The sequence below is a fragment of the Micromonospora sp. WMMD723 genome (genome assembly GCF_049863385.1).
Taxonomy (GTDB): Bacteria; Actinomycetota; Actinomycetes; order Mycobacteriales; family Micromonosporaceae; genus Micromonospora; species Micromonospora wenchangensis.
The window spans coordinates 6,307,540-7,230,285 of the sequence record NZ_JBMKNR010000001.1 but is presented as its reverse complement, the minus strand read 5'-3'; the positions used below and the strand labels follow the sequence as shown (position 1 = coordinate 7,230,285).

Genomic DNA, 922,746 nt, shown 5'->3' with positions numbered 1-922,746 from the left:
CTGGCGTGGCTGCACCGCGACCCGCACTACCGGGCCCTGGTCCGCGACGCCGGGCCGGGGGGCGGGGCCGGTGGCCGGGCCGGATTCAGCGACGCGGTGATCATCGCGGTGGTCGCCCAGGGGCTGCTGCCCGGTCTGTTCAACCTGGTGCAGAGCTGGGTGGACCAGCAGCGGACCGAGGTGAGCATCCGGCTGCAGGTCGGCGACTCCGAGGTGGAGATCCAGGTCAACGGCCGCACCGACCCGGCGAAGCTGTTCGACGAGGCCCAGCGGGCGCTGCGCCCGACCGACCCCGGTAACGAGATCACCCCCGGCGGCTGACCCGCCGCCACCCGCCCCCGGGCCCACCCGCCCCCCGGGCCCTGGCCCCGCGCCCGCCGTGCGGCGTTCGGTCCGTCGGGGTTCAACGACGGGGGCGATGTAGCGCTATCCGTAGCTTGGGATGCCGCTACATCGCTCCCGTCGTGGGTCGGGCGCTGCGCGGAGACCCTTATGCCTGTCCGTCATAGATATGACGGACAGGCATAAGGGGTGTTCGACCTGTTGCCGTCAGGCACGACACGCCGGGGCGGCCGGCGATGCCATGATCGCCGACGGGCCACCACGGCGACCCCCGTCCGGGTCAGGTCCTCGTCGACCGAGGCATGCTGGCCGGAGGCCGTGACCCCCCGACGGGCGGCCACGATGACGATGACCCGGTATGCGTGGTGGCGCGGGCGACGCCGTGATCTCCGGCGGGGGCGGGGCGGTCAGGCGGCCTTGGCCAGGGCGTCGTACTCCTCGTCGGTGAGCTGCACCTCGGCGGCGGCGACGTTCTCCTCCAGGTGACCGACCGAGGACGTGCCCGGGATGGGCAGCATGACCGGCGAGCGGCGCAGCAGCCAGGCGAGCGCCAGCTGGGCGGGGGTGGCGTCGTGCCCGGTGGAGATGGCGTCCAGCGGGCCGCCCGGCTTGGCCAGGTTGCCGGTGGCGATCGGGAACCACGGGATGAACGCCAGGTCGTTGCGCTCGCAGTGGTCCAGGACGTCCTCGGCGCTGCGGTCGGCCAGGTTGTAGAGGTTCTGCACCGACACGATCGGGGTGATCTTCTGGGCCGCCTCGATCTGCGCGACGGTCACCTCGGACAGCCCGATGTGCCGGATCTTGCCCTCCTGCTTGAGCAGGGCCAGCTCGCCGAGCTGATCTTCCAACGGCACCTTCGCGTCGATCCGGTGCAGCTGGTAGAGGCCGATCGACTCCAGGCCCAGGTGCCGCAGGCTCAGCTCGCACTGCTGGCGCAGGTATTCCGGCCGCCCCACCGGCCGCCAGTCACCAGGCCCGGAGCGGGTCAGGCCGGCCTTCGTCGCGATGACCAGGTCGTCGGCGTACGGGTGCAGCGCCTCCCTGATCAGCAGCTCCGAGACGAACGGCCCGTACGAGTCGGCGGTGTCGATGAACGTGACGCCCAGCTCGTACGCCCGGCGCAGCACCCGCACCGCCTCGGCCGGGTCCTTCGGGTCGCCCCACACCCCCGGCCCGGTGATCTGCATGGCCCCGTAACCGAGCCGGTCGACCTGCAGGTCGCCGCCGATCCGGTAGGTGCCTGACGCCTTCGCGGGCTGACTGCTGGACCCCATGTGCCGTACCCCGATCCTGTGGTTGTCGTCGGTGGCAAATCTAGCCACCCACCCCGACGGCTTTCCCGAAGATCGCGGTCGGCAACACCCCCGGACCGAATGTGGGCGTCGACACTCAGCCGGCGTGCCGGATGATCACCAGCGCCTGGTCGTCGTCGGAGCCGGAGAGCTTGGTCAGCAGGGTGTCCGCGATGACCTCCACGGGCTGGTCCCGCACCGGCACGAGCACCTCGTGCAGGGCCGTCACCCCGGCGTCGTACGCCTGGTCACGCCGCTCCACCAGCCCGTCGGTGTACGCCACCAGCAGGTCACCCCGGCCGAACGCCACGGTCGTCACCGGCACCGGGTCACGGACCAGCCCGAGCGGCAGCGAGTGCCCCGTCCAGACCGTCTCCGGCGGCCGGCCCGGCCGCAGCAGCACCGGATGCGGATGCCCCACCCGGGCGACCTGCGCCTGCCCGGCCACCGGGTCGACCACCATCGCCAGGCAGGTGCCGAGGAACCCGACCCCGAGCAGCCCGGTCAACCGGGGGAACACCTCGGCCAGCGGCACCCCGGAGCGGATCAGCGTGTTCACCACCGTCCGCAGCTGCGCCATGTCAGCCGCCGCCTCGACCTGGTGGCCCACCACGTCCCCGACGACCACCGCCAGCCGGCCGTCGTCCAGGTCGACCAGGTCGTACCAGTCGCCGCCCAGGTGCAGGCCGCTCATCGCCGGTTGGTAGCGGGTCGCCAGCTCCAGGCCGGGTGGCCCGATCGTCGCCGAGGTGCGCAGCCGGCCCGCCAGCCGGGTCACCAGGTTGTGTTCGGCGGCGGCCAGCCGGACCCGCTCCAGGGTCTGCTCGCACAGGTCGGCGACGGTGTCCAGCAGGGCCAGGTCGTCGTCGTGCAGCGCCCGTTCCCGGGGCCAGCCGAAACCCAGCGCCGCGATGGGCCGCCGGGAGGCGTCCAGCAGCGGGAGCACGACCGTGGTCACCATCCCGTACTCGCCGGCCGGGTCCGGCAGGCCGGGATGCCGGGCGGCGAACTCGGCCCGGTTGCGCAGGATGATCCGTTCCCCGGTGCGCAGCGCGTGGGCGATCGGCCGGGGGTCGTCGATGGTCAGGTCGTCGAAGGTGGCGACCAGCCCGCTGGGCAGCTCCGCGTGCCACAGCCGGACCCGCCGGCCCTCGTCGCGCATCGCCAGGCCGGGCAGCGCCGCGCCGAGCGCCATCGGGGCGGCGTCCAGGATCACGTCGATCGCCTCACCGGTGGACCGGGTGACGCTGAGCCGGGCGGCGAACTCCGCCATCGCCCGCGCCGACGCGGTCAGCTCGGCCCGCCGCAACGCCTGGCTGCACAGCCCCGCCACGGCGTCGAGCAGGATGCGGCGGGCCTGCTCGTCGGCGGCCGGCCCGGCCCAGTGCACCTCCAGCGCACCGAGCACCGCGCCGGCACCGTCGCGCAGCGGCAGGCAGAGCCCGTCCGGCAGCGGCACGGTGGTCTCCTCGCGTACCGCGCGGGCCAGCGGCTCGTCGTCGGTGACCCGCAGTACGCCGGTGCCGGCGTCGTCGGTCACCGTCAGCTCCCAGGTGCCCGCCGTGGCCGCCGCGACCCGGACCCGGTCCGCGCCGACCAGACCGGGGGTGACCGCGCCGACCACCTCCATCACCGCCGCCCGGCTGCCGGCGGCGCTGAGTGCCCCGGCGAGCCGGGCCAACCCCTCGGCCTGCCGCAACGCCCGCCGCCGGTCCCCGTCGGCGGCGGCGACCGGACCGCCGGGCGCGGCGAAGTCGGCGGTGCCGCCGGGCGCGGCGGTGACGGTGGTGAGGACGCCCTGCGGATGGCCGGCGGCGTCGACCACCGGGCCCGACGAGAAGACCGGCCCGGCTCCGTCGTCGCCGTGCCGGCTGGTGACCCGGGCGGCGGTGAGCACCCCGGTCAGCGCGGGCACCGCGTCGGGCCAGACCGCCGAGGCGGGCCGGCCCAGCGCCCGGGTGCCGGCCGGGACCAGCAGGGCCAGGTAGCCGTCGTTGGCGAGCAGCAGCAGCTCCGGCCCCCACCACAGCGCGGCCGGCGTCGGGCTGTGCAGGCAGACGACCAGGGCCGTACGCAGGCTGGGCGGCCAGTCCGCCAGCGGGCCGAGCGGGGTGCCGGCCCAGTCGTGGTCGACGATCCACCGGCCGGCCGGGCCGGTGTGGGAGAGCAGTTCGCGCCAGCGGGAGTCGTCCGGCGGCCGGGGGGCGTCGGACGAGCGAGCCATGTCGGGACCTCCGCTCCGCGGATCGAGCGCCTTCCCCATCAGTCGGACCGTACCAGCGTCGGCTGGCGGGCACGTCTGCCGATCTGTCGGCGTGGGCCGACCGAAAGGCGGGCCACGCCGTCCGCCGCACCCGGTGTCCGCCCCGGGGACGGCCCCGTCCGGCCCGGAGTTGTCCCGACCGGCGGTCAGGGGCGTCCCCACCGTGGGACGCTGGCCGGGTCCGGGGACACCACCGGCGCGGTGTGGCGCCGACGCGGGGAAGGGGCGCGATGACGGGTACGCCGCAGCTGGACTTCGCACTCGACACGTACGAGTGCATCGTGCTCTACCCGGGGCCGGCCGGCCGGGTGCTGCCGAAGGAGACCGTGCAGCGCCTCCAGGCCGAGCACACCGCGCACATGCGGGCCCTGCAACGGCGGGGTCTGGTGCTGGTGGCCGGCTCGATCGACGGCCCGGCCCGGGAGCCCGCCCCGCCGATCGGCATCGGCCTGGCCCGCACCGGTTCGGTCGAGGACGTACGCAGCGTGATGGAGGCGGACCCGGCGGTGCAGGCCGGCCTCTACATGGTCGACGTGCTGACGTTCCTCTGCCCGGCGGGCTCGCTGGAGTTTCCGCTGGTCAAGACCGACAGCTGAGCGCCGGGTCGACGGGCGTGGCGCGGCGGTGACCGACGGTGGCGGCGTCGGCGCACGGGAGCACGGGAGCGCGCGGACGGCGATTGCCCTCGGGCGGTACGATTCCCGGCGCGCGGTCGCCGATGCCCGCCGCTTTCCGACGTGCCTCCGGCGTGGCCCGCGTCCCGCCGGCCACGCGCCCACCCCGCGCGTCGTCGGACCCTGTTCCTCAGTCCGCAAGGGGTCGGCCCGTAGGCCGACCCGGAGGAGAGACTAGCCTGATGGGCGTGAACCGCCGCGCGAAGATCGTCTGCACTCTTGGCCCCGCCACCTCGTCCCCGGAGCGGCTCCGGGGCCTCATCGAGGCGGGCATGAACGTGGCCAGGCTGAACTTCAGCCACGGTAGTCACGCCGACCACGAGTCGGTGTACCGGATGGTCCGCGAAGCAGCCGAGGCGGTCGGCGTGCCGGTCGCCATCCTGGCCGACCTCCAGGGCCCGAAGATCCGGCTCGGCAAGTTCGCCGACGGGCCGCACGAGTGGCGCACCGGCGACTCGGTGGTGATCACCAGTGACGACATCCTCGGCACCCGGGACCGGGTCTCCTGCACCTACCGCAAGCTGCCCCAGGAGGTGAAGCCGGGCGACCGGCTGCTGATCGACGACGGCCGGGTCGCCGTCGAGGTCAGCGACGTCACCGGTAACGACATCCGGTGCCTGGTCACCGAGGGTGGCCCGGTCTCCAACAACAAGGGCGTCTCGCTGCCGAACGTGGCGGTCAGCGTCCCGGCGATGTCGGACAAGGACGCCGAGGACCTGCGCTTCGCCCTCGGCCTGGGTGTCGACCTGATCGCGCTCTCCTTCGTGCGTACGGCGGAGGACATCAAGCTCGTCCACGGCATCATGGACGAGGAGGGTGTGCGCCGTCCGGTGCTGGCCAAGGTCGAGAAGCCCGAGGCGGTCGACCACCTGGAGGCGATCGTGCTCGCCTTCGACGGCGTCATGGTGGCCCGGGGCGACCTCGGCGTCGAGATGCCGCTGGACCAGGTGCCGCTGGTGCAGAAGCGGGCCGTGCAGCTGTGCCGGGAGAACGCCAAGCCGGTCATCGTGGCCACCCAGATGCTCGACTCCATGATCGAGAATTCCCGCCCCACCCGCGCCGAGGCCTCCGACGTGGCCAACGCGGTGCTCGACGGCGCGGACGCGGTGATGCTCTCCGGTGAGACCAGCGTCGGCAAGTACCCGGTGCTCACCGTCAGCACCATGGCCAAGATCATCACCACCACCGAGGCCGGTTCGATCGGGGTGCCCCGGCTCCAGCACGACCCGCGCACCCACGGCGGCGCGCTGACCGTGGCCGCGTCCTCGATCGCCCGCGCCATCGGGGCGAAGGCGCTGGTCGCCTTCTCGCAGACCGGTGACACCGTCAAGCGGCTCAGCCGGCTGCACTGCGACCTGCCGCTGCTGGCGTTCACCCCGGTCCCCGAGGTGCGCAGCCAGCTCGCGCTGTGCTGGGGCGTGGAGACCTTCCTGATGCCGTTCGTGCAGCACACCGACGACATGTTCCGCCAGGTCGACCAGGCGTTGCTGGGTCTCAACCAGGCCACCCCCGGCGACTACGTGGTGATCGTCGCGGGCAGCCCGCCCGGCACCCCCGGCTCCACCAACACCCTGCGCGTGCACCAGCTCGGCTCCCTGGTCGACGCCGCCTCCGCCCGGGCGCTCCAGTGAGCCGGTCGGCACAGCGAACAGAGCAAGCTCGGTGAACGGGCGTCCGGCGGCGACCGGCCAGGCAGCGGTCGACCAGCTCCTCGAGGTCCTCGACCTCGACCACACCGGCGCGACGTCCTTCCGTGGGGTCAGCCCCTCGGTCGGCCCGCAGCGGGTGTTCGGGGGGCAGGTCGCCGGTCAGGCGCTGGTCGCCGCCGGGCGCACGGTCGACCCGGAGCGGTTCGTGCACTCGCTGCACGGCTACTTCGTCCGGCCCGGCGATCCGGCCGAACCGATCGACTACCAGGTGGAGAACGTCCGGGACGGACGCTCCTTCTCGGTCCGCCGCTCGGTGGCGTTGCAGCACGACAAGCCGATCTTCTTCATGTCGGCGTCCTTCCAGCGGCAGGAACAGGCCCTGGAACACCAGGCGCCGACCCCGCCGGACGTGCCCGGTCCGGACGACGTCCCGACGATGTCCGACCGGCTGGCCCGCTATCCGGAGCGGCTGGGCATCTGGGGGCAGATCCCCCGCCCGATCGACGTCCGCTACGTCGGCGAGCCCGGCTGGGTACGCCCCGGCGACCGGCCCGCCGACCCGCACCAACGGGTCTGGATGCGCATCGACGGCAAGCTGCCCGACGATCCGCTGCTGCACGCCTGCGCGCTGACGTACGCCTCGGACCTGACCCTGCTGGATTCGGTCCTGTCGGTGCACGGCGAGGTCTGGGGGCCGGGTGGTCTGGTCGGGGCGAGCCTGGACCACGCCCTGTGGTTCCACAGGGCGTTCCGGGCCGACGAGTGGTTCCTCTACGACTGCTGGAGCCCGTCGGCCTCCGGCGCGCGGGGCCTGGCCACCGGCCGGATGTTCACCCTCGACGGCCGGCACATCGCCAGCGCCGTCCAGGAGGGTCTGCTGCGCCGCGTCGGCGACTGAACGCACCCGCCACCGGGCCGTGGCGGCGGGTGCACACCAGCCGGGCCGGCTCAGAAGCTGCTGACCACCTTCACCAACGCCTCGTCGATGGTGGTCGGGTTCTTGGCGTCGAACGCCTTGCCGGCCGACGCCTTGGCGATCCGGTCCAGCGCGGCCAGGTCGGAGTCCTGGTCGAAGGCCACGCAGAAGACCTTCACCGGCTTGTTCGGGTCCAGCGCGATGTCCCGCAGCAGCCGGTCGAGGTCGCTGTCCTTCTGGTACTCGTTCTTGCCGTCGGTGAGCACCACCACCGCGTTGATCCGGTTCGGGTCGTACCTGTCGAGCAGGGTGCGGTGCGCCGCGCGGACGGTGGCGTACAGGGCGGTGTTGCCGCCGATGCGCAGCCCGGCGAGTTTCCGGTTGAACGCGTCCCGGTTCAGCGGGGCGAGCCGTACCTCCTCGCTGTACGGCCGCTTCGGCCGTTGCGGGGTCTCGCTGGAGAACGACCAGAGGGCCACCTGGTCGGCGGCGTTGAGCAGCCCGATCGCCTTACTGGCGGCGTCGGTGGCCACCTGGAACCGGGTCCGGTCGCCGACGCTTGCCTTCATCGAGCCGGAGGTGTCCACGGCGAGCAGGATGTTGGCCTTCTTGCGCAGGGTGTCCCAGCTGCCGAGGATCGCGCCGACCACCTCCGGGGTGGGCGGGTCGAAGTAGGTGAGCCGGTCGCCACCCGGCCCGGCGACCGTGGCCAGCAGCGTCTCGGCGGGGCGGCGTTCGTCGTCGCGGAAGCCGAGGGCGGCGAAGCTGCGCTGTTGCGGGCCGTCGCGGAGGAAGGTCAGGAAGTCCTCGGCGGCCTCGCGTTGCGCCGGGTCGGCCGACGGCAGCACCACGTACGGGTGGTCGAGGTTGAAGGTGCCCTCCTTGGGGTGCACCGCCACCAGCGGCACCCGGGGTTTGTCGCCGGTGGGGCTGAGCTGGCCCTGGTTGTAGAGGTAGACCAGCTCCTCCTGCAGGACGATCGCGCTCATGTCGGTCGCCGGGGCGTCCCCGGTGGCGACGGCGTCGGCCTCGGCGAGACCGCGCAGCAGGTCCACCGAGTCGTCGCTGTAGTGCGAGACGTTGGCCTCGATCCGCCTGACGAACTGGGTCACCGCCGGCTGGGCGAGGTCCTCGCTGGTCAGGTCGCTGGCCCGGTTGACCGCCGCGTAGTAGGTGGCGATGGTGGCGGCCAGACCGGAGGTGGACAGGTGCGGGTTGTCCTTGCCGAAGGTGAACCGGCCCCACTCGGGCTTGCCGAACGCCGCCCAGCCGGTGCCGCCGGAGAGGCCGAGCACGTCGGCCCAGCCGAGCGGGCCGCGCTGCTGCACCAGTTCGCCCCGGTCCTTGGGCATCGCGATGACCAGCGGGCTGTTGGCGATCGACGGGTACTGCCCGGGGGTCTGCGCGGGCCGGCCCGCAGCCTTGTCGAGCAGGCGGAGCTGCCCGGTCCACAGCGACGAGGTGGGCAGCCACACCTGCGGTTCGGCGACCTTCGGCTGGGTGAGCGCCCACCCGCCGGCCAGCGCCTCCATCGCCTCGCCCGAGTTGAGGCCGTGCACGGTCACCTGCGCGCACCGCCCGCCGAAGCGCCGGTCGGCGGCGTTGTACCGGTCGGCGAGCTGGGCGACCAGCGTGCTCTTCTCGGTGGAGGAGCTGACCTCCAGCGGTACGCAGTCGGCCCGGTCCGTGCCGGGCGTCGGCCGGACGTACAGGTACGCCCCGGCGATCACCGCGAGCCCCGCGACGACGGCCACCGCGTGCGGCAGCCACGGTCGGGCGGGACGCTGACCGGCGGCCATCGGCTCCTCCAGGGGTCGTTCGGTGGGTCAGGCGTCGGTGCGGGGTGCCGGCACGGGCCGGGTGCCGGGCCGCTCGACCGAGCCGTCCGGCGGGCCGGATCGGGTCAGCGCGGCGGCGACGAGCAGACGGACACCGTAGACCACGGCGAGGGCGAGCAGACCGACGGCGGCGGCGGTGCCCACGTCGGTGCTGGCGACGTACCCGGTGGCGAAGCCGGCCGCGCCGAGGAGGAACGCGAGGGACATCCCCCACGGGTCGGCCCACTGTCGACGCAGCCGCCGGCCGAAGCCGTCCGGGGTCGCTGTCGCGGTGGCCGGCCGGCCCGTGGCGGCGGGCGGGGTGGGGGCCGGGGCGGACCAGGCCGTCGCCGGTGGGGCGGTCGGCGGCGCGGGGTGGGCGGTCGACGTGGTGGGCAACGGCGTCGGCACCGGGTCGCCGGTCACCTGCGGGGCGGTCGGGGTGCCCGGCGGGGCCGGCGCCACCCCCGCGGTCGGCCAGGGGTCCACCGCCGCCGCCGTCGTCGGCCACGGGTCGGCCGCCGCGACGACCGGTGCGGCGGGCGGGGTGGCGGCCACGGTACGCGGGACGTGCCGGGTGGCCGCGGCGTCGGTGCCGGCCCGCAGCACGGTCTGCAACGGCACCTCGCCGCTCGGGTGGGCGTCGCGTCCGAGCAGCCGCAGCAGCACCTCCTGGGCGGTGGGCCGGACCCGGTGGTCCTTGTCCAGGCACTGCCCGATCAGGGTGGCCAGCGGACCGGTGAGCCCGGTCAGGTCCGGCGGCTCGTGCAGGACCCGGTGCATCACCGCGACGACCGGACCGGTGCCGAACGGCGGCTGACCACACGCCGCGAAGGCGATCGTCCCGGCCCAGGCGAACACGTCGCTGGCCGGGCCGACCTCGTCGTCGCGGAACCGTTCCGGGGCCATGTAGGTGGCGGTGCCCATGATCCGGCTGGTCATCGTCTCGGTGACGTCCAGCGCCCGGGCGATGCCGAAGTCGATCACCCGGGGGCCGTCCGCCGCGAGGATCACGTTGTCCGGCTTGAGGTCGCAGTGCACCACGTCGGACTGGTGGATCGCGGCGAGCGCGGTGGCGGTGCCGACGGCCAGCCGGTGCAGCGCGTTGCCGGTGACCGGCCCCTGCTCGCGGACGTGCCGTTGCAGGGTGACGCCCTCGATGAACTCGCTGACCACGTAGGGCAGGTCACCGTCCACGTCGGCGAAGAGGATCTGCGCGGTGCAGAACGGCGCGACCCGGCGGGCGGCGGCGATCTCTTTGACGAACTGGGCCTTCGCCCGGGGATGCTGGTGCAGGTCCACGTTGATGACTTTGACCGCGACCCACCTGCCCTGCTCGTCGCGGCCCAGGTAGACCACACCCTGACCGCCCGCGCCGAGCCGACCGATCAGCTCGTACGGCCCGGCCTGGCGCGGGTCCCGCGGGTTCAGCGGCGTCACGTCCGGCATCGCTGTCGCTGCCCCTATCGGCCTGTGCTCCGGTGCGCTGGTGTCCGCCACCGGCGACCCTGCCGGCGACACGGGTATGGTGCCATGCCCACGCCACCGGGACAGCCCACCCTGGCCGTTCGGTGGAGGGCGGCGCTCCGGCCGGCGGGGCCGGCGACTAACCTTGCGGCCATGCGCCTCTCCGCCCGGGTCGACTACGCACTGCGTGCGGCGGCCGAACTCGCGTCGGTCGCCGACGGCGCGGACTCCGGCCGGTCCCGTCCGGTCACCGCCGAGCAGATCGCCCGGTCGCAGGACATCCCGCCGAAGTTCCTGGAGAGCATCCTGCTGCAGTTGCGCCGGGGCGGCATCGTGCACGCCCAGCGGGGCCCGGAGGGCGGCTACTGGCTGGCCCGGCCCGCGGTGGAGATCTCCCTCGCCGAGGTGATCCGGGTGATCGACGGTCCGCTGGCCCACGTCCGGGGGCAGCGTCCCGAGCAGCTCGGCTACCACGGCGCGGCCCGCGCGTTGCAGGAGGTCTGGATCGCGCTGCGGGCCAGCGAACGGGAGATCCTGGAGCAGGTCACCATCGCCGACGTGGCGGCCGGGGTGCTGCCGGGCCGGATCACCGAGCTGGCCGCCGACCCGCGCGCCTGGAGCTGACGCCCCCGGGCCGTACCCGGCCCGCCGGACCTGCCTGCCGTACCGGGCCCGCCGGACCTGCCCACTGCACCCGGTCTGCCGGCGTCTGACCTGGTCTGCGGGGTTCAGGCCGGGGCGTCCCGCTGCGCCGGACCCGTCCCACCCACCGATCTGGGGGTTGACCGGGGAGCGTCCCGTGCCGCATTCTCGACCAAGTCGATAGGAGATGCCGAAAAGTTCGGAGGGCTCGTGCGCAAGCTTCTGATCCTCGCTCTGGTCGGGTTGGCCGCGCAGCTCGTCGACGGCGCGCTCGGCATGGCGTACGGGCTGACCTCGTCGACCCTGCTGCTCTTCGTCGGGGTCGCCCCGGCCGCCGCCTCGGCGTCGGTGCACCTCGCCGAGATCGGCACCACGCTCGCCGCGGGTGTCGCCCACTGGCGGTTCGGCAACGTCGACTGGCGGGTGGTGACCCGGATCGCCCTGCCCGGCGCGGTCGGCGCGTTCGTCGGGGCCACCTTCCTCAGCTCCATCTCCACCGAGAACGCCGCCCCGTGGATGGCCGGCATCCTGTTCACCCTCGGTGCGTACCTGCTGGTGCGCTTCTCCCGGCCGCTGCGCCAGCGTTCCGGTGCCGGGCGGCTGCGCGGCCGGTTCCTCGGCCCCCTGGGCCTGGTCGCCGGCTTCGTCGACGCCACCGGCGGCGGGGGATGGGGCCCGGTGGCCACCCCGGCACTGCTGGTCTCCGGTCGGATGGAGCCCCGCAAGGTGATCGGTTCGGTGGACACCGCCGAGTTCGTGGTGGCCGGAGCGGCCAGCATCGGCTTCCTGATCGGCCTGGGCAGCGAGGGCTTCCTGCTGCCGACCGTCGCGGCGCTGCTGATCGGCGGCCTGATCGCCGCGCCGGTGGCCGCCTGGCTGGTGCGGATCGTCCCCGCCCAACTGCTGGGCGCGACCATCGGCGGGGTGATCGTGCTGACCAACGCCCGCATCCTGCTCAAGGCCGGTGACGCCGGCTCGACCGTCCGCCCGGTTGTCTACGTGCTGCTCGCCGTGGGCTGGGTGGTCGCCCTGACGTTCGCCGTCCGGGCGCTGCGCCGCACCCGCCGGGCCCGCGCCATCGTCGACGCCGCCACCACCACCGCCACTGTCGCCGCCACCGCCGACACGCCCGCCGCCGGTGCGACGCCGTCGCCGGACACCGCGGCTGCCGTCGTCGGGGCCGGAGCCGTCGCCGGGTCCGCCCCGGTCGGGGCCGACGACCGGCTGGCCGTCGTCGAGCGCTGAACCCCGACAGGGGTACGCCGCCCGCCACACTGACCGTCGCACACCGCCGGTGACCCGGCACGGGGCGGCGACGGTCACCCGGTAAGCGCGCCGCCCGGGGCGGGTCCGGACGGGGCCGGGTGCCCGGCGAGCAGGTCGGTCGCCGCTGCCGACAGCAGCGCCCAGGCCCGGTCCACGTGCTCCGGCCCGGTCAGCGGCGAACCGACGGCCAGGCGCAGGGTGTACCGGCCGTTGACCCGGGTGTGGGTCAGGTAGACCTGTCCGCTGTCGTTGACCCGGGCCAGCAGCGCCGCGCCGGCCTCGTCACCGGCCCGCAGCCGGAACGTGACCAGGGAGAACGGGTGCGGGGCGGCGAGGGCGAACCGGTCGTCGGCGCGGACCAGGCCGGCGAACCGGTCGGCCAGGGCGATCCCTGCGCGCAGGTGCGCACGCAGTCCCTCGACGCCGTACCAGCGCAGGACGAACCAGAGTTTCAGCGCCCGGAACCGGCGGCCCAGTGGCACCTGCCAGTCCCGGTAGTCGATCACCGCACCGGACTCGCTCGCCGCGTTGCGCAGGAACTCCGGCATGACGGTCAGCGCCTCGATCAGCTCGCCCCGGTCGGCCACCCAGAAGGCGTCGCAGTCGAAGCCGGTGAGCAGCCACTTGTGCGGGTCGAAGCAGTACGAGTCGGCGTGCTCCACCCCGGCGTGCGTCCAGCGCAGCTCGGGGCAGACCGCCGCCGCCCCGGCGTACGCGGCGTCGACGTGCAGCCACACGCCGTACCGGGCGCAGATCGCGCCGATCTCCGGCAGCGGGTCGACGGCGGTGGTGGAGGTGGTCCCGATGGTCGCCACCACGATGGCGGGCACCACGCCTTCGGCCAGGTCCGCCTCGATCGCCGCGCGCAGCGCCGCTGGCCGCATCGCCTGGGTCGTCGGGTCCACCGCGACGGTCCGCACGCCCGCCTCGCCGAGCCCGGCGATGCGGGCCGCCTTCTCGATCGAGGAGTGCCCGTGCGCCGAGGTGTACGCCCGGTAGCGGCGGTCGACGCCGACCTCCCGCCAGCGTCCGCCGCTGGCCCGGTGCAGGGCGGCCAGGGTGGCGACCAGGGTCGCCGAGGAGGCCGAGTCCTGGATGACGCCGCCGCCGGTGCCGGTGGAGCGGAACCGCGCGGGCAGGTCCATCAGGTCGGCCAGCCAGTCCAGCACGACCGTCTCCAGTTCGGTGCCGGCCGGGTTGGTGGCCCAGAGCATGCCCTGGCTGCCGAGGCCCGAGCTGACCAGGTCGGCCAGCACGCTGGGGCCGCTGGTGTTGGCCGGGAAGTAGCCGAAGAAGCCGGGGTGCTGCCAGTGGGTGACCCGGGGCGCGATGATCGCGTCCAGGTCGGCCAGCATCGCCGCGACCGGCTCACCGTGCGTGGGTGGGCCGGCCGGCAGGGCGGCGGTGACCGTGCCGGGCGGGTCCTGCGGGGTGACCGGGCGTCGGTCCAGCGTCCGCCAGTAGTCGGCGACCCAGTCGACCACCGCGTACCCGGCGCGGCGGAACTCCTCGGGGTCCATGTGCTCAGCCATCCGCCGAGTCGATCAGGTGGGCCGGCCGGGAGCAAGAGCGGGTACGGCTTGTGCGGGCGGAAAGCGTTGTCCTACGATCCGACTGCGCGGAGTCGAACTATGGATGTCGATGCAAAGGCGTCCGTCACCACCGTCAGCGCGGCGTCATCCCGCCGGTCCGGGCAGGCCGGCTCCGCCACCGTGCGCTGACCTCCGCGAAAGGCGTTTCCGTGCACCTGAGCCCCACCCGTCGACGCGCCGCGCTGCTCGCCGCCGCCGCGGCCACCACCCTCGCCGCCGGCACCCTCACCACCGTGACGGCCTCGGCCGCCGCCGCCGGCTGCCGGGTCGACTACAAGATCAGTAGCCAGTGGGGCGGCGGCTTCGGCGCCGACGTCCTCGTCACCAACCTCGGTGACCCGATCAACGGCTGGACGTTGACCTGGTCCTACACCGCCGGCCAGCAGGTCACCCAGGCGTGGAACGCCACGGTCACCCAGTCCGGGGCGCAGGTCAGCGCCAAGGACGCCGGTTACAACGCCGCGCTGGGCACCAACGGCACCGCGAACTTCGGCTTCAACGCGTCGTGGAACAACGCCAGCAACCCGATGCCTGACAGCTTCGCCCTCAACGGCACGACCTGCACCGGCGGCACCGCGCCGACCACCGCGCCCCCGACGACCGCGCCGCCGACCACGCCCCCACCCACCACGCCACCCCCGACGACACCGCCACCGACGACACCGCCACCGACCACGCCCCCGCCGACCGACCCGCCGGCCGGGGCCAAGCAGTTGGAGGATCTCGACCGGGGGCTGATCAGCGTCCGCTCCGGCAACGGGAACCTGGTCTCCTGGCGGCTGCTGGGCACCGAGACCTCCGGGGTGTCGTTCAACCTCTACCGGGGCTCCACCAGGGTCAATGCCACACCGATCACCGGCGCCACCAACTACCTGGACAGCGGGGCGGCGGCCGGCTCGGCGTACACCGTGCGGGCCGTGGTGGGCGGTGCCGAGCAGGCGGCGTCCGCACCCGCCCTCCAGTTCGCCAACGGCTACCTGGACGTGCCGATCCAGCCGCCGGCCGGCGGCACCACCCCGGCCGGGGAGGCGTACAGCTACTCGGCCAACGACGCCAGCGTCGGTGACCTCGACGGCGACGGCGACTACGAGATCGTGCTCAAGTGGGACCCGTCCAACGCCAAGGACAACAGCCAGTCCGGCTACACCGGCAACGTCTACGTCGACGCGTACACCCTGACCGGCAGCCGGTTGTGGCGCATCGACCTGGGTCGCAACATCCGTGCCGGGGCCCACTACACACAGTTCCAGGTGTACGACTACGACGGCGACGGCAGGGCCGAGGTGGCGATGAAGACCGCCGACGGCACCCGCTCCGGCACCGGTCAGCTGATCGGCTCGTCGTCGGCGGACTACCGCAACTCCAGCGGCTACGTGCTGTCCGGCCCCGAGTACCTGACCATGTTCAACGGGCAGACCGGCGCGATCGCCTCCACCGTCAACTACGACCCGCCGCGCGGCACCGTCTCCTCCTGGGGCGACTCGTACGGCAACCGGGTCGACCGGTTCCTCGCCGGCACCGCCTACCTGGACGGTCAGCGGCCGTCGCTGATCATGGCACGCGGCTACTACACCCGCGCGGTGATCGCCGCCTGGGACTTCCGCAACGGCGCGCTGACCAAGCGGTGGACGTTCGACTCCAACGCCTCCGGCAACTCCGCCGCCGCCGGCCAGGGCAACCACCAGCTCTCGGTGGCCGACGTCGACGCCGACGGCCGGCAGGAGATCGTGTACGGCGCGGCCACCATCGACGACAACGGCCGGCTGCTCTACTCGACAGGCAACGGTCACGGCGACGCGCTGCACGTCGGTGACCTGGACCCGGGCCGCTCCGGCCTGGAGGTCTTCAAGGTCGACGAGGACGCCAGCAAGCCCAGCTCGTACTTCGCCGACGCGCGCACCGGCCAGATCATCTGGAAGACCGCGGCCAACGGCGACAACGGCCGGGGCGTCTCGGCGGACATCTGGGCCGGCAGCCCCGGCGCCGAGTCGTGGTCGTCGGCGGTCGACGGGCTGGCCAACACCCGGGGGCAGAACATCGGCCGCAAGCCGTCGTCGGCGAACTTCCTCGCCTGGTGGGACGGCGACCCGGTACGGGAACTCCTCGACGCCACCAAGATCGACAAGTACGGCACCGGCGGCGAGACCCGGCTGCTCACCGGCAGCGACGTCGCCTCCAACAACGGCACCAAGTCGACCCCGGCGCTGTCCGGCGACATCCTCGGCGACTGGCGCGAGGAGGTGATCTGGCGCACCAGCGACAGCCGGGCGCTGCGGATCTACAGCACGCCCACGCCGACCAGCACCCGGATCTACACGCTGATGCACGACGCCCAGTACCGCGCGGCGATCGCCTGGCAGAACACCGCCTACAACCAGCCGCCGCACCCGGGCTTCTTCATCGGTGACGGCATGCCGACCCCGCCCACGCCCAACATCTACCTGCGCTGACGGTGCGGGCCCGGCATCAGCCGGGCCCCCACAAAAGCAGGCACCGGGTCGCCAGCCGCGGAATCCGCTCAGCTGGCGACCCGGTGCACCACACCGCAGCACCCCCGACCCGTCCCGACCGGGAGTGCCGTACCACCACCGGTAATGAAGTTAGAGGTCGTCCGCAACGGTGGGGTGACGTGGCTATGAAGAGCGTGTTTCAGACGCCCCGGGAGAGCCCGCCGACCACCTTCTCGGCCACCAGCTCGAACGAGCGCACCCGGTCGGCCACGTCGTACACCATGGTGGTGAGCATCAGCTCGTTCGCGCCGGTGCGGTCCAGCAGCTCGGTGAGCTGCCGGCGGACCGTCTCCGGTGAACCCATCGCCTGACCGTCGCGGCGCTGCCGCACGAACTCCCGCTCCAGCTCCGTGTACGGGTACCGGGCGGCGTCCTCGGGGCTGGCCAGCGGCTCCGGCCGCCCCGAGCGCAGCTTGAGGAACGACAGCCCGGCCGGCCCGGACAGCCACTCGGCCCGCTCGTCGGTGTCGGCGCAGACCACGTTCACCGCCACCATCGCGTACGGCTCGGTCAGCCAGCGCGACGGGCGGAAACTCTGCCGGTAGAGCTGGAGCGCGGGCAGCGTGTGCTGGGAGCTGAAGTGGTGCGCGAACGAGAACGGCAACCCGAGCAGCCCGGCGAGCTGGGCGCTGAACCCGCTGGAGCCGAGCAGCCAGACGGCGGGGGACTGGCCCAGCCCCGGGCTGGCGGTGATCGCGCCCGGGTCGTCGCCGCTGAAGTAGTTCATCAGGTCGGCCAGCTCCCGGGGGAAGCCCTCCGCCGACAGCCCCTCCATGGTCCGCCGCAGCGCCAGCGCGGTCCGCTGGTCGGTGCCGGGGGCCCGGCCGATGCCCAGGTCGATCCGGCCCGGGTGCAGCGCCTCCAGGGTGCCGAACTGTTCGGCGACCACCAGCGGCGCGTGGTTGGGCAGCATCACCCCGCCCGAGCCCAGCCGGATCGTGGTGGTGTGCGCCGCCAGGTGGGCGAGCAGCACCGCCGGGGCGGAGCTGGCGATCGCCGGCATGTTGTGGTGCTCGGCCACCCAGAACCGGCGGTAGCCCAGTTCCTCGGTCCGGCGGGCCAGCTCGGTGGTGTGCCCGAGCGCCTCGGAGGCGGTGGCCCCGGCGGCGACCGGAGCAAGATCAAGAACAGACAACGGTACGTCGATCACACCTGTGCCCAACCCGTCCCGGCCCGGACTTGTTCCCTGGTCGAGCCCGGTCCGTGGTCCGGGACCGTGCCCGGCCCGGGCCCGGGGGAGGCGGACATCGCAACATCAGCGATGTCGCGGCATCAGGCGCTGCGGATACCGCTACATCGCTGCCGTCGAGTCGATCTCGGCGGGCGAGCGGGCGAGCGGGTGGGGCGAGCGGGCGGACCGTGGCCGGCCGGCGGGCGGGCGGTGGCCGGCGGGTGACGGGGTCAGCCCCGACCGCGGGCCTGCTCGAAGATCAGGCTGGTCTGGGTGTGCTGCACCGCCGGGTCCACCGCCAACTGGTCCAGGACGAAGTCGCGCAGCGCGTCACCCGACGCCGCCCGGACGTGCAGCACGTAGTCCTCCGCGCCCGCCACGTGGAACACCGACACCACCCCGGGCAGCCGTACCGAACGGGCCCGGAAGGCGTCCACCGCGGCCCGCTCGTGCGCGGTCAGCCGGACCGACACCAGCGCCTGCAACGGCAACCCCACCGCCGCCGGGTCCACCTCGGCGTGGAAGCCCCGGATCGCCCCGCAGTCCCGCAGCGCCCGGGTCCGGGTCAGGCAGGTCGACGGGGCCACCCCCACCCGTTCGGCGAGGGCGTTGTTCGGCAGCCGGCCGTCGGCGGCCAGCTCGGCCAGGATCGCGCGGTCGACGTCGTCCAGGGTGGCGAAGGGTCGTACATCGTTCGGTGCGGAGGGCATCCCCGCATCCTTCCGCGAATCCGAGCACAGGAATAGCTGCCCCGCCAGAATATCGTTCGAAAGTCTTGCCCGCCGTCATGCTGATGTTCGAGGCTTCCGGCATGACGGCGGCTACGGCATGAACCCCATCACCAGCGTCGGGGCGACCCTCGACGACACCTCCCCGGACACCCGGGCCGTGCACGCCGGCCGGGACGATCTCGCTGCCCTCGGGGTGCACGTACCGCCGATCGACCTGTCCACCACCAACCCGCTGCCGTCGGTCGAGGCCGGCGGCGCGGCCTACGAACTGCTCGCCACCGGTGGCACCCTCCCGCCCGGCGACAGCGCCGTCTACCAGCGCCTGTGGAATCCCACCGTGGCCCGCTTCGAGACCGCGCTGGCCACCCTCGAAGGCACCCCGGCGGCGGTCGCCTTCGCCAGCGGCATGGCCGCGCTCACCGCGGCCCTGCTCGCGGCCACCCGGGACGGCCGCCGGCACGTCGTCGCCGTCCGTCCCCTCTACGGGGGCACCGACCACGTGCTCGCCACCGGCCTGCTCGGCACCGAGGTCAGCTGGGCCCGTCCCGACGAGGTCGCCGCCGCCGTACGGGCCGACACCGGCCTGGTCGTCGTGGAGACCCCGGCCAACCCCACCCTCGACCTCGTCGACATCGCCGCCCTGGCCGCAGCCGTGGGCGACGTCCCGCTGCTGGTCGACAACACCGTCGCCACCCCCGTGCTCCAGCAGCCGGCCCGGCACGGCGCCACGCTCGTCCTGCACAGCGCCACCAAGAGCATCGGCGGGCACGGCGACGTGCTCGCCGGGGTGGTGGCCTGCGACGCCGACTGGGCCGCCCGGTTGCGCCAGGTGCGCGCGGTCACCGGCGCGGTGCTGCACCCGCTCGGCGCGTACCTGCTGCACCGGGGCCTGCAGACGTTGCCGCTGCGGGTCCGCGCACAGCAGGCCGGCGCGGAGAAGCTGGCCCTGCGGCTCGCCGGGCACCCGGCCGTCGCGCGGGTCCACCACCCCTCGGTGCACGACCCGGCCGGGCTGGTCGGCCGGCAGCTCGCCGGCACCGGGAGCCTGCTCGCCGTCGAGGTACGCGGTGGCGCACCGGCCGCCGCCCGGGTGGCCGGGGCCTGCCGGCTGATCACCCACGCGGTGTCGCTGGGCGGGGTGGACACCCTGATCCAGCATCCCGCCTCGCTGACCCACCGGCCGGTGGCCGGGGAGGCGAAGCCGGGCGACGGGCTGCTGCGGATCTCGGTCGGCCTGGAGGACCCCGAGGACCTGTGGACCGACCTGGCCCGCGCGCTCGCGGCGGGGTGAGCGTCCGGTGGGGCGGTCGGCCCTGCTGACGGGTCAGTGCTTGGGGCCGACGTGGCCGTCCAGGGTGGCGACCGCCGCCCGCCGCGCCACCGACAGGCAGTTGCGGCGGTTCATCGTCCAGGCGACACCGATCATGTCGAGTGCCCACTGGCAGAGACCCATGATGTGGGTGGACTCGTTGCTGAAGTGGTAGCGCGGGTAGACGTACGGTCGGCCCCCCGCACGGTCACCCGGTTGTCCACCCGGCAGCCGTCGGAGTGGAACAGACCCCGCAGGAAGTCGCCCGGCTGGCGCTGGACGATCTCGCGTTGCCAGTCGGCCAGGCCGATACGGCGTTCGTGCTTGCGGCCCGGCCCGTGCTGGGGAAACAGGCACGGCCAGTGCCGGCCGTAGCTCTGCACGCCGACGCAGCCCTGCTTGCGCACCCGCTGCACCGTCGTGGCGAGCACGGCCCGCATGGCCAGGTCGCACGCGTCGACCAGCCCCGGCCAGGCGGCGGCACAGTAGATCCGCAGCACCGGCACCCGGGCCGTCGTCACCAGGTGGCCGTCGCCGAGGTACAGGCCGAGGAGATAGGCGTACGCCGCCGGGTCGGCCGGACCGTCGAGCCCGTCCCGGCACCGGAAGCACCGCAGCTCGGTGCCCCGCTGCCGCGCCTCGGGACGGTCGTTGCACCAGTGCCAGACGGTGCGGTAGGGAAGGCCGACGGCACCTGCGGCGTCGGCGACCGAACCGCCGGCGCGGTGCACCTGCCGGGCGCGGGCCCGGATCTCTGGTGGATGCACCGGGGCATCATCGAACAGGTGTGTGACAAGGTGCCGGGAGCGGGACTCGAACCCGCACGCCTGTTAAGGCAAATGCTTTTGAGGCATTCATGTCTGCCGATTCCATCATCCCGGCGTCACCCCGAGGGGCGCGTGGCTCACTGTACCCGACTAGGCTCATGCGGGAGCATGGGTGGTAGCCGGTGTGGGATCGATGGTGGGGGTAGGGCTGGTGGCCGAGACGCAGACGGATGCCGAGCGCAGGCGGGTGCTGATCGCCGAGGACGAGGCGCTCATCCGACTGGACCTGGCCGAGATGCTGGTCGAGGAGGGTTACGAGGTCGTCGGCGAGGCCGGTGACGGCGAGACCGCCGTCCGGTTGGCCGAGGAGCTCAAGCCCGACCTCGTCATCCTCGACATCAAGATGCCGATCATGGACGGCCTGGCCGCCGCCGAGCGGATCGCCGGCGCCCGGATCGCCCCCGTGATCATCCTGACCGCGTTCAGCCAGCGTGACCTGGTGGAACGGGCGCGGGCCGCCGGTGCGATGGCCTACCTGGTCAAGCCGTTCCAGAAGAGCGACCTGGTGCCGGCGGTGGAGATCGCGCTGTCCCGCTACTCCGAGATCGCGGCCCTGGAGTCCGAGGTGGCCGGGCTCACCGACCGGCTGGAGATCCGCAAGACCGTCGAACGCGCCAAGGGCGCGCTGATGACGACGTACGGGATGACCGAGCCGCAGGCGTTCAAGTGGATCCAGCGCACCGCGATGGACCACCGGATGACCATGAAGGAGGTCGCCGAGCGGATCCTCGCCGAGACCGCCGGTGGCGAGATCGCCGAGCAGCCCACCTCCTGACCCGTCGGCGTACCGGTCGCCGATCGGTCCGTCTTTCCTCCCCGCCCGGCGGCCCACCCTGTCCGGTCGACGCGGCGGCCCGCTCCGAACCGGCGGACGAATCCGCCCCGACGGTCGTCCGGTTCCGTCCTGACGTCGACCGGTGAAGGCGCGGTCCGGCACACGCCGGTGACCACCGGGAGCAGCAGGGCGCACCACGGCGTACCGGTCGGCCGGTGGCCGCCGCCCCCGATCGCCCGGCTCCCGTCTCCGGACCGGTCGGGCCGGCCGCCGGTCGGGCGGCCCGACCGGCCCCCCACGGCGGGGCTCCGCTGCCTAGCATCGATGCATGCCTGTCCGGCGCGTGCTCGTGGTGTGCGCTCTGTTGGTCCTGGTGGTCGCCGGCTGCGACCGGCCCGGAACCGGAAACGACGAGGCCGGCCCGGGTGGCGGGCGGTCGGCGGCGGTCGAGCCGGCCTGGCGGGAGGCGACCCTGCCCGCACCGCCCGGTCCGGCCGGCCGGCTGGTGCTGCGCGACGCGGTCTCCTGCGCCGGGGTCTGGTTCCTGGTCGGCGGGGTCGTCGACGCCGCCGGTGGGAGCCGCCCGGCGGCCTGGTCCAGCGCGGACGGTGCCACCTGGGTGCCGATGCCGGTCGCGGCCAGCACGTTCTACGGCCGGCAGCACGTGCTCTACGCGGCGGCCTGCGCCGGAGACCGGGTGGCGGCGCTGGGTGCCAAGAACGGTGGGGTGCACGGCAACCCGCGTACCGGGACCTGGGTCCGCGACGGTGCCGGCCCGTTGCGGGAGGTGCCGGCGGCGTTCGAGCTGTTCGGCGGCCCCCGCGCGGTCAGCGTGGCCCGGCTGGCGGCCGGTGCCGGAGGCTGGTTGATCGCGGGTGCCCGGGCCGACGGCGCGGCGGTCTGGACGTCGCCGGACGCGGGCGGGTTCACCCTGGCCGAGGGGTTGCCGGAGCTGGCCGGGGATGCCCGGGGGCGGACGGCGGCGTACGACGCGGTGGCGCTGCCGGCGGGTTGGCTGGTGGTCGGGTCGCTGCTGCCGGCGGCCGGCTCGGCGCTGCGGCCGATGGCCTGGACCTCGGTCGACGGGCGCTCCTTTCGGCGGGCGGAGCTGCCGGTGCAGGGCGGCCGGGGGCGGGCGGAGCGGGTGGTGCTGCGCGACGGCGTGCCGGTGGTGGTGGGGGCGGTTTCCGACGGTTTCGCCGTGTGGCGGGCCGACGACGGGGTGCGGTGGCGGCGGGTCGGCGGGTTCGGGGCGACCGGGCCGGGCGTGCTGTCGGTGGTGGGGCTGACCGTGGTGGGTGGCGCGCTGGTGGCGGTCACCGGTGACGGTGCCGGTCGCGCTACGTGGGTGTCGACCGACGGTGGGGTGTCGTGGCGCTCCGTCCGGGTGCCGCTGACGGTGGTCGATGGCGGTGACACCGCCCTGACGGTGGCCGGCGGCGATGATCGACTGTTGCTGCTGGCCGACGACGGCAGGGCCTCTCATGCCTGGTGGGGGCGGGTTTGAGTGGCTATAGGCGGGGGCGGTGGGCGGTGCCCTCCCGCACCTTCGAATAGAAAGTGAAGATCCCTCAGATCTGACGGTTCTTACAGCGATCGTTTCGAATCCGCCACGGCGTGTAACGGTTCGATCAACCCCGCTTGCTGGGGCTTACGTCGCAGCTTCCCGGTGGGATAACGTCCCGGCCCAGACCGGCGACGACGGTCTGGTTCGTCCGCCCCCGCAAGGGCCAATAGGCAGCGGGTGGTTCGGACCATGCGACGGAGGAGGGTTCCGGCCTTGAGGCAGAAGCTCGCACGCGTGATCGGTGGAGTCGCCATGCTGGCGCTCGTCGCCGGCGGCACCGCTTGCTCCAGCGGCAGCGACGACGAGGCGTCCGGTGGGGACGGCTGCGGTAGCAAGATCGCGTTCTTCGGCGCGCTGACCGGCAGCTCGGCGGCGCTGGGCATCAACGAGAAGAACGGCGTCAAGCTCGCCGTCGAGAAGTACAACAAGGAAAACGCCGACTGCAAGGTCGAGCTGGCCGAGCTGGACTCGCAGGGCAGCCCGGACCAGGCCCCCGGTCTGGCCCAGAAGGCCATCGACGACAGCAAGCTCCTGGGCATCGTCGGCCCGGCCTACTCGGGCGAGTCCGAGGCCGCCGGCCCGCTGTTCAACGAGGCCGGCCTGGTCACCATCACCCCCTCCGCCACCCGCCCCAGCCTCGCCCAGCAGGGCTGGAAGACCTTCTTCCGGGCGGTCGGCAACGACCTGAGCCAGGGCCCGGCGGCCGGCACCTACATCAAGAACGTGATGAAGGCCGACAAGGTCTACGTCATCGACGACCAGTCCGCCTACGGCGCGGGCCTGGCCGACGAGGTCAAGAAGGTCCTCGGCAGCGCGGTCGTCGGCTCGGACAAGGTCCAGGGCGAGGGCAAGCAGACCGAGTTCTCCGGCGTGGTGACCAAGGTCAAGGCCGCCGGCGTCAAGGCCGTCTTCTTCGGTGGCTACTACCAGGAGGCCGGCCTGATCCGCAAGCAGCTCACCGCTGCCGGGGTCACCGCCCCGCTGGTCGTCGGTGACGGCTCCAACGACCCGGCGTACATCACCACCGCCGGTGCCGCCGCCGCCGAGGGCACCATCCTCACCTGCCCGTGCGCGCCGGCCGCCGAGGCCCGTGGCACGTTCGTCGAGGAGTTCAAGGCGCTCAACGGCGCCGACCCGGGCACCTACAGCGACACCGCCTACGACGCCGCGAACATCCTGCTCGCCGGCATCAAGGCCAAGAAGACCACCCGCGCCGACCTGCTGGAGTTCGTGAAGAGCTACAACGGCGAGGGTGTCGCGTCGAACTACAAGTTCGTCGAGGGCGGCGAGCTGGACCCGGCGCAGGTCAAGGTCTGGGCGTTCAAGGTCCAGGGCGGCAAGGTCGTCCCCGACCAGGAGATCCCGAAGGCCTGACCACGGTCGCTGCGAGCGATTGACGACAGATCGCGGGTGCGGCCGGGAGCTCGCTCCCGGCCGCACCACCTGTTTCTCCACACCTGACGGAGCGGCCCTCCCGTGAACTTCGACGGACTGTTCTCCAACTTCGGGGAACTCACCACGACCGGCCTGACACAGGGTGCGATCTACGCCCTGGTCGCGCTCGGCTACACGCTGGTCTACGGCGTACTCAGACTCATCAACTTCGCTCACTCCGAGGTCTTCATCGCCGGCGCGTTCGCCGCCATCTGGACCTGGAACGGCTTCGGCCTCGACCAGGACTCCCAGGTCAGCGGGGTCGGCTCGATCCTGTTCTACCTGCTCGTCGCGATGATCGTCGCGGCCATCGCGTCGGCCGGCACGGCGACCGTGATCGAGCGGGTGGCGTACCGGCCGCTGCGCAAGCGCAACGCGCCGCCCCTGGCCTTCCTGATCACTGCGATCGGCGCGTCGATCGCGATCTCGGAGGCGTTCGGCATCTGGACCCGTCGGCGGCCCGAGGGCGCACCGATCCTGATCAGCCAGAAGCCGCTGTTCCACCTCTTCGGGGTGCCGATCGACGGGGTGCAGTTGCTCACCCTCGGCGCCGCGCTGGTGATGATGGTCGCGCTTGACCAGTTCATCAACCGCAGCCGGGTCGGCCGGGGCATCCGGGCGGTCGCCCAGGACGCCAACACCGCCGCGCTGATGGGCGTGAACAAGGACCGGATCATCCTGATGGTCTTCATCGCCGGTGGCACCATGGCCGGCGTCGCCGGCCTGCTCTACGACGTACGGATCCAGAGCCTGACCTACAGCGTCGGCTTCCTGCTCGGCCTGAAGGCGTTCACCGCCGCGGTGCTCGGCGGTATCGGCAACCTGCGGGGCGCCCTGGTCGGCGGCCTGCTGCTGGGCGTGGTGGAGAACTACGCCTCGGGGCTGTTCGGCAGCGAGTGGAAGGACTTCGCCGCCTTCGCCGTGCTGGTGGTGCTGTTGATGTTCCGGCCGACCGGTCTGCTGGGCGAATCGCTGGGAAGGGCACGGGCATGACGACGACGGTTAATCCGCCGACCCCCGAGCAGCAGCAGGGGATCGGGACACGGCTGCGGCACGGCCGCGAGGCCATCGGGCAGCGGTGGCACGACGCGCCGCGCTGGGTGCGCTGGGCGGCGCTGGCGGCGCTGATCGCGTTCTTCTACGCGCTGCCCAACAAGGAGTTCTACCAGTACCTGGGGCCGATCCCGACCACGGGCTCCAACTTCACCCAGGTGCTCTTCACCGTCTCGATCTACGTGCTGCTCGCCGTCGGGTTGAACATCGTGGTCGGCTTCGCCGGCCTGCTCGACCTCGGCTACTTCGGCTTCTTCGCCGTCGGCGCGTACACCGTGGCGGTGTTGACCTCGCCGAGCAGCGACCTCAAGACGCTCTGGCCGTGGCTGCTGGTGGTGCCGATCGCGATCGCCCTCACCATGGTCTCCGGCATCATGCTCGGCACCCCCACCCTGCGGCTGCGCGGTGACTACCTGGCGCTGGTGACGCTCGGCTTCGCCGAGATGATCCGGATCGCGGCGGTCAGCTCCGAGTTCCTCAAGGGCCAGCGGGGCTTCAACCAGATCCCGCACCCGCCCGGCAAGTACGCCGACGGCAAGCCGTTCTTCGGGGTGCTCGACGCCCGCCCGTACTACTGGCTGGTGCTCACGCTGATCATCCTGGTGGTGATCGGGGTGCGGAACCTGACCCACAGCCGGGTCGGCCGGGCCTGGATCTCGATCCGTGAGGACGAGGACGCCGCCCAGCTGATGGGCGTGCCGACGTTCAAGTTCAAGCTCTGGGCGTTCGCCTCGGGCGCGGCGATCGCCGGCCTGGCCGGTGCGCTCTTCGCCGGCAAGCAGAACTTCGTCAACTCGCAGAACTTCGAGCTGCTTAACTCGATCATCATCCTGGCCGCGGTCATCCTGGGCGGCTCGGGCAACATCGTCGGCGCGATCGTCGGCGGTGGCCTGGTGGCGTACATGATCGAGCGGTTCCGCGGCATCGAGCTGTTCGGCGTGGAGCTGTACGAGTACCGGTTCCTCTTCTTCGGTCTGGTGCTCGTGGTGATGATGATCTTCCGGCCGCAGGGCCTCATCCCGAACCGACGACGGGCGGCGGAGTTCAAGGACCGTCGCAAGGAGGTGATCGTCGGTGAGTGACACCGAACAGACCCCGGCCGTTCCGGCCCAGGCGGGCGCGCCCGCCGTCGAGACCGTCCCCGGGCGGGAACCGCTGCTGGAGGTCGACCACGTCACGCTGCGCTTCGGCGGCGTGGTGGCGCTCAACGACGTCGACTTCACCCTCTACAAGGGGGAGATCCTCGGGCTGATCGGCCCGAACGGCGCCGGCAAGACCACCTGCTTCAACGCGATGACCGGCATCTACCAGCCCAGCGAGGGGCAGATCCGGTTCCGCGGCGAGAAGATCAGCGGCAAGAAGCGGCACCAGATCACCAAGATGGGCATGGCGCGGACGTTCCAGAACATCCGCCTCTTCCCGGAGATGACCGCGCTGGAGAACGTGCAGGTCGGTGCCGACGCGCACCACAAGACCAGTGTGGTCTCGGCGCTGTTCCGGCTGCCCCGGCACTGGCGCGAGGAGCGCGAGGGCCGGGAGAAGGCCGAGCGGCTGCTGGAGTTCGTCGGCATCCGGCCCCGGATGCACGAGTTCGCCCGCAACCTGTCCTACGGCGAGCAGCGTCGGCTGGAGATCGCCCGGGCCCTGGCCACCGACCCGGTGCTGCTCTGCCTGGACGAGCCGGCCGCCGGCTTCAACCCGGCGGAGAAGGAGGAGCTGCTCCAGCTCATCCGGCAGATCCGCGACACCGGCGTGACCGTGCTGCTGATCGAGCACGACATGCGCCTGGTCATGGGCGTCACCGACCGGATCGTGGTGCTGGAGTTCGGGAAGAAGATCGCCGAGGGGCTGCCCGCCGAGGTGCGGGACAACCCGAAGGTGGTCGCGGCGTACCTGGGGGTACCGGACGATGCTGCTTGAGATTGACGACGTCAGCCTGCTGTACGGGCGCATCCAGGCGCTGCACGGGATCAGCCTGACCGTGGGGGAGGGCGAGATCGTCGCCCTGATCGGCGCGAACGGCGCCGGCAAGTCCACCACCATGCGGGCGGTCTCCGGCATCCGGCCGATCGCCTCCGGGGCGATCCGCTTCGAGGGCGAGGACATCTCCAAGCTCCGGGCGGACCTGCGGGTCCGGCGGGGGCTGTGCCAGGCCCCGGAGGGGCGCGGCATCTTCCCCGGCATGACCGTGCTGGAGAACCTCGACATGGGCGCCTACACCCGGCGGGACCGGGCGGGCATCGCCCAGGACCTCAACCGGGTGCTGGAGCTGTTCCCCCGGCTGGCCGAGCGGCGCAAGCAGGCCGGCGGCACCCTCTCCGGCGGCGAGCAGCAGATGCTGGCCGTCGGCCGGGCGCTGATGAGCCGACCCAAGCTGCTGCTGCTCGACGAGCCGTCGATGGGTCTGGCCCCGATGCTGATCCAGCAGATCTTCTCCATCATCACCGAGATCAACGAGCAGGGCACCACGATCCTGCTGGTGGAGCAGAACGCGCAGCAGGCGCTCGCCCGGGCCCACCGGGCGTACGTGCTGGAGACCGGCCGCATCGTCAAGAGCGGCACCGGCGCGGAGCTGCTGCACGACCCGTCGGTCAAAGAGGCCTACCTCGGCGTGGCCTGACCGTCGCCCCCCTCGCAAAGGAGTACTGCCATGTTCCACCTCACCCCTGGTCGGCGGGCGGCGTTCGGCGTCGCCGGCGCGACCGCCCTGCTGCTCTCCCTCGCCGCCTGTGGCGAGGAGGAGAGCACCGAGCAGCCCGGCGGCGGCCCGTCGGTCAGCGCGTCGGCCGACACCTCGCTGGCCGACAAGGTCCCGGCCGCGATCAAGGCCGACGGCAAGATCGTCGTGGGCACCGACTCGACGTACGCCCCGGCGGAGTTCCTCGACGCCGACGGCAAGACGGTGATCGGCTTCGACGTCGAGCTGTTCACCGCCGTGGCGGCCAAGCTCGGCCTCAAGGCGGAGTTCGTCTCCGCGCCGTTCGGCGACATCATCTCCGGCGTGAGCACCGGCAAGTACGAGGTCGGCGTCTCGTCGTTCACCATCAACGACGAGCGCAAGCAGCAGGCCAACATGGTCAGCTACTTCCAGGTCGGCACCCAGTGGGTGACCAAGAAGGGCAACCCGGCCGGCGTCACGATCGACGACGCCTGCGGCAAGAAGATCGCCGTGCAGAAGGACACCGTCCAGGTCGAGGACATCCAGAAGCGCTCCAAGACCTGCACCGAGGCCGGCAAGCCGGCGATCACCGTCGAGCAGTTCCCCGGCCAGGACGCCGCCACCGCCGCGGTGGTCTCCGGCAAGGACGACGCGATGCTCGCCGACTACCCGGTCGGGGTGTTCGCGGTGACCCAGTCCAACGACGCCCTCGAACTGCTCGACAAGCAGTACGAGGCGGCCCCGTACGGCTACGTGGTCGGCAAGGACCAGGCGGCGTTCGCCGAGGCGGTGCGGGACGCGACCAAGGCGCTGATCGCCGACGGGTCGTACAAGTCGGTGCTGGACAAGTGGAAGGTGGCGGACGGCGCGATCACGGACCCCGCGATCAACCCGTAACAGGTCATGGAATCCCACGACACTTCCACCGTACGGGCGCGGCCGGAGCCTCTCCGCGCCGTGCCCGTACGGCACCCGGGGCGCTGGGTCGCGGTCGCCGTGCTGGCCGTGCTGGTCGCCATGTTCGTCCACCTGCTGGTCACCAACGACGCCTTCAACTGGTCGTTCATGGTGGACAAGATGTTCCGTCCGCCGATCATCGAGGGGCTGCTGCGCGGCACGGTGCTGATGACGGTGAGCGCGATGCTCATCGGCGTCACGCTGGGCGTGGTGGTGGCGGTGATGCGGCTGTCGGACAATCCGATCCTGCGCGGGGTCGCCTGGCTCTACACCTGGTTCTTCCGGGCGGTGCCCCGGCTGGTGCTGCTGGCGGTCTTCGGCAACATCGGCATCCTGTGGAGCCGGATCGAGTTCGGGGTGCCGTTCGACACCCAGCTCGGTCAGCTCTTCGGCATCGACAACCTGCAACTGCGGCTGTTCGGCTTCTCCTCCCGGGACATCCTCACCGGCTTCATGGCCGGCCTGCTGGGGTTGGCGCTGTCCGAGGCGGCCTACATGGCCGAGATCGTCCGGGCCGGCATCCAGTCGGTCGACGAGGGGCAGACCGAGGCGGCCCAGGCGTTGGGCATGAGCCGGGGTCAGCTGCTGCGCCGGGTGGTGCTGCCACAGGCGATGCGGGTGATCATCCCGCCGACCGGCAACGAGACCATCGCGATGCTCAAGGACACCTCGCTGCTGCTCTACGTGCCGGTGAGCGTGGAGCTGTTCTTCCAGCTCGACGCGGTCGGCAAGCGGACCTTCCAGATCTTCCCGATGTACGTGGCCGCCTGCCTGTGGTACCTCTTCCTGACCAGCATCCTGCTGGTCGGGCAGTACTTCCTGGAGCGGCACTTCGGCAGGGGCTACGGTCCGGCCGGCCGGGCCCGGCTGCGGTTGCGGGGGATGACGGCGGAGACCGGTGGCGGCGGCAATTCGGGGACGGTGGGTCCGGCATGAGTGAGCTGATTCCCGGCCAGCCGGGCGCGCCGGCCGCCGAGTCACCTGCCGGTGCCCCGGCCGACGGTGCCGGGCTGATGGTGCAGGCCGAGCAGGTGCACAAGTCGTTCGGGTCGCTGGAGGTGCTCAAGGGCATCGACCTTCAGGTGCGGTCGGGCGAGGTGTGCTGCCTGCTGGGGCCGTCGGGCTCCGGCAAGTCGACCTTCCTGCGCTGCATCAACCACCTGGAGAAGATCAACGCCGGGTCGATCCGGGTGGACGGCGAGCTGATCGGCTACCGGGAGCGAGGCGGCCGGCTGCACGAGATGCGGGAGAAGGAGGTGGCCGCGCAGCGTCGTTCGATAGGCATGGTGTTCCAGCGGTTCAACCTCTTCCCGCACATGACGGTGCTGGGCAACGTGACCGAGGCCCCGGTGCTGCTGGGCCGGGAGAAGAAGGCGGCGGCCCGGGAGCGGGCCGCGCAGCTGCTGGAGCGGGTGGGGTTGGGCGACAAGCTCGGCGCGTACCCCGGTCAGCTCTCCGGCGGGCAGCAGCAGCGGGTGGCGATCGCCCGCGCGTTGGCGATGCGGCCGAAGCTGATGCTCTTCGACGAGCCGACCAGCGCGCTCGACCCGGAACTGGTCGGCGAGGTCCTGGACGTGATGAAGGACCTGGCCCGGGACGGGATGACCATGATCGTGGTGACCCACGAGATCGGTTTCGCCCGGGAGGTCGGTGACACGCTGGTCTTCATGGACGGCGGGGTGGTCGTCGAGTCCGGCGACCCGCGCGAGGTGATCGCCAACCCGCGGCACGAGCGGACCAGGACGTTCCTCGCCAAGGTGCTCTGAGTTCCGGGCCACCCCCGGCGTCGGCCGTGCCGCCGCCGGGGGTTGTCGGGGGTACGGACTAGAGTCGCTGCCGTGACAGCTACGACGCCGCGCCTGCTCCTCGTCGACGGACATTCCCTGGCATACCGGGCTTTCTTCGCCCTGCCGGTGGAGAACTTCTCCACCACGACCGGGCAGCCGACCAACGCGGTCTACGGCTTCACCTCGATGCTGATCAACGTGCTCCGCGACGAGCAGCCCACCCACATCGTGGTCGCCTTCGACGTCTCCCGCCGCTCCTTCCGCACCGAGAAGTACGCGGAGTACAAGGCCGGCCGCAGCGAGACCCCGGCCGACTTCAAGGGCCAGGTCAGCCTGGTCAAGGAGGTCCTCGACGCGCTGCGCATCCCGGTCGTCGAGCGGGAGGGCTACGAGGCCGACGACGTCATCGCCACCCTCGCCTGCCAGGCCCGCGACCAGGGCATGCAGGTGCTGATCAGCACCGGCGACCGGGACGCCTTCCAGCTCGTCGGCGACGACGTCACCGTGCTCTACCCCCGCAAGGGCGTCTCCGACCTGGCCCGGATGGACCCGGCGGCGATCGAGGCGAAGTACGGCGTCGGCCCGCAGCGCTACCGCGACCTGGCCGCCCTGGTCGGCGAGACCAGCGACAACCTGCCCGGCATCCCCGGCGTCGGCCCGAAGACGGCCGCCAAGTGGATCAACACCTACGGCGGGGTCGAGGGCGTGATCGCCCACGCCGACGAGATCAAGGGCAAGGCCGGCGACAGCCTGCGCGAGCGGCTCGCCGACGTGATCCGCAACTACGAGATCAACTGCCTGGTCTCCGACCTGGAGCTGCCGGTCCGCCCCGAGGACGCCCGCTGGCAGGGCTGGGACCGCGAGGCCGTGCACCAGGTCTTCGACACCCTCCAGTTCCGCATCCTGCGCGACCGGCTGTATCAATACCTGGAGGCGGTGGAGCCGGAGGCCGAGGCCGGCTTCGACCTGGCCGGCGAACGGCTCACCACGGCCGGCGCGCTCGTCGACTGGCTGGCCGCGCACGTCTCCGCCGGCACCCAGGTCGGCGTCGCGGTGAAGACCCCGGCCAAGCCGAAGGACCCCCGCGAGCGCTACGAGCCGCAGCTTGAAGCGCTGGCCCTCGCGCTGGCCAGCGGCCCGGCCGCCTGGCTCGACCCGGCGACGCTGGCCGAGGCCGACGAACGCGCCCTGGCCGACTGGCTGGCCGACCCCGCGCAGCCCAAGGTGCTGCACGACAGCAAGCACGCCCGGCTGGCGTTCGCCGCGCGGGGCTGGTCCCTGGCCGGTGTCGCCCGGGACACCGAGCTGGCCGCCTACCTGGCCCGTCCCGACCAGCGCTCCTACGACCTGACCGACCTGGCGCTGCGCTACCTGCACCGCGAGCTGCGGGTCGACGCGCCGGAGACCGGTCAGCTCACCTTCGACGGGCTCGGTGACGACGGCGAGGCCGAGCAGAACCTGATGCTCCAGGCGCGGGCCACCCTGGACCTGGCCGACGCGATCGACGCCGAGCTGTCCCGCGACGGTGAGCAGTCCGCCCGGCTGATGGCCGAGGTGGAGCTGCCCCTGTCCGAGGTGCTGGCCGGGATGCAGCGCGTCGGCATCGGCGCCGACCTGGACTACCTCCACGAGTTGGAGGCGCACTTCGCGGGCGAGGTGAAGTCCGCCGCCCAGGGCGCGTACGCCGCCGTGGGGCGGGAGTTCAACCTCGGCTCGCCCAAGCAGCTCCAGGAGCTGCTCTTCGGGGAGCTGGGGTTGCCCAAGACCAAGAAGATCAAGACCGGCTACACCACCGACGCCGACGCGCTCCAGTGGCTCTACGCCCAGAACCCGCACCCGGTGCTGGAGCACCTGCTGCGCCACCGGGACGTGGCGAAGCTCAAGACCACCGTCGACGGCCTGCTCAAGTCGGTCGCCGACGACGGGCGCATCCACACCACGTTCAAGCAGACAGTGGCGGCCACCGGTCGGCTCTCCTCCACCGACCCCAACCTCCAGAACATCCCGATCCGCACCGAGGAGGGCCGGCGCATCCGCCGGGCGTTCGTGGTGGGCGACGGCTACCAGACCCTGCTCACCGCCGACTACAGCCAGATCGAGATGCGGATCATGGCGCACCTGTCGTTGGACGAGGCGCTGATCGAGGCGTTCAACTCCGGCCACGACTTCCACGCCGCGACCGCCTCGTCGGTCTTCACGGTCCCGGTCGGCGAGGTCACCGCCGACCAGCGTCGCAAGATCAAGGCGATGAACTACGGCCTCGCCTACGGCCTGAGCGCCTTCGGCCTGTCCCAGCAGCTCGGCATCACCGCCGACGAGGCCCGGGGGCTGATGGACAACTACTTCGCCGGCTTCGGCGGGGTGCGCGACTACCTGCACGAGGTGGTGGCCCGCGCCCGCCAGGACGGCTACACCTCCACCGTCCTGGGTCGCCGCCGCTACCTGCCCGACCTGGTCAGCGACAACCGGCAGCGCCGGGACATGGCCGAGCGGATGGCGCTCAACGCCCCCATCCAGGGCTCGGCCGCCGACATCATCAAGGTCGCCATGCTGCGCGTCGACACCGCGCTGCGCGACGCCGGGCTGCGGTCCCGAATGCTGCTCCAGGTGCACGACGAGCTGGTCTTCGAGGTCGCCCCCGACGAGCGGGAGGCGTTGGAGACGCTGGTCCGGCAGGAGATGGGGGCGGCCTACCCGCTGTCGGTGCCGCTGGAGGTCTCCGTCGGCGCGGGCCGGGACTGGAACAGCGCCGACCACTAGCCAGCCCTCGCACGCCACGCACCGGCCCGACCAGGGGGAGACATGAGCACACTCGCCGACCGCCCGCACACCGCACTGCTCGTCGTCGACGTGCAGAACGGGGTCGTCGCCGGGGCGTACCGGCGTGACGACGTGGTCGCCAACGTGGCCGCCCTGGTGCGGCGGGCCCGCCAGGAGGGGGTGCCCGTCGTCTGGGTGCAACACTCCGACGCCCGCCTCGTCCCCGGCGGGGACGACTGGCGGATCGTCCCCGAGCTGGTCCCGGCCGACGCCGAACCGCTTGTCGAGAAGCTCTACGGCGACTCCTTCGAGGACACCGCGCTGGAGTCGGTGCTGGCCGGGCTGCGCGTCGGGCGGCTCCTGGTGGTCGGTGCGCAGACCGACGCCTGCGTCCGGTCGACCCTGCACGGCGCGTTCGTGCGGGGGTACGACACCACGCTGGTCGCCGACGCCCACACCACCCAGGACCGCACGCGGTGGGGCGCGCCGCCGCCCGAGCAGGTCGTCACGCACACCAACCTCTACTGGACGCACCAGCAGGCCCCGGGGCGCACGGCGGGCACGGTCGCGACGAAGGACGTCGACTTCGCCACGACGGCCTGACCCCACCCTGTGCCGTCGCGGCGGGCCCGCCGGGCCCGGCCGCGGCATCTGGCCCGGCCGGTACCTGGCCCGGCCGGTACCTGGCCCGGAGGTAGGCCCGGCGCGCTCAGTGCCGGGCCTGCGGCGGTCAGCGCAGCGGGTCGTGGCCCCAGTTCATCAGCGACCACCGCCACTTCGTGTCCCGCACGTCGCCGGCCGGTCGCTGCGCCAGGTGCCGGTGCACGTAGCCGATCACCGTGCGCATGTGCCGGTAGTCGGCGGCGGACAGCTCGGCCCGCTTGCGACGCAGCAGGTCGACGATCCGCCGGCCCGACGAGTGTCCCACCGACTCGCCGCCGCCGGCCCGGCCGCCCTTGTGCCAGCCGACCTGTTTGGACTCCGGCGTCTGCAACCAGGACGCCAGCTCACCCGGTTTCATGTTCACCGCCTCGGTGAACTCCCGGTAGGTCTGCTGCGGGTCGTCAGCTCGGCTCACGACGCAACGCCTCCGGCCGGTGGGCGACGTCGCGTCCCGAGTCGTCGTTGCGGATGCGGTACCGCGGGTCGTCAGGCGCGGCGTTCACCGTGCGCCCCCGGACGTGCGTGCGTTCGGTCAGCTCCTCCTGCACCACACCGTGGGCGCGACCGCTGTGGCTGGCCCAGGAGACGTAGTCACCCTGCTGGAACCGGTGCTCGGCCATGGCCGGCGGGTACCCGACGGCACCGCCCCGAAACAACGCGCCCGGCCGGCCGGCGATGCCGGCGGGCCGCGTGCGGGGCCGGTCCGGTGCCGCCGGCCCAGCCGGCGGGTCCGGTGGTGGCCGGTCCGGTGCCGACGGAACGGTCGGCGGCGGGTGCCGGCCCGGTCCGTGCCCACCGGTCCGTGCCCACCGGTCCGGTGCCGGTCGGTCCGGTGCCGGACCGGTCAGGTGGTGGCCGGTTTCTCGGTGACGAAGATGGCGGTGCCGGGGAAGAGCCGCCCGCGCAGCGGGCTCCACTGCCCCCAGGTCTCCCGGTGGCCGGTCGGCCACTCCGGCTCCACCAGGTCGAGCAGGCGGAAGCCGGCACCGACCAGTTCGCGGATCCGGTCGCCGAGGGTCCGGTGCTGCTCCACGTAGCTGGCCACCCCCCGCTCGTCCTGCTCGACGTAGGGGGAGCGGTCGAAGTACGAGTGCACGGCGGTCAGCCCGCCCTCGCCGGGGTCGTCGAGGAAGACCCAGCGCATCGGGTGGGTCACCGAGAAGACCCAGCGCCCGCCGGGGCGCAGCACCCGGTGCACCTCGGCCATCAGCGCGGCCGAGTCGGCGACGAACGGGATCGCCCCGAACGCGGTGCAGGCGATGTCGAACGAGGCCCCGGCGAACGGCAGGGCCAGTGCGTCGGCCTGCACCAGCGGTACGCGTACCCCGCTGGTGCCGGCGGCACGGGCGGCGTGCCGCAGCATGCCGGCGGAGAGGTCGAAGGCGACCGGCTCCGCCCCCTGGGTGGCCAGCCACCTGGCGCAGGACGCCGCGCCGCAGCCGACCTCCAGCACCCGCCGCCCGGCCAGCTCGCCGAGCAGCCGCGCCTCGGATTCGCGCAACCCCTCCGGGCACCAGCGGAAATCCACCTCGCCCAGGAACGCGCCGTGCTCCGCCTGGTAGTCGTCGGCATCGGCGTCCCACCAGCCACGGTTGGCCCGTCGTGTCTCGGTGTCGCCCACCCGGCGTCGGAGCACCCGCTCGTCGTCGTCCACCCGTTCACGCTAGGCCCTGCGGTGGTGCCGTCCGCCGGACCCCGGCGTGCGCGGCGCGGCGGACGGCCGTACGCTGTCGGTCCCGTGGGGTGGATGTGACGGATGAGACAGCGGAGGTGCTTTCCCACCGAAATCTCCGCTTTCGCAGCAGACGAGGTCGTGAGGACCCGGGAGGGCTTGCACGCTGTGGTAATGCAGCGGGTAGGCTAGACGATGCGCTCGTGGATCGTGTACCTCGGCAGGGAGCAGGTGCGCGGTCACCGGAGCACCGATGATCCTCTTCTGGCGATCGTCAGGTGGGGACGGTGGCGGATCCGCTGGCGCGAACGGGTCACTGCGACACCACGCCTGCTGTGACAACCCATCCGACCGGAGCAACCGCCCACATGACGAGCAGCATCGAGGCCCCCTCGAGCGCCACCCGGGTCACCCACGACGATCTCGGTTCCGAGGAGGCTTTCCTCGCCGCGATCGACGAGACCATCAAGTACTTCAACGACGGCGACATTGTCGAAGGCACCGTCGTCAAGGTCGATCGGGACGAGGTCCTGCTCGACATCGGCTACAAGACCGAGGGTGTCATCCCCTCGCGGGAGTTGTCGATCAAGCACGACGTGGACCCCGCCGAGGTCGTCTCGGTCGGTGACCACATCGAGGCCCTGGTCCTCCAGAAGGAGGACAAGGAGGGTCGGCTGATCCTCTCCAAGAAGCGGGCGCAGTACGAGCGGGCCTGGGGCACGATCGAGAAGATCAAGGACGAGGACGGCGTCGTCCGCGGCTCGGTCATCGAGGTCGTCAAGGGTGGTCTCATCCTCGACATCGGCCTGCGCGGCTTCCTGCCCGCGTCGCTGGTCGAGATGCGGCGGGTGCGTGACCTGCAGCCGTACGTCGGCCGTGAGCTCGAAGCCAAGATCATCGAGCTGGACAAGAACCGCAACAACGTGGTCCTGTCCCGCCGGGCCTGGCTGGAGCAGACGCAGTCCGAGGTGCGCACCGAGTTCCTCAACAAGCTCCAGAAGGGGCAGGTCCGCAAGGGCGTCGTCTCCTCGATCGTCAACTTCGGCGCGTTCGTCGACCTGGGCGGCGTGGACGGCCTGGTGCACGTCTCCGAGCTGTCCTGGAAGCACATCGACCACCCGTCCGAGGTCGTCGAGGTGGGCCAGGAGGTCGAGGTCGAGGTCCTGGACGTCGACCTGGACCGCGAGCGGGTCTCGCTGTCGCTGAAGGCGACCCAGGAGGACCCGTGGCGGCAGTTCGCCCGCACCCACGCGATCCAGCAGATCGTGCCGGGTAAGGTCACCAAGCTGGTGCCGTTCGGCGCGTTCGTCCGGGTCGACGACGGCATCGAGGGCCTGGTCCACATCTCCGAGCTGGCCGAGCGCCACGTGGAGATCCCGGAGCAGGTCGTCCAGGTCGGCTCCGAGGTCATGGTCAAGGTCATCGACATCGACCTGGAGCGTCGCCGGATCTCGCTGTCGCTCAAGCAGGCCAACGAGGGCTTCGTCGAGGGCGAGGAGCACTTCGACCCGACCCTCTACGGTATGGCCGCGACGTACGACAACGAGGGCAACTACATCTACCCGGAGGGCTTCGACCCGGAGACGGGCGAGTGGCTCGAGGGGTACGACAAGCAGCGCGAGACCTGGGAGAACCAGTACGCCGAGGCGCGCCAGCGTTGGGAGGCCCACACCAAGCAGGTGCAGACCTCCCGCGCCGCCGACGCCGAGGCCGCTGCCAACCCGGCTCCGCCCGTGGCCGCCGGTGGTGGCACCACCACCTCGACCAGCTCGTCGGCCCCGAGCCGGCAGGCCGAGGAGCCGGCCGGCACCCTGGCCACCGACGAGGCGCTCGCCGCGCTGCGGGAGAAGCTCGCCGGCGGCAAGTGAGCCGGAGGCCGGCTCCCACCGGGTACGACGTCTGACGTCGTACCCGGGCCCGGGTAGCCGCTGACACACCGCAGCCCCGCCCCCGATCCGTCACACGGACCGGGGGCGGGGCTCTGTGCTGTCCGGGTGCGTCCGCTCCCGTCCCGCGACGGGGATGATCGACTCAGGGGTGGCGATGTTGCGGTCTCACCCGTGCCGGATACCGCTACCTCGCCGACCGTGCGAGACGACCCGTGCGAGACGACCCGGGCGAGACGACCCGGGCGGGGCGGCCCCGGGCGCGCCGGGCCGGATGAGGTGGGCCGGGCGCGCCGAGCCGGTTCGGCGTGGTGGTGTCGGGTGGGGCGGTGTGGTGGGGTGGGCGGCGATCCGGTTGACTGGGTCGGTGCTGAGGGTGGGGTTGACCGGTGGCATCGGGTCCGGCAAGAGCGCCGTGGCGGCCCGACTGGCCGAACGGGGCGCGGTGATCGTCGACTCCGACCGGATAGCCCGGGAGGTGGTGGCACCGGGCACCGAGGGGCTGGCCGCGATCGTCGCCGCCTTCTCCGAGCGGGTGCTGACCGCCGACGGGGCACTGGACCGGGCGGCGCTGGGTGCGCTGGTCTTCGCCGACGCGACCGCCCGTCGCCGGCTTGAGGAGATCACCCACCCCCGGGTACGCGCCCGGTCCGCCGAGCTGTTCGCCGCGGCACCCGCCGACGCGGTGGTGGTCAACGACGTACCGCTGCTGGTGGAGGTGGGGCTCGCGCCGACGTACCACCTGGTGGTGGTGGTGCGGACGGCCCCGGACATCCGGCTGGAGCGGTTGACGCGGACCCGGGGGATGAGCCGTGCGGAGGCCGAGCGGCGGATCGCCGCGCAGGCCGACGACGCCCGTCGTGGCGCGGCGGCCGACGTGGTGCTCGACAACGACGGCGGCCTCGACGAACTGCACGCCGCCGTGGACGCCCTCTGGTCGACACGCCTGGTGCCCTACGAGCGCAACGTGCGGGAACGGCGGGTGGCCCCGGGTGGGCCGGTGGTGCCGACCACGCCGGACCCGACCTGGTCGCAGCAGTACGCCCGGCTCGCCGCCCGGATCCGGCACGCGCTGGCCCCCGACGACCTGCGGATCGACCATGTCGGTCCCACCGCTGTCCCCGGGCTGGCCGGACCGGATGTCATCGACGTGCAGGTGACCGTGCCGTCGATGGCCGAGGCGGACGGTCCGGTGGCGCGTCGGCTCGCCGATGCCGGCTTCCCGAGGGTGCCCGGCGTACGGGGGGACCGCCCCCGTTGGCTGGGTCGCGACGCCGTGCCGGGCGGGGGCGGTGACGAGGGCTGGGAGCAGCGGTTGCACGGCGGTGCCGACCCGGGCCGGCCGGTCGCCGTGCACCTGCGGGTGGCGGGCTCGGCCGGCTGGCGGCACGCCCTGCTGACGCGTGACCACCTGCGTGCCGATCCCGATCGACGGGCGGCGTACCCGGCGGTGCGGTGGGAGCCGACGGCGGCACCGGACGGCGGAGGGCCCGGCACCGCCGACGACCCGTGGTTCGCCGAGGAGCACCTGCGGGCGCGGGACTGGGCGGCGCGGACCGGCTGGCGGCCCTGACCGTCCCGCCGGGTCAACCGTGCCGCGTGGGCGGGGACGGTTTCCGGTGCGCGGGGACGATCCCCGCCGGCAGCGGGCCGGGGGTCAGCTCCAGTTGCGCCCACAGCCCGCCGGTGGTGCGCAGCTCCAACCGGTGCAGGAAGCCGGAACCGTCCAGCCAGTACCGCAGTCGCTGGCCCTGGCGGCGTACCTCGAACACCTCCACCGGGCGACCGGCCCGTCGGTCGCTGCGGACGTGGACCGTGGTGGTGGCGTCGGGGGCGGGTCCGGCGGCCCGCACCGCCGCGTCGAGCAGCGCGTCCAACTCGTCCACCGGCTGCCCCGCGAGCCGCCAGCCGGCCCCCGTCGGCAGCGGCAGCGGTGGCGTCGCCGACGGGCCGGTGGCCGCGGTGTGCGGTTCGACCGGTACGTCCGCCCGGGCGAAGCCGGCCCGGTCCCGACGCCGCAGCGTCCGGCGGCCGAGGGTGTCCAGTTCGGCGACGGACAGGTAGGCGACGCCGGCCGACCAACTCAACCAGCCGCCGCCGCGCAGGTTGGCGGCGCTGCCGAGGGGTGCGGTCACGGTGACGGCCGCGCTCCCGGTCCCGGCGCGCAGCCGGGTGGCGAGCCGGCCCAGCCGGGCGGTCTCCTCGTCGGTGGCGGCGCGGGGCAGTCCGGGCCGGCCGCCGAGCGCGTCGACGGGCCAGGGTGTCGGCCGGTCGACCCGGTCCAGGTCCACCGTGATCGGGGTGCCGTCGGCGAGGCGACCCGCCCAGCGGCGCAGCCGCGCGTCGTGGTCCACCCACCAGCGCGGGGCGTCGTCGTCGGCCGGCCGCCCGTCCGGCGCGGCGGCGGATGTGGTGGTGACGGGTGTAGTGGTGGGTGCGGCGGCGACGGACGACGTGACAGCGGGTGCGGCGGTGGTGGGTGTCGGGGGCGGCCACGGCGCCCCCTGGAGGATGTCGACCGGGTCGCCGCCGAGGGTCTCCCGGCCGAGCCACCGGCCGCCACCGGCACGCAGCGGTGCGGCGGGTGCGGGCCGGTCCGCGGCGAGCGCGAAGAGTACGGTGAGCGCCCCGGCCAGCCCCCGCCCGGGTGGCGGGTTCCGCAGCCGCCAGCGGTCACCGGGCGGCACCAGGGGTGGCCGGGCGGGCGTCACGATCGCGGCGGGGTCGGGGCGCTGCACCACCGCCGACGGGGTGGCCTGCACCAGGCCCCGGTCCTGCCCGGCCCCCGGGCCGCCGACGTCGAGGTAGGCCAGCGGGCGGGACCAGTCGACCCAGCCGACCAGGTCGGTACGACCGGCCCCGGTGCCGACGGCCACCCGTACCCCGGCCCGGACGTCCCGGTAGGTGCCGACCCGGACGGCGGCGAGCCGCTCGGCCTCCTCGTCGGTGAGCGCCCGCGTCGTGGCGGTCGGGGCCTGTGTGCCGGCGAGCAGGCCGGCCACGAGGGTGGCGGCGGCGGTGACGGCGACCACGACCAGGGCGACCAGGGTGATCCGCCGCCGGCCCGACGGGCCCTGGGCCGCGGCGTGGCGGTGGTGGCCGGCGCGGCGGCGGCCCGGACCGGCTCCCGGTGGGCGTGGTGGCTGGTCGGGCGAGGTGTCCACGTGTGGTTGAACGGGCCGGCGGGGGCGGAGTGACGCCGCCGGGGGCGGGCGGGGTGCCGGTGAACGTCGGCGGTGGGAGACGGGTGCAGGGGCGCTCGCGGCGGCCGGTCTGCGCCAGGGGCGCGACCACGCGGGATGCGCACGCCGGTGATGTCCGGGTGCTGCGACCCCAGGTGCCGGGCGGTGGGAGCCTGTCGAGGGCCCGGCCACCGCCGCGGTCGGCCGCCGCGAGCGGCCTACGGTGTCCAGGCTAGCCGGCTGCGATGTGGGCCACAATGGCAATATCGAAGCTGATCACCGGGCTGTCCGGCGATCGCGGGGAAGTGTCGGACCCGCGGCGTACCGTGGGGACCATGGCGCTCGACATTCCCCGGCTCGATGGTCGCTTCCAGGTCGTCAGTGAGTTCCAGCCGGCCGGCGACCAACCGGCCGCCATCGATGATCTTGAGCGTCGGGTCCGGCGCGGGGATCGTAACACCGTGCTGCTCGGCGCCACCGGCACCGGCAAGAGCGCCACCACGGCGTGGCTGGTCGAGCGGCTGCAACGGCCGACCCTGGTGCTCGCCCCCAACAAGACCCTCGCCGCCCAGCTCGCCAAGGAGTTCAGCGAGCTGCTGCCACACAACTCGGTCGAATACTTCGTCTCCTACTACGACTACTACCAGCCCGAGGCGTACATCCCGCAGACCGACACCTACATCGAGAAGGACTCCTCGATCAACGAGGAGGTCGAGCGGCTGCGGCACAAGGCGACCATGTCGCTGCTCACCCGGCGGGACACGATCGTGGTGGCGACCGTCTCGGCCATCTACGGCCTGGGCACCCCGGAGGAGTACCTCGACCGGGCCGTGCGGGTCGTCGTCGGGCAGGAACTCGACCGCGACCAGTTGCTGCGCCGTCTGGTCGACATCCAGTACACCCGCAACGACATGGCCTTCCAGCGGGGCACGTTCCGGGTCCGGGGCGACACGCTGGAGATCATCCCGGCGTACGAGGAGTTGGCCGTCCGGATCGAGCTGTTCGGTGACGAGGTGGAGAAGCTCTACTACCTCAACCCGCTCACCGGCGACGTGGTCAGGGAGGTCGACAATCTGTTGATCTTCCCGGCCACCCACTACGCGGCCGGCCCGCAGCGGATGGAGCGGGCCACCCGGGACATCGAGGCCGAGCTGGGGGAGCGGCTGGCCGAGCTGGAACGGCAGGGCAAGCTGCTGGAGGCGCAGCGGCTGCGGATGCGCACCACCTACGACCTGGAGATGATGCGGCAGGTCGGCTTCTGCTCCGGCATCGAGAACTACTCGATGCACATCGACGGCCGGCTGCCCGGCAGCCCGCCGCACTGCCTGCTCGACTACTTCCCCGACGACTTCCTCACCGTGGTCGACGAGTCGCACGTCACCATCCCGCAGATCGGCGGCATGTTCGAGGGCGACGCCTCGCGCAAGCGGATGCTCATCGACCACGGGTTCCGGCTGCCCAGCGCCGCCGACAACCGGCCGCTGCGCTTCGACGAGTTCCTGGAGCGGGTCGGCCAGATGGTCTTCCTCTCCGCCACCCCCGGCCCGTGGGAGCTGGAGCAGGCCCAGGGCGAGTTCGTCGAGCAGGTCATCCGCCCCACCGGTCTGATCGACCCGGAGGTCGTGATCAAACCGACCAAGGGGCAGATCGACGACCTGATGCACGAGATCAAGCTGCGCACCGAGCGCGACGAGCGGGTGCTGGTCACCACGCTGACCAAGAAGATGGCCGAGGACCTGTCCGACTACCTGCTGGAGAACGGCATCCGGGTGCGTTACCTGCACTCCGAGGTCGACACCCTGCGCCGGGTGGAGCTGCTGCGCGAGCTGCGCAAGGGCGACTACGACGTGCTGGTCGGCATCAACCTGCTGCGGGAGGGTCTCGACCTGCCCGAGGTCTCCCTGGTGGCGATCCTCGACGCCGACAAGGAGGGCTTCCTGCGCAGCGGCCGGTCGCTGATCCAGACCATCGGCCGGGCCGCCCGTAACGTCTCGGGTCAGGTCCACATGTACGCCGACAAGATCACCCCCTCGATGGCGTCGGCGATCGACGAGACCAACCGTCGCCGGGCCAAGCAGATCGCGCACAACGAGGCGCACGGGATCAGCCCCGAGCCGCTGCGCAAGAAGATCCACGACATCCTCGACGACATCTACCGGGAGGCGGAGGACACCGAGAGCGCCCGGGTCGGCGGGGCCGCCCGGCAGCTGTCCCGGGGTAAGGCGCCGGTCAAGGAGACCCGCAGTCGCGGTCGGGCCACCGCCGGCACGCCCTCCCGGGAGGGGATGGCCCGCGCCGACCTGGCACAGCTCATCCAGGAGCTCAACGACCAGATGCTCGCCGCCGCCCGGGAGTTGCAGTTCGAGCTGGCCGCGCGGATCCGCGACGAGGTGGCCGACCTCAAGAAGGAACTGCGGGGGATGGACGCCGCCGGGGTGAAGTGACGGGCGGGCCGGTGCTGGACGAGGTGCGTGTCGGTCTGCCGGCGGCACGGCTGGGTCCCGTCGTGGGTCGGTACCTGGGCTACCGGGAGGGTGTTCCGGTCGGCGTGGCGTCCGGGCGGGGCGCGCCGCCGCCCCTGGTCCGGCACGAGGCGGCCGGCGCGTTCGTGGTCCTCATCCTCGGCTGGGGTGCTCCGCTCGACGTGCTCAACCCGCGCTCGGCGGCGCACAGCGCGTACCGGGTGGACTCGTTCGTGGCCGGGCCGTACGACGGTTACTGCACGACCTCGACGCTCGGGGCCGGTGCCGGGGTGCAGTTGATGCTCACCCCGCTGGCGGCCCGCCGGGTCCTCGGGGTGCCGTTGGGGGAGTTGGCCAACCGGGCGGTGGCGGTCGACGGGCTGCCCGACCCGTGGCTCGACCGGTTGCGGGGCCGGCTGGCCGGGGCACCGGACTGGCCCCACCGGTTCGCCCTGCTCGACGCGGCGCTCGACGCCCGGCTGGCGGACGCCGACCCGGTCGACCCGCACCTCGGCCGGGCCTGGGAGCTGCTCGCCGGCTCGGCCGGCCACATCGGCATCGGCGCGCTGGCCGGCGAACTCGGGTGGAGCCGCCGGCACCTGGCCGCGCGGTTCCGCCGGGAGCTGGGGCTGGGCCCGAAGACGACCGCCCGGCTGCTGCGTTTCCAGCGGGCGTACGCGACGCTGGGCCGGCAGGACGCGGTCTCCGCCCCGCCGGACCCCGCCGGGCCGGCGGACGACCGGACGGGGTCATCGGACGACCGGACGGGGCCGGCGGACGGCTGGGCCGAGCTGGCGGCGCGCTGGGGGTACTACGACCAGTCGCACCTGATCCGGGAGTTCCGGGAGTTCACCGGGACGACCCCGGCGGCACTGGGTCGGCCGGGTTCCCATTCGTCCAATCCGGGCTGAGCCCGGGCCGGCACACTCGACGCATGACGAACATCTACCCCACCTTCCGGTACCCCGACGCGCGGGCGGCGATCGACTGGCTCTGCGCCGCGTTCGGGTTCCGGGTCCACGCGGTGCACGACGGTCCGGACGGCACGGTGGCGCACGCCGAACTGGCGCTCGGCGACGGCATCGTCATGCTCGGCACCGGCCGGGGTCGACCGGACCGGCCGGCCGACGACGACTACGCCGTCTACGTGGCGGTCGACGACCTGGACGCCCACCACGACCGCGCGCGGGCGGCCGGGGCGGAGATCATCCGGGAGCCGTTCGACACCGACTACGGTTCCCGGGACTACGCGGCCCGGGACCTCGCCGGCAACGTCTGGTCGTTCGGCACCTACCGGCCCTGACCGGGGTGCCCCGAACGGCCGCCGTGGAGACGGGGGGCTGCCGTTCGGGGCCGCCCGGCGGCGGCGTCATCCGAGGGCGACTCAGATAAGCATTGCGGTGTGCAAGCAAACTGTTGCCCTGGGTGATGATCCTGCGTACCCTCCCTCGTGGGGAGGCCGGGATGCCATTGTCATCGAGTCCTGTCATTCGACGCGCGAGGCTCGGCGCCGAACTGCGCCAGTTGCGCAGGCGGGAGGCGCTGACCCTGGAACAGGTCTGTGCCCGGCTGGGCTGGGCCTCCACCTCCAAGCTGTCCCGCATCGAGCTGGGGCAGAGCCGGCCCGACCTCGCCGACGTGCTCGACCTGCTCGACATCTACGAGGTCCCGTCGCCGCAGCGGGAGGCGCTGATCGTCATCGCCCGCGACGCGGCGACCGGGCGGGGCTGGTGGAAGGCGCTCGGCGAGATGAGCGAGCGGCAGCGCACCTACGCCGAGCTGGAGGCGGGCGCGGCGACCATCGTGGAGTACCAGCCGGCGGTGCTGCCCGGCCTGCTCCAGGCGCCCGGCTACGCCCGGCTGCGGATCACGGCCGGCCGGCTGCTGCACCCGGACGTCGATGTCGAGGCCGACCTGCGGGCCCGGCTCACCCGGCAGGGGCTGCTGCGTCGCCCCGACCCGCCGCACTACACGGCCCTGCTCGACGAGCGGGTCTGCGACCCCGCCGGTCTGCCCGCCGACGTGTGGCACGAGCAGTTGGCGCACCTGCTGGCCCTGGCCGAGCTGCCGCACGTGACGATCCGGGTGGTGCCGGGGACGGCGGCCCCGCGCGGCGGGGCGTACCCGTTGACCGCCTTCTCGTGTTACTCGTTCCCCGACCCGGCCGACCCGCGCACGGTGATGCTGGAGGCGTTGACCACCGACGTGCGGCTGGCCTCCGAGGCCGACGTCGGGCGCTACGACCGGATGACCGGCTGGCTGTCCGCCGCCGCGCTCAGCGCGGTGGAGACGGCGGAGCTGCTGCGCCGCCGGGTCGCCGCCCTCGCCGCCGGCACGGCCGGTCCGGCGGCGGACGACGTGGCCGGCTGGGACGGTCGGGAGACCCCCGGTACGCCGTCCCCCGCCCCGGAGGGTGCCGGTCGGGCGGGTTCACCGGTAGCGGTTGAAGCCACCCTCGGAGTCGATGACCTGGCCGGTGATCCAGTCCGCCTCCCGTGAGCAGAGGAAACGCACCAGCCGGGCGGCCTCCTGCGGGGTGCCCCAGCGGCCGGACGGGAAGAGTGCCGCCACCGCGGCGTGTGCCTCGGGTGGGGCGTAGCCGGTGTCGGTCGGCCCGGGGTTGAGGCAGTTGACGGTGATCCCGCGGGGCATCAGCAGCGGGGCGAGCTGCGCGGCGAGATTTTCCACCCCGGCCTTGCTGGCCGCGTAGGCCAACTCGTCGGGCATCGGGCCGAGGCGCTGGCCGCTGGAGAAGAGCACCAGCCGGCCGCCCGACCCGGCGGTGAAGGCGGTGGCGAACGCGTCGGCCAGGAGCAGCGTCGCCCGGACGTTCACCAGCAGGTGCCTGTCGACCTCGGTGGCGTCCAACCCGCCCAGGCTGGTGCGGGTGGAGTAGGCGTGGGTCGCCACCACACCGTCGAGCCGGCCGTGCCGGCGTACCGCCTCGGCGACCAGCGCGGCCGGGGCGGCCGGGTCGAGCAGGTCGGCCGCGGTGTGATCGGCGACCCCGCCCAGCTCGGTCAGCAGCGCCGGTACGCCCTGCGGGTCGCCGCCGTAGGGCTGTGCCTCGTCGTAGCCGGGCAGCCCGGTCAGCAGCAGCCGGCACCCGTCGGCGGCGAGGGTGCGGGCGACCGCCGCGCCGATGCCGATCCGGCGGCTCACCCCGGTCACCAGGAACACCCGTGCGGTCATCCGGGCAGTCAACCGGACCGCCGTGGCGGACGCCATGGATTAACCCCGCACGACGGCCACCGCCGGTGCGCCGACGGGCTGCCGACGGTGCGTCGAGACCGCCCCGGTGGCGACGGTGGCGACGGTGGGCCGAGGCTGCGGCTGCGGGTGCGGGTGCGGGTGGCGACGGTGCGCCGGGGCCGCCGGTGGCGGCGGGGCCGGCCGGTCACCGGGATCGACCCGGCGGCCGGCGGCCACGACGGCTCACCGCGCGACCACCGGACCCGGCACCCCCGAACGTGTCGGGACCGGTCGCCGCGCATGCGCCGCACGGTAACCCGGGGGTACGACAGATTCTGATCGACCGGAGTGAATTTCTCAGGAAGTTGCCGGAGGCTGCCGGGAACCGCCGGCACGCCGGCCGGATCGCGACGCCGACCCGGCTCAGGCCGGCACGTCGACGAAGTGCTCGACCCGGGGTGGACCGGCGAAGTGCGGGCCGATCAGCGCCCGCCACTTGCCGAACGCCTCGGTGGCCCGGAAGTTCTCCTCGTGGGCCCGCACCGAGTCCCACTCGACCAGCAGCACGAACCGGGAGGGGGACTCGATGCCCCGGGTCATCCGGACTGAGCGGCATCCCTCGGCGGCGACGATGATGGCGTGCGCCTGCGCGTAGGCGGCGGCGAAATCGTCCTCGTGTCCGGGCAGTACGTCGATGAGCGCGACCTCAAGCACCATGCCGACAGCCTGCCACGCCGCGCCCCGCCCGTGGTGCGCCGGGGCGACTCCACCCCGCAACCCTGCAGAACACCATCAATCGCGCGAATATCGCTACGCCTAGCCTCCTAGGATGGGCAGGCGGTGTGGCCGGGAGCGGAGCGGACGACCAGGTCGGTCGAGGTCGGAACGTGATGCTGCCGGCAATGCGCGGCGCAGGAGATGCGCCCGCGGCCCTCGATGGTGAACAATGGCGGCCGAGGAGGGGAGTATTCCCCCGCGACGGAGTCGTCAGCACGGTCGAGCGTCACCCGACAGCTCGACCCGGCTCCGCCGGTCAGCGCCCCGCCCGCGGGTCGCTGGCGGAAGAGACCTCCGACAGTCACCAGTGTGTGCGTCGTCGCCCACCTCGCCGTCACGCGGCGTACGGTGTGCCCGACGCCGCGTGTCTGCCGGAGGAATGGATTGAACGTGTCCGGAATGGTGTGGGCGGGAACCCTCGTCGCACTGACGGCGGTGCTCCTCGCCGATCTCTTCATCATCGGCCGCCGGCCGCACGAGCCCAGCGTCCGTGAGTCGAGCCTCTGGGTCAGCTTCTACGTCGGCCTGGCGCTGCTGTTCGGGGCGGGGCTGTGGGTCACCGCCGGTGGCGACGTGGCCGGCCAGTTCTACACCGGGTGGCTCACCGAGTACAGCCTCTCGGTGGACAACCTCTTCGTCTTCGTGATCATCATGGCCCGGTTCCGGGTGCCCCGGAAATACCAGCAGAAGGTGCTGCTCATCGGCATCGTGCTGGCCCTGGTCATGCGGGGTGGTTTCATCGCCGCCGGTGCGGCGCTGATCTCCCAGTTCTCCTGGGTGTTCTACATCTTCGGCGCGTTCCTCATCTACACGGCCGTCAACCTGGCCCGGCAGGGCGAGCCGGAGGAGGACGAGTTCAAGGAGAACATCCTGATCCGGTGGAGCCGCAAGGCGCTGCCGCTGTCCCGGGACTACGACGGCGCGAAGCTCACCACGTACGAGGCGGGCCGGCGGCTGTTCACCCCGATGCTGGTGGTGATGATCGCGATCGGCACCACCGACCTGATCTTCGCGCTGGACTCGATCCCGGCGATCTTCGGGATCACCAAGGAGCCGTACCTGGTCTTCACCGCGAACGTCTTCGCGCTGATGGGCCTGCGACAGCTCTACTTCCTGGTCGGCGGGCTGCTCGACCGGTTGGTCTACCTCAGCTACGGCCTCGCGGTGGTGCTCGGCTTCATCGGCGTCAAGCTGGTGCTGGAGGCGCTGGCCGACAACAACCTGCCGTTCCTCAACGACGGTGAGCCGATCGGCTGGGCCCCGCACATCCCGATCTGGCTGTCGTTGTCGGTCATCATCGGCTGTCTCGCCGTGGCGACGGTGGCCAGCCTGGTCAAGTCGTCCCGGGACCGACGGCGCGAGCTGATCGAGGCGCGTCGCTGACCGTAGTGCCCCCGATGGGCGTCACCGCACTGCGGTGACGCCCATTTCCCGGTCAGACCCGGTGCGCGCCGACCAGGGTGGCGACCCGGTCCGGTGGCAGCGGCTCGGTCAGCACCCGCCGCTGCCGGTAGCAGGCGTGCAGCATCCGTGGCCCCCGGCCGGCGGTCACCAGGCCGACGTGGTGGATGCCCCGCCCGGGTCGGGCGAAGAAGTACAGGTCCCCGGGGCGTTCCTCACCGGCCGGCACGGGAGTGGTGGCCGCCGCCTGGTCGTCGGCGTCGCGGGGCAGCGTCACGCCGAGCCGTCGCCACACCAGGTGGACCAGGCCGGAACAGTCGATCCCGTGCCCGGAGAGCCCACCCCAGACGTACGCGACGTCGCGCAGCCGGGCGGCGACGGTGAGCACGTCGTCGGCCGTCGGCGGGGTGGCCGGTAGCTCGGTGACGTCGGCCTCGGGAACCCACAGCGGATCGGGCCGTCCGGGCACCCGGACCGGCCGCCACCCGTCGACGGCGGGACCGGCCGGGTGCAGCCGGGTGCCGAGGACGACCCCGGGCAGGGCCACCGGGCCGGCGGGGGTGACCCGCAGGTCGGTGCTGACGGCGTCGACGACGAGCGGGGCGGCCGGGCCACCGGTGGGGGTGGCCGGGGCGAGCTGGGCGGCGGGCAGCCAGCCGGGGTAGCCGCGCGCATCGAGCCGGGGTGCGGCCTGTTGCACCGCGACCACCCGGGCCCAGCCGTCGGGGTGCAGCGCGGTCACCAGCACCCGTTCGCCCAGCAGCAGCTGACTGAGCACACAGTCACCGACCCGTTGACTGGCGTCCATCCCGGTGATCCAGCCGCCGGTGTCCGAGGGCACCGCCAGGGCGGGCCGGTCGACCGGGCGGGTCGCGCCGGGGTCGGTCCAGAGGGTGGCGACGGCCACCCGGACGAGGGCCTCCCGGCCCGGCTCCAACTCCACGTCGACCTCCGGCTCACGTGTCGGTGCCCCATCCGGACCATAGGAAGAAAAGCTGCGATCATCAACCTCGGTGCTGAATCTTTGTTTCGGTCACGGCGGTGATGCCGAGCCCCGGCGCGTCCGGCAGCACCACGGTGGCGCCCTCGTACCGCAGCCCTCCGCGCACCGGCGACCAGGCCAGCCACCAGGCGGCGTCCAGGTCGGACACGGCGCTGGTCCGGTAGGCGGCGGCCAGGCTGGCCGCCGCGCCGACCCCGACCTGACTTTCCATCATGGACCCGACGAGGGTGCCCATGCCGTGTTCCCGGGCCAACTCCAGCAGGGTCCGGGCCGGGCGCAGACCACCGCACTTGGCGAGCTTGACGTTGACCAGGTCGGCCGCCCGCCGCCGGATCACCGCGACCAGGTCCCGCACCCCGAAGACCGCCTCGTCGGCGAGGATCGGCACGTCCACCCGGTCGGCGACCCAGGCCATGCCGTCCAGGTCCCACCGGGCCACCGGCTGTTCGACCAGCTCCACGTCGAGCCCGGCGTCCTCGACACCCCGGATCACCCGGACCGCCTCCCGGGGCGTCCACCCCTGGTTGGCGTCCAACCGCAGGCGCACCTGCGGGCCGACGGCCGCCCGGACGGCGCGGACCCGTTCCAGGTCGCCCGCCGGGTCGGTGCCGACCTTCAGCTTCAGCACGTCGAAGCCCTCGTCGCACCGCTGACGGGCGGCCACCGCCAGGTCCGCGCCGGCCCCGGCGGCCAGCGTGACGTCCGTCGGCACCCGCAGCGCCGTCCCGCCGAGCAACCGCACCAGGGGTACGCCGAGCCGCCGTGCCGCCAGGTCGTGCAGCGCCACGTCCAGCGCGGCCCGGGCCGCCTCGTTGCCGGCCACCGCCGCCGCGACCTCGGCGCAGCGGGCCAGCACGTCGTCGGCGTCCCGGCCGACCACCGCCGGGGCGAGCACGTCGGAGACGCAGGACTCCGTGCCGGCCACCGACGCCCCGGTGACCTGCCACACCTGCGGGGCCTCGCCGAAGCCGGACCGCCCGTCGGCGTCGGTCACCTCCACCACCAGGGTCTCCACGGTGGTGGTACGCCGCAGCGCGGTGACGAACGGGGTGTGCAGCGGCGCGGACAGCCGGTGGGTGCGTACCACGGCGATCGTCATGTGCGGCACCCTATACGCACGTCGTCACCGAAGGAGCGCGCCGATGACCGTGGGAAGCTGGACGCTGGCGGGTGCCCCGAACGCCCGTGACCTGGGCGGACTGCCCACCCGTGACGGCCGGCGGGTACGCCCCGGCCGGCTGATCCGCACCCCGGCGCTGGGCCGGTTGACCGAGGCCGACCTGACGGTGCTGGGCCGGCTCGCCCCGGCCTGCGTGGTGGACCTGCGCGACGACAGCGAGACGGCGCTCGCCCCGCCGAACCGGCTGGTCGGTGACCCCAACCTGGTGCGGCTGCCGGTGCTCGACCCGGCGCACCCCGGGTTCGGCTACCTGTCGGCGGTGCTGCTCGGTCACGACCTCACCGGCCACGACGAGGCGGCCCGGCGGGGTGCGGCGGCGGCGATGGCGGAGCTGTACCGGTGGTTCGTCAGCGGTGCGGTGGCCCGGGAGGGGTTCGCCCGCGCGGTGCGGCTGGCGGCCGACCCGGTCAACCTGCCGCTGCTGTTCCACTGTTCGGCGGGCAAGGACCGCACCGGGTGGCTGGCGGTGGTGCTGCTCACCGCCCTCGGCGTCGACGAGGAGACGGTCCGGGCCGACTACCTGCGGCACAACGCGTTGACGGTGGAGCTGCGTGGGGAGGCGGCGGCGGCGATGCTGCGGCGGCACCCGGAGCTGGACCCGGAGACGGCGCGGGCGGTGCTGGAGGTGCGCCCCGAGTACCTGGACGCCGGCTTCGACGAGGTGCGCCGCCGGCACGGGTCGTTCGACGCGTACCTGGCCGACGGGTTGGGGGTGACCCCGCAGCTCCGCGCCGCGCTGCGGACCCACCTGCTGGACTGACCGCTGGTCAGCCGGTGAGGTCGTGCCGGGCGGCCCAGGCCGTCGCCGAGACCTCCGCCAGCAGCCGGCAGGCGTCGAGGTCGTCGGGCGCGGTGGCGGGGTCGGTGGTGCTGCAGACGGCGATCACGTACGCCGGGGCGTCGTCGGGCAGGACCACACCGGCGCTGTGCCGTACGCCGCGTACCCAGCCGTTCTTGTGGGCGATCCGGGTGCCGTCGGGCAGCCCGGCGGCGAGATCGTCGCGGTGGCGCTGGTCCAGCAGCACGTCGACCATGGCGGTGCAGGCCGCCGGGGAGGCCAGCGGGCCGGGCCGACGTGCGCCGACGGCCAGCCCGCCGAGCAGGGCCGCCAGGTCGGCGGCGGTGACCAGGTTGGTGATGCCGGCCTCCCGGGCGGCGGCGTCCTCGATGCCCCGGCCGGTGACGCTGTGCCGGGCCCCGGCGAGCCGCCACGCCTCGGCGACGGCGGGCAGACCGACGCGTTCGATGATCAGGTTGGTGGCGAGGTTGCCGGACCGGGTGATCATCCGGTCGGCGAGCCAGCGCGGGGTGGCCCGCCCGCCGAGCCGCTGCCAGACGGCGTCGTCGTTGTCGTAGGGCCGGGCGCAGGTGAACCGGGGTGCGTCCGGCCGGGCCGAGGTGAAGTCGTTGACCACCGGCACCGGGGTGTCCAGGTCGAGGGTGCCGGCTTCGGCGGCCCGGTGCAGGGCCAGCAGCACCGCGACCTTCATGGTGCTGGCCGCGTAGTGGGTGGCGTCGGGGGTGCGGGTCCAGGTGGGTGGGGCGTCGAGCCGGCCCAGGTACGCCGAGACGGTGCCGGGCCGCCGGTCCAGCCGGGCGTCGAGGTCATCCCAGGTCATGCCCGTGACGCTAGCCGAATCCGGCCCACCGGGACGGCCCGGCGGCTCCCGGGAGGGTGCCGGGACGTGCCGGCGGTGTCGTCGCGCCGCCGTGACCCGCTGCCCCCTACTTTCCTGGTGTCACCAGACCGCACTCGTAGGCGCACACGACGAGTTGTGCCCGGTCGCGGGCCGACAGTTTGAACAGCAGCCGGCTCACGTGGGTCTTCACCGTGTTGAGGCTGACGGTGAGGTCGTCGGCGATCTCCGCGTTCGACTTTCCGGCCGCGACCTGGACGAGCACCTCACGTTCCCGCTCGGTCAGGTCGCTAAGCCCGTCCGGGCGGGTCACCGGGGTGCTCCGGACGGAGGTGTTGCGCACGAACTCGGCGACCAGCCGCGTGGTCACCCGTGGGGTCAGCAGCGCCTCGCCACCGGCGACGATGCGGATGGCGGCGAGCAGATCCTCCGGGGGTGTGTCCTTGAGGACGAACCCGCTCGCTCCGGCGCGCAACGCGGCGAAGACGTGTTCGTCCTCCCCGAACGTCGTGACGATCAGTACGCGGGCGTCGATGCGGTCGTCGTCGGCGATGTGGCGGGTGGCTTCCAGGCCGTCCATGACCGGCATGCGGATGTCCATGAGCAGGACGTCCGGCTTCAGCGCGCGGCACTGGCGGACCGCGGCGGCACCGTCGGCCGCCTCGCCGACCACCGTGAGCCCCGGTGAGGCCTCCAGGAGGACGCGGAACCCGGCGCGGACCAACGCCTCGTCGTCCACGACCAGCACCCGGACCGGTGCCGTCGAGCCGCCGGTGCCGGCGTCGAGGTCACCCACGGCTGTCCGCCCCGTCCCGGTCGACGTCTCCGGACCGGTCCACCGGCCCTGACGGGAAACGGACGAGCACCGCGAAACCACCGTCGCGACGCGGTCCCGCCGTGACCGTGCCGTCGTACAGGGCGACCCGGTCGCGCATCCCGGCCAGGCCGTGTCCGGAACCGTGGCCGGCCCCGGACGTGCCCGCGACCGGGGCGGAGTTGGACACCGCGATACTCAGCCCGTGCGGGTCCTGCCCGACCTCGACGGATGTCGCCACCCGGCCGGCGTGGCGTACCACGTTCGTCAGAGCCTCCTGCACGACGCGATAGGCCGACTCCTCGACCGGTGGCGATGCGGCGGCGTCCGTGGCCAACGTGAGGGTGATCGGATAGCCGTCGTCACGCAGGTTGCCGACGAGCGAACGGAGGTGGGCGAGCGTCGGCCGCTCGGCGGCCGGGCCGACGTCCAGTGCGCCGCCGGTGCGCCGTGGGTCGCCCGGAACGTCGCGCAACGAGTGCAGCACCGCGCGCAACTCGTCCAGCGCGCTGCGGCTGGCTGTCTCGATCGCCGACAGCGCGACCAGTGCCTCGTCCGGCCGCTGTTCGAGCACCATCCGCGCCACCCCCGACCGCACCGCGATCATGCTCAGCGTGTGCGACACGATGTCGTGGACGTCCGCCGACACCCGCACCCGTTCCTCCGCGCGGACCCGACGCTCAGCCTCCCGCGCCCGCTCCTGCTCCTCCGCGCGCAACCGTCGTTCCGCCTGCCGGCGGGCACCGAACGCGTACCCGAGCAACCACGCCGGGATCGCGAGCACCAGCTGGATCGCGTTCTGCCCGGTGCTCGGATGTATCTGCATGGCGGTCACCTCCGCCACGGTGACCAGCCCGACCGCGGCCACGCTCGCCCGCAGCGACCGGGCGGGCGGCAGCCGGTCGGCCACCGTCAGCACCGCGATGCCCAGCGCCGGGCCCGCGTTGCTGTGGAACACGGTGAACCCGACATCGGCCACCGCCGCCACGACGAGGACCAGCGACACCGTGACCAGCACCAGCACCGGGGCCGACCGGCGCACCACCAGCGGCACGGTCGCGGCGGCGCCCAACACGGCGATCGCCGCCGTCGGGGCGTGTCCGGAGCCACGGAGCAGCACGGGAAGGGTGAACAGCCCGAACGACCCGACCGCGAGGGCGACATCGAGCAGGTCGAACGGTGGGAGACCGGGGCGGCGCAGTCGCATGTGGATCACGTTAACCAGGGCTCACGGGTACGGGCGTCATGCTGCAGGATGACGGGGCGACCCCGGAGGGACGCTGCGGATCATGCTGGAGAGCGACGCGCGGATCGGGCGGTGTGGCCGAGCGTATGGGGCATGACAAACCACCGGCTGCACCTGTCCCGCCCCGCCGTCATCACCGCCACCGTTGCCACCGTCGCAGGACTGGCCAGCGGCGTGGTGACCTACCTCAACCGCTCGCCCCAGCTCGAACCGCAGATCCCGGGGACCGAGGCGTGGCTTCCCCACCTCGTCGTCCTCGCCGTGGTCACCGTCTGGTACGTGGTGGCAGCCCGCCGCAGCCCGCTCGGCTGGAAGGTGGTCTTCACGCCGCTCGGACGTCCGATCGCCGCCCGGATCGGGGCGACGTTCCGCTCCGGCCTCGGCGTGGTCGGTGTGCTGCGGGGCCTGGCCGTCGCCTTCCTCGTGCTGCTGGAGGTGTACATGGCCTGGCGCATCGGCAAGCAGGTCTTCGCCGGACTGGACCCGAACTTTCCCCGCAACGCGTGGGGCGGCCCGTCGTACCTCGGTGCCATGTTCTGCCACTATCTGGACGGGGCTCTGCTGTACCCGATCTGCCATGTCCTGCTGCGGAAGGTCACCGTCCCCGCGAGGCCGGCAGCCGCCGCACCCGACCGGATGACCGGACAGGGCCCGCGAATCCGTGAGCGCGCTCTTCTCGGCGGTTGAGCACGGCCGCCGGACCGGCGCAGCGACACCCGACCGCCATGACGAACGCCCCGGCGTGATCTCTGTGATCATGCCGGGGCGGGCGTCTGTTCCGGAAACCGCCGACCGGGTCCGGGTGACGGACCGGGGGCTGCGGGTGGGTCAGCCGGCGTGCTTGCGGCGGGCGGCCATCCGGCCGCGCTGGGTCTGGTCCAGCACCACCTTGCGGATGCGTACGGCGACCGGGGTCACCTCGACGCACTCGTCCTCGCGGCAGAACTCCAGCGCCTGCTCCAGGGAGAGCTTGCGCGGGGGGATCAGCTTCTCGGTCTCGTCGGAGGTCGAGGCCCGCATGTTGGTGAGCTTCTTCTCCTTGGTGATGTTGACGTCCATGTCGTCGGAGCGGGAGTTCTCCCCGACGATCATGCCCTCGTACACCTCGGTGGTGGGCTCGACGAAGAGCTGGCCGCGCTCCTGGAGGTTGATCATCGCGAACGGGGTGACCACGCCGGAGCGGTCGGCCACCAGCGACCCGTTGTTGCGGGTCCGCAGCTCACCGAACCACGGCTCGTAGGACTCGAAGACGTGGTGCAGGATGCCGGTGCCCCGGGTGTCGGTGAGGAACTCGGTACGGAAGCCGATCAGGCCCCGCGCCGGCACCAGCCACTCCATCCGGATCCAGCCGGTGCCGTGGTTGACCAGCTGCTCCATCCGGCCCTTGCGGGTGGCCAGGAGCTGGGTGATCGCGCCCAGGTACTCCTCCGGGGCGTCGATGGTCAGCCGCTCGACGGGCTCGCAGGTCTTGCCGTCGATCTCCTTGGTGACCACCTGCGGCTTGCCGACGGTCAGCTCGTAGGACTCGCGGCGCATCTGCTCGACCAGGATGGCCAGGGCCAGCTCACCACGGCCCTGCACCTCCCAGGCGTCCGGCCGCTCGGTGGGCAGGACCCGCAGCGACACGTTGCCGATCAGCTCCTTGTCGAGCCGGTCCTTGACCATCCGGGCGGTGACCTTGGCACCCTTGACCCGGCCGACCAGCGGCGAGGTGTTGGTGCCGATGGTCATCGAGATGGCCGGCTCGTCCACGGTGATCAGCGGCAGCGGGATCGGGTTCTCGGCGTCGGCGAGGGTCTCGCCGATCATGATCTCGGGGATGCCGGCGACGGCGATGATGTCGCCCGGCCCGGCCGAGTCGGCCGGCTTGCGCTCCAGGCCCTCGGTCATCAGCAGCTCGGAGATGCGGACCCGCTGGGTGCTGCCGTCGGTGCGGCACCAGGCCACCGTCTGGCCCTTGGCGATGGTCCCCTGGCGCACCCGGCACAGCGCCAACCGGCCCAGGAACGGCGAGGCGTCCAGGTTGGTGACGTGCGCCTGCAACGGCGCGCCCTCGTCGTAGGAGGGCGGCGGGATGGTGTCGAGCAGGGTCCGGAACAGCGGCTCCAGGCTGGTGCTGTCGTCGGGCACCGAGCCGTCGGCGGGCTGGGTCAGCGAGGCGATGCCGTCGCGGGCGCAGGCGTAGACGATCGGGAAGTCGATCTGCTCCTCGTCGGCGTCCAGGTCGAGGAAGAGTTCGTAGGTGTCGTCCACGACCTCCTTGATCCGGGCGTCGGGCCGGTCCACCTTGTTGATCACCAGGATGATCGGCATCCGCGCCTTGAGCGCCTTGCGGAGCACGAACCGGGTCTGCGGCAGCGGGCCCTCGCTGGCGTCGACCAGCAGCACCACCCCGTCGACCATGGTCAGGCCCCGCTCGACCTCGCCGCCGAAGTCGGCGTGGCCGGGGGTGTCGATGATGTTGATGGTGACCGGGTCGGAGCCGTCGGCCGGGAGGTAGCGCACGCCGGTGTTCTTGGCCAGGATGGTGATGCCCTTTTCCCGTTCGAGATCCATCGAGTCCATGACGCGCTCGGTGTTCTCACCACGGGCCCCGTAGGCGCCGGCCTGCCGCAACATGGCGTCGACCAGGGTCGTCTTGCCGTGGTCGACGTGGGCGATGATGGCGACATTGCGGAGGTCGGTGCGAAGCTGCATACCCTCCATACTCCTGTCTGCGGTTGCCGGGGCAGGTGTCGGGGTCGTCCCGTCACCGCCCGGATCTGTGCCGGAACTGCTGTTCCGGCCGTGCCAGCGGCGGGTCTGCCGAGCCCACCGGCGGGCCGACCGGCCCACCGGCCGGCCGGGCACCTGGTCGTCGCGACGGTCACCGCGGACGAGGCCGCAGTGATCTTCGGTCTGTCGGTGCCGGGGGAGTCGACCCTGCTGGTCGGTCTCCTAGCGTACGCGGGCCCGTCCGGGCCCGTCCGGGCACTGCTCCCGGTGACCGGAGCGGCCGTGACGGGCGACACATCCACCCGGGTACGCCGCCCGGCCGGGAACCCCCACCGGTGCAGGTGGGGACCCCCGGCCGGGCGGCGGGTCGGGTGGGCGGGTCAGTCCCGGGCGGCGACAGCCGGCGCGGGCGTGGGCCCCACGGCGTCGTCGTCGGCCTCCCGGGCGATCCGGCCGGGCCACCAGAACCGGTCGCCGAGCAGGAACGCCAGCGCCGGCACCAGCACGGTGCGCACCAGCAGCGTGTCGAGCAGCACGCCGAGGCACACGATGATGCCGATCTGGGTGAGCAGGATCAGCGGCAGCACGCCGAGGACGGCGAAGACCGCGGCGAGCAGGATGCCGGCGCTGGTGATCACCCCGCCGGTGACGCGCAGGGCGGAGAGCATGCCGTCGCGGGTGCCGGCCCGGCGGGCGTCCTCGCGGGCCCGGGTGACCAGAAAGATGTTGTAGTCCACGCCGAGCGCGACGAGGAACACGAAGGCCAGCAGGAGCACCCCGCTGTCGAGCGCGGGGAAGCCCAGCACGTGGTCGAAGAGCAGCCACGCCGCGCCGAGGCTGGCGAAGAAGGACGCGATCACGGTGAGCACCAGCAGCAGCGGGGCGAGCAGGCCGCGCAGCAGCGCCACCAGCACGGCGAAGACGAGCACCAGGATGATCGGCAGGATCAGCCACAGGTCCCGGGTGTTGGCCTCGTCGGAGTCGTAGGTGGCCGCGACGGTGCCGCCGACCAGCGCCCCCTCGGCCGGTCCGGCACCCGCGACGGTCGGCGGCGCGGAACCGGGCACGGCGGCCACCGCGGCACGCAGCGCCTCGACGGCGCGGTCGGAGGCCGGGCTGCCCGGTTCGTCGGTGAGCACCACGTCGACCTGGGCGACGGCGGTGCCGGCCACGCCGGGCCGGGCGGAGGCGACCCCGGGCACGGCGGCGGCGGTGCGGGTGACCTCGGCGGCGGCGGCCGGGTTGGTGAGCACCGCCACCGGCTGGGTGGTGCCGGCGGGGAAGGCGCGGGCCAGCGTCTCGGCTCCGGCGACCGCCTCGGGCTTGACCCGGAACTGTTCGGTCTCGGACAGCCCGGTGCGCAGGGTGAGCCCGCCGAGGGCGAGGCCGGCGAGCAGCAGGGTGGACAGCGCGGCGACCGGCAGCGGGCGGCGGACCACGGCGGCACCGAGCCGGCCCCACAGCCTGCCCTCCCGGGCCGGGCCGCCGACCTTCGGCACGAACGGCCAGAACAGTCCCCGGCCGAAGATGACCAGGACGGCGGGCAGCACGAACAGCGCGGAGAGCATGGCGAACACGACGCCGGTGGCGCAGGCCACGGCGAGCGCCCGGTTGGTCTCCTGCTCGGACAGCAGCAGGGTGAGCACGCCGAGCACGACGGTGCCGCCGCTGGCGAGGATGGGTTCGGCGGTCCGGCGTACGGCGGCGCGCATGGCGGCGAACCGGTCCTCGTCGCGGCGCAGTTCCTCCCGGTAGCGGGCGATGAGCAGCAGGGCGTAGTCGGTGGCGGCGCCGAAGACCAGCACGCTGGCGATGCCGGTGACCGCGCCCTCCTGGAGGTTGATGCCGACGGCGGGGACGATGGTGTCGACGGCCCGCAGGGTGAGCTGTTCGGTGGCGGCGACGACGATCAGCGGCACGATCCACAGGAACGGGCTGCGGTAGGTCACCAGCAGCAGCAGGGCGACCACGCCGGCGGTGACGGCGAGCAGGGTGAGGTCGGCACCCTCGAAGACCTTGGTCAGGTCGGCGGTGAACGCGGGTGCGCCGGTGACCGCGGCGGTGAGCCCGTCGGGCAGGCCGCCGACGGCGTCGCGGACCTTCGCCACCTCGTCGGCGACGGCCTGCTGGCCGCCGGCGGTGTCCAGCGGGACGGCGAGCAGGGCGACGGTGCCGTCGGGGGAGACCTGCGGCGGGCTGACCTGTCCGCCGACGGCGAGCCGGCCCAACGCGCCGGAACGGTCGGTGACGGCGGCCCGGTCGGTGTCGGTCAGCGGGCTGCCGTCGTTCCGGCTGACCACGACGATCGCGGGTTGGACGTCGTTGTCGGGTAGCTGGTCCTGGAGGCGTTCCACCTGGGTCGACTGCCACTGCACGGACAGGCCGGTGGCCGAGACGGGGGCGGGGTTGTCGGGCTTGGGGAGCCCGAAGACGACCGCGCCGACGACGATCGCGGCGGCCACGGTGAGCCAGGCGGCGAGCCGGCTGCGGGCGACGCGGGTGAACAGAGACATCGGAGGCCCTCGTGGTCTGTCGGTGGGAACGCGGACGGCAAGATAGCCCGCCCTTCGAGTATCTTGATAGCCGAGATTATCGGCCGTTGTTCTATGCTGCAACCGGACACAGCGACAGGGGGCAACGGCGGGCGTGGCAACGCACGGGATGTATCGGCGGCGGGACGACCCGCGCGGGCGGATGGTGGCCGACATCACCAACGACCTGCGGCGATACTCGGTCGACGCGCAGCACATCGGGCACGCGTTCGCCAACCTGCACGGGCTCAACCCGACCGACCTGCACGCCCTGATCGCCGTCATGGACGCCGAACTGCTCGGCGACCCGATCACCCCCGGCCGGCTCGGCGAACAGCTCAACCTCTCCTCCGGGTCGGTGACCGCGCTCGTCGACCGGCTGGAACGCGCCGGGCACATCCGCCGCGACCGCGACACCGCCGACCGGCGCAAGGTGTTCCTGCACTACGCCGACCAGGGGGCCGCCCTGGCGATGAGCTTCTTCGGCCCGCTCGGGCGGCGTACCGACGAGGTGATGGCCCGGTTCACCGACGACGAGCTGGCGGTCGTGCACCGGTTCCTGGCCACCATGGTCGCCTCGATGCGGGAGCACCGCGACGCGATGCGGGCCGCCCGCGCCGAGCCGTCCCGCCGGCCGGTGGACTGAGCGCCGTGCCGGACCTGTCGCTCGCCCGCCTCGCCGCCGCCGTGCTGCGCCTGCCGGCCGCCGCCACCCACCGGGTCGACGTCACCCGGGGCCTCACGGTCCGGGCCCGCGACGGGGCGCGGTTGCGCACCGACCACTACGCCCCCCGGTTGCCCGGCGCGCCGACCGTGCTGATCCGCACCCCGTACGGGCGGGGCGGGCCGATGCGGCTGCTCGGCCGGCTCGTCGCCGGTCGCGGCTTCCACCTGGTGATCCAGTCCTGCCGGGGCACCGACGGCTCCGACGGGCTGTTCGACCCGCTGGTGCACGAGCGCGACGACGGCCTGGACACCGTCGACTGGCTGCGCCGGCAACCCTGGTACACCGGCCGGTTCGGCATGTTCGGGGCCAGCTACCAGGGTTTCGTGCAGTGGGCGCTGGCCGCCGACGCGGGGGAGGAGCTGGCCGCGATGGTCGCGGTGGTCACCGCCTCGGCCACCCGCGACTCGACGTACGCGGGGGAGTCCTTCGCCCTGGACACGGTGCTCACCTGGGCCGAGCTGCTCCAGGCGCAGACCGTGCCGTGGCTGGCCCGGCAGTGGGAACTCAAGCGCGGACAGCCCCGGCTGGCCGCCGCCCTGGCCCACCTGCCGCTGACCGAGGCCGACCGGGTGGCGACCGGGGTGACCGTGCCGTTCTTCCAGGAGTGGCTGCGCCACCACACCCCGGACGCCGACTACTGGCGGACCCGGGTCTTCGGCGCGCGGATCGCCGAGGTGCGCGCCCCGGTGACGATGGTCAGCGGCTGGCAGGACATCTTCCTCCCCGCCCAGCTCGCCGACCACGCCGCGCTGCGGGCGGCGGGCGTGCCCACCCGGCTCACCGTCGGCCCGTGGACGCACGGCAGCCCCGGCCTGCTGGCCGAGGCGCTGCGGGAGGGGTTGGGCTGGCTCGACGCCCACCTGCACGGCCGGCCGCCGTCGCCGCGCGCCCCGGTGCGGGTGCACGTCGGCGGGGACGGCGGCGGCTGGCGGGACCTGCCCGAGTGGCCGCCGCCGGCCACCGCGACCCCCTGGCACCTGCACGCCGGGGGCCGGCTCGACCCGCAGCCGCCGGCCGAATCGGCCCCCGACACCATCCGGTACGACCCGGCCGACCCCACCCCGTCGCTGGGTGGCCCGCTGCTGGTGGCCCAGCGCGCCGGCCCGGTCGACAACCGCCCCGTCGAGGCCCGGCCCGACGTGCTGGTCTACACGGGCGCGGTGCTGACCGGGCCGGTCGAGGTGGTCGGCCCGGTGCACGCCGAGATCCACGTCCGCAGCGAACTGTCGTACCTGGACGTCTTCGTGCGGTTGTGCGACGTGGACCGGCGCGGCCGGTCCTGGAACGTCTGCGACGGCCTGGTCCGGGTGGCCCCCGGCCGGTTCCCGGTCGACCCGGACGGGGTGACCCGGGTGCCGGTGCCGCTGTGGCCGGTGGCGCACCGGTTCGCGGCCGGTCACCGGCTGCGGGTGCAGGTGTCCGGGGGTGCCCATCCCCGCTACGCGCGCAACCCCGGGACCGGGGAGCCGCTCGGCGCGGCGATCACACTCCGCGCTGGAACCCGGCAGATCCTGCATGATCCATCGCATCCGTCGCGGCTCGTGCTGCCGGTGGTCCCAGCCGGCTCCCAGCTTGGACCTATCTGTAGACAACCCGTCTGAGCTGGGACTTTTTTGGCAACCAGGGCTATCGTCTTTCGCAACGCTCGATGACGTGCACCAGCGGTCGGGCCCCGTTCTCCCCGCAGACACCGCCTACGTGGAGTGACGACGGTTCCCGACCCTGGCCTGATGCCGAAGCAGCCGGCACCGTTGGGCCGGCCGCGGAGAGGGGACGTCATGACGACGGCTCCGGCCAACCTGCTGGCAGTCCGCCGGCTCCTGCTCGACACCATCAAGAGCCTCGACCCCGCCGCGGTGGGGATCGTCGGTGACCCGGCCCACCGGGGTGGCTACCACTGCGGCTCCGACCGGGTGGTCACCAACGACTACTCGGTGGTGGAGTCGCCCCGGGATTCCGGCGGCCTCACCCTCTACGCCTCCGGGCTGGACGTGGGCACGTTCACCGTGCGCTCCGGGGGCGCCACGCACAACCTCCAGACGTTCTCCACCTGGTGCGTAGCCCAGTGCCGGGCGAACACGCCGGACAGCCGCGACCTGCGGGAGATCATCTACAGCCCGGACGGCAAGGTCGTCAGGCGGTGGGACCGGCTGGGCAAGCGCAGCTCCGGGGACGACTCGCACCTGTGGCACACCCACTTCAGCTTCTTCCGCGACTCGACCAAGGCCGGACGGGACCAGACCCCGCTGTTCCGGCGCTACCTGACCGGCATCGGACTACTGGAGGACACCGACATGACACCCGAAGAGCACGCCTGGCTGGAGACCGTCCACAAGAACCTGACCGTCCTCGACGGCCGCAATCCGGTGGGTCAGATCTACACCCGGATGGCGATGGGGGAGGACCACACCAACCCGGACTTCGTCGTCCCGCACCCGAGCCTGAAGTCGCTCGGCGCGCAGCTGGCCTCGTTGCAGACCGCGCTGACCGTACTGGCCAACAAGGACTTCACCGACGAGCAGGCGATCGTGGCCGGCGTCCTGGCCGGGCTCACCCCGGAGAAGATCGCCGCGGCCATCCCGCCCACCATCGCCAAGCAGGTCGCCGACGAGTTGGCCAAGCGGCTGGTGGCCTGACCCGGACCCCGTGTGCACCCCCTCCGCCCCGCCTCCTGCGGAAGGGGTGCACACGGCTGTCGGCGCTCATCCCCGGGCTCGGGCCCAGGTGAGGAAGCGGTCGGTCAGCTCCGGGCGTCGCCCGGGGTGGAGTTGGCCGAGCTGATGACCGGCCTCAGGCGACCGCGCTGTGCTCGTTCCAGCCCTTGGTGGTGCCCGGCCTGTTCCAGACCGAGGACTACGCTCGCGCGCTGCACGAGGGGGCGAGCCACTTCCTCGGCGACGAGGTGGAGCAGCAGGTCGCGGCGCGACTGGCCCGGCAGGAGATCCTGCACCGGGCGTCCCCGCCGCTGTTCGTGGCGGTGCTCGACCACACCGTGCTGGAACGCCCGGTCGGCGGGCCGAAGGTGATGCGGGAGCAGTTGCTGCACCTGCGGGAGATCGGCGACCGGCCGCGGGTGCACCTGCACCTGGTGCCGAGGGGCACCGGCGTCTACCCCGGGCTCAACGGCGCGTTCGTGATCGCCACCCCGCCGGAGGGCGACGACGTCGCCTACCTCGACAACCAGCTACACGGATCGATCATCGAACGGACGGCGGACGTACACTCCCTGCGACGGACCTGGGAGTCGGTGCGCGCGGAGGCGCTGCCCCACGGGGCCACCATCAAGCTGATCTCGGAGGCGGCAGATTCATGGACCTGACCGGCGCGATCTGGCACAAGAGCACCCGCAGCAGCGGCAACGGCGGCGACTGCGTGGAGGTGGCCGCCAACCTGCCCGGCGTCGTCGGCGTCCGCGACAGCAAGGACCGGTCGGGCCCGGTGCTCACCTTCGCACCGGCCGCCTGGCGGTCGTTCCTGCGCCACGCCAAGCGACCCTGACCGGGGCCTGACCCGGGCCCGCCGGCGACGCGGCACCGACCGCAGCGCGGTCGACGAGGCATAGCCCGGCCCGGGAACACCCGGCCGGGTTGCAGTGAAACCGGCAGCGGGGTCGACGGTTGCCGGGAGCGCTCGGTGGCGGCGGCCCCGGGCCGCCGCCACCGGCACGGAGACTTACAGCGGGCGGACGTTCTCCGCCTGCGGACCCTTCTGCCCCTGGGTCACATCGAACTCGACCTTCTGGGCCTCCTGCAGTTCCCGGTAGCCGCTGGTGGCGATCGCCGAGTAGTGAACGAAGACGTCGGGGCCCCCGCCGTCCTGCTCGATGAAGCCGAAGCCCTTTTCCGAGTTGAACCACTTGACCGTGCCGGTTGCCATGCATCTCTCCCTGTTTACAACGGGTGACCCCGCCGCTGCGGCGGATGATCGCCCTGTACTGCCCCGACAGTAGCCGGCCGAGGCGGTTTTTGCCGGCTGAAAAGCCGCAGGATGCGGACGGAAACTCGCAGGTCGCCGGAATGCCGCCCGACGGGAGGCCCGCTGCGGCACACTCGACCGGTGAACCGACCGCGCGTCGACGCGTTGACCGAGCTGGAACGCGAGATCGACGCGCCGGGCGACGGGCTGGACCGGCTGCGGCTGGTGCCCACCCCCTTCGTCCCCGAGGTGCGGCTGCACCTCGCCGAGGACGCGATCGTCTGGTGGGCCCGGATGGAGGCCAGCGCCGGGCACACCCTGCCCCCGCCGTTCTGGGCGTCGGCCTGGGCCGGCGGGCAGGCCCTCGCCCGCCACCTGCTCGACCATCCCGACCTCGCCGCCGGCCGCCGGGTGCTCGACCTGGCCGCCGGCTCCGGACTCGTCGCCATCGCCGCCGCCCTGGCCGGTGCCCGTCAGGTCGTCGCCAACGACGTCGACCCCTACGCGGTGGCGGCGGTCACCGTCAACGCGCGGGCCAACCGGGTCCACGTGCATGCCAGCCACCAGGACCTGCTCGACGACGACGGCACCCAGGCCGACCTGCTCGTCGCCGGGGACGTCCTCTACGACCGGGACCTCGCCGTACGGGTGCTGCCGTACCTGCGGCGGGCCGCCGACGGCGGGGCGCAGGTGCTGGTCGGCGACCCGGACCGGGGACACCTGCCGCCGGACGAGCTGGAGGTGGTGGCCAGCTACCCGGTGCCGACCACCGAACCCTCCGTCGACTCCCCGGTCCGCCGGGTCCAGGTGCTCCGCCCCCGCTGAACCACCCCCGTCGGGAGGCCCCGGGCCACGCCGTCGGGAGGCCCCGGGCCACGCCGTCGGGAGGCCCCGGGCCACGCCGTCGGGAGCCCCCGGGCCACGCCGTCGCGCGGCCCCGGGAAGCCCGTCGGAAAAGTCGGGGAGTGATCAGGGTCGCGACCCGATGCGCCGGGAGGCCCGGTGGCCGTAGCGTCATCTCGTGCTCGACGAATTGGCCCAGCTCGGAGACCTACCGACCGCCCTGTTGATGGCGGCGCTCGGGCTGGTGATGCTCGCCGACGCCGTACCGCTGCTCGGGGTGCTCGTCCCCGGCGACGTGGCGATCCTCGCGGCGGTGGGGGTGGGCCGGCCGGTCGCCGGGGTGGCGACCGTCGTCGCCGTGGTCGCCGGCTGCCTCACCGGCTGGTCGCTGAGCTTCCTCGCCGGGCGGATCTTCGGCGAGCGGCTGCGGCACAGCCGGGTCGGCGACTGGATCGGTGAGGGCCGCTGGTCGGCCGCCGAGCAACTGCTGCGCTCCGGCGGCGGGCGGATGGTGCTCGTCGCACCCTTCCTGCCGGTGTTCAACACGCTGCTGCCGCTGGCGGCCGGGAGTCTGCGGATGTCGTACCGCCGGTTCGTCGTCTGCGCCGCGTTCGGCGCGGCGGCGTGGGCCGGCCTCTACCTGGCCCTGGGCGCGGCGTCGCGGGCCCTGGCCGGGCTGCTGCCCGGCAACCCGCTGCTGGTCACCATGGCCGTCGGCCTGCTGCTGGCCGGCCTGGTGCTGCTGGGCACCAGGCGTCGGCTGCGCGCGGTGACAGGCGTCGGTCAGCCGGGCTGACCGACGCCTGACGGGTCACCGCCGGCCCGTCACCGGCTCACCAGCCGCGCGCCCGCCACTGCGGCAGCGACGCCCGTTCCGCGCCGAGCGTGCTGTCCGCGCCGTGCCCCGGGTAGAACCAGGTCTCGTCGGGCAGCCGGCCGAACAGCTTGTGCTCGACGTCGTCGATGAGCTGGCCGAACCGCTCCGGGTCCCGGTCGGTGTTGCCCACCCCACCGGGGAACAGCGAATCGCCGGTGAACAGGTGCGGGGTGCCGGCCGGGTCGCGGTAGAGCAGCGCGATCGACCCCGGGGTGTGCCCCTTGATGTGGATCACCTCCAGCGTCTGGTCACCCACCGCGACGGTGTCGCCCTCGGCCAGGGTCTGTGCCGCGATCGGCAGCCCCTCGGCGTCGTCGGCGTGCACCAGGGCGGACGCGCCGGTCGAGGCCACGACCTCCTCCAGGGCGACCCAGTGGTCCATGTGCCGGTGGGTGGTGACCACCGAGGTCAGCCCGGCGTCGCCGATCAGGTCGAGCAGCCGGGGCGCCTCGTTCGCGGCGTCGACGAGCACCTGCGCGCCGGTGTCGCGGCAGCGCAGCAGGTAGGCGTTGTTGTCCATCGGGCCGACCGACACCTTGGTGACGGTGAGCCGGTCCAGTTCCCGCACGGCGGGTGGGCCGCCGTGGGTGACGTCTCCGGTGTAGCTCATGTGCGGTCTATATCCATTCCGGTGGGGTCGGCAGGGCACCGTCCGGGGTGACGGTCAGCCCGTCGCCGCTGCTGCGGCCGATCAACCAGGCGGCCAGCGCGGCGCAACTGCCGGCGACCTGCGGGGCGTCCTGCGCGTCGCCCAGCACCAGCTCCGGCCGGTTGCCGTCGGTGGGCCGCAGCACCAGCGCGGGCGCGTCGGACCGCTCGGCGAGCCCGCCGGCCACCTCGTGCAGCAGGTGCGGGGCGAACGCCGTCGGCCAGTCCGCCGGACGGTAGCCGGTGGCCAGGTCGACGTGGTGCACCTCCAGCTCGCGCCACCGGGCCCAGGGCACCAGGGCGGCCGGCCACGGGCCGCGTCGGGCCTGCACGGTGGCGCTCCACGCCGACGCCGTCATCGCGGCCACCGCCTCGACGAACCGGTCGGTGCTGCGGCGCAGGTCGGCCAGCAGCTCGGCGGGCGGCCGGCCGGCACCGGCGGCGATGTCGGCGTCGCGGGCCGCGTCGCTTGCGTACATCGGGATGTCCTGCCCGGTGCGGGCGGCGGTGAGCAGGTTGACGAGCCCGTCGGCGTTGCGCGCCAGGTGGGTCAGCACGTGACCCCGGGTCCAGCCGGGCAGCAGGCTGGGGGCGGCGACGGCCGCCGCGTCCAGCCCGGCGGCGGTGTCCAGCAGGCGGGCGGCCGAATCGGCCACCTCACCGGTAAACATCAGTGGATCCGTCGTCACGCCACGACCCTAACGGTCCGGACAGCGTTGCGCCGCCGGGGAATTCGCTTTCGGCGCGTCGGTCGGCGGCCTACCGTCGGCCTGACACGGTACCGGGACGACGGACGGGGGTGGTGATCATGCCGGTCGCAGTACGCGTGTTGCGCCACGACCAGTTCCGACCCCGGTGAGGATGACATGACCATCGATCTGACCGCCCTCGGCCTCGACGCCGAACGGGCGGCGTACGCGCGGCGGCGGCCGGACCGCCGGCCCGGCCGGGTGGCCCGGGTCGACCGGGGGGTGTGCACCGTGCTCGGCGCGGACGGACCGGTCCGGGCCAGCCTGGGGCCGGCGGTGCTGGCCGCCGCCGCCCGTGATTTGACCGCCCTGCCGTGCGCCGGTGACTGGGTGCTGCTGGCCCGCTGGCCGGACGGCCCGGTGACCGTCGACGCGGTGCTGCCCCGGCGGACCGCGCTGATCCGTCGTACCGCCGGCAAGGACGCCAGTGGCCAGGTGCTCGCCGCCAACCTCGACACCGCCGCGGTGATCGAGCCGGTGCACCCGGAGCCGGACGCCGCCCGGATCGAACGGCTGCTCGCCCTGGCCCACGAGTCCGGGGCCACCCCGCTGGTGGTGCTCACCAAGGCCGACCTGGCCGCCGACCCGCAGGCGGTGGCCCGGCAGCTCGCCGCCCTCGCCCCCGGGGTGCCGGTGCTGCCGGTCAGCGCCGAGCGGGGGACCGGCCTGACGCCGCTGCGTCCGCTGGTCGCCCCGGGGCGCACGCTGGCCCTGCTCGGCCCCTCCGGGGCGGGCAAGTCGAGCCTGGTCAACGCCCTGGTGGGGGCGGAGGTCATGCCGACCCAGGCGATCCGGCGGGTCGACGGCAAGGGGCGGCACACCACCACCTGGCGGGCGCTGGTCCCGGTGCCCGGCGGCGGCGCGGTGCTGGACACCCCCGGGGTCCGGGCGGTGGGGCTGCTCGACGGGCACGCCGGGCTGGACCGGGCGTTCACCGACATCGCCGAGCTGGCCACCGGCTGCCGGTACGCCGACTGCGGCCACACCGCCGAGCCGGCCTGTGCGGTGCGCGAGGCGGTGGAGACCGGGGAGCTGCCGGGCCGGCGTTTCGAGAGCTGGCGTCGGCTCCAGCGGGAGCTGGCGTACGAGAGCGGTCGCCGGCAGAGCCGGCTGGCGGCCGAGCGGCGGGGCGGCTGGCGGGGTGGTCGACGGCGGCCGGCCCGGCCGACGACGCCGCCCCTGCCGGGCGGGTTCTGACCGCCCCGGTCCGGCCGGCTCCGACCAACCGGAGCGGGTACGGGGCGCACACAGCGGGTCGGCCGGCCTCGGGTAGGCGGGTCGGCCGACCGGTGTGAGCTGGGGGAATGTTGGCGTGCGGGAAGTTGTCGTACCCCGGGGCTAGAGTTGCGCAGGCGTTCCTTCTGCGCCGCGTAAAACCGTTCAGATCCCACTCGGAGCGGACAGATCCGCCTCATATTCTTCTTCCGGGAGCACCCGCACCGTGGCCGACCGTCTGATCATCCGTGGCGCGCGCGAGCACAACCTGCGTGACGTCAGTCTCGACCTGCCCCGGGACGCCCTCATCGTCTTCACCGGGCTCTCCGGCTCCGGCAAGTCGAGCCTGGCCTTCGACACCATCTTCGCCGAGGGGCAGCGCCGCTACGTCGAGTCGCTGTCGTCGTACGCGCGGCAGTTCCTCGGCCAGATGGACAAGCCCGACGTCGACTTCATCGAGGGCCTGAGCCCGGCCGTCTCCATCGACCAGAAATCCACCTCGCGCAACCCGCGGTCGACCGTCGGCACCATCACCGAGGTCTACGACTACCTGCGGCTGCTCTTCGCCCGCATCGGCGAGCCGCACTGCCCGGTCTGCGGCGAGCGGATCTCCCGGCAGAGCCCGCAGCAGATCGTCGACCGGGTCCTCGCGATGGCCGAGGGCACCCGGTTCATGGTGCTCGCCCCGGTGGTCCGGGGCCGTAAGGGCGAGTACGTCGACCTCTTCGCCGAACTCCAGGCCAAGGGCTACGCCCGCGCCCGGGTCGACGGGGTGGTGCACCCGCTGACCGAGCCCCCGAAGCTCAAGAAGCAGGAGAAGCACACCATCGAGGTGGTGATCGACCGGCTCAGCGTCAAGCCGGGCGCCAAGCAGCGGCTGACCGACTCGGTCGAGGCCGCGCTCGGCCTCTCCGACGGTCTGGTGCTGCTCGACTTCGTCGACCTGCCCGAGAACGACCCGGCCCGGGAACGCCGCTACTCCGAGCACCTGGCCTGCCCCAACGACCACCCGTTGGCGATCGAGGACCTGGAACCCCGGGTGTTCTCGTTCAACGCGCCCTACGGGGCCTGCCCGGAGTGCACCGGCCTGGGCACCAAGAAGGAGGTCGACCCGGAGCTGGTCGTCCCCGACCCGGAGCGCACCCTGCGCGAGGGCGCGCTGCAGCCCTGGGCCACCGGGCACAACCTGGAATACTTCCTGCGCCTGCTGGAGGCGCTGGGCGAGAGCCAGCACTTCGACGTCGACACCCCCTGGCGGGCGCTGCCGGCCCGGGCCCAGAAGATCATCCTGCACGGCTCCGACGACCAGGTGCACGTGCGATACCGCAACAAGTACGGCCGCGAGCGCTCCTACTACACCGGCTTCGAGGGCGTGGTGCAGTGGATCGAGCGTCGGCACACCGACACCGAGAGCGACTGGTCGCGCGACAAGTACGAGGGCTACATGCGCGACGTGCCCTGCGCGGCCTGCGGCGGCACCCGGCTCAAGCCCGAGGTGCTGGCGGTCACCATCGCCGGCAAGAGCATCGCCGAGGTGTGCAACCTGTCGGTGGGCGAGGCGGCCGAGCTGCTCGCCGGCATCGCGCTGACCGACCGGCAGAAGATGATCGCCGAGCGGGTGCTCAAGGAGATCAACGCCCGGCTGCGGTTCCTGCTCGACGTCGGCCTGGACTACCTCTCCCTGGACCGGCCGGCGGGCACCCTGTCCGGTGGCGAGGCGCAGCGCATCCGGCTGGCCACCCAGATCGGCTCCGGCCTGGTCGGCGTGCTCTACGTGCTCGACGAGCCGTCGATCGGCCTGCACCAGCGGGACAACCACCGGCTGATCGAGACCCTGCTGCGGCTGCGCGGCCTGGGCAACACGCTGATCGTCGTCGAGCACGACGAGGACACCATCCGGGTGGCCGACTGGATCGTCGACATCGGCCCCGGCGCGGGCGAGCACGGCGGCCGGATCGTGCACAGCGGTTCGGTGCCGGCGCTGCTGGACAATCCCGAGTCGGTGACCGGGGCGTACCTGTCGGGCCGGCGGGAGATCCCCACGCCGAAGCAGCGTCGGCCGCAGACGCCGGAGCGGGAGCTGGTGGTGCACGGGGCGCGCGAGCACAACCTGCGCAACCTGACCGTGCCGTTCCCGCTGGGCCAGCTCATCGCGGTCACCGGGGTCTCCGGCTCGGGCAAGTCGACGCTGGTCAACGACATCCTGTACGCGGTGCTGGCCAACCAGATCAACGGGGCGCGGCTGGTGCCGGGCCGGCACACCCGGGTCTCCGGGCTGGAGCACGTCGACAAGGTGGTCGGCGTCGACCAGTCGCCGATCGGCCGTACCCCGCGTTCCAACCCGGCCACCTACACCGGGGTCTGGGACCACGTCCGCAAGCTGTTCGCCGAGACCACCGAGGCCAAGGTCCGGGGGTACGGCCCCGGCCGGTTCTCGTTCAACGTCAAGGGCGGGCGCTGCGAGGCGTGCTCCGGCGACGGCACCATCAAGATCGAGATGAACTTCCTGCCGGACGTCTACGTCCCGTGCGAGGTGTGCAAGGGCGCCCGGTACAACCGGGAGACCCTGGAGGTGCACTACAAGGGCAAGACCGTCTCCGACGTGCTGGAGATGCCGATCGAGGAGGCGGCCGAGTTCTTCTCCGCCATCCCGGCCATCCACCGGCACCTGCGCACGCTCAACGACGTGGGCCTGGGTTACGTCCGGCTGGGCCAGCCCGCGCCGACGCTGTCCGGCGGTGAGGCGCAGCGGGTCAAGCTGGCCTCCGAGTTGCAGAAGCGCTCCACCGGCCGCACGGTCTACGTGCTCGACGAGCCCACCACCGGCCTGCACTTCGAGGACATCCGCAAGCTGCTGATGGTGCTGGAGGGGCTGGTCGACAAGGGCAACACGGTGATCACCATCGAGCACAACCTCGACGTGATCAAGTCGGCCGACTGGCTGATCGACATGGGCCCCGAGGGTGGTCACCGGGGCGGCACCGTGCTCGCCACCGGCACCCCGGAAGAGGTCGCCGAGGTCGCCGAGAGCCACACCGGGCAGTTCCTGCGTTCGGTGCTCAAGCTCGACGGCCAGGCCCGGGGCGCGAAGGCGGCGGTGACCCGGGCGGCCCGCGCCAACGGCTCGACGCCGAAGGCGCGTACCCGCAAGGTGCCGGCCGGGGCCCGCTGACCCGGCGGGTCGGCCCGCTGCGCAGGGTGTTCCCGGGCGGCCGGGGTGAACCGTCGGGCACAGTGGTGCGTGTGCTCCAGTGAGCCGCGCGGGTCGACGACCGGCGGCAGCAGTCGAGAGAAAGGCCGGAGATGACAGACGACCAGGTGCCGACCGGGCCCGGTACGCAGACCCGACGTGCCCTGCTGGCCGGGGCCGGCGCGGTGGGGGCGGCGGTCCTCCTGACCGCCTGCGGCGACGACTCCGGTGACGAGCCGGCCACCCCGGCCACCGGCGGACCGGCCGCGACCTCCGGCGGGTCCGGTGCCGCCGCGATCGCCAGGACCGGTGACATCCCGGTCGGCGGCGGCCAGGTCTACGCGGCGCAGGGCGTGGTGATCACCCAGCCGACGGCGGGGCAGTTCAAGGGGTTCGACCCGATCTGCACCCACCAGGGCTGCCCGGTGTCGAACGTCGACGGCGGGACGATCAACTGCACCTGCCACAACAGCAAGTTCGCCATCGCCGACGGCGCGGTCAAGGAGGGGCCGGCGACCAAACCGCTGGCCGCCAAGGAACTCAAGATCGACGGCGACCAGATCTCGCTGGCCTGACCGGTACCGGCCGGCCCGGAGGACGTCCTCCGGGCCGGCCGTTCGGGTTCACTGCGCGTAGACCGCCAGCTCCCAGATCGAGTAGCCGTACGTGGTGGCCCGGGTCACCCCGTGCATCCGGACGTACCGGGCGGTCGTGGTGGGGAAGGCCGCCACGTCGGTGCCGCCGTCGCCGGCCGTGGTCGACCACACCGACCGCCAGGTCGACCCGTCGGTCGACACCTCGATCCGGTACGACCGGGCGTACGCCGACTCCCAGGCCAGCGTCACCCGGCCCACCCGACGGGCCGACCCCAGGTCGACGCTGAGCCACTGGTCGTCGGCCCAGCTACTCGCCCAGCGGGTGCCCAGGTCCGAGTCGACGGCCTTGCCCGGCCCGAAGAACAGCTCACTGCCCGACGCGGTCGCCGTCCGGCCGGCGGCCAGGTTGGTCAGGTCGTCGCCCCGCCGGGCCGGGAACGACACCACCTGCTGGAAGGTGGGCCGGTTCTGCCAGGCGATGGTGGCGTGCTTGATCCCGCCCAGCGGCGACTGGATGATCGCGTCCGCGCACCACTGGTCACCGGCGGCGCAGCTCGCGTCGCCGGGGTACACCTGGGCCGCCGGCGTGGCCGCCGCCGTCCGCAACGTGTCCAGCAGCACCTGCCGGCAGCCGGCCAGGTTCCCGGCCCCGCAGTAGCCCCGGCCCAGCCCGCCGCGCACCGGGTCGCCGAGCACCGCGCGCAGGTCCTTGTCGACGTAGCCCCACCAGCCGTACTGGAAGGACGAGCCCTTGTGCGCCTGGGCCTCGTTGGCCGAGGTCGGCAGGTTGGACCTGTCGCCCTGCTGGTGCCCGGAGGGGGACTCGTTGATCTGGATCGCGTTGATCAGCGACTGGTAGAGGTCCGGGCCGAGCTGGTCGCGGAACATCCCCCGGACCAGCAGCGGCCACCAGGCGTCGAAGGTGCGGATCGCGTCGGCGTGCCGGTAGACCTTCGACCCCTTCGCCGTCTCCACCCGCAGCGCGCCGTCCTGCCGCCACGCCTTGAGCCGGCTGATCTCGGTGGCCAGCGCGGCGTCGGCGACGGGCTGGCTCTCCAGCACCCGGATCAGCTCGTCGAGCACCTCGGCCCCGCGCAGGTCGGTCACGCCGGCCTGCTCGACCAGCGCGGTCAACGAGCCCCGGTCGAACTTCCGGCCGGCCGCCAGGCCCGCCTTGAGCGGACGGTCCAGCAGGTCGGCCCGGTGCACCGCGCCGAAGCTGTAGTTGCCGTCCGCGCCGCCGAAGTCCTTGGCCTGCTTGTTGTTCCAGCTGACGTAGTAGTCCTGGTTGACCGAGCGGGGGTGGGCGGCCAGCGGGGCGTAGTCGGCGGTGTTCGTCGCCGGGTCGAAGCCCTGCCACTCGTAGGCCGGCTCGGCCTTCATCGGCAGGTTCGGGTTGGACCCGGCGGCCCGCACCGGGTTCAGCCCGGAGTTGAAGTACGCCGACTCGGTGGAGTTGACGTAGAACCAGTTGAACGCGTACTCGACGTTGTTGGCCGAGGCGACGAAGGCGTCCGCCGAGCCCATCTGGGCCGGGTCGTTGAACATCTGGAAGCCGATCGCCGAGTCGGCCTCGTGCCGGTAGGTGGAGCGGAGCTGGGTGAACGCGTGCGGCTTGCCGCCCACCGTGGCCCGCCAGGAGACCAGGCCGAGCTTCGTGCGCCAGGCGACCAGCTTGTACGACCCCTTGGCGGTGCCGTCGGCGAGGGTCGGCGTCCACTTGTTGACGTGCGCGAGCTGCTCCATCGCCACGCACTGCCCTCGGTAGAGGTAGTGGTCGGCGGCGAGGGTGGGGGCGCTGCCGTCGGTGGTGCACAGCGGCACCGCGTAGGTGTCGGTGATGTCGTGGATCGACGAGGTGGCGCTCCACGCGTAGTCCTGCCCCCGGCCGAGCAGCACGTAGAGGTTGAGGCCGGCGAACGCCGCGCCCCGGGCGCTGATCCCCGGGCCCTGCAACTCCTGCACCATCAGCAGTTGCGGGGAGAAGTAGCCGGTCTGCGGGCCGAAGACCGCGACCGGGTGCCCGGTGGCCGAGTTCGCGGCCGAGACCACCGCCGCGTTGGACATGCCCCGGTGCGCCGGGCTGATGGTCAGCCCGGACAGCGCGGCGGCCAGCTCACCGGACGCGCTGGTGCCGGCGGTACGGGCCGGGGCGGCGGTGCTGCCGGCGGAGCCGGTCGGGTCGGTGAAGATCGGCTCGACCCGGGCCGAGCCGGCGTCGGGCAACGCCACGCTCGCCGCGTCCGGGGAGGCGTCGCCGTACGGGAAGCTCTGCCCGTCGTGCAGGGTCAGCACGGTCTCCGGGTCGTTCTGGTTGCGGAACGCCGTCCACACCTTGTCGCCCTCGGTGGCGCCGTACTTGGCGCGGGCGGCGATGCGGACCAGCGCGGACTGCATCTCGGTGCCGCCTCCGCCGCCGAACAGGCCGCCCACCACGCCGGCGATGGCGATCAGGTCGGTGAGCTGGAACGGCTCCGGGCCGCCGGCGTTGGTGACCGCGTCCAGGTGGCCGGTGAGCACGTACTCGCCGGGGCAGTTGCGGGCGCCCATGCAGACGCCGATGTAGGCGTTGATACCGGCGATGTACTCCTGCACGTCGGCGTAGAGCTGCTGGCCGCGCGGACCCTTCGTGCGTAGCGCCTCGACCTGCGCCTGGAGGTCCGCCTCGGTGTACGGCGAGTTGCGCCAGACGCTCTGCTCCAGGGCCCGGTTGCCGGGGGCGCCCCCGGCGAACGAGGTGAGGGTGCCCCGGCCGACGTGGCGCAGCAGGTCCATGGTGAACAGCCGGTCCTCGGCCCCGGCGTAGCCCGCGCCGTACATGGTGCCGCCCCGGGTGGTGCCGGTGACGTGCGGGACGCCTGTCGCCTTGTCCCGCAGGATGCGGACGTCGGCGCGGGGCGAGTAGTCGCGTTCGACCTGCCCCTGCGGCACCCCGAAGGAGGCGTCGTTGAAGAACGAGCCGATCTGTTCCTCGCGTAGCCCGGCGTAGCCGTAGACCAGGTCGGCGTAGCGGTCGAGCTGGTCGGCGGAGTGCCGGGGCAGGGTGCCGAGCGTCTGGTTGGCCAGTACCTCGACGAGGGTGGCGTTGCCGTTCTGGCCGGGCGGCAGGATGTCGCCGCACTCGCCGAGGCAGTAGTCCTCGGGGGTGAACGCGGCACGCGGCGCGGCGGCCCCGGCCGGGGCGGCGGGGGTCGCGGTGAGCAGGGCGGCGACGCTGATGCCGGCGGTCAGGCCGGCGAGCAGGCGGCGGACGGTGGGGGGACGGGGCATGCGATCCTCCGATGAGGATGGGATCTTTTCGTGAATAACATTCGGTTACCGGATGGTAATCTCCGTTCGTCGATATCGGAAGACGTCCATCGAGCCGCCGCCGGATCTTTACTCCGGAGTGTCGAGCCGGTCGGAGCGCGTGGATATCTTTCGATCCGGTGCCGGGCTGACGCCCGCCCGTCGACCCGCCCCGACCGGTCCCCCCGCCGGTCCCGCCGCTCCAGATTGGATCGTCGATGAAGGTCGTCCGTCTGCTCGCGTCCGCGACGCTGCTCGCGGTCGCGCTCACCCCGCCCGGTGCGGCCGCCGCCTCGGCCCCCGCCCCCGCCGGGACCGCCCCCACCCCCGCCGGGACCGCCGCCGCCCCCACCTCGGGTGCGTTCTCCGTGCTCACCTACAACGTCGCGGGCCTGCCCGACATCCTGTCCAGCGGCGACCCGGCGACGAACACCAGGCCGATCGGCGAACGGCTCGGCGGGTACGACATCGTGCACGTCCAGGAGGACTTCAACTACCACGCCGACCTGTACGCCACCGACCAGCACCCGTACCGGACGCCGACCAGCGGGGGCGTGCCGTTCGGCAGCGGCCTCAACACGCTGTCGAACTACCCGTACAGCGACTTCGCCCGGGTGAAGTGGAACTCCTGCAACGGGACCGACTGCCTCACCCCGAAGGGCTTCACCGCCAGTCGCATCCGGCTGGCCGAGGGCGTCTACGTCGACTTCTACAACGCCCACCCCAACGCCGGCACCACCGACGCCGACCTGGCCGCCCGCCGGTCCAACCTCAGCCAGCTCTCCGCGTACGTCGCCGCCAACTCGGCAGGCAACGCGGTGGTCCTGATGGGTGACCTGAACGTCCGCTACACCCGTACCGGCGACAACATCCGCGACCTGGTCGCGGCCAACGGGCTCACCGACGTCTGGGTGCAGCAGGAACGGGCCGGCCAGCCGCCGGCCGCCGGTGACCCGGCGCTGGTCTGCGACGAGGCCAACGTGACCGACTCCTGCGAGGTGGTCGACAAGATCCTCTACCGGGGCAACAAGCTGGTCCGGCTCGCCCTGAACCGCTACCACAACGAGCACGCCCGGTTCCTCACCCCGACCGGCGGGCCGCTGTCCGACCACTACCCGCACGCCGCCTGGTTCGACTGGACCCTCGACCCGACGCTGCGGGCCAGCGACACCTGGGGCGGCCCGCACGGCACGCCGTTCACCGACGCCGACCGGGTCGGCCCGGCGGTCACCCGGGTCACCCTGCGCGGCGGCTCCCGGCTCGACGCCGTCGGCGTCGACCTCGCCGACGGCGGCCAACTGCGCCACGGCGGCACCGGCGGGACGGAGAGCAGCCTCACCCTCGCCCCCGGCGAGCGGATCACCCAGGTCACCCTCACCCAGGGGCAGAAGGACGGCCGGACCAGGATCTTCTCGGCCCGGCTCGACACCGACCAGGGCCGCGTCCTGACCGCCGGTACGCCCACCTCGGCGGCGGTCACCTTCACCGCACCGCCGGGCGGTCGGCTGGCCGGATTCTTCGGCCGCAGCGGCACCGAGGTCGACCAGCTCGGCGTGATCTGGAGTGTCGGGGGCAACGGATAGTCTCGGTGCCGTGGCTGATCCCTCGACCTACCGCCCCGCGACCGGCACGATCCCCGAGTCCCCCGGGGTCTACCGGTTCCGCGACGGCACCGGCCGGGTGATCTACGTCGGCAAGGCCAAGAACCTGCGCAGCAGGCTCAACTCCTACTTCGCCGACCCGTGGGGGCTGCACGAGCGCACCCGGCAGATGGTCACCACGGCCGAGTCGGTCGACTGGGTCACCGTCGGCACCGAGGTCGAGGCGCTCCAGCTCGAATACACCTGGATCAAGCAGTACGACCCCCGGTTCAACGTCAGGTACCGCGACGACAAGTCGTACCCGTACCTGGCGGTCACCCTCGACGAGGAATACCCGCGGCTGCAGGTCATGCGGGGCGCGAAGCGTAAGGGCGTGCGGTACTTCGGGCCGTACTCGCACGCCTGGGCGATCCGCGAGACGCTCGACCTGCTGCTGCGGGTCTTCCCCGCCCGCACCTGCTCCGCCGGGGTGTTCAAGCGGGCCGGGCAGGTGGGTCGCCCCTGCCTGCTCGGCTACATCGGCAAATGCTCCGCGCCCTGCGTCGGCACCGTCTCCGCCGAGGCGCACCGGGCGATCGTCGACAACTTCTGCGAGTTCATGGCCGGCCGCACGGACAGCATGGTGCGTCGCCTCGAACGCGAGATGACCGAGGCCAGCGAGCAGTTGGAGTTCGAGCGGGCGGCCCGGCTGCGCGACGACGTGGCCGCCCTGCGCCGGGCCATGGAGAAGCAGACCGTGGTGCTCGGCGACGGCACCGACGCCGACGTGGTCGCCTTCGCCGACGACCCCCTCGAAGCCGCCGTGCAGGTCTTCCACGTCCGCGACGGCCGGGTACGCGGCCAACGCGGCTGGGTGGTGGAAAAGACCGAGGAGCTGACCACCGGCGACCTGGTCCACCACTTCTGTACCCAGGTCTACGGCGGCGAGCAGGGCGAGGCGGACGTCCCCCGGGAACTGCTCGTCCCCGAGCTGCCCGTCGACGCCGACGCGCTCGCCGACTGGCTCAGCACCCGCCGGGGCAGCCGGGTGTCGCTGCGGGTGCCCCAGCGCGGCGACAAGAAGACCCTGCTGGAGACGGTCGGCCGCAACGCGAAGGACGCGCTGGCCCGGCACAAGCTCAAGCGGGCGGGCGACCTCACCACCCGGGGCAAGGCGCTCGACGAGATCAGCGAGGCGCTCGGCATGCGTACCTCGCCGCTGCGCATCGAGTGCTTCGACGTCTCCCAGATCCAGGGCACCGACGTGGTGGCCAGCATGGTCGTCTTCGAGGACGGGCTGCCCCGCAAGAGCGAGTACCGCCGGTTCATCGTCCGGGGCGCCACCGACGACCTGTCGGCGATGTCCGAGGTGCTGCGTCGCCGCTTCGCCCGCTACCTCGACGCCCGCGCCGAGACCGGCGAGCTGGGCGAGGAGACCGCCTCCGACCCCGACCGCCCCGGCATCGACCCGACCACCGGCCGGCCGCGCAAGTTCGCGTACCCGCCGCAACTCGTGATCGTCGACGGTGGCGCCCCGCAGGTGGCGGCGGCGGCCCAGGCGCTGGCCGAGCTGGGCATCGACGACGTGGCGCTGTGCGGGCTGGCCAAGCGGCTGGAGGAGGTCTGGCTGCCCGACGACGACTACCCGGTCATTCTGCCGCGCACCTCCGAGGGGCTCTACCTGCTCCAACGCGCCCGCGACGAGGCGCACCGGTTCGCCATCACCTTCCACCGGCAGCGGCGTTCCAAGCGGATGACCGAATCGGCCCTGGACACCGTCCCCGGGCTGGGCGAGGTACGCCGCAAGGCGTTGCTGCAACACTTCGGCTCGCTCAAACGGCTCTCCGCCGCCACCGTGGAGGAGATCGTCGAGGTGCCCGGGGTGGGCCGGCGCACCGCCGAGGCGATCCTCGCCGCCCTCGACGGCGACACCACCCCCACCCCGACCGACTGACCCCGTCGGCCCCCGGCCCTTGGCCCTTGGCCCTCGGTCCTGGTCCCGGCCCTCGGTCCTGGTCCCGGCCCTCGGTCCTGGTCCCGGCCCCCGGTCTTGGTCCCGGCCCTCGGTCCTTGGTCCCGGCCCTCGGTCCTGGTCCCCCGTCCGGCAGCGCCTGAGCGGGCCCGTTGAGTTTGGCGTGATCAACTCGACTGGGGCGAAGTTGCGGTATCCGGGGGTGGGGGTAGCGCAACTTCGGCCCACGGGAGTGGATCAACGGCGGTGGGGTGGCGGGCGGGCTGGTCGGGGGTGGGTTGGGGGGCGAAGTTGCGGTTTCCGGGGGTGGGGATAGCGCAACTTCGGCCCAGGTGAGTCGATCAACGGGGGTAGGGCGGCGAGCGGGCTGGTCAGGGGTCGGACGGGGGGCGAAGTTGCGGTATCCGACGGGCGGGATACCGCAACATCGGCCCAGGTGAGTGGATCAAGGAGAGCGGTCAGGGCTGGTCGGCGAGGACGGCGAGGATGGACTCGCCGTACTTGGCGAGCTTGTTCTCGCCGACGCCGCTGATCCTCGACAGCTCGGCCAGCGAGGTGGGGGCGTCGGTGGCGATCTGCCGCAGCGTCGCGTCGTGGAAGATCACGTACGCGGGTACGCCCTGTTCCTTGGCGGTGGCCCCCCGCCAGGCGCGCAGCCGCTCGAACAGCGACCCGGCCGCCGGGGACAACTCGGCGACCACGGTGGCCGCGCCGCGTGGCTTCGCCGACCGGGTCGAGGCCACCTTCTCCGGCTCCCGGCGCATGGTCACCGTGCGACGGCGACCCAGCACCTCCGCGCTGGCCTCGGTCAGCGCCAACGTGCCGTAGTCGCCCTCGACCGCCAACAGCCCCTCGGCGAGCAACTGCCGGACCACCCCACGCCACTCCGCCTCACGCAGCTCGGTGCCGATGCCGAAGGTGCTCAGCGCGTCGTGGCCGTACTGGCTGATCTTGTCGTTCTGCCTGCCGAGCAGGATGTCGACGCAGTGCCCGGCCCCGAAGCGCTGGTTGCGTTCCCGGTCGAGCCGGTAGACGGTGGACAGCAGCTTCTGCGCGGCCACCGTGCCGTCCCAGGTCTCCGGCGGGGTCAGGCAGGTGTCGCAGTTGCCGCAGTCGGCCGTGCCGGACTGGCCGAAGTATTCGAGCAGCTGCACCCGGCGGCAGCGGACCGTCTCGCAGAGCGCCAGCATCGCGTCCAGATGGGTGGCGAGGTTACGCCGGTGGGCCAGGTCGCCGTCCGACGTCTCGATCATCTTGCGTTGCTGCACCACGTCCTGCAGGCCGTAGGCGAGCCAGGCGGTCGACGGCAGCCCGTCCCGGCCGGCCCGGCCGGTCTCCTGGTAGTAGCCCTCCACCGACTTGGGCAGGTCGAGGTGGGCCACGAACCGGACGTCCGGCTTGTCGATGCCCATCCCGAAGGCGATCGTGGCGACCATGACCAGGCCGTCCTCGCGCAGGAACCGCTGCTGGTTGGCGGCGCGGGTGCCCGCGTCCAGGCCGGCGTGGTAGGGCAGCGCGGCGATCCCGTTGGCGACCAGGAACTCGGCGGTCTTGTCCACCGAGGCGCGGGACAGGCAGTAGACGATGCCGGCGTCGCCCGGGTGCTCGTCGCGCAGCAGGGCCAGCAACTGCTTGCGCGGCTCCTTCTTGGGCACGATCCGGTACTGGATGTTGGGCCGGTCGAAGCTCGCCACGAAGTGCTTCGCCTCGGTGAGCTGGAGCCGGGTGGCGATCTCGGCCCGGGTGGCGCTGGTGGCGGTCGCGGTCAACGCGATCCGGGGCACCGCCGGCCAGCGTTCGTGCAGCATCGACAGGGCCAGGTAGTCGGGGCGGAAGTCGTGCCCCCACTGGGACACGCAGTGCGCCTCGTCGATGGCGAACAGGCCGATCCGCCCCCGGTCGAGCAGTTGCTGCACGCCCCGGGTGCCCAACGCCTCCGGGGCGAGGTAGAGCAGGTCCAGCTCCCCGGCGACGAACGCCTGCTCGACCGCGCGCCGGGCCGCGTAGTCCTGCGTCGAGTTGAGGAAGCCGGCGCGGACGCCGACCGCCGTCAGTGCGTCGACCTGGTCCTGCATGAGGGCGATCAGCGGGGAGACGACCACCGCGACACCGTCACGGACCAGCGCCGGGACCTGGTAGCACAGCGACTTGCCGCCACCGGTGGGCATCAGCACCAGCGCGTCCCCGCCGGCCACCACGTGGTCGATGACCTCCTGCTGGAAGCCCCGGAAGGCGTCGTAGCCGAAGACCCGGCGGAGCACGTCGAGCGCGTCGGAGGCGCGCAGCTCGGTGGGGGAGACCATCCGGGGAGTCTACGAGCCGGCCCCGACACCGCCGTCCACGACGCCCCCGCGCCGCCCCTCCGCAGGGCACCGGGCACCGCCCTGACGTCACCGGCGTCGGTTCGTTGCGGTTGGATGGCCCGATGGCGGTACGCATCGACATCGACGCACTCCGGGACGCGGCCGGGGCCGACGTCTGCGCGGCGGCGGACGAACTGACGGTCGCCGGTCAGCCGGCGCAGATCGACCCGGCCGGCGGCGGGGTGACCGGGGTGATCCGCGAGGCGGGACAGCCGCCGTACGAGGTCTGGGTGGGGGTCACGCCGGACGGCTTCACCACGGAGTGCGACTGCGCCGCCGACACCGACCTGTGTGCGCACGCGGTGGCCCTCACCGCCGCCGCGCTGGCCGACGGCTTCGCGTGGTCCTCGGCGGCCACCCCCCGGTCGGACACGGCGGTCGACCCCCGGGTCGCGGAGCTGACCGCGCTCGCGCGCGGTCTGCCCGCGCGCCGGCTGGCGGCGCTGGTCGGCGAGTGGGCGGCCACGGACCCGGTGTGGGAGAGCGCGCTGCGGGCGCAGGCCGGCCACTGCGCCTCCCCCGCCACCACCGAACACGACGACAGCTAGGCGACCGGGCCGCCACCGCCGGGCCCTGCCGTGGCGGCCCGGCTGCCGTTCGGCGGTATGCCTGTCCGTCATCAATATGACGGACAGGCATACCGCCGTGTGCCAGGTGGTGCTCCCGACGCTGGTCAGATGCCGGGCCGGACCCGTCGGGCAACCCGCCGTCGGGCGTGCCGGGATCGACGCCGCCCGCCGGGATAGAGTCGTCGACTGACCCTGTGCGGTACGGGGCCCCCGGGGCCCGCCGCCACGAAGCGGGAGTGGTGGGATGGTCGAGGCGCGGACAACCGGCGGGTACGTCGAGGGCGGCACGGCGGAGTCGGACACCACGCTGGTGGTGGTCACCGGCCTGTCCGGCGGTGGCCGCAGCACCGTCGCCCGCGCCCTGGAGAACGTCGGCTACTACGTGGTGGACAACCTGCCGCAGGCGCTGATGCTGGACATGGCCGAGCTGGCGATGAAGGCCGGTGGGGCGGCCCGGCGTACCGCGATGGTGCTGGACGTCCGCTCGCGGGCCTTCTCCACCGACCTGGCCGGGGCGATCCGGGAGCTCAAGGAGCGCGGCTTCTCGCCCCGGGTGGTCTTCGTCGACGCCGACGACGAGGTGCTGATCCGACGGTTCGAGAGCGTCCGCCGCTCGCACCCGTTGCAGGGTGAGGGGCGGCTCGCCGACGGGATCGCCGTCGAGCGGGAACTGCTGGAGGAGGCCCGGGACCAGGCCGATGTGATCATCGACACCAGCCACCTCAACGTCAACCAGCTCCGTCGCCGGGTCGAGGAGCTGTTCGGCGGGGAGGACGCCCGTCGGCTGCGGCTCACCGTGCTCTCCTTCGGCTTCAAGTACGGCCTGCCGCCGGACGCCGATTTCGTGCTCGACGCCCGGTTCCTGCCGAATCCGTACTGGGTGCCCGAGCTGCGGGAGCACACCGGTCGGGAGGCGGCGGTCAGCGCGTACGTGCTCGGCCAGGAGGGCGCGGACACCTTCGTCGCCTCGTACGCCGAGCTGGTCAACGCCACCACCGCCGGGTTCGAACGGGAGGGCAAGCGGTACCTGACGGTCGCCGTCGGCTGCACCGGCGGCAAGCACCGCAGCGTGGCGATCGCCGAGGAGTTGGCCGAGCGGCTGCGCCAGTCGGGGCTGGCCGCCAACGCGCAGCACCGGGACCTGGGGCGGGAATGACGGCGACGTCGGTGGTCGCCTTCGGTGGGGGACACGGTCTGTCCGCCTCGCTGCGGGCGCTGCGACACTGCGCCGGGGAACTCGAACTGGACATCACCGCCGTGGTCACCGTCGGCGACGACGGCGGCTCCAGCGGCCGGCTGCGCGCCGAGCGCGGCGGGCTGCCCCCGGGCGACCTGCGGCAGGCCCTGGTGGCGCTGGCCGGGGACCATCCGGCCACCCGCCGCAGCGCCGGGCTGTTCCAGCACCGGTTCGCCGGCGACCAGCGCGACGGGCTGGCCGGTCACGCGGTGGGCAACCTGGTGCTCTGCGGCCTGATGGAGCAGCTCGGCGACCCGGTCGCCGCGCTCGCGCACGCCGGGGCGATGCTCGGCGCGGTCGGCCGGGTGCTGCCGATGTCCGCCGAGCCGGTGGACATCGAGGCCCGGGTCCGTGGGGTGGACCCGACCCGCCCCGACGAGGTACGCACGGTGCGCGGCCAGCGCCACGTGGCGGTGACCACCGGCACGGTGGAGGCGCTGCGGATCACCCCGGACGCGCCGGTGGCCTGTGCGGAGGCGGTGGCCGCGGTCGGCGGTGCGGACTGGCTGATCTTCGGGCCGGGGAGCTGGTACACCAGCGTCCTGCCGCACCTGCTGGTGCCGGGGCTGGCCGAGGCGATCGTGACCAGCCCGGCCCGCCGGCTGGTCACCCTCAACCTGGCCGCCGAGCAGGAGACCCTGGGGCTCTCGGTGGCCGACCACCTGGCCGCCCTGCGCTGGTACCTTCCGCAGCTCACGGTGGACTACGTGGTGGCCGACTCCAAGGCGGTGGGTGACCCCGAACCGGTCGGGCGTGCGGCAGAATCGCTTGGTGCCCGGTTGGTCCTCGCCCCGGTCGCCGTCGACGACGGCACACCCCGTCACGATCCGGCCGCCCTGGCTGCGGCACTGGTGCCTGTCCTGGGCGCCGATCGTTAAGCACGTACGTAATCACCGGCGACACGCCGGTACCGGTCCGTGAGGGGGCGCACAATGGCGATGACGGCTGCGGTCAAGGACGAGCTGAGCCGGGTCGACGTGCCCAAGCCCTGCTGCCGGCGGGCGGAGATGGCCGCGCTGCTGCGGTTCGCCGGTGGGCTGCACATCGTCTCCGGTCGGGTGGTGGTGGAGGCCGAGCTGGACACCGGGGCGGTGGCCCGTCGGCTGCGCCGGGAGATCGCCGAGGTCTACGGCTATCCCAGCGAGATCCACGTGCTCGCCTCCGGTGGGCTGCGCAAGGGCAGCCACTTCATCGTCCGGGTGGTCAAGGACGGCGAGGCGCTGGCCCGGCAGACCGGCCTGCTCGACGTCCGGGGCCGGCCGGTACGCGGGCTGCCGCCGCACGTGGTGGCGGCGAACGTCTGCTGCGCGGTGTCGGCCTGGCGGGGCGCGTTCATGGCGCACGGCTCGCTGACCGAGCCGGGCCGCTCCAGCGCGCTGGAGATCACCTGCCCGGGTCCGGAGTCGGCGCTGGCCCTGGTCGGCGCGGCCCGACGGATCGGCATCACCGCCAAGAACCGCGAGGTGCGCGGGGTGGACCGGGTGGTGGTCAAGGACGGTGACGCGATCGCCGCGCTGCTCACCCGGATCGGTGCCCACTCCAGCGTGCTGGCCTGGGAGGAGCGTCGGGTCCGCCGCGAGGTGCGGGCCACCGCCAACCGGCTGGCGAACTTCGACGACGCCAACCTGCGCCGCTCGGCGCGGGCCGCGGTGGCCGCCGCCGCCCGGGTCACCCGGGCGCTGGAGATCCTCGCCGACGACGCCCCGAACCACCTCACCTCGGCCGGTCAGCTCCGGCTGGAGCACCGGCAGGCGTCGCTGGAGGAGTTGGGCGCGCTGGCCGACCCGCCGTTGACCAAGGACGCGATCGCCGGGCGGATCCGCCGGCTGCTGGCGCTGGCCGACAAGCGGGCCCGTGACCTGGGCATCCCGGATACCGAAGCGGCAGTCACGCCGGACATGCTCGTGGTCTGATAGGACGGTGGGCCGCCACCCCGCGGGCGCGTGCGAGGCACGGGCCGGCGGGCGTGACGTGCCCCGGGTCGGGTGGGTGGGGCGTGCCGTGCCGTCGACCCGACGGGGTCACCACCCGCCGCAGGGCGGCGGGGCACGCTCGGATAGGGTCGATGGGTACGGCAAGGGGGCCGGCACAGGCACTCCTCGCCGTGCACGCCGCCTCGGGCGGTCAGGTCCTCCCAGACCGTGGCGGGGTGGCCGAGACGAATCGTCAACGGCCGGCTCACCGGCCGGCGCACACACCTCCGCCGGCCCGTTCTGACGTCGGCGGACCAGAACGCGAGGAGATGGGACCTGTGACCATCCGGGTTGGCATCAACGGCTTCGGCCGCATCGGCCGTAACTTCTTCCGGGCCGTGCTGGCGTCCGGCGCCGACATCGAGGTCGTCGCCGTGAACGACCTGACCGACAACGCGACGCTCGCCCACCTGCTCAAGTACGACAGCATCCTCGGTCGCCTGCCGCACGAGGTCAAGGCCACCGCCGACGAGATCACCGTCGGTGGCAAGACCATCAAGGCGTTCGCCGAGAAGGACCCGGCGAAGCTGGCGTGGGGCGACGCCGGCGCGGACGTCGTCATCGAGTCCACCGGTTTCTTCACCGACGGCACCAAGGCCAAGGCGCACATCGACGGCGGGGCCAAGAAGGTCATCATCTCCGCCCCGGCGAAGAACGAGGACGTCACGGTCGTCATGGGCGTGAACCACGACCAGTACGACCCGGCCAAGCACACCATCATCTCGAACGCGTCGTGCACCACGAACTGCCTGGCCCCGATGGCGAAGGTCCTGCAGGACACCTTCGGCATCGAGAAGGGCCTGATGACCACGATCCACGCGTACACCCAGGACCAGAACCTCCAGGACGCGCCGCACAAGGACCTGCGTCGCGCCCGCGCCGCCGCGCTGAACATCGTCCCCACCTCGACCGGTGCCGCCAAGGCGATCGGGCTGGTGCTGCCGGTGCTCAAGGGCAAGCTGGACGGTTACGCGCTGCGGGTGCCGATCCCGACCGGCTCGGCCACCGACCTGACCGTCGAGGTCGGCCGGGAGACCAGCGTGGACGAGGTCAACGCCGCGATCAAGGCCGCCGCGGACGGCCCGCTCAAGGGCATCCTGGTCTACAACGAGGACCCGATCGTCTCGGCCGACATCGTCACCGACCCGGCGTCGTGCATCTTCGACGCGCCGCTGACCAAGGTCATCGGCAACCAGGTCAAGGTCGTCGGCTGGTACGACAACGAGTGGGGCTACTCCAACCGGCTCGTCGACCTGGTCAAGCTGGTGGGTTCCTCGCTGTGAGTGCGAGCATCCGCAACCTCGACGACCTGCTCGCCGAGGGGGTGTCGGGTCGGCGCGTGCTGGTGCGCGCCGACCTGAACGTCCCGCTCGACAAGCAGACCGGGGAGATCACCGACGACGGCCGCATCCGGGCTGTCCTGCCCACCCTGGGCGCGCTCGTGCAGGCCGGGGCGAAGGTCGTGGTCTGCTCGCACCTGGGCCGCCCGAAGGGCGCCCCGGACCCGCAGTACAGCCTCCGCCCGGTCGCCGGGCGGCTCGGTGAGCTGCTCGACGCGCCTGTGCACTTCGCCACCGACACCGTCGGCGAGTCCGCCCGCGCCACCGTGGACGCGCTGGCCGACGGCCAGGTGGCCCTGCTGGAGAACCTCCGCTTCAACAAGGGGGAGACCAGCAAGGACGACACCGAGCGGGGGGCCTTCGCCGACCAGCTCGCCGCGTTCGGCGAGGCGTACGTGGACGACGCGTTCGGCGCGGTGCACCGCAAGCACGCCAGTGTCCACGACGTACCGGCCCGGCTGCCGCACGTGGCGGGCCGGCTGGTGCTGCGCGAGGTGGAGGTGCTGTCCCGGCTGACCGGCGAGCCGGAGCGCCCGTACGTGGTGGTGCTCGGCGGCTCCAAGGTCTCCGACAAGCTGGCGGTCATCGAGGCGCTGCTGCCGAAGGTCGACCGGCTGCTCATCGGCGGCGGGATGTGCTTCACCTTCCTCAAGGCCCAGGGCCACGAGGTGGGCACCTCGCTGCTGGAGGAGGAGATGGTCGAGACCTGCGGCAACCTCCTGTCCCGCGCCGAGGGCAAGATCCTGCTCCCGGTGGACGTGGTGGCGGCCGACGCCTTCGCCCCGGACGCCGCGCACGACACGGTGCCCGCCGACGGCATCCCCAGCCACCGGCTCGGCCTGGACATCGGCCCGGAGACGGTGGCCGGCTTCACCGCCGCGCTGTCGCAGGCGAAGACGGTCTTCTGGAACGGCCCGATGGGCGTGTTCGAGATGCCGGCCTTCGCGAACGGCACCCGGGGTGTCGCCGAGGCGATCACCAAGACCGACGCGTTCACCGTGGTCGGTGGCGGTGACTCGGCGGCGGCCGTACGGGCCCTCGGGCTGGACGAGTCGTCGTTCGGGCACATCTCGACAGGTGGCGGCGCCTCCCTGGAGTACCTGGAGGGCAAGACCCTCCCCGGCATCGCGGCCCTGGAGAACTGATGGCGAGCGTCACCCGCCGGCCGCTGATGGCCGGCAACTGGAAGATGAACCTCAACCACCTCGAGGCCAACCTGCTGGTGCAGAAGCTGGCCGCGAGCCTCACCGAGCAGCAGCTCACCGCCGTCGAGACGGTGGTCCTGCCGCCCTTCACCGACCTGCGCACCGTGCAGACCGCGGTGGACGGCGACAAGCTGCTCATCGGCTACGGCGGGCAGGACCTCTCGCCGTACCAGTCCGGCGCGTACACCGGGGACATCTCCGGGGCGATGCTGGCCAAGCTGGGCTGCACCTACGTGGCGGTCGGGCACTCGGAGCGGCGGCAGTACCACTACGAGGACGACGCGATCGTCAACGCGAAGGTGGCCGCCGCGCTGGCCAACGGGCTCACCCCGATCCTCTGCATCGGTGAGGGCCTGGAGATCCGCGAGCAGCTGCGGCACGTCCCGCACTGCTGCGACCAGCTCGACGGCGCCCTGAAGGGGCTCTCCGCCGAGCAGGTCACCAAGGTCGTGGTCGCCTACGAGCCGGTCTGGGCGATCGGCACCGGCAAGACGGCCACCCCCGAGGACGCCCAGGAGGTCTGCGGGGAGGTCCGCAAGCGGCTGGTCGAGACCTACGACCAGGGCACCGCCGACCAGGTCCGGATCCTCTACGGCGGCTCGGTGAAGTCGTCCAACGTCGCATCGATCATGTCCCAGCCGGACGTGGACGGGGCGCTGGTGGGCGGGGCCAGCCTCGACGCCGAGGAGTTCGCGAAGATCTGCCGCTTCCCGGAGCACACGGTCGCCTGATCGCTCGCTATTCTTGACTCCGCCCGTCCACCGGTCGGTGCCGCCGTGCCCGATCTGTCCGGGCGAGGATCGTAACGAGAGGACTGACCCCAGCCATGCCGATCTGGTTCGCATACACGTTGATCGTGTTGCTGGTCATCACGAGCGTTCTGCTCACCATGCTCATCCTGCTGCACCGCGGTAAGGGCGGCGGGCTGTCGAGCATGTTCGGCGGCGGGGTCAGCTCCAGCCTGGCCGGCTCGTCGGTGGCCGAGAAGAACCTGGACCGCTACACCGTCCTGGTGAGCATCGTCTGGTTCGCCTGCATCGTCGGGCTCGGTCTCTGGCTCCGGCTCCAGCTCAACAGCGGGTCCTGAGCGACACGATCAGGTCGTACAATCTGCGCGCGGTCCGTCACGGACCGCGCGCAGTTGTTTTCTCCGCCACGTCGTCCACCGCCAGCCTCAGGCGGTGGTCCCCTCTGACGACAGGAGCGAGTGTGCCCAGTGGCAACGTCATCCGTGGTTCCCGGATCGGTTCGGGGCCGGAGCGCCCCACCGAACGGTACGAGCCGGCCCCCCGCCGCGCGGTCACCTACTGGTGCCGCAACGACCACGTCACCGAGATCCGGTTGGCGTTGGACGCCGAGGAGCCGGCCGTCTGGGACTGTCCGCGCTGCGGCCTGCCCGCCGGTCAGGACGCCCAGAACCCGCCCGGACGTACCCGTCCCGAGCCCTACAAGACCCACCTGGCGTACGTGAAGGAACGACGTACCCCGGAGGAGGGGGAGGCACTGCTGGCCGAGGCGTTGGCCGCGCTGCGCCGCCGCCGCGGCCGGGAGTGACCACCGCGGCGGTGTGAGCGGTCCGGCGGGCGGACCGCCCCGCGCTCAGCGCAGGCTGCGCAGCCGGGCCGGCACGTCGGCCGCCGCCGCCCGGTCGAGCAGCCACAGGGTCCGCGAGACGCCCTGCACCCCGGCCGCCGGGAGCTGCTTCGGGCCGGCCCCGGCCAGCGCCATCCCCACCGCCCGCGCCTTGTCGGCCCCGCTGGCGACCAGCCAGACCTCCTCGGCGGTGTTGATCGCCGGCAGGGTGAGGGTGGTCCGCACCGGCGGCGGCTTCGGGCTGCCCCGCACCGCGCTGACCGGCCGGGTGTCGTGGTGCACCGGGTGCTCGGGGAAGACCGACGCCACGTGCCCGTCCTCACCGACACCCAGCATCAGCACGTCGAAGTGGGGCAGCGCGGCGTGGCCGGGCCGGGCCGCCCGGGCCAGCTCCTCGGCGTACGCGGCGGCGCCGGCCTCCGGGTCGTCGCCGGTCGGGCCGTCGGTGGCCGGCATCGGGTGCACCCGGGCCGGGTCCAGCGGCATCGCGTCCAGCAGCGCGGCGCGGGCCTGCGTCTCGTTGCGCTCCGGGTCGCCCGCCGGCAGGAAACGCTCGTCGCCCCACCAGACGTCCACCCGGGACCAGTCGACGGCGTCGTGGGCGGGCAACGCGCCCACCGCCCGGTAGACCGCCGCGGCGATCCGCCCCCCGGTCAGCACGATCGACGCCGCGCCCCGCTCCGCCTGCGCGTCGAGCAGCTTCACCACCAGCCGGGCCGCCACCGCCTGCGCCAGCAGGTCGGCGTCGGCGTGCACGGCGACACTCGCCTCACTCATGTTGGCCTTTCCTGACCGCGCGACGCGGTCCTGCTCGTCGTGGCGGGGACCGGTCGGCCCGCCGGGTGCCGGTGGGGAACTCGTCGTGCCGGGCCGCCCGTCGTGGGCGGCGGGCACCGTACGCCGGTGGGCGGCCCCGCAGGACCGCCCACCGGCGTACGTCAGGACGCGCTGGTGCCGGCGTGCGTGCTGACGCCCGCCTCCGCCCGGCGCGCGGTGGCCGGGTCCTTCCAGACGTGCACCCGCTGCGCCGGGCGCTGCTCCAGGCCGGACAGGCCGGCCGCCGCGCCCAACGCCTCGGCGTACACCTGATCGGTGTCGAGCCGGCGCAACTCCTCGGCCAGCTCGTCACCGAGCGGTCGCCGCACCAGCGGCAGCACCCGGTCGTCCTGGCCGGTACGCCGGAACGTCGCCAGGCTGTCGTCCCGGGTCAGCGTCAGCTCGTCGCCGTTGGCGCAGCGCAGCTGCACCTGACGCATCCTCGGGTGGTCGTCGGTGTGCTGCCACTGCGGGTCGATGCCGAGCCGGGCCGCCAGCCAACCCCGCATCAGCGCCGCCGTCGGGTCGGTCCGCGGGGCCACCACCGTCGCCTCGGTGACCCGCGCCTCGGTGGTGTCGAACGCCCCGGCGACCAGGGTGCGCCACGGGGTGATCCGGGTCCACGCCAGGTCGGTGTCCCCGGGGGCGTAGTCCCGGGCCCGCTCCCGCAGCGCCTCGATCGGGTCGACGGCCTGCGCGCAGTCGGTGATCCGCCGGTCGGCGACCACCCCGAGGAAGTCGGTGGCGATCTCCGCCGGTGGTTCGCCGTGCCACCAGGTGACCACCGGCACGTCCGGCACCAGCAACGGCATCACCACCGACTCGGCGTGCAGGGCGAGGCGGCCGTACATCCGGGTCACCACCGCCTCGCACGGGCCCAGCCGGCCGCCGACGACGATCTCCGCGTCCAACCGGTTGCGTTCCCGCTCCACGTCGGCGCGGACGACCACGAGCAGCCGGCACGGGTGCGCGGCGGCGGCGATGGTGGCCGCCGCCTCCGCGTCCCGGACCCGCTTCTCGTCGACCACGACGATCAGGGTGAGCGCCATCCCGCTGGCCACCCCGCCCGCGCTGCGCCGCTCGGCGGCGAGCGCCTTGACCACCTCGTTGCCGGTGGTGTCCCACAGCCCGATCACTGGTGCCTCCCGGTCCGCCCGCTGTGCCTGCTACCTACCTGCCCGTTCACGCCCGCCGCCAGGCGCGGCCCTCGCGGGCCAGCATCTCGTCGGCGGCCCGGGGACCCCACTCGCCGGAACGGTACGGCTCCGGCTTGGTGCCCTCCCAGGCGTGCTCCAGCGGGTCCACCACCGCCCAGCTCTGCTCCACCTCGGCGGCGTCCGGGAAGAGCGTCCGGTCGCCGATCAGCACGTCCAGCACCAGCCGCTCGTACGCCTCGGGGCTGGACTCGGTGAACGCCTCGCCGTACTGGAAGTCCATCGCGATGTCGCGGACCTCCATCGTGGTGCCGGGCACCTTCGACCCGAACTTCAGCACCACGCCCTCGTCCGGCTGCACCCGGATGACGAGCTGGTTGTTGCCCAGCGACTCCATGTCGGCCGTGTTGAACGGCAGGTGCGGCGCCTTCTTGAACATGATGGCGACCTCGGTGACCCGCCGGGGCAGCCGCTTGCCGGCCCGGATGTAGAACGGCACCCCGGCCCAGCGCCGGTTCTGGATGCCCAGCTCGACGGCCACGTACGTCTCGGTGGTCGAGTCGGCGGGGACACCCTCCTCGTCGAGGTAGCCGACGGCCCGCTGACCGCCCACCCAACCGGGCAGGTACTGGCCGCGTACGGTGTCCCGGGCGACGTCCTTCGGCAGGGTGATCGCCTTGAGCACCTTCAGCTTCTCGGCCCGGATCTCGTCGGCGTCGAAGCTGGTGGGCTCCTCCATGGCGACCAGGGCGAGCAGTTGGAGCAGGTGGTTCTGGAGCACGTCGCGGGCGGTGCCGACCGAGTCGTAGAAGCCGGCCCGGGTGCCGATGCCGACGTCCTCGGCCATGGTGATCTGCACCGAGTCGACGTACTTGGAGTTCCACAGCGGCTCGAACAGGTTGTTGGCGAACCGCAGGGCGAGGATGTTCTGGACCGTCTCCTTGCCCAGGTAGTGGTCGATCCGGAAGACGTCCTGCCTGGTGAACACGTCGTCGACCAGGTCGTTGAGTTCCTTCGCCGAGGGCAGGTCGTTGCCGAACGGCTTCTCCACCACCACCCGCCGCCAGCCGCCGCACTTCTCGTTGTCGGCCATTCCGGTGCGGGCCAGTTGCTTGAGCACCACCGGGAAGGCCGTCGGGGGGATGGAGAAGTAGAACGCGGCGTTGCCGTGGATGCCGTGGCTGTCGCGCAGCTGGTTCAGTGTCGCGGCGAGCTTGTCGAAGGCGGCGTCGTCGTCGAACGAGCCACCGACGAACTTGATGTTGCCGGCCAGCCGGCCCCACACCTCCTCGCGCCACGGTGTCCGGGCGTGCTGCTTGGCCGACTCGTGGGCCAACGCCTCGAAGTCGCCGTCGCCCCAGTCGCGGCGGGCGAAGCCCAGCACCACGAAACCGGGGGGCAGCAGGCCCCGGTTGGCCAGGTCGTAAACCGCCGGCAGCAGCTTCTTGCGCGCCAGGTCACCGGTCACCCCGAAGATCACCAGGGCGCACGGCTCCGGGATCCGGGGGAGTCGTCGGTCCTGCGCGTCGCGCAGCGGATTCACGCCGCCTCCTCGCTCCGTGTGGTCCATGTCGTCCATCGTCACGCCCGCCATCGTCCGATCGCATCCAGCAGCCGGGCCGGCCCGGCCGGCCTGTCGGTCAGGTACGGCGGTGGCACCGGCCCGGGTCGGTCGGCCGGTGCCACCGGGCCGCCCCGCGCACGCGGGGCGGCCCGTACGGCGGCGGGCGCGGTCGATGCGACCGCGTCCGCCCCGTGCACCGCGAGACCGGCGGCGGCATCGGCCGGGCCGGTCAACAGGTCACTCACCCTCGACACCCCGTCGGGGCGCCGGCGGCGTGGGGCGTCGCGGGGACCGGCCCCGCGACGCGTCCGACGCCGTTGGTCACGCGTTCCCGCCGGCCCGCTGGGCCGCCTCGGCGTTGCCCTTCGCGGCCTCGTTCGGGGCGCCGGCACCCTGCGCCGCGGCGGCCAGCGACGTGCGGACCCCGTCGAGCAGTTCGCTCCAGCTCGCCTCGAACTTCTCCACGCCCTCCCGTTCCAGGGTGGCGATCACGTCGTCCATGTCGACGCCGACGGCGGCCAGGTCGGCGAAGACCTGCCGGGCCGCGTCGTACGCGCCGGTGATGGTGTCGCCCCGGGTCTCCCCGTGCTCGGCGTACGCCGTCACGACCGACTCCGGCATGGTGTTGACGGTGCCCGGGGCGATCAGCTCCTCGACGTAGATCACGTCGCGGTAGTCCGGGTTCTTGGTCGAGGTCGACGCCCACAGCGGGCGCTGCGGGTGCGCGCCGGCGTCGGCCAGGGCCTGCCACCGGTCGGAGGAGAAGACCTCGGTGTAGCGCTCGTAGGCGAGCTGGGCGTTGGCCACGGCGGCCTTGCCGCGCAGCGCCTTGGCCTCCTCGGAGCCGATCTTGTCCAGCCTCTTGTCGATCTCGGAGTCGACCCGGGAGACGAAGAAGGAGGCCACCGAGCCGATGGTGGACAGGTCGTGGCCGTTGGCCTTCGCCTGCTCCAGGCCGGCGAGGAACGCCTCCATCACCGCCGAGTAACGGTCCAGCCCGAAGATCAGGGTCACGTTGACGCTGATCCCCTCGGCCAGGGTCGCGGTGATCGCCGCCAGCCCCGCCTCGGTCGCCGGGATCTTGATGTACAGGTTCGGCCGGTCCACCAGCCACCACAGCGCCTTGGCCTCGGCGACCGTCTTGTCGGTGTCGTGGGCGACCCGGGGGTCGACCTCGATGGAGACCCGACCGTCGACACCGGCGCTGCCGTCGTACGACGGGCGCATCACGTCGCACGCCCAGCGCACGTCGTAGGTGGTGAGCATCCGGACGGCCTCTTCGACCTCGATGCCCCGGGTGGCGAGGTCCTTGAGCTGCCAGTTGTACTCGTCGGCGTCACTGAGCGCCTTGGCGAAGATGGTCGGGTTGGTGGTCACCCCGGCCACGTGCTGCTCGCGGCGGAGCCGGTCCAGCCCGCCGGAGCTCAGTCGTACCCGGGAAAGGTCGTCGAGCCAGACCGCCACTCCGGCGGCGGTGAGGTCACCCAGTCTGTCCGTCATGTCGTCCACGCTCCCCTCAGTTGCCGGTCGTGAAACCGGTGATGTCGCCCACCCGGGTCAGCGCCGCGTGCGCGGCGGCGACGATCCGGTCGGGGGTGAAGCCGAACTGCTCGAACAGCACGGTGTGCGGGGCGCTGGCCCCGTAGTGCTCCAGGCTGACGCTCTCGCCCAGGTCACCGACGATGCCCCGCCAGGACATCCCGATCCCGGCCTCGACGCTCACCCGGGCCTGCACCCCGCGCGGCAGCACCGACTCGCGGTACGCCTCGTCCTGCTCGTAGAACCACTCCTGGCAGGGCATCGAGACGACCCGGGTGGGGGTGCCGTCGGCCTCCAGCCGCTCCCGGGCGGTGAGGCAGAGCTGCACCTCGGAACCGGTACCCACGATGATCACCTGCGGCTTGCCGTTCGACGCCTCGGCCAGCACGTAGCCGCCCTTGGCGGTGCCCTCCGCGCCCGCGTACGTCTCCCGGTCCAGGGTCGGCAACGCCTGCCGGCTCAGCGCCAGCGCGGTCGGCCGGTCGGTGTGCTCCAGGGCCTGCCGCCACGCCCAGGCGGTCTCGTTGGCGTCGGCGGGCCGGACCACGTCCAGGCCGGGGATGGCGCGCAGCGCGGTCAGGTGCTCCACCGGCTGGTGGGTCGGGCCGTCCTCGCCGAGACCGATCGAGTCGTGCGTCCAGACGTACGTCACCGGCAGCTTCATCAGGGCGGCGAGCCGCACCGAGGGACGCATGTAGTCGCTGAACACCAGGAACGTGCCGCCGTAGGGGCGGGTGCCGCCGTGCAGGGCGATGCCGTTGAGGATCGCGCCCATGGCGTGCTCACGGATGCCGAAGTGCAGCGTGCGGCCGTACTCGTGGCCGGGGAAGTCCTTGGTGGCGTGGGCGGCCGGGATGAACGACGGCTCGCCCTTCATGGTGGTGTTGTTGCTCTCGGCCAGGTCGGCCGAGCCGCCCCACAGCTCCGGCAGCACCGGGGCGAGCGCCTCCAGCACCTTGCCGGAGGCGGCCCGGGTGGCCACGCCCTTGGCGTCGGCGGGGAAGACCGGCAGCGCGTCCGTCCAGCCCTGCGGCAGCACCCGGCCGGCGATCCGGTCGTAGAGCGCCCTGCGCTCCGGGTTGGCCTGCGCCCAGGCGTCGAACTCGCCGGTCCACGCCTGCTCGGCCTCGCCGCCGCGGGTCAGCACCCCACGGGCGTGCGCGAGCACCTCCTCGTCGACCTGGAAGCTCTGCTGCGGGTCGAAGCCGAGGATCTCCTTGGTGGCCTTCACCTCGTCGGCGCCGAGCGCCGAACCGTGGATCTTGCCGGTGTTCTTCTTGTTGGGCGCGGGCCAGCCGATGATGGTGCGCAGCGCGATGAACGAGGGGCGGCCGGTCTCGGCCTTCGCCGCCAGCAGCGCCTGGTACAGCGCCTCGACGTCCTCGTGGTAGTCGCCCTGGTCGGCGTCGCCGGCCCGCCAGTCGACGGTCTGCACGTGCCAGCCGTACGCCGCGTAGCGGGCCGCCACGTCCTCGCTCTTGGCGATGCGGGTGTCGTCCTCGATGGAGATCTCGTTGTCGTCGTAGATCAGCGTGAGGTTGCCCAGCTGCTGGTGCCCGGCCAGCGCGCTCGCCTCGTGGCTGATGCCCTCCTCGATGTCGCCGTCGGAGGCGATGCACCAGATCTGGTGGTCGAAGACCGACGCGCCGGGCTCGCTCTCCGGGTCGAACAGGCCCCGCTCGCGGCGGGCGGCCATCGCCATGCCCACCGCGTTGCCCAGGCCCTGCCCGAGCGGGCCGGTGGTGGTCTCGACCCCGGGGGTGTGGCCGTGCTCCGGGTGGCCCGGGGTGAGCGAGCCCCACTGCCGCAGCGACTTCAGGTCGTCCAGGCTCAGCGGGTAGCCGGAGAGGAAGAGCTGGATGTAGAGCGTGAGGCTGGAGTGCCCGGCGGACAGCACGAACCGGTCCCGGCCGGGCCAGTTCGGGTCGGCCGGATTGTGCCGCATCACCCGGTTGAACAGCAGGTACGCCGCGGGCGCGAGGCTCATCGCGGTGCCGGGGTGGCCGTTGCCGGATTTCTCCACGGCATCCATGGCCAGGACGCGGACGGTGTCGACGGCCCGGCGGTCGAGGTCGGTCCAGTTGAGTGCGGGTCGGTTGGCAGCCACTATGGTTGTGCTCCTCGGCAGATGGGCGGAACCCTCACTGGTGACCCTATCGAGCGGGTCTAAACGTCCGCCCGGGGATCTCAGCAGGCAGTTACGTACGGGCCGGCCGGATCGTTCGGTCACCCGTCAGGTGTGACGGCCCGCACCGTTGTCGGGTCGCCCGGGCAGCGAAAACGACGACGCGTAGTGTGTGGTGCGGTGTGTGGGCCCCGACGGGGTCCCGCCGAACCGACTTCCCCTGCCGACGCCGGAAGGTGGCAATCCGTGAGCATGATCACCGAGCGCCCCGTCAGCAACTCTGCCGGGCAGCCGCCGGTGCGCACGGTGGGCGGGCGGCCGTCGGCCCGTCGGCGGGACGTCCGGGCGGTGGTGTCGGCGTACGTGACACTCACCAAGCCGCGCATCGTGGAGCTGCTGCTGGTGACCACGGTGCCGGCGATGATGCTCGCCGACGGCGGCCTGCCGTCGCTGTGGCTGATGGCGGTGGTGCTGGTCGGCGGCTCGCTGGCCGCCGGTGCGGCGAGCGTGATCAACTGCTACATCGACCGGGACATCGACCAGTTGATGCGGCGCACCAAGCGGCGTCCGCTGCCGACGCACACCGTGTCGCCCCGCAGCGCCCTGGTCTTCGGGCTGGTGCTGGCGGCGGCGTCGCTCGCGCTGATGGCGACGTTCACCAACCTGCTGGCCACCGCGCTGACGCTGGCCGCGATCGTCTACTACGACCTGGTCTACACGCTCTGGCTCAAGCGCACCACGACGGCGAACACCTTCTGGGGTGGGGCCTGCGGGGCGGCACCGGTGCTGATCGGCTGGGCGGCGGTGACCGGGTCGCTGGCCCCGGCGGCCTGGGTGCTGTTCGCGGTGGTCTTCTTCTGGCAGATGCCGCACTTCTACCCGTTGGCGATGAAATACAAGGACGACTATGCCCGCGCCGGCATCCCGATGCTGCCGGTGGTGGCCTCGTCCCGGCGGGTCAACGCCGAGATCCTGATCTTCGCCTGGCTGACGGTGGCGACCTCGCTGGCGCTGTGGCCGCTGGGCATGAGCGCGGTGTACGGGGTGCCGACCGCCTTGGTGGGCGCGGTCTTCCTGGTCGAGGCGCACCGGCTCTGCCGGCGGGTGACCCGGGGTGAGCCGGTCAAGCCGATGCGGCTGTTCCACTGGTCGACGACCTACCTGACCATCGTGTTCGTCGCGGTGGCCCTCGACGCCCTGCTCTGACCCCCCTTATCTCCCGGGTCCCGCCCGCCGCGTCGGCCCGCGCGGCCCGCCGGGCGTGGTCGTCGCGTGGGGGAGTGTCGCGGGCGGTCCGGACTGATCCGCCCCGCCGGACGGGTCCGAAATCCTGCCCGGATGGTGGGATTTTCTGCGGGCACCGCAAGCTGCCACAAGCTGGACACATCGGGGCGATATCGCTGAGGCGTTTTGCCCGCGCTTATCCGACACGGTCGGACAATCCGCCCGCGCTTTCCGATAAACCCTCGGGTAATTGGTATCACAAATAGTTCATGATTCTCGCGCGTCGGGGTGCAAGTCTGCTTAGGCTTCGCGTCATGGCAGAAGGTTCCGATACGACGCTGACGGCCGAGCAGACCGCCGGAGCGGCCCCCACCGGGCTGGTCACGGGCATCAGGTCCTTCGCCGCCGCCCACGGCGGCGCGAAGGCGGTCATCGAGTACGTCGGCAAGCGTGGTGCCCGGATCGTCCTGGTCGGCACCGACGGTGCGTGGGGCGACCAGTTCGCCGAGGACACCGTCACCGCCCGGGAGGCGTGCTCCCAGGCGGGAGTCGCCGTCGAGAACGCCTGGGAGCGCGAGCTGATGGACCAGATGCGGCCGAGCAACGACCTGTGGCGGTCGATGGCCCGGCGCACCATGTCCCGTTGACCCACGACCCGATCCACCACCAGTCGACCCGGGGGGAACCCCGGGTCGCTCTCGTCACCTGCTCCCGTTTCGCCGACCTCTACCCCGACGACCGGCTCGTGCTCGCCCCGCTTTCGGCCCGGGGCGTCACCGTCGAGGCGGCCGTCTGGGACGACCCCCGGGTCGACTGGGCCGGCTACGACCTGGTGGTGCTCCGCTCGCCCTGGGACTACGCCCCACGCCGCGACGAGTTCGTCGCCTGGGCCGGCACGGTGCCCACCCTGGTCAACCCCGCCGACGTGGTGCGGTGGAACACCGACAAGCGCTACCTCGGCGAGCTCGCCGCCGCCGGGGTGCCCACCGTGCCGACCTCCTGGGTCGCGCCGGGCGAGGACTGGGTTCCGCCGTCGACCCCCGGCTGGTACGTGGTGAAGCCGACGGTCAGCGCCGGCAGCCTCGACACCGGCCGGTACGACCCCGCCGACCCGACCCACCGGGACCTGGCCGTGGCGCACGTACGCCGGCTGACGGCCGCCGGCCGGACCGCCATGGTCCAGCCGTACCTGGACGCGGTGGACACCGCCGGGGAGACCGCGCTGCTCTTCGTGGCCGGCCCGGACGGCCTGACGTTCAGCCACGCCATCCGCAAGGGCGCCATGCTCGACGGCCCCGACCTGGGCGTCGAGGGCCTGTACCGGCCGGAGCGGATCGACCCGCGCACCCCCACCGGGGAGCAGTTGGCCGTCGCCGAGCGGGTGCTGGCCGAGGTCCCCGGCGGGTCGCAGCGGCTGCTCTACGCCCGGGTGGACCTGATCCCCGGGCCGGACGGCACGCCCGTGCTGATCGAGCTGGAGCTGACCGAGCCGTCGCTGTTCCTCGGCCACGCCGACGGCGCCGCCGAGCGGCTCGCCGACGCGGTGCTGGTCCACCTCGCCCGCCGCTGACCCGGCCGGGCCCCGCCCGGCCGGTCGTGCCGCCCCGGGGCCGGCGGGGTCCCAGAGCCTGCCGCGCCGCCCCACCCCACCGGGCAGCGGCCGGTCCCGGTCGGCCCGGTGACGCTCAGACGGTGGCCGGCACCCGCCGCTGCCCGGCCGGCGGCGACGCCGGGTCGCCGGCGACCGGCCGGCGCTGTCGGGTCGACCAGAGCATCGCCAGGGTGGCCAGCAGCACCAGGCAGGAACCGAGCATGTGCGCGGCGACCAGCACGCCCGGCAGGTGGGTGAAGTACTGCACGAAACCGATCAGGCCCTGCCCCAGCTCCACCGCCACCAGCACGAGCGCGGCGCGGGCCGGGCCGGTCGCGCCGACCGCCCGCAACGCCAGGACCAGCGCGACGGAGAGGCCGATCAGCAGGAACACCCCGTCGGCGTGCACCTGGGAGATCGTCTCCGGGTCCAGCCCGTTGCGGGCGGCACCGTGGTCGCCGGCGTGCGGGCCGCTGCCGGTCACCCAGGTGCCGACCACCAGCACCGCGACGCTGACGGCGGTGGTGAGCCGGGCGAGGGTGCGCAGCGGCCCGGGCACCACCGGCACCACCGGCCCGTCCGGGTCGACGATCCGCCGCCAGAGGGCGTACGCGGCGGCGATGACCGCCATCGAGGCGAGGAAGTGCAGCCCGACCACCCACGGGTTGAGGTTGGTCAGCACGGTGATCCCGCCGATCACGGCCTGCGCGGGGATGCCGAGGAACACCGCCACGGCCAGCCCGGTCAGCCCGGCGCGGCGGGGCCGGTGGGCCAGCACGGCCAGCAGGGTGGCCAGCGCGATCGCCCCGACGGCGAAGGTGAGCAGCCGGTTGCCGAACTCGATCACCCCGTGCACGCCCATCTCGGCGGTGGTGGTGTACGACGCGTCGGTGCACCGGGGCCAGGTCGGGCAGCCGAGCCCCGACGCGGTGAGCCGGACGGCCCCGCCGGTCACCACGATGGCCACGTTGGCGACGATCGAGGCGTACGCGAGGCGGCGCAGCAGGGTGGTCGAGACCGGGAACCGGACGGATCGCTTCACGGAGCGAATCCTACGCACCGTAGTTGATCCCGATCGGGTGACTCCGCGGCCCGGTGGGCCGGATCACCGGGGTCGGGTTTGCGGGCCCCCGGCGAATTACGTAACGTTGGCGTTGTGAAAAACGCGGCGGCGCTCTCCGGGCACCCGCCGACGGCCGTCCCGGCCGTCGGCGTCGGCGCGCGGTCCCGTCGTGCCGTGCGGCGCGGACCCGACGCACCGCACCGCAGCGCGCCGGCCCCGACGCCGGCCACCGACCTGTCCACCCGTGACCGGGTCACCCGGCTCCTGCTGGAGCAGGGGGCGGCCACCGCCGGCCAGCTCGGCTCGGCGCTCGGTCTCAGCCCGGCCGCGATCCGCCGGCACCTCGACGCGATGCTCGCCGACGGTGACGTGGTCGCCCGGGAGCAGACCGTGCGGGGCAGCCGGGGGCGGGGCCGACCGGCGAAGGTCTTCCTGCTCACCGACGCGGCCCGGGGCCGCTGCGGCACCCACCACTACGACAACATGGCCACCGCCGCGCTGCGCTGGATCGCCCGCAACGGCGGCCCCGACGCGGTCGAGGCGTTCGCCGCCGACCAGGTCGCCGCGCTGGAGGCCCGTTGCCGGGCCGCCATGGAGGACGCCGGCGACGATCCGCTGGCCCGGTCCGAGGCACTCGCCGGTGCGCTCACCGCCGAGGGCTACGCTGCCAACGCGTCCACGATCGCCTCGGGCGGGCAGCTCTGCCAGCACCACTGCCCGGTGGCGCACGTGGCCGCTGAGTTCCCCCAGCTGTGCGAGGCCGAGACGGCGGTCATCTCCCGTCTGGTCGGCACCCACGTGCAGCGTCTGGCCACCATCGCGCACGGCGACGGGGTGTGCACCACGCACATTCCGACCCAACCGCGCGCCCAGTCCGGTAACACCGTCACCACTGTGAGGACAGATAGATGACCGAGCAGATCGTCCAGCCCCTGACCCAGGAAGAGCAGCTCGCCGCGCTCGGTCGCTACGAGTACGGCTGGGCCGACCCCGACGTCGCCGGGGCGGCCGCCCAGCGCGGTCTCAACGAGGCGGTGGTGCGGGACATCTCGGCCAAGAAGAACGAGCCGGCCTGGATGCTCGACCTGCGCCTCAAGGGTCTGCGGCTGTTCGGCCGCAAGCCGATGCCGTCCTGGGGCGCCGACCTCACCGGGATCGACTTCGACAACATCAAGTACTTCGTGCGCTCCACCGAGAAGCAGGCCACCAGCTGGGAGGACCTGCCGGAGGACATCAAGAACACCTACGACCGGCTGGGCATCCCCGAGGCCGAGAAGCAGCGGCTGGTCGCCGGGGTCGCGGCGCAGTACGAGTCCGAGGTGGTCTACCACAAGATCCGCGAGGACCTGGAGGAACAGGGTGTCCTCTTCCTGGACACCGACACCGCCCTCAAGGAGCACGAGGACGTCTTCAAGGAGTACTTCGGCACGGTGATCCCGGTCGGCGACAACAAGTTCGCCGCGCTGAACACCTCCGTGTGGTCCGGCGGCTCGTTCATCTACGTGCCGAAGGGCGTGCACGTGGAGATCCCGCTCCAGGCGTACTTCCGGATCAACACCGAGAACATGGGCCAGTTCGAGCGGACGCTGATCATCGTCGACGAGGGCGCGTACGTGCACTACGTCGAGGGCTGCACCGCGCCGCTATACTCCTCCGACTCGCTGCACAGCGCGGTCGTCGAGATCATCGTCAAGAAGAACGCGCGCTGCCGCTACACGACCATCCAGAACTGGTCGAACAACGTCTACAACCTGGTCACCAAGCGGGCCGTCTGCCACGAGGGCGCCACCATGGAGTGGGTCGACGGCAACATCGGCTCCAAGGTGACCATGAAGTACCCGGCGGTCTACATGACCGGCGAGCACGCCAAGGGCGAGGTGCTCTCGGTGGCGATGGCCGGTGAGGGCCAGCACCAGGACGCCGGGGCCAAGATGGTGCACGCCGCGCCGCACACCAGCAGCACCATCGTGTCGAAGTCGATCGCCCGGGGTGGTGGCCGTACCTCGTACCGGGGGCTGGTGCAGGTGCTGGAGGGCTCGCACCACAGCCGCAGCACGGTCAAGTGCGACGCGCTGCTGGTCGACACGATCTCCCGCTCGGACACCTACCCCTACGTCGACATCCGCGAGGACGACGTGTCGATGGGGCACGAGGCGACCGTCTCCAAGATCAGCGACGACCAGCTCTTCTACCTGATGAGCCGGGGGCTGAGCGAGGACGAGGCGATGGCGATGATCGTGCGCGGCTTCATCGAGCCGATCGCCAAGGAACTCCCGATGGAGTACGCCCTGGAGCTCAACCGCCTGATCGAACTCCAGATGGAGGGCGCGGTCGGCTGACGCCGCCCCGCCGCCCCACGACACCGTCGTCCCGGACAGACAGACCAAGGAAGAGATGACTACCCAGGCTTCCGCGCCGCCCAGCACCAAGTCGCAGGCGCTCCGCTCGTACGACGTCGCCGACTTCCCGGCCCTGACCGGCCTGGAGGAGGAGTGGCGCTTCACCCCGCTCAAGCGGCTCCGTGGGCTGACCGACGGGGCGCGGGCCGCCACCGGCACGGTCCGCCACGAGTACGCCGACCTGCCGGCCGGCGTCACCGTTGGGCGGATCGGCCGGGACGACCCCCGGGTGGGCAGCGTGCTCACCCCGGTCGACCGGGTCAGCGCGCTGGCCTACGGCGGCGCCGGTGAGGCGCTGCTGGTCGAGGTCGCGGCCGACGCCGTGGTCGACGCGCCGGTGAGCCTGCGGGTGGTCGGCGACGACGCCACCGGGCTGGCCTTCGGGCACACGTTCGTCGACGTGGGCCGGTTCGCCGAGGTGGTGCTGGTGCTGGAGCACGTCGGCGCGGCGACGCTCGCCGACAACGTCGAGGTGGCGGTGGCAGACGGGGCGAAGCTGACCCTGGTCACGGTGGCCGACTGGGCCGCCGACGCGGTGCAGGCCCAGCACCTGAAGGTGCGCCTCGGCCGCGACGCCAAGGTCTCGCACGTCCAGGTCAGCCTGGGTGGTGACCTGGTCCGCCAGTACACCACTGTCGAGTACACCGGCCGGGGCGGCGAGGCCGAGCTGTACGGCGTCTACTTCGCCGACGGCGGCCAGCACCTGGAGCACCGCCAGCTCGTCGACCACAACGTGCCCGACTGCCGCAGCCACGTCGGCTACCGGGGCGCGTTGCAGGGCGAGCAGGCGCACACCGTCTGGGTGGGTGACGTGCTGATCCGGGCCGAGGCGACCGGCACCGACACGTACGAGATCAACCGGAACCTGCTGCTCTCCGACGGCGCGCGGGCGGACTCCGTACCCAATCTGGAGATCGAGACCGGCGAGATCGCCGGCGCCGGTCACGCCAGCGCGACCGGCCGGTTCGACGACGAGCAGCTGTTCTACCTGATGGCCCGGGGCATCCCGGCCGACGAGGCCCGTCGCCTGGTGGTGCGGGGCTTCTTCGCCGAGGTGATCAACAAGATCCCGGTCGAGTCGCTGCGTGAGCGGCTCGGCGACGCGATCGAGGCCCGGCTCGCGAAGGCCGGGGCCTGACATGATCCGGATCTGCGCGACGGAGGACGTGCCGAAGGGCACCGTGATCAGCGCCGACGTGGACGGCCTCCCGATCGCCGTGGTGCACGGCACCGACGGCGAGTTCTACGCCGTGCACGACGAGTGTTCGCACGCCTCGGTCGCCCTGTCCGAGGGTGAGGTCGAGGGCTGCACGCTGGAGTGCTGGCTGCACGGCTCCCGGTTCGACCTGCGCACCGGTGAGCCCACCGGGCTGCCCGCCACCGAACCCGTTCCCGTCTACGCCGTCGAGGTCCGCGACGGCGACATCTACCTTCCCGTGGGCGCCGACGGCCGCCCGACGCCGAGCAATGGAGTGACCCGATAATGAGCACCCTGGAGATCCGCGACCTGAAGGTGTCGGTCAAGCTGCCCGAGGGTGAGCTCAAGCCGATCCTGTCCGGCGTCGACCTGACCGTGCGGTCGGGGGAGACCCACGCGATCATGGGCCCGAACGGCTCCGGCAAGTCGACCCTGGCGTACTCGATCGCCGGTCACCCCAAGTACGAGATCACCGGCGGCTCGGTGACCCTCGACGGGGTCGACGTGCTGGAGATGACCGTCGACGAGCGGGCCCGCGCCGGCCTCTTCCTGGCCATGCAGTACCCGGTCGAGGTGCCCGGCGTCTCGGTGGCGAACTTCCTGCGTACCGCGAAGACCGCCATCGACGGCGCGGCCCCGAAGCTGCGTACCTGGGGCGGCGAGCTGCGCGGCGCGATGGAGAAGCTCCAGATGGACCCGGCGTTCGCCCAGCGCAACGTCAACGAGGGCTTCTCCGGCGGCGAGAAGAAGCGGCACGAGATCGTGCAGCTGGAGCTGCTCAAGCCCAAGATCGCCATCCTCGACGAGACCGACTCCGGCCTCGACGTGGACGCGCTGCGGGTGGTCAGCGAGGGGGTCAACCGGGTCCGCGACACCGGCGACACCGGCCTGCTGCTGATCACCCACTACACCCGCATCCTGCGCTACATCAAGCCCGACTTCGTGCACGTCTTCGTGGCCGGCCGGATCGTCGAGCAGGGCGGCCCGGAGCTGGCCGACAAGCTCGAGGACGAGGGCTACGAGCGGTACGTCGCCGGAGCCGGCGCGGCGCGGGCCTGAACACACACAGACGGGGACCGCTGAGATGACCACCATCGCCATCCCGGACGGGATGCCGCAGTACGACGACGTGCCGCGCTTCGACGTGGCCGCGGTGCGGGCCGACTTCCCGATCCTCGACCGGGAGGTCAACGGGCACCGGCTGGTCTACCTCGACAGCGCCAACACCTCGCACAAGCCACGCCAGGTGCTCGACGTGCTCGCCGGGCACTACGCGATGCACAACGCCAACGTGTCGCGCTCGGTGCACACCCTGGGCACCGAGGCGACCGAGGCGTACGAGGGGGCGCGGGCGAAGATCGCCGCGTTCGTCAACGCGCCGAGCGTCGACGAGGTGGTGTTCGCCAAGAACTCCACCGAGGCGATCAACGTGGTGGCGTACGCGTTCTCCAACGCCTCGCTGCGCGCCGACGCCGACGAGCGGTTCCGGCTCGGCCCCGGCGACGAGATCGTGATCTCCGAGATGGAGCACCACTCGAACATCGTCCCGTGGCAGTTGCTGGCCGAGCGGACCGGCGCGACGCTGCGCTGGTTCCCGGTCACCGACACCGGCCGGCTGGATGAGTCGGGGCTGACGGACCTGGTCACCGAGCGGACGAAGATCGTCGCGCTGGTGCACACCTCCAACATCCTCGGCACGGTCAACGCCACCGCCCGGATCACCGAACGGGTCCGCCAGGTGGGTGCGCTGCTGTTGCTCGACTGCTCGCAGTCGGTGCCGCACCAGCCGATCGACGTGGTCGACCTGGACGCCGACTTCATCGTGTTCACCGGGCACAAGATGTGCGGGCCGACCGGCATCGGCGTGCTGTGGGGGCGGGGCGAGCTGCTCGCCGCGATGCCCCCGGTCATGGGCGGCGGCTCGATGATCGAGACGGTGTCGATGGCCCGGTCCACGTTCGCCGCGCCGCCGGCCCGGTTCGAGGCGGGCACCCCGCCGATCGCCGAGGCCGTCGCGCTCGGCGCGGCGGTCGACTACCTCACCGGCGTCGGGATGCGGGCGATCCAGTGGCACGAGAAGGAGCTGACCGCGTACGCGCTGGATGCGCTCGCGACCGTGCCGGGCCTGCGGATCTTCGGCCCGACGGTGCCGGTGGGCCGGGGCGGCACCATCTCGTTCGCGCTCGGCGACGTGCACCCGCACGACGTCGGGCAGGTCCTCGACTCGCTCGGCGTGCAGGTGCGGGTGGGCCACCACTGCGCCAAGCCGGTCTGCACCCGGTTCGGGGTGCCGGCGATGACCCGGGCGTCGTTCTACCTGTACACCACCACGGAGGAGATCGACGCCCTGGTCGCCGGTCTCGAACAGGTGCGGAGGATCTTCGACTGATGCAGCTGGACCAGCTCTACCAGGAGATCATCCTGGACCACTACAAGCGCCCGCAGGGGCGTGGGCTGCGCGAAGCCGACCGCCCCGACGCCGAGGTGGGCGAGGCGCACCACGTCAACCCGACCTGCGGCGACGAGGTCACCGTACGGGTGGCCGCCGTCGGCGACATCGTGGTGGACATCTCGTACGACGGTGCGGGCTGTTCGATCAGTCAGGCGTCGGCGAGCGTGCTGTACGACCGGCTCTCCGGTCGGTGCGCGGGGGAGATCGCCGTCGTGCACGCGGGGTTCGTGGCGTTGATGTCCGGCCGTGGCCAGGTCACGCCGGACGAGGAACTACTCGGTGACGGGGTGGCCTTCGCGGGTGTCGCCCGCTACCCGGCCCGGGTCAAGTGCGCGCTGCTGCCGTGGATGGCGTTCAAGGACGCCGCGGCACGCGCGGGGGTGGGCGTGAGCCCGACGGAGGTGGAGGCATGAGCGAGAACACCGCTACCGCGGCGACGCCGGAGACCGGTGACGCCAGCACGACGACCGACGCGGTGACGCCGCCGGCCACCAACGGTGCCGCCGGCCCGGCGGACGCCGCCGCGACCCCGGCCGCCGGTACCCCGGCTGCCGACGGCGTCGCCGGGTCCCCGGTCGCCGACGGTGTCGCCGGGTCCCCGGCCGTCGACGGTCCGGCGGAGGCCGCGTCGAGCGGCAGCCGGGCGGCCCTCGCCGACATCGAGGAGGCGATGAAGGACGTCGTCGACCCCGAACTCGGCATCAACGTGGTCGACCTCGGCCTGGTGTACGGCGTGCACGTGGACGACCAGAACGTCGCCACCCTGGACATGACGCTGACCTCGGCGGCCTGCCCGCTCACCGACGTGATCGAGGACCAGGCCCGGCAGGCGTTGACCACCGGCCCCGGCGGGGGACTGGTCGACGACATCCGGATCAACTGGGTCTGGCTGCCGCCGTGGGGACCGGACAAGATCACTGACGAGGGACGGGACCAGCTCCGCTCCCTCGGCTTCAACGTCTGACCTCCGGTCCGACCGCGCGGGCGCGGCACCCACCCCGGGTGCCGCGCCCGCAGTCGTTCACCCGCCCCAACCCCCCTGCCGCGCCCCTGGCCCGGGCTCTGGTCCTGGTCCTGGTTCGGGTCTGAGCCTTGGTCCGGGTCCGGTCCTGGTTCGGGTGCGAGCCTTGGCCTGGGTCCGGGTCCGGGTCCGGGTCCGGTCCTGGTTCGGGTCCGAGCCCTGGCCTGGGTCCTGGTCCGGTTCGGGTCCGGGTTCGGCCCGGGTCCGGGTTCGGCCCGGGTCCGGGTTCGGCCCGGGTCCGGGTTCGGCCCGGGTCCGGGTCCGGGTTCGGCCGGGGGCCGGGCGGGGTGATCGACTCAACGGGGGCGACACAGGGGTATCCGGGCCCGCTGATACCGCTGCTTCGTCCCCGTTGAGTCGATCAGCGCGGTGGCCGGACAATCCGGTGGCGGGGTGTCGGGTGCGGAGCCGATGATGGGCCGGTGATCGAGACGTACCCGGTGCAGGGACCTGTCCGCGCGAGCACCACCGCGCGCCGACAGCAGGCCCGTCCGGGGCGCGGCTCGGCCCGTCACCGCTCGTCGTGACCGCCGCCTTCCTGGCCGGGCTGGTGGCCGGCTACGGGGTCGCCGTCCCGGTCGGTGCGATCGCGGTGCTCATCCTCGGGCTCAGCGCCCGTACCTCGTTGCGGGTGGGTGCGGCTGCCGCGTTCGGTGTCGCCACCGCCGACGGGCTCTACGCCGCCGTGGCGGTACTCGGGGGTGCGGCGGTGGCCGCCGTGGTCGCCCCGGTCGCCCCGGTCGCCGGGCCGTTGCGGGTGGTGGCGGCGGTGGTGCTGCTGGCGCTCGCCGTCCACGGCGGCTGGCGGACCTGGCGCTCCCGACCGCCGTCGGGCGGGTCGGGGTCGGCTGGACCGGAGCCGCACGGTCCGGGATCGGGTGGGTTCAAGCCGGGTGGGCTGGAGCTGGGTGGGTCGGAGCCGGGTGGGTTCAAGCCGGGTGGGCTGGAGCCGGGTGGGCAGGAGCCGGATGGGCTGGAGTCGGAGTCGGAGTCGGGTGGGTCGGAGTCGGGGCAGTCGGGTCGGGGCGGTCCCGGGCCGGGGTCGGGCAGGCCGCAGCCTGGTCGTCTGAGGTCGGGCGGGTCGGAACCGGCTCGGGGGATGGACACGCCGGGGCGCGCGTTCGTCGGGGTGTTGGCGTTGACCCTGCTCAACCCAGCCACGGTGGTCTACTTCGCGGCGCTGGTCCTCGGTCGTGCCGACGCTGCGCGGGCGGCACCGGCGGCCGCCGCGCTGTTCGTCCTCGGGGCCTTCGTCGCCTCGGCGAGCTGGCAGTTGCTGATCGCCGGGAGCGGCACCCTGGTCGGCCGGGTGCTGGCCGGCCCGCGTGGTCGACTGGTGACCGGCCTGCTGTCCAGCCTGATCATCGCCGCCCTCGCCGTCGCCATGCTGGTCGTGCGGTGAGCGGCCCTCACGCCGGCCGCATCGTCCCCACCTGCTCCGACGGTGTCCGTGTCGTCCCCACCTGCTCCGACGGTGTCCGTGTCGTCCCAGCCCGCTCTGACGGTGTCCATGTCGTTCCCGCCTGCTCCCATGATGTCCGTGTCGTTGCCGCCCGCTCTGACGGCGTCCGCCCGCCGGGCTGCCGTCGTGCGGTGGGTCGCCCGCCGGGCCGCCGTCCACGGTGCCGTACGGTCGGGTGATGAGCAGTCGACCCGCGGCCGGTGGCGGCCGGTGGATCGAGGTCGATCCGACCCGCGTCGCCCGCTGGGTGGAGGGTTTCGCCGACCGGCACGGCCCGCCCGTCGTCTCCCCGCAGGGGTACGGCCTGCTGCTCACCGCCGCCGACGGGGCGACCGCGGAACTGCACCTCCCGCCGGGCGGCGGCACCGGGGCGGCGACCGGGCAGGTCGACGACGTGCCCGGGTTCGTCGAGATCGCCGTCGCACCCCACCGGCTCGGGCTGCTGCTCGCCCGCAAGGGCGCGGTGGCGGTCGGGGTGGCACTCGGTACCGAGCTGCTGGTCTCCAAGGTGGACACCCGGTACGTGCAGGGCCGCACCGCCGCCGGCGGCTGGTCGCAGCAGCGGTTCGCCAGGCGGCGGGACAACCAGGCCAGGGCGGCCCTGGGCGACGCGGCGGTACTGGCCGTACGACTGCTGCTGCCGGAGGCGGCGACGCTGGCGGCGCTGGTCTGCGGCGGTGACCGGCGGGCCGTCGACACGGTCCTGGCCGACCGGCGGTTGGCCCCGCTCGCCGGGCTGCGGGCCGAGCGGCTGCTCGACGTGCCCGAACCCCGGCACGCGGTGCTGGTCGGCGCGATCGCCGCCGCCCGCGCGGTGCACGTCCTGGTCCGCGACCCGGCCTGACACCGGCCTACACCTCGGCCGCAGCGGCGAGACCCTGAACGGCGACGACCCTGAACGGCGACGGGCACCGAACGGCGACGGGCACCGAACGGCGACGGCACCGCCGGAAACGACGGCGGCGGCCGGGGGGCATGTGCGCCCGCCGACCGCCGCGGCCTGCGACCGGTGCCGGTCAGAGGCTGCCGCCGAAGGTGTCGCAGGACTTCGGGTCACCGGTGGTGTAGCCCTTGGTGAACCACTGCTTGCGCTGCTCGGAGGAGCCGTGGGTGAACTCCTCCGGGTTGACCGGGCGGTTGGCCCGCTTGGAGATGGCGTCGTCGCCGATCTTCTCGGCGGTGTCGATCGCCTGCGCGATGTCCTGCTCGGTGATGCTCTTGAAGATCTTCTGGCCCTGCTCGTCGGCGGTGCCGGTGGCGTTCTTGGCCCACGCGCCGGCGTAGCAGTCGGCCTGGAGTTCCAGCTTGACCGAGAGCGCGTTGGCGTTGCCCGGGTCCCGCTGCTGCTGGCGGCGCATCTGTGCCTCGGTGCCGAGCAGGTCCTGCACGTGGTGGCCGTACTCGTGGGCCAGCACGTACGGCTGGGCGAACTCACCCTCGGCACCGAGCTGGTCGGCGAGGGTCTGGTAGAAGGTCAGGTCGATGTAGACCAGGTCGTCGGCGGGGCAGTAGAACGGCCCGACGCCGGAGTCGGCCTGGCCGCAGCCGGTGTTGACGCCCTGGCTGAAGAAGACGGTCTTGGACGGCTGGTACTGCTGGCCGAACCGCTCGGGCAGGGCGGTGCGCCAGTACGCCTGGATCGAGTTGACGTAGAGGGTGTTGCGGCAGTCCAGTTGCTTGAGCGCGTCGTCGGCGGAGCACTTCTGGGTGAGTTCGGTGTTGTCGCCGGTCTCGGACCCGCCGCCGGTCATGGCGTTGAGCCCGAAACCGCCGCCCACCAGGGCCACCAGCACGGCGATGATCAGCCCGACGATGCCGCCGCGTCCGCCGCCGCCCGGGATCGGGATCGGGATGCCCCCGCCACCCCCGCCGGACCCTCGCCGGTCGTCCACCTGGCCGGTGTCGATCCGCGCGTTCTCGTTCAGCTCCATGTTGACCCCGATCACCGATTCGTCACGTCTGAGGGTTGCGGTACCGGACCGGGTCCGGACGGCGTTTTCGGTACCCGATGATCTTGTACGGTAATCCGGGCGGTGTGCGTCGGGCCGCCCGGTACACTTGTCGGGTGCTGCGCTGCGAAGGCTGAACCGCCCCGCGCCGACGGGAACCACTGACCCGCCGGCGCTTTCGCGTGCCCTGAGTCAGCCCTTCCAGACCCCCGAGAGCGAGTACCGGAAATGATCAGTGTCACCGGCCTGGAACTGCGCGCCGGCTCCCGGATCCTCCTGTCCGACACCACCCTGCGGGTGCAGCCCGGTGACCGGATCGGACTGGTCGGCCGCAACGGCGCCGGCAAGACCACGACCCTCAAGGTACTGGCCGGCGAGGGGCAGCCGTACGCCGGGCAGATCGACAGGCGCAGCGCCATCGGCTACCTGCCGCAGGACCCACGCACCGGCGACCTGGAGGTCACCGGCCGGGACCGGGTGCTCTCCGCCCGGGGGCTGGACGTGCTGATGGCCCAGATGAAGGAGATCGAGCAGCAACTCGCCGACGGCGTCGACGACAAGCTCGTCCGCCGCTACGGCGCGCTGGAGGACCAGTTCGCCTCGCTGGGCGGGTACGCCGCCGAGGCCGAGGCCGCCCGGATCTGCGCCAACCTGGGGCTGCCCGACCGGGCCCTCGCGCAGACCATCGGCACCCTCTCCGGCGGTCAGCGTCGCCGCATCGAACTGGCCCGCATCCTGTTCCGCGACGCGGGGGAGAACGGCGGCGGCATCCTGCTGCTCGACGAGCCCACCAACCACCTCGACGCCGACTCGATCACCTGGCTGCGCGGCTTCCTCGCCAACCACAAGGGCGGGCTGATCGTGATCTCCCACGACGGTTCGCTGCTGGAGTCGGTGGTCAACAAGGTCTGGTTCCTCGACGCCACCCGCTCCGTGGTCGACGTCTACAACCTGGGCTGGAAGGCGTACCTGGCGGCGCGGGAGACCGACGAGCGTCGTCGCCGCCGGGAACGGGCCAACGCCGAGAAGAAGGCCGGCGCCCTGATGGCGCAGGCGGACAAGATGCGGGCCAAGGCCACCAAGACCGTCGCCGCGCAGAACATGGCCCGCCGGGCCGAGAAGCTGATCTCCGGGCTGGAGGAGGTACGGGTCTCCGACAAGGTGGCGAAGGTCCGGTTCCCCAACCCCGCGCCGTGCGGTAAGACCCCACTGACCGCGACCGGCCTGTCCAAGTCGTACGGCTCGCTGGAGATCTTCACGGACGTGAACGTCGCGGTGGACCGCGGCTCCCGGGTGGCGATCCTCGGGCTCAACGGTGCCGGCAAGACCACGCTGCTGCGGATGCTCGGCGGCCTGCTCCCGCCGGACACCGGCGAGGTGCACGCCGGGCACGGCCTGCGGCTGGGCTACTACGCCCAGGAGCACGAGACGCTGGACGTGGAACGCACGGTGCTGGAGAACATGCGGGCGGCGGCGATCGAGCAGTCCGACACCGACCTCCGCAAGATCCTCGGTGCCTTCCTGTTCTCCGGCGAGGACGTGAACAAGCCCGCCGGGGTGCTCTCCGGTGGCGAGAAGACCCGGCTCGCCCTGTCGACCCTGGTCTGCTCCGGCGCGAACGTGCTGCTGCTGGACGAGCCGACGAACAACCTCGACCCGGTCAGCCGGGAGCAGGTGCTCGACGCCATCGCCAACTACCCCGGCGCGATCGTGCTGGTCACCCACGACCCGGGCGCGGTGCTCGCGCTCAAGCCCGACCGGGCCATCCTGCTCCCCGACGGCGACGAGGACGCCTGGAGCGACGACCTCCTGGAACTGGTCGAGCTGGCCTGACCCGACCCCGACCCCGCCCGCGACGGCCGGCGGGGTCGGCTGCCCGCGACGGCCGGCGGGGTCGGCTGCGGCCGGTGGTCCACGGTCCGGCCGGTGGTCAGCGGGCGAGGTCGGCCAGCCGACCGAGGACGCCCGAGCCGACCAGGATCACCAGGCCGATGGCGACGAAGACGACCGGGACCAGCCAGTGCCCGGCCCGGCCGACCAGGTGGACCACCCGGGGGTGCCCGCCGAGCAGTGCGGCGGCACCGCACCAGACGGCGACCAGGAGCGCGAAGACCAGCAGGTAGACCAGCCCGGTGGCCGGGTCGAGGGCGCGGAACACCGGGACGTAGACGGCGATGTTGTCGGCGCCGTTGGCGACCGTCACCCCGGCGACCCCGAGCAGTCCGCCGACCACGGGCGGTGGCGAGTCGTCGTCGGTGCGGGCCAGCAGCGCCCGGACCCCGAGCGCGACCGGCAGCAGCCCGAGCAGGCCGGTCCACGGATCCGGTACCACCAGCAGACCGGCGGCGACCACCAGGGCGGCCGTGACGAGGGTGGCGATGCCGAGGTACTGACCGGTGACGATCTGCCACGGGCGGGGTCGTCCCACACTGCGGGCGGCCACGAAGAGTACGGTCAGCACCACGATGTCGTCGAGGTTGGTGGCGGCGAAGACGGCCGCCGCGCCACTCACGTCGCCCAGCAGGTCGGTCACGACCGGCAGGCTACGGGCCGCCGACCAGGGCCGCCAGGGCGCGCTAGCAGCCGCCGGCCGAGTGCAGGGTCACTCTATCGGGTTGACGACACTGCATAGCGTGTCGGTTGGCGAAGAGTTGATATCTGGCGCATGATCGTTCGAGACGGTCTAATAGGTGGGACCGTATCGAACCGCACAGTCTGGGACGTGAGGAATCAGCATGGCAGCCACTGGCACAGCCACCAGCACTGAGAAGGGTCGCCGGATCGTCGGAGCCGAGCGTCAGACGCTCGCCAAGGACCTGGTAAAGCGGTACACCGGCGGGGAGAGCATCCGCGCGCTCGCCGCCTCGACCGGGCGATCCTACGGGTTCATCCACCGTGTGCTCACCGAGTCCGGTGTGCAGCTGCGGCAGCGCGGCGGCGCCCGGCGTCGCAAGAAGGCGTGACCCGCCCACCAGCGTCGTCCGTCAGCACGCCCCGGGCGGTCCGGTGACCGCCGAGACGACCGGGGTGCTACTGCACTGCGACGGGCCGGTCGCGACGGTCACGTTGTGCCGGCCCGACGTGCTCAACGCCCAGACCCCGGCGATGTGGCGCGCGATGAGCGACTTCTCCCGGGACCTGCCCGGCGACGTGCGCGTCGTGGTGGTACGCGGCGAGGGGCGGTCGTTCTCCGCCGGCCTCGACCTGTCGGTGGCCGGTGCCCAGGGGCCGGGTTCCTTCGCCGAGCTGTCCACCCTGCCCGAGCAGGAGTGCGCCGACCGGATCGCCGGTTACCAGCAGGGCTTCACCTGGCTGCACCGCCCTGACGTGATCTCGGTGGCTGCCGTGCAGGGTCACGCCATCGGCGCTGGCTTCCAGCTCGCGCTCGCCTGCGACCTGCGGGTCCTCGCCGAGGACGCGAAGCTGTCGATGGCCGAGGTCACCCTCGGTCTGGTCCCCGACCTGGCCGGCACGAAGCGGCTGGTCGAGCTGGTCGGCTACGCCCGCGCCCTGGAGTTGTGCGCCACCGGCCGGCGGATGGACGCCGCGGAGGCCGACCGGATCGGCCTGGCCAACCTGGTGGTGCCGAACGCCGAGTTGGATGCGGCGGTCGGTGACCTCACCGCCGGCCTGCTCGCCGGCAACCGGGACGCGGTGGTGGAGATCAAGGCGCTGCTCGCCGGTGCCGCCGGCCGCTCCCACACCGAGCAGCAGCGGGCCGAGCGTGAGGCGCAGACCCGCCGGCTGCGCGACCTGGCCGGCCGGGGCGAGTAGCCGGCCGGCGGTCGGTAAGGACTGCCCGGGAAGAGTCGGGTTACCGCCGAGGTTGTCGTAGGCGTGGGGAGAATCGACCCCGACGGTGCGTGCCGCCACGACACGGAGGTGACCGATGTCCAACCCGATGACGGGCGGCAACATGGCCGGCTGGAGCATGCTCCGGTCGATCCGCCACGGCGACGAGGTCTCCGCCCACCGGCTCAAGCGCGGCACCGCCAAGCGGATCATGGCGTTCGCCCAGCCCTACCGGCGGGACATCGTCATCTTCCTGGTGACCGTGGTGATCGCCGCCGTGATCGGGGTGGCCACCCCGGTGCTCGCCGGGCACGTGATCAACGCGATCAGCCGTGGCGGGCCGGAGGCCGGAGCCACGGTCGTGCGGTTCGCCCTGATCATCGGCGGTCTGGCCGTCGCCGACGCGGTCTTCTCCCTGGTCCAGCGTTGGTACTCGGCCCGCATCGGCGAGGGCATCATCCTCGACCTGCGTACCAGGGTCTACGACCACGTGCAGCGGATGCCGTTGCAGTTCTTCACCCGCACCCAGACCGGCGCCCTGGTCAGCCGGCTCAACAACGACGTGATGGGTGCCCAGCGGGCGTTCACCTCCACCCTGTCCGGGGTGGTCAGCAACGTCATCCAGCTGGTGCTCACCGCCGGGGTGATGTTCACCCTCTCCTGGCAGATCACCACTCTCTCGCTGATCCTGCTGCCGATCTTCGTGATCCCCGCCCGACGGGTGGGTCGGCGGCTGGCCGAGATCACCCGGGAGTCGTACAACCTCGACGCCAAGATGAACGCCACGATGACCGAGCGGTTCGGGGTGGCCGGGGCGCTGCTGGTCAAGCTGTTCGGCTCGCCCGGCGTGGAGGCGGGTCGGTTCGCCGCGCGGGCCGAGCGGGTCCGCGACATCGGCATCCAGTCGGCGATGTACTCCCGCACCTTCTTCGTGGCGATGCTGCTGGTCGCCTCGCTGGCCCAGGCGCTCACCTACGGGCTCGGCGGCTGGCTGGCGGTCAACGGCGCGGTCAGCGCCGGCACCGTGGTCACGCTCGCCCTGCTGCTCACCCGCCTCTACGGTCCGCTGACCGCGCTGTCCAACGTCCGGGTCGACGTGATGAGCGCCCTGGTCTCGTTCGACCGGGTCTTCGAGGTGCTCGACCTGCGCCCCGGCATCGAGGAGAAGCCCGACGCGGTGCCGGTGCCCGCCGGCGCCGGGCGGGTCGAGTTCCGCGACGTCCGGTTCCGCTACCCGGCCGCCGCCGACGTCTCGCTGGCGTCGCTGGAGGAGGTCGCCACCCTCGACCGGACGGCCGGCGAGCCGGTGCTCAAGGGGGTGTCCTTCCGGGTCGAGCCGGGGCAGATGGTGGCCCTGGTCGGGCCGTCGGGGGCGGGCAAGTCGACCCTGTCCATGCTGATCTCCCGGATCTACGACGTCACCGATGGCGAGGTGCGGGTCGGTGGGGTCGACGTCCGGGACGCCACCCTCGCCTCGCTGCGCGACGAGATCGGCGTGGTCACCCAGGACTCCCACCTGTTCCACGAGACGATCGCCGAGAACCTGCGGTACGCCAAGCCGGACGCCACCGACGACGAGATCTGGGCGGCGCTGGCCGGCGCCCAGGTGGCCGATCTGGTGCGCGCCCTGCCCGACGGGTTGGAGACGACCGTCGGTGAGCGCGGCTACCGCTTCTCCGGTGGGGAGAAGCAACGCATCGCCATCGCCCGACTGCTGCTCAAGGCCCCGTCGATCGTGATCCTCGACGAGGCCACCGCCCACCTCGACTCGGAGAGCGAAGCGGCGGTGCAACGGGCGCTGGCCGTGGCGCTGACCGGGCGGACGGCGCTGGTGATCGCGCACCGGCTCTCCACGGTCCGCGACGCCGACCAGATCCTCGTCCTCGACGACGGCCGGATCGTCGAGCGGGGGCGGCACGACGAGCTGGTCGCGGTGGGTGGGCTCTACGCCGAGCTGTACCGCACCCAGTTCGCGGTCGCCGACTCGCCCACGCCGTACCCGGATGCCGCCGAGCCGGCCGAGCCGATCGTCACCACCGTGCCCATGGGCACCTACGTCGCCCAGGAGGCGCGGCCCCCGGCCGTGGCCAACTGACCGTCCCCCGTCAGGGAGGCCGGTGGTGTCCGTGTGCACCGTCGGATGGTGGGGGCGCCGGTCGGCGGCGTGCCGTCGCCTGCGGTACGGGGCCGGGCCGGGGGAGCGGCCCCGACCTGGCCCCTATTCTGACGCAATTCCCACGTCGGTGCCGGGGGACGCGGGTCACCGGCTGGGTGGGCCGGTGCTCGGCAATTCGGTGCCCGTTCCGTCATGCCGCGCGCAACTCAGAAGTAGATCGTGCGGGCCTTCGTGTACGTCGTGTACTGGTTCCCCGGGTAGAACGTGGAACCGGACACCGTGACCTGGATGTTGGTGAATCCATAGGCGGAGACGAGATCGCCGGTGAAGGTCTCGCAGTTCTGGTAGTAGACGGTGTGCGCGGCGCTGGCGGTGCCGCCCTGGATGGTGACCCGGGCGCTCGGATAGGTGCTCTCCCCGCACAGCGTCACCGAGTAGCTCGCCTGGTTGCTGCCCGTCGTCCCGGTGATGGTTCCGGTGGCGGTGCCGAGGGACTGGCTGTTGTTGTAGCCACCCTTGACCGAGACGGTGAACGGTGCGGTGCCGGCCTGGGCGCTGACCGCGGGCAACATGGCCACTGCGGCGGCCCCGGCGGCGCCCGCGGCCAACAGGCGGACGAAGCGGGAAGAACGGACTTGTGACATAAGTGCTCCCGACGTGATGGGAAATGCGTTAACGGCGTGTGGCCGATTGCCTTCCAATGTTAGACCAACGTGAACTCGAAAGCACGCGCGAAATAAATACGCGTCAATTGCATCGGGACCCGTCGTGCGCAATTTATTGCCGTGATGTCGGCATTTACACGACACATCGTGAACGCGCGACGCGACGTACCGTGGGTGCGGGGACGGCGGCGGTCAGCCGGTGGGGGAGGGCGGGTGGCCGGTCACCGCGGCGCGCAGCTCGCCGAAGGCGTCCCCCAGGGTCTGCGGGGTGAAGTGGGCGTTCAGGCCGCTCGGGTTGGGCAGCACCCACAGCCGCGCGCCGGCCAGCGGCTCCGGCTGCGGGCCGAAGCCGGCCCGGGGCCGGGCGAACCCGATCCGGTACGCGGTCACCCCGACCACGGCCACCCAGGTCGGCCGGTAGCGGGTCACCTTGTCGGTCAGCGTCCGCGCGCCCGCCACCAGCTCCGCCGGGGTCAGCTCGTCCGCCCGGGCGCTGGCCCGCGCCACCATGTTGGTGATGCCCAGGCCGAACCCGGGCAGCGTGTCCTGCTCACTGGGGTGCAGTTGGCGTGGGGTGAAGCCGCCCCGGTGCAGGGCCGGCCAGAAGCGGTTGCCCGGCCGGGCGAAGTGCCAACCGGTGGCCGCCGACCACAGGCCCGGGTTGATCCCGACGAAGAGCACCGTCAGCCCGGGGCCGATCACGTCCGGGATGGTGCGGTCCGCCGCCGCGGCCAGCTCCGCCCGGTCCGGCCGCCGCACCGGTCCGGAGGTGGTGCGGACCGGTGCGGGGGTGGTCGCGGGTCCGGTCGAGCGGCGTCGCGGGGTCACAGGCTGCGCAGTGCGCCGCCGTCGACCGGCACGCTGACCCCGGTGACGTAGCCGGCGGCGGGGGAGAGCAGGAACGCGGCGACCCGCCCGAACTCCGCCGGATCGCCGATGCGGCGCAGCGGGATGCCGGCCTCCGCGGCGGCGCGGGCCGTCTCGTCGTCGCCGAGCAGCTCCCGGTTGCGGTCGGTCAGGAAGCGTCCGGGCAGCAGGCCCAGCACCCGTACGCCGCGCGGGCCGTGCTCGTCGGCCAGGTCCTTGGCCACCCCGGCGAGGCCGGGCCGCAGCCCGTTGGAGATGCCGAGGCCGGTGATCGGGGTACGGGCCGAGGTGGACAGCACCAGCCCGATCGCGCCGCCCTCGGTGAGCGCGGCGGCCACCGTCCGGGCCGTCCGCACGGTGCCCAGGAAGACCGTCTCGAAGGACTCCCGCCACTGCGCGTCGCTGACCTGGGCGGCGGTGCCGGCGGGCGGCCCACCCACCGAGACGAGCGCCCCGTCGAGCCGGCCGAAGTGCTCCCGGGCGGCGATCACCAGCCGCTCGGGCAGGCTCGGGTCGGCCAGGTCGGCGACGAGGCCGATGGCGTGCTCGGGCCCACCCAGCAGGTCGACCGCCCCGGCGACCCGCTCCGGCGTCCGGGCCGACAGGACCACCCGTGCCCCGTCGGCGACCAGGCACCGTGCGGTCGCGAAGCCGAGCCCCCGGGACGCGCCGGTCAACACGTACACCCGATCGGTGAGTCCGAGATCCATGCCACCGATCCTGCCGTATCCGGCGGTGGTCGGCGCGGCGGGCCGGCGGTCAGCGGCGGGTGGAGCGCAGCAGGCGTACCCGGCCGGCGAGCTGGAGGGCGACGGCGTCGCCGCTGCGGGCCAGGGCCGGCAACCGGCGGCGGCGGGGCGGACGCCTGCCGTCGTAGCGGTGGGCGGCCTCGCGGGCGGCCAGCTCCTGCGCGCCGAGCGCAGGGAGGGCGCCCCGGTCGCGCAGCGTGCGGGCGAGGTCCCACCCGTCGCGCAGCGACCCGGCGGTGGGCCGGCCGGCTGCCCAGCCGGCGAAGGTGGCCGGCCAGGCGTCGCCGAGCCCGGCGGCGAGCAGCGGCCAGTGGCGGGCGACCTCCCCGGCCCGCTTGCGCAGCAGCGCCCGCCGGGCGGCGTCGACCCGGTCGGTGGCGAAGCCGGCGGGCAGCGGAGCCCCCGCGACCAGGGCGGCGACCAGCGCGGCCTGGCGGGCGGCCAGCCCCGCCGGTCCGGAGGCACCGGGCGGCGGGGCCGACCCGACGGGGTGTGTCGGGCTCACGTGACCACCGGGTGGCCGGCGGCGGTGGCGAGGGCGTCCAGCTCGGCCCGCAGCACGTCGGCGGGCGGGTAGTGGCCGTCGCGTTCCAGCAGCAGGGGCGGCGGCCGGCGGCCGGCGGCCAGCGCGCCGACCAGCTCCAGCACCTCGGTGGGCACCGGATCGGTGTGCGTGTCGTGGTAGAGCCCGCCGTGCTCGGCCCCGCCGGCCACGTGCACGTAGGCGATCCGTTCCAGCGGCAGCCGGTCCAGCAGGGCCTGCGGGTCCTGGCCCCGGTTGCGGGCGTTGGCGTAGACGTTGGCCACGTCGAGCAGCAGCTCCGCGTCGGTGGCGTCGAGGATCTCGGTGAGGAAGTCCGCCTCGTCCAGCTCGTCGTCGGGCCAGTCGAACAGCGCCGCGATCGGTTCCAACGCCAGCGGCACCGGCAGCTCCGCCCGGGCCCGCGCGACGTTCGCCGTCACCGCCGCCACCGCCTCCCGGGTGCGGGGCAGCGGCAGCAGGTGCCCGGCCTCCAGCCCGCCGGCCCGGACGAATGCGATGTGCTCGCTGACCAGTGGCGCGCCGACCAGCTCGGCCACCCGGGCCAGGTGCGTCACCCGGGCCGGGTCGACCGGCTCCGCGCCGCCGAGGGAGAGTCGCACCCCGTGCGGCACGACGGTGACGTCGCGCTCCCGCAGCGCGGCCAGCCCCGGTGGGAGGGGGCCGTCGGGGGCGAGCGACTCCGCCACCACCTCGACGAAACGCAGGCCGGGCAGCTCGGCGACGAAACCGGCGATCTCCGGCCGCCAGCCGATGCCCACCCCCTTCGGGCGGGTCATCCGCCGCACCCGCCACCGCCGCCGCATCCTCCGCCACCACCGCAGGAGCTGCCGCCCCCGCACGACGAGCCGCTGTCGCCCGACGAGGTGCTGCCGCCGCACGTGACACCCGTGGAACCGGTGTAGCCGCTGCCGCTGCCGGCGTTCAACGCCTGCCGCTGGATCTCGGCCTGCGCGGCGAAGCCGGGGTCGAGCGCGTAGAGGGAGACGGTGCCGAACAGGGCCACCCCCATCGCCGCGCCGGCCGGACCGTAGGTCGCGTAGGCCGGGGAGGCGTCGGGGGCGAGGTGGTGGTTGCTGCTGCGCAGCCGACGCATCATCACGTTCGCCGTCCTGGTCCGCCGGGGGGTGCGGGCCACCAGGGCGAAGGCCACCCCGAGCCCGGCCAGGGCGAGCAGCAGCCAGCCGACCGGCCGGCCGTTGACCAGCCCGGAGACCAGTCGCACCACACCCAGGGCCAGCAGCACCAGCAGCAGGTTCCGGCCGCGCCGCAGGGCCCGTACCCCGTCGGCGTCGATCAGCAGACCGCGCTGCTCCAACCCCTGCCGCAGCTCCTGCAGGGCGCGGGTCACCCCGGCGTTGCGGCGCAGCTCGCGGGCGGCGACCGACCGGCGGGCGGCGTGCCGGATCGCGTGGTCGAGCGGAGTGAGCCCGTGGGGTGCCGACTCGGTGGCGACCAACCGGCCGTTCGACTTGACGTCGATCGCGCCGGCGCCGCGCAGCCCACCCAGCGCCGCCCAGATGGCGAGCTGGTCGCCGCCGTTGAGGTAGGCGACCTGCTGCGGACCGAGCTGTTCGGCACCGACCGCGTCAGGTCCGGCGGCCGTGCGCCGCCGGTGCACCAGCACGCCGATCACGGCGACGACGGCCACCAGGAGGTAGAGCTTCAGGAAGAGCGGGCCGGGGATGCCCCAGGTGTCGCCCGCTGCGGCAAGGGTGTTCATGGGCTGCTCCTGTCGCGCGAGGGGGATCGCGGCCCCATTGTGGGACAGCCCCGCCACGCCGGCACGGCGGCGGTGGGCGAGTTACCGAGCCGAGACCTGCCCGCTCTCCCACGGCTGCCGCCCCGCGGCGGGGTCAGCGGCGGCGGACGGCCTCCTCGACCAGGTCCAGCACCGGCCCGAGATCGCCGGCGGGCCGGCCCATCGCCAGGTGCAGCACCAGACCGTCGTACGCCAGCTCCAGGAACTGGGCCAGCACGTCGATGTCGATGTCCTCGCGGAGCACCCCGGCCTCGCGTTGCCGCACGAGCCGGTCCCGGGTCGCCTCGGCGATGGCGGCCGACCGTTGCGCCCACCGGCTGGCGAACGCCGGGTCGGTACGCAGCCGGCGGGACACCTCCAGCTGGCTGCCCAGCCAGCCGGTGGTGTCCGGGGAGACCGCACGGGCGAGCAGGTCCCGCATCACCTGGACGAGGCCGTTGCGGGCCACCGTGGAGACCATCACGGCGGCGTCGTCCTCGGCGACGGCGAGGAAGAGCGAATCCTTGTCGCGGAAGTGGTGGAAGATGGCGCCCCGGGACAGCCCGGTGGCCTCCTCCAGCCGGCGCACGGTGGCTCCCTCGTAGCCGTGCCTGGCGAAACAGGCCCGGGCCGCGCCGAGGATCTCCTGGCGACGCGCGTCGAGCTGGTCCTGACTTACTCTGGGCACGGGTCGATCGTCGCAGGTGACCCAGCGCAAGGCAAACCGTACGTACGGCTTGCTATTGGCCCGTCACCTCGGAATGCCGGACGCGCGTCCGGTTAGGATCAGCCGGTGGCGACAGCCCCGGTCACCTCCCCCCACCCGCGCCCCGCACCCGCCCGACCCCGGCCACCCGACGGTCGACGGCGGGTGGTTCGACCCTGTCGGCGGCGGTCCCCTCTCCCGTAAGGTGCCTCAGTGCCGTTGCTCCTGCTCGACCTGGACAACACCCTGCTCGACCGGGCCGGGCCGTTCCGCGCCTGGGCCGAGGGTTTCCTGGCCGAGATCGGCGCGCCGGCCACCGACATCGACTGGCTGCTGTCCATCGACGCCGACGGCCTGACCGACCGGTGGGACATCGCCGACGCCATCCGGGACCGGTACGCGCTGCGCATCCCCTCCATCGACCTGGTCGAGGAACTGCACGACGGGGTGGTCGGCTACACCCGGCTGGATCCGCTGGTGGCCTGCGCGCTGCGGATCGCCGACGACGCGGGGTGGCTACCGGTGGTGGTCACCAACGGTTCGGTCCGGCTGGAGGACGCCAAGATCCGGCAGACCGGCCTGGACCGCTACGTCGCCGACTGGGTGATCTCCGAGGAGGCCGGGGTCAGCAAGCCCAACCCCCGGATCTTCGCGCTGGCCGCCCAGCGGGCCCGGCTGCCGCTGCGCGGCGCGTGGGTGGTGGGGGACAGCCCCGAGGCGGACATCGGCGGGGCCGCCGCGGTCGGCCTGCCCAGCGTCTGGCTGCACCGGGGCCGGAGCTGGACCGACACCCGGTTCGCCCCCACCCGTACCGTCGACTCGTTGATCGCGGCCGTCTCGGTGGTGCTCGCCGGCGGGTAAATCGGTTGTGCCCCGTGCGGGGCGTCGGCCAGCATGGGCCGGCGCGCACGCGCAGCCGGGCGGGGCCCGGTCGAGGAAGGGGGGTCGGTCATGACCGTCTTCGCAGGGTCGTACCACCTGCCTCCATCAGCCTCGATCAAGGGATCACCAGCACCGTGCGCGAACACGACCTCCCGGCGCCGCAGCGCCGTGGCCGCGGCAAGAGCCGCTTCGACGACGACGAGACACCCCTTCTGACGTACGGCCGGCAGCCGGCCGGCACCGCACCCCAGGACGAACCCGACCCCGAGCCGGAGGACCACTGGTCCTCCTGGGACCAGGCCGTGCACGGGCCCGAACCGCACCCGCCGTGGCTGGTCACCGAGCTGGCCGCCCGGGACACCGACCTCGGCGTGCTCAAGACCGGCAAGGAGGCGGACGTCCACCTCGTCCGCCGGGCGGTGCCCGACACCGACCGGTCCTGCCTGCTGGCGGTCAAGCGCTACCGCGACGCCCAGCACCGGCTCTTCCACCGTGACGCCGGCTACCTGGAGGGACGCCGGGTCCGCCGGTCCCGGGAGAACCGGGCGATGGCCGGCCGGACGGCGTTCGGCCGGCAGATGATCGCCGGCCAGTGGGCGGCGGCCGAGTTCGCCGCGCTGTCCCGGCTCTGGGAGGTCGGGGCGGAGTCCGGGCGGATCGCCGTGCCGTACCCGGTGCAACTGCTCGGCACCGAGCTGATGCTGGAGTTCGTCGGCGACCCCGACGAGGGGACCGCCGCACCCCGGCTGGCCCAGGTACGCCCCGACCCGGCCGAGCTGCGTTCCCTCTGGGAGCAACTGGTGGACGCCCTGATGGTGCTGGCCCGGGCCGGCTACGCCCACGGCGACCTGTCGCCGTACAACCTGCTGGTGCACGCGGGGCGGCTCGTCATGATCGACCTGCCGCAGGTGGTCGACGTGGTGGCCAACCCGCAGGGGCCGGAGTTCCTCGCCCGCGACGTGCGGGTGGTGGCGACCTGGTTCACCGCCCGGGGCCTGCCCGCCGCCGACACCGACCCGGCCGCCCTCACCGGGCTGCTGCTGCGGGAGGCGGGGATGCGCTGACGCGGCGACGCCCCCGGACGACCGACCGTCGTCCGGGGGCGTCGGGGGCGTCACTGGAGGTAACGCTCGACCTCCGACACCGGCCGGGCCCCCTGTGCCTCCGGGTCGCCGTGGGCCTCCCGGGCCGCCCGGCGGCGGCGCAGCAGGTCCCAGCACTGGTCCAGGGACTCCTCCAGCGCGCGCAGTTGTTCCTTGGCCTCGTCGTCGGTGCCGGATTCGTGGGCCTGGGCCGCCGACCGGAGCCGGTGCTCCTCGTCGACCAGTTCCGAGATCCGGTGCAGGATGCTCTTGTCGTCCATGCCCCTGAGCCTGGCACAGCGGGGTCGGCCGCGCCCGCGATCGGGGTCGGTCGTCCCGGTGACGGTCCCGTCCCACCCGCCGCCGGCCCGGCACCGCCGTCGGACCGGTACCATCCATGGTGGTCACCATCGCCTCCGACCTGCGGCACCGGCCCCGCCTCCATGATCAGCATGGCTTGAGCGATGGTGCTGCCGACTGCTAGCGTGCGCCGGGTTCAGGTGTGTCGTGACGCGTCGGGCGTCCGGCGGCCATGGTCCGGCCCGGGGGCGGTGTGATGGGTTCCGGCAGCACACGTCTGCGTACCAAAATCGTCGCCCTGCTCACCTCGCTCGTCGCGCTCTGGTCCTTCGCGGCCTGGGTGACCGTCCAGGACGGCTTCACCCTGCTGTTCGTGCAGACGCTCAACAGCCGGGTGGCCGACCCGGGCCAGGCGCTGCTCACCGCCCTGCAGGACGAACGTCGGCTCGCCAACGCCTACCTGGGCGAACGCGGCCAGCCGCAACTCGACGCCCTGACCGCCCAGTGGCAGCGCACCGACCTGGTGTCGGACGACTTCGGCACGTCGGTGGGCAGTTGGCAGGCCGAGCTGGCCACCGGGGAGGACACCCGCCGCCGGGTGGACGAGGTGCTGACCGGGCTCAGTGGTCTCACCGGCGTCCGGGAGTCGGTGCGCGACGCGGGGGTGAACCGGGCCGAGGCGTCGGCCGCGTACACCGCCATCCTCGCCGCGGTGCTGCGGATGTACGGCTCGCTCGGCCAGCTCGACGACCCGCGGATCGCCGCCGAGAGCGAGACCCTGGTCGACCTCTACCAGGTGCGGGAACTGATCTCCCAGCAGGACGCCCTGATCACCGGGGTGCTCGCGGCGGGCCGGATGACCGGCGACGAGTACGCCCGCTTCGCCCAACTGGTCGGCGCCCAGCGCTACCAGACCGCGGAGGCGGCCGGCGAGCTGTCCCCGGCCGACCGGGTCCGCTACGACCAACTCGCCGGCTCCGACGCGGTGGCCCGGTTCCGGGTGCTGGAGGACCGGGTGATCCAGCAGTCCCGGTCGGGGGCCACCCTGCCGTTGACCGCCCAGGAGTGGCAGTCGACCGTCGGTCCGGCGATGCAGGCCCAGGTGGACTTCGGGGTGACCATCAACGACGCGCTGATCGACCGGGCCACACCGGTCGCGGTGGGCGTCATCGTCCGGCTGGTGCTCGCCGCCGGCCTCGGCCTGATCGCCGTCGTCGCCTCCATCGTGGTGTCGATCAGCACCGCCCGGCACCTGGTCCGCCAGCTGGCCCGGCTGCGGGACGCCGCGCTGCGGCTGGCCCACGAGCGGCTGCCCGGGGTGGTGGACCGGCTCGGTCGGGGCGAGGACGTCGACGTGGCCCGCGAGGCCCCGCCCCTGGACTTCGGCGACGACGAGATCGGCCAGCTCGGGCGGGCGTTCAACGCCGTGCAGGAGACCGCCGTGCGGACGGCGGTGGAGCAGGCCGAGCTGCGCCGCAACGTCCGGGGGGTGTTCCTCAGCCTGGCCCGGCGGACCCAGGCGCTGGTGCACCGCCAGCTCACCCTGCTCGACGCGATGGAACGGCGCGAACACGACGCCGAGGAGCTGGAGGACCTGTTCCGGGTGGACCACCTGGCCACCCGGATGCGGCGCAACGCGGAGAACCTGATCGTGCTCTCCGGCGCCACCCCGGGCCGGGCCTGGCGGCGCAATGTGCCCATGGTGGACGTGGTGCGCGGCGCGGTCGCCGAGGTCGAGGACTACACCCGGGTGGACGTGCTGCCGCTCGGGCCGGTCGCGCTCGCCGGCCGGGCGGTCGGTGACGTGATCCACCTGCTCGCCGAGCTGATCGAGAACGGGCTGTCCTTCTCGCCGCCGAACACCACGGTGGAGGTGCGGGGTCGACCGGTGACCGCCGGGTACGCCATCGAGATCGAGGACCGTGGCCTGGGGCTGACCGGGGAGGAACTGGTCGCGGCGAACCGCCGGATCGTCGACCGTTCCGAGTTGAACCTGGCCGACGCCGCCCGCCTCGGCCTGTACGTGGTGAGCCGGCTGACCGAGCGGCACGGGGTGAAGGTGCAGCTCAAGGAGTCCGCCTACGGGGGCACGACCGCCGTGGTGCTGATCCCGTCGGAGCTGGTGGTGCCCGGTGACCCGAGCCCGTCCGGCGCCCAGCCGGTCCTCGCCGCCGGCCCGGCCACCGCCGTGCCGTCGCCCCTTGCGGCCCCGCCGCCGGCCACCGCGTCGCCGATGCCGGCCACCGCGCCGCCGCCGGCAGCCACCGCGTCGCCGACCACCGCGACAGCGCCGCCGGGCACCGCGACAGCGCCGCCGGCCACCGCGTCGCCGGCGGGTACGACCACCTCGTCGGCGGCCCCGTGGGCCGTCCCGCCGTCGGGCGCGGTGACCCCGGCCGGGCTGCCCGCCCGATCCCGCAAGCGTCCCCCGCGCCAGCCGGCCCCGGCCGCCGCCCCGCCGTCGGTCAGTGACGCGCTGCACGGGCCGACCGTCCCGACCGGCCTGCCGGTCACCGGTGTCCGACCGTCCACCCCGGAGCCTGCGGCCGGCGACCCACCGCCACCCGGTGACCGGGGGACGGCCCCGTCGGCCGATCCCGGACCCGCCCCGGCGACCACCGGCCCGACGGTCGCGGGCCTGTTCGGCACGGGTCCGGTCGGCACGGGTCCGGTCGACGCCGGCCCGGTCGACGCCGGCCCGGTCGACACCGGCCCGGCCACGGGCCGGTCGGGCGGCCCCCACCCGGCCGACCGGGCGACCGGGGACGGGCGGACGGCGGACGACGGCGTCGACCCGCCGTCGCCTACTGTGGAAGGGCCGGTGACCGACGCGGGCCTGCCGGTGCGGGTGCGCCAGGCGAACCTGGCACCCGGGCTGCGGGCCTCCCCGGGCACCGGGGAGACTGCGGCCGCAGGCACCCCACGGCGTGCCCCCGAGCAGGTGCGCCAACTGATGAGCGCCTACCAGTCGGGCACCCGACGCGGTCGCAGCGACGCGGCCCGGCTGCTGGAGGGCACCCGCGCCGGCGAACGGCCGGACGACGCGGACAACCCGGCGGGCTGACGGCGTCGCGACGGATGCGACACCGCCGACGGGACGGCAACGAGCACGGCGTACGCGCCGGGGAAGAGGACGACGAGTGGGGCAGACGACGGCATCCGGTGCCGACCTGACGTGGTTGCTCGACGATCTGGTCAGCCGGGTCAAGCAGGCCGAGCACGCCGTCGCGCTCTCCACGGACGGCCTGCTGATGGCCGCGTCCGGGGGGATGGGCCGGGACGACGGCGAACACCTCGCCGCGATGGCCGCCGGCATCCAGAGCCTGGCCCGGGGCGCCGGGAAACGGTTCGGCGGCGGGCAGGTCCAGCAGACCATCATCGAGATGGAGTCCTCGTTCCTGTTCGTCACCGCGGCCGGGCCCAACGCCTGCCTGGCGGTGCTGGCCGGCACCGACGCCGACGTCGGCCTGATCGCGTACGAGATGGCGATGCTCGTCGCCCGGGTGGGCAAGTACGTGGCGTCCCCGGCCCGGGGCGTCGATCAGCCGTCCGGCGGGAACTGACCGCGATGGCCGGTGACGGCGACCCCGCGGACGAACAGTGGGTCGACGAGCACGCGGGCCCGGTGGTCCGTCCCTACGCGGTCACCCGGGGCCGGGCCCGCCCGGTCACCGGCTCGTTCGACCTGATCTCGCTGGTCACGGCGACCCGGACGAACGCGGTCGAGGAGGCCGGGCTGGGGCCGGAGCACGTGGCGATCGTGGCGCTGACCCAACGCATGCAGTCGGTGGCCGAGATCGCCGCCCGACTGGACCTGCCGGTGGGCACCGTACGGGTGCTCCTCGGTGACCTGGTGGCGCGGGACCTGGTCCGGGTACAGGAACCCCGGGAGCCGGCCGGTGTCAACGACGAGAGCATCTACGAGGCGGTGATCAATGGACTACGGGCACTCTGAACGTCCGGCGGGGGCGCGGGTGCTGCCCACCGCGCTCAAGGTTCTGGTGGCGGGTGGGTTCGGGGCCGGCAAGACGACCCTGGTCGGGGCGGTCAGCGAGAGCCGTCCACTGCGGACCGAGGAGGTGCTGACCGAGACCGGCATCGGCGTCGACGACCTGTCCGGTGTGGAACGCAAGAGCACCACCACGGTGGCGATGGACTTCGGCCGGATCACCATCAGCAACGACCTGGTGCTCTACGTCTTCGGCACCCCCGGGCAGGACCGGTTCTGGTTCCTGTGGGACGAGTTGGCGGTGGGGGCGCTCGGCGCGGTGGTGCTGGCCGACACCCGACGGTTGGCCGACTGCTTCCCCTCCATCGACTACTTCGAGGGGCGGGGCACCCCGTTCGTGGTGGCGGTGAACTGCTTCGAGGGCGCCCGCCGGTTCGGCGTCGACGAGATCCGCGCGGCGTTGGACCTGGACCCGGAGGTGCCGTTGCTGCTCTGCGACGCCCGGCAGCGGGAGTCCGGCCGCAACGTGCTGATCACCCTGCTGGAGCACGCCATGAAGACCCGCGAGGCCCGCCGCCGGGCGGCCGGCGGCTGAGCACGACCGCACCGCGCGCCGACGCGACGGGCCCCCTCCGAAAGCGGAGGGGGCCCGTTCCGTGCACGGGGTACGTCAGCTCGCGATCATGCGGCGCAGCACGTACTGGAGGATGCCGCCGTGGCGGTAGTAGTCCGCCTCGCCCGGGGTGTCGATCCGGACCACCGCGTCGAACTCCACGCCGGTGTCGGTGCTGACCCGCACCGTACGCGGGGTGTCACCGTCGTTGAGTGCGGTCACCCCGGTGATGGAGAAGGTCTCCGCACCGGTGAGGCCGAGCGACTCGGCGGTGGTGTCCACCGGGAACTGCAACGGCAGCACGCCCATCCCGATCAGGTTGGACCGGTGGATGCGCTCGTAGGACTCGGCGATGACCGCCCGGACGCCGAGCAGCATGGTCCCCTTGGCCGCCCAGTCCCGCGACGAGCCGGAGCCGTACTCCTTGCCGGCCAGGATGACCAGCGGCACGCCGGCTTCCTGGTAGGCGGTGGAGGCGTCGTAGATCGTGGTCTGCTCGCCGGTGAGGTGGTTGACGGTGAAGCCGCCCTCCACTCCGGGGACCAGCTGGTTACGCAGCCGGATGTTGGCGAAGGTGCCCCGGATCATCACCTCGTGGTTGCCCCGGCGGGAGCCGTACGAGTTGAACTCGTGGCGCGGCACGCCGTGCTCGGCGAGGTACCGGCCGGCGGGGGAGTCGGCCTTGATCGCGCCGGCCGGGGAGATGTGGTCGGTGGTGACCGAGTCGCCCAGCTTGGCCAGCACCCGGGCGTCGGCGATGTCGACGACCGGGCTCGGCTCCTGCTGCATGCCCTCGAAGTACGGGGGCTTGCGGACGTAGGTGGAGTCGTCGGCCCAGGCGAACGTGTCGCCGGTCGGGGTGGGCAGCGACTGCCAGCGCTCGTCACCGGCGAACACGTCGGCGTACGCGGCGCTGAACCCGGTCGCGCCGATCGCCTGGGCGATGACGTCCTGGATCTCGGCGGTGTTGGGCCAGATGTCGCGCAGGTAGACCGGCTCGCCCTTGGTGTCCTCGCCGAGCGGCTCGTTGGCCAGGTCGATGTCCATCGTGCCGGCCAGCGCGTACGCCACCACCAGCGGCGGGGACGCCAGGTAGTTCATCTTGACGTCCGGGTTGATCCGGCCCTCGAAGTTCCGGTTGCCGGACAGCACCGACACGACGGCCAGGTCGCCGGAGTTGACGGCGGCGGAGACCTCCTCCGGCAGCGGGCCGGAGTTGCCGATGCAGGTGGTGCAGCCGTAGCCGACCAGGTTGAAGCCGAGCTTGTCGAGGTACGGCGTGAGGCCGGCCCGCTCGTAGTAGTCCATGACGACCTTGGAGCCGGGCGCCAGGGTGGTCTTGACCCACGGCTTGCGGCTCAGGCCCTTGTCGACGGCGTTGCGGGCCAGCAGCGCGGCCCCGATCATCACCTGCGGGTTGGAGGTGTTGGTGCAGGAGGTGATCGCGGCGATCACGACCGCGCCGTGGTCCAGCTCGTACTCCACGCCGTCGCTGCCGGTGACCCGGACCGGGTTGCTGGCCCGGCCCCCGGCGCCGACGGCGGCGGTCTCCAGGTCGCGCGGCTCGTCGGCCGGGTCGCTGAAGTCGTTGGCGGGCGGGTCGCTGGCCGGGAACGACTCGGCGCTGGCCTCGTCGGCCGGGCCGTTCGCGCCCCGGGGCAGCTGCTCGCGGGCGACGCCGGGCTTGAGGTCGCGCTCACCGGCGGAGTCGTCGGCGACGTAGTCGGTCAGCGCCGAGCGGAACAGCGTCTTGGCGGCCCCGAGCGGCACCCGGTCCTGCGGGCGCTTCGGCCCGGCCAGGGACGGCTCGATGGTGCCCAGGTCCAGCTCCAGGCGCTCGGAGTACGCCGGCTCACGCTCCGGGTCGTGCCAGAGCCCCTGCTCCTTGGCGTACGCCTCGACGAGCGCCACCTGGGAGGCGTCGCGGCCGGTCAGCTCCAGGTAGCGGACGGTCTCGGCGTCGATCGGGAAGATCGCGACGGTGGAGCCGTACTCGGGGGACATGTTGCCGATGGTGGCCCGGTTGGCCAGTGGCACGGCGCCGACGCCGGGGCCGTAGAACTCGACGAACTTGCCGACCACGCCGTGCTTGCGCAGCATCTCGGTGATGGTGAGCACCAGGTCGGTGGCGGTGGTGCCGGCCGGCATCTCACCGGAGAGCTTGAAGCCGACGACCCGGGGGATGAGCATGCTGACCGGCTGGCCGAGCATCGCGGCCTCGGCCTCGATGCCGCCGACGCCCCAGCCCAGCACACCCAGGCCGTTGACCATGGTGGTGTGCGAGTCGGTGCCGACGACGGTGTCCGGGTACGCCTGCATGACTCCAGACGCCTCTGCGCGCGCCATGATCGTACGGGCCAGGTACTCGATGTTGACCTGGTGCACGATGCCGGTGCCGGGCGGGACGACCTTGAACTCGTTGAACGCGGTCTGGCCCCAGCGCAGGAACTGGTAGCGCTCCCTGTTGCGCTCGTACTCCAGCTCGACGTTGCGGGCGAAGGCGTCCTCGCGGCCGAACAGGTCGGCGATGACCGAGTGGTCGATGACCAGCTCGGCCGGTGCGAGGGGGTTGACCTTGGTGGCGTCGCCGCCGAGGTCGCGGACCGCCTCGCGCATGGTGGCCAGGTCGACCACGCAGGGTACGCCGGTGAAGTCCTGCATCAGCACCCGCGCCGGGGTGAACTGGATCTCCACGCTCGGGTCGGCGGTGGGGTCCCACGCGCCGAGCTGGGAGATGTGGTCGGCGGTGATGTTCGCGCCGTCCTCGGTCCGCAGCAGGTTCTCCAGCAGGATCTTCAAGCTGTAGGGCAGTCTGTCGTGCCCCGGCACCTGGCTGATCCTGAAAATCTCGTAGCTCGCGTCTCCGACGCGTAGCTGGGTCTTCGCACCGAAGGTGTCGAGGCTCGCCACGTCGTACTCCTTCACACCAGCGACCGTGAGTAGTCCTGAGCAGTCTGTCGCACCGGGCGGAACGTCGCCCAGGTTAGGTAACACTTACTGCCGATTCGTCGTCTTCCAACAAAACCGTACGTCCGTCTTGCTATCCACGCAACCTCGTGCCAGGGTTCGGGACGAGGAGGTGCCACCATGATCCATCATGTGCTGCTCGCCTGCCCGCCCGGTGCCGAGGACGCGTCCCGGGCCTTCTACGTGGGCATCCTCGGCCTGACCGAGAAACCCAAACCCCCGGCCCTCGCCGCCCGTGGCGGCTGCTGGTTCACCGGGTACGACGCCGAACTGCACCTCGGCGTCGAGGCCGACTTCCGGCCCGCCCGCAAGGCGCACCCCGCCCTGCTGCGCCCCGACCTCGACGCCCTCGCCGACCGGCTGGCCCGCGCCGGCCACCCGGTCACCTGGGGTGACGACGACGAGCTGCCCGGGATGCGCCGCTTCCACACCGCCGACCCGCACGGCAACCGGCTGGAGTTCGTCGCCCCGCTGCCCGCCCGGACGGAGCGGTCGGCCCCCGGTCGCTGACCGCCGTCGTGTCGGACCCCGCCGCTACGGTGTGCCGATGGCGTCGGTCAAGCAGGTCCAGGTCACCTTCGACTGCGCGGAGCCCGAACGGGTCGCCCGCTTCTGGTGCGCGGTGCTCGGTTACGTCGTGCCCCCACCCCCGCCGGGGTTCGCCGACTGGGGCGCGTTCGACAGCGCCCTGCCGCCCGAGCGGCAGGGCTCCGCGTTCGCCTGCGTCGACCCCACCGGCGTGGGCCCGCGACTGTTCTTCCAGCGCGTGCCCGAGGGCAAGGTGGTCAAGAACCGGCTGCACCTCGACGTGCGGATCGGCCCCGGCCTGGTCGGTGCGGAGCGGTTGGCCGCGCTGGAGGCGGAGTGCGCCCGGCTGGTCGCCCTCGGCGCGACCCGGGTACGCCTGCTGCCCGCCGACGGGCACGACGAGTCGTGCCTGGTGATGCAGGACGTCGAGGGCAACGAGTTCTGCCTCGACTGAGCCACCGCCGCCGCGCCGCACTATCGTTTCCGCGTGCACATCCGTTTCGACGTCCCCGCCGACCCCGCCTACCCGGGCCGGGTGGCCGCCGCGCTCAGCAGCGTCCGGTTGCGCCGGTTCACCCTCATCGGCGCGGCGCTGGCGGCGGCCGGGGCGGCCGGTCTGCTGGTCTCCTGGGGCGGCCGGCTCTCGTCGCTGTGGCTGGTGCTGCTCGTGGGCGGGCTGCTGTCGATGCTCTACGCGCCCTGGGTGCGCTGGCGGGCCCGACGCCGCTCCGACGACTACGCGGTCGAGGGCGGCTACGACATCACCGACGACAACATCATGATGCGCAGCGGCTCGGAGTCCGGGGGCATCGCCTGGGACGGGGTGGCCCGGGTGCGGGAGGCCGGCGACTTCTGGATCGTGTACGTCGGTCGGATGCCGGCGACGGTGATCCCCCGCTGGTTGATGTCCCCCGGGGACGCCGAGACGTTGCGTGCCTTCATGGCCGCGCGCGGTCTGCTCGCACCCCGCTGACCACACCCCGCTGCGGGGCCCGCCCGGCCCGTCCGGCGCGGGTAGGGTTCGAGGTCGGGTCGGAAGGGGTGCCGCAGTGGTCGACGTTCAGCACTGGCTCGTAGCACTTCCCCCGGGGGTGGTCTACCTGATCGTCGCCGGGGTGATCGGCGTCGAGAGCATGGGTGTCCCGTTGCCGGGCGAGATCGTGCTGGTCAGCTCCGCCCTGCTGGCCGCGACCGGGGTGGTCGAGCCGCACTGGGTCGCCACCGCCGCGGCGTTCGGCGCGATCGTCGGCGACTCCGTCGGCTACGCGGTGGGTCGCCGGGGCGGCCGTCCGCTGCTGGCCCGGCTGGGCCGGCGCTTCCCGAAACACCTGGGGCCCGCACAGCTCGCCCGCGCCGAGCAGAGCTTCGCCCGGCACGGCGTCTGGGCGGTGTTCTTCGGCCGGTTCGTCGCCCTGCTGCGCATCCTGGCCGGGCCGCTGGCCGGCGCGCTGCACGTGCCGTACCGGCGGTTCCTGGTGGCCAACGCGGCCGGCGGCCTGGTCTGGGCCTTCGGCACGACCTACCTGCTCTACACCCTGGGCCGGGCGGCCGAGCACTGGCTCAAGGACATCTCCTGGGCCGGCCTGGTCCTGGCCGTGCTCGGCGGGGTGGCCAGCACCTGGTGGCTGCGCCGCCGGGCCCGCCGGCTGGAGTCGACGACGACCGCCGACGAGGCCGAACCGGTGGCGGCCGGCACCGACCGCTGAGCCGCCACCGCTACGGCCCCCCCGGGCACGGGAGCGAGCTGGCGGTACCGACGACGATCGGGCCGCCCCCGGGTGGGGGCGGCCCGATCGGTGTCCGGGGTCAGGACGGGTAGCGGGTCAGGACGAGTAGCCGCGGGTGGCGATCCAGTCGGCGAGGTTGTCCACGCTCATCCGGTAGGACGCGGTGTCCGGGTTGGCCGAGTCACCGATGGTCACGGTCTTCCCACCGTCGCGGTAGCCGATGACGCTGATGTAGTGGCCACCCTCGAAGGAGTGGGCGTTGCCGTCGGTGTCCACCGCGGTGCCGGCGATGTTGGCCACCACGGCCCGACCGTCGTCGACGGTACGCACGATGTCGGCGCGCAGCTCGTCGGTCTGCTTGTCGTCGGCCTTGGCGCCGCGGATCTCGGTGCTCTCGTACGCCTTGCGGCCGGTCTCCTTGTTCAGCACGGGGGTGATGTCGTTGATGCTGTCGGTGCCGGCCTCGGTGGTGCGCATCTCCTTGGCCATGGCGTCGACGTCGATGTTCTTGCCCTGGACGGACAGGGCGTTGCGGGTCGCGGCGGGGCCGCAGTAGTAGAAGTTCGGCTGCGCCTGGTAGTCCATCGTCAGCTCACGCTCGCCGGCGGGCCGGCGCTCGGCCTGAACGGCGGCGGGTGCGCCGGTGCGGGCCTCGACGGCGTAGGCGGCGGTCAGCGGGCCGGCGATGGCGCCGGTGGTGAAGGCGAGGCCGGCAGCGGTCAGGGCGGTCTTGCGGATCAGATCGGTACGCATGGTCGCGTGCTCCTCTGCATCGGGGGTGTGGCGCACGCCCACAGGGGGGTGGGGCGTGGCCGGAAGTTCGGGGGATCGCCAGGCGATCGGGGGGACCTGCTCGGGCGTCCGGGGATTGTCAACCGACCCGGTGGCGACCGCATTCCGCGATCGGGGTTCCGGGGCCGTCCCCCTCGGGCGGGGGAGTGGCGGTGGTATGCCAGGTACAACGCCCCGCCCCCGGCGGCGATTCCGCCGTGGGAGTGGCCCCGGCCACGGGACGATCGGGCACGAACGCACCGGTCCGGTGCTCGACCCCCGCGACGAACCGGACATCCGGTCGGTCACCGGACCCGGTGCGGTGGGTGGTGGACCCCGCTCAGTCGGCGCGGATCAGGTCGACCACCGCGTCCCGGGCCGCCCGGACGGCCTCGCGGGACTGCGCGGTGTGGTCCAGGATGTCGAAGGCGTGCTGGCCGTCCGGCACCTCCACCAGGCGCACCTGTCGCCCGACCTGGGTGGCGGCGTCGAGGAACGCCGCGATGCCGGCCAGCAGCCCGGGGAGCTTGTCCTGCCCGGCCCGGGTCAGCACCACAGGCGTCGTCGAGCCCGTGCCGAGGGCGTCGAGGGGCAGGAACCGTGCCGGCACCTCCCAGCCGGGCAGCGGGACGAGCAGCGGATAGGTCAGCGCGATGCCCCGCACCCAGGCCGGCGCGACGCGCAGCCAGTCGGCCGAGAACAGGCTGCCGCCGGAGAAGAACCAGAGCACCACCCGCTGCGGGTCGACCCGGGGGTCGGCCCGGACGGCCTCGACCAGGCCGGCGATCTCGTCGGCGGTGGCGGGCAGCCCGGCCAGGTCGGTGACCCGGTAGCTGACGACGGCGGCGACCAGGCCCTGCTCGGCGAGGAGCGCCCCGTAGCCCCGGTAGAGCAGCCAGTCCCGGGGGTCCGGCGCGCCCGGCGGAAGGGGGGCGCCGTGCACGATCACCACCACGGGGTGCGGACCGTCACCGGCCGGCAGGTGCAGGTCGACCTGGCCGTGCCGCTCCACCGGCGCTGGGGGCGGTGCCAACACGAAGGGTTGCCGCTCGACCGCGTCGTCCATGCCGGGGAGCCTAGCCGCCGACGGCCCGTCGGACCGTCCCGTCGGGACCACCGTGGACCTCGGCCGTGGTGGATCGGCGTCGGGTCGCCGCGGAACCGGTCAGGCCGGGTCGTCGCCGGACGTCGCGGCCTGGGCGTGCCGCTCCCGCAGCCGGTCGCGGATCTCCTCCGGGGTGTACGCGCGACGCCGCCGCTCGGCGCGGGCGACGACCACCCCGGTCGCGGCGACCCCCGCGAGACCGGCCAACCCGAGGACCTTCCACCACTGCATCCGTTGCCGCATCGGCCTAGGGTAGACGCCCATGAGCATCAGCCTGGACGAGGCCGTCGACCTGACCCGTACCGGTGACGTCTGGGTGTTCCGGGGGCGCAGCGTGCCGGACCGGGCCATCCAGTTCACCACCAACAGTCCCGTCAACCACGTCGGCATGGCGGTGGTGCTGGACGACATGCCCCCGCTGATGTGGCACGCCGAGCTGGGCCGGTCGCTGCGGGACATGTGGACCGGCACCCACCAGCGGGGTGTGCAGCTGCACGACCTGCGCGACGCGGTCTGCGTCTGGGCCAACCGGTACGGCCAGCGGGCCTGGCTGCGTCAGCTCGAACCGTCGGCCGATCCGACGATGGAGCAGGCGGTGCTGCGGACGGTGGCCCGGCTCGACGGCACCCCGTTCCCGTCCACCGCCCAGTTGGCCTGGCGGTGGGCCCGGGGGCGGGTGCCGCAGCTGCGCCTGCCGCTGCCGGGCCGGCGGGACCGGGCCGACGAGCGGGCCGACCTGCCGGCGGGTGACAGTGCGCTGGAGACCGCGTACTGCGCCGAGGTGGTGGCGGTGACCTACGAGGCGATGGGGCTGCTGCCGCCCGGCCGGCGGCCGAACTGGTACGACCCGGGCCGGTTCTGGAGCGGCGACGACCTGGACCTGGCCGGCGACGCGCGGCTCGGCGCGGAGATCGAGGTGCGTATCCCGCCCCGGTGAGGTTTGCCGGCGGCCGGGGACGGCAATTGGTGACGCCGTGAGAGCTTCCACCGACCTCGACACGTTGAGCGACTTCTTCGACAGGTACGGGGTGGCGCTCACCACCGGCGACGTGCCCACCATCGCCGGCTGCTACGCCCTGCCGGGGCTGGTGGTCGCCGACACCTACAGCTTCTCGTTCAGCACGATGGCGGCGGTCGCGCTCTCCTTCGTCGGGGCCGCGCCCGACTACCGGGAACGGGAACTGGTCGCGGCGCACGCGCTGATCGAGGAGGTGGAGCCGGTCTCCGCCCTGCTGACGATGGTGTCGGTGCGCTGGGAGTTCCTGGACAGCCAGGGCCGGGCGGTGCCCGGGGAACGCTACCGTTACCTGCTGCGCGGCACCGAGGACGGCCCGGCGATCTGCACCGTCATCCGGACCGGCTGACCGCCGGGTCGCCCCTGCCACGCCCCCGGTGATCATCCCTACCGGACGGTCGCTAATCTCTGCGTACAGGGTCGACCGAGGAGGGCCATGCCGGGCACCCGTGGAAAGCGGTGGACGTCCCGACTGCCCCAGGCGGTCGCCGCGACCCCCTGGCTGCTCGCCTCGATCGGGGTGATCGTGCTGCTCCTGCTGCTGGTCAAGGCGCTGGTGGCGGTGCTGGGTCACGATCGGTACGCCGAGCACGGCGCCGGGTCACGCAGCGAGGCCGTGATGGTGCCCGGGGTGCCGGTGACGACCGGGCCGGCGTCGGCGACGCCGTCGCCGTCGCCCACCCGCACCCGGCGGGCCACCAGCGGCGACGGAACCGGCGTGGTCCCACCGGCACCGGGTCGGACGCCCGTCGCGTCCCGGTCGGCCAGCCCGTCGGCGTCGGTGTCGCCGCCGACCGTGGCCCTGACGCCGCCGCCGGCCACGCTGCTCAACGACGACGCCCCCGGCATCACCTACCGGGGACGGTGGGCGGTCTCCCGGAACCGGCCGTACGGCGACCACCGGAACGACGTGCACTACACCATCCACGACGGGGACTCGTTCAGCTTCACCTTCACCGGCACCGGCCTGGACTACATCACCTCGCGGGACCCCGAGTACGGTGACGCTGACGTGTGGGTCGTCGATGCCGCCGGGCGACCGGTGAAGCAGGAGCGGGTGAGCGCGCGGGCGCACCGTTACCAGCCGCAGCAGACCGTGTTCAGCGTGCAGGGGCTGCCGGCCGGGAAGTACACCATCTGGGCGGTCAAACGCGGCGGGGTCTACTTCCAGGTGGACGCCCTGCGGGTGCGCGGCTGACGGGACGAACGGACTGTCCGGTTAGGACAAAGTCCGGACGTTGGGTACTTTCCGACAATCGCCTGAATCGTTACTCTTCTCGGACGGGGCCGACCAGGGAGGGTCATGTCCGGCATGCGTCGCGCGCAACCGCGGGCACACGGAGCGGGTGCGCTGGCGTCGTCGCCATGGGTCGTGGTCGCCACCGGCGTGCTGGTGATGGTGGTGCTCCTGATCGTCGCGTTGGCGTCGTACCGCAGCCGGGGGCCGGCGTTCGAGGCCCGGCCGGCCGATCCGCTGCCGACGTACTCGCTGCCGGGCTCGGGGGCGACCAACCCGGCCCGGGTGGCGGCGAACCTGCCCGAACCGGTCGTCCCCGGGCTGACGCCCCGCCGCACCGACCCGCCTCCGGTCGAGGTGCCCGTGGTGGTCGTGCCGCCGTCGGCCGGGGACGACGTGCCCGCACCGCCGGCCGGTGGGGTCGGGTCACCGCCCGACGAGCCGGGCGTAGAGCAGCCCCGACCCACCACACCCGCACCGCCACCGCCCGCCGCGCCGCCGTCGTCGCCGGTCACCGGCCGGTTCAGCGTGCGGGACAGCTGGAACAACCAGGCGTTCATCGGTGAGGTGCTGCTCTACAACCGCGACCGGGTGTCCCGACCGTGGACGGTCCGGTTGGTGCCGCCACCGGGCAGTCGACTGGTCACCTCGTGGGTCGAGGGCGCCCCGCAGGGCACTCCCCGGATGTCCGGCGGGGTGTTCACGTACACCAGCGGGGTGAACGTCGGCCCCGGTGCCTCGGTGCCGTTGCGGTTCCACTTCGAGAACACCGGCGGCAGCATCCGGCCCTCGCGGTGCACGGTCGACGGGGTGCCCTGCTCCGGCCTCTGACCCGCCGGCTGCCGGTCCGCCGCGCCGCCCACAACCGCCGTCCGGGCCATGGGCCGTTCAACCGTGGCGCTGCCACCGTCCGGCCATGGGTGCTGCCGGCACCGTTCATTCCGCGTTCTGCAAGGTTACTGCCGTATTGCCGCAGTGTTTGCAAGGTATTGCAGATTTTTTCGGCAAGGGCTAGCGTGCGGGCGAATCAGCGACCATAGGAAGGCCGTCGATGACACCCCCGCTGCCGCGCAAGGCGCTGCTCGCTCTGGTCTCCACCCTCACCCTCGCTCTCGTCGGCGTCCCGGTCGCCGTCCGGCAACTCGGTGCCGACGCCACCGACCGGCCGTCCACCATCGACGCCCTCGCCGCGGCCGGTGCCGCCCAGTGGGGTGCCGAACCCTCCACCGACGCGCTGCTCGCCGCCGGCGCCGGTAAGGGACGTAACGAACAGTTCTACTTTGTCCTGCCGGACCGCTTCGCCAACGGCGACCGCCGCAACGACACCGGCGGCCTCACCGGGGACCGGCTGCGTACCGGCCTCGACCCGACCGACAAGGGCTTCTACCACGGCGGCGACCTCAAGGGCGTCATCGACAAGCTCGACTACATCCAAGGGCTCGGCACCACCGCCATCTGGCTCGCGCCGGTGTTCAAGAACCGGCCCGTGCAGGGCAGCGGCGCGGACGTCTCCGCCGGCTACCACGGCTACTGGATCACCGACTTCACCCAGGTCGACCCGCACTTCGGCACCAACGAGGAGATGAAGCGGCTGGTGAAGCTGGCCCACCAGCGGGGCATCCGGGTCTACCTCGACGTCATCGTCAACCACACCGCCGACGTCATCAGGTACGCCGAGGACAGGTACGCCTACGTCGACAAGAAGACGTCGCCGTACACCGACGCGCAGGGACGCGAGTTCGAGGACCGCAACTACGCCGACGGCACCCGGGCCTTCCCGACGGTGAACCGGGACTCCGGGGCGTACACGCCGACCTTCGCCACTCCCGCCGACGCGAAGGTCAAGGTCCCGGCGTGGCTGAACGACCCGACGATGTACCACAACCGGGGTGACTCCACCTTCACCGGCGAGAACAGCGAGTACGGCGACTTCTACGGTCTCGACGACCTGTGGACCGAGCGGCCCGAGGTGGTCAGGGGCCTGACCAAGGCGTACGGCGACTGGATCGCCAGCACCGACGTCGACGGGTTCCGGCTGGACACGGTCAAGCACGTCAACCTCGACTTCTGGCCGCAGTTCAGCCAGGGCATCAAGCGCGCCGCCGACAAGGCCGGGAAGAAGGACTTCTTCATGTTCGGCGAGGTCTACAGCGCCGACCAGGAGGTCACCTCCACCTACGTGCGGCGCGGCGGGCTGCCGGCCACCCTCGACTTCTCCTTCCAGGAGGCGGCGCGCGGCTACGTCACCGCCGACGGCTCGGCGAAGGCGCTGGCCGACGTCTACGCCAAGGACCCGCTGTACGCCGCCCGGGACACCGACGCCGGCCGGCTGACCACCTTCCTCGGCAACCACGACATGGGCCGGATCGGCTCGTTCATCGCCGCCGGCGGGGGCGACGACGCCCGCCAGCTCGGCCGGGACCGGCTCGCCCACCAGCTGATGTTCCTCACCCGGGGGCAGCCGGTGGTCTACTCCGGCGACGAGCAGGGCTTCACCGGGCCGGGCGGGGACAAGGACGCCCGGCAGGACATGTTCGCCACCCGCACGGCGGACTACCTCGACGACGACCTGATCGGCACCACCCGCACCCACGCCAGCGACCAGTACGACACCACCCACCCGCTCTACCGGACCATCGCCGAGCTGGGCCGGCTGCGGGCCGCGCACCCCGCCCTGCGCGACGGCGTGCAGGTCACCCGGTACGCCGCCGACGGGCCGGGCGTCTTCGCCTTCTCCCGGATCTCCCCGGCCGACCGCACCGAGTACCTCGCCGCGGTGAACAACGCCGGTACCCCGCAGACTGTCACCGTGCAGACCTGGTCCCCCGGCACCACCTTCACCGGCATCTACGGCGGCACGGCCACCCCGACCGCCGGCACCGACGGAAAGCTGAGCCTGACCGTGCCCGCCGGGTCGGCCGTGGTGCTCCGGGCCGGCCGGCCCGTGCCGCAGGCCGCCGCGAAGCCGGCCGTCACCCTCACCGAGCCGGGCACCGACCCGGTCGCCACCCGGGCCGCCGTCACCGCGCAGGTGACAGGTGACCCGCTGGCCACCGTCACCGTCGCCGCCCGGGTCGCGGGTGGAAAGTGGACGCTGCTGGGCAGCGCGCACACCGCGCCGTACACCGTGCACCACGACCTGACCGGGCTCGCCGGCGGCACCCGGATCGAATACAAGGCGGTGGTGCGCGACGGGAAGGGGCGGACGACCGCCACCCGGTCGACCGGCGTGGTCGGCACCCCGGCGCAGGGCGCGTCCCGGGACTGGCTGGTGGTGCACTACCAGCGCCCCGCCGGGGACTACGCCGACTGGGGCCTCTACGCCTGGGGTGACATCGATCCGGCGTACGTCACGCAGTGGCCCGCCGGGCAGCCGTTCGTCGGGGAGGATTCGTACGGCCGGTTCGCCTGGGTGAAGCTCAAGCCCGGCGCGACGTCCGTCGGGTTCCTCGTGGTCGACAAGGCGGGCACCAAGGACGTCGCCAACGACCGCACCGTCGACGTGACCACCACCGGTGAGGTCTGGGTCAAGCAGGGCGACCCGGCGCTCTATCCCACCCGGCAGGCCGCCACCGGCCAACCCGACCCACCCGTCGACCCGAACACCGCGATCATCCACTGGCGCAAGGCCGACAACGACTACGCCGGCTGGGGCCTGCACCTGTGGGACGGGGCGGCCACCCCGACCGACTGGGCCAGCCCCCTGCCGCCCGAGAAGGTGGACTCGTTCGGCGCGCTGTTCCGGGTGCCGCTGGCGGCCGGCGCGACCGGGTTGAACTACATCATCCACCGGGGCGACACCAAGGATCAGCCCGACGACCAGCGACTCGACCTGACCGGGGTGGGCCACGAGATCTGGCTGCTGGGCGGGGTGCCCGGCCGGCTGCTGCCCGCCACCGGCGCCGGGGCGACGAAGGACCTCGACATCACGAAACAACAGGCACAGTGGATCGACAGGTCCACGGTCACCTGGGCCGTCGGCCCGACCGACGGCAGGGCGTACGCCCTGGTGGCCGCCCCGGCCGGTGGGCTGGGGGTGGTCGACGGCGAGCTGTCCGGGACGTACACCTCGTTGCCGTTGCGGGCGCAGCGCAACGGGCTCACCGAGGCCCAGCGGGCGGCCTTCCCGCACCTGTGGGCCCACCAGGCGTTCCACCTCGACCGGGCCGACCTGGCGAAGGTGCCGGCGGCGCTGCGCGGGCAGCTCGTGGTGACCGAGCGGGACGCCCGGGGCGCGCTGCTGCGCGCGACCGGGGTGCAGGTCCCCGGGGTGCTCGACGACGTCTACCGCGCCGCCACCGACGCCACGCTGGGTGTCAGCTTCGCCGGTAAGGTGCCCACCCTCGCGGTCTGGGCGCCCACCGCCCGCACCGTCACCCTCGAACTGTCCGACACGCCGTCGGCGTCGCCGCGCACGGTGGCGATGCGCCGCGACGACCGCACCGGCGTCTGGTCGGTACGCGGCAGCCGCGACTGGGCCGGCCGCTACTACCGCTACCGGGTGGAAGCCTGGCAACCGGCCGCCCAGAAGATCGTCACCGCGTCGGTCACCGACCCCTACTCGGTGGCGCTCGCGGCGGACTCCACGCACAGCCAGATCGTCGACCTGACCGATCCGGCGCTCGCCCCGCCCGGCTGGTCCGGGCTGCGTAAGCCGGCCGCGCCGCCCGCGTCACAGGCGCAGGTCTCCGAGCTGTCGGTACGCGACTTCTCCATCGCCGACGACACCGTGCCGGCCGACCGGCGGGGCACCTACCTGGCCTTCACCGACCCGGGCACGGCCGGCATGAAACACCTGAAGGCGCTCGGCGACGCCGGGGTCAACTACCTGCACCTGCTGCCCGTGTTCGACTTCGCCACCATCCCGGAGAAGCGGGCCGACCAGCGGCAGCCCGACTGCGACCTGGCGGCGCTGCCGCCGGACTCCGACCGGCAGCAGGCGTGCGTCGCGGCGGTCGCCGACACCGACGGCTACAACTGGGGGTACGACCCGCTGCACTACACCGTCCCCGAGGGCGGCTACGCCGTCGACCCGGACGGGGCACGGCGGACCGCCGAGTTCCGGCGCATGGTCGCCGGGATCAACGGCGCCGGCCTGCGGGTGGTGCTGGACGTGGTCTACAACCACACCTCCGCCGCCGGCACCGACGAGAAGTCGGTGCTGGACCAGCTGGTGCCCGGCTACTACCACCGGCTGCTCGACGACGGCACCGTCGCCAACTCGACCTGCTGCGCCAACACCGCCCCCGAGCACGCCATGATGGGCAAGCTGGTGGTCGACTCGCTGGTGGTCTGGGCGAAGCAGTACAAGGTGGACGGCTTCCGGTTCGACCTGATGGGCCACCACCCGAAGGCGAACATCCTGGCCGTGCGGGCCGCGCTGGACCGGTTGACCCTGGCCCGCGACGGCGTCGACGGGAAGAAGATCCTGCTCTACGGCGAGGGCTGGAATTTCGGCGAGGTCGCCGACGACGCCCGGTTCGTGCAGGCCACCCAGGCCAACATGGCCGGCACCGGGATCGGCACCTTCAACGACCGGCTCCGCGACGCGGTCCGCGGCGGCGGCCCGTTCGACGGCAACCCGCGCGTGCAGGGCTTCGCCTCCGGCCTGTACACCGACCCCAACGGCGACCCGGTCAACGGCACCGCCGCCGAGCAGCAGGCCCGACTGCTGCGCCAGCAGGACCTGATCAAGGTGGGGTTGACCGGCAACCTGCGCGACTACCGGTTCACCGACTCCGCCGGCCGGCAGGTCACCGGGGCGCAGGTCGACTACAACGGCTCGCCGGCCGGCTACACCGCCGCCCCCGGCGAGGCGGTCACCTACGTCGACGCGCACGACAACGAGATCCTGTACGACGCGCTGGCGTACAAGCTGCCGACCGGGACCTCGGCGACGGACCGGGCCCGGATGCAGGTGCTGGCCCTGGCCACCACCGCCCTCGGGCAGGGCACCGGGTTCGTGGCGGCCGGGTCGGAGCGGCTGCGCTCGAAGTCGCTGGACCGCAACTCCTACAACTCCGGTGACTGGTTCAACCAGATCCGCTGGGACTGCGCCCGGGGCAACGGCTTCGGTGCCGGGCTCCCCCCGGCGGCCGACAACCAGGACAAGTGGCCGTACGCCAAGCCGCTGCTGGCCGACCCGGCCCTGGTGCCCGGCTGCGCCGCGATCGACCTGGCCGACGCCCGGTACGCGGAGCTGCTGCGGATCCGACGGTCCTCGCCGGTGTTCGGGCTGACCACCGCCGCGCAGGTGCAGCAGCGGGTCGCGTTCCCGCTGTCCGGGGCGAAGGAGACCCCGGGGGTGCTCACCATGACCCTCGACGCGCGGGGGCTCGGCGGCCGGTGGAAGACGGTGACCGTGGTCTTCAACGCCACCCCGGCGACGGCGAAGCAGACGGTGACCGGGCTGCGGGGCACCGACACCGCCCTGCACCCGGTGCTGGCCGGCTCGGCCGACCCGGCGCTACGGACCGCGTCGTTCGACCGGGCGGCGGGCACCTTCACCGTGCCGGCGCGCAGCGTGGCGGTCTTCGTGCAACGCTGACGCGGACGACGACCGGCCCCCCTGCGCGTGCTGCGCAGGGGGGCCGGTGCGTGTCCTGCCCGGTGTGCCGCCGTCACCGGCCGCACGTCACCCGAGGGTGCTCAGCCGAAGCAGTTCGGAATGGTGTCGCCCGGGATGGCCAGGCAGTTGGTCGGACGGTTCGCGACGATCGCGGACTTGTCGTCCACGTTCACCACGCCCTCGAAGGTGAACACACCGCCGGGGGCGAGGGTGGCGAAGTTGTTGGCGACCTTCGTCCGGCTGAGGTTGACCTCGCCGAAGATGTTGAAGATGCCGCCGCCGACGCCGATCGGACCGAGGGCCCGGTTGGCGACGACCTCGGACTCGCGCACCGTGGTGACGCTGTCCGCGTTGAACAGCCCGCCGCCGAAGAAGCCGGCGGTGTTCTCCTTCAGGTGGCTCTTCTCGATGGTGACCGCGCTGTCGAACGCGACGGCCACGCCACCGCCGACACCGGCGGTGCTGTTCTTGGCCACCGTCGAGTGGTCGACGTTGACCTGGGCGTCCGCCGCCGCGAGACCGCCACCGGCGAGCACCGCGGTGTTCGACAGCAGTTCGGTGTAGCGCACGGTGGTGTTGCCGCCGATGTCGAGCACGCCACCGCCGAAGCCGAGCGTCTCGTTGTCGGTGACCTTGGACTTCTCGATCAGGACGGTGCCGCCGTCGACGTCCTCGGTGAAGATCTCCGCGGCGCCGTTGGCGATACCGCCGCCACCGACGATGGCGGTGTTGTCGGTGATCGTGGACTCGTCGACCGTGAGCAGGCCGGCGTTGAAGATGCCCCCGCCGAAGAAGAAGGCGGTGTTGTGGGCGACCTCGGTGTGCCGCAGCGACGTGGTGCCGAAGTTGGCCAGCCCGCCGCCGTTGCCGCCTGACTGGTTGAGCACGACCGAGGTGTCGAACAGGTTGGCGGTGCCACCCGGCTGCACCAGGATCCCGGCGCCGTCGTTGACGCCCGGCTCCTCGACCAGCGTGGTGGCCTTCCCCGGCTTGGCCTTCGGCGCGGCCTTCACCGCGGCCTTGCGGGCGGCCTTCGGCGCGGCCTTCAGGCCGGCCTTCGGGTTCGCCTTGCGGGCGGCGAGCGCCTGGGCCAGCGGGGTGCCGGCCTTGACCTGGGCGGCGATCGCCTGGGAGTCCGAGTAGGCCCCCCACACCGCTGCCGGGGAGACCGGCTGCAACGCCTCGATGGTCTGCCCACCCTTGATGGTCAGGCCCTTGAGGCTCAGGTGACCGCCCGGACCCACGTTGAGGATCCGGAAGTAGTCGGCGGTGGCGTCCCGGGTGATCGTGGTGTGCTCACCCCGCAGGGTGATGTCCTGGGTGATCACCGGCAGGCCGTTGCCGTCCTGGTTGCGGGTCAGGTTGTAGGTGCAGCCCTTGGCCAGGTCCAGCACACCGCCGTCGCGGCTGTTGGCGAAGACGATCGCCTGGATGAGCCGGTCGGTGTCGCAGGGCACCTCCTTCCCCCGTTCGTGGTCCTTACCGTCGCGGTCGTCCTTGCCGCCACGGTCCGGACCCTCCTCGCCACGGCCCTCGTCGCCGCGACCCTGGTCGCCGTCCTTGGTGACCTGCTGAGTGGTGTTCCACGTCAGTCCGCTCACCCCGACCGCCCCGGCGCTGCCGGCGACGCCCACCGCGGCGAGACTGACCACACCTGTCAACCCGGCGACGCCACTGGCGAGCCAGAGCTTGCGACGGCTCCTGCTCCCCGTCGCCCGCGCGGAGGCTTCGTTGTTCGTTAGGTAGTTGGACATCGGAGCTCTCTGCCCTCTCCTCGTACCAGACAGGGTCGCCGCGCCTGAGCGGACGTCCCCTGCTACAAATCGGTTGTAGCTCCCGAAACCCACGGTATGAGAAGGTTCCTCGCTATGAGGTCAAACCCGAGGAAAGCCCGCCTTATTTACACGTTCCGGCGGTCGGTGACCCTGGGGACGAGCAGGCCCTCCGTGGTGTGATCCGCGCGGGAGCGCCGGTACGGTGGGCAGGAACGACGACGGCCCCGCCGCCGGAGGCGTCCGCCGAGGGGCGGGACGCGTCCGACGGCGGGGCCGTCGCGGTGGGTGCGGGGGGTCAGCCGGGCAGGCGGGGACCCGCCTCACGCTGCTCGGCCAGCCAGGTCTCCACCTCGTCCGAGCGGCGGGGCAGACCCGCCGACAGGTTCACCGAGCCGGTCGCGGTGACCAGGATGTCGTCCTCGATCCGGACGCCGATGCCGCGCAGCTCCTCGGGGACCAGCTCGTCCTCCGGCTGGAAGTACAGGCCCGGCTCGACGGTGAGCACGTAGCCCTCACCCAGCGCACCGTCGCGGTACTTCTCCTTGCGGGCGTTCGAGCAGTCGTGCACGTCGATGCCGAGCATGTGACTGGTGCCGTGCAGGGTCCACCGCCGGTAGACCGTGGAGGCCGGGTCCATCGCCTCGTCGACGCTCACCGGGAGCAGGCCGAGATCCTTCAACGCCTCGGCGAGCACCCGCATCGAGGTCAGGTGCACGTCCCGGAAGCCGACCCCCGGGCGGATCGCGTCGATACCGGCCTGCTGTGCGGCGTACACCGCGTCGTAGACCTGGCGTTGCAGCGGGGTGAACCGGCCGTCGACCGGCAGCACCCGGGTCACGTCGGCGGTGTAGAGGTTGCGGTTCTCCACGCCCATGTCCATCAGCAGCAGCTCACCCGGGCGGGTCGCGCCGTGGTTGTGCACCCAGTGCAGGATCGTCGCGTGCTCGCCCGCGCCGACGATCGAGCCGTAGCCGACGTCGTTGCCGTCGTGCCGGGCCCGCAGCGCGAAGATCCCCTCCAGCAGCCGCTCGGAGACACCCCGGTCGGCCGGCAGCGCGCGGGCCACGTCCTCGAAGCCGCGTACGGTGGCGTCGACCGCCTCCTGGAGCTGGGCGACCTCCCACTCGTCCTTGACCAGCTTCAGCTCGGCGATCGCGATCGCCAGCTCCCGGTCCCGGCCCGGCTGCCCCTCCTCGCGGGGGCCGTCCCACGGACGCACCGCGTCGTCGACCCGCTGGTCGAAGCCGCGCAGCACCCGGGTCCGCCCCGGCGCCATCCGGGCCAGCGCCCCGTCCAGCGCGGACAGGTCCTCGGTGGCCAGGCCCAGCTCGGTGGACTTCTCGGCCAGGGTGTGCCGGCGGCCCACCCACAGCTCGCCGTGCCGGCTGCGGAAGAACTCGTCGGTCTCCCGCGAGGACCGGGGGCGCATGAACAGCGTCGCGTCGTGCCCCGAGCCGTTGGGGCGCAGCACCAGGACGCTGTCCGGTTCGTGGTCGCCGGTCAGGTAGGCGAAGTCGCTGCCCGGCCGGAACGGGTGGTCGGTGTCGTTGGCGCGTACCTTCTCGGTGCCGGTGGGGATGACCAGCGTCTCGCCCGGGAAGGCCGCGGACAGGGCTTCCCGCCGCTTGGCGTGGTGCGGGACCTCCGGCCGGGGACCGACCGGCAGGCTGGTGTCCCGCCAGCCCTGCCGCATGAAGGACAGGAACGCCTCCGGAAAGTCCGGATCGTGCGATTCGGTGCCGTCCGCCGGCTTGCCGTCCGTCCGTTCCTCGGCCATGTCGGCTCCCTTCGCCTCGTCGCTCGTCCAGACGGTACTCCGGCTCCGCCCGGACGGGGTGCCTGCGGTCCCGCACCCGACGCCCCGCCCGCACCCGACGCCGTCCGGGTGGCCCGACACCGTCCGGGACGCCGGCCGGGGCCGGGCGGATCGTGCCGTGGGGAGGGGGACAGAGCCTGCGGTGCCGCGCGGGCGGATTGCGCCGCGTGGAAAGATGTCGGCCATGTGCGGACTCCTGGCCTTCTTCAGCGCGAACGGCAACGCCGCCGCCCACCGCGACAACATCGCGGGGGCGTTGGAATGCCTGCACCACCGCGGACCGGACGAGACAGGGGTCGAGGTGGTCGGCGACGCCACCGGCCACTACGCGGACGGGGTGTTCGCCCACAAGCGGCTGGCCATCATCGACGTGGCGTCCAGCCACGAGCCGCTGCCCTATGCCAACGGTCGCTACCTGCTGACCTTCAACGGCGAGATCTACAACTACATCGAGCTGCGTGAGGAGCTGGCCCGCAGCTTCGGCGCCCAGTTCGCCACCGCCGGGGACGGCGAGGTGATCGTCGCCGGCTACCACTACTGGGGCGAGCAGGTGCTCACCCGGCTGCGCGGCATGTTCGCGTTCGTCATCTGGGACCGGCAGGAGCGCCGGGCGTTCGGCGCGCGGGACTACTTCGGCATCAAGCCGCTGCACTACCTGGAGACCGCCGACGGGCTCTACCTCGCCTCCGAGAAGAAGGCGCTGCTGCCCTTCGCGCACTCCTACTACCAGGGTGACGCCGGCATCGACGCCGCCAACCTCAGCCACTACCTCACCCTCCAGTACGTCCCCGAGCCCGGCACCCTGCACCAGGGGATCAGCCGGATCGGCTCAGGGGAGTACCTCACCTGGTCGCCGGGGGGCCGGCTGGACGTGCGGCGCTGGTACCGGCCGGTGTTCCGGCCCGCCCCGGTCGCCGACGAGCAGCGGCTCTACCACGAGATCCGGGAGACGCTGCGGGAGAGCGTCCGGATGCACATGCGCTCCGACGTGCCGGTCGGCTCGTTCCTGTCCAGCGGCATCGACTCGACCGCCGTGGTGGCCCTGGCCCGCGAGTTCAACCCCAACATCCTCACCTTCACCGTCGGCTACGACGTGCCCGGTTACTCCGAGATCGACGTGGCCCAGGACTCGGCCCGGCACCTCGACGTGACCACCATCGCCACCAAGATCGGCCCGCAGGACATGATCGAGGCGCTGCCGAAGATCGTCTGGCACCTGGACGACCCGGTGGCCGACCCGGCGCTGGTCCCGCTCTACTTCGTGGCCAAGAAGGCCGCCGAGCACGTCACGGTGGTGCTCTCCGGTGAGGGGGCCGACGAGTTCTTCGGCGGCTACACCATCTACCGCGAGCCGCTCTCCCTGGGCACCGTCAACGGCCTGCCCGGCGGGGTGCAGAAGGGCCTGCGGGCGGTCTCCAAGGCGATCCCGCAGGGGGTCAAGGGCAAGAGCTTCCTGGAGCGCGGCACCACCCCGATCGAGCAGCGCTACTACGGCAACGCCCGGATGTTCACCGAGGAGGAGAAGCGGCACCTGCTGCGCCGCTACGACCCGTCGGTGCGCTACACCGACGTCACCGCCCCGATCTACGCCGAGTGCACCGAACTCGACGACGTCACCAAGATGCAGTACGTCGACCTGTACACCTGGCTACGCGGCGACATCCTGGTCAAGGCGGACCGGATCTCGATGTCGCACTCGCTGGAGGTCCGGGTGCCGTTCCTGGACCGGATGGTCTTCGACGTGGCGTCCACCATCCCGGTCGACCTGAAGCTGCCGCCCCGCTCCGACGCCACCAAGTACGCCATGCGCCAGGCGTTGCAGGGCGTCGTGCCGCCGGCCATCGTCAACCGCAGGAAGCTGGGCTTTCCCACCCCGACCCGGGTCTGGCTGCGGGGCGAGATGTACGAGTGGGCCCGGCACGTGCTGGCCACCTCCGCCGCCGGCGACCTGATCGACCTGCCGTACGCGATGCGGCTGCTGGAGGAGCACAAGCGCGAGGAGGCGGACAACTCCCGCAAGGTGTGGACGGTGCTGATCTTCTGCATCTGGCACGCCATCTTCGTGGCCAAGACCCTCGACCCGGGCATCCAGCGCAACCAGTCGGCGCTGCTCACCAAGCCGGTGGTCGGCAGCATGGTCCGCTGACCCCGCCCCCGGTCCCGTCGGCACCGCCGCGACGGACACCGGGCCCGGACGGACCGGAGGCCCCCACCCGACGGGTGGGGGCCTCCGGCGTCGCTTTCAGCGTCGGATCACCGGCCGGAGCAGGTGACCGTCGGCAGCCCGTTGGTGCCGGAGCTGCTCGCCGTGAAGCCGAACGTGGTCGTCTTCTCCGGCGCGAGCGAGCCGTTGTACGCGGCGTTGGTGACGGTCACCGTCGACCCGCTGGTGCTCAGCGAGCCGTTCCAGACCTGCGAGATCACCTGCCCGTTGGGCCAGGTCCAGCTCGCCGCCCAGCCCCCGTAGGTGCGGGTGCTGTGGTTCATGATGGTGACCTCACCCTGGAAACCGCCGTTCCAGGCGCTGACCACCTTGTAGACCGCCATGCAGTCGCTGTTGCCCGGCGGCGGGGTCGTGGTCGGCGGCGGGGTGGTGGGCGGCGGGGTGGTCGGCGGGGGCGTGGTCGGCGGGGGAGTGGTGGGCGGCGGGGTGGTGGGCGGCGGGGTGGTGGGCGGCGGGGTGGTGGGCGGCGGCGTGGTCGGGTTGTTGCCGCTGCCGACCCCGGTCACCTGGCCGTTGCCACCGTCGAAGGTGACGTCCGAGCAGCCGAAGAAGTTCTCCTGGCTGTCCGAGCGCACCCAGCGGGAGTAGATGATGTGCCGGCCGGACTTGCCCGACGGCAGGTTCCCGCTGAAGTAGTAGTGCCCCTCGTTGGTGCCCGACGCGCCCCGCTGGGGCGGGTTGGTCACCGTGAGGAAGGGCTCCTCCAGGTCACTCCAGGCCAGCGGCCGGGTCGGGCTCCAGCTGTCCTTCGTCACGTAGAAGTAGAAGGTGCCCGGGTGGTGGGCCCAGTTGCTGTACTTGAAGTCCAGCCGGGCGCCGGAGGTCAGGTGGGTCAGCGGCCAGTCGGTGCGGGCCAGGTCGTACCCGGCGAAACCGGTGTTGCCACCGCTGCACAGCTTGCCGTCGGGGATGTAGCCGACGGTGCGGCCACCGGCGTCCGAGCGGAGCACGCTGAACCAGTTGTAGAGGGAGTTGGTGCCGCTCTGGGCGACGGCGGCGGAGCAGGCCGGGTTGTTCGGCCTGATCTCACCGGTCGGGCTCAGGCCGTCCTGCCAACACAGGTAGGTCCGGCTGCCCGGCACGATCGGCGTGCCGTGGGCGGCAGCCGGTTCGGCCTGCACCGTCAGGGCCACGGCCCCGAAGGCGAGGGTGGCGGCCGCGGTGAACAACGCGGCCGTACGGGAACGGAGCACGAGCTTCTCCTGATCCGCGGGGTGGCGCGAGCGCCGCCCCGCACAAGGGTGGGGGATGCGTCGGTCGCGGCTCTGGCCGGCGGCCCGACAGGGGCCGACGGACGCGTGCCGTCGGCGGTCCGTGCCCACGGACCGGTGCCTCTCGCGTCAGACCCCAGCTGATCGCCGAGCGGGTGCGGCAGCCCTCCGCGCCGGCCCGGCACCCCAATACCATCACGCCCGGATGAACCACGCAATAGTCGTTGCTCGATGGGTGGGATCTGGTTGCCCGGTCGGCCCCGATCGGCATGGACCGTTGTGCCAGCCTGGTAGCCGGGAGACGACGCGCTGGGAGGCGACGTGGGGTACGCGGTGGTGCTCGGTGAGGCGCTGATCGACCTGTTGGACGCCGAGTCCGAGGGGCAGCCGGTGTTCCGGCAGGCGATCGGGGGCGGCCCGCTCAACGTCGCCGTCGGGGTGGCCCGGCTCGGCGGCACCGCCGAGTTCGTCGGCTCCCTCGGCGACGACGTGCTCGCCGGCCGCATCCGCGCCTTCCTGGCCGACGCCGGGGTCGGGCTGACCGGCGCGGTCACCGTGCCCGCACCCACCACGCTGGCGGTCACCACCCACACCGGGGCGGAACCGGACTTCCGGTTCTACGGCGAACCGCCGTCGTACGGCCTGCTCACCGCCGACGACCTGGACGTGGCGCTGGTCGAGGGCGCGGACGTGCTCTACTGCGGCTCGATCGTGCTGCTCAGCGCCCCGACGCTCGCCGCCGCCCGGCGGGCCTGGTCGCTCGCGCCCGGCCTGCGGGTCTTCGACCCCAACGTCCGGCCCCGCCTGCTGTCCGGCCCGGCGGAACTGGCCGGCCTGCGCCAGGTGGTGGTGGAGTTCGCCGCCGGGGCGCACCTGGTGAAGCTCAGCAGCGCCGACGCCGCCCTGCTCTGGCCCGACGAGCCGGTCGAGGGGGTCGCCGCCTACCTGCGGGAGGTGGGCGCGGGCACGGTGGTGGTGACCCTCGGCGCGGACGGCGCGCTGGTCGCCGCCGGCCCCGACCCGGTCCGGGTGCCCGCCCCGACGGTGCACGCGGTGGACGCCACCGGCGCGGGCGACTCGGTGATGGCCGCGCTCGTCGCCGAACTGCTGGCCGACGGGGAACCGACCGGGCCGGCCGACTGGCACCGGCGGGTGGCGTTCGCGCTGCGGGTCGCCGGCCTGGTCTGCGAGTCACCAGGCGGCGCGGTCGCCATGCCCACCCGGGACGCGGTCCACCGCCGCTTCGCCGGCTGAGCGTGGCCCACCCGGCACCGGGTCGACGGTCGGGCACGGCGCGCTGCAGTCCGTCCGGCCCCCCGCGACGGCCGGCGGCTCAGGGCGTGCCGTCGAGTTCCCGGTAACCCCGGCGGGCGGCGACGAGACCGGGACGCGCGCCGAACGGGGATCCGGCGGCCACCCGCTCCGGCGGGGCCCCGCCCGTGTGCGCGGCCCGGATCAGCCAGGCCAGCTCGACCAGCCGGGCGTGCTGGGCCCGGACGAACTCCACGTCCACAGGCGTGCCGTGGCCCGGCACCACCACCGTGTCGGGCGTGGTCATCCGCAGCAGGTCGGCCACCGCGTCCGGCCACTGCAACGGGTACGACTCCTCGAAGGCCGGCGGCCCGGACTGCTCCACCAGATCCCCGGCGACCAGCACGTCGGCGTCCGGCACGTGCACCACCAGATCCGCGTCGGTGTGCCCGTGCCCCGGGTGCCGCAGCACCACCCGCCGGCCACCGACGTCCAGCACCGTCTCGGTGTGCACGGTGTGCGTCGGGGCCAGCAGGGTGGTTTCGGCCAGTTCGGCGGCCAGCTCCGGCTGCGCCGACCGCATCTCCTCGTACGCCGCCCGGCGCAGCTGCTCCGGTCGGTCGCGCAGGGCGGCGGCGGCCACCTCGTGGGCGTACACCGGGCGGGGTGGGTCGGCGGCGAGGGTCGCGTTGCCGAAGCAGTGGTCGAAGTGGTGGTGGGTGTTGACCAACGTCCACGGGTACGGGGTGACCGCCCGCGCGGCGTCCGCCAGCGCGGCGGCCTGCCCGGCGGTGGACAGGGTGTCCACCAGCAGCGCCGCGCCGTCACCGACCACCAGCGTGACGTTGACGTCGAGCAGCGGCTCGCGCAGCACGTGGACCCCGTCGGCGACCGCCGTGAACCGGAACGTCACGACGCCCGCACCGCCCGTGCCACGAAGCGCTGCCGGTCGACGAGCGCCCGTTCCACCCGGCCCGAGGCCACGGTGGTGTCACCGTCGGTCACCGTCACCGCGAACAGCAACCGCCGGCCGTCGGCCTCGACCAGCCGGGCGTGCGCCACCACCGTCCGCCCGACGGGGGTGGCGGCCAGGTGCGCCAGCTCCACCCGGACCCCGACCGTGGTGCTCCCGGCGGGCATCCCGGCGGCCGTCGCGGCCACCGTGGCCGCCTCGGCGAGGGCCAGCACCCGGGGGGTGGCCAGCACCGGCACGTCACCGGAGCCGACGGCCGCCGCGGTGTCGGCCCCGGTGACGGTCAGCTCGACCCGGGCGGTCAACCCCGGCGGGAACGCGGCGTCCGGTTGTTCCTGCATCCGCTCAGCCTAGTGGGGGACCACCGGGGGCGGCCGGACGACGGGCCGGCCGGGACACCCACCCGTCGACGCACCGGTGGTCGGCGGTGGTCGATGCGTCGCCCACCGTTAACCTTGACCGCGATGGCCGTTGTGACTGAGCCCCCGCCCCCCGTCCCGACCGACACCCCCGACCCGTCCGTCGGTGGGCGACGGCGGGTGACAGCGATGTCCGTCTGGGCCGTCGCCTTCGTCGTGACCTGGCTGGCCATCGGCCTGCCGACCGACCCGGCGTACGCCTTCCTGTGGATCTGGGCGGGCACCGTCGCCTGGAACTGGGGCCGGCCGTGGCGCAGTCACCTGCGTTTCGCCCGGGACTGGATCCCGGTGGTGCTGCTGCTCGCCGTCTACAACCTGTCCCGGGGCTTCGCCGACAACGGCCGCACCCCGCACGCCTACGAGCTGATCGTCGCCGACCGGGTGATGTTCGGCTGGGCCACCGGGGGCGAGGTGCCGACGGTCTGGCTCCAGCAGCACCTCTACCAGCCCGACGTGCGCTGGTGGGACGTGCTGGTGAGCTGGGTCTACTTCTCCCACTTCGTGGTGACGCTGGCCGCCGCCGCCGTGCTCTGGCTGCGCAGCCGCGAGCGCTGGGCGGCGTACATGCGGCGCTGGGGTTTCCTGTGCGCGGCGGGCCTGGTCACCTACTTCGCCTACCCGGCCGCGCCGCCGTGGTGGGCGGCGCAGAACGGCCTGCTGAGCGAGGTCGCCCGGATCTCCACCCGGGGGTGGAAGGAGTTCGGCATGCACGGCGCGGGCAACCTGCTCAACGCCGGGCAGATCGCCTCCAACCCGGTCGCCGCGATGCCGTCGCTGCACACCGCGTGGGCGCTGTTCGTGGTGCTGTTCTTCCTGCGTTCGACCCGTCGCCGCTGGTGGCCGCTGCTGCTGGCCTATCCGCTGGCGATGACCTTCACGCTGGTCTACAGCGGCGAGCACTACGTCATCGACGTCCTGGTCGGCTGGGCGTACGTGGGGATGACGTTCCTGGTCGTCGGGCTGGCCGAGCGGGCCTGGCGGGCCCGCCGCGCCCGGCGCGGTGCCCCCGACGACGATCCGCCGGCCGACGCCCCCACCCCGGTCGCCGTCACCCCGGCGGGCGGCGCCGGACGCTGATCAGCGGGCCCGGCGGGCGGCGTGCGCCCGCGCGGTCAGCTCAGCGGCGAGCGCCCACGCCTGCGCCAGGTCACGGTCGTGCGCGGCGGCCCCCGACCCGCCGGCCGTGTCGACGTGCACGGTGGCCAGCCGCAACCGGCGCTGCGCCGGCCCCTGCACCACCCGTACGCTCTGCATCCGGGCGTACGGGACCAGGGTCAACTGCCGGGTCAGCAGGCCGGAGCGGACGGCGAAGACCCGTTCGTGCAGCCCCGCGCCGAGCACCCGGGCGCTGAGCGGGCGCAACCAGCGGGCCCGGCCCGGCGGGGGCGTCAGCGGCAGCGCGGTCAGCGCCACCCCGGGCAGCACCTCGTCGACGATCGCCGCCCCGACGGTCAGGTCACCGACGGGCAGCAGCCGGTCGGGCCGGTTGCGGTCGTCGGCCTCGCCGCCGGAGTAGCCGGCGACCTCCAGCCGTAGCCGCAGCCACCCCTTCATCCGCCAGAGCAGCGGCCAGGTCACCCCGACGGTCTGCACCCGCTCCAGCGGCACCGTCTGCACCCGGGTCTCCAGCAGGCCGTTGTGGATGCGTAGCCGGTCGGCCTCGCGGGCCAGCCGGAAGTTCCAGTCGTCGAGGACCCGGCGGACCGGTTGCAGCAGCACACCGGCCATCGCGGTCAGGGTGCTGGCCACCGCGATGAACGACCAGGAGCCCTCGGAGAGGAACTGCGCCACCACGAAGGCCACCCCGACCGGCAGCAGGAACGCCTGCGGGGTGAGTAGCTGGCTGACCAGCAGGTCGGCGTTCGTCACCGCGTGCAGCGGCCGGGCGGCCGGCTCCCGGTCGACCGGCGCGGCGGCGTCCCCGCCCGGCGGCACGACGTCTGTCGACTGCGGGTCGGGGCCGGTGGTCGCCCCGTCGGGCAGGCCGGCGGCCACGGCGAGCAGCCGTTGCCGTAGCCGGGCCGCGTCGGCGACCGACAGGTACGCCAGCGGCGCCTCGGTCTTGCCGCCGCCGACCACCTCCAGGCGCAGCTCGGCCAGGCCGGTGAGCTGCGCCAGCAGGGGGCGGACCACCTCCACCGCCTGCAACCGCTCCAGCGGGATCGCCCGGGTCCGCCGCCACAGCAGCCCCTCGTACACCCGCAGTTCCCGCCCGACGACGTGGTAGCCGGTGTTGTACCAGCTCACCACCGCCAGCACCGTCGCGCCCAGGGCGAGCACCGCCACCAGCACCGCGAACCAGCCGAAGCCGACCCGGGACAGCGTCGACCAGGAGAGCCCGGCGATGACCACGACCAGCGACTTCGCCCCCTGCAACACCGGGCTCAGCGGGTGCAGCCGCTGCCGGGGCTCGGCACCGGCCGGCCCGCCCGTCCCCACCGGCGGGGCAGCCGGGTCCGCCGGGAGGTCGGGAGCCACCGGGGCGTCCGGGGGCGTCGGGTGGGGTGCGCCGGTGCCGGGGGAACCGTCGGTCACAGCCCCTCCGCCCGGTCCTCACCGAGGGCGGTGAGGCGGTCGCGGAGCCGGGCCGCCTCCGCCGGTCGCAGGCCGGGCACCCGGGCGTCGGTGGCCGCCGCGGCGGTGTGCAGCTGCACGGTGGCGAGGTCGAAGGCGCGTTCCAGCGGGCCCGCGCTGACGTCGACGAACTGCATCCGCGAGTACGGCACGATGGACAACCGGCGGACCAGCAGCCCGTGCCGGACCAGCAGGTCGTCGGCGCGTTCGGCGTACCCCCAGGCGCGGACGGCGCGGACGATCGTCACCACCCGCCAGGCACCGCCGAGCAGCACCACGGCGCAGCCGGCACCGAACAGCCAGTGCCCGGTGAACGCCCAGCCCAGCGCCAGCCCGACCAGCAGCACCGCCAGGCCCATCGCCAGGCGGAGCAGTTCGACCCAGATCAGGTCGGTCGAGATGGGCTGCCAGTGGACCGTGTCCGGCCAGGGTTCCAGGGCGCTCACCGGGGACTGGGGTGGCTCGGCAGCGTTCACGCTTCGAGGGTATGCGATCCGGGGAGCGCGGTGACCTCACGGAGGAAGCCGCGGGCGTCGAGGAAGTCGCCGAGGCTGCCCCGGTGGGCCGGGCAGGCGAGCCAGGTCTTGCGCCGCTCGGGGTCGTGCAACCGGGGATTGTTCCAGCGCAGTGCCCAGGTGGCGGGCGCGCGGCAGCCCCGGGACGAACAGACGGGAGGCTCGCCTGCGGGGGTGGGATCGGTCACCAGGGGAGTGTAGGCGCGCACCGGAGCCGGAGAACGTGCGCCGGGGCCGGAGAAGCCGGGCTGGTGAAGAGGTGAGCGCCGGGCGGCCACGGGGGGAGCCGCCCGGCGACGGGGTGAATCGTACACGTGGCAGGCCCCTTCGTGTCCAGCCTCGTTCAGCGATTCGGTGATCCGGACGGCGTGCCCGAAATCGGGTTCTCCCCACCTCGGCTCTCAGCCGGGCATGCGAGTCTTGTTACCGCACCACGCCACGACGACCGAACATGCTGTGGAGGACCGGTGGCCCAGCCGACCACGCCCGACGCCCCGACCCCGAACGGGACGGCCCCCGAGACACCCGCGGCGGTGACCACCCCCGCCCAGGACGCCACCCTGCTGGAACGGGCCCTGTTCGAGATCAAACGGGTGATCGTCGGTCAGGACCGGATGGTGGAGCGGATGTTCGTGGCGCTCCTGGCCCGGGGGCACTGCCTGCTGGAGGGGGTGCCCGGGGTGGCCAAGACCCTGGCCGTGGAGACGATGGCCCGGGTGGTGGGCGGGCAGTTCGCCCGGGTGCAGTTCACCCCGGACCTGGTGCCGGCCGACATCATGGGCACCCGGATCTACCGGCAGTCGAGTGAGAAGTTCGACGTCGAGCTGGGCCCGGTCTTCGTGAACTTCCTGCTCGCCGACGAGATCAACCGGGCCCCGGCCAAGGTGCAGTCGGCGCTGCTGGAGGTGATGAGCGAGCGGCAGGTGTCGATCGGCGGTCAGAGCCACCGGGTGCCCGACCCGTTCCTGGTGATGGCGACCCAGAACCCGATCGAGCAGGAGGGCGTCTATCCGCTGCCGGAGGCGCAGCGGGACCGGTTCCTGATGAAGATCGTCGTCGGGTATCCGACCGACGCCGAGGAGCGGGAGATCGTCTACCGGATGGGGGTCGCCGCGCCCGAGCCGGCGCAGGTGTTCGACACCGACGACCTGCTCGCCCTGCAACGCAAGGCCGACCAGGTCTTCGTGCACAACGCCCTGGTCGACTACGCGGTACGGCTGGTGCTGGCCACCCGCAGCCCCGCCGAGCACGGGATGCCCGACGTGGCCCGGCTGATCCAGTACGGGGCCAGCCCGCGTGCCTCGCTCGGCCTGATCCGGGCCACCCGGGCGCTGGCCCTGCTGCGCGGCCGGGACTACGCGCTGCCCCAGGACGTCCAGGACATCGCGCCGGACATCCTGCGGCACCGGTTGGTGCTCAGCTATGACGCGCTCGCCGACGACGTGCCCGCCGACCACGTGGTGCACCGGGTGATGTCGACCATCCCGCCGCCCTCGGTCGCGCCCCGGCAGCAGGCGTCCGGGCCACCGCCGGTCAGTGGCCCGCCGGCCGCCGGCTGGCCCGGGCAGCACCCGTGACCGCACCGGTACGCCCGGCCGACGCCGGTGGGGAGCGGACCGAGGCGGTGCTGTCCCGCCTGCAACTGCTGGTGACCCGCAAACTCGACGGGCTGCTTCAGGGCGACTACGCGGGTCTGCTGCCCGGTCCGGGCAGCGAGGCGGGGGAGTCCCGCGAGTACCGTCCCGGCGACGACGTACGCCGGATGGACTGGCCGGTGACCGCCCGCACCACCACCCCGCACGTGCGGCGTACGGTGGCCGACCGGGAGTTGGAGACCTGGCTGGCGGTGGACCTGTCGGCGAGCCTGGACTTCGGCACCGGCCGGTGGCTCAAGCGGGACGTGGTGGTCGCCGCGACGGCCGCGTTGACCCACCTGACGGTGCGCGGCGGCAACCGGATCGGCGCGGTGATCGGCACCGGGGCCCCGCCGCCGCCCCCGCCCGCCCGCCGGTGGCGCTCCGCCCCGCCACCGGAGCCCTCCGGGCCCGGGGTGCTGACCCGGGTGCCGGCCCGCTCCGGGCGGCGGGAGGCGCAGGCGTTGCTGCGCGCGGTGGCGCACACCCCGCTGCGCCCCGGGCGCGGCGACCTCGGCGCGCTGGTGGACCTGCTCAACCGGCCGCCGCGCCGCCGGGGCCTGGCGGTGGTGATCTCGGACTTCCTCGCGCCGCCCGCGCAGTGGGGCCGGCCGCTGCGTAAGCTGCGGGTCCGGCACGACGTGCTGGCCATCGAGGTGGTCGACCCGCGCGAGCTGGAGTTGCCCGACGTGGGGGTGCTGCCGGTGGTGGACCCGGAGACCGGGGAACTGCACGAGGTGCAGACCGCCGATCCGCGGCTGCGTCGCCGCTACGCCGAGGCGGCCGCCGCCCAGCGCGGCGCGATCGCCACCGAGCTGCGGGCCGCCGGCGCCGGACACCTGATGCTGCGTACCGACCGAGATTGGCTGTTGGACATGGTGCGATTCGTGGCCGCCCAGCGGCACGCCCGCACCCGGGGGACGACGCGATGATCCGTTTCATGCAACCGTGGTGGCTGCTGGCCCTGGTGCCGGTGCTGGCCCTGGCCGCCGCCTACGTCTGGCGGCAGCGCCACCGCCGGGCGTACGCGATGCGGTTCACCAACGTGGACCTGCTGCGTACCCTCGCGCCGAAGGGGTTGGGGTGGCGACGGCACGCGGCGGCGACCGCGCTGCTGTTGGCGATGGTGGCGCTGGCCACCGGGATGGCCCGCCCGGCGATCGACACGCAGGAGCCGCTGGAGCGGGCCACGGTGATGCTCGCCATCGACGTGTCGTTGTCGATGCAGGCCGACGACGTGTCGCCGAACCGGTTGGAGGCGGCGCAGGAGGCGGCGAAGCAGTTCGTCGGTGAGCTGCCGGCCAGCTACAACCTGGGGCTGGTCTCCTTCGCCAAGGCGGCGAACGTGCTGGTCGCGCCCACCAAGGACCGGGCCGCGGTGACGGCGGCGATCGACGGGCTGACCCTGGCCGAGGCGACCGCCACCGGCGAGGCGGTCTTCACCTGCCTGGAGGCGATCCGGTCGGTGCCGGCCGACGGCGCGGCCGGTATCCCGCCGGCCCGGATCGTGCTGCTCTCCGACGGGTTCCGCACCTCGGGCCGGTCGGTGGAGGAGGCCGCGGCGGCGGCGCAGGCGGCGAACGTGCCGGTCTCGACCATCGCGTTCGGCACGGACTCGGGGCAGGTCGACATCGGTGGTCAGTTGCAGCGGGTGCCGGTGGACCGGCTGGCGCTGGCCCAGCTCGCCGAGACCACCGAGGGCTTCTTCTACGAGGCGGCCTCGGTGGCCGAGCTGAAGCAGGTCTACCAGGACATGGGTTCGTCGATCGGGTTCCGCACCGAGCCCCGCGAGATCACCCAGTGGTACGCGGGGGCGGCGCTGCTGCTGGCGCTCTGCGCGGGCGGGCTGAGCCTGCTCTGGACGTCCCGGATGCTCTGAGGTCGGCCCGGACGTCCCGGGTGCGGTGGCCCGTACCCCGGACGTCCCGGGCGTCGTGATCCGGGGCCGGGGCGGCCCGGCGGTGGACGCCGGTGCGGGGTGCGCAGGTCGGCGCGGCGGCCGGTGGCGGTCTCAGTGACCGCCGCCGGCCAGCACGAACACGACGGCCACCCAGACGGCGGCGAGGGTGAAGCCCAACGGGGCGACGTAGCGGCTCATGAACGGCTCCGGGTGGCGACTGGACGGTCCGCGGGGCGGGCGGGACCGCAGGGGTTGGTCAGGGCGCGCACACGAAGTCGTGACCGGGCTGCTCCACCGGGGCGTCCCGGCGCGGGACGGCACCACCGACCGGTCTGTCGGCCGGGGCCGCAGGCGGGCGGTGACGGGGAGCGGGAGCTGGGTCAGCTCGACCGACTGAGTCGTGGCTCAGCGGGGCTGACGGACGGCCCGGCCACGACTGGGAGGATCGCTATCTCGCACAGCGATCACCTCCTGCGGTCGGCGGGGCCAGAAACGCGAGCCGCATTCGGCTCGCGGACGCTGATCATCGTACAACGGGGACACCCGCGACGCGTATTCGGCCGGCCCGGCCCCGGACGGTGGTCGCCCGCTCCCGGAGGGTGGTCGCGCCGTGATTCCTCCCGGCCGCCGCGCCCGGTCCGGTGGCGCGCTGTTAGCGGTTACCTGCCGGTAACGCCTAGGCTCCGACCGGAATGATCAGCGGAACCGAAGGGGGACCCGTGGCCCGCACCGTGCTGGTGACCGGCGGCAACCGGGGAATCGGACTGGCCATCGCCCAGGCGTTCGCCAAGCAGGGCGACCGGGTCGCGGTCACGCACCGCAGCGGCGACGCGCCGGAGGGACTGTTCGGGGTCCGGTGCGACGTCACCGACAGCGCCTCGGTCGACGCCGCGTTCACCGCCGTCGAGGCCGAGCTGGGCCCGGTCGAGGTGCTGGTCGCCAACGCCGGCGTCACCGACGACACGCTGCTGATGCGGATGTCCGAGGAACAGTTCACCGGGGTGCTCGACACCAACCTCACCGGCGCGTTCCGCTGCGCCAAGCGGGCCTCGTCCAAGATGCTCCGGGCCAAGTTCGGCCGGATGATCTTCATCTCGTCGGTGATCGGGCTCTACGGCGGCGCCGGCCAGGTCAACTACGCGGCCAGCAAGGCCGGCCTGGTGGGGGTGGCCCGGTCGATCACCCGGGAGCTGGGCAGCCGCAACATCACCGCGAACGTGGTCGCCCCCGGCTTCATCGACACCGAGATGACCGCCGCGCTGCCCGAGGAGCGTCGCACCGAGTACCGCAAGGTCATCCCGGCCGGGCGGTTCGCCGCGCCGGACGAGGTCGCCGGGGTGGTCACCTGGCTCGCCTCGGACGCCGCCGGCTACGTCTCCGGTGCCGTCATCCCGGTCGACGGCGGCCTCGGCATGGGTCACTGAGAACGTACGGAGGAAGCCAACACATGTCAGGACTGCTCGCCGGTAAGCGGCTGCTCGTCACCGGCGTCATCACCGACGCCTCGATCGCCTTCTCGGTGGCGAAGCTCGCCCAGGACAACGGCGCCCAGGTCGTGCTCACCGGCTACGGCCGGCTCTCGCTGGTCGAGCGGATCGCCAGGCGGCTGCCCCAGCCGGCGCCGATCATCGAGCTGGACGTGACCAGCCCCGAGCAGCTCGCCGGCCTGGCCGACCAGGTACGCGAGCACGTCGACGGCCTCGACGGGGTGGTCCACTCGATCGGCTTCGCCCCGCAGAGCTGCCTCGGCGGCGGCTTCCTCGACGCCTCCTGGGAGGACGTGGCGACCGCGCTGCACGTCTCCACGTACTCCTACAAGTCGCTGGCCATGGCGGCGCTGCCGCTGATGTCGCCGGGCGGCTCGGTGGTCGGGCTGACCTTCGACGCCACCAAGGCGTGGCCGGTCTACGACTGGATGGGGGTGGCCAAGGCCGGGCTGGAGTCCGCCTCCCGCTACCTCGCGCTGCACCTGGGCAAGAAGGGCATCCGCAGCAACCTGGTCGCCGCCGGGCCGCTGCGCACGATGGCCGCGAAGTCCATCCCCGGCTTCGAGCAGTTCGAGCAGGCGTGGACCGAGCGGGCCCCGCTCGGCTGGAGCCTCACCGACCAGGAGCCGGCCGCCCGCGCCTGCCTGGCCCTGATGTCGGACTGGTTCCCGGCCACCACCGGCGAGATCGTCCACGTCGACGGCGGTTACCACGCCCTGGGCGCCTGAGCCGCACGCGGGGGCCCGTGCCGGGGCCCCCGCGTAACCTGCGGGACCAGGGGCCGTCGTCAGGCCGTCGCCGACCGCGGGGGAGAATGACCCCATGTCGTACGACGCATTGGTGCTGGTCTCCTTCGGTGGCCCGGAGCGGCCCGAGGACGTGCTGCCCTTCCTGGAGAACGTGACCCGGGGGCGGGGGGTGCCGCCCGAGCGGCTGGCCGAGGTCGCCGAGCACTACCTGCACTTCGGCGGGGTCTCCCCGATCAACCAGCAGTGCCGCGAGCTGCTCGCCGCGATCCGGGCGGACCTCGCCGCCCACGACGTCGACCTGCCCGTCTACTGGGGCAACCGGAACTGGGACCCGATGCTCGCCGACACCGTGGCGCAGATGCGCGACGACGGGGTCACCCGGGCGCTGGCGTTCGTCACCAGCGCGTACGGCGGCTACTCGTCGTGCCGGCAGTACCAGGAGGACATCGCCGCCGCGCGGGCCGCCGTCGGCCCGGACGCCCCGGTGATCGACAAGCTGCGCCAGTTCTGGGACCACCCGGGCTTCGTCGAGCCGCACGCCGACGCGGTGCGCTCGGCGCTGGCCCAGCTCGACCCGGCCCGGCGCGACACCACCCGGCTGGTCTTCACCGCGCACTCCATCCCCACCTCGGCGGCGGCCACCGCCGGCCCGCACGGCGGCCGGTACACCGCGCAGCTTGCCGAGACCGCCCGCCTGGTGCACGCCGCCGCCGCCCCCGACCTGGCCTACGACCTGGTCTGGCAGAGCCGCTCCGGCCCGCCGCAGGTGCCGTGGCTGGAGCCGGACGTCAACGACCACCTGACCGCCCTCGCCGGGCAGGGGGTGACCGGGGTGGTGGTCAGCCCGATCGGGTTCGTCTCGGACCACCTGGAGGTGGTCTGGGACCTCGACACCGAGGCGTCCGAGACGGCCAAGCAGCTCGGCCTGGACTTCGTCCGGGCGGGCACCCCCGGCACCGACCCGAGGTTCGTGGCGATGGTACGTGAACTGGTGGCCGAACGCACCACGCCCGACGGGCCGGCGACCCGCCGCCGCCTCGGTGAGCTGCCGATGTGGGACACCTGCCCGACCCCGTGCTGCGTGCCCGCCGCGCGCCGCCCCTGATGCCGACGACCCGCCCTCCCCGACACCCCCTTGGGACGACAGATGCTTGACCGCAAGCCGGTGCAGAGCTGGCTCACCGACATGGACGGCGTGCTGGTGCACGAGGGCCAGCCGGTGCCCGGCGCGCCGGAGTTCGTCAACCGGCTCCGGTCCTCCGGCAAGCCCTTCCTGGTGCTCACCAACAACTCCATCTACACCCCGCGCGACCTGCGGGCCCGGCTGACCCGGATGGGGTTCGAGGTGCCCGAGGAGGCGATCTGGACGGCGGCGCTGGCCACCGCCCAGTTCCTCGCCGACCAGCGGCCGGGCGGCACCGCGTACGTGATCGGGGAGGCGGGGCTGACCACGGCGCTGCACGCCGTCGGTTACGTGTTGACCGACTTCGCCCCGGACTACGTGGTGCTGGGGGAGACCCGCACCTACAGCTTCGAGGCGATCACCAAGGCGGTCCGGCTGATCAACGACGGGGCGCGGTTCATCTGCACCAACCCGGACGTCACCGGCCCGTCGGTGGAGGGCGCGCTGCCCGCCGCCGGGTCGGTCGCCGCGATGATCTCGAAGGCGACCGGGGTGGAGCCGTACTTCGTCGGCAAGCCGAACCCGATGATGATGCGCTCGGCGCTGAACACCATCAACGCCCACTCGGAGAGCACCGCGATGATCGGCGACCGGATGGACACCGACATCCTGTGCGGCCTGGAGGCGGGGCTGGAGACGATCCTGGTGCTCACCGGGATCAGCACCCGGGCCGAGACGGAACGCTACCCGTACCGGCCGTCGCGCATCGTGGACTCGGTGCTGGACCTGATCGACGAGATCTGACCCCGTACCGGCCCGGCCAACCGGGTGCGGGTGGGCTCGGTCAGGGGCGCAGCGGGGCGTTGCAGGCGGCGACCAGCGCCTGCCGGCAGGCGGTGGTGAGCGGACGCAGCGCCGCGTCGCGCTGCTGCGCCTCGTGGTTGTTGATCGCCCCGCCGGGCGCGCTCTCCCCGGCCAGCGCGAGCACCCGGTCGAGCACGGCGGCGCGGGCGAACAGCCGCCGGGAACGCGGGTCGAACCCGGGCGGCAGGTCGGTCGCGCCGTCCGGGCGACGCAGCGCGGCGAGCGCCCCGGCCAGCTCGGGTCGCCACTGGGCCACGTCGAGCCGGGTCAGCGCGGCGGTGGACTCGGCCAGCGCGGTGGCGAGTTCCGCCTCCGCCTCGGCGGCCCCCGGCGCGGTCAGCGACGCCCTAGCCGCGTCGGCCGGCAGCGGGTAGACCCGCCACAGCACCGTCTCCCAGGTCATCCCGGAGCCGGAGGTGTGGGTGCGCACCTCGGGGATCAGGCCGAGCGCACCGGCCACCACGGCCTCCCCGGCCAGCAGCGCCGCCCCGGCGAAGTCACCCGGGCCGGGCAGCCCCCGGGGGTCGCCCGGCGCGGGCAGCACCAGGCGGATCTCGTCGGGGGAGAGCTTGGCCAGCGCCGGCAGGGCCTCGCGCAGCGGCACGTCCCGCCAGGTGCCCGGGGCGTCGGCGACCAGGTGCTCCTCGTCGCCGGCGACCGACTCGGCGACCTCGTCGAAGGGCACGAGGCCGGCCCGCCAGGCGCGGACCCAGGCCACGAAACGGCTCGACCGGCGCGCGGCCAGGGTGGCCGCGCCCGTTGCGGGGGAGGACATGCCGAAAAGGGTACGTGCTCCCCGCCGCCCCTGTCTCGACTGCCGGATCGTCGGCTGTCCGGTCCGCCCACCGCCGCAGGTGGCGGACCATGCGGTCACGTGGTCGCGCCCCGGTGCGACGCGGTCACCCGCCCGCCGCGCCGCCGCGCCGGCCGGAAGCGGGCGGCCGGCGTGTCGGGTCGGACGGGCGCGTCGGGAGGTGCCGGGGCGCGACGGAGGCTAGCGTGATCGACATGGCGGGGCGATACGGCGAGGACGTGCTGGCGGGCGACTGGCGGCGACGGAAGGTCACCCCCGAGGTCGACGCCGAACCGGATCTCGTGGTGGAGGACGCCGACTCCGGGTTCTGCGGCGCGGTGGTCGGGTTCGAGGCGTCGGCGGTGGTGCTGGAGGACCGGCACGGCCAGCGGCGGGTCTTTCCGCTGCTGCCCGCCGCGTTCCTGCTCGACGGGGAACCGGTGACCCTGCGCCGGCCCGCCCGCGCCCCGGTGCCCGCCGCCCGTCGCCGGACCGCCTCCGGGTCGATCGCCGTGGCCGACGTGCGGGCACAGGTGGCCAAGGCGAGCCGGATCTGGGTGGAGGGCGTGCACGACGCCGCCCTGGTGGAGCGGATCTGGGGCGACGACCTGCGGATCGAGGGCGTGGTGGTGGAGCCGCTGGACGGCATCGACGCCCTCGACGCCGAGGTACGCGGGTTCGCTCCCGGCCCCGGCCGCCGGCTCGGGGTGCTCGTCGACCATCTGGTGCCCGGCTCCAAGGAGAGCCGGATCGTGGCCCGGGTGGACTCCCCGTACGTGCTGGTCACCGGCCACCCTTACGTGGACGTGTGGCAGGCGGTCAAGCCGGCCGCGGTGGGCATCCGGGCCTGGCCGGTGGTGCCGCCGGGCCGACCGTGGAAAGAGGGCGTCTGCGCGGCCCTCGGGGTGGCCGAGCCGGCCGAGATGTGGCGGCGCATCCTGTCCCGGGTGGACAGCTTCGCCGACGTGGAGACCCCGCTGATCAACGCGATGGAACGCCTGATCGACTTCGTCACCGAACCCGACTGACACCCACCGCCGGCCCGGCCCGGTCAGGGCTCCTGGTCGGGGGTACGGGTGAAGACGAAGGTGCCGATGTCCAGGCCCACCGCCCGCCCGTCCGGGTCGCGCAGCACGGCGAGGACCTCGCTGTCCTCCTCGCCGCAGCGCCCCCGCCAGCGGTCCGGTCCGGTCCGGGTGAACCGCAGCGTCGGCTCGCCGGGCCGGCCGGCCCACAGGTCGCCGGCCGGGTCGGCCCGGACCTCGTACTCGATGCCCATCCACCACCAGCGGCCGGTCAGCTCGGCCAGTTCCGCCGGGGGCGGGGCGGCGGCCGGCCGCCAGGGCACGACCGGGGTCGGCTCGGCGTCCAGGACCAGGGTGAGCAGTTGCCGGGACAGCCCGCCGATGTGCCCGGTGCGGAAACCGTACGAGTTGGCGAAGCCGACCACGGCGGTCCGGCTGGGCCGGTGCACGGTGAGGGCGGCCACGTAGCCGGGCATCGAGCCGCCGTGGCCCACGTACACCCGGTCGCCCTCGCGGTACAGCTCCAGCCCCAGCCCGTGCCCGCCGCGCCAGGAGTCCAGGTCGTTGATCATCAGCGGGGTGCACATCTCGGTGAGGGTGTCGGCGGCCAGCACCTCGTCGGTGGGGTCGGCCAGGAACGCCGCCCAGCGGGCGAGGTCGGTGACGGTCGACCAGAGCTGCCCGGCGGGGGCCATCGCCCCGGTGTCGGTACGCGGCTCCTCCCGCAGCGTGTCGTGCCACGGGTGCACCACGTAACCCCGGGCGTACGGCTCGGTGGCCCGGTAGGTGGTGCGGCGCAGCCCCAGCGGGTCGAGGACGCGCTCGGTGAGCAGCCGCGCCCAGGGCGTCCCGGTGACCCGTTCCAGCACCCCGCCGAGCAGCCCGTACGCCAGGTTGGAGTAGTGGTAGCCGCGCCAGGCGGGGTAGCCGACCTTGTCCGTGGTCACGCCGGCGACCAGGGTGGCCAGGTCGGTGCCCTCGGTGCGTTCCCACCACGGGCCGTCGGGCTCGCGCTGCAGGCCGCTGGCGTGGCTGAGGAGCTGGCGCAGGGTGAGCCCGCCGACGGCGGTGCCCGGCAGGTGCCGCTCCAGCGGGTCGTCCAGGGTGAGCCGGCCGGCGTCGCGTTCCCGCATGACCAGCGTGGCGGTCATGGTCTTGGTGATCGAGCCGAGCCGGTACTGGAGGTCGGCGTCGGGGCGCGGGTGGTCGCCGGCGGTGGACAGGTGGACCAGCGCGCCGTCCCGGACGATCCCGAGCGCCAGCGAGGGGGCGCGTCCGGCGGCCTGGGTCTGCGCCACGAGGGTGTTGATCCGGCGGGCGGTCTCGGCGAGCAGGGTCACCAGCAGCTCCTTCGCGGGGGTCGGTTCGGGCCTGAACCGAGCTTACTGATCATCAGAAGTGGGTGGATTCGCGTGGACGTGTCACGATCGAGGGGTGGACGCCGTGGTGTGGATCGTGCTGGGTGTGCTGTTGGCCGTCGCCGAGATCTTCACGACGACGCTGTTTCTGATCATGTTCGCGGTCGGTGCGTTCGCCGCCGCCGGGGCCGCCGCGCTGGGTGCGCCCGTCGCCGTGCAGGCGGTGGTCTTCGCCGTGGTGTCGGCGCTGACGGTGGCGCTCGCCCGGCCGACCATCCGCCGGCACATGCGGCCGTCGATGGACAGCGGGGAGCAGCCGTTCGGCGTGCAGGCGCTGGAGGGCGCCACCGCCCTGGTGATCGAGCAGGTCGATGCCGGGCAGGGCATGGTGAAGATCGACGGCGAGTTGTGGACGGCACGTCCGTACGACGCGACGCAGACCTTCGCACCCGGTGCGCGGGTGCAGGTGATAAAGGTCCAGGGCGCCACCGCCCTGGTGTGGCAGGACGACATTTCCTCCCCCGGCGAGCTGCCGGAAGCGAAAAGGTGACGGTATGGAATTCATCGCGGTCCTGTTGGTGGCCGTAGCGTTGATCATAGTGGTGACGCTGGCGAAGGCGGTGCGGATCGTGCCGCAGCAGCGTCAGGACGTGGTGGAGCGGCTCGGCAAGTACAAGAGCACCCTGAACCCGGGCCTGAACCTGCTGGTCCCGTTCGTCGACGCGGTGCGTACCAAGGTCGACATGCGGGAGCAGGTGGTCAGTTTCCCGCCGCAGCCGGTGATCACCTCCGACAACCTGGTGGTGTCGATCGACACCGTCCTCTACTACAAGGTGGTCGACTCGGTCCGGGCGACCTACGAGATCGCCAACTTCATCCAGGCGATCGAGCAGTTGACCGTCACGACGCTGCGTAACGTGATCGGTTCGCTCGACCTGGAGCGCGCGCTGACCAGCCGGGAGGAGATCAACCGGCACCTCTCCGGTGTGCTCGACGAGACCACCGGCCGGTGGGGCATCAAGGTCACCCGGGTGGAGATCAAGGCGATCGAGCCGCCGCCGAGCATCCGCGACTCGATGGAGAAGCAGATGCGCGCCGAGCGGGACCGCCGGGCGGCCATCCTCAACGCCGAGGGGCACAAGCAGTCGCAGATCCTCACCGCCGAGGGTGAGAAGCAGGCGGCGGTGCTGCGCGCCGACGGTGACCGGCAGGCCCGCATCCTGCAGGCCGAGGGTCAGGCGAAGGCGATCCGGACGGTCTTCGACGCGATCCACACCGCCAACCCGAGCCAGAAGGTGCTGGCCTACCAGTACCTCCAGGCGCTGCCGCAGATCGCCAACGGCACGGCCAACAAGGTCTGGATCGTCCCGGCCGAGCTGACCAAGGCGCTGGAGGGCATGGGCGGCGCGCTGGGCGGGCTGAGCAGGATGGTCGGCGACGAGCCGGCTCCCGAGGCGAAGCGCACCGCCAGCGAGGTCGAGCGGGAGGCCGCCGAGGCCGCCGAGGCGGCGGCGAGCGCCGCCCAGCAGATCCACGACGAGGTCCGCGTCGCCGAGGCGCAGGCCACCGGCGGCAACGTGCCGAAGGGGCTGCCGGCGCCCGAGCCGGTCTCCCCGGCCAGCCTGGTCAACGACCCGGCCGACCAGCGCGAACGGGCCTGACCCCGCCGCCGCCCACCCCGGGCGGCAAATGTGAGAAACGCTCATCAGACGCCCCGGCGCCTGCCACGATCGGTCCTGAGGGACGGGTGGTGGTCAGGCCCGGGGCGTCGACGCGTTCCGGGTCACCCGTCGCCGCAGACGGGTCGGCCCGGTGGCCCGCCCGTGCAGGCAGCCGGCGTCGCCCGGCGGAGCGGACGAGGTGAGGCATGAAGGACCCGGCGCAGCGGCTGTTCTCCCGTACCCCCGTTCCGGGCGCACACGACCCCGCCGGCCCGCTGGGAACCCGGCGCACCGGCGGCGGCTTCGGGGTGCTGCCCTTCGTCGGCGACCCCGGACCGGCAGCACCCGCCACCGACGCCAGTTGGGCCTGGTCACTGCGCCGGCTGGCCCGCGCCGCGGTCTGGCTGCTGCCCGCCTACGCGGTGCTCACCGGCACGGTGGCGATGGCCAGCGACGGCGGGGTCGGCAACGACCCCTATCCGGCCGACGGTCAGCCGCTCTACCTGCTCGGCTGGGTGGCGGCGATCTGGCTGGGCCTGCTCGCCCTGCTCGCGCTCACCGGCCTGCTCGCGGCCACCCGCAGCCGGCGGGGCGCGGTGGCCGGGCTGCTGACCAGCATCGGCGGTACGGTGCTGATGCTGCCCTTCGCCGGCCTGGCCGCGTCGACCCCCGTCTTCGGCACCACCGCCCGGACGCTGGTGCTGCTCGGCGCCACCTGCTACACCGCCGGCTGGCTGCTCATCGGCTGGGCGGTGGCCCGGTCCGGGGCGTTCGCGATCGGCGACGGGGCGATGCTGATGATCGCCGCCCCGCTGCTCGGCCTCGGCGGCGCGCTGTTCGGCCCGCTGCAGACCTTCGGGGCGATCTTCGTGCTGGTCGCCGGCATCGGCATCGGCTACCGCTCCGGCCGGCTCGTCCCGGCCACCGTCGCCCGCGACGCCGCCACCGCCAGCGTCACCACCCCCTGACCCTCCCCACCCTGCTTCCCACCCCGGTGATCAAGAGCTTCGAGTCGGAAATCCGGACGGGACGCACCCAAACCTCTTGATCACCGAGCCGTGGGGAGAGACGGGATGGGCCGGACGGACGGGGACGACAGGGCACCCGATCGGGGAAGTCGCTGGCAGGTCACGGTGAGTTACCTGACAATCGGGTGCCGGAGTGGGCTGCTGGCCCGTGCGGTGGCAATGCTTACCCGCATGTCCTCACCCCGGACGCCGCTGACGCGGCTGCTCACCGTGCTGCTCGCCGGCCTGCTGGCCGGCCTGGTCCTCGCGGTCGCCGCGCTGCCGGGCAACCTGCTCGCGGGACTCGCCACCAGGGCGGTGCTCGGGGCGTTCGACGACCTGCCGGCGGCGCTGCGCACCCCCGCCACCCCGCAGCGCTCCTACCTCTACGCCAACGACGGTAAGACGCTGCTCACCACGTTCTACGACGTCAACCGCACCGACGTGCCGCTGGCCGAGATCGCCCCGACGCTGCGGCAGGCCATCGTCGCCGCCGAGGACCGCCGCTTCTACTCCCACGGCGGGGCCGACCTGCGCGGCATGGCGCGGGCCCTGGTCGCCAACGTCACCGGCGGCGGCACCGCCCAGGGCGGCTCCACGCTGACCATGCAGTACGTGCGCAACGTGCTCAAGAGCGACCCCAGCCGGACCGCCGAGGAGCGGGAGGCGGCCACCGAGCAGACCGTCGGGCGCAAGCTCCAGGAGATCCGGTACGCCACCGAGCTGGAGAAGACGCTCAGCAAGGATGAGATCCTCAACCGCTACCTCAACATCGCCTACTTCGGCTCCGGCGCGTACGGGGTCGCCGCCGCCAGCCAGCGCTACTTCGGCAAGCCGCCGGCTGACCTGACGCTCGCCGAGTCCGCGCTGCTCGCCGGCCTGGTCCAGTCGCCCGACGAGTACAGCCCGATCGACGGGGACCGGGACGCGGCCCTGCAGCGGCGCGGGTACGTGCTCGACTCGATGGTCGCCACCGGCGCGGTCACCGCCGCCGAGGCCGACGCGGCCCGCGCCGAGAAGCTGACCCTGCACCCCACCGCCCAGCCCAACGGCTGCACCGCCACGGTCACCGCCGACGCCGGTTTCTTCTGCGACTACCTGCGCCGCTGGTGGCTGGAGCAGCCCGCCTTCGGGGCGACCGCGCAGGAACGGGAGCAGGCGCTGCGCCGGGGCGGCTACCGGGTGGTCACCTCCCTCGACCCGGACGTCCAGGCCACCGCGGCCGCCGAGGCCCGCAAGGTCTACCCCGCCGACGACGCCCGCGCGCTGCCGATCGCCGCCGTCGAGCCCGGCACCGGCCGGGTGCTCGCCCTGGCCGTGAACCGGGAGTACGGGGTGGGCGACGGGCAGACCGTCAACCCGCTGGTCTCCGGCGGTGGCAGCATCACCGGCTACCAGGCCGGCTCGACGTTCAAGCTGTTCACCATGCTGGCCGCGCTGGAGAACGGCCGCACCCTGTCCACCGGCTTCGACTCGCCGAGCCGGCTGACCACCCGGTTCCCCGCCGAGGGGGAGGCCTCCTGCGGCGGCAGGTGGTGCCCGGCGAATGCCAACCCGGCGCGGATGGACGGCTACCGGATGATGTGGGACGGCTTCGGCCGCTCGGTGAACACCTACTTCGTCTGGCTGGAGGAGCAGGTCGGCCCGGCCAAGGTGGTGGAGATGGCGCAGCGTCTCGGGATCACCTTCCGGGCCCGGACCGACGCCGACCTCGCCGCGCACGACGCCGACAACTGGGGGGCGTTCACCCTCGGGGTGTCCGCCACCACCCCGCTCGACCTGGCCAACGCCTACGCGACGGTGGCCGCCGAGGGGACGTACTGCGCACCGACGCCTGTGGTGTCGGTGACCGGCCCGGACGGCGCGACCGTGCCGGTCGGCCAGCCGGCCTGCCGGCAGGTGCTGTCGGCGGACGTGGCGCGGGCGGCCACCGACGCGGCCCGCTGCCCGGTCGGGCAGCAGTCGGCGTACGGGCAGTGCAACGGCAGCACCGCCGGTGGGGTCGACGGGATCGTGGGCCGCCCGGTGGCCGGCAAGACCGGCAGCTCGGAGAAGAACGCCACCGAGACCTTCGTCGGGTTCACCCCGCAGGTCGCGGTCGCCGGCATCGCCGCCAACCCCGACGACCCGAGCGACGTGGTCGGCGCGGCCGTGCAGGGTGAGGTGATCACGGCGGTCGCCCGGACCATCCGTACCGCGGTCGACGGCCTGCCGGTGCGGGATTTCACCGCCCCCAGCCGGGAACTCGCCGGCAACCCGCAGCGCCCCACGCCCCGCCCGACCCCCCGGACCCCGCAGCGGGAGGACCAGAACCTCCCCCTGGACCTGCTCCGCTGGCTGCAGAACCGCCGGGGCTGACCCGCTGTCACCCGGCTCCGGCCCGACCCGGGCTGCATGATCGAGCCTGCGCCGCTCCCGCTCGGAGAGCCCACCTGCGATGTCGCCGGAACAGCGGTGTCCCTCCCGCCGGATACCGCTGTTCCGCGCCCACCGCCGGGCGGGCCTGGGCTGTTCCGCGCCACCGCCGGGCGGGCCTGTCTACCGCCGGGTGGTGACGGTGGCGACCGCCCGGTCCAGGGCGGCGGCCACCGTCGTCGGGTCGGTGTCGCCGTCGATCACGGTGAAGTCGGCGAACCCGGCCAGCTCCCGGTAGCCGGCGTCCAGCGCGGTCAGGTGCGCCAACTCCTCGGTGTCGATGCCCCGGGCCAGCACCCGCTGCCGGGCCAGCTCCGGGGTGACCGCCAGGAAGCAGACCAGGTCGGGCTACGGGAAGACGACGTACGCGGCGCGGACCAGGCGGACGCCCCGGTCACCCCGGGCCCGCATGATCACGTACTGGCACCAGGTCCAGCGGTCCATCACCCCGACCCGCCCGGTCAGCCGGGTGACCGCCACCGCGCGGGCCAGCGCCAGCCAGCGCACCGTCGCCTCCAGCAGCGGATAGCAGCGCCTGCCGAACAGGTGCACGCCGTCGCGGCGGCCCACCGCCTGCGCCAGCCGGTTCCACAGCGGCCGGCCGCCGGCGTTCTCCAGGTAGACCGCCGGCACGCCCGCCGAGGTCAGCCGCCGGGCCAGCGCCCTGGCCTGGGTCGACTTCCCGGACCCGTCCACGCCCACCAGCGCCACCATCGTCGATCGTCGCACCCCGGGCACGTTAGCCCTCCCGGGCAACAGCTCAGGCCCACCGGCGGGGCGGGCGAGTCATGATCGACACCGCATCCCATGATCGCCGTATCCGCCGGGTGCGGCCCGATCGACAGGGCGGCGCGCCCCGTCCATGATCGACCCATCATCGCCACAACAGCGGGGTCGGTCCCGCGCCGACCCCGCTGTTGTGGCGACATGGCGAGCGGCCCCGGCCCCGGTGGCGGGTCAGCGGCGGGTGGGTCAGCGGCGGCGGGGACGGTAGGTGGCCAGCGTGGCGGGGATGCCCCGGCGGACGATGCCGGCCCGGTCGGTGTCGCCGCGCAGCAGGGCCGCCGCCGTCTTGCGGGCCTGGTCGAGGGTGAAGTGCGGGGGCAGCATCAGCTCCGCCGGGTCGACCACCGCGTTCACCACCACCGGGCGGTCGGCGGTCAGCACCCGTCGCCACAGGCCGTCGACCTGGTCGGGGTGCTCGACCAGCACACCGTCGAGGCCCAGCACCTCGGCCCACCTGTCGTACGCGACGTCCGGCAGGTCCTGGCTGGCCGGATAACGCGGGGTGCCCTCGGTGGAGCGCTGTTCCCAGCTGACGAACGCCAGATCCCGGTTGTTGAGCACCAGCACCACGAAACGCGGGTCGGCCCAGTGCCGCCAGTTCTTCGCCACGGTGATCAACTCGTTGACCCCGTTCATCTGCATCGCCCCGTCACCGATCAACGCCACCACCGGACGGTCCGGGTGGGCGAACTTCGCCGCCAGGGCGTACGGCATGGCCCCGCCCATCGACAGCAGGGTGCCGGAGAGGCTGGCCAGCATGCCGGGGCGGACCTGGAGGTGGCGGGCGTACCAGGCGGTGGCGGTGCCGCAGTCCACCGCGATCATCGCGTCGTCGGGCAGCGCGTCGTTGAGGGTGTGGAACAGCAGTTGCGGGTTCACCGGGTGCGCGGGCTGCCCGGCCAGTTCCGCCTGGGCCTGCCGCCAGCCCGAGGTGGCGTCCGCGATGGTCGCCCGCCAGGCCGTCGGCGCGGGCCCGTCGCCCAGCTCCCGCAGCAGCGCCCGCAGGGTCGGTCCGGCGTCGCCGGTCAGGTTGACCTCCGTCGGGTACCGCAGCCCCATCCGGGTGCCGTCCAGGTCGATCTGCACCGCACGGGCCTGCCCCTGCGGCGGATAGAACTCCGAGTACGGCATGTTGCTACCGACGATCAGCAGCCTGTCGCACTCCTGCATGAGCTGCCAGCTCGGCCGGGTGCCGAGCAACCCGATCGCCCCGGTCACCCACGGCTCGCGGTGGTCGACGGCGGTGAAGCCGAGCAGGGCGGTGGCCACCCCGGCACCCAGCCGGTCGGCGATCAGGCGTACCTCCGCCTCGGCGCCGAGCGCGCCCTGCCCGACCAGCATCGCCACCTTCTCGCCGCCGCGCAGCACCTCCGCCGCGCGGCGCAGCTCTGCCTCCGGCGGCACGGTCGGCATGCTGCTGGGGGCCGCGCTGGTGTGGTAGTAGCCGTGCGCGTGCGGCGGGTCCGGCACCGCCGGCTCGTCCTGCACGTCCAGCGGGAGCACCAGCGCGGTCACCGTCCGGCGGGACAGCGCCGTCCGGCAGGCCCGGTCCACCAGGTGCCGCACCTGGGACGGATCGTCGAGCTGGGCCAGGAAGTCCCCGGCCACGTCCTTGTAGAGGGCGAGCAGGTCCACCTCCTGGTAGTAGCCGCCGCCCTCGGCGGTGAGCGCGGTGTTGCCGACCAGGGCCACCACCGGCTGGTGGTCGAGCTTGGCGTCGTAGAGGCCGTTGAGCAGGTGGATCGCGCCGGGGCCGCTGGTCGCCAGGGCGCAGCCGAGCGGGCCGCCGCCGTACTTGACGTGCGCGCCGGCGGCGAAGCCGGCGGTCTCCTCGTGGCGTACCTGGACGAACTCCACCCGGTCGCCGGCCCGTTGCAGGGCGGAGGTCATCCCGTTGATGCCGTCACCCGGGTAGCCGAAGTAGCGGTGCACCCCCCACTCGGCGAGCCGGGCCACGATGTGGTCGGCGACCGTGGCGTTCCTCGGCAACCGGCCGTCGGTGGTGCCCGCTGCGCTCATCGTGGTGGTCCCTCCGGTCGCGTCCGCTTCCCGCCCCCCTTCCCGCGCCACGCCCCGGGAAACCCGGTCACCCCGGGGAACGCGGTCACCCGGGGAACGCGGTCACCCCGGGGAACCCGGTCACCCCGGGCAACCCGACCGGCTCCGGGGGGAGCCCGACCGGCTCCGGGGAGCCCGACCGGCGGGCCGGTCCGGGCCGGCGGGCGGTGGGCGGGTACCGCCCCGCAGGCACACGCCGGGGGCCGGCAGAATCGGGCGGTGCCCGTACACGAGATCACCGACCCCGACGACGCCCGGATCGCCGACTACCGGGCGTTGACCGACGTCGAGCTGCGTACCCGGTGGGAGCCACCGCACGGGTTGTTCATCGCGGAGGGGGAGCTGGTGCTGCGCCGGGCGTTGCGGGCCGGCTACCCGGCCCGGTCGTACCTGGTCGACGCGAAGCGGGTCGACCAGCTCGCCGACCTGGACACCGGGCACGCCCCGGTCTACGCGGCCACCCCCGACGTGCTGGAGAAGGCGACAGGTTTCCACGTCCACCGGGGCGTGCTCGCCTCGTTCCACCGTAAGCCGCTGCCCGCCGCCGCCGAGGTGCTGGCTGCCGCCCGCCGGGTGGTGATCCTGGAGGACATCAACAACCACACCAACCTCGGGGCGATCTTCCGGGGGGCCGCCGCGCTCGGCATCGACGCGGTGCTGCTCTCGCCGTCCTGCGCCGATCCGCTCTACCGGCGCAGCGTGCGGGTCAGCATGGGCGAGGTGTTCGCGGTGCCGTACGCGAAGCTGGACCGTTGGCCGGTCGGCCTGGACGAGGTACGCGCGGCGGGGTTCACGGTGCTCGCGATGACGCCGGCGGCGGACGCCGTACCGGTGCAGCGGTTGACCCCGGCGCAGCGGGCGCGGGCGGCGTTGCTGCTGGGGGCGGAGGGCCCCGGCCTGACCGGGGCGGCGCAGGCGGCCAGCGACGTGCGGGTGGTGATCCCGATGCGGCGCGGCGTGGACTCGTTGAACGTGGCCGCCGCGGCGGCGGTGGCGTTCTGGGAGCTGGGCCGGGACGACCCGGTCGACGGGTAGCCGCCACGACCCCCGGCTATTTGCATGAGAATGCGGGGGCGTGCATAATCTTCCTTGTGTCCAAGGTTCTCACCTCCCTGCCCATCGGCGAACGTGTCGGCATCGCCTTCTCCGGCGGCCTCGACACCTCGGTCGCGGTCGCGTGGATGCGCGACAAGGGCGCCGTCCCGTGCGCCTACACCGCCGACATCGGCCAGTACGACGAGCCCGACATCGACTCGGTGCCCGGTCGTGCGCTCAGCTACGGCGCCGAGGTCGCCCGCCTGGTCGACTGCCGTGCCGCCCTGGTCGAGGAGGGGCTGGCCGCGCTGACCTGCGGCGCCTTCCACATCCGCTCCGGCGGCCGGGCCTACTTCAACACCACCCCGCTGGGCCGGGCGGTGACCGGGACCCTGCTGGTCCGGGCGATGATCTCCGACGACGTGCAGATCTGGGGCGACGGCTCGACGTTCAAGGGCAACGACATCGAGCGGTTCTACCGCTACGGCCTGCTGGCCAACCCGCAGCTGCGGATCTACAAGCCGTGGCTGGACACCGACTTCGTCACCGAACTCGGCGGCCGCAAGGAGATGTCGGAGTGGCTGCTGGAACGCGGCCTACCCTACCGGGACAGCACCGAGAAGGCGTACTCCACCGACGCCAACATCTGGGGCGCCACCCACGAGGCCAAGACCCTGGAGCACCTCGACACCGGCATCGAGACGGTCAGCCCGATCATGGGGGTCCGGTTCTGGGACCCGTCCGTGGAGATCCCCACCGAGGACGTCACCATCGGCTTCGACCAGGGCCGCCCGGTGACGATCAACGGCAAGGAGTTCGGCAGCCCCGTCGACCTGGTGCTGGAGGCCAACGCCATCGGCGGCCGGCACGGCCTGGGCATGTCCGACCAGATCGAGAACCGGATCATCGAGGCCAAGAGCCGGGGCATCTACGAGGCCCCCGGCATGGCGCTGCTGCACGCCGCCTACGAGCGGCTGGTCAACGCCATCCACAACGAGGACACCCTGGCCAACTACCACCACGAGGGCCGCCGCCTCGGCCGGCTGATGTACGAGGGCCGCTGGCTCGACCCGCAGGCGCTGATGCTGCGCGAGTCGCTGCAGCGCTGGGTGGGCACCGCCGTCACCGGCGAGGTGACCCTGCGGCTGCGCCGGGGCGAGGACTACTCGATCCTGGACACCACCGGCCCCGCGTTCAGCTACCACCCGGACAAGCTGTCGATGGAGCGTACCGAGGACTCGGCCTTCGGCCCGTCCGACCGGATCGGCCAGCTCACCATGCGTAACCTCGACATTGCCGACTCGCGGGCCAAGCTGGAGCAGTACGCCACCCTCGGCCTGGTCGGCGGGGCGGCCCCGCAGCGTGCGGTCGGCGCGGCGCAGGCCGCCTCCACCGGGCTGATCGGGGCGATGCCGCAGGGCGGCGCGGAGGCCATCGCCTCGCGGGGCGTCGCCACCGCCGACGACGAGGCCCTCGACCGGGCCGCGATGGAGTTCGGCGTCGACTGACCGTCGCCCCACCGGCCGGGACGGGTCACCGTCCCGGCCGGTGGGGCCGCCCCCGTCGTCGGGGCGGCGACGCACGGTGGATGGCCGGGCTCGGGGTCACGGAGGGTAGCGTGTCGCCCGTGTTCCCTACCGTCCGTGAGGTGCTCGCGCTGGACCCGGTCCGCCGCGGCGCGCCCCGGCTGGTTGCCGGGGAGGCCGGCCTGGACCGGCCGGTGCGCTGGGTGCACGTGGCGGAGGTGCCCGACATCGCCACCCTGCTCGGCGGGGGTGAACTCGTGCTCACCACCGGCATCGGACTGCCCGCCGACGACACCGGACTGCGTGCCTTCATCGGCGACCTCGTCGCGGTGGGCGTCTCCGGGCTCGTGGTCGAGCTGGGCCGCCGCTACCCGACCGAGGTGCCCCGGGTGATGGCCGTGGCCGCCGCCCGGCGCGGGCTGCCCCTGGTCGAGCTGCGGAGGGCCACCCCGTTCGTGCGGATCACCGAGGCGGTGCACGCCCTGATCGTCGACGCCCAACTGCACGAGCTGCGGGCCGCCGAGGAGATCCACCAACGCTTCACCGAACTGTCCGTCGAGGGCGCCGGGGCCGCCGAGGTGGTCCGGCAGGCCGCCGCGCTGGCCGGCTGCCCGGTGGTGCTGGAGAACCTGTCCCGGCAGGTGCTCGCCTACGACCCGGCCGGGGAGAACGCCGAACTGCTGCTGGACGGCTGGGAGCAGCACTCCCGACGGCTGCGTCCCGCCGGCCGCACGGCGTACGACAGTGACAGCGGCTGGCTGGTCACGACCGTCGGCGCGCGCGGGCAGGACTGGGGTCGGCTGCTGCTGCGTTGGCCGGCACGGGCGGGCCTCGGCGACGGCCGTCCCGTCGGCACGCCGCCCACCCGGCTGACCATCCTGGTGGAGCGGGCCGCCTCGACCCTGGCGCTGGGCCGGCTGATCCGCCGCGACGCCGAGGGACTGGAACGGCAACTGCACCACACCCTGCTCACCGGCCTGCTCGACCACTCCCGGCCGGTGGGCGAGATCGCGTTGCGGGCGCGGGCGCTGGGGGTGCCCCTGGAGCGTCGGCACCTGATCGGGGTCATGGTCCGGCTCCGCCGCGACACCCCGGCCGAACCCGCCGGACCGGGCGAGGGCGGCCCGGCCGACGCCGCCGAGGCGGGCCCGGCCCGGCTACGTGACCTCGCCGAGGCGGTCGGCCAGGCGCTACGGGAGGCGAAGCTGACCGGGCTGACCAGCCCCGTCGACGACCAGGCGGTGGGGGTCCTGCTCGCCCTGCCGGACGCCGCCGCCGAGGACCGCGCGCTGGCCGCGTTCGCCACCGCGCTGCGCCGCCGCCACCCCGACCAGCCGGCGCGCGTGCTCGTCGCCGCCGGATCCGGGGTGGCGAGCCTGCGCGAGGTACGCCGCTCGCTGGTCGAGGCCCGTCAGGTCGCCGAGGCCGCCCGCCGGGACAGCCGTGACCTGCCGGTCTTCCGGCTGCCGCACGTCGGGCTGGCCGGCCTGCTGCACCTGTTACGCGACGAGCCCCGGTTGCAGACCTTCGTCGAACGGGAACTCGGCGCGCTGCTGGCCCACGACGCCCAGCACCCCCGGGAGCAACTGCTCGGCACCCTGCGCGCCTATCTGGAGCAGGGCCGCAACAAGTCGGCCGGCGCGGTCGCCGCGCACCTGTCCCGACCGGCCTTCTACGAACGGCTGGCCCGGATCGGCCGGATCCTCGGCGTCGACCTCGACTCGGTCGAAGCCTGCCTCTCCCTGCACGTCGCCCTGCTGGCCCTCGACGCCATCCGCACCCCCTGACCCACCTCCCCGCCCCACCACCCTCCCGCCCCGTCCCCGGCCCGGCCCGCGCCTGCCTGGCCTGTGCCCGCCCGGCCCGTGCCCGCCCGGCCTGTACCCGCCCGGCCCGTGCCCGCCCGGCCTGTACCCGCCCGGCCCGTGCCCGGTGATCAAGAGAAATGCGTCAGATTTCCTAGCCCAGGTGACGCGAACCTCTTGATCGCCACCCGTGCGGCCCGCCCGTCGACCGTGATCAAGAGATTGGCGTCAGATTTCGCCGCCCCGGTGACGCATTCCTCTTGATCACCGCCCGTCCGGCCGGCAGGTTCACCGTGATCAAGAGGAATGTGTCAGATGTCGCCGTCGCGGTGACGCGAACCTCTTGATCACCGAGGCGATGAGGGCGGGGCGATGAGGCTGGGGCGATGAGGGCCGGGGTGACGAGGCTGGGGCGGTGGGGGTCGGGTGAGGTGGGCGGGGGAGCGGGATCAGGTCAGGGTGTCCAGGGTCTTGGCGTAGGCGGCGGGGACGTGGTGGGGCCCGGCGGGGGTGAAGACGTCGGAGGTGGCCGCCGTCGACCAGGCGGCGGCGGGGACCGCGTCGACCAGGGCGCGGACCACCGGGGCGTCACGCCACTGGTCCTGGGCGGCCAGCAGGCTCAACGCCACCACCGACTCCTCCACCTCGCCGACGCACTCGAACGGCTTGTGCCCGTCCACGCCGAGCAGTTCCCGGTAGCCGGGGATCTGCGTCTCGTCGGCCAGCAGGTCGCCGCCGAAGATGCCGACCACCCGATCCCGGGTCATGAACGGGGCCATGGCGAGGAAGACGAACCGGCACTTCGGGCAGTCGCGGCACCAGCGGGCGCTGGCGTCACGCAGCTTGAACGCGGCGTTGCAACTGGTCACCACCGCGTCGTACCGGTCGATGGTGGCGAACAGCCGGGCGATGTGCAGCTCCGACAGCGGGCGCAGCAGTGAGAAGTACGGCTCGGTCAGCCCCGCGTGCCCGGCCAGCGCCGCCCGCAGCAGCCCCTCGGCCTCGACCCCCTTGGACCACTGGTGGTTGATCTCGTGACCGTTCCAGATCAGGTTCGGGTCGGACGCGGACCGCTCGTTGGACATCACCACCGGCCCGAGCCCGTGCAGCACGGCGGTGGCGACCGCGATCAGCGAGTTGATCGCGGTGACCGGGATGTGCCCGTTGCGCGCCCCGGCGGCGTTCAGGTCGAACAGCACCGGGTCGAGCCGTCGCCGGGCGGCCAGCGCCGGCAATCCGGACGCCTCGTTCACCGCGACGATCACGTGGTTGGGGTTGACCGAGAACGGCACCGGGTCGAAGCCGCCCCGACGCAGCGCCTCCAGGCTGACGATGGAGTCCTTGCCGCCGCCGACGGCCGACAGCGGACGACGGTCGGAGTCGTCGTACACCCGGGGGAGCGGGACCTCGCCGGCCGGCACCTCGGGACGCAGCTCCAGCACGTGCGGGATCTGGTTGCGGTAGGCGTACTCGGCGAGACCCTTGGTGTAGACGGCGGTGACCAGCGCGGCGGCGGCCCCACCCAGCGGCGTCGGCAGCACCAGGCGCGGCGGGGCGGCGGCCTTGTAGTAGCTGACCCCGGCCACCACGTGCAGCAGTTCCAGGACCCGGCCCAGGGTGGCCAGCGTCTGCGCCGACGGCGGCCCGGCCGGCACCGGCAGCGTGATCACCTCGGTGAACCGCTGCTCGCCGTCGGGGCCGGTCAGGAGGTAGTCGAACGACGCCACGCCGGTGGCGGGGTCGAACGAGTACGACGGGAAGGTGAAGGCGTCCATCCGCCGGAGCTGCTCGTTGGGCACACGCCATACTAGGCCCTGGTTCGTCCGGTCGGGTCCGCTGTGCCGGGAGCGGACCCGACCCCACCGTCGACACCTCAGGGAGAGTTCGTGCGCCTGTCCGATCTGCGCGGCCGTACCGTCGCCGTCTGGGGGGCCGGCCGGGAGGGCCGCGCCGCCGTGACCGCCATCGCCGCGCACGGCCCGGCCGACCTGGTCGCCGTCGACGACAGCGCGAACTTCCTCACCGTGGCCTGGGAGGGCCCGCTCGCCGAGGCCGCGCCGCTGGTCACCGGGGAGGAGGGGTTCGCCCGGCTGGCCGCCGCCGAGATCGTCGTCCGGTCGCCGGGGGTGCCCAACACCCACCCGTGGCTGGTCGAGCTGCGGGCGCGGGGGGCGACCGTCACCCAGGGCACCGCCCTGTGGATGGCCGACCACGCCGACCGGACGATCGGGGTCACCGGCAGCAAGGGCAAGTCGACCACCGCCAGCCTGATCAGCCACCTGCTCGCGGCGGTGGACCGGCCCAACGTGCTGGGCGGCAACATCGGCGTGCCCACCCTCGACCTGCCCGAGGCCGAGCTGTACGTGCTGGAGCTGTCCAGCTACCAGTGCAGCGACCTGGCCGACTCGCCCCGGGTGGCGGTGGTCACCGCGCTGTTCCCCGAACACCTGGACGCGCACGGCGGTGAGGCCGAGTACTACCGCGACAAGCTGAACCTGATCGCGTACGGTCCCCGCACGGTGGTGGTCAACGGCAACGACCCGCGCCTCGCCCTGGAACTGGGCGACCGGGCGGCGGTGCGCGCCGGGCTGCCCGACACCGTGCACGTCGCCACCGGCCCGGACGGCACCGACTGGTTCCACCTCGGCGACCAGCCGCTGTTCGCCAGGGCGGTGCTGCCGCTGGTCGGCCGGCACAACGCGGGCAACCTCTGCGTGGCGCTCTGCGTCCTCGACGCGGTCGGCGTGGACGTCGTCGCCCACAGGGACACCCTGGCGGTGGCGGTCGCCGGGTTCCACGGGCTGGCCCACCGGCTCACCGAGATCGTCGACCCGTCCGGGCTGACCTTCGTCGACGACACCCTCGCCACCAGCCCGTACGCGGCGATGCACGCGATCGACGCGTACGACGGGCGGCCGTTGACGGTGATCGTCGGGGGCACCGACCGGGGGTTGGACTACACCCCGCTGGCCACCCACCTGGCCGAGCGGGAGCTGACCGTGATCGGCATCCCGGACAGCGGTTCCCGGATCGTGGCGGCGCTGGCCGGGCTACCGAAGGTGCGTACCGAGGTGGTGGACGACCTGGCGGACGCGGTCCGGTTGTCGCGGGCGGTGACCCCGTCCGACGGGGTGGTGCTGTTGTCCCCGGCGGCGCCCAGCTACGGCCGGTTCCGCAACTTCGAGCACCGTTCCGAGGTGTTCGCCGAGGCGATCCGGGCCACCGCCGCCGGCTGAGCCCGCACCCGGCCGTGCCGACCGGCCGCGCCGCGCCGACCGCCAGACCGTGCCGCGCCGCCCGGCCGTGCCGCGCCGACCGCCAGACCGTGCCGGGCCGACCGGCCGCGCCGCGCCGTGCCGGGCCGACCGGCCGCGCCGCGCCGCGCCGCGCCGTGCCGTGCCGACCGGCCGCGCCGCGCCGACCGCCAGACCGTGCCGCGCCGACCGCCAGACCGTGCCGTCCGTGCCGGTCGGGTGACGTCGTGTCAGGCGGGGCGGCGGTCGGGCGACACAGTGGCAGTTGTCGGCGGCCGGCCGGGGTGGCAGCGTGCGGGGCACGCGAACCCCGCCGCGGAAGGGTGTGCCGATGACCGCCGACGACCTGCTGGCCCGACACCGGGCCGTGCTCCCGTCCTGGATGCCGCTCTACTACGCCGAGCCGATCGAGCTGGTCGCCGGGTCCGGCCGCCGGGTCACCGACGCCCAGGGGCGCAGCTACCTGGACTTCTTCGGCGGCGTGCTGACCAACATGATCGGCTACGACATCCCGGAGATCCGCGAGGCGGTGCAGCGTCAACTGCGCACCGGCCTGGTGCACACCTCCACCCTCTACCTGATCCGGCAGCAGGTGGAGCTGGCCGAGAAGATCGTCCAGGTCGCCGGCATCCCGGACGCCCGGGTCTTCTTCACCAACTCCGGCACCGAGGCGAACGAGGCGGCGCTGCTGGCCGCCACCAGCTACCGCCGCTCGCACCAGATCCTCGCCGTCCGCAACAGCTACCACGGCCGGTCGTACGCGACGATGGGGATCACCGGCAACCGGGCCTGGACGGCCAGCGCGCACAACCCGCTCCAGGTGGCCTGGCTGCACTCCGGGGAGCGGCTGCGCGGGCTGCTCGCCCGGCTGCCAGCCGACGACCGGATCGACGCCGCCGTGGAGGATCTGCGCGAGGTGCTCGCCACCCAGACCAGCGGCGACGTGGCCTGCCTGATCGCCGAGCCGGTCCAGGGGGTCGGCGGTTTCGTCGCCCCGCCCGACGGGCTGTTCGCCGGCTGGCGCAAGGTGCTCGACGAGCACGGCATCCTGCTCATCTCCGACGAGGTGCAGACCGGCTGGGGGCGTACCGGCGCGCACTTCTGGGGCTACCAGGCGCACGGGGTCACCCCGGACCTGCTCACCTTCGCCAAGGGCATCGGCAACGGGTTCGCGCTGGCCGGTGTCGTCGGCCGGGCCGAGATCATGGAGTCGGTGCCGGCGATCAGCTTCTCCACCTTCGGCGGCAACCCGCTCTGCACCGCCGCCGGCAACGCCGTCCTGGACTACCTGCGTGACCACGACCTGCAGGCCAACGCCGCCCGGGTGGGTGCGATCCTCGTCGACGGCCTACGGGCCGCGGTCGCCGACCTCGACGGGGTGGCCGAGATCCGGGGCCGCGGGCTGATGCTCGCCGTGGAGTTCGTCCAGCCGGGTGGCACGGAACCCGATCCGGCGCTGACCGGCCGGGTCGTCGAGGCGTGCCGGGCCGGCGGCCTGCTGGTCGGCAAGGGCGGCCTGCACGGCAACGTGGTGCGGATGGGTCCACCGTTGACGCTCACCGAGGCCGAGGCCCGGGAGGGGCTGGCCATCCTGGTCGAGGCGATCCGGTCGACGGTGGCGGCGGAGGCGGCGCGGTGACCGGGGCGACCCGGTCGACGTCACCCGGCCCGCAGGCCGCGCCCACGGTGGACGTTGCCCGGATCGGGCACTTCGTCGACGGTGCGCGGATCGACGGGACGTCCGGCCGGTACGGGGACGTGTTCGACCCGGCGACCGGTCGGCGTACCGGCCTCGTGGCGCTGGCCGGCGCGGCGGACGTCGCGGTGGCGGTCGGGGCCGCCGGGCGGGCCGCCCGGAGCTGGCGGGACGCCTCGCTGGCCCGGCGCACGGCGGTGCTGTTCGCCTTCCGGGAGTTGGTCCACGCCCGCCGGGACCGGCTCGCCGAGGTGATCACCGCCGAGCACGGCAAGGTGCTCGCCGACGCCGCCGGCGAGGTGCAGCGTGGCCTGGAGGTGATCGAGTACGCCTGCGGCATCGCCTCGGCGCTGCGCGGACGGTTCAGCGAGAACGTCTCCACCGGGGTCGACTCGTACAGCCTGCGGCAGCCGCTGGGGGTGGTGGCGGTGATCTCGCCGTTCAACTTCCCGGTGATGGTGCCGCTGTGGTTCGTGCCGGTGGCGGTGGCCTGCGGCAACGCGGTGGTGCTCAAGCCGAGCGAGAAGGACCCGGGTGCGGCGCTGCTGCTGGCCGAGTGGTTCGTCGAGGCGGGTCTGCCGGCCGGGGTGCTCAACGTGGTCAACGGCGACGCCGAGGCGGTCGACGCCCTGCTGGACCACCCCGACGTGCGGGCCGTGTCGTTCGTCGGTTCCACCCCGGTCGCCCGGCACGTGCACCGGCGCGCGACGCTCACCGGCAAGCGGGTGCAGGCCCTCGGCGGGGCGAAGAACCACCTGGTGGTGCTCCCGGACGCCGATCTGGACCTGGCCGCCGACGCGGCGGTCAACGCCGGGTTCGGCTCGGCGGGCGAGCGGTGCATGGCGATCTCCGCGCTGGTGGCCGTGGAGCCGGTCGCCGACGCCCTGGTGGCACGGATCGCGGCGCGGATGGCCGGGCTGCGTACCGGCGACGGGCGGCGGGGCTGCGACATGGGGCCGCTGGTGACCGCCGCGCACGCCGCCCGGGTACGCGGGTACGTCGCGGCCGGGGTGGCGGCGGGTGCGGTGCCGGTGGTGGACGGTCGGGACGTGGTGCCGGACGGGGACCCGGGCGGGTTCTGGCTGGGTCCGACGCTCTTCGACCGGGTCACCCCGGACATGTCGATCTACACCGACGAGATCTTCGGCCCGGTGCTCGGTGTCGTCCGGGTCGACTCGTACGACGCGGCGGTGGCCCTGGTCAACGCCAACCCGTACGGCAACGGCACGGCGGTCTTCACCAACGACGGCGGGGCGGCCCGGCGCTTCCAGCACGAGGTGGAGGTGGGCATGGTGGGGATCAACGTGCCGATCCCGGTGCCGATGGCGTACTACTCGTTCGGCGGGTGGAAGGCGTCCCTCTTCGGTGACCTGCACGCCCACGGCGAGGACGGGGTGCGGTTCTTCACCCGGGGCAAGGTGGTCACCAGCCGGTGGCCCGACCCGCGCCACGGCGGGGTGAACCTCGGTTTCCCCACCCAGACCTGACCCGGCCGGGGCACGCTGCCTGACCGACAACGATCAGGGGTCAGCCGGTCGACGGGACCAGCAACGCGTGCAGGGCCACCGGGTGGGTGACCCCGGGCAGGGTGCGGGCGGCCAGCCAGGCGGCGGCGGCCGCGCCGTCCCCGGCCGGGTGGACCGGGGCGTGCGGCCAGCGGCGGCCGGCCTCGGCGCGGACCGCCGCGCCGAGCGGGGTGTGGCCGGTGAGCAGCCCGCCGCCGAGCACCAGCGGGGTCGCCGCGTCGGCCGCCCGGACCCGGGCGGCGCTGTCGACCAGGTGCGTGGCGGCCCGGTGGAGCAGCCCGGCCGCCACCGGGTCACCGGCGACGGCGGCGTCGACGACCAGCGGGGCGAACCGGGCGAGTTCCACGGGCGGTCGACGGGTGACCGCCTGGACCACCGCGTCGACGGTGTCCCGGGGGCGGGCGGCCACCCCGGTCGTGCCGGTCAGTTCGCCGAGCAGCCGCCGGCCGAACGGGCCGGGTGCGGTGCCGGTGTCCAGGTCGGCCAGGAGCGCCCGGACCGCCTCGCGGCCCAGCCAGAAGCCGGAGCCGGCGTCGCCGAGCAGCCAGCCGTGCCCGTCGGCGATCCGGTCCAGCCGCAGGTCGCACACCTGGGCGGCGATCGCCCCGGTGCCGGCGATCAGGATCGTGCCGTCGGGGGCGGCGGTGCCGGAGGCGTAGCCGACGAGGGCGTCGCTGTGCACCGCGTACGGGCAGCGCAGGCCGGCGTCCGACCAGGCCCGGTCGAAGGCGGCCCGGCCGGCCGGATCGGCGCGCAACCGGCCGGCCCCGGCCAGTCCGACGGCCCCGGCGTGGACCCGGGTCGGGTCGACCGCGCGCAGCGCCTCGCGTAGTGCGGTCGACAGTTCGACGGCGGCCCGTTCCGCGCCGTGGCTGGTGGGGTTGCCGCCGCCGGCCCGGCCGGTGCCGAGGCGTTCGCCGGTGAGGGTCAGGGCGGTGGCCCGGGTGGACGTACCCCCGACGTCGAGGCCGACCACGACGGTGCCGGACATCCTCGCGGGCCTCCCGGGGGTGCGCTGGTTCGGGGGTGTCCATGCTGGTCGGTGCGGTGCTCCAGGGCAAGACCGGGGGTCGGGAGCGGGCCGCGCGCCAGGTAACAGTTTGAAAACTTCGCCCATGGTCTTGACAGGAAGGGGCCTTCAGTAAGAACTTTTACCACTAACAGTTAACACTCTTTTCCGAAAGGCGTGTCGATGGCCGAGCTCGAGACGGACACCACCGCGGCGACCGCGGTGGTCGATGCCGAGCCCGTCGACCGGCGCGGCGCGGACGGGGTGCTGGCCAGGGTCCGGGCCGGCACGGGAGAGTTGACGGGAGCGTTGCGCCGGGTCGCCGAGCAGGTGCTCGCCGACCCGGAGGCAGCGGCCCGCGCCACCATCGTCGAGCTGGCCGAGCGCAGCGGCACCTCACCGGCGACCATCACCCGGTTCTGCCGGGCGATGGGCTTCGACGGCTACGCCGACCTGCGCCTGGGCATCGCCTCCGAGACCGGCCGGGCCCGCTCGGCCGGCTGGACCGTCGACATCGGCCGGGAGATCCAGCCCGGCGACCCGCTGGAACGGGTGCTCGACCAGATCATGGCCGCCGACACCCGGGCCATGCACGACACCGCCACCCTGCTCGACCTCGCCGAGGTCGAACGGGCCGCCGTCGCCATCGCCGGCGCCGCCCGGGTCAACATCTTCGGGGCCAGCGGCAGCGCGCTGGTCGGCGAGGAGATGCAGTTCAGCCTGCACCGCATCGGGGTCGCCGCGTGGGCCTGGAGCGACGTGCACGAGGGGCTGGCCAGCGCCGCGCTGCTCGGCCCCGGCGACGTGGCGCTGGGCATCTCGCACACCGGGCAGACCCGGGAGACCATCGAGATGCTGGCCGAGGCGGGCAGCCGGGGGGCCACCACCGTGGCGCTGACCGGGTTCCCGCGCTCCCCGCTCGCCGAGCTGGCCGACATCGTCCTGCTCACCGCCAGCCAGGCCACCACCTTCCGGCCGGACGCGCTGTCCGCCCGGCACCCCCAACTCGTCGTGCTCGACCTGCTCTACATCGCCGTGGCGCAGCGCACCCACGACCGCGCCCACGCGGCCTTCCGGCGTACCGCCCAGGCCGTGCAGGGGCACAAGGCCGCGAAGGGGACCACCTCATGATCAGTGCCCAGGGGTACGCGCGGGCCGTCCGGCCCGTCCTCGACCGGCTGCTCGACACCCAGGCCGAGGCGATCGGCCGGGCCGCCGACCTGATCGCCACCAGCCTGCGGGCCGGCGGGGTGCTCCAGGCGTTCGGGGCCGGCCACTCCGAGGCGTTCGCCGCCGAACTGGTGGCCCGCGCCGGTGGCCTGGTCCCCACCAACCGGATCGGCCTGCACGACCTCGTGCTGCACGGCGACGCCCCGCGCGACGTGCTCACCGACCCGAAGCTGGAACGCGACCCGGCCGTGGCCCACCAGCTCTACCCGCTGGCCCGGCCGCAGCCGGCCGACGTCTTCCTGATCGCCTCGCAGTCCGGCATCAACGGCTCGGTGGTCGAGCTGGCGACGCTGGTCACCGGGCGCGGCCATCCGCTCATCGCGGTCACCTCGGTCGCGCACACCGCACGGGTCGCACCCCGCCACCCGTCCGGTCGCCGACTCGCCGAACTCGCCGACGTCGTGCTGGACAACGGCGCACCGTACGGCGACGCACTGCTGCCGCTGGAGGGCGGCGGCGCGGTCTGTGCGGTCTCCTCGGTCACCTCCGCGCTGCTGGCGCAACTGGTGACCGCGGAGGTCGTCCGACGGTTCCACCAGGCCGGAGAGGTACCCCCTATCTACCTCTCCGCCAACGTCCCCGGTGGGGACGCGCACAACCTCGCCCTCGAGTCGCGGTACGCCGGGCGTCTCCGGCGGACCGCCTGACCCGGACACCCAAGGAGAGACGACGATGTCGAATACCCCCGAGACCCCCGCCGCGCTGAGCCGGCGCACCCTGCTGGGCCGGACCGCCGCGGCGGGCCTGCTCGCCACGCCGGTGGTGAGCCTGCTGGGCGCCTGCGCCACCAGCGGCTCCGACGAGACCACCACCAAGGCCGAGGAGGGCACCAAGAGCGCCGCCAACCCGCTGGGTGTCGCCGAGGACGCCCCGCTGGAGGTGGTCATCTTCAACGGCGGCTACGGCGAGAAGTACGCCACCGACGTGCACGAGCCGCTGTACAAGAAGGCGTTCCCCAAGGCGGAGATCAAGCACCAGTCCACCCAGGCGGTCTCCACCGTGCTCCAGCCCCGGTTCGCCTCGGGCAACCCGCCGGAGTTCGTGAACAACTCGGGCGAGAAGCTGATCGACTTCGGCTCGCTGGTCGCCGACGGGCAGCTGATGGACCTCACCGAGCTGTGGGACGCCCCGTCGGTCGACGACCCGAACAAGAAGGTCCGCGACACCGTCGTGCCCGGCACGGTCGAGGCGGGTTCGTTCAACGGCAAGCCGTACGTGCTGTACTACGTCTCCACCGTCTTCGGCATCTGGTACTCGGGCAAGCTGTTCAAGGAGAACGGCTGGGCGCCCGCGAAGACCTGGTCGGAGTTCACCGCCCTGCTCGACGGCATCAAGTCCAAGGGCATCACCCCGTACGGCTACGCCGGGGCGAACGCGGCCTACTACCAGTGGAACGTGATCCTGACCCACGCCGCGAAGATCGGCGGCACCGACGTGCTCAAGAACATCGACAACCTGGAGGACGGCGCCTGGCAGCAGGACGCCGTCAAGCAGGCGGCGCAGGCGTGGGAGGAGATCGGCGCGAAGTACGTCGACAAGAGCTTCGAGGGGCTCAAGCACACCGACGTACAGCTGCGGCAGAACCAGTACAAGCTGGCCCTCTACCCCAGCGGCGACTGGCTGGAGGGCGAGCAGAAGAAGGACACCCCGGCCGGCTTCGAGTACCAGCTCATGCCGGTGCCGAGCCTCACCGGCTCGGACAAGCTGCCGGCGACCGCCGTGCGGGCCACCGCCGGTGAGGGCTACTTCGTCTCGGCCAAGAGCAAGAACCCGCGCGGTGGTCTGGAGTACATGCGCCAGATGCTCTCGGTCGCCGGTGCGAAGGGCTTCACCGAGGTGGTCAAGGCCCCGACCGTGGTCACCGCCGGCAGCGCCGGCTTCGCCTTCCCGCCCGGCGTGGCCAGCTCCCAGGCCGCCCTCGCCGCCGCCGGCAAGGACGTGTTCAACCTGTACTTCGACGGCTGGTACAAGGAGCTGGACACCGAGGCGCGCACCGCCACCAACGAGCTGATGTTCGGCCGGATCAAGGCCGACGCCTTCGTGGAGCGGATCCAGAAGCGGGCCGACGCCATCAAGAAGGACAGCTCCGTCGCCAAGTTCACGCGCTGACCGAGCGGAGAAGCGGGATCATGCGGCACGGCAAGTATCCGTTCGTGATCGGGTTCCTGTTCGCCCCGGTCACGCTGTACGTGATCTTCGTCATCGCACCGTACGCGCAGGCGTTCCAGATCTCGATGACCAACTGGCGGGGGCTGTCCGCCCCGCAGTGGGTGGGCTTCGACAACTACCGGCGGCTGCTCGACGACGGGCGCTTCTGGCAGGCGGTCCAGCACCACGGCGTACTGCTGCTTGCCCTGCCGCTGATCACGATCGCCATCGCGTTGTTCTTCGCCTTCCTGCTCAACGTGGGCGGACGCAGCGTGGGCGGTCAGCGGCAGGGGGTCCGGGGGTCGAAGTTCTACCGGGTGGTGTTCTTCTTCCCCCAGGTCCTGGCGGTGGCCATCATCGCGGTGCTGTTCCAGATGGTCTACCGGCCCAACGAGTCCGGCCTGATCAACGGCGTGCTGATGAAGTTCGGGCTGGACCCGGTGCTGTTCCTGGTCCGGCCGAACCTGGCCCTGTGGTCGATCATCGCGGTGCTGGTCTGGCAGGCCGTCGGCTTCTACGTGGTGCTCTTCTCGGCCGGGATGGCCTCGATCCCGGGTGAGATCTACGAGGCGGCCGAGATGGACGGGGCGAGCAAGGTGATGCTGTTCTTCCGGGTCACCCTGCCGCTGCTCTGGGACACCCTCCAGGTGGCCTGGGTCTACCTCGGTATCGCCGCGTTCGACGCGTTCGCCATCGTCGCGGTGCTCTCGGTGGACAGCGGCGGCCCGGACGGCGCGACGACGGTGCTGGCGGTGGAGATCTACCGCAACGCCTTCGTCTACTCGAAGTACGGCTACGCCTCGGCGATGGGTGTGGCGCTGTTCTTCCTCACCCTCACGTTCGCGGCGCTGACGCTGCGGTTGACCAAGCGGGAAAGCGTGGAGTACTGAGATGGCCGCACAGACGACGCTGCCGCCGGCCGCGGCGGACACCCCGCCCGGCCGGCCCGCCGCCCGCACCCGCAGGGGCCGGGGCGAGCACCACGAGGTACGACTGTTCAGCGGGCTCGGTCAGTTGGCGCTCGCCGTCTGGGCGGTGATCGTCATCGTGCCGATCCTCTGGACGTTCCTGGCCGCGTTCAAGAACACCGGCGAGATCTTCAGCAGCCCGTGGACGCTGCCGGCGGAGCTGCGCTGGGAGAACTTCGGCCGGGCCTGGACCAAGGCGCACGTCGGCCGCTACTTCCTCAACAGCGTCTTCGTGGTGTCGTGCAGCACCTTCGGCACCATGCTGTTCGGTTCGATGGCCGCGTACGTGCTGGCCCGGTACAAGTTCCGGGGCAACCGGGCGATCTACTACCTGTTCGTCTCCGGGTTGGCCTTCCCGGTCTTCCTGGCGCTGGTGCCGCTGTTCTTCGTGGTCCGCAACCTGGGCCTGCTGGACACCCACACCGGCGTGATCCTGGTCTACATCGCCTACTCGCTGCCGTTCACCATCTTCTTCCTGGCCGCGTTCTTCCGGACGCTGCCGAACTCGGTGGCCGAGGCCGGCATGATCGACGGCTGCTCGCACACCCGGCTGTTCTTCCAGGTGATGCTGCCGATGGCGAAGCCGGGCCTGATCAGCGTGGCGATCTTCAACATCATCGGGCAGTGGGCGCAGTACCAGTTGCCCCTGGTGCTGCTCTCCAACGCCAAGGACAAGTGGGTGCTCACCCAGGGCATCGCCGACATCTCGGTCAACGCCGGTTACGAGGCCGACTGGTCGGGCCTGTTCGCCGCGCTGACCATCGCCATCCTTCCGATGATCATCGTGTACGCGATCTTCCAGCGGCAGATCCAGTCCGGTCTGACCTCCGGCGCGGTCAAGTGACCGGTCGGGGTGGCGGGGCCGCCTCACCCCGCCACCCCGCCGGTGACCCGCAGCGCCCCGACGGGTGATCCGGGTCGGGGTGTCACAGGGGCGGGGCACAATCGGGTCGTGGCGGTGCTGGCGGTGGCGGCGGGGGAGCGGGGCGGTGGCGTCCTCCAACCGCTGGACGCCGCCGGTCACCCGGCCGGGCCCGTCGAGCCGGTCGACGACCTGCCCGCCGCCGTGGCCGCCCGCGAGGCGGCCGAGCACCCCCGCTGGGTCTGGGCGTCCGGTGCGACGCTCTACCCGACCCTGCTGCGCGCCGGGGTGCGGGTCGAGCGCTGCCACGACATCGAGCTGACCGAGGGGCTGCTGCTGGGCCATGCCGGGCGCTGGGGTGAGCCCCGCTCGCTGGCCGCCGCGTACGCCCGGCTCACCGGGGCCGCCGTCCCACCCGACCCGCCGCCCCGGCCGGCCGCGCCGCCGGGGCACGGGCAGGCCGCGCTCTTCGAGGCCGTCGTCGGCCCGCCGGCCCCCGGCATCGACGCCCTGACCCGGGTGTACGCCGACCAGCTCGGCCGGGTCGCCGCCACCGCCCATCCCGGCCGGTTCCGGCTGCTGGTGGCCGCCGAGTCGGCCGGTGCCCTGATCGCGGTGGAGATGGCCGCCGTCGGGCTGCCCTGGCGTGCCGACGTGCACGACGAGATCCTCGCCGAGCTGCTGGGTGAGGCGTCCCCGGTGGGTGGGCCGCCCCGGCGGCTGGCCGAGCTGGCCGCCCGGGTCGCTGAGGCGTTCGGCGTCCGGCAGTTGCACATCGACTCCTCGGCGGAGCTGCTGCGCGCCTTCGCCCGGGTCGGTGTGCAGCTGCCCAACACCCGGGCCTGGGTGCTGCGCGGCGTCGACCATCCGGCCGTCCCGCTGGTGCTCGAATACAAGGAGCTGTACCGGATCTGGACGGCGCACGGCTGGGCCTGGCGGGACGCGTGGGTCTCCGACGGCCGGTTCCGCCCGGAGTACGTCCCGGCCGGGGTGGTCTCCGGCCGGTGGGCGACCCGGGGTGGCGGCGCGTTGCAGATCCCGAAGGTGATCCGGCGGGCGGTGGTGGCCGATCCGGGGTGGCGGCTGGTGGTGGCCGACGCCGGTCAGTTGGAGCCCCGGGTGCTCGCCGCGGTCTCCGGTGACGCCCGGCTGGCCACCGCCGGGGCGGCCGGCGACCTCTACGCGGCGCTGGCCCAGGACTCCTTCGGCGGTGACCGGGCCCGCGCCAAGCTCGCCCTGCTCGGCGCGATGTACGGGCAGACCGGGGGTGGGGCGCTGCCGGCCCTGGCGGTGCTCAAGCGCAGCTATCCGACCGCCTTCGGCTACCTGGAGGCGGCGGCGCGTACCGGGGAGGCGGGTGGCCTGGTCCGGTCCTGGCTGGGCCGGACCTGCCCGCCGGGGACGGTCGGGTCCGGCGACGCCGACGACGCCCCGGTGGACCCGGACGTCGGGGCGGACCCGCGTTCGCCCCGGGCGCGGGCGGCCCGCTCCCGGGGCCGGTTCACCCGTAACTTCGTCATCCAGGCCACCGCCGCCGAGTGGGCCTCGACGCTGCTCGCCTCGCTGCGGGCGGAGCTGGCCGTGGTGGGCGGGGAGTTGGTCTTCTTCCAGCACGACGAGGTGATCGTGCACTGCCCGGCCGAGCTGGCCGAGCCGGTGGCCGACGCGGTCCGCCGCGCCGGAGCGCGCGCCTCGGCGCTGCTGTTCGGCCCGACGCCCGTGCGTTTCCCCCTCGACCTCTCCACCGTCACCACCTACGCCCAAGCCTGACTCCCCGCACCCCCTCGCCCCCTCGCCCCCTCACCCGGCCCCGTTGCGGTGTCGGCGCCCGGTGATCAAGAGGTTCGCGTCAGATTCGTCGCTCGCGATGACGCAAACCTCTTGATCACCGGGGCGAGCGGGGGCGGGCGGGGGGCGGGGCGGGTGGGCGGAGTGGGTGGGGTGGGTGGTTGGGTTCAGGGTATACGCGTGAAATATCCGTTTCGTGCCGACACTCATCTCCCGGGGGCTCGTTGCACCCGGTGTGCGTATCGCAGGAATGATCATCGCGGCGGGTGGGGGGCGGCGGCTCGGCAGCCCCGAGGCGTTGCTGTGTCGGGGGGACCGGCTGCTGGTCAGCTGCATGATCGACACGATGGTCGCGGCCGGCTGTGAGCAACTGGTGGTGGTGCTGGGGGCGGCGGCCGACGAGGTCCGGGCGGCGGCCGACCTGAGCCCCGCCACGGTGGTGGTCAACCGTTCCTCGGGAGCCGGGGTCGGCTCGTCCATCCGGGCCGGCCTGGCCGCGTTGGCCGACGAACGGGTCGAGGCGGTGGTGGTGGTACCCGTCGACATGCCCGGTCTCACCCCGGAGGCGATCCGGCGGGTGGCCGCGCTGCCGTACCCGGACGTGCTGGCCTGCGCCACCTACGACGGGCTGCGCGGGTACCCGATGCTGTTCGGCCGTCGGCACTGGGCCGGCATCGCGACCCTGGCCGGCGCCGACATCGGCGCCCGACCGTACCTGCTGGCGCACAAGGACCAGATCGTCGACATCGCCTGCGACTCGGTGGCCGACGGCAACCGGGTGGACACCCCGGAGCTGATGGCGCTCTACGGCCTCACCGTGCCACCCCAGCGGGTCGGCGTCTGAGCGCGCTCAGCTGTCGGGCGGGCGGCAGATGTCGACGGTGTGCCGGGGGCGTAGCCGTCGGTCGAACGCGACGGTGACCGCCGGCCGGTCGACCAGCGAGACCCGGACCGTCCGCTCGCCGACGAACTCGGCGTCGATCCGCTCCCGGGGACGCGCGTGGCGGCAGGTGACCAGTTCCCGGTCGGCGTCGTGGCTGAGCAACCCGGCGCGGGTGCGTACCCGCAGCTCGGTGTGCGGCAGGTCCTTCCAGTCGCGGGTGTCCAGCCGGACCACCGCGTACCGGCCGTCGGGGGAGACGGCCAGCGTGGAGTCCCGCTCGACGGTCGAGGCGAAACCGGTGCGGTACATGCCCCACGCACCGGTGCCCACGCCGAGCAGCACCGCACAGCCGAGCGCGGCCGACCGTAGCGCCGTCGTCGCGGGCGGTCGCCGGGCGGCCAGCCAGCCGGCGAGCACCAGCGCCAGCGCGGCCAGCGTGGCGAGCCCGAGCAGGGGCAGCGGCCGGTGCAGGAAGCGTGCCGCCGGATAGAGTCGGGCGTACCCGGCGTCCCAGAGCACGCCCGCGAAGAGGACCAACGACAGCAGTGTCAGCAGGCCGGCGAGGAGCCGCCCGCGACCGGAGCCGGCGAGGGGGCGGGTCCCGGGGCCGGCCGACATGCTACGCATCGTAGGCGTGCGGAGCGCTCCCGGGCCGTCCCACGTTCGGCTGGTTCGGCGTTTCGCGCGCCCCGGTCAGACCTCGATGTTGAACCGTTGCAGCACCGACGGGGCGACCAGGCCGACGGCCGCGAGCACGGAGAGCACCGTCAACGCGGTCCGCAGCACCACCACCTCGGCCTTGCTGCCGGTACGTAACGCGATGCTGTTCGGTAGCCCGATCATCGTCCACATCCGGCGTTTGATCGGGATCGGCCAGAGGATGGGCACCCCCGCCTTGGTGATCATGTCGCCGAGGATGTGCACGAAACAGCCCACCCCGACGGCCAGCCCGATCATCGGATAGCCCCGGTCACCGGGCAGGGTGGCGAAGGTGAACCAGGCGGCGGCGGCCGAGACGAGGGTGACGATCACCCAGCCGGCCCGCTCTGCCCACTCGTCGAACAGCCCGCGCAGCGCCAGCCCGATCATGAAGAACAGGATGCTCACCACCGCCCACTTGCCGTACGCGGTGCACAGCGCGGTGGTGCCCCAACCGACCAGCACGGTGAACGGGATGGTGTGGGTCAGGGTGCGGTGACCGTTGTTGCGGCGCGGGTCACGGCTGAGCTTGGTGGCGTAGTAGACGCCGAGCGAGATCTTCTCCATCACCTCGGCGACGAACAGCGAGAACACCCCGAAGGTGCGGGCCACCGTCGCGCCGCCCTGGTTGCGGGTGACCTTGCCGGAGAGGTCGAGGTCGGGAAAGAGCGCCCCACCTGCGCAGACGGCGGTGCCGACGGCCAGGGCGAGCGGCGACTGGTGGTAGTCGGCGAAGTGGTCCAGTGCCCACGACCCGGTCAGCCACACCGCAGCGCCCGACAGCGCGTGGGACGGTCCCATCATGTCGCCTCGCCCCTCCCCGTTTTCTTGATCGACAACGCTACGCCACTGTGTCAGAACCGCCGTCGCCAGGGCAACAACCCGGCCGGTCCACAGGGGAGGGTGTCAGGCGGCGGGACGGAAGCTCTGCCGGATCATCAGGAAGTATGTCGCGTTGACCTGCCAGTCGAACTGGTCTGTCAGCCATGAGACGGTGTAGGCCCGCTGCGGGGCGACCCGGACCAGCAGCCGGGCGGTGTGCAGCCGGGCTCCGGTCGGGCCGGTCCACTCGCACTCCCACAGCGCGCCGCCACGGAACATGTCCAGCGCGGAGATGTCCACCCGCCGGTAGCCGGTGAGCCGACCGTCGTCGGTGAGCCGGCGTTCCTCGGCCCGCCAGTGGGCGACCGGGTCGGCCGGGGCGACGCCGGGGGCGACGCTGAGCACCCGGGGGCCACCGGGCTCGCGCAGACAGGTCACCGGGCCGTCGGTGTAGCGCAGCCACCCGGCCGGGGCGGCGATCCGGAAGCCGTCCGGGTCGGTGTACCAGGTCCAGCCCGCGACCAGTCCGAAGCGCTCACCCGGCGGCGGCGGAGCGGAGCGGACCGGGACGGCGTCGGTCGGCGCGGGCGCGGCGCACGGGAAGGCCCCCGGCCGGGCCGCCCCGGTGCCGGCCCCACCACCCGGCGTCGACGACGGACCGGGGCCGTCGCGCAGCGCGACCGACGCCCCGAACCCGGCCAGCAGCGCGCCCGCGACGGCCACCGCGACCAGGACGGTCCGCTGCCGCCGCCGACGCGGCGTTCCGGCCGGCAGCGGCGGGGTGTCCCCGCCGGCCGGCACCACCGTGGGGCGTGATGGGGGCGGGGTGGACGCCTGCGACACGGGCGGGGTGGACGCCTCCGGCGTGGCGGGCGTCGCCGCGAGCGCCGCGCTCAGCCGGGTCTGCGTCTCGTCGGCGGTGAGCCGTCGTTCCGGTTCGCGGCGCAGCAGACCCTCCAGCACCGGGCGCAGCGCCCCGGCGCGGCGCGTCGGGTCGGGCGGCTCGGTGGCCAGCGCGCTCAGCGTCGCCATCGCGCTGCCCCGGGCGTACGGCGCCCGTCCCTCCACCGCCGCGTAGAGGGTGGCCCCCAGCGACCACAGGTCGGTACGCGGGCTGGACACTCCGTCGCGGGCGCGTTCGGGGGCGACGAACTGCGGGGAGCCCAGCACCATCCCCGGCCCGGTCATCGCCCCGTCACCGCCGTCGAAGGTGGCCAGTCCGAAGTCGGTGAGCACCACCCGCCCGTCGTCGGCGACCAGGACGTTGTGCGGCTTGACGTCGCGGTGCAGCACTCCGGCGGTGTGGGCGGCGCGCAGGGCGGCCAGCACCGCCAACCCGATCCGGGCGACCCGGCGCGGGGGCAGCGGCCCCTCCTCGGTGAGCAGTTGTTGCAGCGAGCGGGACGGGACGTACTCCATCACGATCCAGGGGTTGTCACCGTCGTGCACCACGTCGTAGATCCGGACCACGTTGGGGTGGTTGAGCCGGGCCGCGGTGCGGGCCTCGCGCAACGTGCGCAGCCGTAGCTCCTCGCGTTCGTGCGCGGCGAGCCAGTGCGGCGGGACGACCTCCTTGACCGCGACGTCCCGGTGCAGCATCTCGTCGCGGGCCAACCAGACGCGGCCCATCCCGCCGGTGCCGACCAGAACGAGTAGCCGGTACCGCCCGGCGACCCGCTGCTCGTGCACGACGTTTCCCCCTCGCTGCCCCGCCACCAGGATATCCACGGTGACCGCGGTGTTCGCGGCGACGGATCCGCAGGGCGCAGCGCCCGCCGGCCGGCCCGCAAAAAGCCGGCCGGCGGCCGACGGCGGGCCGGGGCGGGTCAGGTGGGCGAGGTGACCTCCGTCGACCGGCCCCGGAAGCTCTGCCGGACCACCGTCAGCTCGTCGGTCGCGTCGTCCCAGTCCTCGTCCGCCGACGACCAGCTCAGCATGAATCCGGACAGGTCCCGGCCGGGGATCAGCCGGACCCCGTGCTCCCGGCCGCCGAACGGGGTGTCCCAGCGGCACTCCCACTGGGCGCCGTCGCCGTCGAACGCCGCCAGCTTGATCTTGTCGTACCCGGGCAGGGCGCCGAAGCCGAGCTGGGTGCGTTCCTCGGCCTGGAGTCGTTCCAGCGCCCCGCCGCCACCACCGGGCAGTGGTTCCACGCTCAGCGTCCGTCGGCTGCCCGGGTCCCGGAAGCAGGCCACCTGCCCTTCCTGGGTACGCAGCCAGCCGATCGGGACGGCGAGCCGGTAGCCTGCGCCGTCGTACCAGGTCCAGCCGGACGGGGGACGGAAACCGTCGTCCACGGTCGCCGGTCGGCCGGTGACCTGCGTGCCGACCGGGTCGGGACGCAGGCACGGCAGCGGTGGCGGGGCGAGGTCCTGGGCGCCGGGCGGGGGACCCGGCCGGCCCGGCCCACCGGCCGGCGGGGCGTACGGGCGGGTCGAGGGGGTGCTGCTGGCCGGCGCGTCGGTGTGCCCCGGTGCGGCCCGGTGCTCGTCGTCGTTGATCGCCATGGTGGTGCCGATGCCGGCCGTCGCCCCCACCGCGATGGTCACCCCGGCGAGGATCCAGCCCCGGGCACTGCGGGGCAGCCGGGCGAGCATCCCGACCGGCCCGCCCGTGCCGGTCGCCCGCCGTGACCCCGCGCCCGCGCCGGTGCGTCCCGGCCCGCGCCCGCCGGGCCCGCCCGGGGTGGTTGCGCCCGGTCCGGGGCCGGTCATTCGACCTGCGGCCGGCTTCGCGTCGGAGATGGTCGGGCCGGCCGGTGCGCCGCCGCGACCGTCGGTGTCGCCAGGGCCCGGCGGGTAGCCTGCCGGATCACCCGACCCGACCACGATCCGACCGGGCGGGGTCGCCTCGGCCGGCTCCCGGCCGGGCCCGGCGGCCGGGGGAGCGCCCGCCACCTGCGGGTGGCCGGTCGGCTCGGGGCCGGGGGAACCGGAGGCCGTGGGGGAGACGGGCCGTTCGGCCGCGTCGGCGGCGACCCGGCGGCCCGGTGGTCCCCAGTCCCGCTCGGCGTCGAGGTCCGCGCGGGTACGCGGGGGTGCCGGCGGGTCGTCTGTGCCGGGCGGCGGGGTCGGTCGGGCCACACCCATCGGACGGGGGACGGGCAGCACCACCGTGGGCGGCTCGGGCCGGGGCGTCACCCGGGTCACCTCCTCCAGGCGACGGGCGGCCTCGTCGTGGCGGATCCGGTGCCGGGGGTCGCGGACCAGCAGCCCGTCGAGCACCGGACGCAGCGGCCCGGCGTGCGGGGCCGGGTCCGGCGGGGAGGTGGCCAGAGCGGCCAGGGTGGCCATCGCGGTGCTGCGGGCGTACGGGGAGCGGCCCTCGACGGCGGCGTGCAGGGTGGCGCCGAGCGACCACAGGTCGGCCTCCACGCTGGACACCCCGTCGGCGGCGCGTTCGGGGGCGACGAACTGCGGGGAACCGAGCACCATCCCGGGGCGGGTCATCAGCCCGTCACCGCCGTCGAAGGTGGCCAGCCCGAAGTCGGTGAGCATCACCCGCCCGTCGTCGGCGACCAGGACGTTCTGCGGTTTCACGTCGCGGTGCAGCACCCCGGCGGAGTGTGCGGCGCGCAACGCGGACAGCAGCGCCAGCCCGATCTCGGCGGCGCGGACCGGGTCGACCGGGCCGGTGGTGTCCAGCACCGTCTGCAACGACCGGGACAGGACGTACTCCATCACGATCCACGGCCGTTCCTCGACCTGCACCACGTCGTAGACCCGGACCACGTTGGGGTGGTTGAGCCGGGCCGCGGTGCGGGCCTCGCGCAGCGTCCGTAGCCGCACCTCGTCGCGTTCGTCGTCGGCCAGCCAGGCGGGAGGGACGACCTCCTTGATCGCCACCTCGCGGTGCAACACCTCGTCGCGGGCCAACCAGACCCGGCCCATGCCACCCCGGCCCACCATCTTCAACAGGCGGTACCGGCCGGCGATCACTACCTGCTGCACCGTTCTCCTCACCATCGGCCGAGGTACACCGTAGCCAATGGATCGGGGCGGACCTATCGGTTGTCAGGTCTCGATCCGGTCAGCAGGCCGCGCCGTCCCATTGCAGCAGGTTGCCCTCGGGGATGGCGATCCGTTGCCGACCGCCGGCCAGCAGGCCCGCCGCCCGCCGGGCCTGGAAACCGTCGTGGTCGCGGCGGGCGGTGGCGTAGCTGCCCGCGGTACGCGCGGCGATGGCGGCCCAGCCGTACCGCTCGCCGACCATGGTGCGGGCCCGCCGGGCCACCCGCCGGGCGAAGACCTCGTCGCCGACGAGCCGGTCGACCGCCCCGGCCAGCGCGCCCGGGTCGCTGTGCGGGAAGGTCACCCCGGTGACCCCGGGTTCGACGATCTCGGCCAGCCCGCCGGTGCTCGCCACGGCCAGCGGCGCGCCGGCCGCCGCCGCCTCCAGGGCGATCATGCCGAACGGCTCGTAGAGGCTCGGTACGACCGTCGCGTCGGTGGCGGCGAGCAACGCCGGGAGCTGCCCGGCGTCGAGGAAGCCGGTGAACCGGACGCTGTCGCCGACGTGCAGCCGGCGTACCTGGTCGACCAGCTCGTCCTTGTACGGGCCGTCCCCGGCGATCACCACCCGCAGCCCCGGGTGCCGGTCGCGCAGGTGGGGCACGGCGTCGACGAGGTGCTGCACGCCCTTCTCGTAGACCAGCCGACCGGCGTATCCGACCAGCGGGCCGTCCCCGGCGAACCGGGCGCGGGCCGAGGCGACCGCCCGGGGCCGGGCCCGGAACGCCCGGTCGTCGACCCCGTTGGGCACCACGTCGACCCGCCCGGCCGGCACGTCGAACAACCGGCTGACCTGGGCTCGCATGTAGCCGGAGCAGGCGATCACCCGGGCCGAGGCGTTGCTGAGCCAGTGTTCGACGCCGTGGATGGTGCGGTTCAGCTCCCCGGGCAGCCAGCCCTGGTGCCGGCCGGCCTCGGTGGCGTGGATGGTGGTGACCAGCGGCAGGTCGAGGTGCTCGGCCAGGGTGACGGCGGTGTGCCCGACCAGCCAGTCGTGGGCGTGCACGACGTCGTAGCCGGCGCTGTCGGCGGCCCGCAGGGCGGTCCGGGTCAGGGTGTGGTTGAACGCCATCGTCCAGGCCAGCAGGGAGCCGGTGGCCAGCGGGAAGGTCACCGGGTCCTCGGGGGCGCGCAGGACGCGTACGCCGTCGGCGTACTCCTCAAGCGGCGCCCCCTCGGCGTGCCGGGTGACCACGGTGACCTCGTGCCCGGCGGCGGCCAGGGCGGTGGCCAGCGCGTGCACGTGCCGGCCGAGGCCGCCCACCAGCACCGGCGGGTACTCCCAGGACAGCATGAGCACCCGCTGGTGCCGGGCGGGGTGGATGTCGATCACGTCGGCGTCCGGTGACATGCGGCCCCCTTCGGGTGGTGTCCTGGGCGCGCGCCGGTAGGACACCATGAGGGTGTCCGTACGCGGCCCGGGGTCGGGGCCCATCCTGCCGACTGCTGGATAACCAGCGGAGACGCCACCGTTGCCGGTGTGTAACGGGTGCCTATCGGGCCCGTCGGACGCGCAGCAGCTCGGCCACCGACCACGCCTGGAACGGGCATCCGGTGGCGGCGTGCGGCGCGGTGGCGTCCGCCGTCTCGCTCACCGAGCCCAGGCCGAACTCCCCCAGATGTCCGACCAGACCGACCAGCAGGTCGTCGGTGGGCAGTCCGGCCTTCCGGTACGCCTCGACGAACGGCCCGACCAGCCACGGCCAGACCGTGCCCTGGTGGTAGGCGCCGTCCCGCTCCGCCGGGCCACCCCGGTGCCGGGGCGCGAACTCCGGCGCGTCGGGGGCGAGGCTGCGCGGCCCCAGCGGGGTGAACAGCCCGGCCGCCACCCGCCGCAGTGCCACCGGGTCCGGCTCCAACGGCGCGTACGGCAGCGACCAGGCGAGCAGCTGGTTGGGGCGCAGCAGGTCGTCGTCGTGGTGCGCCGCCCCACCCAGCGGGTACGCCGGGGCCGGCGCGTCCACGACGTCGTGCAGCCAGCCCGCCGGGGTGGGGAACCGCTTGCCGAACGCCTCCCGCGCCCGGTCGTGCAGCCGCCACAGCTCGTCCGGGTCCTGCCCGGCCAGCTCGGTCAGCTCCGCCAACCCGGCCAACCCGCTGACCCACAACGCGTTCACCTCGACCGGCTTGCCGACCCGGGGGGTCACCGGCACCCCGTACACCCGGGCGTCCATCCAGGTCAGCGCGGTGCCCGGGGTGCCGCCCTGGGTGATCAGCCCGTCGGCCGGGTCGACGGCGATGCCGTACCGGGTGCCGGCCAGGTGCGCCCGCACCACCCCGTGCAGCGCCGGCAGCAGCTCGTCGCCCAGGTCGGTGTCGCCGGTGACGGTGACGTGCCGGCCCACCGCGTGCAGGAACCACAGTGTCGCGTCGACCGTGTTGTATTCCACCCGACCGGTGTCGGCGGTGTTCGCCAGCATCCCCTCCGACAGCGTCGCCGCGTACGCCCGCAGCAGCTCCCGCCCCTCGTCGGCCCGCCCGGTGCACAGGAACAACCCCTCGTAGGAGGTCATGGTGTCCCGCGACCAGGCACCGAACCAGGGGTACCCGGCCACCACGTCCGGCCCGGCGGGGGTACGCACCACGAACGCGTCGGCGGCCAGCGCCAGGGTCGCGTCCACCGCGTCGGCCGGTTTCGCCGCCGCCACCACCGCCCGGTGCCGCTGCCGGGCCGCCGCCACCACCTGCGTCGCCGGGGGCGGCTCCTCGGCCAGGTCACCGGCCCAGGCCAGCACCGACACGGTGTCCCCGGGGTGCTCCAGCGCGCCGGAGAACCGCCCGGCGCACCACAGGTCCTCGTCGGGGTGCAGCCCCCGGGCGGCCTCCTCGCGGTGGTGCACGCCCAGCCACCACTGCCCCTCGGGCGTCCAGTCCGGGCCGGCGAGGCGGAACGCGCCCTCGACCACCGCACCGCCGTCGGCCGGCTCCACCCGGGGCGTGGGGCCGTCGGCCCGCCGTTCGCCGTGCGCGTCGCGCCAGGTGCAGGCGGCCGAGAGGTCCAGCCGGACCGGGCCGCCGGCCACCAGCCGGTGCACCACCGCCACGGCGGACCGGCCGTGGGTCATGGCCAGCTCCCGCTCGATCACCACGTCGCCGATCCGCCACCGCCAGCGCGGCAACCCGTCGACCAGGTCGAACCGTTCGAGGTATTCGTAGCCGCGCGGGTCGACCACCCCGGAGTTCCACTCGTGTGCGCCGAGCCGGACCCGGGCCCCGGACGGCAGGACCACCGCCGGGTCCAGGCTGACCAGACCCACCCGACGGGCCGCCGGGGTCTCCCCGGCGACCACCAGCAGAGCGTGGTAGCGGCGGGTCCGCAGCCCGCTCACGGTGCCCATGGCGTACCCGCCGAGACCGTCGGTGACCAGCCATTCCCGGGTCGCCCCGGCGGCCGGTTCACCGCAGACCCCCGGCCCGAAACCGAACTCGATCAACTTCTTTCCTCCTGTGGCGGCGAGGTGTAACACGCCACGACGACAATGGTCGCTGTGGTCAAGTACTCCGTCGGCGTCGAAAATGTGCAGGTGTTCACCGACAGATCGCCCTCCGACGCCCCGTCCCCCGACGCCGAGCGGCTCCGGCTCGCCCAGGCCGATGCCGGAGAGCAGGACTGGCGCGCATGGGGTCCCTATCTGTCCGAGCGGGCGTGGGGGACGGTACGGGAGGACTACAGCGAGCACGGCACGGCGTGGGACTACTTCCCCCACGACCACGCGCGGTCCAGAGCCTACCGGTGGAACGAGGACGGCATGGCGGGCGTCTGCGACGACCGGCAGACGTTCTGCTTCGCGCTGGCGCTGTGGAACGGGGTGGACCCGATCCTCAAGGAGCGCATGTTCGGCCTCGGCGGCGACGGCGGCAACCACGGCGAGGACGCGAAGGAATACTGGTGGTACCTCGACAGCACCCCCACCCACTCGTGGATGCGCTGGCGCTACCACTACCCGCAGGCCGCCTTCCCGTACGACGAGCTGGTCGCCGTCAACGCCCTGCGCGGCCGGGACGAGAACGAGTACGAGCTGGTCGACACCGGCATCTTCGACGACGACAGGTACTGGGCGGTCACCGTCGACTACGCCAAGGCGTCCCCGACCGACCTGTGCATCCTGGTCACCGTCGCCAACCGGGCCGACGAGGCGGCCACCCTGCACGTGCTGCCCACGCTGTGGTTCCGCAACACCTGGGCCTGGGGCCCGCCCGGCGCCGACCGGGTGCCCCGGCTGACCGGTGACGGCGCCCGGCTGGTCGGCGAGCACTGGGTGCTGGGGCAGCTCCTGCTGGAGGGCGACGGCGAGCCGGTCCCGCTGCTCTGCGACAACGACACCAACGCCGAGCGGCTGTGGGGGCTGGCCGGCCGCTCGCCGTACCCGAAGGACGGGATCAACGACCACGTGGTGGCCGGCGCGGCCACCGTCAACCCGGACCGGGAGGGGACCAAGGGCGCCCTGCACTACGTGCTCGACGTGCCGGCCGGCGGGCAGCGGCAGATCCGGCTGCGGCTGACCCGCACCGCCCCGCCGCCCGGGGCCGCCGCGCCGCCCCCGGCCGACCTGGGGGCCGGCTTCGACGCGGTGGTGTGGGCCCGGCGGGCCGAGGCGAACCGCTTCTTCGCCGGGGTGATCCCGGCGGCGGCCAGCGCCGACGAGGCGCTGGTGGCCCGGCAGGCGATCGCCGGGCTGATGTGGGGAAAGCAGTTCTACCACTTCGACGTCAAGCGGTGGCTGGAGGGCGACCCGGGCTCGACGCCGCCGGCCGGCCGCCGGCACGGGCGCAACAGCGCCTGGTGGCACATGACCAGCTTCGACGTGATCTCCATGCCGGACCCGTGGGAGTACCCCTGGTACGCCGCCTGGGACCTGGCCTTCCACTGCGTCACCATCGCCCGGGTCGACCCGGGCTTCGCCAAGGCGCAGGTGCTGCTCCTGCTCCGCGAGTGGTACCTGCATCCCAACGGCCAGATCCCGGCGTACGAGTGGGCGTTCGGTGACGTGAACCCGCCGGTGCACGCCTGGGCGGCGTTGAAGGTGTTCGAGATCGACGGCGGACGCGACCACGAGTTCCTCGCCCGGGTGATGCACAAGCTGCTGCTGAACTTCACCTGGTGGGTCAACCGCAAGGACACCGGCGGCAACAACCTGTTCGAGGGCGGTTTCCTCGGGCTGGACAACGTCGGCCCGTTCGACCGTTCGGCGGCGCTGCCGGTGGCCGGGGTGCTGGAGCAGTCCGACGGCACCGGCTGGATGGCGATGTACGCCCTCAACCTGCTGGACATGGCGATCGTGCTGGCCGAGCACGACCGGGCGTACGTGGACACCGCGACGAAGTTCTTCGAGCACTTCGCCTACATCGCCGCCGCCGGCTACTCGCAGGGCCTGTGGGACGCCGAGGACGCGTTCTTCTACGACGTGCTGCGCCTCGCCGACGGCACCCAGGTGCCGTTGAAGGTCCGTTCGGTGGTGGGGCTGCTGCCGCTGGCGGCCACCACCCGGCTGTCCGCGCGGACCCTGCAACGCCTGCCCGAGCTGGGGGCCCGGTTACGCTGGTTCCTCAGCCAACGGCCCGAGTACGCCGACGTGATCGGGGCCCGCCGGCTCGGCCCGGACGGCCGCCAGCAGCGGCTGCTGTCCATGGTCGGCCCGGAGCAGGTGGTCCGGCTGCTGGCCCGGATGCTCGACCCCGACGAGTTCCTCTCCGACTACGGCCTGCGCACGCTGAGCCGGGCCCACCTGGACAAGCCGTTCGCGGTCGACCTGGGCGGGCAGGAGTTCTGCGTCGGCTACGAGCCGGCCGAGTCGACGAGCGGGTTGTTCGGCGGCAACTCCAACTGGCGCGGCCCGATCTGGATGCCGACGAACTTCCTGCTGATCAGCGCGTTGCGCGACTACGCCGCGTTCTTCGGCGACGACCTCCAGGTGGAGTACCCGACCCGGTCGGGACGCAAGTGCACCCTGGACGAGATCGCCGACGACCTGTCCGCCCGGTTGATCTCCCTGTTCACCCGGGACGGCTGGGGCCGCCGGCCGATCTACGGCGCGTGTCAGCTCTTCCAGACCCATCCCGACTGGCGGGACCTGATCGCGTTCCCCGAGTACTTCCACGGCGACAACGGCGCGGGCCTCGGGGCCTGGCACCAGACCGGGTGGACGGCGCTGGTGGCCGACCTGATCCTGACCCTGCGGCGGGACAACCCGGATGTGCCGGGCGGGCCGGAGCGCTAGCGTGTCCGTCGGCCGCCGCCGTCGGGCGGGGCGATCCTGTCGGGAGGGGACCGGATGAGTACGGGTGGGAACGGAACGGCCCCGGGGGCGGGCGCGACGACGTTGATCTTCGACGCCGACGACACGCTCTGGGAGAACAACGTCGTGTTCGAGCGGGTGATCGACGACTTCCTGGACTGGCTCGACCACCCGACGCTCGACCGGGCCCAGATCCGTACCGTGCTCGACGACATCGAGCGGGCCAACGCGGTGGCCCACGGCTACGGCAGCAAGGTGTTCCTGCGCAGCCTCGGCGAGTGCCTGGAGCGGCTGCGGGAGCGACCGGCCACCGACCGGGAACGCGCGGACATCGACCGGCTGGCCACCGCGCTGGTCAACCACGAGGTCGAGCTGATGCCCGGGGTCGCCGACACCCTCGACGCCCTGGCCACCCGCTACGACCTGCTGCTGCTGACCAAGGGTGACCGGGCCGAGCAGCAGCGCAAGCTGGACGCCTGCGGCCTGCTGCACCACTTCGCCGCGGCGCACATCGTGCCCGAGAAGGACACCGGCACCTACCGGTGGCTGGCCCGGGAGCACGGCTTCGCCCCGGCCGACGCCTGGATGATCGGCAACTCCCCGAAGTCGGACATCCTGCCGGCGCGGGCGGCCGGGATGCGGGCGGTGTTCATCCCCAACGAGAACACCTGGGTGCTGGAGGACGACGACCTCGACCCGGCCGACACCGGGGTGATCCGGCTGGCCGCCTTCCCCGATCTGCTCGCCCACTTCTGAGAGCCAACAGCGTCCGGCCGGCTGACCGTGTCACGTCGGGATGCCGCAATTGCGCCCCGGCGGCAATCACCTCCGTGACCCCGTCGGCCTGCTTGCCCGGCCATCGGGCGGCTGCCTAACCTGGGCCGGCGTTCACGACCGATCGGGGTGGTCGGGAACGCGCCGAAGTCCGGCACCGGGGCACCGGGGAGCTGAGTGCTGGCGGGCCTGGTCCGCGTGCCGGGCCCGACGGTACCGGCCTGACCCGCCCGTCGCGCCCGCACCGGCGCGAACCGCCGCCGGGCCGGACGGCTGGCGGTCAGGGTCGGGGAGTTGCGGACCCGACCCTGACCCACCGATCCGCGCCACCCGCCCCAGCGGGCTGAACACCGGCCCCGGTGCGGCGGGGCACCGCCGCACCGCCGACGGTGCGATCATCGGCGGAATGCAGACCACACCCCGGACGGACGGGCGCGACACGGACCCGGCGACGGGCCGGGGCCGGCCGGTCCCGCCACCGAACCGGGCCTCCGGGTTGACCACCCTGCCCGCCGCGACCCGGCAGGTCGTCATCGTCACCGGCAGCGGCTATTCGACCACCCACGCCACCCTGGAGACGTTCCACCGGGCGGGCGGCCACTGGGTGCCCGTCTCCGCCCCGCTGCCCGCCCGGGTGGGCGCGAAGGGCTTCAGCGACCACCACACCGAGGGCGTGGCGACCACCCCGACCGGGGTGTATTCGTTCGGCCCCACCATGTACGGCATCGCCGCCGACCCGGGCGTCCGGTTCCCCTACCACCGGGTGGTCACGAACGACTGGTGGAACGAGAACCCCGACTCGCCGGCCTACAACACCTTCCAGCACAGCACCACGAACCCGGGCGGCTACAGCGAGGCGCTGTGGCGGGAGGTGCCGGCGTACACCCACTTCGCGGTGATCACCTACAACATGCCGCCGAACGTGTCGAAGCCGGTGCCGGACGCGGGCAGCGGCATCTTCCTGCACGAGTTCAGCACCCCTGCCGGCGGCCCGACCGCCGGCTGCGTCAGCCTGTCCCACACCGACCTGGTGTCGGTGCTGCGCTGGCTGGACCCGCGGCACGCGCCGCGCATCGTGATCTGCCCGGCGGCCAACCTCGGCCGCTACTGACCCGCCGGGGTTCAGCCTGCGGCCAGGGCGGATGTCTCCGGTGGCGGCGGGGCCGGCGGACGCCGACCCCGTCGGGGGTTCAGGAGATCTCGTTGCGGACGATCGCCACCGCGACCCGGCAGAACTCGTCCATGTCGGGGCGGAAGCCGGCGGCGATGTCCGGGTGCAGCCCGGAACGGGTCTCGTCGAGCAGTTGTTGGCAGACCTGCTCGACCGGTTCGCCCGCGTAGTTGGCCCGGACCCGGTCGGTGGCGGCCTGCAGCGCCGAGGTCAGCTGATCCTCCAGCGGGCCGCGCAGCTTCTGCTGCACCGGGTCGAGCCCGCGCGGGTCGAGCGTGACATGTGGCTCCGACATCGGTGCTCCCTTCGTCGGCGTCCGCGGTACCCCACCGCGGGCGTCGGTCAAACCACGGCTGGCGCGGCGGCCACCCGGACCTGGTACGAGAGGTTTTCCGCCGGCTCCTCCCGGAACGACAACCGGCGGATCTGCCGGTCGTCGGCGTAGAGCGCGACGTCGACCAGGACCCCGAGGTGGGCCAACCCGATGTTGGCCACCCGCTTCTTGTCCTGGAGCACGGCGCACACCCCGCCCAGCAGGGTGCTGGCGTCGGAGGTGCGGTGCCCGGGTGGGCACCGCAGGATCAGGTCGACCTCGACCGGCCCGGCCAACGGCGTCCAGCCGGTCTGCTGGGCCGCGGCGCAGGCCGCCTCGAGCAGGGCGCGTACCCTCGTCGCCTGCCGATGGCCGGCGGTGAAGAGGGACAGCGCCTCGGTTTTCACCGGTGGCAGGCCGCTCACCTCGAACGTCAGGGCGAGAGCGCGGGTGTCCTGCACCACGGGGCACCTCCTCGTTGAGGACGATCCTGCCCGGACCGGGGGCGCGCAGGGGGAGTTCGCGGGAGAACCCACCGAACGGGCAGGCTGATGTCGGCCGGAGGCGTATCGACTACGACGGCGACGCGCCGGCCTGGTGGAGTGAGTGCGTCAACGCTAGTGCACCCGGCATGCCCGGGGACAGCCCGTCACACCCGCCATCCGGACAGTCGTGGTCGGCCGAGGGGACGCGGGCGGGGCGCGGGTTGATCGACTCCACGGGGTCGATGTTGCGGTGTCCGCCGGACCGGGACACCGCTGCTGCGCCCCACGTGGGTCGATCCTGCGGGGCGACCGGGACCGACCAGGCTCCCGACGGTGCGTGGAGCCCGGTCGGTCGCCCGGATCAGTGCCGCTTGGCGTAGCCGACGAACGCCGTCCAGGCCGTACGGTCGAAGTGAAGGGTGCCGCCCTCGCGGTCCTTGGTGTCGCGCACCAGCACCCGACCGGGCAGGTTGTCGGCGACCTCGACGCAGGCTCCGCCGTTGCCGCCGGACCTGGTCGACTTCCGCCACTGCGGGGTCATCATGTCCATGACTTCGCCACTTCCTCGATCAGCTCGACTGACTGCCGGCGGGGGAGCGCCTCGCTCCGCACGATCTCCCACGTTCTGGCCAGACTAGCAACGTCGGTCGTCGCATCGACGATCTGCGCGGTGAGCTGGTTGTCCGCGTAGGCGACCCGCTCGCCGTCGGGCATCTCGGCGATGATGAACTGCCCGCCCAACCCCAGGTACATGCCGGCGTCCGTCGGCACGATGTGCACCTGGATGTGCTCCTCGGCGGTCAGCCGGGCCAGGTGCTCGCACTGCTCGATCATCAGCCCCGGCTGGTCGAGCACCGGCCGGCGCAGCACCGTCTCGTCGATGACGCAGATGAGCTGCGGTGGGCGTTCCCGCCGCAGGATCGCCTGCCGTTCGAGCCGGGACGCCACGATCCGGTCGACGTCCTCCGGGGCGAACCGGCCGCCGGCCAGCGTCGCGCGGGCGTACCGCTCGGTCTGCAACAGGCCCGGCACGTACGCCAGCTCGAACCAGCGCAGCGTGGTCGCCCCCCGCTCGAACTCGATCCACTCCCGCAACCAGGCGGGCTCGGCGTCGAGCCGGCCCAACCGGTCCAGCATCCGCAGGAAACGCCCGCCGGTGTCGTGGTGGCCGTCGACGGCCTTCATGAACTCCTTCGTGGGCGCCCGGCCGCCGGTCTCCACCGAGCTGACGTGCGACCCCGAGTAGCCGATGCCCTTACCGAAATCCTCCTGGCTGAGCGCGAGCGACGCCCGGAACAGGCGTAACTCCTCCAACACGTAGTCGGTGGCCGTCCCCATCACACCCCCGGTTTCCGCCCACCGTGGACCGGCGGGTCGCTCGTGGTTGCTCACCCATCCCGCTGAGCTGCGCAGATGGCGTGAGCGTGTATCGACAGTAGTGGTCCGGTCAGCAGACTGTCACCTGTGGCGGGCCCGCTGGCAGCCGGGGAGGGCGGCAGCGGGCCCTGCCCGGGGCCGCTCCCGACCCCCCCCGTGCGGGAGCGGCCCCCTCCAGTCCCATGCCGACGCGCTCGGCCCCGGGCCGCGACGGCCGGTGCCGACCGCGCCCACGATTCGAGGAGGTGGCGGTGATGGTGGTCCGACCGCCGGTCCCGCACGTCGCGATGCGCCCGCTGTGGCGGTGCCGCAACTGTGGCCGGGAGTGGCCCTGCCAACCGGCCAAGCTCGCCCTGCTCACCGAGTACCGCAGGGACCGCACCGGGCTGCTGGTCTACCTCGGCACCCTGATGCACGAGGCGACCAACCAGCTCACCCAGCTGCACCCGGGACACCCCCCGGCCCGGATGACCGAACGTTTCCTGTCCTGGGCCAGACCCCGGCGCTGAAACCGCCCGGACGGGCACGACCCGGACGCCGGTGACGCCCCGCAGCGGGCCTGCCCCGTCCGCCCCGACTTCGGTTACCGACAGGTTTCACGACTTCGCAGGTCGGGCAGTGTAGGCCCACGGAACACCCCGGGGCGGCGCGTTTCCGCACTTCACCAGCCTGATGACGGGGCACGGGTGACCTCCCCGGTTTTCGCCGAAGAGAGGGGAGGGGCGATGACGGACCCCGGAACGGCCCGACACCGGCGTCGGCCGGCGCTCCGGGCCGGGGCGGCCGCCGCCGCGCTGGCGCTGGTCGCGCCGCTGGCCGCGTGCGGCGCCGACGACGGTGGCGGTGGTACGCCCACGATCAACCTGTACTACCCACCCGAGCAGAACCTGCAGAAGGTCGTCGACGACTGCAACACCCGCGCCGAGGGGCGCTACCGGATCGCCTACCGGGTGCTGCCCCGGCAGGCCGACGACCAGCGGGTGCAGCTCGTGCGCCGGCTGGCCGCCGAGGACACCGGGATGGACGTGCTCGGCCTCGACGTCACCTGGACCCAGGAGTTCGCCAGCGCCAAGTGGATCCGCGAGTGGACCGGCCAGGACAAGGCCGAGGTCGAACAGGGCACCCTCGCCGGCCCGCTGGACACCGCCCGCTACGAGGACAAGCTCTACGGGGCGCCGAAGAACACCAACGTGCAGCTGCTCTGGTACCGCAGCGACCTGGTCCCGGAGGCCCCGAAGAGCTGGGACGACATGATCAGCGTCGCCAAGGACCTCAAGGGGCAGGGTAAGCCCTACCAGGTGCTCACCATGGGCGCGCAGTACGAGGGCCTGGTGGTGCTCTACAACACCCTGGCCGAGAGCGCCGGGGGCAAGATCCTCAGTGACGACGGCAAGAAGGCCGTGATGGACGACGGCACCGTCAAGGCCCTCGACCAGCTCCAGCGGTTCGCCACGTCGGGCGTGACGTCGCCGTCGTTCAGCAACTCCACCGAGGATCCCGTCCGGCTCGACTTCCAGTCCGGCAAGGGCGCGTTCCAGGTCAACTGGCCGTTCGTCTACCCGGCGTTGCAGGAGGCCGACCCGGAACTGGCCAAGAAGGTCACGTGGGCCCGGGTGCCAGGCATCGATGCGAACACCCCCAGCAAGGTCACCATCGGCGGGGTCAACATGGCGGTCAGCGCCTACTCCAAGCACCCGACGGAGTCCTTCGAGGCGGCCAGGTGCATCAGGGACGCCAAGAACCAGAAGTTCTCCGCGGTCAACGACGGGGTGCCCCCGACCATCGAGTCGGTCTACGACGACCCGGAGATGGACGAGGCGTACCCGATGAAGGAGACCATCCTGGAGGAGCTGAAGGAGCCGGCGGTCCGCCCGCTGACCCCCGCGTACCAGAGCATCTCCACGGTGATGTCGGCGATCCTGTCGCCGCCGTCGGCGATCCGGCCGGAGCAGACCGCCAAGGAGCTGCGCGAGGCGATCTCCGACGCGCTCCAGTCCAAGGGGGTCCTGCCGTGAGCCGGCGAGCCCCGCTGAGCGAGAACAAGAAGGCCGAACGGAAACTGGGCTGGCTGCTGTGCGCCCCGGCCGCGCTGGTCATGGTGCTGGTCACCGCGTACCCGATCATCTATTCGGTCTGGCTGTCGTTGCAGCGCTTCGACCTGCGCTTCCCCGACCAGCGTGAGTTCATCGGGCTGGAGAACTACGTCACCGTGCTCACCAACGAGTTCTGGTGGACCGCGTTCGGGGTGACCATGCTGATCACGGTGGTCACCGTCGCGGTGGAACTGGTGCTCGGCATGGGGCTGGCCCTGGTCATGCACCGCACCCTGGTCGGCCGGGGCATCGTGCGGACCGCCGCGCTCATCCCCTACGGCATCGTCACGGTCGTCGCCGCGTTCTCCTGGCGGTACGCCTGGACGCCCGGCACCGGCTACCTGGCCAACCTGTTCGACGGCAGCGCCCCGCTGACCGAGCGGGCCAGCTCGCTGGCGATCATCATGCTGGCCGAGATCTGGAAGACCACCCCGTTCATGGCCCTGCTGCTGATGGCCGGGCTGGCGCTGGTGCCCGAAGACCTGCTCAAGGCGGCCTCCACCGACGGGGCGACGGCCTGGCAGCGGTTCACCAAGGTGATGCTGCCGGTGATGAAGCCGGCCATCCTCGTCGCGCTGCTGTTCCGCACCCTGGACGCGTTCCGGGTCTTCGACAACATCTTCGTGCTCACCAACGGCGGCAACGAGACCTCGTCGGTGTCGATGCTCGCCTACAACAACCTGATCCGGGGGCTCAACCTCGGCATCGGCTCCACGATGTCCGTGCTGATCTTCATCACGGTGGCGATCATCGCGTTCGTCTTCGTGAAGCTGTTCGGCACCGCTGCCCCGGGCAGCGACGACGGGGAGAGGCGCTGACATGGCCGACACCACCACCCGGGCGAAGCTGCGCTGGGGCCTGATCGACGTCATCGTCGTCGTCTTCGCCCTGGTCCCCGTGCTCTGGATCGCCTCCCTGTCGTTCAAGACCCCGGCCACCCTCACCGACGGCAGGTTCTGGCCCCGGGAGTGGACGCTGGACAACTACAAGAGCATCTTCGACACCGACCAGTTCGTCCGCGCCCTGGTCAACTCGATCGGCATCGCCCTGATCGCCACGCTCATCGCGGTGGTCCTCGGCGCGATGGCCGCGTACGCGATCAGCCGGCTGGACTTCCCCGGCAAGCGGCTGCTGGTCGGGGTGTCCCTGCTGATCGCGATGTTCCCGCAGGTGTCGCTGGTGTCGCCGCTGTTCGAGATCGAACGGCAGCTCGGCCTCTTCGACACCTGGCCGGGGCTGATCCTGCCGTACATCACCTTCGCCCTGCCGCTGGCGATCTACACGCTGTCGGCGTTCTTCAAGCAGATCCCGTGGGACCTGGAGAAGGCGGCGAAGATGGACGGCGCGACCCAGGGGCAGGCGTTCCGCCGGGTGATCGCCCCGCTGGCCGCCCCGGGGCTGTTCACCACGGCGATCCTGGTCTTCATCTTCTGCTGGAACGACTTCCTGTTCGCCATCACGCTCACCTCCACCGAGCGGGCCCGGACGGTGCCGGTGGCGCTGTCGTTCTTCACCGGCGAGTCGCAGTTCGAGGACCCCACCGGGGCGATCTGCGCCGCCGCCGTGGTGATCACCATTCCGATCATCCTGTTCGTGCTCTTCTTCCAGCGCCGCATCGTCTCCGGTCTGACCTCCGGCGCCGTCAAGGGATAGGTGACAACAATGGCTGACATCGTGCTGGACAAGGTGAGCAAGAGCTTCCCCGACGGCACCGTCGCGGTGCAGGACGTCGACCTGGAGATCGCCGACGGCGAGTTCGTCATCCTGGTCGGCCCGTCCGGCTGCGGGAAGTCCACCACCCTCAACATGATCGCCGGGCTGGAGGACATCAGCTCCGGGGAGCTGCGCATCGGCGGGGAACGGGTCAACGACAAGGCGCCCCGCGACCGGGACATCGCGATGGTGTTCCAGTCGTACGCGCTCTACCCGAACATGACCGTCCGGGAGAACATGGCCTTCCCGCTGCGGCTGGCCAAGCTCGACAAGGAGACCATCACCGCCAAGGTCGAGGAGGCGGCGAAGGTGCTGGAGCTGACCCCGCTGCTGGACCGCAAGCCGGCCAACCTCTCCGGCGGGCAGCGGCAGCGGGTGGCGATGGGCCGGGCCATCGTGCGGCAACCCAAGGCGTTCCTGATGGACGAGCCGTTGTCCAACCTGGACGCCAAGCTCCGGGTGCAGATGCGCACGGTGGTGTCCCGGCTGCAGAAGAAGCTCGGCACCACCACCGTCTACGTGACCCACGACCAGACCGAGGCGATGACCCTCGGCGACCGCGTGGTCATCATGCGGGGTGGCGCGATCCAGCAGGTCGGCCCGCCCCAGGAGCTGTACGACCACCCCCGCAACCTGTTTGTCGCCGGGTTCATCGGCTCCCCGTCGATGAACTTCCTGCACGCCGCCGTGGAGGAGGGGAAGCTGCGGACCGCCCTGGGTGACGTGCCGATCGGCGACCGGATCCGCCGCGAGCTGGAGGGGGCCGACGCGCCCCGGGAGCTGATCCTCGGCATCCGCCCCGAGCACTTCGAGGACGCCGAGCTGATCGACGACGAGGCGCGGGCCCGGGGGATGGAGTTCACCGCCCCCGCCGAGATCGTCGAGTCGATGGGCTCCGACAAGTACGTCTACTTCACCGTCGAGGGGCAGCGGGCCAGCGCCGCCGAGCTGGAGGAGTTGGCCGCCGACGCCGGGGCCGACTTCAGCGGCGGTGGCGGCAACCTGGTGACCCGGCTGTCGGCCGAGTCGCCGGTGCAGGAGGGCGAGGACCGGCGGGTCTGGTTCAACCTGGAGAAGATCCACCTGTTCGACCCGTCGACCGGACGGAACCTGACCCTGCACGAGGGTCGGTCGGCCGGCGCGCTCGGCGACTGATCCCACCGGGTGCGCGGTCGACCGCAGCGGTGACGACCCGGTCCGGGGTCGCGCGATCCGGTCCGGGGCCGTGCGACCCGTCCGACGCGCGGTGGCGGCCAAAGGAGGCGACCGCCACCGCGCGTCGGCGTCGTGCCACGGTGGTGCGGGGGTGTCGGACCGTCAGTTACGGAGGGCCCACTGCTGGTTTCCGCCTCCGTGGCACGTCCACAGGTTGAGTTGCGTCCCGTTGGCGGTGCCGTTGCCGACGGCGTCCAGGCAGAGTCCCGACTGGGCGGAGGTGATGGTCCCGTTGCTGTTCAGGTTCCACTGCTGGTTCGCGCCACCGTTGCAGTCCCAGATCTGGACGACGGTGCCGTTGCTGGTGCCTGACCCGTTGGCGTCCAGGCACTTGTTGCCGTAGACGGTCAGGGTGCGGTTGGCGGTACGGGTCCACCGCTGGTTGCTGTTGCCGTGGCAGTCCCACAGCTGCACCCGGGCGCCGTTGCTCGTGCTGGAGTTGGCGACGTCGACGCAACGGCTCGACGGGCCGCCCGCGATCAGCACGTTCGCCTGGCCGGCCGGCGGCGTGGTCGGCGCGGTGGTCGGCGGCGTACTGGTCGGGGGCGGGCTGGTCGGCGGCGGGGTCGAACCGAACTGGGTGAAGAACCGCCACACCTCGGGCTTGACCCAGCTTCGCGCGCCGCTTTCGCAGCCGGCGCATCCGTCCACCGGACCCTGCTGGTGGCCGCCGTCGAACGGGGCCCAGACCACCGGGTAGCCGGCCCGGCACGAGTAGGTGGTGATGATGTGGGTCAGGCTGCCCCGGGCGGGCTCGGGGGCGTTCTGGGCGGCGCAACCGTTGTTCCTGAGCCACCTGTCGCGCAGTGACCGGCCGCTCTGGATGTTGTCGCTGATTCCGTGGATTCCCAGGTACGCCACGGGCTGGGTGCCCCCGCTGCAACCACTGATCTCTCCCGGGGCGGCGATAGCGGCGACCGCACGGAACACCGTCGGCCGGGAACAGGCCAACGAGTAGCTCATCGCGCCGCCGTAGCTGAACCCGACCGAGAAGCGTTGCGTCGTGTCCACGCAGAGCGCGTTCTCGATCACGCGGATCATGTCGTCGGTGAAGGTGACGTCCTCACCGTTGGCGTTGGCCCAGCCGTTGTTGATGCCCTGCGGGGCGACGAAGATCGTGCTGTTGTTCGACTGCGACAGCATGCCGTAGTAGGCCCAGGCGTAGCCGTCGGTCCCGCCCGAGGCCACGGCGCTGGCGGTGCCACCCAGCCAGTGGAAACCGAAGGCCAGCCGGTGCGGGTAGGTGTTGTCGTAGCTGTCGGGGAGCCGAAGGATGAAGCTACGGGTCTTGCCGCCGCTGGAGATGGTGTGGGTGCCGCTGTTCAGCCCCGGGGCCTTGCCGCAGCCGGCGGTGGTGGCCGCCGCGGCCGGCGGCGCGTTCGTGACGACGTATGCGCCGACGGTGGCCAGGACGAGGGCGGCCAGGATCGTGCCCAGCCAGGGGACCGGGCGTTTGCGAGGTGGCACGGGGTCGTCTCCTTACCGGAAGGCCGCCGTCCGGTTCGGGGTGTCACACCGCAGCTCATCACCTGAGCCGTCCGACCGGACGTGAAGGCGCCACCGCAGCGTCGACGTTGGCACGGGACGGGCAGTCGAGGCGGCGGTCACGCACGTCGACCGGTTCGGTGTCATCTCGATGTGCCGGACGGGACACGGAATCAATACATATCGATGCCAGTATTGGTATGACGTACGACGTCTGTCAAGGCTCTGCCGCTCCGGAAGGCGAGCTACCAGGAGAGATGCAGCGGCAGGCCGAGGAAGCGGGCGTAACCCTCCAGCGCCGCCTCGACCCGCTGCCGGGTCGGCCCGTCCAGCGGGACCAGCGGCTGCACCGTCACGGTGACCCTGGTCCGGGCGAGGCGGCGCTTCCAGGTGCCCACCACCCGGCCGCCGCGCACCACGGTGCACTGGAAGACGCCGTTGCCGCCGGGGATCACCGCCTTCAGGTGCGCCGGCTCGACCATCAGGGCGCGGTCCTTGAAGCCGAGCAGGTACTCGTCGAAGCCGGGCAGCACGTGCACGTCGTCCACCGGCAGCCGGGGTGCGTCCAGCAGCGCCGGGTCGAGGTACGACTCCACCCCGTCGACCCGGACGGCGGTCAACGCCCCGGCGTCGGTGGCGACCGCGACGGCCCGTTTCGTGTCGGCGGCGGTCAGGCCCGTCCACCCGGTGAAGTCGCGCCGGGTCGTCGGCCCGTGGCTGCGGAAGTACCGCCGGGCCAGGATGCCCAGCGCCTCGTCCCGTTCGGGCCGGTGCGGGTCGGGGACCCACTCGTCGAGCAGCGCGAAGGTCTGCTCGGTGCCCACGTGCGGGGCGATGCAGGTGACGCCCCGCTGGCTGGCATACCAGAGCAGGTGGTAGCCGCGTTGACCGGAGACGTCGACCCCGGCGGCGGCGAGGGTGTCCAGGCACTGCGCGCGGGTCAGCCGGCCGCCGCCGGCCAGCGCCGCGCCGAGCACGTCGGCGGCCCGGTCGGCCTCGGCCTCCGTCAGCCCGAGCGTGGCCCGCCGGGCCGGCGCCCCGGCCAGTGCCCGTACGCCGGTGAGGTCGAGCATCCAGCGGGCGTCGCGGCCGGGCACCAGGTGCACGGTGCCGCGCATCGGCCAGGTGCGCAGCGCCTCGCGGCGTTCCAGGGCGGCCCGCACGTCGGCCTCGGTGCGGCCGGGCAGCCGAAGCCCCAGCGACCACAGGCCGCTCGCCGCGTCCTGGGCCTGCATCGCCCCGAACCACTCCACCACCTCGGCGACCTCCGACGGGCGGCCGGCCGGATGCTCCCGCAGGGCCAGCGCGGTCATCCGCAACGTCAACGCCTCGTCGCCGGTCAGCTCCACCACGCCGGTCAGCATAGGAGCAGGTACCGACACCGGGCGGACACCCCTGACCGCGCTACGCCGGTCGTCGAACCGGCGGAGCGCGATCCCCCGTGCAGGTCCCCCCGGGTCACCGGTGGTGACCCCTACCCCCCGGCATCCGTGCCCACCAGCATCCGCCTCCCGACCCCCGTGGGAGCCTTCCCGGCTGGAACTTGCGCAAATCTTGAGCCGCCCGGATCGCCAGCCGCCCGGATCGCCCGCCGGAGCGACCGGCCGGGGCGGCGACGCCCCGCACCGCCACGGATCAGTCGAGGCGGCGGTGCATCACCAGCAGGTCGACCGGGCCGAGACCGGGGTGGCGGAAACCCTCGGGCACCCGGCCGACCACCGCGAACCCCAACGACCGCCACAGCGCCACCGCCCGGGTGTTGCTGGCGACCACCGCGTTGAACTGCATCGCCCGGTAGCCGTCCCGCCGGGCCAGCTCCAGCACGTACGCCCCGAGCGCCCGACCGACGCCGCGACCCGCCGCGGCCGGCGCGACCATGAAACTCGCGTTCGCCACGTGGTCGCCCGGACCCTCCTGGTTGGCGACCAGCTTCGCCGTCCCCAGCACCGTCGCGTCGTCGTCCACCGCGACCACGGTGCGGCCGGGCGGGGCGACCATCCAGCGTCGGCGGGCGTCGTCCTCACCCACGTCGCGCGGCCAGGTGTACGTCTCGCCGGCCGCGACGATCTCGCGCAGGAACGGCCAGATCGCCGGCCAGTCCCCGGGGGTGGCGGCACGTAGCTGCATGTCCGGATCATGCCACGGGCGGACGTTTGATCCGGCAAGCACCGGGTAGTCGCCGGAGCTGATCCGAATCGAGGAGGACACAGACGATGGACGCCCAGGTCAAGGTTGCGGTCATCTACTACAGCGCGACCGGGATCACCTACCAGATGGCGCAGGCGGCCTGCGAGGCCGCCGGCGAGGCGGGGGCCGAGGTGCGCCTGCGCAAGGTCCGGGAGTTGGCGCCCGACGAGGCGATCCGTTCCAACGCGGGCTGGCAGGCGCACCGGCTGGAGACCCAGGACGTGATGGAGGCCGAGATCGACGACCTGGCCTGGGCCGACGTGGTCATCTTCGGTTCCCCCACCCGGTACGGCATGATCGCCGCCCAGCTCAAGCAGTTCATCGACACCACCGGCCCGCTGTGGGCCAACGGCGCGCTGGCCGACAAGGTCTACAGCGGTTTCACCTCCACCGCCACCTCGCACGGCGGCCAGGAGGCGACCCTGCTGTCGCTGTTCACGGTCTTCTACCACTGGGGTGGCGTGGTGGTGACCCCCGGCTACACCGACCCGAGCCAGTTCGTCGCCGGCAACCCGTACGGCGCCTCGCACACCAGCAACAACGGCGAGGTCGCCCCGGACCACGTGGCGCTCGCGGCCACCGCGCTGACCGCCAAGCGGGCGGTCCGCATCGGCACCGCAATCAAGCGCGGCCTCACCGGCTGAGTCGCCCGGCGGGCCGGGTGGGCCGGGAGCCCACCCGGCCCACCGCTACCCGCCCACCGGCCCGCCACCCGCCGTCAGCGCCGGTCGGGCCAACACCTGCCCCAGCAGCTCGGCCAGCACCGCCAGGCCGTCCCGGCTGAGCACCGACTCCGGGTGGAACTGCACCCCGGCGAAGGTCGCCCCGCGCAGCGCGTGCACCGACCCGTCGGCCGGGTCCCGGGCCAGCTCCACCGGCCCGTACGGCGACCCGATCCGATCGGTGTCCGCCCGCGCCGTGAACGTCGAGTAGAAACCCACCCGGCGCGGCACCCCGAACAGCGACACCTCCCGTTGCAGGCCCTGGTAGGGCGCGGCGCGGCGGTGCAGCGGCAACCCCAGCAGCCCGCTGAGCAGCTGGTGCCCCAGGCACACCGCCAGGGTGGGCGCCCCGGCGTCGAGCCGCGCGGTCAGCAGCGTGCGCAGGGCGGCCATCTTCGGGTCGTCGACCGCGCCGGGGTCGCCCGGTCCGGGGCCGACCACCACCAGGTCGTACCCGGCGTCGGAGCCGGGGGCGTGCCAGGGCCGCACTTCCACCGTCAGGCCCAGGGCACGCAGTTGGTGGGCGAGCATCCCGGTGAAGGTGTCCTCGCCGTCGACCACCAGCGCCCGCCGGCCGGCCGCCCCGGGCAGCACCGTCGTGCCGGGGGCACGCTGGTCGAGCCAGAACCGGGCCAGCGGGGTGTTGCGGGCGGCGAGCACCGCCCGTACCTCGGGATCGTCGGCCCACCGCACCGGCGGGTACGGTCCCTCGGTCGACGCCTGCGGGCCGAGCCCCAGCGCGGCGAGCACCCCGGCGGCCTTGGCGTACGTCTCGGCGACCTCACCGGCGGCGGTGGAGTGCCGCACCAGGGTCGCCCCGACGGGCACCCGCAGCCGCCCGGTGGGGGAGATCTCGGCGGTCCGGATCAGGATGGGCGCGTCCAACGTCTGCCGGCCCTCGGCGTCGCGGCCCAGCAGCGCCAGTACCCCGGAGTAGTAGCGCCGGCCGGTCCGTTCGTGCCGGGCGATCACCCGGCAGGCGTTCTGCATCGGGCTGCCGGTCACCGTGGGGGCGAACATGGTCTCCCGCAGCACCTCCCGGACGTCGCGGGTGCCCCGGCCGGCCAGCAGATACTCGGTGTGCGCCAGGTGCGCCATCTCCTTGAGGTACGGCCCGACGACCTGCCCGCCGTGCTCGGCGACGCCGGCCATCATCTTCAGCTCCTCGTCGAGGACCATGTACAGCTCCTCGACCTCCTTCGGGTCTTGCAGGAACCGCAGCAGCGCGTCCCGCCCGGCGGCGGCCCCGGTGTGCCGGAAGGTGCCGCTGATCGGGTTCATCATGACCAGCCCGTCGTCGACGCTGACGTGCCGTTCCGGGCTCGCGCCGACCAGCGTCCGGGTGCCGGTGTGCACCAGGAACGTCCAGTACGCGCCCCGCTCGTCGCGCAGCAACCGGCCCAGCGCCGCCAGCGCGGCACCCAACGGGGTGCCCTGCACGGTGGCGTGCAGGGTGCGGTGGATGACGAAGTTCGCCCCCGCCCCCCGACCGATCTCCTCGGCGAGCACCCGGTCGACGACCCGCGCGTACTCGTCGTCGTCGACGTCGAAGGCGGCGTCGGCGCAGACCACCGGCCCGGTCGGCAGGGCGGCGAGCAGCTCGGCCAGGGGCAGCGTGGCGTGCCCGGTGACGGTCAGGTACTCCATCGGGACGCCGTCGTCCACGCAGGCGAAGCCCCGTTCGGCGATCTGCCGGTAGGGCACCAGCGCCAGCGTGCGGGGCCCCGCAGCGCCGTCGGGCAGCGGCAGGTCGGCGAGCCGGTCGGCGACGTCGACCGGGCCGGTGAACAGGTCGACGTGGTCGACGCCGTCGCGGCGCAGCAGCGCGAACGGGCCCGGATCGACGCCGTCGGCGACGGCGGCGAGCAGGTCGTAGAGGTGGGTCATCGGGTTCTCCTCCGGGTCGGGCCGCCTCGTCGTCGGGCGGCCCCGGGGTGCCGGGGGAGGACCGGCGGCCGCCTCGTGGGGCGGCCGCGTGGATAGCTACGCGCGGGGGACGGCCGCCGGGTCGGCGGGCCACCAGCAGGTCAGGTGCGCGGGCATACCGACACCCTAGGCGGTACGCCCGCGCCGGGGAAGGGCGTTCCCACCCGCGCCGCCGGGTACCGTGACCCGCGATGAACATTCTCGCTCTCGACCTGGGCACCTCCTCGGTCCGTGGCCTGGTGCTCGATGCCGACGCCGACCCGCTGCCGGGAGCGTTGGCCCGCCGCCGGGTGCAGCTGACCGTGGCCGGGGACGGCACCGGCACCCTGGACCCCGCCGGCTACCTCGCCGGCCTCACCGGGTGCCTCGACGAGCTGGCCGCCGCCGGTCACCTGCGCCACGTCGGGCTGGTCGCGGTCTGCGCGCAGTGGCACTCGGTACTGCCCCTGGACCGCTCCGGTGACCCGCTCGGCCCGGTGCTGACCTGGTTGGACACCCGGGCCGCACCGCCGTCGGGGGCGTCCGGCCCGGCCGACCCGCAGGAGTTCCACGCGCGGACCGGGGCATGGTGGCACCGCTGCTACTGGTCGGTGCGGCTGCCCTGGCTGCGGGACCGCACGGCCGGGGTGACCCGGTTCGCCGGCCTGGTCGAGTACGTCCTCGGTCGACTGCTCGACGACGCGCCCATGTCGGTGTCCATGGCCTCCGGCACCGGCCTGCTCGACCTGAGCCGGCTGGCCTGGGACGACGAGGCCGTCGCGGTGGCCGGGGTCCGGCCGGGTGAGCTGCCGGAGCTGGCCCCGATGAACTGGCAGGGCCGGCTGCGGGCCGAGCACGCCCGCCGGTGGCCGCAGCTCGCCGGGGCGCGCTGGGCCGCCCCGGTCGGCGACGGTGCCGCCTCCAACGTCGGCTCGGGCTGCGTCGACCCCCGCCGGGCGGCGGTCACGGTCGGCACCTCGGCCGCCGTACGCCTGGTCCAGCGGGTTCCGGCCGGGTCGCCGCTGCCAGCCCTGCCGGCCTCCCTGTGGCGTTACCGGGTGGACCACGAGCACGTGGTGACCGGGGCGGCCTACTCCAGCGGCGGGAACCTGTTCGCCTGGGCCGACCGGGAGCTGCGGCTGCCGCAGGGGCCCGATCTCGACGCCGCGCTGGCCCGGATCGCACCGGACGGCGTGCTGCCGGCCAATCCCCGCCTCGGCGGGGACCGGCCCCCCGGCCTGGCCCCGGCCGGTTCGGGTGAGCTGCGCGGGCTCAGCTTCTCCAGCACCGGCGTGGACATCCTCGCCGGGCTGATGACCGGGCTGTGCCGGATGGTCGCCGACGACCTCGCCGTGCTGGAGTCCGGTGTCGACGCACCAGTCGAGGTGGTGCTCGGCGGGGGAGCGGTGACCGCTTCCGCGTGGTGGCGTACGGCGTTCGCCGCCGCGCTCGCGCCGCGTCCGGTCCGGCACCGCGCCGAGCGGGAGATCGGGGCCACCGGGGCCGCGCTGGTCGCGCTGGGTCGGGTGCCCGACGCGGACCGGCTCGCCGGAACCGGCCGTACGGAGGAGGACCCCTTACCGACCTCGGCCGCCGCAGCAGGCGCCTCCGCCCTGTCGGATGCGCCGTCGAGGCGTTGACATGGGCGTCTGGCCTGGTTGGATGGACCCGGCCCCCCGTCGTGGGGACGGGGACCGAGGAGGCGAGACGTGGACGCAGGTCCCGACCCGACACCGAGCGCGGAGTCGCCGGGTCGGAACCGGTTCGACGAGCGGGTCGTGCCGCACCGGCGACGTTCGCCGTTGCGGCTGCGGGACTGGCGGATGCGCACCAAGCTCGCCACCGTCCTGGTCATCCCGTCGGTGGCGTTCCTGGTGCTGGCCGGGGTGCAGACCGCGGGGCTGGTGGGACGCACCACGGCGCTCAACGACTTCGCCCGGCAGGTCGGCATCGGGCAGCAGATCACCACGGCGGTGGACCGGCTCCAGCAGGAACGCGACCGTACCGCCGGTGAGCTGGCCGCGCTGAGACGGGCGGGCAGCGCCGCCGACCGGGACGCGGCGCTGGTCGCGCTCCGGCCGCTGCACGCCGCCACCGACACGGCCTTCGGGGCGTTGCGCGAGGCGGCCGGGCCGCTGGCCGACTCCGACGCCGCCTGGCAGGTGGCCTACGCCGAGGCGGTGGAGGCGTACGACCAGGTGGTCTACATCCGCTCGGCGGTGCCGCCGGCGGTGCTGAGCAGCGACACCATCCTGGGCAACTACCACCGGGCGGTGGAGGCGCTGCTCGGCCTGCTCGCCGAGCCGAGCCCGGGGCCGGACCGTCCGGAGTTGACCGACGCGGTGCTGCGCTACGTGCAGCTGGCCCGGGTCAAGGAGCTGTCCTCACGGATCAGGGGCCAGTTGTACGCCGCCTCCCGGGCCGGCCGGTACGGCCTGGAGGACCAGGTCAACCTCGCCGACCTGCGGGCGCAGCAGCTCGCCGCGCTGGGCGCGTTCCGGGTGGCCGCGACGACCGCCCAGATCCAGGCGTACGACCGGACCTCGCGGACGGGGGCGTTCGTGGACGCCACCCGGCTGGAGGAGAGGAGTATCAGCACCGGCGGCACGGCCCTGCCCGCGGTGCTGCCCGCCAACCAGTGGTGGACGGCCAGCGAGCAGCGGCAGGAACAGCTGCGACAGCTGGAGGGCCGGGTGCTCGACGACGCGGTGGCCCGGGCCGACGAGGTCAGCGGCGCCCAGTTGCGCACCACCCTGCTGGTGCTGGGCGGCATCGTGGTGGTGCTGGCCCTGGCGGTGCTGCTGGCCGTCCTGGTCGGCCGGTCGATCGCGAACTCGATGCAGCGGCTACGGGATCAGGCGTTGCGGATCGCCCAGGTGGAGCTGCCGCACGCCCTGAAGCGGCTGCGCACGGTCGACGGCGGGGTGCCGGCGATCGACGTGCCGCCGGCCGTGGTCCGCTCGCTGGACGAGATCGGCGAGTTGGCCGAGGCGTTCGTGGCGGTGCACCGCAGCGCGGTCAGCGTCGCGGTGGAGCAGGCGGAGACCCGCCGGACGGTCAACGCGATGTTCGTCAACCTGGCCCGGCGCAGCCAGGTGCTGGTGGAGCGGCAACTGGAGCTGCTGGACGAGCTGGAACGGGAGGAGGCCGACCCGGACCAGTTGGAGAACCTGTTCAAGCTGGACCACCTGGCCGCCCGGATGCGCCGTAACGACGAGAGCCTGCTGGTGCTCGCCGGCACCGAGTCGACCCGCCGGTGGAACCGACCGGTGCGGCTGGGTGCGGTGCTGCTCGCGGCCAGTGCCGAGATCGAGCAGTACCAGCGGGTCCGCCACGAGTCGGTGGCCGACCTGTACGTGGTGGGGCACGCCGTCGGGGAGCTGGTGCACCTGGTGGCGGAGCTGCTGGAGAACGCGACGGCCTTCTCCCGGCCGGACACCCTGGTCCGGGTGACCGCGTGGGCCGAGGGCGGCGGGGCGGTGGTGGACATCGCCGACGCCGGCCTCGGCATGAGTCCGACGGCGTTGACGCAGGCCAACGCGGTGTTGGCGGAGCCACCGGTGGCCGACGTGGCGGCGGTCGAGCGGATGGGGCACTTCGTGGTCAGCCACCTGGCCGCCCGGCACGGCGTCGGGGTGCGGCTGATCGCGCAGGGGCAGGGGCTGGTGGCCCGGTTGACCCTGCCGGCGGCCCTGCTCGCCCCGGCGCCGGAGCTGGACGGGTCACCGCCGACCGCGTCCGCCGGGTCGAGGGCGTTGGCTGCGGTCGCCCCCGTCGGCCTGCCGGCCCGCCCGGCCGGGGGGTCGCCGTCCGGTCCGGTCGGGCCACCCTCGCGTCCGGCGCAGTGGCCCGGCCCCGGCGGGGTGGCCCCGGCGGAGCTGCCGGTGGCGGGCCGTCGCCCGGTTTCGTCGCCGCCGAACCAGCTCCCGGCCCGGGTCGCGGACGTGCGGACACCGGCTCCCCCGGCCGACGGCGGCTGGTGGTCCCGGCAGGGCCCGGCCCCGTCGTCGCCGGCGACCCTGGGCGGGGGCACCCCGGCGCCACCGCTGGTCCCGGTCACCGGTGGCACCAACGACCGGGGGCTGCCGGTGCGGGTGCCGATGGCCCAGCTGACCGCGGTGACCGAGCCGGCCCGGCCGCCGTCGTCCCGGGTCCGTGAGGACCTGGACCCGGAGGCGGTGGGCGGGATGCTGTCCCGGCTCTACAGCGGCGTGCGCCGTGCCGAGGCCGAGGAGACCACCGAGTTAATCTTGCCGCCGGGTGTGCGCAGCGAAGGGGGACGACAGTGATGACACTGAGCCAGGAGGCGCGTGACCTGAACTGGTTGGTCAACGCGTTCGCCGAGCGGGTGCCCGGGGTGGCGCACGCGGTGGTGGTCTCCTCGGACGGTCTGCTGGTGGCGATCTCGGCGCAGTTGCCCCGCGACCACGCGGACAAGCTGGCCGCCGTGACGTCGGGGCTGATGAGCATCACCGCGGGCGCGGCCCAGATGTTCGACGGGGACGTGGTCAAGCAGACCGTCGTCGAGATGGGCCGGGGCTACTTCCTGGTGATGCAGATCCGGGACGGGTCGATCCTGGCCACCCTGGCCGGCGCGGACGCGGACATCGGCGTGGTGGGCTACGAGATGGCCCGGCTGGCCAAGCAGGCCGGCGAGATGCTGACCCCGGCGCTGCGCGCGGAACTCCAGCAGGCGTTGCCCCGCTGACGGGCCCAGGCCGGCTGCCCGGCCCCTGGTCGGCTGCCGGGCCGGACCGCCCCCACGCGGTCCGGCCGTACCGGTGCTGCTCCGGTCCCTGCGCCGACCTACAGGCCGTTGTCCCGGATGACCTGGCGGTACCAGTGGGCGCTGCGCTTGAGGACACGCCGCTGGGTCGGATAGTCCACGTAGACCAGTCCCCAGCGCTGGTCGTAGCCCTCGGCCCACTCGAAGTTGTCGAGCAGCGACCAGACGTGGTAACTCTCCAGCGGCACGCCGTCGGCGATGGCCCGGTGGGCGGCGGTGAAGTGGTCACGCAGGAAGGCGATCCGGCCGGCGTCGTCGACGGTGCCGTCCGGGCCGAGCGTGTCCGGGCAGGGCAGACCGTTCTCGGTGACGGTGATCGGGACCGGCCCGTAGTCGCGGGTGACCCGGGTCAGGATGTCGTACATGCCCTGCGGGTAGATCTGCTGCCAGTCCGCCTCGCTGGTGGGCCAGCGGGTGACGGTGTTGCCGTTGCCGGTCAGGTAGAGCGGGGTGTAGTACTGCACGGCGAGCAGGTCGATCGGGCTGGCGATGGTCGCCAGGTCGCCGTCGCGGATGCCCTTGGCCATCCGGCTGTCCGGGCCGAGGTCGGCCAGCACGTCGGCCGGGTAGGCGCCGGTCAGGATGGAATCCAGGTAGAGCCGGTTCTCGTACCCGTCGTGCAGCTTCGCGGCCGCAGCGGCGGCCGGGCTGTCGTCGGCCGGGTAGCACGGGTGCAGGTTCAGCGCCGGGCCGATCCGGGTGTCGAAGCCGGTGGCCCGCAGCGCGCGGACGGCGAGGCCGTGGGCGAGCTGGAGGTGGTGGGCGACGAGGTAGGCGGCGTCGGCGTCCTGCCGGCCGGGGGCGTGGTGGCCCCAGAGGTAGCCGTTCTGCACCACGGTCTTCGGCTCGTTGATGGTCAACCACACCGGCACCTGGTCGCCGATGCCCCGGAAGACCGCGTCGGCGTAGTCGGCGAACCGGTGGGCGGTGTCCCGGTTCTCCCAACCGCCGTCGTCCTGCAACGCCTGCGGCAGGTCCCAGTGGAACAGGGTGACCATCGGGGCGATGCCGCGTTCGTGCAGGCCGCCGATGATCCGCTTGTAGAAGTCGAGCCCGCGCTGGTTGGGCTTGCCGGTGCCGTCGGCCTGGATCCGGGGCCAGGAGATGGAGAACCGGTAGCTGCGCAGCCCGAGGTCGCGCATCAGGTCCAGGTCGTCGGCCCAGCGGTGGTAGTGGTCGGCGGCCACGTCCCCGGTGTCGCCGTTGCGGGTGCGGCCGGGGGTGTGGCTGAAGGTGTCCCAGACCGATGCGCCCCGGCCGTCCTCCTTGGCGGCGCCCTCGATCTGGTACGCCGAGGTGGCGGCACCCCAGCCGAAGTCGTGGGGGAAACGCACCCGTTCCGCGCCGGGGTCGGCGGTCGGGTCGCCACCCTTCGGCGCGTCGCAGCCGGCGGCCAGCACGCCGGTGGCCGCGGTCAGGCCGGCGCCCGCGGCGGCGGAGAGCCCGGCGCCGGCGGTGGCGGTGGCGGAGAGCGCGGCGCGGCGCAGCAGGCGTCGCCGGGTGAGTATCGACATGGATGTTTCTCCTCAGGGTGCGGGCCACCCCGACGGCCGGGAGCGCTCCCAGCGCGGGCGTGCGACGGCCCGGCCGCCTCGGGGCGGACCGCCAGCCTAGAGGGCCGCGCGTGGGCGGCCGGGATGGGGAATGGCGAGTGTGACGGGCGCCGTCGAGGGACGGTCGGCCGATCTGTCGAGGGGCAGATAGCGATCGAGGCCGGCCGGGCGGCGCGCACGCCTGACCCGTCGGCCTCTTTTCCCGTCGAGTACGGGGGTTTAGTGTGGGGACGGGGGAGGGCAACCCCCGTCCCCACCTGTGTTGCACACACGCACGCTCGAATTGGCGTCCGGCCGTGCGTGTCGCGCGGGAGCCGGGCCACGCGAGTGGCTCTGGTTCCACCTCCCTCCGTGATGGTGGGGTGTTGGCTGGCGACGGTGTCCGGGCTGGCCCGTCGTCAGCCGTTCGGGCTGAACCCCGTGGTCGGGCGACCACGGTGGTGACCTTCACTTGTTGCATCTCCGTCGATGGAAGCGCTCCCATCGGCGATGCTGCGACTGTAACGCCCGTCACGGCTTTGTGAAAGCCCCTAAACGAGATCGAAACATCGACCTGTGTTTCGACAGAGGTAGTTGTCGTGGGAGCGCTTCCATGGCACACTGTCGAATCAACGCAGCGGAGCCAGACACGCGCGAGTGATGGGTCGCCGAGGGCATCCGGGTCTCCCGGACGGCACCCGAAGGAACGGCACGACGGCCTGAGCCGTACCCCGTCCCTGCCCCGGCCCACCGGCCGGACCGACCACCATTCCGGCACCTCCGTCCCCCCGCGCACCCCTGTAACAGCGCGTGGAGGTGCCCCCGCCGGGGCCCGCAGCCCCGGCCCGGTCCGAGGAGACACCGCGCACATGAGACTCATGGCAAGACGTCGCCGCACGGCGATGCTCGCCGCCACCGCACTCGCCATCGGCGGGGTGGGCCTGCCGGCCAGCGCGGCCCAGGCCGCGCCGGCCTGCGACGTGGTCTACGCCACCAACGACTGGGGCAGCGGCTTCACCGCGAACGTCACCATCAAGAACCTGGGCGACGCGCTCAGCAGCTGGTCGCTCAAGTGGACCTTCCCGAACAGCAGCCAGCGGGTCACCCAGGGCTGGTCGGCGAAGTGGAGCCAGAGCGGCAGCGAGGTCACCGCGACCAACGAGTCCTACAACGGCAACATCGCGACCGGGGGCTCCACCACCATCGGGTTCAACGGCTCCTACTCGGGCAGCAACCCGAAGCCGACGTCGTTCACCCTCAACGGCACCCCGTGCAACGGCACCCCGGCCAACCAGCCGCCGACGGTCACCCTCGGCGTGCCCACCGGCCCGTTCACCGCCCCGGCCGACGTGCCGCTGACCGCCACCGCCAGCGACCCGGACGGGACGATCAGCAAGGTCGAGTTCTACCGCAACGGCCTGCTGGTCAACACCGACACCTCCGCGCCGTACGCGTACACGCTGACCTCGCTGCCGGCCGGCAGCTACACGGTCCAGGCCAAGGCGTACGACAACGCCAACGGCATCGGCGTGTCGGAAAAGTCGTTCACCGTCGGCGCCGCCACCGGCCCGGTGCTGGTCGCCACGCCGTCCACGGTGAGCGTCAACGAGGGTGGCAGCACCACCTTCAACCTCAAGCTCAGCGCCGCCCCCTCGGGCAACGTGCCGGTCACCCTCACCCGCGCCGGTGACACCGACATCACGGTCTCGCCCGCCACCGTCACGCTGACCCCGAGCAACTGGAACACCGGGGTCGCGGTCACGGTCGCCGCGGCGGAGGACACCGACACCGCCGGTGGCGCCGCCACCATCACCGCGGCCGGTACCGGGGTCGCCTCGGTGGTGGTCACCGCCACCGAGATCGACAACGACACCCCCGGTGGGGACAACGCCTACGTCGCGAAGTTCCTCGACCAGTACGGCAAGATCAAGAACTCGGGCTACTTCAGCCCCGAGGGCGTGCCGTACCACTCGATCGAGACGCTGATCGTCGAGGCCCCCGACCACGGCCACGAGACCACCTCCGAGGCGTTCAGCTACTGGCTGTGGCTGGAGGCCTACTACGGCCGGGTGACCCAGAACTGGGCGCCGTTCAACAACGCCTGGACGGTGATGGAGAAGTACATCATCCCGTCGCACGCCGACCAGCCCACCGCGGGCGTCGCCGGCACCCCGCAGTACGCCGCCGAGTACAACCTGCCCAGCCAGTACCCGTCGGCGCTGAACGCCAGCGTCCCGGTCGGCCAGGACCCGCTGCGCTCGGAGCTGCAGTCCACCTACGGCACCGGCGACATCTACGGCATGCACTGGCTGATGGACGTCGACAACACCTACGGCTTCGGCCGGTGCGGTGACGGCACCACCAAGCCGGCGTACATCAACACCTTCCAGCGTGGCACGCAGGAGTCGGTGTGGGAGACCATCCCGCAGCCGTCCTGCGACACCTTCAAGCACGGCGGCCAGTACGGCTACCTCGACCTGTTCGTCAAGGACTCGGGTGCCCCGGCCAAGCAGTGGAAGTACACCAACGCCCCGGACGCCGACGCCCGCGCCATCCAGGCGGCGTACTGGGCGCTGACCTGGGCCAAGGCGCAGGGCAAGCAGGCCGACGTCGCCGCCACCGTGGCCAAGGCCGCCAAGATGGGCGACTACCTGCGGTACGCGATGTACGACAAGTACTTCAAGAAGATCGGCAACTGCGTCGGGGCCAGCACCTGCCCCGCCGGCACCGGCAAGGACTCGGCGCACTACCTGCTGTCCTGGTACTACGCCTGGGGTGGCGCGTACGACGCCAGCGCGGGCTGGTCCTGGCGGATCGGCTCCAGCCACAGCCACTTCGGTTACCAGAACCCGTTCGCGGCCTGGGCGATGACCAACGTGAACGAGCTGAAGCCGAAGTCCCCGACCGCGGTCGGCGACTGGCAGAAGAGCCTCGACCGGCAGCTGGAGTTCTACACCTGGCTCCAGTCCGCCGAGGGCGGCATCGCCGGTGGCGCCACCAACAGCTGGGACGGTAGCTACGCCCAGCCGCCGGCCGGCACCGCCACCTTCTACGGCATGTACTACGACGTCGACCCGGTCTACAACGACCCGCCGTCGAACCAGTGGTTCGGCATGCAGGTCTGGTCGATGCAGCGCATCGCCGAGCTGTACCTGGAGACCGGCAACACCAAGGCCAAGGCGCTGCTCGACAAGTGGGTGCCGTGGGCGATCGCCAACACCAAGCTGGGCACCAACTGGTCGGTCCCGTCGGAGCTCAAGTGGACGGGCCAGCCCGCCAACTGGAACCCGAGCAGCCCGGCGTCCAACACCGGCCTGCACGTCGAGGTCATGTCCACGGGCCAGGACGTCGGCGTCACCGGCTCCCTCGCCCGGACCCTGATCGCCTACGCGGCCAAGTCCGGCAACACCCAGGCGAAGACCACCGGCAAGGGCCTGCTGGACGCGCTCTCGGCGGCCAGCGACAGCAAGGGCGTGTCGACGACCGAGACCCGCGGCGACTACAAGCGGTTCGACGACGTCTACAACGCCGCCGACGGCCAGGGCCTCTACGTGCCGCCGGGCTGGACCGGGAAGATGCCCAACGGCGACACCATCGCCGCCGGCAAGAGCTTCCTGGACATCCGGTCGTTCTACAAGAACGACCCGGACTGGCCGAAGGTCGACGCGTACCTCAAGGGTGGCCCCGAGCCGACCTTCAACTACCACCGGTTCTGGGCCCAGTCCGACATCGCCATGGCGTACGCGGACTACGGGATGCTCTTCCCGAACGGGTGAGTTGACCCTGCCGGGTGGGTGGCGCGGCGCCACCCACCCGGAGGCCGACCGGGCCCGGGGGAGCGGACAGCCCGGTCGGCGGGCGGCCTGATTCCCACGGTCAGGCCGGGGGTGGGTCGACCGTCCGGCCGACGCAGCGGAGCGGCCGGCCCACCCCACCATCCCCTTTCCCGCCCCGGCGGGAAAGCGGTGAAAAAAGAGGCGCGCGCGGGATAACGCGACGCCCCATGACGGAGTACCGTGTTGATCGGAGAGGCCGCTCCCCCCGTGGCGGCCTCTCCTTCAACGTCTGTGCCCCCTCCACCCCGCGCCCCACGTCGGCAACGGGCGGTCCCGGCTCACCCGGGTTGCACCGGGTGCCGCAGCCCCGGATGACCGGCCGGCAGCGACCGGCGGATCACCACCCAGCTCACCGTCAGCGCCGCCGCCACCAGCGGCCAGGTCAACGCCACCCGGGCCACGGTCAACGCGAGCACCTGCCCGCCCAGCCACAGCGGCAGGAACACCGCCACCCGCAGCACGTAGGTGGCCGCCCACACCCAACTGCCCCGCCCGTACGCCCGCAACAGCGCCGGGTCGCGCCGCCACCGCCCCCGTTGCCGCAGCGCCGCCCCGACGACCACGCCGAGCAGCGGCCGGCGTACCACGATGCTCACCACCCAGACCAGCGCGCTGGCGAGGTTCGAGAAGACCTGCACCGCGAAGAAGTCGGCCGCCCGGCCGGTGCGCAGCGCCACCACGGCGGCCAGGCACACGGCCAGCAGGCCGATCAGCACCGCCCGGGGGCGGTCCCCGCGCCGCCACCGCCACAGCGCCACCGCCGTGCCGGCCAGCACCGCCACCGCCACCCCGCCGACGACCGACCGTCCGGTCGCCAGCCAGCCGACGGTGAACGCCACCGGCGGCAGCGTCGCGTCGATCGCGCCACCGCGCCCGCCGAGCAGACCGGCCAACGACTCCACCGGGTCCGGTGGCCTGGCGTCCGCGGGCGGTCCGGGTGCTGGCTGCGGGGCCGACCCCTGCGGTGTCGGCGGGTCCCCGGCCGGCGGTTGCCGGGTCGGTCGTCCCTGTTGTGGTGTGCCGGTCACCGTCACCTCCCGTGGTCCCGTGTCAAGGTATCCGGACCGTCCCGGTGGGCCCACGCGCGACGTGCCGCGCGTGCCGCTACGGTGTGCGGGTGCGTGCGACGGCAAGGGGTTGGACCGCGGTCTGGTTGGTCGTGCTGGCGTTGGCCCAGACGGCGGCCTTCCTGCTGGTGTGGCGGTTCGCCGTGCACACCGGGACCGGGCAGTGGCTCGACACCGTCGCGTTGACCGGCAACCGGATCGGCCAGGACCGCATCGACGGTCTGGTCAACCGGATCCTCAACGCCATGTCGGTGGTCTCCCTGCTGGCGGCCATGGTGGTGATCTTCTTCATCGCCCTGATCCGGGGCCGCAAGGCGCTCGCCATCTCGGCCACCCTGCTGATCGCCGGGGCGAACGTCACCACCCAGGTGCTCAAGTACGTCATCGACCGGCCCGCGCTCGGCATCGACCCGCAACGCGACGCCGTCGGCAACAGCCTGCCCAGCGGACACACCACCATCGCCGCCTCGGTGGCGCTGGCGCTGATCCTGGTGCTGCCGGCCAAGGTACGCGTGCTGGGGGCGTTCCTCGGCACCGCGTACGCCGCCATCGCCGGGGTGGCCACCCTCTCCGCCGGCTGGCACCGGCCCAGCGACGCGGTCGCCGCCTTCCTGGTGGTCGGGGTCTGGGCGGCGCTGGCCGGCCTGCTGCTGCTGGTGTTCCAGCACGAGCAGGCGCAGGTCGCTCCCGACGACGCCCACAAGGTGGCCGCCAGTGTGCTCGGCATCGGTGGCCTGCTCGCCGTCCTCGGCTGCGGCATCGCCCTGTCCGGCCTGCTCGACCAGCAGCAGACGCCGGTGGACGAGCTGACCCGCCGCACCCTGTTCATCGGGTACGCCGGCAGCGCCGCCGGGATCGCCGGCACCATGGGGGTGGTGGCGGCGCTGGTGCTGCTGTCCGTACACCGCCTGGTGCCCCGCTGGAAGGGCTGACGGCGCCCCGCGCTGCCAGGCTGCCACCATGGACACGGCCTACCCGGACGGCGAGACAGCGGCGGTACGCGCGGCCTTCCGCGCCGAGTGCGCCACGCTGGACACGCTCCTCGCCACCCTGACCGAGTCGGACCTGGCCCGACCCACCCCCTGCCCACCCTGGGTGGTGCGGGACCTGATCGCGCACGTCCGCACGGGTGCCGGACGCCTGGCCGACATGATCGACGGGGTCGCGCCGCCCCGCGCCGAGGTGGACGCCGCCGGCTACTTCGGCCCGGCGAAGTTCACCCCGCAGGTCGACGCCGACCGGATCGCCGACGCCCGGCGGGCGGCCCGCGATCCCGCCGCCCCGACCGGGTCCGCCGAAGCGGTGGCCGCTGCGGCGGCCTTCGCCGCCGCCTGGCGGGCGACCGACGCGGCGGTGCGGACGCCGCCGGCTGACCGGGTCGTCCGCACCCGCCACGGCGACCCGATGACGGTGCACGAGTTCCTGGTGACCCGCGTGGTGGAGGTCGGCGTGCACGGGCTGGACCTGGCGGTGGCGCTGCGCCGCGACCCGTGGCTCACCCCGGCCGCCGTCCGGGTGATCGCCGACCTGTTCACCGGGGGACGACCGGTTCCGGACGGGCTCGGCTGGGACCGCCCCACCCTGGTCCGCAAGATCACCGGCCGCGCCCCGCTCACTCCCGCCGAGCAGCGGATCATCACCGCGCACCCCTGGCCCCACCTGTCCCTCACCGCCCAGCGCTGACCCCCACCCCCACCCCCCACCGTGCGCGGTGATCAAGAGGTTCGCGCGCGGTGATCAAGAGGTTTGCGCGCGATGATCAAGAGGTTCGCGTCAGCTTGATGATCAGACTTGACGCGAACCTCTTGATCACCGGACTCAGGCGGGCGGCGGCTGATCACGAGATCCGGGTGAGCGCGAAGACGTACACCAGGTCGACGAAGAGCTCCAGGGAGGTCGCGCCCTGCGCCGACCCGGTACGCCGCAGCGGAGCGCGGCCTGTCCGCCGTCCGTCATGATCGTCGGCAGCTGCCGTCGGCCCGACCCACCAGGGGTCAGGAGCAGCCTGGCCGGTCCCGGGAACGGCCAACGCGGCAATCCACCCTTGTTCCGTCGGGGACGAGCGGGCAGCATCGACCGGATGACGAACCGATGGGGCTTCACCGTGCCGCTGACCGGTGTCCCGCTCGCCGAGCACGCGGCCGGCTACGCGGCCCTGGCGGAGGCGGGTTTCACCGACCTGTGGTCGTCGGAGGTCAACGGCACCGACGCGTTCACCCCGCTGGCGCTGGCCGCCGCCTGGCAACCCGGCCTGCGGCTGGGCACCGCGATCACCCCCGTCTTCACCCGGGGGCCGGGGCTGCTGGCGATGAGCGCGGCGGCGCTGGCCGAGGCCGCCCCGGGCCGGTTCGCCCTCGGCATCGGCGCGTCGTCCCCGGTGGTGGTGGGGGACTGGAACGGGGTGCCGTACACCGAGCCGTTCCGGCGCACCCGCGACCTGCTGCGGTTCCTGCGGCCGGCGCTGCGGGGCGAGACGGTCGACGGGGCGTTCGACACGTTCCGGGTGCGCCGGTTCACCCTGGAACGCCCGCCGGCCAGCCCACCACCGGTGCTGCTGGCCGCCCTGCGCCCGGGGATGCTGCGGCTGGCCGCCGCCGAGGCCGACGGGGTGATCCTCAACTGGTTGGCCGCCGACGACGTCGCGCAGGCCCTCGCCGAGCTGACCGGGCGCGGTCCCGGCTTCGAGGTGGTCGCCCGGATCTTCGTCTGCCCCACCGAGGACGCCGGCTACGCCCGTACCCTCGGCCGGCGGCTGATCACCAGCTACCTCACCGTCCCCGCGTACGCCGAGTTCCACCGCTGGCTGGGGCGCGAGGACGTGCTCGGCCCGGTCTGGGCGGCCTGGACGGCAGGTGACCGGCGGGCCGCCGCCGCGGCCGTGCCCGACGAGGTGGTCGACGCGCTGATCCTGCACGGCTCGCCCGAGCACTGCCGCGACCAGGTCCGCCGCTACGCCGACGCGGGCGTGGACGTGCCGGTGCTGGCCCTGCTGCCCACCCCGGAGGTGACCGCCGGTGGGGCCGCCGCCCTGGGTGAGCTGATCAGCCGGCTGGGCCCGCCGTCGGCGGTGGACGCCGGACAGCCGACGGAACGGGGCTGAGATGAACCTGACCGGCCGGGTGGTGGTGATCACCGGGGGAGCGGGTGGCATCGGCGCGGCGCTGGCCCGTCGCTTCGCCGCCGAGGGGGCCGCCGCCGTGGTCCTGGCCGATCTCGACGCCCGCGCGACCGCCGCCGTCGCCGACGCGGTCGGCCCGGTCGCCCGGGGGGTCGCCGTCGACGCCGCCGACGAGGGCCAGGTCCGTGACCTGGTCGCCGACACCGAGCGACGGTACGGCCGGATCGACCTGTTCTGCGCCAACGCGGGGGTGGCCACCGGCGCCGGCATCGACGCCCCCGACGCCGACTGGGACCGCGCCTGGCGGGTCAACGTGCTCGCCCACGTGTACGCCGCCCGCGCCGTGCTGCCCGGCATGCTGGCCCGGGGCGGCGGTCACCTGATGCACACCTGCTCGGCGGCCGGGGTGCTCACCGCGGTCGGCGACGCCCCGTACACCGCCACCAAGCACGCGGCGGTCGGGCTGGCCGAGTGGCTGGCGATCACCTACCGGGACCAGGGCATCCGGGTCAGCGCGCTGTGCCCGCAGGGGGTGGACACCCCGATGCTCGCCGACGGGCTGGCCACCGGCCACCTGGCCGCCCGGGTGATCGCCGCCTCCGGCCCGGTGCTCACCGGCGACCAGGTCGCCGACGCGGCGGTCGCCGGGCTCGCCGAGGAACGTTTCCTCATCCTGCCCCACCCCGAGGTCGCCGGGTACGCGCTGCGCCGCGCCGAGGACCCGGACGGCTGGCAGGCCGGCCTGCGCAAACTGGTCCGCCGGTTGCGTGCCGCCGGTCCGCCCCCGGCGTAGCCGCACCGGGCTGCCGCCGCTCCCGCCGGAGGGGCGCGGCCGGCAGCGGCCCCTCACCACCGGGCGAGGGTCCGGACCTCACCACCGGGCGAGGGTCCGGGCGGCGATCTGCCGGGTGGCGCGGGGGCGCTCCCGGCGAGCTGGCGGCCGGTCGACCGCGCGGGCGGGGTGCCGTGTCGGGGGCGTCAGCGGGGCCAGCGCAGCGGGCCTGGGTGTACCGACCAGAGCAGCCGCCGCCAGCCGGGGCGGGCCGCCCGCAGCGCGGTCGCGTAGGCGACGGCGATGTCCCCGGCCCGGTCGGCCTGGGCGTCGGTGAGCGTGCCGGGGGCGAAGGCCGCCTGGTTGAGCAGCCCGGCCAACTCGGTCAGCCCCGGGTCCCCGGCGCGGGCGGTGTCCGGTACGGGCGGGGAACCCCCGGCGCGGGCGGCGTCCTCGGCGAGGGCGCGGCGGGCCCGGTCGGTGACCTCGGTGGCGGACAGGTCCCCGCCGACCGGTCGCCCCGACAGCCGCAGCGCGTCGGTGGTGTGCCGCCACGCGCCGCCCACCCTGGCCCCCGGGTCACCCCGGCCCAACCGGGCGCGGGTCTGCGCCCGGCGGCACCAGGCCAGCACCCCCAGGGCCACCCCGGGCAGCAGCAACCCGCCGGCACCGGCACCCAGCAGCAACGGCGTCGACCCGCCGCGCCCACCGGTGGTCCGGCCCGGTGCGGCCACCGCCGGCGGGGTGGCCGACGGGGTGCCGGTCGGCTCGGGCACCTCCGACGGCGGCGGGCTCGGCGGGGCCGGCCGGAAGTCGTCCTCCACCGGCCGGGGCGCGGTGTCCGGGCGGGGCCGGGGGTCGAACGGCACCCACCCCACCCCGGCGAAAAGCACCTCCGGCCAGGCGTACGCGTCAGCGGCCCGCACCGGCCCGTCGCCCCGGGCGGTGAACCCGACCACCACCCGGGTGGGCAGGCCGGTCAACCGGCCCAGCACCGCGAAGGCGGCGGCGAACTGCTCCGAGGTGCCCCGTTGGCCGCCGCCACCGCGCGGCCCGAACAGGAAGAACTCCAGATTCGGGTACGCGTGCCCGCTCGGCGCGTCCGCCACCAGCCGGTAGTGCTCGGCGAGGAACTGCTCCACCGCCGCCGCCCGCGCGTACGGGGCGCCGTTCTCCTCGGCGAGGTGGGTGGCGAGCCGGCGCAGCCGTTCCGGTGTCCCGTCGGGCACCCGCAGCACCCGGGCCACCTGTGCCCCGGCCGGTACGTCGGCGGTGGCGAGCAGGTTCGCGTCCAGCCGTTCCCGCGCCGAGGTGACCGTGTACGTCAACCCCGGGGTCAGCCCCTCCGGCCGGATCAACGTGCCGCTCTGCGGGTCGTACGCCACCCGGGCCCCGTCGACGGTGCGGGGGGTGGCCACCGCGGGCAGCAGCCGGCCGGTCAACCCGGCCACGGTGATCTCCTGCCGGACGGTGTCCGCCTCCTGCGGGTCGCCGCCGGGCAGGACCCGACCGGCGGTGCGGTAGGTCGCCCCGACCCGCCAGGTCACCCCGTCGTAGTCGCTGAGCACGGCCAGCCGGATTGTGGTCGGCCCGTCGCCCGGGGCCCGGGTCGACACGTCCAGCAGCTTCTGCTGCGGCTCCAACGCCCAGCCGGAGATCCGGATCAGCGGGTTCTCGTCCAGCGACTCCACCCGGGGCGGCGGCACGTAGCGGCGCGGGTCGACCGGCCGGTCGTCGATCCGGCCGGTGAGGGCCGGCCCGAGCAGTGCCGCCGACCCGACCACCACCGCCACCCCGGCGGCGGAGACCACCGTCGCCCGGACCCGTACCGGTCCGCGTACGGCAGGCGGCAGTCCGGCGGCCGGGTCGCCGCCGGGCGTGCGGCCGGCGGCCAGGGCGAGCGCGACCAGTCCGGCGAAGGCCACCGACGACCCGACGGCCGGTAGGGCGTTCGGGCCGACGACGTAGACGGCACCGGCGTACGACGCGGTGGCCGGGAGGAAACCCAGCAGCACCCGGCCGGCCCGCAGCGCGACTTCGGCACCGGCCAGCCCGGCCAACCAGGCGGCGACCACCGGCACCAGCACCGTGTCCGGGGCCGGTTCGACCGGGATCATCGCGGTGAGCAGCCGGGGCACCGCGTTGGCGGCGGCGTCGGCGGTCACGTCGAGGAAACCACCTGGCAGGTCGGCGTGTGCGGCGGCGAGCCGCACCGACCAGGCCGTCGCGCCGAGCATGGCGGCCACCGACAGCGGCGCCACCTGCCAGGACGGCAACCGGCGGGCGGCCACGCTGACCAGCACCGCCCCCAGGGCCGCGCCGCACACCAGGCGGGTCAGCAGGTCACCTGCGTACACCCGGTCGAGTGCCACACCGGCCAGGGCGACGGCGGCGACGAGCGTCACCGGCACCACGGCCGCCCGCAGCACCCGGACGACGGCCCGGCCCGGCCCGCCGCCGGCCGGGCCACCCGCCCGCGCCCGTGCGGCGGCGTCGGGCCGGTCGGTCACCGTCACCATCGGCCGGTCGCGTCCCACGCGGCGGCGAACGCCGCGCCGTCGACCGCGTCGAGCACCACCGGCCCGGCCGCCGCCGGCGTCGGCCCGGCCGCCCCCAACACCCCCACCACCACCGACGGGTACGCCCCGCGCAGCGCGCCGACCCGGCCGACGTCGTCGCGGCCACCGGGACCGGTGAGGAAGACCAGCGTGTCACCCGGCCGGTCGGCGCGCAGCCGGTTCAGGGTCGCCTCCAGTGCCGCACCGTCGCGGTCACCGGCCGTCGTCGCGCCGTCGGGCTGCCGGCCCGGCGGGTCGGTCAGGGTCACCGCGGCGAGCCGGTCCAGCGGCGGGTCGGCCGTCCGGTCGTCGGCCGGGCAGACCAGCAGCAGCACCACCGGCAGGTCCTGCCGGAACGCGGCCACCACCAGCGACGCCGCCGCCTCGCAGGCCGCCTCGAACGACGCGGCCACCCCGGCGGACCGGTCCGGATGGGCGGCGGCCCGGTTGTCCAGCAGCACCACGATCCGGGGCAGGCTGGTGTCCACGTTCTCCCGCACCATCAGCTCACCCACCCGGGCGCTGGTCCGCCAGTGCACCCGGCGCAGCTCGTCGCCGACCACGTACTCCCGCAGCGCGTCGAAGGTGATCGACCCGTGCGGCACCCCGTCGACCCGCCCGTCCAGGCTGCGTCCCGCCCCGGTCGGCACCGCCGTCAACGGGTGCACCCGGGGATGCACCCGGACCACCGCCGTCGGCCCGTACGCGCGGGTCGCGGCGTACAGGCCCAGCGGGTCGCGGCGGGTCACCCGCAACGGTCCCACCGGCAGCACCCCGCGTCGACGGGTCGGCACGTCGTAGGAGAGGCCGGTGTCCCGGCCGGGACGCAGCCGCAGCATCGGCACCGGCACCGGCCGGCCCGCGCACCGGTCCTCGGCCAGCAGGTTACCCACCCGCAGCCGCCCGGCGTTGCGGACGGTCAGCGCCATCCGGGCCGGCTCGCCCACCGCCACCCGGTCCGGGTCGGCGGTGCGGGACACCACCAGCCGGGGCGTGCGGGCCGCCGCCAGCACCGCCTGACCGACCGCCACCGCGCCCGCCGCCCCCAGCACGGCCAGCTCCGGGTACGCGAACCGCAGCCCCGCGCCGAGCAACGCGGTCGCGGCGACGAGCAGCCCGGTACCCCGGGCGGTGAGCCCCACGCCGGCCCGGTCAGCCGTGCGTCGGGGTCGACTGGCCCGACGGCAGCGGCACCGGCACCGACGCCACCGCCTGCCGCAGCACGTCGGCGGCGGTCACCCCGCGCACCTGCGCGTCGGCGGTGAGCAGCAGCCGGTGGGCGAAGACCGGTTCGACGAGCGCCTTCAGGTCCTCCGGCATGATCCAGCCCCGACCGTCGATCAGCGCGTACGCGCACGCCGCCCGGGTCAACGCGATCACCCCGCGGGGGCTGACCCCCACCCGGACCTGCGGATGCGCCCGGGTGGCAGTGGCCAGCCGGACGGCGTACCCGTAGAGGGGTTCGGCGATGTGCACCCGGCGGGCCATCCGGACCATCTCCCCGACGGTGGCCGTGTCGGTGACCGGTTGCAGCGAGTCGGGGGAGCGGACCGTCGCCCCGCGCAGCACCTCCACCTCGACCGCCTCGTCCGGGTACCCCACCGACAGCTTCACCAGGAACCGGTCCAGCTGCGCCTCGGGCAGCCGGTAGGTGCCGTCCATCTCCACCGGGTTCTGCGTGGCGACCACCAGGAACGGCTGCGGCACCGGATGCCGGACCCCGTCCACGGTGACCGTCCGCTCCTCCATCACCTCCAGCAGCGCCGACTGGGTCTTCGGCGAGGCCCGGTTGATCTCGTCGGCGATGACGATGTTGGCGAACACCGGCCCCGGATGGAACTCGAAACCCCGGCTGGCCTGGTTGAAGATCGTCACCCCGGAGACATCCGAGGGGAGCAGGTCCGGGGTGAACTGGATCCGCCGCCACTGGCCCTGCACGGTCGCCGCCACCGCCCGCGCCAGGGTGGTCTTGCCCACCCCCGGCACGTCCTCCAGCAGCACGTGCCCCTGGGCGAACAGGGCGGTCAACGCCAACCGCACCACCTCCGGCTTGCCCAGCACGACCGCGTTGACGTTCCCGGCCAGCCGGGCGGCCAGGGCGGCGAAACCCTGGACCTCCGACTGGCTCAGCGGTGCGGGGGTGTCGTTCACGACGGCGGGATGCTCCTCGGCTGCGGCGGCGCTGGTCAGCAGGTGGGCAGCACGGCGATGTCGTCACCGCCGGCCAGGTTGAGCCAGGCCCAGGGGATGTAGTTGCGTCCCTGGTAGTCGACCCGGACCCACCAGGTGGACTGCTTCTGGTCGTTGTAGATCCACGAGTCGACGTTCTCGCCCTGCCGCCGACAGTACGCCCGCAGCCGGGTGCCCGGCTTCGCCCAACCGACCTGTTTGTCGTTGTCCTGCCGGGGCACCGAGAACACCTCGTTGCCGTTACGACCGTCCACATCGCGGTCGCAGTAGGTGCGCTGGTCGCCGTCCGGCCCGTTGACGCAGGTCGCCACCCCGTACAACGGGTCGGTGCCCTGCGCCCGGGTGGCGGTGCCCCGACCGGCGGGGTTGGCGGCCGTCACCGTCACCGTGTAGGCGGTGCCCGGGGTCAGGCCGGTCACCCGCAGGCTGGCACAGCTGCCCGTGGCGTTCTTCCCGCCGGTGGCGGCGGTGCAGGTCGACTCCCCGCCCCCGGCGTCCACGGTGAACGTCACCGTCACCGACGTCGCGTCCGCCGAGGACCCGGTCACCGTCACCCGGGGCGCGGCCACCGTCCGGGCGGTGACGCTCGCCTGCGGCCCCGGCCCGGCCTCGTTGACCGCCCGTACGCGCACCAGCACGTTCTGCCCGTCCCCCAGCCCGCTGACGGTCGTGTCGGTGCCGGTCACCTCGCTGGTCCGCCCGCCCACGTCCACCTGGTAGCGGCTCACCGGGCGACCGTTCGCCGCCGCCGACCACTGCACCGCGACCGTGCCCGCCCGGTCGGCCACCGTCGCCGCCCGCAGGCCCGCCGGCTGCCCCGGCGCGGCGAACGGCACCACCGGGTCACTGAGCGGGGAAGCCACCGAGGCGGCACCCCGGTCGCTGACCGCGACCACCGTGAACGCGTACTGGGTGCCGTAGGTCAACTCACCGGCCGGCACCACCAGCTCGGTGCGGCGCGACTCGCCGACCGGGGCGTTCGCGCCGGCCGAGGTGGCGGTCACCGCGTACCGGGCGATCCGGTTGCCCTGACCGTCGGCCGCCGGCCAGCGCACCAGCACGGTGCCGTCGGGGCGGGCCTGCGCGCTGACCCCGGCCGGTGGGGCCGGCACCGCCGAGGTCGGGGTCACCGGGTTGCTGCGCCGCGCCGGGCCGTCGCCCCTGCCGTTCACCGCGTACACCGTGAACGTGTACGTCGACCCGTTGGTCAGCCCGGTGACCTCCAGCGACCGCTGGTTCGCCCCCACCTCGTGCCGACGCCCCGCGCCCTGCACCACGTACCGCAGCACGGCCGAACCGTTCGCGGCGGCGGGCCGCCAGGCGATCCGGGCCCGCGCGTCCCCGGCGGTGGCGGTGACCTGACCCGGCGCGCCGGGCTTGCCCACCCGGGGCTTCGGCGGCGGAGGCGGCGGGGGCGGGTCCGGCGGCGGGTCCCCGCCCAACACGTCGTTGGCGTACTTGTCGACGGTGCGTACCCGGTGCGCGTCGTCGACCACCCGGGCGGTGGCCGAACCCGGGGCGTTGATGAACAGGTGGTTCTCCCGCACCTCCAGCTCCAGCTCCAGCGGGCCGGTCGTGCGGCCCGGCCGGATCGTCTCCACCAACTGCCCGGACCCGTCGAACGCGTAGATCGTGCCGGTGACCCCGTCGGCGCAGTAGAACCGGCCCGCCCAGGCCACGGCCGGCCCGACCCGGTCGCCGCTACCCGGCACGACGAACCGGGTGACCACCCGGCCGTCACCGACGGCGAGCACCCGCCGTTCCCCGCCGATCGTCACCGGCACCACCGGGCCGCTGGTCCGCGCCGGCACCGCCCCACCCGCAGCGGCCTCCAGCACCGTACGCCGGACCTGCCCGCCCCGGACCGTCACCAGCGTGCCCGTGGTGCGGTCCAGCACCGCCACCCCGTCGTCCAGAGTGGACAACGTCAACTCGTGACTCGGCTCGGCCACCGGATGCGTCTGCACCCGTCGGGGACCCCCGACGTCGGCCGCCCCCGACGCCGGCCCGGACGGCAGCACGGCGGCGGTGACCGCCGCGACCGTGCCCTCCGACGGCACCGCGATCCACAACCGGCCCCGACCGTCGAACGCGCCGGCCGTGATGCCCGGCGGGAACAGCACCGGGTCACCCACCGGCACCAGTGAACGGGGATCGAGCTGACGCACCACGCCACGCACCGCGTCCACCACGAACGCGGCATCCTCGTGCAGCACCACGTTGACCCCGAGACCGGGCGTGGTGGGGGTGGTCGCGGTGATCTGGAGGGTCGCCAGGTCCAGCGCGCTCACCTGGCCGGTCTCCAGGTCGCGCAGGACGAGCAGCCGGTCGGTCTGGGTGACCTGGACCGGATGCTGCCGGGCACCGGGAACCTCCTTGCGGGTGTCCACCCTGGCGGTGATCCCGTTGACCCGGGCCAACTCACCCCGGGTGCTGCTCCACAGCCAACTGCTCGCGTCGAAACTGGCCAACGCGTCCTCGGCGGCACCCCGACCCAGCAGGGTGAGGCCCAACGCCGCCACCAGCGCGGTCACCGTGCCGACCGTGACCAGCCCACCCCGCAACCGGGACCGTCGACGGGACGCGCCGTCCCCGGCGCTCGCGGCATCGTCGATGCTGGCCACAGCGGGTCGCCCTCCGTCCGGTGGCCTCAGACGGCGTGCCGGGTGCCGGACGCCCTCGCCTGAACCGTGGCACATCATAGGGGTCGATCCGGGACGAGGAAACCCGGACCGTTCCGTCGCGGACACCCAGCGTGCCGGTCCGGCGGGGCGTTCCACCGTCGCGGCGCAGGCCGGAGCCGTCGGCCGGCCGCCCCGCCCGGCCGCCCTGATCGGCCGTCGGGCTCAGCTGCTCGGCGACGGCCGGACCCGGTCGGTGCAGACCTGGCCGGAGGTGGCGAACGAGTCCGTCGAGTAGACCGCCAGCACGGTGAAGCAGTAGTCCACCTCGGCGTTCAGCCCGTTGACCGTGAAACTCGTCTGTCCCGGATCGACGGTCGCCATCACCCCGAGGGCCCGCCCCGTGCGTCCACCCGCGACCATGAACGGCACCGAGCCTCCGCTCGGATCGGACCAGGTGACCGTGATGGTGGCCTCGTCGTCCCGCAACCTCAGGTCGGCCGGGGGCGGACCGGCCGTCTGCCGGGGGGCGGTGCCGGTCGACCGCTGCGGCCCGTCCGCATCCCGGCCCAGGGTCAGCGCCCCGACCGTGCCCCCGGCGACCAGCACCAGGATCACCCCCGCCACCACGGCCACCGTCCGGCCCCGGCGGCGCGCCCGCCCGTCCTGCGCCGGGTACGACGGCGCAAGCTCCGGATATCCCGTTCCCTCCACCGCCGGCGGTACGCCCCGGTCGGTGCCACGCTCCCCGTCCCCCGGGCCGGCTGCCCCGGTGACCGGTCCGGGCTCCACCGCTGCCGGTGGCGCGGACTCCGTGGTCGTCCACGGCGCGGGCTCGTGGGGGGCGGTGGGTGCCCTGAACTCGTGCGTACTGTCCGGTGCCGGTGCCGGTGCCGGTGCCGGTGCCGGTGCTGGTGATCCGAAGTCCGTTCCCGGTGCCGGCGGGTGCCCCGCATCCGGTGGTGAACCGGGGGCCTGCCCCGGATCCGACGGCCATCCTGGGGTCCGGCCTGTGGTCGGTGGCCATCCGGAGTCCTGCGCCACCACCGGCGGTGAGCCGACGGTCCGTCCCGGGTACGGCGGCGGGCCGGTGGTCTGTTCGGTAGCTGCCGGCGGCTCGGTCATCGGCACCAGCGGCATGATGATCGACCGACCTGATGCGACGTCGTCCCACGTCGGGTCGTCGGCGGGAGCCTCGTCGTCCCCACCCGCGTCGCCGACCGTCCCGGTGGGGCCGGCGGTCCATGCCGGGGCGGGCGTGCCCCCGGCGTCCCCGCCAGGTGGGGTGTCGAGCGGTGCGGCGGTCACCGCCGGATGCCCGGTCCGCTGGTCGACATCTCTGGTGGCTGCGGGTGCCGGTGGTGGGACGGCTGCCTGCCCTGCTGCCGCCGGGATCGTCGTAGCCACCGGCGGCGCGGCTGCCGACGGGACGTTCGGAGGCAGCGACGGCGGGACGGTGGACGACGGGGGCACCGCTGGTGCCGGCGCCGGTGGTGCGGGGTGCGCCTGCGACGCTGCGGAGGCCGCCGGGAGATCGTCGGGTGCGGCCAGGGCAGACGGCGGAGCGGCTTCGACGGCGGACGCGGGACCAGCGGTGTCCCCGGACGCCGTGGCGGGAGCCGGGCCGGCCGTATCGCCAGGTGCTGCGGCGGGTGCCGGGTCGGCGGCGGTATCGCCGGACGTCGCCCCGGGTACCGCGTCGGCCGGGTCAGCGGATGACGCTGCGGGTGCCGTGCCGCCGGATGCGGTCGCCGGGGTTCGGGCGGGGTCGGGGTGCTGGTCCTCCAGCAGGGGGCCGATCTGCTGGACCCGTACCGTCGGCCGGTCCCAGCCCGGCGCGGGTGGGGTCGCAGCCGGCCCCGGCGCGGGCGGGGTGGCGGGAATCGCCGCCGAACCGGGCGCGGCCGGCGGTGCGGAAGCCGACGCCTCGGCGGGTGCAGGGTCCGGTGCAGCCCGGTCGCCGGTCAGGGCGGGCGGGGTGCCGGTGGGGAGGGGGTGGACCGGACCGGGCTCACCCGGCGCGGGCGCAAGGGCGGTCGGCTGCCCGTGCCGGATAGGTGCGCCGTCCGTCGGCCCGCTCGGCTGGCCGGGGCCGGCGGTAGGCACGGTGGGGATCGGAACTGGACGCCCGTGCTGGGCCGGCGGACCGGACGGCACCGCAGCCGGTGGCCCGGGGTGCAGTGCGGCCGGGGGAGCAGCCGACCGGTCGAGGGCTCCCGGCGGGACGGCATCGTCCGCCGGGACCGGCGCGACAGCGGAGGGCTGCTGGAGGTGCGGCGGTGCCCAGGGCGAGGTGGGTGGTGCGCCACCGGAGACCGGAGCGGGTGACGCCGGGTACCCCTGCGCCGGAGCTGCCTTCGGTGCCGGGGGAACAGCGGGTGGTGGCGCCGACGGCCCGGACCGTGGTGCGGTGGAGGCCGGACGGGGCCGGGGTACGCCGGGCCGGTGGGTGGGCTGGACGCCGTACATCTGCCGGGGCAGCGGCACCCGGGGTTCGGCGTCCGGAGCCGGGCCGGCCGGTGCGGGGCCCGGCCGTGGTGCCGACGGGCGTACCGGCTGGCCCGGAGGGGGCGGGTGGCCGGCCGGCACCGGTGGGCCGGGCGTGGCGGGGGTGGGAGGCGCGGAGACCGGGTGGGGCGACGGCGGGCCCGACCCGGGCCGGGGCGTCGGAAGGGGCCGGTGTCCCTGGTGGGGGGCCGTCGGGGCATGGTCGGGAGGGGTCTGCGGGGGAGTCGGCAACGGGGGCGCAGGCGCGGCACCGGGGGACGGCGGCGGTGGCTGGCCGTCGGGAATTCCGAGGTACTGACGGGCGGCGCGTACGGCGGGGTGCTGCTCGCCGAGCGCGGCGGGCCCGGCGGTGGCCACCCGGGTGTAGTTGCGGCGGGCCTCGTGCCGGTTGCCCAGTTCCTCGGCGACCCCGGCCAGGTCGAAGGCCAGGGCCAGCATCAGCGGGTCGGCCGGGTTCCACCGCCGCTCGCCGGCCGCGTACGCCTCCTCCAGCACCCGCCGGGCGGCGGCCGGGTCGTCGGCCTCCCGGTGCAACCTCGCGAGCAGGTGCGCGGTGCCCATGATCTCCGGGTGGTCCTCACCGTACGCGGGACGGGCCGAGGCGATCGTGTCGGTGAGCAGCCGGCGGGCCGCCGACAGGTCACCGGCGGAACGCAGGGCGAGAGCCCGGTGCTGGACTGCGGCGAGGGGTGAGGGTACGGACACGCAAGCAATGCTGCCGTCTGAGCGGGTCCGGACGCTACCCGCCCGCTCCAGCCGCGCCCTGACCTGCGACGATCCGGCTCCCGTCGGTGGGTCGGGCGGCGATGTGCATGATCCATACGGGCCGTGTACAGTAATGCCCCGTGCGGCCCACCAGGGCGGCTGACCGGGGTGAGAGCCACCGGAGCCGACACGGTAGGCTGGACGGGCAGGTCCGGGTGGCGGAATGGCAGACGCGCTAGCTTGAGGTGCTAGTGCCCGTATAGGGCGTGGGGGTTCAAGTCCCCCCTCGGACACGAACCAGATCCCAACGGTGCGCGGCAAGGTCAACACTTGCCCGCACCGTTTGTGTTTCCGGGTTGTACGCCAGGTGCAGCCCGAGGCTGCGGTAGACCTCCAGTTTGCGTTCCGGCTCGGCGTTGCGTAGTGCGTGCACGAGGTCTCCGAATTCGTGGACGACGGCGGTGATCTGCTCCTCGGTGAACCGCTGCGGGCTGTCCGTTTCCTGAACGGCTGGGGCGTGCTGGAGTCGTTCGGCGCGTTGGCGTTCGGCCTGGGTCTCGGCGGCCCAGGTGGTGACCACGACCGTTACACCGCAACAAACGCCACCGAACCTAACAATGCACTACTAGGTCCCACTCGCATTGGCGGGTGACTCATCGGTTGAGTACCCGGGTGATGCCTGCGACGACGGCAGTGGTCAATGTCCATCCCACGAGAATTAGCAAGGCTGCGACGTACTGGCTGACACCGTTGGGGCGCCACGTTCCGTCGTGTCCGAGGTTGACGATCGGTAGGAGGAGATCGAGGGCTTGCAGCGCGGGGTTGTGGTCCGGGGTTGCGCCAGAGCGGGGTGTTGATGGCTGAACCGTGAACGTCAGTGTGCCGATGGCCCAGAATGCGACCAGCCACATGCCAGCGAGCCAGGTGCGGTAGCCGTAGCCGACAACGCCGTCGAGGAGGTACCCAAGGATCCGGGCCGGAAAGTTCAGCGCCGCCCTGCGCTGGCGCTGTTTTTCTAGGAGGACACGTCTGGCTTCCTGGTCTTGGCCGTTGTGCCGGTACTGCGCGGCCAGCTGTTCGTAAGGCTGGGGGGCGTAGCCGTCGGGGCTTCGGCGCAGCCAGTCCAGGCGCTGTCGGACGGTGACCTGCCGCGGTGGCAACGGTGCCCCGCGAGGTGCTGGCGATCGCGCGAGCAGCAGTTGGTAGGTACATCCGATCAGGTCGAGTTCCGCAGGCCAGGTTGCAGGGTGGTCGAAGATCGAGTCGGCCTGCAGGCCACTGAGACGTACCCGACCCACCGGCGGCGCCGCGAACGTCAACCAGAGGCTCCCGATCTGAGCACCACCGACGTGTAGGGCCCAGATGTCTGTGGTGCTAATCCGCGCCTCGGTGAAGTTCAACTGGTTGCCGATCTGTGCGTGGACCAGGATGATGCCGCCTTCGGCGGCGAACCCGTACCGGGCGGAGAAGCTGCCGCCGACGGTCAGTCGGTTTGCATCGATGGCCGGGCCGGCCGGGTTTCGCACGGTGGCACCGCTGAACAGAACGTCGCCGCCAACAGTTGCCGCGGAGAGCCAGATCCGACCGAACGCGCTGAACCCCGCTCTGGCGCTGAGGTCGCCGGTCACGGCCATTCGCGCGGCGGCGAGCGCGTGGCCTTCGACGGCCGCGCGCAGCGCGGATCCATCGAGGGTCAGGGATCCGCCGATCCGCGCGTCGCACACGTTGACTTCACCGGTGATCGTGCACCTCGTCAGGTCGAGATCACCACGCACCTGCAGTAGCCGGGCATGGAAGCCGGGCAGTGTGCATTCGGAGAGAACCAGGTTCGCGGCGCTGGCGTTGGTCAGATCCAAGACGTGGGTAAACGTCGACCCGGTGATGGACACTGGCATAGTGATGTCGGCTTGCCGAACGTCGAGCCGGCCGAGGACTGTGGCGTTGCGCAACCGCAGCGCGACCCCTGGATAGGCGGTCCGGTCGACCGCTCGCGTCAGTAGATCGGCGACGAACTCGGCACGGACCGCATGAGTTGTGCCGCCAAGGTCAAGGTCGTCCCCCCGCAGGAATGCGTTCCGGAGCCGTCGTTCTGCCGGATTCAACCGTTCGCGAAGTCCACGCACGACAGCGATGGTCTCAGGTCGTCACCACCCGGCCAAGCCTCCCGGCGTGGCACCAGCTGTGCGTCCTTCCCACGAGCGGGCGTCCGCGTAGTCGCGCATCAGCAGCCCCAACGGGTGAACCTCTCTTCTGGTGCCGCGTTCGATGCAGTTTGCCGCGATGCTCCTCAGGAGCGCGGGGAGGCCCGTATCCGGTCTGCGATTGCTGCTCGGTCGCTTCCAGCTTTGATCGGGGTTTCGTCGAGAGCGGAGAGGAGGGCCGATCGGTCAGCGGTGCTCAGCCTGTTCCAACCTGCTTCGGCCAGTAGGAGACCCTGGTACTGCTCGTTGCCGGAGCGGGACTCCGTGATTGCGGCACGGATCGTCTCCGCGTCGGCCAGCGACGGGTCGCCTCTCATCAGCCCGAGGGCGAGAACCCGGACGACCGGTGCCCCTTCCGTGAAGAGCCTCCTGACCTCGGACGGGTCGAACTTTCGGTACGTCGCCAGCGAGGCCGCACGTTCGACCAGCAGATCCTGTAGTACGACCCTGACTGCGCGATTCTCCTCGCCTCGGAACTCTTCACGCACGATCGCGTAGGAATCCGCGAGGCTCATCAGTTTGCTGTCGCCCAGAATTTGCGCCGCCTGCGGGGCGATCTGCGCGAGATCCGACACCAGTCCCAGGCTCACACCGTCGAGGCCGATCGCCACCTCGCTCAACCGGTCGACGACGAGCGGGCTGGCGAACAACAGTGCGCATGCCGCGATGATGGCGATGACCGCGCTGCCGTCGCGACCCTGCACGATCTCCCACGACCCGATACCGAGCAGCGCCAGCCCCACAAACCCGACGCCCCACCGCCAGAATCCCTTCACGGCCGAGATCCAACCACGGTTCCTTATGCGATGTTGTCCTGCGTCGCCGGTATAGGGCGGCTTCGTGTCAGGCAGCGAAGGTCCCGCATCATCGCTGACCTGGTCGAACCCGACTCGGAGGTTTCACCATTTCTGCCGACCCTTTTCATCCACCCACCGGCAAGTTCTGCCAGTTGCGGCGGAAACGGCGACGAGTGACGGGGGAACTGAGACCACCGCCGCTCACGCAAGGAAGCAGGGAACGCGATGTAGTCGGCCACGTCGGCACCAAGGGATCATCCTGCATGCGCGGGAGCAGAGGATGACCATCGACATGGTGCTGCCGGCGGTGGACCACCCCGCAGGCGCTGGAACCACGCGTCGCTTCAGGAGCACGAGCTGACGCTGCCACACCACGGACACTGAACTACGGTGCTGTGGTGCAGGAATGCGAGGTTCAGCGGGCGATGCAGGTAGCCGTGTCGAGTGCCTCATCGCTCGGCCTGACCGTCCACAATGCTGCCGTCCTGCACAACTCGAACACGCTCACCCTGAGGTTGGAGCCCTGCGCCGTGGTCGCCCGGGTCGCGCCGGTAGCGCACCAGTGTGCCCAGCTTGAAGTGGATGTTGCTCGGCGGTTGGCCGAGGTCGGGAGTCCGGTGGCCACGCTGGAGTCGCCCGAGGTCTTCGTCCGGGGCGACTACGTGGTCACCTTCTGGACCTACTACGAACCAGCGACTACTCGATCACTGTCGAACGCGGAGTATGGCGGCGCGCTCGAACGTCTGCATGCTGGGATGCGTAGGGTCGACCTGCCCGTCCCGCATTTCACGGACCGTGTTTCTGTGGCGCAGACGCTCGTGGCCGACCATGTCCGAACGCCGGAACTGGTCGACTCGGATCGGGTCTTCCTCGCCAGCACGTTGGACCGTATGCGACGCGCCGTCAGCGAGAGCGGCCGACCCGAGCAGCTTCTGCACGGTGAACCCCATCCAGGCAACCTGCTCTCGACCCGGACCGGTCCGCTCTTCGTCGACTTCGAAACGTGTTGCCGGGGGCCGATCGAGTTCGACCTGGCCCACGCACCCGACGAGGTCGGCGACCACTACCCGGGCGTCGATCGCCGACTGCTCCGAGACTGCCGGACCCTCATGCTGGCGATGATCACCACGTGGCGCTGGGATCGCGAGGACCAGTTCCCCAACGGCCATCGGCTCGGCGTCGAGTGGCTGAGCGAGCTCCGGAAGGCAACGGCTCAGCCTGGATAGGTAGGTCGACTCACGTCCTCGAAAGCGCAGCCCGGCCCCGCCCGCGCGGGGAGCAAGTCGGCCCGCGCCGCGGCTATGGCGTGACGGCGGTCACGATGCCCGATATCGGCTCTCCGATCCGCATCGTCGTGACGCGCCGGCCGGTTCCGTCCGGTGTAGCCAGCTGCAAGTCATTGCCCGGTGACCAAGAGACGAACAGCCGTCCGGCGAGGAGTACGCCCTCCAGCGGGCCGTCTGGTCCGTGGAGGATGCCTGTGACAACTGGGTGCGGGGTGATCGGTTCCGGTCCGAAGCCGCGCAGAACGTGGAGGCGCCGGGCGATCTCGCTGGCCGGCACTTCCGACCGGCTGGGCGCGTCACGGGCCGCCAGCAGGTCGGCGCGGACCTGGTCGGCCCATCCGCCTTCGATGACGCCGAGCTTGATGCAAAGGGCGAGGTAGACGCACTTGAGTAGACCGATTGACCACCGCTTGTGCTCCGGGGTGTCGTACTCCATTTCGACATTGCCGGCGGCCAGGATCTCGGCATATATGTCGTCAGACTTGCCGGCCGGCAGGAGCACATATTCGCCGCTTTCGGTCCAGCGCCTCAGCAGCCGGCCGGTCTTACGCTTACCGCGCACGGTTTCCGACGCGAACCACGTCGTCAGCGCGCCCTCGTACCAGTCGAGCAGATCAACTTCGACCCTGCTGCCGAAATCGTTGTTGCACCGATTGCACGTCCAGGTCATCACCTTGCCTCCGAGACTGCCTGGCGGCACGTGCTCCTTTTCCGTTGCTGCCGGGTCGCCGCAGATCGGGCACGCGTCGAATCGCCGCGCGCGCAGCACCTCGACCAGCTCCAGTTCCCACCGCTCGGCCGGACCCGGCGTCTCGTTCGTCGCGTCGATGCTTCGGCCATCGGGAAGTTGGATGGAGATCGAGTCTGGTGCACGCCTCGCCATCCGACGAGGCTATCGGGTCGTGCCAGGTTTGGAACCAGCGTTCCATGGCGATTTTATCCGGGGTATCCAGAAGTCGCTGAGCACGACGGCGATCCCGGCGTCGGCCGGGATCGTGCACCCCGACGCGCCTTCCATGCGGCAGATCCGGGCGCCTGATCTTGGTGAGCCGTGTGGGCCGGATGGAAGGCACCCCCGATGGCTCGGGGGAGTGGCGACGTTGCGTTCTGGGTCATCGGCCGATCGGATGGCCGGCGGCGATGATCGGCTATTTCCATGGGCGACGGACACCCTGCGACGTCTAGGAAGGAGGCATGGCCAACGAGCGGACCGTTCCCCTGCTGCCCTGCGCGTCCATTGATGACATCGAAGCCTTCTACGGAGTTCTCGGTTTCCGTACCACGTATAAGCAGCGCAAGCCCAACGCGTGCGTGGGGGTGCAGCGGGAAGACCTGCATCTGCAGTTCTTCGAGATCGCCGGATTTGACCCGGAGCAGTCCTACGGCTCATGTCTCGTACTCACCGCGGACATTGAGGGACTACACCGGGCGTTCGCCGCTGGCATGCGCGCCGCGTACGGCAAGGTTCTGGTGTCGGGAACGCCGCGGATGACCCGGCCCAGGGCGCGGAAGAACGCCGACGGGTGGGGTGGGTTCAGTGTCATCGACCCGGGCGGCAACTGGATCCGCGTCTTTTGGGACGCCGCCACCGCGCCGGTGCCGGCCGCCACGCCTGCCGGGCGGCTGGCCAAGGCTCTGGCGAATGCCGTCGTGCAGGCCGATTCCCGAGGAAGCGTAGGACAGGCCGTTCGGATCCTCGACAGCGCGTTGGCCCGCCCGCAAGCCGACGATGACCCGGTCGAGCAGGTAGAGGTGCTGGTCTACCGCGCCGAACTCGCGATGGTGCTGCACGATCCAAAGACTGCGGCCGAGATGCTGACCCGCGCCAAGTCCGTCACGCTCACGGAAGCCGAATCCGAAAGGGCAGCCGCCGCGTTCGACAACGCCGCCGACCTCGCAGCAGCATTGCGGTAACTCACCTCACGAACGCCTCCGCCATCTCGGCCACGTCCGGACGCCGGGTGGCCTCGAGAGCAGTCACCGCCCGTGGTACGCGGTCGGCGGCAGATCCGGATACCCGAGTGTGAGTCAGGCCGGTTCAGGATTACCGTCTCGTGATGACCTTCGACTTCGGTATTGCCGGCTACCAGCCGGCCTGGCTGAACGGAGCTGCTGAAGTCGCCGGTCGTCACGCGCGACGGTTGCGGGGTCTCGTGGGCCGGCGGCTGACGTCCAGTTGGGTGGTGTGGGATGACGATGACGACACCTGGTTTGCCGACTGCCCGGTGGTGTTCGACTTCGACGACGAGCGCCTTGAGGTCAATCATCAGAAGTTTGATGATCTGTCGATCACGTATGGGTCGATCGACGTGACGCGCAAGCCGGTGTGGCCGACCTCGGACGGCTTCCGGCTCCGCTGGCGCAACGATGCTCCCGCACTGTTGGCTGCCCGGCACGGGCAGCGGCTTGAGGCGGTGGAGCTTCTGGAGCGGGCCGGGGGTGACCTGGCGGACGGTGCCGTGGCGTTGGGCCTGCGATTTGCGAACGGCTGGTTGACGATCTACAACGCGATGGACGAGAACGGGGTTGAGGAGGGCGATCCCTCCCTGCGGTATCGCCGACACCGACTGGGGTAAGCCTGCAACTGCATGACTCGACCGAGTGCGATCAGCTCACCGAAGAGTTGCGGACGTCCGCGCAGCGGTCCCAGTTGTCGGCGCTGACTGTCGGCCTCAGTGGCCCGCACGGTGGGCGTAGGATCCGCCGACCGAGGCGTGGGTTACGGTGGGTGACTAACAATCCGACGATGAGGCTGCAGATGATCAATGTCCAGGAGTTCGCGCGACGGCTGAGTACCCTCGGAGCTGATGCGTTCACCAGCGACGACGTCGTGGACCTGGCGACCGCGGCCGATGTTCGCATCAGCGCAGACGTCGAGATCGACGCCACCGTGGCGCAGCGCTTGCTCGACCAGATCTCGCCCACCCTGCCGGTCACCGGGGCCCAGATCGCGGCGTCGCAATGGCCGCCACCGGAGTCTTCCCGTCCTGCAGCGCCTTTGGTGTCGTTCTCCAGCCCTGGTGCCGTCGACGGACCGGCTGATCAGCCGACCCGACCCCGCAGGTCTGGGTCTGCGGGTAGCGGTCGGCGACCCGGCTCCCGACGAACTGGCAGGTGAACGTGCGGAAGGCGATGCGGTTCGCCGTGGCCGCCGCCGTTCTCAGCCTGAGCGCCCCCCTGCCCGCCACGCCGGCCGCCGCCGTGGGCACCCAGACCATCTACATGAACGTGTCCGGATCGGACTCGGCCGCGGGTGATACCCCGGCCGCCGCGGTGAGAACGCTCGGGCGTGTCGAACAGCTCGTCGCGGCCGGCCCCTCCAACCACGACGTCGAGGTGCGCCTCCACGCCGGCAGCTACCTGGCCCAGTAGACGATCTGGCAGACGTACCGGCCGGGGGTCTGATGCCCAACGCGAGTATCGGCCCTGGTGGTTACGCTCAGGGTTGACTGTGGTTCACTCCGAATAGTGATCATGGCGTCGTGGCCGCACTCGCCCCGTCGACCACCACCTGCGCAACATCGTCCATCGGCTCGGCATCCGGCCCCGCACTGGGCTTGCCCGCGCGCTGCACTGAACCCGGCGCGGCGGCGGGCGGCGACGGTCAGGGCAGTACGACGGTACGGGCGCCCTCGCCGCGGGCCATCCGGTCGAACGCCGCCGCGGCGCCGTCCAGGCCGGTCCGGTCGGTGATCAGGGTGGCCGGGTCCAGGGTGCCGTCGAGCACGGCGCGGGCCAGCTCGGGCAGGTCCCGGTCCGGGTCGGACCAGCCGTACACCGAGGAGCGCAGTGTCCGCCCGGAGTGGAAGATCTCCAGCGCGCTGAGGCTGACCACGTCGTCCCGCGCGCCCATCCCCACGACGGTGACCTGCCCGCCGCGTCGGGCGGCCCGCCAGGCGGCGCGGATGGTCACGCCGCGGCCGACGCACTCCAGGGCGTGGTCGACGCCACGCCCGTGGGTGCGTTCCCGGATCGCCCGGCTCAGTGTGTCGTCGGCGACGAGGAAGTCGGTGGCCCCGGCGGCGGTGGCCAGTTCGGCCTTGGCGGGCGACACGTCGACGGCGAGCACCGGATCGGCGCCGGCGGCCCGGGCGGCGGAGACCACCGACAGGCCCACCCCGCCGAGGCCGATCACTGCCACCGAGTCGCCGGGGGCCACCCGGGCGGTCCGGCGTACCGCGCCGACCCCGGTGAGCACGGCGCAGCCCAGCAGGGCCGCGGTGGCGAACGGTAGTTGCGCCGGAACGTCGATCACCGCCTCCTGTGGCACCACCACCTCCTCGGCCAGCGCGCCGAGGCCGAGGGCGACGTGCAGCGGTGAACCGTCCGAGGTTCGGCCCCGGGCGGTCGCGGGGGAGCCCGTCCGCTCGCAGAACCACGGTTCGCCGCGACCGCAGTACCAGCACCGTCGGCAGGGCGGCGCCCAGTTCAGCACGACGTGCGTGCCGGGTCGGAACCGGTCGACGCCGGGGCCGACCTCGATCACCTCGCCCGCCGCCTCGTGTCCGAGCACCAGCGGGTAGGGCGACGCGACCGTGCCGTTGACCATGGACAGGTCCGAGTGGCAGACCCCGGCGGCCCGTACCCGCACCCGTACCTCACCCGGCCCGGGGTCCGGCAGCTCCACCTCCTCCACCGTCAGCGGCTGGTCCACGCCGCGGGCGAGCAGCGCCCTCATCGCTGGATCGCCTTGGTCTGGAGGAACTCGTCGAGCCCGTAGCGACCCAGTTCCCGGCCGAGGCCGGACTGCTTGTAGCCGCCGAACGGGGCGAGCGGGTTGAACGGTGCGCCGTTGATGTCGACGGCTCCGGTGCGGATCCGCCGGGCGACCCGCACCGCCCGCTGCTCGTCGGCGGACCAGACAGCGCCGGCCAGGCCGTACCGGGAGTCGTTCGCGACGGCTACCGCTGCCTCGTCGTCGTCGACCGGGATGACGGCGAGCACCGGTCCGAAGACCTCCTCCTGGGCCAGCGCGCTGCCCGGGTCGACGTCGGCGATCACGGTCGGGGCGACGAACCAGCCCCGCTCGGGCAGCACCGCGTCCGGGCCGCCGGCGATCAGCCGGCCGCCGTCGGTGAGTGCCCGGGTCACGTGGCCGGTCACCCGGTCCCGCTGCGCCGCGGAGACCAGCGGGCCGAGCCGGGTGTCCGGGGTGAACGGGTCGCCGGTCCGGTAGCCGTCGGCGGCCTTGGCGACCAGGTTCAGCGCCTCGTCGTAGCGGTCGCGGTGCACCACCATCCGGGTCCAGGCGGTGCAGGTCTGGCCGGAGTTGAGGAAGGCGTTGCCCACGCCGACCTTCACCGCGGTGGGTAGGTCGGCGTCGTCGAGGATCACGTTCGCGGACTTGCCGCCGAGCTCCAGCGCCACCCGGGCGATCCGGTCGGCGGCCAGGTGCGAGATCCGCCGGCCGGTGGCGGTCGAGCCGGTGAAGGAGACCATGTCGACGTCCGGGTGGGCGGCGATGGCCTCGCCGACCTCGACGCCGGTGCCGGGCACCAGGTTGACCACCCCGGGCGGGAAGCCGGCCTCGTGGATCGCGTCGAAGAGCAGGTACGCGGTCAGCGGGGTCAGTTCGCTGGGCTTGAGCACCACCGTGCACCCGGCGGCCAGCGCGGGTGCCAGCTTGGCCATCACCTGGTGCAGCGGGTAGTTCCACGGGGTGATCGCCCCGACCACGCCGACGGGCTCGCGGACCACCAGCGAGTTGCCGACGGTCTCCTCGGCGGGCGGCCGGGCGGCCAGCTCGACGTAGCTGCGCAGCACGGTCAGCGGCAGGCCGACCTGTACCCGGGTGGCGACCTTCAGCGGGGTGCCCAGCTCCAGCGCGACCGTCTCGGCGGCGGTCGCGGCCCGGGCGGCCAGCGCGGTGTGCAGCCGGTCCAGGGCGGCGGACCGCTGCGCCGGGGTGGTGTCGGCCCAGCCCGGGAAGGCGGCGCGGGCGGCCGTGACGGCGCGGTCGACGTCAGCCCCCGTGCCGGCCGGGACGCTCGCCAGGACCTCCTCGGTCGCCGGGTTGTGCACCGCGATGGTCTGCCCGCAGGAGGGGGCGACCCACGCCCCGTCGAGATAGATGTCGGTTCGTGTGAGATCCATCGCGCCCCTCACGGCGGTCGAAAACTAGCGCTGCAAGTTTCGACTCTAGTGCCCCGGATCGGCTGGCGGGAGGGGTGGTAGCGGCCCGATGTGCTCCTCGTAGGTGCGGGAGAGCCCATGGATGAGCGCGTCGAGGCCGAGCGCGAAGGCGCCCTCGTCCACCTGTTGCTGATGCTCGGCGAGCCGGTGCGCCTGGGTCAGGTGCGGATACCGCTCCCCGTACAACCCCGGGTCCTCGACGAAGCCACGGGCGAACGATCCGAGCGCGGAGCCCGCCACGAGGTAGCGCATCAGCGCGCCGATGTGCGTCGCACGCGCGGGTGGCCAGCCGGCAGCGACGAGCCCGCCGTAGACCGCGTCGGCCATCGTCAGCGCCGCCGGCCGCCGGCCCGGCCCGCGGGCCAGGTACGGCACGATGTTCGGGTGTGCGGCCAGTGTCGCCCGATACGAGTGCCCCCACCGGCGCAGCGCCTCGCGCCAGTCGAGGTGCCCGAAGAAGGAGACGTCCACCTGGGCGGTGACGCTGTCGGCCACCGCGTCGAGAATCTCGTCCTTGGTGGCGAAGTGGTTGTAGAGCGAGGGCCCGCGTACGCCGAGTTCGGCAGCGAGCCGGCGGGTGGAGAACGCCTCCAGCCCGTCCGCGTCGATCAGCGCGGCGGCGGCATCGACGATCCGCTGCCGGCTGAGCAGCGCCTGCCTCGGCCGGGGCATCCGCGCCTCCCTCGCTCCCTCGTCGGTCCGCGGCAACTCTGCCACAGCCGGGTCTGGACGTACTTAAACTTGCAGCGCTAGTTTATGCTGCATGGACCTTCAGCTCTCCGCGGACCAGGCGGCGGTTCGTCAGCTCGCCGCCGAGTTCGTCGACCGTGAGGTGGTCCCGCACGCCGCGGTCTGGGACCGGCGCGAGTCGGTCGACCCGGAGATCGTGGACAAGCTCGGCCGGCTGGGCTTCCTCGGGCTGACCATCTCCGAGGAAGACGGCGGGTCCGGCGGCGACCACCTCTCCTACTGCCTGGTGCTGGAGGAGCTCGGCCGGGGCGACTCCGCCGTCCGGGGCATCGTCTCGGTGTCGCTCGGGCTGGTCGCCAAGGCCATCGCCGCGCACGGGTCCGCCGCGCAACGGGCCGAGTGGCTGCCCCGGCTCTGCGCCGGCACCGCGCTCGGCTGCTTCGCCCTGACCGAACCGGACAGCGGCTCGGACGCGGCCGCGCTGACCACCCGGGCGACCCGCGACGGCGGCGACTGGCTGATCACCGGTGCGAAGACGTTCATCACCAACGGCACCGTGGCCGACGTGGTCCTGCTCTTCGCCCGCACCGGCGGACCCGGACACCGGGGCATCAGCGCGTTCCTGGTGCCCACCACCGTCGCCGGGCTCACCCGGAGGGAGATCCACGGCAAGCTCGGGCTGCGCGGGCAGGCAACCGGTGAGCTGCGCTTCGACGCCGTCCGGGTGCCCGACTCGGCACGCCTCGGCGCGGCCGGCGGCGGGTTCCGGCTGGCCCTGGCCACCCTGGCCAAGGGCCGGATGTCGGTGGCCGCCGGCTGCGTCGGTATCGCCCAGGGCTGCCTCGACGCGGCGGTCGGCTACGCCGGGCAGCGCACCCAGTTCGGCAAGCCGATCGCCGGGCACCAGTTGGTGCAGCAGTTGCTTGCCGCCATCGCCGTGGACACCGCCGCCGCCCGGCTGCTGGTGTGGCGGGTGGCCGACCTCGTGGACCGGGGCGAGGCGTTCGCCACCGAGGCCTCGATGGCCAAGCTCTTCGCCAGCGAGGCAGCGGTCCGGGCGGCCAACAACGCCGTCCAGGTCTTCGGCGGGTACGGCTACATCGACGAGTACCCGGTCGGCAAGTACCTGCGCGACGCCCGGGTCGCGACCCTCTACGAGGGCACCAGCCAGATCCAGCAGCTGCTCATCGGGCGCGCGCTCACCGGCGTCAACGCCTTCTAGCGGAAGGGGGAACCGTGACCGGATTCGCCGACCGGGTGGCCGTCGTCACCGGCGCCGGGCAGGGCATCGGCATCAGTGGATGGTCGCCGAGCACACCCCGCTGCGCCGGGTCGCCCAGCCGACGGAGATCGCTTCGGTGATCGCCTTCCCGGCCAGCGACGACGCGTCGTACGTCAGCGGACAGACCCTGTACGTCAACGGCGGCGCGCGCTGAGGCGCGCCGGCGGACCAGCACCCGGAGGGGACATGGACTTCGCGCTTTCCGACACCGAGCGGGCGATCCGCGACACCGCCCGCGACTTCATCACCAGAGAGGTCATGCCGCTGGAGCAGGAGCTGCTGCGGCGGGAACGGGCGCACCGGCCCGGACTGGAGCACAGCGAGCTGCGCGCGTTGCAGCTCAAGGCGCGCACGTTCGGGTTCTGGGGGCTGGCCACCCCGCAGGAGTACGGCGGCATGGACCTGCCGGCCGTCACCCAGTCCCTGATCTGGACCGAACTCGGCCGCTCGTTCGTGCCGTTCCGGTTCGGCGGCGAGGCGGACAACATCCTGTTCCACGCCAATGACGAGCAGAAGCGCGAGTATCTGGTCCCGACCATCGAGGGGGAGCGGCGCAGCTGTTTCGCGATCACCGAGCCCGGCGCCGGCTCCGACGCGGCCAACATCAAGCTCAGCGCCCGCCGCGACGGCGACGACTGGATCCTCAACGGCGAGAAGACCTTCATCACCGGCGGTCACGATGCCGACTTCGCCATCGTGATCGCGGTGACCGACCGGGAGAAGGGTGCCCGCCACGGCGGCGCCACCGCGTTCCTGGTGGACCGGTCGATGGGCTGGCGCTCGGAGTTCATCCAGACGATGGGCGAGGGTGGCCCCGCCTCGCTGGTCTTCGACGACGTCCGGGTGCCCGGGCGTAACATCCTCGGCGAGCCCGGGCAGGGCTTCAGCCTCGGCATGGAGTGGATCGGCAAGGGCCGCTACATCATCCCGTCGCACGCCGTCGGCATCGCCGAGCGGGCGTTGTCGATGGCCATCGACCACGCCAACACCCGGGAGACCTTCGGCGCGAAGATCGGCACCAACCAGGCCATCCAGTGGATGATCGCCGACTCGGAGACCGAGCTGGAGGCGGCCCGGTGGCTCATCCTGCGTGCCGCCTGGACCGTCGATGAGGGCATGGACCCGCGGCACGCCTCCTCGATGGCGAAGCTGTACGGCGCGGGCATGGTCAACCGGGTGGTCGACCGCGTCCTGCAGATCCACGGCGGCATGGGCTACACCCGCGAGCTGCCGATCGAGCGCTGGTACCGGCAGGTCCGGCTCTACCGGATCTTCGAGGGCACCGACGAGATGCAGCGACTGATCATCTCCCGCGACCTGCTGCGCGGCTACACGAAGCTGGGAGGGCACCTGGCATGAGGGTCTTCGCGTCCATCGAGGAGTTGGCCGAGGCGACCGGCGAGGCCCCGGGCCCCGGCCCCTGGTTCCGGATCGACCAGCAACGGGTCGACCGGTTCGCCGACGCCACCGACGACCGCCAGTGGATCGACCTCGACCCGCGACGGGCCGCGACCGGCCCGTTCGGCGGCACCATCGCGCCAGCCCACGATCTCATCGATCAACACAAGGCCGAGAGCCTGCCCGTCCAACGCAGGACCACTGAGTACTAGCCCGGGTGCGTGTGGGACGGGGAGCGTCCGCTCGGGCCGGTCGGCTCGCGCGTTCGACGGTGTTCAGGGACAACTGCAGACGGCGGGCACAACGGTAGGGTGCCGAACGTGGGGTGGCGGTGTTCTCCTTCGATCGCCACCCTATCGGGCCGCGTCCCACTGGCTGCCGGCGAGAACACCTGGTACCACGGTCGAGACGCGTGCCGCCCCAGCGGCGGTCAGAACCTGGTGGGGTCGCGAGTAGTTACAGCGGCGGCCAGGCGTTGACCAGCAGTTGGCGGAAGTGCGCCGGAAACCACTCCCCGAACGGGGGTGCCGCCGGCATCGCGCCGGTGGGCCACGTCGAACCGCGCGGCGGAAGGTAGTCCGGATCGCACAAGGGCTCGTACGGGCGGCCCGCACCCGGCCGGGCGCTGGCGCCGTCGGACTCGCCAGGCGGCTTGACCCAGACGTACGCGTCGATGCCCGACTCTGGCGCGGCGGTCGGCCGCTGGCCGAGACCGGTGCCCACCTGATTGCACCAGTTCCCGACCACCGTCCGCCGGTCGAGCCGGCTGCCGTCGACGTAACGGTTCACGTCCCACGAGGTCGCCGGGCCAGTGGGTCGGTTCGGGCCGCCCCAGCCGTTGCGGGAGGTGTCCACTACCACCCCCACCTGCGGGGAAAAGCCCGCTGCGATCAGTCGGTCGCGCATGTGCCGTGCATAGGGGATCTCGTCGACGAACGGGTTCCAGTCGACCCACTTCGACTGGTACACCGGCTGACCGGCGACCACGTCGTCCACCCGGAAGTGCTCCTCGCGCAGGACCGAGTAGTTGGCGGTGTTGGCGACGAAGCCGTGCACATCGGCCAGCGTGCTGCCGCCGTTCGTCGCGGCCTGCGCCAGCAGCGCCGTCAACGGGTCGGCGTTGTCCGCCCAGCCGGTCTCGCCATGGTGGCTGATGTCCAGGTACGAGTAGACGTTGGGTATGGTGCCGAGCCGGGCCAGGGCGTACCCGATCCCATCGAGATAGGTGCCGCGCGCCTTGACCTCGTCGCAGGCTGGGGTGGCGTTGTAGCGGGGGCTCACGTTGACCACGAGGTTGGGCAGCGAGTTCGGCTCGACGAAGGTGACGATCCGCAGATTGGCGTAGCGGGCGTCGGCGAGGATCTCGACGATCGGGTCGACGAACTCGGTCCGGTAGCGGGCGATGTCGCCGATCGACAGTTCGCCGGGCGGAGCCCATCGGCCGCAGTCGCGGGCCGGCAGGTCGTAGAGGGTCAGCTGGACGAGGTCGGCGCGCTGTGCCACGGCCGCGTCCAGGTGCTCGCGCAGACCCATCATCCCGTCCCTGCCCTCGATCCGGGCGATCCGGTCCAGCCAGACGGCGGTCGGTTGGCCGGCGACGGCGTCGCCACCGGGCTCGGCGGCGGCGCGCGCGGCCCACTCCGGGTCGACGTAGACCCGCGCTCCGACGTACGGGTTGTCCATCCTGGTAGGCGGATCGGCCGGGCTGGCCGGAGCGGCGCCGACGAGCGCCCCCAGGACGAGGATGGATCCGGCGGCAGCGAGAACCGCGCGGACCCGTGCGGGCACGCGTCCGGACGGTGACATGCTCATGCTGGCTGCTCCCTGAAGAACGCGGCCCGGCTCCGGATGGTGGCCTGGGGCGTGCGGCCCGGCTCCGTTGCTCCGGCCGCATCGTTGCATGGTCGGCGGCCGCCCAGTAAACATCTATATACTTCTATATTGAAGCACCATCCTGCCGGGGTGAGCAAGGCTCCCGTACCTGCTCCCCGGTCTCGGCTCGGAAGCCGGCCGCATCTGGTCGGCGATCGTGGCGTTCCGTCGTGAACACGTCCGGTCCGGCCGGCTGGCACCGCCGTCGAGGTTTCCCCTACCTTCGGCGAATCCTGCTCGACTCGCTGCCGGGCGGCACGGTTCGCTGGTGGCCGAGGCCGGCGCCGTGCGTGGTCTCGGCCACGGTCGCCACGAGGTCACCTTCGCCGACGGCTCGACCGTGGAGACGGAGATCCTGGTCGGCGCGGACGCCGCCTGGTCACGGATGCGGACCCTGGCGTGGGGCCGGCCACCAGCACGGTGACCGGCCTTCGTCATGCCCCGCGACCCGCCAACGGCAGGAATTCACTCGCGCGGGAGGCGCGGCAACCGGTGTGGCTGCCGATACACTACGGCGCCCCGAGCGAGACCGCGACGGCGTACACCGTCCGATGTGGACGACCATCCGAGGGGGACGCCGCGTGCCGTGGGAGTTGGAGATCCACACGATCGACATCGGTGTGGGCGAGGCCAGCCTGATCATCGCCGAGGATCCGGCGGTACCCGGCTCGCGCCGGTCGATCCTGATCGACGGCGGGCTGTCGGCGGCCGCGGCTCTGACACACCAGTATGTCGTCGCCACCCTGCCGCCCGGGACCGGTCCGGATGTCCTGCTGGTCACCCACTACGACAAGGACCATTCACACGGGATCTCCAGCCTCCTGTTCGGCGACAACCTTGCCGTCCTGTGTGACGTCGTTGTAGGAGCGACGGTCGGGGCACTGGTCGGCGGTGGTGCGGCGCTCACGCAGCAGGAGGCCGCGGCCAAGGCTGCCTGCGCGACGGTCGGCATCCTGTACGGATCGTGGGGGGTCAACGTCAACTCCATCGACGCGACGGTGAACGCCCTCACCGCAGCGAACGTCAGCCTGTTGAACCCGGTTCAGGCCGCCGAGCGGGGAGTGGCCAGGGCGGAGGCGGTTGGGGGCGGCTGGGGCGGCCACGTCACGTTGATCACCAGCAAGGCTTGGCGCAGGGACGCCGGTCTGGCGGCCGGCGCGGCCGTGGCAGCCCTGCTCGCCATGGCGAATCCACCGACCGTCGCCCAGGTGCGTGCAGCGGTCGCGGCCGCCGTGTTCCCGGCACTGGCACGGACGGTCCCGAACGACGGACGGTTCGACACGGGCGGAATCTACCGCAACACGCGGGTTGTCGACATCGGTGATGCGCGCACCGCGCCCGCCCCGTATGCGAAAGCGGTCGCGGGCGAGCTGATGAACGGCACGTCGGTGCACCTGCAGATACCCGGCGTGAACCGGCAGCGGACCGGCTTCGCTCCGACGCTGGGCGATGAGCTGTTCTGGAACGGCGTCGCGCCCCCGGTGGCCCCCGCCAACGCCCCGTACGCAGTTCTGGTCTCGGGTCCGGTACCGCATTCCGGGGCGATCGCCAGCGTGTGGCAGGGGGTGGGTGTGGCGCCGCAGGTCATCCACGCCGGGCAGCTCGACAACAGGATGAGCATCGGCCTGGTCGTACAGTTCAACGACTTCCGCTACTTCACCGCCGGCGACCTGCCCCTGGAGAGCGAGGATCAGCTGGCGATGGCGCTGATGGTGGCGGGCCAGCCGCTGCCGAACGGTGCCGGCGGCCTGCTGCCGGCGCTGGCGGCACCGCCCTGGGTGACGGCCTTCAAGGCCAGCCACCACGGTGCGGACACGTCCACCAGCGACAACTTCCTGAACTTCCTGGGACCGAAGACCGCGATCATCTCCTGCGGCCGCGAGTACGGACACCCGTTCCAGGAGGTGATCGACCGGCTGGAAGATCCCAACGCCACTATCGAGTTCTACTTCCTGACGAACTGCCGCTATCCCAGGGTAGGCATCCGGGCATCGCCGGCAGCTGACAGAGGCCCGGCCCGGGTGCCGGGGCCTGCGTACGAACAGAACGTCCCACACAACTGGTCACGTATCTCGGGCGACAACAACGACAACAACGGTGCCCTCGGTCGGGACAGGGGCAATATCGTCCTGCGGATCAACCAGGCGGGCAGCACCGCGATGGTGGGGAACCGGACGTACACCACGACGTACTGGGAGCACTATCCGACGGCCATGGCCGTCGCGGGTCCGACCGTGGTGACGACCCAGTGGTGAGCACGCCGCGCCGGCTCGCGGCCGCGTGGAGATGGAGCGCGGCGTGAGCGACCTGGACGCGTTGTACCGGCACCTGGAGTCGATGGGGCGCACGGTCACCCTCGCCGCGGACGACTCCGCACTGCCCGTGCAGCTGGCCGAGTTCCTGCGCACGATGCCGAACGGCGTCCTCAAGTTGATTGCGGGCGACGACGGGATCAGCCTGTCCGGGCAGGTGCTCACCATCGCCGGCGGCACCTCGGCGTCCTGGCCGATCGAGGGTCTCGGCCCGGCGGGTGCCGGCCCGGTGCGCCTGACCCACGCCTCGGTCACCCTGACCGGCCCTGCCAGTACTGGCAGCACTGCCGGCCTTACGGTGAGCGGCGCGGGGTCCGGCGTCCTGGACCTCGACGGGCCGGTCGCGGTGACGCTGGTGTCGATCCGGGAGCAGTCCGCCGTCGGCACCGTAGCGGCCTGGCGGCTCGGCGTGCCCGCGACGACACGGCTACCGCTGCCCACGTTGCTGGCTCTCGGCGTCGGTGGGAGCGATCGGGCCGCGGTCCTGCCGGTCCCGCCGCAGACGTTGGTCGGCACGGCCTCGGTCGAGCCCTCGCAGCTGCACCTGACCTTCTACCCGGGCCGGGCACACCGGCCGCAACTGGTGTTCACCGCAAGCCTGCCCGACGCCCGGTGGACGGTCGTACCCTCGGTCCTGGCGTTCGACCACGTCACCGTTCGCGGTGACGTCGGCCCGGCCCAGTACCAGATCATGCTCGGCAGCCTCGTCACGATCGGGGACCTGCCGGTCGAGGTCGCCATCGGGGTGGCCCCGGGCAGGCGGTGGACCGCTTCGCTGCAGCCGTCCGGGACGACGGCCTTCCCCGGCCTGGCCGCACTGGCCGGATGGCTCGGTGGGGCGCAGCGCGGCACGGCGGCGGCAGGTGAACTGGCCTCGCTGCGTGGCGACGGACCAGGACTGGGCGTCGGCGGGCTGGACGCGGCGATCCGCAAGGTCACCATGACGTTCGACGCCGCGACCGGGCAGCTGCCGTCGGTGCAGGTCGTCAGCCTGCTGACCCTCGGTGCGCTGCGGTTGGACGTCGCGGCGAGCCTGCCGGGCCTGGAGATAACGGGGCAGCTGTATGAGCAGACGCCGGTCGGGGTGGCCGATCTGCTCGATTCGCTCGGGCTGCCCTCGGCGGACCTACCACGGGCGCTGACCGTCAGCGAAGCCTTCTTCCTGGCCCGGCCCCGGGCCGGGCAGTACGCGGTCGACCTCACGCTGAGCGACGTGTGGCAGATCGGCCCCGTCGCGCTGCGCCGGGTCTCGGTCGGCGTCGCCTACCAGTCGGCGTCGGGCCTGTCCGGGTACGTCGAGGCGGTGCTGAGCTTCGGGCTGTCGATCAACGTGCTGCTGCAGGCCGCGTACGAGGGGGCGGCCGAAGGCTGGCGGTTCGCCGGGTCGACCGGCGCCGGGGGCATCCTCCCGGTCGGCGACTTCCTCAGCTCCCTCGCCGCCGACTTCGGCATCACCGAGGTGCCCGACGTGCTGCGCCACCTCGCCCTCGTCGAGGTGGCGGCGAGTGTGACGACCGGCACCGGCGCCTTCACGTTCTCCTGCACCGGCGCCTTCACCGTGGCCGGCGCCCCGGCGCAGCTGCGCGTTGACGTCGCGCTCGACCCGGTGCCGGCGGACCAGCCGAGCGGGGCGGAACCGCCGGACCCGGCGACCACGGTCGGCACCGCAGGATTCACGGCCCGGTACAGCGCGACCCTGACGATCGGTCGGATGGCCTGCGCGGTGACGCTCAACCTGCGCGACGGCCGGAGCAGCACGAGCATCGACGCGCGCTGGACAGCCGACCCGCAGCAGTCCCCGTTGTCCCTCACCGACGTGGCTGCGGGCCTCGACCTGCCGGTGCCGGAGCTTCCGTCCGGGCTCGACCTGACGCTGACCGCCGCGGACCTGACCTACGACTCGACCTCCCGGCAGCTGATGATCGGCGCCCGGTCGGCGGCCCACGGCGCAGCGGTCTTCGTGGCGCTGCCCGCCGCACCGGACGCCGACGGGTCGACGCGGTATCTGGCCGCGGTGTCCGTCGGGGACCCGATCGGGCTGTCCGACCTGCCGGTGATCGGCGCCGCCCTCGGGGACGCCGGAAGCTGCGCGGTCGAGCAGCTCCAGGTGATCGTGTCCGACGCCCGGATTCTCCCGCAGACCGCGGTCGAGGCGAACGGGCTCATCCGGGAGGGCTGTCCGAGGTTCCCGGAGCAGGGCACAGCCGCGGCCCTCGCCTTCTCCGCCGTGCTGCGCTTCGGGGCGCAGCGCATCCCGATCGCCCTCGGCGCCGGCCAGGCCGCCGGACCCGGCACCCCCACGGATCCGGCGACCGCGCCGGTTGGTTCCACCGTCGGCCAGTCGTCCGGGCAGGGTGGCGTGGTCGCCGCCGCGCCGACCGACGCGGACGGCACCGTGTGGTTCACCGTGCAGAAGGCCTTCGGACCGGTCACCATCGCCCGGGTCGGCGCCCGGTACCGCGACGCGGCCCTCTGGTTCGTCCTGGACGGCTCGCTGGAGGCCGACGGCCTGTCCCTGGCCCTGCAGGGCGCCTCGATCGGGGTGCCGGTGGCCGGCTTCGTGCCGCGGTTCGACGTGCGCGGCCTGGCACTGTCCTACGTGAACGCGCCGCTGGCGATCCTCGGCGGGTTCACCTCGGTCCCGCCGACGGACGGTGCCACGTTCCGGTACGACGGCGGTGCCGCAGTTTCGATGCCGTCCTGGGGTGCGCTGGCCTACGGCTCGTACACCGAGGTCGACGGCGAACCGTCGATGTTCCTGTTCCTGCGGGCCGCCGGAACGTTCGGGGGTCCGCCCGCGTTCTCGGTCACCGCGCTGGCGGCGGGCTTCGGCTACAACTCCACGATCCGGCTGCCCGCGGTCACCGAGGTGGCCGGCTTCCCGCTGGTCGCCGGGCTCGGCGCGCAGGATGCGGACGGTTCACCGGCGCAGGCGCTGGCCGCCCTCACCGGAGGGCCGCAGCCCTGGCTCAGCCCTGCGCCGGGGCAGACCTGGCTGGCCGTAGGGGTGCGTTTCCACACGTACCGGCAGTTCGACACGACCGCCCTGCTGGCCGCCGAGTTCGGCAACGCGCTGACGGTCCTGCTGCTCGGCGTGACCACGGCCCGCTTCCCGTCGACCGGTACGGCCCGCCCGTACGCGCAGCTGCAGCTCGAGCTCCGTAGTGTGCTGCGGCCCGGCGAGGGGATCGTCGCCCTGTCCGCGGCGCTGACCCGCAATTCGTACCTGCTCGACCCGGCCTGCGTCCTCACCGGCGGCTTCGCGTTCTACGCCTGGTTCGGTGAGCACCGCAACGCCGGCGACTTCGCGGTCACCATCGGCGGCTACCACCCCGCGTTCGATGCGCCGAAGCACTACCCGGTCGTACCACGGGTCGGCTTCACCTGGTCGTTGGACGCGGCGGTACGCATCTCCGGCACCGCCTACTTCGCGCTGACCCCGTCGGCGATCATGGCCGGCGGGACGCTGGACGTGCGCTATCACGACGGCAGCCTGACCGCCTGGTTCACCGCCCAGGCCGATCTGCTGGTCGCGTGGACGCCGTTTCGGTTCCGGACCCGGATCGGGGTCAGCGTCGGGATCGAGTACACGGCGAACCTGCTGTTCACGGCGAAGACCCTGCACCTGGAGGCGGGCGCGGAGCTGGAGCTGTGGGGTCCGCCGACCGGCGGGACGGTCACCGTCCGGCTGTGGGTCGTCACCTTCACGGTGGCCTTCGGCGCGGCGGCTGACACCGCCGATCCGGCGGTGACCCGGCTGGACTGGGCCGGGTTCCAGGAACTGCTGCCGGCCGCCCCGGCGAGCACGACTTTCACTGTGGCGGCCGGACTGGCCGCGCCGCAGACCGGCTCGGCCGCCTCGACCGGCTCGGCCGCCTCGACCGGCTCGACCGGCTCGGCTGCTTCGACTGACCCAGCCGGGCCGGAGCCCTGGCCGGTGCGCGCCGACGGCTTCGCCGTGACGCTGCGCAACGCGGTGCCGGTCAGCCGGGTGCTGCTCGGCTCCACGACACAGACCGTGGCCGTGTCCGGGCCGCCGGTGGACGTCAGGCCCCTGGGCCGCACCGGCCTGACGGTGCGGCAGCGGGTGACGCTACGGCGCACGGCCGGCGGGCCGGCCGGCGAGATCGACCTGACCGCGAGCGGCTGGCACGCTGCCGGCGTCACCTCGGACGTTCCCACGGCGCTGTGGGGCGCCGGTGACGGTTCGACCCTCGACCCCGGCGACGCGCAGTTGGTCCCTGATCGGCTGACCGGCCTGACCCTCACCGCACCGCCTGCGGTCGCGGGGTGGACCGGTGGCTCGGTCGACGCGGCCGGGACCCTCGGCGTCGCACGGATCACGGCCGACAATGCGCTGCCGCTGACCGCCGCCGCCGAGCCGGTCGGCGCGGTGGCGACGCACTCGGGCGCGGTCGGCGCGATCGCGGCGCAGATCGCCGGCCCGGCCGCGAAGGCGGCGCGCGCCGCGCTGTTCGCCGCGCTCGGCATCCTCGACGCCGCGCCAGCGGCCGACGGCCCGGTCGACGCCTTCGCGGCGGACGCCGGGACGCTGTTCACCGACGAGCCGATGCTGACCGGGACCGCGCCCTGAACGGGCCGGCCCGGCGACCCAGTGTGAGAGAGGAACGTCGATGAGCGAGCCGCTGCCGCCGGGCTCCGTGCAGTTCTACGACGGGTACCGCCCGGGTCTGGACGCGGGGACCTACGAGCTGTCAGCCGTGCAGAGCGTCGACGGTGTGGACACCGCAGCGTACTTCGGGCCGCGCACCCAGACGTTCACCGTCGATGCCCCGCGCTTCGTGCTCGACGCCGGCGACGTCGGCGAGGTGTACCCACCGGCGAACAGCTCCGGCGACTTCGGCGCCACCCTGCCCTCGATCGTCCTCAACCGGCGCACCCTGCCCTGGGAACGGCACCTCGACGCCGACTCGGGCGACAGTGCCGAGCCCTGGCTGGCGCTGCTGGTGCTGCGCGCCGACGAGTTGCCGCCCGGCCCGGCGCTGCACACGGGGACCGTCGCGCAGTTCCTGGACGCCTCCGACCCCCACGAACGTCCACCGGCCATCGCCGCCGACACGCTGTCGGCGCAGGTCCTCGCGACGCAGATGACCAGCCTGAGCCTGCACCGGCGGCTGTTCACCGCCATCGCACCGGCCGCCGGTGAGGCGCGGCTGCTGGCACACGTACGGCGCACGGACACCGCGTCCCGCGCGGCTGGGCAGGCGGACCGGGACGGCTGGCACGCCGTCGTCGTCGCCAACCGCCGGCCCACCCCGCCGCCCGGCAGCGGCGGCACCGGTTCGGCCCACCTCGCCTGCCTGGTCTCGCTCGAAGGTCTCGCCGTCGACCTGCCGGGTGTGGGCGGCGCCCCGGCGGACGGTGGGGATGTCCGGCTGCGGCTGGCGGTGCTCGCGTCGTGGTCGTTCACGTCGAACCCGGCCGGCGGCGGTGACATCGGCCGGCTGCTGGCCGGTCTGGCCCCTGCCGCGTCCGCCGGGCCCGAGGCGCTCCTGCCGCGGATCCCGGTGCCGCCGTCCGCACCGCCGTCCGCGGCGCTGACCCGGCTTCGGCAGGGCTTCGCGGCGCTGGACTACCGGCTGCCCACCGGCGAGCAGACCTTCGCCTGGTACCGGGGGCCGTTCACCCCGTACCCGGCACAGCCGCTGCCCGGCCCGACCGACGGCACCCCGCACTACGCGACCGCCTCCGAGGTGACCATCTACTCGCAGTCCGACGGCGTCTTCGACGTCTCCTACGCGGTCGCGTTCGAGGCCGGCCGGCTCGCGGCGCTGGCCGACCGTGGCTTTGCCGTGGCGATGGTCAACGCCCGCCGTTCGGCGTTCCAGATCGTGACCAAGCTCCAGGCCCGGGCGGGCTCGCCGCTGTTCGCCAACCTCAGGCCGGTGTCGCCGGTGCCGCCTGCTCCCATGCCGCCACCCGGTCCGCAGGTGAGCGCCGCCGACCTGCTCGCCGTCCGCAGCCGCAACGCGTTCGGGGAACTGCTGGCCGGTGGCATGGGCGACCAGCTGACCTCGGCACTCACCGGTCCACCCGCACCACCGAGCCCACCCGCACCGCCGAGCCCACCGATGGCGGTGTCGCCGGGCACCGCCGCCGCAGCGGTCATCGCGGGCCTGCTGCCACCACCGTCGGCGCTGTACCTCGGCGGCGGTAACTTCGACGAGGGCGTCGATGTGGCATACCTGTCTCCGGCCGAGGCGGCCGAGCCGCCGGTCCCGCCGCGACCGTCCGACCCGGACCTGCCGACCGGCTTCGTCCCCGGCCGACCGGCTGGCCCGGCCGCCCCGGCTGGCCCGGCCGGGACGGGCTCGACCCGGTCGAGCAACTGCGATACCTGCTCTCCCGCACCGACGTCCGGGACCTGCTCGCCGACCACGCGCGCGGCCCGGCCGCCGACCCGGCCACCGGCTGGCTGGCCGAACTGGCACTGCTGCACCAGATCCCGTTCCGGCACCTGATCCCGGACGAGCGCATGCTGCCGGTCGAGTCGATGCGGTTCTTCTACCTCGACAGCGGCTGGATCGCGGCCCTGATCGACGGTGCGCTGAGCATCGGCGTCGAAGGCAGCCGCGACCTGGAGCTGCACCAGGCGATGAGCCGGCCGCTGGTCGAGGTCGTCGCGGCGAAGGTGGGTGCGGTACGCGCGGACCACCGCACCCGGCCGGACCTGGCGGTACCCACCGGCGGGGCCGAGGTCGCCGGGGCCGCTGCCGCCACGGCGGCCGGCCTGGCCACCCCGCCCACGCCCCCCACCCCGACCACACCGCAGGGGCCGCCCGGTTCCGGGGGCCTGCCGGACATTCCCGGCAGGCCGGACCGTCCCGACCCCGGCCCCGACGCCATCCCCCTGTCGCAGCAGCGCACGGGACTGCTGCTGCGCTCGGCCGTGGTCGCCGGCTGGCCCGGCCTGGCCGTCGAGGCCAGCGCCGGCGGCCGGCGGGTGCCGCTGCTGCGGCTGGACCGGCTCTCCGACACCGTGCTGCTGGCGCTGTTCGACAGCGTGCCGGACACGGTGACGCTGACCGAACCATGGCACGGCCTGCACTTCGGCTTCGACGGCGGCGATGGCAACGACGAAGGTGGCGGTGGCGGGCTGGTTCTGCGCCGGCCCGACGGCACCCAGCTCAACGCCCGGTTCCCGGCCGCCGGTCAGCCCGGCCTGCACGCCGCCTTCACCCGCCCGGGTGATCCGTCGGTCCTGCGGGTGCGGGACCTCGCTGACGCCCTGCAGGCCCGCCTGGGGGAACTGCTGCCCGGCACCGCGGTACCGATGGGTTCCGCTCTGTTCGCCACCGAACTCCTCGCGTCGGCGCATCAGCTCACCTTCCACCACACCGCCCCAGTGCCGAGAGAGACGTGAGCCCGGTGGACACCACCCTGCTGGTCCCGATCCAGCTTCAAGCCCTCCAGGTCAACCCGGGTGTGCGCGCTCAGGGCTTCCGGCGGTGGCGGATGGACTACACCCAGCTGCCCGGCTTCGGTTCGCCCGAACCCGACGCGTTCGCCGAGCCCCGGCTGGACTGGGCCGGTGACGCCGACAGCGACGGCGTGCACCTGCAGTGGGTCCTGCCCGCCGCGATGCGCACCGGGCACCACGACGCGGCGGGCGGCACGACGGCATATCCGCTGGTGCCGAACCGCTGGCTGGTCGTCCGCAGCGCGACGCGAACGGATCGGGCACCCGGCGACCGGGTCCGGAGCCGAGGGTGGGTCGTCGAGAGCGACCACCTCGGTTCGGACGGAGCCTCGCCGTACCTCGACCCGACGGCCCGGACGCCGACGCCGACCCGGATCGGCCGGGTGCTGCCCCTGGCGGGTTGGCGCGAGCCGGCCGAGCGTCCGGTGCCGTTCCTGACCGCGGTCGCACCCGGCAACATCACGTTCGCCGCCTATCAGCCGCACGCCGTCGGGGTGTTCTCGCTGCACGATCCGGCCGACGACGTCGAGGACGGGTCCACGCTGTCCTACGTGGTCGTCGGCTGGTACGCCGACCCCGCGTCGGACCTACTGGCCCCGGCACGCCAGCCCGCCGGCCTCGCCGCCCGGCTGGCCGAGCTGGGCTGGTCCGCCGGCCCGGACCCGGCCGGGCGCGTCGCCGGCACGACCGTCTGCCACGGCGCGATCCGCGCCCTGGCCTACTCGCGGACGTTCGCCGCGCCGCGCCCGGCCCCGACCGCGATGGCCGTCGGCAACACCTCCGTCGACGCCGTGTCCGCCCTCATCCGCGACCGGGCCGCCCGGCAGCCCGACGCCGGACTCGACCCGGACCTGCTCGAAGCCTTCCAGTACGACCTGCTGCACACCCTCGACGACCCGGACGGCCCGGCGCTGCTCGCCACCCGCATCCACGACGCCTGGTTCACGGCGCGCCCCGGCGGATCGGTGTGGCAGGTCGTCGCGGCGCAGCCCGACGGCGACGGGCCGTCGGCCGAGCCGGGCACCGCCGACCCGGACTGGCTCGCCGAGCTGAACCGGGCGCAGGCCCGCTACGATCTCGCCGCCCGCCGGCTGGCCGCGCTGCAACGCGAGCTGTACGAGCTGTGGTGGAAGCGCGGCCGGTACAACGCCCTGCACTACCGTCCCGAGGGCCTGACCGACGACCGGTTCGCCGCCGAGCTCGACCCTGGCCGGCCGGAGAGCCTGGCTGGCCGCGTCGCGGCGCTGCGCCGGGAGGTCCAACGGGCCCGGACGGACGTGCCGTGGGGCACCTCGCAGCAGGAGCTGGCGGCCGCGATGGACGCCTACACCGCGCGGCACCCACTGCCCCCGCGCACCGTGCTCAAGCGCGCCGACCTGCCGTCGTTCCGCAGCGCGGCCGACCCGGTGGTGGTGATCGCGGGCGTACGGGCGGGCACGTTCGACGAGAACCTCGGCACCGGCGCGGACGGGCTGCTGCCGTGCCGCTTCGCCGATCAGCTGGTCACGGCGCTGACCCTGCCGCTGGCCGGGCTGGTCGGACCGGACGGCCGGCTGCCGGACGGCTCGGTGCCCGGCCCGATCCCGCCGCCCGGAGTGCAGATCCCGGTGAACGCGAGCGACGTCGTGGGCGCGCCGGGGATCGTGCCCCTCACCGAGCAGCACGGCGGGGTCCCGGTGGCAGCGGCGTTCGTCGCCCTTCAGACGGAGGCGTACCTCCTCGACCCGGCCCACGCCGCCGAGGTCGCCGCCATCGCCGCCGAGCGGGTGGGGTTGCCGTGGGCGATCCCCGAGCTGACCGCCGCCGCCGAGCAACTCATGGCGGCCGGCTCCGGCGTGACCGGGACACCGCCGGCGATCCTGCCGCAGCGCTGGTCGCAGCCCTGGGCACCGCTGTTCCTGGAATGGCAGACGACCTACTACCCACTGCCGCTGGACACCTTGTGGACCTTCGACGGGACCTCGTACGACGCGAGCTGGCGCACCACCTGGACGTACCCCGGACCCCAACCCGGGCAGACTCCCGGGCACCCGTTCAGCATCAGCGGCCGCAGTCTGCTGACACCGCAGCCTTCGGCCACCTTCAAGGCCCGCCTGGACACCTACCTGACCACGCTGGCCGAGCCCACGCGGACCGCGCTGTCGTCCTTCGCCGCCTCCGTCGACGCGTGGGACCTGCTGTCCCAGGCCCTGAGCGGCTTCAACGAGAAGTTGGCCCTGCGTGATCCGGCGAGCCTGCGCACCCCGGACGCCGCCGACGTGGACCCGGTGACCGGCCTGAGCATCGCCGAGCTGATCGGCGGCGGCGGTGTCGCGATGCCGATGGTTGACGGGCCGGTGACCTACGGCCCGCCCGAGCCCGGCGGGTTCCAGGCCCTACGCGCCGGCCAGTTCGCCTTCACGCAGGTCAGGGTGGTCGACCAGTTCGGGCAGAGCCTCGACGTATACGACATCAATTCCGCCGGCGCGCTCACCCCGACCATCGCGCAGGGGCTGGTGCCGCAGCAGCCGATCAACACCGGGGTGGCGACCTTCATCCAGCTGCCGCCGCGGCTGCTGGAGCCGGCGCGGCTCGACGTCGGCTTCGCACCGGGCGGACCCGGTCGACCGAGCCGACCGGGCGAGGACGCCCCGGCCGCCGCCGACGTGGTGTGCGCCTGGATAGTGCCCAGCCCGCTCGACGAGGCCCTGGCCTGCTACGCCCCGGACGGCACCGCCTTGGGCGAGCTGACCGAGACGGCCGGCCTGACCGGGCCGCAGATCTCGTGGCTGCCCGCCCCGGGCTCGGCCTGCCCCACCCTCGACCTGCTCACCGGGAACTTCCCGGTGCTGGCCGGTTTCCTGCGCGGCCTGACCGTAGCCGGCCCGGCGGCCTTCGCCGACCTGCTGCGCACCGTCGACGCCACGCTGTGGACCATCGACCCGCCCGGCGGCGGCGACGAGACCTACCTGGCGGCCCTGGCCGGCCGCCCGCTCGCCCTGGTCTGTGCCACGCTGCACGGCAGGTCGGCCCGGCCGCCGCGCACCGACCCGCAGTGGCCACACACCTTCGACCCGGTCCCGTCGCCGGTGTCCGCCCACGCCTTCGGAGTGCGGGTCGGCGACGCGGCGCTGCGCGGCGACGGCCTGATCGGTTACCTTTCCGTCCCGGACGGCGGGCACTTCCAGGCGGCCTACCGGCCGGCCGGCCTGATCACCGACTACGTCCGGCCGATCGGCCCGGACTCGTTCCCGGCGGTCAGGTTCGATGACGCGTCACGCACCGACCTCATCGTGCTGATGGACCCCCGGCTGCCCGTCCACCTGGTCACCGACATCCTGCCGGTGACGACCCTGACCCTGCCGCAACGCATGGTCGCCGACGCGATGGTGGCAATGGCGCTGACCGTCCGCTTCGGCCCGCTCCTGACCGACCTGCAACCCTCGGCCGCGGGGCCCGCGATCGTGCTTCCCCGGCCGCCGCAGGTGGACGGCACCTGGTCCTGGTCCGAACGGGACGGTGTCGGCATCACCACCTTCGACATCGCCCCGGCCGACGGCGTCGCCCGCTTCCCCGGCACCCCACCGACGGTACGCAGCGGCTGGCTGCGGCTGCACGGCGGCGTGCGCCCGCCGCAGTAGCGACGGGCACAGCCGGCTCGGCTCCTGCTGGAACCGAGCGGGGAGGACTGAGCCTGCGGACGATCGGTGACGGCCGGCCTGAGGGCGTTGGACCTTGCTGCCCAGCGCCCTCACCTGCCGAGATTTCCCCCGACCGTCTCACGGAGGGTCGGGGACGGGCTGGCACAGGTCAGGAGCCACCTGGCCACTGACCTGCACATCCGTCACGGTGTGCCATCGTCGGGCAGGTACCGGTTGGGCGGCTGGATCTCTGGGGGTCCTCGGCCTGGCGACGCTCCCGGCCCACGTCACCGTCGACATCGGGACCGGGTCGGTCGCCGCCGCGGCTGCGATGGCTGCGGCCGGTGCCGTCGGCGTGACCATGGAGGACGCGATGGGTCCGGCCGCGGCGCACGCGGCACCGGTCCGGTCGGTGAAGCGGGAAGTGCCGGATCTGTTCGTCAACGCCCGCACCACCGCGCCGACCGTCCCCGCAGGTCGGCACGCGTCGGGCACCGGCGGCTGGGCCGACCGGGTGAGAGGCGTCGGTGCGGGGGCCGGCCGCTCGGTGCCGCCCCGCCGGTGTCGCGGCCGTGGACCTCGGCCGCCGGTACGTCAGACGGCGTTGGTGCGGCCGTGGAGCACGCCGTCGATGATGCCGGCGAGGCCTTGCCGCAGATATTCGCGGGACACCAGCCCGCTCCACTCCATGGCGAGCGAGGCCAGGTGGGGGTAATCGTCGGCGGGCAGGGTGGTGAGTAGCTGATGGCGGCGCGACGACTGGTCCTGCCGGCGAGCCCCCACGTTGACCATCAGTTCGCCAGCCACGAAGTTCCAGAGAAGCTGGTAGAGCTCGACCGCCTCCTGCCGGCCGAGACCGCACCGGCTGGCCGCCTCCAGCAGGTGCTCGACCATCGGCAGCGTGACGACGGCGACAAGGTCGTGCGATCCGAGGATCTCGTCGAGCCACGGGCAGCCGTCGAGCAGGTGGTGCAGGTGCAGTGCTGCGGCGAGGAGGTAGTCGCGGGGCTCGGCAGGGAAGTCGGGCAGTGGTGTGCTCTCGGTCTTGGTGGCCAGCAGCATCAGTAGCAGCGCGTCCCGGTCGCGGACGTAGTGGTACAGGGCCATGGGGGTGGTCTTGAGTTCACGCGACAAGCGGCGCATCGAGAGGTGTTGCACGCCCTCCTCGTCGACGATGGCCTGCGCCTTTTCCAAGATCATTTCCTGGGATATGCGGGCAGGTCGACCCATCTTGGCGCGACGGATGGGGGAGGTGGGCTGCAAGGCGGCTCCTTGGCGTCAGGGGGGTGGCGGTGGTTCCACCCCGCGGCGTATAGTTATCGTACGCGTATAACTTGTCTGTAAGAAAACACCGAGGGAGTGCGTATGGCTCAGACGGAGCCGAGAAGGGGTGGCGCGCTGGCTGCGGTTGCCCTGGCGCAGTTCATGGTCACCCTGGACATGACAATCGTTAATGTCGCGCTGCCTTCGCTCGATGCTGATCTCGGCTTCGGAGAGACTCAGCTGCCCTGGGTCGTCAACATCTACGCCCTGCTGTTCGGCGGCTTCCTCATGCTCGGCGGCCGCGCGGCCGACCTGTTCGGCCAGCGCCGCCTGCTGCTGAGCGGCACGGTGCTCTTCGCGTTCGCCTCGCTGATGGGTGGCCTGGCGCAGGCGCCGTGGCAGCTGATCGTGGCCCGGGCCCTGCAGGGCGCGGGCGCCGCCATGATGGCGCCGGCCGCCCTCGCCGTGCTCACGCTGACCCAGCGTGAGGGCCGGGAACGCATCCGTGCCCTGGGCGTCTACGCTGCGGTCTCGGCTGTGGGCGGTGCGGCCGGGGTGCTCAGTGGCGGCCTGCTCACCGAGTACGCGGGTTGGCGGTGGGTGATGCTGGTCAACGTGCCGATGGCCGCCTGCGTCCTCCTGCTCGCCCTGGCGAGCGTGCCGGGTGGGTTGCTCAGCGCTCCGCTCGGTCGGAAGCTGGACATCGGTGGCGCGGTGCTGGTCACCGCTGGTGTGAGCACCCTGGTGCTCGGGCTCGTCCGCACCGAACAGCATGGCTGGGCTTCGACCACGACCCTGCTCACCCTCGGTGCGGCCGTGCTGCTGCTCGTGCTTTTCGTGCTGTGGGAGAACCGGGGTGTCAAGGGCGACCCGCTCGTGCGGCTCGGCCTGCTCGCCAAGCGCAATGTCGCCGGTGCCAACCTCTTCATCCTGCTGCTCTGCGCGGGTCAGTTCGCGGCCTTCTACTTCATCTCGCTCTATCTGCAGGAGGTGCTGCGCTTCGACGCGGCGCGCGCCGGTGCCGCCTTCCTACCGCTGACGCTCACCGTGGTGGTGGCGATCAACATCTCGACCCGGTTGCTTCCCCGGACCGGTCCCAGGGCGCTGCTGGTGGCTGGTGGCCTGCTCGCCGCGGTTGGCTTCGCCTGGTTCGGGGCGCTCGACGTCGACGGCAGCTTCGTGGCCGACCTGCTGGGCCCCTCGATCCTCACCGGCCTGGGCATGGGCATCTCGTTCGTGCCGCTGACCGGAGCCGCAGTCGGTGGTCTGCCCCGGCACGAGGCCGGCATGGCCTCGGCCGTACTCAACAGCTCCCGTCAGATCGGCGGTGCCCTCGGCCTGGCCGCCCTGGTCACCGCGCAGGCCACGTACACGGCCCACCGCCGTGCCGCCGGTGACCCGCCGCTGGACGCGCTGACCGATGGATTCGGCGTCGGCCTCACACTGTCGGGCGCGCTGCTGTTCGTCGCCGCCCTCGTGGCACTGTTCGTTCTCCCTGGAAAGCGGGCCGCCGGCCTTCCGGCCGGTGGGCCGACGGTCCGGCGCGGCGCCGCGTCGTCTTCCCCCGAGACGACGACTGCGCCCGCCGGGCCGCTCTCGGACCGTGCTGCCTCACCCCTCAGCGAATCGAGGTGACGACTCCGATGGCTGAGCAGACCCGGCTGTGGCAGCTACTGCGCCCCCACCGCTACCAGCTCGCCGGTGCATTGTTCCTGCAGGTCGTCAGCGCCGTCGGCGGCCTGGTGCCCTATCTGGCCGTGGTGGAGCTCGGCCGCGAGCTGCTCGCTGCGGGGCCGCCCGACCGGCGTCGGATCTGGCTCGTCGTGGCCGTCGCCGCAGCCGGCCTGCTGGTCCGGCTGGTCGCGGGAGCACTGGCCTCGGCGGTTGCCCACGCGGCCGACAGCAGCATGCAGCTCTCGTTGCGTCGAATGCTCGCCCGGCAGCTGACCGAGGTGCCGATGAGCTGGTTCTCCCGGCAGAGTTCCGGTGGCCTCAACCAGGTCGTCCAGAACGACGTCAACGATCTGCACACGTTGGTCGCCCACACCCCTGGCGAGCTGACCTCGGCTGTCGTGGTCCCGGTCCTGTCGTTGGTCTACCTCGCCACCATCGACTGGCGGATGACGCTGGTGGCCCTCGTGCCGGTTCTGGTCGGGCTCGTGCTGCGTCGCGCGCTGTCCACCGAGCGACGCAAACGCGACGAGCTCGAGGTGGACGCGGCGATGGGGCGGATCGCGGTCGCGGCGGTGGAGTTCGTCGAGGGCATCGCCGTGGTCAAGACATTCGGTGGCGGCGGACGCGCGCACGGGCGGTTCGTCGCCGCCGCCGACGACTTCGCCCAACTCTTCCTGCGCTGGGTGGGCCGTGCGGCGTGGCTCGCCTCACTGGCCACCCTGGTGCTCTCACCGATGTTCGTGCTGCTGGTCGTGCTGGTCGGCGGTACCGCGATGATCGGCTCGGGCACCCTCGCCCCGGCTGACCTGCTGCCGTTCCTCCTGCTGTCCCTGGCGCTCACGGCACCCGTCGCGGCCCTGGCCCACGGCCTGGACAACGTCAACGCCGCCCGCCGGGCAGCGGTCCGGATCGGAGCGGTCCTGGCGGTGCCGCCCGCCCCGCGCCCGGCGACGCCGCGGATCCCCGACGGTCACCTCATCGAGCTGCGCAACGTCAGTTTCAGCTACGACGGGGAGCGCACGGTGCTCAGCGACCTCGACGTGGTGATTCCGCCCGGCAGCAAGGTGGCCGTTGTCGGCGCGTCCGGTGCCGGCAAGTCCACCGTCGCGCAGTTGCTGCTCGGTTTCCTCACCCCGACCACCGGATCGGTGCTGCTCGGCGGCGTCGATGTCCGCGACATCGAACCCTCCGTGCTCTATCGACAGGTCGCGTTCGTCCCGCAGGACGTCCGGCTGCTCCGCACCACCGTCGCCGACAACATCGCGCTCGCGTCGTCGACGGCCAGCCCCGAGGAGGTGGTGCGGGCCGCACGCGAGGCGGGAATCGACGCGCACCTCGACAGCCTGCCCCGCGGCTACGAATCCGTGGTCGGCGAGGACGCCGGACTCTCCGGCGGCGAAGCCCAGCGGGTTTCGGTGGCGCGGGCCCTGCTGCTCGACGCTCCCGTGCTCGTGCTGGACGAGGCCACCGCGTTCGCCGACCCGGCGACCGAGGCGAAGACCCGCGCGGCGATAGACGGCGCGGACAACCGGCGTACCCGGGTGGTGATCGCCCACCGGCTCGAGACGATCCGTGATGCCGATCTTGTGCTGGTCATGGCGGACGGCCGGATCGCCGAGCGGGGCACCTTCGACGGGTTGCTCGCCGCCGACGGGTTGCTCGCCGCCATGTGGCGTGCCCAGCAGACACCCACAGGGGCAACCGTGGCGGCGGAAGCCGTCGCGCCACCGAGAGGAGCCACGTGGTGATCGCCCTGCTTTCCCGGATCCTCGGGCCTGACCACGTACGCCCGCTGAACCGTGCCCTCGTCCTGATCACTGTCGCATCCGTCGCCGAAGGGCTGGCCTATGCGTTGCTGATCCCGCTGCTGCGGGCGCTGCTGGCCGGTGATGCCTCGGGTGCCTGGCCGTGGCTCGCCGCGTTCGGTGGTGCGGTGGCGGTCGCCATGGTGCTGCGGTTCCGCAGCGATGTCGCCGGCTTCAGCACCGGGGCGGCCCTGTCCCGGGGCCTGCACCACCGGCTCGGCGACCACCTGGCCCGCCTGCCGCTCGGCTGGTTCACCCGCCGGCGGCTCGGTGAGGTCGGCATGCTCGCCAGTCGGGGCGTCCTGTCGACCATGGCGGTGCCGGCGCACCGGCTCCAGCCGATGATCGGTGCGGTGGCGACGCCGGCGACGGTGGCGCTCGTGCTCTTTCTGGTCGACTGGCGGCTCGCGCTGGCCGCGCTGGCCACGGCGCCACTGATCCTGCTGGCCCAGGTCTGGACGAATCGTACGACCGCGAACCTGGACCGCGAGCGGTCGGTCAGCGCCGACGACGCCGCGAGCAGGGTGGTGGAGTACGTGCAGGCCCAGCCCGTCCTGCGGATGGGGGGCACGACCGGGAGGGGCTACGGGCTGCTCGACTCGGCCCTTGCCGAGCAGCAACGCACCGGGCGACGTGCGGCGATCAAGGCGATCCCCGGCGTGCTGGCGCTCTCCCTCACGGTGCAGGCCGGGCTGACCGCCCTGCTCGTCCTCGGTGCCGGCCTGGCGCTCAGCGACGGGATCGGCGCGATCGACCTGCTGGTCGTGTTGATCCTCGCGACCCGGTGCGTCGACCCGCTCCTGTCGCTCTCGGATCTCGCCGGTCAACTGCGCAACTCCCGGGAGGAACTGGAGCGGATCGACGCGGTGCTCGCGACGCCCACCTTGCCGGAGCCTGCCGATCCGGCTCCGGTGCGCGGTGGCGACATCGAACTGGACACCGTCAGGTTCGTCCGCGACGGCCGAGAGGTGCTGCACGGCGTCTCGGCCGTCATCCCCGAGGGCGCACGGGTCGCATTCGTGGGACCGTCCGGTGCCGGCAAGAGCACCATTCTCCAACTCATCGCCCGTTTTCATGATCCAGATTCGGGTGCGATCAGGCTCGGCGGTGAGGACCTGAAAGGACTCGGGTCGGCACAGTTGTCGGGGCATGTGTCGATAGTTTTTCAAGATGTTTACCTTTTTGATGGGACGATCTCTGAGAACGTGCGGATGGGTCGTCCGGACGCGTCCGATGAGGAGCTTTTCGCGGCGGCGCGGGCGGCGAACCTTCAGGAGGTGATAAATCGTCTTCCCCTGGGGTGGGACACCAGGGTGGGTGAGGGCGGTGTCGCGCTGTCCGGCGGCGAGCGTCAACGGGTGTCGATCGCTCGGGCGCTACTCAAGGACGCGCCCGTGCTCCTGCTCGACGAGCCGACCGCCGCTCTCGACGTGGTCAGTGAAGCCGCAGTTCAGGGCGCTCTTGACGGTTTGATGATGGGCCGGACGGTGATCATGGTGGCGCACCGCCTGCGAACTGTGCGCAATGTTGACCAGGTCTACTTTGTTGATCAGGGAAGTATTGTCGAGTCTGGCAGTCACGACGAACTACTGGCGCGAGGGGGTCGGTATGCGAACTTCTGGGCCGTGGCGCACAGCAACTCTTAACGGGGGTTAATCCATTTACGAGCGTCAATGCTCATGCTAGGATGGAATCTTATTAGAGTCAAAGCTCCGTGAGGGCTGGGCGTCTAAGGAGGTTCCGGATGGCGGCGGCGGACGCGAATCCCGAGAGCGATGATCCCGGAGATCACAAATCCCATTTACCGGGGGTTGCCGACGAGCTGAGAGGATTTATCTCCCCGCTATTGGGGGTGTCGTTGACCTCCGCTGACGACGACTCCTCGTTGATCGAACTGGGCCTCCAGTCGCTGCATCTGATGCGGCTCACCAACCGGCTGCGTCGATCCGGCAGGAAAGCCAGCTTCGCCGAGCTGGTCGCCGATCCCACCATCTCGGCATGGGTACGCCTGCTGGGCGACGCACCCGCGCCCCGGTCCGCCCGTGCCCAGCCGGTTCAGCGTGAGCCTGCTGCCGAGGCCCCGTTCGCGCTCACCCCGGTGCAGCAGGCGTACTGGGTGGGCCGTGGGGACGACCAGCCCCTCGGTGGTGTCGGATGCCATGCCTACCTCGAGTTCGAGGCTACCGGCGTCGATGTCGAGCTGCTGGGAACGGCGTTCCGCGCGCTGCTCGCGCGGCACGCCATGCTGCGTGCGGTCTTCGGTGAGGACGGCACACAGACGATCGCCGCCGAGTCCGGCTGGGATGGTCCCGAGGTGCACGACCTGCGTGCGACCGAACCGGCCGAGGTGGAAGCGGAGTCCCGGCGGCTGCGCGAATCGTTGTCGCACCGACGCCTCGCGGTGGAGCGCGGGGAGGTGGTCGACCTCCAGGTCAGCCGGCTTCCCGGCGCCGACCGCCTCCACCTCAACATCGATCTGCTGGTCTGCGACGTGCACAGCATCCGACTGCTCCTCGCCGACCTGGCCGCCCTCTATGCGGGTGAACGGTTGCCCCCGTTGAGCCTGACCTTCTCCCACTACCTGCACCGCCGGGCTCCGGTCAGGGAGCAGGCGTGGGCGGCGGCCCGAGACTATTGGCAGGCCAGGCTGCCCGATCTGCCGGGCGCTCCGCATCTGCCCCTCGCGGTCGAGCCCAGCCTGCTCCGCACGACCCGTTTCGTCCGCCGCGTCCGGCAGCTCTGCCCGGACGAGTGGGCGGCGCTCGGACAGCGCGCCGCGGCGTATGGGGTCACCTCGGCCACCCTGCTCCTGACGGCGTACGCCGAGATCCTGTCACGGTGGAGCGGCGACCCACGGTTCCTGGTCAACATCCCGTTCTTCGACCGGGACCGGGAGATCCACCCCGACGTGTCGCATCTCATCGCCGACTTCACCAGCCTCACCCTGCTCGAGGTCGACCTCGGTGCCGCCGCCGACTTCGCCGGACGTGCCCGGGTGATCCAGCAGCGCCTGCACAGGGATCTCGACCACAGCGCCTACAACGGAGTCGAGGTGTTGCGCGAACTGCTGCGCGCCGACCCGGCCTCTCCCCGAACCGCGCCGGTCGTGTTCGCCTGCAACGTGGACACCCCGTTGGTACCGACAGCCTTCGCCGACCGCTTCGGCGACCAGACGTTCATGCTCTCCCAGACGCCCCAGGTGTGGCTCGACAACCAGGTCTACCTGACCCGCGACGGTGGTCTGATGATCGCCTGGGATGCGGTCGAGGACCTCTTCCCCGACGGGGTGCTCGACCAGATGCACACCGCCTATGTCGAGCTGCTGCGCACGCTGGTCACGGCCGACTGGTCCGTCGGGGCCGCCGTGGAGCTTCCCGAGGTGACCCGCTCGCGTCGTGCCGAGGTCAACGGCTCCTGCCGCAAGCACAGCGGACAACGGCTACATGACGGGTTCTTCACCCGGGCGGCACGCGACCCCGACCGCACGGCGCTGGTCTGGGGCCAGGACGGGCGGATGAGCTACGGCGAACTCGCCGACCGCGCCTGTCGGATCAGCGCCTGCCTGCGGGCGCGGGGGATCGGCCGCGGCGACACCGTGCTGGTGACCGCGCCCAAGGGGCCCGACCAGATTGCTGCGGTGCTCGGCATCCTCGCTGCCGGCGCGGCGTACGTGCCCGTCGGCGTCGACCAGCCGGTGGCCCGTCGTGCCCGGATCGCCGCCATCTGCGGCGCGGCGGCCCTGCTCGCCGCCGGTCCGGGCAGCGGCGGAGCTGATCCCACCGGGATTCCCGAGCTGCTGATCGCCGAGGCGTTACGACAACGACCCGCCCCGCCGGCGGCCGGCGAGCCCGACGACCCCGCTTATGTCATCTTCACCTCCGGCTCGACCGGCGAGCCCAAGGGGGTGCAGCTCAGCCACCGTGCGGCGGTCAACACCGTGGAGGATGTCAATGAACGCTTCGACATCGGCGATGACGACCGCGTCCTCGCCGTGTCGGCGCTCGACTTCGACCTGTCGGTCTGGGACATCTTCGGCCTGCTCGCCGTGGGTGGGGCCCTGGCACTCGTGGCGGAGGACGAGCGTCGGGACGCGACCCGCTGGCTGGAGCTCTGCGCCCGGCACCGGGTGACGGTGTGGAACTCGGTGCCGGCGCTGATGGAGATGCTACTGACCGCTGCCGATCCGGAGCCGTTGCCCCCGTCCCTGCGGCTGGCGCTGCTCTCCGGCGACTGGGTCCGGCTGAGCCTGCCCGAGCGCCTCGCCAAGCAGACCGGCGGCCGGTGCGGGCTGGTCGCGCTCGGTGGTGCCACCGAGGCGGCGATCTGGTCGAACGCCTTCGTGGTGGAATCCGTCCCGGCGCACTGGCGCTCGATACCCTACGGAACCCCACTGCGCAATCAGCGCTACCGCGTGGTCGATCTGGTGGGCCGGGACTGCCCGGACTGGGTACCCGGCGAGTTGTGGATCGGCGGGGACGGTGTCGCCGAGGGATACCGTGGCGACCCGGGCCTGACCGCGCAACGCTTCGTCGAGTGGGCGGGCATGCGCTGGTATCGCACCGGCGACCTCGGGCGCTACTGGCCGGACGGCACCCTGGAGTTCCTCGGACGGACCGATCATCAGGTCAAGGTCAACGGCTTTCGGGTCGAGCTCGGTGAGGTCGAGGCGGCGATCGCCGCGCATCCGTGTGTGGCGCGGGTCGTCGCGGTGGCCGACGGCGAGCACAACAACCGACTGGCCGCGCTGGTCGTCGAGGCGACCGCGGCGGTTGATCCGTTGCCGCCACCCGGCCCGGCCGCCGAACCCCGCGCCGATGCCGGGGCCGATGCCGAGGCCACGCTCATGGCGCTCCTCACCGATCTCGCGGCCGGCGCCGGTGCGGTGCAGGTCGACGCCCTAGCGGTGTCCGCGGGACATCGTGAGGCGCTGACCGCGTGGCTCGCCTTCCTGTCCGAGCGCGACGTGGTCCGGATCGAGGCGGGAAGGATCCGCGCTCTGCGCCAGCCGGAGGGGACGCCGGGCGGTGCCGGTACCGAGGCTGCGGCACTCGACCGGGCCCGCCCACTGCTGGCCACGGTACTGGCCGGTGAGGCCGATGAGGCGGCCCTGCTGGACGACCCGGCGCTCTCGCCCGAGGGGCTGGACCGCCCTGGCGTGTCCCTCGGTCTCCGGGCGGTGGGTTCCGCCGCCGACGCGGCCGTCGCAACGCCGGGCGCCTCCCGCGTCGTGGTGGAGTATGACGCGCACGGCGGCCGGACCGCCGAGTTGCTGATGGCGGTCAGCCCGGACGCGGTCGGTGCCGAGGGGACGACCTACGTGCTGGTCAGCCGATTTCCCGAGGCGCTGGCGGCGGCGAGTGCCCGGCTCGCCGGCCGGGCGGGCGGGGCGACCGTGCGCTGCGAGGACGGTGTGACGGTGCCCGACGACCTGCTGCACCGCGCCGACGTCGGGCTGATCAACGACGCGTTCGCGATGGCCTCGCCCGCCGTGGTGCTGGCCGGTATCCGGCCGATGCTGCGTCCCGGTGCCCGGGTGTTCGTCGTGGCCGGCGCCGACGACAGCCTCTCCGCAGTCGTACTCGGTCCTCTGCTGCGCGGCAACGGTCCCCGCCGGGTCGGTCCGCCGGTCGCATCGTGGCTGGCGGGGTTCGCCGCGGCCGGGTTCGTGGCCGGCGAGATCGTGCGGTACGGCGAAGGTGCGGTTCTGCTCACGGCGTGCCTCGACGAGGGGGCGCCGGCCGTGGACATCGGGCACGTCCTGGAGTGGGCCGCCGAGCGGTTGCCCGGTCACATGGTGCCGGGGCGGCTGGTCGTGACGTCCGCCCTGCCGCTGAGTGCCAACGGGAAGGTGGACCGGGGTGCCGCGCTGAGACTGGTCTCGGCCAACCGATCGGCGGCCGGTCCGGGGCATTCGGCGCCCCAGGGCCCGATCGAGGAGGCGGTGGCCGACCTGTGGCGGCGCTCGCTCGGACTGTCCTGCGTGGGTAGGCACGACAACTTCTTCCAGTCCGGTGGCGACAGCGTGCTCGCGACCCGGATGCTCTCCGAGATCCGATCGAGGTTCGGCGCGGCGCTGCCGATGGGCGACGTCCTGAGGGCGCCGACGGTGGCCGGGATGTGCCGCCTCATCACCGAGCGGGTGGGTGCCGGCAACGCGGTCGAGGAGCTCGAATCCGGCGTGCTCTAGTCGCCAAGCGACCCATCCGACAGCACATGGGGGATTCAATGGAAGCGACATCGACAACCGATGCCCGTACGTCGGCGACCGCCGGACCGCTGCGCCGGTTCGCCGTCCGCCGTCACGCCCGGGCCCGCCTGGTCTGCCTGCCGCACGCGGGCGGTTCGGCGAGCCAGTTCCGCCGGTGGGCGGTGGACGCACCGTGGGACGTGGAGATTCTGGTGGCCCAGTACCCGGGCCGGGAGGACCGCTACGGTGAGGCGGCCCACGTGACGATGTCCGGCCTCGTCGCCGAACTGCTGCCCGCCGTCATGACCGACCATGGCTCCCTTTCGGCATGTCCAACTGTCCTATTTGGACATAGCATGGGTGCCTCGGTCGCCTATGAGCTCGCGTGTCGCCTGACCGCCCTGGGCACCCCGCCGGCCGGGCTGGTGGTCTCGGGCCAGCCGGGTCCGGCCCGGCTGCGCCGGACAACCCTGCACAGCGAGGACGATGACGAGCTGATCGCGGACCTGAGCCGGCTCAGGGGCACCGGTGAGGCCGTACTACGTGACCGGACCCTGCTCGGCGCGCTGCTACCGGTGATCCGTAGCGACTACCGGCTGATCGAGACGTACCGCCCACCGGCACACCGCCCGCTCGCCATTCCGGTCACGGCGCTGCGTGGCAGCGACGATCCCGAGGCCGACGCGGCCGAGGTCGCGGCGTGGCACGAGGTCACCACCGGCCAGTTCGACGTGTGTGCGCTACCGGGCGACCACTTCGCGCTGCTGGACCCCAACGGTCCGGTGCTGGCCCGCACCATGACCGCTGTTCGCTCGGCGGTGACCGCCATCGTCGCGCTGCCGTCCGCGCCGTAGCGACATCGCCCCGAACACCACCGTCACCGGATCGAACCCGTACAGAGAGGGGAAGCCGCGTGCTCGAGAACTGTGTGCCCTGGCCCGACGAGACGGCCGACGCCTACCGGGAGGCGGGCTACTGGACGGACGAGGTTCTCGGCCGATGGCCTGCCGACGACCCCGGCCGCGCCGCCCGCTGCGCTCTGGTGACCGCCGAACGCACCCTGACCTACGCCGAACTCGACCGGGCGGCCGAGCGCCGTGCTGCCGGACTGCTCGACCGGGGCATCGGGCGGGACGACCGGGTGATCGTCCAACTGCCCAACGACATCGATCTGGTCGTCTGCACCCTCGCGCTGCTGCGGATCGGCGCGTTGCCCGTCTTCGCGCTCCCCGCACACCGAACGATGGAGATCGTCGACCTGGTCGAGGTCTCCGGTGCCCGGGCCTACGTCGGCGCCGACGTGGTGCTCGGCCACGACTTCCGGTTGATGGCCACGGAGGTGAGGTCCCGGTGCTCGACGCTCACCGAGGTCTTCATCGCCGGTGAACCCGGCGACTTCACCGCGCTCGCCGAGGTCGACGCCGAGCCCCGGACGACCCCGCCGCCCGAGCCCGGTGACGTGGCGATGTTCCTGCTGTCCGGCGGCACCACCGGCAAGCCCAAGCTCATCCCGCGGACCCACGCGGACTACGCGTACCAGCTGCGCGCGAGCGCCGAGGTGTGCGACGTGGGTCCGCACAGCCGGCTGCTGGCGGCGCTGCCCGTCGGGCACAACTTCCCGCTGGGCTGCCCGGGAGTACTCGGGGTGCTGCGGGCCGGCGGCGTAGCCGTGTTGTCGCCGTCGCCGTCGCCCGACGACTGCTTCTCCCTGATCGAGTCGGCCGGGGTGACCATCACCTCCCTGGTGCCGCCGATGGTGCCGCTCTGGCTGGAGGCGGCCGAGTGGATGCCGGAGGACCTCTCCTCGCTCCAGGTGCTGCAGGTCGGCGGCGCACGGCTCGACCCTGTGACGGCGGGGCGGGTCCGCGAGGGGCTCGACTGCCGTCTGCAACAGGTGTACGGCATGGCCGAGGGACTGCTCAACTTCACGCGACTCGACGACCCGCAGGACCTGGTGCTCACCACCCAGGGCCGCCCGCTCTCGCCGGGCGACGAGATCAGGATCGTCGGGCCGGACGGCGCCGAGGTCGGGACCGGGGAACCCGGCGAGTTGCTCACCCGGGGGCCGTACACGTTCCGTGGTTACTACCGGGCGCCCGGGTTCAACCGCGTCCGTTTCACCGGCGACGGCTTCTTCCGCACCGGCGACGTCGTGCTGTCGCGGCCCACCGGCCATCTGGAGGTGGTGGGGCGGATCAATGATGTCGTCAACCGGGGCGGCGAGAAGGTCCCGGCGCAGGAGCTCGAGGAACTCCTGATGACGATGCCCGCAGTGGCTGGCGCGGCGGTCGTGGCCGTGCCCGACCCGGACATGGGTGAGCTGACCTGTGCCTGCATCGTGCCACGTGGCGCGGAACACCCCCCGGCGTTGCAAGAGATCCGCAGCGCGCTGACCGAGCGTGGCGTCGCGGGCTTCAAGCTGCCCGACCGCCTCGTCGTGTTCGACCGCCTGCCTGTCACGGCGGTCGGCAAGATCGACAAGAAGACGCTCACCGCGCGGGCCGTTGCCCAGTTGATCGGAGGAGGAGCCCGATGACCAGGCACTACCGAACCGCAGTTGTCCAAACGACCGAGGAGCCCATCGTCTGCGCCGTCGCGGTGGCGGACATCTTCGACAACTACGTGGTCTATGAGTCACCAGAGGGCTGGCAGGTTGCCTGTGGCACCGCGGCCGAGGTCGTGGTCGGCCCGAGGACCGTGCGGTGCGTCTATGACGGACAGACCGTCGAGACACCCTGGGAGGGCGACCCGCTCGTCCCCGTCCGCCGGTTTCTCAACGAGCTGCCGCTTGCCGGGTGGCGGGCGTACGGATGGTGCGCCTTCGAACTGGGGGCGGCGCTCGCGGGACTGGAACCGGCCGACGAGGTGCTGGCCCACCTGCTGGTTCCCGCGGTCGAGGTCCGTCTGCAGGGCTCCCACGCGACCGTACGCAGCCTCACGGCGGAGGACCTGGACACGGTCGAGCGCCGGCTCGCCGACCCGACGTCGCAGCCGCGACGCCCGGCCGGGCGGGCGAGCGTCGACCTGGCGGCCGCCACTGACGAGTATCAGGAGGCCGTCGCCTCGGTGGTCCGCGACATCAACGCGGGGAAGCTGGAGAAGGCGGTGCTGTCCCGGGTCGTCGGCGTGCCGGAGAAGATCGACTTCCCGGCGAGCTTCATGGCAGGGCGCCGCCGTAACACACCTGCCCGGTCGTTCCTGCTCGCCATGTCCGGCCTGCAGGTCTTCGGCTTCAGCCCCGAGATCGTGCTGCGGGTCGATGCCGACGGCACACTGGTCAGCCAACCGTTGGCCGGCACCCGGGCGTTGTCCGGCGATGCCGAGACCGACGTGCGACTGCGTCGGCAACTCCTGACCGACGCCAAGGAGATCCACGAACACGCCATCTCGGTGCGGACGGCCGTGGAGGAACTGCACGGCTCGTGCCGCCCCGACACGGTCGCGGTGTCGGAGTTCATGACGGTCAAGGAACGCGGCTCGGTACAGCACCTGGGCTCCCAGGTGACCGGACGGCTCGCGGAGGGCCGGGACGCCTGGTCGGCGCTGGCGGCGGTCTTTCCCGCCGTCACCGCGTCGGGCGTGCCGAAGCGTGCCGCGTACGAGGCCATCGGCCGGCTCGAGTCGCAGCGGCGCGGACCCTACGCCGGCGCGGTGGTGACCGTCGACGCGGACGGGAGCATGGATGCCGCGCTGGTGCTGCGCAGCGCCTACTCGCGTGACGGGGTGACGTGGCTGCGCGCCGGGGCGGGCGTCGTCGGGCAGTCGCGACCGGAACGTGAGCTGGAGGAGACCTGCGAGAAGCTGGGCTGTATCGCCGGTTATCTGGTGATCAGTGAAGGGTGAGCCAGCCGTCGGCCGTACACCGTCGTCAAGAGGTGACCGCACATGTCCACGGGAATGAACATTCACTTCGAGCTGCTCGGCCCGGTGCGCGCCTGGCGGGACGGCCAGGCGGTCCCTCTCGGGCCACCCAAACAGCGCGCCGTGCTCGGTCTGCTGGCCAGCCGGGTCGGTGAGGTGGTCGGCGTCGAGCAGATCGCGGACGCGGTCTGGGGAACCGACATTCCGCAGACCGCGGCCAACGGCGTGCACACGTACGTGGCCGGCCTGCGCCGTGCCCTGGAACCCGGCCGCAGCCGTCGGCAGACCGGTGCGGTGCTGATCTCGGCGGTCGGCGGCTACTCGCTGCACACCGACGCGCGGGCGGTCGACGCCGCGCTCTTCGCCCAGATGGTCGCCCAGGCCCGGCAGTTGCGCAGCGGCGGCGACGTGGCCGGCGCGGTGGAGATGTTCGAGAGCGCGCTCAAGCTCTGGCGCGGCGAGGCGTTCGGCGGCGTTCCGGGCCCGTTCGCGGCGCTGGAACGCAGCCGGTTGCGGGACCTGCGCCTGACCGCGGCGGAGGACCACGCCGCCTGCCTGCTCGATGCCGGCCGCCACACCGAGGCGGTCGGCTGGTTGACCGAGGCGATCGGCGAGGATCCGCTACGTGAGCGGCTCCGCGGGTCACTGATGGTCAGCCTCTACCGGTCGGGCCGGCAGGCGCATGCGTTGCGGGTGTACCGGGAGACCTGCCAGCTCCTCAGCGAGGAACTCGGCATCGATCCGAGCCCCGAGTTGCGCGAGGTGTACCGCCGTATCCTGGTCAGCGATCCGACGTTGGGCGTTCCGGCTGTCCAGCGGAGCACGCCGGTCGCCGTGGTGCTGCCCGCCCCACCGGCGCAGCTGCCCGCCGTGCCGTCGGGGTTCGCCGGGCGCGACGAGGAGCTGGCTCTGCTGAGCCGGCAACTGCTGCGGCCGGACGGGGGATCGGGCGCGGTCCGGCTGGCGGTCGTCGACGGACCGCCGGGCGTGGGCAAGACCGCCTTCGCGCTCGAGTTCGCCAAGCGGATCGGCGGGGCCTTCCCGGACGGGCAGCTCTTCGTCGACCTGCGTGGGACCGACCCCGGAGTTGCTCCGGCCGGCCCGGGGGAGTGCCTGCTCTTCCTGCTACGCAGCCTGGGGGTGGAGGACGCCCGCATACCCGGCGACCTGGCCGGCCGGATCGCGCACTACCAGAGCCTCGTGCACGCGCGGCGTCTGTTGATCGTGCTCGACGACGCCCGCAGCGCGAACCAGGTACGCCCGCTGCTGCCGCGTAGCTCGTCGTGTGTGCTCGTGACGAGCCGGGTCCGGCTCGGCGGTCTGGTGGCACGCGACGGCGCGCACCGGGTGGCCCTGCGGCCGCTGGATCCGGAGGTTTCGGTCGAGCTGCTGGCGCGCCTGGCCGGGTGGGAGCGGATGCGGCCGGACAGCCCGGTGACCCGGCGACTGGCCAACCTCTGCGGGCACCTTCCGCTCGCGTTGCGGCTGGCGGCGGACGCATTCGCGACCGATCCCGGCCATCCCCCGGCCGAACTGCTCGAACGGTACGTGGCCGAGCGCAGCAGACTGGACCGGCTGGCCGTGGCCGATGACGCCTCGACCAGCCTGCGGGCGGCCCTGGATGTCTCCTATCAGGCGTTACCGGACGATGCGGCCCGGCTGTTGCGGACGTTGGGTGCCGCCCGGCGCGAGACCATCACCGCCGCCTTCGCCACCGCGCTGACCGGCGCTCCCCGGCACCACGTGCAGCAGCAGCTGGCCGTCCTGGCGGACAACCGCCTGATCGAGGAAGCCGGCCCCGGGGAGTACCAGCTCAACAACCTGGTGGCCGTCTACGCCCGGGAATGCGCGGGGGACGCGGGACACGGGCGGGCGTCATGATCGGCCACGGCGATCCAGAGCGAAACCATAGGCCCTACAGACGCCGGTGTCAGCCTGATGAGGCCAACACGGGACCTGCACGGACGGGAGTGGCGGAACATGCGTGTCTTGCTCATGAGTGGGCTCGGCCCCGCCAATCTGAACTCGGGGTACCTGTCGGGGTCGCTGCTCGATCGCGTCCGCGGCCCGCAGGCGACCCGGGTGCTGGAGCTGGCCGGCAAGCCCGACCTGGACGTGAACCAGTTGGCTTTCGACAAGGGCGGCCGCAGGTACGCGCTGCTGCGTCCCCGTCCCGACTCGGTGCCCCACCTGACGTCGGTCACCCTCACCTCCATCCTCGCCTCCAGTGGCCACGAGTTCGAGCGGGTACCGCTGGAGGAGGTGTGGACCTCACAGGTGCGCCCGCCCTCGGGCGACATCGACGTGGTCCTGCTCTCCTCGACGTTCATCTGGAACGACGGGATCGTGGCGACGGCATTGGACTGGATCGCCAAGCACGTCCCGGACACCCCCGTGGTGATGGGCGGCCAGTACACCAACCTGAAGTTCATGCCGGTGATGCGCGACCATCCCGAGGTCTTCGCCGTGGTGCGCGGCGACGCCGAGGAGAGCCTGCCCCGGCTGCTCGATGCCATGCAGGCGGTAGCGCCCCTCGACGGCATCCCCAACCTGGTGTGGCGTGACGGACCGCGGATCAGGATCAATGCCGTCGAGTACGTGGATCTGGAGCGCTTCCCGTCCCCGACGGTCGCCGGCTCCGCGCCGATCGTGCCGTTCGAGTCGATGCGCGGCTGCCCGTTCGACTGCAAGTTCTGTTCGTTCCCGGCCGCCTCGCCGAAGTGGCGGTACAAGTCCGCCGAGAAGATCGTGCACGACTGGGCCGCGTACGGTCGACACAACGACGCCAAGATGATCTCGGCGATGGACTCGACCTTCACCGTTCCACCGACCCGTATGCGCCGGTTGCTGGAGCTGCTGCCGGACGCGGAGACACCGCCCTGGGAGGGCTTCAGCCGGGCCAACACGATCAACTCCCCGGAACTGGTGGAGAACCTGACCCGGTCGCGGTGCCGCCAGCTGCACATCGGCTTCGAGTCGATGAACGACGAGACGCTCAAGCGGATGAGCAAGCGGGTGAGCGTGAAACAGAACCGGCGCGCCGGTGAGCTGCTCAGCCAGAGCGACATCGGCTACTACGTCTTCTTCATCGTCGGCTACCCCGGCGAGACGCCCGAGGCGTTCGCCCACACCAGCGACTTCCTGGTCGACGAGTACGTGGGTCACTTCGCGCTCAGCAAGTTCTCGATCACCGACGAGACGATGCCACTCTGGCAGGACCGTGAGGAGTTGCAGATCGTCTCGCACGACCCTACCGATCCCACGGCCGCCTGGTCGCATATCGGAATGGACAGCGCCGAGGCCACCCGGCTGCAGAAGGAAACCCTCGACCGGGTGCGGCACGGCAGCGAGACGGCTGTCCTGCACCTGTGGCAGCACGCCTTCCAGCACTGGCTCATGCCGCACCGCGACCGGCTCACCAACATCCGCGCGGAGAAGTGCGTCGAACGGATGGTTATGGCGCCGGTGGACTACCCCGACGCCGGCCAGGCAGCCGCGGTCGTCAACGGTGAACTCGACAAACTGCACGCGCTCGGGATCGAGCGTGCAGACGATTCTCGGACCCTGTGCCGCGAGGCCATATAGAGTCACGAAAAGCAGTGGGCGCCGGCGACCGCCGGCGCCCACTGCTTTTCGTGGTCGCGGCAACCCCAGAAATCCTCCAGACGGTGTCCAGAGGGAAGGCAGCAACCGCACCGAGAATAGAGACGGACGTGGATCGAAGACGGAATCCGCGCCCGACCTGTTCGCCATCAGGAAGGTCGGTCTCGATGTCCTCCCAGCTATTCGGTGTGCCCGACGAATTCGACGTCATCGTCATCGGCGGCGGCCCGGCCGGTGCGACCACGGCGGGTCTGCTCGCCAAATCCGGCCGCAGCGTCCTGGTCCTCGACCGCGAGCGGTTCCCCCGCTACCACGTCGGCGAGTCCCTGATCCCCGCCTTCATGCGCCCGATGCAGGAGCTCGGGCTGACCGAGCGGATGGACGCGCGCGGCTTCGAGCGCAAGTACGGGGGCAGCCTCATCTGGGGCAACGAGCAGGTGCCGTGGCAGTTCTCGTTCATCGAGGGCGGGCACGAGTACGCCTACCACACGCGCCGGGCCGACCTCGACGCGCTCATCCTCGACCGGGCCCGTGAGCTCGGCGCCTTTGTCGTCGAGGACGCCACCGTGCGCGAGACCATCGACGTCGACGGTCGGGTCACCGGCGTCCGGTACGCGCTGCGCGGCACCGACGGGCTCTGTGAGGCCCGGGCGCAGCTGGTCGTCGACGCCTCCGGGCAGGCGCGGGTCATCGGCCGGCGTCGGACCGGGGTCAAGTGGCACGACGAACTGCGCAACGTCGCGGTCTGGACCTACTTCGACAACTGTGAGCGGCTGCCCGGCGACGAATACACCAACATCCTCATCGAGGGCCTCGACGAGGGCTGGTTCTGGGGCATCCCGATCGACAAAGGCACGATCAGCGTCGGGTACGTGACCCGCGCCTCGCTGGTGGGCGAGGGCGACCAGAAGCTTGAGCAGATATTCCGCGAGCAGTGCGAGCGCACCACGAAGCTGAAGAAGATGCTCGCCCCCGGCCGGCGCTCGGCGGGATTCCGGACGGCCCGCGACTGGTCGTACCACAGCGACCGTTTCTACGGCGACGGATGGGTGCTCGTCGGCGACGCCGCAGCCTTCGTCGACCCTCTCTTCTCGACCGGTGTCGCGCTCGCGACGCTTGCTGGCAGCACGCTCGCGAAGATCCTCCACCAGGTCATCGAGCATCCCGAGATCGAAGAGAAGGCACTCGACCGGTACGCGACCGCATATTCTGGTTTCTTCGACGAAATCAGATCGTTCGTGGAGCGTTTCTACGACCGCAGCAAGTACAAGGAGTTCTATCACAGCCTGGCCCAGGAAATGGTCGACCCCGAGCACAAGAACAAGCCTTCGGCTGACTTCGTCACGCTGATCTCGGGCATGAGCGGCAAGCATCCCCTGTTCCACATCGATCTCAGCGACCTGATCGCCGTCGCCAGCGAAACGGCACGATGACCAGCACCCAGGCGCAGCTTCTCTTCGTCGACCTCGCGCTGATCCTGCTGCTCGCCCAGGGGCTCGGCCGGCTGGCCGTCCTGGTACGCCAACCGCCGGTTGTGGGCGAGATCCTCGCGGGCATCCTGCTCGGCCCCACCCTGTTCGGGGGTCGGCTGTCGGCCGTGCTCTTTCCCGACGGCATCCGGTCGCTGTTGGCGGCGATGGCGGGCCTGGGTGTGCTGTTGTTCATGTTCGGCGTCGGGGTGGAGGTCGAGCACCACGTCCTGCGGGGCCGGGCCAGGGCCACGACGTTGTGCGCCCTGGGCTCGATGGTCGTGCCGTTCGTGCTCGGCATCGGCCTCGCCCTGTCCGTCCTGTCCAGCCACCGCACGGCCGATCGGCTCGGCTATGTGATCTTCGTCGGCCTGGCCGTCTCGGTCACGGCCTTTCCCGTGCTGGCCCGCATCCTCAGCGACCGGGGGCTGGCGGCGACGGCCCTCGGCGGGATGGCGCTCGCCGTGGCCGCGATCGTCGACGTGGCCGCCTGGACCGGGCTCGCGGGGGTGCAGGCGTTGGTCGGCGGCGCGGGCCAGCACTGGCGCGTCTCGCTGATCGTGCCGTTCGCCGCCTTCCTGGCGTTCGTCGTCCGCCCGCTGGCCCGCCGCTACCTGGTGGCGTCCGCGCCGGACGACGACACCGAGCGGGAGCTGTCGCCGGTGCGCTTCGGGGTGGTGGCGATCGGCGCGCTGCTGAGCGGAGCGGCCACCGAGGTGATGGGTCTGCACTACCTGTTCGGTGCGTTCATGTTCGGTCTGGTCATACCCCGGCAGGGGGGCCGGGGACTGCGTGACGGCCTGCTGCGCCACCTCGGGCGGATCACCGGGCTGCTGCTGCCGGTCTACTTCGTCGTGGCCGGCCTGGCGGTTGACCTGAGCGACTTCGGCACCACCCAGCTCGCCGAGCTGAGCGCGATCCTGATCGTCGCCGTGGCCGGCAAGTTCGCCGGCGCCTACCTCGGCGCACGCTCCCAACGCCTGGCCGTGCGCCCGTCCGCGGCACTGGCGGTGCTCATGAACACCCGCGGCCTGACCGAACTGATCATCCTTGGCGTCGGGCTCCAACTCGGTCTGCTCGACGACGGCCTCTACTCGCTGATGGTGGTGATGGCGCTGGTCACCACGGCGATGACCGGGCCGCTCCTGGCCCTGGTCTACCGCAGGCCCGTCGAACTCAGCGCCGGGATGCCGACCGCATCCGCACCCCCGCCGTTGTCCCGAGCGGCCGGCCACACCGGCTGACCGAAGTCCACCCCAGACCGGAGGAACGCACCGATGCAGAAGCACACCGCAGGCAGGCGAGACACCTACGACGTGGCCATCCTGGGTGCAGGCATGGCCGGAGGCATGCTCGGTGCGGTGCTTGCCCGCCACGGGGTACGGGTCCTGCTGATCGACGCGGGCGTCCATCCCCGGTTCGCCGTGGGAGAGTCGACGATCCCCTACACCTCCGGCATGACCCGGCTGATCGCGCAGCGGTACGACCTGCCCGAACTCAAGGCGCTGTCCAGCTTCAAGGGCATCCAGAACAAGGTCTCACGGTACTGCGGACAGAAGCAGAACTTCGGCTTCGTCTACCACCGGGAAGGGCAGCCGCAGGATCCCTCGGAAATCAACCAACTGGTCGTCCCGTCGGCGATCCGGACCGAGACGCACCTGTTCCGGCAGGATGTCGACTCGTACCTGTTCAACCTGGCGGTCGCCAAGGGCGCGACACCCCGCCTGGGCACCCGGATCGAGAGGATCGAGATCGACCCGGACAGCGGGGCCGTGCTGCACAGCACCACCGGCGACGAGTTCCGGGCGAGCTACATCGTCGACGGCAGCGGCTTCCGGTCACCGCTCGCCGACGCCTTCAACCTCCGCGAGACGCCGACGCGGGCCCGTACCCACAGCCGGACGATCTTCACGCACATGGTCGGCGTGACACCGTTCGACGATTCTCCGGCGGCACGGCAGCACAAGAACCCCAGCCCCTGGCACCACGGCACCCTGCACCACGTCTTCGACGGCGGGTGGCTCTGGGTGATCCCCTTCGACAACCACCCGAGCTCACTCAACCCGCTGTGCAGCGTCGGTCTGACACTGGACCCCCGGATGTATCCCAGGGACGGCCGGTCGGGGCAGGAGGAGTTCGACGACTTCCTGGCGCGCTTCCCGGAGATCGCCCACCAGTTCCGCGGCGCGGCCGCCGTACGACCCTGGGTGAGCACCGGACGGTTGCAGTACTCGGCCAAGCAGGTCGTCGGCGACCGGTTCTGCCTCACCTCGCACGCGGCCGGTTTCATCGACGCCCTGTACTCGCGCGGCCTGACCAACACCATGGAACTGGTCAACGCCCTGGCCTGGCGGTTGATCGCGGCCACCCGGGACGGCGACTGGTCGACCGAGCGCTTCGCCTACCTGGAGGCGCTCCAGCAGGGCCTGTTCGACTTCCACGACGACCTGGTCTACGCCTCCTTCGTCGGATTCCGCGACTACGAGTTGTGGAACGCCGTCAACCGCACCTGGATGCTCGGCACGATGCTCGGCAACGTCATGCTCGAGGACGCGTACTACCGCTATCTGCGTACCGGCGACGAAGGGGTCTTTCTCGACCTGGAGAACAGCGACAGCCCCGGCTCGCCGCTGCCGGTCAGCGCGGGCTTTAACCGGATGGGCGTCCTCGCCCGTGAGCTGTGCGAGGCCGTCGAGCGGGGCACCACCAAGCCGGGTGAGGCAGCCGCCGCGATCCTCGGCCACATCGGCGCCGCCGACTTCATCGCACCCTCCTTCGCCTTCGGCGAACGCGACACCCGCTGCTTCAACATGACACCCGTCAAGATGGCGCGCAACGCGGTGTGGTGCCGGCGGGAGGCACCGCCGGAGATCGGCCCCCGAATGATCAACGCCAGCAGGGGTCTCGTCCGGATGCGTCTGCGCGGTGGCGAGTAGCGCACCCCCGGCACGGCCGACCCGCAGCAATGGAGGCATCGTATGAACGCACCCCGGCCCTCGGGTGACGAGGCCCCGCTGGCCGTCGTAGGCATGGCCGGCCGGTTCCCCGGCGCATCCGACATCGACAGTCTGTGGACGCTGCTGATCGACGGCGCCGACGCCATCGGCCCGGTGCCGGCGCGGCGGTGGGACGCCAGTGCCGCCCTCGACCCCGAGCGCGCCGTTCAGACCGTCGGTGGCTTCATCGACGGTGTGGAGCAGTTCGACGCGGCCTTCTTCGGCGTCTCGCCGCGGGAGGCGGCCGCCATCGACCCGCAGCAGCGCCTGCTGTTGGAGATCGCCTGGCGGGTCCTCGAGGACGCCGGCACGCCGGCCGCGAGCCTCGCCGGATCGCGCACCGGGGTCTACGTCGGCGCATCCTGGCACGACTACGAACTGGTACGCCGCCGCAGTAGCGCGTCGCCGACCCCGCACAGCCTGGTCGGCAACGCGTTGGACGTGATCGCCGCCCGGGTGTCGTACTTCCTGAAGCTGCGTGGGCCGAGCATGACCGTCGAGACCGGCTGCTCCTCGTCGCTGGTGGCGCTGCACCTGGCCGGGCAGGCGCTGCGCGCGGGCGAGATCAGCTCGGCGCTGGTCGCCGGGGTCAACCTCATCCTCGATCCGTACGTCACCGTCGGACTCACCCACTTCGGCGCGCTGTCGCCCGACGGCCGCTGTGCCACGTTCTCGGACCGGGCCAACGGCTTCGTACGGGGAGAGGGGGTCGTCGCGCTGTACCTCAAGACCCTCGATCAGGCGCTTGCCGACGGTGACCGGATCCACGGGGTCGTCACGCGTACCGTGGTGAACAACGACGGCGGCGGCGAAAGCCTGGTCACGCCCAGCCCGCAGGGGCAGGAGGATCTCATCCGGCGGGCCTACGGCCTCAGCGACACATCCGCCGGGCTCGCGCCGTTCTACGTGGAGGCACACGGTACGGGCACCGACCGGGGAGATCCGATCGAGGTCGGCAACCTCGGCCGGCTGCTGGGCAGACCGGACGCCGAACCCCTGCACGTCGGCTCGATCAAGACGAACATCGGTCATCTTGAGGCGTGCGCCGGGCTCGCCGGGCTGATCAAGCTGTTGCTCGTACTACGGCACCGGGTCGTGCCCCCGAGTCTGCACTCCGAGCGCCTCAACCCGGCGATCCCCTTCACCGAGCTCGGTGTGCACGTGGTGCGCGAGCCGTTGCCCCTGCCCACCGGTCCGGTCCGGCTGGGCGTGAGTTCCTTCGGCTGGGGCGGCACCAACGCCCACGTGGTGGTGCAGGACCCACCCCCGGTCCGGCCGGGCGACACCCCCGCGCCGGACACCCGGGTGGCCGACGGGTTGCCCCTGGTGACGGTGCTGTCCGCGAAGGACTGGCCGTCGCTGACCCGCAGGGCCGCGGAACTCGCCGCAGCCCTGCCGGCGAGCACCGAGGAACTGCGGCGGACGGCCGGCACCCTGGCCTGGCGACGCGACCACTTCGACGTCCGGGCCGCACTGGTCGGCGACCGGCCGGAGACGCTGCGTGCCAACCTGGCTGCGCTCGCCACCCGAGCGGAGGACGCCCAGGACGACCCCGGCCTGGTCACCGGCCGCCCGGTCGAGCGGGGCAGGATCGCCTTCGTCTATCCCGGCCAGGGCGCGCAGTGGGACGGCATGGGCCGTGAGCTGTACCGGGACAGCCCGGTCTTCCGCGACACCGTCGACCGGTGCGCCGCGGCCCTGCACCCGCACACCGGCTGGGACCTGCGGGACGTGTTCGCTCCGGGCGGCGACGCGGCCTGGATGGAGCGGCTCGACATGCTCCAGCCGGTCCTGTGGGCGACCGCCCTCGGTCTCACCGAGCTGTGGCGCTCCTGCGGCGTGCAGCCGGACGTGGTGGTCGGCCACAGCCAGGGTGAGGTAGTGGCGGCCACGGTCACGGGCGCGTTGACCGTCGAGGACGGGGCACTGGTCGTGGCCCGTCGCAGCCGGATCGCGGCCCGCACCTGCGGCCGGGGTCGGATGCTCATGGTCGACCTCGACCTGCAGTCCGCGTACGCCGCGCTGGACGGCTTCGAGGGCAGCGTCTCGCTGGCCGCGCACAACGGCCCCACCTCGTGCGTGTTCTCCGGCGACACGGAGTCGGTGCTGGTGCTCAAGGAACTGCTGGAGGCGGAGGGCACGTACTGCCGCCTGGTCAACGTCGACTACGCCTCGCACAGCCCGCAGATGGATGAGCTCCGGGCGGACCTGCTGGACGCGCTGGACGGGGTCCGGCCGCGTCAGGGGCGCGCCGCGATGATGTCCACGGTGCGGTCGGCGCCGGTGTCCGGCCCCGAACTGGACGCGAGTTACTGGGTGGACAACCTGCGCCAGCCGGTGATGTTCGCGGACGCCGTTGGCGACCTGCTCGACGACGGTGTCACGCACATCGTCGAGATCAGCCCGCACCCGATCCTGACCACCCCGATCAAGCGGGTCGCCGCGCGGCGGGACCGGACCCCGGCCGTCCTGTCGACGCTGCGGCGCGGTCAGGGTGCCACCGATGACGTCGCGGCGGCCATGGCGGCCGCCTATGTCGCGGGCCTCGAGCCGTTCGGCGGTCTGTCCGGTGCGGATGTGCGACCCGTTCCCGGCTACCCGTTGCGGGCGGAACCGTACTGGCCTGTGGAGGTACCTGGTGGCCGCGCCGGTGCCCAGGGCTTCGCGGCACCACTGCGGCCTGCCCCGGACGATCCGCACAGCTGGAACGCCCTGTTCACGCTCTCCTCGACAGGCGTGCCGTGGCTCGCCGATCACCAGGTGCACGGCGTGGCGGTCCTGCCGGGTGCCGCCGTGCTGACGATCCTGCTGGCCTCCGCCTGGCAGCGGTGGGAGGCGGCGCCGGGCCGGATCAGAGGGGTGGAGTTCCGCGGCGCGGTGGCGCTCGGTGAGACGCCCGTCGAAGTCGCTGTCCGCTGGCGCGACTGCACGCGCGGAGCCTGGTTCCGGCTGACCGCGCTGCCGCCGGACGGCACGGCCTGGGAGGAGAAGGCCACCGCTCAGGTCGATCGGGGTCACAAGCCGTACCTCGCGCCGTCCTTCCCCGACGACCTCGCGGAGCCGGACCCGGACGTCGCCGCCGACTTCTACCGGCGCTGGCACGGGCGCGGCCTGCAGTACGGTCCGGCGCTGCGCGGCATCCGCCGGCTCGCGGCAGCTGACGGGCGGGCCCTGGGCGAGGTCGTGCTCGCCGAGCGGTTGCGTGGCATCCCGCTGCGGGGGGCGCCGCATCCGGCCCTGCTCGATGCCGCGCTGCAGGTGGCACTGGCGGCCTGCGAGCAGGACTGCGACACCGCGATGGTGCCGGTCGCCGTCGACACGGTCGAGATCCTGAACGCACCGGCGGACGGGCCGGACAAGCTCTGGTCGTACGCTGAGAGGCGCGGTGTGACCCACGCCGACGTCACGATCTTCGACGGGTCGCGGCACCCGGTGATGGTCCTGCGCGGCGTGCACTTCACCCCGCTGCCGGAACCCGGCGGGAATGCGAACGACCTCCGTCGCTACCACGTCGCCTGGACCGAGCTGGATGACGTCGACGCGGAACCCCGTGCGGGACGCTGGGCGATCTGCGCCGGGTCGGCCCCGTCCACCACCGCCACCGCCCTCGCCGAGGCGATGGTGGCGCGCAGTGTCGAGGTGGTGCGGCACGACCTCGACGACCGGGTGCCGGACGACCTCGACGGCGTCGTCTTCCTCGCGCCGCCCGCCTGTTCGGGGCCGGGCGCGCAGGAGCGCGGCCTCACCGAACTGGCCCGCCTGGCCGCAGCCTGCACCGCATCGGGAGTGTCGCCGCGGCTCACGGTGGTGACGGTCGGCGCGCAGGCCGTGACCGCCGCTGACGTCCCGGACCCCGCCGCCGCGCTCTACTGGGGCTTCACCCGGGTGCTGCGCCGCGAACAGGGCGAACTCGAAGCCCGACTCGTCGACGTCGACCCGGCCGATCCGGCCCCCGCGATGCGGACCGCGACCGAGGTGCTCGCGCCGTCGGCCGAGGATCAGGTGGCGCTCCGGGGCGGACGGCGTCTCGGGATGAGGCTCACGCCCGGACCGCCGCCGACCGTGCCCGCGCTGCCCCCGGCCGGCACCCCACCGCAGCCCTTCCGGGGTGCCGTGGCCGCTGGCGGACGACAGCTGGTCTGGGTGCCGGACAACCGACGTCAGTGCGGGCCGGGCGAGGTGACGGTGGCGGTGACCGCCGCGGCGGTCGACGACCACGACGAGGCCCGCCTCAGAGGTGCCGTCACCGGCACGCCGGACACGGCGCTCGGCACCTCATGTGCGGGTGTCGTCACAGCCGTCGGACCGGACATCGTCGATGTCGCCGTGGGGGACCGGGTGGTCGCCTGCACACTGGGTGCGCTGGCCGCCGAGGTCACTGTCCGCGCCGACCACACCCGGCCGGTGCCCGCCGTGCTGAGCGACGCCGAGGCGGCCGTCCTGCCGCTGGTGCTCACGACGGCCTGGCACGCCCTGGTCCGTCTCGGGGGCGTGGAGGCCGGCGACACCGTGCTCATCCACGCGGGCACCGACGGCGCGACCATCGTCGGGGTGGCGCTGGCCTGCCTGCGCGGCGCCCAGGTGGTGGCCACCGTGGGCGACACCGCCGTCGGTGAGCTGGCGAAGGCGGCCGGTGCCGACCACGTCGTGGATACCCGCGACCCCGACTGGGTCCGGGCGGTGCTCACCGCCACCGCGGGGCGCGGCGTCGACATGGTGCTGCACCCGCAGTCCAACCCCGACGTGGAGGTAGAGGAGAGCCTCACACTGCTCGGTGCGGAGGGGCAGGTCGTGGTGCTGGGTACCGGCACCGTGCGGGTGCATCACCCTGACCTGTTGCGTCCCGGCGTGGGCCTGGGCGTCTGCGACGTCCGGCAGCTGCTGCACCGGCACCCCCACCGCTTCGCCCGCACCCTGGAACTGGTGTGGGACCTGCTCGCCGCCGGCCGGCTACCCACTCTGCCGGTGCGGACCATGACGTACGCGCAGGCCGCCCTGACCACGCCGGACCGCAGCCGTGGCGGCGGAGAGCAACTGGCCCTGACCGATCCCGGCACCGTCACCGACGTGACGCCGGTGCCCCTGCCCGACGGCCAGTTCCGGGCCGATGGGAAGTACCTGATCACCGGCGGCCTCGGTGAACTCGGCCTGTCGTTCGCCGAACACCTCGCCGAACGGGGGGCGGGTGCCCTGGTGCTGCTCGGCCGCTCGGCACCGGGCACCGAGGCGGTGCGGCGGATCGAGGGGCTCCGTGCCCAGAACGTGCAGGTCGAGATCATCTCGTGCGACGTCGCCGACGCACGGGCTCTCGACGCGGCACTGGCCGGCGTACGCGAGCGGTTTCTGCCGCTGCGCGGGGTCGTACACGCCGCCGGCGTTCTCGCCGATGCCACCGTGGCGACCCTGTCCGAGCGGCAGGTGCACGCCGCGGTCGCGGTCAAGCTCGACGGCGCGCGCCACCTCGACGCGCTCACCCGCGACGACCCGCTCGACTTCTTCGTCCTCTTTAGTTCCGTGGCCGGGCTGTTCGGCAACCCCGGTCAGGCGGCCTACAGCGCGGCGAACGCCGCCCTGGACGCCTTCGCCGAGGCCCGGCGGCGCTCCGGACGGCCGGCGACGAGCATCCAGTGGGGACCGTTCGCGGGCATCGGGCTCGCCGCCGCCGACCAGGGCCGTGGCGCCCGGCTGGCCAGCCGGGGCATGGCCGGCGTCGAACCCGGATCGGCGTGGGAGATGCTCACCACGCTGCTCGACGAGGACGTGCCGGCCGCCGCCTACGTGGACCTGGAACTGCGCCGGTGGTTCGACGCCTGTCCCGAGACGGCGGCCCTGCCCAGCTGGCGGACCCTGTACGAGCTGTCGCGGCGCGACGGTGCTCCGGCCGTCGCCGACGGCGACTTCCTCGCCCGCCTGCACGGGGCACCGGGCGACGGCCGGTTGCAGTTGGCGGAGGCGAAGGTGCGTGAACTGACCGGTCGGGTGTTGCGCCTGGACCCGGGCACCATCGAGTCGAACGCCGCCTTCAAGTCGTTGGGGCTGGACTCCCTGCTCAGCCTCGAACTGCGCAACCGGCTGGAGTCGGTCTTCGGTCTGCGCCTGTCGCCGACGACTCTCTGGGCGCACAGCTCGACGCACGCCCTGGCCGGCGCCCTCTGCCAGCAACTGACGGCACCGTCCGACCCGGTGCCGGAACCGGCCTGATCCGCGTACCGCTGACACCACACGGAGGACGACGTGACAGCCGAGACCGAATCCGCCGACCGAGGGCCGCTCCGCCGGGCCATGGCCACGATCCGTACTCTGCAGGCACGCCTCGCCGCCCGGGACGAGAACCAGCCCGTGGCGATCGTGGGTGCCGGCCTCCGGCTGCCCGGCGGAATCGTGGACCTCGCCGGCTACTGGGACGCGCTCGCGCAGGGACGCGACCTGGTGCGCCCGATGCCCCTGTCCCGCCGGAGCCGCTTCGCCGCCGACTGGGAGACACTGCCGCGGCGCGGCGCCTTCCTCGACGACGTGCTCGGGTTCGACGCGGGCTTCTTCGGTCTGAGCCCTCGGGAGGCCCGGCACCTCGACCCGCAGCACCGCCTGCTCATGGAGGTCGCGTGGGAGGCGATGGAGGACGCGGCACTGCCCGCCGACCGGCTCGGCACCCTGCGTGGCGGCCTCTACCTGGGCATCATGTGGCAGGACTACCGCGACTGGCAGGCCGGCGAGCCGGACTCGTTCTGGACCACGGGCAACGGACACAACTTCGCGGCCGGACGCATCGCCTACACGCTGGGGCTGACCGGGCCCACGCTGGCGGTCGACACGGCCTGCTCCTCGTCGCTGGTCGCCCTGCACCTGGCGATGCAGGGCCTGCGGCGCGGTGAGTGTGACGTAGCCCTGGCGGGCGGGGTGAACCTCATCCTGTCGCCGCAGTCGATGCGGCTGGTGCTCGAGACCCGGTCGCTGGCGCCGGACGGCCGCTGTAAGACCTTCGACGCCGCCGCGAACGGTTTCACCCGCGGCGAGGGCTGCGGCGTGGTGGTGCTCAAGCCGCTCGACGCGGCGCTGCGCGACGGTGACCGCGTCCACGCGGTCATCCACGGCTCGGCGGTCAACCAGGACGGCCGGTCGGGTGGCTTCACGGTGCCCAACGTGCTCTCACAGGTGCGACTCATCGAGGACGCGCTGGCCGACGCGCGGCTCACCCCGGCCGACATCGGCTACGTCGAGACGCACGGCACCGGCACCGCGCTCGGCGATCCGATCGAGATGGAGGCCCTCGCCGTCGCGCTCGGACGCCGTAACGCCGGGGCACCGTTGCCGGTCGGTGCCGGCAAGAGCAACCTCGGCCACCTCGAGTCGGCGGCTGGTGTCGCGGGGCTGCTCAAGGCGGTGCTCAGCCTGCGACACCGGATGATCCCGCCGGTCGTGCACTTCCGCACACTCAATCCGCGGATCGATCTGGCGGACACCGGGATCGTAGTGCCCACCCAACTCACCGGGTGGGTGCCCGAGGCGGGCCGTTACGCGGGCGTCAGCTCGTTCGGCATGAGCGGCACCAACGCGCACGTCGTCCTGGGCGCTCCCGCCCCGCCGGACGCCCCGCCGGACGACGCGCCCGCCCCGGCCGGGTTCGAGATCTCGGCGAAGACCGAATCCGCGCTGCGTGACCTCGCCGCCCGGTATGTCGCCCGGCTCGCCACACTGCCCGCTGCGGACTACCCGGCTCTGGTGTCGACCGCGTCGACCGGACGCACCCGGCTCGCGGAACGCGCATGGATCGCCGCGGCGGATCCCGCCGCGGCCGTGGCGGCCCTGCGTGAACTGGCGGCGGGCCGGCCGACCCCCGTGGTCGTGCGGCTCGCCCGCGACGAGCCGTGCCCGCAGGAACCGCCCGCCGTCCGCCGCATCGTCGACCTGCCGTCCTACCCCTGGCAGCGCCAGCGTTACGAACCCGCGACAGCCGCGGATCCCGCTGCGCTGTTCTCCCTCACCTGGCGGCCGGTGGCACCCACCGGGCCGCCCGAGCCGCCGGGCCCGCTCGTGGTGGCCGGCGACGACCCCGGGCTGCTCGGGCTGATCGTCGGCGAGGCGGCGGCCGTCGGTGTCGTCGGCACCGTGCTCGGCCCGCTGGCGCAGGCCGCGCCGCCCGGCTGGGAGACGGGCGATCTGCCCACCGCACGCGGCGGCTGGGACGACTTCTGGTCGGCGCGGCCCGGCGCCACGACAATCCTGGTGCCCGCGGCCGCGCCGATGGAGCAGGCCGCGTCCACCGGTGCCGCCCGGTGCGCCGCAGTGGTCGCGGCCGTCGGTGCGGTGACGGCACACCGACGGGGCCTGACCTGGGTCGTCACCCGCGCCGCCCGCGACACCGGGGACGGCGATCGCCCCGAGGCCACCGACCACGGCCTGCTGCAGGGCCTGGCACCGGCTCTGGGCCTGGAATACCCGGGCGGTTGGGGTGGCATCGTCGACCTGCCGGCCGAGCCGCAGGCAGCCGACGTACGCGCGATGCTCGCCCTGCTCGCCGACGGTAGCCTGCCGGAGCAGGCCGCCGTGCGGGCCGGGACGGTGCTGACCGCGCGGCTGACCCGGGCGCCTGCCGCCGATCAGCACGGGGTGACGCAGTTGCGCCCGGACGCCACATACGTCGTCACCGGAGGGCTCGGCGCGGTGGGCAGGCAGTTGGTCGCCGAACTGGTGGCCCGCGGTGCCCGGCACCTGCTGATCATCGGCAGGCGTCCCCGCACCTCGCTGCCCGGGGCCGCCGTCGACGCTCTCGACGGCCTGGCCGCGCTGGGCGTCGATGCCCGGTACAGCGGCGACGGCTGCGACACCGCCGAGAACCTGGCGCTCGCCTGCGCGCCGCTCGACGCGATGCCGCCGGTACGCGGTGTGCTGCACCTCGCGGGGACGGTGACCGCCGCCGGACCCGCAGAGCTGGACGCCGGGGCGTTCGCTGCCGTCGCCGTCGCCAAGGCCGGTGGCGGCTGGCTCCTGCACCGGGCCGCCGATGCGTGGCCGCTCGACTTCTTCGTGCTCGCCTCGTCCGTGTCGGCGCTCTGGGGCGCGAAGGGCCACGCCGCCTACGCGGCCGCGAACGGCGCGCTCGACCTGCTCGCGGCCTACCGCCGGGGACGTGGTCTGCCGGCGACCAGTCTGGCGTACGGGCCGTGGGCACTCGACGGTGACGGCATGGCCGACGCCGCCACCCTGGAACGATCCGAACGTACCGGCATCGGTGCGATGGCACCGGCCGAGGCACGGGCCGTCCTGACCGCCGCCCTGTCCGACACCACCGGTTACCTGGCCGCCTGCCGGGTCGATGTGCATCGCCTCGCCCGCATTCTGCCCCGGCAGCGCACCGGCCTGCTCGCGGACCTGGTCGACGGCGACGTGGCACCCGTGCGCCCCGACCAGACCGGGGCGGAGCCCCGGACGCCGAAGGTCGGCGGGGTGGCGAAAGGAGTGCCCGACGGGGCGGCGTCGCCCCGGACACCCGAGGACGCCGAGGCGGTGCGGGGCACCGTCGCACGCCTGCTCGCCGTGCAGCTCGGATACGACGGTGCCGCCGACATCCGCCCGACCGTGGGCTTCGCCGACCTCGGCCTCGACTCGATCAACGCGGTGGACCTCGCCGAGCAGCTCACCGCGGTACTGGGGCGCCCGGTCGACGTGACCCAGCTCTTCGACCATCCCAGCGTCGCGGAGCTGACGGCGTTCCTGACCGGCAGTGGCCGCCCGGCGACATCCGCGACCCCCGCCCGGCCGGCACCCGCCGCCCCGCCGGCGGCCGTCGACCCGGTGGTGGGAATGTCCACGGGCGTCGCCGAGCCGGTCGCGATCGTGGGCATGGCCTGCCGTTTCCCGCACGCGGACTCCGCCGAACAACTCTGGGAGCTCCTCAGCGCAGGCATCGACGCGGTCGGTGGCGTCCCCGACGACCGCTGGGGCAGCGCCGTGCTGCGCAGCGGGCGGGTCACCACCGACCAGGGCGGCTACCTCAGCGGCATCGACCTGTTCGACGCCGATTTCTTCGCCGTGCCGGCCCGTGAGGCGCGCAGCATGGACCCGCAGCAGCGACTGCTGATGGAGACGGCGTGGCACGCGTTGGAGGACGCCGGCATCGACCCTTCGACGCTGCGGGACACCGCGACCGGTGTCTTCGTCGGTGTCAGCTACGCCGACTACGCCCGGCTGCTCGCCCAGGGCGGCCCCGCCGAGGTGGACGCCTACTACGGCACCGGGACGGCGCTCAACGCGGCGGCCGGGCGGCTCGCGTACGCCCTCGGCCTGCACGGCCCGGCGCTCGCGGTGGACTCGGCCTGCTCGTCCTCGCTGGTGGCCACGCACCTGGCGGTGCGGGCACTGCGTAGCGGAGACGCCGACGCGGCACTGGTCGGCGGCGTCAACATCCTGCTCGACCCGACGTCGTCGGTGGCCGTGAGCCAGGCACACATGCTCTCGGTGGACGGCCGCTGCCGCACCTTCGACGCTGCGGCCGACGGGTTCGTCCGCGCGGAGGGGTGCGGAGTCCTCGTGCTCAAGCGCCTCGCGGACGCCCGCCGCGACGGCGACGACGTGCTCGCCGTGATCCGGGGAAGTGCGGTGAACTCCGACGGCGCCTCTTCGGGCCTCACCGTTCCCAACGGCAGCGCCCAGGAGCGGCTGCTCGCCGCTGCCCTGGCCGACGCCGGGACACCCGGCAACGCCGTGTCCTACCTGGAGGCGCACGGCACCGGGACGCGACTGGGCGACCCGATCGAGATCGCCGCCGCCTGGCGGGCGTTCGGCCCCGACCGCGCCGAGGACGAGCCGCTGCACGTCGGCTCGATCAAGAGCAACATCGGGCACTGCGAGTCCGCGGCGGGGATGGCGGGGATCGTGAAGGTGCTTCTCGCCCTGCGGCACGGGAGGATCCCGGCGAACCTGCACTTCCGGACGCCGAACCCGCACGTGGACTGGGCCGGTGCGAACATCCGGGTGGTGGCTGCCGAGACGCCGTGGCCGCGCGGGTCGGCCCCCCGGGTGGCCGGTGTCTCGGGTTTCGGGTTCACCGGGACCAACGCACACCTGGTGCTGGCCGACCCCGACGAGCCGCCGACGGTGGCACTCAGGCCGGGCGGGCCCTGTGTGGTGACCGTCTCGGCACCCGACCCTGACGGTCTGGCCCGTGCGACCGCGGTGTGGCGCGAACGGCTCGCCGGTGCCGCCGACGACGAGGTGGCCACGCTGGCAGCGACGAGTGGCCGGGGCCGCGCACACTTCCGGTACCGCCGGGCGGCGGTCGGACGCACCGGTGCAGACCTCGCCAGGGGGCTCTCGGACGCCGAGCCGGTCGGCGGCTCGGCCGAACCGCCACGTGTCGCGTTCCTCTTCACCGGCCAGGGCAGCCAGTACTTCGGGATGGGGCGCGAACTCTACGAGACCGAGCCTGTCTTCCGCGACGCGTTCGACCGCTGCGACACCCTGTTGCGCCCGCGACTGGGTGCGAGTCTCACCGAACTGACGTTCGCCGGGACGGACGCGGCGGTGATGCACCAGACGCGGGTGACCCAGCCCGCGCTGGTCGCCCTGGCCGTGTCGCTGGTGGAGATGTGGCGGCACTGGGGCGTGCGGCCGGTGGCCGTCCTCGGGCACAGCGTCGGGGAGATCGCGGCGGCGGTCTGCGCGGGGGTGCTCGACCTACCCGACGCCTGCGCGTTCGTGTCGCGGCGGGCGGCGCTGATGCAGGACACCGAGCCCGGTCGGATGATCTCGGTGGCCGCGTCGGAGAAGTGGGTCGAGGAGTGGATCCAGCACACCGACGCGGATCTGGCGGCGGTCAACGGCCCGGAGTCGACGGTGGTCGCGGGTACCACCGAGGCGATCGAGGCACTCGTCGTACGCCTGACCGCCGAGGGCGTCCGGCACCGGCCGCTGACCACCTCGCGCGCCTTCCACTCCCGGCTGATGGACCCGGTCCTCGACCGGCTCCGTGACGAACTCACCGGCCTGACCACGATGCCCGGGGAGCTGCCGCTGGTGGCCAACCTGACCGGGCGTACCGGCACCGTCATGGACGCGGAGTACTGGTGCGAACAGGTGCGCCGGCCGGTTCGCTTCCACGACGGTCTGGTACGCCTGAATGAGCTCGGCGTCGATGTCCTGCTCGAGATCGGCCCCGACCGTACGCTCACGAACCTCGCCGGTACCGCCGGGCTGGTCCCCGCTGGCGGTGCCCTGTCCTCCCTGCGCCGCGCGGTGCCGGCGCGGACCGCCATGCTGACCGCAGCGGCCGCACTCTACCGGGCCGGACAGCAGCTCGACTGGGACCGCATCCATCCGCGGACCCCGAAACGGTCCACCGCGCCACGCTATCCCTTCGCGCGGACGTCCTTCTGGGCGCAGCCCCGGCCCCGGCCCACCGCCGACGAGCCGGCGGGCAGCGTGACCGCACCTCCGTGGGGCGCCGAACTGCGCTCACCCGCCCTGCTTGGCCGGGTGTTCGCAAGCCACCGCAGCACAGGCTATCCCGCCCACCTGACCGACCACCGGCTCTTCGGGACGGTCTCGGTGCCGGGCGCCTCCCAACTGGCCACCGTGCTGTCCGCGCTCGCCACCGGCGGGGACACCGTACGGCTGCACGACGTGCACTTCCCCCGGGCGCTCGTCCTGCACGACGGCGAGCGGTACGAGCAGCAGGTGATCGAGTCGTCGGGGCCGGATGGCCGCCGGGTCAGCGTGCAGAGCCTGGTCGACGAGGAGGCCGGCCGGTGGCAGGAACACCTGGTCGCCCGGGTGTCCGCCGCGCCGCCGGCCGAGGGTGCCACCGGTGGACCACTGCCGGACGGGTTGCGGGAGAACCCCGGACGGGAGTTGACCGGCGGGCAGTTCTATCGTCACCTGCGCGTCCTCGGTTACCACCTCGGGCCGTCCTTCCGCTGGATCGACCACATCTGGATCACCGGCGACGAGGCTCTGGTGCGTTTCACCACGCCGGCCGACACGCGGGAGGACCCCGCCGACTACGCCGTACATCCCGGGTTGCTCGACTCCTGCCTGCAGAGCGCCGTCTGCTTCGCGGTGCGCGGCGAGCCGGACGGGGAGGAACCGGGCCTGGCGATCCCCTTTTCGGTGTCGCGTCTCGTGCTGCACGCACGGCCCCCGGCGGACGGGGACCTCTGGGCACACGTCAGAGCACGGTGGGACGACAACGGCACCGGGCTGTTGCAGGTGGGTTCGGCCGACATCCGTCTCACCGACGGCGACGGGCGCACGGTGGTGCTGATCGAGGACTTCCGGTTCCGGCGCGCGCCGCGGGCGCTGGTGGAGGCGTCGCTCAGCGTCCGGGCGGTGGTGAGACGTACCGCCTGGGTGCCGGTGACCGCTGCCGGCCCCCTGCCGGACAGCGTCACGGTGCTGGGTGCGCCGGGGGTCGAGACCGGGCTTCGGCAGGCCGGCCTGCGGGTGGCCGATCGGGCCGCCGAGGCGGCGATGCTGGTGGACGCACGGTTTACCGCTGACCGCTCGGCACCCGTCGACATCGCCGCCGAGGTGGCGCGCACTCTGCAGAGACTGTCACCGGGCTGCGGATACACCTTCCTCGGCCCGGCCATGCCGGCCGGTGCGCCCGTCGTGGAGTCGGTCGCCGGGCTGCTGGCCGGGTTGCGGGCCGAGCAACCGGACCGGCAGGTGCGCCTCGTCGTGCCGTCGGACGGTTGGCGCCCCGAACACCTGACCGCCGCGCTGGCCGCCCCGGTGGAGACGGTCGACGGACCGCTCACTGCCGGGCCGGACGGCGTACGGGCGCGGAACCTGACCGACGTGGAGCTGCCGTCCCCGCCGCCCGCCTGGGATCCGGTGGGCTCCGCACTGATCACCGGCGGCCTCGGTGCCCTGGGTCTCAGCGTCGCCTCGTTCCTCGCCGCGCGCGGCGTGCGACACATCGGTCTGATGGCCCGGTCCGGGCCCGACGCGGCCGCGCGGCGGGTCATCGACGACCTCACCGCGAACGGCACGACCGTCCGGGTGGTCGTCGGGGACGTGACCGACCCGGCGGACTGCCTGCGCGCGGTCGGCGAGGCCGGCCGGGACGTGCCGCTGCGCTTCGTCTTCCATCTCGCCGGCAGCACCGACGACCGGGCCTTCGCCTCGCTGACGCCCGACTCGTTCCGGTCGGTCTTCGCCGCCAAGGCCGAGGGCGCGACCCAGCTTGCCGCCGCCGTCGGCACCGGGCCGCTGACCGCCTTCGTGCTCTTCTCGTCGGCCTCGGCGGTGCTCGGGTCGGCGGGACAGGCCAACTACGCCGCCGCGAACGGCTACCTGGACGGCCTGGCGACGGTGTTGCGAACGGCCGGAATCCCGGCCACGAGCATCGGCTGGGGGCCGTGGAGCACCCGGTACCGCGAAGGGCTGGCCGACACATCTGCGGTGCGGCGCGCGATGCAGGCCCGTGGTCTGCGCGCCCTCACCGACGAACAGGCCTGGCCGGTCCTCGACGCCGTGCTGGCGGGCGGCCCGCAGCGGCTGGTCGTCGTCGGTGGATCCCGGGAGCGGGCACCGTCGCCGGAGCCACTGCCCGAGTCGCCCGGCACACCCGGTCGCGGCTGGCTGCGCGACCGGCTCACGGACGCCGGCGAGCTGCGCGCCGAGATCGGCCGGATGGTGGGCGAGGTGCTCGGTGAGCCGGGACCGATCGAGACCGGCCTGGGGTTCATGGACCTCGGTCTCGACTCGATCATGACAGTTGACCTCCAGCGGCGTCTCTCCCATGCACTCGGCCGGGAGCTTCCGGTCACGGTGGCGCTCGACCACCCGACGGTGGATCGACTCGCCGCGCACCTCGAGGCTCCGACGGCGGCGTCGGAACCGGCCGGCGACCTGGAGCCGGTCAACGGGGACGGCACCGACGAGCTGTCCCTCGACGACCTCGTCCGCGCGGTCCGCGCCGACATCGCGACGGAAGGGTGAGCACATGGACGAACAGGAGATCCGCCGGCTGTTGGCGACGCAGCTGGAGAAGTCGCGCCGGTTGCAGGCACGGATCGGTGAGCTCGAAGCGGCGGCGCGTATCCCGATCGCGGTGCTCGGCATGGGACTGCGCCTACCCGGCGGTGTGACCACGCCGGAGGACTACTGGGAACTGCTGCACCGACCCGGCGACGCGTCCCGCGAGATCCCGGCGGACCGGCCGGGGCTGCGCGCGGTTCACGACCCCGTTCCGGGTCGTCCCGGACGGTCCTACGTGGACCGGGCCGGCTTCCTCGACGACGTGGCGGGTTTTGACGCCGAGTTCTTCGGCATCTCGCAGCGGGAGGCGTCGCTGCTCGACCCCCAGCAGCGGATGCTGCTGGAGGCCGCGTGGGAAGCGCTGGAGCGCGCGGGCATCGCGGTGCGGCGCGCCGACCGGCTCGACGTCGGGGTGTACCTCGGCATCATGGCGTCGGAATACAACGAGCGGTTCGCCGAACGGGGCGACGCCACCCGGGTGGACCCCTACTACACCACCGGCGGTGGCCTCTGCTTCGGCGCCGGCCGGATCAGCTATGTGATGGGCTTCAAGGGGCCTGTGCTCAGTGTCGACACCGCCTGCTCATCCTCGCTGGCGGCGCTGCACCTCGCGGTTCGCGCGCTGCGCTCCGGCGAGTGCCGGTACGCCCTGGTCGGCGGCAGCAACCTGCTGCTGTCGGCCAACCTGATGGTCTCGCTCAGCCAGGCGCGGGCCCTGTCGCCCGGTGGCCGGTCACGGTCGTTTCTCGCCGGCGCCGACGGGTACGGACGCGGCGAGGGCGTCGGCGTGCTGGTCCTGCAACGCCTGGACGACGCCGAGCGGGAGCGGCGCCCGGTCCTGGCCGTGGTCCGTGGCACGGCGATGAACTCCGACGGCGCGTCCTCGGGACTCACCGCGCCGAGTGGCCCGGCGCAGCAGGAGGTCGTGCGGGCCGCACTGCGCGACGCGGGCACCGACCCGGCCGAGTTGGGCTGGGTCGAGGCGCACGGCACCGGCACCGCGCTCGGCGACCCGATCGAGGTGTACGCGCTCGCCGAGGTGTTGGGGGAGGGTATCCGCCGGCGCGGCGTGCCACTGGCGATCGGCAGTGTCAAGGCCCGACTCGGGCACCTCGAGGCCGCCTCGGGGATCGCGGCGGTGATGAAGACCGTGCTGATGTTGCGGCACGGTGAGATCCCGGCGGCCCTGGACCCGCAGGACGGTCCGCTCAACGAGCACGTCGACTGGGACGGCCTGCCGTTCACGGTGCCACGCGCCAACCAGCCGTGGCCGGTCGCCCTGCCGCAGCGCGTGGCCGCGGTCAACTCGTTCGGGATGAGCGGGACGAACGTGCACGCGGTGCTCGCCGCCGGCCCACCGGACCGGGACGCCGCGCCCGACCCCGTCGAGGAGCCGCAGCTGCTCACCCTCTCGGCTCGGACCGCACCGGCGCTGACCGCGCTGGCGCGGTCGGTCGGTGGCCACCTGAACAAGGCGGGACCTGCCGAGGTCCCGTCGATCTGCCACACGCTGCGGTGCGGGCGGGCGACCTTCGCGTACCGGATCGCCGTGGTGGCGTCGACCGGGCCCGAGCTGGCCGCCCGGATCGAGGAGGCGCTGTGGCGACCACTGGCCGCCGTGCCGGCGGCAGGACCGGCGGCGGTGCGGCTGCGCACCGATGACACCGACCCGTCGCGGGCCCTGCTGAGCGCGCTCGGCGTGCGGTTCACGGTCGAGCATGCAACCGGTCCGGCGGAACTCGGGTGGGAGGGGCGGCGCTACCCGCTGGACAGCCGCGAGGCCACCCTGAACGCCCTGGCAGCCCTCTTCGAGGGCGGCGCCGAGCTGCGCTTCGACGCCCTACGTCGGCCCCACGACCGCTACGTGGGTGACCTGCCGACGTATCCGTTCCAGCGACGACGGTTCTGGGTGGACGAGCCGACGCCGGATATCGCGGCACCGGCGGTGCCGGAGCGGCCGGGGGACCTCGCTCCCGGTGTCGGGGACCGTGCAGCCGTGCACCGCTACCTGGCGGAACGGCTGCGGGAGGTGCTCGCGGCGGAGGAACTCGACGAATCCCGGTCCTTGCTGGACAGTGGCGGCGACTCGTTCGCCTCGGTGCTGTTCATCCAGCGGGTGGAGCAGGCCTACGAGGTGGGCGTCCGGCCCGAAGACCTGCCGCTCGACCTGCCGCTCGCCGATTTCCTGGAGCGGCTCGCCGCCGCGGTGTCCCTGCGGGCCACGGACGATTCGCGATGAGCCTCTTCGTGCGGCCCCGAAGGGTGGCCGACCCGGAACTCACCCTCGTGGTCTTCCACCACGCGGGTGGCTCGGCGGCCGGCTACCACCCGCTCACCCGGTGGCTGCCGCAGGCGTGGGAACTGCTGATCCTCGACCTGCCGGGGCGCGGCAAACGGGTGGGGGAACGGCTGCCGGACACACCGGCAGACTTCTACGAACTTCTCCGTGGAGACGTCCTCGACCTGACGCACCGGGGTCCCTACGCGCTCTTCGGCCACAGCCTCGGCGCCATCGTCGCGGTGGAGGTGGCGTACGCGTTGAGTGGGCGTGACACGCCACCGTTGTGGGCGGGCGTCTCCGGCAGGGTGCCACCGGGCCGGTCCGTGTCGGTGCCCGGGATCGCCGCGGACACGCCGGACGACCGGCTGTTGGAAGCGTTGGCGGCGCTCGGCGGGCTGCCCGACGGGCTGGGCGGCGTCCCGGAGTTCCAGCGGCGTTTCCTCGGCCTCCTGCGCTACGACCTACGGGTACTGGCGGCACACCGCCCGGACCCGACGCGTGGGCCCCTGTCGGTCCCGCTGACCGTCTTCGCGGGCACGGACGACCCGCTCACCCCCCTGCCGGAACTCGGCGGTTGGACGGCCGTGACGACCGCGCCGGTCCGGCAGCGACTGTTCAGGGGCGGCCACTTCTACTTCCGGGGGGACGGTTTCCGGGAACTCGGGACGGCGATCACCGCCGAGATCCGCGCGCTTGCGCTGACCGAAGGGAGATGAGCGGTCCGATGAATACCGAGTCGACACCCGCTGGGCGCTACGGCACGCTGGACGAGCCGCCGCCCGTGACCACCGACCTGCGCCTGCTGATGGCAGCGTTCCCGACCGGGGTCAGCGTGGTGACCGCGTTGGGAACACCGGCGGTTCCCAGGGGCATGACCTGCACGTCGCTGTGCAGCGTGTCGCTGGATCCACCGGTGCTGCTGGTCTGCCTGCGCTCGGACAGCCCGACCCGGGAGGCGGTGGCGAGCAGTGGCCGGTTCGCGGTGAACCTGTTGCACGCGCGGGCGCTGCCGGTGGCTCGGTTGTTCGCCTCCGGCCTGGCCGACCGGTTCGACCGCGTCGAGTGGCACCACGGCGGCGGAACAGCCGGGCCGCACCTGCTGGCGGACGCCCACACGGTCGCCGACTGCTCCGTACTGGCGACCCACGTCGTCGGCACGCACACGGTGGTGATGGGCGGGGTCGACCAGGTCACCGCGCTCGGCACCCAGCAGCCGCTGATGTACGGCCTGCGCCGTTACGCCTCCTGGCCCGATGACAGCACGCCCGCCTGAACGTGGAACCAGAGAGGAACGAGATGGCCGAAGGACCTACCCGGCACGCCCTGGTGCTCGGTGCCGGACTGGCCGGTTCGCTTGCCGCTGCGGCGCTGAGCCGACGCTTCGACCAGGTGACCCTGGTGGACCGCGACGACCTCGCGGCCGATGTCGTCGTGCGCAAGGGCATCCCGCAGGCACGTCAGTCCCACCTGCTGATGGGCGCGGGTGCGCGGGCGATGGAGGACCTGGTGCCCGGCGTGCTCGCCGACCTGCGCGACGCCGGTGCGCACTTCCTGAAGGCACCCACCGAGGTCGCGTTCCTGACCAAGTACGGCTGGCTGCCCCACGCGCCGCACGAGGAGTACGTGGTCTGCTGCAGCCGTGACCTGCTCGACCGGGTGGTGCGCGACCGGGTGCTGCGCCGGCACCGCATCGACCTGGTCGCGGCGCACGACGTGGTCGGACTGCTCGGCAGCCCGACGGCGGTCACCGGTGCGGTGCTGCGCAGCCGTGGGGCGGGTGCGTCGCGTACCGTCACCGCCGACTTCGTGGTCGCCGCGACCGGACGTTCGAGCCGGGTGGCGTCGTGGCTGCACGACCTCGGCCTGCCCCAGGTCCCCGACGAGGTGATCGACGCGGGCACGGCGTACGTGACCAGGATCTTCGACGCCGGGCTGTCGTCCGGTGGCCGACCGCCGGCGATCGTCATGATCGCCAATGTCACCGGCGACGCGGTCGGTGGCGTGTTGCTGCCGATCGAGAACGGCCTGATGACCGCCACCATGATCGGCATGCGCGGCTCGGAGCCGCCCACGGGCGACGACGAGTTCCTCGCCTTCGCCAAGCAGCTACCGCACCCGGGGATCGCCGACGCGCTCGCCGAGGCCGAGCCGGTCGGTCCGGCCCGGGGTTTCCGCGGCCTGGCCAACCGCCGGTCCCGCTTCGAGGCGCTGCCGGTCTGGCCCGAACGGTTCGTCACGGTCGGCGACGCGGCGGCCGTGCTGAACCCGGCACACGCGCACGGGATGTCGGTGGCGGCGTTCGGGGTGGCCGAGCTGGCCGCCGCGATCGACCGGATGGGCAACGCACCCGGCCTGGCCCGTCGGGTCCAGCGTGCCGTCCGACGCCGCAGCCGCGACGCCTGGGACCTCTCGGTCAGCGACGACAGGCGTCACCCCCAGGTCCTCGGCCCGCGCCCGGGACCGGCCAGCCGCGTCCAGAACCGTTATGCCGACCGGATCACGCACGTCGCGACGACCCGGCCCGAGGTGGCCAGGGCGCTCGTGAACGTCATCGCCCTGGCGAAACCCGTCTCGGCGCTGCTGACGCCCCGGCTGCTCTGGGCGGCGGCCCGTGGACCGGATCAGAGACAACGACTGGAGGCCGACAAGTGACCGAACACCGCGACATCGAACTGGCCGGGGGCATCCGCCTGCACGTGGCCGAGCAGGGCAGCGGGCCCCTGGTGGTGCTGTTGCACGGGTTTCCCGAATTCTGGTACTCCTGGCGTCATCAGTTGGCGGGCCTGTCCGCCGCAGGCTACCGGGTGGTCGCGCCGGACCAGCGCGGGTACGGCAGCAGCGACCGCCCCGAGGGGGTGGACGCCTACACGCTCCCGCAGTTGGTCGGCGACGTCGTCGGCGTCATCCGGGCACTGGGCGAGCGGCAGGCTTTCGTGGTCGGCCACGACTGGGGCGCACTGGTCGCCTGGGCGGTCGCCACCGTGCGGCCCGATCTCGTGCGCGGCGTGGTGGGCGTGAGCGTGCCACCATTGCCGCCGCGCGGGCCGGTGCCGCCGCTGCGCGCGGCGCGGGAGCGCTTCGGCGGGCGGTTCTACTGGAACTACTTCGAGACGCCCGGTGTGGCCGAGGCCGAGTTCGGTAAGGACCTGGACGCGACGTTCCGTCGGATGCTCTTCGGCGCGTCGGGAAGCCGTCCGGCCGACGGTGGGCCGGCGCTGCCGCTTGTGCCGCCCGGCGGCGGGTTCCTCGATCTTGCGCCCGAGCCGCCCGAGGCGCTACCGGCGTGGCTGACCGAGGCGGACGTCGCGGCCTACGTGGCGGCGTTCACGGAGTCCGGCTTCACCGGCGGCCTCAACTGGTACCGCAATCTGGACCGCAACTGGGAGTTGACCGCCGCGTGGGACGGCGCGGTCGTGACCTCGCCGGCGCTGTTCGTCATCGGCGAGCGCGACAAGGCGTTCGCAGGGGTCGAGGTGATGGACGCCGCCGTCGCCACGCTCGCCCCCGGTCACCTGGGAACCGTCGTCATCCCGGACGCGGGCCACTGGGTCCAGCAGGAGGCGCCGGAGCAGCTCACCGAGGTGCTGCTGCGGTTCTTCGCCGAGGTCTGATCAACGAGGGCGTTGCGCCCGCTGCGCTGCCTGCGGCAGCGCAGCGGGTCCGCGTCACGCTCTGGTGAACCGGACGGGCAGGTGGTGCGGGCCGCGGACCAGGATGCCGTGCCGCCAGGCCAGCGCCGCCGGGTGCGCGTCGAGCTCCAGGTGTGGGAAGCGTCGGAGCAGGCTCGCGAACGCGATGCGGACCTCCATGCGGGCCAGCGCGTTGCCCAGGCAGTGATGGATGCCGTGGCCGAACGCGACGTGGCCTGCGGTGGCCCGTCGGATGTCGAACCGGTCGGGCTGCTCGAATCGGCCGGCGTCCCGGTTGGCCGAGTTCAGGGCGACCATGACGGCCTCGCCGGCTGCGATCTTGACATTGCCCACGGTGATGGTTTCGAGGGCGAAGCGGAACGTCGCGCTCTCCACCGGACCGTCGTAGCGCAGCATCTCCTCGATCGCTGCGTCGAGCAGCCCCGGATCGGCGCGCAGCGCCGCCAACTGGTCGGGGTTGGCCAGCAGGGCGTAGAGGCCGTTGCCGATCAGGTTGGTGGTGGTCTCGTGACCGGCCACGATCAGCAGGAAGACCGTGCCCCGCAACTCGTCGGCGCTGAGCCGGTCGCCGTCGGTGTCGGTGGTGCGGATCAGGGCGCTGAGCAGGTCGGGCCCTGGATCGGCGCGCTTCTTCTCGATCAGCGCGTCGATGAACCGGGCGGCGTCCCGGGCGGCGGCCTGCCGCTCGGCCGGCACACTCGAGGAGACTGCGGCGTCGGCCCAGCGGCGCACCTCCTCGCGGTCGAGGTTGGGCACCCCCAGCAGCTCACAGATGACCGCCATCGGCAACGGGAAGGCGAAGTCGTCGATGACGTCGAACCGGTCGACCGGCCTGGCCGACACGGCGTCCAGCAGTTCGTCGGTGAGCTGCTGGATCCGTTCGCGTAGCCCCTCCACCCGGCGCGGCGTGAACTCGCTGGCGACCAGGCGGCGCAGGCGGGTGTGCTGCGGCGGGTCCGAGTTCATCATGTGGCTGCCCGAAGGACTCTTGATCGGGAACGACTCACCTGCGGAGTGCCACTGCTTGGACAGCCGAGGGTCGCTGAGCATCGCGCGAGCCTCGTCATAGCCGACGACCAGCCACACCTCCGCGCCCTCCGGCATCCAGACGCGGTGGACGGGGCCCTGCTCGCGCAGCCGTGCGTAGGTGGGATACGGGTCGCGGGCGAAGTCCTCGCCGAGCGCGGCGAGATCCAGGGCAGCGGTGGTGGTCACGAATTCCTCCGGACATTTCCATGGGAATGGGAACTCAGGCGCCACCCATATGCTATGGAAGGCAATCATGAGAACGTCTGGAGGCAATCTGGACGACTGCGGGCCCCCGGGTCCGGGTCAGCCCACCGTCTGCCTCAGCAACCCGTCGATGACCGCGATCAGGCCCGACCGGTGCATGTTGCGGGAGGTGAGCGTCGGCCACAGGTCGGCGAGTGAGGACAGCCGAGGGAACTGCGCGGCGTCGAGGTTGGCGAACGCCTTCTCCCGGTGTGCTCCCGCGTCCGGCTGGGAGTAGTGCTTCCCGCGGGCCACCCGCAGCATCAGCTCGCCGGCGGTGTAGTACCAGATCACCCGATAGGCGTAGACGGCCTGCTCGGGAGTCATGCCGCAGCGGATGGCGCCGTCGATGATGCTCTCGACGATCCACAGGGCGGAGACCGCCATCAGATCGTCGGAGGCGAGGACCTCGACGATCCACGGGCACTCGGCGAGGATGTCGTGCAGCAGCTGGGCCGCCTTGATCAGATGCTCCCGGGGCTCCGGCGGCATGTCCGTGCGGGGGAACTGCACGGCGTGCGCCTCGAGCAGCAGGAGCAGCAGCTCGTCCTTGTCCTTCACGTGGTGGTAGAGCGCCATCGGAGTGCTCTGCAGATCCTTGGCGAGACGACGCATCGACAGACTCTTGACGCCCTCCTCACTGAGGATGCGTCCGGCCGCCGCGACGATGGCCTCCCTGGACAGGCGGGGAGGGCGCCCCATCCGACCGCCCTGCGACGAGGAAGACTGCATACGGCTCCGGACCCCCTATGGTTACAGGAAGCCCTCGACCTGCGGCGTTACCGCCTCGGAGCAGGGGACGTTCCCGGTGAACCGCACCACCGTATCCGGCAGACGGTGTTGAAGGCTCGCCAGGAGCCGTCGCGAGTCGACGACGTCCGAGGCGTACCGGACCCCGGGAGGGATCCGGCCGGTGGTCAGGGCGAGCACCGCCTCGGCCGCGACCACGCCCGACAGCGCCGAGCCGTCGCTTCCGCGGATCACCACCGAGCGGTGCACCGGCGTGCCGTCGGGGGCCCGACCGTCGAGTTCGCCGTGCAGCACCTGGTAGGGGCGACGCCCCGCGGCGTCGAGCCGACTGGCACGGACGAGTTCGGCGACCGCGTCCGCGTCCGCCAGCCTGGTGCCGCGTCGGCGGCTCGTCGTCGCGAGCACGTGCGGCCCGTCGAAGGCGTTGAACCACACGGCCTGCGCCAACGGCAGCACGAGTGCCTGCCGGCGCAGTTCGGCCGTCAGGTACGGGTATCCGGTCAGGGCCCGCTCGACGGTGGGTATCCGGTAGTCGTCGTCGACCCGCAGCGCCCGGGGCACCTCCCGTCCTCGCCACACGGCCAGGGGGGTTCCGTACCCGGCGTCCAGGCTCAGCAGGTAGTCGGCGGCGGCGCCGGCTGTCAGGCCACCGAGACCCGCGTACGCACCGGTGAAGCGCATCGGCCCGACAAGCCCCTCGGCCAGCAGCCGCGGCAGCATCCCCGACAGCCCCGGTGAGACGCCTGCGGCCAGGACGACCGTACGACCCTCGGGCGGCACCTGCGTGCAGCCGTCGTCCATCACCGACACGTAGTCCGCGCCCGCCTCGAGCACCGCCCGGCGTACCCGGTCCATCAGCGTGTACGCCGGTGCGGTGCAGTCCAGGACGACGTGGCAGCCGGCGGCGAAGCGCCGTACGGCGGCCGGATCGGCCGCGTCCACGACTGCCACCTCCTCACCCGCGGCGGGGCCGGGACGGCGATGGCCGGACCTGATCCGCACCCCACCCGCGTCGCGCAGGCACGCCCTGGCGACGGTGCCGACCGCGCCTGCGGCGCCGAGCACGCCCACCAGCGCACGCTCACGCATGTTCCCCCCGGGCGACGGCGAGGCGGACGGCCTGGGCCACGGCTGGCACGTTCGGCGACCGCATGCAGGTGAAGTGGTCGCCCGGCACATCCACGATGCGCAGCTCTCCGGTGCACACGTCACGCCAGTATCTGCTCATGTCCCGGTGCATGCCGGGAAAGACCTGGGCCTCGCCGCTCTGCCGGACGAAGGTGAGATCGCCGTCATAGGGGGTGGGCTGGTGCGAGGCGACCGCCACCAGGCTGTGCTTGACGATCCGGAGCTGGCGACGGAGCCGGTCCAGCGAGGTCAGGTCGGTGTCGGCGACCGGCATGGCCTTCCCGATGGCGGTGAGCCGCTCGTCCGGCGACATCGAGGCCAGGCGCTGGAACGCCGCCACGGTCCCCGGGCGGACACTGCCGGCGACGCACTGTTCGAGAATGCTGCCGGACGGCACCCGACCGGCGTACCGCTCGACCGCCCCCGCGACGACGCGCTGCGTCTCGGTCTCGTCGGCGGGGTAGCCCAGCCGGATCGGATCGGCGCGCATCACCTTGGCGAAGACGTACTCGGCCAGCAGGTCGTCCTCGACCAGGTACGGCACGCGGTAGCTGCTGACGATGGTGGTCGCGGCGACGTCCACCCCGGCTGCGGCGAGTCGGGTGGCCAGCTCGGTGACGAGCAGACCGCCCATGCAGTAGCCGATCAGGTGGACCCGCTCGTTGCCGGCCGCGGCCAGCGTGGCGGCGTGCCGCCGGGCCAGGGTGCCGATCAGCGTGTGCGGGTCGCTGTCGAGATACTCCTGCTCGTCGTCGAGCACGAGCCCGGCGAGCGCCACGTGGGGGGCGAGTTCCCGCGCGAGCGAGCGGTAGGGGATCAGGGTGCCGGTGCCGTCGTGTACCAGAACGTGCAGAGCGTGACCGCTGCCGTCCGCCGGGCTGCGGCGGTGGTCACCGATGGACACCAGCGACGACCGGGTGGGCGCCCGACCGGTCGTCGTGAGCGAACGCAGGTAGGCCGCGATGTCGGCGACCGTTGGCCGGTTGAGCACCTGGCGCAGCAGGTGGTCCCATTCGACCTCGCGGGACGCCGGCACCTGGTCGCGGATGCGGCCGACGAGTTGGGCGACGAGAAGCGAGTCGCCGCCGGCGGCGAAGAAGTCGATGTCCCGGCTGACCTCGGTGATCGGCAGGATCCCGCACCAGATGTCGGCTACCAGCCGTTCGGTGTCGTCGGCGAGGGCCGAGCCTGCCGAGGTTGCCGTACGACGCCCGTCGCGGGTTGTCCACCGGGTGAGCTGGTTGCGGTCCACCTTGGCGTTGCCGGTCAGCGGGAGCCGGTCGAGGACGTGCAGCTGAGCGGGAAGCATGTAGTCGGGCAGCCGCTCGGCGAGGTGACGCCGGAGCTCGTCGGCTTCCACCGCTGCCCGGTCGGCCTTGAACCGGGACACGAAGACGTGCTGACCGATCAGGCCAAGCGCGTCGCCCGGTGCCGGCAGGGTGGCCACGACCTCGGCGTCGGCCTCGCCGAGCAGGGACAACCAGCGGTCCCGGGGCACGAACGTCGTACCGGTCTCCTGCCGCTCGTCCTCGAACCCGGTGAGCCCGGCGTTGAACTCCATCGAGGTCATCACGTGGTAGGCGTCGCGGGTGGCCTCGATGAAGACCAACCAGCCGCCGGGCCGTACCAGCTCGCGCAGCGAGTGCAGCGCTCGTCCCGCGTGCACGGCGTTGTGCAGCACGTTGGCCAGCAGGATCACGTCGAACCCGTTGGCCGGTAGCTGCTGCTCGGCGTGGTCACGGTTGAGGTCGAACAGGCCGAAGCGCACCCAGGGGTAGGCGGCGAAACGTTCGGCCGCCGCGTTGAGGAAGAAGTGCGACACGTCGGTGAACAGGTACTCGACGTCGAGCCCGTCGAGAGCAGGGATCAACTCGGTGCTGGTGCCGCCCACACCGGCGCCGATCTCGAGGATCCGCATCGGTCCACCGGTGCGCTCGGCGGCGATCACGCGCAGCGCCGCGATGACGGCTGCGTTGTTGTGGCGGCTGATCAGGTTGTCCCGGTAGGCGGCCTCCGCGGTCTCGAGCCGCCCCTGCGGGAAGAGCAGCGTCTTGAGATCGATGTCGTTGCGCACCAGTGCCTGCAGGTGCTCCTCGGAGGTCCGGTGGTAACGCAGGAGTTCGGTGCCCCAGCGGACAGCCGGCTCCAGCACATCGACCCGTTCGCGCAGCGCCCGGACCTCGGACTCGTCGGGCCGGGTCAGGTGGTGGTAGAGGCCGGTGTCCCGATCGCGCCGCAGGAGGCCCTCGTGCTCCAGCGCGGTGAGCCAGCGGCGTACCAGGTAGTGGTTGGCCTCGGCCGCCTTGACCGTGTCGATGATCTCCTGGTCGCTGTGGCGGGCCGAGGGATTGGCGAAGAGCCCGCAGTCGAGCAGCAGCCGGCTGATCGACTGCAGGGCCGCGCGGTCCAGCAGCTCCACCATCTCGGCGACCTGCTCCTGGTCGACGTCGCCGATCCGTGCCTCGGCGGCCGCGATCATGGTCTCGGGCAGGCCCGCGGGCAGCGGGGGCGGGGTCGCCGCACCGGGCTCCACGAACGCGGCGAGACGCCGCCCACCCTCGTCGTCGTGGGGGATCACCGCGGCTGCCCGCACGGCGGGATGGGTGAGCAGGGCCGCCTCGATCTCGGCGACCTCGATGCGATGTCCACGGATCTTGACCTGGCCGTCCTCGCGTCCCAGGAACTCGATCCCACCGTCCGGGAGCCGCCGCCCGAGGTCCCCGGTGCGGTAGAGCCGCCGTCCGTCGCCGGGGTGGGTGAGGAACCGTTCGGCCGTGCGCGCCTCGTCGTTGAGGTAGCCGAGGGCCACGCCGACGCCGCCGATGTAGAGTTCGCCGACGACCAGCTCCGGGCACTCCCGCAGCGCGCCGTCGAGCACGTGGAAGGTCTGGTTGGCCAGCGGCCGACCGTACGGGATGCTCGGCTGCGTCGGATCGACCGTGCCGATGCGATGGTGGATGGACCAGATGGAGGCCTCCGTCGCCCCGCCCAGGCTGATGACCTCGGCGGTGGGAACGACGCGGCGTACGACGTCAGGCAGCGTGACCGGGATCCAGTCACCGGAGAGCATGACCAACCTCAGCCGGTGGAGATCGTGGTCGGTCGCCGCCGCGAGGTACTCGGTCATCAGCTGCATCTGGGCAGGCACCGAGTTCCACACGCTGACCCTCTCGGCGACCATCAGCTCGGCCCAGTGCGAGGGGTCACCGCGACGCCCGGCCTGCGGGAGTACCAGGGCGCCGCCTACCGAGAGGGGACCGAAGATGTCGTAGACGGACAGGTCGAAGCCGAGCTGCGCGAGCCCGATGACCCGGTCGTCGGCGTCGACGCCGAAGCGCCGGTTGATGTCGTCGACAGTGTTGCGGGCCGCCTCATGACTGATCATGACGCCCTTGGGGGCCCCCGTGGAACCCGAGGTGTAGATGACGTACGCGAGGTCGGTCGCGGCCGGCTGCGGTGTCCCTGCGGGCAGCTCGGTCGGCTGCCCGACCAGGTCCACCTCGACCGTGGCCACACCGGCGGACGCCAGGTGCACGGCGTGCGCCGAGGTGGTGGTCACGAGCCGAACGCCGGCGTCGCGCAGGATCGCGTCGCGGCGCAGGGCCGGCTGGCCCAGGTCGACCGGCAGGTAGGCGCCGGAGGCGAGCAGGATGCCCAGCACGGCGACCACCTGCTCCCAGCCCTTGGGTGCTACGACGCCGACCCGGTCACCTGGCTCGCAACCCGCCTCGCGCAACCGCCGGGCCACCGCCTCGGCGCGGGCGAGCAACTCGCCGTAGGTCAGCGTGCACCCCGGGGCGATCAGGGCGACCCGGCCCGGGTCGCGGCGTGCCCGGGCCAGGAACTCCGCGTGCAACGCCCCCCGTACCCGGGGCTCGGCAGTGTCGTTGACGACGGCGACCAGGTCCCGCTGCCGCGCAGGCAGGACGACCGGGTCCACCTCGTCGGCGGCTTCGCCGTCGGTGAGACGCTCCAACAACTCGGTGAAGGCGGCGAACATGTCGGCGACGACGCCGTCCGGCAGGACGCCGTCGCGGACGTCCCAGTGCAGCAGCAGGCAGCCGTCCTCCTCCATCATCTGGCAGTCGATCCAGACCTGGGGCGTCTGGCTGATCCCATAGGTCAGTCGCGCGCCGGGCATCAGGCCGGCACCGGGCGTCGGCGCACCGCTGACCGTGCTGGTGAACGCGACCGGCATGGCGGCGGCTGCCCGGCCGCGGCGACGCGCGATCTCACGCAGCACCTCGACGCCGCCGCACAGGCGGTGTTCGAGGTCCTCCCAGAGCCGCGCGTGCAGGGTGACGAGGCGTTCGCCGAAGCTGGCCCGCGGTGTCGTGTCGACCTCGAACAGGCTGACCGAGCTGAAGTCGCCGATGACCCGTGGCACGTCCGGGTGCAGTGGCAACCGGTTCTGCACGGTGAGGCTCAGGGTGAACCGGGGGTCGCGGCTCCAGCGGCCGATGGTCTCCGCGTAGGCGCCCAGCACCGCGGAGGAGGCGGTGACGCCGAGGCCGGTGACCCGCCGGTGCAGAGCCTGCCAGCGTTCCTCGGTGAGCCGGATGCCATGGCGCGTGAAGTGCGGAGGGGCCTGCAGCGCGTCCGGGCGGACCGGCAACTCGGGGGCCGGCGGCAGGGTGTCGACCCGGCCGAACCAGTACTCACGGTCACGTTGGTAGCGTCCGGTCTCCCGGATTCCCTGGGTGGCCAGGACGTAGTCGCGGAAGGTGACGGCGGGCGTGATGTCGTCGCGGTCGCCGGTCAGTTCCCTGCGCAACTCGTCGAGCAGCAGCCGGAAGCTGCTGTAGTCGCAGATCAACAGATCGATCGAGAAGTGCAGGAGCAGACCGTCGGGGGTGGTGGTCGCGCGCAGGTCGAACAGTGGCCACCGGTCGGTAGGGCGTACCTGGTGCGACATCTGCTGACGGATCCGGGTGAGCGCGGCGCGCACCGTGTCCGGACCGGCGCCGCTGAGGTCCTCGTGCCGCACCGGGTAGTGCGGAACCTCCGCCGAGATCTGTTGGAACCCCTCGGCGTCGATGGTCGCCCGGAGCATGCCGTGCGAGCCCACCAGCCTGTTCCAGGCGGCCTCGACCTCGGCGACCGGCCACTGTGGGACAGCCAGTTCGAGATAGCCGTGGCACGCCACGCCACCGTAGTCGAATGCGCCGCCACGGCCGAGCAGGTATGCCGCCTGCACCTCGGTCAGTGGGAACGGCTCACCGGCCTGCTCAGGGTCGCTGACCAGAGTGACGCCGTACTCGTCGCGGTCCTCGCGCAGCACCGCCAGGACCTCGGGCTTGTGGTCGCGTAGCCAGCGCAGCCGTTCCGGGGTGGCCACGCTCTTCGACGCCTGGTAGCGCAGGTTGTCGCCCTCGGCGTACAGCACCATGCCTGCCGCCCGCAGGGCCGCGACCGTTTCCGCAACGCCCATGGTCTCCCTTTCCGGATGCGCGCTGTTACGAACCTGCTACAGAATTCCAAACGTGACTGGTGAAACTCTGGACGAGCGCTGACGGCGGTCGATCCTTCGGGGACCTACCACGAACCCGCGACTGCTCAATGCCGCGCTGATAGCGGCTGTGAGAGGGAAACCGGACCGGGTGCGGGATCGGCGTGGAGCCCGTCCGTCCCCGGGGTTCGTGGTCAGGACTGCGATGTCCCATGATCCCGGGGTGGCGACCATTCCTGTGCTGCAAGCGGGCGTGACCAGACCGTGCCCGGACCGATCGGCGAGCGCGGCCTGGCTGGCCCTGGTGGACGCCTGCTCGTCGATTCGTCGGTGCGTCTCACAGCGGATTCCCCACCGATGAGCTGCCGGGACCGGCCTCGGCGGCGTCCGGCGTGCCGTCACGGTAGGACCGGGCATCGGCCTGCCCAGGTGGCTGTCGTCGATGGCAACGGAGACCGGTGTACGGACTCGTCCGGACAACCGGACGCATCGTCCGATCCTGTCCGGACAACCCGGCCAGCCCTGGTGGCCTGCCCGACCGCGGTCCACGGTCAGGTCATCGCCGGTCACCGCCGGCCAATGACCTTGACGGAGGTACGGAACGTGATCAGAAGGCTCGCACCGAAGCGCAACACCCTGTCTCCCGACGTCACGGCCCGGGCCCGTCGGCGGCTGCCTCGCCGCTCGCTTCTCGGGCTGTTCCTTGCGCTCGCCGTGCTGGGTGGTGCCGCTGTCGCGCCGTCCGCGGCGATGGCCAACGTCGACGTGACGATCGGGTCCTCCGATGTGAACGTGCGCGACTGCTACCACCCCACCAAGAAGGCGTGGCCGGGATCGTGGTGCACCCTGCAGGCCACCCTCGAAGCGCACCTGCGGGTGCGGCTGGTGTGTCAGTATCCAGGCGACGGCGTCGGCCCGCAGGGCGACTACTACTGGGACTACGTCCTGTATCCGGCCACGTCACGGCACGGATCCGGCGAGGGTTACGTCTCCGACTGGTACGTCAACACCGGCGTCTCCTCCTACCCGTACCGGGACTACCGCGTGCCGTTGTGCAACTACTGACCTGAACGAGCGTCCAATGCGCAGAGCAGGGCGGTGCAGGGCCAGGGTGCTGGCCCTGCACCGCCCGTTCGCCCGGGAACGCCACCGTCGGTGGTTGTGGAACCGGGCCGCCGCAACCCACACGTCGGAACTCCGACCGGAACTCGCCACCCTCACCAGTGATGAGTAGCGTTCGCATCACATTCCGTGTTGTTGGTCGACGAGGTGAGGCAGTGTCGGGTAGCCAGCCGACATCAGCGCCGGAATCCGACGGCCGGCCGGATCCCGACCGGATCGGTGGGCGGGTCGAGTTCGCGGCGGCGCTGACCGCAGTGCGGGAGCGGGCCGGACTGACCGTCCGTCAGGTGGCGGCGAAGGCCGGGGCGTACAGCGCGCACAGCACCATCGGAGACTGGTTCGCCGGGCGTGGGTTGCCGGCGCTGAGTTCACAGGACCTGCTGGTGCGGGTGCTGACGGTGTGCGGCGTGCGGCCCACCATGATGGATGGTTGGATCGCGGCCTGGCTGCGTGTGCGCCGCGGCCCCGGGCCGCGGCCACGGCACCTTGAGCCGTACAAGGGTCTGGCCACGTTCCAGCCGCAGGACGCCGGGTGGTTCTTCGGCCGGGAGCAGCTCACCGCTGAACTCGTCGAACAGGTCACCCGGCTGCACGCCGCCGGCGGTGGACTGTTCCTTGTGGTCGGTGCCTCCGGTTCTGGGAAGTCCTCACTGCTACGGGCCGGGCTGATCGCGCGACTTCGCTCCGCGCCGCGCCGGGCGACCGCACCGGTCCCGACGGATGAACCGGCACCTGAAGATCCGTCCGGTCCGGACAACGGCTGGTCGGTCGAGCTCATGACTCCGGGCGCCGATCCAACAGCGGAGCTGGCCACACGGGCGCAGCGACTACGGGCCGCGCCCGGCCCGAGGCTGCTGGTGATCGACCAGGCCGAGGAGCTGTTCATCAGCGGGCCGGACCACGCGGATCCGGCGGCGTTCCTCGCCGACCTGAACATGCTGTGCGAGCGGACCACGGGACTGGTGGTGGTCTTCGGCCTGCGTGCCGACTTCTACGGTCACGCGTTGGGCCACCCGGCGCTGCTGCGGGCGGCCCAGGACAGGCAGGTCACGGTGGGGCCGATGACCCGCGACGAACTTCGGGCGGCGATCGTGGAACCCGCCCTTCGCGCGGGAGTGGAGTTGGAGGACGGGCTGGTCGAGCTGCTCCTGGCCGACTTGACGCCAACCGGCGTGGAGCCGGACCGTGCCGAGCCGGGCGTCCTGCCGCTGCTGTCGCACGCGCTGTTCGCCACCTGGCATCACGACCAGGGTCGACGGTTGACCTGTCAGGGCTACCGGCGGGTCGGCGGGGTGCGCGAGGCGATCGCGTCCAGCGCCAGCGAGGCGTACGACCGGCTGACCCCGGACCAGCGGCGCCTGGCCCGCCGGCTGCTGCTGCGTCTGGTCCACGTCGGGACCGATACCGGAGACACCCGGCGTATCGTGCCTCTCGGCGAACTGTTGGCCGAGTTCGGGCCGGATGCGGTCGAGGTGGAGCGGGTCCTGGACCGGTTCATCACTCAGCGGCTGATCACCGCGCAGCGCGACACCGTACAGCTGAGCCATGACGCGTTGCTAGCCGCGTGGCCCGCGTTGCGCGGCTGGCTGAGCAGCGATCGGGCCGGGTTGGTGCTGCGTCAGCAGCTCGCCACCGCCGCGGCGGCGTGGCGGGCCGAGGGCGGCGACCCTGCCGCGTTGTACCGGGGCACCCGCCTGGCCGCTGCCCAGGGTTGGACGGCTGAGCATCCGGACGAGCAATCGGCGCTGGTGCGGGAGTTTCTTGCCGCCAGCGGGCGACACGCTCGTCGCCACACCCGCCAGCTCTATCAGCTGGTCGCCGCGCTGTCCGCACTGCTGCTCAGCAGCGGGCTGCTCGCCGGGTACGCCTTCCAGCAGCGTGCTACCGCCAGCCAGCAACGCCAGACGGCCACCATGGAACGTAACGAGGCGGTGTCGCGGCTGGTCGCGGGCCAGGCCGACTGGCTGCGCGGGCGGGACGTCAGCTTGGCCCGACAGGTGGCGCTGGCGGCGTACCAGATCTCACCGACCGTCCAGGCCCGGTCCAGCCTGCTCGACGCCGCTGCGACCCCGACAGCCGCTCGGCTGGGTGGCACCGGCGGTGCCATCCAGGCGGTGGCATTCAGCCCGGACCGGCGGCTGCTGGCCGCCGGTGGTGCCGAGGGAAGGGTACGCCTGTGGCGGGCTTCCGATCCGGTGCCCGCCCCGCTCGGGAGCGTACTGACCGGCCCGACCGGCACGGTGTTCGCCGTAGCGTTCAGCCCCCGTGACGCCCTGCTGGCCGCCGGCGGCGCGGACGGCAGGGTGTACCGGTGGCGGTTGGACGATCCGGCGCACCCGCAGGCGCTGCCGCCGCTGGCCGGGCCGACATCCACCGTGTACGCGCTCGCGTTCAGCCCGGACGGCGGCACGCTCGCCGCCGGCAGTGCCGACCACCGGGTGTGGCGGTGGGCGCTGAACAACGCGGTGCCGGCGACGACCGCCGGCACCGGATCGAACGCCAGCCAGCCGCTGCCGGCGCTGACCGGGCCGGACGACGCCGTGCAGGCGGTGACGTTCAGCCCCGACGGGCGGCTACTGGCCGTCGGCAGTGCCGACAGCACCGTACGGCTGTGGGACCTCGGGAACCGCACCCACCCGACCCGGCTGGCACCACTGGCCGGACACACCGGCAAGGTGCTCGCGCTGGCATTCAGCCCCAACGGAGACCTCCTGGCCAGCGGCAGTGGCGACCAGACCGTCCAGATGTGGTCGGTCGCCGACCCGCAACGGCCGGCGAAGCGGGGTACCGCCCTGCCCGCAGCGACCAGTTGGATCAACGCGCTCGCGTTCAGCCCCGACGGCGCCACCCTTGCCACCGGCACGTCCGACAAACGAATCCTGCTGTACGACGTGGCCACCCACCGCGAACTGCGATCGTTGCCCCAGCCGACCCCGGTGACGGCACTCGCCTTCGGCGCCGACCAGCACACCCTGGCCAGCGCCGGCACTGACGGCTATGTGCGGTACTGGGGGCTTCCCGGCCCGCTGCTCGTCGGCGCGGGCGGAGCCGTGTTCAGCGCCGGGTTCACGCCGGACGGCACCATACTGGCCGAAGCCGGTCGGGACCAGACGGTCCGGTTGTGGCAAGTGAATGACACGCGCCGGCCGCAGCCGCTCGGTGCGCCGCTGAGCCGGCCAGCCGATCAACAGGGGTACTCCGGCACTGCCGCACTCAGCCCCGACGGGGCACTACTGGCCGCCGGCGGACGCGACGGCGCGGTGGACCTCTGGGACATCCGTCGACCGGCGCGACCGAAGCGGATAGGACCGGCGCTCACCGGGGCGACCGCACTCATCCAAACGGTGGCCTTCAGCGCGGACGGATCACTCCTGGCCGTCGCCGGTGACGACAGCACCACCTATCTGTGGCGGGTGTCCGATCCGGAGCGGCCCACGTTGCTGGCCACGGTCGCCGGCACCGGGTCGATCGTGCTGTCCCTGGCGTTTCATCCGAGGTCACCGGTACTCGCCGTCGCCGACACCGACGGCGTCGTACGGCTGATCGACGTACATGACCCGACCCGGCCGGCCCCGGCCAGTCCGCCGCTTCGCGGGCTGGCCGGATACGCCTACAGCGTGGCCTTCAGCCCGGACGGCGGCCTGCTCGCCGTCGGCAGCGCCGACAAGACACTACGGCTGTGGCAGGTGTCCGACCCGGCCCACCCGATGGCGCTGCCCCGCCCGTTGCGCGGGCCGACCAGCTACGTGTACTGGGTGAGCTTTCACCCATCCGGCAGCCTGATCACCGCCGCCAGCACCGACGGCACCATCTGGATCTGGGACATCAGCCACCTGAACCGGCCCATCGTGGTGGCCACCCTCAGCCACGCCGACCAGGCCTACTACGTGGTCGCCTACCGACCCGACGGACACACCCTGGCCGCCGGCAGCGCCGACGGCACCGTCCGACTCTGGGAGACCGACCCGCAACGGGCCGCTGAATCGATCTGCTCCACCATGGGAGAACCCATCAGCCGAGCGGAATGGGAGCAGTACCTGTCCAGCATCCCGTACCACCCACCCTGCTGACCAGGCCCAGCTCTCCACCGCAGGATCATGCCCCGGGCCAGCCCGAGCAGGGTAGAAAGGCGGCTTATCGCCGCGGTGACCTCGATCAACCGCGTCGTCGTCCGGTCCCGACTCGGGGCTCGGATCGGGTGCCTGACGCCCGAGCGGCGACCCGCTACGGTGGCGTGGTGCCACCTACCGACATCCATGGGCTCCGATGAGCGGGGGCCTCGCCGTCGCCGTACGTGAGCTGCGGCACCTCCCGGCGGTCTGGCGGGCACCGCACCGGCTGCCCGCGAACTACCACAAGCTGCACGGCATCCGGCAGTTCCACGGCTGCTACAGCGTCGGCGACGACCAACTCTGGGACGTCGTGCGCCGCCGCAAGAGCGCCGCGAACACCCTGGCCGCGCTCACGTCGATCCGTGCCGCCCGGCCGGACGGCGCACCGATCTACGTGATCCTGGACAACCTGTCCGCGCACAAAGGCGCCAAGATCCGCAGGTGGGCGGCCCGGAACAAGGTCGAACTCTGCTTCACCCCGACCTACGCCTCCTGGGCCAACCCGATCGAGGCCCAGTCCGGGCCGCTACGCACCTTCGTCATCGCCGGCTCGGACCACCCCAACCACCCGACGCTGACCCGGAAACCGCAGGCCTATCTGCGGTGGGGCAACGCCAACGCCCGCCACCCCGACGTCCTGGCCGCCCAACGCCGCGAACGACAACGAGGCTGGGGCCAACCCACCACCCGCGCAGCCTGACCTCCACAGCGCCAACGTTCGTGGCCGCGGCACTAGGCGCCCCGGGCGGTCGAGGCCGGCGCGGTGGCGGTGCTGGCGTCCCGTCCGGTCGGGGTGCCGCCGGTGGTCGTCGACAACGTGGCGGTGGCGTACGGCCGGCTGGCCCGCGCGGTGGTGGACCGGTTGCCGGCCACCACGCTCATCGGGGTGACCGGGTCGGTGGGCAACACGTCGACCAGGGACGTCCTCGCCCAGGTGCTGCCCGGCTGGGGCGCGACGGTGGCCGCCCGGGCGTCGAACAACAACGAGCGGGGGTTGCCGTACACGGTCACCCGTGCCACCGTCGAGCCCCGTTACCTGGTGCTGGAGATGGGGGCGCGCGGCATCGGGCACATCGCGTACCTGACCGGGATCGCCCCGCCCACGGTCGGTGTCGTCACCCGGGTCGGGCACGCGCACCTCGGCGAGTTCGGGTCGGTGGAGAACATCGCCCAGGCCAAGGGGGCTGGTGGTGGCCTTGCCGCGCGCCGAGGACGGCGGTCTGGCGGTGCTCAACGGCGACGATGAGCTGGTCACCGCGAAGGCGGCCCGCACTGCCGCCCGGGTGCTCAGCTACGGCATGAGCCGGCCGGCGGACGTCCGCGCCGAGCAGGTGACCGTCGACGCGCTGGGCCGGGCCGGCTTCCGGCTCGCCACGACGGCCGCTCGAAGAGGTGCGGTTGCGCCGGTACGGGCTGCACCAGGCGTCCAACGCACTGGCCGCCGCCGTGGCCCTGGGGTTGGGGCATCCGGTCGAGGCGGTGGCCGAGATCGGAGACGGCTGGCTGGTGGCGATCGGCGGCCCGAACGCCTACCAGTACGCCGCCAGGGGGCCGCCGGCGACGGCGTGGTCGTGGACCGCGTGGCGGGCGTACCCGAGGCGTGGGAACTGCTGCGCGACGGGCTGCGGACGGGCGACGTCGTCCTGTTCACGGCGGCCAACAGCGCCGGGCTGCTGGCCCTGGCGAGCCGGCTGATCGAGGAACCCGGCTCCGGCACCGCGTGACGGTACGGCGGTCGGGGCGACAGGGTCGGCCGAGGTGCGCGGCGTGTCCCACGATCTGACGTACGCCGACTCCTGGACGCGGCCGACCTGATCGGTGCGATCCGCCCCTTCATCGATGCTGACGACGAACGCCACCCACCGTTCGTCTGCATCAGGACGCCCATCAGCTTCCCGCGAGTGCCGACCGTCGAACGAATGCAGACATTGGTGGGTTGAGATCTCACTCGATCTCGGCGGAATGGCGCACTATCACTGATACATAGGCAATGCCGCATCACGTCCACAATCGGTTGCGCACTGGAATGAATCATGAATGAGCCATACCCCGCGACATGAATCATCGCTCCGGGCAATGCGCCCTGATAACCTGACACGGCCTACGGAGCGAAACCGGACGCTTACCGCAAGGAGTCGTAATGATCAAACCGGTGATACTGCGACTTTCCCTAGTTTTGGCTATTCTGACCGCGCTGGTCGGTGTCCGGCCGACAGCGGCCTTCGCCCAGCCCGCGAACGACGAATTCGCCAGCGCCACGACGGTCAGCAGCCTGCCCTTCCAGACAACGCAGGAAACCAGCAGCGCCACCACCGATCCGGCGGATCCCGGGGAATGCGGAGAGTACCAGTCCGTCTGGTTTACTTTCACCCCCACCAAGGACACGCTGATCCAGGCGAGCACCCTCGGAAGCGACTACAGCACGGTCCTGTCCGCCTGGAGTGGCCCCTCCGGATCGCTGGACCTCGTAGCCTGCAACGAAAGCTACGGCGACGCGGATTCCCGGATCACCTTCACGGCCACCGCGGGCACCACCTACCACTTCATGGTTACCTCGTACTTCGAGGCGGAGGCCGGTGAGCTGACGTTCTCCCTCAAGCGGGCCAACCGGCCGAAGAACGACAGCTTCGCCGCCGCCAAGGTGATCAACAAGTTGCCGTTCTCACGCGCGGTGGATCTGGACACCGCGAGCATGGAGGCCGGCGAACCGACCGCCTGCCTCGATGCGAAGCAGACGCGCTGGTACTCGTACACCCCCACGGTCACCCGCTCCATCACCGCTTCAGCGGGCTACTGGGGCTCGGTCGCCGGATACAGCGGGACGTCGTTGACGAATTTGACCCTGCTGGGATGCTCATACCGGTACAACGTCCCGTTCACCTTCCGGGCGGAAGCCGGCACGACCTACCTGTTCCAGGTCGACCTGCGGTGCTGCCCGACCGAACCGAGCACGGGGCCGGCCGAACTCGACGTCCACGTCACGCCGAACCCGAATGCGGATTTCTCCTACAGCCCCACCGATCCGAGCACCCAGGACACCGTCTCCTTCCATGACTACTCGTTCGACCCCGGCAGGGTGGAATTCGCCTCACGGCTGTGGAAATTCGGTGACGGAACGACGTTCGAAGGGCTCTCCCCCACCCATCGGTACGCGGCCGACGGTGACTACCAGGTAAGTCTGACCGTGACGACCCTTGATGGCCGAAAAGGGAAGACGACCAAGGTCGTTCCGGTACGGACCCACGACGGGGCAGTCACCCGCCCGGCCGTGCCGGCCACGAGTCGGCAGGACAGTCGATCAAGGTCTAAGTGAGGGTTTCGCATGTCTGTCAGTCGGGTGTGTTGAGGGTGCGGCGTTGTTGGCGGGTGGCGGGCCCACCTCGGGTGAGACGGCCGAGCATGCCGGCGATGGCGGCCCAGCGGATCATGGCCTCCGAGGTGGCGGGGCGGGTTTCGTAGTCGCGGGCCAGTCGGCGGTGGGCGGTGATCCAGGCCAGGGTCCTCTCCACCACCCAGCGGCGGCGGTGTACGACGAACCCTTGCTGGTCGCCCTTGGCGCCGTCACGGTCCTGCCACGACGCGGCCAGGACCCATACGGTGACCAGCAGCCCGAGGGTGTCGGTGACGATGAACCGCTTACGGCCGTTGACCTTCTTCCCGCTGTCATAGCCGCAAGTGTCACGGTGCACGGTGTCCGCGGCCCTGACCGACTGGGAGTCGATGATCCCGGCGGTGGGCTGCGGCTGCCGGTCGTGGGCCAGGCGGACCTCCTCCCGCAGCTCGGTGGGGATCCGATCGGTCACACCCCGCCGGTTCCACCGCTGGAAGTGGGAGTACACGGTCTGCCAGGGCGGGAAGTCGATCGGCAGGTACCGCCACGCGCAGCCGGTACGCACCACGTACAGGATGCCGTCGATGATCGCCCGACGCGGATGCTTCTCCGGCCTGCCCATCCACTGCGGCGACGGCAGCATCGGCTCGACGAGCGCCCACTCACCATCGGTCAGGTCAGACGGATACCGCCGCACACGATCCACACCCGTCTACCGACCGAACCCGGCCCATCGATCGCACCCACTGTGCGACACACCCGACCAACACACATCCCAAACGCGCTCTGAGCACGACGGCGATCCCGGCGTCGGCCGGGATCGTGTACGCCGACGCGCCTTTCACGCGGTAGATCCGGATACCCGAGTGCGAGTCAGGCCGGCTCAGGGTTTCCGTCCCGTGATGACCTTCGACTTCGGTATTACCGGCTACCAGCCGGCCTGGCTGAACGGAGCTGCTGAGGTCGCCGGTCGTCACGCGCATCGGCTGCGGGGCCTCGTCGGCAGGCGGCTGACGTCCAGCTGGGTGGTGTGGGATGACGATGACGACACCTGGTTCGCCGACTGTCCGGTGGTGTTCGACTTCGATGACGAGCGCCTTGAGGTCAATCATCAGAAGTTCGATGATCTGTCGCTCACGTATGGGTCGATCGACGTGACGCGGAAGCCGGTGCGGCCGACCTCGGACGTGTTCCCGCTCCGCTGGCGCAGCAATGCTCCCGCACTGTTGGTTGCCCGGCGCGGGCAGCGGCTTGAGGCGGTGGAGCTTCTGGAGTGGGCCGGTGGTGCCGGGTTCCGCCGTCACTGGTCCGGCGCCTCGGCAAACATATTGACACCTATCACTTGACGGTCTGTTGGTGGCGACCGTACGGTTTGGCGAATCGATTCGTCGAGCCTGCGGAGACCTGTCCGAGTATGCCCCGCGTACGCGGTCGGTCGCCCATCGGCGCCCGTCCACGCCGCCACGTCCGGCTCACCCGTCCTCGGCGTCAACGCGGCCGTCCGTGATCGCGGGGTCGTACGCAGGTAACCGGCAACCGGCGGCGCGGTACGGCGAGGAGCGGCCTCCCGCAGTCGACCCACGGTCGGTGCCGGCGGATCGGGTCCGGGTTCGGGCCCGGCGGGGCCGGGCAGCCCTGCCGCCACGACGGGCCGTGGGACGGACAGCCAAACCCGACCACCCGGGCGAGCCGGCAAGCGGGTAGCCGGGGGCGGGATGTTCATGACAGAAGGAGTTGAATGGTCGTGAAACACAGAGCAACCCTGGCATCCGTGGCAGCCGCCGCGGTCGCCCTCACCCTGGCCGCCGGCCTCACCATCAACGGCGGACTCGCCTCCGCAGCGTCCACTACTGGTGCTGGTGCGCTGGCCGCGACCGCCGGGTGCGGCAAGGCGCCCACCCTGACCAGCGGTAAGCGCACGATCACCAGCGGCGGACAGAGCCGCAGCTACATCCTGCGGGTCCCCGACAACTACGACAGCAACCACCCCTACCGGTTGGTCTTCTCCTTCCACTGGGTCGGTGGCACCGCCGAACAGGTGGACAACGGCAGTACCAGCGGCATCGAATGGTCCTACTACGGACTGCGCGTCGACAGGTACGGCAAGGGCAATACGATCTTCGTCGCTCCCCAGGGCATCAACAATGGCTGGGGGAACTCCAACGGTCAGGACCTCACGTTCGTCGACGACATGATCAGGCAGATCGAAGGCGGCCTGTGCGTCGACACCACCCAGCTGTTCGCCTCCGGCTTCAGCTACGGCGGCGCCATGACCTACGCCATCGCCTGCGCCCGCGCCACCACCTTCCGCGGCGTCATCGTCTACTCCGGCGGGGTCCTCAGCGGATGCCAGGGCGGCACGCAACCCATCGCCTACTTCGGCATCCACGGTCTCCGCGACGGCACCCTCCCCATCTCCGGCGGACGGTCGATGCGCGACCGGTTCGTCCAGAACAACGGCTGCACCCGACAGAACCCGCCCGAGCCACCCCAGGGCAGCCTCGCCCACATCGTCACCTGGTACACCGGCTGCCGCACCGGCTACCCCGTCGTCTGGGGCGCCTTCGACGGACCACACGCCCCCAACGCCGTCGACGGCTCCGCCGACCCCTACGCACCCGGCGCCAGATCCTGGACCCAGGCTGAGGTGTGGAGGTTCATCACCTCACTGAGCCCAGACGGACCCACCACCCCGCCCACCACCACCCCACCGACCACCACGCCACCCGCGACGACGCCGCCGGCAAACGGGCAGCAGATCCTCGGCGCGCAGTCCAACCGCTGCGTGGACGTGCCGAACTCGACCCAGAACAACGGCACCCAGGTGCAGCTCTGGGACTGCGGCACCGCCACGGGCCAGCGCTTCACCTACACCTCGGGGAGGCAACTGCAGGTGTACGGCAACAAGTGCCTGGACGCGAACGGCGCGGGTACCAGCAACGGCACGACGGTGATCATCTGGGACTGCAACGGCCAGCCGAACCAGCAGTGGAACGTCAACTCCAACGGCACGATCACCGGACAGCAGTCCGGACTGTGCCTCGACGCCAACGCCGCCGGGACGGCCAACGGCACCAAACTGATCCTGTGGTCCTGCAACGGCGGCTCCAACCAGCGATGGAGTCTGCGTAGCTGACCGCCACCTCTCTCGGGGCGGACTCGGTCCGGACCCGAGAGAGGTCTTCGTCCAGCGGTGCCAGCGTGGTGCGGATCGTGTCTGCGGCACCCCGGTCGTGGTCGAACTGGGCCAGGACCGCCAGGTGTTGTCGTAACTGGATGACGGGCCTACGGGCTTTGCCACGGCGAGGTGCTGCTGCGGGTCGCCGGCGGCGCCGTGCCCCGCACCGCCTTGGAGGGCGCACTCGGCGGAACCCCCGTCGCTATCCCACCGTTCGCGGTGTCGGGGTCGGGCTCCAGCCCGACCCCGACACCTACCTCCGAACCCGAAACCGCTGAACGGCGTTCAGGCCGGGCCCCGCTACTTGGCGATCCCGCCCCAGTCCGAACTCGTGAAGGGGCTCTTCAGGGACGAGTTGACCGACGTGCAGTACGCGTAGGAAATCGTGCCGGAAGCCGCCTGCGCACCTTGCGTGATGCGACCGTTCTTGCACCTCGCCCAGCCGACGAACGAGCTACCGGAGCACCTGATGGCAGCGGTGTTCTGGTCTTTCCACGCCAGCGAACACGAGAACGCCAGAGACTGGGCACCCTGGCCGGCCACGGCTGGCGTGGCCGTCGCAAGAGTGCTGCCTCCCGCGAGGGCCAGCCCCGCGGCGGCGACAGCAAAGAGCTTCCGCTTCATGCCTTTTTCCTCCTTCTGTTGTCTACCTGGCACTTCTCTGGCCTGGTAGCGGATTCCTGGTCGGAAACCGGCGGTTGCTGAGCATCCGACTGGGCCCTGGCCGACGTGGCCGGACGGCTGCGCAAAGGCATCGACGCTTCTGGCCCGCTGTGGGATGCATCGATCTGGCGGTAAGCCTGACCTGCGGTCTGTAGGGCGGAACAGGGTCTGAGCTGTGCGGAACAGTTTCGCTCACGTCGCCTCGGGGGACGCCTGCCGATTTGTCAGGTGATGTGATCTAGATCACACAATGGCCGAAAGTGATCGATTTAAGATTATGGATGTCTAGTTGTCTGAATCCTGTTTGTTCCAACCGAATCGAGACCCACCGTGACATGGAGGAGTGGCCCGTGTTACCACCACCGGCACCCGATCCATCTATGAACGCCGGAGAGTTCGTCGCGGCCCTGAGGGCCTTACGCCTGTGGGCGGGGCTGTCGTACCGGGAGTTGGCCGCGAAGGCGCAGGCATCGGGAGGGTCGCTTCCACCCAGCACGATCACCTCGATGCTCGGCCGCAGCACCCTGCCACGCGCTCCACTGATCGCGACATTCGTCCATGCCTGCGGCCTGGATCAGGGCACTGCGGACCGGTGGGTCGCGGTACGCAACAGCATCGCCATACGATCCGAGCAACCAGCATCGGGGCCGCTTCCCGAGCTGCTGGAACCGCCGTCAGGCGGCGGCACCGAACGGACGCCGGCGGCCTCCGGCAAACCGGGGGAACCTCACGGTCCGAAGCCGCGCAGGACGTGGAGGCGCCGGGCGATCTCGCTGGCCGGCACTTCCGACCGGCTGGGCGCGTCACGGGCCGCCAGCAGGTCGGCGCGGACCTGGTCGGCCCATCCGCCTTCGATGACGCCGAGCTTGATGCAAAGGGCGAGGTAGACGCACTTGAGTAGACCGATTGACCACCGCTTGTGCTCCGGGGTGTCGTACTCCATTTCGACATTGCCGGCGGCCAGGATCTCGGCATATATGTCGTCTGACTTGCCGGCCGGCAGGAGCACATATTCGCCGCTTTCGGTCCAGCGCCTCAGCAGCCGGCCGGTCTTACGCTTACCGCGCACGGTTTCCGACGCGAACCACGTCGTCAGCGCGCCCTCGTACCAGTCGAGCAGATCAACTTCGACCCTGCTGCCGAAATCGTTGTTGCACCGATTGCACGTCCAGGTCATCACCTTGCCTCCGAGACTGCCTGGCGGCACGTGCTCCTTTTCGGTTGCTGCCGGGTCGCCGCAGATCGGGCACGCGTCGAAGCGCCGCGGGCGCAGCACCTCGACCAGCTCCAGTTCCCCCCGCTCGGCCGGACCCGGCGTCTCGTTCGTCGCGTCGATGCTTCGGCCATCGGGAAGTTGGATGGAGATCGAGTCTGGTGCACGCTGCGCCATCCGACGAGGCTATCGGGTCGTGCCAGGTTTGGAACCAGCGTTCCATGGCGGTTTTATCCGGGGTATCCAGAAGTCGCTGAGCACGACGGCGATCCCGGCGTCGGCCGGGATCGTGCACCCCGACGCGCCTTCCATGCGGCAGATCCGGGCGCCTGATCTTGGTGAGCCGTGTGGGCCGGATGGAAGGCACCCCCGATGGCTCGGGGGAGTGGCGACGTTGCGTTCTGGGTCATCGGCCGATCGGATGGCCGGCGGCGATGATCGGCTATTTCCATGGGCGACGGACACCCTGCGACGTCTAGGAAGGAGGCATGGCCAACGAGCGGACCGTTCCCCTGCTGCCCTGCGCGTCCATTGATGACATCGAAGCCTTCTACGGAGTTCTCGGTTTCCGTACCACGTATAAGCAGCGCAAGCCCAACGCGTGCGTGGGGGTGCAGCGGGAAGACCTGCATCTGCAGTTCTTCGAGATCGCCGGATTTGACCCGGAGCAGTCCTACGGCTCATGTCTCGTACTCACCGCGGACATTGAGGGACTACACCGGGCGTTCGCCGCTGGCATGCGCGCCGCGTACGGCAAGGTTCTGGTGTCGGGAACGCCGCGGATGACCCGGCCCAGGGCGCGGAAGAACGCCGACGGGTGGGGTGGGTTCAGCGTCGTCGACCCGGGCGGCAACTGGATCCGCGTCTTTTGGGACGCCGCCACCGCGCCGGTGCCGGCCGCCACGCCTGCCGGGCGGCTGGCCAAGGCTCTGGCGAATGCCGTCGTGCAGGCCGATTCCCGAGGAAGCGTAGGACAGGCCGTTCGGATCCTCGACAGCGCGTTGGCCCGCCCGCAAGCCGACGATGACCCGGTCGAGCAGGTAGAGGTGCTGGTCTACCGCGCCGAACTCGCGATGGTGCTGCACGATCCAAAGACTGCGGCCGAGATGCTGACCCGCGCCAAGTCCGTCACGCTCACGGAAGCCGAATCCGAAAGGGCAGCCGCCGCGTTCGACAACGCCGCCGACCTCGCAGCAGCATTGCGGTAACTCACCTCACGAACGCCTCCGCCATCTCGGCTACGTCCGGACGCCGGGTGGCCTCGGGAGCAGTCACCGCCCGTGGCACGCGGTCGGCGGCATGAGCGTAAGGTCTGGCAGCCTGCACAGAACGTTCAGCCGTGGCCGACGCGGCTCCGTCCAACGAGGGGCTGCGGTGTCCAGCGAAACAACTCGGTCGCCGCTCGTACTGGCGATCTCATGGGGCCACATGGACGTCGAGGACCTTGGAGTTGGCAAGGACTTCAAGCTCTACCCCAGCGGTGGCCGCCCGTGGGACTGGTCCGAAACCGGTACCCGCCACAGCCCCGGTGTTCAGCCCGATGATGTCCTGGAGCTTCTGGCCCATGGCGCCACGACCGTCGTACTGTCGCGCGGCATGCAACTGCAGCTGCAGGTCGACCCGCGTACCCTCAAACTGTTGGAGGAGCGCGGAGTGACCGTCCACGTGGCCGAGACCACCGAGGCAGTCCAGATCTACAACGACCTCGCCGCCAGTGGCACCGCAGTCGCAGGGCTGTTCCACTCGACCTGCTGAACGCGACGATAGAGACACGCCTGCAGCGGCAGATGAGGACGCTTATCGGCTCGAATGGGCGGTGAAGTCTCCTGCGTACTCATCCGATTCGATGCTCGCGCCCATCCGTGCGAGCAGTTGGATCTGCTCACAGCCCAGCGACCAGCCCATCGCGTGGTAGCCGCCGTCTGGGTCGTCGAACCAGCGAACCATCGTCAGACCTGCGTCGACGTCGCCGCCGTCGACGAGGGCTCGCACCCGATCAGCCGCCGGCGCGATACGTGCAAGCACGGTGGACGCCTGTTCGTCGATTCGTCCGTGCGTCTCACAGCGGATCTCCCACCGGTGAGCTGCCGGGACCAGCCTCGGCGACGTGCGACGGCTTCCCATGGCGGCGGTTCGATCCGGTTCAATCCCGAGACATTCCGTGATCTGTTCGGCTGTCACCGCCTCGCTGACGAGCCAGAAGTAGCAGTACTGCCGAACCTTCCACGGCGCGTCCACCATGTGCGCCAACTTATGCGTTCGGACCCGTAGGCGTGCACTCACTTCGACAGATCCGGACGCCGTCGGAAATCGGACCTGTACGCCGACAGGAAATCTCGTGGTGGCTGATCACCGCCGCTGACGGATCACCCCCGCCTGCGCTGGGAGCAGACGTCGTCGCCGGTCACGCCCGACGTCCGGACAGGATCACCCCCCCGCCGCCACACGCACCGCCTGCCTGGCCGCGACTCCGAGCGTGGCGACCGCGCCGGAGCGGGTGGCGTTGGCCAGGACGAACCTCGTGTCCGGCCCGGGAATGACCATGAGGACGACGACGGCGGCAAGGTAACTGGCCAGGGTGGCCACGGACAGTCCGAGCACCGCTCAGCCCTCCTCGGCGCCGTCGAGCAACGCTCGCCGAAGAGCGAGCCGGTGCTCCCGCCGGATTTGCGCCTCGCGGTACCGACGCCGGTCACCGTCGGTCTCCGGCAGCAGCGGCGGTACGGCGCGCGGTTGACCGTCGTCGTCGACGGCGACCATCACCAGGTGGGCGGTGGCCACGTCGACCGGCGGGACCGCCCGGTCCCAACGGTCCGCGCTGACCTTGACGGCGACCTCCATCGAGCTGCGGCCGGCCCAGGTGATCCGGGCGTCGACGTGCACGACGTCGCCGACGCGTACGGCCCGCAGGAAGGCGGTCTCGTCGATGGCGGCGGTGACCGCCGGCCCGTCGGAGTGTCGGGCGGCGACCACGCCGGCGACGGAGTCGATGAGGTTGAGGATCCGACCGCCGTGGACGGTGCCCATCAGGTTGGTGTGGTGCTGGTCCATGATCTGCGACAGGGTCAGCCGTGACGCCGACGGGGGCCGGCCGGTGAGTGTGGTGCTCTCGTGCATGGTTCATCCGTCCTCGGGAAGCACACCGACCGACCAGCCGGCACGCACGTCGAGGACACGCCGCAGCGCATCACCCGCCCGACCCGCCCGCGAGGTCGACGGCAGCGCACCCACCTCGTGGATGCGCAGCGCGGGCAGGTCTTCGGACTCGTGGGCGTGATCCGGATGCCGGATCTCCTACTGGCCGTCGCTTCCCAGGCCGTGCGGCCCAGTGCTGGTGACGGCGGTCGTTCCCACTCACCGCTGCGGGGCAGTCCCGGATTCCCACCGGGTTCCCTCTTACGACGCCCAGGCGTGACGAACGTCCGGGCGAACCAGCGCCACGAAGCAGCCTATCCGCGACCGGTCAGTCCACCAGCCGCTCCGGGGCCTGATGTGACCCACCTCCCTGCCCGCCCTCCCCGGCGGTGGCGGGTGGCTCATCCAGCCCTCGGCGGGCAGGCGGGGCCGCGCCTACGGCGGGACCCGGCATGTCCTGCGGTGCCGCCACCGGCGTCCCGGGTGGCGGCGTGGCCGTTGACGGTGCCGGCTGCGGCGCGGGCGCGGCGAAGGTGACCGGGGCGTCGAACGCGGCCCGCCGGGCGGCGCGCCGCAGCGCGGCCAGCACCGCCGGGCCGGCCAGCACGACCGCCACCGCCGTGGTGATCGCCCGCCCGGTGTCCCAACCGAACGTCGAGGTGACAGCCGTGAACACCGCGAAGCGGTGCAGATTGTCCAGCACCGGCGCACCGGCGACGTAGGAGAGTTGAGTGTCCGCGCCAAGGCTGAACGGCCAGAACCACAGGTTCATCAGCAGGCCGTAGCCGTAGGCGGCGGACGCACCGTAGCCGGCCAGGACAGCCACCTCGGCCCGGCCGCGTAACCGTGTAGGGAGCAGACCGGCACCGAGACCCACCCAGGAGGCGCACAGCATCTGGAACGGCAGCCACGGGCCCACCCCGGCGGTGAGCAGCGCGGAGGCGAACAGCGACGTCGAGCCGAGGAGGAACCCGAATCCCGGCCCGAAGACCCGACCAGCGAGGACGAGCAGGAAGAACACGGTTTCGATGCCTGCGGTGCCGGCGCCCAGGGGACGTAGCGCGGCGTTGACGGCGGCGAGCACACCGAGCATCGCCAGGGCCTTGCTGTCGATGCCACCGGAGCTGAGTTCGGCCAGGACGAGCGCCACCAGCACTGGCAGCATGACGAGGAAGACCAGCGGGGCCTCACCGGTGCGAGCGGTGCTCTCGGGATGCGCGGGGATGAAGAACGGCCAGGTGAAGGTGGCCAACGCGGCGGCGGAGGCGAGGGCCAGCACCAGGGCGGTGCGCGGCGCGACCCGCAGCACGCTCATGCCGGCTCCCGGGTCGGGCCCAGTGCGGCGGTGACCTGCTCGACTGTCAGCCAGGGCGCCGGGGCGAGGACCTTGGCCACCTGCGGGGCGAACGCCGGTGAGGCGAGCATGACCTCGGCGGTGGTGCCGTCGGCCACGATGTCCCCGTCGGCCATCACGACCACCCGGTCGGCGAGGGTCGCGACGAGCTCGACGTCGTGCGTCGCGACCATCACCGCCCGGCCGGCGGCGGCCAGCCCGCGAACCAGGGCGACGAACTGCCGCTTGGCGAGATAGTCCAGCCCTCGGGTCGGTTCGTCGAGCAGGACCACCGGTGGGGCGGCGGTGAGCTGCACGGCGAGCACGAGCGCCAACCGTTGCCCCTCGGACAGGTCACGGGGGTGCCGGTCGCCGGGCAGACCGGGGGCGAGCCGGTCGAGCAGGCTGCGGCAGGTGCCGGCCGCCGCGGCGGTCTCCCGGTCGGCCTGACGGCACTCGGCGTCCACCGTCTCCAGATAGAGCAGGTCTCCCGGGGTCTGCGGGACGAGTCCGACGTGCCGGCGGGCCTGACCGGCTGGCAGCTGCTTCGGGTCGACGGGGTCCCGCCCATCGCCGGCATCGACGGTGACGGTGCCCCGGTGGCGGGGACCGCTGCCCTGCACCGCCCAGAGCAGGCTCGACTTGCCGGACCCGTTGCGGCCCATCAACGCGACGACCCTGCCACGATGCAGGTCGAGGTCGACGCCGGCCACGGCCACGGTGCCCGGATACCGCACGACGATCTTGCGGGCGGCCAGCACCGGGGTCGTGCCCGGAGCCGGCGGCGGGTCGGGAGGAGTCGTGTCGGCGAGCCGCTGGCGCAGGGCACCGGCCCGTCGGCGGGCGTCGCGGACCGACAGCGGCAGCGGCGTCCACCCGGCCAGCCGGCCCAGCTCGACCAGCGGCGGCGCGAGGTCGACGCCGGCCAGCACCGTCGCCGGTTCCCCTTCGACCACCCGGCCGTCGCCGGGCAGGTAGAGCAGCCGGTCGGCGTACTGCACGACCCGTTCCAGGCGGTGTTCGGCAAGCACCACGGTCACACCCAGGTCGTGCACCAGCCGGGTGACGGCGGCGAGGACGTCCTCGGCGGCCGTGGGGTCCAGGGCGGAGGTGGGTTCGTCGAGCACCAGCACCCGCGGGTGGGAGGTGAGGACCGCGCCGATCGCGACCCGCTGCTGCTGCCCACCCGACAGTGTCCGCAGCGGCCGGTGCCGTAGCTCGGCGATGCCGAGCAGATCAAGGGTCTCCTCCACCCGCTTACGCATCACCACCGCAGGCAGGGCCAACTGCTCCATGCCGTACGCCAACTCTTCTTCGACGGTGTCGGTGACGAAGCCGGACAGCGGGTCCTGACCGACCACGCCGACGACGTCGGCGAGATCGCGGGGCGGGTGCCGGCGGGTGTCCCGACCGTCGACGGTGACGCTGCCGTACAGGGTGCCGCCGGTGAAGTGCGGCACCAGCCCGTTGATCGCCCGCAGCAGCGTCGACTTGCCGGCCCCGGTGCGACCGGCGACCAGGCACAGTTCGCCCTCCTCGACCCGCAGGCTCACCTCACGCAGCGGCGGTGGACCGTCGTCGCTGTATCGGACGGTCACCCGGTCGAAGGTGATCATGGGTGACCTCCGGGTACGGACGTGGCCGGGTCGCCGGTACGGGTAGGTGCCGCGACAGCGCCGATCGGTGTGCCCGCCGTCGGTGGTCGGGTCGATGGTGACCCGGGTGGTGGCGGGGCCAGCCACGCCGGCCCCGCCGCGGCCGCGACGGCGAGCAGCATCAGCGGCGTCACCTCGGGCCAGGTCAGCGGACTGACCGGCGGATAGAGCAACTCCGGGGTGACCGAGCCGGCGAGCATCGTCAACGCGGCGGCGGCGATGCCACATCCGGCCACCAGCAGCTCGGCGGAACGCCACCGGTCCGGCCGGTAGCGGCTACGCCGTACCCGGCGACCGGCCAACAGCATTCCAGCCACGGCGACGACCAGGCCGGTGAGGAGCATCGGCAGACCCAGGTAGCCGGATCCGGTGGAGTCGAGCAGTCCGTATGTGCCGGCGCAGACACCGACCAGCCCACCGAGCACCAGGGCCCCCGTCGCGGCGCGCTGACCGGCCGGCACCGCCGCGGTGCGGCCGTAGCCGCGCGAGTCCATCGCCGCCGCCAGCGCCAACGACCGGTCCAGGGCATCGGCCAGCACCGGCAGGGCGATCCCCCGCAGCGCCCGCATGCCCCGACCGGTCGCGCCGCGCAGCCGACGCGCCCGACGTACCCGCAGCACGCTCTCTACCAGTTGCGGCGCGACCGACAGCGCCACCACCACGGCGGTGCCCACCGCATACAGTGCCCCGGGCACCGCCTTGAGGAGCCGTTTCGGGTTGGCCAGCGCGTTGGCGGCGCCGAGGCAGACCAGCATCGTGGCCAGCCGCAGCCCGTCGTAGAAGCCGCCGAGGACCTGCTCGACGGCGACCGGCCCGAACAACCGGATGCCCGCCGCCCACTCGGGCAGCGGGATCTCCGGCAGCGACACCAGCAGGTGCTCGCCCTGCCCGCCACCGAAGACGATCCGGAACACCACCCGCATCGTGATGATCACCGCGCCGAGGACGAGGTACATCCGGAACGCCAGCGCCCACGGAGCATCGGTGCGCCGCCGTAGAACCGTCAGCGCGGCGACGGCGGCGAGCAGCGCCAACAGCAACGGATTGGTGGTGTGGCTGGCTGCTGTGGCCAGACCGAGTGCCCACAACCACCACGCGCCCGGATGCAACCCCCGCGGCAGCCGGGCGGCCGACCAGCGGCGCGGTCCGCGCCCCGGGGCGGCCGCAGCCGCGTCAACCCCGTCCCGACGCTCAGTCATCGGGGTCGGCGGCGCGGCGTCGGCGGGCGGTGACCACGCCGCCGACGGCGAGCGCGGCCAGCAGCAGCGCCCCGGCGATCGTGCCCAGCGGCAGCCCGCCGTGGCCGCTGCCGGATGCGGCGACCTCGGTCACCGCCGGCTCGCTTGCCGTACCGCCCGACGAGCCGGTGACGCCACCGGGCGTCGTCGTCGGCACCGCCGTCGGGGATGCCGCCGCCACACTGACTGACGCCGTGCCTACCGGGGTGGCACCCGGGGTGCCGGCAGGAGGGACGGTCGTGGTCCGACCGGGCCCGCCGGCCGGTGGCACGACCGGGCCACCACCTGCGGCCGGCGGTGGCGTTGCCGGCCCGCCACCGACCGCAGGTGGCGGCGATGTAGGTGGAGCAGGAGGTGTGGGAGCCGGTCGTTTCGGCGTGACTTTCGGCCTGGGGGCGTCGCTGGCGTTGCGGTTGAGCGAGAAGGACCAACCCTCGAAGCTGCCGGCCGGCGGCTTGCGGTTGAGGACACCCTTGTCGCTGTACGCCCAACCACCCCCGTTCGCGGCATGCCAGTACGACCAGTAGGCGCTGGCCGGCGGGGTGTCCACGCATTTCTCCGAGGCAGCCGACGGCTTGCCGTCGATCCGGCAGATGAAACCCTCACCCCAGCGCAGCGTGCCGGTGATCTCGAAGCCGGCGTTCTTGAGCGCCGCGAGACCGGTGGCCTGGGTTCCGGAGGCGCAGCGCACCACCGTGCCCCCGCCCAACTCGTTGAAGTCGACCACGACGGTGACCCCGGAGGCATCCGGGCAGTAGCCGGCCGACCCGGCAGCCGCCGCCGGGCTGCCCGGCCAGGAGACGCTGCTCACCGCAGTGAGCACGACGACCGTCGCGGCATGAGCGGCCCGGCGGCTCATTGCGCCCGCCGTCGACGTCCGAGCACCAACAGCACCACACCGCCGCCGATCAGCAGCAGCGCGACCAGCACGTACCCGATGATCGCCGCACCGGTGGTGGGGAGGCCGGGCAGCGCGGGAGCCGCCGGGGTGGTGCTCGGTGCGGCGGTGCCGGTCGGTGACACGGTGGGGGAGGGCGTCGCCGGGGCGTCGGTGGCGCTCGGGCTCGGCCCGGCCGTGCCGGTCACCGTCGGTGTCGGTGCGACCGTCGGGGTGGGGGACACGGTCGGTGTGGGAGTCGCGGTGCCGGTCGGCGTGGGCGTCGGCGACGTCGGCGGCAGGTCGAGACCGATGCGGCCCAGCGGCACCTGGGCGAGCCCGAGCAGGGCCTGCGCGGTGGCCCTGCGCCACTGGTCCCGGTCGGTGTCCGCGATCCCCGTCGAGACAGCGCCGGTGAACGATTCGGCGTGGTAGGCGATCGCGCCCGCGTCGCCGGCGGCAGCACCACCGTTCGCCGCCGTGAGCTGCAACTGCGTCACAGCGTGTGCGGCCCGTGCAGCCTGGCTGTCCCGGCCGGCAGCGGCGAGCGCCTGCCCGGCCAGCCCGGTGCTGTTGGAGTTCGCGCCGGTGGTCGGGCCGGAACCGCCGAACGAACCGTCGGCGTGCTGCTGACCCACCAACCAGTCCGCGCCCCGGCGGGCGGCGTCGGAAGCGTCGGCGGCACCGGAGTCAGCGGCAGCCAGCAACGCCTGCACGGCCATCGCCGTGGAATCGACGTCGAGGGTCGCGCCCGGCTGCTCGTCGCAGGACGGCGACGGGCCGTCCGCGGTGTCCGGGTAGAGCCGGAAGCCGCCGGCGGCGCACTGCTGCCGGACGAGGAAGTCGACGGTGTCCTGCGGCAGGTCACCGCTGCGGGCCAGACCCAGCACCGCGAAGGACTGGTCGAAGGTGTTGCTGGCGTCCGGTCCACTGTCCGCTGTGGTGCGACTGGTGATCCGTCCCCGCTGGTGACCGGCGTCCGCCCCGGCCAGCAGGGACAGCGTCACCTCCCGCAGGTCGTACCCGCCGAAGTCGGTGGGGTCGGCGCCGGCGGCGGACGCGACGTAGAGCAGCTTCGCGGTCGCCCCGCCGTCGGTGAAACCCTCGATGCCCCAGTCGTCGTAGCTGTTGTAGGACCGGACGTGCGCCGCGACCTGCCCGGTCGCCGCCTGACGCGTCGGCGCGGACCCGCCGGTGGCGGACATCGCGATGATGCCGTCGATGGTCAGACCCCAGTCCTGACCACCGAACGGCCCAGGCAGCGTGCCGTCGGTGAACTCACCGGCCAACCACGAGGTGGCGTCACGCGCGGCGGCGGCATCAGCCGGGGCGGGTGCGGCCACCCCGGCCAGGGGCACCGCGGCCGTGACGACGGTCGTCGCCACGATCGCGCCGAGGCCGGTGGCGAGACGCCGGGACAAAAGCATGGGATTGCCTTTCGCAGAGCGGTCGGTGAGACCTCCGGAACACACCCCCGGGCACGTCACCCCGCTCCGCATGCTGCGGTGAGCGGGGTGAACGGACCGTCGACGGCAGCCCGGACCTCACCCTGTAGACCTCGACAGTGGAAGCCGCTCGTCCCGGGCGGGGCATTCCGGCTCGCGAGAGGACCCCTCGCTCACGGTTGCGGGTCAGCGCCGGCTTCTACCGGCTTCCCCCCACACGGGACGTATGCAGTTGTGTACCCGGCGCACCGGATGCCGACACGGTATCGCCCTGGCGTCGCAGGACGCCAGGGCGGCCGCCGACAGCCGACGCGCCGGTCACACCAGGGATGCCGTCAGGATCATGGAACAGGGATGCTCGGCGCTGCGCCCGCCCCGAACGACCAGCCCTCGACACTGCCCGGAGCCGGGTTGTAGCTGCTCGCGCCCGAGGAACTGTAGGACCACGACCCGCCCGCCGGGGCATGCCAGTACGACCAGTAGGCGGTCGCCGGCGGCGTGTTGACACACGGCTCGGTCGCGGAGGTGGGCTTGCCGTTGATCCGGCAGACGAACGCCAGACCCCAGCGCGAGGTGCCGGTCACCGTGAAACCGGCCCCCTGCAGGGCGGCCACCCCGGTGGCCGGGTCGCCCAGGGCGCACGCGACCTGCACGCCCCCGCCGAGCGCGGCGAAGTCGACCACGACGGTGACCCCTGAGGTGCCGGTGCACGCGGCGGCGTGCGCCGCCTGCGGCGCGGGCTCCACGGCGGTCAGGGCGACCGCGGCCACGGTGGCGGCAAGCAGGCCGGCGAGCCGTACGCGGACGATGGATCGGAGACGGAACACAGGTCCTCCCGGGTTCAGGTCGGCACGACAGGTCATGGACAGCTCAGGACCGGCGCGCCGGAACCGGCGGCCGCAGCGGAGAGCGTGGCGTAACCGGCACCGGTCAGGCCCAGGACGGCCTGGCCGGTGGCGCGGGTGGCGGTGGCCGGGTCGAAGGTGCCGCCGTCGAAGTCGACCGCGCCCCGGTCGGCCGGCGCTGCGCCGCAACCCACCTGCAGGCCGACCAGGAACGCCCGTGCCCGCAACCAGGCCAACGGCCGGTGGCCGGCGCGCAGCGCCTGCGCGGCGAGCCCGGTGCTGTTGGCGTTCGGGACACCCGACGAGTCGGCGAAACTGCCGTTGGCGCCCTGCACCGACACCAGCCAGCGCAGCCCGGCGGCAGCGTCGGCTGGGCGGCCCGCCGCCTGGAGCGCCTGCACCGCCAGTGCGGTGGCGTCCACATCGGAGGTACACACCGGCTGAGCGGGCAGCAGCGGGTATCCGCCGTCCGGGCAGCGGGTCCCGGCCAGCCAGATGGCGGCGGTCGCGGGCACACCGTGCGCCGTGCGGTCCAGGGCGAGGATCGCGAAGGACTGGCTGAACGCATTGCTGTAGTTCCCGTACGCGGACCGGTCGGTGAAGCGGCCGCTGGGCGATTCCAGGCCCCGCAACCGGGCGACCAGGTCGACACCGCCGACGTCGGTCGGGTCGCCCCCGCGTACCTGCACGGCGAGGGCGAGCTTCGCGGTCGCGCCGGCGTAAGCCTCGGTGCCGCCGTCACCGACGTAACCGTCGCGGATGTCCGGTCGGGTGACCCAGTCCAGTGCCTGCGCGCCGAAGTCGTCGGCGACACCGGCGGCGGCGAAGGCGAACACCGCGTCGAGGGTCAGCCCCTGGTCGGGGTAGGCGACGCCGTCGAAGACCACCTCGAATCGTTCACCGTCGACGAGTTGCCGCGCGAGCCAGCCGGCGGCGGCCCCGGCCCGGTCGACGCCGGGGTGCGCGGGTGCGGCGGTCGCAGGTGTGGCGAGGGTGAGAGCGGCGAGTACGCCGCAGAACAGGGCGAGCAGGCGGTGCCGGCTCAGGCGGACGACCATCGGAAGCGCCTTTCCGGCCCGGCGGTCGTCAGAACCCGGACGATCGCCACCGGCAGGCAGGATCGACCGGCCTCCGACCCGTGGGCCACGACGGGTGGGGAACGGAAAACCACGCGTGCGGCGGGTATTCGGGCTCGCCGTCAGGGGTGTCTGCCACCTCGACGACCTACCGTTGCGGGCCAGCGCCGGACTTCGACCGGACTTCCCCCACGCACACACGTTGATGGAGTTGTCGCGACAGTCTGATCGCCCTCGACAGTGGATGTCAATGCGCCATCGCGCGAACACGCTTGGTGAGAACCAGCGTTACGGAGTCCTCTATGGACGACAAGCGCCGTACCCCCACCAGCCGACACGAATGCGGTCAGCACCGGCACATTGACTCGCCGCGTCGCCCCCGGTGCGCAACGCTGCGGCCCGAAGCACCGCCGCATCGGGACCCGACGCGATATCGTGACACCGCAGTCGGTCCGCCACGCCACCACGTGGCGGCGCAAGAGGGAACCCGGTGCGAGACCGGGACTGCCCCGCAGCGGTGAGTGGGAACGACCGCCGTCATCAGCACTGGGCCCGCACGGCCTGGGAAGCGACGGCCGGTAGGCCTGAGCACGACGCCCACGAGTCCGAAGACCTGCCCGCTGCCCACGTGCACCCGCACGCGGAGAGCTCGGCGACCTTCGAGGGCGGGTCGACCATCGCCGACAGCACGACATCCGGTGCTGCCTGCGACCGCACCGCTCCCAGCCGAGTTCGACGACTCGGCACAAGGAGACCCCGATGCAAGCGCCACCAGCACAACGACCCCGTCCGTCAACATCCGGTGCCGTGACCCCCGGCACCGCCGGCATGCCCGCCGAACGGAACGGCCAGTGACTAGGCCCGCCGCACCACGTCGCATCAGAATCGATGACGAAGATGTCGTCGTCCTCCCGGCAGCGGACTACGAACGTCTCGCCTCCACGCGACGGCAACTCGGCGCACGCGAAGCGCGAAACCGCAGCCTGACCGACCAGGTGAACACCCTGAGCACACTGCTGGCCGACATCCGGCGCATCGTCGAATCGACGCCGCAGTGCTGTGCGACCCACCGCGACGCCGACAGCCGGATCCGTGACCTGCTAGATGCCCAGCGGATCCCGCGACCGCCGGGCTCGCCCACACCGACGCCATGAACCACCGCGACACCCACCCGGACGCCGCCCGGCACGCGACGGCATCATCCTGGGCCGCCCGATCCTGCCGGGCATGGGGTTCGCGCGAACGACTCATCCGCTCCGGGCGGACCCCAGGGGGAGTCCGCCCGGACCGGCCCAGTCAGCTCGCGCGGACCTCGGCGGCAGCGGCGACGAGGTGTCGGAGGGACGCCTCGACCTCGGCATAGGTGCGGGTCTTCAGACCACAGTCCGGGTTGACCCACAGCCGTCGGGCGGGCACGGCCGCGACGGCCCGACGGAGCGCGTCGACCACCTCGTGGTGCGGTGGGACGCGGGGCGAGTGGATGTCCCACACCCCGGGGCCGACCCCCCGGCGATAGCCGATCGCGGCAAGGTCGTCGAGGATCTCCATCTTCGAACGCGACGCCTCGATGCTGGTGACGTCCGCGTCGAGCGCGTCGATGGCGGTGATCACCTCACCGAACTCGCTGTAGCACAGGTGGGTGTGTATCTGGGTGTCGTCGGCGACGCCGCCGGTGGCCAGCCGGAACGCGCCGACCGCCCAGTCCAGATAGGCCTTCTGGTCGGCCCGACGCAGCGGCAGGGTCTCCCGCAGGGCAGGCTCGTCGACCTGGATGATCCGGATGCCGGCGGCCTCCAGGTCGCGGCACTCGTCGCGCAGCGCGAGCGCCACCTGGTCGGCGGTGTCGGCCAACGGCTGGTCGGTCCGGACGAACGACCAGGCCAGGATGGTGACCGGCCCGGTGAGCATGCCCTTGACCGGACGGTCGGTCAGCGACTGGGCATAGGTGGACCACGCGACGGTCATCGGAGTCCGCCGGGCCACGTCGCCGTGGATGATCGGCGGGCGGACGCAACGGGACCCGTAGGACTGCACCCAGCCGTGGGTGGTGGCGGCGAAACCGTCGAGTTGTTCGCCGAAGTACTGGACCATGTCGTTGCGTTCCGGCTCACCGTGCACCAGCACATCCAGGCCCAGCCGCTCCTGCAACCGGATGACCTGCTCCACCTCGACGCGCATCCGCTGCGTGTAGCCGGCGTCGTCGAGGGTGCCGGCGCGGTGCGCGGCACGGGCCCGGCGCAGCTCGGCGGTCTGCGGGAACGAACCGATCGTGGTGGTCGGCAGGTCCGGCAGCCCCAGCCGTTCCTGCTGGCGGGCGGCCCGCTCGGCGTAGTCGCCACGGTGCCGGTCGCTGGGGCGCAGCGCCGCCAACCGGCCGCGCACGTCGTCGTGCCGCCACGACGGCGGGGCGGGCGGCAACGGGGCCGGCAGGCTGGTGGTGCCGTCGCGCAGCGCCCGCCCGAGCAGGACCACCTCGTCGACCTTCTGCCGGGCGAACGAGAGCCGCGCGGACAACTCCGGGTCGAGGGAGGTCTCGGCCGACAGGTCGACGGGCACGTGCAGCAGCGAACAGGACGTGGACACCGCCACGTGGTCGGCCAGTCCGGCGACCGTGGCACCGGCGGCGACGGCCGCCCGTAGATCCGTGCGCCAGATGTTGCGTCCGTCGACCAGTCCGGCGACGACGGTCTTGCCGCGCAGGGGACCGGCTGCGGCGAGCCGGCGCAGGTTGCCCGCACCGGCGACCAGGTCCAGGCCGATCGCCTCGACCGGGGTGTCCAGCAGCGCCGGCAGCGCGTCGCCGAGGTCACCGAAGTAGGTGGCGACGAAGATCCGGGGACGGTGGGGCAGCTCCCCGAGACGTTGGTAGGCGTGCCGCAGGCCGTCGATCTCGGCCGTGGTGCGGTCCGCGACGTAGGCGGGTTCGTCCAGTTGGACCCAGGTCACGCCCGCGTCGGCCAGGGTGGTGAGGATCCGGGCGTACGTGTCGACCAGGTCGTCGAGCCGGGCGAACGGATCCTCGCCCTTGGCCAGCAGCAGGAAGGTGGCCGGCCCGACCAGCACCGGTCGGGTGGTGATGCCCAGGTCACGTGCCTGCGCGTACTCGCTCAGCGCCTTCGCCGGGTCGGCCGCGAACACGGTGTCGGGGTCGATCTCCGGCACCAGGTAGTGGTAGTTGGTGTCGAACCACTTGGTGAGTTCCAACGCGGGCGCGGCATCGACGCCACGGGCCATGGCGAAGTAGGTGTCGAGTTGACCGAGGCCGAGCCGGGCGAAGCGGCGGGGGACCGCACCGACCGCGACGGCGGTGTCGAGCACGTGGTCGTAGTAGGAGAACGTGTTGGAGGGGATCGCGTCGAGGCGGGCGTCGCGCAGCGTCCGCCACACCTCGGCCCGCAGCCCGGCCGCGACGTCCTCCAGGCCGGTGGCGTCCAGCGTGCCGGCCCAGTACGCCTCGACGGCCTTCTTCCACTCGCGGTGGGCGCCGATACGGGGATAGCCGAGCACGGTGCTCTGCCCGAATGAGGTGGTCACAGGTGGTCCTTCCCTCGCGGTGTCCGGCGACCACCCGAGAGGAAGACGGATACGCCACGGCGTAACCGGCATTCCGCCCTGGCCCTCCCGAGAGGCCGCCGACGGCGCGTACCGGCGGTACGCGCAGCGCTGGCAGGTCTTCGGACTCGTGGGCGTGACACAGGGTCGCCTACTGGCCGTCGCTTCCCAGACCATGTGGTCCAGTGCTTCGTTGACGGCGGTCGTTCCCACTCACCGCTGCGGGGCAGTCCCGGTCTCACACCGGGTTCCCTCTTACGACGCCCCACCCGCGCACGGGAGAGGCGAACCAGCGCCGCCTGCGATCGTACGCCCCACCGACTCCTGCTGCAGGCGGCGTCCGAGGCGCGGGACAGGATTCGCGGTACTCGGCCATGGGTGGCCAGCCGCCTCGGCCGTCTGTGCGGCCTCGGGATCCTCCGCCTCGCGGACCCGAGGCGGGTAACAGCGCGATGGTCGCCGAGCCGCCAGCGTTTGACCACCGGCGCGGGCGTCGCATCTTGCATCCGTCTCGCTGCCGTGGCTCGCCTATCTTGGCTGCCAGGGATGCGCCCGCTCGGTTGCCCGTGGTGCGGCCGCGGTCAGCGAGCCGTTGGGGGTGACAGCGGGCAGGGCCGCGCGAGCGCGGGCTTCCGGTCGGTGCCGTCGGTACGTCTGGTGGTGCCGGCGGCACCGACCGGATGACCACCGCCGTCAGCTGTCGGGCGGGGCGGCGGTGGCGGCGACGAGCAGGGACAGTTCCCGCACGAGATCGTCCATGGACTGGCCGCTCTGCGCGCGGAGCAGTCCGAGGCTCAGGTCTGCCAGGAGGTAGAAGCCGAGGCTCTTGGCCTGCTCGGAACTGAACGCGGCGAGCAGCTCCTCGGCGCCGCCGAGGTCACCGCGGTGCTTGGCCGCGATGACCCCGGCGGCGCGTTGGACCAGTTCGGCCGCTGCCGGGGTGGGGCTGGTCACGCCGATCAGATCTTTGGCGTGGTGGCGCGGGCGGCGTCGAAGCGGGCGATCACGTCCGACCAGTTGACCAGGTTCCACAGCCGGTCGACGTAGTCCGGCCGGACGTTGCGGTACTGCAGGTAGTAGGCGTGCTCCCAGGCGTCGAAGACCAGCAGTGGAACGGAGCCCTGGCCGACGTTGCCGTGGTGGTCGTAGACCTGCTCCACGATCAGCCGCTGCCCGAGTGGTTCCCAGGCCAGCACGCCCCATCCGGAGCCCTGCACGCCCTTGGTGGCGGCGGACAGCTGCCCGGCGAACGCGTCGAACGTGCCGAAGTGCTCCTCGATCGCGGCGGCCAGCTCGCCGTCGGGACGGTCACCGCCGTCCGGGGAGAGGTTGTTCCAGAAGATCGAGTGCAGTACGTGCCCGGACAGGTTGAACGCGTACGTCTTCTCCAGGCCGACCAGGGTCGAGAAGTCTCCCTTCGCCCGGGCCTCGGCGAGCTGCTCCAGGCCGTCGTTGGCGCCCTTGACGTACGCGGCGTGGTGCTTGTCGTGATGCAGCTCCAGGATCTGCCCCGACATGGCCGGTTCCAGCGCGCCGTAGTCGTAGGGCAGATCGGGCAGGGTGTAGACCGCCATCAGAACTCCTCGGGGTTGCTGCCAATCTTATGCTCTTGCCACCATTTTGCAATAGAACCGGTGATCGTGCGGCGAGGAGCGGCGGTTGACCACATCGGAGACCGAGCGGGTGAACCCCGCGGTGCGGCGATTACGCCGCGCTGGCCTGCGCAACACCGTGGCCCGGCGCGGAGTGCTCGACCAACTCGCCCACGCCGTAGGTGGCCGCGGGCACCTCACCGTGAACGAGCTGTATCAAGCCCTGCTCGCCCGTGGTGTGGCCGTGGAGCTGTCAACCGTGCATCCGGTGCTGCGGCAACTGGTCGAGCTGGGCATCGCCCACACCGTGCCGGTCGGCAGGACGACAACCTTCGGCCTCGCCGACGACGCCCATCACCACGCCGTCTGCGGCACCCGCGGCGACCGGCGGCAACTGCCGGCCGAAGCCATCGCGGCGAGCGTGGCCGCCGCCCGCGCTGTCGGGATCAACACGGAACTATCCGGCCAGCCCAGCGGTGACGTGGTCTACGGGCGGCGTGCGCGGTGCCGAACAACGGCCCGCTGAGGACCGCACCCGCCGGCACACCCCCCGCCCCGGTGTCGGTCGGACCCGCGCGCCCGGCACGCGCTCACCGCACCGGGGTGCGCAACCGCGGCGGGCTGACCGGCAGCTACTCGCTGGCCCTCCGCGCGACGGCACCTGCCAACACACAACTCGAAGACCGCAGGGATGCGCAGGCGCTGCTAGCGGATCAGCCTCGGCTCCACCACGTCGTCACGGAAGCCGACCTGCACACACTGCGAGTAGCCGCGCATCGCCTCCGATCCGGTGGATATCGTTCGGGGTCATGTCAATGCGCGCAACGTTTGATGCTTAGGCATGTTGCTTTCGGATGCCCAGTGGTCGTTGTTCGAGGGGATGCTCCTGAAAGCGCTGGGACGCCTGGGTCGGAAGGGAATGACTGGCGACGTATGATCGCGATGGTGGCGAGGCGTCAGGCCGAGATCCCGGCACCGGTGAGGGAGGGGTCAGGATGTTCGGTCGGAAGAAGAAGCTCGACGCTATGGTGGCGCAGCTCAGGCCTGACCTGAGCCGGGAGTCACTGGGCGTCGGGCCCGACTTCCCGGGCGTCGCCCCGAACCCGCTCCTGAGCAGTGACGCACGCAAGCGCAATGCGGACCTACGTACGGGGGTGCTTGCGCTCGGTGTCCTCGTCGGCTGGCGGGAGGTGAACAGCAACCCTCGCGTGGTCCTGATGTTCGACGTGGAGACCGCCGAGGGCATCTCGTTCCGCGGTATCGCCGACGAAGACCTCACGATCACCGAGCTCGCCCGACTCGCCCCAGGACAGACGTTGCCCGTGCGCTACCGGCCGGCCGTCATGGACCACTACGTCGCCCTTGCCCGTGACGCGGACCCCGCCCGTGTGCGGCAACTCTCTGACCAGATCGCGAGCCGTAAGCGGACCTGACCGGGAACCCCTGGCCGGGTGCGGGTTGTGCCGTGACCATGAATGTTCACGATGTTGGTTGACACGCCGCCCGTGGTGTCGGTCGGGGCGGCGTCGTGGCGATCAGGCTGTGGCAGATCTGGTACGCGTGCGGCGGCTCAGTGATCAAGAAGGTCAGCAGCTGCTCAGAGTCACCCGTCGGGGAGCCGGTTCACCGATCCGACTGAGGCGGGCGGTGGGGGCTGTCCCGGCCAGATCAGCCCCGATGACGAGGCATCCATCGTCGAGACGGCCAACGCCCGCTCCGAGAAACTGGGGCGGCGTTCACCCGGTGGAGCATCCGCAAACTCGCCGACCACCTGCGCGTTCACACAACTCGCCGCGACGTGGCGACATCGTTCAACGCTGAGCGGGAGCGTGGGGCGTCGGAGCGACTGACAGTAGTCGCCGCAGGGCTGGTCTGATGGCGGTGGCGAGGGTGCCGTCGTCGCCGGTATGTAGGGCCAGGTTGACTACGCCCATTGCGGTGTGTCCGGTGGATGCGTGACGGGCTGCGGTGGCGATGTCGGCCCGGGGGATGTCCGCGAGGAGGTGCCGGATGAGTGCGCCTTCGCCCCAGAACGCCTCGGCGGGGATGGGGAGTCGACCGAGCCATGACAGGAGGATTCGCGCGCGGTCGACCGGTGAAGGTGCGATGGTGGTGAGCTGATCGTTCATGGCATCAAGTTGTGTGGTGGACAGTTCGCCTACTTGTTGGCCGGTGAGGGGCAGCAGGACCGGATGGAGTACGTGGGGGACGGCCCGTTCGGTCAGGTGCTGCCTGCCGGCGTCTCCGGCGGGTCGGAACTGTGGGTGTCCTTCGTGCAGATTCAGCAGGTCGGTCAGTGGTGCCAGGAACAGCGGGATCTGGTCCGGGACGCCGTGGGTGGCCAGGAGCAGGTGCAGCGCGGCGGGATCTGCCACGTGCAGGTCGTTGTGTAGGCGTTGCCGTTCCCAGCTGATGTTGCTGTAGCCGTGGAGGCTGGCAGTGGTGACGAGTTCATCGGAGTCATCGTGGAGCGTGATGGTGGTGTCGCCGGGGCAGCGGCAGATGTTCTCGGTGAAGAGGCCGGTCGTGGTCAGCTTTCGTGCCGCTTCGATCGTGGAGGGGGAACGTAGTTCGGCCAGGGTCGCCCGGTCGGCCAGGGGGCCGGCGTCCTCGCCGCCGTCGAGGATCCGCACGATATGCGTCCGTGACCACACATCCGAGAGCCAGCTGATCACGGTCAACCTCTCCACGCCGTGCCCGGCACCACCGCCGATCCTGCATGCGGGTTCGTCGGGCTGTCAGCGTACGGCGCTGGTCTGCGTTTCCTCGGATCGTCAGTTGCCGGGGCGATCGATGAGGCGGCGGAGGGCGTTTCCGGTGTGGGGGAAGGCGAGTCGCAGGGTGTCGGCGGTGAGGCGGATGCCCCACCAGGTGAGGGCGACGAGGTAGCCGATGATCAGGGCGCTGTGGGTGTTGTAGCTGATGACGAGGGCGTAGCCGATGGTGAGGCCGGGTGTGGTGATGAGGCGGATGGTGCGGGTGCGGCTGACGGTCAGGGCGGTGGCGGTGCCGAGGAGGGCGGCGCCGATGGTGCTGGCCAGGCCGGGCATGCCGGTGAGGTCGATGGGTGTGGACAGGGTGTAGGCGGCGCGGATGAGCCAGATGCCGGCTGCGGCGGTGGCGGCGTGGGTGATGGCGGGTCGGGTGAGGGTGAGCCAGTGGGGGAGGGCATGGGCGGGGATGCGGGGTGCGGTGGCCGCGATGAGGGTGGCGCAGGCGGCGAGGGGGAGTGCGCCGCCGAGGGTCCATTTGAGGTAGGAGGTGTAGTCGAAGGAGAAGGCGGTGCCGGTGGCGAGGCCGTAGAGGGTGGCGGTGATGGTGCCGCCGACGGCGGCGGCGAGGTAGCTGCGGCGGATGAGGCTGCCGGTGGTGGGTTCCTCGGTGGGGGTGGTGGGTGTGCCGGTGAGCCAGGTGGTGGGGGCGAGGTGGGCGATCGCGATGGCGGTGAGCATGGCGAGGGCACCGGCGGTACCGAGTTGCGGCAGCGAGGTGCGGGCGCCGACGACCCAGGTGTTGTGGATGGTGATGTCGGCGGTGAGGACGGCCTGCACGAGCAGCGCCAGGGAGCAGGCGCCGATGAGAAGGGTGCCGGTGAGGTCGCTGATGCGCAGCCGGACGCGAGGCAGCCGAGCGGCGGTGGCGCGGGGTGCGGGCTGGTGGTGGGCGGTGAGGGTCAGGGCGCCGTCGGTGAGGGCGTGGGGGTGGTCGACGAGGACGGGGGTGGTGCCGGTGGTGTGGGCGAGGTGCTCGGCGACGGCGGGCAGGCCGGGGTTGGGGCGCAGGATGACGGCGGTGAGGTGGCCGGTGTCGACGTCGGCGGCGTCGAGGAGGTCGGTGACGGCGCGGGGGATCTGGTCGAGGACGGGTTGCGCGGCGCGGGTGACGTCGGCGCGGGTGATGATCGCGGGTTGGCGGGGTGCGGGGAGGAGGACGGGGGCGCGTTCCTGGGTGACGAGGAGTTGCCGGGCGGTGCGGACGGCGTCGGTGAGGGCGCGGTGGTCGTTTGCGGTGGCGGGATCGTCGCCGGGGGTGCGGAGGGGGTCGTCGTCGCCGGTGGCGGTGTGGATGACGTGGTCGGTGATGAGGCGGTCGAGGTCGGGGGTGTCGTCGAGGTGTCGGGTGGCCAGTTCGGTGTAGCCGCCGTCGGTGGTGTGCAGGACGGTGAGGGTCGCCGGGTGCCGGTCGGCCTGGCAGACGAGGACGCAGGAGCCGGCGGGTGTGGGGTGGCCGAGGGTCGTGGCGTGGGCGGCGAGCGCGGCGGGTGCGGTGACCAGGGCAGGGGACGGTAGGCCGGCGCGCTGTGCGGCTTCGGTGACCTGCTGGCGGCGGCGTGGCCCCCAGCTCGGTGGGATGGTCACGGTGAGGGCGGTGATCGGCTGACCGATTTGGTGGGCGGCGTGCTGGCCGACATGCCGTAGCACTGCCGCGAGGAGGTCCACGGGGTCGGTGGGTGCGGCGTCGGTGGCGTCGGTGAGAGCGGGTTTGCCGAGCAGGGCGGTCGGGTCGTCGACGAAGCGGTGGTCCGCCGGGATGGACGTCGCTGCGTCAACGCCGACGTACAGGTGCCCGGTGGGGCCGATGACGACACCGGGGGGCATGACGAGGCGGCCGTCGATGAGGATCGGGACGCGGACGCCGTCGCGGCTGACGGTCGCGGCGATGGAGGCGGAACTCAGATCGACGGCTGCCGTGGTGTCCCCGTGTGGCATGGGGGGCAGTCTGGCCCGTGGGGGTGTGGCGACGTCAACCCTGATTGTCCGCGTGATCCTTTGTGCGCGGATGGTGAGAATCCTTCTCGACGCAATAGCCAGCGACGTGCATTCTCCTGTAAGCGGAGAGTTCACCGATGAGTCGCAGGGAGGGACGGGTGCCGAAGGTGTCCTCGGACAGGGGCGACAGACTCGCCGAGTACGGCACACGGGCCACGGTCCACCCGCCCTGCGACATCCCACCCCGTCGAGTACCTCTCTCCCGCACCGTCGCCACCGGAGCCCGGGTCGTGGCCGCCGCCGGCATCCTCCTGGTGGTCGTGCCAGCCGTGCTGTGGCTCGCCGGCGGGAACCCGCTGCGGCGGCTACCGCAGTGGTCGCAGATCCCCGCCTGGTTCGAACGCTCCAGCGGACGGTTCACCCCCGACGTCCTCATCGGCGCGGCGTTCTGGGTGATGTGGCTGCTGTGGGCGGTGTTCGCCCTGCTCCTCGTCGCCGAACTCGTCACCACGCTGACCCGGTGGCGCATCCCGGCGCTCACCCTGCCGGCACCCCTGCACCGCCTGGTGTTCGGCCTGGCCGGCACCGCCGCGCTCGCCGTCACCTCCGCAGGCTCCCTCGACGCGGCGGCAACACCTGACCGGCCGACGACCCCCGTCGCCACCGCCGAACACATCGATGTTCCCCGCCAGGCACCCGCCTCCGGCCCGGCGATCATCCAGGTCGCCGACCAGCGGTACCTCTACACCGTCGAACGCCACGACACCCTGTCCAAGGTCGCCAAGGAATGGCTCGGCGACGCGAACCGGTGGCCGCAGATCTGCCAGCTGAACAAACACCGCCACTTCCCCGGCAGCGGTGGCACCCTGCGCGACTGCGACCTCATCTACCCCGGCTGGGAACTGCGGCTACCCGCCGACGCCCGCCCACCACACGCCGCGACCCCAGCGACCCCGACCACCCCACCATCGCAAGCCCCGCCCCGTTCGGGGCCACCACCGGCCTCCGCCAGCGCCGACCCGCAACCTTCAGGACCCACCACCCGACCGTCCGACACCACCACCGAAACGCCGCCAGCCAGCCCGAGCAGCACGCCGGGAACCCCGACCATCAGCGGGACGCCGTCAGCGCCCTCACCCACCGAGCCGACCCCCACCCCGCAACAACCCACGGCCGTCGACCCGACCGAACCCACGACCACCGACGACCATGGGGTGCGGCTGTCGGCCACCGAGTGGCTGCCCTGGTCGCTGGCCGCCGCGATCAGCGCCGCCGCCACGATGGTCTGGCTGCACCGTCGCCGCCGCTACACCGGTGAACCCGACAGCGAACCCCTCACCGCGCTGCCGGCACCGGTCGTCCAGGTCCGCCGCGCCGTCACCGCCCACCCATCAGAGCCGGGCAGCGACGAGCAGCCACCGCGCCTGCACCCCGTACTCACGTCGCCGCCCGGTGGTGGAATCGGCATCGTCGGCGACGGCGCGCACGCCGCCGCCCGCGCCACCCTCGTCGCCGTCCTCGCCGCAGGCGACCCCCACCACCCCGACGCCCGCAGCGAAATCATCATCGACACCGCCACCCTGACCACCCTCCTCGGCCCCGACGCCACCACCCTCACCCCGTGGCCACGGCTGCACCTCGTCGACACCCTCACCGACGCACTCACCACGATCGAAACCCACCTGCTGCACCGCAGCCGCATCCTCGACGAACACACCCTGACCGACCTCGACACCACCCCACACCCGGAAACCCCCGACGCGGGAGCCCTGCCACCGATCGTCCTGATCACCGAAGCACCACCCCCCACTGCCCGGATGCGGACCAAGACCGCCCTCACCCTGGGCGCGGACCTGCACGTGTCCGCGCTCCTGCTCGGTGAATGGACACCCGGCACCACCGTCGACGTCACCACCGACGGACACACCCACCCTGTGGCCGAGCAGCCCGCCGGACCGGTGCCGCCGCAACTGCCGGTGCTGGAAGCCGCCACGGCGATGCAGATCCTGCAAACCCTCCGCGAGGCGCACACCGGCACACCACCCGCCGCTGCACCCGCCGTGCCTGTGCCCCTGCACACCAGCCGAGCTGACACGCCGCCCGCCGACACGGCACCACCGCCGGGCACCGACCGGCCCTCCGATGATGTCCCCACGGGGCGCGCTCGGCTGCGGGTGCTGGGTCCACCGCGCATCGAAGGCATCACCGGGCCGGGACGTCCGCTGCGCGCCAAAGCCCTCGAACTGGCGGTGTACCTCGCCGTGCACCCCGACGGGGCCGCCACCCGCGAAATCGGCGAGTACCTCGAACCCGACGCCCGCCTCAGCCAAGCCGACCAACGCGTCCACACCAACGTGTCGAACCTGCGACACGTACTCGGTCGCGCCGGCACCGCAGACACCAAGAACGCCTACGTCATCAAAACCGCCGGCCGGTACCGACTCGACCCGACGACCGTCGACGTCGACGTGTGGACCCTGCGCGACCTGATGCGCGACGCGACCATCGCCACCGGACCCCGCCGCCGGGAACTCCTCACCACCGCCTGCGACCTCTGCGCCGCGCCACTGGCCGAAGGCCAGGACTACGAATGGCTACCCCCACACCGCGAGACCATCCGACGCTGGGGCACCGAAGCCCACCTTCTCCTCGCCGACGACCTACTCCACCATGATCCGCAGGCTGCATCCGACCTGCTCGACAAAGCCATCACCCTCGACCACTACAACGAAGCCCTCTACGTCAAAGCGATGCACGCCCGCCACACCCTCGGCGACGCCGACGGCATCCGCACCCTCCTCCGCGCCCTTACCAGAGCCCTCAACGACCTCGACACCCAACCCCACGACGACACCATCACCCTGGCCACCCAACTCCGCACCAACCTGAGCAAAAAGAACTCAGAGCTACTACGGAAGGGCTTATAACGTCCCTGGGCATGTAAATACCGAACATTTCAGGTTGAACCGCACACTGCACTGGGAGTAACCGGTCAGGGGCCTGATGTCGTCGCTCTGAGCGGAGGCCCGCGCGGCTGCTGGGGGTGTCGGAGCCCTGCGTCGACGACTAGGGTGAGGACGCGGTACGCGGCCTAATCTCGCCCGGCCGGGCAAGAGCGAACGCACGCATTCGGTGGGTTGGGGGAGCCCGGATCGCCGCGCTGACGCCGACTCGCTCAGCTCGACCCCGACGGCCACCAGCCGTTTGATAGTCCCACAATCGCGCCCACCCACGCGCCAGCGACAGCTGCAATGTGCCGGTCGCGTCTCCTCAGGGACCGTGGACGCGCGGCCCTCTGGTGTCCGGATCCTCCGGTTTAGGTTCGGTTCTGCTGGCTTTCGGGTCTCGCCATGCGCCCTGGTTGTACGGATAGACACCCCGCACTCCGCGGCCCGCCTGCCCGACAAGGGCGACAAGGTTCGCCGCAGTCCCGTCCCGGCGCCCGCCCGCGACCAACCCACCGCCTGGATCCGCCACCGCGGCACCGAGCTTGGACCGCTGCGGACCGGCCACTATGGCAGGCTCACCACCTTCGGCATCGCTCAGATCGTCCTCGCCGTCGACGCCGACACCGGCCTGCCCGGACTGCGCCCCCACCGACTACGCCACACACCTATGCCACCCGCCTCCGCAAGGCGGCGCCGACCCCGCCCAGATCCAAGGCCTGCTCACTCGACACAGCCGCCCGCTACTTCCAAAGCGGCGCCGCCGAACAAGCCGTCGTCGTCGGGTGGATTTCATTGAGTAGCCGCGCCTCCCTTTGGTATGACGGGAACACCGCTGCTCGCCGCTCCCGCAGGTCGCATTGACTGTGGCTGCCGCCGTCTAGACTCGACTACAGAGAGTTGCTTGTTGCGCACTCACGGCTGATCCCGATAGGTTGATGCATAGCCATGCACCGATGGCAATTGACGGGGAGGCTCTGTGCTGTCCAAGAAACCTGCTGTTACCGCCGCTCTGCTGGCTGGTCTTCTGTCGATGACCATGGCGGGTCAGGCATACGCTGCTCCCTCACCGGCCCCTCAGTGCGTGTTTGAGATGGGGTTGATCAGGTCCAGGTGAAGGTGCGGCGGGCTTGACGGCGTGCTGGTTGGTCGTGGGTGATGCGGCGGGTCATGCCGGCGATCGCGGCCCAGCGGATGAGGGCTGCTGAGACGGCCGGTTGGCGCTCGTAGTCGCGGGCGAGCCGGCGGCAGGCGGTGAGCCAGGCCAGGGTGCGTTCCACGACCCAACGGCGTGGGTGGACGGCGAAGCCGCGTTGGTCGGCGGGTTTGCGGACGATCTCCAGCGTGGTCCGCAGGGTGTCGCGGGTCCAGTCGACGAGTCGACCAGCGAATCCCTGATCGGCGAAGACGTGCCGGATCGGGGTGACCATGTAAGCGCTGAGAAGGGCCGTCTTGGCTCCGTCGCGGTCCTGCCAGCTCGCGGCGAGCACGGTCACGGTGACCAGCAGGCCCAGGGTATCGGTGATGATGAACCGTTTCCGGCCATTGATCTTCTTGCCCGCGTCGTAGCCTCGGCTGTCCCGGCCGACGGTGTCGGCGCCCTTCACGCTCTGCGAATCGATGATCCCCGCCGACGGCTCCGGCTGGCGGCCCTGGTGCACCCGGGCCTTGATCCGGAGCGTGGTCAGGAGTTTCTCCGTCACGCCGGCTTCTTCCCACCGGGTGAAGTACCAGTACACCGTCTGCCACGGCGGCAGGTCAGCCGGCAGATAGCGCCACGGGCACCCCGACCGCACCACGTACAGGACCGCGTTGACGATCTCCCGCCGTGGGTGCTTCTCCCGCCGGCCGTCGGTGTTCGGCTCCGGCAACAGCGCCGCGATCAGCGTCCACTGAGCGTCGGTCAGGTCCGAGGGGTAACCACGACGCGCAGACACCACGCCACCCTGCCCGCCGCGGCAGCCGATGTCATGCCGCCACGCCGTCCACATCAGACCTTCTCAAACACGCACTCAGACAACGATGCAGTTCCGTACGGAACGTCGCAAGGTCCCCAACCGCGCTTCCACGCTCGGCGTCATGCACACTGATCATCCCGCAGCCCTTGGTCCCGATCTTCTTCCCTAGACAAGAGGAATGATCGATCAAGGGCTGCGGCCATGATCAGCCAGGGTCGATGCAACCGACCCCGGGTTAAAGATCAAGCTAGTGGTGAGAAAGTGGGGCACCCCTGACGGGGTGCCCCACTTTCTCGCTCGATATTAGGACATGTCCGGTCGCCTTTCCTGCTCGAGAAAAAGTACGTAGGAGAAGACGGCGGGAACCTTGACCGGCAACCTGGATGGCCGTTTGAGGAATATTGATTCGTATGCCAGGAGCCAACCCGAGTCCTGGTCGAACACCAGCAAGTCCCTCGTGCTGCCGTTGGACGAGTCCACGCTCACCGCCATACCCTGACGACCCAGCCGGTCGGTAACCTGACCGCGGAGGAGTACGCCGTCGGTGCTAGCAAGAAACTGAAGCACCGCGATCCTTACTTGCCGATCGACGGTCGTCGTGCGGTAGAGGTCCGCGACTGCCCTGACGGCCGACTGCGGACCATTCTCGCGAGGTTGGTGTGCGTATAGGGCTGCGGCTAGGGCGTTTACGTCGTGCGGCACTGGCTCGGTGACGACCGAAGCGAGCTGCCCGGCGCTGTATACATCGATCTCACCAGACTTATGCTCCGCCGCCGCCACCAATGTCCGTGCCGTGGGCTGCGCGCCGACTTCCGAAGGATCAAGAGAAACGGTGATCACCTTTCCCGAGCCGTCCGCTGCACGCCAAGTCGAGACGACCTGAGGCACTACCGCGACGCTGGTACCGTCCCTCCTCGAGGAGGACAGGTTCAGGGACCACTGGCCTACCTGCACAAAGCTGAATCGGCCGGCGCGCTGTTCGTCCGCCACGGCTCGACCGGAAACCACGGACGCTAAATCGAGTAAAGCCCCGTGCGCGCTGGGTGCCTTTTGGTCGTATTGCATATGCAGCGGTGCTGGGGTGGCGGCGAGGGCTGAATCAGTAGGCCCGACGAGCTGTGTCGCGACTACTCCAGCACCCAAGACGATGGCACCTGCAACCGTTGCGCTAAGCAGAGGACGGCGTGTCATCCCCCAGCGGGGAGACGGCCGAGACGAGCCGGTGGACTCCGCCGGCCAATCGATATGAGGCGCTGCTGGCCAGACGTCGATATCGCGAGCAGGGTCCAGGTCCGACAGTCTGACGTTCTCCAATTTCATCGAATGCCTCCACGTGCGGGTGTTAAAGCCTTCGGGGCTGTAGAAGGCGCTCCAACATTCATCAGTCGTGCCAACCGCTGCCGCGCTCGGAACAGGCGAACCGCAGCCGCCGTGCGGCTGCAGCCCAGAACCTGAGCCGCAGCCGACACGTCGAGTTCCTCCCAGGTCACCAATCGCAACACTTCACGATCAGGCTCGGAAAGGCGGGCGAATGCGCGCTGCAGGTCATGGGCGAGGCCGACAGCCTCGAACTCACCGCCCTCACTAGGAACATCTACGCCAGCCATGGGCACGGTGGCAGGCCGACTTCGGCGGGCGCGCCACTGGTCAGCCAGCACCCGTCGTGCGATCCCATAGAGCCAAGGAAGTGGCTGCGAGGGCTCCGCATGGCGACGCCGCCACGCCACTACGAACGTCTCTTGCGTGAGCTCCTGTGCGAGCTCCATGTCCCCGACTCGTCGGTAGCAGTAGCGCAGCACCAGGTGGTAGCTCGACGCGAAAGATCGCGTAAAAGTCTCGTGCTCGTGTTGATCAGCGCCCACTCGGCCCCCTCCAGCATCACTACCTCTTGTGGCCGCAGGTGGGCAGACATTACAGGGCAGGTTCGCTCGGCTCGGTCACTTCGATCCAGTGGTTGGTGGAGGAGCGTCGGATGCCCCACTCCTCGCAGCGAGTGCGGGCCTTGAGAGCCACCATCGTGAGCTGCGAGATTCCTTGCTATCGACACACACCCTAGCTAGGGGGCAGCGACGGCCGCGGTGATGAGTTTGGACAGGATCCGGTGCCGGGGCAGCTCCCGGACAGAGGTCCCGGCCCAACTCGTCGTCGGCGGCATCTAGGGCCTCGGCCACCACCGCAGGAGTATAGACGGCGTACCGGGTCATCTCGGCCGGGGTTCGACGTCCACCACGCGTGGGAGACGGGATCCGCCTCAAATTCCATGCTGGTTGTCTAGCGCCGGTGGAATCCCCTGAACGAATTCGTCAGCGCGTCATTCGGCGTCGGAAACGGTCGGGCGCGGGTCTCGCGCATCGTCGAGGGGCCGCTTGGTCGAGCTGTGGCCGCCCGGGCAGGACTTCGTATCGCAGCCAAACAAGTACGAGTACGAGCGTCCCTACCCAGCGGTTTCCTCAACCCAGCGCACCAACGGCTCTGGTCTTCCAGTGCACTCCACGCGGTGGTTCCTCGTCGTCGTCGGGCCAGTCGATGATGGGGAGGGCGGGAAGACCGATCCGGGGTGCCACGACCTCGTTGGCTTCGGCCATCCAGGTGCTGGCCCAGGCCAGCTCACCTGGCAGGGCGAGGAGCCGTTGACCGTCGGCGGGATCGAGCCGGTCCAACAGAGGATTGCCGTGGCGGTCGGCACCGTCCGCCGCTGTGCCGCTCCAACGAGTACCGACCTGGTGCGGTCGGGCCCGTAGCGGGATCAGCACGCCGTCGATGTCGACAAAGATCAACGGTCGTCTGACGTTGGCGGGCACTGCGGAACCGTACCGCGATCGGCGGTCGGGGCCGCTGACGCCAGTGGCCGGTGACCTTCAGCGGCGCGAGAACGGCATGGGCGGATGTTCAGGCGAGGTCGTCGCCGCTGACCACCGGGCACCCGAAGAGATCGCTGAGAACTGTCCGCTGATGGTCGGTCAACGGGTTGACGAAGACGGCCATGGCGACTGCGGCTGACCGGCATGCGTCGGCGACTTCGTGGGCCTTGCCCGAGCTGAGCAGGGTTCGCCGGGAGAACGGCGAGGTCATCCTGCTCGCACCGCCGCGGGAGATACCCCGTCTCTGGACCTGCCGGCCAACCACTCGTCCACCATGTGCTTCCACTGAAGCCGCCAGAAGGTCAAGCTTCGCCTCAACCTGTTTGTCCTTGGCGGAGAACAAGCCAACCAGCATCACGCCGGCACCTGCCAGCCGGATGCTTGGGTGCCCAGCTCGTCTTCCTGTCACTACGCAAGGTTACAAAGCCCCACCACCTCTCGGGCGGTCGTGGTGCCCGATCAGGACGTCCAGGTCATGGGAGTTCATCACTGGGCAAGCTGGCGGCAGGCATCCCGGTCGTGTGGCAGCCCGGCCTCCTTGAATACCAGCCCGCAGTTTCCGTTCTTCGGATCCCAGAGTTGGTCGTTGATGACGAGAGCTCGAAGGAGCGCACGCTGGGAGTCGGTCAATGGCCGGCGCGGGCCGTGCGGCTCGGCGAAGGCAAAGCGCACCAGGGCGCCCCATCCGTCGTCGAATCCGGTCCAACCGTCCTGCCTGGCAACCTCGCAAGCGGCCGTTGCGATCGTGTCGAAGTCGGGCGCGACGCGGATCGCTGCGGGGACGAGTTCGAACTGGTGCAGACTTGGAGGCGGCGGCTCCGCCAGCGCGGCGAGGATCAGCTGTTGACTCCGTGGGTCGTCGTCGTGGACCAGCGCGGCCCGCAGGCGGACCGCGGGGTCTGGGTCGGAGAGTAGGTCGCGCAGATCCACGCCTAGCTGGCCGAGGCAACGGACCCAGAGGCCTCGCGGTCCGGGACCGTGTTGCAGCTGATCTCTGATGATGGCAGCGAAGTCCTCGCGCTGGTTAACCAGTGGCGCCATTCGGGCGATCGCCGTGAGCTGCTCCGCATAGAACAATGCGCGGCCGGGCACCGCCGTTTTCAACAGCGCCAGCACTACTGGGTATGCCGCTGCCACGGCATTGGCGACGTCGGGGAGTTCCTCGGCGAAGTGCGGGTTCCCCGCTAGGAAGGTTACGGACGAGGCTGCGTCACCCAGAAACTCTACGAGCGCATCGACCGTGTCCGGATGTGCCCGGCCTTCGGCGAGGAGGGCGGTCACGGCCTGGACGGCTGGCGCAGTCGCGGTCTCGGGGAAACCCTGATGCAGCACTGCGACCTGGAGATGATCCAGCGCCGTCTCACGGGCCTGGGCATCGCCGCACTCCAGGGCGCGCAGATGCTCCGGAGTGTCTGTCGCCCGGCCGTAGGCGTGCCGTAACTGCCACCAGTCAACCGTCATCATCGACTCTCCGCTTGAACGAGAAGACACCGATGATGGCAGGGACCGTTTCCACCCCACCAGCAGGTGTGGAGATCGGGTCGGAGCGCTATTGGGGCTTGGTCGTCACTGCGGGAGGATGCGGCGGATCGCTGTGATCTGGTTGGTCCAGCTGTTCAGCGTCGCGATCTTGACGACGTCTCCGGTGCTGGGGGCGTGGATGACGGCTCCGCTTCCGAGGTACATGCCGATGTGGCGGGGTGCGGTCGGGGTGCCGTGGCTGCCGGGGATGAGGATCAGGTCGCCGGGACGCAGGTGTGTCGGGTCGGTGACGGGCGTGCCGGTGTGGAGTTGGTCGTGGGTGGTGCGGGGGATGGTGATGCCGGCTGCACGGTATGCGGCCTGCATGAGGGAGGAGCAGTCGCACTGCTTGGTGGGGTCGCCGGAGTGCGGGTCGGTGCAGGAGCCGCCGAAGTGGTACGGGGTGCCGAGTTGGCGGATGGCCCAGGTGATAGCGGTCGCGACTGCCGGTGGGGTGTCGGCGGGCACGGTGAAGCCGGCTGGGAGTGCGGGGGGTCCGACGGCGGGGCAGTCGGTCAGTGTGCTGGTGAGGTGTTGTACGAGGTGGGAGGCGTCGTTGGCCCATTTGGTGTAGGCGTTGGGGAAGGCGGAGACCTGTACTGCTTGGGCTGCCTGGGTGAGTGGCATCGTTTCCCAGCCGGGGATGGTGAGCAGTTTGTGGTAGAAGGCGTTGGCTTGGTATGCGGGGTCGGATAGTTGTGCTGGGCTGCCCCAGCCTTGGCTGGGGCGTTGTTGGAACACGCCGATGGAGTCGTGGTCGTTGCGGTGGCCGAGGTGGGGCAGGTTCCGTAGGCCGGATTCCTGCAGGGCGGTGGCGGTGGCGATGACCCAGCCTCGGCGGGGCACGCCGTTGGTGCGTCCGACGTCGATGATTGTTGCGGCGATGTCGAGCTGCTCGGTATCCCACGCTCCGATGTCGGGTGGCTGTCCCGAGGGCGTGGCAAGTGCGGCGACGGTGCCGCAGGTGTCGGGGCGGGTAGCGGCCGACATCAGGGCCATGGGTAGACCGAGGCAGGCGAGGACGCTGACGGTGACAACTCCGATGATGACCTTGGTCATCGTGATGGCACTTCCTTCGTGTCGTGTGCGAACGGTTGTTGGTTCGACGGTGGCGATCCGGGCCGGGTGGGCTGTCGTTGAGGGGGTGCAGCAGCGCCGGCGTCGTGCTCGTGGCCGCGTACGTCGCCCGGTGCCGGGTGGTGAAGCACGAAAAGGGCGGTGGGCCGCCCATGCGGGCGGCCCACGGTGGTGGTCAGGGTGTGATGGGAGGTGGTGTCAGTACGTGTGCGACGCGGCGTGGCAGGTCTTCGATGATGGCGGGGTGGCGGTCGGAATGGGTGTCGATGGTTGTGACGTAGGCCCAGTCCCAGTTGCCGTTGGTCATAGCGGGGACGTGCCAGAGCAGAGGTCGCCGTGTTGGTCGAGGAACAGGGCATGTACCGAGGGTTCGGCCAGGCAGGTGAGGGATTGGGTGGCGCAGGTGATGGTGCAGGTGCAGGTCGGGCTGGTGGTAGGTGGCGCGTGGTAGCTGGTGGTGGATGATGCAGCGGCAGTCGCAGAGCCGCTGCCATGGCGGGGTGTAGGTAACGGGGCGCTCCGGAGTGTGGAAAGGCGTAGGTCTTCGGTTCGCGCCATGGGAGGTCGTGGTCGTCCCCCGTCGGTCAGGTCCTCGGCGCGCAGCGATGTGCGGTCCGGTTCGAGGCGAATGTCGTTCTGGAGTTCACGGCTTCCTCGTATACGACTTGATCGGCAGGGAGCCGGGGTGGTGGGGGAGGGTTGGTCATGCGCGGTCGTTCTTGGTGAGGTGGGTGTAGATCGCGATGCACCGGAGGATCAGTTCGTGTGAGGGCAGGGTCAGCAGCTTCTGCCGTTTGTCGTCCCGGAGGCGGTCCCAGATCAGGATGGTGACGGAGGCCGACCACACGTCGACGATGACGCCGTCGATCTTGGCGTGCTGGTGGTCGGCGATGATGCGCCTCAACGTGTCGATCAGGGTGGCGTCGCCGGGCGGGTGGGTGGCGTCGTCGGGTCGTTGCGCTTCGGGCTGCAGTGTGTAGCAGTCTTCGCAGGTGTGGTCGATGCGGGATGGATCCTCGGTCTCCCACCGCAGCACGTCGCCGGCGGGTAGACCGCAGACGGACTGCCGTACGTCGTGGGGGTGGCGGATGTGGCTGCTCATCGGCTGGCTGCTTGCATAGTTTCGTCTCTGGTCGTCTGTCGTGCCATGGCATCCCTTCGGGTATGGGGCCGGGGCAGCGGCCTCGGTGGCCGCTGCCCCGGGTGGTGGGCGAGGGGTGGTCAGACCTTGAGCAGGTCGAAGGCGGTGATCTTGAGGTCGCCGACGTTGCCGGTGACGACCCGGTTGGCGCGGGCGGTGTCGTTCTTGGCGGGCTGGTAGTGGTCGAGGTACTCGGTGATGGCCTGGTATCCGGCCCATCGGCTGCCGCTGATGGCTTTCTGGGTGTCGGCTTCGCGGATCAGATACTTGAGGGTGCCGAGGCGCTGCTTGGCGTTGTTGCGGGTCTGCTCGGAGGCGTTGTCCTTGAGAGGCCACACCTGGCCGACGATCTGTTCGAACTCGCGCATGGTCAGGTCGGCTTGGAGCATCCGCTCGGCGGCCTTCTCGAAGGTCTCCATGTAGGTCCACATCAGGCCGATGGCCTCGCGGGCCTGGCTGATCTGTGAGGTGACGTTCGAGGTGTGCCGGAACGTGTAGTGACCGACGGTGTGTTGGAAGGCGGCGCGTTGGGTGTTGGCGCAGACCACCCGGATGGGGCTGGCGTCGACGCGCAGGGCGGCGGTGCCGTCGTGTGAGGTGGTGCCGATCAGGTAGAGGTCCAGGCGGTCGACGCCGGCGATGTGCATCGCGTCGGGGAGTTTCATGGTGACGAAGACGCTCTTGCCGCCGCGGAGGCTGCCGGCGGTTTCGAAGTGGGCGCCGCCGACCTGGTCGACGAGGCGGTCGAGCATCTCGGCGCACTGTTCGTTCTGGACCACGGTGTAGTCGGTGCCGACGATGCCCAGGTACTCGGTGGCTCCGGTGGCCGGGTTACGGCGGACGGTCATCCGTTTGTCGTCGGCGGGGACCTGCACCTCGACGCCGTCGACGAGGTCGATGCCGACGGTGCGGATGGTGCGTACGCCCCAGTCACCGAGGCGGGCGGCGGCCATGATCTCTTCGGCTTTCATGGTGTCCTGGGTGACGGTGCCCAGCTGATGCCAGGCGGATACGCGGGCGGAGGCGAAGGCGGTTGTCCCGTCGGCGAACGTTTCCAGTTCGTGTGGCACAGGGGTTCTCCTGTCGATACGGGTGCGGGGGCCGGGCGTGCGGTTCGGCCCCCGCGGTGGTTGGTGATGGTCAGGACTGGTCGGGGGTGCCGGTCTCGGCGGGTGCCGGGTGGAGGAAGGTGAGCGGGTTGTCGGCGACCAGGAGGATGCGGCCCGCAGCGGCGGCCTTCGTGAGGTTGTTGCGGACGGCCCCGTTGCTGACTGCCCGGTTGAGCTGCGCGGCGAGGGCGGTGGTGATGTCCTGCGGGGTCATCTGGCGGCCGGGGTGGGCGGCGAGGTAGTCGAGGGTCAGGCGTTCCAGTTCGCCGCGGCCGAACGGCTGGTTGCCGTCGGCGTTGACGGTGGTGTCACCGACCCGGGTCGTGGTGCTCGCCGCGCGGAGGGTGGGGCGGGTGGGTAGGACGACGATGTGGGTCTCGCCGTCGGGGGCGACGATGTGCAGGGTGCCGTCCGGGTGGATCAGCGGCTGTACTGCCGTCGTGGCGGTTGGTGCGGTGGCCAGTCCTCGGATGGCCTGGGAGCACAGCGGGCAGCGGGGCGGCTGCGGGTTCGGGTCGACCTCGCTGGCCTTGGTCGGTCCCGGGATCCACCGTGGCGGCAGGCCGGGTAGGCGTCGGGCGGCGTCGGCCTGCTCCATCGCGGTCAGCAGCCGGGTGGCCGTCGGGTGCCCGATGCCGCTTTCGGCGACGATCACCTCCAGGGTCACGCCGATGTCGCCGTGGTCGGCCAGGACTGCCTTGATGGTCATGACCTTGCGGTCACCTGGGCGGGCAGGCGGTGCGGCGGCTGCCGGCTGAGCCGTGGCCTGCACGTCGGAGTTCGGCTCGGTGTCGTCGCCGCTGATGTGGGCCCCCTCGTCGAGGACGGCCGGCCCGTTCGCGTCAGCGTCGTCGTCTCGGTCGGGCGGAGTGGTGCCTACCTCGGTGCCGTCGCGGTCGCTGCTGCCGTCGTCGGGGTTGCTCTCGATGTCGTTGGTCGACTTGCCGGTGTCCTCAGCCGGCTGGTCGGTCTGCTCCCCGGTTTCGGTGTCTCCGTTCTGGTTGACGGTGGTGTCGGCCCCGGTGGTGTGCGCGTCGGCGGGTTCGGTGTCCGGCGGCGCGGTGTCACCGGCGGCGGTGGTGAGGGCCCACCGGGTGGGGAGGCCGTCGGCCTGGTCGGTGTCGGTGTCCACCGCGATGATCAGGCCGGCGTCGGTCAGGGTCTTGATTGCCTTGTCGGTGGTCGAGCGGGCCTTGCCGGCCTTCTCGGCCAACTCGTGGATGTCGCCCTGGCCGAGTTCGGTCAGGGCGTCGAGGACGGCCTGCGTGGCAGGTGTCAGGGACAGGTCGTTCATCAGGGTTTCCCCCTCCTGGGGTGAGAGCCGTCCGACCCGGTGTCGGACGGCGGTGTGTCGGGGTTGTGGGCAGCGGCGAGCACGCGCCCGCGCTGCCGTGCGGTGGTGCTCGACCCGACGGGTGGCGTGGGCTCGTCGGCGGCGTCAGTGGCCGGTGGTGGTGCGCAGGATGTAGAGGCGTCCGTTGGTGGGGTCGCGGTAGATGCCGGCGTCGGGGTGGGCGAGTCGCAGCGGCTGGACGCTGCCGGACGGTCGCAGCCGGGCGTCGCAGGTGCCGACGGTGATGTGGGTGGCGTGGCCGGCGAGGTGCAGCCGGCGGCAGGAGTCGGTGTGGGGCAGGGCGACCAGGACGGTGTCGCCGGGGTTGACGTAGCGCCGCTGCACCACCCGGCCCTCGCGGGTCTGCGCGTGGACGGTCCGTGTGGTGTCGGCGATGAGGGTGTCGACGCGGTCGCGGGCCTGCCGGTATTCGCGGCCCAGGTCGGTGATGGTCTGCACGACGCCGGTGACCGTGGCGGTGGGGTCGGTCAGGTCGTCGGTGTTGATGAGCCGGGTGCGGAGCTGGTCGGCGGCGAGGAGCAGTTCGGTGCGTAGGTGCCGCAGGGTGGCCGCGGCGTCGGGGAGGTGCGCGGCGGCGGGGATCGGGTCGGTGGCGTGCTGGTCGAGGGTGCGGCCGGTCGTGAGGGTGATCCACCGGTTGACCGGGTCGAGGTGCGGCATCTGGTGTCCCGGGGTCAGCTGGTGAGGTGGGCGAGTTCGGTGGGGGTGAGCTGTGCGGGGGTGCGGTTGCGCCACGCGTCGGAGTGGCGCAGCTGCCACCAGCGCAGCAGCGTCCGGCATGCGGTGGGGAGGTCGTCGCAGTCGGGCAGCGGGTACGCCATCGGGCCGTGGCGGTGTCGGGGGTCGGTGTATGCGGTCGGTGTCCACCCCTGGTCGGTGTCGGTGACCTCGCCGACGATGCGGTCGGTGTACGGGATGTCGAAGGCGGTGGCGGCTTCGGCGTCGGGCATCACCAGCCAGGTGCCGTCGGGGTGGCGGCGCAGCGTGGCCACGCCCCACGAGGGGTCGCCGGGGTGCAGCAGCAGGTGCCGTTCGTTGGTGCCGCTGATCGGCCGGTGGCTGCGCCAGGCGCGGTAGCAGGCGGTGAGCAGGGTGCCGAGGAGGCGGTGGCGTTCGTGGGCGGTGAGGACGTCGGTGAGGGTGTGCGGGTAGCCGGTCAGGGGTCCGTCGGTGTGGGAGGTGAGCCGGTGTCGGGTGGTGTCGGCGAGCGCACCGAGTCGGGTGAGGGTGTGGTCGAGGGTGGTGGTGCTGTCGGTGAAGTCGCGGGCGGTGCGGTGTAGGAGGCGGGCGAGGTCGCCGAGTGGGTCGAGGGTGGCGGTGTCGTGTCGCCACAGGTGTTCGGGTAGGACGTCGTTGGTGTCGGCGGCGATGCGTCGTAGCGCGGGGTCGGTCAGGAACACCGGGGTCTCCTTTACAAACGGGGATGGCGAAGGCCGGTCACCGCGCGGGCGCTGACCGGCCTTCAAAGGGCGTGCGGGGGTTCAGGCGGTGACGACGGCGCACAGCCGGGCGTCGGAGCGCAGGGCGCGCAGGTAGGCGCAGGCCTCGTTGAGGAAGCGGAACCGGTCGGCGACGGAGTCGGTGGCGGGGGTGAGGAGACGGCCGTCGGTGGTGATCAGGGCGTCGCCGATGAGTGCGATGCGCCAGTGCAGGCCGGCGTAGGTCGCTTCCCCTGCCTGGTAGAGGGACAGTTCGTAGGGGTCGAAGGTGTGGGCGAGCATCGCCAGGACGCGGGGTTGCAGCTCGAAGCGGCGGTGGGCCTCGTAGAGGGTGACGGTGCTCGGAGCGATGTGGTGTTGGGCGAGGAAGTCCTCGAAGGGGCGGGCCGGTTTGGTGGTGGCGCCGACGTGGGTGTTCCAGGCCCGCCAGCGCAGCGCGGCGTCGTGGGCGGCGCGGGCGGCGGTGCCGGTGAGGTCCAGGCGGCTTTTGCGGCCTCCGGCGGCGAGGGTGACCGCGCCGCACCGTCGGGCGGCGTCGAGCAGCCAGTAGTCGAAGAACCGGGTCAGCCAGCCGATCAGCGGGCGGTGGCGGACCCGGTAGCGGCGGATGGGGGTGCCGTTGATGTGGAGCAGGTCGTGGACCTTCTCCGAGGCGGCGAACCAGTCGGCGTCCACGCCGGGGGTGAAGCAGACGGTGATCACGTGGCCGGTGGGGGGAGTGGGGGTGGGCATGACGGAGTGCTCCCTTCGCGACAGGGCAGGGTGAGGTGGTGTGTGGGGTCGGGTCACCGGGGTGCGGCGTCTGCGGCGGAGCACTGCCCTGGGGTGCGGGTGGGGATCACGGGCCGACCGGGAGGGTGGGCTGGAGGTGATCCCGTGGCGCGGGGCAGGTCCGGAAGGGGACAGACGGGCGGCGGTGCGAGCAGAAAGAAGAAGCCGCACCGTAGCGTGGTGACCTGACAGCACCGGCGCTGTCAGGAATCGTGATCATGCGGCTGAGCTGTGCTGCCAGATGGTGTCGGGCCTCTGTCAGGTTTTGTACTCAGTGGCACCCCACGCGAGGGCCGTCTCGTCGCCTCGATGTCGGGCATGATGACGGTATGCGCCTGGGTCGGGCCTCTGTGGCGTTCTTCGTGGCCGGTGCGGCATCTGCGCTCTGGGCCGTGTTCCTGATCAGCGAGGGCTTGGACAAGGCCGACAAGTGGTCCAGTGTCGCGGCCTTCATCGGGACTGTCGTACTCGGCGTTCTCGGCTTGGTGACGGCACGACGATCAGCGAATCCGACGCCGAGCCCGACGTCGCCGCCGGCAGGCGACGGCGGACCACCGCCGTCGACCGGCGTCCAGACCATCAATGTCCACGGCGGCATCGCACCGATCGTGGGTCCTGGTGGGACTCAGACCAACACCTTCAACACCCCACCGCCGGGCACGTGACCACGCAGTCCCGCCCGCCGCCGGAGACGCACCACCAGACCATCAACGTCTATGGCGGCATCGCACCGATCGCCGCTCCCGGCGCCAAGCAGATCAATATCTTCCGCCACTACAGTCAGGTGGGCGCCTGGGGGCTCGGCGTGCTGTGCCTCGCCGGGTTCCTGACCGCCCCGCTCTATGCGCGGTCGACCCTGCTGTACAGCATCATGGTGGTCAGCGGAGGCATGGCTGCTCTCTTCCTGGTGACCGGGTTCCGCTCGGGACCATCGAAGGCGGCGTACATGGATGAGAGGTCAGGTGCCGCTGATCCCGCCCGACTGCGCGAGTGTGCCCGGCAGTTGGCGCTGGTCGTGCGTACCAAGGAACTCGATGGTCGTTCGGTGCTGCTGCACAAGGGGCCTTCCGAACTCCCGGCGGACCTGACCTTCACCCCGATCGAGGCCGGCAACGTACTGACTGGTCGACCCGCCTGTAGTGATCTTCCGTCCGGGTCGCTGCGTGAGGTGGCGAACTACTATCGGGCGCTCTCGGCGAAGCGTCTGGTCATTCTCGGTGAGCCGGGCGCGGGCAAGACGGTGCTGGCGACGGAGCTGATTATCCAGCTCCTCGATGCTGGGCTGTCCAACGACGAGTGGCCAGCCGAACCCAACTCAGTCCCTATCCGGTTCAATCTGGCGAACTGGTCGGATGGTGACCTCTCCGGGTTTCTCGCCCATCAACTCCAGGCGCAGTACCAGGTTCCCCGCGAGGACGCCGAGGAACTTGCTCTCTCCGGTCTGATCCTGCCGGTGCTGGACGGTCTCGACGAGATGGAGCCCGCGCCGGACAGCCCACGGGACCCGCAGTGGGCTGTCGACCGCATCAACGATTTCCGCAGATCGCATCAGGACACCGCCGGGGTGGTGTTGACGTGCCGGGACGCGGTCTACGAGTCCCTCGACCCTCCGGTCATGGAGGCCGTTGTCGTGCGGGTCGGTGCGTTGAGCGTTGATCAGATCACCGAGTTCGTCAGTGAGCGTCTCGACGGCGACCGCGTGGAGCAGCAGCGGTGGCTTCCGGTACTCACGTCGCTGAGGACCGGAGCAGACGGGGCGGCGTACCATCTGCTGCGCACGCCGTGGCGGCTCACCCTCGCGCTGACGGCCGCGGCAGACGCCGACGTGCTGGATCCCACCACGCTTCTCGGTGAGACGGCGGGACGGTTCGAGGCGATGCTGCTGGATGCCTTCCCGTCGGCGATGCTGAACCGCCGTCGGAAAGAGCAGAGGATCATCCGGCCGGGACAGCGCGGCGGCTCCGGATCGAGTTTCACGGTGCCGAACGAGCAGGTACTGCGGCGCTGGTTGCGGGTACTGGCCCGCTACTCGAACTCCACACTGGCCCTACACACGATGTGGGCCATCGCCGGACAGCACCTGGTGCGTCTCGTTCACCTGGTGATCCACCTGGCGTGCGCGCTGGGGTTCCTTATCCCGTGCCTGCTTGCGATCGTCGGCGGTGCAGGGCACGGCGGGTCGGCACTGCGTGCTCTCTGGAGCGGCTCGGTGCGGCTCTCCGAGCAGCAGACGGTCGCCCTGGTCTGGCTGGCTGGCGCCGGCATCGTGCTGATCGTCTGGGCCGGGTGGCTCGCCATCACCCCCACGCCCCGACGGTCGAAAACGAAAACTGCGCAGTACCGCAGCCGCGCGATGCGGCAGATGACCGTCCCCCAGCGCCTCGCCGCAGCCGCGGAGATCAGCCTGGCGATCGGCGCGGCGCTGGGCCTTCTGGCCTGGCTGGTCGGCGGCTGGATCGTCGGTGCCGTCGTGGGGGTCGTGGTTGCGATCCTCTTCGGCCTGGTCATGGACAAGGTCCGGCTGGACCGAGGGCTCTCCGGCGGCAGCGACCTGCGAACCGCCTGGCAGAACGACCTCATCCTCGCGCTGCTCTGCGCCGTGCTCTGCGGCACGGTCTTCCCGATCTTCCTCAGCTATCCGCTGTGGGCCGGTGCTGCCATGGGAGCGATCCTGGGCTTCGCCGGCGCCTTCGTCCTCAGCCTGCAGGCGTGGCTGCGCTACGTCATCGCCATGACGATCATGAAGCTTCGCGGTGACCTGCCGTGGCGGCTCGGCGCATTCCTCGACTGGGCATACCTGGCAGGGCTGATGCGGATCTCCGGGATCGGCTATCAGTTCCGCCACCGCCAGTTGCGTGAGTGGTTCGCCCACGACAGCCTCGACCAGGACGGGCAGGCGCACATCACCGCCGCCCGCTGAGCATGCGCCACGCTCTCGGCGCGTGGTACGGCACCAGCGGCACTGTCGAGAGCGGCGGATCCAGACCGACGGCACCGAAGTGAGGGTGCCCGTCACTGGCGGCAGCCCAGGGGAGTGACGGTTGCCAAGAGGTAGCCGTCGGCCCTGTAGGTGGCGGGGTATTCCTGCCGTGCCCACTCGGCGATGGCGGGATCAACGAACTTGGCCCGGTCCGACGGGGCGAACAGGACACCCACGGCACCCTGCGCCCCCGTGATGATGTCGCTGGTGGTGAGGTAGCCACTGCTGATCCGTACCCGTGAGGTGTCGGCCAGCCACGGCGGTGTACGCAGGCCGGCACGGGCGGCGATCTCCTGATCGTCGGTGACCAGGACTGACCCGACGGGCAGGGTGCGCAGGCAGCGCAGCATGGCGCTGGCTTCCAGGCGCGGACTGACCGGCATCGTCAGCACCTGCACGACACAGGTCAGCACGAGTGCCGCTGTCGTCACCAGGTGCATCCTTGGGCGTAGCAGCGTGAAGAAGCCGGCGGCGATGATCGCCGCTCCCGGAGCGACGAACAGCAACAGGTGGTGCTCGAAGATCGGCCGGTGCAGACCCGCGAAGACCACTCCGCTGACACCCCACACCAGCAGCGCGAGCACCAGGGGACGCTGCGCCCGGGACAGGCGACGCAGGCAGAGGAACGCCCCGGCTGCGGACAGCAGACCGAACGGCACGATCCATACGGCGAGCATGGTGGTCGCCCCAGCGGGGACCGGCTGTGCTGGAGCGTCCGCCGCGCTGAGGTGCAGGGCGACAACCTGGTCCCACGCCACCGCTGGCGGCCTGGTCACGATCAGCGTCAGCACGCACACGGCCACCGCCGCGACTGACATCGGTGCGAGGGCGGCCAGCCGTCGTCGGCTCATCAGCGTCACGACGAGCAGGGCAGGCAGCACGACCACCGCGATGAGCTTCATGGCCAGGGCCACACCCAGTAGCGTCCCCGAGGCAAGCCACCAGCGCAGCCGTCCCCGGCCTGCGCACACCACCGACCAGGTGACCAGGGCAGCGGTGGGCAGATCAGCACCGAACTGGAAGCCGTATCGCTGCACCGGCGGCAGCAATGCCACCAGAAGCGCCGCAGCCATCCCGGCGTACCGGCCGGCGAGCCCACGGCCCAGGATGCCGGCTCCGGCGGCGAGTAGTACCGCCCAGCCGATCGTGAGGATCCGTGCCGCCAGTTCCCCGCCGTTGAGTGCGAACGGTAGGGCGGACAGCCATGCGTAGAGCGGTGGCTGTGCGAAGAACACCTCCGCGTAGGGCTGGTGTCCGTCGGCCACCGCCAGCGCCGTCTGCCAGTACACCCCGTCGTCGTAGTCGAGTTGCACCATCCGCAGGTGGCTTGCCCGCACCAAGAAGGTCGCCACGACAGCGACACCGGTGGCGGCCAGCGAGCTACGCGCCGCAGCGGAGACATTCACGGGCAGGACTCTAACGACAGCAGCCGCGTAACCGGTTGGAGATGCGCGGTCGATGGATGTCGCCGGCGGAGGGGCCCAACAGGCAGTCAGCGAGCGGTTGCGACGCCGCGAGCAGCGCTGTCAGCGGACGAAGGTTCCGTCGTCGTCGAAGTTCGGGTTGTCCGCCACGGGCTGGCCGTGGCTGCTGGGTAGCTCGGCGAGGGGGACCCGGACGGTGGTGCCGGCGGTCAGCCACACCGCTTCGGCGGGGTCGCCGGCGTGGGTGGCGGTGGCGACCGGAACGTCGTCGTGCCGGTCGCGCAGAGCCCGGTGCAGATGCTCCTCGCGGCGTTGGCTGCCGAGCCAGAACAGCACCGGGTAGCGGGGGCCGCCGCGGCGGGTCAGCTGCGCGTACCGGTCGAGTTTGGCGATGACCCGGGTGAGGGGTTCGGTGCCGGTGTCGGCTTCCAGGAAGAACCCGACGGTGGTGTCGCCGACGCGCCACAGGCCGTGCCCGTCGGCGGTGATGGTGCGGAACTGGCGGGTGGTCAGTGCCTCGGACCACCACCGGTCCAGGTGGGTCCCCGGATGGTGGTGGGTGTGGGTGGTGAGCCGGACGAAGAACTCGTTGACGGCGAGCAGGTGGGTCAGGTGCGGATTCGCCGACAGCCGGTGCACGGCCTGGCGGGTTGCCCGCAGGGTGGGCTCCGGGCGTCGGTGGGCGGCGGCCTGGAAGCGGTATCCCTGGTGGCCGAGAGTCCAGTGCCAGGGTTGGCTGCCGCCGCCGGCACGGGCGAACCGGAACCGGTCCAGCAGGCCGAGGTCGGCGAGTTCACCGAGGCGGATCTGGCAGGTGCGGCGGGCTCGGAAGAACAGGCGGTGGATCTGGTCGGTGGTGAGGACCTGATGGTCGTCGAGGAGGTGCATCAGGGTCCGATCGCGGGCGGTGATGTGCGGGTAGAGGGACAGCAGGCTGGGAGAACGTGGTGTGGGCATGAAGGGTCACCCCGTGGAGAGAGAATCCCGTAGGGAGTCTGGATGAGTTGATCGTCCTGTCGTGTCGGCCGACGCCACGGTGTGCGCAGGTCGGGCACCTGACAGGTCCGGTGGTGGGGGCTCGTTTGAGGGCTCGTGTCGTGGACACCCCCAAACGAGCCCCCGATGCCGTACCCGGTCGAGGCCCCGAACGCGCCGGACCCCTCAGACGAGTCAGCGGTCGCGGGAGGTCATCCGTCGCTTCATCGCGGTGCGGGCGAGCTGCTGCATCGGCGGCTCGCCGTCGGCGCGGGTGTGGGCGGTGGCGCAGGCTTGCCGGATCGCGGTCGCCGCACCGACCACCGGCGTCGGCGGGTGGGTGGTGAAGGTGAACGCGGGTAGCTCCCGGTTGCCGACGAGCAGCCGGGCGGCGGCGGTGTACACGTCGAGGTGGGCGAGGTCGTGCTCGTCGAGTTCGGGTTTCGTGTGGCGGGACAACTCCCGGGCGTCGGCCGGGTCGACGGTGAAGAACAGCTTCGACCGGGCGTTGGCCGACACCGCCGCCGCCACATCCCGGGGTAGCTGGGCGAGATCCTGGTGTGCCAGCACCAGGCCGAGGCGGAAACCACGTGCTTCGGCGAGCATGTCGCCGATGCTGCTGGGCAACGTCAGAAAGTTCTGGCATTCGTCGATGTAGAGGACGGCGTCGCGGCGGCGGTCCTCGGCGATGCTGGCGCGGGCGATGGCGGCCTGCCACACCCGGGCCACGATCAGCGATCCGAGGATACGGCTGGTTTCCTCACCGAGAACACCCTTGGGTAGGCGGCACAGCAGCACACCGCCGTTGAGGACCCGACCCATGTCGAACGAGGAGTGGGCGTTGCCGATGACGCTCTTGACGAAGTCCCGCAGCAGGAACGCCCGCAGCCGGGCGAGGACGGGGGCGATGACCTGACCGCGGAACTGGTCGTTGATGCCGTCGTACCACAGCCAGAACCCGCCGAGGCCGTCCGGGTCGTCCAGGCCGTGGGTGAACCGGCCCCGGAACTGGCGGTCCTGCAACAGCGACGGCACGAGACTCAGCGTGGGTTTCGCATGCCGCATCAGCGTCAGGCACGCCACCCGCATCGTGTCGTCCATGCGTGGCCCCCACTGCCCGGCGAAGATCTTCGCGAAGATCCCGACCAGGTTGTCCACCGCCAGATGCGGATCACCCTGGTCGTCGAGGGGGTTGAAGCAGCCCGGATTCTCCTGGTCCGGGTCGATGATGACGATCCGGTCGGCGTGGGAGGCGGGGAGCCGGTCGAGGACGTCGGTGACCAGGTCCCCACGCGGGTCGACCACGACCGTTCCCCGGCCGGCCCTGATGTCGGCGAGGATCATGTTCAGCAGCAGCGTGGACTTACCGACGCCGGTCTTACCGACCACGTGCACGTGCTGCCGGGCGTCGGCCACCGCCAACCCGACGCTGTGACCGCCGAGCTGGGAGCGGCCCAGCACCTTCACCCCCCGTCCACCGGAGGGCACCTGCACCGGCGCCGGCACCGCTCTGGCGCGTGCCCGGTCCAGGCCCGGCACCGCGAGGTCCTGCGGCAGCGCGGCGAGGACCGCGAGTTCCGGGACGGTCGCCAGGAACCCGCGGCGTAACCGGCGGCCGGCGAGTGTCGCGACCGGCTGCGGCATCTTCATCCGCCGTAGCCGGTTCGGGCCGGTGTACGCGGCAGCGGCCGTAGCGATCGTGTGCCCGAGGCCGATCAGACGCGCCCGCAGCTGCGCCACGCGGTCGCTGTCGGTGGGGCTGTCGTCGGCGGCGACAGCGAACCGTACGGCGATCTCGACGTGCGGCACCCGCACCGCCTTCTCCACGACTGTCCGGGCGTCGGCTGTGGCCACCGGGTCCCGCTCCGCCACCCGCATCCCCGACGCCGGGTTGCCCGGTCGGGACGGCCCGGGGGTGAACACGTCGAGGAACCACAGCAGCGGGGCGACAGCCATCCCGGCCACCTGCGACACCGCCCGGGCGGCCGGGTCCGGTCGACCGTGGGGGTGGGTGGCGGCGGTCGCCGCCGCGCGGCGGGCGGCGCGGACCCGGCGCGTCGACGCCGGGCGGGCGAGGATCTGCACGCAGGCGTGTTCCCGGTGGCGCACCTCGGCGCCGGCGGCGAGCAGCGCCCGCAGCGGATCCGTGTCGTGCACGGTCCGCAGCGGCACCCCGTCGCCACGCTGCGGCCAGTACGCCCCACCCACCTCCACGCCGATGTCAGTGGGAATCGGCGCGGCCGTATCGCTGACGGTCAGGGTGGCGGCGGGCCACGCCGCGCGGACGGCGGCCTCGACCGCCCCCAACGGCACCGTTGCCGGCACCCACACCCGGATGGTCAGAGACCGGCCGGTCCACGTGTACTCCCAGCCGACGTGCGGGTAGCCGAACACCCGTCGCCGCCACGCCGGTGGGGTCAGCGCACCGACCATCAGGGTCCAGAACACGGCAGCGGCCTGCGCGGTGACCTCCGGGGGTGCGGCGATGGTCAACCAGCGTGCCCCGGCGGTCAACCGGCGATGCCGCCAGGCGAGCACCTGGTCATAGCTGAGCACCGCAACGACGATTGCGGTGGCGGCGACGACACCGAGCCACGGCCGGGCAAGGACCCACTGTGCAAGGTCCGTCGGCCACGATCTGGTCGTCATGCGGCCTCCCCGATACCGGTGACGGCGAGGGTGTGCTCGGCGGCTGATGCGACGCTGCGGAACGGGATGCGGCTGCCGCCGGCAACGAGCAGGCCCTCACCCCGCGACGCGGACAGCAGCAGCCGCGACTGTCCGGCGGTCAGACCGAACGCCTCGCTGACCGCGTCGATCGACTGGGTGGACTGGCGCATCAGTACCTGGGTGGCGGCGTTGGACACCACGGCGAGTCCGAGGTCGGTGGACAGCACGTCGGCGGCGTCCTGGGTGATGACGGCGAGCCCGGCGGAGCGTTTGCGGGCGGCTTTGGCCATCCGGAACAGGAACCGGCTGCCCTCGCCGTCGCGCATCAGCAGCCATGCCTCGTCGACCACGACGAGGTGCCGCCGGCGGTGGGTGTCGGGTGTCGGGGTGTCGATGCCCGACCAGATCGCATCCAACGCCAGCAGGGTGCCCACGGTGCGCAGTTCGTCGGGCAGGTGCCGCAGCGACCACACGACGAGGTGCCCGCCCGGTGTGGTGGTGGTCGGCCCGTCGAACAGGCTGGCGAAGTTCCCCACCGTCCACGGGGCCAGCCGGGTGGCGAGCTGCCGGGCGGCCGGGTCGCTGTCGGCGGTCAGCGTGTCGGCCAGGTCGCGGAGCAGCGGCGCGGGTCGGGTCCAGGTGGCAGGGTCGCTGGTGATGCCGGCGCGGTGGTAGGTGGCGGTGATGGCCCGGTCGAGGGCGGCGCGTTCGGCCGGTGGTGGTGGCGTGCCGAGGAGGACGGCGATGACGGTGTGCAGGTAGAGGCCGCGGCGGGTCAGGGTGTCGGGGCGGGTGTCGTCGGGCAGGTCGAGGGGGTTGAGGCGGACGCCGGGCCGGCCCAGGGCGATGACGGTGCCGCCGACGTGGTCGGCCAGGGCCGTGTACTCGTCTTCGGGGTCGATGACGCTGACGGTTGTGCCCTGGTACAGGTTGCGCAGGACGTCGAGTTTGACGAAGTAGCTCTTGCCGGCTCCGGAGCGGGCCAGGACGACGGAGTTGTGGTTGTCCTGCGCCCACCGGTTCCAGATCAGCACCCCGTTGCTGGTGGTGTTCACCCCGTACAGCACCCCGTCGGGTGGGGTGATCACGCCGGGGGCCGGGGCGGCGAGGTCGGCTGAGGCGAGGGGGAACGCGGCGGCGAGGGCGGTGGTGTCCAGGATGCGGCGCATCCGCAGCGGGTCCACCCCGACGGGCAGGGTGGCGATCCAGCCCTGCTGATGGCGGAACGTGGCCGGTTGCAGATCCAGCAGCACCCCCGCGGCGGCGGACTTCACCCCGGCGGTGACGGTGGCGAGTTCGTCGAGGGTACGGGCGTGGACGGTGACGTAGATACCGACGTCGAACAGCTTCGCTGCGCCGCGGGCGACCCGGTCGGCGAGACCGGCCGCGTCGGCGGCTGCCGCCTCGACCATCGGGTCGTCGAGACGTCCCCGGTCGGCGTCGAGACGACGCGACGACTCCAGGCGGGCGCGTTGCCGCTTGAGCATCGGCGCGGCCAGCTGCGGCGCCACCGGGTCCAGGTGCACCGCGACGTCGACCCGCCCGGGGTACGACAGCAGCGGATCCAACCACGCCGGACCGACCTCGGCGGGGTAGCCGCAGAGCACGTAGGTGGCGGCGTAACCCTCGCCGATCTGCACGTATCCCGGGGTGACCGACACGGCGGCGGGGGAGGGCATCGGGTCCCCACCCGCGGTATTCCTCGTCATGATCGTGGGTCGTTTCATGGGGTGCTCCGTAGGGTGATCGGGATGCCGGGCACCGCGCGGGGGCCCGGTGGTGGGGCAGCGAACGGGTCCACCGCGCCCGCGAGCGCGGCAGTGACGGCGGGCCCGTCCAGGGCGGTGGCTTCGACACCGAGACCGGACAACGCGCGCACAGCCGTGTCGGCGGTGTGGGCGCCGGTGACGACGGCGAGGACCTGCCGGCGCAGCGGATCCCGGGTGTTGTCCAGGTCGACCAGGAAGTCGGCGTAGTCGGCGGCGGCCGCCCGCAACGACGGATGCGGCAGCCGGGACGCATGGTCGACGGTCGCCTGTGCGTAGCCGGTCAGGTCGTGGCGTTGTGCGGCGACCACGAGCTGCGCGGGCCCGGTCAGGCCGTTGAGGAACCGGCCGAACCCGTCGAGCAGTGCGCTCTGCTCACCGCCGGTGCGTAGGTGGATGTTCGTGGTGCCGCAGGCGATCAGCACCTTGTCGCTGCCCTCGCAGGTGAGGACACCGCTCGGGCTGACCGCGGTGACCGGGGACCGCAGCGGTGCCGGCACCGGTGGTGTGCCGGCCACCACCGCGACCGCGCTGGCTCGTGCCGCTCCCGGGGTCAGGATGCGTGGGCTGCGGCGCAGCATCACGCCGTGGCGTAGCCACACGTCCAGGGGTAGGCCGTCGCGGCGGCCCAACGCCACCACGGTCGCGGCGGCGAACCCGACGATCCCGGCGACGATCCACACCACCGGCGGCAGCAGCGGACCGTAGGTGCGGTAGGCGGCGAATCCGGCCAGGCCGGTGCCGCCGATGATACCGAGCTGCCGGAACGTCAACCCGAACGCGATCCGGTCGGGTTCGCTGATGTTCGCCGGAACCACGGCATGCGAGCTGCCCTCATCAGAGTTGTTCATGTGCCTCTCCCAGGCAAACGGCCCGACAGGGCGGGCGGGGCGGTGGGTCATCTCGGGCGGCGGACCGGGGCGAGGCGACCCAGGCCACGCGTCATCCCCTGGAGGGTGACGGTGCGCAGGACGAGCCCTGCGATGTTCGGGCTGCGACCGGGCCGGGTGACGAAACGCCCCATCAGGCTGGGGATCTTCACCGTGGTCCAGAGCACGACGATCACGAGCAGCAGGTTGAGGGCGTCGGAGCCGGGCAGGCCGAGCAGCATCGGCAGGTTCGACTCCGGATCGGTCAACAGGTGGATGCCGGTGGAGAACGCGACCGCCTGCAGGGTGGGCGTGGCCAGACAACCCAGGAGACTGCGCCACCACAACTGCGCGGCGCCCTGCGTCCAGGGGGTGGCGTAGCAGGCCAACGCCACCGGCGCGATCCCGACCAGGATGACCAGCACCCCGATCCGCACCAGCCAGCTGACCACCAGCGTGAACAGCAACCCGACGATCAGCAGCCCGATCACCACCGTCAGCAGGGCGGCACTCTGGTCGGTCATCGCCGAGACCAGCCGCGCCTGCACGAACGTGACCGCTTCGGTGGTCGGTGCGGACACCCCGACCATCGACACCGTCAGCGCATTCGCCACGTCGATGAGGGCCCCCGTCGCCGGGACCGCGAACGCCGACAGCACGAACCCGACCACCAGCCGGGGCAGCAGTTGCTTCACCTGGTAGCGGGTCTCCACCGCGTCACCGATCATCACGGTGACGCCCGTGGCGATGATCGCCAGGACGAAGCAGGCGTTGACGACCAGTGCGCTGCGGGCGGCGATCGACTGGACCTGCGGCAGGACGGTGACGTCCGGTGAGACGAACAACGACGACGTCAAAAACGTCAGCAGAGCGCCGAGAAGGTCGACGACCTTCCCGGCGAGCCAACCGACCATGTCGTCCATCAGCCACGTGGCCATGACCGGTGGCCTCAGCCGCCGAGGATGCCCTGCAGCACCTGCAGGATCACCGGCGACAACACCGCCAGGGCGTAGCCGACCAGAGCGGACTTGAAGTTGCTCTTGGCCTGTTCGATCTGCGCCGGATCACCACCGGCGGACATGTACCGCAGGCCACCGATGACCAGGAACATCGTCGCGACCATCGCGATGATGCCCATGATCCAACCGGTGATGTTCGCGATGACCTGGTTGATGCTGTTCACCGCCAACGGCGGCGACACAGCGAGGTCGGACAGCACGGAGAACGTGAGGTGCATGGCGGCGCTCCACAACGGGTCTGCGGGGGCCGCCAGGTGGGGACCGAGAGACGAGGCCGGTGGTCCGGTGGGGGCGCTCCTCCCTTACCAGCGGTGAAAGGGATAGCGGTGTCAGTACGCCGCGCCAGCCGTGCCGAACCGAGTGCCTCGTCCCAGGGGTGGTCCCCACCGGGCGGGCATGCCGTGGATGACATGCACCACCCAGATCTCGGCTGTCAGGCCGATCGAACCCACCGCAGGCCTGTCACGCCCTGACCGAACCGATCAACGGGGGGTTCCCCGGGCCCGCGCACCGCACAGACCGGTGGGTCCTCGACGCCCCTGCGGTGATCTCTCGACTCACCGGCGGTCCCGCCGCGCCGCACGCGGATGAAGACCGGTGCGCAGGAGGCAGCAGTGGCCGGGAAGCCCGGTTCAGGCAGTGAAGAGGTGGCTAAGCTGGTAGTGGTCCCACCAGGTGCTGCGGTGAAGGCGGACGACTCCGTCGGCGTGGGTCAGCAGCAGGTAGTTGCCGTCCTGGATCAGAGCGGCGTCCTCGGTCCGACCGGCCAGTACCCGGGCCACGGCCGCCAGCATGTTCGGGATTGCCTTGTCGGCCAGGTCGTCGGCGCGCATCGAGAAGGTGACGTTGACGTAGATGGCCGGTTCCCATTCCCAGCGGGCCTCGTCGTCGGCCTCGGCTTCGTAGTAGCCGTGGGTGCCGGGGCGCACGGTGACGGCATAGCCGCGTTGGTCGTACAGGCGGGCGGTGTACAGGCTTGGGTTCGACGTCGGCTGCGGCGTTTCGTCGCGGGCTGCGGCGGTGAGGGCGGCGATCTCGCCGACGGCAGGATCACCGGCCAGGACCAGCCGGAACTCCACGCCCATCGCTGCCTTCTTCTCAGTCTCGCCGGATGATCTGGTGGATCGGACCATCGGGCCTGACCATGGCTAGTTCCTTCATCCCGTCGATCGGTCAGGCGTCGAACTGACGCCGCAGGGCTGCCGTGTCACCCTGCCAGTCCTTGAGGTTCATCACCCGCTGGGTCCGCGCGTCGTCGATCTTCTCCTGGACCTGGCTTCAGACGTTGCGCACCGAGGTGCGGTCCGCTGGCGAGTAGCAGTCGAAGACGTGCCCTTCGACGAGGTAGTCAGGGGCCTTGTCCGGGTTGCCGCTGGCGCCCGTGTCGACCCGGGCCTCATAGGTTTCCTGCCGGGTGGGGTTCTGGTGTACCCGGTAGCCCTTGCCAGCCACGGTGTCGGCGCAGTCGTTTTCCAACTCCAACGCCCGGCGGGTGCTGTCGTCCACCTTGGGGCCGATCCTGGTGCGCGGACCGGTGGGAACACCACCGTCAACCCCGGTGGGTTCCCTGCTCCACGGCATGAACCCGTGGGTGCCGGCCAGCCCTCGGCCGTGCGCCACGGGCTCTGCGGCGGTGGGGGTGTGGGGCTGACCGGGAGGTGGCGGTCAGCCCCGATCAGTTTCCCGAAACCTCCAACTGCCGAGCACGGGCAGTCGCGGCTTCGACGGCCTGCTGAGCGGTGCCGCTGCGCTGCAGTAGGAGCACCAGCACCTGCTTGATGCTGTCGAGGGCCTGTAGGAGCGGACCTGGCTGGCCACCGTGCAGCACCGCGCTGACAAGCTGACGGGCATCGTCGACGTGACTGATCGTCGCGGTGGTGGCCACACGGGCGTTGCCGATGCGCTGCCCGACCGGCGCCAACCCGGCCATGGTCTCCTGCACGGTGCCCTGCTGCGGCACCCCGGCGGCGGCCGTGTTCGCCTCCACGACGGCAGCGGCGAGGCTGCCCAGCCGCCGCGGATGGTGGAGATCGCCATGCGGATACGCGCGACCCCGGCAGCGACCGCAGCGAACCCGGCACCCGCAGCCCACACCGCGATCTGCCGGGCCTGACTGTCCGCCGCAGCCGCGAGGCTCTGCGCCCGCTCGACGCCCGCAGCCAGCGCATGCAACTCACGGGTGATCTCTTCAACGCTCGACACGTGCCCGCCGCCCCGAACGACGATCGACTCCGGAGCCTGCAACCTAATCGGCTGTTTCACCCCTCGGACACCCCGAACCCGCGGACGCCGCAAGGGTGCCGAGCAGGCGGCGCGGTCAGGCAGCCACGACGGCGTCGCGGCGAACAGCGACACGCACCCCACCGGACAGGTCACCTCGGACGACGGCAGCGGCCACGATCCGTTCGGCTCGCCGTCGACGCATCCGCAACGCCGACGCCGTCACACCCCGCTCCACGGCCAACTGCTCGATCAACGCGTCACCGAACCGGGTCGCGCTAATCAACTCGGCGGCCTCCATGGAGATCAGACCAGCAGCGGCTGCCCGACCGAGCAGCAGATCCGGATGCCCGTACGGCATCCGTGGCAGCCGCGACCCGGTAGACAGATCCGCCGGCAACTCCTCGCCGCCATCGGCCTTGACGACGGCGGCACCCGCCCGCCACGCCGCCCAGCACAGCCGTAGCCACAACCGAGGTGCGGCGAGGTCGGCTGTACGCAGCGCCTGCAGGAAACCGGCCAGGACTTCGGAGTCCACGTCGTCGGCATACCGGCCCCGCCCACGACTGATCTTCGACGCGAGATGCGTCAACGCCGGCAACGCGACTCCGATCGCCCCCACCACCCACGCCGGGCCCCCCTCGCGGGCATGCTGCGCCAACTGCCGCCACACCCCGTCGGTGACGTCGCTGTCGAAACGCTCGCACCGCAGCAACACCCGCAACTCGTCCAACGGCAGCGTCGCATCCGGCAGACCCGGCACGGGACGGGCGTTGAACACCAACGGGGCGGGCTCACACGTCAACAGCGCGAACGCCGCCTCAGCGGTGCTCAACGCCGTTACGGCGGAACGGGTACGGCCGGTAGTGGTCATGGTCATGTCTCCTCCACGGCGAGTCCCTCGCCGACTGCGGGGACAGAGACCACCGATTGAGACAGCACGACCTGACACCGGACGCGATCGTCAGACTACGACCGGATCTGTCCGGGCATGACAGATCCGCGACGTCGGATGAAGAGACCCCTATTGGCCGGACATGGTCCGGTCCCAGGGGGTCACCTCAACTCAAAGGGCCATTCCGTCGATCTCACTACGCACGTCTTGGGCCTCTTCATTTCGTCCGAGGTTACTGAGAAGTTCTGCCAAAAGACTCAGACTGCCGCGAAGTGGTTTTGTATAGGCGGCAGGTGTCTCGGCTGATTTCCGGCGATAGATCCTCACGGCTTCGGTGGTGGCGGCGAGTGCCTCGTCCCGCCGTCCTAGTTCCGACAGCCGGTTGCCGAGGTTGTTCAAGGACATGGCGAGGTTGGGTTCGAAGGCGCCGGGGTTGGTCGCGGCCAGTCGCCGGCGTATCTCGACGGCTTCGGTGGTGGCGGCGAGTGCCTCGCCCTGCCGTCCTAGTTCCGACAGCTGGATGCCGAGGTTGTTCAAGGACATGGCGAGGTTGGGTTCGAAGGCGCCGGGGTTGGTCGCGGCCAGTCGCCGGCGTATCTCGACGGCTTCGGTGGTGGCGGCGAGTGCCTCGTCCCGCCGTCCTAGTTCCGACAGCTGGTTGCCGAGGTTGTTCAAGGACATGGCGAGGTTGGGTTCGAAGGCGCCGGGGTTGGTCGCGGCCAGTCGCCGATAGACCTCGACGGCTTCGGTGGTGGCGGCGAGTGCCTCGTCCCGCCGTCCTAGTTCCGACAGCTGGTTGCCGAGGTTGTTCAACGATGAGGCGAGGTTGGGTTCGAAGGCGCCGGGGTTGGTCGCGGCCAGTCGCCGATAGACCTCGACGGCTTCGGTGGTGGCGGCGAGTGCCTCGCCCTGCCGTCCTAGTTCCGACAGCTGGATGCCGAGGTTGTTCAAGGACATGGCGAGGTCGGGTTCGAAGGCGCCGGGGTTGGTCGCGGCCAGTCGCCGATAGACCTCGACGGCTTCGGTGGTGGCGGCGAGTGCCTCGCCCTGCCGTCCTAGTTCCGACAGCTGGTTGCCGAGGTTGTTCAAGGACATGGCGAGGTCGGGTTCGAAGGCGCCGGGGTTGGTCGCGGCCAGTCGCCGATAGACCTCGACGGCTTCGGTGGTGGCGGCGAGTGCCTCGTCCCGCCGTCCTAGTTCCGACAGCTGGTTGCCGAGGTTGTTCAACGATGAGGCGAGGTTGGGTTCGAAGGCGCCGGGGTTGGTCGCGGCCAGTCGCCGGCGTATCTCGACGGCTTCGGTGGTGGCGGCGAGTGCCTCGTCCCGCCGTCCTAGTTCCGACAGCTGGTTGCCGAGGTTGTTCAAGGACATGGCGAGGTCGGGTTCGAAGGCGCCGGGGTTGGTCGCGGCCAGTCGCCGGAAGACCTCGACGGCTTCGGTGGTGGCGGCGAGTGCCTCGTCCCGCCGTCCTAGTTCCGACAGCTGGTTGCCGAGGTTGTTCAAGGACATGGCGAGGTCGGGTTCGAAGGCGCCGGGGTTGGTCGCGGCCAGTCGCCGGAAGACCTCGACGGCTTCGGTGGTGGCGGCGAGTGCCTCGTCCCGCCGTCCTAGTTCCGACAGCTGGTTGCCGAGGTTGTTCAAGGACATGGCGAGGTCGGGTTCGAAGGCGCCGGGGTTGGTCGCGGCCAGTCGCCGATAGACCTCGACGGCTTCGGTGGTGGCGGCGAGTGCTTCCTCCCGCCGCCCCAGTTCCGACAGACGGTTGCCGAGGTTGTTGAGGAAGCCGGCTAGGTCGCGGATGTGGGTGGGTTCGTCGGCGCGGGCTAGGGCGCGCTTGAGGGCGACGGCCTGTTGGCAGTAGGTGAGGGCTTCGGCGCGGCGGCCGAGTTCGCCCAGGCGTAGTTCCAGGTGCCAGGCGGTGGTGGCCAGTTCCGTGGTGGCGGTGGTGTCACCGAGGGTGTGGGCTTGCTGGTAGTGGTGGTAGGCCTCGCGGAGGTCGTCGATGTCCTGGTCGGGGGGTTGCGGCCATTCTTGGACGCGCCACCGCCAGTAGTGTGCGGCCTGCTGGTGGGCTCGCATGAGGGCGGCGGTGTTGCCGCCGGCTTGTTCGCGTCGGTGCAGTTCGGAAGCGGTCCAGCGGTGGACGAACACACGTGTCTCACCGCTGGGCGTGGTCGCGGTGAGCAGGCTGCTGGCCGTGCATGCGCCCAGTGGTGGGGCCAGGTCCACCTCGACGCGGACCGGCGGCGTGGGGAGTACGTCCAGGTGCGGGCCGAGTAGAGCCCGCACCGGTGCGGGTAGCTGGGCCAGGTCGATCGGTCCGGGTGGTATCTGAGCCTGGGTGAGGATGTTCTGGATGGCCTGCCGCGCGGTGTGTAGGGCTGTGGTGTTCGCGGCGTTGGGATCGGGAGTGCCTAACTGAAAGGCCAGGGCGTGATGGTCGACAGCCCTGCGGTAGACGGAGGCACCCAACAGCAGCGCACGAGCGTGGGATGTGGTGTCCAGGTGGGCGAGCAGGTCGTCGAGCAGGACGTCGTCGGCGGCCAGTGCGGCGGTTTCGGCCAGCGCGGCGTCCAGGTTGCCGTGTTCGGACAGGTAGCGGCCGATGTCGATGATGGTGTGGCCGCGGGCGGCCAGCCGGGTCTGGGCGGCGTTGAGCAGGCGGATCCGCACATCGGCGAAGCGGGCCTGCCCGCCGGCCAGCAGCGCGTCGAGGTATTCCAGGCAGCGTGGATGCCCGCCGACCGCCCGCCACACCTGGTCGAGCTGGGTTTCGTCGAGCCGGTCGAGCTGGGGCAGTGCCCAGGCCAGCTTCAGGGTTTCGGCCGATGACAGTGGCCCGACTGGCTGGAACGTCAGCGCGTGTTCGGCGTGTTCGGGCAGGGTGAATCGGTAGCGGCTGGTGATCAGCAGCCGGGCGGCACCGGCTGCGGCAGCCAGCCGGGCCAGTAGCGTCGCAAGGTCCGGATCGGCGACCTCGCGGCGTCCGTCGTGACCGGCCGGGGTCAGGTTGTCCTCGAAGTTGTCGATGACCAGCAGCAGCGGGGCCGTGGGCAGCACCTGGCTGCTGAGGATCTCCAGCCGGCGCCGCCAGCCCAGGTTCCCGTCGTGGGCCCGCCGGATCCCGGCCAGAACGACAGGAGTGGCCCACACCGGTCGAGAGATCTGCAGGATGTCGGTCACGGCCTCCAGGATCGCGGTGATGACCTGATCGACCGCGACCTGGTTACGCACGACCGCCACCAGCCGGGAGGTGTCCGACTCGACGATCCGGGCGATCAGCTCGTCGGCCAGAGTGGTCTTGCCGACCCCGCCGACGCCGTGCAGCACCACCCCGGCCGTCGACTGACCCAGTAGCCGGGCGGGCAGCCGCCGTTGCTCCCAGCGGCGCCCGACGACCTCACCGGGCTGACGGCGCAGCACCCCGGCAGCCGTCGGCGCGGCGACCCCGACCAAGCCGGGCCGGGCAGGGTCGATCACCGGGAACCGGCCGACCCCGGCCAGCACACTGACCGCCGCCCACTCACCCAACCCCAGCACCCGCCCGGCACCGTCCGCGGCAGACCGTTCCAGCTCCTGCTGAACCTCGCGACGCGCCTGCGCAGCCGCGGCGATCACGTCCGCACCCGGGTCGGCGGCCACATTCTCGTAGATCTTGGCGAACATGCGGGTCGCATACACATCGGTGATCGCGGTCTGACTCGCGATCACCACGCTCGCCCCGGCCGCCAGCAGACCCGCCGCGAACGACCCCCCACCGACGGACGACACCCCAGCCTCAGCGCCGGTGTAGCAGGCCGCCAACACGACCACCGGCGGCATCCGCCCCACCGGGATCGCCTCCCGCACGAACTGACCGACATCCACCTGTCGGGCCGCGCCGGTCTCGTTCTCCAGCTCCAACACGCCCGGACCGCCATGACCGGACAGATGCAGCACATGCGCCGGCCACTCGGTCAACGCGGCCCGAATCTCCTTCGTCGTAGCGAAATGCACGATCCGCACCTCAGCCTCGTGCGCCCGTGCCCCCCGCACCGCCTTCACGACGTTACGCAGCTCCCGCTCGTAGTCGAGCAGCCCACCACCGCCCGTCAGCGGCGACGAGATCGCCACCACGATCCGCAACGGGCCACCCGTCGGTGCCGCCACCCCCATCCCGACCTTGCGGTACAGACGAACCGCACTGTCCAGGGCCAACGCCGACGCACCACCAGGCAGCCACAACGTTTCCCACGGCAGCCGGGCCAACTCACCGTCGACCTGCACACCCAGCCGCACCGGCAGATCCCGCGCCCGCGCCCGCTCGTACTCCTGACGCAGCCCGGTGACGACCTCCTCCGGCAACAGATCCACAGCCAGTAACCGCCCCACCGTCCCCGCCGCCGCCCCGACCGGGTCCCCGACCAGCGTCCCCGCGCCCCGGACACCCACCAGGTGCTCCCGCGCCCGGACCAGCCGGGCCACCGCGTCCGCCAGCTCGGCCGAGATCCCCCGATGACGGCCCGACACGGCGACCTGCCCGCCCGTCAGCTCAACCCCGCCGTCCGTGCCGATCCGCAGCACCAGATCGACCGCCGCAGGATCCGCGATCACCCGCTCCGGGATTTCACCGTCCTCGGCAAGCACGTCCACCAACGGCCCGGAACCCAAGCCCAAGATCTCACCAGGGCCATCCTGGCCGGAGAAACACGACTCGATCCTGACCGCCGTCAGGAACCCCAACCCCTCCCGTCGGTGGTGGGCCGACACCACGCCCACCACACACCCTGAGACCCACACCGCAGCACCCGACATCGCCTCCCACGGCGACACACCCGGATCCGGATCCTCACCGGGCTGATCGACCCTGATCTCCAGGGTCTGCGACTTCGGGTTGGACAACCCGGCGATCGACCCCACCGCGTGGTGCGCCTCCCGCACGAGCACACCGTCGGACGCCCTCCGCAGCTTCCACCGGGGAAACCCGACGACCTGCGCCGAAACCCGCTGCGCCGTCGCCGTCAACCGCCCGAACCTGACCGGCACGACCGACACACCGTCGACGCGCGCCAAACGCACTAACGCCACGTCCGCCGCCGGGTCACACCACGCCACCATCCCCGGAGCCGACCACTCACCCGGCTGCTCTGCATCGAAACGCACCGTCACGTCGGCCCCGCCGGCCACGACGTGCGCCGCCGTCAGGACCAGGTCATCGCGTATCCGATAGCCCGACCCCCGCCTCGCCGACCCATCCTCGCGAACAACGATCACCTCAGCGACCCGATGCGCCGCCAGCGCCTCCCACCGCCCCCGCCCGGGCACCTCACCAGCCACCGATCACCGCTCGCCCTTCTCGACAGAACCGGAAATCAGCGGCAGACAATCAGGCTCGTCCGCACGACGCGGCTGCAGCACCAACTTGACCCGCTGGGTCACCACCGACGACCGCTTCGCCCCCCACTCCGCATCCACCACCATCAGCTTCGCCTTCACCCCGGGCTGCGACGACTTCTCCACCACCAACTCCAGCTCCAACTCCACCGGCCCGGCCTCGAACCGCAGATCCGTGTGCTCACCGGCCCACATCGCACGACTCAACTCATGCCGCAACTGCCAGATCAAATCAGCCAACTCGATGCCGTCGTCCACCCCGGACCTCACTCTCCACCTCGGACCAGACAGTCAACCCCATCCCCACTACCCACGCCCACACCGAAGATGACCGAGATCTCACAAAGTCCAAGATCCGACAGAATCAACCCCGGCTGCAGCCGTCGCGGATATGCGTGCAACCGAGAGATTTCAAGGCGCGCACAGGCGCGAAGGCCCGAAAAGGCCAGGCTGATGTGGCTAACAACTGATGGCGGATGTTCCTCGAAAGTGCTTTCACCCCCCAGCGATATTGAACTTAAAGTCGCTGCTCTTGGCGGGAGATCATGCGGCCCGCCGCAACTTTCAGCGGGCTCGCGGCCACGCCGCGGAATGGCCCGAGCTGACGGGGATTCATCCTGTGGCAACCTGCTCCTTCTCGCCCTATCGGCTGCGCTCGGCACCCTGGGCCCGCCGGCTTGACAGGTTCTGTCAGGCCTGGGGCGGGTTCGATCGGCCTGTCAGCGGCGCACTGAGGGTCGTCAGTACGTCCGCCGGTCCGGGGGCCATTGCGCCTATGGCCGACAGAGATACCAGCCGAGCGCCGATCCCCGTCGGGGACGTGGTGCCCGGTGATCCGCCGGTGCCGATCACCGTGTGGCCGGTCCCCGCCCCCGGGGACGGCGAGACCATGTCCAACGCGATGGGGGTGCGGCTGGTCCACAACCTCACTCACCCGTCGGGGCTGGTCATCGATCTGACCGTCGGGCCGCACTTGGCTCGTGCGGTCATCGCTGCGCATCGCCGCAGTCACCTTCAAGAGGCCCGGCAGGTGGGTTGGGGTCGTGAGCCGGCGATGTTGATCGTCACCGGTTGGCCGATTCACGACGCCTCCCCGGTGGAGTTCTTCCGGCGGTGCAGGGTCAGTCTTGTGCCGGGTGGGTGTATGGCGGTGCTGTTGCCGCACGGGGACGTGGCCGTGCCCGTCGATGTGGTCGTCGCCGCCAGGCAAGCCGGGCTGGCGTACCTGCAGCATGTGGTGGCGGCCGACCAGCCGCCGCGACGCGGCCACCAGGGTCTGCTCGACATCCACACCGACGTGCTGATCCTCACCCGCAGCGCGACGTCGGCCGGGATGGTCGATGGTTGAGCCGATGCCGGTGACGTCGGTGTGGTTGACGTGTCAGCAGCCGGCGCGGGATCAGCGGCGGGGTCGGTACGTGTCGGCGACATCCAGCCACCCCGGGAAGATGCTGCCGCATCTGGCCGCGCACGCGATCGGTGCCTACACTGCGGCGGGGGATCTGGTGTTCGACCCGATGTGCGGGTCCGGGACCACGATGGTCGAGGCCATGCATCTGGGCCGGCAGGGGATCGGGATAGACGTCGAGCCCCGGTTCACCGCGTTGGCGGCCGCGAATGTGGCGCTCGCGGCGTCGCAGGGCGCGGCGGGTAGCGGGCAGGTCTTCACGGGTGACGCGACGGGTCTGCTGGATTTGGTGCCGTCATCGGTGGTCGGGCGGGTGGCTCTGGTGCTGACCTCCCCGCCGTACGGGCGGGGAACCCACGGGCTCGTGCGGTTCACCAGCAGCGGGGTCCGCAAGCGCCACCACCTGTACGGGGATCGGGAGGCTGGCAACCTCGCCTACGGCGGCTGGTCGCGGCTGTTCGACGGGTTCGCCGCGATCCTGGCAGCCAGTTGCCAGTTGTTGCGTCCGGGTGGGTTCGTGGTGATCACGTGTCGGCCGGTGCGACGCCACCGCGACGATCTGATCGACCTGCCGGGGGAGTTGCTTGCGGTGGCCCGGTCGGTGGGGCTGCTGCCGGTGCAGCGGTGTGCGGCGATGCTCGCCGCCGTGCGGGACGGGCGGATCGTGCACCGGGCGAACATGTTCGGTCTGCTGGCCGTGCGGCGGGCCAGGGACGCGGGCATCCCGGTGCACCTGGTGGCGCATGAGGACGTACTGGTCCTGCGCCGCAGTGGAAAGTCCTGAAGTTCCGACGAACCCAAGTGTTCGCACGACGAATCCGGGTGTCCGGAGGGCTCATCATGCCATGCGGGTACTCGGGTTCGGTCGAACCCAATCGGTAAGTGATTGCGGAGAACTCGCAAGGGGTCGGGCGGCGTTGCTCGCGGACAGTGGCGCGGGCGCTGATGCTCAGACGGGGGTCTGCTGGCTGCGGTGCATGGCTCGGAGAAGGGCTCCGCGTGGTGCCGGGGCGGGCAGTTCGCGAGCATTTTCGCTGGCGAATGCCTGGAGCAGGTATTCGACGATGCGTTGCCAGGCGTCCGGGGCTGTGCCGGCGGTGGCGGCGACGACTCCGGCGTTGGCCATGAGCAGTAGGATCATGTCGTCGGGGTGGAAGTCGGCGCGCAGCTGCCCGGAGGTTTTGGCGCGGCGCACGATGGTGACAAAGTCGCGGTAGGCGCGGGCCCGGTGGCCTTCGAGGTCCTCGATCGTGGGATTGGTGGCGGCGAAGGTCAGGGTGAGTAGGTCGGCGAAGCCGCGGTCGCCGGACTGCATCGCGCACACCTGGCGCACGTAGCCGCAGAATCCGGCCCACGGATCGGGGTCGGCGAGCGCCTGTGCTGCGGCGTCGGCGTAGTCGGTCATCTTGTCGTTGAACGCGGCGGCGATCAGGGACTCGCGGTCCGGGAATCGCCGGTGCAGGGTCGCCTCGCCGACGCCGGCTCGGCGGGCGATCTCGTCGAGCGGCACCTGTAGCCCTTGTTCGGCGAACGCGTGCCGGGCGGCGGTGATGATCGCTTTGCGGTTACGCGCAGCGTCGGCTCGCAGGGGCTTTTCGGCGGGTGTCCGGCTTGTCACACCTTCACCATCGCACAAGTGGAGCCAGGTCACCACTTTGCTGCTACGGTTAAGTGGAGCTAATGCACCACTTATGCGTGTTGTGATGAGGAGACAGCGATGACGGACACCGCAACGGTGAAGACCACCGCGCCCGTGGCGGGTCGGCTGACGGTCGAGGTCTGGACCGACCTCGGCTGCCCCTGGTGCTATCTGGGTATCCACCGGCTGCGCCACGCTGTGGACCGCACCGGCACGGCCGGGATCACGCTCATGCTGCGCTCGTTCGAGCTGGACCCGGACGCCTCGGCCGAACCGATGACGATCCCGGAGATCTTCACCCGCAAGCACGGCCTGCCGGTCCAGGCCGCGATGCAGGCCGAAGCCGCCATGCGCGACCGGGTCGCCGCCGAAGGGTTGCCCTTCACCACCGACCGGCTGCACGCCAACTCCTTCGACGTGCACCGCGTCCTGCAGCTGGCGAACCGGCGCGATGCCGGCACCGTCTTCTTCGAGACAGTGCAGAAGCGCTTCTTCGCGGGCGAGATCAACCCGTACGACCACGCGAGCCTTAACGCTGTCGCCGTAGAAGTCGGCCTGGACGGCGACGAGGTCCGCACCGTCCTCGCCGGTGACTCCTACGCCCAGCAGGTTCGCCATGACGAACGGCGCGCCCGCCAGCTTGGCGTCACCGGAGTCCCATTCGTCCTGCTCGACCAGCGGTTCGCCGTCGCCGGGGCTCAGTCGATCGACGCGTACGCCCAGGCCATCACCCGCGCCCGCGAGTCCCTCTCGTGACCAGCAACCCGGCCGCTCCCGCCGACCAGACCGATCCGATCCCACAGGACGATCCGCTACCGATCGGCGAAGACCCGGACGGTCCCCGCGACCAGCCGGCCGCAGGGACCATCATCCACCTCGTGGCCGGCGGCGACTCCTGCCGGCCCGGAGAACTTTGCGACTGACAACCCACCGTCACACCCCGAAAGGAACCATCATGCCCACAATCGCCATCGTCGGCGCCGGCTCCGGCCTCGGCCAGTCCATCGCGAAAACCTTCGGCAGTAACGGCTTCTCCGTCGCGCTCGTCTCGCGTACCCAAAGCAAACTCGACGCCCTCGCTGCCGAACTCGGCCAGGCCGGAATCGACGCCGCCGGTTTCGCCGCCGACGTCATGGACCGCCCTTCGCTGGTCGACGCCTTCGCCCGGATCAAGCAGCGCTTCGGCACCGTCGACGTCCTGGAGTACTCGCCCGCCCCGCACACCCCGGTTCCCGGCATCACCATGGCGAGCCCTCTGGACGTCACCGTCGAGAACATCCAGCCGCAGCTCGACTACTACCTCTACGGCGGCATCACCGCCGCCCAGCAGGTCCTGCCCGACATGCTCGAACGCGGCAGCGGCACCCTGCTGTTCACCACCGGCGCTGCTTCGCTCAACCCCACCCAGGCCGCGCCGGAGTTCGCCAACATCGCCATCGCGGGCGCGGCCCTGCGCTCCTGGGTCCTCAAGCTGCACCAGGTCACCGACGGCACAGGCGTCTACGCCGCCCACGTCCCCCTCTCGGTCTGGATCGGCACCGGCGGCCCCGAGACCCAGCCCGACACGATCGCCCAGCACTACTGGGACCTCTACACCAAACGAGACGGCGCTGAGCACCACTACAACACGTTCTGAAAGCCCACAACCGTCAAGGCCGCAACACCACACTCACCCACGCGGATGTGGCCTTGGCGGCTTGACCATCCCAAGCCCGTTGTGCTCCGGTCATTCGCGGAACGTGTTCCGGAGCCGATAGTTCACGACCCAAAGCCAGTCATCGGTCGGCTGTAGCCGCAGCGGGGCCTGTCTCGCCAATGGCTCTGTTAGATCCACAGGCCCGCTGTGCGAACCGCCGTCCGCTTCGCCAGGGCTGCCGGTGGTCGCGCCACGGCAGGCCGGGGTCCCGCCCAGGTCTGCGGCGGACAGGTACTGCTGCCGCCTGCGGGCTGTCAGGCGCTGACAGACCACCGAATCTGACACGGCGCCTCGCCGCCGTCGACGGGACCTAACCTGGGGACTCTCCCTATTTCCCGTGCCACTGATCTGATGCCTTCCGCGACGGCATCGCGCCCACCCTGTTCGGTCGGCCGCCGTCGTCGGTTTCGGATCTGGCGCTCATTCCACGCTGCACCTCTCGCGTTGTAGATCGCGAGCAGCGTTTTCCACCCATCCTCAGGCGTTCACCGCCCGGTGCTCGCCGTTTCGTGCTGCCCTACGGAGGACGACATGCTCCAGCACACCTGGTACCTGGACGACATCGACTGGTTCGCCGCCCTGCCCGACGCACCGCGTCTGACCGACGACAACAGCACCGTCATCGGTCAGCTCGCCGACCTGTTCGGCGGGGAAGCGCCGTTGGGGCCGGCCACGACCGTCACCGCCACGTACGTGATTCTCATGGCCCTCGAGCAGGTCGGGGAGACCATGACGTACGCCGCCGCAACCCACGACACGACCGAGTTGGGGCGGCTGCTGTGTGGTCTCAACCTCATCCAGGCCCACCTCACCCAGATCATCCAGCACACCGCCCGGCACGCCGACAACCGCAGCTTCCGCGGCCTCGCCCGGATGCCCGCCACCACCGTGCAGGCGCTGACCGCACGTCTGACCACGGCGGGTGCGGTCGGTGAGGCCCTCGCCGGCCACCTCAAGGACGCCCACACGGTGCTGCGGACCACGACTGCGTAACACCCCGGCGCAGCCCCGGGACCGGTCACGCCGTTCCCTGTTGTTCCACCGGCCGTGCCCGGCCGACCGCGCAATCGCGCGCACCGTCCGGGCACGGCCGACCGTCGTGCCCGGATTCCCACCCCTGAGGAGGATTCCGATGCCACACCCCTGCGGCCCGCTGCGGGCCACCTCGGCCAACCACTCATACCCAGACCCGGACACCGGCGGCTGCCGGCTACGGTCGATCCACCGGACGTGCCCTGCGGCCGCCGGTCCCGGGTCCCTGCCGACGGTGCCGGCATGACCGCGCCCGACGTTCCGGCGCTCCTGGCGTCCCGCCCGCTGGTGGGTGGCCTCGCGGTGCCGTGGATCACGGTACGCATGCCCGACGGTCGGTACCGCTTCGGTGCCGTCGACTACCACCGGCACCGCCGCGCATTGCGCGATCGACTCTGCCAGACCTGCGGTGGTCCACTCGACCCTGCACGGATCGTCTTCGCGATGCGCGACAGCGACCTGAAGCTGCTCGTCAGCCCCGAACCGGGTATGCACCCCGTCTGCGCCGACTACTCCGCCCGCAGCTGCCCGATGCTGGCCGGCCGGTTACCCCACCACCGCGCCAGCGACCCCGCCGCGCACCTGGCAGACCTCGGCGTCACCTCCCACGGTGACCCCACCGGCAGCCGGGCAGCAGCCCCCGCCGAGCGGTGGCACCTGCTCTGGGCCACCGACTACCAGCCGATCATCAACCCCCTCACCGGTCAGCCCGCCGCGCTGGTGCTGCCCGAACAGATCCTGCGTGTCCGCCCGACCGGACCGCCCCCGCTGAGACCGGACGACACCGGCACCCCCACCGGCCCGGCATCGCACCCCTGAACCCGCAACGGAGTCCTGCCATGACGCTGCACGTCATCGCCGTCTACCACAACACCGACAGTCGTTTCCTGCCCTACCAGCCGGGCCACACACTCACCCAGGTCATCTCCCACTGGCGGCATCTGCCCGACACCGCCACCCCGCAGCACACCGCCGACTGGATCTACACACTGTTCAACGTCGACCTCGACACCCTGGAAGCCAACCGGGCGGCACCGCACGGTGAAGCCGACTTCCTCATCGCCTGCACCTACCGGCTGCTACGGCTGCGATCGCTGTCCACCGGAGACGTCGTCGCGGTCACCGCCCGCGGTGACACCACCTGGATGGCGTGCGAGTTCGTCGGCTGGAAACCCATCGACACCCCGACCCTGCTCACCGGTGCTCCGCTCACCGCCGCCGGCGTCGAGCAGCAGCTGCGGCGGGACCGTCGTGCGTGAGCAGCCGAACGGTGAGGTGACGCACCCGGTGCGGGTGTTCGACCTGTGGCTGAACTGCGGTCACCTCGTCACCGTCGAACGTAGAGGCTGGTACCCGGTGTCGGTGCCGTGCTGCGACCGGCTCGGCGGCACCGTCCTGCACGGCGTCTACGTGCCCTACGCCTCCCACGTCGACCTGGTCACCCTGCGCTCCGAACGCCACGCCTCCCGGCCGGCGGGCAGCCCCGCCAGACCCGACCGGCTCATCGGCCGGCGCGCACGCACCGACGACCCCTACCGGCCAGCGCATGCCGGCGACGGCGGCCACTGCGGTCGCTGGCCGGCCCACGTCGGCGCCACCTGGAGCCTCGACGGTTCCCTCCCCGGGCCCGACTGATCGGTCGACTCACCTCACCGGCCCCGCTGCGGCGGCCACCGAAAAATACGGCCCGCCAGCAGGCGGGCCGTCGTCGTTCAGGACCCGGGACACTCCACCTGCCCACGGAGTACGTCCCGGGTCCTTCCCATGATGGGAGGAACCCGTGTCCACCACACTCCTCGTGATCGCCATCCCCGTGGCCGTCACCCTCGGGACCGCTGCCGGCTACCTGGCCACCCGGCGGACCGTCGAGCGGCTACGCGCCGAACTGGCCGACGCGGCCTGGCAGCTGACCCACGACCCGCTCACCGGTCTGCTCAACCGCATCGGCCTGCGCACCGCCCACACCGCCGTCGCAGCCGGCCCACCGCGCCCGCTCATCGTCATCCTCCTCGACCTCGACCGGTTCAAGGAGGTCAACGACGCCCACGGCCACGACGCCGGCGACGACCTGCTCATGGAAATCGCCGACCGGCTCGGGCACCTCGCCGACGCCGCCGACGGCACCGCCGCCCGCCTGTCCGGCGACGAGTTCGCCGCCATCCTGCCCCTGCGCCACCACCGCCTCGACGACCTCGCCGACCAGATCACCACGGCGATCGCCGCACCGGTCACGATCCAGGCCGACAACGGCCCGGTCACGGTGACCGTCACCGCCAGCGTCGGCATAACGATCACGGCCAGCACCGACCGGCTGGAGGACGGGCCGCTGCACCGGGCGGACACCGCCATGTACCAGGCCAAAAACCACGGCGGCGACCGGCACCTGCTCTACACGCCCGGCATGGTCATGCCCGAGCAGGGACACCGTCGGGGGCCACGCCCCCGTGACCTGCGCCGCGACCGGTCCGGGAGCGTCGAATGAACCTCACCTCCCGCACCGCCTGCGCGACCTGCCACCTGGTGCTGACCGAGTCCACGCACGAGGGCCGCACCGTGTACCGGCATCCTGTCGCCGAGGGCCGGCACGCCGTCGTCCCCGTCGACGCCCGCCAGCTGCCGGACGTGTTCGACCGCTGCCACACCTGCACCGGTGCCCCACCGGTGTGGAACTACCACACCGGTCTCATCCAGATCGCCGCTGCGGGCGCGGTCGAGACCTACAACGACCAGTGGCACGTCTGCTACCGGTGCGCCCACCACATCGAATCCGACGACGTCGACGCTCTCACCGCGCACTGCGCCGCCCGCATGCAGTGGCCACCCCACAGCGACGAGTACCTCATCCTGCGCACCCTGCACCGGTGCATCCTGCTCGGCAGGGAACACCGGACGCTGCTGACCGCCACCGACTGGCCGTCGGCCCGGATCACCGCCGACCTGCTCCCGAAGATCCGCGACCGGCTCACCCAGCTCCTGCGCGGCCCCGACCACCTGCCCGCACCCCTGCACGAGCCCGGCCACCGCCGCACCCTCGCCGACCAACTCGACCTCGCCCCCCTCTACTGGATCAACCAGGACTTCACCGACCACATCGCCGACGTCACCACCACACAGCCGCCGGCGACGGTCACCGACGACCTCGTCGCCTCACCCGCCGGCCTCATCACCTGGCCCACCCCCATCGGCGTCACCGGTCACCTCGCTGCCGCGTCCTGGACACCCCACCGCGACGGCTGGCAACTCACCGGCTACCGCAGCATCGGCACCGCCCTCGACGACGACCTGATGCCCGCACTACGCCACGAGATCGGCTGGCTGGCCCCCGTCCACACCGAACACCTCACCCGCCGCGCCACCCTCGACGGACACCACCCCCTCGGCCCGCTCATCACCACCTGGCTGCTGATCCACCAACAGCTGACCGACACCGTCGCGGCGAAACTCCCCAAGGGCACCACCAGGGCCTACCAACGCCAACGGCGACCGGCCCCCGACGTGCGGATCGTGCGGATCGCGCCGCACCCCACCACGCCATCGGAGCCCTCCGCACCCGCCGGCCTGCGTACCCGGGCCAAGCCCGACCACCGGTTCTGGGTCTCCGGCCACGAACGTCAACAGGCGTACGGCCCCGGCCGAAGCCTGCGCCGCCCGGTCGACATCCAACCCTTCCTCAAGGGCGACAAGGACCTCCCGATCAAGCTCAGCACCACCGTCCGTGTCCTCGGCGACCGCACCCCCGAAACCGAAGCGTCCCCCGACCAGGGCTGACAGCACCGCACGCGGCACCAGAAGGCCCACCCCGGGGGATACCCGCACCCCTATCGGCAGTCCATACCACGGGCCCCTCGACACGGCGACCCACCCCCCGGTGAGCCGCTGCCGGCCTCGCCTCATCCCGCGCCGTACGGCGGTGTCACCGCACCTGGTGACACCGCCGAACGCGTCCCGGCCCGACCTGCACCACCGCAGCGCCAGGGGCAACCCCGCTCTCCCCGGCTGCGGCTTCTCCCACCAACACAGACAAGGACAGCACCATGTCGTTCCCCGACAAGAAACTCACCGTCCGTTCCTCCAGCGATCTGGCCACCGCAGTGCCGTACCTGCTCGGCTTCCACCCCGACGACGGCAGCGCCGTCGTCATCGCCATGCGGGAACACCGCATCGTCTTCGCCGCCCGCGGGGACCTTCCCGCCACCGACGCCGCAGCACAGGAGTTCCTCGACCACGCCGCCCACCTGGCAGCGGTCATCCACCGGCAGCACCACATCACCGACACCGTGATCATCGGCTACGGACCCGTCGACCGCATCGACCCCGCCCTGCGCCTCTACGACGAGGCGTTCACCGCCAGGGGGATCACCGTCCGCCACCTGCTGTGCGTCACCGGCACCCGGATCACCAGCCTCACCTGCGGCGACCCCACCTGCTGCCCACCCGAGGGAACCCCGTTCGACCCCACCACCAGCCTCGTCGCCGTGCAGGCAACCGTCGCCGGGCAGGTCGCCCTCCCGAACCGGGCAGCCCTGGCCGCCCGCATCACCCCCGTCACCGGCACCGCCCGCGACGCCATGCACCTCGCCACCGTCGAAGCGGCCCCCCGCCTCATCACCCTGCTCGCCGCCGGGAACAACGTCCTCGAGCAGGCGGGCACGGACGCCATCCGCTACGCCCTACGCCAGCACGACGACGGCGAACGACTCCCCGACACCGACATGGCGTGGCTCACCCTGCTCCTGACGCAGACCCCGGTACGGGACGCCGCCGTGGACCTCACCGAACCGGAGGAGCACCACATCACCTTCTGGGTCGACGCCGTCCGCCGCGCCGACGAACCCCTCGTCCCGGCACCCGCCACCGTCCTGGCCCTCACCGCCTGGCGCAACGGCAACGGCGCCCTGGCCCTCATCGCCGTCGAACGCGCCCTCCAGATCAACCCCAACTACGAACTCGCCGACCTGCTCCTGCAAACCCTCCAGGCCGGACTGCCCCCCTCCACGTTCGACCAGGCATAACCCAACCCCTCCCGGCACAACCCACACGACAGGAGAACACCCGTGGACCCCACCCGCAGCATGCTGCTCGCCCTCGCCAAACGGGCCGAAGAGACCCGCCTGGACTGGCAGGCCGGCCGCGCCGCAGTGCGTGCCCGCGGCGAAACGCCCCACCGCAACGAGGCGTTCGCCCACCACATCCAAGCCAACCTGTGCCTGCTCACCGCGATCACCGCCGCCGACCTCCCGGCCACCTTCCGCATCCACGACACCACCCTGTCCACCGACCCCATCACCGCAGCGCAGCAGCTGCGCGACCTCGCCCCGCCCTACGACCGGCACGGACCCATCGAAGCCACCCACGAAGCAGCCCGACAGGCCTACCGGGAGGCGTTCGCCGAACCGATCACCGCGCAGGAACAGCAGTACATCGACCTCCTCGCCGCCCTCACCCCAGCCCGCCGCGACAAAGTCATCGCCGCCGCCGAAGAACGCGCCTCCCACCCGAGGCCATAGCAGCCACCTGACACGGCTCGCGGCCGCCACGTCACCCCATCCGCCTCAGCAATGTGGTCATCGCGCCCCTCGTCGGTCACCCCCGGCTTGGGGCGCGATGCTGAGCCGGCAGACCCATGCAGGTTTCATCCAGGCCGATTCCGAGGGCTCCGGGGGTCGGCTGGCTGCCGCGTAGGCAGATCACCTCGAGGCATCCCTCGGCCTGGACCGCCGGTGTCCGGCGTTCTGCGCCCTGGACCAACTGCCGAGACCCTGCAGGCGCAGCGTGAGGGCACCGCCGACAAGATGTTCGTTGCCCCGCACGGTGTCCCGGTCGCGCGGGGCAGCACGGGCCCGAGTCCGGCGGCCGGGTCGCCGCTGCCCTGTGCCAACCCGTCCGGCGGGATCGTCGGTGTGGTGCGCGAGGATGGGCGCGTGTTCGACGGGATCGACGACATCGACTGGGTACGGCTCGGTCACGCCTATGGCTCGGCCGGTGACGTGCCCGGCCTGCTCCGTGCCCTGCGTTCGCCCGACGAGGAAGAGCGCCACGCTGCATTCGGCGCGCTCTACGCCAGCATCTTCCACCAGGGCACCCGCTACGAGGCGTCGGCTTACGCCGTGCCGTTCCTGCTGGAGCTGCTCGCCGACCCGGCCACCCCCGACCGGGAACTGGTGCTCTACCTGGTGACGGTGCTTGCGGTGGGCCACGACGCGAGGTGGCTACCGCAGGGCGTCCCGGTGGTCGAGCTGCGTCGGGCGGCCGACGGCGGGCGGGAACTACTCGCCGCCAAACCGCCACCGTGGCACGGCGACGACGAGACCCGCAAGGAGTACGTCGAGTACACGTACATGGAGTCGCTCGACGAGGCGGACCAACAGCGGCTGTGGGCGTACATCGAGCTGACCGTCTACGACGCGGTGCGAGCTGGCGTGCCCCTTTTCCGTGACCTGCTCACCGACGCCGACCCGGGGTTGCGCGCCGGTGCGGCGTACGCGCTGGCCTGGTTCCCGCAGGACGCGGCCGGCAGCATCCCCGCGCTCGTCGCGGCAGCCGAGGCCGCAATGGAGGTGCACGAGGGTGAGGCGGCGACCGCCCTGGTGGCGGCCGGGTTGCTCGGCGCCGCGCCCGACGCCGGACTGCTGGCCGATCCGCGGCCGGTGATCCGCTGGGCCGCCGCGATCGGCCGGGCCCGGGTGCTCGGCGTCGACGCCGACGAGGCGACGGTCGACAAACTGCTCGCCTGGACCGCCGCCACCGAGCCGGACAACCGGCCGGCCACCGGCGGGGCCGAGGTGCCCTTCCTCGACGGCGACCTCAACGGGTACGCGGGGATGTCCCTGCGCCTGCTCGGCCCCCGGCACACCGATCGGGCACTCGACGCGCTGCTCGACCGGCTGCTGGTCGCCGCCGGCGAACAGGCGTTGCCGGTGGCGGCCGAGGCGCTGCGCCTGGCGTTCCCCGGCGGCCGGCTGCCCGCCGGGGTGCCCAGTGCCGCGTTGGCTTCCCGGCAACGGCGGCTCGTCGAGGTGCTGGCCCACTCGCCCGGGGCGTGGCTGATCGACGGCGTGTCATTCGGCAACTTCGCATCGCTCGTCGGCGACTACGGCCTGCCGCGCAGCCGGGAGGCGATGCTTGCCTACCTCGACGCCCCTGCGGGCTGACCCTCGGCGGTCCGGTATCCACCCCGGCAAGCCTGGTTGCACCGTCAGCAGCAGATCGGTGGTGGCGGCGTCCTGCGGATGACGGTGATGCCGTCTATCCGAGCGAGGCGAGGATGAATTCCCGGGCGGCGTGGACCGTGGGGGAGTAGCAGCCCGGGTCCCGGCCGAGGCGTTCCGCGCCGGCGCGCATGACACCCGCAAAGCAGCTCCACCACGAGGTGTACGTCGCCGACGTCGCGGAACTCGCCGCGTTGGATGCCGTCGCCGACGACGGTCTCGACCCCGACGACTATCGCGTGGAACGGGCTGTCCGGGCCCTTCGGCATGTCGGCGAACGGCAGGCCGGACGACACGGTCGAGCATCCGGTCGGAGAGCAACCGGGCCAGTCCGATGACCAGGGCAGCATCCCGACCGACGGTGCAGCGGGGGCGCAGTCTGCGGGCCGTCACAGCCTTCGCGATGACCCAGGCGGCGGTGTCGGGCGGCACCCCGTGAGCCAGGACGCACACGACGTGCAATGTGCCTCCAGAACGTGACCGCTGCAATCCGGGTGCGAGACACATGAACTGCGCGCCAGCAATGACGCATGACCCCTGACCACCGAGCCGGGCGGCACTCTCCCGCTGTCCGGCTCGGCACCGGCCTGTCCGCACGACAGATCAGGAGCGGCTTCTGTGGGTGCCAGCAACGTCCTCACCGCGTACGCCCTGTACGCCGGCAAGGTACCTGCCACCTCGATGCAACTACTCGCCTACATGGCCGCCGTATCCAGAGACGACGACGCCCGCCCCTGGTTCGGTCGGGGCCACCATGCCCTCGCCGAGCTCGCCCTCGGCCGGGGCAGGAACGGACCGCTCACCCGCGCCGACATCAAAGCCGTCGAACGGGCCATCGGTCCCCTGGCCGCCGCAGGAGCGATCAGCACCGACCGGAAGGCGTCCCTGCGGCGCGACGGCACCCACACCGCCCGGTACCGCCTGCACCTCGACACCCCTCACGTCCCCCGGGAAACGGGGGACGACACCGGGGAGCCCGATCGGCCACGTCCCCCGGAAACCGGGCACGACGTCCCCCGAAATGCGTCCTCACGTCCCCCGGAAACCGTCCCCACGTCCCCCGGAAAACGGGTGACAGAGGAACCAGGAGGAACCACGAGGAGCGAGACAACCCAGGAAGAAGTCACCGTCGTCCGTACGGACCCTGCTGTTGCACGCACGCGCGACGCCGACCCGGATTTCACCCTCGACACCCCGAGCGAACCGACCCCTCTGCGGGCGATCGGGGGCGAACCCACCCGACCGGTGCCGGACGGTGTCGGCAGCGGCTACCCCGCAGCCGTGCCTCGGCTGCCCCGCAGTCCGCTGCGCCGACCCGACCGGGTCGCCCAGGCCATCGCGGAGGCCAGCGCCCGCCGACAGGCCGCCGTCGCCGCCCACCGGGCTGCCCGAGAGGCAACCGGCGAATGACACCGACGCAGCGGGCCCGCGCCCGCGCCTGGGATGCCGTCCGCCGTACACAAGCCCACGTCCCCATCACCTGACGCGGTCGCCGGTCGGTCAGGTGACGGTGGTTCCCTCTCAAGTTCGAAGGGGGAGAACAGGCGGTGTCGGAAGGCGATCGCCGAGCGCAGCGTCGATAGGTAGCGGTCCGGCTTGTCGGTGCGGGGGAGAGTCGTACGCTGCTGCGAACGAGCTGATCAGCCGTTCGATGCCGGCTTCGAGGATCACGATTGTGGCGAGGGAATGGGCGGTTTCCTGCGATGGCTGTGGACGACTCGTCAGCCGTCCAAGACCGTCGAAGGTGACATGCAGGGGCCGCTGGCGCGGGTAGCCTGCGGAGGTGAGCACACCATCCGGCGACTACACGGCGACGCTTCCCCGTAAGCGCATGGGCGCGGCAGTTTTGTTCACCGACGCCGGTGGGCGGGCGTTGCTGGTCGAGCCCGTCTACAAGGACTACTGGGAGATCGTCGGCGGGTGCGTTGACGCGGACGAGTCTCCTCGGCAGGCGGCGGTCCGTGAGGTCAAGGAGGAGCTGGGCAAGTCGGTCGTTCCTGGCCGGCTGCTGGTGACCGACTGGGTGCCGCCTCGGCCGGGCCGCACCGAGGGCATGATGTTCGTCTATGACGGCGGCACTCTCGATGAGGTGGGCACGGCCGACATCAACCTGCCGCCGGACGAGCTGTGCAGCTGGGCCTGGTGCACCGAAGGGCAGATCCGGGAGCGGATGTCGGAGCTGCTGGCACGCCGGGTCGTCGCTGCGCTGCGCGCCAAGGCCGACGGCACGATGTTCGACCTGGAGAACGGCTCCCACGCGCACTGACGGGTGTCGGCGGAGCGCTTCCTCGGTGAGAAGGGAGCGCGTCACCTTGTTATCGCCGTCGCTGACAGGTTCTGAGCTGGCGGAAGGCCCCAGGCGACTGCGGCTACTCGCAGGCGATCCCGTCGCCGTCGCGGTCCAGTTTCCGCGAGTACCCGGGGTCACCGCGCCGGATCGGGGCCGCGCCCGCCGCGCGTACTGCGGTGCAGTTGGCGTAGTACACGTCGCCGTTGGTGTCGTCGTAGCCGCCCAGGTCGCCGTTGCCGCCGCCCGGCTCGCATGCCTCCCCGTCGCCGTCGCGGTCCAACCCGGGCCGGTAGCCGGGCTCGCCCTCGAACAACGGGGCGTCGTCGGCTGCCCTGACCGCGTCGCAGTTCTTGTAGTACAGGGCAGGTTTCGGCTTGCTGGTCTTCTTCGGGGTGGGGCTCGGAGTGGGGGTTGGCGTGTCGTCGGGGGCGGGGGTGGCGAGTGCATCGCCGAGTTTCCGCGCCTCTACCGTTGCGGACGCCGTCGGTGCCGATGAGGGCTTCGTGTCATTGTTGTCGCCGAATGCGCCGGCAAGGCCGCTGCCGCAGCAGCACAGCCCGAGTAGTCCGGCGAGGGTGATGCCGATGGTTTGTTTGGTGGTGAGTGCTTTCGTCACCGGCCGAGTGTGCTGGCGGTGAGCCAGGCCGCGGGATGGTCCTTTCAGGCGGGCGTCTGTCGAGTAGGCGACTGCGGGTTCGGCGGCGGCAGCGGGATCTGCCGCACCACCTATGGGCCCGTACCCGAAAGCTTGGCGATCTTTGCGCTTGCGGCATCGAGCCGCAGAAAACTGGCGGGATGGCGTGGCCTTTCGGTTTGGCCTCCGGGTGCGGGTTGGTGAATGCCCGGCCCGACCAGTGGAGCCGGGTCCCTCAGCTGGCCACACTCGCTGTCACCAAGCCGACGTCGGTCCCATCGGGCCGACCCGACCGGCGAGCATCGACCGGGTATCCGACCAAGGAGTCATCGTGACCATGCCGCAGTACCCCGGCAGCCCGCAGGACACCAGCCCGCAGCAGCAGTGGGCCAGCCCCCACGGGCAGCACGACTACCCGGACGCCGGGACCACCATCGCCTGGGCCCCCGTGTCGGCGGGGAAGACGGGGAATCCGATCCTCCTTGCCGCGACCGTCGCCCTGGCCGTGTTCGTCGTCCTCGGCTTCGGCGGTTACGCCGTGTACGACCAGTTCATCCGCGAGGACTCAGGGGTGGCCGCGTGCAAGGCGATGGCCGCCGGGAAGAAGATGGACGGCAGCCCCAAGACCACCGGCGGTGACACCACCGTCGACAAGAAGATGACCGAGGCCGAATACCGGAAGGCACGGGCGATCTTCGAGGATTCACGGTACGAGAAGCTACGCGAGCACGGAACGGCGATCGTGGACGTGGCATGGCAGATGCAGGGGCTGGACGACGACAGCGGGATGGCGGGACTGGCATTCATGGGTCCGCTGGGAACGCACCTGTCGGGGTTGCAGTCGGCCTGCGCCGATCAGGGAGTCATCGTCGACTTGAACGTGAAGTGACGGTGTGCGGAAACGGCAGCTACCGCTCCACGACCATCTCCCAACCTCAGCAGCCCTACTTCTCATGCGATGCCGTGTGGTCTGCCCATCGGACGAGCGATGGGCGTTGACCGGTGGCGATGTACTCAATGACTGCCCGGTGGGCGGTTTCCACCGACAGCACTGCCAACTCGGCGGGGATGGTGACCAGAGGGGAGTCAGACGACTCCAGCACCACGATCGGTTCGGCCGGCGGCTGTTCCACCGCGTGACCGCCGTCGGGCAGCCAGCGCAGCGCGGCCCTTTCGTTGTCGTAGTCGATGTCGAGGCGCAGGACGTCGTCAGCCCCGCTCGGTGCGAACCAGAACGCGTGCGCCCGGGTGCCGTGCGGTCCGATCATCAGCGTCTGCTTTGCGAGGAACACCCGGGCGGCCTCCGCGTCAGGTAGCTCCTGCTCGCAGATGTCGAACACCACGCGGTATGTCATGACCTGATCCTCTCACCCGTGCCTGTGTAGGTTTTGGTCCACCAGGTTCGTCCGCCGTCCTGTGTCGCCCACACGGTAAGGCGGGCGCCGGCGGGCAGGACCGGGGGGAGGAGTTTGTCGCAGGTCAGCGGCCAGTCCCGGTCGAAATCCCGAGTCCCGCATGTGGTGTTGTTCAGCACCAGCTCACCCTTGCCGAGTTCGTCGCGGCGCATCCGCGCCGCGACGTGGCTCTCGACGTGGCTGACCAGGACGCGTGGCCATCCGCCGCCCCGAAACGGGTGCAGGTCCGCGACAGAGGCGTCATCGTCCCGGCTGACAATGGTTTCGCCGTTGAATACCCCAGTGGTCGGGTCCGTCCGCTTTTTGCGGACCGGCAGACTCCGACCGGTTTCTTCGACGTGTGCGGGTGGCTGGGGTGACGACGATCCCTGCCCGGGTACGTCGCCACCCGTGGTCGTTTTCCCGCGTCACCGGCTGCCCGCGCCTCGCCCAACGCGTTTTCGACGAGTTGCTTCGCAGCTTGGCCGCGCTGCCCTACCTGTTCGAGGACCTGCTTGATCGTCGCCAGTTGGGACAGCATTGGACCCTGCTGCCCGCCCTGCAGTGCTGCGGCGGTGAGATGCTGGACCTCGCCGAGCGTGGCGATGGCGGCCGCGACTGCGGCGGTGGCCGCGTCCAGTGTGGCCACGACCCGAGTCAACACGGCAATCGTCTGCTGCGGCGACTCCTGGCTCGCGGCGGCACCAACCGCGCTTCGCGCCTGCGCGATGTGGCCGCCGACCGACGCCACGCGTGCCCGGATCTCCTGAGTCCCGGTCTGAACCGCGCGCATACGCTGAGCGATCACGGTGAAGCCGGCGGCGGCTGAACGGGCGGCGACCTGCTCGGCCGCTGTCGCAGCCGCCGCTGCGGTCTCGACGGCTCGTGCGGTCCCCGCCGCCATCGACTGCAGCTCGCCGCTGATGCTGTCGGTAAGTGGCATGTCCAGCCCTTCCCGCGGCCGGCGATCGGCACCTGCCGGTTCATCGAAGCGTATGGACGCCAGGTCAGCCGCACAACCGTCCTACGCCCTCGGTACCGCGCCGCGCTTCGGCCGGCACGCAGCCCAGTCCGATACGACATCTCTCACTTCCCCCGGCCTCGTTGAGGTCGCCCCGCCTGCCCATGCTGGGGCCTGTAGCAGTGGTCCGGGTTGTCCGTCCTGGAGGCTCATGGTGACGAGCTGCTGGGTCTCACCGATCTGGGTGGGGCTCACCCGAGACAGCAGTAGGCCCATGCCCGCTCAGCTGCGGTGTGCTTGGCAATCGATGGTGCGGCGGCGCGTCATCCCTACTTATGGTCTACGGACTGCTGACCGCCTCGTCGAGTTGCCTGCGTAGGTCTGCTGCCTCATCGCCTCGACCGAGTCCGTCGAGGACTTCGGCGAGTGTTCGAAGCGCCGAGATTAGTTGTCCACCGAACATCTGTGGTAGCTGTTGGGCGAGGGGCTGGTAGAGGTCGATGGCCTCAGTGACGGATTCCAGGGCCTGCGGGAGGTGCATTCGCCCGTTCATGCAGATCGAGGAGTGCGCCCACAATGATCCGGCGAGGTCAGATAGATAAGCCTCGCGGTCGGTCTTGGCTAGGTGGCGGTAGATCGTGATGGCTTTCGCTGCGATGGTGAGAGCTTCTTCTTGGTGGCCCAGATGTGACAGGAAAGTGCCGAGGTTGTTCATCGACCCGGCGAGGTCGGGTAGGTAGGCGTCGGGCTTGGCCTCAACCAAGAGGTGCCGAATGTAGGCAGCTTCCGTTGCTGGGGTAAGAGCTTGTTCTTGTCGGCCCAGTTCGAACAGGCGGATGCCGAGGTTGTTCAACGACATGGCGAGGTCGGGTAGGTAGGCGTCGGGGTTGGTCTTGGCGAGTTGGCGGTAGATGTGGGTGGCTTCCGTTGCTGGGGTAAGAGCTTGTTCTTGTCGGCCCACTTCGGACAAGCGGATGCCGAGGTTGTTCAACGACATGGCGAGGTCGGGTAGGTAGGCGTCGGGGTTGGTCTTGGCGAGTTGGCGGTGGACCTTGGTGGCTTCCTGTGCTGGGGCGAGGGCCTGATCTCGCCGGCCTAGTTCGGACAGAGATGTGCCGAGGTTGTTCAATGATCCGGCGAGGTGGGCTAGGTAGGCGTCGGGGTTTTTCTTGGCGAGTTGGCGGTAGATGTCGGTGGCTTCCGTTGCTGGGGCGAGGGCCTGATCTCGTCGGCCTGAATCCAATAGAAAGGTGCCGAGGTTGTTCAATGATCCGGCGAGGTGGCCTAGGTAGGCCTCGGGGTTGGCCTTAGCTAGGTCGCGCCGGATGTCAACAGCTTCCACCGCGAGGGCGAGGGCCTCTTGCCGTCGCCCTAGTTCGGATAGGCAGGTGCCGAGGTTGTTCAACGACATGGCGAGGTGGGGTAGATAGGTCTCGGGGCTGGCCTCTACCAACCGCCGATAGATGTTGGTGGCCTCGTCAGCTGCGGCGAGGGCGTGCTCCCATTGTCCGGCGTTGCCGAGGCGCCAAGCGTGGATAGCGTGTAGGCGAGCTTGTTCGGCGGGATCGGGGGTGTGGGCGAGGTGATGGTGAGTGAGTGTGTCGGTAATGGCGGCGGCGGCGATGTCGAGGTCGACGCGCCGGTCGGTGGGAAGCAGGGGTTCGAGGGCCTTCAGGATCGTGATGTCGATGCCGGGGATGCCGGCCAGCCGGATCAGGGCTGCTCCGCCTGCGGCGATCGCTAGTCGTGGATGTGTCCGGATGAGCGGGTAGAGCACGGTGGTGGCCAGGTGTGGCCAGCGGTGTGCGGCCTCGACCAGCACGGTGATCGCGGCTTTGGTCCAAGCCGGCGGTGTGGCGCTGTTGGTGAATAGCGCGGTGATCGCGTCGGGGGTCCAGTCCCGCTCGAATCGGGTGCGTGCGCTGCCGTTGTGGCCGGGGACGGACAGGGCGATGAGGTCTTCGCCGAGTCGGTCGGGGTGCAGCGGCTCAAACACCGTGCGGGTGCCCGACGGTGGGTAGCAGGTGCTGTGGTCGTCGATAAGCCGGTCTGCGGCAGGGCCGGCATCGGCGAATCCGGCATCGGTCAGGGCGTGGCGTGCAATGCTGCGGGGCTGGGCACCGATCAGGGTCGCTGCTACGACCGCTCGGTGCATCACCTCGGGCGGGGTTCTCACCGGTGCCTCGGTCCGGGTGTGTAGGTGATGCCAGTACGCCTGTTCCCGGCCCAGCAGATACGAGGACACCGCATCCGGACCGCCGGGCAGGACATCGCCGCGCCCGGCCGCGTCTACTATGGCTAGGGCCACCATGTGTACAGCTAGGACCTGCCCGAACCTATCTGCGGTCAGATCCGGCACCGGCCAGCCCTCGGCGGGAGCTGCGACATCCAGGACAGCCGCGAACCGGCTTGCGGCGGCGGTAAATAGACCCGGCCGGTCATCGACGCTGTCGACGGCCAGCGCAGGCAACGCCATCTGGTCCACCTCGATGCTGAGAGTGCTGTCGGCCCGATCGGCCAGCGCGGGCCACCAGTAGCCGTCGGAGCGGGCCAGCATCAACACCCGCACCCGGGCCCCCGCTCGTACGTGCAGATCCCGCAACTGGGTGAGCAGCGCCAGCAGCGCGGAGGCCGGCCACCGGTCGGCGTAGTCCACGACCGCCAGCACCGCGCCGCCGGGCAACGCGGCCCGTGATACCGGCGTGGACCCGGCGACAGGGGTCGGCGTGTGCGTCACCTGCCACACCGCCCACCCCACCGCCGCGCACGAGGCACCGACCTGTGCGGCGAGGCGGGTTTTGCCCTGACCACCCGCACCGTGCACCAGCAGCGCCGCCACCGGCTCATCCCCACCGACCCAGGCGGCGAGCCGGTCCAGGGTGCGGTCACGACCGGTGAACGGCACGATCTGGTGCCGGGCCAGCAGCAGTCGGCTCGGCTGTGCCCGCGCCCGGGCCGCGCTCAACGGCACTGGGGCGTCGTCGGCGGTCGTGACCTGGTAGGGCGGTCGGTCCAGGCTGACGGTCACGTCTCCGTCGACGCCGGCGATCTGCACGGTGTCGCCGAAGACCACGCTGCCGGTCACCGCCTGTCCGGCCACCGGGGGCGGCCCCCACCAGCGGGTCACCGGTCAAGCTCGACGTCGCCGCCGACTCCGTCGATCTGCCGTACCGGACCCGCCGTCGACGACCCCGTTACCGTCTGCCCGCCACCCTGCGAAGGAGACGGCACCTGCGGCGAGGACCCTGGCGGCACCGGCAGCACGGGCGGCGCGGAGGCTGGGCCGATGCGCACACTGCCGCCCACCCCACGTACCTGGGTCACCCCACCGCCGATCGTCGAACCGGTCACCGACTGCCCACCGGCCTGTCGGCGAGCCCCGATCGCAGCAGCCACCGCCAGACCCAGGCCCGCCAAGCCGACGAACAACCCGAGTACGCTGCCCCACTTGTCCGCCTTGTCGAGGCCCTGGATCGCCAAGAACGTGCCCAGCCCTGCGGCCAGAACCCCGACGGCGAATGCCACCGCCCATCCGCGAAGCCGACTACCAAGCGTCATCACGCCATCATGGACCGGTGCGGCAACGGCGGCATCACCGCCCCGGCCATCGCTGCGCTCATGATCGGCGTTCATCGGTTACCACGATCAGTCGGCCTTCACGCCCTTCTGGATCCGCGTCGCCTGTACGGCGAGGTCAGGCCCTATCTGAGCCCTCGCGTTCGACCTCGGCGGCTGCGCCGGTTGATGACTGCCAGCTCCTGCTGAGTGTCGGGTAGGCGACCCGGCGCGAGGGTGCCGTGACGGGTGTGGCGGTCGATGATGGGCGGGTGACGGGTGGGAACTGGGTGAGGGTGTTCGGCGGGGTCGGAGTGACGTGGAGATCAGTTCGTGACTGCGCCCGTGTGGCCGTCGCCGGGGTCGGTGCCTGAGCCGGTGGGCGGGTTTCGGTCGACGGGTGGTCAGCGGCTGGACAATGTGGTCGCGTTCAGTGATGTGATCATGGTGTCGGGGGTAGGTGGCGACGTCACGATCACCACCGCTCGGCCGCCGTACCGCGTGGAGGCGTTCCCGGCGGTGGTGGAGACGGTGACCGTGGAGCAGGCGCGGCAGCGTCCGAGTCGCCTGTTGTTGGCTCAGCACCGGGTGGTGCCGTTCGTCGGGCGCGACGGCGACCTGGCCGAGGTGGAGCAGTGGATGGGCCGGCCGGGTGGGGTGCTGGTGCGGCTGCTCCACGCCGCCGGTGGGCAGGGAAAGACCCGGCTGGCGGGGCACGTCGCCGACGCGTGGGCGAAGGCCGGGTGGACGGTGTGGCGGGTGCTACACGAGCCGGTGTTCACCGGCGGCTACCGGATGGACCTGCCTGCCGGCGGTGGGCTGCTGCTGGTCGTCGACTACGCCGACCGGTGGTCGGTGTCCCATCTACAGAGCCTGCTGACCCACCTGAAGAGCATGAACGTGCAGGCCGGAGTCACGGTGCGGGTGTTGCTGCTGGCCCGCTCCACAACGGCATGGTGGCCGGCGCTGCGCAACCGGCTGCGCAGCGACCACCAGGTCGAGGCCACCAGCCAACTGCTACCGCCGTTGGGGGAGCAGGTCGACCGGGGGGTGTTGTTCCGGCAGGCCCGCGACCGGTTCGCGACCGCGATGGGCGTCGCCGACGCCGACCGGCTCCGGCCACCGTCGAACCTGGCCGACGACGCGTTCGGGCATGTGCTGTCCGTGCACATGGCGGCCCTGGTCGCCGTCGACGCTCAACGCCGCGACACGGCAGCGCCGACCGACCCGCACGCGTTGTCGTCGTATCTGTTGGACCGCGAGCGTGACCACTGGTACGCGCTGCACCACCGTCCGGTCGAGCCGCGTCAGACACCGCCGGAGGTGATGGGTCGCACGGTGTATCTGGCCACGCTGACCGCCGCCGTGCCCCGCGACACCGCCACCGACCTGCTGCACCGGGTCGGGCTCACCGCACCCGCCGCCACGACGATCATCGACGACCACCGGTTCTGCTACCCACCCGAGGACCACCGCACCGTCTTTCAGGCATTGCATCCCGACCGGCTCGGTGAAGACCTGATCGCCCTGTTCACCCCCGGGCACCGGCACACTGACGACGAGGACGGGTGGGACAGCGACGACTGGGCGGTTACCGCCGTCGAGCACCTGCTGCGCGTCGGCACCGATCCGCCGCCATGGGCGGCGCACGTCGTCACGGTGCTCGTTGAGACCGCCTGCCGTTGGGATCACGTGGCCACCGACGTCCTGTACCCCGTCCTGCGTTCGCATCCGCGTCTGGCTCTGGCCGCCGGTGGCACCACCATCACCCGCCTGGCCACCATCCCGGGTATCGATCCCGATGTCCTTGCCGCCATCGACGCCGTCCTGCCCACCCACCGGCACGTCGACCTCGACATCGCCGCCGCCGCCGTCACCGCCGCCCTCACCCCGCACCGGCTGGCCGCCACCACCGATCCCTCCGAGCATGCCCGCCTGCACACCATCCACGCTCGGCGACTGGCCAACGCCGGCCTCCGCGACCAAGCCCTACCTCTCGCTGAGGAAGCGACCGGTATCTACCGGCGGTTGGTCGGGGCTAACCCGGCTGCTTACCTGTCCTACCTCGCGTCGTCGTTGAACGACCTGGGCCTCTGGCTGTGGGGGTTGGGTCGGCGGGAGGAGGCGCTGGCCCCGAGCGAGGAGGCCGCCGCCATCTACCGGCGGCTGGTCGAGGCCAATCCCGCTGCTTACCTGCCCGCCCTCGCGATATCGTTGAACAACCTGGGCCTCTGGCTGTCGGGGTTGGGTCGGCGGGAGGAGGCGCTGGCCCCGAGCGAGGAGGCCGCCGCCATCTACCGGCGGCTGGTCGAGGTTGACCCGGCTGCTTACCTCCCCGACCTCGCGATGTCGTTGAACAACCTCGGCGCGGTGCTGTCCGAGTTGCGTCGGCGGAAGGAAGCCCTACCTCCCACCGAGGAAGCCCTCACGATCCGCCGGCGGTTGGTGGAGGCCAATCCCGCTGCTTACCTGCCCGCCCTCGCGATGTCGTTGCACGAACTGGGCGTCTGCCTGTCGGGGTTGGGTCGGCGGGAGGAAGCCCTACCTCCCACCGAGGAAGCCCTCACGATCCGCCGGCGGTTGGTGGAGGCCAATCCCGCTGCTTACCTGCCCGACCTCGCGATGTCGTTGAACAATCTCGGTGACGTGCTGTCGGGGTTGGGTCGGCGGGAGGAGGCGCTGGCCCCGAGCGATGAGGGCACGGGCATCTACCGGCGGTTGGTGGAGGTTAACCCGGCTGCTTACCTGCCTTACCTCGCGGGGTCGTTGAACAACCTGGGCGTTCGGCTGTCCGAGTTGGGTCGGCGGGGGGAGGCCCTGCCTCCGAGTGAGGAAGCTACCGCCATCTACCGGCGGTTGGTGGAGGTTAACCCGGCTGCTTACCTGCCTGACCTTGCGATGTCGGTGAGCAACCTGGGCGTTCGGCTGTCCGAGTTGGGTCGGCGGGGGGAGGCGCTGGCCCCGAGCGCGGAAGCCGTCGGTATCTACCGGCGGTTGGTGGAGGCTAACCCCGCTGCTTACCTGCCCGAACTTGCGAGGTCGGTGAGCAACCTGGGCGTTCGGCTGTCCGAGGTGGGTTGGCGGGGGGAGGCGCTGGCCCTCAGTGGGGAAGCCGTCGGTATCTACCGGCGGTTGGTGGAGGCTAACCCCGCTGCCTACCTGCCCGACCTCGCGGCGTCGTTGAACAACCTCGGGACCATGCTGTTGGGGTTGGGCCGGCGGGAGGAGGCGCTGGCCCCGAGCGAGGAGGGCACCGGTATCTACCGGCGGTTGGCCGGGGTTAACCCGGCTGCTTACCTGCCCGCCCTCGCGATGTCGTTGAACAACCTGGGCGTCTGCCTGTCGGGGTTGGGTCGGCGGGAGAAGGCGCTGGCCCTAAGCGAGGAAGCCGTCATGATCCGCCGGCGGTTGGCCGAGGCTAACCCTGCTGCTTACCTGCCCGACCTCGCGATGTCGGTGAACAACCTCGGTATCCGGCTGTCCGAGTTGGGTCGGCGGGAGGAGGCGCTGGCCCTCAACGAGGAAGCTACCGGTATCTACCGGCGGTTGGTGGAGGCCAACCCCGCCGCCTACCTGCCCGACCTTGCATCGTCGTCGTTGGCGTACGGGCGAATGTGTGTGAACATGCAGACCAACTTCACCGAGGCCCTGGAAGCGGTCACTGAGGCGGTCAACATCTACGAGCGTTTGACCGAACAGCTGCCGGTCGTGTTCGCCGAGCGGCTTTTCGCCGCCTACCAGACTCTCGCCAATGTCCTCGACGGACTGGGCAGGGGCCGACGAGGCCGCAGAAATGCACCGGCAGCTCGACGCGGCTACGGCGGCGGTACGGACCAGGGTGACGGTTGCCTTCAGGAAAGGTCTTGAATAGCCCGGCACGGCGCTAAAGATCGGCGAGAGTCATCGGCGCTTGCTCAGCGTAGTTCCCCGTGGCACGGGGAAGGGTGGGGCGTGGGGGTGTTCGTAGGGTGGTGGGCGTGAGCGATGTGATGTTTGCCCGCCTTGGTGCGGAGGCTGCTGGCGGGTTGATGGACGAGCTGTGTGAGGTGTACGCGGATGCCTACGGGCAGGTGCCTGGCGAGGACGCGACGGTCAAGGTTGATGCGTTTCGGGGGCGGGCCACGGCGGCGTTGGGTACGCGGAACTACGAGCTGGTCACCGCGCGGGTGGGGGACGAGTTGGTGGGGTTCGTCTTCGGGTACAGCCTGCGGCAGGACCGGGACTGGTTCGCTGGGCTTGAGCCGGCTCCGGAGGAGGGGTTCACCGACGAGCGGGGTGGTGAACGCACGGTGGTCCTGGCCGAGATTGAGGTTCGCAAGGCGTGGCAGGGTCGGGGGATCGGGCGCGGCCTGCACGATTCGTTTCTGAGGGGACGACGTGAGGAGCGCGCGACCCTGACGGCCAACCCGGTTGCCACCGCAACCCATGCTCTGTATCAGGGTTGGGGCTGGCAGCGGGTAGGCAGCATTCCTGGCCGGCCGGGGGCGTATTACCGGGAGTACGCGATGTTCGTGCGTCCGCTCCCGTTACTTGACGGGCGTTGAGGACCGGTAGGCGGCGATTGCCTGGTCGAGTTGCTTGACAGCGCGAGTGCGCTTCCACGGATCGAGCCCTCGGCGCATCTCCTGCAAACGTTGCTCGATGCGGAGAGTTGAGTTCACGGACGTCAGTTCCACGACTTCGATGGTGGTTTGGCAGGCCAGGCCGATGTTCTGCTGACGCGCGAAGGCTTCCGCGCGGTAGAGAAGGCGGAACGACCGCTCGTGAAGGTTGCCGTTGTCGCTGAGCTTCAATGCCTTCTCTGAGGCGGCCATGATTCGGTCGACTCCGTCGAACTTCAGCGCGTTCTGCGTGTTGGTGCTCCAGTAGAAGGATTCGTCGTAGAAGTACCACCAGGACTGGCTGGGGTGGGGGTCGGTGAGTGCTGCTTGCAGTGCGGCGTACTCGCGGTCGAGGGCTTGTTTGGATTGGTGGTTTTGGTTGTCGGCGGTGAGGGCGCGGACGGCTACGTCGGCGGCGTAGGCGCGGGCGTAGGGGCTGCCGCTTTGGTCGGCCCAGGCGGAGGCTGCGGCGGCGTGGTCGATGCCGATGCGGGGTTTGCCTTGCCAGGTGGCGAGGTGGCTCATGGTGCAGAGGATGTAGGTGACGAGTTCGACGGCGCGGGCGTCGTGGGCGGCGGTGCGTGCGTCGTCGTAGAGGCGTTGGGCGGAGTGGTAGTCGCCGGTGTTGAAGCAGAGCCAGCCGGCGAGTTGGGTGAGTTCGGCGTAGGTGGCGACGGCGCGGTCGCGGTGTGGGCCGTGGGGTGCGGCTTTGGCCTGTTGTTCGGCGATGCGCCGGTAGGCCAGGGCGGTGGGCAGGGTGGCGGCAGCGCCGAGGACGTCGCCCTGCTTACGCAGGTTGGGCATCATGGCTTCGCAGTGCGCGAGGGTGGCCGGCTCGAACCGTGCGGGGTCGGTGAGCGTGGGTGCGGCGGTGGCGCTGTCGGTGAAGCCTGCGAGGTCGGTCAGTGGTGCTGTTGCGGCGACGGCGAGTGCGGCGGTCAGCTTGGTCAGCATGTCGCGTCGGGTCTGGGGGTGGGGTACTCGTTGCATCCACATGATGATGACCTGCGCCAACTCTGCGAAGTTGACCTCCTCGGGTCGGCGGTACAGGCCGGCGGTTTCCGCTTGTGGCGGGGCGTCCGCGTCGGCGCCGGGACGTCGACCGAGCAGGTCACGAAGCAGGATCTCTGCCTCGCTCGGCACCATGATTTCACCTTGCAGGCCGGGTTTCACCCCCTCGGGCGTGACGGGGGTCGATGCGGTGGCGGAGTCGAGGTGGCGGAAGCTCGGTAGGTCGGCCACGAGGTCGGCGACGCTGCATTCGTAGAGTTCGGCGAGGCGGGCCAGGTTGTCCTGGGAGGGGGAGTAGCCGCCCTTGCCGGGCCAGATCTCCCAGTACGAGAAGCTCTTGAACGACTTGGGTTCGTTGGGCCAGCGCTGGTTCCATTCCTCGGCGGCCTTCGCCTGGCTCCATCCGCGAACGACGCGCAGCGCGACGCGGGGGTTGAGGCGGAACCTGTCGCGGAAGACCTCGGCGGTCTCGACCCATGTTCTTCCCGCTGACCGGAGTTCGGCGGCGAGGCGCGTTTGTTGCTGCCGCAGGCTCTCGGGATTCCCGTCGGTCATGTGCGGCCCTTCCCCGTCAGCCGTGCCCATCGATGGTGCTGCACCACCGTACGCAATTCGGGCCGTCTATGTAACTTCCCCGCGACACGGGGAATTGCGGGGAAGGAAACCTCCCAATGATCACAGGTGGCGGCGTCGGGGCCGCGTCAATGATCGTGGACGCAGTTGCCGGGCGACCGCGTTCCTGCGCCTTCTTCGCATTGCGAAGGATGTGGACCAGTGATGCCCGGAAGGCGTTGTCCGATGGCGGTTTCGAGAGGGGTGGACGTGACGATCCACCGGAGGAAGTGGTTCATGTCCGCGCCTGATCTTGAGCAGTCGCTGACCCCTGCTATCGCTGATCATGAACGGGCGGCGGCGTACTTCTGGTCGTTCATGGTGGATCGGAGTGTGCGGTTTCTGCCGGAGCGGCTTGCGCCGGTGTTCTTCTCGACGTTGGTGGAGGCGATCGCGCACGGGGCTGATCCTGCTGCTTATCGGGCGGGGCTGGTGGTGTTGGGCCGGTTGTACCGGCGGTTCGACCTGTATCCGTATCACGGGACGGTGATCGCGGCGGCCGTGGTGGACACGGTGCGGCGGTTCGCGGGGGAGTCGTGGGGGCCGGAGCTGGTCCGGGTGTGGGAGCAGGGTTGTTTCCGGGTGTTGCGTCTGGCCGAGCAGTGCGCCGAGATGCTGGGCGACGGCCCGCAGGTGACGTTCGGTGTGGTGGAGTCGGTGGTGTCGGCGTCCGGGTGCGTCGCGGTGGTGACGGTGCGTCCGGCGCGGCGGCTGCACTACCTGCCGGGTGACGCTGTGCCGGTGTGTTCGCCTCGGTTGCCGGGGCGGTGGCGGTGGTTGTCTCCGGCGAACGCGCCGCGTCCGGACGGGACGGTGGAGTTCCACGTCAGTGTCGTTCCTGGTGGTGTCGTCTCGCCCGTGCTGGTGAGGCAGGTGACGGTGGGGGAGTTGCTGTGGTTGGGGCCGCCGTGTGAGGTGGGCTTGTCGTTGGCGGCGGCCGGTGATGCCGATCTGTTGCTTGTTGCCGGAGGTACGGGGCTTGCGCCGTTGCGGGCGTTGGTGGAGCAGGTTGCGGCCTCGCCGGGTGGGCGGCGGGTGACGGTGGTGGTGGGTGTTCGCAGGTTGGGGGGTCTGTATGACGCGGCGGCGTTGGACGAGTTGCAGCGGGAGCATGGTGAGTGGTTGACGGTGGTGGTGGTGCTCTCGGGCGACGGTGGTGTCGATCCGGTTGCTCGGGGGAGTTTGCTGGGGTCGGTGCTGCACCACTACGAGGCGGGGCAGGCGGTGTTGGTGTGTGGTCCGCCGGAGTTCGTCCGGGAAGCGCGGACGTGGCTGCCGATCGGCGGTGTCGAGCCTGACGACCTGCACGTGGCGGTGACGTTCCAGCGGGGGTTCGACGTGGATGTGTGGGCGTCGCGGCAACGTCACACCGACACCGCGGTCGCCGAGACGTCCGAGGACAGCGGCGCTGACGGTGGGTCGGGGGTGGCGTCGTGACGCGGACGGAGGTGGTACGTCGCGCCTCGGCTGCGGACCTCGACGCGCTGTCGGTGCTCGTCGCGGAGGCGTTGTCGGTCGGCGCGGTGGGTGGCTGGCTGGTGCCGGATGCCGCCGACCGTTCGCTGGTGCTGCGCCGGTATGCGCGGCTGCTGATGTCATGGGGGCTGGAGCACGGGCAGGTCGACACGACCGGGGACCGGTCGGCGGTGGCGGTGTGGCTGCGACGGCCGGAGGTGCCGGTGCCGTCGGCGGTGTGGATGTACGACCTGCACCAGGCCCTCGGCCCGCACGCGTCCCGGTTCGCCCTGTGGCACGCCTACCTCGATGCCGTGGTGCCGCACGTCCCCCACGCCTACCTGGCGCACCTCGCCGCGCGTCCCGGCCGTGACGACACCGTGCGGGCGTTGCTGGCCGCCCACCATCGGGTCCTCGACGCCGAGGTTCTTCCGGCGTACGCGGAGGTGTCGGGTGGTCGTCCGAGGGAGAGCCTGCTGGCCGCGCTGGGGTACGAGCCGAGGTCACCGATCCTGCTGGAGCCTGCCGGCCCCGCCCTGTGGCGGATGTGGCGACCCGCCCCCGACAGCGGCCGGTCGTGTGGCGGGCTTCCGCCACGGGCACGGCTGCGGCGTGGCGTTACACCGCTGCGCGGCCGGCTCCTCCCGGCACCGCCGCGTTCTCCCTGACCGACCTCGCTGACCGCGCCCGGTAGGGCGTCACCCCTGATCAGTAGCTGGCGGAGGCCGTGTGGCCCGCCAGTCACCCCCGTGCACCCACTTTCCGAAGAAAGGGCTTGTCTCATGTTGACGGTTGTCGAGCGTCCGTTGGTTATGGTTCCGCCGCGCAGGCGTACGGCGGGGTGGTGGTTGCCGCCCTGGCTGACCCCCACCCGCACCCGCCCCACTACCCCCGGCCGCGTGGACGACGCGGGCGCCGAACCGCAGGTGCACCTGTGGGGGTACGCGCTCCGCCGGGAGTGGCCCGACGGCACGCACGACCTGTTCGGGTTCACCCCGCGCGCCGATGTGGCGTTGCGGCGACTCGACCGCGACCGCAGCTACTGGCGCACCGGCCCGGTACGACCCACCGCCGTGTATCTGGTGCCGGTGCACGCCGCCGACGTCACCACCCACCCGGTACGGGACTGCCGCAGGCCGTCGTGCCCGGACGCCCCGCAGCGGGGGCAGCGATGAGCATGCACGAGCAGGTGGCCCTCGCCCGCCGGACGATGACCCCGACCGGCCTGTCGATCTTCGGGGCGGCGGCGTCCGCGCCGATGGTGGTCCTCGCCGGTGGTCTGGTCACCACCTACGCCACGACCCGGGTGACCGCCCTACCCCTCACCTTCGTCCTGGTGACGGGTGTCGTCGCGTTGCTGATGGTCGGCTACACCGCGCTGGCCCGGCAGGTCGGGCACCCGGCTGCCTACTACGGCATCCTCGCCCACGGTGTCAGCCGTGGTTGGGGTGTCGCCGCCGGCCTGGTCGCCCTGGTCGCGTATACGGCGATCCAGACCAGCCTGTACGGCCTGTTCGGGGCGACCCTCGCCGCCCAGTTCGGCGGGACGTGGTGGGTGTGGGCCGGCATCGCCTGGGCCGTCGTCGGCGCCCTCGGAGTACGGGCGATCGCCCTGTCCACCTGGGTCCTCGGCGGGGTCCTCACGGTGTCCCTGCTGATCGTGGGCCTGTTCGTCGCCGCCGGCCTCGGCGCGCCCGCCGACGGTGCCGTGTCGTGGGAGGGGTTCGACGCCTCCGGTCTGGCGGTCGGGGGGATCGGTGGGGCGGTGGCGTTGTGCGTGGCCGCGTTCATGGGCGTCGACGCACCCGGCTCGTTCGTGGAGGAAGCCGTCGACCGGCGGTCGATCGGCCGGGCCACCATCACCGCCGTTCTCGTCCTGGGTGGCGTGTATGCCGCTGCGGCGTGGGCGATGGGCGTGGCCGTCGGCCCGGACACGGTCGCTGTCCGCGCGGCCGATCCGTCCTCCGGCCTGCCGTTCACGATCCTCGAACCCGCCGGTCAAGTGTGGGTGGGTGTTGCCGGGGTGGTGCTGGTGTTCGCGATCGTCACCTCGATGCTGGCGTTCCACAACGTCATCGCCCGCTACGTGTTCGCCATGGCCCGCGAAGGTGTCCTCCCCACGGGTCTCGCTCGCACTGACAGCGCGACCCGGGTCAGCGCCCCGCGCGGCGGCTCCCTCACCCAAACCGGCACGGCCGTCCTCGTCGTCGCCTCGTTCGCCGTCGCCGGGGTCGACCCGGTCGCGGTGATGTTCACCTGGATGTCGACCCTCGGCGCGCTCGGCCTGCTCTGCCTGCTCCTTGCCGCCTCGATCGCCGCGCTGGCCGCCCCACCCGCCGTGCGAGGTGAACGGGCCGGAATCTGGCAGTGGAGGTTCGCACCGGTGCTGGGGGTGCTCGGAGGGTCGGTGGTCCTCGTCGCGATGGTCGGCAACGTCGGCTCCCTCCTCGGGGCCGCACCGGGATCGCCGTATCCGCTGCTGCTCCCGGCGATCCTCGCCGCCACCGCCACCGCAGGCGGCATCTGGGCCGCGCACCTGCGCCGGACCCGGCCCGACGTTTATGCCGGTATCGGTCATGGCACTCCGAAGACGCATGCCGTGCCCGACGCCCTGCACATCTCCATCTGAACCCCGAGGAACACCCCGATCATGAAGACCTACACCGCCCAGACGCCAGCGGCACCGGGCTACCGCAACAGCAGTGATCCGCTGGACCCGGCCTGGCGACCCGAACCCCGGCCGGCGCCACCACCGCCCGGCCCCCGCCGACCGGCGGACCACCAACCCCCACCGGGTCCCCGCCTGATCCAGCCGGCCCCGCCGGACTACCGGATGCCCGACGAGCGACCGTACCGCCGGGACGTCCCCGTCCATGCGGCCCCGCCCGAGCACACCCCGTCACCCTCTCCGCAGCCGGGGGAGCCCGACGGTGGGGTGTCGGTCGAGGCCCGGTGGTGGGCCGACCTGCGGCAGCAGATCGTCTACCGGGCGAAACGCCTGAACACCGGCCACATGATCGAAGCCGACCAGCGCTACGGGCAGCGTGACGCGCTTGGCCCGCACGGGGTGATGCTGTTCTTCGTCTCCGAGGCTGCGGCCCAGCCGCACGGCTACCAGTTGCACACCGCCTACCGGTTGTGGCTGGCCTCCCCGGAATCCCAGCACCTGCCGAGGTTGCTGGCCGACCTGACCGAGGTCGTGGGGGACAGCATCACCCGGGCCGGGGCGGCGGGGCGCCGGTGGCATCCCCTCGGCCCGCAGGGGTCGATGGTCAACGGCGGCGACATGACCCTGCCCGCCGGTGCCGTCTACGTGGGAGTGGGGGTGACGACCCTCGACTCCGACCAGGGCCGTTGGCAGCAACTCGCCCGGACCCTGCGCTCCTCGGGTGATGACCGTCGCCGTTCGGTGTTCGACCTCAAGGGCCAGTGTTTCGTCCTGCTGACCGACGGCACCGCCCTGCACGTCGACCGTGACCCGCACGCCCCGATCGGCGCGGACGGGGTCCGCTGCACCAAACCCCTCGACCCCGACCGGGTCATCCACTACAACCCCCACGAGCACCTCACCGAGCAGGGCGACACCGTCACCCGCGACACCTGGACCCAGCTCACCCGACTGCACCACACCCTCACCGGGCACCTCCTCGCGGGACGTCCGGCATGACCCACACCCCCGCGCCTCTCACCGAGGCCGCGGACCTCGGCCGTACCCCGGTCGACGTCACCGCGGTCCTGGACCACCTGGCCGCCGAGGCCGACACGGCCGCACCGACGAGCATCGGCTTCCCCGGGGCGGTCGACCTGGACCATCGGGAGGTGATGGCCCGCCTCGGTCACCGCCTGTGGAACAACATCGGCGACCCCACCGACACCGGCGGCACCCCGCACACCCGCATCCTCGAACAAGCCGTCATCGCCTGGCTCGCCGACACCCTCCACATGCCCGCCGACGACCGGTGGGGCTACGTCACCACCGGCGGCACCGAAGGCAACCTCTCCGCCCTGCACGCCGCCCGCCGCCGCCTCCCCACCGCCCGCATCTACTACTCCACCGCCGCCCACTACTCCATCCCGAAGATCATCGAGATGCTCGGAGCACGCGGCGTGGTCGTCAACGCGGGCGCGGACGGGGAGATGGACTACGACCACCTCGCCCTCCGCATACGCCGGCACCGGCGGTGGCCGGCGATCGTGGTGGCCACCGCTGGGACCACCATGACCGAAGCCGTCGACGACACCACCCGTATCCGGGCCGTCCTCGATGCCCATCAGGTGCAGGGCCGGCACCTGCACGTCGATGCGGCCCTGTCCGGGATTCCCCTGGCCCTCGACGGGCGGCTCCGCCTGGACGACGACAGCGGCATCGGCAGCGTCACGGTGTCGGGTCACAAGTTCCTCGGGGTACCGACACCCTGCGGCGTGGTCCTCATCCGCGACAGCCTCCGCCGCGAAGGCACCCCGGTCACCTACACCGCAACCCTCGACACCACCGTCACCGGATCCCGCTGCGGACTCGCCGCCGCTCTGCTCTGGCACGCCATCGCCACCCACGGCCGGGAAGGACACCGATGGCGGGTCAGCGAAGCACGCCGTCTCGCCGCCTACACCGTCGACCAGCTCACCACCGCCGGCTGGCCCGCCTGGCGACACCCCCACGCCTTCACCGTCGTCCTACCCACCCCACCCACCGCAGTACGGGCGAAGTGGCTCCTGGCGACCGACGCCGAAGTCAGTCACCTCATCTGCATGCCCGGCATCACCCACGGGCAGATCGACGCCTTCGTCGCCGACCTCACCGAAGCCACCGCGCCGGGTTCAGACCCAGGCCCGGATCACCCACATCTGCCGAGGTCGATCCCTCGTCCCCGGCGAGCGTCTTCACCCACCGCTGGCGTCGGCACCCCCTGACGCGCTGCTTGCCGCCCCGCCGCCCTGGCTTCCCAAGCGCCTGCTTGCCCGCGTCGCGGCGCACCTGCTCACCGCTGCCCGAACCCTGTCTGCCAACCCCCCTGCGAGGCGATCACCGTGACCACCGGCTACGTCTTCCACCCCGAGTACCTGTGGCACGACACCGGCACCAGCGCCGGCCTGCTACCCGCCGACCCCACCGCAGGCGTGCAGCCCGCCGTGCACATCGAGAACCCCGAGGCGAAACGCCGCACCCACGAACTCATCCACGTCTCCGGGCTCCTGGCCGAGCTGCTGGTCATCGAACCCCGGCGAGCCACCATGACCGAACTGCTCCGCGTGCACACCCCCGCACACGTCCAACACATCCGCGCGCAGAGCGACCGGCGCGGGGGAGGGGACGCAGGCGACGGGTACTCCCCGGTCGGGCACGGCAGCTACGACATCGCCCGCCTCGCCGCCGGCGGCCTGCTCGCCCTCGTCACCGCCGTCGCCGACGGCGACATCATCAACGGGTACGCCCTGACCCGCCCACCCGGACACCACGCCACCGCCGACACCGGCATGGGCTTCTGCCTGTTCAACAACCTCGCCATCGCCGCCCGCCACGCCCAAACCCTCCACGGCATGACCCGCATCGCGATCGTCGACTGGGACGCCCACCACGGCAACGGCACCCAAACCATCTTCTACCCCGACCCCACCGTCCTGACCATCTCCCTACACCAGGCCAACTGCTTCCCACCCGACTCCGGATGGACCCACGAAAACGGCATCGCCGACGGCACCGGACACGCCCTCAACGTGCCCCTACCGGCTGGTAGCGGCCACGCCGCCTACCTCCAGGCCATGCACCAGGTCGTCATCCCCGCCCTCGACCGCTTCCGCCCCGACCTGATCCTGCTCGCCAACGGCGTCGACGCCAACGTCTTCGACCCCATGGCCCGACAGATGCTCACCACCAGCACCTACCGCGCCATGACCCGCCTGCTGGTCGACGCCGCCGACCGGCTCTGCCACGGACGACTCATCGCCGCCCATGAAGGCGGCTACAGCCCCTTCTACACCCCCTACTGCGTCCTGGCCGTCCTCGAAGAACTCACCGGCACCACCACCCGGATCACCGACCCCTACGCCACCGTCGTCGCCGCCTACACCGCCGAACCGTTGCGCCCCCACCAGCAGGACGTCATCGACGCCGCCGCCCACCTCGTATCCCGCATCGACGCTACCGCCACCCCCGTCACCCGCCGATCCGCAGACCGAACCAGACAACGGCGGGATGACTCCGGTCATCCCGACGTCCGCCCTACCTCTGCGACGACCCTGGGACACCCATGAGCCCCATTCCTACCGCCCCTGCGGTCCTACCCTCCACCACGGCGACGGTCGCCACCGTGATCTACCGGATCCCGATCCACGACGTCACCCCGGGCATCAACTGGCGCGGCCCGACCACCGACAGCATCAACCTGCAACGCTCCATCGACAAAGCCGGGCAGAAAGACCCGATCAGAATCGCGACCACACCCGACGGCATATGCGAGATCCTCGACGGGCAACGCCGATGGACCGCCATGCGCCGCCTCGGACACACCCACATCAGCGTCATCACCGGACGCCACCTCACCGGCGCCGCACGGGCCCTACAACAACTCGCCTGGCACATCGACGGCGGATACACACCACTGGCACAAGCCAAAGCCCTCGCACACCTCGTACGAGTCGAACAGCTACCCGTGCCTCACATCGCCACCAGCCTGGGCACCACCACACGCTGGGTCACCGACCGCATCACCCTCCTCCGCCTCACCCCCGGCGAGCAACACCGCCTCCTCATCGGCGACCTCACACCCCGCACCGCACTGAAAATGGTCCGACGCCGCCACAACGACACACCCGCCCGAGCACCCGATGCCCCGCCACCGCCGCCCCGACGGCACCAGCGGTACTGGCACATGGGGCACCCACTCGCCTCAGCAGCAATCGCCGCCTGCGCCGACGCCGGACACACCCACCGCAACCCCCACACGCCGTGGGCACCGGTGTCCTGCGCGCCCATCTGGGAACACGTCATCCGCGCCGACGAACGCCAACGAACCCAATCCCCGACCACCCCGAACACCACCACACCCACCCCGACCCTGACCCCCCGAGAGACCCACGCGATCCGCCTGATCACCGCCGGCATGAGTCAAACCGACACCGCCCGCCGACTGGGAGTCTCCAAAGCCTTCCTCCAACGACGGGTCCTCCTGCCCATGATCGGCCGCCTCGGCGTGACCACCACCATCGAAGCCGTCGCCTGGGCAGCCCGCCACCACCTGATCCCCCTACCACCCACCCCCCACCCCACCACCACACCCATCACCCTCGACAACCACACCACCACCATCCTGCGCAGCACCGCCGCCGGACACACCGTCCGCCAGATCGCCAACACCATGAACACCGACGAACGCACCATCATCAATCGACTACAAGCACTCAACAAACGCACCGGATTCCGAAGCCGCTACCAGACCATCGCCTGGGCAATCCACACAGGCCAACTCCCTTAACCCAGGCCAGACCGCCCTCTGCTGCGGGGTCGTCAACAAACCACCCCGCAGACACCGCAGGACCCTGACCGCCCCGGACACGGCTGCACGCGGCAGAACGTCGGGCCGCTATCGGCCCGACGTTCCCTAGACCGAAGACCCTGCGAGGCGGTGCCACCGCTGCGGGAAGACCAGCAGGAAGCGGTTGAGGTGACCGCCGAGCACACCACCCACGACGGCAGGAGACAGGTGTTCGCCGCGTGCAGGCCGGGCAAGACGTTGATCGCCACGCACGCGGCGGTGCGGCGTTGCCCACAGGGTCTGATGGCCATCGTGTCCCGTTGCTGGCCCCGGTCGCCCAGACCCTAGGGGCGTGGGGCCCTCGGGGCCATACCGCCCTCGAATCTCGCTCGCCTACGCCGAGACACTGACCGGCGCGATGTACCTGAACAAGACCGACGAGGTCAATGCCCACCGGCTGGCGTCGACTGACCTGAGAAGCACGCCTGCAACCAGGCGGCGTCGGTGGCTGCCGGAAGGAGGCCGCACCGCCGGTCGACCTGGCGACACACCGACTGACCTGGACGGCTACCTCCAGGACCACGCCGGCCGCATGATGGATAGGGTGACGATGAATCTGTTCACCGGCAGCGCCCAACCCAGCCTCTTCGACGACGCCTCGATCGACGTTCGGGAGCCGGTGCTGATGTCGCTTAACCCGGTCTACTTCGACCTGATCTGGGCCGGCGAGAAGCGTCACGAGTTCCGACGCCGCTTCTTGACCGGCCAGTCGGTGCGCTGGTTCGTCTTCCTCACCGCCCCGGTGTCCCGCCTGGGCGCGGTGATCGACCTGGGGCCCGCTGTGGTGGACACACCGCAGCGCATCGCTGATATCGCCGAGCAGGCCCGCGTGGGTAACGGCGTTTCGGTGTTCGAGTATGTGCAGGACCTGCCACAAGCGTTCGCGATCCCCATTCAGCGGGTCGTTCAGTACCCGGGGATGCCGCTGGATCAGCTCAAGATCGAACTCGGCTCGTTCCATCCCCCTCAGGGCTACACCCGGCTGCGCAACCATCCCGAACTGCTGAGCATCTGCGAGAAGGTCACGGCCGACTCACCGACCCGCGAGATGACCGTGCACGGTCACTAGCGGCATCCTCGGCCGCGGCGACTGGGAGGTGGAAGTCATCATTCGTCGTCAGGCAACCCCCAAGGAGCCGTCCCCCCTGCGCCGTGCCCGCCTCGCGCGAGGGTGGACCCTGGAGAAGGTCGTCGAAGCGTTCGACCAACGCACCACCGGCGGGCATTCTGGTGTTACCCCGACCATGGTCAGCGGCTGGGAGTTGGGCCGGCACACCACCAGCCACGCTCACCGCAAGACGCTGTGCGCCATCTACGGCAAAAGCGTCGACGAGCTGTTCACCCACCAGGACAACCACCTGGGCGACCACGGTGACGGGCCACAACTGCTGGCCCGGTACGTCGACTTGAACGAGGCGATGCTGGCCGTCGTGGCGCAGGCCCGCGAGTGCCTCATCGTCACCGGTTCACGGTCACGTAGCACCGGGTACCTGCAAGCGATCGAAGCCGCCCTCGTGGCGAGCCCCGCGCTGATCTTCTACCGCGTCCTGCACGGCCCACCTCACTATCGGGTGCTGCGCGATCACCTGGCGCGGCTCCTGGAGATCCGCGATCCGCGCGACCGCAGCTTGGGCGTGAAGACGCTCAACCTCGGCATCGAGGAAGACCCGTTGGCTCCGGAGCGGTTCTTCGTGGCCAGTGAGCGGGCGGCCGTGGTTCCCATCCCGTCGCTGACCTCCCACGAGGCGTTCGACTCCGGGGTGCTGCTCGGCGCCGGGCCGGCCTCACGCCTGCTCGACCACGGCCGGCAGGCGTACGCTGCCGCTCGACGCATCGAAACGGTGGCCGACGTGCAGGCGTTGGACGTGCTGCGAGAGCGGGAGTAGCGGGTGACCCACGATCCGGTCTGGCAGGCGGCGCAGCACGACCACGACTCCGTCATCACGCTCACCCGAGACCTGGTCCGCCTTCCCAGCCGAGGCGGCATCGACCCCTACGGTCCGGCGCTCGACCACCTCGAAGCATGGCTCACCGGGCGAGGCCTGCCGGCACGCCGGCTGAAAGGGCCCAGTGGGGAAGCCGTCGCCCTTGTGGTCGAGATGCACGGCGCTCAGCCAGGACCACGCTATGTGCTCGACGCCTGCCTCGACACCGCCCCGTTCGGCGACGAGGCCGCTTGGACCCATGCTCCGACATCGGCCGCCTCCGACGGCGACTGGCTCTACGGCCGCGGAGCGGCAGACTCCAAAGCTGCCGTCGCGGTCTTCTCGCACATCGGCGTGCGCCTCGCGGAGGCCCGCGATCGGCTGCGCGGCAGCGTCGTGCTGCTGTTCGACGTCGACGAGCACACCGGCGCGTTCGGTGGGGCGAAGACGTACTTCCGGAACGCCCAGCCCGTCGCTGGCGTGATGATCGGCTATCCGGGCGGCGACCATGTCGTCGTCGGCGGCCGCGGCGTGCTTCGGGCCCGGCTGCACGTGCATGGGGTGTCGAGCCACTCGGGCGGCAGCCGACCGACACCGAACGCGATCGTCAAGGCCGCGGAGCTGGTGCAGAAGCTGCGCGACGCACCGCTACCCGGGCCCGCCCAAGCCTTCCCACCGTTGCCCAAGCTGACCGTGACCGCGATCAGCGGTGGAGAGGGCTACTCCGTCGTTCCGGACCTGTGCACGGTGAACGTGGACGTGCGGCTCACACCCTCGCTGGACGATCGGGCCGGGGAGACGCTGGTGCGCGAGTGCGTCCGGGCAGTCGACCGAAGGTGGCCGGACACTGCGCCGACTCACGTCGAGATCACGACCAGATGGCCGCCGTACGCCCTGGCGGACACCGACCCGATGGTGCGGGAGCTGGTCGACGCCGCTGCGCGCTACGGGCTCGCCCCGTCGCCGAAGATCGCCGGCCCGTCGAACATCGGGAACTACCTGGCGGGTCTGGGCATCCCGGCGACGGCCGGTTTCGGCGTCGACTACGAAGGGCTGCATGCGACGGACGAGCGGATTCGGCTGGCGTCCATCCCTGTGGTGCAGGCTGTCTACCATCGGACACTTCTCGGTCTGCTCGCATCTCGCTGACCTGGGCTTTCATCGTTCTCGCGACTGGTCGATGAACAAGCGGTAGATAGTTCGACGACATCCGTGAACTGGCCCACTCCTGCACGGCGGGTGAGGGTGCCACTACCAGTAGGCACATCCTCAGGAGGTCGTCCACCGTGCGCCCCCACCCCCCACAGACCATCGGATTCCCTCGCGAGAGCGGACCCGAGCGCCGCACGATCCTCACCCCCACCCTGGCGCGGTCGCTCACCGACGCCGGATTCGACATCCACGCCGAGCCCGGCATCGGCGAGGGCATCTTCATCGACGACACGACCTACAAGCAGGCCGGAGTGCGACTCACCACGCCCGACGAGGTATGGGCGGCACCACTCGTGCTGCGCTACAAGTCGCCCAACCCCGGCGACCTCACCCGCCTACGGCCCGGGCAGCACATCGGCGCGCTGTTCCACGCCGAGGGTGACGTGGATCTGCTCGCCGCGCTGACGTCCACGAAGGTGAACGCCTGGAGCTACGAGTTCCTGGCCGACAACGGCCAGTTCCCCCTCGGCCGCCCCGGCGGCCACATCGCCGGCGTACAAGCCGTCCTGGCCGGCACGCAGGCGTTGCAGCACCCGGCCGGGCGCGGTGTCCTCCCCGGCAGCCTGCCGGGAGCCGAGCCGGCGAACGTCGTGGTCATCGGCAGCGGTAACGTCGGCCGCGCCGCCGCGCTCACCGCCGCGCGGCTCGGAGCCCGCGTCACCGTCCTCACCAGCGGCCCCACGTCCCGCGACGAATACCAGGCCGCAGCCCCGACCGGGGTCACCGTGCTCGCCAACGACCGTACGGTCCTCCGCGAGGCCCTGGCCAGCGCCGACCTCGTGATCGGCGCCATTCTGATCTCCACCCACGACACCCCGCCGATGATCCGCACCACCGACCTGCACCACATGCGACGCGGCGCGGTCATCGTGGACGCCACCTGCGGGTACGGGCCGGGCTACCTCCCGACGGCCGGGCCCGTGCAGAAGCCGGGCGACCCGCCGAGGATCGTCCGGGGCGTGCTGCACGTCAAGGTGGACGTGTGGCCCGCGCTGGTGCCGGTCACCGCGAGCCACGCGTATGCCGCAAACGCCGCGCCGTACCTGGTGCGACTGGCCGAGACCGTGCTACGCGGCCGCGACGACACCGCCGTGCGGACCGCTCAGATCACCGCCAACGGCGTGCTGGCGCACCCCGTGGTCCGCCAAGCACGCCCGCTTCTACGGGATAACGCGGTGACCGCCACGACGCCCGGATACGCCGCCCGCGCCGGCACGTACGCAGCGGAGGTGACCGCCGGGCTCACCGTCCCCCAACTGCTCGACGACCTACTGCGCCCGGGCCTGACCGTGGCAGAGGTCCCCTCGGGCACCGGGCACTACCCGCACACCTACGCCGCTGCGGGATGCACCACGGTGCTCATCGACGCCAGCCCGGAGATGCTCGACGCCGCAGCCGAGAACGTCGCAGGCGTGCCGCACGTCAGCCTGATCCACGCCCGGCTCGAAACGCTCACCGCCGAGCAACTGCGGGTCGACCTGATCGTGGTGCCCAACGGCGCGCTCAACCAGCTCGCCGACGCTATGCCGCTACCGGACATCTTCCGCCAGCTCGCTGGCGTCCTGAACCCCGGCGGCCAGGTGCTCCTTCAGGCGTTGCTGGGCGAACCGGTCGAGAGGTGCGGCTTCTACGAGCCGCTACGGGACGACGCGCCCTTCATCGACCGCGTGATACCGGCCCCCTCCGGCGGCACGCTGGTGCGCCACCGTCGACAGCGCCGCACCGACGACCGCGTCAGCATCGAGTTCGTCCTGCGGCATAACGACGACCAGGTGTACGAGCACACCGTCACCCTGCGGCTGCTCGACCGCCCATCGGTCACCAACGCCGCAGCGGCCGCGGGCATGAAGGTGACCACCTACCAACCCGGGCTCGGCCAGTTGACCGAAGTCCTCCTTGCCGCAGCGCCGACATGACCGGGCAGACCGTCGCGGCAGCCGACCCCTACTGGAACCGCTACTACAACGCCGAATTCGAGTTCGGGATGGGCACCGAGGACGTCCTCGCCGCCCTCTCCGAGCTTCCGCCCGTCCGCCGGTGGTGCGATCTGGGCGCCGGCTCGGAGTCGCTGCTGTGGTCAATCCCGCTCACCGCCGACCATCTCATTGCCGTCGACGTCGACTTGGACCGCCTGGCGATCCTGTCCCGGTACGCCGCTCAGGGCCAGCCACGCCCCGCCTATACAACGGTGCTGAGGATGTGCCACCGCACCGCCGAGGACTTCACCCGCCGATGCCGGTCCTTGGCCGGCACCCTGGTCGCAGACTGCCTTGACGGACCGCCGCTGGCCCTGGCCCCCGGCAGCACCGACCTGGTCACCCAGTTCGGTCTGCTCGGCCTCGCCGAAACCCCAGAACATTTCCTCGACGCCTGGCGCAGGGCGCACGTGCCGCTCGCCCCGGGCGGCTGGTGCGCCGGCGCGAACTGGGTTCCCGAGCCGTCCCGCCAAACCGGCCGGGTCACGCTGACGCAAGGCCTCTACCGTCGCGCGTTCGCCGATGCCGGCATCCACCCGCACCTGCTGCACCGAGTAGCCAGCGTCGATCCGCAGTTCCCCAGCCTGTGGCTCTACACCGGGAGGAAACAGTGACCACCCCCAGCACCGACCTCATCTTCGCGCCGGTCGGCATCGCCCACCTCACCAACCGCAACTCCGACCTGCTGCGCGCCGCAGCAGCTGGCCGGTCCGCGCTTCGCGTGACGACCGCAGCGCAGCTCAACGGCGTGCCGCACTTCGGCACCACCGTCACGATCCTGACGGTCTTCGCGTTCGCCGCGCACGCCGCCGACGACCTCGGGCTTCCCGCGACCGTGGTCTTCGACGCCCTAGAGAACGCACCAGCCGAGCACCTGGAGCGCGGCGGCGAGCAATACACCCGCACCGTCGGCGACCTTATCGACGCAGGCCGCCTCAACGAGGCCACCCGAACCGACGGGTTCCGGCGGCTCCTCGACTGGGCCCGGGACCGCTCCGGGGTGCCCTACGAGGTACGGCCGTACGCCGTCTACCAGAACCTGCGTCCAGTCCGAGAGTGCCTGCACCACATCGCCCAGCAGCTCGACGCGTTCGCGCCGATCTGCGCCCCCACCGACGGCGTGGTCAAAGTCCGCCCCCCGCTGCCCCGCATGCCGTCTCATGGAGAAAGCCGGCAAGCACCTGCGAATCACCACACTGCCCGACGCCGTGCAACTCGACAGCATCTGCCCGGACCACGGCCCGTACACCGAACACGTCCCGGTCAACGGCGGCGGCTGGTACGACGCGAACACCCCCGTCCGCTCGATCCAGAAGGGCTACCTCCTCGCGGCCGAACGGGAGCTGTACGACGCCTGCTCCGTCTCCGTCGACGGCGCCGACTGGGGCGGAGCCTGGCACAGCCAAGTCCTCGCGCCCGGCCTGGCCACCCTCGGCGTACCGCCGCACGACTGGCCCGTCTCCGTGTTCACACCGCTCGTAGTCGACCGCACCGGCGGCAAGCTATCCAAAAGCCTGTACGTCGCCAAGAGCGCGTACGCCGACCTACCAGAGCTGTTCCTCAACCTCGACATCCTGCTGGCCGAGCACGGCGACCACGTCCTCGACACCCTGTGGACCGAGGTTTCCCGGTGGGCCAGCGACCCGCACCGGCTACACCGCTCCTACACCGTCGACTACTTCGCCGCCCTGCTCAACGAGCACCTTCCCGCCCGCCCCGCGCCCCGCGCCGCCTGATCGGAGCACCCGTGATCCACGCTGTCTACGACGTGACCAACTGCGCCAGGGCCGACGTCGACCCAGGGCAGATCATGACCGCGATGCGGGAGACGTGCCGCCTGTTGGGCAACACGGCCCGCTCCGAACTGATCGAGCCGTTCCAACCGCACGGCGCGACGTGCGTCCTGATCCTTGCCGAGTCCCACATCACCGTGTCGACGTGGCCCGAGCTCGGGCTCGCCCACATCGACGTGTTCACCTGCCGGGCCGAAAGCGACCCAGACATGGCCATCGCACCGATCCTCGCGCTGCTCGGCGGCGACGTCGCCCTCAACGGTCGAGTTCCGCGCCTGCCGCTACCGGCACCCATCGCCGCCTGAACCGCGACTGATACGACGAAGGGCCCGCAGGGGGCGACGACGCTATGGGCAAATTCCGGCCATTGTGCCGTGCATACCCGCCCTGGACACCAACCTCCTGTGCGCGTGGCGCTGCTGCGCCGCCGCCGTGCCGGAGATGAAGAAGAACGGCTACTGCCGCATCGTCAACATCAGTAGCCACCTCGCTTCGCTCACCACCATGGGCGACACGAACGTCTCCTACCGCGTGTCCAAGGCGGCTCTGAACGCGCTGACCCGGGTCCTCGCGGCCGAACTGGCCGGCACCGGCATCCTGGTCAACGCATGCTTACTGGGACGCATGAACACGCGGATGGCGTACGGCGAGACCGACCGGACGCCGGGGGAAGGTGCCGATACACCCGTGTGGCTCGCGTGCGACGACTGAGCCAGCGTCACGGTCACCAGCGGGGCGATGGGAAGACCCCGCGTGTGCGGGGACGACACCAACGTGGTGGCTCCGCTGCCCGCCTTCCTGGGAAGACCCCCGCGCGTGCGGGGACGACCCAGGGTCGCTCACCAGTCTGATGAGACGGCGGGGAAGACCCCCGCGCGTGCGGGGACGACTCCACCCACTCGGCGTACGCGGCGCGGATCTCCGGAAGACCCCCGCGCGTGCGGGGACGACACGGCACAACCCGAGAGGAGCCCGTCGTGGGCCGGAAGACCCCCGCGCGTGCGGGGACGACGTTGGCGGGGACGCGGATGGGGATCATCGGCGGGGAAGACCCCCGCGCGTGCGGGGACGACGCGCCGGCCGTGTTGTTGGTGGTGCGTGCGTAGGGAAGACCCCCGCGCGTGCGGGGACGACTCGTCGAACGGGCAGTGACGCCCGTCGGGGTACGGAAGACCCCCGCGCGTGCGGGGACGACGCTCACCCGATAGCGGCAACGCTTCGGCTCCGGGGAAGACCCCCGCGCGTGCGGGGACGACGGCGTCGTGGAGGGCGTCAAGTGCGGAGGCTTCGGAAGACCCCCGCGCGTGCGGGGACGACGCACAGTCGACGGAGATGATCAACTCGTCGAAGGGAAGACCCCCGCGCGTGCGGGGACGACGGGGGAGCCGGAACCGGCGTCGCCCCCGGCACGGGAAGACCCCCGCGCGTGCGGGGACGACGGGGCCGCCTCTGCCGCGCGCATGGCGATGACCGGAAGACCCCCGCGCGTGCGGGGACGACGGCGGGCTCCGGGTCGTTGCCGGGGATGAGCGCGGAAGACCCCCGCGCGTGCGGGGACGACGGTGAGTACGGGCGGATCACCCTGCAGAAGAACGGAAGACCCCCGCGTGTGCGGGGACGACGACGCGATCGGACGATCCCTCGGTAGTTGCTGAGGAAGACCCCCGCGCGTGCGGGGACGACGTCCACCGGATCGAGCACCGCGACGCCCACCAGGGAAGACCCCCGCGCGTGCGGGGACGACGACCGGGAAACCGAGTCCGTGGACACCCAGTCCGGAAGACCCCCGCGCGTGCGGGGACGACGCCGGCGTCAGCCCGTACGCGCCCCGACGGGCGGGAAGACCCCCGCGCGTGCGGGGACGACCATCGCCGACTCGATCGCCCAGCTCCGTCAGGAGGGAAGACCCCCGCGCGTGCGGGGACGACCGGAGTCCACGGCACGTACCCGGCCTGCCCCGGGGAAGACCCCCGCGCGTGCGGGGACGACAACCCCCGCGGCCCCTTGACGTCCAGCCGCGGGGGAAGACCCCCGCGCGTGCGGGGACGACGACCGGTTCGCGGGTGCCGTCGGGGTGCACGCGGGAAGACCCCCGCGCGTGCGGGGACGACGCCGGCCGGGTCGTCGCCGCCGGTGCCCGACCGGGAAGACCCCCGCGCGTGCGGGGACGACACCCGGCCGGCGACGTGGAGACCCCCCTGTACCGGAAGACCCCCGCGCGTGCGGGGACGACTCCCACTGGACGAGCAGCACCAGCGGCGCGAACGGAAGACCCCCGCGCGTGCGGGGACGACCTCGTCGCCGGAGACTCCACCATGGGCCTGCGCGGAAGACCCCCGCGCGTGCGGGGACGACATCGCCTCACGCGCCGCGTGCCACTCCGACAGCGGAAGACCCCCGCGCGTGCGGGGACGACGCCGACGAAGATGAAGCGGTCACGGAGTACGAGGGAAGACCCCCGCGCGTGCGGGGACGACCTCGCCGGACATACCGTCTACCAGGTGATCAACGGAAGACCCCCGCGCGTGCGGGGACGACGCCGCGAAGAACGGACAGGCTGACCTGTTCGGGGGAAGACCCCCGCGCGTGCGGGGACGACAACAGCTCGCAGGCGTCGCGCATGAACGCCAGGGGAAGACCCCCGCGCGTGCGGGGACGACGGGTCGCCACCCACCGACACCCGGTCGGCCTGAGGAAGACCCCCGCGCGTGCGGGGACGACTCGCCCACGTGCTCACCGGACCACCCGCAGCGCGGAAGACCCCCGCGCGTGCGGGGACGACACGCCGCCGTCGCGCAGCAGAAACACGTACGTGGGAAGACCCCCGCGCGTGCGGGGACGACTCGAACCGGGTCGGCGTGGACGCGATGCGGAACGGAAGACCCCCGCGCGTGCGGGGACGACACCATCTCCGGTGAACTCGTCACCATCTCCCGGGGAAGACCCCCGCGCGTGCGGGGACGACGCTGTCCCGCCAAGCCCGCCCCATCTCGGTGGGGGAAGACCCCCGCGCGTGCGGGGACGACGTCAGCAGGCGCAGATCACCTACGAGCGCGAAGGGAAGACCCCCGCGCGTGCGGGGACGACCAAGCCAGCGTTCAACGGCATCGGCTCGGCGAGGAAGACCCCCGCGCGTGCGGGGACGACATCACCGGCTGGGATTTGATGATCATCGACAAGGGAAGACCCCCGCGCGTGCGGGGACGACCCCTCGCGGGTCAGCCGCTCGCGTCGCGCAGGCGGAAGACCCCCGCGCGTGCGGGGACGACCAGTCGCAGCGCGGATGCCGGTCGAAGCCCTGGGGAAGACCCCCGCGCGTGCGGGGACGACGTGCAGTGGCAGCGCGCCGCGCAGGGCATCGGCGGAAGACCCCCGCGCGTGCGGGGACGACCACCATGTCGCGCACCATCCGGAACACGATGACGGAAGACCCCCGCGCGTGCGGGGACGACTAGTCGCGACAGAGGTCCGGATCGTGCTCCGGGGGAAGACCCCCGCGCGTGCGGGGACGACATGGACTGGACGCCGGAACCGCCGATCGTGCCCGGAAGACCCCCGCGCGTGCGGGGACGACCGGCGTGCCGGCGGTCCCGCGTGGGCCGGCGAGGGAAGACCCCCGCGCGTGCGGGGACGACGTCTACGACTCCAGCGGTTCCCCGTACGTCCGGGGAAGACCCCCGCGCGTGCGGGGACGACGTAGAACCGCTCGGCCTGGGCAAGTTCACCCTTGGAAGACCCCCGCGCGTGCGGGGACGACGTGGACGCCGCTCCCTCCCAGATCGGCTCGTCCGGAAGACCCCCGCGCGTGCGGGGACGACTCGACTCCAGCGCGGCCAAGAAGATCGCGACCAGGAAGACCCCCGCGCGTGCGGGGACGACGGGTCAGTACCGAACTCAGACCACCCGAAAGGGGGAAGACCCCCGCGCGTGCGGGGACGACACGGATGGCGGCGCGGTACGCCTGGCACCCCGAGGAAGACCCCCGCGCGTGCGGGGACGACACTTGTTGACCTGGGGATTTATCGCATGGGCATCGCAGAATCATTCAGTTGGTTCATCGATCAGCTTCGTGGGTCTCGGTGTCATGGTGGTGGGCCTTCTTGATCGTCGTGTGGCTCAATCCTACGGAGCACTCGGAGCACTGGTCACCAGCGGACGCGACGCAGGGTCTTGTCCCTCGGTGTCGTACGGTGGTTCGCTGGATGGGGATTTCGCGAGCGCGGAAATGAACCTGGGTGGGGTCAAAGTCGACTTGTGTCGGGAAGGCGACTCAACAGGTGCAGACGGTGAGGATTTGTCGGTGGTGGCTTCTACAGTCGCCGCCATGTCGTCGGACCATGCCCGTGCACTTGCCGCCTTGTGGGGGAAGTCGAATGCTGGCGGGTATCCCAACCTGCTGCTGCAGCATCTGCTGGATGCCGCCGCGGTTGGGGAGTTGATCTGGGAAGGCTATCTCGCTGATCGTGTTAAGTGGTGGCTCGACGAGATCTCCGGCGGTAATGGTTTTCGATTCTTTGCTCTTCTTTGTGGCTGGCATGACGTGGGAAAGGCTTCCCCGGCGTTCCAGAACAAGGTCGATCATCTAGCGCAAGGGGTCCGGGCCGCCGGTCTGACGTGGCGCCGCCTGAATGCGCAGTCGATGAGGTGGCATCACACGCGGGCGGGGGCGGTGATCATTTCGTCGGTGCTGCAGCAGGCGGGGTGGAGCCGGGAGGCTGTCGAGTGGGTTTGGCCGATGGTGGCTGGCCATCACGGCTTGGTTCCTTCGCGTCGCGACGTGTTCACGGCGGCCGGCAGGTTCCCTGATGCGCAGGGCAGTGGTGCCGCCTGGAAGGAGACGCAGGCGGCGCTGGTGCGGGCTGTCGCTGGTCACCTCGGCGTCGATCTGGCGGGTGCGGCTCCGGTGAAAACTCCACGTCGGGGCGAGCAGCTCGGCCTGGCCGGTTTCGTAATCATGGCGGACTGGATTGCCAGCAGCGATCATTTCGGCGGTGTCTTCCACCTGCCCGACGTCACTATGGCTGAGGCGCGTAAACGGGCGGCCAAGGCTTGGGCGACGTTGGAGCTGCGCGGCGGGTGGGGTGGAGGTGCCTACCGTCGGATGCCGGATCTGGTGGAGGCGCGGTTCGGCAAGGCGGCCCGTCCGTTGCAGGCCGCGTGCGTCGCGTTGGCCGAGCAGATAGCTGTACCGGGGCTGTTGATCATCGAAGCTCCGATGGGGGAAGGGAAGACCGAGGGGGCGCTGGCTGCCAGCGAGGTTCTGGGCCGGCGGTTCGGCTTCGACGGGATCTTCGTGGGTATGCCCACGCAGGCGACCAGTGACCCCATGTTCGACCGCGTGCTGCGGTGGGCCAGCAAGGTCGATCCGCATCTACCGGTGGGTCTGCTGCACGGCAAGCGCATGTTCAACTCCCAGTGGAACGCCCTCCAGCGCAGCATCCACTTCGCCGGTATCGACGACATGGGGTGCGAGGACGAGTTTGACCTCACGGGGCAAAGCCAAACGATTCGTCCCGGGCATGCCCCGGCGCAGTGGTTCCTTGGGGCGAAGCGGGGCATGTTCATGCCGATCACTGTCGGGACCATTGACCACTTGCTGTACGCGGCGACCCGTACCAAGCATGTGATGCTCCGGCATGCCGGCCTGGCCGGCCGAGTGGTGGTCCTGGACGAGATTCACGCCTACGACGTCTACATGTCACAGTTCCTGCACGAGGCGCTGCGCTGGCTGGCCGACTCGGGGGTGCCGGTGATCCTGCTGTCGGCGACCTTGCCGCCGCAGCAGCGGCAGAGCCTGATGCGCGCCTACCTGCAAGGGGTGCAGGGCCGCCGTGACGTCGAGCTGCCGGCCCTCGATGAGACCGAAGGATATCCCGCCCTGCACGCGCTGACTGTCTCCGGTGACACCGCCACGTGCACGACCCGGACAGCAGCCCCATGGCGGGAGGCGAGTCGGGTGGCCGTGGAAATCGTGGAGGAGGCCTCCGTTGGCAGCCCAGACCCGGTTGTGGGTCTTCTCGACGGTGAGCTGCGTGACGGTGGCTGCGCCTTGGTTATCCGCAACACGGTTGGCCGCGCCCAGCGCACCTACCAGGAACTGATGGACCGTTGGGGCGACGACACCCTGATCCTTCTGCACGCACGGCTGACGACCGCTGCGCGCGCCGAGCGCACGCAGAAGGCGTTGGACCTGCTCGGGCCACCCGGCGGTGAGACCTCGCGCCCGCACCGGCTGATTGTGGTGGCCACACAGCTTGCCGAGCAGTCCTTCGACGTTGACGTGGATGTGCTTGTCACCGATCTTGCCCCGATCGACCTTGCGCTGCAGCGGGTCGGCCGTGTGCACCGGCATGTCCGTCCAGGGCGTACGCGTTCGCCGAAGGTGTATATCACCGGTATGCGGGCCCAGCGGGACGGACCACCGTCGTTCCCGCGTGGCAGCGAGGCCGTGTACGGGCGTTACTCCCTGTTCCGGGCCGCCGCGTTGGTCACCGAAGCCGTAGGCGTCGGCGGATGGAGCATCCCCGCCGACGTGCCCGACTTGGTTCGCCGAGGCTACGACACCACCACCCACGCCGTTCCCGAAGCATGGTTGCCGGCAGCCGAGGCTGCGCATAAGAGGTGGCAGACTGAGCAGCAGACCCGGAGGCACGCTGCGGAGCAGTTTCTGCTCGCCGGTGAGAGTAACCTTGGTGCCCCTACCTTGGCCGGGCTGCACGACCGTCCCTCGGGTGAGGCGCCCAGCGACGACGAACTGGCAGCGGTCGTGCGGGACGGCCCTGAGACCGTCGAGGCTGTCCTTGTTCGCAGAATCGACGACTGCTACTACACGCTCGGCGGACGTCGCCTCGGCCCTAACGGTGACGTCAGCGGCAGTGGCATCGCCGAGGAGGTGATTGGGGCGACCGTGCGTCTGCCGGCCCGCGTCACCGAGGCCGCCAAGGCACTCGAGCCCCTTCCTGGCTGGTACGGCAACCCGTGGCTCCACAAGGCGCGAGCCCTTTGTGTCGACGACTGTAACTCGGTCGTCCTCGGTGACCGGCGACTCACCTACGACCACCGGCTCGGACTGCTGGAAGACAAGGCATGACGGTCATGGCAACTCACCCCGCGTTGGCGGGGACACCCTCGGGCTCCGCGCTGTGCCAGCCACATCAGCGGACCACTCCGGCGTTGGCCAGACGGGCACACCCTATCGGTGATCAAGCCACGGTCTCAAAACACGCCGGCACCCGTTAGCCATATCAGCTTGTGTATCCACTGTAGAGTCCGGAGGCGCGTGGTTCCCGCCAGCGGCTTCTGTGCCGAGAACGTCGTGGGCGAGGTCGCGCTCCGTCGGAGGTCCTCGCCGTACCGGTCGGCGTGATCCGAGCGACCGGGGTTGTCATAGACATGTGGGGTGCTGATGGAGACTCACTCGTTCAACCTGCTCGACCAGGAGTGGGTGCCGGTCGTGGAGGGCGGCCATCCGAGGTGCTTGTCGCTCATGGATGTGTTGGTCCGGGCGCATGAGATCGACGGACTGAGTACTTCCAACCCGTTGGAGACCGTGGCGGTACTGCGGCAGGTGCTGCTGCCGGTCTTACTGGACGCCTGCGGCATACCTAACAGCGAGGCAGAGTGGGAACACCGGTGGGAGGTCGGCCAGGTCGACCTCAGTCGACTCAAGCCGTATCTGGACGAGCATCGGGTGCGGTTTGACCTGTTCGGCGATCGACCGTTCGGCCAGGCAGCGGGGCTGCGGACGGCGAAGGACGAGGACAAGCCCATCTCCTTGTTGGTCGCGGCGACGGCGACCGGTAACAACGTGCCGCTGTTCACGTCTCGGAATGAGGCGAACCCGCCGTCGATGACACCGGCCGAAGCGGCGAGGGCGATGCTGGCCGTGCAGTGTTGGGACACGGCCGCCATCAAGTCGGGTGCCGCTGATGACCCGCAGGTGAAGGGCGGCAAGACCACCGGGAACCCCACCGGTCCGTGTGGCGGGCTGGGCATTGTGGTGCCGATCGGCCGGAACCTGTTCGAGACACTGTTGTTGAACAGCCCGATCGTGCGGCAGCCGCCGCGTGAGGACCGCCCGCAGTGGCGACGTGAGCTAGCAATGACCGGGGCCTGGGAAACGCGGTCTGCGTTGGGGCTGTTGGACCTGCTGACCTGGCAGTCTCGCCGGATACGTCTTATCCCCGAGCGCGACGCTGGTGGGGGGACCGTGGTGCGGCGAGTGGTGCTCACCGCCGGTGACCGCCTGCAGCTCATACCGCGGGATGTGGAGCCGCACACCGCTTGGCGCAGGGTCGACAAGCCACGCGCCGGCCAGGCATCGCATATGCCGATGCGGCATGCCCCGGGCCGGGATGCGTGGCGGGGGCTCACCCCGATGCTGGCCACCGTGCCGGGCACCGAGCCCGCGTACAGCAGCAGCATCCTGCTCACCCAGCTCGGTGACGTCGAGGTTGCTGACCTGCCGCTGCAAGTGCTGACGGTGGGCGTCGCATACGGCAATCAGTCGGCGGTGGTGGAGGACATCCTCGCGGACATGATCCCGTTGCCGCTGGCCGCGCTTGGGGCCAGTGAGGTGCGGCACCTGGTTGAGGCGGTGGTCGAGCAGGCTGAGGAACTACGGAGGGCTGGTAACCGGCTCGACGACGACCTGCGGCGGGCCGCAGGTGGTGATCCGGTGCCGTGGGACAAGGGACTGCGGCCCGGGGACGCGTTGATGCATGAACTCAACCGGGTGGTGCGGCGCTTGCTGGCGGGTCTGCAGCGCGAGCCAGAGCGGCGAGAGGAAGCGGAGGACGCGTGGCGGCGGTCAGCGTACGTGCTGGCGCTCAAAGCCGCGGAGCCCGCGTTGGCGGCCGTGCCGCCGACGGCGTTCCTCGGCCGTGAGGAGGACGACAAGCAAGCCAGAAAACAGAAGAAGACGTATCGGGCGAGCCTCGCCGAGGCGTGGTACGAGGGAGCGGTCCGCAAGATCCTCGGTGTCGAGCCCGCTCACGTCAGCGAATGGAAGGCGCAGCGATGACCAGCATCGACGATCAGGGCCAGCGGAAGGAACACCGCCCGTTCTACTGGGAGAAGGACCATGCAAAGAGTCCACCCGAGGGCGCGGAGCTTGCCGCGCTGCGCCGCGGGTGGGGACGACCGGCTGGTGAGGTGCCAGCGATGTGGCCGCACTACACACGGCTGCGCGCCGACGGCTGGGCGAGTCCGCAGCTGCACGCCGAGCACGCCGTGCTGGTGCTGTTCGCTTTGCACCAGCAGTCCCAGGCAAGACTGGTGCACCAGCCAAACGTCGGACTGGGCCTGGCGGTGGCGAAGCTACGTGACAGCGGAAAGTTCAGCGCCGACGCGGTCACTGGCCGGTTCGGCGCGGCGGCGACGGCGACCAGCTTCACGGAGGTCGTCGCCCATCTGCGGGGCCTGGTGACCCAACTGCGTGCCCTCGCACCGACACAGCCACTGGACTACACCCAGCTCTTCTGGGACCTGTGCAGGTGGCAGGACCCGGAAAACGTGCACGAGATCCGGCGTCGATGGGGATCCCAGTACTTCACCCACCGCGAGAAGACGGAGACCACCCCTGACGCGGGCACCGCGGCCTGAGACACACCCTGCACCCGGCCGCACACCAGCAAGCCACCAGCACACCTTTGGAGAACCGGTGACCGAAACGCGCACCTACATCGACATCCACATCCTGCAGACCGTTCCGCCGTCGAACCTCAACCGTGACGACGCCGGCAGCCCGAAACAAGCCATCTACGGTGGTGCCCGCCGGGCCCGTGTCTCCTCCCAGGCATGGAAACGCGCCACCCGCAAGGCCTTCACCGAAGACCTCGACTACTCGCCCAGCCAGTTGGGAACCCGCACGAAGCGGGTGTCAACGCTGCTGGCCGAACGGCTGGCCGCCCAGACGAGCCTCGACGACGAGGCCGCGACCCGGCTGAGCAACGCGCTGCTGGCACACGACTTGGACATCAAGCCCGGCAAGAAGGACACCGAAACCGCCTACCTGCTGTTCGTCGGCCGGAACCAACTCGACGCGATCGTCGACCTGGTCGCCGACCGGGCCGCCGAGCTGACCGCGCTGCCCGACGACGCACTCGCCAAGGCCGTCGCGGACCTACCGGTGCGCGCGCAGCTGACCGTCAAGCACCCGATCGACGTCGCCTTGTTCGGCCGGATGGTCGCCGACATCCCCACCCTCAACGTCGACGCGGCCACCCAGGTCGCGCACGCCCTGTCGGTGCACCCCGTGGAAATCGAGTTCGACTACTACACGGCTGTCGACGACGAGAAGAAGCCCGACGAGGACGCTGGCGCGGCGATGATTGGCACCGTGGAGTTCACCTCCGCGACCCTGTACCGGTTCGCCACCCTCGACGTGCAGCAGCTCGCCGGCAACCTCGACCAAGACCTTGAGGCGACTGTCGAGGCCGCCCGGGCATTCCTGCACGCCTTCGTCACTGCCATGCCCACCGGGCACCAGAACACCTTCGCCCACCGCACGATCCCCAGCCTCGTCTCCTACGTCGTCCGGACCAACCAGCCGGTCAACCTCGTCACCGCCTTTGAGAAGCCGATCCGTAGCCGCGACGGCATCGCCGCCGCCGCCACCACGCGCCTGGCCACCGAAGTGGACCGCACGAGCAACGCCTGGGGTCTCACCCCCCTCGCGGTAGCCAGCGTCTACGACCCGGCCCTGGCGGACGCCTCCACCATCGCGCGGGCCTTCGGCGAGTCGCGCAGCCTCGCCGACGCGATCGACGCGACCACCGCCACCGTGCGAACCCGGCTGACCGGAACCTCGACCGGGCGATGAGCGACTCGACGTTCTGCCTGGTACTCCGGCTGGCCGGGCCTCTGCAGTCGTGGGGCGGACGCGGCCAGCTCAACCGCCGTGACACCCTCGACGAGCCCACCAAGAGCGGGATCCTCGGCCTCCTCGCCGCCGCCCAGGGCCTGCGCCGGCAAGACTCCATCGAGACGCTGCTCGGCCTCAGCCTGGGTGTACGCACCGACCAGCCCGGATCGCTGCTACGGGACTACCACACCGTCAGCGACTACCGAGGCCGTCCGCTGCCGTCTGCCGCAGTCAACGCCAAGGGTGTGCAGAAACCGACCTCACCGCCGAAGTACACCCACGTCACCCAACGCTTCTACCTCCAGGACGCAGTCTTCGTCGCCGCCGTCAACGGCCCGACCGACCTTCTACGCACCTTGGTCGACGCCCTGCGTAGCCCGGCCTTCCCCCTGGCCCTCGGCCGGCGATCCTGCCCACCAACCCAGCCGCTGCTACTGACCCCCGACGAGACACACCGCGTCGACCGTGACGCACTCTGGCCCGGACAGCCCCTCGATGTGCTCTATCGCGTGCCCTGGCAAGGCAGCGACTCCCACCGCGCCTCCCGCTCCCATCGCAAGACGATGCCCGCAACCGTGGACCTGCCGGTCACCGTCGACGACGACCACGGCGACGACATCCGCGTCGATGTGCCCGCCTCGTTCGACCCACTACACCGAGGGTTCAACACCCGCCGAGTCCGCCAAGAATGGGTGCGCCTCGCCGCCGGCGACCCCGAGAACAGCCAACCTGACCATGATCCCTTCGCCCTACTCGGGTGGTAGCCACCATGCCCTACCTGTCCCGTATCCACCTCAACCCGCTGCGCACCCAGGCCCAGCGGATGCTGAACAACCCCCAAGTGCTCCACGCCGCCGTCCTCGGCGGCCTCAGCCACCAACCCGTCACAGAACGCGTTCTGTGGCGGCTGGAAACCCACCAGCACCATCTAGCCGTCCTCATCCTCACCCAGACGAAACCGTCCTGGGAACACCTTGTCGAACAGGCCGGTTGGCCCAACGCCGACGAACCCCAGGCCTTGGTCAAACCGTACGAACCGCTGCTCGACCAGATCCAGCGCGGCCGGACCTTCGCGTTCCGACTCAAGGCCAACCCCACCAGCGCCGCCAAGAAGTTGATTAAGCCAACCAAGGCGCAGGCGGAGCGCCTCGCTGGCGAACGGCCACGGGGCGTTCGGGTGGCACACACCAAACTGCCCGAACAGGTCGACTGGCTACTGGCCAAGCTTCACCGGGCAGGCTGCACCGTCCCGACCGACATCATCAACGACAACAAGGTGTCTGCCGTCCGGGCGACTGACCGGCGCCGGCTCCGTTTCCAGAAGAATGGCCGCCGCGCAGACGCACCCGTGCTCCTGGAAGCTGTCACCTTCGACGGCCTGCTCCAAGTCGACGATCCGGCAGCGACCCGATCGGCGCTGCTCGACGGTATCGGCACCGGCAAGGCCTACGGCTTCGGCCTGCTCACCCTCGCCCCGCCACGCCCCCTCCAGGAGTCCTGACATGTGGTGGCTGGCCGATCCACAGGACCTGCACCGCGTAGCTGACCGTATCTCCAGCGTCTACGTCGAACGTTGCCACATTGACCGTGACGACAACGCGGTTGTCCTGGTAAACCGCGAACGCACCGTCCGGATACCCGCCGCGATGGTCGCCACCCTCCTCGTCGGCCCCGGAGCCCGCATCACCACCGCCGCCGTGCGCCTGCTCGCCGACTCCGGCACCGCCCTGTGCTGGGTCGGCGAGAAAGGTGTACGCCTCTACGCCTCCGGCATTGGTCCCAGCCGAGGATCCCAACTCCTCCTCCGCCAGGCATACCTGGTCACTCGCACCAAAGAACGCCTCGCCGTCGCCCGCCGCATGTACGGGATGCGTTTCCCCGGCGAAGACGTCAGCGGCCTCACCATGCAGCAACTACGCGGACGCGAAGGCGCACGCGTAAAGAAGATCTACCGCACCCACTCAGCCCGGACCGGCGTACCTTGGGACGGCCGACTGTACAAACCCGGCCAACCCTTCGAAACCGGCGACGACGTCAACCGGCTTCTCTCCGCAGGACACAGCTGCCTCTACGGCATCTGCCACGCCGCGATCGTCAGCCTCGGCGCCAGCCCCGGACTCGGCTTCGTCCACACTGGCGGCGCCACTTCCTTCGTCCTCGACATCGCCGACCTCTACAAGGCCGACTACACCATCCCCCTCGCCTTTGACCTCGCCGCCAAAGGCCACACCAGCGAACGTGACGCCCGCACTGCCTTCCGCGACCGGGTCGCCGACGGCAAACTCATGACCCGCATCGTCCAGGACATCAAGACACTTCTGCTCAGCGAGGTAGCCGATGCCCCCGAGCAGGACGCCCTCGAACTCTGGGACGAAGCCCTCGGCTCCGTCCCCGGCGGCATCAACTGGGCCAACGACTACGCCGATGCCTTCGACGCCACCACCTTCATCGGCATCACCGGACCTGAGGTCCACGAACCCAAGGTGGATTTTTGACCGTTGTCGTCCTCATCGCCGTCGCCGAAGGACTCCGCGGCCATCTCACCCGTTGGATGGTCGAAGTCTCCGCCGGAGTCTTCGTGGGTAACCCCAGCACCCGCATCCGCGACCGCCTTTGGACAACACTCGCCACCCGGGTAGGAGACGGACAAGCCATCATGATCGAACCCGCCCGAAACGAACAAGGCTGGGCGGTTCGTACCGCCGGCCGAGACCGATGGATACCCGTCGACCTCGACGGACTCATCCTCTCCGCCCGACTCCGCCGATAGAACTAATCGAACATATTTCCCTGCGACACGCGGGGCTCCAGTGAGCGGAGAGACGGCAGAAAGCCCGCCCGACAGGGAATCCAGGAGATCCGGGAGGACTGGCAGCCGGTTTGACCGGGTGGTCGAGCACGGAAGACCCCGCGCGTGCGGGGACGACTCCGAACTGATCGGCCAATCTGCGGCGTGGCGCGGAAGACCCCCGGGCGCGCGGGGACGACGCACCGCTGTAGGTGCCCTCATACCGCCGGCCGGGAAGACCCCGCGCGTGCGGGGACGACAACGCCGCCCATCTCCCCCCGGAGGCATCACCGCCGGAAGACCCCCGCGCGTGCGGGGACGACCCGTTCACCGTCGGCCTCCCTGGATGAGGTGGAGGGAAGACCCCTCGCGCGTGCGGGGACGACGCGGTGTCGCGCGGCTACTTGCCGGGCAGGGCCGGAAGACCCCCGCGCGTGCGGGGACGACTACATCTCGCCCGCGGGGGCGGGCTGGTCGAGCGGAAGACCCCCGCGCGTGCGGGGACGACCACCGACGACCAGGGCGACGCCGACGCCAAGACGGAAGACCCCCGCGCGTGCGGGGACGACACGAAAAAGACGATCATGATTGCCGACGCGCGCGGAAGACCCCCGCGCGTGCGGGGACGACACCGACACCGGCGACTCCGCCCGCCTGGGTGACGGAAGACCCCCGCGCGTGCGGGGACGACCCGCCGAGGGCCTGCTGGGCCTCGTTCTTGTTCGGAAGACCCCCGCGCGTGCGGGGACGACGCCGCCCTTGCCTCCCCCGGCGGCCCGGCCGGCGGAAGACCCCCGCGCGTGCGGGACGACGGGGTGGGGTTGTCGCGGGCCTCCCGCCGCCGCGGAAGACCCCCGCGCGTGCGGGGACGACCTTCACCCGGGAGGTGCTGCCGCACACCGAACGGGAAGACCCCCGCGCGTGCGGGGACGACTCCTCACGCCAGGGATGCTGACCGATGATGATCGGAAGACCCCCGCGCGTGCGGGGACGATCAGATCCTGCGTGCCCGCCGGGTCGGGTACGAGGGAAGACCCCCGCGCGTGCGGGGACGACCGTCGAGGTCCCGGTCGGCCCGGCCACGGGACAGGAAGACCCCCGCGCGTGCGGGGACGACCGTCGAGGTCCCGGTCGGCCCGGCCACGGGACAGGAAGACCCCCGCGCGTGCGGGGACGACCGTCGAGGTCCCGGTCGGCCCGGCCACGGGACAGGAAGACCCCCGCGCGTGCGGGGACGACCGTCGAGGTCCCGGTCGGCCCGGCCACGGGACAGGAAGACCCCCGCGCGTGCGGGGACGACCGGCCGATGCCGGTACCCGGCAACATGACCTCGGGAAGACCCCCGCGCGTGCGGGGACGACGAAATCTGCGCGTACGCGGCGCTCCGGAGGGCGGGAAGACCCCCGCGCGTGCGGGGACGACCGGCTGAACCGTGGGCTGACGTTCCGGACCGAGGGAAGACCCCCGCGCGTGCGGGGACGACGTCGGCGTTGACGGTCAGCAGCGGGGTGGGTAGGGAAGACCCCCGCGCGTGCGGGGACGACGGGCAGGACGGGGCGAAGACCAGCGCCTTCAACGGAAGACCCCCGCGCGTGCGGGGACGACAGAATCCGGGGGTGACCTGCTGGGTGTGCCAGCGGAAGACCCCCGCGCGTGCGGGGACGACCTCGTGTACGCGGTCACGACCCGCCAGTACGGAGGAAGACCCCCGCGCGTGCGGGGACGACTCTGACCGCGAGGGGTGACGGTGCTCGCCCGGCGGAAGACCCCCGCGCGTGCGGGGACGACACCACGGCGGCCGGCGCAGCGGCGAAAGAGGAAGGAAGACCCCCGCGCGTGCGGGGACGACGAGGCCCTGGTCAGGCAGATGGCCGGTCGCGAGGGAAGACCCCCGCGCGTGCGGGGACGACAGGCATGGTCACTGCTCCTTGCTGTCGTGGTCGGGAAGACCCCCGCGCGTGCGGGGACGACTCGGACGTCGGGGGCGCACTCGTCGTGGACGAGGGAAGACCCCCGCGCGTGCGGGGACGACCCCTTCTCCGACAGGCACAACTCACCGGCGGCGGGAAGACCCCCGCGCGTGCGGGGACGACCGGAGCATGGGACGGACGTCTCCCGGCGGCAAGGGAAGACCTCCGCGCGTGCGGGGACGACTCCGGTCGGTCGACGAAGCCGAGCGCATGCGGAGGAAGACCCCCGCGCGTGCGGGGACGACAGCCCCGGGGAATCGGCTCACCGCGTCGCCCAAGGAAGACCCCCGCGCGTGCGGGGACGACGACGGCCGGGCCCAGAAGATCGCGGTGGTCGGCGGAAGACCCCCGCGCGTGCGGGGACGACACCCGGCCGCCCGCGCATCGTCGAGCCCGATCGGGAAGACCCCCGCGCGTGCGGGGACGACACCGACCGGATGGAAGCGCGCGCCTGGACGCACGGAAGACCCCCGCGCGTGCGGGGACGACCGCCACAGCGCGGTCGGCCGCACCCGGTAGTGGGGAAGACCCCCGCGCGTGCGGGGACGACCACAGCGGACACGTTGTCCTGCCCGGCCTTCTTGGGAAGACCCCCGCGCGTGCGGGGACGACGCGGCGGCCCACCGGTAGAACCGGACGACGTGCGGAAGACCCCCGCGCGTGCGGGGACGACCCCACCGCCCACGACCGCGCCAAGGCCCGGGGCGGAAGACCCCCGCGCGTGCGGGGACGACGCCGGAGGCGACCGCCGAGACGTGGATCTCGATGGAAGACCCCCGCGCGTGCGGGGACGACATCCTGCGGGCCGCCCGCTGGGCGCGCTCCACCGGAAGACCCCCGCGCGTGCGGGGACGACATCGCCGACTCGATCGCCCAGCTCCGTCAGGAGGGAAGACCCCCGCGCGTGCGGGGACGACTCGTCGGGGCGGGTGTTGGAGTAGTCGCCGGCGGGAAGACCCCCGCGCGTGCGGGGACGACGGTGAGCAGCGCCCGTTCGACCATGCCGACCGGGGAAGACCCCCGCGCGTGCGGGGACGACCCGGACCGCACGTACCGGAAGATCACCGGGGAGGGAAGACCCCCGCGCGTGCGGGGACGACACGAATACCACCTAATCGCGCAACTATGCATTGGGAAGACCCCCGCGCGTGCGGGGACGACCTGGCCGTGCTGGAGACCGTCGAGACAGCAAACGGAAGACCCCCGCGCGTGCGGGGACGACATCTACCCGGACCACCTGGCCGATGACGTCCACGGAAGACCCCCGCGCGTGCGGGGACGACATTCGTAAGCACCGGGTCACGTGTTGAGCACTGGGAAGACCCCCGCGCGTGCGGGGACGACCCCGCGACGGGGAGAACACGGCGGTGCCGCAGAGGAAGACCCCCGCGCGTGCGGGGACGACGTCATCGACCTGGTGCCGGGCAAGGACACCACGGGAAGACCCCCGCGCGTGCGGGGACGACATCGAAGTCCCGCCCGCACCCGAGCCAGTCGCCGGAAGACCCCCGCGCGTGCGGGGACGACGGCCGCCCCAACGGTAAGGCCGGCTGGTTCGCGGGAAGACCCCCGCGCGTGCGGGGACGACGAGCAGGCACAGCCAGCCCCATGCCTGGCGTAGGGAAGACCCCCGCGCGTGCGGGGACGACACCGACACCAGCTACCTGCGCACGGACGCTGAGGGAAGACCCCCGCGCGTGCGGGGACGACCTTTCTTCTCCCCCTCCTTCGGGGGAGCGGCCGGGAAGACCCCCGCGCGTGCGGGGACGACGAGGCGTCGAGCAGTTCCTCGTCGACGGCCCAGGGAAGACCCCCGCGCGTGCGGGGACGACAGTTCCGTGCCCCAGCTACTCCGCCGCCATGGCGGAAGACCCCCGCGCGTGCGGGGACGACTCGTTGATGAGCGCGCTGACCCGTGCGCCCGGCGGAAGACCCCCGCGCGTGCGGGGACGACTGAGTAGGCCAGTCGCGGGATGTCTACCGGACGGGAAGACCCCCGCGCGTGCGGGGACGACGCTTGCTGACCTGGGGCTTTATCGAGCGGGGACTGCGAAAAAGTTCAGTCGGCTCATCGGGTCGATTCGGGTTCGCGGGCAGCCTCGCGATGGAGGTCGGTCGTTGCCTCATCCTACGGTCCCTTGGCCGTTGCGGGCGCGGGCAGAACCTGTGATGGCATGTACCGCAGGGGACCGGCTGCGGCAGGGCCCCGGCAAAGTCGTGGACGCGTCCGGGATGAGGCATCACCGGCCGCCCTCCCCGAAACTGTCGAGTCTCAACAGGCTTGCATCTTCATCGCACGCGGTACTGCCCCGGATCGTTTGGCTTTCCCGGAAGCGGCGCAGACCCCGCTTCATCAAAGCGGGGAACTCAACGTCAAGTTGAGGTTCCCCCGGCAGCTCGGAGGCTTTCGATCATGCTCTGATGGAGCTGAAGGGAGTCATCCGTGGCAGCACCGAAGAAGTACCCCGATGAGCTGCGTGAACGTGCGGTGCGCTTGTATCGGGAGTCGGACCCGAAGCCCGTGATCCGGCAGCTGGCACGCCAGCTTGGTGTGCATCACGAAGCGTTGCGCAACTGGATCCGCCAGGACGAGGCCGACCGCGGTCAGCGTGACGACCGGCCGACGACCTCGGAGGTTGAGGAGCTGCGCCGGCTACGGCGGGAGAATGCCGAGCTGAAGCGGGCCAACGAGATCCTGAAAGCCGCGTCGGCTTTTTTCGCCTCGGAACTCGACCCGACCCGGCGACGGTCGTGACGCTCGTCAACGAGCTACGCGATCGCTTCGGGGTCGAGCCCGTCCTCCGGGTCCTCAACGTCGCCCCGTCGACCTACTACGGCTGGCTCGCCCAGGCCGCCAACCCGTGTGTTCGGCGGCGGGAGGATGCGGAACTGGCGGTGGAGATCGCGGAGATCCACGACGTATCGGGTGGCACCTACGGCAGTCCAAGGGTGCACGCCATGCTGCGCCGGCAGGGCCGCCAGGTGGGTCGCAAGCGGGTGGAGCGGTTGATGCGGACCGCCGGCCTGCAAGGGGCGTTCCTGCGCAAGAAGTGGCGCATCCCGTCGACCCGGTCGAACCCGAAGGCGACACCGGCTCCCGATCTGGTGAACCGGCAGTTCACGGCTGCGGCGCCGAACCGGTTGTGGGTCGCCGACGCCACCCGCATCCCCTGCGGTTAGGGCGTGTTCTGGCTGGCCGCAGTGCGGGACGTGTTCTCCAACCGCATCGTGGGCTGGCGCTGCTCTGACCGCTGCGACACCGACCTGATCCTCGGCGCCCTCGAATACGGCATCTGGTCCCGCGACGTCCGCGACGGCCAACTGATCCACCACTCAGACCGCGGGTCGAACTACACGTCGTTCCGCTTCGCCCAACGCCTGGCCGACAACGGCATCCTGCCCTCCATGGGGTCGGTCGGCGACAGCTACGACAACGCCCTGATGGAGAACTTCTGGTCGACGTTGAAGATCGAACTGGTCTACCGCAACTCGTGGCGCACCCGCGACGAGGCCGAGAACGCGATCTTCACCTACATCGACGGCTGGTACAACACCCGCCGCATCCAGAAAGACCTCGGCTGGCGATCCCCAGACGAGTACGAAACCGCCTGGCACACCCACCAGGCCCGACACGACCAGACGGCTATCGTTCAGCCTGAGCCCACCGGCGCCAGGTAACTAACCCTCCGGCAAACCGGGGGAACCTCAGCATGACATCGGCTGCCGCGGCGGGCAGGGTGGCGTGGTGTCTGCGCGTCGTGGTTACCCCTCGGACCTGACCGACGCTCAGTGGACGCTGATCGCGCCGCTGTTGCCGGAGCCGAACACCGACGGCCGGCGGGAGAAGCACCCACGGCGGGAGATCGTCAACGCGATCCTGTACGTGGTGCGGTCGGGGTGCCCGTGGCGCTATCTGCCGGCTGACCTGCCGCCGTGGCAGACGGTGTACTGGTACTTCACCCGGTGGGAAGAAGCCGGCGTGACGGAGAAACTCCTGACCACGCTCCGGATCAAGGCCCGGGTGCACCAGGGCCGCCAGCCGGAGCCGTCGGCGGGGATCATCGATTCGCAGAGCGTGAAGGGCGCCGACACCGTCGGCCGGGACAGCCGAGGCTACGACGCGGGCAAGAAGATCAATGGCCGGAAACGGTTCATCATCACCGATACCCTGGGCCTGCTGGTCACCGTGACCGTGCTCGCCGCGAGCTGGCAGGACCGCGACGGAGCCAAGACGGCCCTTCTCAGCGCTTACATGGTCACCCCGATCCGGCACGTCTTCGCCGATCAGGGATTCGCTGGTCGACTCGTCGACTGGACCCGCGACACCCTGCGGACCACGCTGGAGATCGTCCGCAAACCCGCCGACCAACGCGGCTTCGCCGTCCACCCACGCCGCTGGGTCGTGGAACGCACCCTGGCCTGGCTCACCGCCTGCCGCCGGCTCGCCCGCGACTACGAGCGCCAACCGGCCGTCTCAGCAGCCCTCATCCGCTGGGCCGCGATCGCCGGCATGACCCGCCGCATCACCCACGACCAACCAGCACGCCGTCAAGCCCGCCGCACCTTCACCTGGACCTGATCAACCCCATCTCAAACACGCACTAAGATCAACCACATGACCCGGATCCCGACACCTCTTGCCCGGTTCTGGATGAACCGGAGTAGCAGCGACCGGAACGTGGTCCGTCCGTCTGACGCGAATCAGCTGAGTCTTGCCGACGCCGTCACAGGCCGTTGCACGGTCCTGCTCGCGCCACCAGGCGCCGGCAAGACGGTCGAACTCCGAAGTCTCGTCAAGTCACTCGGCGAGCGAGCGCGCTTCATCACCCTGGGCACCTACGGTGATCTTCATGGAAAGATCACGCGCGCGCTGGCCGAACTCAGCCCCTACGGCGCGGACGGGCTGCTGGCGTTGGACAGCATGGATGAGTCGACGTTGCCGACGACACAACTGGCGAACCTGATCGAAGATGTCGTCACCGACCTTCCCGAAGGCGTCAGGCTGGTCCTTGCGTGTCGCACGGCCGCCTGGCTCCCCGGCGTGAACCAGGTACTCCATCGAGCCCTCGGTGACGACGTCACCGTGCTGGATCTAATCGCCCTGACCGAACACGACGTCGTGACGTTTGCCGACGCCTTCGGCGTGTCCGGGCAGGAGTTCTTCGAAGCCGTCACCACCGCGAAGGCAACACCGCTCACCCGGCACCCGAAGGAGCTGGAGTTCCTCCTTGACGAATACAAAGCCGCAGGTGACGCGCTACCGAGCACGCAGCGTGAACTCTACGACCGCGCGATTGACCGCTTGTGCAAAGAGCAAAACCCTCATCGGCAGGTGGCCGGAGACACTGGCGAGCACCGAGCCCTCCGAGAGGGTGCGGGACGTCTCGCCGTGTTGAGTCTCTTCACCACTCGTAAGAGGTTCAGACTGCACGAACCGGTCGATGAGTTCTCCCTGTCGGAAGATGACTACGCCAGCCTGCTCCCTGAGACACCGGTACCAGCGCCGTATCCGTCTGTCCTAGGCACCGCCTTGTTCGAGGGTGCGGCGAACGACACCCTGAAGTTCACTCACCAGACAGTCGCCGAGTATCTGGCTGCCCGCCATCTGTCGAATCTCAAGCTAATGAAGGCGCAGCTGGACGCGCTGCTGCGGGTGCCTGGTGGGCTGCTCGCACCTCAGGTTCAGGCGGTGGCGGCGTGGCTCATCGCGCTCGACCCCGGCCGGTTCGAGGACCTACTAGACGACGACCCGGCGGCATTCATCGGCAGCCAGGTCGAACTCACCGACCCCGAATTTAGACAGTCGCTACTGCGCCGACTCCTCGCGCTCGCGGACGACTACTCGCTTGACGAGGCCGTGCCTCTCAATTTGTCCGGGCTAACCTACCCAGGCATCGAGGAACTGGCGCGCCAGTACCTCACCGATCGGGACCGTTCCCTCGACGCCAGATATCTGGCCTTGCGCATCGTATCGGACAACCAACTCGTCGGCTTGAACGATGTGCTCGTCGGCCTCGCGATGTCGGAGGACGAGCCGATCGTGCTCCGAAATGCGGCCGGCCGAAGAAGTCTCGACCTCGTTCCCCCAAAGGCCGACACTCCATTGCGGGCATTGGCCGACCGTGCGGATGACCTGACGGACGAAGACGACAACCTCCTCGGTGTCGGCCTTTTCGCGCGCCTGAGGTCCGGAACCTCCCCATCCGAGTTGCTGCGCTACCTCAAGAAGCCGGCTAATCCCGATTTGTTCGGGAGTTACTGGGCATTCGCCTCGATGGAGCTACCTAAGGCGATGTTGGCATCCGCCCTAACGACCGAAGAGGTGCGGGAATCCGTGCAGTGGCTGGCGCGGCTCGATCGGAGGGATCGGCCGGGAATGCCGCGTGTCAGCGGACGTCCTGTCTGCCCGGATGCTCTGCAGGACGCCATTGTTGAAGCCGGGCTCCTTCACTGCCAGGATGTGAACGTTCGCGACGACGTTGCACGTCTGATCCGGCTCTGCCTGACTGAGGACCGCAAACTGCTCAATGGCAGAAAAAGAGGCCTGCCTGCACTACCTGACAAGGTTCGCCGGTCGCTGCTCCTTCAGGTGATCGGGACGGAGGACGACGTCGTTCTCGCTTGGGGGCTTGTCCGCTCGAGCCTGCTGCAAGCGGACGATCTGCTATGGGTCACGCAGCTACTGGACGCCCGGATCGAACAGCAGCCACACACCATGCGCGCTTGGCTTCTGGGCAGCGTCGACCCGAGTCGGGACGACCATCGAGAGACTATCGAAACGATCGATGCATCCTCCCCTGCGTACCGCTGGCTGAACCCCTTGCCGGGTCCTGAGGAACTCCCCACGACAGCCGAGCTAGTCGCAGAAGGCCCTGGCCCCACCGAAGCGCAGCTCCACGATCGCCTCATCGAGACCCTTGCGGGAGAGCCGGCAGATGCCTTCGCTCGCTTCTGCTATTGGGCGCACTTCGAAACCGACCGACCGGTCGCGGAGCAAGGGCTTGAAATCGACGTACGCGCACTCCCAGGCTGGAAATATCTGAACGATGTCGAACACCGCCAGGTAGTCCGATCTGCCGACCGGTATCTCCATGCAGGTACCGACAACGGCGAGTCACTCGTCGGTACGGACCAGTTCAGCACCGCCGCCCTCGCTGGTGTCCGCGCATTCGCCCTGATTAACGCCGAGCGCGGGACCGTCGAGCTCTCGGCAGAGCGGTGGGCGTTCTGGGCACCCGCTTTGATCCACACGCCCAGGAACGGAAGTGACAGCCTTCTGCTAACCTCTTTGCGTTGCGCCTTCGATCAAGCGGGTGAGGCATTCCGCGTCGCGGCCGAGCGGGAGATGCAAATTGCACCCGAGTTCGCGCAGTTCGTGCTGCAGCGCTTGATGCCAGCCCTGGAATCAGACGCGATCGAATGGCTGACCGCGCTGGCCGACGATCCCGCGTCCACCGACGCGGCAGCATCAGTCGCTTTTTCCCGACTCATCGTGCTCGACCCTGATAACGCCCTAAGCAGGATCGCGGAGAACATGGAGCCGACGGCGCGTTTCCGGCGCTTCGCGGCCACAGCGCTGGAAGTTGTGGGCAGCAGGGCGTGGCACGAGCTGCGCGACCGGCTCCAGCAGGACACCGAGACCGCTACCGCAGTCCTCGGCGACCTCGCGGCAAGCCATGCCTTCGATACGGACGCCTTCGCCGAGGCCGACCTCGTGGCCCTGTGGGAGCTTATGTACGACCTCTTCCCGCCAGACGAGGATCCGAATGTGTCCGGTGCCCACTGGATCGGGCCGCGGGAGACCATCGGCCATGAACGTGACCGGATGCTGCCGGCACTCGCCCAGCGGGGCACCTCCGAAGCCGTCGCCGTGCTGGCCGATCTCGCTACCCGACGCTCGGACCATCTGTATCTACGGCGCCTTGTTGCGCGGGCTCGAGCAGCCCTCGCCCGCGCAGACTGGCATCCTCTGCGTCCCAATGAAGTCCGTCTTGCGCTTCTACCCGCTCGCCGCGTGCTGCGCAACGAGGTCCACCTCCTCGCGATGGTCATCGAGGCCCTGCAGCACTTTCAAGACGACGTTCTCCAAGGCATGTCGCCGCTGGCTACCCTGCTGTGGGACCACCGAAAATGCGGAGCGACACCGCCGATGTGCCGGCCAAAGTCGGAGGACGAGATCAGCGACCTCGTTGACCATCAGATCCGCGCCTACCTCCCAGGAGTCATTGTCAACCGCGAAGTGCAGATACGACGCCTCAAGCCGACCGGCATCGGCCAGCGCAGCGACCTCCTCGTACAGGCGCAGGCCACTGGAGACACCAGTCGCATCATCAGAGTGGTGATCGAGGTGAAGGGCTGCTGGAACGGCGAAGTTTCAGACGCTCTCGAGACCCAACTCGTCGAGCGCTACCTCACCCCGATTGCCGACGCGGCCGGGCTCTTTCTCGTCGCCTGGTTCGACTCGGGCCATGGATTCCGCGCCGGAACCTGGAAGAACGACCCGATCCGAGGCAATCGCGATGCCCTTTTCGCCAACCTGGAGGAACGCGCAAAGGCAGCAGCTGAGCCGATCGGCCGCAGCATCCGAGCCATCGTCATTGATTGCTCAATGCCTACCCAAGAGGCGCGAGCGGTGGAGCCGATCGACGCCTCGCAACCCACCGCCGGCCCATCGCGACTATCCTGACGCTTGACCTCGCCACCACACTAGCGCCGCATCAGGCCACGTTCTCCCTTTGGGAGACGCGCCGCTCGGGTCCTGTCTTAGTACTGCAACGGCAGTAGGCGAATCGTCTTCGGGTCGGGTTCGTTGGTCAGCTCGTGACGGACGTTGATATCGATCGGTGGCATGCGGAACTGGACCGGCTCCATGCTCGGGTCGGGGTGCGGTTTCGTCGGTCGGAGCCGCGTCGGCGGGCGCGGCAGTACCTGTGTGGGCTGGTTTCGGGTCTGGGCCGTAAGAACGGCTGGACCTTGGCGGAGCAGGCCGGTGAGGTGTCGCCGGACGGGATGCAGCGGCGGACTGGGACGTCGACGCCGTGCGGGATGACGTGCGTGACTACGTGGTCGAGTATCTCGGTGACCCGGCGGGGGTGTTGATCGTCGATGACACGGGGTTCCTGAAGAAGGGCGTCCGGTCGGCGGGGGTGCAGCGTCAGTACTCCGGCACGGCTGGTCGGACGGAGAACTGCCAGGTCGGGGTGTTCCTGGCCTACCGCTCGGCGAAGGGTCACGCCTTGATCGACCGGCAGCTCTACCTTCCGACCTCGTGGACCGATGACCGGGACCGGTGCCGGGCCGCCGGGATCCCCGACGAGGTGGAGTTCGCCACGAAGGTGCAGATGGCCCGCACCATGCTCGCCCGCGCCCTGGACGCGGGGGTGCCGGTGGGGTGGGTGACGATGGACGAGGCCTACGGGCAGTCGAAGTCCCTGCGGGTGTGGCTGGAACACCGGGATGTGGCTTATGTGGTCGCGACCCGCCGCAACGACGACATGATCACCAGCACCATGGGAACTGCCCGCGCCGACCAACTCATCGCCGGTCTGCCCGCTCGGGCGTGGTGCCGGCTCTCGGCCGGCGCCGGCGCGCACGGCCCACGCGAGTACTGGTGGGCTCGGGTGCCGGTACGGATCTGCTGGCGGCCGGGCCGCGGACACTGGCTCCTGGCCCGTCGCAGCATCACTACCGGCGAGATCGCCTACTACGTCTGCTACGGACCACGTCGGACCCGTCTGGTCGACCTCGCCCGTGTCGCGGGCGCGAGGTGGGCGATCGAGGAGTGCTTCCAGCAGGCCAAGAACGAAGCAGGGCTCGACGAGTACCAGGTCCGTGACTGGCGGGCCTGGTACGCCCACATCACCCTGGCGATGGCCGCCCACGCCTGGCTGTCCGTCGCCCGATCCCTTACCACAAAAGGGGAACCAGTCCTGGCGACGGCATGATGATCGGCTACACGGTACCGGAGATCCGAAGACTCCTCACCGCACTCGCAGTGCGATCAACCCACCCACCAGAGCACGTCTGGGCCTGGTCCCGATGGCGCAGACGACGCCAACACCAAGCCCGAACCTGCCACTACCGACGACACGGCTACCCCTAACCAACTGCCGTAGCAGTATTAGAGCGCGTTTGGGATGTGTGCTCGTCGGGCATGTCGCACAGTGGGTGCGATCGATGGGCCGGGTTCGGTCGGTAGACGGGTATGGATCGAGTGCGGCGGTACCCGTCTGACCTGACCGATGCCGAGTGGACGCTCGTCGAGCCGATGCTGCCGTCGCCGCAGTGGATGGGTAGACCGGAGAAGCACCCTCGTCGGGCGATCGTCGACGGCATCTTGTACGTGGTGCGTACCGGGTGCGCGTGGCGCTATCTGCCGGTGGACTTCCCGCCTTGGCAGACGGTGTACTCCCACTTCCAGCGGTGGAACCGGCGGGGTGTGACCGATCGGATCCTCACCGAGCTGCGGGAGGAGGTCCGCCTGGCCCACGACCGGCAGCCGCAGCCCACCGCCGGGATCATCGACTCCCAGTCGGTCAGGGCCGCGGACACTGTGCACCGTGACACCCGTGGCTACGACAGCGGGAAGAAGGTCAACGGCCGCAAGCGGTTCATCGTCACCGACAGCCTGGGCCTACTGGTCACCGTCTGGGTCCTGGCCGCCTCGTGGCAGGACCGCGACGGCGCCAAGGGCGCCCTACTCGCCACCTACGTGGCGACGCCGATCCGGCATGTGTTCGCCGACTCCGGGTTCGCGGGGCGTCTGGTCGACTGGGCCCGCGACATGCTGCGCACCACCCTGGAGATCGTCCGGAAACCCGCCGACCAGCAAGGGTTCGTCGTGCATCGCCGACGCTGGGTGGTGGAGAGGACCCTGGCCTGGCTGACCGCCCACCGCCGGCTGGCCCGCGACTACGAGACCCGCCCCGCGACCTCCGAGGCCATGATCCGCTGGGCCGCGATTGCCGGCATGCTCGGCCGTCTCACCCGAGGCGGACCCGCCACCCGCCAACAACGCCGCACCCTCAACACACCCGACTGACAGACATGCGAAACGCTCTCTTAGTGCGTGTTTGAGATGGGGTTGATCAGGTCCAGGTGAAGGTGCGGCGGGCTTGACGGCGTGCTGGTTGGTCGTGGGTGATGCGGCGGGTCATGCCGGCGATCGCGGCCCAGCGGATGAGGGCTGCTGAGACGGCCGGTTGGCGCTCGTAGTCGCGGGCGAGCCGGCGGCAGGCGGTGAGCCAGGCCAGGGTGCGTTCCACGACCCAGCGGCGTGGGTGGACGGCGAAGCCGCGTTGGTCGGCGGGTTTGCGGACGATCTCCAGCGTGGTCCGCAGGGTGTCGCGGGTCCAGTCGACGAGTCGACCAGCGAATCCCTGATCGGCGAAGACGTGCCGGATCGGGGTGACCATGTAAGCGCTGAGAAGGGCCGTCTTGGCTCCGTCGCGGTCCTGCCAGCTCGCGGCGAGCACGGTCACGGTGACCAGCAGGCCCAGGGTATCGGTGATGATGAACCGTTTCCGGCCATTGATCTTCTTGCCCGCGTCGTAGCCTCGGCTGTCCCGGCCGACGGTGTCGGCGCCCTTCACGCTCTGCGAATCGATGATCCCCGCCGACGGCTCCGGCTGGCGGCCCTGGTGCACCCGGGCCTTGATCCGGAGCGTGGTCAGGAGTTTCTCCGTCACGCCGGCTTCTTCCCACCGGGTGAAGTACCAGTACACCGTCTGCCACGGCGGCAGGTCAGCCGGCAGATAGCGCCACGGGCACCCCGACCGCACCACGTACAGGATCGCGTTGACGATCTCCCGCCGTGGGTGCTTCTCCCGCCGGCCGTCGGTGTTCGGCTCCGGCAACAGCGGCGCGATCAGCGTCCACTGAGCGTCGGTCAGGTCCGAGGGGTAACCACGACGCGCAGACACCACGCCACCCTGCCCGCCGCGGCAGCCGATGTCATGCCGCCACGCCGTCCACATCAGACCTTCTCAAACACGCACTTAGGCGGCGCATGGCCGGCAGGCAATGCGGGTGGCTAAATGAGTTGGGCCTGCCCCGTTTTGACGGACATCCAAGATCAGGGGACCTGGGGTCTCCGGGAGGATGTCCATCATCATGGAGAGCATGGGGAAGAAGCGGTCGCGGCCTCGGCGTTCGTTCAGCCGGAGTTCAAGGCCGAGATCGTCGAGTTGTGCCAGCGTGGTGACCGCACGCTTCGACAGGTCAGCCAGGATTTCGACCTGACCGAGACCGCGGTGCGTGACTGGGTCAAGCAGGCCGACCTCGATGCCGGTGCCCGCACCGACGGGCTGACAAGCAACGAACGAGACGAGCTCGCGCAGCTGAGGCGGGAGAACCGCAGGCTGCGCGAAGACGTGGACATTCTCAAGCGGGCGACGGCACGCCCCCATCACTTGGCACGGTCGCCGGTTGGTCTGGCCGCCGGAGTCAGGTGACGGCGATGACGAGGGCGGTGTTGTGTCCGCCGAAGCCGAAGGAGTTGGAGACCGCGGCAGTGCCCTGGTTCTTCCGGGGCGCGTCGACGACGACGTCCAGGTCGACGGCGGGTTCCACCGCCTGCACGTTGGCGGTGGGTGGTACGAGGCCGTGCCGCAGGGCGAGAACGGTGTATACCGCCTCGATGGCGCCAGCGGCACCGAGGGGGTGGCCGGTCACCCCCTTGGTCGAGGTGATGACGGTGTCCCGACCGAGTACCCGCCGCACGGCGGCGGCCTCGGTCACGTCGTTGAGCGGAGTGGACGTGCCGTGCGCGTTCACGTGGCCGATGTCGTCGCTACCCAGTCCGGCCTCGGCCAGGGCGGTGCGCATGGCACGCTCGACGCCGGCACCGTCGGGCGCAGGGGTGGTCGCGTGGTAGGCGTCGGTGGACGCACCGTAGCCGAGCAGATGGGTTCGTGGCCGGACACCCCGGCCACGGGCGTGTTGTTCGGTTTCGAGCACCACGACGCCCGCGCCTTCCGCCATCACGAAGCCGTCGCGCTCGACGTCGAACGGGCGGGAGGCACCGGCCGGGTTGTGCCTGCGGGTGGACAGTGCCTTCATCCGGGCGAACGCGGCGGCGAAGTACGGGGTGACGGCGGCATCGGTGCCGCCGGCGACCGCCACGTCGGCGACGCCGAAGCGCAGCAGGTCCCGGGCGAGACCGATGGCGGTGGCGCCGGATGCGCACGCCGTCGCGACGGACATGCTGGGGCCGTGTGCGCCGAGGTCGATGGCCACCTGAGCGGTCGCCATGTTGGGCAGCGCCATCGGCAGGGTGAGCGCCGAGATCCGGGCGGCACCGGTCTCCAGAAGTTTGCGGTGTTGGGTCTCGGCGGTGATGGTGCCGCCTGCGCCGGTGCCGATGATGACGGCGACGCGGTTCGGGTCGCAGTCGGCGATGTCCAGGCCGGCGTCGCCGACCGCCTCGCGGGCCGCGACGACGGCGAACTGGGCGTGGCGGTCCAGCATCCAGGTTTTCCGACGGCCGAGCAGTATGTCGGCGTCGAAGTCGGGAACCACACAGGCGAAATCGACCGGTAGCCCCGCCAGCTGCGGCGGCCGCACCGCCGTCGACCGGCCGGCGAGTACACGGTCCCAGTTGGCAGGCACGCCGACGCCGGCGGGGGTGACCAGCCCGAGACCGCTGATGACGACGGGCGCGGGTGTCACCGGGGCGCGCCCATGGCGGTGAGCAGGGCGGCTATGTCGTCGACGGAGGCTGTCTGGGAGATGTCGTCGTCGGAGATCGTCACGCCGAACTCCGACTGGAGGACCTCGGCGAATTCGACCAGGGCGAGGGAGTCGAGGTGAAGCTCGTCGAGTGTGGAATCCGGTCGAATGGTGCCGGGTTCGACGCCGAACCGGGTGGTGAGCAACTCGCCTATGCGATGGTGCAGCGGGTTCATCGTGACTCCGGGGTGAGATGTGGGGATGCCGGGGGAGCAGGGATGCCGGGGGAGCGGGGCTGCCCGGCGGTGCGGTGCGTCGGGCAGCCGGACGTCCGATGGATCTCGGTGGGTCAGCCGTCGAGCTTCTGGTCCTTGACCCACGGCCACCGGGTGCGGTCCAGGTAGGTGTGATCGGTGACGATCGTGCCGTCGTGGAAGGTCAGGATGGCGCACCACGGGGTTTCCCAGGTGGTGCCGGAGTCGGTGTCGGTGCCGAACAGGACCGCTTCGACGATCACGTGGTCATCGGCCGCGATCAGGTTCTCGATGCGGGCCCTGCGGTCCGGTGCGGCGTCGAGCACCGACTGCTCGATCTCGTGGAACTGGGCGCGGTCGGTGATGTCGATGAGCCCCGGGCACACGACGTTGATGTCGGGGGCGTAGCTGTCGTCGATCATGCGGTGGACGTCGGTGTTGTAGTACTCGATCCAGCGGTGGACGGCGGCGACGTTCCGTTCCTGGCGGGTGTCAGCGGACATCGAGGGTGCTCCTGACTCGGGTCAGCGGCCGGGGCCGCGGCTGGTGGCGGGCGAGTAGTTCTCCGATGACGGGGCGGGGCGCCGCGAAGGCGGTGGCCGACGCGCCCGTCAGGCCTGTGGTGTGGGTGTTGTCGAAGGTCTTCGGTGAGCAGGTGTAGGACAGGTGGAAGGCCAGGGCGTTGGCCAGCAGCCGGTCCAGGGCGTCGAGTTCGCGGGGATCGTCGACGAACACCGGTGCGGGGAGTCCCGCACGGGTGAACACGACGTCATACATCTCCTGGGCGCTCGGCGCGGTGGAGTTGGTCAGGTGGTAGACGGTGCCGCTGGCACCGTGGAGTCCGGCGCGCACGCCGTGTTCGACGACGTGGTCGAGGGGCACGAGGTTGATCTCGCCCCGGCCGTCGCCGCAGAGCCTCGACGGCTGGCCGAACAGGCGGTCGCCGTGGCGTTTCTCGTACTGCCGGCGGAACCGGGCAACCCGGGTGGCCAGGTCGTAGAGGCCGGAGAAGGCGCTGGTGCGCAGCGTGCGACTGTCGGCGACCACCGCGCTGGGGCGCAGGATCCGCCAGGTGAGCCCGGAGGCCGCGACCAGCCGCTCGGCGGCGACCTTGGTGCGTTCGTACTGGTTGTTGACGGGCTGGTCGGACGGGGGGAGTGTCTCGGCTTGCGGGCCGCGACGGCGGCCGGCGACGTAGGCGGTGCTGATGTGGACGAGTTCCGCGTCGTGTTCCTGCGCGAGGGCGACGACCTGCTCGGTGCCGACGACGTTGGCCTGCTGCGTCTGAGCGGAGTAGCCCGGTTCGTAGGCCAGCGACGCGGCGCTGTGCCACAGCAGGACCCGACCCGGAGGAAACCGCAGCGCGGTCGCCACCACGGACAGGTCGGTGATGTCGCCGGGTACCGCCCGGAGCCGGTCACGGCGGATCAGGTCCGGTGACCGGCCCTGTTCCTGCGCGGTACGGACCAGCTGTGTGTGCAGCCGCGCCTGTGCCTGCTGCTGGGTGGGGGCGCGCACCAGGCACCAGACCGGATCGTCGGTGCGGGCCAGCAGGTCGAGTACGAATGCGCTGCCCAGCATGCCGGTGGCGCCGGTCACGACGTGGGTGGTCGGTCTGCTCATCGGTGTCGTCGTCCTCCTTCCCGGGCGGGCCCGGTGGGTCGCGGGGTGCGTGGGGTTGAACGGCGAGGCGGTTGATGCCGCGTCGTCAGCCGTCGACCGGGCGACGGCCGACGGCCTGCCGTAGGTCCTCGGCCAGTTCGCCGACGGTCGCCGGCACCCACGTGTCCTCGGCCATCAGGACGACGCCGTAGTGCGCTTCGAGGCGTCCCAGCAGGTGCAGCATCCGGATGGAGTCGGCGCCCTCGATGTCCATCAGCACCGTCGTCTCGTCCACCTCGGCGGTAGGTGCGTGGAAAACGTCGCGGGCCCACTGCGTCACCCGCGACACGATCTCGGAACGGGTGGCGTCGACAGTTGTCATGACATCTCCTATCGGTGTCGTTCTCGACGGAATCCGGGAGGGGGTCACGGTGATGCCACCGTGGGCATCCGGGTGCCGGCGAGCAGGTCGCGGGCTGCGCCGCGCTGCCACTTCCCGCTGGTGGTGCGGGGCAACGTGCCCCGCCGTACGACGTGCACCTGCACTGCGCTGACGCCGAGTTCGCCCTGCAGCCGGCGGCGGATGTCCGCCGCGAGGTGAGCGGCGCGGCCCATGTCCAGGCTCTCGGCGACCACGACGAGGTGTTCCTCGTCCAGACCGAGCTGCCCGGCGGCCTGCGCTGCGGCGAACGCGACACACCGGCCCTGATGCACCCCGGGAACCGTGTGGGTGACCAGCTCGGCGTCCTCGGCGAAGATGTTCCGACCGGCCACGATGATCATGTCCTTGTCGCGGCCGGCGATGAACAGGTCACCGTCGAGGCGTACCCCCAGGTCACCGGTGCGTAGCCAGCCTCCGTCGAAGGCCGCAGCGGTGGCGTCGGGATCGAACAGGTAGCCGGGGGTGACCGAGTCACCGATGATCTGCACCTCACCGACCCGGCCGTCGTGCACCTCGACGCCGGACGGGTCGACCAGCCGCAACCGCAGACCCTGCACCGGCCGGCCGACGGACACCAGCGGGCGCGCCCCGTCGGCGTCGGCTGCAACGTGGCGGACGTGTCCGCGGGCGGCAAGAACCTGACGGTCGACGTGGACTATGCGCGGCAGGCTGCCCGGCGGCGGGAACGCCGCGCACAGTGTCGCCTCCGCCAGGCCGTACACCGGGTACATCACCCCGGCGGCGGCCCCGTACCGGGCCATGGTCGCGGTGAAGCGGTGGACCGTTTCGGGACGCACCGGCTCGGCCCCGTTGTACGCCAGCCGCCACCGGCTCAGATCCAGCCCGCGAGGATCGGACCGGTCGACCGCCTCGGTCATCAGTGCGTACCCGTGGTCGGGGCCGGTGGTGGCGGTGACCTGCTGCCGGGACAGGTACTCCAGGAACGCGACAGGTCGGCGGATGAAGTCGGTGGAGGTGAGCATGTGGACCGGCAGCCCGGCCAGCCCGTACCCGAGGGCGGTGAAGAACCCCATGTCGTGGTGGTGGGGAACCCACTGGACGAGGCTGTCGCGGCCGGTCACCGCCGACGAGGCGAGCAGGGCCCGTAACCCGGCCAGCACGGTGGCGTGGGGCAGCGTCACCCCCTTGGGGAACGCGGTGCTGCCGGAGGTGTACTGCACCACCGCCAGGTCGTCGGGGGTGATGTCGGGCAGCCGGTCGCAGCGGTCACCGGCCACCGGCAGGGGCGCGCAGCGCAGCCCCGGCCTGAGCTGGCGCACCGCCCGGACCAGCCGCTCGTACCGCGGGTGGGCCACGATGAGGCGCATCCCGGCGGCGTCGGTGATGCGGGTGATGCGGGCCGCCGCCACCTGCGGCGACTCGCCCATCGGACGCATCGGCAACGCGGACACGCTGCCGGCGGCCAGCATGATGCCGAACGCGCCGAGCCACAGGTCGGGGCCGGTGGGCGTGAGCAGCCCGACCCGGTCCCCGGGACGGACACCGGCGGCGACCAGGCCACGTCCGGCGGCGACGGCCCCGCGATACAGCTGCGCTGCGGTCAGCCGCTGCGACACACCCGGGAACACCCAGCCGGTGTCCGGTGCCGCGACGGCCAACCGACCCAGGGCGTCGGGCAGCGTCGCGCCCTCGATCCGCGCGGGTTGCGGCGGGTTGACCGGCCCGTGCACCGGTGCCGGGATGGCCACCGGCAGCCGGTCCCAGCCGTGCACCACCATGCCTGCGGCCCGCACCACCGGACCGGCGACCCTCAGGCCGGCGCAGACGCGGGCGACGAGCGGAAAGACGATCTCCCCGGTGAGTTGTGCCAGCGTCGACCCGACGCAGTAGTGCGGGCCGACACCGAGGGTCAGCGACCGGGGCGGCTCCTGGGCGACGCCGTCGGCGCTGACCGGGGCGAACCGGAACGGGTCGAAACGATCAGGATCGGGGTACTGGCGCGGATCGCGGCCCGCCGCGGCCACCTGCACGACCACCATGCACCCCTGCGGCAGGCGCACCCCGCCGAGGGTGGTGGGTCGGGTCACCCACCGGCCGGTCATCTTGGCCGGCGGGTCGTAACGCAGCACCTCGCGGGTGAACGCCGCCGCCAGGTCCGGCCGGTCGCGCAGCAGGGCGGCGAGGTACGGCTGTTCGGCTAGCAGGAACACCCCCGTGCCCAGCATCGCCGCCGACGTCTCGTTGCCGGCGCCCAGCAGGAAGGTGACGTTGTCGACGAGCCCCTCGACGTCCTCCGCCGGCCACCCTCCGACCAGGTCGACGGTGAGGTCCGCCCGCGGTCCGGCCGTGGCCCCGAGCAGGCGGTCCCGCAGATAGTCGCGCAGCTCGTGGACAGCGGCGTCGGCTGCCGTGAGATCCGTTCCCGGCGGGTTGAAGTCGTTGGCGTCCATCACCGCCGTCGACCAGTCCCGCAGCTGCGGCAGGTCGGACTCGGGAAAGCCGAGGAGGGTGGCGAGCAGCGCCATCGGCAGGTGCAGCAGGTCGTCGGTGACGTCCACCCGCCCGTCGCGTGCGGCCCCACCGAGCCTGCGTACGTACCGTTGGCAGAGCTGTTCCATCTGCGGGCGGTGCCGGGTCAGCTGTTTCGGCCCGAACAGCTTCACCAGCAGCCGGCGGGCCGGCTGGTTGTCCGGCGCCTCCTGGTGGTTGAGCCCGTTGTAGATGGAGGAGACCGAGGGATGGTCGCGCCAGGTGGGCCATGACTGGTCCGCCCACACCGTGTCGCACACCCGGAACACGTCCGGGTTCCTGAGGACCTGCTCGCATTCGGGGTAGCCGAGCACGACGGCGCGGCGCGGACCGATCGGCAGGACCGGGGCGTGGGCCAGCAGGGTCCGTACGTGCGGAAAAGGATCACGACGCCCGGCGTCGGACCACAGCGCCTCCAGCGCGGCCAGCGCCTGCGCGCGCCCGACGGTCCCGGCCCTGGGCACATCCTCGGCCATCGACACTGCTCCCTCGGTTGGGTTCCGGCGGAACCTGGGCTCACCTGCTGTCGTCGGTGAGAATTTCCAGCGTGCTGACGACGAGCCTCCGCTGCCCGTCACGCAGCACGACCTCCACGAACTCCGAATGGGGGCGGGGTCCCGTCATCGGCCGCCACGCCCGGACGTCGGCGCTGATCGTCACGCCCCCGTCCACATTCGCCAGATAACACATCTGCTGGTCGACGACGACCCTGCCGAGGAACGTCTCGTCGGTGCGGCGTTGCTGCCGCCACCACCGCAACAACGCCCAGTCCACGATCGAGAAATAGGAGGCGAAATACAGCAAACCGACGCCATTGAGGTCACGCGACGGGTCGATCTGATAGTCCAACCGCAGGCCCTCCCCGGACGGCACCGCTGCGGCCGGGCGCAGGGTGTACGCCATCCGTGCCCGACGCATCGTGGGAAGGGGACAGTGCGACGGCGGAATCTCCGGCAAGCTGTCGAGCGCAAAGCCCGACGGCAGTGCCCGGAGCAACGCCCGGTTCGAACCCTCCCGGCTGCGGGCCACCCACCTGTTGAGCGTCTGCACGTACAGGCGGTCCGCGTCACCGGCCGTCACGAACTCGTGCAGGTCGAAACCGTCACCGTGCCGGCGCGGCGACCGGCCGATACGGTGCAGCGCCAGCACCGACTGGCCCCTCGTCCGGTACAGCGCCGTGTCCACATGAAGCCGGTCCCCGAACGTCGGCGTCCGCAGGTGGAAACGTCGACCACCGCGGATCCGGAAGTAGCAGAACGACAGATAGGCCGGCCGGCCCTGCGAATCATGGGTGTTCATCACGTCGATGCCGCACGCCGCCCCGACGGCGTCCCAGGTCCAGTCGCCGATCCGGCCGACGAACAGCGAGTTGTGCCCACACATGCTGGGCCACACCACCTCGGTACGCGCCTGAACCACCGCAGCGAGCACAGTCACGGTCACCATCACCCTTCGCCGAGGCGCACCACGTTGCCGGTTGTCGAAAACAGCACCGACCGCGCGGAAACCACCGCGCCGCGACCCCTCAACGGGGCGTCACGCTGCCGACGATAGGCGGACCGAAACCACTGCCCGCGACACCACGTGGGCCGCAAAAAGCGGCAGCTACTTGCAGCCAAAAAAGCTGGCACCGCACCCGGAGGAAACGCTCGGACCTGCGCGACCCGGACGTGCGGCACCATGTCGCGACCGACGAGGCACGATCAACGGGTGGGGCGGTGCCGCCGGTCCACGCGGCCTCAGAGCCGGTGAGCAGCGAGGACTCGCGCGAGAAGGACGTCGTGTTCCTGGAAGACCGGGGTCGCCGCGCCAGCGCGCGCGTGGGCTGCTCACCCTCGCGCGGCCTGGGCCGGGGTGTGGCCGGCGGGTGATGCCGAGCTTCGGAGGCGACGTCGTCATCCATCGCGACGATCTCGGCGCCGGCCAACGCAGCGGCACCACGGTCGATGACCGGTTCCCCCACCGCCTTGCCGTCAGAACGTGCGAACAGACGTTGCCGCGCCGTGTCGCCCGCCGCCGGGGTGCATGTGCCGCACCGGCCAGCTTCAATCCGACACCACGAGCTCGATCGGCCAGCATCGCGACCGGTCCCGCCGCTCTCGCCGCCGACGCCCTGAGCGGACCGTCCGGACGGCCGCTAGACTGCCCGTCGCGAGAGGATGACCGTCTGTCAGCCGTGGCCGTGCTGCGCCCTGCTCGGCGAAGGGAAGTGGTGGCCCCAGGTGAGCACGCTGCCGGGACTCGCGGCGGACACCGCCTCCATTGCCTTGGCGATAATGGACCCGGACGGCCGCTTTCTCTGGTGCAACCCGGCCGGTCACCGGCTGGGTGTCGGGCTGGCAGACTTGCCGCTGGAGCAGATCGGGCCCGACGGGCCCGCGGTGGACCACCCGGTGCAAGGTGCCGACGGGGCCACCAGGTGGTTACGGGTGCGATGTCACGGCATGGAGCACGAGGGGCAACCGCTGCGCCTGTACGAGCTGCGTGACGTCAGCGCCGAGCGGCAGGAACGCGACCGTGGGCGCAACTACCGGTGGCGGCTGGCCCACCTCGAGCAACTCGCCAAGGTGGGCACCTGGGAGTGGAACGTACTGACCGGTGAGGTCGTCTGGAGCGACGTGCTGCTGCAGATGTTCGGTCTGCCCGCTGATGCACACCTCGACTACGAATCCTACCGGCAGATGTTGTACCCGGACGACGTCGCGATGATCGAACGGACGTTGGAGAAGGCCCTGCGCGACGGCGGCTCGTTCTCCTACACGCATCGGATGTACCTCGCCGACGGCGCGACACTGCGCGTCTTCGAGTGCTACGGCGAGGTCTTCCCCGATGCCGCTGGGGCGCCGGCGCGCGTCCTGGGCACCGCCCACGACATCACCGCGATGCGGCGGGTGCAGGACGAGCTCACCAAGCTGGCCGAACGCGACCCGCTGACCGATCTGCCGAACCGCCGTGCCCTGCTGGCCCGCCTCGACGACCTGATCGCCGAGCTGCAGGAACGGTCCGCGGCGTTGCTGCTGATCGACATCGACAACTTCAAGGACATCAACGACGTGCACGGGCACGCGGTCGGCGACGACGTGCTGCGCGTCCTGGCCCGGCGGCTGCTGTATGAGCTGCCCGACGGCACGGTGCTGGGCCGCCTGGGCGGCGACGAGTTCGCGGTCGTCCTGCCGGGGGCGTACGCCGAGGACGCCCTCGCCGTCGCCGAGCGGCTCTGCGACGTCAGTGTCCGCACGCCCGTGCCGTTGGCCGGCACCGGGCTGCGGGTGACCCTGAGCATCGGCGCCGCCTCGCTGGAACCGGGCGACACCCGCGACACCGTGCTCGCCCACGCCGACCTTGCCCTGTACGAGGCGAAGAACGCCGGCCGCAACCGGGCCAGGCTCTACCTTCCGGAGCAGTACCGGCACGCCGTGCAGCGCGTCAACGTGGTGACCCGGGTCCGCAAGGCCCTCGACGAGAACCGGATGCGGTTGGACGCCCAGCCGATCATCGACCTGTCGACCGGGGAAGTGGTCAGCCGCGAGCTGCTCATCCGGCTGCGCGACGGCGGCGAGCCCAACCTGTCACCGGCGGAGTTCCTGCCGACGGTGGAACGTGACGACCTCATCGGTGAGCTCGACCGGTGGGTGGTGTCCACCGCCACCCAGGCGCTGGCCCACCCCAAGGCCATGACGGCGGGAATGTGCTTCGACATCAACATCTCGGCTCGATCCCTGGAATCGCCGGGCTTCGGTGACTGGGTGGTGCGCACCCTGCGCGCGGCCGGCATCGACGCGAGCCGGCTCGGTCTGGAAATCACCGAGACCGCGGCGATCACCAATGTCGCCGCGGTGCGGCACCTCGCCAGCACCCTGCGCGACGCCGGTTGCCGGCTGAGCCTGGACGACTTCGGCGCCGGGTTCGGCTCGTTCGCCTACCTCAAGCACCTGCCCTTCAGTACGGTCAAGATCGCGGGCGACTTCGTCCGCCAGGCGGATCACGGCGGCGCCGATCCCGTGCTCATCGACGCGGTCGTGCGCGCCGCGCACGGCCTGGGCATGCGAACCGTCGCCGAGTCGGTGGAGCGCGCCGCGCTGGTGCCGGCGCTGCGGATGCTGGGCGTGGACGCCGGCCAGGGCTACCACCTGGGCCGACCGGCCCCATTGGACGAACTACTCGGTCGAACGTTCGACTCGCGGCAGGGCGGCGGGGCGGCCGGGACAGTCGTGGGGCATCCTGAACCCTGATCAACCGCCCCGGTTTGGAGACTCAGGTGAACGCACCCCGGACGAGGCCGTTCCCCACCGGCGCCGAACTCGTCACGAGCGACCTCGACGCTGCCCGTAGCTTCTACCAGGACCTGTTGGGCTGGACGTACCAGGCCACCGCCGACGGCTGCACCGCGCTCGCCGACGGGGTTCCCGCCGCCGATCTGCGGTTCGGTCCTGCCCCGGCCCGCTGGTGGACTGTCTTCGGCGCCGCTGACGAGGCCACCGTCCGGGCCGCCGCCGGCGCAGCCGGCGCCCGGCTGACCGGCGACGAGGTGCACGACCCGCTGGGCGGGAGCTTCCGGCTACGCACCGCATCGGCCCCGGTGGCCCCGGGCCCCGGTCGGCCCTGCTGGTACGAGTACATGACGACCGACCCGGCCGGAGCGGACCGGTTCCACACCGCCGCCCTGGGCCTGCGGTCCAGCGTGCCACCCGGTGCCCCCGACGACTCGTACGCCCTGCTCGTCGGCGACGTCGCGCCGGTCGCCGGCCGGCTCGCCACGCCTGCGCCGCTGGATACCCTGCTGCCCGCCGGCTGGATGGTCTATCTGGCCGTGACGGACCCGGACGACGTCGCCGAGCGGGCCCAGCGGGGCGGTGGCCGACTGCTGGTGCCGCCGCGCGACGTGGTGACCGGTCGGGTCTGCGCGCTCGCCGACCCGGCGGGAGCCGTCTTCACCGTCATTCGACCGGCCCACACCGGTAGCTGACTGCCAGGCGTTCTCCCGCAGGTCGTCGTCACCCTGGCGTCCCGAGACCGGCACCGAGGCACGGCCGAACCCGGCATCTTGCCTTCAGGCATCAGCGGCCGCACCCCCACTCACCCGGGACGGAACTCGCTCAGTGCGGCGAGGCGACTCAGCTCGCGGCGGATGGTCAGGTTGTTGCGGCGCAGCAGGCGGTGCAACGCCTGACCGCACAGGTGGTCGTAGCGGATGTCCTCCGGTGAGATGCCGGCGATCTTGCCCAGGGCGAAGGCCGCAGCGGCATCCTCGTTACGGCGGGCGTGGAGAAAAGCCAGTGGAATGAAGAACCGCGCCTGGCGGTCGGGCGGATAGTCGTCGGGGATGTCCACCTCTGCGGCCAGCCGCATCGCCTCGGCGATGCGACCGAGACGGATCTCGGACTGCACGGCGCTGATGCCCACCTCGGTCATCCCGAACGGGATCATGTGGGGCTGCAGATCGTCCGGAACGTTCCGGGCGATGCGGCGGGCGTCCTGCAACAACTGGAAGCAACGCTCGACATCGAGGTCCGCCGCGGCAGCCTCCGCAGCCACCAGGAGCAGCGCTCCACGCAGCGACAGCAGATTGTCCGCCCGGGCGTCGCCGGGCGGTTCGTGGGCCGCCGCAGCGAGAGCCAGCCGCTGCGCCTCCTCGTAACACCCCTGCCGCAGGTAGCTCGACGCCCCGTGCCAGGCCGCAGCCAACAGCGATTCCCCGCCGACCCGCCCGGCGGCCACCAACGCCCGGTCGGCCATGATCCAGGCGAGCTGCTCCTCGTTCACCCGGGACAGGATCGTGCGCGCCAGATAGTGCACCGACAGCGCGGCAGCGATCGGATCGGCGGTGACCTCGGTACGCAGCCGCGCGGACGCGTCCTGGATCAGTTGGGGCAGCAGCAGGAAGGTCCGCTGGTAGCGGTTCGCGTGACCAGTCCAGATCCGCCAGGCTTCCTCGACCTCCCGCTCCAGGGAGACGACCTGCGGGCGGCGCTGCGCCTCGTCACCGAGAAGATCGGTGCCCACCGCACTGAGGATCGCCGCCCGGGTCCGCGCCACCGCGCTCGCCGGCCGCGATGTCCGTGACGCGTGCGCCTCGGCAAGACCGAGCTCCGTCAACAGGTCGCCGATGTCGAGAACGTCGCTGATGCGTATCGCGTATTCGATGCTGTCCAGGCGACGCTTGCCGTTTTCGATCTGCCGTAGCCACTCTTCACTGCGACCGATCAGGTCGGCTAACACCCGTCGGGACATTCCGCGTCTGCGTCGTGCCGAAGCTATCCGGTCGCCCACGGATGGCGGCTGCCTACCGGGCACGTTTCTCGGCCCCATCACGCTACGTTATCAGCCGTATAGAGCGACTCCCGGATAGTTCAGGGAGCTGACTGCCATTGCCGAAAAAACGCACAAACCTCAGCCATTGGTGGTCAACAGGCTGGAATTTCCATCGTGTTGCGGGGCACTGCGGATCAGGAGCTCCCGGTCGAATACCCGTGATCTGCAAGTCGCAAAGAAACCACCCCACCGCGCGGTCAGTTCAGCCTGTTAGGAGGATCTTGCCGGTGAGCCCGGCTCGTTGGGCATGGGCGACGGCCGCGACGACCTCGGTCAGGGCATACCGGCGTGTGACGGAAGACGGCAGTGTCCCGTCGAGAGCATCGGCAATGATGTGCCGGCCTATCCGGGCAATCTCGTCCGGCGGCATTCCGCCCAGGTAGTGAGGCAGCCAGAATCCCTCGACGGTAAGACCCCGGAAGATGAGGTGAGCCGGTGACACGGCGACCGGTTGACCGCAGAGCAGTCCGAAACTGACCATAAGACCGCCCGTGCGAAGACACCGCAGCGCGTCGGTTCCCGTTTCCCCGCCGACAGCGTCCAGCGCCGCAGAGGCACCGACGCCATGCGTCAGTGTGCCCACCACGGAAAGCAGATCCGCACGGCTGGTGTCGACAAGATGATCGGTCGACGGAAGACCCTCGACGTTCACCGGGCCGCTGCCGCGATGGGTGCTGACGGTATTGACCCCCTGTGCGTGCGCGAGATGCGCGATCATCCGTCCCACCGCGGACAGCCCGGCGGTCTGGACAAGCCACGCCCCGGGCGGGAGCGCGACGCGGTGCAGCAGCAGACGGGCGGTGAACGGATTGATCATCAGCTGCGCGCCGACATCGTCGTCGATGCCGTCAGGAAGCACCAGGACGTCGGCGGCGGGCACCACCACGCTTTCCTGCCAGGTGCCGAACGCCGAGACGGCAACCCTGGTGCCGGCGGCGAGACCGACGTCGGCGCCCGTGGCGTCGACGCGACCGACGCCCTCGAAGCCGGGAACGGCAGGAAGCACAGGACGTCGACCGTAAGCCCCGTTGATGTAGAGCAGGTCCGACGGATTGACCGGCCGGTGTGTCAACCGCACCCGGACCTCTCCCGGCCCCGGTTGCGGCCGGGGAAGCTCGACCTGCCGGAGCACGGCCGCCGGCTCGCCGTGACGGCTGAACTGAATCGCGTACATCCGAGCCCCCCTGTTCCATCCGCGCCGATCCTCAGCGGTGACCGTCGCAGTGCCGGATGGCGTCGGACACGCTGTGGATGCCGCGGTGGAAGATGGTGTTGGCGAGCGTGTAGGCGGCACCGGCCCGGGACCGGGCGGACACCATGTGCGCGGGTTCGCCGCAACCCCCCGACGCGATGACCGGAACACCTGCGGCATCAACCACCGCCCTGGTGAAGCGGATGTCGTACCCCTGCTCGGTGGCGCCCTCCCGCTCCAGGCAGTTCGCCAGGATCGCGCCAACTCCGGCGGCCGACCAGGCCGCCACCCAGGACAGGGCGTCGATACCGGTTGCCCGCCGCCCCCCGTCCACGTGCACCTGCCAACCGTCGCCGGCGCGGCGGCAGTTCATCACCGCCAGGACGCTGGCCGAACCGTGACGTCGTACCGCCCTCGACACGAGATCAGGTGAGTCCACGGTGGTGGTGCTCAGCGCCACCGCCGCAGCCCCGGCTCCGAGGACCGCCTCGACGTCGTGGTCGTCGCGGGCCCTACCGTTGTCGACGGACACCAGCAGCGAGCCGCCACCCCTGCACAGCTCCCGCAGCAGCGGCAGGAACCGGCTGTCGTCCCGCCAGCCGTCCTGGATGTCGAGGAAGATCTTCTCCGCCCCCTGAGAGCGGTACCGGTCGAGGATCTCGACCGGGTCGTCGCAGGCACGTCCGTCGTGCCACGCCGACGGGTTCGCCCTGCCACCGCGGATGTCAAGGCACGGAACGACGTACGGGTGGTCGTCGCTGGACCAGCGTATCCCGGTCATGCCTGCCGTCCCTGCTGGTCGTGGCCGACCTCCTCGGTGAGCATCCGTAGTCGGTGACTGGCGGGAGCGAGCCGGGCGGCGATGTCGATGGCACTGTTCACTGCTGTCTCCTGGGAGTCGATGTCGGCGAGGTGGTGTCCGGCGAACCAGATGCCGTCGCGGCCCTGGTGATCGGCCAGCACCCGGCGGCCGCGGACCGCCATGGCATCCGGATAGAGCTGTTCGAAGTCCGCGGTGGCCACCAGGCGCTCGGGCAACCGGGGCCGGTGGGTGAGCTGACTTCGGAAGACCCGGGCCCCGGTGGTCGGCCCGTACCAGGCCGTCGAGTCGGCGTGTTCCCGGTAGACGGTCAGGTTGGAGGTGGACCACTGGTCCGCCCGTGCCGGCAGATAGACCGGATCGAGGTGCAGGCCGGTCGTCGAGGGCAGGTACCGGAAGCCGGCGAGAGCACGGCTGAGCCGATCGGTGTGGGGGAACTGCCGGATGAGCCGGAGGCAGCGCGGCGGTGGCACCGCCAGCACCACCTGGTCGGCCTGGTAGACCTGGCCGCCGGCGGTGCTCAGCGACCACCGCCGGTCACCGGACTCCATCCTGGTGATTTCCGACCCGGTGCGGATGGTCGTGGCCAGCAGGTCCACCGCGATCGCCCGGACGAGCCGCGCCAGACCACCGACCAGGTTCTGCCAGCCGACGGACCCACCCACAGCGGGCGCGGCGCTCCGCGCGAGCACGGCGGTGGCCGCCCGCCCGGACACCTGCCGGGCGTCGTCGATGCTGCATCCGTACAGCGCGGCGACCGGCGCGTACAGGACCGTTCTCTTCAACCCGTCACTGACGGGAAGCGGCTCGACGAGATCGGCGTAGCTCCTCTCCCAGGAGACCCCCTCGGTGTCCCAGGCGACCGCGGCCCGCGTCAGCAGGGCAAGTGCCTCCCCGGCGGCACCGAGGATCCCACTGCGCGTGCCGTCCGGCGTCACCAGCAGCGGGACGGGCATGTCCGGCACCTGGATCGTGACGGTCGTGGGTACCTCCACGACCTCCGCCGCCAGCCCCATGAGTTGGATCAGCCGTGCGTGGCGGGGAAACAGGGCGGCGGAGAAGTCCTGCGCACCCAGGTCGACAGCGCACTCCACACCGTGGTGGAGGGTCGTCGCCGACCTGACGTGACCCCCCAACTCGGCCTGCGCCTCCAACAGGGTGGTCTCGTGGTCGTGCTCCAACAGCCATGCGGTGGTCAGACCAGCCAGCCCGCCACCGACCACGACGATCCGCATGAGCCTGCCCCTTCCAGCGGTCAGGCCGCCGCCACCTCGGCCCAGAACAACCGCAGGTACTCGTCCATGAACCGTCCGGCCGCGACGGCGCACGCCGGATCGTCACCCCGGTCCAACGCGTCCTGCAGCGTCGACTGGGTCACGGCGTAGAAGTCGCTGATGTCCCCGGGCCGGTAGTACTCGACAACCTCCGCAGGCAATGCGATCCCGTCGCGCTCCGCACTGGCGACGATGGCGTCGCACACGCCGAAGTACGAGTCCATGTCCGACAGCAACGCCATGCAGATCTCCGCCTGGGTGCCGTGCAGCGCCAGCCAGGACACGTATCCGTTGAACGTGTTCTCCAGGGGCGTGGCGTACCGGCGGGAACGGTCCTGCTCGCTCACACCCAGCAGGTCGGCACAGCGGTGCAGCTTCGGCCCCGCCGCGATCACCATCGAGTAGAACGCCAGGAAGGTGTTCCCGGCCGGCGGCCGGGCGAACCGGCCCATCATCGCCGCGTACGCGCCGAGTTCGGCCCGGTGCGCGCGCAGTTCCGCGCAGATCTCCCGCTGGATCTGCGCGGTCGTGAGCGAGTCGGCGGCGGCGATCGCGAGCAGTTCGTTGGACGGGTCGGACGTGCGTAGCCGGACGATCTCCTCACGCAGGGACCCGGCGGTGGGCCCGACAACTTCGCGGTCCATCTGAATCACCTTTTCCTCGGGACATGGTGGCGGTCGACAGCCGCCAGAGCCGATCGGGCTGCCCGGCATCAGACAACCCGGCGGGACATGGGGGAGCAGGGCCGAGCACCGGATTCCCCGCGCGGGAGCGCGGATCCGGCGATGGCGGTCAACTCCCACGAGCGGTGCTCGCGTCGCCGACCGTCACCCCGGCGGGTCGGGGATGAACCCCACGCGCGCGAAGTAGTCGAGGTAACGGTCGAGCATGGCGGAATCGGTAGGGGGACAGGCCAACGGCAGGTCGGCGAGGTCCCGCTCGGCGTGTGACCGGTCGAGCTCCGGAAACACGCGGCGCGTGTACAGCTCCTTCACGGTGAGGTCACGGCCCGTGGCCGGCAGGGTGAAGACCGGCACGAAGGCGGCGATGGGATGTCGTGGTTGCGCGTCGACGAAACCGACCAGTTCCTTGACCCACTGGTCGTAGCGGATGACGGTGATGCGGTGCCCCCGCGCCCGCATCCGGTCGACCATGTCCGACAAGCCTCCCGGCCGGGGATTGGTCAGGTGGTACGTCCGGCCCGCCGAATCCCCGCTGCCGGTCAGGAAGGCGATCGCCGCCGCCAGGTAGTCGGCGGGCACGAAGTCGAGCGGCAGGTCGATCTCCGGCGCGCTGCCCATCTCCACGATCGCCTTGAACAGGGCGCAGATGGCCGCCTCCGTGTTCCAGGTCCCGGTACCGCTGTCACCGGTGATCTCGTACGGGCGGTGCACGACGACGGGTAGTCCTTCGGCCGCGGCCCGCCGCAGCAGCTGTTCGGCGACGAACTTGCTCTCCGGGTAGCCCATGGACAGCCGACCGAAATGCTCCAGGGGCTCGTCCTCACCGACCCGGCGGGCACCGGCGGAGCCGAACCCGGCCAGCACGGCGATGGTCGACACGTAGTGCAACGGGACACCCCCACCGCTCATCGCGAACTCGACGAGGTTGCGCACGCCGTCGACATTCGTCGGGCGCAGCTCCTCGTACGGGTACACGAAGTTGACGTGCGCCGCGCTGTGGTGAATGGCGTCCACGGTGCCGGCGAGCTCCCGCCACCGCCCGTCGGACCAGCCGAAGTGACGTCGACGCAGATCGCCCGCGACCGCGGTGACCCGCCCCGGCGGCAACGCGCCGGGGTGCCCGTACCGTCGCTGGGCGTCGCGGACCCGCGCGAGGGCATGGCCGTCGTCGTCCGCCCGGGCCAGGCAGACGACGTTCGCACCGGTGTGCCGCAGAATGCCACGCAGCAGGTACGAGCCGAAGAACCCGGTGGCGCCGGTCAGCAGGATCCGGCTCGGCGGACGCCGGGACGCAGCCACGCCCGCCCGCTCGTGCTGCCGCACCGTCGGGTGCAGGTACAGGTCGCGCTGCCACCGGTCGTCGGTGGGGTCCTCGACGTCCAGCGCGCCGTGCACGGCATCGGACACGGCACCGGTGAACGAGGCGAGTCCCGGGTCGGCGAGCAGCCGGTGCAGCAACGGCCGGCTCTGCGCCAGATCGATCCCCAGGGCCGTCACGATCCGATTGACCAGCTGAGCGGCACGCAGCGAGTCCCCGCCCTGGCCGAAGAAGTCCTCGTCGGACGCCGGATCACCCTGCGGCAGGATCAGCGACCAGGCGTGCACCACCCGCGCCGCGACGTCCTCGCCGTCCGCACGCGCGGTCTCCCCGGTGGGAGGAGCAGCCACGGTGGCCAGGTGCCGCAGCCGGTCGAGGTCGACCTTGCCGGTCGGGGTCAGCGGCAACACGGGTAGCCGGTGCAACGCCGACGGGATGGCATACCTCGGCAGGTCACGGGCCAGGTGACGGCGGAGCCCGGCCCTGTCCGGGGCGGGATCGGTGCACGTGTAGTACGCCACGACGTGCCGACTGACCGCGTCCTCGACCGTGACCACCGCGCTGTCGATCACAGCCTCGTGCGCGTTCAGGACATGCCTGATCTCGTCGAGTTCCAGCCGGTTGCCGCGGACCTTCACCTGATCGTCCCGACGGCCCCGGAAGTGCAGCACACCGTCGTCGTCACGGCAGACGAGATCCCCCGTGCGGTAGAGCCGCTGCGCGACGCCATCGACGAGCACCGTCACGAACGAGCGGGCGGTCTGCCCGTCGTCGCCCAGGTAGCCGAGGGCCAGACCGTCGCCGCCGATGTGCAACTCGCCCACGACACCCGGCGGCACCGGCCTGCCCTCGGCGGAGAGAACCAGGCAGGAGGTGTTACCGATCGGCAGCCCGATGGGAACGTCCGGGGCGTCCTCGGCGACCGCGGCGATGGTGTGGGTGGTGGCGAAGACGGTGGCCTCGGTCGGGCCGTAACCGTTGACGAACCGGCCCGGCGGGCCGTGTCGCAGAATCTGCCGCACCAGCCGCGGATTCAGCGCCTCGCCCCCGGTGAGCAGATGCGGCACGCCGGCGAAGATCCCGGGCCGCTCGTGCGCGAGCTGATGCAGCAGCCCGGTGGTCAGGAAGACAGCCGTCGGCTCGTTCTCGCCCAGCCACCGCTGGAACCCCGCAGCCGACAACAGGGTTGCGTTGTCGACGATCAGGACGCTGGCACCGTTGAGCAGGGGCAGCCACAGCTCCAACGTCGCCGCGTCGAACGAGATCGTCGCGCCGTGCATCATCCGCTCGCCCGGGCCCAACTCCAGGAACAGATTGTCCACCGCCGTGCGCAGCACGGCGCGATGCGGAACGATCACCGCCTTCGGCCGTCCGGCGGTACCCGAGGTGAACATCAGATACGCGGGATCGGCGCCGGTGTGAGCCGGGCGCGTCGGGGTCACGGGTCGGTGCGCCGCGAGCACCGGGTAGTCGACGCAGCGCACCATGTCGCCCACGACGTCCCGGCTGCCGGGCAGCCGGACGGCCACGACCGGCCGGGCGATCTCGACCATGCGCGCCAGCCGTGCCGGTGGCAGCTGGTCGTCCAGCGGGAGGTACGCGGCACCCGACTTGAGAACGCCGAGCATCGCCGCACAGGCCTCCGGCGAACGGTGGCCGACCAGCCCGACCACGGATCCCCGGGTCACCCCCAGAGACGTCAACGCGGCACCGATCCGGTCGGCGGTCACCCGGAGCCGCTCGTACGTCCACCTGACGCCGCCCGCCCGCACCGCCTCCGCAGCCGGCGTCCGCCGGGCGGTCCGGTCGAACAGCCCGTCGACCGTCGTGGCCGCCGCACGAGTGGCCGTCACGTCGTCGACCGTGTGCCGACGTGGATGCCGGTCACTGTCGACAGGGCCGCCCGCCGGAGCGTCACCGGGGCTTGTCGCACCCGCCATCGTCCCGCTGGGAGCTTCATCGTCAGTGGACATCCGTCACCATCCGGTCGTTGGAGAAGTCGGTGTGCCCGTCAGCCGGGCGGCACGCCGTGCAGAACCGCGGCGTGGGGCCCGAGCGTCCGGGCCCGGCAGCACTGGCAGATGCCACGGTAGGAACGGACCGGCTCCCGGCCAGCACACCCGGTTGGACCCCGATACCGGGCAGGATTTGCTTCCAACGGGAATTGGTCCCTGCCACCGCAGCCGACACGTACCGTCGCAGCCACGGCCGGACCGGCATCGCCGCCCGCCGGTTACGGCACGACCACCCGGCAGCCCGACCTCCCGCCCCGACACCTCACCTGTCGTGGCCGTCGTCGACCTGCCCGACGCAGGGGAGGAACCAGTGACCCGGACACCGGTCGAGGTGGCGGGAATCGTCGGCCGACACCTCATCTACACCTACGCCAACGGATGGCAGTACGAGATGTACGTGAAGAACGCCACCACCATCGACTACCGGATCCACTCCGGGATGGTCGGCGGACGGTGGGTCAAGGACCAGAAGGTCGACCTGGCGGCCCTCGCACCCGACGTCTACGCAGTGTCGTGGACCGAGCCCACCGGCACGTCGGTGTGCGTCACCATCATGCCGGAGCGGCGGCGACTGCGCGGCGTCATCTTCTTCCCCAGCTGGGTACACGAACACCCGGAACGTACGGTGCTCTTCCAGAACGACCACCTGGAACGCATGCGTCGGTACCGCGACGACGGGCCGACGTACCCCGTACTCGTCGTCGCCGAGTTCGCCGACATCACCTTCGTCGAATCCTGCGGCACCGACGACGACACCGTCATCGACCGCCCTCCCCACCAGCTTCCCGCCGGGTACGCCGACCGCCGCAACCCGTGAGGGGGAGCCATGGACGCGGAGAAGTCAGCGGCCTTCCTGCTCGACGAGGGCCTGAGATACGTGTTCTCCGGGGCCCTGCGGGTGGCCGCCCAGACCGGTGTCGCCGACCACCTCACCGACGGCCCCCGCACGGTCGAACACCTGGCCACCCGGACCGCCACCCAGGCCGACGGGCTACGCAGGGTGCTGAGGCTCCTGGCCACCCGCGGCATATTCCACGAGGACGCGGCCGGCCGGTTCCACCTCACCCCGCTCGGCGAGGCGTTGCGCAGCGACTGCCCCACCTCCGTGCGGGAAGCCATGGTGTTCGTCACCAACCCCACCTTCTGGCAACCGGTCGGGCGGCTCGGCAGCGTCGTGAGCACCGGCGTGCCCGCCGTGGAACAGATCTTCGGACGGCCACTGTTCGACTACCTCGCCGCGAACCCCGAGGCCGCCGCGGAGTTCGACCCGGGGATGGCGCAGTACTCACAGCTGGAGAGTCGCGGCTTCGCCACCACCTACGACTTCGCCGACACCGGGGTGCTCGTCGACGTCGGCGGCGGCCGGGGACGCCTGCTGCTGGAGGTGCTCAGGAGGCACCCCGGCTGGCGCGGCGTGCTGTTCGACCAGCACCATGTGGTCGCCCGACATGAACTCGCCGCGCTGGGCGCCGACCACCGCTGGACGGCCGTCCCCGGCGACTTCTTCGACGAGGTGCCGACCGGCGGGGACGTCTACGCGTTGCAGTACATCCTGCACGACTGGGATGACGAGCGGTGTGTGCGCATCCTGCGCAACTGCCGGCGGGCCATGAACTCCGACGGCCGGGTGGTGGCACTGGACACCGTCCTGCCCGACGGTGACGCCGCCCATCCGGGCAAGAGCATCGACCTGGTCATCCTGGCCTCGTTCACCGGCCGGGAGCGAACCAGGGCGCAGTTCACCGCCCTGTTCGCGGCGGCCGGCCTCCGGCTGACCCGGGTCATCGCCAAACCGGAGCCGGGCTGGCTGTCGATCATCGAGGGTCGACCGCGCTGAGCGGTCGAGAAACGACCGGGCGGTCCTGGCCCGGGTCTGCTGGTGACCGTATGGGTCCCGGCCGCGCGTGGACCCCCCGGACACCGACGGCCCCAATCTCATGGCCTACTACGGGCGCGGGAGTCGGCCAGAACCTTCGTGGCCAACGGCACCTGGCAGACACCCACCCTCGTGCGCCTGCGTACCCGGTACCTCGTCGACGCCCCGAAATACCGGCAGTACCCCGGTTCCGCCCTGATGCCTCCGAGGAGCAAGCCGGGCGCCAGGACGTTCTCACGACCTTCGACGGCCTGCCGGCCACGACACACGAGACCTACCGCAAAGCGTACGAGCGCTGCAGACGCATGGTCGACATCTTCCACGCCGCCAACGTGTCCATGATGACCGGCACCGACGGGCAGGGCGCCACCCCGGGCCAGACGATGCGCCTGGAGTTCGGCGAGTGGGCGACCGCCGGGATCCCGGCGCTGGACGTCCTGCGCGCCGCCGCGACCGGTCCGGCGGCCTACCTCGGCCGGTCTGGCCGGATGGGCCGGATCGCGCCCGGGATGGATGCTGATTCCTGCTGCTGGACGCCGACCCGCTCACCGGACCAGTTGCGGACAACGGCTGCACGCGGCGCAGGGCAGGGGCACTGTCGTGTCGAAACAAGTGTGCTGCCTTCCAGGACGGCATCACAGCCCAGGCGGCTCTCCGGCCCGGGAGTGAACACGCGTCGATGTCGTTGGCCCAGCCGGCGCACCGGAATCCGCCGGGATGGTCGCGCCAGACGGTGCCGGCCTGCCCGCAGCAACCAGCACCTGAAATCAGTGCGCCGTGTGGTGGTCCGCTGGACTGAGACGCGACCCCATTTCCCAGCCCGGCGGGCCGCCGGCTCCTGAAGGGCGGCGACGAGGGTCACCATCACTGTCAGCCACACCAGGACCCTGAGGGCGCCAGCGCGCCTCTTCGCACCGCGGGACGCCACAGCGAAGGCTACGGCAAGGCCAGCGATACCCCCACGAGTGCCCGCACCGTACGGGAACGCCGCCACCCCGTTCGGAGGACGACCTTGCCCCGTGCCGGGCGGGGCCGTAAGTTGCATTGATGATCCTGAGTGGGGGGCCGTGCCCCGACCCTCCTGGCAGCGCCGATCACGCAGGCCCACGACCCGAGGACCTCGGTGGGATCGCCTACCTGCGAGGGCTCACGAGACGCGGGTTCATCACGAGCGTCGCGCTCGCGGCGTCGGGGGTGTCGGCGGCCTTCGCGTTGCTGCCCGACACCGCTCGGGCCGCCGGCAGCTACCAGCGGCCGTGCGGGAACGTCCGGATCTCCAGTTCGTGGCAGGACCACCGCAACCGCACGCCGCCCTCGGGCGAGCCGGGCACCGACTACGCGGTCGGCGCTGGAACTCCCGTCGTGGCCGCGGCGAACGGCACGATCCGTCTCGTGAAGACCGACACCTCCACCGCGACCGGACGCGTGGTGGGGATGGCCCACGACGACGGCAACTACACCCGGCACCTGCACCTGTCGCGGATCGCCGTCGCCCCCGGCCAACGCGTGTCCCGGGGCCAGACGATCGCGTACTCCGGCTCCTCGGCGAACGGCAGCGAGTCCGGTGTGGGACCGCACGTGCACACCAGCCTGTGGCTGAACACCGGCGCTCCGACGAACTTCGGCGCGACCGTCGACTTCGAGAACCACGTCGGGGACGCCACCAACCCGAACCCACCGGACCAGGAGGTTGATGAAGTGTTCATCGCGAACGTGCGGGGCAGCTGGTATCTCGTCGTCCCACAGGGCAGTGCCAAGCCGCGGGCGGTGGTCCTCGGAGGCGACAGCAATGCCGCCGCCTCCGGCCTGCCCGTCCTGAACTTCACCTGGGATCCGTCGATCAACGCGCTCCGGGCGGCGGTCGACGGCATCGGTTGATCTCCACCGGCGTTCACCGGTCGCTCGGCCGAACGGGAGAGGTCGCCCGTGCGGTCCGCTCACCGGTCGAGGCCGGGGTGCACCACCGCCGGGTGATGGCGGCCCAGCGGATCATGGCTTCGGAGGTGGCCGTGGTCCTGGCTCAGGCGACGGTGGGCGGTGAGCCGGGCCAGGGGCACATCCGCCAGCCGGGGCGGGGCTCGCCGCGAACCGGGAACTGCCGGATCAACCTGCGGTCTGCGGGGCGGGGGAGAGGGGGTCGCTCATCAGTTCCTGGACCACCGCCCACAGGTGGCCGGCACTGGAGAACAGCGCGGGGTCGAGCACCTCGTCGCCGAAGTCGACACCGAACTCGTTCTCCAGCTCCGTCAGGAGCGCTGTCGCCCGCAACGAGTCCAGGCCCAGGTCGAGCAGGGGCTCCGCCGGGATGTCCTCGCCCACGGAGAGCGCCGCCAGGTAGCGGCGCAGGATCGCCTCGAACGACGCCGGCCAGGTGGTGGGTGACGACATCTAGGTCTCCGTTCCGGGTGGGGCCGCGTCGGCATGGTCGAGGAACCGTCGGGTCAGCGCCGGATAGTCGACCTTGCCGTTGCTGTTCGTGTCGATCGCCTCCACCGCGAGCCACCGCGTCGGCAACATGTACGGGGGCAACGTCCGGGCCAGTGCGGACCGTACCGCCGCGTGGTCCGGCGGCCGGTCGCCGGCGGCCACGTAGGCGAGGCCGATCTCGCGCCCGGCGGCCTCGGGGGAGTCCACCGCCACGATCGCGACGTCGGCGAACTCCGGCAGTTGCCGCGCGACCCGGGCGATCTCGTCCAGTTCGATCCGGTAGCCGCGGGACTTGATCTGCCGGTCACCGCGACCGTGGAAGTGGGCGAGCCCCTGCTCGTCGATGCTGGCCCGGTCCCCGGTGCGGTACCAGCGGGTGGTGTCGTCCCCCTCGACGGTGCCGAACGCCGCCGCCGTCTCCGCCGGGCTGCGCCAGTACCCCGGGCTGAGCCCGACCCCGGCGATGTGCAGGTCACCGACCACGCCGGTCGGCACCGGCCGCCGGTGTTCGTCGAACACCCCCAGGCGCTCACCTGGCAGCGCGGTGCCGATCGGCACCGCGGCACCCGACGCCGGCATCGACCCGACGTCGTGGTAGCTGCTCGCGACGGTGGTCTCGGTGGGCCCGTAGAGGTTGGTGAACCGGACGTGCGGCAGGTTCGCCATCCAGTGGCGTAGGCCGTCGACCGGAAAGACGTCCCCGCACCAGACCACCCGGCGCAGCTCCGGCATGTCCCGCACCACACCACGGTTGGCCATCGCCATGAGGACCGACGGCACGGACGACCACTGGGTCAGCCGCGAGTCCCGGATGAAGCGTGCCAGCAGGTCGGGTACGAGGTTGTAGTGCGCCGGCACCAGGTGCAGCGACGCGCCGGAGGCCACCGCCGAGTAGATGTCGAGCACGGAGAAGTCGAACGACAACGCCGAGTGGCAGGAGAGCCGGTCCGTGCTGGTCAGCCGGAAGTGCTCCCGTGCCCAGGAGGCCAGACACAGCACGCTCCCGTGCGTGATCGGCACTCCCTTCGGCGTTCCTGTCGAACCCGAGGTGAAGAGCAGGTACGCGAGGTCGGTGGGGTCCGGTCCGGTGGCCGGTGGTGTGGCCGGTGCGGCGGAGACCTCGGCCACCAGGACGTCCTGCGGTCGCCGCGCGTCCGGCGGCGGGTCGGTGAGCCAGACCGTCACCGCCGACGGATCGTCCCAGCACCGCCGGAGCAGACGGTGGGTGGTGGCATCCCCGATCAGGAACCGGGGCTCGGCCGCGACGATCCGGGGCCGCAACCGGGCCGGCGGGCTGGCGGTGTCCAGCGGAACGTAGACCCCACGGCATTTCAGGACCGCGAAGATGGCGCAGATCGCCGCGGCGGACCGGGGGAGCAGGAGGACGACCCGGTCGCCCGGCCGGAGCCCACGGGCCGCCAGGACGTGGGCGAGGCGGCTGCTCTCCCGATCCAGGTCGCCGTAGGTCAGCACACCGCCCTCGTCGACCACCGCCACGCTCGACGCGTCACGGTCGGCCTGTTCCCGGACGAGATCGACGAGGCTGCCAGGTGCCACGGCCCGTATCCCCATGTCGGGCTTCCCCTCCGAAACCTCGTAGTCGGTGCCGCCGACGAAAATTCCAGCCTTTCTACCACACGATCATTGCCGCACGAGGACGCAGATTCACGGTGAAAGGGCACCGAAGCAACTGCCCGGACTCCTGTTCGGACAGGCCCGCACGCCGACCGCTGCCGCCCGCGCCACCGGGCCCGGGAACCCTGCTTGACACCCGGCACCGGCTCGCCGATTCTCTAGGTGATCACTGGTCGATGCCGTTCCTCCGGTCGATCCCACTGCCGGCTGCCACCGGTGCGGCCCCGTGACGCAGGGTCGCCACGGGGAAAGGAGTCCCACGGTGACGGCCGTCCTCGACGAACAGCTCATCGACGACCGGGAAACCACCCCGGAGAGCCTGTACCTGCGCTGGGAGCGGCAGAACTGGTCCACCCAGGACCTGCCGATGGCCGCCGACCGACCGGCGTGGCAGGCGCTGCGACCCTTCCTCTACCAGGAACTCAAGGCCGCCCTCGTCGAACTCGCCGTCGGCGAGGTCGCCGTCGCCCGGCTGCTGACCCCCCTGGTGTACGCGGCACCCACCCAGGCCGCCCAGTTCTACCTCTCCAGCCAGCTCGTGGACGAGAGCCGGCACAGCATCTTCTTCCTCGGCTACCTCCGGGCGGTGGAAGGATCCACCGAGCCACCCCACGCGTACGCGCTGCGGTGCCGCGCGGAGGCCTCCGATGCCACAGTGGAACTGTTCGACGCGTACCTGCTGGAACAGACCGAACGGGTGCGGCGTGACCCGGACGACCGCGACGCCTGGTACGCCGCGGTGACCACCTACCACGTGGTGGCCGAGGGTGCGCTCGCGCTGGTCGTGCTCCGCTCGGTGGCCGAGGCGGTCCGCCGCTGCGGCCAGCTGCCCGTGCTGGCCGAGGGACTGCGCAACGTGATCCGCGACGAGTCCCGGCACGTCGGCTTCGGCGTCTGGGCGATGCGCCACGCGGTGGACAACGGCCGCGCCCAGCTCGTCGGCGACCAGGTCCTCGACGCCGTCCCGTACGTGGTGCACGTGCTGGTCGGCCCGGAGCGGCGCAACCCGTCGGCGCTGCCCATGGTGGTCCGGGCCCGCGGCCGGCAACTGCGCGACCAGTGGGACACCGCCCGGGACGCGCTGCTGCGCCGCGTGCGCGCCACCGGTCTCGACGACGTCGACGCACAGGTCACCGAGGTGTGGCGGGCCGCCGAGGAGCGGGCCGTCGCCGACTACGAGAACCGGCACGGCGTGCCGCATCCGATCCGGAGCCTGAACTGAGGAATCCGGAGCCCGAGCTGAGGAAACCGGAGCCCGAACTCAGGAAACCGGAGCCTGAACTGAGGAAAAGGGAGAAAGCCCGATGGCAGAGCCCGTCGAGGTGACGGTCCGCCAACTGGTGGCCAGCATGGCACCCCACCCGGCCGGGGACGTCACCGACGGCCAGCGACTCGTCGAGGACCTGCACTTCGACTCGCTCACGCTCATCGAGCTGGCCGTCGCGTTGGAGCGGCGGTTCGACCTGCCACCGATCTCCGACGACGAGGCGATGGACGTCGTCACGGTCGCCGACGTGGTGGCGCTGGTCAGCCAGGCAGCCGGATGACGACGCCGTGAGCCTGACCGGCTGGCTCAGCGAGCCGCGCACCGGCCACGGGCTACGGGTGGCCACCGACGCCGCCGGTTGGGCCCGGCACGACTTCCCCTCACTCGCCGCCGCCGCACTGAACGTGGCGGGACTGCTGCGCGGCACGGGACTGCGCCGGGGTGAGGTGGTCTCGCTCCTGCTGGTGTCCCCGGAGACGTTCCTGGCCGGCTTCTTCGGAACGCTGGCGGCCGGCGGGGTGGTCAACCCGATGCCGCCGCCCGCCGGGCTCGGCGCGGGTGCGGCGTACCCGGAGCAGTTGACCCACCTGATGCGGGTCGCCGGCACCCGCACCGTGCTCGTCGACCCGCACCTGGCCGGGACCGCCCGTAGCGCCGCAGCCGCCGCCGGTCTGGCGGTGACCGTGCTGACCGTCGCGGGCCCGGACCAGCCGGGCGACGCGGGGCCGGGCCGGACCGTCGCACCTGCCGCCGACGACCCGACGCCACCGGCCGGGGACGAGGTGGCGCTGGTCCAGTTCACCTCCGGATCGTCGGGCCACCCCCGGGCGGTCGCCATCCGCGCCGACAACCTCCTGGCCAACATCACCGCCATCCGCCGCTGGCTCGACATGGGCGCCGCCGACGTGACCGCCACCTGGCTGCCGACCTACCACGACATGGGACTGATCGGCTGCACCCTCGCTCCGGTGCTCAACCAGAGCGACATCCTCGCCATGCGCCCGGACCAGTTCGTCCGCTCACCCCGACGCTGGCTGTCCTGCTTCGGCGAACAGGGGGCGACGCTGACCGCCGCACCCACCTTCGGCTACGCCTACGCCGCCCGGCGGATCGGCCCGGACGAGCTGGCCGGGATGGACTTCAGCGGCTGGCGGGCCGCGATCGTCGGAGCCGAACGGGTCAGCCGGCGCACCCTGGAGTCGTTCGCGGCGCTGCTCGGCCCGTACGGGTTCCGCAGCCGCGCCTTCCTCCCCGCGTACGGGCTGGCCGAGAACACCCTCGTGGCGACCGGCCTGCACCTGGCCCCACCACCGGTGGCGCTGCGGGTCGCCGGTGAGCTGCGTCCCGGCGAACCGGTCGAGGTGACCGCCGTCGAGGAGGTCGGGACGGACCCGTCGGCCGACGACGACTGGTTGATCGGCTGCGGCGACGCCCGCGACGGCGTCGCGGTGACCGTCGTCGACGACGAGGGCAGTCCGCTGCCGCCCGGGGTCGTCGGGGAGATCGCGTTGACCGGCCGGTCGGTGGCCGCCGGATACCACGGGCCCGCCGCACCTGACGCCGCCTTCGCCGATGGCCGGCTGCGCACCGGCGACCACGGCTTCCTCCACGACGGCCAACTGTTCGTCCTCGGCCGGGCCGGCGACAGCCTCAAGGTACGCGGACGCAACCTCTACGCGGAGGACCTGGAGGCCCGCCTCGCCGGCGTCGACGGTCTCTCCCCGGAACGGGTCGTGGTCCTGGCCGGGTCCGCCGGCCACACACCCGTACTGCATGCGCTGATCCGGCAGCGGCCCGGTCCGTGGGCCGCGGAGGTCGCGCGGATACTCGGCCGGGAGGGCGGCCCCGGCGTACGGGTCCGGGTGCTCAGCGTGCCCGCGCCGGCAGTGGCGCGTACCACCAGCGGCAAACCACGACGGCGGCCCATGTTCCGCGCCGCCACGGACGGCTCCCTCCCCGGCGAGGTGCTCTACGACTCCGCCGGGCCCGCAGCGTGGCCGCGATGAGCGCCGTCACCGCGGCGCAGACCGACAGGTGGCTCGCCGCGCTGCGCCGCATCACCCTCGTCCCGCCGGCCCACCGCGAGTCCACCGTCGACCGGGCGGGCGCGCTGGGGCTGCTGCGCTGCCCCGCCGAGACGCTGGAGCTGCTGGTCGAGGCCGGGCTACCGGTCACCGGCGCGGGCGACGAACGGCGGTTCTGCCACCACGACCTCATCAACCTGGGTCTCTACTCGGGAAGCGGGAACAGCCTGCCGGAGATCGGCTGGGAGTTCGCGTTCCGGTTCTCCCTGAAGCCCGCCGCCACCTGGACGGAACCGAGATCCTGGCGGATGACCGCGACGATGCGGTGTCCGGACGGCGGATGCGGCACCGACCCCCGCTGGCTGCTGCACCGACCGGTTCCGGAGCTGACCGGTGGCGCGGCCTCCGGCTGGGCCAGCGCCGCCGGGCCGGTGACCGTGACCGACGACGAGGTGCGGCTGCCGGCCGTACCCGACCTGGTCACCGTCGAACTGGACCTGGTCACCGCGGGCCGGGCGGACCGGATCGTCTCCCCCCGGCTGGCCCGGCTCTTCGCCGACATCCGGCACGGCGGGCCGCGCTTCCAGATGCTGCCGTCGAGTTGGCAGGTCGACCCGGACGACACGCTCGCCAACGGGGTGGTCGACTGCGTCTCCGCCAGCCTGTACCTCGAACGGGAGTGCCGGGCCATGGGGTACGAGGCGTACGCCCGAGGGGGTTGGCTGATCGGCATGATGGACCTCGACCACGCCTGGCTGGAGGTGCGCGACGACGACGGCCGGATCAAGGCGGTGGACCCGGTGATGGCGCTGCTGGCCCGCCTGCTTCCCGGCGACCGGACCGCCTTCGAGGAGTTCTGCATCGGCTCCAGCCTCAACCGGGTGTTGCCCTGCGCGTGCCGGGCGGAGGGTCCGATGGCGGTACACCACTGCGGGGGCCGGACCCGTCCGCTCGCGGTGGGCACCACCATCAAACCGCTGCGGCCCGGCCGACCCCGGACGCAGGGACCGCTGCCGTGACCGTCGGGTCCAGGGTGTACCGCGCGGGCGCCGAGGCGCGTTATGCGGCCATCTCCCAGCGCGGCACCCTGAAACCGACCCACCTGGTGCACCTCCTCGACGAGGTCTCCGCCGGCTGGTGGCGAGAGACGGCCGGACTCGACCGCTGGTCCTACTTCGAACGGCACCGGGTCCGCGCCGTGGTGCGGTACGTGCAGGCGTACACCCCGCCGGTGCGGGTGCTGCCCGGAGCGCCGCTCGACGCCGAACTGGCCGTCACCCTCGGCGTTGACCGGCGTGGCTGGTACGGCGGGCACGACGAGCTGACCCTGCGCGCAGCCGACGGCACCGTGGTGGCGGTGTGGACCAGCCGGTGGACCTGGTTGGACGCCGGCGCCGGGGTACGACCCACACCGCGCACCGAGGCACCCCCGGGCTTCGGCGGCGACTCGCCGCTGCTGCCGGAGCTGCCGCGACGACCCCGCAGCGGCGGAACCGAGACGGCGGCTTTCACCTTCAGCGACCGGGAGACGGATCTGAACGACCACGTCTTCTTCGCGTGCTACCTGGAGCGCGGCGAGAACGCGCTGGCCGACGCGGGGGTGCCGGCCGGCCGCACCGACACCAGCCGGTGCTGGTACCTGCGACCGGCGCAGGCCGGTCAGTCGATCACACCGGCGGTCACCGAGACCGCCCATGGGCACGTCGTCGAGCTGCGCTTCGGCGCGGGCGGCTTCCCGGCGGCGGTCTGCGAGTACACCACCACCGAGCGGTGACCGAACCGAGCCCAGGCCGGTCGGGATCGGACCGGTGTCAGCCGCTCACCGCCGCCGAGAGCGTCGTCGTGCTCCTCCGGCCGCACCGGAGTCCAGCGACCGGAGGGCCTCGTGGTTGGGCCTGACCGCCGGACACCTCGGCGAGGACGTCGTACACGCCGGCGTCCACGTGGACGCCGGAACACGGGGACCCGCTGCGTGTACTGTCGGGGCGGGCCGTGGCCGGCCGGCGTCGGTGGTGCGGGTTAGCATCGGCGACGGCATGATCGTGCGAGGTGCCCCGCGCCTGCGGGGAGAATCGGGAAGCCGGTGTGAATCCGGCACGGGCCCGCCGCGGTGACCGGGGAGCGACCGTCCAGGCGCGAGGAGCGCAGCCACTGGCCGCAGGGCTGGGAAGGCGGACGGGTAGGCGTTGATCCGGGAGTCCGAAGACCGGCCTCGCGTCGAGCGCCCATCCGTCGGGGGTGGGCCGAGCGCAGCGGGAGCCTGCCTGTGGAACTCTACGACGCCATCCACCACCGCCGGGACGTCCGGGCCGAGTTCACCGGGGAGCCGGTGCCGGCCGACACCCTGCACCGGATTCTCGACGCCGCGCACGCCGCGCCCAGCGTCGGCAACTCGCAGCCGTGGGATTTCGTTCTGGTCCGGGACCCGGCCGTCCGTCGCCGGTTCCATCGGCACGTGCAGGCCGAGCGGGCGACGTTCGCCGCCACTCTGGACGGTGCGGCGGCCGAGCGGTTCGCGCGTATCAAGATCGACGGGGTGCTGGAGTCGACGCTGTCGGTGGTCGTCACCTACGACCCACAGCGCGGCGGCCCGGCGGTGCTCGGGCGGCACGCCATCGCCGACGCGGGCCTCTACTCGGTCTGCCTGGCCATCCAGAACCTCTGGCTCGCCGCCACCGCCGAAGGGCTGGGCGTCGGGTGGGTGTCCTTCTACCGGGAGCCGTTCCTGGCCGAGCTGCTGGGTGTGCCGGCCGGCATCCGGCCGGTGGCCTGGCTCTGCGTCGGGCCGGTCACCCACCTGGAGGCCGTGCCCGATCTGGAGCGACACGGGTGGCGGCGGCGCAGGCCCCTCACCGAGGCGGTCCACCACGACCGGTGGCTACGGCGGGGGACCGACCAACCGAACAGCTAATTCGGGTACGTCGATGCGACGGCTAGGCTGGCGTCGCACTGAGTCATCACTCGGCTACGTTGGGAGGAGTTTCATGCGTACCACCGTCACGGTGCTGGCGGCGTCCGCGCTCGCCGCCCTGAGCCTCGCCGCCGCCGGCGCCACGCCGGCTCTCGCCGCCGCCCCGGCACCCTTCTGCGAGTCCGGCGCGTCGCAGTTCTACTGCGACGCCAGCAGCACCGGCACGACGACCTGGAGCATCACCTGGTACTCCGGCAGTGTCGGCACCTTCACGACCGCCGGGCCGACCCTCTTCGCCACCTGCCCGGCCAGCAACCTCGGCCACCACGTGCGGGCCAGTTACAGCTACGTCGACGGCGGTACCACCCAGTACAGCGGCACCACCCAGTTCATCTGCCGCAGCGGCCCCTGGCAGTAGGGCCGTCCGGCGTCCGGCGTACGCGTCACCCGCGCGTACGCCGGACGGGCTCATGCTGCGGCCGCAGCTACTCCGCGACCGCCGGACCCTCATGCCCGCGATGAGCATCGCACGGTGCTGGAACGAGGCCCGATGACAGCCGAGCCGGTCCGCGAGGGGAAGTACGCGCGCATCGAGCGGGAGCGGCGGTTCCTGCTGGCCGGACCGCCGCTGCCGGCCATGGTCACCGCCAGCCGTCGCATCACCGACCGGTACCTGGCCGGCACCCGACTGCGCCTCAGACGTTCCGAGAGCCTCACCGGCGGATCCCGCGAGTTCAAGCTCACCCAGAAGGTGCCCGCCGCCCGGCCGGGCCACATCCAGGGGCTGATCACGAACGTCTACCTGTCCCCGGCCGAGTACGAACTGCTCGCCCGCCTGCCCGCCGCGACGCTGTCCAAGACCCGCCTGAGCGTCCCACCGCTGGGCATCGACATCTTCGACCAGCCCCTGCACGGTCTGGTCCTGGCCGAGGCCGAGTTCACCACCGACGCGGCGGCACGCTCCTTCCTCCCACCACCGCAGATCGTCGCCGAGGTCACCGACGACCCCCGCTTCACCGGCGGCTCACTCGTCCACGCCAACCGCGAGGCCCTGCTCGGCTGGCTCGCCGGCTACGGCATCACGCCAGCCCCCACCACCCCGTGGACCGCCTGAACCCCCTCGACCACCGGCGCCGACGACTGCGCAGGTGCCCAATCCGCAGACGGTCCCGTGGGCGGTCGACGGCCGCGGTCCGACCGGACGTCGGTCACCGCCGGCTACCGCGCCGAGCGCGGCGAGCCGAGGTGACGAGGTGCGGCGGGTGGGGGAGTTGTTCCAGCGCTCCGCGCACGAGGGGCTGCGGTCTGCGGGGGTCTTCGCGGTGGGCATGGTGCAGCGGACGCAACGGGCGCAGGATCTCCGCGACGCGCCGGAGACGGTGAAGTTGCGGCAGTTCAACCTGGCCGCCGCGGTCCCCAGGCTGCTCGCTGCCTGTGCGGAGCACCAGGTCACCGTCACGGGGTAGCCATGGAGGTGGGCGTCGCCGCGACCTGACGGGCCGCATCCGGACAGGGGCGGTCCCGCTCGCGCCGGACTCACCCTTCCGACACAACCTGACCGTTCGAGGTCGGCAGCCCTTCCAGTTCGGCCCGCAGCGTCGCGAGTGCGGCGTCGATGATGTCGCCGAGCCGGCGACCGTCGTCGGTGTCGAGCCATGCGGCGACGGACACGTACATCAGGGTTCCCGCCGTCTCGGCGAGCAGGTCGGCCCGGAGCGGGTCGAGGCCGCGGGCGCGGAAGCCGTCCCGCATCACCTGGGCCAGCATCGCGCGCTTGTGCTGGTCGCGTTCGCCCAGCCCCGGGTCGGACGCCACGATGGCGCGCCGTTGCCGCAGGTCGTCCTTGCGGCCTTCGAAGTAGGTCTCGGCGACCGTGCGCAGGCCCGCGACGATGAACGTCAGCGGTTCGTCGGTGGGCGCCGTGGCCATGAGTTCCGTGGCGAAGGCGCTGATCTCGGCCTCGTCCGCGAAGAGCACCTCGCGCTTGTCGGCGAAGTGCCGGAAGAACGTGCGCGTCGTCAGGCCGGCCCGCGCGGTGATCGCCGGCACCGTGGTAGCGGCGAAGCCCTGCTCGGCGAAGAGTTCGAGCGCCGCCTGCCGCAGCCGCTCGCGGGCATCCGGTCGCCATCGGGCCATGATCCCAGTGTAGCCGTGATGACATGACGTGTCGTCGACGGTATGGTGATGACACGGCGTGTCGTCACTGGGACGGCTGCCGCACCAGGGCGGAGCTGTGCCATGACCGACGTATGGATCCTCGGCGGCACCGGACGCAGCGGGCGCGCCATCGCGGCCGAACTGCGCCGACAGGGCATCGAGCCGATGCTGGTCGGCCGGGACGCCGAACGGCTCGAGGCCGCCGCCGGCGGGCTGCCGACGATCGTGGCCGGTACGGTCCGCGAGACCGCGGCCGCGATCCGCCGGGAGCGGCCGGCCGTGGTGGTCAACACCGTCGGACCGTTCATCGAGACGGCCCTGCCCCTGCTGGACGCGTGCCTCCCGACCGGCCACTACCTCGACCTCGCCAACGATCTGGCCGCGGTGTCGGCGGTCCTCGGCCGGCACGGCGAGTTGACGGCAGCGGGACGCACGGCCGTCACGGGAGCCGGCTTCGGCGTGACCGCCACCGAGAGCGTCGTGGTGAAGCTCTGCGAGGGGCGACCGACACCCCGGCGGGCCCGGGTCGACATGGTGCCCTCGTTGGCCACCGAGGACGGCGTCGTCGGCGACGCCCTCGCCGCCACGATCGTGGAGGGCATCCCCGGGGTCGAGGGCGGTGGGCGGTTCCAGGGCCGCCGGTACCGCGACGGACGACTCACCCCTGCCCCTCTCGCCGGCGACCCGATGAAACTGGTCCTGCCCGACGGGTCCACGGTGACCACCGCCGGCATGCCGCTGGGCGAGCTGATGGCCGCCCAGCGCGCCAGCGGCGCCGCGGACGTGCTCGCCGCATCGAGCGAGGCCCCGTCCTCCCCGGTCATGCGCGCGGTGCTGCCCGTGGCGACCGCCCTGCTCGCGATCGGCCCGGTGCGCGCCCTCCTGCGGCGACGGCTCGCCACGGTGCCGACCAGGGCCCGCCCGAAGCCCCGCGAGCACTCCTGGGGCCACGCGGTCGTCCAGTGGCCGGACGGCAGCAGCCGCGAGGGCTGGCTGCGGGTCGGCGAGGCCCAGTCCTGGACGGCTACGGTGCCCGCCGAGGTGGTCCGGCGGCTGCTCGACGGGCAGGGCAAACCGGGCGCGTACACGCCGGCGGCGCTGTTCGGGTCGACCCTCGCCGAGGCATGCGGCGGTACGTACCAGGTGCAGTGAACCCTGACGGGTCCCCGTGACCGGCCAGCCGCCGACCCGTCGTGCGCGGTCCGACGAGACCGCTCGTCCCGTGTCCGGTTGCATCCGGCTTCTGTCCGGCGTCGTACTGGCACCGGAGGCGGTCGGTCGTGAGGATGGGGGTGTGAGTTCACCGAAGCCTCTCGCCGGCCCCGGGTCCGCGCCGCAGCCGACCGTGGGCGGGCGGGTCGACCCGGCGGGCGGGGAGTCAGGCCTCCCGGCACCGCGCCCCGGCGGGTCCGCCCCGGATCGCCGCTATCTGCTCGACAACGCCCGGGTGGAGGCCGGCGAGCGGTTCACCTGGTTGGCTGAGCTGTTCGACGGTGTCACCCGCGGGCACGTCGACCGGCTCGGGATACGGGCGGGCTGGCGCTGCTGGGAGGTCGGCGCCGGTGGCCCCGGCATCCCGCAGGCGCTGGCGGCGGTCGTCGGATCCTCCGGTCACGTGCTGGCCACGGACATCGATCCCGCCTGGTTGGGCCCGCGAGGTGGGTACGAGGTGGTCCGGCACGACGTGAGCGCGGATCCGCCGCCGCAGCCGGGGACCTTCGACCTGGTGCACGCCCGGCTGGTGCTCGTCCACGTGGCCGACCGTGCCCGGGCGTTGGCGACGATGGTGGCCGCGTTGCGGCCCGGCGGTTGGCTTCTCGTCGAGGACGCCGACACCGAGTTGCAGCCGATGGCCTGCCTCGACGAGGTCGGCCCGGCTCAGCGGCGCGCCAACCGGCTACGCCGGGCGGTCCGGGAGTTGTTGACCCGTCGGGGCGCGGACCTGCGGTTCGGCCGTACCCTGCCGGGGGCGTTGCGGGCGGCCGGCCTGGTCGGTGTCGGCGCATCCGGCCACTTCCCGGTCGGCGGCGTGGCCTGCGACCGGCTGGAGACCGCGACGGTGCGGATGGTCCGCGCCGAGCTGCTCGCCGCGGGGTTGGCCACCGACGCCGAGATCGACGCCCACCTGGCCGCCGTCGGGGCCGGCGACCTCGACCTCACCCTCGCACCGCTCATCTCGGCCTGGGGACGCCGACCGGGGTAGTCCCACGGCGGCGCGGGTCAGGGTCGGACCTCGGGAAGCGGGACAGGTCCGTGCGGCGGGTCGGCCTGCCCGGATGCGGCCGGAAGGCGAAGGGTGAACACCGCTCCCGTCCCGGCGGCGCCGGAGACCGCCGAGGTGCCGCCGTGTGATTCGGCGATCTTGCGGACGATGGCGAGCCCGAGACCGCTGCCGCCCGTTCGCCGGTTGCGGGACTTCTCGGCCCGCCAGAACCGTTCGAAGACGAGCTCACGCTGTTCCTCCGGAATCCCCGGCCCGGTGTCGGCTACGACGATCTCGACGTACGCTGCCCGGTGTCGGGCGGAGAGCGTGACCCGGCCGTCGGCGGGGGTGTGCCGGATCGCGTTGGTGATCAGGTTGCCGATGGCCTGCCGGAGCCGGATCGGATCGGCGTCGAGCGTGCCGGGTGCGGCATCGACGACCAGCGCGACCCCGGCGGACTCGGCGGCGGGAGCGAAGGCGTCCGCGACCTCGCGCAGCAGCCTGGGCAGCTCGACCTGTTGCCGGTGCAGTGTCAGCTCGCCCGCGTCGGCTGCGGCGAGATCCTGGAGGTCGTCGATGACGTGCTGGAGTAGGAGCGCCTCGTCCAGCAGCGAACTGACCAGGTCCACATCGAGTTCGACCACCCCGTCCTCGGCTGCCTCCAACCAGCCGCGGATGTTCGTCACCGGCGTACGCATCTCGTGGGCGATGTCGCCGACCATGTCGCGGCGCAGTTGCTCGACCCGGCACCGCTGTTCGGCCATCTCGTTGAACGCGGTGCCGAGCCGGGCGATCTCATCGCGTCCGGCGACCCGCACCCGTGCCGTGGTGTCGCCGTTGCGCATCCGCCCGGCCGCGGCGGTCAACGCGTGTAGTGGTCGGACCAGGCGTACCCCCACCAGCACCGTGACGCCGACCGCGACGAGCAGCACCACCCCGGCCACCCCGAAGATCCGCAACCGGTTGGCCGGGGTGAGGTCGAACGCGCCGACCGGCACCGGGGTACCCGGGTCGGTGACGAACAACAACACGGGTGGCGCGACGTGGCCGGCGATCTGGGTGCGTCGGGCCGCGGCGACACAACCGTCGACGTCGTCGCGTCGTTCGGCGGTGATCGGGCCGGACCCGGCCGGGGTCCACTGTCCGTCGAGGTCGGTTCGCACCGCCGGAATCCGCTGGCGGCCCAGGCAGGTGTTGACGAGGTCGTCGAGCTGGTCCAGCGCTTGTCGCTCGGTGGCGGTCGGCTCGGCCAACGCGTCGAACTCCCCGGCGCACCGCGCGTCGCTGATGACGGTGGCGCCTCGGGACACGATGCGGGGCCTGCCGCTGGGGGCGACGACGATCTCCGCGTCGGTCCGGACCGGAAGCAACCCTTCCGCCGCGGTCAGCGGGGCCGGTTCGAGCGGACCGTGCAGACAGTCCAGTGCCCGCACCGCCAATCTGCGCAGCGCGGTCCGTTCGGCGTCCGGGAGCTGGTACGGGCCGGTGGCCCGCGCGTCGATGCCGCCGGCTCCCGCCGTTCCCGCCAGATCGGTGTCGACGGCGAGCGGGTCGACGGTGGCGGAGGCCCGTTGCGGCAGGGCTCCCGCACCGGACGCGGCGAGCGGGGTGCGGTTGCGGTCGGTCAGGACGATCCGTCGCTCGGTGTCCGCCGCGAGGGACCGCACCAGTGGCGACACGCCTGTCCAGTCGTGGTGCGTCGCGGCGTGCCCGAGCAGGGCGTCGTAGATCCGCGCGTCGTCGGCGAGCGCCCGGCCGCGCTCCTGTTGCAGTGCCCGGGTCGTGTCACGTACGGCGAGCCAGGCGGTCGCCGAGATCGAGAGTACGGAGATGACCACGCTGAGGGCGAGCAGCCGGACCAGGAGGCTGCCGCGTCCGCACCACTCAGCCATCGGCGAGTTTGTATCCGATGCCGTATACGGTGAGCAGCCGTGCCGGGCGTCGCGGATCCGTCTCGATCTTCCGGCGCAGGTTCATCACGTGCACGTCGACCGTGCGGGCGGTGACGTACGAGTCGAGCCCGTGCAGCCGGCGGAGCAGTTGGTCGCGGCTGAACGCCCTGCCCGGCTCCGCAGCGAACGCGCTCAACAGGGCGAACTCGCCCGGGGTGCACACCACCGGGCTGCCCGCGACGGTGACCTCGTGGCGTACCGGATCAATGAGGAGGTCGCCCACCCGCAGCACCGGCGTGACAGGCAGCGCAGCCGCGGACCGGGTCCGGCGGAGCAGGGTGCGCACCCGCGCCGCCAGTTCCCGCGGGCTGTACGGCTTCGTCAGGTAGTCGTCGGCGCCCAGGTCCAGGCCCAGCAGCAGGTCGTCCTCGGTGCTGCGGGCGGTGACCATCAGCACCGGCACCTCCGAGTCCCGACGCAGGATGCGGCACACGTCGAGGCCGTCGACGCGCGGCATCATGACGTCCAGCACCAGCAGGTCCGGCGGACAGTGGCGGATCTCGTCCAGCGCGGCCCGGCCGTCGTGGACCACCGACACCCGGTGGCCCTCGTGCTCCAGATACCGCCGGAGCAGTTCGGCCTGCTTGGGGTCGTCCTCGGCGACGAGCACGTTCGCGTTCACGGCGGCGAGTCTAGGAGGCGTCAGAACATCGAAACAGGTGGAGAACGGGACCACTACCGGATCACCACAGGTTCCTGACAAGGGTTCGCCAGGATGTGGCACGTAACAGCCCCCGGTCCCCGTGAAGGAGAAAAGGTTGTCATTGCTGAAGGGCCTGGCCGCAGTGGCCCTGGTCGCCGCCGGCCTCGTGCCCACGTCACCCGCCCAGGCCAAGGACCGCACCTATCCGGTCAGGTCGCTCGACTACACCCTCGGCGACCGCGCGTTCACCGTCGCCGGTTTCCACACCGACGGCCCGGACTCGTCGACCCTGGCACCGATCGAGCTGACCGGCAACGTGCACTACCCGGCCGCCGGCAACGGGCCGTTCCCGCTGGTGGTGCTCTCGCACGGCTACTGGTCCACCTGCGCCGACCGGGCTGCCGACGCCGAGGCGGCCCGGATCGAGAAGGAGTCGCCGGCCGACTACTACGACGACCCGCGCTGGTTGGACGCCATCCACCGGCTCTGGCAGTGGCCCTGCGCGCCCGGTGTCGCCGCACTGCCCAGCTACCGGGGCTACGACTATCTCGCCCGACAGCTCGCCGCCCAGGGAATGGTCGTCGTCTCGATCAGCGCCAACGGGATCAACGCCGGCCAGATCGGCACCGAGGCCGACAACGCCCGCGCGAAGCTCATCAACAAGCATCTCGCGCTCTGGACCGAACTGGCCCGCACGGGCCGTGGTGCCCTGGCCGGCCACTTCAACGGCCCGACCCCGGACCTCAAAGGCAGGATCGACTTCTCCCGTACGGGGACACTCGGCCACTCACGCGGCGGCCGTGCGGTGGCCTGGCACGCCGCCGACGTCCACCGCGCCGACCTCCCGGCAGGCGTACGCGTGGCCGGCGTCCTCGCCCTCGCCGCCGCCGGCTCGGGCACCGCCACCAACCCCGGTTCCCCGGATGCCAAGCTCTACCGGGTGACCTCGGCACCGCTCGCGGTCTGGGTCGGCGGCTGCGACAGTGAGCAGGGTCTCGACTATGCGAAGCTGGCGATCGGCCACACGCGGAAGCCGGTCTACACCTGGCATGTCCGTGGCGCGAACCACAACTTCCTCAACACCCAGTGGTCTCCCGGGAGCGGGCAGGTCGGCGCCATCGACGACCAGGGCTTCGGTCCGGCACCGGGCTGGTGTGGCACCCCGACGTTCCCGGACTGGGACCCGGACAGCGGCACCCCCGAACCGCCGATCGAGTGGTCACACGTGACCCGCAAGCTGACCGAGACCGAACAGCGCCAGGTCAGCGCCGGATACGTCACCGCGTTCTTCCGTTCGGTGCTCCTGGGCGACCGGCAGGCCGAGGCGGTCGTCAGCGGCGGCGTCCACCCGTACGCCTCGTTCACCGTGGTCGACGCCGAGAAGATCGTCCCCCGACCCCGGCGGGGCCCGCGGTAGCGCCGCACGGCGGTGAAGCCCCCGTCGGTCACGACTGGTAGGTGGCGATGTCCAGGGCCGGGGCTTCCGTCGCCGACCGGGCGGGCTGCCGTATCGGCGGCCCGCCCTCGGCGAGGCCCTGCGCCGGATCACGTCGGCCTCACCCCCCGATCGGCGCGACGGTCCGCTCATCCACCGGGCACCACCACGGGGCCGGTCGGGTGGGGCGGTACGACTCGGGGAACACCGCTGGCGTGCCCGTCACCGGGTCGGGCACGATCGGCGGCGCAACCCGAACACGTCGGCGACGAGGTCCGGGGTGAGCACCGTCGACGGGTGACCGGTCGTGGCGACCCGGCCGTCGCGCAGCACCACCAGGTCGGTGGCGTAGCGGGCCGCCTGGTTGAGGTCGTGCAGGACGGCGACCACGGTCCGACCCCCGGCGAGCAGGTCGAGGACCTCGTACTGGTGGGCGATGTCGAGGTAGGTGGTGGTCACAACGTCCGGATGACCGACACCGAACTCGCCCAGTTCGCCACCCAGGTGTACAGCTCCATGCACCGGGCGATCCAGCCGTTCCACACCATCGCCGACGGCGACACGCTGTTTCGCCCTGACCACCGACGAGGTGGCGGTGCCCGCCCCGTCGCTGCGGCTGGGCACGGTCGCCGCCGAACTGGCCTGGGACGCCGTCCGCACCAGCGTCAACGCCGCCTGACGACGACCCCGCCCACGTCGCCCGGACGGTCAGACCGGGTTCAGTCGATTCCGTCGACCCCGCTGACGCTCTTGATCCAGCCGGCCAGGAAACCGGTGGGAACGGACAGTCCGCCCAGGGCGTCGTCGGAGTGGGTGAACACGGCCTGGACGCGGTTGTTCTGCCAGACCGCTGCCCCGGAGTCGCCGTCCAGGGGAACCCCGTCGAGTCCTTCCAACTCCAGTTCCGACCCGATGGATCGCTCGACCCGCAGGCTGCACACCCGCAGGGTCGATGCCGGTGGCCCGTTCGTCTCGGTCTGCCCCCAGCCGCGGATGGCTACGGTGACCCCGGTCTTGAGCAGAGCCGTGTCTCTGCTGTAAGGAACGACGAGATTGCTTTGGGTGACGTTCGACGCCAGATGCAGGACTGCCATGTCGTAGCCCTTCGGTGCCACCGCCGTGCCGTCCACGATGATGCGCTGACCGCTGCCGAGACGCTTGTCGCCCGCCTTGATCACGAGACGGCTGCTGTGGAGGCAGTGTGCCGCGGTGAGCACGTAGTGCACATGGATGAGCGAGCCGGTACAGCGGAAGTTGGCCCCTCCGTTGTTCCAGATCTGTACCTGCCCGTGCAGTGACGACGTGGTGGTGCCGCCGGTGATCGCCGATGCGGGGGTCTGCGGGCCGACCACCAGCACGGCTCCGCACAGCACGGCGAGAACAGCTCTCCGGAACGGCTTCACCGGCACTCCTCGGTGCATGTGGAAACAGCAGATTCGCGGCAGAAATCGGGAGACGCGGATGGTGTGACGTGCTGTTGTCCCACTACAGCAGGCACATCCCCGCCCGCCCGACGCGGTCCGGGCACTCTCTCTGCACCCCGATGAGCCGAACGGCCCGACCGGTGTCAGCATGCCCGATCCAGGCACTGTCCACAATCACCATCGCGACCCGACGCGCAACACGAGTGCTCCCGTCGCGGGAACCAGGCCGCGGGTTCCCGGCCGCCGTCGTCGCGGCCGGCCGGTGACGAAGGCCCGCGAGACGCGTCTGCGGGACTACCGTCGTTCCGTATGACCCGAAGGGGAGCGGAGATCACCGCGGAGCTGGTCCAGGAGTTGATTCGGGACCAACACCCCGACCTCGCCGGTCTTCCCGTTCGGCTGGCCGCACGCGGGTGGGACAACCAGATGTGGCGGCTCGGTGACGAGCTGGCCGTCCGGCTCCCTTGGGCGACCGACCGCGCGGACGCGCTGCTGCGCAAGGAATTCACCTGGCTGCCCACCCTGGCCCCGCACCTTCCGCTACCGGTCCCGGTGCCGCAGCGCATCGGCACACCGTCCGACCGCTTCCCCCGGTGCTGGCTCGTCACCACCTGGGTGCCGGGTGTCCCCGCCGACCGGCAACCCGTCACCCGGGCCACCGACGCGGCGCACTCCCTGGCCGCCTTCCTGACCGCACTGCACCAGCCTGCCCCCACCGGCGCTCCTAACGGCGGCAGTCGGGGCGGCCCGCTGACCGACCACACCGGGGGATTCACCGCAGCGCTCACCGACGCCACCGAACGGGGCCTGATCCCCGACCCGGACACCGTGCGCGCCGTCTGGCACGACGCCGTCACCGCCCCCGGCTGGACGGGCCCGTCGCTCTGGTTGCATGCCGACCTGCACCCGGCCAACGTCCTCACCACCGACGGCGCCCTCCGCGGCGTCATCGACTTCGGCGACCTCGGCACGGGCGACCCCGCCTACGACCTCGCCGCCGGGTGGCTCCTGTTACCCGACCACGGCATCGACCACTTCCTCGCCGCCTACCGGCCGACACCCGACCCCGCCACCATCCGCCGTGCCCGGGGATGGGCCCTGGCACGCGCCCTCGGCGGCATCCTGATCGGCGACGCCGGCGTCCACGGCCGCCCTGGCGGCAAACCGTCCTGGGGCCCTCCCGCTCAGGCCGCCGTGCGACGCCTCACCGCCACCACCGGTACTCCGCCGCCGGACCAGCGTCACGGGACGAAGCTGGCGTGGTAGGACGCCGCCATGTCCTCGCCGCCGTGCCCCTGCTCGGCCGCGCGCCGCAACCGTTGCGCACCGGCGGCCAGGACGTCGAGGCGTACCCCGTGGTCCTCGCCGGCCGCGACGATCAGCCGGGCGTCCTTCTCGGCGGTCTCCACCGCGAAGCTCGCCGGCGACAACCGGCCCTGCCGCACCAGGTCGGTCTTGGCGCGCAGGTAGCCCATGTCCAGCGGGCCGCCCTCGATCACCTCGAAGAAGCGGTCCGGGTCGACGCCGAGCGCCCCGGCCAACGCCAGCATCTCGACCGCGCCGTGGGTCACCGTCAGGACCCAACTGTTCGCCACCAGCTTCAACCGGGTGGCGTCGCCCCGCGCGCCGTCCTCAGCCAGCCACACCACCCGGGCCGCGATCGCGTCGAACACCGCGGTGAGCTTCTCCCGGCCGGTCTGCGGACCGGCGGCGAGCACGGTCAACCGGCCGGCCTCGGCGGGCTGCCGGGTGCCGAGCACGGGCGAGTCGTAGAACGCCACCCGGTGCTCGGCGGCGATCTCGGCGAGCCCGGCCGTGTCGGCCAGGCCCACGGTGGTGGTCTGCAGCCAGGCCGCGCCCGCCTTCAGCCCGGGTGCGGCCCGCCCGATCACCTCGCGGACGGTCGCCCCGTCGTACAGCATCGTGATGATCACGTCGGCGTCGCGTACGGCGTCGGCCGGGGTCTGCGCCACGGTCGCGCCGGTCCCCGCCGCCTTCTCCGGGGACCGGTTCCACACGCGGACGACGTGCCCGGCCCGGACGAGATTGCGGGCCATGGCGGCACCCATGATGCCCGCGCCCAGCACCCCCACGGTCAACTCATCGGTCATCGGTCCCTCCTCTCGCCCACGACCGACGGCCTGGGCCGGCTGGTGGTGAGCTGGTAGCGGGCCCCTCCTACTGCCGGTAGGTGGACAGGAAGGTGCGGATGCGCCCGATCGCGTCGTCGAGGACGTCGGTCGGGGCCAGGAACACCATGCGCAGGTGGTCCGGGGTGTCGATGTTGAAGCCGCTGCCGTGCGAGATCAGCAGATGCTGCTGCTCCAGCAGGTCGATCACGAGCTTCTCGTCGTCGTGGATCTTGTGGACGGCCGGGTCGAGGCGGGCGAAGAGGTAGAGCGCCCCCTCCGGCTTGACGCAGTCGACGCCGGGGATCGAGACGACCTCGCGCCAGGCGTGGTCGCGCTGTTCCAGCAGCCGCCCGCCGGGCCGGATCAGCTCGTCGATGCTCTGGTAGCCGCCGAGCGCGGTCTGGATGGCGTGCTGGGCCGGCACGTTCGGGCAGACCCGGAGGTTGGCCAGCAGTTGCAGCCCGTTCAGGTAGTCGGTGTCGGTGCCGGTGAACCCGCTGGTGGCGAGCCAGCCGGAGCGGAAGCCGGCGGCCCGGTAGACCTTCGACAGGCCGCCCATGCTGACCACCGGCACGTCCGGGGCGAGCGCCGCGAGGGTGTGGTGGGTGGCGCCGTCGTACACGATCCGGTCGTAGATCTCGTCGGCGAAGATCATCAGGCCGTGCCGGCGGGCCAGTTCGATCATGCCGAGCAGGGTCTGCTCCGAGTACACCGCGCCTGTCGGGTTGTTCGGGTTGATCACCACGAGGGCGCGGGTGCGTTCGGTGATCCGCGAGGCCAGGTGCTCCAGATCGGGCTGCCAGCCGGCGCTCTCGTCGCAGCGGTAGTGCACGGCCTGCCCGCCGCACAGGTTCACCGCGGCGGTCCAGAGCGGGTAGTCCGGGCTGGGCACCAGCACCTCGTCGCCGGAGTCGAGCAGCGCCTGCAACACCATCATGATCAGCTCGGAGACCCCGTTGCCGAGCAGCACGTCGTCCGGCTGGACGCCGGTCACGCCCAGGTTCTGGTACCGCTGGGCGACGGCGACCCGCGCCGAGTAGATGCCCCGGGCGTCGCTGTAGCCCTGCGCCTCGACGAGGTTCTGCACCACGTCGGCGACGATCGGGCCGGGAGTGGCCAGTCCCCAGGGCGCCGGGTTGCCCAGGTTCAGCTTGAGGATCCGGTGGCCGGCGGCCTCCATCTCCTGTGCCCGCCGCAGCACCGGCCCACGGATGTCGTACCGGACGCTCTTCAGCCGTTTGGCCTGCCGCATCGGACCTCCTTGCCCCACCCGGACACTTTGCCCCAGAAAGCACCCTAGTACGACCGCCGGAAGGGTGGCTGCTCCGGCCCACCACCGCAGCCCTCCGGGGTAACGGAGCGTAGCGGTGCCCGCACCGATATTCATGTACGATCGTCTATCTCATTCGTGCGAGGATGGGGATGCTTGTGCTGCTTTTTCGTCATCGGATTCGACCCGTACGGCGCACGACCGCCGGCATGGGACCCACGGCACCCGCCTGCCGGATCCGACCGTGACCGGCACCACCCCCTGATTCCGTCGGCGGCCCCGGTGGCCGCCGGGGAAACGCGCGTCGTCGTGCACCATTCCTGCGTGGCTACGGCCGGAACGGCAAGGTGGCAGAGACATGAAGGTCCTCGTGATCGGTGGTGGCCCGGCCGGGAGCACCGCGGCAACGGCGATGGCCCAGGCCGGCCTCGACGTGCGGCTCGTCGAGAGCGCGCACTTCCCGCGGTACCACGTGGGGGAGTCGCTCACCCCGTCGTGCCGGGTGGTGCTGGACGTCATCGGCATGTCGAAGACCCTCGACGACCACGGCTTCGTGAAGAAGAACGGCGGCGTCATCCACTGGGACGACGACCAGTGGACGTTCGACTGGCAGGCGCAGTCCGGGGTGCAGTCGTGGCAGGTCGACCGCAGCGAGTTCGACGCGCTGCTGCTGGAGCACGCCCGCCGCAACGGGGTCGCCGTCACCACCGGTGTCACCGGCCGGTCGGTGCGCTTCGCCGACGGCCGGCCGGTGGCCGTGGAGTGCTCCCCGGACGACGGCGAACCGTTCACCATCGACGACTTCGACTTCCTGGTCGACGCCACCGGACGCAACGGGCTGCTCAGCGCCCGGCACTTCGGCAACCGCGAGCCGCTGAACAACCTGCGCAACGTCGGCATCTGGGGCTACTGGACCGGGGCCACGCTGCTGCCCGACACGCCGTCCGGAGGGATCAACATCATCTCCTCGCCGGAGGGCTGGTACTGGGTGATCCCGATGGCCGGCGGGCGGATGAGCATCGGCTACGTCACCACCAAGGACGCCTTCGCGCGTGACCGTCACGAGCACCCGTCGTCGGACGACCTGTACCGGCACCTCATCGCGGCCTCGCCGACCATCACGAAGCTGACGGCAGAGGCCGAGTTCCTCGGCGTGACGAGGGTCGAGACCGACTACTCGTACATCGCCGACCAGTTCTGCGGGCCGGGTTACGCGATCGTCGGCGACGCGGCCTGCTTCCTGGACCCGCTGCTGTCCACCGGCGTGCACCTCGCGCTCTACAGCGCGTTGACCGCCGCCGCGTGCGTCGCCTCGGTGGACCGTGGCGAGGTCGACGAGACGGAGGCGCTGCGGTTCTTCGAGTTCGCCTACCGGCGCGCGTACATGCGGCTGTTCGCGCTGGTGACCATCATGTACGAGCGCTACCTGGGCAAGGACGGCTTCTTCCGCACCTCCGACCGGTTGATCGGCGACGAGCAGTCCGCGCAGCCGGACGCCGACGTCTCCTCCCGGTCCTTCGCCGAGATCATCGGTGGCCTGTCCGACCTGCGGGAGGCGGCCGACTCGTCCACCCGCGTCATCACCGACCGCCTGCGGGAGGAAGCGGTGCGGGCGCAACTGCAGGTGGTGCACGCACCCGGCTCCGACGGACCCGACTTCACCCCGGTCCGGGGCGACCCCCTGTCCGACGCGGAGTCAGCCGACTACCGCCTCGTCACCAGTCCGCGACTCGGCCTCGAACGGGTCCGTGCGACACACCCCTGAACCCGGTCCGCCGCGCACCCCGGCCGCACGGCACCGGCCGGGGTCGCGGCGACGGGGGCTGCCCTGGCCGTCCGACCAGGGCAACCCTGCGGGAACCCGCCGACCTATCCGTCGAGCTGGCCGGTGGCGACCAGCCGGCGGTACCAGTGGGCGCTGTCCTTCCAGCGGCGTTCCTGCGTGTCGTAGTCGACGTGGATGATGCCGAACCGACGGTCGTAGCCGTAACCCCACTCGAAGTTGTCCAGCAGCGACCAGACGAAGTAGCCCCGCACGTCCACGCCCTGCGCGCGGGCGTCGGCCACCGCACCGATGTGCCGACGCAGGTAGTCGATCCGCCGGTCGTCGCGGATCCGCCCGTCGGCCGACACCACGTCGTCGAACGCCGCGCCGTTCTCGGTGATCATCAACGGCTGGCCCGGGTGGTCGCGCCCCAGCCGCACCAGCAGCTCGGTGAAGGCCGGCGGGTCGATGTTCCAGCCCATCGCCGTGTACGGGCCGGGCTGCGGCAGGAAGTCGACGTCCTCGGCACCCACCCACGGCGAGTGCACCGACGCCCCGTGCCCGTCGGCGGCCGAGCGGGCCGAGTGCCCGTCCCAGGCGCGCACCAGGGTGCTGGAGTAGTAGTTGACCCCGAGCACGTCCAGCGGCACCGCGATCAGCTTCTCGTCACCGGGGCGCACGAACGACCAGTCGGTGACGGCGGCGGTGTCGGCCAGCAGGTCGGTCGGGTACGCCCCGTCCAGCATCGGGCCGAGGAACGCCCGGTTCGCCAGCGCGTCGATCCGCCGGACCGCGTCGGCGTCGGCGGCCGACCCGGACGCGCCCCGCACGACGTGCAGGTTCAACGTCACCGACAGCTCGGCGCTCGGCGTCAGCTCCCGCACCACCCGCCCGGCCAGGCCGTGCGCCAGGTTCAGGTGGTGCACCGCCGCCAGCGCCGCCGCCGGTTCGGTGCGGCCGGGCGCGTGCACGCCGGAGCCGTACCCCAGGTAGGCCGAGCACCACGGTTCGTTGAGCGTCGTCCAGGTGTGCACCCGGTCCCCGAGCGCGCCGACGATCCCTGCCGCGTACTCCTCGAAACGCCGCGCCGTGTCCCGCACCGGCCACCCGCCGGCGTCCTCCAGCTCCTGCGGCAGGTCCCAGTGGTACATGGTCGCCACCGGCCGGATGCCGCGCTCCAGCAGCCCGTCGACCAGCCGCGCGTAGAAGTCCAGGCCGGCGGGGTTGAACCGGCCGGAACCGCCCGGCTGCACCCGGGGCCAGGAGACCGAGAAACGGTACGCGCCCAGCCCCAGCTCGGCGAGGTGGTCCAGATCCTGCGGCCACCTGTGGTAGTGGTCGGCGGCCACGTCACCGGTGTCACCGTTCAACGTCCGCCCGGGGGTGTGGCTGTAGGTGTCCCAGATGGACGGACCCCGACCGTCCTCGGTGGCCGCACCCTCGATCTGGTACGCCGCCGTCGCCGACCCCCAGAGGAAACTCTCCGGGAAGTTGCGTGCCGTCATCGTCCCGCCCTCTCCGCGCCGACCACCACGCAGTGGTACGCCGACGACTCACCCGACACCAGCTCGGCGGTCGCCAGCCCGCCCCGGAACCCCACCTCGAACCGCGCACCCGGCCCCCCGTCGGGCGACGGGATGCGCACCTGCTGCCGTTGCCCCTCCGCCGGAGCGTAGAGCCGCAGCTCCACCCCGTCGGCCCAGGCGTAGTCGGGCCGGTCGCAGCGCGCCCCGAACCCGATGACCGCGCCGGGCCGGGCGAGCACCGGCAGGCTGTCGTACCCGTGCTTCTCGGTCACCCAGGTCGGGCCGGTGAGCTGCGCCCCGGTGACCAGGTGGGTCCAGGTGCCGGCGGGCACGTAGAAGGTGACCTGCCCGTCGGCGCTGAGCACCGGCGCGACCAGCACGTCCGGGCCGAGCATGTACTGCCGGTCGAGATGCGCCACGGCCGGATCGTCCGGGAACTCCACGATCATCGGTCGCATCATCGGTATCCCGTCGCGGTGCGCCTCCTCGGCGGTCGCCGCCAGGTACGGCATGAGACCGAGCTTGAGCCGGGTGAAGTGGCGCAGCACGTCCACGGCCTGCTCGTCGTACGCCCACGGCACCCGGTACGAGCCGGAACCGTGCAGCCGCGAGTGCGACGACAGCAGGCCGAACGCGATCCACCGCTTGAACACCGCCGGGTCGGGGGTGCCCTCGAAGCCGCCGATGTCGTGACTCCAGTAGCCGAAGCCGGACGACGCCAGGGACAGCCCGCCGCGCAGCGACTCGGCCATCGCGACGAACGTCGACTCGCAGTCGCCGCCCCAGTGCACCGGGAACTGCTGGCCGCCGGCGGTGGCCGAGCGGGCGAACAGCACCGCCTCGCCCTCGCCCCGCTCGGCCTCCAGCAGCTCGAAGACCGCCTTGTTGTAGAGGTAGGAGTAGTAGTTGTGCATCCGCTGCGGGTCCGACCCGTCGTGCCACACCACGTCGGTCGGGATGCGCTCCCCGAAGTCGGTCTTGAAACAGTCGACGCCCATGTCCAGCAGCGCGCGGAGCTTGTCGGTGAACCAGGCCACCGCGTCGGGGTTGGTGAAGTCGACCAGCGCCATGCCGGCCTGCCACTTGTCCCACTGCCACACCGACCCGTCCGGGTTGCGCACCAGGTAGCCGGCCTCGCGGCCCTCCTCGAACAGGTACGACCGCTGGGCGATGTACGGGTTGATCCACACGCACACCTTCAGGCCCCGCTCGTGCAGCCGGTGCAGCATGCCCTCCGGGTCGGGGAAGGTCGCCGGGTCCCAGACGAAATCCACCCAGTGGAACTGGCGCATCCAGAAGCAGTCGAAGTGGAACACCGACAGCGGCAGGTCCCGCTCGGCCATCCCGTCGACGAACTCGGTCACCGTCTTCTCGTCGTACGACGTGGTGAACGACGTGGACAGCCACAGCCCGTACGACCAGGCGGGCACCCGGGCCGGCCGGCCGGTCAGCGCGGTGTAGCGGCGCAGCACGTCCTTCGGGGTGGGCCCGTCGATGACGTGGTAGGTCAGCGACTGGCCCTCGACGCTGAACTGGGTCTGCGCGACGACCTCCGAGCCGACCTCGAACGACACGTGCTCCGGGTGGTCCACGAACACCCCGTAGCCGGCGCTGCTCAGATAGAACGGCACGTTCTTGTACGCCTGCTCGCTGGCGGTGCCGCCGTCGGCGTTCCAGATGTCGACCGTCTGCCCGTTCTTGACGAACGGGCCGAACCGCTCGCCCAGCCCGTACACCGTCTCGCCGACGCCGAGCGCGAGCCGTTCGTGCACGTACCGGCGTCCCTTGCCGTCGGTGACGATGCCGATGCTGCGGCCGGTGGACGCGGTGACCAGCCGGTCGCCGTGCTTGAACTCGACCCGCCAGCCGTCGACCAGCGCGACCCGCACGGTCAGCTCGCCGGTGGTCAACGACGCGCTGATCCCGGTGATGTCGACGGTGACCGGGTGCGTGCCGTCGGTGGCCAGCCCGAAGCGGGGTTCGCGGGGCAGCCCGCCGCTGTGGTGGCCGATGGTCACCCCGACCACGCCGGGGGCGGGGGAGAAGAACCGGACGGTGACGACCGGCCGGTTGAGCGTGTCGCCCCGGCCGTTGATCTGACCGGCCGGCGCGAAGACGGTGAAACCGCGGTCGTCCGGCTCGACCGATTCGACAGTGCCGGGGCGCAGCACGCTGACCCCGGGGCGCAGTTGCCAGTACCCGTCGGTGAACTTCACTTCTCGGCTCCTGCCGTGATGCCGCGCGCCAGGGTGCGCTGGAAGATGAGGAAGAACAGGATGGCCGGCACCAGGCTGATCAGGGCGCCGGCGTTGGTGGTGGGGGCGTCCATCAGCCGGTCACCCTGCAACGACGCGAGGGCGACCGGAATGGTCTGGGTCTGGTTGTCGATCAGCATGACCAGCGGGATGAGGAACTCGTTCCAGGTCCAGATGAAGAAGAAGATGAGCAGCACGGCGAGGGTGGGCCGCAGGTTGGGGAAGACCACCCGCCACAGCACCGTCCACTTCCCGGCGCCGTCGAGCGCGGCGGCCTCCAGCAGCGCCCGGGGGAACGTGCCCAGCACCGAGGCCAGCAGGTACGTGCCGAACGCGCTCTGGATGACGGTGAAGATGATGATCACCGACAGTCGGGTGTTGTAGAGACCGATCTCCTTGGCGACGTAGTACAGCGGATAGATCAACGCCTCCTGCGGCAGCATGTTGGCCAGCAGGAACACCCCGACGATCCACAGCCGCCCCCGGACCCGGCCGATGCCCAGCGCGTACGCGTTGAGCAGCGACACGACGACGCCGAGCACCGCCACCGACCCGGCGATGAGCGCCGAGTTCCACAGCTTGAGCGGGAAGTTCACCTCCGACCAGTACGTCCGCAGACCCGTGGTGTAGAACTCCGACGGCCAGCTCAGCGGGCCGCCCGACGAGTAGTCCCCGGGCGACTTGAACGCGTTGAGCAGCATGAACGCGAACGGCACCAGCATGACCAGCGCGCCCACGGTGACCAGTGCGAGCACCACCCAGCGGCTGACGCCCCGGTGGTGGCGGTCGCGCACCTTCGTCCGGTGGACCGGGACCTTGGCGATCGTCACGGTCATCTCAGATCCCCCGGTCCCGGCGTTCGCTGCGGGCCTGTACGGCGATGAAGACCACGGCCACCACCACGATTATCACGGTGAGCACGGTGGAGATCGCCGAGCCGTAGCCGACCTGGAGCTTCTTGAAGAACGTGTAGTACGCGAAGTACGACGGCACGTTGGTGGCGTTCTCCGGGCCGCCCCGGGTCAGCGCGAAGATCGGCCCGAACACCTTCAGAGCGGCGATCGTGCAGGTCAGCGCCACCACGAAGGTCTCCGGCCGGATCTGCGGCAGGGTGATCGCCCCGAACCGGCGCAGCCAGTTCGCCCCGTCGACCTCGGCGGCCTCGTACAGCTCCGGGTCGACCCGCTGCAACGCCGCCATGAACACGACCACCGGGTAGCCGATCTGCACCCAGATCATCACCGCCATCACCGCCGGCAGCGCGGTGTCCGGGTCGCCCAGCCAGTCGTGGCGCAGCGCGCCGAGACCGACCGCGTCGAGCACACTGTTGAACGCGCCGTCGGGGCGCAGGATCCAGCCCCACACGATGCCGGCCACCACCACGGGCAGCACCTGCGGCAGGTAGAACGCGGCCCGCAGGGCCGCCGCCGTCCGGGGCCGGAACCGCCGCCCGACGACGTCGAAGAGCACCGAGGCGAGCAGCAGCCCGAGCAGCGTCGGCACCACCACCATCGCGACGATCATCGCCACGGTGTTGCGGAACGACGCCCAGAACACCTCGTCGTCCAGCAGCCGCCGGTAGTTGTCCAACCCGACGAAGGTGGGGTCACCGACGCCCGACCAGCGGGTCAGCGACAGGTAGCCGGTGCCGACCAGCGGCACGCCGATGACCAGGACGAACAGCACCGCCCCGGGGAGCAGGTAGAGCCAGTACGCCGCGTCGCGGCCGTCGCGTCGGCGGCGGCGCGGGGACGCGGGGGAGGGGGTGGGGGTCGTCGCCTGCGGTGTGCCGGCGACGGTGTCGGGGACTGTCATCCAGGATCCTTCCCGGCGGGCTGGGCGGGCGCGCCGGTCGTGCCGGTCGCGCCCGCCGCTCGCCGTGTCACTTGCCGGTGATCTCCTTGACGCCGTCGGCGTACGGCTTGGCGATCGTGTCGAGCACCTGGTCGGGGGACTTGGATCCGTTGATCAGCGCCTGGAACCCGCCGACCAGCACGTCGTAGTAGCCGGGCACCGGCCAGTCCGGGTAGAAGGCCAGACCGTCCTGCTTGCTGACCGTGTTGAAGTCCTCGATGAGCTTGCGGTCCTTCGGGTCGGTGATCTTCGCAGGGTCACCGGCCACCGGGATGCCACCGTTGTTGCCGATCAGGTCCTGGATCTCCGGGCGCAGGGTGATGTCGATGAAGTCGTACGCCAGGTTCTTGGCCTTGCTGTTGGTCGGGACGACCCAGAGGTTGCCGGACGAGCCGGCGGTGAGGGTGTTGCCCGGGAACAGGAAGGTGTCCCAGTTGGCCTTCATCTCGGCCTTGAACCGGCCGTACCACCAGCTGCCCGAAACGATCATCGGGGTCTTGCCCGCGATGAACGCGGTGCCCATGTCCTCGGCCTTGAGGCTCGCCGAGTCCTTGGCGACGTAGCCCTTGCGGACCCAGTCGGCGAAGGTGTCCGCGCCGTACTTCAGCGGGTCGGCGCGGAAGTCGACCGGGTTCTTGTAGAGCTGGTAGTCGTCGACGAACTTCCGGTCGGCCTTCGACAGGGCCAACTGGTAGAACAGCTGCCCGGCCGGGTACTCGGCGCCGGCCATACCCAGCGGGGTGATGCCCTTGCCGACGAAGGTGTCCATCGCGGCGGTCAGCTCCGCCATGCTGGTGGGCACGGTGACGCCGTTGCGGTCGAACAGGTCCTTGTTGTAGTAGACCGTGACGTACTCGCCGTAGTTCGGCACCCCGAACCAGTTGCCCGACCCCATCACGCCCTTGTCGCTGTACCGGGCGGTGGTCTGCAGGCTGGGGCTGAGCTTGCCGGCCCAGCCGCGCTTGTCGGCCTCGCCGCTGAGGTCGGTGAGCAGGCCCTGGGACGACAGCAGGCCGGCCGTCGCGTTGCCCTTGTTGTACTCCATGATGTCCGGGCCCTCGGACGAGTTGATGATCATGCCGGCGTTCTGTTGGATCTGCTCGAACGCCTTGCGCTCGAAGCGCACCTCGACGCCCGGGTGTTCGGTCTTGAAGATCTCGATGGCCTTTGCCCAGCCGACCCCCATCGCGCTGTTCTCGCCCTCGTAGTGCCAGAGCTTGAGGGTCGTGGCCCCGCTGTCGTCACCGCTGTCGTCGCCGCCGCACGCGGCCACGGTGGTCGTCGCGGTGGCCGCCAGGGCGATCGCGGCGACGATCCGGCGGAATCGCTGCATTGCTATCCTCCTCGTTGAGTATCGAGCCCGGTACTTCACTGGGTCCGTCGTCGCGTTGCCGCGCGGCGACGGGCCGTTTTACCTGGTCAACCCCCATCGGGGTGACGGCTTCGGGGTGCTGCGGTCGATCCCCGGATCTCCAGCGCGCACGGCAGCAACTGCTGGTGGCGCTCGTCGCCGGCTCCGTCCAGGTGGCGCACCAGCGCCTCGATCGCGATCCGGCCCATCGCCGAGCCGGGTGACGTCATCGCGGTCAGCGCCGGGGTGGCCAGCTCGGCGACCTGCGGCGAGGTGACCATCGAGACCACCGACACGTCGTCGGGCACGCTCAGCCCCCGAGCGGTCAACTCGCCGAGGATGCCGAAGATCGCCGTCTCGTTCATGGCCAGCACGGCCGTCAGGCCCGGCGCCCGTGCGACGGCGGCGGCCAGCGCGGCCCGCCCACCGGCGGCGCTGTCCTGCGCCGGGATCATGACCGGCTCCAGGCCGTGGCCGGTCATCGCCGTGACGAACGCGTCCCGGGTCCGCAGCGCCGGCCCGTAACCACTGGCCAGGGTCTCGGCCGAGTGGTTGACGTAGACGATCTGCCGGTGCCCCAGGCCGACCAGGTGCGCCACCGCCTCCCGCACCGTCTGCTCGAAGTCGATGTCGACGTAGGACAGGCCGTCGGTGTCCCCGGTCCGCCCGATCAGCACCAGCGGCACCCCGGCCTGCGCAAGGGCGTCGACCCGCTCGTCGACGAGCTGCACCTCCATCAGCACCACACCGTCGAACATCCGCTGGCTGGCCAGCCGGCGCAGCTCGTCGAGGTCGCCGCCCCCACCGACGGGCGACAGCACCAGGTGGTAGCCGACGGCGCTGGCCGCCGCGGCGGCCCCGGTGACGAACGCCGCCTCGGTCGCGCCGAGCCCGCGCTCGTCCATCGGCAGCAGCAGGCCCAGGATCCGGCTGCGCCGGCTGGCCAGGCCCCGGGCCATCGCGTTGGGCTGGTAGTCGAGTTGCGTCATCGCGGCGAGCACCTTGGCCCGGGTCGCCTGGGAGATCGGCCGGGCCCCGGTGAGGACGTAGGACACGGTGCTGACCGAGACCTGCGCCAGGCGGGCGACGTCGTGCATGGTGGCCATCGCGCACCTCCTGCGGCCAGGCGGGGGAACCGCACGTGAGTGATCGTCGAAGCGGTTCGACGAAGCGGTTCGACAGACGCTAAGCCCCCTGTTACGGCGACGTCAATAGCCGATGTCGAACGGGGGTCACCGCCCGGGCGGGGTGGACCGGCGCCGGGGCCGGCGGGCGCGCGGGGATATCCGGCATGATCCTGGTCCGCAGTAGGTGCCACACCCTGTCACCTACCGCTGCGACTCTTGTGCTCGAGCCAACCCCATCGGGAACAACCCCAAGGAGCCCTCATGGCCATCACCACGACCACGCACCTGAACTTCCGCGGCGACGCCCGCGCGGCGCTGGAGTTCTACCGGTCCGTCTTCGGCGGTCACCTCACCGTCGTCGCCTACCGCGACTTCGGCATGCCCGGCGACCTGCCCGACGCCGACCGGGTCGTCTTCGGCCAGGTCGCCGCCGACAACGGCTTCACGATCATGGCCTACGACGTCCCCGGCCCAGGGCCCGCCGTGGTACCGGCCACCACCACCCGCGAGCACGGCATGACCCTGACCGGTGAGCGGTTCTTCGTTTCCGTCCGCGGCGAAACCGCCGACGAGGTCGGCGCACTGTGGGACGGGCTCGCCGACGGCGCCGCCATCATCGAGCGGTTCGGCCCCTCCCCGTGGTCCCCGGGCTTCGGGATGCTGACCGACCGGTTCGGCGTCACCTGGATCCTCGACGTCGCCGTGGCCCACTCCCGTTGACCCCGCCCGTGGTCCGGGGCCGCCGAAGCAGGCAGCGTTCGACCTGGTAGCTGCCGTCACCGCGGGGCACGACCGGGGCGTACCACCGCGACCTGCCCTGCCACCTCGAACCGGACGGCGAGGGTGTGACGGTCGTGACCGCCCGCGGGTCGGTCGGGGTGTGCCGTCAGGCGGTGGGCGGAGCGGTGCTGTGCCGTACCGCGAGCGTCGTGGCCAGCTCGATCCCGGTCTGCGCGGGCCGCTCGCCCCGGCCCAGCGCCAGCACCATCTCGGTGGCGGTGACCGCCATCTGGCCCAGCGGCCGGTGGACCGTGGTCAGCGGCGGGTCCAACTGGGCGGCGACGGGCAGGTCGTCGAAGCCGATGACGCTGAGATCCTCCGGGATGCGCAGGCCGGCGGCCCGCGCAGCCTGGTAGACCCCCACCGCCTGCAGGTCGTTGCCGGTCACGACTGCGGTCGGCCGGTCCGGACGGGCCAGCAGGTCGCGGGCGGCCGACCGGCCGCCCTCCCGGGTCAGGTCCCCCCGGATCACGGGCGCCGGCTCCCCGGTGAGACCGGCCTCCTCCAGCGCGGACCGGTGGCCGTCGAAGCGCGCCCGGTAGGACAGCACGTGGTCGGGCCCGGTGACCGCCGCGATGCGGCGGTGCCCCAGGCCGAGCAGGTGCCGGGTGGCCGCCCGGCCGGCCGACCAGTTCGTCGCCCCGACGAACGGCACGTCCTCGGGCAGCTCGTGGGTGGGGTCGACGACCACGAAGGGGATCGCGTGCCGACGGAGCTGGTCCTGCGCGTCGGCGTCGAGCTGCGCGACGGCCACCACGCCGAGGGAACGTCGCGACACCGCGTGGTCGAGCCAGTACCGTCCCGGGTCGCCGCCGGGACCCGACCCGGACAGCACCACACCGAGCTGGTGCCGGCGGGCTACCTGCTGGACGCCCTGGATGATCTCGATGCCCGGCAGCTCCCCGCCCTGCCCGAGGACCAGCTCGATGGTGGTGCCGCCGGCCGGCGGAGCGGACTTGCGGTAGCCGTACTCGCTGATCAGCGACTCGACCCGGGCCCGGGTCCCGGGTGCCACCCCGGCCCGGCCGTTGATCACCTTCGACACGGTCGGCACGGACACGCCGGCCGTCCTGGCGATGTGCGAGATGGTCACCGGTCGCGGTGGGTCGGCTGCCGACCGCCTCGACATGCCCGGTCCCCTTCCTGCCGGCGCGCGGGTCCGACCGGCGCAAGCCGCCCCGGGCGGACGCCGGCCGTCGGGGCGAGCGTATCGGGTCCGACGCCCGGACCGCCGGTCGGCGCGAGAGGGGCAGGTGGGTGCGGTCCGCTGTGGTTCACCTCGCGGGACCGATCCGGCACCGTCATCAGCTCGGGCGATGGAAAGTTTCTGGCTTCGAGTCCGATACTTTCTATGCGCCAGCCCGCTCGTCATTGACGAACATCCATGTCAAGCGTAGTGTCCGCTGTGGAAATGTTTCTTGGCGGGGCCCATTTGCCGGTTCCGTGTCCCCGTTGCGAGAAAACCGGGCAGCGCGGCGAGCGACATGGAAGGGCCCGTCGGGACCAGTGCGGTCCCGCGCCACGGCCAGCGGTCGCGCCGGTGCCGACCCGCCTGTGGCGGGCGGTCGTCCGGGCGTACCCAATCCATCCCCCGAGAAGGGTCCCCATGAAGAACAGACGCCTCGCGATCTGGGCAACGATCGCTCTCCTCGCCGTCGGCGGTGTCGCGACGGGCGCGGTGGTGGCACCGGTCCACGGTGCGACCGCGGCAGCCGCGAACGACTCGTCAGGTGCGGCCGCCGGCGGCTGCGTCGCCGATCCCGCCCTGCGTGGCGCGACGAAGAGCACGCTCTACACCGTCACGGCGGACGCCACCCCGCTGTTCGTCGAGAAGATGACCAAGTACGCCCCGGAGATGCAGGTGCACTACGCGCACTGCTCGATGGCGGCGGCGGGAACCGCCCAGTTCTCGGTCACCGTCGCGGAGGGCTTCAGCTCGTACACCGTCAGTCCCAAGAGCCGGAAACTCGCCGTCGCCCGCACCGGCAACACGATCAGCTTCACCAGCGGTCCCAACTACCTGATCGTCCAGTTCGACGCCAAGGAACTGCTGTTCGTCCTGATCGACGCGCCCGAGGCGGACGCGCCACAGGTGGGCGACGCCGACGTCAAGAGCCTGGCCGACTACGGCGTCGACAACACCGGGGGGACGCTGGTCACCTCCAAGATCCAGAGCGCGATCAACGCCGCGTCCGGGGCGACCCGGAACATCCTGTACGTGCCGCCGGGCCGGTACCAGGTCGGTGAGCTGTGGATGAAGAGCAACATGACCCTCTACCTGGCCGCCGGAGCGGTCCTCTACGGCTCGAACCAGAAGGCGGACTTCAACACCGGCAGCGGCGGGGTGAACATCGAGGGCATGCAGCACGCCTCGCTGCGGATGTACCAGGTGCGCAACGCCAAGCTGCTGGGCCGTGGGGTCATCGACGGCAACGGCAAGTACCTGCGGGCCCAGGGCATCAACCTGGCCGTGCTGAAGATCGAGGAAAGCTCCGACATCCTGGTCGACGGCGTCACCGTCCGCGACTCCAGCTACTGGAACACCCTCGTCTACCGCAGCGACCGGGTCACCATCAGGAACTACAAGCTGATCAACTGCCGGCCGAACTCGGGGTACAACAACACCGACGGCGTGGACTTCGACGAGTCGACCAACAGCCTGCTGTCCAACGCGTTCCTCTACACGGGCGACGACAACATGGCGACCAAGAACGAGTTCGCCAGCGGCATCGTCAACACCAGGAACGTCGTCCACGAGCACGTCGTCTGCTACAGCAACTCCGCCTGCGCGAAGATCGGCACCAAGACCGAGGGAACGTCGATGGACGGGATCGTCTTCCGCGACATCGACGTGGTGAAGGCGGGACGCTCGATGGTGATCGACGCGGTCGACACCGCCGTCGTGTCCAACACCCGGTGGGAGGACGTCCGGGTCGAACAGACCGACAGCCTGATCGACCTCCAGGAGGACCGTCCGCCGTCCTGGCGGACGGTGAAGAACACCTCGACGATCCGCAACGCCTACTTCACCAACGTCTCGTCGGACGTGAAGAAGGTCGTCAACCTGCACGGGCGGTCCTCGACGGTCAACATCAGCGGTGTTCACTTCACCAACTTCACCGTCCAGGGGCGGCCGGTCACCAGCCAGACCGATGCGGACGCGAGCTGGAACATCAACTCGTACGTCTCGAACATCACCTTCACCACGACGCCGCCGACCACCCCGCCCCCCACGACGCCGCCCCCCACCACCCCGCCCCCGACGACGCCGCCGCCCACCACTCCGCCCCCCACCACTCCGCCCCCGACTACCACGCCGCCGCCGGGTCAGTCCGGTGACTGCGCGGTGGGCTACACGATGAACTCCTGGAACGACGGGTTCACCGCCAGCATCCGCATCACCAACCGTGGCACGTCGGCGATCGACGGGTGGACCCTGGCGTTCACCCTGCCCGCCGGGCAGACGCTCACCAACGGCTGGAACGCCACCTACACCGGCTCCAGCGGTCAGGTCTCCGCCCGCAACGTCTCGTACAACGCGACGCTGGCGGCCGGGGAGTCCACCGACATCGGCTTCCAGGCCACCCACGCCGGCAACACCGGCCGGCCCGCCTCCTTCACCCTCAACGGGGTCAGCTGCGCCGTCTCCTGACCCGACCATTCCACCGGCCGGTGTGGCCGCCTCCCCTCGGGGTCGCGGTCACACCGGCCGTCCGTGTGCACGCGGGTCCCGTCGTCCACCCGGTCTCCCGTCCGGCCCGGTCGCCCCGACGGACGGCCCGGCCGCAAGCCCGACCCGGGACGCCTCCGTCAGGCGACGGTTACCCGTTGCGCCCGGTCGACTACTCCACAAGGTCCCTCCCGTCAGGTGGGACGATATTGCAAGCCTACTAATCCTATCGGCAGGATAGGAAATCGAGAGGCTGGCGTTGACGTGCTGGTCATTCGTCTGCCGGCGTCGAGGACGACGCGGCCCGCGTACCGAAGGATGGGATGTCGATGACCGTCACGCACCCCGTCGGCGTCGAGGAGGTCGTGCTCGGCGGCGGGCGGTCGCCCGCACCGCCGGACCGCCCACCCGTCACCGGCGTCGCCGCGCGCCTCACCCGGCCCCTGCCCGCGCTGCTGCTCGTCGGCCTGCTCGCGGCCGGCTGGCAGCTCATGGCACGCACCTCCGGCAGCGCCCTGATCCCCGGCCTCGGGGAGATCGCCCGCAACCTGGCCGACATCACCACCAGCGGCGCGCTCGCGGAGAACGTCCGGGTCACCCTCACCCGCGTCGTGCTCGGCTTCGCGGCGGCGTTCGTCGTCTCCGTCGCCGCCGGCATCGCGATGGGCCGCAGCGCGTGGCTGCGCCGCTTCCTGGAACCCGCCGTCCTCATCGGACTGGCCACCCCCGGACTGGTCAAGGCCCTGCTGTGCGTCATCTGGTTCGGGGTGAGCCTGCTCAACCCCGTCCTCACCGTCGCGCTCGCGGCAGCGCCCGCGCTGACCATCAACGTCGCCCAGGGCGTCCGCTCGGTCGACCCGGCGCTGAGCGAGATGGCCCACGTCTACCGGTTCGACGCGCTGACCCGACTGCGCTACGTGTGGCTGCCCGCCATCGTCCCCGACCTGTTCACCGGGGCGCGGCTGGGCATCGCGATGGCCTGGAAGGTCATCGTGCTGGTGGAGATATTCGGCCTCGCCGACGGCGTCGGCTACCAGCTCAACCTGGAGTTCTCCCAGCACAACGTGGCCGGGGTGCTCGCCTGGACCGTCGCCTTCGCCCTGGTCATGGCCGCCATCGAGTACGGGCTGCTGCAGACCCTGGAACGCCGGGCGGTGCGCTGGCGGCGGGTGGCCCTGCGATGAGCGTCCGGATCAGCCTCGACGGCGTCGACAAGGCGTTCACCAGCCGGCGCACCGGCGAACGGCAACAGATCTTCCGCGACTTCTCCCTCACCCTCGCCCCCGACGAACTGGTCGCCGTGGTCGGCGGCTCCGGCACCGGCAAGACCACCCTGATGCACCTGATCGCCGGCCTGGAACGCCCCGACGCGGGCACCGTCTCCACCGGCGGCGCACGACCCCGCCTCGGCATGGTGTTCCAGCAGCCCCGGCTGCTGGACTGGACCTCCGTCGAGACCAACGTGCGGCTCGCCGCCACGGCGGCCGGCGTCGACCCCGTCGAGGTCGCCCCGATCCTCGACGCCGTCGGCCTGACCGACTACGCCCGGTCGTACCCGTCGGTGCTCTCCGGCGGGCAACGCCAACGCGTCGCCGTGGCCCGCGCGTTCGTCGTCCGACCCGAGGTGCTGCTGCTCGACGAGCCGTTCAGCGCGCTGGACGAGCTGACCGCCCGCCGCCTGCGGCTGCTGCTGCAACAGCTCTGGCTGCGCACCCCGCGCACCGGCCTGCTGGTCACCCACAACGCGCTGGAGGCGGCGTTCCTCGCCGACCGGGTGGTGGTGCTCGGCGGACGCCCCGCCGAGGTGGTCGGGGAGTACCGCATCGACCGCCCCCGCCCCCGCAGCCCCGAGGACCCCGACCTGTTCGACGTGCACCGCCGCATCGTCGCCGCCCTCACCTGAACCCGCCCCACCCCTCGGCGCGGCCACCGGCCCGCCGCCATCACCCGCGCGCCGGGCACCCACCCCTGAACCACCCGGAAGGAACCCCCGTGTCCACGACACCCCTCACCCGACGCTCCCTGCTGCGCGCCGCCGGGCTTGTCGCCGGCAGTGCCGGCGCGGCCACCCTGCTCAGCGCCTGCGGCGTCGACGACCCGGCCGCCGCCGGCACCCGCAGCGCCAAGGTGCAGCCCCGCAGCCCCGGCACGGCGGGGGCGATCCGCGATTCGGTGGCCGAGCAGTTCGGCCTGGAGGCCAAGCACGGGCTCCACCTCGACCGCAAGGCCGGCGGCGGCCCCGGCGCGGGACAGGAACAGCTGCTCACCGGCGTGCTCGACATCTACGCCTTCGGCCCGCTGGGCGCGACCGAGGTGAACACCAGCGGCCACGACGTGGTCATCGTCGGGCCGTCGCTGTGGAACCACGGCCGCTGGATCGTCCCCGCCGACAGCCCCTACCAGAGCATCGCCGACCTCAAGGGCAGGAAGGTCGGCGTGCAGCCGCCCAGCAGCGACACCTACCGGGCGGCGGCGCTGGCCGCAGCCGTCAACGGCATCCGCTTCGACCGCGAGTTCAAGCTGTTCACCGGGCAGCCCATCGCCAACCTCGCCCTGTACGAACGCGGCGACCTCGACGCGATCATCGCCATCGAACCCAACGCCACCCGCCTCGTCGGCTCCGGCAACCGGCAACTCGCCTCCGTCGACGAACTGTGGCGCACCGGCACCGGCGACAGCAGCCCGCTGTTCCTCAACGGCACCGCCGTACGCCGCGACTGGCTGGCCGCCAACCGGGAGACCGCCAGGGCGTACGTCGACTTCACCCTGGAGGCCTGGCGACTGGTCAAGAAGGACCCGACCCTGATCGGGAGGTACCACGCCGACTACGGCGTCCCCGCCACCGAGAAGAAGGCCATCGAACTGCTGCCGGAACGGCTCGCCCCGGTCTACGCCGACGTGTGGGACGACACCGTCTTCGCCAACCTGGAGAAGCAGATCGACCTGGCCGTCGAGGTCGGCGTGCTGAAGAAGCGGGCCGCCAAGCCGGTGTACGAGAAGCTCTGAGCCGGCGATGTCCCTGCCCCGGCGCAGCCGCGCCGCCCTGCTCGTGTGCTGCGGGACGCTGTTCCTCGGCGTCCTCGACGGCGCGGCGTTGAACCTGGCCCTGCCGTCGGTGCACCGCGAACTGCGACTGGGCACGACCGAGTTGCAGTGGGTGGCGACCAGCAACGCCCTGGTGCGGGCCAGCCTCACCCTGCTCTGCGGGGCGGTCGCCGACCGGTACGGGCGGCGGCGGACGTTCCGGGTCGGGCTGCTGGTGTTCGCGGCGGGATCGGTGCTGTGCGGGGCGGCCCCGCACGCGCCCGCCCTGATCGCCGCCCGGGGCGTGCAGGGCGTCGGGGGAGCGTTGATGGCCCCGCCCGCCCTCGCCCTCATCGCCAACCTGTTCCCCGACGCGGTACGACGCGGCCGGGCGCTGGGCACCTGGAGCGCGACGGCCGGAGTGTCGGCCGCCTGCGGGCCCCTGGTCGGCGGGGTGCTGGTGCAGGCCGCCGGCTGGCGCAGCCTGTTCGCCGTGAGCGTCGGGGGCGCGGCGCTGCTGTACCTGGGCACCCGGCTGCTGCCGCCGGGTCTCGTCGACGGCCCACCCCGCCGCCTCGACGCGCTGGGCAACACCCTGGCCGCCCTGGTCCTGGTGGGCTTCACGTTCGCGCTGATCGACGGCCCCAGCCGGGGCTGGCTGACCGGCCCGGTCCTGGTCGCGCTGGCCGTGGCGGTCGCCGCCGCCGTCGGCTACCTGCCGGCGGCCCGCCGCCGCCCCGACCCGGTGCTCGACCCGCGCCACCTGACGGTCCCCGCACTGCGCGGCGCGGTGCTCACCGCGGTCGTGGCCTACCTGACGCTTGGCGGTTTCAACTTCGTCAACACCTTCTACCTTCAACAGGTCTGCGGGTTCAGCCCGCTGGCCACCGGACTGCTCACCCTGCCCACCACCCTCGGCACACTGGTGCTCGCCAACGTCTCCGGCCGGATCGTCGGCCGGCACGGCGGCCGACTGCCCGCCACCGTCGGGCACCTGTCGTTCGTGGCGTCGATGACCCTGCTCGCCCTGACCGTCACCACCGACGCCGGCCTGGCCCCGCTGCTCGTCGGCTACCTCCTGCTCGGCGCCGGCATGGGCCTGGTCAACCCGCCGGCCACCAACACCGCCGTGAACAGCCTGCCCCGCGACCGGGCCGGGGTGGCCAGCGCCATCACCAGCGCCTCCCGCCAGATCGGCACCAACCTCGGCGTCGCCGTCCTCGGGGCGGTGGTGGTGTCGGTGCTGGCCCTGACCGGCCAGCCCACCGACGACGCCGCCCGGGTCGCCGCCGAGGCGCCCGACGACTTCACCACCGCCCTGCGCGTCGCGTACGGGCTCGTCGCGGTCACCGCCGCGTCCTGCGCGTACGCGACGTGGCGGCTGTTCCGACCCCCGTCCGACCCGACCCCGGAAGGGGAGGTGGTGGGGACCGGGGACACCTCGACGGCAGCACCGACCGCCACACCCGCCCGATAACCCACAGCACGACACCAGCACAGAAAGGACCACCACGGTGGCACTCACGAAGGTCAAAAGCGTCCGCAGCGGCGCCATCTTCACCCTGCCGTACCTCGTCGGCCTGGAGCACGGCTACTTCGCCGAGGAGGGCATCGACCTGGAACTGGTCGCCCCCGGCTCGTACGACGCGGTGCTCAAGCCGATCGAGGAACACGAGCTGGTCAGCTCGTTCGGTGGCATCTCCAAGCCGTTCGAGAGCGGCGACGTCTCCCTCTACCGGGCCTGCGAGTGGGGGCAGATCCGCCGCTCCCACGACAGCGGGCGCGGCGGCCAGATCATCGCCAAGCGGGCCTCGGTGGCCAGCCAGGCGATCTTCGTACGGCCCGACTCCGGCATCAAGCACCCGCAGGGCCTGGCCGGCAGGACCGTCGGCGTCAACTTCCACCACGGCTCGCACTACCTGGCCATCCAGTCCCTGGAGGGCTTCCTGGACCCCGACGAGATCAAGGTGGTGCACGCCGGCGGACCGGCCGAACGGTTCCGCAAGCTGCGCGACGGCGAGATCGACGCGGTGGCGCTGATGGAGCCGTGGACCACCGCCGCCGAGAAGCTCGGCTACGTGCTGATCACCGAGGCGTTCTACGTCGGCTCGGAGATCGCCAGCGCCGACGTCGACCCGGCGACCTTCGCCGCCGTCGACCGGGCCGTCCGCCGGGCCGTTGCGAAGATCAACGAGGACATCCGGCCGTACCTGCACCACTTCGTCGCCGAGGTGCCCGAGGACCTGGTGAAGCTGGAGCCGGCGGACTTCCGGCTGGGCCGGTTGCGCTACGTCGACCCGCAGCCGTACCCGGAGGCCGAGTTCGAGCGCACCTACCGGTGGATGGTGAAGTGGGGCCTGATCGCTCCCGAGTCGACGTTCACCTCCATCGTGGACAACCGGGTCGTCACGGTCTGACCCGGCTCGGGGCCGGCCCGGTCGACGACGGCCGGGCCGGCCCTTGGCTGCCTGCTCGGCGGGGCCGGCCCGTCGGTCGCCTCCGGTCAGCCCGGCGGCAGGTCGACCAGGCGGTGCAGGAGGCGGCGCAGCCGGGCGCGTTCGGCCGGGGTGAATCCGTTGAGCAGTTCGTCCTGGGCGGCGTCGACCAGGGCGTCCAGCTCGCGCATCCGGGCGGTTCCGGCGGCGGTTATGTGGACGACGTTGCGTCGGCGGTCCGCCGGGTCCGGCTCGCGGCGCAGCAGCCCCTCGGCCGCCATCGCGTTGAGGGTGTCGACGGCGTCGCCCCGGTCGATGCCGAGCCGGCGGCACAGGTCCGCCTGGCTGATGCCGCCGAACTCGTCGAGCGCGGCGAGGATGGCGTACCGCATCCGGTCGGCGGGCCGGTCCAGGTGCCGGGTGACGACCCGGTTGGCGCGGGCGGCCGCGTGGTGGAGCAGCCAGCTGGTCAGCCGCGGCAGCCGGGCCGGCGGCGCTCCCGGTGTCGGTTCGCTGCGCTCTGTCACCCACCCAGTGTACCTAAACGTTGGACCTCCAACGACTTTACCGATATCGTTGGAGGTCCAACAATTCTCGGGTCGGGGGTGGCGATGACGGCAGCCGGCGGGAACGCCGACCCGGCCGCCACGACGGGACGTGTCCCCACCACCGCCGTGCCGGCCTCGGTGTGGTGGCTCGCGGCCGTCCTCGCCTCGGGCTCGGTGCTCACCGGCATCGACACCTCGCTGGTCAACGTCGGCATCGAGGTCATCGGGCGCGACCTGGGTGCCTCGTTGACCGAGGCGCAATGGATCAACAGCGGCTACCTGCTGGCACTCGCCGCGACACTGCCGGTCTGCGGCTGGCTCAGCCGGCGGATCGGGCCCGGTCGGCTCTGGCTATGGTCGCTGGCCGGGTTCACGCTCACCTCCGCATCGTGCGCACTCGCCCGCAGCGCCGACACGCTCATCGTCGCCCGGGTGCTCCAGGGGCTCACCGGCGGACTGCTCATCCCCGCCGGAATGGCCATCCTCGGCCAGGCCGCCGGCCGGGAGCGGATGGGTCGGGTCATCGCCGTCGCCAGCGTCCCGTCGATCCTGGCCCCGGCCTTCGGGCCGATCATCGGCGCCCTGCTCGTCGACAACCTCTCCTGGCACTGGATGTTCCTGGTCAACGTGCCGATCGGGATCGCCGGACTGCTGCTGGCCCTGCGGGTGGTCCCACGCGGCGAGGCCGGCCGGGCCGGCCGGCTCGACCTGCCGGCCCTGCTGCTGGTCGCCCTCGGGCTGCCGTTGCTCACCTACGCCGTCACCCGGGCGATGGACCACGGCGAGCTGCTCGCGCCGCCGGTGCTGGTGCCCCTGGTGGCCGCGCTCGTCGCGTTGGCGCTCTTCGCCCACCGGTCGTTGCGCGCCGACGAGCCGTTGATGGACCTACGCCTGGCCCGGGACCCCGTCTACGCCGCCGCGGCGGGCACCATCGTCTTCTCCGGTGCCGCCCTGTTCGGCGGGCTGATCGTGATGCCGCTCTACTTCCAACTCGGGATGGGCCGGGGCATCGTCGAGGCCGGGCTGCTGCTGATGGCGTTCAGCCTCGGTGCCGCGGTGACCTTTCCCCTCGCCGGCCGGTCGGCCGACGAGCACGGTGGCGGCGTCGTGGCCCTGGTCGGCCTGTTGGTCGTCGTGGTCGGCACGATTCCGATGACACTGCTGCCGGCCGATCCGGACCTGGTGCTCGTCGAGGCACTCCAGGTCGTCCGGGGTGTCGGTCTGGCGCTGGCCGGATCACCCGTCGTCTCCGCCGCGCTGGCCCGGGTGCGGCCCGACCAGATGTCGGACGCCAGTTCGCAGGTGAACACCCTGTCCCGGGTCGGCGGTGCGCTCGGCAGCGCGCTGTGCGCGGTGGTGCTTGCCGGCGCGCTGGCCGACGCCGGCTCCGACGCCGAGGTCGCCGCGGCCTTCCGGGTCACCTTCCGGTGGCTGACCGGCATGGCGCTGGTCGCCCTCGTCCTCGCCGCCCGGCTGCACCGGGCGCAACGACGCGCCCGACGTGCACAGGCCCGGTGACCGGGACACCACCGAGCACATCCCACCGATCAGGAGGTCATCTCATGCGTACCGCCATCATCATCGGCAGCACCCGACCGGGACGACGGGGCGCGGCGGTGGCCCGCTGGGTCCACCGGCTGGCCGCCGAGCGGGACGACGCGGTCTACGAGGTCGTCGACCTGGCCGACCACGACCTGCCGCACCTCGACGAGCCGGTCCCGGCGGCCATGGGGCCCGAGCACTACACCGCCGCGCACACCCGCCGCTGGGCCGAGACCGTCGCGTCCTACGACGGGTACGTCTTCGTCACGCCGGAGTACAACCACTCCTGTCCCGGGGTGCTGAAGAACGCGATCGACTACCTCTACACCGAGTGGCACCACAAGTCGGCGGGTTTCGTCGGGTACGGCCTCAACGGCGGCGTCCGGGCCGTCGAGCACCTGCGGCTGGTGCTGGCCGAAGTGCACGTCGCCGACGTCCGCGACCAGGTCGGCCTGCACTGCTTCGCCGAGTTCGACGCCGACGGCGAGGTGCGGCCCACCGGCAACCAGGTGGACGTCCTGCACCGGATGCTCGACGAGGTGACGGCCTGGGGCGGTGCGCTGGCCACGGTGCGTCGGCGGTGACCGGCCGCCGGCGGGACGGCGGCGCATCCGCGGGCACCCGCTACGCGAGAACCAGCTGTCCGAGTTCCTGGGTGCATCGGGTGAGCGCGACGTAGAGGCCGTTCCAACCGCGCGGCCCGGCGGCGATGCCCTGGGGGTCGACGAGGAGCGTCGCATCCCATTCCAGTCCCTTGGCCTGGACCGCGGTGAGCACCGGTACGTCACCCGGTACGGCGTGGAGTTCGGCGATGCGGTCGGCGGGAGCGATGACGCCCACCGTGCCGCCGTGCCACCGTTGCTGCAACTGCCGTACGGCCCGGGCAGCGGTGGCGGCGAGTTCCGCCGGGGCGACCGTGCGCACCCAGGGCTCGATGCCGCAGGAACGCACCGCCCGGGGCGGGGAGTTGTGGCTGCCGGCCTGCTTCAGGACGGGCCCGGTGAGGTCCATGACCTCGCGCGGGGTGCGGTAACAGATGGTGAGTTCCGCCGCGGTCCACCGCTCGCCGAAAGCTGCCCCTACCGCCTGCGCCCAGGTGGTGTGCCGGTGCGCCGCCTCCGTCTGATCGATGTCGCCCACCGCCGTGACGGATCGACTGGGACAACGCCGCAGCACCATCTGCCACTGCATCTCGGACAGTTCCTGCGCCTCGTCGATGACGACGTGGCCGTACACCCAGCCGCGCTGCCGGCGGGCGTGGTCGGCGACGAACTCACCCTGCGGTGGCGGGGCCTCGGTTTCGCCCAGCAGGTCGGCGACGGCGTCGAGCAGGGGGATGTCGCTCGGAGCCCACGGTGCGGCGGGCTCGGTCGATACGGCGGTGATCTCCGTTGCGGACAACCGGGGAACGAAGCGGGCGAGCAGGGCGGGGTCGGTCAGGAGACCTCTCACCAGCTCTTCGGCGTCGAGGGTGGGCCACCAGGCCTCGACGAACCGGGCGATGGTCGCGTTCTCCCCGATCCGACCACGGAGAATGTCGATCTCCTCCTCGGAGAGCAGCCCGTCGACGTCACTGCCGGTCGGCCCACCTCCGGGCCGGTGGTCCTGCTCCATGCTCCGGTCGACGCGGGCGAGGATGTCCTCGAAGCCCTCCTCCATCGCGTGCATCAGCGCCTCGCGTCGATCGACGACGGCTTCGGTCAGGAGGTGGTGCAGCTGCTCGGCGCACGCCTCGCGGGCCCGGTGATAGGGGCGTCCCCGCACCGAGGCGAGTATCTGGGCGACGGTCCCGGCGGGAATGACGTAGAACTCGCCCTCCCAGCGCAGCTTCAATTCACGGGGCCGGGGGAACAGCGAGCCGACGTAGTTCTCGAGCGCGGCCTGCCACAGGGCGCGGCCCTTGATCTCGGCGAGAGTGCGGCTCTCGTCGCGGCCCACGCGGATGTCGGGCAGCAGGGTGTCGCAGGTCGCCGAGACGACGGCGGTCTCACCGAGCGCCGGCAGCACCTGGGCGATGTACTGGAGGAAGCGCGGGGAGGGACCGAGGACCAGGACCGCCTGGTCGGCCATTGTCGAGTGGGCGAACAGCAGATAGGCGACGCGGTGCAGGGCCACCACCGTCTTGCCGGTGCCGGGACCGCCCTGCACGATCAGCGGGCCGGTCGCCTCCGCCCGGATGATGTCGTCCTGTTCGCGTTGCAGCGTGGAGATCGCCGCCGACATGTGACCGGTGCGCCGCTGGTCCAGGGCGGCCAGCAGCGCGCCCTCACCGACGAGTTCCGCTGTCATGGTCCCGTCCAGCGGCTCGTCGTCCACCCCGACGACCACCGGTCCCGTCGTACGGATGTGCCGACGCCGTGCCTGCCCCTGCGGGTCGACAGCCGTCGCCGTGTAGAACGGCCGGGCCGCGGGAGCGCGCCAGTCCAGCAGCAGCGGCTCACCGTCCTCGTCGTCGCTGCGCAGGCCGACCCGGCCCACGTGTCGCACGGTGCCGTCAAGACCGTCGAGGCGGCCGAAGACCAACCGTTCCTGCGCCCGCCGCAGCTGCTCGTACTGCTGGCGGAGCATGCGCAGCCGCGCCCGTTCCAACACGTCCAGGGCAGCTGAGGAAAGCTCTGCCCGCAGGTGGTCGACGAGAGCGTCGCGCCTGGCCATGGCCGAGTCGAGAAACTCCTGTTCCTCGGCGACCGCGGATCGGCGCGCGGCGTCCGCTGCGGGGGAGGTTGACGTTCCACTGCGGGTAATTGCTGTGGTGACGTCAGTGATGCCATTGTCCAGAGCAGATTTCCGACGCATTCGCAGATCCTCGGACTGGTGCTTTCTCCTGCCACCCGACCGGCCGCAGGTATTCCGGCGACAAGCATAGGGTCGCTTTCTCCTCGTCGTGCCCCGATGCTGTCGACGGAGATGAGCGTCTCAATAGCTCGCAGTTCCTTGCCGATCGTGGCCCTGTCCCATCGTGGTGGGTCGTGCCGCCCCTTCCGGGGCGGACATCGGTGGCAAGCTCGCTGCGTGGGCGGGCGTCGACACCGTGGTGCGGGGCCCGCCGGGCCGGTTCGTCGCGACCCCATCGGCGCGGGCCGCCCGGGAGCGTCGGCGGGTGGGGAGGGTAGCGCCAGACGTTGACATGCCTCGATGTGTGCGTTAGCTTCGGGGAAAACACGAATGCAATGATCCCGACATTTTTGTCGATGTCGCGTCGGCATCACGCTGCCCGACGCCCGACCCAGGGAACTGTCGTGACCACTTCGCTCGGCTCCGTACAGAATGCGTCCACCCTCCGCCGGCTGGCGTCCGTCTGCCTGTCGGTCGTGCTGATGGCCGCCGGCATCGCCGGAGGATCACCGTCGGCGTCGACGGCCGCGCCCCGGGTGGCGGCGACCCCCACCACGCCACCCGCGTCCTACCCCGGCCCGGGCCGGGTCACCGGGGACGTCGGGGTGCACGACCCGACGATCGCGATCCGCCCCGGTGGCGGCTACCTGCTGGCGCACACCGGCGACAACATCGCGCTCAAGACCTCCAGTGACCGGATCGCGTTCCGCAACGCGGGAACGGTGTTCCCCGGCGGCGCACCGTGGACGACGACGTACACCGGGGGCAGCCGTAACCTGTGGGCACCGGACCTGACCTACCGCGACGGCCGGTACTGGCTGTACTACTCCGCCTCCACGTTCGGCTCCAACCGGTCGGCGATCTTCCTGGCCACCAGCACCACCGGCGCGTCGGGCAGTTGGACCAACCAGGGCCTGGTGATCGAGTCCCGCACGTCCGACAACTTCAACGCCATCGACCCGAACCTGGTGGTCGACGCCACCGGCAGGTGGTGGCTCAGCTTCGGGTCGTTCTGGTCCGGCATCAAGATGGTGGCGCTGAACCCGGCCACCGGGAAACGCTCCGACACGACCGTGCACAGCATCGCGGGACGCAACGGCGGCGCCATCGAGGCCCCGGTGATCGTCCGGCACGGCAACTACTACTACCTGTGGGTGTCGTTCGACCGCTGCTGCCAGGGTGCGGCGAGCACCTACCGGGTCATGGTGGGCAGGTCCACCTCGGTCACCGGCCCGTACGTCGACCGCAACGGGGTGGCGATGACCGCCGGCGGTGGCACCCAGGTGCTCGCCGGGCACGGCAGCATCCACGGACCCGGGCACCAGGCGGTGTTCACCGACACCGACGCCGAGGTCCTCGTCTACCACTACTACGCCGACAACGGCACGTCGCTGCTCGGCATCAACCTGCTCGGCTACGACACCGCCGGCTGGCCGTTCGTCTACTGACCGGGGCAGGGCTGCGACGAGATGTCGCCGTCCGCCCGCCGCACCGCCGCCGGGACGGCGTCCGCCACGGCGGCGGTGAGGCGGGCGGCGAGCGCGGCCACCGCGGCCCGCAGTTCGGGCCCCTCCTCGACGGTGAACCCGAACGGGACGGCGGCCAGCCACTCCCCGGCGTACATCCGGGTGTTGGTGGTGCTGCCGGTGAGCACGCAGCGCTCACCGGCGGGCTCCAGCCGGCCCATCGTGGGCCCGACCCAGGGGGCCACCCGTTCGTAGGGCTCGTGGAACACCACCCGGGTCGGGTACTTCCACCCGGAGCCGAGGTGCGCCTCCAGGGTGGCGACGGGGTCGAGGTCGGCGGGTGGGGTGAACGGCTGCGGCAGGTGCCGCACCGCCCCGATCCGGTCGATCCGGTACGTGCGGACCGCGTCCGCCCGGTGCGAGTGGCACAGCAGGTACCAGCGGCCGTGACGCACCACCACCGCCCACGGATCGACCTCGGCCTCCCACGACGTACCGCTCTCGGTGGTGTAGCCGACGGCCACCCGGCGACGGTCGGCCACGGCCGTGACCAGCGCGCTCGTCGTGATCGGGTCGGCGTGCACCGCCCGCCGGTCGGCGGCGGCCGCCGCGTACGTGCGCAGCGCCGCCGCCTGCCGTCCGACGCTGTCGGGCAGCGCCCGGATGAGTTTGCTCAACGCGGCACCGACCAGCCCGTCGGCGTCGCTCGCGGCCGGTCGCCCGTCGAGCACGGCCATCACCAGGCCGAGGACCTGCTCCTGGGTGAACACGACGGCCGGCAGCCGCGCGCCCCGGCCGAGCCGGTAACCCCCGTAGGGCCCCCGGACGGACTCGACCGGGATGCCGGCCTCCCGGAGGACCCCGACGTAGCGGCGCGCGGCCCGCTCGGTCACGCCGAGGCCCGCGGCGAGCTGGGCGGCCGTAGTGCCGGGTCGGTCGCGCAGGATGTCGAGCGTCCGCAGGGCGCGGGCGGTGGGGCTGACGTTCTCCACGCCACGGACGGTACCGGAAGGAAAACGTCCGGAACCGGCTCTAGGTTGACCCCTATGACGGATGAACGGATCGTCCTCGTCGGTGGTCTCTGGCTCGACGCCCCGGTGTGGGACGGCGTGGTGGCCGAACTGGCGACGCGCGGCCGGCACGCGGTGGCGGTACGCCTGCCCGGCCAGGGGGACGGGAACACCACGGCGACGCTCGACGACCAGATCGACGCGGTGCTGGCCGCCGTCGACGCGGCACCGGGCGGGTCGGTGGTGGTGGGGCACTCGGCCGCCTGCTCCCTGGCCTGGCTGGCCGCCGACGCCCGGCCCTCGACGGTGCGCAGGGTCGTGCTGATCGGCGGGTTCCCACCTGCCGACGGGGACTCCTACGCCGACTTCTTCCCGATCGAGGACGGCGTGATGCCCTTCCCCGGCTGGGCGCCCTTCGAGGGCCCGGACGCGGCCGACCTCGACGACCGGGCCCGGCGGGAGTTCGCCGCCGCCGCCGTCCCGGTGCCCGAGCGGGTCGCCCGGGGGACCGTCCGGCTGACCGACACCCGGCGCTACGAGGTGCCGGTCGTGCTGGTCTGCCCCGAGTTCTCCCCGGCCCAGGCGCAGGCCCTGATCGACGCCGGTGACCTGCCGGAACTCGCCAAGGCCCGGCACGTCGACCTGGTCGACATCGACTCCGGGCACTGGCCGATGCTCAGCCGGCCGGTCGAACTGGCCGGCCTCCTGGCCGGCCTCTGACGGGTCCGGCGCGCACCCGGCGGACCCTGCCGGCGCGACGGTGACCCGGCGGTACCGGGCGACGGTGAACGGGGGCGCACCGGTGCGGTCGGGTGACCGGTGCCCGGTGGGGCGCGCGGGAGCACCGCCGGGGCCGGCCCGCCCGGGGTCGCCGGCGTCGGTCGGCGGCCCCGCAGCGGCACCCCGTGGCGTGCCACCGGGCCGGCCGGTCGGGTGGTCAGGGCGTGGTGGTCGCCCCGGCGGCCTCGCGGATGAGGTCGACCAGCATGCCCGCCTCCGGGATGGCCACGGTGTGCGAACCGCCGGGCACCTCCACCGTCCGCCGGGAGCCGGCCCGCTCGGCCATGAACCGGTGGGCCGCCACCGGGATGTTGAGATCCTCGCTGCCGAACAGGAACCAGGACGGCAGCGACCGCCAGGCCGGCTCCCCGGACGGCTCGCCCAGCGCCGCCTCGGTGATCGGCCGCTGGGTCACCGCCATCACCGCGGCCTGCGCCGCCGTCGAGTCGGCGGCGAACTGCTGGTGGTAGCGGTCCTGCCGGATGTAGAGGTCGGTCGCCCCGTCGGGCAGCGTCACCGGGGCCAGCGTGTCGCCCAGGGTGCTGCCGGGGAACCGGCCGGCCAGGTCGGCGGCGCTCTCCCCGGCCAGGGGCGCGAACGCCCCGACGTAGACCAGCGCGGTGACGCCCGTGCCCGCCACCGGCACGTTGGAGATCACCATGCCGCCGTAGGAGTGGCCCACGAGCAGCACCGGCCCGTCGATCCCGGTGAGCACGGCGCGCAGGTAGTCGGCGTCGTGCCGGACACCGCGCAGCGGGTTGGCCACCGCCACCGCGGGACAGCCGTTGTCGACCAGGGCGGCGATCACCCCCGCCCAGCTCGCCGATTCGGCGAACGCGCCGTGGACGAGGACGACCGTCGGGGTGCCGGGCCGTGCGGTGGTGAGGGACATTGCCGGGTACCTCCGGACAGTGGCGTGGATGTCCGTTCCATTCTGCTGTCGTCGCCGCACCACGTCGTGCCCCGGGCGGCCGGCTCACCCGGCCGGGGTAACCGGGGCGGGCCGTCACGGCGACGGTCCGGGTACCGTGGCCGGCGAGTCGAGAGGAACGCCGCGTGCAGGATCAACCCGAGCCGCTCACCGCGACCACGGTGGGGATCAATCCGGCCACCCCGCCCAGCGGGACCGGCTGCGTCGAGTGCGAGTCGTCCGGCGGATGGTGGTTCCACCTGCGCCGCTGCGCGGCCTGCGGCCACGTCGGCTGCTGCGACTCGTCGCCGGGCCAGCACGCCACGGCGCACGCCACCGGCGAGGGGCATCCGGTGGTGCAGAGCTTCGAACCCGGCGAGGACTGGTTCTGGGACTACCCGGCCGACCGGTTCCACCCGCACGGCCCGGAGCTGGCCCCGCCGCAGTCGCGTCCGTCCGACCAGCCGGCCCCCGGCCCCGAGGGCCGGGTACCGGAGGACTGGAAGCGTCGACTGCACTGACGGGCACGCCGGCGGGACGGCCCGTTTAGCCCGGTGACCTGCCGGGCAGGTCACTGCGGTGACCGCCGCCGACGAACCGCACACCATCGAGTTCCGGCGCTCCCGCAGGCGTCAGGTCGCCGTCCTGGCGGCGGGCCTGCCGACGGCGGTGCTGGTGGTGGCGGTGGTCAACCTGGCCACCGGTGACCCGTGGTGGGACGGGCTGTGGATCGCGGCGTGGATCCTGGCCTTCGGGCTCCTGCGCGGGGCGGCCCGTCCGTCGTCCACCGGTCACCAGCCCCGGCTGCCGCTGCGGCTCACCGCGGACCATATCGAGGTGACCGGGCCGGGGGAGCGCACCCTGGTCATCGGGTGGTCGAACGTCGCCCGCGCGGAGATCACGGGGCGGCTGTACCCGGTCCTGGTGGTCGAGCCGGCCGACCCGGACCGGACCGTCCCCCCGCTGGCCCGGTGGGAGTGGGCGGTCGCCGGGCAGAGCCGGCCGTACGAGATCCGGGTTCCACTGGTCTACCTGAGCCCCGGCCGTGACCGGCTGCGGCGCGAGCTGTCCCGTCGCCTGCCCGGCCCCGCCGCCGGCAGCCGGCCCGCCCCGTAGGGCCTGCCCCCGCGATCGCGGATCACCCGTCCACGGGAGACCCGACACCCGGCCACCGCACCGACCGCTCGGGTGCGCGGGTCGGTGCGGCGGCCGGGTCGGGGCGGGGCGTCAGACGGCAGTGCGGGACCACTGCTGGTTGGCGCCGGTGTTGCAGGTGTACTGCTTGAGCACCTGGCCGTCGGCGGTCGACGAGGCCGGCACGTCCACGCACTTGTTGCTGTGCCGGGCCCGCAGTTGGAAGTAGCTGCCGTTGGTGACCATCTGGAACTGCTGGTTGGTGCCGCTGCCGCAGGTGTACTGGATGAGTTCGGCACCGTCGGCGGTGGAGGCGCTGGTCACGTCGAGGCACTTTCCGCTGTGCCGGCTGACGATGCGCCAGTAGCCGCTGCCCGCGTCGACGAACTGCCACTGCTGCCAGGCGTTGCCGGCGTAGGTGTACTGGCCGACCCGCGCGCCGTTGTCGGTGTTCGGCTGCTGGACGTCCATCGCCTTGCCGCTGTGCCGCACGGTGAGCCGGTAGTACGTTCCGGTGCTCGGGGGCGGCGTGGTGGGGCCGTCGCCGACGGTGTCGCCCCACCCGTAGCGGACCCGGTCGGCCCCGGAGGGGTTGCGGATGCTCAGGTTGAGGTCGGTGCCGCTGCCGCTGAGCGCGTACATCGAGTACCAGTCGTAGCCGATGGTGCCGGGCTTGCCGCCGAGGGCGGGCCAGTAGGTGCCGCCCATCTGGTTGTCCCGCATCACCTGGGCCATGGCCCGGATGTGCCGGACGAAGTTGTCGGTGCTGTTGGCGTCGGCGTAGTTGCGGCCGTCGTTCATCGGCGCGCCCCACTCGGTGGCGACGGCGCGGGAGGCGCAGTTGCCCAGGCGGGTCTGGATGTGGCTGCGGAAGGCGTCGTAGCTCATCTCGCCGTAGAAGAACGCGTAGTGGTGGAAGGAGAGCAGCGTCGCGTTGAACCGGCTGTCGTTGCAGACGTCCCGCAGGTCCTGGCTGAAGCCGGTGCCGCCGATGAGCACCCGGCCGGGCACCGCCGAGGGGTGGGAGCTGAGCCAGTTCGCCGCGACGTTGCGCCAGTCCGCCGAGCTGTAACCGTGCGGCTCGTTCATCGGTTCGAAGTAGACGTTGGGGTTGGTGCCGTACGTGTTGGTCACCGTGGACCACATCGCGTTCCAGGCGGCGAGGTTGGTGATCCGGCCACCGGAGGCGGCGCCGTCCTCCCAGTACGCCAGGATGACCTTGAATCCGCGGGCGGTGGCGGCGTCGATGGCTCCCCGGTACGCCTCCCACCACGCCGTCCCGACGGTGTGCGTGTTGATCGGCAGCCGGACGGTGTTGACCCCCATGGTGGCGGCCATGTCGTCGTAGAGGGCGTTGGCCTTGGCCCGAACCGTCGCGTTGCTGTCGGAGGCGCTGAGGCCCTGCACGACGAGCGGGCCGGTGCTGAAGTTGTCGCCCAGGACGGCCCAGTTCATGCCACGGAACCCGCTGGTGGCGGCGGTGGCCGGGGACGACACGACGACCGCGCCGCCGACCATCGCGGTCGCCACGGCGGCCAGCGTGACCAGCAGCCGGCGGAGCGGACGGTGTCGCCGCGACGCCGCTGAGGGCGACGTGATCCGGGTCGGGGAGTGGTCGGTCACGTGATCGGGCCTCTCTGGTCGGGACATCGCGCCGAGATCGCTGTTAGCGCTAACATTGGTGCGTCGCGACCGGTGCCCTGATTGTTGCCTGCGTGTTGCAGACAAGTCTCAGCGATCGTTTCCGGGGTGTCAATAATCGACGAGCATCGTTCGATGTGGGGTGGTGTCGTCGGCGGGCGGCACCCGGTCACGGTGGATCGACACGCCCTGGTGTGCTCACGTCGTCGGCCCGCGACCCCGCCCCCGCCCCGTGCCGACCGGCCGTGCGCCGATCGTGCCGCAGCTCCACCGGCAGACAGCCCACCGCCGTCGCGGCGGCGACGAGCAGCAGCACCACGGCGAGGTTGCGGCCGTACGGCAGCGGCAGCACCGAAGGGTCGTCCGGCGGCCGACCGAAGCCCAGCACCAGCGGCAGCGCCACGACGGTGAGCGCGGCGGCACCGATCGCCCCGGCCCGCACCACCGGCCGGTGCCGGCGCGGGACGAACCGGGCGAGCAGCGCCCCGACTGCCAGCACCCCGGCCATCCAGACGAGGTCGTGCCCGACCAGCACCCCGGCCAGGAACACCAGCACCCCCGCCGGGTCCAGCTCCGGGTCGGTCAGCGCGCCCGCCACGGCGTACCCGATGAGCAGGGTGCCGGCCGCGACGAGCGCCACCCGGGTCCTCACCCCGCCTCCCGCACGACGATCCGGCCGACCCACTTGGTCTGGAGCACGCCCGGCCGGTTCGGCGCGATCAACCGGGCCGGGTAACCGTGGTCGGCATGCAGGGGTTCCCCGCCCAGCCGCAACGCGATAAGCGTCGCCGGGTCACCCACGTGCGCCGGGCCGACCGTCGACGCCCGGTAGCGGCCGGCCGCCTCCAACGACTCGACGCGGACGCTCGCCCGGTCCGGGTCCGCCCCGACCAGCGCGACCAGGTCCCGCAGCCGCACCCCGGTCCACCGCCCCGTCGCGCTCCACCCCTCCACGCAGGCGATCGGCAGGTCGGCGGTGTGCTGCGGCAGGGCGTGCAGGGCGGCGAGATCCAACGCGACCCGCCCGCCCGGACCGTCGACCACCAGCCGGTACGCCGGATCCCCGACGTCCACCCCGGCCCGGCGGGCGGTCCGGTTCACCGGCAGCCCCTGCGGGCCGACGTCCGGCCGGCGCGGGGCGAGCACCGCCAGGCCGGACAGCGGCCGGACGGTCTGCCCGACCGTGGTCAGGGTGATCAGTCCGGCCGCGGCGGCCACCCCGGCGAGCAGCCCGCGCCGGCTGAGCCGCTCCTGCGGCGACTCGACGTCCGGGCGGGCCAGCGCGGCCCGGACCGCCGGCAACTGCACCCCGATGTGCACCAGCAGCGCACCCACCACCAGCCACGCCACCCGGTAGTGCCCGGCGGTGAAGAAGAACGGCATCGGCGCGTACCAGCGGGCGACGTTCAACACCCCGCCGACCACCTCGAACAGGGCCGCGGCGACCAGCACACCGACGCTCGCGCGTTCGAGCGCGTGCGCGACCGACCGCACCGGCGGCCAGCGGAACAGGTGGTGGTAGACCGACCACAGCTTGGCCCCGAGCAGCGGCACCGTGGCCAGGCCGGTCGCCACGTGCAGCCCCTGGGTGAACCGGTAGAGCCCCACCGGCCGGGCCGGCCACCGCAACCAGCCCGGCGGATGCTGGATCAGGTGGCTGAGCAGCCCGGTGAGGAAACACACGGCGAACGCCACCCCGAGCGCGACGCCGAGCTGGCTGGTCAGCCGGGTCGACCGCAGCGGGGACCCGAACCGGTCGGGGGCCGCCGGCGGTGCCGACCACCGTCGGGCGGGCCGCCGCGGCACCACCGGCCGGCCGCTCACGCCGGACCGAGGGTGGCGAACCACCGGCCCGCCTCGGTCCAGGTGTCGCGCACCCGCAACGCCGTCTGTCCGGCCAGCGTCGACAGACCGTCCAGGGGTACGCAGGCCCAGGGCAACGGGCCGTCCGCACCGTCCGGCGTCCGCACCGTGGCCGTGCCGGACCAGGCCGGCGTGCCGGGTGGCGCGCACTCGACGTGCAGCCGACCGTCGGCGGCCAGCAGCCGGCGGCACCGGCGCAGCAGCCGGTCCGGGTCGCCGCCGATGCCCACGTTGCCGTCGGCCAGCAGCAGGTGCCGCCACCGCCCGGCCCCCGGCACCGGCCCGAACACGTCCCGGCGCAGGGCCACCGCGCCGCGCCGCCGGGCCAACCGGACGGCGGTGGCGCTGACGTCGATGCCGAGCGCGGGCCGCCCGGCGTCGATCAGCGCGCCGGTGAGCCGGCCCGGTCCACACCCGACGTCGAGGGTGGGTCCGGTGCAGCGGGCCAGCAGCGACGCGTCCCCGGCGACGGCGTCCCGGCACCAGAGCGCCGGGTCGAACCGCAGCACCCCGCCGCTGGGATGCCGGGCGGTGAACGCGGCGGGGACACCCGACGCGGCACGGTCGAACGCGGCGTCGAACAGCGCCACCGCGTTCATCAGGCCACCGCCGTGGGCGACGGGACGTCGACGGCGACCGCGCGGGCGAACCGGCTGCCCGGTGGGCACAGCGCCGCCACCGCGTGGGCGTCGACGGCGGTGTCCACGTCCCGCAGCCGGGGCAGCAGGTGCACCCGCAGGCCCCGGCGGCGCAACGCGGCCAGGGTGCGCGCGCCGGTGCTCGCCACTGAGGTGGGAACCGTCCGCAGCACCGTGGCGTGGCCGGGGTCGCGCAGCCCCAGCGTCCACCAGCCGCCGTCGTCCGCCGGCCCGAGCACCGCGTCCGGCCCGTCCGCCCGGCCGAGCAGGTCCCGCGCGGTGTCCAGGTGCGCGGCGGTGAGCTGCGGGGTGTCCATGCCGACCAGCAGGGTCGCCGCGCCCGCCGTACGGGTGTCGACGAACGCGTGGGCGAGCCGGTCGGCGAGCGGGCCACCGCGCTGGGCGAGCCGCGTCCAGCCCGGCGGGGCCGGCAGGTCACCGTCGACGACCAGCACCCGGGCGTCGACGGTGGCCGTGCCGACGGTGTCCAGGGTGTCGGCCAGGGCTGCCGCGGCGACCCGGGCGGCCTGCGCCGGGGTGCAGGGCGGGCAGAGCCGCGTCTTGACCCGGCCGGGCACCGGCGTCTTGGCCAGCACCAGCACCCGCAGGGCGGCCGGTGGACGGTGGGCGTTCACCGGGCCAGCACCGTGCCCATGTCCCGCACGGCGCGGGCGGTGCCGAGCACCGTGCCGGTCACCTTCGACCGGGTACCGGCCGCCCGGGGGTGGTAGTCGACGTCGACCTCCACCACCCGCCAGCCCGCCCGGCCGGCCGCGATCAGCAGCTCCAGCGGGTAACCGAAGCGGCGGTCGCGCAGCCCCAACGCCAGCAGGTCGTCGCGGCGGACGGCCCGGATCGGCCCGATGTCGTGCACGTCGAGGCCGGTGGTGCGGCGCAGCCGGTGGGCCAGCACCGCGTTGCCGACCCGGGCGTGCCACGGCCACACCCCACGTCCCGTCGGCCGACGCCGGCCGGTGCCCAGGTGCGCCGCGCCGGACCGGACCGGATCGGCCAGCCGGGGCAGCTGCGCCGGGTCGAACGACCCGTCGGCGTCCAGCACGCACACCACCCCGTCGACCGGGTCGGCCGCCAGCACCCCGGCGTGCACGGCCGCGCCGTACCCGGGCTCGGCCACGCTGATCACCTCGGCCCCGCAGGCCCGGGCCACCGCCGCCGACCCGTCGGTCGAGCCGTTGTCCACCACGATCGGCCGGTAGCCGGCCGGCATCCGGGCCAGCAGGTCGGGCAGGGCCGGGGCCTCGTCGCGGCAGGGAAGAACCACATCGGTCATGCAGCGGGACGCTAGGGCACCACCGGCCCGGAAATTCTTACCTGACGATGACGGAATCCCCGGCCGCCGCGCAGTTCTTACGAACCCCTGACGGCTGGTCGCGGCCGGCGTACGACGGCGGTCACCGGCCCTACCGTCGGCGGGTGACCCACGTACTCGTCACCGGCGGTGCCGGTTTCATCGGCACCCATGTGGTGACCGCCCTGCACGATGCCGGCCACCGGGTGACCGTGGTGGACTCCGGCCACCCCGGCGCGCACCGCGGACCGTTGCCGGACACCGTGGCGGGCGCACCGCTCGTCCGGCTCGACGTCCGGGACCGGCCGGCCCTCGCCGCCGTCCTGGCCGACGGGGTCGACGCGGTGGTGCACCAGGCCGCCATGGTGGGCCTCGGCGTCGACCTCGACGACCTGCCGGAGTACGTCGGCTGCAACGACCTCGGCACCGCCGTGCTGCTCGCCGCGATGGCCCGGGCGGGCGTGCACCGGCTGGTGCTGGCCAGCTCCATGGTGGTCTACGGCGAGGGCGCGTACGCCTGCGCCGGGCACGGTCCGGTGCGGCCCGCGCCGCGTACCGTCGCCGACCTGGCCGCCGGCCGGTACGAGCCGACCTGCCCGCGCTGCGCCGCCCCGCTCACCCCGGGGCTGGTCGACGAGGACGATCCGCTGGATCCGCGCAGCGTGTACGCCGCCAGCAAGGCCGCCCAGGAGCACCTGACCGCCGCGTGGGCGCGCCAGACCGGTGGCGCGGTGGTGGCGCTGCGGTACCACAACGTCTACGGGCCGGGGATGCCCCGCGACACCCCGTACAGCGGGGTCGCGGCGATCTTCCGGTCCGCGCTGCAGGCCGGCCGCGCGCCCCGGGTCTTCGAGGACGGCGGCCAGCGCCGCGACTTCGTCCACGTCCGCGACGTGGCGGCGGCCAACCTCGCCGCGCTGGACGCGACCGGCACCGGCACCGGCTGGCGGGCGTACAACGTGGCCTCCGGCCGGCCGGTCACCATCGCCGAGGTCGCCACGGAGCTGGCCCGCGCCGCCGACGGGCCGCCGCCGGTGGTCACCGGCGAGTTCCGGCTGGGCGACGTGCGGCACGTGGTCGCCTCGCCCGCCCGGGCGGAGACCGAACTCGGGTTCCGGGCCGCCGTGGGACTCGCCGAGGGGATCGCCGAGTTCGCCCACGCCCCACTGCGCGGGTGAGCGGCACCCCCGGCCACCGTCCGGCCCGGATGCCCGGCACCGGTCCGGCCCCGCCCGGGCGCGCGGGCGGCCGTCGGGGCGAGTCGGACGGTGGCCCGCGCCGTCGCCCGCCGCGTGCCGACGTGCTCGCCGCCGCTGCCGCCGTCGGCCTGTTCGCGGTGGCCGCCGTCACCGGCGGGGTGCTCTACCTGCTCGGCCACCCGGTGCACGCCAGCGCCGCGCCGCTGTTCGCGCAGTGGCTGCCGCACGTCGGCATCGGCACCCCGGCGGCGCTGCTGGTGGCCGCGCTGGTCTGCTGGCGCGGGCCGGCGGTGGCCGCCCGGCTGCCCTGGCGGCCGCTGCTCGCGCTCGGCTACCTCACCGCCGTGGCCTGGACGCTGTCGCTGGCCCTGGTCGACGGCTGGCACCGGGGCGTCGCCGGGCGGCTGACCACCCGCCACGAATACCTGCACGAGGTGCCCGGCGTCACCGACGTCCCCGCCATGCTGGCCGGCTTCGCCGGTCGGATCCTCGACGGGCAACCGGACTCCTGGACCACCCACGTCTCCGGCCACCCGCCGGGGGCGCTGCTCGTCTTCGTCGGGCTCGACCGGGCCGGGCTGTCCGGCGGGGGGTGGGCGGGGGCGCTGTGCATCCTGGTGGCGGGCCTCGTCGCCGTCGCCGTGCCGCACACCGTACGACTGCTCGGCACCGAGGCGGCGGCCCGCGCGGTGCTGCCGTTCGTGGTGCTGTTCCCCGGGGCGGTCTGGGCCGGGGTGTCGGCCGACGGGCTGTTCGCCGGGGTGACCGCCACCGGGATCGCCCTGCTGGCCCACGGCCTCACCCGGGGGCGTGCGGTGGCGGCCCTCGCCGGTGGGGCCCTGTTGGCGTCCGGCTGCTACCTGTCGTACGGGCTGGTGCTGATGGCTCCGCTCGCGCTGGCGGTCGTCGTGCTGGCCGGCCGGCACCGGCGCACCGTGGGGTGGGCGTTCGTCGGGGCGCTGCCGGTCGTCGCCGGGTTCACCGCCGCCGGGTTCTGGTGGCCCACCGGCTACCACCTGGTCGTCGAACGCTACTACCAGGGGATCGCCGCCGACCGGGCGTACGGCTACTGGGTCTGGGCCGACCTGGCGCTGGTCGTGGTGGCCGCCGGCCCGGTGGCGGCGGTGATCCTGCGGCGGGCGGTGCCGGCCGGCCGGCGGGCCCTCGCGGCGCGGCGGCCCGACGCGGAGCACGCCGCCTGGCTGCTGCCGCTCGCCGCCACCGTGATGATCGTCGCGGCGGACCTGTCCGGTTACAGCAAGGCCGAGGTGGAACGCATCTGGCTGCCCTTCACCGTCTGGCTGACAGCCGGCGCCGCCCTGATCCCCGCGGCCGACCGGCGCGGCTGGCTCGTGGTGCAGGCGGCGGTCGCGCTCACGGTCAACCACCTGCTCCTGACCACCTGGTAGCCCACCGCCTCCCCACCCTTCGACGACGCCGGGCACCCGCGGCGGCCGGTGACCCCGTCACCCGGCCGCCGCGTCCGGTTGTGCCCGGCCGGGTCGGGACTTCTTACCGAACCATGACGTACCCGGCCGACGGTGACCGTTGCCCACCCGCCGGGCCGTACCCCCGGCAGACAGCACATCACCGGAGCCGGTTTCCGGCTTGGAGGAGAATTCCGATGAACCGCAGACCCGACGGGACCCCGCTGGTCCACACCCGGCCGGCCCGGATCGCTCTGGCCGCGCTGGTGCTGGCGGCCACCGGTGCGCTCACCGTCACCTTCGTCTCCGGTGGCGGCCGGGGCACCGCGGACGCCGCCACCAGCCTGGACCAGTTCGTGCCGATCGAGAAGGTGCCGCCGAACGTGCGCGTCCCGCAGCCGGCGGCGGGCGCGTCGACCGGCCGGTTCACCGTGGACTGCGGCACGAACGGCAACGGCAAGTTCAGCCCGGACAACCCGGTGGCCCAACCCGGCATCCGCAACGGCGCGGAACACGTCCACGACTTCGTCGGCAACCTGGCGATCACCGCCAACTCCTCCAACGCCGACCTGGACGCCTCCGGCACCACCTGCCGCAACGGCGACAAGTCGTCCTACTTCTGGCCGGTGGTGCGCATCGACCGGAGCGTCCGCAACGACGACCAGGTGCGGCAGGCCCTCGCCCAGACCCAGCCGATGGTCGTCTGCCCCTCGGTCGGCAAGCGGCTGCGCGCCGTCCCCACCGGGGCCCGGGGCACCGTCGACCGGCTGCTCGCCGACCTGGACCGCCAGCAGGCCGCCGCGAACCAGCGGATGACCGCCAGCCGGGGCCGCATCGACGCCGCGTTCAACCGGGAGGTCACCGACACGTTGCGGGCCCGCCGCGCCGCGACGATCAGGCAGATCAGCAGCACGGTCACCGCCGCCGGCGGCAACCAGCCCGGCCTGGTCTCGCTGGTCGAGTGCGACGTCAGCTACGACGACATGCACGCCCGGATGCCCGCCGGCGCCCACCGCGCCAGCGTCACGGCGGCCCAGGCGGCCAACCCGCGCATCCAGTGCCCGACGGTGCGCGACAAGCTGCCAGGAGTCCCGGCCGGGGCGCTCGCCGAGGTGAACCGCAACCTCGACGAACTCGACAGGCAGCTCTCCGAGGCCAACGAACGCCTCGTCACCAGCCGTGGCCAGGGCGGCCCGGCCTTCGTCGACAACGCCATCCTCGGCCCGCTGCGCGCCAAGCGGATCGCGGTGCTCGACCGGATCGCCATCGCGATCGGCAGGCAGGCCGCCCGCCCGCAGGGCCTCGACGCGTTCGCCACCTGCACCCTGGACCAGGCCCCCGGCACCCCGGGCAGCGCACCCACGACCGCTGCGCCCGCCACCGCCACCGCGCTGCCCGACCCGCAGGGTCCCGACCTGGAACTGCCCGGCAACACCGGCGGCATCGTCCGCCCGGCGCAGGTGCTGATCGAGTACCGCGGCAACCCCGCCAGCAAGGTGGTGCCGATGCCGAAGTTCCTCCGGGCGCTCACCGGTGACGCCAAGCCCACCAGCCGTGGCCCGGCCAACGCCCGCGCCACCTGGACCTGCTCGGGCTTCGCCGACCGGCTGGCCGACAAGTACCCGATCTGCCCCGCCGGCAGCCAGGTGCAGCGGGTGCACGACTTCCCCGGTTGCTGGGACGGCCGCAACGTCGACAGCGACAACCACCGCAACCACGTCGCGTTCGCCGACCGGGCCACCGGCGCCTGCCCGCAGGGCTTCCGGGCGATCCCGCAGCTGAGGATCACCGTCGGCTACGACATCCCCCGGGACGTGCAGCTCAAGGGCCAGTACGCCCTCGACTCGTTCCCGGAGGAGAACCACAACCCGTTCTCCGACCACAACGACTTCGTCAACGTCAACTCCGCCCAGACCATGCAGCGCATCGCCACCTGCATCAACAAGGGCAAAAACTGCTCCTGACCGTCGGGCCGCCCGGCACGGGGCCGCGCGACACCACCGCCACGCCGAGGGCGGTGGTGTCGCGCTGACCCGTGGCTGTCCCGGCTGGCCGGGACAGCCACGGGCCGGTCGGGCGGTCGGTTACGGGGTCACGGAGAGCAGGTGGGCGCGGTAGCCCTCCCCGTAGCTCTTGGTCGGGGTGCCGTTGTAGTCCTCGATGAGCACGTTGCCGCCGCTGCAACCCCACGGGTTCCAGGTCCACGCGGTGTAGCCCAGCCGCTTGCTGTCCAGCCAGGTCATCAACCTGTCGATGTAGTCGTGGGCGCAGGTGTCCTGGCCGATCTCCCCGGCGTGCACCGGCACCTGCGCGGCCACCGGCGCGATCTGGGTGTCCCAGCAGGTCTCGGTGACGCAGGCGTTGAAGTTGTACGAGTGCCAGGAGGCGACGATGTTGTTGCGCGGGTCGGTCGGCTTGTAGGCCAACCACTGGGTCAGGTCGTTGGTCCAGGTCAGACCGGGGACCAGCAGGACGTTGGTGGCCCCGGTCGCGCGGACGGCGTCGACCAGGCTCTGCATGCCGGCCACCGGGTACTCGATGCCGGTGCAGGTGCCGCCGTCACGCAGGCAGCGCCACGCGGCCGTCATGTCCGACCAGTTGTTGGCGGCGTCCGGGTACGGCTCGTTGAACAGGTCGAACAGCACCGCGTCGTTGCCCTTGAACGCGGTGGCGACCCCGGTCCAGAACTGGGGCGTGTACTGCCTGCTCGGCATCGGCTTCTGGCAGGTGGCGTTCACGTCGGTGCAGGCCGAGATGTTGCCGGTGTACTGGCCGTGGGTCCAGTGCAGGTCGAGGATCGGGTTGATCCCGTTGGCGACGAGCAGGTTCACGTACGCCTTGACCGCCTGCTGGTAGGCGGGGCCGCTGGGCGACCCGGACAGCCCGAGCCAGCAGTCCTCGTTGAGCGGGATGCGCACCGCGCGGATGTTCCAGGCCTTCATCGCGTCGACGGAGGCCTGGTCGACCGGCCCGCTGTCCCACATGCCCTTGCCCTGCACGCAGGCGAACTCGCCGCTGGCCCGGTTGACGCCGAGCAGGCGGTAGGTCGCCCCGGCGGCGGTCACCAGCCGGTTGCCCGACACCCGCAGGCTCGGCGCGGCCCCGCCCGGCGGCGGGGTGGTGGTCGGTGGCGGGGTGGTCGGCGGGGGAGTGGTGGGTGGCGGCGTGGTGGGCGGTGGGGTGGTCGGCGGCGGCGTCGTGGGCGGGGGTGTCGTCGGGCCGACCACGCCGGTGCAGGTCGTCCCGTTGAGTGCGAACGACGTGGGTACGGGGTTGGTCCCGCTCCACGCGCCGTTGAAGCCGATCGTGGTGGACGCGCCGGTGTTCAGCGCGCTGTTCCAGCTCATGCTGGCCGCCGACACCCGGGCGCCGGACTGCGACCAGGTGGCGCTCCAGCCCTGGGTGACCCGCTGGTCGGTGTCCGGGAAGTCGAACGTCAGCGTCCAGTCGGCCAGCGCCGAGCCGAGGTTGGTGATGGCGACGTTGCCGCTGAATCCGCCGTTCCACTGGCTCTGCACGGTGTAGGTGACGGCACAGCCCGAGGCGGCGGCCGAGGCGGGCAGGGTGGCCGCGGTCAGGCTGGCGGCCACCAGCGTGCCGGCGGCTGTCGCCGCCAGCAGGGCATGACGACGTGTCATGAAGCTCTCCTAGGCATAGAGGGGAGCGTCGATGGGAGCGCGCCTGCGAGCTTTCTTTATTCGCCTTACTAAGTCAAGCGCATCGATGCCGTTTCGACGGATCGCCAGGCGGAACGCATCCCCGTGCTACCGGGGCGGGCCGGTCGTGCCCCGGGCGACCACCGTCTCGGTTGCACACCAGCGCTGCGGCACCGATTCGCCGGCGACCAGCCGCAGCACCGCCTCACCGATCGACTCGCCGAACGAGTGCACGTCGAGGCTCATCGTGGTCAGCGCGGGCGACGCCAGCCGGCAGAGACTGGAGTCGTCCCAGGCGATCAGGCTGACGTCCCGGGGCACCCGGTGACCCCGCTCGGTGACCGCGTGCAGGCCCGCCACCGCCATCAGGTCGTTGTCGTAGATGATCGCGGTGGGCGGTTCGGGCCCGTCCAGCAACCCGGTGGTCAACCGCGCCCCCGACTCCGCCGAGTAGTCACCCGCCACCACCACGGCGTGCACGGCCGACTCCGCCGCCGCCGTCAGCATCGCGGCCGTACGGGTCCGGGTGTGCAGCAGCGCGTCCGGTCCGCTGATCCGGGCCACCCGCCGGTGCCCCAGGGCCACCAGGTGCGCCAGGGCCGCCCGCATCGACCCGGCGTCGTCCCGGCGTACCGCCGGGTTGTCGCCGGTGGGCTCACCCGCGACCACCACGGGCAGCCGCAGGTCCCGCAGCACCGCCGGCCGGCGGTCGTCGACCGACGGGTTCACCAGCACGACCGCGTCGACCAGCCGCTGTCGCGCCCACCGACGGTACGCGGCGATCTCGGCGTCGTGGTGCGCGACGACGTGCAGCAGCACCGACCGGCCGTGCGCGGCCAGCCGCTCCTCGATGCCCGCGATGAACTCCATGAAGAACGGCTCGGTGCCGAGCAGGCGGGGTGGCCGGGCCAGCACCAGCCCCACCGCGCTCGTGCGCCACGTGTCGTCCATCGCGTACCCCCGGGTCCCTCAGCCTGCCGATTCGGTGAGCCGGACCCGCTGGCCGGCCACCTGCTCGGATGGGCGTGGCCCGTGCCCCGGCGGGACCAGCTCGGATTCGAGGACCAGCGCGGCCGCGCCGACGGCCGAGGCCGTCGCGGCGGAACGGGAGAGCCGGACGTCGACGGTGTGCGTGCCCCGGGCGAAGCAGGCGCGCAGTTCGTGCCGGACGATCGGCAGGTACACCGACCCGGCGGTGGCCAGGCTCGGCCCGGTCAGCACGAGCACCTCCAGGTCCATCAGGTTCGCCAGCGTCCGGGCGGCGGTCCCGACGTGCCGGGCCGACCGCTCCAGCAACGCCAGCGCGTGCGGCTCGCCCCGGCGGGCGGCCCGGCTGATCGCGGCGAAGTCGGCGACCACCGAGGGCCGGCGGACGCCGGGGGTGAAACCCACCGCCCGTGCCGTCGCCGGCTCCGACCGGGCGGCGGCGACCACCGCGGCCGGCCCGGCCAGCGCCTCCACGCAGCCCCGCGCCCCGCACCAGCACCGGGGCCCGTCGGCCGACACGCACACGTGCCCCAACTCGCCGACGTTGCCGCTCGGCCCCCGGTAGGTGCTGCCGTTGATGACCAGCCCCGCGCCGATGCCGGTGCCCATGTAGAGGGCGGCGGCCGAGGCCGCCGTGCCGAACCCGCCCGTCCAGTGCTCGCCCAGCGCCGCCGCGGTCGCGTCGTTGTCCAGCGCCACCGGCAGGGCCGTCACCTGTTCCAGCGCCGCGCCCAGCGGGAACCCGTTCCACTGCCGCATGGCGGGGGCGAGCCCCACGTCCGGCGGGCCACCCATGCCCCGGGTCGCGTTGACCGGCCCGGGGAACACCAGGCCGACGCCGAGGATGCGGTCCCGCTCCACCCCGACCCCGTCGATCAGCGCGGCGATCTCGGTGGCGATCCGGGCGACCACCGCCGCCGGCTCCTGCGCGCCGGCCCCCGGGCGGGAGATCCGGGCCACCACCGTGCCGCCCAGGTTGGTCAGGGCGTACGTGATGACGCCGTGGTCCAGGTGGACGCCGACGGCGTACCGGGAGGCGTGGTTGAGCTGGAGCAGGACCCGCCGCTTGCCGCCTGTCGACTTGGCGTGGCCGGTCTCGACCACCAGGTCCTCGTTGATCAGCTTGCGGACCAGGGTGGAGATGGTCGGCGCGGTGAAGCCGGTGGCCCGGATCAGGCCGACCCGGCTGATCGTGCCGGCCGCGCGGATCGCGTCGAGAACGACCGACCTGCTGCTCACCTGGGGTTTGCTCGCTGCTGGTCCGCTCACTGCTTCTCTGCCAGGGGCTGTTAGGTCGGCGGACCAGAGTATACAAGTATCCCGATGGCACAGGTTCGTGGTCGAACCGGCCATGTCCGGTGGTCCGCACCCGGACCGGTGGGCCGGGTGGCTCAGCCGTCGGCGGCCGGTTCCGTCCCGAGGCACCCGAGCACCGTCGCGTCGTCGGTGGCGACCCCGTGCCGGGCCTCGGCCGCCCGGACCCGGCGGATGATCCCGCCCGGCCCGTCGGTGTCCAGCAGGCGCAGCAGGCCCGCCCAGTCGGTGAGCCCGAAGGTGTCCACGAGCCGGCTCGCCCCGTTGCTCAGCAGCGCCGCCACCGTCACCCCGGCCGCCGGGCAGTCGCCGGTGACCGCCTCGTCGACCACCCGTGGATCGTCCTTGGCCACCCAGAAACCGCCCGGAGCGTTGCGGTGCCCCCGCAGCTCGGCCAGCAACCGGCGGTGCTCCCCGCTGCCCTCGGCGACGCCCACCAGCCGCTGCTCGAAGGACCGGGCGATCACCACCTCGCGGGGGTCGTGGGCGACGAGCGGCCCGCCGGCCACCCGGCCGACGACCGCCAACGCGTCCCCGAGGACCAGGTGCTCGACCAGCCCGCCGGCGCACCGCAGCACGGCCACGGCCGCGTGCGGGCTGCTCGGGTGGGTGACGTCGCAGGTGCCCCGGTGCGCGTCGGTGACCTGCCCGATGCCCTCGGCCAGCACCGACCGCAGGCTCCCGCCCGTCGACAGCCCGCCCAGCAGCGCGCCGCCGAGCCGTCGGGCGTACCAGGCCACGCCGTGCCGGCAGACCTCGCCGGCCCCGGGGACGCCGCCCGCGCCGTCGACCAGCACCAGGCCGGCCGGCACCGCCCCGGCGAAATCCTCGTTGGTCCGCCCGGGGTGCCCCGCATCGGTCGCCAGCACCACCCGCACCCGCCGATCATCACACGGCCGGGCTTCACCCCGTGACGCCACAGTCGACGAGGATCTTCACCTCGCCACCGGCGGCGAGCGCCCGGAACGCCTCGGCCACCTCGGGCAACGGCACGACCCGGGTGATCAGCCGCCCGGCGGGCACCAGCCCGGCGTGCACCAGCCGGACGGCCTCGGTGTAGTCCTCCCGCTCGTACACCCGCACCCCGATCAGCTCCAGCTCGCGCCAGAAGACGCGGTGCAGGTCCACCTCCCGGGGGGTGGGGTGGATCGCCACGACGACCAGCCGGCCGCGTGCGGCGAGCAGGTCGGTCGCGGTACGGACCCCGGCGGCGGACCCGGACACCTCGAAGGCCACGGCCGCCCCGGCCCCACCGGTCGTCTCGTGCACGTGCCGGGCGACGTCGACCGTCGCCGGGTCGACGGTACGCAGCCCGAGTTCGGTGGCGAGGGCCCGACGGCGCGGGTCGGGTTCGAGCACCGTCACCTCGGCCCCCCGTGCCCGGGCGACCGTCCCGATGAGCAGGCCGACCGGCCCGGCACCGACGACCACCGCGTGTTCCCCGGCGGTCAGCCGGGACCGGCGTACGTCGTGCACGGCGACGGCGGTCGGCTCGATCAGCGCGGCATGGGTCAGCGGCAGGTCCGCCGGCAGCGGCACCACGATGCGTGCGGGCACCGTCCACGAACGCTGCATCGCACCGGGGGAGTCGATGCCGACGAAGGTGAGCCGGTGGCAGATGTGGCTGTTGCCGGCCCGGCAGGCGGGGCAGTCGCCGCACCACTGCAGCGGCATCACGGTCACCGGGTCGCCCACCCGGTGCCCCTGCACCCCGGGACCCACCTCGGCGATGCGTCCGGACATCTCGTGGCCGATCACCGCCGGCGGCCGGACCCGCTGGTCCATCGCGCCGTGCGCCACGTGCAGGTCGGTGCCGCAGATCCCGGTGTACGCGACGTCGATGCGCACCTGGCCGGGGCCGGGCGGCACGACTGCGGTCCGCTCGACGACGAAGGTGTGGTCGCCGACGTAGTGCGCGCTGTGGTTCACGACTCCTCCTCGGACAGGTGCCAGACCTCCCGCATCGGCGCCCACCAGTGCCCCGAGCCGGGCTCGGCGACCGACTCCTGGCACGGGTCGGTCAACGTCCACCACTCCTGCGTGCGCGGGTCGGCGGCGATGCGCCGCTGGTCGGCGTCGTGGTCCTCGCCGACGTACTCGTAGTAGCCGAAGAGCAGGTCGCCGTGCAGGAAGATGCTGTAGTTGCGGATGTTCGCCGCGCGCAGCGTGCGTTCGACGTCGGGCCACACGGCGGCGTGCAGGCGCAGATAGGTCTCGCGCTGCTCCGGTCGGAGCCGGATCAACCAGCCGTAGCGCTGCACGTCACGCCCCTCCGGTACGGGTGGTGGCCGCCGGTCCACGGCGGCGGACCGTGGGACGGCCGCCGTCAGGGAAAACATCGGATGTCTCTATATTGGTGGGGGTCGCCGCCGGCCGCCTCAGCCGCAGCGGCCGGGACGACGCGCGACCGGCCGGCCGGAGGGGGACGTGATGGCACTGACCGACGACGCGATCGCCAAGATCCGGAGCATGGTCCAGAGCGGTGAACTGCCGCCGGGTGCCCGACTGCCCCCCGAGCCGCAGCTGGCCGAGCAGATGGGCCTGTCGCGCAGCGGGGTCCGGGAGGCGGTGAAGGTCCTCGAGTCGGCCCGGGTGCTCGACGTCCGCCGGGGCGACGGGACGTACGTCACCAGCCTCGCCCCCCGGCTGCTGCTGGAGGGGCTGGGGGTCGCGGTGGAGCTGCTGCGCGACGACACCCTGCTGGAGGTCATGGAGGTCCGGCGGCTGCTGGAACCGATGGCCACCGGGCTGGCGGCGCTGCGGATGACCGACGCCCAGCTCGACGACCTCGGCGGCATCCTGGAGGAGATGCGGGCGGCGGCCGACGACGCCGAGAAGCTGATCCGGTTCGACACGGCGTTCCACCACACCGTCGTCGCCACCACCGGCAACGAGACCCTCACCTCGCTGCTGGACGGGTTGTCCAGCCGTACCCTGCGGGCCCGGGTGTGGCGCGGGCTGATCGAGGGCAACGCGGCGCACACCACCATCGACGAGCACCACGCGATCTACCGCGCGCTGCGCTCGCGTGACCAACTGCTCGCCCAGGCGAGCGCGTTGATGCACGTCAACACCTCCGAGGCGTGGCTGCGGACGGTGCTGGCCGCCAAGGTGGGGGCCGCCTGACCCGGCCGGCCTCACGCGGGCCCCGCCGGGCGGGTCGCGCCGACCCGGTCGGCCAGGCCGTAGGTGCGTACGGCGGTGCCGGCGAAGATCTCCCGGTGTTCCCGCTCCGACAGCGGTGGCAGCGCCGCCGTCAACGCCCGCAGCACCCCGGGGTAGTCCGACCGGAGCAGGCAGACCGGCCAGTCCGAGCCGAACATCAGCCGCTGGGCGCCGAACTCGGCGACGGCCACCGCGACGAACGGGCGCAGGTCGTCAGGGGTCCACGTCGGGGCGGCCTCGGTGACCAGGCCGGACAGCTTCGCGGTGACGTTGGGGTTGGCGGCGAGGGCGGCCAGCGGGCCGCGCCAGCTCCGCAGCCCCACGTCGCCCTCGTCGATGCGGGGCTTGCCCAGGTGGTCCAGGACGAACCGCAACCCCGGCACCGCGCGGGCCGCCCGCGCCGCCGCCGGTAGCTGGTCGGCGCGGATCACCAGGTCGAACGCGAGCCCGGCGTCGGCGAGCGCGGCGAGCCCGCGCCGCACGTCGGGCCGGTCCAGGTAGTCCGGGTCCGGCTCGCCCTGCACCTGCGAGCGGACGCCGGCCAGGTACCCCCCGCCAGGTAGCCGGCGGTAACGGGCCACGGTGGCGGGCACGTCGTCGGCGGCGACGTCGAGCCAGGCCACCACCGCCAGGATCGGCGCGGTGTCGGCGGCGTAGCCGAGGAACTCGGCGGCCTCGTCGCGATGGCAGCGCCCGCCCTCGACCAGCACGGTGCCGGTGACCCCGGCGGCGGCGAGTTCGGCGGTCAGGTCCGCCGGGGTGAACGGCCGTCGGATGGTCGCCAGCCCGGGCGCGTCCAGCCAGGTGTACCCGCGTTCGGGTCGCCACAGGTGGTGGTGCGCGTCGATGATCACGGAGTCACCGGGGCCGGGGTCGCGGCGGCGGCGGCCCACTGCGGGCCGTCCGGGAACCGGTACGCGGCCAGGGACTCCGGCCGGATCTGCCCGCTCATGCCCGGCGCGGTGGGGGCCAGGTAGCGCCCGCCGGTGACCCGCACCGGGTCGACGAAGTGGTCGTGCAGGTGGTCGACGTACTCGATGGCCCGGTCCTCGGTGCTGCCGCTGACCGCGACGAAGTCGAACATCGCCAGGTGCTGCACCAGTTCGCACAGCCCCACCCCGCCGGCGTGCGGGCAGACCGGCACCCCGAACCGGGCGGCGAGCAGCAGGATCGCCAGGTTCTCGTTGACCCCGGCGACCCGGCAGGCGTCGATCTGCACCACGTCGACGGCGTCGGCCTGGAGCAGTTGCTTGAACACCACCGCGTTGTGCACGTGCTCGCCGGTGGCGACCCGGATCGGGCTGAGCGCCTTGCGGACGGCGGCGTGCCCGAGGACGTCGTCCGGCGACGTCGGCTCCTCGATCCAGTACGGGTCGAACGCGGCCAGCTCCCGCATCCACCCGATCGCCTCGGGCACGCCCCAGATCTGGTTGGCGTCGACCGCGAGGTGGACCTGCGGCCCGACGGCCTGCCGGGCGATGCCCATCCGGCGTACGTCGTCGGCCAGGTCACCGCCGACCTTGAGTTTGATCAGCCGGTAGCCGTCGCGGACGGCCTCCGCGCAGAGCCGGGCCAGCTTCTCGTCGTCGTAGCCCAACCATCCGGGCGTGGTGGTGTACGCGGGGTAGCCCTCGGCCAGCAGCCGCCGTTCCCGATCGGCCCGGCCGTCGGCGGCCCGCCGCAACAGGGTCAGCGCCTCGTCCTCGGTGAGGGCGTCGCGCAGGTAGCGGAAGTCGACCTGGGCGACGAGCTGTTCCGGGGTGAGGTCGGCCAGCAGCTTCCACAGCGGCTTGCCGGCCCGCCGGGCGGCGAGGTCCCACACCGCGTTGACCAGGCCACCGGCGGCCATGTGCACGACCCCCTTGGCCGGGCCGAGCCAGCGGATCTGGCTGTCGCCGACGAGCCGTCGCGCCAGCGCCCCGGGGTCGGCGGTCAGCTCGTCGACGGGTTGGCCGACGACCATCGCGGCCAGCGACCGTACGGCGGCGACCTGGATCTCGGTGCCGCGTCCCACGGTGAAGACCAGCCCGTGTCCCTCGTCGCCCGCCGACGTCCGCAGGACGACGTAGGCGGCCGAGTAGTCGGGGAACGGATTCATCGCGTCCGACCCGTCGCGGTGCACGGAGGTGGGGAAACGGACGTCGATCGTGTCCACCGCGGTGATGCGCTCAGTCAACGGAACTCCTGGTTGAGGGGATCGGGGGCGTCGGCGGCCCGCCTCGTGGGCGGGGCGCGCGGGGTCGGGCCGGCGGGGGCGGTTCAGGTCTGCGCCTTGCCGCCGGTGATGCGGGAGACCACCAGGGCGATCAGGATGACCGCGCCGTTGAGGAAGTTCGTCCACTGTGCGGGTACCCCGGCCAGGGTCAACACGTTGATGATTATGAATAGCAGCAGGACGCCGGTGAACGCGCCGAAGACGCTGCCCCGGCCGCCGTTGAGGCTGACCCCGCCGATCACCGCCGCCGCGAACACCTGGAAGATCGCGCCGTCGCCCTGGGCCGCCGGCACCGCCGCCAGCCGGCCGCTGATCAGCAGGCCGGCCAGGGCGGCGAGCACGCTGGCCACGACCAGCGCGACCCACAGCACCCGGTCGGTGCGGATGCCGGCGGCACGGGCCGCGTCGGCATTGCCGCCGATGGCGTACAGCGCGCGGCCGGCGCGGGTGTGGCCGAGCACCACGATCCCGGCGGCGAACAGCAGCAGCGACACCCAGATCGAGGCCGGCGCCCCGAGCCAGCTCGTCGAGCCGAGGTACGTCATCGAACCGGGCAGCGCGAAGAAGGTCTGCCCGCCGGAGATGCCGGTGAGCAGGCCGCGCAGGATGATCAGCATGCCCAGCGTCACGATGAAACCGTTGAGGCCGAACCGGACGATGAGCAGCCCGTTGAACGCCCCGACCAGCGCCCCGACCAGCAGCACCACCGGCACCGCCCAGGCGTCCGGGAGCAGGCCGAGCCCCAACCCCCGGGTCAGCTCCGGGTCGACGACCAGCCAGGCGGCGATGCCCGGGGCGAGCCCGAAGGTGCTCTCCAGCGACAGGTCCATCTTGCCGGTGATCAGCACGATGGTCTGGGCCAGCACGAGGATCGCGATCTCCGACATGCTCTGCAGCACGTTGAGGACGTTGTCGGTGCTGAGGAAGACCGGGCTGATGATCCACCCGACGATCGCCACCGCGACGATCGCCGGCACCAGCGCCAGGTCCCGCAGCCGGGCGACGGCCAGGTGCCGCGACGACGGGCGGGTCGGCGGGGGCACCGAGGCCGGCACCGTGCCGGTGGACAGCGTGTCAGACATGGTGGAGGTCCACCCCTTCCATGGCGGCTACCAGATCGTTGTCGCTCCAGCCGTGCGCCATCTCGGCGACCACCCGGCCCTGGAACATCACCAGCACCCGGTCGCAGATGCGCAGGTCGTCCAGCTCGTCGGAGACCACCAGCACGGCGGTGCCCCGGCGGCGGACGTCCTCGACGACGCCGAGCAGGGTCTGCTTGGACCGCACGTCGACCCCGGCGGTGGGCGTGATCAGCACCAGCAGCCGCGGATCGTTGGCCAACGCCCGGCCCATCACGACCTTCTGCTGGTTGCCGCCGGACAGGTCGGCCACCGGCGTCTGTGGCCCGGACGCCTTGATCGTCAGCGCGGCGATGGTGTCCCGGGCCAGCGCGTCCCGGCGGGCCCGGGAGATGAGTCCGTGGCGCCCGATCCGCTGCGGCACGGTCATCGTGACGTTCTCCGCGATCGACAGTCCCGGCACCAGGCCCTCCCGGTGCCGGTCCTGCGGCACCAGCCCCACCCCGGCGGCGAGGGCGTCGGGCACGCTGCCCGGCCGCAGCACCCGGCCGGCGAGGGTGACCGACCCGGCCACCGGGCGGGTCAGACCGACGACGGCCTCGGCGACCTCGACCTTGCCGCTGCCGCCACCCCCGGCGATGCCGACCACCTCGCCCGCCCGGGCCCGCATCGACAGCCGGGCCCCGGACGCGGTGACCAGGTCCCGCACCGACAGCAGCACCGGCGCGTCGGACGCCGGCGGCCGGTGGTCGGCCTCCGGCATGCTCACGTCCTCCCCGGTCATCGCGGCGACCAGCGCCTGCCGGCTCAACCCGGCGACCGGGGCGGTGAGGATGTGCCGGGCGTCGCGGAAGACCGTCACCCGGTCGCACAGGTCGTAGATCTCCTGCAGGTGGTGGCTGATGAACAGGAACGTCACCCCCTGCGCCCGCAGGTCGCGGATCCGGGTGAACAGGCGGTCGATGCCGGCGGCGTCGAGCTGGGCGGTCGGTTCGTCGAGGACGATGAACCGGGCGCCGAAGGACAACGCGCGGGCGATCTCCACGAACTGCCGCTGCTCGACCGAGAGCGTCGCGGCCGGCTGCCGGACGTCGACGTCGACCGACCACTGCGCCAGCAGGTGCTGCGCCTCCCGCCGCAGGCTCGACCAGCGGATCAGGCCGGCGCGGGAGCGGTGGTGCCGGTTGAGGAACAGGTTCTCCGCCACGGTGAGGGTGGGAATGATCGTCGACTTCTGGTAGACGCAGGCCACCCGCCGCCGCCAGGCGTCCCGGTCGGCCAGCGGCGGTGCCGGCCGGCCGTCGAAGGCGACCGCCCCGCCGTCGGCGGCCTGCAGCCCGGTCAGGATGCCGACCAGCGTCGACTTGCCGGCGCCGTTGCGGCCGACCAGGGCGTGCGTCTCGCCGCGCCGGACCATGATCCCCGCCCCGGACAGGGCGAGCGTGGAGCCGAAGCGTTTGGTGACGTCGACCGCCTCGACGACCGGTGGGTCGTCGTCGCGGGGGTGGTGCGGGGCGGTGGTCATCCCTGCCGGCCCCACAGCGAGGGGTCGTCGTACTTCACCGTGGGCTGCCCGGCGACCGGTGCGCCGTCCAGGGTCACCAGGGGTGCCGGGAGTTGGTCCTCCAGCAGGCCGTCGCGCACCTGGATGATGGTGCTGCCGTGGTCGGTGGGGCCGGGCTGGAACGTCTTTCCCTCGATCGCCGCCTTGGCGTACTCCAGCCCGTAGCGGGCGTACAGGTCGGCGGGTTGGCTGACGGTGGCGTCGATCAGGCCGTCGCCGATGTTCTTCAGCTCCTCGGGGATGCCGTCGTTGGACACCACGAAGACGTGCTTCGGGTCGGTCGGCGGCACCTGCAGGCCACGCTGCTTGAGGATCTGCAGGGTGCCCGACAGCGCGAACGACGACTGCATGTAGACGCCCCGGATGTCCGGGTCGGACGCGAAGCGGGTCTGCAACTTCGACGCCGCGACGTCGGCCTTCCAGTCGGTCGCCTCCCCGAAGACCTTGATGCCGGGGAACTCCTTGGCCATGCACTCGTTGAACGCCTCGGTGCGGTCCCGGCCGTTGATCGAGTCCAGGCCGCCCTGGAGCATGACGACCTTGCCCCGGCCGCCGAGCTTGGTGCCCAGGAACTGGCACGCCTTGGTCCCGTACGCCCGGTTGTCGGCGCGGACCACCATGAACACCGTGCCGGTGTCGGGCCGGGTGTCGATGGTGACCACCGGGATCTTGCGGCTCTCCAGTTGGGCCAGGGTCGGGGCGATCGCGGCGGTGTCCTGCGGGGCCATCACCACCCCCTTGACGCCCTGGCTCATGAAGGTCTGGGCGTTCGAGATGAGGTTCGCGATGTCGTTCTGCGAGTTGGTGGTCTTGAGGTCGATCCCCAACTGCCCGGCGGACTGCGGCACGTATTTGATGTAGGAGTTCCAGAAGTCGGTGTCCGAGCGGGGGTAGTCGACCCCGATGAGCGGCTTGCCGCCGCCCGTGCCGGTCCCGGCACCCCGGTCACCGCAGCCGGCGGTGAGGGCGACCGTCGCGCCGAGCAGCACCGTCAGCCCCGCGCTCACCAGACGTCCGTGGTTCATCGTGTTCGCTCCGTTTCTGCGGAAGTGCTCCGGCGGGCACGGCCGTCGCGTGGGGCGGCGGCCGTACGCCCGGACGGCGCACTGCGGGTCGGGCGTGCTGGAACCTTGCGCCGGCTGCCGGGTCGGGGGACGGCACACGGAAGGCTCCTCCCTGGGTGGGAGGTGGATGGTGCGACATGCACGGTCGAGACATCAGACGTTAGAGTTTCCATTGTGTAACGTCAATGCCCTGCAGGTGACTGCGGGGGAGCGGCGTGGGGCGGCCGGTCGGCGGGCGGAACTCCTGTCGCGACATTCAGACGTCCTACCAATGCCGTGCCCGGTCGGGCGACTCCTGTCCGGCGTCACGCCGCAGGTGGCGGCGGCCTGACGGCCCGTCGGCGAACGTCGACATCGAAGCCTGTAGTTCTCTGCCGTGCCGGGTCGTCCGCGCCGGCCGGACCGTCGCGCGCCCGATCGACCGGGCGGCAGTCGCCCCGCGCCCCGCCCGCCGTGGCCCCTCCCGATCCGATCGGCGTGCGCCGACGCACGCCGGTGCCGCCCCGGACGGCCGCCGTGCCCCGGATCTAAGAGATTTCCCATCTCCATTGGCCAGCATCGATTCCGATCGCCGCGCAGGGCGGCCGGTCAGAACAGGAGCGGCCCATGTCCGTACGACAGACCACCGACGACACCGCCAGCCACCCGGTCAGCACCCTCCCGGCCGGGCCGGACGGCTGGCGGTCAGCACTGCTGGACCACCTCCCACCGCGCGACCGGCGGCAGTTCCACCGGTTCGGCCAGGGCCCCCGGGTGCCCGCCCCCGACCTGCGCATCCACCAGGCGTTCGCCAGGTGGGCCGCCACCACCCCGGACGCCGTCGCCGCCGAGCACCTCGGGGTACGGATCGGCTACCGCGAACTGGACCGCCAGGCCAACCGGCTCGCCGCCCACCTCGTCGCCCTCGGCGTGCGCACCGGCGACACCGTGGGCGTGTTCACCAGCCGGTCCCTGCCGATGCTGGTGGGCATCCTGGCCACCCTCAAGGCCGGGGCGGCCTACGTCCCGCAGGACGTCCGGATCGCCCCCGCCGGGCAGTTGCGCCAGGTCGCCTCGACCGCCCGCTGCCGGGTGCTGCTGACCACGTCGGCGACCCTGGACGCGGTGCCGGCGTCGCCCGGTGTGCCCCGGCTCGCGGTCGACGAGATGATGGCCGAGCCGCTGCCCCCCGGCGGGTACCTCACCGCCCCCGTCCCGGACCGTCCGGTACGCGCCGACGACGGCTGCTACGTGCTGTTCACCTCCGGCACCACGGGCACCCCCAACGGCGTCACCGTCACCCACGGCAACGTCGCCAACATCCTGCTCACCGCCCCGGGCGACCTGGGGATACGGCCCGGCCGGACGGTCGCCCAACTGCTCAACGTCGCCTTCGACATGGCCGCCTGGGAGATCCTCGGCTGCCTCGCCAACGGCGGCACCCTGCTCGTGCGCGACCGGGACCTCACCGCCACCGCCGCCCGCGCCGACGTGGTGGTCGCCACCCCCTCGGTGCTCGCCCGGATCGACCCGGACCGGTGCGCCGGGGTGCGGGTGGTCGCGGTGGCGGGGGAGCCCTGCCCGCGTCCGCTGGCCGACCGGTGGGCCGCCGGCCGGATCTTCTACAACTGCTGCGGCCCGACCGAGACCACCATCGTCAACACCATGCACCGGCACCGGCCCGGTGCGCCGTTGACCATCGGCCGGCCGACCCCGAACAACACCGTCTACGTCCTCGACGACGACGGACGGCCCTGCCGCATCGGCGAGGTCGGCGAGATGTGGGCCGGTGGCGACTGCGTCTCCGCCGGCTACCTGGACAACGACGCGCTCAACACCGAGCGGTACGCCCCGGACCCGTTCCTCGGCGGCGGCCGGCTGATGTTCCGTACCCGCGACCGGGGCCGCTGGCGCGCCGACGGGGAACTGGAACATCTCGGCCGCACCGACGACCAGGTGAAGGTCCGGGGTTTCCGGGTGGAGCTGGACGCGGTCTCGACCGTGCTGGAGACGGTGCCGGGCTGCCGGCGCGCGGTCACCCTGCGGGTCACCGACCGGGACCTGGTCTCCTTCGTCGTCCCCGCGGAGCTGGACCCGCAGCGGTGCCGGGAGACGGTGGCCGCCGCGCTGCCCTACTACTGCGTGCCGGCGGCCGTGCACCCGCTGCCGGAGCTGCCGATGACCGGCCGGGGCAAGGTCGACCGGGACGCGTTGCACCGGCTCGCCCTCGACCTGCGGTGGCAGTTCGCCCACGTCGAGGAGGCGGCGGCGTGACCACCACCGGTCTGCGACCCGCGTCGACGCCGCCGCGCTCCGGCCCGGCGGGCCACCCCGACGACATGCTTCCCCCGCCGGTGTCGACGCTGCGCCGGGTCCTGGCCCATCCCCGGTTCATGCACCACCACCGGCTCGTCGCGGCGGTGCTCGCCGGCAACGCCGCGCTGCTGGCGTACGGGCTGTCCGCCGGCTGGTGGCACGGCCCCGGGGCCGCCGACACGTTGGGCGTCGCCGCGCTGGCGAACGTCGCGCTGGCCGTGCTGATCCGCCAGCAGTACGTGATCAACCTGCTGTTCCGGCTGGCCACCCGGGCACCCACCAGCTGGCCGCTGCGGGTGCGGGCCACGTTGGGCAAGGTCTACCACTTCGGCGGGCTGCACGTCGGCGCGGCGCTGGCCGGCACCGCCTGGTTCCTCGCCCAGCTCGGCGCGTTGGCCGTGCGCGGCGGCCCGGCGGGGGCGCTGGTCACCGGGTACGCGGCGGCCGCCCTGCTGCTGGCCGTCGTCGGCACCGCGCTGCCGCCGGTGCGCTCGCGCCGGCACGACCTGTTCGAGCGCACCCACCGCCTCGGCGGCTGGGCGGCTCTGCTGCTGCTCTGGGCGCAGGCCGGTTTCCTGGCCGGCGGGCCGGTCGCGCTGGCCACCTCCCCGCAGGGGTGGGTGCTCGCGGTGCTGACCGCCAGCATCGCCCTGCCCTGGCTGCGGCTGCGCCGGGTGCCGGTGGTGGTGCGGCGTCCGTCGTCGCACGTGGCGCTGGTCCACTTCGACCACGGGGTGACGCCGTTCCCCGGCTCGTCCACGGCGGTCAGCCGCAGCCCGCTGTGGGAGTGGCACTCCTTCGCCAACGTGCCGACGCCGGGCCGCAGCGGGTTCCGGTTGACCGTCAGCCGGGCCGGTGACTGGACCGGCCGGTTCGTCGACGACCCGCCGCGCCGGCTCTGGGTGAAGGGGATCAGCACCGCCGGGGTGGCCAACATCGAGACCCTGTTCCGCCGGGTGCTGTACGTGGCGACCGGCAGCGGGATCGGCCCGGTGCTGCCGCACCTGCTGGCCGGGCAGGTGCCGGCCCACCTGGTCTGGGTGGCCCGCCGACACCGGGAGACCTTCGGCGACGACCTGGTCGACGAGATCCTCGCCCACCAGCCCGACGCGCTGCTGTGGGACACCGCCCGCGACGGCAAGCCCGACATGCTGCGGCTGGCCTGGCAGGCGTGCCGCCGGTACGACGCGGAGGCGGTCATCTGCATCTCGAACCGTCCGCTGACCTGGCAGGTGGTGCGGGGCATGGAGGAACGCGGGGTGCCCGCGTACGGCGCGATCTGGGATTCCTGAGGAGAGGGAGGCGACGATGAGGATCACCGTGGAGAAGGACGACCGGGTGGTCACGGTGCGGTTGTGCCGGCCCGAGGTGCGCAACGCGCTGGACACGGCGCTGCTGACCGAGCTGGTCGAGACGCTGCGACCGCTGGACCGCGACCCGGGGGTGGGCTGTTTCGTGCTCACCGGCTCCGACGAGGTCTTCGCGGCCGGGGCGGACATCCGGGAGATGGCCGGGAAGTCCTTCCTGGACGTGGCGTTGGACGACCACTTCGCCGGTTGGGACGCGTTCGCCGCGCTGCGTACCCCGAAGATCGCGGCGGTGGCCGGCTACGCCCTCGGCGGCGGCTGCGAGCTGGCGATGATGTGCGACCTGGTCTTCGCGGCGGACAACGCCCGGTTCGGGCAGCCGGAGCTGCGGCTGGGGGTGATGCCCGGCATCGGCGGCACCCAGCGGCTGACCCGGCTGATCGGTCCGGCGCGGGCGATGGACCTGGTGCTCACCGGGCGGCAGCTCGACGCGGCGCAGGCGTACCGGTGGGGCCTGGTGTCCCGGGTGGTGCCGACGGACCGGCTGCTGGCCGAGGCGAAGGCCGCGGCGGCGGTGGTGGCCGGGTATCCGAAGCTCGCGACGATGCTGGCCCGGGAGGCGGTCCGGCAGGCCGAGGAGGTCGGCGTGCAGGCCGGGGTGCTGTTCGAGCGGCGGGCCTTCCACGCCCTGTTCGCCACCGAGGACCAGCGCGAGGGGATGGCCGCCTTCCTGGAGAAGCGTCCGGCCCGGTTCGCGGGGCGCTGAGCCGCCGCGCCGCCCGGGGCCCGTCGGGGCCCCGGGCGGCCGGCTCACAGCGCGCCGATCTGGTAGCCGAGGCCGTGCACGGTGCGCACCACCCCGTCGCCGAGCTTGCGGCGCAGGTAGTGCACGTACGTGTCGACGACCGCCTCGGTGCGGTCCGCGCCGAACACCCGCCCCCGGAGCTGGCTGCGGCTGTGCACCATCCGGGGGTGGCTGGCGAGCAGCCGGATCAGCTCGAACTCCCGGCCGCTGAGCGTCACCTCCCGCCCGTCGGGCAGCCGCACCCCGCGCTGGGCCAGGTCGAGCTGACCGGCCCCGATGGGGATCAGTTCGGCCCCGTCGAAGCGGCGGCGGGTCAGCGCCCGGACCCGGGCCATCAGCTCGGTCACCTCGAACGGTTTGGGCAGGTAGTCGTCGGCGCCCGCGTCGAGGCCCCGGATGCGTTCGTCGAGGTCGCCGAGCGCGCTGAGCATCAGCACCCGGGCGGCGACGGAGCGCCGCCGCAGCCGGATGAGCAGGTCGACCCCGTCGATGGCCGGCAGCCGCCGGTCCAACATGATCACCTGGTAGGGGCCGCGCAGCGCCAGGTGCAGGCCCCGCTGACCGTCGCGGGCCAGGTCGATGCGGTACCCCGCCCGGTGGAACAGCTCGACCAGCATGTCGGCCAGTTCCGCGTCGTCCTCGACGAGGAGCAACGGGCCGTGCGCCGGGGGTGACGGGTCGGTCATCCGTTCATGGTCGCACCGAAACGGCAGAAGGTTGACCGGTGGAATTTCTCGCCGGTCAGAATCTGCTGGTCGCGCGGTCCCCGCCGGCCCGGTCCCGGCCCGCCCACCAGCGCAGGGGCCACCGGCCACCGTCCGGGTCGCCGTCCGTCGGCGGACCACCGGCCCGCCCCCCGTCGCACACCGGCAGCCGTACGGTGAAGGTGGCGCCCGCCCCGGGCCGGCCGGTGGCGTCGATCGTGCCGCCGTGCGCGGTGACCACCTCGCGGACCAGCGCCAACCCGAGCCCGGACCGGCGGTCCCCGGCATCGGGGCCCCGGTGGAACCGGTCGAAGATCCGGCCGGCGTGCCGGGGGTCGAACCCCCGGCCGGAGTCGCTGACCACCAGCTCGACCCGGTCCGCGCCGGCCGGACGCAACCGCACCTGCACCCGCCCCCCGGCCGGGGTGTGGTGCAGGGCGTTCGCCAGCAGTTCCGCCACCACCCGGAGCAGCGCGGGCCCGACACCGCGCACCGGCACCGGGTGGTCCGTGCCGGTCACCCCGAGCGTCACCCCGAGGGCGGCGGCGCGCGGCGCGTCGGCCCCGATCGCCTCGACGACGAGCGCCGCGAGGTCGACAGTGGCCGGCGGCCCGGTCATCGCCGCCGGATCGGCCAGCCGGGCCGACAGGAGCAACTCGTCGACGATCTCCCCGAGCCGTCGGGTGGTGTGCAGCAGCCGGTCCAGGTCCTGCCGGTCCGCGTCGTGCGCCGCGCCGGTCGTCCGCTGGGCCAGCAGTTGGGCCGCCGTGTGCACCCGGGTGATCGGGGCCCGCAGCTCGTGGCTCGCGTCGGCGACGAAGCGGCGTTGCCGGTCGAGCGCCTCGGTCAGCGGCAGCACCGACCGGCGGCGCAGCCGCAGGTCCGTCGCGGTCGCCGCGACCAGGACGGCCAGCGCGGCGGTCGACACCGCCCACAGCAGGTAGCGCCGTTCGGCGAGCTGGAAGCGGGCGTCGAAGACCACCTGGACGACCTCGCCGTCGCGCCACTGGGTCCGCACGTGGTAGACGGTGCCGTTGCGGGCGACCTGGCCGACCTGCGGGCGGCCGGTGCGGGCCACGGTGTGGACCGCCCCGTGCTCCGGGAACCCGGCCGGCGGCGCGCCGCCGTGACCGGTGTCGCTCGCGCCGCCGAAGATCCAGGTGCAGCCGGACGGGTCGGCCGGTCGGCCGTGCACCATCGCCCAGTCCAGCTCGTGGCGGATCCTGGCCTGCTGGACGTGCACCAGGGCGGCGTAGCCGACCCCGCCGGCCAGCGCCAGCAGGGCGACGACCAGCAGCCCGACGGCCAGCCCGGTGCGCGGCCGGGCGTGGGTCGCCCGTATCCGAGGCATCCGGCCGGGGTCACCGCCGGCGCGTCGGCCGGATGCGCCGGTCAGCGGCATCGCGCCGCCACCCCGTGCCCGCGGGTCCGACCTCGTCCGCCTGCCCGGCAACCGACCCGCATCCATCGAAGATGACACATCACGCACCGGATCGGAAGGGATCACCGTCGCCTCCCGGATGCCGGGCCGGGCCGGCGTTCCCGGGACCGGGGACGCGAGGGGTGAACGTTAACACCCGGCCGGGAAGGTTGACCCGGCAACGGGTCGTACCCGGTGGTGGTGGGGTGGGCAGGTGCCCGGGCGCGACTCTTGAGCGGCCCGAAACGCTCTGGTAACATCGCCGGATCTGAATGGAGCCCCTGCCGGTCCGTTCGCCCCCACCAAACCGATCATGCACCCGTTCGACCCGCACCGATCGATGTGAGCGTTCACACTTGCCGGTCGGCTCCGTTTCGACCACGGAGTGTCGGTCGGTCGGACCACCTGAGGCCCTCGGCGACCACGTCACCGGGGGCCGCCGCGCAGGGGCCACCCGTCCTTGAGAAGGAGCACCCCCATGCACCTCCCGACTGAGCATCCCGGCCCGGCTCTGCGCCGTCCCGGCCGACGGAGCTGGCTGCTGTCGGCGGCCACCGCGCTCGTGACCGCCCTGAGCGGCGGTGCCGTCGTCGCGGCCACCGCGACGGAAGCCGCCGCGGCCACGATCGACACCGGCGCGTCGTACGTGCTGGTCAACCGCAACAGCGGCAAGGCCCTCGACGTCTACAACCTGGCCACCAACGACGGGGCCCGGATCACCCAGTGGACCCGCAACGACGGCAGCCAGCAGCAGTGGCAGTTCGTCGACTCCGGCGGCGGCTACTACCGGTTGAAGTCGAAGCTGTCCGGCAAGGTGCTCGACGTGTCCGGCAAGTCGACCGCCGACGGCGGAGCGATCGTGCAGTGGACCGACAACAACGGCACCAACCAGCAGTTCAGCATCCAGGACATCGACGGCTACATTCAGCTGATCAACCGCAACAGCGGCAAGGCCGTCGAGGTGCAGGGCGCGTCCACCGCCGACGGCGGCAACATCGTGCAGTACGCCGACTGGAACGGCACCAACCAGCAGTGGCAGCTCGTCAAGCTCGGTGGCACCACCCCGCCGCCCACGACCCCGCCGCCGAGCGGCAACTGCACGCTGCCGTCGTCGTACCGCTGGTCGTCGACCGGTCCGCTGGCGCAGCCGAAGGCCGGCTGGGCGTCGCTCAAGGACTTCACCATCGCCCCCTACCAGGGCAAGCAGTTGGTGTACGCCACCACCCACAGCAGTAGCGCCACCGGTGGCTGGGGTTCGATGAACTTCGGCCTGGTCGACAACCTCAACCAGCTCGCCACGGCCCCCCAGAACACCATGAGCCAGAGCACCGTCGCGCCGTCGCTGTTCTACTTCGCGCCGAAGAACATCTGGATCCTCGCCCACCAGTGGGGTCCGACGTCGTTCTCGTACCGCACGTCGACCAACCCGGCCAACGCCAACGGCTGGTCGGCCCCGCAGCCTCTGTCGACCGCGTCGATCACCGGTTCCACCACCGGCGTGATCGACCAGACGATCATCGGCGACGACCAGAACATGTACCTGTTCTTCGCCGGTGACAACGGCAAGATCTATCGCCAGGTCATGCCGATCGGGAACTTCCCGGGCAGCTTCGGCTCCAACTACACGACCATCATGAGCGACACCTCGGAGAACATCTTCGAGGCGCCGCAGGTCTACAAGGTCGCGGGCCAGAACCAGTACCTGATGATCATCGAGGCCCGGACCAGCTCCTGGGAGCGCTACTTCCGCTCGTTCACGGCGACCAGCCTGGGCGGCACCTGGACGCCGAACGCGACGACCTACAACAACCCGTTCGCGGGCAAGGTCAACAGCGGTGCCACCTGGACCAACGACATCAGCCACGGTGAGCTGCTGCGTACCAGCGCGGACCAGACGAACACGATCGACCCGTGCAACCTGCAACTGCTCTACCAGGGCCGTTCGCCCAGCTCCGACGGCGTGGACTACGGCCTGCTGCCCTACCGGCCGGGCCTGCTCACCCGGCAGCGCTGAGAACGCGCACCGGCGGACCTCGGGGGCTCCTGAGGTCCGTCGGTGGCCCGGGACGGACCGGGCCGTCGGACCACCTGAACGGCATGTGCACCACCGATCGGCAGGGCCCGCACCTCGGGCCCTGCCGATCACCGTTTCCGCACCGGGGCCCGGGGCGGGGCAGTACCGACCTGTCGGCCGGGACCGTCAGGTGACGTCCACGACCGGCAGTCGCGTCAGGTGACCGCCCGGCGGTGATCCGACGTCCCGCTGACCACCGCGCCGGCCCGAGACCGGGACGGTCCGCCCACCGCCCAGGGTGGGCGGGGCCCCGACACGACCGCAGAGGGCCGGCTCCGACATCCGGAGCCGGCCCTCCCGGCCTACCGCCGCCGCGACGGCGGCGGACCGTGCGTCACACCTGGGTGAACCGCCACTGCTGGTTGCTGGCGCTGTGGCAGGTCCACTGCAACAGCCGCGCGCCGTCGGCGGTGGAAGCACCGTTGACGTCCAGGCAGAGCCCGCTCTGCACGTTGCGCACCGTGTAGACCCCGGCGGTCGTGGTCGCCGTCGCGGTGAACTTCTGCTGGTTGCCGTTGTTGCAGGTGGCCTGCTGGAGGAACGCACCCGCCGTGGTGGAACCGCCGATCACCTCGGCGCACTTGTTGCTGTGCACCGCCCTGAGGTAGACCGCGCCGTTGCCGGCGTCCACGGCCTGCCACTTCTGGTTGTTGCCGCCGGTGGCCGCCCACTGGGTGAGCTGCGCGCCGTCGGCGGTGGAGACGCCACTGACGTCCATCAGCTTGCCGCTGTGCAGCGCGGTGAGCGTCCAGGTCTTCCCCGCCACGCCGGTGCCGGTTCCGGTGCCGGGCTGGCCGACACCCGCCCCGCCGAAGGTGTGCGAGTCGAGGTCGAACCAGTTGTTCGTGCTGCCCTTGAACACCAGGTAGAGCGGGTGCGTCCCGGACAACGCGGCCACGTTCACCGGCGCGGTGGACTGGTAGTTGTTCCAGCCGCCGGTACTGGGCACCGGGGTGGTGGCCAGCAGCATGCCGGTCGGCGAGTCGGCCCGCAGCTCGATCGTGCCGCCACCGGACGGCGACGACAGCCGGTAGCTGACCGTCGAGATGCCCGACAGGCTCATCGGGTTGAACGCGATCCAGTCGTTGTTGGAGATGTCACCGACCCGCTTGGTGCTCTCCGCGGCGGCCTGGTCGACGACCCGGACGCCGGAGCTGCTGCTGAAGTACTCGGCCTGCTTGTGCTTGGGTTGCAGGATCGCCTGCGCCGTGCCGGTGAGCGGGGACGAGCCGCCCGGGCCACCGCTGTCGGTGTAGCGGGCGTTGAGCACGTAGAACAGGTTCGCGCCGTCGGGGTGCCCACCGAGCAGGTCGGTGGAGATGGTGCCCGAGCAGCCCGGGTACTCGGTGGTCTCGTGGGCGTGGTCGTCGTGACCCAGCGCCGGGTTGACGACCACCTTGGTGCAGTCGACCGTGCCGCCGTCCGGATCGGTGACGCTGATCTGGTACGACACCTTGTCCCCGAAGGTGAGCATGCCACCGTTGGCCGGGGTGGTGATGGTGACCACCGGCGCGGAGTTGCCGACGGTGATCTGGACGTTGGCGAAGCCCGTCTTGCCGGTGTTGTCGGTGACCTTCAACTGCGCCGTGTAGTTGCCGTTGGTGGTGTAGACGTGCGACGGGTTGGCCGCCGTCGAGGTGGTGCCGTCACCGAACGTCCACTGGTAGCTCAGCGTGTTGCCCGGGTCCGGGTCGGTGGTGCCGGCGCTGCTGAACTGGACGTTGAGCGGGGCCAGACCGCTGGTGGGCGTACCGACGGCCTTGGCGATCGGCGACCGGCCGCCCTGGATGTAGTCGATCCGGTAGAGCCCGGAGTCGCTGTTGCCGCCACCGAAGTTGGTGCCCCACTCCAGCACGTAGAGCGAGCCGTCCTTGCCGAACTCCAGGTCCATCGGCTTGTTGAACCGGCCCCCGGGCAGGAACGTGTTGGTGCGGGTCACCGCCGTCGCGGAGTCGAAGTGGACCTCCTTGATGTAGCTGCGGGACCACTCGTAGAAGAAGTGCACGCCGTCGTAGTAGGGCGGGAACTTGGTGGCCGACGGGTTCGCCGGGTCGTACCGGTAGACCGGGCCGCCCATCGGGCCGGAGCCGCCGGAGCCCAGCTCCGGGAAGGTCGACGAGGTGCCGTAGCCGTACCACATGTTGGGTGCGACGACCGGCTTCAGGCTGGTCAGGCCGGTGTTGTTGGGGGAGTTGTTGACCGGGGCGTTGCAGTTGAACTTGGCGCCGACCACGCCGGTGTCCGGGTTGTACGGCGCGTAGGGCTGGTTGTCGCCGTGGCAGAACGGCCACCCGTAGTTGCCGGGCGACTTGATCACGTTGAGTTCGACCAGGCCCTCGGGGCCCCGGTTGGTGGTGGGCGGGTTGCGGTCCGGCCCGTAGTCGGCCAGGTAGACCCAGCCGTTGGCCGGGTCGATCGAGAACCGGAACGGGTTGCGGAAGCCCATCGCGTAGATCTCCGGCCGGGTCTGCGCCGTACCCTGGGGGTAGAGGTTGCCGCTCGGGACGGTGTAGCCGCCGGTGTCCGACGGGCGGATGCGCAGCAGCTTGCCCCGCAGGTCGTTGGTGTTGCCGGCGCTGCGGGCGGCGTCGAGGTTGGACTTGCCGGAGCGCCAGTCCAGCGGCGCGTAGCCCTGCCAGTTGGGGTCGAGGTTCGGCGGGGTGTCGTCACCGGTGCCGATGTAGAGGTTGCCGTCCGGGCCGAAGTCGATGTAGCCGCCGGTGTGGCCGGGCTCGGGGAAGGTGCGGTCCCGGTACGCCGGGATGTCGATGATCCGCGCCTCGGTGGAGAGGTTGAGGGTGTCACCGGACAGCGTGTAGCGGGAGACGCGGTTGACGTCGGTGCTGCTGCTCGCCGGCGAGTGGTACAGGTACACGTAGCCGTTGGTGGCGAAGTTCGGGTCGATCGCCATGCCGGTGAGACCGTCCTCGCCGCCGGTGTAGACGCTCAGGGTGGCGGCGGTCACGGTGCTGTTGGTGCTCGGCTTGAAGATCTTGACCTGGCCGCCGCGCTGGACGTACATCACCCGGCCGTCGGGCAGCACGTTCAGCGCCATCGGGTCGACCGTGTTGTCGTCCAGGGTGCGCTTCTCGAAGTTGCCCCACACGGTGCCGCCGCAGTCGCCGGGCAGGTTGCCGGCGGCCCACTTCACGCCGCCGAGGACGTGGTTGCGGAAGTTCGTCTCGCTGTAGGAGTCGATCGCGTGGCCCATCGCGGTGGCCCACACCCGCCCGCCGGCGGCGCTGCGGCACCAGGAGATCGGGTGGTCCGGGCCCATCGCCCGGGACCCCGGGTTGTACGTCCGCTCGTCGGCGGTCACCAGCACGTGCACGTTGCCGCGCGGGTTGCTGTCGAAGTTGTACCACTCCTCGCTGCGGTTCCACCGGTCCGGCAGACCCGTCGTGGACGGGTGCTGCTTGTCGGCGACGATGGCGGTGCCGGGCAGCACGCCGGGGGAGTGCTCGGGCATGTGGGCGCCGCCGTTGAGGGTCTGGTCCCACCAGGGGTACTCGCCCTCGATGCCCATGTCCAGGGCGTTGTGGATGCCGACGATGCCCTTGCCGCTGGCGAGGTAACCCTCCACGGCCTGCCGTTGGGCGGCCGAGGTCCAGACCATGCCGGAGGTCTGGAACATGATGATCACGTCGAAGGTGGCGAGGTTGGCCGCGGTGAAGACGCTGGAGTCCTCGGTCTGCACCAGCTCGAAGTTGTTCGCCGCCGCCTGCTGCTGGAACATGCTGATCCCGGCGGGGATCGAGTCGTGCCGGTAGCCCACCGTCTTGGTGAACAGCAGGGCGCGGAAGGCCGGAGCCGCCGACGCGGGTGGTGCGAGGCCGAGCGACAGTAACAACCCGGCGATCATGCCGATGAGCAACGTGGTACGACGCATGCCGTCTCCTAGGTGTCGGCGGGAACTTCCGGTGGCGACCACGGCCCGCCCGCGCGTCCGGTGGACGCCGGGACGCGCAGCGGGCACGGGCGTGCTGCCCGGGGTCGGCGTGCCGTCCGCCGCAACGGCCGTCCGCCCCGCATCACGTCACGCAGAGTGACGTCGGTGATGTGCTCGCCCGGTGGGCCGCGAGGCCAGGATGGGTCAGTCATCGATGACTGTCAATGGAAGGGGCAAGGTTCGATGTTTCGACGGTTCGACCGTGGGCGCGCGGCGACCCCCCGACCCGGCATCGACGCCGCTCGGGTGCTCGAACCGGCGGCCCGTGAAGATCGAGGATTGTGGACAAGCATCGAAACATCTATCTTCATACGTGTGATGTTTCGTCGATGTCAAGGAAAGTTTGCTCCTTGACGACGTAAGCGCTCACGAGCGACAGCGAAAGTTCACCGGCCGGCAGCTCGACCGTGCCGGACGCGGAACATCAACCACGCCGATGACTACTTACTGTGAGGGTTTCCGGGATGCCCGATCCGCCGCCGGCACCGCTGCTGACCCTGCGGGGCATCGGCAAGTCCTTCCTCGGGGTGCGTGTGCTCGACGGGGTCGACCTCGACGTCGCACCGGGCGAGGTGCACGCCGTCGTCGGGGAGAACGGGGCCGGCAAGTCCACCCTCATGAAGATCGTCTCCGGCGGGTACGCCCCGGACGCGGGCACCGTCGAGGTCGCCGGTGAGCGCCGGGTCTTCCGGGGCCCCCGTGACGCGCAGCGGGCCGGGATCGGCATCATCCACCAGGAGTTCAACCTGCTGCCGGAGCGCACCGTCGCCGAGAACGTCCACCTCGGGCACGAACCGGTCCGGCGCGGGCTGGTCGACCGGCGGGCGATGCGGGAACGCACCCGGGACCTGCTCGCCTCGATCGGGGAGGCCGACCTGGCCGCCGACACCCGGGTGGGACGGCTCGGTGTCGCGCAGCAGCAGGTCGTCGAGATCGCCAAGGCGCTCGCCCTGGACGCCCGGCTGCTCATCATGGACGAACCCACCGCCGCCCTGGCCGACCACGAGGTCGAGCTGCTCTACGGGCTGGTCCGCCGGCTCCAGCAGCGGGACATCGGCGTGCTGTACGTCTCGCACCGCCTCACCGAGGTCTTCGACCTGTCCGACCGGATCACGGTCCTCAAGGACGGCCACCGCGTCACCACCGTCGCCACCGCCGACACCTGCACCGACGACCTCGTCCGGCACATGGTCGGCCGGGAACTGTCCAGCTACTACCCCGACCGGGCCGGCCCCGACGACCTCGGCCCGGTACGCCTGACCGTCCGGGGCGCGGGCAACCGGAAGCTACGCGCCGTCGACCTGGACCTGCGGGCCGGGGAGGTGCTCGGTGTCGGCGGCTTGCAGGGCTCCGGACGCTCGGCGCTGGCCCGTGCGCTGTTCGGCGTCTCCCCGTTCACCACCGGCGACGTGAGGCTGGACAGCCGGCCGGTGCGGCTGCGCTCGCCCCGTACCGCGATGCGGGCCGGCATCGCCTACGTCACCGAGGACCGTAAGGGGGAGGGGATCGTGCCCCGGCAGTCGGTGCTCGACAACGCGCTGCTCGCCGGGCGGGCCGTCTTCCCGGCCCGCTCCGGGCACGCCGCCCGCGCCCGCCGGGTCCGTGACCTGCTCGCCACCGTCGAGGTCCGTGCCGCCGGCGACGACCAGGAGATCCGTTTCCTGTCCGGTGGCAACCAGCAGAAGGTCGTGCTGGCCCGCTGGCTGGCGCTCGACCCCCGGGTGCTGCTGTTCGACGAGCCGACCCGGGGCATCGACGTGGGGGCGAAGTCGGCCATCCACGACCTCGTCCGCCGGCTGGCCCGCGACGGCGCGGCGGTGCTGATGATCTCGTCGGACCTGCCCGAGCTGCTGGGGATGAGCGACCGGATCGTCGTCATGCGCGACGGCCGGATCGCCGGCGAACTCCCCGCCGGCGCCACCGAGGAGGACGTCGTCGCCCTCGCCGTCGGCCACACCCCGCAGCCGCGAACGGAGATCGACCGGTGAGCGCGAGGAGCGCGTCGGGCGTGCTGTCGTTGCTGCCGGCCCGACGCCCCGTGCCGGGGGTGTTCGTGGCGCTGGCCCTGACCCTGGCGGTCGGCTGGCTGGTCGTCCTGGTCGACGGCGGGCAGCTGTTCAACCAGGCCACGACGGTGAGCCTGCTGCACGTCGCCGCCGGTCTCGGGCTCGTCGCCGTCGGTCAGACGCTTGTCATCCTCGGCGGGTCGCTGGACCTCTCGGTGGCGTACGTGATCAGTCTGAGCACCCTGGTCGCGGCCGAGACGATGAACGGCAGTGATGGCGCGCTGCTGCCGGCGGTCGGCCTGGCGCTCGCGGTCAGCGCCGGGGTCGGGCTGCTCAACGGGCTGCTCGTGACCCGGTTCCGGGTCAACGCGTTCATCGCCACCCTCGGCGTGGGGTTGCTGCTCAAGGGGTACCTCGACAGCAACTACGACGGACCGGCCGGGGCCACCTCGCCCGCGCTGGTGCAGTCGTTGGGCTACCAGCGGGTCGGTCCGGTGCCGTTGTCGTTCCTGCTGCTGCTGGCGTTGACCGGGGCCGTCTGGTTCGCGCTGTCGCGGACCCGCTTCGGGCACCACCTGGTCGCCGTCGGCGGTGATCCGGAGGTGGCCCGGCTCTCGGGGGTCCGCAACGACCGGGTCCTCGTCACCGCCCACGTGCTGTGCTCGCTGTGTGCCGGGCTCGCCGGGATCTACCTGGCCAGCCGGCTCGGTTCGGGTGCGCCCCGGGTGGGCACCGAGGGCCTCTACGACCTGGAGTCGATCGCGGCGGTGGTGATCGGCGGGACCGCGCTCGCCGGTGGGCGGGGCGGGGTCGTCGGCACGGTCGGTGGGGTGCTGCTGCTCGCCAGCATCGACGCGATCTTCAACCAGCTCGAGGTGGACGCCTTCTTCAAGCAGGTGATCCGGGGCGTCATCATCATCGCCGCGGTCGCCGTCTACGCCCGTCGGGCCCTGCGGAAGGCGGCGTCCTGACCATGCCGACCGTCGCGCGTCGTGCGCTGTCCCCGATCCGCCCGCGGGTACGCCCCGGCGGGGTGCTGCCGATCCTGGCCCTCCTCGCGGTGCTGCTGGTGCTCGTCGGCATCCGGCAGCCCGACTTCCTCGACCCGCCGTCGCTGATGTCCTTCCTGGGCCGCTCGGCGCCGGTCATCCTGCTCGCCGCCGGCCAGTACTTCGTGATCGTCTCCGGTGAGTTCGACCTGTCGGTGGGTTCGCTGGTCACCGCGCAGGTGGTGGTGGCGGCCCGGCTGATCGACAGCGACCCGACCCGCACCTGGCCGGTGGTGCTGCTCCTGTTGGCCTTCGGCGCGCTGGTCGGGCTGGTCAACGGGCTGGTCACGACGCGGCTGCGGGTGCCGTCGTTCATCACCACCCTGGGCATGTTCCTGATCCTGGTCGGCGCGGTCTACCTGTGGTCCGACGGCGCGCCGAAGGGCGGGCTCTCCGAGGAGTTCCGCCGGTTCGGCCGGCGGGCGATCGAGGACGTGCCGCTGCTCGGCCGGGTGCCGTACGCGCTGCTGGTGCTGCTGGTCGTCGCGGCGCTCGCCGTGCTGCTGATGCGGTCGGACTTCGGCCGGACCCTGGTCGCCGTCGGCGACAACGCGCGCACCGCGCAGCTGAGCGGGGTACGCGTCTGGCGTACCCGGACGGTCGCCTTCGTCCTCAGCGGGCTCGCGGCGGCCGTGGCGGCGATCCTGCTCGGCGGCTACAGCGGGGTGTCGTTCCAGGCCGGGGCGGGCCTGGAGTTCGGGGCGATCACCGCGGTGGTGCTCGGTGGTGTCGCGCTGGGCGGGGGCCGCGGCTCGGTCGTCGGCGCGATGCTCGGCGCGCTCTCCCTGGAGCTGCTCTTCGCGCTGATGAACTTCTACGGCGTCTCCGGCGCCCTCAGGTCCACCGTCCAGGGCGCGATCATCCTGCTCGCCGTGGCGGTCTCGGCTACCCGTTCGTCGTCTCGATAAGGGGAAACATAGTGCGACGTTGCCTGGCGGCGCTGGCCGCCGTCACCCTGCTGTCCCTGACCGCCTGCGCCACCGACGAACCGGGCGGGGGGCCGGCGGGCGGTTCCACCTCGGCCGCCGGGTCGGGCACCGGGGAGCAGTCGAAGTTCTTCGTGCAGGCCGACTACGACGCCGAGTTGGCCCTGCTCGGCGCGACTCCGACCGGCCCGGCGGACAAGCCGTGGGAGCAGATGCTCAACCCGACCATGGTGGACACCGCGAAGTTCAAGAAGGCCGGGCCGCACAAGCTGTGCTTCTCCAACGCGGCGTTGAACAACCCGTGGCGGCAGGTCGGGTTCAAGACCATGCAGGCCGAGGTGGCCGCGCAGGGCAGCCGGATCAGCGAGTTCGTGCACGTCGACGCCGAGGGCAAGGACCAGAAGCAGATCGCCGACATCAACGACCTGCTCGGCAAGGGCTGCGACGCGCTGATCGTCTCGCCGAACACCACCGCCACGCTCACCCCGGCGGTCGAGGCGGCCTGCAAGGCGGGGCTGCCGGTGGTCGTCTTCGACCGTGGGGTCAGCACGAAGTGCCCGGTGACGTTCGTCAACCCGATCGGCGGCTACGGCTTCGGCCACGTCGGGGCGGAGTTCGTCAGCCAGCGGATGAAGCCGGGCGGCAAGGTCCTCGCCCTGCGCATCCTGCCCGGCGTCGACGTGCTGGAGACCCGCTGGTCGGCGGCGAAGGTGGCGTTCGACAAGGCGAAGGTCGACGTGGTGGGGGTCGAGTTCACCGACGGCGACCCGGCCAAGACCAAGAAGATCGTCGACGACTACCTCCAGCGGTACGGCACCATCGACGGCGTGTGGATGGACGCGGGCGCGGTCGCCGTCGCGGCGGTCGAGGCGTTCCAGGACGCGGGCAAGCCGGTGCCGCCGATCAACGGCGAGGACCAGCTCGACTTCCTGAAGGTCTGGAAGGACAAGGGCCTCACCGCGATCGCGCCGACGTACCCGACGTACCAGTGGCGTACGCCGGTCATCGCCGCGCTGCGCATCCTCGACGGGCAGCAGGTGGCCAACCCGTGGAAGCTGCCCCAGCCGACCATCACCCAGGAGAACCTGGACCGGTACCTCGACCCGGGCATGCCGCCGCTGCACTACGCGATGTGCGGCTGCACCGACCTGCCCGGTTACCCGCAGCGCTGGAAGTAGGCCCGGTGTACGCCTTCGGTGTGAACCCCTGGGTGTGGGCGTCGCCCGTCGACGACGAGGCCCTCGCCACGCTGGTGCCGCGGATCGCGTCGTTCGGCTTCGACGCGGTGGAGCTGCCGATCGAGCAGCCCGGCGACTGGGACCCGGCCCGGACCCGGGACCTGCTGGCCGCGCACGGTCTGGTCGCGGCGGCGGTCTGCGCGGTCACCCCGCCGGGGCGGGAGCTGGTCGACGCCGCCCCGGCGGTGGTGGAGTCGACGCTCGACTACCTGCGGGGGTGCGTGGCGAGCGCGGCGGCGGTCGGCGCACCCTGTGTGGGCGGCCCGGTGTACGCCTCGGTCGGGCGTACCTGGCGGATGTCACCGGCGGCGCGGGCGGCCTGCCACGCGGACTTCCGGCGGGCCCTGGCACCGGTGGCCGAGCAGGCTGGCGAGTGCGGCGTGAGCATCGGGGTGGAGGCGCTGAACCGGTACGAGACGAGCGTGGTCAACACCGTCGCGCAGACGATCGAGCTGATCGACGGGTTGCCGTCGAGCGTCGGCATCATGATCGACACGTATCACATGAACATCGAGGAGTCCGATCCGTACGCGGCGCTCGCCGCCGCCGGCCCGTACGTCAAGCACGTCCAGGTCAGCGGCACCCATCGGGGTGCCCCGGGCTCGGACCACTTCGACTGGCCGCGGTTCTTCGCGGTGCTGGGGGCCACCGGCTACCGGGGTGCGGTCTGCATCGAGTCGTTCACGGGGGAGAACGACACGATCGCCACGGCGGCGGCGATCTGGCGTCCGCTGGCCCCCTCGCAGGACCGGCTCGCCACCGACGGTCTGCGGCACCTGCGGGCGGTCACGGCGGGCGTCCCCGCCGGGGGATAGGGCCTTCGGGGGCGGCCCGTCGGGACGTCCCGTCGGGGTGGCGGGACCATCGTCCGGCCACCCCGACGTCCTGCCGGCGGCAGGACTCTCTGCCTTGTCTTGACAATGCGGAGAGAGCCGCAGGACAGTCGTCATACCTATCGATACTCAACGATTTATGGCGGGGTGTGGCATGCGGAAATCGCTGACGGCGGTGGTCGCCGTCGTTGTTGCCCTGGTCGCGACGATGGCGGCGGTCTCGCACGCCGGTACGGCGAGCGCCGCCGCCGGGTGTCGGGTGGACTACGTCGTCACCAGCCAGTGGACCGGTGGCTTCCAGGCCGACCTCGCGGTCACCAACCTGGGCGCGCCGGTCAACGGCTGGACACTACGGTTCGCGTTCCCCGCCGTCGACCAGCAGATCGCGCAGAGCTGGAGCGCCACCTGGGCCCAGACCGGCCAGCAGGTCAGCGCGACCAACCTCGGCTGGAACGCGGCCCTCGGCACCAACGGCTCGACGACCATCGGTTTCGTCGGCTCCTGGTTCCTCAGCAACCCCAAGCCGGCGGCGTTCACCCTCAACGGGGTCGCCTGCACCGGTGGGGTCCTGCCCAGCATGACACCGACCGGGCCGACCACCTCGCCGCCGGTCGCCGACTACCCGGCGATCGTCACCTGGATCAGCCCGGCCGCCGGGGCGGTCCACACCGCGCCGGGCCCCATCGCGCTGGCGGCGACCGCGACGGTGGGAGGCGGCCACTACATCACCTCGGTGTCGTTCCGGGTGAACGGCGTCACGGTGGCCCAGGGGACGAGGTCCGGCGGTGACCGGTTCGACGCGTCGTGGACGCCGCCGGTCGGGGCCCCCGGCACCGGCACCACCTACGTGCTGAACGTCTCCGCCGGCACCGACCAGTCGCTGTCCGGCGGTGCCCCGCCCCGCCTGATCACGGTGGTCACGCCCCCGACCAGCGGCGTCAACCAGCCGCCGGCCGTGGCGCTGAGCACCCCCGGCGGGCAGACGTACTTCCTCGAACCGACCACCGTCACGCTGGTCGCCGACGTCACCGACGCCGACGCCGGGGACGTGGTCGACCGGGTGGAGCTGTACCTCGGCGGGACCCGGGTGGCCGCGACGCCGACCCGCAGTGGACAGCGCTTCCAGTTCCAGCTCGACCTGGCGGCGGCCACCACGTCCACCTTCACCGTCCGGGCGTACGACACCCACGGCGGTGTCGGCATCTCCAACCCGCTGACCTTCACCATCCGCTAGTCCGGCGCGGCGTCCGCGCCCGGGAGGCACCCGGCCAGCGATGTCCTAGGATGCTTTAGGGGTCGTGCCCCGCGTCACCGGCGCGGGGCACGACCATGACCACGCGACCACACGGGAGTAGGGGTTCCGGATCGGGCCCCGCCCACTACCATGGGTGCTGCGCCGGAAGCGGCGCGGCGACGTTTCTGTTCTGGTGGCTCTTGTTTCGTTGGGTGGTGGTCGCGGTGGCGGTCGGTACGATTCTCAGCTTCGACGACGTGAAGGGGTACGGCTTCATCAGCCCGGAGGGCGGTGGTGAGGACGTCTTCGTGCACGCGAACGACTTCGGCGACCAGCGTCCGTCGGTCGCGCCCGGCATGCGGGTGGAGTTCGAGTCGGTGGAGGGCAACCGCGGGGTCAAGGCGCTCTACGCGCGCCTGCTCAACCCCGGTGCCCCGGTCGCGTCCCGCGCGGCGGCGTCCGCCGCGCCGACCGTGACCCGGCTGCCGGTGACCGACCGGGGCGACGACGAGGAGTGCGACGTCCTGACCGCGTTCACCTTCCGGTCCAACATCACCGACCTGCTGGTCGAGCAGGTGCCGACGCTCACCGGCGCCCAGATCAGCCAGATCCGGCAGCACCTCACGCAGTTCGCCCGTTCCCACGGGTGGATCGAGGACTGACCCCGTCCGGTGCGGGCCCACCCTGCGGTGGACCCGCACCGGCGTCAGCCGGCGGCGTAGGCGTACCGCGAGGTCCGCTCGGCGAGCCAGAGCCACCGACGCCGTACCTCGCCGCTGGTGGCCGCGACCATGCCGAGCGCGTCGGCGGACACGGCGGCCAGCGCCGCACCGGTCGCCGCCGGATCGTCGAGCAGCGCCGCGCCGTCGCGGAACGCCTCCGCCTCGGCCCCGCCGCCGAACCGGGGCGCGACCTCGTCACGCCAGAAGTCCGCCCAGGTCAGCTCCGGGTTCCAGGAGAACCGGGCGTACGCCAGATAGCTGATCTCGTTGGTCGGGTGGTACGCGGACGGCTCGGCGAAGATGGTCAACCCGCGCATCCCGGCCGCCCCGGACCGACCGGCCATGTCGGCGTACATCTCGGGGACCCAGGAGTGGCGCTGCCGGTTCCACTGTGAACCGGCGTGGGTGCGCAGCACGTTCGTGGTGTGCGGGAGCCGCTCGACGTGCTCGGCGGTCAACCGGTCCCGCTGGTCGTACCAGAAGGCGCGGTTCACGCAGTACTGGTAGGCGACGTCGTCGGGCAGGTCGGCCAGGGGCTTCTGGGCGTCGAGGTCGAAGATGGTGTCCCAGTACACCTCGACGAGGTGGCGCAGCGGCACGCCGGCCGGGCCGGGTCGCCGGGCCGTCGCCAGCAGCGTCGGGTACACCGACCGCATCGCCTCGTACGACCAGGAGGTGCGCTCGCCCCCGGTGCGGGCGGCGCACCGGGCGCAGGCGCAACTGCCGTAGTCGCCGGTCTCGAAGTTGATCCCGCCCACCGGCAGGGTGTCGAGCAGCCAGTCGATGGCGTCGCGGTGCCAGGCCAGGTTGTCCGGCTGGGACGGGCAGGCCGCCATCATGTACTCGCTGGCCGGGAAGTGCAGGTCGCCGAACTCGTCGATGTCGAAGCCGACCTTCTTCGGCAACTCGGCGGCGAGGTCGGGGCGTTGCCGCAGCCAGGTGGCCAGGTTGTAGCGGTGCCGGCCGTCGAAGTAGATCCCGCCGTAGGCGTTGATCCCCACCCCGGCGATGATCCGCACACCCCGGGCGTTGGCGTACCCGCACAGGTCACGGGCCGCGGCGACGCCGCCGTGGGCGTCGCGCAGCAGCCCGTACACGACGATGCCGCCGATGCGTTCCCGGGAGCAGAAGTCGACCAGGCGGCGGTAGTCGGCGCCGAACGCGTCGGCGGACTTCGCGTACGGGTTGAGCGCGCCGATCTCCTGCTGACCGAGCTGACGGGTGTCCCAGTTGGTGGAGTGGTCCCAGGTCCACAGGGTGCGCAGCGGCAGCCCGGGGGCGCTCACCGTGCTGCCCACCGGCAGCCCGGCCGGGGTGGCGGCGGCGACCAGGGCGCGGGCGGCGTACACCAGGCCGGCGAACGGGTCGCCGACCAGCCGGATCTCGCCCTGTTCCGGCACCTCGACGCGGTGGCCGCCCTCGGGCAGCGTCGGGTCGGCGACGAACCGGACCGGCACCGCGTCGGCACCGCCCTCACCCCACGCCGCGCGGAGCAGGTCGGCGGCGAACGGGGCGTGCTCGTCGCCGAGCACCCGTACCCCGGAAAGCTGGCGGAACGACGTCATCATGACCTCCCGATGGTCGGTGCGGTGGCGGCCAGGTAGTCGACCACGTCGATCGCGGTCCACACCCCGTGCCGCCAGTAGGGGTCCTGTTCGAGGTGGGCGCGGGCGGCGGGCGCGTCGGCGGCCCGCAGCACCAGCACCGAGGCGCGCAGGTCGGCGCGGGCCCCGACGACGAGGGCGGTGCCGTCGGCGAGCAGGTCACGCATGTGCGCCAGGTGCGCGGCCCGGTACGGCTCCCGCCGGAGCGCGGCGTCGGCGGCGAAGGTGGCGGTGACCAGGTAGGTCGGTGTGAAGCGCAACTCCCCGGTGACGGTGTGGCTCACGTGTCGGCTCCGATCGCGCCGAGCAGCCGCTGCATGGCGACCCGGTAGACGGTCTGCGGGCGGCCCGCGCCGGTGCTGACGTGCACCCCGACCTCCTCGGCGAAGCCGGCCGCGCGCAGCGCGTTGAGCAGCCGGCGGGCCGAGCGGGCCTCCACCCCGTACGCGTCGGCGAGGCCCCGGGCGGTGATCTGGTCGGGGTCCATCTGGTGCAGCGCCTCCAGCAGCCGCCGGGTGGACAGCGGGCCGATCCGGAGCTGTTCGGAGACGCGCAGCATGCCCGGCCCGGTTTCGCGCAGCCGGGGACGCACGGTGGTCTGCCGGCTGGAGTGGACCTCCCCGTCGGGGAAGACCACGTGGGTGTCGCCGCTGTGCCGGCCCAGCGCGAGAGCCTTGCGGGCGTTGTCCTCGGCAGCGGCGATGGTGGTGCCGGCGCCGAAACCGACGGCGTGTTCGACGTCGACGCCGCGCAGGGTGAGCAGGGAGGCGTGCCCGTCGCGGTGCCGGGCCAGGGCGCTCTCCACGGTGCCCCGGGTGGTGGTGATCAGCATCGTCCGGTCGTCGACGGTGGCGAGCCGGCCGCGCATCCGTTCGGCGTGTTCCAGCAGTGCCTCGCGGACCCGTAGCCGCTGCCGTTCGGCCTGGTACGGGTCCTGGGCCCGCTGGGTGGGGGCACCCAGGTCGACCATCATGACCGCGATCTGGGTGGCCCGGGACTGGCGTACCTCGGCGGCGAGCCAGGCCCGGCGCAGCGCGTCGCGGACCGACGCCCGGGTGTGCTCGACACGCCACACCGGCACCCCGCTGTCGGCGAGGTCCCGGTGCACCGCGCCGAGGCAGGTCAGGCACGCCTCGACCGCGCCTGAGGCGTACCGTTCCCGGTGGTAGGCGGTGATCTCGTCGAGGCCGGAGAAGAGCAGCCCGGACGAGTCGGCGATGGGCAGGATCTCGGTGGGCGGCTCGACCTCGATGTCGTGGTACGTCTCCCGGACGGTCTCCGCCTCGATGGTGTCGACGCTGACCCGGGGCAGTCGTCCGCCGGTGGCCAGCAGGATCCGGGACAGCGTGCGGTAGAGGTCGATGCCGGCGTGCCGGACGTAGTCGATCTCGGCGCGCAGTTCCCCGGTGGCCGTGGCGAAGGCGTACGGGATGCGCCCGGTGAACAGCAGCACCTGACACATCTCGTCGAGTTCGCGGGCCAGGTCGGGGGCCTGCTCCGGCCGGGTGTACGCGCGGGTGGTGATCGACTCCGCGCGGCCCTCCCCGGCCGCGACCTCCCGGACGAGCCGGATCGAGTCCTCCGGGCCGATGATGCCGATCACAATGCCTCCACGTGGTGTGCCGCTGCCCTGGTGGGTGGGGTGCTCAGCCGGTACAGACCGTGCCGGTGAGGCCGGCGCTCGCCGACGACGCCAGCAGGACCAGCGCCGAGGCGACGTCCTCGGGGCGGCCCAGCGCGGCCTCGACGGCGGCGATCCGTCCGCCGTCGGCGCCGTTGGCCCGTGCCTCGGTGAGCGACCGCCGCATCAGTGGCGTGTCGATGTCGCCGGGGCAGAGCGTGTGCACCCTGATCCCCTGTGGACCGAGTTGGCGGGCCAGTGTGAGCGCCAGACCGTGCAACCCTCCCTTGCTCGCGCCGTAGGGTACCGAGCCGGAGCCGGTCTGCACGCCCGCCTTCGAGCCGACCAGCACGAGCACCCCGCCGTGGGGGAGCAGGTGCCGGGTGGCGTGCTTGGCGACCAGGAACGGCCCGGTGAGGTTGACGGCGATGACCTGGGCCCAGAGCGCGACCGGCACGTCCCGGACGTCGAGGCCCTGCCCGCGCATCACCCCGGCGACGTGCAGCACGGCGTCGATCCCGCCGAGGTCGGCGGCGGCGGCGTCGAGCGCCGCGGCGACCTCGGTCTCGACGGTGACGTCCACCCGGTGCGCGTAGGCTGGGCCGCCGGTGGCGCGGGCCTGCCCGGCGGCGGTGTCCGCACCGGCGGCGTCGGCGTCGAGCACGGCGACCGCCGCGCCGGCCACGGCGGCGGCGGTGACGGTGGCCCGGCCGATGCCGGACGCGCCGCCGACGACCACCACCCGCCGGCCGGCGAGCAGGCCGGCGGGTGCGGCACCGGTGCCCTGCGCGCCGGCCGGCGGGTGTCCGCCGGGTCTGCCGGTGGCGGCGGGTGGGACCGTGTCGTTCACGCCCGGACCGTCCGGCGGACGGCGTCGGCGACGGTCGCCGCCTCGGGCACCACGACCGCCTGGAGGGCGGGTGCGGCGGGCATCGGCACGTCCGGGGCGGCGACCCGGGCGATCGGGGCGCGCAGGTCGGTGAAGCACTCGGTGGCGGCGCGGGCGGCGATCTCCGCGCCGAAGCCGCCGGTCAGGTTCGCCTCGTGGGCGACGACCAGCCGGCCGGTGCGGGCCACCGACGTGGCGACGGTGTCGAAGTCGAGCGGGTTGAGCCAGCGCAGGTCGACCACCTCGACGTCGATGCCCTCCTCGGCGAGGGTGCCGGCGGCGTCGAGGGCGGCGGAGACCATCCGGGACCAGGCCACGACGGTGACGTCGGTGCCGGGGCGGACCACCCGGGCCCCGCCGACGGGCTCGACCGGGGCGTCGGTGCGGACCTGACCCCGGGTGGGGTAGAGCATCCGGGCCTCGGCGACCACCACCGGGTCGTCGCTGACCACGGCGGTGCGCAGCATCTGGTACGCGTCGTCGGGGGTGGCCGGCAGGGCGACCCGCAGGCCGGGGGTGTGGGCGAAGTACGCCTCCGGGGAGTGCGAGTGCTGGGCGCACGCGCCGGGGGAGTAGCCCTGCTGCATCCGGATCACCAGCGGAGCCTTCCACCGGCCGGCGCTGGAGTAGTGGATGGTGGCGATCTGGTTGACGATCTGGTCCATCGCGACGAACGAGAAGTCGGCGTACATGATCTCGGCGATGGGGCGCAGTCCGGTCATGGCCGCGCCGAGGGCCATGCCGAGGAAGCCGGTCTCGGAGATCGGGGTGTCGAAGATCCGTTCGGAGCCGAACCGCTTGTGCAGCCCCTTGGTCGCGCCGAACGGGCCGCCGGGCAGCGCGACGTCCTCGCCGAAGTAGATGGTGTCGGTCCGGCTGTCCAGGGCCCAGGTGAGGGCGGCGTTGACGGCCTGGATGTAGCGCAGCGACTCAGACATAGACGTGCTCCTCGGCGGTCGCCGGGTCCGGGTGGGGGACGGCGCGGGCGGCGGTGACGGCGGCTTCGATCTCGGCGGCCACCTCGGCGTCGACGGCGTCGAGCCGGGCGGTCAGGTCGGCGTCGGCGGCCTGGCGGATGCGGGCCAGGGGTTCGCGTTGCCGGGCGGCGGCGATCTCGCCGGCCGGGCGGTAGTGCTGCGCGTCGCCGCTGTAGTGGCCGACGAGGCGTTCGGTCATCGCCTCCACGATGGACGGGCCGGAGCCCTCCCGGGCCCGGTCGACGGCCTCGGTGACCGCCTCGGCGACGGCGTCGGGGTCGTTGCCGTCGACCACCCGGGCGGGCAGGCCGTAGCCGGGGGCCCGTTCGGCGAGCTGCCGGACGCGCACCATGTCGGAGATCCGGGACATCTCGGAGTAGACGTTGTTCTCCACCACCAGCACCAGTGGCAGGTCGAGCACGGCGGCGAGGTTGAGCGCCTCGTGCACGTTGCCCTGGTTCATCGCGCCGTCACCGATGCTGACCACGCTGACCGCTCCGCTGCCGGTGCGCTGCGCGGTGAGCGCCGCGCCGGTGGCGATCGGCACCCCGGCGCCGACGATGGAGTTCTCGCCGACGAACCAGCGTCCCGGGTCGGACAGGTACGGCGAGGCCGCCCGTCCGCCGCACAGCGCGGAGTCGCGTCCCATCATCTCGGCGAACAGGCCGGCGAGGTCGACGCCGCGGGCGATCGCCCAGCCGTGGCCGCGGTAGGTGGCGGTGACGTGGTCGCCGTCGCGCAGCGCCCGGCACGCGCCGACCGGGATGGCCTCCTGGCCGTTGCACAGGTGGATCGAGCCCGGGATCTCGCCGGCGTCCTTGAGGACGGTCAGCCGCTCCTCGAACCGGCGGATCCGGGCCATCAGCCGATAGTCGTCGAGCTGCCCCATCACACCCCCAGAGATAATTGAGCCCTATTCCGGCTCGTTGGTTGAGGAGCCTAGACCAGCAGTCCAGGGCTATGGAAGAGTGCACAAGCAAGTTTGTGGCCGTTATTGGTCTCTAATTGGGGGAGTCGGCATGGAGATCGTCGAGGTGGAGTCGGCGGTACGCGGGGACGCGCACTTCGTCCAGGTACGCACGTCCGACGGACGGACCGGGGTGGGCCAGTCCGCGTGCTGGGGATACCCCGACGCGGTGCACGCCGTGGTCCAGACGTTCCGGCCGTACCTGCTCGGGGCCGACCCGGACCGGATCGAGCACCACTGGCACCACCTCTACCGGATGGGCCCGTTCCGGGGCTCGGTGCTCACCGCCGCCGTCTCCGCCGTCGACCTGGCGCTGTGGGACCTGCTGGGCAAGCGGCTCGGGGTGCCGGTGTGGCAGCTGCTCGGCGGCCGGGTCCGCGACCGCATCCGGCTGCACCTGCTGCTGCCCGGCACCGGCGCGCAGGCGCTCGCCGAACAGGCCGCCGCCGCGGTCGCCGACGGCTTCACCGCCGTGAAGTTCGACCCGCTGCCGGCCGCCTACGGCGACCTGTCCCAGGCCCGGCTGGTGGCCGAGACCGAGGCCACCACCGCCGCCGTCCGCGACACCGTCGGCCCGGACGTCGACCTGCTCATCGAGCTGCACCGCAAGCTCACCCCGTTGCAGGCGCAGGCGGTGGTGCCGGCGCTGGCCCGGCACCTGCCCCTGCTGGTCGAGGACCCGATCCAGATCGACAGCGTGAGCAGCCAGGCCGAGGTGGGCCGGCGGGCGCCGCAGGTGCCGATGGCCAACGGGGAACGGCTGCACACCATCTGGGAGTTCAAGGAGCTGCTGGCCCAGGGCGGCGCGCAGTACGTCCGGCCCGACGTCGGCCTGGCCGGTGGGCTCAGCCACGCCCGTAAGATCGCCGCGCTGGCCGAGGCGCACCACGCGGCCGTGGTCACCCACAACTGCCTGGGTCCGCTGCTCACCATGGCCTCGGTGCAGCTCGACACGGTCATCCCGAACTTCGTCACCCAGGAGTACTCGCCACTGGACGACCAGCTCGCCGACGGTCCGGCGCGGGCCTGCGTCCGCCGCGAGGGCGGGTTCCTGCCGGTGCCGCAGGAGCCCGGCCTGGGCGTGACCCTCGACCTGACCGGGACCGGGCCGCTGGACCTGACCGGCCGGCCGCTGACCCGCATCCCGCTGCGCGCCGACGGTTCGGTGGCGTACGCGGTCTGACGGCGGGCACCGCGACGGCCCGGCGGGGACCTCCCCACCGGGCCGTCGCGGCAGGGTCGCGCCGCTCACGGCGGCGGCTGCCCCGGATGGTGGAACACCGGGGACGCCCACAGCGGCTCGCCGTCGGCGTCGGCGATCTCGGCGAACAGCTCCGACAGCGACGCCGTCCAGCGGGCCTGCACCGGCGAGGCGGCGGTCACCGCGCGGGCGTGCGCGAACCCCCGGCGGGTACGCAGCACGCAGATCAGCAGCAGGTCGTGCCGGTAGATGTGGTAGTCGTAGACGCCCGCCTCGTCGAGCAGCGCGGACAGCTCCGGCCACACCCGGGCGTGCCGCCGCTCGTACTCGGCCTGCGCGCCGGGGCGCAGCCGGTACAGGTGGCACACCTGCTCACCCGGCCCGGCCGCCCCGCTCACCGTCGCCCCCGCCGCAGCGGACCGGCCGGCGTCACCCGATTGCGCCCGGTGGGCGTCACCCGGCTGTGGCCGGCCGGCGTCACCCGGCTGCGCCCGGTGGGCGTCACTTGCCGGAGCCGGCGAGCGCGCCGGAGACGAGTTGCCGTTGGAAGACCAGGTAGACGATCAGCACCGGCAGCAGCGCCACGATCAGCCCGGCGCTGACCAGCGGCACCGACACGTCGTACTGGCCGCTGAGCAGGGAGACGCCGACCATCAGCGTCTTGCTGTCCGAGCCGCCCATGATGACCAGCGGCAGCAGCAGGTCGTTCCACATCCAGACGAAGTTGAAGATGGCCAGCGCCGCGATGGCCGGGGTGGCGATCGGGGCGAGCAGCCGGAACAGGATGGTCAGGTGTCCCGCGCCGTCGACCCGGGCCGCCTCGATCAGCTCGTCGGGCACCTGCTGGAAGTAGCCGGCGAGCTGGTAGGTGCCCAGCGGCAGCCCGAACGCCGCGTACGCCAGGATCAGGCCCTGGTACTGGCCGGACATGCCCAGGTCGAGCACCGTCTGGTACAGCGGGTAGATGATCGCCTGGCTGGGGATGGTCAGCGTCACGATGATCAGCAGGAAGACCACCTTCCCGCCCCGGAACCGCAGCTTGGTCACCGCGTACGCGACCAGCAGGGCGGCGAGCACCGACAGCACCAACCCGCCGAGCGTGGTGACCAGCGAGTTGAGCAGCAGCCGGGGCATGTCCATCCGGCGGAACGCCTCCAGGTAGTTCTCGAAGGTGATCCCGGCCGGCAGGCCCAGCGGGTCGTCGGCGAAACCGGACTGGGTCTTCACCGAGCTGACCACGGTGAACAGCAGCGGGTAGATCGCCGCGACGGCGACGACGACCAGCGCGAACGTCAACAGGTAGCGCCCGATCCGGGCGAAGTGGCGCGGGTTCATCGCGGCTTCCGGGTCCCCTCGGTGAACATGTGCCGGACGCTGAAGATGGACAGCACGGCGACGAAGACGAACAGGGCGATGCCGATGGCCGAGCCGTAGCCACGGTCCAGGAACTGGAAGGTGGTGAGGAAGACCAGGTACTCGGGGAGCATGGTGGCGTCTCCCGGGCCGCCCTGGGTCAGCGCGTAGATCAGCGGGAACAGCCAGATCAGCACGCCGGAGGCGCACAGCACGCTCCAGTATGCCACGGTCGGGCGCAGCATCGGCACGACCACCGACCACAGCCGCCGGAAGAACCCCGCCCCGTCCAGGTAGGCCGCCTCCAGGGTCTCCTCCGGGATGGTCGCCAGGCCGGCGAGGTAGGTCATCACGCCGAGCCCGAAGAAGCTCCACAGGGCGACCGCCACCAGCGAGAACAGTGCGCTGTAGCGGCCGTTGAGCCACTCGATCGCCAGCGGTTCCAGGCCGACGAAGCGCAGCAGGGCGTTCAGCGGCCCGTCGGGGGCGAGGATCTGCCGGAACATGATGCCGACCACGATCGGCGCGATGGTGTACGGCACGAAGTACACCGCCCGGAAGAACTTCCACCCGGGCGAGCGCTGGTGGATCAGCAGCGCCAGGATCAGCGGGAGCACGATCCACACCGGCAGGGTGGCCACCACCAGCAGCGCGTTGCGGAAGCTGGTGAGCACCATCGGGTCGTCGAACATCCGGGTGTAGTTGTCCGCCCCGGCGAACTCGCTGCCACCGAAGCCGCTGGACGACTCGAAGCTGGTGACCACCCCCCGGACCAGCGGCACCAGCTTGAACAGGACGGCCAGCACCACGGCCGGGAGCACCAGCGCGGCACCCAGCCACCACTCCCGGGCGTGCCCGGGACGTCGGCGGCGGGTCGGCGCGGGTGGGGCGTCGGTGGCCACCGGGTCCGACACCGGCGCGGTGGAGATCGTCATCAGGGTTCCTCTCCCCGGGTCGGGCGGGCGGGGCGACGCGGTGTCGCCCCGCCCGCCGGTGGTTACTTGCCCTGCTTCTTCGTGGGGCTGCGCTCCAGCGCCTGCTGCATCTGGTCGGCCCACTTGTCCACGGTGAGCTGGCCGAGGGTGACCTGCTGCCAGCCCCGGGCCAGGGCGTCGGCCTCCGGGCCGGAGAGCATCACGCCGGCGTGCAGGGTCGGCTGGGCGACCAGTTCCTGGATCTTGAGGAAGGCCGGCGACGACGGCAGCAGCGCCTTGTCGACGGTCTTGTTCAGCGGCTGGCCCTTGCCGTACTTCACCCAGAGCTCGCCGTTCTCCTTACCGGCGAGCCAGCTGATGAACTCCAGCCCGGCCTGCTTCTTCTCGCTCCACTGGGTGACCCCGTAGACCGCGCCCTCGATGCCGGAGAACTTGCCGGCCAGCGGCGCGGCCGGGTCGATCGCCGGCCACCGGGTCACGCCGAGCTTGTCGTCGCCCAGGGCCTTGCCGAACGCCTCCCAGTTCACCGCGTCGGAGATGATGGTGCCGGCGAACGCGGCGTCGCCGCGCTGGAAGATGTCCGCTCCGTCGGGCAGCATGGTGATCGACGGGGCGTTCTTGTTGGCCCAGCCCTTGGTGGTGATCTCGGCCAGCTTGCCGAGCACCGACACCAGCTTCGGGTCCTTCCAGGACAGCTTCCCGGCGAGCAGCGCCCGGATGTCGTCCTCGGTGAGGTAGTTGCGGGCGATCTCCGGGAAGTCCCAGTACGCCGGGAAGGTGCCGGACAGGCCCAGCGCCAGGCAGGTCTTGCCGGCCTTCTTCACCGCCTCGCAGGCGGCCCCGAACTCGTCCCAGGTGGCCGGGGGCTGCTCCGGGTTCAACCCGGCGGCGGTCAGGACGGCCTTGTTGTAGTACAGGACGTTGCCCTGGTAGGAGAACGGCACCCCGTAGCAGGTCTTGCCGGTGTCGAAGCCCTCGCAGGCCCCGCTGTAGGTGACCAGGTCCTTGGTGATCTCGGCGGCCTTGTCACCCAACGGCACGTACGCGCCGCGCCTGTCGAACAGCTCCAGCCCGGCGTTGTTGGCCATCACGTCCGGCCCCGACTGCGAGGTGATGTACGGGCCCTGCACCTCGGGGTACTTGTCGAACGGGACGGACTGCATCTCCAGCTTGATGTCCGGGTGGCTGCCCTCGAAGCTGGTCTTGACCTGCTTCCAGTACTCGGCGCCACCCGGCTCCCAGGTCAGCACCTTGAGGGTGACCGGGCCGTCGGCGGCGTCGTCGCCACCGCATCCGGTCAGCAGGGCGGCGGCGGCCATGCCGGCGGCGAGGACGCCGGCCAATCTCCGTCGAAACATCGGTTAGCTCCTGTCACAGGTGGGGGGCTCAGGGGAGTCGGCGGACCGCGCCGCCGCTGTCGGCGCTGCCGGCCACGGCCTCGGCGACCTGCACCACGTGCAGTCCGTCGGCGAGTGGGACGACCGCCGTCGGTGCGGTGCCGTCGATCCGGCTCAGGAAGTGCCGCAGCTCGGCGGCGAGCGCGCCGCCGCCGTCGACCGGGGACAACAACCAGTCCGGTGCCTCGGTCGGCTCGCCCTGGACGAGCAGCGTGGGGTGGCCGAGGTCGACGTGGGCGACCCCGTCGGTGCCGTACACCTCGACCAGGTCCGAGGTGTGGTGGGGGGTGCTCTCGGGAAGCAGGTAACTGTTGCGGATCGACGACACGACGTCGTTGGCGTGTCGCAGCTCCGCCCACACCAGGACCGGGGTCGCCGATCCGGGTCGGGTCCGGGCCGCCGCGCGGACCTCGACCACCGGCGCTCCGGCGTACCAGAGGGCCAGGTCGATGTCGTGGACGGCGGTGAGCAGCGCGGGGTGTTCGCGCGGGAAGAGCCGGCTCAGGGTGCGGGGCCGGTCGCGGCGGGACGACACGGCGAGCACGTCGCCGAGCCGGCCGGCGCGAATCGCGTCGTGCAGGGCCCGGTGCGGCGGGCTGTGCCGCAGAATGTGCCCCGGCTGGCAGAGCACCCCGGTGCGTGCGGCGGTGTCGACGATGGCGGCGGCGTCGGCGACGGTGGTGGCGAGCGGCTTCTCCACCAGCACCGGCACCCCGGCGTCGAGCAGCGCCACGGCCACCGTCCGGTGCGCCGGGCCGGGCACGCAGACCGACGCGGCGTCCGGTGTGGTGTCGGCGAGCAGGGCGGCGACGTCGGCGTACGCCTGCGGCACCTGGTACTGCGCGGCCACCCGGGCGCGGGTCGCGGGGTCCGGCTCGACCAGGGCCGCCACCGGCACGCCGAGCGACCGGTACGCGGCCAGGTGCCGGACCCCGAACGCCCCGGCCCCGATCACGGCCACCGACGGGCGGCTCACGCCCCGACCGCCTCGACGGCGTCGGTCCGGTCACCCGGACCGGGCCGACCGGGCCCGGCGTCCCCGTGACCGTCGGGAGCGGCCAGCCGGCCGTCGAGCACCGCCCGGGTGAGCCGTTCCAGGGCGGCCACCCCGGCGCCGAGGCAGCGTTCGTCGACGTCGAAGGCACCGGAGTGCAGCGGTGCGCCGCCCTGCTCGCCGGTGACGCCGAGCTTGACGTACAGGCTGGGGCCGAGCGCGGCGAGCAGCGCGAAGTCGTCGGTGGTCAGTGGGGGCTCGGTCAGGTCGGCGACCTCGACCACCCCGGGCAGTTCGGCGCGGGCGAGCGCCACCAGGGCCGCCGCGTTGCGGACCGGGGGCATCTCGTTGGCCCAGGTGAACCGCAGCCCGAGGTCGAGCGCGGCGGCCTGCTGCCGGGCGATCCGCTCGATGACCTCCTTGAGCCGGGCGCGGGTGGCCTCGTCGTGGGTGCGCAGCGTGCCGGTGGCCTCGGCCCGCTCGGCGACCTGACTCTGGCTGGCCCCACCGGCGATCGTGCCGATGTTGAAGGCCACCAGCTCGTGCGGGTTGCGGGAGCGGGCCACCCCGGCGTGCAGCAGGTTGACGATGCCGGCGAGGCCGAGGATCGCGTCGCGACCCAGGGCCGGGGTGGCGGCGTGCGCGGCCCGGCCGGTCACCTCGAACCGGAAGGCGTCCTTGGCCGCCATCGCGGTCACCCGGTCCACCCCGATCGTCCCCACCGGCAGGTCCGGCCAGCAGTGCAGGCCGAGGACGGCGTCGAAGCGCCTGTCGCGCAGGGCCTCGTCGGCGAGCACCGCGGCGGCGCCGGAGGTCGCGCCGAACGGGATCTCCTCGGCCGGCTGGAACAGCACGGTCACCGAGCCCCGGGCGGGCGGGTCGGCGGCGAGCCGGGCGGCGACGCCTGCCATCACGGTCATGTGCACGTCGTGCCCGCAGGCGTGACAGACCCCCGGGTTGGTCGACGCCCAGGGCACCTGCTTGGCGTCCTGAACCGGATAGGCGTCCATATCGGCCCGAAGCAACACCGAGGGTCCCTCGGTACGTCCTTCGATCTCCGCGAGCAGGCCGGTGCCGGCGACGCCGGTGCGCACCCGGGCGATCGGCGCGAGCCGCCCGGCGAGCACGGTGGCGGTCTGCTGTTCAGTGAACCGCAGCTCGGGGTGCTGGTGGAGCTGCCGACGCAGCCGTACCAGATCGTCAACGTCCTCGTGCGCCTGCACCACGCGGTTCACTCCTCGCCTACGTCCGATAATCCGGACCTAATTGAGACAAGAACCTAAGCGAGGGGTCCTCCCGCGTCAATGGGCAGCTCAGAATCGGTTAGGGTCCGCCCATGGAACGCGCCGACGCCCACCTGCACCTGTTCGCCGACGGTTACCCCGGCCGGTACGGACGGTCACCGGCCGGCGGTGACGAACTCGCCGTCTACCGGACGTTGCGCCACGAACACGGCATCGCGCGGGCCCTCGTGGTCGGCTACGAGGGCGGCCCGGAGTTCACCGGCAACAACCGTCACCTCGCCCGGCTCGCCGCCGCGCACGACTGGATCGCCCCCCTGGCGTACGTTCCGGTCACCGGCGTCGACCCCGCCGGGCTGGACCGCATCCGGTCGGCGGGATTCGCCGGCCTCGCCGCGTACCTGCCGGACCCGGCCGCCGCCGGCACCTTCGCCGGGTGGCTGACCCGGACCGCCGCGACGCTCACCGGCACCGCGACGCTGCTCAGCCTCAACGCCCCACCCGAGGCCGCCGGACGGCTCGGCCGGGCGTTGGCCGCCCTCGACGGGTGCCCCGTGCTGTTCAGCCACCTCGGCCTGCCCGGCCGGCAGGCGACCGTGCCGGACCTCCCGGCCGCCGCCGACCGGCTCGCCCCGCTGACCGACCTGGCCCGGCTGCCCCACGTCGGGGTCAAGGTCTCCGGCCTGTACGCGGTCAGCGACCCCGCCGAGGGCTACCCGCACCCCGCCGCCCGGCCCTTCGTCGAGACGCTGCTGCACCACTTCGGCGCGCGCCGGCTCTACTGGGGTTCCGACTTCGCCCCCAGCCTCGACCACGTGTCCTTCGCCCAGACCCTGCACCCGGTCGGCCTCGACGGACTTTCCACCGCCGAGGCGGCCGACGTGTTCGGCGGCAACCTGCTGCGCGCCCTGGACGGCTGAGCGGGAGTCGACCGGCCCGGGGCGCGATGCGTCCGACCTGCGGGGCAGGAGGGCTCGGGCCCGCCGAGACACTTGACGTCATCGATGTCAGCGATAACGTACGGGGACCACCGCCACCCCGCCTCCACCACCCCGAGGTGACCCGTTGAAGCGTCGTACCCTGCTGTCCGCCACCGGCGCCGCCCTCGCCGGCGCGACCCTGCTGCGTCCCGCCACCGCGTCCGCCGCCCCCGGCGACGGCTACGTCATGGCCTACTTCACCGAGTCGCCGAACATGACCGCCGCCAACTACGGACTGCACCTCGCCGTCAGCACCGACGGCCTGAACTGGACCCCGCTCAACCAGAACCGCCCCGTCGCCACCCCGACGCTGGGCAGCCGGGGCCTGCGCGACCCGTTCGTCCTGCGCAGGCAGAACGGCGGCTTCGTGGTGCTCGCCACCGACCTCAACGGCACCGACTGGAACTACCAGAGTCAGTACCTGCACGTCTGGGACTCGACCGACCTGCGCACCTTCACCGGCTACCGGCTGCTCAAGGTGCACTCCCTGGCCACCCACGCCTGGGCGCCCGAGGCGTACTGGGACCCCGGACGCGGGCAGTACGCGGTCGTCTACTCCGCCGTCACCGGCGGACGCAACGTGCTGATGGTCAACTACACCGGCGACTTCGTGACCGCGTCCGCGCCGCAGACGTTCTTCGACCCCGGCTACGACGCCATCGACGGCAGCTTCGTCAGCGTCAACGGGGTCAACTACATGTACTTCAAGAACAACACCAACAGCACCCTGCTCGGCACCCGCTCCACCAGCCTCGACCCGGGCAGCTTCAGCGTCCACACCGCCGCCATCGGCCCCGGCCGGGGAGTCGAGGCCCCGCAGATCGTCAAGTCCCACACCGCGAACACCTGGTACCTGTGGGGCGACACGTGGAGCCCCAACGGGCGGTTCTTCTGCTGGCAGACCAGCAACGTGGCGGGCGGGGCGTGGAGCCTGCTCAACGACCGGGCGTACACGCAGCCGTTGAACTCCAAGCACCCCGGGATCGCCCCGGTCACCGCGGCCGAACTCACCGCGCTCACCGCCGCCTGGGGGCTGCCCACCTGGAACCGGATCAAGTCGTACAACTTCCCCGACCGCTACGTGCGGCACGGCAACAACGTCGGACGCATCGACACGTACCCGTTCGAGCCGTACCAGGACCAACTGTGGACCCTGGTGCCCGGCCTGGCCGATCCGGCCGGGGTGTCGTTCCGCTCGGTGAACTACCCCGACCGCTACCTGCGCCACTACGACTACACGATCCGGCTGGCGGCCAACGACGGCACCAGCGCGTTCCGGGGCGACGCCACGTTCTACCGTACGGCCGGCCTCGCCGACTCCTCGTGGACGTCGTTCCGCTCGTACAACTTCCCCGACCGCTACCTGCGCCACTACGACTACCTGCTGCGCATCGACCCGCTCACCGGTGGCTCACCGGCCACCGACCGGCAGGACGCCACCTTCCGAATCGGCTACTGACCCACAGCCGGACCTGCGCACGGCACACCGGCGGACGCCGAACCCGCCCGTCGGTGCCGGCACGGCCGGTCCTATCCTGGCGCGATGTCGTACGCCGAACTCCGTGTCGACCAGTGGAACGACCGCTCCGAGGAGGCCGCCGGCCGCATCGCCCGGGAGATCGCGGCGCGGCACGACCTGACCCTGGTGGGCCTGCGGGACACCGGCTACGCGGGACGCCGGCACCGCACCGCACTGTTCGACCGGGGTGGGCTGGGGTTCGCGCTGGTGCCCGGTGGCCGGCCGACGCTCGGCTACGACGCGACGCGGTTCCACCCCGGCGCGGGCCAGGCGGCCAGCTACGCCGACAGCGCCGAGGAGTACGGCCTGCCGCCGCTGACCGAGTACGTCGACGCGATGACCTCGCCCGTGCGCGACGTCGACCTGCCGGCGATGCTGGTCGCGGTGGAGGCGTTCGAACCCGGCGAGATGCCGGTGCCGCCGGACGACCCGCGGGTCGGTGAACTCGTCGCGTCCCTCGACCACCGGGGCGACGGGGGGGCCACCGTGCGCTCCGCCGACGGGCTGACCGTCGAACTGGACGCGGCCGGCCGGGTGACCCGCGCGGTGCTGGTCGAGGAGTTCGACCACGACGAGGCGATGGCCGCCCTGGCCGACCTCGGCCTGCGGACCACCAGCCCGGACGAGTGGGAGTGGGCCTGCGGCGCGGGCGCGAGCACCCTGTTCCGCTGGGGCGACGACACCCCCGACGACTGCTACCCGGTCGAGCACGGCACCGGGCCGCACCGCACGCCGAACCTGTGGGGGCTGGCGATCGGCCAGGACCCCTACCGGTACGAGGTGACGACCGAGCCGACGGTGGTCTGCGGCGGTGACGGCGGCGTCGTCACCTGCGGCGGCAGCGGCTTCTTCCTCGGCTGGCTCACCCTCGCGACCGCCTACCGCGACGGGGACTTCGGCCGGTGGCTCGCCTCCGACGACGGCTACGCCGACGAGACCCTGACCCGACCGGTGATCGGCCTGACCTGATCCGCCGACCGGCGCGGGCGGTGCCCGGAACCGGCGCGGAAGTGCCGGTCAGCGCAGGCCCACCCGACCCTGGCGGGCGTGTTCGCGGTCGTAGGCCTCCTGCGCGTCGAGCATCGCGCCGAGGTGGTCGTGCGCCCACCGCACGGCCAGCGCGATGGCGGGCAACAGGGTCCGGCCCAGCTCCGTCAGCGCATAGTGGACGCTGCGGGGTGGGCCGGGGTGCTCCGTGCGGGCGACGAACCCGTCCCGCTCCAGGTCACGTAGCGCCGTCGTCAGCACCTTCGCCGTGACCGGGCCGATCTGTGCCCGGATGGTGGAGTACCGCATCGGCTCCTGCGCCAGCAGGGAGATCACCATCGCCGTCCACTTGTCGCCGATGCGGATCGGCGCGATCCCGGACGGGCAGACCGGATCGAAGCGCGCGGCGGGGTCCGTCACCGGGCCAGCCTAACGAGGTTTCCCGCAGGAAACCCCGGTGCCCGCTACCGTGGCGCAGCCGGTGCCGTCCGCCGCCGTACGCGCGGGTGGCACCGGAACGTCGGCAGCGCGGGAGAAGGGGCGACCAGTGGCCAGGATCGTGGTGTTCGGTGCGGGCGGAAAGGCGGGCAGGGCGATCGTGGCCGAGGCCGCCAGCCGTGGGCACGAGGTCGTCGCGGTCGTCCGGGACACCGCCCGGTACGCCGACCTCGCGGGCTGCGGCGTCGCGGTGGTCGCGGGCGACGTCACCGACCGGTCGCAGGTCGCCGCCCTGGTCGAGGGCGCGGACGCGGTGGTGGACGCGGTCGCCCCCGGTGCCGGGGACAACCCGCAGACGTTCTTCACCGCCGCCGCGAACGCGCTCGTCGACGCCGTCGCCGCGACCGGCCGGGGCCGCCTGGTGGCCATCGGTCTGGCGGCCTACCTCGACGTCGCGCCCGGCGTCCGGATCATGGACACCCCCGGATTCCCGGCGCAGTTCCAGGACTTCGCCAGGGCCCACGCGGCGGCGCTGGACGTGCTGCGGGAAGCACCGGCGACGGTGGAGTGGTCGGTGGTGGTGCCGGCGACGGAGTTCGACCCGCAGGGCGGGCGGACCGGGACGTACCGCGCGGGCGGCACCGGCCTGCTGACCGACGCCGACGGCGTCAGCCGCATCTCCTACCGCGACTTCGCCGTCGCCGTCCTGGACGAGGCCGAGCAGGGCGCGCACCCGCGCACACACTTCGCCGTCGCCTACTGACCGCCGACGGCGTCGCACGGGCGGTGCGGCACCGACCGAACCCGACCGGTCGCCGCACCGGGGTGACGCCCACCGGTCTCAGCCCTTCAACGGGTACGGGATGAAGGTGCTGCGGTTCTCGTCCAGGTCGAGCCGGCCGGTGATCGGCGCGGCGGCCCGCTGCGGGCAGGTCATCCGCTCGCAGGTCTTGCACCCCGGGCCGATCGAGGTGACGGCGTCGGCGTCGTACAGGTCGATGCCCCGGGAGTAGACCAGCCGGTCGGCGTGCCGGATCTCGCAGCCGAGCCCGATCGCGTAGACCTTGCCGGGCTGGTTGTAGCCGCCGTGGTGCCGGGTGATGGTGCGGGCGATCCACAGGTAGCGTTGCCCGTCGGGCATCGCGGCCACCTGCACCACCACCCGGCCGGGCGCGCCGAACGCCTCGTAGACGTTCCACAGCGGACAGGTGCCGCCGGTGAGTGAGAACGGGAAACCGGTGGCGGACTGGCGTTTGGACAGGTTGCCGGCCCGGTCGACCCGGACGAACGAGAACGGCACCCCGCGCGCCCGGGGCCGTTGCAGGGTGCTGAGCCGGTGGCAGACGGTCTCCCAGCCCATCGTGAAGTGCTGGGTGAGCAGGTCGATGTCGTACCGGTGCTGTTCGGCCGCCGCGAGGAACGGCCCGTACGGCAGGATCAGCGCGGCGGCGAAGTAGTTGGCCAGGCCGACCCGGGTGAGGATCTGGGTCTGCGGGTCGTCGAACCGTTCCTCCTCCACGATCTCGTCGATCACGTCGGCGTACTCCAGCAGGGCGATCTGCGCGGCCATCCGCATCGCCTCCTGCCCGGCCCGCAGCGACGTCGACAGGTGCAGGGTGCGGGTCTGTGGCCGGTAGCGGTGCAGCTCGTCGCCGAGCAGGGCGGCGTCGTCGCGGCGGACCTGCACGCCGTGCCGCTGGGCGAGCCGGTCCTGCAGCGTGGAGCGGACCTCGCCCCGACGCATCCCGATCGTCGCGGCGAGCCGTTCGGCCGCCTCGTCCAGATCCGGCACGTAGTTCTGCCGCCGGTAGAAGAACTCGGTCACCCGGTCGTGCGGGCTGCGTCCGACCGTCTCCCGGTCGCCCAGCAGCTCGGCGAGCTGCTCGTCGGCCTGCCGGTAGCGGCGGTGCAGGTCGAGGACGGCCTCGGCGACCTCCGGCAGCCGGGTGGCGAGTTCGGTGAGGTCGGCGACGCCGGGCCGGCCGGGCAGCGCCTCGCGCAGCCCGGCGACCAGCCGGGGGGTGTCCCGGGGGGCGAAGACCGTCGGGTCGACGCCGAACACCTCGGTGATACGCATCAGCACCGGCACGGTCAGCGGCCGGGTGTCGTGCTCGATCTGGTTGAGGTAGCTGGGCGAGATGTTGAGCAGCCGGGCCAGCCGGGACTGGCTCAACGCGCGGTCCTCGCGCATCCGGCGCAGCCGGGCACCCGCGAAGGTCTTGCTCACCACGCTCACCTCCCTGCTGCTCTTTCAGCAGCCCAGCACCCCTTGGCAGAGTGCGAATATACCTGTTCGCAACTTCGCAGAACCGGGTGTGAACTTCTCAGAACTTGGCTTCTTCCGTCCCTCGACCACGCCCGCGACACCGTGTGACCGTGGGTGACACGCCGGCCGGGCGACGCGTTCGCACCGCCGGACGCCACGACGGCCGGTGCCGGCGTCACGACATCCGAGGAGACGAGATCATGCAGAACGACGTGGAGCGGTTGCGTACCGAGTGGGAGACCGACCCCCGCTGGCAGGGGGTGCGCCGCAGCTACCGCGCCGAGGACGTGGTCCGCCTGCGGGGGACCGTGCAGGAGGAGCACACCCTGGCCCGCCGTGGGGCGGAGCGGCTGTGGGAGCTGCTGCACACCGAGGACTACATCCACGCCCTGGGCGCGCTCACCGGCAACCAGGCCGTGCAGATGGTCCGGGCCGGACTCAAGGCCATCTACCTCTCCGGCTGGCAGGTGGCCGCCGACGCCAACCTCGCCGGACACACCTACCCCGACCAGAGCCTCTACCCCGCCAACTCGGTGCCCGCCGTGGTGCGCCGGATCAACAACGCGCTGCTGCGCGCCGGCCAGATCACCACCGCCGAGGGCGACGACGGCGGCGTCGACTGGCTCGCGCCGATCGTCGCCGACGCCGAGGCCGGCTTCGGTGGCCCGCTCAACGCCTACGAGCTGATGACCGCCATGATCGGGGCCGGCGCCGCCGGGGTGCACTGGGAGGACCAGCTCGCCGCCGAGAAGAAGTGCGGCCACCTGGGCGGCAAGGTGCTCGTCCCGACCGGCCAGCACGTGCGCACCCTGGAGGCGGCGCGGCTCGCGGCCGACGTGGCCGGGGTGCCGTCGGTGGTGATCGCCCGCACCGACGCGCAGGCCGCCACGCTGCTCACCACCGACGTCGACGAGCGGGACCGGCCGTTCGTCACCGGCGAACGCACCGCCGAGGGGTTCTACCGGGTGCGCAACGGCATCGAGCCGTGCATCGCCCGGGGCCTGGCCTACGCCCCGCACGCCGACCTGCTGTGGATGGAGACCTCCACCCCCGACCTGGACGTCGCCCGCCGCTTCGCCGAGGCGATCAAGGCCGAGTACCCGGACCAGCTCCTCGCCTACAACTGCTCGCCGTCGTTCAACTGGCGCAAGCACCTCGACGACTCGACCATCGCGAAGTTCCAGCGCGAACTCGGCCACCTGGGCTACCGGTTCCAGTTCATCACGCTGGCCGGCTTCCACGCCCTCAACTACTCGATGTTCGACCTGGCCCGGGGCTACGCCGCCGACGGCATGTCCGCCTACGTGGCGTTGCAGGAGCGGGAGTTCGCCGCCGAGTCGGCCGGCTACACCGCCGTCAAGCACCAGCGCGAGGTCGGCACCGGCTACTTCGACCTGATCAGCACCGTGCTCAACCCGGCCGCCGAGACCACCGCCCTGCGTGGCTCCACCGAAGAGGAGCAGTTCGCATGAGATACGAGATCATCGGCCCGCTGGCCGACCGGTTCGACGAGGTCCTCACCCCCGGGGCGCTGGAGTTCCTGGTGGCGCTGGACAGCGAGTTCGCCGCCCGCCGGGTGGCCCTGCTGGACACCCGCCGGGCCCGCCGGGACCGCTACGCCACCGGCCAGTTCCCCGACTTCCTGCCGGAGACCGCCGCGATCCGGGCCGACCCCGACTGGCGGGTGGCCCCGCCCGCACCGGGCCTCACCGACCGGCGGGTCGAGATCACCGGGCCGACCGACCGGAAGATGACAGTCAACGCGCTCAACTCCGGTGCCCGGGTGTGGCTCGCCGACTTCGAGGACGCCACCGCGCCGACCTGGCACAACGTCATCTCCGGTCAGCTCAACCTGATCGACGCCCTGGACCGGCGCATCGACTTCACCGACCCGCGTGGCAAGCGGTACGCCCTCGGTGCGCAGCTCGCCACGATCGTCGTCCGGCCGCGCGGCTGGCACCTGGTGGAGAAGGGCATCGTGGTGGACGGCCGGCCCATCTCGGCCAGCCTGGTCGACTTCGGGCTCTACCTGTTCCACTGTGCGCAGCGGCAGCTCGACGCGGGCGCCGGGCCGTACTTCTACCTGCCGAAGCTGGAGGGCCACCGGGAGGCGCGGTTGTGGAACGACATCTTCGTCTTCGCCCAGCAGCGCCTCGGCCTGCCCCGGGGCACCATCCGGGCGACCACGCTGATCGAGACGATCACCGCCGCCTTCGAGATGGAGGAGATCCTCTACGAGCTGCGGGAGCACTCGGCGGGGCTGAACGCCGGCCGGTGGGACTACATCTTCAGCGTGATCAAGAACTTCGGGCAGTGGAGCGACTTCGTCCTGCCCGACCGGTCCGAGGTCACCATGACGGTGCCGTTCATGCGGGCGTACACCGAGCTGCTGGTGGCGACCTGCCACCGGCGCGGGGCGCACGCGATCGGCGGGATGGCCGCGTTCATCCCGAGCCGGGACCCGCAGGTCAACGAGGTGGCCCTCGACCGGGTCCGGGCGGACAAGCGGCGTGAGGCCGGCGACGGGTTCGACGGCTCCTGGGTGGCCCACCCGGGCCTGGTCGACACCTGCCGCCGGGAGTTCGACGCGGTGCTCGGCGACCGCCCGCACCAGCTCGACCGGCTGCGCGACGACGTCACCGTCACCGCCGCCGACCTGCTCGCCGTCGACAAGACCCCCGGCCGGGTCACCACCGCCGGGGTGCGGGCCAACCTGGCCGTCGCGGTGCGCTACGTCGACGCGTGGCTCGGCGGCACCGGCGCGGTGGCGCTGGGCAATCTGATGGAGGACGCGGCCACCGCCGAGATCGCCCGGTGCCAGGTCTGGCAGTGGCTGCACCACGGCACCCCGCTGGCCGACGGCGGCTGCGTGACCGAGGACCTGGTCCGGTCGGTCCTCGCGGAGGAGTTGGCCGCCCTGGCCGCCGGACGCGACGGCGTCGACCGGGAACGGGCCGGCTGGGCGGCGCGGATCGTCGAGGAGACCGCCCTCGGCGAGGACCTTCCCGCGTTCTTCACCACCGGCGCGTACGCCCGGCACCTCGGCCCGGCCCGGCGTCCCGTGCCGGTGGGCTGACCCGTCACCGGGTGGCCGGGAGGGATCGACGACCTCTCCCGGCCCGGCGGCAGACGGCGGGGCGACGGCCGCCGCCCGCCGCCTGGACCGGACCCGGTGGGGCAGCAGGCGGTGCCGACCCGTGGGATCGTGGGCGGGTGTCCATCCCGGTCACGATCCCAGGGGGTTGGCGGATGAATCCGGTCGGGGCCGACGCGGCGACCGGGGGTGCGGCCGGCTGGCCCGACGGCACCTTCGCCAACCCGGTGCTGGCCGGCTTCCACCCCGACCCGAGCGTCTGCCGGGTCGGCGACGACTACTACCTGGCCTGTTCCAGCTTCGAGTACTTCCCCGGGGTGCCGCTGTTGCACAGCCGGGACCTGGTGCACTGGGAACAGATCGGCAACGTGCTCGACCGGCCCGGCCAGCTCACCCTGCCGGTCGACATGCCGTCGTCGGGCGGGGTATACGCGCCGACCCTGCGCCACCACGACGGCCGGTTCTGGCTGATCGTCACCAACTGCGCGGACGGCGGCGGCACCCTGATCTGCACCGCCACCGACCCGGCCGGCCCCTGGTCGGACCCGGTCCGGGTGCCCGGGGTGGACGGCATCGACCCCGACCTCGCCTGGGACGCCGACGGCACCTGCTGGTGCACGTACGCCGGGATCGCCCAGGTGCGCCTCGACCCGGAGACCGGACGCACCGTCGGCCCTGTCCGGCGGCTGTGGTCCGGTGCCCCGGGCGCACAGGCCCCGGAGGCGCCGCACCTGTACCGGATCGGCGACCACTGGTACCTGCTGATCGCCGAGGGCGGCACCGAACGCGGGCACGCCGTCTCGATCGCCCGCGCGACGAGGCCCGACGGCCCGTACGAGCCGGGTCCGGCCAACCCGATCCTCACCCACCGGGGCACCCACCGGCCGATCCAGAACACCGGCCACGCCGACCTGGTGCAGGGGCCCGACGGGTCGTGGTGGCTGGTGCTGCTCGGGGTCCGCCCCGGCGGCGGCACCCCCGGCTGGCACGTGCTCGGGCGGGAGACGTTCCTGGCCCCGGTGACCTGGGTCGACGGGTGGCCGGTGGTCGGGGACCTCGCCCCGGTGATGCCCGCCCCGCCGTGGGCCGCGCACCCCGTGCCGCCGCCGCCCGTCCGCGACGACTTCGACGCCGACCTGCTGCACCCGCGCTGGGTCTCGGTGCGGTCCCGGCCGGCGGAGGTCTGGTCGCTTGCCGAACGGCCCGGCTGGCTCACGTTGCGGGCCCGGGGCGCGTCCCCGGACGCGCCGGACGTCACGGTCGTCGGCCGCCGCCAGCAGCACCCGTCGTGCCGGGTCCGGACCGTGGTCGACCCGGGCGACGGGCACGGTGGTCTGGTGGTGCGCCTCGACGAGCGCCACCACTACGATATCGAGGCGGGCGGCGGCGAGGTACGGGTCGTCGCCCGGATCGGGTCGGTGCGCTCGACGCCGGCCACCCGGCCGGTCGGGGCCGGCCCGGTCCACCTGCGGATCGAGGTGCTCGCCCCGGCCCCCGGCGACTGGCACCCCGCCAAGGAACCCGACCTGCTCCGGCTCGGCGTCGAGCACCCGGACGGGACCTTCGACGTGCTGGCCGAACTCGACGGCAGGTACCTGTCCACGGAGGTCGCCGGCGGCTTCACCGGCCGGGTCATCGGCATGTACGCCGCCCGGGGCGCCGTCGCCTTCGACTGGTTCGACTACGAGCCGCGCTAGCCGCCCACGCCGGGCGTGCGCCGGGCCGCCGGTGCCGGGCGGACCGGGTTATCCTGGTCCGGTCGACCGGGCCGGGCCCGGTTCGACCCAGGCAGGTGACAGTTCGACCAGGCAGCCAACAGTTCGACCAGGCAGGGAGTAGATCGTGGCAGGTGACGACGACATCTCCGGGTGAACACCCGGCTGCGGTGACCGACGGCGGATGACCGCCCCGTCGCGTCGCCCCTGTCGTCCTGCCCTGTTCGCCCCCGGGCAGCGCCCGCGCGCCCGGATCACCTGTCTCCGAGGTTCACCATGTCCGACAGTTTCGTCGTCTGCTCCCACCTGTCCTTCTCCTGGCCGGATGACACCCCGGTCGTCGAGGACCTGTCGTTCTCCCTTCCCGGCGGCCGCACCGGCCTGGTCGCGGCGAACGGCGCCGGCAAGTCCACCCTGCTGCGGCTCATCGCCGGCGGGCTGCGTCCCACCACGGGCAGCGTCACCGTCGAGGGGGTGCTGGGCTACCTGCCGCAGCACCTGCCCTTCGCGACGCGGCAGACCGTCGCCGAGGTGCTCGGGGTCGACCGGGTCGTCGCCGCGCTGCACGCCATCGAGGCGGGTGACGCCGCCGAGGAGCACTTCGCCACCGTCGGCGACGACTGGGACGTCGAGGAGCGCAGCCGGCTCGCCCTCGACCGCCTCGGCCTGACCGGGGTGGCGTTGGACCGCCGGCTCGGCACCCTCAGCGGCGGCCAGGTGGTCTCCCTCGGCCTCGCCGCCGAGCTGCTCAAACGACCCGACGTGCTGCTGCTCGACGAGCCCACCAACAACCTCGACCGACCGGCGCGGGCGCGGCTGCTCGCCGTGCTGCGGTCCTGGCCGGGCACGCTGCTCGTGGTCAGCCACGACCGTGCGCTGCTGGACGAGATGGACCGCATCGCCGCCCTCGACCACGGCGGGATCCGCTGGTACGGCGGCAACTTCACCCACTACGAGCAGACGGTACGGGCCGAGCGGGAGGTCGCCGAGCGGCAGGTGCGCCAGGCCGAGCAGGACGTGAAGCGGCAGAAGCGGGAACTCCAGCAGGCCCGGGAGCGGGCGGCCCGCCGCGCTTCGACCGCCGCCCGGAACCTGTCCGACGCGGGGCTGCCCCGGATCGTCGCCGGCAACCTCAAGCGGGACGCGCAGGTGTCGGCGGGCCGGACCGACGACGTGCACACCGCCCGGGCCGCCGACGCCCAGGCCCGCCTGGACCAGGCGAGCGAGGCGGCCCGCCGCGACGACCAGCTCGTCCTGGACCTGCCCGACACGACGGTGCCCGCCGGTCGCACCGTCTTCGCCGGCCACGGCCTGCGGGCCGGCTACGCGGGCCGACAGGTGTTCGCCGGTGACGGGGTCGACCTGACCATCCGGGGTCCCGAACGGATCGCCCTGACCGGGCCCAACGGTGCGGGCAAGTCGACGCTGCTGCGGCTGGTCGGCGGCCGGCAGGAGGCGGACGCGGGCACCGTCGCGCGGGCGTCGGGGCGGGTGGCGTACCTGTCGCAGCGCCTCGACCTGCTCGATCCGGCCCGGACGGTCGCGGAGAACCTGGCCGGGTTCGCCCCGGCGCGGACCGAGGCGGAGCGGCTGAACCTGCTGGCCCGGTTCCTGTTCCGGGGTGCCCGCGTCCACCTGCCGGCCGGGGTGCTCTCCGGCGGTGAGCTGCTGCGCGCCACCCTGGCCTGCCTGCTGTTCGCCTCGCCGGCACCGCACCTGCTGCTGCTCGACGAGCCCACCAACAACCTGGACCTGGTCAGCGTGGCCCAGTTGGAGAGCGCGCTGCTGGCGTACCGGGGGGCGTTCGTGGTGGTCAGTCACGACGACCGGTTCCTGGCCGGGATCGCCGTGGACCGGTGGCTCCGGCTGGCCGACGGGCGGCTCACCGAGGCCGGACCCCCGCAGTGATCCGGCCCGCCGTGGTGCCCACCGCGACGGGGCAGAGATAGACGCTCGTGCATGGTAGAAAGGGGATGCACGCTACTGCTACGGGGAGGTAACTGTGCGTCACTTCATGCTGCGAACATTTCGCCGTCGTCCGGCCCGGTGGTCGCTGGCCGTTCCGGTGGTGGCCGCCTGTGCGGCGGCGACCCTGGCCGGCCCGCCGGCGGCGCAGGCCGGGCCGGGCTGTCCGGCGGGAGCGATCATGAACGTGGTCGCCCACCAGGACGACGACCTGCTCTTCCTCAGCCCGGACCTGCTGCACGACGTGCAGGCCAACAGGTGCGTCCGCACGGTGTTCGTCACGGCCGGCGACGCCGGTCGGGACAGCACCTACTGGACCGGTCGGGAGACCGGGGCGCGGGCGGCGTACGCCCAGATGGCCGGGGTGGCCGACAGTTGGACCCAGGCGGACGCCGGGATCAGCGGACATCCGATCCCGGTCTTCACGCTCACCGCCCGGCCCACCGTGTCGCTGGTCTTCCTCCGGCTGCCGGACGGCTATCCCGGCGGCACGGGACACCCGAACACCGGCTCACAGAGCCTGCAGAAGCTCTGGCTCAACGGCATCTCGTCGATCACGTCGTTGGGCTCCGGCGCGTCCAGCTACAGCCGCGCCGGCCTGATCACCACCCTGGCCGGGCTGATGGCGGCCTACCAGCCGACCGCCGTCAACACCCAGGACCACGCGGGTGGGTTCGGCGACGGTGACCACAGCGACCACCACGGCGCGGCCTACTTCGCCCAGGCCGCCGAGCAGGCGTACGTCGGTTCGCCCACCTTCACCGGGTACCACGACTACAAGATCAAGAACTATCCGGCGAACCTGGGATCGACCGACGTCGCCGGCAAGTCCGCCGCCTTCTTCGCCTACGGCCAGTACGACGACGGGGCCTGCACCAGCCTGCCCACCTGCGCCGGCTACGACTACCCGGCCTTCCTCCAGCGGCAGTACAAGGTCCTCGGCCCCAACCTGGCCCGGACGGCCACCGTCACCGCGACCAGCCAGGACACCGGCAGCGGGCAGACGGCGGCCAAGGCCGTCGACGGGGTGGTCGCCGGCTGGCCCGACGACCCGACCCGGGAGTGGGCGACCGTCTACGGCGGCGTCGGCACCCAGCTCACCCTGAGCTGGCCGGGCCCGCGCACCGTCCGCCGGGTCGTCCTCTACGACCGGCCCAACCCCAACGACCAGATCACCGGCGGCACCCTGCTGTTCAGCGACGGCACCTCCACGGCCGTCGGCGCCCTGGACAACGGCGGCGGCCCGACGGAGATCATCCTCCCGGCGGCGAAGACGGTGACCAGCGTCAAGCTCACCGTCACCGGGGTCGGCGGCGGCACCGTCAACGTCGGCCTCGCCGAGATCGAGGTGTTCGGCAACGCCGGCCCCTGAGCGGACGGCCGGGGCCCGGTCCGGTGGTCGCGTGGGCGACCGCCGGACCGGCCGCGCCGGTCAGAAGTCGTCGTCGAAGGTGACGCTGCCGCTGACCCCCACCTGGTAGGCCGACACCCGACGCTCGAAGAAGTTCGACAGCTCCTGCACGTCCTGCAGGTCCATGAACGCGAACGGGTTCTGCGCGCCGTAGTGCGGCGCGATGCCGAGCTGGGCGAGCCGCCGGTCGGCGACGTGTTCCAGGTAGGCCCGCATGTCCGTGAGCGACAGCCCCGAGACGCCCTGGTCGAGCAGGTCCTCGGCGAACTGCACCTCGCACTCGACGGCCTCGGCGAGCATCTCGGTGACCTGTCGTTCCAGCTCGGCGTCGAACAGGTCCGGCTCCTCCCGCCGGGCGGTCTCCACCACGTCGAAGGCGAACGCCATGTGCATCGACTCGTCGCGGAACACCCAGTTGGTGCCCGACGCCAACCCGTTGAGCAGGCCCCTCGACCGCAGGAAGTAGACGTAGGCGAACGCGCCGTAGAAGAACAGCCCCTCGATGCAGGCGGCGAAGCAGATCAGGTTCAGCAGGAACGCCCGCCGGTCCGCCCGGGTCCGCAGCTCCCGCAGCTCGAAGACCGAGTCGATCCAGCGGAAGCAGAACTCGGCCTTGCGCCGGATCGACGGGATGTTCTCGATGGCGGCGAAGGCGGCGAACCGTTCCTGCTCGTCGGGGACGTACGTGTCGAGCAGGTTCAGGTAGAACTGCACGTGCACGGCTTCCTCGAACAGCTGCCGGGACAGGTAGAGCCGGCCCTCCGGGGAGTTGACGTGCTGATAGAGGTTGAGCACCAGGTTGTTGGCGACGATCGTGTCGCCGGTGGCGAAGAACGCCACCAGCCGGGACACCAGGTGCCGTTCGGCAGGCGACAGCCGTTCCAGGTCGGCCAGGTCGGCGTGCAGGTCGACCTCCTCCACCGTCCAGGTGTTGCGGATGGCGTCCTTGAACCTGTCGAAGAAGTGCGGGTAGCGCATCGGCCGCAGGGTGAGGTCCATGCCGGGGTCGAGCAGCAGCTGCCGCCCGGCGGTGCGGGGTTCGTCGACGGTGGTCACTGGCACGCCTCGCAGCTCTCGGGGTTCTCCAGGGAACAGGCCAGCGCCTCGGCATCGGCCGTGACGACCGGGGCGACGGTGACGGTGGCCTGCTGGATCCGGGTCGCCGGACGCGACCGCAGGTAGTAGGTGGTCTTCAGCCCGGACTTCCAGGCGTACAGGTACATCGAGGACAGCTTGCCGATGGTCGGCGCGCTGAGGAACAGGTTCAGCGACTGCGACTGGTCGACGTACGGCGCCCGCGCGGCGGCCAGGTCGATCAGTGCCCGCTGCGGCAGCTCCCACGCGGTGCGGAACAACTCCCGCACCTCGGCGGGCAGCTCCACGATGCCCTGCACCGACCCGTCGGCCCGCTTGATCCGGTCGCGGATCTCCGCCGTCCACAGTCCGCGCGCCTTCAGCTCGCGTACCAGATAGGTGTTGATCTGCAGAAACTCCCCGGACATGGTCTCGCGCTTGAACAGGTTGGACACCTGCGGCTCGATGCACTCGTAGCAGCCGGCGATCGAGGCGATCGTGGCGGTCGGGGCGATCGCCACCAGCAGCGAGTTGCGCAGGCCGTGCGTCGCGATCCGGGTGCGTAGCGCCGCCCACCGCGCGGTCTGGGTGGGCTCGGCCCCCCACAGGTCCGGGTGCAGGTCACCCCGGGCCGCCCGGGTTTCGGCGTACGCCGGGTGCGCGCCGAACCGTTCGGCGAGGCCGGTCGACGTCTCCAGGGCGGTCAGGAGGATCTCCTCCTGGACCCGGGTGGACAGCTCCCGGGCCCCGGCCGAGTCGAACGGCAGCCGCAGCGCGAACAACGCGTCCTGCAAACCCATCAGCCCCAGCCCGACCGGCCGCCAGCGCGGGTTCGACGCCGCCGCCTGCTCGGCCGGGTAGTAGTTGATGTCGATCACCCGGTCGAGGAACACCACCGCCGTCCGGACCGTCTCGCGCAACCTCTCCCAGTCGACGCCGTCGTCGGTGAGGTGCGCGCCGAGGTTGACCGAGCCGAGGTTGCACACCGCCGTCTCGGTGTCGCTGTTCACCTCCAGGATCTCGGTGCACAGGTTGGACAGGTGGATCGTGTTGCCCGGCACGCCGGTCTGGTTGGACAGCCGGTTCGCCGGGTCCTTGAACGTCATCCACCCGTTGCCGGTCTGCGCCAGGGTGCGCATCATCCGCCCGTACAGGTCGCGGGCCTTGACCGTGCGGACCGCCTTCTTCTCGGCGACCCGGTACGCGGCGTCGAACTCCTCGCCGTAGAGGTCGGGCAGCTCCGGGGCGTCCGACGGGTCGATCAGCGACCAGTCACCGTCGGCCTCGACCCGGCGCATGAACTCGTCGGGGATCCAGTTGGCCAGGTTAAGGTTGTGGGTGCGCCGCGCCTCCTCACCGGTGTTGTCCCGCAGCTCCAGGAACTCCTCGACGTCCGGGTGCCACGGCTCCAGGTAGACGCAGGCCGCCCCCTTGCGCCGGCCACCCTGGTTGACCGCCGCCACCCCGGCGTCGAGGGTCTTCAGGAACGGCACGATCCCGTTCGACCTGCCGTTGGTGCCCCGGATCAGCGCCCCCCGGCCGCGCACCCGCGTGAAGGAGATGCCGATGCCGCCGGAGAACTTGGACAGCTTCGCCACCTGGTGGTAGCGCTCGTAGATCGAGTCCAGTTCGTCGCGCGGCGAGTCGACCAGGAAACACGACGACATCTGGGTGTGCCGGGTGCCCGAGTTGAACAACGTCGGGGAACTCGGCAGGTAGGCCAGCGACGACATCAGCCGGTAGAACCCGACCGCCTCGTCGGGCGTGCCGGACAGCCCGCAGGCCACCCGCAGCAGCCAGTACTGCGGGGTCTCCACCACCAGCCGCGACTGCGGGTGCCGCAGCAGGTACCGGTCGGCCACCGTACGCAGCCCGAAGTACTCGAACCGCAGGTCACCGGCCGGGTCGACGGCGTCGTCGAGCTGGCGTACGTGCCGGGCCACGAACGCGGCGGTGTCGTCGGCGATCAGGCCGAGGCCGTGGGCGTACCGGATGGACTCGCTGAACGAGGTCACCGCCTGCCCGCGTACCTCCTCGTCCACGTAGGCGGCCAGCAGCCGGGCCGCCAGTCGGGAGTACTGCGGTTCCGTGCCGATCAGCTCCGCCGCCGTCTGGATCGACAGCTTGTCCAGCTCGGCCGTGGTCGCCCCGTCGTAGAGGCCGCTGATCGTCCTGGTGGCCACCCGCAGCGGGTCGACCTCGTCCAGGTCGGTGGTCCACCGGGCGACGGCCGTGACGATCCGGTTGACGTCCACCGGCTCGGTGTCGCCGTCGCGCTTGCGTACCCGCATCGCCGGCCGGCGTGGCTCCGCACCGTCGACGTCGGACGGTGGGCTCTGCGCTGTGCTCGTCATGACCTCTCCTCGCTGTCACCGATGGCCATCGGGACGCGGGAGGACGCCGACGGGCGCGGCGACGGCCGGCCCGGGTGCTGGCGTCGGTCGTCCCGCGCGACCTCCGACCGCCGTGCGCAGCAGCGCACGGCGCACTGGCAGGTCTTCGGACTCGCGGGCGTGACCGGGTCGGTCGCCTACTGGCCGTCGCTTCCCAGACCTCGCGGTCCAGTGCTCGATGACGGCGGTCGTTCCCACTTACCGCTGCGGGGCAGTCCCGGATTTCCACCGGGTTCCCTGTTGCCTCGACCGGACCACCGGGCCCGGCCGAACCAGCTGCGTGGCACACCATATATGGCGTGGATGGGGGAGAGGCAACACTAGATGTCGCGTCGGCGTGTCAGATAACTCTCATCCGACCGGCCGGTGGCCCGCAGTGACGCCAGCAGCCGCAGCGCGTCGGCGTCGGCGCTGCCCGGCTCGGCGGTGAAGACCAGCATGACCGGGCCGGGGTTGCCGGGCAGCGGGTAGGTGTCCCAGTCCAGGACGATGTCACCGACCTCGGGGACCTGGAAGGTCTTGGTGCCGCTGACCGACCCGCGCACGTCGTGCCGGGACCACAGCCGCCGGAACTCGGCGCTGCGGATGCTCAGCTCACCGACGACGGCGGTGGCCCGGGGGTGGGTGGGGTCCGTGGCGACGGCGGCGCGCATCATGCCGATGTAGTCCATGGCCTGCTGCTCCCAGGACGCGCAGCGCCGCAGTGGGGCAGCCGCCTCGTCGAACATCAGCAGCAGCATGTTGAGCCGGTCCGGCGGGTGGTCCGCCGGGTCGCCGAGCAGCGCCACCGCCCACGTGTTCCAGGCGAGCAGGTCCAGGTGCCGGCCGAGCACCACCGCCGGGGTGTCCAGCACCCGCAGCAGCCGCCTGGTGCTCTCCGGTACCCGTTCCGGGCCGTGGTCGACCCGGGCGGGCGGCGGCCGGCGGGCGGCGCGGGCCAGGGTGAACAGGTGCCGGCGTTCCGCGTCGTCGAGGCCGAGGGCGGCGGCGAGCCCGTCCAGCACGTCGTCGGACGGGCGCACCTCCCGGCCCTGCTCCATCCGCTGGTAGTAGTCGGTGCTCAACCCGGCCAGCAGCGCCAGCTCCTCGCGGCGCAGCCCGGTGACCCGGCGTCGCCCGCCCGGCTCCAGGCCGACGTCCCGGGGGTGCAACCGGGCGCGCCGGGCACGCAGGAAGTCACCGAGTTCACGGGCGTACGGACGGGTCATGCCGCCAGTGTGGCGCGGCCCGCACCGGCGTGGGTAGGTCTGCGGGACCTAGGTAACCGGGTACGACCGGTCCCGCCCGGCCGGGCCCTAGCGTCGGCGGTCCCACCCGACCGTCAGGGAGCAGCAGATGACCTGGACCGCCGACCACATCCCCGACCAGCACGGCCGTACCGCCGTCGTGACCGGCGCGAACTCCGGCCTCGGCCTGGTCACCGCCACCGCACTGGCCCGGCGGGGGGCGCGGGTCGTGCTCGCCGTGCGCGACACCGCCGCCGGCCGGCGGGCCGCCCACAGCATGGGCGGCGACGTCGAGGTACGCGAGCTGGACCTCGCCTCCCTCGCCTCGGTCCGGGAGTTCGCGGCGGCCCTGGCCGCCGACCGTCCGGTGCTCGACCTGCTGGTCAACAACGCCGGTGCGGTGCTGCTCGGGCCGCGCCGCACCAGCGTGGACGGCCACGAGCTGCACCTCGCCACCAACCTGCTGGGCCACTTCGCGCTGACCGGCCTGCTGCTGGGCAACCTGGCCGCGGCGCGGGCGGCCCGGGTGGTCAGCCTCAGCTCGATCACCCACCGCAACGCACACCTGGACTTCGCCGACCTGATGGTGGAGCGCGGCTACCGGGGTGCCGCCGCGTACGGCAGGTCCAAGCTCGCCACCACCGTCTTCGGCATCGAACTGGACCGCCGGCTGCGCGCCACCGGATCGCCGGTGCTCAGCGTGCTGGCCCACCCCGGTGTCACCCGCACCAACCTGACCCCCCGGGCCTGGTCCCACCAGGGCCGGCGGGGCCGGGTGATCGCCCGGCTCGGCCTGCTGGCCACCCAGCCGGTCGAGCAGGGTGCGCTGCCCCAACTGCGCGCCGCCACCGACCCGCAGGTCCACGGCGGCCAGTTCTTCGGCCCGGCCCGGTTTTTCCAGACCCGGGGGCCGGTCACCGAGGTACGGGCCAGCCGGGAGGCCACCGATCCCGCCGTCGGCCGGCGGCTGTGGACGGCGGCCGAGGAACTGACCGGCGTGCGCTGTCTCTGACGTAGGGCCGCACTAGCATGACTGCGGTCGGTGAGGGCGGCGGAGACGAGGCGACATGGGATGGCTCGGGCGGGTGCTGGGCGGCGGGGGCCGGCAGGTCCAGGACGATCCGGTCCGGCAGGCGGCGCTGTCGGCCGAGGTGCGGCAGCGGTTCGGCGCCCACCTGGCCGTCCGACCTGCCGAGCAGGTGGCGGCGATGGTCGGGCTGCTCGACGACGGCGACGGCCTGGCGGTGGCGGCCGGCATCGTCGGTGAGTTCGCCGACGCGGCCCACGCGGACCTGCTGGCCCAGACGACGGAGCTGTTCCGGCGTACCGGGCACCGGTTCCCGGTGGACCGGCGCAACTACCGGCCGTTGTGGCGGGAGGCCGGTGGACGGCTGCACTGGCCGCTGTTCGCGCTGCCGGGCGGCCTGCACCCGTACGTGCACGTCGCCGCCGCCACCACGGTCGTCGGCACCCGGGCGGCGCAGTTCGTCCGGGCGACCGACCCCCATCCGCTGCTCGCCCGCCTGTTCGAGGTGCTCGACCTCACCACCTGCGGCTGGGAGTACGGCCGGGTACGGGTGGACCACGATGGGGCGTCGCTGGTCGGTCGGCTGATCTCGACCACCCGGGACGTCCGGGCGGCGATGAAGGAACCCCCGTCACTGCCGCCGTCGGTGCGGGAACTCATGCGTACCAACCGGACGGTCGACGTCTTCGACCTCACCGGCGACCGGGTGGTCGGCACGATCAACGTGGGCGGTGAACTGCGGCCGGCCCTGCTCACCTGAGGTCGCCCGGGGTGGACGGCGTCCACCCCGGGCTGCCGGTCAGGCGACGCGGTGCGGGGCGAACCCGTTGGAGCAGTCGGCGATGGTGACGCTCTGCGAGAAGCGCAGCGCGTCCCGCCGGGCCCACCCGTTGATCCCGGTGCTGGTGTTGCGGACGAAGAACCACAGGTCACCGGTCAGCGTGGCGCAGTGGACGTCGATGTTCTGGTTCGGGTACCCCTGGCCCCTGGGCTGGCAGTCCTGGTGCGGGTAGGCGCGGATGAAGGTTCCGTCGCCCCAGGAGATCCCGCCCCCGCTGTAGAGGTCCGGGTGCTGCCCGTGGCCGTCGCAGTGTGCGCTGGCCGGGCCGGCGGGTATCAGGGCCAGCACCGAGCCGCTCACGGCGAGGGTCAGCGCGGAGGCGACGGAGAGAATCTTGGATCGCATGGAAGTCCCCTGTCGATAGGTGACGATCACTGTCCACAGAGGATCGCACGGGTGGGGTGCGCCCGCACGGCGAACGGTCCGCACCCGGGCGACGCCGACCCGGCCCGACCGCCCCTCGTCAGGCGAAGAGCAGGTCCAACTGGTGGTCGAGGGCGGCGGTTGCCTGGGCCGGGGTGTACTGCCCGCCGAGCAGGTACACCCCCAGCCCCTCCACCAGCGCCAGCAGCCCCGCCGCGGCGTCCGACGCCGGTGCACGCGGCAGCAGCCCGGCGACGAACTCCACCAGTTGCGCGGTGTCCGGCCGCAGGCCGGGGGCCGCCGCCGGGTGCAGGGCGGTCCAGGACAGGAACGCCAACGCCACCCGCCCGTCCTCGCGCGCCGCCTCGTCCAGCGGCAGCAACGCCGCAAGCAGGGTGCGCAGCAGCAGCCGGGGCTGCGGGTCCGGCCCGAGCGCCGCGACCGCCGCCTCGACCCGGGCCCGACCCCGGTCACGGACGACGGACAGCGCGAAGGCCATCATCTCGTCCTTGGTGGTGAAGTAGTGCTGCACCATGCCGGCGGACACCCCCGCCTCGGCGGCCACGTGCCGCAGGCTCACCGCCTCCAGACCCCGGTCGGCGGCGACCCGCATGAGCGCGTCCGCGATCAGCGTGCGGCGTTGACGGGGATCGACCTTCCTGGGCATCGGGGCCTACCGTGCCGTCGTCACGGTGCCGGCCGCGCCGTCCACGGTGATCACCTGACCGGTGACGATCCGTGAGGTGGCGCCCGGCACGCTGATCACGGCCGGGATGCCGTACTCGCGGGCCACCGTGGGACCGTGCGCCATGATCGCGCCGGTCTCGGTGACCAGCGCCCCGGCGGTCAGGAACAGCGGCGTCCAGCCCGGGTCGGTGGTGGCGGTCACGAGGATCTCCCCGGGTTCGAGGTGCGCGGTGGCCGGGTCGGTGACCACCCGGGCCGGGCCGGTCACCCTACCCGTCGCCGCCCCCACGCCCCGCAGCAGTCCCACCCCGTCGGCGGGGGCCGGCAGGGTGCTCTCCACGTCGGTGCCGTCGGACAGCAGCGCCACCGGCACCACCCGGCGGCGTAGCTCGCGCCGGTGGGTCGCCCGGCGTCGCGCGACCAGCCCGGTCAGGTCGGCACCGTCGAGGGCCGCCTCGACCTCGTCGAGGGTGAGGAACATGACGTCGTCCGCCGCCGGGAACAGCGTCGCCCCGATGAGCAGCAACTGCTCGCGTACGGTCCGGAGCCGGTACAGCCCGGCGAACTTCCCGGCCTCCCGCAGCCCCGCCAGCCGTCGTGCCCGCCGCAGCAGGAAGATCGCGATCCGGCCCCGGACCGGGCGACGTCGGCGGACCCGGGCGGCCAGCTCGTCGAGCGCGGCCCCGGCGGCTGCGGCGGCCCCGGCGAACCGTCGGTCGGGTGCCTGCGTGGGGTCGGTCAGCCGCAGGTAGTTGGCGACGGCCGCGAAGACCGGGGTGGGGTCCTCGGCCCAGCGCGGCACACCGACGTCGGCCTCGGCCGCCGCCCGGTGGCCGTAGCGGGACAGGAAGGCGGACAGGCCGATGTCGGGGAGCGCGCCCCGCTGGTACCGGGCCGCCAGTTCGGCCGGTGGCGTGTCGAGGATCAGCTCGCGGTGCGGGCGGGCGGCGTCGGCCAGCGCCCACAGCGCGAGATCCATCTCGATGGTCACGTTGTGCGGGACGCCGCGCAGCACGGCGTGTATCTGGTCCTCGGTGGCGACCCCCTTGAGCAGGTGCGCGGGCAGCGCCGAGGCGAGCATCCCGGCCACGATCGGCCAGGTGATGTCGTCGGCGGCACCGCCGTCGCCGTCGCCGTGGTCGCGGACGAACCGCAGCCGCTCGTGGGCCGTCCGCAGGTGCGTGGGCGCCGCCGACTCGGCCCGTAGCCGGTCGACGGCCGCGACCAGCCGACGCCGTGCCGCGTCCGGTCGCGCCAGCGCCCGCAGGATGCCCCGCAGCGCCCGCAGCGCCGTGCCCAACGAGGCGTCCGCCGGGCGGCGGCGGGAGCCGTCGCCGGACGGTGCGAACCGGGGGTCGCGCAGGATGTGCTCCATCACCGCCTGGGCGCGTGGCCCGAAGTCGACGGCCATCAGCCGGACGAGCCGTCGGCGGCTGGCGGGCCGGCGGACCAGGTCGGTCAGGTCACCGTAGAGCCGCCCGCCGATGTCGACGATCTCCACCCGCATCCCGAGCGAGGCGACCATGGCGGCGATCATCGCGCGGAGCGTGGCCATGCCCATCGGGGTGACCGGTCGCAGCATCCCCTGCACGTTGCCGAACTCGACGTACACCCGCAGGTCGTCGGTCTGCGGCGGCGCCGGGAACAGCGTGCTGACCGGCCGCGACTGGAGCAACCACAGCGTCCCGTCGTGGTCGGTCGCCCACTCGACGTCCTGCGGCGTGCCGAAGTGCGCCTGCACCCGCCGGCCGGCGGCCCACAGCTCGCCCTGCCACCCGGGGTCCGCGCTGCCTGCCGGATCGGCCAGCACGACGCGCGTCACCTCGGTGCTGCCGTCGACGACCGTGGTGCCCGGCCCGACCTCGACGAGCATCTCGGTGCGGTTGCCGGTGACCGGGTTCGCCGTGTAGAGCACGCCGGCCCGGACCGGGGCGACCATCCGCTGCACCACCACCGCCATGCGCACGTCGGCGGGGTCGGTCCCGCGCGCTTCCCGGTAGGCCGCCGCCCGGCTGCCGTGCAGCGATTCCCAGCACGTGCCGATCGCCGCCAGCAGGTCCGCCTCACCCTCGACGTCCAGCACCGTGTCGTGCTGACCCGCGAAGCTGGCGTCCGGCAGGTCCTCGTCCGTCGCGCTCGACCGCACCGCCACCGGCCCGCCGCCCAGCCGCGCGTACGCCGCCCGGACCTCGTCCTGTGGAACCACCCCGGCCCGGTGCGCCTCGGTGGTCACGCAGAAGCCCTCGGGCACCCGCTCGCCCGCGCGGATCAGCTCGCCGAGACCTGCCGCCTTGCCGCCGACCAGCGGGACCAGCCCGGCATGTGCCTCCGCCAGGGGGATCACCGACACCTGCGTCTCACTTTTGCAATACGACTGCATTGCAAAGAAGATACGCGGGTTGCAGTGCAACTGCAATGTAAAAAATCCGGCCGCACCCGGAACCAGCCGCCGGTGGGCGTGACTGACGGCTGCGGCGTTCAGCCCCGGGCCGGGACGACGATCGGCAGCCGGACGGTGAAGGTGCTACCCCGACCGAGGTCGCTCTCGACGCCGATCGTGCCGCCGTGCGCCTCGGCGAGCTTGCGGGCGATCGACAGCCCGAGCCCGCTGCCGCCGGTGCTGCGGGTGCGGGAGTCGTCGGCCCGCCAGAACCGGTCGAAGATCTTCGCCTGGTCGGCGGGGGCGATGCCGGTGCCGGTGTCGGACACGGCGATGGCGAGCTGGTCGTCGCGCACCTCCAGGCGCACGGTGACCGACCCGCCCGCCGGGGTGTGCCGTACCGCGTTGGCGACGATGTTGCCGACGATCTGGCGCAGCCGGGCCCCGTCGACCGCCATCTCCAGGTCGACGCCCACCGCGGTGCCCAGCCGGACCCCGGCCGCCTCGGCCGCGCCCCGGTGCGCCTCGACGACCTGCTCCAGCAGGTCGGCCACGAAGTACGGTTCGCGGTGGATTCGCAGGTCACCGGCGTCGGCGGCGGCCAGGTCACGCAGGTCGTCGATGATGTGCTGCAGCAGCAGCGCCTCGTCGAGCAGCAGGGTGAGCAGCTGCGTGTCGAGCTGCGCCAGACCGTCCTGCGCGGCCTCCAACCAGCTGCGCATGTTGGTCAACGGCGTCCGCAACTCGTGCGCCACGTCGCTGACCATGCTCCGGCGCAGCGCCTCGGTCTGCTCGCGCCGGGCGGCGAGATCGTTGAGCGCGGTGGCGAGCATGCCGATCTCGTCACGGGTGGTCACCGGAACCCGGGCCGGTTCGTCCATCGGCTGCCGGGTCGCGTCGGTGAGCGCCCGCAGCGGCCGGACCAGCCGCCGCCCGACCAGCACGGTGATCAGCACGGTGGCCACCAGCACCGCCCCGGTCACCTGGGCGATGCGGACCACGTTCGCCCGGGACAGGTTGAACACCGGCTCGGCGCCGCCCTGCGCCTCGTCGGTGACGAACAGCAACGCCGGTGGCGCCACGTACGCCCGGAGCTGGGCCGTCCGGGCCTGCTGCAGGCAGCCGGCGATCTGCCGGTCGAAGCGGGTGTCGCGGCTCGGTGCCGCGGTCCGGTCGGCGCGGATGTCGACCCGGGTCGGTGCGCCCAGCTCCCTGAGGCAGGTCTTGGTCAGGGTCTCCAACTGGGCGATTCCGGCGGCCTCGCTCGGCATCGGGCGGGTCAGCTCGTCGGGCAGGCAGAACCCGACGATGCCCCGGTCACTCGGGTCGCTCACCTGCACCGAGGCGCGGCCGGCCGGATCCACCACGACCCGCGCGTCCGCCCGGGACTCGGCGCGTACGCAGCCCAGCTGCCGCTCGGCCATCTCCCGGGTGGTGGTGCTCTCCCGCTTGGTCAGCCGGTACGGCCCGACCGCGCGCGGATCGACCCGCTCGGTCCCGCCGGTCAGGCCGAGGTCGACCTGCAACGGGTCGACGGTCGCCGACGGCCGGGCGGTCTGCAGCGAGGGACCGTCCGGCGCGGAGTCGGCGATGACCTGCCGGTCCGGGGTCATCAGGGTGATCCGCCGTTCGAGCCGGTCGGCCCGCTCGGCGAGCACCGCGTCGACCCCGGCCCAGTCCCGGTGGGTCGCCGCGTGGTCCAGCAGCGTGTCGTAGATGCTCTTGTCGTCGGCGAGCGAGCGCCCCTGCTCCTGTTGGATCGCCCGGGTGGTCGACTGCACGGCCAGCCAGGTCGTCGCCAGGATCGCGCAGACCGCGACCAGCAGCGAGGTGGCCAGCAGCCGCACCACCAGGCTGCGGTGCAGGGGGACCCGCGGCTGCCGGGTCACGACGCGCCGGCGCTGAGCTTGTAGCCGACGCCGTAGACGGTGAGCAGCTGCTGGGGCCGGCGCGGGTTCGCCTCGATCTTGCGGCGCAGGTTCATCACGTGGACGTCGATGGTGCGTCCGGTCGACTCCCGGTCGACGCCCCGGGTGTGTTCGAGCAGTTGCACCCGGCTGAACACCCGGCCGGGCTGACGGATCATCGCGGCGAGGATGGCGAACTCGCCGGCGGTGCAGTCGACCGTGGTGTCCCCGGCGGTGACCAGGCGTCGGGACTCGTCGACGGTGAGCCGTCCGAGCCGGTGCACCGGTGACTCCTGGGGCGTCGTACGCACCCGCCGCAGCAGGGTGCGCACCCGGGCCACCAGCTCACGCGGGCTGTACGGCTTGGTCATGTAGTCGTCGGCGCCCAGGTCCAGCCCGCGCAGCAGGTCGTCCTCGGCGGACCGCGCGGTCAGCATCAGCACCGGCACGTCCGACTCCTGCCGCAGGATCCGGCAGACCTGCATGCCGTCCAGTTTCGGCAGCATCACGTCGAGCAGGAGCAGGTCGAACGCCTGGTCCCGGGCCTGACGCAGCGCCGTCTCGCCGTCGGCCACGACCGTCGCCCGGTGGCCCGCTGCGGTGAGGTAGCGGCGCAACGCCTCGGCCTGCCGCGGATCGTCCTCCGCGAGCATCACGTGTGCGCACATGCTGGGGAATATAGAGCAGGTCAGAGGGGTCGAGGATCGAGCGGAAGGCGGTGACACCGGGCACCTCCCGGTCGGTGCGCAGCTCGGCGGGCGGGTGACGGGGAGATCCGACGTTCGTGAGAAAAAGGTCATGTCCGGTCCTGACCGGTTCCTGACAAACCGGTGGCACCATCGCCGGCGGGACGACCGTCGGCGGCGTCGCCCGGGGTGGGCGACGCCGCCGTCCGGCGCGGCTACTTGCGCTTCGCGGCGACCTCGCGCTCACACGCCGGGGAGTACTTCAACCCCTTGGAGATCGACTCGGAGTCGTTGTTCTTGCCGCCGAAGGCCCAGCCCGTGCCGTCGGCGCCCACCTCGACGTACCGGACGCCCTTGTCCTTGAGGCACTTCACGACGTCCCGGGCGAAGTCCTTGGCCTCCGGGTTGGCCGGGTCGAACTCCCACGGCGGTAGCGGCATCAGGTGCTCACACGCCTTGCCCGCCTTGCTGGTCGCGTCCGCGCCGGTGCCGTCGCTGCGCCGCTTGGTGACGTCGACGCCGTGCTCGGTCAGGCACTTCATGTACGGCTTGAGGCGTTCCTTCTGGTCCTCCGGGGTGTCGTCGAGGCGTTCCCGTGGCCGCTCGTCCTGCGGCGTCGTCGCCGACGCGGCAGGGGTGGGCGCGCCGGTCTGGAGGGTGGCCACCTCCGCCCCACCGGTGCTGCCCGCGGCGGGTGGGGCCTCCTCGGCGGTCGAGCACCCGCCGACCAGCAGTACGCCGCTGCACAGCGCAGCCATCAGTTGCTTTCTCATCCTCACGCCTCCGGTCAGCTCTGCGGCGATCCCGCCGGGGCCCAGCATCACCGTCGACTGTCAGGAAGCTGTTTGCCGCGACGGGCCCGCCCGACGGGTGTCGTACCGGTGGGGGAGACTGCCGGGCATGACGGAACGGAGCGATCCGAAGGCGACACTGCTGCACTACCTCCAGACCACCCGCGACGACCTGGTGTGGAAGCTGGAAGGGCTCGACGAACGTGAGGCCCGGCTGCCCCGCACCGTCACCGGCAACAACCTGCTGGGCCTGCTCAAGCACTGCCTCAACGTCGAGGCCGGCTACTTCGGCCTCACCTTCGGCCGGCAGTTCCCCAGCCCCGGCGAACTGGTCCCCGAGCACGTGTACGACGAGGACCCGCAGGCGGACTGGTACGCGCGGGCGGACGAGACGAAGGACGGCCTGATCGACCTGTACCGCCGGGTGGCCGAGTTCGCCGACCGGACGATCGCCGAGTTGCCGCTCGACGCGCCGGGGCGGGTGCCATGGTGGCGGCCGGGGCACCAGGACGTGACCCTGCACCAGATCATCGTCCACGTGACCTGCGATCTCGCCCGGCACGCCGGCCACGCCGACATCCTGCGCGAGCAACACGACGCGACGGTCGGCTGGCGGCGGGAGAGCCCGCAGGTCATCGACCACCAGCAGCGGCTGGCGTACGTCGCCAAGCTGACCGCGCTCGCCGACCGGTTCGCCTGACCCGCCGACCGGCCCACCCCGGGGAGGGGGCCGTCCCGCCCGTCATCCCGTGGCGGCGAGCGTCGCCGGCCGGGCCGCCGCGGCCGGGTTGGGCCGCCGTCTGCGGATCAGCCACTCGGCGACGAGCAGGTTGAGCGTCCAGGCCGCACCCATGAGCAACGCCCGGGACAGTTCGGTCGTCGGCCCCACCACCAGCGCCCAGGTCGACAGCAGCACCCCCTGGGTGCCCGCGCCCTGGGCGATCGCGTAGCCCCGCATCATCCAGGCCCGGTGCTGGGGCAGCCGGCGTCGTCGGACGGCCACGAACCCGGCGGCGACGGCGACGAACATGCCGGCGGCGAACAGGTACCGCAGCACCATGAGCAGCGGGCCGTCACCGGGTGGCAGCGGATAGGTGGCGTTCATCCACCAACCGGACGCGGCCACCACCAGTCCACAGCCGACCAGGGCCCGGCCCGCCCGGCGGTGCCAGGCCCGGTGACGCCGCCGGAACCCCGGCGCGAACTGGAACGCCCCCAGCAGGCTGAACGTGACGGCGGCGGCGATGTGCAGCAGCACCGGGACCGGCGCGGCGAAGAAGCGTTCGTTGGCGGGGGTCACCTCGGCCCCACCGGCGAGGGCGGCCACCCGCAGCGCGCTGCCGAGGGTGGGCAGCGCGCTGAGCGCGATGAGCCCGGTGAGGAGGGGCCAGTCCCGTCGTCGCGTCGTCATGACCCGAGCATGGCGACCGGGGCCCGGCCGGTTCATCGGTCCACGGGCCGCCGTCGTGCCGGCCGATGGTCGGGGTCGCCGACCGTACTTTCGGCGGCGTCCACCCTCGACCGTCCCCGCCGAGGCCACGCCACCGCCGGACGTCGGCTCAGCCGCCGCGCAGCCGGTCGGTCTCGTACGCCCACATCGCGACCTCGACCCGGTTACGGGCCCCCAGCTTCGCCATCAGGCTGGCGACGTGCGTCTTGACCGTGCTCAGCGTGATGTGCAGCTCGGCGGAGATCTCGGTGTTGGTGCGTCCCCGGGCCACCGCGCCCAGCACCTGCTCCTCCCGGTCGGTGAGCCGGTCGACCGGCTGGCGGGGCGGGGTGGCCGGACCGGCGTCGGCGAATGCCCGGAGCAGCCGGGTGGTGACCTGCGGCGCGATCAGCGCGTCCCCGGCGGCCGCCGCGTGGACGGCCTGGGTGAGCAGGGCCGGGCCGCAGTCCTTGAGCAGGAAGCCCCGGGCCCCGGCGCGCAGTGCGGCGTAGACGTACTCGTCGAGGTCGAAGGTCGTGATGACCACCACCGCCATCGGGTCCGCGACTCCCGGCCCGGCCAGCAGCCGGGTCGCCTCGATCCCGTCCACGCCGGGCATCCGGATGTCGAACAGGCACACGTCGGGGCGCAGCCGCCGGGCCAGCTCGACCGCCCGCTGCCCGGTGGCCGCCTCGCCGACCACCTCGACGTCGGGCTGGGCGGCGAGGATCATCGCCAGCCCGGTCCGCACGATCTCCTGGTCGTCGGCCACGAGCACCCGTACCCGGGTCCCGCCGTTCATGCCACGGCCCGGGGCAGCGCGGCGGTGACCGTCCACCCGTGGTCCTCCTCGGGGCCGGCGTCGAGCGAGCCGCCGAGCAGGTGGGCCCGTTCCCGCATCCCGACCAGCCCGTAGCCGTCGCGTCCGGGTGCCGGCGGGCCGACACCGTCGTCGTTGACCCGCAGCCGCACCGTGTCCTCGTCGGCCACCACCCGCACGGTGATCCGGGTCGCGCCCCGGGCGTGCCGGCGGGCGTTGGTGACCGACTCCCGGGCCAACCGGCAGATCGTGGCCGCCACCGGGGCCGGCAGGCCGTCCAGGTCGCCGACCAGGTCCACCTCGACGGCCGGCCCGCCACCGGTCCGGCCCGCCAACTGCCGCAGGTCGGCGATGCGGGGGCTCGGCAGCCGGTCGGCCGGCTCGTCGCGGCGCAGGGCCCGGACCAGGGCGCGCATCTCGGTCAGGGCCTGGCTCGCCTCCGTCTCGATCAGCCGCAACGCGTCGGCGGCGGCCGAGGGACGGGTCTCCAGCAGGGCCAGCCCGGCCTGGGCCCGCACGGCTATCGCCGACACGTGGTGGGCGACCGTGTCGTGCAGGTCGCGGGCCAGCCGTTCCCGCTCGCGCAGCGTCACCTGCTCGACCTCCCGTCGCCGGGCCCGTTCCCGCCAGCGCAGCGCGGCCCCGACCGCGAGTGCCGCCGCGACCACCCCGGCCCCGCCCAGGGCGTCGTCCGGGTCGAGGTGACCGACCACAGTGGACCAGATGATCTTCGCGGCGACGAGGGTCGCGCCGAATCCGGCCTCCCGCCCCGACCCCCAGCGGGTCAGCGCGAACACCGCCAGCAGCAGGTAGGCAAGCGTGTGCAGGCCGAGGTCGCCACCGACGACGACCTCGCCCACGGCGCAGACCGGGAAGGCGACGAGCGTCACGAGCAGCGGCCGGCTCCGCCGCCACAGCAGGACCGGGGCGAGACCGACGCCGATCAGGACCGGCACGGCAGCCGGCTGCGGCAGGCTGCCCCACCGCAGGAGCCCCTCCATCAGCGCCGTCGCCGCGAGCAGGGCGACCAGCGTCGCGTCGCGCCACCCGTGCGGCGTCGGGCGCGCCGGGCGGGGCTCACGCCACCAGGATCGCAGCAGCTCGCGCACGGGGAAATCGTACGGGCGGCGGGCGTCCGTCAGGTGCCCCGGCGGCGCGGGTGGGCAGCGTCGCCGGGGTGCCTTCCCGGGTCAGCCGGCCGGCAGCAGGCGGGCGAGCGCGTTACGGACGGCGACGCCCGCCCGGCTCCCCGGGACCAGCACCGACGCCACGAGGCCGGTGGTCCGCCCGCGCCGGTCGGTGCGGCGGCGGTGCTCGGCCTCGTAGCGGCGCAGGGCGGCGACGGGCTCGTGCCCGGCGAGGGCGACGGCCAGGGTACGGGCGCCGGCGATGGCCAGGCTCGACCCGTCGCCGAACAACGACACCGAGGCCGCCGCGTCGCCGAGCAGCGTCACCCGCCCGGTGGACCAGCGCGGGAGCACCACCCGGGTGACCGTGTCGAAGTAGAGGTCGTCCGCCTGCCGGGCCCGGGCCAGCAACTCGGGGACCCGCCAGCCACGCTCCCGGGCGTACGCGTCGGTGAGGATCTGCCGGTGCCGGGCCGCGTCGGTGTGGTCGAAGTCGACGACGGCGGGGTGCCGGAAGATGAAGGCGACCCCCGCCTCGCCCCGGACCGGGTGGATCGCGACGAGCCGGCCCGGTGTGTTGTGCAGCAGGACGTCGTGGGGGTGCTCCGGTGCCTCGCCGAGCGGTGTGGTGGCCACGTAGAGGCCGAGGTGGCGCACGAGGTCGCGCTCCGGGCCGAAGGCGAGCCGGCGGACCGTCGAGTGCAGTCCGTCCGCGCCGACGACCAGGTCGAAGCGGCGGGGCGGGCCGGTGGCGAAGGTGACGTCCACCCCGTCGGGGTCCTGGTCGAGTCGGGTGACGGTGTCGTCGTACCGGAACTCGGCGTCGTCGCGGGCCGCGTCGTGCAGGATGCGGGCGAGGTCGGCGCGGGGCACCTCGATCTCCGCCGTGCCGGCCTGGCTGCGGGTGGCGGGCATCGTGATGCGGCGACCGGGCCGGCCCGTCGGGTCGACGATCCGCACGCCGGTGGCGTGGGTGGCCGCCGCCCGCAGGGTGTCCACCAGGCCCATCTGTTTGACAACCGGCAGGGCCGGGCCACGGACGTCGACCGGGTTGCCGCTGGACCGCTGTCCGGCCGCGCGTTCGACCACCGTGGGCCGCCATCCCGCGCGGGCCAGCCAGTAGGCGAGGGTCGGGCCGGCCACGCCGGCCCCGGAGATGAGCACGGTACGCACGACCCGAACTTTTCCGCACTCAGTGCAGAATTGCAATGAGTGCGTATTTGCGTCCGGTGCGCTAAGGTGTGCCGATGTCCCTCCGCGAGCGCAAACGGGCCCGTACCCGGCAGGCGCTGGTCGACGCCGCCGTCGACCTGTTCGGACGCCAGGGCTACGAGGCGACCACCATCGCCGAGATCGCCGCCGCCGCCGACGTCGGCACCCGCACCTTCTTCAGCTACTTCCCGAGCAAGGAGGATCTGCTCTTCCCGGAGGCCGACCGTCGGGTGCGCGTCGCGCTCGACGCCATCGCCGGCCGGTCGCCGGACGAGGAACCGGCCGAGGTGCTGTTGCGCGCGCTGCGGCAGGCGAACGACGAGAGCGGGGACATGACCGGTCCGCTCGCCGCACTGCGGATCCGGCTGACCATGGAGGTGCCCGCCGTCCGGGGCCGGGCCCTGCAACTGCAGTGGGAGAGTCAACGCGAGATCGCCAGGCTGCTCGCCGCCGCCTACCCCGACCGCCTCGACGAGGTGAGCGCCGCCGCCCTGGTCGGCGCGTTCGTCGGTGCGGCCACCGCCGCCCTGACCACACTCCTGGAGGACCCGCGACGCCGCGCCGACCCGGCCGCGGTCCGCGCGTCCCTCCAACAGGCCACCGAGGTCGCCCTGCGCCCGTGGACGCCCACGCCCTGAACCCCGGCCCCGGGGCGGCCGCGATCCACGGGACCGATCGTGTCGGCGGATCCGAGTACGGTTCTCGATGCCCGGCCGGCACACCCGGCGGGCGGCCCGTGGCCGGGGCGGTCTCGGCCGGCCCGGCCGGCGACGGACCGTGGAGGGAGCGAGCGTGACGCAGCGCAGAGCACTTGTGGTACGTGGTGGCTGGGAGGGACACCAGCCGGTCCGGGCGACGGAGTTGTTCCTGCCGTTCCTTGAGGACAACGGCTACTCCGTACGCGTCGAGGAGTCCACCGAGGTCTACGCCGACGCCGACGCGATGGCCGGCACCGACCTCGTCGTGCAGTGCATGACGATGGCGGAGATCACCGCCGACCAGGTGGCCGGCCTGTGCGCGGCGGTCGTCGCCGGTACGGGCCTGACCGGCTGGCACGGCGGCATCGTGGACGCGTTCCGCGCGTCGTCGGACTACCTGCACCTGGTGGGCGGCCAGTTCGCGACCCACCCGGGGCGGGAGCCCTGCGAGCGGCGCGGCGGCGAGGAGGACAACTTCCTCCCGCACACGGTGACGGTCACCGACCTCGGCCGCCAGCATCCGATCACCGCCGGGATCGCCGACTTCGAGCTGGTCACCGAGCAGTACTGGGTGCTGCACGACGACCTGGTCGACGTCCTGGCCACCACCGTCCACCCCACCCGGGACTGGCACCCCTGGCACCGGCCGGTCACCTCGCCGGCGATCTGGACCCGGCGCTGGGGCGCCGGCCGGGTCGTCGTGACGACCCCCGGGCACAGCCTCGACGTGCTGGAACACCCGTCCGTGCGGACCGTCATCGAGAGGGGCATGCTGTGGGCGACCCGCACCGCGTCGGCGTCGTAGGGCTCGGGGTCATCTCCCGCGCCTATCTGGACACCCTGGCGCACCACCCCGAGCTGCGCGTCGTCGCGGTGGCCGACCTCGACGCCGACCGGTCGGCCGCAGCCGCCGCCACCCTCCCCGACGCCGAGGCGACGAGCGTCGCGGGCCTGCTCGACCACCCCGACGTGCAGACGGTGCTCAACCTCACCGTCCCCGCCGCCCACGTGGAGGTCTCGCTCGCCGCGATCGACGCCGGCAAGCACGTGTACGTCGAGAAGCCGCTCGCCGTGGAGCTGCCGCAGGGTCGTACGGTCCTCGACCGGGCCGCCGCGGCCGGGGTACGGGTGGGCTGCGCGCCCGACACCGTCCTGGGCACCGGCACCCAGACGGCCCGCGCGGCGATCGACGACGGGCTGATCGGGCGACCGTTGGCCGCCTCGGCCGTCATGGTCACCCCCGGACACGAGCGGTGGCACCCCCACCCCGACTTCTACTACGCCCCCGGTGGCGGCCCGTTGCTGGACATGGGCCCCTACTACCTCTCGGCGCTGATCCACCTGCTCGGTCCGGTGCGCGCGGTGACCGGGGCGGCCAGCCGGCTGCGCCCGGAACGGGTCATCGGCACCGGCCCGCGCCTCGGCCAGCGCGTCCCCGTCCTGGTGGACACCCACGTGTCGGGCGTGCTCGAACACGACAGCGGGGTGCTGTCCACCATCACCACCAGTTTCGAGGGGGTGACCACGACTGCCGCGCCGATCGAGGTGCACGGGGAGACCGGCACCCTCGCCGTGCCCGACCCGAACTACTTCGACGGCGAGGTCCGGCTGTGCCCACTCGGCGGCGACGGCTGGCAGGTGCTCGCGCCGTCGGCGGGTTACCAGGCCGGCACCCGGGGCCTCGGCCTGATCGACGCGGTCCGGGCCGACGCCACCCGGGCCCCCCGGGCGGGCGGTGACCTGGCGTTGCACGTGCTCGACACGATGACCGGGCTGCTGCGGTCGGCGGCCGAGGGCCGGCGGATCACGCTGGACACGACGGTGCGGCGACCGGCACCGGTGCCGCTCACCCCGGCCGGGCGGTGGCAGGGCGGCCGGAGGACGGAGGGGGAGGCTGTGGACGCCGGCTGACCGACGCGGCGCTGCCGGCCGCTGCTCCACGTCAGTCCCGGGGCAGCTCCCGGGCGAGGCAGACGGTGCCGTCCGGGCTGGCCACCGGCACCGGTCGGTAGCCCATCCGCTGGTAGAGGTCGATGTTGCGCCGGCTCCGGGTGCCGGTGAACAGCAGCATGCGGCGGCACTGCGGCCCGGCGGTCGCCTCGGCGGCGCGCAGCAACCACCGGCCCAGCCCTCTACCGCGCAGGTCGGGTACGACGGCGAGCCGCCCGAGGTGGCAGTCGGTGCCGTCGGTGCGGGTCCGCACCATGCCCAGCAGCCGACCGTCGCGCCAGAGGCCGATGGTGTGCCAGTCCGCCAGCCACTGGCGCACCTCCGGCACCGACTCGTGCAGCGGGGGGATGGCCAGGGTGTCGTTGACCAGTGCCTCCTCCGTCCAGCAGCAGCGTTGCAGCACGGTGACCTCGGGCGCGTCGTCGCCGGTCAGCCGTCGGGCGTAGGACCCGGGCAGCGGGCCGGGGGTGGCCCGGTCGCGGTCGCGCATCGGCCGCAGGGCGTGGGCGAGCCGGACCACCTCGTCCAGCAGGGCGGCACCGGCCGCGTCGCGGTCGGCGTCGGGCCGCAGCCGGCCGTCGCGGACGGCGTCGCCGATGCGGACGGCGACCGTGGTGCCCGTCGGGACCATGCGCAGGGCGGTCACCACCTGCTTGGCGTGTTCGACGGCGCGGGTGCCGGCCGAGGTGTGGCCGTAGCTGACGAAACCGATCGGCTTCCACGCCCACTCGGCACCGAGGTAGTCCAGCGCGTTCTTCAGCGTCGCCGGCATCCCGTGGTTGTACTCCGGGGTGACGGCGAGGAATCCGTCCGCCGCGTCGACTGTCGCGCTCCACCGGCGGGTGTGCTCGTGCCGGTGGACGCCCGACGACGGGGATTCCTCCTCGTCGAGGAACGGCAGGTCCAGGTCGCCGAGCGCCACCGGGACCACCTCGACGTCGAGTGCCGCCGCCCGGGGGGTGACCGCGTCGAGCAGCCACCGGCTCACGGCGGGACCGAGCGCGCCGGGACGGGTGGCGCAGGTCAGCGCGAGGACACGGAGCGATTTCGTTGACATGGAAACGAAGGCTAGATGCTAGATTGATTACATGTCAACAAAGTCGGGGTCGGTGCGGTGGCTGACGCCCGCCGAGGAACGGGCCTGGCGGGCCCTGCGCCGCGTGATGGTCGCCGTCCAGGCCGGCACCGCGCACGACCTGGCGGCGATCGGCCTGTCCGAGGCCGACTACGAGGTGTTGAGCACCCTGTCGGAACAGCCCGCGCAGACCAGCACCCTCGGCGTGCAGGCCGACAAGATGGGCTGGTCACGCAGCCGGCTGTCCCGGCACGCCAGCCGGATGGAAGCGCGCGGACTGCTGCGCCGTGCACCCGACCCGGCCGACGGGCGGGGCTGCCTGCTCGTGCTGACCGGGCCGGGGATGGCCGCCCTGCGCGACGCCGCGCCGGTCCACGTCGAGTCGGTGCGGCGGCACCTCGTCGACCGGCTCGCCCCGCAGGACCTCGTCGCCCTGGAGCGGATCGCCGGTCGGCTGGCGCAGCCCCGGCCCGACGACCCCGACGGGCCACCGCCGGCAGGAGCGGGCCGACCCTCGGAGGAGACCCCGGCGAACGGGGCCTAGAGCGGGAACCGGCCGTGTCGCCACTGCCACCCGCTCCGGATCAGCCCAGGGCGTCCTGCATCTGCCGCTCGAAGGTCGCCGGTATCTCCTTCTCCCCCCAGACGGCTGGATACAGGTTGTCGATGATGACCGAGGAGACCCGGTAGTAGTTCGGTGTGATCGGGCGGGGCCGGGCCTGCTTGACCGCCTCGAGTAGTTGGTCGATGTACGGAATGGTCTGCGCCGCCGGTGACGAGTACGTCGATTCGGTGGTCGGCACGAACCGTCCGTCGAGCAGGAGCTTCTGCTGGATCTCGGCGCTGGTGAGGAACTTGATCAACTCGATCGACTGGGCCTTGTGCCGGCTCTTCGCGGCCACCGCCAGGTTCTGCCCACCCAGGATGCCGGGCCCGAACAACCTGCGTACCTCGGGCTCCGGCTGGATCTCGCCGAACCACACCGGCCAGTTGCGCATGGCGGCGACGGTCTTGTTCTGGAAGGCCCGCGTGGTTTTCGCCTCGGCGGAATCCGCCTTCAGGTCGCCGGGATAGTAGAGCAGGCCCGCCTTCACCTGACTCCGCACCACCGCCATCGCCTTTTCCCACTCGTCCTGGATGATCCTCGGGGGAGTGCCGTTCTCCTCCAACAGATTCGGATTGACCGCCAGCAACTGCTCGAGGATGTTGACCACGAAAGCTTCGTCCCGGCCAAGTTGGATAGCGATCCGGGGTGGCACGGCGGGGTTGGCGGACAGCGCCCGGGGGAGACCCTCCACCCTCTCCGGAGGTGTGGTTCCCGCCTGGAAGAACAGCAGACCGACATCCGAGTTGAACGGCAGGGCATACAGCGTGTTATCCCAGTAGCAGGTCAGCAGCGGGTTACGGAGGAAGACTCGGAGCAGGTCCCCGGTGATCGGGTTGGGGATGTCCGGCGCTTTCGCATCCAGTGCGGCGAGCAGCGGCTGACCCTCCTCCGTGGTGGCTTCGGCGAATTCCGCCAGGTGCGCGGAGTCGAGATTCACGATGTCGATGGGCGTCGGGTCCCGGGGGTCGAGCAGAGCCTTGAACCTGCGACGTTGCGCATCGGTGTCGCCGTTGACTTCGACGATGCGTGCCCGGACGTCCGGGTGCCGACGGTTCCATTCGTCAACCGCCTGTTGCCGGGCACTGTTCCTGCTCTGGTCGATGCCGCTGGCGACGAGCAGTTCCTCCCCGGCCGGAAGCGGCGTGAGGTCGACCGCCGCGGGGTCCGCCGACGACGTGGGCGTCGGTCCGGTCTCCTCCGGGAGGACCAGCATCGAGAGCGCGGTCATGACGACCCCCACGACCGTCGCCGCGGTGAGCGGGAGGAGGAGGGGCGACGACAGCCGTCGCGGTGGTCGCGTCGGCAGGTTCATGAGGTACTCCGGCGTCCGGCGGTGACGGGTCGGGGGCGAGGGGGTGCCATGCACGCGCCGGTGATGAAGAAGGCCACGCAGGCCAGTACACCGGTGGCGACCCCGGCACGAAGCGCCCAGACCTCGGAGTGACCGGACCGCACGATCGCGGCGCAGGCGACGCCGACGACGAGTGACCACAGCAGCCCCCAGAACAGGTGCGGTAGCGTCACCTGCTGGCTGCGCGCGGCCGGCTCCGGTTCCGGCTCCGTGAGGCTGTCCAGCATCCCGGCGATGATCGTCGGATGGGCGTAGTTCTTGAAGATCGGCCTCCGGCCGGCGTATCCGTGGGCCTGCCTGGTCGGCAGCGGAAGATTGTTGGCCTCCAGGCGTTCGTGGGTCCGCGCGGCGATCTCCTCGATGCTGACGAACGGACCCGCGTCCGGCACGCCGTCCTTGCCCAGCACGCCGACCAGCTCGTTGGTGAAGGCCGTGAGCCCGGTCGCGGAGTCGGCACGGGCGGCCCGGTTCGGCCCGGTGGCGGCGAGCACGAACGTGCCCTCGATGGCGAGGTGCCCGTTGAGGGGGCCCATGGCCCGGGTCGCGTTGCCGGCGTAGCAGCAGTCTAGCACCAGGATCTTGTTCGGGGCGCCGCAGTGGATGAGTGCGTCCCGTAGGTGCCGGTACTCCAGCGCCGTCGCCTGCCGGTCCTCGGCCGACCCGGAGTGGGTCAGGTACAGCTCGTCCGGACTCGTCGACGAGCAGAACCCGTGCCCGGCGTAGTAGACGAACAGGGTGCCGCGGCACCGGGCCCCGGCACCTTCGATGGTCGTCAGGATCTCGTCCGCCGATGCCGGGTTCATCACTGCCGTGCACCGCGCCGGCTCCAGACCCCACGGCACGTCCTGCAGCAGTGTCAACCCCAGCTTGGCCACGTTGGCGGAGACCCCGGGGAGGTTCCGGCCCCGGTAGGAAGGGTGCCGGTAGACGGCGGTGCCGATGAGTACGGCGTGCGACACGGTGGGATCGCCGACCGGATCCCGGTCAGCATTCGTCATCGTCGGTCTCCGTCGGCGGTTGCGGTGCGGTCTCGGCCGCCGGCAGTGGGCTTCGACCGGGCGCATCCACGTGGTCTCCGTCGTCGCCGACGACGACGGTCTTTCCCTGGTGGATGATCGTGACCACGAGATCGGGCCGGCCCCTGATCGCCCGTGCCTCCCGCCACGTCCTGACCGCCATGATCAGTTCGGCCAGCCCCAGCGTCGACTGGAGGATCACCAGCAGAGTGTCCAGGTCGCCGACGCCCATCCGGGTGCCGTCCGGATCATCCTGCGGTCGTAGCCGGGAGACCGGCCAACCGCCGCCGAGCAGGGCGTTACCCCGCAGCCAGCTGGCCAGCGCGTCGAGTTCCCGGTCCGCCCCGCGCCCGGAGATCCGAAGGCGCACGGAATCGCCCTGCTCGGTCTCCTGAATGTCGGACGTCGATGTGTTCGTGCCCATGGTGATCAGCTCCCGAAATGCCGATCTGTACGGATTGTTAACTTATCATCCCATCCTGGGTCAATCGGCGGCAGTGCGGTGTCCACAGAGGCTACCCGCCGTTCGGGGCGCGTTCTCGCGGTGTCGTCACCGATGCCCCCGGGAGGGAATGAGAAGTGGTGCCGGCCGATACGTCGGTGGCCCGAAGTGATGCCGCGTGAGCGTGACGACCGTCGCGCGCACCGGCGCGCCGCCGGCGTGGCGCGACGGTGCGTGGCGACCAGTACCCGCTGCGTGAGTCATCCAATCATCAAAGGGGGACGTTGCCGGCATGATCACGGATCACGGCCCGGGTCGCCGGGGAATGTCGCCAAGGGACTCCATGCCTCACGGATGCGTGACGATGTCGATGAGGATGCTTCCGTACCGGGTCGGAAATCCGACACCTCGCGACGGGAATGCGGTCGGTATTGAATGAAACAAATGAACGCCGACCCACAGCGCCGGGCGTCGGGACACCGCTACATCGGGAAGCGGCCGTGTCGCCAGTGCCAGTGGCCGCCGGCCGCCAGGTGGTCGATGATCGCGCGTTGCAGCACGGTCCGCCGGGGCAGCTGGTCGAGCGGCGTGCTGAGCGTACGGAAGGCGAACCGGCGCACCTCGACGTCGGCGTCCGGCCCGTCGGCCGCCACGTAGGGGAGCAGCTCGAACCGGCGCTGGAACCGGATGATGTTGGAATCCTCGGGGAGGTAGTCGCGCAACTGCGGGTCGAGCAGCCAGGAGCCGCAGGAGAACGTGGTGCGTTGCTCGTCGGGGAAGTGCCGGGGAAAGAACTCGCGAGCCTCGTCGAGCGACGCGTCGACCGCCTCCGGGCTCATCGGCCCCGCGTCGGGGACGTGCAGGCCGATGGTGGTGCCGGCCCGCTCGTGCTGGAGCCGGCCCAGCTCGTAGAGGCTGCCCCGGGCGTGCAGGGTCAGCCAGCTCTGCATGACCGGCCAGCCCTCGCCGTGCATCCGCCTGTCGATCGCCAGGTTACGTCCCAGGTCGGCGAGGGTCGCCCAGGTGACGCCGTCGGCGATGCCGTGCTCGCGGTGGTATCCGCGGACCACGTCGACCAGGGCGAGGTAGGCGTACACGTAAAGATGCCGCCAGGCGGGACCCCGGTCGCGGGGCAGCTCCGGGCCGGGCGACAGCCACTCGTGCCCGCCGAGGTCGGCGCGGACCAGGGCGGTCGAGCGGTCGAGCAGCCAGCGCAGCTCCGGCGTCCACAGGGGAGAGGCGTGGTCCGGCCAGCCGGCAATGATCTCGGCGGCGTCGTCCGGTCGTACCGCCAGCCGGTCGAGGAGCGCGGGCGCGTCGGCGCGGGCGGGCAGCGGGGCCGACGGCCGGTCACCGGCGAGCCGGTGCACCCGCTCGACCTCCTCGACGGGCACCCCGAGCCGGGCGGCCACGACATCCAGGTCCACCGGCCGATCCTACCGGCCGCCGCCCCGCTGCACGGCCCGCCGGGAGGTCAGCGGTGCACCGCACCGCGCGTACCACGAAGGTCGGGTGGGTCCAGCCGCCACCAGGACGGCAGGGGGAGCCGGTCGTGCACCCCCGAGCGTCGGCAGGCGTCAGCGGTGCTGCCCCGGGAGACCGGCCACAGGGCCCTTTCCTCGCCGACGTCGCGTCCTGCCCGCCCGGGTGAGCGTGGCGGCGGCGACGAGCAGGGCCACCACGAGCGCGCCGAGGACGGTCAGGCCGGCCACCCGGGCGGCCCGCGACGGGCCCGCAGCGGTCGGCACGGCGAGCGGCCCGGCCGCGACCGGCACCGGCGGGTCGCCCTGCCGGGGCGCCAGCGCGGCGACCGCCGCGTACGCGTCGAGGGTCCCACCGCCGACCGCCCGGTGTCCACGACGGCGACCACCACCCCGGCCCCCCGGGTCAACGGCCAGCTGGTCTGCGGGGCGAGCAGGCGCAGCACCCACGGTGCCTCCCGGACCGTCACCGGCGACGGCCCGACAGAGCGTCCCGCCGTCGCCGGCAGCGGAGGTGGCTCCCCGGCTGCGGCGGAACCGGCCGGCGGGGCGACGAGAACCCCGAGGCTGCCCACCATCCCGACGATGCCGGCGCGACGGCGGCCGACCCGACCGGTCACGGCAGCGCACCCCGCGTCGCCGTCGCCGGTTTACCCGGTGCCGCCGGCCCGTCCGGCTCCGGCGGCCACGCCGGCCCGGGTGGTACCGCCGGTGCGGCCGACCCGTACGCGACGGCGACCGGGTCCGCCGGGACGGCGGAGCCGACCGAACTGATGGCCGCGCTGCGGGTCGCGACCACGGCCGGGGCCGGGGTGGCGGTGGTCGGCGGATCGGTGGATCGGTGGACACCACCGACAAACGGGTGGTCACGGCGCTGCGCGCGGCGGTCACCCGGGCACCAGCGTGGTGGTGGCGGCGCGCCCGGCGACGGCGGCGAAGGGTGCCGCCCTGCCGCCGGGGGTGCTGCGGGTCGGCGCGGTGGGCCCGGACGACCGGCTGGCGGAGGTGCACCGGCCGGGGGAGGTCGACGTGGTGGCGCCGGGCGTGGACGTGGTGGGTCTCGGGATCGGCTCGGGCTGGTCGCCCTGGTCCGCTCCAGCGCACCCCGGTTGGACGCGGTCGAGGCGGCGGCCCGGATCACGGCCACGGCCGACGGCACGGCGTAACCGGCGGCCGGACCCGACCCGTGGCACGGCTGGGGCATGATCAACCAGGCGGCGGCGGTGAACGCCACCCCGGCCGGAGTCGCCACCACCGTTGAGCGCCGGAGTCCGGCCGGCACGATCACCGGGTTTGCCGGGTGCCGTTGATCGCGGCGCTGCCGGGGTGGGCGGTCCGGGTCGTCCGGCAGGTCGGCACGCCGCCGACCTGCCGGACGTCACCGGGTCGACCCGCTGTTCGCGGCTGTGGGGCTGCGCTGCGCCGCACTCCTCGCGCTCACCGGATGACGATGGTGTCGAGGTAGCCGGTCAGGTTGCGGCGGATCTCGGTCACCGAATCACCACCGAACTTCTCCACCGCGGCCTCCGCCAACACCAACGCCACCATCGCCTCCGCCACCACCGCCGCCGCCGGCACCGCACACACGTCGCTGCGCTGGTTGATCGCCGTCGCCGGCTCCCCGGTCGTGACGTCGACCGTCGACAGGGCCCGGTTCAACGACGAGATCGGCTTCATCGCCGCCCGCACCCGCACCGCCTCACCTGTGGTGATCCCACCCTCCAAACCACCGGCCCGGTCGGTGACCCGACGGACCCCGGTCGCGGTGGGCATGATCTCGTCGTGCGCCTCCGAGCCTCGGGACCGCGCCTGCTGCCAGCCGTCCCCGATCTCCACACCCTTGATCGCCTGAATCGACATCAACGCCGTCGCCAACCGCGCATCGAGCTTCCGGTCCCACTGCACATGACTACCCAGACCCGGCGGCACCCCGTACGCCAACACCTCCACCACCCCACCGAGGGTGTCCGCGGCCTTCTTCGCCGCGTCGACCTCCGCGACCATCCGCGCGCTCGCGTCCGGGTCGAGACACCGCAACGGGTCCGCGTCGATCCGCTCAGCGTCCTCGGGCGTCGGCCGCAAACCGGGCTTCACCGCCACCGACCCCAACTCCACCACATGCGACACGATCTCGATGCCGAGGGCCTGCTTCACCAGCGCCTTCGCCACCGTCCCCACCGCCACCCGCGCAGCCGTCTCCCGCGCACTCGCCCGCTCCAGAATCGGCCGCGCATCCGTGTGGCCGTACTTCTGCATGCCCGCCAGGTCGGCATGACCCGGACGCGGACGCGTCAACGGCGCGTTACGGGCCTGACTCGCCAACTCGTCCGCATCGACCGGATCAGCGGCCATCACCGTCCGCCACTTCGGCCACTCCGAATTACCCACCCGAATCGCCACCGGACTACCCAACGTCAACCCGTGCCGCACACCACCGACAACCTCGACCTCGTCCTGCTCGAACGCCATCCGCGCACCCCGGCCATACCCCAACCGACGACGCGCCAACTCACCCGCGATATCGGCAGTGCTCACCGCCACCCCGGCCGGCACCCCCTCCAACAACGCCACCAGAGCCGGACCATGCGATTCACCTGCAGTCAGCCAACGCAACACCGCGGTCACCCCCGTACGCCGGGCAGGGCGTGCGCCACCCCGGCGACGATCGGGGCCGGGGCGTCGGCGGGGGCCGGGTTCCCGAGGTCGGCCAGGTGGCGGGCGTGGGCGGCGGCGAGGTGACCCCCGGTCCGGGCGGTGCTGATCAGCACCGCCATGTTGGCCCGGGAGGACCGGCCCTGGGTGGCCGCGTCGACGGCGCGCATCAGGTACTTGGTGATGGCGTTGCCGCGTACCCCGTCGCGTCGGGCGGCCACCATCGCCTCCTCGATGGCCCGGTCGACCTCGGCGTCGTCGACGGCCTCCGCGGCGTCGACCGGGGTGGTGATCAGGAAGGAGCTGTGGTTGCCCAGGGCCCAGTGGTTCTCCACCGCGCGGGCGATGACCGTCGCGTCGTCGACCCGGCAGGGGCTGGGGATGCCGCTGGAAACGCAGTAGAAGGCCGGGAAGTCGGCGGAGCGGTAGGAGACCACCGGCACCGAGTGGGTCTCCAGGTACTCCATGGTCAACCCGAGGTCGAGGATCTTCTTGGCCCCGGCGCACACCACGGCCACCCGGGAGCGGGTGAACTGGATGAGGTCCGAGGAGATGTCCATGCTGGTCTCGGCGCCCCGGTGCACCCCGCCGATGCCGGCTGAGGCGAAGAACGCGATGCCGGCCAGGTCGGCGGCGATCAGTGAACTCGCCACGGTCAGCGCGCCCATGCCGCCCTGGGCGAGCGCCACCGGCAGGTCCCGGGCACTGACCTTGGGGATGCCCGGCGTGGAGGCGAACCGTTCGATGTCCGCCGCCGTCATGCCGACCCGGATCACCCCGTCGTCGACGGCGACCGTCGCCGGCACCGCACCGCCCTCCCGGACCGCGTCCTCCACCCGGTGCGCGGTGGCGGCGTTGTCCGGGTACCGCAGGCCGTGGGTGATCACGTTGGACTCCAACGCCACCACGGCCCGTCCCTCGGCGAGGGCGTCGGCGACCTCCTCACTCAACCGCACCTCGACGGTGGAGTGGACCTTGCGTGTCATGCTGGCTCCTCGGTCGGTCCGGTCCGGTGCGTCGGGACCGGTGTCGGGCAGGGCGGGTTCGGGCGGGGTCGGTGCGGGCCGGGATCGGCTCACTCCTCCAGGACCGACTCCAGCGCGACGGACACCGCGTCCTCGTCGCAGCCGAAGGCCCGGGTCATGGCGCGGGTGACGGCGGTCACCAGCCGGTTGTGCTGCTCGTCGGTGAGTGCGATCGGCAGGTGGGAGATGCTCACGTGCGGCCGGACCGGGCGACGCCGGGAGCGGGCGGGCAGCGCCGCCACCACCTGGTGGACCCCCGGTTCGCGCAGCACCCCGTAGTGGTCGGCGGCCAGGTCGACGACGACGGGGGAGAGGTTGCGGCGGGCGACGGCGGTGTCCAGGAAGGACTCCTGGTCGCCCCGGGTACGCAGTACCGTCACCGGGGCCCGCACCGGCCGTCGGGCGAGTTCGGCCTCGGTGTGCCGCAGCCCGTACGTGCGGGCCACGACCCGGGTGATCCGGCGGACCAGCGGCAGGTCCAGGGCGGGGAAGTGCCGCCTGACGAACGCGGCGAAGGTCTCCTCGTCCGTGACGGTGGCCAGGCACTCGTCGATCACCGGACCGGTGACCGTGCCGGCGAACACGGAGCACAGCACCGCCAGGTACGTCGGGTTGGCGAAGCTCGCCGGGCCGTCCGTGGCCGGGCCCTCCGGCACCCGGACCCGGGGTGACCCGGGGGCGATCAGAACGAGCTGGTCCACCTGCTCGCCGGCCTGCTCCAACTGGTACGCGGCCTCCACCGCGACCCGGGTGCCGAACGAGTAACCCCACAGCGTGTACGGGCCCCGGGGTTGCCGTTCCCGGATCGCCCGGATGTCCTCGGCCGCCATCCGGGAGATCGTCCGGTAGGGCTCCTCACCCGGGTTCACGCCGTACGCCTGTACGCCGTGGAAGGGACGCCCGGCGGTGCCGGCCAGCAGCCGCAGGTTCATCGGGTAGCCGCCGAGGCCCGGCCAGCAGTAGACGGAACGCCCCTCCCGGCCCCGCGCCAACGGCACCAGCCGGGATCTGCTCACCTGGTCCCGTTGCGCGACCCGTCGGGCGAGCTGGGCGACCGTCGGGTTGTCGAAGATGACCTGCATCGGCAGCGCCGCGCCGAACACCCGGTTGAGCCGGTTGATCAGGGCGACGGCGATCAGCGAGTTGCCGCCGCAGGCGAAGAAGTCGTCGTGGACGGACACGTCGTCCTGGCGGATCGCCTCGGCCCACAGGCGGGCGATGCGGTGCTCCAGGTCGGTGCGGGGCGCGACGAACGGCCGTTGCGGGCCGGGGTCGTCGGCGACCCGGGCGGCGAGCGCGGTGAGGTCGGTCTTGCCGTTGGCGGTCAACGGCATCCGGTCGAGGATCACCACCTTGTTGGGCAGCATGTAGTCCGGCAGCCGGCCGGCCAGGTCGTCGCGGATCAGCTCCGCCGGGCCCTTCATGTGGACGGCGTCCTCCTTCATTCCCCGGCCGGCCACCTGGGCGGCGCTGACCCGCCCACCCACGGCGAAGTACGACGGCCCGTCGGGCAGCCCGTGCCGGCGCAGGATGCCCCGGATGCGGTGGGCCGACGGCAGATCGTGGCCGGTGTCGGAGCTGTAGCCGGAGGACATGAAGCCGAAGCCGACGTCGTTCATGGACAGTCGCTGCAGGGCGCGTCCCAGGTCGACGTAGCGTCGCCACCGGGTCGACGTCGTGCTGATCATGCTGATGCCGATCGCGGCCCGGTCGTACACCTGCTGGTTGATGGCGATGACGTGCTGGCGCTGCACGAGGGCGTCGTCGAGGCGGACCAGTTCGCCGCCGTGGTACCGGTACTGCCCGGCGGGCAGGTCGACGCCCCGGTCCGGGTGGACCTGGACGTACAGGTCGATCTCGTCGCAGGGTGGCGGGGCGTACGGCGTCACCGCGAAGCTGCCCAGGTAGAGGTCCTCGGCGGCGCAGTCGAGGTGCCGGATGGTCTGCGGCGCGTGGTCGGTGGCGGTGATGCCCAGCCCGTACCCGGGCAGGACCTGTTCCAGCAGGCCGACCAGGTGGCCGGTCTCGATCTCCAGGACCTCGCGGATGTTGTTCTGGTAGACCGGTTCGATGGCCCGGCGTCGGCCCACCAGGTGCAGTCGGACGGTCGGCTCGGGTCGGGGCGGGGCGGGGCTGATCAGGACCAGCTCGTGGGTCAGCGGGTGGTGGTAGTAGTAGCCGGACGGCTGCCCCCACAGTTGGTGCAGCTCCAGGTAGACCTGGGTGGCGTTGAGCGCCCCGGGTGAGGCGTAGCCGTACTTGGGCAGCAGTCGTTCGTCGCTGACGAACTGCCCGAGGTAGCGGACGATCTCCCCGAAGGTGGCCAGGTCGAGCTGCCCGAGCGGGCGCGGCGGCACCGGGCCGGGCGGGGCCGGGCGCAGCAGCGCCAGCAGGTCGGCGCGGGTGACCGGCGGGCCCTCGTAGAACCGGTACGTCTTGCGGGCGAACACCCGCCGTACCTGCTCCGCGGTGGGTTCGGCCCCGGGCAGCGCGAGCACCGGCCGCCCGGCCAGCTCCTGCGGGGTACGCACCCCGACGTGCGCCAACTGCGCTCGGACCTGGAGCCGGCTCTCCTTCGACCGGTGGTGGGCGCCGTGGCGGCCCTGGTCCATCAGCGCGGCCTCGCGCGGGTTGAGTTCGACGACGGCGAGCAGGTGCGGATGCCCCGTACGCGGATCGTCGCGGACCAGCACCCCCGCGTGCCGGACCCACTGGTGGGCCTCCACGGCGAGGCGCACCTCGTCGAGTTCGACCCGGAACCCGCGCAGCTTCACCTGGTTGTCGACCCGCCCGACGAACCGTACGGTGCCGTCGGCCTGCCAGGCGGCCAGGTCGCCGGTGCGGTAGAGCCGTTCCCCGGTGACCGGGTCGGGCACGAACCGTTGCGCGGTCAACGCCGGCCGGTGCAGGTAGCCCCGGGCGAGCTGGATGCCGCCGATGAGCAGTTCCCCCACGGCGTCCCCGGTGACCGGGGCGTCGTCGGCGTCGACGATGACGTAGCGCAGGCCGGTGACGGGTCGGCCGATCGACACGGACTGCCCGGTGGGGTCGAGCCCGGCCGGGTCGACGGTGAACGCCGAGGAGTTGATCGTGCACTCGGTGGGGCCGTAGAGGTTGACCAGCGTGGCCGGGTGTGCCTTGAGCACGTCGGCGGCCAGCGTGGTGGACAGCGCCTCGCCGCCGGTGAAGACCTGCCGCAGGCTGGTGCAGGTGCCGAGACGCTCGGTGTCGACGAGCGCCCGCAGCAGGGTCGGTACGCACTGCAGGGCGGTCACGCCGTGCCGGCGGATGCTCGCGATGATGGCCTCGGGGTCGCGGTGCAGGCCGGGGGTGCCGGCGACGACGGTGCCGCCGCAGGCCGGGGCGAGGATCTCCCACTGCGCGGCGTCGAAGCTCATCGGGGTCTTCTGCAGGACGACGGCCTCGTCGAGCCGGTAGGTGTCGCGCAGCCAGCGCAGTTGGCTGACGATGCTGCGGTGCTCGATCATCACCCCCTTGGGTCGCCCGGTGCTGCCGGAGGTGTAGATGACGTAGGCCAGGTCGCGGGGGCGTGGCCGGTGGTCGGGCACGTCGGGTCCGGACGTGTCGTGCCAGGCGCTCAGCGGTACGACGGCGGTGTCGGGCGGGACCAGGTCGGTCAGCCGCTCGACGAGGTCGTCCTGGGCGACGACGAGGCGGATCCGGGCGTCGGCGGCCATGTAACGCAGCCGCTCGTCGGGGTAGTCCGGGGCCAGCGGCAGGTAGGCCGCCGAGGCGTACAGGATGCCCCAGGCCCCGACGACGAGCCCGACGGACGGCTCGGCGAACAGGCCGACCCGGTCGTCGGGGCCGGCGCCGCGTTCGCGGAGCTGGGCGGCGAGGGCACGGGCCCGGCGGGCCAGTTCCCGGCGGGTGACGCCGTCCGGCCCGTGCCGGACGGCGACCGCGTCGGGGTCCGCCCGGACCTGCTCGTCGAGCAGGTCCGGCAGGGTGGCGGCGGGTGGGTGGTGGGCGTCTTCGCCCGGGTCGTGGGTGTCGGTGGTGGCGGGCGTGGTGCGCATGCTTCCCCCTGTGGTGGGTGACGCCTCACCGGCTGGTCAGCGCGGGTGACGCCACCGGCTCCGCGGCGGGTGGCGGTGCCGGCGGGGACGACCTGCGTTGGGCGAGGGCGACTGCGGCGACGATGACCAGGCCGCCGACGAGCTGGGTCAGGCTGAGCCGTTGGTCGAGGAAGGCGAAGCCCAGCAGGCTGGCGACGATCGGGCTGACCAGGCTGAGGAACGACGCGGCCAGGGCGGGCAGCCGTTCCAGGCCACGGAACCAGACGGCGTAGCCGAACAGCGAGCCGACGATCCCCAGGTAGGCCAGTCCGGCGAGGTTGGGGCCGGTGAGGTGGTCGGGCAGCCCCTCCATCAGCAGGGTGGTGGGGAGCAGGACGAGCCCGCCGGCGGTGAGCTGCCAGCCGGTGAACTGCAACACCCCCACCCCGGGCGGCCGGGCCCAGCGTTTGGTCAGCACGATCCCGCTGGCCATGCTGGCCGCACCGGCCAGGGCCGCGACGACGCCGAGCGGGTCGAGCGCGGCGGTCGGGCGCAGCACCAGCAGCGCGACCCCGGTCGCCCCGAGCAGGCACGCCACGACGTGCAGCGGCCGGATCCGGTCACGCAGCAGCAGCGCCGCGAGGATCAGCACCAGCATCGGCTGGAACGACATGATCAGCGCGGCGACGCCGCCGGGCAGCCGGTAGGCGGCGACGAAGAGCAGCACGAAGAACAGGCCGATGTTGAGGGTGCCGAGCACCAGCGCCCGCCAGATCCACGTGCCGCGCGGCACCACCCGGCCGAGCGCCATCAGGGCGAGCCCGGCGGGCAGGGCGCGGGCCAGGGCGGCCAGGTAGGGCCGGCCCGGGGGCAGCAGTTCGGTGGTGACGAGGTACGTGCTGCCCCAGATCGCCGGGGCCAGCGCGGTGAGCCCGACGTCGCCGATTCCGCCGCGCCTCATCGGGGCTGGTCCGTGCCGAAGTAGCGGTCACCGAAGTCGCCGATGCCGGGCACCATGTAGGCGTCGGTGTTGAGGCGTTCCTCGATGGCGGAGGTGACGATCCGGACCCGGGGGTACCGGGCGTGGACGGCGCTGATGCCCTCCGGGGAGGAGAGCAGGGTGACGAAGACGATGTCCTCCTCGAACACCCCGTACTCGCGCAGCAGCCCGAGGGCGGCCAGCGCGGTGCCGCCGGTGGCGAGCATCGGGTCCAGCAGCAGCACCTGGGACGTGGCGATGTCCGGCGGCAGGGCCGCGTAGTGGAAGTGCGGCAGCTTCGTCGTCCGGTCCCGCTGGATCAGGATCTTGCCGATCCGGGTCTGCGGCAGCATGGCCCGCAGTTCGGACTCCATGCTCTCGCCCGCGCGGGCGATGGACACCCCGCAGACAGGCGCGGCCGGGCGCAGCCCGTGGTAGGTCTGCCCGACCGGGGTGCGCACCGGCGTGGGGACGACCGGGAGCAGGTCCAGGGCGGTGTCGAGGAGCAGCCGGAAGATCTGGGCGGAGGTCTGCACGAAGTCGGCCCGGGAGGCGTCGCGGTCCCGGATGACCGTGTGCAGCGCACGCAGCCGGTTGGTCTGCGGCAGCAGGTGCAGCCGGTCGGTCGCGGCGGGGGCGGTCACGGTGTGGGTGGTCACGGTGGGGTCGATGGCGGTGTCGGTCATGGTTCTCAGTCCTGTCCGGCGAGGTCGGCGAACGCCTGGCGGGCGGCGGTGACGAACCGGCGCACCTTGGCCCGGTCCTTGCGACGGTCGGGGCCCTCCAGGCCGGTGTGCGCGTCGACGGCGGCGGGGCGTACCGCCGCGATGGCCGCCGCCACGTTGTCGGGGTTCAGGCCACCGGCGAGCATCAGCGGCCGGGGGGCGATCCGGACCAGCTCGGCGCTGACCGACCAGTCGTGGGTCAGACCGGTCGCGCCCTTGGCCCCGGTGGCAGGGTTGAAGCTGTCGGTGATGTACATGTCGACCCACTCGGCGCTCTCGTCGACGATCTTGGTCAGCTCGTCGATGTTGTCCTCCTTGACCACCAGGCTCTTGAGGACGTAGAGGTCGGGGTCGATCCGGCGCAGCTTCTCCAGCTGGGCGGGCTCGACGTCGCCGTGCAACTGCACGGCGGTGACGCCGAGTTCGGCGCAGAACTGCCGGATCTCGTCGGCCTCGGTCAGGTAGGTGATCAGGACGCCCCGGTGCCGGGGCTGGATCGCCGCGACGATGGCCGCGGCGTCGGCCTCGGACAGGTCCTCGTTCTTCGCCGGCAGCCGCAGGGCGAACCCCAGCCAGTCGGCGCCCTCCGCGCAGATCAGGTCGGCCTCGTCCTGGTCGATGATCCCGGCCACCTGGATCAGTCCCTGCATCTGCTGCTCCCTCTCTGTGTGAAACGCCGGTCGGAATCTCCACCGACGGAAATCCCACGTATGCGTCGACCAATCCGGGGATCCGGGACGGACCCGGCCCCGGTCGACTCGACGAGAGAAACGTACGAAACGAACGGCACCGGGGGACAGGCCCATGTCCGGCCCCGCGTCGGTGCCACTTCCACCGATGGCACCGCACCGACGACGAAGCGGCCCCACCTGCGCGCGGTGGAGCCGAAAAGGATTCGCCATGTCATTGTTTGAATTCTCGCGAACAATTCATGAATGGCGCCGCCCCGCTGAGCGTGAAACGGCCGCCGATGACGGGACACGCCGTCACGACGATGTCACGGAATTGCCCGGACCCCTTGCTATCACTGTGCCGAGGAGGTCCACCAGTGACAACGAGTTCCACACCCGCCGCGGTTTCCGTCTCCGCGGCCGACCCGCACCCGCGCCGGCGCATCGACCTGTGCGGTACCCATCTGTCGTACGTCGACGTGGGGGCCGGCGACCCGATCGTGTTCCTGCACGGCAACCCCACGTCCTCGTACCTGTGGCGCAACGTCATCCCGGCGGTCCGCGACCTGGGCCGCTGCCTCGCCCCCGACCTGGTCGGGATGGGCGACTCCGGCCCGGCGTCCGACGGCGGCTACCGCTTCACCGACCAGGTGCGCCACCTCGACGCCTGGTTCGACGCCGTGGTGGGCGACCAGCCGGTCACGCTGGTGCTGCACGACTGGGGTTCGGCGCTGGGCTTCCACTGGGCGGCCCGGCACCCCGACCGGGTCCGGGCCGTCGCCTACATGGAGGCGATCGTCCAACCCCGCCGGTGGAGCGACTTCGAGGCCGGCCGCGACCAGCTCTTCCGCGCCATGCGCTCACCCGAGGGGGAACGCCTGGTGCTCGAGGAGAACTTCTTCGTCGAGGTGGTGCTGCCCCGCAGCGTGGTGCGCCCGCTGTCGGAGGCGGAGCTGGACCGCTACCGTCGGCCGTTCGGTGACCCCGACTCCCGGCGGCCCACCCTCGCCTTCCCCCGGGAGCTGCCCATCGAGGGCGAACCGGCGGACGTGACCGCCGTCGTCGAGGAGTACGGCCGCTGGCTGGCCGCCTCCCCGGTGCCGAAGCTGCTGGTGGTCGCCGAGCCGGGGGCGCTGCTGACCGGTCGGGCCCTGGCGTTCGCCCGGACCTTTCCGAACCAGCGCGAGGTCACCGTCACCGGCAGCCACTACGTGCAGGAGGACTCGCCGGACGAGATCGGCGCCGCCCTGCGGGACTTCGTCGCCGGCCGGTGAACGCGGCCGTGGGGCGGGCGGTCGGGGAACCGCCCGCCCCACGTGGCTGCTCAGGCCGCCGAGGTGGCCCGCTCCTCCTGCGGCGACTCGACCGTCGCCGACGAGGCGCTCAGCTCCCGCAGGATCGACTGCTCGGTGCGGGTCCGTGCCACGTCCAGCCCACCGTCCTCGTCGGTCAGCAGGAGCTGGGCGAACTGCGCGCGTACCTCGCGCTTGAGCACCTTGCCGGTGACCCCCAGCGGGATCTTGGTGTCCCCCTTGGAGATGACCGTCGCGGCCAGCTCGTGCCTGCCCGCCGCCCGCAGCGCCCGGTTGATCCGGGTCAGCAGCTCCTCGGCGGTGAGGTCCGACCCGTCGATCAGGCGCAGCGCGGCGATCGGGGCGAACGAGGTCGGCTCGACCGGGTCGACCACCCCGACGACGGCGCAGTCCACCACCGCCCGGCACGCCTTGAAGATCTCCTCCTCGAGGGTGAGGCTGTAGACCGGGCCGCGCCGCGTCGTGATCACGTCCGTGGTCCGGTCGTAGTGGTAGAACCGGCCCTTGTCGTCCTTGTAGCCGATGTCGCCGGTGAGCCAGTAGCCGTTGCGGATCGACTTGTGCGTCAACTCGTGGTTGCCCCAGTAGCCCAGGGTCACCGTCGGGGTGTGCACCGCCAGGTAGCCGACCTGGTTGGGGCCGAGCTCCCGACCGTCCTCGTCGAAGACGACCGCGTCCTCGACGATCGGCTCCGGGTAGCCGACACAACGGTTGTAGGCGTTGGTCTTGGGGCCGTGGATGTTGAGGAACAGGGCCATGCCCATCTCCGAGGCGCCCAACCCGTCGAGGTAGTGCGACCCCGGCCGCCAGGTGCCGTTCTCCCGGTGCCGGCCGAGCCGGACCAGCTCCCGCACGTGCGCCTCGTGCGAGGCGTCCGCCGTGCTGATCCAGGTCGTCACGTTCGACGCGGCGGACGGCTCCAGGCCGAGCGCGAGCATCTCGGTGAAGGTGATCGGGAAGCCCGTCACCACGCTGGGCTTCCACCACCGCATCGCCTCGGCCACCGTCGCCCCGTCCTGGGACTCCATGACCAGGGTGGGCAGGCCGATGAGGGTGGCCATCATCATGTAGCTGTAGCCCGACGAGTGCGAGGCCGGGAAGGCCAGCAGCATCTTGTCGTCCGGCCCCGACGGCAGCGTCATGATCCGGGGGCGCTTGCCGGCGAAGAACTGGCGGTGGCCGAACGTGGCGGCCTTCGGCATGCCGGTGGTGCCCGAGGAGTGCGAGATGAGCACCGGGTCGCGGTCGCCGTGCCGGTACGGGTAGACCCCGGGCAGCGGGCCGGCCGGCGGCGCGGCGTGCATCGCCTCCTGCGAGGCGGTGAACCGGAACGGACGCGCGTCGGCCATCCCGTTGAGCAGCGGGCCGAGCTTGTCCGCGTCGACCACCACGCCGACCGCGTCGAGCCGGGAGAGGTACTTGGCGGCGGTGTCGGGCACCATGTTCGGGTTGATCACGGCGGGGATCGCGCCGAGGCTGTTGAGCGCCAGGAAGTGCACGAAGCTCGCCATGCCGTTGCGGGTGAAGACCCCCACCCGGTCGCCGTGGGTGACCCCGGCGTTGTGGTACCACCTGGCGTACCGCTCGGTCTGGTCGCGCAGCGTCGCCAGGCTGTAGACGACCAGGTCGTCCGGGCCGCCGCCGGGCGGCAGGTGGTGGAACAGCGGGGCGTCGTGGTCCTGTCCCCGCTCCAGGGCGTGCCACAGGAAGTCACCCGCGCCGAGCTGACGGGTGGCCAGCAGCTCCAGCCGGGCCCGCAGCCCCCGGTGCGACCGCCCGAAGTGCATACGCGGGACCGATGCCAGATAACGCTGTAGTGACCTGAGCTTCATGGTGCCTCCTCGGTGCTTCGGTGCGGCCAGATGGCCTCGGGGTCGGGCAGGGGTTCGGTCAGCGCGTCGAGATGGGCGCGCCAGTCGTGCAACCGCCGCGCGTCGGCGGGGGCGGTCGGCTCTCCGTTGATCCGGGTCAGGACCCGGATTCCGTGCAGGGCACTGGTGATCCACACCTCGCTGTCGAGCAGCTCCGCCACGCTGGGCAGCCGGTGCCGTACCGGCGTCCCCAGCTCGGCGCAGCGGTCGAGCAGCAGCCGCCGGGTGACGCCGGGCAGGATCCGCCCGTCCTCCGGTGGGGTGTGCAGGACGCCCGACGACCACCAGTAGATGGTGCTGAACGCCCCCTCGCGGACCCGACCGTGCTCGTCGCAGAGCAGGGCCTCGTCGGCGTCCGCGTCGTGGGCGGCGGCTCTGATCTTCTCCAGCTCCTCGAAGTCCGGCCCCTTGAGGTGGGGCAGCCGCCGGGGGTCCGGATGCGGCCACACCCAGCCACGGGCCTCACCGACCCGGGGCGGGGCGGGCCGCAGCCGCAGGGCCAGCCGCTGGGTGGGAACCAGGTGCAGTTCGATGCGGGGAAACCACACCCCGGAACGGGGCAGCGCCGTGGTGACCGACGCCCCGAAGGACGCCACCCGGTGCGCCGAGACCCCGAACCGTCGTACGGCCGCGCCGAAGCGCTGCCAGTGCAGGCGGTACGCCCGGGCCCGGCCGTCGGTCAGGAGCCAGGAGTCGGCCACCACGGGGCGGTACCGACTATCCTCGATCCCTTCGCGGACCCCCGTCTCCCACAGCAGCAGGGGGACGGCCCGAGTCGCCGGCGGCATCTTCTTCTCCGATCCGTGGTGTGTCGCCGATTGGCTGGGCCGACCATAGGGCGGCCGTGAGGTCCCGCTCCAGAGCCACGTTGACGCCGTACTCCGGGCCACTTGTCGCCCGCCGGCTTTGGTCCCGTGCGAACCCCTGATGTGGCCCTGTACCGACCGTGGTCGGGTGCCTATCGTCGCTACCTACCGTGATCGCTGTTCACATTCGTCACCGTCCGTCGGCACGTCCGGCCCGGTGGGGGCGGGGGCACCGACCGCACGGACCGGCAGCCCGAGCCGCCGCGTTTCCAGCCAGACAGAGGGGAGTACGCCGTGACCGCCGTCATCGAACCCACTCAGGACACCTATCGGGTGGACGAGTTCGTCGAGGCCGCCCGAGCGAGGGCGGGAGTTCCGGACTTCGAGTTCGCGCACCTGGACGCCCTCGACCGGTTGCTGCGGTCGTTGGACGCCGAGGGCGGCCTGAACGAGGCCGGTCGCCGGTCGGTCCGGGGCGCCCTGGTCGCCGCGCTGGCCACCCAGGCCGCCGCGCACCGGGCCCGGGTGAAGAACCCGGAGATCGCCTCGGTCGAGATCAACCAGCCGGTGTTCATCACGGGCATGACCCGCAGTGGCACCACGCTGATGCACAACCTGCTCGGCCAGCACCCGGACCTGCGTTCCCCCGACCTGTGGGAGCTGATGGCGCCGGCGACCGACGACCGCGACGAGGCGACCCGGCAGGCGCTCGTGCAGGCCGCGGAGAACTTCTGCGTCGACTACTACACCGTCGCGCCGAAGCTGAAGCCGGTGCACCTGTGGGAGCCGCACCGCCCCGACGAGGACCACCGGCTGACCGCCCCCACGTTCAAGACGATGGCGTACGAGCTGCGCTACACGGTGCCCAGCTACGGCGAGTGGCTGCGGACCCAGGACCAGTACGACGCCTACGACTACCACCGGTACCTGATGCAGCACATCGTCTGGCGGGTACCCACCGACACCCTGGTCCTCAAGGACCCGTTCCACCTGTGGCGGGCCGACGCGCTCGCCCGCACCTACCCGGACGCCCGGCTGATCTACATGCACCGCGCCCCGAGCGTCACCATCCCCTCCACCTGCAGCCTCACCGAGATCATTCGACTCGCGCGCGCCGACCGGGTGGACCGCCTCGCGCTCGGTAAGCTCTGGACCGAGCGCTTCGCCGAGATGCTCGACCTGTTCGCGCGGGCCGAGCAGGAGCAGCTCGCCGGCACCCCGGTGCTCGACGTCGACTACCAGCGCCTGATGGCCGACCCGATCGCCGTGATGGCCGAGATCTGCGACTTCCTCGGTGCCCGCTGGGACGGCGAGGTCGAGAAGGCGTTCCGCGACTACCTCGCCGCGAACCGCAAGGACAAGCTCGGCAAGCACGTCTACCGGGCCGAGGACTACGGCCTGGACGCCGACGAGCTGGACGAGCGCTTCTCCGCATACCTGACGAAGTACCAGATCGGAGGACGGGCGTGAGCACCACGTCGGAGCCCACGGTGCTGCAGACGGTCACCGAGCAGGTCCGCGCCTTCGCCCGTACGGTCGACGGCGCCCCCACGGTCACCGTAGGCATCGTGACCCCGCTGTCCCTGCCGGGCGACCCGACGGCCGGCACGCTGACCGCACGCGGGGCCCTGATCGGCGCGGAGTACGTCCGCGACCACGGCGGCATCCGCGACGGCCTGCAGTTCGACTTCGTCGTCCGCGACGACCAGGAGACCGTCACCCTCGACGGCGGCACGATGCCCCGCTCGGCGGTCGGCGCGCTGGCGAAGGTCGCGATCGTCGACCGGGCGCTGGCCGTGCTCGGGCCCTGGCACCTGCGCTACACCGAGGAGGTCGCCGACCTCGCCGACCGGATCGGGGTGCCGCTGTTCATCGAGAACGCCCACCCCGAGGTCACCGCGCGCAAGCGCCGGGCGGTCTTCCGCACGTTCACCTCGATGGCCGAACGCGCCCCGGTGCTGATCCGGTTCGCCGCCGACCAGGGCTTCCGGCGGGTCGGTCTGATCCACGCCGACACGGTCTTCGGGCGCAGCGCCGCCGCGCTGCTCACCGCCGAGCTGAAGGCGGCCGAGGAGCCCATGGAGCTGTACTCCGTGGAGTTCGACCAGGAGTCGACGACGGACCTGCGTCCCCAGCTGCGCGAGATCCAGCAGTGGGGGCCGGACGTGGTGATCAACGTCGGGGTGGTGCGCACCAACCACCTCATCGTGCAGCAGGCGGCGGAGATCGGGCTGCTGCCGCAGGTGCCCATGCTGGCGCCGTTCCAGTGGCCGCTGCGGGCGCCTGACTACTGGAAGGCGCTCGGCGCGCACGGCCTGCACATGGTGTGGCCGGCCACCCAGTTCAGCCCGAACTGGTCGGGGCTGACCCCGATCGGCAGGTGGTTCGTGGACCGCTACCGCGACACGTACGGCACGATGCCGCCGGACACCGCCCTCAACGCCTTCACCGACATCACGATCATCGCGCAGGCCCTGCGGCAGGCGGACCGGGTCGGCCGGGAGGAGCTGATCGCCGCGCTGGAGAAGGGCACCTTCGACACCTGGCGTGGTCCGGTCAGCTTCACCCGCGGCGAGACCCACTGGCACCACAGCCCGCCTCCGGTGGTGCTGCAGCAGTACCAGGAGATCGACCAGGACATCTCCACCGTGCCGATCGTCTACCCGCCCGAGCTGCGTACCGCCGGGTACGTGCGGCCGGGCTCCTCGACCTGACCGGCCTGACCGGCCGACACCTGTGGGGAGACAACGCCATGGCGTTCACTTCGACCGCATCCGAAACCTCATCCGACCTGCGGATGTCCTACCTCGACGTGCTCGAGGCCGAGGCGGTGCACATCATCCGCGAGGTGGCGGGCACGCTGGAGCGTCCCGTCCTGCTGTTCAGCGGCGGTAAGGACTCCGCCGTCATGCTCCACCTGGCCCTCAAGGCGTTCCTGCCGGGCCAGCTGCCCTTCCCCGTACTGCACGTCGACACCGGGCACAACTTCCCCGAGGTGATCGAGTACCGCGACAAGGTCGTGGCGGAGCACCAGCTCACGCTGCGGGTGGCGCACGTGCAGGACTACATCGACGACGGCCGGCTCACCGAGCGGCCCGACGGCAGCCGCAACCCGTTGCAGACCGTCCCGCTGCTCGACGCCATCACCCAGCACCGCTTCGACGCCGTGTTCGGCGGCGGGCGGCGCGACGAGGAGAAGGCCCGGGCCAAGGAGCGGGTGTTCTCGCTGCGCGACGAGTTCGGGCAGTGGGACCCCCGCCAGCAGCGCCCCGAGCTGTGGAACCTGTACAACGGCCGGCACGATCCGGGCGGGCACGTACGGGTCTTCCCGCTGTCGAACTGGACCGAGCTCGACGTGTGGCACTACATCGCCCGGGAGGAGATCCCCCTGCCGGCCATCTACTTCGCCCACCAGCGTGAGGTCTTCCTGCGCAACGGGATGTGGCTGGCACCGGGGGAGTGGGGCGGTCCGCGCCGCGACGAGCAGGTGCAGGAACGCACCGTGCGGTACCGCACCGTCGGTGACATGTCCTGCACGGGCGCCCTGGAGTCGGGGGCCGCGACCATCGACGAGGTGATCGCCGAGATCAGTCTGTCCCGGATCACCGAGCGCGGTTCGAGCCGGGCCGACGACCGGATGTCCGACACCGCCATGGAGGACCGCAAGCGGGAGGGGTACTTCTAGTGACCACACTCAGCCTCGACACCACGCGCGACGGGGAGCTGCTGCGGCTCGCCACCGCGGGCAGCGTCGACGACGGAAAGTCCACCCTGGTAGGCCGACTGCTCTACGACTCCAAGTCGGTGCTGGCCGACCAGTTGGAGGCGGTCGAGTCCGCCAGCCGTGCCCGTGGCTACGGCCAGGCCGACCTCGCCCTGCTGACCGACGGGCTGCGGGCCGAACGCGAGCAGGGCATCACCATCGACGTCGCCTACCGCTACTTCGCCACCGGCAACCGCCGGTTCATCCTGGCCGACACCCCCGGGCACGTGCAGTACACCCGGAACATGGTCACCGGCGCGTCCACCGCGCACCTGGCCGTGATCCTGGTCGACGCCCGGCACGGCGTGGTGACCCAGACCCGGCGGCACACCGCGGTGGCCGCGCTGCTGCGCACCCCGCACGTGGTGCTGGCGGTCAACAAGATGGACCTGGTCGGTTTCGCCGAGGACCGGTTCGCCGAGATCGACGACGAGTTCCGCCGGCTGGCGGGTTCGCTCGGTGTCCCCGACGTGCGGTCCATCCCGTTGTCGGCGCTGCGCGGTGACAACGTCGTCGACGCCTCGACGGAGATGCCCTGGTACACCGGGCCGACCTTCCTGCAGCACCTGGAACAGGTGGACCTCGACGAGGACCTGACCGCCCTGCCGGCCCGGCTGCCGGTGCAGTACGTCCTGCCCGACGGGTCGCTCGCCGGTCAGCTCGTCGCCGGCCAGCTCCGTCTCGGGCAGCAGGTCCTGGTCACGCCCGCCGGCCGGCCGGCGGTGGTCACCGCCCTCCAGCGGCTCGGCACGCCGATCGAGAACGCCCGCGCGGGCATGTCGATCAGCGTGAAGCTCGACGGGGCGGGCGAGGTGGGACGCGGCGACATGATCGTCGCGGCGGACCGGATCCCGACCACGACCCGGCAGGTCACCGCGACGCTGTGCCACGTCGCCGAGCGTCGGCTCGGTGAGGGCGCCCGGGTCCTCGTCCAGCACCAGACCCGGGTGGTCGAGGCGACGGTGGCGTCGATCGTCGACCGCCTCGACCTGGCCACCCTGGAGCACACCCCGAACTCCGACCCGCTGGTGGTCAACGACATCGCGACCGTGGTGCTGGACCTCGACGAGCCGATCGCCGCGGACCCGTACCGGCTCATCCGGGGCACCGGGTCGCTGCTGCTCATCGACCCCGCCGACGGGGCGACCCTCAGTGCCGGCCTGGTGGGTCCGGCTTTCCGATGAATCAACCGAAGGATGTACGACGGTGTCCGAAGTGAACCGAATCCTGGTGGACATGTTCGTCGACCCGGTGTGCCCGTGGGCGTGGCTGACGTCCCGGTGGCTGCTCGACGCCGAGCGGCAGCGCCCGATCGACGTGCGGTTCAAGATCATGAGCCTGTCCGCCCTCAATGAGGGACGTGCCGACATCGACGCGTTCTACCAGCGCAACATCGGACCGTGGCGGCGTCCGGTGCGGGTGCTGATGGCGACCGAGCAGCAGCACGGGCCGGACGCCGTCCGGTCGCTCTACGACGCCATGGGCACCCGCCGGCACGTCAAGGGCCAGTCCTACGGGCCGGCCCTGTACAAGGCGGCGCTCACCGAGTGCGGGCTGCCGGGCGAACTGGCCGACGCGGCGGACGACGCCGGGCTCGACGACGCGGTGCGCAAGAGCCACCAGGCGGGCATGCAGCCGGTCGGGCTGGACGTCGGTACCCCGACGATCCACGTACACGTGCCCGGCGGCGACCCGGTGGCGCTGTTCGGCCCGGTGGTCACCCCCGCCCCGAAGGGCGAGGACGCCGCCCGGCTCTGGGACGGCTTCCTGCTGGTCGCCCAGACACCCGGGTTCTACGAGCTCAAGCGCAGCCGCACGAGTGGCCCGCAGACCCGCTGACGACCGGCCGGGGCGGTGCCATCGATGGAGATGGCACCGCCCCGGCGTTTTCCGCACAGAAAGTGAACGTCCCGACATGCAGGAGCCGTCTGTGCCCAGGATCGGTGACGAGGTGGTCCGCCGCTACCTCGCCCGCCTGGACGAGCCCGGCCGGCCCAGGGTGAACCTGGCGACGCTGGTCCGGTTGCACGAGCGTCACGTCCGGCGGGTTCCGTACCACAATCTCGACATCCAGGTGGGGCTGCCCACCGACGTCGACCCGGCCGGCAACGCCGCGCGGCTGGCCGACGGCGACGCCGGCTACTGCTTCCACCTCAACGGCGCGTTCGCCGCCCTGCTGGCCGCGCTGGGGTTCGACGTGACCCTGCACCGGGGGCAGGTGAAGAAGGCGCCCGCCCTGCCCGACGGCGTGCAGTTCGCCAACCACCTGACCACGACCGTCCGGCTGGACGGCCGGCGCTGGTTCGTCGACGTCGGGCTCGGCGACGGGCTGCTGGGTCCGGTGCCGTTACGTCCCGGCGTGGTCCGGCATCCGCCGCTGACCTTCGCCTTCGCCGAGGCGGCGTGGGGGTGGCGGTTCACCCACGATCCCCGCGGGTCGTTCACGGTGATGGACTGGGAGGACCGGCCGGCGTGGCCGCAGGACTTCGTCGCCGCACACCAGCTGCTCTCGACCGCGCCGAGTTCCACCTTCGTCCGCCGGTTCATCGTCACCAACCGGGGGTCGGGCGAGGTGGTGTGGTCGCTGGTCGACCGGCTGCTGACCCGCATCGACGGCGACGGCGTGCACCGGCGGGAGCTGACCACCTTCGACCAGTGGCGTCGGGAGTTGGAGGAGACGTTCCTCCTACGGCTCGACGACCGGCACACCGCCGGGCTGCGGCTGCTGTGGCAGCGGTTGCCGCAGCGTCCCGGCATCCCCACCGGCTGACCACCGCCGCAGGACAGGAGACGACATGCAGATCAGCACCGGCCCCGACGGCGTGCCGCGCTGCGGTTGGTGCACCGGCACCCCCGTCTACGTCGCCTACCACGACGACGAGTGGGGGCGTCCCGTGCACGGTGACGCCCCGCTCTTCGAACACCTGGCCCTGGAGGCGTTCCAGGCGGGGTTGTCGTGGTCGACGATCCTGCACAAGCGGGACGCCTTCCGGTCGGCCTTCGCCGGCTTCGACCCGGAGACGGTCGCCGGCTACACCGACGCCGACGTGGACCGGCTGCTCGCCACCGACGGCATCGTGCGTAACCGGGCCAAGATCGAGGCGACCATCGACAACGCCCGGCTCGTCGTCGCGCTGGCCGGCGGCCTCGACGCCCTGCTGTGGTCGTACGCGCCGGACACCGTCCGGCCCCGACCCCGCTCCACGTCGGAGGTGCCGGCCCGCACGCCCGAGTCGACGGCGATGGCGCGGGAGCTGAAGCGGCGCGGGTTCCGGTTCATCGGCCCGGTCGGCGCGTACGCCCTGATGCAGTCGACCGGGATGGTCGACGACCACCTGGTGGGCTGCCACCTGGCCGTGGACGGCTGAAACCGCTGCGGGTGCGGCCCCACCGTCGACGACGGTGGGGCCGCACCCGGTCGCATCATCACGCCGCGACGCCCAGCAACCGCTGCATCGTCGGCAGGTCCCCGCGCAGCTCGGGGGTGGGGCACCGGTGGACGATCCGACCCCGGACCATCACCGCCGCCTCCTCGGTCACCCCGAGGGCCAGGTGCAGGTCGTGCTCCACGAGCAGCAGCGTCAACCCCTCCCGCACCACCGCCCGCAGCGCCTCGGCCACCTCGTCGACGACGATCGGCGCCAGCCCCTCGGACGGCTCGTCCATCAGGACCAGCCGCGGGTCGGTGGCCAGGGCCCGGCCGATGACGAGCATCTGCTGCTCCCCACCGGACAGTTGGCCGGCGAGATGCCGTCGTCGCTGCGCCAGGCGGGGGAACAGCTCGTAGACCCGCCCGGTCGGCCAGGTCCGGCCGCCGTGCCGGGTGGCCAGGGCCAGATGCTCGTGCACCGTCAGCGTCGGCCACACCCGCCGCCCCTGCGGCACCAGCGCCACCCCGGCGCGGGCGAGCCGGTCGGCCCGCCAGCCGGTGACGTCCCGCCCGTCCAGCAGCACCCGTCCGCCGGTGGGCCGCAGCAGCCCGGCGAGGGTGGACACGAGGGTGGTCTTGCCGACCCCGTTGCGGCCCAGCAGGGCCAGCGCCTGCCCGGCGGACAGGTCGAGATCCAGCCCGTGCAGCACCTGCCCCTGCCCGTAGCCGGCGGACAGCTCACGCACCACCAGATCCACCGTGCACCTCCTCCATCCGGCCGCCGAGGTACGCCTGCTGCACCTCGGGACTGCGCCGTACCTGCTCGGGCGTGCCGCTGCACAGCACGGTGCCGAGGTGCAGGACGCTGACCCGGGTGGCGACGTCGAAGACGACGTCCAGGTCGTGCTCGACGAACACGATCGTCACGGTGGGCGGCACGCCGCGCAGCAGCTCCACCAGCCCACCCCGTTCCTCGCCGGACATGCCGGCAGCCGGCTCGTCCAGCAGCAGCAGTTGCGGCCTCGCCGCGAGCGCCACCGCGATCTCCAGCCGCCGGCACTGGCTGTACGACAGTGCCGCCACCGGCACGTCGGCCCGGTCGTCGAGGCCGACCGAGGCGAGCGCGGCGGCCACCTCGGCGCGACGGTGCCGGTCGGTGTGCCGGGCCAGCACCCGGCCACCGGTCAGCGCCAGGCTCACGTTCTGCGCGGCGGTGAGCGACCCCAGCAGGGTCGAGTGCTGGAAGCTGCGCCCGATGCCCGCGCGGGCCCGGCGGTGGACCGGCTCCCGGGTGACGTCGCGGCCCCGGTAGTGGACGGTGCCCTCGGACGGGCGTTCCTGGCCGGCGATCAGCTTGAGCAGGGTGCTCTTGCCGGCGCCGTTGGGCCCGATGAGCGCGTGCCGCTCCCCGGCGGCCACCGTCAGCCGCACCCCCCGCAGGACGCTCAGCGCGCCGTACCGGTGGTGGACGTCGTGGCAGCGGAGTACGTCGATCATGACGCGGCCCTCCTCAGCCGGATGTGGGCGATCCCCGTGGGCAGCAGGTAGACGACGAGCACGAACAGCAGCCCCAGGGCCAGTGGGCCGTGCCCGTCGAGGGTCGCGCCCAGCGAGTCCCGCACGACGATGACCAGGGCCGCGCCGAGGCAGGGCCCCCACCAGGAGCCGGTGCCCCCGATCACCACGGCCAGCAGGGCGAGCGCCGAGGTCTCGAAGCCGGCGTCGGCCGGGGTGACCAGCCGCTGCTGGGCGGCGAGGAGCCCGCCGGCCAGCCCGGCGACGGCACCGGCGAAGACGAACGCCCCGAGCTTCACCAGCGTGGTCCGGTAGCCCAGCGCCCGCATCCGGTCCTCGCTGTCGCGGATGCCCCGCAACACCACCCCGGTGGCGGAGGTGGACGCCAGGCGCAGGGCGAGCAGCCCGACGAGGAAGAAGGCCAGCACGTACCAGTAGGTCGTCGCGGGCTGGTCGAGGACCAGCCCGGACAGCGTCGGCGCGGGTACGCCGTACAGGCCGTTCGAGCCGCCGGTGACCGATTCCCAGCTGTCGGCCGCCTGCTGGGTCAGCTCCCCGACCGCCAGGGTCAGCATGAGGAAGAAGACCCCGCTCGCCCGGACGGCGACCGCCCCGGCGACCAGCGCGACCAGGGCGGCGGCGGCCATCCCGAGCAGGAGCGCCGGCACGCCCGACGTGCCGTGCAGGGCGCTGAAGGCCGCCGCGTACGCGCCGACGCCGAAGAACGCGGCGTGCCCGAGCGACGGCAGCCCGACGACGCCGACCAGCAGGTTGAGGCTCGCCGCGAGCAACCCGAAGACGAGGATGCGGGTCAACGTCGTCGTCGCGTACGGGGCGAGGTAGAGCGGGGCGGCGGCCAGCAGCAGGATGCCGGCGGCCACGCCTGTCGCGGTGCGGACGGCGGGACGCAGCCGGGGGCGGGTGGCCGGGTGGGTCGTGGCCAGGGATGTCATCGTCGTCCTCCCGGGGCGAGGGTGAACAGGCCGCGCGGCCGGACGACGAGCACCGCCGCGAGCGTGCCGAAGAGCAGGAAGGAGGCCAGGCCGGGCAGCACCGCCCGGCCGACGGACTCGACCTGGCCGAACAGCAGCGCGGCGATCAGCGGCCCCCTGATGGAGCCGAGCCCGCCGACCACCACGACCACCAGGGCGAGCACCAGGATGGTGGTGTCCAGCCCGGGACGGGCGTGGTAGATGGGTGCGCCGAGCAGCCCGGCGAGGGTGGCCAGCACCGAACCCAGCACGAACACCCCACCGCGGACCAGGCGGGGGTCCACCCCGACGGCGGCGACCATGTCCCGGTCGCCGACGGTGGCGCGGAACAGCGCGCCGAGCGAGGTGCGCTCCACGGTCCAGTACACGGCGGCGGCGAGCAGGGCGGCGACCCCGACCAGGGCGAGCCGGTAGCTGGGGTAGCTCCAGCCGGCGACGGTCACGGTGCCGGCCAGGCCGGCCGGTGGTTCGGTGGCGCGGACGTCGTCGCCGAACAGCGCGGACAGCACGTCGGCGGCCACCAGGGCGATGCCGAGGGTGAGCAGCGCCTGTTCGAGGTGGGAGCGGCGGGACAGCGGCGCGGTCAGCAGGGACAGCAGGCCACCGGCGGCGGCCCCGAACACGACGACGGCGACGACCGCCCGGCCCAGCGACGGCCAGGTCTGCTGCTCACCGCCGATCCACCAGGCCAGGTAGGCGCCGGTGAGGAACAGCGCCCCGTGGGCGAGGTTCAGCACGTCCATCATGCCGAAGATCAGGGACAGGCCGGCGGCGGTGATGAACAGCAGCAGCCCGATGGCCAGCCCGTTCACCATCGCGGTCAGCGCGATCTGCGCGGTGGGCATCGTGATGCTCCGTCCGCTGGCCCGGTCAGGCCTGCGGGTCGAGCGGACCGAGGTCCTCGACCACGCCGTTGACCGGTGCGCCGGCCCGGGTCTGCACCCGGCGCAGGTAGAAGTTCTGCCGGGGCGACTGCTCCACGAACGACCACGGGCCGCGCGGGCTGTCGGTGATGACGCCGACCGAGCCGAGCGCCCCGGCGAGGCTGTCGCCGTCGACGGCCTTCGCCTGCGCGATGGCGCGGGAGAGCACCTCGGCGGCGTCCCACGCCTGCACGGCGTAGGCGGTGGGGGCGGCGTCGTAGGCGGCGCGGAACGCCTTGCCGAACGCGGTGTTGGCGGGGTTGTCCAGTTCGGAGGTGTAGTGCAGCGTGGACAGCACCCCGTCGGCCGCCGCGCCCTGCGCGGTGAGCACCCCGCCCTCGACGAGGAACCCGGAGGCGTACAGCGGGATGGTGCGGGAGAGCCCGAACTGGGCGTACTGCTTGACGAAGGCCACCGACTCGGCCCCGCCGAAGAAGCAGAAGGTGCCCTGGGCGCCGGAGGACTGGATGCGGCTGAGGAACGGCTGGTAGTCCTGGGTCTTGCCGAACGGCGGCTGGCTCTGCCCGACGATGGTGCCCCCACCGGCCCGGTACGCGTCGCTGAACCCCTTGATCGCCTCGGCGCCGGCGACGTAGTCGGGGGCGATGGCGTAGACCCGGCGTACGCCGCTCGCGGCCAGGTGGCGTCCCATCGCGGCGGCGACCTGGGCGTTGGTGAACGAGGTGCGCCAGATGTAGGGGCTGCGGTTGGCGGCGGTGATGGCCCCGGCGCCCGCGTTGGCGATGACCAGCAGCCGGCGGGCGCTGGTGACGAGGTCCCGGACGCCGAGCGCGGTGGCCGAGCTGACGATGCCGACCAGCACGTCGACCCGGTCGTTCTGGAGCAGCTTCTGCACCGCCGGCACGCCGGTCTGCGGGCCCTCGCCCTCGTCGGCGACGACGGTGGTGACCCGGCGGCCGCCCAGCCGGCCGTCGTGCTGGCGCAGCCAGAGGTCCCAGCCCCGTTGGATGTCCACGCCCAGCGGGGTGTAGACCCCGGCCTGGGGGATGACGAGGCCGACCTTGACGGTGTTGCTGTCGCCGCCGCTGGCGGCGGTGGCGCCGAGGCTGCTGCCGCAGCCGGTGAGGCCGGCGACGCCGAGGCCGGCGGTGAGACCGAGGAATGTCCTGCGGTTGATTCCGGTCATGGCTTGACTCCCGAACGTATCGAGCAGGATGGGTGGCCTGAAGGTATGGCCGGCCGTCGGGGGCGGCCAGTGCCACATCGCCGCCCGGTCCGGAACCACTCGCCCCGCCGGCCGGGCCCGTTCCCCGACGGCGGCGATTGGCCCCGTCGGGCGGCGTCAAGTGGCCGTTTCCCGTACCGCCGGGCCGTGGCACGCTGCTGGACGCCGTCCGGTCCTGTCCGACCCTTCCCGGGTGCCGGCCGGCGCGTCCGCCCGGACGGCACCCGGCGTCGACCGTCTAATGGGCGGTGCGCCCCGCCGCGGGCGTCGTGCCCGCTGACCCGGAGGGAACCGACAATGCTGACACCCGAGCAGGTACGGGAGTTCGCCCTCGCCATGCCGGAGGCGGTGGAACAGGAGACGTGGGGTCACCCCACGTTCCGGGTGCGCGACCGCATCTTCGCCAGCACCTCCGCCGACGGCGTGGTGGCGATCATCCGGGCCTCCAAGGAGGAGCAGGCCGAGCTGATGGCGGCCGACCCGGACACCTACGACCCGGCGGACTACTTCGGCCGGTACGGCTGGGTCCGCGCCCAGCTCGCCTCGGCCGACCCGGACGAGATCCGGGAGCTGGTGGTGGAGGGTTGGCGGCGGGCGGCGCCGAAGCGCCTGGTGGCGCAGTACGACGGCACGCCCGCGCGGACCCCGGGGCGGTGACCGGGTGGCCGCGATCATCCTGGGCTGGAACCCGCAGCGGTGGAACGGGTGGACGCCGAGCTACGAGGCGCTGACGCCGGGGGTGTCCCCGCAGCGCACCCTGGCCGGGTCGTGGACGGTGGGTCGGCGGGTGAACATCCCGGTCGGCGCGGACGCCTGGCTGTTGCTGCAGGGCCGCCAGCGGGGGCTGGTCGGGCACGCCGTGGTGACCCGCGCCCCCTATCCCGGCCCGCACGACCGGGACCCGTCGGCGACGACGAACTACGTGGACGTGGCGTGGGACGGGCTGCTGCCGGTGGCGGAGCGGATCGTGCCGGAGGTGTTGAAGACGGAGGCGTCCGGGGTCGCCTGGGACTACGTGTTCAGCTCGGGCACCGGGGTGCCGGCCGCCGCCGAGGCGCAGGTCCACCAGCTCTGGCAGCGGTACGCCCTGGACTGATCCGTGGGGCCGGCCCCGGGGGTACGCGGTGCGCGTACCCCCGGGGCCGGCCCACTGTCGTCACCGGCCGACCGGCACGGGTTCGGCGGCCAGCGCGGGCGTCTCGTCGCTCGACGCGGCGCGGGTGGCCAGCAGCGGTCCGGCCATCGCGGTGGTCACCAGGGCCATGATGACCATCATGGTGAACATCTGTCCGTCGAGGACGCCGAGGGAGACGCCGATGTTGAGCACGATCAGCTCGGTCAGTCCCCGGGTGTTCATGAGCACGCCCAGCCGGCGTGCCTGCGGCCAGGACAGGCCGAAGGCGCGGGCGGGCAGGGTCGCGCCGGCCATCTTGCCGACGCAGGCGACCAGGACGATGGCGGTGAGTTCGAGCAGGTTGGTCGGGCTCAGCGCGGCGATGTCGACGCTCAGCCCGGTGACGATGAAGAAGACCGGCAGCAGGACCAGGCCGATGTTCTCGAAGGGCACCCGGACGTGCTTGATCAGCGCCTCGGCGGGCTGGCGGGGCATGACGAACCCGAACGCGAACGCCCCGAAGATGGCGTGGATGCCGATCCAGGTGGTCGCGTAGGAGGACAGGAAGACGCCGGCGGCGGTGATGGCCGCGAGCTGGTAGGTGTTGGGGCCCACCCGGCGGATCAGGGCGGCCAGGCCGGGGCGGACGGCGAGGGCCATCACCGCGATGTACCCGGCGGACATGAGGACCACCTGGGCGAGGTCGGTGGCGTCGCGGGCGGTGGCGACCGCGGCGACCACCGCCAGGATGCACCAGGCCAGCACGTCGTCGATGGCGGCGCTGGCCAGTGCCAGCACGCCGACCCGGGTGTGGCTGAGTCGCCGGTCGCGCAGGATGCGGGCCAGGACGGGGAACGCGGTGATGGCCATGGCGGCGCCGAGGAAGAGCGCGAACGCCAGGAACGGCACGGGTTTGCCGGCGATCGTGGCGTGCCGGGGGTAGATGAGGTTGGCCAGGCCGACGCCGAGGGCGAAGGCGAGGGCGATGGAGCACACCGACACCGACAGGGTGAGGCTCTTGTGCCGGGAGACCACGCGCCTGTCGAACTCCCACCCGATGAGGAACATGAACAGCAGGAGGCCGACCTGCGAGATGGCCGACAGGTACGGCCGGGCGGCGGCGGGGAAGAGCAGGGCGGTCAGGTCGCCCGGGAGCAGGCCGAGCAGGCTGGGTCCCAGCGCGATGCCGGCGACGATCTCGCCGATCACCACGGGCTGCCCGAGCCGTCTGGCGATTCCGCCGAACAGGTGGGCTACCAGCAGGACGAGGGCGATGTCGGCCATCACGATTGCCACGGTGAGTTCGGCCGGGGTGGCTACGGACTTCATGAGATCTCCGGATCTGAGCGGGAGAGGGCTGGTCCGCCGGCCGGCGCCGTTAATGCGGGGCCTGCGCGGGCCACCGACCGTAGCAGCGGATTCTGCCGCCCGACATGTCCATGTCCGACGGATCGGGGGTGCCATTTGCCAGCCCGGTCGCGGTGTGCGGGGGGTTGGTGGGAAACGCGACCGGTGGGTGTTTCACCGCCGTTTACGGCCGGCTCTCCGCGCCGTCACCGGGTTGAATGCGGAAATCCGACTCGTAACTGGCGGGTCAGGTTGCCGACACCGGCCGGTTAACGCGAAATGATGCATTCCAGCGATCAATGCCGATGATGGACGTCTATAGCCGGGATTTTCCGAGGCCATTTGGTCACCTGCCGTGACGACATGCTCACGGCACGACGTCAACGCTGGGCAGTGGACTGCCCAGTGGCACTGTCTGCGGCCAGGAAATGGCTCTGGTTGCCCCGCAAGTGGTGGGTTAGCCTTCCTGACGTTCCGTCCCTCCGGCGACACAGAGAGTGCAACCATGACACCTTCGTCAGCTTTCGGCGGTCATTGCGGCCGGTCCGGGGCGGCCCTGTCCGGTGCGCAGCGGGGGCGGGTCGAGAGGTGACCAGACTGCTGCATGTCAAAGCCACTCCGACGGGCCCGCGAAGCCGATCGGCCGCCGTCGCCGAGGCGTTTGTCGACGCATTCCTCGAGTGCCACCCGCAGGCGACCCTCGATGTGCTGGACCTTTCCGCGACCACCCTGCCCCCGGTGGGGGCGGTGGCGGTGGCGGCCAAGAAAAACGCCATCTCGGGTGCCACCGGCTCCGCCGATGAGGCGATGTCGTGGCAACAGACCCAGGAACTCGTACGCCGGTTCACCGATGCTGACCACTATCTGTTTTCCGTGCCGATGTGGAACTTCGGAATCCCCTACCTGCTCAAGCACTTCATTGATATCGTCACCCAGCCGGGGCTGACGTTCCGCCTCGATCCGCGACACGGTTACCAGGGCCTGCTCACCGGCCGCCGGGCCTGTGTCGTCTACACCAGCGGCGTCTACACCCCCGGGTGCCCGCCGGAGTTCGGCGTCGACTTCCAGTCGGCGTACCTCAACTACTGGCTGCGCACCATCGGCGTCGACCCGGTGATCGAGGTCGCGCTGCGGCCCACCGACTTCACCCGTTTCCTGGCCGCGGACCTCGAACGCGCCCGCGAGGACGCGCGCAAGGCCGCCCACACCATCTGACCACACCGCCGGCCGGCGACCCGTCGGCCCGTGCCACAGGAGGGAAGAAGCATGTCCGTCTGGTTCGTCACCGGCGCCTCACGGGGCTTCGGCCTGGAGATCGTCCGGCAGTTGCTGGAGCGCGGCGAACAGGTCGTCGCCACGGCGCGCAACACCAGCAGCCTGGCCGAACTGTCCTACCCCGACCGGCTGCTCGTGGTCCCGCTCGACGTCACCGACCAGTCCCAGGCCGACCGGGCGGTGCTCGCCGCGGTGGAGAGCTTCGGCGGCATCGACGTGCTGGTCAACAACGCCGGCCGGGGCCTGCTCGGGGCCGTCGAGGAGGCCACCGACGCCGAGACCCGGGCGGTGTTCGACACCAACGTGTTCGGCCTGCTGAACGTCACCCGCAGCGTGCTGCCCGTGCTGCGGCGCCAGCGCCGGGGCCGGATCATCAACATCAGCTCGGTCCTCGGCTTCAGCGCCAAGATGGGCTGGGGCGTCTACGCGGCGACGAAGTTCGCGGTGGAGGGGCTCAGCGAGGCGCTGCGGGTGGAGCTGGAGCCGGTCGGCGTCCAGGTGTGCCTGGTGGAGCCCGGCCTGTTCCGGACCGACTTCCTCGATCCTTCCTCGCTGCACTTCGCCGGCCGCGAGTTCCCGGAGTACGCCGAGACCTCCGGGCGGGTCCGCGCCTGGTCGGTCGGGCAGAACCACGCGCAGGCCGGCGACCCCGCGCGGGCGGCGGCGGCCATCATCGACCTCGGCCGCAACCCGCAACCGCCGTTCCGGCTCCCGCTCGGCGTGGACTCCGTGCAGCGCGTCGGCGAGAAGCTGGCCGAGGTGGCGCAGGAGCTCGCGGCCACCCGCGAGATCGGGCTGTCGATGTCCTACCCGGAGCCCGCGGTCGCCGCCCACTGAGGCGGTCCGGCCCATCATCCACCAGACGATCGGCGAGGAGCGAGGATGAACACGTTGACCACGACGGCGGTGGCGTCGAGTCCCGTCGAGACCTTCGACGAGCGGCTCCGGCGGCTGCTGCGATGGCACTTCGACCCCCAGACCGGCTCGCCGTTCTGGCTGCGCCAGCGCGGGCTGCTCGACTTCGATCCGCTTCGCGACATCGACACCGCCGCCGACCTGGTGCGGTTCCCGGATCTCACCGACCAGCTGCGGCACGTCCCGGTCGGCGACCTGATCCCGCGCGGCCTGACCGGCACCGGTTTCCGGGTGTACGAGTCGGGCGGGACCAGTGGCGCGCCCAAGCGCATCGTCGACCGGGACTACCGGCGTCGGCTGCTCTCCTGGGCGATGCAGCGGCTGCGGGCGCACCACATCGCCGACCCCGCGCACTGGCTGCACCTCGGCCCGAGCGGGCCGCACGTCTTCGCCTACGACTGCGCCCGCTACGCCTCCCTGGGCAACGGCCTGTTCCACACCGTCGACTTCGACCCGCGCTGGGTCAAGAAGCTGGTGGCGGCAGGGGAGGCCGACACGGTCAAGCGGTACGTGCGGCACCTGCTGGACCAGGCGGCCGAGGTGCTGCGCTCGCAACCGGTCAAGGTGCTCAGCACGACGCCCCCGCTGATCGAGGCGATCTGCGCCGACCCGGAGCTGCACGCGGCCGTCGAGCGGAGCGTCGAGACGATCATCTGGGCCGGCACCTCGTTCAGCCCGGAGAGCCTGCGTCAGGTGGAGGAGGTGTTCTTCCCGGACACCACGATCGTGGGCATCTACGGCAACACCCTGATGGGTGTCGCCCCGCAGCGGCCCCGGCTTCCCGACGACCGGCACCTGTGCGTGTTCGAGCCGTACGCCGAGGCGGTCTGGATCGACGTGGTCGACGACGCCGGTGCGGTGGTCGACTACGGTCAGCGTGGCCGGGTCCGGCTGAGTCTGGTCAGCGACGAGATGTTCCTGCCCAACGTCATCGAGCGGGACACCGCCGTGCGGGTGGAGCCCGTCGGCGACGCCACGGTCGACGGGCTGGCCGAGGTCGGCACCGTGGCCGAGGTGGGCGACGTCCGGGTGATCGAGGGGGTGTACTGAGTGGCCGGCATCGTGGTCGAGCCGATCGTCTGCGGCCGGCCGGTGGCGAGCCTCGACCGGGCCCCGCTGGCCGACGTCCGGGGCGACCTGCTGGGCGAGGTGGGGATGGCGCCACGGCTGATGGCCGTCGGTGCGGTGACCCGGGCCCGGCGGTCCGCCGACGGCACGCCGGTCGGGCACGACCTGCTGCTGCGGGCCGCCGACCTGTTCGCCACCGCCGACCTCGACGGGGAGACCCCGCAGGAGTACGAGCGGCGGGTCGCGTTCGCCGCCGGCCTGCCCCGGGTGACCGTCCGCAACGCCGTGGCCGACATCGTGCGCAGCCTCACCCACCTGCCGGCCACCACCCGGGCCGAGCTGCCCGGCACCCGGCTCGGCGACGGCTACGACACGGCCTGGGTGCCGGCCGGTCGGCTCTTCACGGCCGTGATGGCCAGCAACCACCCGGCCCCCAACGACTCGTGGCTGCACGCGCTGGCGCTGGGCTACAGCGTGCTGGTGCGCCCCGGCACCCGGGAGCCGTTCACCGCCCGCCGGCTGACCCTCGCCCTGCTCGCCGCCGGCCTGGCGGAGCACCGGATCTCCTTCCTGCCGTGCGAGCGCGCGGTGGGGGAGTACCTCCTGGAGGCCGCCGACCGGGGCATCGTGTACGGCGGCAGCGACGCCGTACGGCGGTGGGCCGACAGCGCGACGGTCACCACCCGGGGGCCGGGACGCAGCCGGGTCCTGCTCGACGGACCGCTGACCGACGACGTCCTCGACCACCTCACCGTCAGCGCGGCGCACGACGGCGGGACCCGGTGCAACAACATCTCCCTCGTGTTGACCACCGGTGACCCCCGGCAGGTCGCCGCAGCGCTCGCCGCCCGCTTCGACGCGCTGGCCAGCCCCGAGGTGTCGGCCCCCGACGCCACCCTGCCCGTGGTCGACGCCGCCCGCGCCGAGGGTCTGCGTCGGCAGCTCGCCGGGCTGACCGGGGGTGGGGCGGTGGTGCACACGGCGGCCGGCGCGGACCCGCTGGTGCGACTGCCCGACGGGTCGCACCGGCCGCTGCCCACCGTGCTGTCCACGGACGACCTGCGGCATCCGGCCGTGGGGACGGAGCTGCCGTTCCCGTTCGTCGTGGTGGCGCCCTGGCGGCGGGCGGACGGCACCGCCGCCCTCGGCGACGCGCTGGTGCTCAACCTGCTGACCGACGACGCCGACCTGCGGGCCGCGGTGGTGGCCGATCCGAGCGTCCGTAAGGTCACCTGCGGGCTGACCCTGCCCTGGGACAGCGCGCCCGGAATTCCCCACGAGGGCAACCTGTCGCTGTTCCTGCTGAAGGCCAAGGGCGTCGTGACGACCGGAACGAGGGATCATGCGTTGGCTTGAGGAGTTGCTCTCCGACAGGTGGTGGGCCACCGGTCAGGCGGTGCGGTTCCAGCTGCCCAACCAGAGCGAGTCGTCGATCACCTATGGCGACCTGCTGCGTCAGGCGGCGACGTTGGCCGGCCGGATCGGCGAGCCCGGTGACGGCGCGCAGACCCGGCTGGCCATCCTGACCATGGGCAGCGCGGAGGGGCTGGTCGCCCTGATCGCCGGCCTGATCGTCGGCGCGGTGGTGATCTCGACGCCCATCCAGACGCCGAGCCCCTGGTCGGCCGACCTGCTGGGGGACCCGGACGTGGTGCTGACCGACGCGACGGGCGCGGCGGTGTTGCAGTGTCACGAACGGCTGACCGGGGAGCGTCCGCGCTACCGGGTGCTCGACGTCGACCTGACCGAGCCGGCCAAGGCCAGCGTCCGGCCGGACATCTGCGCCGACCAGGACGACGTCTGCAAGATCGCCTATCTGGACCCGGGGCGCTCGCCGCTGGTGGTGGGGTTGACCGGGTTCGCTCTCGACTCCGCCGTCCGCCAGCCGGAACGCCGGCCGGTGTTCGCGGCGGGTGGGCTCGGCAGCCTCACCGGCCAACTGGCCACCTACCGGACGCTGGCTGCGGGGGGCGTGGTCGACCTGACCACCTCCCGCCCGGCGGGACGGTCCATTCTGGACTCCGCGATGCCGGTGACCCTGCCGCGCCGGCCGGATGACCGGGCGGCCGACTCCAGCACCACCTTTCCGTACATCGTGGACAACGCGGCCCAGTTGGACAAACTTGTGTCAGGAATCGTCCTACCGGCCGGGTCCGTCACGCTTCCGTCGGTAGCTAAGTTGTAGGCATGGTCATTTCCGTTTCTTGAGCCGCCTCGGTCGGGAGATGGATCGTCAGCGCGGCCGGGCCCACAGGTAATCCCGGCCGCGCCCGATCGGGCAAGGACAAATGCATGCCACGTGAGTCTCCCGCGCTGCCGGGAAGCGGTTTCCTCATCGACCGTCATTCAACGGCGCCGCTCTACCAACAGTTGTACGAACAGTTACGGTGGAGCATCGAGGCGGGTCAACTCACCCCGGGCACCCGACTGCCGGCCACCCGCACCCTGGCCAAGGAGTTGGGGGTTTCCCGCAACACCGTGCTGGTGGCCTACGACCGGCTGCTCGCCGAGGGCTACCTCGACGGCCGGGTGGGGTCCGGCACCCGGGTGGCCACCCGGCAGAGCGTGCGGGAGATGGAGTCCCAACTGCCCCGCCCGGCGACCAAGGCCCCCCTGCGAATCACCCGGGCCGCCCGCCGGATGGCTGAGGCGTCGGCCTACTTCACCCCGGCGCACGACCAGCTGCGCTACCCGGACCGGCCGTTCACCCTCGGCATGCCCGCCCTGGACCTCTTCCCGTCGAAGGTCTGGGGCCAGATCATGTTCAGCAAGTCGCACCAGCTCACCAGCGCCCTCTACACGCACCGCGACCCGGCCGGCTACTGGCCGCTGCGCAAGGGCATCGCGGCCATGCTGGGGCTGATGCGGGGCGTCCGGTGCACCCCGGAACAGGTGATCATCCAGCCGAGCGCCCAGATCGCCGTGCACGTGATGGCCCTGACCCTGCTGGAACCGGGGGAGAAGGTGCTCGTCGAGGACCCGGGCCTGCAGGCCATCCGGGGCGCCCTGCACTCCGCCGGCGCGGACACCTGCCCCGTCCCGGTCGACGCCGAGGGCATGTGCGTAGCGGTGGGCAAGGCCCGTCACCCGGACGCGCGGATGGCGGTGGTGACGCCCAACAACCAGTTCCCCCTGTCGGTGCGGATGTCCGCCGCCCGTCGGGCCGAGGTGCTCGCCTGGGCCCGCGACAACGACGCCTGGATCATCGAGGACGACTACGACGGCGAGTTCTGGGCGGAGAACCCCGGCCCGCCGCTGCACCAGGGTGACGAGGACGGGCGCGTCATCTATGTCGGGACCTTCAGCAAGGTGCTCTTCCCCGGGTTGTGCCTGGCCTATCTGGTGGTCCCCCCGGATCTGGTCGACATCGTCACCGAGGTGCAGCGGGCGACGGTCAACTCACTCAACATCCTCACCCAGGCGGCGCTCGCGGAGTTCATCGAGGCGAATCACCTCGCCCGGCACGTACGCCGAATGCGCGACGTCTACCGGGAACGCGGCGACATTCTCGTCGGCGCGTTGCGTGGCCGGCTGGGCGGGTTCGTCACGATCGACACCGCCCCACGGGGCACCCATCTGGTCGCCAGCCTGCCAGACACCGCCGACGAACAACGCCTGGCCCGGCTCGGTCGGGAGGCACGGTTGCGGGTCTATCCACTCTCGTCGTTCGGCGACGAACTCGAGGGGATCGGGCGGGGCCTGGTCCTCGGTTACGCGGCCACCCCACCGGAGAAGATCCTCTCCGGCGTGACCCGCCTGACGACGGTTGTGGAGCAGTTCACCGGTCGTTCGCATTCGAACGGCCGGGCTGCATTGAGGAAGAGCGTATAAGTCGTTCCCGCCGGGCCAAAGGTCCATGTAGCCAAATAGTCAGGTGCCAATCCCAGTGGTACTAGCGAGATGGCGTACATGGCCCTGTGCCGATCGTCTCTTGCGCCTATACGGTCCGTACCGGATCGCGGCGCCTTCTTCGGTGACCGGGCCGCCCCGAAGAATACAGGGGGAGAGACTTATGCCATCGCCACAGCTTCTCGTACGGCGCCCCGAGGCGCCCACCACCGACAGCTGGAGCCCCGCCGGTTGGCGGACGCTGCCCATCGCGCAGCAGCCGACCTGGCCGGACCGGGACGAGCTCGACGCTGTCGCCGACTACCTGTCCGGCCTGCCCGCGCTGACCGAGGTCGCGGAGATCAGGCGGCTGAGGGAGGACATCGCCCGCGCCAGCGCGGGTGAGGCGTTCGTGCTTCAGGCCGGCGACTGCGCCGAGCCGCTCGGCATGGCCGCCACCACCTCGGCACGGGCCAAACACCGGGCCATCACGGCCCTCGGCGAGCGCCTGGCCCGCGAGCTGCGCCGCCCGACCATCGGCGTGGGGCGGCTCGCCGGCCAGTTCGCCAAGCCCCGCTCGGAGCCCTTCGAAGCGGTCGACGGCCACCTGCTGCCGGTGTTCCGCGGGCTGATGGTCAACGAGCCGGAAGCCACCGCCGCCGCCCGCCAGGCCGACCCGTACCGGCTGCTGTCCTGCTACTACACCGCCCGGCAGGTGGTGGCGGAGCTGTCGGCGGCCGGCGGCGGTGTACGGACCAGCCACGAGGTGCTGATCCTCGAGTACGAGCAGGCGCTGACCCGCCTCGACGAGGCCAGCGGCGAGTGGTTCCTACGCTCGACGCACCTGCCCTGGGTGGGTGAGCGCACCCGCGCGGTGGACGGCGCCCACCTGAACTTCCTGGCGGGGCTGGGCAACCCGGTCGCGGTCAAGGTCGGCCCCAGCGCGACGGTCGACGAGGTGCTGCGGATCTGCGCCCTGCTCGACCCGCACCGCCGGCCCGGCCGGCTCACCCTGATCAGCCGGATGGGCCACCGCAAGATCGCCGACCACCTGCCGTCGCTGGTCCGGGCGGTGGCCGACGCCGGGCACCCGGTCGCCTGGATGTGCGACGCCATGCACGGCAACACCGTCCGCGGTGCCGGTGGGGTGAAGACCCGCCACCTGGACACCATCGTGGACGAGTTGACCACCTTCGTCGAGGTGCTGCGCAGCCAGGGCCGGGAGCCGGCGGGTCTGCACCTGGAGATCGCCGCGGACGACGTCACCGAGTGCGTCGGCGCGGGCGTGGTCGACGAGAGCCAACTCGGTCGCGCCTACCGGTCGCTGTGCGACCCGCGGCTGAACCACGAGCAGGCCGACGCGGTCGTCGACGCGCTCGTCACCGCGATGCACCGCTGAACACCAGTCCCCACACACCTCGTGACCCGAGCGGAGGAGGCATCAGTGCGTACCCTGCTGGTCGACAACTACGACTCCTACACCTACAACCTGTTCCAGCTCATCGCCGTGGTCAACGGCGTCGAGCCCACCGTCGTCCGCCACGACGACCCGGCCGTGGCCACCCTGGATCTGCGCCGGTTCGACAACGTGGTCATCTCGCCCGGACCCGGCCGACCCGACCGGGAGAAGGACTTCGGCTTCTCCGCACAGGTCATCGCGGAGTCCCCGGTGCCGGTGCTCGGCGTCTGCCTGGGCCACCAGGGCATCGCCTCGGGGCACGGCGCGGCCGTGCACTCCGCGCCCGTGCCCCGCCACGGGCACCTGGCGTCGATCACGCACGACGGTGACGGCCTGTTCGCCGGCATCCCGCAGCACTTCACCGCCGTGCGGTACCACTCGCTGTGCGTGTCGGACCTGCCCCCGGAACTGGTCGCCACCGCCTGGGCCGAGGACGGGGTGATCATGGGGCTGCGGCACGTCGACCGGCCGATGTGGGGGCTCCAGTTCCACCCCGAGTCGATCTGCACCGAGTACGGGCAGACCCTGCTCGGCAACTTCCGCGACCTGACCCGGGCCCACCAGGCCCGGGAGAGCATCCAGGTGGCCGCCCCGCCGCCCATCGCCGCGCCGACGCACCAACTGCACGTGCGCACCCTCGGCTGGGAGACCGACGCCGAGCAGGCGTTCACCAGGCTGTTCCGGGACTCGACCCACGCCTTCTGGCTGGACAGCGCCCGGGTCGAGGAGGGACTGTCCCGCTTCTCCTACCTCGGCGACGCCTCCGGGCCGCTGTCCGAGGTGGTCCGCTACGACGTCGGCACCGGCGCGGTCGAGGTCGCCACGGCGGCCGGCGCCCCGACCCGGGTGCCCGGCACCATCCTGTCCTACCTCCAGCAGCGGCTGGCCGGCATCCACCTCGACTCGTCGGCCCTGCCCACCGACCTGACCTGCGGCTACGTGGGCTACTTCGGCTACGAGCTGAAGGGCGACCTGGGCGCTGCCGGGCCACACCGCGCCGACACCCCGGACGCGTACTGGATCTTCGCCGACCGGTTCGTCGCGGTCGACCACCGGGACCGGCAGACCTACCTGGTGGCGCTCTCCGACGGCAGCGAGGGCAGCGACGACGCGGCGCGGGACTGGGTCGAGGCCGTCGCCGAGCAGCTCACCGCCATCCCCGAGGCGGGACCGGTCACCCCGCTCACCCCGCCGCCGGTCGACACCAGCTCGCTGGTCGCGTCGCTGGAGCGGGACCGGGAGCAGTACCTGGCCGACATCGCCGCCTGCAAGCAGGAACTGTTCGCCGGGGAGAGCTACGAGATCTGCCTGACCAACGGGCTGCGCCTGCCGCGCCCCCGCGACGGGTTCGCCTTCTACCGGGCCATGCGCCGGTACAACCCGGCGCCCTACTCGGCCTACCTGCGGCTGGGCGACATCGAGGTGGCCTGCTCCTCCCCGGAGCGCTTCCTGCGGCTGACCGCCGACCGGGTGGTCGAGACCAAGCCGATCAAGGGCACCGCGCCCCGGCACCCCGACCCGACGGTCGACGCGGCACTGCGCGACGAGCTGACCACCAGCGACAAGACCCGCGCCGAGAACCTGATGATCGTCGACCTGCTCCGCAACGACCTCGGCCGGGTGTGCGAGGTCGGCAGCGTCACCGTGCCCAAGCTGATGCAGACCGAGTCGTACGCGAGCGTGCACCAGCTCGTCTCGACCATCCGGGGCCGGCTGCGGGCCGAGGCCACCGCCGTCGACTGCGTCGAGGCGTGCTTCCCCGGCGGCTCGATGACCGGAGCGCCCAAGTTGCGGACGCTGGAGATCATCGACGGGCTGGAGACCACCGCCCGGGGCATCTACTCCGGTTCGCTGGGCTTCCTGAGCTGCAACGGCACCGCCGACCTCAACATCGTCATCCGTACCGCGGTGCTGTCCGGCGACGGCATGCGGGTCGGCGCGGGCGGGGCCATCATCCTCGACTCCGATCCGGAGGGGGAGTTCGACGAGATGCTGCTGAAGGCCGCCGCCCCGCTGCGCGCGCTGCTCAGCGGCGGCTACCGGGAGGACGTCGATGTCTACCAGTGATCCGCTGTCGGTGTGCATCGTCGGCATGGGGCCGCGTGGGCTCTGCGTGCTGGAGCGCCTGGTCAGCAACGCCGCCGCCGACCCCGACCGGCCGGTACGCGTCGACGTCGTCGACCCGTACCCGCCGGGGGCGGGCCGGGTGTGGCGGGCCGACCAGTCCGACCGGCTGCTGATGAACACCGTGGCCTCCCAGGTGACCGTGTTCCCCGACTCGACCGTGGAGCTGGCCGGCCTGCTCCGCGAGGGCCCCAGCCTCTACGAGTGGGCCCGGTTCCAGGTGCTGATGGGCGACCTCGGCCAGTTCCCGGCCGACGTCGCCGAGGAACTGCGCGCGGTGGGACCCGACACCTACTCCACCCGCCGGCTGTTCGGCCACTACCTGGCCTGGGTCTACCGGCGGGTGGTCGGTACCGCGCCGGACAACGTCACCGTCCGCGCCCACGCCACGGTCGCCGTCGCGCTGTGGGACGAGTCCGACGGCAAGCAGTGCGTGCAGTTGCAGACCGGCGACCGGCTCCCCGGCCTGGACGCGGTGGTGCTGGCCCAGGGCCACTACCCGGTCACCCCGACCCCGCAGGAGCAGACGCTCGCCGAGTTCGCCGTCGAGCGGGGGTTGACGTACATCCTGCCGGCCAACCCGGCCGACGTGGACCTGTCGATGGTGCGGCCCGGCGAGCCCACCCTGCTGCGCGGGCTCGGGCTCTGCTTCTTCGACTACCTGGCGCTGCTCACCGAGGGACGCGCCGGCCGCTACGTCCGCGCCGACGACGGCCGGCTGACCTACCTGCCGTCCGGGTTGGAACCGCAACTGCTGGCCGGCTCCCGCCGCGGCATCCCGTACCGGGCGCGGGGCCGCAACGAGAAGGGCGCACACGGGCGGCACGAGCCGCGGGTGCTCACCGTCGCGCTGGTCGAGCGGCTGCGCGCGGCCCGGGACACCACCGCGATGGACTTCATGACCGACCTGTGGCCGCTGATCGCCAAGGAGGTGGAGACGGCCTTCTACGTGGCGGTGCTGCGCCGGGCCGGCTGCCGCGGCAAGGCCCGCCGGTTCGAGGCCGAGTACCTCCAGGTGCCCCGGGGTGACGCGCGGGAGGAGGAGATCCGCCAGCGCTTCGGGATCACCGAGCGGTGGGACTGGGACACGGTGCTGGACCCGGCCCGCGACGAGACCTTCACCGGCTCGGCGGCGTTGCAGGAGTGGATGCTGCGCTACCTCGACGAGGACGCCCGCACGGCGGAGGAGGGCAACGTCAGTGGCCCGCTCAAGGCGGCCATGGACGTCCTGCGTGACCTGCGCAACGAGGTCCGCCTCGCCGTCGACCACGGCGGTCTGCGGGGCGCCTCGCACCGCGAGCACCTGGACCGCTGGTACACCCCGATGAACGCCTTCCTCAGCATCGGCCCCCCGGCCCACCGGGTCGAGCAGTTGGCCGCGCTCATCCGCGCCGGTGTGCTGCGCATCGTCGGGGCCGAGATGCGGGTGACGCCGTGCCCCGAGCAGGCCGGGTTCCTCGTCGAGTCGCCCCGCACGCCGGAGAGCCCGGACGTGGTGACCGCCATGATCGAGGCGCGGCTGCCGGAGGTGGACCTGCGGCGTACCGCCGATCCGTTGCTCGGTTGGATGCTCGCGCACCGGTCCTGCGCGCCGCACGTGGTGCCCGACCGGGAGGCCGGGCCGCACGTCACCGGCGGGCTGGCGGTGACCGGCCGGCCGTTCCACCCGGTGTCGGCGGCCGGCGAGCGACACACCCGTCGCTTCGTGTTCGGGGTGCCCACGGAGGGTGCACACTGGGCCACCGCGGCGGGCGCGCGGCCGGGCGTCAACTCGGTGATGCTCGGCGACGCGGACGCGATCAGCCTGTCGGTGCTCGCCCTCACCGCGCAGGCGGCCACCACGACGGGAGCGGTGACGACATGACCGAAGGCTTCGACCACGGGCTGCTGAGCCCCAGCAGCGCCGACCGGGGCATCGAGAACGCCGTCCGGGACCGGGCGGTCCTGCAGGCGATGCTCGACGCGGAGGCCGCCCTGGTGCGGGCCCAGGCCCGGCTGGGGGTGGTGCCCGGGGAACACGCGGACACCATCACCGCCGTCGCCGACGCCCGCCGGATCGACCTCGACGCGGTGGCGCGCCGAGCGACCGAGACGGCGAACCCGGTGGTCGCGGTGGTCGCCGCGCTCACCGAGCTGGTCACGGCGCTGGACCCGGCCGCCGCGGAGTACGTGCACCGCGGCTCCACCAGCCAGGACATCCTGGACACCGCGCTGATCCTGGTGGCGGAGCGGGCGTTGCGGGTGATCGACGCGGACCTGGCCGCGACCGCCGACGCGCTGGCCACCCTCGCCGACCGGCACCGGGGCACGCCACTTGCCGGTCGGACCCTGACCCAGCACGCCGTGCCGACCACGTTCGGCCTGAAGGCGGCGACCTGGCTCTCCGGCGTCCTCGACGCCCGGCAGGCGATCCACGCCCTGCTCGCCGACGGGCTGCCGGTGCAGCTCGGCGGGGCCGCCGGCACCCTCGGGGCGTACCTGGAGTTCGCCCGGCTGGCCGGGGACACCGACGACGGCTACGCCGAGAAACTGATCCACGCCTTCGCCGAGGAACTGTCCCTGGCCGAGCCGCACGCGCCCTGGCACACCGTGCGGACGCCCCTGCACGCCGTCGCGGGCGTGCTGGGCCTCATCACCGGCGTGCTCGGGGCGATGGCGGCGGACGTGCAGGTCATGGCGCGTACCGAGATCGGGGAGCTGGCCGAGCCGACCGGCCCGGGACGCGGGGTGTCCTCGGCGATGCCGCACAAACGCAACCCGGTGCTGGCGACCCGGATCCGGGCGGCGGCCACCCAGCTGCCGATGCTCGCCGCGACCGTCGCGCACTGCCTCGTCGCCGAGGACGAACGCCCCGGCGGGGCCTGGCACGCCGAGTGGCAGCCGTTCCGGGAGGCGTTGCGGCTGGCCGGTGGGGCCGCCGACGCGGCGGCCGAGCTGGCCGCGGGGCTGACGGTGTTCCCCGACCGGATGCGCGCCAACCTCGACCTCGCCGGGGAGTTCATGGCCTCGGAACGGTTGGCCGTGCGGCTCGCCCCGCTGCTCGGCAAGGCGGTGGCGAAGGAACTGCTGACCACCCTGACCGGCCGGGCGGTGCAGACCGGGCAGCCGCTGCGCGACCTGGTGGCGGCCGACCCCCGGGTCACCGCCGTCCTCGATCCGGCCGAGGTCGCCACCCTGCTCGACCCGGCCGGCTACGTCGGCGCCGCCGACCTGCTGGTGGACCGGGTCCTGCACCGCCACCGGACGGTCGGCGCGCGGTCGGCCCTCACGACCGAGGGCCGGCGGCCGTGAGCGGGCCGGGCCCCCTGGCGCGTCCGGTCCTCGGTGCGCCGATGGCGGGGGGAGTCAGCACACCCGCCCTCGTCGCGGCCGTCGGCGACGCCGGGGGGCTCGGTTTCCTGGCCGCCGGCTATCTGCGCCCGGCGGACCTGGCGGCCGACATCGACCAGGTCCGCCGCAGCACCACCGCACCGTTCGGGGTCAACGTCTTCGTGCCGGAGTCCCGGCCGGTGGACCGGGCCGCCGTCGCCCGGTTCCGGCAGGCGTTGCTGCCCGAGGCGACCCACCGGGGGGTGACCCTGCCCGAACCGCCCGAGCGGGACACCGACCACTTCGCCGACAAGATCGAGGTGGTGCTGGCCGCGCGGGTGCCGGTGGTCAGCTTCACCTTCGGCTGCCCGTCCCGGGCGGTCGTCGACCGGCTGCACGCCGCCGGATCACAGGTCGTCGTCACGGTCACCGACGTCGCGGAGGCGCGGGTGGCCGTCGCGGCCGGGGCCGACGCGCTCTGCGTGCAGAGCGCCGACGCCGGCGGGCACCGGGCGAGCTTCACCCCCGAACGCCGTCCCGACCCGCAGCCGGGCACGGCCGAACTGGTCGGCACGGTCCGGCGGGCCGTCGCGGTGCCGCTGATCGCCGCCGGGGGGATCACCGACCCGGCTCAGGTCGACGCGGTGGTCGCGGCCGGCGCGTCGGCGGTGCAGGTCGGCACCGCGCTGCTGCTGACCCCGCAGGCCGGCACCCATCCGGCGCACCGGGCCGCGCTGACCGAGCCCGGCCGGCCCGGCACCGTCGTCACCCGGGCCTTCTCGGGCCGGCCGGCGCGGGGGCTGCGCAACCGGTTCGTCGACTCCTTCGACGCGCTGGCCCCCGCCGCCTACCCGCAGGTCCACCACCTGACCAAACCGTTGCGCGTGGCGGCGGCGGCACGCGGCGACGCCGAGCACATGGCGCTCTGGGCCGGCACGGGCTACCGGTCCGCCCGGCCGGAGCCCGCCGGTCGGGTGGTCACCCGCCTCGCCGCCGCCGTGGCCGCCGCGACCCCACCGCACCCCGCACCCCGTTGACCAGCCGTACCCCCGAGGAGGATCCGATGCCGCACATCAACATCAAGTTTTTCCCGGTCGACCTGCACCGGGACACCGAGCAGCAGCTCGTCGACGAGCTGACCGAGGCGGTCACCAGCGCCTTCGGGTGCAGCCCGAACGTGGTGTCCATCGCCCTGGAACCGGTGGAGGAGCAGCGCTGGCAGGCGCAGGTCTACCAGCCGGAGATCGTCGAACGGCAGCACCTGCTGCGCAAGGTGCCCAACTACTGACGTCCCGGCCCCTGTAGGAGGTGGAGACCGCCATGGCGCAGCCGACCCGTACCCTCGCACCGAGACCGTTACCCAGCATCGCCGACGGCATCGACGACCTCGTCGGCAACACACCCCTGCTGCGCCTGCCCGTCGCGCACCGGGCACCCGGTGCCGAGGTGCTGGCGAAGCTGGAGTGCGCGAACCCGGCGGCCAGCGTGAAGGACCGCGCGGCGCTCTACATGCTCCGCGCGGCGGAGGCCGACGGGCGGCTGCGCCCCGGCGGCGTCGTGGTGGAGGCGACGTCGGGCAACACCGGCATCGCGTTGGCCGCCCTGTGCGCGGCGCGCGGGTACCGCTGCATCATCGTGCTGCCGGACAACGCCACCCCGGAGCGGATCGGCCTGCTGCGCCGGTTCGGCGCCGACGTGGTGCTGACCCCCCGCGAGGCGCGTTACCAGGGCGCGGTCGACAAGGCCGAGGAGATCTGCGCGATGACGCCGGGCGCGTGGTTCGTCCGGCAGCACGACAACGACGACAATCCCCGGGCCCACCGGGAGACCACCGGCCCGGAGATCTGGACCGACACCGGCGGCCGGGTCGACGTCCTGGTCTGCGGGGTCGGCACCGGCGGCACGCTCAGCGGCACCGCCGGCTACCTCAAGGAGCGCAACCCCGCGCTGCGGGCGGTCGCGGTGGAGCCGGCGGGTTCGCCGTTGCTGTCCGGGGGTACGGCCGGCACCCACGCCATCCCCGGTTTCAACGGCGGGTTCGTCGCCCCCACCACCGATCTGAGCCTGATCGACGAGGTCGTCACCGTCACCGACGAGGAGGCGGCGGACACGAGCAGCTGGCTGGCCCGCCGCGTCGGGGTCCTCGCCGGGGTGTCCTCCGGGGCGGCGACCCACGTGGCGCTGCGGGTGGCCCGTCGGCGCGACAGCGTCGACAAGCGGATCGTCGTCATCCTCCCCGACACCGGGGAGCGCTACCTGAGCATGTGGTCGGAGCGTCCGTGAGACGCCGGAGATTCGGAGGGGACGGTCCCGTGCGGACACTGCTACTCGTCGGTGGCGTCGACGACACCGCCGTCGCGGCGAAGGAACTCGGTCTGCGGGTGCTCCTGCTCCAGCACCCCACCAAGATCACCGAACGGCAGCGGCAGGTGGCCGACGTCGTGGAGGTGCTGGACTACACCGACTGGACGCTGACCGCGCCGGTCGTGACCCGGCTGCACCAGCGGTGGCGCATCGACCAGGTGGTCTCGCTGACCGAGCCGGGCCTGGACATCGCGGCCCGCGCCCGTGACCTGCTCGGCCTCGACGGCACCAGCTACCCGGTGTCCCGCCGGTTCCGGGACAAGCTCGCCATGCGCCGCCACCTGGTCAGCCGCGACGCCGAGGCGGTCGCGGCGGCACCCCTGCGCGACTTCGACGACCTGCGCGCCTTCGGTCTGCGGCACGGGTACCCGTTCGTGGTGAAGCCGACCGCCGCCACCGCCAGCATCGGGGTGTTCCGGGTCGACGACCCGTCCGGCCACGAGGCCGTGTGGGAGCAGGTGTGCCGGTTGCGGGGGACCCGCACCGACCGGGTGTCGACCCTGCTGGTGCTCGACGACTTCCTGATGGAGGAGTACGTCCACGGCCGGGAGTTCAGCGTCGAGACGTTCAGCTTCGCCGGCCGGCACGTGGTCGTCACGATCACCGAGAAGATGACCGACCCGGGCCACTTCGCCGAACTCGGCCACGCCGTGCCGGCCCGGTTGACCGAGGACGCCTGGGACCGGGTCGGCGAGTGCGTCGGCACCTTCCTCGACCACCTGGGCTTCACCGACGGCCCCTGCCACACCGAGGTCCGCCTCAGCGGCACCCGGGCCCGCATCATCGAGGGCCACCACCGCTACGGCGGCGACGCCATCCCCGAACTGGTCCGCGCCGTGTACGGCATCGACCTGGACCGGCTCGCCGTCGGCTGGCCGTTCCGCCTGGTCGACCCGTTGCCGGACAGCCCCGCGCCGCGGGGTGCGGGCTGTGTGCGTGCCGTCGTCGGCCCACCCGGTCGGGTGCTGTCCGTCGAGGGGGTGCAGGAGGCGGCCCGTCAGCCCGACGTCCTGGCGGTGCGGATCAGCGCCCGGCCCGGCGACGAGGTGCGCCCGCTGCGGGACAACTGGGACCGGCTCGGCCTGGTCGCCGTCACCGGCCCCACCGTCGTCGCCGCCGCGCAGCGGGGTGCGCGGCTCGTCGACGAGTTCATCCGCATCCGCATCCGCGACGACCGGGGTGCCGAGCACCTGGCCCGGGTCGCCGAGGTGCACCAGCTGACCGGGGCGGTGGGGTAGGTGAGCGTGCTGATCCTGCACCGCAATCCGCTGGAGCCGTTCCCGTACCGGGACTGGCTGGCCGACCACGACCAGCCGGCGGTGCTGCTCGCCGCCCGCGACAAGATCGAGTCCTTCGGCGAGCAGATCCCGACCGACACCCTCGGCCTGGCCCACCTGGAGGTGCTCGACCACTACGACCGGGACGTGGCGGCCCGCGCCACCGCGCTCGCCGCCCACCACCGGCCCCGGCACGTCGTCGCCCTGCACGAGGCGGACCTGGAACTCGCCGCCGAGCTGCGGGCCCGCTTCGGGCTGCCGGGCCCCCGGCCCGCCGACATCCGGCCGTTCCGCGACAAGCTGCTGATGAAGCAGCGGGCGGTGGCCGCCGGCATCGAGGTGGCCCCGCACACCCTGGCGACCACGGCCGGGCAGGTACGGGCCTTCGCGGCCGACCACGGGTACCCGGTGGTGCTCAAGCAGCGGGCCGGCTACAACTCCGTCGGGTTGCGCATCGTGCGCTCCGCCGGGGAGCTGCCTGCCCACCTGGACGAGCTGTACCGCGACGGCGACCGCGACGACCTGCTCGTCGAGCGGTTCGTGCCCGGCCGGATGTGCCACGTCGACGGGTTCGTCCGGGCCGGCCGCACCGTGCTGGCCTGGCCGTCGCAGTACCAGTACGATCTCGCCTCGTTCGGCAGCGACCCCGGTCCGCGCATCGACGTCACCCTCGACCCGGACGACCCGCTCACCGGCCGGCTGCTCGACCTCGTCGACCGGGTGCTGGCCGCCCTCACCCGCTCACCCGGTGCGCTCACCGACCACGCCTTCCACGCGGAGGTGTTCCACACCCCCGACGACCGGCTGGTGCTCTGCGAGATCGCCTGCCGCAGCGGCGGGGCGAAGATCCGCGAGGTGTTCGAGGTGATGTTCGGCGTCAACCTGGCGGAGGCGGAGCTGCGGACCCAGTTGGGGCTGCCCGTACCGGCGCTGGACCGGCTCACCGGCGACGCCCGCCCGCGTCCGCGCAGCATGTCCGGCCAGATGCTGATGATGAAACGTCCCGGGCTGGTCCGCACGGTGCCCAGCCCGCCGACCGAGCCGTGGGTCCGCCGGTTCTGGTGCTGGGCCCGACCCGGGCAGGTGATCCCGCCGGCCGCCGGCTCGGCCGACTTCCTCACCGCCGCCGTCGCCGCCGCACCGACCCGGGTCGAGTGCGAGGCGCGGCTACGCCGGCTCGGCGACCGGGTCGCCGCGCAGATCCAGATCGGGGAGGCGTCGTGACCGGCCGGGGAGTCCAGGCCCGCTACATGGCGGCGATGGTGATCGACGCCACCGGCAGCGGCATGTACCTGCCGCTGTCGCTGATCTACTTCCAGCACAGCACCGGCCTGTCCGTGGGACGGGTCGGCGCGATCGTCAGCGCGGCGGCGGTGCTCGGCCTGATCGCCAACCCGCTGACCGGGGTGCTCGTCGACCGGTTCGGCGCACGGGCCGTGGTGGTGGGCGGCTACCTGCTGCGCGCCGCCGCCTTCGCCTGCTATCCCCTGGTCGACTCGGCGGGGCCGCTGTTCCTGGCCGTGCTGGTGGTGGCGTTCGGTGACGTGTCGTTCTCCCCGTCGGTGCACTCGCTGGTCGCGGAGATCGCCAGCGGCAGCGCCCGGGACAAGCTGATCGCCGCGCAACGGAGCCTGCGCAACGCCGGGCTCGGTGCGGGTGGTCTGCTGGCCGGGGCGGCGCTCACGGTGCGGGCCGACCGGGCGTTCACCGTGATCGTGCTGACCAGCGCGGTCGCCTTCACCGTCGCGGCCGGGCTGATCCGGGCGATCCCCGTGCACCGCCGGTCCGGCGGCACCGCCCGTACGACGCAGGGTCGGGGCTACCGGCTGGTGGCCCGCAACCGTCCGTTCCTCGCCCTCACCCTGCTCAACGTGCCGACCGCGTTCGGCTACATGGTGCTGGCGGTGAGCCTGCCCGTCTACGTGACGCTGCACCTGGGGCAGCCGGCCTCGCTCGTCGGCGCGCTCTACGCGGTGAACACCATCGGCATCGCGGTGGCGCAGATCCCGGTCACCCGGGCGTTGACCCGGTTCCGCCGGTCCCGGGCCGTGGCGGCCGGGGCCGGCGTGTTCGGGCTGTCGTTCGTGTCGTTCGCGGTGCTCGGCGCGACGGCCGGCGGTGCGGTGCTGCTGGCCGGCGTGTTCGCCGCGACCGCACTGTTCACCGTCGGGGAACTCCTGCACGGGGCGACCGCGTCCGCGCTGGTGGTCAACGCGGCCCCCGAGCAGACCCGGGGCCGGCACCTCGCCGTCTACCAGCTGTCCTGGGCGGTGCCGGCCGCGTTGGCGCCCGCGGTGCTGACCGCGCTGCTGTCGCTGTCGCCGACCGGCATGTGGCTCGTGCTGGCGGCCGGTGTGGTGGTGTCGGCCCTCGGCGTGCTGCGCCTCGAACCCCACCTGCCCCCGGCGGCGGTCCGGGCGCCGGCCGCGCCGCAGACGACCGACGGGCCGACCCCGCCGCCGTCCGGGGACACCGCCCCCGGCCCGTACGGCGGCGCGCCCGTCGCCGACCCACCCGGCGGTCCCTCCGCCGCTGATCCCCCCGGCGGCGCGTCCGTCGCCGACCCGCCCGGCGACGCGCCCGCCGCCGGTTCCTCCGACGGTCGCGCCGCCGGCCCCGTACGAGTCAGGGAGAGTCACTGATGGGTGTTGCCAGCTGGGTGGTCCTCACCGGCGACGATCCACGGCACGCGCCACCGGCAGCCGCCGGCCAGTGCGGCTGGGTGAGTCAGATCGCGCCCCTGGTCACCGAGTTCAGTCGGCCGGGGGACCTGGTGCTCGACCCGTTCGCCGGATGGGGGACCAGCCTCGTGGCGGCCTCGGTCACCGGCCGGCGCGGCATCGGCCTGGAGATCTCCCCGGACCGGGCCAAGCAGGCGGCGCGCCGTCTGGAGGCGTACCCCGGCCAGGTGATGATCTGCGGTGACGCCCGCCGGCCCCCGGTGCCCGACCGCAGCGTCGACTTCCTCGTCACCGACCTGCCCTACTTCGGCACCGCGCTCGACACCGACTCCCCGGTCGACGGCCAGTTCTACGCGCTGCGCGACTACTCCGCCTACCTGACCGCCCTCGACCATGCCTTCCACGCGTTGGCCCGGGTGCTCAAGCGGGGCGCGTACGCGGTCGTCGCGGTGCAGAACCGGCGGGTCGGCGACCGGTTCGTGCCGCTGGCGTGGGACGTCGGCCGGGTGCTCGGCGGTCACCTGACCCTCGGCGACGAGCGCATCCACCTCTATCCGCGCCCGGTCACCGAGGGGGACCCGATGGTCAACAACCGGGGGCACGAGTACCTGCTCGTCGCGCGGAAGCGGTAGCCGCCGCTCAGGAACCGGCATCCACGCCCAGGGCGCGCTTGTCCGGCTTGCCGCTCGGCCCCACCGGCACCCCGGCGATCACCTCGACGGTCGTCGGGACGGCGGCCGCGCCCAGGGCCGCCGCGACCCGGGCGCGCAGCCGGTCGACGTCCAGCGGGCAGCCGCCGGCCGGCACCACGTACGCGTGCACCGCCTCGCCGGTGACGTCGTCGGGGCGGCTGACCACGTACGCCTCGGCGACGGCGGGGTCGGTGGCGAGCACCCGCTCGATCGGACCGGCGTACACCAGGTTGGCGTTGACGATGATCACGTCCCGGGCCCGGCCGTACAGGTGCAGGTAGCCGTCGGCGTCCAACCGGGCCAGGTCGCGGGTGCGCACCCAGCCGTCGGTGAACACCTCGGCGGTCTCGGCCGGGTCGCCCCAGTAGGCGTCGGCCTGCGCCGGGGTCCGGACGAAGAGTTCACCCTCGGTCGCCGGCCGGCCGTCGGCGTCCCGCACGGACAGGTCGACCACCGCCGGGGCGCGCCCGACCGAGGCGAGCCGGCGCGGGTCGGCCAGCAGCTCGGCCGGGGTGACCATCGCGATCATCCCGGTCTCGGTCTGCCCGTAGCCGTGGAAGACGACCGGGCCGAGCACGTCGAGCGCCTCGGCGAGCCGGGACGCGGTGAGCGGGGAACCGGAGACCACGAGCGCCCGCAGGCTGCCCAGGTCGACCGGGTCGGCGCGCTGGTCCCGGACGAGCTGGTGCAGCTTGCCGACGGTGATCACGCTCGCGGTGGCCCGGTGCCGGGTGATCATGCCGGGGAACCCGGGCGGGCGGGCGGCGACCAGGGTGCCCCCGGCGGCCAGGGTGAGGATGCCGTACTCCAGCATCACCTGGCTGCTCAGCGAGCCGAAGACCAGGTAGCGCCCCAGCCGGGGGGCGAGTTCGGCGATCGCCGGTGGCCACCGGTCGGGGTGGGCCGCCCAGGCCGCGCCCATCGCCGCGTACGTCTGGGCGCAGCCCTTGGGATGGCCGGTGCTGCCGCTGGTCCAGGTGATCCGGGCGACGTCGCCGGGCCGGCCGGCGGCGACCAGCGGGCTGCCGTCGTCGGTGGTCCCCGCCAGCGTGGCGAGCCGGGCGTCGTCGACGAGCAACGCGTCGTCGCTGGCGAGTAGCCGGTCGAGTTGCGCCGGGGTCAGCTCGGGCCGGATGCCGGACACCCGCGCGCCGACGGTGAACGCGGCGAGGACACCGGCGAGCGCCTCCGGGGTGACCCCGATCCGCAACGCCACCGCCCGTCCGGGCCCGATGCCGGCGGCCCGCAGCCCGCTGGCGATCCGCCGGACCAGGTCCGCCAGCTCGGCCGCGCCGACGATCCGGTCGCCGTCCTCGAAGACCGGCCGGTCGCCACCGGTGGTGAGCAGCCGCAGCACGGGCTGCGGCCACAGCTCACCACCGGCGGCGGTCCCGGACCGGTCGCGGTCCGCCGACCCGCGACCGGTCCGGTCGTGCCCGCCGTACCGGCCGGGCCCCGTGGCGCGATGGTCGGCGTCCGCCGCGCCACGGCCGTCGTGGTGGTGCTCAGCCGGCATCGGACAGGACGCCCTTGAGGAACAGCGCCAGGGGCTGCTGGTGCACGCCGGGCAGGTCCCAGTTGTTCTCCAGGTTCTCGGCGAGGTGGTGGGTGGCGACGACCTGCCCGCCCCGGTGCACCCGGACGACGGGGTGCAGGTAGCTGGCGTCGTGGGCGCGTTCGGCGTCGTTCTCGGCGATCCGGGGGACGGTGATGTCGAACGGGTCGACCTGGTCGTGGTCCGGGCCGTACTCCAGGGTGGTCACCACCGCGAACGGCTCGGGCCCCAGGCCGCCGTCGTGCAGGTGGGCCACCGGCACCTCCTCGTGGTAGCGCGCGACACCGTCGGCGATCACGACGACGTCGCCGAGGACGGTAAACTGCTGCCACAGCGCGGAGGTGCGGTTGATCCGGGCGATGATCGCGTCGGTGATCGCCTCCGGGGTGGCGTCCAGTGTGGTGGCCGGCCACGGCGTGCCGTGGTACCGGGCGTCGAGCATCCGGTGCAGGGCGCGTACGCCGTACCGGAAACCGTGGATGAAGCCGTTGGTGGAGCGCTTGAAGTCGCGTTGCTGGGTGAGGGTGCCGGCGAAGAACAGGCCGGGCACGTTCACCGACTCGAAGCCGGAGGTCTGCTCGGGGAAGCGGTCGTTGATGACCAGCCGGGGCCGGGCCGACGGGTCGAAGATGTCCGCGTCGAACCGGAAGCCGGTGCACAGGATGATCCGGTCGTAGTCGATCTGCCGCAGCGACTCGCGGGTGCGGGCGTACCGGAAGTCGATGCGGTAACCGCCGTCGTCGCGGCGGGCGATCCGCTCGACGGTGCCGTCCAGGACCGCGTTCTGCGACTTGAGCTGGTAGGTGTCGAGGAAGTTGTTGTTCACCGCGCGCAGGTGCCCGACGTAGTGCGTCTGCCAGGCCAGCCGGATCGAGTGCGGTCCGGCGACGTGGATGACGGCGGCGGTCTCGACCAGGGCGTCGGCGGTCTCGAAGGCCGAGTTGCCCTTGCCGATGATCAGGACCCGCTGGTTGGTGAAGTCGTCCGGGTCGACGCTGACGGTGTCGTAGCGTTCGGCGAGTTCGACGCCCTCGATCGGCGGGACGTGGAGCTTCGAGACGCCGGTGGCCACGACGACCCGGCGGGCGGTCAGGGTGTCGTCGCCGGCCTCGACGGTGAACAGGTCACCGTCGCGGGCTATCCGGGTGACCCGGGTGTCGTAGCGGACCCGCAGCCCCTGCGCGAAGGCGGCGAGGTAGCGCACCATGTCGTCGGCGTGGGGGAAGTAGCGCCGGCTGAAGTTGCGGAACAGCAGCGCCGGATCGTCGGTGAGCAGCGAGTTCCAGTCGGAGCGCAGGTTGAACTCCGGATCGTCGGACCCGGTCCAGACCTTGTTGATGGAGATCAACTGGCGGTGCCGCGGGTAGCGGCCGAAGAACGTGCCCGGCGCCGGCCCGGCCTCCAGCACCAGATGGTCGCGACCGTCGCGCTCCAGCAGGGCGGCGAGTTGGAGCCCGGCCGGCCCGGCTCCGATGATCAGGTAGTCGAGCGTCATGCGGCGCACCGTATCGGCCCGATTTCAAAGCGTTCTGAGAATCGCTCTCTAGGGTCCGGTCGCATGACGACAGAGGTTGATCTCGCGGCACCGCTGCGGATCGCCGACCTGAGCGCCGCCCGCGACCCGGTCCGGGTCGTGGTCGGCACTCAGGTCCGCGACCGGGTCACCCGCACCCGCACCTTCCTGTCCGCGGTGCTCGGCGAGGACCGCGCGGTGTACGGCAGCACCACCGGCTTCGGCGCCCTGGTCGGGTACGCCGGCCGCGCCGACCTGCGTGACCAGGCCGACAACACCCTCGCCCACCTCGGCGCGGGCCACGGCCCGGATCTCGCCCCGGAGATCGTCCGGGCGACCGTGCTGGTCCGGGCCTGGTCGCTGGCCCGGGGCGCGTCCGGGGTGTCGCCGCACGTCGTCGACGCGTTGGCGGCGATGCTCGGGACCACCTTCGTGCCCGCCGTGCCGAGGTGGGGTTCGGTGGGCGCGAGCGGGGACCTGATCCCGCTGGGCGCGGCGGCCCAGGCGCTGCGCGGTCGCGGCCACGCCTACCTCGACGGGGTACGCCTGCCGGCCGCGCAGGCGCTGGAGAAGGCCGGCCTGACCCCGCTGCCGCTGGACGGACGGGACGCCCTGGCCCTGGTCAACGGCACCTCGCTGACCACCGCGGCGACGGCGCTGGCGTTGTCGGCCGTACGTGCCGCGCACCGGGCGGCGCAGCTGCTCACCTGCCTGCTGGCCGACCTGCTCGGCTGCGACCCGCAGTTCCTCGACGCCCGGCTGCTGCGCGCGTACGGGCACCCGGGCGCGATCGACGTGGGCGCGCGGATGCGGCAGGTCGGCGCGGGGCTGGTCGCGTCGGGCAAGCGCGCGTTGCAGGAGCCGTACAGCATCCGGTGCGCGCCGCAGCTGCTCGGCGCGGCCGAGGACGCGCTGCGCCACGTCGATTCCGTGGTCACCGCCGACCTGGGCAGCGTCAGCGACAACCCGCTGTTCTTCCCCGACGACGACCTCGTGGTGCACGGCGGCAACTTCTTCGGCCAGCCGGCCGCGTTCGCCGCCGACCTGCTGTCGATGGTGGTGGCGCAGGTCGGCAACCTCGTCGAGCGGCAGCTCGACCTGCTCGTCGACCCGCACCGCAACGGTGGACTGCCGCCGATGCTGGCCGCCGGCCCGGGTCAGCAGCACGGGCTGCAGGGGGTGCAGCTGGCCTCCACCGCGCTGATCGCCGAGATCCGCCGGGACACCATGCCGGCGAGCATGCAGAGCCTGCCGACCAACCTGCACAACCAGGACGTCATCCCGCTCGGCACCCAGGCCGCCCTGCGGGTCTTCGACCAGGCCGGGCTGCTGCGGCTGATCGTCGGCTCGTTGGCGCTGGGGCTGCGTCAGGCCGCGTACGTGGGGGCCCGGACGCCCACCGCTCCGGGCTGCGCCCGGGTGCTGGCGGCGCTGGTCGCGGCGATCCCCCCGATCGACCCGGACCGGCCGCTCGACGGCGACGTCCGGCGGGCCGCCGACGTGATGGACGCACTGGAACTCCCGTTGACCCCTCTCACCCTGGATGGCCCGTCGTGACCCTCGACTGTCTGATCATCGGAGCCGGCCCCGCCGGCCTGCAACTGGCCGCCCTGCTCGAGGCCGACGGCCGGCGCGACTACCTGGTGCTGGAGGGCGCGGACATCCCGGGCGCGTTCTTCGCCACCTACCCCCGGCACCGGCAACTGATCTCCATCAACAAGCCGCACACCGGCTCCGACGATCCGGAGGTTAACCTGCGGCTGGACTGGAACTCGCTGCTCAGCGACGATCCGGCGCTGCGGTTCACCAGGTACACCGAACGGTACTTCCCGGACGCCGACCAGATGGTCCGCTACCTGGCCGACTTCGCCGCGACGACCGGGGTGAAGGTGCGCTACGGCGCGCGGGTCACCTCCGTGTCCAAGGTGGACGGGGTCTTCGAGGTGCACGCGGGGGAGACCTTCCGGGCCCGGCGGGTGGTCGTCGCCACCGGCGTGTCCCGGCCGTACCTGCCGGACATTCCCGGGCTGGAGCTGGCGGAGCAGTACGCGGACATGCCCGTCGACCCGCGCGACTACCTCGACCAGAAGGTGCTGATCATCGGCAAGGGCAACTCCGCGTTCGAGACGGCGGACAGCCTGATGGAGACCACCACCCTGATCCACCTGGCCGGGCCCAGCTCGGTGCGGATGGCCTGGCGCACCCACTACGTCGGGCACCTGCGGGCGGTGAACAACAACTTCCTCGACACCTACCAGCTCAAGTCGGCCAACGCGATCCTGGACGGCACCGTCCGGCGGATCACCCGCGACGCCGACGGCTACACGGTGACGTTCGCGTTCTCCCGCGCCGACGAGGTGACCAAGGAGCTGCGCTACGACCGGGTGCTCGTCTGCACCGGGTTCGCCTTCGACGCGTCGATCTTCGACGAGTCGTGCCGGCCGGAACTGGCGATCCGGGACCGCTTCCCGGCCCAGACCGCGCAGTGGGAGTCGGTGAACGTGCCCGACCTGTTCTTCGCCGGCACCATCACCCAGCAGCGGGACTTCAAGCGCTCGACCAACGGGTTCATCCACGGTTTCCGGTACGCCGTGCGGGCCCTGCACCGGATCCTCGAACGCCGGTACGGGGACACGCCGTGGCCGGCGGAGAAGCTGGACGCGACCGGGGCGTCGATCGCCGACGCGATCATCGCCCGGGTCAACCGCACCTCCGCGCTGTGGCAGCAGTTCGACGTCCTCGCCGACGTGGTGACCGTCGCCGACGCCGACGCGCGTTACCACGAGGAGGTGCCGGTGGACTACTTCACCGAGACCGGCCTGCGCACCGCCGACCACGACTACTCCGACGCGTTCGTGGTCACCCTGGAGTACGGCCCGGAGCACGACCAGGTGGACCCGTTCGACGTGACGGTGAAACGGGTCGCGCAGGACGTCGTCGGTCAGGCCCACGACGCGGCGTACCTGCACCCGGTCGTGCGCCACCACCGGGACGGCCGGGTCGTCGCGACCCACCACCTGGCGGAGAACCTGGAGAACCGGTGGGACCGGCCACAGGTGCACGTGACGCCGCTCGTCGCCTTCGTCGACAGGTGCCTGCGCGGGGCCGGGGACTGACGTGCCGGCCCTCGACGAGGTGGCGCTGAACCTGGCGGACGTGGCCGCCGCCGCCCGCCGCCGCCTCGACCCGGTGCACTGGGACTTCTTCGCGGGCGGGGCGGGCGACGAACGGAGCCTGCGGGCCAACGAGGCGGCCTTCGCCCGGCGCTTCCTGCTGCCCCGGGTGCTGCGCGCCACCGGCGACCGGGACCTGCGGATCTCGCTGCTCGGCAACGAGGTCTCGATGCCGGTGCTGGTCGCGCCGACCGCGTTCCACCGGCTCGCCCACCCCGACGGCGAGCTGGCCACCGCCCGCGCCGCCGCCGAGGCCGGCACGGTCATGGTGGTGAGCATGGCGGCCACCCGGCCGGTCGAGCAGATCGCGGCGGCCGGCGGGACGCTGTGGTTCCAGCTCTATCCGCACACCGACGTGGAGTTCACCACCACCGTGGTCCGGCGGGCGGTGGCCGCCGGCTGCCGGGCCCTGGTCGTCACGGTCGACTCGCCCGTGTTCGGTCGGCGCGAGCGCGACCTGCGGCACGGATTCGTCGACCTGCCACCCGGCATGGTCTGCGAGAACATGCGTGACGCGAACGGCCGGGTCCGGGACGTCGAGATGAACGCCCGGGCGAGCTGGGAGCTGGTCGCCGTGCTGCGTCGGCTCACCACGGTGCCCATCCTGCTCAAGGGGGTGTTGCACCCCGAGGACGCCCGGCTGGCCGTCGAGCACGGGGTGGACGGGGTGGTGGTCTCCAACCACGGCGGCCGGCAACTCGACGGGGTGACGGCCACCCTGGACGCGTTGCCGGCCGTCGTGGCGGCCGTCGGCGGGCGGCTGCCGGTGCTGGTCGACGGCGGGCTGCGGCGCGGGGTCGACGTCCTCGTCGCGTTGGCGCTGGGGGCGACGGCCGTGCTGGTCGGCCGCCCGGTGCTGTGGGGGCTGGCGGCGGGCGGCGCGGCCGGGGTGCGGCACGTGCTCGACCTGTTGCGCGCCGACCTCGACCGGGCGTTGGCGCTGGTGGGCGTCGCGCGGCCGGGCGACCTGAGTGCCGACCTGGTCACCGTGGGAGCCCCGGCGTGAGCGCGCCGGTGCTGTGCGGCGTGCTGCTCGTGGCGGTGGTCGGCTGGACCCTGCCCCGGTGGCTGCCCCCGGCGGTGGTGCGGCTGCGGCAGTGGGTGTTCGCCCGGGTCAACGGCGAGGAGGGCATCCCGGTGCCCGGTCCGCTCGTCGACGTCGAGCACTTCGAGCGGCTGTACGCCGACCCGGCGGCCGACGGGCGCAGCCGGGGCGCCGGCCTGTCCGACCTGTTCTGGTACTGGCTGTCGCCCGGCCCGCACATGCACCAGGAGCACCTGGAGCCCGGGGAGCGGTACCGGGCGGTGGCGGGGGTGACCCGGCAGGTGCTCGCGCTGCGACCGCAGCGCGTCGACGCGCTCGCCACCGCCGCCACCCGGCGGGTGCTCGACGAGCTGCCGGCCGGGCGGGTCCACGTCCGGTTGCGGGACCTGATGATGCCGGTGTGGGCGGAGGTCTTCCACGAGCTGATCTTCGGTGAGGTGTGCCCGCCGCAGGTCCGGGCGCTGTACGTCGCCAACGCCACCGACGTGGTCGCCGCCCTCAAGTGCACCGGCCTGCGGCACCTGGACCGGCGGGACCCGTTGACCCGCTACCTGCGGGGGCGTCTCGAGGCGGGCACCTGCCCGGTGACGTTGCCACCGCCGTTCACCACCGAGGAGACGGCCTGGTACCTGCACGGCGCGTTCGGCACCACGGCGGTGGTGCAGATGTCCGAGGCGATGGCGCACGTGCTGCTGGCCCTGGCCGCCCGGCCGGACCTGCAGCGGGGCCTGGACGACGACGACGCGTTGGACCGGGTGGTCGACGAGACGCTGCGGGTGCACCCGCTTTTCGGCGTCGCGCACCGGATCACCTCCGCGCCGATCGGGTTGCCCTCCGGGGTCACCCTGCCCGCCGGGTCGGTGCTGCTCTTCAACTACCTGGCGTTCCAGCGCAGCGGGCCGGCCGGCGACGAGCGGTTCGACCCGGACCGGTGGCGCACGCTGCGTCGCCGTGACGCCCGGTTCATCCCGTACGGCGTCACCGCGAACCGGGCCTGCCCGGCGCGCGGGGTGGCGCCGGTGATGTTGCGCGCCGCGACCCGGGAGGTGCTGCGCCGGTACGCCCTGGCGTCCTCGGCCGCGCACAGCCGGTCGCTGCCCAGCCGGGGCCCGGCGTACCTGACCCCGGTCGGGGTGGCCGGCCCGGGGCGGCTGCGGCTGGCCGCGATGCGGTGGCGGGACCGCTGGGCCGACGTGGGTCGCAGCGTCCGGCAACTGGTGTTCGGCGCCTGGATGGTGGTCGACGCCCGGCGACAACGGTTGTGCACCACCTACTTCGAGGAGGCGGTCCGGTGACCCCCACGCAGTTGGCTCCACGGTTCTTCATCGCGGTCGCGGTGATCCTGATCTTCTGTAAGGCGGTGGCCTGGCTGCTCGGCAAGGTGGGGCAACCCGCCGTGGTCAGCGAGATGCTCGCCGGTGTGCTGTTGGGCCCGTCGCTGCTCGGCTTCGTGCTGCCGGACGTGAAGGACGCCCTGTTCCCGACCGCGCTGCTGCCGGTGCTGTACGTGGTGGGCCAGGTGGGCCTGGTGCTGTTCATGTTCCAGGCCGGGTACGCCTTCAGCGCCCACCGGGTGACCGGCCTGGTCGGCACCGCCGGGCTGGTGTCGCTGGCCGGGGTGACCGCGCCGCTGGTCCTGGGGGTGGGGCTGGTCCTGGTCACCGCGGACGCCGTGCCGATGCGGGCCGACGGGACGTCGATCGGGGTCTCGGCGGCGTTCGTCGGGGTGGCGTTGGCCATCACCGCCTTCCCGATGCTGGCCCGGATCATCACCGAACGCGGGCACGCCGGCACCCGGCACGGCACGCTGTCGCTGGCCAGCGGCGCGATCGACGACATGGCCGCGTGGATCATGCTGGCCATGGTGCTGGCGTTCGCCTCCGGCCGGGCCGGGCCGGCGGTGGTCACCGCCGGTGGGGCGGTGCTGTTCGGGCTGGTGCTCTGGCTGGGCGGGCGGCGGGTGACCACCGTGCTGATGACCCGTCCCGGCCTCAACGACTCCGCCCGGGTGCTCGGCACGGTGGCCCTGCTCTTCCTGGTGGCCTGGTACACCGACGAGATCGGGCTGTACGCGGTGTTCGGCGCGTTCGCGGTCGGCGTGGTGATGCCCCACAACGCCAACACCGACCGGGTGGTGGACACCCTCACCCCGGTCGCCGCGACGGTCTTCCTGCCGCTGTTCTTCACCTATTCGGGGCTGCGGACGGAGTTCGGGCTGCTCGGCAGCCCGCCGGTGCTGCTGTTCGCGGCGGCCTGCGTGACGGCGGCGATCGTCGGGAAGTTCGGTGCCTGCTGGGCGGCGGCCCGGCTGCGGGGCGAGTCGCAGGGCGTCGCGCTGCGGGTGGGCGCGTTGATGAACGCCCGGGGTCTGATGCAGCTCATCGCGCTCAACGTCGGCCTGGAGGCGGGCATCGTGAACGCCTCGCTGTTCACCGTGCTGGTGCTGGTCGCCCTGATCACCACGATGATGACGACCCCGCTGCTGAGTTGGATCGAGCGCCGGGAGGCCCGTCGGGGCGACGGCGTCCGGCCACGGACACTCGCGACGGTGAAATGATAAAAAGATAGCTATCACTTTTTAGGCCCCCGCTGTGCGATCGTGGAGGCATGCACGGGGGAGGACCTAACCGGTTGCTGTTGGTCGAGGACGACGAGGAACTGGCCGACCTGCTCACCGAGACACTGAGCGGTGAGGGCTTCCTCGTCGACCGGGCCGCAGACGGCCAGCGTGGCCTGCACCTGGGGCTGACCCGCAGCTACGACGTGCTGGTCGTCGACCGGATGCTGCCGGCGCTGGACGGCCTCGACCTGGTCGCCCGGCTGCGGTCCCGGGCGGTCCCGACCCGGGCGCTGATGCTCACCGCGCTCGGTGGCGTCGGCGACCGGATCGCCGGGCTGGACGCCGGCGCCGACGACTACCTGGGCAAGCCGTTCGACCTGGACGAGTTGAGCGCCCGGGTCCGGGCGTTGTGCCGGCGCGGCGCGGAATCCACCACGGTGCTGCGCATCGGCACCGGGCGGCTCGACCTGACCTCGCACGACGTGGTGCTCGCCGACGGCACCCAGGTGGCGCTGTCCGCCCGGGAGTTCGAGCTGCTGCGGGTGCTGGCGGCCCGGCCGAGCACCGTGCACTCCCGGGGTGAGCTGCGCCGCCGGGTCTTCGACGCGGCCGCCGCGACGTCGCTCGTGGACACCTACGTCTACTACCTGCGGCGCAAACTCGGCCGGTCGGTGATCCGGACCGTGCACGGACTCGGCTACCGACTCGGAGCGCTGTGATGGAGCTGGTGGAGCAGTCGATGGTACGCCGGGCCCGGCTGCGGATCGGGCTGCTGGTGGGGCTGGCCATCAGCGCCCTGCTGCTGCTGGCCGGCGGCCTCTCGTACGCCGTCCTGGTCCGCAGCCAGGAGGCGCAGATCCACCGGGAGCTGGCCTGGGGCGTCCAACACGCCACCATCCCCGGCCCGCCCGCGTGCAGCTGGGTGTTCCGGTACAACGGGCTCACCACCGACACCGGCCTCAACCCGCCACCGGCGGGCTTCCCGCTGACCGGGGCGTTGCGGTCGGTGGCCGCCTCCGGAACCACCGAGGTCACCACCGTCACCCGTAACGGCACCACCTACCACGTCCGTACCGAGTCCCGCAGCGACGGGGTGGTCGTGCAGGCGGTCTTCGACGCCCGGTTCCAGCTGTCCGACCGCCGGCACCTGCTGCTCGCGTTCAGCCTCGCCGCCACGGTCGGGTTGTTCGTCGCAGTGCTGACCGGCGCCCTGGTCGGGCGCCGGGCCGTCGCGCCGCTGGCGGAGGCGCTGACCCGGCAACGGCGGTTCATCGCCGACGCCAGCCACGAGCTGCGGACCCCGATCGCCCAGGTGCACATCCGGGCCCAGCTGATGGCGCGGCGGGCGCGGACCGGGGGCAGCACCACCAGTGTGGAGGATCTCGACAGGCTGATCGGCGGCACCCGCCGGCTGGGCGAGATCGTCGACGACCTGCTGCTCTCCGCCCAGCTCGCCGCCGCTCCCGCCGACCGCCGTCCGTACCCTCCGGTCGATCTGACCGCGCTCGTCTCGGCGGCCGTCGCCGCCGAGACGGAACGGGCCGCCGAGCGGCAGGTCACCCTCGCCGCCGACCTGCCCGACGGGCCGCTGCCGGTGCCGGGGGTCGCGTCGGCGCTGCGCCGGGTGGCCGGTGAGCTGCTGGCGAACGCGCTCGCCCACACCCCGCCCGGCGGCCGGATCGACGTGTCGTTGCGGGCCGGCGGCGACTACGTCGAGTTCGTGGTCGCCGACACCGGGGTCGGGTTCGACCAGGCCGACGCGCGGCGCATCTTCGACCGCTTCCACCGGGGCGGGGGTTCCGGGGAGCACCGGTTCGGGCTGGGGCTGGCCCTGCTCCAGGAGGTCGTGACGAGCCACCGGGGCACGATCGAGGCCGAGGGCCGGCCGAACCAGGGGGCGGCGTTCACCGTCCGCCTGCCCGCCACCCGGGCGTCCGAGGTGCCGGAGCGGACCTCGGGCATCCGCCGCCTGCGGGTACGCCAGCTCGTCGCCAGGTGAGCCACGTCGGGCCGCGACACCCGGGGCGGGAAAAATGTTCCGCCGCCGGTGTCGAGAACGGCAGGCCGGCTCCGTCCCCGGGGTGAACGCGGCCAGAATGGGGGTCGCGCCGGCACCGAGGAGAGACCCGATGGCGAAGTACCTGCTGCTCAAGCACTACCGGGGTGCCCCACCCGCGGTCAACGACGTCCCGATGGACCAGTGGACGCCCGAGGAGATCACCGCCCACGTGCGGTACATGAACGACTTCGCGGCCCGACTGGAGGGCACCGGCGAGTTCGTCGACGGTCAGGCCCTCGCCCCCGAGGGGACGTTCGTCAGGTACGACGGGCCGGGGCGTCCGCCGGTGACCGACGGGCCGTTCGCCGAGACCAAGGACCTCGTCGCCGGGTGGATGGTGATCGACGTGGACAGCTACGACCGGGCCGTCGAACTGGCCGGGGAGCTGTCCGCCGCGCCGGGGGCGGGTGGGAAGCCGATCCACGAGTGGCTGGAGTTGCGTCCGTTCCTGACCGCCCCGCCGACCGTCACCGACTGACCGGTGGACGGTGACCTGCTGCGCCGGCTCACCCCGGAGGTGCTCGGGGTGCTCGTGCGGCGTGGGGCGGACTTCGCGGCCGCCGAGGACGCCGTGCAGGACGCGCTGGTCCGGGCGCTGGACGTCTGGCCGGCCGACCCGCCCCGGGACCCGAAGGGCTGGCTGGTCACCGTGGCCTGGCACCGGTTCCTCGACGCGACCCGGGCGGACGCCGCCCGTCGTCGGCGCGAGGACCTCGTCGTCGAGGAACCGGGGCCGGGGCCGACGTCGGGGGTGGACGACACCCTCCGGCTCTACTTCCTGTGCGCCCATCCGTCGCTGAGCCCGTCGTCGGCGGTCGCGTTGACCCTGCGCGCCGTCGGCGGGCTGACCACCCGCCAGATCGCCCGGGCCTACCTGGTGCCGGAGGCGACCATGGCGCAGCGGATCAGCCGGGCCAAGCGCACCGTGTCCGGCGTACGCCTCGACCGTCCCGGCGACGTCGCCACCGTGCTGCGGGTGCTCTACCTGGTCTTCAACGAGGGCTACTCCGGCGACGTCGACCTCGTGGCCGAGGCGGTCCGGCTCACCCGGCAGCTCGCCGCGATGGTGGATCATCCTGAGGTGGCCGGGCTGCTCGCCCTGATGCTGCTGCACGACGCCCGGCGCGCGGCCCGGACCACGCCCGACGGCGGGCTGGTCCCGCTCGCGGCGCAGGACCGCAGCCGGTGGGACACCGACGCGATCGCCGAGGGGGTGCGCATCCTGCAGGCGGCGCTGGCCCGGGACCGGCTGGGCGAGTTCCAGGCCCAGGCGGCCATCGCCGCGTTGCACGCCGACGCGCCCGTCGCCGCCGAGACCGACTGGGTGCAGATCGTCGAGTGGTACGACGAACTCGTGCGGCTGACCGACAGCCCGGTCGTCCGGCTCAACCGGGCGGTGGCCGTGGGGGAGGCCGACGGGGCACGGGCGGGGCTGGCGGCCCTCGCGGCGGTGGACCCGGCGGTGCCCCGCCACGCGGCGGTGACGGCGTACCTGCACGAGCGGGCCGGTGATCCGGCGACGGCGGCCCGGTGGTACGCCGAAGCCGCCCACCGGGCCGCCCACCTCGCCGAACGTGACCACCTGATCCGCCAGGCCGCCCGCCTCAATGCCCGTCCGCCCGGCTGAGTTCCGGTGCGCCCACCCGGCACCCGGGGCTGACGGCGGTGCCGTCGACCCGGGACGGGACCCTTTTCATTGATACCCTTGACTGCTCTCGGGGCGACCGCATTCGTGGGTGGCGCAGGGACGGGGGCCGGGCGATGACCGACTGTCGTACCCCTGGGGCGACCGCCGCGCCCCGGGCGGTGGCGGCGCTGGTCGCGTTGTCCCTCTCGGCGTTCTGCTACGTGGCCATGGAGACGTTGCCGGTGGGCATCCTGCCCCTGGTCGCCACCGACCTGGACGTGTCCGTGTCGCACGCGGGGCTGCTCGTCACCGGCTACGCGGTCACCGTCGCGGTCGTCTCGGTGCCGCTGACCCACGTCACCCGGCGGGTGCCGCGTCGCCGGCTGCTGGGTGTCCTGCTGGGCGTGCTGGTGGTCGCCACGCTGGTGTCGGCCGCCGCCCGCGACTACCAGGTACTGCTCGGGACCCGGGTGGTCGTCGCGCTCACCCAGGCGCTGTTCTGGGCGGTGGTCGCGCCCGCCGCCGCCGGCATGTTCCCCGCCCGGGTACGCGGCCGGGTCACCTCCGTCGTGTTCGCCGGGGCGTCGCTCGGGCCGATGCTCGGCGTGCCGGCGGGCACCTGGCTGGGTCAGCAGTGGGGTTGGCGGTCGGCGTTCCTGGCCCTGGCCGCGCTGGCGCTGGCCGGGTTCGTGGCGATCGTGACGCTGATGCCGCCGGTCGCGGTCGGGGCGACGCACGCGTCGACCGGCACCACCCCGGACGCCCGCCGGTACGCGGTCGTCGTGGTGGCCACCGCGCTGTCGGTGGGGGGCCTGTTCACGGCGTTCACCTACACCGCCGTCTTCCTCACCGACGTCTCCGGGTTCGCCCCGGGCGCTCTCGGCCTGCTGCTGCTGATCCGGGGCCTCGCGGACTTCGCCGGCATCACCGCCGGGGGGATCGCGAGCGACCGCCACCAGCGGGTGGCGATGGTGACCCCGGTGCTGCTGCTGGTGGTGGCCCTGCTCGGGATGTTCCTGCTGGCCGGGTCGCCGGTGGCCACCGGGGTGCTGCTGGCCGTGTCCGGGTTCGCCATGGGCGCGTTGACCCCCGCCCTGCAGAACCGGGTGCTGGAGGTGGCCCCGGGCAGCGCCGACCTGGCGGCGGCCGGCAACTCCGCCGCCTTCAACGTCGGCATCGCCAGCGGGTCCCTGCTCGGCGCGGTGGTGCTGTCCCGGTCCGGGGTGCAGGGCACGGCGTTGGCGGGCGGACTGGTGGCTGCGGTGGCGCTGGTCGTCCTGCTGGCTGAGCCGCTGGTCGCCCGGGGCGGTGCGGCACGACGGGCCGTCCGGGGACGAGAATAGATCGTATTGCGAGATGGTGTCTCTGTTGACGTTGCGGTGGGCGTTGGTTAGCCTGGACCGATCATCGCCAGCCGCAGGAGAACGCCATGATCCGAGTTCCGCAAGGCTCTGGATTGCTGGTGCGCGGTTACGAGGAGCCGCTGCGGGTCCACCCGCCGCGGGAGGGCATGCGCCCCGGGACCGCCGCCGGGGACCCGCAGACCCCGTTCTGACGGATCGGCGCGCCGTCTCCCGACCGGGACACGGCGGACGCCCACGTCGTTGATCAGCCCGGTGGCGGCACCGCCCCCCGGGACACCGACCCGTTTCCGCAGAACCGAACCTCGGAGCGCATCATCATGACCACCGCAATCGATCTCGCCCCCATCTCCGGTCCGTCCGCCTGGCGCGGTGACGAGCTGCGTACCTCGACCGAGTGGGTCTACCAGCTCAGTGACGCCGAGCGCGCCGAGCTGGAGACCGTCGGCCGCCGGTTCGTCGCCGACAACCCCGACCTGCGTACGGTGACCGCCGCCGACTACCCGCTGCCGGCCTGCGCCGGCCTCAACGAGGAGTGCGCCCGCCAGCTCGACTCCGGACGCGGCTTCATCCTGGTCCGGGGCCTGCGCACGGAGGAGTACGGCGACACCCTCGCCGGGGCGATCTTCTTCCTGATGGGGCTGCACCTCGGCGTGCCGATGGGGCAGAACCAGATGGGTGACGTGCTCGACCACGTCATCGCCACCTCCAACAAGACCCTCGACGACCCGTCGGCGCTGCCGTCGCGGGTCCGCGACCGGCTGCCGTTCCACTCCGACAGCTCCGACGTGGTCGCGCTGATGTGCCTGCGGGCGGCCAAGGCCGGCGGGGCGAGCAGCCTGGTCAGCGGCACCACGATCTACAACGAGATCCTGCGCCGCCGGCCTGACCTCGCGCCGCTGCTGTTCGAGTCGTGGCACTGGGACTGGCACCGGCAGGACCCGGACGCTCCGGCCCGCACCTACACCTCGCCGATCTGCAGCTACGTCGACGGCGTGTTCAGCACCTACGCCGGCAGCTCGATGATCTTCTCGGCCCAGGACTACCCGGAGGTGCCCCGGCTCACCGAGGCGCAGATCGAGCTGCTGCACCTCTACGACGAGGTGTCCCAGGCCCCCGGCCTGGCCCTGGACATGGACTTCCAGCCCGGTGACGTGCAGTGGCTGCTGAACTACGCCGCCCTGCACTCGCGTACCGGTTACGTCGACTTCCCGGAGCCGGAGCGTCGCCGGCACCTGCTGCGGCTGTGGCTCAAGCGTGACGTGGGCCGGCCGCTGGTCGACGGGTTCGGCAAGCACGTGGTGACCGAGCGCGGCAGCGAGATCGCGCCGGGCGGCCGGTTCCACATCGCCGAGGCGGTCGAGCCCAACTTCGAGTGGGGCAACTGACCCACCGGCCCCTCGTCAGGACGGCCCGCAGCGCCCCAGTGTCGTGGCGCGGCGGGCCGTCCGCGTGCGGGTCACCCGTACGGTCGTGCGGTCACGGTCACGGTCACGGTCACGTCGCGGCGAGCGGCCGGACGTCGGCGTCCGGCGCTACCGCGCGGGCCGGGGTCCGGCGGTGCCGGCCGGCGTGCACGAGCAGCCAACCCAGCAGGACGACCTCGCCGACGAAGGTGACCCCGGCGACCTGCACCGGATAGTCGGCCGTGACCAGCGGCCCGGCCGAGTCGGCCAGGTAGCCCGCGCCGGCGACCGCCACCAGCGCCGCCACCCAGGTCGGCACGGTGTCCGACCGCCAGGCCAGCCATCCGACCAGCAGCAGGTGGACGCCGAACAGCAGCAGCCCCAGGCTCCAGACCTGCTGGAAGTCGGCGAGCGCAGGGTACCCGTCGGCGCGCAGCCGGTCGGCCCCCGCACCGTCGCGCAGCAGGCCGGCGACGCCGGTCAGGTGGACGACCGCCACGGCGAGGACGACCGCGTAGCCGGTGCGGCACCACGCCGCGAGCAGGGCGACGGTGGGTTGGGCGTGGTCGAGGAACGCCCGCAGCGCCCAGCCGACCAGCACGTCGAGGCAGGCCACCGCGAACAGGGCGACGACGGCCAGGGTGAGCGCCGGGCGCTGGGCGGGCAGCCGGGCGACGGTGTCGGCCGCGTCGGCGGCGAGCAGCGGTTGCACCACGCCGAAGTTGGCCCACCCGGCGAGCACCGCCATCAGCAGCAGTCCCACCCCGGCGACCAGTGCCGCGCGGTGGGCGCGGGAGCCGTCCGGGCCCGCCCCGCCCGCTGCGGTGGCGGCGGTCCCGGCGGCGGTGGTCGGCGGGGTCACGGTGATGGCGGGCGAGTCGGTGGCCGGCGGGCCGGGCGAGGCGGCGGTGGCCGGCGCGAACCCCCGGACGAGCAGCAGCACGCCGAGGGCGATCTCGAACAGCCCGCCCGGGACGGCCAGCGCGACGCCGGTCCCCATCCCGGCCAGCTCGGCTGCCGCGCCGGCCGCCAGCAGCGCGTAGCCGGCGACGCCCCAGCCGGCGAACCACCGGGGCAGCCAGCGTCGCCGGGCCAGTGCCAGGCAGAACGGCAGGCTGCCCAGCCCCAGCGACAGCATGGCGAGCTGGTAGGCCAGCTCGGCGGCGCCGTCGCCGTAGCGGTCGCGCAGCACCAGGCCGGCGGCGAGCAGGAACGCCTCCGCGCCCCGGGCCGCCAGGTAGCCCCAGGCGACGCCGGGGTGCGGCCGGCGCAGCGCCCGGAAGGCCAGCACGCCGATGGCGGCCACCAGCACGGAGTTGGCCAGCACCAGCGCCACCCCGACCGGTCGTCCGGCGAGCGCGCTGCCGACGCCGTAGGCGACGAACGCCGACAGGAAGAACGCGCCGGCCCACCGACCGGCCACACGCAGGGACATCGTCGCCTCCCAGGTCTTCGTACTAAGTACGACTTACTTAGTACGGTACGGTGGGCGGTGCAGGCGGTCAACCGGGTGTCAGGGGAGCGACTGGTGGGCGAACCGGTGCGGCAGCTCAGCCGGGAACGGGTCCTGGGGGCCGCGGTCGCCATCGCCGACGCCGACGGGCTCGGCGCGCTGACCATGCGCTCGCTCGCCGCCGCGCTGCACGCCAAGCCGATGTCGCTCTACCACTACATCCGCAACAAGGAGGAACTGCTCGACGCGCTCGTCGACGGGGTGTTCGCCGAGATCGACCTGCCCGTACCGGGCGGCGACTGGCGGGCCGAGGTGCGCCGCCGCTGCCTGTCGGCCCGTACCGTCCTGGCCCGGCACCCCTGGGCGCTGACCCTGATCGAGACCCGGACCAGCCCCGGCCCGGCCACCCTGCGCCACCACGACGCCATGCTCGGCGTCCTGCGGGGCGGAGGGTTCTCGCTGCCGATGACGGCCCACGCGTACGCGATCATCGACGCGTACGTGTTCGGGTTCGTGTTGCAGGAGGCGTCGCTGCCGTTCGACACCGGCGACGCCGCCACCGAGGTCGCCGACGCGATCATGGCGTCCTTCGCGGCGGGGGAGTACCCGCACCTGGTCGAGTTCGCGACCCGGCACGTGAACCAGCCCGGTTACCACTTCGGCGGGCAGTTCACCTTCGGCCTCGACCTGATCCTCGACGCGCTGGCGAACGCGGCGTGACGACCACCGGGGACGGACGTCCGGACGGGCCGGCCCCGGGACCCGGGGCCGGCCCGTCCGGACAGGACCTACAGGTCCAGCACCAGGCGCTCCGAGCGGCACCGCCCGACGCAGATCATCATGCTGCGTCCGGCCGCACGCTCCTGCTCGGTCAGCAGCGAGTCGCGGTGCTCCGGCGTGCCGGCGAGCACCCGGGTCTCGCACGCGCCGCAGTAGCCCTTCTCGCAGTCGTAGGTCAGGCCCGGCACGACCTCACGCAGCACGTCGATCATGCGGCGGTCCCGGGGCACCCGCAGGGTCGCCCCGGTGCGCGCCAGGTGCACCTCGAACTCGGTGTTCGCCGCCGGGTCGAAGGCGACCTCCAGGTCGTCCCCGGCGGTGAACCGCTCGACGTGCAGCCGCTCCGACCGGCCGGTGGCGGCGCAGACCCGCTCCAACGCGTCGATCATGCCGGTCGGCCCGCAGCAGTAGACGGCCGTGTCCGGGCCGGTGGAGTCGAGCAGCGCCCCCAGGTCGGGCAGGCCCGCCTCGTCCTGCGGCAGCAGGGTCACCCGGTCACCGGCGAGCGCCGTCACCTCGTCGACGAAGGCCATCGAGGCCCGGCTGCGACCGCCGTACACCAGCCGGAACGGCACGCCCCGGCGGTCGGCCTCGCGGGCCATCGCCAGGATCGGGGTGATCCCGATGCCCCCGGCGAGGAAGAGGTAGTCGGGGGCGTCGACGAGCGGGAAGTGGTTGCGCGGGCCGCGCACCGCGAGGGTGACGCCCGCGCGGGCGAGCGCGTGCAGCTCCACCGAACCGCCCCGGCCGGCGGGCTCGCGCAGCGCCGCGATCCGGTAGTGCCGGGTGTCGTCCGGGTCGCCGCACAGCGAGTACTGCCGGACCCGTCCGGACGGTAGCCGCACCTCCAGGTGCGCGCCCGGAGCCCAGGGCGGCAGTTCCGCGCCGGTCGGGTCGGCCAGGCGTACCTCCAGCACCTCGTCGGTGGCGGTGGCGGTGGCCGCCATGACCAGCTCCCGGTCGCCGGTCAGGCTGGCGGTGGGCCGGGTCCCCGCCGCGTCGGCGTCGCGGCGGGGACCCGGGGTGAAGACGGCCGGGATCGCGTCCCAACCGCTCTGGTTGCCCCGGGTGGGATAGGCGACGAGCCCTTCCTCCACCACCCGGAAGTCGGGCAGCCGGGTGAGCACCTGCGTGATCATCTCGCGGAACATCAGCCGGGCCAGGTGCGCTCCGGCGCAGCGGTGGCTGCCGATGCCGAAGCTCAGGTGCCGGGCGGCGTCGCGGTCCAGCCGCAGCTGCTCGGGGTCGGGGAAGACGGCCGGGTCGTGGTTGGCCGCGACCCACGGGATCAGCACCCGCTCGCCGGCGGTGACCGGGCAGCCGCCGACCTCGGTGTCGGTGCGGACGGTGCGGGCCATCGACTGCGACGGGGCGAACACCCGCAGGAACTCGTCGGTGGCGGTGAGCAGCAGGTCGGGGGAGTCGATCAGGCGCTGCCGGTCCTCGGGGTGCCGGCTCAGGTGCACCAGGGTGGAGCCGGTCAGCGAGGTGGTGGTGTCCACCCCGCCCGCGATCAGCAGCCCGATGACCGAGACCAGCTCGTCGGCGTCGAACAGCTCCCCGTCGGGGCGGCGCTGGGCGGCCAGGTAGCTCACCGCGTCGCCGGTCGGGGCGGCCCGCCGCTCGACGATCAGCTCGCGGATGCGCTGGTCGAGGTAGGCCAGGCCGGCGGCTCCGCGGACGGCGCGTTCGCTGCCGGGCAGCGCGGCGAAGATGTCGTGGATCGGGCCGGCGAGCTTGGCCCAGTCGGATTCGGGGAAGCCCAGCCAGTCGAGGGTGACGGCGGCCGGCAGCGGGTTGGTCAGGTCGCGGACGAAGTCCACCGACCCCTCGGCGATGAACGCGTCCACCACGCGGGTGGTGTGCCGGGCGACCATCGGGGCCAGTTCGGCGACCGCGTCCTGGGTGAGCAGCGGGTTGATCAGGTCGCGGTAGCCGGTCGCGGCGGGCGGGTCCAGCTCGATCGGGTACTGCTCCAGGCCGGGGCCCCGGGGGATGACGATGGCGGTGCCGTCACCCCCGGCGGTGGCGCGGGCGGAGGAGAAGGTGTCGTCGTCGCGGGCGATCCGGACCACGTCGGCGTACCGGGTGGTGTAGACGAAACCGCCGTGCGCGTCGGTCCGGCCGACCGGGCAGGTCTGGCGGAACTCCCGGTAGTAGCCCACCGGGTCGGTGTTGCACTCGGCCGAGTGGTGGTCGAAGGGCGCGGGCCGGTCCTCGGTCGCGGTCGGCGCGGCGGCCGGTGCGGTGCGCTGCTGTTCGGTCATCGGGACGTGCTCCACAGGTGCGGGACGCTGCGCGGTGTTGCCCAGCCGCGCCACTGGGTGTGGGTCTGACACCAAGGGTAATGTCGCTCACATTGCGAGACAATGTTTCACGATGAGATACAGCGATGTCGATGGGGCGGTGCCGTCCCTGCTCAGAGCGTCAGGACGGCCTTGCCGACCTCGCCGGAGCGCAGCGCCGCCACCGCCTCGTTGATCTGCGCGAAGGGGAACCGGGTGATCAGGCGGTCCACCGGGAAGTTGCCGGCGGCGTGCAGGTCCAGCAGCCGCGGCAGGAACACCTGCGGCAGGCTGCTGCCCCCGATGATGCCGGTGATGCTGCGGCCGTTGAGCACGCTGCGCCACTCGAAGCTCATCTGCTCGCTCGGGCCGATCCCGACCACGCCGCACCGGCCGAGCGGGCCGAGCGACTCGACCGCGAGGCGCAGCACGTCCTCCCGGCCGGTGGTGTCGATCGCGACGTCGAAGCCGTGCGGGGCGATCGCGGTCAGCAGCTCGCGCGGGTCGCCGTCGGCGGAGTTCACCCCGTGGGTCGCGCCGAGCAGTCGGGCCGTGTCGAGCTTGCCGGCGTTGACGTCGACCGCCGCGACGACGGCGCAGCCGGCCACCCGGGCGGCCAGGATCGCCGCCACGCCCACCGCGCCCGCGCCGAAGACCACGAGCGAGGAGCCGACCTCCGGGCGCAGCACGTTGAGCACCGCGCCGGCCCCGGTGCCGAAACCGCAGCCGAACGGGCCGACCACGCCCAGGTCGACCTCCTTGCTGATCGGCACCACCGCGCGGGCCGGGGCGACGACGTGACTGGCGAACGACGACTGGCCCAGGAAGTGGCCGTTGACGGGCTGCCCGTCGCGGGAGAGCGCCGTGCTGCCGTCCGGTCGCCGGCCGGTGAAGTTGACCGCGTCGAACCGGCGGCAGTAGGCGGGGTTTCCGCCCCGGCACAGCGGGCAGTCGCCGCAGGAGGTGAAGCTCATCGCGACGTGGTCGCCCGGCGAGACGCCGGTGACCCGCTCGCCGACCTGCTCGACGACCCCGCTGCCCTCGTGGCCGAGCACCGCCGGGGTGGGGAAGAAGTTGGCGAACTCCAGGTCGGTGGCGCAGATCCCCACGCTGTGCACCCGGACCAGCACCTCGTCCGGCCCGGGGTCGGCGAGGTCGATCTGCTGGAGGGTGAAGGGCCCTCCCGCGTTCTCCAGCACCGCCGCTGTGATCCGCACGCGCCCTCCCTAGTGACTCACAAAGCGAGATTGCATCTTGACATGCGAAACGTGGAGGGTCAAGGATTCGCACATGGCTGACCTGGACATTCCCACCGCCCGCCAGCTCGTCGACGGCGACTGGACCCCCGCCGCCGACGGCGGTGAGCTACCGGTGCTCGATCCCGCCACCCGGGAGACCATCCAGTCGGTGGCCCGCGCCCGCGCGGTCGACGTCGACCACGCCGTCGCCGCCGCCCGCCGGGCCGCCCCCGGCTGGGCGGCCACCTCGCCCAGCGAGCGCGGCGCGATCCTGCGCCGCTGGGCCGCGCTGATCGGCGAGCACGTCGAGGAACTCGCCGCGTACGAGGCGCGTGACGTGGGCAAACCCCGCTCCGGCGGGCGGCTCAACATGTACATCACCCAGGGCATCGTCGACTACTTCGCCGGGGCCGCCGACAAGCTCACCGGCGTCACCCTGCCCACCCGTACGCCCGACTACTTCGGCTACACCCGGCCCGAGCCGTACGGCGTCTGCGCGGTGATCATCCCGTGGAACGTGCCGGCCGTGCTCACCGCCGCCAACGTCGCCCCGGCGCTGGCCGCCGGCAACACGGTGGTGCTGAAGCCCTCCGAGGTCGCGCCGTTGTCGCCGTTCGCGCTGGCCGAGCTGGGCCGCCGGGCGGGCCTGCCGCCGGGCGTGCTCAACGTGGTCACCGGGCTGGGCCCCGAGGCCGGGGTGGCGCTCACCGGGCACGCCGACATCGACCACATCAGCTTCGTCGGCTCGACGGTGACCGGCCGGTCCGTCATGCGTGCCGCCGCGCAGCACCTCGTCCCGGTCAAGCTGGAGCTGGGGGGCAAGTCCCCGAACGTGGTCTTCGCCGACGCCGACCTGGACGCGGCGATCCCGGCGATCATCGCCTCGATCACCGAGAACGCCGGGCAGAACTGCTACGCCGGCTCCCGGCTGCTGGTCGAGGAGTCGATCCGGGCCGAGGTGGTCGAGCGGGTCGCCGCCGGCATGAAGGCCATCCGGACCGGCCCCTGGGACCAGGATCTGGACATGGGCCCGCTGGTCAGCCAGGCCCAGTACGAGCGGGTCCGGGGTTTCCTGGCCGAGGCCCCGGCCGCCGGGGCCCGGCTGGTCGTCGGCGGCGAGCCGGCCACCGCCGCGTTCGACGACGGCTGGTACGTCGCCCCGACCGTCTTCGACCAGGTCGACTCGGACATGCGGCTGGTCCGTGAGGAGGTCTTCGGCCCGGTGCTGGCGGTGCAGGGCTTCCGGGGCGTCGACGAGGCGGTGACCCTGATGAACAGCACCGACTTCGGCCTGCTGGCCTGCATCTGGACCAGTGACGTGTCGCGGGCGCTGCGGGTGGCCGGGCTGGTCCGCTCCGGGCAGGTCGCGGTGAACCAGTTCCACGACGCCGGGGTGATCGGCTTTCCGTTCAACATGCAGAAGGAGAGCGGCTTCAGCCGGGGCGGCGGCTACGCGGCGCTGCGCGAGTACACCCAGGAGAAGGCCGTCGCGGTCCGGCTGCTCGACCGACCGTCGGCGTGAGCCGATCGGGTGAGCTGGCGGCGGCCCGCCCCCGGCTGGCCGTCGCCGCCGCGCCGCCGCCGGCAGCGTTCGCCCAGTGGCTCGCCGAACTCGCGTTCGGCGGCGCCGGCTGGCCGGAGTTGCTGGCCGCGGTGGCGGAGCGGACCGGCGCGGCCTGCCGGCTGGTGGCCGAGACGGGCGAACTGCTCGCCGACAGCGACGGCGCGGGCGGTCCCGGCCGCGACGCCGCGCCGGACGACGTCCGCCGCGCCCTGGCCGCCGGTCGGGCCGGCGGGGCGGGACCGCCGGGGGGCGCGCCGGCCACGGTCCGCTGCGCCGACGGGTGGGCCGGCCGGGCGGTGGCGGTCGGCGCGGGGCCCCGGCGGATCGGCGCGTTGCTGCTGGCCGAGCCGGTCTCGGCCGGGCAGTGGGAACTGGCGGCGGCGGCGACCACCGCGCTGTTGATCGAGGCGGTCCGGCACGAGTCGCCGCCGCCGGCCGTACGGGACGCCGCGACGGTGCTGCGGGCCCTGCGCGACGGCCCCGGCGGGCCGGCCGGATCGTCGTCGACGCCCCGGATGGGTGAGGCGGAACTGCTGCGGGCCGGCGCGGCGCACGGGTGGCGGCTGGACCAGCCGCACGCCGTGGCCGGGATCGCGTACACCGGGGAGCAGCAGCGCCGCTGGGCGTCCGCGCTGAGCTGGCTGGACCGGCCGGTGCTGGCCGAGGGGCGGCTGGCCTGGACCCTGCTGCACGGTGACGTGGAGCGCGAGGTGACCCGGCTGCGGGCCCGGCTGGACCAGATCGTCGGCCCCGGGCAGGTCCGGGTGGTCGCCGGGGCACTGGTGACCGGGCCGGCCCGGACGGCGGCCTCGTTCCGCGACGCGGACCGGCTGCTGCGGCTGCTGCTGCGGTCGGCGGACGAGCGGTCCGAGCTGCCGTTCGGGCAGGCCGGACTGGCGCAGGTCCTGCTGGCGGTGCCGGACGAGCGGCTGCGCTGGTTCGTGCACCGGCACCTGGGGCCGATCGCCCACCGCGACGACCTGCTGCGCACCCTGGACTGCTGGTTGGCGACCGGGGGCAGCCGGCAGGCGGTCAGCGAACGGCTGCACCTGCACCGCAACTCGGTGGGCTACCGGGTCGGCCTGATCAAGCGGCTGCTGGGGGTCGATCCGCTCGACCCGCGGACGGTCGCGGTGCTGCGTACGGCGCTCGTCGCGCGGGAGTTGCTGGCCGCCTCCGAGGCCGGTTGATCCCCTGGTGGGTGGCCTGTGAACAGCCTGGACGCCCGGCTTCGTTAACCGTTCCGCCTCTTTTGCGGCAAGCCGTTGACACGCCGCCGCCCCGCAGGCAGAGTACGACCCCAAGCAGCGAGAATCACAATGCAAGACGCCATATTGACTGGTAGACCACGGGGGAGGTTGCGATGCGGGCGATGGTCCAGACCGGTTTCGGCGGCGCCGAGGTGCTGAGCCTGCGGCACCTGCCCGACCCTGAGCCGGGCCCGGCCGACGTGGTCGTCCGGGTGCACACCGCCGCCGTCAACCGCCTCGACCTGCTCCAGCAGCGCACCGCCCTGCTCCCCGGCTTCGAGCTGCCCCACGTCGGCGGCATGGACGTCGCCGGCCAGGTCGACGCCGTCGGGCCGCAGGTCACCACGGTACGCCCCGGAGACCGGGTGCTGATCGACCCGACCATCGGCTGCGGAGCCTGCGCCACCTGCAAGAACGGCCAACCGGGCTACTGCGCGACGCTGGCCGTGGTCGGCGGGAACCGCCCCGGCGGGTTCGCCGAGTACGTCACCGTCCCCGCCACCGTCGTGCACCGGGTGCCCGCCCACGTCGACCTCGCCGAGGCCGCCGCGCTGCCCACCGCGTGGAGCCTCGGCTGGCACGCCGTGCACCGCGTCGGCGGGGTCCGCGCCGGGGAGTGGGTGCTGGTGCAGGCCGCCACGAGCGCGGTCAGCATCGCCGCCATCCAACTCGCCCGCCGGGCCGGCGCCCGGGTGCTCGCGGTGGCGCGGACCGAGGCCAAGCGGGCCGTCGCCGCCGACCTCGGCGCGGACGTGCTCGACCTCGACGGGCGCACCGCCGAGCGGGTGCTGGAGCACACCGACGGCCACGGCGTCGACCTGGCCGTCGACCACGTCGGCACCGCCACCTGGGCCACCTCGCTGGCCAGCCTGCGCACCGGCGGCCGGATCGTGCTGCTCGGCAACACCACAGGCGACCAGGTCAGCTTCTCCCTCTCCGACGTCTACCGGCGGGGGCTGCGGCTGCTCGGGGCCGGGGCGTACCGCCCGGCCGACTTCGCCGACATGCTCGACGCCTACTTCACCGGTGGCCTGCGGGTGCTGCGGGGCGCGGAGTACCCGCTGGCCGACCTGGCGCAGGCGTACGCCCGGCAGGAGTCCGGTGACCTCGTCGGCAAGATCCTCGTCCGGCCATGACCACCACCCCGACGGCGGCCACCGCCGACCCCCGCCCGGCCGACCTGCTGATCGTCGACGCCGAGATCGTCACCATGGCCCCCGACCGGGCGCTCGTCCCCGGCGGCACGATCGCCGTGGTCGACGGCCGGATCGCCGCGATCGGCCCGGCGGCGGCCCTGCGCGCGGCGTACCCGGGCAGCCCCGAACTCGACGCCACCGGCTGTGTGGTCGTCCCCGGCCTGGTCAACGCCCACCAGCACACCACCGCCGACCCGCTGGTGCGCAGCAGCATCCCCGACGACGTGCCGGCCCGGCAGGCCATCTTCGACTGGATCGTGCCGCTGCACGCCGCGGTCACCGGCGACGACGACGAACTGTCGGCCACCCTCACCGCCGTCGAGTCGCTCAGCTACGGGGTCACCACCCTGCTGGAGCCCGGCACGGTGGCGCACCCGCTGCGGGTCGCCGCCGGGCTGCGTACCGCCGGCATCCGGGCCCGGGTCGGCGGCTGGGGTTGGGACGCCGACGACGCGCCGTACGCCATGCCGGCCGCGGACACCCTCGCCGTGCAGGCCGACACCGTCGCCGCCCTGGCCGGCGACCCGCTGGTCACCGGCTGGATCACCCTGGTTGGGCACGACCTGGTCAGCGACGCGCTGTTCACCGGGGCGGCGGCGCTCGCCGAGCGGCTCGACGTGCCGATGACCTGGCACCTGTCACCCGGCCCCGAGGACGCCGCCGCCTACGCCGCCGCCGGCCGGGCCCGGCCCGTACGCCACCTGCGCGACCTCGGCGTGCTCGGCCCCCGGCTGCTGCTCGGCCACGCGGTGTGGCTCGACGACGCCGAGGTCGACGCGCTCGTCGAGACGGGCACCGCCGTCGCCTCCTGCCCGGGGGCCTACCTGCGGCTCGGTCAGGGCTACACCCGGGCCGGCCGGCACACCGCGCTGCACCGGGCCGGCGGCCGGCTCGCGCTGGGCTGCGACTCGCACAACGCCGGGGACACCCCCGACCTGTGGCGGGCCGCCCGACTCTTCGCCGGCCTGGAGCGGGACCGGGGCGTCCCCGACCCGCTGCGCGCCGACGAGGTCTTCGCCCTGGCCACCGTCGACGGCGCCGCCGCCGTCGGGCTCGGGGCGCTGACCGGCTCGATCGAGGTCGGCAAGGCCGCCGACCTGGTGCTGCTCGACACCCGGACCATCCCCTGGATTCCGCGCGGTGACCTGCCCACCCAGCTCGTCTGGGGCGCGGCCGGGCACACCGTCCGGGACGTTCTGGTCGACGGCCGGCTGGTGGTCCGCGACCGGCGGGTCACCACCGTCGACGTCGACGCCCTGCGCGAGGAGGCCGCCCAGCGTCGGGCCGCCCTGCTGCGCCGGGTCGGCATCGACATCCCCCCTCGCTGGCCCACCGTGCCAGCGACCGAGTACTCCGCGCGCCGGTCCGTGCCGGGCGGCGCGCCGACCCCACGTGAAGGGAAAGCACCATGACAATGAGGATTGGTCGGGGTCCGGCGGCGCTGCTCGCCGGGGCGCTGGGGTTCGCCCTGGTCGGTTGCGCGAGCAACGACGCGACCGCGCCGTCGGCGGGAGGGTCGGCCAGCAGCGGTACGGCCCCTGCCGGGCAGCCCGACGCCAACGGTGACGGCAAGGTCGTCATCGGCGTGCTCAGCCCCGGTGACATCAACGACAACGGCTACTACGAGAGCTTCGTCGTCGGTGCCGAGAAGTTCGCCACCGAGAAGGGTTGGCAGGTCATCAAGCGCGGCAACGTGCCGCCGACCGAGGCGCTCAGCGCCGCCCGCGCGCTGTGTCAGCAGGGCGTGGACATGGTGGCGCTCGGGGCCTCCGAGCTCAAGGACGCCATCCCGGCCTCCGAGGAGCCGGTCTGCGCCAAGACCTCCTGGTACGTGCCGTCGTCGGAGAACATCCCGCAGACGCCCCGGGTGACGCTGTCCAGCGACGACCCCAACCAGAGCATGCTCGCCGCCGGGTACGCCACCGGCCTGGTCATGCAGGCCAAGAACGCCACCAAGGCCGGCTTCGTCACCGGCATGGAGGCCGACTTCTCGGTCAACGCCGCCAAGGCGTACAAGGCCGGCATCCGGATGGTGGTGCCGAACGCGACCCTGGTGACCACCTACACGGGTGACTTCAACGACTCGGCGAAGGCCCGGGAGGCCGTCCAGGCGCAGATCAGCCAGGGCGTCAAGGTCGTCTACCCGTACCTGGGCGGGGCCACCGACGCGGCGGCCAAGCTGGCCAACACCGGCGGCGCGCTCACCCTGACCCCGGGCACCGACCGGTGCGACTCGACCGACCCGCGCTTCGACATCTCGGTCATCTTCGACCCGGGCGCGTACTTCGCCGCCGCGCTGGAGCTGTTCGCCAAGGGCGAGATGACCCTCGGCACCACCAAGAAGTGGGAGCTGGGCAAGGACCCGTACCCGGCCGTCAAGATCTGCAAGCCGACCCCGGAGCAGACCCAGAAGATGGACGCCTTCGTCGCCGACGTGGCCAGCGGCAAGACCGACACCGCCGCGACGGTCGCCAAGCTCGGCTCCTGACCCCCGCTGCCCGACGACCAACGAGGTGAAACGGACTGTGGACGTTGACGACCAGCTGACGCCGGCTCTCACCCTGCGCGGGGTCAGCAAGCGTTACGGTCCGGTCGTCGCCTGCGACGCCGTGGATCTCGCCGTACGACCCGGCGAGATCCACGGCCTGCTCGGCGAGAACGGGGCCGGAAAGTCGACCCTGATGAAGATCCTGCTCGGGTTGGTGCACCGCGACGCCGGCACCATCACGCGCGGCACCGAACCGGTCGAGATCGACAGTCCGCAGGTCGCCGCCGACCTCGGCCTGGGCATGGTGCACCAGCACTTCAGCCTGATCGAACCGCTCACCGTCTGGGAGAACGTCATCCTCGGCGACACCGGGCGGATCGACCGGGCGGCGGCCTGCGCCCAGGTCGAGGAGGTGTCCCGACGGTACGGGCTGCCCATCGACCCGCACGCCCGCATCGACCGGCTCTCCGCCGGGGAACGGCAGCGGGTCGAGCTGATCAAGTGCCTGCGCCGTGACCCGTCCATCCTGATCCTGGACGAGCCGACCTCGGTGCTCACCCAGGCCGAGTCGGCGGAGCTGTTCACCGTGCTGCGTCGGGTGGTGCAGGCGGAACGGCGGGCGGTCATCCTGATCAGCCACAAGCTCGCCGAGATCATGGCGGCCACCGACCGGGTGACCGTGCTGCGGCGCGGCGCGGTCGCGTTCCACGGCGCGACGAAGGACACCACCGCCCAGCAGCTCGCCCGGCAGATGGTCGGCCGGGAGGTGTCGTTGCAGTCCGAGAGCGCGGCGCTGGGCCTGCTACCCGTCGAGCGTCCCGAACCGGTCGAGGGCGTCGCCCCGGCGGCCGGGAACGCGACGACGTCGGAGCAGCCGGCGGCGCTGCGGCTGCGCGAGGTGACCCTGCTCGTCGGCGGCCTGCCGGTGCTGGACAAGCTCAGCCTCGACGTCGCCCCCGGCGAGATCGTCGGCCTGTACGGGGTCGAGGGCAACGGCCAGGCCACCGTCGGTGAGCTGCTGTCCGGGCTGCTCGTCCCCGACTCCGGCACCGTCGAACTCGACGGCCGGCCGGTCGACCTGGTCCGCCCCGGCGCGCTGCACACCGCCGGACTCGGCATCGTGCCCGAGGACCGGCACCACTCCGGCGTGGTGCTCGACATGAGCGTCGCCGAGAACCTGGTGATGAAGTCCCTCGCCGGGGTCACCGCACGCGGGGTGCTCAGCCGGCGGAAGATGCACCGGATCGCCCAGCGGCAGATGACCGAGTTCAACATCGTCGCGCCCTCGCCGGACACCCCGCTGCGCAGCCTCTCCGGCGGCAACCAGCAGCGGGTGGTGCTCGCCCGGGAGCTGTCCGCCGGGCCGAAGGCGCTGGTCGCCGCCCAACCCACCCACGGGCTGGACGTCGGCGCGATCGAAGACATGTACGTGCGGCTGCGGCAGGCCGCCGCGGAAGGGGTGGCGGTGTTGCTGATCTCCACGGAGCTGGAGGAGGTGATGGCCCTGGCCAACCGGATCGCGGTGATCTCCTCCGGCCGGATCGTCGGGGTGCTCCCCACCGCCGAGGCCACCGCCGAGCGGCTCGGCATGCTGGTCGGCGGGGTGAGTCACTGATGGCGACCCTCGGTATCGACGGCACCGGCCAGCGGCTGCTGCGCCGGCTCAACCCCGGCCCCGGCGGCTGGCAGGTCGGCCTCGCCACCGTCGCCACGGTGGGCGTCGCGCTCGGCCTGTCCGCCCTGCTGATCGCGGTCACCGGCGGCTCACCGACCGCCTCCACCAAGGCCCTCTACCAGGGCAGCATGGCCACCCCGGCGGCCTGGTCCACCTCCCTGCTGTACGTCGCGCCGCTGCTGCTGGTCGCCGTCGGGGCGTGCGTCAGCGCCCGCTCCGGCTTCTTCAACATCGGCCAGGAGGGGCAGGTGCTGATCGGCGCGCTCGCCGGCGCGTGGGTCGGCCTGCGGCTGGCCGTACCCGGACCGCTGCTGCTGGTCCTGGTGCTGCTCGCCTCGGTGGTCGGTGCCGGCGTCTGGGCCGGGCTCAGCGCACTGATGTACCGGTTCCGGGGCGTCAACGTCGTGGTCAGCACGATGCTGATGACGTTCCTCGCCCAGCAGCTCATCTCGTTCGCGGTGAACACCCCGTGGCTGCTCCAGGAGTCCCGGCTCGGCCGGGGCACGCTGTCCCCGCAGTCCAACCCGGTGCCCGAGAACGCCCGGCTCGCCTCCCTCGGTGACTACCCGAACCTCCAGCTCAACGGGGGTCTGGTGCTGGCCGTCGTGGTGGCGGTCGTGCTGGCGCTGGTGATGGCGCGTACCCGCTGGGGTTTCCGGTTGAAGATGGTCGGTCTCAACCCGGCGGCGGCCCGGCACGCGGGCGTGCGGGTCGGCGCCCTCGGCGGCATCGCTCTCGCGATCTCCGGTGCGCTGGCCGGCCTGGCCGGTGCGCTGCTGCTGACCAGCCCGGTCGGCACCAACCGGTTGCAGCCGGGGATGTCGCTCAACATCGGCTGGGACGGCCTGCTGGTCGCCCTGGTCGCCCGGAACAACCCGCTGCTGGCCATCCCGGTGGCGGTGCTGTTCGGCGTGCTGCGGGCCGGCGGCAGCTTCCTGGCCGCCACCGGCGTGCCGTCGTTCCTGGTCGACGTGGTCAAGGCGCTGCTGGTGCTGGCGTTCGTCGCACCGCCGGTGGTGATCGGCATGCTGCGCCGACGCCGCCTGGCCGACCAGCCGGCGACCCCGACCACCCCGACCACCGCGGCGGCCTCGCCCGAGCCGACCGACCCGTCGGCCCCGGCCACCCCGACCGCGTCGGTGCCCGGCCCCCGCAGCACCGCGCCGGAACCGGCGGACCCCGGCGACGCCGGGACCGCCGGCACCAAGGACGCCATGGAAGGCAGGTTGGCATGAGCGCCGCCGACAACATCGCCACCATCCTCTCCAGCGGGGCCCGGCTCACCGTGCCCCTGGCCTTCGCCGCCTGCGGGGAGTACGTCGCCCAGCGCGCCGGCACCCTCAACATCTCCGTCGAGGCGATGATGCTCGGCGCGGCGTTCGGGTCGATCGCGGTCGCCAGCGCCACCGGCAGCGCCACCATCGGCCTGGTGGCCGGCGCGCTGGTCGGGGTCGCGGTGGCGTTCGTGCACGGCATCCTGTCGCACCGGGTGCAGATCAACACGTTCGTCGTCGGCCTGGTGCTCAACGCGCTGGTGCTCGGCCTGACCAGCTACCTGATCACGGTGAGCACGTTCACCGGCCACCAGGTCTGGCAGGTGGACATCCCGGTGCTGCGCGACATCCCGATCATCGGCCCGATGCTGTTCGTGCAACGCTGGCCGGTCTACCTGCTGCTGGCGGTGATCCCGCTGACCTGGTGGCTGGTCGAGCGCAGCCGGTGGGGGCTGGAGCTGCGGGCGGTGGGGGAGAACCCGCAGGCCGCCGACGTCAGCGGGATCGAGGTCAACAAGCGGCGGCGGCAGGCGCTGCTCTGGTGCGGGCTGCTCGCCGGGCTCGGCGGGGCGTACCTGGCCGTCGGCGAGGTCGGCTCGTTCAACCAGAACATGACCGCCGGCCGGGGCTACCTGGTCATCGCGGCGGTCATCTTCGGGGCCTGGCGGCTCGGCCGGACCCTGGTCGGCTGTGTCGTCTTCGGCCTCGCCGACGCGATGCGGCTGGCGCTGCCGGCGCTCGGGGTCACCATGAACTCGCAGCTGCTGATCGCCGCGCCCTACCTGCTGGCCCTGCTGGCGATGCTGGTGTTCGCCACCGCGCACCGCGAACCCCGGGCACTGGCCCAACCGTTCCAACGCGGCACCACCTGACGGGGGATTCCCCGACTCCGGTCCGCCCGCACGGCGCAGCGGCCACCCTCCTCCGGTGGCGGTCGCTGCGCCGTGTGGGTCCCGGGTCGGCAGCCGCCCGCCGTGGGGATCTCGTTTGCGCACGAGAACCCGGGGGCCCACGGGGCATACCATGACTTTTTGTCACGATCGGTCGTGACAGCGGGACACTTCCGCAGCGCCTCGCGCGCTTGATTGGCTGGTCAGGCATCACGGGAGTGATCCGGATGCGCCGCCGATCCGAAAGAAGAACCCATGCGAAAGCCCGTGCGAGTCGTGCTCACCACCCTCGGTGTCCTGATCGCCGTGCCGGTGCTCCTGCTCGCGACGACCGCCGTGGTCAACGTCGTGGCGACGCGCTCGGAAGCCTCCTCGATCACCCGGTACGGGCAACCCGTGCCCGTGGACGGTAAACGGATGAACGTGGTGGTCGCGGGCAGCGGTGCCGAGACGATCGTGCTGCTGCCCGGCCTCGGCACCGCCGCCCCCGCGCTCGACTTCCAGCCGCTGATCACGGAACTCCAGCGCACGTACCGGGTCGTCGCGGTCGAACCGTTCGGCACCGGCCTGAGCGACCCCGCCGACACCGACCGCACCGCCGCGAACATCACCCGGGAGGTGCACGAGGCGCTACGGCACCTCGGCATCGACCGGTACGTGCTGATGGGCCACTCGATCGCCGGCATCTACGCGGTGACCTACGCCGCCAGCTACCCCGACGAACTCGTCGCCTTCGTCGGCATCGACAGCAGCGTCCCCGACCAGCCCGGCTGGGACGACCCGATCCCCACCGGCGTGATCGTCGGCCTGAGCAGGCTCGGCGTCACCCGGGCGCTGGCGGCGGTCGCCGACGACCCGTACGCGGGCCTGCCCTACGACGAGCGGACCCGGGAACAGTTGCGGATGCTCACCGCGAAGAACACGGCCGCCCCGACCATGGTGAACGAGATGGAGCACGCCCCGGCGAACTTCGCCGCGGTCAGCGGGAAGACCTTCCCGAAGGGGCTGCCGGTCCTGCTGTTCGTCCGGTCGGACGACCATGACGTGGCGGACTGGGTCGCCCTGCACGAGCAGCAGGCGGCGAGCGTCGACACCGGTCAGGTGGTCACCCTGGAGGGCGACCACTACCTGCACCACACCCTGTCGCCGGAGATCGCCCAGCGGACCAGGGCTTTCCTGGCGGCCCGGTCGCTACGCTGAGCCGGTGACGGACACCTGGCAGGGTGCGCCGCGAGTGGCCGCCGACCTGCGGGCGATGCGCCTGTTCACGGTGCTCTCGCTGGGGCTGGGCATGCTGATCGGTGGCGTCGTGCAGGTGCTGCTCGGCGTGGGGGTGGCAAGCGGCCCCCGGACGGTCGTCCTGCTGGTCGCGACGACCGCCGCCGTCCTGGCCGGGCTCGCCGCGATTCCCCTGCTGCTGCGGGGCCCCGACGAGGTGCCGCCCGGCCATCCGCTCGTCCTGGTGCTGCTGGCACTGTCCGGCGCGGTGTGGGTGCTGGCCGTCGTGCCGCCGTTCGCCGGCTGGGGGTGGGCGTTCACCCTGGCGATGGCGGGCGGGGTGCTCAGTTGTCTGGTCCGGGGCCGGTGGCGGGCGACGGTGATCCTCGGCTCCTGGGCCGTGATCGGTTTCGGCGGCCTGGTCGGCGTGCTGGCCCCGTCGCGCGTCGGGCCGCCGCCCGACGCGGCAGCCGACGCCATCGTGCTCGGCACCGTCGCGGTGTTCACGCTGCTGCCGCTGAGCGCGGTCTGGGTGCAGCAGGTGGTGCTGCGGCTGGAACACGCCCGCCGGCTCGCCTCCGACCTGGCGGTGGCGCGGGAGCGGCTCCGGTTCGCCGCCGACCTGCACGACATCCAGGGCCACCACCTCCAGGTGATCGCGTTGAAGAGTGAACTGGCGGAGCGCCTGCTGACCGGCCAGCCCGGGCGGGCCGGTCGGGAGATCGCCGAGATCCGCCGGATCGCGCGGGTGGCCCTCGACGACACCCGCGCCGTGGTGAACGACTACCGCACCGTCACCGTGGCGACGGAGGCGCGCAACGCGGCGGCGGTGCTGCGGTCCGCCGGCATCCGCTGCACGGCACGCATCGACACGCCGGACCTGCCCGTCGCTCTCGGCGCGGTGTTCGCCGTCGCGATCAGGGAGGCGGTGACGAACGTGCTGCGGCACAGCAGGGCGACCGAGGCCACCATCGAACTCGTCCGCGTCGGCACCCCCGACCCCGCGCACCCCGGGGCCGACGCGGTGGAGTACCGGCTGACCGTCACCAACGACGCCGCCGGGGTGCCGCGCGGTGACGGCACGGGCCTGGCCGGCCTCGCCGACCGCGTCGCGGCCCAGCGCGGAACTGTCGAGACCACCCGCGAGGGGGACACGTTCGTGCTGGTCGTCCGCATCCCCGCGCCGGACGCCGCAGGGCCTGCCCCACCGGAGCCCACCGCGCCGGGAAGACGACGGGGGACCGGCCGGTGATCCGGATCGTGATCGCCGACGACGAGGAACTCATCCGGGGCGCGCTCGTGGCGCTGCTCTCCCTGGAGGTCGACATCGAGGTCGTCGCGGACGTCGCCGACGGCGAGGCCGCCGTCGCCGCCGCCGTCGCCCACCGACCCGACCTGACCCTGCTCGACCTCGAAATGCCCGGACTCGACGGGGTCGACGCCGCCCGCCGGCTGCTGCGGCTCGTCGCGACGCAGGTGGTCATCGTCACCCGGCACGCCCGGCCGGGCACCCTGAAGCGGGCGCTGAACGCCGGGGTGCACGGCTTCGTGCCGAAGTCCACCCCGGCATCGGAGCTGGCCAGGATCATCCGGTCGGTGGCCGCCGGCGAACGCTACGTCGACGCGCGCCTGGCCGCGTCGGCGCTCACCGAGCAGGAGAGCCCGTTGACGCCGCGCGAGATCGACGTGCTGCGGCTGACCCGCGACGGCCTGCCCACCAAGCACATCGCGCGGCAGCTCGGCCTCGCCCACGGCACCGTCCGCAACCACATCTCGGCCGCGATGGCGAAACTGAACGTCGGTTCCCGCACCGACGCCGCCGCGATCGCCTGGGAACAGGGCTGGATCTGACCGCCCCGTCGACGCTTTCCGCCGGGTCGCGGGGACGCCCCGTCGACGCTTTCCGCCGGGTCGCGGGGACGCCCCGTCGACGCTTTCCGCAATTTCGCCGATGTGGCGGTATCAAAGTGACTTCGACCCCCCAACATCGGCGAAATTGGATCGATCCGAGCTGTTACCCGAAGGCCGGCGGGCGACGTCTCGGCGTGGAACAAGGGGTTATGCGGTGGCGGGATGGTCGGTAGCGTTGGCGTGACGGCGGCCGGTTGGTCGGCGGTGCATCCTGCACTGACGAGGAGGTCAGGGTGGATTCCTTGCCGGAGTTGACGTTCGGGCAGCGGTTGAAGGTCTACCGGGAGCGCTCCGGAAAAACCCGCGCGGTACTCGGTGGGCTGGTCGGCCGGAGCGCCGAGTGGGTCAAGGCGGTGGAGACCGATCGCATCCTGCCGCCGCGCATTCACATGCTGGATCGGATCGCTCGTGCCCTCAAGATCGACGTCTCTGTCCTCGCTGGCGAATTGGGCAACCGGTCAGCGGTTGTCAACGGTCCCGAGCATCCGGCGCTGGCGTCGGTGCGGGACGCGGTGAACCGCTTCGTGGTCCTCCCGGACGCCCCGGCTGAGTCGTTGTCCAGCCTGCGGGACCGGCTCGCGGCGGCGTGGCGGGCGCGTCATCAGGCATCCGATCACCGGACGGTGCTGGGTGCGTTGCTGCCTGGGCTGCTGCGGGATGTGCAGCACGCCGCTCTGGTGTGCGAAGGGGCGCAACGGCGACAGGCACAGGCGTTGTTGGCCGAGACGCTCGGACTGGTGCAGATGTTCCTCGCCTACCAGCCGGCTGCGGAGCTGATCTGGCGGGTCGCGGATCGGGCGATGGTGGCGGCACAGGAGTCGGGTGACTCCGAGGCGATCGCCCGTGCGGGATGGTTCCTGGGGCAGGTGCACCGCGATACCGGCGATTGGGATACCGCGATGGTGGTGACGCTGGACGTCATGTCGGCTCTGGAATCGCGGGTAGCCGAGGGAGGAACTGGTCTGCTGGCCCTGTGGGGAGCGCTGAACTTCGAGGCCGCGTACACCGCCGCTCGGGCGGGAGAGGAAGGCCGGGCGTGGCGGCACTGGGATCGGGCGGACCGGGTGGCGCAGCGCCTGCCCGAGGGTTATTACCAGCCGCAGACGTCGTTCTCCCGGGTCGTCATGGGCGCTCATGCGGTGACCGTGGCCGTGGAGTTGCAGAAATCCGGTGAGGCGGTGCGGCAGGCGCGCCGACATGAGGCGGCGGCGATTCCGTCGAGGCCACGCCGGGCGCGGCACCTGATCGAGGTCGCCCGGGCGTACTACGGGAAGGCCGACAGGGAGACGACCGTGGTGACGCTCCGGCAGGCTTACGAGTCAGCGCCGGAGACGATCCGCTTCAACGGGTACGCCCGCCAGATCACCCTGGACCTGCTCGATGGTCCACGGTCCACCCGAGACGAGGCCCGTGACCTCGCGGTGAAGGTCGGACTCGTCCCGTAGACCGAGGGTAGGAACCCTACCCGTTCCCCATCGTGACCTTGCGTAGCTTCTCCGGCACGGGATGTGGTGGGTGGTGCGGCTTCGCCTGCTCGCCACGTCTCCCGGCACGGGGGCGGAACCGTCCCTGTGACCCGTGCGCGGCGGTGGTGGCCTCTCGGTACGCCGTCGCGTCCTTGCGAAGGGGACGTAGGTGGGCGACGAAGAACGTGATCCGGGTGAGAGCCGGGGTGAGCGGATTCAGGCGGTCGAGCGGGAGGCGGCGCGGCGGCGGTTGCTCGCGCAGGCTGAGGCGGAGCGGATTCCGGTGGAGGAGACGACGCGGGCGGTGCCGGATCGGCGGTGGCGTCGTGGCGGGCGGTGAGTTGTTGCCGGTCGGTCGGCGGGTGGCGCACTGGCGGGGGCGGCGTGGGTTGTCGCAGCAGGTGTTCGCCGATCGGTTGGGTAAGTCGAAGAGTTGGGTGGACAAGGTCGAGCGGGGTGTCCGGACGCTGGACAAGGTGTCCACGCTCCAGGACATCGCCGCTGTCCTGCGCATCGACCCGGGTGTGCTGCTCGGCCGGGACCTCCAGGCAGCGGACGTGTCCGGTCCGGTCGAGGGGGTCGCGCAGATCCGGGAAGCCCTGTCGACGTACGACGTCGTGGTGGGAAGGCCGTCAGCGCCGGGCCGGGTCGTGCCGGCGGATCGTCTGGGGCGGGACGTCGCCCACGCGTGGGTGGCCTTCCAGCATGCCCGCTATCCGCAGGTGACCGGGATGCTCCCGGGGTTGGTGGGTGGCGCGCAGCGTGCCCGTGCCGGTGATCCGGTCGGGGGCCGGCCGGTGCTGGTGGAGGTGTACCGGCTTGCCGCAGCGCTGCTGGTCAAGCTCGGTGAGGTGGATCTGGCGTGGTTGGCCGCCGATCGGGCGATGACCGCCGCAGTCGGTGAGGTGATGCCGGTTGCCGCCGCGACCGTGCAGCTCAGTCAGGTGTTGCGGGCGTCGGGGCGGGCACGGGTGGCCCGGTCGACGGCGCTGGCCGCCGCGTACCGGATCGCCCCGCCCGACCCCGGCGCTGCGTCCGCCCCGGAGTTGTCGCTGTGCGGGACGCTCGTCGTGCAGGCGGCGTTGGCCGCCGCCCGCGACGGCGACGACCGCGCCACGGCTGCGTTGCTCGACGAGGCCGCCGACATGGCCGCCCAGGTCGGCGACGGCCACGACCACCACCGGACCGGGTTCGGAGCGGTGGCGGTGGATCTGGCCCGGGTCACCGCCGCCCTCGACCTGGGCGAGGCGGGAGAAGCGGTGGCCTGGCACGAGAGGACCACCGCCCGCGACGGCTGGCGGTGGCTATCCGCGGAACACCGCGCCGGGCACCTGCTCGACGCCGCCCGCGCCTACCTGGACGCCGGTGATCCGGGCAACGCCTGCCGGGTCCTGGTCGCGGCCGAGCGTACCGCTCCCTGCGAGGTACGCCTGCGGCCCGCGGCCCGCGCGCTCCTCGCCCGGCTGGTCCGCGACCCGTACGCCCCCGCCACGATCATCCACCTCGCCGCCACCCTCCGGGTGACCTGACCACGACCGCGCCACCATTAGGCGCTGTTGTGCCGGTGTGGCGGTATCAGAGCGCTCCGATACCGCCACACCGGCACAACAGCGCCAACGAGCGCCAACGACGGCCGCCGACGGTCGACCTCAGGGGCGGCGGCGGAGGGTGGGGTCGGTCAGGGCGGGCAGCCGGTAGCCGGCGTCGGCCGGGTTGACGTCGTGGCCCGGCCGGACCAGCTCGTCGATCCGGTCGAGCACGTCGGCCGGCAGCCCGGCCGGCTCCCCGGCGGGTAGTTGGCTGCGCAACTGGGCGAGGGTACGCGGGCCGATGATGGCGCTGGTGACCGCCGGGTGGCTCAGCACGAAGCCGAGCGCCAGGTCGATCAGCGTCAGGCCGCTCTCGTCGGCGAGGGTGGCCAGCCCGTCGACCAGGGCGAGCTTGCGGTCCCGGGCGGCGGCGTCGCGGAAGTCGAAGTGGTCGCCGTTGCGCCCGGCGCGGGAGTCCGCCGGTACGGCAGTCGACCGGTACTTGCCGGTCAGCCAGCCGCCGTTGAGCGGGCTGAACACCAGCACGCCGAGCCGGTACCGGGCGCTGGTGGGCAGGGCGGCGGCCTCGACGCCCCGGGTCAGGACCGAGTAGCCGAGCTGTTCGGTGGTGAAGCGTTCCCGCTGCCGGCGTTCGGCCACCCACTGTGCCTCGACGATCTGCTCGGCGGGGAACGCCGAGGTGCCGATCATCCGGACCTTGCCCTCCCGGACCAGGTCGGTCAGCGCGCCGAGGGTCTCGTCGACGTCGGTGAGCGGGTCGGGGCGGTGCACCTGGTAGAGGTCGATCCAGTCGGTGCCCAGCCGGCGCAGGCTGCCCTCGACCGCCTGCCTGATCCAGCGGCGGGAGTTGCCCCGGCGGTTGCGGTCGTCCCCCATCGGCTCGTGGAACTTGGTGGCCAGCACGACGTCGTCGCGCCGGCCGCGCAGCGCCCGGCCGAGGATCTCCTCGGACTCGCCGTGGGCGTACACGTCGGCGGTGTCGACCAGGTTGATCCCGGCGTCGAGCGCCTCGGCGACGATCCGGTGGCACTCCTGCTCGTCGGTGTTGCCCCAGGCGCCGAACATCATGGTGCCCAGGCAGAGGGTGCTCACCTCGACGCCGGTCCCGCCCAGTCTGCGGTACTGCATGATCCGATCGTCCTCCCGTACGCGATGTGTCCCCCACGCTGGCACGCGGGCCGGCCGCCGGCACCGTCCCGGCGCGTCGAACCCGGCGTGCCGGCTTTGTGTCCCCGGCACATCGACCCGGCCGCCGAACAGTGAATAGGCTGGTGAACGCGATAGCGATGGACATTTCGGTACGGTGGAGGTAACAGTGGCGACCGGCCTGACCCAAGCCCGATGGACGCATGTGGCGTTGCCTACCGGCGACCTCGACAAGGCGATCTCGTTCTACACCACGCTCACCCCGCTGGTGGTCGTGGAGCGGTTCGCCGACGCCGACGGCGAGAGCGTCTGGCTCTCCAACGACAAGCAGGTCGAGACCCCGTTCGTGCTGGTGCTCGTCTCCTTCAACAAGGACAAGGGCGGCCAGCTCGGCCTGCTGCACCCGTTCGCGCACATCGGCATCGAGGTGCCGCAGCGGTCGGACGTCGACGAGATCGCCGGGCGGGCCCGTGAGCTGGGTTGCCTGCACTGGGAGCCGCGTCAGATGCCGCCGCCGGTCGGCTACATCTGCGCGCTGAAGGACCCCGACGGCAACGTCATCGAGATCTCCCACGACCAGCAGGTCTTCGACACCGTGCGGCGTCGGTGGGGGAGCTGACCGCAGCGTCCACCCGCGCCGCCGTGCAGCGGTACCTGGCGGCGCTGAACGCCCACGACGCCGATGCCGTGGCCGGCTGCGTGAGCGTCGACTTCGTCAACGAGCACACCGCCGCCCTCGGCCGGACGGTGGTCGGCCGGGCCCGCTACCGGGCCCGGCTCGACGGCTTCCTGGCCGAGTTCGTCGACCTGCGTTACGAGGTGGAGGAACTGCTCGCCGACGCCGACCGGGCGGCGGTGGCGTACCGGATGTCGTTCCGGCTGGCCTCGGCCGGCCGGGCCCCGGTGCGCATCCGTGGCGTGTTCCGGTTCCGGGTCGACGCCGACGGCCTGATCGCCCACCGGGTCGACTACTGGGACAGCGGCGAGGTCCACCGTCAGCTCGCGGGAGCACCCGAACCGCCGCCCGTCCCCGGTTCGGGGGCGGGCGGCCCGGCGTAGCCGGCTTCCGGATCCGGCGTGCGGTGGTGTCCGTGTCGCCGGATCCGGCCCGTGCTCGGTAGAGTTCGCCTTTCGGCGGACGGCGAGTGCGAGGTGGCGCGGTGACGGGCGGAGTCGACGAGTCGGCAGGTGACGCGCCGGCGATCCAGACCGTGCAGCGGGCCGCCACCATCCTCCAGGCGTTCTCCGTGGAGCGGCCCCGGCTCACCCTGGCCGAGCTGACCGCCGACCTGGCCATCAGCCGGGCCACCGCGCACCGGTACGCCCGCGCGCTGCGCGCGGCCAACCTGCTGCGCTTCGACACGGCCACCGCCACCTACACGCTGGGTCCGCAGGTGCTGGCGATGGAGGCCGCCGCCCGCGCGGCGCTGCCCATCGTCACCGCCGCCGAGCCGCACCTGGACCGGCTCACCCGGCTGACCAACCAGACCTCGGTGCTCAGTGTCTGGAACGGTGAGGCGCCGACGGTGGTCCGCTGCATGGACAACACCAGCGGTGACGTGCGGCTCAGTGTGCGCACCGGTTCGCCGTTGGATCTGCTCCGCTCGGCGCAGGGCCGGGTCTTCTGCGCCTACCTGTCGGCCGCCGAGGCGCCCGCGGTGGCCCGCCAGTTGCGGCTGTCGGCGGGCCTGCGGGCCGTCGTCGAGCAGGTCCGCCGGGACGGTTTCGCGGTCAACTCCCCGGAGGATTTCGGGGTACGCGTGCTGGCCGCGCCGGTGTTCGAGCGGACCCAGGTGGTGGCCGCCCTGGCCGTGCTGGGCACCAGCACGGCGCTGTCCGGCGCGGTGGAGGCCGCCGCGGCGGACAGCCTGCGGTTGGTGGCCCGGGAGTTGTCCGAGGCGCTCGGCGCGGGCTGACGCCCCGGCGGCCCGCCGTCAGTGGTGACCGTTGCCGTTGAGGTGCGGGTGGTGGCCGTTGCCGCCGCTGCCCAGCTCGGCGGTGACCAGGGCGGCGACGCGTTGCAGGGCGATGGCGAGCGGGCTGTCGGTGCCCTCGGGGACCGAGGTCGTGGTGCCGACGATGGCCATCGCGGCGATCAGGGTGCTGCCCCGGAAGATCGGCGCGGCGATGCTGCGGACCCCGTTGGCCGAGGGCGTGTTGGCCGAGATGCCGGTCCGCCGGATCTTCTCGACCTCCCGGCGCAGCTCTGCGGAGGCGGCGATCTCGGCGGCCAGCCCCGGGACGTCGGCCTCGGGGAGGAACGCGCAGAACACCCGACCCTGGGCGGATTCGGTGCGCGACAGCCGGGAGCCGGTCCGCACGCTGACCCGGATCACCCGGTCGGTGTTGTCGTCGGCGCGGACCACCACGGCGGTGTCGCCGTCCCAGACGCTGAGCACCACCGTCTCGTCGATCTCGCGGACGAGCTGCTGCATGCGCGGGCCGGCGATGCTGATCACCGGCATCGCCGCGCGGGCGGCGGCGGAGAGGGTCAGGATCTGCGGGCCGAGGGAGTAGAGTCCCTCCCGCTCGTCGTAGCGCAGCAGGTTGCTCTCCCGCAGCGCCTTGGTGTAGCGGTGCGCGGTGGCCTTGCTGGTGCCGAGGCTGGCGGTGAGTTCGTTGAGGCTCAGGCGCGGACGTGCCGCCGTGAACGCGTTGAGGATGACCGCCGCGCGCTGCACGGTCTGGATCGCCGGTGAGCTGGGGTCAGCGCTCTTGACCGGCGAAGGGGCATCGTCCGCCATCTGGATTCCTTTGTGCGCAGAGTGAGACAGTATCATGGCATATGACACGTCAGCCTGTCGATGCCTGCTGGTGGCGCAGCGCGATGTCCGCGTACAACCGGGCGAAACGCACCAGTTCCGACAGGGCGTACCGGTCCCGTCGCGGGTCGGCCGGATCGGGCGGTAACGCCGGCGGGCCCAGGCGTACGGTGGGCACCCCCCGGGCGCGCAGCACCACCCCGTCGGTCGACCCGGTCCACCCGCGCAGCGGCACCGGCGGCCGGCCGTACGCGGCGAGCCAGGCGGCGTCGGCGTGCCGGCAGATCGGCGCGGTGGGCGGGGTGGCCGCGGCCGGGTGCGCCGGATGGCCGGCCACCGCCAGCCCGCAGTCGGCCAGCGGGGTGTCACGCAGCCGCCGGGTCAGGGTGGCCCGCAGCGCGTCGGTGATCTGCGTCGGGTCGTCGCCGGGCACCGTGGTCAGGTAGAGGTGCAGGTCGACCACCCCGGGCAGCAGGTCGGGCTTGCCGGGCTGGCCGGCGCGGACCGCCCCGAGGCCCAGTTCCGCCCCGACCAGGGCGTCCGGGTCGGCCCGCCGGGCCAGATGGGCCCGGCGGAACTCCTCCAGCGCCTCGACGACCACGCCGAGGTGGGCGAGCAGCCCGCCGGGGGGTGTGGCGGTCTCCCGGAACAGTGCGGGGTGGAAGCCGCTGGACAGCCGTACCCGCAGGAACATCGCTCCCGGTTCGGCGGTGAGGATGCCCGGCGGGCTGGTCTTGGCCACGATCGCGGCGGCCGGTCGGGGCCGCCCGCGCAGGTGGTGCAGGACCCCGCCGGTGGTGGGGGCCGGCGCGACGCCGTCCTGCGGCCCGGCGGTGGGGTCGTCGCGGTGGGTGCCGGTGGCGGCGAGCAGCAGGGTCAGCCGGTGCGGTCGGTCGGCGGCCCGCAGGGCCTCGGCGGCGGCGGCGTAGCCGACCAGGGCGGCGGCTGCCGCCGCCCGCGCCACCGACAGGCCGAAGCCGCTGACCACCTCGCCGCCGGGGCCGGACAGTTCCAGCGCGGGGGCGGGGGAGTGCCGGCCGGTGATCGGGGCGTCGAAGTCGGTTCCGCCGGTCAGTGAGGTGTCCAGGTGCGAGTAGATCAGCAGTTCGGGGCGGTCGCCCAGGTCGGAGCCGCCGACCAGGTTGGCGCTGTCGGGCGTGGTCGCCGTGCGCTCCAGCGGGTCGACCCGCCAGGGCAGCTCCGGCCAGCGACCGGTGGCCCAGTCGGCGACCCGGTGCGCGGTGGCCCGCTCCCGACCGTACGGGCTGGGCTGGGCGGTGAGCGCGGCCAGGGCGTCGACCAGGGTGGCCTCGTCGACCGCCCGCGCGGCGGCGTGGCGCAGGGGCGCCGGTACCTCGTCGTCCATCCGCTCCCTCTCGCCAGCGTGACTTCATTCAAGATGACGTCTCGTATGTTGACATACTCTGGGCCGGGTCTCTAGCGTGGCCTGACACCAAACGACATCGCCCCGCATCCGGCGACGTCGCGGAACGGGCCCGGCACCCCGGATCGGCCAGTGCGCCCGGACCTGCCGCTGCGGCGCGGATGCGGCCGGCCGACCAAACCGCAGGAGGACCGATGACCTACGTGGTCACCGACGAATGTGTGGACGTACAGGATCGGTCCTGCGTCGAGGAATGCCCGGTGGACTGCATCTACGAGGGCGACCGGATGATGTACATCAACCCCGACGAGTGCGTCGACTGCGGGCGCTGCGAGCCGGTCTGCCCGGTCACCTCGATCTTCCACCTCGACGACCTCCCCGCCGACCGCGCCCGGTTCGGCCCGATCAACGCGGAGTTCTTCACCGAGATCGGCACCCCGGGCGGCGCCCGCAAGATCGGCCGGGTCGGCCACGACCACCCGGCCATCGCGGAAAGCGCCAGCTGATGGCCGAGCGGCACGAGGTCGATCTCGCGATCATCGGCGCCGGCCCGGCCGGCCTCTACGCCACCTACTACGCCGGTTTCCGGGGGATGAGCGTGGCGGTGATCGACTCGCTGCCGGAGGCCGGTGGGCAGATCGCCGCCCTCTACCCCGAGAAGGCGATCTACGACATCGCCGGGCTGCCCGCCGTGCGGGGTCAGGAACTCGTCGACGCCCTGCTCACCCAGGCCGCCACCGCCAAGCCGACGTTCCTGCTCGGGCAGAGCGCGACCGAGCTGACCTGCGCCGAGGACCACGTGCTGATCGGCACCGACACCGGCACCCAGGTCCGGGCGGCGGCCGTGCTGCTGACCGCCGGCATCGGCACCTTCACCCCCCGCGAACTGCCCGTCGGCAGCGACCACCTCGGCCGGGGCCTGCGCTACTTCGTCCCCCGGCTGGAGGAACTCGCCGGGCAGGAGGTCGTGGTGGTCGGCGGCGGCGACTCCGCCGTCGACTGGGCGCTGGCCCTGGAGCCGTACGCCAGCAGCGTCACCCTGGTGCACCGCCGCCCGCAGTTCCGCGCCCACGAACGCAGCGTCACCCAGCTGCACGAGTCGACCGTGCGGGTGCTCACCCCGTACGAGGTCAGCGGGATCGACGGGGAACAGCACGTCGAGGCCGTACACCTGACCGAGGTGCGCGGCGAGGGCCGGCAGACCCTGCCCGCCCAGGCGGTGGTCGCCGCGCTCGGTTTCATCGCCGACCTGAGCGCGATGGAACGCTGGGGGCTGGAGATGCGCCGCCGCTACGTCGCCGTGGACCGGTCGATGCGCACCAACCTGCCCCGGGTCTTCGCCGCCGGTGACATCACCGACTACGACGGCAAGGTACGGCTGATCTCGGTCGGCTTCGGTGAGGCCGCCGCCGCCGTCAACAACCTGGCCCCGCTGGTCAACCCGGCGCTCGGCACCGTCCCCGGCCACTCCTCGGACGCCGCATGACCGCCCCCGCGCCCACCGACGCGCACCTCGTCGTCACCCGGTACGGGCTGGGCCGGATCACCGGCGACGACGTCGAACTGCTCGACCTGCCCGCCCCGGACGTGCCCGCCCTGCTGCGCGCCGGCCGGGGGCTCGCCCCCGCCACCGAGGCCCGGGTCCGCCGCCGGCTGCCGCTGGAGACCCTCGTCGGCGACCTGCGCCCACCGATGGCGAGCACCCGCGCGGTGTGGGGCGTCGGGCTGAACTACCACTGCAAGGCCCGGACCACCGGCCGGGCCCTGCCCACCCAGCCGGTGCTCTACCTGAAGTCGCCAAGCGCCGGCTCCGGCCCGGGGGACACCGTGCCGCTGCCCGGCTCGGTGAGCAGCCAGCCCGACTACGAGGGCGAGGTCGCCCTGGTCGTCGGCGCGCGGATGCACCACACCCCGGCCGAGCGGGTCTGGGCGCACCTGGCCGCCGTCACGGCCGCCAACGACCTGACCGCCCGGGACGTGATGGCCGCCACGGGCAACCCCACCCTGGCCAAGAGCTTCCCCGGGTTCGGTGCCCTGGGCGCCTCCGTGCTCGGCCTGGGCGCGGTCGCCGACCGCGACGCCATCGGCGTCCGCACCACCGTCAACGGCGAGCTGCGCCAGCAGGCCAGCACCGCCGACCTGATCTTCCCGGTGCCCGACCTGCTCGCCTGGATCACCCGGTACGTGGTGCTGGAGCCGGGCGACGTGGTGCTCACCGGCACCCCGACCGGCACCGGCCAGGACCGGGGTTGCTTCCTGAGCCCCGGCGACCAGGTGGAGGTCACCGTCGCCGGGGTGCTGCCCCTGCGTACCCGGTTCCGTGCCGAGAGCCCGGACCACCCCGCGCCGGCCGCCGTCGACGCGTCGACCCACTCGCTTCGCACAGAGAGCCCGATGTCATGAGTGAGAATTCCGAGCGGTACGACCTGGTGCTGGCCGGTGGCCAGGTGTTCGACGGTCAGACCGGAGCAAGCCGGGTCGCCGACGTCGCGGTGACCGGCGACCGGGTGGCCCGGATCGCGCCCGACCTCGCCGCCGCCGCCGACCGGGTGATCGACTGCGCCGGGCAGTACGTGCTGCCCGGCCTGGTCGAGGCGCACACCCACATCTTCGCCGAGGTCTCCAAGGTCGGCGCGCCGCCGGACGAGGCGCACCTGCACCGGGGCGTCGTCGCCGCCTGCGACGCCGGCACCGTCGGCGCGTCCACCTTCGCCGCGTTCGAGAAGTACGTCGCCGCGCCGGCCCGGATGCGGCTGGTGAACTTCCTCAACGTCTCGGTCCTCGGCCTGATCGACTTCCGGTTCGGTGAGCTGATCAACCCCGGCACGCTGGTCCCCGAGGACGCCCTGGCGGTGGCCGAGGCGAACCCGCACCGGGTCCGCGGCTTCAAGATCCGGCTCTCCGAGGACGTCGTCGGGCTGGACTGGCGTCCGCTGCTCAAGCGTTCCCTGGCCCTCGCCGGCGAGGCCGGTCTGCCGCTGATGATCCACATCGGGGAGACGCCGGAGCCGCTGCCGGTGATCCTGCCGCTGCTGCGCCCCGGCGACGTGGTGGCGCACTGCTACACCGGCAAGCCGTACGGCATCCTCAACGACGGCGCCGTGCTGCCCGAGGTCCACGCCGCCCGCGAGCGCGGGGTGCTGTTCGAATCCGCCCACGGCAAGAGCAACCTCAGCTTCGCCGTCGCGCGCCCGGCGATCGAGCAGGGCTTCCTGCCCGACGTGGTCACCTCCGACACCAGCGCCCGCAACTGGCGCGGCCCGGTGTTCGACCTGGTCACCAGCATGGCCAAGCTGCGGGCGATGGGGATGACCCTGGAGCAGCTCGTGCCCCGGGTGACGACCGCGCCGGCCCGGCTGACCGGTCTGGACGCCGAGGGCTACGGCACCCTGGTCGAGGGCGGCCCGGCGCACGTCACCGTGCTGGCCGAGGCCGAGGAGGCGGTGCTGCCCGACGCCGCCGGCAACACGATCACCGCACCCCGGCTGGACCCGGCCGTGGTGCTGCTCGGCGGCGAGCAGGTGCCGACCGTGCCGTGGCGCGGGCTGCCCGCCACCGGGGCGTGAGGCCCTGATGTCCGCCGTCGGGCCGGTGTCCGGCGAGCCGGGGCCGGCGCAGCCGACCCCGTCGACCTCCGTCGGGCAGGCCCCGCCGACGTCCGTCGGGCCGACCCCGCCGGCCGGGGTGCACGGCCACCGCGCCCGGCTGCGGGCGGCGCTGCGCGCCGGTGGGCAGCTCGCCGGCACCTTCGTCAAGCTCCCCGGGGCCGACGTGATCGCCCTGGCCGCCCGCTCGGGACTCGACTTCGTCGTGATCGACCTGGAGCACTCCGGCCTGGACGAGCGGACCGCCACCGACCAGCTCCGGCTCGCCGCCCTGGCCGGCCTGCCGGCGCTGGTGCGGGTGCCGGCCGTCGACCCCGGCCAGGTCAACCGGCTGCTGGAGGCCGGGGCCGTCGGGATCCAGTTGTCGACCGTGCGCCGCCGGGCCGACGTCGAGGCGCTGCGCTCGGCCAGCCGGTACGCCCCGCACGGGCGGCGCAGCATCAGCCTGGCGCACCCGTCGGCCGGGTACGGCGGCGACGGCCTGGACCGGTACCTCGCGGCCGAGGCCGGGCACCCGCCCGTACTGGTGGCCCAGATCGAGACGGCGACCACCGACGACCCGCTGCCCGCCCTGCTGGCCGGGGTGGATGTGGGCTTCGTCGGGACCACCGACCTGGCGGTGAGCCTGGGCCTTTCGACCACCGACGACCCGGGGCCGCTGTTGCGGCGCACCGGGGACATCGCCGCCGCGGCCCGCACGACCGGGACCCACCTCGGCGGCTGGGTGCCCGAGCGGTCCGCCGCGGCGCTGGACCGCTGTGGCCTGACCGACGCGCGCTACCTCGTCGTCGGCTCGGACCTGCACCTGCTCGGCACCGGCCTGCGTCGGCTCGCCGCACCCCTCTGACCCGCCCGAGAAGGGACGCGTTCACATGCTCAACCCGCAGCTCTACCGCACCTCGGTCAACTGGGACGACATCCCGGCCACCGACGTCCGGCCCGGGGTGCGCCGCAAGGTGTACGCCACCGACGAGGTCCTCTTCGCCTGGCACGAACTGGCTGTCGGGATGGACCTCAACCCGCACCACCACGACGACTTCGACCAGCTGGTGCTGATCCTCGGCGGCCGGTGCAACTACTACGTCGACGGCGTGCCGCACCCGATGGGGCCGGGCTCGATGCTGCTGGTGCCGCGCGGCGCGGAGCACTACATCGAACCGACCGAGGGCCCGTGCATCAACGTGGACGTCTTCGCCCCGCCCCGGGCGGACTTCCTGCCGCACGCCTGGCGCCCCGGGCAGGGCTGACCGGCGATGACCGACATCGTGGTGGTGGGCAGCCTCAACGTGGACGTGGTGGTGCCGCTGCACGAGCTGCCCGCCCCCGGGCAGACCGTGCTCGGCGCGGCCGACCACCGGCGGGCCGGCGGCGGCAAGGGCGCCAACCAGGCCGTCGCCGCCGCCCGGCTGGGTCGCCGGGTGGCGATGGTCGGCGCGGTCGGCATCGACGCCGACGGCGACTGGCTGCTCGGGCTCATCGCCGCCGAGGGGGTGGCCACCGAGGCGGTGCTGCGCGCCCCCCGGCCCACCGGGCAGGCGATCGTGCTGGTCACCGCCGACGGCGACAGCACCATCGCGGTCAGCTCGGGGGCGAACATGTGGCTCGCCGCCGAGCATCTCGGCCCGCTGCGTGACCTGCTCGGGTCGGCGCGGGCGGTGCTGCTGCAACAGGAGGTCGACGCGGCGGTGGTGGCCGAGGCGGTCCGGCTGGCCGAGGGGCTGGTGGTGCTCAACCCGGCACCGGCCCGCCCGGTCGACCCGGCGACCCTGGCCCGGGTCGACGTGCTGGTGCCCAACCGGGGTGAGCTGGCCGCCCTGGCCGGTGCGCCGCCGACGGACGCCGGGGTGGAGGGGCTGGCCGCGATGGCCCGGTCGCTGGGCACCCGGGGGCCGGTGGTGGTGACCCTCGGCGGTGACGGCGCGCTGGTGGTGACCACCGACCGGCAGTGGCTGATCCCGGCGGAGCGGGTCGACGCGGTCGACGCGACAGGCGCCGGGGACACCTTCTGCGCCGCGCTGGCCGACGCGCTGCTCGATGGCGCGGCGATCGACGAGGCGGCCCGGTGGGCGAGCCGGGCGGCAGCGGTGACGGTCACCCGGCCCGGGGCGATGGAGGCCGCACCCCGTCGCGTCGAGGTGCCCACGGCCGCCTGAACCCCGCCCTGCCACGCCGGCCGGCGCGTCCCCGCCCGGTCCGGCTGCCGCCGCAGCGTGCCAACCTGCCGCCCGTCGCCTGCTGCCTGTCGGCGACGGCGCGGCCCGGCTCCGGCCGGCTGCGCCCGCTGCCCCCGGCCCGTCCCGGTCGGGGGCAGCGGCGTGGCGGCGACCCCTGCGCGCGTCGGTGCGCCGCCCGGCTGCCGCCCGCCCCGGCCCGCGCGGCACACCGCCCCGGGCCGGGACGCGTCGTCGGTCAGAAGTGGGCGGGGAAGTCGGCCTTGCGGATCAGACAGTGGATGCCCTTCACCCCGTCGACGACCTGGCTCACCTCGAAGTCGGCGGCGGCGCTCAGGTAGGCCAGCGCGGTATGCGGGGGCATGCCCTGGGTGCGGACGAGGAAGTCGACGGCGGCCCGGACGGCCCGGCGCATCGCCTCGTCGAGGTCGCTGTGCAGGCCGACCGGCAGCCAGTGGGTGGCGGTCTCGCCGAACGGCCCGTCGACGGCCCCGAGCAGGCCACCGGCCTGTGCCCGGGGGATCACCGACAGCCGCAGGGTGGCCCGCAGCGGTGCCTCCAGGGCGGTCAGCGCCACCTCGCCGTCGCCCTGGGCGTAGTGCGGGTCACCGGCGTAGAAGCCCGCCCCGGGCAGTTGTACCGGCAGGTAGAGAGCCGAGCCGACCTGCAACTCGTTGATGTCGAGGTTGCCGCCGAACGCGCCGGGCGGCACCGAGTGGACCGGCTCGTCGGTGTCCACGGCGACGCCCATCAACCCCAGGAAGGGGGCGAGCGGGAAGCGGGCCGCCCGGCCGTCGCCGTACGGCAGGGTGCCGAACAGCCGGCCGCCGTGGTGGATCACCTCGGTGAAGTGGCTGACGGTGCCGTACTCCCGGGGACCGTCGCCGTCCGGGCCGGTGTCGGTGGGGGTGAGCGGGTACTCCCCGGGCAGCGCGCCGTAGCCGTGCCGGCTGCTGATGAAGCCGTACGGGGCGCGGACCAGCAGGTCGAGCACCTCGATCCGGAGCAGGTCGCCGGGTTCGGCCCCGGCCACCGCGATCGGGCCGGTGACCACGTGCGGGCCGTCGGCGTCGTAGTCGTGGGCCACGTCGGAGGCGGCCAGGTCCCGGGCGTCGGTGAGCACCTGGTCGCTGGGAACGTCGAACTGCTTGAGGAAGCCGACCGGGTCGCGGCCCTGGTCCTCCAGGATGCCCTCGTGGCTGAGCGTGTCGATGGTCACGGTCTCGCCGGAGCCGACCCGGAGCACGGGTTCGTGCCGCCGGTCGGGCAACCGGCCCCACAGGCAGGTGTCGGGGGTGCTCGGCAGGTAGTGGGTTCCACCGATCGGGCCATCGTGCGGCTGGAGCATGACATCCTCCGGAAGGGGTGACACCGGCTGGCGGTGCGACGGGACGGCGCGGCCCGGTGCGGGGGCCGGCGGCCGGCGACGGGATGCGCGGGCCGCGTCCGAGAGCCGGCGATCGGGGTCGGGCGGATCGGCCGGGCCACGTCGGATGCAGGGGATCGTGACCGGCGAAGCAACCGTTGCGTGTTGCGTTCGTATTAACAGCGAGTAACCCGGTGCCGGAGTCTGCCCTGCTCTTGACAGTTGCCATGGCCGAGTAGCAGCATCGTGTAGCGAGATGCTGTCTCGCATGACGTAGAAGGCGGTGAGGTGATGGCGCAGCAGACGCCGGTACGTCCGCTCGGTGCCACCGGTGACGGCGCGATGATCGACGAGGACTGGGAGGCGCTGCGGTTCCGGGTGCACCGCTCGGCGTACCGCGACCCCGAGGTGTTCCGGGCCGAGATCGACCGGATCTGGAATCACACCTGGCTCTATCTCGGCCACGAGACCGAGATCCCGAAGGCGGGTGACTTCAAGACCCGCACCCTCGGCGGTCGACCGCTGATCTTCTGCCGGGACGCCGGGGGCCAGGTGCGGGCGTTCTTCAACGCCTGCACCCACCGGGGCACCGTGCTGTGCCGGCACAGCGAGGGCAACACGAAGTTCTTCCAGTGCTTCTACCACGCCTGGGCGTTCAGCAACTCCGGCGAACTGGCCGCGCTGCCCGGCGACGACGCGTACCCCGACGACCCGGCCTTCCGGGCGTCGATGGCCCTGCGCCAGGTGCCCCGGCTCCAGATCCACGAGGGGTTCGTCTTCGTCGCCTTCGACCAGGACGTCCCCGACCTGCTGACCCACCTCGGGCCGGCCGCGCACTACATGTCGCTGACCGCGAAGATCGGCGAGCACGGCATGACCACCCTGCCGGGCGTGCAGCTCTACAGCGTGAAGGGCAACTGGAAGCTCGCCGTCGAGAACGCGATGGACGGCTACCACTTCGCCCCCACCCACAACACCTTCGTCGGCTACCTGCGGGAGACCGGCTTCGCCGTCACCGACGACGACCAGTACGCCTACGACCTCGGCGGCGGCCACGGGCTGCTCGTGCTCACCGGGCACAACGGCCGGATCGGGATGGTCTGGGAACCCCGCTTCGGCGACGAGGAGAAGGCCCGCACCGTCGCCAAGCGCCGCGAGCTGGAGGCCCGCCTCGGCCCCGAACTCGCCGCCGAGGTGGCCGACGCCAGCCGCATCCTGTTCGTCTTCCCCAACCTGCTGCTGTTCGACCTGGAGGCGCTGACCATCCGGCAGCTCGAACCGGTCGCCGCCGACCGCACCGACGTGCGGGCGTGGCAGTTCGTCGAGGTCGGCGAGCCGGAGTCGGTCCGCGCGCTGCGGATCAAGACGATGGTCAGCTTCGTCGGGCCGGGCGGCCTGGCCACCCCCGACGACATCGAGGCGTACGAGGCGGTGCAGCGCGGCATCACCGCGACCGCCGACTCGGTCGACCCCGCCCACGACTGGAGCGACATGTCGCGGGGCATGGCCAACGAGAAGCAGGGCAACCAGGGCCGCTCGATCGACGAGGGCGCGATGCGCAGCTTCTGGCGGCGCTGGGCCGAGGTGGTCGGGGCGGGCACCAGCGTGGCCGGCGACCCGCCGGCCGGTACGCCCGCCGCCGGACCCGCCACGGGGGGTGCGGGCAAGTGAGCGCGTCGACGACGGCAGGCAGCCGTGGGGGAGTGGTCAGTGTGGCATCGCGCGAGGTGACCCGGGCCGAGGTGGAGGAGTTCCTCTACCGGGAGGCGCAACTGCTCGACGAGTGGCGGCTCGACGAGTGGCTCACCCTCATCGAGCCGGGTGGCCGGCTGGAGGTCCCCACCACCGACTGGGCCGGCTGGGACGCCACCACCGCCGGGTACTTCGTGGCCGACGACTACGAGCTGATCCAGGCCCGGGTCAAGCGGCTCAAGAGCCGCAAGGCGCACGCCGAGAACCCGCACTCGCGGACCCACCGGATGGTCTCCAACGTGCTGCTGCTGGAGGCCGGCGCGGAGACCGTCTGGATCAGCGCCAACTTCATCATCCACCGGTACCGCGACAACGGCGCCTACACCTACGTGGGCCGCTACGAGCACGTGCTCAAGGTCGACCCGGACGGGCTGCGGTTCCGGCTGCGCCGGGCCGTCCCGGTGATGGAGTCGATGGACCCCGGCGCCCGACTCAGCTTCATCCTCTGAGCCGGCCGTCATGATCACCCACATGCTGGTCTTCCGGTTCCGCGACGACCTGCCGCCCGGCGCGGCCGAGTCCGTCCTGGCCGAGCTGGAGACCTTCCCGAGCCGCTATCCCGCGATGCGCAACTGGCGCAGCGGGGTCAACGTCAGCACCCGCGACACCAGCATGACCCACGGCTTCGTCGTGGAGTTCCCCACCGAGCAGGACCTGCTCGACTACCTGCACAGCGACTCGCACGAGCGGTTCGTCCGGGAACGCTGGCGGCCGGTCATCGAGCGTCAGGCCATCGTCAGTCTCCCCACCGCCGGGGACGCCCAGCCCATCGAGAGGGGTCACAGATGACCACCGAGGCCACCGCCCGCCGCCGTGGGCCCTACGGCATGGAGTACGCCCGGATCGAGGTGCCCGACCTCGCGGCCTCCATCGAGTTCCTTCAGTACCACGTCGGGCTGCAACTGGAGCAGCACGACGACGAGTACGCGTTCCTGCGTGCCGACCTCGAACACCACAGCATCGAGCTGGTCGCCGCGCCGCAGCGTACCGAGTCGTGGACCACGGCGGTCGGGTTCAGCGTCGAGAACGACGCCGTCCTCGACGACCTGCGCGACCGGGTCACCGCCGCCGGGCACGAGGTGTTCGAGCTGGCCGACCGGGTCAAGGGCCTGGTCCAGCGGGGCTTCGCCGTCCGCGACCCCAACGGGCTGATCGTCGAGCTGTTCACCGAGTTCCAGGAGTACGCCGAGCCGCCGCTGATCGAGCTGCGCCCGCTGGACCTGGTGCACCCGTTCCTCGCCACCGACAAGTACGACGAGACGCTGGCGTTCTACACCAAGGTGCTCGGCTTCCTGGAGTCCGACCACGTCGGCGACGTCACGGTCTTCCTGCGCAGCGAGGACCGCTACCACCACAGCCTGGCGATCCAGCGCAACAACGAGTTCTACGTCGCGCACCTGTGCTTCATGATGAAGAGCTTCGACCACGTGATGCGCGGCCGGGCGCGGGCCCAGTACAAGCAGGTCCCGATCGCCTCCGACCTGGTCAACCACTCGGCGTCCACGTCGATCGCCTTCTACATGCACGACACCCGGCACGGCCCGCGCTACGAACTGTGCGACAGGCACCGGGTGTTCACCCCCGAGGAGCACGAGACCCACCGGGCCCGCCGGATGGCGGTCGACCCGCGCAACATCGACGTGTGGCGTCCCGCCGCCGACGACTGGGCGCGTTTCTGACCCGCGCCCCCGTCAGGACCGGCCGGCGGGGTGTCGTACCCGCCCGCCGGTGAGGGGTGCGAACGCGGGGTGGCCCGGTCAGGGGGCCACCCCGCCTCCCTGCTCCGCCGGGCCCGGCACGTCAGGTGTCCGGGCGTGTCCAGCCGCGTCCAGCATCCCCCTCCCCTCCCACCGCCCGTTGCGAGGATTGCCGTCCGGTCGGCCCATGGTCCGGCCGACGGGTCCTCTCGTGATGGGAGTGGTGAATGTCAGAACGTGTCATCAGCCGGCCGGACAGGAGAACACCGAGCCGTAGGTCCCTGCTCGCCGTGGCACTGGTCGCGGTGTCGTCGGTGGCCCTCGTCCCGACGGCCGCGGCGGCGGGGCCGGTCGACCGGCCGGCTCGCCCCGGGGGCGCGGCGGATCCGGCCCGCGCCGACGGCCGGGCCGCCCCGGCGTCCGCCGCTGCCGTCGCCGGGTCGGGCCGGGCGACCGGGGCGGCGGACATGGCCGAGGCGATCGCCGCGCAGCGGGGCATCAGCCGCGACGCCGCCGAGAAGCTGCTGCGCGCCGAGGACTCCCACGTACGGCTCGCCAACCGGTTGACCACCGAGCTGGGTGCCAGCTCGGGCGGGGCGTACCTGTCCGACGGCGCCCTCGTCGTCACCGTCACCGACGCCGCTGCCGCCGCGAAGGTGACCGCCGCCGGCGCGACGGCGCGCCTCGTCGCCCGGGGCGAACGGCAACTGCGCACCATCCAGCGGACGCTGGAGGCCGCAGCGAGTGAACCCGGCACGACGTGGGGGGTGGACCCGGCGACCAACCAGGTGGTGGTGAGCCTGCCGGCGTCGGGAGCGAAGAACGCCGTGCAACGCTCGGCGGCGCGCCGGTTCGGCACGGCGGTCCGGTTCGAGACCGGCACCGGCCCGATCCAGCCGAACGTCGGGATCTCCAGCGGGGACTCGTTGGGTGGCTGCTCGGCCGGCTTCACCGCCACCGACTACACCTTCAACTACATCATCACGGCCGGCCACTGCACCCAGGGCTACCCGCACTGGACGCTGCCCAACGGCCAGGACGTCGGGCCGTCGCTGGAGAGCAACTACCCGGAGAACGACTTCGGCCTCATCTGGATGAACGGTCCGTCGGTCTGGGCCACCGGCACCATCAACCTGTGGAACAACACCAGCCGCAGCATCCACGGCTGGGCGACGGCCGTGAGCGGGCTGTCGGTCTGCAACTCGGGCAGGACCACCGGGTTCAGGTGCGGCTCCGTGCTCAAGACCAACGTGACGGTCAACGGCGCGGGCGGCACCGTACGTCAGATGATCGAGACCAACATCTGCACCCTCGGCGGTGACAGTGGTGGGCCGCTCTTCGCCGGCAACACCGGGTACGGGCTGAACTCGCACGCCAACCGCAACGGCAGCCAGTGCAACTCCTCGCCGCGAACCTGGCACCAGCCGGTGGGAGAGGCGATCACCACGTACCAGGTCGTCATCTACGGTGCGCCGTGACGTGCGGCGACGAGCAGAGGAGACAGCGATGAGAACCGCACTCACCCGGGCCGTACGCCTCACCGCCGCGGCCGTCGCGGCGACGACGGTGGCCCTCACCGTGGCCGTCAGCCCCGCCCAGGCGGACCTCTGGCAGCACACCGACGGGTTCGAGAGCAACCCGGCGGCGGTGTGGGAGTTCCACCGCTCCGGTGCCGGCAGCGGAGCCTTCGAGCTGGGCGCGGGGAAGGCCCACTCCGGTGCGAACAACGCCATTCTCACGACGTCGGCCGGCGGCTGGTCCGGGGTGGGCAAGCTGCTCACCGTACGGCCGCGTACCGCCGGGCACAACACCACCTGCGGCGGCGGGTTCTTCGTCCAGGCGGTCAGCGGGCCGGCGGTGCTCAACGTCGAGGTGATCGATCCGGCAAGCTGGACCTACCTCGCGCTGCGCACCGTCCGGATCACCGACACCGTCTGGCGACGGCACGACGTGGCGAGCTACGCCAACGGCCCGAGCCAGGTGTTCGTCCGGGTCTCCCTGCTCGGTGGCAGCGGCCCCGTACGGGTGGACGACATGGCGTTCCAGTGCACCTTCTTCAGTAACTGAGCAGGTCGACGACGGCGGGGCCGGCGCTCGTGGCGTCGGCCCCGCGACGCCCGCGGGCTGCGTCGCCGTGCCGGTGCGGGGCCGGAGGCCCTGTCGACGCGCCTCCCTGGCCGGTGCGGTGCGGGTTGTCGCGGCGTCGCCTCAGGGTAGCGGCACGACGTAGGAGTCGACCCGGGCGATCAGCCCGTCGCGGAAGGTGAACAGGTCGTTGAAGGCGAAGCGGAACGGCCCGTGGTCGACGCTGACTCCCCGGCCCTCGCCCGTGACGACGACGACCGGGCCGTCCTCGTGCACGCGGTGGACGTCGAGCGTCGGACTGCCGGTGAACGCGGGGTTCTCGATCTCCCCATCGAACTCCGTCCTGCCGTGGGTGCTCCGGTGACCGTGGATGACCCACTCGACGTCGTCGGTGAGGGTCGCGAGGATGCGCGGGTGGTCGCTCGTCCGGAACCCGGCGAAGTACTCCGCGACGAGGTCGCGTTGGGTCTGTGGCGTCATGGTTGCTCCGTCGTCACGTGGTCGGGTGCCGGCGTCGGGCCGGGCTGGCGCAGGTGTGCGGCGAGGGCGTCGAGGATCGCGGCGAGCCCGTCGACGGCCTGGGCGGTGCGTAGCTCGGGGGGAAGCCGTCGCTGGTGGACGGTGAGGTCCGTGCCGTCGGCGGCGGGGCGGAGGGTGACGCTCGTGCGTAGGCCGGTGGCCGGTTCGTCGAAGACGAGTTCGTGCGGTGCGGTGACGCGCACGTAGACGAACCGGAGCCGACGGGTGCGGCCGTCCGGCGCGCGGGTGTCGAGCGCGAACTCTCCGCCGGGGCGCAGGTCGACGGTCACCGACCCGGATGGCACGGTGGCGTGCGAGCCGCCCCAGAAGGCGGTGATGCCGGTCGGCGAGGTGAAGGCGGCCCAGACCCGTTCGGGCGGCGCGGCGAGCCGCCGTCGGGCGATCAGTTCGTCGCCCCGCAGGTGCGCGTCGGTCACCGGGCCGTCCCGTCGTCGGTGAGGTGGTGCTCCAGGGCGTCGAGCCGGTCGTTCCAGGTGCGCCGCTGCTCGTCGATCCAGGTGCCGAGCAGCGAGAGCTGATCGGTCCTGAGGCGGCAGGGGCGACGGGTGCCCTCGCGTCGCTGCTCGACCAGGCCGCAGCGGCGCAGCACCCCGACGTGGTGCGAGATCGCCTGTGGGGTCAGGTCGAACGGCGCGGCTAGCTGTCCCACCGTGGCGTCACCGTGGGCGAGGCGGGCCACCAGGGCGCGTCGGACCGGGTCACCGAGCGCGGCGAAGGCCGCGTCGAGATCCGGACCGGGTGCGACGGGTACGGGAGCGGGGGGCACAGCTCCACGATAACGGAAACAGTCGTTTGCGCAAGCGATCACTTGCTGATTGGTCGCCCGGGTGTCGCGGCGGGTACCCGGCGTCGTGCCGGCCGGGCGAGCAGCAGCACGATCGTGAGGACGGCGGCGGCGACCGGCAGTCCCCAGGGCCGCCGGGCCGCCGCCACGGTGAACGCGAGCGGACGACCGGGCACCACGATCCGACCGTCCACCTCGTACCGGCCGAACGGGGCCGCGTCGGTGGGCACCGCGACCTGGTACTCCCGGGTCTGCCCGGCGGCGATGGTGCCCAGCGCCGGGGCGGCCACGATGGTCCGGGCCCGGCCGGGCGGCCCGACGGTGAGCCGCAACGGCGGGTCGGTGACGTCCTGCGTGCCGGGGTTGTGCAGGGTGATCCGCACCGCGAGTTCGCCCGGCAGGCCGAACCAGCCGCGCGGCCCGGACCGGTCGACGGCCCGCACCGCCACCAGGGTCAGCCCGGGCGGGGCGGTCGGCGCGGCGGCCGGGGCGGTCACCCCGGCCAGCGTCAGGTCGGCGACGGCGGTGGCGGTGCCGGTCGGCGTCCGGACCCGCAGCACGCACGGGCAGGCCACCGGCGGGGCGGCCACCAGCACCGGCAGGGTGGCCCGGCCGGCCGGCGGCACCTGGCCGTGGGTGGCCGCCCCGGTTGCGCAGTCGAGCGCGCCGCGCCGGGCGGCGTTGCCGCACACCTCGGCCTGCACGGTGCCGGCGGGCCAGCCGTCGAGGCCGACCAGCACCCGCTGCCCGATGCGCAGCGTCCCCGCCGGCACGGTGACGCCGGGACCACCGCCCGCCGGGGTGCCGGCCGGGGCGGGTGCCCCCGGGGCCGGCGCCAGCGCGGCGGCCACGGCCAGCAGGGTGACGGCACGCAGCGGCCCGGTCATCGGGCGGGCGGGGCGTCGGGACGCGGGTCGGCACCCGGGGCCGGCCCGGTGGCGGCAGCCGGAGTCGGCCCGGTGGCGGCAGCCGGGGTCGGCCCGGTGGCGGCAGCGCCGGTCGCGGCGGAGACGGTTGCGGCCGGTCGCGGGGTGTCGGCCGGGTCCGGGGTGGACGGTCGACCGACGGCGGCCTTCCGTCGCCACCACCGTAGCCCGGCCCAGCCGGCCGCCCCGGCGAGCAGGGCCAGCAGCAGCCACGGCGGGGCCCACACCCCGGCGGTACGGACCACCGGCGGCAGCGCGGTGTCCGTGCTGGTGGCCGCGATGTCGACCTCGGCGGTCAACCGCAGCAGCGGTGGTACGCCGGTGATCCGCTCGGTGACGGTGAAGGTGGCCCCGGGCAGCAGCTCAGGCAGGTCGGTGGGGGCGGTGCGGGCCTGTTCCCGGCCGAACGGCGCGCGTACGGTCACCGTGCCGCTGCCGCCGACCCGGACGTTGCCGTCGTTGCGCAGCCGGTAGCGGACCACCAGGTCGCCGCCGCCGAAGGGGTTGACCGGGTTGTCGTAGGAGACGTCGACCGCCTCCACGGTGACGGCCGGCCGGACCGGGCCGGTGACCCGCAGGTAGACCCGGGCGGCGAGCCGCTGGTCGACCAGGACGCGCTGCCCGTCGGCGGTGGTCCGGACCCGGGCGACGGCACCGATCACCCCGCCGGTGTGGTCGCCCGGGGTGGCGTTGGCCGGCACGGTGAGCCGGAACGGGATGTCGACCCGCTTACCCGCCGGAATCGTCCATTCGCGCCGGTCGACCCTGATCCAGGAGCCCACGTCGGTGGCCGGCCGATCCGCCGGCAGCAGGGCGAACGCGCCGTCGGTGGAGGTGTAGGCGTCGGTGCCGTACACGTCGAAGGTGACCGGGCCGTCGCCGAGGTTGGTGACGCCGACGTGGTCGGTCAGGGTGCTGCCCGGGGCCAGGTCGTAGATGAAGTAGTTGCGCCCGGTCGGGCCCTTGGCGCTGGACGGCTGGACGGCCCAGCGCGCCGCGCCGGTCTCGGCGGCCCCGGCCGCCGGGCCGGGCGACGGGGCGGGCGCGGCGGGGGCCGGTGCGGGCGGGGCCGCCGCCACCAACAGCGCGGCGGCGAGCACGACGCTCGCCCGGATCAGGGTGGTACGCAGGGACATGCCGGGCTCCGGAGGGGTGATCGGGTCCGGTGGGACGGGTGGCGAGCCCGTCCCACCGGGGTGTTGCCGGATCAGGAGAGGGTGAGGGTCAGCACCGCGCTGTAGTCGCCCGCCGCAGCGGACGCCGGAACCCCGAGCTGGAGTTCGGCACCGCAGGTGAAGGTGCCGTTGCTCGCGCCGGTGGCCGAGGTGCACAGCGCACGTGCCGTGCCCAGGCCGGCACCGGGCGCGGCGGGCGCGCCCGGGGTGACCACGCCGGGGGTGCCGGCGAGGCCGTCGGTGCCGACGGCGGCGTTCGGCGTCCAGCCGAGGTTGTCCGCGGCGATGGTGCCGCCGTTGGCCGAGGCGAAGTCGGCGACCTGCCCGACCAGGCTCCAGCCGGCGTTGGTGCCGCGCAGGTCGGCCACCGTGGCGGCGTTGAGCGCCCCGGTGGTGACCTGCCCGTTGCTGACCGCCGGCAGGGCGACCGAGGAACCGGTCACGCCGAGGGTCAGCGCGCCACCGGTGACGGTGGTGGTGATCTGCTGGCTGGCGTCGCCGCCACCGGCCGGGGCACGGCCGAACGTCACCGGGGTGAAGGTGTCCTGGCTCCGGTCGGCCGCGCCCCGGGCGGCGAAGGTGATCACATAACACTGGACCTTCGTGCAGTCGACGGATGTCCCGGTGCGGTCGGTGTAGACCGCGCTGATCGGCAGCGTGGTACGGAACGTGCCGTCGGCGTTGAGCCGGTCGCGCGCCTCGGTCGGCTCGTTGGTCTTGTTGACCCACTTGGTGACCTGCAGGACACCGGCGTTCGTCCAGTGCTCGTCGACCTTGCGGCCGAAGGAGACGTAGATCCCGGCCGCCCCGTTGGCCTCCGGGTCGAAACCGCTGCCGCTGACCGTGATCGTCGCCCCGGCCGGGTCGAGCCCGGTGGCCGGGGTGACGCCGACCGTCGGTGCGGCCGGTTCGCCGCCGCCACCGGTGGAGAGGGTGAACGACAGCGGGTCGAGCGCGGAGCCGGCGGAGTAGAAGCCGTTGAACGCCGAGGCGCCCTCGGCGGTCAGCGTCGCCGCCAGGTCGGTCGCGGTCACCGTGCCGCCGCTGCCACCGGGGTTGCCGTCGCTCGTGGTGACGGTGGCGATGGTGGCCTGGCGGACCGAGACCGGCTCGGCCGCCGTGGTGGTGAGGTCGACGTCCGCCTTGACGGCGGCGGTGCCACCGGTCACGACGACCGTCGGGTTGGCCAACGCGATGGTGAAGAAGTGCGCCGGGTACGAGAAGACGATCTTCCCGCCGTACCTGGCGTCGATGGCGCCGGTGCCGGCGTCGTACGTGCCGCCCTTCGCCGGGAAGGTGAAGGTGCCGTCGCTGTTGATGGTGGCACCGTCGCTGGCGGCGATCGGCGGGTTGCCGTTGCCGGTGTTCACGTAGGCGCGGAACGACGCCTTGAAACCCCAGGTCAGGCTGCCGGAGCTGATCTCCGCCCCGGCGGCCTGGGCGGGGCTGACCCCGATGAGGACGGTCGACGCGCCGAGCAGGGCGACCGCCGCCCAGCGCGACCTGCGCCACCGGCCGGCATTGGTGCTGGATCTGACCATGCTGCTCCCTCTCTGGTACCCAATACGGACAGTGGTTGAGGTTAGGCAAACCTAACTACTGCGGCACCCGGCGAGCGGTTGAAGATCTTGGGCCGAAGAACCTCTTGTGAACAGCGGATCGGTCGCTTAGGTTAGGCAAACCTTAGCTACGGTCGGTGTGGCAGCCGGCCCGATCCGTCATGGGAGGAGCCTGATGCGGGCACTGCCTCGCGCCATCCTGACCACCATTCTGATCACTGTCAGTATCGGTGTGGGGTCGACGCCGGCCCACGCCGGCACCGGCCGGGGCCCCGCCGGGCAGACCCTCACCGCCACCCCCACCAGCGGGGTGGCCCGCACCGGGGCCACGGTGACCGTCACCGGCAGCGGATACGACGTCACCAAGGGCATCTACGTCGCCTTCTGCGTGGACAACGGGGCCGGCGTCGCCCCCAGCCCGTGCGGTGGCGGGGCCGACACCACCGGCAGCACCGGCGCGTCGCACTGGATCTCCTCCGACCCACCCTCCTACGGGGAGGGACTGGCCGCCCCGTACGGGCCGGGCGGCTCGTTCCGGGTGACGCTCACCGTGAACTCCCGCATCGGCACGGTCGACTGCACCGTCAGCCGCTGCGTGGTCGCCTCCCGCGCCGACCACACCCGCGCCGCCGACCGCTCCCAGGACGTCCGGGTACCGGTCACCTTCGCTGCTGCAGCGGTGGCCACGCCGACCCGTACCCAGGCCGTCGCCGCCCCGGCGACCACCGGCGGTGCCGCCCGGACCACCCCACCGGCGGCGGCCCCGGCCGGCGCGGCCGGCACGCCCACCGGCGGCGCACCGGCACCGACCGCCACCGCCGTCGCCTCCGCCGGCGCCGGTGGAGCGGCCGGGCCGGTGGGCCCGGCCGACGCGGACGGGCAGGCGCAGGTGACCCGGGTCAGCGCCGCCTCCGACACCGGTCGCTGGTGGCTCGTGGCGTTGGTCGTGCCCCTGCTCGGGGCGGCCCTGCTCGCCGGCCTGCGCCGGCGTCGTCGACGCCGGGCCACGTCGTGACCCGGCGCGCGCTGCCGCTCGTCCTGGTGCTGCTCGCCGGGGCGCTGGTCGGCTGCACCGACCCGGCCGCCGAGGCCCGGCCGGGGACACCGGCCTCCTGCGGCCCGGTCACCGCCGCCGTGGGCGACACCGACGTCACCGGGTTGACCCCGCCGCCGGCCCCGGCCCTGCCGGTCACCGTCACCTCCACCGACGGCGTCGTCACCACGGTCACCGACGCCACCCGCATCCTGCCGGTCAACCTCTACGGGTCGATCGCCGAGATCGTGTTCAGCCTCGGCCTGGGCGGCAACGTCGTCGGCCGGGACACCTCGACCACCTTCCCCGCCGCAGCCCACCTGCCGGTGGTCACCCCGGCCGGACACGACCTGTCCGCCGAGGCGGTGCTCGCGCTCGCCCCCACGGTGATCCTCGCCGACGACAGCATCGGTCCACCCGAGACGCTGCGGCAGCTACGCGCCGCCGGCATCCCGGTGGTCCTGGTCGCCGCCGAACAGACCCTCGACGCCGTCCCCGGGCACGTACGGGCCGTCGCGGCGGCGCTCGGTGTCGGCGCGGCCGGCGACCGGCTGGTCACCCGGATCGAGGCCGACATCGCCGCCGCCCGCGCCGGTGCGCCCGCCGACGCCGCCCCCCGGGTCGCCTTCCTCTACCTGCGCGGCACCGCCGGGGTCTACCTGATCGGCGGGCGGGGCGCCGGCAGCGACGCCATGATCGAGGCCGCCGGGGGAGTGGACGCCGGCAGCGCGATCGGCCTGGCGAAGTTCCGCCCGCTGACCAGTGAAGGGCTGATCAACGCGGCCCCGGACGTGATCCTGGTGATGAGCGGTGGGCTGGAGTCCGTCGGCGGGGTCGACGGCCTGCTCAGGCTCCCCGGGGTGGGGCAGACCCCGGCCGGGGCCGCCCGCCGGGTCGTCGACATGGACGACGGCGTCCTGCTCACCTTCGGCACCCGCTCCGGGCAGGTGGTCCGGGCGCTGGCCGACGCACTGCACTGCCGGGGCCCGCGATGACCGTCACCGGCACCCGCCCGGCCACCGGCGACACCGGGTCCGGCCGCCCCCGCCGTCGGGTCCGGCGCGGACCGGTCCTGCTCACCGGGCTGACCGCCGGCCTGCTGCTGGTCGCCCTGGTCGCCGCTGGCCGGGGGCAGGTCGCCGTCGCCCCGGCGGAGGTGCTCGGCTCGGTGCTGCACCGCCTCGGCCTGGACCTCGGCCCCCGGCCCGCCGCCGTGCACGGTGAGAGCGCACTGTGGCTGGTCCGCTTCCCCCGGGTCGCGCTCGCCGCCGTCGTCGGTGCGGCGCTCGGCTGCGCCGGTGCGGTCATGCAGGGGGTGTTCGGCAACCCGCTGGCCGAACCGGGCGTCATCGGCGTCTCGGCCGGCGCGGCGGTCGGCGCGGCGCTGGCCATCGTCACCGGCGTCACCGTCCTCGGCGGCTGGACGGTGCCCGCCGCCGCGTTCGCCGGTGGCCTCGCCACCACCTGGCTGGTCTACCTGCTGGCCCGCTCCGGCGGCCGGACCGAGGTGGTCACCCTGGTCCTCACCGGCGTCGCGGTCAACGCCGTGGCCGGTGCCGCCATCGGGCTGCTGATGTTCGTCGCCGACGAGTCGGGTGTGCAGGCCATCGCCTTCTGGAACCTGGGCAGCCTGGCGCAGGCCAACTGGTCGGCGGTCTCGCTGGCCGCGCCGTGCCTCGCGGTCGGGCTGCTCGCCACCCTCGCCGACGCCCGGCGGCTGGACCTGCTGGCCCTGGGCGAGCGGTCCGCCCGGCACCTCGGGGTCGACGTGGAACGGCTGCGGGTCCGGATGATCGTGGTCACCGCGCTGCTCGGCGCGGCGGCGGTCGCCTTCACCGGCATCATCAGCTTCGTCGGCCTGGTCGTGCCCCACCTGGTGCGGATGGTCGCCGGCCCCGGGCACCGGCTGCTGCTGCCGGCCAGCGCGCTCGGCGGCGCGATCGTGGTCGTCGCCGCCGACCTCGCCGCCCGTACCCTCGTGGACTATCAGGAACTACCGTTGGGGGTGCTCTCCGCCGTCGTGGGTGGACCCGCCTTCTTCTGGCTGCTGCGCCGCACCCGCGACCGCGCGGGAGGCTGGGCGTGAGCGGGCAGCCGGCGGGCACGCACGGTGGGAGGGCGTGGTGAGCGTACGGGAACGCCGGCGTCGGGGGCCGCTGCGGCTGCTCGGCCGCCGGTCGACGCCCCGGGTGCCGGCCCCCACCACGCCGGGTTCCACCCGGGTCCGGGCCACCGGGGTACGGGTCGAGCGGGCCGGCCGGCCGGTGCTCGACCGGGTCGACCTCGCCATCCGCGCCGGTGAACTGCACGCCCTGGTCGGCCCGAACGGGGCCGGCAAGTCCACCCTGCTGGCCGCCGTCAGCGGTGACCTGCCGCTCGCCGCCGGCACCGTCGAGGTCGACGGCCGGCCGCTGGCCGAGTGGTCGGCGGTGGAACTGGCGATGCGCCGCGCGGTGCTGACCCAGCGCAGCGCCCTGAGCTTCCCGTTCGCCGTGGCCGAGGTGGTCCGGATGGGCCGGGCGCCCTGGGCCGGCCGACCCGAGGAGGCCCACGACGACGCGGTGGTGGCCGAGACCATGCGCCGCTGTGACGTGATCCGGTTCGCCGCCCGGCCCTTCCCGTCACTGTCCGGTGGTGAGCAGGCCCGCGCCGCGCTGGCCCGGGTGCTGGCCCAGCGGGCCGGGGTGCTGCTGCTCGACGAACCGACCGCCGCCCTCGACCTGCACCACCAGGAGCTGGTCATGCGGATCGCCCGGGACCGTGCCGCCGCCGGGGACGCCGTCGTGGTGGTGCTGCACGACCTCGCCCTGGCCGGCGCGTACGCCGACCGGGTCACCCTGCTCGCCGACGGGCGGGTCCGGGCCGCCGGACCCCCCGACACGGTGCTGACCGCGCCCCTGCTCAGCGAGGTCTACCGGCACGACATCGAGGTCGTGCCGCACCCCGACACCCGCCTGCCGCTGGTCGTGCCCCGCCGTCGGGGCCCGGCCCGGAACACCTGCGTCACGGAGGAATAGATGGACACCCCACCCCTGCCGTTCTCGGCCCGGTTGCGGGCCGCTACCCAGGGCGCCCACGCCGCCGCCGAGGGCCAGCGTTACGTCACCGCCCTGGTCGCCGGTGAGCTGGACCTCGCCGGATACCTCGACCTGGTGGTCCAGCACCACGCCCTCTACCAGGCGTTGGAGTCGGCCGCCGAGGCGATGCGGTCCGACCCGATCGCCGGGGGTTTCGTCGACGACGCGTTGACCCGGCTGCCCGCCCTGGAGGCGGACCTCACCGAGCTGGCCGGGCCGGACTGGGCGCTGCGCACCGCGCCGCAGCCGGCCACGGTGGCCTACGCCGACCGGATCCGGGCCGTGGCCGGCACCTCCCCGGTGCGGTTCATCGCCCACCACTACACCCGCTACCTGGGTGACCTCTCCGGCGGGCTGTACATCGGGCGGGCGGTGGCCCGACGGTACGGGTTGACCGACGGGTCCGGGGTGGCCTTCTACGCCTTCGACCTGATCACCCGGCCGAAGGCGTACAAGGAGGCGTACCGGGCCCGGTTGGACGCACTGCGGCTGAGCCCGGCCGACGAGGCGGCGCTGCTCGACGAGGTGCTGGTGGCGTACCGGCACAACACGGCGGTGTTCGCGGCCCTGGCCCGGCACGTGCCGGACGGCCCGGAGATCACGGAGGCGGTGGCGTGACCGGGCAGCCGTTCGACGCGGACACGGTGGCGGCGGTCAGCCGGCACATGAACGACGACCACGCCGCGGACTCGCTGCTGATCTGCCGGACCCTCGGCGGCTGCCCGGACGCCACCCGGGCCCGGGTGACCGGGCTCGACGCCGACGGGATGGACTTCGCCGTCACGATCGACGACATCGAGGTGCCGGTGCGGCTGCCGTTCGCCCACCGGCTCACCGAGCGGGTCGAGATCCGCCGCGAGGTGGTCCGGATGTACGAGCAGGCGTGCGCCGCGCTCGGCGTACCGCCCCGCGGGGCGGGCTGAAGCCCGGCGTCCCGCCCCGTGGGGCGGGCTGAAACCCGGCGTCCCGCCCCGTGGGGCCGGCTGAACCCGCCGGCTCAGTCGCGGGTGAGCTGCTCCGGCAGCGGCTTGCTGTGCAGGATCACCAGCTCTCCGACGGCCCGGGTCAGGGCGACGTAGAGCCGGTTCATGCCCCGGGGTTCGGCGGCGACGATGTCGGCGGGTTCGACCAGCACCACCCGGTCGTACTCCAGGCCCTTGACCTGGCTGACCGGGACCGCGTGCAGGGCTTCGGCCAGGTGGTCGGGGGCGATGACGGTCCCGGTCTCCCCGGCCACCGCCGCGGCCAGGTCGTCGACCCGGCGGATCTCCAGGCTGCCGCCGGGCCGGAACGACCGGGTCGGGGCGATGCCGGGCGGCAGGGCGCGGGCCGCGAAGTCGGCGATGACCTCGGGCACCCGGTAACCGGTGGGCAGGTCCAGCGTCCGGGCGGTCCGCTTGCCGAGCCGTCGCACCAGCTCCGGCCACGAGCCGGCGGCCAGCGGGTGGGTCGCCTGACCGAGGTCACCCACGATGGTCATCGAGGCGTACTCGGCCCGGCGGGCGATCATCCGGCACTCCATCGGCGACAGGTCCTGCGCCTCGTCGAGGATGACGTGCTGGTAGGCGTCCGCGACGGGCTCCTCGGCCTCGGCCACCGGTAGCGGCTCGGCCAGCACCGGAACGTAACCCTCTTCGCCGTACGGGTCGACGCCGTCGACCCAGCCCACCACCTGGTGACCCTCCCGGAGGATGATCGCCGCCGCCCAGCGCTGGGCACCCCAGTGGCCGCTGTCCAGCGACTGCCCGGACTGCGCCATGGGGGTGGCCAGGCCGGGGGCGAAGAGCTGCCACCCGTCGGCGAGGCTCGGGCTCAGCACGAAGGTCTCCGCCAGCCGGATGCCGCTGCGCAGTTCCCGGCGCTGCCACTCGGGCTGGACCTCGGCGACCCGTGGCGGTCGGCCCAGGATCTCGGCCAGCTCGTCGAGCAGCGGGACGTCGTCCACCGACCACTCGCCCCGCTGGGCGGGCAGGACGTCCTGCGGGGTCAGGGTCGGCCACCAGGCGGTCAGGAAGGCGTCGGGGACCTCCCGGCCGGGCAGCAGTTCCGCCAGCACCGTCGCGGCCTGCGGCCGGGCGGCGTTGGGGGTGATCCCGGCGGCCTCGCACCGGCGGCGGACCTCCCGGCGGGCCCGCGCCAGGTCGTCGGCGTCGAGACCCCACAGCCGGTCCGGCACGTTCGGCGGGGTGTCCCAGGCCAGGTCGGTCAGCACCCGCACCATCCGCAGGTCACCCTTGGTGCGGGCCACCTCGGCGCGGTCCCGCCGGGTCGCCACGACACCGTCGAACAGCTCACCGACGGCGCGCAGGTGGACGCTGTCCTCGCCGAGGCCGGGCAGCACCCGCCCGATGTACTCGGTGAACACGGTGGACGGGCCGACCACCAGCACCCGGCCGTCGGCGTACCTGCCCCGGTCGCGGTAGAGCAGGTAGGCCGCCCGGTGCAGGGCCACCTGCGTCTTGCCGGTCCCCGGACCGCCGGTGATCAGGGTGACGCCGTGGGTCGGCGCGCGGATCGCCTCGTCCTGCTCGCGTTGGATGGTCGAGACGATGTCGCGCATGTGCGCGCCGCGTTCCCGGGTCAGCGACGCGAGCAGGGCACCCTCGCCGACCACCCCGTCGACGGGCGTGGCCGACAACACCTCGTCGTCGAGGCCGACCACGGTACGCCCGGCGCAGGTGATCACGCGGCGACGGGTCACCCCGAGCGGCTCGCCGGGGGTGGCCCGGTAGAACGGGGCGGCGGCGGGGGCCCGCCAGTCCACCACCAGCGGTTCCCGGTCGGCGTCGCGGACCCCCAACCGACCGATGCGGTACGTCTCGTCGTCGTCGTAGTCGAGCCGGCCGAAGACGATCCCCTCCTCCTGACCGTCGAGGTCGGACATCCGGCTGGCGGCGCCCAGCACCATGGCGTCCCGCTCGACCAGCCCGGTGGCCGGCCCGCCGCCGGCCCGCCGACGCCCCTCCTCGCCGAGCTGCCGGGCCTGCGCGCGCATGACCTCCAGGCGGGCGTACACCTGGTCGACCACCTGCTGTTCGATGGCGATCTGCCGGGTCGTCTCGGACACGGGCCCCCCGTTCTCCCGCCGGGCCCCGCAGCCCGGACCGGTCGAGAGTAGGCCCGGTACGGGGTGGCAGAAATCGTCATCCGGGACGATCCGGACGGCTTGACCGGCCCATATGATGAATGTGGCGCACCCGGGAGGACGACGTGATCCGGTGCCGGTCGGGGTCGCGGAACCGGCCGGACGGTCCTCCTCCCGGCGGGGTCGCGTCGCCTACGCTCGCTCTCGCGCCGGACCGGTGGCCGGGGAGCACCCCCGACCCGACGCGGTACGGCGTGCCGCCGCCCACCGTGGTGACCGGCGGTCACGGGTACCGGGCGGGAGGCTGGGCATGGTGGTCACGGGTGGTCCGCAGGGCGGAGTGGCGGTGCCGGCGGTCAACCGGCGCAGCGGCGTGGCGGCCACCGTCGGCGCGGTGGTGGCGGTGCTGCTCCTGGTCGCGCTCGCCCTGGCGGTGGCGCTGGTCGGGATGTTCCTGCCGATGGCGGCCGACGGCTGCGGCACCGAGGGCACCGAGGGCACCGAGGGCCTGCTGATCTGCGGGCCGGCCGGTCAGCTCGTGGTGCTGGGCGCTCCCACCGGGGGTGCCCTGCTCGGGGTGCTGCTCGCCCTCGTCGGCTTCCTGCCGATGCCGTTGCGGCACCGGCGGGCCCTGTTCATCGGCGTCGGCTACCTGGTGGTGCTCGGCGGGCTGGGGGTGGCCTTCCTGGTGGCGTTCAGCGGGTGGTGACGGGTCAGCGGGTCTTCTTCGTGGCCCGTTTGCGGGGCGGGGTCAACAGGTCGGCGATCGCGGCGATCGTGGACGGCACCGTGCGGTAGTACGCCCAGACCCCCCGCTTCTCGCGTTCGATCAGCCCGGCCTCGGTGAGGATCCGCAGGTGGTGGCTCACCGTCGGCTGGGACAGGCCGAGCGGCGCGGTGAGGTCGGTGACGGACGCCTCGCCCTGCGGGGCGGACTGGATGAGACTGAGCAGTCGTAGGCGGGCCGGGTCGGCGAATGCCTTCAGCACTCCCGCGAGCCGTTCCGCATCGGCGCGTTTGATCGGCTCGCCGGTCAACGGCGAGACAGCAGGCGTGTTCGTTTTCGCAGCTCCCACGTCCGCCATCATGGCAGCCGGAGTCGGGTCGGACCGGGGGATCGCCGATCGGCCGCCACGAATTTCGCGGATCGGGTGACAGCGGCCGGCGCGTCGGCCGACCCCGGCCGTGGCGGGACGGCGGGTTGCGGCCGGTGGACGGGATGCGCTCCCGCCCACCGGCCGCCGGGTTTCCCGCCGTCCCGCCGGGTCCCTGACCGACCCTGCGGTGACCCGGCCGGCCGTGATCAGCCCGGCCGTGGCCGGGTCGGTCAGCGGGCGGTGCAGGTGGGGGTGAGCCCGGATCCGCTGCCGTTGCCCTGGAAGCCGAACTCGGTGACCTGGCCGGGGGCGAGCTGGCCGTTGTAGTTGACGTTGGTGAAGCGGACCGTCCCGGTGCTGCCGCTGGCGGTGGCGTTCCAGGTGTTGGTGACGCTCGCGCCGCCGGGCAGGGTGGTGCTGACCGTCCAGCCGGTGGTGCCGGCGGAGCCGGCGGTCACCCGCAGGGAGGCGGTGAAGCCGCCGTTCCACTGGTTGACCGACACGGTCGCGGTGCATCCGCCACCGCCGGGCGGGGGCGTGGTCGGGGTCGCCGGGGGCGTGGTGGGGGTCGCGGGCGGGGTGGTGGTGGGCGGCGGGGTGGTGGGTGGCGTGGTGCCGTCGAACTGGGTGAAGAAGTTCCACACCACGGGCCGGGTCCAGGATTTCTCGCCGGGGGCGTACACGTCGGCGGTGCCGTCCACGGCGTTGGGGGCGTGTCCGCCGTCGAACGGGGCCCAGGCGACCGGGTAGCCCGCCCGGCAGCCCGAGTAGTAGGTGACGGTGTGGGTCAGGCTGCCCTGCGCCGGCTCCGGGGGGTTCTGCGGGGTGCAGCCGTTGTTGCGGACGAACCGGTCACGCAGCGACCGCCCGGTCGAGATGGGCAGCACGTTGTCCCGCAGGCCGTGGATGCCGATGTACGCGATCGGCTGGGTGCCGCCGTTGCAGCCGCTGAGCTGCCCGCCGGAGTAGACCGCGACCGCGCGGAAGGCCGAGGCGCGGGCGCAGGCGATGGCGTAGCTCATCCCGCCGCCGTAGCTGAACCCCATGGCGAAGCGCTGGGTGGTCTCGACGCACAGGTTCGACTCGATCTGCCGCATCATGTCGTCGACGAAGGTCAGGTCCCGGTCGCCGCTGTTGGCCCAGCCGTTGCCGATGCCCTGCGGGGCGACGAAGATCGCGCTGTTGTTCGCCAGGGCGCGGATGCCGTAGTAGGACCAGGGGTAGCCGCTGGTGCCGCCCGAGTCGACCTCGGTGGCGGTGCCGCCGTTCCAGTGGAACGCGAAGATCAACCGGTAGGGGTGGTTGCGGTCGTAGTTGTCGGGGATCCGCAGGATGAAGGTGCGGTTCTGGCCACCGCTGGAGATGGTCCGGGTGCCGCTGGTCAGCGTCGGCGTCTTGCCGCATCCGGCGGTCGCCGCGAGCGGGGCGGCGTCCCCGGCCCAGGCGACCGGCCCGGTCCCGGTGGTGATCGCGGCGCCGCCCAGCGCGAGGGCGAGCGTCGCGACTGCCGCGACGACGCCGGCCACGAGTCGGTGTCTCGACATCAGGGGAACTCCTTCGACATCAGGGTGGTGGTGGGGGCGCGACCGGCCTGCCCGACTCCGACGGTGGCGGCGACCCCGGCGGTGATCCCGGCCGTGCCGGTGGGGCCACCGGAGCGGGACAGGTGATCACATTAATCGATGAACGTAAACGTAATCCGTATGACGTATGATGTCAATAAACGGGTGGTCGGCGGTGCGCCTCCGGAGGGGGTCCGTGGTGCGCCGGTCCGGTGCCCGGCCGGGGGATGAGCCGGGGTGCTCGAACGCAGGGGCCGGTGACGCGGAACGGTCCGCGTCACCGGCCCCGCTGCCGTGGCCTGCCCGGCGTCAGCGGTTCACCAGGTCAGCGGCAGGGTGTTGACGAACCGGGTGAGCGCGCCGGCGATGAGCTGGTCGTCGCGGCGGGAAGGGTGCCAGTCGCAGCCGAGCTTGTCGAGCCCCAGTGCGTTGTCGTCGTAGTAGAGCGACCGGATCCGGGTGTCGCCCCGGCTGGCGCGGGTCTGCACGACCTGCTGCACGGAGCTGGCCAGCGCGGTGGTGGGGGACAGGTCGGGGTAGGTGAGCACGATGAACGTGTCGGGCCCGTACCGGCTGCGCAGCTTGTCGAGGAAGGCCAGATAGGCGCTGCGGAAGTCGGCCGCGAGCTGGTCGACGGTGGCCCACCGTTCGCCGGGGTTGAGGGCGGTGGAGAAGTCGTTGATGCCCAACCCGACCACCACCAGTTGCGGCTTCCAGGTGGCCGGTTTCTGCCACACCGTGCTGTTCCACAGGGCCTGTAGGTCGGTCTCGTAGTAGGTGCGGAAGTTGTCGGTGCCGCCACCGTTGTAGTTGCGCACCATGCCGAGCCCCGACCAGGCGGTGAGCTGGTAGTCGGCGTTCAGGCTCTGCGCGGTCAGGGCGCCGAAGGTGACGTCGGCGTTGGAGTTGCGGGTGACCCCGCCGTTGCCGGAACAGTCGCGGGTGGTCGACATGTTGCCGTAGCCGGCGGTCCACGAGTCACCGATGAACTCGATCTGCCGGCTGCGGGGTGCGGGTCGGGCCAGGATCGCCCCGCCGGCGGCGGGGACGAGGCCACCGAACTCGCCGACGGCCCACGGGCTCTCGGTGCGCTTGACCAGTCGTACGGAGTGCTCGCGGTCGGCCAGGTTGCGGACCCAGTAGGTGGTCCGGCCCGGTGTGACCAGGGTGGCGACGGTCGCGCCGTCGACCTGCACGAGGTAGTCGTTCTGCGAGTCGTTGAGGACGATCCCGACCCCGGTGCCCCGGAACCGGCCCTCGAAGTAGATGCCGGGCCAGGTGTACTGCGCGCTGCCGCCGACCGCCCTGACCCGTCCCACCGTCGTCGTCTGGTCGAGCGCCCCCGTCACCGGCGGCGGCGTGGTCGGCGGTGGGGTGGTGGGCGGCGGTGTGGTCGGTGGCGGCGTGGTCGGCGGTGCGGTGGTCGGCGGCGGCGTGGTGGTCGGTGGTGCGGTGGGCCCGGTGGTACGGCCGGTGCAGGGCACCCCGTTGAGGGCGAAGTCGACGGGCACCGGGTTCGCCGCGTTGTTCCAGGTCGCGCCGAAGCCGAACTGGGCGCTCGCCCCGGTGCCGAGGTTGGCGTTCCAGTCCACGTTGCCGACGGTGACCCGGCCGGCGGACTGGGTGGCCGTGCCGTTCCACCACTGGCTGATCACCTGCCCGGCGGTGAAGGTCCAGGTGAGCCGCCAGCCGGAGAGCGGGTCGCCGAGGTTGGTGACGTCGACGTTCGCGCCGAACCCGCCCGGCCACTGGTTCGTCACCGTGTAGGTGACCCGACACCCGGCCGCCGCCTGGGCGGGGACGGTGCCGACGAGGGCGGCGGTGGCGACGACGGTGGTGGCGGCGCACAGTGACACCGCAAGTCTGAGCCGGGAACGCATGGGTCCCATGGATGATCCTCCCGCAGGGGTGGGGCGGCGACGACTGTCGGCCGCGTCGACGGGGCGGCTCCGCCGGCGGGAGGGGTGGTCCCGGTCCGGGGGCGAATGGCCGCGTGGTGCTGGCGTGGTGTGCGGCGGACGGCGATGTGCCGTCGGCCGGCCCACTCCGGTCGTACGGTGTCCCTCGGCCCGCAGCCAGCCCGGCTCCGCTGCGGATTATCCCGTCCGGATTCGACCCCCGTCAATCGATGAGGTCGTCGGCCGGTCGGGCTCCGAGGGGGTATGTAACGAGAGTTGTCTATATTGACGTCCGGCGTGGAAGAGCGCAGGATCGCGGCACCACCCCCGTGATCCGCCCTGGGAGGCGTCATGCCCCGTTCCCGCCGGCCGCTGCTGCGGACCGCCACCCGGATGCTCGCGTTCGCCGCCGCCACCGCCGGTGTGCTGGCCGCCGCCGCGCCCGCCAGCGCCGCCGTCCCCACCGGACGCTACGTCGCCCTCGGCGACTCGTACACGTCCGGCCCGTTGATCCCCACCCAGGTCGACCTGAACTGCCTGCGCTCCAACCGCAACTACCCGTCCCTGGTCGCCGCGTCCGCCGGCTCGTCGCCGTTGGTCGACGTGAGCTGCTCCGGGGCCACCACCGACGACATCCGCTACGGCGGCAACGGCTCGCTGGGCCGGCCACTGCCCCCGCAGCTCGACGCGGTCACCCCGGACACCACCCTGGTGACGGTGCAGATCGGCGGCAACGACATCGGCTTCTCCAGCATCATCAGCGACTGCGCGCAGGCGAGCTTCAGCAGCCCGCTCGGCTCGCCCTGCAAGAGCCTCTACACCGCCGGCGGCACCGACCAGTTGCAGGCCCGGATCACCGCCACCGCCCCGAAGGTCACCGCCGTCCTCCAGGCGGTCCGTCGGGCCGCGCCTGGGGCGCGGATCGTGGTGCTCGGCTACCCGGCGATCGTGCCGGACTCCGGGTACGGCTGCTGGCCGCTGGTGCCGATCGCCTACCAGGACGTGCCGTACCTGCGGGGTGTCGCCACGTCGCTCAACGCCATGCTGGCCGGTGCCGCCGCCGCGAACGACGCCGTCTACGCCGACGTCTACACCCCGTCGATCGGGCGGGACACCTGCAAGAGCAGTGGTACCCGGTGGGTGGAGGGCCTGGTGCCGGAGAACGCGGCGGCGCCCTTCCACCCCAACGCCCGGGGTGAGCAGGGCATGGCCACCGCGGTGCTGGCCACGCTGGACAACTGACCCGACCAGCCGTGGCGGGACCCCCGGTCATGTCGCGTCCCGATGCCGGGCCGATGTCATGACCGGGGGTCCCGTCGTTTCCGTCAATCCGGTCAGGCCACCGTGCAGGTCTGGCCGTTGAGGGTGAACGCGGTCGGCTTGGCGTTGCTGCCGGACCAGCTGGAGATGAACCCGAAGCCCACGCTGCCACCGGGGCTGAGCAGGCCGTTCCAGCCGGCGCTGCTGGCGGTGACCTGTGCGCCGTTCTGGGTGTAGGTGACCCCCCACGCCTGGTTGAGCTGCTGCCCGTCGGCGAACGACCAGCGCAGGCTCCAGCCGTTGACCGCCGTGGTGCCGGTGTTGCGGATCGTCACCTCGGCCTGGAACCCGTCCGGCCACTGGCTGGTGATCCCGTAGCTGACCTGGCAGGAAATGGCCGCCGGCGGCGGGGTGGTCGGAGCCGGCGTGGTCGGGGCCGGGGTCGTCGGAGCCGGGGTGGTCGGGGCCGGCGTGGTGGGAGTGACGGTCGGGGTGGGGGTGCTGGTCGCGCCGCTGACCCGGTAGACCACCGTCCCGTGACCCGGCACGCTGGCCGAGATGGCTCCGGAGGTGGTGCTGGTCGTGTTGGTCCACGCGTCACGCAGGGTGAACGAGCTGCCCGACAGCCCGATGGCGGCGGCGGTGGTGGTGATGGTGGTGGTGGAGCTGCCCTGGTTGAACAGGGCGACGGCGGTGTCGCCGTTGGCGAGTCGTTTGGCGAGGATTCGGCGGGTGCCGTCGAAGGAAACCTGGCTGGCTTGGAGCGCGAGGGGGTCTTGGCTGATGGCGATGAGGTTGGCGTTCTTCAGGATGGTTTGGGTTGCGGTGTTCATGGTGCGGAGGTCGTTGCCGGCGATGAGGGGTGAGGCGAGGATGGCCCAGAGGGCGAAGTGGGAGCGCATTTCGGTGTCGGTCATGCCGCCGCGGCCGACTTCCATCATGTCCATGTCGTTGAAGGCGCCGGGTTTGGCGCGGGCGGCGAGGGGGACGGTGACGTCGATGATGTTTTGGATGCCCATGGGGTAGCCGTTGGTTTGGCCGCTGTTCCAGGTGTTGGTGATGTCTTCGGTGGTGCGCCACATGTTGGAGACGTCGCCCCAGTCGCGTTGGGGTCCGGTTTTGGAGTGGATGCTGTTGGAGTTGATGCTCAGGACGATGGGTCGGCCGGCGGCGGCGAGGCCGTCGCGCATTTTGGCGAAGGCGCGGACCTGGTCGTCGATGGTGCCGGTGGGTGAGCACCAGTCGTATTTGAGGTAGTCGACGCCCCAGTTGGCGAACTGGCGGGCGTCTTGTGCTTCGCGGCCTTGGCTGCCGGTGGCGCCGGGGTAGGAGTTGAAGTATTGGGCGCAGGTTTTGTCGAGGGGGGCTTGGTAGATGCCGAATTTGAGGCCGCGGGCGTGGATGTAGTCGCCGAGGGCTTTCATGCCGGAGGGGAAGCGGGTGGGGTCGCCCTGGAGGTTGCCGGCGGAGTCGCGGTTGGGGTTCATCCAGCAGTCGTCGACGACGACGTACTGGTAGCCGGCGTCTTTCATGCCGGAGCTGACCATGGCGTCGGTCATCTGCCGGATCAACGCCTCGTTGATGTTGCAGCCGAACGTGTTCCAGCTGTTCCACCCCATCGGCGGCGTCCGCGCCACACCGTTGTTCAGGGCCAGCGCCGGGGAGGTCCGCAGCGCCACCGCCGGGCCCGCCACCAGCAGCAGGCCCGCCGCCACGGCGGTCAACAGCCGACGGCTACGGGTAGATGGTCTTCTCATGCTCTTCCGTCCGTTTCACTCGGGGGTCCTGGGTGCCGGCAGGGGCGGGACGTGTCGTCGCCACCTCGGCCGGCCCGGGGGCACAGCGAGGTGGCGACGACACGCCCGGTGCCGGTCAGCTCGTGGTGCAGGTGAGGTTCGTCGGCGCGTTGTTGGTGCCGTTCACCGTGCCGATGAAGCCGAACGTGGTGGAGGCTCCGGCGGCCAGCGTCCCGTTGTAGTCGACGTTCTTCACGGTCACGTTCGCGCCGCTCTGGGTGTGCGAGCCGCCCCAGATCTGGCTGATGGTCTGCCCGTTGGGGAACGTCCAGGACACCGTCCAACCACGGATCGCGGTCGCGCCGGCGGTCACCGTGACCTCCGCCTGGAAGCCACCCGACCACGAGCCCGTCACCGCGTACGTCGCCCGGGCCCCCGAGGGCGCGGGGGAGCTGGTGGTCGGCACCGGCGTCGTCGGGACCGGGGTGGTCGGCGCCGGCGTCGTCGGGGTCGGCGTGGGGGTGGCGGTGGCGGTGGGCGTGGCGGTCGGCGTCGGGGTCGGCGTCACGCCCGGCCGGGCCGCCCGGTAGGTGTGCCCGGCCTGGACGGCGAACTGGACGACGTCGGTCTCCGGGCGGGTGGTGGCCGGCACGCTGCCGTCGGCGACGTCGGTGAGCGTGAAGCTGCCGGTGAACAGCCGTGACCGCACCCGCAGCGTGCCGTCGCGGTCGGCGCGGATGCCGATCTCGGTGGGCTGCCCGCTGCTCCACGCCACGCCGACGGTGTAGCCGCCACGCCCGCGCAGGCCCGCGACCTGCCCGGTGGGCCACGCGCTGGGCAGCGCGGGCAACACGTTCAGCTCACCGGTGTGGCTGTGCAGCAGCATCTCGGCGATGCCGGAGGTGGCGCCGAAGTTGCCGTCGATCTGGAACGGCGGGTGCAGGTCGAACATGTTCGGCGCGAGCCGGTCGGTGCGGACCAGGTCCTTGAACAGCTTGTGGGCGCGGGCACCGTCCTCCAGCCGGGCCCAGAAATTGATCTTCCAGGCGAGGGACCAGCCGGTCCCGTCGTCACCGCGCAGCTCCAGGGTCTTGCGGGCCGCCTCGTACAGGGCCGGGGTGCCCCGCTTGGTGATCTGGTTGCTGGGGTGCAGACCGTACAGGTGGGAGACGTGCCGGTGGTTCCGCTCGGTCTCCACCCAGTCGGCCAGCCACTCCTGCACGTTGCCCCGCGAACCGACCCGGGTCGGGGGGAGCCGGTCCTTGGCGGTACGCACCTGCGACCGGAACGTGCTGTCCACCCCCAGGATCTCGCTGGCGCGGGCCGCGGCGTCGAACAGGTCCCGCAGGATCTGGTTGTCCATCGTCGGCCCGGCGCAGACGCTGGCGTTGGAGTGGTGCGGCAGTTCCGGGGAGTTCGACGGGTTCGTCACCAGGTAGCCCAGCGACGGGTGGGCGACGAGCGTGTCGAGGAAGAACTGGGCGGCGCCCTTGAGCGCCGGGTAGTTGGTCTGGAGGAAACCCAGGTCACCGGTGAACAGGTAGTGGTCCCAGATCATCGTGCCCAGCCACGCGCCACCGGTCTGCCACATGCCCCACAGTGCACCGTCCACCACCGACGCGCCCCGCCAGGCGTCCGTGTTGTGGTGGGTGACCCAGCCGCCGGCGCCGTACTGCGCCTGGGCGACCCGGGCACCGGTTACCGTCAGGTCCTTGACCATGTCGAACACCGGCAGGAAACACTCGGACAGGTTGGTGGTGTCGGCCGGCCAGTAGTTCATCGGCAGGTTGGCGTTGATGGTGTACTTCGAGTCCCACTGCGGCGTCAGCGAGTCGTTCCAGATGCCCTGGAGGTTCGCCGGCTGGGTGCCCGGCCGCGAGGACGAGATCAGCAGGTACCGCCCGAACTGGAACAGCAGCGCGGCGAACTGCGGGTCGTTGCTGCTCGCGTGCTGCGCGATCCGTACGTCGGTGGTCTGGTCGGCCGCGGCCGTACGACCCAGGTTGATGCTCACCCGGTTGAACAGCGCCTGGTAGTCGGCCAGGTGCCGGCTGCGCAACTGCTCGATGGCCACGCCCTTGGCGGCGTTGAGCCGGGTGCGGGCGATGCCCTGGTAGTCGCCGTTGACGGTGCGGTAGTTGACGTAGCTGGAGCCGATCGAGATCAGGATGGTGACGCTGGTGGCCCCGGAGACCCGCAGGGTGCCTCCGGAGCTGCTGACGGTGCCCCCGGTCACTGCGGCGTTGGCCAGGGCCAGGAAGCGGACCGAGCCGTTGACCCCCTCCTGGCTGCCGGAGATGCCGTCCAGCCCGATGGTGGCGGAGTCCGGGCTCGACACGGTGGTGCGCTGCGGGCTGTCGAACGTGGCGGAGAACGTGATCGCGTTGGCCCGGTCGGTGGTCAACCGCACCACGATCACCTGGTCGGGTGCGCTGGCGAACACCTCCCGCTGGTGCCGTACCCCGCCCAGCACGTAGGTCGTGGTGACCGTGGCGGTGGTGAGGTCGAGGGTGCGGACGTACTGGCTGGCCCCGCTGGCCGACCCGAACGCCAGCCGCAGGTTGCCCACGGTCTGGTACGCGAGCTGACCACCCGGGTTGCCCATCATCGTCTGGTTGATCAGGTCCTGCGCCGAGGTCCACTGGTCGGCGAAGACCCGTCGCCGGATCTCGGCCAGGTTGGCCGCGCCCCGGGTGTTGGCCGAGTCGTACGGGCCACCGGCCCAGACGGTGTCCTCGTTGAGCTGGAGCCGTTCGGTGTCGACGTTGCCGAACACCATCGCACCGAGCCGGCCGTTGCCGATCGGCAGCGCGCGCAGCCAGTCGGTGCCGGCTCCTTCGTCGTACCACAGGGCGAGGTCGTTCGCGGCCAGCACCTGCGGTGGTGCGGCCGAGCCGGCGCGGGCGGTGGCGGTCCAGGCGACCGGGACCAGCGCGGCGCCGGCCCCCACCGCTCCGGCCTTGAGGACGTTCCTTCGGGTCACTTCAGACATGTTCTCTCCCAGGGGGTGCGGATCAGAGCCGGGTGTGGGGGGGAGGGCGACACTGGTGGCCGTCGCCGTGCACCAGGTGCGGGGGACACGGTCGACCGCCACCCGGCCCGGACCGGTGTTCCGATCGGCCGCAGCGGAAACCCTGCTGTTATCGCTAACAGGCGCGGCCCGTCGCGCCCTGACGTCGGTATCCATGACTACCGTGACGGCGCGTCGAGCTCCCGGCGGCGCACCATCTCGCCACATATGGACTCTCGTGGATTCCTTGGGCTCCGTCAAGATATGACGGCCATGTTGCGCGAATGTTCCTGACCCGGTCGGTGGGTCCGGGGCACCGTCCGTCCGCCGCGCCGAGCAGTGACCGCTCGGCGCAGCGGGGTGCCCGGACGGGTGGCGCGCCGAGGTGGGATGCCAGCTCAGGGCCGGTTCCGGCGGGACATGTCGGGGACGGTCCGCCGCCCGCACGGCATGGGGCGGCAGTGCCGGCCTTGAACCGGAAGGTGACCTTCCGTAGCATCCGGGATTGCGAAATGTTATCGCAAACATTTCTGAACCCGGATAGCCCGTGCCGGCACCGTCCACTGTGCCTGTGCCGTCGAGGAGGTGCGCGTGGTGTCCAGCGGAGCGTCCTACCGCAATCCGGTCGTCCCCGGATTCCACCCCGACCCGAGCGTCTGCCGGGTCGGCGCGGACTACTATCTGGTCTGCTCCAGCTTCGAGTACTTCCCGGGCGTGCCCCTGCTGCACAGTCGTGACCTGGTCACCTGGCGGCAGATCGGCAACATCCTGGACCGGCCCGGCCAGCTGGCGTTGCCCGCCGACACCGAGGCGTCCCGGGGCATCTTCGCCCCCACCCTGCGCCACCACGACGGCCGGTTCTGGCTGGTCACCACCAACGTCAGCCTGGGTCGGCACCTCATCGTCACCGCGCCGGAACCCACCGGCCCCTGGTCCGATCCGGTCTACTTCGACCTGCCGCACGTCGACCCCTCGCTGGCCTGGGACGACGACGGCACCTGCTGGCTGACCACCTCCGGCGTGGATGCCTACCGGATCGACCCGGAGGGCGGCCGGGTGCTGGAGGGGCCGCTGCCCCTGTGGTCGGGCACCGGCGGCCAGTACCCGGAGGCCCCGCACCTCTACCGGATCGACGGCTGGTGGTACCTGCTGCTCTCCGAGGGCGGCACGCACACCGGCCACGCGGTGTCGGTCGCCCGCTCCCGCAGCCCGCGTGGCCCGTTCACCCCCGCGCCGGCCAACCCGATCCTCACCCACCGGGGCACCGACCTTCCGGTGCAGGCCACCGGGCACGGCGACCTGGTCCAGGCGCTCGACGGCAGCTGGTGGCTGGTCCTGCTCGGCATCCGGGCCCGGGGCCAGTGGCCGCCCTACCACGTCCTCGGCCGGGAGACCTTCCTCGCCCCGGTGCGCTGGGTCGACGGCTGGCCGGTCGTCGACCCGGTCCGGGAGATCACCGCCGCGCCCCCCGGCAGCGCCCCGGCCGGTGCCGCCCCGGCCGGCCCGGACGCCTTCCGCGACGACTTCGACGCGACAGTCCTCGCGCCCGAGTGGATCTCGCCCCGTAGCCGGCCGGACGACTGCTGGTCGCTGACCGCCAGGCCGGGCTGGCTCACCCTGCACGCCGTGGGCGCGACCCTCGACCTCGCCGGTGCGACGATCGTGGCGCTGCGGCAGCGGTACCACGACAGCCGGACCAGCGTCCGGGTGGACCCGGGCACCGGCACCGCCGGGCTCACCATCCGCATCGACGAGGCGCACCACTACGACCTGGAGGTCCGGGCCGGCACCGTCCGGGTGATCGGCCGGGCCGGGCCGTTCCGACAGGTCTTCGCCACCCACGCCGTGCCGGACGGCCCGGTGGTGCTGACGATCGCCACCCGAACCCACGACCTCTACCCACCGACCGTGACCTCCGCCGCCGACCTGGTGGCCCGGACCGCGCCCCGGGGGGTGCGGGCGGCCGGCTGCGACATGGTCACCTTCGAGGTGGCGGGCCCGGCCGGTGCCGTCGTACTGGCCGAACTCGACGGACGCTACCTGTCCACCGAGGTCGCCGCCGGGTTCACCGGCCGGGTCGTCGGCATGTACGTCACCGGGGGCAGCGCGGCGTTCGACTGGTTCACCCACCGGCCGGTGGCGGCACCGCACTGAGCGGCAGCCGGCGCGGTCGGGGACCCTCGCCGGTGCCCGGGGCGGTCACGCCGGCGCACGTAGACTTCCCTGTGTGATCGAGGAAGGTCGACGTCGCCGCTCCCGCAAGCCCCGACGCGGCGACCTGCCCCTCGCCACGATCGCCGAACTCGCCGGGGTGTCCCCGCCGACGGTCTCCAAGGTGCTCAACGGCCGCCGGGGGGTGGGTGAGCAGACCCGGCAGCGGGTGGAGGCGCTGCTGCGCGACCACGGCTACCGCCGTCGACCGCCCGGGAGCGTGACGCCCTGCATCGAGGTGGTCTTCCACCAGATGCTCTCCTCGATCGCCATGCCGATCCTGCGCGGGGTGCAGGAGGTAGCCGGCCCCCGGGACCACACGGTCGGCTTCACCGACGTGCAGCACCGCCTGCGGGCCGGGCAACCCTGGGCGCAGGCGCTGCTGCTGCGCCAACCGGCCGCCGTGATCACGGTCTTCTCCCTGGTGACGGCCGAGGACGGGGCGAGCTTCGCCGCCGCCGGCATACCGCTGGTGGCCGTCGACCCGGTGGGCAACCTGTTCCCCGTCCCCGCCGTCGGGTCGGGCAACTGGAGCGGGGCGCTGTCGGCCACCCGCCATCTCGTCGACCTCGGCCACCGGCGGATCGGGGTGCTCACCGGCCCGGTCCGGGACCTGTCGGCGCGGGCCCGCCGCGACGGCTTCCGGGCCGCGCTGGACTACGCGGGCGTGCCGTTCGACGAGCGGCTCGAACGCAGCGGCGTGTTCACCTTCGAGGACGGCCTGCGGCTCGGCGTCGAGCTGCTCGCCGGGGCCACGCCGCCCACCGCCGTGGTCTGCGGCAACGACCTGCAGGCGCTGGGCGTCTACGCGGCGGCCCGGGAGGCCGGCCTGCGGATCCCCGACGACCTCAGCGTCGTCGGCTTCGACGACGTCGACGAGGCGGCCTGGCTGGCACCGCCGCTGACCACGGTGCGGCAGCCGTTCGGGGAGATCGGGGCCACCGCCGCCCGTCTGGCGCTGGCCCTGGCCGACGGCCAGCCACTCGTCCAGGACCGGTACGAGCTCGGCACGTCGCTGGTGGTGCGGGGCAGCACCGCGCCACCCCGTCGCCGCTGAGCCCACCCGTCCGCTTCCACCACCGCACCGGTCGCACTGCGTGAGTCATGCGTCACCCAGGGGAGGGACGTGTGCCGCCACGCCGGCCGTAAACTTGATTTGCTCCAGAACAGCGGACTATGGTCGACCCATGACGGCCGACCTCGAGGCACAGTTACGGGCGGCCTCGCTGCGCGTGACCCGGCCCCGACTGGCCGTGCTCGCCGCGCTGCGGGACCATCCGCACGTCGACACCGACACGGTGATCGCGCTGGTCCGGTCCGACCTGCCAACGGTCTCCCACCAGGCGGTCTACGACGTGCTGCGGGCGCTCACCGAGGCCGGCCTGGTGCGCCGCATCCAGCCGGGCCGGTCCACCGCGCGCTACGAGGCACGGGTGGGGGACAACCACCACCATGTCGTCTGCCGCTCCTGCGGCGTGATCGCCGACGTCGACTGCGCCGTCGGTCACGTGCCGTGTCTCACCGCCTCCGACGACCACGGGTTCGTGGTCGACGAGGCGGAGGTCGTCTACTGGGGCACCTGCCCCGACTGCGCGGCCGACCGCACCTCCCAGTGATCCACCAGTTCGGAAGGAAGTACATGAGCGACACCCAGGACAACGCCCCCGTCAGTGCGCAGGGCGTGGACCAGAAGGCGGCGGCCGGCTGTCCGGTCGCGCACGACTCGGTGACCGCGCAGGGTAGCGAGAGCGAGAACCCGGCGATCGACTCCCCGAAGCCGAAGACCGGAGGGCGTCCGCGTACCAACCGGGACTGGTGGCCCAACCAGCTCGACCTCTCGGTCCTGCACGCCCACTCGGCCAAGGGCAACCCGCTGGGGGAGGACTTCAGCTACGCCCGCGAGTTCGCCAAGCTCGACGTCGAGGCCCTCAAGCGGGACATCACCGAGGTGCTCACCACCTCGCAGGACTGGTGGCCGGCCGACTTCGGCCACTACGGCGGCCTGATGATCCGGATGAGCTGGCACGCCGCCGGCACGTACCGGATCGAGGACGGCCGCGGTGGCGCCGGTGACGGCGGGCAGCGGTTCGCGCCGCTGAACAGCTGGCCGGACAACGCCAACCTGGACAAGGCCCGCCGGCTGCTCTGGCCGGTCAAGCAGAAGTACGGCCAGCAGATCTCCTGGGCCGACCTGCTCGTGCTCGCCGGCAACGTGGCCCTGGAGTCGATGGGCTTCAAGACCTTCGGCTTCGGCTTCGGCCGGCCGGACGTGTGGGAGCCCGAGGAGATCTTCTGGGGTCCGGAGGACACCTGGCTCGGCGACGAGCGCTACGCCTCCGAGACCGAGATGTCGGCCGGCGTCGGGGCGACCGAGATGGGCCTCATCTACGTCAACCCGGAGGGTCCGCGTGGCAACGCCGACCCGCTCGCGGCGGCGCACTTCATCCGGGAGACCTTCCGCCGGATGGCGATGAACGACGAGGAGACCGTCGCGCTGATCGCCGGCGGGCACACCTTCGGCAAGACCCACGGCGCGGGCGTCGCCGACGACCACGTCGGCCCCGAGCCCGAGGGTGCCCCGCTGGAGGCGCAGGGCCTGGGCTGGCTGAGCACCCACGGCAGCGGCAAGGGCGGCGACACCATCACCAGCGGTCTGGAGGTCACCTGGACCGACCGGCCGACGCAGTGGAGCAACCGCTTCTTCGAGATCCTCTTCGGCTACGAGTGGGAGCTGACCACCAGCCCCGGTGGGGCCAAGCAGTGGGTCGCCAAGGACGCCGAGGCGATCATCCCGGACGCGCACGACCCGGCCAAGAAGCACAAGCCGACGATGCTCACCACCGACCTGTCGCTGCGCGTCGACCCGGCGTACGAGAAGATCTCGCGGCGCTTCCTGGAGCACCCCGACGAGTTCGCGCTGGCGTTCGCCAAGGCCTGGTACAAGCTGCTGCACCGCGACATGGGCCCGGTCAGCCGCTTCCTCGGCCCCTGGGTCGCCGAGCCGCAGCTCTGGCAGGACCCGGTCCCGGCCGTCGACCACGAGCTGGTCTCCGACGCCGACGTCGCCGCGCTCAAGGCGAAGGTGCTCGACTCCGGCCTGAGCACCGCACAGCTGGTCAGCACCGCCTGGGCCTCCGCCGCGAGCTTCCGGCACACCGACAAGCGCGGTGGCGCCAACGGCGCGCGGATCCGCCTCGAACCGCAGCGCAACTGGGAGGTCAACCAGCCCGAGCAGCTCGCGACGGTGCTGGCGACCCTGGAGGGGATCCAGCGCGAGTTCAACGACGCCGGTGGCGCGAAGATCTCGCTGGCCGACCTGATCGTGCTGGCCGGCTCGGCCGCCGTCGAGCAGGCCGCCCGGGCCGCGGGTGTCGAGGTGACCGTGCCGTTCCGGCCGGGCCGCACCGACGCCAGCCAGGAGCAGACCGACGTCGAGTCGTTCGCCGTGCTGGAGCCGCGCGCCGACGGGTTCCGCAACTACCTGCGTCCGGGTGAGAAGACCCAGCCGGAGGTGCTGCTCGTCGACCGGGCGTACATGCTCAACCTGACCGCGCCGGAGATGACCGTCCTCGTCGGCGGCCTGCGGGCCCTCGGCAACAACGTGGGCGGCACGACGCACGGCGTGCTCACCGACCGGCCGGGTGTGCTCAGCAACGACTTCTTCGCCAACCTGCTCTCCCCGGGCACCCGGTGGAAGGCGTCGGAGTCCGAGGAGCACGTCTACGAGATCCGGGACCTGGCCACCGACGAGGTGAAGTGGACCGCCACCGCGGTCGACCTCATCTTCGGGTCCAACTCCCAGCTGCGCGCCCTCGCCGAGGTCTACGCCAGCCAGGACGCGGGCGCCAAGTTCGTGACCGACTTCGTGGCGGCCTGGACGAAGGTCATGGAGCTGGACCGGTTCGACCTCTCCTGATCCGACCCCGCTGCGCGGGCCCCGGCCGACGGCCGGGGCCCGCACTGGTTCGGGGGAGGGGTGAACCCCACTTCATATTGGACAAAACGCCCATAAGCGTCCTATAGTGTCGTTCGTGCATTTCCTGGCAGCCCTGGTCAGCCCGCTGTTGCTCGTGGGCGGTGTGGCACCGCCCGGCGCGGCACCCGTCCCCCGCGTGCGGGCGATGGCGCTGGTGGTCGGGCTGGACATCACCGTCCCCCCCACGGCCAGCCTCGGCGCGGGCGGGCCCGGGGCCACCCTCAGCCGCTCGCTGGGCACCGTCACCGTGAACGACACCCGGACGACCAACCCGAACACCTGGACGGCCACCGTGTCCGCCACGGCGTTCATCACCGCCGGGGGTGGCGCGGGCAAGACCATCGCCACCACCCAGGTCTCCTACTGGTCGGGACCGGTGACCAAGCAGAACGGCGGTGGCACCAAGGTGCCGGGTCAGGCCACCGCCGCGCAGGCGGTGACATTGACCGTGCCGCGGGTCGCGTTCAGCAAGACCTCGGGCAACCAGCGCAACAGCGTGAGCTGGGCGCCCACCCTCCGGGTGGCGATCCCCGCTGCGGCGGTGACAGGCGTCTATACCGGCACCATCACGCACTCTGTCGCCTAATGAGTGATTCGCGCTGAATGCTCCCTATGTGCGCGTTCGATAATTAGCGTGGTGGGCATGAAGAAGCCATTGCTCGCCCTGGCCGCCGGGGCAGCGGTGCTCGCCGTAGCATCGCCCGCCGCCGCCGCCCCGTCGGGCGACACCATCGTCACCTTCACCGTGTCGACCGCCAACCTGGACATCACCGTGCCGGCCTCGGTCAACCTGGGCGCGGCCTTCGCCGGCTCCACCCTCGGCGGCTCACTCGGCAACGTCACGGTCACCGACAGCCGGGCGGCGCTCTCGGCGACCTGGACCGCGTCGGTCACCAGCACCGCGTTCACCACCGGCGGCGGCTCGGGTGAGGAGACCATCCTGCCCAACCTGGTGGAGTACTGGTCCGGGCCGGCGATCTCCACCACCGGCACCGGCACCTTCGTGCCCGGCCAGCCCACCTCGGCCGACGCGGTGACACTGAACCTGCCCCGGACGGCCTTCTCCAAGACCTCCGGCAGTGGCAACAACTCCGCCACCTGGAACCCCAGCCTCCGGATCACCCTGCCGCCGGCGGCCGTCGGCGGCCTCTACACGGGGACGGTGACCCATTCGGTGGCCTGACCGACTCCGTGCCGTTGTCCTGGCCGTCACCGTCCTGGTGACCGCCGGGACACCGGCGTCTGCCGCGTCGCCGTCGCCCCCGCCGAGCCCGAGTTTCAGCGGCCCCGCCGCGGCGGTCGGCATCCGGCTGCTCGACGCCCCGGTGACCCGGCGCGACGACAGCCGCGCGCACAAGTACGTCGTCGACCACGTCCATCCCGGGACGACCATCAAGCGGCGGATCGTGGTGCAGAACGTCTCGGAGATCGAGCGGAAGATCGCCGTCTACGCGGCCGCCGCCGAGATCGACCGCACCGGCTTCGTCTTCGCGCCCGACCGGACGCCCAACGAGCTGAGCAGTTGGATCACCGTCGACCAGGGCGAGGTGGAACTGGAGCCCGACGACGAGGCGGTGCTCACGGTGACCATCGTGGTGCCGGAGAAGGCCTCCGCCGGGGAGCGGTACGCGGTCATCTGGGCCGAGGTGTCCACCACCGACGGCGCGAACGTCCGCAACATCGGCCGGGCCGGCATCCGGGTGTACCTGTCGGTCGGGCCGGGCGGCGAACCCCCGTCGGGCTTCGAGGTGTCGGGGCTCACCGGTCACCGGGACGGCGACGGCGCGCCGGTGGTCACCGCCGAGGTGCGCAACACCGGGCAGCGGGCGCTGGACCTCGCCGGCCAGCTCCGCCTCACCGACGGCCCGGGCGGGCTGTCGGTCGGGCCGGTCCGCGCCGAGGCCGACACGCTCGCTCTCGGCGGCACCACCACCGTGCGGGTGCTGCTGGACCCGAGGCTGCCCGACGGGCCGTGGAGCGCCCGGCTCGACCTCGCCAGCGGCTGGACCAAGCGCACCGCGACCGGAACCGTCTCCTTCGGTGGATCGACGGCCGCCGCCGCGACCAGCAGGGACCGTTCCGGGCTGGTGCTCACCGGCGGGCTCGTCGCGTCGGCGGTGGTCCTGCTCCTGTTCACCGGGTTCGCCTTCCGTCGTCGGGGTCGTGCCCGGCATGCGCTGCCCGCCTGACCGGACGCTGCGAACAGCAGGAAAGTGCGTGGCACGCAATATTGCGTGCCACGCACTTTCCGCTATGCTGGGTGGGTGAGCGGGCTACGGGAGCGCAAGAAGGCGGAGACGCGGGCGGCGCTGAGCTGGGCGGCCATCCGGCTGACCGTCGCCAAGGGCTTCGACAACGTCCTGGTGGAGGACATCGCCCAGGCCGTGGGGGTGTCCCCGCGTACGTTCAACAACTACTTCTCCAGCAAGGCCGAGGCGATCGCCTTCCGGCACCTCGACCGCAGCCGGCAGGTCGCCGAGGCGCTGCGCCGACGGCCGGCCGACGAACCCCTGTGGACGGCGCTGATCGCGGCGACGCTGACCCGGTTCGCCCCCGGCCCGGAGGTCACCCGGTCGCCGCCGGGCGCCCACGCCGAATGGGTCGAGGGGCTCGCGGTGATGCTGGCCGAGCCGGCGTTGCAGGCGGAGATGCTGCGCGCGGGCGCGATCGCCGAGGCCGACCTGGCCGCGGCCGTCGCCGAACGCACCGGCACCGACCCCGACCGCGACCTCTATCCGCATCTCGTGGCGGCCAGCGTGAACGCCGCCGTGAACGCCGCGATCCGGCACTACCTGCGCGCCGATCCGCCCGTGGCGATGCAATACCTGCTCCCCGACGCGCTGACCCGGCTCGCCGCCGGCCTGCCGCCCCCCACGCCCCGCTGACCCGACCGCCGCCCGGTCCCACCGCGCCGCGCCGACCGTTCCCGCCGAACCGTGCAAGCCCGATCCACCGCGCCCACCCGCACCCCGTCGGGGTGCCCGGTCCTGCCCGTGCTCCGCCGCGCCCCGGCGGCGGTCCGCCATGCCCTCGAAAGGAACCCGCGATGATCGACGTCCTCATCGTCGGCGCCGGCCCCAATGGTCTCCTGCTCGCCGCCGAACTGGCCCTGGCCGGCGTCCGGCCCGTCGTCTGCGAACGGCTGTCCGCCCCCACCACCGAGCAGCGCGCCAACGGGCTGGTCGGTCAGGTGGTCCGGCTGCTCGACCGGCGCGGCCTGCACCACCGCCTCGTCGACGACCCGGGGCCGCCGCAGCCGTCGCCCGGGTTCGTCTTCGGGGCGCTGCCGCTGGACCTGCGGGCGGTGCCGGACAACCCGCTGTACCTGCTCCAGGCCCCGCAGAGGCACCTGGAACGGGTGCTCGCCGAGCGGGTCGCCGAACTGGGTGTGCAGGTCCGACGGGGACACGAGGTGACCGGCCTGACCCCGGGCGCGGACGACGTGCGGGTCGCCTTCGCCGACGGCACCACCGTGGGCTGCCGCTACCTGGTCGGCGCGGACGGCGGGCACAGCGTCGTACGCCGGCTGGCCGGGATCGGCTTCCCCGGCGTGTCCACCGACCGCACCGTCTCCCGTACCGCCCAGGTCAGCCTGCCCCCGGAGCTGGTCGACGCGGCGACCGGCGACCTCGTCGTCCCCGGATACGGCACCGTCGCGCCGTTCCGGCACACCCGCACCCCGCACGGGCTGATCGTGTGGGCCCCCTTCGCCGGGCGTCCGGTCACCCTCAGCACGATCGAGTGGCCCGGGTCGACACGGTTCGACGGGCCACTGACCCTCGCCGAGCTGCGCGCCAGCGTCGCCCGGGTGCTCGGGGCCGACGTGCCGATCGGTCCGCCGGCCGGCCCCGGTCCGCACCTGCTGCGCCGCCTGGTGGGCGGCAACACCCGGCTCGCCGAGCGGTACCGCGCCGGGCGGGTGCTGCTGCTCGGCGACGCCGCCCACGTCCACTCGGCGATCGGCGGGCCGGGGCTCAACCTCGGCCTGCAGGACGCGGTGAACCTGGGCTGGAAGCTGGCCGCCCAGGTGCGCGGCCGGGCCCCGGGCGGGCTGCTGGACTCCTACGAGGCGGAACGCCGTCCGGCTGCGGCGCGGGTCACCATGTCCACCCAGGCCCAGTCGGCGCTGATCGCCCCCGGCAGCGAGGTCACCGCGCTGCGGGTGCTCCTCGGTGAACTGCTCGACCGGCCGCAGAACGCGGCCCACGTCGCCGCCCTGCTGGCCGGGGCGGACGTCCGCTATCCGATGGGCGACGCCGACGGGCCGCTGGTCGGACGCTTCGCACCCGACCTGGTGTGGCACGGCGGCACCGGCCCGGTCCGGCTGGCCGAGCTGACCCGGACCGCCCGCCCGCTGCTGCTCGACCCCACCGGCGGTCACGCCGGAGCGGCCGGGCTGTGGCGGGACCGGGTCGACGTGCTCACCGGACGGTTCACGTCGGGCGGCGCGGCGGCCGACGCACCCGGCGACGACCTGCCGACCGCGCTGCTGCTGCGCCCGGACTGCCATGTGGCCTGGCAGTCCCCGACGGACCGGCCGGACGCCGACGGGTTGACCGCCGCGCTCGCCCGCTGGTTCGGCCCGCCGAGCGCCGACCGGGGGTGACGTGGTTCGGCCGGCCCGGCGGGGGAGGGGGCCGGGCCGGCCGACGCGGAGCGCGGGGTCAGTCCCGCTGGATGACCATCCCCGCGCCCACGGTGCGGTTGGTGGTCTCGTCGATGATGACGAAACCCCCTGTGGTGCGGTTGCGGTGGTAGTCGTCCACCAGCAACGGCACGGTGGTGCGCAGCCTGATCCGGCCGATCTCGTTGAGCGCCAGCGCGGTGCTGGTCTCGTCCCGGTGCAGGGTGTTGATGTCGAGCCGGTAGTGCAGCTCGCGGACGATGGCACGCGCCGAACGGGTGGTGTGCTTGACGACGTACCGGCCGCCGATCTCCAGCGGGCGGGTCTCGTCCATCCAGCAGACCATCGCCTCGATGTCCTGGGCGACGGTGGGCATGTTGTTCGGCCGGCAGATCATGTCGCCCCGGGAGACGTCGATCTCGTCGTCGAGGCGGACGGTGACCGACATCGGGGGGAACGCCTCGTCGACAGGGCCGTCGGCGGTGTCGATGGCGGCGATCCGGCTGGTGAACCCCGACGGCAGGACCATCACCTCGTCGCCGGGCTTGAGCACGCCGGAGGCGACCTGCCCGGCGTAGCCCCGGTAGTCGGTGACCGTGGTCGACTGCGGGCGGATCACGTACTGCACCGGGAACCGGACGTCGACCAGGTTGCGGTCCGAGGCGATGTGCACGTGCTCCAGGTGGTGCAGCAGCGACGGCCCCTCGTACCAGGGCATGTTCTCCGACCGGGTGGCGATGTTGTCACCCTGGAGCGCCGACACCGGGATCACCGCGAGGTCGGGCACGTCGAGTTTCGCCGCGAAGGCGGTGAACTCGTCGGCGATGCGTTCGAAGACCTCCTGGGAGAAGTCGACCAGGTCCATCTTGTTGACGCACAGCACCAGGTGCGGCACCCGCAGCAGCGAGCACAGGAACGCGTGCCGCCGCGACTGCTCCACCAGCCCCTTGCGGGCGTCCACCAGGACCAGGGTGAGGTCGGCGGTGGACGCGCCGGTGACCATGTTGCGGGTGTACTGGGTGTGCCCGGGGGTGTCGGCGATGATGAACTTGCGCCGGGGCGTGGCGAAGTACCGGTACGCCACGTCGATGGTGATGCCCTGTTCCCGTTCGGCGCGCAGGCCGTCGGTGAGCAACGCCAGGTTGGTGTACTCGTCGCCCCGGGCCGCGCTGACCGCCTCCACCGCGGCCAACTGGTCGGTGAACAACGACTTCGTGTCGTACAGCAACCGACCGATCAGGGTCGACTTGCCGTCGTCCACACTGCCCGCCGTGGCGAACCGCAACAGGTCCATCGGTCGGGCCTCGGCCGGGGAACCGGCCGGTGCCAGCATCTCGGTGCTCATCAGAAGTAGCCCTCCCGCTTGCGGTCCTCCATGGCGGCCTCGCTGACCCGGTCGTCGCCCCGGGTGGCACCCCGCTCGGTGATCCGGGTCGACGCGACCTCGTCGATCACCTTCTCCACCGTGTCGGCGTCGGAGCGGACGGCGGCGGTGCACGACGCGTCCCCGACGGTGCGGTACCGCACCCGGGCGGTGAAGGGTTCCTCGCCCGCGCGGGGGGTGAAGAACTCGTTGACGGCGTAGAGCATGCCGTCGCGTTCGATCACCTCACGGTCGTGCGCGTAGTAGATCGACGGCAACGGCACCCGCTCCCGGGCGATGTAGTGCCAGATGTCCAACTCGGTCCAGTTCGACAACGGGAACACCCGGATCGACTCACCCGGATGATGCCGACCGTTGTACAACGACCACAACTCCGGCCGCTGGTTCTTCGGATCCCACTGCCCGAACTCGTCCCGGAACGAGAACACCCGCTCCTTCGCCCGCGCCTTCTCCTCGTCCCGCCGCGCCCCACCGAACAACGCGTCGAACCGGTGCTTCTCCACCGCATCCAACAACACAGGCGTCTGGATCCGGTTCCGCATCCCGTCACCCGACTCACGGACCAGGCCCCGGGTCAGCGCCTCCGGCACGCTCGCCACGATCAGGTGCAGGTTCAGCTCGCTCACCCGCTGGTCGCGGTAGTCGAGCACCTCCGGGAAGTTGTGCCCGGTGTCCACGTGCATCACCGGGAACGGGATGCCGGCCGGCGCGAACGCCTTCTGCGCCAGCCGCAACATCACGATCGAGTCCTTGCCGCCGGAGAAGAGCAGCACCGGCCGCTCCATCTCGGCGACCACCTCACGCATCACGAAGATGCTCTCCGCCTCCAACTCGTCGAGCTGGGAGACCTGGTACGCAGCCGATCCGCTGCTCATCGCGGGTCCTTTCCGGGGTGGGGGACGGGGGAACCGGAGGTGGCCGCCGTACCGGCCAGTTGCCGCCGCAGCGCGGCGAGCAGCGGCACGGCCAGCTCGCCGCGACAGACCAGCAGGTCCGGCAGCCGGGGGTCGGCCTCGTTGTAGGTCAGCGCGGAACCGTCGATGCGGGAGGCGTGGAACCCGGCGGCGGTGGCCACCGCCACCGGCGCGGCGGAGTCCCACTCGTACTGGCCGCCCGCGTGGATGTAGGCGTCCACGTCACCTGTCACCACCGCCGCGATCTTCGCCCCCGCCGAACCCATCGGCACCAGTTCCGCGCCGACCTCCCCGGCCAGCGCGGCCAGGAACGCGGGGGGACGGCTGCGGCTGGCCGCCAACCGGATCACCCCGTCGGGCGGGGGCGGCGCGGCAGGCAGCGCGTCGGCGACGTCGGTGGTCAGCACCCGGCCCTGCGCCGGCAGCGCGACCGCACCGGCGACCAGCCCGTGCGGGGTCGCCGCGTCGCGGGCCCAGAGCGCCACGTGCACCGCCCAGTCGGCGCGGCCCTGCTCGGAGAACTCCCGGGTGCCGTCCAACGGGTCGACGATCCACACCCGCCCGGCGGTCCGCCGGGACACCCCGTCGCCGGTGTCCACCAGCCGGGAACCCTCGTCCTCCTCGGAGAGCACCGCGTCGGCCGGGCGGCACCGGGCCAGCTCGGCCCGCAGGAGGTCGTGGGCGGCCCGGTCACCGGCGGCCTTCAACGCGGCGGGATCGGCGTGACCGTGGTCGGCGCGTACCCGTAGCAGCAGCTCACCGGCGTCGGCGGCGAGCCGGCGGGCGAGCGCCACGTCGGATTCGGCGATGGTGGGGTCAACCATGGCAACTCCTCGACCTGTCGGGTACGCGGACGGTGGGGGTGCGGGTGGTCACTGGATCGCCCGCCGGGTGAAGCAGCGGACGCTGACCCAGGTCAGGACGACGGCCACCCCGGTCAGCACGGTCAGGCACACCCACGCCGGCAGGTGCGGCACGCCGGGCAGCAGCGCCCCGCGCACCCCCTCCGAGACGTACGTCATCGGGTTGAGCGCGGTGACCACCTGGTACCAGGGCACCGACGACAGCCGGGGCCACGGGTAGTGGATGCAGCCGGTCCAGATGATCGGGGTGAGGATCACCGAGAAGGTCACGTTGATCCGCTGCACCGGCAGGGTGGTGGCCAGGCTCATCCCGATCGCCCCGCCGATCCACGCCCCGAGCAGCGCCACCATGAACGCCAGCGGCAGCCCCGCCGGCCGCCACGGCGCGGAACCGACCATCAGCGCGCCGAGCGGATAGATCAGCACGGCCGCGAGCAGCCCCCGGATGGTGGCGATCACCAGCTTGCCGATCGCGACGTACCCGGTCGGCAGGGGCGCCATCAACCGGTCCTCGATCTCCATGGTGAAGCCGAACTCCTTCACCAGCGGCAGGGCCACGCTCTGCAACGCGGTGGTGAGGGCGGCCAGGGCGATGATGCCGGGCAGGAACACGTCGGCGAAACCACGCCCGACGAGGCCCTGGCTGCCCAGCACGGTGTCGAAGACGAACAGCATGAACAGCGGCGTCAGTCCGACCTGGACCAGGATGACCCAGAGTTCCCGGCCGGTGACCATCAGGTCGCGGCGCAGCACCGCGGCGAACACCCGCCCGGTCCCGGGCCGGGAGGGTGGCGTGGCCGTCGGGCGCAGCGGGGTCGGGGTGTCGAGAGCGGTCACCTCGGTTGCCTTCCGGTGAGTTCGATGAAGACGTCCTCCAGGCTGGGTTCGCCGACGTCGACGGCGTTGACCGCCGCCGAGCGGGCGGCGAGCACGGTCACCGCCGGGCCGAGCAGCGTCGCGGGGTCGTCGGCCAGGTGCAGGCGGATGCGTAGCCGGCCGCGACCGCCGTTGCCGGCCGCCCCGCCGCCGCGCCCGAGCAGGCCCGCCCCGGCCAGGGCGGCCAGCCGGCCGGCGCCGGGCCGCCCACCACCGGCGGCGAGCGCGGCCAGCATCCCGGCCCCGCCGGCCCCGACCCCGGCCAGCCCGGCCGCAGCGCCGCCCGGCCGCCCACCGGCCGGCACGGTCGGCGTCGCCACCCGTTCCGCCTTGCGTACGCCGGGCAGCTCGCCCAGGGCGGCGCAGAGCGCGTCCGGGTCGTCCCCGCCGGCCGGGGTGACCGTGAGGTCGAGCAGCGCGTCCCCGGCCAGGCCCCGGACCAGGGCGGTCGGGGTGTCGAGGGTGAGCAGCCGACCGTGGTCGACGATGCCGACCCGGTCGACCACCCGGGCCGCCTCGTTCATCGCGTGGGTGGTCAGCACGATCGCCACCCCCCGCTCGCGGAGCTGCCGCAGCTGGCCCCAGATCAGCAGCCGGGTCTGCGGGTCGAGGGCGTTGGTCGGCTCGTCGAGGAAGAGCACCGCCGGCTCGTGGGTCAGCGCGCGGGCGATCATCAACCGCTGCGCCATGCCGCCCGAGTACGCCTCGATCCGCCGGTCGGCCCGCTCGGTGAGGCCGAACCGCTCCAGCAGCTCCGCCGCGCGGGCGTGCGCCTCCCGTCGCCGTACCCCGTGGTAGGTGGCGTGGTAGACGAGGTTCTGCCGGGGGGTCAGCGCCCGGTCCAGGTTGTTGTGCTGGGGCACCACGGCCAGGTGGGCACGGGCGGCGGCCGGGTCCCGGCCCACGTCGACCCCGCAGACCACGGCCCGGCCCCCGGTGGCCCGCAACCGGGTGGTCAGGATGCCGACGGTGGTGGACTTGCCCGCCCCGTTCGGCCCGAACAGCCCGAAGATCTCGCCCGGCGTGACCGTGAACGACAGCCCGTCGACCGCGTTGGTGTCGGTGCGGGGGTAGCGCTTGACGAGGTTGTCGACCTCGACCACGGCCGGCCCGTCTCTGCTGGGCATCTCAACTCCTGTCCTCAAGGGGGTGCGGGTGCCGACGGGGCCGGCGGCGGTGCCGTCAGCCGCCGGAGGGCTGGGGGTGCGCGGCGAAGAACCGCCAGATGGTGTCGGTGGCGTTCAGCGCGGTGGAGGGGGGATCGAGGTTGAGCAGCTTCTCCGCCCGGGGCGGGTTGGGTCGGCCGCCGGGCCACTGGTGTCCGGCGTCGGCGACGGTGATCAGCTCGACGGCGCGGCCCTGGGCGCAGCTCGCGGTGGACCGGGTGACCGGCCCGTCGGTGGTGACCTTCGGTGCGCCGCAGGAGTCGATGCTGCGCCAGCGGGCGGCCAGCTCGGGGGTGGGCGGGCCGTCGATCTTCACCGGGTTGCGTCCGGTGCCGCCGTTGTCCCGCCGGCCGGGCCCGCCGCCGTACGGCATGGTCTGGTCCTGCTGGCCGTGGATGTGCAGCACCGACACCGGTTTCGGGTCGGCGCACCGCCCGGTGAGGGTGCTCGCCACCGCGCCGATCGCGGCGAAGGTGGTGGTGTCGCAGACCAGCTTGTACGCCAGCAGCCCGCCGTTGGAGATCCCGGTGACGTACCGGCGGGCCGGGTCGACAGGCAGTTCCCGGCCGACCGTGGCGACCAGTTCGGTGATGAACGCGACGTCGTCGACGCCGTCGCGGGCGGGTGCCCCGCAGCACTGTGGACCGATGGCCCAGGCGCGGTTGAGCCCGTCCGGGAAGAGCACCAGGAACCCGTCCCGGTCGGCCTGGCCGGTCCAGCCGTACGCCTGCTCGGCCTGCTCGCCGGTGCCGGCCGCGCCGTGCAGCATCACCACCAGCGGGACCGGCTTGCTCAGGTCGGCCGAGGCCGGCCGGTAGAGCCGGTAGCTGCGTTCCCGCCCGTCCACGGTGAGGGTGTGCGTGGAGCTGCCGACGGGGGTGTCCGTCGCCGGCCGGGTGGCGTCGGACGGTGCGCCGGACGCCGGGCCGGTGGGGGAGTCGGCCCGGTCGCGGCGGGGACTGCACCCGGCCGGGGCGGTCAGGGCGAGCAGCAGCGCGAGCGTTCCCGCGACCCGGGCCGTGGACCGGCCGGTGCGGTGCCGCCCGACTTCAGGGCGAAAAACGGTAAAAGGCATCATATCAATACTTTCGCCCGGGAATGTTCGAGCAACGTCAGGGACGCGCCAGGATCCGGCAAGGGGCGCGCGGCACCAGCCGCGCCGGAGCGGGCCGGGGCCACCGGCCCGGCGACGACGCTGTCGCCGGGCCGGCGTCCCGCCAGCTCAGAAGCCCCGCAGCCGGAGCAGCTCCCAACCACCCTCGGGCACGTCGTCCGTCGGGTCGGCCCGCAGGTTCATCGGGTTCGCCATGCCCAGGTAGAGCGTCGGGCCGTCGGCGACCATGTTGCGGATGCCGTAGTTCAGGTAGTTGCCCAACCCGGTGTTGTCCACCGTCGTCGCCGCCTTCGTCGGTGACGAGAAGGCGTACAGGTCACCGCCGTAGACCGCCTCCGGCAGGGCGCTCGCGCGCATCCCGGCCGCGTCCATCGGCGCGCGGGCCAGGTCGTCGGCCAGCGCCGGTGACAGGCCCAGCTCGGCGGCGGTCTCCTTGCCCAGCTCCTTGGCCAGGTAGCTCCAGTCCATCGTGCCGACGTACAGCTTCCCGCCGGCCACCACCATCTTCCAGGTGTAGTTGTTGTACGGGTTGCCGAAACCGGGCGGGCCGAACTTCGGCGTCTGGTGCGTCGACTGCAACGCCCACGCCCCGGCCCCGTTGTTGGCCGCCGGGTCGTACGCGGGCAGCTCCGTCGCGCCGTACAGCAGGTCGACCTTCTCGAAATGCGAGCCGAAGTTGCGACCCCGGTAGATGCTGATCGACCGCTGGGTGTTCTGGATGGTGGCCTGCGCCGCCGCCTCGTCCGCCGGCGGGTAGGTCGCCATGTGCACCGTGGTCGCCTTCATCGGCACGTGCATCGTGCCCCAGTACAGGAAACCACCGTAGGAGGCCAGGCCGCCCAGGGCGTACGCGCGGGCCACCACCGGGTCCGGCTCGTACTCCGACACGTTCCACACCTGCTGCCAGCCGTCGGCGTCCTCCGGGTTCAACCCCGGGGCACCCGACGCGAGCGGCGGGCTCATCCAGACCGCCGCGATGCTCGGCGGCGGGGCGGCCGAACCGGCGGTCGGGCCGGCCAGCTCGGCGTCCGAACCCGGCCAGGTGGTCACGAACAGCCGCCCCTGGTGGACGGTGAGGTCGGCGGCCTGCGCCGGCAGGTTCGCCACCACCGTGAACGCGAACGGGTCGGACTTGCTGCCCGTCCAGCGCAGCACGTTGCCGCGCTCGCCACCGTTCGCGCCGACACCCACCCCGGCGTACAGGGCGTCACCGGCCACCGTGAAGTGCCGGATGTTGCCGTACATCGGGAAGTTGCGGGAGCCGAGGAACGCGCCGGTGTCGGTGTCGAACGCGAACAGGTTGACGCTGGTGCCCAGCGCCGGGCCGCCCAGCAGGGCCACCCCGTTGAAGTTGCCGGCCGCCCGAATGCCCGCGGTGGTCTGCAACCGGTTGGCGTCCTCGGTGGAGGCCGCCTTCACCAGGTCGGTCTTCTCGGTCAGCTTGTTGGCGCGGGTGTCGTAGGTGTACAGGCGCGGCTGCCGGTGGTCGCCGAGGATCGGCGGTAGCTGCGGGTTGCGCTTGGCGACCTGGCTCTCGCCGTACTCGCAGACCCAGTCGTCGTTGACCGTCGGCGTGGTGTTACGCAGGGCCCGGCCGCTGGTCAGGCAGTTGACGTTCGCTCCGGTGCCGAACCACAGCATCTTGCCGGCCCGGGTCATCCCCCACAGGTACGCCTGGTTGACCTTGGCCTTGCCGTCGGCGCACGGCGGCCCGGCCGGGTACGGCAGCCCGATCCCGGCGAAGCACTCGTCCGGCTGGGCCTTGGCGAGCAGTTGCGGGCTGCTCTGCTGCGCGCTGGCCGCGCTGGCCGCGCTGCCGGGGTCGGCGGCGTCGAGTGGCGCACCGAGCGCCGCCGAGGGAACCGCCAACACCGACCCGAGCCCGAGTACGGCGACGGCGGTCGACAACCGCCGTGCGGAGAACCGGAGTGGATTCACCAACAATCTCTCTTTCGCAGAAAGGCGGACACCCGTTCCCGGGCCCGGCAAACCGGACCCGGGACGGGCAGGGACACACAGGGACCGCTCAGACGGCGGCCGGCAACTTCCGGGGAGCCGGGGCGACGACCCGCGACGCCATCCGCTCGGCCCACCCGGACGGGTCGGGGAAGTCCAGGAACCGGCCGAGCCCGGTCAGCTCGGCCACCGGGTCGGCGACCAGGTCCTCGTAGGACATCCGCAGCAGGTGCTCCGGGGGCACGTCCCGCAGCGCCTGGTCGGCCTGGCTGCTCATGAACGCGCACAACCCGAGGTAGCGGCGCAGGTCCTGACCCCGCTCGCGCAGCGCGTCGGCGGTCAGCCGGTCCGGCAGGTACGGCTGGAGGTCCTCCGGCACGGTCTGGTCCGCGCCCACCCGGAACGGGTCCAGCCCGCACCGGCCGAGGAACTCCACCCGCAACTGGATGAGCTGGAACGACGAGTGCCGGCTCATCGACCGGGCGGTGTCCTCCCAGTTGCGGGTCAGGTAGACGACCTTGCAGTCCGGGAAGCCCCGCAGCAGGTACGGCGCCACGTGGCTGGAGCCGCCGGAGCGTTCCACCCACCGGGTCTTGCCGGTCAGCACGGCGAGCAGGTCGAGGAAGTCGTGGTGGTGCTGGGCCACCGTCTGGGTGCGGAACTGCGGCACCCGCTCGGCGAGCTGGTCGAACAACGCGTCCGGGTCGGCGGTCAGCTTCGACAGGGTGATCGCCAGGATGCGCGGCAGCTCGGTCAGCCGGTCGGCCCACCGGCCCGTGGCCGGGTAGCGGACCTCCTTCGGCGGCAGCCCGATCCGGAACAGGGTGGACAGCTCCGCCTTGGGGCTGGCCAGCACCGCCCAGTACTCGTCACCGGTGAGCACCTCGGCGCTGCGGGCCCACGGCGCGACCGACATGAAGAACTCCTGGGCCGACAGGGTGTCCGGCTCCTCGTGGATCAGGTCGGACAACAGCGTGGATCCGCACCGACCGTTGCTGATGATGATCGACCGGCCGGTGATCGGGGTGTCCATCGGAAGACCTCCTGGGTGTCGCGTCGTCATGCGGTGGTGGATTGGGTCACGTCGAGCGAACAGTCCTCGGCGAGCCAGGCGAAGACCAGCCGGCGGACCTCCTCCGGCCGGTCGATCAGCACCGTGTGCCGCTGGTCGGGCAGCACCTCGACCCGGGTCTGCGGCAGCAGTTCGCGGACCGCCGGGGCCAGCTCCACCACCGCCGAGTCCCCGCCGTACAGGCAGAGCACCGGGCAGCCGATCGCGGCCAACGCCCCGGCGGGCGGCAGCGGGCTCGCCGGCAGCTCCTGCGCCAGCGTGGTGTCGGAGAGCATCCGCTGCGTCTCGGCGGCCCGCTGCGCGGCGACCCGGCCCCGCCGCACCCCGATCTCGGTGACCGCCCCGTCGCGGGGCAGCCTCGCGGCGACCCGGGCGAGCCGCTCCCGGACCCGCCGCATCCACTCCGGGGTCGGCGGCGCCGACTCGATCGTCACGATGCCGGCGACCCGCTCCGGGTGCCGGGCGGCGTACCCGAACGCGATGGTGCCGCCGAACGAGTTGCCCAGCAACAGCAGCGGACCGGTGACGTCCTGGGCGGCCAGCAGCCCCGCCAGGTCGTCGACGAAGTCGTCCAGGGCGTACCCGGTGGCGGGACGGTCGCTGCGCCCGTGGCCGCGCAGGTCGTACAGGACGGTCGGGAAACCGGCCCGGGACAACGGCTCGGCCAGGGTGAAGTACCAGCTCGCCATGGTGTCCGACGCCATCCCGTGGATCAGCACGGCGGTCGGCGTCGGCCCGGTCCGGCCGTCGGCGGCCGGACCGGGGGGATCGAGCCGCTGCGTGTGCAGCGTGATCCCGTTCGCCCGGACCATGGTCACCGGCTGCCCGCCCCGACCTCGTCGGCCTGCCCCAACGACTCGGCGATGTGCGTCACGAGCTGCCCGACCTTCAACTCCCGGACGGTCTCCAGGTCGAGCTTGGCGACGAAGTGGGCGAAGTTCACCGTGTCGCCGTAGCGGGACTGGAGCCGGCCGGCGAGCGCGACCACGTCGATGCTCTCCATGCCCAGGTCCTCGGAGAACGTGGTGTCCATGGTGACCACCTGGTCGTCCGCGAAGTCGCCCAGCACGGCGTCGATCATCTCGGTGAGGTCGGCGAGGATGGTGTCCTGGGCCGAGGGCATGGGCGTTGCTCCTTCTGCTGATCGGATGGGTTGGGCGGTGCTGCGTGCCGGGTGCCGGCTCACGGCCGGGACACCCCGGGCGGGGTGGCGGGGGCCGGCTCCGGCCCCCAGGTCCAGGCGACGACGTACCGGCGCGGCGGCAGGTCCTCGGGGTTGGCGACGTCACGGTGGCCGACCCGGTACGCCCGACCGCCGATCTCGACGGTCAGCCCCGAGTCGGTGGCCGAGTAGACCCGGAACCGGCGCGGCGAGCCGTCCAGCCCGGTGCCCTCGGCCTTGGCGACCGCCTCCTTGGCCGCCCAGAACCGGGTGAACCACAGCCGGCGGGCCTCGACGTTCCCGCCGGCCAGCGAGGCCAGCAGGGTCAACTCGGCCGGGGTGAGGGCGAAGGTGAGGGTGCTCTCCGGGTGGTCGGTGACCTCCGCGACGTCGATGCCGACTCCGGGTCCCCCGGGCACCGCGTCGGGTGCCCGGCGGCGGGCGATCGCCACCCCGATCTCCGCACAGTGCGCCAGGGAGACGTCGCAGTCGCCGAGCCCCCGACCGGGCCGTCCGCGTACCCAGGGCCGGCCGTCCGGGTCGTTGCCGACGGTCAGCTCGATCGGGTAGATGTCGGTGTGGCCGTCCTCCCACAGCCGGGCCCGGACCGCGTCCTTGGCGGCGATCCGACCCAGCATCCACTGCTTGCGGGTCTTGGCCGGCTGCCGCTCGTAGTCGGCGTAGGCGGCCCCGCCGAGGATGCCCCGGGCGGCCATGCCCCGGGTGACCAGGTCGGTCCAGCAGTCGAACGCCATCGTCCAGCCCTCGGGCTGCAACAGCGACATCGGGTGCCGCTCGGGGAACCGCTCCGCGACCCGGGCCTGCGGGTGGCTGTCGAACCGGCGGTCCGTCGCGCCCTCGATCTCCGACCACACCCGCCCCTGGTAGCTGAGCTGGGTGTCGGCGACGAGTTTCCCGTCGTCGATGGAGCGGACCCGGGCGACGCACTCGAACGCCCGGCCGGCCGGCGGCGGCGGCCCGTAGAACCGCACCTGACCGAGCCCCACCGGCAGCGCCACCGTGCGGAACGGCTGGGTGGTGATCAGCCAGTTGCCGATGAGCTGCAGGGCGTTGTCCAGTAGCGCCCCCGGTGGCACCGGCGCGGTGACGATGCCGCGTACGTGCATGTCGCCGAGCGCGTGCACCTCGGTCACGCCCTGGAACTGCGGCCCGTGGAACATCAGCCGCTCCGCGTACATCTCGGCGGCGCCGAGGGTCGGCGGGCGTTCGGTGGCCGGGTCGTGGGTCCAGACCGGCGGCGGCGGCGGGTACGCCGCGCCGACCTCGATCGTCGCCCGGGCGTACCCGGCGAAGGCGACCGAGTACCGGTTCTCCCCGGCGGTGCGGACCACGATCTCCACGTCGGTGGCCGGTTCGGCGATCAGCCACCTGTTGAACTTCGCGTCGTGCACCGCCACCACCGGGACGCCGGGCACGAGCTGCTCCACCGCTTCCATCATGTGCGCGACCAGGGCGGTCGCCGGCACCACCGGCCACCGGTCCTCCGGGTCCGGCCAGTCGTCGGGCTGCACGAAGAAGCAGTGGTCCAGCAGGTAGGGCATGGTGTCCAGGGAGATCCGCCTGGTGATCCGGCCGACCTCCGTACCGGCCGCGCCGGTCGGGCGGACCGCCGCGGGCGGCGTCGCCGGGGTGACTGTCGGCTTCGCCAGCGGCGCGGCGGCCGGGGTGGCGGGAGCTGCCGTCCTGGCGGGGGCGGTCGGCGTGACAGGCCGCGCCGGGGTCGTGGTGCCGGCGGTGGCCGCACCCCGGGTGTTCTCCTTGAGCAGGGCGGCGAGTTCGGCCGCCGCGCTGGAACCGCCGGCGAGCCGGTGCAGTGCGTCCAGCGCGGCCGCCGGGTCACCGGACGGCGCGGCGGCGGGCTTCGCCACCCCGGGCTGCCCGGCCACCCGCGCGGCGGGCACCGGCGTCGCGGCCGGCGCAGCGGTCGCCCTCGGCCCAGCGGCCGGTGCGCCGGTGACTGTCGGCCCGGGGGCCGGTGCGCCGGTGACTGTCGGCCCGGGGGCCGGGGCGGCGGGCGTCGGTGCGACCGCCGGCCGGGCCACCGGCGGTGCTGCCGCGGCCGGGGTCGATCCGGCCCGGCCGGTGCCGGCGCCGACCGGACGGGCGACACCGTCGCCGACGCCCGGCGTGGCCGCCGAGCCGTCGGCGACGGTGACCCCGAGCAGGCCGGCGGCGTCCGCGCCGAGGCGGACCAGCGGCCCACCGAGGTCGAGCTTCACCCGGGGCCCGCGTCGCGCGGGCTTCGCCGGGCCGTCCGCACCGGCCGGGGTACGGCCGGACGTGGCCGCCGGTGCGGCGGTGCCCTGCGGGGACAGCGCGCCCAGGTCCGGCGACGCCCCCTCCACCCACAGGGCGGTGGCGACCCGGCGCAACTGGTTCAGCCCGCTGCGGTGCGCGGTGTTCACCGGCATCGCCAGGTGCTCGCGCCCGCGCAGGTTGTCCCCGACCAGCGAGGCGAGCTGCCCTGCGCCGACCTGGAGGAACACCCGGAACCCGGCGGCGTACATGGCTTCGACGGTCTGCCGGAACCAGACCGGCTCCATCATGTGCCGGACGAAGATCCGGTTGACCTCCTCCTCGTCGGCGGGGAACGGCGCGTGCAGGGTCGCCGACCACACCGGCATCCGGGTCGGGTGCACCTCCCAGCGGCCCAGGGCGGCACCGATCGAGGTGAGCCCGTCGGCGAAGGCGGGGGTGTGGAACGCCGACCGGAACGGCAGCTTCTGGCACAGGATGTTGCGGGTACGCAGCGCCTCGACGAGGCGGTCGACCTGCGGCTCAGGGCCGTTGACCACCGACTGGGCCGGGGCGTTGTCGTGCGACAGCACCACCCCCGGGTAGTCGCCGAGCAGCGGGGCGACCCGGTCCGCGCCGGCCCCGACGGCCGCGAAGACGTACCCGGAGACCTCCACCGAGTCGGCGTTGAACAGGTCGAGGAACTCGTCCATCGCGGCGGTGCTGATCTGGCCGCTGACCGCGGCGGCGGTCCACTCGCCGATGCTGTGCCCGGCGACCGCGTCGGGTCGTACGTTCATCCGGGCCAGCGCCGTGTCGAGCAGCTTGCCCACCTCGATCAGGCCGGCGCCGTGCCGGCCCAGGTCGGCGGCGGACCACTCGCGGTCCGGCAGGCCGAAGTGGGCGGCCAGGTCGGCGGTCCGGGGGGCGAACTCCGCCTCCAGGCCGGGGAAGACGAAGGCGAGCTTGCCGGCCCCCGGGCCGAGCAGCGGCTGCGGGCTGAACCAGATGTCCCGCCCACCCCGCCACGCCTGCCCCCGGGCCACCGTCTTGCGGGCCACCGCGAGCAGCTTGTCCGTCGGGTTGACGATGCCCAGCCGGGTCTGCGGCGGAGCCTCCCCGCCGGAGCGGGCGGCCAGCTCGACGCCGATGCGGCGTACCTCCTGGTCGTCGCGGTCCAGCAGCTCGGCGAGCCCGGCCGGATCCGACGCGGCCAGCCAGAGCACCTGGTCCGGCTCGTCGACCACGGCCCGGCCGGCGGCCGGGGCGGTCAGCCCCACCACCGGCTCACCCACCGACACCGGGGCCTGCTCGATGATCAGGTGGGCGTTGATCCCGCCGAACCCGAACGCGTTGACGCCGGCCCGGCGCGGGCCGTCGCTCTCCCACGGCCGGGCGGTGTCGATCGGGGCGAACCGGGTCGCCGCCATCTCCTTGCGCGGCGTCTCGCAGTGCAGGGTGGGCGGCAGCACCCCCCGGTGCACCGCGAGCGCGGCCTTGATCAGGCCGGCCACGCCGGCGGCCGGCATGGTGTGCCCGATCATCGACTTCACCGAGCCGATCACCGGGCGCGGCCCACCGGTGTACGGGCCGAACACCTCCGCCACCGTGGTCAGCTCGGCGGCGTCCCCGGTCGGGGTGCCGGTGCCGTGCGCCTCCAGCAGCCCCAGCGCGTCCGGGGCGGTCGGGTCGAGCCCGGCGGACTCCCAGGCCCGGCGGATCGCCAGCACCTGACCGGAGACCGCCGGGTTGAACATGCTCGCCGACTTGCCGTCGCTGGACACTCCGCTGCCGCGGATCACCGCGTAGACCCGGTCGCCGTCGCGCACCGCGTCGGCGTACCGCTTGAGCACCACCACGCCGGTGCCCTCGCCGATCAGCAGCCCGTCGGCGGCGGCGTCGAACGGTCGGATCTCGCCCCGCCGCGACAACGCCCGCAGCTGGTTGAACACCGACCAGAAGCTGATGTCGTGCACGTGGTGCACGCCACCGGCGAGCACCGCGTCCAACCGGCCGTTGAGCAGTTCGGTGATGCCCTGGTCCACCGCGATCAGCGAGGAGGCGCAGGCGGCGTCGATGGTGTACGCCGGGCCGCGCAGGTCGAGCCGGTTGGCCACCCGGGAGGCGGCCAGGTTGGGCACCAGGCCGATCGTCCCCTCCGGCTGGTACGGCCCGAGCCGCTCGTCGAACTTCTTGCGCAGCAGCTCCAACCGGGCCGGGTCGACGTCGGGGATCAGCTCCCGCAGGATGCTGACCACCTGGCTGGACATCCGCACCCGCTGGGCGTAGCGGGCCTGGGCGGGGCTGAGGATGCCGCCCCGGCCGAGGATGACGCCGATCCGGTCGCGGGCCGGGAGCCGGTCGCCGCCGCCCGCGTCGTCGATCGCCGCGGCGGCCACCTCCAGCGTGATCAGCTGGTCCGGCTCGATGTCACCCACCGAGGCGGGCATCACCCCGAACCGCAGCGGCTCGAAGGTGGCGAACTCGTCGACGAACCCGCCGCGCCGGCAGTACATCCGGTCGGCCCGGTGGGACTGCTCCGGGTCGTAGAACTCCTCGTCCCAGCGGTGGGTGGGGACGTCGGTGATCGCGTCGACCCCACCGATCAGGTTGCGCCAGTAGCTCTCCAGGTCACCGGCGGAGGGCATCAGGGCGGCCATCCCCACGATCGCGATCTGGCCGGGCGCAGCGGCGCCGTTGTTCATCGGTTCCTCCGACGGATGGGGCGGGTGGGGGCGGGACGGCTCATCGACACCCTCACCACCCGGAGGCGGTGTAGACGACCGAGGTGACCGACGCGTCGGCCCAGGCCAGCTCGCGCAGCAGGGCCAGCGCGCCCTCCTCCGGGTCGATCAGGCCGATGCCGCGCCGGGCGTACTCGCGGCTCAGTTCGGCGGTGACCATGCCGCCGTGGCCGACACCGGGCGCCCACGGCCCCCAGTGGACGGTCACGGTGCGCACCCCGGTGCGGGCCGCGTACCGGGTGCCGATGGCGTCCAGGGCGTCGTTGGCCGCCGCGTAGTCGGCCTGCCCCCGGTTGCCGTAGGCGGCGGCGATGCTGCCGAAGAAGACCAGGAACCGCGGCGCGCCGGGCAGCGCGTCCAGGCCGGCCAGCAGCCCCCGGGCCCCGTCGACCTTGGTGTCGAAGACCCGGGTGAACGACGCCGGGTCCTTCTCGGCGATCAGCTTGTCCTCGATGATCCCGGCGGCGTAGACCACCCCGTCGAGGCGGCCGTACTCGGCGTGGATCGCGGCCAGCAGCGCGCCGGTCGCCGCCGCGTCCCGGACGTCCAGGGCGTGGTAGCGGACCTCGCCACCCAGCTCGGTCAGCTCGGCGATCGTGGCGGTCACCTCCCGGGCCGCCAGGACGGCCTGCGCGGTGCGGGAGATCTCGGCCGGCGAGGACAGGCCCCGCCGGGCCAGCACCCCGACCAGCGCGGCCCGGTCGGTGGCGGCGGCCAGCTCCGGGTCCTCCGGGCCGGACGGCAGCGGGGTACGGCCGACCAGCTCGATGCGGCAGCCGCTGGCCGAGGCGAGCGCCCGTGCGAACCACGGGGTGATCCCCCGCGCCCCACCGACCAGCACCACCACCGAGTCGCGTTCCAACCCGATCGCGGCGGCCTCGGACACCCCGTCGCCGGCCGGTCCGGCACCCCCGGCGGCCAGCGCGCCCAGCTCCACCGGGACCAGGTCGGCGACGTAGCGCCCGTCGCCACGCCGGGCGACGACCGGGGCGTCGGCGGCGGTGAGCAGTTCGTCGAGCAGTTGCCGGGCCAGCACGTCCGGCGTCGCCGCCGGGTCCACCGCCACGAACCGGGCGGTCAGCCCCGGGTACTCGCGGGCGATCGTGCGGAACAGGCCGGGCATGCCGTCGGCCGCGCCGGTGACGCCCTGCGCCCCGGCGGCGAGCAGCCAGCGTGGCCCGGTGGCCAGGGCCCGCTGCAGCAGCGGGAACACGGCGGGCAGCAGCGGCTCGTCGAGGTTGGTCAGTCCGTCGAGCACCAGCACGCCGTCGAAGCCCTGGTCGGCCTGCTCGCTGTCGAGGACCCCCAGCTGGCCGCCGGCGCCGTGCGCGCCGAGCAGCTCCGCCAGGTACGCCCCGACCGGCCCGCCCCCGGTGATCAGGAACCGCGTCCCGGCGAGCGTGCCCGGATCGACGCGCTGTCCGGGCTGGACGCTCTCCCGGGCGACCAGCCGCTTCGGCGCGATCCCCACCCCGACCTCGGTCGGCGCGGGCGACGCGGCGGGTGCGGCGGCCGGCGCGGCGACGCTCGCCGTCGGGGCGGCGGGCACGGCTGCCGGCGCGGCGACGGTCACCGTCGCGGTGACGGTGGTGTTCATCTTCTGGTCGAGCCAGGTGACCATGGCGCGGACGGTGCGGGCCTTGACGAGGTCTTCGAGTTCGCTTTCGTCGCCTTCGACGCTGAGGGAGAGGCGTTGGGCGACCTCGCCGGCGACCTCGGCGCGTTTGATGGAGTCGATGGAGAGGTCGGCTTCGAGGTCGAGGTCGAGTTCGATGAGGTCGACGGGGTAGCCGGTGCGCTCGCTGATCACGGTGAGGATCGCCCGCTGGAACTCCGCGAGGCTGGCCCCGGCGGGCGCGGCCACGGCGGCGGCAGGGGCGGCGGGCGGTGCGGCCACGGCCGGCGGGGCAGCCGGTGCCGCCGCCGGGGCGGGGGCGAGCGCCAGCGGGCCGGTCGTGCTGGCCGAGACGTGGACGGTGCCGCTCATCTTCTGGTCGAGCCAGGTGACCATGGCGCGGACGGTGCGGGCCTTGACGAGGTCTTCGAGTTCGCTTTCGTCGCCTTCGACGCTGAGGGAGAGGCGTTGGGCGACCTCGCCGGCGACCTCGGCGCGTTTGATGGAGTCGATGGAGAGGTCGGCTTCGAGGTCGAGGTCGGGCTCGATGAGGTCGACGGGGTAGCCGGTGCGCTCGCTGATCACCGCCAGGATCGCCTGCTGGAAGTCCGCGGCGGTGACGCCGATCTGGTCGCCCGACGGCAGCGCGGCGGTCAGCGTGGCGGTGGTGGTGACGGTGCCGCTCATCTTCTCGTCGAGCCAGGTGACCATGGCGCGGACGGTGCGGGCCTTGACGAGGTCTTCGAGTTCGCTTTCGTCGCCTTCGACGCTGAGGGAGAGGCGTTGGGCGACCTCGCCGGCGACCTCGGCGCGTTTGATGGAGTCGATGGAGAGGTCGGCTTCGAGGTCGAGGTCGAGTTCGATGAGGTCGACGGGGTAGCCGGTGCGCTCGCTGATCACCGCCAGGATCGCCTGCTGGAACTCGGCGATCCCCGGCCCGGCCGGCGCGGCGACCGGGGCGACGGGAGCGGCGACCGCAGCGGGGGCGGCGACCGGGGCGGGAGCGGCGACCGGGGCGGGGGCCGCGACGGGGCCGCCGACCGCGGGGGAGACCGGCATGACGTCCGGGGTGACCGGCCTCGGTCGGGCGACCGTCGGCGCCGGGGCGATGGCCAGCGCCGTGCCGCCGTTCGACCCGGTCACGGTGGGGGCCGGGGCGGGGCGTGGGGCGACGGCGGGGGTCGGGGCCGGCGCGGGGGCGGCGGCGGGCAGCGACCGGGGGGCCGGGGCGGGCGTCGGCGTGGGCGCCGGTCCGGCGTACCCCTCGACCCGGTACGTCCCGGTGGGCTCCCCGGTCGGTCGGCCGCCCCCGTCACCGGGGTCACCGAGGAAGGCGAGCATCACGTCCCGCTGGGTGGCGATCATCTCCCGCGTGGTGCGCAGGTACTCGCTGAGCAGCTCGCCCCGGATGTCCCGGACGGCGGCCGGCGCGGGCTCGTCGACGGTCCGGACGTCCCGGACGGTCGACGGTGCGGGGCCGCTGACGGTGCCGGTGGCGGCGCCGGGGGTGGTGGCGGTGCCATTGGCAGGGGTCATCGACAACTCCTTGATCCGTCGGGGAGGGGTCATGCCACCGGGAAGGCAGTTGCCGTGCTGGTCCCGGACGAGTTGGCCGTCGACCGTCCAGAGCGGACGACGGTTCGGTGCGGTGGCGGTGGCGCCGTCCGCGACCCGGCCGTGGAACAGCCAGTCGGTGCGGACCGGGGTGCCGGCGCAGGCGAGTTCGGCGACCGAGATCAGGAACCCGCGCAGGCCGTCGGCCGGGCCGCGTTCGCAGGCGACCGTCTGGTGCGGCCGGTCGCCGAGCACCGCCTGCACCAGCCGGCTGAGCACCTGGCCGGGGCCGACCTCGACGAAGAGGCGGGCGCCGGCGGCGTACATCGCCTCGATCTGCTCGACGAAGCGCACCGGTGCGCCGATCTGCTCGGCGAGGTGGTGGCGGACCTGGCCGGCGTCGCCGGAGTACGGGGCGGCGGTCAGGTTCGACCAGACCGGGATGCGCGGCTCGGTGATCGACCTTTCGGCGAGCACCTCGGCGAAGGTCTCCACCGCGCCGGCCACGACCGGGCTGTGGAAGGCGCAGGCCACCGGGATGGCGCGGGCGGACAGGCCGGCCTCCTTGAGTGCGACCACCGCCGACTGCACCTTCGCCGTCGGTCCGGAGACCACCACCTGCTGCGGGGCGTTCCGGTTGGCCAGCACCACCTCGCTGGTCAGACCGGCCCCGGCGAGCACCTGGGCGACCTGCTCGGCGCTGGCGGCGACCGCCGCCATGGTGCCCGGGTCCTCGCCGCAGGCGTCGAGGATGGCTGCCGCCCGCTGCCGGCTCAGGTCGAGCAGGGTGGCCGCGTCGAACGCCCCGGCGACGCAGAGTCCGACGAGTTCGCCGTAGCTGTGGCCGGCGGTCATGTCGGGTCGGACGCCGAGGCGGCGCAGCAGGTGGTCCACGGCGAGGCCACCGATGCCGAGCACCGGCTGGGCGGTACGGGTGTCGCGGACCCGGTCCTCCTGGGCGCGCCGGGAGTCCGGGTCGAACGCGGCCGGCGGGAAGAGCAGCTCCGCGGCGGCCTTGTCGAGTTCGAGGTAGTGCCGCAGCTCGGGGAAGGTGACGAAGAGTTCCCCGAGGGCGCCGGGGCGTTGGCTGCCCTGGCCGGGGAAGAGGAACGCCACCTGGCCGGGCCCGACCGGGTCGACCCCGGTCGGCTGGACCAGGCCCCGGACCGGGTCGTGTTCGCCGGCCAGCGCCCGGTGCAGCAGGGTCTCCAGTTCGGTCAGGTCGCGGGCGACCACCGCGACCTGGGTGGTCCCGGGCCGGTTGGCGGCCTTGGCGGCGACCGACGCGGCCAGCTCGGCCAGCCGTCCCGGCCGGGTGCCGGCCCCGTCCGCGGCCAGGTTCTCCAGCAGCTGCCGGACGCCCTGGTGGGCGGCGGCCCGGTCGGTGCCCCGGAAGCAGAACAGTTCGGCCGGCCAGATCCGCTGCGCGTGCCGGGGTTCCGGCGCGTTGGCGTGGGCGCTGAGCACGACGTGGAAGTTGGTGCCGCCGAAGCCGAACGCGCTGACCCCGGCGATCCGCTCGGCGGCCGGCACGGGCCACGGGCGGGCCTCGGTGAAGAACGCGAACGGGCTCTGCTGCGGGTGCCAGGCCGGGTTGGGTCGTTCCAGGTGGATGGTGGGTGGGCGGATGCCGTGGTAAAGGGCGAGCGTCGCCTTGATCAGGCCGGCCAGCCCGGCGGCGCACTTGGTGTGCCCGATCTGGGACTTCACCGAGCCGAGCGCGCAGCTGCCCGGTTCGGCGCCGGCCTCGACGAACATCCGGGTCAGCGTCTCCAGTTCGGTGCGGTCGCCGACCACGGTGCCGGTGCCGTGCGCCTCCACCAGCCCGACCTCGCGGGGGGAGATGCCGGTGCGGTGGTAGGCCCGGTCCAGGGCCCGCCGCTGCCCGTCGGGGCGCGGCGCGGTCAGGCCGAGGGCCCGCCCGTCGCTGGCCCCACCGAGCCCCTTGATCACGCCGTAGATCCGGTCACCGTCGCGTTCGGCGTCGGCCAGCCGCTTGAGTACGACGCACGCGACGCCCTCGCCGAGGGCGATCCCGTCACCGGTGCTGTCGAAGGGGCGGGACCGGCCGGTGGGGGACAGCGCGTGCGCCGAGGTGAACATCAGGTAGTCGTTGACCCCGTTGTGCAGGTCGGCGCCGCCGCAGATCATCAGGTCGCTGTCGCCGGCGACCAGTTCCTTGCAGGCGGCGTCCATCGCGGCCAGCGACGAGGCGCAGGCGGCGTCGATGGTGTAGTTCGGCCCGCCCAGGTCGAGCCGGTTGGCGACCCGGCCGGCGATCACGTTGGCCAGCACGCCGGGGAAGCTGTCCTCGGTGACCCGGGGCAGCAGCTCCTGCATCTGCTCGGGCACCTCACCGAGGTACGCCGGGAGCATGGTGCGCAGGGTCTGCGCGTGGCCCATGTCGCTGCCGGCCTCCGCGCCGAAGACCACGCCGGTGCGGGCGTGGTCCGCGCCGGGTGCGTCGTACGGGTAGCCGGCGTCGACCAGCGCCCGGTGGGAGACCTCCAGGGCGAGCAGCTGGGTCGGGTCGATGCTGCTCAACGCGGCCGGGGGGATGCCGTAGCCGATGGCGTCGAACGGGACCGGCTCGATGAACCCGCCCCACTTCGAGACGCTGATCCGGCCGGTCTGGCCCGGTCCGACCTCGGGGGCGTAGTAGTGCTCGGTGTCCCAGCGCTGCGCCGGGACCTCGGTGACGGTGTCGACGCCGCTGAGCACGGTGCGCCAGAAGCTGTCCAGGTCGGGCGAGCCGGGCAGCATGCAGGCCATCCCGACGATGGCGATGTCCAGCGGCGCGGGCGGCTCGTCGATCTCGACGGCCGGTGGCGTGAGCCGGGACCGCAGCGCGTCGAGCCGGTCGGCGTGGAAGCCGCGTACCGCGGTGGTGACGTCGTCGTGCAGCTCGGCGACGGTGGTGGCGCGGTCGCGCAGCACGGCCACCTGGCCGGCCATGAACAGCCCCTCGCTTGCCTGGACGCTCTCGTCGACGGCCTCGACGACGTCGCCGGAGCGGCGCAGGCCCTTGCTGGCGATCCGCAGCCGGCCGACGTTGAGCAGCTCCAGCTGCTCCCACACCGCGCGGTTCTCCGCCCCGGCACCCTCCAGTTGGGTGCGCAGCTGGTGGAAGTCGTCGACGAACGGGGTGTGCAGGCAGCGGGTGGCGTGCCCGGGAGCGGTCTCCAGCAGCGCCGTGTGCTCGGCGGTGAGCGCCTCACGCTGGAACAACGGCTGGACCGCGCCGTGGGTCACGGCCTCGGCGGTGAACAGATAGGCGGTGCCCATCAGCACGCCGATCCGGGCGCCCCGGCGGGCCAGTGGCGCGGCCATCGTGGCCACCATCGCCGCAGAGCGGGCGTCGTGCACCCCACCGGCGAAGAAGATCTGCAGCTGGGCGCCGGCGGCGGGATCGGTGCCGAGGTAGTCGTCGAGCACCGCCAGTTGGGCCTCCCACAGCGGGAAGCTCGCCCGGGGCCCGACGTGCCCGCCGCATTCGGCGCCCTCGAAGATGAACTTGCGCGCGCCGGAGCGCAGGAACTGGCGCAGCAGGCCGGGGGAGGGCACGTGCAGGAAGGTGCTGATCCCCTGCTCCTCCAGGGCGCGGGCCTGCGGTGGGCGGCCACCGGCGATGATCGCGCAGGCGGGCCGGATCTCCTGGATGACCTCCAGTTGGGCGGCGCGCAGCTCCTCGGGGGCGAAACCGAGCACCCCGACGCCCCACGGGCGGTCGCCGAGCTGGGCGGCGGTCTCGGTGAGCATCCGGCGGCACTGGTCGGCGGAGTTGAGGGCGAGTGCGATGAACGGCAACGCGCCGCCGTCGGCGACGGCGGCGGCGAAGGAGGCCTCGTCGCTGACCCGGGTCATCGGGCCCTGGGCGACGGGCACCCGTACCCCGAGGGCCTCGGCCAGGGGGGCGTGCGGCTGGAGCAGGTCGGCGGCGTCGGGGCCGTCGACGGCGTCGAGCATCGCCGCGCGCATGCCGCGTACGGCGGCGGCGGTGTCGGGCCAGCGGTCGGCGAAGGCCGCCGCCAGCCAGCCGTCCTGGCCGACCGGGAGCAGTTCGCTGTCGCCCTGGTGCGGGCCGCCCCGGCGGATGCCCCGTACGCCGTCGCGCAGCACGGTCTCCGAGCCGTCCATCCGCCGGATGACGGCCTGCACGTCGGCCGGCAGCTCCGACTCGGGCATCAGGGCGAGCTGGGTGTCCAGCACCACGCCGGCCGCGCCACCGACCAGGCAGGCCCCGGCGGTGCGCGGGCCGATCCCGCCGGCCACCCAGACCGGCAGGTCGAGGGTGTCGTCGGCGACGAGTTGCTGGAGCAGGACGAAGGAGCTGAGCTCGCCGACCCGGCCGCCGCCCTCCATCCCGCGGGCGATCAGCCCGTGCGCGCCGGCGGCCGCCGCGGCGTGGGCCTCCGCCCGGCTGGTCACCTCCACCAGCACCCGGTGGTGTCCGGTGATCTCGGCCAGCGGCCACGGGCTCGCCGGCTCGACCACGATCAGGTCCACCCGGCCGGCGGCGGCGTGGTCCACCTCGGCGGGGCTGGCCTGGCAGCCGGCCGGGACCCGGATGCCGATCGGGGCGGGCGACCAGCTCGCGGCGCGGGCGAGCGCCCGCAGCGACCAGTCGTCGCCGGTGGCCAGGTCGATGATGCCGCGTCCACCACCGACTGCGGTGGCGGCCGTGATCCGTGGGCCGGGTTCCAGGACGCCGACGGGGTTGACGACCAGGATCAGGTCACGTGTGTACGGTGCGCTACTCATCGGGCTCCCACTTCGGTCGCGACGGATCGCGTGCTGACTAGGGGATTTGCCGGCAGTGGGCCGGCGAGCGCGTACTGATTTGCCGCAGTAAATGTCGCGCTGCGTCACAATCTAACGTCGCCTAGTTACAGCCCGGTTAAATTCGCCGATCAGCGGGCATGGGATGAAGATTTCCTACCAAGGCTACCGGATATGCCGTCGGGTTAACCAGGCACGATGTTCTTCGATGCGACCCGGCTGCCACCAGATCGTGCCATCGATGCTTGTCCAGTCATTTGCAGTTTTATTTCCAAACTGTTTTCTGGTGACCCGTGAAGTCCCTGGTAGTGGAGATCGGAGCTTCCCGTATCCCACTATGTGGAACAGGTCTTGCCATCGATTGCGGTATACCTCAAAGATCCGTATCGGTATTCATGCCATCATTACCCATCGATTAGCTATGGCATTCGTGAGGCGAGGTGGGATTGGTTTTCGATCTTTAGACTCCCTGGTGGGGCGCGGATTGATTGCCTGCCGCGCGTCCGTCCCACCCACCGCCGCTGACCTCGGCGGTGACCGCCGACCGGGCGACGAAGCCCTGCAGGCGTCACCGATAACGGCTCTGGGCTGGCAAAACGCCACCCCATGACGACGGTTGACGTACTCCCTTAACGAACGTTTCACGCGCTGTCCGCCGGGTGGTCGTACCCACCGGCGGCACGCGCTCTGCGGGGGCGATTCCTCCGGCAGCACCGACCTCTGCACAGGCCGCGACCAGCCGGGACGGCCGTCATCGCGACGGTGATCCGCTCCGGCCGCGCAGGCCTTCCCAATTCCCTTCCTGATCGGCGGTAATTGTGCGTAGCCTGCTTCTTCTTGCCCTTGTCGGCCTTGGTGCGCAACTGGTCGACGGCAGTCTCGGGATGGCGTACGGCGTGACATCCACCACATTGTTGCTGGCTCTCAACACGGGTGCGGCGAGCGCTTCGGCGACCGTTCACCTGGCCGAGATCGGCACCACCCTCGTCTCCGGCGCCGCCCACTGGAGGTTCGGCAACGTCGACTGGACGGTGGTCCGTCGGGTCGGCGTGCCGGGTGCCATCGGGGCGTTCGCCGGGGCGACCTTCCTGTCCAGCCTCTCGACCGCGACCGCGGCCCCGATCATGTCGCTGATCCTGCTGACCCTCGGCCTCTACGTGCTGATCCGGTTCACCGTGGCCGGCCTGCCCCGCGACCGGGTCGGCCTGCCCCTGCGCAAGCGCTTCCTCGGCCCGCTCGGGCTCGTCGCCGGCTTCGTCGACGCGACCGGGGGCGGCGGCTGGGGGCCGGTCGGCACCCCGGCGATCCTGGCCAGCGGCCGGCTGGAACCCCGCCGGGTGATCGGCTCGATCGACACCAGCGAGTTCCTGGTGGCGGTCGCCGCCAGCCTGGGTTTCCTGGTCGGCATCGGCTCGGAGAACATCAACTTCGGCTGGGTGGGCGCGTTGCTGCTCGGCGGCATGATCGCCGCGCCGATCGCCGCGTGGCTGGTGCGAATGGTCCCGCCCCGGGTGCTCGGCTCCGCCGTCGGCGGGGTCATCGTGCTGACCAACATCCGCACCCTGCTGCGCAGCGAGTGGATCGGCGCCCCGGACGCCGTCCGGTACGCCTGCTATCTGGTCGTCGTGGTGCTCTGGGTGGCGGCGGTGACCTGGTCGCTGCGCCGGCACCTGGCCGACCGGCAGACGACGCCGGTCGCCGTCGGGCCGGAGAGCGGTGCCGGAGAGCCCGCCACCACGTCGAGCTGACCCCGGCGGCCGGCGGCTGCTCGACCTCCCGGGCCGGGAACAGGTCGACGAGCCGCCGGCCGCCGCTACCCGCCCGGCGTCCACCCCGGAACGCCGGGCGCGGGGCCGGCGGCCCGCACGTCAGGGGTGGCCTCAGGACGCGGCATGCTCGGTCTGGGCACGGATCTGCCGAAAGATCTCCTCCGGGCGCGCGGTCGGTGCGAAGTGGGTGAGGTGGACCATCCCGAGCGTGTGCCGGTCGGCCCAGGCGCAGACGTCGATCCGGATCCCCCGGCTGTGGGCGTACCCGCAGCGCGCGGAGCCGCCGAGCGGGCCCGGGGGGACCGGTTCCACGCCCGAGATCGCGCTGAGCCGGGTGAACACGAGGTCCAGGGTCCGCTCCGGATTGCCGACCGTGCCGGAGACCCCGCTGAGCAGGACGACCCGGTCGTCGCCGGGCCGGTACAGCCCGCGTTCGGCGGAGTGTTTCTCCCTGACCGGGATGTAGGCGGTGCCCAGTGCGCTGAGCGGCTCACCGTCGAGCAGCACCTTGAGCTGCCCCATGTTGTCCTGGGCGACCTGGGTCAGTCGCCGGTCGAGCGACTCGTGCCAGGTGCCCAGCACCGTCGCCGGTTTGTCCAGGCGCATGACGGCGGAGCTGGGGCTCGGTGCCGGTGTCGCGTCCGACCCCGGTTCGCCGGCCCCGACGCCGCCCGAACAGCCCGACACCATCGACAGGCCCGCGAGGATCAGCACGGCCCACCGCGCCGGGTGTCGTACGCCGGCGGTGGGTGTCGGCTCCGTCATGTGGCTCGCCCTCCGCAGCGGTGACGTCGGGCACGATAACGCAGGGGAACGTCCGTCGGGGGGCGGGGCGCGCTGCGTTCGCCCACCGCAGTCGGGGCGACGCGGCGGGGCCGCTCTGCGGCACCGGGACGACCGGTGCGCTGATCTACGATCCTGGATGGCGTCGGCGGGACGCCCGATCGTGGAGGGGCAGCGGATGAAGCTGATGCGGGTGGGCCCGGCCGGCGCGGAACGGCCGGTGCTGTACGCCGACGGTCGGCACTACGACCTGTCCGCGCTCACCCCCGACATCGACGGCGCGTTCCTCGCCTCCGGTGGCCCCGACCGGGTCCGGGCGGCCCGCGACCTGCCGGAGCTGGACGTCACCGGGATGCGGGTCGGCCCTCCGGTGGCCCGCCCCGGCGTGGTGCTGTGCGTCGGGCAGAACTACGCCGCGCACGCCGCCGAGTCCGGTGCCGCCCCGCCCGAGACCCCGATCGTCTTCTACAAGGCGCCCAACACCGTGGTCGGCCCGTACGACGAGGTGCTGGTGCCCCGGGGCGCCACCGCGACCGACTGGGAGGTGGAGCTGGCCGTGGTCATCGGCCGGCGGGCCCGCTACCTGGAGTCGCCCGCGCAGAGCCTGGCCCACGTCGCCGGCTACCTGGTCGCCAACGACGTGTCCGAACGCGACTTCCAACTGCGCGACTCCGGCGGCCAGTGGTCCAAGGGGAAGTCCTGCGAGACGTTCCAGCCGCTCGGCCCGTGGCTGGTCACCCCGGACGAGATCCCCGACGTGCAGGACCTCGGGCTGCGTTCCTGGGTCAACGGCGAGCCCCGGCAGGACTCGCGCACCGCCGACATGATCTTCGACGTGGCGTACCTGGTCTGGCACCTGTCGCAGTACACGGTCCTCGACCCGGGCGACGTGGTCAACACCGGCACGCCCGAGGGGGTGGCCCTGTCCGGCCGGTTCCCCTACCTGCGCCCCGGTGACGTGGTGGAGGTCGAGGTGGACGGTCTGGGCCGGCAGCGGGTCACCATGGCAGCGGCCTGACCGGCAGTGGCCGAGCCGCCGGATCGGCGGTGGCCGAGTCGCCGGGTCGGCGGTGGCCGAGTCGCCGGGTCGGCGGTGGCCGAGTCGCCGGGTCGGCGGTGGCCGAGCCGCCGGGCCGGCGGTGGGCCGGCGTGGGCCGGGGGCCGCAGCCCCGGGTCAGTCAGCGGACCAGCCGCAGGCCGGACATGCCGCCGTCGACGGCCAGCGCGGTGCCGGTGGTCGCCCCGGAGACCGGGGAGGCCAGGAAGGCGACCGCCTGGGCCACCTCGTCGGCGGTGACCAGCCGGCCGGTGGGCTGCCGGGCGGCCAACCGGCGCTTCTCCGTGGCCGGGTCCTGCGCCCCGGCGAGCAACCGGGCCACCCACGGGGTGTCCACCGTGCCCGGCGCCACCGTGCACACCCGGATGCCGTCGCCCACCAGGTCGGCGGCCATCGCCAGGCTGAGCGCGTGCACCGCGCCCTTGGTGGCCGAGTAGACGGCCCGGTCGACCAGGCCCGCCGTCGCGGCGATCGAGGTGATGCTGACGATGGCGGCGCTGGTCGAGCGGCGCAGGTGCGGCAGGGCCGCCCGGCAGGCGCGGGCCACCCCGACGACGTTGACGTCCAGACACCGGTGCCACTCGGCGTCGTCGGCGGCCTCCACCGCACCGACCGCGCTGACCGCCGCGCAGTTCACCAGCACGTCGAGACCGCCCAGGGTCGCCGCGACCCGGTCCATGGTCCGCTCCAGCGGAGCGGTGACGTCGGCGGTGAGCCGCAGGTGCGCCCCGCCGGCCCCGGGCTCCCGGTCGAGCACGGCGACCCGCGCCCCGCGGGCGGCCAGCAGGTCGGCGACCGCCGCGCCGATGCCCGAGCCGCCCCCGGTCACGGCGGCCACCAGGCCCTGGAAATCCGTCATCTCGGCACCTCGTCGACGGGCGGTGGAGGCCGGGGGACGCCCACCCGCGCCCGACGCCCACCGGGCCGGCACGCCGCGACGACCGACGGGCCACCGGCCCGTCCCGCCGGTGCGCAGGATGCCGCACCCCGCGCCGACTGCATAGATCATATAGAATCCGTCAATCACGTCCCGGCCGTGCGAGGGGGCCCGGCAACGGGGGGCACGGCAACGAGGGCACGGCAAGGTGGCCTGGCGAATGCCGGCGAGGGGCGCGGCGAGGGGGGCACGGTGCGCATCGCGTTGTTCGTCACCTGCCTCAACGACGCGTTCTTCCCCCGGGTCGGCATCGCCACCGTGACCCTGCTGGAGCGGCTCGGCCACACCGTCACCTTCCCCGCCGGGCAGAGCTGCTGCGGCCAGTTGCACGCCAACACCGGCCACCGGGCCCCGGCCCGCGACCTGGAACGGCACACCGAGGCGGCGTTCGCCGGCCACGACGTCGTCGTCTCGCCGTCCGGCTCCTGCGTGGCCCACCTGCGGGCGCACACCCGGCTGCCGGTGCACGAGCTGTCCGAGCTGCTGGTGGACGTGCTCGCGGTGACCGACGTGGGGGCCCGCTTCCCGTACCGGGTCACCTACCACCCGACCTGCCACGGGCTGCGGATGCTGCGGCTGGGCGACCGGCCGCTGCGGCTGCTCGCCGCCGTACGCGACCTGGAACTGCTGCCACTGCCCGAGCCGGAGCAGTGCTGCGGCTTCGGTGGCACCTTCGCGCTGAAGAACGCCGCCGTGTCCGGGGCGATGCTCGCCGACAAGTGCGCCCACGCGGTCGCCACCGGCGCCGACTACCTGGCCGCCGCCGACAGCTCGTGCCTGGCCCACATCGGTGGTGGCCTGGCCCGCCGACCCGACGCCCCGCGACCCGTCCACTACGCCGAGATCCTCGCCGCCACCGGCGGTCAGGCGATCGGATGACGCCCCCGCCGGGCCGGCACCTGCCCATCGTGGCGGCCACCCCGTTCCCCCGGGCGGCGGCCGGCGCGCTGCGCGACGCCCAGCTCCGGGCCACCCTGGGCCGGGCCACCCGCACCATCCGGGACAAGCGGGCCGCCGTGGTGGCCGAGGTGCCCGACTGGGAACGGCTGCGCGAGCGGGCGGCCCGGGTCAAGGACGACGTCATCGACCGGCTGCCCGAGCTGGTGGACCAGTTCGCGCGGGCGGCCACCGCCGCCGGGGCGACCGTGCACCACGCCGCGGACGCCGCCGCCGCCAACGCGCTGGTCACCGAGCTGGTCCGGACGCGGGGCGTCGACCGGGTGGTGAAGGTCAAGTCGATGGCGACCCAGGAGATCGGCCTCAACGAGGCGCTCGCCGCGGCGGGGGTCACGGCGGTGGAGACCGACCTGGCCGAGCTGATCGTGCAACTCGCCGACGACACCCCGTCGCACATCCTGGTGCCGGCGATCCACTACCACCGGGGGCAGATCCGCGAGCTGTTCGCCCGCCGGATGCCCGGCTTCACCGCCGACTCGGACGACCCGGCGGTGCTGGCCGGCGCCGCCCGGGAGTACCTGCGGCGGACGTTCCTGTCGGCCCGGGTCGCCATCTGCGGGGCCAACTTCGCGGTGGCGGAGACCGGTTCCCTGGTGGTCGTCGAGTCCGAGGGCAACGGGCGGATGTGCCTGACCCTGCCGGACACCCTGATCGCCGTGGTCGGGGTCGAGAAGCTGCTGCCCCGGTTCACCGACCTCGGTGACTTCCTGCGGCTGCTGCCGCGTTCGTCGACAGGTGAGCGGATGAACCCGTACACCTCGATCGTCACCGGGGTGACCCCCGGCGACGGGCCGCGCCGGCTGCACGTCGTGCTGCTGGACAACGGCCGCCGGCGGATCGCCGCGGACCCGGTGGGGCGGGCGGCGTTGCGCTGCATCCGCTGCTCGGCGTGCCTGAACGTCTGCCCGGTGTACGAGCGGGTCGGCGGCCACGCCTACGGCTCGGTCTACCCCGGACCGATCGGCGCGATCCTCTCGCCCCAGCTCACCGGGCAGGACGCCGGCCACAACGCGACCCTGCCGTACGCCTCGACGCTCTGCGGGGCCTGCTACGACGTCTGCCCCGTCAAGATCGACATTCCGGCGATCCTGGTGCACCTGCGCCAGACGGGGCCGAAGCCGGCCGCCGAACGCGCGGCGATGGCGTGGCTCGCCTGGACGATGCGCGACCGCCGGCGGTGGCGGGCGGCGCTGCGCACGGCGCGCTCCGGCGGCCGGCCGCTGCGGGTGCTGACCCGGCGGCACGGCGGGCGGCTGCGCCGGGCGCCGTGGCCACTGTCGGCGTGGACGGCGCACCGGGACGCCCCGCTGCCGGCCGGGGAGTCCTTCCGCGACTGGTGGCGGCGGACCCATGACTCCTGAGCTGAGCGCGCTCTTCGCCGCCCGCGCCGGTGACTACCGCGCCGGGGTGCACCCCTGCACCCCGGCGGAGCTGCCCGACCTGCTCGCCACCCTGCTCGCCGGGGCCACCGCCGTGGTGCTGCCGGCCGGGACACCGTCGGAGTGGACCGCCCGGCTGGGCCCGCCCACGCTGCCCGGGGACACGCTCACCGCCACCGAGCTGGACGCGCCCGGCCTGGCCGTGCTCACCGGCTGCGCGCTCGCCGTCGCCGAGACCGGCACGCTCGTCCTCGACGGGGGCCCGGCGCAGGGCCGCCGCCTGCTGACCCTGGTCCCCGACCACCACGTCTGCGTGGTCCGGGCCGCGCAGATCGTGGCCGACGTGCCCGACCTGGTCCGCGCCCTGCCCGACCCGACCCGCCCCGTCACGATGATCTCCGGGCCCTCCGCGACCAGCGACATCGAGCTGAGCCGGGTGGAGGGCGTGCACGGCCCGCGCCGCCTCGACATCGTCTGCCTGCCCCCGGCGTAACCGACCCACCCGTCGGCCCACCGTCGTTCCGGCCGGCGTGCGCACCCCGGCTACCCTCGCCGCCGTGGACGCTGTGGAGATCGAAGCACCCGTGGTCGCCGTCACCGTGTATCCGGACCGGGCCCGGGTCACCCGCCGGGCGAGCATCCGGCTGGCCGCCGGTGAGCACCGGCTCCGGATCGCCCCGCTGCCGTTGCGGCTGCGCCGCGACTCGCTGCGGACCGGGGGCGGGGGCGCGGCCACCGTCCTCGGCGTGGAGGTGAGCACCTGGCGGCAGGCCCGCAGCACCGACGCCCAGGTCGACGCGCTGACCCGGCGGGCCCGGGAACTGGCCGACGAACTCGCCGAGATCGACGACGCCACCGAGGTCGAGACGCAGCGGCAACAGTTCCTCACCCGACTGGCCGACCGGGCCGGCGGCACGTACGCCCGTACGCTGGCCGCCGGTGACGCCGCCGCAGCCGACGTGACGTCCTTCGCCGACGCGGTCGCCACCCAGCTCACCGACTCCCACCGCCGCCGACGCGGGCTGGCCCGGCGACGTGTCGACCTGACCGAGGAACTGGCGGCCGTGCAGCGGCAGGTGGCCGACGCGGGCGGCAAACGGGCACCGGACCGGCTGGCCGCCGACGTGACGGTCGCCGTGGACGCCGACGACACCACCGTGGACCTGGAGCTGACCTACCTGGTCGACGGGGCCCGCTGGCAGTCCTCCTACGACCTGCGGCTGGTCGGCGACGCCATGACGGTCACCTGGTCCGCCCTGGTCACCCAGGACACCGGTGAGGACTGGCCGGAGTGCGCGCTGCAGCTGTCCACCGCTCGCCCGGCGGCCGCCGCCGGCGTACCGGAGTTGTCGCCCTGGTACCTCGACCGGGTCCGGCCGGTGCCGGTGGCGCGGGCGGCGGCGAGCTTCGGAGCGCCACCGCCGCCCGCGCCCGCCGCGGCCCCGGCCGGCGGCGGTGGGGCGGCCCGCGCGGGCGGGCCACGGCCGCTGGTGCGCGACAGCGTCGCCGAGGTCGAGCAGGGCGTCACCGCCGCGACCTACCGCCCGGCCCGCCCGGTGGCGGTGCCCGCCGACGGCAGCGCCTACCGGGCCGTGATCGCCGTGCTGGACCTGCCGGTCCGCCTCGACCACGTGACCGTGCCGCTGCGGGCCGCCGAGGCGCACCTGCGGGCGACGGTCCGCAACACCTCCACGCACACCCTGCTGCCCGGCCCGGCGGCGGTGTTCCACGACACCGACTTCGTCGCCACCACCCGGCTGCCGACCTGGGCGCCCGGCGAGGAGACCGAGGTGGCGCTCGGAGTGGACGACCGGGTCCGGGTGGAACGCGAGCTGACCCGGCGCTCCGACACCCGGGCCGCGCTCGGCTCCACCCGGCGGCGGGACGTGGAGTACCGGATCAGCGTGGCCAACCACACGCCGCGACCGGCGACGGTGGAGGTCCGCGACCAGCTGCCGGTCTCCCGCGACGAGGCGGTGACCGTCCGGGAGGCCACCGTAGTCCCGCCGCCGGACGAGCGCACCGAGCTGGGCGAGCTGACCTGGCGGCTGCGGCTCGGGCCGGGGGAGGGCGGCGACATCACCCTCGGGTTCCGGGTCGAACTCGGCAAGGGCGTCGAGCTGGCCGGCTGGCGGGAGTGACCGCGTTCCCGCCGCGACCCGCCCGGCCGGCCGGGCGGGTCGCGGCGGTCACCCGACGGCCGTCACGGTGAGCGCGGCGACCGACGGGTGGGGCCGCCCCTGCGCGTCGTCGATCGCCACGGCCAGTCCGCCGGTGGCCCCCGGCCCGGTGGGGGTGACCACCCGCAGGGCCGGACCGCCGTCGACCCTGGCCACCGTCTCCCCGTCGCGCACGGTGACCGTGACCCGGTGCGTGGCGGCCGGGTCCACGACGGCCTCGGCGACCACCGTGCCGGCGCGCAGCACCGTTAGCCGGCCGTGGGCCACCCGGACCGAGACCGTGGCGTCGCCGTTCACCCCGACCAGCAGGGTGACGGTGCCGCCGTCGGCGCGCAGGCCGCGCACCGTGGCGTCGGCCGTGTAGCCGGTCCAGTCCGCGCTGGCGTACGCGAGCAGGGTGCCGTAGGCGCGGCGTGGGCTGTCGGCGGGGAACCGGCCGCCGGTCAGCGGGGACAGCTCGGTCATCGGCTCGCCGTGCTGGTCACGCCAGTCCCAGGGACGGGCGAACGGGTCGGTCACCACGGCGGGCAGAGCGGTGCGTTCCACGACCGCGCTGACCAGTTCGGCGGCGCTGGTCCGGGCGTACACCTCGGCCCGCTCGACCTGCCCGTCGGCGGCCGAGCGGCGGCTGCTCGGTTGCGGGGCGAGCGACTTGTTGGTCAGCGCGGCGACGAACCGCTCGGCGATCAGGTCGCGGCTGAAGGCCGCGGCCTCCGGGTCGGTCGTCGCGTCCCCGATCTCGGAGAACGGGTACGCGAACAACTGCGGGCGGGGCAGCCGGTGGGCGGTGAACGCGGCGAACATCGCGTCGAAGTCGGCGGTCAACCGCTGTCGGTAGCCGGCCAGGCTCTCGCGCGTGCCGGTGGCCGGCTCCCACCGCCGGTGGGTCAGCGGGGAACCGAGCCGCCCCGGCGCGGTCTGCACCCGGGTGTGCAGGTCGTGGGTGTGCGCCTGGAAGTCCCACCGGCCGGAGCGGCTCATCCGGTCGATCTCCGCCCAGCTCAGGTAGTACGGCCGGTGGGTGCCCACCTGCCCGGTGATCAGGTAGGAGGCGGCCACCATCCGGTGCCGTTCCAGGATCGGGTCGGCGTACGACCACAGGCCCCGGGTGCCGTCGTCGAAGGTGAGGTAGACCGACCGGGCCGGTATCTCGCCGCCGCGCAGGTAGTCGACGTACTGGGCCGAGGAGATCGTCCGGTAGCCGGCGGTGCGCAGGGCGGTGAGCTGGGCGTCGAACGCCTCCGGGGTGACCACGTAGTGCTCCCGGCCGGTCGGCTCGGTCGCCGCCGGGTCGTCGCCGTGCGGCCGGATGTCGTGGTACGCGACCACCACCGGCGCGGCCCGGTCCGGCAGCCGCGCGGCCGTCTCGGTGAAGCGGCGCAGGTCGGCGGGGTCGACCCGGGTGACCGGGGTGTCGTGCTGCCCGCTGACGTGGCGACGCAGGTCGTCGAGGTACCAGGACACCCCGAAGGGCGCCGCCACCACCAGCAGGGTGACCAGCGACAGCAGCCCGCCGAGCGCGCGTGGCCAGAGCCGGCTCACCGGAGCACCCCGCCCCGGGTGAACACCACCGCGTAGAGCAGCACCAGCGTCCCCGCCCCGGCGAGGGTGAGCGCCACCCGGGCCAGCCGGGTCAGCAACCGCCGCCCGGCGTTCACACCGTGCTCCGCGACCACACGCCGCGCCGGATCGTCCCCACCGACCAGGGCAGCAGCCAGGACAGCACGGCCGCGGAGAGCACGCTCATCAACGGCCGGTACGCCCAGCGCGGGTCACCCGGGTTGTCCAGCCGGTAGGCCAGCCCCCACGCGGTGCCCTTGAGCAGCACCCCGCACAGGTAGAGCAACGGCACCGCCCACCAGCCGCGCAGCGGCGCCCACACCAGGTGGGAGAAGGCCATCGCCGGGGCGAGCGCCACCCACAGCGCGTGTCCGTAGTAGAGCGCGGCCGGGCCGGGCCCCCGCCGCCACATGAACGTGCCGGTGAAGAACAGGTTCCGCACGTAGCTCTTCTTCCAGCGGGTCTGCTGGCGCAGGAAGGGCCGCAGCCGGGCCGGCACGGTCGTCCACACCTTCGCCGAGCGGACGTAGCCGACCCGCCAGGCGCGCGGCGGATGGTCCTCGTCGCGGACGAACGGCGAGTCGGCGAAGCGCCGCTTGAGCCGGTCGCCGATCCAGCGTTGCCCCAGCACGTAGCCGGTGAGCTGGCGGTCGGTGGCGAACCGGAACTCGCCGCCGAGGAACCGGTCGGCCGCCCAGGCGGGCAGGTAGTTGAGCACCGCCTCCCGCCGGAACACCGCCAGCGGCCCGGAGACACAGGTGACCGCCCCGAACGACGCCTCGGCCGCCTTGGAGACCCGGAACTGGCCCTCGTACCAGACGTCCTGCACCCGGCTGAGCAGCGACTCGTCGGGGTTGAGCGCCCGGGCGTGGCCGCTGACCGCGCCGAGGTCCGGTCGCCGCAGCAGCGCCTCGACGCAGCGTCCCACCGCGTCCGGGGCGAGCACGCAGTCGGAGTCGGTGAAGGCGAGCACGTCGCCGGTGGCGTGCCGGGCGGCGTGCACCAGGGCCCGCTTCTTGCCGACGTTGCGGGGTAGGTGCAGCACGGTGACCGGGAGTTCGGCGGCGAGCCGGTCGAGCACCTGGGCGGTGCCGTCGGTGGAGCCGTCGTCGACCACGATCACCTGCAACGGGCGGTACCCGCTGCCGGTCATCGACCTGACGCACGCCTCGATGCCGTCGGCCTCGTCCTTCACCGCCACCAGCAGGCTGACCGTCGGGGACGGCGGCAGCGGCGGGAACGCGGCGTCGTGCCGGGGCTGCGCCGGGGCCTCGGCCGGGTCGACGTAGCGGGCGTAGGCCAGGTAGAACACGGCGACGGTGGCGGTGAGCACGGCGAAGCCGTAGAACGCCAGCAGCGGGGCGTACGGCAGCTGGGGCAGTTGGCGGGCCAGCAGCACGATCAGCGGGAGCAGCGCGAGCACGGTGAGCAGCCGGCGCAGGCCGCGCCGCACGGGGGCGGTCACCGGCATCAGAGGACCTCCCGCCGGGGCAGCCCGGCCAGCCGGTAGGTGGCGTCGAGCACCATCGGCTGCCCGCGCAGCCACGCCTCGTCCAGGCCGGACTGGCGGGTGTGCACGACCACCAGGTCCCACTCCCGATCGGCCGGGTCGGCGACCCGGTGCAGGAGTTGGCCGTCGGGGGTGCGGACCGTGTCGACCAGGTCGTCGACGAAGGCCACGTCCGCGCCGGCCCGGACCAGCTCACCGATGATCTCCAGGGCGGGGGACTCCCGTACGTCGGCCACCCCGGGCTTGTAGGTCACCCCGGCCAGCAGCACCCGGGCTCCGAACAGCGGGCGGCCGGCCCCGGCGAGCAGTTCCCGGACCCGGTCGACGACCCGTCGGGGGCGGGCGGCGATCCCCCGCATCGCGGTCTCGATCAGGGGCGCCTCGCGGCGCTGCCCACGGACCTGCCACAGCAGGTAGTGCGGGTCGCACGGGATGCAGTGCCCGCCCACCCCCGGGCCCGGCTGGAAGGCCATGAACCCGTACGGCTTGGTGTCCGCCCCGTCGATCACCTCGGTGACGTCCAGGTGCAGGTCCCGGCAGAGGTCGGCGAACTCGTTGGCCAGGGCGATGTTCACCGCCCGGAAGGTGTTCTCCAGCAGCTTGGTCATCTCGGCGGCCTCGGGGGAGCCGAGCCGGTGCACCAGCGGGGTGATCCGGGCCAGCGCGGCGGCGGCCCGCGCGGTGCACTCGCCGGTGGTGCCGCCGACCACCCGGGGGGTGAGTTCCTGCCGGTGCCGGTCGTTGCCGGGGTCGACCCGTTCCGGGGCGAACGCCACGAAGACCTCCTGCCCGACCCGCAGGCCCCGGGCGGCCAGCGGCTCGACCAGCAGCTCGCGGGTGGTGCCGACGTAGCTGGTGGAGGTGAGCACGATGGTCTGGCCGGGGCGGGCGTGGGCGACCACCGCCGCGCAGGCGGCCCGCAACGCGGTGAGGTCGGGGGCGAGGTGCCGGTCCACCGGGGTGGGCACGCAGATCAGCACCGTGTCGGCGTCGGCGATCTCGGCGACCGCGGTGGTGAGGCGCAGCGCCGGGTCGGTGGCCCGCAGCGTCTCGCGCAGCCGGTCCCGGTCGTCGTCGAGCAGGTCGGCCCGGTCGGCCCGGATGTCGTCGAGCCGGTCCGGGGAGATGTCCACCCCGGTGACCCGGGCACCGCCGGCGACCAGGGCCAGGCTGGTCGGCAGGCCCACGTAACCGAGGCCCACCACGGCGGTACGCGCACCGGGGCCGGCGGCGACGGCCGGCTCCGGCGGGGCGACGGGGGAGACGGGTGCGGTGGTCGGGACGTCGGCCCGGGCGGCGGGCAGGAGCTGCGACATGGTCGGTGGCCCTCACGGAAGGTGAACGGGGATGACCCCAGAGTGCCGATCCGGTCGCCCCGTCGACTGTCCGTCGAACAGTCGCCCGGCCGCAGAAAGGCTACGGCCGCCCCCTGTCCGTTCGGTCAGTTCTCGGCGTGGCCGCAGCCCTGACGCGTCGTTGTCGCCCCGGTGTCTGACTCACGGTGGTCCCAGCCGGCTCATCGACACCGCAGGTCACGGTGCTGTCGGCGGACGACGTCGAGTAAGAATCATCACTTGCGGTGAGCCGCCGGCCGTGCTCCACCGCCCCCTCCGGCCGGCGCGGCGGGCCGGGGTCGTGCCCCGGGGGCGGTGCCGCACACCGGGGCGGTGCCGCCGGTCGCGGTCCGCGAAGCCTTGGCCGGTCGCGGGCGGGACGCGGTGCCGGGGCGCAGGGGTGCCGCGGTCCGCCGGACACCCGCTGGCACGCCCATCGATGGTCACCGACAGTGAAGTCATCGTGTCGTTGCCGGGCCGTCACCGGGTGGCGGGACGACGCCCCGACTTTGTCGCCCGGGTGGGCTAGCCTCCGGTGTCTTCTTCCGTCGAGACGTGGGGTGTCCACATGGGATGGTCAGAGGTGTCGGGTGGCTACCAGGTCACTCTCCGCGACGGCGACGTCGTCGCCCGGAACGCGAAGGGGCGGGAACTGCGGTCCGTGCCGGCGTCCCTGCGCGACGATCCGACCGTGGTGGGGCTGCGGCAGCTCACCGAGTGGCTGGGCCGGCACGAGACCCAGTGCCGCACCGACATCGAACGCTGGATGGTGCGGTCGCTGCCGGTGCCGGTCGCGGTCCTGACCGAGGTGTGGCCGGACGAGGCGTGGCGCACCGCGCTCACCGACCTCGTCGTCGCCGTGCTCGACGACGACGGCCGGCGCGACCCGGACGGCGTGGGCCTGCTCCGCGAGGTGGGCGACGGCCAGGTCGGACTGGTCGACCTCGACGGCGACAGCGTCCGCCGCAGCGCGGACCGGGTCGTCATCCCCCACCCGGTCACCCTCGACGACCTCGACGACCTGCGGGAGTTCGCCGCCGAACTCCAGGTCCGACAGTCCGTCGACCAGCTCTTCCGGCAGACCTGGGTCCGGGGCGCGGACGTCGACGCGACGGCGACCCGCTACGGCGGCTACGCCGGCGGCCGGTACGACCAGCTACGGCACCTGACCGCCCGCGCGACGAAGCTCGGCTACCCGGTGCGCGGCGGTAACGCCGTCTGCCGGATCGTCGAGAACGGCGTCACCGTCGAGGCCCGTTCCTGGGTCGGCGCGGACGACCCGTACTTCGAGACCGAGACCGGTGACCTCGTCTTCACCGACCGGCACGGCACCGCCCTGCCGCTGGGCGAGGTCGGCCCGGTGGCCTGGTCGGAGGGAACCCGGATGGCCGCCGCGCTGTACGCCGGCCGGGTCGTGGCAGCAGAGCAGGAGGAGGACCAGTGAGCGTCGACGCGACGGACCTGTTGGAGGCGGGCGCGGTGCTGCCCGTCGGCACGGTGGTGGCCAAGGACGACACCACCGACACCCTCACCGCCCGCCGGTACACCCACCCCGTCCTCGCCGGACGGACCGTGGTCCGGCTGGTCAGCGGCGCGCTCGGCGAGGCCGAGGACCTGTCCATGGAGTTCCTGGGCTTCGCCCGACCCGAGCGGGCGACCCCGGTCGGCGTGGTCCGCCAGCAGGCGCTCGGCTTCCCCGCCTGGGCGCTGGTCAACGACCCCGCCAACGGCCACCACGCGCTCGCCCTGGTCAAGGAGATCGAGCGGCTGGCCCGCACGGCGCGCTCCCGGGTCGGCCCGGCCAAGGACGGCTTCAACGCCCTCGGCGAACGGCTGGCCCGGTCGGTGCCGCACTTCCTGCCGACGTTCTACGAGGAGGCCGGCCGGGCGTTCCTCGCCGCCGACAGCGTCACCCACGCGGCGACCATGTTCGGTAAGGCCCGTGACGCCGAACGCGCCTACGGGCTGACCATCGACGAGGACCGCCAGCACGCCGTGTTCCTGGAGTTCGCGCTGGCCGGGGCGTTGACCGCGAAGGCGCTCTCCGGCCACGCCCGGGACCTGGCGACCCGGCGCACGCCCGCCGACGCGTACGCGATGTTCCTGCGGCTGTGCGTGGAGCGCACCCTGGGCGGCCTGCCGCCGTACGCGGCGATGCACACCGACCTGCGTCGGCTGGCCCGCGCCGCCGGCCTCGACCCGGCCACCGAGGACGAGCGGGTGCTCGGCGAGCTGCTGGCCGCGCCGGCCCTGCACCGGGCCCCGGAGGCGTTCTGGACGGCCTACCGGCAGCCACTGGCCCGGCTCGCCACGGCCGACCCCGCGCTGCGCGGCCGGCTGCTCGGGCTCACCCCCCGCAACTGCGGCGACGACGTCTGGCTGGCGGTGCTGGAGGAGGCCGACGCCACCCGCGCGCTGACCGGGCCGGCGGGTGCCGTCCCCGCCGAGGCCGAGTCGCCCGACGGGCCCGCCGGCTGGCTGCGCCGCTTCGACGAGCACCGGGAACGCCGCTCGTGGCGGGTCCGCAAGCGGCACCCCGGGCTGCTCGCCCTGGTGGAGCGGATGGCGGGACGGCTCAAGGCCGACGGGGTGCCGGTCGCGCTCTGCCGCGCCCACGACGCCGTGGACCTCGACCTGCTCGACACCTGCCTGGCCCTGGGGGTGCCCGTCGCGGATCCGGACGGCGACGTCCGGCACCGGCTGGACAACTGGTTCTCCGACGACACCGACGGCCGGCGTGACCTGGTCGCCGTCGCCGCCGACTCCCGGTTCCTGCCGGTGCTGGTCGAGGGCGTCGAACGGCGACTGCGCACCGGCGGACGGGACCTGCGCGACCCGACGCCCCGGGTACGGGAGATCGTCGCGGTGCCGGGCCTGCGGACCGCCCTGCGCAGCTGGCTGGACACCCTCGCCGACGCCGTCGGGCGGCAGGGGCTGCCGACGCTCGACCAGCACCTCGACCGGGTCGGCACCGTCGCCTGCCCGACCGGCTTCGCCGTCAACCCCGACGCGGTACGCCGGCTCGTCGACCACGACCTCGGCCCGGTCCTCGGCCGGACGCTGCGCTCCGGCCTGCTCGACGAGTACGGCTGGCCCGCCCTGGACACCGCCGCCGAACGGCTCACCGAGTCGACGTCGGACGTGCAGCTCACCGGGCAGTGGCCGAACCTGCTGCTGCTCACCGGCGACCTGGTGACGGTCATCGGGCCGGACGGGGTGGAGCAGGAACACCTGATGCGGATCCCGGCCGGGGAGAACCGGTACCGCTGGCGGCTGGTGCTGCGCCACGTCGACGGGCAACTGCTGGTCTGCTGGGACCGGGGCCGGGACCGGGCCGCCTACTGGAGCGGCACCCCGGACGACGTCTTCACCCTCGCCGACGACGCCTTCACCACCTACCCCCAGCTGTCGCTGCCGCTGCCCGGCGGCGGGCGCACCATGGGGCGGCGTCCGTTGCGGGTCGGCGACCGGGCCGAGCGGACCGGTGGCCGGGTCATCAGCGACGGCACCACCTACTGGCTGCGCGCCGCCGACAACCCGCTGGGCTGGCAGGAGTACGACCCGACGACGGGCGAGCGTGGACGGTTCTCCCGGCCGACGTTCTTCGAGGACGGCACCGTCGACGGTCGACCCCTCGACGCCGGCCTGTCCTGGCTGCGCCCCACCGCGTCGTCCGACAGCCCGCTGGGCCGCGCCGACGGGCTGGCCGGCTGGCGGGTGCGGCGCACGGCGGACGGCGGCTGGTCCGGCGAGGCCGTGAACGGGCGGTCCTTCACCCTGCCGGCGGGTGCCGCCGACGGCAGGCTCGCGGCGGCGGTGCGGTTCCCCGGCGCGGACACCACCTTCGGACTGCTGCACGGTGGCCGGGGCGCCAACGGCGACCTGCTGCTCTGCGCCGAGGACGGCTTCCTGCTCGGGCGCTACCCGTCCGGTGGTGAGCGGTCCGCGTTCGCCGCCGGCAGCCGGCTGGTGCCACCGGCGGAGTACTGGCACTTCCTGCGGCCCCGCGACGAGGCCGGCTCGGCGGCGCTGCGCGGCGTCACCGACGCGCAGGCCGGCGCCCTGCTGGCCGAGGCGGCCGGGCTGGACGCCGACCAGGTGCGTGCCCTGGTCGCCCGGCACCTGCCGCAGCTCACCGCGCCCGCCCTCGTCGCCGGGGTCGCCGGCCTCGTCACCCGGGCCGCCGAGCAGGTGACGCGGCTGCGGACGCTGGCCGCCGTGCTCGACGGCGAGCAGGACAACGCCCTGCCGGCGCAGGAGGCCCCGGCCGGTTCGCCGGCGGTCGACCGGCTGCTCTCCGAGGGGCTCGCCGGGCTGATCCAGTACTGCTACGCCGCGGAGGACAGCTCGCTGCGGCTGATCTCCCGCGCGGGTGCCGCGCTCACCGGCACCGACGCGACGCATGCGCGGGTGCAGCTGGACGGTGACCTCGACTGGTTCGACCTGCTGGGGGTGCTGCCGGCCGCGATGTACCGGGCGGTGGCCCCGATCTGCCTGTCCGAGGTCCGCGAGGCGCTGCTGACGTTGCTTGAGGTGTGCGCCCGTTCCGGGCTCCTGGCCCCGGGCAGCCGACTGCGGCGGGTCACCCTGGTCGCCGACGGCAACCAGCCGGTCGACCAGGTCCGGGGGCAGGTGCTGACCGAGGCCGGCCGGCGGTTGCTGGTGCTCGCCGTCGACACCGACGACCGGGAGGTCGACGTCCTCGACTGGACGCCGACCGGACGGTTCTCGGCGGTGCCCGGCTTCCGGATCACCAGGGAGGAGATCCTGCCGACCGGTGACGTCACGCCGCAGCGGATCGACGAGTTCGTCCGGCTCGCCCGGGCCAACGAGCCGCTGGAGTGGCAGCCCGAGTGGGCCCGCACCCTGTCCGAGGCGGCGGGCATGAGCCACGCCGAGGCGGTGCTGCTGCTGGCGGGCCTGCCCCGGCTCGTGTGGGAGAGGGCCCCCGCCGAACTGCTGACCATTCTGGAACTGCCCGACCCGGCGGCCCCCGCCGCGGCGGCCCGGTTCTGGGGCACCGGCGGTCGCGGCCGGCAGGCCTTCGCCAACCTGCTCGGGCGGCTGATCCCCGAGGACCCGGCGCGGCTGTGGGTCGACGGGCCCCGACAGGATCTGATCGTGCAGGAGTGGGTGCGGCGGCACGGGCCACGGCGACCGGTGTCCGACGAGTTGATCGTCGGAGTGGACAAGGCCGAGGTGACCAGCCCGCTGCCGGCCTCGACGGTGCTCCACTGGGTCGCCAACGCGACCACCGGCCGGTGGCTGGCCGGGGCCGACACCGGCGTCGACGACGACGACGCGTTGATCGCGCTGACCAGGACGCTGCCGTGGCTGGCGTACCACCTGGCCGTCGACGACCCGATGCGGGCGGCGCTGCCGGTCGCCGCCGACCTGGCCCGGCAACGGCTGGCTGACCCTGGCTTCACCGTCTCCATCGGGCACGTCGACGGGGCCAAACTATCGGCGTTCACCGCCGCGTTCGGCCTGCCGGTGACGACCGGCCCGGCCGGCACCGAGGTCGGCCCGGTGCTGATTCCGCCGACCGACCGCTGGCACCGGGTCCGGTTGTACCCGTCCCGGCTGTCCGCAACGGACGATCCGGCGCTGGCCGTGCTGCGGGCCCGCCTCGACCACGTCAACGAGCAGCTGCTCGCGGCGCTGCGGGCACTGCTCGGCGGCCAGCTCACCGAGGTGGTGTCGCACGTCGTCCCGGCGATGGACGACGGCTTCGCGCAGGACCCGACCCGCTCGGCCGCGGACCTGGTCACCACGGTCGCCACCACGCTCGGGCTGGGCGTCGACGCGGCGGCGCTGTACCTGCAACTGCTCGCCCTGCCCGACCCGACCGACCGCAACGTGGCCCGGTGGACCGGCTGGAAGCCGGCCCGGCTCAAGGCGGCCCGCGCCGAGCTGGCCGCGACCGGGCACGTCGTGGTGGCGAAGCGGCCCCGGGCCGGGCGGTCACTGTTCCTGCCCGGCGGCTGGTTGGCGCTCAAGGCACCGCTGCTGCCGCTGGAACGGTGGAAGCTCCCGCTGCTGATCGGGGGCGAGGGCGGCGTGACCGCCCTGGGCATCGTCTCCCCGGTGGCCCCGCCGCCCCGGCTGTTCGCGCTCGCCTGGGCCCGGCTGTGCGACGGCGACGCACCCCGCTTCGACGATCTCGTTACGGAAGGACGCCGATGACCACCACGACCACGCGTGCGGCCCGGCAGGTCCAGCCGGCCGAGCACGCGCACGCCGCCGAACTGGCGTTCCTCGCCGCGTACGACGACGGGCCCCGGCCGCCGGGCTGGCGGCTGACCCCGCGCGCGGTCGTCACGTTCATCGTCGGCAGCGGCGGCGTCGCGCTGGAACTGCCCCGGCAGGCCCGCCGCGACGACCTGCCCCGCACGCTGACCGTGGCGGCCAAGTTCGTCGGGGAACGGGCGCTCGTCGAACGCTGCGTCGTCACCCTCGCCGGGGAACGGGGCCTGCTGCTCGTCGGCGAACCGGGCACCGCGAAGTCGATGCTGTCGGAGCTGCTGTCCGCCGCGATCTGCGGCAGCAGCGAACTGGTCGTGCAGGGCACCGCCGGCACCACCGAGGACCAGCTCCGCTACGGCTGGAACTACGCGCTGCTGCTCGCGCACGGGCCGAGCGCCGCCGCGCTGGTGCCCTCGCCGATCCTGGCCGCGATGCGCACCGGCGCGGTGGCCCGGGTGGAGGAGATCACCCGCTGCCTGCCGGAGGTCCAGGACGCCCTGGTGTCCATCCTGTCCGACAGGCGGATCGCGGTGCCGGAGCTGTCCGGCACCGCCGACGCCACCGTCCCCGCCGCACCCGGGTTCACCCTGATCGCGACCGCCAACCTGCGCGACCGGGGGGTGTCGGAGATGTCGGCCGCGCTCAAGCGCCGGTTCAACTTCGAGACCGTCGGCCCGATCGGCGACCTGGCCCAGGAGATCGCCCTGGTGCAGCGGCAGGCCCGCGCCACGCTGGAGCGGGTGCACGCCCCGTTCGCCGTCGACGACGCCGTGCTGGAGGCGCTGGTCACCGCGTTCCGCGACCTGCGGGCCGGGCAGTCGGTCGAGGGCTGGGAGGTGGAGCGGCCGTCCACCGTGATGAGCACCGCCGAGGCGGTGGCGGTCGCGTCGTCGCTGGCGCTGGCGGCGGCCTACTTCCCCGGCGACCGGGACGTGGTGTCGCTGCTGCCGGGGCACCTGCTCGGCGTGGTCCGCAAGGACGACCCGGCCGACGGGGCCAAGCTGCTCGGCTACTGGGACGGCGCGGTGCGGCGACGGGCCGAGGACGGCGCACGCCTGTGGCGGCGGCTGTGGGAACTGCGCGATGTCCTCACCGACTGACCCGCCCGTTCCCGCCACCGGGGAGCCGACGACGGTCGACCCCACGGTCGCGGTCGCCGCGCTGGCCGGGCACCGCCGCCCGTACCTGATCGGGGTACGGCACCACTCGCCCGCGCTGGCCGTGGCGCTGCCCCGGCTGCTGGCCGGATACCGGCCGGAGGTGCTGCTCCTGGAACTCCCGCCGGAGCTGGGGCAGTGGCTGCCGTGGCTCGCCGACCCGGCCACCGCCGCCCCGGTGGCGCTGGCCGGGGTCCTCGGTGACGGCGGCGGGCCGGCGTTCTACCCGTTCGCCGACTTCTCCCCGGAACTGGTCGCGGTGCGCTGGGCCGCCCGCAACGGGGTTCCGGTCGTACCGTGTGACCTGCCGCTGGCCGACCCGGCCTGGCGGGAGCGCGAGCCGGGTGCCGCCCCGACGCCGGGCCGGTCGTTCGCCGACGCGTTGCGCGCCGCCGGCAGCGGGCGGGCCGACGAGGACCTGTGGGACCGGTCGGTCGAGGCCCGCGCCCCGGGCGCCGACCCGGAGGCGGTACGCCGGGCGGCGCTCGCGGTCGGCTGGGCGCTGCGCGCCGACGCCGAGCGGGGGGCCGGGGTGTCCGCCCTGGACCTGCGCCGCGAGGCCCGGATGCGGCAGTGCCTGGCCGAGGCGGGGCAGCGGCGGGTCGCCGCCCTGGTCGGCGCGTTCCACGCTCCGGCGCTGCTGGCCGGGGAGGAGGCCCCGGTGTCGGTGGTCGGGCGGGAGGCCCCGCCACCGGCCGGCCCGGCCGGCGCACCGGCGGCGGTGACCTCGCTGGTGCCGTACACGTTCGGGCTGCTGGACGCCCGGTCGGGCTATCCCGCCGGCATCCGCGACCCGCAGTGGCAGCAGTCGGTCCTCACCGCCGACGGCGACCCGGCGGCGGTCGAGTCGGCGACGACGGACGCCGTGGTGGCGGTCTGCGCGGCGATCCGCCGGGCCGGTCACCCGGCCGGCCCGGGGGAGGCCCGGGAGACCGTCCGGCTCGCGCTCGACCTGGCCCGGCTGCGCGGCCTGCCCGCGCCGGGCCGGGGTGAACTGGTCGAGGCGATCCAGAGCGTGCTGGCCCACGGCGAGGTGCTCGGCCGGGGCCGGGCCGTGGCGCACGCGATGGAACACGTGCTCGTCGGGGACCGGCGCGGCGTGCTGGCCCCCGGCACCCCCCGCTCCGGGTTGGCCCCGGCGGTCCGTGAGCTGCTGGCCGGGCTGCGGCTGCCCGGTGCCGGCGACCCGGCCAGGGAGCTGCGGCTGGACCCGCTGCGCTCCGCCCTGGACCGGCGGCGGGAGGTCACGCTGCACCGGCTCCAGGTCTGTGACGTCGCGTACGCCGAACAGGTCGGCGGTGCTGGCGTCGGCGGGGTGGACCCGGTCACCACCAGGTGGCGGGTGCAGTGGTCGCCCCGGACCGAGGCGACGATCGAGGTGGCCGGGCTGCGCGGGGTGACCCTCGGGCAGGCCGCCGATGGTGCGCTGGTGGAACGGCGGCGGCGGGAACGTGCCGAGGACGGCCCGACCGTCGCCGCCGTGATCACCGGCCTGGCGGACGCCGCGCGGTGCGACCTGACCGACCTGGCCGCCCGCCGGCTCGCCGAGGTGGCGGTCACCGTCCCGGCCGAGGGCACCCTCGGCGAGCTGGTCACCGCGTTGGCGTTGCTCGACCGGCTGCGTCTGGGGCACCTGCCGGGCGGTGCCGACCTGCCGCCGGACGAGCTGGGCCGGGTCGCCGAGACGCTGGAGAGTGCCGCGGTCCGCCAGGTCGACGGGCTGGCCGGCGCGCAGGACGTGGCGGACGCCGAAGCGCTGGCCACGCTCGCCCAGCGGGCCGACGCCGCCGGAGCGGGGCTGCGGCTGGCCGACTGCCTGGCCCGGCTCGCCGCCCGGGGCACCCCGCTGATGGCCGCCGCCGCCGGGGCGGTCCGGGTGCTGCTGGGCCTGCGGGAACCCGCAGCCTTCGGGCGGCTCGTCGCGTCCTGGGTGGACACCGCGTCCACGCCCACCGGGCGGCAGCAGCTCCAGGGCCACCTGACCGGGCTGCTGGTCGTCGCCGAACCGCTGCTGCGGGCCAACGGCGAGGTGTTCGACGGCCTCCTGGAGCGGGTCGAGACCCTGCCCGACGAGGAGTTCCTCACCCGGCTGCCGGCGCTGCGCGCCGGCTTCCACGTGGTCAGCCCGGCCGGCCGGGACCGGCTGCTGGAGGTGGTCCGGGGACGGCTCGACGACGCCGGCCCGGACGCCGACGTCGCGGTGCTCGACGACCCGGACGCCCTGCTGGTCCGGCTGCGGGCCGACGCGGCGGGCCGCCTGGCGCTCGTGGCGCAGGGCCTGCTCGCCGCCGAGCCGGCGGCCCCGTCGCCGGAGCCGGCGGCGGCCGCCGACGCGACGCGGCCGGCCACCCGGCGGGCCCCGGCCGGCGGGCTGTCGACCGTGGACCGGTGGCGGCTGGTGCTCGGGAGGGAGTCGACCCGGGTCGGGCCGCGCGCCCGCCGGTACGCCACCGCCCTCGACGAGTTGTACGGGGCCGGCCGGGGCGAGGGGGCGGCGGCCGAGGCGGCCGGCCGCGCCGGTCGGGAGGCGTCCTTCCCCGGCGTACGGGAGTGGGCGCAGGAACTGTCCGCCCTGTTCGGCCCGGGGGTACGCGAGGAGGTGCTGGCCCGGGCGGTGGAGGCGGGCCGGCTGGACGCGGTGACCGAGCTGGATCCGGCGGCGGTCCGCCCGTCGGTCGAGCTGCTCCGCGACGTGCTCACCCTCGCCGGTGGGCTGCCGGAGTCCACGGTGGCGCGGCTGCGCCCGCTGGTGGCCCGGATCGTGGCGGAGCTGACCCGGCAGTTGGCTGCCCGGCTGCGCCCGGCGCTGACCGGGTTGACCACCCCCCGCCCCACCTACCGGCCGGGCGGACCGCTGGACCTGCCCCGGACGCTGCGGGCCAACCTGGCCACCGCTCGCCGTGACGGGCAGGGCCGGGTGACGCTGGTGCCGGACCGGCCGGTGTTCCACACCCGGGCCCGGCGGGGGGTGGACTGGCGGCTGGTGCTCGTCGTCGACGTTTCCGGCTCGATGGAGGAGTCGGTGATCTGGTCGGCGCTCACCGCCGCCGTGCTGGCCGGCGTCCCGGCGCTCAGCACGCACTTCGTCGCCTTCTCCACCGAGGTGGTGGACCTCACCGAGCGGGTGGACGACCCGCTCGCCCTGCTGCTGGAGGTCAGCGTCGGCGGGGGCACGCACATCGCGGCCGGGCTGCGCTACGCCCGGTCCCTGGTCACCGTTCCGCAGCGGACGATGGTGGTGGTGATCAGCGACTTCGAGGAGGGGTACCCGATGGGTGGTCTGCTGGCCGAGACCCGGGCGTTGGTCGAGGCGGGCTGTCAGGTGCTGGGCTGCGCCAGCCTGGACGACACCGGCCGGCCCCGGTACTCGGTGGCGGCGGCGGGCCAACTGGTCGCGGCGGGGATGCCGGTGGCCGCGTTGAGCCCGTTGGAGCTGGCCCGGTGGGTCGGGGAGCAGGTGCGGCGGTGACCGGCCTGCCGCCGGTGACCGCGCCGGTGCTGGCCGAGGCGTTGGACGCGCTGCCCGCCCGGCTGCGCCGCAAGGTCGACGACGCGGTCGTCCGGGCCGGCGGCTGGCCGGTCACCGGCACGGCCGGTGAGGTGAGCGTCCAGGTCGACGAGGCGACCACGGTGACCCTGGTGACGGTCGACGGGGTGGTGCGCCGGGCCGCCGACGCCCGGTGCAGTTGCCTGCTCGCGCCGAACTGCCTGCACCGGATGGCGGTGCTCGCCCTGGCCCCGGTGGACGACGGGGTCCCCGTGGACGACGCGGACCCCGTGGACGACGCGGCCCCGGTGGGCGACGCGGCCCGGCCGCCGGCCGCCGACCGGCCCGTCGGCCCGGCTGCCGCCACCGACCCGCCCGCCGGGGTGACCGGCGACGCGGTGGCGGACGGCGCCGGGTCACCCCCCGCGCCCACCGGACGGCAGCGGGCCGCCGCCGACGGACTGTGGCGGGTGGGCGTGGCGGTGCTCGCGGCGGGGACCGTCGGCTGCGGGGTGGTGCTGCGGACCGCCCTGCTGCGGGCGGTGCACGAGGCCCGGGCCAACGGCCTGCACCGGGCGGCGGCGTCCGGCACCCGGGTCGCGGCCGGGCTGCGGGCCGCCCGGGAGGGGGAACCCCAGCACCGGCTGGCCGACCTGACCGACGACCTGCGGGAGCTGCTGTCCGTGTCCCGCCAGCTGCGCGGGGACACCCCGGCAGGTGACCCGGGCGCGTTGCTGGGCACCGCCCGGCGGACCTACGACCCGCAGGCCGGCCTGCGACTGTACGGGCTCTGCACGGTCCCGGTGGTGGCCGATTCCGGGTACGCCGGGGTGGTCACCTACCTGGCCGACCGCGACGGTCGACTCTGGACGGTCGCCGATCTCGCCCCGGGGGACGTGGGCCGCGCCGCCGGGGCGGGCGACGCGACGGTGGCGGTGGGCGAGTCGGGGCTCAGCCACCGGCAGCTCACCCGGGCCGGGCTGGTGGTGTCCGGCGGCACCGCCTCGGAGTCGGGGCAGCTGGGTGCCGGCAAGGCGGTCCGGGCGGCGCGGGCCGCCGGGGTCGGCTGGGCCGACGAACCTCTCGCCGGGCTCTGGGCCCAGCCCCTGCCCGAGCAGGTCCGCCGGGCCTTCGGCGCGGTGGCCCTGCCGCTGCCGGAACGTCCCGCCGGTGCCGACCTGCTCTTTGTGACCGTACGGGTGCTGGGCGGGCACGAGCACACCGTGCTGGTCGGCACCGACGACGGGGTGGTCCTGACGCTGACCGTCGCCGACGAGCACGCCGCCCTGCCGCACCGGGCCAACCTGCGCCTGCTCGGGCAGGCGGTGGGGGCTCGGCTGCGCCTGGTGGGCCGCCTCGATCCGACCCGCCGGGCGACCGTGCAGGCGCTCGCCGTGGCACCGGTCGACGGCGACGGACCGGGGCTCACCCTGCCGCCGAGCTGGGCGGGTCACGCCGACCTCGGCTACGACCGGCTGCACGCGAGCCAGCTCAGGGCGGGCGACGGCGCGGTGGCGGTGGCACCGGACCGGCTACCGGATGCGGCCGTGCCGCGTCCCCGGCTCGGCGATCCCGCCCTGGGGCTGCTGCGCCGGCAGGTGGAGCGGGTCGTCTCGGGTGGCCGGGCGATCCAGGCGTTGGCCGACCCGACGGAGCGGACGCTGCGGCTGGCCCGTCTGGATCTCGGCGCGCACCTGCTCGCCGCGATGGGCTCGGCGGCCCGGGCCCGGCCCCGGGACGCCTTCGGGCGGCTCACCGACGACGACGGGCAGGCGTTCGCCGAGTCCTGGCTGGCGGTGGCGGTCTACGAGGAGGCGGCGTCCCGGGCGTCGGCGGAGGCGTCCTGGCTGCCCTGACCGTCCACGCCCGGGTGGCACCGTCAGCGGGTGTCGTCGGGCCCGGCGGCGGTCAGCAGCGCGACCAGGTCGTCGAGGGTGTCCAGGGGACGGCCCGGACCGTTCAGCTCGACCTCGACGTCGTACTCCGACTCGATCGCGTCGACCATCCGCAGCAGGCCGAGGGAGTCGACGCCGAGGGCGACCATCGAACCGCCGGTGAGCAGGTCGGTGGCCGCGACCTCACCCCCGGTGGCCTCGCTGACCAGGTCGGCGAGCCGCCCCCGCAGGTCGGTGGTGTCGGTGGTGTCCATCAGCACTCCTTCACGGACGGCCGGACGATCTCGGCGATCTCGGCGATGGTGGGGGTGTCGAAGAAGGCGTCCAGGGGCACCTCGACGCCGAGCCGTTGCTGGATGCGGCCACTGATCCGGGTGACCGTCAGGGAGTGGCCGCCCAGGTCGAACAGGTCCTCGTGCACGCCGATGTCGGGAATCCGCAGCACCTCCTGCCAGATCGTCCGCAACTGGGCCACCACCGGGTCGTCGTCAGCCGGGGGCGTCGGGGTGACGGCCGGGTGAACCGGGTCGGTGACCGGTGGCCGGGGGAGGTCCACGGCGAGATCCCGGGTGCCCAGGGCGGCCCGGTCGACCTTGCCGTTCGGGCTCGACGGCAGCCGGTCGAGCGGCACGAAGTCGGTGGGCAGCACGGCCGGCGGCAGGCTCGCCGCCAGGTGCCGGCGCAGCCCGGCCGGCTCGACGACGGCGCCGGCGCGGGGCACCAGGTAGGCGACGAGCCGGGGTTCGTCGGCGTCGGAGCGCAGCACCGTCGCCGCGTCGGCCACGTCCGGATGGTCGAGCAGCCGGGCGTCGATCTCCCCCAGCTCGACCCGGTGCCCCCGGATCTTGACCTGGTCGTCGGTGCGGCCGAGGAAGTCCAGCCGCCCGTCGGGCAGCCACCGGCAGCGGTCACCGGTGCGGTAGAGCAGCTGTCCGGGCGGCCCGAACGGGTCCGGCACGAACACCTCGGCGGTCAGGTCGGCGCGGCCCCGGTAGCCGGCGGCCAGCCCGTCGCCGGCCAGGTGCAGCTCGCCGGGCACCCCGATCGGCGTCGGCTGTCCCGTGGCGTCCAGCAGGTACGCCCGCACGTTCGGCAGCGGCCGTCCGATGGTGACCTCGTCGGCCTCGACGTCGGTCATCGTGGCGTACACCGTCGCCTCGGTGGGGCCGTACCCGTTGACCAGGCGGGCGGTACGGGCCCGCAGCTCGCGGGCCAGGGCGGGCGGCAGGGCCTCGCCGCCGGTGACGGCGACCAGCGGGGCCGGCGCGACCCCGGCGGCGTCCGGTCCGGGCGTGCCGAGGCCGGCCTCCAGCAGCACCCGCCAACCCGAGGGGGTGGCCTGGGCGTGGGTCACTCCGGCGGCGCGGACCAGCCGTAGCACGCCCGCACCGTCCAACGGGCCGACCGCCGAGGCGACGACCACCCGGCCGCCGGTGACCAGCGGCAGGAACACCTCCACGGTGGAGATGTCGAACGACAGCGAGGTCAGGTGCAGCCACCGGTGCGCGGGGCCGCTGCCCAGCAGGTCCCGGACGCCCAGCAGCAGGTTGGTCAGCGCGCCGTGCCGTACCGCGACGCCCTTGGGTCGGCCGGTCGAGCCGGAGGTGTAGAGCAGGTAGGCCAGGTCGTCGGCGGCCGGCGACCCGGCGGGGCCGGCCGGCGTCGGCACCGGCCCGGCGAGCAGCTCGACCCCGTCGAGGGCGAGGGTGGGCCGGGACAGCCCGCCCGCCGTCGGCGTCACCACCAGCGCGGGGTCGGCGTCGGTGAGGACGAGTTCCCGGCGGGCCGGCGGGTGCTGCGGGTCCACCGGCAGGTACGCCGCCCGGCAGCGCAGCACCGCCAGCAGGGTGACCACCGCCCGCCAGGACCGGTCCAGGGCGACCGCGACGATCGCCCCCGGCCCGACCCCGCGCTGCCGCAGCAGCCCGGCCAACCGGTCGGCGGCGGCGTCGAGCTGGGCGTAGCTGAGCGTCAGGTCGTCGTCGACCACGGCCGGCGCGTGCGGGTCGGCGGCGACCCGGGCGGCGAACAGGCCGGGCACGCTCGCCCCGGCGGGGTACGCCCGGCCGGTGTCGTTCCACTCCCGGGTGACCCGGTGGAGTTCGTCGGCGGGCAGCACCGGCAGCCGCGCCACCGGCCGGTCCGGGTCGGCGAGCGCGGCGGCGAGCAGGGTACGCAGGTGCGCGCCGATCCGGCGTACCGCGTCGGTCGGCACCGCCGCCGGGCTGTGCTGGAGGCTGACCGTGAGGCCGGTGGGGGCGTCCACGATCTGCACGTGCAGGGCGTTGCGGGCGGCACCGCCGAACAGCGTCCAGTCGACCTCACCGGCCACCCCGGGGAAGCTCGGCTCGCCGCCGCGTCGCCGGTAGCCGACGCTGACCGGGGTGAGCGCCGGGGCGGGGCGCAGGCCGGACACCACGTGGGCCAGTGGTACGGCCCGGTAGCGGTACACCTCGCGCAGCCGGTCCCGGACGGCGCGGGTGTGCGCCCGGAACGTGCCGTCGGCCGGCGCGACGGTGACCGGCAGTTCGTTGACGAACAACCCGATCCGGTCGGCCTGGTCCGGGGTACGGGTGGACAGCGCCACCCCGATCGGCAGGTCCCGGTTGCCGTACCGCCCGAGCAGGGCGTGCAGCGCGGCGAACAGCAGCTCGAAGCGGGTGACCCCGAGCGACCGGGCCACCGGGTCGATGCCGTCGACCACGTCGGCGGGCAGCGCCACCTCGACGGCGACGCCGGGCTCCGCGCCGGTGGGCAGCCGGCGCAGGCCGGGCAGCACCACGTCGCCGGGGCCGGACCAGTGCCGCGCCCAGAAGTCGCGGGCGGCGGGCAGGTCGGCGGCGATCCGCTGCTGCTCGGCCGCCGCGAGGCCGGCGTGGTCGGCTCCGGGCCACGGCTGTTCACCTGCCTGCCGGTGGGTGTCGGCCGGTCCCGGGGCGGGGTCGCGTGCCGGGTCGGTGGAGCGGGCGGCGGCGTACCCGGCGGCGAGGTCGGCGACCAGCACGTCCTTGGAGGTGCCGTCGAAGACCAGGTGGTGCGCGGTGACCAGCAGCAGGTGGTCGCCCGCCGCCCCGGTCAGCAGGGTGAACCGGGCCAGCGGGCCGGTCCGCAGGTCGTACGGTCGGGCGATCTCCTCGGCGACCCGCGCGTCGGTCAGCGCGCCGAGGGTGACGGCCGGGCGGGTGCCGGCCGGCGTCAACCGGGGGGTGCCGTCCTCGTCGGTGTCGATCCGGGTGGCCAGGGCGGGGTGCCGGGCGACCGTCGCCGCGCACGCCGCGACGAGGGCCGTCCGGTCCAGCTCCGCGCCGAACCGGATACCCACCGCCAGGTGGTACGCCGTGCCGGCGACCCCGGCCTGCTCGGTGAACCAGACGGCGTGCTGCGCGAAGGTCGCCTCGGCGGTGCCCACATGCTCTCCCATGGTCGTGCTGTCGGTGCGGGTGGTCAGTTGTCGAACAGGGCGGTGAGCTGCCGTTTGAGCACCTTGCCGCCCTCGTTGCGGGGCAGCCGCGACAGCAGCAGCAGCCGGGCGGGCAGTTGGTGGTCGGCGAGCCGGTCGGCGAGGAAGCCGCGCAGTGCCGGCAGCGTCAGCCCGTCCGCGCCGGCCTGCGGCCGGGCCACGACGGCGGCGGCCACCGCCGACCCGAGCACCGGATGCGGCACCCCCACCACGGCCACCTCGGCGACCAGCGGATGCTCGTGCAGCGCCGCCTCGACCTCGACGGTGGAGACCTTGAACGCGCCGGTCTTGATCACGTCCTGGTGCCGGTCGGTCAGGTAGAGGTAGCCGTCGGCGTCGATCCGGCCCACGTCGCCCATCCGCACCCAGCCGTCGCGGAAGGTGGCCCGGTTCGCCGCGTCGTCGCGGTAGTAGGCGCGCGGGTGCGGGGCGCGCAGCCACACGTCACCTGTCGTCCCGGCGGGCAGCGGGCGGCCGTCGGGGTCGGCGACCATGAGTTGCCCGCCGACCGGCCGGCCGACCGCGTCCGGCCGGGCCGGGTCGTAGATCATCGTGGTCTGCGCCGGGGCGGCCTCGGTGGAGGTGTAGTAGTTGACGATCGTGGCCTGCGGGAAGGCCGTGGCCAGCCGGGCCGCGACCGCCGGGGGCAGCGGCGCGGCGGTGGAGCCGATCAGCTGTACGCCGCTGGTGTCGCGGTCCCGCAGCGCGCCCGAGTCGAGCAGCTCGATGGCGATCGACGGGACCACGAACACCGTCCCGGTGCCGGGGGCGGCGACCAGCCGGGCGAACCGGACCGGGGTGAACCGGGGCAGGGTGAGCGCGGCGGCCTTCGCGGTCAACGCGTTGAGCAGCATCGTCTGCCCGGCGTTGGTGCCGATCGCGAAGGCGTGCAGGAACCGTTGCGAGTGGGCCAGGGCCAGCCGGCGCGGGTGGTGCGGCGCACCGGCGGTGAGGTTGGCGTGCCGGGCGGCCACCCCCTTGGGCCGGCCCGTGGTGCCCGAGGTGTAGAGGATCTGGGCGAGGTCGCCGGGGCGGGCGGCGGACGGGCCGCCGTCGTCGGGCCCGTCGGCGCGCAGCTCGGCGTCGCCGTACACCGCCACGCCGGGTGGGGCGGGCGGGGCGGGGGTGTCGTCACCGTGCACGACGGCGGTGGCCGCGCAGTGGGTCAGCGCGTAGCCGAGCTGCCCGGCGGCCGCCCGGTCGGACAGCGGCACCGCCACCCCGCCGGCCCACAGGACGCCGCAGTACGTCACCGCGTATCGGACCCAGTCGCGGGGGCCGAAGACCAGGCCGACCCGGTCACCGGGGCGCAGCCCCCGACGGCGCAGCGCGGCGGCGACGGCCCGCGCCCCGGCGGACCACCCGGCGAAGGTCAGCGTGGCCACCTGGTGCACCTCGACCGCCACCCGGTCGGGGTGCAGCCCGGTACGCCAGTCGAGCAGTTCCGGCAGCGTACGCGGCGGGGGCGTCCCGGCGGGGGTCGTGGTCACCGCGGCCCTCCCGCCGTCCCGACGCCCACCGGGGTCCGGTCGGCGGGGTCGGTCGTCCGGGTCCGGCGTTCCTCCAGGCCGACCAGGTCGTCCGGGGGCGCGTCGGGCACCTCGTCGTCGAACCGGGCCAGGGTGGGGGTGGCCAGCGACACCAGCGCGGTCAGCGCGATGCAGACCCCGAACAGCACGTAGAGCAGCCCGTGCCCCCGGCCCGGTCCGACCCCGAGCACCGCGCCGACGGTGCCGGCCAGCGCCCCGTCGGGCAGCAGCGTCGGCTCCACCACCCGGGCGGCGAACGGGGCGACGAGGCCCCAGCCCAGCGGCAGGGTGGACTGGGCGACCATCTGGTTGACCGCGAACACCCGGCCGTGCACCCGCGCCGGCACCTTGGTCTGGATGATCGTCTGGTAGACGCCGTTGACGATGCCCAGCGCCAGGTACATGCCGAACGCGCCGGCCCCGATGAGCAGTAGGTTGGGCCGCAGCCCGGTCAGCACGGCGGCCACCGCGATGCCGAGGGTGCCCAGCAGCACCGCCCGCATCCGGCGGTGCCGGGGGCCACCCCACAGCAGCATCACCAGGCCGCCGGTGGCCGCGCCGACCCCGCCGGTCAGCGCGACGCGGGACACGTCGGTGAGGTCGGCGAAGCCGAGCACCAGCGGGGAGAGCAGGAACAGCACCGGGAACAGGAAGAAGTTGAGCGCGGCGAAGAACGCCAGCATGGCGCGGAACTCCCGACGGCGCAGCGCGTAGCGCAGCCCGGCGACGATCTCGGTGCCGATGCCCTCGCGGCGTTGCAGGGCCAGCGTGCGGGGGAACCTGACGACCGCCAGCACCCCCACCGCGAACAGGTACGACGCCACGTCGACGAGCAGGATGCCGCGCAGCCCGACGGTCTCCAGCAGGGCGACGGCGAGCAGCGGCACGGTGAACTGGGTGAGGCCGACGGCGGTCTGGGTGAGGCCGTTGGCGTGGCCGAGGAAGCGTTTGGGCACCAGTTGCGGTACCGCCGAGACGAACGCGAGCCGTTGGAAGGCCAGCGCCACCGACAGCCAGCCGACCAGCGGATAGAAGTGCCACACCTGCACCCGGTCGGTGAACACCAGCCCGGCGAGCACCGCGTTGGCGCTGCCGGCGGCGAGCCCGGCGCACAGCAGCACCCGCCGCCGGCCGGTGCGGTCGATCAGCGCCCCGGCCAGCGGCGCGACCAGCAGACCGGGCAGCAGGCCGAGCACGGCGAACAGGGCGAACCGGGCGAGCGACCCGGTCTGCGTGTAGATCCACAGCGGGATTGCGAAGGTGGTCAGCGCGGTGCCCAGCCCGGAGACGACCTGACCGGCGGCGACCACGCCGAACCGGCGCAGGCTCGGCGGCGGGTCGCCGCGGTCCCGGTCGCCGTCGGCCGTCGGGTTCTGGCCGGTGCGGGAGACGGCGGCGAGCCGCCAGGGCGGTGGCGTGGCCGGCGCCCCGCCCGCGACCTGCCGGGGCGGGGCGTCGAGCCGCCGGTGCACATCGGTGACGATCTCGGCCAGTTCGGCGGCCCGGTACTTCAGGAAGTAGTGCCCGCCCTCGTCGATCACGGCGAGGGCGGTGCGGTCACTGAGGAAGTGCCACTCCCGGTACCGCTCCTCGTGGTAGTCGGTGCTGCGGTCCCGCTCGCCGACCACGGAGACCACCGGCGCGCGCAGCGGGGTGACCCGCTGGCGCATCAGCGTGGTGAAGTAGTCCTCGCTGACCCGGGCGTCGTGCCGCATCGCCCGCACCAGGAACCGCACCTCGTCGGGGGCGAGCGAGCCGACGGCGGTGCCCTGCGCCTGCAACCAGGTGCGGTAGATCCGGTCGCTGCGCAGCCGCTCGGCCAGCCGCAGCCGCAGCAGCGGCGCGAGCGGCCCGTCGGCGGGCCGGGCGAACGGGAACACCGCGCCGAGGTACACCGCGAGCAGGTCCCGTCCGGCGGCCTCCAACCGGCGGGCGACCTCCACGGCCAGCGCCCCGCCGGGACCGCAGTGGCCGTACACGATCAGCGGGCCGGTGACCCGGCCCAGCACCTCCGCGACCACGCCGGCGGCGACGTCGGCGATCGGCGCGGGCTCGTCGGCGAGGCCGATGTCGTGTCCGGGTACGGCCACCGACAGCAGTCGGTACCCGGCCGGCAGCGCGTCGGCCAGCGGCTGGTAGACCACCGCGCTGCCCCCGCCGTACGGGACGCACAGCAGGGTGGCGACCCGGTCGGCGGCGGACACCGGCGGGGTCAGCTCGTGCAGCAGCCCGGCCCGGCCGGCGTCGGGCCCGGCGACCAGGTCCGCCAGTTCGCGTACGGTGCGGTGCCGGAACAGGTCCATCACGCTGACCGTCGGTGGGGGCCCGTCGACGACGGCGGGCAGTTCCCGGCGCAGCCGGGCCACCACCCGGGTGGCCAGCAGCGAGTGCCCGCCCAGGTCGAAGAAGTCGTCGGTGACGCCGACCTCGGGTACCCCGAGCACCGCCCGCCACACGTCGGCCACCAGCGTCTCCACCGGCCCGACCGGGGGCACCCGCTCGCCGGTCGGGCCGTCGTCGGTCGGCTCGGGCAGGGCCCGCCGGTCCACCTTCCCGTGCTCCTGCAACGGCAGCCGGTCCAGCACCACCCAGCGGGTGGGCACCATGTGCTCGGGCAGCCGCCCGGCGAGCAGGCGACGCCAGTGCGCCGGGTCCGACCCGCCCGCGTCGGGCGTCGCCTCCAGGTAGGCCACCAGCCGGTCGTCGCGCAGCAGCACCGCCGCCTGGCGTACCCCCGGGCAGTCCCGCAGGGCGGCCTCCACCTCGCCCAACTCGACCCGGTAACCACGGATCTTCACCTGGTGGTCGCCTCGGCCGAGGAAGACCAGTTCCCCGTCGGCCCGCCAGCGGGCCAGGTCGCCGGTGCGGTACAGCCGGGCCCCCGGCGGCCCGTACGGGTCGGGCACGAACCGGTCGGCGGTCAGGCCGGGCCGGCGCAGGTAGCCCCGGGCGAGCCGGTCCCCGCCCAGGTACACCTCGCCGGGCATGCCGACCGGCACCTGGCGCATCCGCCCGTCGAGCACGTGCACCGAGGCGTACGGCAGCGGCCGGCCGGTCGGCACCGGGCCGACCTGCGGCGCGTCGGCCGGCACCCGGTAGGTGGCCACGCCGACGGTGGCCTCGGTGGGCCCGTAGTGGTTGAACACCCGGGTCGGCCCGGCGGCGAGCGGGGCGATCCGCTCCAGGTCGGACGCCTCGCCGCCGAGGATCAGCGCGCGGGCCGGCAGCAGGTCGTCCGGTGCGGTGTCGGCGGTCAGCGCGGCCAGGTGCGACGGGGTGATCTTCAGGTAGTCGATCCGTTCGTCGCGCAGCCGGGTGGCCAGTTCGGCCCCGGTGCCCCGGCGGGGGAGCAGGTGCACCGCGCCGCCGGTGGCCAGCGCCAGGTAGAACACGGTGACGGCGAAGTCGAACGACATCGACTGCACCAGCCCGTACCGGGCGGCCGGGGCGACCGCGAACCGGTCCGCCACCCCGTCGAGGTAGCGCAGCACCGGCCGGTGCGGCACGGCCACCCCCTTCGGGGTGCCGGTCGAGCCGGAGGTGTAGATCACGTAGGCCAGGTGCCCGCCGCGCACGCCGGTCGCCGGTCGGTCGTCCGGCTGGGCGTCGACCTCGGCGGTGATCTCGTCCAGACAGGTCGCCGCCGTCCCGGCGGGCAGCCGGTCGCGCAGCCCGGTGCCGGTCAGCAGCACGGCCGGTCGGGCGTCGGCGAGCATCAGCCCCAGCCGGGCGGCGGGCTGCTCCGGGTCCAGCGGCAGGTACGCGCCGCCGGCCCGCAGCACCCCGAGCAGCGTCACGGCCAGCTCGACCGACTGCTCCAGCAGCACCCCGACGAGGCGGTCCGGGCCCACCCCCCGGGCCCGCAGCCAGTGGGCGAGCCGGTTGGCCCGTCGGTCCAGCTCCCGGTAGCCGATCCGGTCGGTGCCGCAGACCACGGCCGGCGCGTCGGTGCTCGCCGCGACGTGCGGGTCGATCAGGTCGGCCAGGGTGACCGCCGCCCCGGTGACCCCGGTGCCGGACGGCGGCACCCCGCCGGCCCGGTGCCCGGCGAGGGCCAGCAGCCGGTCCCGACCGGCCGGGTCGAGCAGGTCCAGGTCGACCACGGGCCGGTCCGGTTCGGCGACGGCGGCGCGCAGCAGGGTCCGGAAGCTCTCGGCCAGCCCGGCGACGGTGGCGGCGTCGAACAGGTCGGTGTGGTAGACGAACGTGCCACGCAGCCCGTCGGCGCTCTCCGCGACGTACAGCGCCAGGTCGAAGCGGGCGCTGGCCGCGTCGGTGCCGACCGGTTCGGCGTGCAGGCCGGTCGGCCACCGGTTGCCGCCCCGGGCGTAGTTCTGCAGGGCGAACAGCACCTGGAACACCGGGGCGCGGGCGACGTCCCGGGTGACGTTCAGCTCCTTGACCAGACGTTCGAACGGGATCTCCTGGTGGGCCAGGGCGCGCACCACGGTGCCCCGGTTGCGGCGCAGCAGGGTCGCGAAGCCCGGCTCGGCGGCGGTCGCCGGGTCCGGCGAGAGGTCGGCGCGCAGGGCCAGGGTGTTGACGAACAGGCCGACGAGGTTCTCCAGCTCGGGCGTCACCCGCCCGGCCACCGGGGAGCCGACGGCGAAGTCCCGCTGCCCGCTGTACCGGAACAGCACGGCCTGTAGCCCGGTGAGCAGGGTCATGTAGAGGGTGGCCCGGTGGGCGCGGCTCAGCCGGCGCAGCCCGTCGGTGAGGTCGGCGTCGACGGTGAACCGGTGGGTCGCGCCCGCGTAGGACTGCACGGCCGGTCGGGGCCGGTCGGTGGGCAGCTCCAGCGGCGGCACCCCGGCCAGCGCGCGGGTCCAGTGGGCGAACCCGTCACCGGTCGGCGGCCCGTCGAGCCGGTCCCGCTGCCAGCCGGCGTAGTCGACGTACCCGGTGGTCGGCGGTTCGGGCGGGTCGCCGCCGTCGCGCAGCGCGGCGTAGCCGGCGGCGATCTCGCCGAGCAGCAGGTCCAGCGACCAGCCGTCGCTGACGATGTGGTGCATCGCCAGGTGCAGCAGGTGCTCGGTGTCGGCCAGCCGGACGACGAGCACCCGCAGCAGCGGCGCGACGGCCAGGTCGAACGGGGTGTGCACGGAGTCGGCGACGAGGGTGTGGGCGGCGTCGGTGCCCGGCGCGTCGGTGACGGTCACCGGCACCCGTACCTCGGGCAACACCGTCACCACGGGCTCCCCGTCGGCGCTCTCGATGAACCGCATCCGCAGGCTGTCGTGCCGGGCGGCGGTGGCGTCGAGGGCGGCGCGCAGCAGGTCGACGTCGAACGCCCCGCGCAGCCGCACCGTCGCGTGGACGACGTAGGCGGCGGTGCCGGGGGAGAGCTGTTCGGTGAACCAGATCCGCTCCTGGGCGAATGACAGCCGGGGATTTCCGGCGGCCCGGGGGATGGTGGAATGCGGCGGGGCGGCCCGCGTCGGTACGTCAACGTTCGTCACGCGGCGCCTTACTCGAAACGGTGCGGGCAGTGGCCAGTAGTCTGCCCGGCGGGCCCGAACCGTCGGATCGGCTGATCGGTCCACTATGGAAAGGACCTTCGAGCGATTCGGTGACGGTCGGCGCGTCGTACGGTCGGGAATGCGATTCGCTGACGTGGTGGTGCCCGCGCAATGGGCGTCGGAGACGCTGCTGTCCGCCGAGTTCTCCGGCGACGGGGCCGGCTCCGCGCCGTTGACCTGGGCCCAGCAGGTGATGTGGCGGTCCCTCGCCCGGTACGGTTCCCACCACGTCTTCCTCAACCTGCGCCGCACCGTGCCGGTGTCCGCGCGGGCCGGGGCGGACCCCGCCGCCGTGGTCCGGGCGGTCGGCGCGCTGGTCGGCCGGCACGGTGCCCTGCGGACCCGGGTACGGGTCGTCGACGACGTGCCCCGCCAGGAGACGGCGGCGGCCGGAGTGCTGCCGCTGTTGGTCAGCCCCGGGGTCGACGACGGTGCGCAGGCCGCCCGGGAGGTCGCCGGCCGGTTCGGTGACGTCGCGTTCGACCACGCCGCCGAGTGGCCGCTGCGGGTCGCGCTGGTGACCGTCGGCGACCGGGTACGGCAGATCGTGGTGGTGTTCAGCCACTCCACGGTGGACGCGCACGCCGCCGAGGTGGTGCTGCGGGACCTACGGCTGCTCGTGCTGCGCGGTGCCCTGTCCACCCCGGTCGGCCCGCAGTCGGTCGACGTGGCCCGCGGGCAGCACGGGATCGACCAGGGTCGTTCGGCGCGGGCGGTCGGGCACTGGCTGCGGGAGTTCGACAGGCTGCCGCCGTCGCCGCTGCCCACGCCGGGTCCGGGGCTGACGCCGCCGTGGCGACGGGGCGTGCTGGTCTCCGCGGCCGTCGACACGGCCATCCGGTTGATCGCCGCCCGGCACCGGGTCAGCGGTTCCGCGGTACTGCTGGCCGGGGTGACGGCGATGGCCGCCGGCCACGGTCACCGGGAGCGCACCGGCATTTTCCCGATGGCCCACAATCGGTTTCGGGCCGGGTACGCGAATGCCGTCGCCAATCTCGGCCAGATCGGTTTCGGCGTGTTGGATCTGTCCGGTCGCCCCCATTTCGGGGAGCTGTTGTCCCGGGTGTGGCGGGTGTCCCTGGACGCGCTGCGGCACGCGTATTACGACCCGGTCGCGTTGCGGCTCGGATTCGAGCAACGGGGGGTCGACCCGGCGTCGGCGTTCCAGCCGTACCACTACTTCAACGACGTCCGGTTGCCGGTCGGCGGCGTCGACCGGTTGCCGGCGGTGACCCGGGAGGCGTTGCGGGCGGCCACGGCGGACAGCACGTTCGCCTGGACGGCGGGGCTCGACCGGGCGGCCTGGCACCTGCTGACCCACGTGGTGGACGAGCCGGCCGGGGTGGGCGTCACGCTCACCGTCGATACCCGGCAGCTTCCGCTGGAGACCGTCGAGCCGTTCCTGCGCGGCCTGGAGGACCTGCTGGTGCGGGCCGCCTTCGACGACGTCCCCTGGCCCTGGTCACCCTCCACCGCGACAGCGGCCGCTGAGCCGGTCGCCGCCGACGGGTCGACGTACGCCGAGTTCGCCGGGGGCCGGGCCGCGACCGCGCCGCTGACCTGGGGACAGCGGGCGATGTGGCGGACGGTGGCGGAGTTTCAGGCCCCCGCCGCGTACCGGGTCCTCACCCTGCCCCGCACCCTGGCGGTCTCGGCGCGGGCCGGGGTGGACGTGCCCCGGGCGGTGCGGGCGGTGGGTGCGCTGCTCGCCCGGCACGAGTCGCTGCGTACCCGGGTCCGCCCCTACGACGGGCAGTTGTGCCAGGAGGCGTCGGCGGCGGGGCGGCTGCCGGTGGGCGTGCACGCCGTATCCCGGCCGGTCGACGACCCGGACGGCGCGCGGGTCGCGGCGGAGCTGGCCGCGCGACTGGCCGGGTCGCCGTTCGACCACGCCGTCGAGTATCCGCTGCGGGTCGCGCTGGTCACCGTGGCCGACACGGTACGACAGGTCGTGCTGGTGTTCAGCCACTGCGCCGTCGACCTCCACGCGGCGGCCACCGTGCTGCGGGACCTGCGTCTGCTGCTGCTGCGCGGGGCGGTCGACGACCCGCCCGGTCTCCAGTCGCTGGACGTCGCCGGGCAGGAGCGCACGGTGCAGCGGCGGCGGTCGCAGCGGGCGGTGGCGTACTGGCTGCGGCAGTTCCCCGGCCTGCCGATGACCCTGGCCGACCCGGTCGGGGCCGGTCCGGGACCCCGCTACCGGCAGGGCTCGCTGGTCTCCCCGGCGGTGCTGCACGCGTCCCGGCTGGTCGCCGCCCGGTACGGCGTCAGCACCTCCACCGCCCTGCTCGCCGCGACCGCCGCCGTGCTCTGCGGCGACACCGGGCAGGACGCCTGCGGCATCGTGGTGATGGCCAACAACCGGTTCCCACCCGGGTACGACCGGGCGGTCGCCACCCTGAACCAGATCGGGCTGTGCCGGCTCGACCTGACCGGGCGGCCCGACTTCGGCACCCTGCTGTCCCGGGCCGGGCGGGCGGGCCTGGACGCCTACCGGCACGCCTACTACGACCCGGTGGAGTTCGAGCGGGCGTTCACCGGGCGGGGCGACGACCACCGCAGCGTGCTGGCCCCGCTGTGCTACCTCAACGACACCCGGCTCGCCCCCGAGGCGCACCCGGGGGTGGCCGGACCGGACGAGGCGGCTCTGCGGGCGATGATGGCACCGGACGCGGTGCGCTGGGTGGGGGAGCTGGACCGGTTCGCGTGGCGCTGCCGGGTACAGGTGCGCGACGCCCCCGGCGCGGTGGAGCTGGCCGTGACCGCCGACACCCGCTACCTGCCGGTCGAGCGGGCCGCGCGGCTGCTGACCGGTGTGGAGGCGCTGCTGGTCGAGGCCGCCTTCCACGGGGTGCCCTGGCCGTGGTCCCCGGCGGGGTGGGGGTGTCCCTGAGGCCCGGCGGGACACCCCCACCCCTTCGACCGGGGCGTCGCGGTCCATCGTCCGCGACGCCCCGGCCGGCTCAGGCCGGGCTGCCGGTGACCGTGCTCCCGGACTTCGTGATCCGGTACGTCTTCTGCGTGCCGCTCCAGAAGTGGAAGGTCAGCGTGACGGGGCCGTCGTTGACCTCGGCGAAGAACTCCGGCTTCAGCAGGATGGTGTTGGCGGTGTAGTCGGGCTGGAAGTGCGTCCAGAACTCCTTGTAGGAGGTCCAGTTGGCCGGCCCGGCGCCGCTGCCGTCGGCGTACTTCGCCTCCATGGTGGCCAGCTGGTCACCCCGGAACTGGGTGGGGACGGCGAACGAGGCGGTCGTCCCGCTGGCCGCCGACTGGGTCGGCGGGTCGTAGGAGATGATGCTGATCTGCCACGGCACGCCCTGGGAGAAGCGGGCCTCGATGGTGGCGTTGACCCCGGCGGCCCGGTTGCCGGCGAGTCGGGTCAGCGCCGACGCGGTCAGCGTCAGGGTGCTGCCCGAGACGGTGTAGTCGGTGCCGGCGACCAGGTTGGTGCCGCCCTGCCGCAGGCCCTGCAACGACGTGCCGTTGAGGTTGAGGGTGAGCGACCTGGCGGTGATGGTGCCGCTGCGCGGCAGGTAGACCTGGTCGGTGGAGGCGGTGGCCGAGCGGGTGGTCAGGTTCGCCTTCATCAGGTCGTAGATGCCCTGGTCGCGCCATTGCAGGGTGGTGCGGTTGAGGAACGAGCCGGCGTCCCAGAGCATGGTGGTGAGGTTGCGGGTGCGGGCGTGGTAGCCGACGGCCTCGAAGAACTTCAGCAGTTCACCGCGTTCGATGATGCCGGGGCGGGTGTAGTCGTAGCTGAGCAGCGCCCACTCCCCGATGATCACCGGGATGCCCCGGGCGACGAACGACGTGCGGGCCCGCTCGAAGGTGCCGACCAGGTCCTGTTCGACGTTGCTGTCGTAGCGGGTGCCCCCGGCGATGTTCACGCTGAACGGCCAGTACCCGTAGAAGTGGATGGTCGCGGCGATGTTGGGGTCGCGCAGCTGGCTGATCGTGGTGTTCAGCGCGTCCATCCGGGCCTGCTCGCCGCTGGTGTGCAGGGTGGGCAGCACCAGCAGCCGGGTGGCGTTGCCGCCGCCGGACTGGCGGATCAGGCGGACGAACGCCAGGTGCAGCTCCCGCAGCACCTCGTCGCCCTGGGCGTCGTCGGCGGTCCCGGTGAACTGCGGCTCGTTGATGTTCTCGAACACCAGCTTGGCCGAGTGGTCGCGGAAGGTGGTGGCGATCTGGGTCCACAGCGCGGTGTACCGGTTCATCACGGTGGTGCGGTCGCCGGGGTAGCCGTTGAGCCACTGCCACGAGTCGTGGTGCAGGTTGATCATCACGTAGAAGCCCTCGGCGAGCGACCAGTCGACCACCTGGCGGACCCGGGCCAACCAGACCGGGTCGATGGTGTACGTCGGGGCCGGTCCGGTGTGGTCGGTCCAGGTCACCGGGAGGCGGATGCTGCGGTAGCCCTGCGAACGCACCTGCCGCAGCAGGGCCTGGGTGGTCAGCGGGTTGCCCCACGCGGTCTCGTCGGGGATCGCGTCGAGGGTGTTGCCCAGGTTCCAGCCGGGCTGCATCGCGGCCACCGTCGCCATCGGGTCGCCACCGGGTGACGGCGACGGCGAGACCGTCGGGGAGGGGGAGACCGTCGGGGACGGCGGCGCGGTGGTGCCGGTCGGCGTCGGCGTGCTCACGCCCCCGGTGCAGGCGACCCCGTTGAGGGTGAACGAGGTCGGTACCGGGTTGCTGCCCGTCCACGACCCGTTGAAGCCGAAGGAGACGGTGCCGTTGGTGGCGATCGCCGCGTTGTAGCTGAGGTTCTTCGCGGTGACCTGGTCGCCTGCGGCGGTGGTCGTCGCGTTCCACGCCTGGGTGACGCGCTGGCCGGCCGGGAAGGTCCAGGCCAGGCTCCAGCCGTTGACTGCCTCGCCGAGGTTGGTGACCTGGACGTCGGCGGTGAAACCGCCCTGCCACTGGGCCGGCACGGTGTACGCCACCCGGCAGCCGGCGGCGGCCTGGGCGTTGCCGGTGACCATCAGGCCCGCCAGGAGCAGGGCGGCGAGGGTGCCGGCGAGCAGGCCGGCCCGCTGTCGCATGCGTCGGAGGTGCTGGGTACTCATCAGGGAACTCCTCGCCGGATGACACCGGTGGGTGGGGGTTGGTGGGACGTCGCCCCGGCCGGGTGGCCCCGGCCGGTCCGACGTCGACCGGGTCGGGGGGGTGCCACGGCGCGTCGTGCCGGCGCGACCGGGGGTCGGATGGCCGTCCGGCGGCCCGGCCGCAACGGGGCGGGTGTGGACGCTGCCCGGGGCGTCCACGGTGAGTGGCGAGGCTCCCGCCTGGAAACGATCGGAGATAGATCCCGGAAAGTTTCCGTCGCAGACCTTACAAGTATCGGTCGACGTGCGTCAATGACCTGCTCCGTTCACACCCTGGGGTCCACCCCGCAGCGATGACCTGCCGCTCGACCTAGCGCGCTCCCGGAGTGCTTTCGGTTCGCGAGGGAAAGTTTCTGTCCCGGCCGCACCCCGCACCCGGAGGGCGGACATCGATGGTCGGTTATCGTGGGTCCCCCTGAACGATGCCGGTGGTTGCTGCGGCCCGGTCGCGTGCGCAGCCCTCGGCGTGACCGGCAGCCACCGCCGGGGAGGAGGCCGGGTTGAGCCACGTCGAGTCGGGCGGACCGGGCGGCGACCTGGCGTCGCTCGCCGATCCCGGCAGACCCGTGACGATCGCGGCGATCGCCGCGTCCGCCGGTGTGTCGGTGCCGACCGTGTCGAAAGTGATCAACGGCCGGGCCGGCGTCGCGGCGGACACCCGGGCCCGGGTCGAGGCGGCGATCAGCCGGCACGGCTACCGCCGGGCCGCCCCGGTCACCCGCAGCAACATGATGGAACTGGTCTTCGACGAGATCGAGGACATGTGGGGCCTGGAGATCATCCGGGGGGTCGAGCGGGTGGCCCGGCAGCACCGCGTCGGCGTCGTCCTCACCGAGTTCGGGCCGCAGCGCAACGCGATCCGGTACTGGATCGACGACACCCTCGCCCGGCGGCCGGACTGCCTGGTCATGGTGGCCCAGCTGGACGCGGAACAGCACCGGCTGCTGCGGGCCCGGGGCATTCCGTTCGTGGTCTTCGACCCCACCACCGAGCTGCCAGAGGACGTCCCGTTCGTCGGCGCGACGAACTGGTCCGGCGGCCGGTCGGCCACCCGCCACCTGATCGGGCTCGGCCACCGGCGGATCGCGATGGTCGCCGGCCCGGAGGACGTCCTGTGCTGCCGGGCCCGGCTGGACGGCTACCGCTCCGCCCTGGAGGCCGCCGGGTTGCCGGTGGCGTCCGACCTGGTCCGGCACGCCGGCCTGACCGACGCCGACGGCCGCACCGCCGCCCTCGACCTGCTGCGTCGCCCCGACCGGCCGACGGCGGTGTGCACCGGCAACGACCTGCAGGCCGTCGGGGTCTACCAGGCCGCCCGCGCGCTCGGGCTGCGGATTCCCGCCGATCTCAGCGTGGTCGGCTTCGACGACCTGCCGGTGGCCACCCTGGTCGACCCGGCATTGACCACCGTGCACCAACCGCTGCGCGAGATGGCGGTCACCGCCACCGAACTGGCCCTCGCGCTCGGGCGGGGGGAGCCGGCCGGCCAGGTCCGCCTGGAACTGGCGACCACCCTGACCGTACGCCACAGCACCGCGCCACCGCCGGCCTGACCGGTGGGGCCGGGCCCCCGTCGCCCGGGTCCACGACGGGCCCCGGCCGGCGCGGGGCGTCGCTCACAGCCCGGCGCAGGGGCGCTCGTCGAGCGTGCAGCCCTGCGGCGCCTTGGTGACCGGGTCGGCGGTGCGGACGTCGAAGCGGATGGCCTGCGTCCCGCCCGCCGCGACGGCCGGGCCGGTGAAGGTGACCGACTGCCCGTCCTGTCGCCAGTCGGCGCCGGTCACCTCCGCCGCCGAACTGCCCCGGGGCAGCGTGACGACGACCGTCCAACCGGTGGCCGGCGTCCCGCCCGGGTTGTCGACCACCACCTCCCCGGTGTACCCGAAGACCCGGGTCGACACCGTCGCGTACCGGGCGTCCAGCGGCGCCGCGACCGCCGGGGTCGGGGTGGGGGTCCGCGACGGGGTCGCCGACGGCGACCGGCTCGGCGGGGTGCTGCGCGACGGCGGGGCCGACGTCGGACGTGCCGACACGACGGACCGCGACGGGCTCGGCGTGGCGGTCGGGCGCACCGGCGGCGCCACCGGGGCCGCCCCGGTCGGTTCCTCCCGCTCCGGCGGCAGCAGGGCCCAGCCGGCCAGCCCGAGCGCCAGCGCCGCCGTGCCCGACCCGACCACCACCCAACCGGTGGTACGGCCCCGGGTCGACGGCCGGGCCACGTCGGCCATCAGCGCCACCGGCAGTACGGCGGTCGGCGCGGCGCTGTCCCGCCGCAGGTCGACCTCGCGGAAGGCCAACCAGTCGAGCAGCGCGGGCAGGCGTCCGGCCAACGACTGCCGGTAGCACTCCTCGCGCCGCGCGCCCTGCCCGGCGGACCAGTCGCCCTGCTGCACGGTCTCCCGGACGGTCACCCGGCAGCCCTCGGCGGTGGTGGTGAGGACGCAGGTCACCTCGGTGTGCCGCGCCCCCTCGACACACCGCACCACGAGCAGCTCCGGCGCCCGCTGGCGCACGGCCGCGATCTCGACGTCGCCGTCGAAGCCGGGCAGCCCGGCGGTGCCCACCCGCCACCGGCCCGGCCGGTCGGGCACCGCCTCGGCCCCGGCGAACCAGCGGACCAGCAACGCCGGATCGGTCACCGCGCGCCAGACCCGGTCGGCGGGGTGCAGCAGGTCGACCTGTGCGCCGATCTCGATCACGGCGAGAGACTCTACGGGCCGCACGTCCCGTGGGTGAACCTGGTCGCCGCGATCGCACCAGCACACCGCGGTACGACTTGACGAAACACATGTTATCGCTCACAGTCGATGTCGAGGACCACCGCACCTGATGGCTCACCGGGCGAGCCGTGCTGGTCGAGCCTCGGATCGTGGCGTCCCCCCAGGGCATGTGGGACGTCGGGTCAGGATTTCCCATCAGCAGCTGCCGGCGACGGCGCGACCGGCCCCGAGCAGGGGCGGGACGACTCCGTCGACGGCCGGCCCGGTCTCCTCGAAGGAGGATCATGGCGCCCTTTTCGGGAGGCGCTGCGCCGTTGCCCGCAGCGGGTGATCCTCTCGCCGATCCGGGCTGCGGCCCCGGCGTCGAGGTCACCGAGGTCGACGGCCGGCACGGACCGCGACCGGGACACCGCCGACAGTCCCTCGTCCGGGCCGGGTACGGCGGCCACGATGGCGCGTCCTGGCCGACCGGACGACGGACCCCGCCGGCCGGCACGACCCACCGCACCGGGAACCGGGCACCTCAGTACCACCACCGCTGCACCCACCTCGAAAAGGATGCGACATGAGACCCAAGAGAGCCCTACTGGCCACGGCGACCCTCGCCGTGGCCGGCGCACTCACCGTCGGGATGACGTTGGCGATGGCCCCCGCGGCCAGCGCCGGGACGACCCTGCGGGCCGCGGCGGCCGAGAAGGGCCGCTACTTCGGCGCGGCGGTTGCGACGGGCAAGCTGTCCACCAGCACCTACACCACCATTCTCAACCGCGAGTTCAACTCGATCGTGGCCGAGAACGAGATGAAGTGGGACGCCACCGAGCCGCAGCAGGGCCGGTTCAACTACACCGGCGGCGACCGGATCGTCAGCCACGCCCAGGCCAACGGGATGAGCGTGCGTGGCCACGCGCTGCTCTGGCACCAGCAGGAGCCGGGCTGGGCGCAGGGCATGTCGGGCAGCGCGCTGCGCAGCGCGATGATCAACCACGTCACCCAGGTCGCCACCCACTTCCGCGGCAAGATCTACGCGTGGGACGTGGTGAACGAGGCGTTCGCCGACGGTGGCAGCGGTGGGCGTCGCGACTCGAACCTGCAGCGCACCGGCAACGACTGGATCGAGGCGGCGTTCCGGGCCGCCCGGGCCGCCGACCCGGGCGCGAAGCTCTGCTACAACGACTACAACACCGACGGCGTCAACGCGAAGTCGACGGGCGTCTACAACATGGTGCGGGACTTCAAGTCCCGGGGCGTGCCGATCGACTGCGTCGGCTTCCAGTCCCACCTGGGCACCACGATCCCGGGTGACTACCAGGCCAACCTCCAGCGCTTCGCCGACCTCGGCGTGGAGGTGCAGATCACCGAGCTGGACGTGATGACCGGCGGCAACCAGGCCAACATCTTCGGCACGGTCACCCGGTCCTGCATGGCCATCTCCCGGTGTGCCGGCATCACCGTGTGGGGGGTGCGCGACTGTGACTCGTGGCGCGGCTCCGACAACGCCCTGCTGTTCGACTGCAACGGCAACAAGAAGCCGGCGTACGACTCGGTGCTGAACGCGCTCAACGCCGGTCCGGGCATCCCGAACCCGACGACCACTCCGCCGAACCCGACCACCACGCCGCCGAACCCGACGACGCCCCCGCCGACGACTCCGCCGCCGGGTGGGTCGGGCTGTTCGGCGTCGGTGTCGTTGAATTCGTGGACCGGTGGTTTCGTGGCGACGGTGAAGGTGACCGCGGGTTCGTCGGGTACGCGTGGTTGGACGGTGAGCATGACGTTGCCGGGTGGGTCGAGTGTGACCGGTACGTGGTCGGCGACGGCCAGTGGTAGTTCCGGGACGGTGCGGTTCACGAATGTGGACTACAACGGTGCGCTCGGTGCGGGTCAGTCGACCGAGTTCGGTTTCCAGGGCAACGGCAGCGGGGCGGGGATGACCCCCACCTGCACCGCCAGCTGAGTACCGCCCCGGTCGAGCACCACCGTCAGTCCAGCACCACCGTCAGTCGAGTACCACCGTGAGTTGAGTATCACCGCCGCCGGCCCGACCCGGGTGTACCGGGTCGGGCCGGCGGTGCCTCTCCCACCCGCCGGCCGGCGCGACGCGCCCCGGCCGGACCACCGTCGGCCAGCCCCGGACCGGGCCAGTCCGGACCGTCGTCCCGCACGCCGGGACGGCCCGTCGTCCGTCGCTGACCACCGACTCCGACAGAGGAACCGCCGATGAAACCCCGACTCGCACTGCTGGCCGCCGCCCTGGCGACCGCCCTGGCCACCGTCACCGCCGTGGTCACGGCCCCCAACCCGGCGTCGGCCGCGACGCTGACCCAGGTGACCAACTTCGGCACCAACCCGACCAACCTGCAGATGCACCTGTACGTGCCCGACCGGGTGGCCGCCCGGCCGGCGTTGCTGCTGGCGCTGCACTACTGCACCGGCAGCGGCCCGGCGCTGCACACCGGCTACGGGCTCAGCTCGCTGGCCGACCGCTACGGCTACATCGTGATCTACCCGTCGGTGACCCGCAGCAGCAAGTGCTGGGACGTCTCCTCCCCGCAGGCGCTGCGGCGCAACGGGGGCAGCGACCCCGTGGGCCTCAAGTCGATGATCGACTACGTGCGGAACCGCTACCCGGTCGACGAGAACCGGATCGGCGTCGCCGGGTTCTCCTCCGGCGCGATGATGACCAACGTGATGGCGGGGGTCTACCCGGACGTGTTCAACGCCGGCGTCAGCTCCTCCGGCGTGCCGTTCGGCTGCTTCGCCACCACCAACGGCTCGGAGTGGAACAGCGACTGCTCCGGCGGGCGGATCGTGAAGACCCCGCAGCAGTGGGGTGACCTGGTCCGCAACGCCTACCCCGGCTACACCGGCAAGCGGCCCCGGATGCAGATCTGGCACGGCACCACCGACACCACGCTGAGCTACGTCAACTTCGGCGAGCAGGTCAAGCAGTGGACCAACGTGCTCGGTGTCTCGCAGACCCCCAGCTCCACCGACTACCCGCAGACCAGCGCCACCCGCACCCGCTACGGCGGCACCGGTGGCACGCCGCCGGTGGAGGCGATCAGCTTCCAGGGCTACGGGCACTCCATCCCGTTCGACGCCGCCCAGGCGGTCCGCTTCCTCGGCTTCGACAGCGCCAGCCCCACCACCCCGCCGCCGACCACCCCGCCGCCGACCACTCCGCCGCCCACCACTCCGCCGCCGACGACTCCGCCGCCGGGTGGGTCGGGCTGTTCGGCGTCGGTGTCGTTGAATTCGTGGACCGGTGGTTTCGTGGCGACGGTGAAGGTGACCGCGGGTTCGTCGGGTACGCGTGGTTGGACGGTGAGCATGACGTTGCCGGGTGGGTCGAGTGTGACCGGTACGTGGTCGGCGACGGCCAGTGGTAGTTCCGGGACGGTGCGGTTCACGAATGTGGACTACAACGGTGCGCTCGGTGCGGGTCAGTCGACCGAGTTCGGTTTCCAGGGCAACGGCAGCGGGGCGGGGATGACCCCCACCTGCACCGCCAGCTGACCGACGCGACCGACGGCTCCGGGCGGCGCACCCCCCGCAGAGGTGCTCCGCCCGGAGCCCCGTCGCGCCCGGAACACTCCGGGCGACCACTGACGAGGCGCAGGGCCGGGGAGCGAACCCGGCCCTGCGCCTCTCCTCACCGGCGCAGGCGTCCCTGCCGCGTCACACCGGCGTCCGTCGCCACTGCTGGTTGCTGCCGGTGCCGCAGGTCCACTGCACGACCTGCACCCCGTCGGCCAGCCCGGCGTTGAGCACGGCGAGACACTTGTTGCTGTGCCGGGCCACCAGCTGCACCCAGCCGTCACCGACGTCCTGGAGCCGCCACTGCTGGTTGGTGCCCCCGTTGCAGGTCCACTGCACCACCCGGGCGCCGTCGGCGGTCGTGCCGGCGCCGCCGTAGACGTCCAGGCACTTGCCGCTGTTGACGCTCACCACCGTGGACCAGCCGCCGCCGGCCTCGGCGAACCGCCACCGCTGGTTGGCCTGACCGTTCGCGGCCCACTGCACGACGTTCGCACCGTCGGTCGTGGCGGCGTTGCTGACGTCCAGCAGCTTCGCGCTGTGCCGGGCGGCCAGCGTCGCGGTCGTCGGGGTCGGGGTGGTGGTCTGCGGCGTCAGCCGGTAGAGCCCGGCACCGTGGGCGGGCAGCGACCGGCTGAACGTCCCCGTCGAGCTGCCCAGGGCCGCGCCGGACCACAGGTCGGTCGCGGTGGCCGAGCCGATGCCCAGCTCGGCGAGGTTCAGCGACACCGTGGCCGCAGCGCCCTCCCGGTTGAACAGCGCGACGTACCGGTCGGTGCTGTCCGGCACGTCGGCCACCCACACCTGCCGGGTGCCGCCGGTGAGCTGCCGGTTGTTGGCGCTGCGCTGGTCGACCGCGAGCACCGCGCTGTTGGTCATCAACGCCAGCTCCGCCGCCCGGTTCTCCACCAGGTTGCCGCCCCACATCAGCGGCGCCCGGTTGATCACCCAGAGCGACATGAGGGTGCGCTGCTCGTCCGCGCTGAGGTTCGAGTAGCGCGGCGAGCCGACCGGGCCGTACTTCGACAGCCGGCCGATCGGGATCATGTCCGGATCGGGCCAGGCCCCCGGCTTGCGGTACGGCGTCCAGTTGCGCAACTGGTCGAACAGCGCGTCCACCGACGACCAGTTGTCCCACAGGTCGTTGACGATCCGCCACATGTGCGCGTTGTTCTGCACGTGCGGGCCGGCGGACAGCGGTGTCGCCCCCGGCGACAGGCTCAGCACCATCGGCCGGCCGCTGCGCCCGATCGCCGTCCGGTAGCCCTCGACCTCCGCCTGCCGGTACGTCGGCGCGGCGATGTCGTCGATCTTCACGAAGTCGACGCCCCACGCGGCCAGCAACTGGAACACCGAGTCGAGGTACGCCTGTGCGCAGAGGTTGGACATGTCCAGCCCCCACATCAGGTTGAGCCAGGCCGCGCTGTTGCCCGCGTCGATCTGGTTGGCCCGGCACGAGGTGCCGAGGATCGGCACGTTGTCCGCGACCGCCTGCCGGGGGATGCCCCGCATCAGGTGTACGCCGAACTTCAGCCCCTGGGCGTGCACGTGGTCGGCCAGCGGCTTGAACCCGTTGTCGCCGGCCGCCGACGGGAACCGGGTGGTGTCGGGCAGCAGCCGCCCGTTGGCGTCCATCCGGAGCCGGGGTTGCAGGTTGGCGTCCTGGTTGGGGCTGCCGTTGTGCTGTCCGGGGAAGTACCAGGCCCAGTCGACGACGATGTACTGCCAGCCGTACTGGCGCAGGTTCGCGCCCATGTAGTCGGCGTTGGCCCGCACGTCGGCCTCGGTGACGCTCCAGTTGAACGAGTCGTAGCTGTTCCACCCCATCGGCGGGGTGTCGGCGACGCCGTTGTCCCACGCCTGCGCCGGTTGGGGCCCGGTGGCGCCGACCAGGCCCGTCACGAGCAGGAGGGCGGTGGCGAGCAGGACGGCCACCCGTCGGGTCGCCGCAGAAGTGACACGGTGCTGCATCGGACCTCCTCGGCCATCGGGGTCAGCGGTATCCGGCGGCGGTGATGTTGGCCTGCACCGCGTTCTCGGTGGCGTCCGACGGGTAGCCGGCGACCATCGCGCCCTCGTAGAACGTGCCGACGCTCTGGTTGGTGTTGTCGATGCAGCAGTCCCCGCCGCTGCCCAGGATGATCGCGCCCTGCTTGCGCATCGGGCTGTACCCGCGCGGCAGCGACCCGTCGTAGAGGGTGTAGAGGCTGCCGGACTGGGCGTTGCTGCCCTTGATGGCGAAGCGCGAGGTGCCGTTGTTCTTCAGGGTGGCGGTGACGAACTTGCTGGTGAACGCCCGCTGGTTGGAGTTCCACGAGCTGCTGCCGCCGGGGTAGAGGCCGTACTCCAGGTCGGCCTGCACCCACGGGCCGGAGCCGGAGCAGCCGCCGAACCAGCAACTGGTGCCGAAGTAGATCGCGTCCATCGCGCCCGCGCCGTCGGCCCGCCTGGTGGTCTCGCTGTTGCCGTAGTCGAAGCAGCAGCCGCTGTTGACGTGGGTGCCGCTGGTGACCATGTACATGCCCTCCGGCGCGGCACCGGTCGGCACCCCGGTCAGGTGACCGTCGCGCCAGTAGCTGCTCCTGCCGGGGATGAAGAGGGAGTAGACCTTGTCCCCGCCGACCGTCACCGACTCTCTGTTCGCGACCGCCGGTTGGACGGCGCCACCGACCCCGCCGGGGCCCTGGTAGCCGAGGTTGTTGCCGCGCCCGGACTGGTCGAAGATGATCGTGATGACGCAGGTGGTGTTCGCGCAGAAGCTGTCCTGGCTGGCGGCGTTGGCCCGCCCGCCCGGTGACAGCACCCCGATGTTGCGGGTGGTGTTGTCCGAGGACCTGCGCACCTGGTAGAGCGAGCCGTTGTAGGCCGCGTAGAGCGCCCGGGTGGTGCTGTGCGCCGCGATGCAGGCGGTGCCTCCGGCGGCGTAGATGTCACACGGTTGGCTGGTGGCGGGTGGCGGTGTGGTCGGCGGCGGTGTGGTGGGTGGCGGTGTGGTCGGCGGGGGTCCGGTGGTCGGGTTCACCCCGCCGGTGCAGGCGGTGCCGTTGAGGCTGAACGCGGTGGGCGCGGGGTTGCTGCCGGTCCACGCGCCGTTGAAGCCGAAGCTCGCGGTGCCGTTGGTGGGGATCGCGCCGTTGTAGCTGGCGTTGGTGACGGTGACCTGGGCACCGGCCTGGGTGTAGCTGCCGTTCCAGAGCTGGGTGATGGTCTGCCCGGCCGAGTAGCTCCAGGTCAGCCGCCACCCGTCCACCGCGTCGCCGAGGTTGGTGATGGTGACGTTGGCGCCGAAGCCGCCCTGCCAGGACGAGCTGACGGTGTAGGTCACCTGGCAGCCGCCGGCGGCGGCCGAGGCCGAGGTCTGGGTGGCGGCGGCGGTGACGAGCAGCAGGGCGGTGGCGGTGGCGGCGACCAGCGCCGGCCGCCGACGGAGGAGTCGGTTCTCTCGCACGGGATCTCCTGGTGGTGGAAGGACGGTGCGGTACGCCCCGGCGGGGTGGTGGACGGGTCACCCCCCGCCGCCGGGCGGGGCGACGGGGGGTGACCCGGCGGGTCAGGCGGTCACGCAGGTCGCGCCGTTGAGGGTGAACGTCGCGGGGGCGGCGGCGTTACCGGTGTGGGTGGCCTGGAAGCCGATCGTCGTCGACGCTCCCGGGGCCAGCGTGCCGTTGTAGCTGACGTTCGTGGCGGTGACCTGGCCGCTGCTCGGTGCGTAGCTGGCGTTCCAGCCACCGGTTATCACCTGCCCGGCGGGCAGGGTGAACCCCAGGGACCAGCCGGTGAGCGTCGTGCTCCCGGTGTTGACGATGGTGATGCTCGCGGTCAGCCCGTTGTTCCACGCGCTGATCGTGTCGGTGACCCGGCAGGGGCCCGACTGCGGCGACGACGTCGGTGTGGGCGTCGGGGTCGAGGTGGGGGTGACCGTCGGGGTCGGCGTCGGCGTGACCGTCGGGGTAGGGGTGGGGGTGACCGTGGGCGTGGGCGTGGGGGTCAGGGTGGGGGAGGGCGTCGGGGCGCTGCCGTCCAGGCCGAGGAAGGTGATGGCGTACGCGAGCTGGCCGGCCATCGGCAGTTGGTGCCCCACCCCGGCGATGCTGATCCCCTCGACCGGGGACTGCGGGCCCGTCCCGCCGTACCGGGTGCGGGTCCAGGACGACTGCGGGCGGTCGGTGACGGTGGGCGTGGTGCTCAACCCGTGCAGGTTGGTCCACTGCTTGATCTCTTCACCGAAGTTGGGGTAAGCCAGGGTGGTGTCCGTCGCGCCGTGCCACAGCTGCATCCGGGGATAGCGGCCGGTGTACCCGGGGAACATGGCGCGGGCCTGGTCGCCCCACTGCTGCGCCGTCTTGATCACATTGCCGCCGGAGCACCTGCTGTTCCACAGTGAGCCGTCGGTGGTGGCGAAGCAGCCGGCCGGCACTCCGGAGAACGCCGACGCGGCGGAGAAGACGTCGGGGTACTGCGCCGCGAGCACGTTGGTCATCATCGCGCCGGAGGAGAAGCCGGAGACCACGATCCGCGCCGGGTCGACCGGGTAGCGCTGCCGGGCGTACGCGACCATGGACATGATCCCGGTCGAGTCGCCGCCACCGTTGCGGGTGAGCGCGGCGGGGGTGGAGACGTCGAAGCAGCTCCCGCTGCGGGTCGCCTCGGGCACCACGATCAGGTAGCCGTAACGGTCGGCGGCGGTCACGTAGTCGCGCCCGTTGCCGTTGAAGATGCCGCTGGCCGAGCCGCTGCAGTAGTGCACCAGCACCAGCAGCGCCGGGCGGGGCGCCAGGTTGTTCGGGGCGTACAGGTACATGTTGAGGTTGGTGGGATTGTTGCCGAATCCCGTCACTCTGGTCAGGGTCGCCGCGGTCGCGGGCTGTGCCGTCACCAGGACGGTGGCTGCCGCGACACCGAGGACGACGGCTGCCAGCGCGGCGCGCAGACTGCCCTTCATCGGTGGCCTTTCTTCCAGGGTGGGAGCGCCGCGCCGGGGGTTGGTGCGGGCGTCACGCCGGCGTCGGCCGGACCCGGGATCGAAGAAGGGTCGCCGGGTGGTCCGAGGTCGGTCCCGAGAATTGACGATTGTCGTTACGTTAACGTTAACAGTGACCGCTGTCCATAGCTGGGGGTCGCGACGCGGAACGGGCCCGGCCCGGTCGGCGCGGCCGGCGACCGCTGGTGGCGGGAGCCCCGTGGTGGTGACGACGGCGTGACCGGGCCGGTCACCGGGGTGCGGCGACGCTGTCCCGGGTGACCAGGGTGGGGGAGACGGTCCGCCGCAGGGTGTGGTCGACCCCCGCGTCGATCTGCGCGAGCAGCAGGTCGAGGCTGGCCTCCGCCACGGTGTCGAAGTCCGGCCGGACGGTGGTCAACGGCGGGATGAAGTACGCGGCGTCCGGCACGTCGTCGAAGCCGACCACGCTGACCTCCTCCGGCACCCGCCGACCGTGCTCGTGCAGCGCGTGCAGCACGCCCAGCGCGAGGTCGTCGTTGGCCGTGAAGATCGCGGTCACCTCCGGGCTGCGGGCCAGCATCTGCCCGCACCGGTATCCCGAGGCGGCGGACCAGTCGGCCTGCAGCACCGGCGGGATCTCCGCCCCCGCCGCCTGCAACGTCTCCCGCCACCCGGCGATCCGTCCGGCGCTGTCGAACCAGTCCGCCGGGCCCGAGACGTGCCAGACCGTACGGTGGCCGGCGTCGAGCAGGTGCCGGGTGGCCAGCCGACCCCCCTCCACCTGGTCGATGGTGACCAGCGGCACCGGTCGCCGGGGATCGCCGTCCACGGTGACCAGCGGAATGTCGGTGGGCAGGCACTCCAGCGCCTCACCTGCCGATTCCACCGGCGCGATCACCACGATCCCGGCGACCCGGTGGGCGAGGTGCCGCTCGACCACGGCGGTGATGGAGGTGCGGTCCAGGTTGCGCACGCTGCCCACGCTGACCGCGAAACCCGCCTCGGCCGCGGCGAGTTCGAACGCGGACAGCAGGGAGGCCGGGCCGTAGAGGGTGGTGTTGAGCGCCACCACACCGAGCACCTGGGACCGCCCGGTGACCAGGGTGCGGGCCGCCCGGTTGGGCCGGTAGCCGAGTTCGGTGATCGCGGCCTGGACCCGTAGGCGGGTCTGTTCCCGCACGTGCGGATGACCATTGAGGACCCGCGACACGGTCTGGTGGGACACTCCGGCGAGGCGGGCCACGTCTCTCATCGCTGGAGCGCGCACAGTCATCCCACACCTCTCGGTCCGCCCCGCAGCCCGTTACCGGCGAAGCGGCCCAGCCCGGCGTCCGGGCAGGGACGACGGACACGAGGCATGGGCGCACACGCCGTGGACAACGCTGGATCAGCGAGAGTCTACGCGGCGTGTCGCCCCGGGTGGGTCGGTGACGCGACCGAGTATCGTCCGCGCGCCGTGATATTCGTCATCACGGATCGCGGGCGCTGTGCGAACTGGCGGTGACGGTGGCCTGGTCCCTCCCTGGGTCCTCGCTGGTGCCCGGCCCGCGTCTGCCGGGCCGGCCGACCTGTGGTGGAGCGTGTCCCCGATCGGGGTGGCGGGGGCGCGTCGACGGTGGTGGGACCGCGCCGCGACGACCTGCCGCATCGATCGAGTCGGATGCTACTCGAAACGGTTCGGTAACGACAAGGACAGGTTTCCGCGATCCGGTGCAGCCCGCCCCGGGCGGGTCAGTGGTCGTACGCGACGGCGGTGCTGTCCCGCACCACCAGCGTGGTCGCCAGCTCCACCCGGGTCTGGGCGAGGCTCTTGTCGGCGGCCAGGGTCAGCACCATCCGGGCCGCCGCGGCGCCCATCTCGACCAACGGCTGCCGCACCGAGGTCATCGGCGGTCCACAGAACATGGTGTACGGGATGTCGTCGAAGCCGACCACGCTGAGGTCCCGGGGAATCCGCCGTTCGGCCAGCCGGGCCGCCTCGTAGACCCCGAGGGCCTGCAGGTCGTTGCCGCACACGATCGCCGTCGGGGCCGGGTCCTGCCGGAGCAGTTCCTGGCCGTGGTTGAGGCCGTCCTCGAAGGAGAACCAGTGGCCGTGGCGCAGCCAGCGCGCGGGCAGTCCGACGCCGGCCGCCTCCAGGGCCGCCCGCGCGCCGTCCAGCCGGGCCTTGGCGCAGAGCCGTTCGGTCGGTCCGGAGATCACCCCGATCCGACGGTGGCCGAGGTCGAGCAGGTGGCGGGCGGCCTCGAAGCCACCGCTCCAGTTGGTCGAGGTCACCGACGGGACGGAATGCAGCGGCGGCTCCCCGGTGGGGTCGAGGACCACCAGCGGGATCCCGCTCGCCGCCAGCAGGGCGTGTTGTTCGGAGGTGAAGCCGAGGTGGACCGCGATCACCCCGGTCGGGCGGCGGGCCAGCAGGTCGCGGGCCCAGAACCGCCCCTCCGAGACCTGCCGGCGGGCGTCGGTGAAGCCGACGGCGAACCGGTGCGCACCGGCGACCTGCTGCACCCCCTGCATGATCATCACTGCCAGGTTGCTCTGCATGCCGTAGAAGACCACCTCGACACTGGCGTGCGGGGTGCCCAGTTCCGGCCGGCGGTAGCCGTGTTCGCGCAGCAGCGCCTCCACCCGGGCGCGGGTCTCCGCCGCGACCCCCGAGCGGCCGTTGAGGACCTTCGACACGGTGGGGGGCGACACGTCCGCCAGCCGGGCGATGGTGGTCAGCGTGGGTTCGCCCCGTCTGCGGCCGCGCCGCTGCGGTCCCGTCGCCCGACCGGCCGGCGTGCCGGTCGCCGTGGTGGGTGCGGGGGCGGGCGCGTCGGGGGTGGGGTCGGCCGGGGCCGGGCGGACGTCGTCGGCCGGCGTGCGCGGTGCTGGCGGACGGCCGTGCTGTCGTCGTACCGTGTCGAGCAGTCGACTGCGGACGGATTCGGCGTGCCGCGCGGCGACCGGCCCGGCGGGCACCGTCTCGGTGAGGTAGCGCCGCCGCCCGGACACCGGGTCGATGCCGGCGTACACCCGCACCCGCAGGGAGCCGCTGGGCAGCTTCTCGATCTCACCACGGGCTCGTCGACCGGGCGTGGAGCCAACTGGCATGGAGCCATGGTATTCGATATCGGCGGTGCCGGGTGGCTCCATGATGGCTCCATGAGCGCGGCGTTCCCGCGTCCACCGGCGCGACGTCCGCCCGGTGCGCTCGGCCCGCCCGCCGTCGACCGTCGCCGCCCCGCCGCCGACTGTGGCGGGCCGGCCGTCGGCGGGCCGGCCGGATATTGATCGACGCATGCAAGTGGTTGAATAGCCCGAAACGCTTCCGTAACATGGGGGGCCATTGTTAGCGCTCACACCGGGTGGTCGAGCGGACGGCTTCCCGCGTCCGACGGGGCCCCGGCCGGGGCGGCGCCACTGATTGGAGACCTCGTGAAGCGACTCGTGCGAGCCCGGAGCTGGGGGCGGGCGGCAGCGGCCGGCCTGCTCCTGGCCGGCGTCCTGGTGGGCGTACGCGCCCCGATGGCGCAGGCGTTGGACAACGGTGTGGCGCGGACGCCGCCGATGGGGTGGAATAGCTGGAACACGTTCGGCTGCAACATCAACGAGGCGTTGATCCGGCAGATGACCGACGCCATGGTCAGCTCCGGCATGAAAGACGCCGGCTACCAGTACGTCGTCGTCGACGACTGCTGGATGAACCCCAACCGCGACTCCGCCGGCAACCTCCAGGGCGACCCCACCCGCTTCCCCTCCGGCATGAAAGCCCTCGGCGACTACATCCACGCCCGCGGCCTCAAATTCGGCATCTACCAAGCCCCCCTCGACAAAACCTGCGCCCAATACTTCAACTCCTACCCCGGCGCCACCGGCAGCCAAGGCCGCGAAGCACAAGACGCCCGCCAGTTCGCCAACTGGGGCGTCGACTACCTCAAATACGACTGGTGCTCACCCACCGGCACCATCGACGACCAGGTCCGCGCCTTCGCCAAAATGCGCGACGGCCTCGCCGCCGCCGGCCGACCCATCGTCCTGAGCATCAACTCCAACAGCATCCACTCCAAAACCGGACCCCAACGCGACTGGGGCGACGTCTCCAACATGTGGCGCACCACCGAAGACATCACCAACACCTGGAACAGCGGCCAAACCAACGGCTACCCCATGGGCATCCAAAACATCATCGACGTCACCGTCCCCCTCGCCGCCCGCGCCAAACCCGGCGCCTTCAACGACATGGACATGATGGAAGTCGGCCGCGGCGGCATGACCGACACCGAAATGCGCTCCCACTTCGCCCTCTGGGCCATCCTCGCCTCACCCCTCATCGCCGGCAACGACCTCCGCACCATGAACACCGCAACCCAAACCATCCTGAAGAACGCCAACCTCATCGCCATCAGCCAAGACCCCCTCGCGCTCCAAGCCAGCCAGGTTTCCTTCGACGGCACCCGCCGAATCCTCGCCAAACGACTCGCCAACGGCGACACCGCCGTCGCCCTGTTCAACCAGGGCAGCTCCACCACCACCATCACCACCACCGCCGCCGCCATCGGCAAGTCCGGGTCCTCCTTCACCCTGGTCGACGCCTGGACCAACGCCAGCACCACCAGCACCGGCACCATCTCGGCCAGCGTGCCGTCGCACGGCACGGTGGTCTACCGGGTCAGCGGCGGTGGGACCGCCCCGCCGACGACGCCGCCGCCGTCCACGGCGAACGCGCTGTCCAGCGTCTCCTCGGGGCGCTGCCTGGACGTGCCGCAGAGCAACACCGCCAACGGCACCCAGCCGGTGATCTGGGACTGCAACGGGGCGGCCAACCAGCGCTGGACGGCCAACGGCCAGACCCTCCAGGCCCTCGGCAAGTGCCTGGACGCGCCGCTCAACGCCACCGCCGGCGCCAAGGCCCAGATCTGGGACTGCAACGGCGGCACCAACCAGCAGTGGACGTTCAACTCCAACGGCACGATCAGCAACGTGCAGTCCGGCCTGTGCCTCGACGTGAACAACAACGGCACGGCCAACGGCACCACCGTGCTCCTGTGGACCTGCACCGGAGCGGCCAACCAGCGGTGGAACCGGATCTGACCGCGACGTCGTCGGCCACCCGGCACCCGGGGTGGCCGACGACCGGTGGTTGCCGGACCCGGACGGTGTGGTGCGGGCACCGTCCGGGTCCGGTCGTCCGACGCCCCCGTCGACGTGGCGGTGGGCGTCGTCCCGCCCGGACGGACGACCGGGCGGTGGTCGGAGATCCTCAGCCGGCGGCGGTGGCGGCGGGCGTGCCGACCGGGGTCAGCCCGGTGGAGGCCCGGTAGCGGACCGGGATCGGGTCGGTCAGCGCGCCGACGAACTCCCCGTCGACGTGGTCGAGGAACCCGATCAGGGACCAGTCGCCGGTGGGGCCGGCGACCAGCCGGGGCGCGTACAGGTACGGGTGCGGGAACGGGCGGGCCGTGGCGATGTCCCACGGGCCGCGTACGTCGTGCCCCTCGACCGCCCAGATCCGGTGGCCGTCGCGGCGGGTGCCGGCGGCGTCGGTGGAGAACAGCAGCAGGGGTTGCCCGTCCACGACGGCGACCTGCGGCACCTCCAGGTGCCCGAACCCGGCGGGCACCGACAGCGGCGGCTGCACGGTCCAGTGCAGCAGGTCCGGTGAGGTGGCGTGCCCGACGACGCCCCGGGCCTCGGTCGGGCCGGTGTTCACCCGGGCGGTGACGAGCATGTGCCATCCGTCGCCGTCCGGGTCGGGGAACACCCACGGGTCACGCCAGGCCTGCTCGTACCAGAGGTTCCGGTCGAGCAGCTCGTACCAGGTGGGGTCGGCCTCCACCAGCGGACCGGTGCCGTGCCGGTGCCAGGTGGTCAGGTCGTCGGAGACGGCCAGGCCGATCCGCTGCACCAGCCCGTCCTCGGCCCGACCGACCCCGGTGTAGAACAGGTACCACCGCCCGTCCGGGCCGCGCACCGTGCACCCCGTCCAGGTCGCGAGGTCGTCCCAGCTCGGTGCGTCGGCCGGCACGATCGCGTCGGCGACGAGCTGCCAGGTGCGCAGGTCCGTGGAGACCGCATGGCCGATGGTGGCGCGGCGGTGCCGGCGGTGCGGGTCGTGCAGGGCGCGGGAGGCGCGCAGGAAGAACGCGTGCCACCGGTCGGTGTCGTCCCGGGCGTACCAGCTGTCCCACACCCAGTGGTCGGGTAGACGTAGCATGCCGGGGAAGCTAGCACTAAATCGTTTTAGCGGCCAGGTCGGCCCTCCTGCGACGACCCGCGCTGGCGTGGTCGACGGGCGGTGGGGGAGGGCTATCCCGCCGGGGCGGCCAGGGAGCGGCGGCGGCGCAGCGGCATGGGCACGAGCGACGGCGCGGCCCCACCGCCGTCGAGCAGGATCTCGACCGCCCGCCGACCCATCTGCTCGTGCGGCAGCGCGGTGGTGGACAGGCCGGGGCGCAACCAGGCGGCGATCGGGTCGTCGTCGAACGAGACCACCGAGATGTCGTCCGGGACGGTCAGCCCCGCCTCGGCGAGCGCCTGGTAGGCGCCGAAGGCCAGCCGGTCGTTCATGCAGATGATCGCGGTGGGTCGGGTCGGTCGGCCCAGCAGCGTCCGCATCGCGGCGTAGCCGTGTTCGGGCAGCCACTCGGCGCAGAAGCACTCGGTCAGCAGGTCGACCCCGGCGTCGTCGAGCGCCCGCTGGACGCCGCGCAGCCGGGCGCGTGCGGCGAGGGAGACCTCGGCGTCGTCCTCCTTGAGCCGGTTGCGGCCGATCAGCGCGATCCGGTCCCGGTGGCCGTGGTCGAGCAGGGCGGTGGTGACCGTACGGCCGGCCCGCTCGTCGTCGGGGAGCACGCAGGGCAGGTCGTCGGGGCTGGTGGCGTTGAGCAGCACCACCGGGCCGCCGAGGATGGCCGTGGGCACGGTCAGCCGGCGGGTGGCCATCGCGGCGTAGATCACGCCGTCGACCTGCCGGTCGAGCATCGCCTCGATGGCGTACTGCTCGAAGGTGGCGTCGCCCTGCGTCTCGGTGATGAGCAGCACGTGGTCCCGCTCCCGGGCCGCGTCGAGCGCGCCCCGGATGAGGCCGCCGGCGAACCGGGTGGTGGCGACGATGTCGGAGACGAACGCGATGGTGGCCGTCTTGCGGGTACGCAGGCTGCGGGCCGCCAGGTTGGGCCGGTAGCCGAGCTCCTCGGCGGCGGCGAAGACGCGCTGGTGCGCCTCGGCCGACAGCCGGGTGCCCTCCCGGCCGTTGAGGACCATCGACGCGGCGGTCTTGGACAGCCCGGCCCGCCGCGCGACGTCGGCCAGGGTTGCTCTGTTGCGGCCCATCAGTCCTCCGAATCGCCGGCGGCGTCGCGGCCGCCGCTCCCGCCCATCATGATGCGTGGTCCGGCCCGGCCCGGTGCCGGCGGTCACCCCGGGTGTGTGTCGGTCACCACCCGCGACGGCCGGTGGGGCGGGTGGCCGAGCGTGAACCGGATGTTTCCGGACCGTTGCCGTTTGGTCCTTGACAGCTCAGGTCGCCGCGCGCATGCTCTGCTAAATCAGTTTAGCGGCTACTTTTGGCAGGTCGGGCGGCACCCTCGGTGACCCTCGGCATGGTCATCGGTAACGACAACGCGTGCTACGGCGGCTCGCCGACGGCGACGTACTGTTGCGGCTGGTCACCCACCGTGACGACCCGCCGGCCCGGCCCGCACCGCGGCCGGGGCACGCACGGAAGAGTCGAGGAGTCCTCAATTGGCTACACCACTGGCAAGGTTCTCCCGCCGGACGGCGCTCCTGGCCCCCGTGCTGGCGTTGGGGCTGGCCGCCACGGCGTGCAGCGCCCCCGGGGCCGACGACGCGCCGCGCACCGGCGGCGACGCCACCGTCAGCACCGAGCTGGGCAGCGACCCGATCACCCTGGAGATGTACGCCGAGACCGGCTTCCCGCTGGCCAAGGCGCTGGCCGACGAGTTCACCAAGCAGCACCCGAACGTCAAGTTCAACATCCGTGAGGACCAGTTCACGGTCATCGTGGAGAACGCGCCCCGGGTGATGGCCTCGGACAACTCGCCCGACATCATCCGGCTCCCCACCATGGTCGACCTGGTCAAGGACGACCTGCTCAAGAACCTCGACCCCTACTTCGACGCGTACGGCTGGGACAAGTTCCCCGCCTCCCAGCTGGTGCAGCTGCGGGTCGGCGACGGCGGCACCACCCGGGGCACCGGGTCGCTGTGGGGGATGGGCCTCGGCTACAGCGTCACCGGGGTGTTCTACAACAAGAAGCTGGCCGAGCAGGTCGGGATGACCCAGCCGCCGGCCACCATCGCCGAGTTCGAGGAACTGCTGGCCAAGGCCAAGTCCGCCGGCGTGCAGCCGATCATGCAGTTCAACAAGAACACCGCGGGCATCAACTTCCCGCACCAGGCGTTGCAGAACCAGTTCGGCGACCCGGCCCAGGTGGCCGACTGGATCTTCCAGAAGCCGGGCGCGACGTTCGACACCCCGGCCGCGCTCAAGGCCACCCAGACCATCCAGAAGTGGGCCCAGGCCGGCTACTTCCCGAAGGACGCCAACGCGCTGGACTACGCGAGCATGGTGGGCGAGTTCCAGAAGAACAACGGCCTGTTCATGTTCAACGGTGACTGGGAGTCGGCCAACCTCGACAAGACGATGCCGGGCAACGTCGGCTTCTTCCTGTTCCCGACCGAGTCGGCCGGTGGCAAGCACGTGGCGATGTCCGCCCCGAACACCTTCGGCATCGGCGCCAAGGCCAAGAACCCCGACGCCGCCGCGTACTTCCTGAACTGGGCGCACACCAACGCCACCGCCCGCGAGATCGCCGTCAGGATCGGCGGCTCCAGCCCGGGTGGCCCGAGCGACCTGCCCGTGCCGGCCGCTGCCCCCGGCACCGTGCTGGCCGAGACGCTCAAGGCGTCCCAGCAGCTCGGTGAGGAGAACGGCGCGGTGGACTTCACCGCCAACGCCACCGGTGGCATCTTCGCCGCCGCGATCACCCCGGAAATGCAGAAGCTGATCGCCGGTCAGCAGACCCCCGAGGGGTACGTGAAGGCGGTCCAGGCCGAGTACGCGAAGGAACTGTCCCGATGACGTCTGCCCTCGGCAGCGTACCGACCGGGCAGGGTGGGACGGCGCCGTCGCCGGACCGTCCCACCCGCCCGTCGCCCGCGCGGGCCCCCCGGAAACGGTGGGCCCGCGCGGGCGGGACGGGCTGGCTGTTCGTCCTGCCCGCCGTGCTGATGTACGCGGTGTTCGTGCTGCGCCCGCTCGCGCTGACCATCCAGTACTCGTTCTACGACTGGAACGGCATCGGGGTGGCCCGCTGGGCGGGGCTGGACAACTACCTCACCGTGTTCACCGACAGCGACCTGCTGAAGATCATCGGAAACGCGCTCGTCCTGATCGTCTTCTTCAGCTTCGTCCCGGTCGCGCTCGGCCTGCTGGTGGCGAGCCTGGTCCGCCGGATCACCACAGGCGTGTTCGGCACCGTCGTCCGCACGGTGCTGTTCCTGCCCCAGGTCATCCCGCTGGTCGCGGCGGGCATCGCGTGGAGCTGGCTGCTGTCGTCCAACGGGCTGGTCAACCAGGTGCTGCGCGCGGTCGGCCTGGGCGGGGTGGCCCGCGCCTGGCTCGGCGACTTCGACACCGCGCTGCCCGCCGTCGGCGTGATCGGCGCCTGGGTCCTGCTCGGCCTCTGCACGATCCTGCTGGTCACCGGCATGAGCAAGATCGACCCCGCGCTGTACGAGGCGGCCCGCCTCGACGGCGCCGGCCCGGTCCGCGAGTTCTTCGCCGTCACCCTGCCCAGCCTGCGGCAGGAGATCGGCGTCTGCCTCACGGTGACCATCATCGCCGCCCTGGCCAGCTTCGACATCGTCTACATCTCCACCAGCGGCGGCCCCGGCCTGCAGACCACCGTGCCCGGCCTGGAGATCTACCGGCTGGCCTTCTCGCAGCGTCAGGTCGGTCTCGCCTCGGCGCTGGCCGTCGTGCTGATGCTGCTGGTGGTGCTCTGCGTACTGCCGATCCAGCGACTGACCCGGGGGGACAAGTCATGAACCTCAGCCGGCGCGAGAACCTGACCGGCCGGGTCTTCCTGCTCGTCCTGGTCGTGGTCACCCTGCTGCCGTTCGTCAGCATGCTCTCCGCGGCGCTCCAGCCCCGGGGCACCGTGCCCAGCGGCCTGGCCTGGCCGTCGGACCCGCAGTGGGGCAACTTCGCCGACGCCTTCACAGTGGCGAACATGGGCGCGCTGCTGCGCTCCAGCCTGCTCATCGTGGCCGGGGTGGTGCCGGTCTCGGTGCTGATCGCCACCATGGCCGGCTTCGGGCTGGGCCAGCTCCGGGTCCCCGGTGGCCGGATCGTGTTCGCCCTGCTGCTGCTCGGCCTGACCCTGCCGTTCGAGGCGGTGGTCACTCCGCTGTACTACCAGATGCAGGATCTCGGCCTGCTCAACACCCGCTGGGCGATCATCCTGCCGCTGATCGGCCTCTACATGCCGTTCGCGGTGTTCTGGATGCGGGCCCACTTCAGCAACGTGCCGGTCGAGCTGTCCGAGGCGGCCCGGGTCGACGGCAGCAGCACCTGGCAGCTGTTCTGGCGGGTCCAGGTGCCGCTCGCCCGCCCGGCCATCGCGTCGCTGACCATCCTGATGTTCCTCTGGACGTGGAACCAGTTCCTGCTGGCCATCGTCCTGGTCGACGACCCGGCCAAGCGGACGATGGCGGGCGCGCTCGGGGCGTTCCAGGGGCAGTGGGGCACCGACCTGGTGCTGCTGTGCGCCGGCTCGCTGCTGATCCTGACCCCGACCCTGATCGTCTTCCTGATCTTCCAGCGTCAGTTCATCAAGGCCCTGATCCAGGGCTCCCTGAAGGGATAGCAGTGGCCCCGCAGATCCACGGCGACGTCGACGAACGGTACGGGCGGGTGGCCGACGTCTTCCGCGCCAACTTCACCGACCGGGGGGAGGTCGGCGCGGCGGTCACCGTCTACGTCGGCGGTCGCCGCGTCGTCGACCTGTACGGCGGGACCGCCGACCCGCGCACCGGCCGGCCCTGGACGGCGGACACCCCGGTCGTCGTCTACTCCTGCACCAAGGGCATCCTGGCGATCTGCGCCTACCTGTTGGTGCAGCAGGGCCGACTCGACCTGGACGCGCCGGTCGCCCGCTACTGGCCGGAGTTCGGCCAGCACGGCAAGGCCGACATCCCGGTGCGCTGGTTGCTCACCCACCAGTCCGGCCTGCCCGCGCTCGACTGCCCGTTGACCCTCGACGAGGTGCTCGCCTGGGACCCGGTGATCGCGGCGATCGAGGCCCAGACGCCGCTGTGGCAGCCGGGCACCGCGCACAGCTACCACCCGATGACCTACGGCTGGCTGATCGGCGAGGTGATCCACCGGATCACCGGCCAGCTCCCCGGCGCATTCTTCCGGGACGCCCTGGCCACGCCGCTGGGGCTGCGTACCTGGCTCGGGCTGCCGGTCGCCGAGCGCGACACGGTCGCCTGGAACATCGCCCCGCCGCCCGAGGCGGAGCCGTTCGTCGACCCGGTGGCCGACCGGGGGATCACCATGGGCGGCGCGTTCGCGTTCCCCGCCGACGACGCCGGCCTGGTCAGCTTCAACGACCCCGCCATCCAGGCCGCCGGCATCCCGGGCGCGGGCGCGGTGAGCACGGCCGACGGGCTGGCCCGCCTCTACGCCGCCTGCGTGTCGCCGGTGGCGGGACCGCCCCTGCTCGACCGGGCGTCGGTCGACGACGCGACCGTCGTACGGGCCCGGGGCCAACAGCGGCACGGCCCGCCGGACACCGGCCAGCGCTGGGGCACCGGCTTCCTGCTGCACTCCCCACCGGCCCGGCCGCTGCTGTCCGGGCGCAGCTTCGGCCACGACGGCGCGGGCGGCAACCTCGGCTTCGGCGACGACGCCCACCAGGTCGGCTTCGGCTACGTGGTGAACCAGATGCAGGGCATGGGTGACGAACGCGCCAACCTGCTGACCGCCGCGCTGCGGTCCTGCCTGGACGACTGACCGGCCGGACGCGACACCACGCGCCCCGGGCGTCCCGACGACGGGACACCCGGGGCGCGCTGCCGTCCGCCGTCGGAACGGATCGGGCCCGCACGCGTGGGGTGGCCGGGCGGGACGAACGCCGCCGGGGTGCTCGGTGCAGCCGACCGGGAGGGCCCCGGTGACCAGCCCGGCCATGGTCCACGGCGGTGGCGCTGGCGGAGCTGTCGTAACAGGTCGGAAACCTGGCGTGACGATCCCGCCGGGGGCTGCGGCCCGGTGGTCGGACGCCCGTGGCGCACGCGGCGAACCGGTTCGCTGGCCAGGGCCCCGGGGGTCGGTCGGACCGGGCGGACGGGTGAACGACGCGGTGGACCCCGTTACGAGACCGTGACGTCCGGATTTCCGAGGGACTGTTGACGGGGGCGATGTGAGCGCTAACACTACCCCGAAAGGTGACAGGTGGTCCCCGCAGTCGGCGGGAGTTCTGGAGAGGAGAAACCTGTGCGCAGGAAATTCCTGGTCGCGCTCGGCGGCGCGGCACTGGCGCTCAGCCTGGCCGCGTGCAGCGGCGGGGGCGCCGGCAGCGGCGGTGACACCAGCGACAAGAAGCCCGCCGACCTGACCATCGGCGTCTCCATGCCGACCCAGACCTCGGAGCGGTGGATCGCCGACGGCAAGGCGGTCAAGGAGAAGCTGGAGGCCAAGGGCTACAAGGTCGACCTCCAGTACGCGGGCGACGACATCCCCACCCAGTCCCAGCAGGTCGACCAGATGATCACCCAGGGCGCGGACGTCCTGATCATCGCGGCCATCGACGGCACCGCGCTCAGCGGCCAGTTGGACGCCGCGGCCGCCGCGAAGATCCCGGTCATCTCCTACGACCGGCTGCTGCTGGGCAACAAGAACGTCGACTTCTACGTCAGCTTCGACAACTACAAGGTCGGCGTCGCCCAGGCGACCGCCCTGCTGGTCGGCCTCGGCCTGCAGACCAAGGACGGCGGCAAGGGCACCGCGACCGGCCCGTTCAACGTCGAGCTGTTCGCCGGCTCGCTGGACGACAACAACACCCAGTACTTCTGGGGCGGGGCGATGGACACCCTCAAGCCGTTCATGGACAACGGCACGCTGAAGGTCAAGTCCGGCCAGACCCGCATCGAGCAGGCGGCGATCCTGCGCTGGCAGCAGGAGACCGCGCAGAAGCGGATGGAGGACCTGCTCACCTCCGGCTACAACGACGGCACCGTGGTCAACGGGGTGCTGTCGCCGTACGACGGCATCTCCCGGGGCATCATCACCGCCCTGCAGAACGCCGGCTACGGCAAGGGCGCCAAGAAGCTGCCCGTGGTGACCGGTCAGGACGCCGAGATCGCCTCGGTCAAGCTGATCAACGACGGGGTGCAGAGCTCGACCGTCTTCAAGGACACCCGACTGCTCGCCGAGCAGGCCGTGATCGCGGCCGAGGCGTTCCTGCAGGACAAGGAGCCGCAGGCCAACGACACCAAGACCTACAACAACAAGGTCAAGGTCGTCCCGTCGTACCTGCTGCCGATCGAGACCGTCTACAAGGACGACATCACCAAGGTGCTCGTCGACTCCGGTTACTGGTCGGCCGACGAGGTCGCCGCCGGTCAGGCCAAGAAGTAAGCCGGTCGTCGGGCGCGGCGGTCACCGGCCGCCGCGCCCGACGCATCGCAAGCCCGCCTCAGGCTTCGACGATCAGGACGCTGACCATGGACGACACCATCCTCGAGATGCGACGCATCACGAAGACCTTCCCCGGGGTGACCGCGCTGGCCGACGTCTCCCTCGCGGTGCGCCGGGGGGAGATCCACGCCATCTGCGGCGAGAACGGCGCCGGCAAGTCCACCCTGATGAAGGTGCTCTCCGGAGTGCACCCGACCGGGTCGTACGACGGCGAGATCGTGCTGGACGGCAGGCCGGTGCACTTCCGGGGCATCCGCGACAGCGAGTCCCAGGGCGTCGTCATCATCCACCAGGAACTCGCCCTGGTGCCGCACCTGTCGATCGCCGAGAACATCTTCCTGGGCAACGAGCGGCGCGGCCGGGGCGGCCTCATCGACTGGAACCGGGCCAACGCCGAGGCCGCCGACCTGCTGGCCTCGGTGGGTCTGCACGAGAACCCGGTCACCCCCGTCATCCAGCTCGGCGTCGGCAAGCAGCAGCTCGTCGAGATCGCCAAGGCGCTGTCCAAGAAGGTCCGGCTGCTCATCCTGGACGAGCCGACCGCCGCGCTCAACGACATCGACTCGGCCCACCTGCTCGACCTGCTGCGCCGGCTGCGCGACCGGGGCATCACCTGCATCCTGATCTCGCACAAGCTCAACGAGGTCACCGCGATCGCCGACGCGACCACGGTCATCCGGGACGGGCGCACCGTGGAGACGCTCTCCCTGGCCTCCGGCGAGGTCACCCAGGAGCGGATCATCCGGGGCATGGTCGGTCGGGACCTCGACAGCTTCTATCCCGACCGGGTCTCGTCGCCGGGGGAGGAGGTGCTGCGGATCGAGAACTGGAGCGTGCGCCACCCCACCCAGGACCGGCTCGTCGTCGACGACGTCAGCCTGGACGTCCGCGCCGGTGAGGTGGTCGGCATCGCCGGGCTGATGGGCGCCGGGCGCACCGAGCTGGCGATGAGCGTCTTCGGCCGGTCGTACGGCCGGGACGTGCGGGGCCGGCTGTTCGTGCGGGGCCGGGAGGTCCGGGCGCACAGTGTCGCCGAGGCCATCGAGCACGGCATCGCCTACGTCACCGAGGACCGCAAGCGCTTCGGTCTCAACCTCATCGACGACGTGCGGCGCAACGTCTCGGCCGCCGCGCTGGGCCGGCTGGCCCGCCTCGGCTGGGTCAACGGCAACGAGGAGATCAAGGTCGCCGAGCAGAGCCGACGCGACATGAACATCAAGACGACAAGCGTGATGGCCGTGGTGGGCAAGCTCTCCGGCGGCAACCAGCAGAAGGTCGTCCTGTCGAAGTGGCTGTTCACCAACCCGGACGTGCTGATCCTCGACGAGCCGACCCGGGGCATCGACGTCGGGGCGAAGTTCGAGATCTACACGATCGTCAACCGGCTCGTCGCCGCGGGCAAGGCGGTGATCCTGATCTCCTCGGAGCTGCCGGAGCTGCTCGGCATGTGCGACCGCATCTACACCCTCGCCGCCGGCCGGATCACCGGCCAGGTGCCGGTGGCCGAGGCGACCCAGGAGAACCTCATGGATCTGATGACGAAGGACAAGGAGCGCGTGGGATGACCAGCGTCAAGACCTCATCGCCGCCGTCCCCGCCGCCCACCGGGAAGAGCCCGGGCGTCGCCCTGCACGCCGGCACCAGCGACCTGCGCGCGCTGATCATGAACAACCTGCGGCAGAGCGGCATCTACGTCGCGCTGGTCGTCATCGTGGGGCTCTTCGCCGTGCTCACCGACGGGGTGTCGCTGAGCCCCGGCAACATCACCAACATCGTGCTCCAGTACTCCTACATCCTGGTGCTGGCGATCGGCATGGTGATCATCATCATCGGCGGGCACATCGACCTGTCGGTGGGTTCGGTGGTCGCGCTCACCGGGGCGGTCTCCGCCGTGCTGGTCATCCGGGAGGGCTTCCCCTGGTGGGTCGGCATCCTGGCCGCGCTGGCGGTGGGGGTCGCGGTCGGCGCGTGGCACGGCTTCTGGGTGGCGTACGCCGGCATCCCGGCCTTCATCGTGACGCTCGCCGGCATGCTGTTGTTCCGGGGTCTGACCCTGCGGGTGCTGGACAACATCTCGCTGTCCCCGTTCCCCGCCGACTACCAGCAGGTCGCGGCCGGGTTCCTCAACGGCCTGCTCGGTGGGGAGGGCTTCGACGCGTTCACCCTGCTGATCGGCGCGGTCGCGGTGGCCGGGTACGCGGTGAGCGGTTTCCGCACCCGGGTGGCCCGGGTGCGCTACCAGCAGCCGGTGGAGTCGTTCCCGCTGTTCGTGGCCCGGGTGGTGCTGGTGGGCGCGGTCATCATGTACTTCGCCTGGCAGTTGGCGCACGCCCGGGGCCTGCCGATCGTCCTGATCATCCTGGCCGCGCTGGTGCTGGTCTACGGCCTGCTCACCCGGCGTACGGTCTTCGGCCGGCAGGTCTACGCGATCGGCGGCAACCTGTCGGCGGCGATGCTGTCCGGCGTGAAGGTGCGGACGGTCAACTTCTGGATGTTCGTCAACATGGGCTTCCTGGCGGCCGTGGCCGGGGTGATCTACTCCTCGCGCTCCAACGGCGCCCAGCCCGCTGCGGGCAACATGTTCGAACTCGACGCGATCGCCGCCGCGTTCATCGGCGGGGCGGCGGTCACCGGCGGGGTCGGCACCGTGGTCGGCGCGATGGTCGGTGGTCTGATCATGGCGGTGATGAGCAACGGCATGCAGCTCATGGGCGTCGACCAGTCCATCCAGTCGGTGGTCAAGGGGCTGGTGCTGCTGGTCGCCGTGGCCTTCGACGTCTACAACAAGCGGCGCGCCGGCGCCTCCCGCTGACCGGCGACGCGGCACCCGCCCGCGTCGCACCCCCGCCCCGGACGCCCCGGGCCGGGTCGGACGATTCCGACCCGGCCCGGGGCGTCGGCATCTGCGCCCGTCGATCGTGTCCGGGTCGTTTCAGCTTGACGAGCATCATGTTATCGCTCACAGTCTATGAATAGCTGAAGCCGTTCCCGCAGCGGCTGGTCGGCATCCCCGACCCGTCGCTGTACCGCGTCGTGCGCCATCGCGGACGCGCCGCCGAGTGAACGTTGACATCGGCAGGCTTCGAACAATGCGACGACGGTGGCCCGCGTTCCCGGCGCGACCGTCGTCCCACCGTTCGTGAAGGAGGGTCATGGTAGCCATGGGTGAGGTGCCGATCGCGGTCCGGCGACGGCGCGGCTGGTGGTCGCGGGTCGTCGCCGCGCTGATGACGGTGCTGGTCGGCGGTGGTCTCGTCGTGGTCCAGTCGACCGGTGCCCAGGCGGCGACGGTGGACACCACCGCCTGGTACGTGCTGGTCAACCGCAACAGCGGCAAGGCGCTGGACGTGTACAACCGGGCCACCAACGACGGCGCGCGGATCACCCAGTGGACCCGCGGTGACGGCACCAACCAGCAGTGGCAGTTCGTCGACTCCGGCGGCGGCTACTACCGGCTGAAGTCCCGGAACTCGGGCAAGGTCCTCGACGTCTACAACTTCTCCACCGCCGACGGCGCGTCGATCGTGCAGTGGACCGACGGCAACGGCACCAACCAGCAGTTCCGGCTCGCCGACTCGGCCGACGGCTACGTCCGGCTGCTCAACCGCAACAGCGGCAAGGCGGTCGAGGTGCAGAACGCCTCCACCGCCGACGGCGGCAACATCGTCCAGTACGCCGACTGGGGCGGCACCAACCAGCAGTGGCAGCTCGTCCGGGTCGACGGCGGCACCACCCCGACCACGCCGCCGCCCACCACGCCGCCGGCGAGCGGCTCGTACACCAACCCGGTGGTGTGGCAGGACTTCGCCGACGTCGACATCATCCGGGTCGGCGACGCGTTCTACCTGTCCGCCTCGACCATGCACTACTCGCCGGGCGCTCCCATCCTGCGCTCGTACGACCTGGTCAACTGGGAGTTCGCCGGGCACTCGGTGCCCCGGCTGGACTTCGGCACGAAGTACGACCTGAACGGCGCGCGGGCGTACGTCAACGGGATCTGGGCGTCGACGCTGAACTACCGCCCGAGCAACCGCACCTACTACTGGGCCGGCTGCATCGACTTCGCCAAGACCTACATCTACACGGCAGCCGCCGTCGACGGGGCCTGGAACCAGCACGCCACCATCAACAAGTGCTACTACGACGCCGGCATGCTGGTCGACGACAACGACACCATGTACGTCGCCTACGGCAACACCCAGATCAGCGTGGCGCAGCTGTCCGCCGACGGCAAGAGCGAGGTCCGCAGCCAGCAGGTCTTCTCCACCCCGTCGAGCGTGGGCACCCTGGAGGGGGCCCGGTTCTACAAGCGCAACGGCAGCTACTACATCTGGCTCACCCGGCCGGCCAACGGCCAGTACGTGCTGAAGTCGTCGAGCCCGTTCGGCCCGTACGAGATGCGGCAGGTGCTGCTCAACATGCCCGGCCCGATCTCCGGCGGCGGCGTGCCGCACCAGGGCGGTCTGGTGCAGACCCCGGCCGGCCAGTGGTACTACATGTCCTTCGTGGACGCGTACCCCGGTGGGCGGGTGCCCGCCCTGGCCCCGATCACCTGGACCGCCGACGGCTGGCCGCAGATCCAGACGGTCAACGGCGGCTGGGGCACGTCCTACCCGAACCCGCTGCCGACCCGACCGGTCAAGCCGCTGACCGGCACCGACACGTTCTCCGGCAGCACCCTCGGCCCGCAGTGGGAGTGGAACCACAACCCGGACAACAGCAAGTGGTCAGTCAACGACGGCCTGCGGTTGCAGACCGCCACGGTGACCAACGACCTCTACAGCGCCCGGAACACGGTCACCCACCGCATCCAGGGGCCGACCTCCACCGCCACCGTCGAACTCGACTACTCGGCCCTGCGCGACGGCGACCGGACCGGGCTGGCGGTGCTGCGCAACTCGTCGGCCTGGATCGGCGTCCGCCGGGACAACGGCGCCACCCGGGTGTCGATGACCAACAACCTCACCATGGACGGCAGTTGGCGGACCACCAACACCGGTACGGAGATCGCCTCCGCTCCGGTCAGTGGGGGACGCATCTGGCTACGGGCCACCGCCGACATCCGCCCCGGTTCCGGCCGGCAGGCCCGGTTCTCCTACAGCACCGACGGGGTCACCTTCACCGCGTTGGGCAACGCGCTGACCCTCGACAGCACCTGGCAGTTCTTCATGGGCTACCGGTTCGCCCTGTTCAACCACGCCACCCAGGCCCTCGGCGGCACCAGCACGATCCGTCAGTTCCAGCTCACCACCCCCTGACCCGACCCGGATCACGGTAGCGGAGCAACCGGGCCGCCCGTACCGTCGGCACCGCTGCGCGGGCCGGTCGGTGCGGGCGGCCCGCCACGTCGGAGGGTGTCCGGGGCCGCCGGCCGGCACGCACACGACGGGGCCGCCCCCCGCACAGGGGCGGCCCCGTCCGTTGCACCGCCGGTTCCGCACCGTCTCGCCAGCGGTGCGGAACCGGCGGTGGTCCCTACTGGTTGGCGACGAACCGCCAGCGGTTGTCCGCGCTGCCGTTGTCGGAGTCCTGCACGGCCTGCGCGCCCTGGGCGGTCGAGCCGTTGAGGATGCCGAGCAGCTTCCCGCTGTTGACGTTGCGGATCTTGTAGGTGCCGTCGCCCTGGCTCAGCAGCGTCCACCGGTGGTCCGCGGTGCCGTTGTCCGCCCACTGCAGCACACGGGCGTTGTCGGCGGTGGACATGTTCTCCACGCCGAGGACCTTGCCGCTGTGCACGTTGCGGAACCGGACCGCGTCGCCGTCGGTCACCACCACCCAGTTGTGGTCGGCGGTGCCGGTGTCGCCCCACTGCAGGGCCAGCCCGCCGTCGGCGGTGGACATGTTCTGGATGCCGAGCACCAGGCCGCTGCCCACGTTGACGATCCGGGTGCTGCCGCCGGTGCTGCCGCCGCTGGCGCTCCAGTAGACGGTGTAGTTGAAGCCGTGGGCGTCGTAGAACGGTCCGAGGTTGACCGTGGACCCGTTCGCGGTCGCGGTGAACGCCAGGGTGCTGGTGCTCGTCCGGGTCACCGACGAAGTGTTCAACGACGGCAGGGCGCTCAGGCCGGTGTTACCGTAGTTGCCCGCCAGCACCGCCGGGCCGTACGTGAGGGCCACGACGTTGGCGTTGTCGTTGCTCGGTGCCACCACGACCTTCATCGGCAGCCGTACGGTGACGGTGTCGCCGGCCGCCCAGGTACGGGTGACCGTGGCGTAACTGCCGGGGTTGGTGGCGACGTTCTGCGTCTCGCCGTTGACGGCGACCGTCGCGCCGGTGGCCCAGGCCGGGATCCGCACCCGGATGCTCCACGAGCCGCTCATCGACCCGGAGAGGGTGAGCGTGCTGGTGTCGCTCGCCGGGTAGCTGGTGCTCTGGGTGACCGTGATCCCGCGCTGCGACCAGGTCAGCACCGACGGCACGAACAGGTTCACCGTCAGCGTGGTGTCGTTGTAGAAGTAGATCGAGTCCATCAGCTTGGTGTTCGCCTCGATACCGGTGCCCTGACAGCACCAGAACGAGTTGTAGTCGGTGCTCCAGGTGCCGCCGCCCCAGGCCGGGCCGACCCCCCGGCGGCCACCCGGCTTGAGCGGGGTGAAGTAGGTGACGTGGCCGTGGCCGTCGGCCGGGTTCTGCGCGCCGACGACGTGGTTGAGCAGGGCACGCTCGTAGAAGTCGAAGTACGCCACCCGGTTCGGGTCGAGCAGCCACAGCTCCCGGGTCAGCTTGAGCATGTTGTGGGTGTTGCAGTGCTCGCAGGTGTCGTTGGTCAGGTACCCGGCGATCGCGTTCGGCGGCCGGAAGTGCTCGGCCTGGCTGTTACCGCCGATGACGTAGGTGTGCGCGTTGACGGTCATGTTCCACGCGTTGCTGGCGATGTCCCGGTACCGGGTGGTGCCGGTCGCCTTGAACTCGCGTGCCGCGCCGATCCACTTGGGCACCTGGGTGTTGGCGTGCTTGCCGTTGAGCTGGTCGGAGTTGCTGGCGAGCGGGTTGAACACGCCCGCGTGGTCGAACCGCTGGGCGACGGTCAGCCAGCGCCCGTCGCCGGTGTGCTGGTAGATGTCGGTCAGCGCCTCGTTCATGCCGCCGAACTCGGTCTCCAGCATCGCCTGCATCTGGTTGTAGCTCAGTCGCGACGTGCGGGTGTCGACCCAGCCGGCCAGCGCCAGCAGCACCGAGCGGGCCTGCGTGTTGCCGATGTAGCGCCACACGTCGAGCAGCCCCATGAGGGTCTTGTGGATGCAGTAGTAGGGCACGTTGCCGTTGGACAGGGTCCGGGCCTCCAGCGCCGAGAAGTCCGACTCGGGGAAGCCGGACAGGTAGCCCGCGGTGAACCCGGCCGCGCCGTTGTTGGCCTGGCACTTGGCCAGCTCGGCCACCATGTAGTTGGCCTTGTCCCGGCAGGTGGTGTCGCCGAGCACCGCGTACGCCTGCGCCCACGCGGTGAGGAAGTGCCCCTGCATGTGGGTGCGGAACGGGAAGGACGGCGCGTCCCAGCCCCCGTTGGTCGCGGCCCCGTTGGTGCCCAGCCGGTGGTTGGCCCGGAAGTTGTAGAGCATCCGGTCGACGTCGACGAACCGCAGGTAGCTCAGCGTCCGGTTCTGGTTGTCCAGCAGCCGGCCGGCGGTCAGCCGGACCTGACCCAGCTCGAACGGGTACGCCGACACGCCCAGGTCGGCCCGGGCCGGGGGGACCACCAGCGCCGCGCCGGCCGGCGCGGACCCGAGCAGGGTGCCGCCTGCGGCGGAGGCGAGCGCGGTGGCGCCGGCGGCCTGGAGAAGTTGACGTCGGTTGAGGGACGGGAAGGACATGGGAACCTCCAGCGGACCGGATCACGGGCGAGCGCTCGTCCGGGTGGGTCGTACGGACGGTGGTGTCGGGTGGTGGGGTGCCGGCCCGCCCCGGTGGGGCGGAGCGGGCCGGCGCGACCGTCAGCCGCGTGACGCGGTCACGCGGGGGTGCAGGTCAGGTCGGTCGGTGGCTGGTTGCTGCCGGTGGTCGAGCTGATGTAGCCGACGGTGGTGGAGCCACCCGCCCCGAGCTGCCCGTTGTAGGCGGCGTTGGTCACGGTCACCTGGTTGCCCTGCTGGGTCAGGGTGCCGTTCCACGCCTGGGCCACCGTCTGCCCGCTGGGCAGGGTGAACGACACCCGCCAGCCGGTGATCGGGGTGGATCCGTTGGTGATGGTCAGCTTGCCCTCGAAGCCGCCCTGCCAGGTGTTGACCACGGTGTTGGTGGCCGCGCAGGACCGCCCGGAGGGGGTCGTCGGAGCCGGCGTCGTCGGGGCCGGGGTCGTCGGGGTGGGGGTGGGGGTCGTGGTGGGCGTCGTGGTGGGCGTCGCGGTCGGGGTGGGCGTCGGGGTGGTGCCGCTGCCGTTGAACTGCCACCAGTTGACGTTGAACAGGGTGCCGCTGCCGCCGGTGAACCGCAGGTACATGTCGTGGGTGCCGGTCGCGCCGGACACCGGGCAGGAGACGGTCTGCCAGTTCTGCCAGCCGCCGGTGACAGGCACGGAGCAGCTCGCCACCCGGGTACCGGTGGTGCTGTCCAGCCGGACCTCGATGGTGCCGCCGCTGCCGGCCGAGGCCACCCGGGCGTTGAAGGACGTCGCACCGGTACCGAAGCCGACCCCCTTGACCTTGATGTAGTCGCCGTTCTCGATGAAGCCGACGTTCATTCCGCCCTCGCTGGACGCCTCGGTCTCGATGCCGGAGCCCCAGGCGATCGTCTCGGCCTCCTGCCGCACGTACGGGTTGAGCGTGCCGATCTGCGGTGCGCCGGTGCTGCTCATGTTGATCGTCGGGATGGTGCCGTTGGTGCCGTAGGTGAACTTCTCCACCGCGACCGACCGGGTGTAGCCGCCACCGCCGGGCAGCGCGCCGTTGTGGTAGAAGAAGTACGACCCGCCGTTGAAGTCGACGATTCCGGCGTGGTTGGTGAAGCTGCCGCCCTGCCGGGGCATGACCGTGCCCCGGTAGGTCCACGGCCCGGTGGGGCCGGGCGCCGTGGAGTAGCCGATGAACTCGCTGCAGCACTCGGCGGCGAAGACGTTGTAGTAGGTCCCGTTGCGCTTGAAGACCCAGGGGCCCTCCTCGTAGAGGGTGGGGCGGGTGGCGTTGCCGTTACGGGTGCCGAAGCCGGCGGTGGTCAGCGGGATCTTGGTGACGCTGCCGGAGTACGAGATCATGTCGGGGTTCAGCTTGACGTACCACAGGTTGGGGTTGCCCCAGTAGAGGTACGCCTGCCCGTCGTCGTCGATGAAGACGGTCGGGTCGATCTCACCGTTGGCCGCCAGCGGGCGGCCGATGGCGTCCCGGAACGGGCCGGTGGGACTGTCGCTCACCGCCACCCCGATGGCCATCGAGTTGGTCGACTTCGCGGTCACCGGCACGTACCAGTAGAACTTGCCGTTGCGGGCGATGACCTGGCCCGCCCAGGCGTCCGCCTTCGCCCAGCTGAAGGTGCTGACGTTGAGCGGCGAGCCGTGGTCGGTCCAGTTGACCATGTCGGCGGAGGACCAGACCCGCCACTCCTTCATGGTGAACCAGGTCGAGCCGTCCTCGTCGTGGCCGGTGTAGAGGTACACCCGGCCGTTGTGCACCAGCGGGGCCGGGTCGGCGGTGTAGATGTGCTGGACGATGGGGTTGTCGGCCTTGGCGGTGCCGGCCGGGAGCAGGGTCGAGACCAGGAGCAGGGCCGCCAGCCAGGCGAGGGTGCGCCGCAGTCGGGTCAACGGTGGCAGTGCGGGTTTCACCAGTACCTCCCAGTGTGGGCGATGCGTGTTGAGGGCGTCGACGCGTCGGTGGCCTCCCCGGACTCCGTCGACACCCCGGCCGTCCGCCGGTGCGCCTGGACGTGTTCGAGCTGCCCGCCGTGCGGGTACGCCGGGTGTGGCGTCACGGCCCGATCGCGCTCCCTGCCGGGGACGGCTCTGCGGTCGGCGCGGTCGTGTCAGGACCCCACGGTGGCGGTGGACGATGTGCGCCGGAGGGCTTCCGGGCGCGTCGAACCCTCGACCCGACCCGGCGGCGTGCAGCATCCACGGAGGTGCCCGGAGGTGTGCCACCGACGTTGCCCGTGTCCGCACTCGCTGCACCGACCGGTGCCGGTGGGCACAGCGCGGAAGCGTGCCCTTCGCTCCCGCGGCCGACGGTATCTTGTTATCGTTAACACTCGCAAGCCATTGATGTCCGTTGGTTGCGGAGCGCCATTTCCGGCCGTTGCCGCACGGTCCCGCCGGCAGCGGCGATGCCGACAGTGGTGATGCCGGCAGCGGCGGGAACTGCACCGGCGAGATCTGCACCGGGCACGTCGGCGGTGCGGGCCGGTGGGCGGCCGATCCGGGTCGGTGGGTGGTCCGTCCGCCCCGGCGGGTCAGCGCACCAACCGCCCGGTGTCCGGTCCGCCGCGCCGGACCAGCCACGCCTCGGTGATGTGGGTGACCATGGCCTCGGCCGCGCCGTCCGGGTCGTGGGCCGCGATGCGCTCGTAGATCCGCCGGTGCCCCCGGTTGGACGCCACGCACAGCGCCCGCTCGGACCGGCCCATGTAGCGGGCGGTGTTGACCACCTGGCTCTCCAGCGACCGCACCACGCCCCGGGCGATCCGGTTGCCGGACGCCTGCATGATCACGTCGTGGAACGCCCGGTCGTGCTCGTGGTAGGCGACCTGGTCGTCGACCAACTCGTCCATCCGGTCGACCAGGGCGCGCAGCCGGTCGAGGGTGTCCTGGTCGGCCAGCCGGGCGGCGACGTTGGCCATGTCGGACTCCAGCACCCGTCGGGTGGCCACCAGGTCGTCGAGGATGGTCAGGCTGTCGTCCTCGGCGATGGTCGCGGCGAGCACGAGTTCGTCGAGCATGTCCCACATCGACGGTGGGGTGACGATGGTGCCGCTGCCCTGGCGGACCTGCACCAGGCCCTTCTCCTGGAGGATCTTGACCGCCTCCCGGACGACCGTGCGGCTGACCGAGAACGCCTCGCACAGTGCCGGCTCGGGGGGCAGTGGGGCGCCGGGCGGGTGAACTCCGCGTACGATGCGTTCCACCAGTTCCGCGGTGACCGCCGTGGCGAGGTTGGCCGGTCGTCGTGCCCAGCTCGGCGGCGCCGACGCGTTCAGGGTGACCTCTCGTGCCGTCATGTCCCCTCCAGTGACTCCCGCGGACCGCGCCACGACCTGACTGCCGCGAATTCTACGTCCCCCTGTTGACGTCATACGTCATACGAGTTACTTTCTCGTCAATTCATGCGTCTCGATCAGCGCTATCGACCGAGTTCGAAGGTGAGCAGCGATGAAGCAGCGAGCAGTGTGGTCGGCCGTCCTCGTCGCGACGCTGGCGCTGGCCGGCTGCGGGAGCGCCGGCGGGACGCGTTCCCCCTCCGGCGGGGCGGACGGGAAGCTGGTCGTCTGGGACTGGAAGTCCGGCGAGGCCTCCGCCGCGGCGTACCTGGAGAAGGCGAAGGCCGACTTCGCCCGTAAGCACCCGGGCGTCACCGTCGAGTTCGTCGCCCAGCCCTTCGAGCAGTACTACACGCTGCTCGGCACGGCGATCCAGGCCGGCAAGGGCCCGGACGTGATCCTGTTCAACGGCGGCGGCCAGATCCGGGACCGGACCGACGCGCTGCTGCCCCTCGACGAGTACCTGGCCGGGGACCGCCAGCGGCTCACCGGCTGGGAGGCGTTCAGCAAGGACGGCAAGACCTACGCCGGCCCGGTCACGTTGCAGGGCCACCCGATCTACTACAACCGGACCCTCTACGAGAAGGCCGGCCTCGACCCGGCCAAGCCCGCCACCACCTGGTCGACGTTCGTCGCCGACTGCGCCACCATCACCACCCGCACCGGCGCGAAGTGCTTCGCCCTGGGCAACAAGGAGGGCTTCGGCATCCAGTTCTTCCTCTCCGCCCTCGGCTCCGGCGTGCTCACCCCGCAGGAGTACGACGACTGGATCGCCGGCCGACGGAACTGGAACTCGCCGCACGTCAAGCGGATCTTCGCGCTCTGGAAGGAGACCCAGGACGCCAAGCTCAACAGCGACGGGGCGAACTCGACGGCGATGTTCAACGACTCGTTCGCCATCTTCCAGTCCGCCAAGGCCGCCCACGTCATCGGGCTGATGTCCGACGTCGGGCACTGGAAGGACTTCAGCGAGTTCCTCACCGCCGAGAAGCTCGGCGTGATGCGCGCCCCGGTCGTCGAACCCGGCGCCACCCCGAGCCTGCCCTACGACGGCGGCATCGGCTACGGGGTCGCCAGATGGACGAAGGACCCCAGGGTCGCCGCCGACCTGGTGCGCTCGCTCACCTCGACCGACGCGCTGAAGTCGTTCTACGCCGACGCCGGGGCGATCGCCGCCGACACCACCATCGACGTCTCCCAGGGCGGCCCGGCGGTGACCACCATCGTCGCCGACCTCAAGGCCGGCAAGCCCGCCCTGCACGTGGCGCTGTCCTCGAAGACCCTGGACCTGATGGGCCGGCTCTCCCAGCAACTGCTGAGCGGCTCGGTCACCGTCGACGAGGCGGTGAAGCAGCTGGCCGCCTCCGACCAGGCCGGCTGAGCCGTGCCGGTCGACGAGGTGACGCCGGCGGTCCGCCCGGCCCCCGCCGGCCCGCCGCGACGGGCCGCGTCGGGGGCGCGGGTCACCCCGCCTCGCGGTCGCGGCGGCCGGCGCTCCGAGCGCCTCGCCCCGTACGTGCTGCTGGCCCCGGCCCTGCTGATCCTGCTGCTGCTGCGGTTCTGGCCGCTGCTGCTGGGGGTGAACTTCTCGTTCACCGGCGACGGCGAGCGCGACGGGTCGGCGGTCGGGCTGGCCAACTACCTGGAGCTGGCGCGGGACCCGCTGTTCCTGGGCGCGCTGCGCAACGTCGGGCTGCTCGTGCTGCTGCTGCCGGTGGCGGTGGCGATCCCCGGCCTGCTGGCCACCTTCATCTACCTGCGGGTCCCCGGGCACCGGCTGTACCGCAGCGTCTACTTCTTCCCGGCCGTGCTGTCCCCGGTCATCGTCGGGGCCATCTTCAACCTCCTGCTCGCCTTCGACGGCCCGCTCAACGCCCTGCTCGGCGGGGTGGGCGTCGGGCCGGTGGACTGGCTGGGCGACCCGGACGTGGCGATGTTCGTGGTGGTCGGGGTGCACGTCTGGGCGACCTTCGGGATGGCGCTGGTGGTGTTCCTCGCCGGCTTCGCCACCCTGGACGCCTCCCTGCTGGACGCCGCCCGGGTGGACGGCGCGTCGTTGCCGCAGACCATCCGGCACGTGATCGTGCCCAGCCTCTCCCGCACCATCCAGTTCGTCGTCGTCACCACGATGATCGGGATGCTGACCTCCATGTTCGGTCTGCTCTACGTGATGACCAGCGGCGGCCCGGAGGGCTCCACCTACCTGCCGGAGTACTACATCTGGATCCAGCAGGGGCAGCTCAACCGGCCGGCGCTCGCCTCGGCCGCCTCGACGGTGCTCTTCCTCATCATGCTCGTGGTGGGGCTGGGGCAGATCAGCCTGCTCCGGCGGGCGGTGAGGGAGGCGTGATGTCCCACCTGCGGTGGGGGCGGTGGCTGCTCGCGCTCCCGATGGCCGTGCTGGCCCTGGCGACCGTCTACCCCCTGGCGTTCACCCTCAACGTGGCCATGAAGACCCGCCGCGAGTACGTCCTCGACCGGTTCTCCCTGGCCGACGCCCTACGCTTCGAGAACATCGGCGCGGCGTGGAACAGCGTGGGGATGGCCCGCTACCTGGCCAACTCGGTGGGCGTGGTGACGGCCTCGGTGCTCCTGCTGCTGCTCTTCGGCTCGATGGCCGGTTTCGCGTTGAGCCAGCTACGGTTCCGGGGCTCGTCGGTGCTCTTCCTGTGCTGCCTCGCGGCGCTGTTCGTGCCGTTCCAGGTGATCATGGTGCCGCTGGCCCGGGTCATGGCGGACGCCGGCCTGGTCGACACCTACCCGGGGCTCGTGCTGGCCTACGTGGCGCAGTTCCTGCCGTTCACGATCTTCCTGATGACCAGCTACTACAAGACCATCCCGACCGAGATCATCGACGCGGCCCGGATCGACGGCAACAGCGTCTACGGGGTCTACCGGCGGATCATGCTGCCGCTGGGCACCCCGGCGCTGCTGTCGGTCGGCATCCTCGACGCCCTGTTCTGCTGGAACGACGTGCTGATCGCGCTCCTGCTGATGCCCTCGGCCGAGCACCGCACGCTGATGGTCGGGGTCACCTCGCTGCGCGGCCAGTACTCCGACGACATCCCCACCTTCGCCTCCGGGGTGCTGATCGCCGCGGTGCCCGTCCTGGTGATCTACCTCTTCCTCCAGCGTCAGATCGCCGACGGTGTCGCCGCCGGCGCCACGAAGGGCTGACATGCGGATCACCGGATACCGGACCCTGACCACCGTGCAGGAGTGGGGGCGGCCCGTCGGCGACGCCAACGGCGTGTTCGCCGACGGGGTGACCGCCGTGCCGATCGTCCTGGTCGACACCGACGAGGGCATCACCGGCGTCGGCCTAGGACCGCACACCGACCTCGAACGGATCTTCGCCGCGATCGACGGGGAGGACCCCCGCGCGGTGACCACCCTCTACGACCGGATGCTGCGGCAGACCTTCAAGGCGGGCCACGCCGGCTCGGTGTTCGGCACCATCGGCGCGCTGGACACCGCGCTGTGGGACATCAAGGCCCAGGCGGCGGGGCAACCCCTGTGGCGGCTGCTCGGCGGACGCGACCGGCGGGTGCCCGCCTACGCCTCCGGCCTGGACATCGGCCTCGACGACGACGCGCTCGCCGCGGCGTACGCGGTCTACGCCCGGCACGGGCTGCGGGCCGCCAAGCTCAAGGGCGGCCTCGACATCGAGCGCGACCGGCACCGGCTGCACGTGGTCCGCGACGTGCTGACCGAGGCCGGTCGGGGGCAGCGGCCCGGCCTGATGCTCGACGTGAACGAGGCGTGGACCCGCAAGCAGGCCGTACGGCACGTGAGCGAACTCGAACGCACCCTGGACCTCGTCTGGATCGAGGAACCCGTCCGCCGGTGGGACGCCGAGGGCCTGGCCGTCGTCGGACGCGGCATCCGGGCGTCCGTCGCCACCGGGGAGAACCTCACCGGCCTGGAGCAGTACCGGCCGCTGATCGCCGCGGCGGCGGTCGACGTCGTGCAGATGGCCGCGGTGTGGGGGATCACCCACTTCCTGCGGGTGTCCGCCCTGGCGCACGCCTACGACCTGCCGGTCAGCCCGATCGGCAACCACCCCGTCGGCCTGCTGCACGCCGCCACGTCGGTGCCCAACCACATGGTCAGCGAGTTGCAGGACCTCCACCCGCCGGTCGGGATCACCCGCGACCTGCACGTCGAGGACGGTGCGTTCGTCCTCGGCGACTCCCCGGGGCTGGGCGTCACGGTCTGCGAGGAGGAGATCGGCAGGTACCCGCGCCGCTCCGACGTACCGACGCCGGACGGTCCCAACGTACGGCCGGAACGGGCCGGGCGTCGGTTGCTGGCCGTGGCCGATCCGGCCGTCACCCCGGCGGGCCGGTACGGCACCCCGCTGCCCGACGCCCCGACGTACCACCACCACGACGGCCTGCCGTCCGCCGTCCCGCACTGACCCGACCGCGAGGGAGCACGTATGAAGGCAGTGGTCTACCGCAGCGCCCGGCACCTGGAGGTGCAGCGGCGCGCGCCGGAGCCACCGGGGCCGGGCCAGCTGCGGATCGCGGTGGCCTACACCGGGATCTGCGGCACCGACCTGCACGTCTACCACGGGGAAATGGACGCCCGGGTGGGCCCGCCGGCGGTGATCGGGCACGAGATGTCCGGCCGGGTGGCCGAGGTGGGTGAGGGTGTCACCGGCTTCGCCGTGGGCCAGCCGGTCACCGTGATGCCGACCCGGTTCTGCGGCCGGTGCGCCGCCTGCCGGCGGGGCAACGCGCACGTCTGCCACGCCATGGACTTCCTCGGGGTGGACTCGCCCGGCGCGATGCAGTCCTCCTGGACCGTCCCGGCCGACCTGGTGGTGCCGCTGCCCGACGACCTGCCCCTGGACCGGGCCGCCCTGGTCGAACCGGTCGCGGTGGCCGTGCACGACGTGCGGCGGGGCCGGGTGACCGACGCCGACCAGGTGGTGGTCGTCGGCGGTGGGCCGATCGGTGTGCTCGTCGCCACCGTCGCCCGGCACCGGGGCGCGCGGGTCCTGCTCGTCGAACCTGACCCGTTCCGCCGGTCGGTGGCCGCCGGGGTCGGGATCGACGCGGTCGACCCGGCCGGCACCGACGTGGTGGCGCTGGTCGACGAGCGTACCGACGGCGCGGGAGCGGACGTGGCCTTCGAGGTGTCCGGGTCCGCCGCCGGGGTCGGCACCGCCGTCGACGTGCTGACCACCCGGGGCCGGCTGGTCATGGTGGCGATCCATCCGCAGCCCCGGCCGGTGAACCTGCACCGGGTCTTCTGGCGCGAGTTGGAGCTGCTCGGCGCGCGGCTCTACCAGCGCGAGGACATGGTGGAGGCGGTCCGGCTGGTCGCCTCCGTTGTGGTGCCGGTCGGGCAGCTCATCTCCCGGGTGGTGCCCGTCGAGGCGGCGGCGTCGGCGTTCACCGCCCTGGAGGAGGGCGGCGGCGTGCTGAAGGTGCTGCTCGACTGGCAGGAGGCCGACCGATGAACGCCCTGTTCGACCTCTCCGGCCGCACGGCCGTGGTGACCGGCGCGCGCCGGGGCATCGGGCTGGCCATGGCCGAGGCGCTGGCCGTCGCCGGTGCCGACGTCGTCGGTGTCTCGGCGAACATGGAGGCCACCGGCAGCGAGGTGGAGCAGCGGGTACGCGCGGCGGGCCGCTCGTTCACCGCGCTGCGTACCGACCTGGCCGACCGGGCCGCGGTCCGCCGGCTCGTCGCCGACCTGCACGACCTCGGCCCGGTCGACATCCTGGTCAACAACGGCGGCACGATCGCCCGCACCCCGGCCGCCGAGCACCCCGACGAGATGTGGGACCACGTCATCGAGGTGAACCTGAGCAGCCAGTTCGTGTTGAGCCGGGAGATCGGCCGGGAGATGGTGGCCCGCGGACGAGGGAAGATCATTTTCACCGCGTCGCTGCTCAGCTTCCAGGGCGGCATCACCGTCCCCGGCTACGCCGCCGCGAAGTCCGGCCTCGCCGGGCTGACCAAGGCGCTGGCCAACGAGTGGGCGGCGCACGGGGTCAACGTCAACGCCATCGCCCCCGGCTACATCGCCACCGACAACACCCGGGCGCTACGCGAGGACCCGGAACGCGACCGGGCCATCCTGACCCGCATCCCGGCTGGCCGGTGGGGGGACGCCACCGACCTGGCCGGCGCGACGGTGTTCCTGGCCGCGCGTGCGTCGGACTACGTCAACGGCATCGTCCTGCCCGTCGACGGCGGATGGCTGGGCCGGTGAGCGCGCCACCCGGCACCGTCGACGCCCACCACCACCTCTGGGTGCGGGCCCGGCACCCGCAGCCCTGGATCGACCCGGCCACCATGGCCGCCATCGACGCCGACTTCACCCCGGACGACCTGGCCCGGGTCACCCGCGCCGCCGGGGTCACCGAGACCGTGCTGGTGCAGGCCAACTCCACCGAGGCCGAGACGGTGGACCTGCTGGGCGTCGCCGCCGACCACCCGCTCGTCCGGGGGGTCGTCGGCTGGCTGGACGTCACGACGCCGGACGTCGCCGACCGGCTGGCCCGGCTGCGGGCGGCCCGCGGTGGCCACCTGCTGGTCGGCGTCCGCTACAGCGTGCAGGACGAGCCCGACCCGGGGTTCCTGGACCGGGCCGACGTGCGGCGGGGGATCACCTCGGTGGGTGCCGCCGGTCTCGCCTTCGACCTGCTGGTCCGGCAGCACCAACTGGGCGCGGCCGGCCGGCTGGCCCGCGACCTGCCCGAGGTGCGGTTCGTCCTGGACCATCTCGGCAAGCCCGCCCTCGGCGGGACGGACCTCGACGACTGGGCCCGCCACCTGCGCGCCCTGGCCGCCCCGGCCAACACCACGGCGAAACTCTCCGGCCTGGTCACCGAGGTGCACCGGCCACCCTGGACACCGCAGGACCTGCGCCCGGCCGTCGAGCACGCCCTCGACGCGTTCGGTCCGGACCGGCTGATGTTCGGCTCCGACTGGCCGGTCTGCCTGCTCGCCAGCACGTACGACAGGTGGGTCGACACGCTCGCGGAGCTGCTGGACCCGCTGGGTGACGACGAGCGGGCGGCGATCTGGCGGCACACCGCCCGTCGGGTCTACCGGCCGGAGTCGTCGTGAGGACCCGTCCGCTGCCACGGCGGCCCTCGGTACGCCTCACCGCGCTGGGATTCGGCGCGGCACAGGCCGGCAACCTCTACCGGGCCACCACCGATGAGGAGTTCGCCGCCGCCGTCGACACCGCCTGGGCGGGTGGCCTGCGCTACTTCGACACCGCGCCGCACTACGGGCTCGGGCTGTCCGAACGGCGCATCGGCGCGGCGCTGCGTACCCGGCCGCGCGACGAGTACGTGGTGTCGACGAAGGTCGGCCGGCTGCTCGTACCGTCGCCGCAGGACGCGCACCGGCGCGACCCGGAAGGGTTCGACGTGCCCGCCGACCACCGGCGGGTCTGGGACTTCAGCCGCGACGGCGTGCTCCGCTCGCTGGAGTCCAGCCTGGCCCGCACCGGCCTGGACCGGGTGGACGTCGTCTACCTGCACGACCCCGACGACCACTGGGAACAGGCCGCCACCGAGGCGGTGCCCGCCCTGGTGGAGCTGCGCGACCAGGGCGTGGTGGGGGCCATCGGGGCCGGCATGAACCAGTCCCACCTGCTCACCCGGTTCGTCGAGGAGACCGACGTCGACGTGGTGATGTGCGCCGGCCGGTACACCCTGCTGGAACAGGGGGCGCTGGCCGACCTGCTGCCCGCCGCCGAGCGCCGGGGCGTCGGCGTGGTGGTCGCCGGGGTCTACAACTCCGGACTGTTGTCGCAGGACCGGCCCCCGGCCGACGCCACCTACAACTACCAGCAGGCCCCACCGGAGCTGATCGACCGGGCCCACCGGATCGCCGACGTCTGCCAGGCGTACGGCGTCACCCTGCCGCAGGCGGCGCTCGCCTTCGTCCGTTCCCATCCCGCCGTCGTCTCGACTGTCGTCGGCCTGCGTAACCGCGCGCAGGTCACGCAGACGCTGACCCGCGCGGACGCCGACGTCCCGGCGGCGCTGTGGCCGGCGCTGCGGGCCGCCGGGCTGCTCACCCCGGTCGCGGCATGATTCCACCGCGACGCCGGGCACCCCACCACCCCACCACGATTGGAGTCCCACCCGTGTCCGTCCCGACATCACCCGCCCGGCGCGGGCCGGTGCTGGCCGGCCTGGCCGCCACGGCGCTCGCCGCCACGGTCGCCGTGCTCGCCCCGGCCGGTCCCGCCCTCGCCGCCACCACCACCCTCTACGCGTCCCCCGCCGGCAGCGGCACCGCCTGCTCCACCAGCCAGCCCTGCTCGCTGACCGAGGCGCAGAACGCCGTCCGGTCCCGCACCGCCGGGATGTCCGGCGACATCGTCGTCGAGCTGGCCGACGGCGTCTACCGGCTGGCCGCGCCGCTGCGGTTCACCGCCGCCGACTCCGGCACCAACGGCTACACCGTGACCTGGCGGGCCGCCGCGTCGGCCCGCCCGCAGATCAGCGGGGCCCGTGCGGTCACCGGCTGGTCGCAGGTCGACGCCGGGAAGAACATCTGGCGGGCGAACGTGCCCGCCGGGCTCGACAGCCGGCAGCTCTACGTCAACGGGGCGGTAGCCACCCGGGCCCGCACCGCCGTGAACCGGGCCGACTTCACCTTCACCACCAGCGGCATGCGGTTCAGCAACGGCGCGCTGAGCTACCTCAACAACCTGGGCAACCAGAACCGGGTCGAGGTGGAGAGCGTCGGCTCGTTCACCGACCGGTACTCCCCGGTGCAGAGCATCAGCGGCAACTTCCTCACGATGCAGCAGCCGGCCTGGAACAACAACACGTTCGGCTTCGACACCCTGTCCAAGCCGCACCGCGCCGGCCCGTTCTACCTGGCCAACGCGTACGAGTTCCTGGACAGCCCGGGGGAGTGGTACCTGAACCCGGGCAGTGGGCAGCTCAACTACATCCCGCTGGCCGGGCAGAACATGAACAGCGTCAGCGTGGAGCTGCCGCAGTTGCAGTCCCTGGTCAACGTGGGCGGCACGTACGACGCCCCGGCGCACCACATCGCGTTCAGCGGGATCACCTTCACCGGCACCAGTTGGCTCGGCCCGAGCAGCAGCAACGGCTTCGCCGACCAGCAGACCGGCGCGCACATCACCGGCACCTGGGCCCGCCCCGCCGACGCGCTGACCTCCTGCCAGGAGGGCTGCCCGCTGTTCGAGGCGACCCGGCCGAACTGGAACCAGATGCCGGCCGCCGTGCAGGTCTCCGCCGCCAACACCATCACCTTCAGCGACTCCCAGTTCGTCAACCTCGGGCAGACCGCCATCGGCATCGGCAACGACGCCAACGCGCATGCCAGCGGGGTCGGCCTGGGGGCCAGCAACATCACCGTCACCCGTTCCGAGATCGCCCGCAGCTCGGCCGGCGGTGTGGTGGTCGGCGGGGTACGCGCCGACGCCCACCACCCGGGCGACCAGCGGATGACCAACCGGAACATCACCATCAGCAACAACCGGGTGCACGACCTCGGCCTGGAGTACCGGGGCGTGGTGTCGATCCTGACCACGTACGTCAACACCTCGTCGGTGTCGCACAACGAGGTCTACAACATGCCGTACACCGGGCTGTCGGTCGGGTACGGCTGGGGCGCCAACGACGCGGGTGGCAGCAACCACTACGCCAACCGTGGGCTGTACAACTACCAGCCGCGCTACTCGACCGCCACCACGGCGGCCAACAACCAGGTCGTCGGCAACTACGTGCACGACGTGATGCAGCAGATGACCGACGGCGGCTGCATCTACACGCTGTCGGCCAACCCGGGCGGCAGCATCACCGAGAACCACTGCCTGCGCACCAACGGCTGGTTCGGGCTCTACTTCGACGAGGGCTCCCGCTACTACACCGCCCGCAACAACGTCTTCGCCAACACCGGCACCTGGGCCACCGCCAACTACTGGTACGCCGAGAACATGGGCAACTTCACCGTCACCTCCAACTGGTCGACCAACAACAGCACCAACGTGACCAACGGTGACCGGGGCAACGTGGTCAACAACAACACGGTGGTCAGCAACAACAACTGGCCGTCGGGCGCGCAGACCGTGATGGCCAACGCGGGCGTGCAGGGCACGAGCAACCCACCGGCGCAGGGCGTGCAGATCGTCGGCGGGCAGTCCGGTCGGTGCGCCGAGATCGGCGGCTCCAGCACGACCAACGGCACCCAGGCCCAGCTCTGGGACTGCACCGGTGCGGCCAACCAGCGGTTCACCCAGACCACCGCCCGGCAGCTCATGGTCTACGGCACCAAGTGCCTGGACGCCTCCGGGCAGGGCACCGGCAACGGCACCCAGGTGGTGATCTGGGACTGCAACGGGCAGGCCAACCAGCAGTGGAACGTCAACGCCAACGGCACGATCACCGGCGTGCAGTCCGGCCTGTGCCTGGACGCCAACGGTGCCGGTACGGCCAACGGCACCAAGCTGATCCTCTGGGCCTGCAACGGCGGTACCAACCAGCAGTGGAGCCTGCGGAGCTGACCGGCCGACCGTCGGGGTGCGCGGGCTGCGCACCCCGACGGTCGTCGCCCCGGGCCACCGCCGCGCGGGCGGCCGGTCAGGAGGTGTGCCGGCGGCAGCGGGCGAGTTCGGTGCGCAGCTCGCGACGCAGTGACCGGTCCAGGTCGGGCGCGGCGAGCGCGGCGGCGAAGTCCCGGGCGGCGGCATCCCAGCGGCCGAGTCGGACCAGCGCGGTGCCCCGGTTGTAGCGGGGCACCGGCGCCGCCGACAGCGCGACCGCCCGGTCCAGGTCGGCCACGGCGTCGGTCACCGCACCCCGGTCGAACCGGACGGCGGCCCGGTTCGTCCACGCCTCGACCAGCTCCGGATCGCCGGCCAACGCGCGGCTGAACAACTCCTCGGCCCCGGTCGGGTCACCGCGCTCGGAGCGGATCAGCCCGAGCGTGCACAGCAGGGCCGGCTCCTGCGGGGCCCGCGCCAGCCCGGCCCGCGCCCCCGCCTCGGCGGCGTCGAGCGCACCCCGGCCGAGGTGCAGGTTGACCAGGGCGATCCGGGCGTCGAGGTGCCCCGGCTCGATGGCGAGCACCCGGTCCAGGTCGTCGCGCGCCCGCCCGGTGCGGCCCCGTTCCTGGTGCAGCACCGCCCGGTTGTAGTACGCCTCCGGCAGGTGCGGACCGAGCCGGATCGCGCTGCCGTAGTCCCGGATCGCGGCCCGGTGCCGTCCGGCGGCCCGGTGCAGGGCGGCCCGGTCCACGTAGTACTCACAGTTGTCGGGGTCGTGGCCGATCACCGTGTCGAGTTCGGCCAGGGCCCGTTGCGGGTCGCCCAGCGCCAGGTGGACCTGGGCCCGGTTGTGCCGCAGCCGGGCCACGTCCTGCGGGCGTTCGCCCGGTGCGAGTACCGCCGTCAGCCGGGCCAGCCCGTCGTCGATCAGGCGCAGCGCCCGTTCCGGTTCGCCCGCCCGGCTGTCCAGCAGGGCCATGCCCTGCTCGTAGAAGACGGTCGACAGCACCCGCTGCCGCGTGTCGGGCACCGTGCGGGCGAGCCGGAGCGCCTGCGCCAGCCAGTGCCGCGCCCGCGCCGGGTCCTGCGCGTCGGCGGGCAGGTGGCGCGCGTACAACATGGCGGTGGCGTACGCGGCCGACATGGTGATCTTCGGATCGTCGGTGACGGTCCGGGTCTCGTGGTAGAGGTCGAGCGCCTCGGTGGCCCGGTCCAGCGCCGCCAGGGCGGTGGCCAGGCCGGTGGTGAACGACCACCAGTGCGGCAGGTCGTCGTGCGGGGTGACCAGGGTGCGTCCGCGCCGGGCGGTGCGGGCCGCGTGATGATAGAAGCCGGCGGCCAGGCTCTCGCCGAGGGCGGTGCGCAGGGCCGCCGGGCTCGGGTCGACCGCTGGCCGGGCCGGTCCGTCGTCGCACAGGTCCAGCCGCACCGGGTACGCCCCGAGTCGGCCGGCGAGCGTGTCCAGCAGTTCGCGGGTGGTCTCGTCGGCCGCGCCGACGTGCGTGAACCGGAGCGTGACCGGGCGGCGCAGGGTGCCCGCCCAGGCCGCCACGAATTCGGTCGCGCCGTAGGCCAGGGCGGCGGTGCGTCGGGCGGGGTGGAACCTGATCGGCGCCTCGTCGGCGGCGGGGCGGGCCGTCGGGTCGAGCCGGGGCGCGATGGCCCGCAGTTCGGTGCGGTGCCGGGCGGCCAGTCGGGGGCGGTCGGCGGCGATCCGCTGGAGCAGGTCGGCGACCCCGGCGTACGGCCCGAGGTCACGGTGGCAGTCGTACCCCGGCGGCTCGTCGGTCACGGTCGGGCCGGTGCCGCCGAGGGCGGGCGCCCGGGGGCGCCCGCCCGGCCGGCAGTTACCAGCACCACTCGATCCAGAGCCGGCGGGCGCCGGACACCAGACGCAGTGCACTCGTACGACGGACGGTCATCTTCTTCATGGGCACCTCCGTGGTCGTCCACTCCGGACTGGGCAGAGCCTAAACCCGATCAAGGAAAATGCGAAGAGTGCTCGGGAACCTCCTTCCGGGATGGCCCGGCCGGTCACCGGGGAGTGCACCAGCGGCGTCAGCCGGAACCGGTGGGTGCGGCAGCGCCGCCGAGCCGGCGGTGGGCCGGCACCGCCCCTAGGATCGGTGTGGAGGTGGACGAGGCATGAGACTCGGACTGCACTACTGGAACTACTCGACCCCGACCGACCCGGCGGCGATCGCACCGACGCTGATCGAGACCGCGACGATCGCCGAGGAGGCCGGGGTCGCGTCGTTCACCGTGATGGACCACTACTTCCAGATGGAGGCGATGGCCCCGGCCGAGGAGCCGATGCTGGAGGCGTACACGACGCTGGGCTTCGTCGCGGCGCGGACCTCCCGGATGACGCTCGGTGTGCTGGTCACCGGCGTGATGTACCGCTACCCGGGGCTGCTCGCCAAGATCGTGACCACGCTGGACGTGCTCTCCGGCGGCCGGGCCCGGTTGGGTATCGGCGCGTCCTGGTACGAGCGTGAGCAGCGGGGCCTCGGGGTGCCTGTGGTTCCGGTGGCCGAGCGGTTCGAGCGGCTGGAGGAGACGCTGCTGATCTGCCGGCAGATGTGGAGCGACGACAACGGGCCGTTCGAGGGCCGGCACTACCGGCTGGCCGAGACGCTCAACTCGCCGCAACCGCTGCGACGTCCCCACCCGCCGGTCATGATCGGCGGCAGCGGCGAGAAGAAGACCCTGCTGCTGGTGGCCCGCTACGCCGACGCCTGCAACCTGTTCGGCAGCAGCCCGGCCGAGGTGGCGCACAAGCTGGACGTGCTGCGCGGGCACTGCGCCGCCGAGGGCCGCGACTACGACACCATCGACAAGACGGTCATCATGATCCGGCCGCCGCTGGCCGACGTGGACGCGTTCCTCGCCGAGGTGGCCGGGTACGCAGCGCTCGGGGTTACCGAGGTGCAGGTCACCCCGGACCGGCACCCGGTGGAGTTCACCCGACGGATCGCCGACGAGGTGCTGCCGAAGCTGACCACGATCGGCTGAAGGTCGGTCGACCCGGCCCGCCGCCGCGCTGCCGGCGATCCGGCCGGTATGCGCCGGTGTCGTCCGCCCGCCGGCTGTGGTCCGCCGCCGGTGTCGTCCGCCCGCCGGCTGTGGTCCGCCGCCGGTGTCGTCCGCCCGCCACCGGGCCGGCGGGCGGACGACCTGACGGTCACTGGCTGAGCCGGGCCACCTCGTCGGCGGTGAGCCGCAGCCCGGCCGGGGCCACGCTGCGCCCCGTCGCGGGGGTGGTCGGCGGGTCGACCGGCCGGCGCAGGTGCCAGTCGGTGACCGCCTGGTAGGCGGCGACCACCGACAACAACCGGTCCTCGCCGTACGGCAGGCCACCGAGGATGGTGCCGATCGGCAGGCCCGCGCCGGTGAAACCGATCGGGAAGCCGATCTCGGGCAGGCCGAGGATGTCGAACGGCACAGGGCCGGTCTGCACCACCACGTCGCAGTGCGCGAAGAGCTGGTCCAGCACCCGCTCCATCAGCAGCAGCTTGGCCCGCTGACCGGTGATGAACTCGCCGCCGCCCAGCAGCGCCCCCTGCAACCAGCCGGTCACCGACACCCCGAAACCCCGCAGGTCGGTACGCAGGTAGGGCAGGAAGGGCTCGGTGCGCTCGGGCAGCCGTACGTTGTTGAACGCGCTGCCGGTGAGCAGGTCCCACTCGTCGGGCAGCGGCACGTCGACGATGGTCGCGCCGGTGATCGCGGCGAGTTTCGCCAGGTACGCCTGCCGGGCCAGCGCGGTCTCCGAGGTGCCGGCGGTGAAGCCGGGCAGCACCCCGATCCGGGTCTTCCACCGCAGCTTGAGCTTGCCGCCCTGGTAGGTGGGGGTGGCCGCGTCGATCAGCTTGGGCACCGCGGGCAGGCCCTGGCTGCGCGGGTCGGCCGGGTCCTCACCGGCCATCGCGGTGAGCATGATGGCCGCGTCCTTGGCGTCGCGGGCCAGCGGGCCGGGGTGGTCGCGGGTGTAGCTGAGCGGGATGATCCCGTGCAGCGACACCCGTCCCATGGTCGGCTTGAGCCCGGTGAGGTTCTGCGCGTTGGACGGCGCGGTGATCGAGCCGCCGGTCTGGGTGCCGGTGCCGCAGGCGGCGAGCCGTCCGGCCACGGCGGTGGCGGTGCCCGTGGACGACCCGCCCGGGTCGGTGGCCGGGTTGGTGGGGGTCCAGGCGTTGACCGTGGTGACCACCCCGGCGGGGGTGGTGGCCCGGGTGGTGGCCAGCGGGCCCATCTGGGTCTTGCCCAGCACGATCGCCCCGCCGCCGGTGACCAGCCGGGTCACCGCCGTGGCGTCGTAGGGGGGCCGGAAGTCGGCGAACAGGTAGGAGCTGGCGGTGGTCGGCACCCCGGCGGTGTAGTAGTTGTCCTTGATGGCCAACGGGATGCCGTGCAGCGCGCCCCGGTGCGGCTTGCGGGCCATCGCGCGGGCCGCCTTGACCGCCTGCTCGGCGAGCACCAGGTTGAACGCCTGGTAGGTCGTCTCGTAGCGGCTGATCCGGGCCAGGTACGCCTCGACCAGCTTCTCCGGGGTGAGTTTCCCGGCCCGGATGAGCCAGGCGGCCTCGGCGACGGTCAGTTCGGTCGGGTCGGCCACCGCCTCCGGGCGCGGCTTGACGTAGGCGTTCGGCACGGCCAGCGCCGGGTTGTAGCGGCCGGGCGGGGCGACCGCCGCGCGGCTGACGCCGGCCGCCGAGGCGACGGCGGGCAGCCCGACGACGCCACCGACCGCCGAGGCGGTGGCCAGCGCGGCGGTCCGGGCGAGGAAGGCGCGACGGTCGACGCCGCGGTCGGCAGGTGCTGTGCTCATCACTTCCGCCATTCCGTGCTGATCGAGGGGTAGAGCATCGGCGCGGGCTGCTGGGACAGCGCCATGGCCACGGCGGGGTCGGTGCCGGCCGGGGCGGGCGGCTGATAGGCGGCGAGGGTGCCGACGGTGCCGCGGACGAAGGAGCGCAGCGAGGCCAGCACGGAGTCCCGGCCGGGGGAGCCGGTCTGCGGGTCGGCGGTGGTTCCGGGGGGAAGCTGGTCGAGGTCGATGCCGAGCGACGCGAGCCGGGCGCGGATGAGGACGTCCAGTTCCGCGTCGGTCGGTGGGGTGGGGGCCATGACGCTCCTTGAGGGGTGGGCGACGATGCCCCACTGTCGAGCCGGATCGTGTCACGGACGTGACATGTTGATCTCGGCATCGTGAAGCCACGCAGGTCAATGCCGTGATACGGGGCCTCCCGATGTGCGCCGATCGCGGTCCACGGTCGACGGACCGGGACGCGGCGCCGCCGTCCGGCGTCGCGCCCGTCGGGCGTGGGCGATGGGACGTAATAGAAATTGTTGCTTCTGGTGGGTCGATCGGTGAGACTGTCCCGGTGGCGGCGAACAGCAGGGTGACGATCGCGGCCCACGCCCTGGCTTGGCTGGAACTGGCCAGGCGTCGCGGCCGGCTGGTGCTCACCTCCGAGGAGGTGGCGGCGAGCATCAACACGAACGCCGTCATCGTCCGGCGCAGCCTCGGTGACCTGCACCGGGCTGGCCTGGTGACGGCCCGTCGCGGCAACGGCGCGGGCTTCTCCCTCGGGCGGCCGGCGGCGGAGATCACGTTGTCGGACGTCTGGCTCGCCGTCTCGCCGGAGCCGCTGCTCGCCCTGCATCCCGGCGTGCCCAACCTGGAGTGCCCGGTGGGACGCGGAATCCGCCCCGTCCTCACCGACCTGTACGGCGAGGCGACCGACTCGTTCCGGGAGTCGCTGGCCCGCTGGACCGTCGCCGACGTCCTGGAGAGGATCCTGTGGTGATCGTCGAACTGCGCTGCTACACGCTGCGTGCGGGGCGCCGCGACGAACTGGTCGAGCTGTTCGACCGCGAGTTCGTGGAAACCCAGGAGGAGCAGGGGATGGCCGTGCTGGGCCAGTTCCGTGACCTCGACCGTCCCGACCGGTTCGTGTGGTTGCGGGGCTTCACCGACATGTCCGCGCGCCGCAGGGGCCTGGCGGCCTTCTACTCCGGCCCGGTGTGGGCCCGGCACGGGCCGGCCGCGAACGCGACCATGCTCGACTCGGACGACGTGCTGCTGCTCCGGGAGATCGTCGCGGTGCCGACGTACGACCGCGACACCGCCGACCCCGGATCCCTTCTGTACGTGACGATCTGGCACGGGGCCGGCCCGCTCCCCGACCCCGTCCGGGTCCCGCCGGACACCCTGGCCGTGCTGGGGACCGAGTACGCTCCGAACGACTATCCCCGGCTCCCGGTCCGCGAGAACGTGCACGTGCTGGTGTGGCTGACCCGCGAACCGCTGCGGGTGGAAGTCCCCTCCGGGGTGACGCGGACCGAGCGGCACCGCCTCGGTCCCACCCGCCGCTCCCGCCTGTACTGACTCTCAACGGCGACGATCGATACCGCACCGGCCGGTCCGTCGGTGCCGCTGTTCTGATCCACGCAGGTCAGCGGCCATGTCGGCCGACATGTTCTTGACCCCGCAGGGGGTGAAAACTAGAGTCCACTCGGTTAACGTTAACAATGACGTAAATCGATTGAGACTTGCTCGTCGGTGTCGGGTCATGGTCGAACCCTCCCGGCGACACAGCAGGCCGGTGCCGTCCGGGCCCAGGTCACCGGGGAAGCGCGTACCACCACCATCACCCAGGAGGACGAGGCATGACGCACGAGCAGAGCGAACCGGAGAGCGGCCGACGGCGGCTGAGCCGCAGGGCTGTCCTGACCACGATCGGGGCCGTGCCCGTCGCGGCGGCCACCGCGGCCCTGGGGGCCACGGGGGCCTCGGCCGCCCCGGCCAGCATCAACCTGTCGGCGTCCCGGCAGACGATCAAGGGCTACGGCGCGATGACCCACGCCGGCTGGATCGGCGACCTGACCGCCGCCCAGCGGGAGACGGCGTTCGGCACCGGTGAGGGCCGGCTCGGCTTCTCCGTGCTGCGCATCCCGGTCGGCGAGAGCCAGGCGGACTGGAGTCGTGACCTGGCCACGGCCAAGCGTGCGGCCGAACTCGGGGTGACCGTCTTCGCCTCGCCGTGGAACCCCCCGGCCAGCATGATCGAGACGTTCACCCGGGGCAGCCAGACCAACGCCAAGCGCCTGCGCGCCAGCTCCTACGCCGCGTACGCCCAGTACCTGAACGACTTCACCGTGTACATGCGCAACAACGGGGTGAACCTCTACGCGATCTCCGTGCAGAACGAGCCCGACTACGCCCACGACTGGACGTGGTGGACCTCCGGCGAGATCATCAAGTTCCTCAAGGAGAACTCCGGGGTGATCAGCACCCGGGTGATGGCGCCGGAATCGTTCCAGTACGTCAAGTCGATGTCGGACCCGATCCTCAACGACGCCACCGCGCTGGCCAACGTCGACATCATCGGAGCCCACCTCTACGGCACCTCGTACTCGAACTTCCCGTACCCGCTGTTCAAGCAGAAGGGGGCGGGCAAGGAACTGTGGATGACCGAGGTCTACTACCCGAACAGCAACGCGAACTCGGGTGACGCCTGGCCGGAGGCGCTCGACGTCGGCGAGCACATCCACCGGTCCATGGTCGACGCCGAGTTCCAGACGTACGTCTGGTGGTACCTGCGGCGCAGCTACGGCCCCATGCGCGAGGACGGCCAGATCAGCAAGCGGGGCGCGATCATGGCCCAGTACGCCCGGTTCGTGCGGCCCGGGTACGTCCGCGTCGACGCCACGGCCAACCCGGCGTCGAACGTCTACGTCTCGGCCTACCGGGGTGGCAACACCGTGGTCATCGTCGCGGTCAACAAGAACACCTCGGCGGTGAGCCAGCAGTTCACCCTCTCCGGCGCCACCGCGTCGGGCAGCGTGCAGAACTGGCTGACCGACGGCAGCCGCAACGTCGCCCCGCAGAGCGCGCTGACCATGTCCAACGGTTCGCTGACCGTCAACCTGCCCGCGCGCAGCGTGATGACGTTCGTGACCAGTGTCAACGGCACGACGCCGACCCCCACCCCGACCGTGACGCCCACGGGCACCCCGACCCCGACCCCGACGCCCACCCCCACCCCCACCCCCACCCCCACGGCGGGCGGCAGCGGACCCCGGGTCGGCTACACCATGAACAGCTGGGACTCCGGCTTCACCGCCAGCATCAGCATCACCAACACCGGCACCTCGACGATCGACGGCTGGACGTTGGTGTTCACCCTGCCGTCGGGCCAGTCCATCACGTCGGCCTGGAGCGCCACCATTTCGCCCACCAGCGGCCAGGTGAGCGCCCGCAACGTCAGCTACAACGGCACGATCGCCCCCGGCGCCACCGTCGAGATCGGCTTCCAGGCCAGCCACACCGGCAACACCGCCAAACCGACCGCCTTCACCCTCAACGGCATCCCCTGCACGGTCGCCTGACCGGTCGACCGGAGCGACCTCCGTACGGCCGCCGCGGACACCGCGGCGGCCGTACCCGTTGCGGGTGCTTGCTCCTCACGCGGCGTGAGGGCAGATAGTCGGTGCCGTGGACGAACACCTGACCGTGGGACGGGTGGCGGAACTGGCCGGGGTCACCGTCCGGACGCTGCACCACTACGACGAGATCGGCCTGCTGACGCCGTCCGCGCGGACGGCGGCGGGGCACCGCGCCTACGCGCCCGCCGACGTACGGCGGCTGCGCGAGGTGCTCGGCTACCGGCGACTCGGGTTCGGACTCCGGCAGATCGCGGACCTGGTGGACGATCCGGCGACCGACCCCGTCGCGCACCTGTGCCGGCTGCGCGGCCTGCTGACCGACCAGCGCGACCGGGCCGCCGCCCTGGTCGCGGCGATCGACCGGGAGCTGCAGGCGCGGGCGCTGGGGATCGCCACCACCCCGGAGGAGCAGCTACGGGTCTTCGGCGGCCGGTTGTACGACACCATCGGCAGCGCCTACCCGGCGACCCGGCGCACCGACTCCCGGATCGCCGCCCGCATCTGGGCGGCGTTGGGCGACGCCCGGACCGTGCTCAACGTCGGGGCCGGCACCGGCTCCTACGAACCCGGCGACCGTGCGGTGACGGCGGTGGAGCCGTCGGCGGTGATGCGGGCGCTGCGTCCGGCCGACGCCGCGCCGTGCGTGGCCGCCGCCGCGGGGGACCTGCCGTTCGCCGACGGGTCCTTCGACGCGGCGATGGCGGTCAGCACCGTGCACCACTGGCCGGACCCGGTCGCCGGGCTGCGGGAGATGCGCCGGGTGGCCCGGCGGGTGGTGGTGTTCACCTACGACGCCGACGGCACCGGCTGGCGGGAGCGGTTCTGGCTGACCCGCGACTACCTGCCGGAGTTCGCCGGCCTGCTGGTCGACTGGCCCCCGCTGGGCGAGCTGACCGCCGCGATCGGTGGGCGTGCCGAGCCGGTGGACGTCCCGTGGGACTGCGCCGACGGCCTGTTCGAGGCGTACTGGCGACGGCCTGAGGCGTACCTGGACGAGCGGGTGCGGCGCGCGGTGTCGGTGTGGACCCGGGTCGGGCCGCAGGCCGAACGGCGGGCCGTCGGGATGCTCCGGGAGGACCTGGCGTCGGGCCGGTGGACGCAACGCAACGGGGACCTGCTGGGTCGCGACACCGCGGAGCTGGGCCTGCGCCTGCTGGTGGCCTGAACAGCCCGGCCGGGGTCGCTCCGTGACGGGGCCGACGTGGGCAGGGCCGACGTGGGCAGGGCCGGGAGCTCCGCCGGATGACCGGACCGGCCGGGCCGCCGCCACGGTCAGCCCTGGCGGGTCGGTCGGATGGTCAGGTCGCCGATCTCGACGTCGTCGGGTTGGTCGACGGCGAAGGCGATCGCGCGGGCGACCGCGCCGGGGTCGAGTCCGATCTCGGCCATGGTCTGCTGCACCTCCCCGCGTACCGTGGGGTCGTCGATCGCCCGGTCGACGAACTCGGTGCGGACGTAACCGGGGGAGATCGAGGTCGTCCGCAGCGCTCCGCTGGTGCTCTCCTGCCGCAGGCCCTCCAGCAGGGTGCGCACCGCGTTCTTCGTCCCGGCGTACACCGCCTGGGTGGGAACGATCTTCAGGCCGGCGGTCGAGACGACCGTGACGAGGTGGCCGCCGCCCTGGCGGGTGAAGACGGGCAGGGCGGCGGCGATCCCGTGCAGGACGCCCTTGACGTTCACGTCGACCATCGCCGACCAGCCCTCGACGTCCAGCTCGGCGACGGTGCTGATCCTGCTGATCCCGGCGTTGCCCACCAGGACGTCCAGCCGGCCGAAACGTTCCACCGCGAGGGCGACCAGGGACCGCAGGTCGTCCGGGGCGGTGACGTCCACCCGGGTGGCGACCGCCGTGCCGCCCGCGGCCTCGATCTCGGCGACCAGGCGGTCGAGCCGGTCGGTGCGCCGGGCACCGAGGACGACCGACGCGCCGAGCGCGGCGAGGTGGCGGGCGGTCGCCGCGCCGATGCCGCTGCTGGCGCCGGTGATCGCGACGACCTTTCCGGGGATGGTCATGGTGCTCCTCGGGGTAGAGTGGACACATGTCCGGTTATCCCGACGAGCCTAGCGGACACGTGTCCGCTTCTGTCAAGGGCGCGGCGTTTCGCGCCGACGCGCGGCGCAACCGCGAACGCATCCTCCGCGCGGCCCGCGACCTGGTGCACGAACCGGGCGAGCTGAAGCTCAACGCGGTGGCGAAGGCCTGCGGCATCGGGCAGGGCACCCTGTACCGGCACTTTCCCACCCGGGAGGACCTGCTCGTCGAGGTGTACCGCCACGAGGTCGACGACCTGGTCGCGGCGGCCCCGCAACTGCTGGCCACCCACCCGCCGGTGGCGGCGTTGGCGGCCTGGTTCGACCGGGTGGCCGCCTACGCCCGGGTCAAGCGGGACGTGTTCGCCGCCGTCGAGGCGGCGACCTGGCGTGACCTCGCCGCGCACAGTCTCGGCCCGATCGGCGATGCGGTGGAACTGCTGCTCGCCGCCGGCCGCTCGGCCGGCAGCATCCGCGCCGACGTCGAGGCCCGGGACGTCATCGTCCTGATCGGTTGGCTCTCCCGACTGGACGACACCGAGCTGGACAGACGGGGGCCGCGCCTGCTGGCCGTCCTCGTCGACGGCCTCCGCGCCCCCGACCGGATTGTCACCGGTAGCGGTTAGCCTGCCGTCATGGTCAGCGCCGAACTCGACGAGTTGGTCGTCCCCGACGCGGACGCGCTGCGCGCCTGGCTGTCGGCCCACCACGACACCTCACCAGGCGTCTGGCTCGCCCTGACCCGCAAGGGCGGCACGGTCACCACCCTGACCTGGCAGCAGGCGGTCGACGAGGGGTTGTGCTTCGGCTGGATCGACGGGCAGGCCCGCAAGCGGGACCAGGAGAGTTCCTGGATCAGGTTCACCCCCCGCCGGGCGCGCAGCATCTGGTCGCAACGCAACGTCGCCCACGTGGCCCGGCTGGAGGAACAGGGCCGGATGCAGCCCCCGGGACGGGCCGCGGTGGAGGCCGCCAAGGCGGACGGACGGTGGGCCGCGGCCTACGCCCCGCCGTCGGAGGTCGAGGTGCCCGCCGACCTGCTCGCCGCGGTCGCCGCCGACCCCGCCGCGCAGGCCATGTTCGACGTGCTCACCCGGACCAACCTGTTCGCGCTCGTGCACCGGCTCAACGCGGTGAAACGGGCGCAGACCCGGGAACGGAAGATCGCCGAGTTCGTCGCCATGCTGGCCCGCCACGAGACGCCCCACCCGCAGCGGGCCCGGCCACCACAGGCCCCGTGACCCGACGCGCCTACCGGGGTGGCGCGGGCCAGGCGTCGGCGCACAGGGCGTAGGTGTAGCCGTCCACCCAGCCCCGTTCGGCGTGCCACGAGTCGCCGACGCCGTGCTGCTCGCGACGCATGCCGACCTTCTCCAGCACCCGTACCGAGGCGAGGTTGTCGGCGAAGCACCCGGCGGTGATCCGGCGGACGCCCAACCGGGTGAACGCGTACCCCACCATCGCGGTGACCGCCTCGGTGGCAAAGCCCCGGCCGCCGTGGGCCGGGTCGAAGATGTAGCCGAGCTGGGCCTCGGTGCGGGTCGGCATACCCGGCTGGCCCATCCCGTCCAGCACGTCGAGCGAGACCGTGCCGATCACCAGGCCGTCCAGGACGACCGCCCGGCTGTGGTCGTCGGGGTCGTCGGCGGCGCGCCGCCAGGCCGCCCGGAACGCCGCCGGCTCCACCTCGGTCCGCAGCAGCCAGTACGTCACCTCGGGCAGGTTGCGGTATTCGAGGATGCGGTCGACGTCGCCGTCACCCACCGGGCGCAGGCTCAGGCGGGGCGTACGCAGCGTGGTGCCGTCCATGCGGCCGGACTCTAACCCATCCCGGACGTCGCCCGCCGCCGTCGACGGCCCCGCCGCCGGTGGACGCTCGCACCCGCTGGTCTTTCGCCTCTGACCACCCCGGTTCGCGGATCGCGACCGCCACGGTGGCGCGGACGCGGGAGATGTGGGACACCGGACCCGGGGGTGTGCATTCCCCCTATAGTGCGGCATTGTCATACATCCGCCGGTCGGTGCCCAGCCGGGCGGCGTGATCACGGGAGGCACCGGATGGCGGGCTATCGGCCGCCGCTTCGCCGGCGGCCGGCGGCAGGACCCGCCATCGACGCCGATCCCGAGGTCAGGGTGCAGCCACCGCCCTGGCAGCGGTACACCATGACCGACCCCGACGAGGTGTGCGCCTTCTTCCGGGCCACCTTCGCCGACATCGACATCGTGCTGTCCGCACCCGGACCGGCGGGGGTCGAGCTGCGCGGCACGGGTGTCACGCTCGGCGGTGTCGCCGTGCATGGTCTGCGGTGCTCGGCGCACATCCGCACGGACGGCGTACGGGAGGACCTGGTCAACATCGTCCACCTGCGTCGTGGCCGACTCGCGGTGACCGACCGCCGGACGGTCGACCGGGTCGCGGTCGGCGGGGTGGTCGTCCTGCCGGTGGACCGCAGGGTCGAGGTGACGTGCGACGCCGTCGTTCACCGTCGGAATCCCCACGGCGCTGGTCGACGAGGTCGCCCGGTCCCGGCACGGCGGGGGCCGGCGGGTGCGTTTCGAGGGCGTCCGCCCGGTCTCGGCCGGGCTGCAACGGCACTGGCTGGGGACGCTGGCGTACGTGCGGCAGGTGGTGCTGGCCGACGTCGACCTGGCGACCAACCCGCTGATCGTCGGGCAGGTCCGGCACCTGCTGGCGGCGGCGGCGCTGGCGGACTTCCCGAGCATCCCCGTGCCGCTTCAGCGGCGGGGGCCGGGCGTCGTCGCGCCGTCGGTGGTCCGTCGCGCGATGGACCACGTGGAGGCCCACCTCGACCGCTACGTGTCACTGGCGGAGCTGGCCGAGGCTGCCGGGGTGTCCCCCCGGGGCCTGCAGTACGCCTTCCGCCGGCACCAGGGCACCACCCCGGCCCGGTTCGCCCGGCGGGCCCGGCTGGACCGCGCCCACCGGGACCTGCGCGACGGTGACCCGACGGCGGGGGACACGGTCGCGGCGATCGCCGCCCGGTGGGGCTTCGTCGACGCGAAGCGGTTCGCCACCGACTACCGCGCCGCCTACGGTCAGCCGCCCAGCCGTACCCTGCGGGGCTGACCGGGGCCTGGTCGACCGCCGCCGTGCGTCGGCCCGGCCCGGTGAGCTGCTCGCCCGGCGGGGTCGGTGGCGGTCGGGCGTGTTTGGATGATCCGGTGGAGTTCACCGTGACAGACGCGCCGGACCGGGAGCGGTTCGAGGCGCGCGACGAGACCGGGGCGCTGGCCGGACTGGTCACCTACCAGTTGACCGGTGCCATCATCGCCTACACGCACACCGAGGTCGACCCGGCGTTCGAGGGGCGGGGTGTCGGCTCGACGCTGGCCCGCGCGGTCATGGACGACGCCCGCGCCCGGGGCCGTACGGTGGTGCCGATCTGCCCGTTCCTCGCCGACTGGCTGGGCCGGCACCCGGAGTACGCGGACATCGTGGCCCGCTCCACCCGCCGGATCAAGTAGCCCGGGGCCGCCGGGCTCCCGGGTGGTGAGCGGGCGGGTGCGCAGCGCATCGGCGGGCGGCGCATCCTTGACGGGGTCTGATTGTTGCGTTGACAATTCCAGCCTGTTAACGCTCACATGACGCCGAGGAATCCCCCCATGCCCTCAGCAGTTCCCCGTAACCACCACCCCACCCCCACCCCCCGCCGCACCCGCACGGTCGTCGCCGCCACCGTGCTCACCCTCCTCGCCGCGCTGGCCCCCGCCACCGCGGCCCCGGCCGCCGCCGACGACGTCACCGACGGTCTGCTCCTGCGCTACGACCTCGACCAGCGCACCGGCACCACCGTCGTCGACACCTCCGGCCGCGGCAACGACGGCACCCTGGTCGGCGGCGGCACCTGGACCGGCACCGACGGACTGCTGCTCGACGGCGTCGACGACCACGTCGAACTGCCCGACAACCTGCTGGCCGGTCGCTCCTCGCTCACCGTGGCCCTGGACGTCATGGTCGACCCGGCACAGCAGACCCCGTACTTCCTCTGGGGCCTGGGCAACCCGGCCACCTCCGCCGCCGGCACCGGCTACCTCTTCGCCAGCGGCGACTCCTTCCGCGCCGGCATCACCACCACCAACTGGGCCGGCGAGAAGGTCACCGGCACCGGCGGCAACCTGGCCCGGGGCGTGTGGAAGTCGGTCGTCTACACCCAGACCGGCACCACCGGGACCCTCTACGCCGACGGCGTGCAGGTGGCCCGCAACACCGCCGTCACCGTGGAACCCGGCGCGGTCGGCAACGGCGTCACCACCGTCAACAACCTGGGCCGGTCGAACTACGCCACCGACCGGTTCCTCAAGGGACGGGTGGCGAACTTCCGGATCTACGACCGCGCCCTCACCGCCGCCGAGGTCGCGGTGGTCGCGCAACCCGGTGAGTCCGACCAGACCCGGGCCGAGGCGGCCGCCGCCGCCCTGACCCTGGTGCACGCCGACGACGTCCGTGGCAACCTGACCATGCCCGCCACCGGCCGGTACGACGCGACGGTCCGCTGGCGCTCGGCCCGACCGGAGGTGGTCGCCGCCGACGGCGTCGTGCGTCGTCCCGCGAACGGCGCTGGCGACACGACGGTGCCGGTCACCGCCACGGTCACCGTCGGTGCCGCCACCGTCGAGCGGACCATCGCGCTGACCGTCCGCGAGCTGCCGGCCCCCGCACCGTACGCCGGCTACGCGTTCAGCTACTTCACCGGCAACTCGATCGCCGGGGAGAAGATCTACTTCGCCGCCAGCCGGGGCAACAACGCCCTGCAGTGGACGGAGGTCAACGGCGGCCAGCCGAAACTGGAGTCGACCCACGGCACCCTGGGCCTGCGCGACCCGTTCCTGATCCGCAGCCCGGAGGGGGACCGGTTCTTCCTGATCGCCACCGACCTGTCGATCGGCCGCAACGGCGACTGGGACGCCGCCCAGCGCCGGGGCAGCCGTTACCTGGAGGTGTGGGAGTCCACCGACCTGGTCAACTGGTCGGCGCAGCGGCACGTCGAGGTCTCCCCGCCGACCGCCGGCAACACCTGGGCGCCGGAGGCATACTGGGACGCCGAGCGCGGTGAGTACCTGGTCTTCTGGGCCTCGAAGCTGTTCGCCGAGAACGACCCGGACCACACCGGCAACACGTACAACCGGATGCTGGCCGCCACCACCCGCGACTTCGTCACGTTCAGCCCGGCGACGATCTGGCAGGACCGGGGCGAGTCGCGGATCGACTCCACGATGATCCGTGAGGGCGACACCTACTACCGGTTCACCAAGGACGAGGGCGGCGGCGGCACCGGCTGCTCGGACATCATCCAGGAGAGGTCCCCCTCGCTGACCGCCGTCGACCTGCCCGGCCGGCCGTCGTGGACGATGCTCGACTCGTGCATCGGCCGCGACGCCGGCACCTCCGCCGTGGAGGGACCCACCGTCTTCAAGGCCAACCCCGGTGACACCTCCGGCTCGCGGTACTACCTGTTCGTCGACGAGTACGGCGGCCGGGGTTACATCCCGCTGGGCACCGACGACCTGGCCAGGCCGAACTGGAAGGTGCCGGCGTCCTACCGGCTGCCGGCCAGCCCGCGGCACGGCACCGTCATCCCGGTCACCCGCGCCGAACTCGACGCGCTGACCGACGCCCCACCCCCGGTGGACGCCAACGCCGACGGGGTGGTGGCCCACTACCGGCTCGACCAGGCCAGCGGGGGCACGGTCACCGACGACTCCGGCAACGGCCACCACGCCACCCTGGCCGGTGACGCCCGCTGGGACTCGGGCAGCCTCACCCTCGGCGGCACCAACGGCCACGTCGACCTGCCCGACAACATCATGTCCGGGCTGGACGAGATCACCGTGTCGATGGACGTGAACATCGCCGCCGACCAGGCCACCCCGTACTTCGTCTGGGGGCTCGGCAACACCGACGCAGGCGGCGTCGGCAACGGCTACCTGTTCACCACCGGCAACGACTACCGGACCTCGATCAGCCTGGGCAACTGGACCGGCGAGCAGACCGTCACCGGCGGCCGGGCGTTGCCCCGGGGGGTGTGGAAGACCCTGACGTACACCCTGAACCGGGCCGGCACCGCGCGGATCTACCTGGACGGGGTGCGGGTGGCCGAGAAGACCGGGCTGACCGTCGCGCCCGGTGACATCGGCGGTGGCCGGACCACCGCCAACTACCTGGGCCGCTCCCAGTACGCCAGCGACCGCTACCTCAAGGGCCGCATCCGCGACTTCTCCCTCTACAACCGGGCGCTCAGCGACGCCGAGGTGGCCGCGTTGGGCAGCAACGGCACCAGCGTCGTCGCCGTCGAACTCGACAGCCTCAGGGTGCCGGCCATCGTGGACGCCGCCAGCGGCACGATCACCCTGCCGGTCCGGCCGGGCACCGACCTGACCAGCCTCGCCCCGCGCTACCTGGTCGCGCCCACCTCGACGGTCAGGCCCGCCGGGCCGCGCAACTACACCCGACCGGTGACGGTCACCGTCACCAGCGCCGCCGGGGCCAGCCGGGCCTGGACGGTGCGGGCGGTGCCGATGAACACCCCGGTGCTGCCCGGGTACAACGCCGACCCGAACATCGTCCGGTTCGGCGACACGTACTACATCTACGGCACCACCGACGGCTTCCCCGGCTGGGGCAGCTCGACGTTCACCGTGTGGTCGAGCCGCAACCTGGTCGACTGGACCGGCCACGACACCATCCTCGACCTCGGCCCGGACGTCAGCTGGGCGGACACCAACGCCTGGGCGCCGGCCGCGATCGAGAAGAACGGGAAGTACTACCTGTACTTCTCGGCCCAGCAGAACATCGGCGTCGCGGTGGCCGACTCGCCACTCGGGCCGTTCGTCGACCCGCTCGGCCGGCCCCTGGTGAGCAAGGCCGACTACGGCAACGCCCAGCAGATCGACCCGGCGGTGTTCACCGACGACGACGGGAAGAGCTACCTGTACTGGGGCAACGGCACCCCGTACGTGGTCCCGCTGAACGACGACATGATCTCCTACGACGTCGCCCGGCGGGTCCGGCTGACCGGGCTCACCGGTTTCCGCGAGGGCCTGTTCATGCACAAGCGCAACGGGGTGTACTACCTGTCCTGGTCGATCGACGACACCGGCAGCGAGAACTACCGGGTCGGCTACGGGACGGGCAGCAGCCCGCTCGGGCCGTTCACCAGCCGGGGGGAGATCCTCACCAAGGACCCGGCCCAGGGCATCCTGGGCACCGGCCACCACTCGATCGTCCAGGTGCCCGGCACCGACGACTGGTACGTGGCGTACCACCGGTTCGCCATCCCGGGCGGCGACGGCACCCACCGGGAGACCACCATCGACCGGCTGTACTTCGCCGACGACGGCACCATCGAACCGGTGGTGCCCACCCTGACCGGGGTGGAGCCGCTGCGCTACCGGGGCGGGCAGCCCCGACTGCGGATCACCGACCCCGGCGCCGACGGCTGGTACGGCGCGAACGCCGCCCTCACCCTGGCCCACGGCGGGTTGATCAGACTGGTCGAGTACCAGATCGACGGGGGCGGCTGGTTCCCGTACCGGGAGCCGGTGGCGCTGCCCGCCGGCCGGCACACGATCGAGTACCGGGCCCAGGGGGTCAACCTGCTCTGGAGCACACCCTGGGCGACGTCGGTGCAGGTGGACGGGGTGGCCCCGACCGCCGAGGCGAGCCTGGTCGACCGGGCGCTGGTGGTCACCGGCCGGGACGCCGACTCCGGGGTGGCCCGGGTCGAGTACCGGCTCGACGGTGGGGAGTGGACAACCTGGACCGGGCCGGTGCCACTGGACGACCGGGCGCACGGGGTCCGCTACCGCGCGGTCGACGTGGCCGGCAACGTCGGCGAGGTGGCCGTGCTGCGGGTGCCGGCCCTCCGGTAGCCGGCGACCGGACGCGCCGCCCGACCGTACGGTCGGGCGGCGCGTCCGCGTCCCGGGGTTCCGGCGGGGCACGATGCGACTCCGTCATCTCACATGCCGGTAGACGGGGTGAACGGGTGTCCGGCCGCCGGTCATTCGACTCATGTCGATGCGTCCGAAGTCCGTTCATGATGTCGGGCCCGCGCCCGGCGGATCTCCTCCGCGCCGGCCACCCAGCGCGCCGCCGTCGGACCGGCGGCCTCCCCGGCATCGGGCCCGGGGCCGTCGGCGCTGCGGGCGCCCGGCCCTGCGGCGTGGCCCGGTGGCGGCCCGGCGGCCACCGCAGCACGGTCGGCGAGCAGGCGCGACCAGCGGTGGACCTGCCCGGCCCAGGCGTCACCCGCCGGCAGCAGGTGCAGGCGGAAGCGGGGGTGTCGGCTCAACCAGCCCCGGACCACCGGGGCGTCGTGCAGCGTCGGATCGTCGGCGACCAGGTGCACCTCCAGATCGGCGGGCACCGCCTTGTCCACCGCCACCAGGAACCGCCGGTACGCCCCGGCACGCCGGTGCCGGTCCGGGGCGGCCTCGCCGGCGGCCACGAGCTGCTCCGGCCGGCGCGGGTCGATCACCGGCCGGTGTGCCGGCGGCGTCCCGTCGGCCGGTGGCCGGTCCGGGGCCGGCGCGGGGCCGGCCGGGTCGCCGGTCGTCGGTAGCTCGTCGCGGGGCACGGCGCACAGCGCCAGGGTCTGCCCCGAGGGCTGGCGGTAGAGCCCGACCAGGGCCACCACCGTGGCGACGAACCCCGGGTCGGTGGCCAGGGTGAGGCCGTCCTGGAGGTGGGGGCGCAGGTCGAACCGACGCCAGATCCGGCCGACCGTGGACGCGGACAGTCCGCTGTGGACGGCCATCGACGCCCGGGACCACCGTCGGGCCGGGGCCGGCGTGGCGTCGAGGGTGGCCGCCACCACCCGGTCCACCTGCTCGGGCCGGACCGAGCGGGGCCGGCCGGCACGTGGGTCGTCGGCGAGCCCCGGCAGCCGCGCGGCGGCGAACCGGGAACGCCATTTCCCGACCGTCGCGGGTGAAACGTTCAACCGGGTCGCGACCTCGATATTCGTGGCCCCCTCGGCGCAGGCCAAAACGATTCGGCAGCGAATGGCGAACGACTGCGTCGAGTGGGCCGCGCGGGCCCCCCTGGTGAGCTGTTCCCGTTCCTCGTCGGTGAGCACCAGCCTGGCCTTCGGCCGCCCCTTCCCCATGCCACGATCCTATCCGGATATGACATGGACTAATGGCGCACCGCGATGGTGGGAGCGGTCACGGTCGATTGCTCGGACGGTTGCCCTGGACGGTTCACGACGGGACTGAGTATGGTCCCGACGAGTCCCGGACTTGGGGGAAGGGGCCGCTACCGCAACGTTGCCGTGGCCCGTGTGGTGATCTGACATGGGGGGAACCGCTTCAGTGACCACGACCGATCTGCACGAGAACATGACGTCGATCTGCGCCGAAGTCCTCCACCGACCCACCGTCGGCCCCGACGACGACCTCGTCGAACTCGGCATGGACTCGGTGGGCGCGGTGGAGATCGTGACCCGGGTCGAGGCGGCGTACGGGGTGGACGTGGTGGACGTCATCTTCGACACTCCCACGGTCAACCGGCTCTGCGCGGTCGTGGAATCCGCCGCCGTCCGCGACGAGTCGCATGCCTAGTCCGCTGGCCGAGCCGAACCTCGCCGACACGGCGAACCTGCTGGACCTCGTCACCCAGGCCGCGGCGGCCTACGGGGACGACCCGTACCTGCTCCCGGCGGAGCCCGGTGGCCGCCAGATCAGCTTCACCGACGTGCTGACCTTCACCCGGGGCTGCGCGGCGCTGCTCGACGAGCACCGGGTGCCGCCGGGTGGCCGGGTGGCCGTGGTCCTGCACAACTCGTCGCTGGCCGCGCTGCTGTTCCTCGGCGTCATCGCCGCCGGGCGGATGCTGGTGCCGCTGAACCCGAAGTCCGGCCCGGCCGAACTGGACACCCTGCTCGCCCACGCCGACGTCGCGCTGGTGCTCGGCCCGTCGTCGACCGCCGCGAAGGCGTCGCCGGGCCGGCGCTGGCTGGCCGTGGACGACGCGGAGGGGTTCCTCACCGCGATCCTCGACCGGGGCGTCGCCTACCGGGGGGAGCTGGTCGCGCCCCCGGACGGCGGGGCGGCCGACGCCGAGATCGTCTACACCTCGGGGTCGACCGGCGCGGCCAAGGGCGTCGTACTGTCCCACCGGGCCCTGCTGGCGAACTCGCTGGCGATGGTGCGGTGGGCCGACGCGGGCCGCGACGACGTCTTCCTCAACGTCATCCCGATGCTGCACGTCGGCGGGCAGGGCCTGCCCACGCTGACCCCGCTGTGGTCCGGGGGGCGGACGGTCTGCGTCCGCTCGGAGGTGGCGCTGGCCCGGTTCTGGAACTACGTGGACCGGCACCGCCCGACCTGGACCCTGGTGGTCAACGCCTACCTCGCGCACCTGGTCGAACGGCCGCAGCGACCGGTCGACAGCCGGCTCAAGGGTGTCCTCGCCGGCGGCTCGGCGCTCAGCCCCGACCTGATCCACCGGTTCGAGAGCACCTTCGGCATCCCGGTGTTCCAGGTGTACGGGATGACCGAGATGACCTCGCTGACCGTGGTGGAGCCCCGCGACCGGCAGCCGGGGGACCGGCGCAGCGCCGGCCTGCCGGTGCCGTTCGCCCGGGTCCGGGTCGTCGACGCAGACGGGCGGGACGTCGCGCCGGGGGAGAGCGGCGAGGTCCTGCTGAGCGGCCCGAGCATCTTCACCAGGTACGAGGCCGCGCCGGAGCTCACCGCCGGGCGGCTGGTCGACGGCTGGGTGCGCAGCGGCGACCTCGGCCACCTCGACGACCGTGGCGAGCTGACCATCGTGGACCGGATGGACAGCATGGTCATCGTCAGCGGCGAGAACGTCTATCCGGCCGAGATCGAGAACGTCGTGCCGCAGCTCGACGGGATCGCCGACGCGGTGGTCGCCGCGCTGCCGCACCCGGTGACCGGGGTGGAACTGGTGCTGGTCTACACCCTGCTGCCCGGTGCGGTCGCCCGGGAGGACGAATGGCGCGCGCTGTTGCTCAAGCAACTCAGCGCGTTCAAGGTGCCGCGCCGGTTCGTCCCTTTGGTGCAGCTCGGGGTCGACGGGTTTCCGCGTACCCCGCTCGGCAAGATCCAGCGGTCGGACGTGCGGCGGCTGGCGGTCACGAACCTGACCTGAGTCACCGTCGGTGACGGACGAGGAGGAACGGGGGATCTGCCAGGAGATTCGGTTCACCGGGGGCACCTGCGGGTCCGTCGTCGTACCGCAGGAGTGTCGGTGCCCCCTTTTCCGTTATTTGCGGGTGTGAATGCCAACAGGAGGCGAGCTGCGTTATGCCGGTGGAGATCTTTGACGACGAGGAAGTGGTGGTACGTACCCCCGACGAGCTGAAGCGCATGCCCCGGGGATACCAGAAGGCACTGATCAGCCAGATCATGATCAACACGGAGGGTGAACTCTCCGGCGGAGACGACTACACCATGATGTTCCTGCCGCTCGCGCCCAACGCCGAGGAACGTCAGGTGTGCGCGGAACGGGCCGCCGAGGAGTACGACCACTACAAGATCGGCAAGCGGGTGCTGGCCGAGATCGGCATCGACACCTCGCACATGGAGTCCCAGTCCATCGAGGAGCGTCGGCTCTTCGCCGACAAGCGGCTGCACCAGTGCACCACCTGGGCCGAGCGGGGAATCTACTCGTACATCGGCGAGGAGAGCGCCCTGATCATGATCAAGGAGTTCGCCCAGGGCAGCTACAAGCCGTGGGCGGACGCGGTCCGGACGATCATCCTGGACGAGAAGATCCACATCGCCCACGGCGCCCGGGTCTGCCGCAACCTCGCCGCCACCGACGAGGGCCGCGAGCAGCTGCAGGCCGCGCTCGACCGGCTCTGGCCGGTCTTCCGCGACCTGTTCGGCACCCCGGAGTCCGAGCGGTCCAAGCGGGCGGTCCGCTACGGCCTGCGGCGCACCACCAACGGTGAGGCGTTGCAGCAGTGGGAGAACACCGTCATCCCCCGGATCCACGCGCTGGGGCTCGTCGTCCCCGCCGTGGCCACCTGAGAGGACGCCCCGCCCATGCCCACCCCCATCGCGATCAATCCCCGTCCGCTGTCCCGGCGGGAGGCCAAGGTCCGCCTGGCGTCCCTGCTGGCCGACCGGCCCGACCTGGCCGCGCGGTTGCAGGTCGTCCGGGACATGGGCCGCCGGGTCAGCGCGACCGAGGTGCACCTCACCACCACCTGCAACATCCGGTGCAAGGGGTGCTGGTACTTCGAGGGCGGCTTCGACGCGGCCGTCCCCGAGACCTCCGACCCGGCACTGATCTCCCGGTTCGTGGACTCGCTGGTGGCCAGGGGCGTCACCCAGGCGACCCTGATCGGCGGCGAGCCGACCCTGGTCCTGCCCCGGGTGGTGCCGTTCGTCGAGCGGCTGCCGTACGTGACCATCTCCACCAACGGCATCAGGCCGCTGCCGATGAGCGGCTTCGAGCAGGTGGCGGTCGCCATCAGCCTGTTCGGCGGCGGCCCGCTGGACGACGCGCTGCGCGGCTACCGGGTCAACGGCTCGTCGTTCTCCGGCCTTTTCGAGACCGCCCTCGGGCACTACCGCAACGACCCCCGGGTGATCTTCGTGTACGCCCTGTCCGAGGAGGGCCTGCAGTACGTCGAGCCGACCGTGCGGGCCATCCAGGACAACGGCAACCAGGTCACCTTCAACTTCTACTCCGCCCACGGCAGCGACCACGCCCTGCGGATCGAGAACGAGCAGCGCACCCTCGCCGAGGCGCTGCGGGTCAAGCAGGCGTATCCGGAGACGGTGGTCTGCCACCCGTACTTCATCGAGTCGCTGATCACCGGCCGCACCCACTGGGACGGCCAGTTCGGCTACGACGTCTGCCCCAGCATCAGCGTGGACCACCCGGACCACGCCGAGCGGATCCGCAACGGCAACCCGGTCCTGGACGGCTTCGCCGTCTACGGCGCCGACTACCAGACCCTCCAGTTCTGCTGCACCTCCGGCAACTGCGCCGACTGCCGGGACAGCCAGGGCGTCTACAGCTGGCTGCTGGTCAGCATGAACCGGTTCCTCGACGACACCGGTCGGCTGGAGACCTGGCTGGAGCTGGCCGAGAGCTACTGGCGTCAGTGGTACTGGGCGCAACGGCACCACACCAACTTCGCCCGTCGCGCCCCGTTGACGGCCTGACCGACCCCCTGCGAGACAAGGAGCATCCGGATGTCTTCTCCATCGACCGAGATCACCGCCCCCGCCGTCGAGGAGCGCCTGCGCGCCGAACTGATCGACCTCGGTGTCGAGGACGACGCGATCAGCGCCGACGCCAAGTTCGACGCGCTGGACATCGACTCGCTCGACGTCGCCGACCTGATGGCCATGGTCGTCAAGGAGTACGGGGTGGAGATCCCGCGCAGCGAACTGGCGGACGTCACCATCGGTCAACTCGTCGAGCGGATCGTGGCGGGCGCGTCGAGTTGAGCTCGTTGCTGAGCCTGGACAAGCGCACCTACCTGGTCACCGGGGTCCTCAACAACGAGTCCATCGCCTGGCACGTGGCGGCGGCCCTGCAACGGGAGGGCTGCGAGGTCATCCTGACCTCGTACGGGCGGGTCGGCCGGATCACCCGCCGGGTGGCCGACCTGCTGCCGTCCCGCCCCGAGGTGCTCGAACTGGACGTGATGTCCGACGCGAGCGTCGACGCGCTGGCAGGGGCGATCGGCAGCCGCTGGGGGCAGCTCGACGGGGTGCTGCACAGCATCGCCGCCGCCCCGCCGGACGCGTTGGGGGCCGGGTTCGCCACCGCCGGGGCCGACGGGGTGCTCGACGGGTTCCGCGCGTCGGCGTACTCGTTGCAGCAGCTCACCTCCGCGCTGTCGCCGCTGTTGAGTCGGGCCCCCGGCGGCGGCGCGGTGGTCGGGCTGACCGTCGACTCGACCCGGGCGCTGCCCGGATACGGGTGGATGGGGGT

729 protein-coding genes, 2 tRNA genes, 11 pseudogenes, 2 CRISPR repeat arrays and 6 riboswitches (2 of these 750 cut by a window edge) are annotated in these 922,746 nt (G+C 72.5%); of the genes and pseudogenes, 430 read left to right on the top strand and 312 right to left on the bottom strand.

What is annotated here, in order from left to right:
* Positions 1-321 carry the 3' portion of an effector-associated constant component EACC1 gene (locus tag ACN261_RS31155; RefSeq protein ID WP_425853522.1) on the top strand. Its footprint begins 99 nt before the window's first position, so 321 of the gene's 420 nt are visible here — the last part of the coding sequence; its start codon lies beyond the left edge, outside the window; the stop codon is at positions 319-321.
* 428 nt (positions 322-749) lie between these two features.
* Here the strand turns inward: ACN261_RS31155 and ACN261_RS31150 are convergent, their stop codons facing one another.
* Both ACN261_RS31150 and ACN261_RS31145 read right to left on the bottom strand, forming a co-directional pair.
* Entirely contained in the window at positions 750-1,616 is an 867-nt protein-coding gene (locus tag ACN261_RS31150; RefSeq protein WP_421483397.1) for an aldo/keto reductase, read from the bottom strand.
* Between the two features lie 115 nt (positions 1,617-1,731).
* A complete protein-coding gene (locus tag ACN261_RS31145; protein ID WP_425853521.1) occupies positions 1,732-3,858 on the bottom strand; it encodes a PP2C family protein-serine/threonine phosphatase in 2,127 nt (708 codons plus the stop codon).
* Positions 3,859-4,127: 269 nt separating this feature from the next.
* Between ACN261_RS31145 and ACN261_RS31140 the strand changes: the two genes are divergently transcribed.
* The 3 genes from ACN261_RS31140 to ACN261_RS31130 all read left to right on the top strand — a co-directional run bounded on the left by ACN261_RS31140 (position 4,128) and on the right by ACN261_RS31130 (position 7,118).
* On the top strand, positions 4,128-4,493 hold the full coding sequence (locus ACN261_RS31140; protein WP_088643099.1) for a YciI family protein: 366 nt from the start codon (positions 4,128-4,130) through the stop codon (positions 4,491-4,493).
* Positions 4,494-4,753: 260 nt separating this feature from the next.
* Positions 4,754-6,202: a pyruvate kinase gene (gene pyk, locus ACN261_RS31135; protein WP_421483394.1), complete on the top strand. Its 1,449-nt coding sequence runs from the start codon at positions 4,754-4,756 to the stop codon at positions 6,200-6,202.
* 31 nt (positions 6,203-6,233) lie between these two features.
* Positions 6,234-7,118, top strand: coding sequence for an acyl-CoA thioesterase (locus ACN261_RS31130; protein ID WP_421483392.1), 885 nt, complete (start codon positions 6,234-6,236; stop codon positions 7,116-7,118).
* Between the two features lie 50 nt (positions 7,119-7,168).
* Here the strand turns inward: ACN261_RS31130 and ACN261_RS31125 are convergent, their stop codons facing one another.
* The gene (locus tag ACN261_RS31125) at positions 7,169-8,935 is read right to left on the bottom strand and encodes a substrate-binding and vWA domain-containing protein (protein WP_421483391.1); all 1,767 of its coding nucleotides are present in this window, start codon (positions 8,933-8,935) and stop codon (positions 7,169-7,171) included.
* A 27-nt stretch (positions 8,936-8,962) separates the two neighbouring features.
* Positions 8,963-10,402: a serine/threonine-protein kinase gene (locus ACN261_RS31120; RefSeq protein WP_425853520.1), complete on the bottom strand. Its 1,440-nt coding sequence runs from the start codon at positions 10,400-10,402 to the stop codon at positions 8,963-8,965.
* Between the two features lie 171 nt (positions 10,403-10,573).
* Between ACN261_RS31120 and ACN261_RS31115 the strand changes: the two genes are divergently transcribed.
* Both ACN261_RS31115 and ACN261_RS31110 read left to right on the top strand, forming a co-directional pair.
* A complete protein-coding gene (locus ACN261_RS31115) occupies positions 10,574-11,044 on the top strand; it encodes an RrF2 family transcriptional regulator (RefSeq protein ID WP_421483389.1) in 471 nt (156 codons plus the stop codon).
* Between the two features lie 228 nt (positions 11,045-11,272).
* On the top strand, positions 11,273-12,307 hold the full coding sequence (locus ACN261_RS31110; protein WP_425853519.1) for a sulfite exporter TauE/SafE family protein: 1,035 nt from the start codon (positions 11,273-11,275) through the stop codon (positions 12,305-12,307).
* 74 nt (positions 12,308-12,381) lie between these two features.
* Here ACN261_RS31110 and ACN261_RS31105 read toward each other — a convergent pair whose 3' ends face one another.
* On the bottom strand, positions 12,382-13,860 hold the full coding sequence (locus tag ACN261_RS31105) for a pyridoxal-dependent decarboxylase (protein WP_425853518.1): 1,479 nt from the start codon (positions 13,858-13,860) through the stop codon (positions 12,382-12,384).
* 209 nt (positions 13,861-14,069) lie between these two features.
* Between ACN261_RS31105 and ACN261_RS31100 the strand changes: the two genes are divergently transcribed.
* Positions 14,070-16,370, top strand: coding sequence for a cellulose binding domain-containing protein (locus ACN261_RS31100; RefSeq protein ID WP_425853517.1), 2,301 nt, complete (start codon positions 14,070-14,072; stop codon positions 16,368-16,370).
* A gap of 199 nt (positions 16,371-16,569) precedes the next feature.
* Here the strand turns inward: ACN261_RS31100 and ACN261_RS31095 are convergent, their stop codons facing one another.
* Positions 16,570-17,580, bottom strand: coding sequence for an LLM class flavin-dependent oxidoreductase (locus tag ACN261_RS31095; protein WP_425853516.1), 1,011 nt, complete (start codon positions 17,578-17,580; stop codon positions 16,570-16,572).
* A gap of 251 nt (positions 17,581-17,831) precedes the next feature.
* Positions 17,832-18,311 (bottom strand): Lrp/AsnC family transcriptional regulator, encoded by a 480-nt coding sequence (locus ACN261_RS31090; RefSeq protein WP_145920916.1) that lies wholly within the window; start codon positions 18,309-18,311, stop codon positions 17,832-17,834.
* A gap of 118 nt (positions 18,312-18,429) precedes the next feature.
* Here ACN261_RS31090 and ACN261_RS31085 point away from each other — a divergent pair, with 118 nt between their 5' ends.
* Positions 18,430-19,623 carry a trans-sulfuration enzyme family protein gene (locus ACN261_RS31085; RefSeq protein ID WP_425853515.1) on the top strand — a complete coding sequence of 398 codons (1,194 nt, stop codon included), beginning with the start codon at positions 18,430-18,432 and terminating at the stop codon, positions 19,621-19,623.
* A 131-nt stretch (positions 19,624-19,754) separates the two neighbouring features.
* Here ACN261_RS31085 and ACN261_RS31080 read toward each other — a convergent pair whose 3' ends face one another.
* Both ACN261_RS31080 and ACN261_RS31075 read right to left on the bottom strand, forming a co-directional pair.
* Positions 19,755-20,408 (bottom strand): transcriptional regulator, encoded by a 654-nt coding sequence (locus ACN261_RS31080; protein ID WP_425853514.1) that lies wholly within the window; start codon positions 20,406-20,408, stop codon positions 19,755-19,757.
* 31 nt (positions 20,409-20,439) lie between these two features.
* Positions 20,440-20,523: transfer RNA gene (locus tag ACN261_RS31075), tRNA-Leu, on the bottom strand.
* A gap of 96 nt (positions 20,524-20,619) precedes the next feature.
* Here ACN261_RS31075 and ACN261_RS31070 point away from each other — a divergent pair.
* From ACN261_RS31070 to ACN261_RS31015, 12 genes are all read left to right on the top strand, one after another.
* A complete protein-coding gene (locus ACN261_RS31070; protein ID WP_088643111.1) occupies positions 20,620-21,243 on the top strand; it encodes an ANTAR domain-containing response regulator in 624 nt (207 codons plus the stop codon).
* 328 nt (positions 21,244-21,571) lie between these two features.
* On the top strand, positions 21,572-22,750 hold the full coding sequence (locus ACN261_RS31065; RefSeq protein ID WP_425853513.1) for a hypothetical protein: 1,179 nt from the start codon (positions 21,572-21,574) through the stop codon (positions 22,748-22,750).
* Positions 22,751-23,023: 273 nt separating this feature from the next.
* Positions 23,024-24,184 carry a branched-chain amino acid ABC transporter substrate-binding protein gene (locus ACN261_RS31060; protein ID WP_421483381.1) on the top strand — a complete coding sequence of 387 codons (1,161 nt, stop codon included), beginning with the start codon at positions 23,024-23,026 and terminating at the stop codon, positions 24,182-24,184.
* Between the two features lie 102 nt (positions 24,185-24,286).
* On the top strand, positions 24,287-25,237 hold the full coding sequence (locus ACN261_RS31055; protein WP_088643114.1) for a branched-chain amino acid ABC transporter permease: 951 nt from the start codon (positions 24,287-24,289) through the stop codon (positions 25,235-25,237).
* On the top strand, positions 25,234-26,379 hold the full coding sequence (locus tag ACN261_RS31050) for a branched-chain amino acid ABC transporter permease (RefSeq protein WP_421483380.1): 1,146 nt from the start codon (positions 25,234-25,236) through the stop codon (positions 26,377-26,379). Before ACN261_RS31055 ends, ACN261_RS31050 begins: the two co-directional genes overlap by 4 nt.
* Positions 26,372-27,217 (top strand): ABC transporter ATP-binding protein, encoded by an 846-nt coding sequence (locus ACN261_RS31045; protein ID WP_421483379.1) that lies wholly within the window; start codon positions 26,372-26,374, stop codon positions 27,215-27,217. The genes ACN261_RS31050 and ACN261_RS31045 overlap by 8 nt, the downstream gene beginning before the upstream one ends.
* Entirely contained in the window at positions 27,207-27,917 is a 711-nt protein-coding gene (locus ACN261_RS31040) for an ABC transporter ATP-binding protein (RefSeq protein ID WP_204926046.1), read from the top strand. The genes ACN261_RS31045 and ACN261_RS31040 overlap by 11 nt, the downstream gene beginning before the upstream one ends.
* Before the next feature lie 30 nt (positions 27,918-27,947).
* Positions 27,948-28,853 carry an ABC transporter substrate-binding protein gene (locus tag ACN261_RS31035; RefSeq protein ID WP_421483378.1) on the top strand — a complete coding sequence of 302 codons (906 nt, stop codon included), beginning with the start codon at positions 27,948-27,950 and terminating at the stop codon, positions 28,851-28,853.
* A 6-nt stretch (positions 28,854-28,859) separates the two neighbouring features.
* Positions 28,860-29,849, top strand: coding sequence for an amino acid ABC transporter permease (locus ACN261_RS31030; protein WP_425853511.1), 990 nt, complete (start codon positions 28,860-28,862; stop codon positions 29,847-29,849).
* Positions 29,846-30,679 (top strand): amino acid ABC transporter ATP-binding protein, encoded by an 834-nt coding sequence (locus ACN261_RS31025; protein WP_425853510.1) that lies wholly within the window; start codon positions 29,846-29,848, stop codon positions 30,677-30,679. The genes ACN261_RS31030 and ACN261_RS31025 overlap by 4 nt, the downstream gene beginning before the upstream one ends.
* A 72-nt stretch (positions 30,680-30,751) precedes the next feature.
* Positions 30,752-33,460 carry a DNA polymerase I gene (gene polA / locus ACN261_RS31020; RefSeq protein WP_421483377.1) on the top strand — a complete coding sequence of 903 codons (2,709 nt, stop codon included), beginning with the start codon at positions 30,752-30,754 and terminating at the stop codon, positions 33,458-33,460.
* Between the two features lie 42 nt (positions 33,461-33,502).
* Entirely contained in the window at positions 33,503-34,063 is a 561-nt protein-coding gene (locus ACN261_RS31015) for an isochorismatase family protein (RefSeq protein WP_425853509.1), read from the top strand.
* A gap of 130 nt (positions 34,064-34,193) precedes the next feature.
* Here ACN261_RS31015 and ACN261_RS31010 read toward each other — a convergent pair.
* The 3 genes and pseudogenes from ACN261_RS31010 to ACN261_RS31000 all read right to left on the bottom strand — a co-directional run.
* Positions 34,194-34,538: pseudogene (locus tag ACN261_RS31010) on the bottom strand (DUF3140 domain-containing protein); the annotation flags it as partial.
* The gene (locus ACN261_RS31005; protein WP_421483375.1) at positions 34,525-34,743 is read right to left on the bottom strand and encodes a DUF2945 domain-containing protein; all 219 of its coding nucleotides are present in this window, start codon (positions 34,741-34,743) and stop codon (positions 34,525-34,527) included. The gene ACN261_RS31005 and the pseudogene ACN261_RS31010, both read right to left, overlap by 14 nt.
* A 224-nt stretch (positions 34,744-34,967) precedes the next feature.
* A complete protein-coding gene (locus ACN261_RS31000) occupies positions 34,968-35,777 on the bottom strand; it encodes a class I SAM-dependent methyltransferase (protein ID WP_421483374.1) in 810 nt (269 codons plus the stop codon).
* Between the two features lie 386 nt (positions 35,778-36,163).
* On the opposite strand from ACN261_RS31000, the gene rpsA reads away from it, so the two are divergent.
* The gene (gene rpsA / locus ACN261_RS30995; protein WP_421483373.1) at positions 36,164-37,663 is read left to right on the top strand and encodes a 30S ribosomal protein S1; all 1,500 of its coding nucleotides are present in this window, start codon (positions 36,164-36,166) and stop codon (positions 37,661-37,663) included.
* 385 nt (positions 37,664-38,048) lie between these two features.
* Positions 38,049-39,254: a dephospho-CoA kinase gene (coaE, locus tag ACN261_RS30990; RefSeq protein ID WP_421483372.1), complete on the top strand. Its 1,206-nt coding sequence runs from the start codon at positions 38,049-38,051 to the stop codon at positions 39,252-39,254.
* Between the two features lie 13 nt (positions 39,255-39,267).
* Here coaE and ACN261_RS30985 read toward each other — a convergent pair whose 3' ends face one another.
* Positions 39,268-40,845: a hypothetical protein gene (locus ACN261_RS30985; protein ID WP_425853508.1), complete on the bottom strand. Its 1,578-nt coding sequence runs from the start codon at positions 40,843-40,845 to the stop codon at positions 39,268-39,270.
* 353 nt (positions 40,846-41,198) lie between these two features.
* Between ACN261_RS30985 and uvrB the strand changes: the two genes are divergently transcribed.
* The 4 genes and pseudogenes from uvrB to ACN261_RS30965 form a co-directional block, all read left to right on the top strand.
* The gene (gene uvrB / locus ACN261_RS30980) at positions 41,199-43,307 is read left to right on the top strand and encodes an excinuclease ABC subunit UvrB (RefSeq protein WP_421483369.1); all 2,109 of its coding nucleotides are present in this window, start codon (positions 41,199-41,201) and stop codon (positions 43,305-43,307) included.
* A gap of 62 nt (positions 43,308-43,369) precedes the next feature.
* Entirely contained in the window at positions 43,370-44,236 is an 867-nt protein-coding gene (locus ACN261_RS30975) for a helix-turn-helix domain-containing protein (protein WP_425853507.1), read from the top strand.
* A 23-nt stretch (positions 44,237-44,259) separates the two neighbouring features.
* Positions 44,260-44,628: a VOC family protein gene (locus ACN261_RS30970; protein WP_421483366.1), complete on the top strand. Its 369-nt coding sequence runs from the start codon at positions 44,260-44,262 to the stop codon at positions 44,626-44,628.
* Between the two features lie 161 nt (positions 44,629-44,789).
* A pseudogene (locus ACN261_RS30965) lies at positions 44,790-45,647 on the top strand (helix-turn-helix domain-containing protein); the annotation flags it as partial.
* Positions 45,648-45,755: 108 nt separating this feature from the next.
* Here ACN261_RS30965 and ACN261_RS30960 read toward each other — a convergent pair.
* Together ACN261_RS30960 and ACN261_RS30955 are read right to left on the bottom strand one after the other, a co-directional pair.
* Positions 45,756-46,517, bottom strand: a complete 762-nt coding sequence (locus tag ACN261_RS30960) for an SDR family oxidoreductase (RefSeq protein ID WP_421483365.1) — start codon at positions 46,515-46,517, stop codon at positions 45,756-45,758.
* Between the two features lie 423 nt (positions 46,518-46,940).
* Positions 46,941-47,234 carry an antibiotic biosynthesis monooxygenase family protein gene (locus tag ACN261_RS30955; RefSeq protein ID WP_421483364.1) on the bottom strand — a complete coding sequence of 98 codons (294 nt, stop codon included), beginning with the start codon at positions 47,232-47,234 and terminating at the stop codon, positions 46,941-46,943.
* 444 nt (positions 47,235-47,678) lie between these two features.
* Here ACN261_RS30955 and ACN261_RS30950 point away from each other — a divergent pair, with 444 nt between their 5' ends.
* Positions 47,679-48,677 carry a TerC family protein gene (locus ACN261_RS30950; RefSeq protein ID WP_421483363.1) on the top strand — a complete coding sequence of 333 codons (999 nt, stop codon included), beginning with the start codon at positions 47,679-47,681 and terminating at the stop codon, positions 48,675-48,677.
* A 52-nt stretch (positions 48,678-48,729) separates the two neighbouring features.
* Here ACN261_RS30950 and ACN261_RS30945 read toward each other — a convergent pair whose 3' ends face one another.
* Entirely contained in the window at positions 48,730-49,638 is a 909-nt protein-coding gene (locus ACN261_RS30945; RefSeq protein ID WP_421483362.1) for an NlpC/P60 family protein, read from the bottom strand.
* A gap of 61 nt (positions 49,639-49,699) precedes the next feature.
* Complete coding sequence (locus ACN261_RS30940) at positions 49,700-50,797, bottom strand: mandelate racemase/muconate lactonizing enzyme family protein (RefSeq protein ID WP_425853506.1); 1,098 nt, start codon at positions 50,795-50,797, stop codon at positions 49,700-49,702.
* A 43-nt stretch (positions 50,798-50,840) separates the two neighbouring features.
* On the opposite strand from ACN261_RS30940, the gene ACN261_RS30935 reads away from it, so the two are divergent.
* The gene (locus ACN261_RS30935) at positions 50,841-51,638 is read left to right on the top strand and encodes a tyrosine-protein phosphatase (RefSeq protein ID WP_425853505.1); all 798 of its coding nucleotides are present in this window, start codon (positions 50,841-50,843) and stop codon (positions 51,636-51,638) included.
* A 7-nt stretch (positions 51,639-51,645) separates the two neighbouring features.
* Here the strand turns inward: ACN261_RS30935 and ACN261_RS30930 are convergent, their stop codons facing one another.
* The 3 genes from ACN261_RS30930 to ACN261_RS30920 all read right to left on the bottom strand — a co-directional run bounded on the left by ACN261_RS30930 (position 51,646) and on the right by ACN261_RS30920 (position 54,536).
* Positions 51,646-52,497 carry a serine hydrolase gene (locus tag ACN261_RS30930; protein ID WP_421483359.1) on the bottom strand — a complete coding sequence of 284 codons (852 nt, stop codon included), beginning with the start codon at positions 52,495-52,497 and terminating at the stop codon, positions 51,646-51,648.
* A gap of 106 nt (positions 52,498-52,603) precedes the next feature.
* On the bottom strand, positions 52,604-53,311 hold the full coding sequence (locus ACN261_RS30925; RefSeq protein ID WP_425853504.1) for a response regulator: 708 nt from the start codon (positions 53,309-53,311) through the stop codon (positions 52,604-52,606).
* Positions 53,304-54,536 carry a sensor histidine kinase gene (locus ACN261_RS30920; RefSeq protein ID WP_425853503.1) on the bottom strand — a complete coding sequence of 411 codons (1,233 nt, stop codon included), beginning with the start codon at positions 54,534-54,536 and terminating at the stop codon, positions 53,304-53,306. Before ACN261_RS30920 ends, ACN261_RS30925 begins: the two co-directional genes overlap by 8 nt.
* Before the next feature lie 132 nt (positions 54,537-54,668).
* Here ACN261_RS30920 and ACN261_RS30915 point away from each other — a divergent pair, with 132 nt between their 5' ends.
* The gene (locus tag ACN261_RS30915; protein ID WP_421483356.1) at positions 54,669-55,262 is read left to right on the top strand and encodes a hypothetical protein; all 594 of its coding nucleotides are present in this window, start codon (positions 54,669-54,671) and stop codon (positions 55,260-55,262) included.
* Positions 55,263-55,403: 141 nt separating this feature from the next.
* Here the strand turns inward: ACN261_RS30915 and typA are convergent, their stop codons facing one another.
* Together typA and ACN261_RS30905 are read right to left on the bottom strand one after the other, a co-directional pair.
* Positions 55,404-57,272 carry a translational GTPase TypA gene (gene typA / locus ACN261_RS30910; protein WP_088645075.1) on the bottom strand — a complete coding sequence of 623 codons (1,869 nt, stop codon included), beginning with the start codon at positions 57,270-57,272 and terminating at the stop codon, positions 55,404-55,406.
* Positions 57,273-57,670: 398 nt separating this feature from the next.
* Positions 57,671-59,803, bottom strand: a complete 2,133-nt coding sequence (locus ACN261_RS30905) for an MMPL family transporter (RefSeq protein WP_425853502.1) — start codon at positions 59,801-59,803, stop codon at positions 57,671-57,673.
* 148 nt (positions 59,804-59,951) lie between these two features.
* Here ACN261_RS30905 and ACN261_RS30900 point away from each other — a divergent pair, with 148 nt between their 5' ends.
* From ACN261_RS30900 to ACN261_RS30880, 5 genes are all read left to right on the top strand, one after another.
* Positions 59,952-60,467: a MarR family winged helix-turn-helix transcriptional regulator gene (locus ACN261_RS30900; protein ID WP_302746430.1), complete on the top strand. Its 516-nt coding sequence runs from the start codon at positions 59,952-59,954 to the stop codon at positions 60,465-60,467.
* 5 nt (positions 60,468-60,472) lie between these two features.
* Positions 60,473-62,149, top strand: a complete 1,677-nt coding sequence (locus ACN261_RS30895) for a CocE/NonD family hydrolase (protein WP_425853501.1) — start codon at positions 60,473-60,475, stop codon at positions 62,147-62,149.
* A 177-nt stretch (positions 62,150-62,326) separates the two neighbouring features.
* Positions 62,327-63,184, top strand: a complete 858-nt coding sequence (locus tag ACN261_RS30890) for a hypothetical protein (RefSeq protein WP_363793312.1) — start codon at positions 62,327-62,329, stop codon at positions 63,182-63,184.
* A 167-nt stretch (positions 63,185-63,351) separates the two neighbouring features.
* Positions 63,352-63,867, top strand: coding sequence for a DUF5753 domain-containing protein (locus ACN261_RS30885; protein ID WP_425853671.1), 516 nt, complete (start codon positions 63,352-63,354; stop codon positions 63,865-63,867).
* A complete protein-coding gene (locus tag ACN261_RS30880) occupies positions 63,858-64,046 on the top strand; it encodes a DUF397 domain-containing protein (RefSeq protein ID WP_145920884.1) in 189 nt (62 codons plus the stop codon). Before ACN261_RS30885 ends, ACN261_RS30880 begins: the two co-directional genes overlap by 10 nt.
* A gap of 174 nt (positions 64,047-64,220) precedes the next feature.
* Here the strand turns inward: ACN261_RS30880 and ACN261_RS30875 are convergent, their stop codons facing one another.
* Positions 64,221-64,424, bottom strand: coding sequence for a cold-shock protein (locus tag ACN261_RS30875; RefSeq protein ID WP_067314937.1), 204 nt, complete (start codon positions 64,422-64,424; stop codon positions 64,221-64,223).
* 180 nt (positions 64,425-64,604) lie between these two features.
* On the opposite strand from ACN261_RS30875, the gene ACN261_RS30870 reads away from it, so the two are divergent.
* Positions 64,605-65,288 carry a class I SAM-dependent methyltransferase gene (locus ACN261_RS30870; protein WP_421483352.1) on the top strand — a complete coding sequence of 228 codons (684 nt, stop codon included), beginning with the start codon at positions 64,605-64,607 and terminating at the stop codon, positions 65,286-65,288.
* 196 nt (positions 65,289-65,484) lie between these two features.
* Positions 65,485-66,102 carry a DedA family protein gene (locus ACN261_RS30865; RefSeq protein WP_204926073.1) on the top strand — a complete coding sequence of 206 codons (618 nt, stop codon included), beginning with the start codon at positions 65,485-65,487 and terminating at the stop codon, positions 66,100-66,102.
* A gap of 37 nt (positions 66,103-66,139) precedes the next feature.
* Here the strand turns inward: ACN261_RS30865 and ACN261_RS30860 are convergent, their stop codons facing one another.
* Both ACN261_RS30860 and ACN261_RS30855 read right to left on the bottom strand, forming a co-directional pair.
* Entirely contained in the window at positions 66,140-66,793 is a 654-nt protein-coding gene (locus ACN261_RS30860) for an MBL fold metallo-hydrolase (RefSeq protein ID WP_204926074.1), read from the bottom strand.
* 7 nt (positions 66,794-66,800) lie between these two features.
* Positions 66,801-67,520 (bottom strand): maleylpyruvate isomerase family mycothiol-dependent enzyme, encoded by a 720-nt coding sequence (locus ACN261_RS30855; RefSeq protein ID WP_425853500.1) that lies wholly within the window; start codon positions 67,518-67,520, stop codon positions 66,801-66,803.
* Positions 67,521-67,697: 177 nt separating this feature from the next.
* Here ACN261_RS30855 and rsgA point away from each other — a divergent pair, with 177 nt between their 5' ends.
* The 3 genes from rsgA (at position 67,698) to ACN261_RS30840 (ending at position 72,560) form a co-directional block, all read left to right on the top strand.
* Entirely contained in the window at positions 67,698-68,777 is a 1,080-nt protein-coding gene (gene rsgA / locus ACN261_RS30850; RefSeq protein ID WP_425853499.1) for a ribosome small subunit-dependent GTPase A, read from the top strand.
* Positions 68,778-69,021: 244 nt separating this feature from the next.
* Complete coding sequence (gene uvrA / locus ACN261_RS30845) at positions 69,022-71,967, top strand: excinuclease ABC subunit UvrA (RefSeq protein WP_421483348.1); 2,946 nt, start codon at positions 69,022-69,024, stop codon at positions 71,965-71,967.
* A gap of 131 nt (positions 71,968-72,098) precedes the next feature.
* Positions 72,099-72,560: a Rieske (2Fe-2S) protein gene (locus tag ACN261_RS30840; RefSeq protein ID WP_204926078.1), complete on the top strand. Its 462-nt coding sequence runs from the start codon at positions 72,099-72,101 to the stop codon at positions 72,558-72,560.
* A 48-nt stretch (positions 72,561-72,608) separates the two neighbouring features.
* Here ACN261_RS30840 and ACN261_RS30835 read toward each other — a convergent pair whose 3' ends face one another.
* On the bottom strand, positions 72,609-75,851 hold the full coding sequence (locus tag ACN261_RS30835) for a penicillin acylase family protein (RefSeq protein ID WP_425853498.1): 3,243 nt from the start codon (positions 75,849-75,851) through the stop codon (positions 72,609-72,611).
* Positions 75,852-76,087: 236 nt separating this feature from the next.
* On the opposite strand from ACN261_RS30835, the gene ACN261_RS30830 reads away from it, so the two are divergent.
* Together ACN261_RS30830 and uvrC are read left to right on the top strand one after the other, a co-directional pair.
* Complete coding sequence (locus ACN261_RS30830; protein ID WP_425853497.1) at positions 76,088-77,452, top strand: jacalin-like lectin; 1,365 nt, start codon at positions 76,088-76,090, stop codon at positions 77,450-77,452.
* A 10-nt stretch (positions 77,453-77,462) separates the two neighbouring features.
* On the top strand, positions 77,463-79,403 hold the full coding sequence (gene uvrC, locus ACN261_RS30825; protein ID WP_425853496.1) for an excinuclease ABC subunit UvrC: 1,941 nt from the start codon (positions 77,463-77,465) through the stop codon (positions 79,401-79,403).
* Between the two features lie 476 nt (positions 79,404-79,879).
* Here uvrC and recQ read toward each other — a convergent pair whose 3' ends face one another.
* Positions 79,880-81,724 (bottom strand): DNA helicase RecQ, encoded by a 1,845-nt coding sequence (gene recQ, locus ACN261_RS30820; protein WP_421483343.1) that lies wholly within the window; start codon positions 81,722-81,724, stop codon positions 79,880-79,882.
* A 122-nt stretch (positions 81,725-81,846) separates the two neighbouring features.
* Between recQ and ACN261_RS30815 the strand changes: the two genes are divergently transcribed.
* From ACN261_RS30815 to ACN261_RS30775, 9 genes are all read left to right on the top strand, one after another.
* Positions 81,847-82,332 (top strand): hypothetical protein, encoded by a 486-nt coding sequence (locus ACN261_RS30815; RefSeq protein WP_421483342.1) that lies wholly within the window; start codon positions 81,847-81,849, stop codon positions 82,330-82,332.
* Between the two features lie 265 nt (positions 82,333-82,597).
* Positions 82,598-83,509, top strand: coding sequence for an RNase adapter RapZ (gene rapZ / locus ACN261_RS30810; RefSeq protein WP_421483340.1), 912 nt, complete (start codon positions 82,598-82,600; stop codon positions 83,507-83,509).
* Positions 83,506-84,468: a gluconeogenesis factor YvcK family protein gene (locus tag ACN261_RS30805; RefSeq protein ID WP_421483339.1), complete on the top strand. Its 963-nt coding sequence runs from the start codon at positions 83,506-83,508 to the stop codon at positions 84,466-84,468. Before rapZ ends, ACN261_RS30805 begins: the two co-directional genes overlap by 4 nt.
* A gap of 54 nt (positions 84,469-84,522) precedes the next feature.
* Positions 84,523-85,503: a DNA-binding protein WhiA gene (gene whiA / locus ACN261_RS30800; RefSeq protein WP_067304387.1), complete on the top strand. Its 981-nt coding sequence runs from the start codon at positions 84,523-84,525 to the stop codon at positions 85,501-85,503.
* Between the two features lie 338 nt (positions 85,504-85,841).
* Positions 85,842-86,846 carry a type I glyceraldehyde-3-phosphate dehydrogenase gene (gene gap / locus ACN261_RS30795; RefSeq protein WP_088645054.1) on the top strand — a complete coding sequence of 335 codons (1,005 nt, stop codon included), beginning with the start codon at positions 85,842-85,844 and terminating at the stop codon, positions 86,844-86,846.
* Positions 86,843-88,048, top strand: a complete 1,206-nt coding sequence (locus ACN261_RS30790) for a phosphoglycerate kinase (RefSeq protein WP_211291563.1) — start codon at positions 86,843-86,845, stop codon at positions 88,046-88,048. The genes gap and ACN261_RS30790 overlap by 4 nt, the downstream gene beginning before the upstream one ends.
* Positions 88,048-88,839, top strand: coding sequence for a triose-phosphate isomerase (gene tpiA / locus ACN261_RS30785; protein WP_421483337.1), 792 nt, complete (start codon positions 88,048-88,050; stop codon positions 88,837-88,839). The genes ACN261_RS30790 and tpiA overlap by 1 nt, the downstream gene beginning before the upstream one ends.
* 95 nt (positions 88,840-88,934) lie before the next feature.
* Complete coding sequence (gene secG / locus ACN261_RS30780; protein WP_088645052.1) at positions 88,935-89,195, top strand: preprotein translocase subunit SecG; 261 nt, start codon at positions 88,935-88,937, stop codon at positions 89,193-89,195.
* Positions 89,196-89,317: 122 nt separating this feature from the next.
* Positions 89,318-89,662 carry an RNA polymerase-binding protein RbpA gene (locus tag ACN261_RS30775; protein WP_088645051.1) on the top strand — a complete coding sequence of 115 codons (345 nt, stop codon included), beginning with the start codon at positions 89,318-89,320 and terminating at the stop codon, positions 89,660-89,662.
* Between the two features lie 45 nt (positions 89,663-89,707).
* On the opposite strand, the gene pgl is transcribed toward ACN261_RS30775, so the two are convergent.
* From pgl to tkt, 6 genes are all read right to left on the bottom strand, one after another.
* Positions 89,708-90,478, bottom strand: coding sequence for a 6-phosphogluconolactonase (pgl, locus tag ACN261_RS30770; protein WP_088645094.1), 771 nt, complete (start codon positions 90,476-90,478; stop codon positions 89,708-89,710).
* 161 nt (positions 90,479-90,639) lie between these two features.
* Positions 90,640-91,653, bottom strand: a complete 1,014-nt coding sequence (locus ACN261_RS30765; RefSeq protein WP_421483336.1) for a glucose-6-phosphate dehydrogenase assembly protein OpcA — start codon at positions 91,651-91,653, stop codon at positions 90,640-90,642.
* 46 nt (positions 91,654-91,699) lie between these two features.
* Positions 91,700-93,241 carry a glucose-6-phosphate dehydrogenase gene (zwf, locus tag ACN261_RS30760; protein WP_204926233.1) on the bottom strand — a complete coding sequence of 514 codons (1,542 nt, stop codon included), beginning with the start codon at positions 93,239-93,241 and terminating at the stop codon, positions 91,700-91,702.
* Between the two features lie 11 nt (positions 93,242-93,252).
* Complete coding sequence (locus tag ACN261_RS30755) at positions 93,253-93,480, bottom strand: hypothetical protein (protein ID WP_421483334.1); 228 nt, start codon at positions 93,478-93,480, stop codon at positions 93,253-93,255.
* A 76-nt stretch (positions 93,481-93,556) separates the two neighbouring features.
* The gene (tal, locus tag ACN261_RS30750; protein WP_425853495.1) at positions 93,557-94,735 is read right to left on the bottom strand and encodes a transaldolase; all 1,179 of its coding nucleotides are present in this window, start codon (positions 94,733-94,735) and stop codon (positions 93,557-93,559) included.
* Between the two features lie 16 nt (positions 94,736-94,751).
* The gene (gene tkt, locus ACN261_RS30745; RefSeq protein WP_421483331.1) at positions 94,752-96,881 is read right to left on the bottom strand and encodes a transketolase; all 2,130 of its coding nucleotides are present in this window, start codon (positions 96,879-96,881) and stop codon (positions 94,752-94,754) included.
* A gap of 264 nt (positions 96,882-97,145) precedes the next feature.
* Here tkt and ACN261_RS30740 point away from each other — a divergent pair, with 264 nt between their 5' ends.
* The 3 genes from ACN261_RS30740 to ACN261_RS30730 all read left to right on the top strand — a co-directional run bounded on the left by ACN261_RS30740 (position 97,146) and on the right by ACN261_RS30730 (position 99,693).
* Positions 97,146-98,105 carry a heme o synthase gene (locus tag ACN261_RS30740; protein WP_425853494.1) on the top strand — a complete coding sequence of 320 codons (960 nt, stop codon included), beginning with the start codon at positions 97,146-97,148 and terminating at the stop codon, positions 98,103-98,105.
* A 332-nt stretch (positions 98,106-98,437) separates the two neighbouring features.
* The gene (locus tag ACN261_RS30735; RefSeq protein WP_363651813.1) at positions 98,438-98,770 is read left to right on the top strand and encodes a hypothetical protein; all 333 of its coding nucleotides are present in this window, start codon (positions 98,438-98,440) and stop codon (positions 98,768-98,770) included.
* Positions 98,767-99,693 carry an ATP-grasp domain-containing protein gene (locus ACN261_RS30730; protein ID WP_425853493.1) on the top strand — a complete coding sequence of 309 codons (927 nt, stop codon included), beginning with the start codon at positions 98,767-98,769 and terminating at the stop codon, positions 99,691-99,693. Before ACN261_RS30735 ends, ACN261_RS30730 begins: the two co-directional genes overlap by 4 nt.
* Positions 99,694-99,808: 115 nt before the next feature.
* Here the strand turns inward: ACN261_RS30730 and ACN261_RS30725 are convergent, their stop codons facing one another.
* Positions 99,809-100,774 carry a COX15/CtaA family protein gene (locus tag ACN261_RS30725; RefSeq protein WP_425853492.1) on the bottom strand — a complete coding sequence of 322 codons (966 nt, stop codon included), beginning with the start codon at positions 100,772-100,774 and terminating at the stop codon, positions 99,809-99,811.
* A gap of 96 nt (positions 100,775-100,870) precedes the next feature.
* On the opposite strand from ACN261_RS30725, the gene ACN261_RS30720 reads away from it, so the two are divergent.
* From ACN261_RS30720 to ACN261_RS30675, 10 genes are all read left to right on the top strand, one after another.
* On the top strand, positions 100,871-101,689 hold the full coding sequence (locus tag ACN261_RS30720) for a helix-turn-helix transcriptional regulator (protein WP_425853491.1): 819 nt from the start codon (positions 100,871-100,873) through the stop codon (positions 101,687-101,689).
* A complete protein-coding gene (gene sufB / locus ACN261_RS30715) occupies positions 101,686-103,116 on the top strand; it encodes a Fe-S cluster assembly protein SufB (protein ID WP_204926097.1) in 1,431 nt (476 codons plus the stop codon). The genes ACN261_RS30720 and sufB overlap by 4 nt, the downstream gene beginning before the upstream one ends.
* A gap of 55 nt (positions 103,117-103,171) precedes the next feature.
* Positions 103,172-104,314: a Fe-S cluster assembly protein SufD gene (gene sufD / locus ACN261_RS30710; RefSeq protein WP_421483326.1), complete on the top strand. Its 1,143-nt coding sequence runs from the start codon at positions 103,172-103,174 to the stop codon at positions 104,312-104,314.
* A gap of 1 nt (position 104,315) precedes the next feature.
* Positions 104,316-104,660: a non-heme iron oxygenase ferredoxin subunit gene (locus ACN261_RS30705; RefSeq protein WP_425853490.1), complete on the top strand. Its 345-nt coding sequence runs from the start codon at positions 104,316-104,318 to the stop codon at positions 104,658-104,660.
* Positions 104,660-105,433, top strand: coding sequence for a Fe-S cluster assembly ATPase SufC (sufC, locus tag ACN261_RS30700; protein WP_088645041.1), 774 nt, complete (start codon positions 104,660-104,662; stop codon positions 105,431-105,433). The genes ACN261_RS30705 and sufC overlap by 1 nt, the downstream gene beginning before the upstream one ends.
* 25 nt (positions 105,434-105,458) lie before the next feature.
* A complete protein-coding gene (locus ACN261_RS30695) occupies positions 105,459-106,763 on the top strand; it encodes a cysteine desulfurase (RefSeq protein ID WP_425853489.1) in 1,305 nt (434 codons plus the stop codon).
* A complete protein-coding gene (gene sufU, locus ACN261_RS30690; RefSeq protein ID WP_425853488.1) occupies positions 106,763-107,239 on the top strand; it encodes a Fe-S cluster assembly sulfur transfer protein SufU in 477 nt (158 codons plus the stop codon). The genes ACN261_RS30695 and sufU overlap by 1 nt, the downstream gene beginning before the upstream one ends.
* A gap of 62 nt (positions 107,240-107,301) precedes the next feature.
* A complete protein-coding gene (locus tag ACN261_RS30685) occupies positions 107,302-107,790 on the top strand; it encodes a metal-sulfur cluster assembly factor (protein WP_425853669.1) in 489 nt (162 codons plus the stop codon).
* 580 nt (positions 107,791-108,370) lie between these two features.
* Positions 108,371-109,249 carry a LysE family transporter gene (locus tag ACN261_RS30680; protein WP_421483323.1) on the top strand — a complete coding sequence of 293 codons (879 nt, stop codon included), beginning with the start codon at positions 108,371-108,373 and terminating at the stop codon, positions 109,247-109,249.
* Positions 109,250-109,487: 238 nt separating this feature from the next.
* Complete coding sequence (locus ACN261_RS30675) at positions 109,488-110,153, top strand: acVLRF1 family peptidyl-tRNA hydrolase (protein WP_425853487.1); 666 nt, start codon at positions 109,488-109,490, stop codon at positions 110,151-110,153.
* A gap of 172 nt (positions 110,154-110,325) precedes the next feature.
* Here the strand turns inward: ACN261_RS30675 and ypfJ are convergent, their stop codons facing one another.
* Complete coding sequence (ypfJ, locus tag ACN261_RS30670) at positions 110,326-111,240, bottom strand: KPN_02809 family neutral zinc metallopeptidase (RefSeq protein WP_421483319.1); 915 nt, start codon at positions 111,238-111,240, stop codon at positions 110,326-110,328.
* A 246-nt stretch (positions 111,241-111,486) separates the two neighbouring features.
* Here ypfJ and ACN261_RS30665 point away from each other — a divergent pair, with 246 nt between their 5' ends.
* Positions 111,487-113,091, top strand: a complete 1,605-nt coding sequence (locus ACN261_RS30665; RefSeq protein ID WP_204926107.1) for an ABC-F family ATP-binding cassette domain-containing protein — start codon at positions 111,487-111,489, stop codon at positions 113,089-113,091.
* Positions 113,092-113,188: 97 nt separating this feature from the next.
* On the opposite strand, the gene ACN261_RS30660 is transcribed toward ACN261_RS30665, so the two are convergent.
* Positions 113,189-113,791, bottom strand: a complete 603-nt coding sequence (locus ACN261_RS30660) for a cadmium resistance transporter (RefSeq protein ID WP_421483318.1) — start codon at positions 113,789-113,791, stop codon at positions 113,189-113,191.
* 202 nt (positions 113,792-113,993) lie between these two features.
* Between ACN261_RS30660 and ACN261_RS30655 the strand changes: the two genes are divergently transcribed.
* The 3 genes from ACN261_RS30655 to ACN261_RS30645 all read left to right on the top strand — a co-directional run bounded on the left by ACN261_RS30655 (position 113,994) and on the right by ACN261_RS30645 (position 117,145).
* Positions 113,994-114,221 carry a helix-turn-helix domain-containing protein gene (locus tag ACN261_RS30655; protein WP_007072022.1) on the top strand — a complete coding sequence of 76 codons (228 nt, stop codon included), beginning with the start codon at positions 113,994-113,996 and terminating at the stop codon, positions 114,219-114,221.
* A 43-nt stretch (positions 114,222-114,264) separates the two neighbouring features.
* The gene (locus ACN261_RS30650) at positions 114,265-115,032 is read left to right on the top strand and encodes an enoyl-CoA hydratase/isomerase family protein (RefSeq protein WP_204926108.1); all 768 of its coding nucleotides are present in this window, start codon (positions 114,265-114,267) and stop codon (positions 115,030-115,032) included.
* Between the two features lie 127 nt (positions 115,033-115,159).
* A complete protein-coding gene (locus tag ACN261_RS30645; protein ID WP_421486869.1) occupies positions 115,160-117,145 on the top strand; it encodes an ABC transporter ATP-binding protein in 1,986 nt (661 codons plus the stop codon).
* Positions 117,146-117,372: 227 nt separating this feature from the next.
* On the opposite strand, the gene ACN261_RS30640 is transcribed toward ACN261_RS30645, so the two are convergent.
* From ACN261_RS30640 to ACN261_RS30610, 7 genes are all read right to left on the bottom strand, one after another.
* Positions 117,373-117,810: a hypothetical protein gene (locus ACN261_RS30640; RefSeq protein WP_421483316.1), complete on the bottom strand. Its 438-nt coding sequence runs from the start codon at positions 117,808-117,810 to the stop codon at positions 117,373-117,375.
* A 213-nt stretch (positions 117,811-118,023) separates the two neighbouring features.
* Entirely contained in the window at positions 118,024-118,659 is a 636-nt protein-coding gene (gene mug, locus ACN261_RS30635; RefSeq protein WP_421483315.1) for a G/U mismatch-specific DNA glycosylase, read from the bottom strand.
* Positions 118,656-119,408 carry an SDR family oxidoreductase gene (locus ACN261_RS30630; protein WP_204926111.1) on the bottom strand — a complete coding sequence of 251 codons (753 nt, stop codon included), beginning with the start codon at positions 119,406-119,408 and terminating at the stop codon, positions 118,656-118,658. The genes mug and ACN261_RS30630 overlap by 4 nt, the downstream gene beginning before the upstream one ends.
* A 49-nt stretch (positions 119,409-119,457) precedes the next feature.
* Positions 119,458-119,952: a hypothetical protein gene (locus ACN261_RS30625; protein WP_425853486.1), complete on the bottom strand. Its 495-nt coding sequence runs from the start codon at positions 119,950-119,952 to the stop codon at positions 119,458-119,460.
* Complete coding sequence (locus ACN261_RS30620) at positions 119,949-120,767, bottom strand: DUF692 domain-containing protein (RefSeq protein ID WP_425853485.1); 819 nt, start codon at positions 120,765-120,767, stop codon at positions 119,949-119,951. The genes ACN261_RS30625 and ACN261_RS30620 overlap by 4 nt, the downstream gene beginning before the upstream one ends.
* Positions 120,764-121,711 carry a TIGR04222 domain-containing membrane protein gene (locus ACN261_RS30615; protein WP_421483313.1) on the bottom strand — a complete coding sequence of 316 codons (948 nt, stop codon included), beginning with the start codon at positions 121,709-121,711 and terminating at the stop codon, positions 120,764-120,766. Before ACN261_RS30615 ends, ACN261_RS30620 begins: the two co-directional genes overlap by 4 nt.
* Positions 121,712-121,844: 133 nt before the next feature.
* Positions 121,845-122,417, bottom strand: a complete 573-nt coding sequence (locus tag ACN261_RS30610) for a TetR/AcrR family transcriptional regulator (protein WP_204959124.1) — start codon at positions 122,415-122,417, stop codon at positions 121,845-121,847.
* 231 nt (positions 122,418-122,648) lie between these two features.
* Between ACN261_RS30610 and ACN261_RS30605 the strand changes: the two genes are divergently transcribed.
* On the top strand, positions 122,649-123,296 hold the full coding sequence (locus ACN261_RS30605; protein WP_204926116.1) for an HAD family hydrolase: 648 nt from the start codon (positions 122,649-122,651) through the stop codon (positions 123,294-123,296).
* A 155-nt stretch (positions 123,297-123,451) separates the two neighbouring features.
* Positions 123,452-124,381 carry a serine protein kinase RIO gene (locus ACN261_RS30600; protein ID WP_425853484.1) on the top strand — a complete coding sequence of 310 codons (930 nt, stop codon included), beginning with the start codon at positions 123,452-123,454 and terminating at the stop codon, positions 124,379-124,381.
* A gap of 50 nt (positions 124,382-124,431) precedes the next feature.
* Here ACN261_RS30600 and ACN261_RS30595 read toward each other — a convergent pair whose 3' ends face one another.
* Positions 124,432-124,680 (bottom strand): DUF2630 family protein, encoded by a 249-nt coding sequence (locus ACN261_RS30595; protein ID WP_088645025.1) that lies wholly within the window; start codon positions 124,678-124,680, stop codon positions 124,432-124,434.
* Between the two features lie 275 nt (positions 124,681-124,955).
* Between ACN261_RS30595 and ACN261_RS30590 the strand changes: the two genes are divergently transcribed.
* The 4 genes from ACN261_RS30590 to ACN261_RS30575 all read left to right on the top strand — a co-directional run bounded on the left by ACN261_RS30590 (position 124,956) and on the right by ACN261_RS30575 (position 129,243).
* Positions 124,956-127,763, top strand: coding sequence for a nitrate- and nitrite sensing domain-containing protein (locus ACN261_RS30590; RefSeq protein WP_425853483.1), 2,808 nt, complete (start codon positions 124,956-124,958; stop codon positions 127,761-127,763).
* A 76-nt stretch (positions 127,764-127,839) separates the two neighbouring features.
* Positions 127,840-128,262, top strand: coding sequence for a roadblock/LC7 domain-containing protein (locus ACN261_RS30585; RefSeq protein WP_204926119.1), 423 nt, complete (start codon positions 127,840-127,842; stop codon positions 128,260-128,262).
* A 5-nt stretch (positions 128,263-128,267) separates the two neighbouring features.
* Entirely contained in the window at positions 128,268-128,654 is a 387-nt protein-coding gene (locus ACN261_RS30580) for a DUF742 domain-containing protein (RefSeq protein ID WP_088645633.1), read from the top strand.
* Positions 128,635-129,243 (top strand): GTP-binding protein, encoded by a 609-nt coding sequence (locus ACN261_RS30575; protein ID WP_204926120.1) that lies wholly within the window; start codon positions 128,635-128,637, stop codon positions 129,241-129,243. Before ACN261_RS30580 ends, ACN261_RS30575 begins: the two co-directional genes overlap by 20 nt.
* Before the next feature lie 75 nt (positions 129,244-129,318).
* Here ACN261_RS30575 and ACN261_RS30570 read toward each other — a convergent pair whose 3' ends face one another.
* Positions 129,319-132,186, bottom strand: coding sequence for an aconitate hydratase (locus ACN261_RS30570; protein ID WP_425853482.1), 2,868 nt, complete (start codon positions 132,184-132,186; stop codon positions 129,319-129,321).
* 162 nt (positions 132,187-132,348) lie between these two features.
* Between ACN261_RS30570 and ACN261_RS30565 the strand changes: the two genes are divergently transcribed.
* The 4 genes from ACN261_RS30565 (at position 132,349) to ACN261_RS30550 (ending at position 134,462) form a co-directional block, all read left to right on the top strand.
* Positions 132,349-132,738: a VOC family protein gene (locus ACN261_RS30565; RefSeq protein WP_425853481.1), complete on the top strand. Its 390-nt coding sequence runs from the start codon at positions 132,349-132,351 to the stop codon at positions 132,736-132,738.
* A 37-nt stretch (positions 132,739-132,775) separates the two neighbouring features.
* On the top strand, positions 132,776-133,210 hold the full coding sequence (locus tag ACN261_RS30560) for a VOC family protein (protein WP_421483306.1): 435 nt from the start codon (positions 132,776-132,778) through the stop codon (positions 133,208-133,210).
* Between the two features lie 33 nt (positions 133,211-133,243).
* On the top strand, positions 133,244-133,729 hold the full coding sequence (locus ACN261_RS30555; protein ID WP_425853480.1) for a YcxB family protein: 486 nt from the start codon (positions 133,244-133,246) through the stop codon (positions 133,727-133,729).
* A gap of 76 nt (positions 133,730-133,805) precedes the next feature.
* Positions 133,806-134,462, top strand: coding sequence for a DedA family protein (locus ACN261_RS30550; RefSeq protein WP_421483304.1), 657 nt, complete (start codon positions 133,806-133,808; stop codon positions 134,460-134,462).
* Between the two features lie 117 nt (positions 134,463-134,579).
* Here ACN261_RS30550 and ACN261_RS30545 read toward each other — a convergent pair whose 3' ends face one another.
* The 3 genes from ACN261_RS30545 to ACN261_RS30535 all read right to left on the bottom strand — a co-directional run bounded on the left by ACN261_RS30545 (position 134,580) and on the right by ACN261_RS30535 (position 136,602).
* The gene (locus ACN261_RS30545; protein ID WP_421483303.1) at positions 134,580-135,236 is read right to left on the bottom strand and encodes a C39 family peptidase; all 657 of its coding nucleotides are present in this window, start codon (positions 135,234-135,236) and stop codon (positions 134,580-134,582) included.
* A 358-nt stretch (positions 135,237-135,594) separates the two neighbouring features.
* The gene (locus ACN261_RS30540; protein ID WP_421483302.1) at positions 135,595-136,320 is read right to left on the bottom strand and encodes an alpha/beta hydrolase; all 726 of its coding nucleotides are present in this window, start codon (positions 136,318-136,320) and stop codon (positions 135,595-135,597) included.
* Positions 136,321-136,419: 99 nt separating this feature from the next.
* On the bottom strand, positions 136,420-136,602 hold the full coding sequence (locus ACN261_RS30535) for a hypothetical protein (protein WP_204926255.1): 183 nt from the start codon (positions 136,600-136,602) through the stop codon (positions 136,420-136,422).
* Between the two features lie 19 nt (positions 136,603-136,621).
* Here ACN261_RS30535 and ACN261_RS30530 point away from each other — a divergent pair, with 19 nt between their 5' ends.
* From ACN261_RS30530 to pulA, 5 genes are all read left to right on the top strand, one after another.
* Positions 136,622-137,296, top strand: coding sequence for a hypothetical protein (locus ACN261_RS30530; RefSeq protein WP_421483301.1), 675 nt, complete (start codon positions 136,622-136,624; stop codon positions 137,294-137,296).
* A gap of 37 nt (positions 137,297-137,333) precedes the next feature.
* Positions 137,334-137,723, top strand: coding sequence for a hypothetical protein (locus tag ACN261_RS30525; protein ID WP_204926130.1), 390 nt, complete (start codon positions 137,334-137,336; stop codon positions 137,721-137,723).
* An 87-nt stretch (positions 137,724-137,810) separates the two neighbouring features.
* Positions 137,811-138,572 (top strand): hypothetical protein, encoded by a 762-nt coding sequence (locus ACN261_RS30520; RefSeq protein WP_425853479.1) that lies wholly within the window; start codon positions 137,811-137,813, stop codon positions 138,570-138,572.
* A 105-nt stretch (positions 138,573-138,677) separates the two neighbouring features.
* Positions 138,678-139,442, top strand: a complete 765-nt coding sequence (locus tag ACN261_RS30515) for a cellulose binding domain-containing protein (RefSeq protein WP_425853478.1) — start codon at positions 138,678-138,680, stop codon at positions 139,440-139,442.
* 220 nt (positions 139,443-139,662) lie between these two features.
* A complete protein-coding gene (pulA, locus tag ACN261_RS30510) occupies positions 139,663-145,158 on the top strand; it encodes a pullulanase-type alpha-1,6-glucosidase (RefSeq protein ID WP_425853477.1) in 5,496 nt (1,831 codons plus the stop codon).
* A 101-nt stretch (positions 145,159-145,259) separates the two neighbouring features.
* Here pulA and ACN261_RS30505 read toward each other — a convergent pair whose 3' ends face one another.
* Both ACN261_RS30505 and ACN261_RS30500 read right to left on the bottom strand, forming a co-directional pair.
* Positions 145,260-146,933, bottom strand: coding sequence for a right-handed parallel beta-helix repeat-containing protein (locus tag ACN261_RS30505; protein ID WP_425853476.1), 1,674 nt, complete (start codon positions 146,931-146,933; stop codon positions 145,260-145,262).
* Positions 146,934-147,249: 316 nt separating this feature from the next.
* On the bottom strand, positions 147,250-148,731 hold the full coding sequence (locus tag ACN261_RS30500; protein WP_421483296.1) for an aminopeptidase P family protein: 1,482 nt from the start codon (positions 148,729-148,731) through the stop codon (positions 147,250-147,252).
* A gap of 223 nt (positions 148,732-148,954) precedes the next feature.
* On the opposite strand from ACN261_RS30500, the gene asnB reads away from it, so the two are divergent.
* Positions 148,955-150,916: an asparagine synthase (glutamine-hydrolyzing) gene (gene asnB, locus ACN261_RS30495; protein WP_421483295.1), complete on the top strand. Its 1,962-nt coding sequence runs from the start codon at positions 148,955-148,957 to the stop codon at positions 150,914-150,916.
* 107 nt (positions 150,917-151,023) lie between these two features.
* On the opposite strand, the gene ACN261_RS30490 is transcribed toward asnB, so the two are convergent.
* Positions 151,024-152,187, bottom strand: a complete 1,164-nt coding sequence (locus ACN261_RS30490) for a lytic polysaccharide monooxygenase (RefSeq protein WP_425853475.1) — start codon at positions 152,185-152,187, stop codon at positions 151,024-151,026.
* A 339-nt stretch (positions 152,188-152,526) separates the two neighbouring features.
* On the opposite strand from ACN261_RS30490, the gene ACN261_RS30485 reads away from it, so the two are divergent.
* Positions 152,527-153,459 carry a carbohydrate kinase family protein gene (locus ACN261_RS30485; RefSeq protein ID WP_421483293.1) on the top strand — a complete coding sequence of 311 codons (933 nt, stop codon included), beginning with the start codon at positions 152,527-152,529 and terminating at the stop codon, positions 153,457-153,459.
* 79 nt (positions 153,460-153,538) lie between these two features.
* On the opposite strand, the gene ACN261_RS30480 is transcribed toward ACN261_RS30485, so the two are convergent.
* Together ACN261_RS30480 and ACN261_RS30475 are read right to left on the bottom strand one after the other, a co-directional pair.
* Positions 153,539-154,369: an MBL fold metallo-hydrolase gene (locus ACN261_RS30480; RefSeq protein ID WP_425853474.1), complete on the bottom strand. Its 831-nt coding sequence runs from the start codon at positions 154,367-154,369 to the stop codon at positions 153,539-153,541.
* Positions 154,366-154,770 carry a thioesterase family protein gene (locus tag ACN261_RS30475; protein WP_421483291.1) on the bottom strand — a complete coding sequence of 135 codons (405 nt, stop codon included), beginning with the start codon at positions 154,768-154,770 and terminating at the stop codon, positions 154,366-154,368. The genes ACN261_RS30480 and ACN261_RS30475 overlap by 4 nt, the downstream gene beginning before the upstream one ends.
* Positions 154,771-154,893: 123 nt before the next feature.
* Between ACN261_RS30475 and ACN261_RS30470 the strand changes: the two genes are divergently transcribed.
* Positions 154,894-155,925 carry a phosphatase PAP2 family protein gene (locus ACN261_RS30470; protein ID WP_421483290.1) on the top strand — a complete coding sequence of 344 codons (1,032 nt, stop codon included), beginning with the start codon at positions 154,894-154,896 and terminating at the stop codon, positions 155,923-155,925.
* On the opposite strand, the gene ACN261_RS30465 is transcribed toward ACN261_RS30470, so the two are convergent.
* Genes ACN261_RS30465 through ACN261_RS30455 form a run of 3 tightly spaced genes read right to left on the bottom strand, consistent with a single transcriptional unit; the run spans position 155,926 to position 158,125 of the window.
* Positions 155,926-157,326, bottom strand: coding sequence for a PH domain-containing protein (locus ACN261_RS30465; RefSeq protein WP_425853668.1), 1,401 nt, complete (start codon positions 157,324-157,326; stop codon positions 155,926-155,928). It lies immediately after the preceding gene.
* A 53-nt stretch (positions 157,327-157,379) separates the two neighbouring features.
* Complete coding sequence (locus ACN261_RS30460) at positions 157,380-157,898, bottom strand: PH domain-containing protein (protein WP_307826231.1); 519 nt, start codon at positions 157,896-157,898, stop codon at positions 157,380-157,382.
* The gene (locus ACN261_RS30455) at positions 157,895-158,125 is read right to left on the bottom strand and encodes a hypothetical protein (RefSeq protein WP_421483289.1); all 231 of its coding nucleotides are present in this window, start codon (positions 158,123-158,125) and stop codon (positions 157,895-157,897) included. The genes ACN261_RS30460 and ACN261_RS30455 overlap by 4 nt, the downstream gene beginning before the upstream one ends.
* A 279-nt stretch (positions 158,126-158,404) precedes the next feature.
* Here ACN261_RS30455 and ACN261_RS30450 point away from each other — a divergent pair, with 279 nt between their 5' ends.
* The 7 genes from ACN261_RS30450 to ACN261_RS30420 all read left to right on the top strand — a co-directional run bounded on the left by ACN261_RS30450 (position 158,405) and on the right by ACN261_RS30420 (position 165,634).
* Positions 158,405-159,514 (top strand): AAA family ATPase, encoded by a 1,110-nt coding sequence (locus ACN261_RS30450; protein WP_204926144.1) that lies wholly within the window; start codon positions 158,405-158,407, stop codon positions 159,512-159,514.
* The gene (locus tag ACN261_RS30445) at positions 159,493-160,503 is read left to right on the top strand and encodes a DUF58 domain-containing protein (protein ID WP_421486867.1); all 1,011 of its coding nucleotides are present in this window, start codon (positions 159,493-159,495) and stop codon (positions 160,501-160,503) included. Before ACN261_RS30450 ends, ACN261_RS30445 begins: the two co-directional genes overlap by 22 nt.
* A complete protein-coding gene (locus ACN261_RS30440; protein WP_421483288.1) occupies positions 160,500-161,450 on the top strand; it encodes a VWA domain-containing protein in 951 nt (316 codons plus the stop codon). Before ACN261_RS30445 ends, ACN261_RS30440 begins: the two co-directional genes overlap by 4 nt.
* Before the next feature lie 740 nt (positions 161,451-162,190).
* The gene (gene fabG / locus ACN261_RS30435) at positions 162,191-162,895 is read left to right on the top strand and encodes a 3-oxoacyl-ACP reductase FabG (RefSeq protein WP_421483287.1); all 705 of its coding nucleotides are present in this window, start codon (positions 162,191-162,193) and stop codon (positions 162,893-162,895) included.
* Positions 162,896-162,918: 23 nt separating this feature from the next.
* Entirely contained in the window at positions 162,919-163,686 is a 768-nt protein-coding gene (fabI, locus tag ACN261_RS30430) for an enoyl-ACP reductase FabI (RefSeq protein ID WP_204926147.1), read from the top strand.
* Positions 163,687-163,780: 94 nt separating this feature from the next.
* The gene (locus tag ACN261_RS30425) at positions 163,781-164,812 is read left to right on the top strand and encodes a ferrochelatase (protein ID WP_425853473.1); all 1,032 of its coding nucleotides are present in this window, start codon (positions 163,781-163,783) and stop codon (positions 164,810-164,812) included.
* 42 nt (positions 164,813-164,854) lie between these two features.
* Positions 164,855-165,634, top strand: a complete 780-nt coding sequence (locus ACN261_RS30420) for an HAD-IIA family hydrolase (RefSeq protein ID WP_421483285.1) — start codon at positions 164,855-164,857, stop codon at positions 165,632-165,634.
* 40 nt (positions 165,635-165,674) lie between these two features.
* On the opposite strand, the gene ACN261_RS30415 is transcribed toward ACN261_RS30420, so the two are convergent.
* Complete coding sequence (locus ACN261_RS30415) at positions 165,675-166,469, bottom strand: hypothetical protein (protein ID WP_421483283.1); 795 nt, start codon at positions 166,467-166,469, stop codon at positions 165,675-165,677.
* Positions 166,470-166,702: 233 nt separating this feature from the next.
* On the opposite strand from ACN261_RS30415, the gene ACN261_RS30410 reads away from it, so the two are divergent.
* A complete protein-coding gene (locus tag ACN261_RS30410; protein WP_421483282.1) occupies positions 166,703-167,515 on the top strand; it encodes a DUF3097 domain-containing protein in 813 nt (270 codons plus the stop codon).
* Positions 167,516-167,538: 23 nt separating this feature from the next.
* On the opposite strand, the gene ACN261_RS30405 is transcribed toward ACN261_RS30410, so the two are convergent.
* A complete protein-coding gene (locus ACN261_RS30405; RefSeq protein ID WP_425853472.1) occupies positions 167,539-168,852 on the bottom strand; it encodes a serine hydrolase domain-containing protein in 1,314 nt (437 codons plus the stop codon).
* 94 nt (positions 168,853-168,946) lie between these two features.
* Here ACN261_RS30405 and ACN261_RS30400 point away from each other — a divergent pair, with 94 nt between their 5' ends.
* The 4 genes from ACN261_RS30400 to ACN261_RS30385 all read left to right on the top strand — a co-directional run bounded on the left by ACN261_RS30400 (position 168,947) and on the right by ACN261_RS30385 (position 173,896).
* Positions 168,947-169,420, top strand: coding sequence for an NfeD family protein (locus tag ACN261_RS30400; protein WP_421483280.1), 474 nt, complete (start codon positions 168,947-168,949; stop codon positions 169,418-169,420).
* Positions 169,421-169,424: 4 nt separating this feature from the next.
* Positions 169,425-170,531, top strand: coding sequence for an SPFH domain-containing protein (locus ACN261_RS30395; RefSeq protein ID WP_421483279.1), 1,107 nt, complete (start codon positions 169,425-169,427; stop codon positions 170,529-170,531).
* Positions 170,532-170,737: 206 nt separating this feature from the next.
* Positions 170,738-171,499, top strand: coding sequence for a hypothetical protein (locus tag ACN261_RS30390; RefSeq protein ID WP_421483278.1), 762 nt, complete (start codon positions 170,738-170,740; stop codon positions 171,497-171,499).
* A 165-nt stretch (positions 171,500-171,664) separates the two neighbouring features.
* The gene (locus ACN261_RS30385; RefSeq protein WP_425853471.1) at positions 171,665-173,896 is read left to right on the top strand and encodes a transglycosylase domain-containing protein; all 2,232 of its coding nucleotides are present in this window, start codon (positions 171,665-171,667) and stop codon (positions 173,894-173,896) included.
* Between the two features lie 180 nt (positions 173,897-174,076).
* Here ACN261_RS30385 and ACN261_RS30380 read toward each other — a convergent pair whose 3' ends face one another.
* The 3 genes from ACN261_RS30380 to ACN261_RS30370 all read right to left on the bottom strand — a co-directional run bounded on the left by ACN261_RS30380 (position 174,077) and on the right by ACN261_RS30370 (position 176,758).
* Positions 174,077-174,250, bottom strand: a complete 174-nt coding sequence (locus ACN261_RS30380) for a hypothetical protein (protein WP_425853470.1) — start codon at positions 174,248-174,250, stop codon at positions 174,077-174,079.
* 51 nt (positions 174,251-174,301) lie between these two features.
* The gene (locus ACN261_RS30375) at positions 174,302-174,682 is read right to left on the bottom strand and encodes a hypothetical protein (protein ID WP_425853469.1); all 381 of its coding nucleotides are present in this window, start codon (positions 174,680-174,682) and stop codon (positions 174,302-174,304) included.
* Positions 174,683-174,925: 243 nt separating this feature from the next.
* Positions 174,926-176,758: a thiamine pyrophosphate-requiring protein gene (locus ACN261_RS30370; RefSeq protein WP_421483275.1), complete on the bottom strand. Its 1,833-nt coding sequence runs from the start codon at positions 176,756-176,758 to the stop codon at positions 174,926-174,928.
* 258 nt (positions 176,759-177,016) lie between these two features.
* Between ACN261_RS30370 and ACN261_RS30365 the strand changes: the two genes are divergently transcribed.
* The 3 genes from ACN261_RS30365 to ACN261_RS30355 all read left to right on the top strand — a co-directional run bounded on the left by ACN261_RS30365 (position 177,017) and on the right by ACN261_RS30355 (position 181,145).
* The gene (locus tag ACN261_RS30365) at positions 177,017-177,832 is read left to right on the top strand and encodes a TrmH family RNA methyltransferase (RefSeq protein WP_425853468.1); all 816 of its coding nucleotides are present in this window, start codon (positions 177,017-177,019) and stop codon (positions 177,830-177,832) included.
* Positions 177,833-177,888: 56 nt separating this feature from the next.
* A complete protein-coding gene (gene argG, locus ACN261_RS30360; protein ID WP_204926164.1) occupies positions 177,889-179,340 on the top strand; it encodes an argininosuccinate synthase in 1,452 nt (483 codons plus the stop codon).
* An 80-nt stretch (positions 179,341-179,420) separates the two neighbouring features.
* Positions 179,421-181,145, top strand: a complete 1,725-nt coding sequence (locus ACN261_RS30355; RefSeq protein WP_425853467.1) for a PucR family transcriptional regulator — start codon at positions 179,421-179,423, stop codon at positions 181,143-181,145.
* 467 nt (positions 181,146-181,612) lie between these two features.
* Here the strand turns inward: ACN261_RS30355 and ACN261_RS30350 are convergent, their stop codons facing one another.
* Positions 181,613-182,962, bottom strand: a complete 1,350-nt coding sequence (locus tag ACN261_RS30350; protein WP_425853466.1) for a hypothetical protein — start codon at positions 182,960-182,962, stop codon at positions 181,613-181,615.
* Positions 182,963-183,049: 87 nt separating this feature from the next.
* Between ACN261_RS30350 and murD the strand changes: the two genes are divergently transcribed.
* The 3 genes from murD to ACN261_RS30335 all read left to right on the top strand — a co-directional run bounded on the left by murD (position 183,050) and on the right by ACN261_RS30335 (position 187,600).
* Entirely contained in the window at positions 183,050-184,399 is a 1,350-nt protein-coding gene (gene murD, locus ACN261_RS30345; protein WP_425853465.1) for a UDP-N-acetylmuramoyl-L-alanine--D-glutamate ligase, read from the top strand.
* A 349-nt stretch (positions 184,400-184,748) separates the two neighbouring features.
* Positions 184,749-186,056, top strand: a complete 1,308-nt coding sequence (locus ACN261_RS30340; RefSeq protein WP_425853464.1) for an aspartate aminotransferase family protein — start codon at positions 184,749-184,751, stop codon at positions 186,054-186,056.
* 62 nt (positions 186,057-186,118) lie between these two features.
* On the top strand, positions 186,119-187,600 hold the full coding sequence (locus ACN261_RS30335; protein WP_425853667.1) for a CoA-acylating methylmalonate-semialdehyde dehydrogenase: 1,482 nt from the start codon (positions 186,119-186,121) through the stop codon (positions 187,598-187,600).
* A 40-nt stretch (positions 187,601-187,640) separates the two neighbouring features.
* On the opposite strand, the gene ACN261_RS30330 is transcribed toward ACN261_RS30335, so the two are convergent.
* Complete coding sequence (locus tag ACN261_RS30330; protein ID WP_425853463.1) at positions 187,641-188,630, bottom strand: N-acetylglucosamine kinase; 990 nt, start codon at positions 188,628-188,630, stop codon at positions 187,641-187,643.
* Between the two features lie 201 nt (positions 188,631-188,831).
* On the opposite strand from ACN261_RS30330, the gene ACN261_RS30325 reads away from it, so the two are divergent.
* The 7 genes from ACN261_RS30325 to ACN261_RS30295 all read left to right on the top strand — a co-directional run bounded on the left by ACN261_RS30325 (position 188,832) and on the right by ACN261_RS30295 (position 196,488).
* Complete coding sequence (locus ACN261_RS30325; protein ID WP_425853462.1) at positions 188,832-189,779, top strand: MurR/RpiR family transcriptional regulator; 948 nt, start codon at positions 188,832-188,834, stop codon at positions 189,777-189,779.
* Positions 189,776-190,525 carry a sugar isomerase domain-containing protein gene (locus ACN261_RS30320; RefSeq protein WP_425853461.1) on the top strand — a complete coding sequence of 250 codons (750 nt, stop codon included), beginning with the start codon at positions 189,776-189,778 and terminating at the stop codon, positions 190,523-190,525. Before ACN261_RS30325 ends, ACN261_RS30320 begins: the two co-directional genes overlap by 4 nt.
* 25 nt (positions 190,526-190,550) lie before the next feature.
* Entirely contained in the window at positions 190,551-191,987 is a 1,437-nt protein-coding gene (gene ngcE, locus ACN261_RS30315) for an N-acetylglucosamine/diacetylchitobiose ABC transporter substrate-binding protein (RefSeq protein WP_088645681.1), read from the top strand.
* Between the two features lie 20 nt (positions 191,988-192,007).
* A complete protein-coding gene (locus ACN261_RS30310) occupies positions 192,008-192,916 on the top strand; it encodes a carbohydrate ABC transporter permease (RefSeq protein WP_425853460.1) in 909 nt (302 codons plus the stop codon).
* Position 192,917: 1 nt separating this feature from the next.
* Entirely contained in the window at positions 192,918-193,838 is a 921-nt protein-coding gene (locus ACN261_RS30305; RefSeq protein WP_204959072.1) for a carbohydrate ABC transporter permease, read from the top strand.
* Between the two features lie 108 nt (positions 193,839-193,946).
* Positions 193,947-195,626, top strand: coding sequence for a bifunctional 3'-5' exonuclease/DNA polymerase (locus ACN261_RS30300; protein WP_425853459.1), 1,680 nt, complete (start codon positions 193,947-193,949; stop codon positions 195,624-195,626).
* A 268-nt stretch (positions 195,627-195,894) separates the two neighbouring features.
* Entirely contained in the window at positions 195,895-196,488 is a 594-nt protein-coding gene (locus ACN261_RS30295; RefSeq protein ID WP_421486865.1) for a nucleotidyltransferase family protein, read from the top strand.
* Positions 196,489-196,494: 6 nt separating this feature from the next.
* Here the strand turns inward: ACN261_RS30295 and ACN261_RS30290 are convergent, their stop codons facing one another.
* From ACN261_RS30290 to ACN261_RS30265, 6 genes are all read right to left on the bottom strand, one after another.
* Complete coding sequence (locus ACN261_RS30290; RefSeq protein ID WP_421483265.1) at positions 196,495-197,145, bottom strand: hypothetical protein; 651 nt, start codon at positions 197,143-197,145, stop codon at positions 196,495-196,497.
* A 75-nt stretch (positions 197,146-197,220) separates the two neighbouring features.
* On the bottom strand, positions 197,221-198,030 hold the full coding sequence (locus tag ACN261_RS30285; RefSeq protein ID WP_421483264.1) for a metal-dependent hydrolase: 810 nt from the start codon (positions 198,028-198,030) through the stop codon (positions 197,221-197,223).
* A 102-nt stretch (positions 198,031-198,132) separates the two neighbouring features.
* A complete protein-coding gene (locus tag ACN261_RS30280) occupies positions 198,133-199,737 on the bottom strand; it encodes a protein kinase domain-containing protein (protein ID WP_421483263.1) in 1,605 nt (534 codons plus the stop codon).
* 137 nt (positions 199,738-199,874) lie between these two features.
* Positions 199,875-201,956 (bottom strand): protein kinase domain-containing protein, encoded by a 2,082-nt coding sequence (locus tag ACN261_RS30275; protein WP_421486864.1) that lies wholly within the window; start codon positions 201,954-201,956, stop codon positions 199,875-199,877.
* 121 nt (positions 201,957-202,077) lie between these two features.
* Positions 202,078-203,409: a glycosyltransferase family 4 protein gene (locus tag ACN261_RS30270; RefSeq protein WP_425853458.1), complete on the bottom strand. Its 1,332-nt coding sequence runs from the start codon at positions 203,407-203,409 to the stop codon at positions 202,078-202,080.
* Between the two features lie 142 nt (positions 203,410-203,551).
* Positions 203,552-205,492, bottom strand: coding sequence for an amylo-alpha-1,6-glucosidase (locus ACN261_RS30265; protein ID WP_425853457.1), 1,941 nt, complete (start codon positions 205,490-205,492; stop codon positions 203,552-203,554).
* A 45-nt stretch (positions 205,493-205,537) separates the two neighbouring features.
* On the opposite strand from ACN261_RS30265, the gene ACN261_RS30260 reads away from it, so the two are divergent.
* The 3 genes from ACN261_RS30260 to ACN261_RS30250 all read left to right on the top strand — a co-directional run bounded on the left by ACN261_RS30260 (position 205,538) and on the right by ACN261_RS30250 (position 210,179).
* Positions 205,538-208,276, top strand: coding sequence for an MGH1-like glycoside hydrolase domain-containing protein (locus tag ACN261_RS30260; protein ID WP_425853456.1), 2,739 nt, complete (start codon positions 205,538-205,540; stop codon positions 208,274-208,276).
* 54 nt (positions 208,277-208,330) lie between these two features.
* The gene (locus tag ACN261_RS30255) at positions 208,331-209,050 is read left to right on the top strand and encodes an HAD family hydrolase (protein ID WP_425853455.1); all 720 of its coding nucleotides are present in this window, start codon (positions 208,331-208,333) and stop codon (positions 209,048-209,050) included.
* Between the two features lie 424 nt (positions 209,051-209,474).
* Positions 209,475-210,179 carry a L,D-transpeptidase family protein gene (locus ACN261_RS30250; RefSeq protein ID WP_421483257.1) on the top strand — a complete coding sequence of 235 codons (705 nt, stop codon included), beginning with the start codon at positions 209,475-209,477 and terminating at the stop codon, positions 210,177-210,179.
* A gap of 79 nt (positions 210,180-210,258) precedes the next feature.
* On the opposite strand, the gene ACN261_RS30245 is transcribed toward ACN261_RS30250, so the two are convergent.
* The 4 genes from ACN261_RS30245 to ACN261_RS30230 all read right to left on the bottom strand — a co-directional run bounded on the left by ACN261_RS30245 (position 210,259) and on the right by ACN261_RS30230 (position 212,375).
* A complete protein-coding gene (locus tag ACN261_RS30245; RefSeq protein ID WP_421483256.1) occupies positions 210,259-210,534 on the bottom strand; it encodes a hypothetical protein in 276 nt (91 codons plus the stop codon).
* A gap of 47 nt (positions 210,535-210,581) precedes the next feature.
* Positions 210,582-211,013: a hypothetical protein gene (locus ACN261_RS30240; protein ID WP_421486863.1), complete on the bottom strand. Its 432-nt coding sequence runs from the start codon at positions 211,011-211,013 to the stop codon at positions 210,582-210,584.
* Positions 211,014-211,398: 385 nt separating this feature from the next.
* Positions 211,399-211,581: a DUF397 domain-containing protein gene (locus ACN261_RS30235; RefSeq protein ID WP_363652048.1), complete on the bottom strand. Its 183-nt coding sequence runs from the start codon at positions 211,579-211,581 to the stop codon at positions 211,399-211,401.
* The gene (locus tag ACN261_RS30230) at positions 211,578-212,375 is read right to left on the bottom strand and encodes a helix-turn-helix domain-containing protein (RefSeq protein WP_425853454.1); all 798 of its coding nucleotides are present in this window, start codon (positions 212,373-212,375) and stop codon (positions 211,578-211,580) included. The genes ACN261_RS30235 and ACN261_RS30230 overlap by 4 nt, the downstream gene beginning before the upstream one ends.
* A 293-nt stretch (positions 212,376-212,668) precedes the next feature.
* Between ACN261_RS30230 and ACN261_RS30225 the strand changes: the two genes are divergently transcribed.
* The 5 genes from ACN261_RS30225 to ACN261_RS30205 all read left to right on the top strand — a co-directional run bounded on the left by ACN261_RS30225 (position 212,669) and on the right by ACN261_RS30205 (position 217,375).
* Entirely contained in the window at positions 212,669-212,923 is a 255-nt protein-coding gene (locus ACN261_RS30225) for a flavin reductase (RefSeq protein ID WP_421483253.1), read from the top strand.
* A 216-nt stretch (positions 212,924-213,139) separates the two neighbouring features.
* Entirely contained in the window at positions 213,140-214,429 is a 1,290-nt protein-coding gene (locus ACN261_RS30220) for an ABC transporter substrate-binding protein (protein WP_421483252.1), read from the top strand.
* A complete protein-coding gene (locus ACN261_RS30215) occupies positions 214,426-215,325 on the top strand; it encodes a carbohydrate ABC transporter permease (RefSeq protein WP_088647563.1) in 900 nt (299 codons plus the stop codon). Before ACN261_RS30220 ends, ACN261_RS30215 begins: the two co-directional genes overlap by 4 nt.
* Position 215,326: 1 nt before the next feature.
* Complete coding sequence (locus tag ACN261_RS30210) at positions 215,327-216,160, top strand: carbohydrate ABC transporter permease (RefSeq protein WP_421483251.1); 834 nt, start codon at positions 215,327-215,329, stop codon at positions 216,158-216,160.
* A 9-nt stretch (positions 216,161-216,169) separates the two neighbouring features.
* Complete coding sequence (locus ACN261_RS30205; protein ID WP_421483249.1) at positions 216,170-217,375, top strand: ABC transporter ATP-binding protein; 1,206 nt, start codon at positions 216,170-216,172, stop codon at positions 217,373-217,375.
* Between the two features lie 162 nt (positions 217,376-217,537).
* Here the strand turns inward: ACN261_RS30205 and ACN261_RS30200 are convergent, their stop codons facing one another.
* The 3 genes from ACN261_RS30200 to ACN261_RS30190 form a co-directional block, all read right to left on the bottom strand.
* Positions 217,538-218,902 carry a ricin-type beta-trefoil lectin domain protein gene (locus tag ACN261_RS30200; protein WP_425853453.1) on the bottom strand — a complete coding sequence of 455 codons (1,365 nt, stop codon included), beginning with the start codon at positions 218,900-218,902 and terminating at the stop codon, positions 217,538-217,540.
* A gap of 263 nt (positions 218,903-219,165) precedes the next feature.
* Positions 219,166-220,284 carry a winged helix DNA-binding domain-containing protein gene (locus ACN261_RS30195; protein ID WP_425853451.1) on the bottom strand — a complete coding sequence of 373 codons (1,119 nt, stop codon included), beginning with the start codon at positions 220,282-220,284 and terminating at the stop codon, positions 219,166-219,168.
* 271 nt (positions 220,285-220,555) lie between these two features.
* Positions 220,556-221,047: a GNAT family N-acetyltransferase gene (locus tag ACN261_RS30190; RefSeq protein ID WP_425853450.1), complete on the bottom strand. Its 492-nt coding sequence runs from the start codon at positions 221,045-221,047 to the stop codon at positions 220,556-220,558.
* An 86-nt stretch (positions 221,048-221,133) separates the two neighbouring features.
* On the opposite strand from ACN261_RS30190, the gene wrbA reads away from it, so the two are divergent.
* Positions 221,134-221,751, top strand: a complete 618-nt coding sequence (gene wrbA / locus ACN261_RS30185; protein WP_421483244.1) for an NAD(P)H:quinone oxidoreductase — start codon at positions 221,134-221,136, stop codon at positions 221,749-221,751.
* 45 nt (positions 221,752-221,796) lie between these two features.
* On the opposite strand, the gene ACN261_RS30180 is transcribed toward wrbA, so the two are convergent.
* Positions 221,797-223,716 carry an anthranilate synthase family protein gene (locus ACN261_RS30180; RefSeq protein ID WP_425853449.1) on the bottom strand — a complete coding sequence of 640 codons (1,920 nt, stop codon included), beginning with the start codon at positions 223,714-223,716 and terminating at the stop codon, positions 221,797-221,799.
* Between the two features lie 230 nt (positions 223,717-223,946).
* Between ACN261_RS30180 and ACN261_RS30175 the strand changes: the two genes are divergently transcribed.
* The 3 genes from ACN261_RS30175 (at position 223,947) to ACN261_RS30165 (ending at position 228,442) form a co-directional block, all read left to right on the top strand.
* Positions 223,947-225,374 (top strand): FGGY family carbohydrate kinase, encoded by a 1,428-nt coding sequence (locus tag ACN261_RS30175; RefSeq protein ID WP_425853448.1) that lies wholly within the window; start codon positions 223,947-223,949, stop codon positions 225,372-225,374.
* Between the two features lie 69 nt (positions 225,375-225,443).
* Positions 225,444-228,023 carry a nitrate- and nitrite sensing domain-containing protein gene (locus ACN261_RS30170; protein ID WP_425853447.1) on the top strand — a complete coding sequence of 860 codons (2,580 nt, stop codon included), beginning with the start codon at positions 225,444-225,446 and terminating at the stop codon, positions 228,021-228,023.
* Positions 228,023-228,442, top strand: coding sequence for a roadblock/LC7 domain-containing protein (locus tag ACN261_RS30165; RefSeq protein WP_240762273.1), 420 nt, complete (start codon positions 228,023-228,025; stop codon positions 228,440-228,442). The genes ACN261_RS30170 and ACN261_RS30165 overlap by 1 nt, the downstream gene beginning before the upstream one ends.
* A 98-nt stretch (positions 228,443-228,540) precedes the next feature.
* Here the strand turns inward: ACN261_RS30165 and ACN261_RS30160 are convergent, their stop codons facing one another.
* The gene (locus tag ACN261_RS30160) at positions 228,541-230,034 is read right to left on the bottom strand and encodes a GH1 family beta-glucosidase (protein WP_425853446.1); all 1,494 of its coding nucleotides are present in this window, start codon (positions 230,032-230,034) and stop codon (positions 228,541-228,543) included.
* Positions 230,035-230,921: 887 nt separating this feature from the next.
* Between ACN261_RS30160 and ACN261_RS30155 the strand changes: the two genes are divergently transcribed.
* Positions 230,922-233,828 (top strand): glycoside hydrolase family 48 protein, encoded by a 2,907-nt coding sequence (locus ACN261_RS30155; protein WP_421483239.1) that lies wholly within the window; start codon positions 230,922-230,924, stop codon positions 233,826-233,828.
* Positions 233,829-234,166: 338 nt separating this feature from the next.
* On the opposite strand, the gene ACN261_RS30150 is transcribed toward ACN261_RS30155, so the two are convergent.
* A complete protein-coding gene (locus ACN261_RS30150; RefSeq protein WP_421486862.1) occupies positions 234,167-234,790 on the bottom strand; it encodes a DUF3159 domain-containing protein in 624 nt (207 codons plus the stop codon).
* Positions 234,791-234,999: 209 nt separating this feature from the next.
* Here ACN261_RS30150 and ACN261_RS30145 point away from each other — a divergent pair, with 209 nt between their 5' ends.
* Together ACN261_RS30145 and ACN261_RS30140 are read left to right on the top strand one after the other, a co-directional pair.
* A complete protein-coding gene (locus ACN261_RS30145) occupies positions 235,000-235,887 on the top strand; it encodes a phosphatase PAP2 family protein (RefSeq protein ID WP_421483238.1) in 888 nt (295 codons plus the stop codon).
* A 28-nt stretch (positions 235,888-235,915) separates the two neighbouring features.
* Positions 235,916-236,638 (top strand): maleylpyruvate isomerase N-terminal domain-containing protein, encoded by a 723-nt coding sequence (locus tag ACN261_RS30140; protein ID WP_425853445.1) that lies wholly within the window; start codon positions 235,916-235,918, stop codon positions 236,636-236,638.
* Positions 236,639-236,792: 154 nt separating this feature from the next.
* On the opposite strand, the gene ACN261_RS30135 is transcribed toward ACN261_RS30140, so the two are convergent.
* Positions 236,793-236,984 carry a hypothetical protein gene (locus ACN261_RS30135; protein ID WP_425853444.1) on the bottom strand — a complete coding sequence of 64 codons (192 nt, stop codon included), beginning with the start codon at positions 236,982-236,984 and terminating at the stop codon, positions 236,793-236,795.
* Positions 236,985-237,035: 51 nt separating this feature from the next.
* Here ACN261_RS30135 and ACN261_RS30130 point away from each other — a divergent pair, with 51 nt between their 5' ends.
* Together ACN261_RS30130 and ACN261_RS30125 are read left to right on the top strand one after the other, a co-directional pair.
* Positions 237,036-238,055: an LLM class F420-dependent oxidoreductase gene (locus ACN261_RS30130; protein ID WP_425853443.1), complete on the top strand. Its 1,020-nt coding sequence runs from the start codon at positions 237,036-237,038 to the stop codon at positions 238,053-238,055.
* A gap of 1 nt (position 238,056) precedes the next feature.
* The gene (locus ACN261_RS30125) at positions 238,057-238,866 is read left to right on the top strand and encodes an SDR family oxidoreductase (RefSeq protein WP_421483234.1); all 810 of its coding nucleotides are present in this window, start codon (positions 238,057-238,059) and stop codon (positions 238,864-238,866) included.
* Between the two features lie 185 nt (positions 238,867-239,051).
* Here ACN261_RS30125 and ACN261_RS30120 read toward each other — a convergent pair whose 3' ends face one another.
* The 5 genes from ACN261_RS30120 to ACN261_RS30100 form a co-directional block, all read right to left on the bottom strand.
* Complete coding sequence (locus tag ACN261_RS30120) at positions 239,052-241,382, bottom strand: DUF3488 and transglutaminase-like domain-containing protein (RefSeq protein WP_425853442.1); 2,331 nt, start codon at positions 241,380-241,382, stop codon at positions 239,052-239,054.
* Complete coding sequence (locus ACN261_RS30115; protein ID WP_421483232.1) at positions 241,358-242,545, bottom strand: DUF58 domain-containing protein; 1,188 nt, start codon at positions 242,543-242,545, stop codon at positions 241,358-241,360. Before ACN261_RS30115 ends, ACN261_RS30120 begins: the two co-directional genes overlap by 25 nt.
* A 10-nt stretch (positions 242,546-242,555) precedes the next feature.
* Entirely contained in the window at positions 242,556-243,554 is a 999-nt protein-coding gene (locus tag ACN261_RS30110) for an AAA family ATPase (protein ID WP_204926201.1), read from the bottom strand.
* Between the two features lie 35 nt (positions 243,555-243,589).
* Positions 243,590-246,217 (bottom strand): fibronectin type III domain-containing protein, encoded by a 2,628-nt coding sequence (locus ACN261_RS30105; RefSeq protein ID WP_425853441.1) that lies wholly within the window; start codon positions 246,215-246,217, stop codon positions 243,590-243,592.
* 222 nt (positions 246,218-246,439) lie between these two features.
* Complete coding sequence (locus ACN261_RS30100) at positions 246,440-249,427, bottom strand: tetratricopeptide repeat protein (protein WP_425853440.1); 2,988 nt, start codon at positions 249,425-249,427, stop codon at positions 246,440-246,442.
* A 209-nt stretch (positions 249,428-249,636) separates the two neighbouring features.
* On the opposite strand from ACN261_RS30100, the gene ACN261_RS30095 reads away from it, so the two are divergent.
* Positions 249,637-249,720: transfer RNA gene (locus ACN261_RS30095), tRNA-Leu, on the top strand.
* Here the strand turns inward: ACN261_RS30095 and ACN261_RS30090 are convergent.
* From ACN261_RS30090 to ACN261_RS30080, 3 genes are all read right to left on the bottom strand, one after another.
* Positions 249,702-250,007, bottom strand: coding sequence for a hypothetical protein (locus ACN261_RS30090; RefSeq protein ID WP_425853439.1), 306 nt, complete (start codon positions 250,005-250,007; stop codon positions 249,702-249,704). The genes ACN261_RS30095 and ACN261_RS30090 overlap by 19 nt on opposite strands.
* A 73-nt stretch (positions 250,008-250,080) precedes the next feature.
* Entirely contained in the window at positions 250,081-251,550 is a 1,470-nt protein-coding gene (locus tag ACN261_RS30085) for a hypothetical protein (RefSeq protein WP_425853438.1), read from the bottom strand.
* A 164-nt stretch (positions 251,551-251,714) separates the two neighbouring features.
* Entirely contained in the window at positions 251,715-252,404 is a 690-nt protein-coding gene (locus ACN261_RS30080; protein WP_425853437.1) for a hypothetical protein, read from the bottom strand.
* Positions 252,405-252,823: 419 nt separating this feature from the next.
* On the opposite strand from ACN261_RS30080, the gene ACN261_RS30075 reads away from it, so the two are divergent.
* Positions 252,824-253,651, top strand: coding sequence for a phosphotransferase family protein (locus ACN261_RS30075; RefSeq protein ID WP_425853436.1), 828 nt, complete (start codon positions 252,824-252,826; stop codon positions 253,649-253,651).
* A 73-nt stretch (positions 253,652-253,724) separates the two neighbouring features.
* Here ACN261_RS30075 and ACN261_RS30070 read toward each other — a convergent pair whose 3' ends face one another.
* On the bottom strand, positions 253,725-254,594 hold the full coding sequence (locus tag ACN261_RS30070) for an HNH endonuclease (RefSeq protein ID WP_425853435.1): 870 nt from the start codon (positions 254,592-254,594) through the stop codon (positions 253,725-253,727).
* 311 nt (positions 254,595-254,905) lie between these two features.
* Between ACN261_RS30070 and ACN261_RS30065 the strand changes: the two genes are divergently transcribed.
* From ACN261_RS30065 to ACN261_RS30050, 4 genes are all read left to right on the top strand, one after another.
* Entirely contained in the window at positions 254,906-255,625 is a 720-nt protein-coding gene (locus tag ACN261_RS30065) for a VOC family protein (protein ID WP_425853434.1), read from the top strand.
* Positions 255,626-255,768: 143 nt separating this feature from the next.
* On the top strand, positions 255,769-256,287 hold the full coding sequence (locus ACN261_RS30060; RefSeq protein WP_425853433.1) for a hypothetical protein: 519 nt from the start codon (positions 255,769-255,771) through the stop codon (positions 256,285-256,287).
* 170 nt (positions 256,288-256,457) lie between these two features.
* Positions 256,458-256,829, top strand: a complete 372-nt coding sequence (locus ACN261_RS30055; RefSeq protein ID WP_421483060.1) for a hypothetical protein — start codon at positions 256,458-256,460, stop codon at positions 256,827-256,829.
* Positions 256,826-257,083 carry a hypothetical protein gene (locus ACN261_RS30050; protein WP_425853432.1) on the top strand — a complete coding sequence of 86 codons (258 nt, stop codon included), beginning with the start codon at positions 256,826-256,828 and terminating at the stop codon, positions 257,081-257,083. Before ACN261_RS30055 ends, ACN261_RS30050 begins: the two co-directional genes overlap by 4 nt.
* A 232-nt stretch (positions 257,084-257,315) precedes the next feature.
* On the opposite strand, the gene ACN261_RS30045 is transcribed toward ACN261_RS30050, so the two are convergent.
* The 3 genes from ACN261_RS30045 to ACN261_RS30035 are packed head-to-tail and all read right to left on the bottom strand — an operon-like array spanning position 257,316 to position 260,515.
* Positions 257,316-258,389 (bottom strand): alcohol dehydrogenase catalytic domain-containing protein, encoded by a 1,074-nt coding sequence (locus ACN261_RS30045; protein ID WP_425853430.1) that lies wholly within the window; start codon positions 258,387-258,389, stop codon positions 257,316-257,318.
* Entirely contained in the window at positions 258,386-259,804 is a 1,419-nt protein-coding gene (locus ACN261_RS30040) for an aldehyde dehydrogenase family protein (RefSeq protein ID WP_425853429.1), read from the bottom strand. Before ACN261_RS30040 ends, ACN261_RS30045 begins: the two co-directional genes overlap by 4 nt.
* A gap of 45 nt (positions 259,805-259,849) precedes the next feature.
* The gene (locus ACN261_RS30035) at positions 259,850-260,515 is read right to left on the bottom strand and encodes a TetR/AcrR family transcriptional regulator (protein WP_425853428.1); all 666 of its coding nucleotides are present in this window, start codon (positions 260,513-260,515) and stop codon (positions 259,850-259,852) included.
* A 91-nt stretch (positions 260,516-260,606) separates the two neighbouring features.
* On the opposite strand from ACN261_RS30035, the gene ACN261_RS30030 reads away from it, so the two are divergent.
* From ACN261_RS30030 to ACN261_RS30015, 4 genes are all read left to right on the top strand, one after another.
* Complete coding sequence (locus ACN261_RS30030; RefSeq protein ID WP_425853427.1) at positions 260,607-261,755, top strand: acyl-CoA dehydrogenase family protein; 1,149 nt, start codon at positions 260,607-260,609, stop codon at positions 261,753-261,755.
* Between the two features lie 79 nt (positions 261,756-261,834).
* On the top strand, positions 261,835-261,969 hold the full coding sequence (locus tag ACN261_RS30025; protein WP_421483053.1) for an SDR family oxidoreductase: 135 nt from the start codon (positions 261,835-261,837) through the stop codon (positions 261,967-261,969).
* A gap of 32 nt (positions 261,970-262,001) precedes the next feature.
* Complete coding sequence (locus tag ACN261_RS30020; RefSeq protein WP_363656060.1) at positions 262,002-263,174, top strand: acyl-CoA dehydrogenase family protein; 1,173 nt, start codon at positions 262,002-262,004, stop codon at positions 263,172-263,174.
* Complete coding sequence (locus ACN261_RS30015; protein WP_421483052.1) at positions 263,171-263,425, top strand: hypothetical protein; 255 nt, start codon at positions 263,171-263,173, stop codon at positions 263,423-263,425. The genes ACN261_RS30020 and ACN261_RS30015 overlap by 4 nt, the downstream gene beginning before the upstream one ends.
* A gap of 244 nt (positions 263,426-263,669) precedes the next feature.
* Here ACN261_RS30015 and ACN261_RS30010 read toward each other — a convergent pair whose 3' ends face one another.
* Positions 263,670-265,025 carry a glycoside hydrolase family 6 protein gene (locus ACN261_RS30010; RefSeq protein ID WP_421483051.1) on the bottom strand — a complete coding sequence of 452 codons (1,356 nt, stop codon included), beginning with the start codon at positions 265,023-265,025 and terminating at the stop codon, positions 263,670-263,672.
* Positions 265,026-265,353: 328 nt separating this feature from the next.
* On the opposite strand from ACN261_RS30010, the gene ACN261_RS30005 reads away from it, so the two are divergent.
* From ACN261_RS30005 to ACN261_RS29980, 6 genes are all read left to right on the top strand, one after another.
* Positions 265,354-265,509, top strand: a complete 156-nt coding sequence (locus tag ACN261_RS30005) for a hypothetical protein (RefSeq protein WP_421483050.1) — start codon at positions 265,354-265,356, stop codon at positions 265,507-265,509.
* 157 nt (positions 265,510-265,666) lie between these two features.
* Positions 265,667-267,340 (top strand): hypothetical protein, encoded by a 1,674-nt coding sequence (locus ACN261_RS30000; RefSeq protein WP_425853426.1) that lies wholly within the window; start codon positions 265,667-265,669, stop codon positions 267,338-267,340.
* A 43-nt stretch (positions 267,341-267,383) separates the two neighbouring features.
* Complete coding sequence (locus tag ACN261_RS29995; RefSeq protein ID WP_425853425.1) at positions 267,384-271,991, top strand: DUF6603 domain-containing protein; 4,608 nt, start codon at positions 267,384-267,386, stop codon at positions 271,989-271,991.
* Positions 271,992-272,031: 40 nt separating this feature from the next.
* Entirely contained in the window at positions 272,032-273,879 is a 1,848-nt protein-coding gene (locus tag ACN261_RS29990; RefSeq protein WP_421483046.1) for a hypothetical protein, read from the top strand.
* Positions 273,880-273,893: 14 nt separating this feature from the next.
* A complete protein-coding gene (locus tag ACN261_RS29985) occupies positions 273,894-274,781 on the top strand; it encodes a hypothetical protein (protein WP_425853424.1) in 888 nt (295 codons plus the stop codon).
* 5 nt (positions 274,782-274,786) lie between these two features.
* Positions 274,787-278,458, top strand: coding sequence for a hypothetical protein (locus tag ACN261_RS29980; protein ID WP_425853423.1), 3,672 nt, complete (start codon positions 274,787-274,789; stop codon positions 278,456-278,458).
* Positions 278,459-279,052: 594 nt separating this feature from the next.
* Here ACN261_RS29980 and ACN261_RS29975 read toward each other — a convergent pair.
* Entirely contained in the window at positions 279,053-279,721 is a 669-nt protein-coding gene (locus tag ACN261_RS29975) for a TetR/AcrR family transcriptional regulator (protein ID WP_363656068.1), read from the bottom strand.
* A gap of 102 nt (positions 279,722-279,823) precedes the next feature.
* Between ACN261_RS29975 and ACN261_RS29970 the strand changes: the two genes are divergently transcribed.
* The 19 genes from ACN261_RS29970 to ACN261_RS29880 all read left to right on the top strand — a co-directional run bounded on the left by ACN261_RS29970 (position 279,824) and on the right by ACN261_RS29880 (position 322,187).
* A complete protein-coding gene (locus ACN261_RS29970; protein ID WP_363656070.1) occupies positions 279,824-281,356 on the top strand; it encodes an MFS transporter in 1,533 nt (510 codons plus the stop codon).
* 8 nt (positions 281,357-281,364) lie between these two features.
* Positions 281,365-283,143: an ABC transporter ATP-binding protein gene (locus ACN261_RS29965; protein WP_363656072.1), complete on the top strand. Its 1,779-nt coding sequence runs from the start codon at positions 281,365-281,367 to the stop codon at positions 283,141-283,143.
* Positions 283,140-284,846, top strand: a complete 1,707-nt coding sequence (locus ACN261_RS29960) for an ABC transporter ATP-binding protein (protein ID WP_363656074.1) — start codon at positions 283,140-283,142, stop codon at positions 284,844-284,846. Before ACN261_RS29965 ends, ACN261_RS29960 begins: the two co-directional genes overlap by 4 nt.
* A gap of 98 nt (positions 284,847-284,944) precedes the next feature.
* Positions 284,945-289,387, top strand: coding sequence for an amino acid adenylation domain-containing protein (locus tag ACN261_RS29955; RefSeq protein WP_425853421.1), 4,443 nt, complete (start codon positions 284,945-284,947; stop codon positions 289,385-289,387).
* A 38-nt stretch (positions 289,388-289,425) separates the two neighbouring features.
* Positions 289,426-290,241, top strand: a complete 816-nt coding sequence (locus tag ACN261_RS29950; RefSeq protein WP_363656078.1) for a thioesterase II family protein — start codon at positions 289,426-289,428, stop codon at positions 290,239-290,241.
* Between the two features lie 59 nt (positions 290,242-290,300).
* Positions 290,301-291,923, top strand: coding sequence for a (2,3-dihydroxybenzoyl)adenylate synthase (locus ACN261_RS29945; protein ID WP_425853419.1), 1,623 nt, complete (start codon positions 290,301-290,303; stop codon positions 291,921-291,923).
* Positions 291,920-293,230, top strand: coding sequence for a salicylate synthase (locus tag ACN261_RS29940; protein ID WP_425853418.1), 1,311 nt, complete (start codon positions 291,920-291,922; stop codon positions 293,228-293,230). The genes ACN261_RS29945 and ACN261_RS29940 overlap by 4 nt, the downstream gene beginning before the upstream one ends.
* 42 nt (positions 293,231-293,272) lie before the next feature.
* A complete protein-coding gene (locus ACN261_RS29935; RefSeq protein WP_363656084.1) occupies positions 293,273-295,129 on the top strand; it encodes an AfsR/SARP family transcriptional regulator in 1,857 nt (618 codons plus the stop codon).
* A 99-nt stretch (positions 295,130-295,228) separates the two neighbouring features.
* Complete coding sequence (locus tag ACN261_RS29930; RefSeq protein ID WP_421483037.1) at positions 295,229-296,833, top strand: radical SAM protein; 1,605 nt, start codon at positions 295,229-295,231, stop codon at positions 296,831-296,833.
* A gap of 206 nt (positions 296,834-297,039) precedes the next feature.
* On the top strand, positions 297,040-298,284 hold the full coding sequence (locus ACN261_RS29925; protein WP_363656088.1) for an NAD(P)/FAD-dependent oxidoreductase: 1,245 nt from the start codon (positions 297,040-297,042) through the stop codon (positions 298,282-298,284).
* A complete protein-coding gene (locus tag ACN261_RS29920) occupies positions 298,281-299,564 on the top strand; it encodes a cation:proton antiporter (protein ID WP_421483036.1) in 1,284 nt (427 codons plus the stop codon). Before ACN261_RS29925 ends, ACN261_RS29920 begins: the two co-directional genes overlap by 4 nt.
* Before the next feature lie 33 nt (positions 299,565-299,597).
* Entirely contained in the window at positions 299,598-301,256 is a 1,659-nt protein-coding gene (locus ACN261_RS29915; protein WP_421483035.1) for an NAD(P)/FAD-dependent oxidoreductase, read from the top strand.
* Positions 301,257-301,298: 42 nt separating this feature from the next.
* On the top strand, positions 301,299-307,517 hold the full coding sequence (locus ACN261_RS29910; RefSeq protein WP_425853416.1) for a type I polyketide synthase: 6,219 nt from the start codon (positions 301,299-301,301) through the stop codon (positions 307,515-307,517).
* 33 nt (positions 307,518-307,550) lie between these two features.
* Positions 307,551-316,256: an SDR family NAD(P)-dependent oxidoreductase gene (locus tag ACN261_RS29905; protein ID WP_425853415.1), complete on the top strand. Its 8,706-nt coding sequence runs from the start codon at positions 307,551-307,553 to the stop codon at positions 316,254-316,256.
* A gap of 4 nt (positions 316,257-316,260) precedes the next feature.
* Positions 316,261-318,534, top strand: a complete 2,274-nt coding sequence (locus ACN261_RS29900) for a beta-ketoacyl synthase N-terminal-like domain-containing protein (protein WP_425853414.1) — start codon at positions 316,261-316,263, stop codon at positions 318,532-318,534.
* On the top strand, positions 318,531-319,292 hold the full coding sequence (locus ACN261_RS29895; RefSeq protein ID WP_363656100.1) for a thioesterase II family protein: 762 nt from the start codon (positions 318,531-318,533) through the stop codon (positions 319,290-319,292). The genes ACN261_RS29900 and ACN261_RS29895 overlap by 4 nt, the downstream gene beginning before the upstream one ends.
* A complete protein-coding gene (locus ACN261_RS29890) occupies positions 319,289-319,849 on the top strand; it encodes a flavin reductase family protein (protein ID WP_363656102.1) in 561 nt (186 codons plus the stop codon). Before ACN261_RS29895 ends, ACN261_RS29890 begins: the two co-directional genes overlap by 4 nt.
* Before the next feature lie 23 nt (positions 319,850-319,872).
* Positions 319,873-321,228 carry an NAD(P)/FAD-dependent oxidoreductase gene (locus tag ACN261_RS29885; RefSeq protein ID WP_425853413.1) on the top strand — a complete coding sequence of 452 codons (1,356 nt, stop codon included), beginning with the start codon at positions 319,873-319,875 and terminating at the stop codon, positions 321,226-321,228.
* Positions 321,225-322,187 (top strand): alpha/beta fold hydrolase, encoded by a 963-nt coding sequence (locus ACN261_RS29880; protein WP_421483029.1) that lies wholly within the window; start codon positions 321,225-321,227, stop codon positions 322,185-322,187. The genes ACN261_RS29885 and ACN261_RS29880 overlap by 4 nt, the downstream gene beginning before the upstream one ends.
* A 54-nt stretch (positions 322,188-322,241) precedes the next feature.
* On the opposite strand, the gene ACN261_RS29875 is transcribed toward ACN261_RS29880, so the two are convergent.
* The 4 genes from ACN261_RS29875 to ACN261_RS29860 all read right to left on the bottom strand — a co-directional run bounded on the left by ACN261_RS29875 (position 322,242) and on the right by ACN261_RS29860 (position 330,807).
* Positions 322,242-323,441, bottom strand: coding sequence for a cytochrome P450 family protein (locus tag ACN261_RS29875; RefSeq protein WP_363656108.1), 1,200 nt, complete (start codon positions 323,439-323,441; stop codon positions 322,242-322,244).
* Positions 323,442-323,558: 117 nt separating this feature from the next.
* Complete coding sequence (locus ACN261_RS29870) at positions 323,559-324,200, bottom strand: TetR/AcrR family transcriptional regulator (RefSeq protein ID WP_363656110.1); 642 nt, start codon at positions 324,198-324,200, stop codon at positions 323,559-323,561.
* Between the two features lie 51 nt (positions 324,201-324,251).
* The gene (locus ACN261_RS29865; RefSeq protein WP_421483028.1) at positions 324,252-325,337 is read right to left on the bottom strand and encodes a saccharopine dehydrogenase; all 1,086 of its coding nucleotides are present in this window, start codon (positions 325,335-325,337) and stop codon (positions 324,252-324,254) included.
* Positions 325,330-330,807: an amino acid adenylation domain-containing protein gene (locus ACN261_RS29860; RefSeq protein ID WP_421483027.1), complete on the bottom strand. Its 5,478-nt coding sequence runs from the start codon at positions 330,805-330,807 to the stop codon at positions 325,330-325,332. Before ACN261_RS29860 ends, ACN261_RS29865 begins: the two co-directional genes overlap by 8 nt.
* Before the next feature lie 621 nt (positions 330,808-331,428).
* On the opposite strand from ACN261_RS29860, the gene ACN261_RS29855 reads away from it, so the two are divergent.
* From ACN261_RS29855 to ACN261_RS29830, 6 genes and pseudogenes are all read left to right on the top strand, one after another.
* On the top strand, positions 331,429-331,890 hold the full coding sequence (locus ACN261_RS29855; RefSeq protein WP_363656116.1) for a hypothetical protein: 462 nt from the start codon (positions 331,429-331,431) through the stop codon (positions 331,888-331,890).
* A 212-nt stretch (positions 331,891-332,102) separates the two neighbouring features.
* Positions 332,103-336,017 (top strand): helix-turn-helix domain-containing protein, encoded by a 3,915-nt coding sequence (locus tag ACN261_RS29850; protein ID WP_425853412.1) that lies wholly within the window; start codon positions 332,103-332,105, stop codon positions 336,015-336,017.
* A gap of 259 nt (positions 336,018-336,276) precedes the next feature.
* Positions 336,277-336,759: pseudogene (locus tag ACN261_RS29845) on the top strand (transposase); the annotation flags it as partial.
* Between the two features lie 69 nt (positions 336,760-336,828).
* Complete coding sequence (locus ACN261_RS29840) at positions 336,829-337,305, top strand: Mur ligase family protein (protein ID WP_363656120.1); 477 nt, start codon at positions 336,829-336,831, stop codon at positions 337,303-337,305.
* Between the two features lie 325 nt (positions 337,306-337,630).
* A complete protein-coding gene (locus tag ACN261_RS29835; protein ID WP_421483024.1) occupies positions 337,631-337,783 on the top strand; it encodes a hypothetical protein in 153 nt (50 codons plus the stop codon).
* Positions 337,784-338,199: 416 nt separating this feature from the next.
* Positions 338,200-339,372, top strand: coding sequence for a PKD domain-containing protein (locus ACN261_RS29830; RefSeq protein ID WP_425853411.1), 1,173 nt, complete (start codon positions 338,200-338,202; stop codon positions 339,370-339,372).
* Between the two features lie 16 nt (positions 339,373-339,388).
* Here ACN261_RS29830 and ACN261_RS29825 read toward each other — a convergent pair whose 3' ends face one another.
* Positions 339,389-340,033: an IS5 family transposase gene (locus tag ACN261_RS29825; protein ID WP_425853666.1), complete on the bottom strand. Its 645-nt coding sequence runs from the start codon at positions 340,031-340,033 to the stop codon at positions 339,389-339,391.
* Positions 340,034-340,292: 259 nt separating this feature from the next.
* On the opposite strand from ACN261_RS29825, the gene ACN261_RS29820 reads away from it, so the two are divergent.
* Together ACN261_RS29820 and ACN261_RS29815 are read left to right on the top strand one after the other, a co-directional pair.
* Complete coding sequence (locus ACN261_RS29820) at positions 340,293-340,736, top strand: hypothetical protein (RefSeq protein ID WP_425853410.1); 444 nt, start codon at positions 340,293-340,295, stop codon at positions 340,734-340,736.
* Between the two features lie 392 nt (positions 340,737-341,128).
* Positions 341,129-342,526, top strand: a complete 1,398-nt coding sequence (locus tag ACN261_RS29815) for a ricin-type beta-trefoil lectin domain protein (protein WP_425853409.1) — start codon at positions 341,129-341,131, stop codon at positions 342,524-342,526.
* A 342-nt stretch (positions 342,527-342,868) separates the two neighbouring features.
* Here ACN261_RS29815 and ACN261_RS29810 read toward each other — a convergent pair whose 3' ends face one another.
* The gene (locus ACN261_RS29810; protein WP_204923484.1) at positions 342,869-343,192 is read right to left on the bottom strand and encodes a hypothetical protein; all 324 of its coding nucleotides are present in this window, start codon (positions 343,190-343,192) and stop codon (positions 342,869-342,871) included.
* 320 nt (positions 343,193-343,512) lie between these two features.
* Between ACN261_RS29810 and ACN261_RS29805 the strand changes: the two are divergent.
* A pseudogene (locus ACN261_RS29805) lies at positions 343,513-343,812 on the top strand (helix-turn-helix domain-containing protein); the annotation flags it as partial.
* 146 nt (positions 343,813-343,958) lie between these two features.
* Here ACN261_RS29805 and ACN261_RS29800 read toward each other — a convergent pair.
* Entirely contained in the window at positions 343,959-344,621 is a 663-nt protein-coding gene (locus tag ACN261_RS29800; protein ID WP_425853408.1) for an HNH endonuclease, read from the bottom strand.
* A gap of 311 nt (positions 344,622-344,932) precedes the next feature.
* Between ACN261_RS29800 and ACN261_RS29795 the strand changes: the two genes are divergently transcribed.
* Positions 344,933-345,652: a VOC family protein gene (locus ACN261_RS29795; RefSeq protein WP_425853407.1), complete on the top strand. Its 720-nt coding sequence runs from the start codon at positions 344,933-344,935 to the stop codon at positions 345,650-345,652.
* A 166-nt stretch (positions 345,653-345,818) separates the two neighbouring features.
* Positions 345,819-346,199 (top strand): Mth938-like domain-containing protein, encoded by a 381-nt coding sequence (locus ACN261_RS29790; RefSeq protein ID WP_425853406.1) that lies wholly within the window; start codon positions 345,819-345,821, stop codon positions 346,197-346,199.
* Positions 346,200-346,241: 42 nt separating this feature from the next.
* Here the strand turns inward: ACN261_RS29790 and ACN261_RS29785 are convergent, their stop codons facing one another.
* From ACN261_RS29785 to ACN261_RS29740, 10 genes are all read right to left on the bottom strand, one after another.
* Positions 346,242-346,685, bottom strand: a complete 444-nt coding sequence (locus tag ACN261_RS29785) for a DUF4279 domain-containing protein (RefSeq protein ID WP_425853405.1) — start codon at positions 346,683-346,685, stop codon at positions 346,242-346,244.
* 186 nt (positions 346,686-346,871) lie between these two features.
* The gene (locus ACN261_RS29780) at positions 346,872-347,045 is read right to left on the bottom strand and encodes a hypothetical protein (RefSeq protein WP_425853404.1); all 174 of its coding nucleotides are present in this window, start codon (positions 347,043-347,045) and stop codon (positions 346,872-346,874) included.
* A 3-nt stretch (positions 347,046-347,048) separates the two neighbouring features.
* Positions 347,049-347,561 carry an acyl-CoA thioesterase gene (locus ACN261_RS29775; protein WP_145919155.1) on the bottom strand — a complete coding sequence of 171 codons (513 nt, stop codon included), beginning with the start codon at positions 347,559-347,561 and terminating at the stop codon, positions 347,049-347,051.
* Positions 347,562-347,677: 116 nt separating this feature from the next.
* Positions 347,678-347,895: riboswitch (cobalamin riboswitch) on the bottom strand.
* A gap of 12 nt (positions 347,896-347,907) precedes the next feature.
* Entirely contained in the window at positions 347,908-348,894 is a 987-nt protein-coding gene (locus ACN261_RS29770; RefSeq protein ID WP_425853403.1) for an ECF transporter S component, read from the bottom strand.
* Positions 348,891-350,528 carry an ABC transporter ATP-binding protein gene (locus ACN261_RS29765; RefSeq protein ID WP_425853402.1) on the bottom strand — a complete coding sequence of 546 codons (1,638 nt, stop codon included), beginning with the start codon at positions 350,526-350,528 and terminating at the stop codon, positions 348,891-348,893. The genes ACN261_RS29770 and ACN261_RS29765 overlap by 4 nt, the downstream gene beginning before the upstream one ends.
* Positions 350,525-351,766, bottom strand: a complete 1,242-nt coding sequence (locus ACN261_RS29760; RefSeq protein ID WP_425853401.1) for a CbiQ family ECF transporter T component — start codon at positions 351,764-351,766, stop codon at positions 350,525-350,527. The genes ACN261_RS29765 and ACN261_RS29760 overlap by 4 nt, the downstream gene beginning before the upstream one ends.
* A complete protein-coding gene (locus ACN261_RS29755) occupies positions 351,759-352,664 on the bottom strand; it encodes a hypothetical protein (protein ID WP_425853400.1) in 906 nt (301 codons plus the stop codon). Before ACN261_RS29755 ends, ACN261_RS29760 begins: the two co-directional genes overlap by 8 nt.
* Positions 352,661-354,109, bottom strand: a complete 1,449-nt coding sequence (locus ACN261_RS29750; RefSeq protein WP_425853399.1) for a cell wall anchor protein — start codon at positions 354,107-354,109, stop codon at positions 352,661-352,663. The genes ACN261_RS29755 and ACN261_RS29750 overlap by 4 nt, the downstream gene beginning before the upstream one ends.
* A 359-nt stretch (positions 354,110-354,468) precedes the next feature.
* Complete coding sequence (locus tag ACN261_RS29745) at positions 354,469-354,990, bottom strand: hypothetical protein (protein WP_425853398.1); 522 nt, start codon at positions 354,988-354,990, stop codon at positions 354,469-354,471.
* On the bottom strand, positions 354,987-356,030 hold the full coding sequence (locus tag ACN261_RS29740; protein WP_425853397.1) for a peptidase: 1,044 nt from the start codon (positions 356,028-356,030) through the stop codon (positions 354,987-354,989). The genes ACN261_RS29745 and ACN261_RS29740 overlap by 4 nt, the downstream gene beginning before the upstream one ends.
* 102 nt (positions 356,031-356,132) lie before the next feature.
* Positions 356,133-356,261, bottom strand: a riboswitch (cobalamin riboswitch).
* Between the two features lie 218 nt (positions 356,262-356,479).
* Positions 356,480-356,683, top strand: a riboswitch (cobalamin riboswitch).
* Between the two features lie 216 nt (positions 356,684-356,899).
* Here ACN261_RS29740 and ACN261_RS29735 point away from each other — a divergent pair.
* Positions 356,900-357,202 carry a hypothetical protein gene (locus tag ACN261_RS29735; RefSeq protein ID WP_425853396.1) on the top strand — a complete coding sequence of 101 codons (303 nt, stop codon included), beginning with the start codon at positions 356,900-356,902 and terminating at the stop codon, positions 357,200-357,202.
* A gap of 142 nt (positions 357,203-357,344) precedes the next feature.
* On the opposite strand, the gene metE is transcribed toward ACN261_RS29735, so the two are convergent.
* The 3 genes from metE to ACN261_RS29720 form a co-directional block, all read right to left on the bottom strand.
* Entirely contained in the window at positions 357,345-359,582 is a 2,238-nt protein-coding gene (gene metE, locus ACN261_RS29730) for a 5-methyltetrahydropteroyltriglutamate--homocysteine S-methyltransferase (RefSeq protein ID WP_425853395.1), read from the bottom strand.
* Positions 359,583-359,696: 114 nt separating this feature from the next.
* Positions 359,697-359,909, bottom strand: a riboswitch (cobalamin riboswitch).
* 384 nt (positions 359,910-360,293) lie between these two features.
* Positions 360,294-360,554: a superoxide dismutase gene (locus ACN261_RS29725; RefSeq protein WP_425853394.1), complete on the bottom strand. Its 261-nt coding sequence runs from the start codon at positions 360,552-360,554 to the stop codon at positions 360,294-360,296.
* A 5-nt stretch (positions 360,555-360,559) separates the two neighbouring features.
* Positions 360,560-361,174 (bottom strand): superoxide dismutase, encoded by a 615-nt coding sequence (locus tag ACN261_RS29720; protein WP_425853393.1) that lies wholly within the window; start codon positions 361,172-361,174, stop codon positions 360,560-360,562.
* Positions 361,175-361,259: 85 nt separating this feature from the next.
* On the opposite strand from ACN261_RS29720, the gene ACN261_RS29715 reads away from it, so the two are divergent.
* A complete protein-coding gene (locus tag ACN261_RS29715) occupies positions 361,260-361,718 on the top strand; it encodes a Fur family transcriptional regulator (protein WP_425853392.1) in 459 nt (152 codons plus the stop codon).
* A 469-nt stretch (positions 361,719-362,187) separates the two neighbouring features.
* Entirely contained in the window at positions 362,188-362,625 is a 438-nt protein-coding gene (locus ACN261_RS29710; RefSeq protein WP_425853391.1) for a hypothetical protein, read from the top strand.
* Positions 362,626-363,003: 378 nt separating this feature from the next.
* Here the strand turns inward: ACN261_RS29710 and ACN261_RS29705 are convergent, their stop codons facing one another.
* Both ACN261_RS29705 and ACN261_RS29700 read right to left on the bottom strand, forming a co-directional pair.
* Positions 363,004-363,867 (bottom strand): hypothetical protein, encoded by an 864-nt coding sequence (locus ACN261_RS29705; RefSeq protein WP_425853390.1) that lies wholly within the window; start codon positions 363,865-363,867, stop codon positions 363,004-363,006.
* A 99-nt stretch (positions 363,868-363,966) separates the two neighbouring features.
* Positions 363,967-365,901, bottom strand: a complete 1,935-nt coding sequence (locus ACN261_RS29700) for an Hsp70 family protein (protein WP_425853389.1) — start codon at positions 365,899-365,901, stop codon at positions 363,967-363,969.
* 137 nt (positions 365,902-366,038) lie between these two features.
* Between ACN261_RS29700 and ACN261_RS29695 the strand changes: the two genes are divergently transcribed.
* Positions 366,039-368,828, top strand: coding sequence for a transcriptional regulator (locus tag ACN261_RS29695; RefSeq protein ID WP_425853388.1), 2,790 nt, complete (start codon positions 366,039-366,041; stop codon positions 368,826-368,828).
* A 1,121-nt stretch (positions 368,829-369,949) separates the two neighbouring features.
* On the opposite strand, the gene ACN261_RS29690 is transcribed toward ACN261_RS29695, so the two are convergent.
* The 13 genes from ACN261_RS29690 to ACN261_RS29630 form a co-directional block, all read right to left on the bottom strand.
* Positions 369,950-370,783, bottom strand: coding sequence for an IS5 family transposase (locus ACN261_RS29690; protein ID WP_425853387.1), 834 nt, complete (start codon positions 370,781-370,783; stop codon positions 369,950-369,952).
* A 324-nt stretch (positions 370,784-371,107) separates the two neighbouring features.
* Complete coding sequence (locus tag ACN261_RS29685) at positions 371,108-372,124, bottom strand: CU044_5270 family protein (RefSeq protein WP_421483004.1); 1,017 nt, start codon at positions 372,122-372,124, stop codon at positions 371,108-371,110.
* A complete protein-coding gene (locus tag ACN261_RS29680) occupies positions 372,121-372,666 on the bottom strand; it encodes an RNA polymerase sigma factor (RefSeq protein WP_421483003.1) in 546 nt (181 codons plus the stop codon). The genes ACN261_RS29685 and ACN261_RS29680 overlap by 4 nt, the downstream gene beginning before the upstream one ends.
* A gap of 588 nt (positions 372,667-373,254) precedes the next feature.
* On the bottom strand, positions 373,255-373,605 hold the full coding sequence (locus tag ACN261_RS29675; RefSeq protein ID WP_421483002.1) for a hypothetical protein: 351 nt from the start codon (positions 373,603-373,605) through the stop codon (positions 373,255-373,257).
* 88 nt (positions 373,606-373,693) lie between these two features.
* Positions 373,694-374,023: a hypothetical protein gene (locus tag ACN261_RS29670; RefSeq protein WP_364308975.1), complete on the bottom strand. Its 330-nt coding sequence runs from the start codon at positions 374,021-374,023 to the stop codon at positions 373,694-373,696.
* A 128-nt stretch (positions 374,024-374,151) separates the two neighbouring features.
* Positions 374,152-375,129: a hypothetical protein gene (locus tag ACN261_RS29665; protein WP_425853386.1), complete on the bottom strand. Its 978-nt coding sequence runs from the start codon at positions 375,127-375,129 to the stop codon at positions 374,152-374,154.
* Positions 375,130-375,231: 102 nt separating this feature from the next.
* Positions 375,232-376,245, bottom strand: coding sequence for an NlpC/P60 family protein (locus ACN261_RS29660; RefSeq protein WP_425853385.1), 1,014 nt, complete (start codon positions 376,243-376,245; stop codon positions 375,232-375,234).
* A gap of 721 nt (positions 376,246-376,966) precedes the next feature.
* Positions 376,967-377,365, bottom strand: a complete 399-nt coding sequence (locus tag ACN261_RS29655; RefSeq protein ID WP_425853384.1) for a hypothetical protein — start codon at positions 377,363-377,365, stop codon at positions 376,967-376,969.
* 119 nt (positions 377,366-377,484) lie between these two features.
* Positions 377,485-378,474 (bottom strand): DUF932 domain-containing protein, encoded by a 990-nt coding sequence (locus ACN261_RS29650; RefSeq protein WP_425853383.1) that lies wholly within the window; start codon positions 378,472-378,474, stop codon positions 377,485-377,487.
* Positions 378,475-378,544: 70 nt separating this feature from the next.
* Positions 378,545-379,807 (bottom strand): helix-turn-helix domain-containing protein, encoded by a 1,263-nt coding sequence (locus tag ACN261_RS29645; RefSeq protein ID WP_425853382.1) that lies wholly within the window; start codon positions 379,805-379,807, stop codon positions 378,545-378,547.
* Positions 379,808-379,951: 144 nt separating this feature from the next.
* Complete coding sequence (locus ACN261_RS29640) at positions 379,952-380,527, bottom strand: hypothetical protein (protein ID WP_421482990.1); 576 nt, start codon at positions 380,525-380,527, stop codon at positions 379,952-379,954.
* 14 nt (positions 380,528-380,541) lie between these two features.
* On the bottom strand, positions 380,542-381,267 hold the full coding sequence (locus ACN261_RS29635; RefSeq protein WP_421482989.1) for a hypothetical protein: 726 nt from the start codon (positions 381,265-381,267) through the stop codon (positions 380,542-380,544).
* Between the two features lie 81 nt (positions 381,268-381,348).
* The gene (locus ACN261_RS29630; RefSeq protein ID WP_421482988.1) at positions 381,349-382,038 is read right to left on the bottom strand and encodes a hypothetical protein; all 690 of its coding nucleotides are present in this window, start codon (positions 382,036-382,038) and stop codon (positions 381,349-381,351) included.
* A 389-nt stretch (positions 382,039-382,427) separates the two neighbouring features.
* On the opposite strand from ACN261_RS29630, the gene ACN261_RS29625 reads away from it, so the two are divergent.
* A complete protein-coding gene (locus tag ACN261_RS29625) occupies positions 382,428-382,742 on the top strand; it encodes a hypothetical protein (protein ID WP_363790349.1) in 315 nt (104 codons plus the stop codon).
* Positions 382,739-384,997: an NACHT domain-containing protein gene (locus tag ACN261_RS29620; RefSeq protein WP_425853381.1), complete on the top strand. Its 2,259-nt coding sequence runs from the start codon at positions 382,739-382,741 to the stop codon at positions 384,995-384,997. The genes ACN261_RS29625 and ACN261_RS29620 overlap by 4 nt, the downstream gene beginning before the upstream one ends.
* 92 nt (positions 384,998-385,089) lie before the next feature.
* On the opposite strand, the gene ACN261_RS29615 is transcribed toward ACN261_RS29620, so the two are convergent.
* From ACN261_RS29615 to ACN261_RS29555, 13 genes and pseudogenes are all read right to left on the bottom strand, one after another.
* Complete coding sequence (locus tag ACN261_RS29615) at positions 385,090-386,346, bottom strand: glycosyltransferase family 39 protein (RefSeq protein WP_425853380.1); 1,257 nt, start codon at positions 386,344-386,346, stop codon at positions 385,090-385,092.
* A gap of 237 nt (positions 386,347-386,583) precedes the next feature.
* Positions 386,584-387,438, bottom strand: coding sequence for a replication-relaxation family protein (locus ACN261_RS29610; RefSeq protein ID WP_425853379.1), 855 nt, complete (start codon positions 387,436-387,438; stop codon positions 386,584-386,586).
* A 213-nt stretch (positions 387,439-387,651) separates the two neighbouring features.
* Positions 387,652-390,105 carry a type IV secretory system conjugative DNA transfer family protein gene (locus tag ACN261_RS29605; protein WP_425853378.1) on the bottom strand — a complete coding sequence of 818 codons (2,454 nt, stop codon included), beginning with the start codon at positions 390,103-390,105 and terminating at the stop codon, positions 387,652-387,654.
* Positions 390,102-391,805, bottom strand: coding sequence for a VirB4 family type IV secretion system protein (locus ACN261_RS29600; RefSeq protein WP_425853376.1), 1,704 nt, complete (start codon positions 391,803-391,805; stop codon positions 390,102-390,104). Before ACN261_RS29600 ends, ACN261_RS29605 begins: the two co-directional genes overlap by 4 nt.
* Before the next feature lie 44 nt (positions 391,806-391,849).
* Positions 391,850-392,743 (bottom strand): PrgI family protein, encoded by an 894-nt coding sequence (locus ACN261_RS29595; protein ID WP_425853375.1) that lies wholly within the window; start codon positions 392,741-392,743, stop codon positions 391,850-391,852.
* Between the two features lie 47 nt (positions 392,744-392,790).
* Positions 392,791-393,699 carry a conjugal transfer protein TrbL family protein gene (locus ACN261_RS29590; protein WP_425853374.1) on the bottom strand — a complete coding sequence of 303 codons (909 nt, stop codon included), beginning with the start codon at positions 393,697-393,699 and terminating at the stop codon, positions 392,791-392,793.
* Between the two features lie 11 nt (positions 393,700-393,710).
* Entirely contained in the window at positions 393,711-393,998 is a 288-nt protein-coding gene (locus ACN261_RS29585; RefSeq protein WP_425853373.1) for a pilin, read from the bottom strand.
* 414 nt (positions 393,999-394,412) lie between these two features.
* Positions 394,413-394,865, bottom strand: a complete 453-nt coding sequence (locus ACN261_RS29580; protein WP_425853372.1) for a SitI3 family protein — start codon at positions 394,863-394,865, stop codon at positions 394,413-394,415.
* A 13-nt stretch (positions 394,866-394,878) separates the two neighbouring features.
* A pseudogene (locus ACN261_RS29575) lies at positions 394,879-395,286 on the bottom strand (hypothetical protein).
* A gap of 169 nt (positions 395,287-395,455) precedes the next feature.
* Positions 395,456-395,982, bottom strand: a pseudogene (locus ACN261_RS29570) (DUF6244 family protein).
* A gap of 115 nt (positions 395,983-396,097) precedes the next feature.
* Positions 396,098-396,880, bottom strand: a complete 783-nt coding sequence (locus tag ACN261_RS29565) for a hypothetical protein (protein ID WP_425853371.1) — start codon at positions 396,878-396,880, stop codon at positions 396,098-396,100.
* 186 nt (positions 396,881-397,066) lie between these two features.
* On the bottom strand, positions 397,067-402,211 hold the full coding sequence (locus tag ACN261_RS29560) for a tetratricopeptide repeat protein (RefSeq protein ID WP_425853369.1): 5,145 nt from the start codon (positions 402,209-402,211) through the stop codon (positions 397,067-397,069).
* A gap of 3 nt (positions 402,212-402,214) precedes the next feature.
* Entirely contained in the window at positions 402,215-402,526 is a 312-nt protein-coding gene (locus tag ACN261_RS29555) for a trypco2 family protein (RefSeq protein ID WP_425853367.1), read from the bottom strand.
* A 631-nt stretch (positions 402,527-403,157) separates the two neighbouring features.
* Between ACN261_RS29555 and ACN261_RS29550 the strand changes: the two genes are divergently transcribed.
* Positions 403,158-403,616, top strand: coding sequence for a hypothetical protein (locus tag ACN261_RS29550; RefSeq protein ID WP_425853365.1), 459 nt, complete (start codon positions 403,158-403,160; stop codon positions 403,614-403,616).
* A complete protein-coding gene (locus tag ACN261_RS29545; protein WP_088643396.1) occupies positions 403,609-404,460 on the top strand; it encodes a TRM11 family SAM-dependent methyltransferase in 852 nt (283 codons plus the stop codon). The genes ACN261_RS29550 and ACN261_RS29545 overlap by 8 nt, the downstream gene beginning before the upstream one ends.
* Before the next feature lie 165 nt (positions 404,461-404,625).
* Here ACN261_RS29545 and ACN261_RS29540 read toward each other — a convergent pair whose 3' ends face one another.
* Complete coding sequence (locus tag ACN261_RS29540) at positions 404,626-405,294, bottom strand: TetR/AcrR family transcriptional regulator (RefSeq protein ID WP_088643397.1); 669 nt, start codon at positions 405,292-405,294, stop codon at positions 404,626-404,628.
* Between the two features lie 99 nt (positions 405,295-405,393).
* On the opposite strand from ACN261_RS29540, the gene ACN261_RS29535 reads away from it, so the two are divergent.
* The 13 genes from ACN261_RS29535 to ACN261_RS29475 all read left to right on the top strand — a co-directional run bounded on the left by ACN261_RS29535 (position 405,394) and on the right by ACN261_RS29475 (position 417,517).
* Positions 405,394-406,071: a DsbA family oxidoreductase gene (locus tag ACN261_RS29535; RefSeq protein WP_425853362.1), complete on the top strand. Its 678-nt coding sequence runs from the start codon at positions 405,394-405,396 to the stop codon at positions 406,069-406,071.
* Complete coding sequence (locus ACN261_RS29530; RefSeq protein WP_158224156.1) at positions 406,068-406,238, top strand: hypothetical protein; 171 nt, start codon at positions 406,068-406,070, stop codon at positions 406,236-406,238. Before ACN261_RS29535 ends, ACN261_RS29530 begins: the two co-directional genes overlap by 4 nt.
* Before the next feature lie 32 nt (positions 406,239-406,270).
* Positions 406,271-406,951 (top strand): SDR family NAD(P)-dependent oxidoreductase, encoded by a 681-nt coding sequence (locus tag ACN261_RS29525; RefSeq protein ID WP_425853360.1) that lies wholly within the window; start codon positions 406,271-406,273, stop codon positions 406,949-406,951.
* A 591-nt stretch (positions 406,952-407,542) separates the two neighbouring features.
* Entirely contained in the window at positions 407,543-408,004 is a 462-nt protein-coding gene (locus tag ACN261_RS29520; RefSeq protein WP_425853358.1) for a hypothetical protein, read from the top strand.
* A gap of 282 nt (positions 408,005-408,286) precedes the next feature.
* On the top strand, positions 408,287-408,862 hold the full coding sequence (locus tag ACN261_RS29515) for a hypothetical protein (protein ID WP_425853356.1): 576 nt from the start codon (positions 408,287-408,289) through the stop codon (positions 408,860-408,862).
* 20 nt (positions 408,863-408,882) lie between these two features.
* Complete coding sequence (locus ACN261_RS29510; RefSeq protein WP_425853354.1) at positions 408,883-409,302, top strand: hypothetical protein; 420 nt, start codon at positions 408,883-408,885, stop codon at positions 409,300-409,302.
* Complete coding sequence (locus tag ACN261_RS29505; RefSeq protein WP_425853352.1) at positions 409,295-409,678, top strand: hypothetical protein; 384 nt, start codon at positions 409,295-409,297, stop codon at positions 409,676-409,678. Before ACN261_RS29510 ends, ACN261_RS29505 begins: the two co-directional genes overlap by 8 nt.
* A 145-nt stretch (positions 409,679-409,823) precedes the next feature.
* Complete coding sequence (locus tag ACN261_RS29500) at positions 409,824-410,525, top strand: diguanylate cyclase domain-containing protein (protein WP_425853350.1); 702 nt, start codon at positions 409,824-409,826, stop codon at positions 410,523-410,525.
* Positions 410,522-411,811, top strand: coding sequence for a hypothetical protein (locus ACN261_RS29495; RefSeq protein ID WP_425853348.1), 1,290 nt, complete (start codon positions 410,522-410,524; stop codon positions 411,809-411,811). The genes ACN261_RS29500 and ACN261_RS29495 overlap by 4 nt, the downstream gene beginning before the upstream one ends.
* 266 nt (positions 411,812-412,077) lie before the next feature.
* Entirely contained in the window at positions 412,078-413,055 is a 978-nt protein-coding gene (locus ACN261_RS29490; protein WP_425853346.1) for a DUF4192 domain-containing protein, read from the top strand.
* Positions 413,056-413,097: 42 nt separating this feature from the next.
* Positions 413,098-413,550, top strand: coding sequence for a hypothetical protein (locus tag ACN261_RS29485; protein WP_145920676.1), 453 nt, complete (start codon positions 413,098-413,100; stop codon positions 413,548-413,550).
* A 414-nt stretch (positions 413,551-413,964) separates the two neighbouring features.
* On the top strand, positions 413,965-415,194 hold the full coding sequence (locus ACN261_RS29480; protein WP_425853344.1) for a hypothetical protein: 1,230 nt from the start codon (positions 413,965-413,967) through the stop codon (positions 415,192-415,194).
* Positions 415,195-417,034: 1,840 nt separating this feature from the next.
* A complete protein-coding gene (locus tag ACN261_RS29475; protein WP_425853342.1) occupies positions 417,035-417,517 on the top strand; it encodes an NUDIX domain-containing protein in 483 nt (160 codons plus the stop codon).
* A 103-nt stretch (positions 417,518-417,620) separates the two neighbouring features.
* Here the strand turns inward: ACN261_RS29475 and ACN261_RS29470 are convergent, their stop codons facing one another.
* Positions 417,621-418,157 (bottom strand): excalibur calcium-binding domain-containing protein, encoded by a 537-nt coding sequence (locus tag ACN261_RS29470; protein WP_425853340.1) that lies wholly within the window; start codon positions 418,155-418,157, stop codon positions 417,621-417,623.
* Positions 418,158-418,506: 349 nt separating this feature from the next.
* Here ACN261_RS29470 and ACN261_RS29465 point away from each other — a divergent pair, with 349 nt between their 5' ends.
* A complete protein-coding gene (locus tag ACN261_RS29465; RefSeq protein WP_425853338.1) occupies positions 418,507-419,064 on the top strand; it encodes a hypothetical protein in 558 nt (185 codons plus the stop codon).
* A gap of 55 nt (positions 419,065-419,119) precedes the next feature.
* Here ACN261_RS29465 and ACN261_RS29460 read toward each other — a convergent pair whose 3' ends face one another.
* From ACN261_RS29460 to ACN261_RS29440, 5 genes and pseudogenes are all read right to left on the bottom strand, one after another.
* Complete coding sequence (locus tag ACN261_RS29460; protein ID WP_425853336.1) at positions 419,120-419,530, bottom strand: Imm1 family immunity protein; 411 nt, start codon at positions 419,528-419,530, stop codon at positions 419,120-419,122.
* Positions 419,527-419,907 carry a DddA-like double-stranded DNA deaminase toxin gene (locus ACN261_RS29455; protein ID WP_425853665.1) on the bottom strand — a complete coding sequence of 127 codons (381 nt, stop codon included), beginning with the start codon at positions 419,905-419,907 and terminating at the stop codon, positions 419,527-419,529. Before ACN261_RS29455 ends, ACN261_RS29460 begins: the two co-directional genes overlap by 4 nt.
* Positions 419,908-420,056: 149 nt before the next feature.
* Positions 420,057-420,362, bottom strand: a pseudogene (locus tag ACN261_RS29450) (DUF6244 family protein); the annotation flags it as partial.
* Between the two features lie 508 nt (positions 420,363-420,870).
* The gene (locus ACN261_RS29445; protein ID WP_425853334.1) at positions 420,871-423,615 is read right to left on the bottom strand and encodes a tetratricopeptide repeat protein; all 2,745 of its coding nucleotides are present in this window, start codon (positions 423,613-423,615) and stop codon (positions 420,871-420,873) included.
* Positions 423,616-423,653: 38 nt separating this feature from the next.
* Positions 423,654-424,163, bottom strand: coding sequence for a hypothetical protein (locus tag ACN261_RS29440; RefSeq protein WP_425853333.1), 510 nt, complete (start codon positions 424,161-424,163; stop codon positions 423,654-423,656).
* 300 nt (positions 424,164-424,463) lie between these two features.
* Between ACN261_RS29440 and ACN261_RS29435 the strand changes: the two genes are divergently transcribed.
* Positions 424,464-427,952: a tetratricopeptide repeat protein gene (locus ACN261_RS29435; RefSeq protein ID WP_425853331.1), complete on the top strand. Its 3,489-nt coding sequence runs from the start codon at positions 424,464-424,466 to the stop codon at positions 427,950-427,952.
* 110 nt (positions 427,953-428,062) lie between these two features.
* Positions 428,063-428,629 (top strand): GNAT family N-acetyltransferase, encoded by a 567-nt coding sequence (locus tag ACN261_RS29430; protein WP_425853329.1) that lies wholly within the window; start codon positions 428,063-428,065, stop codon positions 428,627-428,629.
* On the opposite strand, the gene ACN261_RS29425 is transcribed toward ACN261_RS29430, so the two are convergent.
* Positions 428,612-430,252 (bottom strand): hypothetical protein, encoded by a 1,641-nt coding sequence (locus ACN261_RS29425; RefSeq protein ID WP_425853327.1) that lies wholly within the window; start codon positions 430,250-430,252, stop codon positions 428,612-428,614. The genes ACN261_RS29430 and ACN261_RS29425 overlap by 18 nt on opposite strands.
* A gap of 261 nt (positions 430,253-430,513) precedes the next feature.
* Between ACN261_RS29425 and ACN261_RS29420 the strand changes: the two genes are divergently transcribed.
* From ACN261_RS29420 to ACN261_RS29270, 31 genes and pseudogenes are all read left to right on the top strand, one after another.
* A complete protein-coding gene (locus tag ACN261_RS29420; protein WP_425853325.1) occupies positions 430,514-431,746 on the top strand; it encodes an FAD-binding oxidoreductase in 1,233 nt (410 codons plus the stop codon).
* A complete protein-coding gene (locus ACN261_RS29415; RefSeq protein ID WP_425853323.1) occupies positions 431,743-432,432 on the top strand; it encodes an N-acetyltransferase in 690 nt (229 codons plus the stop codon). Before ACN261_RS29420 ends, ACN261_RS29415 begins: the two co-directional genes overlap by 4 nt.
* 231 nt (positions 432,433-432,663) lie before the next feature.
* Positions 432,664-432,939, top strand: coding sequence for a hypothetical protein (locus ACN261_RS29410; protein ID WP_425853321.1), 276 nt, complete (start codon positions 432,664-432,666; stop codon positions 432,937-432,939).
* Complete coding sequence (locus ACN261_RS29405; protein WP_425853319.1) at positions 432,936-434,393, top strand: APC family permease; 1,458 nt, start codon at positions 432,936-432,938, stop codon at positions 434,391-434,393. Before ACN261_RS29410 ends, ACN261_RS29405 begins: the two co-directional genes overlap by 4 nt.
* 21 nt (positions 434,394-434,414) lie before the next feature.
* Positions 434,415-435,431 (top strand): hypothetical protein, encoded by a 1,017-nt coding sequence (locus tag ACN261_RS29400; RefSeq protein WP_425853318.1) that lies wholly within the window; start codon positions 434,415-434,417, stop codon positions 435,429-435,431.
* Positions 435,428-436,675, top strand: coding sequence for a histidine decarboxylase (locus ACN261_RS29395; RefSeq protein WP_425853316.1), 1,248 nt, complete (start codon positions 435,428-435,430; stop codon positions 436,673-436,675). The genes ACN261_RS29400 and ACN261_RS29395 overlap by 4 nt, the downstream gene beginning before the upstream one ends.
* A gap of 117 nt (positions 436,676-436,792) precedes the next feature.
* Complete coding sequence (locus ACN261_RS29390; protein WP_425853314.1) at positions 436,793-438,016, top strand: class II histone deacetylase; 1,224 nt, start codon at positions 436,793-436,795, stop codon at positions 438,014-438,016.
* Between the two features lie 56 nt (positions 438,017-438,072).
* Positions 438,073-439,236, top strand: a complete 1,164-nt coding sequence (locus ACN261_RS29385; protein ID WP_425853312.1) for a ParB N-terminal domain-containing protein — start codon at positions 438,073-438,075, stop codon at positions 439,234-439,236.
* Between the two features lie 418 nt (positions 439,237-439,654).
* On the top strand, positions 439,655-440,365 hold the full coding sequence (locus ACN261_RS29380) for a hypothetical protein (protein ID WP_425853310.1): 711 nt from the start codon (positions 439,655-439,657) through the stop codon (positions 440,363-440,365).
* A 28-nt stretch (positions 440,366-440,393) separates the two neighbouring features.
* Positions 440,394-441,182 carry a helix-turn-helix transcriptional regulator gene (locus ACN261_RS29375; RefSeq protein ID WP_425853308.1) on the top strand — a complete coding sequence of 263 codons (789 nt, stop codon included), beginning with the start codon at positions 440,394-440,396 and terminating at the stop codon, positions 441,180-441,182.
* Between the two features lie 3 nt (positions 441,183-441,185).
* Positions 441,186-442,370 (top strand): M20 family metallopeptidase, encoded by a 1,185-nt coding sequence (locus ACN261_RS29370; protein ID WP_425853306.1) that lies wholly within the window; start codon positions 441,186-441,188, stop codon positions 442,368-442,370.
* Positions 442,371-442,507: 137 nt separating this feature from the next.
* Positions 442,508-444,349: a methyltransferase domain-containing protein gene (locus tag ACN261_RS29365; RefSeq protein WP_425853304.1), complete on the top strand. Its 1,842-nt coding sequence runs from the start codon at positions 442,508-442,510 to the stop codon at positions 444,347-444,349.
* Complete coding sequence (locus tag ACN261_RS29360) at positions 444,346-445,023, top strand: class I SAM-dependent methyltransferase (RefSeq protein ID WP_204962121.1); 678 nt, start codon at positions 444,346-444,348, stop codon at positions 445,021-445,023. The genes ACN261_RS29365 and ACN261_RS29360 overlap by 4 nt, the downstream gene beginning before the upstream one ends.
* Before the next feature lie 546 nt (positions 445,024-445,569).
* Complete coding sequence (locus tag ACN261_RS29355) at positions 445,570-446,145, top strand: hypothetical protein (RefSeq protein WP_425853302.1); 576 nt, start codon at positions 445,570-445,572, stop codon at positions 446,143-446,145.
* An 11-nt stretch (positions 446,146-446,156) separates the two neighbouring features.
* Positions 446,157-446,507 (top strand): S-adenosylmethionine decarboxylase family protein, encoded by a 351-nt coding sequence (locus ACN261_RS29350; RefSeq protein WP_425853300.1) that lies wholly within the window; start codon positions 446,157-446,159, stop codon positions 446,505-446,507.
* Positions 446,508-446,571: 64 nt separating this feature from the next.
* Complete coding sequence (locus ACN261_RS29345; RefSeq protein ID WP_425853298.1) at positions 446,572-446,913, top strand: SDR family oxidoreductase; 342 nt, start codon at positions 446,572-446,574, stop codon at positions 446,911-446,913.
* Positions 446,914-446,942: 29 nt separating this feature from the next.
* A CRISPR array of direct repeats spans positions 446,943-450,203; the repeat unit is 28 nt; unit sequence GGAAGACCCCCGCGCGTGCGGGGACGAC.
* A gap of 323 nt (positions 450,204-450,526) precedes the next feature.
* Positions 450,527-453,292 (top strand): CRISPR-associated helicase Cas3', encoded by a 2,766-nt coding sequence (gene cas3, locus ACN261_RS29340; protein WP_425853297.1) that lies wholly within the window; start codon positions 450,527-450,529, stop codon positions 453,290-453,292.
* 315 nt (positions 453,293-453,607) lie between these two features.
* On the top strand, positions 453,608-455,224 hold the full coding sequence (gene casA / locus ACN261_RS29335; RefSeq protein ID WP_425853664.1) for a type I-E CRISPR-associated protein Cse1/CasA: 1,617 nt from the start codon (positions 453,608-453,610) through the stop codon (positions 455,222-455,224).
* On the top strand, positions 455,221-455,805 hold the full coding sequence (casB, locus tag ACN261_RS29330) for a type I-E CRISPR-associated protein Cse2/CasB (RefSeq protein WP_425853295.1): 585 nt from the start codon (positions 455,221-455,223) through the stop codon (positions 455,803-455,805). The genes casA and casB overlap by 4 nt, the downstream gene beginning before the upstream one ends.
* 58 nt (positions 455,806-455,863) lie before the next feature.
* Positions 455,864-457,024: a type I-E CRISPR-associated protein Cas7/Cse4/CasC gene (cas7e, locus tag ACN261_RS29325; protein WP_425853293.1), complete on the top strand. Its 1,161-nt coding sequence runs from the start codon at positions 455,864-455,866 to the stop codon at positions 457,022-457,024.
* Positions 457,021-457,830 carry a type I-E CRISPR-associated protein Cas5/CasD gene (cas5e, locus tag ACN261_RS29320; RefSeq protein ID WP_425853291.1) on the top strand — a complete coding sequence of 270 codons (810 nt, stop codon included), beginning with the start codon at positions 457,021-457,023 and terminating at the stop codon, positions 457,828-457,830. The genes cas7e and cas5e overlap by 4 nt, the downstream gene beginning before the upstream one ends.
* Positions 457,831-457,835: 5 nt before the next feature.
* Entirely contained in the window at positions 457,836-458,567 is a 732-nt protein-coding gene (cas6e, locus tag ACN261_RS29315; protein ID WP_425853289.1) for a type I-E CRISPR-associated protein Cas6/Cse3/CasE, read from the top strand.
* Position 458,568: 1 nt separating this feature from the next.
* Positions 458,569-459,561 (top strand): type I-E CRISPR-associated endonuclease Cas1e, encoded by a 993-nt coding sequence (cas1e, locus tag ACN261_RS29310; protein WP_145920647.1) that lies wholly within the window; start codon positions 458,569-458,571, stop codon positions 459,559-459,561.
* A 56-nt stretch (positions 459,562-459,617) separates the two neighbouring features.
* Positions 459,618-459,836 carry a type I-E CRISPR-associated endoribonuclease Cas2e gene (cas2e, locus tag ACN261_RS29305; RefSeq protein ID WP_240763040.1) on the top strand — a complete coding sequence of 73 codons (219 nt, stop codon included), beginning with the start codon at positions 459,618-459,620 and terminating at the stop codon, positions 459,834-459,836.
* Positions 459,837-460,698: 862 nt separating this feature from the next.
* Positions 460,699-463,839: direct repeats of the CRISPR family, unit length 28 nt; unit sequence GGAAGACCCCCGCGCGTGCGGGGACGAC.
* A gap of 428 nt (positions 463,840-464,267) precedes the next feature.
* Positions 464,268-464,579, top strand: coding sequence for a transposase (locus ACN261_RS29300; protein WP_204924187.1), 312 nt, complete (start codon positions 464,268-464,270; stop codon positions 464,577-464,579).
* Positions 464,576-465,004: an IS3 family transposase gene (locus ACN261_RS29295; RefSeq protein ID WP_425853287.1), complete on the top strand. Its 429-nt coding sequence runs from the start codon at positions 464,576-464,578 to the stop codon at positions 465,002-465,004. The genes ACN261_RS29300 and ACN261_RS29295 overlap by 4 nt, the downstream gene beginning before the upstream one ends.
* 3 nt (positions 465,005-465,007) lie before the next feature.
* Positions 465,008-465,502 carry an IS3 family transposase gene (locus ACN261_RS29290; protein ID WP_425853285.1) on the top strand — a complete coding sequence of 165 codons (495 nt, stop codon included), beginning with the start codon at positions 465,008-465,010 and terminating at the stop codon, positions 465,500-465,502.
* A 67-nt stretch (positions 465,503-465,569) separates the two neighbouring features.
* Positions 465,570-466,403, top strand: coding sequence for an IS5 family transposase (locus ACN261_RS29285; protein ID WP_425853282.1), 834 nt, complete (start codon positions 465,570-465,572; stop codon positions 466,401-466,403).
* 36 nt (positions 466,404-466,439) lie between these two features.
* A complete protein-coding gene (locus tag ACN261_RS29280; protein WP_425853283.1) occupies positions 466,440-470,510 on the top strand; it encodes a hypothetical protein in 4,071 nt (1,356 codons plus the stop codon).
* A 134-nt stretch (positions 470,511-470,644) separates the two neighbouring features.
* Positions 470,645-471,768: pseudogene (locus ACN261_RS29275) on the top strand (IS701 family transposase).
* Between the two features lie 232 nt (positions 471,769-472,000).
* Positions 472,001-472,865: pseudogene (locus tag ACN261_RS29270) on the top strand (IS5 family transposase).
* 46 nt (positions 472,866-472,911) lie between these two features.
* Here ACN261_RS29270 and ACN261_RS29265 read toward each other — a convergent pair.
* The gene (locus ACN261_RS29265) at positions 472,912-473,745 is read right to left on the bottom strand and encodes an IS5 family transposase (protein ID WP_425853282.1); all 834 of its coding nucleotides are present in this window, start codon (positions 473,743-473,745) and stop codon (positions 472,912-472,914) included.
* A gap of 114 nt (positions 473,746-473,859) precedes the next feature.
* Here ACN261_RS29265 and ACN261_RS29260 point away from each other — a divergent pair, with 114 nt between their 5' ends.
* Positions 473,860-474,276 (top strand): transposase, encoded by a 417-nt coding sequence (locus ACN261_RS29260; protein WP_425853280.1) that lies wholly within the window; start codon positions 473,860-473,862, stop codon positions 474,274-474,276.
* Here the strand turns inward: ACN261_RS29260 and ACN261_RS29255 are convergent.
* The 7 genes from ACN261_RS29255 to ACN261_RS29225 all read right to left on the bottom strand — a co-directional run bounded on the left by ACN261_RS29255 (position 474,269) and on the right by ACN261_RS29225 (position 481,726).
* A complete protein-coding gene (locus ACN261_RS29255) occupies positions 474,269-475,492 on the bottom strand; it encodes a beta-ketoacyl-[acyl-carrier-protein] synthase family protein (protein ID WP_425853278.1) in 1,224 nt (407 codons plus the stop codon). The two genes, ACN261_RS29260 and ACN261_RS29255, sit on opposite strands and share 8 nt — an antisense overlap.
* Positions 475,489-475,728: an acyl carrier protein gene (locus tag ACN261_RS29250; RefSeq protein WP_421482920.1), complete on the bottom strand. Its 240-nt coding sequence runs from the start codon at positions 475,726-475,728 to the stop codon at positions 475,489-475,491. The genes ACN261_RS29255 and ACN261_RS29250 overlap by 4 nt, the downstream gene beginning before the upstream one ends.
* 113 nt (positions 475,729-475,841) lie before the next feature.
* Positions 475,842-476,249, bottom strand: a complete 408-nt coding sequence (locus ACN261_RS29245; protein WP_421408767.1) for a nuclear transport factor 2 family protein — start codon at positions 476,247-476,249, stop codon at positions 475,842-475,844.
* Entirely contained in the window at positions 476,239-477,369 is a 1,131-nt protein-coding gene (locus tag ACN261_RS29240) for an SDR family oxidoreductase (RefSeq protein WP_421482919.1), read from the bottom strand. Before ACN261_RS29240 ends, ACN261_RS29245 begins: the two co-directional genes overlap by 11 nt.
* Positions 477,370-477,454: 85 nt before the next feature.
* Complete coding sequence (locus ACN261_RS29235) at positions 477,455-477,730, bottom strand: acyl carrier protein (RefSeq protein WP_421482918.1); 276 nt, start codon at positions 477,728-477,730, stop codon at positions 477,455-477,457.
* 44 nt (positions 477,731-477,774) lie between these two features.
* The gene (locus ACN261_RS29230; RefSeq protein ID WP_425853275.1) at positions 477,775-480,756 is read right to left on the bottom strand and encodes a cytochrome P450; all 2,982 of its coding nucleotides are present in this window, start codon (positions 480,754-480,756) and stop codon (positions 477,775-477,777) included.
* Positions 480,757-480,796: 40 nt separating this feature from the next.
* Positions 480,797-481,726, bottom strand: coding sequence for an LnmK family bifunctional acyltransferase/decarboxylase (locus tag ACN261_RS29225; protein ID WP_425853663.1), 930 nt, complete (start codon positions 481,724-481,726; stop codon positions 480,797-480,799).
* Positions 481,727-482,724: 998 nt separating this feature from the next.
* Here ACN261_RS29225 and ACN261_RS29220 point away from each other — a divergent pair.
* Positions 482,725-484,512: a putative bifunctional diguanylate cyclase/phosphodiesterase gene (locus ACN261_RS29220; protein ID WP_425853274.1), complete on the top strand. Its 1,788-nt coding sequence runs from the start codon at positions 482,725-482,727 to the stop codon at positions 484,510-484,512.
* A 26-nt stretch (positions 484,513-484,538) separates the two neighbouring features.
* On the top strand, positions 484,539-485,246 hold the full coding sequence (locus ACN261_RS29215; RefSeq protein ID WP_425853272.1) for a VOC family protein: 708 nt from the start codon (positions 484,539-484,541) through the stop codon (positions 485,244-485,246).
* 110 nt (positions 485,247-485,356) lie between these two features.
* Here the strand turns inward: ACN261_RS29215 and ACN261_RS29210 are convergent, their stop codons facing one another.
* The 6 genes from ACN261_RS29210 to ACN261_RS29185 all read right to left on the bottom strand — a co-directional run bounded on the left by ACN261_RS29210 (position 485,357) and on the right by ACN261_RS29185 (position 493,732).
* Positions 485,357-486,589, bottom strand: a complete 1,233-nt coding sequence (locus ACN261_RS29210) for a helix-turn-helix domain-containing protein (protein ID WP_421408759.1) — start codon at positions 486,587-486,589, stop codon at positions 485,357-485,359.
* 205 nt (positions 486,590-486,794) lie between these two features.
* The gene (locus ACN261_RS29205) at positions 486,795-487,766 is read right to left on the bottom strand and encodes a zinc-dependent alcohol dehydrogenase family protein (RefSeq protein ID WP_421482911.1); all 972 of its coding nucleotides are present in this window, start codon (positions 487,764-487,766) and stop codon (positions 486,795-486,797) included.
* A gap of 31 nt (positions 487,767-487,797) precedes the next feature.
* Positions 487,798-488,565 carry a HisA/HisF-related TIM barrel protein gene (locus ACN261_RS29200; RefSeq protein ID WP_421482910.1) on the bottom strand — a complete coding sequence of 256 codons (768 nt, stop codon included), beginning with the start codon at positions 488,563-488,565 and terminating at the stop codon, positions 487,798-487,800.
* Positions 488,562-489,839, bottom strand: coding sequence for a protoporphyrinogen/coproporphyrinogen oxidase (locus tag ACN261_RS29195; RefSeq protein ID WP_425853269.1), 1,278 nt, complete (start codon positions 489,837-489,839; stop codon positions 488,562-488,564). The genes ACN261_RS29200 and ACN261_RS29195 overlap by 4 nt, the downstream gene beginning before the upstream one ends.
* Positions 489,840-489,859: 20 nt before the next feature.
* Positions 489,860-490,522 (bottom strand): hypothetical protein, encoded by a 663-nt coding sequence (locus ACN261_RS29190; protein ID WP_421482908.1) that lies wholly within the window; start codon positions 490,520-490,522, stop codon positions 489,860-489,862.
* Positions 490,523-490,705: 183 nt separating this feature from the next.
* Positions 490,706-493,732, bottom strand: coding sequence for an amino acid adenylation domain-containing protein (locus ACN261_RS29185; RefSeq protein ID WP_425853267.1), 3,027 nt, complete (start codon positions 493,730-493,732; stop codon positions 490,706-490,708).
* Positions 493,733-494,204: 472 nt separating this feature from the next.
* On the opposite strand from ACN261_RS29185, the gene ACN261_RS29180 reads away from it, so the two are divergent.
* From ACN261_RS29180 to ACN261_RS29165, 4 genes are all read left to right on the top strand, one after another.
* Positions 494,205-494,711 carry a phenolic acid decarboxylase gene (locus ACN261_RS29180; protein ID WP_425853266.1) on the top strand — a complete coding sequence of 169 codons (507 nt, stop codon included), beginning with the start codon at positions 494,205-494,207 and terminating at the stop codon, positions 494,709-494,711.
* Positions 494,712-494,720: 9 nt separating this feature from the next.
* Positions 494,721-495,731: a methyltransferase gene (locus ACN261_RS29175; protein ID WP_421482904.1), complete on the top strand. Its 1,011-nt coding sequence runs from the start codon at positions 494,721-494,723 to the stop codon at positions 495,729-495,731.
* Between the two features lie 50 nt (positions 495,732-495,781).
* Positions 495,782-496,612 carry an amidohydrolase family protein gene (locus ACN261_RS29170; protein ID WP_425853263.1) on the top strand — a complete coding sequence of 277 codons (831 nt, stop codon included), beginning with the start codon at positions 495,782-495,784 and terminating at the stop codon, positions 496,610-496,612.
* A gap of 352 nt (positions 496,613-496,964) precedes the next feature.
* On the top strand, positions 496,965-497,648 hold the full coding sequence (locus ACN261_RS29165) for a M23 family metallopeptidase (protein WP_421482901.1): 684 nt from the start codon (positions 496,965-496,967) through the stop codon (positions 497,646-497,648).
* A 225-nt stretch (positions 497,649-497,873) separates the two neighbouring features.
* On the opposite strand, the gene ACN261_RS29160 is transcribed toward ACN261_RS29165, so the two are convergent.
* Positions 497,874-498,158, bottom strand: a complete 285-nt coding sequence (locus ACN261_RS29160) for a phosphopantetheine-binding protein (protein ID WP_425853261.1) — start codon at positions 498,156-498,158, stop codon at positions 497,874-497,876.
* Complete coding sequence (locus ACN261_RS29155) at positions 498,159-499,754, bottom strand: amino acid adenylation domain-containing protein (protein ID WP_425853259.1); 1,596 nt, start codon at positions 499,752-499,754, stop codon at positions 498,159-498,161.
* Between the two features lie 340 nt (positions 499,755-500,094).
* On the opposite strand from ACN261_RS29155, the gene ACN261_RS29150 reads away from it, so the two are divergent.
* The 9 genes from ACN261_RS29150 (at position 500,095) to ACN261_RS29110 (ending at position 507,500) form a co-directional block, all read left to right on the top strand.
* Positions 500,095-501,054 (top strand): hypothetical protein, encoded by a 960-nt coding sequence (locus tag ACN261_RS29150; RefSeq protein ID WP_425853257.1) that lies wholly within the window; start codon positions 500,095-500,097, stop codon positions 501,052-501,054.
* A gap of 82 nt (positions 501,055-501,136) precedes the next feature.
* Positions 501,137-501,379 carry an acyl carrier protein gene (locus ACN261_RS29145; protein ID WP_204923467.1) on the top strand — a complete coding sequence of 81 codons (243 nt, stop codon included), beginning with the start codon at positions 501,137-501,139 and terminating at the stop codon, positions 501,377-501,379.
* Between the two features lie 7 nt (positions 501,380-501,386).
* Positions 501,387-503,105: an AMP-binding protein gene (locus tag ACN261_RS29140; protein WP_425853255.1), complete on the top strand. Its 1,719-nt coding sequence runs from the start codon at positions 501,387-501,389 to the stop codon at positions 503,103-503,105.
* Positions 503,102-504,142: a hypothetical protein gene (locus ACN261_RS29135; RefSeq protein ID WP_425853253.1), complete on the top strand. Its 1,041-nt coding sequence runs from the start codon at positions 503,102-503,104 to the stop codon at positions 504,140-504,142. The genes ACN261_RS29140 and ACN261_RS29135 overlap by 4 nt, the downstream gene beginning before the upstream one ends.
* Positions 504,139-504,897 (top strand): hypothetical protein, encoded by a 759-nt coding sequence (locus ACN261_RS29130; protein WP_425853252.1) that lies wholly within the window; start codon positions 504,139-504,141, stop codon positions 504,895-504,897. The genes ACN261_RS29135 and ACN261_RS29130 overlap by 4 nt, the downstream gene beginning before the upstream one ends.
* A 257-nt stretch (positions 504,898-505,154) precedes the next feature.
* Positions 505,155-505,352, top strand: a riboswitch (cobalamin riboswitch).
* A gap of 37 nt (positions 505,353-505,389) precedes the next feature.
* Positions 505,390-506,034 (top strand): 5,6-dimethylbenzimidazole synthase, encoded by a 645-nt coding sequence (gene bluB, locus ACN261_RS29125; protein WP_425853250.1) that lies wholly within the window; start codon positions 505,390-505,392, stop codon positions 506,032-506,034.
* 73 nt (positions 506,035-506,107) lie between these two features.
* The gene (locus ACN261_RS29120; protein WP_425853248.1) at positions 506,108-506,452 is read left to right on the top strand and encodes a hypothetical protein; all 345 of its coding nucleotides are present in this window, start codon (positions 506,108-506,110) and stop codon (positions 506,450-506,452) included.
* A 132-nt stretch (positions 506,453-506,584) separates the two neighbouring features.
* Positions 506,585-507,148, top strand: a complete 564-nt coding sequence (locus ACN261_RS29115; protein WP_421482891.1) for a hypothetical protein — start codon at positions 506,585-506,587, stop codon at positions 507,146-507,148.
* A 148-nt stretch (positions 507,149-507,296) separates the two neighbouring features.
* A complete protein-coding gene (locus ACN261_RS29110) occupies positions 507,297-507,500 on the top strand; it encodes a hypothetical protein (protein WP_421482890.1) in 204 nt (67 codons plus the stop codon).
* 70 nt (positions 507,501-507,570) lie between these two features.
* On the opposite strand, the gene ACN261_RS29105 is transcribed toward ACN261_RS29110, so the two are convergent.
* Positions 507,571-508,170 (bottom strand): TetR/AcrR family transcriptional regulator, encoded by a 600-nt coding sequence (locus ACN261_RS29105; RefSeq protein ID WP_425853244.1) that lies wholly within the window; start codon positions 508,168-508,170, stop codon positions 507,571-507,573.
* Between the two features lie 102 nt (positions 508,171-508,272).
* Here ACN261_RS29105 and ACN261_RS29100 point away from each other — a divergent pair, with 102 nt between their 5' ends.
* On the top strand, positions 508,273-509,343 hold the full coding sequence (locus tag ACN261_RS29100; RefSeq protein ID WP_421482889.1) for a hypothetical protein: 1,071 nt from the start codon (positions 508,273-508,275) through the stop codon (positions 509,341-509,343).
* A gap of 142 nt (positions 509,344-509,485) precedes the next feature.
* Positions 509,486-510,394 carry a methyltransferase domain-containing protein gene (locus tag ACN261_RS29095; protein WP_421482888.1) on the top strand — a complete coding sequence of 303 codons (909 nt, stop codon included), beginning with the start codon at positions 509,486-509,488 and terminating at the stop codon, positions 510,392-510,394.
* Positions 510,395-510,411: 17 nt separating this feature from the next.
* Here the strand turns inward: ACN261_RS29095 and ACN261_RS29090 are convergent, their stop codons facing one another.
* Both ACN261_RS29090 and ACN261_RS29085 read right to left on the bottom strand, forming a co-directional pair.
* Positions 510,412-512,286, bottom strand: coding sequence for a sensor histidine kinase (locus ACN261_RS29090; RefSeq protein ID WP_421482887.1), 1,875 nt, complete (start codon positions 512,284-512,286; stop codon positions 510,412-510,414).
* Positions 512,279-512,968 (bottom strand): response regulator transcription factor, encoded by a 690-nt coding sequence (locus ACN261_RS29085; protein ID WP_421482886.1) that lies wholly within the window; start codon positions 512,966-512,968, stop codon positions 512,279-512,281. The genes ACN261_RS29090 and ACN261_RS29085 overlap by 8 nt, the downstream gene beginning before the upstream one ends.
* A 136-nt stretch (positions 512,969-513,104) precedes the next feature.
* Here ACN261_RS29085 and ACN261_RS29080 point away from each other — a divergent pair, with 136 nt between their 5' ends.
* On the top strand, positions 513,105-514,406 hold the full coding sequence (locus ACN261_RS29080) for a hypothetical protein (protein ID WP_421482885.1): 1,302 nt from the start codon (positions 513,105-513,107) through the stop codon (positions 514,404-514,406).
* 139 nt (positions 514,407-514,545) lie between these two features.
* Here the strand turns inward: ACN261_RS29080 and ACN261_RS29075 are convergent.
* Both ACN261_RS29075 and ACN261_RS29070 read right to left on the bottom strand, forming a co-directional pair.
* Positions 514,546-514,877: pseudogene (locus tag ACN261_RS29075) on the bottom strand (hypothetical protein); the annotation flags it as partial.
* A 266-nt stretch (positions 514,878-515,143) separates the two neighbouring features.
* Positions 515,144-515,827 carry a trypsin-like serine protease gene (locus ACN261_RS29070; RefSeq protein ID WP_363795222.1) on the bottom strand — a complete coding sequence of 228 codons (684 nt, stop codon included), beginning with the start codon at positions 515,825-515,827 and terminating at the stop codon, positions 515,144-515,146.
* A gap of 330 nt (positions 515,828-516,157) precedes the next feature.
* Here ACN261_RS29070 and ACN261_RS29065 point away from each other — a divergent pair, with 330 nt between their 5' ends.
* Positions 516,158-517,114, top strand: a complete 957-nt coding sequence (locus tag ACN261_RS29065; RefSeq protein ID WP_421482883.1) for an aminoglycoside phosphotransferase family protein — start codon at positions 516,158-516,160, stop codon at positions 517,112-517,114.
* Here ACN261_RS29065 and ACN261_RS29060 read toward each other — a convergent pair.
* The 3 genes and pseudogenes from ACN261_RS29060 to ACN261_RS29050 all read right to left on the bottom strand — a co-directional run bounded on the left by ACN261_RS29060 (position 517,090) and on the right by ACN261_RS29050 (position 519,232).
* Positions 517,090-517,419, bottom strand: a complete 330-nt coding sequence (locus ACN261_RS29060; protein ID WP_363657950.1) for an NAD-binding protein — start codon at positions 517,417-517,419, stop codon at positions 517,090-517,092. The two genes, ACN261_RS29065 and ACN261_RS29060, sit on opposite strands and share 25 nt — an antisense overlap.
* An 81-nt stretch (positions 517,420-517,500) precedes the next feature.
* A pseudogene (locus ACN261_RS29055) lies at positions 517,501-517,962 on the bottom strand (NAD(P)-dependent oxidoreductase); the annotation flags it as partial.
* A 64-nt stretch (positions 517,963-518,026) separates the two neighbouring features.
* Positions 518,027-519,232 carry a pyridoxal phosphate-dependent aminotransferase gene (locus ACN261_RS29050; protein WP_088645935.1) on the bottom strand — a complete coding sequence of 402 codons (1,206 nt, stop codon included), beginning with the start codon at positions 519,230-519,232 and terminating at the stop codon, positions 518,027-518,029.
* 376 nt (positions 519,233-519,608) lie between these two features.
* Here ACN261_RS29050 and ACN261_RS29045 point away from each other — a divergent pair, with 376 nt between their 5' ends.
* Entirely contained in the window at positions 519,609-521,015 is a 1,407-nt protein-coding gene (locus tag ACN261_RS29045; RefSeq protein WP_425853239.1) for an NAD(P)/FAD-dependent oxidoreductase, read from the top strand.
* 104 nt (positions 521,016-521,119) lie between these two features.
* Here ACN261_RS29045 and ACN261_RS29040 read toward each other — a convergent pair whose 3' ends face one another.
* The 6 genes from ACN261_RS29040 to ACN261_RS29015 all read right to left on the bottom strand — a co-directional run bounded on the left by ACN261_RS29040 (position 521,120) and on the right by ACN261_RS29015 (position 529,107).
* Complete coding sequence (locus tag ACN261_RS29040) at positions 521,120-522,520, bottom strand: GH1 family beta-glucosidase (protein ID WP_425853236.1); 1,401 nt, start codon at positions 522,518-522,520, stop codon at positions 521,120-521,122.
* Positions 522,517-524,757, bottom strand: coding sequence for an alpha-xylosidase (gene yicI / locus ACN261_RS29035; RefSeq protein WP_425853234.1), 2,241 nt, complete (start codon positions 524,755-524,757; stop codon positions 522,517-522,519). The genes ACN261_RS29040 and yicI overlap by 4 nt, the downstream gene beginning before the upstream one ends.
* Positions 524,754-525,632 carry a carbohydrate ABC transporter permease gene (locus ACN261_RS29030; protein WP_421482878.1) on the bottom strand — a complete coding sequence of 293 codons (879 nt, stop codon included), beginning with the start codon at positions 525,630-525,632 and terminating at the stop codon, positions 524,754-524,756. The genes yicI and ACN261_RS29030 overlap by 4 nt, the downstream gene beginning before the upstream one ends.
* A 1-nt stretch (position 525,633) precedes the next feature.
* Complete coding sequence (locus ACN261_RS29025) at positions 525,634-526,611, bottom strand: carbohydrate ABC transporter permease (RefSeq protein WP_425853232.1); 978 nt, start codon at positions 526,609-526,611, stop codon at positions 525,634-525,636.
* 67 nt (positions 526,612-526,678) lie between these two features.
* Positions 526,679-527,983: an ABC transporter substrate-binding protein gene (locus ACN261_RS29020; RefSeq protein WP_425853229.1), complete on the bottom strand. Its 1,305-nt coding sequence runs from the start codon at positions 527,981-527,983 to the stop codon at positions 526,679-526,681.
* 86 nt (positions 527,984-528,069) lie between these two features.
* Entirely contained in the window at positions 528,070-529,107 is a 1,038-nt protein-coding gene (locus ACN261_RS29015) for a LacI family DNA-binding transcriptional regulator (RefSeq protein ID WP_425853227.1), read from the bottom strand.
* A 282-nt stretch (positions 529,108-529,389) separates the two neighbouring features.
* Between ACN261_RS29015 and ACN261_RS29010 the strand changes: the two genes are divergently transcribed.
* Positions 529,390-529,848 carry a VOC family protein gene (locus ACN261_RS29010; RefSeq protein ID WP_421482874.1) on the top strand — a complete coding sequence of 153 codons (459 nt, stop codon included), beginning with the start codon at positions 529,390-529,392 and terminating at the stop codon, positions 529,846-529,848.
* A 166-nt stretch (positions 529,849-530,014) separates the two neighbouring features.
* Here the strand turns inward: ACN261_RS29010 and ACN261_RS29005 are convergent, their stop codons facing one another.
* Positions 530,015-531,037, bottom strand: coding sequence for a LacI family DNA-binding transcriptional regulator (locus ACN261_RS29005; RefSeq protein WP_421482872.1), 1,023 nt, complete (start codon positions 531,035-531,037; stop codon positions 530,015-530,017).
* A gap of 477 nt (positions 531,038-531,514) precedes the next feature.
* Here ACN261_RS29005 and ACN261_RS29000 point away from each other — a divergent pair, with 477 nt between their 5' ends.
* From ACN261_RS29000 to ACN261_RS28975, 6 genes are all read left to right on the top strand, one after another.
* Complete coding sequence (locus ACN261_RS29000; RefSeq protein ID WP_425853224.1) at positions 531,515-533,560, top strand: cellulose binding domain-containing protein; 2,046 nt, start codon at positions 531,515-531,517, stop codon at positions 533,558-533,560.
* Positions 533,561-533,907: 347 nt separating this feature from the next.
* The gene (locus tag ACN261_RS28995; protein ID WP_421482870.1) at positions 533,908-534,762 is read left to right on the top strand and encodes an ABC transporter permease; all 855 of its coding nucleotides are present in this window, start codon (positions 533,908-533,910) and stop codon (positions 534,760-534,762) included.
* Positions 534,759-535,481: an ABC transporter ATP-binding protein gene (locus ACN261_RS28990; RefSeq protein ID WP_421482869.1), complete on the top strand. Its 723-nt coding sequence runs from the start codon at positions 534,759-534,761 to the stop codon at positions 535,479-535,481. The genes ACN261_RS28995 and ACN261_RS28990 overlap by 4 nt, the downstream gene beginning before the upstream one ends.
* 89 nt (positions 535,482-535,570) lie before the next feature.
* Positions 535,571-536,584 (top strand): ABC transporter substrate-binding protein, encoded by a 1,014-nt coding sequence (locus tag ACN261_RS28985; RefSeq protein WP_425853222.1) that lies wholly within the window; start codon positions 535,571-535,573, stop codon positions 536,582-536,584.
* Positions 536,585-536,591: 7 nt separating this feature from the next.
* The gene (locus ACN261_RS28980; RefSeq protein WP_425853220.1) at positions 536,592-538,079 is read left to right on the top strand and encodes an MFS transporter; all 1,488 of its coding nucleotides are present in this window, start codon (positions 536,592-536,594) and stop codon (positions 538,077-538,079) included.
* Positions 538,080-538,116: 37 nt separating this feature from the next.
* A complete protein-coding gene (locus ACN261_RS28975) occupies positions 538,117-539,019 on the top strand; it encodes an ABC transporter substrate-binding protein (protein WP_421482866.1) in 903 nt (300 codons plus the stop codon).
* 86 nt (positions 539,020-539,105) lie between these two features.
* On the opposite strand, the gene ACN261_RS28970 is transcribed toward ACN261_RS28975, so the two are convergent.
* Positions 539,106-539,564, bottom strand: coding sequence for a MarR family winged helix-turn-helix transcriptional regulator (locus tag ACN261_RS28970; RefSeq protein WP_421482865.1), 459 nt, complete (start codon positions 539,562-539,564; stop codon positions 539,106-539,108).
* A gap of 84 nt (positions 539,565-539,648) precedes the next feature.
* Between ACN261_RS28970 and ACN261_RS28965 the strand changes: the two genes are divergently transcribed.
* Both ACN261_RS28965 and ACN261_RS28960 read left to right on the top strand, forming a co-directional pair.
* The gene (locus tag ACN261_RS28965; protein WP_425853217.1) at positions 539,649-541,103 is read left to right on the top strand and encodes a DHA2 family efflux MFS transporter permease subunit; all 1,455 of its coding nucleotides are present in this window, start codon (positions 539,649-539,651) and stop codon (positions 541,101-541,103) included.
* A gap of 44 nt (positions 541,104-541,147) precedes the next feature.
* A complete protein-coding gene (locus ACN261_RS28960; RefSeq protein WP_425853215.1) occupies positions 541,148-541,711 on the top strand; it encodes an NADPH-dependent FMN reductase in 564 nt (187 codons plus the stop codon).
* Positions 541,712-541,751: 40 nt separating this feature from the next.
* Here ACN261_RS28960 and ACN261_RS28955 read toward each other — a convergent pair whose 3' ends face one another.
* The gene (locus tag ACN261_RS28955; protein ID WP_425853214.1) at positions 541,752-543,782 is read right to left on the bottom strand and encodes a HelD family protein; all 2,031 of its coding nucleotides are present in this window, start codon (positions 543,780-543,782) and stop codon (positions 541,752-541,754) included.
* A 584-nt stretch (positions 543,783-544,366) separates the two neighbouring features.
* Between ACN261_RS28955 and ACN261_RS28950 the strand changes: the two genes are divergently transcribed.
* Positions 544,367-545,410 carry an arabinan endo-1,5-alpha-L-arabinosidase gene (locus tag ACN261_RS28950; RefSeq protein ID WP_421482862.1) on the top strand — a complete coding sequence of 348 codons (1,044 nt, stop codon included), beginning with the start codon at positions 544,367-544,369 and terminating at the stop codon, positions 545,408-545,410.
* On the opposite strand, the gene ACN261_RS28945 is transcribed toward ACN261_RS28950, so the two are convergent.
* Entirely contained in the window at positions 545,404-546,420 is a 1,017-nt protein-coding gene (locus ACN261_RS28945; RefSeq protein WP_425853211.1) for a helix-turn-helix transcriptional regulator, read from the bottom strand. The two genes, ACN261_RS28950 and ACN261_RS28945, sit on opposite strands and share 7 nt — an antisense overlap.
* A gap of 54 nt (positions 546,421-546,474) precedes the next feature.
* On the opposite strand from ACN261_RS28945, the gene ACN261_RS28940 reads away from it, so the two are divergent.
* Positions 546,475-547,158, top strand: a complete 684-nt coding sequence (locus ACN261_RS28940; protein ID WP_425853209.1) for an alpha/beta fold hydrolase — start codon at positions 546,475-546,477, stop codon at positions 547,156-547,158.
* A 217-nt stretch (positions 547,159-547,375) separates the two neighbouring features.
* Here the strand turns inward: ACN261_RS28940 and ACN261_RS28935 are convergent, their stop codons facing one another.
* The gene (locus ACN261_RS28935; protein WP_425853207.1) at positions 547,376-548,110 is read right to left on the bottom strand and encodes an alpha/beta fold hydrolase; all 735 of its coding nucleotides are present in this window, start codon (positions 548,108-548,110) and stop codon (positions 547,376-547,378) included.
* Between the two features lie 164 nt (positions 548,111-548,274).
* On the opposite strand from ACN261_RS28935, the gene ACN261_RS28930 reads away from it, so the two are divergent.
* Entirely contained in the window at positions 548,275-548,649 is a 375-nt protein-coding gene (locus ACN261_RS28930; RefSeq protein ID WP_425853205.1) for a UBP-type zinc finger domain-containing protein, read from the top strand.
* 58 nt (positions 548,650-548,707) lie between these two features.
* A complete protein-coding gene (locus tag ACN261_RS28925) occupies positions 548,708-549,244 on the top strand; it encodes a hypothetical protein (protein ID WP_421482856.1) in 537 nt (178 codons plus the stop codon).
* A gap of 111 nt (positions 549,245-549,355) precedes the next feature.
* Here ACN261_RS28925 and ACN261_RS28920 read toward each other — a convergent pair whose 3' ends face one another.
* From ACN261_RS28920 to ACN261_RS28895, 6 genes are all read right to left on the bottom strand, one after another.
* On the bottom strand, positions 549,356-550,885 hold the full coding sequence (locus tag ACN261_RS28920; protein ID WP_421482855.1) for an RICIN domain-containing protein: 1,530 nt from the start codon (positions 550,883-550,885) through the stop codon (positions 549,356-549,358).
* Positions 550,886-551,072: 187 nt separating this feature from the next.
* Positions 551,073-551,555 (bottom strand): hypothetical protein, encoded by a 483-nt coding sequence (locus ACN261_RS28915; RefSeq protein WP_425853202.1) that lies wholly within the window; start codon positions 551,553-551,555, stop codon positions 551,073-551,075.
* On the bottom strand, positions 551,552-552,727 hold the full coding sequence (locus ACN261_RS28910) for a molybdopterin-dependent oxidoreductase (protein ID WP_425853200.1): 1,176 nt from the start codon (positions 552,725-552,727) through the stop codon (positions 551,552-551,554). The genes ACN261_RS28915 and ACN261_RS28910 overlap by 4 nt, the downstream gene beginning before the upstream one ends.
* The gene (locus tag ACN261_RS28905; protein ID WP_421482852.1) at positions 552,724-553,365 is read right to left on the bottom strand and encodes a methyltransferase domain-containing protein; all 642 of its coding nucleotides are present in this window, start codon (positions 553,363-553,365) and stop codon (positions 552,724-552,726) included. Before ACN261_RS28905 ends, ACN261_RS28910 begins: the two co-directional genes overlap by 4 nt.
* The gene (locus ACN261_RS28900) at positions 553,365-554,039 is read right to left on the bottom strand and encodes a TIGR04282 family arsenosugar biosynthesis glycosyltransferase (protein WP_421482851.1); all 675 of its coding nucleotides are present in this window, start codon (positions 554,037-554,039) and stop codon (positions 553,365-553,367) included. Before ACN261_RS28900 ends, ACN261_RS28905 begins: the two co-directional genes overlap by 1 nt.
* Positions 554,036-554,695: a glycosyltransferase family 2 protein gene (locus tag ACN261_RS28895; protein ID WP_088646821.1), complete on the bottom strand. Its 660-nt coding sequence runs from the start codon at positions 554,693-554,695 to the stop codon at positions 554,036-554,038. Before ACN261_RS28895 ends, ACN261_RS28900 begins: the two co-directional genes overlap by 4 nt.
* 143 nt (positions 554,696-554,838) lie before the next feature.
* Between ACN261_RS28895 and ACN261_RS28890 the strand changes: the two genes are divergently transcribed.
* From ACN261_RS28890 to ACN261_RS28880, 3 genes are all read left to right on the top strand, one after another.
* A complete protein-coding gene (locus tag ACN261_RS28890; RefSeq protein ID WP_421482849.1) occupies positions 554,839-555,891 on the top strand; it encodes an NAD-dependent epimerase/dehydratase family protein in 1,053 nt (350 codons plus the stop codon).
* 29 nt (positions 555,892-555,920) lie between these two features.
* The gene (locus ACN261_RS28885; RefSeq protein WP_425853662.1) at positions 555,921-557,321 is read left to right on the top strand and encodes a hypothetical protein; all 1,401 of its coding nucleotides are present in this window, start codon (positions 555,921-555,923) and stop codon (positions 557,319-557,321) included.
* A 215-nt stretch (positions 557,322-557,536) separates the two neighbouring features.
* On the top strand, positions 557,537-559,303 hold the full coding sequence (locus ACN261_RS28880; RefSeq protein ID WP_421482846.1) for a DUF1996 domain-containing protein: 1,767 nt from the start codon (positions 557,537-557,539) through the stop codon (positions 559,301-559,303).
* 120 nt (positions 559,304-559,423) lie between these two features.
* On the opposite strand, the gene ACN261_RS28875 is transcribed toward ACN261_RS28880, so the two are convergent.
* The 6 genes from ACN261_RS28875 to ACN261_RS28850 all read right to left on the bottom strand — a co-directional run bounded on the left by ACN261_RS28875 (position 559,424) and on the right by ACN261_RS28850 (position 565,635).
* Entirely contained in the window at positions 559,424-560,977 is a 1,554-nt protein-coding gene (locus ACN261_RS28875) for a cellulase family glycosylhydrolase (protein WP_425853197.1), read from the bottom strand.
* Positions 560,978-561,103: 126 nt separating this feature from the next.
* Positions 561,104-561,946, bottom strand: a complete 843-nt coding sequence (locus ACN261_RS28870) for a LacI family DNA-binding transcriptional regulator (protein ID WP_421482842.1) — start codon at positions 561,944-561,946, stop codon at positions 561,104-561,106.
* Between the two features lie 18 nt (positions 561,947-561,964).
* Positions 561,965-563,221, bottom strand: coding sequence for an ROK family protein (locus ACN261_RS28865; RefSeq protein WP_425853194.1), 1,257 nt, complete (start codon positions 563,219-563,221; stop codon positions 561,965-561,967).
* A gap of 152 nt (positions 563,222-563,373) precedes the next feature.
* Complete coding sequence (locus ACN261_RS28860) at positions 563,374-564,174, bottom strand: hypothetical protein (protein WP_425853193.1); 801 nt, start codon at positions 564,172-564,174, stop codon at positions 563,374-563,376.
* Between the two features lie 25 nt (positions 564,175-564,199).
* On the bottom strand, positions 564,200-565,225 hold the full coding sequence (locus ACN261_RS28855; protein WP_421482836.1) for a zinc-dependent alcohol dehydrogenase: 1,026 nt from the start codon (positions 565,223-565,225) through the stop codon (positions 564,200-564,202).
* The gene (locus ACN261_RS28850) at positions 565,222-565,635 is read right to left on the bottom strand and encodes an L-rhamnose mutarotase (RefSeq protein ID WP_421482834.1); all 414 of its coding nucleotides are present in this window, start codon (positions 565,633-565,635) and stop codon (positions 565,222-565,224) included. Before ACN261_RS28850 ends, ACN261_RS28855 begins: the two co-directional genes overlap by 4 nt.
* 91 nt (positions 565,636-565,726) lie before the next feature.
* On the opposite strand from ACN261_RS28850, the gene ACN261_RS28845 reads away from it, so the two are divergent.
* Positions 565,727-566,422: a FadR/GntR family transcriptional regulator gene (locus ACN261_RS28845; RefSeq protein WP_421482832.1), complete on the top strand. Its 696-nt coding sequence runs from the start codon at positions 565,727-565,729 to the stop codon at positions 566,420-566,422.
* Positions 566,423-566,433: 11 nt separating this feature from the next.
* Here ACN261_RS28845 and ACN261_RS28840 read toward each other — a convergent pair whose 3' ends face one another.
* The 5 genes from ACN261_RS28840 to ACN261_RS28820 all read right to left on the bottom strand — a co-directional run bounded on the left by ACN261_RS28840 (position 566,434) and on the right by ACN261_RS28820 (position 572,344).
* Positions 566,434-567,315: an amidohydrolase family protein gene (locus ACN261_RS28840; RefSeq protein WP_425853189.1), complete on the bottom strand. Its 882-nt coding sequence runs from the start codon at positions 567,313-567,315 to the stop codon at positions 566,434-566,436.
* On the bottom strand, positions 567,312-568,637 hold the full coding sequence (locus tag ACN261_RS28835) for an enolase C-terminal domain-like protein (protein ID WP_421482828.1): 1,326 nt from the start codon (positions 568,635-568,637) through the stop codon (positions 567,312-567,314). The genes ACN261_RS28840 and ACN261_RS28835 overlap by 4 nt, the downstream gene beginning before the upstream one ends.
* Before the next feature lie 83 nt (positions 568,638-568,720).
* Positions 568,721-569,758, bottom strand: a complete 1,038-nt coding sequence (locus ACN261_RS28830; protein ID WP_425853187.1) for an ABC transporter permease — start codon at positions 569,756-569,758, stop codon at positions 568,721-568,723.
* Positions 569,751-571,280: a sugar ABC transporter ATP-binding protein gene (locus ACN261_RS28825; RefSeq protein ID WP_425853185.1), complete on the bottom strand. Its 1,530-nt coding sequence runs from the start codon at positions 571,278-571,280 to the stop codon at positions 569,751-569,753. The genes ACN261_RS28830 and ACN261_RS28825 overlap by 8 nt, the downstream gene beginning before the upstream one ends.
* Positions 571,277-572,344: a sugar ABC transporter substrate-binding protein gene (locus ACN261_RS28820; RefSeq protein ID WP_425853183.1), complete on the bottom strand. Its 1,068-nt coding sequence runs from the start codon at positions 572,342-572,344 to the stop codon at positions 571,277-571,279. The genes ACN261_RS28825 and ACN261_RS28820 overlap by 4 nt, the downstream gene beginning before the upstream one ends.
* 645 nt (positions 572,345-572,989) lie before the next feature.
* On the opposite strand from ACN261_RS28820, the gene ACN261_RS28815 reads away from it, so the two are divergent.
* The 3 genes from ACN261_RS28815 to ACN261_RS28805 are packed head-to-tail and all read left to right on the top strand — an operon-like array spanning position 572,990 to position 576,751.
* Entirely contained in the window at positions 572,990-574,636 is a 1,647-nt protein-coding gene (locus ACN261_RS28815) for an amino acid adenylation domain-containing protein (protein WP_421482821.1), read from the top strand.
* Positions 574,633-575,970: a hypothetical protein gene (locus tag ACN261_RS28810; protein ID WP_421482819.1), complete on the top strand. Its 1,338-nt coding sequence runs from the start codon at positions 574,633-574,635 to the stop codon at positions 575,968-575,970. Before ACN261_RS28815 ends, ACN261_RS28810 begins: the two co-directional genes overlap by 4 nt.
* Before the next feature lie 16 nt (positions 575,971-575,986).
* Complete coding sequence (locus tag ACN261_RS28805; RefSeq protein ID WP_421482818.1) at positions 575,987-576,751, top strand: enoyl-CoA hydratase-related protein; 765 nt, start codon at positions 575,987-575,989, stop codon at positions 576,749-576,751.
* A 44-nt stretch (positions 576,752-576,795) separates the two neighbouring features.
* Here ACN261_RS28805 and ACN261_RS28800 read toward each other — a convergent pair whose 3' ends face one another.
* Both ACN261_RS28800 and ACN261_RS28795 read right to left on the bottom strand, forming a co-directional pair.
* Positions 576,796-577,476, bottom strand: coding sequence for a response regulator transcription factor (locus ACN261_RS28800; protein ID WP_421482816.1), 681 nt, complete (start codon positions 577,474-577,476; stop codon positions 576,796-576,798).
* A gap of 55 nt (positions 577,477-577,531) precedes the next feature.
* The gene (locus ACN261_RS28795) at positions 577,532-578,845 is read right to left on the bottom strand and encodes a sensor histidine kinase (RefSeq protein WP_425853180.1); all 1,314 of its coding nucleotides are present in this window, start codon (positions 578,843-578,845) and stop codon (positions 577,532-577,534) included.
* A gap of 547 nt (positions 578,846-579,392) precedes the next feature.
* Here ACN261_RS28795 and ACN261_RS28790 point away from each other — a divergent pair.
* Positions 579,393-580,928 carry a non-reducing end alpha-L-arabinofuranosidase family hydrolase gene (locus ACN261_RS28790; protein WP_425853178.1) on the top strand — a complete coding sequence of 512 codons (1,536 nt, stop codon included), beginning with the start codon at positions 579,393-579,395 and terminating at the stop codon, positions 580,926-580,928.
* Positions 580,929-581,322: 394 nt separating this feature from the next.
* On the opposite strand, the gene ACN261_RS28785 is transcribed toward ACN261_RS28790, so the two are convergent.
* Positions 581,323-584,877, bottom strand: a complete 3,555-nt coding sequence (locus ACN261_RS28785) for a ThuA domain-containing protein (protein WP_421482812.1) — start codon at positions 584,875-584,877, stop codon at positions 581,323-581,325.
* Positions 584,878-585,401: 524 nt separating this feature from the next.
* On the opposite strand from ACN261_RS28785, the gene ACN261_RS28780 reads away from it, so the two are divergent.
* The 7 genes from ACN261_RS28780 to ACN261_RS28750 all read left to right on the top strand — a co-directional run bounded on the left by ACN261_RS28780 (position 585,402) and on the right by ACN261_RS28750 (position 592,885).
* Positions 585,402-586,925 carry a sugar ABC transporter ATP-binding protein gene (locus ACN261_RS28780; RefSeq protein WP_425853176.1) on the top strand — a complete coding sequence of 508 codons (1,524 nt, stop codon included), beginning with the start codon at positions 585,402-585,404 and terminating at the stop codon, positions 586,923-586,925.
* Positions 586,922-587,914 (top strand): ABC transporter permease, encoded by a 993-nt coding sequence (locus ACN261_RS28775; RefSeq protein WP_421482809.1) that lies wholly within the window; start codon positions 586,922-586,924, stop codon positions 587,912-587,914. Before ACN261_RS28780 ends, ACN261_RS28775 begins: the two co-directional genes overlap by 4 nt.
* 2 nt (positions 587,915-587,916) lie before the next feature.
* The gene (locus tag ACN261_RS28770; RefSeq protein WP_421482807.1) at positions 587,917-588,900 is read left to right on the top strand and encodes an ABC transporter permease; all 984 of its coding nucleotides are present in this window, start codon (positions 587,917-587,919) and stop codon (positions 588,898-588,900) included.
* 11 nt (positions 588,901-588,911) lie between these two features.
* Positions 588,912-590,096: a substrate-binding domain-containing protein gene (locus tag ACN261_RS28765; protein WP_421482806.1), complete on the top strand. Its 1,185-nt coding sequence runs from the start codon at positions 588,912-588,914 to the stop codon at positions 590,094-590,096.
* 5 nt (positions 590,097-590,101) lie between these two features.
* Complete coding sequence (locus ACN261_RS28760) at positions 590,102-590,971, top strand: sugar phosphate isomerase/epimerase family protein (protein ID WP_425853173.1); 870 nt, start codon at positions 590,102-590,104, stop codon at positions 590,969-590,971.
* Positions 590,972-591,143: 172 nt separating this feature from the next.
* Positions 591,144-592,223, top strand: a complete 1,080-nt coding sequence (locus ACN261_RS28755) for a cellulose binding domain-containing protein (protein WP_421482804.1) — start codon at positions 591,144-591,146, stop codon at positions 592,221-592,223.
* Positions 592,224-592,447: 224 nt separating this feature from the next.
* Positions 592,448-592,885: a cold-shock protein gene (locus tag ACN261_RS28750; RefSeq protein WP_421482803.1), complete on the top strand. Its 438-nt coding sequence runs from the start codon at positions 592,448-592,450 to the stop codon at positions 592,883-592,885.
* 44 nt (positions 592,886-592,929) lie between these two features.
* On the opposite strand, the gene ACN261_RS28745 is transcribed toward ACN261_RS28750, so the two are convergent.
* Genes ACN261_RS28745 through ACN261_RS28720 form a run of 6 tightly spaced genes read right to left on the bottom strand, consistent with a single transcriptional unit; the run spans position 592,930 to position 598,925 of the window.
* A complete protein-coding gene (locus ACN261_RS28745) occupies positions 592,930-594,510 on the bottom strand; it encodes a hypothetical protein (protein ID WP_425853170.1) in 1,581 nt (526 codons plus the stop codon).
* Entirely contained in the window at positions 594,510-594,833 is a 324-nt protein-coding gene (locus ACN261_RS28740; protein ID WP_421482801.1) for a YciI family protein, read from the bottom strand. Before ACN261_RS28740 ends, ACN261_RS28745 begins: the two co-directional genes overlap by 1 nt.
* The gene (locus tag ACN261_RS28735; protein ID WP_421482800.1) at positions 594,830-596,152 is read right to left on the bottom strand and encodes a hypothetical protein; all 1,323 of its coding nucleotides are present in this window, start codon (positions 596,150-596,152) and stop codon (positions 594,830-594,832) included. Before ACN261_RS28735 ends, ACN261_RS28740 begins: the two co-directional genes overlap by 4 nt.
* Before the next feature lie 43 nt (positions 596,153-596,195).
* Positions 596,196-597,020, bottom strand: a complete 825-nt coding sequence (locus ACN261_RS28730) for an SDR family NAD(P)-dependent oxidoreductase (RefSeq protein WP_425853167.1) — start codon at positions 597,018-597,020, stop codon at positions 596,196-596,198.
* Positions 597,017-597,997: an alpha-ketoacid dehydrogenase subunit beta gene (locus ACN261_RS28725; RefSeq protein ID WP_357929504.1), complete on the bottom strand. Its 981-nt coding sequence runs from the start codon at positions 597,995-597,997 to the stop codon at positions 597,017-597,019. Before ACN261_RS28725 ends, ACN261_RS28730 begins: the two co-directional genes overlap by 4 nt.
* Complete coding sequence (locus tag ACN261_RS28720; protein ID WP_425853164.1) at positions 597,990-598,925, bottom strand: thiamine pyrophosphate-dependent dehydrogenase E1 component subunit alpha; 936 nt, start codon at positions 598,923-598,925, stop codon at positions 597,990-597,992. The genes ACN261_RS28725 and ACN261_RS28720 overlap by 8 nt, the downstream gene beginning before the upstream one ends.
* Before the next feature lie 130 nt (positions 598,926-599,055).
* On the opposite strand from ACN261_RS28720, the gene ACN261_RS28715 reads away from it, so the two are divergent.
* The gene (locus ACN261_RS28715) at positions 599,056-600,186 is read left to right on the top strand and encodes a mandelate racemase/muconate lactonizing enzyme family protein (protein ID WP_421482797.1); all 1,131 of its coding nucleotides are present in this window, start codon (positions 599,056-599,058) and stop codon (positions 600,184-600,186) included.
* A gap of 65 nt (positions 600,187-600,251) precedes the next feature.
* Here ACN261_RS28715 and ACN261_RS28710 read toward each other — a convergent pair whose 3' ends face one another.
* The 6 genes from ACN261_RS28710 to ACN261_RS28685 all read right to left on the bottom strand — a co-directional run bounded on the left by ACN261_RS28710 (position 600,252) and on the right by ACN261_RS28685 (position 606,109).
* Complete coding sequence (locus ACN261_RS28710; RefSeq protein ID WP_425853162.1) at positions 600,252-600,602, bottom strand: L-rhamnose mutarotase; 351 nt, start codon at positions 600,600-600,602, stop codon at positions 600,252-600,254.
* 103 nt (positions 600,603-600,705) lie between these two features.
* Entirely contained in the window at positions 600,706-601,539 is an 834-nt protein-coding gene (locus ACN261_RS28705; RefSeq protein WP_088644292.1) for a carbohydrate ABC transporter permease, read from the bottom strand.
* Positions 601,536-602,492, bottom strand: coding sequence for a carbohydrate ABC transporter permease (locus tag ACN261_RS28700; protein WP_421482795.1), 957 nt, complete (start codon positions 602,490-602,492; stop codon positions 601,536-601,538). The genes ACN261_RS28705 and ACN261_RS28700 overlap by 4 nt, the downstream gene beginning before the upstream one ends.
* Before the next feature lie 62 nt (positions 602,493-602,554).
* Positions 602,555-603,850: an ABC transporter substrate-binding protein gene (locus tag ACN261_RS28695; protein WP_425853159.1), complete on the bottom strand. Its 1,296-nt coding sequence runs from the start codon at positions 603,848-603,850 to the stop codon at positions 602,555-602,557.
* A gap of 28 nt (positions 603,851-603,878) precedes the next feature.
* Positions 603,879-604,865, bottom strand: a complete 987-nt coding sequence (locus tag ACN261_RS28690; protein WP_421482792.1) for a Gfo/Idh/MocA family protein — start codon at positions 604,863-604,865, stop codon at positions 603,879-603,881.
* On the bottom strand, positions 604,862-606,109 hold the full coding sequence (locus ACN261_RS28685) for a M20 metallopeptidase family protein (protein WP_425853156.1): 1,248 nt from the start codon (positions 606,107-606,109) through the stop codon (positions 604,862-604,864). The genes ACN261_RS28690 and ACN261_RS28685 overlap by 4 nt, the downstream gene beginning before the upstream one ends.
* A gap of 110 nt (positions 606,110-606,219) precedes the next feature.
* Between ACN261_RS28685 and ACN261_RS28680 the strand changes: the two genes are divergently transcribed.
* From ACN261_RS28680 to ACN261_RS28670, 3 genes are all read left to right on the top strand, one after another.
* Positions 606,220-607,044, top strand: coding sequence for an amidohydrolase family protein (locus ACN261_RS28680; protein WP_421482790.1), 825 nt, complete (start codon positions 606,220-606,222; stop codon positions 607,042-607,044).
* A gap of 145 nt (positions 607,045-607,189) precedes the next feature.
* A complete protein-coding gene (locus ACN261_RS28675; RefSeq protein ID WP_425853154.1) occupies positions 607,190-608,563 on the top strand; it encodes a glycoside hydrolase family 43 protein in 1,374 nt (457 codons plus the stop codon).
* A gap of 84 nt (positions 608,564-608,647) precedes the next feature.
* Positions 608,648-609,592: a hypothetical protein gene (locus ACN261_RS28670; protein ID WP_425853152.1), complete on the top strand. Its 945-nt coding sequence runs from the start codon at positions 608,648-608,650 to the stop codon at positions 609,590-609,592.
* A 48-nt stretch (positions 609,593-609,640) separates the two neighbouring features.
* On the opposite strand, the gene ACN261_RS28665 is transcribed toward ACN261_RS28670, so the two are convergent.
* Positions 609,641-610,030, bottom strand: a complete 390-nt coding sequence (locus tag ACN261_RS28665; RefSeq protein ID WP_425853150.1) for a winged helix-turn-helix transcriptional regulator — start codon at positions 610,028-610,030, stop codon at positions 609,641-609,643.
* Between the two features lie 37 nt (positions 610,031-610,067).
* Here ACN261_RS28665 and ACN261_RS28660 point away from each other — a divergent pair, with 37 nt between their 5' ends.
* Positions 610,068-610,811 carry an NAD(P)-dependent oxidoreductase gene (locus ACN261_RS28660; RefSeq protein WP_425853148.1) on the top strand — a complete coding sequence of 248 codons (744 nt, stop codon included), beginning with the start codon at positions 610,068-610,070 and terminating at the stop codon, positions 610,809-610,811.
* 78 nt (positions 610,812-610,889) lie between these two features.
* Here the strand turns inward: ACN261_RS28660 and ACN261_RS28655 are convergent, their stop codons facing one another.
* Positions 610,890-612,275, bottom strand: a complete 1,386-nt coding sequence (locus ACN261_RS28655) for a short-chain fatty acyl-CoA regulator family protein (RefSeq protein ID WP_425853146.1) — start codon at positions 612,273-612,275, stop codon at positions 610,890-610,892.
* 239 nt (positions 612,276-612,514) lie between these two features.
* On the opposite strand from ACN261_RS28655, the gene aceA reads away from it, so the two are divergent.
* From aceA to ACN261_RS28630, 5 genes are all read left to right on the top strand, one after another.
* Entirely contained in the window at positions 612,515-613,786 is a 1,272-nt protein-coding gene (aceA, locus tag ACN261_RS28650) for an isocitrate lyase (protein ID WP_425853144.1), read from the top strand.
* Positions 613,783-615,390 carry a malate synthase A gene (gene aceB / locus ACN261_RS28645; protein WP_425853142.1) on the top strand — a complete coding sequence of 536 codons (1,608 nt, stop codon included), beginning with the start codon at positions 613,783-613,785 and terminating at the stop codon, positions 615,388-615,390. Before aceA ends, aceB begins: the two co-directional genes overlap by 4 nt.
* A 173-nt stretch (positions 615,391-615,563) precedes the next feature.
* Positions 615,564-617,105 carry a glycoside hydrolase family 43 protein gene (locus tag ACN261_RS28640; RefSeq protein WP_425853140.1) on the top strand — a complete coding sequence of 514 codons (1,542 nt, stop codon included), beginning with the start codon at positions 615,564-615,566 and terminating at the stop codon, positions 617,103-617,105.
* 294 nt (positions 617,106-617,399) lie between these two features.
* On the top strand, positions 617,400-619,031 hold the full coding sequence (locus ACN261_RS28635; RefSeq protein ID WP_425853139.1) for an ABC-F family ATP-binding cassette domain-containing protein: 1,632 nt from the start codon (positions 617,400-617,402) through the stop codon (positions 619,029-619,031).
* A gap of 94 nt (positions 619,032-619,125) precedes the next feature.
* Positions 619,126-620,460: a PIG-L family deacetylase gene (locus tag ACN261_RS28630; protein WP_425853136.1), complete on the top strand. Its 1,335-nt coding sequence runs from the start codon at positions 619,126-619,128 to the stop codon at positions 620,458-620,460.
* Between the two features lie 60 nt (positions 620,461-620,520).
* Here the strand turns inward: ACN261_RS28630 and ACN261_RS28625 are convergent, their stop codons facing one another.
* The 3 genes from ACN261_RS28625 to ACN261_RS28615 all read right to left on the bottom strand — a co-directional run bounded on the left by ACN261_RS28625 (position 620,521) and on the right by ACN261_RS28615 (position 625,174).
* Positions 620,521-621,498: a ribonucleotide-diphosphate reductase subunit beta gene (locus tag ACN261_RS28625; protein ID WP_421486849.1), complete on the bottom strand. Its 978-nt coding sequence runs from the start codon at positions 621,496-621,498 to the stop codon at positions 620,521-620,523.
* 53 nt (positions 621,499-621,551) lie between these two features.
* Positions 621,552-623,927, bottom strand: a complete 2,376-nt coding sequence (locus ACN261_RS28620; RefSeq protein ID WP_425853134.1) for a ribonucleoside-diphosphate reductase subunit alpha — start codon at positions 623,925-623,927, stop codon at positions 621,552-621,554.
* A gap of 119 nt (positions 623,928-624,046) precedes the next feature.
* A riboswitch (cobalamin riboswitch) is annotated at positions 624,047-624,259 on the bottom strand.
* A gap of 27 nt (positions 624,260-624,286) precedes the next feature.
* Entirely contained in the window at positions 624,287-625,174 is an 888-nt protein-coding gene (locus tag ACN261_RS28615) for a helix-turn-helix transcriptional regulator (protein WP_421482766.1), read from the bottom strand.
* 127 nt (positions 625,175-625,301) lie between these two features.
* Between ACN261_RS28615 and ACN261_RS28610 the strand changes: the two genes are divergently transcribed.
* Positions 625,302-626,204, top strand: a complete 903-nt coding sequence (locus tag ACN261_RS28610) for an oxidoreductase (protein WP_425853132.1) — start codon at positions 625,302-625,304, stop codon at positions 626,202-626,204.
* A gap of 55 nt (positions 626,205-626,259) precedes the next feature.
* Positions 626,260-626,979 (top strand): hypothetical protein, encoded by a 720-nt coding sequence (locus ACN261_RS28605; RefSeq protein WP_425853130.1) that lies wholly within the window; start codon positions 626,260-626,262, stop codon positions 626,977-626,979.
* A gap of 39 nt (positions 626,980-627,018) precedes the next feature.
* Here the strand turns inward: ACN261_RS28605 and ACN261_RS28600 are convergent, their stop codons facing one another.
* The 6 genes from ACN261_RS28600 to ACN261_RS28575 form a co-directional block, all read right to left on the bottom strand.
* Positions 627,019-627,405: a hypothetical protein gene (locus ACN261_RS28600; RefSeq protein ID WP_425853128.1), complete on the bottom strand. Its 387-nt coding sequence runs from the start codon at positions 627,403-627,405 to the stop codon at positions 627,019-627,021.
* Positions 627,406-627,523: 118 nt separating this feature from the next.
* Positions 627,524-628,090, bottom strand: a complete 567-nt coding sequence (locus ACN261_RS28595) for a TetR/AcrR family transcriptional regulator (RefSeq protein ID WP_421482762.1) — start codon at positions 628,088-628,090, stop codon at positions 627,524-627,526.
* A 6-nt stretch (positions 628,091-628,096) separates the two neighbouring features.
* Positions 628,097-630,460 carry a PEP/pyruvate-binding domain-containing protein gene (locus tag ACN261_RS28590; RefSeq protein WP_425853124.1) on the bottom strand — a complete coding sequence of 788 codons (2,364 nt, stop codon included), beginning with the start codon at positions 630,458-630,460 and terminating at the stop codon, positions 628,097-628,099.
* A 128-nt stretch (positions 630,461-630,588) separates the two neighbouring features.
* On the bottom strand, positions 630,589-632,379 hold the full coding sequence (locus tag ACN261_RS28585; RefSeq protein ID WP_421482760.1) for a sensor histidine kinase: 1,791 nt from the start codon (positions 632,377-632,379) through the stop codon (positions 630,589-630,591).
* Entirely contained in the window at positions 632,376-633,065 is a 690-nt protein-coding gene (locus tag ACN261_RS28580; protein ID WP_425853123.1) for a response regulator transcription factor, read from the bottom strand. Before ACN261_RS28580 ends, ACN261_RS28585 begins: the two co-directional genes overlap by 4 nt.
* A 233-nt stretch (positions 633,066-633,298) precedes the next feature.
* A complete protein-coding gene (locus ACN261_RS28575) occupies positions 633,299-633,856 on the bottom strand; it encodes a hypothetical protein (protein WP_363794066.1) in 558 nt (185 codons plus the stop codon).
* A 127-nt stretch (positions 633,857-633,983) separates the two neighbouring features.
* On the opposite strand from ACN261_RS28575, the gene ACN261_RS28570 reads away from it, so the two are divergent.
* On the top strand, positions 633,984-634,574 hold the full coding sequence (locus ACN261_RS28570; RefSeq protein ID WP_421482757.1) for a DinB family protein: 591 nt from the start codon (positions 633,984-633,986) through the stop codon (positions 634,572-634,574).
* Between the two features lie 42 nt (positions 634,575-634,616).
* Here the strand turns inward: ACN261_RS28570 and ACN261_RS28565 are convergent, their stop codons facing one another.
* The 4 genes from ACN261_RS28565 to ACN261_RS28550 form a co-directional block, all read right to left on the bottom strand.
* Positions 634,617-635,285, bottom strand: coding sequence for a DUF2306 domain-containing protein (locus ACN261_RS28565; RefSeq protein WP_421482756.1), 669 nt, complete (start codon positions 635,283-635,285; stop codon positions 634,617-634,619).
* A 148-nt stretch (positions 635,286-635,433) separates the two neighbouring features.
* Positions 635,434-636,105 (bottom strand): response regulator transcription factor, encoded by a 672-nt coding sequence (locus ACN261_RS28560; protein WP_307826029.1) that lies wholly within the window; start codon positions 636,103-636,105, stop codon positions 635,434-635,436.
* A complete protein-coding gene (locus tag ACN261_RS28555; protein ID WP_425853118.1) occupies positions 636,102-637,232 on the bottom strand; it encodes a sensor histidine kinase in 1,131 nt (376 codons plus the stop codon). The genes ACN261_RS28560 and ACN261_RS28555 overlap by 4 nt, the downstream gene beginning before the upstream one ends.
* An 81-nt stretch (positions 637,233-637,313) precedes the next feature.
* A complete protein-coding gene (locus ACN261_RS28550; RefSeq protein ID WP_425853116.1) occupies positions 637,314-638,423 on the bottom strand; it encodes an FAD-dependent monooxygenase in 1,110 nt (369 codons plus the stop codon).
* 74 nt (positions 638,424-638,497) lie between these two features.
* On the opposite strand from ACN261_RS28550, the gene ACN261_RS28545 reads away from it, so the two are divergent.
* From ACN261_RS28545 to ACN261_RS28535, 3 genes are all read left to right on the top strand, one after another.
* Complete coding sequence (locus tag ACN261_RS28545) at positions 638,498-639,100, top strand: TetR/AcrR family transcriptional regulator (RefSeq protein ID WP_425853114.1); 603 nt, start codon at positions 638,498-638,500, stop codon at positions 639,098-639,100.
* A gap of 154 nt (positions 639,101-639,254) precedes the next feature.
* Positions 639,255-639,965 (top strand): ThuA domain-containing protein, encoded by a 711-nt coding sequence (locus ACN261_RS28540; protein ID WP_425853112.1) that lies wholly within the window; start codon positions 639,255-639,257, stop codon positions 639,963-639,965.
* A complete protein-coding gene (locus tag ACN261_RS28535; protein ID WP_425853110.1) occupies positions 639,935-641,071 on the top strand; it encodes a Gfo/Idh/MocA family protein in 1,137 nt (378 codons plus the stop codon). Before ACN261_RS28540 ends, ACN261_RS28535 begins: the two co-directional genes overlap by 31 nt.
* 31 nt (positions 641,072-641,102) lie before the next feature.
* On the opposite strand, the gene ACN261_RS28530 is transcribed toward ACN261_RS28535, so the two are convergent.
* On the bottom strand, positions 641,103-642,167 hold the full coding sequence (locus tag ACN261_RS28530; RefSeq protein ID WP_425853108.1) for a GNAT family N-acetyltransferase: 1,065 nt from the start codon (positions 642,165-642,167) through the stop codon (positions 641,103-641,105).
* Between the two features lie 31 nt (positions 642,168-642,198).
* Between ACN261_RS28530 and ACN261_RS28525 the strand changes: the two genes are divergently transcribed.
* Positions 642,199-642,729, top strand: coding sequence for a MarR family winged helix-turn-helix transcriptional regulator (locus tag ACN261_RS28525; RefSeq protein ID WP_425853106.1), 531 nt, complete (start codon positions 642,199-642,201; stop codon positions 642,727-642,729).
* A 40-nt stretch (positions 642,730-642,769) separates the two neighbouring features.
* On the opposite strand, the gene ACN261_RS28520 is transcribed toward ACN261_RS28525, so the two are convergent.
* From ACN261_RS28520 to ACN261_RS28470, 11 genes are all read right to left on the bottom strand, one after another.
* Positions 642,770-644,104, bottom strand: a complete 1,335-nt coding sequence (locus ACN261_RS28520) for an extracellular solute-binding protein (RefSeq protein ID WP_425853104.1) — start codon at positions 644,102-644,104, stop codon at positions 642,770-642,772.
* Positions 644,101-645,141: a caspase family protein gene (locus ACN261_RS28515; RefSeq protein WP_425853102.1), complete on the bottom strand. Its 1,041-nt coding sequence runs from the start codon at positions 645,139-645,141 to the stop codon at positions 644,101-644,103. Before ACN261_RS28515 ends, ACN261_RS28520 begins: the two co-directional genes overlap by 4 nt.
* Positions 645,128-645,529 (bottom strand): effector-associated constant component EACC1, encoded by a 402-nt coding sequence (locus tag ACN261_RS28510; protein WP_425853100.1) that lies wholly within the window; start codon positions 645,527-645,529, stop codon positions 645,128-645,130. The genes ACN261_RS28515 and ACN261_RS28510 overlap by 14 nt, the downstream gene beginning before the upstream one ends.
* Positions 645,530-646,083: 554 nt before the next feature.
* Positions 646,084-647,028, bottom strand: a complete 945-nt coding sequence (locus tag ACN261_RS28505; protein WP_421482743.1) for an acyltransferase domain-containing protein — start codon at positions 647,026-647,028, stop codon at positions 646,084-646,086.
* 150 nt (positions 647,029-647,178) lie between these two features.
* Positions 647,179-647,532: a hypothetical protein gene (locus ACN261_RS28500; RefSeq protein ID WP_421482742.1), complete on the bottom strand. Its 354-nt coding sequence runs from the start codon at positions 647,530-647,532 to the stop codon at positions 647,179-647,181.
* Between the two features lie 987 nt (positions 647,533-648,519).
* Positions 648,520-649,698, bottom strand: a complete 1,179-nt coding sequence (aroC, locus tag ACN261_RS28495) for a chorismate synthase (RefSeq protein WP_425853098.1) — start codon at positions 649,696-649,698, stop codon at positions 648,520-648,522.
* Between the two features lie 5 nt (positions 649,699-649,703).
* Positions 649,704-650,720 (bottom strand): pseudouridine-5'-phosphate glycosidase, encoded by a 1,017-nt coding sequence (locus tag ACN261_RS28490; RefSeq protein ID WP_421482739.1) that lies wholly within the window; start codon positions 650,718-650,720, stop codon positions 649,704-649,706.
* An 89-nt stretch (positions 650,721-650,809) separates the two neighbouring features.
* Positions 650,810-654,799 carry an amino acid adenylation domain-containing protein gene (locus tag ACN261_RS28485; RefSeq protein WP_425853096.1) on the bottom strand — a complete coding sequence of 1,330 codons (3,990 nt, stop codon included), beginning with the start codon at positions 654,797-654,799 and terminating at the stop codon, positions 650,810-650,812.
* A gap of 25 nt (positions 654,800-654,824) precedes the next feature.
* The gene (locus ACN261_RS28480; protein WP_363655815.1) at positions 654,825-655,739 is read right to left on the bottom strand and encodes an EamA family transporter; all 915 of its coding nucleotides are present in this window, start codon (positions 655,737-655,739) and stop codon (positions 654,825-654,827) included.
* Positions 655,736-656,443, bottom strand: a complete 708-nt coding sequence (gene upp, locus ACN261_RS28475; protein WP_421482736.1) for a uracil phosphoribosyltransferase — start codon at positions 656,441-656,443, stop codon at positions 655,736-655,738. Before upp ends, ACN261_RS28480 begins: the two co-directional genes overlap by 4 nt.
* A 5-nt stretch (positions 656,444-656,448) precedes the next feature.
* Positions 656,449-657,132 carry a phosphoribosylanthranilate isomerase gene (locus ACN261_RS28470; RefSeq protein ID WP_421482734.1) on the bottom strand — a complete coding sequence of 228 codons (684 nt, stop codon included), beginning with the start codon at positions 657,130-657,132 and terminating at the stop codon, positions 656,449-656,451.
* Positions 657,133-657,530: 398 nt separating this feature from the next.
* Between ACN261_RS28470 and ACN261_RS28465 the strand changes: the two genes are divergently transcribed.
* On the top strand, positions 657,531-658,427 hold the full coding sequence (locus ACN261_RS28465; RefSeq protein WP_377687211.1) for a haloalkane dehalogenase: 897 nt from the start codon (positions 657,531-657,533) through the stop codon (positions 658,425-658,427).
* Between the two features lie 50 nt (positions 658,428-658,477).
* Here the strand turns inward: ACN261_RS28465 and ACN261_RS28460 are convergent, their stop codons facing one another.
* Both ACN261_RS28460 and ACN261_RS28455 read right to left on the bottom strand, forming a co-directional pair.
* Complete coding sequence (locus tag ACN261_RS28460) at positions 658,478-660,298, bottom strand: class I adenylate-forming enzyme family protein (protein WP_421482732.1); 1,821 nt, start codon at positions 660,296-660,298, stop codon at positions 658,478-658,480.
* On the bottom strand, positions 660,295-661,125 hold the full coding sequence (locus ACN261_RS28455; RefSeq protein ID WP_421482731.1) for an aminotransferase class IV: 831 nt from the start codon (positions 661,123-661,125) through the stop codon (positions 660,295-660,297). Before ACN261_RS28455 ends, ACN261_RS28460 begins: the two co-directional genes overlap by 4 nt.
* Before the next feature lie 312 nt (positions 661,126-661,437).
* Between ACN261_RS28455 and ACN261_RS28450 the strand changes: the two genes are divergently transcribed.
* The 7 genes from ACN261_RS28450 to ACN261_RS28420 all read left to right on the top strand — a co-directional run bounded on the left by ACN261_RS28450 (position 661,438) and on the right by ACN261_RS28420 (position 668,274).
* Positions 661,438-662,613: a sulfotransferase family protein gene (locus ACN261_RS28450; RefSeq protein ID WP_421482729.1), complete on the top strand. Its 1,176-nt coding sequence runs from the start codon at positions 661,438-661,440 to the stop codon at positions 662,611-662,613.
* Complete coding sequence (locus tag ACN261_RS28445; protein ID WP_421482728.1) at positions 662,610-663,857, top strand: ABC transporter substrate-binding protein; 1,248 nt, start codon at positions 662,610-662,612, stop codon at positions 663,855-663,857. The genes ACN261_RS28450 and ACN261_RS28445 overlap by 4 nt, the downstream gene beginning before the upstream one ends.
* Positions 663,858-663,895: 38 nt before the next feature.
* Positions 663,896-664,828 carry a sulfate adenylyltransferase subunit CysD gene (cysD, locus tag ACN261_RS28440; RefSeq protein WP_357929352.1) on the top strand — a complete coding sequence of 311 codons (933 nt, stop codon included), beginning with the start codon at positions 663,896-663,898 and terminating at the stop codon, positions 664,826-664,828.
* Positions 664,828-666,090, top strand: a complete 1,263-nt coding sequence (locus ACN261_RS28435) for a sulfate adenylyltransferase subunit 1 (RefSeq protein ID WP_421482727.1) — start codon at positions 664,828-664,830, stop codon at positions 666,088-666,090. Before cysD (ACN261_RS28440) ends, ACN261_RS28435 begins: the two co-directional genes overlap by 1 nt.
* Positions 666,091-666,142: 52 nt before the next feature.
* Positions 666,143-666,745: a disulfide bond formation protein DsbA gene (locus ACN261_RS28430; RefSeq protein ID WP_421486848.1), complete on the top strand. Its 603-nt coding sequence runs from the start codon at positions 666,143-666,145 to the stop codon at positions 666,743-666,745.
* Between the two features lie 76 nt (positions 666,746-666,821).
* Complete coding sequence (locus ACN261_RS28425) at positions 666,822-667,676, top strand: arylamine N-acetyltransferase family protein (RefSeq protein WP_421482726.1); 855 nt, start codon at positions 666,822-666,824, stop codon at positions 667,674-667,676.
* Positions 667,677-667,701: 25 nt separating this feature from the next.
* A complete protein-coding gene (locus tag ACN261_RS28420) occupies positions 667,702-668,274 on the top strand; it encodes a DNA-3-methyladenine glycosylase I (protein ID WP_421482725.1) in 573 nt (190 codons plus the stop codon).
* 58 nt (positions 668,275-668,332) lie between these two features.
* On the opposite strand, the gene ACN261_RS28415 is transcribed toward ACN261_RS28420, so the two are convergent.
* The 5 genes from ACN261_RS28415 to ACN261_RS28395 are packed head-to-tail and all read right to left on the bottom strand — an operon-like array spanning position 668,333 to position 672,853.
* Entirely contained in the window at positions 668,333-669,034 is a 702-nt protein-coding gene (locus ACN261_RS28415; RefSeq protein WP_421482724.1) for an ABC transporter ATP-binding protein, read from the bottom strand.
* The gene (locus ACN261_RS28410) at positions 669,015-669,773 is read right to left on the bottom strand and encodes an ABC transporter ATP-binding protein (RefSeq protein ID WP_421482723.1); all 759 of its coding nucleotides are present in this window, start codon (positions 669,771-669,773) and stop codon (positions 669,015-669,017) included. Before ACN261_RS28410 ends, ACN261_RS28415 begins: the two co-directional genes overlap by 20 nt.
* Complete coding sequence (locus ACN261_RS28405) at positions 669,770-670,744, bottom strand: branched-chain amino acid ABC transporter permease (protein WP_421482722.1); 975 nt, start codon at positions 670,742-670,744, stop codon at positions 669,770-669,772. Before ACN261_RS28405 ends, ACN261_RS28410 begins: the two co-directional genes overlap by 4 nt.
* On the bottom strand, positions 670,741-671,628 hold the full coding sequence (locus ACN261_RS28400; protein WP_088647215.1) for a branched-chain amino acid ABC transporter permease: 888 nt from the start codon (positions 671,626-671,628) through the stop codon (positions 670,741-670,743). The genes ACN261_RS28405 and ACN261_RS28400 overlap by 4 nt, the downstream gene beginning before the upstream one ends.
* 25 nt (positions 671,629-671,653) lie before the next feature.
* The gene (locus tag ACN261_RS28395) at positions 671,654-672,853 is read right to left on the bottom strand and encodes an ABC transporter substrate-binding protein (RefSeq protein WP_421482720.1); all 1,200 of its coding nucleotides are present in this window, start codon (positions 672,851-672,853) and stop codon (positions 671,654-671,656) included.
* A gap of 336 nt (positions 672,854-673,189) precedes the next feature.
* Between ACN261_RS28395 and ACN261_RS28390 the strand changes: the two genes are divergently transcribed.
* Positions 673,190-673,549 carry an MmcQ/YjbR family DNA-binding protein gene (locus ACN261_RS28390; protein ID WP_204923256.1) on the top strand — a complete coding sequence of 120 codons (360 nt, stop codon included), beginning with the start codon at positions 673,190-673,192 and terminating at the stop codon, positions 673,547-673,549.
* Positions 673,550-673,553: 4 nt separating this feature from the next.
* A complete protein-coding gene (locus ACN261_RS28385) occupies positions 673,554-673,988 on the top strand; it encodes a hypothetical protein (protein ID WP_421482719.1) in 435 nt (144 codons plus the stop codon).
* 60 nt (positions 673,989-674,048) lie between these two features.
* Here ACN261_RS28385 and ACN261_RS28380 read toward each other — a convergent pair whose 3' ends face one another.
* Positions 674,049-675,335, bottom strand: a complete 1,287-nt coding sequence (locus tag ACN261_RS28380) for a cation:proton antiporter (RefSeq protein ID WP_425853089.1) — start codon at positions 675,333-675,335, stop codon at positions 674,049-674,051.
* 606 nt (positions 675,336-675,941) lie between these two features.
* Between ACN261_RS28380 and ACN261_RS28375 the strand changes: the two genes are divergently transcribed.
* From ACN261_RS28375 to ACN261_RS28295, 17 genes are all read left to right on the top strand, one after another.
* Complete coding sequence (locus tag ACN261_RS28375; RefSeq protein ID WP_425853087.1) at positions 675,942-676,568, top strand: FMN-dependent NADH-azoreductase; 627 nt, start codon at positions 675,942-675,944, stop codon at positions 676,566-676,568.
* Positions 676,569-676,619: 51 nt separating this feature from the next.
* The gene (locus ACN261_RS28370; protein ID WP_425853085.1) at positions 676,620-677,465 is read left to right on the top strand and encodes an SDR family NAD(P)-dependent oxidoreductase; all 846 of its coding nucleotides are present in this window, start codon (positions 676,620-676,622) and stop codon (positions 677,463-677,465) included.
* A 45-nt stretch (positions 677,466-677,510) separates the two neighbouring features.
* The gene (locus ACN261_RS28365; protein ID WP_421482715.1) at positions 677,511-678,593 is read left to right on the top strand and encodes a hypothetical protein; all 1,083 of its coding nucleotides are present in this window, start codon (positions 677,511-677,513) and stop codon (positions 678,591-678,593) included.
* Positions 678,594-679,967 (top strand): hypothetical protein, encoded by a 1,374-nt coding sequence (locus tag ACN261_RS28360; RefSeq protein WP_425853083.1) that lies wholly within the window; start codon positions 678,594-678,596, stop codon positions 679,965-679,967.
* Positions 679,954-680,796 (top strand): hypothetical protein, encoded by an 843-nt coding sequence (locus ACN261_RS28355; RefSeq protein WP_421482713.1) that lies wholly within the window; start codon positions 679,954-679,956, stop codon positions 680,794-680,796. The genes ACN261_RS28360 and ACN261_RS28355 overlap by 14 nt, the downstream gene beginning before the upstream one ends.
* A 107-nt stretch (positions 680,797-680,903) precedes the next feature.
* Positions 680,904-682,442: a PLP-dependent aminotransferase family protein gene (locus ACN261_RS28350; protein ID WP_421482712.1), complete on the top strand. Its 1,539-nt coding sequence runs from the start codon at positions 680,904-680,906 to the stop codon at positions 682,440-682,442.
* 181 nt (positions 682,443-682,623) lie between these two features.
* Entirely contained in the window at positions 682,624-683,838 is a 1,215-nt protein-coding gene (locus ACN261_RS28345; RefSeq protein WP_425853081.1) for a 3-deoxy-7-phosphoheptulonate synthase, read from the top strand.
* A gap of 45 nt (positions 683,839-683,883) precedes the next feature.
* Complete coding sequence (gene pabB, locus ACN261_RS28340) at positions 683,884-685,965, top strand: aminodeoxychorismate synthase component I (protein ID WP_421482709.1); 2,082 nt, start codon at positions 683,884-683,886, stop codon at positions 685,963-685,965.
* Entirely contained in the window at positions 685,952-687,886 is a 1,935-nt protein-coding gene (locus ACN261_RS28335) for an FAD/NAD(P)-binding protein (protein WP_425853078.1), read from the top strand. Before pabB ends, ACN261_RS28335 begins: the two co-directional genes overlap by 14 nt.
* The gene (gene pcaB / locus ACN261_RS28330) at positions 687,883-689,313 is read left to right on the top strand and encodes a 3-carboxy-cis,cis-muconate cycloisomerase (protein WP_421482706.1); all 1,431 of its coding nucleotides are present in this window, start codon (positions 687,883-687,885) and stop codon (positions 689,311-689,313) included. Before ACN261_RS28335 ends, pcaB begins: the two co-directional genes overlap by 4 nt.
* Positions 689,310-690,368 (top strand): nitronate monooxygenase, encoded by a 1,059-nt coding sequence (locus tag ACN261_RS28325; protein WP_421482705.1) that lies wholly within the window; start codon positions 689,310-689,312, stop codon positions 690,366-690,368. The genes pcaB and ACN261_RS28325 overlap by 4 nt, the downstream gene beginning before the upstream one ends.
* Before the next feature lie 26 nt (positions 690,369-690,394).
* Positions 690,395-690,619 carry a tautomerase family protein gene (locus tag ACN261_RS28320; protein ID WP_421482704.1) on the top strand — a complete coding sequence of 75 codons (225 nt, stop codon included), beginning with the start codon at positions 690,395-690,397 and terminating at the stop codon, positions 690,617-690,619.
* A gap of 32 nt (positions 690,620-690,651) precedes the next feature.
* On the top strand, positions 690,652-691,614 hold the full coding sequence (gene cysK / locus ACN261_RS28315) for a cysteine synthase A (RefSeq protein ID WP_421482703.1): 963 nt from the start codon (positions 690,652-690,654) through the stop codon (positions 691,612-691,614).
* 29 nt (positions 691,615-691,643) lie between these two features.
* Positions 691,644-692,933, top strand: a complete 1,290-nt coding sequence (locus ACN261_RS28310) for an ATP-grasp domain-containing protein (RefSeq protein ID WP_425853075.1) — start codon at positions 691,644-691,646, stop codon at positions 692,931-692,933.
* Positions 692,934-694,196 (top strand): ATP-grasp domain-containing protein, encoded by a 1,263-nt coding sequence (locus ACN261_RS28305; protein ID WP_421482701.1) that lies wholly within the window; start codon positions 692,934-692,936, stop codon positions 694,194-694,196. It abuts the gene before it with no gap.
* A complete protein-coding gene (locus tag ACN261_RS28300) occupies positions 694,193-695,614 on the top strand; it encodes an MFS transporter (protein ID WP_425853073.1) in 1,422 nt (473 codons plus the stop codon). The genes ACN261_RS28305 and ACN261_RS28300 overlap by 4 nt, the downstream gene beginning before the upstream one ends.
* On the top strand, positions 695,614-696,285 hold the full coding sequence (locus ACN261_RS28295) for a TRM11 family SAM-dependent methyltransferase (protein WP_421482699.1): 672 nt from the start codon (positions 695,614-695,616) through the stop codon (positions 696,283-696,285). The genes ACN261_RS28300 and ACN261_RS28295 overlap by 1 nt, the downstream gene beginning before the upstream one ends.
* A 7-nt stretch (positions 696,286-696,292) precedes the next feature.
* Here the strand turns inward: ACN261_RS28295 and ACN261_RS28290 are convergent, their stop codons facing one another.
* Positions 696,293-697,861: a class I adenylate-forming enzyme family protein gene (locus ACN261_RS28290; protein ID WP_425853071.1), complete on the bottom strand. Its 1,569-nt coding sequence runs from the start codon at positions 697,859-697,861 to the stop codon at positions 696,293-696,295.
* Positions 697,851-699,395 (bottom strand): NAD(P)-binding domain-containing protein, encoded by a 1,545-nt coding sequence (locus tag ACN261_RS28285; RefSeq protein WP_425853069.1) that lies wholly within the window; start codon positions 699,393-699,395, stop codon positions 697,851-697,853. The genes ACN261_RS28290 and ACN261_RS28285 overlap by 11 nt, the downstream gene beginning before the upstream one ends.
* Positions 699,396-699,458: 63 nt before the next feature.
* Between ACN261_RS28285 and ACN261_RS28280 the strand changes: the two genes are divergently transcribed.
* From ACN261_RS28280 to ACN261_RS28230, 11 genes are all read left to right on the top strand, one after another.
* A complete protein-coding gene (locus ACN261_RS28280) occupies positions 699,459-700,970 on the top strand; it encodes an aromatic amino acid ammonia-lyase (protein ID WP_425853067.1) in 1,512 nt (503 codons plus the stop codon).
* A complete protein-coding gene (locus ACN261_RS28275) occupies positions 700,967-702,529 on the top strand; it encodes an FAD-dependent oxidoreductase (protein WP_425853065.1) in 1,563 nt (520 codons plus the stop codon). The genes ACN261_RS28280 and ACN261_RS28275 overlap by 4 nt, the downstream gene beginning before the upstream one ends.
* 1 nt (position 702,530) lies before the next feature.
* Positions 702,531-703,592 (top strand): alpha-hydroxy acid oxidase, encoded by a 1,062-nt coding sequence (locus tag ACN261_RS28270; protein WP_421482694.1) that lies wholly within the window; start codon positions 702,531-702,533, stop codon positions 703,590-703,592.
* Positions 703,589-704,926 carry a cytochrome P450 gene (locus tag ACN261_RS28265; RefSeq protein ID WP_421482693.1) on the top strand — a complete coding sequence of 446 codons (1,338 nt, stop codon included), beginning with the start codon at positions 703,589-703,591 and terminating at the stop codon, positions 704,924-704,926. Before ACN261_RS28270 ends, ACN261_RS28265 begins: the two co-directional genes overlap by 4 nt.
* Positions 704,923-706,188, top strand: a complete 1,266-nt coding sequence (locus tag ACN261_RS28260; RefSeq protein ID WP_425853062.1) for a cation:proton antiporter — start codon at positions 704,923-704,925, stop codon at positions 706,186-706,188. Before ACN261_RS28265 ends, ACN261_RS28260 begins: the two co-directional genes overlap by 4 nt.
* Positions 706,189-706,262: 74 nt before the next feature.
* On the top strand, positions 706,263-706,910 hold the full coding sequence (locus ACN261_RS28255; protein ID WP_363655882.1) for a response regulator transcription factor: 648 nt from the start codon (positions 706,263-706,265) through the stop codon (positions 706,908-706,910).
* Complete coding sequence (locus ACN261_RS28250; RefSeq protein ID WP_425853060.1) at positions 706,910-708,190, top strand: sensor histidine kinase; 1,281 nt, start codon at positions 706,910-706,912, stop codon at positions 708,188-708,190. Before ACN261_RS28255 ends, ACN261_RS28250 begins: the two co-directional genes overlap by 1 nt.
* A gap of 130 nt (positions 708,191-708,320) precedes the next feature.
* Positions 708,321-708,728, top strand: a complete 408-nt coding sequence (locus ACN261_RS28245; protein WP_088647355.1) for a YciI family protein — start codon at positions 708,321-708,323, stop codon at positions 708,726-708,728.
* A gap of 3 nt (positions 708,729-708,731) precedes the next feature.
* Entirely contained in the window at positions 708,732-709,877 is a 1,146-nt protein-coding gene (locus ACN261_RS28240) for an RNA polymerase sigma factor (protein WP_421482690.1), read from the top strand.
* Between the two features lie 134 nt (positions 709,878-710,011).
* Complete coding sequence (locus tag ACN261_RS28235; RefSeq protein ID WP_425853057.1) at positions 710,012-711,220, top strand: MFS transporter; 1,209 nt, start codon at positions 710,012-710,014, stop codon at positions 711,218-711,220.
* A gap of 338 nt (positions 711,221-711,558) precedes the next feature.
* Positions 711,559-712,626 carry a TauD/TfdA family dioxygenase gene (locus tag ACN261_RS28230; protein ID WP_425853055.1) on the top strand — a complete coding sequence of 356 codons (1,068 nt, stop codon included), beginning with the start codon at positions 711,559-711,561 and terminating at the stop codon, positions 712,624-712,626.
* Between the two features lie 109 nt (positions 712,627-712,735).
* Here ACN261_RS28230 and ACN261_RS28225 read toward each other — a convergent pair whose 3' ends face one another.
* Entirely contained in the window at positions 712,736-714,079 is a 1,344-nt protein-coding gene (locus ACN261_RS28225; protein ID WP_425853053.1) for a DUF4386 domain-containing protein, read from the bottom strand.
* 93 nt (positions 714,080-714,172) lie between these two features.
* Here ACN261_RS28225 and ACN261_RS28220 point away from each other — a divergent pair, with 93 nt between their 5' ends.
* On the top strand, positions 714,173-714,817 hold the full coding sequence (locus ACN261_RS28220; protein WP_425853051.1) for a TetR/AcrR family transcriptional regulator: 645 nt from the start codon (positions 714,173-714,175) through the stop codon (positions 714,815-714,817).
* A 68-nt stretch (positions 714,818-714,885) separates the two neighbouring features.
* On the opposite strand, the gene ACN261_RS28215 is transcribed toward ACN261_RS28220, so the two are convergent.
* Entirely contained in the window at positions 714,886-717,216 is a 2,331-nt protein-coding gene (locus ACN261_RS28215) for a cytochrome P450 (RefSeq protein ID WP_421482685.1), read from the bottom strand.
* A gap of 80 nt (positions 717,217-717,296) precedes the next feature.
* Positions 717,297-718,379: an NAD(P)-dependent alcohol dehydrogenase gene (locus tag ACN261_RS28210; RefSeq protein WP_421482684.1), complete on the bottom strand. Its 1,083-nt coding sequence runs from the start codon at positions 718,377-718,379 to the stop codon at positions 717,297-717,299.
* Positions 718,380-718,452: 73 nt separating this feature from the next.
* Here ACN261_RS28210 and ACN261_RS28205 point away from each other — a divergent pair, with 73 nt between their 5' ends.
* The 14 genes from ACN261_RS28205 (at position 718,453) to ACN261_RS28140 (ending at position 734,861) form a co-directional block, all read left to right on the top strand.
* Positions 718,453-719,922: an aldehyde dehydrogenase family protein gene (locus ACN261_RS28205; protein ID WP_421482683.1), complete on the top strand. Its 1,470-nt coding sequence runs from the start codon at positions 718,453-718,455 to the stop codon at positions 719,920-719,922.
* A complete protein-coding gene (locus ACN261_RS28200; protein ID WP_425853049.1) occupies positions 719,919-721,154 on the top strand; it encodes a PucR family transcriptional regulator in 1,236 nt (411 codons plus the stop codon). Before ACN261_RS28205 ends, ACN261_RS28200 begins: the two co-directional genes overlap by 4 nt.
* Positions 721,155-721,327: 173 nt before the next feature.
* Complete coding sequence (locus tag ACN261_RS28195) at positions 721,328-722,350, top strand: alcohol dehydrogenase catalytic domain-containing protein (protein ID WP_421482680.1); 1,023 nt, start codon at positions 721,328-721,330, stop codon at positions 722,348-722,350.
* Positions 722,347-723,822: an amidohydrolase family protein gene (locus ACN261_RS28190; RefSeq protein ID WP_421482679.1), complete on the top strand. Its 1,476-nt coding sequence runs from the start codon at positions 722,347-722,349 to the stop codon at positions 723,820-723,822. The genes ACN261_RS28195 and ACN261_RS28190 overlap by 4 nt, the downstream gene beginning before the upstream one ends.
* Entirely contained in the window at positions 723,819-724,898 is a 1,080-nt protein-coding gene (locus ACN261_RS28185) for a BMP family ABC transporter substrate-binding protein (RefSeq protein WP_232377008.1), read from the top strand. Before ACN261_RS28190 ends, ACN261_RS28185 begins: the two co-directional genes overlap by 4 nt.
* Positions 724,899-724,935: 37 nt before the next feature.
* Positions 724,936-726,513 carry an ABC transporter ATP-binding protein gene (locus ACN261_RS28180; protein WP_421482678.1) on the top strand — a complete coding sequence of 526 codons (1,578 nt, stop codon included), beginning with the start codon at positions 724,936-724,938 and terminating at the stop codon, positions 726,511-726,513.
* Positions 726,513-727,808 carry an ABC transporter permease gene (locus ACN261_RS28175; RefSeq protein WP_425853047.1) on the top strand — a complete coding sequence of 432 codons (1,296 nt, stop codon included), beginning with the start codon at positions 726,513-726,515 and terminating at the stop codon, positions 727,806-727,808. The genes ACN261_RS28180 and ACN261_RS28175 overlap by 1 nt, the downstream gene beginning before the upstream one ends.
* Positions 727,805-728,719, top strand: coding sequence for an ABC transporter permease (locus ACN261_RS28170; RefSeq protein ID WP_421482676.1), 915 nt, complete (start codon positions 727,805-727,807; stop codon positions 728,717-728,719). The genes ACN261_RS28175 and ACN261_RS28170 overlap by 4 nt, the downstream gene beginning before the upstream one ends.
* 273 nt (positions 728,720-728,992) lie before the next feature.
* The gene (locus ACN261_RS28165) at positions 728,993-729,937 is read left to right on the top strand and encodes an alpha/beta fold hydrolase (protein WP_425853045.1); all 945 of its coding nucleotides are present in this window, start codon (positions 728,993-728,995) and stop codon (positions 729,935-729,937) included.
* A 4-nt stretch (positions 729,938-729,941) separates the two neighbouring features.
* Positions 729,942-731,207 carry a sensor histidine kinase gene (locus ACN261_RS28160; RefSeq protein ID WP_425853043.1) on the top strand — a complete coding sequence of 422 codons (1,266 nt, stop codon included), beginning with the start codon at positions 729,942-729,944 and terminating at the stop codon, positions 731,205-731,207.
* The gene (locus ACN261_RS28155; protein WP_425853041.1) at positions 731,204-731,806 is read left to right on the top strand and encodes a response regulator transcription factor; all 603 of its coding nucleotides are present in this window, start codon (positions 731,204-731,206) and stop codon (positions 731,804-731,806) included. Before ACN261_RS28160 ends, ACN261_RS28155 begins: the two co-directional genes overlap by 4 nt.
* Before the next feature lie 293 nt (positions 731,807-732,099).
* Positions 732,100-733,311 (top strand): helix-turn-helix domain-containing protein, encoded by a 1,212-nt coding sequence (locus tag ACN261_RS28150; RefSeq protein WP_421482672.1) that lies wholly within the window; start codon positions 732,100-732,102, stop codon positions 733,309-733,311.
* Between the two features lie 190 nt (positions 733,312-733,501).
* Positions 733,502-733,672, top strand: coding sequence for a hypothetical protein (locus tag ACN261_RS28145; protein ID WP_232378610.1), 171 nt, complete (start codon positions 733,502-733,504; stop codon positions 733,670-733,672).
* Complete coding sequence (locus ACN261_RS28140) at positions 733,659-734,861, top strand: helix-turn-helix domain-containing protein (RefSeq protein WP_425853038.1); 1,203 nt, start codon at positions 733,659-733,661, stop codon at positions 734,859-734,861. The genes ACN261_RS28145 and ACN261_RS28140 overlap by 14 nt, the downstream gene beginning before the upstream one ends.
* Positions 734,862-734,981: 120 nt before the next feature.
* Here the strand turns inward: ACN261_RS28140 and ACN261_RS28135 are convergent, their stop codons facing one another.
* A complete protein-coding gene (locus ACN261_RS28135; protein WP_421482668.1) occupies positions 734,982-736,010 on the bottom strand; it encodes an aldo/keto reductase in 1,029 nt (342 codons plus the stop codon).
* A 175-nt stretch (positions 736,011-736,185) separates the two neighbouring features.
* Between ACN261_RS28135 and ACN261_RS28130 the strand changes: the two genes are divergently transcribed.
* The 3 genes from ACN261_RS28130 (at position 736,186) to ACN261_RS28120 (ending at position 737,944) form a co-directional block, all read left to right on the top strand.
* The gene (locus tag ACN261_RS28130; protein ID WP_067315529.1) at positions 736,186-736,647 is read left to right on the top strand and encodes a VOC family protein; all 462 of its coding nucleotides are present in this window, start codon (positions 736,186-736,188) and stop codon (positions 736,645-736,647) included.
* A complete protein-coding gene (locus tag ACN261_RS28125; RefSeq protein WP_245855058.1) occupies positions 736,635-737,087 on the top strand; it encodes a nuclear transport factor 2 family protein in 453 nt (150 codons plus the stop codon). The genes ACN261_RS28130 and ACN261_RS28125 overlap by 13 nt, the downstream gene beginning before the upstream one ends.
* Before the next feature lie 101 nt (positions 737,088-737,188).
* Complete coding sequence (locus ACN261_RS28120) at positions 737,189-737,944, top strand: IclR family transcriptional regulator (RefSeq protein WP_158224267.1); 756 nt, start codon at positions 737,189-737,191, stop codon at positions 737,942-737,944.
* 18 nt (positions 737,945-737,962) lie between these two features.
* Here the strand turns inward: ACN261_RS28120 and ACN261_RS28115 are convergent, their stop codons facing one another.
* Both ACN261_RS28115 and ACN261_RS28110 read right to left on the bottom strand, forming a co-directional pair.
* A complete protein-coding gene (locus tag ACN261_RS28115) occupies positions 737,963-738,772 on the bottom strand; it encodes an IclR family transcriptional regulator (protein WP_421482667.1) in 810 nt (269 codons plus the stop codon).
* Between the two features lie 49 nt (positions 738,773-738,821).
* Entirely contained in the window at positions 738,822-740,156 is a 1,335-nt protein-coding gene (locus ACN261_RS28110) for a hypothetical protein (protein WP_425853035.1), read from the bottom strand.
* A 212-nt stretch (positions 740,157-740,368) separates the two neighbouring features.
* Between ACN261_RS28110 and fdxA the strand changes: the two genes are divergently transcribed.
* From fdxA to ACN261_RS28075, 7 genes are read left to right on the top strand one after another with little or no spacing between them, the layout of a single operon-like run.
* On the top strand, positions 740,369-740,680 hold the full coding sequence (gene fdxA, locus ACN261_RS28105; protein ID WP_088647241.1) for a ferredoxin: 312 nt from the start codon (positions 740,369-740,371) through the stop codon (positions 740,678-740,680).
* Complete coding sequence (locus ACN261_RS28100; protein ID WP_421482665.1) at positions 740,680-741,660, top strand: NAD(P)/FAD-dependent oxidoreductase; 981 nt, start codon at positions 740,680-740,682, stop codon at positions 741,658-741,660. The genes fdxA and ACN261_RS28100 overlap by 1 nt, the downstream gene beginning before the upstream one ends.
* Positions 741,657-742,577, top strand: a complete 921-nt coding sequence (locus ACN261_RS28095) for a fumarylacetoacetate hydrolase family protein (RefSeq protein ID WP_421482664.1) — start codon at positions 741,657-741,659, stop codon at positions 742,575-742,577. The genes ACN261_RS28100 and ACN261_RS28095 overlap by 4 nt, the downstream gene beginning before the upstream one ends.
* Entirely contained in the window at positions 742,574-743,740 is a 1,167-nt protein-coding gene (locus ACN261_RS28090; protein WP_421482663.1) for a hypothetical protein, read from the top strand. Before ACN261_RS28095 ends, ACN261_RS28090 begins: the two co-directional genes overlap by 4 nt.
* A 7-nt stretch (positions 743,741-743,747) precedes the next feature.
* Positions 743,748-744,626 carry an aldolase/citrate lyase family protein gene (locus ACN261_RS28085; protein ID WP_425853032.1) on the top strand — a complete coding sequence of 293 codons (879 nt, stop codon included), beginning with the start codon at positions 743,748-743,750 and terminating at the stop codon, positions 744,624-744,626.
* A gap of 25 nt (positions 744,627-744,651) precedes the next feature.
* Entirely contained in the window at positions 744,652-745,026 is a 375-nt protein-coding gene (locus tag ACN261_RS28080; RefSeq protein WP_088647236.1) for a cupin domain-containing protein, read from the top strand.
* A 6-nt stretch (positions 745,027-745,032) separates the two neighbouring features.
* Entirely contained in the window at positions 745,033-745,932 is a 900-nt protein-coding gene (locus ACN261_RS28075) for a ribokinase (protein ID WP_421482660.1), read from the top strand.
* Between the two features lie 256 nt (positions 745,933-746,188).
* Here ACN261_RS28075 and ACN261_RS28070 read toward each other — a convergent pair whose 3' ends face one another.
* Positions 746,189-747,298, bottom strand: a complete 1,110-nt coding sequence (locus ACN261_RS28070) for an acetamidase/formamidase family protein (RefSeq protein WP_425853029.1) — start codon at positions 747,296-747,298, stop codon at positions 746,189-746,191.
* Between the two features lie 309 nt (positions 747,299-747,607).
* On the opposite strand from ACN261_RS28070, the gene ACN261_RS28065 reads away from it, so the two are divergent.
* The 6 genes from ACN261_RS28065 (at position 747,608) to ACN261_RS28040 (ending at position 752,832) form a co-directional block, all read left to right on the top strand.
* Entirely contained in the window at positions 747,608-748,987 is a 1,380-nt protein-coding gene (locus tag ACN261_RS28065; protein ID WP_425853026.1) for an aromatic ring-hydroxylating oxygenase subunit alpha, read from the top strand.
* 41 nt (positions 748,988-749,028) lie between these two features.
* Positions 749,029-749,517, top strand: coding sequence for an aromatic-ring-hydroxylating dioxygenase subunit beta (locus ACN261_RS28060; protein ID WP_158224284.1), 489 nt, complete (start codon positions 749,029-749,031; stop codon positions 749,515-749,517).
* A 10-nt stretch (positions 749,518-749,527) separates the two neighbouring features.
* Complete coding sequence (locus ACN261_RS28055) at positions 749,528-749,857, top strand: Dabb family protein (RefSeq protein ID WP_088647650.1); 330 nt, start codon at positions 749,528-749,530, stop codon at positions 749,855-749,857.
* Entirely contained in the window at positions 749,854-750,747 is an 894-nt protein-coding gene (locus ACN261_RS28050) for a VOC family protein (protein ID WP_302744363.1), read from the top strand. The genes ACN261_RS28055 and ACN261_RS28050 overlap by 4 nt, the downstream gene beginning before the upstream one ends.
* A 245-nt stretch (positions 750,748-750,992) precedes the next feature.
* Positions 750,993-752,243: a S1 family peptidase gene (locus ACN261_RS28045; RefSeq protein ID WP_425853024.1), complete on the top strand. Its 1,251-nt coding sequence runs from the start codon at positions 750,993-750,995 to the stop codon at positions 752,241-752,243.
* Between the two features lie 28 nt (positions 752,244-752,271).
* Positions 752,272-752,832 (top strand): hypothetical protein, encoded by a 561-nt coding sequence (locus ACN261_RS28040; protein WP_363658271.1) that lies wholly within the window; start codon positions 752,272-752,274, stop codon positions 752,830-752,832.
* A gap of 141 nt (positions 752,833-752,973) precedes the next feature.
* Here ACN261_RS28040 and ACN261_RS28035 read toward each other — a convergent pair whose 3' ends face one another.
* The 6 genes from ACN261_RS28035 to ACN261_RS28010 all read right to left on the bottom strand — a co-directional run bounded on the left by ACN261_RS28035 (position 752,974) and on the right by ACN261_RS28010 (position 757,816).
* Complete coding sequence (locus tag ACN261_RS28035) at positions 752,974-753,330, bottom strand: nuclear transport factor 2 family protein (RefSeq protein WP_363658273.1); 357 nt, start codon at positions 753,328-753,330, stop codon at positions 752,974-752,976.
* Positions 753,327-753,806 carry an SRPBCC family protein gene (locus ACN261_RS28030; protein ID WP_363658275.1) on the bottom strand — a complete coding sequence of 160 codons (480 nt, stop codon included), beginning with the start codon at positions 753,804-753,806 and terminating at the stop codon, positions 753,327-753,329. The genes ACN261_RS28035 and ACN261_RS28030 overlap by 4 nt, the downstream gene beginning before the upstream one ends.
* Positions 753,803-754,156: an ArsR/SmtB family transcription factor gene (locus ACN261_RS28025; RefSeq protein WP_363658277.1), complete on the bottom strand. Its 354-nt coding sequence runs from the start codon at positions 754,154-754,156 to the stop codon at positions 753,803-753,805. Before ACN261_RS28025 ends, ACN261_RS28030 begins: the two co-directional genes overlap by 4 nt.
* A 38-nt stretch (positions 754,157-754,194) precedes the next feature.
* A complete protein-coding gene (locus ACN261_RS28020) occupies positions 754,195-755,061 on the bottom strand; it encodes a hypothetical protein (RefSeq protein ID WP_425853021.1) in 867 nt (288 codons plus the stop codon).
* Positions 755,058-756,236 (bottom strand): WxL protein peptidoglycan domain-containing protein, encoded by a 1,179-nt coding sequence (locus ACN261_RS28015; protein ID WP_421482653.1) that lies wholly within the window; start codon positions 756,234-756,236, stop codon positions 755,058-755,060. The genes ACN261_RS28020 and ACN261_RS28015 overlap by 4 nt, the downstream gene beginning before the upstream one ends.
* A 71-nt stretch (positions 756,237-756,307) precedes the next feature.
* The gene (locus ACN261_RS28010) at positions 756,308-757,816 is read right to left on the bottom strand and encodes an HtaA domain-containing protein (protein WP_425853019.1); all 1,509 of its coding nucleotides are present in this window, start codon (positions 757,814-757,816) and stop codon (positions 756,308-756,310) included.
* Positions 757,817-758,009: 193 nt separating this feature from the next.
* Between ACN261_RS28010 and ACN261_RS28005 the strand changes: the two genes are divergently transcribed.
* Genes ACN261_RS28005 through ACN261_RS27980 form a run of 6 tightly spaced genes read left to right on the top strand, consistent with a single transcriptional unit; the run spans position 758,010 to position 762,867 of the window.
* Positions 758,010-758,849: a hypothetical protein gene (locus ACN261_RS28005; protein ID WP_425853017.1), complete on the top strand. Its 840-nt coding sequence runs from the start codon at positions 758,010-758,012 to the stop codon at positions 758,847-758,849.
* Positions 758,846-759,862, top strand: a complete 1,017-nt coding sequence (locus ACN261_RS28000) for a heme/hemin ABC transporter substrate-binding protein (RefSeq protein ID WP_425853015.1) — start codon at positions 758,846-758,848, stop codon at positions 759,860-759,862. Before ACN261_RS28005 ends, ACN261_RS28000 begins: the two co-directional genes overlap by 4 nt.
* Complete coding sequence (locus ACN261_RS27995; RefSeq protein WP_425853013.1) at positions 759,859-760,953, top strand: FecCD family ABC transporter permease; 1,095 nt, start codon at positions 759,859-759,861, stop codon at positions 760,951-760,953. The genes ACN261_RS28000 and ACN261_RS27995 overlap by 4 nt, the downstream gene beginning before the upstream one ends.
* A gap of 37 nt (positions 760,954-760,990) precedes the next feature.
* Positions 760,991-761,884 (top strand): heme ABC transporter ATP-binding protein, encoded by an 894-nt coding sequence (locus tag ACN261_RS27990; RefSeq protein ID WP_421482647.1) that lies wholly within the window; start codon positions 760,991-760,993, stop codon positions 761,882-761,884.
* A complete protein-coding gene (locus tag ACN261_RS27985) occupies positions 761,885-762,562 on the top strand; it encodes a heme oxygenase (biliverdin-producing) (protein WP_425853011.1) in 678 nt (225 codons plus the stop codon). It begins immediately after the preceding gene.
* Positions 762,559-762,867, top strand: coding sequence for a DUF2470 domain-containing protein (locus ACN261_RS27980; RefSeq protein ID WP_425853009.1), 309 nt, complete (start codon positions 762,559-762,561; stop codon positions 762,865-762,867). The genes ACN261_RS27985 and ACN261_RS27980 overlap by 4 nt, the downstream gene beginning before the upstream one ends.
* Positions 762,868-762,941: 74 nt before the next feature.
* Here the strand turns inward: ACN261_RS27980 and ACN261_RS27975 are convergent, their stop codons facing one another.
* Positions 762,942-765,011 carry a HelD family protein gene (locus ACN261_RS27975; protein ID WP_425853007.1) on the bottom strand — a complete coding sequence of 690 codons (2,070 nt, stop codon included), beginning with the start codon at positions 765,009-765,011 and terminating at the stop codon, positions 762,942-762,944.
* 328 nt (positions 765,012-765,339) lie between these two features.
* On the opposite strand from ACN261_RS27975, the gene ACN261_RS27970 reads away from it, so the two are divergent.
* On the top strand, positions 765,340-765,738 hold the full coding sequence (locus ACN261_RS27970; protein ID WP_425853005.1) for a hypothetical protein: 399 nt from the start codon (positions 765,340-765,342) through the stop codon (positions 765,736-765,738).
* Positions 765,739-765,742: 4 nt separating this feature from the next.
* Here the strand turns inward: ACN261_RS27970 and ACN261_RS27965 are convergent, their stop codons facing one another.
* The 3 genes from ACN261_RS27965 to ACN261_RS27955 form a co-directional block, all read right to left on the bottom strand.
* Positions 765,743-766,114: an ArsR/SmtB family transcription factor gene (locus tag ACN261_RS27965; protein ID WP_088647720.1), complete on the bottom strand. Its 372-nt coding sequence runs from the start codon at positions 766,112-766,114 to the stop codon at positions 765,743-765,745.
* 242 nt (positions 766,115-766,356) lie between these two features.
* Positions 766,357-767,670, bottom strand: a complete 1,314-nt coding sequence (locus tag ACN261_RS27960; protein WP_421482641.1) for a cellulose binding domain-containing protein — start codon at positions 767,668-767,670, stop codon at positions 766,357-766,359.
* 335 nt (positions 767,671-768,005) lie between these two features.
* Positions 768,006-769,577 (bottom strand): cellulose binding domain-containing protein, encoded by a 1,572-nt coding sequence (locus tag ACN261_RS27955; RefSeq protein WP_425853003.1) that lies wholly within the window; start codon positions 769,575-769,577, stop codon positions 768,006-768,008.
* Positions 769,578-769,937: 360 nt separating this feature from the next.
* Between ACN261_RS27955 and ACN261_RS27950 the strand changes: the two genes are divergently transcribed.
* Positions 769,938-770,828: an SGNH/GDSL hydrolase family protein gene (locus ACN261_RS27950; protein WP_421482638.1), complete on the top strand. Its 891-nt coding sequence runs from the start codon at positions 769,938-769,940 to the stop codon at positions 770,826-770,828.
* A gap of 92 nt (positions 770,829-770,920) precedes the next feature.
* Here ACN261_RS27950 and ACN261_RS27945 read toward each other — a convergent pair whose 3' ends face one another.
* Both ACN261_RS27945 and ACN261_RS27940 read right to left on the bottom strand, forming a co-directional pair.
* Positions 770,921-772,603 carry a cellulose binding domain-containing protein gene (locus tag ACN261_RS27945; RefSeq protein WP_425853000.1) on the bottom strand — a complete coding sequence of 561 codons (1,683 nt, stop codon included), beginning with the start codon at positions 772,601-772,603 and terminating at the stop codon, positions 770,921-770,923.
* Between the two features lie 115 nt (positions 772,604-772,718).
* Positions 772,719-775,574 (bottom strand): glycosyl hydrolase family 95 catalytic domain-containing protein, encoded by a 2,856-nt coding sequence (locus ACN261_RS27940; protein ID WP_425852998.1) that lies wholly within the window; start codon positions 775,572-775,574, stop codon positions 772,719-772,721.
* Positions 775,575-776,186: 612 nt separating this feature from the next.
* On the opposite strand from ACN261_RS27940, the gene ACN261_RS27935 reads away from it, so the two are divergent.
* The 9 genes from ACN261_RS27935 to ACN261_RS27895 all read left to right on the top strand — a co-directional run bounded on the left by ACN261_RS27935 (position 776,187) and on the right by ACN261_RS27895 (position 786,385).
* Positions 776,187-777,746 (top strand): glycoside hydrolase family 43 protein, encoded by a 1,560-nt coding sequence (locus tag ACN261_RS27935; RefSeq protein ID WP_425852996.1) that lies wholly within the window; start codon positions 776,187-776,189, stop codon positions 777,744-777,746.
* 73 nt (positions 777,747-777,819) lie between these two features.
* Positions 777,820-778,860, top strand: coding sequence for a LacI family DNA-binding transcriptional regulator (locus ACN261_RS27930; RefSeq protein WP_421482634.1), 1,041 nt, complete (start codon positions 777,820-777,822; stop codon positions 778,858-778,860).
* 130 nt (positions 778,861-778,990) lie between these two features.
* A complete protein-coding gene (locus ACN261_RS27925) occupies positions 778,991-779,419 on the top strand; it encodes a Fur family transcriptional regulator (RefSeq protein WP_421482633.1) in 429 nt (142 codons plus the stop codon).
* 23 nt (positions 779,420-779,442) lie between these two features.
* Positions 779,443-781,719 carry a catalase/peroxidase HPI gene (gene katG, locus ACN261_RS27920; protein ID WP_421482632.1) on the top strand — a complete coding sequence of 759 codons (2,277 nt, stop codon included), beginning with the start codon at positions 779,443-779,445 and terminating at the stop codon, positions 781,717-781,719.
* 115 nt (positions 781,720-781,834) lie between these two features.
* Positions 781,835-782,365: a hypothetical protein gene (locus ACN261_RS27915; protein WP_425852993.1), complete on the top strand. Its 531-nt coding sequence runs from the start codon at positions 781,835-781,837 to the stop codon at positions 782,363-782,365.
* A 57-nt stretch (positions 782,366-782,422) separates the two neighbouring features.
* Positions 782,423-782,962, top strand: a complete 540-nt coding sequence (locus tag ACN261_RS27910) for a hypothetical protein (RefSeq protein ID WP_425852991.1) — start codon at positions 782,423-782,425, stop codon at positions 782,960-782,962.
* A 37-nt stretch (positions 782,963-782,999) separates the two neighbouring features.
* Entirely contained in the window at positions 783,000-783,968 is a 969-nt protein-coding gene (locus tag ACN261_RS27905; protein ID WP_425852989.1) for a hypothetical protein, read from the top strand.
* A 75-nt stretch (positions 783,969-784,043) separates the two neighbouring features.
* Entirely contained in the window at positions 784,044-784,664 is a 621-nt protein-coding gene (locus ACN261_RS27900) for a TetR family transcriptional regulator (protein ID WP_425852986.1), read from the top strand.
* Positions 784,665-784,825: 161 nt separating this feature from the next.
* Entirely contained in the window at positions 784,826-786,385 is a 1,560-nt protein-coding gene (locus ACN261_RS27895) for an FAD-dependent monooxygenase (protein WP_425852984.1), read from the top strand.
* Positions 786,386-786,443: 58 nt separating this feature from the next.
* On the opposite strand, the gene ACN261_RS27890 is transcribed toward ACN261_RS27895, so the two are convergent.
* The 12 genes from ACN261_RS27890 to ACN261_RS27835 form a co-directional block, all read right to left on the bottom strand.
* Entirely contained in the window at positions 786,444-787,748 is a 1,305-nt protein-coding gene (locus ACN261_RS27890; protein WP_425852982.1) for a sulfate adenylyltransferase subunit 1, read from the bottom strand.
* Positions 787,748-788,662: a sulfate adenylyltransferase subunit CysD gene (gene cysD / locus ACN261_RS27885; protein ID WP_421482624.1), complete on the bottom strand. Its 915-nt coding sequence runs from the start codon at positions 788,660-788,662 to the stop codon at positions 787,748-787,750. The genes ACN261_RS27890 and cysD (ACN261_RS27885) overlap by 1 nt, the downstream gene beginning before the upstream one ends.
* Complete coding sequence (locus tag ACN261_RS27880) at positions 788,659-789,525, bottom strand: 3'(2'),5'-bisphosphate nucleotidase CysQ (RefSeq protein WP_421482623.1); 867 nt, start codon at positions 789,523-789,525, stop codon at positions 788,659-788,661. Before ACN261_RS27880 ends, cysD (ACN261_RS27885) begins: the two co-directional genes overlap by 4 nt.
* Before the next feature lie 48 nt (positions 789,526-789,573).
* The gene (locus ACN261_RS27875) at positions 789,574-790,401 is read right to left on the bottom strand and encodes an ABC transporter permease (protein ID WP_425852980.1); all 828 of its coding nucleotides are present in this window, start codon (positions 790,399-790,401) and stop codon (positions 789,574-789,576) included.
* Positions 790,398-791,567 (bottom strand): ABC transporter ATP-binding protein, encoded by a 1,170-nt coding sequence (locus ACN261_RS27870; RefSeq protein WP_425852978.1) that lies wholly within the window; start codon positions 791,565-791,567, stop codon positions 790,398-790,400. Before ACN261_RS27870 ends, ACN261_RS27875 begins: the two co-directional genes overlap by 4 nt.
* Before the next feature lie 55 nt (positions 791,568-791,622).
* A complete protein-coding gene (locus ACN261_RS27865; RefSeq protein WP_425852976.1) occupies positions 791,623-792,681 on the bottom strand; it encodes an extracellular catalytic domain type 1 short-chain-length polyhydroxyalkanoate depolymerase in 1,059 nt (352 codons plus the stop codon).
* A gap of 147 nt (positions 792,682-792,828) precedes the next feature.
* Positions 792,829-794,658, bottom strand: coding sequence for a hypothetical protein (locus ACN261_RS27860; RefSeq protein WP_425852973.1), 1,830 nt, complete (start codon positions 794,656-794,658; stop codon positions 792,829-792,831).
* Positions 794,659-794,746: 88 nt separating this feature from the next.
* A complete protein-coding gene (locus ACN261_RS27855; RefSeq protein WP_421482619.1) occupies positions 794,747-795,709 on the bottom strand; it encodes a sulfotransferase domain-containing protein in 963 nt (320 codons plus the stop codon).
* Positions 795,710-795,735: 26 nt separating this feature from the next.
* Positions 795,736-796,560: an alpha/beta fold hydrolase gene (locus ACN261_RS27850; RefSeq protein WP_420117642.1), complete on the bottom strand. Its 825-nt coding sequence runs from the start codon at positions 796,558-796,560 to the stop codon at positions 795,736-795,738.
* 2 nt (positions 796,561-796,562) lie between these two features.
* A complete protein-coding gene (locus ACN261_RS27845; RefSeq protein ID WP_204923167.1) occupies positions 796,563-796,871 on the bottom strand; it encodes an acyl carrier protein in 309 nt (102 codons plus the stop codon).
* Between the two features lie 59 nt (positions 796,872-796,930).
* Positions 796,931-801,871 (bottom strand): beta-ketoacyl synthase N-terminal-like domain-containing protein, encoded by a 4,941-nt coding sequence (locus ACN261_RS27840; protein ID WP_425852970.1) that lies wholly within the window; start codon positions 801,869-801,871, stop codon positions 796,931-796,933.
* Positions 801,872-801,923: 52 nt separating this feature from the next.
* A complete protein-coding gene (locus tag ACN261_RS27835) occupies positions 801,924-809,840 on the bottom strand; it encodes an SDR family NAD(P)-dependent oxidoreductase (protein WP_425852968.1) in 7,917 nt (2,638 codons plus the stop codon).
* An 836-nt stretch (positions 809,841-810,676) separates the two neighbouring features.
* Between ACN261_RS27835 and ACN261_RS27830 the strand changes: the two genes are divergently transcribed.
* Positions 810,677-811,606 carry a sulfite exporter TauE/SafE family protein gene (locus ACN261_RS27830; protein ID WP_421482616.1) on the top strand — a complete coding sequence of 310 codons (930 nt, stop codon included), beginning with the start codon at positions 810,677-810,679 and terminating at the stop codon, positions 811,604-811,606.
* A gap of 132 nt (positions 811,607-811,738) precedes the next feature.
* On the opposite strand, the gene ACN261_RS27825 is transcribed toward ACN261_RS27830, so the two are convergent.
* On the bottom strand, positions 811,739-812,392 hold the full coding sequence (locus ACN261_RS27825) for a hypothetical protein (protein WP_421482615.1): 654 nt from the start codon (positions 812,390-812,392) through the stop codon (positions 811,739-811,741).
* A 196-nt stretch (positions 812,393-812,588) separates the two neighbouring features.
* On the opposite strand from ACN261_RS27825, the gene ACN261_RS27820 reads away from it, so the two are divergent.
* Positions 812,589-813,428: a fumarylacetoacetate hydrolase family protein gene (locus ACN261_RS27820; RefSeq protein ID WP_425853661.1), complete on the top strand. Its 840-nt coding sequence runs from the start codon at positions 812,589-812,591 to the stop codon at positions 813,426-813,428.
* A 160-nt stretch (positions 813,429-813,588) separates the two neighbouring features.
* Here ACN261_RS27820 and ACN261_RS27815 read toward each other — a convergent pair whose 3' ends face one another.
* A complete protein-coding gene (locus tag ACN261_RS27815; protein WP_421482614.1) occupies positions 813,589-814,326 on the bottom strand; it encodes an SDR family NAD(P)-dependent oxidoreductase in 738 nt (245 codons plus the stop codon).
* Between the two features lie 270 nt (positions 814,327-814,596).
* Between ACN261_RS27815 and ACN261_RS27810 the strand changes: the two genes are divergently transcribed.
* The 4 genes from ACN261_RS27810 to ACN261_RS27795 all read left to right on the top strand — a co-directional run bounded on the left by ACN261_RS27810 (position 814,597) and on the right by ACN261_RS27795 (position 818,881).
* The gene (locus ACN261_RS27810; RefSeq protein WP_421482613.1) at positions 814,597-815,283 is read left to right on the top strand and encodes a (Fe-S)-binding protein; all 687 of its coding nucleotides are present in this window, start codon (positions 814,597-814,599) and stop codon (positions 815,281-815,283) included.
* On the top strand, positions 815,280-816,722 hold the full coding sequence (locus ACN261_RS27805) for a lactate utilization protein B (protein WP_421482612.1): 1,443 nt from the start codon (positions 815,280-815,282) through the stop codon (positions 816,720-816,722). Before ACN261_RS27810 ends, ACN261_RS27805 begins: the two co-directional genes overlap by 4 nt.
* Complete coding sequence (locus ACN261_RS27800; protein WP_421482611.1) at positions 816,712-817,233, top strand: LutC/YkgG family protein; 522 nt, start codon at positions 816,712-816,714, stop codon at positions 817,231-817,233. Before ACN261_RS27805 ends, ACN261_RS27800 begins: the two co-directional genes overlap by 11 nt.
* A 64-nt stretch (positions 817,234-817,297) precedes the next feature.
* Positions 817,298-818,881, top strand: a complete 1,584-nt coding sequence (locus ACN261_RS27795; protein WP_425852963.1) for a DUF4139 domain-containing protein — start codon at positions 817,298-817,300, stop codon at positions 818,879-818,881.
* Between the two features lie 48 nt (positions 818,882-818,929).
* Here the strand turns inward: ACN261_RS27795 and ACN261_RS27790 are convergent, their stop codons facing one another.
* The 3 genes from ACN261_RS27790 to ACN261_RS27780 form a co-directional block, all read right to left on the bottom strand.
* Positions 818,930-820,462, bottom strand: a complete 1,533-nt coding sequence (locus ACN261_RS27790) for a polysaccharide deacetylase family protein (RefSeq protein ID WP_422755849.1) — start codon at positions 820,460-820,462, stop codon at positions 818,930-818,932.
* Between the two features lie 112 nt (positions 820,463-820,574).
* Entirely contained in the window at positions 820,575-821,945 is a 1,371-nt protein-coding gene (locus ACN261_RS27785) for a glycosyltransferase family 2 protein (protein ID WP_421482608.1), read from the bottom strand.
* Between the two features lie 5 nt (positions 821,946-821,950).
* Positions 821,951-823,306, bottom strand: coding sequence for a nucleotide sugar dehydrogenase (locus tag ACN261_RS27780; RefSeq protein ID WP_421482607.1), 1,356 nt, complete (start codon positions 823,304-823,306; stop codon positions 821,951-821,953).
* A gap of 586 nt (positions 823,307-823,892) precedes the next feature.
* Between ACN261_RS27780 and ACN261_RS27775 the strand changes: the two genes are divergently transcribed.
* The 5 genes from ACN261_RS27775 to ACN261_RS27755 are packed head-to-tail and all read left to right on the top strand — an operon-like array spanning position 823,893 to position 836,070.
* Positions 823,893-824,768: a DUF4132 domain-containing protein gene (locus ACN261_RS27775; protein ID WP_425852960.1), complete on the top strand. Its 876-nt coding sequence runs from the start codon at positions 823,893-823,895 to the stop codon at positions 824,766-824,768.
* On the top strand, positions 824,765-829,510 hold the full coding sequence (locus ACN261_RS27770; RefSeq protein ID WP_425852958.1) for a hypothetical protein: 4,746 nt from the start codon (positions 824,765-824,767) through the stop codon (positions 829,508-829,510). The genes ACN261_RS27775 and ACN261_RS27770 overlap by 4 nt, the downstream gene beginning before the upstream one ends.
* A complete protein-coding gene (locus ACN261_RS27765) occupies positions 829,507-830,670 on the top strand; it encodes an ATP-binding protein (RefSeq protein ID WP_421482604.1) in 1,164 nt (387 codons plus the stop codon). The genes ACN261_RS27770 and ACN261_RS27765 overlap by 4 nt, the downstream gene beginning before the upstream one ends.
* On the top strand, positions 830,654-834,196 hold the full coding sequence (locus ACN261_RS27760) for a vWA domain-containing protein (protein ID WP_425852955.1): 3,543 nt from the start codon (positions 830,654-830,656) through the stop codon (positions 834,194-834,196). Before ACN261_RS27765 ends, ACN261_RS27760 begins: the two co-directional genes overlap by 17 nt.
* Positions 834,193-836,070 (top strand): hypothetical protein, encoded by a 1,878-nt coding sequence (locus ACN261_RS27755; RefSeq protein WP_425852953.1) that lies wholly within the window; start codon positions 834,193-834,195, stop codon positions 836,068-836,070. Before ACN261_RS27760 ends, ACN261_RS27755 begins: the two co-directional genes overlap by 4 nt.
* A gap of 23 nt (positions 836,071-836,093) precedes the next feature.
* Here the strand turns inward: ACN261_RS27755 and ACN261_RS27750 are convergent, their stop codons facing one another.
* Genes ACN261_RS27750 through ACN261_RS27735 form a run of 4 tightly spaced genes read right to left on the bottom strand, consistent with a single transcriptional unit; the run spans position 836,094 to position 846,557 of the window.
* Entirely contained in the window at positions 836,094-836,363 is a 270-nt protein-coding gene (locus tag ACN261_RS27750; protein ID WP_421482601.1) for a phosphopantetheine-binding protein, read from the bottom strand.
* The gene (locus tag ACN261_RS27745; protein WP_425852951.1) at positions 836,363-839,530 is read right to left on the bottom strand and encodes a non-ribosomal peptide synthetase; all 3,168 of its coding nucleotides are present in this window, start codon (positions 839,528-839,530) and stop codon (positions 836,363-836,365) included. Before ACN261_RS27745 ends, ACN261_RS27750 begins: the two co-directional genes overlap by 1 nt.
* Before the next feature lie 23 nt (positions 839,531-839,553).
* Positions 839,554-841,059, bottom strand: coding sequence for an AMP-binding protein (locus tag ACN261_RS27740; protein WP_425852949.1), 1,506 nt, complete (start codon positions 841,057-841,059; stop codon positions 839,554-839,556).
* The gene (locus tag ACN261_RS27735; RefSeq protein ID WP_425852948.1) at positions 841,056-846,557 is read right to left on the bottom strand and encodes an amino acid adenylation domain-containing protein; all 5,502 of its coding nucleotides are present in this window, start codon (positions 846,555-846,557) and stop codon (positions 841,056-841,058) included. The genes ACN261_RS27740 and ACN261_RS27735 overlap by 4 nt, the downstream gene beginning before the upstream one ends.
* A gap of 139 nt (positions 846,558-846,696) precedes the next feature.
* Here ACN261_RS27735 and ACN261_RS27730 point away from each other — a divergent pair, with 139 nt between their 5' ends.
* Positions 846,697-849,510: a condensation domain-containing protein gene (locus ACN261_RS27730; protein WP_425852946.1), complete on the top strand. Its 2,814-nt coding sequence runs from the start codon at positions 846,697-846,699 to the stop codon at positions 849,508-849,510.
* Positions 849,511-849,580: 70 nt separating this feature from the next.
* On the opposite strand, the gene ACN261_RS27725 is transcribed toward ACN261_RS27730, so the two are convergent.
* Positions 849,581-851,686 carry a cellulase family glycosylhydrolase gene (locus ACN261_RS27725; protein ID WP_425852944.1) on the bottom strand — a complete coding sequence of 702 codons (2,106 nt, stop codon included), beginning with the start codon at positions 851,684-851,686 and terminating at the stop codon, positions 849,581-849,583.
* A gap of 539 nt (positions 851,687-852,225) precedes the next feature.
* Here ACN261_RS27725 and ACN261_RS27720 point away from each other — a divergent pair.
* Complete coding sequence (locus tag ACN261_RS27720; protein WP_421482595.1) at positions 852,226-853,278, top strand: LacI family DNA-binding transcriptional regulator; 1,053 nt, start codon at positions 852,226-852,228, stop codon at positions 853,276-853,278.
* 63 nt (positions 853,279-853,341) lie between these two features.
* Here the strand turns inward: ACN261_RS27720 and ACN261_RS27715 are convergent, their stop codons facing one another.
* Entirely contained in the window at positions 853,342-854,424 is a 1,083-nt protein-coding gene (locus ACN261_RS27715; RefSeq protein ID WP_421482594.1) for an SRPBCC domain-containing protein, read from the bottom strand.
* A gap of 586 nt (positions 854,425-855,010) precedes the next feature.
* On the opposite strand from ACN261_RS27715, the gene ACN261_RS27710 reads away from it, so the two are divergent.
* Positions 855,011-856,399, top strand: coding sequence for an endo-1,4-beta-xylanase (locus ACN261_RS27710; protein ID WP_421482593.1), 1,389 nt, complete (start codon positions 855,011-855,013; stop codon positions 856,397-856,399).
* A 263-nt stretch (positions 856,400-856,662) separates the two neighbouring features.
* Positions 856,663-857,961, top strand: a complete 1,299-nt coding sequence (locus tag ACN261_RS27705; RefSeq protein ID WP_425852942.1) for an extracellular catalytic domain type 1 short-chain-length polyhydroxyalkanoate depolymerase — start codon at positions 856,663-856,665, stop codon at positions 857,959-857,961.
* Between the two features lie 162 nt (positions 857,962-858,123).
* Here ACN261_RS27705 and ACN261_RS27700 read toward each other — a convergent pair whose 3' ends face one another.
* The 5 genes from ACN261_RS27700 to ACN261_RS27680 all read right to left on the bottom strand — a co-directional run bounded on the left by ACN261_RS27700 (position 858,124) and on the right by ACN261_RS27680 (position 866,020).
* A complete protein-coding gene (locus ACN261_RS27700; protein WP_425852940.1) occupies positions 858,124-859,953 on the bottom strand; it encodes an RICIN domain-containing protein in 1,830 nt (609 codons plus the stop codon).
* A 22-nt stretch (positions 859,954-859,975) separates the two neighbouring features.
* A complete protein-coding gene (locus ACN261_RS27695) occupies positions 859,976-861,430 on the bottom strand; it encodes an arabinofuranosidase catalytic domain-containing protein (protein WP_421482590.1) in 1,455 nt (484 codons plus the stop codon).
* 102 nt (positions 861,431-861,532) lie between these two features.
* Entirely contained in the window at positions 861,533-862,924 is a 1,392-nt protein-coding gene (locus tag ACN261_RS27690) for an extracellular catalytic domain type 1 short-chain-length polyhydroxyalkanoate depolymerase (protein WP_421482589.1), read from the bottom strand.
* A 268-nt stretch (positions 862,925-863,192) separates the two neighbouring features.
* Positions 863,193-864,176 carry a LacI family DNA-binding transcriptional regulator gene (locus ACN261_RS27685; RefSeq protein WP_421482588.1) on the bottom strand — a complete coding sequence of 328 codons (984 nt, stop codon included), beginning with the start codon at positions 864,174-864,176 and terminating at the stop codon, positions 863,193-863,195.
* 479 nt (positions 864,177-864,655) lie between these two features.
* Positions 864,656-866,020, bottom strand: coding sequence for a LacI family DNA-binding transcriptional regulator (locus tag ACN261_RS27680; RefSeq protein ID WP_425852937.1), 1,365 nt, complete (start codon positions 866,018-866,020; stop codon positions 864,656-864,658).
* Between the two features lie 51 nt (positions 866,021-866,071).
* Here ACN261_RS27680 and ACN261_RS27675 point away from each other — a divergent pair, with 51 nt between their 5' ends.
* Positions 866,072-866,200 (top strand): hypothetical protein, encoded by a 129-nt coding sequence (locus ACN261_RS27675; protein WP_421482586.1) that lies wholly within the window; start codon positions 866,072-866,074, stop codon positions 866,198-866,200.
* A gap of 234 nt (positions 866,201-866,434) precedes the next feature.
* Positions 866,435-868,000 (top strand): glycoside hydrolase family 27 protein, encoded by a 1,566-nt coding sequence (locus ACN261_RS27670; RefSeq protein ID WP_421486845.1) that lies wholly within the window; start codon positions 866,435-866,437, stop codon positions 867,998-868,000.
* A gap of 169 nt (positions 868,001-868,169) precedes the next feature.
* Here ACN261_RS27670 and ACN261_RS27665 read toward each other — a convergent pair whose 3' ends face one another.
* Both ACN261_RS27665 and ACN261_RS27660 read right to left on the bottom strand, forming a co-directional pair.
* Complete coding sequence (locus ACN261_RS27665) at positions 868,170-869,123, bottom strand: family 43 glycosylhydrolase (RefSeq protein ID WP_425852935.1); 954 nt, start codon at positions 869,121-869,123, stop codon at positions 868,170-868,172.
* A gap of 92 nt (positions 869,124-869,215) precedes the next feature.
* Positions 869,216-870,241 carry a LacI family DNA-binding transcriptional regulator gene (locus tag ACN261_RS27660; RefSeq protein ID WP_425852933.1) on the bottom strand — a complete coding sequence of 342 codons (1,026 nt, stop codon included), beginning with the start codon at positions 870,239-870,241 and terminating at the stop codon, positions 869,216-869,218.
* 411 nt (positions 870,242-870,652) lie between these two features.
* Between ACN261_RS27660 and ACN261_RS27655 the strand changes: the two genes are divergently transcribed.
* The 8 genes from ACN261_RS27655 (at position 870,653) to ACN261_RS27620 (ending at position 881,895) form a co-directional block, all read left to right on the top strand.
* Entirely contained in the window at positions 870,653-872,011 is a 1,359-nt protein-coding gene (locus ACN261_RS27655) for an ABC transporter substrate-binding protein (protein WP_421482582.1), read from the top strand.
* On the top strand, positions 872,008-872,979 hold the full coding sequence (locus tag ACN261_RS27650) for a carbohydrate ABC transporter permease (protein ID WP_421482581.1): 972 nt from the start codon (positions 872,008-872,010) through the stop codon (positions 872,977-872,979). Before ACN261_RS27655 ends, ACN261_RS27650 begins: the two co-directional genes overlap by 4 nt.
* Entirely contained in the window at positions 872,976-873,800 is an 825-nt protein-coding gene (locus tag ACN261_RS27645; RefSeq protein WP_088646293.1) for a carbohydrate ABC transporter permease, read from the top strand. Before ACN261_RS27650 ends, ACN261_RS27645 begins: the two co-directional genes overlap by 4 nt.
* A 2-nt stretch (positions 873,801-873,802) precedes the next feature.
* Positions 873,803-874,951, top strand: coding sequence for a serine hydrolase domain-containing protein (locus ACN261_RS27640; protein WP_425852930.1), 1,149 nt, complete (start codon positions 873,803-873,805; stop codon positions 874,949-874,951).
* 483 nt (positions 874,952-875,434) lie between these two features.
* A complete protein-coding gene (chvE, locus tag ACN261_RS27635; protein ID WP_363658662.1) occupies positions 875,435-876,577 on the top strand; it encodes a multiple monosaccharide ABC transporter substrate-binding protein in 1,143 nt (380 codons plus the stop codon).
* 86 nt (positions 876,578-876,663) lie between these two features.
* Positions 876,664-878,202 carry a multiple monosaccharide ABC transporter ATP-binding protein gene (gene mmsA / locus ACN261_RS27630; protein WP_421482578.1) on the top strand — a complete coding sequence of 513 codons (1,539 nt, stop codon included), beginning with the start codon at positions 876,664-876,666 and terminating at the stop codon, positions 878,200-878,202.
* Complete coding sequence (gene mmsB / locus ACN261_RS27625; RefSeq protein ID WP_421482577.1) at positions 878,199-879,449, top strand: multiple monosaccharide ABC transporter permease; 1,251 nt, start codon at positions 878,199-878,201, stop codon at positions 879,447-879,449. The genes mmsA and mmsB overlap by 4 nt, the downstream gene beginning before the upstream one ends.
* Before the next feature lie 340 nt (positions 879,450-879,789).
* Positions 879,790-881,895: a family 43 glycosylhydrolase gene (locus tag ACN261_RS27620; RefSeq protein ID WP_421482576.1), complete on the top strand. Its 2,106-nt coding sequence runs from the start codon at positions 879,790-879,792 to the stop codon at positions 881,893-881,895.
* A 217-nt stretch (positions 881,896-882,112) separates the two neighbouring features.
* Here the strand turns inward: ACN261_RS27620 and ACN261_RS27615 are convergent, their stop codons facing one another.
* The 3 genes from ACN261_RS27615 to ACN261_RS27605 form a co-directional block, all read right to left on the bottom strand.
* On the bottom strand, positions 882,113-884,449 hold the full coding sequence (locus ACN261_RS27615; protein WP_363791289.1) for a beta-L-arabinofuranosidase domain-containing protein: 2,337 nt from the start codon (positions 884,447-884,449) through the stop codon (positions 882,113-882,115).
* Positions 884,450-884,586: 137 nt separating this feature from the next.
* Positions 884,587-886,392 carry a family 43 glycosylhydrolase gene (locus ACN261_RS27610; protein ID WP_425852926.1) on the bottom strand — a complete coding sequence of 602 codons (1,806 nt, stop codon included), beginning with the start codon at positions 886,390-886,392 and terminating at the stop codon, positions 884,587-884,589.
* Positions 886,393-887,012: 620 nt separating this feature from the next.
* Complete coding sequence (locus tag ACN261_RS27605) at positions 887,013-887,777, bottom strand: FadR/GntR family transcriptional regulator (protein WP_421482575.1); 765 nt, start codon at positions 887,775-887,777, stop codon at positions 887,013-887,015.
* Between the two features lie 151 nt (positions 887,778-887,928).
* Here ACN261_RS27605 and ACN261_RS27600 point away from each other — a divergent pair, with 151 nt between their 5' ends.
* Genes ACN261_RS27600 through ACN261_RS27560 form a run of 9 tightly spaced genes read left to right on the top strand, consistent with a single transcriptional unit; the run spans position 887,929 to position 898,334 of the window.
* Complete coding sequence (locus ACN261_RS27600; RefSeq protein WP_421482574.1) at positions 887,929-889,197, top strand: ABC transporter substrate-binding protein; 1,269 nt, start codon at positions 887,929-887,931, stop codon at positions 889,195-889,197.
* A gap of 3 nt (positions 889,198-889,200) precedes the next feature.
* The gene (locus ACN261_RS27595; protein ID WP_421482573.1) at positions 889,201-890,166 is read left to right on the top strand and encodes a carbohydrate ABC transporter permease; all 966 of its coding nucleotides are present in this window, start codon (positions 889,201-889,203) and stop codon (positions 890,164-890,166) included.
* Positions 890,166-890,993: a carbohydrate ABC transporter permease gene (locus tag ACN261_RS27590; RefSeq protein ID WP_204923126.1), complete on the top strand. Its 828-nt coding sequence runs from the start codon at positions 890,166-890,168 to the stop codon at positions 890,991-890,993. The genes ACN261_RS27595 and ACN261_RS27590 overlap by 1 nt, the downstream gene beginning before the upstream one ends.
* A gap of 1 nt (position 890,994) precedes the next feature.
* Positions 890,995-892,236 carry a mandelate racemase/muconate lactonizing enzyme family protein gene (locus ACN261_RS27585; RefSeq protein WP_421482571.1) on the top strand — a complete coding sequence of 414 codons (1,242 nt, stop codon included), beginning with the start codon at positions 890,995-890,997 and terminating at the stop codon, positions 892,234-892,236.
* 21 nt (positions 892,237-892,257) lie between these two features.
* Positions 892,258-893,286: a zinc-dependent alcohol dehydrogenase gene (locus ACN261_RS27580; RefSeq protein WP_425852923.1), complete on the top strand. Its 1,029-nt coding sequence runs from the start codon at positions 892,258-892,260 to the stop codon at positions 893,284-893,286.
* Positions 893,283-894,044 (top strand): SDR family NAD(P)-dependent oxidoreductase, encoded by a 762-nt coding sequence (locus ACN261_RS27575; protein ID WP_421482569.1) that lies wholly within the window; start codon positions 893,283-893,285, stop codon positions 894,042-894,044. The genes ACN261_RS27580 and ACN261_RS27575 overlap by 4 nt, the downstream gene beginning before the upstream one ends.
* Entirely contained in the window at positions 894,041-894,904 is an 864-nt protein-coding gene (locus ACN261_RS27570) for an amidohydrolase family protein (protein WP_425852920.1), read from the top strand. The genes ACN261_RS27575 and ACN261_RS27570 overlap by 4 nt, the downstream gene beginning before the upstream one ends.
* Positions 894,901-895,884: an aldo/keto reductase gene (locus tag ACN261_RS27565; RefSeq protein ID WP_421482567.1), complete on the top strand. Its 984-nt coding sequence runs from the start codon at positions 894,901-894,903 to the stop codon at positions 895,882-895,884. Before ACN261_RS27570 ends, ACN261_RS27565 begins: the two co-directional genes overlap by 4 nt.
* A gap of 53 nt (positions 895,885-895,937) precedes the next feature.
* Entirely contained in the window at positions 895,938-898,334 is a 2,397-nt protein-coding gene (locus ACN261_RS27560; protein WP_421482566.1) for an RICIN domain-containing protein, read from the top strand.
* Positions 898,335-898,410: 76 nt separating this feature from the next.
* On the opposite strand, the gene ACN261_RS27555 is transcribed toward ACN261_RS27560, so the two are convergent.
* Complete coding sequence (locus tag ACN261_RS27555) at positions 898,411-900,108, bottom strand: tetratricopeptide repeat protein (protein WP_425852918.1); 1,698 nt, start codon at positions 900,106-900,108, stop codon at positions 898,411-898,413.
* 353 nt (positions 900,109-900,461) lie between these two features.
* Here ACN261_RS27555 and ACN261_RS27550 point away from each other — a divergent pair, with 353 nt between their 5' ends.
* Entirely contained in the window at positions 900,462-901,331 is an 870-nt protein-coding gene (locus ACN261_RS27550; protein ID WP_421482564.1) for an LLM class F420-dependent oxidoreductase, read from the top strand.
* 169 nt (positions 901,332-901,500) lie between these two features.
* On the opposite strand, the gene ACN261_RS27545 is transcribed toward ACN261_RS27550, so the two are convergent.
* Positions 901,501-903,147: an amidase gene (locus ACN261_RS27545; protein WP_421482563.1), complete on the bottom strand. Its 1,647-nt coding sequence runs from the start codon at positions 903,145-903,147 to the stop codon at positions 901,501-901,503.
* Positions 903,147-903,446, bottom strand: a complete 300-nt coding sequence (locus tag ACN261_RS27540) for a hypothetical protein (RefSeq protein WP_204923113.1) — start codon at positions 903,444-903,446, stop codon at positions 903,147-903,149. The genes ACN261_RS27545 and ACN261_RS27540 overlap by 1 nt, the downstream gene beginning before the upstream one ends.
* 257 nt (positions 903,447-903,703) lie before the next feature.
* Here ACN261_RS27540 and ACN261_RS27535 point away from each other — a divergent pair, with 257 nt between their 5' ends.
* The 4 genes from ACN261_RS27535 (at position 903,704) to ACN261_RS27520 (ending at position 907,935) form a co-directional block, all read left to right on the top strand.
* On the top strand, positions 903,704-904,129 hold the full coding sequence (locus tag ACN261_RS27535) for an Rrf2 family transcriptional regulator (protein ID WP_425852915.1): 426 nt from the start codon (positions 903,704-903,706) through the stop codon (positions 904,127-904,129).
* Positions 904,126-904,710, top strand: coding sequence for an NIPSNAP family protein (locus tag ACN261_RS27530; RefSeq protein WP_421482561.1), 585 nt, complete (start codon positions 904,126-904,128; stop codon positions 904,708-904,710). Before ACN261_RS27535 ends, ACN261_RS27530 begins: the two co-directional genes overlap by 4 nt.
* Before the next feature lie 281 nt (positions 904,711-904,991).
* The gene (locus ACN261_RS27525) at positions 904,992-906,713 is read left to right on the top strand and encodes a cellulose binding domain-containing protein (protein ID WP_421482560.1); all 1,722 of its coding nucleotides are present in this window, start codon (positions 904,992-904,994) and stop codon (positions 906,711-906,713) included.
* A gap of 106 nt (positions 906,714-906,819) precedes the next feature.
* Entirely contained in the window at positions 906,820-907,935 is a 1,116-nt protein-coding gene (locus ACN261_RS27520) for a MerR family transcriptional regulator (protein WP_425852912.1), read from the top strand.
* A 107-nt stretch (positions 907,936-908,042) separates the two neighbouring features.
* Here ACN261_RS27520 and ACN261_RS27515 read toward each other — a convergent pair whose 3' ends face one another.
* Positions 908,043-908,783, bottom strand: coding sequence for an SDR family oxidoreductase (locus ACN261_RS27515; protein ID WP_421482557.1), 741 nt, complete (start codon positions 908,781-908,783; stop codon positions 908,043-908,045).
* Between the two features lie 59 nt (positions 908,784-908,842).
* Between ACN261_RS27515 and ACN261_RS27510 the strand changes: the two genes are divergently transcribed.
* Positions 908,843-909,427 carry a TetR/AcrR family transcriptional regulator gene (locus tag ACN261_RS27510; RefSeq protein ID WP_425852910.1) on the top strand — a complete coding sequence of 195 codons (585 nt, stop codon included), beginning with the start codon at positions 908,843-908,845 and terminating at the stop codon, positions 909,425-909,427.
* A 9-nt stretch (positions 909,428-909,436) separates the two neighbouring features.
* Positions 909,437-910,042 (top strand): YdeI/OmpD-associated family protein, encoded by a 606-nt coding sequence (locus ACN261_RS27505; RefSeq protein ID WP_425852909.1) that lies wholly within the window; start codon positions 909,437-909,439, stop codon positions 910,040-910,042.
* A 10-nt stretch (positions 910,043-910,052) separates the two neighbouring features.
* Here the strand turns inward: ACN261_RS27505 and ACN261_RS27500 are convergent, their stop codons facing one another.
* Complete coding sequence (locus ACN261_RS27500; RefSeq protein WP_425852908.1) at positions 910,053-910,610, bottom strand: GNAT family N-acetyltransferase; 558 nt, start codon at positions 910,608-910,610, stop codon at positions 910,053-910,055.
* Between the two features lie 739 nt (positions 910,611-911,349).
* Here ACN261_RS27500 and ACN261_RS27495 point away from each other — a divergent pair.
* The 3 genes from ACN261_RS27495 (at position 911,350) to ACN261_RS27485 (ending at position 916,691) form a co-directional block, all read left to right on the top strand.
* Positions 911,350-911,889 carry a helix-turn-helix domain-containing protein gene (locus tag ACN261_RS27495; protein WP_425852906.1) on the top strand — a complete coding sequence of 180 codons (540 nt, stop codon included), beginning with the start codon at positions 911,350-911,352 and terminating at the stop codon, positions 911,887-911,889.
* Between the two features lie 107 nt (positions 911,890-911,996).
* Entirely contained in the window at positions 911,997-912,287 is a 291-nt protein-coding gene (locus tag ACN261_RS27490) for a GNAT family N-acetyltransferase (RefSeq protein ID WP_302744239.1), read from the top strand.
* A 138-nt stretch (positions 912,288-912,425) separates the two neighbouring features.
* Positions 912,426-916,691: a family 43 glycosylhydrolase gene (locus ACN261_RS27485; protein WP_425852903.1), complete on the top strand. Its 4,266-nt coding sequence runs from the start codon at positions 912,426-912,428 to the stop codon at positions 916,689-916,691.
* 140 nt (positions 916,692-916,831) lie between these two features.
* Here the strand turns inward: ACN261_RS27485 and ACN261_RS27480 are convergent, their stop codons facing one another.
* The gene (locus ACN261_RS27480; protein ID WP_425852901.1) at positions 916,832-917,929 is read right to left on the bottom strand and encodes a helix-turn-helix domain-containing protein; all 1,098 of its coding nucleotides are present in this window, start codon (positions 917,927-917,929) and stop codon (positions 916,832-916,834) included.
* Positions 917,930-918,134: 205 nt separating this feature from the next.
* Between ACN261_RS27480 and ACN261_RS27475 the strand changes: the two genes are divergently transcribed.
* The 6 genes from ACN261_RS27475 to ACN261_RS27450 all read left to right on the top strand — a co-directional run.
* Entirely contained in the window at positions 918,135-918,383 is a 249-nt protein-coding gene (locus tag ACN261_RS27475; RefSeq protein WP_204923103.1) for an acyl carrier protein, read from the top strand.
* Positions 918,376-919,938, top strand: a complete 1,563-nt coding sequence (locus tag ACN261_RS27470; RefSeq protein ID WP_421482549.1) for a class I adenylate-forming enzyme family protein — start codon at positions 918,376-918,378, stop codon at positions 919,936-919,938. Before ACN261_RS27475 ends, ACN261_RS27470 begins: the two co-directional genes overlap by 8 nt.
* A 161-nt stretch (positions 919,939-920,099) precedes the next feature.
* Entirely contained in the window at positions 920,100-920,822 is a 723-nt protein-coding gene (locus ACN261_RS27465) for a Phenylacetic acid catabolic protein (protein WP_421482548.1), read from the top strand.
* Positions 920,823-920,837: 15 nt separating this feature from the next.
* On the top strand, positions 920,838-921,968 hold the full coding sequence (locus ACN261_RS27460) for a 4Fe-4S cluster-binding domain-containing protein (protein ID WP_420117020.1): 1,131 nt from the start codon (positions 920,838-920,840) through the stop codon (positions 921,966-921,968).
* 30 nt (positions 921,969-921,998) lie between these two features.
* Positions 921,999-922,256: an acyl carrier protein gene (locus tag ACN261_RS27455; protein WP_204923099.1), complete on the top strand. Its 258-nt coding sequence runs from the start codon at positions 921,999-922,001 to the stop codon at positions 922,254-922,256.
* A protein-coding gene (locus ACN261_RS27450) for an SDR family oxidoreductase (protein ID WP_421482547.1) crosses the window boundary here: on the top strand, positions 922,253-922,746 show its 5' portion. It continues 391 nt past the right edge of the window; the window shows 494 of its 885 coding nt (coding positions 1-494); it begins with the start codon at positions 922,253-922,255; its stop codon lies off the right edge, out of view. The genes ACN261_RS27455 and ACN261_RS27450 overlap by 4 nt, the downstream gene beginning before the upstream one ends.

Excerpts from the sequence above, each read along its gene's own strand:
- ACN261_RS31150 (WP_421483397.1), bottom strand. The coding sequence starts at position 1,616 with ATGGGGTCCAGCAGTCAGCCCGCGAAGGCGTCAGGCACCTACCGGATC.
- ACN261_RS31145 (WP_425853521.1), bottom strand. The coding sequence starts at position 3,858 with ATGGCTCGCTCGTCCGACGCCCCCCGGCCGCCGGACGACTCCCGCTGG.
- ACN261_RS31140 (WP_088643099.1), top strand. The coding sequence starts at position 4,128 with ATGACGGGTACGCCGCAGCTGGACTTCGCACTCGACACGTACGAGTGC.
- pyk (WP_421483394.1), top strand. The coding sequence starts at position 4,754 with ATGGGCGTGAACCGCCGCGCGAAGATCGTCTGCACTCTTGGCCCCGCC.
- ACN261_RS31125 (WP_421483391.1), bottom strand. The coding sequence starts at position 8,935 with ATGGCCGCCGGTCAGCGTCCCGCCCGACCGTGGCTGCCGCACGCGGTG.
- ACN261_RS31120 (WP_425853520.1), bottom strand. The coding sequence starts at position 10,402 with ATGCCGGACGTGACGCCGCTGAACCCGCGGGACCCGCGCCAGGCCGGG.
- ACN261_RS31115 (WP_421483389.1), top strand. The coding sequence starts at position 10,574 with ATGCGCCTCTCCGCCCGGGTCGACTACGCACTGCGTGCGGCGGCCGAA.
- ACN261_RS31105 (WP_425853518.1), bottom strand. The coding sequence starts at position 13,860 with ATGGCTGAGCACATGGACCCCGAGGAGTTCCGCCGCGCCGGGTACGCG.
- ACN261_RS31090 (WP_145920916.1), bottom strand. The coding sequence starts at position 18,311 with ATGCCCTCCGCACCGAACGATGTACGACCCTTCGCCACCCTGGACGAC.
- ACN261_RS31085 (WP_425853515.1), top strand. The coding sequence starts at position 18,430 with ATGAACCCCATCACCAGCGTCGGGGCGACCCTCGACGACACCTCCCCG.
- ACN261_RS31065 (WP_425853513.1), top strand. The coding sequence starts at position 21,572 with ATGCCTGTCCGGCGCGTGCTCGTGGTGTGCGCTCTGTTGGTCCTGGTG.
- ACN261_RS31050 (WP_421483380.1), top strand. The coding sequence starts at position 25,234 with ATGACGACGACGGTTAATCCGCCGACCCCCGAGCAGCAGCAGGGGATC.
- ACN261_RS31040 (WP_204926046.1), top strand. The coding sequence starts at position 27,207 with ATGCTGCTTGAGATTGACGACGTCAGCCTGCTGTACGGGCGCATCCAG.
- ACN261_RS31035 (WP_421483378.1), top strand. The coding sequence starts at position 27,948 with ATGTTCCACCTCACCCCTGGTCGGCGGGCGGCGTTCGGCGTCGCCGGC.
- ACN261_RS31030 (WP_425853511.1), top strand. The coding sequence starts at position 28,860 with ATGGAATCCCACGACACTTCCACCGTACGGGCGCGGCCGGAGCCTCTC.
- ACN261_RS31025 (WP_425853510.1), top strand. The coding sequence starts at position 29,846 with ATGAGTGAGCTGATTCCCGGCCAGCCGGGCGCGCCGGCCGCCGAGTCA.
- ACN261_RS31015 (WP_425853509.1), top strand. The coding sequence starts at position 33,503 with ATGAGCACACTCGCCGACCGCCCGCACACCGCACTGCTCGTCGTCGAC.
- ACN261_RS31005 (WP_421483375.1), bottom strand. The coding sequence starts at position 34,743 with ATGGCCGAGCACCGGTTCCAGCAGGGTGACTACGTCTCCTGGGCCAGC.
- rpsA (WP_421483373.1), top strand. The coding sequence starts at position 36,164 with ATGACGAGCAGCATCGAGGCCCCCTCGAGCGCCACCCGGGTCACCCAC.
- uvrB (WP_421483369.1), top strand. The coding sequence starts at position 41,199 with ATGGCGCTCGACATTCCCCGGCTCGATGGTCGCTTCCAGGTCGTCAGT.
- ACN261_RS30970 (WP_421483366.1), top strand. The coding sequence starts at position 44,260 with ATGACGAACATCTACCCCACCTTCCGGTACCCCGACGCGCGGGCGGCG.
- ACN261_RS30960 (WP_421483365.1), bottom strand. The coding sequence starts at position 46,517 with ATGACCGCACGGGTGTTCCTGGTGACCGGGGTGAGCCGCCGGATCGGC.
- ACN261_RS30955 (WP_421483364.1), bottom strand. The coding sequence starts at position 47,234 with ATGGTGCTTGAGGTCGCGCTCATCGACGTACTGCCCGGACACGAGGAC.
- ACN261_RS30940 (WP_425853506.1), bottom strand. The coding sequence starts at position 50,797 with ATGACGATCGCCGTGGTACGCACCCACCGGCTGTCCGCGCCGCTGCAC.
- ACN261_RS30935 (WP_425853505.1), top strand. The coding sequence starts at position 50,841 with ATGACCGTGGGAAGCTGGACGCTGGCGGGTGCCCCGAACGCCCGTGAC.
- ACN261_RS30930 (WP_421483359.1), bottom strand. The coding sequence starts at position 52,497 with ATGACCTGGGATGACCTCGACGCCCGGCTGGACCGGCGGCCCGGCACC.
- ACN261_RS30920 (WP_425853503.1), bottom strand. The coding sequence starts at position 54,536 with ATGCGACTGCGCCGCCCCGGTCTCCCACCGTTCGACCTGCTCGATGTC.
- ACN261_RS30915 (WP_421483356.1), top strand. The coding sequence starts at position 54,669 with ATGACAAACCACCGGCTGCACCTGTCCCGCCCCGCCGTCATCACCGCC.
- typA (WP_088645075.1), bottom strand. The coding sequence starts at position 57,272 with ATGCAGCTTCGCACCGACCTCCGCAATGTCGCCATCATCGCCCACGTC.
- ACN261_RS30905 (WP_425853502.1), bottom strand. The coding sequence starts at position 59,803 with ATGTCTCTGTTCACCCGCGTCGCCCGCAGCCGGCTCGCCGCCTGGCTC.
- ACN261_RS30900 (WP_302746430.1), top strand. The coding sequence starts at position 59,952 with ATGTATCGGCGGCGGGACGACCCGCGCGGGCGGATGGTGGCCGACATC.
- ACN261_RS30890 (WP_363793312.1), top strand. The coding sequence starts at position 62,327 with ATGACGACGGCTCCGGCCAACCTGCTGGCAGTCCGCCGGCTCCTGCTC.
- ACN261_RS30880 (WP_145920884.1), top strand. The coding sequence starts at position 63,858 with ATGGACCTGACCGGCGCGATCTGGCACAAGAGCACCCGCAGCAGCGGC.
- ACN261_RS30875 (WP_067314937.1), bottom strand. The coding sequence starts at position 64,424 with ATGGCAACCGGCACGGTCAAGTGGTTCAACTCGGAAAAGGGCTTCGGC.
- ACN261_RS30860 (WP_204926074.1), bottom strand. The coding sequence starts at position 66,793 with ATGAGCTACACCGGAGACGTCACCCACGGCGGCCCACCCGCCGTGCGG.
- rsgA (WP_425853499.1), top strand. The coding sequence starts at position 67,698 with ATGACCATCGATCTGACCGCCCTCGGCCTCGACGCCGAACGGGCGGCG.
- ACN261_RS30840 (WP_204926078.1), top strand. The coding sequence starts at position 72,099 with ATGACAGACGACCAGGTGCCGACCGGGCCCGGTACGCAGACCCGACGT.
- ACN261_RS30835 (WP_425853498.1), bottom strand. The coding sequence starts at position 75,851 with ATGCCCCGTCCCCCCACCGTCCGCCGCCTGCTCGCCGGCCTGACCGCC.
- ACN261_RS30830 (WP_425853497.1), top strand. The coding sequence starts at position 76,088 with ATGAAGGTCGTCCGTCTGCTCGCGTCCGCGACGCTGCTCGCGGTCGCG.
- recQ (WP_421483343.1), bottom strand. The coding sequence starts at position 81,724 with ATGGTCTCCCCCACCGAGCTGCGCGCCTCCGACGCGCTCGACGTGCTC.
- ACN261_RS30815 (WP_421483342.1), top strand. The coding sequence starts at position 81,847 with ATGGCGGTACGCATCGACATCGACGCACTCCGGGACGCGGCCGGGGCC.
- rapZ (WP_421483340.1), top strand. The coding sequence starts at position 82,598 with ATGGTCGAGGCGCGGACAACCGGCGGGTACGTCGAGGGCGGCACGGCG.
- ACN261_RS30805 (WP_421483339.1), top strand. The coding sequence starts at position 83,506 with ATGACGGCGACGTCGGTGGTCGCCTTCGGTGGGGGACACGGTCTGTCC.
- whiA (WP_067304387.1), top strand. The coding sequence starts at position 84,523 with ATGGCGATGACGGCTGCGGTCAAGGACGAGCTGAGCCGGGTCGACGTG.
- tpiA (WP_421483337.1), top strand. The coding sequence starts at position 88,048 with ATGGCGAGCGTCACCCGCCGGCCGCTGATGGCCGGCAACTGGAAGATG.
- secG (WP_088645052.1), top strand. The coding sequence starts at position 88,935 with ATGCCGATCTGGTTCGCATACACGTTGATCGTGTTGCTGGTCATCACG.
- pgl (WP_088645094.1), bottom strand. The coding sequence starts at position 90,478 with ATGAGTGAGGCGAGTGTCGCCGTGCACGCCGACGCCGACCTGCTGGCG.
- zwf (WP_204926233.1), bottom strand. The coding sequence starts at position 93,241 with ATGGACCACACGGAGCGAGGAGGCGGCGTGAATCCGCTGCGCGACGCG.
- tal (WP_425853495.1), bottom strand. The coding sequence starts at position 94,735 with ATGACGGACAGACTGGGTGACCTCACCGCCGCCGGAGTGGCGGTCTGG.
- ACN261_RS30735 (WP_363651813.1), top strand. The coding sequence starts at position 98,438 with ATGGCAGAAGGTTCCGATACGACGCTGACGGCCGAGCAGACCGCCGGA.
- sufB (WP_204926097.1), top strand. The coding sequence starts at position 101,686 with ATGACCGAGCAGATCGTCCAGCCCCTGACCCAGGAAGAGCAGCTCGCC.
- sufD (WP_421483326.1), top strand. The coding sequence starts at position 103,172 with ATGACTACCCAGGCTTCCGCGCCGCCCAGCACCAAGTCGCAGGCGCTC.
- ACN261_RS30705 (WP_425853490.1), top strand. The coding sequence starts at position 104,316 with ATGATCCGGATCTGCGCGACGGAGGACGTGCCGAAGGGCACCGTGATC.
- sufC (WP_088645041.1), top strand. The coding sequence starts at position 104,660 with ATGAGCACCCTGGAGATCCGCGACCTGAAGGTGTCGGTCAAGCTGCCC.
- ACN261_RS30695 (WP_425853489.1), top strand. The coding sequence starts at position 105,459 with ATGACCACCATCGCCATCCCGGACGGGATGCCGCAGTACGACGACGTG.
- sufU (WP_425853488.1), top strand. The coding sequence starts at position 106,763 with ATGCAGCTGGACCAGCTCTACCAGGAGATCATCCTGGACCACTACAAG.
- ACN261_RS30675 (WP_425853487.1), top strand. The coding sequence starts at position 109,488 with ATGAGCAGTCGACCCGCGGCCGGTGGCGGCCGGTGGATCGAGGTCGAT.
- ypfJ (WP_421483319.1), bottom strand. The coding sequence starts at position 111,240 with ATGGAGCTGAACGAGAACGCGCGGATCGACACCGGCCAGGTGGACGAC.
- ACN261_RS30665 (WP_204926107.1), top strand. The coding sequence starts at position 111,487 with ATGATCAGTGTCACCGGCCTGGAACTGCGCGCCGGCTCCCGGATCCTC.
- ACN261_RS30655 (WP_007072022.1), top strand. The coding sequence starts at position 113,994 with ATGGCAGCCACTGGCACAGCCACCAGCACTGAGAAGGGTCGCCGGATC.
- ACN261_RS30645 (WP_421486869.1), top strand. The coding sequence starts at position 115,160 with ATGACGGGCGGCAACATGGCCGGCTGGAGCATGCTCCGGTCGATCCGC.
- ACN261_RS30640 (WP_421483316.1), bottom strand. The coding sequence starts at position 117,810 with ATGTCACAAGTCCGTTCTTCCCGCTTCGTCCGCCTGTTGGCCGCGGGC.
- ACN261_RS30630 (WP_204926111.1), bottom strand. The coding sequence starts at position 119,408 with ATGGATCTCGGACTCACCGATCGGGTGTACGTGTTGACCGGCGCGTCC.
- ACN261_RS30620 (WP_425853485.1), bottom strand. The coding sequence starts at position 120,767 with ATGACCCGCCCGAAGGGGGTGGGCATCGGCTGGCGGCCGGAGATCGCC.
- ACN261_RS30615 (WP_421483313.1), bottom strand. The coding sequence starts at position 121,711 with ATGAACACCCTTGCCGCAGCGGGCGACACCTGGGGCATCCCCGGCCCG.
- ACN261_RS30595 (WP_088645025.1), bottom strand. The coding sequence starts at position 124,680 with ATGGACGACAAGAGCATCCTGCACCGGATCTCGGAACTGGTCGACGAG.
- ACN261_RS30590 (WP_425853483.1), top strand. The coding sequence starts at position 124,956 with ATGGGTTCCGGCAGCACACGTCTGCGTACCAAAATCGTCGCCCTGCTC.
- ACN261_RS30580 (WP_088645633.1), top strand. The coding sequence starts at position 128,268 with ATGGCCGGTGACGGCGACCCCGCGGACGAACAGTGGGTCGACGAGCAC.
- ACN261_RS30575 (WP_204926120.1), top strand. The coding sequence starts at position 128,635 with ATGGACTACGGGCACTCTGAACGTCCGGCGGGGGCGCGGGTGCTGCCC.
- ACN261_RS30565 (WP_425853481.1), top strand. The coding sequence starts at position 132,349 with ATGATCCATCATGTGCTGCTCGCCTGCCCGCCCGGTGCCGAGGACGCG.
- ACN261_RS30560 (WP_421483306.1), top strand. The coding sequence starts at position 132,776 with ATGGCGTCGGTCAAGCAGGTCCAGGTCACCTTCGACTGCGCGGAGCCC.
- ACN261_RS30545 (WP_421483303.1), bottom strand. The coding sequence starts at position 135,236 with ATGCGTACCGATCTGATCCGCAAGACCGCCCTGACCGCTGCCGGCCTC.
- ACN261_RS30540 (WP_421483302.1), bottom strand. The coding sequence starts at position 136,320 with ATGGACGACGCGGTCGAGCGGCAACCCTTCGTGTTGGCACCGCCCCCA.
- ACN261_RS30535 (WP_204926255.1), bottom strand. The coding sequence starts at position 136,602 with ATGCGGCAACGGATGCAGTGGTGGAAGGTCCTCGGGTTGGCCGGTCTC.
- ACN261_RS30530 (WP_421483301.1), top strand. The coding sequence starts at position 136,622 with ATGAGCATCAGCCTGGACGAGGCCGTCGACCTGACCCGTACCGGTGAC.
- ACN261_RS30520 (WP_425853479.1), top strand. The coding sequence starts at position 137,811 with ATGCCGGGCACCCGTGGAAAGCGGTGGACGTCCCGACTGCCCCAGGCG.
- ACN261_RS30515 (WP_425853478.1), top strand. The coding sequence starts at position 138,678 with ATGTCCGGCATGCGTCGCGCGCAACCGCGGGCACACGGAGCGGGTGCG.
- pulA (WP_425853477.1), top strand. The coding sequence starts at position 139,663 with ATGACACCCCCGCTGCCGCGCAAGGCGCTGCTCGCTCTGGTCTCCACC.
- ACN261_RS30505 (WP_425853476.1), bottom strand. The coding sequence starts at position 146,933 with ATGTCCAACTACCTAACGAACAACGAAGCCTCCGCGCGGGCGACGGGG.
- ACN261_RS30500 (WP_421483296.1), bottom strand. The coding sequence starts at position 148,731 with ATGGCCGAGGAACGGACGGACGGCAAGCCGGCGGACGGCACCGAATCG.
- asnB (WP_421483295.1), top strand. The coding sequence starts at position 148,955 with ATGTGCGGACTCCTGGCCTTCTTCAGCGCGAACGGCAACGCCGCCGCC.
- ACN261_RS30475 (WP_421483291.1), bottom strand. The coding sequence starts at position 154,770 with ATGCAGGAACAACCGGACGCCGCGTTCCCGCCGGGGTTGACCGCCCGG.
- ACN261_RS30470 (WP_421483290.1), top strand. The coding sequence starts at position 154,894 with ATGGCCGTTGTGACTGAGCCCCCGCCCCCCGTCCCGACCGACACCCCC.
- ACN261_RS30440 (WP_421483288.1), top strand. The coding sequence starts at position 160,500 with ATGATCCGTTTCATGCAACCGTGGTGGCTGCTGGCCCTGGTGCCGGTG.
- fabI (WP_204926147.1), top strand. The coding sequence starts at position 162,919 with ATGTCAGGACTGCTCGCCGGTAAGCGGCTGCTCGTCACCGGCGTCATC.
- ACN261_RS30425 (WP_425853473.1), top strand. The coding sequence starts at position 163,781 with ATGTCGTACGACGCATTGGTGCTGGTCTCCTTCGGTGGCCCGGAGCGG.
- ACN261_RS30420 (WP_421483285.1), top strand. The coding sequence starts at position 164,855 with ATGCTTGACCGCAAGCCGGTGCAGAGCTGGCTCACCGACATGGACGGC.
- ACN261_RS30415 (WP_421483283.1), bottom strand. The coding sequence starts at position 166,469 with ATGTCCTCCCCCGCAACGGGCGCGGCCACCCTGGCCGCGCGCCGGTCG.
- ACN261_RS30410 (WP_421483282.1), top strand. The coding sequence starts at position 166,703 with ATGGCGGGGCGATACGGCGAGGACGTGCTGGCGGGCGACTGGCGGCGA.
- ACN261_RS30395 (WP_421483279.1), top strand. The coding sequence starts at position 169,425 with ATGGAATTCATCGCGGTCCTGTTGGTGGCCGTAGCGTTGATCATAGTG.
- ACN261_RS30390 (WP_421483278.1), top strand. The coding sequence starts at position 170,738 with ATGAAGGACCCGGCGCAGCGGCTGTTCTCCCGTACCCCCGTTCCGGGC.
- ACN261_RS30370 (WP_421483275.1), bottom strand. The coding sequence starts at position 176,758 with ATGAGCGCAGCGGGCACCACCGACGGCCGGTTGCCGAGGAACGCCACG.
- ACN261_RS30355 (WP_425853467.1), top strand. The coding sequence starts at position 179,421 with ATGGCCGGGCTCGGGGTCACGGAGGGTAGCGTGTCGCCCGTGTTCCCT.
- ACN261_RS30340 (WP_425853464.1), top strand. The coding sequence starts at position 184,749 with ATGACCGCCGACGACCTGCTGGCCCGACACCGGGCCGTGCTCCCGTCC.
- ACN261_RS30330 (WP_425853463.1), bottom strand. The coding sequence starts at position 188,630 with ATGTCCGGCACCGTCGTGGTCGGCCTCGACGTCGGGGGTACGTCCACC.
- ACN261_RS30325 (WP_425853462.1), top strand. The coding sequence starts at position 188,832 with ATGGCCGAGCTCGAGACGGACACCACCGCGGCGACCGCGGTGGTCGAT.
- ACN261_RS30320 (WP_425853461.1), top strand. The coding sequence starts at position 189,776 with ATGATCAGTGCCCAGGGGTACGCGCGGGCCGTCCGGCCCGTCCTCGAC.
- ngcE (WP_088645681.1), top strand. The coding sequence starts at position 190,551 with ATGTCGAATACCCCCGAGACCCCCGCCGCGCTGAGCCGGCGCACCCTG.
- ACN261_RS30310 (WP_425853460.1), top strand. The coding sequence starts at position 192,008 with ATGCGGCACGGCAAGTATCCGTTCGTGATCGGGTTCCTGTTCGCCCCG.
- ACN261_RS30305 (WP_204959072.1), top strand. The coding sequence starts at position 192,918 with ATGGCCGCACAGACGACGCTGCCGCCGGCCGCGGCGGACACCCCGCCC.
- ACN261_RS30295 (WP_421486865.1), top strand. The coding sequence starts at position 195,895 with ATGATCATCGCGGCGGGTGGGGGGCGGCGGCTCGGCAGCCCCGAGGCG.
- ACN261_RS30290 (WP_421483265.1), bottom strand. The coding sequence starts at position 197,145 with ATGTCGGCCGGCCCCGGGACCCGCCCCCTCGCCGGCTCCGGTCGCGGG.
- ACN261_RS30285 (WP_421483264.1), bottom strand. The coding sequence starts at position 198,030 with ATGATGGGACCGTCCCACGCGCTGTCGGGCGCTGCGGTGTGGCTGACC.
- ACN261_RS30275 (WP_421486864.1), bottom strand. The coding sequence starts at position 201,956 with ATGGTGGGCCGGGGTGGCATGGGCCGGGTCTGGTTGGCCCGCGACGAG.
- ACN261_RS30270 (WP_425853458.1), bottom strand. The coding sequence starts at position 203,409 with ATGTCACCGGACGCCGACGTGATCGACATCCACCCCGCCCGGCACCAG.
- ACN261_RS30260 (WP_425853456.1), top strand. The coding sequence starts at position 205,538 with ATGGTCGCTGTGGTCAAGTACTCCGTCGGCGTCGAAAATGTGCAGGTG.
- ACN261_RS30255 (WP_425853455.1), top strand. The coding sequence starts at position 208,331 with ATGAGTACGGGTGGGAACGGAACGGCCCCGGGGGCGGGCGCGACGACG.
- ACN261_RS30250 (WP_421483257.1), top strand. The coding sequence starts at position 209,475 with ATGCAGACCACACCCCGGACGGACGGGCGCGACACGGACCCGGCGACG.
- ACN261_RS30245 (WP_421483256.1), bottom strand. The coding sequence starts at position 210,534 with ATGTCGGAGCCACATGTCACGCTCGACCCGCGCGGGCTCGACCCGGTG.
- ACN261_RS30235 (WP_363652048.1), bottom strand. The coding sequence starts at position 211,581 with ATGATGACCCCGCAGTGGCGGAAGTCGACCAGGTCCGGCGGCAACGGC.
- ACN261_RS30230 (WP_425853454.1), bottom strand. The coding sequence starts at position 212,375 with ATGGGGACGGCCACCGACTACGTGTTGGAGGAGTTACGCCTGTTCCGG.
- ACN261_RS30225 (WP_421483253.1), top strand. The coding sequence starts at position 212,669 with ATGGTGGTCCGACCGCCGGTCCCGCACGTCGCGATGCGCCCGCTGTGG.
- ACN261_RS30220 (WP_421483252.1), top strand. The coding sequence starts at position 213,140 with ATGACGGACCCCGGAACGGCCCGACACCGGCGTCGGCCGGCGCTCCGG.
- ACN261_RS30210 (WP_421483251.1), top strand. The coding sequence starts at position 215,327 with ATGGCCGACACCACCACCCGGGCGAAGCTGCGCTGGGGCCTGATCGAC.
- ACN261_RS30205 (WP_421483249.1), top strand. The coding sequence starts at position 216,170 with ATGGCTGACATCGTGCTGGACAAGGTGAGCAAGAGCTTCCCCGACGGC.
- ACN261_RS30195 (WP_425853451.1), bottom strand. The coding sequence starts at position 220,284 with ATGCTGACCGGCGTGGTGGAGCTGACCGGCGACGAGGCGTTGACGTTG.
- ACN261_RS30190 (WP_425853450.1), bottom strand. The coding sequence starts at position 221,047 with ATGCAGCTACGTGCCGCCACCCCCGGGGACTGGCCGGCGATCTGGCCG.
- wrbA (WP_421483244.1), top strand. The coding sequence starts at position 221,134 with ATGGACGCCCAGGTCAAGGTTGCGGTCATCTACTACAGCGCGACCGGG.
- ACN261_RS30180 (WP_425853449.1), bottom strand. The coding sequence starts at position 223,716 with ATGACCCACCTCTACGACCTGCTCGCCGCCGTCGCCGACGGCGTCGAT.
- ACN261_RS30175 (WP_425853448.1), top strand. The coding sequence starts at position 223,947 with ATGAACATTCTCGCTCTCGACCTGGGCACCTCCTCGGTCCGTGGCCTG.
- ACN261_RS30165 (WP_240762273.1), top strand. The coding sequence starts at position 228,023 with ATGACACTGAGCCAGGAGGCGCGTGACCTGAACTGGTTGGTCAACGCG.
- ACN261_RS30160 (WP_425853446.1), bottom strand. The coding sequence starts at position 230,034 with ATGTCGATACTCACCCGGCGACGCCTGCTGCGCCGCGCCGCGCTCTCC.
- ACN261_RS30155 (WP_421483239.1), top strand. The coding sequence starts at position 230,922 with ATGAGACTCATGGCAAGACGTCGCCGCACGGCGATGCTCGCCGCCACC.
- ACN261_RS30140 (WP_425853445.1), top strand. The coding sequence starts at position 235,916 with ATGGACACGGCCTACCCGGACGGCGAGACAGCGGCGGTACGCGCGGCC.
- ACN261_RS30130 (WP_425853443.1), top strand. The coding sequence starts at position 237,036 with ATGACGAACCGATGGGGCTTCACCGTGCCGCTGACCGGTGTCCCGCTC.
- ACN261_RS30125 (WP_421483234.1), top strand. The coding sequence starts at position 238,057 with ATGAACCTGACCGGCCGGGTGGTGGTGATCACCGGGGGAGCGGGTGGC.
- ACN261_RS30070 (WP_425853435.1), bottom strand. The coding sequence starts at position 254,594 with ATGGCGAGGCGTGCACCAGACTCGATCTCCATCCAACTTCCCGATGGC.
- ACN261_RS30065 (WP_425853434.1), top strand. The coding sequence starts at position 254,906 with ATGGCCAACGAGCGGACCGTTCCCCTGCTGCCCTGCGCGTCCATTGAT.
- ACN261_RS30060 (WP_425853433.1), top strand. The coding sequence starts at position 255,769 with ATGACCTTCGACTTCGGTATTGCCGGCTACCAGCCGGCCTGGCTGAAC.
- ACN261_RS30055 (WP_421483060.1), top strand. The coding sequence starts at position 256,458 with ATGAGGCTGCAGATGATCAATGTCCAGGAGTTCGCGCGACGGCTGAGT.
- ACN261_RS30045 (WP_425853430.1), bottom strand. The coding sequence starts at position 258,389 with ATGAGGGCGCTGCTCGCCCGCGGCGTGGACCAGCCGCTGACGGTGGAG.
- ACN261_RS30040 (WP_425853429.1), bottom strand. The coding sequence starts at position 259,804 with ATGGATCTCACACGAACCGACATCTATCTCGACGGGGCGTGGGTCGCC.
- ACN261_RS30035 (WP_425853428.1), bottom strand. The coding sequence starts at position 260,515 with ATGCCCCGGCCGAGGCAGGCGCTGCTCAGCCGGCAGCGGATCGTCGAT.
- ACN261_RS30030 (WP_425853427.1), top strand. The coding sequence starts at position 260,607 with ATGGACCTTCAGCTCTCCGCGGACCAGGCGGCGGTTCGTCAGCTCGCC.
- ACN261_RS30025 (WP_421483053.1), top strand. The coding sequence starts at position 261,835 with ATGGTCGCCGAGCACACCCCGCTGCGCCGGGTCGCCCAGCCGACGGAG.
- ACN261_RS30020 (WP_363656060.1), top strand. The coding sequence starts at position 262,002 with ATGGACTTCGCGCTTTCCGACACCGAGCGGGCGATCCGCGACACCGCC.
- ACN261_RS30015 (WP_421483052.1), top strand. The coding sequence starts at position 263,171 with ATGAGGGTCTTCGCGTCCATCGAGGAGTTGGCCGAGGCGACCGGCGAG.
- ACN261_RS30010 (WP_421483051.1), bottom strand. The coding sequence starts at position 265,025 with ATGAGCATGTCACCGTCCGGACGCGTGCCCGCACGGGTCCGCGCGGTT.
- ACN261_RS29990 (WP_421483046.1), top strand. The coding sequence starts at position 272,032 with ATGAGCGAGCCGCTGCCGCCGGGCTCCGTGCAGTTCTACGACGGGTAC.
- ACN261_RS29985 (WP_425853424.1), top strand. The coding sequence starts at position 273,894 with ATGCTGCCGGTCGAGTCGATGCGGTTCTTCTACCTCGACAGCGGCTGG.
- ACN261_RS29970 (WP_363656070.1), top strand. The coding sequence starts at position 279,824 with ATGGCTCAGACGGAGCCGAGAAGGGGTGGCGCGCTGGCTGCGGTTGCC.
- ACN261_RS29965 (WP_363656072.1), top strand. The coding sequence starts at position 281,365 with ATGGCTGAGCAGACCCGGCTGTGGCAGCTACTGCGCCCCCACCGCTAC.
- ACN261_RS29955 (WP_425853421.1), top strand. The coding sequence starts at position 284,945 with ATGGCGGCGGCGGACGCGAATCCCGAGAGCGATGATCCCGGAGATCAC.
- ACN261_RS29950 (WP_363656078.1), top strand. The coding sequence starts at position 289,426 with ATGGAAGCGACATCGACAACCGATGCCCGTACGTCGGCGACCGCCGGA.
- ACN261_RS29940 (WP_425853418.1), top strand. The coding sequence starts at position 291,920 with ATGACCAGGCACTACCGAACCGCAGTTGTCCAAACGACCGAGGAGCCC.
- ACN261_RS29935 (WP_363656084.1), top strand. The coding sequence starts at position 293,273 with ATGTCCACGGGAATGAACATTCACTTCGAGCTGCTCGGCCCGGTGCGC.
- ACN261_RS29930 (WP_421483037.1), top strand. The coding sequence starts at position 295,229 with ATGCGTGTCTTGCTCATGAGTGGGCTCGGCCCCGCCAATCTGAACTCG.
- ACN261_RS29920 (WP_421483036.1), top strand. The coding sequence starts at position 298,281 with ATGACCAGCACCCAGGCGCAGCTTCTCTTCGTCGACCTCGCGCTGATC.
- ACN261_RS29915 (WP_421483035.1), top strand. The coding sequence starts at position 299,598 with ATGCAGAAGCACACCGCAGGCAGGCGAGACACCTACGACGTGGCCATC.
- ACN261_RS29910 (WP_425853416.1), top strand. The coding sequence starts at position 301,299 with ATGAACGCACCCCGGCCCTCGGGTGACGAGGCCCCGCTGGCCGTCGTA.
- ACN261_RS29900 (WP_425853414.1), top strand. The coding sequence starts at position 316,261 with ATGGACGAACAGGAGATCCGCCGGCTGTTGGCGACGCAGCTGGAGAAG.
- ACN261_RS29895 (WP_363656100.1), top strand. The coding sequence starts at position 318,531 with ATGAGCCTCTTCGTGCGGCCCCGAAGGGTGGCCGACCCGGAACTCACC.
- ACN261_RS29890 (WP_363656102.1), top strand. The coding sequence starts at position 319,289 with ATGAGCGGTCCGATGAATACCGAGTCGACACCCGCTGGGCGCTACGGC.
- ACN261_RS29885 (WP_425853413.1), top strand. The coding sequence starts at position 319,873 with ATGGCCGAAGGACCTACCCGGCACGCCCTGGTGCTCGGTGCCGGACTG.
- ACN261_RS29870 (WP_363656110.1), bottom strand. The coding sequence starts at position 324,200 with ATGGGGCGCCCTCCCCGCCTGTCCAGGGAGGCCATCGTCGCGGCGGCC.
- ACN261_RS29865 (WP_421483028.1), bottom strand. The coding sequence starts at position 325,337 with ATGCGTGAGCGTGCGCTGGTGGGCGTGCTCGGCGCCGCAGGCGCGGTC.
- ACN261_RS29860 (WP_421483027.1), bottom strand. The coding sequence starts at position 330,807 with ATGGGCGTTGCGGAAACGGTCGCGGCCCTGCGGGCGGCAGGCATGGTG.
- ACN261_RS29830 (WP_425853411.1), top strand. The coding sequence starts at position 338,200 with ATGATCAAACCGGTGATACTGCGACTTTCCCTAGTTTTGGCTATTCTG.
- ACN261_RS29825 (WP_425853666.1), bottom strand. The coding sequence starts at position 340,033 with ATGCTGCCGTCGCCGCAGTGGATGGGCAGGCCGGAGAAGCATCCGCGT.
- ACN261_RS29820 (WP_425853410.1), top strand. The coding sequence starts at position 340,293 with ATGACCTTCGACTTCGGTATTACCGGCTACCAGCCGGCCTGGCTGAAC.
- ACN261_RS29815 (WP_425853409.1), top strand. The coding sequence starts at position 341,129 with ATGGTCGTGAAACACAGAGCAACCCTGGCATCCGTGGCAGCCGCCGCG.
- ACN261_RS29810 (WP_204923484.1), bottom strand. The coding sequence starts at position 343,192 with ATGAAGCGGAAGCTCTTTGCTGTCGCCGCCGCGGGGCTGGCCCTCGCG.
- ACN261_RS29800 (WP_425853408.1), bottom strand. The coding sequence starts at position 344,621 with ATGGCGCAGCGTGCACCAGACTCGATCTCCATCCAACTTCCCGATGGC.
- ACN261_RS29795 (WP_425853407.1), top strand. The coding sequence starts at position 344,933 with ATGGCCAACGAGCGGACCGTTCCCCTGCTGCCCTGCGCGTCCATTGAT.
- ACN261_RS29785 (WP_425853405.1), bottom strand. The coding sequence starts at position 346,685 with ATGGTGGACGCGCCGTGGAAGGTTCGGCAGTACTGCTACTTCTGGCTC.
- ACN261_RS29775 (WP_145919155.1), bottom strand. The coding sequence starts at position 347,561 with ATGCACGAGAGCACCACACTCACCGGCCGGCCCCCGTCGGCGTCACGG.
- ACN261_RS29770 (WP_425853403.1), bottom strand. The coding sequence starts at position 348,894 with ATGAGCGTGCTGCGGGTCGCGCCGCGCACCGCCCTGGTGCTGGCCCTC.
- ACN261_RS29765 (WP_425853402.1), bottom strand. The coding sequence starts at position 350,528 with ATGATCACCTTCGACCGGGTGACCGTCCGATACAGCGACGACGGTCCA.
- ACN261_RS29760 (WP_425853401.1), bottom strand. The coding sequence starts at position 351,766 with ATGACTGAGCGTCGGGACGGGGTTGACGCGGCTGCGGCCGCCCCGGGG.
- ACN261_RS29755 (WP_425853400.1), bottom strand. The coding sequence starts at position 352,664 with ATGAGCCGCCGGGCCGCTCATGCCGCGACGGTCGTCGTGCTCACTGCG.
- ACN261_RS29750 (WP_425853399.1), bottom strand. The coding sequence starts at position 354,109 with ATGCTTTTGTCCCGGCGTCTCGCCACCGGCCTCGGCGCGATCGTGGCG.
- ACN261_RS29745 (WP_425853398.1), bottom strand. The coding sequence starts at position 354,990 with ATGACCTGTCGTGCCGACCTGAACCCGGGAGGACCTGTGTTCCGTCTC.
- ACN261_RS29740 (WP_425853397.1), bottom strand. The coding sequence starts at position 356,030 with ATGGTCGTCCGCCTGAGCCGGCACCGCCTGCTCGCCCTGTTCTGCGGC.
- ACN261_RS29720 (WP_425853393.1), bottom strand. The coding sequence starts at position 361,174 with ATGGCGGTCTACACCCTGCCCGATCTGCCCTACGACTACGGCGCGCTG.
- ACN261_RS29710 (WP_425853391.1), top strand. The coding sequence starts at position 362,188 with ATGTTCGGTCGGAAGAAGAAGCTCGACGCTATGGTGGCGCAGCTCAGG.
- ACN261_RS29700 (WP_425853389.1), bottom strand. The coding sequence starts at position 365,901 with ATGCCACACGGGGACACCACGGCAGCCGTCGATCTGAGTTCCGCCTCC.
- ACN261_RS29695 (WP_425853388.1), top strand. The coding sequence starts at position 366,039 with ATGAGTCGCAGGGAGGGACGGGTGCCGAAGGTGTCCTCGGACAGGGGC.
- ACN261_RS29685 (WP_421483004.1), bottom strand. The coding sequence starts at position 372,124 with ATGAAATTGGAGAACGTCAGACTGTCGGACCTGGACCCTGCTCGCGAT.
- ACN261_RS29665 (WP_425853386.1), bottom strand. The coding sequence starts at position 375,129 with ATGATGACGGTTGACTGGTGGCAGTTACGGCACGCCTACGGCCGGGCG.
- ACN261_RS29660 (WP_425853385.1), bottom strand. The coding sequence starts at position 376,245 with ATGACCAAGGTCATCATCGGAGTTGTCACCGTCAGCGTCCTCGCCTGC.
- ACN261_RS29655 (WP_425853384.1), bottom strand. The coding sequence starts at position 377,365 with ATGAGCAGCCACATCCGCCACCCCCACGACGTACGGCAGTCCGTCTGC.
- ACN261_RS29645 (WP_425853382.1), bottom strand. The coding sequence starts at position 379,807 with ATGAACGACCTGTCCCTGACACCTGCCACGCAGGCCGTCCTCGACGCC.
- ACN261_RS29640 (WP_421482990.1), bottom strand. The coding sequence starts at position 380,527 with ATGCCGCACCTCGACCCGGTCAACCGGTGGATCACCCTCACGACCGGC.
- ACN261_RS29630 (WP_421482988.1), bottom strand. The coding sequence starts at position 382,038 with ATGCCCACCCCCACTCCCCCCACCGGCCACGTGATCACCGTCTGCTTC.
- ACN261_RS29610 (WP_425853379.1), bottom strand. The coding sequence starts at position 387,438 with ATGCCCACACCACGTTCTCCCAGCCTGCTGTCCCTCTACCCGCACATC.
- ACN261_RS29605 (WP_425853378.1), bottom strand. The coding sequence starts at position 390,105 with ATGACGACCAGATCGTGGCCGACGGACCTTGCACAGTGGGTCCTTGCC.
- ACN261_RS29600 (WP_425853376.1), bottom strand. The coding sequence starts at position 391,805 with ATGCCCTCCCCCGCCGCCGTGTCGGTCACCCCGGGATACGTGCAGATC.
- ACN261_RS29595 (WP_425853375.1), bottom strand. The coding sequence starts at position 392,743 with ATGAACAACTCTGATGAGGGCAGCTCGCATGCCGTGGTTCCGGCGAAC.
- ACN261_RS29590 (WP_425853374.1), bottom strand. The coding sequence starts at position 393,699 with ATGGCCACGTGGCTGATGGACGACATGGTCGGTTGGCTCGCCGGGAAG.
- ACN261_RS29585 (WP_425853373.1), bottom strand. The coding sequence starts at position 393,998 with ATGCACCTCACGTTCTCCGTGCTGTCCGACCTCGCTGTGTCGCCGCCG.
- ACN261_RS29580 (WP_425853372.1), bottom strand. The coding sequence starts at position 394,865 with ATGGGCGTGGAGTTCCGGCTGGTCCTGGCCGGTGATCCTGCCGTCGGC.
- ACN261_RS29565 (WP_425853371.1), bottom strand. The coding sequence starts at position 396,880 with ATGACCATGACCACTACCGGCCGTACCCGTTCCGCCGTAACGGCGTTG.
- ACN261_RS29550 (WP_425853365.1), top strand. The coding sequence starts at position 403,158 with ATGTCCAACGCGATGGGGGTGCGGCTGGTCCACAACCTCACTCACCCG.
- ACN261_RS29545 (WP_088643396.1), top strand. The coding sequence starts at position 403,609 with ATGGTTGAGCCGATGCCGGTGACGTCGGTGTGGTTGACGTGTCAGCAG.
- ACN261_RS29535 (WP_425853362.1), top strand. The coding sequence starts at position 405,394 with ATGACGGACACCGCAACGGTGAAGACCACCGCGCCCGTGGCGGGTCGG.
- ACN261_RS29525 (WP_425853360.1), top strand. The coding sequence starts at position 406,271 with ATGCCCACAATCGCCATCGTCGGCGCCGGCTCCGGCCTCGGCCAGTCC.
- ACN261_RS29520 (WP_425853358.1), top strand. The coding sequence starts at position 407,543 with ATGCTCCAGCACACCTGGTACCTGGACGACATCGACTGGTTCGCCGCC.
- ACN261_RS29515 (WP_425853356.1), top strand. The coding sequence starts at position 408,287 with ATGACCGCGCCCGACGTTCCGGCGCTCCTGGCGTCCCGCCCGCTGGTG.
- ACN261_RS29510 (WP_425853354.1), top strand. The coding sequence starts at position 408,883 with ATGACGCTGCACGTCATCGCCGTCTACCACAACACCGACAGTCGTTTC.
- ACN261_RS29495 (WP_425853348.1), top strand. The coding sequence starts at position 410,522 with ATGAACCTCACCTCCCGCACCGCCTGCGCGACCTGCCACCTGGTGCTG.
- ACN261_RS29490 (WP_425853346.1), top strand. The coding sequence starts at position 412,078 with ATGTCGTTCCCCGACAAGAAACTCACCGTCCGTTCCTCCAGCGATCTG.
- ACN261_RS29460 (WP_425853336.1), bottom strand. The coding sequence starts at position 419,530 with ATGACATACCGCGTGGTGTTCGACATCTGCGAGCAGGAGCTACCTGAC.
- ACN261_RS29440 (WP_425853333.1), bottom strand. The coding sequence starts at position 424,163 with ATGAACGCCGATCATGAGCGCAGCGATGGCCGGGGCGGTGATGCCGCC.
- ACN261_RS29425 (WP_425853327.1), bottom strand. The coding sequence starts at position 430,252 with ATGACCGACGGGAATCCCGAGAGCCTGCGGCAGCAACAAACGCGCCTC.
- ACN261_RS29405 (WP_425853319.1), top strand. The coding sequence starts at position 432,936 with ATGAGCATGCACGAGCAGGTGGCCCTCGCCCGCCGGACGATGACCCCG.
- ACN261_RS29400 (WP_425853318.1), top strand. The coding sequence starts at position 434,415 with ATGAAGACCTACACCGCCCAGACGCCAGCGGCACCGGGCTACCGCAAC.
- ACN261_RS29395 (WP_425853316.1), top strand. The coding sequence starts at position 435,428 with ATGACCCACACCCCCGCGCCTCTCACCGAGGCCGCGGACCTCGGCCGT.
- ACN261_RS29380 (WP_425853310.1), top strand. The coding sequence starts at position 439,655 with ATGTACCTGAACAAGACCGACGAGGTCAATGCCCACCGGCTGGCGTCG.
- ACN261_RS29360 (WP_204962121.1), top strand. The coding sequence starts at position 444,346 with ATGACCGGGCAGACCGTCGCGGCAGCCGACCCCTACTGGAACCGCTAC.
- ACN261_RS29355 (WP_425853302.1), top strand. The coding sequence starts at position 445,570 with ATGGAGAAAGCCGGCAAGCACCTGCGAATCACCACACTGCCCGACGCC.
- cas3 (WP_425853297.1), top strand. The coding sequence starts at position 450,527 with ATGTCGTCGGACCATGCCCGTGCACTTGCCGCCTTGTGGGGGAAGTCG.
- casA (WP_425853664.1), top strand. The coding sequence starts at position 453,608 with ATGGAGACTCACTCGTTCAACCTGCTCGACCAGGAGTGGGTGCCGGTC.
- casB (WP_425853295.1), top strand. The coding sequence starts at position 455,221 with ATGACCAGCATCGACGATCAGGGCCAGCGGAAGGAACACCGCCCGTTC.
- cas5e (WP_425853291.1), top strand. The coding sequence starts at position 457,021 with ATGAGCGACTCGACGTTCTGCCTGGTACTCCGGCTGGCCGGGCCTCTG.
- cas6e (WP_425853289.1), top strand. The coding sequence starts at position 457,836 with ATGCCCTACCTGTCCCGTATCCACCTCAACCCGCTGCGCACCCAGGCC.
- cas1e (WP_145920647.1), top strand. The coding sequence starts at position 458,569 with ATGTGGTGGCTGGCCGATCCACAGGACCTGCACCGCGTAGCTGACCGT.
- cas2e (WP_240763040.1), top strand. The coding sequence starts at position 459,618 with ATGGTCGAAGTCTCCGCCGGAGTCTTCGTGGGTAACCCCAGCACCCGC.
- ACN261_RS29280 (WP_425853283.1), top strand. The coding sequence starts at position 466,440 with ATGACCCGGATCCCGACACCTCTTGCCCGGTTCTGGATGAACCGGAGT.
- ACN261_RS29260 (WP_425853280.1), top strand. The coding sequence starts at position 473,860 with ATGAGTTGGGCCTGCCCCGTTTTGACGGACATCCAAGATCAGGGGACC.
- ACN261_RS29250 (WP_421482920.1), bottom strand. The coding sequence starts at position 475,728 with ATGAACCCGCTGCACCATCGCATAGGCGAGTTGCTCACCACCCGGTTC.
- ACN261_RS29245 (WP_421408767.1), bottom strand. The coding sequence starts at position 476,249 with ATGTCCGCTGACACCCGCCAGGAACGGAACGTCGCCGCCGTCCACCGC.
- ACN261_RS29240 (WP_421482919.1), bottom strand. The coding sequence starts at position 477,369 with ATGAGCAGACCGACCACCCACGTCGTGACCGGCGCCACCGGCATGCTG.
- ACN261_RS29235 (WP_421482918.1), bottom strand. The coding sequence starts at position 477,730 with ATGACAACTGTCGACGCCACCCGTTCCGAGATCGTGTCGCGGGTGACG.
- ACN261_RS29230 (WP_425853275.1), bottom strand. The coding sequence starts at position 480,756 with ATGGCCGAGGATGTGCCCAGGGCCGGGACCGTCGGGCGCGCGCAGGCG.
- ACN261_RS29225 (WP_425853663.1), bottom strand. The coding sequence starts at position 481,726 with ATGGTGACCGTGACTGTGCTCGCTGCGGTGGTTCAGGCGCGTACCGAG.
- ACN261_RS29220 (WP_425853274.1), top strand. The coding sequence starts at position 482,725 with ATGGAGCACGAGGGGCAACCGCTGCGCCTGTACGAGCTGCGTGACGTC.
- ACN261_RS29210 (WP_421408759.1), bottom strand. The coding sequence starts at position 486,589 with ATGGGGCCGAGAAACGTGCCCGGTAGGCAGCCGCCATCCGTGGGCGAC.
- ACN261_RS29205 (WP_421482911.1), bottom strand. The coding sequence starts at position 487,766 with ATGTACGCGATTCAGTTCAGCCGTCACGGCGAGCCGGCGGCCGTGCTC.
- ACN261_RS29200 (WP_421482910.1), bottom strand. The coding sequence starts at position 488,565 with ATGACCGGGATACGCTGGTCCAGCGACGACCACCCGTACGTCGTTCCG.
- ACN261_RS29195 (WP_425853269.1), bottom strand. The coding sequence starts at position 489,839 with ATGCGGATCGTCGTGGTCGGTGGCGGGCTGGCTGGTCTGACCACCGCA.
- ACN261_RS29190 (WP_421482908.1), bottom strand. The coding sequence starts at position 490,522 with ATGGACCGCGAAGTTGTCGGGCCCACCGCCGGGTCCCTGCGTGAGGAG.
- ACN261_RS29175 (WP_421482904.1), top strand. The coding sequence starts at position 494,721 with ATGGACGCGGAGAAGTCAGCGGCCTTCCTGCTCGACGAGGGCCTGAGA.
- ACN261_RS29170 (WP_425853263.1), top strand. The coding sequence starts at position 495,782 with ATGGGTCCCGGCCGCGCGTGGACCCCCCGGACACCGACGGCCCCAATC.
- ACN261_RS29160 (WP_425853261.1), bottom strand. The coding sequence starts at position 498,158 with ATGTCGTCACCCACCACCTGGCCGGCGTCGTTCGAGGCGATCCTGCGC.
- ACN261_RS29145 (WP_204923467.1), top strand. The coding sequence starts at position 501,137 with ATGGCAGAGCCCGTCGAGGTGACGGTCCGCCAACTGGTGGCCAGCATG.
- ACN261_RS29135 (WP_425853253.1), top strand. The coding sequence starts at position 503,102 with ATGAGCGCCGTCACCGCGGCGCAGACCGACAGGTGGCTCGCCGCGCTG.
- ACN261_RS29120 (WP_425853248.1), top strand. The coding sequence starts at position 506,108 with ATGCGTACCACCGTCACGGTGCTGGCGGCGTCCGCGCTCGCCGCCCTG.
- ACN261_RS29115 (WP_421482891.1), top strand. The coding sequence starts at position 506,585 with ATGACAGCCGAGCCGGTCCGCGAGGGGAAGTACGCGCGCATCGAGCGG.
- ACN261_RS29105 (WP_425853244.1), bottom strand. The coding sequence starts at position 508,170 with ATGGCCCGATGGCGACCGGATGCCCGCGAGCGGCTGCGGCAGGCGGCG.
- ACN261_RS29100 (WP_421482889.1), top strand. The coding sequence starts at position 508,273 with ATGACCGACGTATGGATCCTCGGCGGCACCGGACGCAGCGGGCGCGCC.
- ACN261_RS29090 (WP_421482887.1), bottom strand. The coding sequence starts at position 512,286 with ATGGCTGAGTGGTGCGGACGCGGCAGCCTCCTGGTCCGGCTGCTCGCC.
- ACN261_RS29065 (WP_421482883.1), top strand. The coding sequence starts at position 516,158 with ATGACCCGAAGGGGAGCGGAGATCACCGCGGAGCTGGTCCAGGAGTTG.
- ACN261_RS29050 (WP_088645935.1), bottom strand. The coding sequence starts at position 519,232 with ATGCGGCAGGCCAAACGGCTGAAGAGCGTCCGGTACGACATCCGTGGG.
- ACN261_RS29045 (WP_425853239.1), top strand. The coding sequence starts at position 519,609 with ATGAAGGTCCTCGTGATCGGTGGTGGCCCGGCCGGGAGCACCGCGGCA.
- ACN261_RS29040 (WP_425853236.1), bottom strand. The coding sequence starts at position 522,520 with ATGACGGCACGCAACTTCCCGGAGAGTTTCCTCTGGGGGTCGGCGACG.
- ACN261_RS29030 (WP_421482878.1), bottom strand. The coding sequence starts at position 525,632 with ATGACCGTGACGATCGCCAAGGTCCCGGTCCACCGGACGAAGGTGCGC.
- ACN261_RS29025 (WP_425853232.1), bottom strand. The coding sequence starts at position 526,611 with ATGACAGTCCCCGACACCGTCGCCGGCACACCGCAGGCGACGACCCCC.
- ACN261_RS29020 (WP_425853229.1), bottom strand. The coding sequence starts at position 527,983 with ATGCAGCGATTCCGCCGGATCGTCGCCGCGATCGCCCTGGCGGCCACC.
- ACN261_RS29015 (WP_425853227.1), bottom strand. The coding sequence starts at position 529,107 with ATGGCCACCATGCACGACGTCGCCCGCCTGGCGCAGGTCTCGGTCAGC.
- ACN261_RS29010 (WP_421482874.1), top strand. The coding sequence starts at position 529,390 with ATGGCCATCACCACGACCACGCACCTGAACTTCCGCGGCGACGCCCGC.
- ACN261_RS29005 (WP_421482872.1), bottom strand. The coding sequence starts at position 531,037 with ATGTCGAGGCGGTCGGCAGCCGACCCACCGCGACCGGTGACCATCTCG.
- ACN261_RS29000 (WP_425853224.1), top strand. The coding sequence starts at position 531,515 with ATGAAGAACAGACGCCTCGCGATCTGGGCAACGATCGCTCTCCTCGCC.
- ACN261_RS28995 (WP_421482870.1), top strand. The coding sequence starts at position 533,908 with ATGACCGTCACGCACCCCGTCGGCGTCGAGGAGGTCGTGCTCGGCGGC.
- ACN261_RS28990 (WP_421482869.1), top strand. The coding sequence starts at position 534,759 with ATGAGCGTCCGGATCAGCCTCGACGGCGTCGACAAGGCGTTCACCAGC.
- ACN261_RS28980 (WP_425853220.1), top strand. The coding sequence starts at position 536,592 with ATGTCCCTGCCCCGGCGCAGCCGCGCCGCCCTGCTCGTGTGCTGCGGG.
- ACN261_RS28965 (WP_425853217.1), top strand. The coding sequence starts at position 539,649 with ATGACGGCAGCCGGCGGGAACGCCGACCCGGCCGCCACGACGGGACGT.
- ACN261_RS28960 (WP_425853215.1), top strand. The coding sequence starts at position 541,148 with ATGCGTACCGCCATCATCATCGGCAGCACCCGACCGGGACGACGGGGC.
- ACN261_RS28955 (WP_425853214.1), bottom strand. The coding sequence starts at position 543,782 with ATGGCCAGGCGCGACGCTCTCGTCGACCACCTGCGGGCAGAGCTTTCC.
- ACN261_RS28940 (WP_425853209.1), top strand. The coding sequence starts at position 546,475 with ATGACGGATGAACGGATCGTCCTCGTCGGTGGTCTCTGGCTCGACGCC.
- ACN261_RS28935 (WP_425853207.1), bottom strand. The coding sequence starts at position 548,110 with ATGTCCCTCACCACCGCACGGCCCGGCACCCCGACGGTCGTCCTCGTC.
- ACN261_RS28905 (WP_421482852.1), bottom strand. The coding sequence starts at position 553,365 with ATGAACGCGGTGGCGCTGTTCGACGCCGCGTTCGACCGTGCCGCGTCG.
- ACN261_RS28895 (WP_088646821.1), bottom strand. The coding sequence starts at position 554,695 with ATGACCGATGTGGTTCTTCCCTGCCGCGACGAGGCCCCGGCCCTGCCC.
- ACN261_RS28885 (WP_425853662.1), top strand. The coding sequence starts at position 555,921 with ATGCCCGGCACCGGTCCGGCCCCGCCCGGGCGCGCGGGCGGCCGTCGG.
- ACN261_RS28880 (WP_421482846.1), top strand. The coding sequence starts at position 557,537 with ATGAACCGCAGACCCGACGGGACCCCGCTGGTCCACACCCGGCCGGCC.
- ACN261_RS28875 (WP_425853197.1), bottom strand. The coding sequence starts at position 560,977 with ATGACACGTCGTCATGCCCTGCTGGCGGCGACAGCCGCCGGCACGCTG.
- ACN261_RS28870 (WP_421482842.1), bottom strand. The coding sequence starts at position 561,946 with ATGGACGACACGTGGCGCACGAGCGCGGTGGGGCTGGTGCTGGCCCGG.
- ACN261_RS28850 (WP_421482834.1), bottom strand. The coding sequence starts at position 565,635 with ATGTTTTCCCTGACGGCGGCCGTCCCACGGTCCGCCGCCGTGGACCGG.
- ACN261_RS28845 (WP_421482832.1), top strand. The coding sequence starts at position 565,727 with ATGGCACTGACCGACGACGCGATCGCCAAGATCCGGAGCATGGTCCAG.
- ACN261_RS28830 (WP_425853187.1), bottom strand. The coding sequence starts at position 569,758 with ATGTCTGACACGCTGTCCACCGGCACGGTGCCGGCCTCGGTGCCCCCG.
- ACN261_RS28825 (WP_425853185.1), bottom strand. The coding sequence starts at position 571,280 with ATGACCACCGCCCCGCACCACCCCCGCGACGACGACCCACCGGTCGTC.
- ACN261_RS28820 (WP_425853183.1), bottom strand. The coding sequence starts at position 572,344 with ATGAACCACGGACGTCTGGTGAGCGCGGGGCTGACGGTGCTGCTCGGC.
- ACN261_RS28815 (WP_421482821.1), top strand. The coding sequence starts at position 572,990 with ATGTCCGTACGACAGACCACCGACGACACCGCCAGCCACCCGGTCAGC.
- ACN261_RS28805 (WP_421482818.1), top strand. The coding sequence starts at position 575,987 with ATGAGGATCACCGTGGAGAAGGACGACCGGGTGGTCACGGTGCGGTTG.
- ACN261_RS28800 (WP_421482816.1), bottom strand. The coding sequence starts at position 577,476 with ATGACCGACCCGTCACCCCCGGCGCACGGCCCGTTGCTCCTCGTCGAG.
- ACN261_RS28795 (WP_425853180.1), bottom strand. The coding sequence starts at position 578,845 with ATGCCTCGGATACGGGCGACCCACGCCCGGCCGCGCACCGGGCTGGCC.
- ACN261_RS28790 (WP_425853178.1), top strand. The coding sequence starts at position 579,393 with ATGCACCTCCCGACTGAGCATCCCGGCCCGGCTCTGCGCCGTCCCGGC.
- ACN261_RS28785 (WP_421482812.1), bottom strand. The coding sequence starts at position 584,877 with ATGCGTCGTACCACGTTGCTCATCGGCATGATCGCCGGGTTGTTACTG.
- ACN261_RS28780 (WP_425853176.1), top strand. The coding sequence starts at position 585,402 with ATGCCCGATCCGCCGCCGGCACCGCTGCTGACCCTGCGGGGCATCGGC.
- ACN261_RS28770 (WP_421482807.1), top strand. The coding sequence starts at position 587,917 with ATGCCGACCGTCGCGCGTCGTGCGCTGTCCCCGATCCGCCCGCGGGTA.
- ACN261_RS28755 (WP_421482804.1), top strand. The coding sequence starts at position 591,144 with ATGCGGAAATCGCTGACGGCGGTGGTCGCCGTCGTTGTTGCCCTGGTC.
- ACN261_RS28745 (WP_425853170.1), bottom strand. The coding sequence starts at position 594,510 with ATGACGTCGTTCCGCCAGCTTTCCGGGGTACGGGTGCTCGGCGACGAG.
- ACN261_RS28725 (WP_357929504.1), bottom strand. The coding sequence starts at position 597,997 with ATGTCTGAGTCGCTGCGCTACATCCAGGCCGTCAACGCCGCCCTCACC.
- ACN261_RS28720 (WP_425853164.1), bottom strand. The coding sequence starts at position 598,925 with ATGGGGCAGCTCGACGACTATCGGCTGATGGCCCGGATCCGCCGGTTC.
- ACN261_RS28715 (WP_421482797.1), top strand. The coding sequence starts at position 599,056 with ATGGAGATCGTCGAGGTGGAGTCGGCGGTACGCGGGGACGCGCACTTC.
- ACN261_RS28705 (WP_088644292.1), bottom strand. The coding sequence starts at position 601,539 with ATGAACCCGCGCCACTTCGCCCGGATCGGGCGCTACCTGTTGACGTTC.
- ACN261_RS28700 (WP_421482795.1), bottom strand. The coding sequence starts at position 602,492 with ATGACGATCTCCACCGCGCCGGTGTCGGACCCGGTGGCCACCGACGCC.
- ACN261_RS28695 (WP_425853159.1), bottom strand. The coding sequence starts at position 603,850 with ATGTTTCGACGGAGATTGGCCGGCGTCCTCGCCGCCGGCATGGCCGCC.
- ACN261_RS28680 (WP_421482790.1), top strand. The coding sequence starts at position 606,220 with ATGGAACGCGCCGACGCCCACCTGCACCTGTTCGCCGACGGTTACCCC.
- ACN261_RS28670 (WP_425853152.1), top strand. The coding sequence starts at position 608,648 with ATGTCGTACGCCGAACTCCGTGTCGACCAGTGGAACGACCGCTCCGAG.
- aceA (WP_425853144.1), top strand. The coding sequence starts at position 612,515 with ATGCAGAACGACGTGGAGCGGTTGCGTACCGAGTGGGAGACCGACCCC.
- aceB (WP_425853142.1), top strand. The coding sequence starts at position 613,783 with ATGAGATACGAGATCATCGGCCCGCTGGCCGACCGGTTCGACGAGGTC.
- ACN261_RS28640 (WP_425853140.1), top strand. The coding sequence starts at position 615,564 with ATGAATCCGGTCGGGGCCGACGCGGCGACCGGGGGTGCGGCCGGCTGG.
- ACN261_RS28635 (WP_425853139.1), top strand. The coding sequence starts at position 617,400 with ATGTCCGACAGTTTCGTCGTCTGCTCCCACCTGTCCTTCTCCTGGCCG.
- ACN261_RS28625 (WP_421486849.1), bottom strand. The coding sequence starts at position 621,498 with ATGGACCTCACCCTGCGGCCGATGCGCTACCCGCACTTCTTCGACAGG.
- ACN261_RS28620 (WP_425853134.1), bottom strand. The coding sequence starts at position 623,927 with ATGACGAGCACAGCGCAGAGCCCACCGTCCGACGTCGACGGTGCGGAG.
- ACN261_RS28615 (WP_421482766.1), bottom strand. The coding sequence starts at position 625,174 with ATGACCCGTCCGTACGCCCGTGAACTCGGTGACTTCCTGCGTGCCCGG.
- ACN261_RS28610 (WP_425853132.1), top strand. The coding sequence starts at position 625,302 with ATGACCTGGACCGCCGACCACATCCCCGACCAGCACGGCCGTACCGCC.
- ACN261_RS28605 (WP_425853130.1), top strand. The coding sequence starts at position 626,260 with ATGGGATGGCTCGGGCGGGTGCTGGGCGGCGGGGGCCGGCAGGTCCAG.
- ACN261_RS28600 (WP_425853128.1), bottom strand. The coding sequence starts at position 627,405 with ATGCGATCCAAGATTCTCTCCGTCGCCTCCGCGCTGACCCTCGCCGTG.
- ACN261_RS28595 (WP_421482762.1), bottom strand. The coding sequence starts at position 628,090 with ATGCCCAGGAAGGTCGATCCCCGTCAACGCCGCACGCTGATCGCGGAC.
- ACN261_RS28580 (WP_425853123.1), bottom strand. The coding sequence starts at position 633,065 with ATGTGCGCACACGTGATGCTCGCGGAGGACGATCCGCGGCAGGCCGAG.
- ACN261_RS28575 (WP_363794066.1), bottom strand. The coding sequence starts at position 633,856 with ATGAGAAAGCAACTGATGGCTGCGCTGTGCAGCGGCGTACTGCTGGTC.
- ACN261_RS28570 (WP_421482757.1), top strand. The coding sequence starts at position 633,984 with ATGACGGAACGGAGCGATCCGAAGGCGACACTGCTGCACTACCTCCAG.
- ACN261_RS28565 (WP_421482756.1), bottom strand. The coding sequence starts at position 635,285 with ATGACGACGCGACGACGGGACTGGCCCCTCCTCACCGGGCTCATCGCG.
- ACN261_RS28560 (WP_307826029.1), bottom strand. The coding sequence starts at position 636,105 with ATGAACGGCGGGACCCGGGTACGGGTGCTCGTGGCCGACGACCAGGAG.
- ACN261_RS28545 (WP_425853114.1), top strand. The coding sequence starts at position 638,498 with ATGTCCCTCCGCGAGCGCAAACGGGCCCGTACCCGGCAGGCGCTGGTC.
- ACN261_RS28530 (WP_425853108.1), bottom strand. The coding sequence starts at position 642,167 with ATGTCAACGAAATCGCTCCGTGTCCTCGCGCTGACCTGCGCCACCCGT.
- ACN261_RS28525 (WP_425853106.1), top strand. The coding sequence starts at position 642,199 with ATGTCAACAAAGTCGGGGTCGGTGCGGTGGCTGACGCCCGCCGAGGAA.
- ACN261_RS28520 (WP_425853104.1), bottom strand. The coding sequence starts at position 644,104 with ATGAACCTGCCGACGCGACCACCGCGACGGCTGTCGTCGCCCCTCCTC.
- ACN261_RS28515 (WP_425853102.1), bottom strand. The coding sequence starts at position 645,141 with ATGACGAATGCTGACCGGGATCCGGTCGGCGATCCCACCGTGTCGCAC.
- ACN261_RS28490 (WP_421482739.1), bottom strand. The coding sequence starts at position 650,720 with ATGACACGCAAGGTCCACTCCACCGTCGAGGTGCGGTTGAGTGAGGAG.
- ACN261_RS28485 (WP_425853096.1), bottom strand. The coding sequence starts at position 654,799 with ATGCGCACCACGCCCGCCACCACCGACACCCACGACCCGGGCGAAGAC.
- ACN261_RS28480 (WP_363655815.1), bottom strand. The coding sequence starts at position 655,739 with ATGAGGCGCGGCGGAATCGGCGACGTCGGGCTCACCGCGCTGGCCCCG.
- upp (WP_421482736.1), bottom strand. The coding sequence starts at position 656,443 with ATGACCGACACCGCCATCGACCCCACCGTGACCACCCACACCGTGACC.
- ACN261_RS28470 (WP_421482734.1), bottom strand. The coding sequence starts at position 657,132 with ATGCAGGGACTGATCCAGGTGGCCGGGATCATCGACCAGGACGAGGCC.
- ACN261_RS28460 (WP_421482732.1), bottom strand. The coding sequence starts at position 660,298 with ATGAAGCTCAGGTCACTACAGCGTTATCTGGCATCGGTCCCGCGTATG.
- ACN261_RS28455 (WP_421482731.1), bottom strand. The coding sequence starts at position 661,125 with ATGCCGCCGGCGACTCGGGCCGTCCCCCTGCTGCTGTGGGAGACGGGG.
- cysD (WP_357929352.1), top strand. The coding sequence starts at position 663,896 with ATGGCGTTCACTTCGACCGCATCCGAAACCTCATCCGACCTGCGGATG.
- ACN261_RS28430 (WP_421486848.1), top strand. The coding sequence starts at position 666,143 with ATGTTCGTCGACCCGGTGTGCCCGTGGGCGTGGCTGACGTCCCGGTGG.
- ACN261_RS28425 (WP_421482726.1), top strand. The coding sequence starts at position 666,822 with ATGCAGGAGCCGTCTGTGCCCAGGATCGGTGACGAGGTGGTCCGCCGC.
- ACN261_RS28420 (WP_421482725.1), top strand. The coding sequence starts at position 667,702 with ATGCAGATCAGCACCGGCCCCGACGGCGTGCCGCGCTGCGGTTGGTGC.
- ACN261_RS28410 (WP_421482723.1), bottom strand. The coding sequence starts at position 669,773 with ATGATCGACGTACTCCGCTGCCACGACGTCCACCACCGGTACGGCGCG.
- ACN261_RS28405 (WP_421482722.1), bottom strand. The coding sequence starts at position 670,744 with ATGACATCCCTGGCCACGACCCACCCGGCCACCCGCCCCCGGCTGCGT.
- ACN261_RS28400 (WP_088647215.1), bottom strand. The coding sequence starts at position 671,628 with ATGCCCACCGCGCAGATCGCGCTGACCGCGATGGTGAACGGGCTGGCC.
- ACN261_RS28395 (WP_421482720.1), bottom strand. The coding sequence starts at position 672,853 with ATGACCGGAATCAACCGCAGGACATTCCTCGGTCTCACCGCCGGCCTC.
- ACN261_RS28390 (WP_204923256.1), top strand. The coding sequence starts at position 673,190 with ATGCTGACACCCGAGCAGGTACGGGAGTTCGCCCTCGCCATGCCGGAG.
- ACN261_RS28380 (WP_425853089.1), bottom strand. The coding sequence starts at position 675,335 with ATGAAGTCCGTAGCCACCCCGGCCGAACTCACCGTGGCAATCGTGATG.
- ACN261_RS28370 (WP_425853085.1), top strand. The coding sequence starts at position 676,620 with ATGTCCGTCTGGTTCGTCACCGGCGCCTCACGGGGCTTCGGCCTGGAG.
- ACN261_RS28365 (WP_421482715.1), top strand. The coding sequence starts at position 677,511 with ATGAACACGTTGACCACGACGGCGGTGGCGTCGAGTCCCGTCGAGACC.
- ACN261_RS28355 (WP_421482713.1), top strand. The coding sequence starts at position 679,954 with ATGCGTTGGCTTGAGGAGTTGCTCTCCGACAGGTGGTGGGCCACCGGT.
- ACN261_RS28350 (WP_421482712.1), top strand. The coding sequence starts at position 680,904 with ATGCCACGTGAGTCTCCCGCGCTGCCGGGAAGCGGTTTCCTCATCGAC.
- ACN261_RS28345 (WP_425853081.1), top strand. The coding sequence starts at position 682,624 with ATGCCATCGCCACAGCTTCTCGTACGGCGCCCCGAGGCGCCCACCACC.
- ACN261_RS28335 (WP_425853078.1), top strand. The coding sequence starts at position 685,952 with ATGTCTACCAGTGATCCGCTGTCGGTGTGCATCGTCGGCATGGGGCCG.
- pcaB (WP_421482706.1), top strand. The coding sequence starts at position 687,883 with ATGACCGAAGGCTTCGACCACGGGCTGCTGAGCCCCAGCAGCGCCGAC.
- ACN261_RS28320 (WP_421482704.1), top strand. The coding sequence starts at position 690,395 with ATGCCGCACATCAACATCAAGTTTTTCCCGGTCGACCTGCACCGGGAC.
- cysK (WP_421482703.1), top strand. The coding sequence starts at position 690,652 with ATGGCGCAGCCGACCCGTACCCTCGCACCGAGACCGTTACCCAGCATC.
- ACN261_RS28295 (WP_421482699.1), top strand. The coding sequence starts at position 695,614 with ATGGGTGTTGCCAGCTGGGTGGTCCTCACCGGCGACGATCCACGGCAC.
- ACN261_RS28290 (WP_425853071.1), bottom strand. The coding sequence starts at position 697,861 with ATGCCGGCTGAGCACCACCACGACGGCCGTGGCGCGGCGGACGCCGAC.
- ACN261_RS28285 (WP_425853069.1), bottom strand. The coding sequence starts at position 699,395 with ATGACGCTCGACTACCTGATCATCGGAGCCGGGCCGGCCGGGCTCCAA.
- ACN261_RS28280 (WP_425853067.1), top strand. The coding sequence starts at position 699,459 with ATGACGACAGAGGTTGATCTCGCGGCACCGCTGCGGATCGCCGACCTG.
- ACN261_RS28250 (WP_425853060.1), top strand. The coding sequence starts at position 706,910 with ATGGAGCTGGTGGAGCAGTCGATGGTACGCCGGGCCCGGCTGCGGATC.
- ACN261_RS28245 (WP_088647355.1), top strand. The coding sequence starts at position 708,321 with ATGGCGAAGTACCTGCTGCTCAAGCACTACCGGGGTGCCCCACCCGCG.
- ACN261_RS28235 (WP_425853057.1), top strand. The coding sequence starts at position 710,012 with ATGACCGACTGTCGTACCCCTGGGGCGACCGCCGCGCCCCGGGCGGTG.
- ACN261_RS28230 (WP_425853055.1), top strand. The coding sequence starts at position 711,559 with ATGACCACCGCAATCGATCTCGCCCCCATCTCCGGTCCGTCCGCCTGG.
- ACN261_RS28225 (WP_425853053.1), bottom strand. The coding sequence starts at position 714,079 with ATGTCCCTGCGTGTGGCCGGTCGGTGGGCCGGCGCGTTCTTCCTGTCG.
- ACN261_RS28205 (WP_421482683.1), top strand. The coding sequence starts at position 718,453 with ATGGCTGACCTGGACATTCCCACCGCCCGCCAGCTCGTCGACGGCGAC.
- ACN261_RS28195 (WP_421482680.1), top strand. The coding sequence starts at position 721,328 with ATGCGGGCGATGGTCCAGACCGGTTTCGGCGGCGCCGAGGTGCTGAGC.
- ACN261_RS28190 (WP_421482679.1), top strand. The coding sequence starts at position 722,347 with ATGACCACCACCCCGACGGCGGCCACCGCCGACCCCCGCCCGGCCGAC.
- ACN261_RS28185 (WP_232377008.1), top strand. The coding sequence starts at position 723,819 with ATGACAATGAGGATTGGTCGGGGTCCGGCGGCGCTGCTCGCCGGGGCG.
- ACN261_RS28175 (WP_425853047.1), top strand. The coding sequence starts at position 726,513 with ATGGCGACCCTCGGTATCGACGGCACCGGCCAGCGGCTGCTGCGCCGG.
- ACN261_RS28170 (WP_421482676.1), top strand. The coding sequence starts at position 727,805 with ATGAGCGCCGCCGACAACATCGCCACCATCCTCTCCAGCGGGGCCCGG.
- ACN261_RS28165 (WP_425853045.1), top strand. The coding sequence starts at position 728,993 with ATGCGAAAGCCCGTGCGAGTCGTGCTCACCACCCTCGGTGTCCTGATC.
- ACN261_RS28135 (WP_421482668.1), bottom strand. The coding sequence starts at position 736,010 with ATGCAGTACCGCAGACTGGGCGGGACCGGCGTCGAGGTGAGCACCCTC.
- ACN261_RS28115 (WP_421482667.1), bottom strand. The coding sequence starts at position 738,772 with ATGGCGGACGATGCCCCTTCGCCGGTCAAGAGCGCTGACCCCAGCTCA.
- ACN261_RS28110 (WP_425853035.1), bottom strand. The coding sequence starts at position 740,156 with ATGGACGACGAGGTACCGGCGCCCCTGCGCCACGCCGCCGCGCGGGCG.
- fdxA (WP_088647241.1), top strand. The coding sequence starts at position 740,369 with ATGACCTACGTGGTCACCGACGAATGTGTGGACGTACAGGATCGGTCC.
- ACN261_RS28100 (WP_421482665.1), top strand. The coding sequence starts at position 740,680 with ATGGCCGAGCGGCACGAGGTCGATCTCGCGATCATCGGCGCCGGCCCG.
- ACN261_RS28095 (WP_421482664.1), top strand. The coding sequence starts at position 741,657 with ATGACCGCCCCCGCGCCCACCGACGCGCACCTCGTCGTCACCCGGTAC.
- ACN261_RS28090 (WP_421482663.1), top strand. The coding sequence starts at position 742,574 with ATGAGTGAGAATTCCGAGCGGTACGACCTGGTGCTGGCCGGTGGCCAG.
- ACN261_RS28085 (WP_425853032.1), top strand. The coding sequence starts at position 743,748 with ATGTCCGCCGTCGGGCCGGTGTCCGGCGAGCCGGGGCCGGCGCAGCCG.
- ACN261_RS28080 (WP_088647236.1), top strand. The coding sequence starts at position 744,652 with ATGCTCAACCCGCAGCTCTACCGCACCTCGGTCAACTGGGACGACATC.
- ACN261_RS28075 (WP_421482660.1), top strand. The coding sequence starts at position 745,033 with ATGACCGACATCGTGGTGGTGGGCAGCCTCAACGTGGACGTGGTGGTG.
- ACN261_RS28070 (WP_425853029.1), bottom strand. The coding sequence starts at position 747,298 with ATGCTCCAGCCGCACGATGGCCCGATCGGTGGAACCCACTACCTGCCG.
- ACN261_RS28065 (WP_425853026.1), top strand. The coding sequence starts at position 747,608 with ATGGCGCAGCAGACGCCGGTACGTCCGCTCGGTGCCACCGGTGACGGC.
- ACN261_RS28055 (WP_088647650.1), top strand. The coding sequence starts at position 749,528 with ATGATCACCCACATGCTGGTCTTCCGGTTCCGCGACGACCTGCCGCCC.
- ACN261_RS28050 (WP_302744363.1), top strand. The coding sequence starts at position 749,854 with ATGACCACCGAGGCCACCGCCCGCCGCCGTGGGCCCTACGGCATGGAG.
- ACN261_RS28045 (WP_425853024.1), top strand. The coding sequence starts at position 750,993 with ATGTCAGAACGTGTCATCAGCCGGCCGGACAGGAGAACACCGAGCCGT.
- ACN261_RS28040 (WP_363658271.1), top strand. The coding sequence starts at position 752,272 with ATGAGAACCGCACTCACCCGGGCCGTACGCCTCACCGCCGCGGCCGTC.
- ACN261_RS28035 (WP_363658273.1), bottom strand. The coding sequence starts at position 753,330 with ATGACGCCACAGACCCAACGCGACCTCGTCGCGGAGTACTTCGCCGGG.
- ACN261_RS28020 (WP_425853021.1), bottom strand. The coding sequence starts at position 755,061 with ATGACCGGGCCGCTGCGTGCCGTCACCCTGCTGGCCGTGGCCGCCGCG.
- ACN261_RS28015 (WP_421482653.1), bottom strand. The coding sequence starts at position 756,236 with ATGTCCCTGCGTACCACCCTGATCCGGGCGAGCGTCGTGCTCGCCGCC.
- ACN261_RS28010 (WP_425853019.1), bottom strand. The coding sequence starts at position 757,816 with ATGGTCAGATCCAGCACCAATGCCGGCCGGTGGCGCAGGTCGCGCTGG.
- ACN261_RS28005 (WP_425853017.1), top strand. The coding sequence starts at position 758,010 with ATGCGGGCACTGCCTCGCGCCATCCTGACCACCATTCTGATCACTGTC.
- ACN261_RS27995 (WP_425853013.1), top strand. The coding sequence starts at position 759,859 with ATGACCGTCACCGGCACCCGCCCGGCCACCGGCGACACCGGGTCCGGC.
- ACN261_RS27985 (WP_425853011.1), top strand. The coding sequence starts at position 761,885 with ATGGACACCCCACCCCTGCCGTTCTCGGCCCGGTTGCGGGCCGCTACC.
- ACN261_RS27970 (WP_425853005.1), top strand. The coding sequence starts at position 765,340 with ATGGTGGTCACGGGTGGTCCGCAGGGCGGAGTGGCGGTGCCGGCGGTC.
- ACN261_RS27965 (WP_088647720.1), bottom strand. The coding sequence starts at position 766,114 with ATGGCGGACGTGGGAGCTGCGAAAACGAACACGCCTGCTGTCTCGCCG.
- ACN261_RS27960 (WP_421482641.1), bottom strand. The coding sequence starts at position 767,670 with ATGTCGAGACACCGACTCGTGGCCGGCGTCGTCGCGGCAGTCGCGACG.
- ACN261_RS27955 (WP_425853003.1), bottom strand. The coding sequence starts at position 769,577 with ATGGGACCCATGCGTTCCCGGCTCAGACTTGCGGTGTCACTGTGCGCC.
- ACN261_RS27950 (WP_421482638.1), top strand. The coding sequence starts at position 769,938 with ATGCCCCGTTCCCGCCGGCCGCTGCTGCGGACCGCCACCCGGATGCTC.
- ACN261_RS27945 (WP_425853000.1), bottom strand. The coding sequence starts at position 772,603 with ATGAGAAGACCATCTACCCGTAGCCGTCGGCTGTTGACCGCCGTGGCG.
- ACN261_RS27940 (WP_425852998.1), bottom strand. The coding sequence starts at position 775,574 with ATGTCTGAAGTGACCCGAAGGAACGTCCTCAAGGCCGGAGCGGTGGGG.
- ACN261_RS27925 (WP_421482633.1), top strand. The coding sequence starts at position 778,991 with ATGACGGCCGACCTCGAGGCACAGTTACGGGCGGCCTCGCTGCGCGTG.
- katG (WP_421482632.1), top strand. The coding sequence starts at position 779,443 with ATGAGCGACACCCAGGACAACGCCCCCGTCAGTGCGCAGGGCGTGGAC.
- ACN261_RS27910 (WP_425852991.1), top strand. The coding sequence starts at position 782,423 with ATGAAGAAGCCATTGCTCGCCCTGGCCGCCGGGGCAGCGGTGCTCGCC.
- ACN261_RS27895 (WP_425852984.1), top strand. The coding sequence starts at position 784,826 with ATGATCGACGTCCTCATCGTCGGCGCCGGCCCCAATGGTCTCCTGCTC.
- ACN261_RS27890 (WP_425852982.1), bottom strand. The coding sequence starts at position 787,748 with ATGAGCACCGAGATGCTGGCACCGGCCGGTTCCCCGGCCGAGGCCCGA.
- cysD (WP_421482624.1), bottom strand. The coding sequence starts at position 788,662 with ATGAGCAGCGGATCGGCTGCGTACCAGGTCTCCCAGCTCGACGAGTTG.
- ACN261_RS27880 (WP_421482623.1), bottom strand. The coding sequence starts at position 789,525 with ATGGTTGACCCCACCATCGCCGAATCCGACGTGGCGCTCGCCCGCCGG.
- ACN261_RS27870 (WP_425852978.1), bottom strand. The coding sequence starts at position 791,567 with ATGCCCAGCAGAGACGGGCCGGCCGTGGTCGAGGTCGACAACCTCGTC.
- ACN261_RS27865 (WP_425852976.1), bottom strand. The coding sequence starts at position 792,681 with ATGCCTTTTACCGTTTTTCGCCCTGAAGTCGGGCGGCACCGCACCGGC.
- ACN261_RS27855 (WP_421482619.1), bottom strand. The coding sequence starts at position 795,709 with ATGGACACCCCGATCACCGGCCGGTCGATCATCATCAGCAACGGTCGG.
- ACN261_RS27850 (WP_420117642.1), bottom strand. The coding sequence starts at position 796,560 with ATGGTCCGGGCGAACGGGATCACGCTGCACACGCAGCGGCTCGATCCC.
- ACN261_RS27845 (WP_204923167.1), bottom strand. The coding sequence starts at position 796,871 with ATGCCCTCGGCCCAGGACACCATCCTCGCCGACCTCACCGAGATGATC.
- ACN261_RS27840 (WP_425852970.1), bottom strand. The coding sequence starts at position 801,871 with ATGAACAACGGCGCCGCTGCGCCCGGCCAGATCGCGATCGTGGGGATG.
- ACN261_RS27835 (WP_425852968.1), bottom strand. The coding sequence starts at position 809,840 with ATGAGTAGCGCACCGTACACACGTGACCTGATCCTGGTCGTCAACCCC.
- ACN261_RS27825 (WP_421482615.1), bottom strand. The coding sequence starts at position 812,392 with ATGACGGAGCCGACACCCACCGCCGGCGTACGACACCCGGCGCGGTGG.
- ACN261_RS27820 (WP_425853661.1), top strand. The coding sequence starts at position 812,589 with ATGAAGCTGATGCGGGTGGGCCCGGCCGGCGCGGAACGGCCGGTGCTG.
- ACN261_RS27815 (WP_421482614.1), bottom strand. The coding sequence starts at position 814,326 with ATGACGGATTTCCAGGGCCTGGTGGCCGCCGTGACCGGGGGCGGCTCG.
- ACN261_RS27805 (WP_421482612.1), top strand. The coding sequence starts at position 815,280 with ATGACGCCCCCGCCGGGCCGGCACCTGCCCATCGTGGCGGCCACCCCG.
- ACN261_RS27800 (WP_421482611.1), top strand. The coding sequence starts at position 816,712 with ATGACTCCTGAGCTGAGCGCGCTCTTCGCCGCCCGCGCCGGTGACTAC.
- ACN261_RS27780 (WP_421482607.1), bottom strand. The coding sequence starts at position 823,306 with ATGTCGCAGCTCCTGCCCGCCGCCCGGGCCGACGTCCCGACCACCGCA.
- ACN261_RS27775 (WP_425852960.1), top strand. The coding sequence starts at position 823,893 with ATGGGATGGTCAGAGGTGTCGGGTGGCTACCAGGTCACTCTCCGCGAC.
- ACN261_RS27765 (WP_421482604.1), top strand. The coding sequence starts at position 829,507 with ATGACCACCACGACCACGCGTGCGGCCCGGCAGGTCCAGCCGGCCGAG.
- ACN261_RS27760 (WP_425852955.1), top strand. The coding sequence starts at position 830,654 with ATGTCCTCACCGACTGACCCGCCCGTTCCCGCCACCGGGGAGCCGACG.
- ACN261_RS27750 (WP_421482601.1), bottom strand. The coding sequence starts at position 836,363 with ATGGACACCACCGACACCACCGACCTGCGGGGGCGGCTCGCCGACCTG.
- ACN261_RS27745 (WP_425852951.1), bottom strand. The coding sequence starts at position 839,530 with ATGGGAGAGCATGTGGGCACCGCCGAGGCGACCTTCGCGCAGCACGCC.
- ACN261_RS27730 (WP_425852946.1), top strand. The coding sequence starts at position 846,697 with ATGCGATTCGCTGACGTGGTGGTGCCCGCGCAATGGGCGTCGGAGACG.
- ACN261_RS27725 (WP_425852944.1), bottom strand. The coding sequence starts at position 851,686 with ATGAGTACCCAGCACCTCCGACGCATGCGACAGCGGGCCGGCCTGCTC.
- ACN261_RS27710 (WP_421482593.1), top strand. The coding sequence starts at position 855,011 with ATGAGACCCAAGAGAGCCCTACTGGCCACGGCGACCCTCGCCGTGGCC.
- ACN261_RS27705 (WP_425852942.1), top strand. The coding sequence starts at position 856,663 with ATGAAACCCCGACTCGCACTGCTGGCCGCCGCCCTGGCGACCGCCCTG.
- ACN261_RS27700 (WP_425852940.1), bottom strand. The coding sequence starts at position 859,953 with ATGCAGCACCGTGTCACTTCTGCGGCGACCCGACGGGTGGCCGTCCTG.
- ACN261_RS27690 (WP_421482589.1), bottom strand. The coding sequence starts at position 862,924 with ATGAAGGGCAGTCTGCGCGCCGCGCTGGCAGCCGTCGTCCTCGGTGTC.
- ACN261_RS27685 (WP_421482588.1), bottom strand. The coding sequence starts at position 864,176 with ATGAGAGACGTGGCCCGCCTCGCCGGAGTGTCCCACCAGACCGTGTCG.
- ACN261_RS27680 (WP_425852937.1), bottom strand. The coding sequence starts at position 866,020 with ATGCCAGTTGGCTCCACGCCCGGTCGACGAGCCCGTGGTGAGATCGAG.
- ACN261_RS27675 (WP_421482586.1), top strand. The coding sequence starts at position 866,072 with ATGAGCGCGGCGTTCCCGCGTCCACCGGCGCGACGTCCGCCCGGTGCG.
- ACN261_RS27670 (WP_421486845.1), top strand. The coding sequence starts at position 866,435 with ATGGCGCAGGCGTTGGACAACGGTGTGGCGCGGACGCCGCCGATGGGG.
- ACN261_RS27665 (WP_425852935.1), bottom strand. The coding sequence starts at position 869,123 with ATGCTACGTCTACCCGACCACTGGGTGTGGGACAGCTGGTACGCCCGG.
- ACN261_RS27660 (WP_425852933.1), bottom strand. The coding sequence starts at position 870,241 with ATGGGCCGCAACAGAGCAACCCTGGCCGACGTCGCGCGGCGGGCCGGG.
- ACN261_RS27650 (WP_421482581.1), top strand. The coding sequence starts at position 872,008 with ATGACGTCTGCCCTCGGCAGCGTACCGACCGGGCAGGGTGGGACGGCG.
- ACN261_RS27645 (WP_088646293.1), top strand. The coding sequence starts at position 872,976 with ATGAACCTCAGCCGGCGCGAGAACCTGACCGGCCGGGTCTTCCTGCTC.
- mmsA (WP_421482578.1), top strand. The coding sequence starts at position 876,664 with ATGGACGACACCATCCTCGAGATGCGACGCATCACGAAGACCTTCCCC.
- mmsB (WP_421482577.1), top strand. The coding sequence starts at position 878,199 with ATGACCAGCGTCAAGACCTCATCGCCGCCGTCCCCGCCGCCCACCGGG.
- ACN261_RS27620 (WP_421482576.1), top strand. The coding sequence starts at position 879,790 with ATGGTAGCCATGGGTGAGGTGCCGATCGCGGTCCGGCGACGGCGCGGC.
- ACN261_RS27615 (WP_363791289.1), bottom strand. The coding sequence starts at position 884,449 with ATGTCCTTCCCGTCCCTCAACCGACGTCAACTTCTCCAGGCCGCCGGC.
- ACN261_RS27605 (WP_421482575.1), bottom strand. The coding sequence starts at position 887,777 with ATGACGGCACGAGAGGTCACCCTGAACGCGTCGGCGCCGCCGAGCTGG.
- ACN261_RS27600 (WP_421482574.1), top strand. The coding sequence starts at position 887,929 with ATGAAGCAGCGAGCAGTGTGGTCGGCCGTCCTCGTCGCGACGCTGGCG.
- ACN261_RS27590 (WP_204923126.1), top strand. The coding sequence starts at position 890,166 with ATGTCCCACCTGCGGTGGGGGCGGTGGCTGCTCGCGCTCCCGATGGCC.
- ACN261_RS27585 (WP_421482571.1), top strand. The coding sequence starts at position 890,995 with ATGCGGATCACCGGATACCGGACCCTGACCACCGTGCAGGAGTGGGGG.
- ACN261_RS27580 (WP_425852923.1), top strand. The coding sequence starts at position 892,258 with ATGAAGGCAGTGGTCTACCGCAGCGCCCGGCACCTGGAGGTGCAGCGG.
- ACN261_RS27575 (WP_421482569.1), top strand. The coding sequence starts at position 893,283 with ATGAACGCCCTGTTCGACCTCTCCGGCCGCACGGCCGTGGTGACCGGC.
- ACN261_RS27550 (WP_421482564.1), top strand. The coding sequence starts at position 900,462 with ATGAGACTCGGACTGCACTACTGGAACTACTCGACCCCGACCGACCCG.
- ACN261_RS27545 (WP_421482563.1), bottom strand. The coding sequence starts at position 903,147 with ATGAGCACAGCACCTGCCGACCGCGGCGTCGACCGTCGCGCCTTCCTC.
- ACN261_RS27540 (WP_204923113.1), bottom strand. The coding sequence starts at position 903,446 with ATGGCCCCCACCCCACCGACCGACGCGGAACTGGACGTCCTCATCCGC.
- ACN261_RS27525 (WP_421482560.1), top strand. The coding sequence starts at position 904,992 with ATGACGCACGAGCAGAGCGAACCGGAGAGCGGCCGACGGCGGCTGAGC.
- ACN261_RS27515 (WP_421482557.1), bottom strand. The coding sequence starts at position 908,783 with ATGACCATCCCCGGAAAGGTCGTCGCGATCACCGGCGCCAGCAGCGGC.
- ACN261_RS27505 (WP_425852909.1), top strand. The coding sequence starts at position 909,437 with ATGGTCAGCGCCGAACTCGACGAGTTGGTCGTCCCCGACGCGGACGCG.
- ACN261_RS27500 (WP_425852908.1), bottom strand. The coding sequence starts at position 910,610 with ATGGACGGCACCACGCTGCGTACGCCCCGCCTGAGCCTGCGCCCGGTG.
- ACN261_RS27485 (WP_425852903.1), top strand. The coding sequence starts at position 912,426 with ATGCCCTCAGCAGTTCCCCGTAACCACCACCCCACCCCCACCCCCCGC.
- ACN261_RS27480 (WP_425852901.1), bottom strand. The coding sequence starts at position 917,929 with ATGGGGAAGGGGCGGCCGAAGGCCAGGCTGGTGCTCACCGACGAGGAA.
- ACN261_RS27470 (WP_421482549.1), top strand. The coding sequence starts at position 918,376 with ATGCCTAGTCCGCTGGCCGAGCCGAACCTCGCCGACACGGCGAACCTG.
- ACN261_RS27460 (WP_420117020.1), top strand. The coding sequence starts at position 920,838 with ATGCCCACCCCCATCGCGATCAATCCCCGTCCGCTGTCCCGGCGGGAG.
- ACN261_RS27455 (WP_204923099.1), top strand. The coding sequence starts at position 921,999 with ATGTCTTCTCCATCGACCGAGATCACCGCCCCCGCCGTCGAGGAGCGC.